The sequence below is a fragment of the Anaerolineales bacterium genome (assembly GCA_015075625.1).
GTDB lineage: Bacteria > Chloroflexota > Anaerolineae > Aggregatilineales > UBA2796 > UBA2796.
This window is the reverse complement of the sequence record JABTTZ010000001.1, coordinates 865,073-1,787,818: the sequence shown is the minus strand read 5'-3', so window position 1 is coordinate 1,787,818 and position 922,746 is coordinate 865,073. Positions and strand designations below refer to the sequence as shown.

Genomic DNA, 922,746 nt, shown 5'->3' with positions numbered 1-922,746 from the left:
TCGTCCGCCGCATTCCGGCGATCTTCACCTCGCGGATTGCCCCGCCGTTCTGGAGGCTGTTCTGTACTGCGCTGCTTTGCGCGGCAGCGTCGACATAGCGCTGCACATCCGCCCCCTGTACGCGCCCTCGGACGCCCGTCCCCCCTCTGTGGGCAATTTCGGCAAGATCGATGTTCTGCTCGCGGGCGAGGCGGCGGGCGGCAGGTGTGGCGCGAACCTTTCCACTGGCAATGCCCCCCTCCACATCGCGGCGGGTGATCCGCCCTTGTCGCCCCGACCCTTGCACGCCGGTCAGATCAACGCCGTGCGCCTCGGCAACTCGCTTCGCTAAGGGCGTTACCGCGCTTTGGGGCATGGGGTTGGGGTAATCGCCCGTCGAAAGCGCCTCGGCAACGGGCTGATCGATCCCTTCAGCGGGCGGCGGAGCAAGGGCTGCCTCTCCGGGACGCGCTAGGTAACAAATCACCGCCGTCACGGGGACAACCGCCCCCTGCGGGTATTGAAAGGCGTAGACCGTCCCCGCTTCGGGCGCTTCTACCTCCATATTCACCTTGTCGGTGGTCACCTCGCAGAGCGGGTCGCCAGCGCGGACGGCATCCCCTTCAACAACCAGCCAGCGGACGATCTCCGCCGTCTCAAGGGTGAACCCAAACTTGGGAAGGATGATCGGAAGGGGCATGATCAATATGCTCCACGCGCCAATTTTCGTGCCTCACGGACGATGCTTTCTACTTGGGGGACGGTGTGGTACTCCAACTCGCGGTTATAGGGGATGGGAATATCCAGCCCGGCAAGGCGCTTGATCGGCGCTTCGAGATAATCGAACGCCTCGCTGCCGGCAATCCGCGCCACAATCTCCCCGCCAAAGCCGCCCATCTCCACCGCCTCATGAACGACGAGCGCCCGCCCCGTTTTCTTCACCGAGGCAATGATCGGCACATCGTCTAAGGGTTTTAGCGTGCGCGGGTCAATCACCTCTAGGTCAATGCCTTCTTTGGCAAGCTGTTCCGCCGCCGCCAACGCCCGCAGCACCATCATGGAGGTGGCGACCACCGTCACCTGGCGACCTTCGCGCACCACCTTCGTTTGGCTCAGCGGAATCGTGTAGGGCGCTTCGGGGACATGCCCTTTCGTTTTGTAAAGCAGCTTGTGTTCGACAAAAATGACCGGGTTATCGTCCTCAACGGCTGCCTTTAGCAAGCCCTTTGCCTCGTAGGGGGTGCTAGGCATGACGACCTTCAACCCGGGCACATGGACAAACCAATTTTCAAGGCTCTCGCTGTGCTGCGCCGCCGCCCCTGTGCCGCTGCCGCCGGGCATCCGCAAGACCATCGGCACGCTTGCCTTGCCGCCAAACATAAAGCGCACCTTCGCCGCTTGGAGGACGAGTTGTTCCATGCTCAGGGTGACGAAATCCATGAATTGAATTTCCCCCACCGGACGCATCCCCGTGAGCGCCGCGCCAACGCACGCGCCGGCAATGCCCGCCTCGCTGATTGGCGTATCAATGACGCGCCCCGCCCCGAATTCTTCCAGCAAGCCCGCTGTGACGCCGAACGCCCCGCCATAGACGCCGACATCCTCGCCAATGACAAAGACGCGGGAATCTGCTGCCATCATCTGCCGCAGCCCCTCGCGGAGCGCCTCGGCATAGGTCAGTTCGCGGAGCGCCGCGCCCTCCGCCCTGTTCTGCCCGTTCACCTCAGGCATAAACGCCCTCCATGATCGAGGCGGGGTCGGGGTCGGGGCTGGCGTCGCTGAAGGCTACCGCCCCGTCAATCGTGCGCTGTGCCTCATCGCGGAACGCCGCCGCCTCTGCCTCGTTCAGAATCCCCGCCATGACGAGGAACGCCGAAAAGTGGGTGATCGGGTCGCGGTTCTCTTGCCAATCGCGGACTTCCTCGCGGGTGCGGTATGCCTGTTTGTCGCTTTTGGAGTGACCCTTGTAACGGTAGGTGCGCGATTCGATCAGCGAGGCGCCCTCCCCGCGACGGGCGCGTTCCGCCGCGATCTGAACCGCCTCGTAGACCGCCAGCACGTCGTTGCCATCGACAGTGACGCCGGGCAGCCCGTAGGCATCGGCACGGCGGCTGATCTCCGGGATGTTGAACGCCTTCGCCACCGGCATCGACATGGCGTATTGGTTGTTCTCGCACAGGTAGATAATCGGCAGTTTCCAGATGGACGCCATGTTCAGCGATTCGTGAAAGGCGCCCTCGTTCGCCGCGCCATCGCCAAAAATGACAAGGCACACTTGGCGTGTCTTGCGCATCGTGATGCTCAGCCCAACGCCAACGGCAATTGGCACGCCGCCCGCCACGATTCCATTCGCGCCGAGGTTGTTCGCCTCCACATCGGCAATGTGCATACTGCCGCCGCGCCCGCGACAATAGCCCGTCTCTTTGCCCATGAATTCGGACATCATGCGCTTTACGTCTGACCCCCAAGCAAGGCAATGCCCATGCCCCCGATGGTGGTTTAAGAGATAATCGCCGTCTTGCATGGCGCTGGATGCGCCAACAGCCGTCGCTTCTTGACCGATGCTGAGATGCATCGTCCCGTGAACCTTTCCAAGCGCGTAAAGGCTCTCGGCGCGTTCTTCAAAGGCGCGGATGGTGTGCATGGTGTGGAGCATCGCCTTAAGCGCCTCTGGTCCGAGGGATTCGATCACCTCATGGTAGCGGCGGATCATGGCGGGGGTGAGCGGTAGAGTCATGATGGGGTGTCTTTCTTTTTGCAGTACCCTCACTGGTTGGGCTGCAACCAGTTTTCTTACAAGAAGGGCGGGCGTCGTTTGTTTACCCCGTGATCACCACCGCTTAACCCATTGGTAAGTCTATCGTGATACGTGGGGCTGTCAACCATTAAGGGGTCAATCTCCTTGAGAAATGCTGAATGGATTACAGCAAACGGTTGATTTGTTCACGGAGTAGAGGATTATAGATTCGCTCGTCATCGTTACGACTCCATCCGTTGTCGCTTGGGCGGTGTTAGGGAGAGTCTACTGAAAAACGCCTCAAAATCGAAATCAATGGCGGTACTGCGGGTGACGATGCGGTGAAGTTCGCGCAGCAGAGGGAGAGCATCCGGCGGCAGTTCGCCGCGCTGCGTCATCGCCTCAATCGCGGGCATCATGGCGAGGACGGCATCAACGCCTTCTACCGTCTCGTTGGGCATTTCCTCCACCGCCTCGCTGTAGGGCAAGCCCAAGCCAAGCAAGCGCCCCATGCGGGCGTTTCGTCCGCCTTGCGTGGTGACATACAGATCGCCCGCGCCGGGGAGACTGAACACGGTTTCCAGCCCGCCGCCCAACGCCTGAACAAGCTGCGCCGTCTCTGCCAAGCCTTGCGCAAAGACCGCCGCCCCGTAATTGTGCATTCCCGCCCCCGCCGCGTCTGGGGTGTACTTTTCCACCCGCTCCAAAACGCCCGCCGCCAAGCCTACGGCTAGGGCGTAAGGGTTCTTCATCGCCACACAGACTTCCACCCCAACGAGATCGGTGGATGTCCAAATGTGATAATAGGGCGTGCTGAAGATCGCCTGTAGGCGGGGCAAAATGGACGCCTCTCGCGAGGCAAAGACGACGGCGGTAGGGCGGCGCCCGGCAAGTTCTCCGGCGATGGACGGACCGCCGATACAGGCATAGTGAACCTGATCGCGGACGGCGGCGGGCAGGCGCTCCCGCAGGACATCGGGCAGCAGTTGCAGCCGTCCATCGGCGGTGCTTTCCATCCCTTTCGTCACCATGAGCAGGATGTGTCCGGGACGGATGTACGGGCTGAGCTGCTCAGCCGCCCAATGGACGCCGCGTGAACTGACGCCAACGACGACGATTTCAGCGCCCGCCATTGCCGTCGGGAGGTCGCCGTTGAAGAAGGGCGTCACCCCCGCCGGAAGCGCCCGGTGCAAACGCGGATGGAGTCTCCCTTTTTGACATGCCTCAATGATTTCGGCGTCGTGGTCTGTGCCAACCAAGCGCACCTCATGCCCGTTATCGCTGGCGGGGAAGCCCAGCGCCGTTCCCATCACGCCCGCGCCCAGAATAGTGATAACCGTCACAGTGTCCTACCTTTTGCCTTGCCTCAGGGGTAATTCCCCCTCAGCCTATAACACACTGCGCCGTGTAGGGATGCGCCGCGCCCGCCCGTCGCCCGCCGCTAAAGCAGCGGGCTAAGCCTGACCACCCCTACGGGGCTTGAAAGGCAAGAAAGTCCCTCAGAATGGTCTGTCTTTCCAAGCCTCGCAGAGGTGGTTATCCCTAGCGCGGGTGTTTTAACCACGCCCTAGGTGTTTCCCCACACCCCGTAGGGGCGTTCGCGCCTCATCGTGCCTTTGCCCCCCCTTCATGCCCATCTCATGCCCTACCCCCTCACTCAGCATTAAAGCCTTGCGCCCGCAGCGCCTGCGCCAGCGCTTGGAGGGCGCGGTACTGCATCGCCTTCACCGCGTCCACCGTTTTGCCCATGATTTTCGCCGTATTCTCAAGGTTAAAGCCCTCCACAAAGCGGAGGACGATCACTTGTTTTTGCCCATCGGTGAGCGTCAACAGCGCCTGTTGAAGATGGGCGCTCTCGTAGGCGGCGGTTAGCGGCGCGTCAAGGTCGGGGTCTGTGCCAATCTCAACCGAATCAATGTCCTCGTCGTCGCGCCCTCGCTTGGTGCGGCGGTAGTAATCAACCACGCGGGCGTGAGCAATCCGGTAAAGCCACACCAACAAGGGAATGGCGCGATCTTCATAGGTGGGCAGCCCTTCGACCATCCGCAAAAAGACTTCGGAGGTCAGGTCTTCGGCGGTTTCGGGGGTGGTGACGCGGTAAAGGATGTAGCGGTAGATTTTATCGACATAGGCGCGGTAAAGTAGGGTGAACGCCCGTTTGTCGCCCGCCTGTGCCGCTTGAATGAGCGCCCGCTCGCGCTTACGATCCACAACTGATCCTTGTTGAGGTGCTGCCGACCCATCCCCCGTGAGGAGTCTCTCTAGTGTACACGGAATTTAGCAGGAAGGAGGGATTTCCCCAACAGAAAGATAGATAGGGATAAGGGATAGGCGCTTGACGGTCCGCTTTGGCTCGATTATAATACACGCCATCCAATTGCATTGGATGGTTTGGGCGTGTGGCTCAGCTGGGAGAGCGCTACAATCGCACTGTAGAGGTCGGGGGTTCGAATCCCCCCACGTCCACTGAAGGAACAAACCAGAAGCGGTCAACAGGATACCCCGTTGACCGCTTTTTTTATTGGGCGGGGTGCGGTGCGAAGACACCCTACAGGCGCGGCACACGCGCCAAAATCGTGCTAACGACCTCATAGACGCTGGTATCCAACGCCTTTGCCACATCCTCCGCGGTGATCTTCTGCTCGCCCTGCCGCCCGATCAAGACGACCTCATCCCCAATCTGGACATCGGCAATATCGGTCACATTGATCATTGTCATGTCCATGCTTACCCGCCCGATGATCGCGGCACGTTTGCCACCGACCAGCACCTCGCCAAAGGTGCGCGGGGCGCGGCGGAAGCCATCGGCATAGCCCACCGGAATCACGGCGATGCGTTCTGTGCCGCGTGTGCGGTAGGTGCTGCCATAGCCGACATACGTCCCCGATGGAATTTGTTTCACTTGGGCAAGCGTCGTTTTCCACGAGAGTGCCGGACGAAAGCCATCGGGCAGCGGTGCATCGGGGGCGGGGTTCAAGCCGTACAGCCCGATTCCCACCCGCACCATATCCAACCGCGTTTCGGGGAGTGTCAGCGCCGCCGCCGTATTTGCCGCATGGAGGTACTTGAAGCGGAAGCCGGACGCCCGCAGCGGGGCGATCAACGCCTCAAACGTGCTCAACTGCCCCCGCGTGTAATTGGGGATGCTCTCCGAGGCGGCAAAATGGGTGAACATCCCTTCCACCTCAAGGTTGGTAAGGGGTTTCAGGGTGCGGAAAAAGGGCATCACTTCTTCTGGCAGCAAGCCGAGCCGCGTCATCCCCGTATCCACCTTGACATGGACGCGCAAGGCGGCGTTCATCTCCCGCGCCACACGGTCATAGGCGCGGGCGAGTTCGGCATCGTAGAGGCACAGCGTCAGGTTATAGCGCAGGGCTTGGCGCACCGCCCAAATGGGGGTATAGCCCAAGACGAGGATCGGCACGTCAAGGGCAGCTTCGCGCAGGTCGATTGCCTCGTTCACACTGGCAACGCCGAGGTATGTTGCCCCGTTGTTCAGGGCGGTGCTGGCGACGGCAACCGCGCCATGCCCGTAGGCGTTCGCCTTGATCACCGCCATGAGTCCCACCTTATCCCCGATGATCTGCCTCACGCGGCGGACATTTCCGGCAATCGCCCCCTTATCGACCTCAATCCATGTTGGGCGGGTGGGACGATCCAACCACACCGTGTTGTAGGCGGGTTCTTGCCGCACCAACTGATCGGCATCCCGCGCCTTGATCAAAAGGTGGTTGGTGACCATCTCCATCCGCGCCGAGGGGCTGCCTTTGATCAAGACGACATCATCGGGGCGAAGGTCGCCCACCGCATTGGCGGCATCTTCAGCGCTGAAGGTGATCCGCACGCGGCGTTTCTCCATGCCATGATCGAGCGCTGCCCGCCCAATGAGCGCCGCCGTCTCGCCTTTGGTGATCAGTTCATCGGCAACCTCTGCCGCCCGCCGCCCAATGGCACGGTGCCCCGGCGTTGTGTAGCCGCCCAAGTCATCGAGATCGCCAAAAATGCAGATGAACCGTCCCGCCCCCTTCGCCTCGCGCATGGCATCCAGCCAATCAAGGGCGGCGAGGCATGTTTCCGGGTTGGCGTTCACCGTGTCATCGACCAGCAGCGCCCCGCCCCGCCCCTCAAGGGGACGCATCCGCCCCGGCAGCGGACTCATCTCCGTCAGCGCCCGCAGCCCCTCATCAAGGGCAATGTCGTAGGCAGTCCCCACCAAAAGCGCGGCAAGGGCGTTGTAGAGGTGGTGCATCCCCAAGAAGGGAATCCACTTTCCTAACAAGCGGTTGCGGTCAAAGCGCAGATCAAAGCCGACCTTATCCCGCGCCATGACGAGGTTGAAGGCGATGAGGTCAGCCCCGAAAGTGCGCCCGTCAAGGTCAAGCCCATAGGTCATCACGCTGCTTTTCGTTCGCCCGCCCATCCGCCGGACGCGATCATCATCGTAGTTGAGGATCGCCAAGCCGCTGGCGCTCAGCGATTCGATCAGGGCGGCGTGTTCGGTGCTGATCACATCCAACGAGGTGAGCCGATCTGTGTAGGCATGCTGAATATTCGTGACCACGCCGACCAACGGCTTAGTCACCTCCACCAGCCGCCCAACCTCCCCATAGTGATCTGCCCCGAACTCCAAGACGGCAATCTTATGATCGGCGCTGAGCTTGCCAAGCGCCAGCGGCAAGCCAAAGGCGCCGTTGTAGCTCCCCGGACTGCGAAAGACGTTGTAGCGCGTGCCGAGAATGGCGGCGATCATCTCTTTCGTGGTCGATTTTCCGGCGCTCCCCGTGACGGCAATAACCGTCGTCCCGTGTTTGCGCAGCATGACCTCTGCCCACCGCAGCAGCGCCGTCTCCACATCGCGCATGACGATCACCGTCAAGCCCGTTGTGTCGAAATCGGGCGGGCGCTGGCACATAATGCCCTGTGCGCCGCCCTCTAGCGCCTCCCGAATGTAGCCGTGACCGTCCCCGCGCTCGGTACGCACGGCAACGAACAACTCACCGGGCTTCACACGGCGGGAATCGTAACAAAAATCGGGAAAGAGGACAGCCGCCACATCGCCAAAAAGCTGCCCATCGCCAGCTTCAAGAATATCGTAAAGGTTGATCACATCCGCTACGCCGCCACCATGATCGTTTATGTCGTTGTTGCTAAGAGACGTTCACCCCCGTCCCCTCTCCCGCAAGGCGGGGAGAGAGTATCCCGCCCGCCGCTAAAGCAGCGGGCTGAAAGCAGCCACCCCTACGGGGCTTGAAAGGCAGCACAGCGCACCCTTCTTTAAGCCCCAACGGGGTGATTAGTCCTAGCGCGGGCGTTTTAACCCCGCGCCATGTGTTTCCCCGCACCCCGTAGGGGCGACCCTATGTGGTCGCCTACCCGTTTTCGCCCCGTCGCCCGCCGCTAAAGCAGCGGGCTGAAAGCAGCCACCCCTACGGGGCTTGAAAGGCAGCACAGCGCACCCTTCTTTAAGCCCCAACGGGGGGGTATTCCTCACCCGCACACGTAGGGACACCCCTTGGGGCGTCCGCCTGACCCCGCCCCGTTTCGCGTTAACGTCGCGGCAAGGATTGATACGGTCCCAGCAAGTAGGCTTGATATTGCCACATGATCCAGCCTTGTTTGCCGCCGCCCACGTCTATGAGCGCCCAATCGCCCCGCGTGTTCAAGGCGCGGACATCAAAGACCTGCCCAATGCCCACCCCGCCCAAGAAAATGCTCTCGGTGGTCGGCTCGCTGTAGAGATCGACTTTTTCAAGGATGATCTTTGCCGTCACCGCCACGCCCGGAATGCGCAGGGTTGTATCCGCCGGAAGGGGCGAAAGGACGGGGCGATTCGTACATTCATAGCTCACCGGTGCTAACTGCCCAGAGCTATACGTGCCGGTGCTGTCAATTTCATAGGCGGTGACGGCAATCGTGCTGCCTTCCCGCGCCTTGAAGTACAAGCGGGCATTCACCAAAAGGGGCTGCCCGTTCCGCTTCACCTGCTTGAATACCTTTGGCTCGCCTGTCTCGCCAAAGACGCCGTTTCCGTCAAGGTCGGCGGCAAAAACGGCATAATAGGGGGCGCTGCCGCCGCCGGCAAAGCCATCATAGGCAAGGTACACAGAGACGACATTGCACGAACGGCGGTGCAGCGTCAGACTGGCAATGTTTGCCTGAGCCGGCGTGGGCGCTCCCAACAGCGGCACAAAAATAGCGAGGGCAAAAGCAAGGATAGTAATTCCTCGTAGGCGCATTGGTGCGTGACTCCTTCGTTTCATAGCATAGCCTGTGGTGTGATTTCAAAACGTCTCATGAGTAGCGATTGTACTACCATCCCAACCTGTGGCACAATTCAGCTATGTCAAAACGGCGCTCTTGGGTACGGACAATCCTCGATCATCTCGGTTGGGCAGCGGCATCGCTGATGGTGGCGCTCATTGTCTGGTATGCTGCCAGCGCAACCCAAAACCCCGTCAGGGAGTCGCGCTTTGGGGAGGCGATCCCCATTGCGCTGACCCCCGATGCCGGATTCATCACCGTCACCCGTTCCCACAGCAGCGCCACTGTCACCCTTCGCGCCTTAACGTCCTTTTGGGGCAATGTCCAGCGCGACGATCTCCGCCTGAGCGCCGATCTCAGAGGGTTGGGGGAGGGCGTCCATACCGTCCCCCTCGTCGGGATAATCAAGGGGCTGAGCGGCGGCACAATCACGCGCATCCAACCCGAACAGATCACCGTAGAGCTTGCCGCACGCGGCGAAAAGATCGCCAATGTTGCCGTCTTTTTCACCTCCGAAGCGCCCGTTGGCTATACGGCAGCGGCGCAGCCCGCCCAAGCTGCCGTGCGCGTCGCAGGGGCTAAGGCGAAGGTCGATCAGGTTCACAGCGTCCAAGCGCGGGTCAGCTTGGTCGATCAGCGCCTCTCGTTCACCAAAAGCGTCCCGCTCATTGCCCTTGATCAGGACAACAAGCCCGTCACCGAGGTGGAACTGATCCCCCCCGAAGTGACGGTTGAAGTCACCGTCCGCCAGCGGGCAGATGTGACCGAACTAACCGTCGATCCGCAGTTTATACCGGGGACGCTTCGCCCAGGCTACCTTCGCCCCAATTATTCATGGCAGCCGCTGCGCATTTTTGTGCGGGGCGATCCCGCCGCCATTGCCGCCCTAAAGGGTGTCGCCCCCACCGAGCCAATTGACCTCAGCGGGCGGCGGGAAACCTTTAGCCAAGTCGTCAAGGTGGTGCTGCCGGAAGGGATCGTCATGCCCGACCCAACAGACATCACGGTGACCGTCGTCATCGAGCCGGTTATGTTGAGCCGTGAATTTGCCGAAATTCCAGTGGTGGCGCAGGGTTTAGACCCCGCCGATTACGCGATCAGTTTTACCCCGGAGCGCGTCAGGGTGATCGTCACCGGTGCGCAGACGGCAGTGAACGGTCTAGCCGCTGACGATATACGGGTTTTTGCCCCCCTTTCGGGTCTGACGGCAGGAACGCATACCGTCACGCTGCAAGCCTCGATCAGTCAGGCAGAGATCAAGCCAGAGGATGTGCGCATTTTGACGGAAACGGTAGAGGTCATCATCACGATGCGTACCCCAACGCCCACCCCCCTCACCCCCTGACCCCCTCCCCCGCCTCTATCCAGGGTGGGGTGGGTTTTGTCGGGTGCTGCTCTTTTAGGTGTTGGAAAACGCGCATCATATAAGCGGCGGACTGCTCTGCGCTGAGGGTTTCGCTAGTGGCGCGGGCGGCGGCGCTCATTGCCGTCCACTGTTGCGGGTGGCTCAGAAACTCGCGCAGGCGCTCACGCAGCGCCATGACATTTTCTGCCGGAAAGATATCCCCGTTTACCCCACGACGAATGACCGCCGCCGCCCCACATTGATCGGAGCATAGGACGGGAACGCCAACGGAGAGCGCTTCATTGACGACCAGCCCCCACCCATCCCACCGCGAGGGCAACACGAACAGCCGCGCGGCGGCTATCCGCCCTTCAATCTGGTCGTAAGGGAGCGCGCCGGTGAAGGTGATTGCTGGCGAATCTGCGGCAAGACGCTCGAGTGCCTCCCGATCTCCCCCGCTGCCGATGAGTGTCAAACGCAGGGCGGGAAATTCAGCAAAGAGCGGGCGTATCGCCTGAATCAGGATATCAACGCCCTTCCGTTCGATCAATTGTCCGGCGAAAACGATCTCAACGCCTGACGACTTTTCCCCATTGGGAAGGGGGCGGGCGCGGCGGTGATAGGCGAGCGGATAGAGGTGATCGACGGGGTAGCCAAAGGTGGGGTAAAGAGCAAGGGCGGGTTCGGCAACGGTGAACATATACGCGCCGGGCAAGCGCCCGATGAGGTGCGCATAGAGTGCCTTCGCCGTCCGCTTCAGCGGGGAGCGCCGCAGGTGTGGGTTAGGCGCTTCGCAATATTGAATGGTGGGCAAGCCAAGCGCCCGCATGAATAACAAGGCGACCATGAACGAACGCTCTCCCCACATGGCATGGACAAAATGCCAGCGCGTTCGCTCATGGCGCAAACGCCATACCTCACGGAGCGCATCGCGTATCGGCGCGTGGGGGGTGAGCGTCCGTTGGGGGAGGGTGTCCATCGGCGGCGGCTGCCACCCAAGCGCCACCCGCTGCGCGATCAACGCACGGGCGTAAATCACCTGAACGTCCGCACCGAGATCGCGCAGGGCGCTAAAGAGATCGTGATGATAGAAGGCAGGCATGTTCAGCCACGCCGTAAGCTCTATTGCAGTACCCTCACTGGTTGGACTACAACCAGCCTTCTTACAAGAAGGACGGGCGTCGTTCGGCTACCCTTCATCACTACCGCCTGCCCATCGGTAAGTATATCGCCATAAGCGGGGCTGTCAACCACTCAGGGGTCAATCTCCTTGAAAAATACTGTAGGGGTGATTCTACCACGTCAGATGAAGGCGGACGCAAGCGAACGCACATGGAGCGGGGTTAAAACGCCCGTACTAAGGCTGATCCCCCCGTTGGGGCTTGAATACAACATGGTGTGAGTTGCCTTCCAAGCCCCGTAGGGGTGGTTATTCTTAGCCCGCTACTTTAGCGGCGGGCGATCATCATCGGCGATGGACGGACGCCGCAGGGGGCGTCCCTACGCTGCGCCCCTCACTTAGACCACCAAACGCGCCCCGCGCACCATGTCGAAGAAATAGCCGTGCATCCGCGTATCGGGGGTCAGTTCGGGGTGAAAGGATGTCGCCAGCAAATGTCCCTGCCGTGCGGCGACAATCCGCCCATCGTCCAAGCGCGATAAGACCTCCACCCCCGCCCCAACGGAATCAATGATTGGGGCGCGGATAAAAACCGCCCGCAGCGGATCGCCGCTGAGTCCTTTCACGGTCAGGTCGGCGGTGAAACTGTCGATCTGCCGCCCAAAGGCATTACGAAGGACGCGCATCGCCATTAGGGCAAGATGGGGCGGTTCGCCGTCAATCTCGGTGGCAAGGAGGATCGCGCCGGCGCACGTTCCCCACGTGGGGTGGGTGGCGCAAAACGCCCGCAGCGGCTCAAAAATGCCGCTTGCCTTTGCCACCTTTGCCATCGTTGTACTTTCGCCGCCGGGCATAATCAAGCCCGCCACCTGCGCCAGATGAGCCGGCGTGCGCACTTCCAGCGGCTCTGCCCCCACCTGACGGAGCATCGCCGCATGTTCGCGGAAATCCCCTTGCAGCGCCAAGACACCTACCTTGATCATGACAGACTATCCTTACAGCATTTTTCAACGAGATTGACCCTCAGTGGTTGACAGCCCCGCTTATGGCGATATACGTGGTGATGGGCAGGCGGTGGCGATCAAGGGAAACGAACGACGCCCGTCCTTCTTGTAAGAAGGCTGGTTGCAGTCCAACCAGTGAGGGTACTGCAATAGTCCTTTAGACGTTACACCGTTGCCCTCATCCCCTGCGACCCGCCTTCGGCGTGTACCCGCTCTCCCAGTGGGAGAAGGGGGAATCTATTTTTTGAGGGGGCTTCCCCCTCAAACGTCCCCTTTCCATAACTATAGGGTAAATAGGTTCAACTGCGTAAGTTCTCTTTCTTGTCAGCACTTTAACGTGGGGCGAAGGGTGACGCCTCTTTGACAATCTCGCCGCCAAGCCGCATCAGCGGGATGTGCTGCTCGTCGTCCCGCGCCTCGTTGATCACAATATAGCCCTGCTGAACGTCGCTGAAAGTGTAAAAGCGTTTGACGCCCTCGGTAAAGGTCGTCTGGAGCGCCTTCATCAGCACCGCTGGATCGGGGCTAAAGGTGAACACGGTGTATTTTGTCTCGGTGCGCTTGCCGACAAAATCTTCCGGCGTGCCGTACTGGATCACCCCTTCGCGGAGGGTTGTCCCAGTGAAGCCCAAGACATCATCGGCAGACAAAAAGCCGTAATTGCTGCGAAAGGCGTTGAACCCGTAAATTTCGAGGCGGAGGTGCGTCCAGCCGTCGCGCATTTGGAGGGCGTTATAGACCTCATCGATCACCTCGTTGGTGGGCAGTCCGGTGATCGCATCTTGGATCGATTCCCGCCCCGCACGGCGAAGTTGGGCAGCCACCCGCAATTTTAGCTCATCTATATCAAAAGGTTTTGTAATGTAATCATCCGCGCCCAATTCCAGACCGGCAACTTTATCGGCGCGGCGGTCACGCTGCGTCAGAAAGGTGATCGGGATATGCTTCGTCAGCAGCGTTCCGCGCAGTTGGCGGCAGACATCAAAGCCATCCATATCGGGCAGCATGACATCCAACAGAATCAGGTTGGGCGATTTTGCCCGCGCAAGGGATACCCCCTCGCTCCCATTTTGGGCGTGGATCATGTCGTAGCCTTGCGCCGAGAAATACGCCAACAGCATTTCCGACACGTCGAAATCATCTTCGATCAACAGGAGTCGTTTCTTCGACATGGACGATCTTTCGCCTCCGGCGCTTAATCTAGAACGGCATTCACACGAAACTGCCCCTCAAGCGCACTCGGGGCGTTTGCCAACGCCTTCTCACGCGGGAGGGAGGGGACGATTTGATCGTCACGAAACACATTTTCCAGCGGCAAGACAGACGCCGTAGGGGGAATATCCGCCGTGTTCAGCGCATCTAAGCGGGCGGAATAGTCCAAAATGGCGGAAAGCTGCCCCGCATATTGATTAAGGTCGTCTTCGCTGAGCGTAAGTTTCGCCAGTTCAGCAATCTGCATCACTTGGTCGCGGCTAAGGCTCACGGGTCTGCTCCTCGTGGGTTGTGTCGATGATCGCCCCTGATCTTAGCGCGGAAGGGGCAAGTTGCGCAATGGATCACTCATCACGGGAGTCTCGCAATCGAACGCGGCTGTGGGCTTACTTAGGGCGTCAACAGCACCTTCAAGACGCCCCGTCCGGCGGCGTGATCAAATGCCCGCAGCGCCTCCCGCAGCGGGTAGCGTGCCTCAATCAAACTGGTCACGTCGATCAGCCCCGCTGCCATCGCCCGCAGCGCGGCGGGAAAGTCCCCACAGCGACTGCCAACAATGCGCAGTTCATCAATGACAATCCGGGTGAGGTCGGCGCTAGGCACGCCCGCATAGGTGCTTTTCAGAAGGATCGTCCCGCGTGGACGGCACAGGTCAAGGGCGAGGGCGAACCCCTCTGCCGATCCGGTGCAGTCGATCACGACCTGCGCCGAATGACGCTCATAAGCAGCCAACCAACCCTGATCATTGCCATCTAGCGCGGGGATTCCCCACTGCCTTAGCAGCGCTAAGGGGCGCGGTTGGCGGGCAAGGACGCTCAGATCGCAGCCTGTCAGCCGGACAACCTGCGCGGTGAGCAAGCCGAGCTTTCCCGCCCCAAGCACAATAACCCGATCTGCGGGACGAATCGGCTGCATGGCAAGCGCTTGAAAGGCGGCGGCAAGCGGCTCAGCAAAAACTGCCACCTCGTCGGGGACAGCGGCGGGGACAGCGTGTAGGTTGCGGATGGGCAAGCGGAGGACTTCGGCAAACGCCCCCGGATAGCGATCTATGCCCATCGTGACGCGGTGGGGGCATTGGCTGCCCATCCCCGCTGCGCAATAGGGACAGCGCTCACAGGCGACATTGATCTCGCCCACAACGCGCTGCCCAGCGGGAAAGTCCCCCGCTGGCGCGGCTAATTCCCCAACAAATTCATGTCCTAGAATCCCCTGAAAGCCCATGTACCCCCGTGTGAGTTCGAGGTCGGTATGGCAAATGCCCGCCAAGCGAAGGCGGATGAGCGCCTCATCGGGGGCGGGTGTGGGCAGTGGTTCATCGCCCACCACGCGGAGGGCATGATCAAAACGGAGGGCGTCCATAGGCGGTATATCTCCCTGTGCGGTGTCCGTAGTGTACCTTGTAAAGGGAGGTTGCGGGTGCGGGGGTGGAGGCACGGAGCTGAAGCCGCCGTGCTAGGAATGATCACCCTGTTGCGGCTGAAAGACGCATAGAGGATGCGGCTTTTTGCCTTTAAGCCCCGAAGGGGTGGCTGCTTTCAGCCCGCTGCTTTAGCGGCGGGCGCTCACCGGCGGCGATGGGTGCAAGCATTGCGCCTCTACGGGAATTACTCTGCCAACAGAGCCTAGACCCCTCGGCACTTTGGCGACTCTCTTAGGCTGACCTCTTTGCGGACACGCCTTTTAGGGGCGGGTGCGGGTCGTCCCTACTGGTACGGGTCCCAGACCTGTTCTCCGGCAAGGATGCGCTTCAACTGCGCCGGGAATTTCTGCGCGCTCAACGGCTTGCCGAGGAAACTATGAAAGCCCGCCGTCCGCGCCGTGTCCACCTCGCTAATGTGGACGGTATAGGCGACAACGGGAACATCGTGCAGGCGTTCATCGGCTTGGATGATCTTCAACGCATCAAAGCCCGTCGTCCGCGGGAATTCCAAATCAAGGAAAATCACGCTTGGGGTCACCGTCGCCATAACTGACTCAAGCTCGTTTGGCTCGGAAAGGGCAACCGGATGAATGCCCTGCTGCTGGAGCAGCAGGACGAGGACATCGGCGTTTAGTGGGTTATCGTCAATAATCAAGGCTTCCATGCGCGGTTACTCTCCATCCCAAACGGTTTCACCCGCCAACAAGCGGGCGATTTGCTGTGGAAAACGAATCAGGTGAATCGGTTTGGTGATGAACCCCACGAACCCTTCTGCCCGTGCGCGGTTCATCTCTAAACCCGGATCGGCAGCGGAAACCACCGCCACCGGAATGGTGCGCAAGTCGGCTTCTTCCCGAATACGGTGAAAGACATCATAGCCTGTCACGTTGTTGGGGAGCATCAGATCGCACAAAATCAGGTCAATGGGTAAGCGCGTCTTGAGCTTAGCAATGACATCCTCGCTGCCCCACCGGTCATAGGCGATTTTCGCCCCTTCACGCTCCAAAATCATCTGGACAATCGAACGGTTACCCGGGTTATCTTCAATGTAGAAGATCGTTTTCCCCCGCAGAATTGTTGTCGGTGGTATTGCCATTAAGAGACCTTTCTACTCCCTGCCTGCCAATAACGAGCTGCCAAAGAGATTAGGCGTTACGCCCTTGCCCTCACCCCTAGCCCCCTCTCCCGCTGCACGGGAGAGGGAGAATGCGTTTTTTTGAGGGAGCTTCCCCCTCAATCTACCCTGTTCGAGGAATACAAGGGAAACACGTTCAACGGCATAAGCCCTAAGAGAGATTACCCAGTTCTTCGGAGGGGGGTGTAGGGGCGCATCGCATACGCCCGCCCCTCCTTCCCATCCAAACGCCGTGATCGGCGTCCTTATTCCCCGATATGCCACACGGCTTGCCCTTCCAAGATGGTGCGCAGCACCTGTGAAAAGGTTGTCAGGTTCAGCGGTTTGGCTATTGCCCCATCAAAGCCGGCTTCGCGCAGCCGTTCGACTTCCTCGTTCATCACGCTGGCGGTGAGGGCGACGACGCACGCCCCCGCATAGGTCGGGTTTTCGCGCACCTTGCGCAGCAGGGCAAAGCCATCAACCGGCTTCAGATGAATGTCCAAGAGGAACACATCGGGCGCTTCGGGGAGCGCCCCTAGACGTTCTTCAAAACAGCCACTATCCTCGAACATGTAAAAGCGATTCGTCTTCAACTGCGTCTTAGCGATCAGGCGCATCACATCGCGGCTGAATGGATCATCCTCTACATAGAGGTAGACATGCTCCCTAAGCATGAGTCGCCTCCGGCAGGGCATCGTTTTCGAGCGTGGGCGTCAGCGGCAGGCTGAAGAAGAATGATGCACCCTCACCGACTTCGCTTTCTAGCCAAAGCCGTCCGCCGTGCGCCTCGGCAAGGCTGCGCGAGATGGGTAAGCCCAACCCTGTGCCGCCACCCGCCTTGACCCCTTCTTCCGATTGCAAAAATGCTTCAAAAATAGCGGACTGATCTTCAGGGCGAACGCCGGGACCGGTATCGATCACGGCAAAGAGGAGATCAGCTGCCCGGCGTTTGACGCTCAGCGTGATGCTGCCCTTCTCGGTGAATTTCACAGCGTTCGAGAGCAGATTCAGCAGAATCTGACGGATGCGGCGGCGATCCACACGCAGGCGGGGCAGCGGCGTGTCAATATCTTGAATGAAGCGGAGCGGTTTGTTTTTCAACAGCGATTCGGCGGCGGCAATGACCGTCTTGATCTCCTCCTCAAGGTTCACGTTGTCCTCAAGGAACATCTTCATCTTCCCCGCTTGAATCTTCGCCACATCAAGGACATCGTTGATCAATGCCAGCAAGTGACGCCCGCTGCTCAGCGCTTTGCCGAGGGCGTCCACTTGTTCATCGGTGACGGGTCCCAAGACGCCCATTGAGACAAATTCCGTGAAGTTTAGAATGGCGTTCAGCGGCGTCCGCAGTTCGTGGCTCATGCTCGCCAAAAATTGGCTTTTCATTTGATCGGCAAGGCGCAGTTGGTCAACGCTGCGCACTTGTTCGGCGTAGAGCCAGATGCGATCCAATGCCGAGGCGCACAACTGCCCCAACGCCCGCATCGCCTCAATCTCATCTGAGGTAAATTCATGGGCGGTGGGAAGGGTCAGGTTCAACCCGCCAATGATTCGCGTCCCCACTTGCAAGCGGGCATACATGAACGCCCCTACCCCGCTTTGGCGCAGAAAGTCAGCCGTTTGGGTCGGGATAGCGTCATGGGGAACGCTCAGGTCGTTCACCACGAACACACTGTCTGTCACCCACGTCCGAAGGTGTTCGGCATCAAAGCGGTTGTGCGGCTCAAATACCTCCGCCGATCCCGATGGGCGCAGCGCCAATACCTCAAAGTGGGCTGCCGTCGCCAAATCAAAGCCCTCAAAGGCGGTCAGGACAACATTGTAAGCGGGGTCGTTCAGGTACGCGGCTACCGCTCGGACAATATCGCTGTAATGTTGGGCGGCGTTCATCTCTTGGCTGGCACTGTAAAGCCGTTCGGTCAGATCGCGGGCGGCACGGGCAGCCAAGTACGCCCGCCGTCCGGCAATGTTATCCGTCAGACGGGGGATGATCGTGGAGATCATCTCCCGAAATTCGGGGCTAAAGGTCTGTGCCGTGTTCCACAACAGGCGGATCGTCGCATGGGAACGCCCCCGCGAACGGAGCGGGAGGAGAATGTTTGCCACCCCACCATAGCGGCTAAGCGCGGCTTTGTCCTCGGCTGACCAGCGTTCGTCTTGGCTAATATCCTCAATGAACACCGTCTCCCCCCGCCCCAAGACGTTCGCCATCATGGGCGATTCGGCAAGGCGGCGGCTGCGAAACGGCAGCTTATCGAGCGGGACACTGTTCCCCTCTCGATCCCGCACAGCGACAATTTCCAAGCGCTGCGGACTCTCCGTGTTGTCGTAGTGAATGTAGGACATGCTGATTGTGTCTGGCTGCTGTTCAGCAACGATCTCGTTAATCGCGGCGAGAATGTCTTGTTCTTCCGTTGCTTGGGAGATGCACAAATTGGTAGTTGCCAGCAGCGCCGCCGTCCGGCGGGAGCGCTCTGTTGCCTCAAAGAGGCGGGCATTGTTCAAGGCAATGGCGATCTGCCCCGCCAAAATGCCAAAGGCTCGTTGATCATCAGCGGTGAAGCGGTTTGTCTGTTCCGACTCCAAATCCAAGACGCCCACCAGCGCCCCACCCACCAGCAGAGGGAGGCTGAGTTCAGAGCGAGTGAGCGGGGCAAGCGGATGCGGGCGGTACAAAGGGACTGTGGTCACATCGTTCACCAAGACCAACTCACGGCGTTCTGCCGCCTCGGTGACAAGGTTCTGATCGCGCCCGATGAGGAGGACTTCATCCAGAAGTTGCAAAGCGGCATCCGTCGTGGCGCGGAGCGTCAGCCGCCGTCCGAAGGGTTCATAAAGGAAGATGCTGACAAGGTATAGCCCAAAGGTGTTCTGAAGGCGTTTCACTGTCTGATTCAGGAGATCGTTCAGGTTCATCAGGGTGGAGATTGAGCGAGAGGTTTCCGACGCCAATTCCAACTCGCGGGTGCGTGCCTCTACGCGCTGCTCAAGCGCCCCCTCCGATTGGCGAAGGGCGTTGTTCGCTGCTTGCAGTTCCAAGCGTCGTTCGTTTTCGATGGCGTTCCGGTGAATCATGTAGATCAGCACCATGCCGCCATTCATCAGGGTGAAGAAGATGCCGTCGGCGTTTTCCAGAGGGATGATGTCCCGTTGGGGCAGAAACAGCCAGGCTGCGCCCTGTGAGAGCAGGCTGATCCCAAAGAGGATGATCGTCATTTGCGCCGAGAGCAAGATCGCGCTGAGCAGCAGCGAGATGAACGTATAGAACAATACGTACAGGTTCAACACATTGAGCAAGGGCAAGGCATGGAAGCTGATATAGCCCGTCCCCACAAAGAGCCACGCCGCAAGGCGGTAGCGCCCGCTCCGGTTCAAGGCATATTGAAGGGCAATTGCGGCACAAAAGGTGAGGATGACGAACGGGGCGCGGGGCGAATACTCTTGGTAATTCACCATATACCACAGGTAGAATAATATCATGGGCAGCAAAACAGCGATGAACCCCGAAAGCAGGCGGCTTTTCCGCTGTGTTTCAAAATCGGTGATAGAAGGATGGGGATCGGTCAGTCGTTTCCACAACAAAGACAGGAACATACAACACCAAACCTTGTTCGTTTCTAGCGGTATCTATAACAGTACGCTAGTTTGTTCAAAAACTGTACTATCTAGACCGAGAGTCTTTCACCTGTATTTTTAGACAGGTGAAACGACAGGGTGGCTGCAAGCCACAAGGAACAATGATAGTCTGATCAACGTCTGCTAAGAGGATTACATCTGTCCGGCATTGTGGTATAGTAAATTCGGTATGGCTTTCACAGGAGGTTCGCAGCATATGAAACGCATTGGTTTAATGCTCGCAGCGGTGGTGATTTTTGCTGCCGTCTTTGCCTTGACGGTTGCCCCGTCCGGTGTGGGCAGCGTTGCTCACGCAAACCCGCCCCTTCAGGCAACCCCCACTAAGGGACCGAATATCGGACCCGAAAACCCCACACCCACACCCCCCAAACCAACGGTGAAACCGCAGCCCGGGGATGGCATTAATGGGACGCCCGTCGCCCCGCCGCCTTTTGACCCACCGGCTTCCCTCGATGATCTGTTGGTCACCTTTCCCGATCTTGCCCCCTATTTGGATCAGGTGAAAGACCTGACGGCGGATCAATTTGACTTTGCCGAACTCTACAGCCGTGTGATCGCCATTTACGAGGCGGAAGGCGCTTCTGGGGTGGCGGCGTTTTTGAAGGACAGCGGCATCCTCGAAAAGCTCAACATCCCCCTTGCCTACCTCGATCTGCTGATCGCCTTTGATGAGGGCGGCTTAGAGGCGGTGGAAAAGCTGGCGGCTGAGCGCGAATATATCAACAAGAACGGTGAGATCGTCGGCTATCTGGGCGTTGACGAGAAGGCAAACTACGATGCGCTGAAGGCAGACTTGGAAACGCGCCTCGGTGTTGCCGTCTACGATTACCTGTTGGATACCGATGAAGTTGAGATCGGGATTGCCCTCGATCTGCTTGCCCAATACCAAACGCCCGGCTCGCTGCTTGGCTACCTTGTTCAAGTTGCCACCGCGCCCCATGTGATCAGCTTCCGGGGGACAGCCCCCGTCAGCTCCTCCCTGGGACCGAAACTGCAAGGCTCGCCCTCGGTTGGGGCGGTGACCATGGGCGCAGATAAATGGCACGCCGCTGGAATCACGGGCAAGGGCATGAAGGTTGGTATTTTGGATATGGGGTTCGGTGGAATCAAAGACCTGTTGGGGACGCAGCTTCCCTCAACGGTGACGGCGAACGTCGATCTCGATGAGTTGAACGTGCAGGATAACAATCATGGGACGGCATGTGCGGCGGTGGTGCATGGCATTGCCCCCGATGCCGAGATCGTGATTGCCTACTTCGATAACGGCAGCGATGTCAGCTTTTTTGCCGCGCTCGATTTTCTTGCCGCGCAAAAGGTTGATATTGTCAATTACTCCGTCGCTCGGCTGATCGGTCCGCGTGATGGCTCGTCGCCCAGTTCGCAGCTTTCCGAAGAATTCATGCGCCAGACGGGGGCGCTGTGGGTGAACAGCGCCGGGAACTACGCCACCTCGCACACCGTGTTCACCTTCAACGAGGGGAAGAACAAGGCGCACTTCTTCGATACGGATGTCAATTTGCTGCCTTTTATGGCGTTTTCCCCAGTGACAGCGGTTGCCATGAACTGGGATGGAAATTGGGCGGGCGGCGAAAAATCGGAATACAACTTCCTCGTTTTGGATAGCGCCGGCAAGGAGATCGTCAGCGCTGCTGAGATTCGGAATGGAAAGCGGACGCACTACCCCTTCCAGATCACCGGTTTTTCCTCGACTCCGGGCGAAATCTACTACCTCTATATCACCCGCACACGCGGCACAGTTGATAACGTCATTGACATTGTGATTCCCAACGCCGATTTTGTCCCCTGGGCGCAAGTGCCGCTGAGCAGCGTGGCAATTCCGGGCGATGCGGGGAGCGTCCTCACCGTTGGCGCGGTGGGCTTATCGAACGATGTCCTTGAATCCTACAGCTCGCAGGGACCCACCGCCGACAGCCGCATCAAGCCCGATGTGACCGCCCCCACAAACGAAGTGGTGGCGGGCTACACCAATGGCTTCAGCGGCACATCTGGCGCAGCGCCCGCCGCAGCGGGGGTAGCCGCACTCGTCAAACAGGCATTCCCCGATCTCTCCAGCGCCGAACTGAAGGCGTACCTCATGGCAAACGTCACCGATCTGGGTGACAGCGGCGAGGATAACCTCTTTGGGACGGGACGGATCGCGCTCCCCCCGCCCGAAAACAACAATACAGAAGCGCCTATCAGCGGAAAGACGCCCGTAACCACCGAGGCAAAAGCAACCTTCACCGACATCACCCCCAAGTTCAACGTGAAGTTCAAGGGGCGTTTAGGCTTCACCATTACGGTGAGCTTTGAGCTTGAGAACTTCGAGGGCAAAGAACTTGTCGTCGGCGTTTTGTTCTACGATGCGGCGACGAATAAACCCCTTCCGGCAGCCGTTGATGATTACAACATCGGCGGTGTGGTGGGGGCGGGCTTGCGCTTCAAGGTGAAGGGACGACAGACCAGCTTTAAGGATGTCGCCTTCTTCATTGATAATGAGGCGTTCGATGCCACTCCGCGCACGGTGAACAGCATCGCCTACAAAGTTGTCGTTCTTGACCCAACAGACCCCAAGAATCCGACTGTTTTGGCGATCAGTGAGCCGAAAACGTTCAAAATCAGTTGGGATTAGGGTGGGTTGGCAGTGTAACGCCCCTAAAGCAGCGGGCTGAAAGCAGCCGCCCTTAGGGGCTTGGAAGCCCTGCCCCCCCCCCACCCCGTCACAGAGAGAGGGAATCTATCCCCCTTTCTCTGCCTGCGGGGAAAGGGGGTAGGGGGATAGGGGTTCTGAACCAAATACATCACCAGAATCTCGTTCCACCAGTGTCCCCTCCCCATCGGCACGTTCTATCGGTGGGGAGGCTTAAATTTTTTGCGTACCCTTTTTGGAGTTCTCGTGATGACCCCAAAAAACCTTACCTTGTCTCAGGTGGAGACAATGACGAATCATGTTGCACGCGGCTGGCTAGAAGATGGGCGGATCGCCGTGTTTCGGATCACCGACAGCACCCGTGTCGATATCGACGCCGCCAAACAGATCATGACGCGCACGATTGAAGAATGGGACGAGACGCGCCCCTACACCGCCATTTACGATCTGACAAACCCCAATTTGATCGTCTCGCCCTATACCCAAAAGATGATGAAAGAAGTGCGCCTTATCCGCCCGACGCTCAGCGGCTATGTGGCGGTGGTTGTCCCCCGAGGGTTGATCACCTCCATCTTGAAACTCTTTATCCGAACGACGCGGGGGACGCGGCAGATCAGCCTCTTTTTCACCCTTGAACAAGCTGTCGATTGGTTGAATTCCAAAGGAGTCTGAGTAGAATGAGTCATTAAATCACCTTACGCAAAGCAGTGTGATTCTCCCTGAGATTAGCTGCATAAACGGGGGGTGAGGGCTTGCCTTAAACGTTACCTACCAGTCATTTCAAAACCCAACCGCAGCAGCGGGCTAAGCGTAACCACCCCTACGGGGCTTGAAAGGCACCCCGTGTTGTATTCAAGCCCCAACGGGGTGATCAGCCTTAGCGCGGGCGTTTTAACCCCGCGCCCTCCCTACGGGGCTTGAAAGGCGAAGGCGCATCCTGTATTCTGTTAAGCCCCAACGGGGTGATTAGTCCTAGCGCGGGCGTTTTAACCCCGCGCCCCCACCGCCCCGTCGCCCGCCGCTAAAGCAGCGGGCTAAGAGTAACCACCCCTACGGGGCTTGGAAGGCAAAGGCGCATCCTGTATTCTGTTAAGCCCCAACGGGGTGATTATTCCTAGCGCGGGCGTTTTAACCCCGCGCCCTCACCGCCCCGTCGCCCGCGCCCACACCCTCTTTATCAACCCCGCATACAGAATCTTCTGAAAGCGTGTTAGAATTCGGGCATATAAGAAACCTTCGCCTCACATACTACACACCGGAGCGAGACTGATGCCTGTCGTCTTCGGGCAGGTCGAGATGGATGACCTTGCCAAAAAATTAGCAAAAATGCGCTTCAACCGCGCCAAAGCGCACATTCGCAGTTTGGACAAAAAGGGACGACTGAACATCTTCCGCGTCTCTGTGGGGGGCAATCGGTGGCACACGAAGTACACCCTTCCCACCCTGAATTTGCAAATTACCCTTGTCGAACGGCGGGAAGAAACCGGCTCTGCAAACAACCTCGGCTTTCGGCGGACGAAATTCCGCTACATCGAGGCGCATGTAGAGGCGATTCCCCCAAAAGTGCGCGAACGGCTCGATGAAGAAAAGGCGCTCCGCGAGGCAGCGGGGGTTTAGCCCTTCTGTCGTTAGCCTGCCTCAGCCGTTGCGCTGTGTTCGCGGCGGCTGGTGATGTAGATCGCCCCTTCCTCGCTAAGCAAACGCAGCACGCGCTGTTTTTGGCGCTGTGCTTCCTCTGCCGAAAGCCAAAAACTCAGCGTCCGTTCTTTGCGCTCCGCCAGTTTGGAGAGCGCCGCCAAGACATGGGCGCAGGCAACCCCTCCATACCGCGCCCATGTGCAGGTGCAGCGGGCGTGAATATCCCCCTTGCGGTTGAAGCGGAGCGTCACCACATGGTTGAACGTGCTGCTGGTGCGGCTCTCTACAATTGCCGTGTAGGGGTCGTTAGGACGGGCGGGATCAAACAACCGAACGCCTAAATCGCGGCTTTTATCTTGCAAGTCTTTGATGTTTACAGGGCGCATTGCTAAGCCTCCCTCACCCATTGTCCTATACGATAAGTATAGCACATAAGTTCTAAGAAGGCAAGGGCAGCGCTCAACGCACCGTTCTTGTGATGAGGGACTGCGCACGTGCCTCATGGGTGTGTTGGCATTGTAACCCCAGTGATCCCGCCGCTAAAGCAGCGGGCTAAGCGTAACCACCCCTTCGGGGCTTGAAAGGCAAAGGCGCATCCTGTATTCCGTTTTAAGCCCCAGCGGGGTGATCAGCCTTAGCGCGGGCGTTTTAACCCCGCGCCCTCCCCCCGTTGCCCGCCGCTAAAGCAGCGGGCTAAGCGTAACCACCCCTTCGGGGCTTGGGAGGCAAAGGCACATCCTGTATTCTGGTTTAAGCCCCAGCGGGGTGATCATTCCTAGCGCGGGCGTTTTAACCCCGCGCCCTCCCCCCGTTGCCCGCCGCTAAAGCAGCGGGCTAAGCGTAACCACCCCTACGGGGCTTGAAAGGCAAAGGCGGCACGGTGTATTCCGTTTCAAGCCCCAACGGGGTGATCAGCCTTAGCGCGGGCGTTTTAACCCCGCGCCCTCCTACGGGGCTTGAAAGGCATCCCGTGCGGCGTCACCAGCACCAAAGTCTCCTATGTGAATTCAAAACGAATTTTGTGTGAAAAATAGTTTATCAGGATTCGTTTTTCGTTATAATAAGGTTTGTTTTAATAACCCGTCTTAGACACAAGGTAAGTGAACACTTTCGTTCGAGTCTGTAGGGATGATTTTTTCGGACAAAGGAAAAGCCGTTCCACACCGTCATATCGCCGCTTACGTCATGCGAAAGGATGCATCATGAAGAAACGCCTCGCCATCTTGTTTGTACTTATTGTCACGATCGGCATTGTGACTACGGTTCATGCACAGGCACCAACGCTAACCACATTGACTTTCAGTGATGATCCAAGCACTCCTCATGTTGGAATATTTGGTGTTAATCCCGTTGTCTATGCCGATAACGCTGGACCTACAATCTACAATTTTACACTTCCACCATGTGGTGGATTTACAAGTGGGTTTAACATTCCTAGTGGTTATCTATGGCTTCAGATAGGAGGGTTCGTTTCTTGCTTTACTGGCGCAGGGGATGGAACAGTTTTCACTATCACCGCCGGCGGAATGTTGGGATCCCCGTCATGTACAATGACAATCGTTGGTCCCTATCGATATTGCAATATTTCCCCAGATAATGACAATGATGGCGTTCCCAACTACCTTGATGCCTGCGTCGATACGCCCGGTCTGCCCACCTACAATGGCTGCCCCCCACCCGATACAGATGGAGATGGGGTAACCGATGATGTTGACCAATGCCCGACAACCCCCGGCGTAGCGCCCGTTGGCTGCCCGGATGCGGATGGGGACGGCGTGTACGATCCCCCCTTCCCCGGTCCTACCGACCAATGTCCGACTACCGTTGGCGTAGCGCCGGTGGGCTGTCCTGATGCCGATGGGGATGGGATATACGACCCGCCCTATCCGGGGCAAACGGATTTGTGTCCGACCACCGCCGGGCTTACTCCCTTCGGCTGCCCGGACACAGACGGGGACGGGGTGTTTGAACCCCCCTTCCCCGGTTATTCGGGCTACCCGATTGATCAATGTGTGGGCGAACTAGGACCCCCTTCTAATCAGGGCTGTCCGATTGATTATGATTTCGATGATGATGGCGTCCTTGATGTGGACGACCGCTGCCCAACCGTCTTTGGCTATTTGGACAGCCTGCTTGGACCCGGCTGCCCGCATGAAATGCCAGCGCCTGAACCCACCCCCACCGCCCTCCCCCCCGTGAAAATCGTGACGGCGCTCTCGCCCGATCCCTTCGCCCCCTGCAACCTTACGGCGCAGCCGGGGAACACGCTGGAGGTGAACGTTCGCAGCCAGCCGACGACGAATTCCGTTGCCCTCGGTCAGTTTTTGCGCAGCGAAGGGCGTTTCGGCGTCACGCGGATCGATGAGGAAAACAACTTTTACGGGATCATGTTCAACGGGGTTGAAGGGTGGGTCAGCATGAGCGTCTCGCGCATTGGCGGGCTAAACTGCAACACCCTGAATGGACGCCCGACGGTGGACAGCCTGGCGCCCAAAGGCTACGACTCGATCATCAACCCCGTTTTGGATGTCCTCCCCCCCGATATTGAGGCGATTACCTACAAAAGCGTTGATGTTCTTTTGGGTGGCTGCCCACAGCTTGCCCCCGAATTCGTCCAATATGCGCTGACGCTTGCCAAAGGGAATGATGGGGTCACCCTCCTCAATGCCCTGATCGACCAGATTGGGGCGGCGGGAAGCGCCTGCGACAACACACTTGCCGTGCTGCGCGGGACAATGCCCCTAACGAACCTGCCCCCCGAAGCGGTTGTCGATGCCACGATTGCCCGCTGCTTGCCAAACAGCACGGTCAGCCACCGCGAACGGATCGGCGTCTATGTGAAGGATTTCGCCCTAAACCTGAACGAAACCGACGCGGATGCCTGTGCGCTGGTGAAGGGTGTCATTGCCCTAGAGGACTTCACCCCGACGGAAGATGCCTTTTACAAGGGCTTACAAGATTCCTGTAAGCTGAAGCCCAACGCCGCCTTTAAAATCACCCACTATGCCCTTCAATTGGGCGTCGATGTGCGCGATGTTGTCACAACAGTGGGCAAAGCGGCAGAGGGATCGGACGACTGTGACGTGAGCGGCATCCTTGAAAACATCACCAAGCGGCGCGGGCGCCCGCCGGCGGCAAACAACCGCTTTGCCGCTTGTCCAGACTGGGAAGCACAGTTTCTCCGCTTGAACCCCGCCGCCGAAGTGCGCGAACGAATCACGAACGCCCTTGACTCATGCAGCGCCGCGTCGGACTTTCTGAACTATCGCAAAACGCCCGAACTGCCGGCGAATGCGTCGTTCTTGCCCGTGCTTGGCTCGCCCGAAGCGCCCGAACTGCCTGTAGAGGTGGCGTTGGGAAGCTCCCCCGACACCCCCGCCGGATTCACAACCGTTGAAGTGACGCCCATCTTGGAGACGCCGCTCACCGTTGTGGAGGAAGTTATCGGCGGCGGTGGCGGCGGCGGCGAAACAACCAAGACGCGGGTCGAGGCGGCGGTCATCCTTACCCCGCGCATTGTCCGCGACGATCTGAGTGAAGGCGTCGGCTTGTTCATCGGCATCTCTGCCGATGGAAAATCGACGGACATTTACTACCTAAAGCACGGAGAAGCTGTTCCCCTGACGCCAAACACAGGTGAGAGCGAGACGAGTCTGGCATATGAACCAATCTCAAAACGCTTTGCCTACCTGCGTACAGGGGCAGACGGGGTGAGTCGCTTGATCATCCACTATGGTCTGTACGAAAAGTTTGCCGGGCAGATTGACGCACCAACAGGCTTGGCATTTGTCCCTGAATCGCGCTTGGCATGGTACGGCGGGCAAGAGATGTGGGCAACACTGCAAGACGAGTCAGGCGGGCGCCACATCGGACGCATCAAAGTTGACCTGTGCAGAGAAAACAATGCCTCCCCGGACTGTATCCGTGTGGTGGTGGCGAACGCGGCGAACCCGGTAGTGATCAATGCCAACCTGTACTATGAACGCCAAGAAGGGGAACGCAGCCTCATCTTCTATCGCAAGGCGACAGCGCTTAACAACGAGACGCTCTATAAAGATCAGCCAGAGGGCGCATCCTGCACCTACCCAAGCACATGGCGAGAGAAGGGGATCATGTTCCTCTGCACTGTCCCCAACCAGCGCGGCACGATGATCTACTTTGGTCTGGGGAACATTGCGCCGATTCTCTTGCCCAATTTCCCTCGGATCACGCGCTTGGAGAGCGTGAAGTACACAACGCTCTACGTGACCTTTGACGACGGCACAAAAACGTACCTTGTCTCTGTGGAGGGGGAAAGCAAGGGGAAGGTGCAAGAATACATCGCCTCACGCGGGAAAGCCTATGGCTTGCAGTGGATGGGGAGGTAGTTTTCCTTGCCGTAGGGGGGGCGCGGGGTTAAAACGCCCGCGCTAGGCATGATCACCCCGCTGGGGCTTAAATACAACACGGGGTGCCTTCCAAGCCCCGTAGGGGCGCGCGGGGTTAAAACGCCCGCGCTAGGACTAATCACCCCGTTGGGGCTTAAAACGGAATACACCGTGCCGCCTTTGCCTTCCAAGCCCCGTAGGGGTGGTTACTCTTAGCCCGCTGCTTTAGCGGCGGGCGACGGGGCGGACGCCAGCCCTATGGCGTCGTTTTAGGGAGATCGACAAAGGCGAAATGGAGGCTGCCCAATTCTGGCGGGGGGGCGACGAACGTATCCCGCTCCCAATAGACGGGGCGGATAAAGGCGGCGGGTTTCTTCCGCGCTTGCATCAACTTCAGGGCGTACTGCCATTCCTCTTGGCAATATTTCGATTGTGCCGAACGCGGTGACCAGAACAACTGGAAAATATCGGCTTTCTCGATGAACTCAACGAGTTTGGCGTTCCAATCCTCGCCTGGGCGGAGCGCATCTTTATCGCGCAGGAAGTCGTAACCAAGCGCTTTGTAGGCATTCCGGCAGGCAAGGACGATCCCTTCATCTTTGTGGCTGTAGGAGGGGAAAATCTGGCTGGCGCTGTAGAGTGAGGCGCTGATTGCCGTTGGCTGAACCTCTTGCGGCGGGGGGGCGGCATCCGCCTCGGTGAACAGAATCCCCAATTTGATCGTCCCCACGATGAGCGCCCCTACAAAGATTGAGACGATGATGTTTCCGGCAAGGTCTGCCATATCCGTCCGCGCTCGAAAGCGGAAATCAGCGCGGTGCATATCCTCTGCCCATTTAAAGGTGACGCGCTCTGGGTTAAAGATCACCCCTTCGCAAGCGGGAACGATGCTGATCTCTGTGCCGCGTGCCAGTTTCGCGGGCGGGCTTGCCTTTGCCTCGCGGGGGTTGCCGCCCATCTCCGCCTTGAAACGATCCGCATCGCGGCGGACTTTATCAAGGGCGGCGTCAATATGGGTGTAGACGAGCAGGCTGTACCACTCATCCACCGCCGCCTGACGGGGGGCAAACCCCGTGAAGCGCACATCCTCGGTGCTGACCCCCCCGCCGCGCAGATCGTCTGTGCCGCCCGGTGCCCCCTCACCAGCCGACACGCCCCCCACAGGGGCGGCAGCGATAGGGGCGGGCGGGGCGGGAGAGGCAGGCGGCGCGGGGGGCTTGGGCTGTTCAGGGGGGGTAATTCCCCGCATCGGAGGCAGCGGCTGCGTTTTCTCGTTATCGCGGTCTGGTTTCCAGGTGCGGCGCGGCGAGTCGCTTTTGCGCTGTTCTTCTTCGTCCTTGCTGGCGGCGGGCAGCGCTTGGGGCGGCGGCGGCGTCTCGGCGGGCGGCTCTTGCGGCGCTTTTTTCGGGGTGGGTGTGGTCAGCGGTTTCGTCACAGGCTTGCCAGCCGGCTTTGAGCCGAGTTTTTCCCTAACGGGTTCGGGTGTTGGCGGGGCGGCAGACTCTTTGGCGACCAACACATCGTCCAGCAGCAAACCGTCCTCAGTGTCCTCCCCCACAGAAGGCAGCGGGACGGGGCGCAGCGCCCGCAAAAAGGCGGGGAGCGTCGTCATCGTCAGCATGACGTGTTTCATATAGCGCGAGCGCAAATTTGGCGCTTCTTCCAACAATAAGGTAAAGATGGGCAGGCTTTGCTTATCGGCTTCATCCCACCACGCCCGGAGAGGCTGAAATTTTTCGGCGTTGCGGGTGATCACGATGATGATAAAGCGTGCCTCTTGCATCTTAAAGAGGATCGAATCGCTCCACGTCTCGCGGGAGCGGGCATAGTGACCGACCATGAAGGGTTTTAGCCCCACAGCGTTTAACTCACGGCGCAAGCCCTCTACGCGGGGGGCATCGTCTGGGGCATAGAAAAGATAGACATCAGACATATAGGGATAATGCCTCTCGTTCGGTATAGTGGGTGTGTCTCAGCTTATTTTTTTGGAATCTGTGAGGTTGGCTCATCGCCCGGACTGCCCTGATCGCTGCTCGGCAGGTTAGGACGCATCACCCTCGGATTCGTCGGCTCATCGTCGCCAAACGGTTTGGGGTTTGTCATGTCACTGACTTTCATCCCCCGTGCCATGCCTTTGGGAAGGTGGATGTTGTCCTCCTTGGCGGTGGGGAGGGGCGGAATATCGGGGACGGGGGCAACAGTCGCCAACGGGGTGACGGGCGTCCGCGCCACCTGACTTGTTTTGTCGTCAGGAACGGGAATCCGAAACTGACCGGTTGGTTCGGCATCGTCATCGGCAATGGGAACTTCCCATTCGGGGTGAAAAAAAACGGGGGGCCAATAGGACGGCGCGGGGGCAGCCGGCGGGCGGCGGCTATTCATGAGCGCCATCGCCCATATGACGATCAGCACCACCGCCCCAAAGATCAAAATGGTTGTTTGAGTAGTGTTCATTGGGTTGCCCCCTGCGTCGTTAAGTTAGCTATGTGTGCGCATGGGGACATTATAGCACGGGGCAGCGGATGGGGGGCTTTAGTTCGCTCCTAAGGTGCGCAGTACGGCGATCACGGTTTCGGTAGGGATATCCCCCCGCACCAGCGGGAATGCCGGCGCATGGAGCAGCACAAAACGCAGATCAGCGCCCTGTCGTTTTTTGTCCGTCTCCATCGCGGCGGCAATGTCGGCGGCAGACATCCCCGAAAGGTGTGTGGGCAAGCCCACCCCCGCCACGAGGGATTCCACGTGGGCGGGCAGTTCCGGCTCGCAGAGGTTCAGCGCCGCCGAAAGCCGCGCGGCGGCGATCAGCCCAATGCCCACCGCCTCGCCATGCCGCCACGCAAAGCCGCTGACGCGCTCCACCGCGTGGGCAAAGGTATGCCCCAGATTCAGGTGAGCGCGCTGCCCGTGTTCGTAGGGGTCGGCTTCGACAACGGCGATCTTGATTCCGACGGACTGCGGCACAAATCCCGCCGCCGCCGCCGCCGGATCGCCGCTGTGCATGTAGCGCTCAAGATACAGCAAATCGGGATCGGCAATCAACCCGTGCTTGATCGTCTCAGCAACCCCGCAGCGCCATTCTTCCGGCGGGAGCGTGCGCAGCGTCGCTAGATCAATGACGACGAGGGCGGGCTGTTTGAACGCCCCCACAAGATTCTTTCCCTGTGGCAGATCGACGCCCACCTTGCCGCCGACGCTGGCATCAACCATCGCTAAAAGGCTGGTGGGTGCTTGGACAAAGGTCACCCCGCGTAGAAAGGTTGCCGCCGCAAAGCCCGCCATATCCCCAATCACACCGCCGCCGAGAGCGATCACCACGCCGCCCCGATCCACCCCCGCCTGAAGGAAAGCATCATAGAGCGTCCGCACGGTGTCCAGTGTTTTGAACGCTTCGCCATCGGGGAGGGCGACCAGCGGGCAGCCCAAACGGGCGGCAAGCGCCTCCCCATAGAGCGGGGCAAGGGTCGTGTTCGTGACGAGGATCGGCGCTCCGCCAATGCCTTGCGCCGTCAGCAGGGCAGGGAAGGCATCAAGCAGCCCGTCGCCAATGTGAATGGGGTATGCCCCCTCCGGCGTTTTGACGGAGAGGGTGAGGGGAGTGCTAGGGTGGATCATGGCTTGTTTTTTGTCCGGTTTCCTCGTTGGCTGCTACACTCGTCGGGCGATGCTCTATGGTCGCCCCGACCTCCACCCCACCCTATGGGGACGCGCTGTAGGGGCGTGCGGTAACACGCCCGCTTTTGCCCTTTCCCCGTGGGAGAGGGGATAGGGGGCTTGGGTTCTTTTTCCTACGGGGCGGTGGTGGGCGTTGGCGCGGCGGGCGCGTCCCCACTCTCCACGATCAGAATGCGCCCCTCAACTGCCGGTGTGACAGGGCTGTTGAATTCGATGTAATTGATCACGACTTCGGAGATGAACCGCCCAAAATCGTAAGAGTCAATTGCCTTCTCCGCGAGAACATTATAGCCATCGCCGCCGCGCCGCAGGAAATCGATGGTGGCAACCGTGTAGATCGTATCGGGGACGATGGGCGTGAACGACTTTCCATCCTCGCTGGCGATCTCCACACTGACGATGCGCTCCCCGACGGGGGCGCTTAGCAGATAGCTGTAGCGCAGCCCGGAGACTTGTAAAAAGCGTCCTGTGCCGCTGTCAGCATCGACGCGAGACACGCTGTTTTCTAGCGCCAAAACGACATCCGAGCCGCGCAGTTTGAAGGTAGAGAGTAGATTCTCGAAGGGCAAAATTTCGAGGATTTCACCGTTCGTAATCGTCCCTGCGGGCAGTCCGGCGCGAATGGCGCCGCCGTTCATAATGGCGATCTGCGCCCCCGATTCAAAGCGCATAGCATCGGTAATCAAGTTGCCAAGGGCACATTCTTCGCCGCGACAATCAAGGGCAGCATTGCGGCGATCAAAGGGAAACTCGCCCGTTGCGTTGGCGGGTTCATTTTTGAGCGTGCGGATGGGCGTCGTCAGCAGTTCGTCCACCTTCACCTGAAAACCGCTGACGACGGCTGACACCGCCGGATCGGGGGCGATGTATTGGGAGAGGAAGATCGTATCGCCCGCCCATGTCTCGGCAACGCCCTCGGCGTTGAAAGTGACATCCAGCCGCCCCATAAAGAGCAAATTCCCGCCGCCCGCTTGGACGATTAAGACGGGTTCGCCGTCTTTGCTCTGGGCGACGGTGGGGTAAACATAGGCGGGGTTATCAACGCGGTAGCGGTTGCTCAGAAGGCTCCAACTGTTCCCGCCGATGATCACATCGACGCCGGAAATTTCCGCCGCCAACGCCTGATCTGCCTGATAGCCAATCTGCGAGAGGAGGATGATTTTGTTGACGCCCTCGTTGCCAAGCAGGATGACTTGCCGTTGAATGGCGTTGGCATAGCCGCCGTTGAAGGCGATTGCCTGACCGGGCGAGGATAGCCGAGGGGTGTCGGCAGGCGTCAAGCCGAGGATACCGATCTTCTCGCCGTTGACTTCGATGATCACCGAGGGGAGGATTTTGTTGCCCAAAATGGAGCGGCTGGCGTCAATGTTTGAGGACACGACGGGGAAATTAAGCCCCTCAATAAAGCGCAGCAGCGTTTGGTCGCCGTCGTCAAATTCGGTATTGCTGAGCGTCATTGCCTGATAACCGAGCAGATTCATGATCTGGACGTTATCGGCGCCCTTATAGATTTTATGAAACAGCGTTCCGGTGAAGCGCCCGCCCGCATCAAGCAGGATCGAATTTTTCGCCTTTGCCCGAATCTGCTTGATCACGGTTGCCTCACGGGCGGCGCCGCCATCACCGCTGCTTTCGGGCAGGTGGCGGGCGCGGGTGTCGTTCGTGTGCATGATCGTCAGCGTATACGTGGTGTCTTGTGCTTTTGTTGGCAGGGCGAAACCACCCCACAAAAGGGCGGTGATCAGACACCCCAAGAGCAGACCCCGCATGGAGATGAGATGGTTGGTAAATGAACGCATGAACGGATTCCCTTTTCGTTTAATGGGCTTTATGCAGTCACCCTCACCCCTAGCCCCCTCTCTCCTCGTGGGGAGAGGGGGAATCCAGTTTTGAGGGGCGTTCCCTTCAAACTCCCCCTTTCCTAAAACACAGGATAAACAAACCCACCTGCCTGAGGTGAGCTTTTAATGGTCTCTGCTGCCCACACCGCGCTGTAGGGGCAGCGCTGTGTGGTCGCCCATGGAAGCAGCGCCGCCGCGCGTCTGCCAAAATTTGGATTGCCCTCAGCCTAATTGGGCAAGGCAATCCGAAAGCCCACATCAATCGAGCGGACGCCGGGTTTGCCGCTGCTGCGGTGCGCCGTTCGCCCCTGATTCGGACCGTCTGACCACGACGCGCCGCGCAAAACACGCGCCTCGCCATTCATCACCCCAAGCGGATCGCTGATCTCATTCCGGTTTTGATACACCTGCGGGTCATACCAATCGGCAACCCACTCGCGGACGTTGCCGGCGAGATCAAAGATGACGTTTGGGGCGCGATCTGTGAGGTACGTTCCGACGGGTGCAGTCTTGAACAAGGGGTTTCCGTTCATCGCTGAGTCGTTGAGGTTGGCGCTGCCCGCTTTGTAATCATCCCCCCAGGGGTAGCGGCGGGTTGTCCCGCCTGTTGCCGCGTATTCCCACTCTGCCTCGGTCAGCAAGCGCCCTCCGCGCCAACGGGCATAGGCTTCCGCCTCGTACCACGAAACCCCCACGCGGGGCTGGTTAGGGGCATCAAAACCGCTGAAGGGCTGCGGAGCGCCAACGCCTTCTGCTTGCAACCATGCCCACCCCTCTAGCGACCAATAGCGGGCATTGTCATAGCCGCCGGCATCAATAAAGGCTTGGTATTGAGCGTTCGACACCTCATACTGGTCAATCCAGAAGCCCCGGCTCAGGCAAACCTTATGCTGCGGCGTTTCGTTAGGATCGGCTTCCCGGCGGAGCGCCGGGTTGCTGCCCATCTGAAAACAGGCGGGCGGCAGCCACACTTGGGCAATACCAAGCGCATCGGTGCGTGTGGCGCCAGCGGCGGGCATGGGCGTGGCGTTGGAGGCAGCCGCCGTCACGGGCAGCGGGGTTATCGTTACCTGCACAACAGCGGAGGTGGCGGCGCGGGTTGCGGTTGGGTTCGTGGCGGGTGTCCCGCGCAAGGCGGCAAAGGCAACGAGGACGATCAGCGCCGCCGAGACAAGCCCCGCCGCCAAGATCCAGCCCGGCACGCTGCGCCGAGGGTGAGGGAAGGCGTCCATCGTCGCCGTATCGTAATTGTAGGATGCCTTCAGCGCCTCAGTGAATTCGCCGGCTGCGTTAAAGCGCACCGCCGGGTCTTTGGCAAGGGCGCGGAGCAAGAGCGATTCGGCGTACTGCGGGATTTTGTCGTTGAATTCGCGGGGGGAGGGCGGAATCTTCGTCAGGTGTTCGTACATCAGGTGGACAGAGGTCTGCGAGCCAAAAGGGACGCGCCCGCTGAGCATTTCATAAGCAATGACGCCCAAGCTGTAAATATCCGCCCGTGCGTCCACCTCTTTTGTAGGATCCCACTGTTCGGGCGCCATGTAAGAAGGCGTCCCCACCGTCTGTCCGGTGGCGGTCAGCGAGGGGTTATGGAGCAGCTTGGCAATGCCAAAGTCGGTCAGGTAGGCGTTTTCCGCCTCGTCCAACAAGACATTCTGCGGTTTCAGGTCACGGTGGACGATGTTGCGGGCGTGGGCGTAATCCAGCGCCGCGCCGATCTGCGCCAACATGCGGAGCGCGTGCGGTGGGGAGACATGCCCCTTGCGCAGCCAATCGTTCAGCGTGCCGCCGTGCAGCAGTTCCATGACGATATAGACCGTATCATCCTGATGCCCGTAATCAAAGACCTTTAAAATATGGGGGTGGCTCAGGTTTGCCAAAAGCTGCGCTTCACGCTTGAACCGCGCTAAAAAGTCGGGGGATTGATGGAGCAGATCACTGTGAATGACCTTGATCGCCACCTCGCGGTTAATGGAGGGCTGCAAGGCGCGGTAGACACTTGCCATACCGCCGCGTCCGATGAGTGCTTTGAGTTCATATTGTCCGAGCGTTTGCCCGCTGAGATTATTCACGCCGCTCGTGTCTCCGTGTTAGGGAATAGATTGGTTGGATGACCCCACACCGAAGGTATTATAGCCTGAATCGGATTTGCAAAACGGACATTTGCAAAAAGCGATCACCAAAGTATGCGCCCGCCGCTAAAGCAGCGGGCTGAGACTAACCACCCCTACGGGGCTTGGAAGGCAAAGGCGCATCCTGTATTCTGGTTTAAGCCCCAACGGGGTGATCATTCCTAGCGCGGGCGTTTTAACCCCGCGTCCACCTGACCCCCGTTTTTTATCTGGTTGTACCCTCTGCACAACGAAATAAGAATATATTTGTGAGCAAAACCTGTTGACGCCGAACCCCTTTTTCGGCTATCCTTTACACAACACTCAGACAAAAATAATCTTAGGTTGGCTTTCTTGCCCCCTTTTTAGCAAAAAAGTGGGTATTGAAAGCCATTTTCGCACACCCGCAAGGTAAAAGGGGACGTTTATGAATCCGTTGATCGGGATACCGAGTTTCTACGACACCTCTGCCCCGGAAAGTATGCCACCGCGCTTTGGGATGAGCCGTCCCTACATTGGCGCGTTGGAGTGTGCGGGGGCGCTCCCGGTCATTCTTCCCCTTGCCTTAGGCTCAGACACGCTGCGCAATTTGTATGAGCGTCTCGATGGTGTCTTTATGGCGGGCGGTGGCGATCTGAACCCCGAACTCTACGAGGCGGAAAAGTACAGCAAAACGGGCGGCATTGATGCGCTTCGCGACGAGACGGAAATGACCCTGATGCGCTGGGCGCTGGCGGATAACAAGCCGATCCTCGGCGTCTGTCGCGGCTCTCAACTGCTGAATGTGGCAGCGGGCGGCACGCTCTATCAGGACGTGACCGATATGCTCCCCGACGCCATGCGCCACCAATATTTCCCCGAAAAACCACGCGAATGGGTTGCCCACAGTGTGGAAACCGTGCGCGGCTCTGCCCTCGCCGGAATTTTGGGCGGCGTGGCGCGGGTGAACAGCTTTCACCATCAGGCGGTGGATCGCGTTGCGCCGTCGCTGCGCGTTGCCGCCTATGCCCCCGATGGTGTTGTGGAGGCAGTCGAACACACCGAACGCGATTTCGTGATCGGCGTCCAATGGCATCCAGAAAGCCTTGCCGCCACCGATCCGGCGATGCAGAACCTCTTTGATACCTTTGTGAACGCGGCGATCAAGATGATGCGCCAGCCCCGCCGCGCCAGCGTGAGTGCGCCCCGTTCGGGAACAGACGCCAACCTGCATTAGCTGCTCAGTTTCTTTGCTCCTTATCCCTTTCACGGATGAGGGGCAAAGGGTGAAAATCATCCCCTGACCCTACAATACAGTCCTCCTTTAGCCAAATTTTGATAATCTCCTAAGAAAACCTCTTCAGGATGAGATAGAATAGAGACCGGCTAACCTATACAAAGCTGAAAAACACCCCCCCCTATAACTTTTTGTGTTGGCCACAGCAGGATTGAAACAAAGCGAACTCGAAGTGCTATCCTTGATCCTGGCTCGATTTCTTATCCCTAATAGGACTTACGCAGTTGAACCTGTTACCTCGTATTCATCGAAAGGGTGGATTGAGGGGGAAGCCCCTCAAAACCTTTTTTCCCCTTCTCCCTAAGGGAGAAGGGGTAGGGGATGAGGGCAAGTGCGTAACTCCATTAATGTCTGCTGAATGAAGGATATAACGATGCGTCTTGTTGATTTATCCGCGCCGATCTCCCAAAGCCCAGATACGACGCCACCCTTTCTCTGCACTGATATAACTTATTCTACTCACGCCGAGGGTGCAGCACAGGCAGAGGCGATTCTCGGTATACCACCGATTGTCTTTCGTGAAAGCGAAGGTTGGGCAGCCGAGACGTTCACCCGCTTTGGCACGCACGACAGCACCCATATTGACGCCCCCTGGCACTATAACAGCAAGTGTCAGGGGCAGCCTGCGCAAACTATCGATCAGCTTCCGCTAGAGTGGTTCTTTCAGGATGGCGTACTGCTTGACATGAGCCATAAACAGGATGCGGATGTGATGACCGTTGAAGATGCACAGTCCGCGCTGAAGCGCATTGGCTACACGCTTAAGCCGCTCGATATCGTGCTAATTCGCTGCGGTGCAGATGCCTTCTATGGACGCCCAGATTATCTATTTCACGGCTGTGGCGTTTCCGCAGAGGCAACACGCTGGCTGTTTGAGCAGGGCGTTCGGGTGATGGGGATTGACGCTTGGGGTTGGGATATGCCGCTGAATGTGCAAGCCCAGAAAGCGATGGCGGGCGGCGTGCCGACGCCCGGCGTGTTCTGGGCGGCTCATCAGGTCGATCTCCCTTATGCCCAGATCGAGCGACTGATGAACCTCTCTGAGCTGCCACCATTTGGCTTTAAGGTTTCCTGCTTCCCGCTGCGGATTACAGGCGGCAGCGCAGGCCCAGCGCGAGTCGTGGCAATCTTACAGGATTGATCTAATTTTAAGATAATTACTCACCTTACGCAGTTGGGTTTGTTCACCCCGTATTCGTCGAAAGGGGCAGTTTGAGGGGGAAGCCCCCTCAAAAAAGTGCATTCCCCCTCTCCCGCGTGGCGGGAGAGGGGTTAGGGGGGTGAGGGTCTGTGCGTAAGGTGAGATAATTAGCCTTATGGCGCAGAAACTCCACCTTGTGACCAATAGGTATCTATGCGTCTGGGGTGGAGAACGTTCAATGCGCCATTTCGTTCAGTTGAATCACTTAGAACTTACGCAGTTGAACGTGTTTACCCTGTATTCATCGAAAGGGGAAGTTTGAGGGGGAAGCCCCTCAAAAAATGGATTCCCTCTTCTCCCACTGGGAGAAGGGGGGTAGGGGGATGAGGGCAACGGCGTAACGTCTATCACTATCACTATTGGATAATATCTATTTCCTAAGCCAAATCGTTAAGAGTTCGTTTCGCCGTTGAAGGGAAACCGTGCTATTATGAGGAACATGATCATACTCCCACCCATTGCAGGATGAATTGCCGATGCGCGTCTTGATTATTTCTGACATTCACGCAAACCTCGCCGCGTTTGAGACCGTCCTCAAAGACGCCAAAGGCGCATGGGATTACGTTTGGTGCTTGGGGGATGTTGTTGGTTACGGTCCCGATCCTAACGAATGCTGTGAACTCTTACGGACACTGCCGCACCTGTGCCTTGCCGGAAATCATGACTGGGCGGCGCTAGGGCGGCTGGATATTCGCACCTTCAACGCCGATGCCCGCAAAGCGGTGACCTGGACGCAAGAGACGATGAAGCCGGAAAACATTGCCTATCTGGATGCGCTCCCCACCACCTTTGTTTTAGGACAGTACACCTTGGCGCACGGCAGCCCCCGCGAACCCGTTTGGGAATACATCCTGGATCCGCTCATCGCCGCCCTAAATTTCCCCCATTTCGAGACGCCCTACTGCCTCGTTGGGCATACGCACACACCGGTGATGTACAAGCTGCTCTCCGATAAAGGCGATACGGACGCCGTTAGCCCAACCTACCGCCAACCCTCGCCGTTGAATGGTCACCGCTTGATCGTGAATCCGGGCAGTGTGGGGCAGCCGCGTGATTCCAACCCTGACTCCGCCTATGGTGTCCTTGAGGTAGAGACGAACGTTTTTGAGTATCGCCGCGTCCCGTACCCGATCAAAGTGACCCAAGACAAAATGCGCAAGGCGGATATGCCAGAGCGCCTGATCGCCCGTTTGGAGCATGGCTGGTAAGGAGGGCGCGGACGCCCCAAGGGGCGTCCCTACGTTGCAACTACGTCCAGCCCCGTTGAGGGTACTGAAACGCGAGATCTTGCAGACGGCAGTAGACACCGTGAACGCGCTGCAACCACATCCAGCCCGTTGAGGGTGCTGAAACTCATTTATCTTGTAGTGGACCCAACGTGATTCACGAAACGACTGCTCACGCCGTCACCGCAACGGTGATTCCCGGACTCCATCAGATTGCCTTGCCCACCCCCTATCGCATTGGGGCGGTCAATGTATTCCTTGCCGAAGGCGACCCGCTCACGCTCATTGACTGTGGGGTGCGCGGAAGGCAAAGTCTTACCGCCTTGGAAGGCGGTTTAGCCGCGCTTGGCTACCGCCTTGCCGACATAAAGCGCTTGATCATCACCCACCACCACGCCGACCATCTAGGGCTTGCCCCGCAGATTGCCGCCGAGGGCGCGGCGGTTTGGGCGCACCCCCTCTGTGTCCCCTGGTTGGAACGCCCCGATGAATCACTTTGGAGGGAGCAGGCGTACATTGAGCGCCTTTTTCGGGCGCATGGCGTCCCCGCTGAGGCGCTGGCGATCATGGGCAGTTTTTGGCAGGCGATTCGCGGGCAAAAGGACGCCGCGCCGCTGGCTGGCACGCTTGACGAGGGCGCTTCTGTCCACATTGCTGGACGCCGCTGGCAGACCTACCACACGCCCGGACATGCGGGCGATTTGCTCTGTTTTTATGACCCCGAAGGGGCTGTGCTGCTGTCCTCCGATCACCTATTGGGGGAGGTCAGTTCTAACCCCGTCCTTGAAGCGCCCGCGACGGCGGATGCTCCCCGTCCGCGCCGCCTTCCCGATTACCTCCGCGAACTGCGGCGCATTGCCGCGCTCCCCCTCCAGATTGCCTATGCCGGACATGGCGAGCCGATCACCGACATTGCCGGATTGGTGGCGAGGCGGCTTGCCTTTCACGACCAGCGGGCAGCCATTCTCTATGGCTTTCTGGCTGAGGCGGACGGACAAACCCTTTATGCCTTGTCGCGGCGGCTCTTTCCCAAGATCACCGATGCGCAGATGTTCCTCACCCTTTCAGAGACGTTGGGACACCTTGACCTGCTGGAAGATGCCGGACGCATCCAAGCGGTGACGGACGACGGCGCAATTACCTATCGGGCTATCCTATGACCCCCCTGAATCAACCCTTATCCCCCGCCCTTCGCCGCCTGCTGACCGCCGTCACGGTGGTGGGCGGGATCATCGGGATCATCCTCAGCCGTGTCTTTCGGTGGGACGATGTGACGACCTTCATTGCCACGCTGTTGATCGCCGCGTTCTTAATTTTGATCACCATGATCATCTATTCGCGCCGCAGCCCGCCCTCGGCGGGAAAGAAGGGCTAAGCCCCTCATGCCCTACCGAATTGTGTTCATGGGAACGCCAGACTTTGCTGTCCCGCCCCTCCATGCGTTGATCGCATCGCCACAGTTTGCTGTTGCGGCTGTTGTCACGCAGCCAGACCGCCCCGCCGGACGGGGCAATAAACTTCAACAATCACCCGTGAAACAAGCGGCGTTGGCGGCGTCTTTGCCTGTCTTGCAGCCGGAAAAACTCCGTGCGCCGGGCGTCTTTGAATCGCTTGCCGCCTTCGCCCCCGATCTGATCGTCGTTGCCGCCTTTGGGCATATCTTGCGGCAGAATATCCTTGATCTTCCGCCCTATGGTTGTGTGAATATTCATGCTTCGCTGCTCCCTCGTTGGCGGGGGGCAGCCCCCATCCAAGCGGCAATCCGCGCTGGCGACGCCGAAACGGGGATCACGATGATGACGATGGATGCCGGTCTGGATACCGGGGCAATACTTCGCTCAGCGGCAATCCCGATCACGGCGACGGAAACAGGCGATACCCTTCACGACAAGATGGCGACGCTTGGCGGGGCGATGCTCATTGAAACGCTTTTGGCGTACCTTGCCGGAGCGATCACCCCAACGCCACAGGCAGAGACGGGCAGCACCTACGCCCCCATGCTGAAAAAAGAGGATGGGCGCATCGATTGGACACAGCCCGCCGAGGCGATTGACCGTCAGGTGCGGGCGTACCACCCCTTCCCCGGCACATTCACCTTTTGGAATGGGGAGTACCTCAAGATTCTGCCCGCGCTGACGCCCTCAACACCATCAGCGCCGCCAACGCTGGCGGGGGATGCCCCGCCCGGACAGGTCATTTTCCGTGATGGGGTGGCTGCCATTGGGACGGGGGCGGGGGTGTACATCCCGCAGCGGGTGCAGGTGGCGGGGCGTCCGGCGCTTTCCGTGAGCGATTTTCTCAACGGGCGGCGGGATTTTTTGGGGGCGCTGTTAGGACGGTGACGTGGGGCGGGGCAGGTTAAACCGCCCGCGCCTTTTCCGTCAGCGCCACAAACACCCCCGCCACAATCAGCGCCCCGCCCACTTGAAGGGTCGTCGTCAGCGCTTGGCGGAGGATGATCATGCTCAGAAGCGCCCCGACCAGTGGTTGGGCAAAGAAGAACAACGATGCCGTCGCCGCTGGCACAAGGGCAAAGGCGCGATTCCACAGCCACGCCGCGCCCGCCATACTAATGATCCCCACATAAAACAAGCCAACTAGAATCTCTAGGGTGAGTGGGGGGGGTGTCCAGCCGCTCAGTTCGGTTAGCCCCAGCGGAATGGCAATGCCCAAGCCGGCGACCATCCCGAACAGGGTCACGCTCAGGGTGGGGTGCTGTGTGGAGAGACGCCGCACAAGGACAGAATATGCCCCCCAAGTGACGGCGGCAAAGACCAGCGCCAGATCGCCCACGAACGCCTCTGAACGGAGTTGAAATGCCTGCGGGTTGAGGACGATCAAGACCCCTACCGACGCCGTGATCAGGGCGATAATCCGCCGTATCGTCAGCGGCTCGGCAAGGAACAGCGCCGCAAAGAGGACGATGAAGGCGGGCGCGGCGCTGGTGATCACCGCCCCGTTGATCGCCGTAGATCGCGCTGTCCCAAGCATCTGCGCCCCCACGCTGATGCCATAACCGAGAAATCCCACCGCAAGCAGCGCCCCCCAATCGGCGCGTCGTTTGGGAAGCGGCGTCCGCGTGAGGATCAGCAGAGCGAGCATGACCATCCCGCTCATGATCAGGCGAATCGTCAGCAAGATGAAGGGGGGAAAGACCTTCAGCAGTTCATCGGCAACGACATACAAGCCGCCCCAGATTGCCGCCGCGCCAATGCCATAGAGTGCCCCACGCACCGTTTGCGGCGTCATGAGGCGATCTCAATATCGTGCCAGAGCGGACTTTCGATCTCGCTGATCAGGGCATGGACGGCAGCCGCCCCCGCATAGCCGCTCTCTGGGGCGGCGTCGTAGAACGTCCAGCGCGTTGGGTCGTCCCCCTCGGCACGGAGAAGGCGCGGCGCACCGCCGGGTGTCACCGTGACCTCAAAGCTGCGCAGCGAAATCTTCATCCCCTCTCCCCGCGCCTTGATGTAAGCCTCTTTCCGCGCCCAACAGGTGAAAAAAGCATCCTGACGGGCATAATCGGGCAGGGCTAAGAGCGCCCGATGTTCGCCCGGGCTAAAGTAATGCCCCGCCATGCCCTTCAGATCGTCCAGCGGGCGAATCTGTTCGATATCAACGCCAATTGCCCGCCTATGGGTGATCCCGATTAAGAGGGAATCATCCGAATGGGCGAGATTAAACTGAAGTCCGCTGGCGGCGGGCTTTCCGGCAAGGGCGGGTTTTCCATCCGCGCCATACTGAAAGGTGAGTCGATCAGGCGGGAGGTCAAGCAGACGCCCTAAGACGATCCGCAGCAGCCCCCGCGCCACAATAAACCGCCGCCGAACAAGGGGCGAAAGGTAGCGTTTTGCCCGTTCACTTTCGTCCCCGCTGAGCAAAAAAGAAACGCGCTCCGGCGCAACGGAGTCCAGCCGTCCGCGCCAAAGATGAAGGGAGGATGAGGAGAGCATAGGCGTCATGTTTCATTCAGTACCCTCACTGGTTGGGTTGCAACCAGCCCTCTTACAAGAAGGACGGGCGTCGTTCGTTTACCCTTGATCACCACCGCCTGCCCATCGGTAAGTCTATCGTGATAAACAGGTCTGTCAACCGCTGAGGGGTCAATCTCGTTGAAAAATGCTGTAGAATCATTTCAGGTTAAGGTGTAAGCTGAGTTCAGCGGCGGATAGTATGCCCAATGAACGGCTCTCACGGCGAAAATTCCTGATCGGTCTGGTGGTGGCGGTGGCGGGCTGCCGTCCGGGGGGGCGGGCTGTGCCAACCCTGTATACAACGCGCTCCCCCAACGAATTGCCGTCCTCCCCGTCCGTTCCCCCGACCCTCACGGCGATTCCGGCGACGCTCCCGCCCGTCCCCGCCCGCGTGCCGCTCACCACCATTGAGCGGCTCTACATCATGTCCTTTCGCGGGCAGCCAACCTTTGATACGGCGGCATGGCGCTTGACCATTGATGGCTTGGTGAAGAGTCCGCTCACCCTGAGCGAAGGGGAGATTCGCGCTCTCCCCTCTCAAAAAGAAGAACGTACCCTGCAATGCATCAGCAACCCGATTGGCGGGGGGCTGATCGGAAACGTTGAATGGGAGGGGACGCCCCTTGCGCCGCTTTTGGCGCGGGCGGGGATTCAAGATGGGGCGACGCACGCCCTGTTTGAAGCGGCAGATGGCTATACCACCGCCGTCCCGCTCAGCCGCCTGACCGATCCCGACACATGGCTTGTTTATGGTGCGGGGGGAGCGCCGCTGACGCCCGCGCACGGCTACCCCCTGCGGCTGCTGATCCCGGCTGTGTATGGGCAGAAGCAGCCCAAATGGATCACGCGCATCACGCTGACCGACCAAGACCGTTTGGGCTATTGGGAGCAAGAGGATCGGGGGTGGTCGAATGTGGCGACGGTGAAAACGAACTCGGCAATCCGCCAGCCGGAAAAAACCGTCCTCCCCTTCACCGCCCCAATCCGCTTGGAAGGCTATGCCTTTGGCGGCGGGCGGGTGATCACCGCCGTAGAAGTGCGGATCAGCGCGAGGGATCAGGGGGAGTCGCTATGGACGCCCACCCGCTTGATTCGCCCGCCGTCGGGGAAAATTTGGACATGGTGGCTTTATGATTGGTCGCCGCCCGCGCCCGGACTGTATGAGGTTGCCATCCGCGCCACCGACGCCACAGGCTACAGCCAAACGCGGCTGGAGAGCGGCTTGTTTGGGAAACCCTTCCCCGAAGGCACGGATGCCATTCATAACGTCTTGATCAAAGTGGGCTGAAGCTAGTCCCTTATCCCCCGCCCCTGTGTACGGCGAAGGGGGCGGGGGATGGGGGGCGCAAAAACGGACGCATACAATGCGTCCCTACTACCCCCTTCACGCCGTCCTGTTCGGAGACGCCTTAAAGCGCCAACGCCCACTGCAAGGCGCGGACAAAGGCGCTGGCTGTTGGGTAACGGTCTTTGGGTTCTTTCGCCAAGACGCGCTCTAAAACCCTCACCGTTGCTGGCGGAAGATTGGGGTTGATAATGAGCGGACTTTCCGGCTTTTGTTGCAAATGGGAGAGAAGGAACGTCCCCCCGTGGATGGCTGCCCCTAAGACAACGCCGACCACCACCCATTTTGTTTGCTGGCGTTCGGTGGGGGTGGAGACGGCGCGGTAGCGGTAGACCTGTGCGGCAATAACTGGCACGGCAAAGATGGATAGGAAAAAAATACTGCGCGTATAGCCGCCGTTGGCAAGGGTTTGAAAAGGCGACAAGGCGGGAAATACGAGCGCTAAGGTTGCCCACGCCGCCGCTGCCATGCTGATGAACATCCCCCACCGAGGGACAAACCGCCCAGAGGGAAACACCCACCCCATTGTGGAGTAAATAACAACCGTTAGATTGAAAATCAGCGTGGGGAGTGGGGTGATCTCTGGATGATTCATCAACAGCAGATTCGCGCTAGGGGCAGAAAAAACATGCAGCAAGGCGGAAAAGGCGGCTAAGGCACGGACACGATCCGTCGGGCGTCGCCAAAAGAAGATCGTCCCTAAGACAGACCCGATCAGGGGGAGTAAAAATTGATAGAGAACCAAGCCATAAGCACAGGCGGGACGGGGGATGATCCCATTGGAGGCAGACAGCGAGCAGCTCGTTGTCGCCCATTCCACAAAGGCGTTAGGCAGCACCAACGCGACATGATGGGTGAACAGCACGGTAACGCTCAGAATCCAAACAAGGCGTAACGCGAATACGATAGAAGGGCGCGGGGTGGGGGCTGTTCCGCTGACAGAGGGCGTCGGTGCTTGTGTGTCGGAAAGAATCCGCGTCACATCAGCGGTATCGGTCATAGAGGCGGACTCCGTTGGCAGCGTAACCGTAAAACCTGCCGAGTATAGCCTGAGATGCGCCGAATAAGCACCCGCCAGATGCCGTTGGGGGGTGTTTCCCCCTCCTCTGGCAGGCTGAGGGGGCTAAGTACAACCACAATGAACAGGCTGCCTGGCGCATGATCCCGCCGCTAAAGCAGCGGGCTGAAAGCCGCCACCCCTTCGGGGCTTGAAAGACATCGTGGCACCGGTTGTTCTATCGTCTTCACCCCAAAGGACGTTTGTGGCGATACATAGGGTGTGTTGACAGTCTAACCCGCCATCCCGCCCGCCCCCTGTAGGGGCGCTTAGCCCACCTTTTCCCCGATGAACACCTTTGCCACGTTGAGCGCCTCGCTAAGTTTTGCCGCGTCTTTGCCGCCCGCTTGCGCCATGGTGGGCTTACCACCGCCGCCGCCGCCGACAATCGGCGCGATCTTCTTGATCACATCGCCCGCCCCAACGCGCTTCGCCAGATCGCCAGTCACGGCGGCGACAAGGGAGGGTTTCCCCTCATTCACCGTCCCTAAAACGACGACGCCCGATTTCAGGGCATCCCGAAACCAATCGGTCATCTCGCGCAGCATCTCCGGTGGGGTGGCTTCCACCTGTGCCACGAGGACATTCACTCCGTTCAGGCGTTCGGTCTTGCTCCGCAGCGCTTCAAATGCCGCCCGTGCCAGCGCCCGCTGTAGTTTCAGATTTTCTGCCCGTGCGCCGGCAATCTCCTGCTGCAAGGCGGTCAGGCGTTCGCCAACCTGATCGGGGGCGGTGTTCAGCGCTGCCGCAATGCCGCGCAGCGTCCCCAACTGGCGGCTGATGTACCCCTGCGCCGCATGTCCGGTGAGCGCCTCAATGCGCCGGACGCCTTGCGCTACGCCACCCTCGGCGGCAATCACAAATGTCCCGATCACCGCCGTTGCCGGAAGGTGTGTCCCACCGCACAATTCGTAGCTGTAGCGCCCGCCGTTTTTCTGGATGGTCACCGTGCGGACGCGCTCGCCATATTTTTCGCCAAAGAGCGCCATCGCCCCTTCGTCTCGTGCGGTGGCAAGGTCTTTTTCGGCAACCACCACCGGAAGGTTCGCCATGATCGCTTCGTTGATCGCCGCCGTGATCGTCGCCATCTGTTCGGGGGTGATTGGCGCATCGTGGCTGAAGTCAAAACGCAGCCGTTCGGGGGCAACCAGCGACCCTTTCTGCTGGACATGCGCCCCCAACACCGCTCGCAGTTGGGCATGGAGCAGATGGGTCGCCGTGTGGTTGCGCATAATGTCCATCCGCCGTGCGGCATCCACCCGCGCCACGCCGGAAACGCCGATGCGCGGCTGCCCTTCGACCACCTCGCCATAGTGGATGATCATCCCCCCAACGGGACGTTTCATATCCTCTACGTCAATCGCCCACCCCTCGCCACGAATCACGCCCGTATCGCTGACCTGCCCGCCCGCTTCGACATAAAAGGGCGTCTTGCCGAGGACAACTTCCACCCGATCCCCCACCGCTGCTGATTCCACTGGCTGCCCCTCACGGAGGATCGCTAGAATGTGAACGTTCCGTTCCAAGTCTCCATAGGGATCGTAGGTGACGCCATCGGCGCCCAACGCGCCAAGTTCCTGCAACCCCCTCAACAGGGTGGAATACACCTGCGTTTCATCAAAGGCGCCCATCGCCTGCCCGCCGCCGCTGGCAAGGCTGTGCTTCGTTTCTTCGGCAAGGAACGCCGCCTCGTCTAGGGCATAGCCCTTCTCTTTGGCAATATCGCGGGTGACTTCAAAGGGCAAGCCAAGCGATCCCTTCAGGAAGAAGGCGTCTGCCCCGGAGAGCGTCCCGCCTGTGGGGAGTTTCTCCAACATCTCATCGAGTTTTGCCAAGCCCGCCTCCAGGGTGCGGGAAAAGCGCACTTCCTCTTGGGTGATCGCCTTACGGATCGCCTCGCGCTTTTCATGAAGTTCTTTATAATGCCCGCCCATGATCTCGATCACCGTCTCGGCAACTTCGGCAAGGAAGGGCGCGGTGAAGCCGATCTTCCGCCCGTAACGCGCCGCCCGCCGAATGACCATCCGGCACACCGAGCCGCGATCTTTCGGTCCGGGCAAGACGCCATCGGCAATCAGGAAAGCTGCCGCCCGAATGTGATCGGCAATGACATGGTAGGGGATCGAATCCGCCTTGCGCTGCCCATCGCTTGCCCCGTTCAGCGCCTGAATCCGCGCCACAATCGGGGCGAACAAATCGGTTTCGTAGTTCGTCCCTGTGTTCTGCATCACATTCGTGATGCGCTCTAAGCCCATCCCTGTATCGACACTCGGTTTAGGGAGCGGCTCGCGTGAGCCGTCCGCTTTTTGGTTGTACTGCATAAAGACGAGGTTCCAAATCTCAATCAGACGCCCGCTGTCCTCAACGTGTTCGCGGGCAATCGTGTCGTGATCGGTGGGCTTGTGCGGCTCCCAGTCCCAGAAGATTTCCGAACACGGACCACACGGACCGGTCTCGCCCATCTGCCAGAAGTTTGATTTATCGCCCAGGCGGTGAACGCGCTCTTGGGGGACGCCGACTTCCTCCGTCCAGATGCGGAATGCCTCGTCATCGCTGGTGTGGATGGTGAAAAACAGGCGCTCTGGCGGCAAGCCGTAGACCTTCGTCAAGAGGTCATAGGCAAAGCGGCAGGCATCGCGCTTAAAGTAATCGCCAAAGCTGAAGTTGCCCAACATCTCGAAAAAGGTGTGGTGGCGGGGTGAGGGTCCGACGTTTTCAAGGTCGTTGTGCTTGCCGGAGACGCGCATACACTTCTGTGCTGTCGCCGCCCGCGAATAAGGGCGTTTATCCACCCCCAAAAAGACATCCTTAAACTGCACCATACCCGAATTGGCAAAGAGCAGCGTCGGGTCGTTCCCCGGCACAAGGGAGGACGAGGCGACGGGCTTATGCCCCATTTCCTCGAAAAACTCCAAGAACGACTGCCTGATCTCTGCGCTGGTCATTTTTTTCATGTGGGGCGTTCCTCGCTGGTGGTTAGGTGTGTTATGTGCTGCTGTGGTCGGAAAAGATTCCAAGAAATAGCCTTCATTATAAAGGGGGAGCGGCAAATACTGTAGGGGGAGTGCGGACGCCCCAGGGGGCGCCCCTACTATAGCAACCCATGTAAACGGAGAAAGGGAATGAATTTTCCCCCTCTCCTCGCTTGCGTGGGAGAGGGGGTAGGGGGTGCGGGGTTCTTCTGGCAAGACGGGCGCCCCTACGGATCATCCCGTTGGGGCTTGAATACACCATGATATGGGACGCCTTTCAAGCCCCGTAGGGGTGGTTACTCTTAGCCCGTCCCCTTTAGGGGCGGGCGATCCGGCGCACGCGGCGACCCTACGAGGGTGAGGGGGGCAGAAGGTAGATGCGATAGCCCGCCCGTTCAAAAAGCGGCTCAGAGAGCGGCAGCCAGGATGGAGGCGATTCGTTGGGCATGAGGACGAGCGCCGCATAGCCTGCCAACTGCCCGGCTTGGGGGGGGTTGCCCACCGTCACCCGGACGCCCTCGGCGTGGTAAGGGAGCAAGCCATCCGTCGTCCAGACCTGTGTTCCGGCGAAATGCGCCCGCAAGTAGAGCGCAGCCGCATAACGCGCCCCAAGCCGAGTCTCATACTTCCGCCCAAGCCCCATGAGCGGATCAGCGATGAGGGCGTCTTTAAAATCAACGGCGTTCCATGCCGCCGGCAAAGCAAGGACGATCATCACCACAGCGGCGAACAGCCCACCTAGCCGTTCTCTCGCGCCGAACAGCGGGGCAATGCCATCCAGAACACGGCGCACCACCCGCCCCGCCATGACCGCCACCAGCGGCGTGAGCGCCAACAAAAAGCGTCCATCGTAAGAGACAAGCCACCACCACGCGGCGAAAAAGGGTAGGTAAAGCGCCAGCAGCAGCGCCCCTGCCGCATCTCGCCGCCGTCGGGCGATGCCTGCAATCGCGCTGATCGCCGTCAGGATAATTCCCGCGCTAAAGATGATCCCAATCACCCCGTAGCGTGGATCGGCAAGGTAGGGGAAAAGCGTCGTCAGCGTCCGCTGTGCCAGCCACGTCCAGCCCGTCGGGGGGATGATGACCCCCGCCATGCTCAAGCTGCGCAGATACCAGGGGGCAGCGGTGGCAGCCACCCCCGCCGCACAGAGCGCCCCATAGATCAGCACCCGCCGAAAGGGGATTCCTCCCCCCCACCACAGAGAAATCAGCCACAGCCCGATTCCGGGCAGAATCAACAGACCGCTGTTTTTCGTCCACGCCGCCAAGCCAGCCATAATCCCCGCGAGGGCAGCGGAGAGGGGATGGGGAGCAGCCCGATCCGCCAAACGATAGAGGTAAACGGCGCTCATCCCATAGAAAAACCCTGTGGGCAGGTCGGCATAGCCCGCCGATGCCCAATGGGTGACCATTGGCGTTAGGGCGCAGAGCAGCGCCGCCAGCCTCCCCGTCCCGCCGCCATAGAGCGCCCTTCCCAAGCAATACGCCGCGCCAATGCTCCCCACGCTGAGCAGCGCCGAGACGAAAAGCGCCAGCCCTTCGTTCACCCACCCCGCCGCGCTATGCGTGAAGGCATAGAGCAGCGGCAGCAGCATCGGGTACGTTTCGTAAAGCATCCCTACGGGGAGGGTTCCGCTCAGGTAAATCTGTTTGCCTTGCCAGCCATAGATAGCAATCGCATCATCAATAGCAAAGACGCCATAAGCGGCGTTGAACAGGATGAGGACGACCATCCCGCCGATAATGCTCCCGCTGAGCCACACGGCGATAGGAAACGCAGATCGTTCTCGATGGGGCATTCGGAGGGAGAGGGGCATCGCCCGCCCTAAAACAAGCCACCCGCACGCCCCGCCACCAATGACCACAGCGGCAGGGATGCGCCAATCGAGGGGAAGCCCAAGCAGCCCACACCAAAGCATCGTCAGGGAGAGTGCGCCCGCCGCCAGCGCCAGCGCCGTACAGCCGACGAGGATCAGATCGCCCTCCGGCACGGCAAGACGCGCACAGGGATAGAGCGAGAGGAGGGTGACAAGCGTGAGCAGCCAGGGGAGGATGTCTATCATGGTTGGGGATTGTAGAAGGTCTTTCCGAAATAGCCTACAGTATTTTTCAAGGAGATTGACCCCTTAATGGTTGACGCCCCACGTATCACGATATAATTACCAATGGGGCAGGCAGTGGTGATCATGGGGTAAACGAACGACGCCCGCCCTTCTTGTAAGAAGGCTGGTTGCAGACCAACCAGTGACGGTACTGCAATAGTCGTCCGATAGGAACATGTCTAAAAGAACCCCGCGCCCCCTAGCCCCCCGTAGGGACGCCCCAGGGGGCGTCCGTCTATGATCCGCCCGCCCCTAAAGGGGACGGGCTGAAAGTAACCACCCCACAGGGCTTGAAAGGCGTCCCATATTCAAGCCCCAACGGGGTGATCAGCCTTAGCGCGTGGGCTTTAGCCCCGCGTCCTCCCCGCCCGGCGGGGCAACCGCCTAACGCCGAGCATGTTCCAAGAAGATTGCTCTCTAGCGGTTGACAAACCGAGTCATCACACTATACTTGTGGATTACGATAGGCTGTGGGAAGCAAGGGGTAGAGACTACCGCTGCCCGTACATCTTGTAAGAGGTCTGGTACAGTCCAACCAGTGAGGGTACTGCAATGTGAGGACACTGCACGGAACACTTGAAATTGATCTCGCCGCCTATCGCCTCACGCGGAACGGCGTGCCAATCCGCCTGACGAAAACGGAGTGGGCGCTGCTTGCCGTCTTTCTGAAACATCACGGACAAGTCCTCAGCCATCGGACGCTTTTGCAGCACGTCTGGGGCGATATGTACGGCGATGAGAGCGAGTACGTTCACACCTATGTGCGCCGCCTGCGCCGTAAGATTGAGGACGACCCGGCAAACCCCGAATACCTCTGCACCGAGATGGGCATTGGCTATCGCCTTGAACTCCCGCTAAGTGCCGCCCCCCCGCCCGAACCATCTACCGAAGCGGCACAGCCCCCGCCGCGCATCCTATGGGTGAACGCCCTCCCCCAAGCGGTGGGCGAGCGCTATGTGGGACGGGCGGAAGCACAGCGCCACCTGCGCACTGTGATCCACGAAGGGGCGCGGTTGATCAGCCTGTATGGGCGGGCGGGGGTGGGCAAGACGGCGCTTGTCTGCAAGGTCTTGGGCGATCTTGAACGGGAGTCGGCAGAAATCGCCGGAGTGGTCGTCCTCACGCCGACGGGGACGGGGATCACCCTCCAGCGCATCATAGACGACTTTCGCCTGATCATCTCCCCAACGGCGCGTGCCGCCCTCGATGCGGCGCTCACCGATTCGCTCTCGGCGGCGCAGCGGGTGACGGTATTCCTCGATTCGCTTGAGGGGAAACCCTACCTGCTCTACCTCGATAACCTTGAATCCTACCAACATTCAGCGACAGGCGAGTTTCACGATCCCGATTTAGCCATTTTTTTTGAGATTGTCCTCGAACAGGGCAGTTCTCTCCAGGTGGTGATCACCAGCCGCTACCCATTGGCGCTGCCGCGCACAGTGAAGGCTTGGGAGCGCGTCATTGCCCTTGAGGAAGGCTTGCCCCCCGCCGAGTCCGTCGAACTGCTGCGCCGTGCCGATCCCGATGGGGCGGCGGGCGTTCGCGATGCCCATCCCGATGTGCTGGAGCGCTTAGCGGGCTTGGCGCAAGGCTATCCCCGCGCCCTCGTCGCCCTTGTTGGGCTGTTGTTGGAAGATTCGCTGCTGACGGTGAGCGATGTGCTATCCGATGACTCCTTCTTGCGCGGGGAGATGGCGTCCCTGTTGGTAGAGGGGGCAATCCGAGCGCTGATTGACCACGCCCCGGAGCTTGGTCAGGTTTTGGCGGCGGCGGCGGTCTTGAATCGCCCCGCCCCGAAAGCCGCCTTTGAGTACCTGCTCGCCCCCTTCCTTGACCCCAAAATCATCCATCAGTCGTTGAATCGACTGGTGCGCAGTTATTTTTTGAATTACCAAGAGCGGCTGTTCAGCCTGCACCCGCTGGATCGTGCCTTCCTCTATGAACAGCTTCCACAGGGGGCAGCCAGCGACGCCCCCGCCGCCTTCACCCGCCGGACGTTGCACGCCCGCGCTGCCGAATATGCCCACATTCACGGCGATGATTCGGAGGAACGGGCGCGGGCTGCCTTTGACCATTACCTTAGCGCCGGCAGCAATGCGGCAGCCGCCGCGCTTTTGGCTGAGATTGACAGCGGTTATTCCTTGCGCGGACGGGATAGCGACCTGCGCGAGATGTATGAGGCGCTCCGCCCTCATGGGGGCGACCTAGACCCAGCGTTGGGGCGCTTTTTGACGCTGCGCTTGGGAAAGGTCTACCGCCGCATGGGGCGAACGCGGGATGCTATTGCCTGTTACGAGGATGCTGGCGAACGCGCCCGCCAACAGGGATCACCCCGCGATGAGGAAAAAGCCCTCAACAGCCTCGGTTGGGCGTATTACGATCTGGGGTTGTTCCGCCAAGCGCGTCACTATTTGGGTGAATCGCTGACGCTTGCCGAGGCGCTCAATGATGCGGTAGCGCAAGGGAAAACGCACAGCGGGTTAGGGTGGGTTGCCTATTTACGCGGGCAGTATGACGAGGCAATCCGCCGCTTTGAAGCCGCCCTCAGCCTCTACCGCGCCATGCCCCCCGATTTTCAGGATGACGGCTTTGAGCCGGTGATCGGCATGGGGATGAACTGGGGCGATCTGGGCGAGGTCTATGCGGCGGTGGGGGATTATCCCCGTGCCATAGACCTTCTGCGCGAATCGCGGGCGATTGCCGAACGCTTAGGGCTGCGCCGCGAGCAAAGTTACAAGGGGGGCTATCTGGCAAAGGCGTTCCTGTGGGCGGGCGCTTTCGATGAGGCGTTAGAGGCGGCGAGCGCGGCGCGGGCGGCGGCGATCTATGGCAACGATCATGTCACCGCCGTACTGTACGGGATCATCGTGGCGCGGTTGGGGCGCGGGGAGGAAGCGTTGGCTGCCTTTCAGGAGGGAGCGCATCAGGCAAAACGCCTCTTGGGATATACCTATGGCTTGTACCACGCCCGCTACACGCTGGCATTGGCAAACGCCGGGATCTACCATCTGACGGGCGAAATGCCCTACGCAGAGGCAGCCCTGCGCGACGCCCAGATTGCGCTCTCCATCTGTGCTGAAGATGGCGTGCGGGCGGTGCAGCAGCGGTTGTGGGAATCCTTGCGAGCAGCGGCGGGCGTGGGCGATATGGCGGCGCTGCAGGCGGATGCGGGGCTGTGAAAGGCGTGTCCGCAGTTAGAAAAAGGAACATCTGCCAAGAAGGGAAACCCTCAAAAGAGACCAACCGAGGCTGTGTTGACCGTTTTGGGTCTTTTGACAGGGATCGACTTTCGAAAATCGGGACAAATTGCTTAACATTTTTGGAATAGGGTGTATGATGATCGCTATCGAGGAACGCCCAAATTTGAACGAAAATGATCCCAAAGGTCATTTTGCACCCCGTGAGGCGTTTGAATGAGGGGCGGTTGCAACCACATCCAGCCCGTTGAGGGTACTGAAACACAAGATCGGCACGTAGGGCATACCATACCACCTTTGGATGCCTACAGCATTTTTCAAAGAGATTGACCCCTTAATTGTTGACGCCCCACGTATCATGATATACTCGCCGATGGGCTAGGCGGTGGTAATCAAGGGGTAAACAAACGATGCCCGCCCTTCTTCTAAGAAGGCTGGTTGCAGCCCAACCAGCGAGGGTACTGCAATATACGCATCTCGAAGCCTTCCTGATGCACTCCCCCTCGCCCTTGACACAACCGAACTTTTGTGCTAAACTAACTCGTGCGCTTGAGGGGTTGATGTGGCGTGCTGCCTCCCTGCACCCACCCACCCCCGCGCCGGGTCTGAGGCGCTCGGCATGACCATCCCTGAACGGGGCGGTGGTTGTGTCGGGCGCTTTTTTGTGGGTGCGGCGGGCGCAACCGGACGCCCCAAGGGGGGGCGCGGGGTTAAAACACCCGCGCTAAGCGTGATCGCCCCGTTGGGGCTTAAAACAGAAGACAGGATGCGCCTTTGCCTTCCAAGCCCCGAAGGGGTGGTTACTCATAGCCCGACGTTTTTACGTCGGGTGCGGACGGACGCCCTAGGGGGCGTCCCTACAGGGGTGCGGGGGTTAGGGGGTGCGGCATGACGGCGGCAGATAAAGGAAGGTGGCGATATGTCCTTTGATGCGTGGCTGGCGCGGCTTGACCCCGCCCAATTGAGCGTTGGCGTGATCCTTGTCTTGGGCGTTGGCGTGTTCGCCTGGCGCAAGCTGTGGCCCTGGTTTGCCGAATACTACATCCCGCAGCGGGCGCGGCTGGAGGCGGAACGGACGGAGATTTTCGCCGTGATGCGCGATACGCTCATTGAGTTGAAAGCGATTGCCGGGCAGCAGGTGGCGCTTCTTCACGAACAGCGGACGATGCTTCAGCACGCCGCCGCCCTCTTAGAAGGGCAGCGCGTGATCCTTGAAACGCTGCGCCGTGAGGAACGCGAGACCCGAGAGGCGCTCAACCATGCCAGCGGCAACTGAGTACGCGCCGGAGCGCTACCGCGAGGCGGGCGAGGCAGAGCGGAGCGCCCGTCGCCATGCGCACGCCGCTGCCTGGGCTGCTTATGAGGGGCGTTTTCGGCGCTCGTTCCCGCCCCGTCCGGGCGAGGCGGACGATAACACGGCGATCAACCTCTTGAAACAGGCGGTAGATCGGCTCTGCGCCTTTGTCGCCCCCGATTTTCCTGCCCTTGACCTTGACCCCCTGCGAGAGAGCGCCGATGAACTCTGGCTGCGGCGGGCGTGGAAGGCGGCGGGCGGGGCGCGGCTCATGACAAAATTCGCCCGCTTCGGGGCGCTTGATGGGCATATTGTCGCCCGTGTGATTCCACCAGCGATGGGCAGCCCCTTCCCGCGCCTGATCGCCCTGAATCCCTCGTTGGTGACGACCTATTGGCGGGCGGACGACGCCGAGCATGTCCTGTGGTACGAGATCAACTACAGCGCGGGCGGCGTCGATTACCGTCAGGATGTCGTCCGGCAGGGCGAGGCGGGGCGCTGGCTGATCCGTGATTTTCGGCGCGAGGCGGCGCGGATTCCGGCGCTCACCCCAGGCGCGTGGACTTTGGCGAACGAGACGGCGTGGGCATACCCGCTGCCGCCCCTAGTCGATTGGGCGCACGATCCCTACCCGGATCGCTACTATGGCGTGGGCGAGGCGGGCAATTTGGCGCTGAACGAACGGGTGAACAGCGTCGCCAGCGACATCAGCCGGATTCTGCGCTTTCACGCCGCCCCGCGCACGATTGGCATCGGTTTCACGGCGGGGGAGGTGACGGGGACGGGTATCGATCACTTCTGGACGATTCCGGCGCGGGATGCGCAGGTATTTAACCTTGAGATGAAAACCGACCTCGCCAGCAGCATGAACTTTCTGAACTTCTGCACGCGCTCGTTCATGGCAGAGCGCCGCGTGATCCAACACGAGGGGTCGCTTTCCGAGATGCGTTACGTGACCAACCTCGGCATTCGGGCGCTCTACCTCGATCAGCTTGCGCGGGCGGAGGAACTGCGCCGTAACTACGAACCCGGCATCGCCGCGCTCAGCCGGACGATGCTCATGCTGTCCGGGCGCTACGACGGGCGGACGCCGCTCGATGTGATCCTCCACTGGCGCGATCCGCTTCCGGTGGGCGACTTGGAGATGCTGGAGGCGCTGGAACGCGAACGGGCGATGGGCATCATCAGCCGCGAGACGGCGGCACGAGAACGCGGGCGCGATTGGCGCATGGAAACCACCCGCATGAGCGGGGAAAGCGGCGTCCCTGTGGGGCAGTTCGGCACGATGGAAACGATGAGCAGAGACGTAGGAGGCTGACCATGCCAGAGGACTCCAGTCCAGTTTTGAACGATGAGCCAAAGGAGGACAGCAGCGCCATCCTTGACGCGCTGCGGCTGCGGGTGGCGCTTCGCCACCACCTGAGCGAGACACTGGCAGACCGTCTGCAAGGGGCAACCGAGGCGGAATTGACAGCGGACGCGCAGCGCTTGCGCAAGGCGATCAGCGAGATCACCCAGAGCGGCGGGGCAAGCGGGGCGAAACGTCCGTCCGCGCCCTCTCCGACGCATCCGGCAAGCGAAACGCCGCTGAGCGCCGACGATCTGCGGGCGCTCTCGCCAGAGGCGATCAATGCGCGGTGGGCAGATGTGCGGCGTCTGCTGCGCGGTGGTTAGGGGTTTTCATGTTCCCCTTGTCGGGACGCCCTTTGCGGCGTCCGCTCCCCGCATGTCGATCAAAAAAACGCCCCGCTCTCTACAAGAACGGGGCGTTTTCGCTTGCTGAGCGGGCGTCTCCCACGCGCCCGCTCAGGCTCAGCCCGACGATGAACGGTTAGTCGGCGTTGACGATGGACAGGGCAGGGGCGTCCTCATCATCGAGCGCCACAGCCACATAGATCGTCTCGCCAGCAAATTCAAACTGGGTCAGACGCACCAAGACGGGTGCGCCCTTGCCGGCAGGGGTAGCAGCGATGTTCTGGATGCCCGCCGGAACGCTCAGCGCACTACTCGCCTTGCCGAATTCCAAGCCTTCCACCACCACCTTGCCGTTCAGCCGAATATCCACCGCGCCAGCGCCCGCCGCCGCATGGATCACATAGACACGCGCCTTGTCTTTGCCCGGATTGCTGGTGTCGAAGGGGAACACGCCAAGCCCAAAGACGGGTTCGCCACCTAAGCGCCCAAACGCCACCAGATCAAGGTTTGCCCCGGGTGGGATAGCGATGGTTGTCTCCAAGAGCGGGTCAACGCCCGCCGTTTCCGCCGCGCCCGCCGCCCAGATGGTGACTTTACGTTCGCCCGTGCCTAAGAGGGCGAGGTCGGTGGACGCCCCAACGGGGACTCCGCCGAAGATCAAGGCATCGTCTACATAAACATCAATATCCGGCGCCCCCTGCGAAGCGTTCGTCAGGCGCACTTGGGCGGGCTGTTCGGTGCTGAGGATCAGCGGTGCGTCCTGCCCCTTCACAAAGACGAGCGTCAGGGTCGTGTTGGCGACCACCTCGCCTTGCGTCAGCCGTTTCAAGACGGGCGACGCCTTGCCAGCGGGCGTCAGGGCAACATTGACAAAGCCCGCCTCAACCTCGATGGGTGTTTCCGTCCACGCCCCAAAGGTGACATCCTTAGCAATCACCTTGCCGTTCACACGGAGGTCAACCGCGCCCGCCTCCGTCGCCGCATGGACAACGTACAGACGCACCTTGCCGCCCGTTGGACCAACATTCGTGGTGTAGGTTTGAACATCAAAAGCGGGGTCGCCGCCCAGTGAGCCAAGCGCCACCACCTCTACCGCGCCATCCGCCGGAACGCTGATCGTCTTGGTAAAGACGGGCAGATTAACCGCCGCCGCCCCTGCCGGACGGATCGCTACGGTGAAGTCCTTCGCCGGAAGGGTGATCCAGTCCGTCGATCCCTTGAAGGCGAGGTCAGTGACCGCTGCCGTTGGCGAGCCATCAAGGTAAATATCAACATTGGGCGCACCCGGCGAAGCATGCGTGATGCGGATTTGCCCCGTCTTGCCCGCCACTGCGTCAGAGATTGCCCCGCTGCTGGCAAGGATGGGCGCATCTTGCCCATCGACGGCGATTGCCGTGTAAATCGTATCTGCCGCGATCTCCGCCTGCACCAAACGGACGATCACCGGACTGCGCTTGCCGGCTGCCGTCGCCGCCACATTGATCAATCCGGCATCGGCGCTGAGCGGCGGGGTGATTTCGCTAAAGGTGACGCCCGTCCCAACCGATTTCCCGTTCACATAGAGATCCACCGCGCCTGCCTTCGCCGCCGCATGGATCACGTAGAGCCGCGCCTTGCCCGCCGTCCCCGTGCGGTCTATATCATAGAACAGCACATCAAAGGCGGGGTCGCCGCCGACGACGCCAAGCGCAACGGCTTCGACAGAGGCGCCGCCCTCAAGAAAGACAAGCGTTTCATAAAGCGGCGCTGTCCGTGCTGGCTCACCCGCCGCCCGAATCTGGACGGTGTATTCGCCCGTCGGCAGTTCGATAAAGTCGGTGGACGCGCCATATGCCAAATCGGGAATGGCGGGAGTGGTTGCCCCGTTCAGATAAACATCAACATTCGGGGCGCCGGTTGCGGCGTGCGTCACGCGCAGGAAGCTGGTTTGCCCAACGGCGGGCGGTTCGCTGCCAAGCGGGATCGCCGCGTTGATCTGCCCCACCAACGCGCCGGGCGTGCCAAGCGCAATCACCGAATAGAGCGTCCCACCAGCGAGCGCCGTATCGTTCAGTTCGATCAGTTTTGCGTCGGGGTTGCCCGGTGCAGCAACGGCAAGGTTATAGCTGCCCGCATCGACATCAAAGGGACCATCAAACTGCCCGTAGGAAAGGGTTGTCAGGACATCTGCGCCAGCAAGGGCATCCACCCGCGAGGCATTCGGCGCGGCGTGGATCACATAGACCCGCGCCTGCCCGTTGAGGTCGCGCATGTTCAGGCGGAAGTAGCCCAAGCGGAGCGCCCGTGCGCCCGTGCCGCCCACCTCGCCCATAATGACCGTCTCGGCAAGCCCCGCCAACGGCACGGCGACATTCAGACGAAGAATGTTGTTCTGCGTCTTATCGCCCGCCGGACGGATCGCAACTGTGTATGTCCCTGAGGGAAAGGCAAAAATTTGTGAGGCGCTGCCGAATTCTAAGTTTGCTACGGCGGGTTGTTCCCCCGCCCCAATGTAAATATCAACCGCCGGACCGCCTGCCACGCCGTGCGTGAAGCGCAGGTAGCCCGTTGAGCCTTGCGCCAAGACCGGCTGCGCGGCGGGGATGGTAAGAACCCCCAACGCGACAGCCACCGTGAGTAAGAAAACAAAGAGAGAACGAATTTTCATGGAAACAGCATCCTTTCACAGGATAGAAACCTAACCTAACACAGCGCACATGAGTTATTTTGATGTACGGTTGTCCACAAGCAAATGTACAAGATACCCTCAATTATACAAACTTCATGGGTGATCGGGTAATCGCGGATGAGAAACACAGGGGGGAATGGCGCGGGGTTAAAACGCCCGCGCTAGGAATAACCACCCCTACGGGGCTTGGAAAGACAGATCGCCCTACGGCGCGGGGTTAAAACGCCCGCGCTAGGAATAACCACCCCTACGGGGCTTGGAAAGACAGCAGCCCTACGGCGCGGGGTTAAAACACCCGCGCTAGGAATAACCACCCCTACGGGGCTTGGAAAGACAGATCGCCCTACGGCGCGGGGTTAAAACACCCGCGCTAGGAATAAACCACCCCTACGGGGCTTGGAAAGACAGCAGCCTTACGGCGCGGGGTTAAACCGCCCGCGCTAGGAATAAACCACCTCCTTGGAAAGACAGCAGCGTTTACGGCGCGGGGTTAAAACACCCGCGCTAGAATAAACCACCCCTACGGGGCTTGGAAAGACAGATCGCCTGCTGTATCCTCTTGCTTTCAAGCCCCAACGGGGCGGTCAGCCTTAGCCCGCTGCTTTAGCGGCGGGCGCAAACGCGCGAAATGGTGCGGGGTTAAAACGCCCGCGCTAGGAATAAACCACCCCTACGGGGCTTGGAAAACAGCAGCCTTACGGCGCGGGGTTAAAACACCCGCGCTAGAATAACCACCACCTACGGGGCTTGGAAAGACAGATCGCCCGCTGTACCCTCTTGCTTTCAAGCCCCAACGGGCGGCGGTCAATAGCCCGCTGCTTTAGCGGCGGGCGCAAACGCGCGAAATGGCGCGGGGTTAAAACACCCGCGCTAGGAATAAACCACCCCTACGGGGCTTGGAAAGACAGCAGCCTTACGGCGCGGGGTTAAAACACCCGCGCTAGGAATAAACCACCCCTACGGGGCTTGGAAAGACAGATCGCCTGCTGTATCCTCTTGCTTTCAAGCCCCAACGGGGCGGTCAGCCTTAGCCCGCTGCTTTAGCGGCGGGCGCAAACGCGCGAAATGGCGCGGGGTTAAACCACCCGCGCTAGGAATAACCATCCCTACGGGGCTTGGAAAGACAGATCGCCTTACGGCGCGGGGTTAAAACACCCGCGCTAGGAATAACCACCCCTACGGGGCTTGGAAAGACAGATCGCCCTACGGCGCGGGGTTAAAACGCCCGCGCTAGGAATAACCACCCCTACGGGGCTTGGAAAGACAGCAGCCCTACGGCGCGGGGTTAAACCGCCCGCGCTAGGAATAACCACCCCTACGGGGCTTGGAAAGACAGATCGCCCGCTGTATCCTCTTGCTTTCAAGCCCCAACGGGGCGGTCAGCCTTAGCCCGCTGCTTTAGCGGCGGGCAGTGGTGGGAGGATGTATGCCTTACTATCGATTGTTTTATCATGCCATATGGACAACAAAAAATCGATTTCCTTGCATTACAATGGAGAATCGAGATGTTCTTTTTGCGACAATGACAGCAAAGATAAATGATGAACAGGGGATGGTACATGCAATAAATGGTATGGAAGATCATGTTCATATTGTAATGACCTTACCCCCTTCGGTAAAACTCTCTGAGATGATCGCCAAAATGAAAGGGTCATCCTCCTTTGTGGCTAGACGTTTACCTAACGCCGATCCAAATTTCGTTTGGCAGGCAGAATATGGCATTCTCTCCGTATCAGAAAGCCAGCTATTAATGGTTGTAGATTATGTTCGCCGCCAACAAGAACATCATGCTAACAAAACGCTCAACAAACTATTGGAAACAGTAACCTAGCAGCCTTACGGTGCGGGGTTAAACCACCCGCGCTAGGAGTAACCATCCTTACGGCGCGGGGTTAAAACGCCCGCGCTAGGAATAACCACCCCTACGGGGCTTGGAAAGACAGATCGCCTGTTGTACCCTCTTGCTTTCAAGCCCCAACGGGGCGGTCAGCCTTAGCCCGCTGCTTTAGCGGCGGGCGCAAACGCGCGAAATGGCGCGGGGTTAAACCGCCCGCGCTAGGAGTAACCACCCCTACGGGGCTTGGAAAGACAGATCGCCCGCTGTACCCTCTTGCTTTCAAGCCCCAACGGGGTGGTCAGCCTTAGCCCGCTGCTTTAGCGGCGGGCGCAAACGCGCGAAATGGCGCGGGGTTAAAACGCCCGCGCTAGGAATAACCACCCCTACGGGGCTTGGAAAGACAGATCGCCCGCTGTACCCTCTTGCTTTCAAGCCCCAACGGGGCGGTCAGCCTTAGCCCGCTGCTTTAGCGGCGGGCGCTCCCTGGGCGTCTGCGCGGCTACCCCCCGCCCACCATCGAAAACCTTGACATCTCAAGCAAAACCCCCACAATGAACAGGGTATAGGAATTTCTTGTTAATCAACCTATGAAATGATGGATCGGGAGGTCTGCAATGACGCCCCGCGAGTCTGTATTATTAGTCGATGACGACGACGACATTCTGAAAAACATTGCCATTATTCTTGAACTGCATGAGTTTGAGGTGCGTACCGCCACTGATGGGGCGAGCGCCCTCGCCCTTCTTCAAGACCTTTCCTGGACGCCCAGCGTCATTCTCAGTGATATTGCCATGCCCGGCTTAAATGGGTTTCAACTGCTAGAAGCAGTCAAAATGATGCCCACCTTGCAGCTTGTGCCGTTCATCTTCCTCTCGGCGCAGGGGACGCGCTTGTCGATCAGCGAGGGGCGCAAGAAGGGGGTGGACGATTATATTGTGAAGCCCTTCGATCCCAAGGAACTTATCGCTGCCATTCGCCACCGCTTGGATCGCGTTCACGCCCTCCAAACCCAAACGGAGACGAACGCCGCTAAAGTGGTGAACAATGTCCGTTCTTTTCTGATCCAGATGCTTTCCCACGAACTGCGCACCCCGCTGACGTACATCACAGGCGGCTTTGAACTGCTGACGGACACGCTGCGGGCAGAGACAGCCAGTGACGACATGGCGATCAGCATTGATTTGATCCGCAGCGGGACGGCGCGGCTAACACGCTTGGCGGAACAGGTCGTCCGCTTTACCGAACTGATGACCGGCGGTTTTGAAGCGCGTATGGGGGAGGCTGCCGCTTGGGTGAGCCTTGTTAGGCTGGTCGATCTGGCAGCCAGTCTGGTGACGACAGAGCTTGCCGAACAACGAACGACCCTTCAGAAGGACTACCACCTTCCCCCTGATGCCGAAGTATGGGGCGTCAGCGAGTACCTTGTGGCGGCGCTTATAGAGATACTCAGAAACGCGATTGTTTACAGTGCGCCCGACGTCACCCTTTGCCTGAGGCTCGAACTGGATAGCTATCCAAGCCCCCCCAACGCCATTCTCCGCGTGATCGATCACGGGCGGGGCATTGCCCCTGAACATCTTGAAAAAGTCTGGGAAGTCATGGTGCAGCCGGATCGCAAGGTCTATGAGCAGCAAGGCTTTGGCTTGGGGCTGCCCATTGTCTACCACACCCTGCGGGCGCATGGCGGAACGGCACAACTGGAAAGCGCCGTGGGCGTGGGGACGACGGTGACGCTCACCCTGCCCCTGCGGACGGCGGAACAAGCGGCGGAACAAGGTGCGGGAGCAGCCCCGTGAGCGTGCCGATTCACATTCGCCCGCTGACCCTGCCCGACATCCCCAATTTGCCCGACATCCGTCCCACCTACCAAACGGAGACCATCCTTCAGCTTGTCCAGCGGGGGACGGGCATTCGCAGTGGGTGGGCGTTAGTGGAGGTGAACACCCCCTACGACAAAGGCGGGCTGTACGATTTTATCCCCGCCGTCCAAGCCGATATTCGGGCGCGGTTTTTGGATGCTGACCAGACCTTCCAGCGCATTGCTGAGGATACGCAGCGGGGGTGTTTGGTTGGGCTGCTCGACGTTCACATCCAAACGTGGAACAACACTGCCTTCATCTGGAATCTGATGATCGACCATGCCTACCGCCGGCAGGGGTTAGGCAGGCGCCTGTGGGGGGAGGCGGTGCGCTTTGCGCGCCAGCGCGGGGTGCGGGCGCTCACCCTTGAAACCCAAAACACGAACCTTGCCGCCTGTCGCTTTTACGAGGCGATGGGCTGTGCGCTGGTCGGTTTCAACACGCTCTACTACACGAACAACCCCACCAAAGGCGAATTCGCCCTCTTTTGGGCGTTTAGCCAGCTTTTCGAGGCTGATCCTGCCCCTTAACCATGTTGGGGGCGCGGGGGCGTATGGCGCGGGGTTAAAACACCCGCGCTAAGGCTGACCGCCCCCTTGGGGCTTAAAGACGGGTGAGGTGTATTCAAGCCCCGCAGGGGTGGTTCGTCATAGCCCGATGATTTATCGTCGGGCGCTCACGGGCGACGATGGGCGCATACAATGCGCCACGCCTCACGATATGCCTTTGTCCATCTGCCGCCCTTGCTGCTGAATCAGTTTGGCGATCAGCCCCGTCCAGCCCGTCTGGTGGGACGCCCCAAGCCCCGCCCCGCTGTCCCCATGAAAATACTCGTGAAACAAGAGTAAATCCCGCCAGTGGGCATCCTCCGCCAGCCATGCCTGATCGCCATTGAAAGGGCGGCGACCCTGGTCATCCCGCGCAAAGATGCGGATCAAGCGCTGCGATAACTCATCGGCAATCTGATTCAAGTTGCGCTGCACCCCTGACCCCGTAGGGCATTCGACCAGAAAATCATCGCTGTAATAGTGGTGGAACTTCTGAAGCGATTCGATCAAGAGGTAGTTGATCGGAAACCACAGCGGACCGCGCCAATTTGAATTCCCGCCAAAAATGCGGCTGTTCGATTCGGCAGGCTCATAGCGAACGCTGTAGGCATTGCCGCCCATGTTCAGCACATAGGGATTTTCGGCATGGTGGCGGCTGAGCGAGCGAATCCCGTAATCGCTGAGGAATTCCGCCGGATCAAGCGCCCGCCGCAAGAGCTTTTTCAGCCGTGTGCCGCGCACCAGCGCCAGCAAACGCCGCTCCCCCGCGCCGGGTTCGTACCAGCGGGAGACCAAACTTGCCAAGCGAGGGCGGTTCGTCAAAAACCATTCCAAGCGCCCCTTAAAATTGGGCAGCCGTTCCAATAGTTCCGGCTCAATCGTCTCCACCGCAAAAAGGGGAATCAGCCCGACGAGGGAGCGCACCTTCAGAGGGAGCGTTTCCCCGTTGGGCAAATGGAGGACATCGTAGAAAAACTGATCGTCCTCATCCCATAGGGTGATGTTCGTCCCCGCCACGTGGTTCATCGCCCACGCAATATAGAGGAAATGCTCGAAAAATTTCGTGGCAATGTTCTCGTAGGCGGGGTTGTCTTTTGCCAGTTCCAGCGCTATCGTCAGCATGTTGAGGCAGAACATGCCCATCCAGCTTGTGCCGTCACACTGCTCAATTTTGCCGCCGGTGGGCAGGGGGGCGCTGCGGTCAAAGACGCCGATGTTATCCAAGCCCAAAAAGCCGCCCTGAAAGACGTTGTTCCCTTCGCTGTCTTTGCGGTTCACCCACCACGTAAAATTCAAGAGCAGTTTATGAAACATCGTCTCTAGGAACAGGCGGTCACTCTTGCCGTATTGCTTTTGGTCAATCTTGTAGATGCGCCACGTCGCCCAGGCGATCACCGGCGGGTTGACATCGCTGAAGTTCCATTCATAGGCGGGGATTTGCCCGTTGGGATGCTGATACCATTCATAAACAAGCAGGCTCAGTTGGCTTTTGGCGTAGGTCGGATCGACCAGCGCCAGCGGCAGGCAGTGAAACGCCGTATCCCACGAGGCATACCAAGGGTATTCCCAGGTGTCGGGCATGGAGATCACGTCCCCGTTGTTCAGGTGAGTCCATTCGCGGTTGCGCCCACGCTTGCGGGCGGGCGGCGGCGGAAGCTGTGTGGGATCGCCCTCTAACCACTGCCCTACATCGTAGTTGTAATACTGTTTCGTCCAGAGCATCCCCGCCAGCGCTTGGCGCTGAATGGCGCGGTGATCGGCGCTCAGGCTGACCGGCTCAATCGCCTCGTAGAAGGCGTCTGCCTCGGCAGCCCGCGCCGCAAAGACCTCCTCGAAATCGGAAAATTCGGGGAGCGCGGGCGTTTCACCGCTCGCCCTCGTCAGCCGCAGGCGAAGGGTGACCGCGCCGCCGCCGGCAATCTCGCCCGCATAGAGCGCGGCAGCCTTCGTCCCGAAATGACCGGGGTTCACGGCGGCTTCCCGCCCGCGAATCAGGTATTCGTGAAAGGCATCCTTCACATAAGGGTTGGTGTTCGGCGTGTTGTAAAGCCGCGCCATGTTCGTCTCGTTCTCGGTGAAAAGCAGTTCCTCGGCGCCCTCGGCGGCGAACACATACTGCCCCATGATCGGGTGGTTGGCACGGATCACCGTCTTGCCAATGCGCGAAAGTCCGGGTCGCCCTGCCTCCCGCCCCCACGCCCATGTATTCCGATACCAAAGGGTGGGGAGCAGCGTCAGGTGGGCGCTTTCGCTGCCCCGATTGTGCGCCGTGATCCGAATCAGAATGTCTTCCGGGGCGGCTTTGGCATACTCTATAAAGACATCAAAATAACGGCTCTCGGCAAAGACCCCCGTATCGATCAGTTCATACTCAGGGGCATCCGCCCCGCGACGGCGGTTTTCCGCAATGAGTTGAGCGTAAGGGAAGGCGGCGTGCGGGTACTTGTAGAGCATCTTCATAGAGCTGTGGCAGGGTGTGTTATCAAGGTAGTAGTAACATTCTTTGACATCCTCACCGTGATTGCCCTCTGGGTTGCTCAAGCCAAAGAACCGCTCTTTGAGGATGGGGTCGCGCCCATTCCAAAGGGCGAGGGCAAAGCACAAGCGCCCGCCATCGTCGCTGATCCCGCCTAAGCCGTCCTCGTTCCAACGGTAGACGCGAGAACGGGCGTGATCGTGGGGAAAATAGTCCCAAGCGTCGCCATCGGCGCTGTAATCCTCGCGGACGGTCCCCCACGCCCGCTCGGCAAGGTAAGACCCCCACTTTCGCCACATCGTGCCGTGATCATCGAGGCGGCGGTGAACGGCGGTGTATTCGGTGATTGTTCGGGCAACAAGGGAATCGAGGCGGCGGTAGGACATAGCAGCACCCCTAAAACCTGAGGGTCATCAATGGTCAAGGCATTGGCATTGATTATACTTAAAGGATGAATTCACGTTTTTGAGAGACAGGGAGACCGCATTTCTATGACCGATCTCACCCCGAAGTTTCATCATGTGGGGACGATCCCGAAACCACCGGAAGATTATATTGCCCACCCTTACACGCTGATTCCTTCGGGAAAGGTGGCGGGACGCGCCAAACAGCTTGACCTGCTGACCGAATGGGCGACGGCAACCGATCATAACGTCCGCATTTTGAACGTCGTCGCCATTGGCGGCATGGGCAAAAGCGCCATGACCTGGAAATGGTTCACCGAGATTGCCCCTAGCGCCCTCCCCAACCGCGCCGGGCGCATGTGGTGGAGCTTTTACGAGAGCGACGCCCACTTTGAAAATTTCATCATCCGCGCCCTTGCCTATGTAACCCAAGCCCCGCTTGGTGAGGTGCGCGAAATTACCGCCCCCGAACGCGAGCGCGAACTGCTCCGCATCCTGGACAAAGAGCCATACCTCATCGTCCTTGACGGCATTGAGCGGATGATGATTGCCTATGCCCGTTTGGACGCCGCCCGCATGGACGACGATGCCCTTGACGCAGAGACGGCAAACGTCGTCGCCGGAGCAATCGGCTTGCCCGCCGATGCCGCCCCCACGATGTTCAGCGCCAACCGCCTGCGCAAAACCGCCGATCCCCGCGCTGGCGCATTCCTACGCAAGCTGGCGGCGGTCAACGCCTCGCGCATCCTCGTCAGCACGCGCCTCTACCCCGCCGATCTCCAAACGAACACGGGCTACCCCACGCCGGGCAGCCATGCCATGTTCCTCATGGGCTTGGACGATCCCGACGCCCTCTCGCTGTGGCGTTCCTTCGGGTGCAGCGGCGACGATGGCGAGCTTTTGGCAATCTTCAAAACCTTTGCCAACTACCCGCTCCTGATTCGGGCGCTGGCGGGGGCGGTCTCCCATTTTCCCGATGCGCCGGGCGACTTTGCCGCGTGGCGGAAGAAAAACCGGGGCTTTAACCCGCTGAAACAGCCCGCCGATCAAGTAAAGTCCCATGTGATGACCTTCGCCCTCGCCGGCTTGGAGGACGCCCAACGGCGGACTCTCGATCTGATCGCCTCCTTTCGGATGCCGGCAACGGTGGAGGCGCTTGGCGATCTGCTGATCAAGCGCCCCGACGCGCCCAAAGAGAGCCAAAAGTTTGCCCGCTTCGATTCTGAGGAGGGGTTAACCGCCGCGCTCACCGCGTTAGAATCACGCGGGCTGATGGGCTGGGATCGTCCCGCCAACCGCTGCGATCTACATCCCATTGTGCGCGGCGTGGCGTGGAATTCGCTGGACAAGGGGACGCAAAAGACGCTCTACACACGCCTGAATGCCCATTTTGGGGCGCTTCCGGCGGTCAGCTTGGAAGATGTCAAAAGCCTTGACGACCTCACCGGCATGATCGAACTCTATAACACGTACATCGGCTTGCACGAGTACGAGGAAGCCTTTGCCCTCTTTACCGAACGCCTGAACATTCCCATGCTGCGCCGTCTGAGCGCCCACCGCGAACGCGCCGAACTGCTCGAAGGACTGTTCATCGAGGGTATCGATAAGCCGCCAGCAATCCGGCGCGAGGCGGCACAAGCGCGGGCGATCAACGCCCTTGCCCTTGCCTACCACGCCGGCGGTGTGCCGGGCGCAGCGGCGGGGCTGTACCTACGAGCGGTGCGCATGGCGGAAACCGAGAACAACCTGAAAAATGTGACGATTGGTTTGAACAACCTCTCCGATGTCCTCCGCCAGATGGGGGCGCTTGGCGGGGCGACAGCGGCAGCAAACCGCGCTGTGCTGATCAGCCGCACGATTGGCGATGCCCCGGGCGAGGCGTTCGGGCTGCACTTCGTCGGCTTGGTGCGGGCGGCGGTGGGCAACCACGACGAGGCGGGGCAGGCGCTCCGGCGGGCGCTGAACATCCTTCGGGCGCAAAAGCACATTCAGTTGGAAGGCGTCTGCTGTGGGCTGCTCTCTGGTGTTCTCTTGGCGACGGGCGAGCGTGAAGCCGCCGCCGATTTTGCCGAGCGGGCTTGGCAGCTTGCCGACCACGCCAAGTTTGAAGGGGATTACGTCCGGGCGGCGTTGGCGCAAGGGCGGGCGGCGTTGGCGGCGGGCGATCACGAACGTGCCGATGAGCGGCTGAACCACGCCCTGACACGGGCGCGGGCGGGGAACATGCCCGATGCCGAACTCCCCGCCTTGATCAGTCTGGCGGCGCTGCGGCGAACGATGGGCGATACAAAAGCGGCGCGGACGCTGCTGAACGATGTGTGGGAGAGCGCCGAACGCGGACCCTATCGCCTTCATCACGCCGACGCCTACACCTTGCTCACCGAGATGGAGATTGACGCCGGGCAACCCGAGGCGGCGATCAAGACGGCGCAAGCCGCCTATTACCTTGCCTGGTGCGATGGCGAACCCTATGCCTACACACCCACCCTGACGGCGGTGCAGGGGTTGTACGAGCGCTTAGGGCAGTATGAGCCAAGCGACCTGAATCCCTTTGATCTTGAGGAGGCGCGTCAGATCATGCCGCTAGAGATCGCCGTTGGGGACGCCTACGACGAGGCGTAAACGGGGGCGTCCCGATGTGGGCGCGGGGAAACACATGGCGCGGGGTTAAAACGCCCGCGCTAGGACTAATCACCCCGCTGGGGCTTAACACGGAATACACCGTGCGGCATTTGCCTTCAAGCCCCGAAGGGGAAGCGCGGGGTTAAAACGCCCGCGCTAGGCATGATCACCCCGCTGGGGCTTAACACGGAATACACCGTGCGGCATTTGCCTTCAAGCCCCGAAGGGGAAGCGCGGGGTTAAAACGCCCGCGCTAGGGATGATCACCCCGTTGGGGCTTAACACGGAATACACCGTGCCGCCTTTGCCTTCAAGCCCCGAAGGGGTGGTCAGTCTCAGCCCGCTGCTTTAGCGGCGGGCGATCATGGGTGGACGCCGCAGGGGGCGTCCCTACTTGATCCATAGCGCATGTCCTACTACAATTAGACATAGTTCACATTCACCGGAGTACTTCGCTATGTGGCTGCTTGTTGAGGACGACCCCGATATCCGTACCGTTGTCTCGTTGATGATGATGATGTGGGGCGAAACGCCGCTGGAATTTCCCGATGGCGGCGCGGCGTGGGATTGGCTGGATAAGGTTGAAACCGGCACGTACTCCGGCGCACTGCCTGATCTTGCTCTGATGGATATTAAAATGCCCGGCTACACCGGGGATCAGGTTGCCGCCCGCATCCGCACCGTCTCCCCGCTGAAGGACATTCCGATCATCCTCATGACGGCATTCACCAAAAACGATGCCGAGATCGAAGGGCTGAAGCAGAAGGCGGGCATTGATCATCTGATGAACAAACCCCTTCCCGACATGGACGTTTTCCGCGATCTCATTTACGGTGTCCGCGACCAAAAACGGGCGAAGAATGCCGCCCAAGCGCAAGCACCTAGCCTCACACCGCCAGCCGCCAGTGTGACAAATGGCAGCACCCCCGCGAGTCCGGCTGCCAGTGCCGCGCCGCCCGCGCCAACGCCGGCGCCTGTGACTCCGCCCGCCCCCCAAACAGAGCCGCCCGCGAGTCCGGCTGCCAGCGCCGCGCCGCCCGCGCCAACGCCGCCGTCCACGCCAGAGCCGCCAAAGTCATAAGCTGATGACGACACCCGCCGCCCCGACGAATGATGCTGAGGACGATCCGATGACGCAAGGGGTCGCACGCTTTGTCGATGAATTTGGGACGGCGGCAGAGCGCTTTTTTAGCCGCCTCTATCGCGGGCTGATGCGCAAACAACCTAGCCGCCGCCCCACCGGAAACACCGAGCAAATGCGCACCTTGCGCCGCGAAAACCGCGATCTCATGGTGCGCATCCAGCGGATGCAAACGGCGGGCGCCCGCTTGAAGGTTGTCTTTGAGCAGATTGGGGAGGGCGTCATTATGCAATCCCCCGAAGGGCGGATCGTCCTCATGAACGACGCAGCGACAAAGCTGGTGGGCAGTATGCGTGCTTTTTGGGAGAGCGATTTAGGGCGAATGTTCCGCCTTGCCGAAAACCTTCCCCCGCCGCCCGGCGAAGAAGTGACGCCCATTGGCGATCCCCTTCGCGTCCAAATCAATGACCGGATACTCGGCGCGAGCATGGCGATGGTCACCGCCCTTGACGGGCTGCCGCTAGGGACGCTGATCATCCTGAAGGATGTCACCCGTGAGGCGCTGGCAGACCGCATCAAGGATCAGTTCGTCACGCAGATCACCCACGAACTGCGGACGCCGCTGACCTCAATCAAAGGGATGAGCGATGTTCTTTTAAACACGCCGCCCGATAAACCGTTGAACCGCAATTTTTTGGAGGCAATCGCCCGCAACGCCGCCGTTTTGGATCGGATGATTGTCGAACTGCTCGATCTGTCGGAGATCAGCGCCGGATCGTTTGATGTGCGCCGGGACGCGGTACGCTTGGACACCCTCTTGTATGACGCCCTCGCCTCGCGGGAAGTCAGTTTTAAGCGCGGGAACCTGGGCTATGGGCTGTACCTTGCGGCTTCGTCAGAGTTAACCATTGAGGGCGACGATCAACGCTTGTTGTGGGCGGTGGGGCATCTGCTGGATAATGCGATCTATTACACGCTTCCCGGCGGCTTTGTTTGGGTACGGGTGGGGCGGGTGAAAAATACCTACATGCTCATCGAGGTCATCGATACGGGAGTGGGGATCAGCGAGTACGATCAGGCGCATATTTTCGAGCGCTTCTACCGAGGGCAGCCGAAAACGCCCGACGGCAAGCAGATTGACCCACGCGGCTTGGGGCAGGGGCTGTACATTGCCAAAGCGGTGATCGAGGCACACGGGGGGCATCTGTGGGTGAGCAGCACGCCCGGCGCGGGGAGCAAGTTTACATTGGCGTTCCCTCGGCGGGGTTTGTAAGCCTTTTTAGGGGGGTATGTCGCAAGTCCCTCCCTGACATACCGTTTTATAGAGCGCTGATCATTGGGTAGACATACCACTGCCTAAAGGGGCTTTCCTTGAATTTACCCATCCCCTGTGGATGGAGCGGGTTTCGCAACTCCCCCCGAAAGCCCGTCGCAACTCGGCGGCTTTTTAAGACAGAGATCGAGTTGCGAAAATCGGGACAAATTGCTTGACATTTTTGGAATAGGGTGTATGATGATCGCTATCGAGGAACGCCCAAATTTGAACGAAAATGATCTCACAGGTCATTTTGCCTCCGGTGAGACGTTTGAATGAGGGGCGTTGCAACCACGTCCAGCCCGTTGAGGGTACTGAAACTGAGGTTTTAATGCAGTAGTCAAGTGTATATCGCTCAGGTTGCAACCACGTCCAGCCCGTTGAGGGTACTGAAAACCGGCGGTCAGATCATCACTGGAAAGAATGAATGCATTGTTGCAACCACGTCCAGCCCGTTGAGGGTACTGAAACATTTCTCACAATGGGGGGGAGGACTTGACGGCGATAGAGTTGCAACCACGTCCAGCCCGTTGAGGGTACTGAAACTAAAATTAAGGGCTGGAAACGCAATTGCTGCCACGTTGCAACCACGTCCAGCCCGTTGAGGGTACTGAAACCTCTTCTCTCTCAGGCAGCCCAACCACCTGCCCATACTGTTGCAACCACGTCCAGCCCGTTGAGGGTACTGAAACCCAGCAGGCGGTAGATTTCAATAGCATCGCTATCGCCCAGTTGCAACCACGTCCAGCCCGTTGAGGGTACTGAAACCCCTTGATCTCGATCTGCAACCGACTGCCGCACGGTGTATTCCGTCTTAAGCCCCATCGGGGTGATTATTCCTAGCGCGGGCGTTTTAACCCCGCGCCATGTGTTTCCCCGCGTCCGTGTGCGGCGTCCACCCATGATCGCCCGCCGCTAAAGCAGCGGGCTGAGGCTGACCACCCCTACGGGGCTTGAAGGCAAATGCCGCACGGTGTATTCCGTGTTAAGCCCCAACGGGGTGATTATTCTTAGCGCGGGCGTTTTAACCCCGCGCCACCCCTACGGGGCTTGAAGGCAAATGCCGCACGGTGTATTCCGCCTTAAGCCCCAGCGGGGTGATTATTCCTAGCGCGGGCGTTTTAACCCCGCGCCTCCCCTACGGGGCTTGAAGGCAAATGCCGCACGGTGTATTCCGTGTTAAGCCCCAACGGGGTGATTATTCTTAGTGCGGGCGTTTTAACCCCGCGCCATGTGTTTCCCCGCGCCTCCCCGCCTCCCCTCCAGACAACCGCCCGCCGCTACCACTCCGCCACTGTGAAATGGACGGCGACATCCGTCCCGCTGAACAGGGAGGCAATCCCCGACCCCACCCGCCACATCAGCGTAAAACTGTGCGATCCGGCGCTTAGCCCCGCGTGCAGGATGGTGAAGGCGATGCTCTGAGCGTTCGTGTCCAGTGTTGTCTTGAGCAGCCCATCCGTGCCACCGATGCGCGTTCCGTCAATGGCGACATCCAGCGAGAGAAGGCGCGAGGCGGCATCAGCATAAAAACTGCCCACACAGGCGATCAGGACGCGCCCGGTGGAAAGGGTCAGGGTGGGGGCAAGGTGCGTCGCATCCACCGCCGCCCACGCCGAGGCGCTGACGGTGTACACCGACCCGTTCGCCCGTGCCAGCGCCGCGAGGGGCTTTCCAGCGTGAAGGTAGGTGAGGTTATCGCGTAGGTAGGTGTTGTAGGCGGCAGCGCTGAATACATCACCAGCGGTGCGCGTGTCGGGGGGTGTCCATGCCATGAGGGGGTGTCCTTTCTGATACAACGTAGAAGATGCCGAGTCGCGGCGCGAACACACGGCGAGTGGCAGCCATGACCGCGTGCGGCGCAAAGGCGGGAAATGGCGTGGGGTTAAAACGCCCGCGCTATGAGTAACCACCCCTGCGGGGCTTGAAACCCCAATGCCTGATAGGACGGACGCCCCCTGGGGCGTCCCTACGAAATATGGGGATTGATTTCCCCCTCTCCCCCTTGTGGGAGGGGGGGCAGGGGGTGAGGGACTCTTCAAGCCCCAACGGGGCGGTCAATTTCAGCCCGCTGCTTTAGCGGCGGGCGACCCTTCACACCGCCGCCCGCAGCGTCTCATCAAACCGTCCATAGAGCGCGTCATCGAACACCCCGTAGGTTTGGTCGTCCAAGCGCCGCACATGGTAGGTGATTCGCGGCGCATCGCGCAGCCCGAAACGGTAGACCACCCCCGCCAAGAGGTATTTTGCCCCACTCACGCCCGTATGCGGCTCGCTGACGGCGATCACCTCCCCGATCTCCGGCGCGTAGAGGCTGACCCCGCCAACGGACTCGACATTCCCGCTGAGTGTCGTCACGCGGTAGTGTGGCAGCGCCCCCCGCGCCAAGCGGTATTCCGCCAACGACGCGGCGAAGGCGGGCGGCGCCGGCAGCGGCAGAAAGAGCCGCTCGGCGTGCAGCCCGTAGGCAGCCGCACTCGCCGGATCATCGGCGGCGAAGGTCAGCGGGGCATAGCGCGTGATCAGCCTCCCCCGTAGTTGCAAGAAGGTCACATAGAGGACGCCCAACGCCGTGTTCCGAATCGTCACCGCCGCCTCGCCCGCCGTCAGCGCCACGCTGAAGGTGAGCGCCTCGAAATAGGTGTAATCGATCCCGCTCCCATCGGGGCGATCATTCGCCGTCCAATCGATCCCCGCCTCCAGCGGCAAAATGACGCCCTCAGCGCCGGCTGTCTCGCCCGTCAGCGGGTCGCGGAAGGGGAGGATCACCGTCCGCGCCGCCCCACCCGGATTCACAATGAGCGGATCGTTAGGGTCATAGCGCCGGTAGCCGCTCCCACCCGGCACCGCGATCACCGAGTCGGCGCGGGCAACGACGCCCGTCCCTTGCGTGGCGCGGGGAGTCGTCGTCACCCGCACAGCGTTCACCACCGCCCCGCGCTCTCCGCGCAGAGTCAGTTCGCCGCCGATGGTCAGGGTGGGCGTAGCCGCCGCTGCCCGCAACAGAAACTCCCCATCGCGCCAGACGAACATCCCTTCGCGCCCTACCCACGCCAACCCCTGCGCCGATTCCGTCACCGCCCGCAGCGCCGCCCGCGCCGAAGTCGCTTCTCGCGTCCAGCCATCGCCCGCCACATCGAACGCCCACCGTCCGGCGTCGATCTGGGCGTCGGCTGGGCGGTCTTCCCCGCCCGCCAGCGTTGCTCCCGAAAGGCTGATCGCCGTCCCGCTCTTGCCCAGCGGAATGGCATTGCCCACCGCGCCGGGGAGCGCCGCCCGCAGGGTCACCCCGCGCCCCTCGCCCGCCGCCCCCACCAGATCACTGATTTCCTCGCCGCTGAGGGGGCGAAGGTGGATCGCCACCTCGTCAATCCCGCCCTGCCAGCCGTTTCCGCCCGCCCCCGACCCAATCCGCAGCGCCGCATTCGCCCCCTCAAAGCCGCCCACCGTCCCCGCGTAGACGATCTCCCCGTTCCGGTAGAGGCGCGTCTGTCCGGCGCTGTGGTCATAGACACAGGCGAGGTGACTCCACACCCCAAAGGGGAGGACGCCCGCCGCGCTGAAGGCATCGTCATCCCAATAGAGGACGCCGAGCGCCCCATCGTCATACAGGCGCAGGGAGAGCGCCTGACGGAACGCCCCCGCGCTGACGGCGCTGAACCAATCTTGCGCGGCGGGCGGCGCGGCGTCGGGCTTGAGCCATGCGCTGATCGTGAACGAACGATGGGCGAGATCGAGCGTCGGAATGGCGATGTGTTCGCCAGAGCCATCGAAATACCCCGCCCCGTCGGGGTCGCCGCCCAACGCCCCGCTGATCACCGTCAGCGCCCCGCCCGTCACCAGCCCATCGCGCCCGTTCACGCCGGAATCCAGCGCAGCGCCAGCGGGGAACACCCCCAAGCGATAATAGCGGATCGCGCCGCTCTCCCGCAGGCGGCGGAAGTACGTCCCCCGCGCCGCCGCCGTGACGATCTCTGGGCGGGGCGTGCCAGCGGTATAGCGCGTCCCGACTCCCTCCGCCCCGTTGATCGCATCGGCAAGGGCATCGGCGCTGTCCTCGGCGTCTGCCCCGATCAGAAGTTCGGCGGGGGTACTCGGCGTGAGCGCCGTTCGGAAGGTATAGGTCACCCCATTCACCGTGATCGTATCGCCATCGGTGGGGGCGGCGCTGAAGCTGACCGTCCCTATCGCGGCGGGGGCATCAAGGGCAAGGTTCAGAATGTGCCGGATAAGCGCCCCGCCCGCCTCGTCCCGCCGCAGCGGGAGGCTGACTCCGGCGCGATCCAGCGTCCCCATCAAATCGCCCGCGATCAGCGTGCAGGTGCGCCGCCCATAGCCGCCCGATTCGGGCAGCCAGCGCTCAGTGACGCCCGTGAATAGGGGGTAAGTGGTTGTCCCCACGCGGGCGCTTAATGCGATGGGGCGGTTCGGATTGAGCCGCCCGTAAAAGGGGCTGCTCAGATTCTCTGGCGAAAAACGCCCATCGGCATTGCCCAAGACAATTCGCGCCCGCCCGCCGCCCATCGGGGAATCGTCGGCGCACAGCCCCGCCTCAATCTCGGCGCTGATCACCTCGGCAGAAAGATCGGTAGGATCGTCGTCGGAGTCAAACTGAATGATCAGGATCAAGGTTGTCATGCATTCTCCTTTCCGCCCGCCGCTAAAGCAGCGGGCTGAGATTGACCGCCCCGTTGGGGCTTGAAGGCAAACTACATCACGGATTCGGGGTCAAGCCCCGCAGGGGTGGTTAGCCCTAGCGCGGGCGGTTTAACCCCGCGCTATTTCGTGTCTTTCCGCCCGCCGCTAAAGCAGCGGGCTGAGATTGACCGCCCCGTTGGGGCTTGAAGGCAACCTACATCGCGGATTCGGGATTAAGCCCCGTAGGGGTGGCTATTTCTAGCGCGGGTGTTTTAACCCCGCGCCGTCATCGCAGATTCGGGATTAAGCCCCGCAGGGGTGGTTAACCCTAGCGCGGATGTTTTAACCCTGCGCCATTTCGTGCCTTTGCGCCCGCCGCTAAAGCAGCGGGCTGAGATTGACCGCCCCGCTGGGGCTTGAAGGCAACCTACATCGCGGATTCGGGATTAAGCCCCGTAGGGGTGGCTATTTCTAGCGCGGGTGTTTTAACCCCGCGCCACACGCGCCCCCGTAACGTCGTTGAAAATCGATTACGGCGAATGGTTCATGCGCATCGTCGTCTACCTTAGAAAGGATTGCCCCATGACTCTCCCACCCTTCAGCGCCCAATCCGCCTACACGCGGGCGACAGCGGCGCTCACCCTTGCCGAGGAAGAATCGCTCAGCACAGCGCTTGATCTGGGCGGCTATACCCCCGTTGGGCTGATCACGCCCGCCGCCCTGACGAACGCGGCGATCACCTTTCAGGTCAGCGCCGATGGCGAGACGTTCTACCCCCTGTGCGATGGGGGAAACGTCCCGCTCAGCCTGGCGGTCAGCACCGCTGCGGCGCGGGCATACCCCTTGAACCCCCGTGATTTTCTCGGCTGGCGCTACCTAAAAATTGAAACGGCGGAGGCGGAGGCGGCGGATCGAGTCTTTCAGATCGTCGTGCGCCCTGTCTAGCCGAGAGGAGTCCGAATCATGGCACACCGCTTGCTCAGCCTTCAACCCGCCGCGCCGAACTTCACCCGCCGCCTGCTGAACGCCTACCCCGCCGCCCTGATCGGCGCATGGGTGCTGGACGAAGGGGCGGGGGCGGCGGTGGCGGTGGATGCCTCTGGGAACGGCTACAACGGGACGTATACGGGCGTGGCGGCGGGGGCAGACCGCGCCCCTGATGGACGCCCCGCCCCGCGTTTTGGGGGCGAGGGGGCGGTGATCGTCCCCGACGATGCGGCGCTGACCCCGGCGGCATTCACACTGGCGTTTTGGCTGCGCCTTGCCGCCCACGCGCCATATGGGGGAATCATCGGGAAAAATGAGGCGTCGTGGTCAGAGGCGGGCTATGCCTTTGCCTTTGCCGGTGGCTACCTCGGTTGGCTGAACAGTTACACCGAAAGCGGGGTTAGCCGCCTTGACCCCGCCCTGAACCGCTGGCAACACTGGGCGCTGAGCTACGATGGCGAGTTCGTGCGGCTGTATCGCGGCGGGGTGTTGGCTGCGGTGCGGGCATACAGCACGCCGATCACGCCCGCCGCCGTACCGCTGACCTTTGGGCGGACACCGGGCGCGGCGGATATGCGCGGGTCGCTCGCCCGTGTTGGCTTGTGGGGGGCGGCGCTGACGGCGGCGCAGATCGCAGCGCTGGCGGCGGATGCCCTGTAGCGCGTCCTCATGAGGGCGCGGGGTTAAACCATCCGCGCTAGGGTTAACCACCTCTGCGAGGTTTGAACCCGAATCCGTGACATGATTTGCCTTCAAGCCCCAACGGGGCGGTCAATCTCAGCCCGCTGCTTTAGCGGCGGGCGCAAACGCGGGCAGCCACACGACGAGAAACAAGAAAGGATACACAAGATGCCCCGATCTGGGATGGCGACGGTGATCGCCCAACTGCGGCTGCTGACGAACACGACGCCGACGGATGTCACTCTGGCGGGCGTCCCCTATTGGACGGACGACCAACTTCAAGCCGAACTGGATCGGATGGCGACGGTTCATAGCCGCCTGGGACTGATCGCCGTGACGCCCCCACCGGTGACGGTATACCGCATCCCGCTGAGCGACCCGCTAGAGGAAGCGGGGACGGATTCCGGCTTTGCTGTGCGGGATCGGCGGGGGGCGGTGGTCAATCCGGCGCTCTACGCGGTGAATTATGCCGCACGGCGGATCACCTTCCTCAGTGAGACGGGCGGGGCGCGGTACGTCCTTGACTGCCGAGTCTACAACCTCCATCGGGCGGCGGCGGCGGTTTGGGCGCAGAAAGCCGCCCTTGCTGCTGCCAAACTTGATTGGGAGGCAGAAGGGCGCGGGGTGCGGGCGGCGCAAGAACACGCCCACTGTTTACGGATGGTCGATCATCATGAACGCTTGGCGGGGATCGTCGTCGGAAGATTCGTCTAGAGAAAGGTGGATCGATGTACCCCTCCTCGGCATTTTTGGAGCTGCGCCGCGCCGCCCTTGCTCAACTCGTCATTTTTTGGGAGGTGGCGGACGAATCACACGCGCTCCACCCCCATTACCTAGAGTTTCGCATCGAACGAAACGCCGATCTCCCCGATGGGACTCCCCACAACGCCCCCTACCGTGATGTCCTGCTGGGGGCGGCGGGCGGCGCAGCGCGGATTGTCCTGCACGCGGAGGAATCCCTTGAGGGGGCGCTTGCCGAGGGGACGCGGGGCGTCCTCATCTACGGGCGCGGCGGCGCTGCGCCGGGGATGCCCAAACGGGGCTTTCCCGCCGTTGTGCAGACCTTCAGCGAACGGCTGAATCAAGGCGCGGCGGCGGTCTTTGAGATCGTCTTTGTTCGGGTGGGGGAATGGATCAGCGAGACGTGGGAATGAGAGGGCGCGTGGTCGCCCCGACGTGGGGTGAGGTTGGGCGGCGGGCGCAACCGTGAGCGCGTGCGGCGCTAGGGTTAACCACCCCTGCGGGGCTTGAACCCGAATACGGGATGTAGTTTGCCTTCAAGCCCCAACGGGGCGGTCAATCTCAGCCCGCTGCTTTAGCGGCGGGCGTCCCTACGTACCGCGCCGGTAGACGACATCGTAGCAATGCCCGACGTCCGCCTTTTCGATGTACAGGTAGCGGGCGATTTCCCTATAGCCACGTGGCGAGAGGAATGCCTCAATATCTTTCAATTGGCAGCCGCCCTTGTAAAGTTCAAAATCGGCTGCCTCCGTTTTGATGTAGCGAAAGCCATCCAAGATAGGCGCTGCCCCTTGCAAAACGAGCAGTTCGGATGCCTGTGTGTCCATGACCAGCGCGTCGTACTTGCTGAGGTCGATCTGTTCGCGCTGCGCCAGCGTGGAGAGCGTCACCGTCTGAAGGGTGAGCGTCTGCCCCATAGCGACCTCGCCATACAGTTCGGTGTGACGGGCGAACTCGAACAGGGAGGACGAGCTCCCCGCATTATCGGCAACATGAAAGGTGATTGGCTGGTCGTCGGCGCTGCTGATGAGGGCGCGGATCGCCCGCTGGCGAGGGAACGGCGCAATGTTTTTTTCCAATTGGGCAAAGACAGCGGGGATCGGCTCAAGCCAGATCACATCCAACCCGCGTGCGGCGTAGAGGTCAGCCTCCTCGCCAGTGTGCGCCCCGACATGAATCACGCCGCGCACATCACGGAGGAAGGCATCAAGGTGGCGCGTCTCCCACCGGAAGCGGGCGACCTCTAAGCCTTTGCGGAACGCTCCCAAACGGCGGCGCAGCGGCGCGGGAAGAAGGGTTTTCAGAGTGGACATGCAGTGTTCCAATAGGGTTTTTGTTGGAAGGTGACATTGTACCGCGAAGAGGCAAAAAAATCGGGGATGGGGTTGCGTGGCGCGGGGTTAAACCGCCCGCGCTAGGGCTAACCACCCCTGCGGGGCTTGACCCCGAATCCGTGATGTACTTTGCCTTCAAGCCCCAACGGGGCGGTCAATCTCAGCCCGCTGCTTTAACGGCGGGCGCAAAGGCACGAAATAGCGCGGGGTTAAAACACCCGCGCTAGGGTTAACCACCCCTGCGGGGCTTAATCCCGAATCCGCGATGTAGGTTGCCTTCAAGCCCCAACGGGGCGGTCAATCTCAGCCCGCTGCTTTAGCGGCGGGCGTCCCTACGGAATGCGCCCGCCTTGCTCTGCCTGAATTAGCCCGCGCCCGCGCCAGCGCCGCGCAAAATCGGGCGGGGCGCGAAGGTCAGCCGCCCCCCACCACCCCCCACAGACAAGAGCTTCGGCGTTCTTCCCCACCACCGCCCCATAGCCTGCCGCCCGCGCCCGCAGCGCGATCCCGATGATCGGGTGGGGGTCGTTTTCTTCTGCCGCCGCCTCCAGCGCCGCACGGATCACCTCCCGCCGTCCGAGGATTGCCCCCCCAAGGGGAACATCCATCCCCGCCCCCCCTTTGGCGGGGATCAGACAGCCCTCACGCTCAGCGGTGAGGGCAAGCCACCCCCCCGCCGCCGCCGCCAGCCCAACGCCATCCCCCCGCAGCGCAGCACTCAGCGCATCCAGCCACGCCGAATCCCGAATCTGCCCATCGGGGGCGATTAGAGCGAGACGCCGCCCGCGTGCCGCCAGTGCCAGCGCCGCCCACCCCTCGGCGGCGGGGCGGGGCGTTTGCCAACGAAGCCAGCGAACGGACCCCGGCAGATCGGGCGATGCGCCATCGACTCCGTTCAACAAGATGAGCGCCTCGCAGTCGTCCCGCGTCAGGGTGAAACGCAGCGAGCGGAGCAGTGTGGCGAAGGCGCCAGCATCATCGGCGGCGGTACGCTGTAAGAGGATTGTCGTGATCGTCCGGCGCATGGTCACACCCCACGCGGCAGCCGCAAAGCGAGCGCCGTCCCCGTCATCCCGCTTTCAAAATCCAGCCAGATCGCCCCGTTCGCTTGGGCAAATCGCGCTGACTCAATGACGAGGTAGCGCGTTGCTCCGGCGGGGATTTCCATGGCGAGATCGCCCATTGGGGCGCGGAAGGCGGGCGGGTTCACCCCCGCCGCAACGGTCACCGTGTAGGCTGCCTCGGCGCTGTTTGTGATCTGGACGGCGATCCGCCCCGTATCGCCACCGGCGGGGAGCGTCGCCCCATCTGTTGGCGAGATCGCCAGCGGCGTTTCCGGTGCGGTCAGCGCGTTCACGGCAAGATCGGTGATCGGGAGCGTATCGCGTGCCATTGGTTGGTTATCCTTTCGGTCAGTTGGTTGAAAAACTCTATGGGGGGCGACCCCGCGTGGTCGCCCGCTCACGCCCGTCGGCGTCCGCCCGCCGCTAAAGCAGCGGGCTGAAATTAACCGCCCCGTTGGGGCTTGAAGGCAAATTACATCGCGGATTCGGGGTCAAGCCCCGCAGGGGTGGTTAGTCCTAGCGCGGGTGGTTTAACCCCGCGCTATAGTTTGGTTGCCCCGCCCCTGTAGGGACGCCCTCTGAGGCGTCCGCCCGCCTTTCACCGCCCTACGCCCGCTGTGCGGAGAGGACGGCGATCCCCATCGGGCGGACGAGCTTTGCCCCATACAGGTGCAGCCCTTTCACCGCGTCGGCAAAGCGTTTTTCCGGGCGGTATGCCTCAAACTGGACGATCTGTTCGGCAAAGGTGATCGCCCCGCCATAGCCGGCGATGATCTTGTAGACCGAGCCAGCCGGATTCGGGGCGTTGTTCGATTCCATCACCGAAAGCCCCGCCGCCATCCCGATCTGCCCATTGCGCAGCGCCTGATCGCCAAGCGCCGTCCCCGAACGGATGAACCGTTCGTCTTTACGCAGCAGGGCGTAATACCAGGGGGGGACAACCACCCACCGTCCGGGGCGGGGGACGTTTGCCTCGGTCAGCATCGTATCGAGATCAACAAGGTATTCATAGGCGCGTCCTGCCGTCCCCAAATCCGTTTTGGGGGTCGTTGTGCTGCCAATCGTGTTCCCCTCCGCCGCATCCGTGTAGAGTCCGGCAATGTAACGATCCGCGCTATCGGCAAGGGCATAGGCGGCTTCCTTCATCGCCTCGTCCATGGCGTCGGGGCTGCTCTGAAGGCGATCCACGTCGTCAATCTGAAAGTGGAAGTACTTCGCTTGGTCAATTTCAAGAACGGTCTGCGCGTCCTCCAGTGTTTCCGGTTCGCCAAGCTGGTCGTCGCGGATGTAATCCTCAATGGTGATCGCCCCAATAGCGTTGATGCGCACACTGTCGCCCTTTTGCCGAATGTCCCCTTCGTAATCGCGGTTCACCACACCCGCCTGCCCAAACACGTGCGCCGTGTGCAGGTTTGCCAGCAGCCGCGCCGTCCACACCGAGGGAATCAAGTTATAAACGCTCATTCGTTCGCTCTCCATGTCACCTGATCAAGACCAGCGGGCATTGAATCACGGCTGAGAATCACAAACGCACCCGGCACGGACTCTCCTGAATCCGTACCGGGCGCGTCATTTCCCGGCTGAGGGTTGGGTCGCACACCACAAGCACCCTCTCAATCGCATGAAAGGCAGTTTAGCACATAAGTTCTTATGTGTCAAGAGTCAGATCGTCCGCCCCCGCACGCCTTGCCCTTCCCGATGAACAAAGGGTATAGTTTGTGACGGCAAGCCGCTGATCATGGAGAAGGCATGACTCATTCGCAAGCTGGACTCAACCGCGTGATTGTCGCCCTGACCCGCGCCAAACTGACAGGGGTCACCGAACACACCCTTGCTGTCGCCTCGGCACGCTTGGCGGAGGATGCCCTTTTTCTTGACGAGATGACCGAAGCGCAGCTTGGCGCGGCGCTGCTGACCCGCGTCCGCTACCCGCTTGACCCTTCGGAGATGAGTCACTTTCTGAGCAGCGCCCCCGCCCTGACGCCGAATCTGCTTGCCGCCGAACAGATTACCGACGAACACGCCCAACACTACGTCCGTTGGCTGCCGGGCTTTCTGTCCGATCCGGCGACAGTGACAAGCCAGAATGCCCGCGTGCTGATGGGCTGGTTGGCAAGCCACCGCGCCGAGGCAATCCGCGCCAAGCCGGACGGTTTGGCGATGCTCCGCCGCGTTGCCGATGATCCGACCACCTCGCCAAAATCGTCGGCGTACATCGCCTTCATGTTGGGCGCGTGCGGGACGATGGACGATTATGATCGGGTCATCCAGCACGCCGAGCGCGTCATAGAGCATGACCGCGAGCGGATCGATCTCGTTGCCGAGGGGTTGTACCGCCTTTACCCGCCCGCCCTGATCAACGCCCTAAACTTTTTTCTGGAGGGGCTGCGCCCGGATTTGAAATCAAAACAGGCGATGACCGGACTCTACCTGTTGGAAAAAGTGGTCGAATTTGAGGATAGCGATTTTTGGAAGCAGTTTTATGATGAAATGGACGCTATCTTAGGGCGCTTGCGCGATCTCAAGACGGAGAACACGTGGCTAGAGCGCCTCGGTGACCAGCTTGAAAAACAACTTGCCTATGCCGGATTTGAAGAGGATGCCTGAAGAAACGCTTTAAAATCGTTACCCGCGCCCACGCGCTGCGGTTAATCGTGTGTTGTGTATTGTCTATTCGCAGTTGAAATCCCTTTTGGAGACGCTCCATGAAAAAATCCTTGCAGCAGATCGCCTCTGTGCTGATCATCGTCTTGGCGCTCACGGTCAGCGCCGTTGGCATCACCCGCGCCGAACCCGCCCCACAAGGCGGAGCGCCGCTTGTGATTGGCGTCATTGGTACCGCCGATAGCTCGCTTGCCCTCGGTGTTTCGTTGGCGGTGGAGACGGCAAACGCCACTGGCAAAGTCCGTTTTGCGGTGGCGGCAGGGGCGGCAACAACGCCTGATGAAGTTCGCCAAGTGGTTGACGCCTTCAAAAACATTGGGGTGGTCGCTATTTTTGGACCGGATAACAGCGCCCTTGCCGCTGCCGCCAGTGATGCGCTGAACAGCGCGGGCGTCCCCGTCTTTACGGGTGCAACAGGCGTTGATTCCCCTCGCGGCGGGCTGATCTTCCATACCCGCGCGGAAGATACGCTCAAACTGCGGGCGCTGGTTGAGGTCTTGGTGCGGGATCGCGCCCAAACGCGGATCGCCGTATATCAGGAAAGCGCCGCCCAAGCGCCCCTCGTCCAGATTGTCACGGACGCGCTGGCGTCCTTCGGCGTTCCGGCGCTGCTGCTGAACGGCGAAGGCGCTGATGGAACGCTGCTTTCGCCAACGGATGCCGCCGCTCAACTCTTGGGCAGTGGGGCGGGGGCGGTGGTTAGCCTTGCCAATTCGCAGACGAGTGCGCTCGTCTTTCGCGCCCTGCGCGATGCCGGCTTTGGCGGGGTGTTTGCTCTTGCCAATGGCGATGACAACGCCTTTTTAGAGGGGATTCCCTTCGGCGGGCGGCGGGGAATCCTCACCGCCATTGATTGGACGCCCATCCTTGATACCCCCACCAGCGCCAGCTTTCTAAAGACGTATGTCACCCTGTTTGGCAAACTTCCCGATGGGCGTGCCGCCGCCGCCTTTGACGGCGCGACACTGCTTGCCAACGCCGTCCTAGAGGGGGCGACCACCGCCGCCGATATTCGCGCCAAGCTGATCACCGTCGGGACGGTGAGTGGCGTGCAGGGGGGACTGATCCCCGCCCGCGAAGGGGGACGGATCAACGAGAATGTCATTGTGGGTGAGGCAAATGTGTACGGCGCACTCCGCCCCGTCGCTATTTTTGATGGGCGGACGCGGGTCGATTTTAGCGGGCAAGCAACGGCAGTCCCCACAACGCCGCCCACCGCCGTACCAACCGTCGCTACCGAAACGCCAACGCCCACCTTCACCCTGACCTTCACCCCCTCCCCGACGTTCACTCCGACGCCGACGCTCCCGCCGACATTTACGCTTGTCCCCTCGCCCACGCTGGATGGCGTCTTTGCCACCGTTCGTTCTAGCACGTTGAATGTGCGGCAGGGTCCGGGGCAAAATTACCCGATCCTCGGTCAGTTGAACCGCAATGAGCAAGTGCAACTCCTCGGCGCGAATGCCGATTTCAGTTGGTTTGCTATTCTGTTCCGCCAACAGCCGGCGTGGATCAGCGGGGCAAGCCAGTTCATCAGCATCGCCGGCGATGTGCGCACGCTGCCGCTCATTGCGCCGCCGCCGACGCCCACCGTGCCGCCAACAGTCACCCCCACGCCCAAAGCGGATATTGTCATGGTGAACGCCTTCCTGACGCCCGCCGTGCCGCTGCCCGGACAGCCCTTCACCCTGACGGTGACGCTCGCCAATCAGGGCGGGATCAACGCCGGACAGTTTGCGGTGGCAGCCTCCATGCGCCCCGGCGAGGTATTCGGCTCGGCAATTGTGCCGGGGCTGGCAGCCGGACAGCAAACACAGGCGATCATCAACTACACCCTCGGCGGGACGGGCGTGGAGACGATTGCTATCGTCCTTGACCTGAACCGCGAGGTGGATGAAGGTGATCTCGGTGAGCAGAACAACAGCCCGTCCTTCACCTATAAGATTGATCGCGGCTTCAATGTGACCCAAGCAACGGCGCAGCTTGCCCCCGGCAGCAGCATCGATCTCTTTGGGGGGACTCAAGACCTGACCTTTGATCCGACCTCCAACCTTGTGCCGATCAACGGCTCGGTGGTTGGGGCGCTCTCCGGCGTACAGGTAGCGCAGGTCCACTATGACTACCTCTCGCCCGCCGTCGTCAACAATGTTGTGGGCATTGCGCAGGGAAATCTGCTGCAAGGCTTGGTTATTGGCGTCTACACGGCGGAAGGTCAGCGTGCCTATATCCGTGTGGCGGGCTACAACGGGGCGAACATTCTCCTCGACATTTGGGTGTACACACCGTAGATATTGCGCACCCCTCGTAGGGGCGCCCCCCTGGGCGTCCGCCGCACGCTCTAGCCCGCCCCTAAAGGGGACGGGCTAAGAATAACCACCCCTACGGGGCTTGGAAGGCAGCCCACACCATGTTGTCTTCAAGCCCCAACGGGGTGATCACGCCTAGCGCGGGTGTTTTAACCCCGCACCCCGTAGGGGCGCAATGCCTTGCGCCCGTTTTGATGGATAACCACCCCTTCCCCCTCATGTGACAACGCCGCCTGTGCTATACTTGTGCAGAATAAACAAAAGACGAAAAGTGGGGTATTTCCTCAAAAAATTACCCCGATTCGTTACCAACAGGAGGGGTTTTAACCAATGTCGGACGATTTTTTGCCAATTAAGCGTATTGATCATGTCGAACTCTATGTCGGGAATGCCAAGCAAGCCGCCCATTTTTACCGGACGGGGTTTGGCTTTGCCCACACCGGCTACAGCGGGCTGGAGACGGGCAACCGTGAGTTTGCTTCCTACCTGATGGAACAAGGACAGATTCGCCTTGTCCTTTCCACCTCGTTTTCCCCTGACCATGCGGCGTCACGCTTCGTTCACCTTCATGGGGATTCCGTCGCTGTGATTGCCATGGAAGTCCCCGACGCCGAGAGCGCCTATCGGGAATCGACCAAGCGCGGGGCGACAGGGGCGATTCCCCCCACCGAACGCGCCGATGAGTACGGCGTCCTTCGTTACAGCGCCATCCGCTGCTATGGCGATGTAATCATCAAGTTTGTGGATCGGCAGGATTATCAGGGTGTGTTTCTGCCGGGCTATCGGGCGGTGAACGCCGCCACGAACGGCACGAATGGGCGCGGCGCACACCACCACAAGGGGATCGGACTCGCTGCTGTCGATCACATGGTGGGCAATGTCGAATTGGGGGCGATGAACCGTTGGGTGCAGTTCTTTGCCGAAACGATGGGCTTCTCGCAGTTGCTCCACTTTGATGATCGGGACATCAGCACCGAGTATTCGGCGCTCATGTCAAAGGTGATGCAAAACGGCACCGGGAAAGTGAAATTCCCCATCAACGAACCCGCCGAGGGCAAGCGCAAATCGCAGATTCAAGAATACCTTGATTACCACTATGGACCCGGCGTCCAGCACCTTGCCCTTTCGACGGGCGACATCATCGGCACCGTCTCCCAACTGCGGGCGAACGGGATCGAATTTCTCACCGTCCCCTCTGCCTATTACGAGCAGTTGACCGAGCGCGTCGGGACGATTGATGAGCCGATTGATCGTCTTGCCGAGCTTGGGATTTTGGTGGATCGCGATGAGGAAGGCTATTTACTGCAAATCTTCACGAACCCCGTTCAAGATCGCCCCACCGTCTTTTTCGAGGTAATCGAGCGGCATGGATCGCGGGGCTTTGGCAAAGGGAACTTCAAAGCACTCTTTGAGGCGATTGAGCGCGAACAGGAAAAACGCGGTAATCTCTAAGGCAGTGTAGTGTGGCGCTGAAAGGCGTGTCCGCAATTAGAAAAAGGAACATCTGCCAAGAAGGGAAACCCTCAAAAGAGACCAACCGAGGCTGTGTTGACCGTTTTGGGTCAGAACCCCTATCCCCCCTGCCCCCTTTCCCCATAAACAGGGAAAGGGGGAGAGAGTCCGTGTCTCTGTTAGGGGTGGGGGCAAGCCCCGAAGGGGTGGTTACTCCTAGCCCGCTGCTTTAGCGGCGGGCGCATCCCCCGCATTTTTGTATGATGCGGTTATTCCGTTTCGCCCCCTTCTTCGGGGGTGGTGACGAGGACGGAATTATCCCCACTAAAGGGGTTAGACACGTACTTGTCGGCGTGCCAATCGTTGTGCCAATCCGATCCGTTGACGAGGTAGCGATACTGGTATTCACGGTTCAAATCAAGATCGAGCGTCAGCGTGAACCGCGTTGTTTTCTTCTTGGCATCCACCTTTTTTTCCATCGGGTGGCTGCGTTCATCCCAGTTGTTAAAGTCGCCAACAAGATAGACGTCCTCTGCGCCTTCAATGCCCGACGGCAATTCAAAGGTGATTTTGGCTTTCGATTTGAGGAACTTCTTCTTGAGCATGATCATTCGTGACCCTTCCATGCAATGTTGATACCCTGTTCATTTTATCACAAGCTAAAAGGGTAGGAAAGCAATGATCATAGGAATCTTAGCTCATTTTTTCAGGCATGTTGCACGAATGGGCAGCAGATTGCGGTAAAATTGATCGAAAGTGGCGGGCGCGGGTGTGGCGCGGGGCTAAAGCCCTCGCGCTAAGGCTAGACACCCCGTTGGGGCTTAACACGGAAGACAGACTGCGCCGCATGAATTCCCCTCTCTCCATCTATGGGGTGGCGGCTTTCCAAGCCCCGAAGGGGTGATTATTCATAGCCCGCCGCTTTAGCGGCGGGGTCACTGGGGTTATAATGGCAACCTATCCTAACGTTACAAAGAACCATTTACATAAGCAACCAGAAAGCGAGTGACCATGCCTCAGATTGGCGAGATTGCCCCCGATTTTGAACTGCTGAATCAGGACGGCAGCCCCGTGAAGCTCTCCGACTTTCGCGGGAAGAACGTCGTCCTTTACTTTTACCCCGAAGACTTCACCTCCGGCTGTGAGTATCAGGCGTGCAAATTCCGCGATGGCTACGAGGCGATCCATGCCGAAAACGCCGTTGTCGTGGGCATCAGCCCCGATACGCCCGAACGTCACACGGAATTTCGTCAGGTGTTAAACCTACCTTTCACGCTGCTGTGCGATCCCGATCTAAGCCTGACAAAGGCGTGGGGTGTTTATGGGAAGAAAACCTATTCCAATGGGGTTGAATACGAGGGGTTGATCCGTTCGCAGTACATCCTTGACGGCGAAGGGCGCATTGTTGCCGCCAACGTTCCGGTGAAAGCGCCGGATAGCTACCCGCTGGCGCTGGAAGCACTAAAGACGATTAAATGAGGGTGGGGGGAAGTGGGCGCATCGTATGCGCCCCTACTCGCCGGGGCGCTCGAAGAACCACAAAAGGGTATTCCCATAGCGGCGCTCTTGAGTCTCCCGTAAGTTGGTCAGGGAGATCGCGCCCTTTTCCGTTGGGTCAATCTGGACAATGATCAGCCCATCGGGAGCGATGTGGGCGGGATTCTGATCGAGGATCGCCAGCGTCTCTGCCCACAGGTTAAGATATTGTGGCGGGGCAATATAGATGATCTCCGCCCCACCAGCGAGATTTTCCGGCGGCGGGCGGCGGAGGTATGCCCGTACATCGTCTTTGACGATGACACCCCCCGCCAACCCTGTGCTGGCAAGGTTTTCCTCAATCGTCCGTTGGGCGATGCGGGCATTTTCAACGAATACAGCGCATGTCGCGCCTCGGCTGAGCGCCTCAATCCCAACGCTCCCTGTCCCTGCATACAGGTCAAGGAAGGATGATTCAGGGATGCGCTGACCCAAGATGCTAAAGAGCGCTTCCTTCACCCGATCCATGATCGGGCGCGTCCCAATGCCGGGGACAACCTTCAACCTGCGCCCCTTCGCCTTGCCGCTGATCACGCGCATCGTCATACGGTTTACTTATCCCTTGACTATTTCTGCCAAATGCTGTGTCACCAGTTTCAAAAGCATCGGAAAGCGAGAGTGTTCGTCCGCCGTCTTACCAATTTCAGCGCGGATCAGGCTTTCTGTCTTGCGAAAGGCTTCGGCAGCTTTTGAAGCCTGTCCCATCCCCTTATAGGTGAGCGCCAAGCCAAAGTTGGCGTCAATGTGATCGCCCCATTCGTCTAAGAGTTTGCGGTAGGCTTCCACCGCCTCGCCGTAATTTTTGCGAATGTGGAGACTCCACGCCTGCCCTACACGCAGGTCAAAATCGGTGAATTCGCGGATGCCGGTCTTTGGTTTGTTGTACATAAGATGCCTCACATGCGCTCAAAAGGATGAAACCGATCTTTCTTTGGCAACGGCGGGTTCAGTATACCTAATCCTGAAAGGATTGGAATGATCAGTCCGCTCAGTCCGGCGCGGCGGGCAAAGACACCCTATCCGCCTACCTGTCTTTCAGGCGTGTCCGCAGTTAGAAAAAAGAACATCAGCCAAGAAGGGGTAAACGCAAACGTGACTAACTTGGCTGTGGTGACGGTCTTGGTTTAGAACCCCTATCCCCGCTTGCAGGGAAAGGGGGAGAGCTGCCCTCTCTCTGGTATGGGGGCAAGCCCCGCAGGGGTGGTTACTCCTAGCCCGCTGCTTTAGCGGCGGGCGCTCATGGGCGGCGATGGGCGGAGGCGCGGGGGGCGTCCCTATGGGAATTACCCTGCCAACAGAGCCTAGACCCCTCGGTGTTTTGGCGTCGCTCTTAGGCTGGACTCTTTACGGACATGCCTTTTAGGGCGGCGGGCAAGCACAGAGGAGTCGCCCTACAAATTTCCCCCCAATCAGGTTAGGATAGGCGCTATGGAGACCCCTCTCATGAAACGTGTGCTGATCGCCGCCCTGCCAGTCACCCTTCTTGTGTGCCTTGCCTTTGGGAACACGCCTCCCGCCGCCGCGTGGGATGTCCCCGATATGAGCCTCTATCCGCTGCTGTTCCAGCGCGAAACACCGCTCAGCGGGGAATCGGCAACAATTCTCGCCTTAGGCGATACGGGGTTCGGGCGCGATCTGACCCGTTTTTCCGACGAATGGGGGATGGACGCCGTTCTTGATCCGACAAAGCCCCTTCTCCAAGCGCCCGATCTGACCGTTGCCAACTACGAAGGGGTGATTGCCCCCGAAGGGGCGGGCGAAAAGCAATCCGGTCCGTTCCGCTTTCGCAGCAAACCAGAAGCGGCAGAGGCGCTCGCTCGCAACGGGTTTGATCTCTTTAGTTTGGCAAACAACCACGCGATGGATTACGGTCCCGCCGGATTGAAGGCGACGATTGATCTCTTTGCGGCGGCGGGCGTAAAGACCTTTGGGGCGGGGATGAAAAAAAAGGACGCCTATCAGCCGCTGATCACCGAGGTGCGCGGGATCACCATTGCCTGGCTTGGCTATACCGCTGTCGTTGACCCGCCACATACGCTCAAAGATTGGGGCGACAAGGGAACACGGGCATGGCTTGACCCCCGTGACACAAGCCCGCTGTTGAAGGCGGTGGCGGCGGCGAAACAGCACGCCGATGTGGTGATCGTCCAACTCCACTGGGGGCATGAATACACCACCTGTCCCGATGCGTGGCAGGTCAAGACGGCACAGGCGGCAATCGACGCCGGAGCGTCCCTCGTCATTGGGCATCACCCCCATGTGATCCAAGATGTGGAGACGTACAAGGGCGGCTTTATCGCCTACAGTTTGGGGAATTTCCTGTTTGACCAAGACGATAAGCCGGGCATGGGGCTGTATATCACCCTCGACAAAGCGGGCATCTACGAAATACGCGGGATCACGATGAGCGCGGGCTATCTTCCGCGTTGGCACGCCGCCCCCACCTCGGCTGCCTACCTTCAGAATTCGTGCCGCCCGCTGCATACCTCCAGCGCGATCATTGGCTATGACCCTGAACAGGACGCCTACGCCGTTTTGCCCGAAACGGCGCCGCCGCGTCCGCTTGCTTGCCCCGCCCCAAGCGCCACACGGGTGATGGGGACGGTTGATTTGCAAGGGGACGGCAGCCCTGAGCGGGTGACGCTCCGCGATGGGCAGTTGACGATCTGGAATGGCGTCCACGCGCTCTACCAAACCGATCCCGATTACCATTTCACCGAGGCGCACATGGGCGACCCCAACCGCGATGGACGCTTTGAGATCATGGCGCTCATGCTTCGCCACGATGCACCCGGCGCACCCGTCACCACCCACCCCTGGGTGATCGGCTATCGCGGTGGGGAATTCCGCACCCTGTGGGGCGGGTCGGCAACCCATTCAGCAGTGAGCGCCCTGACCCTTGCCGATCTCGATGGGGATCACCAAGAGGAATTGATCACGATTGAACGTCCGCGTGGGGCGCTCCCCTGTGATCAGCGTTCGGAAATTGTCATTTTGGCGTGGGGCGGTTGGAATTTCATTCAACAATGGCGGAGTGCGCCCGGCTGCTACCGCGCTGTGACGGTGCAAGCGCGAACGCCGCATCCGGTGATCGTGGCGACGGGGTGCTGAGGGGCGGACGCGGGGGCGCGGGGCTAAAAGGCTTGTCCGGTAAGGGAAAGAAGGGATCGCCTATGGACAATCCAAGACAGCAATGAACGGATTGAACAATGGATAGGGCTACCTTCTCCACTGAATTATAGGTGTAGACGTTACGCCGTTGTCCTCATCCCCCCGCCCCTTTCTCTCTGGGGGAAAAGGGGGCGGGGGGATAGGGGTTCTGAACCAAATACGTCAACACAGCCTAAGTACCACCACAGTGAAAAGGCGGGCTGACGTATGATCCCGCCGCTAAAGCAGCGGGCTGAAAACAGCCACCCCTTCGGGGCTTAAAAGGCATATCCGTATGGGCTTTTCCGTCGTTCCCACCCCAAAGGGCTTTTTTGTTTGTACTTAGTTCTCGGACAAGCCTTAAAGCCCGCGTCCTGAACGCAGCTTTTTCGTCTTTCCCTATTTTCCGCCCCGCCTTTTAGGGCGGGGGTCACACGGACTCTCTGGAGGTCATCCCTCATACGAAATTCTGCCCCTGATGCTACAATACATGAAACCGTCGGGTGAAAGTATCCCACTGATGCACATCTTACGTCTATCTTTGGATGAGGGGCAAAGCGCGGCACTACTGTCCGCTGTACAGGCGAAAATGGGCGATAGGCGGCTGACGATTGTCCATGCCGAAGGGGTTGAAAGGGCGGTGAGGTTTCTGGCGCAGCATCATTACAGCTTGCTGTTGGCTGACCTCCCCTTGTTCCATGCCCTTCATGCCCACTGCCCGCCCGATCTCACCTTCCCCCCAACGATTTTAATCGCCACCCAGACAGAGGAAGCGGAAGCGCTCCGCCTTTGTGAGCGCGGCGACGCCAACGATTACCTTCTGGCGACAGAGCTAACCCACCGCCTTGCCCCCGCGCTGATCCTCAACCTGCTCCATGCCTACGAAGCGGATCGCTATCGCCATAACGTCGGCTTGTTCCGGCGCTTTATCAACGGCACACCGCACCTCGCCTTAGGGGTCATTAACCGGAACATGGAGCGCATTTTTGCCGAGGGCGGGGCGCTGCGGGTGACGGGCTTAACGGCGGATACGATCACCGGTCACTCATGGCACAACGATCCCCGCTGGCAAGCCCATGACGAGGCGTTACAGGCGATGCTGCGGGGCGAGCCGCGCACCTTTGATGTTACCGTGCAGGGGCGCCTGATCAACCTTCAACTCCACCCCATTTGGGATGACGCTGGCGGCGTCATTGGCGGCGGCATCATCGTGCAGGATATTACTGCCCGCCACCACGCCGAAGAAGCGCTCAACCGCCGCCAGATGATCGAACAGACCATTGCCACCCTCTCTACCGATTTGGTCACTGCCGGCGAAGACGATTTTGATGCTGTACTCAACCGCGCCTTGCGCAGTTTGGGCGAGATTAGCCAAGCCGACCACGCCTATTTTTACAAGATGAACAGCGAATGGAATGTTGAACCCTGTGCGCACGAATGGCGGCGCAGTGAGGACATCCCAACCCGATTAGGGCAGGGCATTGGGCTGTCTCTCCACGATTTGCCCTGGACAAAAGCACAGTATATAGCTCGCCGTGCCGTTCCCATCGACAGCCTTGACGATCTCCCCCCCGAGGCGGCACCCGAACACAAGCGTCTCACCTCCATTAATGTCAAATCCGTCCTCTCCATCCCCTTGATTCACGGCGAGGAAATCTTGGGCTTTGTCTCGCTGAATATGTACACCAAAGAGCGCCATTGGGCGATGGAAGATGTTGCCTCTCTGCGGGTGGGGATCGATAGCCTGAGTGCTTTGTTTGTGCGGCGGCGCACCCTTCAGGCGCTTTTGGATAGTGAACGCCGCTTTCAATCCATCGTTGCCAACGCGCCGCTCTTCATTTTTACCCTTGATGAACGGGGCAGCTTGACCTTTGCCGCCGGACGCGGGCTAACCCTCTTAATTCCTCAGTACACAGCGGGCGATCTGGAGTCGGTAGAGCGTTTTTTTCAGGGAATGCCCTGGATGATCGAGAGCTTTGACCGCGCCTTGTGGGGCGATATGTTCTCCACGCTTTTGCGGATGGGCGAGGATAACTATTTCAACACCTGGTTTATCCCCCAATCCAATCAGGGCAACCGCGTTCAACAGGTAATGGGTATTGCCCTTGATGTGACCGAGCGCTTCCAAGCAGAGCGGGCAGAGCGCGAGCAGCGCGTGCTTGCCGAGGCGCTGCGCGAAACCACCGCCGCCATTAGCAGCACCCTCGATAGCGAGATCATCATCGCCCGCATTTTGGATAGTGTCGGGCGTGTTGTCCCCAACGAAGGGGCAACCATCCTCGTGTACGATGGCGACGCTATGCGCATTGCTGGTGTGCGGATGGATAACCCCATCCTGCGCGAGATGTTCGAGCGCGGCGAACGCCTGCCGCAGAACATCTCTACCCAAGAGTACATGCTGAACACGGGCAAAGCCTGCCTCATCTCCGATGTACATGCCCCCGATAATGTCGTTCCCTGGGCGCAGTTACGTGTCAACAATTGGACGGAATCCTACCTCGGCGTCCCCATTTTTGTGGGCGGGGAAGTTATTGGGTCGCTCAATCTGGATAGTTCTATTCCCGGCTTTTTTAAGGAAAGCCACGCCGAGTTGTTGAAGGTGTTTGCCGACCAAGCTGGCAATGCCCTTTACAATGCTGGCTTGTACGAGCGCGTCAAGATGAACGCCGAACCGCTGGCGGCGCTTGTCCGCCTGACGACCATCCTGACGAATTCGCTCAACAGCGCCCAGACCGTTGAAGATGTTGCCGATCAGATTCAAGCGGCACTTCAGACCGAATTTCCGCACGCCCAATGCAAGGTCTACTACGTCCGCTTGGATGACAGCCCATCGCCCGATTCGCTCCCGCAAGGGATTGCCCGTTATGCCCTTGAAAACACCGAGACGATTTATGCCCCAGAGGTGAACTTTGACAGCCGCTATGTACGCACTGACCCCGATGTGCGCACCGAAATAGCCATTCCGCTGATCACGACGACGGCGGTTATCGGTGTCCTTGATGTCACCAGCACGCACCGCGCCGCCTTCAGCGACCACGAGCAGCGCGTTCTCACGGCGTTTTCGGGGCGGGCGGCGGCGGCAATTGAGAGCGTCATGCTCTACGATGCTGTGCAGCGCCATGCCTCTGACCTAGAAACGCGGGTGGCAGAGCGCACCGCTGCCCTTGATCGAGAGCGCACCCAACTGAACGCTATTTTAGAATCGATGGGCGAAGGGGTCTTGAACGCGGTCATTGGCGCGGACACCGAGATCAAGTATGCCAACAGCGCGCTGATCGCGATGCTTGGCTACACCCTCGATGAACTGATCGCCATGCGCCCGAACTTTCCGGCGCTGTTGGAAGAAACGCACAAACAGAGCCAGTTTGCCATGCAGCTTGTCGCTGCCGTTCGGGGCAAGGGCTTTGCCCAAGAAAACATCAAGCTCACGCACCGCGATGGGACGAAGATTGACACCCAACTGACGGTGACGCCCATCCGCTGGCTAGACGATAACCTCTTTGAAGGGGTTATCCTCGTCCGCGATGTGAGCAAGCAGCGGGCGTTGGAATCCCAACGGGAGCGCTTCATTGCCAACGCCTCCCATGAACTGCGCACGCCGATCACCAATTTCAAGATGCGCCTCTATCTGATTCGCAAACAGCCGGAAAAAGCCCTTGAGCATATGAACGTTTTGGAGACGGCGGCGGATCGGATGCAAGAACTTGTGGACGATCTGTTGGATGTCTCCCGCTTTGAGCGGGGGATTGTCGAACTGGACAGCCACCCCTACCCGTTGGATAGGGTGATTCGGGAGGTGGTGGCAACCCAAATGCCCCACGCTGATCAAAAGCAGCAGGTGATTCGGATGGAACTGCCCGACACGCCGATTATCAATCATGTAGATTGGGGGCGGATCAGTCAGGTCATTACCAATCTGCTGGTCAACGCCATCAACTACACCCCTGAAAAAGGTATAATTACTATTGCCCTTCGGCTAGACCAGCACAAGGGAATGACCTACACGGTCATCAGCGTTGCCGATACCGGCATTGGCATACGCGCCGACCAACTGACGCACATCTTTGAACCCTTCTTCCGCTCCAAACTGGGGACAGTGCGCGGGACGGGCTTGGGCTTGACCATCTCACAAGAGATTACCCGCCTGCACGGGGGGGATATTCACGTCCGCAGTGTGGAAGGCGTGGGGACAACCTTCACCGTTTTACTCCCCTTCATCACAGCGTAGGGACGCCCCCTGGGGCGTCCGCTTGCGCCACCTCGCCCCCTCATCGAATTTTGAATTGACCTCTAGGATTGGTATCTTTTTGATCGACATCTCGTTGGCGTGACCAAAGGAATCCTTATGAACCATGACGCCCCTGATTTCATCCCTGATTCCGTTTCAGAGGCGAGCAGCGAATCCCCTGCCGAGGGAGCATCGCCCCTGCCAAACAACACCCCCGCCCCCAAAATACCCCTCCACCGGACGGGCGATAACTCTCGCCGTGTGCGCCTCACCCGCGCTATCATGCGCGTGTTGGGCGATTTGTGCATCATGAAAACAACCTGCAAGGTGACGCTCAGCGGGCTGGAACACGTCCCCCAAAGGGGGGCGACGATCATCCTCTACAACCACATGACCTACCTTGACCCAGTGCTGGCGTGTGCGCCGATTCGCTTTCGGGATAACGTGCCGATTGGCAAGAAGGAACTCAGCACAAATCCCTTTATCGGCTGGATTTCGTGGATGTGGTCAACGATTCCCCTCAAGCGCGGCGAACTCGATATGAGCGCCCTCCGCCGCTGCTTGTACGTCCTCCAAGAGACAAGCGATGTCCTCTCCATTGCCCCTGAAGGACACCGCTACAAAGCGCTTGGTGCGCCAAAGGAAGGATTCATCATGCTGGCGGCGCGAACAAACGCCGTGATGGTGCCAGTGGGCTTGAGCGGGCAGCAGCACTTCCGCCGCAACATGCTGCGGCTGCGGCGGACGCCCGTCACGGTGAGCTATGGGCGTCCGGTACGGCTGCGGGGGAAGGTTGGGCGGGGAGATTACGCCGCCGCCGCCGTTGAGATCATGTACCAGATCGCCGCCCAACTCCCCCCCGAACTGCGCGGCGCGTATGGGAATCTCGATCAGGCGACGATGCGCTTCATTGCCTATGCCGATTAGTCTGCACGCTGCCCCCCCTTGCCCGCCGCGCTATGCCCCACCCGCATAGGTGGATTTGAGGGGGCGACAGCAGCCTTTACGCTCATCCCCATGCGATCCGCTTTCGGTGTGTACCCGCTTCTTCCACAGGCGAGCAAAGGGCGAATCGAGATTCGGAGGGGTAGACCGCCCCCACACCGTAAGCCCCCTTCTCTCCTACGATGTGGGAGAGAAGGGGGCAGGGGGGCTGAGAGGGCTATTGCCATCGCTTATGAGCGAGTGTCGCCCCACCGACATAGGTGAATAGGGCGGTGAATTGCGTAAATCCGGTAGGCACACTATCATTCAGCCTGACCGTGAAAAAGAGCAAGGCTGACAAGCTCATCTCACAAACTGACAAAGGGAGGGGACGCGCTCATGGATTTTCGCTCCGCTGCCGGATTTCTCGGCACAACCGCACGCCTCGGCGCTGATTTAACCGTTGTTGCCTACATTTTACTGATTGTTCCTGGCATGATCATCGGCTTCATCTTCGCCCGCCGGAAGATGTTCGTCCCACACCACAAATTCATCATGACGACCATCGTCATTGTCAATTGGGTGCTGATCGGGCTGATTATGGCGATCTCTTATTCCAACTACGTCCGCCCAAGCATTCCCGAAAAATTGGGACAGCCGTTTTTTCTGACCCCCACCGTTCATCTCTTTTTCGGGGGGCTGGCGCAGATTTTGGGGACGATCCTCGTCATTCGGATGTGGTTTGAGTACCAACTGCCGAAGGCACTTCGTTTTGAGCCGATCAAGCCGGCGATGCGTCTGACATTGGCGTGTTGGCTGATCGCCGCGACGTTGGGCATTCTCACCTACATCACCTGGTACGGTGTGCCGTTTAGCGGCGTCGCCGCGCCAAGCGTCGATGCCACCCCCGCCGCCACCCAAGAGGCTGATCCCGCCGCCACTGGCGAGGCGACCCAACCGCCCCTCTCGGCAACGGGCGAGGCGACGAGCGCCCCGGCGGCAACGGGCGAAGCGACCAGCGCCCCGGCTGCCACCGACGAGGCAACCAGCGCCCCGGCTGCGACTGCCGAAGCCACCCCTGAGCCAGCCGCCACCGCCGAGGCGACGAAAGCACCTTAACCAGCGTAGGGTTTCGTAGGGACGCCCCCTGGGGCGTCCATGTGCGCCCCTGCCACACCAACCACAGAATGACAGGACACCCCTTATGGCATCTTCCCGCCGCCTGACCCGCGCTTTTTTGAACGAACGCCTTGTCCCTGAGCTAGAGGCGGACACTGTTCAGTATTTCGATCACGTCCGCCGCTATCTTTTTGCCCAAACGTGGGTGTGGCAAAAAGAGGTTCTCGATATTGCCTGTGGAACGGGTTACGGATCGGCGCTTTTGTGGCGCGGCGGGGCGCGGAACGTCCTCTCCCTTGATCTTAGTGCGGCGGCGCTGCGCTATGCGGCGGGACGCTGGAAGGGGCTGACCCTCGCTCAGGGGGACGCTGCACATCTCCCCCTTGCGGCGGAATCGCGGGAGGTGGTTGTTTCCTTTGAGACGCTAGAACACCTCCCCACCCCGCACGCCTTCCTTGCTGAGGCACGCCGTGTGCTGGTGGCAGATGGGGTGTTCATCCTCTCCACGCCGAACCGCGCCATCGCCAGCCCTAACAGCGCGACGCCCTTCAGCCCCTACCACACCTTTGAACCGCTGGAAGATGAACTCCGAACGCTGCTGAGCGAAACCGGTTGGCGCATCGACCAGATGTACGGGATGCGCCGTTCGGCGCGTATCCCCCCGCCGCCCGCCCCAACAGAGCGAGGAAGCATCGTAAAGGACACCCGCATTGCGTGGGGGGCATATGCACGGCGCTGGCTGCGGGCGTGGCTGCCGCCAGCCTTCTATACATGGCTAGGGCGTGTGCGCGGTATTCCCGCCCTCGATATGGCGGATACACTGATCACCGAATCGACTGAGGGGGCAGCCTATTTCCTCGTTGTGGCGCGAAAAATGCCCTCCCCCTATAAGGCTATCGGTTAACTCCCCCGCACACAGCGAAACCCGCCGTACACACTGTCCGTGCGGGTAGGATCAATATCGTTTCGGGAACTCCCGCGCAGATCAATCGAACTGCTGAAGTTGTATGATCCGCCCCGCGCCACCCGTTCCTCGCCCGGACGCAGTTCCAGCCCCTCGCGCCCATCGGTGGGATCATAAGGGTAGGGGCGCAAGATCGAATTCACCCACTCCCACACATTCCCGCTCAGGTCATAGGCGCCCACCCACGACATTCCCTTCGGGCGCGATCCCACCGCCGAGGGGCGCGGCGAATTGGCGATTAGGTAGCTCCGCCCATAGTCGTTCCCCCAGGGGAAAAGCAAATTATCGGGACCGCGGGCAGCATATTCCCACTCTGCCTCGGTGGGCAAGCGTCCGCCGCGCTGGAGGCAGAACGTCCGTGCCTCGAACCACGAGATGTTCACACGGGGGAAGAAAGGTTGGTCGGGGTAGCTGGTGCGGTTGACGGCTGCCCCGTTCAAACGGCTGAACTGCTCATTCGTCACTTCGTAGCGGTCAATCCAATAATCCTGATCAAAGCACACTTGGCTCGTCGGTGAGGTCTGCGCATCGTCCGGGTAGCCCATCTGGAAACAGCCCGCCGGAACAAGCACCATCTCCACGCCGTCAAAGAGGCTGCCGCGCGGCAGCCAGTCGTTGTTGCGCATGACGACGGCGGCGGGCGTGGCACTTGGCAGGAGCGTGAGGGTGGGGAGCGGCGTCAGGGTGGGCGGCGCCGTCGCGGTGAAGGTCGCCGTCGCGGTGTCGGTGGGTGTCGGCGTTTTTGTGAAAGAGGCAACGGCGAGGGCGGTCAGCTCTGCGCCGATGGTGGCTGGCACGTCGGGGGTGGGGGTGGCTGTCCAGAGTGTCGCCGTTGCCGTTTGGATGGCGCTAAAGGTCACTTGGGCAATCAGGCGGGCGTCGGGCGTCTCCGACGGGGTGGCGGTGAACGTTTCGGTAGCGGTCGCCGCTGCCGTGAAGGTTGCCGTCGCGGTGAATGTCCCGGTGGCGGTGGCGGTGAAGGTCGCCGTCGCGGTGGGCGTCGTCGGGGGGGGGACGGTGGCGCTGAGGATGGCGGCAAGGCGGGCGACCTCGCTCGCCGTCAGGGTCAGCGCGGCGCTGTCGGTGGTGGGGCTGTCGCCGTTCCCCCGTCCGCTTAAGAGCGCCACGATTGCCACAAACAGCACGATGAGGACGGCGACTCCGGCGATCAGCATACCGCTCCCCCGTCGGGCGGGGGCGGATTGTGAAGGGACAGCCGTTGGGCTTTCCTGCCGCACCGCGCTTGGCATGGCAAGAGCGGGCGCCGTTGAGGTTGGCTTGTCAGCGGCAATCTGCCAGGGCGTTTGCCCGCTCAGCGCTATATCGAATGCGCCCGCGAAGGACTCCCCAGATTGAAAGCGTTCCTTTGGCTCTTTCGCCAGCGCCTTGTTTAGAACAGCCTCCACACTGGGGGGTAAATCAGGGCGTAAGGCGCGAAGGGGCGGCGGCGGTTCGTGGACGTGCTTGAACATCATTTGGTAGGGCGTATCCGTATCAAAGGGGACGCGCCGCGCCAGCATTTCGTAGACCATGACGCCGAGGGAATACAGGTCGGAGCGGGCGTCGATGGGACGCGCCTGCCACTGCTCCGGCGACATGTAAGCGGGCGTGCCTATAATCGCTCCTGTCTGGGTCAGTTGGCTTGCCTCTTTGTTTTCCACCAGACGGGCGATGCCGAAATCGGTGAGGATGGCGTTGCCCGATTCGTCAAGGAGGACATTCTGCGGTTTCAGATCGCGGTGAATGATTCCCCGTCCGTGTGCATAATCCAGGGCGCTGGCAATCTGATTCAGCCAACGGGCGATTTGCGCATCGGGAACGGCTGATTCCTGAAGTGCCTTGCTCAGCGTCCCGCCGCGCACAAGCTGCATAACGAGGTAGAACATGTCCTCGTGCTGCCCAAAATCAAAGAGTTTCACAATATGCGGGTGATCCAATTGGGCAATCGTGTTCGCCTCACGGATGAAGCGTTGGACAAAATCAGTCCCCTGCGCCGAGTCGGTCAGGGCTGGTTTCATCACCTTTAGGGCAACGTTGCGCTCGATGGTGAGTTGGCGTGCCAAAAAGACCGCCGCCATCCCGCCTGCCCCAAGTGAGCTAACGATCTGATAATTGCCGATCTGTTTTCCAATGAGGTCGGTTAAGGTTGTCATAGGTGTTGGTGGTCTCCGCTGTGTGCGGCAAGGTGTACCGTTGATTGTACCGTCTGTGCTATACTTTGACCTACAGCATTTTTCAAGGAGATTGACCCCTTAGTGGTTGACGGCTCCGCTTATCACGATAGACTTACCGATGGGCTAGGCGGTGGTAATCTAAGGGGTAAACGAACGACGCTCGCCCTTCTTGTAAGAAGGCTGGTTGCAACCCAACCAGTGAGGGTACTGCACTATGAACACGTTTCCCCCCCGTACTGTCATTGCCCACGCCGGCTACCGCCGCGAACGCCTCCCCGGTGAGGTCGTCGCTATGCGCCTCTTAGACGCCCGCCGCGAGACGCTCGATACGTGGTTTGCCGATTGCCACAAGGTGATGTCCGCGTGGCGACCCGGACGGCGGCTGCGCTACCTGCACGATATACGCGGGGCGGAACGGGTGACGCCCTATGCAACGGACAAAGTGATCCGCGTTCTGCGGCAGATGCGCTACCTCCCCGTGACCGATGGGCGCGGCGCCATCTTGCTGACGAACGACGCGGTGGCAGCGCTTTTGGCGTCGTTTTTCAAGCGCCGTCCCTATGCCAACTGGCACATCCACTTTTTCACCGCCGAGGAAGACGCCCTGCGCTGGCTGCGGGAGGGTGCGCCCGAGGGTAACCCAGCGGGCTAAGGTTAACCGCCCCGCCCTAAAGGACGGGGCTTGGAAACCCTCACCCCCTAGCCCCCTCTCCCACAAGGAGAGAGGGGGAATCCATGCGTCGCACCCATCTTGCGTCTTAAGCCCCAACGGGTGATTAATCCTAGCGCGGGCGTTTTAACCCCGCGCGTATCTCCCACCCCGCAAAGGAAAAACAGGGCGTTTTCGGGGTATTTCGCAAGTCCTCTCCGACATACCGTTTTATAGAGCGCTGATCGTCGGGTAGACATACTCTTTCTTGAAGGGACTTTCCTTGAATTTACCCATCCCTGTGCATGGAGCGGCTTTCGCAACTCCCGCCGAAAGCCCGTCGCAACTCGGCGGGTTTTGACAGGGATCGACTTTCGAAAATCGGGACAAATTGCTTGACATTTTGGAATAGGGTGTATGATGATCGCTATCGAGGAACGCCCAAATTTGAACGAAAATGATCCCAAAGGTCATTTGCACCCCGTGAGGCGTTTGAATGAGGGGCGGTTGCAACCACATCCAGCCCGTTGAGGGTACTGAAACACGGGGTGACGTTCAAGATGCGTGCGGAGACGGGTTGCAACACATCCAGCCCGTTGAGGGTACTGAAACAAGTGAGGGTTCATGCCCCTCCCCCTCCCTTTACCTTGTTGCAACCACATCCAGCCCGTTGAGGGTACTGAAACCTTGGTCAACGTTCACCTTGTCTTGTGCCTTCAAGTTGCAACCACATCCAGCCCGTTGAGGGTACTGAAACTGTTTGGTATAGGGGCAATCGTCTATGTGGCTATCGGTTGCAACCACATCCAGCCCGTTGAGGGTACTGAAACATTGAAGTTGGGGTTCGGGACGGTGTTCAAGAGGTTGCAACCACATCCAGCCCGTTGAGGGTACTGAAACTTGTCAATGACAACCACCCTTGCCCCCTGCTGCGCTGTTGCAACCACATCCAGCCCGTTGAGGGTACTGAAACTGCGCGTTTGCCAGTTGCGCGTTTTCAGCTAGGCGTTGCAACCACATCCAGCCCGTTGAGGGTACTGAAACAATGGTGGGCGAGGAAGTAGAACACGCGGGCTGACAGTTGCAACCACATCCAGCCCGTTGAGGGTACTGAAACGGCTTAGACAAGCTGCTGATGGATGCCCAACCAGTTGCAACCACATCCAGCCCGTTGAGGGTACTGAAACTGGGAGGGGGGGAGGCGTGCGCCCGCTTGCATCTGCCGCACCCCGACGCCCGCCGCTAAAGCAGCGGGCTAAGGCTGACCACCCGCCCTTTAGGGGGCTGAAAACAGAAAGGCAATTCCCCGCGTCCGTGTTAAGCCCCAACGGGGCGGTTATTCCTAGCGCGGGTGTTTTAACCCCGCGCCTTGTGTTTCCCCCCGCCCCGTCCATCCATGATCGCCCGCCGCTAAAGCAGCGGGCTAAGGCTGACCACCCCGCCCTTTAGGGGCGGGCTGAAAACAGGGGAAAGGCAACCCCCCGCGTCCGTGTTAAGCCCCAACGGGGTGATTAGTCCCAGCGCGCGGTGTTTTAACCCCGCGCCTTGTGTTTCCCCCCGCCCCGTCCACCCATGATCGCCCGCCGCTAAAGCAGCGGGCTAAGGTTGACCACCCCGCCCTTTAGGGCGGGGCTGAAAACAGAGAAAGGCAATTCCCCCCGCGTCCGTGTTAAGCCCCAACGGGGTGATCATGCCTAGCGCGGGTGTTTTAACCCCGCGCCTCCCTACGGGGCTTGAAGGCAAAGGCGCATCCTGTATCTGGTTTAAGCCCCAACGGGGCGGTTAGTCCTAGCGCGGGTGTTTTAACCCCGCGCCTTGTGTTTCCCCCCGCCCCGTCCATCCATGATCGCCCGCCGCTAAAGCAGCGGGCTAAGGTTGACCACCCCGCCCTTTAGGGCGGGGCTGAAAACAGAGAAAGGCAATTCCCCCCGCGTCCGTGTTAAGCCCCAACGGGGTGATTAGTCCTAGCGCGGGTGTTTTAACCCCGCGCCTTGTGTTTCCCCGCCCCGTCCACCCACGATCGCCCGCCGCCAAAGCAGCGGGCTAAGGCTGACCACCGCCCTTTGGGGCGGGGCTGAAAACAGAAAGGCAATTCCCCGCGTCCGTGTTTACCCGCGATCGCCCGCCGCTGAAAGCGGCGGGCCAAAGCAGCGGGCTAAGAGTTGACCACCCGCCCTTTGGGGCGGGCTGAAAACAGAGAAAGGCAATTCCCCGCGTCCGTGTTAAGCCCCAACGGGGTGATCACGCCTAGCGCGGGTGTTTTAACCCCGCGCCTCCCTACGGGGCTTGAAGGCAAAGGCGCATCCTGTATTCTGGTTTAAGCCCCAACGGGGCGGTTAGTCCTAGCGCGGGTGTTTTAACCCCGCGCCTTGTGTTTCCCCCCGCCCCGTCCACCCATGATCGCCCGCCGCTAAAGCAGCGGGCTAAGGCTGACCACCCCGCCCTTTAGGGGCGGGGCTGAAAACAGAGAAAGGCAATTCCCCCCGCGTCCGTGTTAAGCCCCAACGGGGCGGTTAGTCCTAGCGCGGGTGTTTTAACCCCGCGCCCCCCTACGGGGCTTGAAGGCAAAGGCGCATCCTGTATTCTGGTTTAAGCCCCAACGGGGTGATTAGTCCTAGCGCGGGTGTTTTAACCCCGCGCCATGTGTTTCCCCGCTTCTGGTTTGCCCCCTTCCCCTGTGGACGGGGTGGCGGTTCTGCCCCTTCTTTCCCGCTGACAGGATATACTTTCCCCTCGAAGGAGACTATCCGTATGCCGACGATCATCACCCCATATGATAATAAAATTGGGCTGTGGCATCACAAAGGGCAAAACGTCACCGAAAAGACGGTTGACGAACTCGCCCAGACGATCCGCCGCCACTGTCCCGCCGCCTCGCAAGTCTTTGTGAAAACGAGCGACGGGGTGGATTGGCAAGGGCGCTATGATCGCAAAGCAAGCATGGCGATCACGGGCAAGGATGCCATTCTTCGCTGGGTAGAAACCCTCCAAAAATACGGCTTGGAATTTCATGCGTGGTGCGTTCCGCAAGGGCTGAACATTGAAGGCGAGGCGCGGGTGATCATCGACACCTGCACCACGCCGGGCGTCCGTTCGATGGTCTTGGATGTCGAACCGTATCGCGGCTTTTATCAGGGCGGGCGGGCAACCGTTCGCCCGCTCATGACGCGCATCCGCGCCGCCCTGCCCGGCGCCTTTCACCTCGCCATGACCGTTGACCCCCGCCCCCAACATTACACTTCTGTCTTTCCCGAAGAATGGTTTCCTTTCGTCAACAGCGTTCATCTTCAACTCTATTGGAAAATTTTTGGCGCCACCCCAGAAGCAACGCTCCAAGCGGGTTTCAAAACATGGGGCAAGTTCGGACGCCCCCTGTTCGCTCTGTTGGAGGCGGATAATGTCCCCCCCGCCGAGGCGGAACGGGCGCGGGCGTTGGCGGTGAACACCTACCGCTCGCCCGGGGTCAGTTGGTGGGTGTTGGGGATTCTGAGCGCGAGCGAATTGGCGGCGACCAACCGTGCCGCTGCCGGCTACACACCGGAGACGCCCCCCGGAACGGATGGGGCAGCCGTCCGCTATGGGGCGTCGATCCTCGTTCAGCCCGGACGGGCGGGCTACACCGACGGCAAATTTCCCGACGCCGAACCCGGAACGGGGACGTTCCAGAGCTATGTTGGCTACCTGGGCGGGACGGGGAAAACCCACCCCACAAATGACCACGTGGCAAACGTCTGGGCGCGGTATGACCCGCAAATCCGCCGCAGCGGGTGGTATACGATTGAGGCGTTCATCCCCAACCTCGGCGCGACAAGCGGCAAGATGCGCTACAAACTGCACGGCGTTCGCGGCGAACCCTCGGAGATCATCCTGACCGTTCCGCAGGCGCTCTACAACAACGAATGGGCGACCCTCGGCACGTTTTACATTGAGGCGGGTGGGCAGCAGCCGGGCGTGATTTACCTCAACGATTGGACGTTTGAACCTGGCTTGGCGTTTGCCCTCGATGCCATTCGCTGGCGTCCGGTGATCACCGAGACGCGCTTGGAGGTCGTCAGCAACGTTGGCTTCACCACCCGCGAACTCTTTCGCAAGGGGCAGACGCTTGGCAGCCGCGCCGATGTGTTCAGCATCGCTGGCGATAGCATCAGCGCCTCGCCGCTGTTCATCCCCGCTTTGGGGCGCGGGGCGGATTTGGGCGCATACCGGGCAGAGCTTGAGCCAACCCTTCAGCGCTACCTTGCCGGCAATGCACGCGGCGGTCAGAATTCCTTCCTAAACCCGCCCATCGCCGCTGGCAACGGGTGGGGGGCGGATCGCATCTTACAAGCGGGATTCGCTAACCCTACCCTGTGCGGGAACGACTCCCCCCTTGTCTGCGAGTTGAAGAACGTCCGCCCCGCCGTGATGGTCATTATGATCGGGACGAACGATTCCGGCGGGGTTGCCCCCGAAGAATACACCCAAAACCTACGGCGCATCGTTGAGATTACGATGGAGCGAGGGACGATCCCCATCCTCAGCACGATTCCGCCAAAGCTCTTGGGGGCATGGCACACCGAACGGGTGACGCTCTGGAACAACATCATCCGAGGGATGGCATACCAATACGAAATTCCCCTCTGGGATTATTGGTTTGCCCTGCAAAGCCTGCCGAATCAGGGCATTAGCGGGGATGGCGTGCATCCCTCTGCCCCGCCCGATGGGGCGACGGGGCGCTTCACGGCGCAAAACCTCGCCTATGGCTACACGGTGCGCAATCTGGGGCTGCTCCACATGCTGCGGGCGGTGAATGCCGTGATGAATTAGGTTCGGTTGACCGTGTAATTCCTGTAGGGGCGCAAGCATTGCGCCCATCGCCGCCCGTGAGCGCCCGCCGCTAAAGCAGCGGGCTAAGGTTGACCACCCCGCCCTAAAGGGCGGGGCTGAAAACAGGGAAAGGCAATTCCCCCCGCGTCCGTTTTAAGCCCCAACGGGGTGATTAGTCTTAGCGCGGGCGTTTTAACCCCGCGCCCGCGCCCGTAGGGACACCCCAGGGGTGTCCGCGCATGTTCACCCTATACGTCCGGTTGCCGCCTTTTCGCCACTCTGTTACGATTTGCCCCACTGTGACAGGCTGAAAAAGGGACTGCCCATCGTGACTGAGAGCCGTATTGCCCGTCTGGATCAAAAATTGAGCGCCCTCCGCCGCGCCCTTGAAACCCGCCAAGAGCGCATCCTTGAGGAAGCGCTCACCATTCAGGCGATCCCCGCCCCCACCTTTGACGAATCGCGCCGTGCTGCCTATATTCGCCAGCGCTTAGGGGGCATTGCCGGCTTGGATTCGATCCACGTTGATGATCTCCATAACGTCTATGCCCGCCTTGCCGGACGGGATCGGCAGGCGGCGGGCATTTTGGTTTCCGCCCACACCGATACCGTCTTTGATCTTGCGACGCCGCTGACCGCCCGCCGTGAGGGGAGACACATTTACGCGCCGGGACTTGGCGATAACAGCCTCGGCGTCGCCGCGCTGATTGCCACCGCCGACCTCTTGGCGGATCACCTCCTCCCCTGCGATGTGTGGTTTGTCGCCAACAGCCGCGAGGAAGGCTTGGGCGATCTGGGTGGGATTCGGGCTGTCACCGACTACCTGAAAGGGCGCATCGGGACGGCAATCGTCCTCGAAGGGATGGCACTAGGGCGGATTTACCACGCTGGAATCGCCGTCCGTCGCTTGAAAATTCATTGCAAGGGGCAAGGCGGACATAGCTGGCTGCATTTTGGACGGGAGAGCGCCATTCACGGGCTGCTGCGTCTTGGGGCGGGGATCGCCGCGCTGCGCGTCCCCGAACACCCGCGCACCACCTATAACATCGGCGTTATTGAAGGCGGCAGCACGGTGAACACCATTGCTGCCGATGCGTCTCTGCTGCTCGATTTACGTTCGGAAAGCACGGAGGCGCTCGCCCGGTTGGAAAAAGCCGTGCAGATGCTCATCGATCAGAACCGCACCCCAGACCTGACCTATGACGTGACCCTTGTGGGAGACCGCCCGGCGGGGGCGATTCCCCGTGCGCATCCCCTTCCACAGTTGGCGGGTGAGGTCTTGCAGCACCTCGGCATACGTCCCCTTTACGAGACGGGCAGCACCGATGCCAACATGCTCTTGCACAAAGGTATCCCCACTGTGACTTTGGGAATCACGCAGGGCGGAAACGCCCACCGTCTTGATGAATACATCGAGATCGAGGGGATGCTCAGCGGCATGTGGCAGCTTGTCTTGATTATTGCTGGCGCGGCAGAGTACCTCTAACGCCGCTGCGATTTCTTAGGCAGGGGGGACGGACGCGCTGCAGCGCGTCCCTACGGGGTGCGGGGACAATACGGTACAATTTCCCCCCGAAAAGATTTTCGCAGTGAAAGGTAGATTTTTGTGCCTGAGAGAGTCCTCTCCCCCTTTGCGCCGCTCACCCTTGCCGAGGTGGTGGCGATTGCCCGACATGGCGCTGGCTTGCGCCCCATTGCCCCCGCCGAGAACCCTCGCTTGGAGCAAAGCGCGGCGTGGGTTGCCGCCTCCTTAGAGATGAACCCGCCTATCGCCTATTACGCGATCAATACTGGTTTTGGCGATAACGCCGGACGCGCCGTGTTTCGGGACAAAATGGACGCCGAACGGCTCACCCGCAACCTCTTGGTTAGCCATGCCGTCGGCGTGGGCGACCCGCTCCCCTATGAGGTGATTCGGGCGGCGCTGGCGATCCGCATTGTGGGCTTGGCGCAGGGCTATTCGGGCATCCGGCGCGAGGTGATCAACACCCTGATTGAGATGCTGAACCGAGGGGTCTACCCGCTTGTTCCGGGGCAAGGATCGCTTGGGGCAAGCGGCGATCTCGCCCCCCTTGCCCACCTCGTCTTACCGCTGAGCGCCCCCCTTCCCGGCGAGGACGCCGACCAACCCGGCGCGTCGGGGGCGTGCTTTCTGAATGGCGAGATCGTCACAGGGGCAGAGGCGCTGCACGCCGTTGGCATTGCCCAAATTCGCTTGACGGCAAAAGAGGGCGTCGCTCTGATCAACGGGACGGCGATCACGGCAGCAATTGGCGCGTTGGCGCTCCATGATGCCCGCCGCCTGTTGGAGGCGGCACGAGGCGCAGCGGCAATGAGCGCCGAAGCGCTGCGCGGCTTTCGAGATGCCTTCCTCCCCCATCTGAATCGGCGGCGGGGACACACCCAAGCCGAGGAAGCGGCGGCGCTCTACGCCCGTTTTGAGGGCAGCACGCTGATGCGGGGCGACGCTGACCGTGACCTTGACCCCGCCGAAGGTCCGCCCCAAGACCCGTACTGTTTGCGCTGTATTCCATCCGTGTTTGGGGCGGTGCGCACGGCGCTTGATCACGTGCAGACGGTGCTGGAAAACGAACTGAGCGCCGTCACCGATAACCCGTTGATCTTCCCTGACGATGCCGACTCGCCCGACCACCTCCCACGCGGGGCAAAAGTGATCAGCGGCGGGAATTTTCACGGCGAACCGCTGGCGCTGGTCATGGATTACCTCGCCATTGCCACTGCCGAGATCGGGAGCATCGCCGAACGGCGGATGTTCACCCTGACCGACCCCCGTTTGAATCGCGGTCTGCCGCCCTTTTTGATCCATGATTCAGCCGGACGCGAAGGGCTGAACAGTGGGCTGATGATCGCCCAATACACCGCCGCCGCGCTCGTCAGCGAGAACAAAACATTGGCGCATCCCGCCAGTGTGGACAGCATCCCTAGCAGCGCCAACCGCGAAGATCATGTCAGCATGTGTACGATTGCCGCCCGCAAAGCGGCACAGATCGTTGGGAATGTTCAGAAGGTGATCGCGCTGGAATACCTCTGTGCGGCGCAAGCGCTCTCCCTTCGCTTGGCGATGACGCCTACGGCGCGGGCGGGCGCTGCCTCAGAGCGCCTGTTGGCTGCCATTCGCCGGCTAGAGATCGCCCCCGGACGGCGCTTGGCTGTCCTTCAGGAAGATGTCCCGCTCGCCCCCTACATTGCGGCGCTGGTGGCATGGGTGCGGGGCGAAAACTGAGCCTGTGGGACGCTATTCCGGGCTGCCGCTGCTTGTGCTGGCGGCTGTTTTGCAAGGGGCGGTTTTGCCCGAATTTCGGATCGGCGGGGCGGGCTTCGATCTTGTCCTGCTGATCGTCCTCTCGTGGACGATCCTCATGGGGGCGGAAGAAGGGGCGATATGGGCGGTGGTTGGCGGACTGCTCCATGACCTTGCCGGAGGGCGGCTGTTGGGGACAGGGGCGGTGGCGATGGTCGCTGCGTCGGGGGCGGTCAGCCTGATCTTCAACGAGGTCGGGCGCGGCAACCTGATCGTGCCGCCGCTTGCCGCTGCGGTGGGGACGGTGGTCTTTCAGACGGTGCTGATTGTCGTCCTGAATGTGTTTGGCTCGTCTGTCCCCGTTTTCTATGCCCTTGTCAATGTGACACTCATCTCTGTTTTGTACAATGTGCCGTTGATGATCGTCGTGTTCCGCGTGGTGGGCTGGTTAGCCCGTCCATCGGGGCGGGGGCGACGGATGACCTTTTAGCGGGGAGGAATAAAGCACCTACCGCCTCGCATAAATAACGATGAGGACTACCCTTCATGCCTATCACCCGCCGTTTTATGCTCATTGCTGCCGTCCTGTTCATCCTGATCACGTCCCCCACCGCCGCCCAACGATCCCCACGCACGCCCACACTGGTTGCCGCCGTTGGAGATGCCGACCAAACCTCCGCCGTCCTGTGGATTCACTCCCCAAACGTCGGGGCGCTGGCGGTGAGCCTCACGCCCACCGTCACCCTTCCCGCCGCCGCCATCAGCGATCCCCTTCTCCCCGTCAAACTTGACCTCAGCGGCTTGAGCGCAGGGACAGTCTACACCTACCAGATCACCGATGCGGGTGGGCTGACGCTGAACGGATCGTTTAGGACGCCCGCCCCACCGGACGTTCAGCGCGGACTTCGTTTTGGCATTACGGGCGATTGGCAGGCGGCATTCATGCCCTATATCGTCGTGCGGAACGCCCCCGCCCACGCCCTTGATTTCTTCGTCCTCTTGGGCGATACGGTCTACGCCGATGTCACCTCGCCAGATGTTCCCCTTCGGCAGGCGCAAACGCTCGCCCAATTTCGGGCAAAACACGCCGAAAATATGCTGACGGTGAACGACCTGAATCTCTGGCGTGACATTTACCAGACGACCCCCATCTACGCCACGCTGGACGATCACGAAATCACCGACGATTTTGCGGGCGGCGCACCGCCCGCCTCTGATAACCGCTTTGATCGGCGGGGGGCATATATCCACGACACGGCGCTGTTCCAGAACGGTTATCAGGCGTTCCTTGACTACATGCCCATCCGTGCTGAGGTCTGGGGCGCGACGGGCGACCCGCGCACAGCGGGCAAGCCGAATCTCTACCGCTACCGGACGTTTGGGAAGGACGCCGCCTTGTTCGTTTTGGACGCCCGCACCTTCCGCGACGCGAGCTTGGCATCGCCTAGCGCACGGGGCGCTACCGATCCGGCGGCGATACGGACATTCCTAAACAAAGCCTACGACCCAACACGGACGATGCTTGGCGCGGCGCAGTTGGCGCAATTGAAAGCTGATCTGCTGGCGGCACAGGCGGCGGGCATTCTCTGGAAAGTGATCGCCGTCCCGCAGCCGATTCAACAGTTTGGGGTGTTCAACGCCGGAGATCGCTTTGAGGGCTACGCGGCGGAACGCGCCGACCTCTTGGACTTCATGGTGAGGAATGGAATCACGAATGCCGTGTTCGTCGCCGCTGATTTTCACGGGACGTTTGTGAACAACCTAACCTACGCCCTCACCCCGGGCGATCCGCAGATTGAAACGGGCTACTTTGAAATCGTCACCGGCGCGGTTGCCGTCGATCCGCCGTTCGGAACGCTGGCAGTAACTGCTTTCCGCGCCCTCGGTGCGATCAGCCAAACGCAGTACAACCTGTATCAAGCCGCCCCCCGCGCCCTGAAGGATACCTTTGCCGAGGTCGGCTTGAACACCCTGCTCATGGCGTCGGGGTACGATCCGCTGGGGTTGGTGGGGTCGGGCATTGCCTATGAATGGATCACGGGGGGGAATGTCTTGGCACACACCTTCGGCTGGACTGCCTTCGAGATTGACGCCGAGGGTGTTCTGACGGTGACAACCTACGGGATTCCCGCCCCTACGCCAGCGGAGATACGCGCCGATCCGACGGCGTATCTCGCCTATCAGCCAGAGGTGTTGCAGCAGTTTCGGGTGACGCCGCGCTAGGGCGGGGCAAAAACGGGCGCGGGGTTAAAACGCCCGCGCTAAGAATAATCACCCCGTTGGGGCTTAAGACGGACGCGGGGGAACTGCCTTCAAGCCCCGTAGGGGTGGTCAGCCTCAGCCCGCTGCTTTAGCGGCGGGCGATCATGCGTGGACGCCGCACATGGTCGCCCCTACAGTTTATCGGCGTCCACGTATTTCAGGGTCTCGTCGTCGTCTTTCTTGTCGCCGCTCGGTTTGCTGCCTGTGGCGTTAAAGGGTGACCTGCCAAAGGGTTTGTTAAACCCGCCAGAGGGCTTGGGCGGCGGCGCTTCGTCAATGACATCCGCCTCAATCACGTCGGCGTCGATGTAATCCTCGTCCTCAATCAACTCCGCATCAATGACATCATCATCGGCGGGGGATGTTGGCTTGTTAAACGCGCCGCTGGCGGGTTTGGGGGCGGGGCGCACATCGCGGTTGGCAAAGGGTGTGCCAATCTTGGGCGGGTTGGCGGCGGGTGAGGGCGGCTTCAGCGGCGGCGGCGTTGGCGCGGTGGGGAGCGGTTTGCTCAGCGCCCCCGCTGCCCCCCCACTCCCACCAAAGGCGGGTGGCTTTGTCTCGCCGGTTGTTCTTGCCGCCGGAAACGCCCCGCCCGCTGTCCCACCGGATGCCCCCGTAGGGATGGCTTTTGTCTCGCCCGTCGGTTGTTTTGCCGCCGGCGCGAAGGGCGGTCTTAGCGGGCTGGCAGCTTTCGCTGGCTCGTCGGCAGGGGTAGAGGCGATCTTGGGCGGGGGCAAGGGGACGGATGCCGCCGGACGCGGTGGCGGCGGGGCGGCTCTTTCTGGCACGGCGGGCAGCCCCGTCCCTGTGGTGCGGGCGGGCAGGCTGGCAGCGGCGGCGGGCGGGGTGATCGCCGGACGTTCCGCCGGAGCAGGGAGCGTTGGCACGTCGATCTTCGGCGGCGCTTCCGGCGGGGCGACGGGTGGGGCAATGACAATCGGCACATCCTTGCCCGGGATGCTTGGCACGGGCAGGCGCAAATCCTCCACGCTGCGCAAGACGTTTCCAGCGCGGCTCGTCTTTACGGCGGCTTGGGCGGGCGTGTATTCCACCTTTCGATCCGTGATCATCTCGACAAGGCGCTCAAGGACGAACAATCCCGCCGCCACCAGCAGGTTCATCCCCACAATGACGGTCAGAATCGTCGCCAAACCATAGACCAACCGCGTGACGGGTCCATCCAAAATGAGGAAGATCGCGTTGTAAAGCCCCGCCACCATCAGCAAGCCGAGGAACAACACGCCCCCCACCCAGAAAAACCATGTCGCCCGCAGTTCGCTGCTGGTGGGAAGGCAGGTGTTGGCGATCCCAAAGAGGATGTAGGCAAAGAGCAGAAAATTTGGCGTCGTCAGCGTCCGCTGGATTGCTGTGCCAAACGCCGCCCCTTGGGAGGAGGTTGCCGCCGCCATGAGCGCGGGGACGTTCAGCCCGTGCATGGCAACAAGGTAGGTGATGATCAGCCCGCTGATGAAGGGGGCAAGGGCGATCAGCGCCGCAAAGACGGGGTTCAGAACCAGAAAGTGGACAAAGCGAATCTCAACAATGCCATCGCTGCCGACGGTGGGCGTCACTTGGATGAAGGCGGGCTTCAGGCGCAGCAGCCCCGCCACAAAATAACGGCTTCCCTCCCGCAGCAAGACGCCCGGCAGAAGGGCGATCAGGTAGATGATCACGGCGAGGTTGCGTTCGCGGCTGGCAAGCCAACTGACCCCAAAGAGGTGGCGCAGAATCCAATTGCGGATGGTGATCACACAGAAGGTGACCACCGCGAGGGTGATCCATGGGATGAGGAGGTTCAGCACTGCCGCCATAATGATCGCCCTTCGCCTGGGGCTGTCGTCTCGGCTAGAGACCCTTCGCTTGTCGCGCCGCCGCGACAAGGCTGAGGAAATCATCCACCTTTAACGAGGCGCCACCCACCAACGCCCCATCAATATCGGGTTGGGACATAAAGCCGACCATGTTTGCCGGCGTGACGCTTCCCCCGTATTGGATGCGCACTTGGGCGGCGGTCTGTGCGCTGTACAGTTCGGCAAGGACATCGCGCACCGCCCCCTTGATGATCGCGTTGGCTTCCTCTGGGCTAGGGACGCGCCCCGTGCCAATTGCCCAAATCGGCTCATAGGCAATGACCAGAGAGGCAGCCTCCGCCGCAGAAACGCCCGCTAGTGCCGCCCGCACCTGCGCCCCAACGGTGGCAAGGGTGCCGCCCGCCCGATTCACCGCGTCACTTTCGCCAACAGCGATGATCGGTGTCAAGCCGTGCGCGAGGAGCGCCTTTGCCTTCAGGTTGATCTGGGCGTCCGTCTCGCCCTGATAGGCGCGCACCTCGGAATGACCGATGATCACGTAGGCGACAAGCCCCTTCAGCATGGGCGGGGAGACCTGTCCGGTGAACGCCCCGCTGTCTTTCTCGTGGACGTTCTGCGCCCCCACGCGGACGCCGCTGCCGGCGAGGGCGGCGGCAACTCCGGCAAGCGCCACAAAGGGGGGGCAAACCACCGATTCCACCGCCCCATACTCGCGCAGACGGGGGGCGAGGGCTAAGGCGAAATTGACCGCCTCGGCGGGGGTCTTGTTCATCTTCCAATTGCCAGCAATGATCGGTTTCCGCACGAATCACATCCCTTCCAGTTGTCGCAGCACTTCATCACGCACCCAGGTGGGGGCAAGGCGTCCGTTCGCCTCTTCAAAGGCGGCTTTCGCTTTGTCTTTCTGCCCCAACGCCTTCAAGATTATACCGTGTACCAGATGGGTTTCAGCGGCAAGCCGACGTCCGCTGGCGGCATGGGTCATCGCCGCCAGACCGTCCGTTGTGTTGTTCGTTTTCAACAGCGCCATTGCCGAAAGCATCATCAGGTACGGATCACTGTCCGTCTTTTGGGCGAGATCGACCAAGACCTTTGCATAGCCGTTCGCCACCGTTGCCGACTTAGCAAAGGTGAACATGGCGAGAGAGGCGCTGTTACGGACGACTGCTTCGCGCAGGGGGGTATAGGCATAAAGCAGCCCGTTAAGGATGCCAATGGCGGCTTTTGAAAAACTTGTTGGGGTGCGGGCGTTGAACTGCTCGGTAAAGGTGAGCATATCGCGCAAAAGGAACAGTTCCTTCCCCGCCATCTCAACTGCCTTCAGCGCGTTCGCCTCAACCTCTGCTGTCGTCCCCGAAACGCTCTGCCGCAGCGCCAGCGCCATATAGCCATGGACGTTCCCCGGATTCTGAGCGATAAAGGCGGTGATCTCGGCAATGTCCGCCCCGTTGTAAAGCTGCTCCACAGGCGGGGGCTGACCGGGCTGACCGCCCCCCGATGGCGACGGCGGCGGTGAGGGCGGCGGCGCTGAGGGCGGCGGCGGTGTGGCAGCGGCAGGGCGCGGGGTACTCGTTGGGCGCGGCGTGTTCGTCGGGCGGGTGGGGCGTGGCGTCACCGTGTAGGTGGGCGTCCATGTCGGCGGGAGGGCGGCGATGCGCGTCGCCTCTTCGTCGGGCGTGGGGGTATGCCAAAAAAGGAAGGTCGGCGGCACATCAGTGGGCGTTAGCGCCCGCGCCGCTGCGGTCTGGTTCGCCGCGCCGGTAGCGGCTAAATTGGTAACCAATAAGGGGTTAACAGCGGGCGTTGTTGCCGCATTCGCCACGCTTAGGGGGTGCGGGCGGGTGGCAATGACGACAATCAACGCCACAACAACGGCGAAGGCAACCAGCACGCCCCCCCACAAGAGCGCCATCCCTCCGCGCTGGCGGGGAGTGGGTTTCACATAGCCCGTTGGGGCATTCAGCGCTGTCGATTTTCCCTCGGCGGCGGGGACGGCGCTGCTGCGGGCTGCCTTGCTCTCCGCGCCAATCGGGTTGGGGATGGGCGAGGGCGTGCGTTCGGCGGCGCTTTTTGCCACTGAGGGCGCGGTGATCTTGAAATCATTCATGCCAGAAGCACTAGGGCGCGGCGGGCGAACGTCTTTCGTCGCAAAATCTCGAAGCCCGCTTTCTCGCACCGCTGTGGTGAAGGCTTGGGCAAAGGCAACCGCTGTTGGGTAGCGGTCTGCGGGGTCTTTCGCCAAGACTTTCAACAAGACGCGCTCCACCGCCGCCGGAATGGTGGGGTTCATCTGGCGGGGCATGGGCAGCGGGGCGTAAATGTGGTTGTGGATGATGGCGTAGGGTGTATCCGCCGTGAAGGGGACGCGCCCGCAGACCATCTCATAGACGACGACGCCGAGGGAATAAATGTCCGTTGCCGGCGCAAGCGCCCCGCCCGATGCCTGTTCGGGAGAGAGGTACTGCGGCGTCCCCAGAAGCATGTCTTTGCTCAGGGTCGATTCGCCCATGCTGGCGATCCGCGCCAAGCCGAAATCGGCAATGTACGGCTCACCCGTGCGGGTTTCGATCAGGATGTTTGAGGGTTTGATGTCGCGGTGAAGGATGTCGCGCTCGTGGGCATAGGTCAGGGCGGCGCTGACGGCGTTGATCAGGCGCAGCGTTTCCGCTAGGGAAAGCGCCTCGCCGCCTATACGGGCTTTGAGCGTCTCGCCCTCGATAAACTTCATGACGAGGTACGGCTCGCCCTCGTACTGGCTGTAATCATAGACGGGGACGATGTTCGGATGTTCCAGTTTGGCAACGATCTGCGCCTCCCGCCGGAAGCGTTCCTCAAAGGCGGAATCTGCCTTCAGCGCCGCGTGGAGGACTTTGATAGCGACATAGCGATCCAAATTCGCATGGTATGCGCTGTAGACGGTTGCCATGCCGCCAAGCCCTAGCTGCTGTGTGATGCGATACGGACCAACGGTCTCGCCAATGGAGAAGCCCATATGCCCTGCCACTTTCCTTGCTCCCGTTCAGGGGATCGTTCGCTACCCTATGGGAAGATACCTTACAGATGTAAACAGAGTGTGAACGTGAGGCAAAACGGGTCCCCCCCCTAACGCCCTCTCCGTAGACGAGGAAAAGGGCAAGCCGGCAGAGAGTCTTTAGCGATTAGGGGATGATCGTTTTATCTCAACTCAGTATCGCTTTCGTTCAGTATAGCACTCACCCCCTCTGCCACAAGGAGGCAAAGGGGGCAGCGGCGTACCGATGAGCATAACCACTGCGCAGAGGGAGGATGCGGCGGCGCTTTAAACGATCTTGTTCCGCAGAATTCCCAACCGTTCGATCTCCAATTCGATCACGTCGCCCGCCTGTAACCACCCGCCGGCGTTCTCTGCGCCCAACTCCAAAATACAGCCGCCGCCCACCGTCCCCGACCCAATGACATCGCCCGGATAGAGCATGGCATCCTCGCTGGCACGGGCGATCATCTCAGCAAAGCTGAAGGTGATCGTGTTCCAATTTCCGCCTGTGATCTCGATCCCGTTGCGGCGGGCGATCATTGTCAGGTCGTAGCCCTTCCCCGAACGGCGATCCGCCAGGTCATCGGGCGTCACAAGGTATGCGCCAATGGAGGTGGCAAAGTCTTTGCCCTTTGCCGGACCCAAGCCCACCTTGACTTCTTCGCGTTGAATATCCCGCGCCGACCAATCGTTCAGGATGGTGTAGCCAGCAATATAGTGATCTGCTTCGTCTGCGGGGATGTTCATTCCGGGCGTGCCGATGATCGCCGCCACCTCCAATTCAAAATCGAGCGCTTCTGTCCGCGCTGGCGCGTGGATGGGGTCGTCATGGTAGAAAAAGGCGCGGGGGTTGGAGAAATAAAAGACGGGAAACTGATACCATTCGGGGATCATCGGCAGCCCCCGACGGGCGCGGGCGGTTTTGACGTGCGCTTCAAAGGCGTAAAAATCGCGGAAGGTGAACCGCGGAAATTGAGCGTGCCAAAGGGCAAAATCATAGCGCATGAGCCAAAACCTTCTTTAGTGTGTAAGCTTCATAACGAATGGCGCGGGGGCGCTTCGCACAGGTTTGGAGAAGCCCCCCAGTGGCGAGATCAATAGGTTACGCCTGCCTCGCGGGGGGCGTTCGTCAGCGCCGCGCCAATGACGCGCACCTTTAACCCCTCCAGCATCTCGCGGGCGCGGCGGGCATGGTCGCGGCGGGTGACTCCGGCGCGAATGACAAGCAGCACGGCATCGACCTTTGTAGCCAAAAGCGCCGTATCCGTCACGGCGAGGACAGGCGGGGCGTCAAAGACGACCAGATTTGCCCGCCCCTTCAGCGCCGCAATGACCTCATCTATCCGTTTCGAGCCGAACAAATCCGCCGGATTGGGCGGGATTATTCCACTGGTGAGCAGGGCAAGATTCTCCACGCCGACGGGCTTTAGGGGTGGCTCACGAAGCGCCTCGCCGTCTAGGATCATTGTTGTCATGCCCTTCTCGTTGCCCTGTTTCCAAAGTGTATGCTGTGCCGGACGGCGCAAATCGGCATCGGCAAGGATGGTCGACTGCCCGCCTTGCGCCAGGGTGACGGCAAGGTTGGCAATGGCGAGGCTTTTCCCATCTTCTCCTGCACAGGCAGTCACCAGCAGGGTGTGAATGGGCGCATCGACGCCAGCAAATTGAATACTGGTGCGCAAGGCGCGATAGGCTTCGGCAGCCGGCGAACGCGGATCGCGCAGGGTGATTAGGTCAGACAACGGAAATAGCCCTCGTCTCGTCGTTTTTTGCCATTGTACCGTACAGACTATCATTTTGTCTTAACGCCTATGTTTTTTCAAACGCCGATCTATAATCCCTCCTCCAAGTGGGATGAGATGTGGGTATGGACGACAAACAGACTATTGCCTTTATTGGAAACCGCTATCGCCTTCTTGAACCCCTCGGCACGGGGGGTATGGGGGAAGTCTACCGCGCCTATGATCGCCTACGGGGGAAGGATGTTGCCCTCAAACGAATTATTCCCCCCGCTGCCCTCCAGGGGACGACCGAGAGCATCGAGCGGGAAAACCTGCTCGCCCTGACCCACGAGTTTCGCTTGTTGGCGTCGCTGCGCCATCCAAATATTGTCAGCGTCCTTGATTATGGGGTGGACGCTGCCCACCAGCCGTTTTTCACGATGGAACTGCTCGCCGCCCCGCAGGATGTCGTCAGCATCGGGCGGACGCTGCCCATCAGCGGGCGGGTGGGGCTGCTCTTGGACATTCTTGCCGCCTTGCGCTACCTTCACCGTCATGGCATTGTCCACCGTGACCTTAAACCAAGCAATATCGTGATCCCCGTCGGGGGCGGGTTGAAAGTCCTCGATTTCGGTTTGGCATTGAAAGACCATACTCAAAAAATGCCGATTGCCGGATCAATCCTCTATATTGCCCCTGAAATTTTACGTGGAGACGCCCCAAGCGAAGCGACGGATTTGTATGCGGTGGGCGTTATCGCCTATGAATTGTTCATGGGGGAGCGCCCTCTGAACGCGCTCACGCTGGACGCCTTTCTTGATGCCCTGTTTAAGGGAACACGTGACGATAATCCGCTCATCGAGGCAGCGGGCGTTTCGCTGGCGGGGTGGATAAAGCACCTTCTGGCGACAAAGCCAACCACACGCTTTCCTTCAGCGTTGGCGGCGGCGCTTTCCCTTCAGGCGGCGGCGGTGTCCACCCTGCCTGAAACATACACCGTCCGCGAAAGTTTCCTTGCCCATGCGCCCTTCATTGGGCGCGAGAATGAGCTTGCCCAATTGGAGGCGGCGCTCACTGCCGTTGAGGGGGGCAAAGGCACGGCGCGGCTGATTGGCGGGGAAGCCGGCATTGGCAAATCCCGCCTGTTGGAGGAACTACGGATACGGGCGTTGGTGCGGGGTATTCAGGTGCTGCGCGGGCAGGCACAAGAAGGGCGCGGCATTCCTCATGCGCTGCTGCGCGGCATTCTTGCCCCATTGGTGATTCAAAGCGATCTCAGCCCGTTGGAAGCGGGTGTCTTGAAGACAGTGTTACCGGAGATAAACACGCTGCTCGATCAGGACATTCCCGATATCCCCATTTTAGAAGCGCCCCACGATGGTATTCGCCTTTTCCAAGTGATTCGTGGACTTCTGGAGCGGCAGACCTCCCCGCTGCTCATCCTTTTGGAGGATATTCATTGGGCAGAGGATGATACCGATCTGATCCATAACCTCTTTCAGCTTGCCCTCACCAGACCGATAGCGATCATGGCAACCTATCGCAGTGACGATTATCCACACTTTGCCGAGACCTTTCCGCCAGGGACAACCCATCTGAATTTGAAACGCCTCCCTCCGGCGGCAATCGCCTCGCTGACAACGGCAATGGTGGGCGAGAGCGGGCGCAACCCGCAGGTGGTGTCGTTTGTTGCCGATCACAGCGAAGGGAATATCTTCTTTGCCATTGATGTCCTCCATATTTTGGCGGAAACGGCTGGCAGCCTCGATTTCATCGGAGAGAAAACACTCCCCTCGCAGTTGATCTCCAAACACATTTTGAGCGTTGTCCATCATCGTCTTACGCGCCTCCCCGCTGCCTTTCACCCTAGTGTGCGTTTTGCGGCGGTCTTGGGGCGCACCCTTGATCTCGATGTGATCGCCTGTTACGAGCCTGGGCTGAACTTGGAACACTGGCTGAGCGCCTGTGCTGATGCCCATATTGTGGAGGTCGATGGCTATGTATGGCGCTTTAGCCACGACAAGATTCGAGAGGGGCTTTTATATAGTTTGGAGAATACCGAACGCCTTACGCTGAACCGCACCGCTGCCCAGATTATTGAGAGGCTGTACCCTGAATCACCTGCCCATGCCATGCGGCTGCTTTACCATTGGCGGGCGGCGGGCGATGCTGCCAAGACACTTCATTACATCCAACAGGCGACGGAGGGGCACCGCCTTCAGCGAAATTTGCCGGAGGCACTCCGCCTTCTAGAGGAAGGCTTAGCGCTCATTCCGCCGCAAGATATTGCCCGCCGTGTGATCTTTTTGCGCCTGAAGGGGCAGTACCTTACCAAACGGGGCGATTTAAGCGCCGCGCCAGAAGTCTTTCAAGAGGCGCTCAGCCTGTTACCACAGGCAGAAAACTTTGATCCATCCCAAAAAGGGAAACTTCTCCTTGGCTTTGGCAATGCGCTGCTGCGGGCGGGGCGCTTTGCTGAGTCCGAAAAGGTCCTTGAAGAAGGGTTGGCACTCCACACCACCTTAAACGATCCGGTTGGTTTGGCAGCGGGACATTATGCGCTTGCCTATTTCAACCACATTCAGGGGCGTACTCCGCAATCACTTACCAATTATGAACAGGCGTTGGCGGGGTATCAGCACGTGGGTGATATTCAAAATGCCGCCACCTGCGCCTGGGAATGCGCCACCTCGCTCACCTTTTTGGGCGATTATCCCCGTGCCGAAGTTTATTTTGAACAGAGTTATCAGTTGTGCAGCCAGATTGGGGATGATTTTGGCAAGGCATACATTGACATGGGGCGGGGACGGATTGCCTTCTTTCGGCGCGAATACGAGGCTGCCATTGTCTATCTAAGCGCCTCGTTGGAGCGTTTCCGGCAGTATGGCAACCGCTATGAAAGCGCCATGTGCGCCAAAAATCTGGGAATCATCGCCCGCCGGCAGGGGCGCTTTGAGGAAGCCCGCACCTACCTTGAAGAAAGTCTAGCGCTGCGCCGCGCCATGCGTTCCACCCATACGTTGGTCATTGGCTTGGGCAAACTGGCTGCCCTTCATATCGATATAGACAATCTTGCCGAAGCACGCACGCTCTTGTTAGAAGCGATGACGATCATTCCAAGCATTGGCGATGTGATGTGGGTGAAAGTGGAGATCATGACCAGCCTTGCCGCCTACGCCTTTGCCCTGGGACAGCGGGCAAAAGCCGCCATCTTTTTACGGATCGCAGACGCCCACCCCTTTGAGCCGGATCATCAGAATGAGGCGGCGCTGCTGTGGGAACGCTTTCCCAAAGCGCAGCGTGACGCCTTGCGCTCCTTTCCCGCATTGGAAAACGGGCGTTCCTTGGATGAGGTTTTATCCGAGGCGGCGGCGTGGTTAGAACGGCAGGGTGGATAGCGACTACGTATAACCACAATGAACAGGCGGGAGCGCCTATGATCTCGCATCCGTAGGGGCGCGATGCTTGCGCCCGCCGCTGGAGAGGCACTTAGAGAGAGATAAAAAGGTGACCATGTACGTTCTTCTTTTTGCCAATGGCGATCTTCATGAGGGGGAAGCCGTCCACGCCGCGCTCGAAGGGTATCAAACAACCCCTCCTGATCGACGTCTCGCCGTTGTTGCTGATGGCGGGCTGCGCCATGCCCTTCATCTTGGCGTTCAGCCGGATATTGTCGTGGGCGATTTGGATTCGGCTGACCCCCAACGCTTGGCAGAGGTGGCGGCAAAGGGCGCTGAGGTGCGGCGCTTTCCGGCGGCAAAAGACGAAACCGACCTCGAACTAGCGCTGCTCGCCGCGTTGGAGAAGGGAGGTACAACCCTCCGTCTGATTGGGGCGCTTGGCGGGCGTTTGGATCAGACGCTTGGCAACCTTCAACTGCTGACTTTGCCCGCCTTGCAAGGGCGTGATGTGCGCATCGTCAACGGGCGAGAGACAACATGGGTTGCCCACCCCGGCAGCACGTCCCTCAGCGGCGCGGCGGGCGATACGATCTCGCTGATCCCCCTGACCACCAGTGTGGAGGGGATTTACACACAGGGCTTGCACTATCCCCTTCAGGGAGAGGCGCTGCGCGTCGGTCCGTCGCGGGGGGTGTCCAATGTGATGACGGCGGCGGCGGCAGAGGTGCGTTTTGCCTCTGGGTTGCTGCTCATTGTCCACACAACGGGGCGGGCATGAAGCGCCTTCGGCAGCGAATTCTCCCCCCACTTCTTCTGCTGGCGATTCTTCTTGTGGGGTGGGAACTCCTCGTCCGTGCCGATACGAACCGCGTTCACATCCTCCCCGCGCCCTCGGCAGTCCTTGGGGCATTTTTCCGCGATGCCCATCTTCTATTCACCGTCCATATCCCGATCACCCTTTTGGAGGCGGGGCTTGGGCTGCTGATCGCCATTCTCATTGGGGCGGGGTTGGCGGCGCTTTTGGATGTCTCCTCACCCCTAAAACGCGCCATTTACCCGCTCTTGATCCTCTCCCAAACGATTCCGATCATTGCCATTGCGCCGGCGCTGATTCTGATCTTTGGCTTCGGTATTGGGGCGAAGGTGATCACCGTCATTTTGTTCACTTTTTTTCCCATCGCCGTCGCCCTGATCGACGGGCTGGCGGCAACCGATCCCGATTATGTGGCGCTGCTGCGGGCGATGGGGGCGGGGCGGGGAAGGGTGTGGTGGGCGGTGCGCTTGCCCGCCGCGCTGCCGTCCTTCTTCAGCGGGGTGCGTATCGCGGCGACCTATGCGATCAGCGGGGCGATCCTCGGTGAGTTCATCACCGCGCAAAGCGGATTAGGGCGCTACCTACGGGCAAGTTACAACAGCGGCAGCACTGATGCCACCTTTGCAGCGGTGGGGATCAGCGCCTTGATCAGCGTCGCCCTTGTTGTTTTGGTGGGGATCATCGAACGGTGGCTGATGCCCTGGTTTTTCACCGATGCCCGCGCCGCCCAATGGGAGGAACCCGGCATTTACTAGGATTTGGTGACATTCTAACCCCCCGCGCCGCATCCGTAGGGACTCCCCCCTGGGGCGTTCGGCTGCGCCCGCCCCTAAAGGGGACGGGCTAAGATTGACCACCCCGCCCTTTAGGGCGGGGCTGAAAGCGGGGAAAGACGAAAAATCTGCTTTCAGTACGTGGGCTTTAGCCCCGCATCCCCCTGGGCGTTCGGCTGCGCCCGCCCCTAAAGGGGACGGGCTAAGATTGACCACCCCCGCCCTTTAGGGCGGGGCTGAAAGCGGGGAAAGACGAAAAATCTGCTTTCAGTACGTGGGCTTTAGCCCCGCATCCCCCTGGGCGTTCGGCTGCGCCCGCCCTAAGGGGACGGGCTAAGATTGACCACCCCGCCCTTTAGGGCGGGGGCTGAAAATCGGGGAAAGACGAAAATCTGCTTTCAGTACGTGGGCTTTAGCCCCGCATCCCCCTGGGGCGTTCGGCTGCGCCCGCCCCTAAAGGGGACGGGCTAAGATTGACCACCCCGCCCTTTAGGGCGGGGCTGAAAGTGGGGAAAGACGAAAACCTAATCTCAGCACTATGGTTTCGCGGGAGGGCAAGCCTGATACCGCACCGTAGGGGCGACCCCTGGCGCGTCCGCGCCCTACAGCATTTTACAACGAGATTGACCACCTCAGTGGTTGACAGCCCCGCCTAGCACGATAGGCTTACCGATGGGCAGGCGGTGGTGATCAAGGGCAAACGAACGACGCCCGTCCTTCTTGTAAGAAGGCTGGTTGCCGTCCAACCAGTGAGGGTACTGCAATCAATATAGAATCATTTTTCTTGACGTTCGCCCTCTTTAAAGATGCTTTCTGTCACATGGGCGCCTATGCCCCTACAGGATACAATCGCCCTATAGTTTGTGAACAATAAGGGAGATTGCCACATGATGCGAAAAATGAGTGTGCTTGCTCTTGCCCTGATATGCGCCGTTGGGCTGCTCGGCGGAATTCCCCATCTTGCCGCCCACGCCGGTGGACCCCATGTGCGGATTGCTCACCTTGCCGAAGGCGCACCCGCCGTTGATGTCTATGTGGGGGATACGCTGCTTGCCGATGGGGTCGCTTACGAGGACGTGACCGACTACATGAGCGTCGAAGGCTATGAATTCGCGCTGGTTCTTGTTCGGGCGGGCGGGAAGCTGGGCGATGCGCTGACGCCCGAACCCGCTGCCTTCACCTTTGAAGAAGGGGACGGCGGCTTTTACACCTTCGTAATCTACATGGTGGGGGATGCGCTGACGGTTGTCCGCCTGCCGCACGACGGACCGAAAGCGGAAGCCGCCCATTCAGAGGGATCTGGCGAAGGTGAACACAGCGGGGAAATGGTCGTCGCTGAAGGGGGCGCCGGGGTGATCACCATCAGCGGGGCCTATGCCCGCGCCGCCCAAAAGGGGGGCGTCTCCGCCGCCTACATGGTGATCGCCAACAGTGGCGATAAGGCAGACCGCTTGCTGAAGGTTGAGGTGGGCATTCCGGCGATGGTCGAACTGCACGAGACGAAGATTGAAAATGAGGTGGCGAAGATGATGCCCCTCACGGCGGGCATTGAGATTCCGGCGGGGGGGACCGCGGCATTAAAACCCGGCGGGATGCACATTATGCTGATGAGGTTGGGGGAAGACCTTATGGCGGGGACGACGCTCCCCTTCACCCTGACCTTTGAATCCGGCACCGTGGTGAGTCTTGCTGTGCCGGTGAACACCGTCAACTAGGGTGTGTTGAGAGTGAGCGCCCGCCGCTAAAGCAGCCACCCCTTCGGGGCTTGAAGGCAAAGAGGCTCTCCCCGCATCTGGTTTAAGCCCCAACGGGGTGATTATTCCTAGCGCGGGCGGTTTAACCCCGCGCCATGTGTTTCCCCGCATCTGGGCTGCCTCCCTTTCCCCACACGCGGAGAAAGGGGAGAAATCCTGTGGGTGAGGGGGGATGAGGGGGAAGCCCCCTCAAAAAACGTGATTCCCCCTTCTCCCACAGGGAGAAGGGGGGCAGGGGGATGAGGGTCTGTGTGTAAGGTGTGCTAGATAGATACTTAAAAAACACAGACTCCTGTATGTTCTACAGGAGTCTGTGTTTGCATGATGATGAGTTTGCCCCCTCAAGCGCCCCCACCGCCATGCCATCAACAGGAGGGAAACACTGGTTGCACAGTGGTATCAAACAAGTTGAAGCCACAGTATAAAAGACACTACCCGTTTTTTCTTCTGCTAATCTGCCCAAAAATATGCCCTAATTTTTGGGCATTTTGCCCAAAAATTGGGGGCTTTTTCACAAGCGCATCGACCCAAGCAGCCGCCGAATCTTCAATGCCAGATGGACGGCGAGGCGCGTTTCAGGGTTATCAAAATCGATCCCACCAATCTGGGCAATGCGATCCATGCGGTAGAGCAAGGTGTTGCGGTGGACGTGCAAGCGGTTTGCTGTCTGGCTAAGGTTGCCGTGTTCTTCAAAAAAGGTCTCCAGCGTGGCGATAAATTCATCGCTGACGGGGCTGCCATCGGTAAGGTCGCCAAGCGTCTCCCGATAAAAGCTGCGCAGTTCGGGCGTTTCCAAAAGCAGCGAGAGCAAGCGGTAGATGCCCAGATCGGCAAAATAGAGCGGCTGCTCCACCCGCCACTGAATGGCGATGCGCTGCGCGGCGAGCGCTTCTTGGTAGCTGCTGCGCCATTCCGCGAGGGCTGACACCGGACGCCCCACCCCAACCCCGATGCGCTTCCCCGGCGCGTGAATTGCCGCCCGCTGAATAACCGCCTCGGCAAGGTTCTTCACCGCACGGGGAATCATCTTGGTGTGGGCGGCGGCGGCGTCAACAGCGCAGAAGGCGACGATCCCGCCATCCAGCAGTTGGACAAGCGCTTCGTGGCTGCGCGTCGTCAGTTCCTCGTTAAAGGTCGTCTCTAGACGGCGATCCGAGGGGCTGTCCTCGTCTGTCCAGCACATGGCAATGGCGCAGTAGAGCCGCCCGTTGGGCTGATGCCCAAGCCGCACCAACTGCCGCCCCGCCTGATCGGGTGGGATCGTCCCCAAGAGCAGACGCTCCAAAACGCCGCCTTGTACGCGCTTTTGCGCCTCGCGGACGGCTTTTTCCTTCGCCATTTCAAGGGCGCAAACGGCAGCCCCGTGCCGGATGAACTGATGATCCAGCCCGTCAAAACCCGGCGTCCCATCGTCAGGCATCAAGAAAGAGATGAAGCCGCGCCCCATGCGGTTGGCAATGATTGGCAAAATCAAGCGCCGTATGCCGAATTCGGCAACGGACAAATCGACGGGTTCGGGGAGATTCTGGGCAACCTCAAGGCGATTGCGAAAACCTTCCGGCAGCGATTCCTCGCGGCTTAGCTCGCTCTCAATCTCACCCCATGAGGGATGATCGGTCAGGTCGCCCGCCGAGGCAAGCATATCAAAGCGCTTGTCTTGGACGATGATCGTTCGTCCAGAAGAATCGGCAAGGGCGCTGATCAATGCTCGCATCCCGCGATTTTCGGTGCTAAGCTGGATCAACTGTTGGTGAATCTCTGCCCCGCGTAGTTCGACGGGGGGCGGCGGACCGACCAAGACGCGCACAATGTCTTTTTCGATCTGGCGCGTTTGCGTTCCGGCGGGAAGGTTTAGCAGCGGCAGATCGTGATCATCGGCGGCGCTGCGGGCGCGGGCATCCACCGTCCCCACCACGCCGATCCCCGCCACATCCATTTCCGCCAAATCGTGAACGAGATCGGCAAGGGTCAGTTTGTCGCTTAGAAGGTGGAGGGCGTCCATCGAGAGCAGGGCGATCTCGCGCCCTTCGAGGGAGGAAAGGCGGGCGGGCGGGCATGCAAGACGGAAACCCACGTCACCGGACGGTGGACACCGCGCATACCAGCGACGACTCGCGTCCCGATGGGCAGGGCGTGGCGGAGGAGATCAAGGATGGATGCTTGGGCGCGTTGCGGGGTCATGGTCGCTGAACAGCCTCATCCCTTGTGTTGACTCGAATAGGGGCTACTACTAAGGTTGACCTATGGGCTAATACTGATGGAGATAGCGGCGCAGTTCCCACGCGCTGATGTCCAAAATATAGTCGTTCCATTCCATCCGCTTTGCCTCTAGAAAGCCCTCAAAGACGCTCAGACCGAGCGTATCGCTGATCAGCGCGGACGCCTCCATCGCGCTGATCGCCTCGTGAAGCGAGGTGGGCAGGGTGGGCAGTTGGCGGCGGCGGGCGTTGAACAGGTAAAGTTCTTCTTCCGCCGCACTAGGGAGTTCCATGTTGTGCAGAATGCCCTCCAAGCCCGCCCGCACCATGACGGCGAAGGCAAGGTAGGGGTTGCAGGATGGATCGATACAGCGCAGTTCGATCCGCGCCATGTCTGCTTGCCCATCGACCAACCGAGGGACGCGGATGAGCGCCGAACGGTTCAACTGCGCCCAGGTGATGTAGACGGGCGCTTCCAAGCCAGCGACAAGGCGCTTGTAGCTGTTCACCAGCGGGGCAAGGACGGCGCACATCCCCCGCGCATGGGCAAGCTGTCCGGCAAGGAACGCCCGCCCCACTTTGGATAAGCCATATTCGGCGCTTGGTTCGGCAAAGCAGTTTCGCCCGCTTTCATAATGGTAAAGCGTCTGGTGAACGTGCATCCCCGACCCCGCCACCCGCGCCAACGGTTTGGGCATGAAGGTGGCGATTAAGCCATAACGCGCCGCCACTGCTTTGATCGTCTGCCGTGCGGTGACAATCGCATCTGCCATCGCCAGGGCATCCAGTGGGGTAAGGTCAATCTCATGCTGCCCACCACCCACCTCGTGATGGAGCGAATCAATCTGAACGGTCATCGCGCTGAGGGCATCGGCAATCGCCCGCTGCACCTCGCCCGATTCGCCCTCCCCCAGATCAAAATAGCCAGCGTGGTCGTGCGTTTGGAGGTCGGTCAGGGTGATCGGCGTGCGCAGGAGGAAAAATTCCACCTCTGGGGCAACGGTGAAGCGGTAGCCCATCTCTGCCGCCATATGGAGCGCCCGCCGCAAGACGGCACGCGGATCGCCGGCGAAGGGATCGCCAGAGGGCGTATAGACATCGCAGATCAGGCGGGCGCTTTTGCCGCCTGTGTTGGGCAGCACGCTGTAAGTGGCAGCGTCAGGGCGAAGGTACATGTCCGACTCGGCAACGCGAGCGAACCCTTCAAGGGATGAGCCATCAAACCAAATCCCCGTGCGGAAGGCGGTTTCGATTTGGCGGGGGGGAATCTGCACCGCTTTGACAATGCCCATCACATCGGTAAATTGGAGGGTGAGGGAGATGATCCCATCGTCCTGTATGGCACGGATCACCGGTTCGACATCGGGTGGCAGGTTGGGGGAAGCCGTCACAGACGCTCCTGAAAGTTACTTGTTCAACAAGGTGACGAATCCATCCTCTCATTGTTCATCAAGTTTTACTTTTCGTCAACAGGGTTTGGACAAGATGCACAAAACAGGTGTTCGGTGGGGAGATGGGCAGACGCCCCCCATGGGGCGTCCCTACGGGGTGCGGGGGAGTGGGATGCAGGGAGGCACGGGGCTAAAGCCCGCATGCTGAAAGCAGGTTTTTCGTCTTTCCCTATTTTCAGCCCCGCCCTAAAGGGCGTGGACATGGGCGCGGACGCCCACGCTTTGCCCTTCTCACGCCAATGCCGCCGCAAATTCGGCAGCCGTTGGGTAGCGTTCGGAGGGTTCTTTTGCCAAGACGCGCTCAAGCGCCTTCGTTACAGTGGGCGGTAAATCCGCTCGCAGTTGGCGGGGGTCGGACGGTTTCTGTTGCAAATGTGCCAAAACCAGCGCCCCCGGATTATGGGCAATGAAAGGCAGCCGCCCGGTGAGCATCTGAAAGGCCATGATTCCTAGCGCGTATTGATCGGCACGCCCATCGGCATGGGTGGCGGCAAGGATTTGCTCTGGGGCAATGTAATCAAGCGTCCCCAACACGCCCGTTTTCGTTAAGCCGCTGTCGCTTTCGGTCAGCTTGGCAATACCAAAATCGGTCAGGATAGGGCGCAGCGGGGCAAGGGTAAACATATTCACTGCCGTCGTTGGCTGCATAAGGACATTTTGCGGCTTCACATCGCGGTGAACAACGCCGACGCTGTGTGCGTAGTCCAGCGCGTCGGCAAGCTGTTTGATCAAGCTGAGCGCTTCGGCAAAGGGCAGCGCCCCACGTTCACGAATCACCTGGGCTAAATCCTGCCCGTTGATCAACTCCATCGCAATGTAATACATGCCATCAGCCACGCCGAAATCGTACACTTGAACGATGTTGGGGTGGCGCAGTCCGGCGATCACTTTCGCCTCACGCTCAAAGCGGGTGAGCGCATCCCCCCTCTCTTCAGCGGCACTTCCCGCCTGCGCCGCCATGATTTTGATCGCCGCCGGACGGCTGAGCGTAATATGCCGCCCCCGATAGACATCTGCCATGCCGCCCCGCCCAATGGGTTCAAAGACCTCGTAGCTGCCAACCACCTTTCCCATCGGCGCTGCGCTGATGGTCACCCCTTGCCCGGACTGGTTGTTCCGCTGCTGTTGGGTTGCCGTTTTAAGCGCCTCGGCTTTCGCCAGATATTTGGGGTAAAAGCGGCGATCAATGACGGTTTTTAAGCGGTTGAGCGTGGGCGTAAAGGCGAGGGCAATGGAGAACGCGGCGACGACCACCGCCACTTCCGAACGCTGCCCGCCTGTGATGCTGAGGGCGATCCGCTGGATGAGGATCGTCACCCCGAAAAAGACGCCCCCTAAGACCGCCGTGACCATCCCCACGACAAGCGAGCGGGTGATCACCAGATCGGCTTCCCAAAGGCGGTAGCGCAGCGCAGAGACGGCGATCCCCACCGTGCCAAACGAGATACAGATCAGGCGAAGGATGATGCCCAATTGGGTCATTTGCCCCACAAGAGGTGTTCCGGCAAATGCCGTCCGCACGCTCACCTCAAGGATGATCACCGCCAAATAGCTGGCAAAGGCAAAACTGACGGCAAAGACAAGCACTTTCGCCTGCTGCCGTTGGGTGGCGTTATAAGCGTTGCGATAGCGGTAAAGCTGCACCAGAAACGATGGGGCTATACTCAGATAAATAATCAATAAGCCGCGTGTCACCAGACTGGGGGTGTCCAGCGCCGCCACTTGAATGGGGAACGCCCCAGGAATCACCACCCACGACCCAAACCAAAGAATTAGCGCAACGGCAATCAGCCGCGACCAACGGGGGACAAACTGCCCATCAGGGGCGATGAGGAAGATGAGCGAAAGCCAAATGAAGCCAAGGGCGGTGACGGGGAGCGCAAACGGGGCGGTTTCTTGGAAAACGGGGAGGTAGGTGCTGCCCGGTGTGACCGCCAGCCCGCTAAACACAAGCCCAAAGGCGGTGAAGATGGTCATTTTGTCGTGCTTTTTTTGCCAGATGATCAGCGTCCCTAGCAGGCAGAGGAAAATGATGTAAAGCCCCTCGCTTGCCGCCAACGCATAGGCGCAAACTGACTCTGGAAACAGCATTCCGCCGTTAAACGTGGGATTGCATTGGCGGCTTCCCCACCGCAGAATGTCGATGGGAATCATCACCCCAAAAATGTACACACCAAGCCCGATCATGAACAGAATCCAACCGAGGCGAACAAGCGTCAGCCGTCTGCTTCCAGTTGCTGCTGGCGGCAATTGCGCGGCGTTATCAAGCAGAAGGGTGCTGTTTGTTGTGTTGGTCATGATCCGATTCCATGAAAGGGTGTGTTCACCGATGCTTTTGTAGGTTCTGTTGACGTTTTTGGTTCAGAACCCCTCATCCCTAGCCCCCCTCCCACGCAAACGAGGAGAGGGGGAAAATGCATTCCCTCTCTCTGTTGACAGGGTGGGGCTTTCCAAGCCCCGAAGGGGTGGCTGCTTTCAGCCCGCTGCTTTAGCGGCGGGCGCTCACGGGCGACGATGGGCGCAAAGCATTGCGCCCCTACAGGAATTACAAATACACCCTAATCCTACGCCGTTTGCGCTCTTGTGCAAGCTCACCAAATGATTTACACTAGGGTCATTCGCTATACTGTACTTATCAATTCGTCACACTCGGAAATTGCTCACCATGCTCGTTCTGTCCCCGCGCCGCCGCAGCCGCCGTACCACCAGCATAAGGTCTGGATGGCGCCGCTGCATGGACTAAGACGGACGGCGCCGGGGTGAGTTCAAAACCCTCCAGACCACAAACGGTCTGGAGGGTTTTTTGTTTCGAGGGCGAAGATCACGAAAGGGCAAAACCGAAGGAAACCAATGACCGCACAATCACCCAATGCCTCACCAGCCTTACCAACCATCCGCCAGACAATGACCATCCACAACGTTGGCGTGTACGGGGCGACAGGCTACACCGGACAAACCCTGCTCAGCTTGCTTGCCAAACATCCAGCGGCGCGGGTTGCCTTTGCCACCTCCGAAAGTTCTCGCGAGACGGTGGGTGGGCTGAATCTGCTCCCCATTGCCGAAGCGCCGCTGGATCAGGTGGGGACGATTTTCCTCTGTCTGCCGCACGGCGTCTCTGGCGAGATCGCGGCGAAGGCGGCGGCGCGCGGCGTTCGCGTCATCGACCTCAGCGCCGATCTGCGGCTGGACACGCCCGACCTGTATAAGACATGGTACGGGCATGATCACCCCGCGCCCCATCTGCTCCCCGCCGTGTACGGACTCAGCGAGGTCTACGGGGGAGCGATTAAGACGGCGCAGATCGTCGCCAACCCGGGCTGCCATGTGACGGCGGTGCTGTTGGCGCTTTACCCCTTAGCGCGGGCGCGGGCGCTGACGGGCGACCCGATCATTGCCGATACCAAGACGGGCATTTCGGGGGCGGGGAAGGCGCTCAAGCTCGATTCGCTGTTTGTGGAAGTGTATGGCGATGTTCGCCCCTACAAACCCGGACGCAATCACCGCCATGTGCCGGAGATGGAGCAAGAACTTCACAAATGGCAAGCGGATGCTGGATCGATCCTCTTTACCCCCCATGTTGTGCCTGTTGATGTTGGGCTGCTGGCGACAGTCTATGTTCGGCTGAAGGGGGGCTGGTCGCTGCCGCGCATCATGGCTGCGTTCCGCAGCGAATACGAGGGCGAACCGCTGATCGACCTTCTACCAGAGGGGACGCCCGCCCCCATGAAGGCGGCGACCCACACGAACAAAGCCGTGATCGGCGTCGCCGCATTGGAAGGGGATACCCTGATCGTCACCAGCGCCATTGATAACCTGCGGAAAGGGGCGGCAAGTCAGGCGGTGCAGAACTTCAACCTGATGAGCGGTCTGCCAACGGAGACGGGACTGCTATGACACTCGTCTTGAAAATTGGGGGAAATCAATTGGATGACCCCGCCTTCATCGCGGGGATGGCGGCGGCGGTGAAGGCGCTCCCTGCCCCGGCGGTGATTGTTCATGGCGGTGGGCAGAGCATCAAGGCGCTTCAAGAGCGCTTAGGAATTGTCCCCCGCTATGTGGGCGGGCTTCGCGTGACCGACCCCGAAACCCTGACCATTGTCATGATGAGCCTGATCGGGGCGATCAACCCGATGCTTGTCGCCGCGCTGCAAACACAGGGCGTTCAGGCGCAGGGCTTCAATGGGGCAGATCAAGGGCTGCTGCGGGGGGAAAAACTGAGCCACCCTGATGGCGATCTCGGCGCGGTGGGGGTGATCACCACTGTGCGTGCGGAGGTTCTGCGCGGGTTGTTGGCGGCGGGCATTGTGCCGGTGATCGCCCCAATCATGCTAGGGATAGATGGCACATTCTTCAACATCAACGCAGATCGGGCGGCGGGGGCGGTGGGCGCGGCGCTGAATGCAGAGCGCGTCGTTTTTCTGACGAACGTCCGCGGTGTGTTGAAAGAGGGGGCAGTGATTCCCACCCTAAACCGCACGGCGATCCAAACTCAGATCAACGCGGGGGTGATCACAGGGGGGATGGCGGTGAAGGTGAACGCCGCCCTAGACGCCCTGAGCGCCGGAGTCCGCGCTGCTGTAATCACCGACCTTGCGGGCTTGGCGGCGGGGACGGGGACAACGATTAGCCATGACTTGTAAACACTGGTTGAGCGCCGCTGCGAGGGGGGGAATCGTCGTAGATTCTGTTGGAGAATGATAAGAAACATTATCAGAAGTGTTCATGGTGCGGAGGATTGCGGGGCGTCTTTTAAGCCCCGAAGGGGAGGCTGCTTTCAGCCCGCCGCTTTAGCGCCGGGCGCGGCAACCCCACCAAACTCTAGCCCCACCGCCCAAGCGTTGGGGATGTGTATAGGACAGCAGAGAAAAGGAAGAAACGCATGACTAGTCTTGTTTCGCCCGACCAGACCGCCGCCCACATCATGGGGGTGGAGAGCGATCACATCGTCCAAGTTTATGCCCGTCCGCCGTTCGTCCTTTCGCATGGGGCGGGGATGCGTGTGTGGGATACTGCCGGCAACGAATACCTTGATTTTATGGCGGGGATCGCCGTGAACGCCCTCGGTCATGCCGATCCGGGCATTGCCGAGGTGTTGGCGGCGCAAGCGCAAAAGTTGATCCACACCAGCAACCTCTACCACACGATTCCCGCTGTGCAGCTTGCCGAAAAGCTGACGGCGCACAGCTTTGCTGATCGCGTCTTTTTCACAAACTCTGGGACAGAGGCAAACGAGGGGGCGATCAAGTTTGCCCGTAAGTTCGCCCGCGCCAACGGTCACCATCACAAAGCCGGACTGGTCTGTTTTGATCATGCCTTTCACGGGCGGACGATGGGATCGCTTTCCCTGACCCCGAAAGCCGCCTATCAAGACCCCTTCAAGCCCCTTCTGCCCGGCGTCACTGTCGCCCCCTTCAACGAGATCAGCGCCCTAGAGACGGCGATCACCGAGGACACCTGCGCCGTGTTCCTTGAACCCGTGCAAGGCGAAGGCGGGATTCACCCCTTTTCGGCGGACTTTTTGCGGGCGGTGCGGGCGCGGTGCGATTCAGTGGGGGCGCTCCTCATTTTTGATGAGGTGCAGTGCGGCTTGGGGCGCACAGGCGACCTCTGGGCGCACACGGCGGGGGGCGTCATGCCCGATATGATGACGCTGGCAAAGCCGCTGGCGGGCGGGCTGCCCATCGGCGCAATCCTCGTCACCGAACGGGTGGGAGCGGCGCTCAAGCCCGGCGATCACGGCAGTACCTTTGCCGGCGGTCCATTGATCACGGCGGTAGCAAACTACGTTTTTGACCGGATCAACGCAGAATCCTTCCTGACCCATGTTCGGGAGACGGGAACTTACCTGAAAGAACGCTTGGAGGAGATCACCAGCCCACACATCACCGAGGTGCGCGGACGGGGCTTCATGCTGGGCGTGGAGTTCGATATTGCCGTTGCCGATCTTGTCAAAAAGGGGCAAGAAAAGGGGCTGCTCTTGGTGGGATCGGGGCAGAACGTCCTGCGAGTGATCCCGCCGCTGATCGCTGAAAAAGCCGATTGCGATACGTTTGTCGAACGCCTTTCGGACATCTTGGCAGCCCTGTAAGCGCTATAAGAGGCAGACATACCATCACCTTTTGGGCATCATGCTACACTTCCTAAGAGAGGTAGTGGCACGACATTGGTATCGACACTGAGCAAAAGGAACAGCCTCATGCCCGCGAATCTTGAACTTATCGAAGATGGACGTGTTGCCTACATCGTTTTCACCGATCCCTGGCATATGGACAACCTGTACACGAATGCCGAGATGGTGTTCAAGCATTTAAACACCTTGTCCCAAACATCGAAAAAGTGCCATTCACTGATTGATATGAGCAAAATGCGCCATATTCCACAGGGTATTTTGCGCATGCGTGCCTTACCCGGTTGGAAACATCCGAACAATGGGATCGCCATTGTGTTTGGCGCATCGATCATTGTCGATATCCTGTTGCAGGCAATGGCGCGGCTGCTGCCGAACCAACTGATCATCACCAAAACAGAGGCGGAGGCGCGGGCAAAGCTCAGCGCACTCTTGGCGGCGGAGGATGCCCTTCAAGCAAAGGCAGTCTCTGTCGATTTGCCGCCAGAGATAGACACACCGGTAAAATCATCGATGGATGCGTCAAGCGAACCACCCATACAACCACCCACAGAGGGGATTACCTAAACCTACTATGTCGAAACAACCACAACAGTACAAGAAAGTTGTTCTTTCTTACAGCGGCGGGCTGGACACTTCGGTGATCGTCCCCTGGCTGCGGGAGACGTTCAACTGCGAGGTCGTCTGTTTCACCGCCGATCTGGGACAGGGCGACGAACTAGACGGGCTGGAAGAAAAGGCAAAGAAAAGCGGCGCCAGCAAATTGATCATCCGCGATCTGCGCAAGGAATTCCTGACCGAGTTCGTTTTTCCGACGATGCGAGCAGGGGCAATTTACGAGCGCGATTATCTGCTTGGCACGTCCTTTGCCCGTCCGCTGATCGCCCGCCACTTGGTGGAGATTGCCGAAGAAGAAGGCGGCGATGCCGTTGCGCATGGCTGTACAGGCAAGGGCAATGATCAGGTGCGCTTTGAAGTCACTGTCATGGCGCTTAACCCGAAGTTGGGGATCATCGCCCCCTGGCGCGATGACCGCTGGTTCATTCGGAGTCGGGAGGACGCCGTAGAGTATGCCGAAGAACGGGGGATTCCTGTTTCGGCAACGCTGAAATCGATCTACAGTCGGGATCGGAACATGTTCCATATGAGCCACGAAGGGGGACCGCTGGAGAATCCCTGGAACAAACCGGAAGAATCGATGTTCACCCTTTCCAAAAGCCCGCAAGAGGCTCCCGACTTAACCGAAGCGGTGGAGATCAGTTTTAAAGAGGGCTATCCGGTGGCGCTCGATGGCGCTCCGATGGAGGCGCTTGATCTGTTCCTCGCCCTGAACGATCTCGGCGCGAAACACGGTATTGGACGGGTCGATATGGTCGAAAACCGTCTTGTCGGGATGAAATCACGCGGGGTCTACGAAACGCCCGGTGGGACGATCCTCTTTAAGGCGCATCAGGCGTTGGAGAGCATTTGCCTCGACAAAGCGACGCTCCACATGAAGCTGCAGATGGCGATCAAATATGCCGAACTCGTTTACAACGGGCAGTGGTACAGCACCCTGCGCGATGCGCTGGATGCCTTTGTCGATGTGACGCAGCAGCCCATGACGGGCGACGTGCGCCTTGATCTCTATAAGGGAAACGTGATCGTCACCGGACGGCGCAGCCCCAACAGCCTGTACCGTGAGGATTACGCCTCGTTCGGGCGGATGGACATTTACGATCAGAAGGATGCCGAAGGGTTCATCCACCTCTTTGGCTTGCCGAACAAGATCGACGCCCTGATCAACATTGATGGCGGCGGGCGCAGCCGTTACCGCGCCCCCGACTACACAAAGTTCAAGCGCGACTAGGTTCTGTTGACAGTGTGATTCCCATAGGGACGCCAGGCATTGCGCCCATCGCCACCCGTGAGCGCCCGCCGCTAAAGCAGCGGGCTGAAAGCAGCCACCCCTTCGGGGCTTGAAAGCAATTCCCCCGCGTCTGTCTTAAGCCCCAACGGGGTGATCATTCCTAGCGCGGGCGTTTTAACCCCGCGCCATTCGCCGCCTCCCCTCCAGACAACTGCCCGCCGCTAAAGCAGCGGGCTGAAAGCAGCCACCCCTTCGGGGCTTGAAGGCAATTCCCCCGCGTCCGTCTTAAGCCCCAACGGGGTGATTATTCTTAGCGCGGGCGTTTTAACCCCGCGCCATTCGCCGCCTCGTCTATGGTATGCGCCCGCCGCTAAAGCAGCGGGCTGAAAGCAGCCAAAGACCCCCGCGTCTGTCAGCGGGCTGTGTTTTAACCCCGCGCCATTCGCCACCTCGTCTATGGTATGCGCCCGCCGCTAAAGCAGCGGGCTGAGACTGACCACCCCTACGGGGCTTGAAGGCAATTCCCCCGCGTCCGTCTTAAGCCCCAACGGGGTGATTATTCTTAGCGCGGGCGTTTTAACCCCGCGCCATTCGCCGCCTCCCCTCCAGACAACCGCCCGCCGCTAAAGCAGCGGGCTGAAAGCAGCCACCCCTTCGGGGCTTGAAGGCAATTCCCCCGCGTCCGTCTTAAGCCCCAACGGGGTGATTATTCTTAGCGCGGGCGTTTTAACCCCGCGCCATTCGCCGCCTCGTCTATGGTATGCGCCCGCCGCTAAAGCAGCGGGCTGAAAGCAGCCACCCCTTCGGGGCTTGAAGGCAATTCCCCCGCGTCTGTCTTAAGCCCCAACGGGGTGATTATTCTTAGCGCGGGCGTTTTAACCCCGCGCCATTCGCCGCCTCCCCTCCAGACAACTGCCCGCCGCTAAAGCAGCGGGCTGAAAGCAGCCACCCCTTCGGGGCTTGAAAAGTGTACCCTTGCGGGGGAAGGGCGCATTCCCTTCGCTCTACATATAACGGGCTGCTCCCATCCCCACAAGGGCAATCAGACTCAACAGCAGACTGACCATCCCGTTGCGGCGGTAGCGCTCCACGAGGGCGGTCAGTTCGCTGAGGATGGTGGCGGAGATTGAGGGGTTTTCGTCCAAGACCCCGCCATTTAGCGCTTGGGTCAGTTTTGTCGTTAGAGACCGCATGGCGCTTGCCCCATGCCCAAAGGCAAGTAAGCCCGCCAACGTGCCAACCCCCAAAACCATATTCCCCGTCGTGGTAAAGCGGCTTGGCGAACCGGTCGCGTAGAGGATGATTCCAGCGAGGGTGGTCAGGCTGGCTGCGATGGGGAAAATGATTGAAATGCGCGATTTATTCATGAAGGCTTTCATATAGCGCATTCCCTCCTCACCCTTCACCGGCGGGACGATCATCATGGCAAGGGCGAAGGCAACGCCCACCCAGATCACCGCCGAGACAATATGAATCAGGCGGAGTGTGGCAATCAAAAGCATTTCAGTGGTCATTAAAATCCCCTTTGGTTTCTCTGCTGGCAAGTTTGGCACGTCGTTCACCTCAAACGACGATCCGCCGTCGATGATACATCAAAACACTATATCTTTCTTGAGCCGTTCTCCGGTGTGTGTTAGGATCACCCCGTTCCTTAGTGGTAAATTATGAACCTATGGGTTTTCGTCGCGTCCTGATCGTCCTCACCCTTTTGGCGCTGCTCAGCGCGGGCATGATTCGCCCAAGCCTTGCCCAACCACAGGTAGATTGCGGGGTGGTAAACGCCATCGACTACCCGCTGGATGGAATCAGCATTGAGCATGACGATTTTGGCTTTTTTCGGGCGGGCTTTGGCGGCTACCATGCTGGCATCGATATGGCATTCGGGCGCTATGGCGAGCCGGTGCGGGCGACGGCGCGGGGGCGCGTCACCTTCAGCGATACAGCGGGGTGGGCAGACGAAAAAGGGGTGGTCATTCTCGAACACCTTTTCCCCGATGGCAGCACCTATTTCACCCTCTATGGGCATATGGAAGAAGTGAACGCTTACACCTTTCCCAAAGTGGGGCAGTGTGTCTCGTTGGGCGATATCATCGGCGCGGTGGGCAACCCCAAAGCGAGCGCCATTCACCTTCACTATGAGATTCGGCAGATGCGGGCGAGCGCGGGCGGTCCCGGCTACGCCTTTGGCGATCCGCTCTCGGAGGGCTGGTTTCACCCCATTGAGTTCACCGAACAATGGCGGCTGCGCCTGACACCCGCCTTTCGGAATGTGATCACCAGCACCGGAACTCTTTTGGGGATGCCCCTCGTCTTGCCCGATGGGAACGTCGTCTTTGCCGGCACACACCAGATCGAAATGATGGATCCGGGCAATCGTTCGTTGTGGCGGCTGAGTGTGAACGGCTTGTTGGGGGTCGTCTCCCTTCCCGATGGGCGTCTGTTGGGGCGGACGAGGGAGAATCAAGTCCTGCTCTTTCAGGGAGGGCGCTTTGTCGCCTCGTGGCTGCCAGATCGCCCTTTGCGCTCCCCGCCCTTTTTACTTGGGGGGGGCGTCGCCTTCCTCAGCGACGATCACCGCCTTATCAGCTACACCGCCGAGGGCGGCTTGAACTGGATGACGGACCCGCTCAGCGCCTATTTGGAACATGTCGTTGTCAGCGGCGATCTGGTTGCCATTAGCGGGCAGCGGGGAGGTGTGGATCGCCTGTGGGTGATCGACCCGACGGGGCATTTTCGCTATGAGGGCGGCGCTCCCGCCCCGATCATTCCCATCGCCACGCCCTACGGGTTTCTGCTCTTGGTCGGCACACAGGCGAGTCTGCTTGTGCCGGATGGGACGATCATCGGGCTGATGGACATTGGGCAGCCCTTTGGGCGTTCGGCGGCGGCGGCGCTGGATGCGGGAGGGAATCTGTACGTGTACCCTGGACAGGGCGCGTACCTAAACGCCTATGCCGCCGATGGTTCGCTGCGCTGGACGGCACGCTTAGCAGGCTTGCCCCGTGAAGCCCCGCTGCTTGGTATTGGGGCGGGCTGCGTTCTGTACGCTCTTACCGATTCCGGCTCGCTGATGGCGTTCAATGCCGAAGATGGCAGCCTGCGGGGAGTGACGACCCTTTACGCGGGCGGCGCGGCGCAAGTGCCAGCGGCGCGTCTACTGGAGGTGCTGCCCGGCGATATGGTGCGCTTTTCGGCGGGCTACCTCTCGATTGCCACCGTCGATGGTTTTCAACTCGCCGGTGTAGAGTCCTGCGGGTGAGGGAGGGGTAATTGATCTCAGTCCGCTGCTTTCGCGGCGGGATCACTGGGGTTACACGGTCAGCAGAACCTACAGTATTTTTCAAGGAGATTGACCCCTTAATGGTTGCCAGCCCCACGTATCACGATATAATTACCAATGGGTCAGGCAGTGGTGATCATGGGGTAAACGAACGACGCCCGCCCTTCTTGTAAGAAGGCTGGTTGCAGACCAACCAGTGAGGGTACTGCAATAGACAAAATCTCCTCCAAACACTGCACAGCGAGTAACCTGTTTTTTCAATATCAAGAAAGATACGAACAACCCATGACCCAGTTGATTGACAACGCCACGCTGATCACCCCTAGCGGGACGCTCACAAAAGGATGGCTGCTGCTCGATAAGGGGCGTATTGCCGTTATCGGCGAACACCACCCGCCCCCCGCTGATGACTACCTGAACGGGCGGGGCGATGAAGGGTGGGTCGTCTTGCCCGGTTACATCGATATCCACGTCCATGGCAGCATCGGTTGTGATACGATGAACGGCACGCCCGAAGCGTTGGCGGCGCTCTCCACCTTCTTTGCCTCAAAGGGGGTCACGGGATGGCTGGCAACAACGGTGACGAACTCCGACGCGGCAACGCACCGCGCCCTTGAGAATGTCGCCGCACACATGGGCAAACGGATGCCCGGTGCGGCGGTTTTGGGGGCGCACCTTGAGGGACCCTATATCAACATGAAGGCAAAGGGGGCGCAAAATGGGGCGTTTGTCCGCCCCGCCGACCCCGCCGAATATGAGCGCTGGCTGGCGACGGGGGCGATCCGCCTCACGACGGTTGCCCCCGAAATTGAGGCGAATCGGGCGTTCATCCGCGCCTGTCTCGAACGCGGGATCGTTGTCTCTATCGGGCATACCCAAGCGACCTATGAGGAAGCCCTTGCCGCCTTCGATATGGGGATTAGCCACGCCACACACACGTTTAACGCCATGACCCCACTCCACCACCGCAAACCGGGCGTCGTTGGCGCGGTCTTGACCGACCCACGCATCACCTGCGAGATTATCCCCGATCTGTTCCATGTTCACGGCGCAATGGTGAGCCTTGTCGCGGCGGCAAAGGGGAGCGATCAGGTTGCCCTGATCACAGACGCCATTGCCGGCGCGGGGATGTCCGATGGCATTTACGACCTCGGCGGGCAGGCGGTGACGGTGCGCAACGGCGAGGCGACCCTTGCCGATGGCACATTGGCGGGGAGCATCGTCACGATGGATCAGGCGGTGCGCAATGCGCGGGCGGTGACGGGGTTGGATTGGACGACGATCAGCCGCATGGCAAGCGCGACGCCCGCCCGCCAAGCGGGGTACGGGGGGCAAAAGGGCATGATCCGCGTTGACTATGACGCCGATCTGATCCTTCTCGATTCGCACGGGGAGATACAAATCACCATCGTTGGGGGGAACGTCGTCTATCAGCGGAAGTCCTAAGTACAAACACAGTGAAAAGGCGGGATAACGCATGATCGCCCGCCGCTAAAGCAGCGGGCTGAAAACAGCCACCCCTTCGGGGCTTGAAGGCAAATGCGGCACGGTGTATTCCGTTTTAAACCCCAACGGGGTGATTATTCCTAGCGCGGGTGTTTTAACCCCGCGCCCTCCCCGCGTCCCGTCCAGCCATGATCGCCCGCCGCTAAAGCAGCGGGCTGAGGCTGACCACCCCTTCGGGGCTTGAAGGCAAATGCTACACGGTGTATTCCGTTTTAAGCCCCAACGGGGTGATTATGCCTAGCGCGGGTGTTTTAACCCCGCGCCCTTCCCGCGTCCCGTCCAGCCATGATCTTCAGCCTTCGTCGCTCTCTGGTGCGGGCGGGAGCTTCGCCTTCGCCGCCTTATCGAATTCCCGCCGCGTGAGCATGACCCGCCGCCCACAGCCAGCGCACTTGATCCCCACATCCGCCCCCACCCGATAGATCGTCCAGCGATCTGAGCCGCAGGGATGTACCTTCCGCATTTGGATCGTATCCCCAATCTGAATTTGAAGGGGTGTTTTCGTTGGCATATATCCCCATTCCTTGCGGTACTATAGTGGAATCATACCATGTGCCGAACAATCAACACCGTTTAGGAGTTACCAGTTATGCCCACATTTGCAGAGCGCGTCGCTATTGTCACTGGCGGAAGTCGTGGCATTGGACGGGGCATTGCCCTTGAACTGGCAAAAGCAGGGGTGAGCGTCATTGTCAATTACCACAGCAGCGCCAGCGCCGCCGAGGAGGTCGTGGCGGCGATCACGGCGGCGGGGGGGAAGGCGGCTGCCGTCAAAGCCGATGTGAGCAACCTTGCCGAGGCAGACACTCTGATCAAAGCGGCGGTAGATACCTATGGTAAGCTCGACATTTTGATCAACAACGCCGGCGTCACGCGGGATAACCTGATCATGCTCATGAAAGAGGAGGATTGGGATACCGTCTTGACGACGAACCTGAAAAGCGCGTGGAACTGCGCCCGCGCCGCCTCGAAGGTGATGATGCGCAAGCGCTACGGGCGAATTGTGAATATCACCAGCGTTGTCGGGCTGACGGGGCAAGCCGGACAGAGCAACTATGCCGCCAGCAAAGCCGGCTTGATTGGCTTGACGAAATCGTTGGCGCGGGAGCTTGCCGCCCGCAATATCACCGTGAACGCCGTTGCGCCGGGATTCATCACCACCGATATGACCAGCACCCTTGCGGCAGAGATGAAAGCGGAACTAGACAAACGGATTCTTTTGGGACGCTATGGATCGCCGGAAGATATTGCCTATGCGGTGGCGTTCCTTGCCGCAGATGAGGCAAGCTACATCACTGGACAAATTCTCACCGTCGATGGCGGACTGGTCATGGGTTGAGCCGTCTGTGAGCTAGGGTATGTTGATAGTAGGGGCGCAATGCATTGCGCCCATCCCCCTGCGTGAGCGCCCGCCGCTAAAGCAGCGGGCTGAAAGCAGCCACCCCTTCGGGGCTTGAAGGCAAGGCATTGTGTATTCAAGCCCCAACGGGGTGATCATTCCTAGCGCGAGGGCTTTAGCCCCGCGCTGCGCCGCCTCACCTATGGTATGCGCCCGCCGCTAAAGCAGCGGGCTGAAAGCAGCCGTCCCATAAACAACGAGAGGGACTCTCACCCCCTTTCCCCGCTTGCAAGGAAAGGGGTGGGAGGGGATAGGGGTTCTTTCCGTTAGGGGTCATAGGAGTCATGTGGCAAGAGGCGCTCCCTTGCGCCACAATTGACAGACGTTTTATTGGTCTGTTTAGGGGGACACCGCCGTGACTGATTCTGCTGTCTCGCTCGATCAATTGTCGATCAACACCATTCGGACACTCAGCATAGACGCTGTGCAAAAGGCAAATTCTGGGCATCCGGGGCTGCCGCTTGGCGCAGCGCCTATGGCGTATACCCTCTGGCAGCGTTACCTTCGCCATAATCCCCGTAACCCGCATTGGATCAACCGAGATCGGTTTGTCCTCTCCGCCGGACATGGGTCGATGCTCCTCTACAGCTTGCTCCATCTGACGGGCTACGAGGTGACGCTCGATCAGATCAAACAGTTTCGCCAGTGGGGGGGCATCACCCCCGGACACCCCGAAAGCCACCTGACACCGGGCGTAGAGACAACGACGGGTCCGCTTGGGCAAGGCTTTGGGAACGCCGTAGGAATGGCGATTGCCGAGGCATTCCTTGCTGCCACCTTCAACCGCCCCGATTTCCCGCTGATCGATCACTTCACCTATGTGATTGCCAGTGATGGCGATCTGATGGAAGGCATTGCGTCGGAGGCGGCGTCGCTTGCCGGACACCTCAAACTGGGCAAGCTGATCGTCCTCTATGACGACAACCAGATCATGCTCTCCGCGCCCACCGCCGCTGCCTTCAGTGAGGATGTTCTCAAGCGCTTTGACGCTTATGGCTGGCAAACCATCCAAATTGAAGATGGCAACGACATTGAGGCGATTGCCCACGCTATTGAGACGGCGACGACGAATGAATCCCGCCCAACGTTGATCGCCGTGCGGACGATTATCGGCTTTGGCAGCCCCAATAAGGCAGGGACATTCAAAGCACACGGGGAACCATTGGGCGCAGAGGAAGTGAAACTGACAAAGCGCGTTTTGGGCTGGGACCCGGCGGCAGAATTTCTGATTCCCGGTCAGGTCTTGGAGCATATGCGCAGCGCGATTGACCAAGGGGCGCGGCACGAACAAGAATGGAACAGCCTGTTTGCCGCCTATGCACAGCAGTACCCCGAAATGGCGGCACTCTGGGAGGATGCCTTTGCCGGACGCCTGCCAGAGGGGTGGGATAGCAGCCTGCCAACTTACCCCATCGGGACGAAACCGATGGCAACCCGTGACGCCAACGGGGATGCGCTCAACGCGATTGCCAAACGTGTCCCCACCTTCATTGGTGGTGATGCTGATCTCTCCAGTTCGACCAAAACGCAGATCAAGGAATCGCGTCTGTTTTCGGGCGTGGATCGGGCAGCGCGCAACCTGCAATATGGAATTCGGGAACACGCCATGGGATCGATCACCAATGGGTTGATCCTGCATGGTGGAATCATCAAGCCCTACACGGCAACCTTCATGACTTTTTCCGATTACATGCGTCCGGCAATCCGCCTCGCCGCGCTGATGGAAATCGCGCCGATTTTCATCTTCACCCACGACAGCATCGGCGTTGGGGAAGATGGACCGACACATCAGCCGGTGGAACACCTTGCCGCGCTGCGGGCAATCCCCCACCTGACGGTGATCCGTCCGGGCGATGCCAATGAAAGTGTTGGCGCATGGCGGGCGGCAATGACGCTGAAAACGCCGACTGTCCTCGTTTTTAGCCGCCAGAAACTCCCCGTCTATGCGCCGGAAGGCGTCCTAGAGGCGGTGGCGCGTGGCGCATACATCAAGGCGGATGCTCCCAATGGGCTGCCAGAGGTGCTGCTCTTGGCAACAGGGTCAGAGCTTTCCCTCGCTATGGAGGCAGCCGAAACCTTGAGCGCGGCAGGGATTGCGGCGCGGGTGGTCAGTATGCCCAGTTGGGAACTGTTCGATCAGCAAGATCAGGCGTACCGTGATGCCGTTCTCCCGCCAAGCGTCAGCGCCCGCGTCGCGGTGGAGGCGGGTGTTCCTATGGGATGGCACAAATACATTGGCGAGCGAGGGCGGATTGTGGCGCTGAATCGCTTTGGCGCGTCTGCCCCGCAAGAAGTAATCTACAAGGAATTGGGCATTACCAGCGAGGCGGTGGTGCGGGCGGCACGGGAACTCATTGGGCGGTGAGGGGGCGTGTGGCACATCAGCCGCACCGATTGTGCGCGTTGGCAGCCCCGCGCTAAAGCACGGGGCTGAGATCAGGGGGAGACGCTTACCGCGCTTTCCGCACACGTCTTTTCGTCCTGTACTTCCGCTTGCACGCCGTTCCCTAGGGGCGACCCGCTGTGGTCGCCCACTCCCTTTATTCCCATTTGCCCCACCCTCCTAAGAATATGGTGACAAATGATACTTCCCTTCCCTCCCTAGGTGATGTATCCCTAAAGATGGGAGATGGTGAAGGAGTAAAACGATCATGCTACCTATTCTTATTGCTTATGCCAGCAAATATGGGGGGACAGCAGGGATTGCCGAACGGATTGGGACGATGCTCCATGCCGATGGCTTCCCTGTGGAAGTGCGTCGTGCCGAGGAGATCGAGGATGTGGCGCCCTACAGCGCCGTCATTATCGGGAGCGGCGTCTATGCCGGACAGTGGTTAAAGCCAGTGACCCATCTTTTGGAACAACACAGCCTGATTCTTAGCCAAAAACCGGTGTGGTTGTTCTCCAGCGGACCGACGGGCGAGGGCGATGCCTCTACACTGATGAAGGGCTATCGCTACCCAGACACTATGCGGCAAACGATTGAAGCCATTCAGCCCCGCGCCATTGCCTTTTTCCATGGCGTTCTCAATCTGGAGAAACTGAATTTCGCAGAGCGTTTGATCATCCGCACGGTGCGTGCGCCGGTTGGTGATTTTCGGGATTGGGCGTCGATCAATGCTTGGGCGCAAGGGATTGCGGACGCGCTGCGGGAGAAACTGCCCGTCTAGCCAGCGCACCCTCCACACCTATGTAAGGACGCCCCCCAACCGCCCGCCGCTAAAGCAGCGGGCTAAGGCTGACCACCCCTACGGGGCTTGAAGGCAATTCCCCCGCGTCCGTCTTAAGCTCCAACGGGGTGGTTATTCTTAGCGCGGGCGTTTTAACCCCGCGCTATGTGTTTCCCCGCGCCATTCGCCGCATCCCCTCCAGACAACCGCCCGCCGCCATATACCCCCACAAATTGGGCGCTGATTTTCCGCCCCGATTACCCCTAAACAAGGGTACAATGAACAAGGATCAGGGAGAAACTCGCTCATGGCAGCCGAAGAAACCATCTTAAACGGACGTTATCAACTCGTCGCCCAACAGGGATCGGGCGGGATGGCGGTTGTCTATAAGGCAACCGATCTCGCCCTCAGCCGTTCAGTGGCGATCAAAATCCTACGCCCTAGCCTGACCAGCGACCCCCAATTCCTTGTTCGCTTTCGGCAAGAAGCGCGGAATGTTGCCAACCTTGCCCACCCCAACATCGTCACCTTGCACGATGTCGGACAAGACGGCAACACCTATTACATGGTCATGGAATTCATCGATGGGCAAGACCTGAAAAAGATCGTCCGCTCCGCCGCGCCGCTCTCTGTTGAGCGCGTGATGAACCTCACCGTGCAAATTTGCGCCGGTTTGGGCTACGCCCACCGCTCTGAACTTGTTCACGCCGATGTGAAGCCGCAAAACATTCTGATGACCAGCGGCGACATGGTGAAGATCACCGATTTTGGCATTGCCCAAGCGATCTCCCAGACACAGGCAGGGGAGCGCCAACGGACGAATGTCGTTTGGGGGAGTCCCCATTACTTTGCTCCCGAACAGGCACGCGGTGAGCCGCCAACGCCCGCCTCCGATGTCTATGCCATTGGCGTCGTTATGTTCGAGATGCTCACCGGAAAGCTCCCCTACAGCGGCAATTCTGGCGAGGAACTCGCCCTTGCCCATGTGAAGGAACAGATTCCCCATGTGCGCGATGTGAATCCGAGTATCCCGCAGCGCTTGGATTGGCTTGTTCACAAGGTGATGTCCAAAGAGCCAGAACAGCGCTACCGCAACGCCGACCAATTGGGGCGCATCTTGGCGCAGATTGTCACCGAAGGGATGGGATCATCGGCAACGCCCCCCAAACCGCCAACACAGGCAGCCCCCAAACCTGTTGGCACACGCGCTGCGCCAAACGTGATCATGCCCGATAAGAGCAGCCCGCAGCCGCCGCCCGACCCAAGCAGCGGGGCGGCGAAACCTGTCTTTTTGCCGCCTGTCGCGCCCATTCAATCGACGCCGCAGCCCTACGCCCAACCTTACCAGCCCGGCGGGGCGCCGGGCACGCCGCAAGCGCCAACGATCAGTCAGGGGGGGAGCTATACCCCGCCCGACCCCTCGCGTCCGGTGAGCGGTGGCTTTGGCAGTCTGGGCAACCAGACTTTTCAGCCGCCGCCCGCCTATACCCCGCCGCCGCAAGGGGTGATGCCCATTCCCACCTACACACCGAATCCGGGACAAAACCAGCCCGTCAGCGGGACGAGCGGCACGCGCAGCGATCTCTTGCAGAGCTATAGCCAAAGTTACAGCTACCAATACATCCCCCCGCCCGCACGGTTGGAGATGGCGACGCTGCTTCTGGCGGGTCTAGCCGCCATTGCCGTCATTGGCTTGATCGTCCTCTGGTTGTTCGTCTGGAGTGCGTGGTCGTCTTAGGGAAAACAACCCTACCGAGAGCAGGCGAGCGAAAACCGATCCGTTCGCCTGTTCCTGTCGTTTGTGTTGGACTTCTTCAAGGGTTGATTCGCTGCGAATTGGCACGCCATATGCCTTTGTGACGGCGACCATCTGTGACCCATAAATCCCCCGATGCCCGACGGTCAGGTAGCTGATCAGCGTCCCCAGAAAGAGGTAAAGAATCGCCCCGCCGCCGAAAAGCTCCACCCCCATGATCGCCGTGGCAAGCGGGGTATTGCTGGCAGCCGCAAACACCGCCACAAAGCCCACCGCCGCTAAGAGGGTCGGCTCAATGCCGAGTGGCTTCCCAAGCACAGAGCCAAGCGTTGCCCCCATGAAAAAGAGCGGCGTCACCTCCCCACCGACAAAGCCCATCCCCAAGCAGATGCCAGTGAAGATCATCTTCCAAAAGAAGGCGAGGGTCGGGACTCCTGTACCGTTTAAGGCAGCGGCGATGAGTGGCGAGCCTAGCCCCAAGTAATCGTTCGTGCCGAGGATGCCCGTCAGGGCAAGGATCACGACCCCGCCCAGAAAGGGGCGCAGCGGTGGATAGGCGATCCGTTTGGCAAGGTGTTTCACGGCGTGGGTGAATTCGATGAAGGCAAGCGCCATAACCCCAAAGGCGATTGCCGCAAGGCTGATCTTCACACCTAAAATGGGGTCTACGGAGAGGTCAGGCAGATGGGAGATATGCGCGTCATGAATCCCTAGCCTGCGGACGATCCAATCGCCGGCGAAGGCGGCGGCGAAGCACGGCACAAGCCCATCGTAGCGAATCCGCCCGGCGGACTGCACCTCCATCCCAAACAAAAACGCGGCGATGGGCGTCCCAAAGACCGCCCCAAAGCCGCCGCTGATGCCCGCCATGATCATCAAGCGCCGATCTCGATGGCGAAGGCGAAGGACGCGCCGGAGCGTATCCGCCAGACTTGCGCCCATCTGCACCGCCGAACCTTCCCGCCCAATGGACGCCCCAAACAGATGCCCAACGACAGAGCCAACCAAGACCAACGGCGTCATGCGGAGCGGGATGCGGGCGCGGGTGGCGCGGGCTTCCTCAATGACAAGGTTGCTCCCCCGCCCGGCAGCGCCCCCCAAACGATGATAGACCCACCCAACGGCAAAACCAGCCAAGGGCAGCAGCACTAAGAGCGTGGGATTGGCTAGGCGCGTCGCCGTCGCCCACTCCAACCCGACAAGAAAGACTGCCGAAGCAACTCCGGCAAAAAGACCGACCAACACCCCCAACAGTATCCATTTGAGACTGACCAAGACGATGATTCGATATTCGGCGAAGGTGGCAGAAGGCTGCATAGAGAGGCACTCCCCAATAGGAAAACCAGAGTGTAACGCAGAGGCGGGGCGAGGAAGAACCCCTATCCCCCCGCCCCTTTCCCCGTCCACAGGGAAGGGGGGCAAACCAGATGCGCGGCGGTTGGTTTCCAAGCCCCATAGGGGTGGTTAATCCTAGCCCGCTGCTTTAGCGGCGGGCGGTTGTCTGGAGGGGAGACGGGGAATGGCGCGGGGTTAAAACGCCCGCGCTAGGACTAACCGCCCCGTTGGGGCTTAAAAAGGATGCGTCATGCACCGTGTTGCCTCTCAAGCCCCGTGGGAGTGGTCAATCGCAGCCCGATGGGTTAGGGATGGGCGTCACGCACGGTGATGGGCGCAAGGCATTGCGCCCCTACGAGGGTGTGGGGGAGGGCAGAAACGAAAAAGAGCGCCCATCTGAGCGCTCCTCCTGTGCGTAACCGGAAAGATGTTGGGCTAAATTCCGATGGCGCGGAACACCTCTGCCGCTTCCGGCGGTGTCCCATACTTGGTCAGACTCTTGTCCGTCTTGTCCGGGCAAGTCGGAGGGGTGTTCCCCTTGACCGTGTAGAAGGCGATCTGCTGGTTCGTCTTGGCGTCAAAGATGCCGATCTCCAGATTCCGCGCATATTGACGGCACTTGTACTTACCCGTTGCCCCATATTCCAACACGTTATGGAGCGCATCGACCTTCTTCACGCAAGCCACATGCGTCACATCGTCCTTGCTGGTAGCGGCAGAGGCTGTGGACAACTTCGGTTGGTAAGAGCCTTCCACCGTTGCTGAGTTTGCGTCAATGAAAACGAGTTTGGCGTTTTCTGGCAGACGCCCGCTCACCGTTGCCGTCATGTCCCCTTTGCAGAGATTGATCACGGCTTCCCCAAATTTGGCGACAGCCGCATCCTGATCCGCCTTGAGCATCAGCGCACCAACGCCCAAAAGCGCAGCGCCACCCACCACCACCACCACAATAAGGACAATCCGAAGACGCGAGTTCATGTGTTTATCTCCCTTGAATGTGCAGAACCGAAACGATGTCCACATGGTAACGGTAAAGAAAGGGATACGGAATCGTCCCTTCGATCAGGTGTAGCGAGTCGTTCGTACAATGTCCGAACGGACAAGTGACCCCTCTTTCCAATGTATGTACAATGGGGCAACGTAGTGGAGCGCAGATGATCGGCAATGTCTCTCAAACAAAAACGGCTGCCTGAAACAACCTTATTTCATCGGATTATCCTGATCAGTGTCGCTGTTCAGTTTTTCTGGTTTCTCTTGGGCGAACGCCTTCTTTATTGGGAGTCTAAAGGCTGGCAGCCGGATCAGGTGATCCTCTTTGCCGCCCTGTTCGGCGTTCACTTTGGCTTGCATGTCGTCGCCCGCCGGCTGAGTCACAACCCACTGGCAGTCATCGCCTATCTCATTGTTCAAAGCGTCCTCATCTACACGCTCAGCATGGTTGGGCGCTCTGGTCAACTGCGCGAGTGGCTTTACCTCCCCCTTCTGGGGGAAATGCTCCTCTATACAAAGACGCTCTGGTTTGCCGTCCTCGCCGCTGCGATCATGTTTGGCTTCGATATTGTGCAGGGCTATATCAGTTTTGGTGTTGCCTATGCCGATAGGCTGGTCGTCACCATCTCGTGGTGGTCGGTGTGGTGGTTCATCGGGCAAGCGCCTTATGTGAGTGCGCTCTTGCTCCAAGTGCGCGGGCGGCGGCAGATAAGCGCCATGCTCACCGAGTTAGAAAGCGCCCACCGGCGGTTAACGGAGTATGCCGTTCAAATTGAGAAATTGACCCTCACCAGCGAGCGGGCGCGGATGGCGCGGGAACTGCACGATACCCTCTCGCAAGGGCTGACGGGGACGATCCTCCAACTAGAGGCGTTGGAAGCCTATGTAGAAATCGGGGATGTTCCCAAAGCGGTGAGCATTGCCACCCAAGTGAAAAAGCGGGCGCGATCCGCGCTGGCAGACTCGCGCCGTGCCATTGACGATCTCCGCCAACAGACGCCGGAGCGCCTCTCGCTCTTGGAGATGATCGAACACGAGATTAAGCGCTTTGCCGAAGCCACCAGCATTACCTACACGCTTGATTTGCCGCCGAGCTTTTTTGTCCCTTACGAGATAGGCGAGCATGTTCTGCGCTGTATTAGCGAGGGGTTATCGAACATCGCCCGCCACGCCCACGCCACGCATGTATCCCTTACCGTCTCCCAAAACGAGGATATGCTGCACATCCAGTTAAGTGATGATGGGGTGGGCTTTGATGTCGATATGGCTGCCCAGAAGATTGGGCATTATGGGCTTTTGGGGATGCGTGAGCGGGCGCGGCTGCTTGGCGGAATTTTTGAAATTTACAGTAAACTCGGTATTGGGACGATGATTGATCTGAGCCTGAAGGTAGTTTAAACGAATGACTGGTCAACCAACTCACCCAGACAAGGTGCGTCTGATTATTGCCGACGATCATTTCGTTGTGCGGGAGGGGCTGCGCCTGATCTTGGAAGCGACAGGGCGCTTTGAGATTGTTGGTGAGGCGCTCAACGGCAAGGAAGCCGTCATGCTGACCGAACAACATCGCCCTGATTTGATCTTGATGGATTTGCGAATGCCCGGCATGGATGGTTTGGAGGCGATCCAATTGATCAAGGCACAGTGGCACGACATTGCCATTGTGATCCTGACGACCTACAACGAAGATTCGTTGATGGTACAGGGGTTGCAGCTTGGCGCTCAGGGCTATCTGCTGAAAGACACCGGACGCGAGACGCTCCTGAACACGATTGATGCCGCCTTACGGGGCGAAACCCTCTTGAGTCCAGAGACGACAAAACGCCTGATGGACTATATGGCGTCCTCTAGCAAACAAGCGGCGCCCAACCACAGCGAAGAAGAAACCCCCTTTGCCCTCACCAGCCGCGAAATTGAGGTGCTTCAGCAGGTGGCAAAGGGGGTCAGCAGCAAAGCGATTGCCTTTGATTTAGGGATCAGCGAACGCACGGTGAAGGCACATTTGGAGAACATCTTCACCAAGTTTGGGGTCAACACACGGGCAGCGGCGGTGAGCATCGCCTTACAATACAACCTTTTGCAAGATGTCTGAGCCGCCTAGCAAGATGGATGACCGGATCACGACGACACCCATGCGCCCTCTCGCGCCGCACTCTTCCCCCGCCCACTTCATCCTACGAACAGGGTTAATCGCTGTCGCCATTGTTCTTTTCGGGGTGATCTTCGGCATTTCGGCGGGCGTTCTCATTGCCGATCAGCTAGAGCGCCTCCCCGCGATCACCTTTCTGCCAACGGTGGGTCCAACAGAAGAAAGTCTGACGGCAACCGCCTTTTCACGCTCCTTGAAAGCGACTTTTTTTCATCTGGTGACCAAAGACCTCTTAACGCGGACGCCCCTCGCCACACCGCCTAAATGAATTATCCTATACCCTGTGGGAGGGGAGGCGACGAGGCGCGGGGTTAAAACACCCGCGCTAGGAATAACCGCCCCGTTGGGGCTTAAACCAGAATACAGGATGCGCCTTTGCCTTCAAGCCCCGTAGGGGGGCGCGGGGTTAAAACACCCGCGCTAGGAATAACCGCCCCGTTGGGGCTTAACACGGACGCGGGGGGAATTGCCTTTCTCTGTTTTCAGCCCCGCCCTAAAGGGCGGGGTGGTCAGCCTTAGCCCGCTGCTTTAGCGGCGGGCGATCATGGGTGGACGGGGCGGGGGGAAACACAAGGCGCGGGGTTAAAACACCCGCGCTAGGACTAATCACCCCGTTGGGGCTTAACACGGACGCGGGGGGAATTGCCTTTCTCTGTTTTCAGCCCCGCCCTAAAGGGCGGGGTGGTCAGCCTTAGCCCGCTGCTTTAGCGGCGGGCGATCATGGGTGGACGGGGCGGGGGGAAACACAAGGCGCGGGGTTAAAACACCCGCGCTAGGACTAATCACCCCGTTGGGGCTTAACACGGACGCGGGGGGAATTGCCTTTCCCTGTTTTCAGCCCCGCCCCTAAAGGGCGGGGTGGTCAGCCTTAGCCCGCTGCTTTAGCGGCGGGCGTCGGGGTGCGGCAGATGCAAGCGGGCGCACGCCTCCCCCCCTCCCAGTTTCAGTACCCTCAACGGGCTGGATGTGGTTGCAACCTCATCGATATGAGTGTTAAAGACCTCATCGCAGACGTTTCAGTACCCTCAACGGGCTGGATGTGGTTGCAACCGACAGTGTGAGACTTCTGCCAGAAATTCTGAAAGCGTTTCAGTACCCTCAACGGGCTGGATGTGGTTGCAACCGATTAATGTCGGTAACCTCATCCAAGTCATTACGCTGTTTCAGTACCCTCAACGGGCTGGATGTGGTTGCAACTTACATCCGCGTGTACCGTTTGAATGAGCGGGGGTTTCAGTACCCTCAACGGGCTGGATGTGGTTGCAACTCAGGTGCTGCCCGATTAGTGCTTCTTTTAGTTGTTTCAGTACCCTCAACGGGCTGGATGTGGTTGCAACAGTACCAGTGTCCGCGCTCGCGTTTCAGATACGCGGTTTCAGTACCCTCAACGGGCTGGATGTGGTTGCAACATTACGGCTTGCGACAGATTACCGTTGAGAACACTGTTTCAGTACCCTCAACGGGCTGGATGTGGTTGCAACGAAGCGTATCGGACGGGGTGCTAAGCGCGAGCTGCTGTTTCAGTACCCTCAACGGGCTGGATGTGGTTGCAACTCGGAGTTAGCGATTGCCGACAGCCGCCCCGATATCCGTTTCAGTACCCTCAACGGGCTGGATGTGGTTGCAACCGGTAGAGGGTCTCGCCCGCCGCTACGCGCATCAGTTTCAGTACCCTCAACGGGCTGGATGTGGTTGCAACCCTGCGAGGCACAGACCTAAGTGATGCCGACCTTTCGTTTCAGTACCCTCAACGGGCTGGATGTGGTTGCAACAAATGAAAACAGAGTATGAACGGCAGAAGGTAGAGGTTTCAGTACCCTCAACGGGCTGGATGTGGTTGCAACTCGCAGCCCGCGTGGCGCTTGAGGTGGCGCTGGAGGTGTTTCAGTACCCTCAACGGGCTGGATGTGGTTGCAACAGGCAATCCTCACCCATGCCCACAACCTGCGGGATGTTTCAGTACCCTCAACGGGCTGGATGTGGTTGCAACCGCCCCTCATTCAAACGCCTCACGGGGTGCAAAATGACCTTTGGGATCATTTTCGTTCAAATTTGGGCGTTCCTCGATAGCGATCATCATACACCCTATTCCAAAAATGTCAAGCAATTTGTCCCGATTTTCGAAAGTCGATCCCTGTCAAAAAAACCCGCCGAGTTGCGACGGGCTTTCGGCGGGAGTTGCGAAAGCCGCTCCATGCACAGGGGATGGGTAAATTCAAGGAAAGTCCCTTCAAGAAAGAGTATGTCTACCCGACGATCAGCGCTCTATAAAACGGTATGTCGGAGAGGGACTTGCGAAATACCCCCCGAAAACGCCCTGTTTTTTCCTTTGCGGGGGTGGGAGACACATGGCGCGGGGTTAAAACGCCCGCGCTAGGATTAATCACCCCGTTGGGGCTTAAGACGCAAGATGGGTGCGACGCATGGATTCCCCCTCTCTCCTTGTGGGAGAGGGGGCTAGGGGGTGAGGGTTTCCAAGCCCCGTCCTAAAGGGCGGGGCGGTTAACCTTAGCCCGCTGCTTTAGCGGCGGGCGACGGGGTGCGGCGGGTGCAAGCGGACGCCCCAGGGGGCGTCCCTACTGATAAATATAGAAGGCGATTTCAACGGGCGGGTCGATCAAGACGCCGCCTTCTGTTTTCAATTCCCACAACCCCGCCAACAAGCCGCCCGGCGAGGGCGTCCGTCCGCGGAAGATGAAGCGGGCAAGCTCGCCCGGTTTCACGGGGACGGTGTTCGTCATTTCGATTTTGCGGGGGGCGCTGAAGCGTTCGCCCGATCTGTAATAGAGCGCCGTTCCGGGCAGCCAATCGCAGGTGCTGAGGTTTTTGATCACGATCTCGCGCTCGAATTCATTTTGAAGGTCGATCTTGATCGGATCATCGGGATTCGCCGGATTGGGGCGTCTCGGCTTCTCTAGCAAATATTCGCGCTCGCAGAGCCGCGCCGTCGCCGTGTAATTGGGGGTGGGCGTCGTCCCTGCCTGCTGTGTGAGGAAGAACGCCTCCAGCGTCAGTTGGACGACGGTTGCTGTCCGCGCCTGTGCCAGCGCCGTCGCCGCCCCTACCGTCGCCGTCAGATCAAGGGTGGGCGTGGGGGTGTTCGTCGGCGTGTTCGTATTCGTCGGCGTGAAGGTCGGCGTGTTCGTCGGCGTCTCGGTGGGCGTCCGCGATGGCGTATGGGTGGCGGTATAGGTCTGCGTGGGCGAAGGCGTGATCGTATTCGTCGGCGTTCGCGAAGCCGTCAGGGTGATCGTCGGCGTGTCCGTCGGTGTCGGCGTGATCGTCGGCGTGTCGGTGGGGGTGATCGTCGCTGTTGCGGTGGGCGTCGGGGTGATCGTATCCGTTGCCGTCGCCGTGTTCGTTGGGGTGATCGTCGCCGTTGCGGTAGGGGTTGCCGTTGGGGAAGGCAAAAAGACCGGACCAATACCGAAAATACGTCCGGTGGCAAGGCTTGCCCCAATGACGGCGATCACGGCGATACCAGCAAAAATACCGATCCAAAAACCACCGCGCCGCCCCAGTTCCGTCGGCATGACGATGCGTTGAGTTTGGTAATTGCCCTCGTTGGGAAGCACCACCGTATCCCCACCGGAAGTCCCCGCTGGTGGAGCGCCCGCCGCGCCGCCATTCGTGGGGCGCTTGGGGGAGGTATCGCGGGGGGCGATGGCGGGCGTTTCAAGGTTTTTCGTCGCCCCAATGGGGGGCAGCGGCTGTCCATTGATCACCGCATCCAACGCCGCCAGCATCTCGTTGGCGCTTTGGTAACGATCATCGGGGTCTTTCGCCATCGCCCGTAGGATGAGCGTCACCACCGATTCCGGCAGGGCAGGGGCGATCTGCGTAATATCGGGGATCGGCTCGTTAAGGTGTTTGAGAATGGTGGCAACGGGCGTTTCGGCGTCATAGGGGAGCTTGCCCGTCGCCATTTGGTAGAGCATGATCCCGACGCTGTAGAGGTCGGAACGTTCGTCGCCAATATCGCCCAAGCCCTGTTCGGGCGCCATGTAGGCGGGCGTCCCCACCATCCCGCCGCTGGCGGTGAACTGATTGCCGGTGACGATTTTGGCAATGCCGAAATCGGTGAGGACAACGCGCCCATCTTTTTCCAACATCAGGTTGGCGGGCTTCAGGTCACGGTGAATCATCCCCCGCGTGTGGGCATAGGCAAGCGCTTCCACCGCCTTGCGAACGATGCGCAGGGTTTCCTCAATGGGGAGTTTGCTGCCCTCTGCCTTCGCAATGTGATCCTTGAGCGTCCCCCCTTCAAGGAGTTCCATGACCATGAAGAAACTTTCCGTCTCCGGGTCAAAGTCAAAGTCGTAAACTTGGACAATGTTCGGGTGGCGCAGACGGGCGACATTCTGCGCCTCGCGGGTGAAGCGTTCTTTGAATTCGCTGTCGTCGGCAAGGAAGGGGTGGAGGAGCTTGATCGCTACCATACGATCCAGCCGCGCTTGGTAGGATTTGAACACCTCCGCCATACCACCGCGTCCGAGGCGTTCGATCAATTCATACTTGCCGAGGAGTGTGCGTGTTGCCAAAGCCTACCGTGATGCTTTCTCATGGGCGGGAACGTTAGGGAGTATAGCGCAAGGCTAGGGAGATACAAAACGAAGTTTTTAAATCCCCCCCTTTCCTCCTAAGCGATGGAGCGCCGCCCGTGCCGCGTGGCAGCCGCACAGCCCATGCACGCCCCCACCGGGCGGCGTTGATGAGGAACACAGGTAAATCGCCGGATCGGGCGTGGTGTAGGGCGACCAGCGCAGAACTGGGCGGGTGTAAAGCTGCCGCCAATCTTGGACGCCAGCGTTGATATCACCGCCGATGTAATTCGGGTTGTATGCCTCCAACGCAGCGGTGTGGTGCGTCACCCGCGCCGTGATGCAGTGGCGAAAGCCCGGCGCAAAGCGTTCAAATTGCCGCTCGATGGCGGCAGTCATATCGGTGGTTGAGCCATGCGGCACATGGCAATATGCCCACGCGATATGCGCCCCCGCATACTCCGGCGGGATGCGGCTCGCATCAAACAGAGTGGGCTGGACAAGCAGCGTATAGGGGCGTTCGGCGTGCCGCCCCTCCCTCATGGCGCGTTCGCTGTCGCATAGTTCCGCCAATGTTCCGCCGAGGTGGACGGTTGCCGCCCGCCAGATGGCGGGATCGCGCCAGGGGATTGGCTCTGAGAGGGCGTAATCGATCTTGAACACGCCCGCCCCATAGCGAAAAGCATCCAACTGGCGGCGGTAGCGCGGGGGAAAACGATCTCCAACGATGCGCAGCAGGTTACGCGGGGCAACATCAAAAAAATAGGCGCGGGCAGGGGGCAGATCGCGCATCGCGGTGATCGGCAGATCGGTGACGATCTCGCCGCCAAGCGCCCGCAAATGGGCGGCAAGGGCATCGGCAATCGTCTGCGAGCCGCCGCGTGGCAGCGCCCAGCCAACGGCGTGTGCCAGCGTGGTGAGGAGCAGCCCAAATGCCGCCGTCGTTGGATGTGTTAAAGGGATTAGCCCATGTGCCGCCATGCCGCCAAAGAGCGCCCGCGCCCGTTCGCCCTCAAAGGCAGTCCGCGCCAAACGCCGCGCCGAGAGCAGCGCCAACGCCCCAAAATAGCCCGAACGAAACGGATGGCGCGGGAAGTGCAGCGGGGCAAGGAACTGATCGATGAGGGCTTCCGCCCCATCGACCAACGGGGCAAACACCTGACGGTAGCGCCTTGCGTCCAGCGCTGATCCTAAGCCTGCTGCCGTCGCCTCAAGGGAGCGCTCCACCAAGACGGCAGGGGCATCATCCAGGGGATGGGCAAGCTCTGCCGAGGGGTAAAGCCAGGGGATGGGCAGCGTTAAGGCGCGAAAAAACGGCGAGATGAGCGCCAAAGGGTGGACGGCGGAACACATGTCATGGCGAAAGCCGGGGCGTGTCAGTTCCAGCGTGCGCAGCCCGCCGCCAAGCGTCGCTTTCCCTTCGATCAGCAGTACGCGCCAGCCCGCTTGGGCAAGGGTGATCGCCGCTGCCAAGCCGTTTGGTCCTGAGCCGATCACAATCCCATCATAACGAGTCATTGGCACTCACCCCGCCCTACAGCATTTTTCATGGAAAGTGATCCCTTAGTGGTTGACAGCCCTGCTCATCACGTTAGACTTATCGATGGGATATGCTGCGGTGATTAAGGGGTAAATGAACCTACGCCCGTCCTTCTTGTAAGAGGGCTGGTTGCCGTTCAACCAGCGAGGGTACTGCACTATCAGGTACAATGGTAAAAGAAATTGTCGCATCATTCCTATCATGCCATCAGGTGAAGGGGGCGGGCTGTGGACGGGACGACCACACCAAAAGGACGACCAATCAACGTTCGGATTGATGATCGGGTGCGTTTGCTCTCAGCGGTGCTTGCCGCTACAGATTACCCAGAAAAATCCCAAGAGCGGCGCAAACACGGGACACACCCCCACGCACGGGGGACGAAGCGCTTGGTAGCGGAATATTCCCACCATCCGGCTGTCCATGCCATGCAAGTCCTTCTAACGCAAGGGATTCCGCTGGCATCGATCATGAACTATGCCCTTCGCCTGGCGCTGCCGACTTTCCAAATCGATGACGAGCCGCCGCGCTGGGTACCGCCGCGCTGGAACGAACACCTTGCCAAATTTTACGAGGTGGCGGGCTTGGCAAAATGGTGGGTGGATGAAGATGGGGCGTGGGAGCCGCCGCTGCGCCACCTGCGCGAGGCATTCGCCAATATCGACCTCTACGCCTTCTTCAAGCCCTATTTGGGGACGGTGGTTGAACAGTTCGTCTTTATGCCGAACATCACCTACCCATCCGATCAGACACTTAGCCTGCGTTTGGGCGGGCAGTTGGTGGTGATCATGCCGCCGCCGATGGCGTGGGGCGATAGCCCGCCGTGGCCCTATAAGGACGATCCGGCGCTTGCCTACCGCGCCGCCATTGGCGAGTATGGGGGGATGATCCTCGATCATTACCTCCGCCAGCACGAGGCAGAAGTCACCCCGCTGACCGATAAGCCGCTCCCCCTAGAAGAAAAATTCCTGAACGCACACGGCGGCTGGCGCGATCAATTTATCGCCATGTTCCGGGCGGCAACCACCGCCATGTTCCTTGAAGATTCGGTCAGCGCCTTAGAAGCACGCAGCTATGTCCAACAGATGGGCAAGGTCGAAGGGTTCACCTCCCTGCCCGCAGTGGTCACGCTGATGCGCCGCTATCAGGACGAGATCAGAAAATATCCCGAAGGGTTTGTGGAATTTTTGCCCGTCTTTTTGAAGCAACTGAAGGTGGCACGCACGATTGGAACGAAGTGAGTCATGGCAAACTCAGACCTCCCTCTGAAGGCGAAAGGGAGCGCCGCGCAGACCCTCCCCCGCCAAACGCAGACCGTCCAAACGGTGCGGCGCGGGGCGCGGCTGATGCGCACCTGGCTGACGCCGGGAATCGGCGTCAAGCGGTGGGCGCTCTTGCTAATGGCGGGGATTGCCGTGTGCGGCATTGCCATTGCCGAATTCCTGCGCCAAAACGCCGACGGCGGGACGCTTTCGCCCTTGCTGCACCTCGTCACCCTGCGGTTTTTGCTGCCCACCCCGCGCATCCTCGTGGGGCTGATCCTCGGCGTGGGGGTGATCCTCCTTGCCTTTTACAAATTGAACCGTTCAATCCTTGCCCCGTTTGTCAAACGCGATGCCGATTCCTTCGTGAACACGGTGGAAGCCTATTACCGCCGCCAACGCGGGGCGCGGGTCGTCGCCATTGGGGGGGGGACGGGGCTGCCCGCTGTGCTGCGGGCGATGAAACCCTATACCCTGAACCTGACAGCCATTGTCACCGTTGCTGATGATGGCGGCAGTTCGGGCAAGCTGCGGCGGGAGATGGGGGTGCTGCCGCCCGGCGATATTCGCAACAACATTGCCGCCCTTGCCGATGATGAACACCTTGTTACCCAGTTGTTCCAATACCGCTTTGAGAACGGCGGCGGCTTGGCGGGTCACAGCTTTGGCAATCTGCTGCTGACGGCAATGGCGGACATTACCGGCAGCATGGATCAGGCGATCATTGAGGCGGGCAAGGTCTTGAACATCACCGGGCGCGTGCTGCCCGCGACGCTGAGCGATGTGAAGCTCTGTGCCGAGGTGCGCGATGAACGCGGGCTGCGGCGGGTAGAAGGCGAATCGAACATCCCCGAAGCGGGCGGACGGGTAGAGCGTGTTTACCTTGAGCCGGAACACCCCCGCCCCTACCCAGACACCATCCGCGCCATTCTGAACGCCGATCTCGTCGTGATCGGTCCCGGCAGCCTCTACACCAGCATCCTCCCCAACTTGCTTGTTGAGGGGATGCCAGAGGCAATCCGCGCCTCCTCAGCGCTGTGTGTTTACGTGTGCAACATTGCCACCCAACAGGGCGAGACAGGCGGGTACGGCGTTGCCGACCACGTGGCGGCGCTGGAGCATCACATTGGCAAGGGGGTGATCGATATCATTTTGGCGAATAACGCCACCCCACAATTGAACGCGGGCGAACGGACAAAGTACGTTCCCTTGGCGCACCCCCACGATCCGATTCGGGAACGCTACCGCCTGATTGAGGTTGACCTCGCTGATCCCAACCGCCCCTGGCGGCACAGCCCGACGAAACTAGCGCGGGTGCTGATGGGGCTGATTCCCACGATCTAAGACTGCCCCGCCCTCAAAGACGGGGCTGAAAACAGGGAAAGACCGCACCCCGCAACCCGTAGGGGCGACCCCTGGGGCGTCCGTTTCCAACCGCCGCCAACCCATCGGGCTAGGGTTGATCACCATTAGGCAGGGTCGTCATTCTGGTTCGCTGCCTCGCCCTCTAAGACGGTCATAATCAGCCCATAAGCGGCGTTGATCCGTTTCATCCGTTCGGCGGCGGCGGGGTCGGGGTTGAGATCGGGGTGAAATTCCCGCGCCAACGCTCGGTAGGCTTGGCGAATTGTGGCGAGGTCGGCATCAAGGCTGACGCCGAGAACGTCAAACTGCGCCCGTAAGGGGCTGCGATAGACGGCATAGACGCGCTGGCGGGTGGTCTCCCCGCTGGAATCGCGCCCTTTGCGCTGGCGGGCGGCGGGACGATCTTCAAAATCGGCAATATGCCAGCGCCCGTTCAGGACGCCATCCACCGTCTGAATCACCTCCACGCCCAGATGGGCAAAGTTGACCGTCTCGCCATACTCAATCAGGCGGTGAATCCCCGTCGCCTGTGGGTGGAAGTGAACGGGGTAAATCCAAGCCCGCTCCCCTTCTGCCTCAAAGCCATAGATTTTATCGTCGTAGAGCGTCAGCAGCGCCAACATCCAGTCGTAAGGGGGGTAATGCTCGCCGTGTTCGGGGAGCAGCATTGCCCCCCATAAGATGAACAGGGTATAGGTTTCTTTGGCGGCGTTTTCGCGCAGCGTGGCAGCGATGAGGGCGACATCAATATCGCGCTCGATGAAGTGAAAGGCAACGCGCTCCCCGCCGGGCAAGGAGGCATGAACAACATCGTAGCCGTTGTGCAGAATATCGCGGATCGATCCGGCGTCGTTCAGTTCGTTGATCAGGTGGGCATTTGCCGCATAGAGCGTGAACCGCATGTGCTGTGATCCTCATTCGCCCGCACCCCTCGTAGGGGCGCCCCTGGGGCGCCCGCCGCTAAACCATCGGGCGACCACCCTACTCGCACGTCCCGCGCAAGGCGCGGCACAACGTCCCCGATAAGAGGGCGTCTGTTGTGTCTTGGCTCAGTTCCCAAAACATGCCGCCCGCCAACCCCCGATCAAGGATGTACTGTGCCTTCTCTTGGATCGATTCGGGATCGTCATAGGCGATGAAGGTTTTCGTCGCCGCGCTGTAGACATACGGAACACGCGCCTGCGGATGGCGAAACACGGTGTAGCCTTCGGTGTACTGCTCCAGAATCCCCCGATAGCCAATCTCCAACGCGCCCGTCACCGGTTGGAACAAGCCATCGCCCGCCGCGCCCGGCTCAACGCCCGTCCAGCCGCGCCCATAAAACGGCATACCGACGACGATCTTTTCCGGCGGGACGCCCCCTTCAATATAGCGCTGAACAGCGGAATCAACGTTTGCCGTCGCGCCGCTCTCGCCCGCCGGATCGTCGCTTACGGCGTAAAGTCCGTTGTGGAAGTTCGTCGTTTTCGACCACCCGCCATGAAAATCGTAGGTCATGATATTGAAGTAATCCATCACCTTTGCCAGCGCGGGGAGATCAAGCCCCGCCGCCACCGCCGAGGGGTTCGGGCTAAGCGCCGCCGAGAGCGAGTAATAGCGCCCGTCGATCTTACCCTGTTCGTCCAGCGCGGCGCGGAACAACTCCATCACGGCGACGAAATTTGCCTTGTCGTCGGGGCTGAAGTTGTTTGTCATGCCCGCCACGCCGGGAAACTCCCAATCGACATCAATGCCGTCGATCACGCCGGGGACTTTCACTGTCCCCCCTTTGATCCACATCTCAATACACGAGGTGACCATCCGCTCCCGTGATTTTTCCGTCCGCACCCCCCGCGAAAAGTTGGACGATCCCGACCAGCCCCCCAGCGAGATCAACACCTTCAAATGGGGGTATTGTTCCTTCAACGCCTTCAGTTTTTCCAGATTTACGGTGACAAGGTAGGGCGTCTGAAAGAGCGAACATGTCCCCGCCGGACTGATGTTCCCAAAAGCATAGAGGATGTGCGTCAGGTGCGCGGCGGGGATGCGTTCCACCGGATAGCCGTTCACCTTCCATTCGGGGAAGTAGCCCATGATGACCTTTTCTGGCGTTTCGGCGCGGGTGGGCAGGGCGGCGCTTGGCAGAGCCGCGGCGCTCAGGGCGATGATCACGATCATCACGGCGAGGGTGTGTGGTAGGAATTTTCTCATCAGTTTGTTCTCTTTTTGATCTCTTTTGGTGGTAGTTTAAAATGCACCCTGAATTTTAACGCGCATTGGGCGCAATGCATTGCCCCTATGGGGATGCTGTGAATGGGGTTTTCAAGCCCCGAAGGGGTGGCTGCTTTCAGCCCGCTGCTTTAGCGGCGGGCGATCACAGGCGGCGAGGGCGCGGGGTTAAAACGCCCGCGCTAGACATAATCACCCCGTTGGGGCTTAACACGGAATACACCGTGCGGCATTTGCCTTCAAGCCCCGAAGGGGTGGTCAATCTCAGCCCGCTGCTTTAGCGGCGGGCGATCACAGGCGGCGAGGGCGCGGGGGGCGTCCCTACAAAGCAATTGAAGAAAGTTCAGAGGCTATGACAACCTACGACACAACGCGGGACACATTGAAGGAATTCATCCTCAACCGGCTGATCCGCAACCCTAAACTCAAATTGAATGACACCGACTCCCTGATCAAAGGCGGCTATATTGATTCCTTCGCCCTCGTTGAGGTGCAGTTGTTCATTGAAGAACAATTCGGGTTTCGCCCCGCCGACATTGATATGACGGTGGAATCGATGGATACGCTCAAGCAAATGGCAGAGTATGTTGAAGCCAACCGCACCCACTAACCACCTTTTGAGTACCCACCTTCTGACACGGGCGAACCGCGCCGAGGCGAAAACGCTCACCGAGCGGCTTGCCCGCCACGCCGCCGAACGTCCCTCGGCAGCCGCTGTCACCCTGATTCCCTCTGGCGGGGCGGCGGAAACCACCCTGAGCTATGCCGCCTTTTGGGAGGGCGCGGGGCGCTATGCGGCGGCGCTGCGGGCGGTGGGCATTGGGCAGCGCGATCTTGTCATCCTCGTTATCGATCATGGCGAGCCGCTGCTCTACGCCTTTTGGGGGGCGCTGCGCATCGGCGCGATTCCCTCCATGTTCCCCTTCCTCTCCGACAAACTCGATGCGGCGCTCTATTTCGAGCGGGTGAAGGCACTCGTCAGCCATTCGGGGGCGCGGGCGGTGATCGCCTCCCCCGCCTATGCCGAGTCGCTTTCGGCGCTCATGGCGGGGTCAGGCGTCGCCATCCTCAGCGAGCGCGACCTTCACCCAACAGCGGGCGCGGACATCGCGCTCCCCGCCACCGCCCCCGACCAAATCGCCTTTCTGCAACATTCGAGCGGCACAACGGGACTGCAAAAGGGGGTTGCCCTCGCCCATGATGCGGTGCTGAACCACCTTGCCGCCTACAGCGATACGCTGCGCCTTACCCCGGACGATGTGATCGTCTCGTGGCTGCCCCTTTACCACGATATGGGGCTGATCGCCGGATTCATCCTCCCGCTGGTGCAGGGCATCCCGCTGATCCTCATGTCGCCCCATCATTGGGTGCGCGATCCGCGCATCTTGCTTCAGGCGATCACCCGCCATCGGGGGACGCTCTGCTGGCTGCCCAACTTTGCCTATAACTTCATGGCGACGCGCATCCGTGACGACGCCCTCGCTGGCGTTGACCTCCAGACGATGCGTGCTTTCGTGAACTGCTCCGAGCCAATGCGGGCAGAGAGCCACCGCCTCTTTTTGAATCGCTACCGGGCGTATGGGCTGCGTCCAGAGGCGCTGACCACCTGTTACGCAATGGCGGAAAATACTTTCGCTGTGACACAGGGGGGCATCGACTCGCCCGTGCGCCTTGACCGCATCAGCCGCGCCGCCCTGATGGAAAGCAATCGGGCGCTTTCCGCGCAAGGCGACGAACCCCACGCCGAGATGCTCTGCTGTGGGACAGCGATCCCCAACTGCCGCGTGCGCATCCTTGGCAGCACCCCTGAGGGCGAACGGCGCGACCTCCCCGAACGGCAGGTGGGCGAGGTTGCCGTGCAAAGCGACAGCATGTTGAGCGAATACTACCGCCGCCCCGATCTGACTGAGGCTGTCCTCTTTGATGGCTGGTATCTGACGGGCGATTACGGCTATCTTGCCGAGGGCGGACTCTACATCACCGGACGGAAGAAAGACCTGATCATCGTTGGCGGGAAGAACATCTACCCGCAAGACCTTGAAGCGCTTGCCGATACCATCGAAGGGGTGAAGGCGGGGCGCGTCGTCGTCTTTGGCGTCGATGATACGCGGCTTGGCACAGAGGCGATTGTCCTCGTTGCCGAATCGGAGATTGAGGACGAGGACGCCCGTTTCGAGGTTGCCCGCCGCATTCGCCTGCGCGTGGCGGCGGAGACGGAAGTCACCCTGAACGATGTCCGCGTCGTTGATCTGAAGTGGCTGCACAAGACGAGCAGCGGCAAGATTGCGCGGGGGGCGAACCGCGAGAAGTACCTTGCCGAATTTGGGACACGCTGAGCGAGAGGATTAGGATGAACAAAGCAGCCCGCCTTTCCCTCCTTGCCCTGCTTGGGGTGGCGGCGTTCGCCTGGACGATCACCATCGCCGCCCTGATTCTGCGGGAGGGGCAGCCCTCCCCACCCACCCCGACCCTGATCGGGGTTGCCGTTATTGGGACGGCGATCCCCACCGTGACACCAGCGGCGACCTTCACCCCGCCCAATCCAACGGCACTTCCCACCGAAACGCCCTCCCCAACGGCTCTGGCAGCGGCGACAGAGCCGCTGTCTCCTAGCCCAACCCTAACCGCCCCGCCAACGGCGACGCCGCTCCCGATGATCGTCCTCGCCCCGCCGACCTTCCCGCCGACGGCGACAGTCCCCCCCGCCCCCACCGTCCGCTTGGATGTGGTGACGCTTGCCCCAAGCGCTACCGTTGATCCCAACCTGCCCACGCCCGAACCGATCTACGTGATCGTCACCGCTGACCCTTGCCCGCGTCCGGCGGGGTGGGCTGCCTATCAGGTGCAGCCCGGCGATACGCTCTTTGGCTTTCAGCTTGGAACGGAAAACACCGTCACGGTGGCGGAGATCATGCGCGGGAATTGCCTCGAAAACAATTTCCTTCAGGTTGGACAGGTGATCTTCCTCCCCGCCGGCGCCGGGGATAACGCCCCGAAAGTGGACGATTCCGCCGTCTATGGCGATCCCGATTCAACCACCCAAGATGGGAAGTGTCCATGCCGGCTGCGCGTCCGCGAAGGGTGGCGTCTGGAGCAGATCGCCGCCGCCATTGATAGCCTTCCCGCGCCGTTCCGAGGGCGGGATTTCCTCGCGGCGACGGCGGCGGGGGCAAGCGCCCCCGATTACTGGTTCTTGCGCAGCCGTCCGGGGGGCGTCAGTCTAGAAGGGTACATGTACCCCGACACCTACACCATTGAAAACGGCACAACGGCGGCGGCGCTGCGCGATGCCATGTTGGGGCGCTTCAACGAGATGGTCGGCGCGGATTTAGAGGGGGCGTTTGCGGCGCGGGGCTTGTCCTTTTGGCAAGGCGTCACCTTCGCCAGCATCGTCCAGCGGGAGAGCTACGCCGCCGAAGAACAGGTCTTGATCGCGGGCGTTTTTTACAACCGTTTTGCGCGGCAGATGGGCTTGGCGTCGTTTGTCACACTGCAATATGCGCTTGGTGTGCCGGGGAATTGGTGGGTAAAGATCACGAAAAGCAACATCAATACCGACACCCGCTACAATACGAGCAAGTACCGAGGCTTGCCGCCCTCTCCAATCTCGAATCCCGGGGTGAGTGCGCTCCGTTCGTCGGCATATCCGGCGTCGCACGAGTACCTCTATTTCAATTTCAAGTGCGGCGGCGGGGGCAATTTCTACACGCGCACCTACGAGGAATTTGTGCAGGGGTTGAAGTGCAATTAGGGACGATGGGTGGGGAGGGGCGATACACGGTGGATACCCCTTGGGGGCAGCCCGCTGCTTTAAGGCTTGTCCGGGAACGAGTAGACAGTCAGGAAGATTTCTAGAAGAACCCCAATCCCCCGCCCCCTTTCCCCGCACACGGAGAAAGGGGGCAAAACAGATGCGAGACGGGGTGCATTCCAAGCCCCGTAGGGGTGGTTAGCCTTAGCCCGTCCCCTTTAGGGGCGGGCGACGACGTGAGGGGCGACAACGTGAGGTGGGCGGGCGACACATGGCGCGGGGTTAAAACACCCGCGCTAGGCATGATCACCCCGTTGGGGCTTAAAGCGGAATGCAGGGTGCGGCTTTTTGATTTCCAAGCCCCGTAGGGGTGGTTAGCCTTAGCCCGTCCCCTTTAGGGGCGGGCGACGACGTGAGGGCGGATGCCTCAGGGGGCGTCTCTACAGGGTTGGCGTCCGTTTGTGCCAGTCCGTCGCCTGTTCATAGGCGTGGGCGGCATGAAGAATTTTCGCCTCGCCAAAGGCGGGTCCCAGAATCTGCATCCCCACCGGCATATTGTTCCCATCAAAGCCGCAGGGGACGCTCACCCCGCAAATCCCGCCGAGGTTCGCCGTGACGGTGAACACATCCTCAAGGTACATCTGCAAGGGATCATCAACCTTTTCCCCCACCATGAAGGCGGCGCGGGGCGTCGTGGGCGTGGCGATCACGTCCACCTCGGCAAACGCCTTGTCAAAATCTTGGCGGATCAGCGTGCGCCCCTTCTGCGCCTTCAAGTAGTAAGCGTCGTAGTACCCTGCCGATAGCGCATACGTGCCTAACATAATGCGCCGTTTCACTTCTTTGCCAAAACCCTGCCCCCGCGTCTCTCGATAGCTATCCCACATAGCGTCTGCCCCCACGCGCAGCCCATAGCGCACGCCATCGAAGCGGGCGAGGTTCGCGCTTGCCTCCGCCGGCGCAATCAGGTAATAAATCGGGATTCCGTAGGCGGTATGCGGGAGGCTCACCTCCCGAATCTCTGCCCCCAACCCCCGCAGCATCTCAATCGCGGCGCGGACTGCCTTTTCCACCGAGGGTTCAATGCCCTCGATAAAGTATTCCTTTGGGACTCCGACGCGGACGCCCTTCAGATCGCCCTTCAGCGCCGCTGTGTAATCGGGGACGGGCGTGTTCATGCTGGTGGAGTCCATCGGATCATAGCCAGCGATCACGTTCAGAATCGTCGCCGCGTCGCGCACGGTGCGCCCCATTGCCCCCACCTGATCCAGCGAGGAAGCAAAGGCGATCAGCCCATAGCGCGAGACTCGTCCGTAGCTTGGCTTGATCCCGACAATCCCACAGAAGGCGGCGGGCTGCCGCACCGACCCGCCCGTATCCGTCCCCAATGCCCCCGCCACCATCCGCGAGGCGACGGCTGCCGCGCTGCCCCCACTGCTGCCGCCCGGCACGCGGCGCGTATCCCAGGGGTTGCGCGTGATCTGGTAGCTGGAATTCTCGGTAGACGATCCCATCGCAAATTCATCGGTGTTCATCTTGCCAAGCATCGTCGCTCCGGCGTCAAACAGGCGGCGGACACTCGTCGCCGTGTAGGGCGGGACAAACCCCTTCAAAATCTGCGATCCGGCGGTGGTCTGGACGCCCTCCGTACACAGAACATCCTTGATTCCGAGGGGAATCCCTAGCAGTGGCTTGTCCTCGCCTTTTGCCCGCAGGGCGTCGGCGTGTTGGGCGTGTTCCAGCGCCTTTTCCCCCGTGATGGTCAGAAAAGCGTTCAGCCTCGGTTCAAGGGCGGTAATCCGCTCTACATAAGCGCGGGTGAGGTCAACGGCGCTGAAATCACGGTTGCGCAAGTGATCGAGCGCCTCGGAAAGGGTCAGGGTCGTCAGGTCGGTCATTGGGTTATCTCAGGGTGCCATTGAGAGAAATTTCACAGCCAGCGAGGAAGTATAGCACATGAGCAGAGAGGTTGGGCTAGAAGGGTCATAGGGACGCCCCCTGGGGTGTCCCTACGGTGCGGCGTCAGGCTTGCCCCTGTGCTAATGCAGGGGGTTAAGGCAGGGGTTGTCTTTCCCTGCTTTCAGCCCCGTCCTTTAGGGCGAGGTACTTACCCATCGTGGTTTAACGGTGGGCGAAAACGGGCGCACCTCCGTAAGAAATCCATTATACTTTCCCACTTTTAGCACTCCCCCACGAAATGTGCTAAACTTTGCCTTGACATCTTCCCCCAATCTCATTACACTTTCCTCTAGATTTAGCACTCACCACAAGAGAGCGCTAAAAATGTGTTAAATCCTAAAGTGTCATCTTGTTCAGGAGGCATCTAACTCATGGGTATGAATCTACGCCCGTTGGGTGATCGCGTTGTGATCGAACCATCGGAAGGCGAAGAAGTGACGGCTGGCGGGCTTTACTTGCCGGAGACGGCGAAAGAAAAGCCGCAGCAGGGCGTGATTGTTGCGGTGGGCGCTGGTCGCCGTGACGATGACGGCAAGCTGATCCCGATGGATGTGAAAAAGGGCGACAAAGTGCTGTACGCGAAATACGCTGGCACGGAGATCAAGGTCGATGGCAAGAAGGTCTTGATCCTGAAGGAAACCGACATCCTCGCCATTGTTGAGTAATCCCCAAACAGCACCGAATAAGCGAACGCACGAAACATACGAGGTAATGAATCCATGCCCAAGCAATTGATTTTCTCTGAGGACGCCCGCCGCCGGCTAAAGCGCGGGGTCGATCAACTCGCCGAGGCGGTCAGCACGACGCTCGGTCCGAAGGGGCGCAATGTGGCGCTCGATAAGAAGTTCGGCGCACCCACAGTCACCCATGACGGTGTGACGGTGGCGAAGGAAATTGAACTGGAAGACCCCTTTGAAAACATGGGGGCGCAGCTTCTGAAGGAAGCGGCAACCAAGACGAACGATATTGCGGGCGACGGCACGACCACTGCCACCGTCTTGGCACAGACGATTGTCAACGAAGGCTTGAAGAACGTCGCCGCTGGCGCAAACCCCATGCTGCTGAAGCGCGGTATTGAAGCGGCTACCGATGCCGTCTCCAAGGCGCTCCGTGAGATGGCTGTGCCGATTGACACGAAAGAAGAAATCGCCTCGGTTGCCTCTATCTCCGCCCAAGACCCGGAAATCGGCAAGCTGATTGCCGATGTGATGGATCGCGTGGGCAAGGAAGGCGTGATCACCGTCGAAGAGAGCAAGAGCCTCGAATTCGAGACGGAATACGTCGAAGGGATGCAGTTTGATCGCGGCTACATCAGCCCCTACTTCGTCACCGCCACCGATACGATGGAAGCGGTTATCGAAGAACCCTACATCTTGATCTACGAGAAGAAGATCAGCGCCGCCCAAGACATTGTGCCGATCCTCGAAAAGCTTGTCCAGATTGGCAAGCGTGCCGTTGTCATCCTTGCCGAGGATGTGGACGGCGAGGCGTTGGCGACCCTTGTTCTGAACAAGCTGCGCGGGATGCTGAACATCCTCGCCATCAAAGCCCCCGGCTTTGGGGATCGGCGCAAGGCGATGCTCCAAGATATTGCCGTGCTGACGGGCGGGACGGTCATCAGCGAAGAGACCGGGCGCAAGTTGGAAAACGTCACGATCAACGATCTGGGGCGGGCTCGGAAGGTTGTCGCCACGAAGGAAGACACGACGGTTGTTGATGGGGCGGGCGACGAAGCCGCTATCAGGGGGCGTGTTGCTGAAATCCGCACCGAGATTGACCGCACCACCAGCGATTATGACCGCGAGAAACTTCAGGAACGTCTGGCGAAGTTGGCGGGCGGCGTCGCCGTCATCCGCGTTGGCGCGGCGACGGAAGTCGAACTGAAGGAAAAGAAGCACCGCGTTGAGGACGCCCTCAGCGCAACCCGCGCCGCCGTTGAGGAGGGCATTGTCCCCGGTGGTGGTGTGGCGCTCATCGTCGCGGCGAAGGTCTTGGAGGGTCTGAAGCTCCACTATGACGACGAAAGCACCGGCGTTGCCATTATGCGCCGCGCTCTCGAAGCACCCATGCGCAAGATTGCCGCAAACGCCGGACAAGATGGCGCGGTGATCGTCCAGAATGTGCGCCAGATGCACAAGGACAACAGCACCGTCCGCATCGGTTACGATGTCCTCAGCGGCGAATACGTCGATATGATCCAGAGCGGGATCATCGACCCAGTGAAGGTCACTCGTGGGGCGCTGGAGAACGCGGCGAGCATCGCCTCGATGATCCTGACCACCGAAGCCCTGATCACCGATGTGAAAGAGCCGGAGAAGGCTGCGCCGATGCCCCCCGGCGGCGGGATGGACTTCTAAGCCCTTCCCCTCGTCCTTAACCTGAACGTCCCCCTTTGCCGCCTGTGGGCAAAGGGGGATGTTTTGATTCCCCCTCGCCCGCAGCATCACTCCCTGATTTTCAGCCCCGCGCTTTCGCACAGGGATTCACGTCGGGGTGCGAACTTAGACGGCTATCTGAACCTGCCCGTTTTCCACGCGCACTTCGTAGCGGGCGACAGGGCGCGGGGCGATCAGCGAGAGATTTTTTCCGCTGCGAATATCGAACTGTGCGCCGTGTCGCGGACATTCGATGACATACTCGGTCAATTCCCCTTCGGCAAGCGGTCCATCGTCGTGGGTGCAGATGTCCTCAATGGCGTAGTACGTCCCCCCAACGTTGAACACGGCAATGTAGTGATCCTTGACCTCAACAACGATCCGCTCGCCGGATTTCAGATCGGCGGCAGCGGCAATGGTGATGAATTCTGGCATAAAAACCCTCAATTGGTTTACCTGTTCTTCTCCGCTCAGACCTCAATCGGCTCGTCTGAGGAAGCGCCCGCCCCGCCGGACGAACCGGCACGGTATTTCCGTTCAGCCGCTTTCGCTGTGTTCAGGGCAAGCGTGGCGCATTTCGGGCGGCTAACGACGACCTCCCGCCCCAAGGTCTCCACAAAATCATCGGGGCTAAGGGCGGAAAGCTCGGTCAGCGTTTGCCCGATGATCATCTCTGTCAACATGGAGGCAGCCGCCTGACTGATCGTGCAGCCCTCGCCCTCAAAGCTGACCGCCGTGATCCGTTCCTGATCGTCAATTTTGAGGTAGAGGGTGACAATATCGCCACAGCCTGGGTTGCCCCCTTTGATCGACACGGTGGCGTCGTCCATCGCCCCTCGGTTGCGGGGATGCTCATAATGATCAAGGATATTTTCAATGTATGCTTGACGATCCATGGCACGCCTCCTCTGCTGATCGATGCTGCTTTTGTTCGCTTGCTCGGCGCTGTGCTACCGTTCAATCGGTGCGCCAACAAGATTACCCCATTCCGTCCACGAACCGTCATAGTTGCGGACGTTGGGGAAGCCAAGCAAATAATGAAGGACAAACCAGGTGTGGCTGCTGCGCTCCCCAATCCGGCAGTAGGTCACCACATCGTCCTCTTTGGAAAGTCCTTGCGTTTTCTCGTAAATCTCGCGTAGTTCGGCGGCGCTTTTGAATGTGCCGTCCTCGTTGGCGGCGGTTGCCCAGGGGACGTTCTTCGCCCCCGGAATATGCCCGCCGCGCATTGCCCCCTCATTGGGGTATGCCTCCATATGAAGCAGTTCGCCGGAATATTCCTTCGCGCTGCGGACATCAATGAGGGGTTTGTTGGCAGCCGAGTGCGCCGCCACCTGATCCCGAAAGGCGCGGAACTTCCAATCGGTGCGTTCGGGGGCGTTGTAGGTGGCGGGGGGGTAGGTGGGCGTTTCCCGCGTCAGAGGACGCCCTTCTTCAATCCACTTCTTTCGCCCGCCGTCGATGATCGCCGCCTTCGTATGCCCGAACAATTGGAAAACCCATAGGCTGTATGCCGCCCACCAATTGTTTTTATCGCCATAGAACACAACCAATGTATCATTGCTAATGCCATGCTTGCTCATCAGCGCGGCAAAGGCTTTGCGATCCAGATAGTCGCGCCGGATTTTGTCGTTTAGGTCACCCACCCAATCAATCTGCACGGCGCCAGGGATATGCCCTTGATCGTAGAGCAGAATATCCTCGTTCGATTCGATCAGACGGATGGCAGGCTCATTCAAATGATCGGCTGCCCACGTCGTGGAGACCAGCATTTCGGGGCGGGCATAGCCCTTAGCGGCAATGGTTGTATCCTGAGCAGTCATAAAAACACCTCATCTAGGTATAGGTAGGGCAAAGCGTCGTGCTAAAGCATAGACGCCGCGAATGGGGGTATTCTACCTAACGCCTCGTCACATAATACAGAAAATGGACGCGGGGTGGGGGCGCGGGCGACCACACAAGGTCGCCCCTACGGGGTGGGGCAGCCCCCCGCTACTCTCCCATCTCCCGCCGCGCCTCAATGACGATCCAATCCCCTGACAGGCGGCGTTTGTAGGGGGTTAATCCGGCGCTGCTGAGTGCCGCCTCCACCTCGTCCCCCTGTTCCTCGATGATCCCGCCAAAGACGGCGATCCCGCCGGGGTTAACGACGCGCTCCAAGCCCTCCCCACACATGGCAATGATCACTTTGGCAAGGATATTCACCAGCGCCAGATCGAACGTCTCGCCCGTTGCCAAGAGATCGGCAAGGCTGCCCCTTGAACTCTCAATCCGTCCGGGGATGCCATTTTCGGTGGCGTTTTCTTCCGTCACGCGGACTGCCATTGGGTCGGTATCCACCGCCCGCACTCGCCCCGCGCCCATCTTCACCGCCCCTATCGCCAAAATGCCCGATCCACAGCCTAAGTCAAGGACACTGATCCCCGCCCTATCTTCTAAGAGGTCTTCCGCCGCCTCCAGAACAAGCTGTGTGCTAGGGTGCGTCCCCGTCCCGAACGCCATGCCCGGATCAAGGGCGATCACAATATCATCCGGTTCGGCGGGGATATCGGTGACCCACAGAGGGCGAATCAGGATATGCCGCCCCAAGCGGAGCGGGTGGTAATGGACTTTCCACGCATCCGCCCAATCCTGCTCATCGACTATGGTATACTGGGGAATAGGCATGGGGTACATCATGCGTAGATAGCCAAGCGCATCCTCAAGCTGCCGTTTGGCGTCCTCGGCATGTTCATCGGCGGGAATATAAGCGCGGACGATCAGCTTTTTCGGCGTGGGAATATCATCTTCCCAAGTCTCGATGAAAAAGCCGGCTTGTTCAATGGCAACACCCTGATGTCCATAGCGCTGCAAGACCTCGGCAACGGCTTCCGCTGCCTCGCCATCAACCTCAAGAGAGACTTCAATCCACTGCATTAGCGTTCCTTCGTTAATCGTTTCACTTGTTTCCGAACATTCTTCAGAAAAAATTCATAATGATAAGGGTTTTTTGTCTACAGAATGACAAAAGATGGGTATATACTGACAACTGTAACGGGACATCAGCGACATTACCAACACAACACCATCCTAGCCGCATCGAACTACCGTCGTTGACTCATCGCTCTCACATCGCTGCACCATCGTAGACGCGCTGTAGACTCACTGTCGTACCATCGCTGCTTCACTGGACTCCCACCAAGCCGCTGACACACCCGTTCAGGCGTCAGCCGGAAAGCCCCCCGCAAGGGGGCTTTTCGGTTGTCTGAACTTCCCCAAAATTGTAAACGCACCTTACGCACAGCCCCTCGCCCCCAACCCCCTACGCGGGAGAGGGAGAAATGTGTTTTTTTGGGGGGGCTTCCCCCTCAATCTACCCCCTTCGATGAATACAGGGAAAATAAAGCCAACGGCGTCTGCTCTAGAGAGGACACCCCCAACCAAAAACGGGGGATCGTTGTGATCCCCCGTTTTCTGTGCGCGTGTCCGCCTACAGGTTATTTATTCGTTTCGATATAGGCGATCAGGTCTTGCAGATCGTTGAGGGTCAATTGGGTAGCGAACGTCTGCGGCATGATCCCGCTTACCCCACCGGGGACGATGTACTTATTGGGGTAGAGGATGCTCTCGGCAAGATAGCGTTCCACCGTGTACCCGGCGAATTCAGGCAGTTTCAAGCGGACTGCTTCCACGCGGGTAGCCATCCCTGCGGTTGAGGCAGCGGCATAAGCCGCGCCAACAGAAGTACTGTGGCAGGCGGCACAGGCAAGGCGGGTGAAAAGCGTCTCACCCTTCGTCGCATCACCACCAGCCAGATCAAGCGCCTCCACATTGGGTTTTTCCCCGATGACAGCCTTTTTCGTCCCCTCGCCAGCAGCGCCCGCTTCCGCCGGCAGTTTGAACCCCTGACGGAGATCCTTTGGGGTGAGCTTGATCGCCTGTTCACGGTAGTTCACAATGTAATTGACGAGGTTTTCAATCTCGTCTTCGCGAAGCGGGCCGGAGACCATCTGTGACCAAGCGGGCATCGCTTGGGTCCAGCCGTAATAGATGCTCAGCGGGCGTCCGGCGATCAGCGTCGCCCGGAGGTATGCCTTCAGATCGCCGCTGTTCATCTCCTTTAGCCGGACATTCGTTGTGGCATCCCAGCCCTGGGCGATCAAGTCGTCAAGGGCGGTTTGCTTCTCGGCAATCGTCTCCGTCAGGTCTGCGATCTGCTTCTCGGTGGCAGCCCGATCCCCAAACAGACGAATCGCCGCGTTCAGCGAGTCAAGCTCTTTTTGAAGTTCAGCTTTTTTCGCCGGATCGGTTTCGGCGTCAAATTCTTTTTGCTTTTCGGCAAGTTTGGTGGCGTTTTCCTCAAAGTTCTGAAGCGCCGATTCAAGGCTGGCTTTTTCCTCGATCAGGGCATTCGCTTCCGCTTGGGCAACCTTCGCCGGATTCTCGGTGAGGAATAGGTAGGGGTTTTTCAACGCCGGAGCAACCCCCGCCGCGCCAAGCGCATCTTGCCCGTGACAGGTCGAACACAGGTTCAGGTAAAGGTCGGCACCGCGTTCGATGCTGCGCCCTTGCCACTGCTGCGTAAAGACCTCCATGCGCACGGGTTCATTAATGGCGATCCACCCCACAAGGAGCATGATCCCCACAAAAAAACCGATGCCCAACAGAATCTTGTTCTCTATCTTCATGAGGTGACTTTCCGTGTGTTCATGAAGGGGCGGGTTACTCAACCCGCCCCGGCTGTACTTGGTGCGATCCGTTCCTTGTTAGTGTCCGCCACCCTGATATTCGGAGAAGCGGCTGACAAAAATCGTCTTTCCAGATGATTTCACGCCCTTGATGGTGAACGTCTTAGGCAAGCCCTGTTCGTCAAGCTCTTGCTTGCCTTCCTCGTTGAACAGCGATTCGACCATCTTGATCTTGATATTGCCGTTCTCATCACGGAGCGGGACGCTCTTTTCGTCCACCTCGGCAATATTCCAGATCACCTTCAGGTCAATCCGCTTCAAATCGGTTTGGGCGTCGGAGACGGTCAAAATACCGACGACATTGGGCAGATTCCCACCCCACGTCTCTTTTTCGTGCTTGAAGGCTTCCATCACGTGCATCATCCCCTCCGGCACGGCGCGGCAGGTGACTGGCTGCGCGGTGTTGGGGAGGGTTGTTGTCTGCGGGATGCCCCACTCCACCAGCGGGAGAAGGTGATCTTCCTCAAGGTTATCCGTGCAGTACGTGCCGTTTTCCCAGTTTTCATAGGGGACGCTGCGAACAACGCCGACACCTTCCATCGGGGCAATCGATTGCACCATTTCTTGGTCGCCAGAGGTATCAACACCCCACCGCGATGTTCCCATGTAGGAAAGGACGAGCATGAACAGACAGAAATTCAACATCAGGCTCAGCCCAAAACGGCGGTGCGCATAGCGGCGGCTCTTGCCCACCTCAAGGTAGGGCCAGACCATGAACATCACTAACAAAATGGTGGGGAAAACCAACCCAAAGAGGATTTTATCCCCTAGCTTCAGCAGCCCTTGCAGCCACAAGAAGTACCACGGCGCGGTTGTATGCAGCGGGGTGATCTGTGGGTTGGCGTGCGTTTCCAACGGTGCATGGAAGAACCAAATACACATGACGGTCATGATGAAAATCGTGCCGCCAAACCACAGCATTTCCGTCGTTGCCACATCGGGGATGAAGTAGACGCGCTTATCCATCGGGACGCGCTTGGCGGTGTCATTCCCCACTTCTTCAAGGCGCGGCGGCAGGCTGTGACCGTGCAAGACGACCTTGTAATAGTGAACGCCAATGAAGATTGCCGTCAGCATCGGCAGCAAAAAGACATGGGCAAGATAGAAACGCAGCAGCCCACCCGCGCCAATATCCGGCGCCCCGCGCAGAATTAGGTTGACGTTCGTCCCTACAATTTCCGGTGGGGCTGCCTCTGCCATCGATGTGCCGATGGTCACCGCCCAGAACGCCAATTGGTCCCAGGGCAGCAGATAACCCGTAAAACTGAGGAACAGCGTAAAGAGCATCAATAACATGCCCGTAAACCACGTGAATTGACGCGGTTTTTTATACGAGCCAGTGGCGAAGGTGCGTATCGTATGGAGGGCGACGACCAACACCATCCCTTCTGCGCCAAGGCGGTGCATATCGCGCATGAACTGCCCCAGCGGGACGTTCGTCAAGATATTCAGCATGTCCGCATAGGCGACATTGGGCGAGGGCGTGTAGAAGATCATCAGGAACAAGCCGGTGATGACCTCAATGACAAAAAAGAAGGTGGAGAGAAAGCCCAAACGGAAGGTGGGGTAAATGCCCGTCACCGCTTGGTGATAGTAGCTTGGACGCATATGCATCCAGAAGGCATCGGCGTGGGGCGTCAGGCGCGGGTTGGGGCGGCGGGTGGGCGCTTCGCCGCGCAGTGCCTCACGAATATCTTGAATGTTCATCCCGGCGGTAATGCGCTCTACGGTCTCGTCTACGAGTTCCAAAAGCGCCTTACGGAAACCCTTCTCCTTAACATCGTCAAGGAAAGAAGGAAACGGCAATACGGACATAACTCTATCCCTTCTAATCGAACGCGGTGCGCTTCCTTTACCCTAGCCGTTATCCGTGCGCTTTGCCCTTCAGTTTCCGCCCGGTGTTGATCTGGATTTCCGTCGCCCCTGTCGCATTGACCGGCTCGCCATCGGTGAAGCTCTGCGTGCCAGAGGGGGTGACAATATTCAAGGCAAAGCGATCCAAATCACGGGGGGCGGGTCCTTCAATAAAGGTTCCGTCGCTGGTGAATTTTGAGCCGTGACAGGGGCATTCAAAGCGCCCGTTCGTGTCCGACCATTTGAACAAGCAGCCGAGGTGTGTGCAAACGGCGCTGAGGGCGACAACGCCTTGTTCGGTGTTCGCCAGCCAATAGCGCCCGACGGCATTTTCTGCCGGTTTTGCCCCGACGGGCGGAACGGCACCGGGGTCAATACTGAAAACACCCCCAAACTGCCCCGCCTTAAAGCGTGGAAGGGCAAACCAAATGATTGCCCCACCGCTGGTTGCCAAAAGAAGCGCCATACTTGCGCCCCAAATGTAAAAGAGGAACTCGCGGCGGTTGATCGGTTTGATCGTCTGATCGGCAGCGGTGGGGGCAGGGGCTTTGGCAGCCGCAGTCTGGGCGACGGACGCCTTGCCTTTGATGGTGGGTGAGGTCATGGTTAAACAAATCCTTTCAAGTGGCGCAGCGCCTCAAAGTCACGGGCGAGGTGGCGTTCTTTTGGGTTGCCTAAATCGGCATACAAGCGTTATTTATCGGGTTTTTGTCGCTATCTGTTAAATTTATCACAACTTAAAAAGTGTGTCAACGCGCCAGTGAACGGGGATTGTAGCGGGGCAAAGGGATTTCAGCAATAGAGTGATGTCCGAACAAGAGGGATACGAAGTAGGGATGCCCGCCGCTGAAGCAGCGGGCTGAAGATAACCACCCCGACGGGGCTTGGAAGGCAAGTCATTGTGGATTCAAGCCCCGACGGGGTGATCATGCCTAGCGCGGGCGTTTTAACCCCGCGCTGTGCCACACCCCCGCCTATGGTATGCGCCCGCCGCTGAAGCAGCGGGATCACGACGCGAAGAACCCCTTACCCCCCCGTTCCCGGTGGGATAGGAACAACGGGTGTCGCTTGGGGAGGCGCACCGCCTACTGTGTTCGGGTTGGTATCCGAGGCACAGCGAAAACCGAGCGAATTACGCGGCGTCAGCGGGTCTTCATCGCGGCGGTGAACCGAACGGGCAAAAAGCGGCACAGCGTCCCAATCGCCGCCGCGCAGCACCTTCCGCGTCCCGCTTGGCGGACCCTTCGGGTCAATGGTGTTCGCCGCCGTCGTCCGGTAAATGTTGGCGTCGTACCAATCGGCAACCCATTCAGAAATGTTCCCCGCGAGGTTGTAAACCCCCTCTGGCGTTGACCCAGAAGGATAGGCGTCGATGGTGTCCGGTCCGCCTTGATTTGTCGGGCGGGAGGTGCGGGCGCGGTTGGAGTCCCACGCATCGCCCCAGGGGTAAAGCCGCCCCTGCAAACCACGCGCTGCCCGTTCCCATTCCGCCTCGGTGGGCAAGCGCCGCCCGATGGAACGACAAAAAGCGTCTGCCCCGTACCATGTCACATAATACACCGGGCGATTCGTGTAGAAATCCACCGTGACACTGTAGCGCAAGCCGTCATAGCGAATGTAGCTGTTGGGGCGTTCGGCTTGTGTTCCCGCCCCCTGAATAGCGACGCACGGAAAGCCCCCGCAGCCCGTCAGGTGCGCTCCGGGTCCAATCTTGTTGAGGAAGGCAACATACTGCGAGAAGGACACCTCAAAGCGTTCCATCCAGAACGAATTCACCGTGATCTGGTGCGCGGGGACGGAATCTTCTGTGTAGGTGATCTCACAAATGCCCTGATCCCGATCTCGGCAGTCGCCCACCGCACGGGCGGCTTCGGCGGGGGTTGTTCCCATCGTGAATGAGCCGCCTTGCAAAAAGAGCAGTTCCGTCGGGTTAACATCAACCACCGCCCCCGTCCCACCAGAGGCGCCGGGCGTCGTCAAATCCATCACCGTCGGCGTCCCTGATAGGGTAAAACTCCCCCCATCAAGCGTTGCCGTCGCCCCCACAACAGGGATGGTGGGCAGTGTGCCAGCGTTGCCGCCAGAAGCGCCGGGTTGGGTGGGCTGAACGCCAATGAACGCGGTAGCCGTTGGCGCATTAGGCGTCGGCTGTGTGGGCTGTGCAATGGCTGTTTCTGGGGTGGGGCTAGGCGGCGGTGCGGGTGTGGTGGGTTCGGGCGTTGCCGTCACCTGCACCACAACGAAGGTCGGCGTGAGGATGGGCTGCTGCCCAGGTAGGTTAAGCGTGATCAAGTTTGCGGCATAAGCGCCCAAACAGACGACGCTGAAGCAGCCCATGCCGAGGATCACCCCAATCATGAGCCACTGCCAACTGCCGTTGCTGGTCCGCCGCCGAAGATTTGTCGAAGTCGGTTGTGATCGTCCCATAAGTCCCATTTTGCAGTCAGGGTAACGGCGGCGAATGATACCGGACTTTGGGACGAAAACAAAGGTCAGCCGGTGAGCGTTGGGTGAAAAGTGGGACAAACGAGCAGAAATGAGGGCGAGTCCCTGGTGGGGACAGACGTACCTATCCCCACCAAAAATGAGTTGAGGGGCAGCGCCCCCGCACAAAAATAATTCCCCCTCAGCCGCTATGCGGCTGAGGAGGAAAGGCGAACGGCATTTTCGCCTTCAAGCCCCGTGGGGGTGGCTGCTTTCAGCCCGCTGCTTTAGCGGCGGGATCATGCGCCATCCCGCCTTTTCATTGTGGGTGTACTTAGTCGTTTAGATCAACGACGTTCGAGGTTGCCTCTTTCGCCGCATCTGCCGGGTCTTCGTAGCGCTCCACGACAATTTGCACGCGAGAGAGCAGCCCTGCCAGCGCCCCTAGCGCGGCGAGGAACGGCGCAAAAATTGCCACCCCCGCCCCGCCCACAACCCCCAACGTCAGGGGGACTTCCACGATCAACCGCCCATTCGAGTCCTTGATCACCAGACGGCGAATATTCCCCTCAGAGATCAATTCTTGGACACGTCCAATAAGCTGATTTCCGGCGACAGAGAGTTCTTCGGCAAAGGTGCGGACGGTTTCTTCGGTCTTGTGTTTTGTTTCCTCAGACATGGTTTATCTTCCTTATAGAGATCATCGATTCCTAAAGACTTAATACGAAGGCTGTGGAGAAAGGTTGCAAGGGGATGGGCGATCATGGGTGGACGCCGCACACGGACGCGGGGAAACACATGGCGCGGGGTTAAAACGCCCGCGCTAAGAATAATCACCCCGATGGGGCTTAAGACGGAATACACCGTGCCGCATTTGCCTTCAAGCCCCGTAGGGGTGGCGCGGGGTTAAAACGCCCGCGCTAAGAATAATCACCCCGCTGGGGCTTAACACGGAATACACCGTGCGGCATTTGCCTTCAAGCCCCGTAGGGGTGACAGGCGGCGGGCGTACCTTATTTCTTGCTGTGACCGTTCTGAAGCGCCTTCAGGTCATAATCGACCATGCGGTGAATCAACTGTGTAAAGGGCATTTGCGGCTGCCAGCCCAACTGCCGCTTTGCTTTCGAGGGATCGCCAATGAGCAGATCAACCTCTGCGGGGCGCATAAACGCCGGGTCTTGGACGACGAATTCACGCCAATCCAGCCCCACATAGCCGAATGCCGTTTCCACCAGTTTGGTGATCGTGTGCGTCTCGCCCGTCGCCACAACGTAATCGTCGGGGGAGTCCTGCTGAAGCATCAACCACATGGCGTACACGTAATCGCCAGCAAAGCCCCAATCGCGCTGTGAGTCAAGGTTGCCCAAGCGCAGTTCTTCCGCCAAGCCTAGTTTGATGCGGGCGACGCCGTGTGTCACCTTGCGGGTCACAAATTCCAACCCGCGCCGCTCCGATTCGTGGTTAAAGAGAATTCCACTGGTGGCGTGCAGCCCATAGCTTTCACGGTAGTTGATCGTGATCCAATGCCCATAGACCTTTGCCACCCCATACGGGCTGCGGGGGTGGAGCGGCGTTGTCTCCCGTTGAGGGACTTCGTGAACCTTCCCGAACATCTCCGACGAACTTGCCTGATAAAAGCGGATGGCGGGATTCACAAAGCGGATGGCGTCCAACATGCGTGTGACGCCTAGACCGGTGACCTCGGCGGTGAAAATCGGCTCGGTGAAGGATGTCCCCACGAAGCTCTGCCCGGCAAGGTTGTAGACTTCCTCTGGCTCGGAGACTTGCAGCGCGTGTTGAAGTGACGCCTGATCGAGTAAATCGCCGGAAACGAGGGTGATTTTATCGAGGATATGGGCGATGCGAGAGGAATTCACAGTGCTGGCACGGCGCACCAAGCCATAGACCTGATAGCCTTTTTCCAACAACAATTCTGCGAGATAGGACCCGTCTTGTCCGGTGATGCCGGTGATTAAGGCACGTTTTGCCGTAGCTGCCATAGTGATTACTGTGTCTCCTGAGTCGTGTGAAATTTCCGCCATTGGTTCAGAATATCGCTGAGCGATTGCTCTAGGGTGTAAACAGGCTGCCAGCCTGTACAGGCACGGAGGGCGGTTGAGTCTCCGTAGAGCATGGGAATATCCGAAGGGCGCAGCCGTGCCGCGTCTACCGTCACGGTGATCGGTACGCGGCTGAGGCGGATTAAGGTGTTCAAGATGACCTCCATCCGCACTGGCACGCCCTGACAAATGTTGAACACCTCGCCCGCCCGCGCTGTCTCCAACAACAGGGCATAGGCGCGGACGACATCGCGCACATCGGTGAAATCACGGGCGGGGGAGAGATCGCCCACCCGCACGATTGGCTCACGCGCCCCAAGTTCTGCCTCGGCAATTTGGGATGCCCAGTCCGCCGCCGCAAAACGGTTGCTTTGCCCCGGTCCGATATGGTTGAAAGGGCGAACGCGGATCGTGTGCAGCCCCATCGAACGGGCATACTGTGCCGCCAGCATGTCTTGCGCCGCTTTGCTCACCCCATACGGGCTGGTGGGGTTGAGTGGGGCGCTCTCCGGCAGGGGGAGCGCCTCCGAGGGGACAATGCCATAGACATCTGCCGAGCCAACAATCAGGATGCGCGTATTCAGCAGGCGGGCGGCACGCATCCCTTCAAAGAGGTTCAGCGCCCCTCGAAGGTTCGTCTCTATCGTCTCCCATGGCGACTCAAAGGAGCGAGGGATGAATGCCTGACCGGCAAGGTGAACAATGCGGTCCGGCTGTATCTCAGTGAGCAAATGGCGGGTCGCCCCTTCGTCGCGGCTGTCTAAGGCATGAAGGCGCACATCGAGGGCGCTTAGGCGCTCTTGAACCTTTGCCCCTTCCGTCGCGTGCAGCACCGTCCCGTGAAGATCGGCGTCGGGGTAACGCTCGCGTAGGTGTGCCGCCAAATGCCCGCCGACAAACCCGCCAATCCCTGTGATAAGAAAACGCAATGCCACTGTGCTTATTCGTCCATCGCTTTCGTCTCTAGCAGCACCAAACGCGGGGCGCGGCTTGTATCACCGGGAAAAAGAATCAAGTCGTAGCGTTTCCCTTCAAGGATCGTCACATCGAACACATCCGCTACAAGGCTGCCATCGGTGACGCGGTTTGCGGTGAAGGTGTACGTCCCCGCCCGAAATGCCCGAATTCGCGAGATGGAGAGCGACTCCACGCGCTCGTACTGCTGAACGCTGCGGACAACGGGGGTGGGCGTGGGCAGGGAGGGATCAATGTTCACAGCGGATCGGATCGTCAGGGGCGATTGGATGGTGACAGCCTCCACCCCGGGCGCGGCATGGACAAAGCGCAGCAGCGCCCCCGATGTCGTTGAATCGTAGCGCTCGGCGGTTTGCAGCAGGCGCAGATTTTCGCCCGACCCCAGAGCGATGATTGAGAGTTGGGTGTTCGCCCGGGCGACGAGTTCGGCGGTCAGGATGACCGTCTCCCCCCCCGTAGGGATAATCTGGATGGTGCTGACAATGCCTTCAATCGGGGTGAAATCCAGCGCCGTCTCTGGGGGGACAGCGCTAAAGATCGTCCGCCCACCAATGCGCACATCGACATCGCCAACGTTCGTCAGGGCGTTCACAAAGCGCACATTCATCACCAGGGCGGGGGTCGCTGTCGTGATCACATTTTTGACGCCCACTTCCGTTTCAAAAAAGACGGGGAGTCCTTCTTCCTGTCCAGTGATCACATAGAGATAGGCAAAGCCGGGTTTGAAGCGATAGAGATCAAAAAATTCTAAGGTGCGCCGCCCGCTGCCCAATATCCCCGTCACGACCAAGCCGCGCTCTCCGGCGCTAAGTTCAGCGGCGCGGCTTGCCTTGCCGTAATCAATGCCCGTCAGCCCGGGCACAAGGCGCACCGGATCGCTGATCTGGGCGTCTGTTGTGTTGGCAATGGCGTTGTAGACGGTCAGGCGCATCAGCCCCTCTGGAAGGGGGCTGAGGTCTTCCTTCAAAAGGGTCAGACTGGGGATGATCTCTTGGTAGGTATCTTCGCCGCGTGCCTTTGGGCGGGGGTTTTGAATATCGGTGATGATCACCGTCGTTTTCGCATCGGGGGCAAGCGTCACGCGCAGCGCGGCGAGGGTGTCCGCTCCGTTGGCGCTGGTCAGGCGCAGCGTGTAATTGCCGGCAAGGGTCGTCTCATACTGCGTCCCACGCGGAAATTCGGCGCTGGCGAGGAACTTCCGATCATCAAGGTAAATATCGGCAACGCCCGCCGTGCGGCTGGCGTGGAGAATGCGCAGTTGGCTTTCCAATTGGGTGGGCGTGCTGATCAGGGCGGCGGTGGGCTTATCCCCCGCCCCATCATAAACGATAATCGTATTCGTTTGGCGCTCTCGCGGGGAGAGCGCCACCTCGACAAGGGTCGTCCCCCGGCGGGCAAAGCGGAAGCGCCCCCGTCCAGCGGGGACGAGTACGGCATCGGTGGGCAAGCCGCCCACATCGGCTGCCCCTAGCGCAAGTTCGCCAAAGGTAGCCTCGGCGGCGCCCGTCTCGCTCAGCGCGTTGACGACGCTGAGCCGCGCCTGTTTTGCTGGAACGCCCGTCAGGTCTTCAAGGTAGGGCGTCCCTTGCAGGGCATCCGCCGCCCCATGAAAGACGAGGATCGTGCTGGTTTTCGCCCGAAAGCTGAGCGTGCCGCTGTACAGAAGGCGCTCACTGGTTGTCCCTTCGCCAGCGGGGACAACGCGGATGCTGTATTCGCCGGCATTCACCGTCTGGCGGGCAGAGGGGCGCCCCGCCGCAAGGCGGGAGGCGGTCAGGCTTGCCTCAATGTAAATATCGACAGCAGGGGCATCGCCAGCGGCGAGGAAAAAGGTGATCGTCGCTTGGGTGTCGGGGTTCACCCGCTCGGCAATGGGGCGGCGCGTGTCGGGTGTTGCGGAGGGGGTGATCGTCACCGTTGGGGGCGGTGGCGGGGTAGGCGGCGGCGTTGCGGTGGGTGTTTGTCCGCCGCAGGCTGTGATCAGTAAGCTCAGGGCAATAAATAGCCCCCAAAATCGCATTTTCCCCGCCATACTAACCCTCCCCAAAGCGCATTGCCGAAACGCGGTTCATTGTACCACGACCACACCACGCTCTGTCGTTTATCTTCAAGTCATTTCAAAACCCCACCCCTTGCCCCTCCCCGTAAACGGAGAAGGGTTATTCACCCCCTTTCCCTGCTTGCAGGGAAAGGGGGTAGGGGGATAGGGGTTTTTGAAAGATGCCCTTGTTTAAAATGGGTATTCTGGTGCTGCCCGCGCTATCTGCGTTCGCCCGCCGCTAAAGCAGCGGGCTGAAAGCAGTCACCCCTTCGGGGCTTCAAAACTGCACGCTCTTTTATGCCTTTTCGTCTGCTGCCCGCGCCAAAATACGCGCTACTTCGGCGTCAAGGATCGCCCCGCTAAACAGGGCGGCGCTTTGCCGCGCTGCCCCTTCGGAAAGCCGCTGCCGATAGGCTGCCTCGCGCAGTTTCAGAAGGGCGCTGATCACCTCGTCCGGCTCTGCGGCGTGAAGAAGGTGTTCGCCATCGCGAAAGTCATAGCCCGCCAAAGCGCGGGGATGGGTGATCACCGGAAACGCCCGACAGAGTGCCTCGAACACCTTCTGCTGCATCCCCCGCCCAAAACGCCAGAGGGGAAGGGCAATGTCCATTCCGGCGAGGTGCGCCTCCAAATCGGGGACAAAGCCATCGAAGATCACATCCGGCGCGGCAGATGCTTGCAGGGGGGCGGGAATCTTGCCACCGAGGAGGTGAAATTCAAAGACGCCCGGTGCGGCGGCACGGGCGCGAGGGACGATCTCGTTCAGGATGAACAGCAGCGCAGCGCGGTTGTGAGGGATGTTATAACTGGACCCCATAAAAAAGACGCGCAGCGGGCGCGTGGGTTGATCAGCCTCATCATCCACGATCCGGCGCGGCGGGCGTAGGAAAGCGGGCAGCGCACGCAAGGGGAGTGTGGCGATTTCGCTGTGGCGGGGAATGCTTTCATAAAGCGCCCGCTCCGCAGGGCTGATCGCAGCGAGAACGGACGCCCCCCGCGCCGCGTTTTCTTCCCCGCACTTTTTAGCAAACACGCGCAGGCGGTGGGCAAAAGTCAGCCGACTCACCTCGTCCCGATGGTGCAGCGATTCAAAATTGACGGAGCGCACTACCACCGAAATTCCCCGCGCCCGCGCTTGGAGGGCGGGCGACCACATGTATGAGCCGTGACACCACACCACTTCCGGCGCAAAGGCTTGAATCTCCGCCGCCACCGCCGCCTGAAAGGTGGGCGTACCATACTCCCATGCCGCCCCATCAAGGTAGCCCAAGCGGGCGAGGCGCAGCAGAGAACGCTTAGAGCGCTGGTAGGGAAGCACCACTGCGGGTACACCGCGTTCGGCGTAGAAGGCGCGGTGCTGCTCTGGGGCTTGCCCAACACCGCTCATCGTCACCACCTGCACAGTGTGACCGAGGCGCAGCAGACCCTCCAGACCCGAAAGGCGATCTTGCTCGCAGGCGCCGAAGTCGTTCAGCCGGATGAAAAGGGGATGAATGAGAAGAATACGCATAGTTAAGGGAAAGGGGGGACGCCCCATAAGGCATCCCCCTTTGTGTGATTGACGTGTTTTGGAGCGGTGATGAACGCCGCCCTTAGCTGGCTGGTGTTGCCGAGGGGGTGGGGGAGGGCGTTACGGTGGCGTCGTTTTCCTCGCTGACGTTCTTCACGTCGTCAAAGAGGTTCACCCGCTTGCCGTCCTTCGTCACCGTGACGAAGAAGGCGTTCACCCAGCCTTCAACCCCATTGTACTGCACAAGCAGCCACTCGGCGGTGTTGTTCCGACCCAAGACGGGGATTTGCGCCCCAGAGGGAATCAGACCCAACGACTCGCCCTGTGCGCTTGGCGTGCGGCGCAGTTGGAGGTTGGCGCCGGGGTTCACCTTGTCCACCGTCGCCACCAACCCCGCTTGCACAGGCGGCTGGACAATCGGGGCGCTGCCCACGACGCCGCCCGGGGTCGGCTCGGTCACAAGAGGCAGTTCTTTGATGTCAAAGGCGCGTCCCTTGAAGGTGAGGACGAGGAACTGCGAATTCACCCAACCGGTGATGCGCCCGCTCTCCGTCTCAAAAATGGCGTTGATCCACGTCAGCGACTGCGGCTCACCAATCAAGCCGCCCTGCGAGGCAACTTCCGTCCGCCCCACCGCCACCAACTGAGCGCCAGCGGGGAGCAGCGTGAGCGATTCGCTGTCGATGCCGGGCAAGCGGCGCATCTGAAGGTTGACGCCCGGATTCACCGTCACCGTCGCAATGACGCGATCGGCAACGGTGGCAATGGGCGTCGCTGAGCCGCTGCCCACCACCCCAAACTTATCTTCAGGGATCAGCGGGAGGGTGAGAATATCTTCCACTTTGAAGACGTTGATTCCCTTCCCGTTTTTCAGGCGGAGGTACTGCGGCTTCGTCCAGCCCGTGATTGTGCCGTCCGGCTTGCGCCACTCAACGAACACCCACAGGTCATCAATGATCACCCCCTCGGCGGAGAGCGTCGGCGTTGGTTCGGAGGGGGTGGGCAGATTTTCATCGACCTTCGGTCCGCGCAAGCCGTCCACATCCAGCGTATCGCCACTGGGGACGAGGGCAAGGGTGCGGGCATCTTGGCTTGGGTATTCGCGGATTTTCAGGTTCACACCCGGGTCTGTCGCCACTGTCCCCGTCCAGCCCGTCTTGCCGAAGGGCGTCGGTTGGAACGCCAGTGGGTTTGCCGTCGGCTGGACAACGACGAGATCAGGGTTGCTGGTGGGGACGGCAATGGGTGCCTCCGTCGTTGGGACGGGGACTACCGTCGGGGCTGCCGTTGGCAAGAACACCGACCCGCCGCCACTCTCTGCTGTTGGCAAGGGGGCAAGGGTGGGCGTCGCTTGGACAGCCACCGCCGCGCCGCCCGGCATGGGCAGGTTGCCCGGACGTTCGTTCAGGCTGGTCGTGTTGACGATGATCGTCGGTTCGGTTGCCCGCCCGGTAAGGATCACGTTCGTCAGCGTGCCGCCGCTGAGGGAAAGGCTGAGCGCCGTCTCTAGCGAGCCACCCTTTAGGCGTGCCTCGCCTGTGGTGGGGGCAACGTCCACGCCCTCTGCGCCCGCGACACTCTCGCCGCTTGGCAAGGCAAGGGAAAGGCTTTCGCTGTCCAGGACATTGATCACCTTGACCCGCGCCTTCAGCGTATCGATGCTGTTCACGCGGTCTGGGAAGGCTTCAATGTTCAAGCCATCGAGCGCGCCGGAGATGATCACCGTTGCCGCAAAGCCAGCGTTCACCGCCGCCGAAACCGTCCCCACCGGAGCGGAGTCAGCCGCCGCCCCCGCCGCACGGAGGGTTACTTCTTGCGCCCCACCGGGCAGCGCCACATGGGGCGTTGCCGCGCCAAACGCCAAACGCGGCGCGATCAGCGTCCCGTTGACATAGACATCGACTTCGGGGGCATCTGTCGCCGCGTGGACAAAGCTGATCAACGCCGAAGCTGCTGCGTTTTCCGCCTGCGTGGGGGTCGTCAGCAGCAGCGCTTTGGGGGCGGGTTCGCCGCTTGGAGCGCCCACCGCCAGCACGGTGTTATACGTGCCGGCGACAAGGCTGACCTTTTCCGCACGGAGGACGGCGGCATCCACCGTCCCGCCCGCCGGAACGACGACGAGATCACCCGCCGAGGCGGGAATATCGAGCGTCCCGAAGGGCTGCCCGTAGGTCAAGCCCTGAATCAGCGGGGTGATCGTCGTGCCGCTGACGAGAAGGACATCAACAGGGGCGGCGCCTTTAATGGCGTGGATCGCTGTCAGGCGGGTTGCGCCAGAGCGGACGGGGAACAATTCGTCCTCGTACAAGCCCACTTCGACGCCAGAGGGAGACCCCTGCACGATCACGGTATGACCGAGATCAGCGGTTGCCGGAACAGCCCCCGAAAAGATGGGGGCGGTTTGCCCGTTAGGGGTGATTGTCACCGCCCGCTGCCCTGCCTCTACGGTGAAGAAGCGCGTCCCCGTCCCAAACAGAACGTTCTGCGCAGCGAGGATGCTATCAATGTAAATATCGACGCCGCCAGCGCCGGGGACGGCGTGGACGAAGCGCAGCAAAGCCGTGCTTTCTTGCGCCTGCACGCGCCCGCCAAAGGACGGGCTGATGGATACTGCCAGCGCGGTGAGGATCACCAGCGCCAACATGAGTTTACGAGCGATTGATTGTACGAATGATTGTGCGAAGGTGCGGCTGTGGGTCATCTTATGTCCCCTCCTGCCATTGATTTAGATAAGCCGTTTGCTCAGCGGTGAGGTTGTCAATATGCATCCCCATCGCCATTAATTTGATGCGGGCGATTTCGCGGTCTACTTCTTCGGGAAGTGCGTAGACGCGGTTTTCCAAGTTCTTGGCGTTTTTATAGATGTATTCTGCTGCCAGGGCTTGGTTGGCAAAGGACATATCCATGACGCTTGCCGGGTGTCCTTCCGCCGCAGCAAGGTTGATCAGCCGTCCCTCCCCAAGAAGGTTGATCTTGCGCCCGTCTTTGGTGGTGTATTGATCGACAAAGGGGCGTACTTGCTTGGGCTTGCCGGTGGAGAGTTCTTCGAGGGCGGGGATGTTGATCTCGACGTTGAAATGCCCCGAATTGGAGACGAGCGCCCCATTTTTCATCACCTCGAAGTGGTGCTTATCGAGGACGTGGACATCACCCGTCGCGGTGACGAAAATATCCCCGATCTTTGCCGCTTCGCTCATGGGCATAATGCTGTAGCCATCCATAAGCGCTTCGAGCGCCTTGATCGGGTCAATCTCGGTGACGATCACCAAAGCGCCCATCCCCCGCGCACGGCTGGCAATGCCGCGCCCGCACCAGCCATAGCCCGCCACAACAACTGTCCGTCCGGCAAGCAAGATGTTCGTTGCCCGCACAATGCCATCGATGGTCGATTGCCCCGTGCCATAGCGGTTATCAAACATGTGTTTTGTGGCGCTGTCGTTCACGGCAATCACCGGGAACATGAGCGCCTTATCCGCCGCCATGGCTCGCAGGCGAATGACGCCCGTCGTCGTCTCCTCTGTACCGCCCACGACATGTTCAAGCAGTTCGCGGCGCTCCTTGTGCAGAACGCCCACAAGGTCAGCGCCATCATCCATGGTGATGTTCGGTTTGTGATCCAAGCCCGCCTGAATGTGGTTGAAATAGGTTTCCTTATCCTCACCTTTGACGGCATAGACGGGGATTTCGTAATTCACCACGAGGGAGGCTGCCACATCATCTTGGGTGGAAAGCGGGTTTGAGGCGCAAATGACAATATCTGCTCCTCCGGCTTGGAGCGCCGCCAAAAGGTTCGCCGTCTCGGTGGTCACATGGAGACAAGCCGAAAGACGCAAGCCCTTCAGTGGTTTTTCTTTCTCAAAGCGTGCCTTAAGCTGACGCAACACGGGCATTTCTTGTTCTGCCCAATCAATACGCAGTTTGCCGCCGGGGGCAAGGCTGGTATCCGCAACGTGATAACTGGTTGTCATATGCTCCTCAAAGTAGCGATTACAAGGCAGACGGTCTAGGCAAGGGTGAACGAGGGGCGCACGGGGGCGTCTTACTCGGACGTTTCGATAACCGTCTCAATACGTGGATGAAACAACGGGGCTGCATTATAGCAAAGTAGCCCGAAAATCACTAGGGAATCGATGAGAAAGCGGCGGGAAAGCGTTGATTAGAGGGGAGGGGGATCAATGCCGCCCCTTTGCCCCTTCTTCGGCAATCCGTTCCGCGATGCGCTCGGCGGCGTTCGCCCCTGCTAGCGCGCGTGCTGCCTTACTCATCTCCCGCAAGCGCTCTGAATCATCAAGCAAGGCGCGGAGGGTGGGGAGCAGTTCCGCCGCCAAGCGTTCATCATCTAAGCGGATTGCCGCCCCCCGCGCCGCCAACCAATCGGCGTTCACTTGCTGGTAACGCCAGGCAAACGCCAATGGAACGAGGATCGCCGCCAAGCCAAAATGAGGGTATTCCCCTAACGTACTCGCTCCGGCGCGGCTCACGGTGAGGTCAGCCGCCGCCATTGCCAAGCCCGCATCGTCCTTCAGATAGGGGAACACCTGGACATGCGCCCGCACCGCCTCTGGCAGAAATTCCCACCGCGTCCGCACCACTTCCCAATCGCGCTCACCGCTGACGTGAATCACCTGCACGCCCGCCGCGATCAGGTCGGGGAGGATCGCCCCCGTCGTCTCGTTGATGCGCCGCGCCCCCAAACTCCCCCCCCAAATTAAAAGGGTTCTCCGCGCCGGATCAAGGCGAAAATGGGCGATGCCCGCCTCCCGCGTCGCCCTCAAAAGGCTTTGGCGCAGCGGGTAGCCAACGCTTTCCACCCGCACGCGCTTGGGCAGATGGGCGAAATAGGCGGCAGATTCGGGGACGGGCGTCAGAATGAGGCGGGCAAAGCGGCTGATCACGCGGATGACGAGGGCAGGTTCAATATCCGGCATGTAGATCACGATGGGGACGCGCCGCAGCCAGCACGCCACCGCTGGCGCAAAGGACGCCCACCCCCCCGTGAGGAAAAGTGCCGCCGGGCGAAGCCGCCCCACGAGACGCCACCCCTGAAGGATGCCAAAGGCAATGGCAACAAGGCTGAGGAGGCGGCGCGGCAGGCTGACCCCATGCAGCGGACCGCCGCGCAGGGCATGGTAGCCGGCAAACTGCTGGCGGGGGACGATCCGTTCTTCCATGCCGCCCACCGCCCCCACAAAATGAAGGGCGGCGTGTGGTTCGCGGCGTTGGAGCGCCTCGGCGGTGGTGAGCGCAGGATAAATCCCGCCGCCCGTCCCCCCCGCTGCAATTAGATAGGTTGTTGAGGCAGTCGCCGTCATAGGTTCTTCAGCACCCTCGTTCACCACCGATGGATAAGTAGCAGTCTGACCGGTGGTTTTGCCAACCAATCATAGCGCAGCCTTCCTGAAACAGGGGTAGCGACTCACCTTAGGGAGTCGGCGTTGACGTATTTGGTTTAGACCCCCTATCCTCCCCCGCTTGCAGGGACAGGGGAAGATCGCCCCTGTCTCTGGTTATGGGGTGGGGGCGCGGGGCTAAAGCCCACGCGCTAGGCATGACCGCCCCGTTGGGGCTTAAATCAGCATAGGCAAGGCGAGGTTGTCTTTAAGCCCCGAAGGGGTGGTTAGCCTTAGCTCGCTGCTTTAGCGGCGGGCGCTCACAGACGGCGATAGGCGCGGGGCTAAAGCCCACGCGCTAGGCATGATCGCCCCGTTGGGGCTTAAATCAGCATAGGCAAGGCGAGGTTGTCTTTAAGCCCCGAAGGGGTGGTTAGCCTTAGCCCACTGCTTTAGCGGCGGGCGCTCACGGACGGCGATAGGCGCGGGGCATTGCGCCCCCTACAGAGATTACACTGTCAACACGCCCTAGTTAGGGTTATTCATCGAAAGGGGACGTTTGAGGGGGAAGCCCCCTCAACGCCTCTTTTCTCCCTTCTCCCCTAGAGAGGAAGGGGGTAGGGGGATGAGGGCAGATGCCTAACGCCTACACCTATTGCTTCACTGCACCAGCCGTCAACCCTTTGATGAACTGGTTGGACATCAACACGTAGAGGATCAACAGCGGTACTGCCGCCAGTGAGAGCGCACTGAGGGCGCGAGTCCAATCCGTGTAATACTGACCAAACAGCAAGGACACCCCATAGGTGACTGTGCGCGTTTCGGGGCTGCGCGTGAAGATCAGCGGAAACCACAGATCATTCCAGATGGGGAGCATGTTAAAGATGATCACGGTGGCAATGGCGGGGCGAATCAGCGGCAAAATGATCGAACGGTAGATACGCCACTCCGACGCGCCATCAATTTGTGCCGCCTCATTCAATTCTCTGGGCAGCGAACGGATAAAACTGGTTAAGACGAACGTGGCAATGGGCATCCCCATCGCCACATAGATGGGGATCAGCGCCAGCACACTATCGCCTAGTCCAAGCGATTGGATCAGTTGCAGCAGGTTGATTGTTCCCAAGCGAATCGGGATCATCAATCCGGCAATGAAGAAGATGTGGATCAGCCCCGATAGCCTTGTTCGCCAATTTGCCAACCCATAGGCGGCTAACGATCCCAAAAAAACAATCAGAAACAGCGACCCCACCGTGACGAAGATGCTGTTCCGGTAGTAAACGGCAAACCCCGTGTTCAGCAGTTGTAAGTAACACCCCACCGAATTTTGCCCGGCGGGGATTTCGGCAAGGCACTTGTCCAGATTAAAATCGCCCGCCTCCATCCACACGCCCTGATACCCTTCCGCTGTAAATTGGGAGGGAAATCCGAACGGATCGCGAAAGATTTCGCGCTTGGGCTTGACCGAATTGATGAGCATCGTCCAGATGGGGAACAGGACGATCAGACACCACACGATCAAGACCGCATGAGTGCCAATATTGGAGAGATTGATGCGTCTCATGGCTTAGTCCTGAAAGGCATTCTGTTCGGCGCGACGGGAGAGAATCAACCACAGCGAGACCCCGGAGAGCAGAATCAAAAAGGTGATCGTGGCTATCGCTGCGCCAAGCCCCATATCAGGTTTGGCAACGGGATGCTCACCGGCAATGGCGGTGCGGTAAAAGAAGGTTGCCAGCAGATCGGTGGAATAGTCGGGCTGCCCGCGTGCGCCCGCCATCGTGTACACCACGTCAAAGGCATTGAAGTTCCCCACAAAGGTCAGGACAGAGACAATGCCGATCACGGGGATTAAGAGGGGAAGTTTGACGCGGATAAAGACTTCCCACGTCGAGGCGCCATCAATATGGGCGGCTTCGATCAGTTCTTGTGGAATCGTTAATAATCCGGCAAGGAACATCATCGTCGGCAGCCCCACCCATTGCCACGAGGAGACCAGTGAAATAGTCATCAGGGCGGTTTGCGTATCCCCAAGCCAGGGGTGTACCGCCGATTGCATCCCGAAGGCTTCCAATATTTTTTTTGCCGCACCCCACTGCGGGTTGAGGATCAGCGACCATAAAAAGCCCGTGACCAGCACAGACATGGTAGCCGGCGCAAAAATGATGGTGCGATAGATGTTGCGTCCACGAATCTGCGAGTTCAGCAGAAGGGCAAAAAACAGCCCCAATGAGTTCTGCACGATCATATGAATCGAGAAAAAGACAAACGTATTGCGAAGCGCATTGAAGAATCGTTCGCGCAGCACTGTGCCGGTGAAAAGCTGAATGTAGTTATCCAACCCCACAAAGCGCTCTGGGCGCAGCCCTTCGCCCGTGTAAAAACTTAAGCCCATCGAATTGATGAGCGGCATTGCCATGAAGATCACATAGACAACCACCGCAGGAACGATGAACAACATCCACCATAAACGCTGCCTTTTACGCCAAGAGTTGGCTTGTGAAGCAGCGGCTGCTCGTGAGGCAGAGCGATGATCGGATAAGGCAGGGGTAATTGTTTTTGCCATCCTAAATCCTTTTAATACAGCAGCCCAACGTCGCTACGTTCTTACGCGCAAGTCCTCACCCCCTAGCCCCCTCTCCCGCGTAGCGGAAGTGGGGACGATTCTTGTTGGGAGGGGTGCTGCCCCCCCCAACCCCGATTCGTCGGGAAATCTCAGGACGAAACCGATAGGCTGCGTAAGGTTCGTTCGTCAGTTGGGCTGCTAAGGTGTACTTGCTTCGTCGATGGGTCTTACTTGCCGCAGGTCATCGCCGGCTTGTACCACACAGCAAGACCCGCTTGAAGGGCATTTGCCGCTTCTTCAGGCGTTTCCTTGCCGTTAATCACAGCAATGGCGTTATCCTGCATCAGGGTATAGCCATCGACAGCATCCTTCATATCCGAAGGCGTGTCAAGCAGTTTTTCCCATGCCCAACGAATGTCCGTCTTACGCCCTTCGTTCAGCTTGAGGAACGCATCGGCATGTTCGTTGGAGAGAGTGATCTTGGCATCCTTCAGCAGTGGGAAGAAACCGGGCAGCTTATCCCCAAGCATGGTGGCAAATTCTTCGGTCCCCAACCACTCAAGGAACTTCGTGGCGGCTTCTTTGTTCTTGGAATTGGCATTCATGCCAATTGCCGCGTCAAGATGGAAGGTCACAGCGCTTTCCTTCCCCTCTGGGGCGGGAACAGCAAAGACACTCCACGAGAAGTCGGGGGCTTCCGCCTCAAACGCGGGAATGTCCCATGATCCACCAAACCACATTGCCGCCTCGCCCTGAAGGAACAATTGGAGGCTGTCCGAATACTTGAGCGCCTGCTGACCGGCTGGCAAGAACGGCGCTAAACTGCCCACTGCGGCGAAAACGCTCACCGCATCGGCATCGTTGAAGCAGCGCTTGCCTTCGAGGTATTCCATGCGCCCTTCGCGCCCACCGATGAAGGTGGGAGCGATGTTCATCAGCACGATTTCAGCAATTGTCCATGACTCACCCGTTGCGTTGGCAAAGGGAATCTTACCCGCATCTTTGATCGTCTGGGCGGCAGTCATGAGGTCTGCCCATGAGGTGGGAACGGCGATATTGAGTTCGGCGAACAAATCTTGGTTGTAGTAAACACCATGCGAAACAGCCATGATCGGCACGCCATATGGCTCGCCCTCGGCGCTTGACCATGGTACAAGGCTGGCTGGATCAAAGGCGGTTTTCAATACCTCAAGGTCTTTCAACGAGGCAATGTGACCCTCTTTGAACAACTGCTGCGAGGTGGCAAACGAACGGAGGTAGAACAGGTCTGGACCAGTGCCGCCTTCCAGTTGTGTGCGGAGTGTGGCGTTATAGTCTGGCGGATTGGTGGGGTCAAACTTAACAACAATACCCGGATTGGCTTTATTGAAAACATCAAGAATTTCTCTGATCTGGGCTGTATCGTCTATACGCCATGAGCCGAGGGTTAAGGTAACTTCTTGAGCTTGGACGGGAGTATTTTGGAGGGGGACTGCAATTAGCGCGAACACGACTAAAAGCATCACGAACAGACGAGTCTTCATAGCACATACCCTTTATTTAGAAACGTACCAAACCCTCACACAAGCAGGGGTGGGACTGGAATAAGTATGAGAGTGCAGCACAAAAAACGGAACAATTGAGAACTATAACACTTTCTTTTTTCGAGTCAATACTTCATCGAGCCAATTTTGATCACCAAAGCCTAAGAAAGAGGCAGAAAACCTCACAGAGAAAGGGAAATCAGGGATTGAAACTCAAAAACCAGATAGGACTTGTCGCCTTTTATAAGCGTTAAGATTAAGTAGGGTGTAATAGGGAAGAATAGGTAAACGGTTAACGCCGCCGGCGATTAGGTGGGGAACGGGCGCAGACGCTCACGATCATGCCCCTACCGAGGGGAACACAATGATGCATAGCTAAGCGATTAACGTAGCGGGCAACCATATGAGGTATGGGTGAAAGGAAAGGGTGTGCGGAGGCGCGGGGTCATAGGCGCGGACGCCCCAGGGGGCGCGGGGCTAAAGCCCGCGTGCTGAAAGCAGATTTTTTATCTTTCCCTGTTTTCAGCCCCGTCCTTTAGGGCGGGGTGGTCAGTCGTAGCCCGATGGGGTACCGTCGGGTGAAGGCGGGTGTGGGCGGGCGCCCCTACAGGCATGCGTGCGGGGGATTACCGAGAATCAGCGATGAGCAGATGTTACGTCCGTACATGGTAGGCGCCGCGCACGACCCATTTGTAACTGGTCAGTTCGCGAAGCCCCAAGGGTCCCCGCGCATGGAGTTTCTGGGTGCTGATGGCGATCTCCGCCCCCAAGCCCAGCTGCGATCCATCGGTGAAGCGCGTCGAGGCGTTCACATAGACCGCCGCCGAGTCCACTTCCTCTAAGAAGCGGGCGGCATTCTCGGCATCTTCGGTCAGAATACCGTCGCTGTGAAAGGTGCTATGCGCTTGAATGTGCTGAATTGCCTCGTCCAGATCAGTGACAACCTTGATCCCCAACACGAGACTTAGCCACTCCGTATCCCACGAATGGTCACCGGCAGCTTGGCAGCACTCTGCACCCCCGGCATAGGGTAGGGCGTGGGGATCAAGATGAAAGGTGACTCCCGCCGCGCCAAGCTGCTCTACCACACGGGGGATGAACGACGCCGCCACGCGCTCATGGACGAGGAGCGTGTCCAGCGCATTGCACACCGAGGGGCGCTGTGTTTTCGCATTGAAAATGACCGGCAGCGATTCCGCCTGCTTTGCCGATTCATCGACAAAAAGGTGACAAATCCCGATCCCCCCCGTGATCACTGGGATCGTGCTGTTCTCGCGGCAGAATTGATGCAAGCCTGCCCCGCCGCGTGGGATGATCATGTCCACATAGCGATCAAGGCGCAGCAGGTCGCCCACATAACGGCGATCTGGGTCGTTGATCGCCTGAATCGCATCGGCGGGCAAGCCAGCGCCCTGAATCGCCTCCCGAATCACGCGCACCAAGATGGCGTTGCTGTGGATCGTTTCCTTCCCGCCGCGTAAGATCGCCGCGTTGCTCGTCTTGAGTGTGAGGGCGGCAACATCGACGGTGACGTTTGGACGCGCCTCGTAGATCACCCCAACGACGCCGAGGGGTGTCCGCCGCCGTTCTATTGCCAGCCCGTTGGGGAGCGTCTGCGCCTCGATCACCTCGCCCACTGGATCATCCAGTTCGGCAACCCTTCGCACGTCGGCGGCAATGGCGGCAAGGCGTCCGCCCGCAAGCGAGAGCCGATCCAAGAGGGCTGCTGTCATGCCCGCCACCTGCCCCGCTGCCATGTCCTGATCATTCGCCGCCAAAATCTCCCCCTCGCGGGCGATGAGCGCCTCGGCAATGGCGTACAGGGCGGCATTTTTCGCGGCGGTGGGCGTCTTGGCAAGGATGCGCCCGGCTTCCCGCGCCGCCTGCCCGATCTGTGCCAGATCAAGACGGGTATCCGTCTGGAGTGTCATTTGTTCAGCCTCCAATACGCTGCAATTCACGGGGGAAGTTCGTCAACGATTCCGCTCCGTCCTCGGTGATCCACATATCGTCCTCAATGCGCACGCCGCCCACGCCCGGAATGTAAACGCCCGGCTCTATGGTATGGACATGCCCCGCCTCAAGAAGTATCTCATTTCCTTCCCGAATGTACGGTTCTTCGTGAACGTCCATCCCCAAGCCGTGTCCGGTGCGGTGGATGAAGTACTGCCCAAAGCCAGCGTCCTCAATGACCTTGCGGGCGGCGCGGTCTACTTCTTGGGCAGGGACGCCCGGACGGGCTGCCTTGCGCCCTGCCTCGTTTGCCCCCAACACCGCCTCATAGATGCGCACGAGTTCATCGCGGGGCGTCCCCACCACAAAGGTGCGTGTAATGTCGCTGCAATAGCCGTCTACCTTCGTTCCAAAATCAAAGAGCAGAAATTCCCCCTCGCGGACAGGTTCAGCCGCGGTGTTGCCGTGCGGAAGGGCAGATTTCGCCCCGGACAAGACAGTAGTTTCAAAGGCATTCCCCTGCCCGCCATGATCGGCTTGCGCCATCTCCAAACGGCGGGCGATCTGCACTTCCGTCATGCCCGGACGCACCTGGGCGATGATCTCGGCAAGGGCGGCTTCGCTGGCGCGGATTGCCCGCCGCATGGCGTCGATCTCAGCAGCGTCTTTGTGAACGCGCAGTTTCGCCAACCATCCCTCAATATTCCGAATCTCAACGGGGTGAGCGTGCCGCTGGAGAAGCTGCCCCTCGGCATAGCGCATTTTCATTCCCTCCACACCGATCTTGTTCCCGAACAGGCGCAGTTCACGCATGGCGCGTTCCATGCCCACATCAACCCCCTCGGCGTCTGTCCATGTGAAAAATTCCATCGCATATGGGGCGTTATGCTCTAGTTTGGGGAATTCAAGCGCGGGAATGACGACAGCGGGCGTTTTCCCCGGACGGAAAAAGGCAAACAGCGGGCGCGAACTCGGTTCAAAAGGGACACCCGTCAGGTAGGCTAAGTTTGTTGCCCCAATAAGGGCAATCACATCAACAGCGGCGCGGTCAAAACCAAACAGCCCGTACAGTTTTTCCAAACGGGCGGCATAAAGGGCGGACATAAACACGCTCCATAGAGAAAGAGAGAACTCTAGAGAAAAGTGATCCTCATTGTGGGGGAAGAGTGTACCGACAAACAGGGGCGAGGGGGTGAGGGTTTTCAAGCCCCGAAGGGGTGGTCAGTTTCAGCCCGCTGCTTTAGCGGCGGGCGGCTGTCTGGGCGGGATGCGGGGAGGGCGCGGGGTTAAAACGCCCGCGCTAGACATGATCACCCCGTTGGGGCTTAAAACGGAATACACCGTGCGGCATTTGCCTTCAAGCCCCGAAGGGGTGGCTACTTTCAGCCCGCTGCTTTAGCGGCGGGCGGTTGTCTGGGCGGGATGCGGCGAGGGCGCGGGGTTAAAACGCCCGCGCTAGCGCCACCCCGCTGGGGCTTAAAGCGGAATACACCGTGCGGCATTTGCCTTCAAGCCCCAGGTGGTCAATTCAGCCCGCTGCTGGCGGCGGGCGGTTGTCTGGGCAGGATGCGGGGAGGGCGCGGGCAAAACGCCCGCGCTAGACATAATCACCCGTTGGGGCTTAAGCGGAATACACCGTGCGGCATTTGGCCCCGAAGGGGTGGTCAGTTTCAGCCCGCTGCTTTAGCGGCGGGCGGTTGTCTGGGCGGGATGCGGGGAGGGCGCGGGGTTAAAACGCCCGCGCTAGACATAATCACCCCGTTGGGGCTTAAAACGGAATACACCGTGCGGCATTTGCCTTCAAGCCCCGAAGGGGTGGCTACTTTCAGCCCGCTGCTTTAGCGGCGGGCGATCACAGCTGGCGAGGCGCGGGCTTAAAACGGAATACACCGTGCGGCATTTGCCTTCAAGCCCCGAAGGGGTGGCTACTTTCAGCCCGCTGCTTTAGCGGCGGGCGATCACAGGCGGCGAGGGCGCGGGCTTAAAGCGGAATACACCGTGCGGCATTTGCCTTCAAGCCCCGAAGGGGTGGTCAGTTTCAGCCCGCTGCTTTAGCGGCGGGATCACTAGGGTTTACAGCCCCTTCAGGCGTTCCTCCACACTGGCGCGTGCCTGAGTCAGATCGTTCAGTTTCGCCCGTTCTTTGTCCACCACCTCTGGTTTGGCGCGGGCGACGAACTGTTCATTACCCAACATTGCCTTCGCTTTCTCAATCTGTGCGCTGAGCGCCGCCAATTCTTTGGAGAGCCGCTCCCGCTCTGCCGCCAAATCAACCATGCCGGCAAGGGGGAGGTAAAGCGTCGTGTCGCCGGAAACCACCGCCGCCGCCTGCTCTGGCGCAGCGCCGCTGAGGACATCCAGCCGCTCGACATTGCACAAACGGGAGAAAATGACCGTCTGCGCGGCGATCCGCTCCGCCGACTCCCCGCTTAAAAGAGCGCTAATGCGCTTGCCCGGATCGACAGCATAGGTTGCCCGCGTGTTACGGATTTTCACGATCAGGTCTTGAATCTGGCTGAAGGCTGCCTCTGCCCCTTCGTTTCGATAGCCTTCGTCGGCGGTGGGATAGGTGTTGATGATCAACGGTTTTTCGCGCTTGGGAAGGTAGCGCCACACTTCCTCGGTGATGAACGGTAGGTAGGGGTGCAGCAGACGCAGCGCCGTATCAATCACATGGTGCAGCACAGCACGGGTATCGCGCTTTGCTGCTGCCTCGCCACCATACAAGGCGTTTTTGCTGATCTCCACATACCAACTGGCAAAGTCGTCCCACAGAAAATCGCGGATTTGCCGCCCGCCCTCGCCATATTGATAGGAGTCGTAGAGGCGGTTCACCGTTGCCACAACACCATTCAGCCGCGAGAGAATCCACGCCGAGGGCAGATCAAGGCGTTCCGGTGCGGGGAGCGTCAGATCAGCTTCTTCGGCAAGGTTACTCACCACCAGACGCGCCAACTGCCACAGTTTGTTGCCAAAGTTACGGCTGTACTCAATCGCCGTCTCGCTGAGGTTCATGTCGCTGCCGGGCGTTCCGCCCGTGAGCAGCGCAAAACGCAGCGAATCCGTGCCATATTTTGCCGTCACCAGCAGCGGGTCAATGACATTTCCTTTCATCTTGCTCATCTTCTCGCCGTGTTCGTCGCGTACCAAGCCGTGCAGATAGACGGTGTGGAAGGGGATTTTGTCGGTGAACCACAAGCCAGACATGATCATCCGCGCCACCCAGAAAAAGAGGATGTCGTAGCCCGTCTCCAAAATATCTGTCGGGTAATACCGCGCCAAATCGGGCGTTTCGTCCGGGTAGCCAAGCGTGCTGAAGGGCCACAAGCCGCTGCTGAACCACGTATCCAGCACATCCTCATCTTGGCGGAGGTCGTCGCGTTGGGGAAGGTCGCTTTCATCACGCACCACGTAGGTGTTCCCCTCGCTGTCGTACCACGCCGGGATGCGATGCCCCCACCACAATTGGCGGCTGATGCACCAATCCTTGATGTTCTCCAACCAGTTGTAATAGACTTTCTCAAAGCGCTCCGGCACGATCTTGATTCGCCCGTCGCGCACGGCGTCAATCGCCTTGCGTGCCAGCGGCTCCATCGTCACAAACCACTGCTCGCTGATCAGCGGCTCGACAATCTCGCCCCCACGTTGGCTGCGCGGCGTCGTGCGCATATAGGGTTCGGTTTTGATCGTCAGCCCCGCCGCGGTCATATCTGCCCAGAGCGTTTCGCGGGCAGCCTCGCGGCTGAGTCCGGCGTATGGTCCGGCATATTCGTTCAGCGTGGCATCTTTGTTCATGATGTTCAGGATCGGCAAATTGTGGCGCTTGCCAATCTCGTAATCGGTGAAGTCATGTCCGGGCGTCACCTTGAGCGCCCCCGTGCCGAACTCCCGATCCACCTGTTCTTCAGCGATCACGGGGATGCGCCGGTTCAGGATGGGGACAAGGGCATAGCGCCCGATCAGGGCTTTGTAGCGGTCATCATCGGGATGCACCGCCACCGCCACATCACCGAGGATCGTTTCAGGGCGGGTGGTTGCCACCGGAATCCCCTGATCGCTGTCCTCGATGCGGTAAGTGAAGTAATACAAGGTGGCGGCTTCGTCGCTGTATTCCACCTCCAGATCGCTGACGGCAGTTTGCAGACCGGGCGACCAGTTGATCAGGCGCGGACCGCGATAGAGCAGCCCTTGCTCCCAGAGCGTGACGAACGCCTCGCGCACCGCCTTCGAGAGCGACTCATCAAGGGTGAAGCGAAGGCGATCCCAATCGCAGCTTGCGCCCAGTTTGCGCAGTTGGTGAATGATTGTCCCCCCATATTTTTCTTTCCATGTCCAGGCCCGTTTGAGGAATTCTTCCCGCCCAATGTCTTGGCGGTGAATGCCCTCTTTGGCTAACAGCCGTTCCACCTGTAATTGGGTGGCAATGCCTGCGTGATCGGTGCCGGGAATCCACAGCGCCGCCTTGCCGCGCATTCGCTCCACGCGGATCATGTAATCCTCAAGGCTGACAAACATGGCGTGACCCTGATGAAGTTCGCCCGTCACGTTGGGGGGGGAATGGCGATGACGAAGGGTTTCGCATCGGGGGGGGCGCTTTCCGGCTTGAAATAGCCGCCCTGTTCCCATGCCGCATAAAGGCGCGGCTCTGCCTCGGCAAAATCGAAGTTTTTGGGCATTTCCAAGGCACTGTCGGCGCTTGGCGTTTTTGTCTGCGGGTTTGTCGTGTCGGTCATTCCGGTTTCCTCCCCGTGATCACAAGTTCCCATGTCTGTGTTTGTGTTTGAATATCGGCAAAGCCCGCCTCGGCAAGCAGCGCCTCCAGTTCGGCGCGGCGTAAGGCGCGGTAAAGGACGGGGTGACGGGTGACAGACCACTGATCACCCTTGCCGCTGACGATGAAGGTGTTGAAGGTGACGGTGATCGGGTCGGTATCGCGCCAATCCCATAGATCAAAGAGGATCACCTCTCGCGCTGCCTCGTCATGGACATGGCGGGGGATGAAGCGCGGACGATCCTCTAACAAAATATCAAAATCACGCATCCCGATGAGGACGATCCCGCCGGGGCGCAAGAGGCTGTAAAAGCCCCGCAGCGCCGCCAGAATCTCGGCATCGCTGATCAGGTGCGGAAGGGCGTTCCCTTTCGTGATCACCGCATCAAAGCCGCTGACGAGCTTTGTCGGAAGGGAGAGAAAATCGGCAGTGAGGAAGGTGATATCGTCCAACACCCCAAAAGCAGCGGCGTTTTCCCGCGCCTTTGCCAGCATCTTTGGGCTAGGGTCGGCGGCGGTCACCTCAAAATCGAAGCGGGCGAGCGGAATCGCTTGTGTCCCCACCCCGCACGAAGCGTCTAGGACGGTCTTAATGCCGCCCGCCCCGCCTTTTTCGCGGAAGATGCGCCGCAGCGCCCCGCCTTCTCGTTCCAGCGTCGCTTGCCAATCGCGGTAGAAGTAGGTGTAATCGCCGGCAATGGCGTCGTAGAAGGCGTTCGTATCCGCCTGCGTCATGGGCAGCGGGTCGGAGTCGCTGTCGTCTGGGCTGAGCGTCATAGAGTGATTTTGCCTTCCCCCACTTAGGAATTTGAACATGGAGACTCCCAATAAAAAACGCCCTTCGTCTCATTCAAGGACGAAAGGCGTTGAAACTGCCTTCGCGGTACCACCTTGCTTTCCCCACACCCCGCTAGGTGGTATGAGGACGCTCATTCAGCGCGATAACGGGCGAACCCGGACGCACTTCAAGCCGATGGACGGTGTTCGGTGCATCAACATGATCGGGAGCGACGTTCGGCATCGTTCGCGGGACGCCTTTCAGCCAGTGGGCGTGCCTCTCTGGAAACGCGACGTAGTGCCTACTCTTCTCTGTCGAAGTTATTGGCTATAGATTGTTGGAAGAAGTATACCATAAGTGGGGAAGGGGAATCTAGGGGGAAGGCGGATACCGACCGGCGACGGGCGCTAAGAGGTAAGACGCGGACGCCCCCAAGTGGGCGTCCCTACGCGGTGCGCGGACTTCTAGGCTGTGTTGACGTTTTGGTTCAGAACCCCTCTCTTTGTTTACGGGGTGGGGATTAGGGTTTCCAAGCCCCGAAGGGGTGGCTGCTCTTAGCCCGCTGCTAAAGCAGCGGGTGTTCACGGGCGGCGCTGGGCGCAATACCTTGCGCCCCTACAGGAATTACACTATACAACAGAACCTAGAAGTCGTCCGGGGTGGGGCTGGCTGCCTCTGGCGTGGTCTCGGTGGGCGGGAACAGCCCGCTGACCGGACGGACTAAACCGGGCAGCCGCGCCAACGGGAAGCGCAGCACCCGCGCTCCGCCCGCATCCGCCAGATAGATACGCCCTTGCATATCCACTGTGATTCCGCCTAGTGCGCCGAACTCATTGCCGGACTCAAAGGGGGCGACGCCAGAGCGCCCAAAGGACAAAACGGGCGTTCCTAAGGTGTCATAGACGAGGACGCGCCCGGCATCGGGGTCGGTGACGAGGAGATACGTCCCCGTATCGTCCAACGCCAGATACGGACGGTTGCCGCTGTCGGCGGTGGGCGTTGTGGCATACCAGCCCTGCACCTCCCACGAGCGCAGATGCATCCCGCCGAGGGTGAACACATCAATGCGCTTGTTCCAGGTGTTTGCCACAAAGAGTTCTTCGGTGCGGTTGTTCACCGCCACGCCAACGGGTTCATACATTTGCCCCGCCTGCTGCCCCTTCATGCCAATATCATAGAGGAAAGACCCCTCGCCGGTGTAAACGCGAATCCGCATGTTGCCCGTATCGGCAACATAGACGTGATTTTTAGCATCCACCGCAATGGCACGCGGACCGTAGAACGCCTGCGGGTTGGCGACGCTGGCGGGCGCACTGGCATCCGCCTGCCCAAACGTCCCCCAGGTGCGCAGCGGCGTGCCATCGGGGGCAAAGACCTGCACGCGGTGATTCCAGGTGTCTGCGACGAAGATCGTCCCATCGTTTGCTACGGCAATTCCCCACGGCTCGCGGAACGTCCCAATTTCGGGGAGGGCGTTCTGGGCGTTGGTGACTGTCGCCGTGCCAAACTGACGCTGGAGGACGCCAAATTCGTTATAGATGAGGATGCGGGCATTTTGACTATCGGCAATGTAGAGGTTGCCCTGTCTATCGGTTGCCACCCCACGCGGGTTAAGCATCGGGGAGGTAGGGTTGCGCAAGATGATCTCTGCGGTGCAGGTGTCGCAGCGGCGGTTGGCAAACTGATCCGCCGGCAAGCCGCCGACCTCTGCCCCACCCACGCCGAAATCCCAAATCTGCGCGGCAACATCCTTGCGGATGAACAAAACGACGCGATCTGAGACGGGCCACGTATCTTCTTCAAACTTCGTGTTCGTATCGCCCGTCATGCGTTGGTAAGCCTGTGTATAGCGGGTGTAATCGCGGTTGAGCCAGATGTCCCACATGGCTTGGCGCATCTGCCCATCGCCAAGCGCATCGTCCACGCGCTTCAGCGTCAGCCCAAAGTATTCTTGCATGGGCCACCACAAGCGGACATAGCTCCGTTTGTAGTATTTGTTCCCCAACAGCGGCTCAATCTTGCGGGCGTTTGCCTCCCCAACGACGATTGCCACATGCTGTTCAATGTCGCCCACATTATCCGCCTCGCCAATATAACGCCCATTGGGGAAATTGCGGAAGTACCACGAGCCGGGCCACGAAACAAGGTTGTCATATGCCATCGAGAGTTTCAGCCCGTCTGTTGTGCGGCGGCTGATGTATTCCAGATCGTTCAAGATTTCCTTGTTGGACGGGGCGGAATGGGCATAGACCATGAATTCCCGCGCCGAGTCGTAGTTTTGATAGGCTGCCATGAACGCCGCCCGCGCCGTGACGAACCCCAGCAGGGTGATCACGCCGATCATTCCGACGCGGATCATTTGCCCTGTGCCAGCCCCCCGCCACAGGCGGTAAATGGCGTAGACCAACACGCCACTGAGGAGGATTGTGCCAAGCCAGGTGAGCGTGCGCGATTGGTTTGCCAATGCCAACTGATCAAAAGGCGAATTTCCGGTGACGAACGGGCTGAGGATGCTAACAACGCCCACAATCAGGATGGGGACAAGGATCACCAGCGCCCATGTCCCCCGCCAGAAGGTTGTCCAATTCACCTTTTCTAAGAGAAGTCCGGTATACCAGCCGGTGAGCAGGCACATCGGCAGGGTGATGTGGGTGGTGAGCCAGGGCATTTTCTCGCCAGAGAGCGTCAGGGCGAGAAGGATCAGCAGCGCCCAATAGCCAACAAAGGTGAGGAAGTGCGGTTTTGCCATTTCCTCAGCGGGAATGTTCACTACGTGGGCAATCACTTCTGTGCCAAGCAGCCCTTCGCCGCGTTTGGGTTTCTCTTTTTCCTTTTCGCCCCAAAGCCGGTAGGCTTCCCCTACCAGCGGTATGGCAGCGCCGTCCTGCGCCAGTTGTTCAAGATCAACCGCGCTTGATTCGGCGTCGTGTTTCAGGTTCTCGGCGTCCTCGCTGAGGGCTTCTTCCGCTAAGGGCGCGTGTTTCATGAAGGATGTCGTTCGCGTGTGGAGCGCTTCACCACCCTCTGCGGCGGCGTTGAGCGCCTCGCGGGTGCGCCCCGCCCGGAACTTCCAAAACGCCCCTAAGCCCACCACCCCCGCCAGTGCCGAGCCAATGACGGGCAGAAATTCGTAGATGGGCAGTTGGATGATCATGTAGTAGTACTGTGGTTGGCTGCCGCGCCGGACGCCCTGCTGTTCCAGCCAGTAGCCAAGCGAGCCGACGATCCCCGTGAACACCCCTTCTGGGTTGGTGAACACGGTGGTGTAGAAGAAGGCGAAAATGGCGTAAAAGACCCCCACACACAGCACCCATACGCCCGGACGCCACGCCAGCCCCGCCGCCGCCGAGACTGCCACAAAGGGAATCAAACCGAGGATGCAGGCGCTGACTAAGTTGGGATCGGAAAAGCCGCCATCCAGGGGGTAGCCCGCCTGATAAATAGGCAGCGCGGCAGACCAGGGCAAGATCAAGGTTGCCAAGAGGATCAGAATGTCAAACATCGGGTAGCGGCGCATCTCTTGCCAGAACGTCGTGCGGACGCGCAAGAAAGCGATTCCGGCGATTGCCAGAATCGCCACCACCCACGAGCCAAAAATCCACATGTTATCGAAAACAGGCGGGTTGTTTTCCTTGACAATGCGGCTGCGTTCTTCAACGAAAATGAGGACCAAACAGACGGCGGCGGCAATGGCGATGATCGCCATAATGTCCGCCCAGGGGACTTGTGGCAAGCGGTAAAACCGAACCGCCGCCGTCGCCAAAAGGATGAAGGTTAGGCTAAAGACGAGCAAAGCGATCCAAAAGACCAAGCGGGTGATCATGTCGGTGGGGTGCATTTGCGAAGGGGGCGGAATGGCGGGCGCCCCCCCTTCCACTGGCGGCGGGAGCGTTGCCAGATTTGTCTCGTAGGTTGCCCACGCTTCTTGCGATTGGCGGATTGATTCTGGCGTCAGGATGCTGAGGAAATTGGTCATAATCAGGGCGGCAGTTGTCCCCATCAGGACGCCGACAAGGACGATCCGCAGCCACGAATCGCCGCGCCGCCCGATCTCGCGGACAAGCGGGGTGATCGGCTGGTGCAGCAAGCCCGCCCACAAAACGCGGTAGACGAACAAGGCGCCCAAGCTGATGAACAGCGCCATTGGAACGCCGATTAGGATGGTTGCCGACATCAGCAGCGCATCTTGGGACAGTGTTGCCCCTTCCCAAAGCGTGATTCCCTCGACGGGGAGCTTGTTACGCAGATCAATGACGACGAGCAGCACCGTGGAACCAATGCCAGCGAGGGGCAAGACGAGCGTCCCAATCAGCGTCCAACCCGCTGCTTTGCTCAGTTCCCCGCGCAGCCAGCCTTGTCCCATGTTAAAGACGACGATCAAGCCGGCGAACAAGACAAAGATGAGGACGTACATAAACGCCGTCTCTTTGGAAGCAAGGTTGAGCAGCATTGCCGCCGAGAGCAGCAGAAGATGGAAGACCTGACGGGGGCGAATGCCATCGACATAAGCGAACATGGCGTAGACCATCAGGATGGTGAAGAAAATGGCGGGCGTGTCCTCCCGTATGTAGCGATGGTGATAGAGCAGCATCGGACTGATCAGAATAAAGACGGACGCCGCCATCGCCCCATACGGTTTTAGCCACCGCCTGAACAGCAGCGGCGGCATCAGCACCATGATCACCCCCAACACAGCGGGGTAGATGCGGGCGCTGAAATCGCTATCGCCAAAGAGGAAGTAATCGAGCGCCGTCATGTGGAACAACACGGGTCCATGCATAAGCGGCGTATGCAGGTAAATACCCTTCGCGAATAAATCCCAACTGTATTTTGTGTGCAAGCTCTCGTCATGGCTCATGACGCGATCACCGAGGTTGACAAACCGCGTGAAAATCGCCAAGACAAGGATCACCGCGTAAAAGGCGAGTTCCCAGTTGATCGTATAGGTGCGGGAAAGGGCGGCATTCAGCGGCGCGGCGCCATCCTCGCGGATATAGGTTGGGTCGTTAGGGGCGGGAAGAGTCGTCATGATTACCTTAAGGTTGATTTCTGATACAGACCGTGTGGCACGGCTTAACGGTTACGGGCGGCGGGCGGGACGGGTGAGGGTCCCGGCGGCTGGACGGTAGGCGGCGCATAAGCGGCAAGGCTGGGCAGCGGCGCGACGTCTGTCCCTTCAAGGTAGCCAACGGGCGGCTCGGTGACGATGGGCGTCCATGTCGCCTGCACCTCAGCGGGAATGGGCTGAAGTGGCGCGGCAACGGCGCTGACCGACGCACCCAAAATGGCGGAGGTCAGAATTGTGCTGACGATCATCACCGCAAATGCCGCTGTGTAACTTCCCAAACGGGAGATGACGCGGCGGGGCATTCGGGCGGCGCTGAGGACGGCGGGAAGAAGGCGGGATAACTGTCCCCGTTTCGGCGTCGTTTTTTGCCGCAAGAGATGGCGCAGGTCGTCCGTCAGGCGCGATTCATGCTGAAGCGCCTCGCGGCAGGCGGCGCAGCGGGCAAGATGCTGCTGAACACGCTGTCGTTCAGCGGGGGGCAATTCGTGGCGAAGGTAGCGATCTAAGGAACGCCGAATGTGCATGAGTGAGACCTTTTCACCTTAACGACGTTTGGAAGAGCATTTCACGGAATTATTCATGCCTATGCCTAATACGCAAACTGCTCCAACAGGGCGGCGTCAGCTTCGCTCAACCCCGCCCGCAGCGCCTGATGTGCCAAGCGAACACGGCTTTCGGCGGTCTTTTGCGGGCAGCCCAAAATATCCGCCATCTCGCGGTAGGTGAGGTCTTTCCCATAGCGCAGGGCGAGCGCCTCCCGCAGGCGGGGGGAAAGACGGGCAAAAGCACGCGCCAGAGTCTCGCGGGCGTTGCTCCACTCCGCATCGGCATCGGGGGAATCGTCGCCAGCGGGTTCTAAGCCCAAGCTGAGCAAATGGGAGAGCCGCACCGTGGGCAGCCATTTTCGCCGCCGCGCATTCCGGCAGCGGCTGACGGTGATGTGGTAGAGCCACGTCCGAAAGCCCGCCCGCCGATAGTCGTAATCGGGCAGCGCACGGAAGGCGTAAACCATCGACTCTTGCATGACATCCTCGGCATCGTGCTTGTGAAGCAAGATCGAATATGCCAAGCGATAGACGCCCGGGGCGAACTGGTCATAGAGCGCCGCATACGCACTCTGATCGCCGCCTTTCGCCGCCTCGATCAGGGCAATCGTATCGCTATTGGGTGGGTGAGGTTGGTGTGTTCCGTTCATCGGGTGAATCATACACGCCGCAGATGAGAAATCCTTAAAAGTCGTTGGGGAGGTGAAGGGGAAAACTATAGCAGGGCATGGGGCGAATAAGCAAGGGGGACATCCCCCGCACCCTCTTTTCGATACCTATTGTGGCGTGTTTTCCCATGCGTTATCGTTGAAGGGATATCCGCTTTTTGGGGGAAAGAGATCACCTAACGACCATGCCCTGGAATCCTGATCGGTATCACCAATTTCAAAAAGAGCGTTCCGCCCCCTTTGAGGATGCCCTTGCCCTCGTCACCGTGCGGGCGGGGCTGCGCGTTGTTGACCTCGGCTGCGGGACGGGCGAACTGACCCGCCGACTGGCGGACGCCCTCCCTGACTGCGATGCGCTTGGCTTAGATTCATCTGCCGAGATGTTGGCAAAGGCAGCCCCCCACGCCCGTCCGGGTCTGCGCTTTGAACAGGGGTCGATTGAGGACTTCGCCAGCGGAGAGGGAGAGGCAGACTACGATCTGATCTTCTCCCACGCCGCGCTGCAATGGGTGGACGATCACCAGCGGCTGATCCCGCGTTTGTTTCAACGGGTGCGCTCTGGGGGGCAGTTCGTCGCCCAGATGCCGCATAACTTCAGCCACACGGCGCACCGCCTGATCCGTGACACCGCCGCCGAAGCGCCCTTTGCCGCGCACTTAGGGGGGTGGTCTCCCATCCCTATCCGTGCTGTACTGGAGATAGATCGTTACGCAGAGCTATTTTTCGCGGCGGGGGCAGCAGCAATCACCGTTTTCGAGAAGGTCTATCCGCACCTCTTGGCAGACGCCGACGCGGTGGCGGACTGGACATCGGGGACGGCGCTCGTCCCCTATGCCGAGCGCTTGGGGGATGCTTATCCGGCGTTCATGGAGCGCTATCGGGCAAAACTGCGCGAGGCGCTGCCCGAATCGCCGCTCTTTTACGGGTTTCGGCGCATTTTGTGGGGCGTCACGCGCCAATAACCCCGCACCGCGTAGGGACGCCGCCGCGCCCTGTCGCCCGCCCCTAAAGGGGACGGGCTAAGATTAACCACCCCTACGGGGCTTGAAAGGCAGCGACATCACAGGGCGATTTGTCTTTCCAAGCCCCGCCTCTGTTTTGCCTCCCTTTCCCTGTTTACGGGGAAAGGGGCAGGGGATGGGCGTTCTTCCCCGCATCCCTGTAGGGACACCCCCCTGGGGCGTCTGGTTGCGCCCGTCGATTTAGAGAGCATTTCCCGTTTTCTGGCTTTGCCCTTCTTGCCCCTCTTGCAGACTCCGCCCATACAAGCCGAGCGCGGGCAGCAGCAAAAATCCCGCCAAGACAAGCGCCGCCCGCACGCTGAACCGTGCGGCAAACGCCCCCACACCGGGACCTACCGCCATCTCCCCAAAGGCATCCGCCTGCCCGTTCATGCTGAGGACGGTGGCGCGACTGTTCGAGTCAAGGCTCTGGTTGATCCACGCCGTTGTAAGGGGGTCGTGGACGGTGCGCAAGGCGCTGATTGCCAGCGTGATCAGAGCGGCTGCCCACCAATTTCCCACAAAGGCAAAGCCGATCACGGCGGCGCTGAGGAATCCACTGGTGATGAGCAGCGCCCGCGCCACCGCCCGATGGTGAGCGGTGTTCACGCGGCGGCGCGTCCATTCCGCCGCGCCAATCCCGATCAAACTGGCAGCAATGGCGTGAAGCCCAAACCATGCCACAGGCTGCAAGGTGGGCGTTTCGGGAAAGCCCACCGTATCGATGATGTGTTTTTGCCACAGGCGATCAAAGCCCTCGCTGAACGCCCCATGAACTACCGTAATCAGCAGAATCGTGATCAGCACCGGACGGGCGCGGACGGCAAGCACCCCATCGCGCAGCGTCCCGCGCATGTTCGTCAGCGGGGCAAAGAGTCCACGCCCGGTGCGCGGTTTCGGTGTGTAGCCGTTCTCGGTCATGCTCAGCGCTAAAAAGATGCCCAAGAGGATGGAGAGGATCGCCCCGACGAAAATAGGGAGAACCAACTGAAGGCTTCCCAAAATGATCCCGACGACGATTCCAGCAATGCCCGCCGCCGCCCCAAACTGCGAACTGCGCAGGTACAAGCCCGCCGCCCGTTCCTCCCCGATCTCGTCAGCAATCCACGCATCCGTTGCCCCGCTGGTGAAGGTGTAGCCAAAGCCCCAGATAATCTGCCCAATATAGACAGCAGCAGCGGTAGGAATCAACACCATCTGGACATAGCCTAGCCCAATCACAATTTTGCCGATGATGATTGAAAGACGGCGGCTGTAGAGATCAGCGACAATGCCGGTGGGAATCTCGAACAGGAAAATGGCGACTTCAAGCGCCGTCCCCACCAAGACAAGTTGAAAGGGATCGAGCCGAATTACCGTGATGTAGTAAAGCATCGTGCTGGTGAACATCACTGCAAAGGTGAAGGCGGTTGCGGCATTCAAGAGAAGGTAAAGTGCAGCGGGAGGAATACGCCGCAGAGCGGGCATAATGTACCTTTCGAGGTGACTCTAACGGAACTCTAGCGGAAATCCTACCACGATTTGTTACGATCAAAGGCACCTGATTCGCGTCATTTTGCTTTTGAGGAGTAAACCGCTTATGACTGCCGCCCAAACACAACGCTATGAATTCCGCGCCGAGGTGCAGCAGCTTCTGCATATCTTGGCGCACGCCCTGTACACAGATCGGGATATTTTTCTGCGGGAATTGGTGTCCAACGCCTCTGATGCGCTGAACCGCCTGCAATTTGAGCAGCTTACCAATGCTGATCTGCTTGATCCTGAGATGCCCCTAGAAATCCGCATCCGCGCCGATAAAGAAACGCGGACACTGACCATTCAGGACACGGGGATCGGGATGAACCGTGAAGAAATGATCGAAAATCTCGGCACAATTGCCCACTCTGGGGCGCTGTCCTTCCTGAAGGCAATGCGCGAGCGGGGCAACGCCAACAACGAGATCATCGGTCAATTTGGCGTCGGCTTTTATTCCGTCTTTATGGTGGCGGATAACGTCGTCGTCACCTCGCGCTCTTTCCGCAAGGGCGACACTGCCGCCACATGGACGAGCGACGGCAGCGGCTCTTACACGCTTGAGGATGCCGAAAAAGCCGAGCGGGGGACGACGATCACGCTCCACCTGAAAGAGGATGCCGAAGAATTCCTGACCGACTACCGCCTATCGGGAATCATCAAGAAACACTCGAATTACATCGCCTTCCCCATTTATGTGGGGGAGACGGTGGCGAACTCCCAAACGGCGCTGTGGCGACGCCCCGCCCGTGAGGTCTCAGCCGACGACTATACCGAATTCTACAAGCAGATCACCTATGATTTTGGCGCCCCGCTGCTGCACCTGCACCTTGCCGCCGATGCGCCCGTGCAGTTCTACAGCCTGCTTTATGTCCCCTCCAAACTGGATCGCGGCTTGCTGACCCAAGACGCCAGCGGGGGACCGCGCCTCTACGCCCGCAAGGTGCTGATTCAAGAACATGCGAAGGAACTGCTCCCCGAATGGATGCGCTTCATTGAGGGCGTCGTTGATTCCGAGGATTTACCGCTGAACATCTCCCGCGAGACGGTTCAGAGCAACCGCATGATGCAGCGCCTTAAGACGACCATCAGCGGGAAGATCATCGGGGAACTGGAATCGATTGCCGAAAAAGACCCCGAACGCTACACGACCTTTTGGCAGGAATTCGGGCGGATGATCAAAGAGGGCGTCGTCACCGATGCCGCCCACCGCGAACGGTTGGGGAAACTGCTCCGCTTCCGCTCCCTAAAACACCCAGAGGGGTGGCTCTCCCTTCAGGGCTATGTAGACGCCATGCCCGCTGATCAAACGGACATTTACTATCTGTTTGGCGATGATCCGAAGATCATCCAGCGCAGCCCGCACCTTGATGTGTTCCGGGCGCGGAACATTGATGTCCTGCTGCTGACCGAACAACTTGATGGCTTCTTGGTGAATGCCCTTGCCACCTTTGATGAGAAAAAACTGCACAACGGCGCCGATGCCGAGATCAACCTCCCCAACGCCAACGAGGGCGAGGACGCCCCAACCGGCGAGGCGCTCCCCGAAGACCGCTTGGTGTCCCTTGTCGAACGGATTGGCGAGGTCTTGGGCGAGCGTGTGCAGGGGGTGCGCGAATCGAAAGTTCTCACCGAGAGCCCGGCGCGGTTGGTCGCCCCCGATCAGGGTTTTGGGGCGGATATGGAGCGCGTCTATAAGATGCTGAACGAGCAGTTTGAAGTCCCCAAGCGGATTTTGGAGATCAACCCTCGCCATGCGCTGATTCGGGCGCTGGATACGGTGGACGATCCAACCTTAGCGGGGCAGTTGATTGAGCAGATTTTCGAGAGCGCCTTGCTCATCGAAGGGCTGCACCCCAACCCGATGGAGATGGTTGAGCGCATTCAGGCGATCATGGTTGCTGCCGCCTCGCGGAAGTAGGATGGGTGCGCTTTGCCGTTGGGCGATCAGGCAAGGCGGACGCCCAGGGGGTGTCCCTACGGTTTTGGGTCAGAACCCCTCACCCCTCTCCCACGCAAGCGAGGAGAGGGGGATAATTCATCCCCTCTCTCTGTTGACGGGGTGAGGGTTCCCAAGCCCCGAAGGGGTGGTTACTCCTAGCCCGCTGCTTTAGCGGCGGGCGACCACATTGGATCGCCCCTACATAGCCAAAAGGCTTACGCTGCGCCGCCTTCCACCGGAGCAACCGCTTCCGCCCCTTCAACACCGCGCTTGCTGCGCAACACCGCCCACGTGACCACCGCAAAGAGCAGCGCCATGATCACGAACACGGCAATTTGCGTGGTGGAAATTTCGCCGGATTTGACCCCTGCGAAATAGGTGACGATGATGGGCGCGGCGAGCAGCGAGACAAGGTTGACCACCTTGATCATCGGGTTCAGCGCCGGACCCGCCGTATCCTTGAAGGGATCCCCAACGGTATCGCCAACAACGGTTGCCTTATGCGCCTCGCTGCGCTTGCCGCCGTAATGCCCTTCTTCGACAAACTTCTTGGCGTTATCCCACGCGCCACCGGCGTTGGACATAAAGACCGCCATTAACTGCCCGGCAAGGATGATTCCGGCGAGGAAGCCACCGAGCGCCGGCGCACCGAGGATGAACCCGACGATCACCGGAATGGCAATCGCCATAATGCCGAGGGGGACAAGTTCGCGCTGCGCCGCTTGGGTAGAGACGCTGACGCACTCGGCATAGTCGGGCTTGACCGTGCCTTCCATGATCCCGGGCAGTTTCAACTGGCGGCGGACGACGTTGATCATCGTGAAGGCAGCGCGGTTCACGCTGGCGATGAGCAAGCTGCTAAAGAGGAAGATCAACCCACCGCCGATCAGCATCCCGATAAAGACAAGCGGATCGGCAATGTTGATGCCCGTCGCAAAGAGGGTCTTTTCCGGCGTGACGCCCGCCCCCAATTGGGCAATGCGCGTATCGGTGAGGAATGCCCCAAAGAGCGACACGGCGGCGATGACCGCCGAGCCGATGGCGACACCCTTCGTGATCGCCTTCGTGGTGTTGCCCACCGCGTCCAACTGTCCGAGCGTCTTGCCGCCCTCGCCGTCCGCCTCGCCCGCCAATTCCGCTACGCCTTGCGCGTTGTCGGAGATCGGACCGAAAGCGTCCATCGAGACGTTGTTCCCCGTCAGGGTCAACATGCCAATGCCTGTCATGGCAACACCGTAGAGGATTGCCGAAAACGCATCGACGCCGGGCAGCGGCGCAACGGTGAAGACAAGCAGCGAACCAAGGATGCTGCCAGCGATGACAATCACCGACCACACACTCGATTCCATGCCAGAGGAAAGCCCAGAGAGGATGACCGTTGCCGGTCCCGTTTGGGCGTTGCGGGCGATTTCCTTCACCGGCTTGTGTTCAGTATCGGTGAAGTACCCCGTGACGCGCTCAATGACAATTGCCAAGCCAATGCCGATGATCGTCGCCGCCAACGGCTGCCAGATGATGCTGCCGTTCGCCCCCTTCATATAGAGGACGGTGAGGATGATGAACATGACAATGCTGATTGCCGCCGAGATGTAGAAGCCGCGGAAAATCGCGCCGAGGGCGTTCTTTTCCTCGTTGGAACTGCGGACGAAGTACGTCCCGATGATCGACGCCAACACGCCGATACCGCGCACGACGAGCGGGAAAATGATCCAGATCACCGAGCCGGTGGCAAAGGAGAGCGCCAAACCGAGGATCAACGCCGAGACGATGGTCACTTCGTAGCTCTCGAAGATGTCCGCCGCCATACCTGCGCAGTCGCCCACATTGTCGCCCACGAGGTCAGCGATCACCGCTGCATTGCGGGGATCGTCTTCGGGCAAGCCCGCCTCAACCTTCCCTACGAGGTCAGCGCCAACGTCTGCCGCCTTTGTATAAATGCCACCGCCCACGCGCATAAAGAGCGCGAGGAGTGTCCCCCCGAAGCCGAAGCCGAGGAGCGCATCGGGCGATGCCAAGCCAAACAGGAGGAAAATAACCGTCCCCCCAAACAAGCCCAAGCCATCGGTGAGCATTCCCGTGATTGTGCCGGAACGGTAGGCGATGCGCAGCGCATCCTTGTAGCCGCGCTTGGTATCCACCGCCGCCGCCGCCACGCGGACATTGCCCTGTACAGCCATGTTCATGCCGATGAAGCCGACCATAGCCGAAAAGAGCGCCCCCATCAGGAAGCCACCCGCCCGCCCAAAGGCAACGTTGTTCCGCGCCGTCTCGCATTGATCGGCAACTCTGGAGATCGCTGCCTCCAACTGCCCACGCACCGCCGCCGCCCGATTTTGGGTTTCTAGGGTGGCGTCGGGTTTAGCGGCGTCGGCAAGGATTTGCGCCTCAGAGGGGTTTGCTGTAAGGTAGTCTTCTTCCGCCGTCTTTGCCAGATCGGGGCAGAACTGCTGCACCGAATAGGGTGAGGGCTTCACAATATAGACACTGAAGAACAAAACCACCATCAAAACAAGGATCAAAATGGCGATGATCCGCAGTTGGGAACGCAAGTAAGCGTTTGCCCCCAGACGGATATCGTTCCAGACCTCTTGCATCTTCGCTGAGCCTTTCGGCTCCCGCAAAATTTGAAGTGCTAGGAAAATCGCGTACAAAATGCCCGCGATGGCGATCCCCAACACACCGTAAATCAGGGTGCGTTCGAGATCAGAAATTTTCAACAATTGTGGTGCCATTCTCGACTGGATTCCTCCTGCTATATCTGCCTGATGCAGACCCAAAAAAACACCCACAATGTGGGGTGTGTGAGGCGAAGATTGTACTGATAGTGTGAAGGATTTTCAAGGGAAGAAGGCAAACCCACGATCCACTAGGGAGTGCTTGAGGCAAGCCGGCGCACGGGGGGAAATCAGCGCGGGGTCGCAGCGGGGCGTTCCTCCGGCGCTTACAGTATTTTTCAAGTAGATTGACCCCTTAATGGTTGACAGCCTCGCTTATCACGATATACTTACCAATCGGTTAGGCAGTGGTGATCAAGGGGTAAACGAACGACGCCCGCCCTTCTTGTAAGAAGGCTGGTTGCCGCCCAACCAGTGAGGGTACTGCACGTTGGCGTTTCTCAGAGTGTACACTCTGTTCAGTTTGTTTTGTCTACCTCATGAAGGATCACCCGTTGTCTAATCCGCTACGCATTGCTTGGGGACGCTTCCGTAACATTGGCGAGGCGCAGGGCGAATACATTGCCGCCTTTGTCACCTTCCTTATGTACTTCACTGTGATCGTCCCCTTTGCCCTGATCGCCCGTTACGCTATAGACCCCCTAGAAATGCGTAAAAACACAGCCCCCCACTGGCGCAGCCGAAAGCCCGTTGGCGCGGCGCTTGAGGATGCCCGGAGTCAATCCTGATGTATATTCTCGGTCTGTCCTTCTACTACCACGACTCGGCGGCGGCGCTGATCAAGGATGGCGAACTTGTCGCCGCCTCGATGGAAGAACGCTTCAGCCGCGTCAAAAACGACAATACGTTTCCCGAACAGGCAATCGCCTTCTGCCTGCGCAAGGCGCAGATCACCGCCGCCGATCTCGATTACGTTGTCTTTTATGAAAAACCGTTCGTCAAATTCGAGCGGATTCTGATGACTGTCCTCAGCACCTTCCCCCGCTCGCGGGATGTGTGGAAGGAAGCGATGGCGGTGTGGCTGCCGGAAAAGCTGTGGGTCAAGACGAAACTTCAGCAGCATTTGCGCGTTCCGGCGGGGAAAATCCTGTTCAGCGATCATCACATGTCGCACGCCGCCAGCGCCTTTTATTGTTCGCCCTTTGAGGAAGCCGCCGTGATCACCCTAGACGGGGTGGGCGAGTGGACGACCACCACAACCGGGCGGGCAAAGGCGAATTGGGACGGGAAGGGGCAAAACGAGATCATCCTGAACGAGGAACAGCGTTTCCCGCACTCGTTGGGCTTGCTCTATTCAGCGTTTACGGCGTTCCTCGGCTTTAAGGTGAACGAGGGCGAGTACAAGGTGATGGGGATGGCGCCCTATGGCGAACCGCGCTTTGTGGACAAAGTGCGCAAGCTGATCGATTTGGGCAGCGATGGCAGCTTTCACCTGAACATGGATTACTTCAAGTTCCACCGTTCAGCGACGGAAACCTATAACCAGAAATTCACCGATCTGTTTGGCGTCCAGCGCACGCCAAGCGACGATTTCTTCACGATGCTGACGAACCCCGAACGCGCTGGCGAAAAAGAGGCGATGGCGCTCAACCAGTATTACGCCGATGTCGCCGCCAGCGTACAGGCGGTGACCGAAGAAGCGATCTTGAACATCGCCCGCCACCTGCACGCCCAAACAGGGCTGAAGAAACTGGTCATGGCGGGCGGCGTGGCGCTCAACAGCGTCGCCAATTTCAAGGTGCTGCACGAAACGCCCTTTGAGGAAGTTTACATCCAGCCCGCCGCTGGCGATGATGGCGGGGCGCTTGGGGCGGCGCTGTGGGCGTACCATTCCGTCCTGAATATGCCCCGTAAGATGGTCATGAAGGACGCCTACTGGGGCGAGGAATACAGCGACGCCGAGATCGAAACGTTCCTGAAAGAGAACGGCATTGCCTACGAGAAGATTGAGGACGACACCAAGCTGACGACGATGGTTGCTGAGGCGATCACAAAGGGCGAGGTGATCGGTTGGCATCAGGGGCGCTTTGAGTGGGGTCCGCGGGCGTTGGGCAACCGGAGCATCCTTGCCGACCCACGCCGCAGCGAGATGAAAAACGTGGTGAACACGAAGATTAAATACCGCGAGCCGTTCCGTCCCTTTGCGCCTGTCGTTTTGGCAGAGCGGGCGACGGACTTCTTCGAGTTTCCCGATGTGGCAAGCCACTACCCGCCGCGCTTTATGTTGATGGTCTCGCCCGTGAAGCCCGATAAATATGAGGTGATTCCGGCGACGACCCATGCCGGCGGAACAGGGCGCTTACAGACCGTTGACCGCCAGACAAACGCGAAATACTACGACGTGATCAAAACCTTTGGCGAGATCACGGGCGTTCCCGTCCTGTTGAACACCTCGTTCAACCTGCGCGGCGAACCGATTGTGAACACCCCCGCCAATTCGTTCAACACGTTTAGCAAAAGCGGGTTGGATCGCTTGGTGGTGGGTCCGTATATGGTACGAAAGTAAAGGCTGTAGGACTCTGTTATGACAACGAATGAGACGCTAGACAAGATGACCATTCCGGTGGCGAACGCCGCCCCGAAAGCAACCTGGCTTGACGACGCCAAATCCCGTTTGGGGGTGATTGGCGAACTCTTTGGCTTTTTGTGGAAGGTGCGCCTGTGGTGGCTGATCCCGATGATCGTGCTGCTGCTGGTGTTCTTCGTCGTGTTTGTGATTCTGCCCGCTAGCCCGTTGGCGCCGTTCATCTACACGCTGCACTAGACGGGACATAGCATGAATACCCTTCCTAGTTGGTTGGCGGCGCTCCTCATCGGAGGGGCGGTTGCCGTTGTGTTTGGGATTTTTGTTGCCCGCAAAGCGGAACAAAAGAAGCCGATAGCGGGCGGAGGTTTAGCGCGGGTGCTGCACTACCTCGGCACGGTGGCGGTAGTCACCCCACCGCCGACGCTCCTCTTGGGGGCGTTCGTCTTTCGGATTCAGTTTGGCGAGGCGGCGGGCATCTGTGTGGGGAGTTTGGCGCTTGGCTTTGGGCTGTTGGTCATTTTTGCCCTTGTGGGGGGCGAAAATGCGCCGGCATAACCTCCACCCGTAGGGACGCCCCCTGGGGCGTCCGTTTCCGCCCGCCGTATTAAGCCCCAACGGGGCGGTTATTCCTAGCGCGTGGGTTTCAGCCCCGCGCCATCCCCCGCCCCCCAAAGGGTGGGGTGGCTGATATGCGCCCTCATAATCTCGCCTCCGTTGAGGGTACTGAAATCGGGCTGGTCATTCGCCCCCTGGCTTTTTGGGTTTGCCGCCCTTCCGCGCCCCCCAATGGATTGTCCGCCCGCACGCCGCACAGACATAGCCGATCACCTGAATCCCATTGCTGTAAAGTTTTTGCCCCTGTTGAGAAAGTTCTGGGCGTTCCGCCCCGCACGCCGGGCAGCGCACCGGACGCGGGGGCGATGTGTCGTTTGATTCGGTCATTCTGATTCCGCTCCTCACCCTAACAACGTAGATAGTTTGCCGATGCCCTCACCCACCAAAGAACGGATTCCGCTTCCGTTCCAGCCGCAACGAGGCATGGCGCACCGCCGGCAGGTGTTCCGCCGCCCCCAACGCCGCCATGCTGAGCGCCACCGCCGCATCGATCTTGCCGCCCGTCGTCGGTTTGATAAGGCGCACCCCGCGATCACTGGCGGCGATCAAGGCATTTAGGACGTGTTCACGCAGCAGCGGATCGCCATCGTGTGCCAAGCGCCCGCCGAGGATCAGGTGGCGCAGGTGAGTATCCGCTTGCACCCGCGCCGCCGTCTGGGGAAACTCGATCATCGTCACCCCCGCCCGACGGCAAAGTTCCGCCACCGCCGCCATTTGGTAGGGGTCGTACAGCACCGCCGCCACATGGCGCGTTTTTGCTAGGGCGATGATCTCCGGCGTGATTGTCTCCGTAAGCTGGATGGGCGCGTCGGGGCGACCCCGCCAAACCCGCGTGTAGACGACTTCAATCCGCTTCTCCGTCCATAGGCAGCCGACAAGCGCCGTCGTATCCGCTGTGGTGGCGGCATCGGCGGCGAAGATCAGCGGGCGGGGATCACCGGATGGCGGCAGATCGAGCGCCGGATCGTAACAGGCATCCCACTGGGCGGGCGTCAGGAACGAATCCGCCCCGCGCACCCGACGGTTTTCCCACACGCGAAGGTATTCCGAAGGGGCGAGGACGCGCCGCTGTTCGGCAAGGTATTCCGCCGTGTGCCACGCCATGCGCGGGGTGTGATCGTGGTAGAGGAACAGCCGTCCGGCACGCCAGCAGGCGGGCTGCCCGTCGCCGTCCTCAATATCCGCCAGTTCGGGGATCGCCTCCCCCGCCAGCGCCGTGTCGATCATGCTGTGCCAGAAAGCGCTTTGTCCCTCCCATCCGGCGTAGCCGGTGTAGAACACGAGGGGATCGCGGCGGGTGGGCGGTGGGCTGAACTCCGTATGAAGGCGGACGGCGCTCTCGTGAATGACGCCCCAGGGTTCGTCAACGGTGGCAAGGCTGAAGTTCGCGCCCGCCTCGCCGCGATAATCGGACGGAATGGCACGGATGGTTGTCCCGTTGGCAAGGGTGATCGTCGTCCCGCTAAGACGGTGAGCCGCCTTGCCTTGTGTCAGCGCCGCCAGCGCATAGCGCCAGACTCGCGTCCGCGCCCCCTCTAGATCGTTGGCGAGGACATACTGTTCGCCGGGCGTCTCCACATGCCAGCCATACCAAAGCTGCACGCCCGCCGCAAGGGTTGATTTGGCGCTCTTTTTGGGGCAGCTCCAGACGATGCGGCTGTAGGGCAGAGGATCATCGCCAGCGGGGAAACAGTGATCGAGAATGCGCCGCCACGCGGGGGGGAACACCGCCCGCTGTCCGCGTTTGTCATGCAAGAAAAGATGTTCCGTAGCCCATGCGGTGAAGGGCGGACGCATATGCCGATTCCTCCTCTCTTGGGGGCAGCAGTCTAGCACAGACGTTCGCAAGCCAACAGGGAGAAGTTGGGTAGAAAGGGGTTAGGGGATGGTTTGCGCCCGTATAATCCTGCGCCTCGTAGGGACGCCCCCTGGGGTGCCCGCCTATGCCCGACGGTAAACCATCGGGCTAAGAGTAACCGCCCCTACGGGGCTTGAAAGGCATCCGCACTTCGTCTTAAGCCCCAACGGGGCGGTCAGCCTTAGCGCGGGCATTTTAACCCCGCGCTGGTCGCCCGCCCGCCCTCACCCCATCCTCAATTTGCGGTAGAATCCCTTACGCTCTACACTAAGGGCGGTTTCGCATACACCGTGAGGATTTGCATGGCGACCACGCTCACCGCTGCCACCTACGACGACGCCCACGCTTTCTGGGAAGGCGGCAATTACGAACTGAACATCACCTTTGACACGCTGCGTGACCGCCAGTGGCAGCAGGTTGTCCAGACACTTTGGGAACACCCATCGCTCAATGGTCCCCTCAGCGCACGGCACAGCCCCGGACAGCCGCCCGCTGGCAAACAGGCGATTCAAGCCCCGCCCCCCACCGCCGCCCTCATCCAGCATGGGCAGCTTGCCGTAGAATCGTTCATCGTGGGCTGTGATGTGCAGGCGACACGCTCCCTGTTTGAATGTGTCTCAATCCTCATCCCCTTAGGGATGTTCGCTAATATTGAGAGCGATTCCGGTGTGCGGGCGCGTCACCCCGAACTGCACGCCCTCGACCTTGTGTTTTACGATATTGCGCTCGCCGTCTATGATGCAGCGCCCTTTCAGGTTGCCGCCATTGGCTTTGAGCGTTCCTGTCAACTGATCACCGAACTGAAAACGGACTTTCTGGCGCGGCACAACTTCCTCGTCAGCGGCAACTTCCTTGCCCAAGAGCGCATCCTTGCCGAGATTGAACCCGACCTAAGCGGCTATCAAGAGGTGCGTCCGGGGTTGCGCTGGATGCCCGCCAAATATTGATGACTGCCCTACCCTTAGAATTCGCCATTCTGCGGACGCTGCTCTATGCCGATGTATTTGAGTTTCCGCTGACCACACAAGAAATTCACCAGTTTTTGATCGGCGTCACGGCGACGACTGCTGAGGTCGAAACCGCGCTGGCAAGCTCTCCCCTGTTGGCGGAAATACTCATTGAGCAAAACGGCTGTTGGGCGCCCCGCCAGAGGGCGGAAAGCCTTGCCCTACGGCGGGAGCGGGAAGCTATCTCGGAGCGGCTGTGGGGCGCTGCGCTGCGTTATGGGCGCGGCTTGGCGGCGCTCCCCTTTGTGCGGATGGTGGCGATCACTGGCGCCCTTTCGATGCGCAATGCCACCGCCGCCAACGATGATCTCGATTATCTGATTGTCACGACGCCCGGACGGGTGTGGCTGACGCGCCTGTTTGCGGTGATCCTCGTGCGGTGGGCGCGGCTGTGGGGAATCCGCCTTTGCCCGAATTACGTCTTGGCCGAGACGGCGCTTTCCCAAGCGCGGCGCGATCTCTACATTGCCCATGAAATCGCTCAAATGATCCCCCTCTCTGGCATGGCGCTTTACACGGCGATGCGCCACAGCAATGCTTGGACGGTGGACTACTTGCCAAACGCCGAGGCGCCGCTTTACCCCTTGCCCGATCACACACCGCAGGGGGTGGGGCGTTGGCTGCAATGGGTGGGGGAGCGAATTTTTGGCGGCGCGTGGGGGGATCGTCTTGAGCGGTGGGAAATGCGCCGTAAACAGCGCAAATTTCAAGATGTGCTGCCCGCTGCGCCGGCAAGTGCCGCTCAGTTGGACGCTGAACAGGTGAAAGGGCATTTTGAGGATCACGGAGCGCGTATCCTCGCCGCTTACGAGGCACGTTTGGCGGCGCACATGCCGACCCTTGATGTCACGTCGGGCTGAGGTGGGGGTGCGTACTGTGCGCCCGCCTCCCTTGCCCGCCCACCCCGCACCCTATGGATACAAATAGGGACGATCTGGCATTGCCGTTGGCTCAATGGAGTCCGCGATTAGGACGGGGGTTGGCGTATTATCGAAGGGGCGCACGGCAAATTTCCCGCGCACCCGCACCCATGAATCCTGCGGGAAGTCCGGCGCGGCGGGCGATTCGATGAGCACCCCAAATGCCTGGGCATCCGCTGTGCAGCATTGCATCACGAAGCGGGCAACCATGAACTGATCCTCCCGCGTAAAGCGAATGTCGCGGTAGACGAAGCCAATCACCTCAGCGGTTTGCCCGTTAAATTCCTCTGGTGTTTCGGCGGCGGTGAAGGCGCGGACCCAATCAAGGATGTTGCGGCTTTCGGGGGCAATGCTGTACGCTCCGGCGGGCGCGGCGCTGATCGATAGAGTGATTCCACTCCCGCCAATAGCGGCAGAAGTGAGCGGTTTTGCCGGAACAAGCGTCCCTAACGCCAGCGGCGTGGCGATCAGCGCCAAGACGCCCCACGAGATCGGTTTTCTCTCGTTTCCTTTGCCATGCGCGGCGGGCGCGGTGATCAACACCCGCGTCGTCGATTCTGGCGGGGCGGGTGGGGCATCCCGCAGCAGCCCAGAGACGCGCACCCCACCCAAGAGGATCAACATAACCCCGGCAACAACGGGCAGCCAGTAAAATTGGGCGGCAATGTAATAGGCAATCTCTCCCGTCAGGCGCGTTTCCAAAAGGTAAATCCCCAATAACAGAAGGATTGCCGCTTCAAGTCCTTTGCGCATTGTGTCCGTCCCTAATCTGACATACTCCCCAGTCCCCAAAGCAGGGGTTTCACGGCGCTTTTGCTAAGGGGCGTACTATTGTTGTCGCCCCGACAAAAAATTACCCCACCGCCGCCCCATCTGTCTGAGGGGGCAGCCGTGCTAACAAACGCAAGAGCCGCCCTTCCCACCCCTCCTCAGCGCGGGAGAGCCATACTGCCGTCCGGCTGACGCGCACGCCATGTCCTAAATAGCGCTGCAAACCAGCGCGATCCACATGGGCAAGGTAGGGCAGGCGAATTGCCAATTGATCGCCGTCGGCGGTGATCGCCCCTACACCAGCCTCCGTTGCCAGCAGTTTAACGCGAATCCCAAACAACAGCCCTTGCACCTCACTTGGAAGCGCTCCAAAGCGATCTGTCAGTTCTGCCTGAATCTCATCAATGGCGGCAAGGGTCGTTACATCGGCAAGGCGGCGGTAGAACTGCAAGCGCATGGCGCTATCGCTCATGAAGGAAACTGGCACATAGGCGGGCAGAGGGAGATCAATCGTGATCGGGGCGGCGGTGCCGGGGAGCGGCAGAACAGACGGCGCGGACGGGCGGGCATTGGGGGCGGTTTCTGCCCGCAGCCGCGCCACCTCGCGGGAGAGAAGTTGTGTATAGAGGTGAAAGCCCACCGAGGCGATGTAGCCGCTCTGACGGTTGCCGAGGAACTCGCCCGCGCCGCGAATTTCCAGATCGCGCATGGCAATGTTGTAGCCCGCGCCAAGTTCGGTCTGTTCGGCAATCGTATCCAGACGGGCGCGGGCGTCGCTGGTGAGGTGCGCCCCCTTTGGATAGAACAGGTAGGCATAGGCGCGGTTTGCCCCCCGCCCCACCCGTCCGCGCAGTTGATATAGCTGCGCCAACCCAAGCGCATCGGCACGATCCATCATGATCGTGTTCGCGTTGGGAATATCCAACCCGCTCTCGATGATTGTTGTGCAGAGCAGCACATCTGCCTCGCCGCCAGCGAAGGTGGTCATCACCTGTTCAAGCTCATCTTCCGCCATTTGCCCATGCCCAATGAGCAGCCGTGCCTCTGGGACAATCCGCCGCAGATGATCGGCAACACTGTCGATGGTCATGACGCGGTTATGGACAAAATAGACTTGCCCGCCTCGGTCAATCTCGCGCAGGATTGCCCCGCGCACCAATTTTTCGTCATAGGCGCCCACATGGGTAATCACCGGCAGGCGCTCGGCGGGGGGCGTTTGGATCATGCTGATGTCCCGAATTCCGGCAAGGCTCATGTAGAGCGTGCGGGGGATGGGCGTCGCTGTCATGGTCAGCACGTCTACTTCGGTGCGCATCCGCTTCAGCCGCTCTTTGTGGGTGACGCCGAAACGCTGCTCCTCATCAATGACCAGCAAGCCCAGATCGCGGAAGGCAACGTCTTGTTGCAAGAGGCGGTGTGTGCCGATCAGAATGTCGATTTTCCCTCGCGTCAGCAGATCAAGGATCGCCCGCTGCTCTTTGGGGGTGCGAAAACGAGAGAGCATTTCGACCTTCACCGGAAAGGCGGCAAAGCGCTGGCTGAAGGTGTTGAAGTGCTGCTGTGCCAAGATCGTTGTGGGGACGAGGACGGCAACCTGTTTGCCATCCATGATCGCCTTGAACGCCGCACGCAGGGCAACCTCTGTTTTGCCATAGCCCACATCGCCGCAGATCAGGCGATCCATTGGTGTAGGACGCTCCATATCCGCCTTCACCTCGGCAAGGGCGCGAAGTTGATCGTCCGTCTCAAGGTAGGGGAAAGACGCCTCTAACTCCGCCTGCCAATGGCTGTCTGGCGAGAAGGCATGTCCCTTCACGGCGGCGCGGCGGGCATAAAGATCGAGCAGTTCTTTCGCCACTTCCTCGGCAGCGCGGCGGGCGGCTTCCTTTTTCTGCGCCCATTCAGACGATCCCAAGCGGGAGAGCGTTGGGGCGGCATCGTCTGCCCCCACATAGCGGGAGAGCCGATCTGCCTGATGAATGGGGACGTAGAGCATGTCATCGTTGGCGTATTGGAGGGCAAGGTATTCCCGCGTCCCGCCATCCAGTGAGCGGCGCTGTAAGCCGACAAAGCGCCCGATCCCGTACTCCATGTGAACGATGTAATCGCCCGCTGTGAGGTCAGCAAAATAGGACTCAGGGGAGACACTGCGCTGGATGATGCGGCGGCGTGGTTCGGGGCGTTTCCAGCCGAAAATCTCGGCATCGGTGAGCAGGTGCAACGGACTCTGATCGGTGTGGAGAGTCCAGCCCTCGGTTAGCGCCCCTTCGACAAAAACAATGCCCTCCGGTGGGCTGTCAAGGCGGCTCACGGGGTGGTTTGTCCCGCCACGCTCCGCCCAAAGTTCGGCAAGACGCTGCGCTTGGTTGCTGACGATCACAGCCTGATCGATCTCATAGAGGGAGTCCAAGAAGCTGCGAAGCTGCCCGCCAAAGCGCCCGGCGGGGCGGAAGGCAGCCCCTAACACGTCCTCATCGGGAAAGGACTCCCCGTCCCGTTCCATCCCCCCGCCGAGGTGCAGGGGGCGGCGGGCGCGGATTGCCTCGTGGAGGTCTGTCCATGGCAGGTAGGGGAGCGGGTAATCGGGCGGGATCAGACCGGCGCGGCAGTTTTCGTCATACTGCCCAACGGCTTGGCTCTCTAAATCTTCGACAGCCTCTTGGAGGGCGGCGAAATCATCGACAATCAGGAGCGCCTCATCGGGGAGGTAATTCAAGAGGCTGGTCGCTGAGTTGTAGAGGTAGGGAAGGTAGAAATCGAGGGTTGGGAATGCCGTTTCCGAGGCGAGATCGACGCTATCGGCAGCGAAGGTGTCGGAATCATCGGCGGCGGCATGAGAATCAAACCAACCGCGCAGCCGTTCGGCAGCGGGGGCGGCATATTTAGGGAGCGACTCGCGGGCTGGAATCACCGCCACCGACTCAAGAGAGGCGCTGGATCGCTGTGTGCCGGGGTCAAAGGTGCGGATGCGCTCAATCTCGTCGCCAAAGAATTCAAAGCGCACCGGACTCTCGGCATCAATGGGAAAGAGGTCAACGATTCCCCCTCGGCGGCTGAACGTCCCCGGCTCCGTGACAATCGTGGCAGGCAGGTAGCCGATTCCCAACCAGAAACGCATGATCTGATCGGGATCGGCACGCCCACCGACCTTGATCAGCCGCGAGGAGGCGCGGAAATCGCGGGGGGGGAGCGTGCGTGTCATAAGGGCGTGGGCAGAACTGACGATGATCGGCGGCGTTTCACGGCGCACGCCAATGGGTGGAAGAAAGGCTGCTAATGCGGCAAGGCGTCCGCGAATGGTCGTCGTATTCCAGCCAGCATGGTCGTAGAAAATGGCGCTTGGCTCGGCAAAGCGGTGAATGGGATGATCCGGCAGCCAGACAGGGAGTTGTTCGGCAAGGGTGTACGCCCGTTCCGCGCTGCCCGTCAAGATGAGCGCAGGGCGGTTTAAGGCGTTCGCCAGAGCCGCCGCGACAAAAGGGCGGGCAGAACGCATCACGCGCTGATCACCCACCGGCTGCCCCTGAGCAAGACGGGTGAGGATGGGGCGAAAACTTGAGAGCGATTCGAGACGCGAAAGCAGACCGTGAAGCTGCATGACACCTCAGCACCGTAACCAACGCAATGGTCTATTTTCGCGGAAAGGGGCGGCGCTGTACAGATGAAATTTTATTGCAGTACCCTCACTGGTTGGGCTGCAACCAGCCTTCTTACAAGAAGGGCGGGCGTCGTTCGTTTACCCTGTGATCACCACCACCTAACCCATTGGTACGTATATCATGATACGTGGGACTGTCAACCATTAAGGGGTCAATCTCCTTGAAAAATGCTGTAGGGGTGTGGGAGTAGTCCATCCGTAGGGAACTTGTACAGCGCGCCCCTTGACATTGTACGGGGGGGGGTAATATTAGCGGCGGTCTAGTATTACACCCGTGAGATTGCCTTCTTATGCGCCGTCGGCTGAGTCTGGTTATCCTTTTGCTGAGTGGATTCGCCTTGCTCTGTGCGGGCGCCGCGCTGGTGCGTCCGGTCAGGTCGCAGGATGCGCCGACGCTCACCCCCGCCGCGCCAATGGAAATCCACCTCCGCGTCCCCGCCGACGATGCGATGAGTTTGGCGCTGGCGATTCACTACGCAAACAGCGCCGCGCCGCGCTCGGATGCGCTCCCTGTTCATATTTACCTCGATGGCGGGACATACGCCTTCGCCGCTGCCGGTACAGCGCAGACGCCACAGTTTCCCTCCCTCAGCGGGCATGTTATCCTTCATGGGGGGGCGGCGACGCTGGCAGTGGAGGGAACGCCGATCCGCCTCAGCCCGACGGCGAAGGTGACCATGCGTCATGTCCGTATTGAGGGGCGCGGGGAGGCGGGACGCAGCCTGCTGAACGAGGGGACGTTGACCATCGAGGACAGCCAGATCAGCGCTTTGAGTGGGGCGGAGGGAGGCATCGCCAATGCTGGACGGCTGACTCTCGTGCGGGTCACGCTGGGGGCGGTGCGGGGGCGCACTGCCGCGCCGGGCGGGGCGATCTTCAACACAGGTTCAACAGCGGGGACATGCACTGCCTTCCTTGCCAACCACGCCTCGCAAGGGGGAGCGCTCTACAATGCCGAGGGCGGCGCGGTAATGCTCACCAAAGCGACCTTTTCCGGCAACACGGCGAACGGCGGGGGGGCGATCTTCAACGCGGACGCCGCCGCCGTTCTCATTGAGGAGGGCTATTTTGGCGGCGGGATGCCAAGCATTAACGAACTGACCTTTGGCACGGATACGCTCAGCGAACGGGTGGATGTCCAGTTGGCGGCGGCTGACCCGCGCCTTGACCCCGCCTGCGCCTTGACTGCGCCTGAGCCACCGCCCGCCAGCGCCGAAAGCATCTGGGCGACGACCAGTCAGGGGAATGTTCCCGCCAGCGCCAGCATCGTCACCCCGCCGTCGGGGGCGCTGCGCGTCGTCACCTTATTAAATCCCTCCACCGCCCGCATCACCGACGCCGGCGGCGGCATGGCGACTCTGCCCTTGACGAATGCCCTCACCCCGCCGCTCTACCGCCACGATGGGCGCTACTTCCTCTACCTGTCGAATCGCGGCAGTGTCGATATCTACCGCGTGGATGCCCTCAGCGGCGCTGAAATGAACCTAACGAACACGCCTGAGAACGAAGGGCAGCCGGTGTGGTCGCCCGATGGGACGCAGATCGCCTACCCGGTTGGCGGACAAATTGTGATACGCTCCCTGAGTGGGGAGGTGCTGCGCACCCTGAACAGCGGCGGGTATTCCCTTTCGTGGTCGGCGGATGGGACAGAGCTTTTCTACCTTGCTTTGCTGTCTCCCACCAACAGCGCCCGAATCTATGCTCAGCGTGCCGATGGGTCGGACAGCCCCCGCCTGATCACCCCGCAGGGCGGCTATAACGCTGCCTATGACCTGATCGGGCTTCAGCACGCCCCGACAGCGTCCCTTCTCGCCTTCAACCACGTCCTGATCGGCACAGAGTATTACCCCGACTCAGGGCAGGTGCAGTCGATTCAGCCCGATGGGAGCAGCCGCCGCGTGATTTGGACGCTTGGATCGGGAGCGAATTACCCCCTTCAGTGGTCGCCGGACGGGACGCGCTTAGCGACGACGAACGATGCCCGCACGGTGATCCTCGTCCGTGCCGATGGGTCGGGGCGCGATGCCCATCCGGGGATGGCGTTCCTCGGCGTCCCCCCGACGTGGTACGTGCCGGCGCAGGCGCAAGCAACGCCGACGCCTGTGCCGACGGCAACACCTACTTGGCTACCTACCAAAATAGCGACAGCGAAAACGCTGAACATCCTCACCGTATTTTGCCAATACACACCGGACCCTGCCAACCCACTGCCAACACCGCCCGTTCCTTACAGCGTCCCCTACCTTGTCAGCCTTGAACTCGCCAAGAGGGTGTTTCCTAGTGTTGTCGATTTCTGGTCGGCGCAATCGCAAGGGAAAATAACGCTCAACATGGCAACGTTTCATTCCAGTTGGCTGACGATGACCACTACCAGCTATAGAGAGTCTTCAGATACCCCTTACAGCTTTATTGCCACAGATTGTCTCACGCAAGCCGTACACGAGGGAGTCGATCTAAATCCATTTGTGCGATCCAACAACGGCGTTGTGCTCCTCTTTTTTGACTACTTCTTATGGAATGGGGCAGCCGCGTTTGCGCCGTCTCTGGGAATAATGCCCCAAATCTATATCGATGGCTCGCTTTACGCGATAGACCCTATCTTTGTGGGGAATGTTCAGTCGATGATCAATATCCCCTCTCTTCAGGCAACAGTTGCCCACGAGATCGGACATATTCTTGGGTTACTTCACTCGTATTCGCCCTACTATCTTCCAGGGGATGTCTATGGATCGGCATGGGATGTGATGAGCAACGCAGCCGGGACGCATCTTATCTATCCCACACCAAATCCTGTTCCCCCCTTGGCGACACCGACTGCCGCCTTCCTTGTCCCCTGTGGGCAGTGGCAGACGGTTGACCAAGTGTGTATTCCCATCAATGCCATTCCTATTCATCGCTATTATGCAGGGTGGGTTCAGCCCGCAGAGGTGGAAACGATTAGCGCACCCACGACCAAAACCATTCGCCTGAAGGTTCTGGACAGTTCTCCGATTGATACCAACCAGAACGAACGGTACATGATTCGCATCGACCTCCCGACGCGAACGGAGGATGCTGACTTTTATACGGTAGAGGCGCGGATGAATCGTCCCGACCAAGCCAGTTACGACAATGGTCTTCCGATAGATCGTCCGGTGGTACTTATTCATCGTGTTAAAGAGCCAGATTACGAGAGTCCCATTGCCCAAGTTGGACGACCTGTCATCCTTGACATTGATAAACGAACGCTTAATGCCGAAGGCTATAAGGTTGGGTACATCTGCAACCACAGTAAAGATGAACGTGGAAATGCAAATGATTCAGGCTCGGTATTCTTCACAGGTGAGGACTTTATCGATGAAAAACAAGCTATCCGGGTGAAGGTAGTTGAGTTTTACCCAGAGACCGAAATGTTTGAGATTGAGGTATCTGTTGGACAACCTGTGCCTCCACCCCTACCGGGCGTATGCCCATAACCAGCGAAGCGAAAGGCGATTCTGATGAAACAACGCTTTGGGACAGCCTTTTGGCTGACCATGATTCTCCTCACCGTGGCTGGTATAGTCGTCATCTATCTTAATGGACGACGCCTCACTCCCTCTAGCTATCTCGCCCCTGCCCAGGGAACTATTGATCCGACCCGCGCCATTCGACTAATCACCTTGACTGTGTTTTATGGCACTGTAGGCACTCCTATGCCCACAGCCCGTCCCTCAAACACGTTTACGTTAGGTCAGCATCTGACCGCCGAGCATTTTCAAAAAACTCGTTATTGGGATTATGTTCATTCTTGGCTAACGAATGATGCTAAATCTACACAACGGTACTTCAACACCCAAACCGCCCTCGCCCTCACAGCAACCCCAACGCCAAGCCCATCGAAAACCGCAACGGCTACTCCCACACGGACTCCCACGCCGACGGCAACGCCCTTCCCCGCAATTATCCCCTACCCTACTGGCTTTCCTCCCGTCTGCCCCGGCGGTGGTGGCGAATGGATGTGGGTCGATGGGGAGTTGATCTTCGTCTGCGGGGTGAGTTGGGAGTAGGGCGGACGGTGGCGGAGCATCCGCACGGTGATTATCGTCCGTGCCGATGGGTCGGGGCGCGATGTCCATCCGGGGATGGCGTTCCTCGGTGTCCCCCCGACGTGGTACGTGCCGGCGCAGGGGCAGTCCACGCCCACGCCCACACTATCGAACACTCTCATCACCGTGTACACGAACTGCCGCGAGGTCAATTTCAGGGCTGCGCCAAGTACCAGCGCCACCCTTCTAGGGACAATCCAGCCCGGCACGCCCATCCGCCTTGACCCAACCTCGAAAACACCCTCGGCAGATGGTTATATCTGGTATCGTGCCGAAGTGATGTTAGCTGGCACGCTGCACGATGGGTGGATCGTCGCTCAACGCTACAGCGATTACTTTGTCTTCGATTTTGACCGTTCACCCAACTGCACGCCTGCCCCTACAGCGACCTTAACCCCTTCACCTACGTCCGCAAGTACCTGTCAGTTAATCCTTCCCGAAAACGACAAAAAGCAATCTATCCATCTCTTCCGAGCACCCATCCGGGGTAATCCAGCCGAATGGAAGAACGATATCCAAAATGAGTTAAAGATCGATGCCTATGCGATTGATCCCCTCAACCATCGGCTGTGGTTCCGCCGAACGCAAGGCGTAGCACAAGCACCCAATGGCTTCATCTTACGCTGGTTCCAGGTAATTGACCCCATCGGGGGATTCATCCTGCCCCAACAAGAGATTATCGTTCCCAAAAAGGATTTTGACGGGGTGCTTTCGCTGAAAGTAGAGCGAAGTGAAATCGAAAAATGTCTCTCCGAACTGCCAACCGCGAATCTAAGCGCGTCCTATGCCCTTCCTCCCCTCACCCAAGTGCCTTGGGGGTTGACTGCCCCCCTCACCTTCACCCATTATCCGGTGAGCATGTACCAGACCTGTGTTGAAGCTGCATCCCAGCATATCTCTGGATTTGCAAATGAAAAGGGTGGGTACTGGCATCCGGGGTATCATTTTGGGGTGGATTTTTTCGCGCCTCCGGGGAGCGCCGCTTTTGCCAGTGCAGGTGGGTTGGTTGTTGCTTTGCTCCATGAGGATGGAACCACAGGCGCCCAATGGGGGAACTATAAGCCCAATGAGATGCCCAACACCGATAAACTCAGCCCATTTGCAGTAGTTATCCGTCATAGGCATCTATTCGTGGTATATGGGCATTTGTTGACCGTTGATCCCGATATCTGGGTGGGAAAATATGTGGACGCAGGAACCCGCTTGGGGACTCTGGGCACATGGAACACCCCCCATCTCCATATCAGTGTGATAAGCTTTGGGCGCACCCCGCCGGATGCTTTTGTCACGTGGGCACAGGAAATCAACCCTCAGAATCCTCAGTCACCCACAGCAAACCGCTGGGGCATTCCGGATTTTCAACGGGCAGACATAAACGGCGACCCAATCGGCGACCCAATCGGCTATCCCAAACATGTTTACGACTTCACCCAGTTTTTTGAACCAGACCCGGTTTTATTAGCCACATTCCATGCAACGGGTACTCCCAACACACTGGAGCAGTCCATCCACAAGAGTCTTATCTGGGCGGAGGATAACGGGGTTACCCTTCTTAAGGTGGAGGGATTGGGAGGTAAACACAACACGATCATCACGCTAGGGTTCCCTTGCGAACGCCTCTATTCCCAGTCCTTTCAGCGATTCGTTGGCTGGAACTACGTAAATCCCATCATCACCCCCACCATGGAACCCCGCCATCGCAGTTTCATTTACTCCCCTAAAGTGAGGGCAAACTATACACATACACCCGTCCCGGCAGACGATCCACGAGTCGCCATTCCCCCGCCTAACCTGTCACCGCTACCAACATTAACGCCGACGCCCACATTAACACCAACACCCACCGCAACACCATGATTCAGAAACGACTGTCTAGAAAAGGACGGCAAGGATGTCGCGCAGAGTACCCCAGATTAACCGGCTTGCCACAAGCCTTCTCATTGCCTGCTTCGGATGCGCCCTGTTATGGGCGCTACCACAAGTGCAAGGGCAGTCGGGGCGCTTGAAAAAGTTATCGCCGGGGGTTCAGGCAAACTATTTCGAATGGGCAAGAGATAGCCGCGCCTTTGTATATTCGGTGGGCGCACCAGAGGTAGAAGACCCTTTCAATTCAAACAGATTCTGGACGCATTACAACCTTAATACCGAGATCTTCACGGAAAGCACTACCTATCCATTCTTGTCGCAGATCACGCCGGCAGAAGAGGTGATTTACGTGCGCACCGCCGATACCTTCTCCTATCTTTCACCCGATGGGCGCTATCTGGTGTATGTAGGAGAAGAGGTGGTGGCGGAAACCGATAGGTATTGGCGGTTGGTGGTCGCCGACAGAGAAACCCAGACGACATTCACGCCAGAATTTCCCCTCTATGATCCGTTTGGAAAAGTGAATACCTTCGATGTGCGTTGGAGTCAGGACAGCCGCTCGTTTGTGATGCTGGTTTGTGCCGATAGGTTCTTCTGCCAGCCGAATATCTTTTTCTATGTGCGCGGATTGGAAGCGGGACTCTCAGGGTTGGTCTTTGAGTGGGAGCGCATGACCTTTCCTACCGTCGCTGGTGTGGCTTATCGCGCTGTAGGACTCATCGACTTTTCGGACGATGGGAGTTGGGTGCTGCTGCGAGTGAGAGAGGATGATGGGGAAGGCGCCAGTCATTTGCTGATGTACACCCCTTTGAACCCGGAAGGCAGCTTTTTGTTTCCTCAACCGCTGGGGATAGCCGAACAGGGTTTCCGTTTTGTGACCTCGGACGGCTCGACCATCATCTTCATCGATAACCGAGGCATCTACCACTACACTTGGGCGAATCAGACGACCACCCTTCTCACTACGGAAGTCAACAACAGTAGCGTTAGTCGGGGGAGATTTTCACCTGATGGGCGATGGTTTGTGTATATATCCAACTCAGCCGAACTGTACCTGTATGATTTGCAGGGGCTGCCGGAGACGCCCACGCCCACCCCTACGGCTACTCTCGCCCCCTTCCCCAACCCCACCACTCCCCCCGGCGGCGGACAGCCAGCCTGCCCCGGCGGCGGCGGCGAGTGGATGTGGGTCGATGGCGAGTTGGTCTTCGTCTGCGGGGTGATTTGGGAGTAGTCCATCCATAGACGACGAACGACGCCCGCACGGTGATCCTCGTCCGTGCTGATGGGTCGGGGTGCGATGCCCATCCGGGGATGGCGTTCCTCGGCGTCCCCCCGACGTGGTACGTGCCGGCGCAGGCGCAAGCAACGCCGACGCCCACGCCGCTGCCGACAATCGCTCCTGTTGCGCGAAATCTGGACGCTCTTGTTCTCTTTTGTGCCTACCAAGATAGTTCCACTTTTCCCCTCCCGACCATTCTTCCACCCTATGAGGACTTTGCTTGGTATCGCTCTCATCTCCTTTCTTCTGCATTCCCGGGTGTCTCCCACTTTTGGTCGGCTCAATCGCAAGGAAACGTCACCATTCACTCTGTTGCCGTTTACCCATATTGGCTAGACCTCGGTTCAACCTATGCTGCCTTACAACATGATGTCCCGTTTGTACCAGCAAATCTCTGCGCTCTTAGCGCACTCTTTCGAGGTGTCGATCTAACTCCCTATTTACGGGGCGGCACAGGGATGATCGTGATGGTTTTCAACTATCGCCTTACAAGAAACTATAAGTACACAGCCGGTCTAGCCATCATAGACCACCCCTATTTACCAATGACCTTACCCATCGATCCCATTCTCATTGCCTATATCAATGATGTATCGCCGGAGCGTCCAATACAAAGCGCCTTAACTCATGAATTGGGACATCTTTTGGGGTTGTTCCACTCTGTTGACCCTTATTATCGCCAACGAGGGGATCCCTACGGATCAGCTTGGGATGTTATGAGCAGTGACTCTGGAAAACACAAAATCTATACAGGCACTGGAGGTTCATTTACTGAAATCGTATGTGGACAGTGGGGAGATGCCAGTCAATCTTTTTGCATACCCGTTAATGCCATTGCGGCTCAACGCTATCTGTCAGGTTGGTTTACCCCTGCTCATGTAGAAACGATTCATTCTCCGACAACGACAACGGTGGCGCTAAAAATTCTCGATAATCCCCAAATTGCTCCTACCGAACGGTACATGATTAAGATAGATATTCCTCAAACTGCTGAATACTACACCGTTGAAGCCCGAAAAAGTGGACGTGAGTATGATAACGGTTTGCCTATCAAAGACCGTCCCCTCGTTTTGATTCACCGTGTTAATCCTGCCGCCTCAATCGAATCTCGCATTCGTATCCTTGATATTGATAAACGGGACTTCATCTTGGGTATTGATACACGATATAGTTGCAATAATGGAAAAGATTCCCGCACAAATGCAAATGACTCAGGGGCAGTATGGTTTGAGAATCAGAATTTTGTTGATCATAGCGGCGATATTATGGTGGAGATTGGTCAATACGATTCAAGAACAGAAACATTTACCATATCTGTACGGATGGGGCAGAATATAGCCCCTCCTCAAATTGGAATATGCCAGTAGGAGAAACGAAGTGATAAAAATAAAATCAACAGTCGCTACGTGGCTATTCATGGGATGTCTTACTACACTTTTGTTGATCGTTATCTGGTTAAATCAACAAAAGATATCTATTAACTCCTTTTTATCACACGGAGAGGTAACTGATACCATTGAACCGACTAGGTATAATTTACTACTTACTGTAACAGTGTATTATTCAATTGTAGGTACACCTGCCCCAACATTACCTCCTCGAGATACGCCTAGTTTAGCAGATCATTTAACTGCGGATCACTTTCAGAAGACTGCGTATTGGTCTGCTACACGCTCTTGGGCTACCCACGACGCACGTGAGACACAAGATTACTTCAAGACACAAACGGCACTCGCCCTCACAGCAACCCCAACGCCAAGCCCATCGAAAACCTTAACGGCAACTCCCACATGGACTCCCACCCCGACGGCAACGCCCTTCCCCGCAATTATCCCCTACCCTACTGGCTTTCCTCCCGTCTGCCCCGGCGGTGGCGGCGAGTGGATGTGGGTCGATGGCGAGTTGGTCTTTGTTTGCGGGGTGAGTTGGGAGTAGGCGGACGGTGGCGGAGCGTCCAGAATAACCGACGGCGGATCGTGTACACTGCCCGCAGATCGTTAGCGGGGACTGCGGGAGTCTGCCCGTCCCGACGCCGACGCCGACACCAACCATGACGCCCACCCCACCCCAACCCTCCCCCAGCGGTCTGCCACGTCCTGATCCTGCCGAACTTCGGCACGCCCACGCCGACAGGGGTGCTGACCGGCACACCACCGCCTGATCTGCGCCGTGTCTACCACACCCCCGAAGAAGCAGCGACGGAAACAGGCGAAGGGGTGTTCACCGTGCCAGCGGGGTTTGTGCTGGGGCTGTATCAACGGGCTAACCAGTACCCGGCGGTAGCCTTCACCCAAATCGTGTACGCGGGAACGCTCTACAGCGGGTGGTTCAATTACAGCTATGGCGCCAAGATTTTACCTGAGGGCGATGATTGCCAAGCACTTCCCACTGCGACAGCTATCCCTGCTGCCACCCCAACACTTAGCGACCCGCTAGGCTCAATGATCCAAGAATTGGCAACCATCTATGGCGTCTATCTAGAAGACACTGCCACCGACGGCGACTATGATTATTGGCGAGACCCCACTTACCCTCAGCGGGTTGATATACCCAGCCGTATTGAAACGGTTTATGTCGTTGTCAAGCACTACGATCAAACGATTTTAGGAACGCCTATTGCTCCGGGGCAAAACTTCCGAGCGGTCTTCGGGGGGCGAACCGTCTTTCGTTACACCGATCAACGTGACCCCAATAATGCCGCAGCCGAGGTGCTGCCTATCCAACGCAACGAAACCATCATTATTCTCTACAACTTAACGGGTGCTTTCGATAGAACCGACAAGCGCTGTGGAAATAAGGAAACGAGCAATGCCGGGTCTCTCGACATAACGCGATGTACCATCGCTCACGAGTTAGGGCATGTGATCGTGGCGAGGGCGGCGGCTGGGGTCAATTTTGCCACCGATTATCGTTTTGGTGCTGGTGCAAATTGCGAGGGAATAAAACGTTTTGATCCAGGAGAAAATGGGTGGCCTTGGCGTGAACATCCCATTCGAGGTAGTGGTACCTATCAGCAAAATTTGTGCGCGATTGATGGTGTCTATGTTATTCGAGAATTCGAGGCGGATATGATTATGAATTATGTATTGTCCTTCTTCAATGCTCAAGACCCAAATTCAGCAGAGATGACGCGCTTCATATGGATTGAAAAAATGCTCAAGGCTGAGTGGATAGCGCAAGCACGAAACTTTACCTTAGGTGACTAGGAGGAATTGCATGAAAAAGAAGATGGCATCGGTGATCGACTATTGCCTAATTATATTGTCTGGAAGTGTAATAATTTTAACACTGCCAATGACTGCCATTGCGCAAGATGCAACGCCTACCTATGTTTTTCCCCCACCCACTTACGATCCGGTTACAGTGGCTGAGATCGACTCGCAACTAACGGAGCGCGAACTGCGAGATTTGCGTGTGGATCTAACTTGCTTACCTGTTTGTTGGCTAGGGTTTTCCCCTAACCAAACATCCACGCGTAACGCTATATCCAATCTTCGGCAAATCAGTTTAGATATAGTAGACCCCATTACAGGAAAAGCAGGTAACGCAATCTCAACAAATCGTGGAACTGATGCCTTAAATTTTATCCCTTTGATAAATGATACGGCTGGTTTATATAGTGGCGCGATTTTCTCCGATGATACACAGCCAGAGACGAGATTACGGGCGTACTCAATTGGACTAAACGTGACCCACAGCATGACCTACGCCTTGCTCAGCCCTAAACTCATTCCCTTATTGCCTGCCAATATCCTAGCCCGTGCAGGCTTGCCTCGTCAGATTGGGGTAGGTTTCGACTCCTTTGAGCATGATCTGTATTCGCTTGTCTTTGAATATGACCATTGGCTCATTACCTATCGCGCTTATGTGACTCATAATACCCCCAATGGAAGCGCCATTTGTCCCACCCAAACGATCCCTGATTTTGGTATTTGGGTTTATTCGGAGCGAGAAACGGATGGGTTTAGCCTACTCCATGACATCTTACACTATGAGAATATAAAAACAATTCCTTTACCATCGACCATGATGTTGATGGATAATTATAAAGTAGCAAACGACGACACCCTTATCCAACAAATAGTCAATGATCTCACCAATACAGGGTGCATACCTGTCAATCAGTTTGCGGCATTCCCTGTCAAGGCGACACCAATACCTACTCCAACTCCCACCTCAACCCCCACCCGGACTCCCACGCCACCCTTCGGCGGTGGTGGCGACCCCCTTTGCCCCGGCGGAGCGGGCGGCGAATGGATGTGGGTCGATGGCGAGTTGATCTTCGTCTGCGGGGTCACGTGGGAGTAGGGCGGACGGTGGCGGAGCGTCCAGAATAACCGACGGCGGATCGTGTACACTGCCCGCAGATCGTTAGCGGGGACTGCGGGAGTCTGCCCCTCCCGACGGCGACGCCCATACCAACCATGACGCCCACCCCCACCCCAACCCTCCCCCCAGCAGTCTGCCACGTCCTGATCCTGCCGAACTTCGGCACGCCCACGCCGACAGGGACGCTGACCGGCACACCACCGCCTGATCTGCGCCGTGTCTACCACACCCCTGAAGAAGCAGCGACGGAAACAGGCGCAGGGGTGTTCGCCGTGCCAGCGGGGTTTGTGCTGGGGCTGTATCAACGGGCTAACCAGTACCCGGCGGTAGCCTTCACCCAAATCGTCCACGAGGGGACGCTCTACAGTGGATGGTTCAACAATGCCTACGGCACGCAGGTCACCAGCGGGGACTGCGGGAGTTTGCCCGTCACGACGCCGATGCCCATGCCGACGGTGACACCGATACAAGCGGATTTATCCGCCTATGGAATCGCCCTGCAAGGCGCTTGGTCACCAGAGGAAACCGCCGCCATTCACCGCGCCGTGACCGAGACTGCCCAGCTCTTCATAGTCTCTCCCAACACCGCCTGACACAGACAGAGGCGCAGGTCTTCCAAACTGTGATGGGGTCACTCACACTGGTCAAGGGTGGAACCGCGTTGGGGATTTGCTTCACAGACAATAACACCGCCACAATCACCTGTGCCTTGCCCCTCATTGCCCCAGACAATGTAACCTATCTTCCCTTCACCGAGTATGTCATTGTTCATGAGTTTGGGCATGTCTTTGACAGCCGTGCCTCTTTGGGCGGAAGACCTCGCTTTGTCGATAGGATGAGTAGTGGGGTAATTATCAAAGATTGCTCCAAAGAGGAGTACCGAGTTATGGGAGAAATACCTAGTGGTCAAACTATTCAACAATTTTGGTTGCGTGGTGAACGTGGGTGGGGCAGCGGACCGTCACGCATTAATACAGGAACTGTTCGCCAAGTTACTCAATTCCAGCAAAATGCTGTGTTGATTGAGTTTCAAATTGACCCAACAACCGTTGATTACCAATTTTTAGTGCGAGAAGGTATTCAACCCCCAACAAATGATAGCGATACCCCTGGGGCAAAGGTAAAACGAGTCGAAGAAGCACAAGCCGATATGTTTCTGAATTGGGTCTATCGTCGCAATATACAAGGAGATTCCCCAAGTCGTGCAAGTATCTGTGATGTAGGCAGTTCACCAATATGGGGCGGTCCCGGATTTCTCAATACCTCATGGGGAAACGGATCACAAACGCCAACATCTCAACTAACAGAGCGCCCTGGCGATGCTAGGTATCAATGGATGGATGTCCAGATGAAAACATTATTTGTCGAACAGGGGTGGTAAAATGAAAAAGAAACTATTCTCACTATTTCTATTCATAATTATTCATTTTACCTTTAATGGACGTACAGCGCATATAAAAGGGCAACTTCTTGATTATATTACTGTTATAAAAATCAGTAGCACAGGGCAATTTGTTGCTACAGCATTATCAAATAATCAACTTCAAATCCGTAAGGTGTCTACAACAAATATAGTTCGCACTTTAACCGGACATATAGCAAATTTAAGTGTGCTTGCTTGGAATAGTGATGATTCCCGTTTAGCTGTGGGAAGTTCTCGATATAATGAAACAACTACACATGCCGAAAGCATTGTATATATATATGATGTTTCTTCCGGACAGTTATTGCTCACATCCCCTACTCAATTAGGTGCTATATACGATATTGCATGGGATTCTACTGAAACAAAGATTATAAGCGGTACAGAAGAGATAGATGGTGGTGAGTTAAGAGTCATTCCTTTGGATGCTGCTATCCTCTCTGAACGTATTGGTGGTCCAGGTCTCGCTCTTGAGACAAGTCCAAGTGGGTTACAAATTGCAGTAGGAACAGTGGGAGGGAGGGTAATATTAAGAGATACTACCTCATTTGAATATATAAATATCCCGCCAGTCACAAACGAAAATCTTCAACCAATTTTCGCTCTCTCATGGCATCCTTCCCAAACCCTTATTGCTAGTGGGCATCTTGATGGGATGATACGGATTTTGGATATAAATTCAGATAGGATTCTACAGGTATTGTCCAGTGCAAACGTAATAGGTATGGATGCAGACTATAGTCAACTTATTTTGGCATTGGCATTTGATTCAACGGGAACGCGCCTGCGCAGTTTCAACCGCGAGGGGCGCATTCGCGTGTGGGACACGCAGACATGGGCATTGATCGCCGAACAAATTGTGCCGGGTCCGATTTACGCCGCCGATTGGGACAAGACGGGAACGACTTTATATTACGGCACAGATTCAGCGATACCACGAGTTGTTCGCGCCCCCGATTTGCCGTCCCCTCCCCCACCCCCACCGCCCTCCCGCATCCGATCTTCCCTCCCCCCGGCGGCGGACAGCCAGCCTGCCCCGATGGGACGGGCGGCGAGTGGATGTGGGTCGATGGGGAGTTGGTCTTCGTCTGCGGGGTGATTTGGGAGTAGGGCGGACGGTGGCGGAGCGTCCAGAATAACCGACGGCGGATCGTGTACACTGCCCGCAGATCGTTAGCGGGGACTGCGGGAGTCTGCCCCTCCCGACGGCGACGCCGACCCCAACTATGACGCCCACCCCCACCCCAACCCTCCCCCCAGCGGTCTGCCACGTCCTGATCCTGCCGAACTTCGGCACGCCCACGCCCACAGGGACGCTGACCGGCACACCACCGCCTGATCCGCGCCGTGTCTTCCACACCCCTGAAGAAGCAGCGACGGAAACAGGCGAAGGGGTGTTCACCGTGCCAGCGGGGTTTGTGCTGGGGCTGTATCAACGGGCTAACCAGTACCCGGCGGTAGCCTTCACCCAAATCGTCCACGAGGGGACACTCTACAGCGGGTGGTTCAACAATGCCTACGGCACGCAGGTCACCAGCGGGGACTGCGGGAGTCTGCCCCTCCCGACGCCGATGCCCATGCCGACGGTGACACCGATACAAGCGGATTTATCCGCCTATGGAATCGCCCTGCAAGGCGCTTGGTCACCAGAGGAAACCGCCGCCATTCACCGCGCCGTGACCGAGACTGCCCGTGCCCTTCATAGTCTCTCCCAACACCGCCTGACACAGACAGAGGCGCAGGTCTTCCAAACTGTGATGGGGTCACTCACACTGGTCAAGGGTGGAACCGCGTTGGGGATTTGCTTCACAGACAATAACACCGCCACAATCACCTGTGCCTTGCCCCTCATTGCCCCAGACAATGTAACCTATCTTCCCTTCACCGAGTATGTCATTGTTCATGAGTTTGGGCATGTCTTTGACAGTCGTGCCTCTTTGGGAGGACGCCCCCGCTTTGTGGATAGGATGAGCAGTGGAGTGGTTATTAGAGACTGTTCTTCTAGACAGGATCGCATAATGGGTGAAATCATTGATCCAGTGTCTACAAGTATTGGGAATTATTGGAACCGGGGTGAACGTGGGTGGGGTAGTGGACCATCTCGCATCCAGACAAGCACTATCCGACAAGTTACACAATTTCAGCAAAACGCAATTCTAGTTGAATTCCAAATAGACCCCTCTTACAGTAGATCACCGCTTTTTGCTGAGTGGAGGTATTCAGCCTCCAACGAAGAACAATGATACGGTGGGAGCAAAAGTAAAACGAGTCGAAGAAGCACAAGCGGATATGTTCCTCAATTGGGTCTATCGTCGCAATATACAAGGGGATTCGCCAAGTCGTGCAAGTATCTGTAATGTAGGCAGTTCATCAATATGGAGTGGTCCCGGATTTCTCAATGCCTCATGGGGAAACGGATTACAAACGCCAACTTCCCAACCATTAGAACGTCCCGGTGATGCTCGGTACGAATGGATGGACAACCAAATGAAGGGTGTTTTTGTGAACCAAGGGTGGTGAAACTATGAAAATCAGGTATGTTGTGCTGATTTGTGCGTTCTTTATAATTCAATCAACCATACAGGGAATGGCTCAATCAGAAGATCGCATTATAGTCCTTAGATCAAGCCATTCTGGGCAATTTATTGCTACTATTTCTTTAGATAATAAAATTGAAATCCGTCTTTCATCAACTATGGAGGTAGTGCGCGTTTTAACAGGGCATATGGAACAAGCAAGAGCGTTAGCATGGAGTCATGATGATGCTTTTATTGCTGCAGGTAGCTCTTTGTATGATGAGACTCTGTCACGAACAAAAAGTGTGATTTATATTTTTCAAGTAGAATCGGGCAATTTAATATCATTTTCACCTGAACAATTTGGTACAATCTTCGATCTTTCATGGAATAGAGCAAATACAGGTGTTTTAAGTGGTACAGAAGAAATAGATGGGGGAATGTTAAGTATTTTTGACATTATGACTGGTACACAAAGAGCAGTTTCATTCGGGAATTCCGTTAGTTTGGAATATAGTCCATTGTACGCACAACTTGCTATTGGCACAGTTGGAGGAAATATAATTTTAGTGAATGGTCAAACTTATTTGGATGAAGTGGTTCCATCCATCACAGATGAAAATCTTCAACCAGCGTTCTTTCTTGCATGGCATCCTTCCCAACTACTCATAAGCAGTGGTCACATGGACGGTATGATCCGAATCTGGAACGCGACATCGGGCAACACCTTGCACGTTCTGTCCGCCGCTGCTGCGATTGGCATGGACGCCGAGTACAGCCAAATGGTTTTGGCGTTGGCGTTTGATTCAAGGGGAACGCGCCTGCGCAGTTTCAACCGCGAGGGGCGCATTCGCGTGTGGGACACGCAGACATGGGCATTGATCGCCGAACAAATTGTGCCGGGTCCGATTTACGCCGCCGATTGGGACAAGACGGGAACGACTTTATATTACGGCACAGATTCAGCGATACCACGAGTTGTTCGCGCCCCCGATTTGCCTCCACTCCCCACCCCCACCGCCCTCCCGCACCCCATCTTCCCTCCCCCCGGCGGCGGACAGCCAGCCTGCCCCGATGGGACGGGCGGCGAGTGGATGTGGGTCGATGGGGAGTTGATCTTCGTCTGCGGGGTGAATTGGGAGTAGGGCGGACGGTGGCGGAGCGTCCAGAATAACCGACGGCGGATCGTGTACACTGCCCGCAGATCGTTAGCGGGGATTGCGGGAGTCTGCCCCTCCCGACGGCGACGCCCATGCCGACGGTGACACCGATACAAGCGGATTTATCCGCCTATGGAATCACCCTGCAAGGTGCTTGGTCACCAGAGGAAATCGCCGCCATTCACCGCGCCGTGACCGAGACTGCCCGTGCCCTTCATAGTCTCTCTCAACATCGCCTGACACAGACAGAGGCACAGGTCTTCCAAACTGTGATGGGGTCACTGACACTGGTCAAGGGTGGAACGGCGTTGGGGATTTGCTTCACAGACAATAACACCACCTCCATCTCCTGTGCCTTGCCCCTCATTGCCCCAGACAATGTAACCTATCTTCCCTTCACCGAGTATGTCATTGTTCATGAGTTTGGGCATGTCTTTGACAGTCGTGCCTCTTTGGGAGGACGCCCCCGCTTTGTGGATAGGATGAGCAGTGGAGTGGTTATTAGAGACTGTTCTTCTAGACAGGATCGCATAATGGGTGAAATCATTGATCCAGTGTCTACAAGTATTGGGAATTATTGGAACCGGGGTGAACGTGGGTGGGGTAGTGGACCATCTCGCATCCAGACAAGCACTATCCGACAAGTTACACAATTTCAGCAAAACGCAATTCTAGTTGAATTCCAAATAGACCCTCTTACAGTAGATCACCGCTTTTTGCTGAGTGGAGGTATTCAGCCTCCAACGAAGAACAATGATACGGTGGGAGCAAAAGTAAAACGAGTCGAAGAAGCACAAGCGGATATGTTCCTCAATTGGGTCTATCGTCGCAATATACAAGGAGATTCGCCAGGTCGCGCAAGTATCTGTAATGTAGGCAGTTCATCAATATGGAGTGGTCCCGGATTTCTCAATGCCTCATGGGGAAACGGGTCACAAATACCAACATCTCAACTAACAGAGCGCCCTGGCGATGCTAGGTATCAATGGATGGATGTCCAGATGAAAACATTATTTGTCGAACAGGGGTGGTAAAATGAAAAAGAAACTATTCTCACTATTTCTATTCATAATTATTCATTTTACCTTTAATGGACGTACAGCGCATATAAAAGGGCAACTTCTTGATTATATTACTGTTATAAAAATCAGTAGCACAGGGCAATTTGTTGCTACAGCATTATCAAATAATCAACTTCAAATCCGTAAGGTGTCTACAACAAATATAGTTCGCACTTTAACCGGACATATAGCAAATTTAAGTGTGCTTGCTTGGAATAGTGATGATTCCCGTCTAGCTGTGGGAAGTTCTCGATATAATGAAACAACTACACATGCCGAAAGCATTGTATATATATGTAGGACTTTCGCTTGCAAGGCAAATTGCTGATATTGTAGAAGCACGATAAGCAAACGCCAATACATTGAGTACCTGATAAGTACACCTGGCAACTATACATGCAGTAATCTGGCTGAACATCTGGAAGCGATGAGCCATGATGCTGTCAGTGATTATTGGCGAAGAGACAAGCTGACTGCCCGACATTTGTGGGATTTGGTCAGGGGCTTTGTTGAAGGACAGTGAAAGGGCTTAGTTGATCGTCGATGATAGCGTGCAGAATAAGCAGTATTCGCGCAAGATAGAGTTAGTGAAAAGCAATATAGTGGCGCAGAACATGGTCTAGTGCGTGGTATCGGCGTCGTGGATCTCGTGCATAGCGATGGTACCGACTTTACCCGATTGATTACCGCATCTATGCTCCTGAAGCGGATGGCAAGACCAAAGGATCACTTCCGTGAAATGGTCTTAAATGCCCTGATGGACAAGGGTATCCACGCCAAGACCCTACTATTTGATAGCTGGTATGCCTCCGTGGATAATTTGAAGTTGATTCATCGCGCTGGTCGTTACTTTGGTGACCACGCTCAAAGCCAATCGTATGGTGAGTTTGAGTAAAGCGAGCGGCTCTATTCATTTGGAGGCGATTGAATGGACAAGCGACGCCGTAGAGCATGGTCTGTCGGTTAAGCTGAAGGAAGTTCCCTTTTATGTGCAGTTATTCAAGCTAGTTGCCCCAAACGGTGACATTGAATGGGTGATTACAAACCAGCCCCTAGGCACTTTCTCCAAGTCCGTCATTCAAGACGCGAATGCCGTGCGTTGGCAGATTGAGCAACTGCATCGGGAACTCAAACAATTGACCGGGAGTGAAAAGTGCGAGTGCCACAAAGCGCGTTCACAACGCAACCATCTGGCTTGTTGTTATCACGCTCGGCTCTCGCTGAAAGTTAAGGCTCACCAATTAGGCAAGAGCCTTTACGAGGCGCAGCGAGATTTATTCCGCGACTATTTGCGGGCAGAGTTACGCTCACCACGCCTTTCTGCCTTTGGCATCAACTAAAGCGAAAGTCCTAAGGTCTACAGTAGTAGCTTAATCCGGTGCGGCACATCACTACCTTACTTATGAATGTGCTAGTCAAAATGGCATCGCAACTTGGTTCTCCCGGCCCCGACTTCCTGCTATACTATTAAGCTATAACTTGCTAGGGAAGAAGCTCTTACTTCTTCTATGAAATAGAAGTACGGGTATTACTTGTGAAATCCCCAACATTGATCCCCGAACATGGGCAAATCGTCAAAGTAAGACAGCGTACCTACACGGTTACGGGAATCAAACCGACTGCTGTTCCCAACACCCAGGAACGACAGTTCGTTCATCTTGTCAATTTGTCTTCAGTTGAAGATGATGCACTGGGTGAAACCTTACAGGTTATCTGGGAAACCGAGGTAGGAACACAAGTAATTGAAGATTCGGCTCTACCTACGCCAAAGGACTTTGATGCCCCTGAACGCCTTGATGCGTTTCTCGATGCAGTACGGTGGGGAGCTGCATCTCAGGCAGATCGAGCCGTTTTGCAGGCCCCATTTCGTAGCGGCATATAACTTGAGGATTACCAGTTAAATCCGTTGGTTCGTGCCGTGCAAATGCCTCGTGTCAGTTTATTGGTCGCAGACGATGTTGGTCTGGGAAAAACGGTTGAAGCCGGATTAGTGATCCAAGAGTTAATTACACGTAACCGTGCGCGAACTGTATTGATCGTCTGCCCATCGGGTCTGCAACTTCACTGGCGCGACCAAATGCGCGACAAATTTGGTCTTGAATTCCGTATTGTAGATAGCGATTCAATGCGCCAGCTACGGCGAACTCGGGGAATCCATGTAAATCCTTGGTCACATTTTCCACGCTTGATAACCTCAATTGATTTCATAAAGCGTGATCGCCCACGGCGTTTGTTCAGGGACAGCGTTCAGAGTAAACCAAGATATCCTCGTCCATTTGATATTTTGGTACTGGATGAAGCACACAATGTTGCTCCTTCAGGACGAGGACGGTACGCGCTAGATAGTCAAAGAACAAAAACAATCCGCGAGATCGTTCCATACTTTGAACACCACATGTTCCTGTCCGCAACACCGCACAATGGATTTCTTGAAAGTTTTACCGCACTTCTTGAGCTACTCGATAACCAACGTTTCGCGCGCGGCGTGCGGCCAGATCCTAGGCAACTGGAAGCTGTCATGGTCCGTCGGCTCAAACGAGATATCAGGAATAGATTAACGGGCGAGCCAACATTCCCACCGCGACAAATTGTTCCCTTGGAGGTTTCCTATACAGACGAGGAACGTGAAGTACACGCCTGGCTACGCCAGTATAGTCACTTACGCACATCCAATGTCCAAAGCCAAGAAGAGGAACACGCAGCGGAGTTTGTTCTTAAGCTACTAAAAAAGCGCCTGTTATCATCCCCTAAAGCCTTCCAGAAGACGCTGGAAACACACCTCGAAACCATAACGAATGGCAAACAGAAACAGGCTGAAACGACCCGTGCAGTTACGGGCATCTTGGATCAAATCGCTCAAGCCGAAGAAGATTACACCGACGATGACGAATTGGAGGCCGCAAACGACGAAGCCCTCAATGCGGCAGGTTCGACCTTTTCCCCACCGTCACCGGATGAGCTTCGATTACTGGACCAGATGCTCAATTGGGCCAAACGAGCCAGCGAGCAACTTGATAGTAAAACGGGGCGATTGATCGAATGGTTACGCTCTGTTGTCAAACCCGATGGTATTTGGAATGATGAACGGGTGATCTTATTTACCGAGTATCGCGTCACGCAGAGCTGGTTGAAGGAAGTTTTATTCGATGCGGGTTTGGCCGACGTTGATCGCCTTGAACTCATCTATGGCGGTATGGACGATGATAAGCGAGAAAAGATTAAAGCAGCATTCCAGACCGTTCCCAGCGCCGATAATAAACTGCGTATTCTCCTCGCCACTGATGCAGCTTCAGAAGGTATCGACCTGCAAAATTACTGTCATCGGTTGGTGCATATTGAGATTCCCTGGAATCCAAACCGTTTGGAACAGCGCAATGGGCGCATTGATCGCATGGGTCAAAAATTTCCACCTGAAATCTATCATTTTGCACCCCAAGGTTACGCCAGTGCAGCAGATGATCTCTCACGCGGCATTGCAGTAGGTGAGCTTGAGGGCGACCTAGAATTTCTCATGCGGGCGGTTGAGAAGGTGCAGCAAATCAGAGAAGATTTAATGGGCAAGGTCGGCGATGTCATTGCAAAGCAAGTTGAAGAAGCAATGCTCGGCCATCGTCGCCGTTTGGATATTGATAAGGTTGAGGTACAAACGCGCCCTGCAAAAGCCTTGCTCAAACTGGAACGTGAACTGGATGAGAAGATTCAAAAGCAGATCACTGCGTTTTATGCTCAACGCCACGAATTGCGCCTAACGCCACAACATGTACAGAAGGTTGTGGAAATTGCGCTGGAGGTTGCTGGACAACCTGGACTCCTTGCGTGCGGAAGTCTGGTCCGCGCATGGCAAACTAAACCGTGTCACAGCCCGTATCGTACCGGATCATGCGCTGGCTGGACCAGCAGTTATCGCTTATGCCCGCCTCGTTGTTATCGGGGGCGGACGTTATCGATTGCATGAAGAATTAATCGCCTCCGGTGGGTTCCTAACCTTTGGAAATAAAGTGTCGTTCAGACGTATGAAAGTCGGCGAAGTGGATCAGGCATTGCAAGCTGCTGAACCACAACTTCCGGCGCAAAACGTCCTTGATGCATTTGCCACCCATTGGGAATCAATAATTGGTCCACTGCGTAGTGCCTTAGATACACGTATGGACGAGAAACTTGATGCGATCCGCAACCAACTTGAGCAGCGTAAGGATACGGAAATTCAGGATATACAAGCGATCCTGACCGAACTAGAAAAATCCATTCGGAAAGAACTGCACGAAATCGCCCCAGACTTTCAACAACTACGCCTACTTCTTGATTTTTCAGATGAAGAGGGAGAGCAATTCCAGCGCGACGTGAATGCGCTTCGCGCGCGGCTGGAACGCATTCCAGAAGAAATCGATCAGGAGCAGGAAGCCATCCGTGCTCGCTATTCCGACTTAAAAGAACGACTATTTCCAGTAGCAGTGACGTTCCTCGTCCCCGAACGGCTAGGATGAGTTTATGGCAACCTCAATTACACAATATCATGCTGAATGGTTATCGCTCATCGAGGTTTCCGACCCGTTTTTGAGCATAAATACGCTACAGCGTGTTTTTCCGCAAGGGTTGAACGATGTTGAAGCGACTCTTGCCGCCCAACTGCGTGCTAACTACAACCAATGGTTGACCCGGTTCAAGGAACCATCCATCCATCGCGCCTGGGCGATATACATCCTCAAGACCTTGCTTGAGTGGGATGACCGGGTGCTGGCCGAAGGTCAAGCCATCCCCAACACCCTGAAGTATATAGATGAAACTTCTGGGGAGATTGTTCGACCTTCGTTCATGCTCCATGAGCCAAGACATCCCGATAGGCCATGTGCGCTGATCATGACCTATCCGCAAACGCAGGAGATGGAAAAGCTCGTTCCGAAAAGCCAATGGGCGGCCAGCCCTGCCGCTCGGATGCTTGCGCTTCTACGTTACACCGGAGTCACCCTGGGTATTGTCACGAACGGTGATCAGTGGATGCTGGTCAGCGCACCCCAAAATGGTGGCACGGCCAGCTACATCTCATGGTATGCCGAACTCTGGAATGAAGAACGACTGACTCTCCAAGCGTTCATCAGCCTACTCAATGCGCGCCGATTCTTCGGTGTTGCTGAGGAAGACACTCTTGAACAGATGCTTATCCAGAGTGCTGATGACGCGCAAGAGGTTACTGATCAGCTTGGCACGCAGGTTCGCCACGCCGTTGAAATCCTCGTACACGCGCTCGATAGGGCTGACCAAGACAACAAAGGCGCATTGCTCAAGGAAGTGTCGGAAAGCAAACTATATGAAGCGGCACTGACTGTCATGATGCGGTTGGTGTTTCTTTTCAGTGCCGAGGACGCGGGCTGTTTCTGCTGGGCGATGATGTTTATGATCAGAACTACGCCGTGTCCACGCTGCGTGCCCAACTACACGAGGTTGCAGATCGACATGGCGAGGAAATACTTGAACGGCGCACAGACGCATGGTGTCGTTTGCTGGCAACTTTCCGCATGGTCTACAACGGATCGCCGCATGAAGATCTGAAATTGCCTGCCTACGGCGGTAGTTTGTTCGACCCGGATCGCTTTCCCTTCCTTGAAGGCCGTCCTGAAGGTTCAACATGGGACACGATGGCAGCCAATCCACCAACGGCAACATATTGACTGAATCGCGTTTACTAAATGCAGTGCGCTATCACTTGCGAACTGTTAACGAACTTCGTGCGCTACCCCAGGCTGAAGGCGAACCTGACTCACCTTTTGATCCTTTGGCTCTTTATGGTGTTCCTGTGGCGGTCTTTCCGCGCTGGTGGGTTTGTCCAGTCTGCCAAACACTTGCCCCTCTAAAGTCAGGTCTGTTCGAACTTGAGAAGCGGCCCTACCAGCCTGACCGGATTGTTTATCGTCACACCGGCTGCACTGAAGCGAAGAAAAAAGCACCGGAAGTGATTCCTGCGCGTATTCTGGTCGCCTGTGAAGACGGACATCTCGATGATTTTCCGTGGATTGAATTTGTCCATCGTGGAGAACCCTGCAAACTTGCAAAATCACATCTCAGGTTGCAAGAGCGCGGCACGTCAGGCGAAGCGCGTGATCTGATCGTTCGTTGCGCATGTGAAGCGTACCGACCATTATCAGACGCATTCGGCAAGGATAACCGTGAACGAATGCCCCTCTGCACAGGCCGTCGTCCCCATCTTCGAGATTATGACCCAAATGGCTGCCAACACCATGCCCGGCCAATTGTTCTTGGTGCGACAAACCTATGGTTCCCGATCACACTAACAGTCCTCTCAATTCCAAGCGATGTCGATAAGCTGGCACAACTCGTCGAACAGTCTTGGGATGTCCTCTACGCAGTGGAGGCTGTTGGTGACATTACGTACCTACGCCGTCGGCAGCAAATCCAGGGAGAGATCGCTGATTATAGCGACGAGCAGATTCTCGCAGGTATCCAGGCTTATCAAAATCGGCAATCCCAATCCGAACCTGCACCAGATATTAAACTGCCAGAATGGGAAGTTTTCTGTAAAGCTGATCCGGCACTCAATAGTTATGACTTCAGAACCCGTAGAGTCAGACTCTCGCCAGACTGGAAAAACCTGCATATCCAGAATGTCCTTCTAGTAGAGCGTCTGCGAGAAGTGCAAGCGACTTTGGGATTTGCACGGCTCGACGCAGTGGGTGAACTAACCGATCCGGAGCAGCAAGTTTTAGTTCGCGCAGCCCCAATGTCGCGGGTTCCACCTAAGTGGGTTCCAGCCAGTGAGTTACGCGGTGAGGGTCTATTTCTTCGATTCGATGAAAAGGCCATCGCCCAATGGGAAAAACGATCTGATCTGCGTGACCACAGAATATAACATGCGGCGCATTGATGAAGCCCTACTTCAGCTCATCTCAAATGCACAAGAGAACCTGATGTTGATCAGTTTCGCGGTTTACCGGGTAGAAAGATTAACCGAAGCGATAGAAAAGGCACTTCAACGAGGCGTAGTTGTGACGTGTTTCTTTGAGATGGATGATTCCAAAGTAAAACTACCGAGTGTATTTCTGACGAAAGATAAATACTCAACACGGATGAAACTTTATACTTGGGCAGATCTGCATCGTCCTCGTTCGACCCTCAACAAATATGGAGCGCTACATGCAAAGGCAGCAGTAGCCGACAATAATAGTTTGTTAATTTCTAGTGCTAACCTGACGGAACACGCAATGTCTCTAAATATTGAAATGGGGTTGAGCATTAGAGGTGGTGATCTTCCTCAACCTGTTTCCCGAATCTTCATGGATTTCATTGAGCATGGGATCTTTTCTCAAGTCATATAAGCTGTCTATCTGATCAGTCCAAGAGTTGAATACCTTCACCGGCTGTACCGTCAGATTTAGTGACGAAGTGCCTCAACAGCACGGTACTGTCGGATACCATGTACATCAATCACTTGACAGTCGGAGCATTCCAGAATCTTCGAATTGGGATCTTTCAAGGCTCTGTAAAGTTCCATAAATCCATACGGCTTCACAATAAACATATTTGCCCCAGCAGCAAAGGCACTTTCGATCAACGCTGGCTCATCATTTACCGTGAACATGATCAGCGTCATCTTTAGCGAAGTCGAACGCAGAATTTTTATTAGTTCAAGACCATTCATGTCAGGTAGGTTATGGTCAACTAACGCAATGGAAATGACTGGCGCATCGCCAAGAACCGTCAACGCTTGAGAACCGTTAGCGGCAACGTACACCTTAAAATCAACCCGCTCCAATAGCCTTTCCGCGAGATCACGGTTATCGGCCTCATCATCAATACCTAAGGCATGTCGGCCATACAAAGTCATGATCAACTCCAACTCTCAAAACGGCCCTTATTATCAGAATAGCCACTCTCAGCGTGTCGATCCAGCAAATTTCGAGAGGAAGTCAGCCGAAAAACGAACCGGTGTGACCCAAAAATGAGATTGCTGATCGAAAATTTTGGTTGAGGATGTTGCAACTTGCTCAGGAATGCTAGGATTAAGGACCGCGCGTTAATAGAAGTAAAATCCCAAGGAACATCGAAGGGGACAGCAATTCACCATGCACCTAGACACACTCAGAACCTACAGCGAAAATGACATTGCAGAAGCTATCCACGACAAACGGGTGATCATACTATCCCCTCGCCTCCGCAATCAGAATACCCTGATAAGCAGTTTTGTTTTTAAACGTAATACTTATCTGTACAGCCTGCTCACACGGGAAAACGATCTTTTATCTTTTCTCTAAAAATTGGCAAATGATCTTGTGTCCACGAAATATATCACCCAATCACATCTCCTCCAGGCCCTCAACGAACGCAAAACAACGGTTGAAGATTTGACGGATGCATTCATAGCGGATCTAAATCAAAGCAAACCTAAAATTTCCCTGCTGATACTCGATCAGTTTGACAACCTGCCCATAAGTGACGACAGCAATATTTTTTTGAACACTTAACCACCAAGCTACCCTCCGCAATGCAGTTAATTATCAACAGTCGAGTTGTAGGTTACTTCTCGTGGCAAAAGATAGTTGAGCGAGGCTTTGCTATCGTACTCGGAGAAGATCACATTCCCACTGGCGGAATCTTTACAACAAGTTCAGATGGACGACCTCACCTAGAAGTTTTCGCATTTGGATTAGGTACAGTCTATGTGAATGGGATACCCGTGTCGAAATGGGATGGACCACTTGTGAAAAATCTATTCTTGTTTTCAGTGGACCGTCACACGTTTACTCGTGAGGAAATTTTCGAAACCTTCTGGCCGTCCTTGTCCAAGAAAGAAGCCACAAATGTGTGGCATGTTTCTAAACGCAAAATAAGCGAGCAGCTAGGTTACGATCTGCTCACCTATTCTGGCGGATTCTATAATCTCTCTGATGAATTGGTAATCCACTACGATGCACGCCAGTTTGACGAATTATGTGCTGCTGCCGAAAGTGCTGACCGAGACGACAATATAAGTTACTACTGGCAAACCATAAAGCTATATAGGAGTGAATATCTCCATCTGTCCGAAGGGATTTCATGGATTCGAGAACGCCGAGAACAACGACGAAACGGTTATGGCAACGCCCTGATCCAAATTGGACGAATGTACGAATCAAACCAACAGTTTGTTCTCGCAATCGCATATTATCTGCGTGCCTTGCGGGAATTACCGCTCCGTGAGGACATTCATCGCAAACTGATCGAACTCTATACCCAAAGTGATCAGACTGATAAGGCAGTTCAACAATATCAGAGATTGGAAGCATTACTTCGGAGGAGACTAAATATCGCTCCAGCAAAGGAAACAGTGGCTCTCTTCCAATCAATCCATTCGAAGCAAAATAGTGGCTGAATCATTAGGCGGCGGGTAGAACACCCGCCGCCTAGCAAAACCCTAATGGGTCGGAACAGGAAACGACTGATCCGCACCGATCACGATGATCTTGCAGCAGATTCCAACTTTCATTCGCCAGCAGCACGCCATCGAAAGATCGAGTATTCATCGTTAGGTGATGTTTCAATCTGTTGGTTCGCTCCCGCAAACAACATAGATTCCAAGTAAACCGTTGAAAGAAAAGCTCCTTCAATCAAACTATCTTCAGTATCCCTAATATACTGCGATAGTTGGCGTGCTACCCACTGCAACAAACTTGAATGCCTGCCGGTTCTTGCTCCACCCAACGGCAATCCTGATTCAACCATCTATGTGACCTCCACAGGGAAGAGTTCAGCTAACCCCAATACTATCTGATAAGGGGTCAGATAACGGTTGCTCCCCAAATGATGATCATCCTGGCGCTCCACTCGTTGAAAAACAGCTTCCACCATTTCTACAAGTTCGTTCATTGACCAACGGGTTTGCATGACAACCAACCTTCCTGACAGTCAGATTAAACCAACTGCCACCAATTAACGATATATATTATAGAAAGTTGGCCTCAAAAAATTTACTTTGGCAGTATCAGACAGTTTTTAGTGGCAGGCCGCCAATAGTACGGAAATGCTTGCCTTTGATAAATAGCTGTCACAAAGCATATTCTCTCGCCACGATTAACGTTTTTATCTCTCTGCAACGAGCTAACTGTTGCTCAAAACGATGATCGGAGCCGTCTGTAAAGTCGTTCGCCATCAGTCGCAAACGGTTTAAGGCATCCTGAAACTGTTCGTACAATGACATTATTTCCTCCGAAATCAAAAGGTCAGTTCATCATATCAACTTTGAAACCCAGAGTCTTCAAAAACTGTGCCGATCAAACCGAACATTGAGATAGATACCACCAAATAATGATGGTGCAGAACTAAAAAATGAGATATTGCTCTTGCGAGTTTATGAAATAAGCCCGAAAGACCTATCTTCTACTCCGTGCTGGAAAAGTTTCTATAATGATCTTGGCGAGGTATCAATACTGCGAAGGTCAAATGACACGGGAAATGACGCGCACCACAATTAAACGTCGCCTAGACAGGATACAAGAACTGTTAAATCAAGTCGAAACACGGTCAATAGGCTTGACAGTCGCGCTTGCACACGCTTTTGTGTTTTGGCTGGTAACTGGTATAGCTGGAGCTGTTCAAGATCCACTTGCCATTAGATTCGGATTAAATCCGGCGGACCCATTCACAAGAGAATTCCTCAAACTGGTATTCCTCGATGGAAGTATCGTTCTGTTATACCTGCTCACATTACCTGCATGGCGAAAGGCAAAAACGTCAATCAATTGGGGCCTACAGGTAAAAAACTATCGTGGGCTAGGTTTCTTCATAGGAATGACGTTAGGCATTCTGGCCCAGTATCTTTTTGTCCGAATGATGGAGTCTGCCGGATATTGGATAAAAGACGGCAGCTTTGGAGTAATCACAGTTGCTGGATTTATCCCAGTAATTCTTACAGCTTTTTCGGAAGAACTGGCATATCGAGCATATTTATTTCAAACAACTGCAAAGTTGGCAGGAGTCCCTGTGGCACTCTTTATTTCAGCATTTGCATTTGGCATAGCGCACATTCAAGGTCATTCGGTGGAGTTTGGTATCCCACCAGGATTGGCTTTTATTCCAGCGTTCCTTGGAGGTTTGACATTTACCTATGCGTATCGCATAAATAACAATCTTTGGCTGCCGATGGGTTTGCATTTCGCATGGAACTACTTTGGTGGTGTATTTGGTAGCATCATATCGCCGGAGACACCCGCGATGCTGAAATTGCTAGTTCAAATGATGGTGCTTGTGGGTCTGATCGCAATTTTCGTGGAATGGATGTTGTGGTTGCGCCGAGCAGCCCGCCCAACAGTATCCGCCAATCAAGATATCTCACCAAGTATCCGTAATCAAGAGGAAAACCAAAGCGGATTACGTACATGAAACATCGCCTGAAAATGAATAACCTGACGGGTTTTGATGACATTGAGTGCTTCTATAATGATTTCGCTGATTGCCTATCCGAACCAGCAATTCAACAACTTGAATTCGACCTTACAGCCGTGACCTTTATGACACCAGAGACGGTGTTAGCGCTGCTCAGTGCTGCGCGGCTCTGGTATAACAACCGGGGTTGTGCCATTACGTTAGCGTCTATTGATAGGCAAGTCCATCAATATCTGGAGCGAATCGATCTGCTACGCGAATGCAGTGTCTACGTCTCGACCTCCCATGACTCAGTTGAATCTTGGACACGAGCGAATAGCCTAAATTTACTAGAAATAACACCGATCCCCGGCGAACCAGAGGACAATACTCAGGCAGTATACGCGATTTATACCAAAGCGCGGGCTTTATTATTGGGCCGGATTGAAAATCGGCGAATGGAAGCTGTATGTGACCTGCTAAATGTGATCGCGGAGAATATCATTCATAGTAAGGATACCGGTCATGTGTTGATGCAGTGCTATACTGCGGGTATTGGTTATCGAATCCATATTGGCATTGCTGATCTCGGTCTAGGGATTCCTACCACGTTTCACACGCGATATCCCAATCTTGGGAACGGCTCGGACTACCTTTTGAAGTCTTTAGACATGGGCGTTACAAGCCGTACAGGTTCAGGCGGCCTGGGCCTCTACAATGTCAATCGAATTGTTCGCGGCCAGCAGGGGAGTTTGTCCATTCGTTCTGGTAGTTCAATGCTTCAGGTTTATTCCAACCGTACTTATCAGCACGATGGGTTGGTGTACATCCCTGGTACGCAGGTATTCATAACAGTATGGGGCAACCATGATGCGGCTCATTGGAAATACCTCTTGTCGGAACAGTAATCCTGGTATATAATCTTTTCAGCAGAAAGTGCTGATGAGATGGTGAACCAGATTCTACAAGCGACAGAGATAGGGCGTTCGGTAGGTATTCCATTTGTTTCGCTGCTGGCTACTCGTGTAGTTGGCAAGCGATTTTTTGAGTATTTGCAGGAATATTTGCGCCAGCAGCCGTCCAACATAACCGTTAAATTATCCCTGGCAGGGGTTGAGGTGATGGATGCCTCATTTTCTGACGAGGTCTTTGGCACATTCGCGGCTCTTCGCGCCAGACGTGAAATTACGCTATGTCCCGTTATCTTAACCGACCTGAACCAGACCTGTCGGGAAAATCTGCAAATGGCACTGGAGACAAGAATTGACAGGGAACCAGAATCGCTCGAACGGTTGCGTAATTGTGTGCTGCCAATATTGGATGGGATGGCTCTCGACCTCATAGGGAGAAATGAAGACCATATTCAGGAATCGTTTATGCTGCTTGGTAAGCACTGCCGCTTAACCGCAAGAGAACTGGCCGACATCCTCAATCTGAATGTCAACGCCGCGAGTACCCGGTTGAAGACTCTTGCTGATCTAGGGCTTGCCTTTCGTATTGAGACTCGTGATTCCGTCGGTAAACAGTATATCTACAACGCTCTACTGTAGTTTTTTTAGAAACCAGTTCAGCAAATTTTGGAGAGATGTAATGACAGGCTATCTTGACTACTATAAGCAGACAATCGAACACTACGAAACTGGATTGAAACTGGTCGTTGGTGGGACGGGCCTCGGCAAAACCAGCAGTATCAAGGCTGTTGTGCGAGATTTACCGCAGGAACGCAAGGCAATCTATATTGCGAATCGAATCCAATTACTAGAAGAAATGGTCGAGCGCGGTCAGGGCTTTAAGCCAGAGGAAGTTGCCTTTCTCCGACGTGACTTTGAAGTAGTGCTAAACACGATTGCCACAATGAAAGCAGATCTCTATGCTCTGCTGGATGATGATCTATTCCGGGCCTACGCGGGCAGCGTCGATATTACCCGCCTGAAGCAATCCTGCACCTTGCTGGAAGATCTGCGCGAGCAGGTCGGAGGTCCATTTATTCCCAAATTACTGGAAGAGAAGGCAGAGGAGAAGGCGCGACAAGTTCTTGCCGACTTTAAAACCGTGATCCTGACCGCCAAACAGAAGCGCAAAAAAGATTATGGAAAATTGCTAGACCATCCAGTAATCCAAGGATTGTTTCCATTCATCAGGTTTCTGCGCCGTCCCGAAGTCCGGATCTTGCTGGTCACCCTGCATAAAGCGTTCTACGGTTTTTTTGACGGTTCAGAAACACTCAGCCTGTCCCGGCTCTCTGGCTATCTGATCTTCTTGGATGAATTCGACTTCCTAGAAAACGATCTAATCGGTCTGATTTGCCGTTCACCGCAGATAGATGATCCCTTCCAGTTTGTCGAGTTCTTTTATGAGCAAATGCGTAGGCACAAGCTGGGATTGGATATATACCCGGTTTCCGGTGGCGAGAATATCCGTCGGCGCTTAATCGAAATCCAGAGCGAAATTGAACTGCTGCAACGAAGTGGCATCCGCTATCCTGAAATTAACCAGTTCATCTGTAAAGCGCCGCAAATAAACGCTGCTGTGTTCCGCACGACCCATTCGGTCAGCACAGCGCCGCTGTATCTTTGCCAGACTAATCGAGCATTCGAGGTTGTATTTGACCGTAACGCTCCCTGCGATGGCAATGTGTTTCCAGCCAGGCGGTTGCTTTCGGCGGTCTCAGCGGTGTCGGAACGTATCCTGACATTGCTGAAGGAACTTGAAACGGACGATCCAGAAACACACCGCGACCTCATGCGAGATTGCTACCGAAATACGGCGTTCTTGGAACAACTTCCGCAGATTTCACAATTCCCGCGACGGCGATTTCAGCAGCTCACCCGGCTTGGCTCACTGCTTGAGTCTGGGTATAGCCTGTACGACATAAAACACCTAGAAAAGCAGACTGATCCTGAAGAAGTCGAACTACGGCACTATGCGATCTATGTGACTCCTGAAAAACTCGTTGCAACACTTGCAATGAGCAACCTGGTCTTTGGCTTGTCAGCGACGGCGGATATCCCACGCTGCCTAAACCACTTTGACTTGAGCTGGCTGGGAGATCGGGAACAGGTGAACTTGATTCCCATCGATGACTATGATCAGCAGATCGTCGAGACACTGAACGCACAGAAGGCTCAGGCACGGGGAAACCAAATCGTCGTAGCCCGACTGCCAGAACTTGATGACAAAACGACTTTGAAAAAGGCTTTGCGTCACTATATAAATTTCATTGCCTCAGATGAGCGATTTGGTGAAGATACGGGCGGTGGTCATCTTAAACGCCGGATCGAGCGCTTCTTTTCGTCCGTTCTATGGGCCTGCAACCGTCCAGCCGAAGTACGGTCAGCGGATTCGCATCTGATGTTCTTAAATACGTTCCACCAGATCAAGTTTATGTTTGAGCAAGCACCTAAACCACAGGATAACATCTTTTTGGTGCAGAAACGTGACGAAACGCGACCATTTACTGCCTACGACTTTCGTATCAACGATCAGGATTTTATCATCGTCTTTTACGATGCGGAACAAGCCAAGCGACTCAGAAAATCTAGGGAGTTAGAAGACCTCTTCAATGCCCTGTTCTGGCAGGGTGTGCCAGTTGTGGTCGTTACGCAATACCTATCAGCAGGGAACGGCGTAAATCTGCAATATCGCCCGACACCAGATAGTGCGGATGACGAAAAGCAGGATTTCGTCAATTTACATTTGCTCGAAACCCCCTATTTCTACTTCGGAATGCCTGATGAGGGGCAGACAAACGAGGAGCGTGCCGCAATCCTGAAGGAGAATATCTGGTATCAAGCAAAACTTCATGCATCAAAATATATCAGTGAACCGGAATTTAAGGTTCGCTTGGGAAAGCTTCACCATCCAACCGAATGGAATAACCAGTACCAAGGCCATCCTAATACGTCATCTGATTATGCACTGAACAGTATGGCGGCTTTTATTCAGGCGCTTGGTCGCAGTGAGCGTGTCTGGCGACCTATGCCGGATCAAACGGTCATTATGAGTGGCGATGTTCATGTGATCTTTCAGCGTTTCTTGATTTCGCCCGAATTCCAGTTTATTCGTGAGACTCGCACCCGTATCATTTCGAGCAACCTTCAGCAAGTTCTGACACAGATTGAGGCACAGAGCCAACAAATTGAGCTTGAGATCGCACGAAAAGCTGATAGCCGACTGGCCGCAGCCAATACAAAGTGTATTGAGAAACTCAATGGGCTTATTAACCAATTCCCAGCAGTTCGCCAAGCGATAAACGATACAGAAACTCGCCGGAATTGGGCAGCCTTACGCAGAGCAGCGTTGAAGCATGATTTCGCTGATGAGGTGTTACAGCGTTATGCCTGCTTCTTCAAATCGCCTTATGCTCAGAGGGGGATCGTGGTCTTAGGAAAACAGAATGAGGTTATTCCACCCGACCTCAATCATCCGGATACGTATCAATGGCGCTTAAACTTGCTGTACGACGTGATCAATGATAACCGGATCATCCGTGAGCATTTCAATCAGTATGGGTACGAATTGAGCTTCAACCTCGACAAGCAGCACTTTTTTGTACCGTATTTCTACCAAGCCGTCCTCGCTGGGGCCATAGGTGAAGAGGCGATCATGGCGCTACTGGAGGCCGCTGACGTTGGGTTTGAAGATGTGCCCAATTCATTATTCGAGGTTGCGGACCTGAAAATCGCAGGTGTGCCTTGGTACATTGATGCCAAAAACTACTCGGAGACTACGCTTGATCGGTTTGCCCTGTCACCTGACGATGCCCTGTTTCAGCCCAAATTGTACGAACCCTACTTCAAGGAACGGGCCACAGAAAAATGGCATATGATCGCGGCTGAACACGGCCCAGATAGCCGCCTCATCTATATCAATCTTGCAAGCGCCCATGAACGACCATTGGGCTACGTTACCCAGGACTTTACACCAGTATATTCGCTTGCTGACGCACAAATCATCGTTGTGCAGGGTGCGCTGCGATCTGAAAACCCGAATGAATACCATGAAGCCTTTGAACGATTTCTAAGTGATCTTACAATACGGATCAGCCAATAGGAGATACTATGCCCAAGGGAAAGAATCGAACCACCGCAAATGTTCGGACAACGACTATCAGTGTGACAAAGCCTGATGCCTTCACGGTTCTGGACTCCGAATTCAAATTGGTCAGATATGTGATTCCAGATCGGCTTAACAAGCGAGACTGGAAAACTTTCCAGCGCATCCACGCTCAGTTGAAGGAGCAGCTTGATTTTCCATATAAATCGTACCAGTACGACAAATTAGATGGATCTGAGCGCTGGGCCGTCTATGTTTTGTACCCGAAATCAGTGACTCCGATAGTATTAACCGTCGAGAACACTGAGATGGACTCGCGGACTGTCTCCTTTGGAGAGCCGGAGCTGCACCTGCTTCTAAAGCTGCTGCAAGTTCAATACTTTCGCGGTGAAGAACATGGAAAGTTTATCGGGCGGGATGCCTGCTTTATCTATGCCAAACGCGATGGCAAAAGCGCACACATCTGTATGGAAATTAATCTCAAGGGTGATCTTGGGAACCGTGATACTGATGCGACCCAGCTATTCAAGGTGATTGGCTCTGCACACAAGTTTGTGATCCCTAAGAAGCCCCTTGAAGCCGGTAAACAATACCTCAACGCTTATTACGGCATTTCGAACATGAGCGACGGAATTGTGTTCTTCCGACAACTCAAGCCAAGCCAGGTCATTGAATTCAGCAAGACGAGCCAGGTCTATGAGCAACGGACGTTTGAAGGGCGACGGACAACCCTTGACTATTATTCATTAGATGATGTCGAGCGAAGCAGGGGTTATCTCCTGAACGCCTTCATTGCCGGGTTTGCGGCATTTCTCGGCAAATATGGCTTTGTGGTGCAGCCTGTGGAACGTCAGTTCACGAAATTTGACCCAACACCCGAAATCACCGAGTTCGAACTACCGCTAGATATGCTTGAGGTAGTAAATATCTATGATATGCGGCTCAACCAGCATATCCCGATAGAACGTTATCGAACTTTGTTCCAAAGTATGTTTCCACAGGTGAGATTTGAAGTCCTCCAGCAACTGACATCAAACCTCAAGGTGGCAGTCCTATATATTATGGATTATGAGCCGGAAGCATTTGACGAAGAAATGCCTCTGCATGGTCAGAATGATCCATATCAGAGCTTATACGAGCAGTATCCCCAGATTCCCAAGCAAGGGTTGAATGTTAATCCGAATGAACTCAAACGCGCTGAGGATTATGACAAAACTGAACGAGCGTATCTGGACTACGATCGGCTGAATGCCGATGATAAAGGGATCAGGCAGGCCATCACCGTGTCTATGAATCAGCTTTTTCTCAAAGACTTGATCATGGGTAGTCGCGCAATTCAGGATCGATTACCCATCACCGATGTACCATTCGCATTCGTCCGAAAGGTAACCCAACAGCGGGTATCCTATGAGACTGCTCTCAATTTTGAAAACGGAATAGCACAATTCCTTGATCTGCGCGATCCCGAACAACGCGAGGCTTTTAACCAGCGATTGGAGAGTTGGGGAGTAAGCTGGGATAAGAATTACCAAATGCTAGCTCAGAAACGCGGCAAAAAGGAAGGTGACGACCCATTAACACGCTACGATTTGGTTATAGGGCCAGGTCTATTTGCGGAGATCGAGGACCTGAATGAGCGGGTTCTTTACGAATTCGACGAGATTACGCAGCGCCAGGAAAAACGCCGAAACCCATTCCCGATCCACGATTTCAAGCTCGCGGAGCGGTATGATGACGTAAGAACGTCCGCCATGCTGTCCCGAAGCGAACTACTGAAACACGGCTTGATCGATGCTGAGGGCAACGGACTTCGCTCAGGTCAGACTAAAAAGCAAACACAGTCCCTTGAACTCATCACACAACTGCGGGATTATGATGCGCTCCTGGATGAAATACGGCAGCAGTACCCAGAACGTACTGTTCAAGAACTCTGTGAAGACGAGCATTGGATGCCACGCATTGCACAAATCTTTGGAAGACAACCGGATGAGCAGGGAAAATATCAGTCTCGATTCCTCAGGGACCTTTATAAGCGGATTGATATGTTTCCAAGTGATAGGGAAGGCGAACTTACACCAACATACCAAGGAATTTGGTCTGATAATCAACATCGATTCATCGTTGGTGATGTTTATTCGCTAAAGTTGACCGGGCAGGCACGAGCGCATTTGATCAGGCAGTTTGTTATCTATCAGGGTGCGGCGCAGTTCGATTCACATACTATGCTTGATGCAACAAGCGTAAAGTTTGTTCGCCTCAACCAGTTCACGGTCTATCCCTATTTCTTTCACCTGCTCGATGTGTTTATCGAGAACGTACTGCAATATCAAATAGTTTGAGATGAGCAACACTGTAACCTCGCTGATAACGGGGATCTTGTCGTAACTTGCTATCGCCTTACGCCGTTTTCATTTGACAGTCAGAGTACTTGCCGTGCAATAGCACTAGCCGTCGATCTCAGTGGGATCGACGGTTATTGTCTTGGAATTACTGAAAATAAAGTTGCTTATGCTTTGAAGGACTATTTCGGAGGTGTGTAACCAACACAAAGTGCGATAGCAGCCGCAATATCATTAAGTTGGGCTTGAGTTAGAACACCGCGCTTATCGACAAAGCGATCTATAGACACAGATTTGATCTGAAATGCGTCCGCGAACGAATCGTTTGACAATCCATTGGTCTTTGCCGACGGAATAGCGACCATCCAGAAATAGTTCTTGAAATTTGCATTGCCTGTAGTGATGGGAACAACAATGTGTAAAGGTAATCGTCCAGTAGAAGGAACACTTACCACAACTGCCGGACGAATTTTCTGGATCTCTTGACCAACTTGAGGATCAAAATTGACGTTCCAAACTTCACCTCGCTGAATGTTACGTGGCCCACGACTCACAACCATTTAGAATTCTTCCTCTCCAAATGCCTCGAAGATTTCAAAATCCTCATTCGCTGCAAGTTCAAAGGAACGCTGCATCCATCGTTCACGTTCAGCAGCGGGCATAGCAAGTAATTCGCTTGGAGATGGGGATTCACTTGTTTCTGAGATGGGTTCGTCTACATCAAAATCGGGCAATGCTTGGTGTACTCGATCTGCCGTGATCAACCCCTCTGAAACAGCATGAAAAATCATCTGCTTTAACAAGACAGGTTCTTCATCTGCAACATAGTTGAATGGCTCAGATTTTTTCCACCCACGCTGATTGATCTCGCGCCAAAGTAGCGTTGCATAATGTTTGGTAATGATTTCAAGATCCGTTGCACGGTATATCCATCCTTGAATGCTCAACCCATAGCGGCGTTTGAGTGTCCCCAATTCAGCAAAGCTGATTGAACTCCGTTTGCGGCCCAATTCACGGTAAGCCACTTCCGCTGGAACAAGTAATGCTGCCGCGAAACGGTGTGCCAGTTGCTCGGAAAGTTCGTCAGGGGTCCGCATGAGTAAGTGTCCCAATTCATGAGCAAGATTGAAGCGCCGACGATCCACATCGACCAGTGTGTTCACTACTGTTACTGGCACATGCTCGCCACACCAACCCGACAGGCCATCAAACCGTCCTGCATCCCGATCCCATCCTACAACCACAACCCCATTTTGTTCGGCGGTTTGGGTTAGATTCTCAATTGGAGCCTCATCCAGCTTCCACTCGGAACGTAAATTCTGGGCAGCAGTTTCAGCTTCAGTTGAGGTCATGACATTCATAGGTTCAGGAAAATCATTTGACATATCGGGGTAGAGCAAGCTGCAAAGTTCCACTTGTAAAGCAACTACATCTCGTGCGTATCCCTTTACAACTTCCTGACCAGTGCTGGGAAAGTTGCTGTATTTTCGGTATGCCAACCACGCAACATTAGTTTGAGGCTCATGGAGAAAATAACCTGACTCCACTTTGAGAATGCGACACATTTCTAATAGCATGGATGCTTTAGGAGTGCTTTTTCCCATCTCATATTTTGATATCACAGCCTTCGTTGCTGGATGTCCCGCAAGTGTAAGGGCTTCAGCAAGCGCTTCTTGTGTCACTCCTGCAAGCAAACGAGCTTGGCGTATACGTTCGCTCAACATCACAAACCTCCTATGTGGCGTGTTGACAAGTTTATCATAATTTGCAACAAAGTCAACGATATTTAGAACAAATCATCTAACTTCTCACATAGGAAAAATGCAGACTGACCATGTTGAATGTCAGGTGGTCTGAAGTGAGAAACCCAGAAAAGGAGATATGGCGCTCTGCAAGATTTGCAAATGCCCAGTTTTAAGGAAGCGATCACATTCCAATGAATAACTTACCGATAGTTTCATAATATCGGCTACTACTGGATTTGTTTGTTTTAGATGCAGTTTTGTTTCAAAGGACCTTCAACATTACAGGGAGCTTTTTCAAATGACCGGGGGTTCTGCTCATGGTGAATCAACGAACAATACTTGGTTACTATTCTCAGTTGGGATTGACACGAATGACTATTGATATTAGGACCGTACGCGGCTTTGGATGTTGATTAGAAGTTGTCAATTGGACTTCTTTTTTCTGGTATCCTATTGAATGTTAGGGGCCGGGAAGGGATCATATTTGATCTATCGTCGGTGTGCTTTGTATGACACAAATAAAAAAGGGCATAACCCAAAGACTATGCCCCACAATGCTACGGCACATGACTCGACGTATTGAAAGTTAAATGTCTGATTGCTGGGTAATCTTTTCTGGATCGTAATCGTCTTCGTAGTCGTCCTCTGTGTCCGCCGCATCTTCCTGATCAGCGCGCATCTTCTTTATATCCTTGGCGACACTTTCAAGGATTTGCGTTAGGAACGGTGTGAAGTCATAACCGCGATTGCTTGCTTCGCTGGTTAATAGTTCATAGCCTTCTGCGGTTAACGGAATCTGCGGCGTTTTTTTAGGGTATTTTGCTTTGCCGATAGGTTTGGGCAACGCTACGGAAATCTTGGATGTTGCAGTCGCTTTTTCCTTTTGGTTGGGGTATTTTGCCCATTCGTCATAGTCAGATCGATCCCTCTGTTTCACGGAATTGAATGCTAGTAGAGTACTTCAAATTGCAGGTTATGGATGTGTTATTGGATAAAAAAACAAAAGCGATCTGGTCTTGCTAAATCGCCCATTCAATATCCTTAGGACTTTCGCTTGCAAGGCAAATTGCTGATATTGTAGAAGCACGATAAGCAAACGCCAATACATTGAGTACCTGATAAGTACACCTGGCAACTATACATGCAGTAATCTGGCTGAACATCTGGAAGCGATGAGCCATGATGCTGTCAGTGATTATTGGCGAAGAGACAAGCTGACTGCCCGACATTTGTGGGATTTGGTCGGGGCTTTGTTGAAGGACAGTGAAAGGGCTTAGTTGATCGTCGATGATAGCGTGCAGAATAAGCAGTATTCGCGCAAGATAGAGTTAGTGAAAAAGCAATATAGTGGCGCAGAACATGGTCTAGTGCGTGGTATCGGCGTCGTGAATCTCGTGCATAGCGATGGTACCGACTTTTACCCGATTGATTACCGCATCTATGCTCCTGAAGCGGATGGCAAGACCAAAAAGGATCACTTCCGTGAAATGGTCTTAAATGCCCTGATGGACAAGGGTATCCACGCCAAGACCCTACTGTTTGATAGCTGGTATGCCTCCGTGGATAATTTGAAGTTGATTCATCGCGCTGGTCGTTACTTTGTGACCACGCTCAAAGCCAATCGTATGGTGAGTTTGAGTAAAGCGAGCGGCTCTATTCATTTGGAGGCGATTGAATGGACAAGCGACGCCGTAGAGCATGGTCTGTCGGTTAAGCTGAAGGAAGTTCCCTTTTATGTGCAGTTATTCAAGCTAGTTGCCCCAAACGGTGACATTGAATGGGTGATTACAAACCAGCCCCCAGGCACTTTCTCCAAGTCCGACATTCAAGACGCGAATGCCGTGCGTTGGCAGATTGAGCAACTGCATCGGGAACTCAAACAATTGACCGGGAGTGAAAAGTGCGAGTGCCGCAAAGCGCGTTCACAACGCAACCATCTGGCTTGTTGTTATCACGCTTGGCTCTCGCTGAAAGTTAAGGCTCACCAATTAGGCAAGAGCCTTTACGAGGCGCAGCGAGATTTATTCCGCGACTATTTGCGGGCAGAGTTACGCTCACCACGCCTTTCTGCCTTTGGCATCAACTAAAGCGAAAGTCCTAATCATGAAAAATGTGGCTTGGAATAGATGCAGGCTATTTCATCAACTCGCCGCTGGCTTTCAAAGCGACTATTCCCGCGAAGATAATACTTGCCAATCCGATCAGTGCGCCAAGATCATTATCGGGTACGACATTTCCAGTTACAGGTATAGTCATGAAGCTCACGAGCAGCATCAACCCAAAGATAAGAAGAGCGAGAATAACCTGACGCAAACGGTAGTGCTTGACGGGCGGTTGAATGCTCATCCGATTGCGTGGTGATTTAGCGAATTGCATTTTGAATACCCCTATCTATTGCGATATTTTGTGATTCTAAAGCTATATCTGTGCCGATGGTATATTACGGTTGTGCGTGAACTACTTCTAATATGGTATGCCTTTTTTACGGATGTATCCCCTTTGTTATAGGGGTATTTGTTCAACACATTATAGTGAATGAGATCCAGCGCCGGTTGGATTGCGAAAGGATACGTAATGACAGATTCACAGGAAAGTGCCAGTACGCGACACTCAAAATCAATCAAAGCTCCGCCGGAAGCTGTCTATCGAGCGTTTACCGATCCTGAAGCCCTGGCTGTCTGGCTTGCACCCGGAGATATGATCGGCAAGGTTCATAGTTTCGACTACAGAGTTGGCGGCGGTTATCAGACGTCGCTGTATTATCCTTCATCCGAAATAAACATGCGCGGTAAGACATCAGAAAAGGGAGATAGATATACCGCACGGTTTGTGGAACTCACTCCACCTCGAAAAATCGTTGAAGCGATAACCTTTGATTCGGGTGATCCTGCCTTCGCAGGAGAGATGATCATGGAGGTCATATTGGAGGCTGAAGATAACGGAACCAGAGTATCCATCGTATTCAAGGATATTCCATCCGGCATTCGACCCGAAGACAATGAGGTTGGTACGCAGTCAGCACTTGAGAAATTGGCGCGTTATGTCGAGTAGAGACCAGTTGATCCGGTTGCCTCATAACTATGGTGGCGTGCAAACCTTATTAAACCAATTTTGAATTCTGACAGACTTCCGATGCTGAAAGCATATTTGGAAAATAATCCCAGAATTCTGGGATAGATTGATTGCAACAGGAGAGTGCATAATGCTTCTAACGAGAAGAAAGGAAGCTATTATGATTCTCCTGCATATTGAACACAGTGTCACCAATTTTGATAATTGGAAAGCATCGTTCGATAGTTTCGCTGAACTCAGAGAAAAGTCTGGAGTGCAAGCGTATCGTATTTCGCGTACCATTGATAATCCAGATTTGGTGTCCATTGATCTCGAACTGAGCAGTTTAGATGGCGCGAAATCATTGCTCACGGCTGTGCAGCAAATTTGGCAGCGAGTCGGCGGCGTTCTCATTCATGACCCGCAGTGGCGGCTCTCGGAAATCGTCGATTCGGTTTCACTGCAACACCCAGCCACATCACATTAATCATTGCAAGCCGCTTCATACTATTATTTGCTAGCGCAACACCAAACTATGCCAGTAATGAAAGGCAATAACCTAGCATGGCGGTTTGTTGAAGATGGCTACAAAGCAAGATAAATCCGCTGACGCACGTCGATTAGAGATGGTTCGGCTCTGTCATCGTGGGCTAGACTCACGAACGTTGAGAGCCGAACTACTCCAGTATCTACAAACGGTAATTCCTTTCGACTTCGCCTACTTTTCTACCACTGATCCTGCGACACAACTGGGTACAAGTTCCGTTCTCGTCGAAGAACCACCTGCATGGTTCATGTCGCTGTTTGTCGAGAACGAGTACCTCCAGCCAGATTACATCAAATTTCATGATATGCTTCGCCAGAATCAGTTTGTGGCGTTGTTGAGCGAAGCAACCCGTAATGAGCTGCAACTGAGCCAGCGTTATCGTGATATGCTCGCGCCGATCAACATGAAAGATGAGCTGCGGGCTGCGTTCGTCAATGACAAATCATGCTGGGGTATATTGTGCCTGCACGCCGATATAACCTACGGTGAAAGAGAAGCATCTTTCATCGCTAGCCTTGCGCCACACATCGCTGATGGGCTGCGAAAATCCCTGCTCTTGGAAACAGCAAACATTACGGAGACATCGGATGCACCGGGTGTACTGATTCTCACAGATGATTTGTCCGTTGTGGCGATGACAGCAGCCGCTGAATACTGGTTAGCCGAGTTGAGCCAAGCAGAACAACCCACAAACGCGCCGCTTCCGGTGGCAGTACGCAGCGTTGTGGCTGGCTTGCAGGCCATTGAGCGTGGAACAATGCCATTGTATTCCACTCCCAAAGTACGAATCTGTGTACCTTCGGGGCAGTGGCTTGTGCTCTATGCCTCAAGACTCAAGCAGTCAGACATTCAATCTCAAATCAGTGTTGTGTTTGAAGTTGCCCAACCCGCCGAGATTACACCTATCATCATGCAAGCGTACCGACTGACGAAACGCGAAACCGAAATCGCGCACTGTGTTTTGCGCGGTTGGTCAACGGGCGAGATTGTTACGCAACTCCATATCTCATCAAACACAGTTCAAGATCACCTGAAAGCGATTTTCGAGAAGGTTGATGTGAGCAGCCGGGGTGAACTTGCGGCACGTATCTTTACGAAACAATATTTGCCGCACTATAAGGCTAGTTTTTCTGGCGACTCATCTAGCTAGGAGGCTTGGCAATCAATTGGATAGGGAGATATGGAATGGGTGATCACCTATCACATCAACCGGAAATGTGGACAACGGGCGCAGTATACGAACGATAGTCGGGCGCTGGAGCTAGCTTGTTGTGCGGCAATTTTTGTCGTGGCTAAATGTGCCGCCAAACAGCAGTTAGCTTGATGTGGGTACAGCGCTGGCGTGGTCTATCTCACTGAAATTCGTCGTTTGCTCAAACATCTTGCGCTTTCAAATAAATTCCCAAATACCCTCTGATCTGAAAAAAAGAAAGGGATGGAGGAATCTTCCTCTCATCCCAAGATCGGTGAATGTATTACTTGTAGCTAACGGAGCTACGCCGCTTCTCCTTCAATTTTCTACGGCAGGTTTCAATACGTTCATAAGCGGCTTGTCCCGGTCCATTAACCTCCAAAGCCGCTTCTAATGCTTCCGCCCTTACTAAACGTTCCAGGCTAATCTCGATCTCACCTTGAGTCGCATTTTCCTTGTTTGCAACCTGCTCGGCTAACTCTGTCCATTGGCTGATGGCCGTCACGAACCAATCAAGGTTCTTCACAGTATTGAGATAGTGAACTTGATCTTCTGCGATAAGTTTGGCTTCGTTCAAGTCGGCAGCCCTGAGTTTTTCACTGTGGATAACTGGATTGGTCGTTTCAATAGATAGGTGATAATACACCCGACCTTTGCCGTCGAGTAACTGCGTCAGAATTAGTCGTAGGCCCGCACAGGATGCGCGGTTGATCCGACTATCATTAGGATCAGTCGCCCAATTTGATCGTGGTTGACTTTGCTGCATAAGATTCCCCTCCGAGTAATAGGTAGCTGTTGTCGGAAGGATGAGCGCGTTATGCGCGTAGGGCTTCTGACGGTGGGGATTGTCTTCTGCCAGAATGGTTAGTATTTGCGGTTGGTCGTGGAAGGCAACAGGGCAGATACCGAAAAAAAAGAAGGGGAATGAGGTTATGCCCCATTCCCAAGCGGTGAACTTACGCGGTGATCAACAACCGGCAAATTGGCGCGTTCTCAAACCCTGCTTGAACGTATTCCCCCGTTTCTTCGATGACCCCGGCTTTGATCAAAGCTTCCAGTACCCCTTCATTTTCCGAATAGTTTTTGATCGCTACGTGGTTTTCGGGAAGGAGAAAGTCTGGATTAAGTGTTGCTCGCGCATAAGGCATGTGTTCTTCATCGTAGAGCTGAATACCTTTGTTCTTAGGAGCTTTATAGGTACTAATTTCGAGGGTCAGGGTTTCGCCATTCCATTCGATGGTTGCCATCTGTCGTTCTCCTCTAGAGACAGTACGCGCGAAAGTGCGCTCGTCCTGAACAACGCGCCTAGCGTTCACTGAGCTTGCTTACACATGAATCTAGGTCACGCCTGCCTTTATTCGCGGAAGATATGAGAATCGCAGTTCTGTTCAAGAAAAAAGAAAAGCAGCCACCCTGTTTCAGAGTGACTGCCGTTCTTTATTCCGGCTGACCGCGCTCCGGTGTATTGTCGTACAGAGTCTTGATTCTTAGATAGGTCTTATCATCGCGGCGAAATATACCCTCAACGGTTAAGTACCCACTTTTCCTCTGCAACGAAAATACAATTCTATATTTGGCAGCCTTTGCTGGACGCAACCGATACCATATGGAATTCGTTGTGGTGATAGTTTCCACAGTCGATTGCAATCCAATTGGCTTCGTTGTTTCAGTTGCCGCCTCATCAACGGCTGCCAGTGCTTCTGCGATTTCGTCCTGGATTATCCCCTCTCGCTCAACGATATCGAGTAACTTGGCTGAAACACGGACTTTGAATGGCATGATGGCTTCCTATGTGAACGCAAGCCGCACACCAGCGCTGTGCTGCCGTGCGGTCACGAGAAGGCGAAATTGCCTGCAAAGCTAGGCGCGGTTAGCGCCTGTTGGATGAGCTACCAGTCGGAACGTGGGTCTTATGAGGCGTGTCCGTTGAGCCGGGGCGATCCTCTTCCTGAATGGTGCAACCGCTATCGAAGTACAGGACAATACGTTTCGCTGGCATGGTATGCCCCTTTCTGCCCATCTGGGCTGTAATGAAAGATCCACGATGGAGGGCGCGTATAGCGCCTAGCTTGAGGGCATTTATATGAACGGTCTGATGCGCATAATTAGCTGTATAGCTTGGGAGACTTGTGAGGGTGATGGGTTATTGGCAGGAGTGATAGGCTTCGCAGTCAAGTAGAATTTCCGATAACAGTGATATAGTGCGCTGCCTCTATTCACGGTAAATAGGAGGGTTTTCATCGCACCTGCGAAAAAATTAGGGAACTCCTCGCGGAGTCCCCAGATGTTGGAATTCAGTCTGCCATTTCTTGGACTTCGATTTGCGACGACGGACTTGCAATACGTCTGACCAAAATGCCAGCGGCCCACGTACCGTACTGAGCGTTGATTTTCCCGGCTTTGATTTGTGGTCCAATCCGTTCCAACGCATAGGTCAGTAACGAACCCTGGCTAGGCACGATGAATTCCTCTAAACGTTCCGGCTCTCCCTGCTGTTCCATTGCGTGCCGCAGCACATCCGCGATGGCTTTTGGTCTGATTTCCCGTTTCATCAGCTCATAGATGATGCTGACCCCTTGCTTTTCCGAAATGGTATTGACCGCGACAAACGGTTGGACCAGGGATGCAAAGAAGGCTATCAGTTCAGCAGACGAGAATTCCATAATGAAACATCCTTTCAAAAGGTATAAGCCGGTAGACGGAGTTTTGTCAGCACTCCTGCCGAGTAGAGCGCGATTAGCGCTATGCGAAGCTGTGTAAACTGAGGTTGTGAATAGGGACTTCTGTATACTGGCGGAAGAAAAAGAAAAGCCGCTCCTGTGCAGGAGTCGGCTTTGGACAGAACGCATTAACAAACGAAGACGGTTTTTACCTTGTGATGGACTGAATGAAGTTCGAGACTTTGTACTCGTCACTCCATTCCGGTTTCTGCCCGACGTTGCCCATGAAGGTGAAACGCATGAACCCAAACGCATTCTCCGGGTCTGCGGGAACGCACATATCCTTGATGAGAAGGACCGGCAGTTCCAGACCTGCGCCGATAGTGCCGTCCGCAGACGGCGGCTGGCTACCCTGTGCTGGCGGGATTGGATTGGCGTATACGTCAAGGGCCTGCACCTCAACCACATGCCCTTCAAGGGCGGGCAGGTACAGTTCCTTCTTGCTGCCCAGGCGTTCCGTCACGCGCACTTTTGATACGCGCGGTTCGGGATTCGGATCATCTTCGGTAGGCGCAGCCTGGCTCCGAATGATCAGCGTCCCTGATGCCCGGTTCTGGTCGCGGCGTACATTGGTCAGCAGACCAGCAGCGATCACCGAGAAAAACGGATTAGCCTTAGCAGTTAATGCAACATCCGGGGCGGCCTTTGATCAATGGATTGGAGTAACCCGGACAGCCCAGGCTGCTGAATATCAGGGGACAGCCGAAAAAGTCTATATGACGCGCACGGCATTTGCCTACGGAACTGCGACGGCGAAAGTGCCGAAGTGATGAGGGTTCCTTTTGCAATCGGAAGGGGGAGCTTGACTCCCTCTTTTTATTTAGCGTAGTTTAGCGGTTATCAAGTGTCGAGCGGTAGTCTCCGCGATCAAGCCGCTGTGTGCGAAGGCGGGCGAGCGAAGCGAGGTCGCCAGCACGCGCGGCGCAGGCTGCCGATAGAACAATATGATTGGAAAACAATGGCCTTGTCGCTGTAACTGTTCAAGCGTCTGAATAATCGCCTGTAAAGACTGTGTACACCTCTATCCAATCACTCAGCATCCCATAGCTCTGCCAGATTTACGGTGGCGATCCGTCCTCAAAGCCAGCCCGGACTGCTGTATTGCTCGACTCGCTCATCAAAGTGTTCCTCATCGTGTACGACATCGCATGATGTTCCTGGCTATCTTCCACCCAGAAGGTCACGATCTGCAAATCCCCTTTGTTCGTGGCGATCTGCGCGTCCATAGCGACAAAGCAATCTTGATAAACACCATACGTCTTGATGATCAAGACTAGACCTGTAGCATCGGCTCGTTGATACTCCTTGAAAGCTGCTTGTTTTGCTTCTTCCACGCTTTCCAGCCCATCATGGGTAACGAGCGCTGTACCTTCATAAAAAAGCTGGTAGCCGCAGTTGAACTGATCTGAAAAGATGGCAATCTGAAACTGGTCAAGCATGGCATAGGCAACAGTGTTCGATGCCGTGTTTTCGGCAGGAATCCAGGTGATCATATCTGGTGTCCTTTCGCGGTTATGTGACACAAGCAGTGAAACAGGATATGTTGTGAAAGAGGGCTTAGAGGTCGTTTAGGACAAGATTGGCGCTGATGTGGAGTATCTCATCGGGAGTTGCTTGCTCGGCGAGAGCAATGAAATCTTGGATGGTAACATTTCCGAAATTCACGGCCAGCAGGACATCTTGCTGTGTGGTTTCATTGCGACCTGGAACACAGAGCCTATAGTCGGTACTCAGGCAGTAGCTACAGTCTTGAATTTTGACAGGAATGCCGATCAGTAAAGCCTTGAGAACGAGAACTGCATTCATCTATAACCTTCCTGCTATTGGGATCGGCGAAGTCGTGGTGTTTGTTGCTTATATCGCTCAACCAAGTCCTTGTTGTGATATCGGGATATGTATTCTGCAATGCACTGATGTTCAATCAATTCACCCAACGCCACCTTACTGTTCACGATTAACCATCGTGGTTGATTGTTTCGTCTGCGGGTTTCGGCATCAGGCCAGGCCCAGATCGCAATGAACAAATCCTGCTTATCCGGCGACAGCAGGGGTGTATTTTCGGTTACTCGTGTGAGTTGATCATCGTCTTCGACCACCAGCCCGAAGGTAATATCTTCCACTTCGGTGATAAAGTCTGATGGACTGTGATCAATTCCCAGCTCATCAGTCAGCGCTTTGCTGAAATGCTGCAAATTCATGTCGCGGACACTTATATTGTCATCACGCAGAGCCTTTAGTGCGCCCAACGCATCATCTCGTAGTGGCATATTCCGTCCTTTCTCGTGAATTGGTCTTCAACTATGGTCAAGTGTGATCCTCAAAATCCTCAAACCACTGGCCCAATAAAGATCGACGCAGATAATTCTTCGCGTCACATGAATCACACGAAATCGGCACAAGGGTTATCAAGGTCCGAAGGAACAACTTTCCGCATTCAATACAGGCATGAACGTACACGGTGATACCCTTGCCGCCTGCGTCGGTGATGCTGTCACCTGCTTCAAGGTCAGCACCATGCCAACCGCCAAAGTGGATTGAGCCAGCAAAAATGTAATGTTTTCCTCCACAACCGTTGCTGCCAATAAGAACCAAGTTACTTGGTGGCATTGGTGTGAGCGAATCGGCGCTGTCTCTGGTCGTTTGGGACATAATTTGTTCTCCTGAATAGGATGCCGATAAAAAGCCAAACTGAAGGAACTCGGTGCTTTTCTACTGCGCCTTCGCCTAGATGGGCGCGTACCGCGCCCTTGATATTCAAAACTTGGGGTGGTGTTTATGAGCGTTTGTGTGCAGGGAAACAAGCCAAGGTGGGGATCACGGACGTGAGGCGCGAGTGGCTAGGCGGGCGAGCGAAGCGAGGTCGCCGCCGCCGCGCCGGAAAAAAGGATAGAATATTCTCTGACTGAGAACATTCGATCGAACCATCGGGCTTTCCGGGTAGTCGGGGTCATCTGATCTGCGGCTTGTTCGTTGTTCAGTGCCACTGCAATGGCATTCGTAGTTGACGCTCGTTTCGAGGGATAGCTCAGAGTTTGACGTCTTGTGGCGTGATGATGCGGATAAGATGGTTAAACCGTTGAAAATCGACGATGTTCAGTGTGAACAACAGCGGGATTTGATAAGCCATCATGGTAGCGACGATGTTTGCATCGTGAATTTGCTTGCCGCCCAGCGACACAGTTTCCATCAATTTGTAGAGTTCTTGCGACACGGCAGGTGTCTCATCGGCAATTCGATAAGTGGTCTCAAATTGCCGCAATTGTTTCGCAACATCGCCTGGAGGAATAGGTTGAACGTAGGACTGCGGACGGGTTAACACATTCGCATATTCATGCAGGACTTGTCGGTTAAGCCATAACTCGTGTTGGCGGATTACCAGCGCTTTTAACGCCGTTTGGACACTTATGTGATCTGGAGCCATCTGAATGTGTAAACGAATGAGCGCGTTCGTATCCACAAACAGACGGATTCTAGCGTCCGTCGTCGTCATATAACTCTTCACGACTCAGGAAGCGCAAGGCTGGATGGTTTGGGTCGACGACCAGACTTGGAATATCGAAGATTGCCCGTTGATCATTCTGGCTTGGTGAGGCAGGCCGAATCACCACCTCGACATCTGCATCCTTGAATTGGGGTAGGTCCAGTTTGAGTGTGCCGTCCTGCCCAACATGAGTTGTCATTGTTACCATCGTCATTATAAATACCTTTCGTTGTCTTGTCCTTATTTTATCAGCGTTTTATCCAGTACGATTACATTGTTACTGTCTGCTTATGAGCCAATGGGAACATAGTGACTCCCTCGTTTACTCTCCCACAATTTACGGGAGCGATGGCGATCCCGTCTTAAATATTTGCCGATGGTAAGCCCATTGAATCGAGCAGGTGTATCATGTCAATCCGCTCGATGCCAAGCTGATCAGCCATGTAGCCTTGAGAAAATTCACCATTCATGTATCGTTCATGCAGCATACGAACTCTGGCTAGAATGCTCGCGGCGCTTTCTGCCTTTGCGACTTCAGCGATAGGCTCACCCGTTTCATCGGCACGCGCTAGAAGGTATTGACCAAGTGGTTCATTCTCATCAATCTGCATCGTTATTTGGATCATCATTCCCTCGATTGTTCCAGTAAAGGCTCTTTTCTATGCAATTATGAAGGATATTTGAGGTTTTTGCCTCACTAGGAGCGAAGCAATAGCGTCACATAAATGTTGTAGGAACCGAGGCGGTGGCCGACGTGATCAAAGCCGCTGTGTGCGATAGGCGGGCGAGCGTCAGCGAGGTCGCCCGCACGCGCGGCGCAGGCTGCCGAAAAGCCATTCAAAATCGGTTGCCTGCGGAAACGTCGATTTCAGAAATTGATTGACAAGATGTTGTGAAATCGGATTTAGCATCATGTCGACCTAGAGTCAGACATTGTTGTTCCTTAGCGTGACAGCAGGATACTGCTCAATCTCTGTCGCCACGCCAAGAACCTTATCCAGCGCATATTTGCTCGTTTGCGTGTAGATCGCTTCGAGCGTTGGTTGCGTCGCATCAGGCGGCGAACCAAGGCGTTTCAAAACACCAAGCCTGACTTCCGGCGGGGCAAGATGAATTGCAATTTCATCGACATTGCCGACTTTCCAGAAATTGGGAAGGTCAGCTTCTTGAAGTGGTGAAGTTGCTATCGGCGCTAAGTCACCGGGCACATCTTGCGAAACTTCACCCGATGTACGGCGCTGCCGAAGCGCGGCGATCACTTGTTCGCGGCTGCGTCCGCGCGGCGTGAAGATCAGGAAGGGATCAGTGTCGAACTGCTCACCCAGCAGATAGTACACGGCGGCAATGTGCTTGCAAGGGTTGGCGTAATCTGGACACGAGCAGTCCGTGATCAGGTCTTTACCATGCGCTGGAAAGAGGCTGACTTTTGCAGACTTGAACGCCTCCTCGATATCATTAGGCATCTCCCCTGCCAACAACTTGGCGGCAAAGATAGCCTGTGCGCTCATGGCATCTATCACACGCTCCCATTCCGGATCAGAGAGGATTGGCAGCGCAATTTTCACGCGATATGGCTTGGGCATCGATCCTTGCACCTGCGCCGACACAGACCCCGCGCCAATTTTAATGTCTATCACCTGTCCGGCGCGTGCATAGCTGCGACCACGCTGCAAACGGCTGCCGATTCCGTAACCTTCAAGTGTGGCGATCCACCTTTTGGCCCACCATGACTCGGCAAATCCCCCGCGTGTAGATTTGGCCTTGATCCCCTCGGCAGGCTTGCGCGGTGGTCGATATTGTCCGTAGGAGCCATAGCCGTAATCATCGTAGTCGCGTCGTTTACGTCTTTTAGGCATCAAACCACCTCTGCTTCACGCAGCGCTACCAGTTCGCGCAACTCACCTGTGCTGAGTTCGGTCAACCAGCTTTCATCAGCCCCAACAATGCTTTCGGACAACTGCTTTTTGCTTTCAATCATCTCATCGATCCTATCTTCCAGTGTGCCCGCACAGATAAACTTATGTACCTGTACATTGCGGGTCTGTCCGATACGGAAAGCGCGGTCTGTGGCCTGATTCTCCACCGCCGGGTTCCACCAGCGGTCAAAGTGAAAGACATGATTCGCCCGCGTCAGGTTGAGTCCCACACCGCCAGCCTTGATGGACAGCAGAAAGATCGTTGGACCTTTCGTGGCCTGGAAGCGCTGAATCATCTGCTCACGGTCTTTGACTGGCGTTGCACCGTGCAGCCACAGGGGTTCATCGTAGAACGTGTCGCGTAGATAAACCCGCAGTAGCTCGCCCATCTCCGCGAATTGGGTGAAGACCAGTGCCCGATCTCCAACTTCATAGATTTCTTCAAGCATTTCAGTCAGCCTCGCCAGCTTACCGGAGCGATCCGCAATCTGGCTGCCATCTTTGAGAAATTGCGTCGGGTGATTGCAAATTTGCTTGAGTTTCATGAGCATCGACAGCACTAATCCCCGCCGGACCATGCCTTGTCCTTCGGTTTCGGCTTGCTCGATCTGTTCCATTGCATCTTTGACCACTGCCTCATAGAGTGTGCCCTACTCAGTCGTCAGGGTGCAGTAAACCTTCATTTCCAATTTGTCGGGCAGATCGCTGATGATGGCCCTGTCTGTCTTTAGACGGCGTAGAATGAGCGGGCCGGTCAGCGCTTTGAGTTTACGCGCAGTGTCTTTATCGCCAACACGCTCGATGGATCCGGCAAACTGCTTACGGAAGGATGCCTCGCTGCTCAGATAGCCGGGATTGAGGAAGTTCAAGATCGACCACAGTTCACTCAATCGATTCTCGACGGGTGTGCCAGTCAAGGCAATGCGATTGTCGGCGGTCAGGGCGCGGGCGGCCTGGGCTTGTTTGGTGGAGGCATTCTTGATGTTCTGTGCCTCGTCCAGCACCAGTGTTGACCAGTGAACGCTTTCGAGCATTGCCCGATCCCGCGCCAGTAAAGGATAGCTGGTCAGGACAACATCGTGTCTGGCTGCTTTGGCGGCAAAACTATCGCCGGTGCGCCGCTGAATGCCCTGGTGGATCCATCACCCGCAGGTCGGGCGCGAAACGTTGTAACTCACGCCGCCAGTTTCCTATCACTGAGGTTGGGCAGATCAGCAGCGTCGGCTCACTCACCTGCAACACATGGCGCTCGTGCAGCAGCAGCGCAATCGCCATTACGCTCTTGCCGAGGCCCATGTCGTCGGCCAGACATGCGCCAAGTCCGAATTGTCGCAAAAAGGTCAGCCACGAGAAGCCGCGCTGCTGATAGGGCCGCAATGTACCTTGCAGCGCCGCCGGAGTCGGCAAGACTTCGATCTTTTCCGGTGACTTCAGACCGGCTAGCGGGGTTTTGATCCAGCCCTCTGCCCCGACCTGTTCTACAGGAAGGCCAGCGACCTCTGCAACGTCCCCTTCGAGGCCGACTTGTAATGCATCTTGAAGCGTAATCTGATCGTCGGCCCGCTCGAAGAACTTGAGCGCGGCCTCAACCTGCGTGCGATCCAGGGCGACCCATTGCCCCCGTAACATGATCGGCGGCTGTTTGAGGGCGGCCAGCGCCTCGAACTCTTCGTGCGATATGGGTTCACCGCCAACCGCAAGCTGCCACTGGTATTCCAGAAGCGTATCCAGTGTTAGGAGCGATTTGCTGGTCTTCTTGCTACTCTTGATTTTCGCTCTGACCTTCAAAGCTGCTGATTTACCAGTCCACCAACGTGGCAGGAGTACATTAAAGCCGCTGCTCTGCAACAGGGGTGCAACTTCCGACAGGAATGTAAAGGCTTGTGTGCTATCCAGGGCCGCACGGCGCGGCGTTCGCTATCGCAAACTGTGTTCAATTGGTGGAAAGATGCGTGCTGCAAAACCCAATCCGGCTAGCAACCGTTCTTGTGGATTGTCGAAACGCTCACGCAAGTAGCTGACTGCCTCGCCTTTCCATATCTGTTCTGCCTGTACCAGCAGACTGGGATCGTCGGTTGCTTGCAACAGGTAATCCAGTGTCCATTGGCCTTCCGGGTCAGGCGGTGCGCCGACTCGAAATGTGATACGAAAGGCTGCATTGCCCGCAACCAGACTCTGTTCGGCCCATTGTTTCCAGTCATTGTAGAGTTTCTCGGCCTGTGCGCGGGAGAGCGCCAGTTTAGGATTGCCGCTGGTTAGGGCAGTTAGCCAAATCCCGCCTGGTGTGTGACTTTCGCGTAGGCGTAGTGCTGCTGCCGATTCGCGGATCACGCAGTCGGCCAGATTGTCCACAAATTCGGTCAGCAAGTAGCGGGCTGTGGGCGCTGTGTCGGGTTGTTCGACAACGGCCCGGCAAGCAGCAGGCATACAATTCACCAGTGATGCGAATGGTTCAGACTTTTCCGTTTGCCAGCGAGCATACAGGCCGTCCTCATCGGAGCGCAGGGTCGGAACGACCTGTTGGGCAGCAACCAGACTCAGACTGTACAGCGCTGCCTTGCGCCAGAATTGCAGGTCTGGACTGGCGGTGAGCTGACGATGCTCCGGCAGGGTCAGGAAGAAATCGATGGCGTTATCTAGCCCAAGCTCGATCCCCTCGACACGCCACCCTTTCATCAGGATATCGCCAGATGATGCTGGGGCAAACCCGTAGGCTGCCAGTTCGGGTGAAGGAACCGGGAACTTTCCCTGTGTAGGGAGCCATATGGTGTGTACAGTGGACGACGTAGCACGCTTAGGTAGACAGTCAGCCAATATTTTCTGCACTGATGGTGCGGAAAGAACAAATAGGGTGAGATGCTATCTTGGGCTGTCGTCCAGTGCGAGATCGGACTAGCTCATCGCATTCGGCCCAAATGAGAACGTTTCGATTTTCTGGTAGATAGGTTGCATGAAAAATAGCAACCATAATCTAAAAATGTGCCTTGCCTCTTGCGCTTGTACTACGGAATGCGTCGGATGACGCACAATCGTGTTTACACATCGGACATTTTATACTTCAAGTTACACTGCACAACTTTCTACGGCTGCCATAACTTCCTTGATGACAGGCCGATTGGGAAAGTAAAGTACCTCACCAGGTACATCCGCCAGCTTTTCTGCTGCTAGGTTAACGCCTTCGTAAACAAGCAGTACCAGATTCTTTAGGCCAGCTTCCCGTACCTTGGCAACTTTGCGGCGCAGGTAATCCGGATGCCAATAGCCAACTATTTCGATCAGCGCCCGACGACCATCTTTTTTGTGCGCCAGTGAGAAGTCAGGGATCATAACAGTATCTTTCAGAATCACGACCTCATCCTCGCGCTTTAGTAGCCACTGACCACGTTTGTCTCCTAATTTCTCCTCGAACTGCGCAGCGAAGTCTTCTTCTAGTTTGCTGTCGAACAGGCCGCTAGCTTTGAAGTGGGATTGCAGAGGGGTGGTGTTATCAAGCGCGTAGACGATGGGCTGATCAGTGCGTGAACCGCGAATATCTGCCGTCATTCCCCAGCGCTCGCCGAGAAACAAGGCAGGTAGAAATGCGGCGAATTGTCGTCCATAGCGTATCGTTGAGGTTACGAAGGGCGAGATTGGACCATCCAACTGCACATGGTAACCGCCATTTGGCAGCGGTGTGGCTTGGAACATCAATTTGAAGAACTTGAGGTAGCGCCAGAAATCTTTGTAGTTGTCATAAATATCAACACGCACCTCACTGACCCAGTACAACACACCACGAGCCAGTTCCATGTTGTAGCGTTGCAGTAGATCATCCGCAGTCCATTCGCGCCCGACATCGCGCAGAATATATTCGACGGGACGATCTGCGAATAGGGCTAGGTCTAAATCTTGGGCTGTAGCGCCCAGCGCCGCAGCAACTTCGGTCATCACTTCATTACGGGTTCGCCGCGATTAAACAGATCAATTCTTGGGTTGATGGGGCCACAGGCAAAGAGTTTTTCGCGCACCTCAGCAGGTGTGAACATTGTTTCCACCGGGCCGAAGGTGGCTGCGTCTTCCAGTACCTTTGCCAGCCCTCGGATCACAACATAATCTATACGCTCTCCTTCATACTTTTCGAGGGTCTCTTCCCAAGCGGCATAAGGTTTGCCCATGAACGTATTTAGCAGGGCGATCAATTCCCGTGCTGTTTGCTGCCAATGACGCTGGCTTACATCTAGATAATCTACCAAGAGTGAATCGCCTTGTCGCCTTATACGAGGTCTGACGAGATCACCGGTGAGCATATTGTTTCCCTCTCCGCCGTGCTTTTTGCTCTTCGATGGTCTTACGGGCAATGACCTCATACAATACCGCTTTGCGGTTAACTGGCTGCCCACCAGATCATCAATAGGTTTGGAATAAACAATCGGACCAATAAGTTCATCGACTCGCCAGCGCCCATCCCCCTGTTCATATTCTTCTGGATAGGTAGCCGTCAGTCCGAGCCGACATGGAGAAGGCGACATTAACGCTGTTTCTCCCCAATTCGGTGCAGGGAGGTGGTGAACTTCGTCGAAGATGATCAACTTGAAGGCGTTTCCGTGTCGTGCCACCACATCCCCGGCGGAATGATACGTTGTGACTGTAATTGGCAAGGCAATTTTTTCTGCGCCGTAATAAACGCCGATCTCTGTGCCGAAGGCATTGACGAGTCGTGCATACCACTGATGGAGAAGTTCGATTGTTGGAGCCACAATGAGAGCAGAGCGCTTGACCAGGTGGATGGCGTGGATAGCAACAAACGTTTTTCCTGCGCCGGTGGGCAGTACAACGCTTCCCCGGCGGTTGGCTTTGTCCCACGCTTGCAGCGCTTCGTCCTGGTAATCGTGGGGCTGTCGGTTATCCTGAAGCTGGCAAGACAGCCGTTCCCATCGAGGAACATTGTCATCGACAGCAGCATCTTTGATCCAATCCAGCAGAGTCGGGTAGTGGTAGGCTTCACAGCGTCAATGCTCCTTGATCCATTGGAAAACCGCAGGCAGATTTTCTGCCTGGTCTGGACCTCGCAGCACGAGTGTACCGCCATCGTAAGACATACTTACAGATTGTTTGTTTTGATCACCTTTAACCACAAAGTGCCTCAACTAATTGGAAATTTCTAATTTAAATACGATTATTTATGTTGACATCAAGTATAGGATAAGCTCTCAGTAAATCGAAATTTGTGCCAATTTCTGTTGCTTCAAAGATATGCTTTTTGATATACGATCATTGACGGAATTATTGGAGATTCTCACCTATAAGGCGATCCCAGCAACTCTTTAGCAAGATGCCGCGAATTCTGATGTGAATTGTTCGAAATTCTGGTCTTTGGCTCTATGATGCTATAGGAAATTGTGAATAGATGCCCACACATACATTTCGTGAGCTAAACGACATCCCCAAGAACGTTGACGACGTACTGTGGCCGGACCTCGATTCTGTATTTTATCGGCGGTGCAGCGAGGGTTTACAAGCACTGACCAGCGTTTGTGAGGCTTCGAGCCAAAGGCAAATGTCATTTTACGTGGGGGCCGGAATTTCAGTCTACAAGCCAAGCCGACTTCCAGTGGCCTATGCAGTCATCAAATCTCTTTTTGAGGAATGTGTGTCCATATCTATCCCAACTTGAAGCGGTTTTCTGGGCAGTTAGACGATGCCTTAGAAAAAAGCCACTACGTTCTAATGGAAAACATTTTCCAGCATTTGTATGAAACTGTTCACCCCAACCCATTTCACGCAGGTCGTGTTTTTGATATTCCTTCCAATCCCCCAAGATTCAATATCAATCACACGTTTCTGGCACACTGGCTGCGATCAGGACGTGGAACTGTTGTGACACCAAACCTAGATCCGTTGATCGAACATACTTGGCAAAATATTGTAGGATATAGTTCAGACCAGTTGACCATCATTCGACGACCCACCGAGTTTGGGGGGTGGGATCGATTGATCAATCATCCTGATGTGCTTTGGAAGCTACATGGTTCATCCGATGATCCAGAATCATGGGCGATCACGCTATCACGGGTTGGGTTTAGTTTGGATGGGGCACGCGCCGATTTTGTAAGGCATCTTGTCAAGGAACACAATGTGTGTTTCATTGGCTATCGAGCCGCAGATTTAGACCTGTTCCTGCCTATCTTGGAAGCTCATACTCGACGGAAACAGGACAAGGGTAAACTGTTTTGGGTATTTTACTTCCGAGAAGGTTATAAAACCCTTGCCGATTATCTACAAGGTGAGGCAAATATCGCACAGCTTTTTGAGGTTAATGCAGACTGTATTTATCCAATTGTCACCTCAGCGGAACGGCTATCAACATGGCTTCAGCAGCGTTGCCTTGGTGTCACACCAGTTTTACCGCCAACTTCTTCTCCTATACCTGAGTATGACTACCGCCAGTGGTTTACCATTGATCTGCAATCAATTGGTGAATTGGCAACACAAAAACTGATCGGGTATGCGCTTCGAGTTCTAGGCAAATATGAGGAATCAATTGCCGTTCTTAATGATGCAGTAAGCGTGATTCTGCGAGATGAAGAGCACCTAACCCCAGCGGATGAACACCTCGTCAGGCGAACAGCCCAATTGCTGCAAGAAAGTGCGCAAACATCTTGGCAGAAAGAAGATTATCTAAACGCTATAGGGAAGGTAAAGCGGGCGCAAAAGCTACTGAAACGAATCGGAGGTGGCGATCCTGGCAGCGAATTTGGGTTAAACTCGATGATCCTGGATGCAAAAATCCCATTGACGGCAACTGAACGCATCGCTGCCTTTTTAGGGATGATCAAACTGCATTGGCGGTTTATCCAATTGTCCCGCCATCCAGGACCGGGCTTCTCTCCGATTCTTGGACAGGGATTGTGTATATATCACGAAGCAAAGTTCACAGAAGAAGCACTCAAAAGAACACCGCTTCTACGGTTACCTGCTGTGCGTCGAATGTTGATAGCATGGTATGATCGTGCGGAAAAGCTCATCAGGAAAAGCGAGTTTCTCAATTCTATTCCCGGTGTCAAACGCAGATAGGCTTTTTTGTGGATATCTATCGACGCGAATAGAGCAGTTCAAGAAATGGCAGAGGCTATCCGAATATCCAGAACAGTTAGTCAAGCACATCACGAATTGAGCATTGATCGCGCTCGGTCACTGTTGAAACAAATAGATAATCCCGTTGCCTATGCACATCTATCAGAAATCATCAACGATGAAGAGAAAAACCGATAATATGTCACGATCAGATGGGATAACCCACTCAGATCGTGATACGCCCTCAATGTCTCTTCGGTCATATCTCTTCTGCTCAAACAACACGCCTTATTGTCAATTTTAGAAAATTTTGGTTCTTGCACACTTTAGGTGATCGTTGCTAGCGGATGGCAAGACCAAAAAGGATCACTTCCGTGAAATGGTCTTAAATGCCCTGATGGACAAGGGTATCCACGCCAAGACCCTACTGTTTGATAGCTGGTATGCCTCCGTGGATAATTTGAAGTTGATTCATCGCGCTGGTCGTTACTTTGTGACCACGCTCAAAGCCAATCGTATGGTGAGTTTGAGTAAAGCGAGCGGCTCTATTCATTTGGAGGCGATTGAATGGACAAGCGACGCCGTAGAGCATGGTCTGTCGGTTAAGCTGAAGGAAGTTCCCTTTTATGTGCAGTTATTCAAGCTAGTTGCCCCAAACGGTGACATTGAATGGGTGATTACAAACCAGCCCCCAGGCACTTTCTCCAAGTCCGACATTCAAGACGCGAATGCCGTGCGTTGGCAGATTGAGCAACTGCATCGGGAACTCAAACAATTGACCGGGAGTGAAAAGTGCGAGTGCTGCAAAGCGCGTTCACAACGCAACCATCTGGCTTGTTGTTATCACGCTTGGCTCTCGCTGAAAGTTAAGGCTCACCAATTAGGCAAGAGCCTTTACGAGGCGCAGCGAGATTTATTCCGCGACTATTTGCGGGCAGAGTTACGCTCACCACGCCTTTCTGCCTTTGGCATCAACTAAAGCGAAAGTCCTAAGATGATGTTTCTTCCGGAGAGTTATTGTTCACATCCCCTACTCAATTAGGTGCTATATACGATATTGCATGGGATTCTACTGAAACAAAGATTATAAGCGGTACAGAAGAGATAGATGGTGGTGAGTTAAGAGTCATTCCTTTGGATGCTGCTATCCTCTCTGAACGTATTGGTGGTCCAGGTCTCGCTCTTGAGACAAGTCCAAGTGGGTTACAAATTGCAGTAGGAACAGTGGGAGGGAGGGTAATATTAAGAGATACTACCTCATTTGAATATATAAATATCCCGCCAATCACAAACGAAAATCTTCAACCAATTTTCGCTCTTTCATGGCATCCTTCCCAAACCCTTATTGCTAGTGGGCATCTTGATGGGATGATACGGATTTTGGATATAAATTCAGATAGGATTCTACAGGTATTGTCCAGTGCAAACGTAATAGGTATGAATGCAGACTATAGTCAACTTATTTTGGCATTGGCATTTGATTCAACAGGAACACGGTTGCGCAGCTTCAACCGTGAAGGGCGCATTCGCGTGTGGGACACGCAGACATGGGCATTGATCGCCGAACAAATTGTGCCGGGTCCGATTTACGCCGCCGATTGGGACAAGACGGGAACGACTTTATATTACGGCACAGATTCCAGCGATACCACGAGTTGTTCGCGCCCCCGATTTGCCGTCCCCTCCCCCCACCCCCACCGCCCTCCCGCATCCGATCTTCCCTCCCCCCGGCGGCGGCGACCCCGCCTGCCCCGGCGGTGGCGGCGAATGGATGTGGGTCGATGGGGAGTTGATCTTCGTCTGCGGGGTGAGTTGGGAGTAGGGCGGACGGTGGGTATATCCACAATAAGAACGCTACATTTGCCGGCAAAGCCTGCCGACACCAGTTTGTAGAATATCCGGCATGGAAAAGGCGTTGCTCAAGCGCTGTGCCATTTAATGTTTAAATACCCACGAACCATCCTTACAACCATTCAGGATACAACAAAAGGCGGATAGGTCACTCCGCCTCATATGTCATAGCATACTGCCGCTTTTAGGTGTGAGGGTGAGAGCGTATTCAGGCTTTGACCTTTTCGCTCCGAGTGTCAATATCTCCTGCATACATTAATGCTTCACGTCCTCGTTCACCGGTGCGGATACGAATCACATCTTCAACGGGGTATATGAAGATAATACCGTCGCCAATTTGCTCAGTTCGTGCTGCTTCGATAATGGTGTTGATGGTTTTCTCGACGTTGTGTTCGCTCAAGACAATGTTGACCTGTACACGCGGCAGCAGATCCACTTTATAGGTACCCGCACGTCCGTTTAGGACGATACCACCCTGCCGCCCATGACCGCGCACCTCAGTGACATTGAGCCCGATGATGCCAATGCCGCGCAGGGCTTCTTTAACATCATCGAGTTTTTCCTCGCGGATAATCGCTTCGATTTTCTTGAACATGGTTTCTCCCAGTGCCCTGACACTAGTAAACAGATGAAGATCGGTTGTACCTGATGATGTGATTAAGCATAAGCGCGTTCGCCGTGTTCGCTGATGTCCAACCCAACCTCTTCTTCATTTTCAGTCACCCGCAGACCAACCAACCTATCTAGGGTTTTCGCTACCACAAAGGTCACGGTGAATGCGAAAGCAATCGTGGCAACAACCGTCACTGCCTGTGTTACCAATTGACCAGGATTGCCATAGAGCAGACCGTTAAACCCGGCTGGATTCACCGCTGTGGTAGCAAAGATTCCTGTTGCCAACGCGCCCCAGGTTCCGCCGACCCCGTGACACGCCCAAACGTCCAGTGATTCATCTAGCTTGAAGCGCTGACGCAGACGGATGGCGTAATAGCTGATGGGAGCCGCGATGCCACCGATAGCTAAAGCAGCCAAGGGAGTCACAAAGCCTGCGGCTGGTGTGATGGCGACCAGCCCAACGACCATACCGGTCACAATACCTAGTGGGCTAGGTTTATTGTAGCGCCAACTCAGGAACATCCAGACCACACCGGCGGCGGCGGCGGCCGTGTTAGTCGTTACCACTGCATTGATCGCCAACCCGTTTGCCCCCAAGGCACTGCCGCCGTTAAAGCCAAACCACCCCATCCAGAGCAAGCCTGCACCAAGCATGGTAAAAGGAATGTTCGCCGGTTCAAGTGACCCTTTGCCAAACCATTTGCGGCGTCCAATGACCATTGCGAAGGCCAGCGCAGAGAACCCGGCTGTAATATGCACCACTGTGCCACCAGCGAAATCCAGCGCACCCATAGTGCGGAAGATGCCGCCAACAGCCCAGACCCAGTGAGCAACAGGGGCGTAAACCAGTGTTGCCCATAGGACGCTGAAAAGCAGGAAGGTTCTAAACCGCACGCGCTCAACGAAGGCTCCTGTAATCAGGGCAGGTGTGATAATCGCAAACATCATCTGAAAGGCGGCAAAACCCATGTGTGGAATGGTGGCGGAGTATGCTTCATTCGGGCTTAAACCGACATTGTTGAAGCCTAGATAATCGAACCCGCCGATTAGCCCCCCCTTGCTGGTACCAAACGCCAGTGTATACCCTAAGAGTATCCAGTGAATACTCATCACTCCCAACATAATGAAGCTCAGGTTCAGGGTTGAAAGCACATTTTTCTTACGCACCATCCCCCCGTAAAAAAATGCGAGTGCAGGTGTCATGATCAGCACCAGCGCTGTGGAGACCAATATCCAGGCGGTATCCCCTGTGTCTATCATCTATGAGTTCCCTTTTCCTTGATCGAAAACAGCCAATATCCCCCTCACGTGTTTGTTCTACGTAACTCGATGGCATTTCTGAGGGAGATACTTCCAGAAGTGTAATAAAGTAGAGGCAAGGGGATCATGGGCGATTTGACAGAAAATTCTAGCGATCATTTCATATAAATTGAACGAAAACTGGATAAATATCCTTCCGGCTATCCGTTTTTAGTTGAAATATACAAAAGTCGGAAGGCGCTAACGGTTTAATTCCTTTACCAAACGGACAAGGGGTAAGAAGTATTGGTCATGGTGGTTCATGGGCAGCCAATGCCAGCCTACCACTACGCCTAAATGGTTGAGAATCCAACATAACTTCAAACCCACCGACCAACGTTCCCTATCACGACTCTTTTTGCCAAATTGCCGCGCCGAACGCCCTTGCCGAATGGGAAAGAGTAACGCACGGGGAAAACTGTCGATCACCTTTAACAGGCTCGGCTCAGCCAACAGCCTATCGGCATGATGCGCTTGTTCGCCTAGTTGCCGCGGCAAGGCACTGCGCTCTGGCAAAGCGGCAAATAAGGCACCATAGTCCCGTTTGAGCCAGCGATAGAACGGTCCCCCCTTCGAGGCAACTAGGAGTCCTATGGTCACCACTTTGCTCGGATATAGACGTGCGTTCCGTTCTTTGCCTATCTTTCCCAATCCATCATCGACAGCGCAGCAGATCAGGATGATAATCATTTCGGTCCTCATGAGTCACCTTCAATATGGTTTCAGTACCCATATTGTCAGCCTTTCTCATGACGATCTCAATCTGCACCATTGGTTACTAGGCTGTGTTGATGTTTTCGTTCAGAACCCCTATCCCCCCGGTTACTGCCCAGCAGTCGCCTTTCCCCATATAGACAGGGAAAGGGGGGGAATTCTGCGGCGAGGGCTGAGGAGGGTAGGGCGCAGACGCCCAGGGAGCGTCCCTACAGGGGTGCGGGTGGGATGGCGGGTTAGACTGTCAACACACACTAGGATCAGCTATGATTGTGCGGTGCATCATTTCTGGATTTACCTCACCCTCACCCTCCGCTACAATACACCGAAACGTTTTGAGCGGGTTTTAACCCTATAACAGGCACACTACTGGAACGGATAGGTCATTTTGTCACAGCTTGCAAAAGGAAAATGGTTGTTTGCCGCGCTCGGCATTCTGATCAGCCTCTTTTTCCTCTGGGTGAGCTTTCGCAGCCTTGATCCTGAACTCGTCCTCGCCAATATTGGCAAGGCGAACGGAGGACTGCTGCTGCTTGCCGCCGGGGTCTATTTTTCCGCCCTTGCCGCTATTTCTTACCGTTGGTATTTCGTCTTGCGCTCGGTGCGGAATATCCCCGGTCTGCGGCTGATGCCGCTGGTGATCATCTGTTACATGGGGAACAACATTTACCCCTTCCGCACCGGCGAGATTTTGCGCATTTTCCTTCTCCAGCGGGATCACGCTGTCCCCTTTGCCCGCAGCACGGCAACCGTGTTTGTGGAGCGGATTTTCGACGGGCTGACGATGATCGGCTTCGTCCTCATCGGGCTGCTTTTTGTCGATGTGCAGTCCATCCCTGTGCGGACGGTGGCGACAATCGGCGCTCCTTTGTTCCTGATCGCCCTGATCCTCTTTTGGGTATTGGCAAGCCAGCCGATTTTGATGCGTTGGACAGCGGGCTTGTTCACCCGTCCCCTGCCGGGGAAACTGCGTGAGGTGGTGCTGCACCTGACCGAAGATGTAATTCAGGGGATGGGGGCGCTGCGCACGCCGGCGGATGTCCTCGGCGCGGCGATTCTGTCCATCCTCAGTTGGATGATCGAAGCTGGCGTGTATTGGTTGGTTGCCTTTGCCTTTGGCTTTAACCTCAGTTACCCCGTCATGCTGCTGACGGTGGGCGCTGTCAACCTTGCCGGGCTGATTCCCTCCTCGCCCGGACAGATCGGCGTATACGAATTTTTCGTCAGCACGGTGCTGATGGCGGTAGGCATTGCCAATGCTGAGGCAAAGGCTTACGCCCTCGTCGTCCACATGGTGATCTGGCTGCCCGTGACGCTTTTCGGGGCATTTTTGCTCCTGCGGCGCGGACTTTCCCCGACAATGTTGGCGCGGGCAAACAGCTTAGAAAGCGAGATGGCGTCTTAAGAGCGCTTGCGCTTTAGCGCCCCTCCACCATCTGGCGAGGAGAGCGATCCAACGTAACAGGCTATCCGTAAAATCGGCTTTCGCTCCTGATTGGAGTATCCCTGAGAAAGACACGCTGCTTGCCAACGAGGTGTATCCCTATAAAGGTATCCTAAAGGGGAGTGTGAGGGGCGCTGCCCCTCACAAAAAGAATTCCCTTTCTCACATAGCGGGAGAGGGGGTAAGGGGTGAGGGTTTACCCACCATCTCACCCCATCATTTTAGGGATAGATGTTAAGCCAACAAATCATACCAACACACACCAGAAAGTGATTACCCATTGACCGAACAAGGGCATAAACAACACATCGCTATTATTGGCGCGGGACCAGCGGGTCTGGCGGCAGCATGGGATATACGCCGTGCCGGACATGCGGTGACGATTTTTGAGGGAGCGGATCGCCCCGGCGGGTTGGCAGCCGGCTTCAAAGATTCTGGGTGGGCATGGGAACTGGAAAAGTTCTACCACCACTGGTTCGAGAGCGACACCGATTTTCTAACTCTTGCTGAAGAACTCGGCGTGCGTGATCAAGTGTTGTTCATCCGCCCGAAAACGTCGTTGTGGTCAAAGGGAAAACCCTACCTCTTTGATAATCCGCTCTCCATGCTCCTTTTTCCCAACCTCCCGCTGATCCCTAAACTACGCTTTGGCTTGGTCGGCTTGTACTTGCGCAAGGCGAAAAATTGGCGGGCGATGGAAAAGCGCACCGCCGAATCATGGCTGATTGAGAAGATGGGACGCCGCGCCTACGATGATCTCTGGCGTCCGATGCTGATCGGGAAGTTTGGCGAGGTCTATTCGCAGGTGACGATGGCGTGGTTTTGGGCGCGGATTCACACCCGAACGACGAAACTAGGGACGTTTCAAGGTGGCTTTCAACGCTTTTTGGATACCTTTGCCGCAACACTGGTTGAGCGCGGGGTGACCATCCGTTATAACACGCCGATCAACCGTGTAGAGGGGACGGAAAAGGGTATCACGCTGACGACGGGCGAGGGAGAATCGCTGCCCTTTGCCGCCGCGCTCAGCACAGCCTCGCCGCACGCCCTCTTGAAGATTGCCCCGCAGATTGCCGAACGTGGCGCCGCTTACGCGCAGAACCTCCGCGATCTGAAGCATATGGGTGCGGCGGTGGTCATTCTTGCCTTGAAACAGTCCTTGCTCACCGATGGCACATATTGGCTGAATCTACCAGCGAGCAGTCCCGACAAGGCAAAAAGCGAATTCCCCTTTGTTGCCCTTGTCGAGCATACGAACTTTCTCCCGCGTGAGCATTACAACGGCGATCACCTCATCTACTGCGGCGATTATGTAATGCCCGATCACCCCTATCTGACGATGCCGGAGGATGCCCTTGCCGAGACGTTCACGGCGGCGCTTAAGCACTTTAACCCCGCCTTTACACCCGATTGGGTGCGGGCGCGGTGGGTCTTTCGCACCGGCTATGCGCAGCCGATTCCCTTGCTGAACCATTCTGCCCATATTCCCGACCTAGCCACGCCCCTTCGCGGGTTGTACTCGGCAAACATGAGTCAGGTATACCCCTGGGATCGGGGGACGAATTACGCCATACAGCTTGGGCGGGCGGCGGCGGGGCGCATCCTTGAGGGGCTTCGTCCCTAACGTATGGTGTAATGCCCGGAAGCAATGCGCGGGGCTGAAGCCCCCGCGCTAAGAATAATCACCCCGTTGGGGCTTAAAACGGAAGCTAAGAGGCAACGGATGAATTGCCCCTCTCTCCTTGCGAGTGAGGGCGGATGTCCCAGAAGGCGTCTCTACGCGGGAGAGGGGGTCTCTCCAAGCCCCGTAGGGGTGGTCAATATCAGCCCGCTGCTTTAGCGGCGGGCGGTGAGACGCATACAATTCGCTCTTATACCATACGATCACCCCACCCGAACAAAGAGGGGAAGCGTGTCCAGCGGGGCGGGGTAGTCCCGCAGCCACGTCCGCCCTTCATAGCGTTTGCCCGATTCATAGTCGCGCCATGTCCCGTTGGGAAGGTAAATATCCCGCTGCCGCGCTCCCATCGTCACCACAGGGGCAACAAGGTATTTCGCCCCCAAGAGGTATTCATCGGCAATGCCTTGTGCGGTGACATTTGTCGGATCGCCCCACCAGATCGGACGGATCACCGGTGTGCCGCTGCGCGTCGCCTCCACCGCCGCAGCAAGGCGATCCTCCGCCAGCGAGACATGAAGATCGGCGTATTTTTTGCAGATTGCCACCGTCTCGGCGTCAAAATCCCAGGGGGTGATCGAAAACTGGATAGCCAGCATCAGGGCGCTTGCCTGCGTCCAGCGGATGAGCAGTTCTTTATCAGCATCGACGCCGCCGTAAGCGTTCCCGCCGATCATATCGGGGAGGGCAAAGGGATAGCCAGAGAGCGAGAGCGCCAGCGCCGTCGTGATCACCGACGCCAAGCCGTTGTCCAGCCCCCATGTGCTAAATTTATCCCAATGGCGGAACAAAATCGGCTCACGATGGTTGAACCAACCCGAACGCACCTCGCAGTAGGGGAAGTGTGTTGCGGCGAAATGCACCCACCGCTGGCTGTAGTGTGTGCGCTGCATCCGGGCGTGGGTGACGGCATCAGCGGGGAGGTAATTCGCCTCGCCCGCATCGAATTTATACCCCGCTAAGCCGACGGAATTTTTTAACAACCGTAGTTTGCCCGCCCACCATGCCAGCGCATCGGGGTTGCTCACATCCAACAAAAACCCCACCCCTTGCCACCACAAAACGGGGTAGGGGCTGCCCGCTTTGTCTTTCACAAAGTAACCGCGCTCTATGCCTTCAGCGGCATTGGGCGAATCCTCGTGGAAAAAGGGCATTGTCCAGGTCGTCACGTTAAAGCCGAGTGCGTTCAACTCGCGCACCATGCCGGCGGGGTCGGGAAAGCGCGATGGATCAAAGGAACTATCCCCGTAGTGGCGTGTCCACTTGTCATCAATTTCGAGTGTGCCGCCCGGGAAGCCGTGCGCCCGAATATCACGGGCAAACTGAAGGACAGTCGTTTGGCTAATGTCCATCTTGTACTTCGCCCATGTCGTCCAGATGGGCAAGCGCAGAAAGGACTCCGGCGGAATGCGATCTGGTTTGCCCAGAAGGTTGATCAGCTGTTCGTGAGCAGCAACGGCGTTTTCCCCCACCAGCAAGCGGTAGTTCAAGGGTGACCCACTCTGGGTAAAGCTGAGCGCCCCGGACGGGTTCGTTACCTCAGCAACAGGTTTGGGGCGGATGTTGGCGGGGGCGGCGGCTGACCACAAATTCCATTCCGGCGGAGCGCCCTCATCGGGGGAGGTGTTGATCCCCACCTGAAGGGTGTCATCGGGGTTGCTGACGATGAGCGTCACCCCAGAGGCGAAAACCCACGCCGGAGTGAGGATATTCCCCAAGCCCGTGGGTCCGTTGTCCCAGGTGATGAACGGTCTTTGGTGAAGGCTTGCGGCGTTCAGAGGGTGCAGTTGATTCACCAACTCCCCCTGCCCATACAGCGGCGTATCAAGCTGATAGGCGTCTCCCGTCGGGCTGTTCCAGATCAAGCGCCAGCCATCGGGGAGCGCATCCACCGTCAGAACCTTGCTTCCATTGCCGCCGCCGTTCATCGAATAGATCAGAATTGCCCCACGCGGGGAGACAATAATCTTATTCAAAATTGCCCCATCACCCCAGCCGGGCGCAGAACGCAAGGCGGGTACAGCGGTGGGGGTGTGGAGTTCCATACCCGATCCGGCAAAGACCAATGTCGAGTGTGTCGCTGTCAGAGTGACGCTGATCGACGGGCGTCCTTCGGCGTCGTATGCTTGGACATCCCATTGGAGACTCATGGCTGTGCCACCTCTGGAAAGCTAACGGTGTGTTTGCTGTGATTCAAGCGAAGTTCAACTGGATTGCTCGCGGCATCGTGGAGCTTGATCACTTCCATCACCGCCCCGCGTGGAAGGTCGCGCTCTGGAATGGCAAGGGCAGCCAGCCCTGTTGCCTTCCAAACCGATTTGGGGATGATCGAGTCACACCAGCAGCCGATCAGGTAAGCCATCCCTTCGCCCACTTTGTTCGCCGTTGCCGCCACACCGTCTTTGTAATAGCCATCGGCGTACTTCATGATCGGCGTCGCCGTCGTCGGTTTCAAGATTTCTGCCCAAAGGCGGTAGCGTGCTTTCGGCGGCACGCCAAACCCTTCGCCAAAGCCGAATCCCGGGAGCTTCGCCTCGATATCGATCACGTTCGCCCCGCGCTCATCGTTCCAATCGGCGCTTGGATCATCGGGGCGTCGCCAGCCAACGGATTTCACTGGCGGGATGCTCAAAAATTCATCGACATAGGCGCCGAGCAGTTCGCCCAACCCGCCAGCGGGCATCGGTTGATCTGTCCATGTGCTGCCTGGGTTCTTGAAGAAGGCGCGGAAGGTGACGATCAGATTCCCCCCCGCCTCGGTGAATTTTCGCCAGTTGGCGGTGTCCGTTTCATTGATCAGCGTTGGGCAGGGGATGATCGCCGTTTGGTAGCCGGTTAGATCGGCGCTGCGGGGGAGAACATCCACCGGAATATGCGCCTCCCACAACTGGCGGTAAATATCCAGCACAACCTCGTAATAGCTGAAGGCGGCGTTTTGCGGATCGAGTTCGAGAACCCACAAATCTTCGTAATCAAAGACGAGGGCGACGGGCGCTTTGGGGCGTGTGAGGGCGGGCATCTTGGCAATGTCCTCGCTGACTGCCTTCGATTCGTGCCAGCAGCGATCCGGCGTGCCGTCATGTTTCATCATGCCAGCGTGGTACTGTTCTTGTCCCCAGTTCACCGCCCGTTCGCGGAAGTAAAGGACAGCCTCTGCCCCATGCCCAAACGCCTGATGCGTCCAGGTGCGCACCTGTCCGGGCGGGACGGGCGGATTGAAGGGCGTCCAGTTTACCGAACCGGGCTGCATCTCCATCACCCAGAAGGGGCGTCCGCCTTTCATCCCGCGCATGAGGTCAAAGTTGAAGGCTGCTTCGGCGGGACCGGACATCCCGTGCAGATAATTATCATAGCCAACGAAATCGAGATCGCGGGCGAGCCGGAAATAATCGATCTCGTGGAATTTCAACATCATGTTGTGGGTGATGAAGCGCTCCGCCCCGATGTATTGGCGCAAAATTGCCACCTGACGGTGCTGAAAGGCAACCCACGACTCGGACGAAAAGCGCCGGAAATCAAGCAGCAGCCCCGGATTATGTCCGGCAGCGGAGGGGGCGGGGACGGGAATTTCATCCCATGCCGTGTAGGTGGTTGCCCAGAAACCCGTCCCCCACGCGGCGTTGAGCGCCTCTAGGGTGGCATATTTCGCCCGCAGCCAAAGTTGGAACGCCTTCTTGCTGTGAGGAGACAGATCGCGGGTGGTGCTGTGGCAGCCAAACTCGTTGTCAATTTGCCAGCCAATGACGTTGGGGTGCTGCCCCCAGTGCTTGGCAACCGCGGTGACGATGCGATCCGACGCCTCCAGATAGGCGGGGGCGTTGGCGCTGACCGTCCGCCGTGAGCCGGGGCTGTTTACTTGTCCGGTAATGGCATTCGTGTTCAAAATGTCAGGGTATTTCTTGAACATCCACGGCGGGGGCGTGGGTGTCGGCGTGCAGAGGACGACGTTGATTCTGGCATCCCCAAAGATGCTCAAGGCGCGATCCATCCAATCAAAGGTGAACTCGCCTTCACGAGGTTCAAGGCGATCCCAGGCAAATTCCATCATGCGGGCAATGGTCACCCCGCCTTCGCGGAGGAGTTTTGCATCATGCGCCCAACGGCGTTCATCCCAATGTTCGGGGTAATATGCTGTGCCAAGGCGCGGTTGTGAGAGGGGTGGAATGGTCATAAAAGAAAAAACCTCGTTTGGTTGAGTTTATGTTGTGGATAGGGCGTGACAGTACCTGATAGACGCTCTAGGGCGATGACCTGCAATCGTTTTCAAGATAGTACGTACATTCGATGCGCCACGCCGTGCCGCGATACGCACGATTTCCTCACGGTGTGCGCGGATCGCCTCAATAGTTATCGGCGTCGTGATCGGATGCCTCATTATTACCCCTATGCGGCTACTTCGGACATTCCGCAGCGGCGTTGGCGATTGCCGCTTGAATTTTGGCAATGCGGTTTTCGGGGTTGGGGTGTGTGCTAAGGTATTCCGGCTGCCGCGCCCCGCCGAGCGATGCCAAAAGGCGCTGCACTTTAAGCATCCCCTCTGGGTTGTAGCCAGCTTGAATCATCAAGCAGACGCCCAACGCATCCGATTGCAGTTCATCATCACGTCCATATTTCAGGTTGATCAACTGCCCAATCATGGCGGCGGTTTGGGCGGCGCTGGCGTCGCCGGTTGCCACACTAACCGCGCCGAGCAAGCCGTTGGTCAGATCGCTTTTGGCAATGCGCTGCGTCCCATGCCGCGCCAAAACATGCACAATCTCGTGCGCCAAGACGCCCGCCACTTCGTCATTCGTTTCCAAGCGGGAGAGCAGCGCGGTTGTGATGAACACCCGCCCACCGGGGAGGGCGAAGGCGTTGACCGTTTGGTTGTCGTTCAACACGCTAAATTCAAACTGCCAGGGGGTGTTTTGGGCGATGCTGTTGTTCACCAACCGAAAGCCGATCTGATCGATGGCGTCTTGCACCTGTTTATTTTGGTACAGCCCGCCAAATTCAGCGATCATGCGCGGTTCGGATTGCAACCCTAGCGAAATTTCCTGATCGGCGGTCAGGCTGATGTATTGATTTTGCCCGGTGATAGGGTTGAACTGTTTAGAGCCTAAGAACGAGATCACCGCAAAAACTGCCATAGCAATCCCGATCAGCAGTTGCATCGAACTGCTGCCACCTCCCGAACGTGACCGTGACATACCGGGAATCATCGTTACACTGTCCCTTTCACGTCAAAACGATCCATCGATTCATAGACACCGCCGACCACCGCCCCATAAACAATATGGCTGATCAGCAGTACGGGGCTGTTGATGGCAAAAAACCATTGGAAAAACACCGTGAAGGTATACAAGTTGATTCCATAGAGCGCCGCACCGAGGAGCGCCCCGCCGATAACGCCTACCCGCAAGCCCCACCGGTGAATGATGATGGCGATGAGCAAGGCAAAAAGAATGGAGAGGGCGGCATGAACAAGCAGCCCAACGAGAACGACAACCGCGTTTGGATTCATGAGCGCCTTATCGCCCATGACGAGGGCGGCGCTGTAACGAAGGACGATAAACCCATTGACCTGAAGCAGCAGCGGCGTCAGAACCGCTCCCACGGCGAGGAACGCCGCCCCGCCTGCCAGCCCTGCCACTGGAATCGCTCGCCAAAGAAGGTTTTTCCGTAAATTGAGGAAGAAATTCATGCTTGGTTTCCTCTACAGTCTTTGTGGTGGTTAAAGGGATCACACCCATCGGTGTGATCCCTTCCTATCATAGCGTGATTGATCCCAACGGGAATCGCTGTCGCTGCTGCGCTTGCTGTGATGATCCCCTCACCCTAGCGGATGATCCTGACCGAAACCCACTCCCCATTTTGGATTTGCATGAGGTTGATCGTCGCTAGGGTGATGTCGCCGTTGGCGTCAAATTTCCATGTGCCGGTCAACCCCTCGTACTCACCCAAGTTTTGGAGGGTACGCAAGACGCCAATCCGCGTTGGCTCATCGGCAGTTTCAAGGGCGTGCGCCATCACAGAGAGTGCCTCATAGACGGGAAGGACGAAATCAGGTGGTTTTGCGATTGTCGTTGGCTGTTTCGGGGAGCAGCCGGGCGTTTTCCCCCAACGTTCGGTGTAGGTCTTTACCAGCCCCGCCGCCCCTTCGACCTTATCAATGGGCGGGCTGACATTCGTGGCATAAACGCCTTCCAACAAGGCACGTTCAGCAGGGAGCGTCTCCACAATTAAGCCATCCCCGCCCAAAACTGGAATGGTTGGGTTGCGACGGCGCAGCGCATCAATGACGGCAAAGGATTTATCCATACTGGCGGGGTAGAAAATAACCTGCGGGTTTTTGGCAAGAACGCGCTCGGCAAGGGCGTTCAAGTCGTCCTCGCTAAGGGCAGAGGGGGTGATCACCTCTTTCCCCACAATCTCTAGGTTATAGTCTGCGGCGTTCGCTTCTAAAATCCCCGTGAGACCAGCAGAGTAGGCGTTTTCTTGGGCAATGATAAAGACACGCTTGTAGCCCTCTTGGTTCAGCCAACGGGTGGCAACCACCCCTTGCATATCGTCATCAGGGACCACGCGGAAAAATGTTCGTCGCCCAGAGGGGTAATAGATCAGCGGTTCGCCGGGGCGATCATAGCTTGATTTCGTCAGCCCCGGTGAGGTAGCAAAGGAGGACACAAGGGCAATTGGCACTTCATTTAGAACGGGAATCGTGTTGCGTGCCTCGCCGCTGCTGCCGGCGCCCCACACTGCCAAGATCGCCGCGTCCCCTTCGATAACGGGCAGGATCTTTTCGCGTTCCGCTGTTGTGCTATCGCGGTCTGTCTCCTCAGCGGTGTAAATGGTGATGAACTCAAGGGAGCGCCCTTTGGCAGCAAACTTCGGTTGGCGTTCTTCGGAAACAATTTCAACTGTACACGCCACAGCCGAGGTAAACCATTCCATATCCTCCCAGCCGGGAAGAGAGATGAGGATTTTCATCGGAGTTGGCGCAGTTTGGCGCGTTAGGAAGATGAGAGCAGCCCCAAGGAAGAGAATTCCCCCTGCCACTACCACGAGAACGGTTCGTCGTGCCATGTCACGCCTCCCATGTTGTGCTGTCCTGTTTCTCGTGCTGTCGCCCGCAAAATTCAATCTCTCTCCCTCACCGGAGCGAGAAAAAGAAAGCGCAGGGGAATTACTTCCCCGAACCGAGCGTCAGCCCTTGAATAAAGTACCGCTGAAGGAATGTGAATACAAATACTGTGGGGATTGTGGCAATAAGTGAGCCCGCAATCAGGATGGGCCAATCGGTGATGAACTGCCCCTTAAGGGCATTGACTCCCGCTGTTGCCGGATATTTATTGGCGTCTTTGAACAAGACAATCGCCCACAGATAATCGTTGAAAATCCAGGTGAACTCAAGCGTCCCCAACGCTGCCAACGCCGGAAGGCTGAGGGGCATCATGATCTGGTAGTAAAGGCGGAACTCACCTGCGCCGTCCATTCGGGCTGCCTCTAGGATTTCGCCCGGCACAGTGCGCATAAAATTACGCAAGACGAACGTGCAGAACCCCAATTGGAAGGCAACGTGAATGGCGATCACCGCCCCATATTGGTCGTATAAGCCAACCTGTTGGGTAAGGTAAAAGACGGGGATCATCAAAATTTGGTAGGGGAGCATCGTCCCTACCACAAACATAAAGTAGATCAGCAAGTTGCCCCGAAACTTGTAACGGGCAAGGGCAAACGCCGCCAGAGAGGACAACCCTAACATCCCGATGAGGGCGGGAACGGTGATGATGAAGCTGTTCTTCAAGTAGACATTGATCTTGCCTGTTGACCACGCGGTCATGAAATTTTCGGTCAGTTTCAATTCACGCGGGAGGGAGAAAAAACCATTCGCCGTCAGATCGCCTTGAGTTCGCACAGCGGTGTAGAGAGCGCTGAAGATGGGGACAAGCCAGAGCAGCGTGAAGATGGTCAAGCCGATGAGCATCAGGGGGCTGATCTGGCGGCGGCGCATCCTTTGGACGGGGACGGCTGGCAAAGCGGCAGCAGCGGTAAGAGGTGGATTGTTGATCGTCATGGTAAGGTGTCCCCTTCCTTAATATTCCAACTCGGTGCGGGCGGTGCGAATCAGGTAAGGAATGATAAAGACGAGCATAATCCCCAACAGCACCACCGCCGTTGCGCTGGCATAGCCCATGTTGTAGTTATTGAAGGCTTCGATATACATGTAATTGGCAATGACCTGACTGGCGCCGCCGGGTTGTCCATTCGTCGTAATGGCGACGAGTTCAAACGCCCGCAGGGAGTCAATGACGGAGATGACCAACACGACGACGGTCACCGGACCCAAAAGCGGGAAAATGACATTCCAAAACTGCTGCCAGCGGTTCGCCCCGTCTACCGTTGCCGCCTCTAAGAGGGTTGAATCAAGGCTTTTCAACCCCGCCAAGTAGAGGATCATCACATAGCCAACCTGCCGCCAAGCGGCGGCGACGATGATGCACCACAAGACTAAATTGGGGTCTGCCATCCACCCGGGTAAATCTTTGATCGGAATGCCCGTGATTGTATTTAGGACGGAATTGATCAGCCCCGTATCGGGACGGTACATCGCCTCCCAGATTTTTGCCACCACCACCGGGGAAATGACCAGCGGGGCAAAAAACGCCATTTTGAAAACACGATTGCCGGGGAATTTGTTGTTGAAGATCATCGCCATCGCCAAGCCCATCACAGTGGGGACGAGGAGGAAGAACGCCAACCATTTCAGATTATTCAGGAAAGCGTTTTTGAACATGTTATCGCTAAACAAGCGTGCCATGTTGTCGTAGCTGAACAACTGCACTTGGTTGATGGGCGTGATCGAATCCCAATTCGTTGTACCGAGGAGGATCGTCGCCACCATGGGGTAAATGACCCATGTGGAATAGAGCGTGAGCGGCACACCCAAAAACAAAAAGGGCGGCGCTGCCCATGTGGCAAAGATGGTCACGAGATAGAAGATATAAAACAGGGCAACCGTTTGCAGCGGCGTCTCGAAGATGGTCTGAATAAAGCCGTAGGCGGTGTTCATATGGCGAACCAGCCCGCTGCGGCTGCGGATGTATTCGGTGCGTTCCGCCCTAAAAGCAGCATCATACGCCGGATCCCCAACGCGGGTGGCATCTTCTACTGGGGCGGTGGGTGTCATCACAGACAGAAGGGGAGGCATTGCCAACCGTAGCGTGAGCAACCCCGCAAACAAGACGAGCGGGACGAGGAAAAACGCCATGTTCAGCGCCCGCCGGCGCGGATGATTTACTGCAAAAGCGAGCGGCGGGACGAGCAAGCACAGGAAGGTGATCAGATTAAATGCCTGAGGGCGGCTGCCAGCGTCGATGACGCGCAGGATAAGCCCGCCAGCAAACGCCGCCCCCAAGCCGGCAATGAGCAATAAAAAGGGAAACGGCACGGCGCGAATGATGATTAAGAACGTACCAATCACCAGCAAGGAACAAAAACTAACCACCGCCGCTGCAATAGAGACACGATTATTTATGCCCATGCCGAATCCCCTCTGAATAGCATCGAAAGAAATTCATTTGAGGAAGGATGAAAGGCGCAGCGTTCTACACCCTTCACCCCCCTGTGTGTGCCAGCGACGGGGGGCAAGCCCTCGCGCTGAAAGCAGTCCCCCTTTAGGGCGAATCCCGAAGGGGGTGGCTGCTTTCAGCCCGGTATGATCCCATGCCGGGCTATAAGGCGGTTGGTCGATTATTCGCTCTTCATTTCCTCTTCGTGGAGGCGAGCGCGGGTTTCTTCCAACTCTGCCAACAGTTTGTCGATGTTTGCTTCCGACGGATCAGCAAAGAACGAGGCAAAAGCATTCAAGCCCTTCTCTGCCATTTCGGGGGTGGTGTCACGGTCATAGAACTGCGCCACGTAATCCGCCGCCTGGATCAACTCGATACCCTTCTTTTGGGCATCGTTGAACTTTTCGGTGCTGACATCGGTACGGGTGGGGAGACGATCCATCTCGTCAACACCCAACTGGACGATTTCCTTGCTGCCCAAGAATGCCAAGAACGCCTTTGCCCCTTCAAGGTTGGCGGCTTTGGCGGCGATGAAGTATCCATCCGTCGGGGCGTCTTCACCAATGGGCATTGCCGGGTCGATGATCGGGAAGCGGGTGAAGTCGAGGTCGCCCTCGGCGGCTGTCCCTGCGGCTGCGCCATTATACGTATCGGTGATGAACCCACCCATGAGGTACATGGCAGCCTTGCCCTGAACGAACGGCGTCACGGCTTCGTTCCAGTCCAACGCAGCGCTGTTTTCCATAATGCACTTGTTATCAAAGAGTTCCTTCCACTTCATGAAGGTTGCCTTCACGCGGGGGTCGGTGTAGCTCTCTTTAAGCTGCATTAGGTTGACATGGAATTCAGGACCATTCAGGCGCATGTTGATGTAGTCGAACCATGCGGCTGCCGTCCACGGACCCTTCGTCCCAATGGCGATGGGGGTAATGCCCTTCTCGTTGAGGGTCTTGCAGGCAGTCATCAGGTCTTCCCATGTTTGGGGGGCTTCCAACCCGGCATCCTTCAGGATAGAGGAACGGAAGTAGAGCGCCCACCAGTAGTAGTTGCTCGGCAGGAAGTAGGGTTTGTCTTCGTAGCTGGCAAGCGCCTTGAAGCCGGCGGGATAGACATCATCCCACCCTTCGCTCTCCCATACATCGGCAAAGTCGGCAATCAGCCCACGTTGAATGAAGAACGCGGCGCGGTTGCCCGCAAACCACGTCAGCACATCGGGGGCGGGGCTTGCCAACAAGTAGGTGCGGATCGCCTGCTTAAAATCCTCGTGGTTGATCGTGTTCAAGGTTACGGGGCTATCAGGATTTTGTTCGTTCCACAATCCGACAATCTTTTCCATAAAAGCGCGGGGGGTTGGGTCGGAAGCATTGGAATTAAAGGTCACTTCGCCCGCTTGGGCAATCACCGGTGCGGGGCGTGTTGCCGCCGCAAAGCCAACCACTATCAACGCCATGACCACCATAAGGGTCAAGAGTTTTTTAGACATGAGTACAAATCTCCTCCACAGACACAGAACGTAAAAGATACGGAACGGATGTACTTAACCTTGCCGAAAATTCCTCTATCGACCACCACCTCCTTTATGCTGAACGTAAGCTGCCTCATTCGTAGTCTGCGTAGGGTGGTCTTGTCGCCGACCCGCGCACAATGAGTTCAGAAGGAAAAACAATGGGCGAAAACCCCTCGCGGCTTGGGGTCTTTCGGCGCAGCCGCGATGCCTTGTGCGCCATGATTTCAAAGAGCATTCGGGCGGCACGTTCGCCCATCTCATAGGCGGGCTGGCGAACTGTCGTCAGGGCGGGGGTAAAGAACGAGGCATTGGGAATGTCATCGAAGCCAACGACGCTCAAATCTTCCGGCACGCGCAGCCCCGCCGCCCACGCCCGTTGAATAGCGCCCATCGCCATGCGATCATTCAGGCACAAAATCGCCGTTGGGCGAGGGACTGCGGCAAGCAGACGATCTGTCGCTTGGTAACCACTTTCCACCGTAAAGTTGCCGTACTCTAAGGGGGCGCGGTCAAAGACCAAGCCGGCAGCGTTAAATGCTTCACGGTAGCCGGCAATCCGTTGTTCCGTCGCCGTAAGTGCATCAGCGTGAACGCTGATCACCCCAATGTCGCGGTGCCCAAGCTGGATCAGATACTGGGCAATCGCCCGCGCCCCGCTGCGGTCATCGGTGTGAATGGTGTTCAGGTTGTTCTTTGCCGAGTGGTAGCCAATGGCAACCCAGGGATAGCCGTGCTGTTCGGGAAGGCTGCTAACCGGGGTGCCGGGGAGCGTTTCGAGGGTGATTAAGCCTTCGAGGTAGCCGCCCTGTACCAAACGCTGGTACTGTATCGATTCCACAACGGGGGCGCGTGGGGTGCTGAGCAGCATGTTGTAGCCCATCTCCACACAAATCGTCTCAATCCCTTCCAATAGGGAAAGAATGTGCGGATCGCCAAAAAGGTGATCGGTTTTATAGGGAAAGACGACCCCGATCATATAGGTATGCCCTTTGGAGAGCGCCCGTGCCGCAAGGTTTGGCACATAGCCAAGCGCTTCCACAGACTGCAACACTCGCGCTCGCGTCTCAGCGCTGACGTAGGGGGTGTTCGACAGGACTTTGGAGACTGTCGCCGTCGAAACATGGGCATGATGGGCAACTTCTTTTAAGGTCGCCACAGAACATAAATCCTTTATAAAACATATCGATTCAGCGCCAATAGACACTTTTTTTGTCATATTGAGCGGAATTAGCATACAGTTAAGCGCTTAACGATAAGTATAGATAGTTTTAAAGAGGGTTGTCAAGTGTGGAGGATCATTCCTCGATTCGGAGGGCGAAGGATAGAGGGGATTCCGCTCAGCCTTGTGGGGGAAAGGGAAATCACGAGGTTGAGAGGGAAGCCCCCTCAGCCGGCGACTTTCGATGAATACATGATAAATGTATTGAACGGCGTAAGGTCTAGGGTCTGTTGACGGTGTAATTCCCGTAGGGGCGCCATGCCTTGCGCCCTGCGCCGCCCGTGAGCGCCCGCTGCTTTAGCGGCGGGATCACTAGGGTTACACTGTCAACAAGACCCTAGTTGCGGGCAAGCCCTCTATTGGGGGTGTTGCCCGCCGTACTTCAAAGGGCGATCTGAGGAGAGAAGGTGAACAAGGGACTACTAAGGCTGGCTATTTGAACTTGCGCCTGTCGTTATCGTTATTGCAGTACCCTCACTGGTTGGACTGCAACCAGCCTTCTTACAAGAAGGACGGGCGTCGTTCGTTTCCCTTGATCGCCACCGCCTGCCCATCACTAAGTATATCGTGATAAGCGGGGCTGTCAACCACTGAGGGTCAATCTCGTTGAAAAATGCTGTAGGCAAATTGACAACCGAGGGTATCCTTGATCTTTCCCGACAACCATGATAGAGTTTGTAGTGCATTGAGAATTTTTTGGATGTTTCGATGAACACGTTGTATCCGTCCCCCAAAATGTGCTGTTGGCAGCCTTTTGCGCCCTGTGCGGCGTGTATGTGTGACGCGCCATATACCATACCGGGACGGTCTGACGCCCAGTAGCGCTTCACGCGCTGCCGCACGCTAAGACAGAGCCGACCCGCAAGGTCGGCTTTTTTGTTGTTTTACCCCCTTTTCGCTGTGGTAATTGGGCTGTGGCAGGGGGCAGGGTGAGCATACTAGGGAGGGATCATGAGCAAAGGGAATGTTGAGCAGATCAAACTGGAAAGTCATGGGTTGCGCGGTTCGCTAGAGGATGAATTTGCCAATGGGGAGGCGTTCCTCAGCGAAGCGGGCAAGCAGTTGATCAAGTTTCACGGGTCGTACCAGCAAGAAGACCGCGATGCCCGCAAGAACGCTCGGAAAGAGAAACCCACCGAAAGCGAACGCCACGGAAAACAAGTTTCCTTCATGATTCGTTCAAAAATCCCCGGCGGCGGGTTAACAGCGGCGCAGTACCTGATCCATGACGATCTTGCCACGCAGTATGGCAACGGCACGCTGCGCCTGACCACCCGCCAAGCGATCCAATTGCACGGCGTGATCAAAGGGGAACTACGCGAGACGATCCGCGCCCTGAACAGCGCGTTGGTGACCACCTTCGGGGCGTGTGGGGATGTCGTCCGCAATGTGATGGCATGTCCCGCCCCCAGCGGCGATGCCCCCCGCCAGACCGTGCAGGCTTTTGCCACGACGCTCAGCGATGCCCTTTTGCCCAAGACGAGGGCATACCACCAAATTTGGATCGATGGCGAGGCAATCATCGAGGACGAAGATGAACCGCTCTATGGGAAAACCTACCTCCCCCGCAAATTTAAGGCGGCGGTTGCCTTCCCGGGTGATAACTGCGTCGATATTTTCACCCAAGATGTTGGGTTGGTCGCGCTCTTTGATGAGGATGGTGTTCATCTCGGCTTTAACGTCCTTGCTGGTGGCGGCATGGGGATGACGCACAACAACGAGGAAACCTTTCCCCGTCTTGCCGATGTGATCGGCTTTGTTGCCCCTCAAGATGCCCTTGAGGTGGTAAAGGCAATCGTCACCATCCACCGCGATTTTGGCGACCGCGAAAACCGCAAACATGCCCGCCTAAAGTATGTCTTGCACGAGCGCGGGGTGGCATGGTTTCGGGAAGAATTGCAACGGCGTGTTCCCTTCACCATCCATGCCCCGCGCCCCATGCCCGATTTCCGCGTGGATGATCATCTGGGATGGCACGAACAAGGCGATGGCTGCTACTTCTTAGGGATTCCGGTGGCGAGTGGGCGCGTTTACAACGATGGCGCGTACCGCCTCCGCGACGGTCTGCGGACGGTGATCGAGCGCTTTAGCCTCCCCGTTCGGCTTACCGCGCAGCAAAACATCCTTCTCACCGATATTCACCCTGACCTGCGCCCGGAGATCACGGCGATCCTGACCGCACACGGCATTCAGCTTGTGGAGGCGCTCTCCGGCGTTCGCCGGCACGGACTCGCCTGCCCCGCCTTGCCCACTTGCGGGCTGGCAATTGCCGAGGCAGAGCGAGCGCTTCCCGACCTTCTGACAGCAATTGAGGGCGTCCTCAGCGAGGTGGGCATTGCCGACGATCCGATCACCATTCGTATGACAGGCTGCCCAAACGGGTGCGCCCGTCCCTATGTTGCCGAGGTGGGCATTGTCGGGCGTTCGCTGAACAAGTACACGATTTTCTTAGGCGGCGTTGCGGCAAATACGCGCCTGAACACCGTCTTTCGTGATCTTGTCCCCTTTGAGGAGATCGCCCCAACCTTGCGCCCTGTCTTTACTGCCTATCGAGATGGGCGACAAGGGACGGAATCATTCGGTGAATTCGTTGTGCGGGTGGGAGTAGACGCCTTGCGCGATACCATCGCTGAGGCAGTCCCCACCCCCGCTGGTGATTAAGAAGCACGATTCCCCTCTCGCCCCCGCACGCGGCGAGAGGGGGCTATCCTTAAGGGCGATATGACCAAGACGGCATTGATTCTGGCAGGGCATGGATCACACATCAGCGCAGAGACGGCGGGTGTCATCTGGCGGGCGGTGGATGCGATCCGTGTGCGGGGCGCGGCTGACGAGGTGACAGCAGCGTTTTGGAAAGAATCGCCTTCGTTTCACGCTGTATTTGCCTCACTCACCGCCACCGATATCACCGTGATCCCTCTGTTCACCGCACGGGGCTACTTCACAAAAACGGTGATCCCCGCCGAAATGGGGCTGCACGGGGCGCTGACAAAACGCGATGGTCGTCTCATTCGCTATGCCAAACCACTGAGCGCTCACCCCACCTTAGGAACTATCGTCCGCGAACGCGCCCTGAGCGGGATACGGCGGGCGAATGTCCCACCGGATCAGATCGCCATTGCCGTGATCGGTCACAGCACCCGCCGCGATCCGGCGAGCCGCCGAGCGACAGAAGATCAGGCGGCGGCGCTGCGGGCGCTCTCTATCGCAGCGGAGGTCGTCGCTGTCTTTTTGGACGACGCACCGAGCATCCCCGATGTGTACACCCTGACCGCATCGCCAACGCTGATTGCCGTCCCCTTCTTCCTTGCCGAAGGATCCCATGCGGCGCTGGATGTTCCGGCGCGGCTTGGGCTTGAACGAGGTCAGCGGGAGGGGCTGATCAACGGGCGGCGGCTGATCTACACCGATCCTGTTGGAACGGGTGAGTCCCTCGTTGAGATCATCCTCGATCTGGCGGTGGCGGGGGGTGCAGCGCTAAAAACGCCTTCCTCAGCAGGCTTTTGGTGCGGGTTTCCGCAGGCTGGCGGCAATGCCTTGATCAAGGCGGTAGAAGCGGCGGGCGTCCTCCCACTAGGCGATCTGATCCTCTCCAGCACGGAGGGGGTTTTCGCCAAAGATGGGCAAAACAACGCCTTAGCCGAAATAATCACCACCCCCGATGCCTTGCGGACACGCCTTCGTCAACCGCAGTCGCGCTTTCGTCCCCTCCCAACGGCGGCTGATCTACCGCGTGGGTGGCACGTTCCCCTAAGCAGCCTTGCCGATCTTCCCGCCGTTGTAGAGACGATTTACCCAGGCGTCGTCGCGGATTGGGCGGCGGGGCGGGATGGGACGTTTCGGGCGGGGTCGTTTGGGGCAGCCATCGCCCGCCAAACGGGGATGTTTCGAGGGCTGGCGGAAATGTCCCATGCCAGACAAGGGGAGATTGTCGCCTCAGTCTGTGGGCGCTGTGTGCGCCGTCCAACATGGTTCAACGGGGAGCTAGGCGCGATTCCCTGTGCCGAGCCGTGCAATGTCTGGTTAAGCGAAGCAAACGCCGTACTCTCTACCACACAGGAAGCACTATGACTCACGCAGTCCCCGGCACGGTCTACCTCATTGGGGCAGGTCCCGGCGATCCCGGTTTAATCACGGTGAAAGGTCTCGCCCTTCTTCGCTCCGCCGAGGTGATTCTCTATGACCGGCTGATTCCGCACGCCTTGTTGGATGAAGTGCGCCCCGACGCGGAACGGATCGATGTGGGCAAAGTCTCCGAACGCCCCAAACAAGCGATTAGCCAAGAGGGAATCAATGCGCTCATCATCGAAAAAGCACAGGCGGGCAAGAGCGTCGTCCGGCTGAAGGGTGGCGATCCGTTTGTCTTTGGGCGCGGCGGGGAAGAAGCGTTGGCGTGCCGCGAGGCGGGAATCCCTTGCCTGATTGTGCCGGGGGTGAGCAGCGCGGTTGCTGTCCCCGCCTATGCTGGAGTCCCGGTCACACAGCGGGGGATGGTCACCGCGTTCACTGTCTTTGCCGGACATGAAGACCCCGCTAAAGAGGTGAGTGGGATCGATTTTCCGGCGCTGGTTGGGGCGGCGCGGATGGGGACGCTGGTTTTATTGATGGGGCTGCTGAACCTAGAAGCAATCTTGAGTCGTCTGATCGCCGCCGGGTTGGAGGCGGAGACGCCCGCCCTGTGCATCGAACAGGGAACAACGCCCGATCAGCGCGTGGTGGGTGGGACGGTGGCGACGCTGGCGGAAGCGGTGGGGGTGGCTGGGTTTAAACCTCCGGCGATCACGGTGATCGGTGCGGTGGTCGGACTTCGTGAGGCGCTGGCATGGTTTGGGAAGGATGAGCAGTGAGCAACAGGGAAAACCTCTTTGTCATTGGCATCAGCCATCATCGGGCGGACGTGGCGCGGCGCGAACGGGCAGCGCTTTCCCCCGCCACGCAAGAGCAATTTCTGAGCGCCGCTGCAAACGGGGGACTTTCCGGGGTGGCGCAACTCGCCATCCTTGCCACCTGCAACCGGACGGAACTCTATGCCGTTGGTGATCCCACCGTTGGGGAGGACACCCTCCGCAGCCTCATCCTCACCCACACGCGATTAACAGCGGTGGAATGGCAGGAATCGGGGTATACCTATAGAGGGGATGCGGCAGTACGGCACGGTATGGGTGTCGCTGGCGGACTCGATTCGCAGCTTTTGGGGGAAGGGGAAATTTTGCGGCAAATCGTCCTCACCTACGAACGGGCGCGACAGGCAGGCAGTGTTGGGGCAGTCTTGGCAACCTTTCTTCAACGAGCCATCCACGCGGGCAAGCGCATCCGCCACGAGACAACGCTCAGCATAGGGGGGCGTTCGCTCAGTGGGCTTGCCATTCGGCAGGGAGAGGCGCTTTTGGGGCGTCCGGCGGCCGATCTCACGGCATTGGTCATTGGGGCAGGGGCAATGGCACGTTCGGCGCTGGCAGCCCTAAAGGGGCGAGGCGTTCGGCGGGTGATCATTGCCAACCGCACCCCCGCCAACGCCGAATCGCTGGCAGCGGCGTTTGGGGCAAGGCTCATTCCCCTCACGGAACTCTCGGCTGCTTTTGCTGAGGCGAATCTTGTGATCACCGCATCCAGTGGCGAGACGCCCATGTTAGTGCCTCATCATATGACTTCCGCCATTCCGCGCCTGATTGTCGATTTAGGTGTGCCTCGCAACGTTGATCCAGCGGTGGGCGATCTTCGGGGGCAGCACCTCTACAACCTAGATGATTTGCATCGCCTTGCCGAGGCACAAGATGTTGAACGCCGCCGCGCCATCCCCCACGCTGAGGCAATTCTTAGCCAAGAAGTTGAAGCATTTCTCCGCTGGCACATCGAGCGTGCAGCCATCCCCGCCATTCGCAGTGTGCAGTCCCATGCTGCCGTACTCCGTCAAGCAGCGACGCTACATCTCTTGGGGCAGTGGGGGTGGCAGTTTCCTGCCCTGTGGGGGAGGGATTGGCGGGCAATGGAATGGCTGAGCCGCCGCCTGACAAACAAACTGATTCATCGCCTGATTTACGACTTGAAGGCAGGGGTGCGGGCGGGGTGAGCGCTATACCGATCCGCATCGGGACGCGGGGGAGCGCCCTTGCTGTGACGCAAGCGGAGTCCGTCGCCGCTGCCTTCCGCGCCCTTTACCCCGAACGCCCGATAACCACCTTCCAGATCACCACACGCGGGGATCAAGAGAGGGATACCCCTCTCCCTGAAGTGGGTGGAAAAGGATTATTTACGGGTGAGATCGAAGCGGCGCTGCGGGAGGGCGTGATTGACCTTGCCGTCCACAGCCTGAAAGACCTTCCCACCCTCATGCCACCTGAGGTGATCATCGCCGCTGTGCCGCGCCGCGCCTCCCCTTATGACTGTCTTATCAGCCGCACGGGGCAGCCCCTAGCCAACCTCCCCTTGGGGGCGACACTCGGCACAAGCAGCCCACGCCGTGCCGCGCAACTGCTGAGCCTCCGCCCTGATCTGCGCATCATTTCTATTCGGGGGAACGTCCCCACACGGATTGAAAAACTGCGGGCAGAAGGCAGCCCTTACGATGGTATTCTTCTCGCCGTGGCAGGTTTGGAGCGCTTGGGCGAGGGTGTTCAGATCACCGAAATACTGCCCCCACCGCTCATGCTCCCCGCGCCGGGGCAGGGGGCGCTCGCCATCCAGTGTCGGAGCAAAGATCGTCTCATCGAGGGGCTGCTGCGCCCCCTGAACGACGCCGAAACGCGCATGGCAGTCGAGGCGGAACGCGCCTTTTTACAGACCCTAGAGGCGGGGTGCAGCCTTCCCGTCGCGGCTTTGGCAAGGGTCGAAGGCGCAGCATTGCACTTGATCGGGCGCGTTCTTCGGCGCGATGGGACGGAATCAATCACAGTGAGGGGGGATGCCCCACAGACAATCCCCCCGCACCTTTTGGGCGAACGCCTTGCCGAAGATGCCCTAAAGCAAGGGGCGCGGGGCTTGTTAGCGTGATCGCCCGTATCTCAGTGAACATTGACGGCGATTTAGTCCACCGCGATGCTGGTCCACCCCCTGCTTGCCGTGTTTCATGTGATCATCGCGATCTGGGCGTTTCGCCTCTACAGCCGCCGCCCCTCGCTAGGGCTTGCCCTCATTGGGATCATTGCGGCGGCGCTTGTCTATGACAATGCAGTGATTGTTTTAGGAAACACACTGGGCATTGGAGGAGCGCTGCGTATGTTGAGCGTTGGACGTTTCGCCGTCCATGCGTTGCTGACGCCGACGCTCTTGATTGTGGTTACAGCAGCGCGAGGGGTTAGGGGTACTGCGTTCTGACCCACAACGTCGCGCCGTCGGTGCGTAAATCGATCAGTCCGTGCCGATTCGTGGCATAGTAGCGCCCGTCCTTTGGCGGTGACTCTGGACGGGCGCTGATCCGTTCGGCGGCGAGGATCACTTCGCCATCTGGGGTGGTCAGTCGCCCGTCAGGGCTAATCGTCAGGTAGAGCCGCCCATAGCGCAGCACCCATAACGCCCCATCACGGGCTAAGGTGACACCCGACCCAAGATCAAGGTGAGCAGCATCTTCAAGCGCAACACTCTGATCTGCTGTGGCGAGGACGATCTCCCGCAGCCCTGTTTCCTCATCGTCGGTGGGCGCGGTGAGAATCACTACGCCTACACGGTAACGCCTGAGCAGATCGGGCAGGGCGGCGTTTTCCCGCGTTGTCAGCGCGGTGAGGATGAGTCCATCGAGGCGCGTTTTCTGAAAAGGAAGCTGCTCCCCAAGAACGGTCAACAAACGGTTAGGGCTGTCTCCAGCGTCAATCGCTAGATGCGCCCCATCAGGCGTCCCAATAATCACCCCGCCGCCCGGAATCAGCCAGAGATGAAGGAGTCCGTCAGGGCGCGCCCGGATCGTCACCACCAACAGCAGCGACAGCCCCGCCCCGGCAAGAATCACGGTGGGGGCGGCGGCGTGCCGCTCTACCCACCCCCAAAGCCGCTTACGAAGGATGGGCGATTTGCTCAGGACGGCTGTCGCCACAAATAAAAGGAGGTAATAACCGATCACAGCGTCGCGGTTGAAGGGAATCGTGGTGGGTTCGGCAAGGGACGCTCCGGCGCGGATCACTGCCCATGTATATGCCAGCGGAACAGCCGCCAGCCATGCCGGAATCTGCCCCAAGATGGGGAGGGCTGCCCCCAACATCAACGCCATAACACCGAGGATCATGATCCACCCCTGTGCCGGGGCGACCAGAGCATTGATCAGCAGTGAGAGCGGGGTGAACTCCGCCGAGATGAGGAGCGAAACAGGCAAAACAGTGATCTGCACCGCCGCCGTGAGAAGGACGGTATCAGTCAGGACAAGGGCCGCCGCCCGCGCTGTCTCTTTGGCGAAAAGGCGTTTGAAAAACGCCTCGGTAAGGCGCGTCATAAAGGGGACATAGGCAAGAATGGCAAAGGTTGCCAGCCCGCTGAGGATCAAGCCATAATCAAAAATGGCGGTGGGCGTCAGCAGCGTGATCACCCACACAGCAGCAGCGAGAGCGGTTAGCCCATCGGAGGTGCGCCGAAAACGTCCGGCAAGGATCGCCAACGATGCCATAATTGCCGCCCGAACGACAGAGGCGCTTCCTCCCACCGCTGCGGCATAGAGCAGCGCGGCGCCAATAGTCAAGAGCGCCACCTGCCATTTTCGGCGTAGAATCCGGCTGAAAACCGCCCCAAACAGACCGATAATCACGGCGACATTTGAGCCAGAGATCGCTAAAAGGTGAGATGTCCCCGTGCGCCGAAACGCCGCTTGCACATCGGGGGAAATTCCCGTCTCGTCACCCGTCACCAGCCCCGTGAGCAGTCCGGCGTAGGGTTCTGTCAACAGCCGAGCAAAGGTTTCGCGAGCGCTCTCGCGGAGGGCGATCAAGCCGCCACGCAATGGATCGCCCGCGCCGCTGCCGATAACCGTCACCTCCGCCCGAAACATGACGCTGAAAACGCCGCTTTGAGCAAGGTAATCGCGGTAGGAAAATTCGTCAAATTCGGGTGGGGTGCTGAGTTGCCCAAAGGCGCGAAGGCGATCCCCGTAACGGTAGGGTGGGGAGGGGGGCAGCGGTTTTTCCGTGTAGAGCAGCACCTCCCCCTCAGCCGGGCGGGTCGCATCACGCACTGTCCGAACCGATTCAACGCGAAGGCGCAAGCGAACATCGCCCTCGCGCACATCGGGCGCATCGCTGAGGATTCCGCTGATCTCGGCATAGGTCTCATTCAGGGTGGCGATGTGTGCAGCGGTGCGGCTTGGCTGCCCACTTTGGAAGCGAAGCAGCCCTAACCCAAAGGCGATCAAACATAAACCCGTCCGTCGCAGCCAGCGCTCCCCATCTTTCACAGGAACGCTCAGAGTGAGAATGACGCCGCCGATCAAGGTCACGATGGGCAATGCGCCAGCATCCGCCCCGCGCCATGCCGCAAACCCCATCCCTGCCAGCCATGCCCCGACCATGTAGGCGAGTGTCATGCCCCCACCCCCTAGACTCGCAGCCCCCTTACACCGTTTTTAGGGTTTTGGCACACCCAAAAGAAACACCCCGCCCGATCCATCGGCAAGGGCGATCAGCGTTCCATCTGCCGACCAAACACCGACGAGGAAGCCGTTGTTTTGCGGGGCAAGGATGCCACGCGGGTAATCTTGCGCCCCCGCTTGAAAACTTGCCGACTGCCAAAGATATGCCCCAACATTGGGGCGAATGGTTGTGGAGAGGAATAGATCGCCTGTGGGGTTAAAGGCTGCCGAACGCGCTGCGCCGCCGTGACCGGGCAGTTTGCCAATTATCGCCCCTGTTGCAGCATCCAACAGAAAGACATCATCGCCCTGCCCCAATACGGCGATCACTCGTCCATCAGGGGAAAAGGCAATGCCCCGATTGGGAAACAAATCGGGATCGGTCAGGTCAAACACCAGCATCCCATTTTCCGCATCGTAGAGGCGCAGGCGGGGAAAGATATTGGGAAGGGGCGTCCCCGTGCTTTCGGGGAGGAAGCCGACAGCAAAACGAATTCCATCCGGCGAAAATACGATATTTTGGGGGGATAGGTTCGGAAAACTCCGAAGTGCTGCCCCCGCTTTTTCTGGCTTACTTACTCCTTCTGGAAAACTGTAGATAAAGAGGGTATCTGAGCCCGTGCTTTGATAGGTATTGGCAATGCTGATAAGGCGTGTTGCGTTTGGGGCAAGGGCAAGGGCGCGGATATTCCCCGCTGCGGTGGGCATAATGACTGTCCCTTGCCTATGAGTTGCCATATCCCAGAGGGTGATCACCCCCTCGTTCCCACCAACGGCAAGCGTCGTCCGCGTTGGATCAACCGCCGCACGAGTGACTTCCCCCACCCCTGCCGGGAAGGTTTCCAAGATACGCCCATCCCGCGCCGCGACGAAGCTCACCTGATGATCCCCTCTCACCACCGCGATGACCGTCCCATCGGCGCTGAAAAACCCGTAACGGATAACCGTCCCACCGAATCGGTGCCGCTCTCCATAGGTCATCAAGTCCCAAACGATGGCTTTCCCCTCAGCGTCAATCGTCAGCAGCAAACTGCTGTCCGGTGCAATGTCAATCCGATTCACCGTACTGGTGTGGGCTTGCAGACTCGCCAATATTTCGACGCGGGCGGCATTTGCCACGCGGATAACCTCTCCACGCAGACGCAAGGGAACACTGATAATGGTCGGAAGCGCTCCGCGTGTGGGGTTATCGGTGCGGGGGGGGGCGCCACCGCCGCAAGCGGATAGAATCATGGTGAGGCTGAGCCAGCCCCAAGCCACTAACTGAGCAGATAAGCGTTTGTGTCTCATAGCAGACATTGTACCGAATAGCAACTCTACGGGGAAGTGAAGCAAGAAATCATTCAGGTTTGGGAATAGCCACTAAGTACAAACACAATGAGAATGCGGGATTATGCGTGATTCCGTCGTTAAAAGCAGCGGGCTGAGATCAAGCGCCGTCGGGACGGGCACCCCCCGCACACTCGACGCTCCGCCACCGCCCGCCCTACTCCCACGTGACCCCGCAGACGAAGACCAACTCGCCATCGACCCACATCCACTCGCCGCCACCACCGGGGCAGGCTGGCTGTCCGCCGGGAATGCCTGTGGGATGAGGGTAGGCGGTAGGGAGAGGGGGCGTGGGGGAGGGAGGGGTTTCAGGCAGACCTTGTAAGTCGTATAAATAGAGTTCACCCGCCTTCAATACTCCCCCAGATACAAAGACAAACCATCGTCCATCAGGGGAGAATGCCCTGGGATAAGAGGCGATGCTGTTGTTTACCTCGGTGGTAAGTAGGATGATCGTATCGTTTGCCCAATCGTAGCGCTGAATGCCCACATTATCGATAAAGAGAAGCGAGGTGCCGTCAATGGTGGCAAACTGAAGAGTACCTCCACCCTTAAGCAGCCCATTGGAAAGAAAGAAGCTGGTTTCGGGTGTCTGTGTGTTATACATCAGGAGGTACGAGCCGCCACCTTCCCCTAAAGCCAACTTTTCAGCCACACTTACCCTCAGCAATGCCCACTGACCATCCCCAGAAAAATCAATCAGATCAAAGGTTCGGTATTGGACGTTTTCCACCATTGGGAAACTTATCTTTATATCATTAACAACAAAGGATGATAATCCATTATTTAGACCATATACAAAGACGAATGCCGGAGGGGAGCAAAAATAAAGATCTCCACACAGTGTTAAAATAAATGCTGTGCTGTCTCGATTCCATGTAACATTAAAACTTTCCAATTTCCCAAATGGCTGAAAAACAGGTTTACCTGAATTAAACGTTGTTTGAGTTTGTCTATCTCCAATGAGCCATCGCCAGTATTGGTGGTTTAATTCTGTCGTAGGTTCGCCCACATAAACAAGATATCGCCCATTGGGGGAAAGATAAGAGAAGGACATATAGTAAATCTCACCATCGGATCCCTTTGCTGAGGCAGGGACGAAAATAGTATTTTCTTGGGGTGTGAGGTGGGGCAAATATGGATATACAGAATGGTCTGAAAATTGATTGGTGGCAATATTATAATGAGACCACATAAACTCCTCGATCACACTCGGCGAATTACCTTGTATTGCCACAAGGGATTGACTATCAGCTGCCCATTCAAGATAGTCAAAATCCGTTGTTGATAGTTTCCGAAGGCGGTTAGACTGCCCCTGCACCTGAAGAGTACTCCCCCATAGATAAGCAGTAATCAAAAGTGCCACCAGTCCCCTTACAAAGCGTTTGTGAATGGTACTGTAGATGCTCATTTCAAAACCTCTTAGAAAGATAGGCGTGTATATTAAGGTGCCTGTGTTGATCTTGTCGGGGTCAGTGTGGGGATAGGGGGCAGATTTGGCGCAGGTATAGCAACACGGGGATCCGCGGCAGGAGCGGGTGTCCATGAGGCTTTGATGCCCGGATAGTAAATGAAACTGCGGTGACGCGGCAAAATGGTTGGTGTTACCAATGGTTCCACATAACGCCAACCGACGGATTCGGGAAATGATTGCGAATAGGTTATCTGACAGGGAAATCCTAAGGCAATGAGCGATTGGTGCTTTCCACCCAACCCTTCGACACGAAGTAAATTCGATATGTGAACACGGTCTTCTGCCCAAATCACGCCTTTGTGGATAGGTTGTTCTAGCGTGTTGGGAGTCCCAGTGAGTACCGCCTGTAAGGTAGAAAGAAGAATGGGATCTGGCTCAAAAAACTGGGTGAAGTCATACATATGTTGGGGATAATCTATAGATTTTGAGTCATCTGCCGTGCGGCGGAAATCGGGAATGCCCCACCGATTCGATTTTGGTGCTTGGGGGTTTTGAGGATCAATTTCCTGTGCCCATGTTACATAGGCATCAGGTGAGGAACCTCCAAAGCTCATCAATGTCATATGAAGATGAGAATCACTAAAAGTTCCTAAAGTCCCTAACTGGCTACCTTCATTGACTTCTTTACCAACCCAAATATCAGGGGCAATGGCATCAAAATGCCCATAGACAACAAAGAGATGACCATAGCGAATAACAACAGCAAATGGCGTTAAATCTGGATCATGATATTTGGGAGTAGGAGTTACACCATAATTTCCCCATTTCGCTCCAGTAAATTCATTTCGATGTATCAATGCAACAACAAACCCATGATTTGCACCAGCATACACAACACTTCCCGGTGGGGCGAAAAAGTCTACACCAAAATGATATCCGGGCGCATAATATCCATAGAATTTTGTGTCATGAGCAAATCCATATACTTGGTGAAAAGTTTGAGCTACACAGGTTTGATACATGCTCACAGGGTAGTGGGTGAACACGAGTGGCAATTCTCGTTCCCATGGAACATTGTCTAAAGGCGGAAGAGAATATTCGGTGCTTATATTGGGGACATTGAAAAGGCATTGTTCAATGTCAGAGCGTTCCATGCTGAGTGATTCTACCCCATCAAAATCTTGTTTAGGAACGATGATTCCCTGTTCTTGCAAAATGAATCCCATTGTCGGCTCAATGATCTGAAACCAACGCAGCACCGCACCGGCAGGGGCGTTGGCAATGCCTTCTGTTCGACGAAACCACAGCCGATGATTAAGCGGATCTATGGCATAAGCATCAATTGTGACGGCATCTACAACAGCGATCTTTCGTTCCGCCGGATTACCGCGGATAGGCGCTCGGAACAAGTGAATGGTTTGCCTAGCGTTGTCCGAGGGAAGCATTAACTGACAGGTACTTGCGGACGTAGGTGAAGGGGTTAAGGTCGCTGTAGGGGCAGGCGTGCAGTTGGGTGAACGGTCAAAATCGAAGACAAAGTAATCGCTGTAGCGTTGAGCGACGATCCACCCATCATGGAGCGTGCCAGCTAACGTCACTTCGGCACGATACCAGACATAACCATCTGCCGAGGGTGTTTTCGAGGTTGGGTCAAGGCGGATGGGCGTGCCGGGCTGGATTGTCCCTAGAAGGGTGGCGCTGGTACTTGGCGCAGCCCTGAAATTGACCTCGCGGCAGTTCGTGTACACGGTGATGAGAGTGTTCGATAGTGTGGGTGTCAGCGTTGCTTGCGCCTGCGCCGGCACGTACCACGTCGGGGGGACGCCGAGGAACGCCATCCCCGGATGGGCATCGCGCCCCGACCCATCGGCACGGACGATAATCACCGTGCGGACGCTCCGCCACCGTCCGCCCTACTCCCAACTGACCCCGCAGACGAAGACCAACTCCCCATCGACCCACATCCACTCGCCGCCACCGCCGGGAGGAGCGGTGACGGGAGTCATCGTCGGGGTGGGTGTGGTGGTAGGTAAGTGGTTACTCCTAGCCCGCTGCTTTAGCGGCGGGCGCACTGGGGTTACAATGTCAACACACCCTAGAATTCAAGCTGCAAGGGAGAAACTCCCTCATGTTGCCCTTGTGTAGTCTACACCACCCTCAACAGACCTTGATCTCAGGCTCTCTCGCACCAATTTCAGAATATCCCGCAGTTTAGGCATTTGCCCCGAAAGGAGGCTGTTCACGCGGAACAACCGTGCCGCCAAGAGGACAAAGCCCGCCACTGTCAGCGTGAGGATCACAGCGCTGACGATGACTTGTTCGGTTGGCACTTCCCCCAACGCGGCGCGGGCAACCATCGTCACCGGCGCGGTCAGCGGAAAGAGGCTTAAGCCAATGGCGAGCAGCCCCCCCGGCGCAGCGACAAAATGGGAATGAAGTACAAGGGGAAACTGGCTGGCAGCGTCACCACGACGGCAAGCTGCGGACCCTCCCGCATGTTCGTCACCAGCGCCCCCACTGCGGCATAGGCAGAGGAAAAAGCAGGTAGCCGAGGATGAAGAAGATGCCGAGGACGATTAACTGGTTGGTGGAGATCGTAATCGTCACACCGGGGATGACCGTCCCCAATTGGGTGAGGATGATCAGGATGGCTGCGCCCCAAGCGACGGTCTGAACTAGCCCCAACAGGCTGAGCGCGATGAACTTCCCCGCCAAAAGCTCACGCGGGCGCAGCGAGGAAAGCAATATTTCCACCATGCGGTTTTCTTTTTCCTCAACGACGCTCTGCATCAAGTAGGCGCTTGTCCCAAAGGTGCTGAACATGAGGAACAAGACAAAGACATAGACGAGGATCAGCGCCGCACCTTCATGTTGATTTTGGGTGTCCCCCAGAATCGCGGAGGATGTTATTGGTAACGGCGGGACGGCGCTCCCCAAGCGGGTGATCACCTGCGGATCAACATTCTGTCCCGTCTTTGCCACCAGCGCCTCTGCTAACGCTGTCCGCAGTCCCGTTGCACTCAGGGTATTCAGGTTGAATTGGTCGAAAAACAGGTCAAGCTGCCCTGTTTTCAGGTAGTCGGCGTGGATCACGTAATAGCCGCTGATCGTTCCCTGTTCTAAGGCGCTGGTGGCTATTTCCTCCGAGGGATAAGCGATCATGCCAGCGGGTGTTTTCCCGCCGAGCAAATGGGCGAGATCGACCAAACCAAGGGGAGGAACGCCCGCTGAAGGGACTGTCCTCGCGGGGCGCTAGGGGCATCTTCTCCCGTGCCGCCCGTGCTTCTTGAATCCCTCGGATAGTGAAGAATCCTACGATCAGCAGCAGCGGAACAGCGAAGGCAAGGAACTGAAAACTACGCCGTTTGAACGTCCGCAAAATTCGTAGCGGAACACAGCGAACCATTTGCCCGTCATGAACGCACCTCCGAAGGGGTTTCCACCAGACGCGGCGTGCGAGCACCAAAGACCGCCTGCCGCAGGATACGAAAACGCCGCCCTTGCCGTAATTCAACATCCCCATGCGGAACACCCGCGCCGAAAAATAGATAGCAACGATCACCGAGACAACCATCACCCCCATGCTGAAGAGGATGTGAGCGGTGGGGACAGTTGCCAAGGAAAGCCGAATGATCAGGGCAATGGGCGCGGTTAGGGGGATCACGCTCATCAGTTGCGCCGCCCCGCCGTTGGGGTCAAGCAGAAAGACGATCACCAGCGCCAACGGTGCAACCCCACCGAGGACGATCAGGGTGGCATACTGCTGCGCTTCTTTTTCGGCGTTGACGGTTGCCCCAATCCCCGCCAAGATTGAGCCGTAGAACAGATACCCCAAGAGCGTCATGATCAAGGTGACGAAAATGAAGATCGGGGTCAGTTGCAGTGCAGCGAGAATTTTCCCAATATCCCCAAGCTGACCGCTCACGAGCAAGTATGCCAGCCCGAAAAGTCCCCACACACCAAGCTGAGTCAGCCCCAACAAGCCCATCCCTAGCAGCTTGCCGCTCATCATCTCGATGGGGCGGGCGCTGGTCATGAACACTTCCATCATGCGGTTTTCTTTTTCTTCCACCAACCCCGACATGAGGAACTGTGAACTGGTCATCGTCAGCATGAAAATGAGCGTCCCAACGATAGACGGCGGCAAGGAAGATCGCCGTCAGCGCCGCTTCGGGGACGGCATCGTTCACCCCCCGCCGGAAATAGGTCAGGTTTTCGACGGGATTTTCCAGACGGGCGGCAATGTCGGGATTGTTAAAACGGGTGGCAAGTGCGCCCTTGATCGCTTTGAAAAGGGCATCCCGCGCCCCATCGTTGAGCGCCTTCGCTTGGCTGTAATAGGCTTCAACCATGCCCGTTTTCAGGTAATCCGCCGGAATCACGTAATAGGCGTCTGCTTCCCCGCTTTTTTGGGCGGCGTCGGCTGCCGAAAGGGATTCGTAGAGCGCAAAGGGGCGGGGATTTCCCTTCCGGGGAATACGCCGGCTTGGTCAACAACGCCAATCCGTTTAAACCCGTCAATGCTATCAATCGCGCTGGTAGTCACCACCCCGATGATCAGAAAAATAGCGACGAGGAAGATCGGCAAGCCAAACATCGTAAAGAGAAATGACCGCCGCCGAAAATTGGTGAGATATTCGCGGCGGGCGATGCGGATGAGTTTGATCAGATTCATTGCACCGCCCCCCGCACTGCGCCGTTCGTCGCCGGAACACCCCCGCCACACGGATGAAAATATCATTTAGGCGTGGGACGGCACGGGCAAAGCTCGTAACCGAATAATTGGGCTGGTCGGCAACATAACGCATGACCTGATCGGGGTGACTCCGGCATCCAGTTTGAGCGTCACCGCCCGCCCGCCATCATTGGAATGGATGCTGACCACGCCTGGGATCGCTCCCCAATCGCCTTTTCCAGAGATGATCACCGCGTTTTCGGCGTACTGCCCGCGCACCTCGTCAACGCTCCCATAGAGAACGCGCTTCCCTTTGTTGATCATGATCAAGCGGTCTGCCATTTCCTCCACTTGATGCATTTCGTGGATGCTCATGATCACGGTGCGCCCTTCATCGCGCATCCGGTAGATCATCCCCTTGACCATATCCGTGTTCACTGGGTCTAAACCGGAAAACGGTTCGTCAATGATCAACAGGTCAGGGTCGTGGAGGATGGTGGCAATGAACTGCACCTTTTGGGACATCCCCGGCTTAGCTCGCTGATCTTGCTTTTTTTGTTCTCCCCAAACCCACCTCATCGAGCAGCTTATCTGCCTTGCGGATCGCCTCGGCGGGTTTCATCCCTTTCAACGATCCAAGGTAGCCAAGCAGTTCAAGGACGCGCACATTTTTGTATAGCCCGCGTTCTTCGGGAAGATACCCTATCCGCGCCTTCATCGATTCATGAAAGGGCGACCCCAAAAGGGCAATCGTCCCGCTGTCGGGTTTGATGATATCTAACATCATGCGCAGTGTTGTTGTTTTCCCCGCCCCGTTCGGACCCAACATGGAGAAAATCTCGCCCCGCCGCACTTCAAAGCTAATGCCATCCACAGCGGTGAACGTCCCATAGCGTTTCGTGACGCCCCGCACATCAATCGCGTTTTCTGCGCTCATGCTGCGCATTCCTCCCTGTAATTGTTTATCTGAGCTGCTTCTTGTTCCCTGTCTCATCTACGTACTCCGGCTGGTTGAGGTTGCATCCTCAACGCCTTCCCCTGCGTTTCCTTTTCGCCGCGCCAAAAGGAGTGTCCATTCGTAAAGGGCATAAATCAAGAGAGCAACAACCAATACGGAGAGGGAAATTGAGGTGAACTTTCGGCGTGTTGACTGCCAGCCAGCCCGCCAAGCCGGGCATAACTGCCAACCCTAAGCCCGCTGCTGCCACCTGAAAACCAATCGCGTTAGGAGCATGGCTGTTCCCCACGCGATCTCCAGTGTTGGCGATGAGTGCCGGAAAGACGGGGCGGTGAACAACCCAATGAGGACGACGCCCGCCAAGCCCACCTCTGGCGAAGGACTCCACACAAACAGCAGCGCCCCGCCAATGACGCTGATCATCGCCCCGCGCAAAAGTGTTGTGGTAGAGAGAACCTGCGCCACCCCAATGGACAAAACGCGCCCCAGTGTGAACGTCCCCCAATAGGTACTTAGCCAAGCGCCAGCGTTCACCTCACTCACCCCTTGTGCGGTAAACACCGAAAATGCCCATGCCCCCACCGTCCCTTCCACACCGGCATAGATGAAAAAGGACGATCCCCAACCACGTCATGGGGAGGCGGAGCGTTGCGAAAAGCGCGGTACGTGCGACGGGGACGGCAGAAGCATCCGCCTTCGTTTTTGCTGGTTGTCGCTCAAAGCGATCCCACAAGGGGCTGGTGAGCAGAAAAATAACCGCCAGCACAAATGCTGCCCCACCGACAAGTTGATACGCCAGCCGCCAGGATTCCTCCCGCCGTAGAATATCGGTGATGAACAGCGGGCTGAGCGTCGTCCCCACGCCAAAAAAGGCATGGAGCAAATAGAGCAGGCTAGGGTGATAGTGGGCGGCAAGAAAGGTGTTCAGTCCGGCATCGATGATCCCCCAAACCCGATGGCAAAGCCGATGCTGACGATAGCAAGCCATGTTGGGGCTACGCCGTAGCCAACCAGCCCCATGCCCATCAGCGCGGCGGCACATGCCAACGCCCGCCCCGTCCCCAACAGCCCAGTCACCCGCCCGCTGAAAAAACTGGAGAGCAAGTACCCAACCGTTGGCGGAAACAGCAAAACCCCCAAAAAGTCGGGGGTTACTTTGAACTCTGCTTGAATGGGCGTCCATGCCACACCGCGCAAGCCCTCTGGCGAGCCAAGCAAGATGAAAGCAATGTAACCGAGAGCAAGAAAGAGCAGACGTATCCAGAGACGAGAAGACGTGCGTGGTTGAAGGTTCATGGTGCGCCTTGATGGGATAGCCAATACTGGAATAAGGGGATTTTATCGTACAACCCTATTCCCGCCGGATTTTCTCCAACAACACCCCTCCTTGTAGGGGAGAATACGCCTGTTATGAGGACTGTTTGCGCTCCTTTTAATTGCCTCTTGGGATAATCTGTGTCAGACTCTCCCTATGGCACGGAAAATCATACGCTACGACCTCTATAACGATTTCTACGCTCGGCTGAATATCCCCACCGATGCGCCCATTGAGATGATCCATCGCGCCTATCGGCAGCAGGCAAAAGCCGTCCACCCCGACCTAAACCCAGGACGGGAAGTGTGGGCAACTGAGCAGTTCCGCCTTCTGAATGACGCCTATGATGTCCTGACCGATCCGCTCCAACGTGCCGCCTATGACCGTCAGCGGCGGCGGGTGTATCCCAACGAACCTTATCAGGGCGATGATTATTGGACACGCTCTCATGCCCCAACGGGCGGCGAAACCCCACCCCCCACCTTTGACGCCGAGGCTGCTTTTGAATCGTGGCGTCAGCATAACCGCACCACAACCAGTACGGGGGCGGTCTACCGGACGGCATTCCGTAACATCATGACCAGTCCATACCGCTATGTGGTCTATCTTCTTGCCCTTGTGTTGATCGTCAATTTTGTGTTTATTGGGCTTGTGGGGATAACCCGTATTCAAGAGGCGCAAGCCCGCATCCCCACATCCTCCCCACCAATGTTCCGCCCGCCATCATTACCGCCGCCTTTGTCTATCGCGTGGCAACCGTAGAAGCGAACGCCCCAAAACCAACGTGTACCAACCCTCACGCAACAATCACTTTCCCTGTTGAAGGGGCAGCGCTCAATTTTGACGCTTTTGATATTCGAGGGAGCGCCGATCCAGAGAACTTTTTAGCTATCTTCTCGAGGTGGAATACCTTGATAGTGCCTCCATCACACGTCCGCGGTGGGTGCTGCAAACGCCCATCCGCAAGCCCATTACAGAGGGCGTTTTGGCAAAGGGAGCAACGATCAGCAATTTGTTTGAAGGGCGCTATCTCTTACGTTTGACGGTCACCCTAGAGGGCGGGGAAACGCCCCCTTGCGAAGTGACCATCGTGCGCAAACTGTGACCGAATGGTCAACCACACAGGGTAAAGCGGACGCCCTAGAGAGGAGTCCCTACGGTAGGGTATGGATTTCTCTTCCCCTGCTTTCAGCCTCGTGCTTTAGCACGGGACTCACGGCATGGGGCATGGGCGCATTTTCTGATTACAGATTCAACACACCCTAAATACGCCACAGTTTGGCAAACGGATAGGATGAGGGCTGATCCATGACAAGCGATGCTAATTCTGTTTTTCTCTACCTAACAACGACAGGGCGCACCTCTGGCGAACCGCGCCAGATCGAAATTTGGTTTGTCGAACATGAGGGGTGTTATTACATGGTTGCCGAGTCGGGCGATAAAGCGCATTGGGTGCGCAATATTATGGCAAACCCACTGGTCACCTTCAGCATCGGCACGCGGGAAGATAACGCCGCCCATCGTCCCCCTACACGGGGGGGGGCGCATCCTCCCCGGAAGACGATCCGGCGTTGATCTCCGCCATAGCCGCGCTTATGGATGCCAAATACGGTTGGGGTAGCGGACTCACGGTGGAGCTTATCCCCCATGAGGGGGTATGAGGGATCAGAAGGTGGTTCGGAATCCCCTAAAACACAGTTACCCCGCCGCCTCGCGGTGGAATTCCAATAAATTTGCCACCTCTTGGGGGGTCACCTCCCGCCCCCCCGTCACAAGATAATAGACCTCTGCCCAAAAATCATCAGCTCCGGCGCTCAGCGCGGTTTCTTGCTGAAGGGTCGTTCGCGCCTCGTAGGGCGATGTCCCTTCCGGCAAGCGCAGGTGGATCACCGCGTGCGTTGGCTGCCCTTGCACACTCTCAATATCCCAAAACCTCGGCAGCGCCGCCCGTTCTAACCAGGTAGGGAGCATTGCCACCTGATAATCGCTCAGCGTGCCGCTGCGTGGGAGCCAAACAAAGGTGAACGCGGCGTAAGGGACAGTGGGGCGTTCTGGGCTGGACGGCGCAGCGAGAGCGGGCGACTCCGGCGTGCTGGCGAGAGGGGAGGCAATGGTCAGCGCCTCGCGCAGCCCTTCGGGCGGAATCATATCTGTGGGGCGGGAGGGAAGTGTCGTCGCCGCCTCAGAGTCAGCAGTGACTGCCTCAGATTCGACTGCCTCGGCGCTATCAGGGACGCTGATCAACGCCCCGCGCAGGGAACTTGCCTGTTTGCGGATCGTTCCCAACGGCACATCACCGGGGAACAGCATGACAAGGATCATCCCTTCCACCGTCTGCACCGAATACATCAGGTAATCGCTACCGCTTGGCAGTTCCACATAACTCAGTTTTGCCGGAGTTGATTCAGGGGATGGTCCCGCCGCCCCTTTTGACCACGCCTTTGCAACATCCGCCACACAGCCGCGTATGTCCTGTTCCGAAATCCCGCCCGATTGGGCAATCAGGCTGCCATCCTGAATTAAGAGCGCTGCCCGCGCTGCTGAGCCGGTGGTGATCTGTGTGAGGTAAAGCGCCATCCGTGCCAACATAGTGACCGGTTCAGGCGCGTCTGCCGCATCAGCCGGGGGTGGCGGCGGATGAGCTATGTCAGCCTCTGGGGCAGGGGCATCGCTCACGGGTTGTGGGGAAGTCTCCTCCCAATCAGGGTGCGGAAGGTTCGCGCCATGTCATCTTCAAGCACGTCGGAAGGCTCACCCTGAAGGGATGCGGGGAGGGTTGGCGCGCCTCCACAAGGGTTGGCTCATTCAAATCATCGGCGTGCTGCCAAAGCGCTAGGGGTTGAAGGTGGGACGGGCATCCGGCGGAAGGTGTTCCGAACTGCTCTCGAATGCCTCTGGCAGACGTTCCAACGGGATTGTGGCGTCATCGGTGATCTCTAATGCCAGCGCTGCAAGGGACGCCTCCACCAGCGTTTGGGCTTCCTCCGGCGGCATTTCAGGAGGCTGTCTGGTGGGGGCGGGGCGGAATCACTGGTGCGACCCGCCACGTTCACGGTGGGCGTTGTCGCCTCTTCGGGAAGGGCGGTTCGGGAGGCAGCGGCTTGCTGGTGCGCCGGAACACATCGCGGGCAGTGGCGTCGTCGGGAATGGGCGGCTCGCTGATTGCCCCACTAGTTAGCTTCCTCCCTAGATTCGGCGTATCCTCTAGAGAGGGCGGCGCGTCGGGAATAGTTAGGGTAGCAAGCGTGCGAAGCGGCTCGCTAGGGGTTGCTCGGCTGCCCCGCGTCCGCCCGTCGCCGTGCGGCGCACTTCGATCCAGCGCACCGCCGCACTTAGGGCATGAATCAGATTGCGGGCAAGGTAGGGCTTAGCAATCATCCCTTGCACATTGAGGGGACGGACGGCGGGCTTATCTCGATCTGGCGTCGTGCTGATCATGACATACAGCCAGGGTTGGACGCGCCGCATGGCATGGATCAGGGCGGGAAGGGCAATGTCGGCAATATCCGCGTCAAGGATCACCACATCGTGGGCATCGCGTTGAAGCATTTCCAGTGCGGGCTGCCCACTGGCAAAGGTATGAACGCGATAATCACCGCGCTGCTCTAGCGCCCGCTTGATCGGCACGCTGAAGGAAATATCGGGGTCTACAATCAGAATTTTGACGGTCATCGCACGCGCTCATACCTTGCTACCTTGCATTGTAGCGCGAAAATGATCGGCAGTGGGTTGGAAAATGGTTTGTCCTCAGGACAAAGACGCCATGAGAAATCCCCTCAACCAGTTACTCTCGCCTGTTTTTGGTCTACAAAGCGTAAATCGCGGCGATGCCCATCATCAAAATAGAGATCATCAGCCAAAGAATGATCCACGACGCCGTAGGAGTACTGGTCAGTTTTGCCATGGCTGCGGCATCATTCGGAATATCGTCAATCCCAATGGTTTGGTTGTTAAACAGGTAGAGGAAGTCATTGATGACATTAAAGCCGATGATGAAGGCGAAGGTGTTCAAAATCAAGACATTCGCCGTGCGGTTGCCATAGCGGGCAAGGGCAATGAACCCTACCCCTGCCGTCACACCGATCATAATGGCAAAAAGGCGGTGATTGCGGTGATCATATTCCAGCCGCCCGAACCGCCAAAAAGAGCGCAGAGAGGATGAAAAAGCCGCCATTCCATAGGACACCAACGTCACACGTCGGACACGGTTGGCGAGGTAGAGCAGCATCGCCCCAAAAAGCGCCGTTCCCACATACCCCGCCACCAAGATCAGGTGTTGGTTGCCGCCGTCCGTATAAGCAACCCCCGCCCCATTGGGGTAGACATGAAAACTGACGAAGCGCCCCCCCGTAAAAACTGCCGCCAAGCCATGCCCCATCTCGTGAACGTAGGTGACAAGCAGGTAAAACGGGTAGAGGATAATACTTCGCGTCTGCCACAGAAAAAAGACGACGACAAAGGCGATAAAGGCGATGGTGAGGACACGTTTCCGATCCAGTGGGGCTGGTGGATTCATCATCCGTTCGGCATAGCGATCTCGTTCAGTGGTCATGGTGATCCCTATCTGGTAAGTGTATAGCAAGGCGGTGCGATCTATTCTGGTCTTTCCGACCAGTCGAGTACAATAATAGACGTTGCGCAGTTGCCCTCATCCCCTGCGACCCGCCTTCGGTATGTACCTGCTCTCCCACTGGGAGAAGGGGGAATCCATTGTTTGAGTGGGCTTCGTCCTCAAACATCCCCTTTCGATGAATACGGGGGAAACACGTTCAACTGCGTAAGTTCTAAATAAGACTTACGCACGTGGTTTCGTTTACCCTGTGGTTGCAAAGGGGCAGGATGAGAGGGATGAGAACAATGGCACGCAACATCTTATTAATAACTCACCTTAGGCACAGACCCTCACCCCCTAGCCCCCTCTCCCGCCACGCGGGAGAGGGGGAATGCACTTTTTTGAGGGGGCTTCCCCCTCAAACTGCCCCTTTCGACGAATACGGGGTGAACAAACCCAACTGCGTAAGGTGAGTTAATAAGTATCATATATCAGCAGCAAAGGTAATTGGATATATGCCTAAAACAACAGCCGCGCCCCGCACCCCCAAAGCCCACCATCAGCCAACGACGGATGCCATTCGCTTTGGGACGGTGGGCGCTCCAAGCAGCACACCGCACCCAGGGGGAACACCCCTTGCCATTGCCCACGCACGGGCGCTAGGGCTGGATCACCTTGAAATTGCTTGGGTGCAGAGCGTGCGCGTCACCGATGAATCCTGTGCGGCGATCAAGGCGGCGGCTGAACAATACGGCGTCAGCCTGAGTGTTCACGCCCCTTACTACATCAACCTAAACAGCCAAACCGATGACCTGATGCGCAAAAGCGATGAACGCTTGCTTCTTGCCGCCCGCAAGGGCTATCTCGCCGGAGCGCGAGATATTATCTTTCATCCGGGTTCCTACCACAACCAACCCCCCGAAACCGTCTATGATCGCGTCCGTGACAAACTCCGCGAGATCACGACGATTTTGAAAAACGAGGGCGTCCACGTCACGCTTCGCCCAGAGACAATGGGCAAGGGGGCGATGTTCGGGACGCTTGAGGAGACAATTCAACTAGGGCGCGATGTCCCCGGTGTGCTGCCAGCGATTGATTTTGCTCACCTCCACGCCCGCACGGGGAAAGACAACAGCTACAAGGAATTTGCCCGCATGGTGAAGGCGGTGAAGGATGGGCTAGGGCAAAGCGGGTTGGAGTCGCTCCACTGCCACCTATCGGGCATTGAATACGGCGAAAAGGGCGAAAAGCAGCACCTTCCGCTGAACGAATCAGACATGCGCTATCGCGAACTGCTCCAAGCGCTGGTCGATGCCGAAGCGCGGGGGGTGATCGCCGCTGAGGCGCCCGATCCCTTTCATGTTGCCGATGCACTCACCTTTCAGGCAACCTACCGCCGCTTGCACGATCTGAAAGCAGGCATCGGCACAACGCGAGTTACCGACGAGGAGTAAGGTCTGTTGACTTTCTCGCACCCCGTCCCATTGCCGCTCGTGAGCGCCCGCCGCTAAAGCAGCGGGCTGAGAGTAGCCACCCTTTCGGGGCTTGAAGGCAAACACAGGCATAGAGGTTTTCTCTTAAGTAGGGGCGCCCCCTGGGCATCCGCGCCCTAGCCCTACGTCCCTCGCAAGGGGAAAGGGGGGAATCCACGCGGCTCTACCCCATCTAATGCCCCACCTTATCCGAAAGCATCGCCTCAACCTCTAGGGTGGTGCGCTTCCCGCCGCGATCTGTATCTCCTAAAATATCGTGGACATAGACTTCCTTCACCAAGACGATCACGATAATCGCTAGGGGAACGGACAGCAGCAGCCCCAAAAAACCAAAGAAGATGCCAGCGAACAACTGCGAAAGCAAAATGAGCGCCGGAGGCATGTTCAGTTCGTTCCCGATCATCAGTGGGGCTGCGATCTGGCTGACAATCGTTTGAATCCCAAAAAAGACCAATAAGACGAGGATTAGCTGTTGGGGTGTGTTTAGGATTGCCACCGCAAGGGTGGGAATCAGGGCAATCAGCGGTCCAAAGTTGGGGACAAAGCTAAACAAGCCTGTAATAGCGCCGAGCGCCCCAGAGAGCGGCACACCCAAAATTGCCATGCCCAATGCCGTCGCCAGTCCGGTTAGAACCATAATAATGATCTGCGCCTGTAAGAAGCGCCGCAGAGAGAAATCCAACCGCACAAGGATTTCCCGCGCACGGGGGCGATAGCTCACCGGGATGAGGCGGAGCATCCCCCGCCAATGGGTGTTGGGGTCGGCAATAAAATAGAGGCTGAGGAAAATGATAATGAGAAGGCTGACGATGAAGCCAACAATGCCGCCTATGACAGGGAATACCTGACCAGAAAGCGCCCCCAATCCGGCGACGATCTGATTCAAGATTTGGGCGGGAAAATCGGCATTTTGTTCGATAAATCCCTGTAGAAAGGGGTAGCGTTGGATCAACACCTCTGGGCGCAGTTCTTTTTGCAGCAAATCCCACGCATTAGGAATGGCGGTTGTGACCAAAATCTGGAACTGCTGTAATAACCCGGGCAAAATGGCTGCCGAGGCAACGCTGATGCCAATGATAATCAGCAGCATCGTTAAGAGGATGGCAAGTGGGCGGGGAATGCCCCGACGGACGAAAAAGCGGATGGGCGTCGTCAGAAGAATGGAAAAGACAATGGCGGTCAGTGTCAGCATGAGGATGTCTTTCGTCCACCATGCGGCTGCTACCCCAATCAGAATCGCCAAGATGACGAATGTCCAGCGCACAATTTGCCCACCAGAAAAATTGGTCGTCGTCATGGAAAAACCCCACCCCTGAGGTGAAATTTGATACTATCGAGATAATACACCTGAATAGAGAACCCGAAAGGCGTCTAAACGATGCCCCTTAAGCGAACCAATTCCTCTAAGGGGTGTCTGCACATGAGCTGCCACGAGCATTGTGAACCAAGATAGGATGCCTTGTCCCTGTGCTAAAGCACGAAACTGAGATCAGCAGAAAAGGGGGAACACACCGAAGGCGGGCTGCCAGGGGTGAGGTGAACCCGCTACCTATCTCTCACCCATGCGGCGATTGCCTCTGCTACAAGGCGGTTGCCGAGGGGGTTGAGATGGATATCGTCCGGGAAAAAGACGAGTTCCCCCCGCGCCGCCGCCGCCCCTAACACATCGCTCAGATCAAGGTAGGCAATGCCTTCCCGCTGGCAAAAGTCAGCCATCCGCAAGCGCGGCGTTTCCAGTGTCTGAAAGGTTTCTGCACCGAGGATTGGCGCGGTCAGGCTGCGGTAAACTTCTTCTTTGGTGGGCATCAGGATCATCACAAAGCGCCCGCCGTTTCCTTCCACACGCCCTCGCACGGCGCGAACTGCCGCGTAAGTCAGTTCTTCCCCCTCTTGATTACGCGGTTCAGTCAGGTCAAAACTGGCACGGAGGTAGGGGCGTCCAAAGAGCATCGTCTGTCCATGAACGCTCACGCCGTAAGGATCGACAAACAGGGCATAGTCTGCCGCCGATTGAAAAAAATCGATCAGGGCGGCGAGGGCAGAGTTTTCGACCAGCCATGCGGTAAAGGGAGAGCGTTCTCGGATCGTTTCTGGCGGCGGCGCTGTTTTGTTCGTCCCGTTGAGCAGAGCAAGCCCGTAATCATCGTTGAAATCGTTGCCATAGAACTGCCAGATCACAAGGGCGGGCTGCCCAATGGGAAGGTTCGCCACGAAATCCGTGTAAAGCCGCTCGTGGCTGACCGAACCGGTGGCGGTTTGCCCAAAATTAGCGATGGAGACGCCTAACAGAGCGCTTAGACGGGTGACATAGCAATCGGCATCATCGACATAGCAAAAGGTGTGCGAATCACCGAGGGCGAGTGCCTCAACGCGCCCATTTTCGGGTTGAGGGCTGCGAAAGCCAACCCGCCCGATCCACCAGCGGTAGGTATTCACCGTGAATTGCGCATTGATGCTCCCCGCTTGGCGGCTGTCGCGGACATCTGGCATGGCGATCATTTGGTAATGGCGGTCACTTTGCCAAAGCGGAAGGGGGGCGAGGCGCTGATCGCTGAAGGGCGTTAGGCGGACAAACCGTAAGGCAATTTGTATCCCTTGCGGAAGGCGTGGATAGGCAAGGCGAAGAAACCCCTCCACAAGGAGAAGCGAAATCAAAAGGGTGAGGGTAAAGCGAAACAGACGGCGGCGCGTTTTTTTCACGGGATGATTTCTACACGATCTCGGTTGGCAGGATCAGCCTTTGAGCAGATAACGCGATAGCGAGGTGCGGGCGTTAGTTCACGCGCACAACGCCGAAGGTGCTGCCCACCTCGCAGTAGATCAAGCCTTCTGCCTCGCGGTAGCCGAGTGTGGCGTAAAGCCCAGGCTGCACCATCAGAAACCGTGACTCGTCAACCTGAAGGCGGGCAAGGGGGCGGTCTGCGACGCGGATCACGGCTTCAACCTCGTTCGGAACGACGATGGTGATATGCCCAAAGGTGCTGCTTGCCCGAACTCCACCAGCAATGCCATCGCCCAAGATAAGGCGAATATCGCCAAATCCAGTAGCGAAATCTGCTTGATTCACGCGGACGTTGGCGAGATCAATATCAAGTTCACCCAAATGTGTGCTGATCAGCAGTGTCCAGGGAAGGTCTTTTGCCAAGCCGACCTCCCAATCTGCCAGCGAAAATGCCCACGCCGCACCGCGCCGCATGAACAAGCGGGCATGATCGCCCCGTGTTTCCAGTTCGGGGCGGCTGCGGGCGGTATATTGCCCGGCAATCAGACGACCTTCACGCCGCAGCGCACGGATTTTTACATCGAGTTCGCCAGCACTTGCTTCTAAGGATGCCGTCCGCACCGTCCCCCGTGTGATGCCGAAGGTTTGCATCTGCCATGTCAAGCCGACGTCGCCACGCAGTAACAGTTGGAGCCCGGCAACGATGAGCAGAGCAGGCGAAAAGCGCAAAATTGTTCCGGCGTCGATCAGGCGGAAGTTGCCCAAAAGCAGCACGACACCGAGGGCGACCAAGCCAAGCGGGATGAGCAGGGGCGGACGGCTGAAGCGCATGGTGGCGAGACTCCTAAAGCCCTAACTTCTTGAACAGCCGCTCTGGAATGCTGCGGATAATTGCCATAATACCCATCCAGAACCATGGCGTGTAGACGACATCTTCACGGCGCTGGACTGCTTTGTGGATGCGCCCCCCAACGCTTTTGGCGCTGGCGTAGAGGGGGTTTTTCTTCATCCCCGCCGTCATGGGGGTATCGACAAAGCCCGGTTTGACGGTGAGGACGGCGACACCGGCTTTCGCTAGGCGGTTGCGCAGCCCACCGGCAAAGAGCATCACTGCGCCCTTTGCCGAACCATACACATAATTGCTGCCTCGCCCGCGCTCCCCCGCCACCGAGCCAATGATAGCAATTGCGCCAGATTTTTGCGCCTCAAAGCGGTTGGCAAGAAGGGTCAGAAGGGAGATGTAACTGAGGGCGTTCGTTTGGAACTGCTTGAGTGTTTCAGAAACGCTGCTCTGAGAGGCTGCCTGATTGCCCAAGGTCCCCTGTGCCAAAAGCGCCACATCAAGACCGCCGAGGGCAGTAACCGCCTCATTGATCAAGGTTTCATGGGCGTCCAAATCGTCAAGGTCATAGCACAACGTCGCCACCTGTGACGCGCCGGCAACCTTCAGATCGCGTTCACACGCGGCGAGTTTCTCGGCGCTGCGCCCCACAAGGCAGAGCGCAGCGCCCTCGGCGGCAAAGCATTTCGCGGTCTCATGGGCAATGGCGCTTGTTGCGCCCAAAATCAGGACACGGTTGGTCATGGTCAGGGTTGTTCTCGATTCACGTTGTGACTGGGCTAGACCGCCGCCGTCACGCGCCGCCAAAAGGTGCTGGAAAAAGCCGGATCAACATAGGTGGCGAACGTTTGCCACTGGGGGTAAAAGGCTTGGAAATTCGCCGCCGACATGCGGGCGTCCTTTGCCGGATAGACCACCCCCCCTACCTCGCGGACGATGCTATCTAGGTGATCCAAAAGTTTCAGGGTCGATTCGCCGCGCATAGGAAAATCAAGGGCTAAGGTCACTCCGGGTTGAGGGAAGGAGAGCATCCCGGGCGATTTGCGCTCGCCAAAAGTCTTTAAGACGACGAGGAAAGACCCTTCGCCCGATTTCCCAATGGCGTTCAGGATCGTTTTTAAGGCGCGGTAATCGTCGTTATAGGGGACAACGAATTGATGCTGCAAAAAACCCCGTGCGCCGTACATCCGATTCCAATCGCCAATGGCATCCAGCGGATAGAAAAAGCCATCGTAAGGGACGACACGGCGAAGGTGTTTCACCGGTGGCATCCGATAAATGACCTCATTGAATGCCAGCATTGTCAAGGGATTCAAGGCGAACGAGGGCGCATCAATAGGCAGCGCCGGAAGGTTCTTCGCCTTAAGCGCTTTCCCCGCCAGTGGTTGCAGGCGGTCATGGTTGCCTAGCATGGTGAATCCACGCCCCCCCGTCCGTTGGAAGGTGAGACAGTCTAGCCAGGCGGCGGTGTATTCAAAGCGTTCGTCCGAGTCGCGGGCGATCTCGAAGTATTCCTCAATCGTCCGAAATTTGATCCGTTCTTCGGCGATGTAGGGACCCGGAATGCGGCGGAGGCGGAATTCTGCCCAGAGAATCAGCCCGGTTAAGCCCAAGCCGCCGATGGTGGCGCGGAAGTAGTTGGCATTTTCGGTGGGGGAACAAAGCAGCCGTGAACCATCCGAACGGAGGAGTTCAAAGCGCGTGACATGGCAGCCAAACGTCCCCCCGCCGTGATGATTTTTCCCGTGAACATCGTTGGCAATTGCCCCCCCAATGCTGACGAACTTTGTCCCCGGTGTGACGGGCAGAAACCAACCACGCGGGACGAACGTTGCCAAAATATCGGCAAGCATAACGCCCGCCTCACACTGCAACAGCCCGCTTTCCTCATCAAAGGCAATATAGCGGCGCAGTCTGGTCATATCGATCAATGTTCCGCCGTTGTTCAGGCAGGAATCGCCGTAGCTGCGTCCGTAGCCGTGTGGGAGGACGGTCTCGCCCATCTCAAGCCCGCGTAAATCAGGGATGTCTGTTTGCCAATGGGGAGCAATGATTCGTTTGGGCGTAGAGGTAGGGTAACGTCCCCACGAATCATAGCGCCGCGCCCGCATCGTTTCTGTCAGGGCAGGGGTGGGCGATTCTTCGAGCGTTTTATCTGACGTGCGTTGTGCGTTCAAACGAAATTCCCTACGATACGGCTCATAGGCGGCATTGTACCCTAGCGCCCGAAGAAACCCAAAGCCCAAGCTAAAGCGAAGGTGAGGACAAGAATGACAAGAAAGGTGAGCCATGCCCGCGCCCGCGCTGCAAAAAAGGGCGTACCATCAGGAGTGGGGTTGGGGGAGTCGGTCATCTTTGATAGCTCCAATGGGCGACGGCAACGAGTCGCCCGAACGACATAAGCGGCATCAGGCGGAAGGTAGTTTTGCCAGAAATGCTAAGGCATCCCCTTCACGGTCAAAGAAGTGGACGTTTGTCGCCCGCTGCGCCCGCGCCAAGCCGCTGATCATCATCCGCGTCATCATCCCCGCTCCCAGAAAAACAAGCTGATCGGTCTTGGGGTGTCCAATATCCGGGCGGCGGGCAATGCTGACCATATCAAGCGGCATGGATTTCGCCTTGCTGAGATCGAAAAAGAGATGCACCTTGTTCGGTTGGTTGTCTAACATGGTGTGAACGTCCCGCAGAGCGTCCCACATCTCCTTCAGACTCCAAGGATCGGTCACGATGAGGCGCATCACCGGGCTGGTTTCCATCATCAGTTTTTGGATAGGCATGACGGTTTATCCTCATTTTCACTAAATTGTACACCGCGCTTTCGGTTGGTACACTCTCCCCCCATGGAACTTGCCGTCTACCTTCGTCTATTCCGCCGCTGGCTGTGGTTGATTCTGATTGGCGTTGTGCTTGGGGTGGGCATTCGTTGGCTGACAATGCGTGCTGCCACACCACTTTACCAAGCCGCCACGACAATTCGCATTGGCTCATCGGGGGCATTGGCAAATCCAGGATCGTCCTTGATTACCACCGAATTTCAACTGGCGCAGACCTACGCTGTCCTTGCCAAAACCTACCCCGTGTTAGAGGCGACGGTAAACACGCTCAAACTGCCTATTCCCGCTGAAAAACTGCGCGATCTGTTCACAACGGCGGTTATCCCCCAAACGGCGCTCCTCACGCTTACCGTCACCTATACCGATGCCGCCCTCTGCGCCGCCATTGCTGACGAACTGGCGCGGCAGTTGATCCGCAACAGTCCGACAAATCTCACTGAAGATCAACAACGGCAAGTGTCCCTTCTGCAAGACGAGATCAGCAGCGCGAGTGAGCAGTTAAGGAAATCGCGGGCGAACCTTGCCGAGGTGGAAAGCAAACTCAACGTCGATCTCCCTGAGGCGGATCAAACGCGCCTAAACCGCGAACGTGCCGATCTGATCGCGCAAATTAACACCGTGCAGAGCAACCTTGCCCAACTGACGAACACCCTGGCATTGATCCAACAAGAGGGAACAGCAAACGTCCTGACTGTTGTTGAACGCGCTCGCCCGCCCCAAGCACCGGTAGAGACGGGCGGTCTGGGCAGCTTGATTTTCGCTGGCATGATTGGGGGAACGTTGGCAGCGGGAGCGGCGTATCTGCTGGAAACGCTCAATGACACGATCCGCCTTCCTTCGGAGGTGACAGGGTTGGCAGGTGGGATACCGCTGCTAGGGGCGATTCCCTCCTTTGGGCGGCGGGGGACATACCGCGACAAGTTGATCGCCCTAGAGCAGCCGCACAGCGCCGCGGCTGAAAGCTACCGAGCGCTTCGGGTGAATTTAATCTTCACCGAGGGAGAGGCAGCGAATCGTCCGGCTGTTTATGTGATCAGCAGCCCCAACCCCGAAGAAGGCAAGAGCGTTACCGCCGCCAACCTTGCTGTTTCCTTTGCCAATGCCGGACTGCGCGTTCTGCTGATTGATGCCGATTTGCGCCGCCCCACGCAGCACGCCATTTTTGGCATTGCCAATGAGGTCGGCTTGTCCAGCGCCTTAAGCCGCCGCTTTCTGGCACGAGTAGCCGAATCGGCAAAAGCTACCGCCGATCCAGAAGATACGCTCGATCTCACTGCCGTTGATCTCTCCAGCGTCTTGGATGCCGCCTATATTCGGGCATTGGTGGAAAGCCTTGCCAGCCCTACCGCTATTGCGGGTTTGGATGTGATCACGGCGGGGCGCATTCGGGCGACCTCCTCAGAATTGTTAAGTTCCCCTCCGGCGCAAGCGATGGTACGGGCGATTGTTGGTTCAGAACGACACCATGTGGTCATTCTGGATGCGCCCCCCGCCCTCACCATCTCGGATGCGGGCGTGTTGGCAAATGTGACGGAAGGGCGCATTCTTCTTGTGGTAGAAGCGGGGCGAACACGGCGCGGGGCGCTGACGAAAACGGCGGGAAACTTACGCAGTATCGGCGTCCGGTTGGCAGGGGTTGTTGTCAACCGCTTGCACAAACGAGACGCCGAAACGGATTACAGTTACGCGGGCTATGCTCCCTATGGGATGAACGCTCCAACGGAGAGTCGGTGAGGGTTACGCCTCCCCGTCCTCAAGGGCGTCTTCTGGGGCACCCTGCCACAAACGCGCCAACGAAACACCAAAAAGGATGGTCATGGTGATGGCACTCACCACGCACCATTGACACCATTCGTAAAGAACGAACGCCTCGATTGCCGTCAGGTACATGCTGAACAGAAACCCGAAAAAGGTCATCCCGACGAGGATTAGCCCTCCCCAACGCTGCAAAAACGGCACGCGCCGCTCAAGAATCAAGGTGGCAAGGATGGTCAGATAGCCAGCAAAGCCTAGATACCCGACGTAAATCCCCCCTTTGCCGCCCTCGCTTGGCGGGAAACTGGCGTAATAGGAGGCGTTCACCACCTCGCAATTGCTGACGCCCTCCACGCATGCGATCTCCGTTCCGGTGGCATGGGTGTAACTGAGATAGCCCGCCACAAACAAGCCCAGAATGGCGAGGGCAAGGCTAATCTGGCGGAGGCGATCTCTCGGTTGGGTGGTCATGGGACTGCTAGGCGCAGGGAGGGTATTTGTTGTCATGATAAACCTTAATTCATTGCTTCGTATTCTGTGAACCCTGTCCGGCATTATAATTCCGCTGTCCTGAGCAGATCAAGAAAAAATCTCATGAGAGGGGAGGGGTGGTGTACAATTTGTAGCGAGATCCCATAAACTCTAAACGTCAGAAAAGAAGGACAATCACGATGTTGACGACTCGTTTCCTCCGTTGGAGCGCCGCCCTGTTATTCGCCGTTGTCTTTGCCGTAAGCAGCCTCACCGCTGCGGCAAGCCCCAATCCCCAATCCAGCCCCACCCCTACTGCCGCCCCCCCCACCGGTGGGGCAACCATCGCCGCCAGCCCCACCCCTACCGCCGCTGCTCCCACCACCAGCGGGGCAACCATCGCCGCCAGCCCCACCCCTACGGCGACTGCGAGCGCCGTTGAACCACGTTTCCCGCCTTGCCCCGACCCGGATGCCAAACCGATGTCCACTGCCGCTTCAACGGCGGAAAGCACCGCCGAGGCAACCCCAGAAGGAACAAACGCACCCACCATCGCGGCGGATTTTCAACCGGGCTATCTTGGTGTGCGCGGGGAAGATGTTGCCAACTGCGGGACAAAAGTCTTAGAGGTTGTCGCGGATAGTCCAGCGGCGAAGGCGGGCATCGCGGTGGATGATGTGATCGTCGCCGTCGATAACCTCCCCCTCGGTGGGGTCGATGCACTGCGCGGCTATGTGACGACGAAAGCCGCCGAAACATCCCTTGAGATCGTTTTGCAGCGGGGGGGCAAAGAGATGGTTGTGAAGGTGACGCTTGGCAAACGCCCAACAATCACGCCGCCGACGGTTGCCGCCACAGCGACGAAGTAATCCTGTGTCCCTAACGGGTAACCTCCTCCGCACCGTAGGGACGCCCCCTGGGGCGTCCTTGCCTATGATCCATGCCTGGCAGTATGAGATGCAGCCCTAAAAATTTGTGATTGGCAAGCCCAAGAGGGTTTTAAAGACATACCAGCCCGCTGCTGCCACTTCCCGAAGGGTGTTAGAGAGCGCCGTCCGCCAATGAAGTCCCCCACTGGTGACCTGTGCCGGACTGGAGACAACGCTGATCCCTTGCGCCCGAAAGAGCATCTCTGCCCGCCAGAGATGGTAGGAATCACTGACTAAGAGCGCAGTCTGCCAGCCCTGCTGCGCCATAATCGGCTTTGATTCAAGGGCGTTTTCTTCTGTGCTGAGGCTCTTTTCTTCAAGGAAGATTGCCGAGGCGGGAACGCCGAACGCCTCCAACCGTTGTTGACAGGCACGCGCTTCGCTATTCGGGTGGCGGTCTGTATAGCCGCCCGTGCAGAGGATTGCCGGGGCAAGCCCCTGCTTATACAGGGCGAGGGCGTGATCAATACGCCGGATGTGGCTAGGAGAGGGCGCACCGGAAGGACGAGTCCCCGCGCCGAGGACGATGATCACCGCAGCGGGGGCGGCGCGGTCTACCTGCCCATAACTGTAAATGTAGAGCGCGAACCCAAGCGGAAGAAGGATCAGCGCAACCAAGCCAATGATGATCCCGCGCTGCCAAGATCGGCGGCGTTTTGCGCTGTCGTTTGCTATTCGGACTGTTCCCAAAAGGCGTGAACCTCGTTAGAATCTGACCATGCTTCGATGATAGGACAAAGCCACTTTCTTATGGACACAATTGATCTCCGCTCCGACACTGTGAGCCACCCAACCCCTGCCATGCGCGAGGCAATGGCAGCCGCCGTTGTCGGTGATGATGTTTACGACGAAGACCCCACCGTCAATGCCCTTCAAGACTATGCCGCTGATGTGCTTGGCAAAGAGGCGGCGCTGTTCGTCGCCAGCGGCACACAGGGCAACCTTGTCTCTATTTTGGCACACTGCGGGCGCGGCGACGAACTGATCGTCGGCAAGAGCGCCCATATTTTCCAATGGGAAGCGGGCGGATCGTCGGTGCTTGGGGGCGTCAGCATGAGCCAAGTCCCTGTGCAGCCAGATGGCACACTTCGCCTAGAGGATATTCAAGCAAGCCTGCGCGATGCCACGAACGTTCATCAACCACTCACCCGCCTGATTTGCCTCGAAAACACACAAGGGGGTGTGGGCGGCGTACCGATTAGCGCTGAGTACACGCAAAAGGTTGCCGATTTTGCCCATGCACGGGGGTTGAAACTCCATATTGATGGGGCGCGTCTGTTCAACGCAGCGGCGGCACTGAATGTTCACCCCCGCGATCTGGTGAAGGGCGCTGATTCAATTCAGATTTGCCTGAGCAAAGGGCTTGCCGCACCGGTGGGGTCGTTGGTCGTTGGCTCGCGGGAGTTCATCCAACGGGCGTACCGGATGCGTAAATTGGTGGGCGGGGCAATGCGCCAGGTGGGAGTTGTGGCGGCGGCGGGGCTGATCGCCTTGCGGGACATGCGCCAGCGCCTCGATGAAGATCACGTTCATGCGCAGCTTTTGGCAGAGGCGTTAGCCCTTGCGCCGGGAATTACGGTGCATCCCGTCCACCAGCGAACGAACATGGTCTTTTTCTCAATTCCAGAGACGATGGACAGTGCCGCCTTCCGCGCCGCCATGAAAGCACAGGGGATTATCCTCAGCGGGGGACCGCATTTTCGACTGGTCACCCATGTGTGGATCACGAAAGACCGCGCCCTGTTTGCGGCGGCGGCAATCCGTCACTATATGGAGAAACATGCCCCGCTGACAACAAAAGGGACGATGCTTGAGGGACAAACAGCGTATTAAGGGCGCGTGGCGGTGGGACACTCCCCCACGCCCACCCACCGCCCCGCCACCCCTCTGGTGAAATTCACGGCACAGCACGCTATACTTGCTTGGTACACAATCAAGACAATCCTTCCGAAAGGATTCAAGCTATGGCACTCGCTGTTCACAGCCAAGACTACACCATTGACCGGATCGCCGAATCGCTCGGTGATAAAGCCGATTATTATCTGAATCACAGCAGCCAGACGATCAGCAAAGAGACCCTTTACCTCCCCGGCGGCGATTTTATTGATCGCGTCTGGGCGGCATCGAACCGCAGCCCGCAAGTCCTGCGCAGCTTGCAGCAGATGTTCGATCATGGACGTTTGGGCGGGACGGGCTACCTCTCTATCCTCCCCGTTGATCAGGGCATTGAACATTCCGCCGGAGCGTCATTCGCTAAGAATCCCGCCTACTTTGATCCCGAAAACATCGTCAAACTGGCGATTGAGGGCGGCTGTAATGCTGTTGCTTCAACCTTTGGGGTGTTGGCATCGGTGGCGCGGAAGTATGCGCACAAAATTCCCTTCATGGTCAAAATCAACCACAACGAACTGCTCACCTACCCAAACAAAGCCGAGCAAATCCTTTTTGGGACGGTGCGCGACGCATGGAATATGGGCGCTGTCTCCGTTGGGGCAACGGTCTACTTTGGGTCGGCGGACGCCACGCGGGAGATTGTGGAAGTGGCGCAGGCGTTCGCCCTCGCGCACGAGTTGGGTCTGGCAACCGTCCTCTGGTGTTACACCCGTAACAGCGCCTTCAAAGTGGACGGCGTGAATCATGAGACCTCCGCCGACCTCACCGCACAGGCAAACCACCTCGGCGTGACGATCCAAGCCGATATCATCAAGCAAAAACTGCCCACCCAAAATGGCGGCTTCAAGGCGCTCAACAGCGGCAATTCCAGCTATGGCAAACTGGATGAGCGGATGTACACAAAGTTGGCGAGCGACCACCCCATCGACCTCACCCGCTATCAGGTGGCGAACTGCTACATGGGGCGGGCGGGTTTGATCAATTCCGGCGGGGCAAGCGGCGCAAACGACTTCGAGGAAGCAATCCTCACGGCAGTGGTGAACAAACGCGCCGGCGGGATGGGGTTGATCAGCGGGCGGAAGGCATTCCAACGCCCGATGGACGAGGGTGCGTCCCTGCTGCGGGCGATTCAGGATGTCTATTTGTGTTCGGAAGTGACCGTCGCCTAACAAAAATTGGTGATGGTTGGGGTGCGATTTAACGTTGGCATTGTTCAGGAGAGGGATTCCACCATGCGCGTGGTACGGATTGGGTTGGCGCTGGTCGTCGCACTGGCTGTTGGTAGTTCAATTGGGTCGCTCCCGCCGGCACGTTTGGCGGCAGCACAAAGCGGCGACGCCTGCACCGTGTTGGCAGCAAGTCTGATCACACGCATCAACGCAGATTGTCAGAACCTCGGTGCGGGGAGCATCTGTACGGCGGGCGGTGACATTCCGATGATGTTAGCGGATGCCGCAGAATTCGGCGCGGGCGCTCTGGATATAACCAATGGAGAATGGTCGATTCACCGCTTCAATATCCCGCTTACTGAAGATGCCGATGCGCCGAGCATCTACGGGGCGCTCTTTGGCAAGGCAACGCTCACCCGCCTCGATGATCCCGCCCGTCTCACGGTGACGACGCTGCCCGTGCAGACCTATGACGAACTCGCCGTCCTGCTGCGGACGGGGGCAAGCACGAACTTTCCCCAAGTGACGCGCCTGCAATGGAAGGACGAAGGGCAAGCCGACGCCCGCAACGCGAATGGTTCATGGGTGCGCGTCCGCTTTCAGGATATGGTCGGTTGGGGACGGGTGGAGTCGCTGAACATCACCGGAGATGTGATGTCCCTACCCATTTTGCCCGATACCGATCTGCTGCCTCTGCATCTGTTCCCCATGCCCTTCCAAGCGGTGACGCTGAACAGTGCTGAGGAAAGCCCCTGTGTAAATGCTGGATCGGGCTTGCTGCTCCAGACGACGAACGCCGCGCCCGCCGCCATGCTGATCAACGGCGTTGCCGTGACGCTCAGCGGGGGGGCGGAGACCGAAGGCGGGACAGTGGCGCTGTTGAAAGGCATTGCAAAGGGGAGTTTAGAGATTTACACGCTGGCAGGCGAAGTGACCCTCAAAGCATTGGGCAAGGCGGAGACTGTTCCAGCGGGGCAATTTACCCGTGTTCGGTTGGGCGGGGCGGATGGCATGATTGCTATTGCCCCGCCGCGCATCCCCGATAACTACAGTTTCGAGAGCATCGCTGGCGCGCCGATTGATGTGCTGCCCAACCCCGCCCCGTGCTATGTTGGCGTGGTGCGCGGGGATGCCCGTGCCAGTGTCCATGCCCTGCCGGGGGATACACGGGCGCTGGTCTATCTCAATCCGGCGCTCAGTTATCCCATTGTGGGGCAGTGGACCGACGCAGCCGGGGCGCTGTGGTGGCGAATGAACGAGAAAGCCGAGCGCTGGATTGAGGCAGCGACAGTACGGGCGGCGGGGGCGTGTGCGGCAGTGGCAAAGGCTGAGCCAAGCGCGACAACCGCCGCCCGCCCCGCCGGAGGTGATAATTCGGGCGGAAACAGCGGAGCAAGCGGCGGTGTTCCCGGTGGGGGCGGGTTTGCGCCCTCGGCAAAGACGGTCTGGAACGTTGAGGTCAGCAACGATCAAATGGTGGGGACGTGTGGAGGTGGAGCGTTGAATTACTGCGCTCACCTTGCTGCCATCACCCCAAGCGGGTCGAACCTGACATGGAAAGGGCAAGAACTGAAGGTCTATACGCTGCGCCGTGTCCGCGAAAACGTTTATAGTTACGCGGGGCGGAACGGCTTGAACGATGGGAATGTAGAGATGGTCATGGTCTTTAACAGCCCCACGACGTTCACCATGAACCTGACGACGGTCTATGATCGGGAGAGCGCCTGCCAACACATTCATACCTTCACAGGGGCGATTCGTTGAAATAGTCTAAGGTGAAGTAGACACGCCCTTTGGGCGTCCTCCACACGTTCGATTAGCTTGAGATGGGGTTTTATATCGGTATGGTTCGCAAATTCACTTTGTTCATGCTCACGGTGGTCTTGATTCTCACCGTCCTACCGGCGGGGATCGCCGCCGCACAAGAGCCACACGCTTGGACAACCGTCGATACGAATGTCCGCGTTTCGCCCACCACACAGGGTGCCGTGATCACGACGCTCAAAACAGAGACCGCCGTCTTTATTGATGGGCGGAATAACAACAACGGCTGGATTTTGATCCATACAGCGGATGGCGTGCGCGGGTGGGCATTCGCCCGCTTGTTTCGTTACGCGGCGGGCGTGTTTGTCAGCAACTTCCCCGAAAGCAGCGAGACGTTCACGCCGCCGGCGGCTGCCGATCCCGTCGTTGAGCCATCCGGTCCGCTGCCCTCCGGTGTCGGGGCGCTGAACGCCCCCAACGTCCCCAAGATCACCCCCGCCATTCGCACGGCGATGCGGGCGATCATGGCGAAGGGGAAGGATTTGGGAAACAATTTCCGCGTTTTTTCAAAGGTGGGCGATTGCCAAACCGATCACCACAGTTTCCTCAAACCGATTGGGTGGGGGCAGTACAATTTGGGGCAGTATGGCTACCTTCAAGAAGTGATCAACTACTTCATGGTGCAGCCGCGTCCAGACGCCAACAACCCTTTTGATCTTCAGAGTGTCGCCAGTAACAACGGCTTTAACTCAAGTGCCGTCATGCAGCCGGAGTTCGCCGCTCCCTATTGCAACGCCGGAGAACAGCCGCTTGATTGCGAATATCGTCTGAACAAGCCCGGGATCGCTATCATCATGTTTGGCACATCCGATGTGCTGGTCATGCTCCCAGAGCAGTTCGATAAGTTCATGCGCCTTGTGGTCAAGAAAACGCTTGACGCGGGAATCATCCCGATCCTCAGCACCTTCCCCGAAAATCCGGCAGTGGCGGAAAAATCGCGCCAGTTCAACAAGATTGTCTTGGCGATTGGAAAACGCTATAACGTGCCAGTGATGAACCTTGCCGACGCCGTGCGTGGGCTGCCAAACAATGGGTTGGAGCCAGACGGAATCCACCTGACGAACCCGCCGAGCGACAATGCCGGCGTCATTGATGAGGCAAATCTACAATACGGCTTCACCGTCCGCAACCTCTTGGTTTTGCAGACTCTCGATGCCGTGTGGCGGGGAATTTTGAACTAGGCTCTGTTAACATTAGGGTCTGTTGGCGTTTTGGGTTCAGAACCCCTAAACCCCTGCCCCCTTCCTCCGTAAACAGGGGAAGGTGGGTAGGGCGCGGACGCTCCAGGGGGTGTCCCTACGGGGCTGGATAGGCTTAGCCTCACAGGGGTATTCCCTTTCACATACCCATGAATCTTCTCTCTGAATTCTCCTGACCTGTTGACAGCCTTCAAAGAGTCATGTTATCATGACTCTCGTTATCGTTTTGCCGTTTACCCAAACCGTTCGGAGAAAAGGAGACGCACGAATGCAAGTCAAACCTTCTGCCTCTGTTGAGGCGGCGTTGCTGCGTGAATCTCTGGAGACGGTTAGGGGCTGCGGATAGGTCATTTCCCACCCGCCTTTCCCCCGTCAGCCAACACAGTAGGATTCCCGCAGACAAGCGCCGCGCAGACGCCCCTTTATCGGTTTCGCGTTCATTCGGCTTGCTGTTCATTTATCTTGTCTGGAGAACCCTATCGTGTCGCCTATACACACGACTCACGACGATTCCAATCTTTCCGCCAACGATTCACACGAGGATACGACCTTCGATACCTTTGATGAGTATGAGCGTACCTTTGATCCGCTGACCACAGACCGCCGCGCCCGCCGCCAGCGCAAACCCAAAGTGAAGCACACCCCCAAACGCCCCGCTGAGGAGGTGATCCATTCGATTGCTGAGACGGAAGGCTTGGAATCAGGCTTTAACACGACCTATACGCCCGGGTTGTTTGAAGAGGGCTGGCTTTTGGAGGCGCTCCGTCCGTTCTATGAACAAGCGCTGATCAGCGACGTATTGGCGCGGGTGAAGGGCGGCAAAGAGGCGAACGTCTATCGCTGTCAGGGACACCCCTCCACCGGTGTGGATTTGCTGGCGGTAAAAGTCTACCGCCCGCGCATGTTCCGCAACCTGCGGAACGACAAAATGTACCGTGAAGGTCGCGCCCTGCTGAACGACAATGGTCACGCCATCAAAGCAAATGAGCATCGTCTGATGCGTGCCATTGGCAAAAAGACGGCGTTTGGCGAACAAGTTGCCCACACCTCGTGGCTGATGTACGAGTACATCACACTGGAAACGCTCTACAAAGCGGGGGCAGCCGTCCCCAAACCCTATCGGGTTGCCGAGAACGCCATTTTGATGGGCTACTGCGGTGATGCCTTTAGTGCTGCGCCCGCGCTTAGCGAGACGACGCTGGACTACGAGGAAGCCCTCGCCCTTTTTGATGTTGTCTTGGAAAACGTGACGATCATGCTCAAACACGGGCTGATTCACGGCGATCTGTCGGCGTACAACATCCTTTACTGGAGTGGGGCGATCACCTTGATCGACTTTCCACAAGTGACTTATGCGCAGAGCAACCCGAATGCCAAATTCATTTTGGAACGGGATGTGCAGCGCGTTTGCGATTACTTTGCCGCCTGTGGGGTGGAACGTGACGCGGCAGCCATCACCGGACAGTTGTGGCAGAACTACGGCGAAAAGCCATACCGTGACCAACTGGCAGATTTATCGCGCTTGGAAGAGGAGTAACCTTCTCCTAGAGGTTGCGCCGCTTTGCTCCGGTGCTTTTGCGCTCGGCTGAGATCAGCAGAAAGCACACCCTGATCTCAGCCCGGCGCTTTAGCGCCGGGAATACTGGGCAAACCGTGTGCGGGGTCACTCTACCGCGCCAGCGCGATCAGGCGGTTGTAGATCACGACGTGGTTTTGGATGATACTCGAATAGGTAGGTGCATTGCCCGACCCGTTGTAGATGCTGGCGAAGGTCAGGTAGTCCCGCCGCTGAAGTGCCACCAACGCCGGAGACGCCGCGCCCGTCCGCCGGACGAAATCAAAGACGCCGATCAGTTGGGCGTGGACGCTGTTTGAGAAGCGGTCAAACATATCTTGGACTTTTGTGTAGCCGAGGCTGGCGAAGTTGAAGCCCATGATTTGCGGCGCACCCATACTGATGCTGAGCATGGCGGCGGTATCAGCAAGGCGGCGGGCAAAACTAAAGACAAGCCATTCTTTTTCCTGATTCCCGTGAAATTCTTCAAAAGCCGCCGCCGGATTCGCCCGCCATTTATGCCCTCGAAATTGTGTTGCCAGATCGAAGGTGAAATGTTGATCAAAAAGCGCTTGGTTTTGCACGCCCCAATAGCGATAGAAAATATGATTCTCGAAGCGGATAATCATCCGGTTATTCGCGCCGAAGGCAAAGCCGCCGCTCTCGGCGGCGATCACGGCGACGACGGTATTCACCGGAATATTCAACATCTCTGCCATGACGCGCAACAGATTCCCATAGGTGTTCCACGTCCGCTCAATCACGGCGTCGCTGCTGTTTACCCGCTGCGGTGGGATTAATTCACGCGGCGCAAGTGGCAAGGACAGCAGATCAAGGTTGCTGATCAAAAAGCCCGGCTTTGTCGTGATCCCGCCCGGATTAGGCGTCGGCGTGGGGGTGGGGGTGGGGGTGGGGGTCGGGGTCGGGGCTGGATTCAGATTCACAAACTGAGCGGCAACGAATGCCTCCCGCCCATCATCGAGCCGAATCTTGAGCCATGTCCCCTGCTGTGCCACAAGATTCACCCGCGCCCCTTGCGGAAGGGTGAACAGCACAGCGGCATCAAGGCTTGGCGCAACACGGACATTGAGTCCGGTGGTCACTTGCCCTTGCCCGCTCAGCGGTTGGGAGGGGGCAGCGCTTGGTGTGCCGCCACCTGTGTTTCCACCCGTCCCCCCGGTGCCGCCGGGGAGTGAATCAACCAGCCGCAAAAAGACCCGCGAGACAAAGCCCTTCGTCCCGCTCGGAATCAGTTTGACCTCTAACCAGCCGAATCCGGCATCGCGCAGGATTTCCATTGCCGCATCGCGGGATAAGACCTGTACAATCTCGCTGTCTGTGGTGGGGCGGGCGCGGAGATTCAATTGGGTGGCGTTTACGATCCCAAACTGTGGCATGATCGATTCATCCTCTCTAAACATACATTCAGCGCATGTGAGCCTATCAACGAGTGTACAACACTTTCAAAAGGAACAGCCCCCTTGACATATCGAAATCAATCAATATAATTGAAGATATGAACGTTGATCCGATGTTGTTTGCCAAAGCGATTGCCGACGAGAACCGTCAGGCGATGATGAAGCTTCTCTGCTGCGCGACGCTGAACGTCACGGAGATTGTAGAGGGGCTTGGCGGGCGGCTAAGCCAGCCAACGGTGACCCACCACCTCCAAAAATTGGAGGAGGCAGGGCTTGTCGTTGTTCGGCAGGAGGGTCGCCACCGCTTTTACACCCTGAATCAGGAAGTGGTCACCTATTGTTGTGGGGTCTTAATGCGCAGCTTTGCTCCAAACTTTACCTCCACGTTTGCTGGCGGGACAATTTCCGTTGAGGATATTGGCTGAACGTTCAGCCCTTTTTTTACCTTAATATATCGACGTTCATCAATACATCAAGGAGACTCATTATGTCGGATGGAACAACAATCGACCCCAACGCCATTCGGGAATCGGTGAGCGCACGCTATGGCGCACTGGCGGAAAACCGTACCTCGAACGTGGTGGGGGCAGTCTGCTGCGGGGATGGGGCATGTTGTGCGGAGAATGGCTGTGGGTCGCCGCTTTATGGGGCAACCATGCTAGAGGGTGTGCCAAGCGAAGCCGTCCAAATGTCGCTTGGCTGTGGCGACCCGGTGGGCATTGCCTCGCTGCAAGCGGGGGAGACGGTCTTGGACTTGGGCAGCGGGGCGGGCATCGATTGTTTCCTCGCTGCCAAGCGCGTGGGGGAGACGGGCAAGGTGATCGGCGTCGATATGACCCCCGCCATGCTGACAAAGGCAAACGCGAACAAAGCGACGGCGGGTGTGAGCAATGTGGACTTTCGTTTAGGGACGATTGAAGCGCTGCCCGTAGCCGATGCCAGCGTTGATGTGATCCTCTCGAACTGTGTGATCAACCTCTCGCCGGAAAAGCCCGCTGTGTTTCGAGAGGCGTTCCGTGTTCTGAAATCAGGGGGGCGGGTTTCGATCAGCGATATTGTCACCGATGGGGAGTTCACCCCCGAACAGCGCCGCGACATGGATCAGTGGACGGCGTGCCTCACCGGGGCGATTGATGTGCAGGACTATACGCGGCTTATGGCAGAGGCGGGCTTTGTCGCTATTGAGGTGGTGGATAAGACCGACCCCGGAGCGCTCATTGATCGCAAGCCCGGAATGCCGCATATCTTCAGCGCTCGCATCACGGCGCGGAAGCCTTAAGCTCGGCAACGACTGCCAGCAGCCGATCCGCGATCCGCACCCATGAATAATCGGCGGCATCGCGGGCAGCCGCATCGCCTAATTTGGCGCGAAGATTGGGCTGTTCCAAAATCAGCCTGATCTTTGCCGCCAACGCCTCTGGTTCGCGGACGGGGACATGGTAGCCATTTTCCCCATCGCGGATGAGGAACGCCAACCCGCCCACATTGGAGGCGATCACGGGCGTCCCGCACGCCATTGCCTCCAGCGCCACCATCCCGAAACTTTCGTAGTCGGAGGGCATGATCAACGCCTCGGATGCCGCGTAATAGTGATTCAGGGTATCTTGATCCTTTGCCCCCAAAAAGACGACAACATCACGCAGATTCAACGACTGAGACAGCGCCTTAAGGCGATCCATCTCGGCATTTTCCCCGCTGGTGGTCGGGTCGCCGCCGATGATGCTTAGGCAGAGGTTTTCGGTGAGGGCGGGCGTTTCAGCCTTCAAGAGTGCCAGCGCCTCCAAGATCGTATCGACCCCCTTAAGCGGTTCGATGCGCCCGACAAAAAGTAGTAGGCGGGCATTCGGGGGAAGATTCAACGCCGCTTTTGCCCTCTCGTGTGGCATGGGGTGGAACTGTTCGGTGTTCACCCCCGGCGGGACGACAGCGATTTTCCGCCGTGAGGCATGGTAGAGCCAGAGCATTTGCGTCCGTTCGGCAGGGGTGGCGGCAATGACCCGATCTGCCCAACTCATAATGTCTGCCTCGCTGAAGGAGCGTAAGTCGGCGGGGCGATCTGTGCGACGATCCCCCTCTGTGGCGGTGATCCGCTCTTTCATCAAACCTAAGGTGTGGAACATCTGGATGAGGGGGACATGCCACGCCGAACGAAGGGCATGTCCGGCAACCCCACTGAGCCAATAATGGCTGTAGATCACATCGTAATGTGTGCCTTCGGTCTCGGCAAAGCGCAGAACGTTTGCGCTGAACTCAGGCAGATTCGGGTAGACCTGATCGGGGTCGAGCGGGGCATTGGAGCCCGCCGGAATATGGATCACACGGGCATTCTCGCCAAGTGGTTGATTCAGGTGGGGTAGGCAGGGGTCTTGGCGGCGGGTGAACACATCCACCGCGATTCCCCGCCGTCCAAACTCCCGCGAAAGTTCGCGGACATAGACGTTCATCCCGCCCGTCTTTTTCCCCCCAAGCACGGCGAGCGGGCAGGTATGGACGCTGAGCATGGCAACACGCGGTTGGTGGGTCACAGAGTTACCAACTGATTCCCAAATTCTTCGCTACGGTGACCCCCGATTGTAAGCCATCTTCGTGAAAGCCATTCCGACACCACGCCCCGCAAAAATGGACGCGGTTCGTCCCGTTGATCTCTGGGAGGCGTTTCTGGGCGTTGATCGCGGCGAAATCGTAAAGAGGGTGGTGGTAGGTGTACCGTCCGATCACGGCATCGGGCGCGATCTCACGCTGCGGGTTTACGGTGACGAAGTAATCGCGCTTTGCACCGAGCCCTTCAAGGTTTTGCAGCATGTTCATCCAATAGGTCATCGTCACTGGATAATCGTCCTCGCCTTGCTGGTAGAGCAGGTAATTCCACGATTCCCATGCCCGTTTGTTGTGAGGCATAAAGCGCGGGTCGGTGTGCAGCACAACCTCGTTGGGTTGGTACTTAATATTCCCCAACACATCCTGTTCGGCGGGGGAGGCATCCGCCAACATCCGCAACGCCTGATCGGAGTGGGTGGCAAGGACGATCTGATCTGCCTCACATTCGCTCCCATCGCGCAGTTTGACGACAACACCTGTCGCCGTGCGGCGGACTGCCTCCGCTCCATTGTTGAGGCTGATCCGATCTCGGAAGGATGCGGTCAGTTTTTCGGCGTACACCTTGCTCCCACCTATGACGCTTTTCCAACGGATGCGTTCTGAGCCAAGCATCCCGTGATTGCGGAAAAATGTAAACAGGGACTGCGCCGGATAGTCCGCCGTGAACTTGTAAGGAGATGACCAGATCGCGCTGGTGGCGGGGATGATGAATTCCCGAATCAGGAAGGGCGAATAACGTTTTTCACGGACAAACTGTCCGAGCGTGTGATTGGCATAAGCGGGATCGTTGTGGGCGGCGTTTGCCTCACGGTTGAAGCGAAAGTAGTCGATGATGAAGCGCCAAAAGCGCGGGTTGATCAGGTTGCGGCGCTGGGCAAAGGTGTTGTTCAGTGTCTTGCTGCCATACTCAAAGCCATTCGTTTGGTCGGAGACGGAAAAGGACATCCATGTAAGCTGGCTAGGGACGCCCAGTTCATCAAAAAGGCGGACAAGACCGGGATACGCAGGCGGGTTAAAAACGATAAATCCGGTGTCAATGGGGATGTCCCGATCCCCTTCGCGGGCGATCTTCGTCGCCGTGTGTCCGCCAATGTAATCATTCTGCTCAAAGACGAAAATATCATGGTGAGGGTTCAGGAGATACGCCGCCACCATGCCAGCGATCCCCGTGCCGATAACGATCACACGCTGTCGCACCATGCTGCCTACTTTCTGGTGATAAGACCCGATGGGATTTTAGCATACACGCCTACATCCCCCACCATGTAGGCGTGTTAGACCCTATCCGTACAGGAATGATTCCCCCTCTCTCACCTACGCTGAGGAGAGGATAGGGGGAGTGAGGGCGTTTTTGAACTAGGGTCTAGGTTCTGGTGATCGTGTAATTCTCGTAGGGCGCAAGGTCTTGCGCCCATCCCCCTGCGTGAGCGCCCGCCGCTAAAGCAGCGGGCTGAAGGCAGCCACCCCTTCGGGGCTTGGAAAGCCTAATCCCCACCCCGTCAACAGAGAGAGGGAATGAATTCTTCCCCTCTCCTCGCTTGCGTGGGAGAGGGGCTAGGGGTGAGGGGTTCTGACCCAAAAACCTCAACAGACCCTAGTGTGTGTAGGCATCTGGCTATATTGCTTGTGGCGAGAGGGTGGGCGAGGCTGTCTACATGTCTACAGGGCATACCACAAGCCAGGACCAACCACGTGTCCAAGCCCTCGGATATGTTTCTCGCTGGTCTGGTAATAGGCTTTCAGGGCAGCCATATCCTCATCCGTGTAGTGGGCATCATCTTCTGGTCCTGCCCAACGGAGAAAGAGGTGATCGTAGAGGATGCGCCGCGCCTGAAGTTCGGAGAGATCGAGTGCCAAATGATTTAGGACATAAATATCCGTCTTGCCGTTATCGAGGAGGGGCGGCAAGATGCTGCCCACCCGCAGCCAGCCAGCCATGATAAGTATGTCGATCTGTTCGGGTCCTTCGGGGAAACAGGCGCGGCGGAGCGCTTCTTCAGTGGGCATCTTCTGATTGGCGGCGTGGTGCATCAGCGTGCGGGCAATGGCTTCCTCGGCAAACGTGCCAGCGGTAAAGCCAAAGAGTATCATACGCTCACCCTCTGGCGTTGTTTCCCGCAGGGTCTCGGCAAGGGATTCAAGGTCTTCACAGACGGGCGCCGCGTTGGGGGCAAGATCGTAATCCCCATAAAGACGGGCGCGAATGCCAAGACGCTCATACAAGTCGCAAAATGCTCCCGTCAGCAGCAGAGCGCGGCAAGCGCCTACGGCCATCTTCAAATAGCGCTCACTGCGTCGAAAATTCGGCGGGTAGAGGATTGCCGAAAGGATAGTTTTGACGCCGAGGCGGTAAAGGGACTCGTAAACGGCAACATGACTCGCCGCTGAGTACTGCGTATAGGCATCGAAGTCGGTGATTTCCCTTTGATTGGTTTCTAGCAAGTAGTGGCGGCGTGTCCCATCAATAGAGAGCATCACCGCCACCTGGCGCGGAGTAACCATTGCTGCAATCGCCTCCGAGGGCGCGGCAAGCCATTCATCTAGGGTGGGGATGGTGCTGGTCATGTGTCAGTGACCCCACGATTGACCACCGAATCGACACAGGAAATAAGGCTGTGAAGTTCAAACGGCTTTTCCAGAAAACCATGAAAGCCATGCGTCTCAATTTGGGCTGATGTATGCCGATCTACATAAGCAGTGGTTGCCACAATGGGCAGCCCGGGGCGCAGTTCGTGCATCCGTCGCACCGCCTGATACCCGCTCATGCCCGGAAGTCTGAGGTCGAGGATCACCACATCGGGACGATTGTGTTCAAGGTAATGTAAAGCGTCCTCGGCAGACTCGACACAATCGACCTGATGATTGTCATCCGACAGACACGTGTCCACAATCAGATGGTAGCTGCGGTTATCCTCTACATAAAGAATGGTGATCGGCTTGCTCTCGTTCACCTTGATTTTGGCGCAGCGCTGCCGCAGCCAACGTTCCAGTGGGGGAACGTAAAAGAGGGAGCGTCCGATCCATAAGGCGCTGTAATCGGGATCATGACTGTTGAGAAAGTCTACCCCCCGTGCCAATGCCTTTGTAACGCGCATATGCTCTAAGAGTTTCGCCTCTCGAAGCGCCTCTAGCGCCAAAAGCGCATAACAGGTTTCTTCGGAGGTGGCGCTGTAAAACCCCCACCCGCCAGAGGGAAGCTGCTGGTTGAGGAAAATCTCGCCCGCGTTCACCGCCAGTTTTTGGGCGGTGGGGTGATGGAGCGGGGCGAACAAACGCCCAATCTCACCGAGGGTGTAGTAAGGCGAGACGTGCCATTTGCAGCGAGGAAAGCCATTCGTTTCCACCATTTCGCCCGCGATCCAATCGAGGATGGCTGGCGTGTGAGGGTTTTCTGCCCACGCCGCTACTGCATGGACATTCGTTGTTACGGCGGGCGTCCGTTCATGGCGAAAGGTGAGGTAATGATCGCACTCAAACATATCCTCTAAGGCACCCATGATTGCCGCCCGTTCTTCGGTGGGAAGGTTCAGGGCGATCACTGCGCCAGAGGTTGTATCCACATCGCCCGGGAAGGTCGAATTCCCCGCTGTCGAGATCAGCTTGCCATAGGGTTGAAGGGCGCGACGCAGTACGGCGACAGGTTCTATATCAGGGATTGCCTCTCGCGCTGGATCGTTGAATAACAGCAGCCACGCGGTGGCGAAATGCGGGGCTTGGTCTAATGTCCCCATCTGCCCTAAGAAGGGATTCATGTTTTGGACGTAAAGCCGCAGCCGCTCTAATGAGGGGTTTGTGAAGCCTAAAGCATCGCAGGCAAGCAAGAAAAAGACTGATGAACTGGGCGAATTGCTCAGCGAGCCATTTTCCACCTGAAAGTGGCAGAGCAAGCGGGGGAGATCGATCCGTTCGCGCAGGGTGTAGACCCATTCGCCAAAGAAGCCCGCCAGCGAGATGGCTGGATCATAGAATAGATCAAGGGTGATTAGTTTGGTCCACTTTAGGCGGTCATAATCGATATCTTTTTGGACTTCCGGGGGGTGGCTCACGCGCAGCCCTAATTCCGCCTCGGCATAGGCATCCAGCGCCGCAATTTGCCCGCCAAAGTTGATCGTCCAATTGGAGGGGAAGCTGGTCGGAATAGTGGGCAGGCGTTGGAGCGCCTTCTCTGCATGGTGGCGCTCTCCGCCAACATAGAGGGCGAGAGCAGCGGCGTAGGTGCAAAGGTAGAGGTATTGCCACGAGAAGGCATCGCCCCATGTTCCGTCACTGTTTTCATATTTCAGCAGCCAGCGAAGGGCAAGAGTGCGCTGCTGCCCATTATAGAGAGCAGCAGCCGCAATGTCATAAGCGGAGGGTGAGAGGTGGTCTGGGTCGTTTAGCGCACACTCTAAGGAATAGGTCATCAGATGGTGCGGGTGCTGTGGTGTTCAACCGGCAACAGTCCGCATCTCCTTTCTTCTCAGATTATTCGTGTGTTCAGCGCCCCTATTAGAAAAAGGCGATGGTATTCAGCAACGATATTCAACAGTGAGTCCCCAGCCGCTCCCGCTATAAGCGGGTTTCCTCTGGTCTTTACTGGTTAGAGCCAACAATGCCTTGCAGGTACTCAACAAGTTGTTCGGGCTGAATGGGCTTAAGTAGGTAGCCATCAAAGCCCTTTTGGACAAACTGCGGAACGCTATCTAAGGTGTAGTAGGCAGTTGTGGCAACGACAGGGCATTGCACCTGTGGGTTGGCACGAAGCGCCTTCAGTACCTTGTAACCATCTTTGCCGGGCAAGACAATATCAAGGACGATCACATCGGGAGCGGTTTGGGTCAGACAATCCATTGCCTCGCTTTCTGAACCCGCAATCATCAACTGAATGTCATGATAGTCGAGTACCGCCTCGAACAAGTGCCGCGTTGAGAGGTCATCGTCCACCAACAGAACTTTCGTTAGGTTCGCCATCCTATGCTCCTTATATAGGTTGCAACCCAGCCAGAATTTGGCTGATGTTGTCGATAAAGGTGTTCGGGTTGAGCGGTTTTACCAAATAACCGCTAAAGCCGGCAGCCAGCCCTTTTTCGCGGTCTCCTGCCATCGCCAACGCCGTAATCGCAATGATCGGCAAGGTGCGCAGCCCATTCGGTGCGCTGCGAATGGCATCCAGAACCATCCAACCGCTGACCTCAGGCATTTGAATATCAAGCAGAATCAGGTTAAACGCATGAGCGGTGTTCAAAAGACTCAACGCTTCTTTGCCAGAGGTCGCCACGGTCACAATGGCATCATAAAACTCCAAGATGTGACTAATCACCATTCGATTGCTGTCGTCATCGTCAACAACCAAAACATTCCATGTGGTGGGATCATTAGTGTCCATTCTGAAGCCCCTCTGGTGCAGCAGTGGTGGGTGAGGGCGGGTTGTTCGGTAAGGTCACGGTGAACGTTGTCCCCGTGCCAAGTGTCGAGTGAACCTGAATACCCCCATGATGTAATTCAACGTAGCTTTTGGCGATGGCAAGCCCCAGACCTGTCCCCTCGCGGGTACGGGAATCAGAGTTATCCGCCTGATAGAAGGGATCAAAAATATTTTTGACCTGTTCGGGCTTAATGCCAATGCCCGTATCTTGAACTAAAATTTGCCAATCCTCGGCGCTTTTCTTGCGCACATAGACGGTGACTTGTCCCTTTTCGGTAAACTTTATGGCGTTTCCCACTAAATTTTTAACAACCTGTTTCATTTGCATCAGGTCGCACTGAACTTCGGCGGGAAGGTCGTAATCAATTTCCAGATTCAGATCAATGCCTTTGCTAATGGCAAGGCTGCGGAGGGACAGCACTGTTCCGGCGATGAAATTTTCATCTTGGGGGTTTACCGCGCTGAAGTTAGGAAGGATGCGCCCCGAAGACACCTTCGCCAGATCAAGGATGCTGTTGATCAGGGTCAGCAAGTGTTCGGCGTTACTGCGCGAATCTTTGAGCATCCGCTGCTGTGTAGCAGAAAGGGGGAGCGCCTCTTTCTTGTCTTTGATCATCCCCATTTGCAAAATGCCGATAAAGCCGATGATTGCGCCCAACGGGGTGCGCAGTTCATGAGACATGATGGAGAGGAATTGATCTTTTGCTTTGTTCGCTCGTTCGGCGTCGTTGCGGGCAACTTGGGCAACACTCAACGCCTGTTCCGTTTCGCGGCGGGCAGCCTCGGTAAAGAGCAGGCGGTTATCAAACTCGGTGAGCAGCAGGTAAAGCAAAATGGCGATGCCGAACAACACGAGGATGTTGTTCATCACAAATTGAACGGCAATACCGCTGTATTGCGGATGGATAAAGGCGACAAGCGCCACCAACGAGGAAATCAGCACTGTCAGGGGGAAAATCGTTCGCCGGGGGAGGACGAGGGCGACGACGACCAACGTCAACAGGCTGCCCGTGATGGAAACATTTGCCGGGGAGCGCGGAACGGTGAGGATGAACACCGAAAAGACGATGAACATCGCCACAAGAAGATACCCCGCTAGGGTAATTCGCCCTTGCGAGATTGCCAACGCGGAGAGGATCAACATGATCCCTGCCAGCAGCTCCGCTGTTGGGTAGGAGATCAGTTCCCAATGGGCTTCAAAGAGGAAGAGGGAAGTGAACAGCGCCAAACAAAGCACCGGAAACAGCGAGGCAACCAGGGTGCGGATGGTGCGCTCCCGAAAGACGAGATTCAGATCGGTGGTACGTGGTTTGAACCAGCGGGTCAGCGGTTGTATTGCTTTGTTCACAGCACGGTTCTCCGAAGGTTCAGGTGAATTAGATAAATCAGTTTAGAGCGCCGGTGGGCGTGGCGTGCGTTTGATCCGTTCGGCAAACTGCGCCAGTTCTTCCACCTTGACCGGTTTCATCATAATGAAATCGGCATTTTCCATCTCTGTCCCTTGCATATGCGAATTTGCCGTCACCACGATGATGAACATTTCCTGACAACCCGGTAATGACCGTACCACTTGAAGGACGCCGTTCCCATTGAGAATGGGCATATCAAGATCAAGAAACAAGGCATGAAAACGACGACATTTCAGCGCGTCGAGCGCCTTCTTTCCATTGTCCACTGCCTCCACTTCATAGCCAACATGTTCAAGCACCAACCGAATGATCTCTTGAAAGGCTGGACTATCGTCGGCAATGAGAGCCATCGTTCCCATAAGGTGCTTACCTACATTGCGTGTTCAATCAGGAAAACCACACGGGCAAGGTATTCGTCTGAGAAAGGCGTTTTCACTTGCTCCCCGTTGTGTATGGTGAGAGGATGGGGTTAGGTGAAGGTGCTAACGAATAGGTTGATCACATACCATGACACGGTACACAGATAGTTAGCCTATCCTGTCTCTAACTGCCTCTATTGACGCTGGATTGCCTATAGACTTAACACACACCGTAAAAAGACTTACATGAGTCTCTCTACTGACTTTCTCAACTGATTGAATAGTAACATATCGTTCGAGAGAGGTTGTGTTGCAATTTCATAACAAGCGGGAAGGCTGAACAGTAGCCTGTAAAAGAGATAACCCTTCGTTAATGAAAGCGATCCATGCGGCGCTGCGCACGGTTGCCTAAAAACAAGGCAGCAGCAACAATAACCAAAAGTCCGGCAGAAACCGCCCCACACAGCACGGCAAAAAGCTGTCCAGGATAGTTGACGGCAATGAACGGCGGGGTATAGAGACGTTCCCCGGCGGGCATTGCCGAAGGGGTGCTTAACCAGCCTTTGGTGGTGAGGGCAACGCGCCATGTGGCACTTTCTGCCCGTTCCGTTTCAGTCAGCGCCACAACGCGCCACGCTACAACGGCGGTGTCGGCGTTGAAGGTCAGGCTTGTTTCGGGGAGGGTTGCCGTTAAGACCCCATTGATCCACACCTCATACGTTGCTGCTGCACAACCCGCATCCCACTCTAAGGTGAGGGGGTTATCCGCCTCACCGCGATCTGGTGGACGCGGATTCGTGGGGGCGCAAGGGCGGCTTTCGGTAAGGGCAAGGGGAGGCGCATCCCATTGGGCAATGAGGGTGACCTCACCGCGCCCAACATAGACACGCTGCAACCCCCCATTGACCGAGCCAACGAATAAATCATCCCCCCGCAGGGCAAGGTGTTCACCCGATCCACTGATCCCAATTTGCCCAGTGAGTGTTGCGCTGGTTGCGGTCAGATCGATGATCAGGGCATCCGCGCCCTGCCCATTGCCGGCGTAACGCCCAATATACAGACGGCTGCCGATGGCAAGCATGTCACTGACCACCCAGGCACTCGCCCCTTCCGGTTTCGTTGTTGGCTCTAGGGAGAGTCGTGTTTGTAGGCGGGGTGTCCCTGTGGCAAGGTCAAACACATAAAGCGTGCCGCTGCCCGCCACGTAGAGCAGTGTTCCGTCGCGCAAGACCTGATCGGCGTTCGTCACATCGTTCAGGGTGGTTAGGGGTGCCCCCCCCTGAAGGGCATAGGCATGAACGCCCGCCGCCCCTTCTGCTACCCAAACGTGTGCTTGGTTCACATCAAGAGCGGCGCTGAACGCTTTCCCCTGTGGTTTTAGCTCCCCAAGCAAGGTAATCACTCCGGTTGGGCTAATTTGGGCAAGCCGGACACCGCCATCAAGGGCGGCAATGAGAATCTGATCACCAACGATGCGCAGCGTATTCCCCCCACCGGGAAGGTTATCGATGATCACCCTATCGGGGGTAAGGGTGAAAATCCCCCGTTCGGTCAAGGCGACAAGGATCCCTTGTGCGGTCATGCCCACCCCACCAATGATCCCTCGTTCAAGAGGGATTTCATGGGTGACAACGACAGCCGTAGGGGTCACTTCGGCAAGGATCAGCATCGTGCCACGCCCAATGAGCAAGCGCGAACCAGCCGGATCAGCCCAAAGGGCGGTGATAGGACGGCGAAGGGCGGTGGAATCATCGGCATGGGTGGGCTTTATGCCGCTGTTAACGATCACCATGATCAGGACGATCACGAGGCAGGCACGAATCATCAGGAAATCAGGGCGAGTACCCGCGCCGTCCCCACACTGAGGACGATCAAGGCTTGGGCGGGTCCGTAGGTAAGCCAGATGAGATCACCAATTAAAGGAAAACGCCAACCGGCGAAGATTTGCCCGGCGATGATCAGGTCGCTGATCACGAAAAGCGCCGCTCCAATTGCCAACGGAAAAAAGGGGGGTACGGAAAAGGCAAGCGACCATGCCACCCCCGCCATCCCCGTCAAAAGAAGGGCATAGCCCAAGCCCGCGAAGCGCATTACCTGCGGGAGGGCAGTCTTTCCCCGAAACATGATCACATACCAGGCCACAACGCCGATCACCAGCCAGACAGCAAGCGGGGCAAAGACAGCGGGTGTTTCGGGGTTTAGCGTTCGGACAATTTGAAGACCGCCGAGGAAGGCGATGCTATAGAGAATATGCCCAACGCCAAAAGCGCCCATCCCGCCGATGATGTTTTCCACCGCCATGAACAGATCGCCTACAAAACCAGCCGTCATGCCGAGGGCGACTAAGAGGGCGTAGGACTCAATGAGCGTCCCCCGATGGAGAAAATAAAGACTCCATCCCGCCAAAACAAGCGCCAACGACGATCCCAAACGGTTTAAGGTAGGGATACGTTTTGTTTGGTCTGCGTTCGGCTTTCCGAATACAAACCCACCAAAGAGCAGCCCTGCCCAAAAGATTAATGTGCCATAAAAAGGGATAGTCATGATCGTCTCACTCTATCTGTGGTTAATGAATACTACTCTGCCAAAACCTCGCGGATGTTACTTTCGAGGGCGATGGGGGCAATTGGTTTGACCAACACCCGTGACACCATCCCTATCGATTGTTGATCGATCAAGTTTGGGACGGCGGTCAGCATAACAACCTTTGTTTCGTTAAAGCGCGAGTCGGCGCGGATTTTCTGTAAAACATCCAACCCCGTCACCGAAGGCATTGCCACATCCAAAAGAATCAGGCGGGGCGTTTCCGTATTCAAAAGCTCAAGCGCCTGTTTCCCGCTGCTCGCTTTGATGATAGGCATGTTCAGACGTTTCAAGGCGATTCCGAACAATTCAAGTAAATCCGAGTCATCATCAACAATGAGAATAGGGCGTTCTATGTTCAAGGTATCTCCGGGGGTACTGCCGCGCTCTATGCCCTCACAGTATAACAGAGAACGGGCAGAGGGCGTGTCACAGCGGTGTTGCGAATTGTCATTTCTTTTTCAGAAGGACATCACATCCAATGGGGTATCCCAATCCAAAGGCGCAAGGACTTGCGCCCCTACAGGGATTAGAATGCCAACAGAATCTAGTGCTACAATCCGCCGGACAGGTCGTAATCTCAACCGCAAAAGGATATGTACCCTTATGGTGACAATTGGTGTTATTGGCACGGGCAATGTCAGCGCTCAGTATTTCAAAGGTGTGCGTGAGTTCGCCGGAATCACCATTGGCGCATGTGCTGATAGTGATCAGGCTCGCGCCCAACATGCGGCGGCGGAATGGAGTGTTCCCCGCGCCTTGACCGTAGATGAGCTGCTTGCCGATTCGGGAATTGACATTGTGTTGAATCTGACGATCCCCGATGTTCACGCCGAGATCAGCCTACGGGCGATTCAGGCGGGGAAACACGTCTATTCGGAAAAGCCGCTGGCGGTAAGCCTTTCCGACGCCCATGCCGTTCTGAAGGCGGCGGCGGAACGAGGGCTGCGCGTGGGCTGTGCGCCAGATACCTTCCTCTTTGCCGAACACCAAACCGGACGAAAACTCCTCGATGAGGGGGTGATTGGCGATCCAGTGGCGGCGGCGGGCTTCTTCATGGGTCGTGGCCCGGAAGGGTGGCACCCCAATCCGGCGTTTTTCTACCAACCCGGGGCGGGTCCGCTCTTTGATGTGGGCGTCTATTGGGTGACCTGCTTTGTCACGTTGTTGGGAGCGGTGCGAACGGTGACGGCGGCAGCGCGGGCGTCGTTCCCAGAGCGGATCGCTGGCGATGGGCGGCGTATTCCGGTGAATGTCGATACGCACATCAGCGCCTCGTTGGAATGTGAATCAGGAGCAATTGCCACCTTGATCAGCAGCTTTGATGTGCAAGGGCATCGCCTCCCCCGCCTAGAACTCTACGGGGCAAAGGGGACGCTCGCCCTCCCCGATCCAAACGGGTTTGATCCCAGTGTGCGCCTGTATATCCCTAATGGGGCAGAGTGGGTGGAACAGGACCAGCCCTATAATCGCGCATGGCGGCGGGGCGTGGGCTTGGCAGATATGGCGAACGCCATTCACGAGGGACGTCCCCATCGCGCCAGCGGGGAGCTTGCGCTGCACGTTTTAGAGGTGATGCATGGCATCATTGAGGCGGCACACAGCGGAAAGCGGGTGAGCATTGAATCGCGCCCGGAACGCCCACCCTTGCTACCCTTGCCCGTTCCCGCGTGGTGATTCCATCGGGTGGGAGGCGCTCCCCGCCTACCTACCCTTATCGCCCGTCCGTTTGGGGGCAAGGGAGCGCCGCCGAAGGATCGTTGTGGCATCGGCAGTCGGTGCGGGCAGCCAGACGGTGAAAATTGTTCCCTTGCCGAGGGTGCTTTCGACGGCGATTGTCCCCCCGTGCGCTTCGACAATTCCCTTTGTAATTGTCAGACCAAGCCCCACACCCTCGCGCTGCCCACGTTGGCGGCTCTTATCGACCTGATAAAAGCGATCAAAAATGTGGGGAATATCGTCGGGGGGAATACCCTCTCCCGTATCAATGAACTGGATTTGCACGCCGAGGTTGGCGTAGATCGCCCGAATCACTACGGCGCCGCCCTCTGGGGTGTGTTTCAGGGCATTATCAGCAAGATTTGTGAACACCTGTACCAGCCGATCCCCATCGCCGGCAATAGGCGGCAGGGGCGTCGTCTGTAGGGAAAAGCGCACCCGTTTCGCCGCTGCTTTGGGCGTCAGACGGTCTTTGACCACTGTCAAGATCGCCTCTGGCTGAAGGGTATGGCGCGTCATGTTCCAACGCCCCGCCTCGATGCGTGCCAGATCAAGCAGTTCCTCAACCATCCGATTCAGGCGCCCCGCTTCATCATGAATGATCTGGGCGGCGTGTTGGGCGGCGTCGGGGTTGGCGACGACCCCATCGATGATTGCCTGCGAAAACCCCTGAATTGAGGTTAGCGGGGTGCGCAGATCGTGAGTGACATTGGCAAGGAATTCGCGCTGCGCTTGCTCGCCTATAGCGACCTGCTCCGTCATTTGGTTGAATGCCTCGGCAACAACGCGCACCTCGCGGACGCCGCGCACGGGCGCACGGGCGCTCCAATCACCCCCTGCAACACGCCCCACTGCCCGCGCCACCTCTTGCAAGGGATGGGCAACGCTGCGGGCGATCAAGACCGCCATCACGCTGGCGACGAGGAGTCCGATCAGCCCCGCCTGAAAGAGGGGAATCAGCAAATCTTCTCCATAATAGGCAAAAAAATCACGGAGCGATAATTGGCGCGGCGCACGAAGTGCCAAAACATAGACCCACGCGGTGGGGGCGTCAAGTGCCGCTGGTTGGGCAAGATAGCGCCACTCTGTACCATCCGGCTCGGTGTACCCGCCGCGCCTCATGGCACGGGTGTCTATCCCCGTCTCTGCCACATCCGGCGGGGCATACGGTTCACCTTGCAGCCTGAGCGTCGCCCCAAGCGCATCATTGCTAGAGTCAAAGGCAACAACCCCTGTCGTCCCATTCACAATCAGGATGCGCACATTGAAATTGCGCAGGCGTGCTTGGCGGGCAAGCACAGTTAGAAGGCGTTCTTGAAGGCGTGTGGGCCCGCGCTCTGGAAGGGTTGCCAACCCTTGTTCTTCGCGGACGGCGCTCATCATCGCGGCGAGGCGGGCGCTGAGTTCATCGGTGGGGACAGGGCGCGAGCGCAAGACAATCACCAGCGCTACACTGATCACCGCCAGCGTGACGCTAAGAATCAACCCATAGGAGAGCAGCAGCCGAAAGCGGAGGGAGGTCACGGTTTTTGGGTGAGTTTATAGCCCACCCCCCAAACGGTTTCAATGCCCACACCAGCCGGTTCAATTTTACTGCGCACGTGGGCAACGTGAACATCCACTGTGCGCGTCTGCCCATAAAAATCAAAGCCCCAAACGAGATCAAGAAGCTTTTCGCGGCTGAGGACAATCCCCTCGTTTTCGGCAAGGGCAAGGAGCAGGTCAAATTCTTTCGTGCGCAGGTCAATTTCGCGTTCGCCAACGTGAACGGTGCGGCGGGCGGGGTCAATGGTCAGGTCGCCAACGCGCACGGCGGGGGCGGTTTCGGGGCGGCGTGTCACCCCGCGCCGCAGGATCGCCTTGACACGGGCGACCAACTCGCGGGGGTTGAAGGGCTTTGTTAGGTAATCATCGGCGCCCAGTTCTAAGCCGACAATCTTATCGACATCATCATCGCGGGCGGTGAGCATCAAGATGGGAAGATCGCTCTCGGCACGGATGCGGCGGCACACTTGCCACCCGTCAATTTTGGGGAGCATCAAATCAAGGACGACCAGTGCCGGACGATCTTTTTTCACCCGTTCCAGCGCCACCTCGCCATCGCGGGCGCTGATCACCTTGTAGCCCGCTTGGGTGAAGTACAAGGTGGTCAGTTCAATGATGTTCGCTTCGTCATCAACAACCAAAATTGTCTCGTTGGGCATGGACGCACTCTATCCTCGTGCTAGGTGTGCTAGACATGCTAGACAAGAAGGATTATACGGGAAATTGGCTGTGAATCCATAATCGGAGGGGGCATTCCAACGGTGCGGGGAGGCGCGGACGCGCTGTAGCGCGTCCCTACGGGGTGCGGGGGGGGGGCTTACCCCGCGTCAAAGAGGCGTACCGGAAAAACAGCCCCGACGGGGGCATCGGTGACGCCTTCTGGAAGCACCAACAAGCCATCCGCTGCTACGAGGGAGGTGATCACGCCGGAGCTTTGGCTGCCTGTGCTGTAGGCAACCAGCCGCCCCTCGCGCCGTTCAAGGCGAACGCGGGCATAGGTGCGCCGTCCGTCGCTCGTCATGCGCTCTCCAAGTTCTGCTTCGCTCATCCCCGTCTCGGCGGGCAAGCCCATCATCATGAGCAGTGCGGGGCGGACAAAGACATCAAAGGTGACGAGGGCGCTCACCGGGTTGCCCGGCAAGCCGAAGAACGGCACACCGCCGACCAGCCCAAAGGCAAGCGGTTTGCCGGGGCGAATATTCACCTTCCAAAAATTGAGCGTCCCATCTGCCTCTACCGCTGTTTTCACGGCATCGAACGCGCCCACCGAAACACCCGCCGAACTCAGGATGAGATCGGCATAGGCGGCGCGGGCATCCTCCAGACGGGCGCGTACCGCCGCCACCGTATCGCGGGCGATGGGCAGTTGGAGCGCCACCCCGCCGAGGGCGATTACCGCCGCCGCCAGCGCATAGCCGTTCATATCACGAATTTTACCGGGGGTCAGCGGCTGATCGGGGGTGAGCAGTTCATCGCCCGTCGAAAGAATCGCCACACGCGGTTGGCGGACGAGGGGGACGGCGGCAGCGCCCATCCCCGCCAACGCCCCTATATCGGCTGGACGCAAACGCCGCCCTGCCCGCAAGACGATTTGCCCCGCCCGCATGTCCTCCCCGCGCCGCCGGACATACGCGCCGGCGTCTGCTTTGCTGTAAATCTGCACCGTTTCGGGAGGTGGTTCTCCGATAGGGGCATGTTGGGCGGGAGGCGTATCCGTCTCCTCGACGGGGATCACCGCATCAGCGCCCGGAGGGAGCGGCGCTCCGGTCATGATTCGCGCCGCCTCCCCGCGCCCGATGCGGCGTTCGGAATACGTTCCGGCGGGAATATCGGCAGCAACGCGGAGGGTGACGGGGGTTTCTCGTCCGGCGTCGGCGGTGTCCGCCGCGATTAGGGCGTAACCGTCCATGCTGCTGTTATCGAAGGGCGGGAGATCGTCATCACTGCCGATGTCTGCGGCGAGGATGCGCCCAATGTGCGCCCCCGCCAGCGGGAGCGTTTCGGCGGGGAGCGGCGTCAGCGCGGCGAGGATGTGGGCAAGGGCTTGTTCAACACTGTACATGGTTTATTTCCCTCGAAAGATGCCTATTATCCCACAGGTGTGTGCGGCTTCCCACGAGTTGGGCATTTTAGGATATGATAAAACGCGACAGTCAGGAAGAGAAAGGGTGGCGGCAAGACAAAAATGATTACGGTGGAGGTGGTCTGAGATGGATAAACAAACGCTGCAACGGGCAGCACACATCACCACCGACAGCGAGGGGAATCCGGTGGTGCAACTTCCACTGTCCTTATGGGAGGCTGTGTTGGCTTCGGTAGAAGATACCCCTCAGGACGAACGTATCAAAGCGCTTTTGGCAAGTTGGGATGCTGATCCTGATCCGACCCCCAGTGTGTGGTGGGATGAGTTCGCGGCTGATTTACGTGCCTCTCGCTTTCGCCTGCCCAAACGCGATCTAGGGTCGGATCACTCATGACCCGTTATGTTTTGGATACGAATGTGTAATGAGATGGTATTGAGGCTTGGGGTTGTCTCATTCTATGGTTGCCTTCCTGATGGACTACTAGACAGTGGGGTGTTAGTATCCTATTGAAAGCATCTCGACCATAAAGCACCCTAAAATAATGTACACTGGTTGGGACGTTCATTCACCCCACTAAAGGCATTGCTGTTATGTCCATTCCCCCCGACATTGCTACGCTTGTCACCCGCTTTGCCGACTACCGCGAACGCTACAAAAGCGGGCAGTACAAAGAGACCGAACTCCGGCGGGAATTCCTCGATCCCCTTTTCAAGGCGTTGGGGTGGGACGTGGCAAATGAACGGGGCGCATCCCCTGACGAAAAAGATGTGATTCACGAAGACGCGATCAAAGTGGGCGAGGCGCTCAAAGCGCCGGATTATGCGTTTCGGATCGGACGGACGCGCAAATTTTTTGTCGAAGCGAAGAAGCCCGCCATCTACCTAAAAGAAAACACGGAATCTGCCTTCCAATTGCGTAGTTATGGTTGGTCAGCAGGGTTGCCACTGTGCATCCTGACTGATTTTGAAGAATTCGCCATTTACGATTGCCGCCTGAAACCGGGGCGGCGCGATCCGGCGACGAAAGGGCGCTACGCCTACTACACCTTTGACGAATACTCCGAAACGTGGGATGAGATCGCCGCCTTATTCTCCCGCGAGGCAGTGCTGAAGGGGTCGCTGGAGCGTTTTGCCGCCGAACAAGCCCCCCCACGCGGCACGATTCCTGTCGATAAGGCGTTTCTCCGTGAGATTGAACAGTGGCGTTCCCGCTTGGCAGATACCCTCGTGCAGTGGCATCCCGACCTCAGCCAACGGGATGTGAATTACGCCATTCAAATGACCATTGACCGGATCATCTTTCTGCGCATTTGCGAGGCACGCGCCATTGAGGACTACGGACGTTTGTTGGCACTGGTGAACGGCGGAAACATTTATGATCGGTTGCGCGATCTCTTTAAGAATGCGGATCGTCGCTACAATTCTGGGTTGTTCCATTTTGAGGCAGAAAAGGGGCAGAACGAACAACCCGACACGCTGACGCTCGCGCTCCACATGGACGATACCCCGCTCAAAGAAATTATCACCAGCCTCTATGATAGCCCCTACGCTTTTGCTGTCATGCCCATCGAAATTTTGGGGCAAGTCTACGAGCAATTCCTCGGCAAAGTGATCACTATCACGCCGAAAACGAACGGCGGGCGGATCGTCGCCATTGAAGACAAACCAGAGGTGCGTCACGCCGGAGGTGTGTACTACACGCCGACGTACATTGTGGAGGGGGTTGTACGGGAAACGCTCCTGCCGCTCTTGGTGGGGAAAACACCGGAGAGCGCCGCCACCTTGCGGATTGTTGACCCCGCCTGTGGGTCAGGGTCGTTTCTCATTGGGGCATACCAATTTCTCTTGAATTGGTATCGGGACTGGTATCTGACGAACGATCCCGACAACCGCTTGAACAAGATGACCCTCCTCGGCGGGGAGCGCGTCTTGACCATCGATGTACGCAAACAGATCGTCCTCAACTCCCTGTATGGCGTGGACATTGACGAACAAGCGGTAGAGACGACGAAACTCTCACTCCTCCTTCAAGTCCTAGAAGGGGAGACGAACGAGACGATCTCGGATCGCTTGCGCCGCCACCGCGAACGCGCCCTGCCCGATTTGGGGCGGAACATTCAGTGCGGAAACGCCCTTATTGACGATGCCTTTTACGCTGACCCTGCCCACCGAGCGCTTTCTGATGCCGTGCGGCGACGGGTGAATACCTTCAACTGGCAAGGATCATTCCCGACGATCTTCAGCGCGGCGGGCGGCTTTGATGCCGTGATCGGCAACCCACCCTACATTCGTATTCAGGCAATGATCGAATATGCCCCCGATGAAGCGGCGTTTTACAGCACACACTTTCGGGCGGCGGGGCGCGGCAACTTTGATGTTTACGTTGCCTTTGTGGAGCGTGCATTGGGGTTACTGAACGAGCGCGGGCGCTTAGGCTACATCCTCCCCCATAAGTTCTTCAATGCCCAATATGGCGAACCCTTGCGGGCAATCCTGAGCGAGGGAAAGCACCTTGCCAAGATCATCCATTTTGGCGATCAGCAAGTGTTTACCGGGGCAACGACCTATACCTGTTTGCTATTTTTGGAAAAAGGCGGGCAGGAGTCGTTTGAGTTCGCCCGTGTGAATGATCTCACTGAATGGCGAGAGAGCGGCAAGGCAAGGGCTGAAGGGACGATTCCAGCAAGCACAGTGACGGCGAAGGAATGGACGTTCAACGTTGGCGGGTTGGCGGGCTTGCTGGAACGGTTAAAGTCGATGCCTGTGAAATTAGAAACTGTCACGAGTCGTATTTTTCAAGGGATCAAAACGAGCGCTGATTCAATTTACATTGTGGAAGAGCGGGTGCGGGAAACAGACCGTATCAAGATATATTCTCCCCATAACACTGAAATGTATTGGGTTGAACCGGAGTTGTTTCATCCATTGGTAAAAAGTGGCGATAGCAAACGGTATTCACTTACCAAAACAAACCGTCTTATTTTGTTTCCCTATATGGCGAAAGAGGGTGAACGAGCCTCCCTGATTGATGAGGCAACGCTCAAAACGCGCTACCCGTTGACATGGGCATACCTCAAAGCACACCGAAAACCACTCGAAAACCGGGAACGTGGACAATTACAAGATCGCAATTGGTATCGATACAGTCGCAATCAGGCATTAGATGTGATTGGACTTCCTAAAATTTTCACGCCGGATATTGCGGCACGAGCCTCCTATTCGTTGGATGTTACGGGAGACTATTTTTTCACCGGGGGAACAGCGGGTGGTTATGGCATTTTGGTTTTGCCTGACTATTCCCGCAGCTATATTTTGGCATTGCTTAACAGTAAACTCTTGCAATGGTTCATTCATCAAACATCGTCGCCCATGCGCGGCGGCTATTTCAGCTACGAATCACGCTATATCAAGCACCTCCCGATCCACACAATTGACATGAAAAATCGTGCAGAGCGCACTGCCCACGATGAGATTGTCACCCTTGTTGATCAGATGCTTGACCTCCACCGTCAACGCGCCGCCGCCCGCACCCCCCACGACATAGAGCATCTTGAGCGGCAGATCGCTAGTTTTGATGCCCAGATCGATCAGCATGTTTATCGGCTTTACGATGTAAGCGCGGAGGAAATCGCGCTCATAGAGGCGTCTTAGCCCCTCCGAATCCCCGCGACGGCATCTATAATCGTTTTATCCCAATGGGCTGGCGTCTCGCCATTTGGAAGCATTCAAGACGGTGATCCCAACCAGTTCATCATGATCATAGTGATAGATATTGCCATCATCTTCCAAGATGCTGTCGTTGGCTTGCTGTGGTTTGCGAAAACTGATGTAGAGGACATCAGCATCTTCATCGTAATCTGTCCAAACCTGCCGTTTGGATAAGGCAAGAAGTTCTCGTGTTAAGGCGGGAAGGTGGCTTACTTCGTCCACAGACGTACCCCTTTTCGCTCTGTTTTCTCTGGCTTGGAGGTAAAATAGGCGGTGATCACAAATCCATTGGGAACATCCCGATAGATCACCACCGCTGTTTTGCGAGTGATGTTGGTGGATTCCTACTCTCGCAGCGCCAATGATTCGTCCTCAGTGCCTTGAATGATCCGCGATGGTTCAGCAATCGTCTCCACCACTTTATCGAGATTTCCCGCCATGTAATCATGCGCTTCAGTGATGTGCGTCCACTGCCGTTGTGTGATGCGAATTGTATTCCCAAAGTGAGACAACACCGTTCGGAGAATTTCTGGGGAATCAGGCACGTTTGTTTACCCCCTCCGAATCCCCGCGCCGACGGCGACGAGTTTATCCAGCACGTGGTCAAAGGTGCGCTCAAACGCCTCGGCAGTATCGATCACCGTCTCGCCCTCCGCCGCAAACGCCGCCCCCAACATCGCCAAGCCGATGCGGGCGTCGGGGTTATCAATGTAATCCGCGTTCAGGCGCGTCCCGCCAATCACAATGGCGCGGTGCGGGTCGCACAGGACGATTTGCGCTCCCATCGCGTTCAGCTTATCCACAAAGAGCAGGCGGTTGCTGTAGAGTTTTTCGTGGATCAAGACCGTCCCTTGTGCTTGGGTGGCGATCACCGTCGCCATACCGATCAAATCGGAGGGGAAGCCATACCAGGGGGCAGATTCGACAGCGACATCCACATCTTCGTCACGGGCGGAGAGCCGCAACTGATCGTGGGCGGGTACGTTCAGGGCGTCCTCGCTGACGCCAAGCTGCACGCCAAGCCGCTCGTAGACGGGGGTGATCACCTTCATGTCGCGGCGGCGCGTCCCTTCAATGGTCAGCCAGCCGCCGGAAAGAACGGCAAGCGCCGCCACACTTGCCGCCTCAATATGATCGGGCGTGATCGGGAACGGCGCCCCATCAAAGGCGAGATCGTCCTTCCCGCCGCGCCCATAAATGGTGACGAGGTTTGACCCCGCGCCCTCAATCCGTGCGCCCATCTGCCCCAAGAGCAGCAGCGCATCGACAACGTGCGGTTCGCACGCCGCATGGCGAATTGTCGTTTGCTCACCGAGTGCCGCCGCTAAAATCGCCGTCAGCACGGTGGCGGTGACGCTCGCTTGGCTCAGGACGATCTCTTTCTGTTTCCATACCGCTGCTTTCAGGTCGATCACGCCGCCATCCATGGTGATCCCCACGCCGAGATCGCGCAGCGCCCGCAAATGGGGGTGAAGGCGGCTGAGCGGGTAATCAATTGTCATGCGGGCGTGCCGCCGCCGCGCCAAAATGGGAGCGATGAGCAGAAACGTCCCGCTGAGGGCATCGGTATGCTCCCGTGAGAGCGCCCGCCCGATCATCTCTGGGGTGTGCAGCGTCGTCACCGCGCCGTTAGCTTCCGTCGTCAGCCCAAGCGTTCCGGCAACCTCAAGGAGGACACCCACGCCCACCGTGTCCGGTAGCCCAACCAGACTGACGGGCGTCGGGGAAAGCATTGCCGCTGTGATCAGGGCAATGGCGGCGTTTGTGTTGGCGGAAATATGGTATGTGCCGCGTAGGGGGCGGCGTCCTTCAACGCGAATACGCATAAATGAATGATTTCTTGGTGTTCATAATGCTTCAATCAGCCGACGCTCTGTAGGGCGTCCCTACGGGATTATAGCGCAGGCTGAGCCACGCTATACTTAATGCCAGCGAAGAAAGGAGTTTTCTCTATGGTTGCCGCCATTGTTTTGATCACGGTGGAACGCGCCCGCGTGGAGGATGTTGCCCACCATTTACTGAAAGTAAAGGGCATTAGTGAGGTATTTTCGGTTGCCGGTCAGTTTGATCTTGTTGCTATCGTCCGCACCGAAACAAACGAACAGATTGCCGAAGTGATCGCCGGAAATATCCGCGCTGTGCCGCACATCATGCGGACGGAGACGCTGATCGCCTTCAAAACCTACTCCCCAGACGATTTAGGGGCGATGTTCAGCATTGGCAATGAGGAAATAAACGCCTAGCGGTGAGGGCGTCTATCCACGACTCAGCCCCGTCCTTTCGGGCGGGGTCGTAGGCATGGACGCCCCAGGGGGCGCCCCTACGGTGCGGCGGGGGTTACTACCCCGCGATCATCTTTTCGCGCCGCTTCCACTCTTTCTGGCGTTCTTCGTTGTTCAGGATGCGCTTCCGAATCCGCAGGGATTGGGGTGTCACTTCCAAAAGTTCGTCCTCGGCAAGGAATTCGAGACAGTCTTCCAAGCTCAGGTTACGCGGCGGGGTGAGACTCCACGCCTTTTCGCCGCCAGAAGAACGAACATTCGTCAGGTGTTTTGCCTTTGCCACATTTACGGCAAGGTCTTCCGTGCGGATATGCTCACCGACAACCATCCCCTCGTAAACATCGACACCGGGTCCGATGAACAGAGTCCCGCGTGGTTGGGCGTTTTCCAAGCCATAGCTGCTCGATGTACCATCTTCCCATGCCACAAGGCTGCCAAACTGACGTCCGGGCATTGCCCCTAAAAATGACTCATAGCCATGAAAGAGGCTGTGTACCTGTCCCATTCCGCTGGTTGCCCGCATGAAATGGGGGCGGAAACCAAGCAAGCCCCGCGTGGGGACAATGTAGGTGAGGAAGGTTGTGCCGCTCTCGGTGTGCATGTTGATCATCTTCCCGCGCCGCGCACCGAGAAGTTCAATGACCGTGCCAACCATGCTATCGGCAACTTCGACATGGACTTCTTCCATCGGTTCAAGCGTTTCGCCCGTTGCCGCATCGGTGCGGTAAATGACTTCCGGCTTGCTCACGTCAAACTCGAACCCTTCGCGGCGCATCGTCTCAATGAGGATGCTCAGGTGCAGTTCGCCGCGCCCATTGACGACAAAGCGATCTGCTGTCTCGCCGTCTTCCACCCGCAGGGCAAGGTTAGAACGCATTTCATCGTAGAGCCGCTGCCGAATGCGGCGGCTTGTCCCCCACCCACTTTTCCCTTCGCGCCCGGAAAAGGGTGAGGTGTTCACGCCGAAGGTCATGCGCACCGTCGGTTCTTCGACACGGATGGGGGGCAGCGGCGTCGGATCGGCGGGGTCGGCAAGGGTATCGCTGATGGCGACATTCTCAATACCGGCAAAGGCAAGAATATCCCCGGCACGGACTTCCGCAGCTTCTGTTTTCGCTAGGTTGTGGTAGCTGAACAGGTATTCAATGCGCCCGTTCGTCTTTTCCCCACTGGGCGAAATGCGAACGATGCTCATCCCCTTACGAATGACGCCTGAATGTAAACGCCCCACGCCGATCTGCCCCTTGTAGTTGTCATACTCAAGGTTCGTGACCAGCAAACGGGCGGGCGCGTCCATATCGACCATAGGTGCAGGAATTTCGCGGTAGATCGTCTCAAAGAGGGGGGTGAGATCGTCGGCAAGCGTGTTGGCGGTCATGCCCGCCCGCCCCGCCAGACCAATGGCATAGACGACGGGAAAACTCGCCTGTTCGTCGTTCGCGCCGAGTTCGATAAAAAGGTCGAATGTCTCGTTGAGGACTTCCTCAACACGGGCAAAGGCGCGATCCACCTTATTGATCACGACGACTACGCGCAAGCCCATCCCCAACGCCTTACGCAGCACAAAGCGTGTCTGCGGCATGGGACCCTCAACGGCATCAACGAGTAAAAGCGCCCCATCGACCATGTTCAGGATGCGCTCCACCTCGCCGCCGAAGTCGGCGTGTCCGGGCGTATCGACAATGTTGATCTTGATGCCGTTCCATGTCACGGCGGTATTCTTCGCCAAGATCGTAATGCCCCGCTCGCGCTCAAGGGGGTTGCTATCGAGGATACGTTCCCCGGCGGCGGCGGCGCTCTCCGCTGTGCGGAAGACCTTCGCTTGTTTCAACATACCATCTACGAGCGTTGTTTTCCCATGATCAACATGGGCAATGATCGCCACATTACGCACATCATCGCGTTTTTGAATCACATGCACCTCAGTTTGCTGTGTTTACCATTGTAGGGTGGGTTGGACGTGTTTTGATCCATTTTATCAGATGATTCCAAGAGCTTGGCAAGAGGGAAAGATGAACGTTCTTCAGTGGGGGCGGCAAAATAGGGTACAAAAAAGCATTCGTGTCGCGTTATCCGCCGCTTTGTCCGCTCAATGCGGCTAGGCGTTATGCCGTTGCCCTCATCCCCCCTGCCCCCCTTCTCCCACAGGGAGAAGAGGGAATCATATCTTTGAGGGGGCTTCCCCCTCACCCCCTCGCCACAGAATGTCTCGCCTTTCCCTGTGTACAGGGCGGAGTTAGGGTTTTTAAGCCCCGTAGGGGTGGTTGCTTTCAGCCCGCTGTTTTAGCGGCGGGCGACCACATGGGATCGCCCCTACGGAGAGGCGAGGCGTGGCAGATAGAGAATACGTTCTCTATCTGCTTGACGGACTACTCGTTCCCGGACAAGCCTTTTAGCGGCGGGATTATGCGTTATCCCGCGTTTTCATTGTGGTTGTACTTACTTAGCGGTGGGTGAGTTTTATTGTGCCTTAAACGTCCTCCCCTCAAACCTTAACGAAAACTCCGCTGTCGGGCGGGTTTTCACGTGTTACACTTCGCAGCCAAGATCATCATCCCACCCACGCCGTGACGCGCACTGAATTACTCCGGCGCACTCTCTCCAAGCCAACGAAAGGGTTATTTTATGCTTCGTCTCTCCCGCTCTATTTCTAAGGGGATCGCTTGGCGCAGTGTTGTTCGTTTAGCGCTGATTGCTATCCTGATTGTCGCCATCTTCTCAATGGCACTGCTCACCACCCCACCCAGACCCGCTGCGGCAGCGCCGGGTCCGTTTTACCTGAATGAGGTCATGTACAACCCACCCGGGACGGACGGACCGAACGAATACATTGAAGTTCGCGGCGCCCCAAACACAACCATTCCGGCGGGGGTCTATTTCGTCGGGGTAGAGGGGGACAGTGGGGGGAATGCGGGTGATGTCCAGACGATCATCCCCCTCGCTGGCTATACCACTGGCTCAAACGGGTTTCTCGTCTTGCGGCAGAACGGCTCACCCTGGACGGTGGACAGCAGCGCTACGGTGATCACTCCGGCGACGGGAACAGGGTGGGGCGGACTAACGGGCTTCCTCTCCGATGCCGGCACAGACATTGAAAACATCAGCGTGACATTCTTCATCATTCAAACCAGCACCGCCCCAACACTTGCCAATGATATTGATGGCACAGACGGCGGGACGGCGAATGATGGTATTCCGACGGGGACGGTGTGGTCGGGCTGGACGGTCTACGACAGCATCGGAATCATGGATGCCGGGGCGACGGATCGTGTCTATGGCTTGCATAATTACTGTCGGGCGGCGTGCGCTCCGGTGACGGGGACAGCAACCACCGTGACCGTCGATATTGATTATGTGGGGCGGCAAACAACAGACCCCAATGGCAGCACGGCGGCAGATTGGGTGGCAGGGACGCTGACAGGAGCTGTGCCAGCAACAGCGCTTTCCTCAACGGGAACGTCGGTCTACCCCTCCAGCTATGCAGGCGAGGCGATTGACCATGTGGGGGGACCAAACTTCCCGATCAGCGGCGTCTTGTTTGCCTCCAATGGGCGCTCTGGGGTGGCGAACGCAAGTTTGGCAGTTCAACAAACCTTCACCGGAGTTGATGGCGTTCTGATAACGGTGGGCGATCCTGATGGTATTGCCAGCGTCGTGGCGACCAGCGGGAACACGGCGATCATCCCCAATGCCAACCTCAGCACTATCTTTGTGTCGGGGTCGTCCACCTCGGCAACCTATCGGCTTGACCTAATCCCGAACGTTGGACCGGGCGCGGCGGGCGGTGTGGCGACGATCACCGTGACCGTCACCGATACGCTAAACAACACGAGTATCGGGGCGTTCACCTACGCGGCGAACCAAGACGATGTGACGACGCTCACGGATCGTTATGCAACAGGATCGGCGGAGGCGTCGGCGGCTGTTCCCGTCTCCGCCGGGCTGATGTTCGCTGCCGATGACGAAGATCAGGTGATCCGGCTCTATGATCGGGATGTCTCGCGTCTTCCGTACAGCGGGTTTGACCTGACCGCCAGCCTCGCCCTCACCGATCTGAGCGGGGGTATTCCCCGTGAAGTCGATTTTGAGGGGGGGACGATCAACGGAACTACTGTTTACTTCATGGGGTCGCACAGCAACTCCAGCACAGGGGCAAACCGTCCCAACCGCTCGCGCATCGTCACGGCGGCGATGAGTGGGAGCGGCACAGGGACTACCCTTGCCTACACCGCCCGCTATGACCATCTGAAAACAGACCTTTTGGCGTGGGACAGCGGCAGCGGACATGGCTTGGGGGCAAATTTTTTCGGGCTGACGGCAAGCGCGGCGGTGGGAGTCATCCCCGAAGGCGCAAACGGCTTCAACATTGAGGGGCTGTCGCTCACGCCGGGCAGCAGCACCGCCGCTTTCATCGGTTTTCGTGCGCCGCTCGTCCCGGTGGGAACGCGCAATTTGGCGCTGGTTGTTCCGATCACGAACTTTACAACGATGCAAACGGCGGCTGGAGGGACGGCGGGGAGCGCCATCTTTGGCGCACCGATCCAATTGAACCTCGGTGGGCGGGGCATCCGCAGCATCGAGTGTCAGGCAAGCGGCTGCCTGATTGTTGCTGGTGCTGCCGATGGGACGGATAACTTTGCGCTCTACACCTGGACGGGTATCGCCGCTGATGCGCCTGTGCTGATCGCCAGCGACCTCTCGAACAAGAATCCAGAGGGGCTGGTTGAAGCGCCAACAGGGACGATTGCCACCTGGGGCGGGCAGACCGTCCATCTGATCAGCGACAACGGGGATACCGACTTCTACGGGGTGGGGACGCTCTCTGGGGATTACACGACGGTGCAGCTGCGCAAATTCCGTCATGATCGGGTCACACTGGGTATTGGCACGGCGCCGGGGACAAACCGCGTGCGCACCATTCAAGGGACGCGCCACCTCTCGCCGCTGGCGGGGACGGGTGTGCAGAACGTCCCTGGCGTGGTGACGGCGCTGCGCAGCAACGGCTTTTACCTGCAAGACCCTGATCTGAGCGGGGATGATGGGTTGGCAAGTTCCGAGGCGATCTTTGTCTTCACCGGAGGGGGGTCATCCCTGCTGACGGGGCGAACGGTTGGCGAGACCATTCTCGTCAGCGGGACAGTCACCGAGTTCCGCCCGGGTGGGGACGCTAATAACCTGACGCTCACCGAGATTGTGAACAACAATGCCGTGCAGCGGCTTGCCATCACCGCGTGGGATTGCACGGGCGTTTGCACCGTCAGCCCGACAGTGATCGGAACGGGTGGGCGCATCCCTCCAGCGGGGACAATCAGCACCTTCAGCGGCGATGTGGAAACCCGCCCGGCGCTTGTCCTGAGCGAGGGGCTGGATTTCTACGAAAGCCTAGAGGGGATGCTTGTTCAGGTGAACAACGCCATCGTTGTCGGTCCAACGAACACCTTTGGCGAACTGTGGGTTGTCGGGGATAACGCCGCAAACGCAACGGGGATCAACGGGCGGGGTGGGATCACCATCCGTCCGGGCGATTTCAACCCCGAACGCATCCAAATCGATGATGGGATCACCGGCGGACCCTCCACGCCAGCGCTCCATGTGGGGGCAGTCATTCCGCAAATCAGGGGCGTGATCGACTACAGCTTTGGCAATTTTGAACTTCTCGCCCGCGATGCTTATACCTCAACAGCATCGACGCTGACGCCGCAGGTGAACGACCTGACGGGCGGCGGGGATCGCTATGTGATCGCCACCTTCAATGTGGAAAACCTCCCCGGCAACGCCGCTGCGGTGGAGTTTGAGAATCGGGCGCGGGTGATCGTGAACAACTTGCTCTCGCCCGATGTGATCTTGCTCCAAGAAATGCAGGATAACAATGGGGCAGCAGGGGGCGGTGTGACAGCCGGCGATCTGACCTTCACCAACCTCATCGCAGCGATTGCCAATGTGGGCGGACCCGCCGATTACGCCTATGTGCAGATCGACCCGCAAAACGGCACGGACGGCGGACAGCCGAACGGAAACATCCGCGTGGGCTATCTTTACCGCACAAGCCGCGTCACCTTCACGCCCATTGGCGCGGCGACGGCGACAACGGCGAACAGCATCACCTGCACAGCCTCTACCCCATCCTTAACGCTGAACCCGGGACGGATTGACCCAACAAACAGCGCGTTCAACAGCAGCCGAAAACCACTTGCCGCGCAGTTCGAGATTGCCGGCGAGACATTCATCATTGTAAACAACCACCTGAATTCAAAAGGCGGCGATCAACCTCTGATGGGGCGCTTCCAACCACCGACGCTCACCAGCGAGGTACAGCGCCTTCAGCAAGTGGCGGTCATCCGCGACTTTGTAAACGCAATTCTGGCGTGCAACAACCAAACGAATGTGATCCTCGGCGGGGATATGAACGACTTCCAATATTCCCCACCGATGCAAACGCTGATCGGGACGACCCCGCCGCTTCAACTGATGAACCTGTATCGCCCCGAACTAGAGCGCTATGGCTATGTCTTTGAGGGGAACAGCCAAGCTCTGGATCAGTTTGTCGTCAGCCCAAACCTGACGGCGAATTGGGCGGCGGCATATCGGGCGCTCCATGTAAATTCAGAATTCTTCGCGGCGGCGTTGGGAGCAAGCCCCCGCGTCAGCGACCATGATCCTTCGATCCTGCGCATTGAACTGAATGGCGGACCCTCCGAGCCGCCGCCCGGTGGTGGGGGCAGCGGCAGCACCGCCGCCGGAGGGACGGGATCACCGCCGCTCAGCCTTCCGGCAACGGGCTATGAACCCACCCCGACGAATGGGGGAGGGTGGATCGTCTTAGGGCTAGGGCTTGTGTTCGCGCTTGTGGGAGGGGTCATGCTCCGCAGGCGGCGGTAGGCGCGCAGGGGGAATGGAAGAACCTCTATCCCCCACCCCTTTCCCTGTGTACGAGGAAAGGGGCGCATCCAATTGCTCGGTGTCCTCTCAGGGCAATTCACCGTTACAGTTTCGGCGCATTTGTGTTACTCTAGTAGCGACCTGTGGGGCGAGGGGAAGACCACCCCCTCGCCTTTTTTTGTATGAGTTCTGGAGTGTTCATGCGTACCTTGTCTATCCTTCTTGCGTTGATCGTCATGGGGACGATCCTCGCTGGCTGCGGCTCACAGCCGCCCCTAAAATCCGTCGATTACCTTGATGATCTCAGCCTGATCTCCGATGATCCGTGTGCTGCGCCGTGTTTCGCTGAAATCATCCCCGGCAAGACGACCTTTGCCGATGCGGTGGCAAAGGTAGAGGCGAATAAAACCCGTTTCAAAGACCTACAAAAACAAGATAACCCTCCCCAAGCGGCTTGGGCGGATGGCTCAAAAGCAAATGGGCAGGCGTGCTGTCAGGTGACGGCGAATGCCAATACAGGGTTGGTCGATGCGATCTTGATTCGGATTGCCCCGAACGTCACCGTCAAGCAGATTTTGGCGAAATATGGCGATCCTGAGTACGTTTCCGTCGTCCAGCAAGATTATTCCTCTGATGAGGCGGTGATCGGGCTGGTGTACCCCAAGACGGGGAACGTGTTGTGGGTGATGCCCGGCAATGGCAGCAGCGATCTCGATGAAAACGATCCGATTGTCCTCGCCCTTTACTTTGATCCGGCCGCCTTTGGCGATCTGCTGGATACGGCGACGTTATCGAAGTGGGAAGGCTTCAAAACGCTTGCCGCCTACCGCGCTGCAACGCCCATTGTAACGCCCAAGCCAACCCTGACGGCTACGCCGTAGTCCACTTGGCTGCTGCTGCCCGTGCGCTAAAGCGCACGGGCTGAGATGAGAACCAGCCCGCGTAGGGGCGTCCCCACATGGTCGCCCACGCTCTGCGGGCAAGCCCTTTAGGGGGCTGCCCGTTCCAAGAGGGCGCGTTCGCCCGCCACCAAGACAACATCCTCTGTACTGAGCAGACTTTCTACCGTCAGGGGGACTTTCACATCTGGGATAACGCCCGTCCCTTCCACGACGATCTTCCCTTCCTCGTCAATGAAGTTTCCGGTGGGAACTTGGATGAAGGCGTTGTTCGGCAAAAGGTACTGCCCGCCGCTGACCGTTCCCGCTAAGCCGCCGGAAGGGGTTTGCCCAACAATCACTCCGCGCCCGCTGGATTGAAAGGTGTAGGCGAAAATATCCCCGGCGCTGCTGGTCTGCCAATCGACCAACAAAACAACACTCCCTTTATAAATTGGCAGACGCGGCTCAATCTGGCTTTGATAGACGATTCGCCCATCAAAAGATGACTGTTGAGCAATGATGTAGGGTGTCTCGAAAAAGCGGCTTGCCATTGCATCGGACACTTGCGAGAACCCGCCCGGATTGCTGCGTATATCAATGATGATGCCCGGCACATTCTTCTCAATCAGCGCCGTGATGCTCTTGTCAAAGGCTTGGAGTTCGTCCGTCCCACCAAAATTGGGGATGCGCACATACCCCACGCCCGAAGGGAGAAGGTTTCCCTGAATGGGCGGGCGTCCGGCAAGGGCGGCAGGGCGATCCCGCTCGAGTGTCACCGTGACGGGCGATGCCTCCCCGGGATTTTGAAAGGTGATCTGTGCTTTGCTGCCCAATGTCCCCCGTGTAATATCGCGCAGTTTGATACGCACTAGGGCATGGGGCGTGCTGCCATTGTTGGTGAACAGGGGTAGCGCCGCCAATGCCTCGCCCATCGGCACGCCGTCCCAGGCAATGATGATCGTCCCGATTTTCATTCCGGCGCGGGCGGCGGGTCCGTTTTCCCGCAGGGCAGAGACAGCAGCCCGCCCATCATCAAGCGGCGTTAAGACCATCCCGAGCGAGCCAGCAAATTCCCCCTGAAGGGTGGGCAAGCTCCAGCCGACATGCCCATCGGGAATGAAATTTCCAATCTCGCGGATCAGCTGTTCGCAATCACGGGCGGTTGCTGCCGCCGCAGAAAGAGGCACCAACCGCGCCCGCAATGCCGACCAATCCAGCCCATATAGCGCGGTGAAGGGGTAGGTCTGTTCAAGGCGATCCAAAAAGGTGGGAATCAGGTCTGGACAGGTCAGGCGGCTGTAATCAATCGTCTCTGCCAGCGCCGTCGTTGTCAGGTTCAGGGTACTGTCGTGCTTTAGCGGGGTGATGGTGTACGGCGTGGTATCTAAATTGACCATCTGCCAACCAACGCTGAGCGGGACGCGGGGATCATCAACGCTGAACAGCACGCCATCGCCGCCGCGATCTGTAGGAAACTGCTGGTTGGCGTCTTCGGCAAACACGATCAGCGTTCCACCAACGACGCGGAAATCTATGCTAATGGTCAGGCTAGAGGCGATATTGTCCTCGTTTTCGAGCATGTACCCACGTTTGCCGATATCGCTCATCAAGCGCACGTCATAGATGCGGATTCCCGACGGCGCACCCGTTCCCGTCACATCAAAGGGGGTGGCGGGGAGGACATCGGGGACAAGCAGCGTGTAATCGCCCCGGCTGGCGCGTCCGCTGGTTGTGCCAATCGCTTGGTCAGCCTTTGCCGGAAGGTGTAAAGGTGTCTGCCCAAAATAAGGGGCGGCGTCGATCAAACCGACGACGAGGGGAACACGATCATAGCCCTCATAGCCAACGCTGAACCGCCCACTGAGGGCAAGACCAGCCTCTTGCGCTCCGGCGGGGAGGGTGTAAAGGGCGATCAACAGTGTCAAAGCAAGAATCCATAAGCGGCGAACGTTCATAAAAACCTCGAAACCTATAGGGTTAGGCGAAGGGATGTTCGGTACAAGCGTAACAATAAACGGCTTAGGGCGATTTGATGATAAGAAAACTCTGAGAGTCGATTCATTGTGGGGAAGGCGATTATTTGGATCAGAAATGGAATGTATGATACGATTTCGGGACTCCCTTTCTCTACCCTTTTCCTCTTGCGGGTGGGGGTTTCTGGCGGGAGATCACTGGACGGATTTTCACCACGCGGACGACAGATTTTGCCACGAGGCTAGATATAAACCCAATGACACCTCTTTCCGCTGCTCCCAGGCGTATTGCATGGAGCAACCCCAAAGCCGGACGACGGCTTACCGAACAGGCTGGCTGGTCGCTGATTGCCCTTGAACCCTTTGCCACAGGTGAATTGATCCTGACCTGGGGCGGTGTCATTGTGACGACGGCACAGCTTCAGCACATCCCTGAATTTGCCCGCCACCGTTCGATCCAAGTCGAAGAAAACCTTCACCTATGCAGCGGGCTGATCGATGATGTTGCTGATTGTGTGAATCATTCGTGCAGCCCCAATGCCGGATTGCGGGGGCAGATCAGCCTTGTTGCCCTGCGCGATATTGCGCCGGAGGAAGAAATCTGTTTCGATTACGGCACAAGCGACGGCGACCCCAATTTCTATATGCCTTGTTTCTGCGGCTCGGCAAACTGTCGGGGGAAGGTCACTGGCGAGGACTGGCGTTTGCCGGAATTGCAAGCCGCCTATAAGGGGCATTTTATGCCCTATCTTCAACGGCGCATGGAGATGCTGCCTTAACTGATCTAGACGTTATGCGGTTGCCCTCATCCCCCTGCCCACCTTCCCCTAGTGGGAGAAGGGAGAATCCATTTTTTTTGAGGGAGCTTTCCCCTCAAACCTCCCCTTTCGATGAATACGGGGTAAACACGTTCAACTGCGTATAACTCCCACTGATCATCGGCTATAGCGCGGGTACGGGCGTGCTTCTCAAACAGAATGTAGTGCCTTCGCCCGTCTTGTAAGAAAGATGGTTGCAATCCAACCAACAAGGGTACGGCAATAATCGTCAGGGGATCGTACAGCATCCCCCCTAAAGTCGTGTTACAATGCGCGAAATTAGGTGACAGCGACGTATTGGCGGGAAGGACAGCAGCGTGCAGCGACGGTCTTTAGGCGGGTGGCTTGTGCTTACGGCGGTAGTTTCTATCCTCGCCACCTCTGGGGTAATACTCATTTATGACGCCCGCCGCGCTGCACAGCCAACACCCGCACAGCGCGTTTTGCCCGTTGTAATCACCGCCACGCCCGATCCAAATGTCACCCCGAACACTGTCTTTATCGTCGTCACGGCGACGCCCCCCCTCACGCCATCGGGGATTGTCCTCCAACCCACCGCCGATGGCTCAGGCGGCGCAAACCCTCTTCCAACGCTCGATCCCTCCCTTTTGCCCCCCAACATTGGGGTGATCGAAACGCCCACCCCCGTTCCCACCGATGAGAGCGGCTGCCCTGTGTATATCATCAAGCAAGGGGATATTTTGGGGCGGGTGGCGCCCACATTCGGGGTGACCGTAGACGATATTATGCGGGCAAACAAACTGACCGAACGCGATGTGACGCGCCTCCAAGTGGGGCAGAAGATCATTATTCCTGTTGCAGGCTGCGGGCTTCCCGCTCCAACCGAAACACGTCAGCCATCGCCCACGCGCACCCCAACCCCAACACCCATAGCCACCTCAACCACCGCACCCGCCGTAACGGACGGCATGCGCTTGGAGGTCATGCAGATTCTCAACCCCGGCGACATCACCGCTGAGGGTGTTGAACTGCGCAATGTGAGCGGGGGCATGGTTGACCTCAGCGGTTGGACAATCCGCGAGGCAGGGGGGAAAGTATTTACCTTTCCCGATGTCGGCTTGTTTGATGGCGGACGGGTGATTGTCTTCACGCGGGCGGGGGAAAATACACCCCTTGCACTCTTTTGGGGGTTGGGGGAGGCGGTCTGGGACGACGCCGGACAGTCAATCACGATTGTCGATGGCGAAGGGAATGTTCAGTTTAATGCGCCCCTCTCGGCACTACCAACGCCCAGCGGCGCGTTTGTCCCAACACCCACACAGTCGGGGGGCTAACAGAGCAGGGGTTATGGTTAAACAAGCCACACAGAGAACGCCGGTGAGGTAAGTAGCGGAGACATACTATGCGCAAGACCATTTTTGGGGTGATTCTTTTGTTTTCCAGTGCGGCGATCTTTGCCCTGCCCCCCGTTCTGACCACCGCCCAAAGCGGGCTAGGGGCAATGCTCAACCGTGTTCTTGATACACCCACCGCCCGAACGGTGATTTGGTACAGCGCTCCGGGCGATCTCAAACGCTTGTTGCAGGTTTCGGTGACGAGCGCCGCCGATATTGAGTCACTGCCCCCGGCGCAGCGCATCCAGTACCTTCTTGAATATGGTCAGCAGGTCTACTATTCGCCCTATTCAGGCGTCCAAGACCCCGTGACATGGGCGCAGAGCTTTGGGCTGAACCCCTTTACCATTGAGTATGAGGTCACCATTGGGGCGGAAGCCGCCGACCAATATGCCATTATCCAGATGGGGACGACCTTTGATGCGAATGGGATGGGTGGGGCGCTCAGCGGGTTAGGCTATCAGCCAGTGAACATTGCCGGGCAAAATGTCTTTGCCTTTGGGGGGGATGGCGATACGAGTTCGGGCTTTGCCGCGCAGTTGACGGGAGGGCGCTATAACCGCGTTCTGCTCAACGGGCGGGAAGTTTTCGCTGCCTCCACCACCGCCGCGCTGAATGCCGCCCTGAATGGGCGAGGGGCAATCAGCAGCGATCCAAGTTATGCGGCATTGGCGACAGCCCTCATGGGCAGCAGTGCCGCCCCCGATGCGGTGCTGTTAAGCGCCGTCTTGTATGGTGGGAATTGGCTGTCAGACGAGGCGCTCCCCCAAGCGCTTGCCGCCAGCGGGCTTTCGGCAGATCGGTTGGGAATTACCAACAGCCTACCGGCGTATGGGGCAGCGGGGATAGGCTACAGTTGGACAAGCAGCGGGCGCTTGCTGACCGTTGCCGCCGTGTATGACGATGGGAACGCCGCCAGCGCTGCCGCCAGCGCCCTTGTGGAGCGGCTGAACGTGTACCGCAGCCTGAACGAGCCGCTCCGCACGGTCTTTGCCGGGTGGGGCTTCAGCGCGAATGTCATCCAAGCAAATGGGAAAGCAGTGGCGGTGGTAACGGCATTAGTCCCCGAACAAACGGATGTGGCGTGGGTGACTCTGGCGCAAATGCAGGATATTGTATTTTTGCTGCCCTAACGGTGGGGAAGGAAAGCGGGCGACCCCGCGTGGTCGCCCCGACAAAACCGACAGGCAGCCTAATTTCGGATGAGCCTTTCAGCGGTGTATAGACTAGGCGAGTTCCGGCACAGCCAGAAGTTTTGCCTCAATGTGCGCGGAGAGCCGTCCGCGTACTTCCTCAAAGGGGATGCGCTCCATGATGGGATCAAAAAAGCCCATCACCAACAACCGTTCGGCATCACGTTTCGGCAGACCGCGACTTTCCAAATAGAAAACGGGTTCATCTTCCAAACGGCTGATCGTCGCCGCATGGGTGCAGCGCAGATCATCCGCCAGAATCTCCAACCCCGGGATGCTGTCGGCGCGTGCTGACTGACTCAACACCAAGTTGCGGTTTGCCTGAAAGCCGTTCGTCTTTTGCGCCCCGGGCTGCGCCCGAATCATACCTTGCCAAACACAGCGTGCCTCATCCTTCAGCGCCCCTTTGAATAAAAGATCGCTCGTTGTATGGGGCGCGTTGTGATTCTGCTGTGTGTCGTGATCCATGAACTGATTCGTATCGGCAAAGAACAACCCAGACATACGCCCATACGCGCCAGCGCCGTCAAGTTCGATCTCGGCAAACTGTTTCGTGAAATGCGCCCCCATCGTCCCACTGACCCAATCAAGCTGCCCATCACGGGCAACACGGGCGCGTTCGTGGCGAAAATCATAAACATTTCGGGCGTAATCTTGAAGGGCAACATAGCGCAAATTAGCGCCTTCGCCAACAAGCAGTTCGGTCATTCCCACCGATGCCATGTGGGTTGGCACATCCGGCGCGGATAGGTATTCGTGAACGAAGGTCACTGCCGCCCCTTCTTCAACGACGACGAGAACATGCCCTAGAGTCAGCCCCGCGCCAGTATTGTAGAAAATGCTGTGAAGGGGGACTTCGACCATCCGCCCCTTCGGGACGTAGAGGAATACGCCGTGCGTCCAAAGGGCGGCGTGCAGCGCGGCAAACTTGCCATCGCCCGGAGTGACCGCCTTCGTCATCAGGTTATGGCGGATCAGGTCGGGGTGTTCGCGGACGGCAGTATCGAGATCGGTGAAGATCACCCCTTGTTTCGTCAAGGCGCTGTCCAATTCATGCTGGACGATTCGCCCATCAACAGCGGCGATCAACCCACTTTGGGCATCACCAATGAGGGGGCGGAGGTTTTCGGCAGGGATTGCCTCTGCGCCCGCGCCGCTCACCGTGTGAAGAGATTGAATGGCGCTGGCATCGTCCCACCGAATCGTTGTGTAATCGGAGCGACGCCATTCTTCAAGGCTTAAACCCGGCATCGGCAGTAGGCTGTAGAGTTCCCACGCGCCGAGGCGTGCTTCGGTGAGCCATGCCGGTTCGTTCTTCGCCGCGCTCAGTGACTCTACGTGTTCACGGGTGAGCAGCGGCGCGTTTGTTTTGCTGCGGGTACGGACGGTCACAGGTAGTACGTTATCCTTTTTTGCGTGGTTATAGAGTGTTCAGCACAGAAAGAGTTGCCCCAACAAGATCATTCAACGGGCGACGCTGTAGCAGGTCGCCCGTGAAGTCCTATGGGTTTCTTAGCCCACCGAGCCTTCCATCTGCAACTGTACCAAGCGGTAGAGTTCGATGCTGTATTCGGCGGGCAGTTCCTTCGCCACCGGTTCAATGAACCCGCTGACGATCATGGCATTTGCTTTGTCTTCGGGAATCCCCCGCGAGGTCATGTAGAACAGTTGATCCTCGCTGATCTTACTCACCGACGCCTCATGCCCAATGACGACATCTTTTTCGTCAATCTCGATGGAGGGATAGGTATCCGTGCGGCTTTCCGTATCCATGAGCAGGGCATCACAGACGACGTTTGATTTGCTGTTTTCCGCCCCCTCGTAGACCTTCAACAAGCCGCGATAGGTGGAACGTCCGCCGTGCATGGAGATCGATTTGCTGATCACCTGACTGCTGGTGTTCGGCGCAGCGTGGACGATCTTCGCGCCAGCGTCTTGGGTTTGCCCCTTGCCGGCAAAGGCAATGGAGAGGACTTCGCCGTGCGCCCCCTCGCCTAGCAAGTAGATGGCGGGGTACTTCATGGTCAGCTTGGAGTTGTGGACGATGAAGCCTTGCGAGACAAAGTTTCCTGTCCCTTCCACCTCAATATCCCATGTAGGAACGGGTTCGCTGCTTGGTTCGGAAACATTTACAGAGACGATTTCAACCGAGTCACTCAATTCGATTCCAGAGCGCCCAACCGTGCGATTATGGACAGTCTTTCGTGGGGGGACGTTCGCCGCACGCAGACGTAAGTTTTCGCTAAGATGGGGGAAGAACCGTTCATCGATTAGGAATTCTAAGCGATATGCCCCATGTGCCGTAACTTCGTGTCCCATCACCATCACCCGTTTAGGTTCGCTGAATTCGGTATGGAGGTGTGAGGTAATGCCGAGTGTGACAAGCAGCGACGCCATATCTTCTAGCATAGGACGATTGACCGATTTCATGCTGAATCTTCGCTGACGTAGTGTGCCATCAGCATCCAAGTACCCAGCAATAAAGGCAAGGCGCTGCGATTCCGGCAGCGACCAAACCCAAGCAGGCACGCGCTTATCTTTTGCTTTTCCATCGAAACCATTGAGACGGAAAAACTCAGCCAGTTCTTTGCTATTCCACTTGATAGGATAACCATTCACCCGTTCAGTAGGTTCTGCATCAATAACGGCACCCATTGCTGCCATTAGATGTGGACGAGCGCGATCTGTGCGTGGGGTAGAGAATCCGACAGTGGCGAACGGCGTTACACCCTCAGTTTTTCCGCCGGCGAATCGAATATCGCCATCACCCATCCAGTAACCAAACAGCCACATGATCTCATCATTGGTGTACTCTACATCCATGAGGCGAGTCTCACGAACCCGTGTACCCGTCAGATCAGGCGCATATTGGTTGCTCATCTTGAAATGCGTTTCAAGACTTGGCATTTCAAGTTGGTGAGGTACACCATAGTCAACGGAAACACGAGGAATAATCGCCTTTTTCAGGTGATCCGCACGTACATAACCCAAGTTATAACGCCCTAGCTTACGTGGCACGTGGGGATTGTAGGTGAATGAATAGAAAGGATGATTTGCCGTTACGCGCAACTGCCGTTTACCAACCGATACCGTGTGTACTGGTTGATAGCCAGAGAATCGCTTTGCCAAGACCGTGCGGAACACAAACTGACCGGTCTTATCATCATAGGATAAGACCTGATCCCCAGCAGTTAGAGATTCAATGGCGCGAATCCCTTCGGGTGTTGTAACCGTTGAGCCTTCCTCAAGACAGCCAATATTCACGTCCACCCATTCCATCACGGCGTCCTCGTGGGCAGCGGCGCGTTTGGTGACAAGGTTATAGACGTTGGGCGACCAATTTTGAATCGTCGTGTAGCGGGCGCGTCCGCCTTTCTTGACGACGATTTCAACGACGGCGCTGTGGAGGCTGTCGGTAGTATAAGTCGGTGCGGTGCAGTTATGGACAGCAAACCCCTTTGTCACATAGGCATTGGGGGCGGAGGTCAATTCAAAATTGAAGACGGGACCATCATACGGCACCCCTTCGATGCCTTTGATCGGCACAAGGAAGTAATCTCCAGCGCGGCGGACTTCGCTCTGCTGTTTATCCGGCGAATAGTAGAGGATATATTGGTCGCGGCGGGTGATCTCACGTTCCAGAATGGTATCTTTGCCGCCTTTGCGTATACTGATCGTGGCAAAGTGACCCTGACGCGCCAAAAGTTCCTGAAGTTGCCACGCCAACGCCTGTGAGGTTGTTGCGGCTCGGATCATCGTATTCTTGCGCTTCAGATAGATGCTGCCGTCACCCTTGAAGTAACGATCCAGCAAGTGGTTTTGAAGTGGGGCGGGCAATTCCATGATTGCCTTGCTCAGGTGCTTTTCGCCCGCACCCTTACCACATTCACGGATCACCAAATCCATCAATTCGCGGGAATAGACGCGGACATCCGTCCCATGACGATCCTCTTGAGTGATCTCCATGGCGGGCTTCCCCGTGATCTCTTGGATGAGCGCTTTCACTTCGTCAATGTACTCGCGCTCGTCCATGTTGAAGCTAAAGCTGACAACAGCTTGATTGAGGGTCTTATGCACATAGGCTGACCCCTCGGCTAAATACCACCCTAAGAGTTTCATGACCGAGGGCGTGTAAATCGGGTTTTCGCGGGTCAACTTGGCAATGGGGAAAACAAGGAAGTCACCCTCCTCAAGCTGTCCTGCGGGAATGAATTCTGGTCGGCTGTCGATCAGTTTCTTGGAATTAACTTCGATCTTCCAATCACCCCGCGCCTTCCGCTTCACAGCGACAGCGCTCCGCTTGACAACCAACACAGGATGTTCAGGCGTTAATTGGAAGGTGTTTCCGGCAGAAAGCGGGCGAATTTGAACAAGGTTGCCCTTGAAGTTATGGGTGCGGACGCTCTTCACAACGCCCTGCATCCCGTCACTATCCATGACGGCATCGCCGGGGCGTACTGCTTCGATATTCACCCATTTATCGCCCGTGCTGACGAGTTCGCCAATAGGTAAACAGCCCTCCGTATAATGAACTGACGCCCCTTCGTCCACGATGATCAGGGTACGCTCGAACTGCCCCATGTTCGCCGTGTTGATGCGGAAATACGCCTGCAAGGGCATTTCGATATGGACGCCCTTCGGGACGTAAATGAACGACCCACCCGACCACACCGCGCTGTTGAGGGCGGCAAATTTGTTATCCGTTGGGGGGATGACCGTCGCCCAGTGTTCGCGGAACAGATCAGGATATTCCTTCAGCGCCCCATCGGTGTCCAGAAAAATGACGCCCTTTTCCTCAAGGTCTTTGCGGATGGAGTGGTAGACCACCTCCGACTCGAACTGCGCCCCCGCTCCGGCGAGGAATTTTTGTTCCGCTTCGGGAATGCCGAGGCGGTCAAAGGTGTACTTGATCTCTGCCGGTACATCGTCCCACGAGCGCTGCTGCCCGTCGGTTGCCTTCACATAGTAGAAAATGTTGTTGAAGTCAATCTCCGCCAGCAGCCCACCGCCGCCCCATTTGGGCATGGGCTTTTTCTCGAAAATCTCTAAGGATTTCAGGCGAAACTCGCGCATCCAAGCGGGTTCGCCCTTCATCTCTGAAATTTCGGCAACAACGGCGCGGTTCAAGCCCTTTTTTGCCTTGAAGGTGTAGTTGTCTTCCGTCACATGGAAGCCATACTTTTCGTCGTAGTTGTCTTTCATCTCCGCCAGTTGGCGGCTTTGATCGTTCGTTTGGTCGGTCATGATGCCCTTCCCCTCTGCTACTTAACGGCGGCGTATTTCTCGGCGATCCAATCGTAGCCCTGATCTTGGATTTTCTCGGCGAGGTCGAAGCCGCCTTCTTCCACAATTCGCCCCTCAAACATGATATGGACGAATTCAGGTCGGATGTAGTTCAAGAACTGCTCATAGTGGGTGATCACCAAGACGCCGAGGTTGGGCCCGATAAGCGATTTCACACCATCGGCAACGACGCGCAAGGCGTCAATATCCAAGCCGGAGTCCGTCTCATCAAGGATGGCAATTTTGGGATCAAGGGTTGCCATTTGCAGGATTTCGGCGCGTTTCTTTTCCCCGCCCGAAAAGCCGTCATTCAGGTAACGTCCGGCAAAGCTAGGGTCTACCTTGAGGAAAGACATTTTCCCCGTCAAGAGTTTGCGGAACTCTGGAATGCTGATGCCCTTATCTTCCGGGTTGAGTGCCTTCCGGCGGGCATTGATTGCCGAGCGAAGGAAATTCGCCACCGTGACGCCGGGGATGGCTGTTGGGTATTGAAAGGCAAGGAACAATCCGGCGCGGCTGCGCTCATCCGGCTCCATCTCTAGGACATTTTGCCCCTCAAAGTAGATTTCGCCTTCGGTAACTTCGTAGGCGGGGTGTCCTAAGATGGCATAAGCCAGCGTGCTTTTGCCCGATCCGTTGCGTCCCATAAGGGCGTGTACTTCGCCCTGTTTCACCGTCAATGTGACGCCCTTCAGAATGGGTTTGTCGTTGACGCTGACGTGCAAATTCCGAATGTCTAACACCGCAGACATGGTGATCAAATTGCTCCTCTAATGGTTAGGGGGATATGCTTGAAACCTTCTACAGATTGTACTCTCCCGCGCCAAAATCGTCAATTTAGAAGATACTCATTAGAGAAATTATGCCAGCCCTGCTTTAACGAGGGCGCTATAATGGAGATGAGCAAAGGAAGGAACGTCTAAAATGACCGCCGTAAGCCACAGTGAGGCACGTAGTGAGGCGCGGGTCACTTTTCCTGATGGGGCAGTGTACAGCGCCCCTATTGGGACGCCGCTGCTCCATTATGTGAATGCCGCCTATCCGAACGGACACCCCAACCGCCCTATCCTCGGCGGGATCATTGATAACAACCTTGCCGAACTGACTTATTCGGTGAACCGTGACCTGACCCTTCAGCCGATTACGCTGCGCGATAGCGATGGGGGGCGAATCTACCGCCGTTCCCTCGTCTTTTTGCTGATCACCGCCGCCGCTGAATGTTTTCCGGGTGTGAAAATCGCCGTTGAACATTCGATTCCCACTGGGGGGTTTTACTGCGAACCGTTGAATCGTCCGAACTTCACCGCCGCTGAACTGGATCGGATTCGGGCGCAGATGAGCGCTATCGTCGCTGCTGATGAGCCGTTTGAGCGCAAGACGATCCCCCTTGCCGAGGCGGTGGCATGGTTCACCGAACATGGCGATGACGACATGGTGCGACTGCTGCGCACGCGGGATAAGGATTACCTCACTGTATATACGATGCGCGGGCAGGTGGATTACCTCTTTGGCTATATGGTGCCTTCGACAGGCTATCTGACGCTCTTTGATCTATACCCGATGGAGGCAGGCTTCATTTTGGTCTACCCCCGCGCCGAATTTGTCGATGGGCTGCATCCCTATGAGCCTTCTCATAAATTGGAGGTGGCCTTCCAGCAAGACAAAGCCTGGCGTAACGTCATTGGCTTAGCCGATATTGGGACGCTGAACCGTGCCATTGAGGAAGGGAAACTGCGCGAAGAAGTCCTCATTGCCGAGGCGCTTCACTCCCGCTATTTGGGGGCAATTGCCAGCCAAATTGCCGCACGGCACGCACAGGGGCTGCGCCTCGTGCTGATTGCCGGACCCTCCTCGGCGGGCAAGACGACATTTTCTAAGCGTTTGGCGATCCAACTCATGGCGTATGGGATTCACCCCTTTACGCTGGCGATGGACAATTACTTTGTGGATCGGGAGCATACCCCGCGTGATGAGTTCGGCGCTTATGATTTTGAATCACTGGGGGCGCTGGATCGGGCGCAGATGAACATAGATTTGAAGGCACTTTTCGCCGGAAATGAAGTGCAGCTGCCCCATTTTGATTTCAAGCTAGGGCGAGCCGTCCCTGGTGAGGTGGTGCGTTTGCACGATGATCAGATTATTATAGCTGAGGGTATTCACGGCTTGAACCCAGAACTTTTGCCCGATATTCCGGCGGATAAAGTGTTCCGGCTCTACGTTTCGGCGGTGACGGCGTTGAATTTGGATCGCCATAACCGCGTGCCAACCACCGATGTACGCTTGCTGCGCCGCATCGTCCGCGACGCCGCCCATCGGGGATACAGCGCACTGGATACCATCAACCGGTGGGAGAGCGTCCGGCGGGGGGAAAAACGAAATATTTTTCCTTATCAAGAACACGCCGATGTGATGTTCAATTCCAGCCTGCCCTATGAGCTTGCCATGCTGCGCCCCTTAGCCGAGCCGCTGTTGCGGCAGGTTGAGCCAACCACGTGGCACTATGTTGAGGCGAAGCGGTTGTTATCCTTCTTGCGCTGGGTGCGTCCGGCAGATGCCTCGTTTGTGCCGGATGATTCGCTGTTACGAGAGTTCATAGGAGGGTCGATCCTTGAATCCTATACCCCCGGCAAACGCCGAGGGTAAATCGTTTTGCTAGGGCGCACCATACACTCATCATCCACGCCCACGCTGAGAGAATCAGGTTTAGACAATCAAAAAAAACAAGAAGGTGCGTGCCATGAGTTTTGATTTCGGGTTGAATGCGGCGCGTTTGTTGATTGTGGATGATGATTTGCACGCGGCAGGAGTGCTGGCGGGGATGCTGCGGGAGGCGGGTTTTGTGGTAGAAACAGCCTATACCAGCCGTGATGCTCTAGCCGCCTCGCCCGCCCGTTATGGGGCAGTCTTGGTGAACGGCACGATGCGGGATCGCGATGGGCGGGATATTCTGGAATCCTTGCGAGAACGCCCTGAATTTTCGGGCTTGCCGTTTGTGCGTGTGGATACCCTTCCCAAACAAAGCAGCGGCGATAGTTTTGACCGAGCGGGGGTTGTTCGTGCCGTGCGGGGCGTTTTGGCGGATGGACGCAGCCCCAAAGCCCCACTGCGCAGCACAGGGGGCGAACGGAAAGGAGGCATTGAAAGTGAGGACACCCAAACGCGGATGGAAGTGCGCCTTGCCCTTGCCCAAAAGATTGAGGGACAACGCGCGCTCTCCGCGCTAGGACGTTCGATAGCCTCGGTATTAGACCTGAACGCGGTGCTAAGCCAGTGTGTTGAGGCGGCGGTGAAATTGACGCGGGCTGAGGAAGGGCTGCTGCTGCTGCCCGATGATGAAGATCGCGTGTTGTATTTGAGGGCAATGAAAGGGATTGACGATGCCAGCGCTCACAATTTCCGCGTCCGTAACACCGAAGCGCTGATTGGCGGCGTTTACCGCACGGGTGATCCCGTCCTCGTAGCAGATCAAGCATCGCTGCGGGTGAACACCAGCCATTTTGTGAAATCGCTGCTGTATGTCCCCATGAAATTTCAGGGGCGAGTGATCGGCGTTTTGGGTGTCCACCGCCATACGGATAAACGTTTCACGGTGAACGATCAAGAATTGTTAGAAGACCTTGCCGCTTATGCTGCCATCGCTATTGAAAACGCCCATCTCTACGAAGACCGCATCCGCCAAAACCGCCAACTGACCCTTCTGGTGGAGGCAGGGTTGGCACTTAACGCCACGCTCTCCATCCCCGAAGTTCTGGCAACACTTGTTGAGCAGGTGGTGAAAGCCTTTGAAGGCGGCTCATGCGTCCTTGATCACATCCTCCCCGATGGATCGTGGCAGCCCTTAGCCCGACGGTGGCAGTTGGCGTGGCGTCCAGGGGTAGGACGGCAAACCAGCTTTGAGGAGCGCCCCCCCTTGCGTGAGGCGTTGGAGAAAAATAGCTTTTATGTTGCCAGCATCGATAACCGCAATGAACGGTGGGCAAGCGAGGCTCGCCTCCTCCAGCGCTTGGGGGCGTTACACCTCGTTGTTTTGCCCATCCGTGCTGGGGATGGCGCGGCGGTGGGGGTGATTGAACTCTACTATCGGGGCGATGTGCCAGAGATCAACCAAGAATGGCGTACCCGTGTGCGGAACATTGCATTGGAACTACTTGCCACCGCCGAAAGCGGACGTGGGGTGATCTTCAGTGGGGCGGCGCGAATTCTAGAGTTCGCCGGGGCGGATTGGTTGATCCTTTCAGCACGGACGGCAACTGGGATCAGCCGCATGTACCTTTACGGCAGTGCCGTCTTTTTGGAAGCCCCAATACCAGAGATGCGAACCCCTCCCATCGCCTTCCAACGGGCGCTTGGGCAGCGCAAAGCATACAACAAGGATCGGCTTGACGCCGGACTGACCGAAGGTGAGCAAACCTGGTTTCAGATGTTTGGGGCGGAACGCCTAATGACACTCCCGCTGATTTTGAAAGATCAGGTATTTGGGGCATTCAGCATCATTGGGGCAAACGAAGCACGCACCTACCGCAGCGACGAGGTAAATCTTGCCCTCGCCCTGATTGCCCAAGCCGCCGCCGCCATTGATAATGCCCGCCTCTATGACGATCTTGAGCGGAGTCTGAGCGATCTCAAATCGGCACAAGCATCGCTGGTGCAGGCGGCACGCCTTTCCACTATGGGGCAGCTTGCCGCCGTTGTTGCCCACCAGATCAATAACCCGCTGGCTACCGTGATTGGCGACTCCGATCTGCTTTTGGAAGATTTGGCAGAGGATAGCCCATATCGGGAAGGGGTACAGGCAATTAACCGAGCGGGAAAACGAGCGCACGGCGTGGTGAAGCGCCTGCTCAGCACCGCCCGTAAAGAAGCGCAAGATGATTCCATGCAGTGGATCAACGTTCCCCAAACGATCCAAAACACACTTGATCTGATCGGGCTGCACCTTGAGCGACGGAACATCCGCTTGGCACTTGATCTGGATACCTCCCCCGTTGTTGCCCGCGCCACGCCCGGACATTTGGAAGATGTATGGTTGAATTTGCTGCTGAATGGGCGCGATGCGCTGGCGGGGAAAGCGGGGGCGACGCTCACCATGCAGACGCGGCGCAGTGAGGATGATGATATGCTGTTTGTGATCACCATCAGCGATAACGGGATGGGTATTCCGGCGGAGATTCAAGCGCAAATCTTTGAGCCGTTCTACACGACGAAGCCGCCCGGCGAAGGGACCGGCTTAGGCTTGTATGTCTGCAAACAGATCATCGAAGCCTGTGGGGGGACGATTCGTTTGGAGAGCAGGCTTGGCGAAGGGACGACCTTTGAGATCACCCTGCCTGTCGTGGAATCCCCGGCATGAAACCGCCTTTCCCAAAGCCGCCGCCTCGCCCGTTCAACCGCCCCTTGACGCGGCGGGAGGCACTTGGGTGGATTGCCATGCTTGGGGCGTTGGGAACGTCATCCCTGTGTGGGGTGGGGGGGATGATCGCCTTTCTTGCCCAACGCCGCCAGCAAGAAGCGAACGAGCAAATTGCCCAAGCGACGCAAACAGCAATCAGCCTGCCTACCCCAGAGCCGACCATTCCCGCCCCAACGATCATTCCTCGTGCCGCGTGGGGGGCGCGGCAGCCAAACCACAGCGCCGCCGAGGAATTCGGTTTTGCTCCCACCAGCCCTCTTGGGTGGCTGGAATACACGGGCGACCTTGCCCAGATTTACACAACAATCGCCATTCATCACAGCTACCCCGTCCGCGCCGCAACGGGAACCATGGCGGAACTCCAAAACATGCACATGGATTACAACCAGTGGGCAGATATTGGCTACCATTTTGGGGTGGCGGGGGATGGGACAATCTACGAAGGGCGTTCGATTCGGGTGCGGGGGGCGAGCGTCAGCGGGCATAACACGGGGGTGATTGGTGTCGTTGCCATTGGGGATTTTGAAAACGAAGCGCCTGCCCTTCAGCAGTTGATTGCCCTCCAAGACTTTGTGGGCTACCTGAAAACGATCTATCGCCTGACGCACCTGACGGGACATTACGAATTCAACCCGGATACCGCCTGTCCGGGGCGGTATATGCGCCCGCACCTTGACACCATTGCCTATAACACGGGTTTACTACGCGGCACAGGCGGCTATATCCCCCCGACGCCAACGCCCTTTCCTACAAAAACATCGTGGCGCTGTTGCTAGGGTGGGCATTTTCACCAGTATTTCTAAAGAGCGCGGTGTTAAATGAGGTAAAATAGGAATCAGACAGCGCGTCGAGAATGGAAGGTGTCCTATGCGGCGACTGTTACTTTTTGGTGTGGGCTTGGCGGTGGGAGCGGCGGTTGGCGTAGCAGCAGCAACCCTTCTTACTCCGGCTTCCGGCGGCGACCTGAAACAACGGGTTGATGATCACATCGGAGATGCGTTGAAAACAGCGCGTCTTGCCGCAGAGGAACGACGGAAGGCATTGGAGGCGCAGTTAGCAGCCATGACAAACCCCGCGCTGCGTAAGCAGACAACCCGCTAAAGCCTACACCTTACTCCCCCTCTAGGGGAACAACACGGGGATCGGTGACCATCGATCCCCGTGTTCTGTCTCTAGCGCCTCACGCCCGCACCCTAGCACATGCCCCACAATGCCCGCTGCTAAAGCAGCGGGTTAAGTCTAACCGCCCGGTTAGGGCTTGTTGCTACTCAACGGGCTGCATCTCTGCCCAGTTCACCCCTACGTTCGCATCGGCACGCAGCGGCGCATCGAGCCGGCACGCGCCCTCCATCACCTCGCGAATCAGAGCGACGGCGGGCGTCACAGCGTGTTCTGGCACTTCAAAAACCAACTCATCGTGAACCTGTAAAATCATCCGCACCCCGGGGACTTCACCAAGCCGCCCCCAAAGGTGAATCATCGCCACCTTGATGATGTCCGCCGCCGTCCCCTGAATCGGCATGTTGATCGCCTCCCGCTCAAGGCGTCCGACCTCGTTGAAATTGCCGCGCTTGCCATGAAGTTCTTGGAGCATCGAAAAATCCCGCCGACGCCCGAAAAGCGTTTCAAGGTAGCCTTGTTCCCGCGCCAATCTCTTGCTGTGTTCAAGGTAATCTCGCACACCGGGCAAGCGCTCAAAATAGCGATTCACAAAGTCCTGCGCCTCGCCACGACTCATCGTCCCTTCCCGCGCCAGACGGAAGGCAGACATTCCGTAGATCAAGCCAAAATTGACCCGCTTAGCGAAATAGCGCTGATCTTTGGTGACCTGTTCAAGGGGGACGCCATAGACGAGTGCCGCTGTCGCTTTGTGAATGTCAAGATCATCGCGGAAGGCGGCTAAGAGGGTTTTATCTTGACTGAAGTGCGCCAAGATGCGCAGTTCGATCTGGCTGTAATCGACCCCGACGAGGGCGAATCCGGGTGGGGCAATGAATGCCCGCCGAACGCGCCGCCCTTCTTCGGTGCGGATGGGGATGTTCTGCAAATTGGGAGAGTCGCTGCTGATCCGTCCGGTGACGGCGCCGGTCTGATTGTAGGTGGTGTGGACGCGCCCCTCAGGATCAACCTGTTTAGGGAGGGCATCGACATAGGTGTTCTTCAGTTTTTCCAGCCCGCGCCATTCAAGGATGAGGCGGGGGGCGGCGTGTTGTTCGGCAAGGGTTTCCAACGCATCGGCATCCACAGAAACACCATGCGAGGACGTTTTCAACCCCGCTTTAGAAAGCCCCAACTGCTTGAAAAAGACATCGTTCAACTGCTTGGGGCTGGCGATGTTGAATTCGCTGCCGCCAACGCTTTCATAGATTTGGTGCTTGATAACATCCAATCGCCGCTCAAATTCCTTGCTCAGGTCTTTGAGGTACACCGTATCCAAGAGGGCGCCGGTCAGATTCAGCGCGGCGATGATGGGGACGAGGGGCATCTCGATCTGGCGGTAGAGGGGGGTGAGGTGCGCCGTCTCCAGATCGGTGAGGATCGATTCGCGCAGGCGGAGGGTCATCACGGCATCGGCAGCGGCATAAGGGGCAACGGTTTCCACCGCGACATGATCGAGTGTTTTCGCGTTTTTCCCCTTTCCGGCAACCTCCTCATAGTCTGTCATGCGGACGTTGAGGCGGGCAAGGACGAGGCGTTTTAGCCCTTTGCTCTCGCCTTCATCCTGGCGGATAAGCCACGCGGCGATCATCGTGTCATCGCTGAGGGGGACGATCTCTATACCAGCGCGTTTGAGAATCAGAACATCGTAGGCGGCGTTGTGTGCCACTTTGGGAATTGCCGGATTTGCCAACGCCGGTTGGAGGGCATCAATCACCCGCTGAAGGGGGAGTTGGCGGGGGATTGACCCTTCCAAAAGCGTTCCCGCATCGGGGGCAAGGTGCGCAATGGGAACATAGTAGCCCGTCGTTTCCTCAACAGCGAAGGACATGCCCACCAGCGCCACCCGCGCCGATTCCTTCCCCGTTGTCTCCGTATCAAAGGCGATCACCAAGGCGCTGTTGAGCGCCGCCGCCAACTGAACGAGCGACTCCTCGTCATCGACAATGATCGTCCGCATGACCTCTGCCGCCGGACGAGCGCCCTCCGGCGAGGGCGTAACGAGAGAGGCATCAAACCGTTTCAGGGCTGCCAAGCGCTTGCGCAGGGAATTGAACTCCAAGGATTCAAAGAGCGCGTCTACGGTGAGGGGATCAAAATCGTGGGCGGCACATTGGGCAAGATCGAACACAAGGGGGAGATCGCGCAGGATCGTCGCTAATTTGCGGCTTAGGAAGGCGCTCTCCCGTCCACCCTCTAATTTTGCACGGACGGCGGGCTTGATCACGGCGAGGTTGGCATACACCCCTTCCAGTGTTTCATACTGGTTGAGCAAAGGCACAGTCGTCCCCTCGCCAACGCCCTTCACACCGGGGATGTTATCGCTGCTATCGCCCACCAAACCTTTGTAGTCTGGGATTTGATCGGGGCGGACGCCAAGTTTCATGACCACATCGTCGGCAGTCCTAAACAGTTGGACATCCTCGCCTGTTTTTGAGGGGGGTAGTTCCACCGTCACATGGGGACGAACAAGTTGGAGCAAATCCCGATCTCCGGTGATGATGTAGATATCGACATCAAGGTCATCAGCTTGGCTTGCCAGCGTGCCGATCACATCATCCGCCTCGTACCCGGCGCTTTCGATAATGGGGATGTTAAACGCCTTCACCAACTCGCGGATGCGCTCCATTTGAAGGATCAGCGAGTCGTCCATTTTGGCGCGGGTGCTTTTGTAGTCGGGAAACTCGTTCTCGCGCCCGCTCATGCCCTGATCAAAGACGACGGCGAGGTACTCCGTTGGCGGTTCGGCGCTCAGAAGGTCTAGAAGGGTGCGGGCAAAGCCATAGGTTGCCCCAGTGGGTTCGCCGCTGCTGGTCATCATACGGGCGTTTTGGACGCCGAAGAACTGGCGATAGGCAAGGGCATGACCATCGATCAGGGTGAGGCGGGGTCGGGACATGATCGGCTTCCCTCCGATTCAGGCGCAGGGCTATGCGCTGGCGTTCTAGTGTGCAGAATCAACTGGTTCGCCAGCCATTCTTGCAGGCGATCTTGAATGGGCATCGCGGACGGTGCGAAAAGCGTGCAAACGCACCTCATCCGCCCCTTGTACGGCGGCGGGGTCAGGAAAACTCCAGTGGAGGCGCTGTGTCTTACCGGGGAAAAGTGGGCAACTTTCCGCCGCCGCATCGCAAACGGTTATCACATACTTAATCGGTTGGCTGCGGAATTCCTCCCAATGCTTGGATCGGTGTTGGCTTAGATCAATCCCCCGTTCCGCCATGACCTGAATCGCCAACGAGTTGACGATAGAGGGCTTTGATCCGGCGCTGTGGACGACGAAGCGATCTCCCGCCAGCGCCCATAGAAAGCCCTCCGCCATTTGGGAACGGGCGGCATTGCCCGTGCAGAGAATCAAGACCGTTTCCATGCTCATCCCTTCAACAAGGCGGGGAGCAGCGCGTAAAACGCCGTCGCATCGACAACATCATCCAGCTTGACCTGATCCATTGTGGTGTGGGCATGAACTTCATCACCGGGACCAAAGCCGATGCTTGGAATACCCGCTTTGCCCATCCAGTAAATGCCATTCGTGGAAAAATTCCATTTCCCCGATTCGGGTGCCGTCCCCGTCAGCAAGGTGAGGGTTTGCTGTCCGGCTTGGACAAAGGGATGATCCGCCGGAAGCGCCCAACTGGGGAAAATTTTATCCAGGGGGAAAACAAACCCCGTATAACTCGGCTCGTCGTAGAGCAGCAAATCAAGTTTGAGGTCGGGACGATCCCCAACGATCTGCCGAAGCTGCTCCAACGCGCCCTCCGGGGTCTCGCCAAAGGTCATGCGGCGGTCAATGAAGATCGTCGCCTCGTCGGGGACGGCATTGATGGACGGCGTTTTGACGGTCATATCGGTGACGGTGATCTTGGCGTGACCGAGGAAGGGATCGTCGCCCAATTCGGGCTCCATCTGGCTGATCCGCTCGATGATGGGGAGCAGCTTGTAAATGGCATTATCACCGAGGTGGTTGCTGGCAGCGTGGGCGCTGCGCCCCTTCGCCGTGATCTTCATCTCGATGCGCCCCTTTTGCCCACGATAAATCTGCATCCGCGTTGGCTCGCCAATGACGACGAAATCGGGGCGAATCCCTTCGACTTCCACAAAGGCATGGGGGGCGATTCCATCGCACCATTCTTCCATGTTGCCGAAATAGTAGGCGGTGAAGCCCTCCAACAAGCCGAGATCGCGGGCGAGAGCCAAACCATAGATCATCCCCGGTGTGCTGCCTTTTTCGTCGCACGCCCCCCGCGCATAAAACACACCATCTTCAATTTTTCCGGTGAAGGGGTCCCATGCCCACGCCGAGGGATCGCCAATGCCGACGGTATCAAGGTGGCTGTCATAGAGCAGCGTTTTTGCCCCGCTGCCAATGCGCCCCACGATATTTCCCATACGGTCAAAGCGCACCTCATCAAAACCGAGGGAGCGCATCTCTTGGGCGGCGCGTTCGCCCACCGCCCGAATCTGGCTATCTGGGCTAGGAATAGCGCACAGATCGCGGAGGAACTGGATTAAGGTCTCGCGCTGGGCAGCAACCTTTGCCTTAATTGTATTTACAAGCGTCTGGTGGTCAGACATGACGGCGACTCGCTTTCTTAAAAACGGTATCAATTCGGAACAAGTGTACCAAGAAATGGGGTAGAAGGGGGCGGGGGGCTACGGGCAATTTGAGACCGCCCATCCCGCCCCTCAATCCGTGATACAATGGCGATGTGAGGAAATAAACGATGAAGGGAAGGGCGGTTTTATGCGCATGATTCGGGGCTTTGGGGCATTTTTGGGGATGGCGCTGTTTCTTGCCGGTTGTGGGGGAGGCGCCCCCACGCCAACCTATACGCCTTCCCTAGTGCCTACCGAGACGGATAGTGTCCGTCCCACGCTGCCGCCTTCATGGACGCCCGGCGCCCCGCCCACCCTCGGACCGACCCTGACTCCGACGGAACGTCCGCCGAACACCCTTCGCCCGGGCGCGGCAACCCTGCCCCCCACATGGACGCCGTTCGTCCCGCCCACCGTCACCCGCGCCGCCCGCCCGATGACGAACGCCACCCGTCCGCCGCCCACACTGACACCCGTTGCCTCGGCAATCCCCCGCAAAGCGGGCGAAGCGCCACAGACACCGCGCCCAAACGCAACCTACGAAAGTATCTGCGCCTCGTTTTTGAAAGCAGACCCGATCAGTGTGATCGTCTATACCGGGCAAGAGGCAACGATCACCTGGACGGCGGTGGAGGGGGCAGAAGCGTATCATGTGTGGGTCTCTAACCCGGGTTTAAGGTTTATTTTCAATCAGGTCGTCAGCGGGACGACGATCACCCTTCCAACAGATTTGTTCAGGGGACCCGGCTTGCATGGGTGGGAGGTCTACCCGATTCGCAATGAGCAGCGCTTGTGTGGGAGTTTGAATGGCGTCTTTAATGTCCGTTTGTCGCTTTGACCGAAGCGATCTGTTCAGCGTGATTTTCTTGCGCTTTTCCAATGGCGCGGACTCGTCACCATAGGAGCGCTCGTATATAATCAGGCTTACAGGCGCATAGTTGGAGGAACGCAACGTGCCGGACAAAATGGATCGGTTTACTCAGCGCGCCCGTCGGGTTTTGAGCCTGGCGCAAGAGGAAGCCGAACAACTACAACACAGCTATATTGGGACGGAACACCTATTGCTCGGTCTGCTGCGCGAAGATGGCGGCGTGGCGGGGCGTGTCCTGCGCGATTTGGGCGTCGATCCGAACCGTGCCAAAGACTTGGTGGAACGCCTAAGCCGGGGCGGACAACGCCTCACCAATTCACGGTTGGAACTGCACGCCGGAACAAAGCGTGTTTTAGAATTAGCGGTTGATGAAGCCCGCCGGATGGGGCATCACTATATTGGGACAGAGCATTTGCTCTTGGGGTTGGTTCGCCAAGAAGATGGCATTGCCATTGAGGTCTTGAAGCGCCTGAGTGTGAAACCGGACGATGTGCGCCGCCAAACGCGCCGCGCTTTGCAAGAAAATCCGGCACAGCCAAGCCGCCCAAGCCTGCCCACGCCCCAAGCGACAACATCGGGGAATGTTCCCTCCTCAAAATCACGCAATGTTAAGACGCCGCTCGTCGATCAGTTGGCGAATGACCTCACCGCCCTTGCCGAAGAAGGCAAACTCGATCCGGTGATTGGGCGTGAGGTGGAAATTGAGCGCGTCATCCAGATTCTGAGCCGCCGCACGAAAAACAACCCAGCGCTCATTGGTGAACCGGGCGTGGGTAAGACGGCGATTGTCGAAGGGCTGGCGCAGCGCATTGTTGCCCGCGAAACGCCGGCGACACTGTTGGATAAGCGCGTGTTGCAATTGGATGTGGGCAGCCTCGTTGCGGGGACGATGTATCGGGGGCAGTTTGAAGAACGCCTGAAGCGCGTCATTGAAGAGCTGAAATCGTCCGACAGCATCCTGTTCATTGATGAAGTTCACATGTTGGTGGGTGCGGGGTCGGCGGGCAGCAGCGTCGATGCGGCGAACATCTTGAAACCCGCCCTGGCACGCGGTGAATTGCAATGCATCGGGGCGACGACCTTCGACGAATATCGCAAGCACATCGAGAGCGATGCCGCCTTAGCACGGCGGTTCCAGCCGATTTTTGTGGACGAACCAAGTATCGAAGAAACCATTCAAATCCTGCGCGGAATTCGTGAGCCTTACGAGGCGCACCATAACCTCGAAATCACCGAGGAAGCGATTGAGGCGGCGGCGCGGCTCTCCGCACGCTATGTCCCAGATCGGTTTCTGCCCGATAAGGCAATCGACCTGATCGATGAGGGCAGCAGCCGCGTGCGGATGTACAAGAGCGCCGAGGCAATTCGCGTTCGCCGCGCCGAGGCAGAACTCGTCCGTCTGACAGAGCAGATGGAGGACGGCTTTGACGATATGAACGAGGATCAGCGCGAGGAACTTCGCGCCCGTCAAGCCGAGATCGTCGCCCAACTGGAGATGATCAAGAAGAACTGGAATCCCGATACGGGCAAACCCCGCCTGACGGAAGAAGATGTAGCCGAAGTCGTCAGCATGTGGACGGGTATTCCTGTCACTAGTATCAGCGGCGATGAATCAGAGCGCTTGCTTCACATGGAAGATTACCTCCACAGCCGGATTGTGGGACAGCACGAGGCGATTGAGGCGATTGCGAAGGCAGTCCGCCGTGCGCGTGCCGGGTTGAAAGACCCCCGCCGTCCGATTGGGTCGTTCATCTTCCTTGGACCCACTGGCGTAGGAAAAAGCGAACTGACGAAGGCGCTGGCGGAATTCATGTTCGGCAGCGAAGAAGCCCTCGTTCAGCTTGATATGAGCGAGTTTATGGAGCGGCACACGGTTGCCCGCTTGGTTGGGGCGCCGCCCGGCTATGTGGGCTACGAGGACGCCGGACAGCTTACCGAGGCGCTCCGCCGCCGCCCCTATTCGATTGTCGTCTTTGACGAAATTGAAAAGGCGCATCCCGAAGCCTTCAACATGCTCCTCCAGATTATGGAGGAAGGGCGGCTCTCCGATGCACGCGGGCGGAAGGTTGATTTCCGCAACGCGATCATCGTCATGACGAGCAATGTTGGGGCAGACATCATCAAACGTGGGCAGACACTTGGCTTCGCCGTTCCCAAAGACGAAGGGGCTGAACAAGCGCGGGATTATGAGGATATGCGGAAGAAGGTGATGGAGCAGCTGCGCCGTGCCTTCCGTCCCGAATTCCTAAACCGCGTCAGCGCGACGATTGTCTTCCGTTCGCTGAGCAAAGAAGAAATCATGCAGATCGTTGACCTTGAACTGAAAAAGGTCTACGAACGGATTGCCGAACACGCGCTCAGTTTGGATGTGACCACAGAGGCGAAAGTCCACCTCGGTGAAAAGGGCTACGATCCCGAATATGGGGCGCGCCCGCTGCGCAGGGTGATCACGAACCTTGTCGAAGACCGCCTCTCCGATGGAATCTTGTCGGGGACGTTCAAGTTGGGCAGCACGGTGCGCATTGATGTTCATGAGGGGGAGCTTACCTTTGAGCAGCTTGCGCTGAACAACACTGAGACCAGCGAGGATATGCCTTTGAGTCCGACGATCTCGGCAGGGAGCATGGATTTGCCCGCACCGGGCGTCAACTAATTGCCAAGTCTCTAGCCAAATGAACAACGGGCGTATCCTTTTGGATACGCCCGTTGTTATTCGTTTTAGATATATCCTCGCCAGAGAGCTAATTCTCAACGATCTCCACGCTGTTTAGGGCATCGCCGGGCTGCGCCTCGTTGGGATCGCGCTCACGGATTTTCATCAGGATAGCGAGGCTGTCTTGGTCGGCAACGCGCCCAAAGACGGCATGTTTTCCATCAAGGTGAGGGGTTGCTGTGTGGGTGATGAAGAACTGGCTGCCGTTCGTATTCCGTCCGGCGTTTGCCATGCTCAGGACGCCTGCCCCGTCGTGGCGCAATTTCAGAGCGGATTCTTCATCGTTCCATTTGTAGCCCGGACCGCCGCGCCCTGTTCCTGTGGGATCGCCGCCTTGTACCATAAAGTTCTTGATCACGCGGTGAAAGGTTGTCCCATTGTAAAACCCTTCGCGGGCGAGAAAGACAAAATTGTTCACAGTGATTGGCGCTTCGGCGGCAAAAAGCGTGATGCGAATATCGCCCCGCGCTGTGTGGAAAATCGCCGTATAGTGTTTTTGGGGATCAATCGCCATAACGGGCGGGTTGGGGTAACTGGTTGCCATGAGGGAATTCTCCAAAATCGATAGGATTCACAGGGCAATTATACACAGTAACCCTCTTGTGAAATGGGTAGCGATCTGGCTACAATTAGAAATAGATGATTACGCGAAGCGTGAACCTTCAGGGCGGGGTGCAACTCCCCACCGGCGGTAAAAGGCGCGACGGGACTTCAACCACCTCCCCGCCTTGCCTCAAGCCCGCGACCCGTACCCCCACACACGCGGCGGGGCGGTGGATTCGGTGCGACACCGAAGCCGACAGTGATAGTCTGGATGGGAGAAGGGCGCTAAGCGACACGACAACCACATCAGGCAAAGCGAGCAACCCTGTGGGTTGCCCTTTGGAGTCCCCCTAACAAACGCTGTTTAGGGCGGCTGTTTCGTGTTGCTATGCCACCATCCCATAATCCTATTGGCGCACCTACAGCGCAAGGGTGAACACGAGGGCTAGGGATGGATGTTCCAGTGCTAGTCAGCCGAGAATCTCAATCAAATCGCAAACCCCCTACGAGGGAACGCTTAAGACGATCCTTGCCCTACCTTGCTGCGGGCGCAGCCCTTCTCGCTTGGCAGATCAGCGCCGCCGATCCGACCCTCGCTTTTACCCTTGCCTCACCACGCAGTGTTGCCGAGGAATTCCTTCGGCTGGTGGGCAATGGGACGCTGTTCACCCATCTGCTGGTGACGTTGTTGGAAATTGCCCTCGGTTTCACGGGGGGAGTCTTGCTGGCGCTCTTAGGGGGATACGGGATTGCCAACAGCCGCTTGTTAGAGAGTCTGTTGGGTCCTTACGCGGTGGGCTTTCAGGCAGTGCCGATGATCGCCATCGCCCCCATCCTGATCCGCTTTTTTGGACCCGGCATCCCGACGAACGCCACCATCTGCGGCTTGATCGTCTTTTTCCCCATGTTGATCAGTACAATTGTTGGCTTGCGGGGAATCGACTCTGACCAACGGGCGATTTTGCATAGTCTGACGGCAACGCGCTGGCAAATGTTCCGCCTGTTGGAACTTCCCGCCGCCTTTCCCACTATCTTAGGCGGGCTGAAGATTAGCACAACGTTGGCGGTGGTGGGGGCGGTGGTGGGGGAGGCATTCGCTGCCCAAGCCGGTCTTGGCTACCTGATTTATGCCTCCCGCTTTGTGTATAATTCGGCGGGTGTTTTTGTGGCGGTCTTCACCCTGACTGCCCTCGCCATCACCCTTTACCAAACGGTGGCGTGGGTGGAACGCCACACCGTCCAGTGGCGACGCGCCAACGAACTTGAGTAACTGCATCTAGAGGAGTCAATCAATTCTATGATTCGTCATTCGCACACAGCCCGTCTCATCGCGCTGATCCTGCTCATCCTTGCCTTAGGGCTTTCCTCTTGCGCCGTGGGAACGCCGCAGTTGATCACGGGTGAGGGGAAAAAATCGAACAACGCCCATGGGGGCAGCGAAGGCACGGCTGAACCACACGGCGAAGCCACCGCCGAGCCACATGGCAGCGCAACGGCTGAACCACACGGCGAAGCCACCGCCGCCCCAACAGAAGCCCATAGTGAGGCAACCCCTGCTGAGGCAACCGCTGAGCCGACCAGTGAACCAACAACAGCGCCCACCGTCAGCCCGACGCCAGCAGCAATGGCAACCCCCGAACCCACCGCTGAGGGGACAGCAGCGGCGCTTGAACTCTCCCCGGCAACCCTTTTTTTAGGCTATATCCCGAACATACAGTTCGCACCCGTCTACGTCGCCTATGACCTCGGCTATTTTCGGGAGGTTGGGATCGATCTGACGATTGAACATGGCTTTGACGAGACAGACGGGCTAACCCGCATTGCAGCCGGAAAACTGACCTTTGGCATGATCAGCGGGGAACAGGTGATCCTTGCACGGGCAGCCGGAGCGCCCGTGAAGTACGTCTACCGCTGGTACCAAAAATTCCCCGTTGGCTTGGTCATGCTAGAAAAAAACGCGATCAAAGAGCTTGCCGACCTAAAAGGAAAGACACTGGGCGTCCCGGGCTTGTTCGGGGCAAGTTATGTTGGGTTGCAAGCGCTTTTGAAAACGGCGGGAGTCAGCGAAAGCGAGGTAACAATCAAAGCGATTGGCTTTGAACCCGTCCCCGTCATTTGCTCTGGGGGAGTGGATGCCTCAGTGGTGTACATCAGCAACGAACCAGCGCAGGTGGAAAAGACATGCGGAGCAGTGACAGTCATCCCCGTCGCAGAATACGCCAACCTTGTCTCGAATGGGTTGGTCGTTGGGGAAACCCTTCTCAAGGATGATCCGGCATTTGTGCGGCGTGCCGTTGCTGCCTTCAATCGCGGCTTGGCAAAGGTGATCGAAGACCCAGCGCTTGCCTATGAGATCAGCCGTAAGTACGTGGAAACGCTCGGCGCAGATGACGCCGTTCAGCGCAATGTGTTGGCGAAGTCGATTGATTTGTGGAAGGCAGAGCGGCTCGGCGCAAACGATGCGGCAACCTGGACGCGCACCGCAGAGACGCTGCTAGGCATGGGCTTGATCCAAACGATGCCCGATGTAGCAGCTGCATACACGGATGACTTCTTGCCCTAAGAGAACACCTCAGCGAGAGGGGAAATACATCCGTATTCCCCTAGGGGCGCAATGTTTGCGCCCATCGCCGCCCGTGAGCGCCCGCCGCTAAAGCAGCGGGCTAAGAATAACCATCCCTTCGGGGCTTGGAAACGCTACCCCCTGATGGACTACTCCCTACCGCCACTCTCTTAAAATTTGTTTACCGCCTTCCCTCACGGCATAATCATCAGCAGATATTGAGAGCGCTCCCAGAAGTTGGCTTGTTGGCATTTGCCAGAAAATTGCCGGAGGATGTATGCCTAAGTCTATTGTGAGGATTCTTTTGATCGTCCTGATCATGGGACTTGTGATCGCGCCGCTTCCGGCGCGGGGGCAAGATGCCCCCTACCGCGATGCCAGCCTACCCGTTGAGGTGCGCGTTGAAGATTTGCTAGGGCGGATGACCCTTGAGGAAAAAATTGGGCAGATGACCCTCGTTGAAAAAGGGAGCGTCAGCCCAACGGAGGTCAACGCTCGGCTCATTGGCGGTGTCTTGAGCGGTGGCGGCGGATCGCCCCGCCCGAATACAGTAGAGGCATGGGCGGAGATGGTCGATAGCTACCAACTAAGCGCATTGGAAACGCGCCTCGGTATTCCCGTCCTATATGGCGTAGATGCGGTGCATGGGCATGGCAACCTCTATGGGGCGACGATTTTCCCCCATAACATTGGCTTAGGGGCAGCCCGCAACCCAGATTTGGTGAAAACAATTGCCCATCTCACCGCACAGGAGATGATCGCCACTGGCATTTATTGGAACTACGCACCCGTCGTCGCCGTGACACAAGATATTCGGTGGGGGCGTACTTACGAGAGCTACAGCGAAAATACGGCGCTTGTCACCGAATTGGGACGGGCAGCGCTGGAAGGGATGCAAGGAGAATCGCTTGCCGCCCCACTGAGCGTCTTGGCAACGCCGAAACATTATGTGGGCGATGGCGGCACGGCATGGGGAACATCCGAGTTCGGCGCGATGAACCTAGATCGCGGGGCGACAAACATTGACGAAAGTAGACTGCGGGCGATCCATTTGCCCCCTTATCTAGCAGCGATTGAAGGCGGCGCGATGAGTATCATGGCGTCGTTTTCCAGTTGGGGCGGGCTGAAAATGCACGCACAGCGCTACCTGCTGACAACGGTTTTGAAAGAGGAACTCGGCTTTCAGGGGTTCGTTGTCTCTGATTGGGAGGGGATTGATCGCGTTTCGCCTTCCTACGATGAATCCGTGATCGCGGCGATCAACGCGGGTGTCGATATGAACATGGTTCCCCAAAACTACCCGCGCTTCATCCGCAGCCTGACGAAAGCCGTTGAAACGGGCGCTGTACCCCTGACGCGCATCGATGACGCAGTACGGCGCATTTTGCGGGCAAAAATCAGCTTAGGACTCTTTGAGCGTCCTTTCAGCAACCCTGATTTACGCCTCGCTGTTGGGTCGGCGGAACATCGGGCGGTAGCGCGGCGGGCGGTCAGTGAATCACTCGTTTTGCTGAAGAATACGGCGGGGGCGCTCCCGCTGGCGAAAACGACCCCTACGATCTTTGTCGGTGGGGTGGGGGCGGATGATATTGGTCTGCAAAGTGGGGGATGGACAATCGAATGGCAGGGGAAGGCGGGGGCGATCACCCCGGGTACAACGATTCTAGAGGGGATTCGAGCGGCTGTTTCGCCTGAAACACAGGTGACTTACAATGCCGCTGGTTCGTTTGAGGGAATGGCAGAGGTGGGGATCGCCGTTCTGAGCGAGCCGCCCTATGCCGAATGGTTTGGGGACAGCGCCACCCTTGCCTTGCCCGCTGATCAACTGGCGATGGTCGAGCAGATGCGCACGCACAGCAAGACGTTGATCGTGATCCTTTTGTCGGGGCGCCCACTGGTGATTACCGATCAACTTCTGGCGGCGGATGTGTTTATCGCCGCATGGCTGCCGGGGACAGAGGGTGACGGCGTGACCGATGCCCTCTTTGGAAATGCCCCCTTCACTGGAAAATTGCCCTTCACCTGGCTGCGGAATATTGATCAGATACCCTTTGATTTCTCCGCGCTGACAACTGAGGGGTGCAATACTCCGTTGTTTCCCTTTGGGTATGGGTTAACCATCGAGATGACAACCTCTGCTGAGGTGGATCGGGCGGCGACGTGTGCTGGAGTGGACGGTACTGGGATGAACGACACAGGGACATGGGAACTCGTTTGGTCGGATGAATTTGAGGGCGAAGCCGGAACGCCCCCCAATAAAGAGTTCTGGGCGTTTGACATTGGTGGATCGGGGTGGGGCAACAACGAACTCCAATACTACACAGACGACATTGAAAACGCGGCGTTGGATGGGGAAGGGTCGCTGGCGATTGTAGCGCGGGAAGAAAACCCCAATAATTACCGCTGCCCCATCGTTCCCTGTAAGTACACCTCAGCACGGCTGATCACCCAAAAGAAGGTCACTGTCTTGTATGGACGGATCGAAGCCCGAATTAAGATTCCGCGTGGGCAGGGGATTTGGCCCGCCTTTTGGATGCTTGGCGCAGATATTACGAAAACGCCATGGCCCAAGTGTGGCGAGATTGACATTATGGAAAACATTGGCTCAGAGCCGAAGGTTATTCACCAGACGGTTCATGGTCCCGGCTATTCAGGGGCAAATGGGGTGACGAACAGCTATCGCCTTGAGACCGATTTTGCCGATGATTTTCATGTCTATGCCGTTGACTGGCAGCCCGACAGCCTCCGTTGGTACATTGATGGCGTCTTGGTGCGCACGGTGACCCCCGACGACCTACGCGGGAATGCCTGGGTGTTCGATCACGAATTTTTCTTGCTGCTGAATGTGGCGGTGGGGGGAAATTGGCCCGGCAAGCCGGACAAAACAACCATTTTTCCGCAGACGATGCTCATTGATTATGTCCGCGTCTATCGGCAGGCGGAGTGAGCGAAGCGCCCCTTCTCCCTATCGCACAGCGACAAGGGGGAGGGGGCGAGAGTGAGGGAAATCAAAGACAGTTCATCTAGACCGTTTCACGGGGGGCGATCAAGGGTGCGGGGACAACCTCTACTGGCACGTTCTCAAGGGTAAGCCGTGTTCCGCTGGCGCTCCATTCCGGTTTTACAAAGCCCAACCCACGATACGTCCCGTCTTCCATCTGGGCAAGGCTGGTGAGTGTTCCCACCGCCATGCCGTCATGGGCAATGGTGGCTTTCAAAGGGGCGTATTCTGTCAATTGGAGCGCCACCAACGTTTTCGCCAGCTTGTTCCGGCTCTCCATACGGGCGATGATCTCCTGCCCGATGTAACAGCCCTTCCGAAAGCTGACGGACTCCCATAACCCCGCCTCTAGGGGGATGTAGTCCTCGGTGAGTTCATGCCCGGCGGCGGGCATTCCCGCTGCGATGCGCAGCCGTTCATAGGTTTCGCTGTTGCCTAGCGTGATACGGGAATCATTCACAAGGCGAGTACGAAGATCGTCGGCAGTTTCTTGCGGGATGAGAAGCCTATAGCCCGCGCCAGCGAGGAGGTAGGTTGGGGCAGCCAGCAGACCGCCGCTCTCACGGTTGTGGTGGAGGGGGAGCGTTTCCGCGCCGGGGACAATCTCCCCAATAAGCGCCGCCGCCTGCGCGCCATAGAGTTCAACATGCGCCCATGAGGCACTCACATCCCGAACCTTCACCTTGTCTGCCCAGAAGATATGCTTTTGCAGCCATGCGCGTACCGCATCGGGCAGGGCGGTGAGAAGCAGCACCGTCTCCCCGCGATGGTAGACGGTCACCCGATCAATGATGCGGGCAAGTGCCGTTGTAAGGACAGTAGAACAGCCTTCGCCTGACTGGAGGACATTCACATCGTTTGTGGACATGCGGTGAAGCAAGTCGAGGCGGTGTTGATCGGTAAGTTCGAGTACGCCGCTGTGGGGGGTGCGGTCAAAGAAGTAGGTGGTCATAGCCCGGCTTCCTCGCGCCAAGCGCGAATGTCATCAAGGTGTTCTTTCTCGTGCCAAACCGCTGTATCAAGGATCAAATAGGTCAGCGGTTCGCCCTCCATCCAGCGAAAGCGGCGGGGGTCGGTCAGGGTTACTTCGTCCAGCCCCTCGATCATCTTGATCAGGTGCTTGTGGACACCCTCGAAATCCTCCCGCGCCAGCGCCAGCGGGATCGCGGCGTTTGCGGCGTATTGGTCTTGATTCCACTCGTCTATATCCTCAATGCGGACGATATTGGGGGCGTTCTTGGGGTCAAGTTTTGCCAACGCTGTGACCAATTCCGATTCCCATGAGGTGAGATGGGTAAGGACATCCTTCACCGACCATAAGCCGCAGGCGCCGGGGCGCAGCAGGGCATCATCAGAAAGTCCCTCAAGCCCGATGAGAAAAGCGGTGCGGGCAGCCCGTAGTTCGTTGAGTAGGTCTTTTTTTTGCATAGAACGATTCTAGCGCGTGTGAGGCGTGTTTGGCAGAGGAAACCTGTTAGAATTCGTCCCATGACCATTCTCGCCTTGATCTTCGGACGCGGACTGGCACAAGCGGCAGGAATGATCGCTGGCTTGGTGGCGGTACGGCTGCTTGCCCCTTCCGCGTTTGGGGCATATTCCCTTGCCACGACGACGATAGGGCTGATCGGGATTCTCGCGGACATGGGGCGTGATCCGATACTCACCGCCCGCACCGCTGCCAACCCCCAAGCACAGGGCGTCCTTTTGTGGGCTGCTATTCGCTGGCGGTTCATTGCCACCCTTGCCACCGCCCTCGTGATTCTCCTTGCCGCGTTGATTCCCCCCCTCGGGCGCCCCGATTTACTGCTGGTTGGAGTGATCAGTTTGTTTCCGCGTGGGGTTATCCGCGCCATCTGCGCCGCGCTGACAGGGCTTGATAAGGCGCGGCGGGCGGCGTCGATTGAATTGTTCACAGGGCTTGGCATTGCCCTTCTGACAATTATGGGGGCGATCTTTGGGCGTGATGCGCTGTGGCTGATGGGCGCGTTGGCTGTTGGGAATGGGATTGGGATGATTGCTGCTCTTGGGGGGCGCCCTCATCCGACTCCCCAAACGGGCGGGATCGATCTTCATTGGCGCTGGCAGATGGGGTTACCGTTCGTCCTTGTGGGGTTAGCGGGAGCGCTCTTTCAGGGGTTAGATCTTTATCTTGTCGCGGCGCTCTATGCCCGCCCAGAGTATGACGCAGTGGCTTTTTATGCCGCCTCTTTGCGCGTGGTTAGTCTGTTGTTGATCGTTCCCACAGCATGGGGGACAGTCATGCTCCCGCGCTATATTCGCGCCTACCAAACCTCTCCGCTGGCGGCGCGGCGACTCTGGCGGCGTCAGCAGGGGGCGCTGTTGATGGTGGGCATTGCCCTTGCCGCAGTAAGCGGCTGGCTCAGTACACCCTTCATAGGCTGGCTGTTGGGCGAGTCCTATACCATCGCTGCGCCGATCCTCGCCATTTTAGGTTGTATGGTGATTCCGGTGTGTGTGAGCGCTCCGACAATTGCCCTTCTGACCGCGCAAGGGCGGACGGGGGGCATTGCCATGGCGGTTATCATAGCGGGTGGGGCTGCCTTACTGATAATTCTCCTTATCGGAATATATATCCCGTTTTCGCCCCCCCAGGGGGTGATTGCCATTGCGGCAGTCAAGGTGTTTGCTATGGCGCTGTTGGCATGGCTGTATGGGCGGGCGGTGGCGCGGTAAGGGACAGCGGGGGGATCATGAGCAATCCCGCCTTTTCACTGTGGTCGTACTTAGAGCCTACCAGTAAATTTGGGTTTGGCGTGTGAGTGCTATCAACAAAGGGGGTGTGAGGGGCGCTGCCCCTCACAGGGAATCATCCCCCCTCTCCCGCGCAGCGGGAGAGGGGGTGAGGGATTGCCCTAATATCTACCCATAATTTACAGATAGGTACTCAGTTCGGGACGATCTCGTAGACCGTTCCCCCAATGACAATGACAACATGCTCACCAATGGCAAGGTATTCGCCCATGTGTGGGTCCTTTGTCAGCAGGGCGAAATACTCATCGCTAAACGCTTTCACCTTCACCGGTGTCACATCCTTCATGACGAGGAATTCGCTATCCACCCAGATACCCACGCGGAGGACAAACGTCTTTCCGGCGACAGGCTTGATGATCTCGCCCGCAGAAGCGCTGCCCTTATCTTGATCCTTTGGTTCTTCCTGTCCGCTGTAGCCAAAGGCTGCGGCAGTCGCCGTTGGCATTGCCATGATGGAATTTCCCCCGCGTAGTTCATCTTCAGACTTGGAGCGTTCTACTGCCCCCGCGCCTGAAGGAGGTGGTATCGTTGCAAATCCCTGTATTGGCAACGCCAAGGGTGTAGCAAGGCTGAAATCCCTATCCCCCGGAGCGGGCGGCGGGACACCACCTTCTGTGCGGCGGCGAATATCATCTTCGGTGATCAAGAAGGACGTGTAGGGGGTGATGATCCCATAGCGAACACTGAGCGCCACGACGGAATCAACGAGTTCGCGGGTCTCTCCATTCAGGCGGATTTGATTTAGCAGAGCGCCGATCTTGCGCTGCGCCCAAAGCCGCGCCACAAAGGGCTGCCCGCCAGCATTTGCCGAGAAATTCAACCCTTCATACGTGTAGGTCTTTGTCTCGCCATTAAGGTCGCCCGTGAGCGTGATTGTTGTGCCGCCCTGTCCGCGATAGCGTCCGGCAATCACCAACTGCGATCCGGCAAACAAATCGGGCAGCGGCGCAGCGGGGATGGTGTCCTCCAAGATCGCGCCGGCAATGGTCAGTTTGATGTTTGTCAGAACGGGCGAAACGATCTTATCGTAGAGTGCCTGTGCTTTTTCCTTGATATTCTCCGTCGGGCGGACGTAAACGCTCGTTCCGCCGTAGGTGGTCGAAAGCGAATCTAAGAGGAAGGTATCCACATCGTCACCGACCCCGAAGGCGAAAATTCGGGTGTTGGCGTTCGCCCGCGCCCGAACGTTTTCGAGGATCGCCTTTCGATCCGTAATCCCCTCGGTGGGCAGACCATCAGTGAAGAACAAGATAACCGTTTGGCGGCTCTTATCCGCCGCATCAAGGGCAACGGTGAGCGCCGTGTTAATATCTGTGCCGCCAAGTGCATCTTGGGATTTCACCCAACGGATGGCATTCCCCGCTTCACCACTTGGCTGCGGCGCGTTAGCAAAAATACGGTAGCCGGAACTGAAGATGACAACATTCAGCCGATCACCCTCGTTCAGGTTGTTCAGGATGTATTCTGCGGCTTGTCGTGCCTGATCCCACTTTGGACCAACCATCGAACCGGATTGATCGAGGACGATGATCACGTCTTTCGGGATCACACGGGTGATGTTGTTTTTTGTCGGCGGGGTCAGCATGAGCAAGAAGAACCCGTCTAGATCGGCACTCTCACGGTAGGTGAGCAGGTTGGCAGCGATTTCGTCGTTTGCCGCCCCATAATACACGGTGAAATCTTCGGTGGCGCGGTAATTCGAGGTTTCAAAGCCAGCGCGGAAGCTCGTTTCTCCGGTGCGGTTGATGGCAACCTGCGCATTCGGGGAGTAGATCGTCCCGATGGGTGTGTTGGAGGTCACTTCCATCGCCACGCTCACCTCGGCGGCGGCGTTTTTGCTGATGTAATCCGTCCGCAGCGGATAGGTGTAGTGGATCAAACCACTTTCGGCGGGGGCGATATGAGTATAGGTGAGGCTAATTTTGCGCTCGCTGCGCGGGGGAATAGGGAAGATATTCGCCTTCACCGCATTGCGCCCTACATATTGGAGCAGTACAGGGTCTTGTAGCCGCCGGACAATTTCGGTGTAGATTGCCTGTGCCTGTTTCGCGTCAAGGATTTCTCCCTTGATGGGCTGCCCATCAATGAACAAGGTTAAATCGGCAACTGCTGCCCCTTCGGGAAGTGGGAAAAGGTATTCGCCCTCTGCCATGCGATCCGACGGATTGTAAAAGACTTGTTCAATGCTGGTCGTCGCCAATTGATTTTCAATCTTGATGGAGACGCGGTGGGATTTAAGGTAGACCGAAACCCGCTCTGGGGCTTGGCGAGGGTTTCCCTTATCGCGCCCTTGAATACCCGTCGCGCCGACGGTGACTGTCCCCGCAAGAAGGGTGAGGGCGCACAAAAATGCTGTAATCCGAATGAGCCGTGTTGACATGCCATATCTCCCGAAAAGTAGTCTCTTCTCAGGAGACGCTCGCCTCTAGTAAAAAGTTCCCGATAACGAACATGCTTAGTGTCTATCCGTAAATTATAGGTAACGTTTAGGGCAAACCCTCATCCCCTAGCCCCCTCTCCCACATAGCGCTATGTATTACCCACAAATCAGAGGGGGCAAAAATGGGGTAGGCTAGGGCAAAAAGGGCGTAGGGAAATGGGGTCAAAGGGTACCTGCCAAGCGGTTAGCAGAGCGGTTTAGGCGCTTGCGAGGATGGTGCTTCACCGGGATATCGGTAAAGGGGGGAATAGAGGTTCTTTTAGAAATCTTTCTGACGATCTACTAAGTACCGTCACAAAAGCCCTTTGGGGTAAAGAAGGTAGAACAATCGGTGCAGCGATGCCTTTTAAGCCCCGAAGGGGTGGCTGTTTTCAGCCCGCTGCTTTAGCGGCGGGATTATGCGTTATCCCGCCTTTTCACTGTGTTTGTACTTAGAGATATTCCTTTAGCGGTGCATCCGCTCGTAGCGCCCAACCCATTTCCAGTTGGACGTATCGCGGGCGGGGGAGGCGACAATCTGCGCCGCCTGTTGACGGTCTGCGTGAGCAACGAGGGTGGCGATAATCGCCGCGGATTCATGTTCGAGTTTCGCCTCATCCACCTCTGCCGTGTAGTGATGTTCAATAAAGCCCGTATCAAACTTCCCGCTGATGAAGTGGTGGCTATCAACTAGCTTGTGATGGAAGGGGAGGTTTGTTTTCAAGCCCATGATGCGGTATTCGCTGAGGGCGCGGCTGAGACGGCGGATTGCCTGTGGGCGGTTTGCCCCCCAGACAATGAGCTTGCTCAGCATCGAATCGTAGTAGGGGGTGACCTCATAGCCCGCATAAATCCCGCTGTCTAGGCGGACGCCCGGCCCAGTGGGGGCAAGGTGCAAGCTAATCATCCCAATGGAGGGGAGGAAGTTGTTGTAGGGGTCTTCGGCGTTGATGCGGCACTCGATAGCATGACCGTGAAACTGGAGGGTTTCTTGGGTTGGCTCCATCTTGCGCCCGCGTGCAATGCGCAGCTGCTCTTTGACGAGATCAACGCCGGTGACGAGTTCCGTCACCGGATGTTCCACCTGAAGGCGGGTGTTCATCTCCATAAAGTAGAAATTGCGATCTTTATCCACGATGAATTCAATCGTGCCGGCGTTCACGTAATTGACCGAGCGGGCGGCGGCAACGGCAACCGCACCCATCGCCTGACGCATCTCCTCGGTGACGAGAGGGCTTGGCGATTCTTCGACCAGTTTTTGATGGCGGCGCTGGATGCTGCACTCGCGCTCACCAAGCGAGATGCAGTTCCCGTGCATATCGGCAAGGATTTGAATTTCGATGTGTCGCCCGTTTTCGATGTATTTTTCAAGGTAGACGGTGCCATCGCCAAAGGCATTTTGCGCCTCGCGGCGGGCGGATGCCAGCGCATCGGGGAGGTCTTCGGCGTTGTGGACGATGCGCATCCCCTTGCCGCCGCCACCCGCCGATGCCTTCACCAAGACGGGGTAGCCGATGCCCTCGGCGGCGCGGAGAATGTCCTCATCATGCAAGCCCGGTTCTGTCCCAGGGACAATGGGGACACCCGCCGCTTTGACCGTCATGCGGGCGGTTTGTTTGTCGCCCATCGTGCGGATGGCGTTCGGGGGCGGTCCGACGAAGATGATCCCCGCTTCCTCACAGGTTTCGGCAAAGACCTCCCGCTCGGAAAGAAAGCCATATCCCGGATGGATGGCGTCAGCGTTCGACTGCCGCGCCACATCGATCAGCTTGCCCATGTTGAGGTAGCTGTCGCGGGGGGGGGGCGCTCCGATGTAATAGGCTTCGTCAGCATAGCGGACGTGAAGGGCGCGGCGATCCGCATCGCTGTAGACGGCGACGGTGCGGATGCCCAGTTCGCGGCAGGCGCGGATGATGCGCACAGCGATCTCACCACGATTGGCGATCAAGACTTTTCGGAGATTGCGCGATTCAACAACGGTCATGATGATTTTTTTCCAGACTTTTCTAGCCAGGCTTCGTTACTAATGGTAACACCGCACTATCCAGAAGGGTTGCCCTGATGCAACACAGGGAAGCTCGGGCGCCCTTAGGGGGTGATCACCGCCCCGACGGTGTGCGGGGCGGCAGGCGCGTCGGGATTCACCTCGTAAATTTTGTCGCCGTTTTGATCGTAGACAAGGCGCAGCCAGCCAAGCGTCACCATCCGATCAAATTTTGCCAGCCCTTGCGAAAGGTAAACAACCTGCTCCAAGCGCCCAACGATGATATAGCGGACGTTGAAAGTTTGGAGCATCCGCCAAGCAACCTCGGCATCGGGCGTGTTGTAGAGGGCAATCACGTTTGCGCCGCGCTGCTGCACCAACGTGGGGAGCGGGTCAAGCGTCCGCTGCTGCTGCTGGTGAAAGCGCCAGCCCAACAGCGACGGGAGTCCCGTGTTGATGGCGATCCGCCCGTTCAACTTGTATTCAGAGGGGTATTGGTGCGCTTCTAGAATGACCGGTGTTCCGGTGACGTTATCGCGCAGCCATTCAATCATCTTCAGATCGTTGCCGAGGAATACCCCCTCTGATCCTTCATAGTAGGTGGCGTACTCCATAAAGGCGTTGCCATCCAGCGTGTTGGGGGCATCCGTCGCCATACGCATGGCGATTTTTCCTTGTGTCGCCGTGATCGGAAAGAGTGCCGCCGTGCCAAGCAGCAGCCCGGCAAAGAGCAGCCACCCCAGACGCACACCCCCTTCCCAACGGCGTGAGGCACTGATTAGCCATGCCAACGCCGCCCCACCGCCGATGCTGAACATGATCCAGACCTGCATATAGAATTTGAAAAAGGTGTTCTGCCGCGCAATATCGCCATCCAGCACGACGACCTCAACGGCGAAGGAGAGCGCCAGCGCCAAGCCGAACATGCCGTAGACGAACGCCATCTCGCGGGGCTGGTCGGGCAGCAGCAGCAGCACCGCACACCAGATGATCAGCGGGATGAGCAGAACGCCAAGCGGGATGGGCAAGGAAAACAGGAACACCTTGATTGGGAGGATGGCGATTGCAGCAGCGGCGATCAGGCTAAGCCCGATGATCAGCAAACCGCCGCGCACAAGGGCGGCTTTCCCCACCAGATCGCGCAGGTAGAGGTGGCGCAGCAGGCGGGCGGTCTGCCACACGAACAGCGAGATCACGATGAACAGAAACACGCCGTGCATCGTGAAATATGCCCAGAGGGGCGTTTTAAGCCCCTCGAAGGACTTCACTGATGAGTATGCTGTAGCGAAAAAGGCGGTGAAGGGCAGCATGGCGATGCTTTGGGCAAGGTACAGCCCGCCCAACTGCGCCCCCCAACCCACCACATGGCGCAGATTCAGCGCGTGGCGGCGCAGGAAAATAGCGTAGAGCGTGCCGACCATTCCCACAATTAGGTAGGTGATCCAATCCCACGTGTTCGTCGCTTGCAAGATACCAATGCTTAAGCCGCCGAGGATTGTTGCCCCAATGACCACCCACGTGGCACGGCGTGTGCCAGCGATCAGGATTTCGGCAAGCAGCCAGCCAATGACCAACAGCGTGATAGGGAGTGCCATCATATGGGCATGGAGGTCGCCAAAGATGAAGGTGAAGTAGGGAAATTCGTTGATCTCGTTCCCGTAGATGGTGTACTCCCCAACGATGGAACGCGGACCCCAAAACCACCGATCTGGTCCCACCGTAGGGATGTAGCCCGAACTGATCGTCAGGCTCACTCCCCGCGCCATGCACTCAATTGAACCGCGTGTCGATTCCACCCAAAAGGTGAGCCGATCCGAGAGACTTGGGTTTTGTGAGCGTTCGACAAGCCCAACGAGCGCATCACCATCGGGGTCAGCGCCATTGTTTTCGCGTTTGTAGGCATCCACCAGCGAGGAAAACATATCCGTTGGCAGCAAGCCGCAGCCCCCCGCCCGCGCAATCCCAGAGGCAATGACCGTCGGCGTGCCGAGATTTCCCAACACAACGCACAGCAGCAGCGCCAGCGACCCGGCAAGGTAGGGGCTTGCCGCTGGCAAACGCAGCGCAAAGCGCCGCCGTTCTTGGGTGGGTGCGTGGGGCGCATCGGAATCCGGTTCGTGCTTTCTGAACCAACGCGCCGCCGCCAGATTAAAGGCGATGGAGAACGCCCCGATCCCCGTCAGGGCAAAGAAGGTGATCACGGCGAGGTTGAAGGCGATGTTCGGCAGAATCCCCAACAATTTCGTGGGGACGCCAATGAACACATAGCCAAAGTAGTAGTAATTCAGGTAGCCGCCAGCGAACCAGGGATCGTAGGGGGGGAAAACGGTGCTTTTGAGGACGGCGTTGAAGTAGGCGAAGTTCATCGGTTTTTCCCCGCCAAGCGACTGCGCCCACAGGTCGGGGGTGCTGAAGCGCACCAGCAAGAACCCGATGAACAGGGCGAGGAAAATCCCCTCAACGATCAAGAAATGGCGGAAGTTGCGCCGCACATAGGGGAGGAACGTCCCCCAATGGCGGTAGACAGCCCACGCCCCGATGCCAATCAGGGCGAGGGTGATAAAAAGCAATCCCCACGCCGACCAGGTGAGGAAGCGCAGCGCCCCACCCGCCCACGCCACCCACGCAATGATCAAGAGTCCGGCGGTCTTTGCCATTGGGTAGCCGCGATCCGGCAGACCCGGAAGAAGCGCATAGAGCAGCGGGAACGCCGCCCACCCGATGATCAGAATCAATAGATACCAAACGATCACCGTGATCAGTTGGGAACTATTCACGAAGGAGTCTTTCGGAAAGAGCGCCGCCCACGTGCCGCCCTCGCTTTGGATCGCCCTCAACGTATCGTCCATCCGCAAGCCGGAGGGGGCTTTCGTGGCGGGGAGCGCCCCCCACCGAACGATATTCAGGATGTTTGTGTCCTCAATTGCCCCGCTAAACTGGTTGTTATCCGCCAGCGAGACCGCCCCTAAAATTGCTGCCGCCTTTTCCGCCGAATAGCGTTCGGTGTTTTTGCGAAAGACGAGGACGGCGGGGTGATCGTAGACGTGGAACGCCTCCTCTGCCTCGTATTCGTTCAGCCACGCCGGACTGTTGTAAAAGGGCAAGTGCTGATCGGAAATATCGATTCCGGCAATGCCATACGAGGTGTTAAAGACCTTCACCAGATCAAAGCCCAGTTCCCCGCTAAAGAGCGCCTTGTAATAGGCGAGGCTCATCGGGAAGCGGATCGGAATCCGCGACAGCGAGTCGTAGAAGCGGTTGCTGCTGATCGTCAGATAGTCGGCATCGTTGAGGACATTCAGCATAATGTCGCGCTTGCCCGCGTCGTCCTCTAGGGAGAGGTAAAGCTCAATGCCGCGATAGAGCGTCCCATACGGATCGCGCCCACTGCATCGATCAAGGGGGATCATCCCCGGCGTTGCTTCCGACCAATCCATGAGGGGGGGCAAGGCGCACGTTTTTGTGGGGACGGGATCATCCCAGGGACCTTCAACGGCGATCACCGTCCCCGTCAGGCGGGCAATGCCGCTATCGGTGGTTTGCACCGCAACACGCAGGGTTTGCCCCTCACGGACGCTGACGGTGCGATCCAATTGGATGGTTTGCGCCGCGCCAAAGGGTGCGTCCGTGCTGCTGGGCGCTGCCACTGTAAGAATGCCCGTCGCCAATTCAGCAGCACTGGTCCCATCTAGTAGGGAGACTTTCAGGCTGACTGCCCCACCATCGAGCGGATTCAGGACATGGGCGAGGGTGACCTGATCGATGTTGCCTGCCGCCGGAACGTCCACGATCCCGCTGACGCCCTCTTGCCCGACAAAGGCGGACGCCTGACCAGCCTCAAGGTCAATGGCGGGGGGCAGGTTGAGGACAGCAATACTCGGCACATCGGCGCTGGCAAGGATGAACTCGCCCGCCACGCCCGCCGCCCGCGTCACGGCGAGGGGTTCATCTGCCCATGTGACAAGGTAGAACGGTTCACCAACGGTCAGCGTGAGCGGCGGGTCCAGCAGGACGGTATAGGGGCTGCCAAATGTCCCATCCTTGCCGAAATCGGCGGTGATGCGTCCGGTGCTGACAACGTTCAAGCCGTCCTGATCGCGGGCGATCCCCACCCAGAATGTCTTGGCGCGTCCGCTCTTTTCAGGATCGGTAATGCCTTGCACAAGGACGCGATCCAGCCTCTCGTTTCCGGCGGTGACGATGCTCAGTGTGCGACGTTTGCCCGCCTCGTAAGGGGTGTAATTCAGGTCGGGGCGTGAGCCATAGATGGGGACGAACAACTGCCGCGCCTCACCAGAGTCATAGGTGATCGGCAGCGAGACGGCGCTAGGAACTTCCTGAAAAAACCAATTGCTGGCTTGGACGCGAGTCAGTTGGTGGCGGTAGATGTTCGTGAACATCCCCGCCCACAGGTAGGTGAAAGCGACGATACCCACCAACAGGGCGACCCCTAGACGACGGGCAAGGCGCGGACGGAGAAGGCGCTGAACCCCTTCCCGCAGTGCCGTGAGTGCCGCCCGTTCCTTGACAAGTTCAACCATCGCCCACGCCGCCAGCATGATCAAAAAGGGGTAGAGCGGCATGTAGTAGCGCATCGTCATAACCCACAGGCGCCCCATATAGCCGAAATAAAGCAGCACCCACGCCGCCGGAAGGATCAGCAGCGACCAATCCCGCCGCGCCCGCAGCACCCGCCAACATGCCCATCCAAAGCCGATCCAGCCCATCAGACCGAGTGGCAGACCCAACCCCCACACGGTGATGTTTTGGGCGGCAAACAGGTACGGGGTGCGGCTTGCCCACTGATGGTTGGGCGGGGAATCGGCTTGCCCACTGACGAGAAACTGCGATTGAAAGATGTCGTCCACGAAGGGATCATAGAGGAAAATGCGCAGCAGGCGTGCGCCAAAGCCGCCCATGCCGGTGGACTGCTCTAGGAGCGCCTTAGGCGATTCGGGATCGAAGTTGATGAGGTTGAACACGCCCAAAATACCCGACCCGCCGGTAAAGGCGTGCGGATTTGTGAAGCGGAAAGTGAACACCGTGAACAGCCCGGCAACCAGCACGCCCAACACGGCGCGGCTGAACAGGCGGTTGCGCTCCCTCCAGACCAAGCGCCGATCCCAACCGGGGAGGGCATAGATGGCGGCGGCTAGGACGATGATCGCCGCAAAGGGCAGGGTGTTGATGCGGCTGGCAAGGGCGCAGCCCATAAAGACGCCCGCCCAGATAAAATCGCTGTAGCGCCCTCGTTCACGGATGCGGATGGCAAAATACATCGTCAGGACGACAGGGAGCGTTGTAAAGGCGTCCGTCGTCCAGAAATGGGCAAGCTGAATGGGCAGCACCGCCCCAGCATAGAGGGTGATCGTCAGCAAGCCGACCCACCGCCCGAACAGCCGGCAGCCGATCAGGAAAATGACGCCCATCGCCAATAAATCGGTGACTGCTGAGACCGTCCGCCCCACAAGGTGAATCCCGTTGTAGCCCGTCCAATTGGCGGCGATGATGTCGTCGTTGGGATCGGCGGTAGCCAACGCCTGATCGGCATGGACTATTTGGGTGATCTCCGCCGCAATGCGCACGACAAACAGAGGCAGTTCGCCGTAGACATACAGCCCATGCCCCACGTTTTTGGGATACCAATTCGTGCATTTGGAGTCGAAAAAGCCGCCGATGCCGTTCGTCTCTGGGTATTGGGCAAGGCATTCTTGCATCTGCACGCTGGCGGAGGTGTCCGTCATACGCAGCGGACCGTTCATCGCCTCAGCAACTTGCGTCAGAAAGCGTTCGTCGGGGTGAAGGTGGGTGAAATCATCCCAATTCTGCCCGACAAAGCGGAAATAAATGGCGAAGGCATAGACAATGAGCAGGACAACCACCGTGATTCCGTTGCGGCGGAGGGCGGCGCTGCGGGCATTGGACGATTCCGTTGGCAAGGAGTCGGTGTTCGATTGGTACGAAAGCATCAGGTGTCAGTTCCGTGAGTTGTGTTGACCATAGTCCTATCTGTCATATGCCCTTCAGCGCGGGCGAAGGCGTTAGATATACACCTTCAGCGGCGATCTACCTTAGTCGTGGGGTGCGTCTAATTCTCATTTTGGCACGTTCGCGGTGCGAAGCCCAATTGTTCCGCCGCCCACTGGCAGCCGGGCGGCGGGGCGGTAAAGACCATAAAGTTACGCCCTTTGTGAAAGGTCTCTACCTCAACAGCGCTGCCGCCCGGGAAGGTTGTTTGGAGCGCGATTCCAATCCGTAGTGCCTGCGGGTGATAGAGGAACATCAACGGCTTTTGCGGATCAAGCTCGTATGGCGAGGTGGCGTTTTGTGCCATTTTTTGAAACAGCCGAGCGGGAAAATCATCCCAAAGAACGCCGTTCACCCATTCGGGCATACCCGCTTCAATGCCTACCGCACGGTAATCCCACCAGCTATCCCACCCGATCATGTAGGCGTTGCCTGCCGGGGCGAAGTTTTCCACAAAGTTTTTAACGATCAAGCCCGCCTGCCGGTAGGGGTAGGTCGATAGGCGGTATTCGGGCATGGCGCTTTGGAAATAGGCGTGGGCGTTACTTACCCCGCTGAGCAGCAAAGCGACCACCGCCGCCCCATAGATTAGGCGCTGTGCCGACGCCCGCTGCCATTTATCGGCAAAGGCGATCAGTAGAACGCCCATCCCCCACGCGGCAAGCATATAGACAAAGGGGAGCGATCCGCTGGCGCGGGTGGCGCTTGGCACTTCGCGGGCGAAGGCGATTGCCAACGCTGTAGGCAGCAGCATGATGAACACCCCCCCCGCCAAAAAGATGCCCACCGGATCGCGCCGCCCCACCGCAAAAACCACCGCCACGCCAAAGCCAAAGAGGAAAAATGTTCCGGTTAGGGCGTCGAGGGCGGGGGTCATGTTGGGGTCGCCCGTGATCCACGCACGATCTCCGGCAACGTTGTACATCAGCAGCGCCCGCCGAAAAGTATCGGCAAATTCGGGGAAGTTTGCGGCGAACGCCTCTAGGCGGTCTTTCAAATCGGCTTGGCGGTAGCCCGTGATGCGCCCAAACTCGTCCTTCACTTGGATCATGCTATCGCCCAACAAACTGCGTTCCGTGCGCATCCAAAAGAATTCAGGGTAATCGTTCCAATAGCGGGCGGAGGGGATGAACAGGGCAAGGGCAACGAGGACAAGGCAGGCGAAATTGAAGGTGTATTCACGGGCTACGCGCCACGAACGCACCCGCCACAAGAAAGCAAGGATCAGGGCAAAAACAGCGAGGAGAGGGGTGATTCGCAGCGCCTGATACCAATACATTCCAATGCCAATGATGCCCCCCGCCGCCAGCCACGCCGAACGGCGGTTATGGCGTATGGCGCGGCTGAGGAACAAAATCAGCAAGGTGACTGCAACCGTCGTCAGGACGATGCGCAAGCCAAGCCGCGAGAGCATCGTATGCCAATAGCTCATGGCGACCATCGCCGCCATAATCAGCCCAACGATCTCGCCGAGGCGTTTGTCCATCTCGCCAACGACGCCCCGCGCTGCGCCATAGGCGAGCAGGATCATCAGCAGCCCCTCAAGCCCCGTGCCGATCTTGAGCAGTTCAAAGCTGTAGGGAATCCCCGTCAGGCGGTGCAGCGCGGCAAGGTAGTACATTTGGAAGCTCTCGCGCCCGCCGTTGTTCGGCAAGAAAATGGGCGACAAGCCCTGCTCAATTTTGAGCGCATCGAGCAGTTTTTCCACATGATCACTGGTCATGTCGGGGGGGTACTGCCCTAAGGCATTGAAGCGAAAGATGATGCCGAGGGCGATAATCCCCACAAGGGCGGCAAGATGCCAGCTAAGGCGCAGCATAAGCGGCTGCCGGAGCGCCTCCCCCCGTCGGCGCAGCCAGCGTCCGGCGCTGATGAACGGGGCTTGACGGCGGTCATAGAGGACGAACAATGCGCCGAAGGCAACCCCCACCCAACAGATGAACCCGCCCGTTGTCAGGGCATTGTCTTTCGTCAGCGTCCACGCCCCATAGCCAAAGGCAAGGGTGATTCCCGCCACACCCGCCCGAATCCCATAGCGGTAGATAAATTCTTCTTGGGTGGTGATCCTCTGGCGCATGGGGATGGGCGGGGCAAGCCTTCCCAACGGGGCGGGGCGAAGAGTCCGCAAGGCAATCATGGCAAACATGAGCATCCCCAACGCTCCCAGGCGCACTTGCCATTCGGTGGGGACGCTCTCCAACGGAAAGGGGCTGCCCGGTTTGTAAACAATACTGAGCGAGAAAAAGAAGCCCACGACGCTGAGCGCCAACAAAATCAACGGAAAGGCAACGCGGCGGACTTCCGCCCGTACCTGATGGCTGATCTGGCGAAAATCGAGGGTGGGCGCAAGCGTGCGTTCATCGCCCAACAGGACAATGGCGCGATCTTCAGCAAGGGGGGCAAGTGTTGTGCGCAGCGCATCAAAGGTCTGCAAGGGCTGGCGAAAAAGCCGCCCTACCACCTGTCCAAGCGTGAGATCGGCAAAGGTAGAGGGTGGGGTGATCGTCACCGCCTCGGTGTCAATGTCACCCGTGAAATCAGCCTCGAAATCAGCATTGGGATGGGGATCAAACAACATCGTGAAAACTACACGCCTTTGCTTTTAAGGTGGTCGGGTTGCGCTTTGCGGGGCGAATTATAACCCGATTTTTTCAAATGCTGCGTCATAGACCCTTGCCAAGACGCTCCAATCGTAGGCGGCGACGCGCTGACGAAGCGCCGCATCAGGCGGCTGCACGGGGAGTGCGGCGATCTCGTGGCGGAGCGCCCGCGCTAGATCGCCCTCGCTGTAAAGGCAGCGTTCATGTTGGCTGGCGGGGAGCAGATCGGGGTAGTTCAGGCGGCGCGGCAAAAGCGGCAAACAGCCGCAATAGATCGCCTCGGCAGCGCTGATGCCGAAAAAATCTTGCCAGGCACAGCTAACGGCAATGTGCGCCTGCCACAGCCAGTGGGCATAGTCGGCGTCGTTTTGGGCATAGCCCGCGTGCAAGAGGCAATCGGCAAACTCACGCTGGATCGTTTGAAAGAGAGTCTCGCTGTGGCTGGTGTCCTCGCCAAGCAAGATCAGGTCAAAGGGGATGTCCCACTCCCGCAGGCGGCACAGGGCATGGTAGAACGCCGCCGGATTTTTATCGAACTCCCAACGGTGATTCCACAGAATGGCGGGGCGGGTGGGGGGCAGTTTAGCATCTACCGAGCCATACGCATCAAGGCGGCGGAGATCGATCCCAACGGGCAGCACCTGGGATTTTGCGGCGATCTGATCGACGGTTTGAAGTTCGGTGAAATCGGCATAGTGTTTCAACAGGCGCGGTAATTCGTTCAGAAACTCGTCACGGTGAAAGGCGCTGTTGAAAAAGACGGCATCAGCAGCAAGGGCGCTGGCGTAATTGATGAAGCCAAGTTTCAGATCGCGCTTTTGGCGGGGACCGGGCGGGTAGGTCAATTGGTTTTCGTGGAAGTACAGCGCGGTGGGAATGGCTGCCGTCCAACGGCGGGTGAGCGCCAAAAAGGTGGTCAGGTTAAGCATATCCGAGGCGATGATCAGGGCGGGCGGAGCAGAAACAAACGGCGATTCCCCATAGAGCCGCGCCAGAGTCACTGCCCCCCCTTGCATCCGCCACGCCCAATAGTTGCCGGGCATAGTGAGCGCCTGAAGATGATGGGCGCTGTGCTGCTGCCAGCCCGCCAGCCACGCCGCATGAGAGCCGCTGTGGTAGGGTTCAAGGACAAGAAAGGTGAGCGCCATGAGCCGATCATAGCGTACTTTGAGAGAGGAGAAAACGCTGTTAGGTGTGTTGACCGTGTAAGCCCAGTAGGGGCGCATCGTATGCGCCCGTTTTTGCGCCCGACGGTAAACCATCGGGCTAAGGTTAACCACCCCGCCGCTACAGCAGCGGGCTGAAAGCAGCCACCCCTGCGGGGCTTGGAAACCCTGCCCCCATCCCGTAAACACAGAGAGGGAATCTCTCCCTCTTTCCCCGTAAACAGGGCAAGGGGATAGAGATACTGAGCCAAAAACGCCAACACACCCTGGGTTGCGCTACAATGCACGATAGGTATAGTTGATCTGACCATATTGGCAAAGCACGGGGGCGTCTGTGTAAGGAACATCCCTCATTGTGTGATTATTTAGTTAGGAGATCACCTTACGCAGTTGGGTTTGTTCACCCCGTATTCGTCGAAAGGGGCAGTTTGAGGGGGCTTCCCCCTCAAAAAAGTGCATTCCCCCTCTCCCGCGTGGCGGGAGAGGGGGTTAGGGGGTGAGGGTCTGTGCCTAAGGTGAGTTAGGAGGATGAACTATGTCGAACAATCCAGCCATCCAAAATGCCCTCGGTGATAATGCCGCACGGCAGTTGGCGAATGTCACCAAAACCGCGCCGCAAATGTCCAGCATCAGCCCGCGTTGGTTGGTGTATTTATTGCAGTGGCTTCCCGTAGAATCGGGTGTTTTTCGCGTCAATAAAGTTAAAAACCCAACAGCCGTCGCCGTTTCATGCGATAGCGAGGGCGAAAAAGAAATCTCCAAAACCTACGTCGATTATGAAGAAAACCCCCGTGAGTATATTCTCCACCACTGCTCAACTGTTTTGGATGTTCACACCCGCATTTCCGACCTCTACAGCACCCCGCATGACCAGATCAAGGAACAACTGCGCCTGACCATCGAAGCCCTGAAGGAAAACCAAGAAGGCGAACTGATCAATAACGCCGAATATGGGCTGCTCTCCAGCGTGGCGAAAGATCAGCGCCTGACGACTCGCAGCGGAGCGCCAACGCCCGACGATATGGATGCGTTGATCACCAAAGTATGGAAAGAACCCGCCTTCTTCCTAACCCACCCGCTTGGGATTGCCGCCTTTGGACGCGAATGCACACGGCGTGGTGTGCCGCCGCCAACCGTGAGCCTCTTTGGGTCGCAGTTTCTCACCTGGCGCGGGCTGCCGCTGATCCCCTCCGATAAAGTGCCGGTCAAGGACAACAAGACCAAGATTCTGCTGCTGCGCGTCGGGGAGAAACGTCAAGGTGTGATTGGTCTTTACCAGCCCGGCTTGGCGGGCGAGCAGAGTCCGGGACTGTCCGTTCGCTTTATGGGCATTGCCCGCAATGCGATTGCCTCGTACCTCATTTCCCTCTACTGCTCACTGGCAGTGTTGACCGACGATGCCTTAGCCGTCCTTGATGATGTAGAGGTGAATAAGTACCATGACTACCGAGATACCTACAAATAACGATGCCGCCCAGACAGCAGGGCTGATCTCGGCTGTCTTTTCCGATGAAGCGCTGCTGGCGAACTTGACCAACGAGTTTCTCGCCGTCCTGTCGCAGGGTACTCCCACGCATCCGGCAAGCCTACCCGCTGCGCCGGAATCGACGGAACGGATGGTGCTGTCGGGACCGAAACTTTCGCCCGCCGCGGTAACGCCAAGCCGTGTGCCGGATACCGCGCTAAGCAGTCCAGCACTAGGCGGTGAGCAGCCAAGCGGGGCGCTGCTCGGTGTTCCGCACGCCTATGCCGCCGCCCTGCCGCAGATCGACTCGCCGCCGCTTTCCCCGCCAAGCTCGCCCTATTACTTTTTGGGGGAATCAAGCGCATACGCGCCGCCCGCTGGGGCAATTCCAACAGGCGAAAACCCCACAGCCGATGACCGCGTGACGGCGCACACCTTTACCATGCCCGGTGCGGAGAGCCTATACGCCATCCTTCAGCAGATTGCCCTTGACCACCCGCAAGCAACGGGCGTGCGATCAACGTCTTCGCCGGATAGGGATCGGCAGTTCTATTTTGTGGAATCAGCTGGCACACAGCGGGAGGGCGTCCCCCCTCTGTCCCAAGAGGCACATCCGGCGTTTGATGTGAACGCCATCCGGCGCGATTTTCCGATCCTCTCCGAACGGGTTCATGGTCGGCAGCTAGTGTGGTTCGATAACGCCGCCACAACGCAGAAGCCACAGGCGGTCATTGATCGCTTGAAATGGTTCTACGAACACGAAAACTCCAACATTCATCGTGCCGCGCACGACATGGCGGCGCGGGCGACGGATGCTTATGAGGGTGCGCGGAACAAGGTTGCCCGCTTCCTCGGTGCGTCCTCGGCAGAGGAAATCATTTTTGTGCGGGGGGCGACAGAGGCGGTCAACCTCGTGGCGCAAACCTTTGGCAAGCAGTACATCGGGCAGGGCGATGAGATCGTTGTCTCGCTCTTGGAGCATCACGCCAACATTGTCCCCTGGCAGCAGATTGCCGCCGAGAAGGGGGCAAAACTCCGTGTGATTCCAGTGGACGACAGCGGTCAGATACTCCTTGAGGAATACCGTAAACTGCTTAACGACAGGACGAAACTGGTTGCCATTACCCAAGTTTCCAACGCGCTTGGCACGGTCACTCCGGTGCGGGAGATTGTGACGATGGCGCACAGTGTTGGGGCGCGGGCGCTGGTGGATGGCGCTCAGGCGGTCTCGCACATGCGCGTCAACATGCAGGCGCTCGATGCCGATTTTTATGTGTTCTCTGGGCATAAGCTGTTCGCCCCAACGGGGATTGGCGTCGTTTATGGCAAAAAGGCGATCCTCGACAGCCTTCCCCCCTGGCAAGGCGGCGGCAACATGATTGCCGATGTGACCTTTGAACGGACGATATACCAGAAACCCCCCGCCCGCTTTGAGGCAGGGACAGGCAACATTGCCGATGCGGTGGGGCTAGGGGCGGCGCTCGATTACCTAGAGCGGGTTGGGCTGGAAAACGTGGCGCGTTATGAGCATGATTTGCTGGTTTATGCCATGCAAGCAATGCGCACCGTGCCGGGTCTGCGGCTGATTGGCACAGCGAAAGAAAAAACAAGCGTGCTGTCCTTTGTCTTGGCAGGTTACCGCAATGAGGACGTGGGCAAGGCGCTTAACGAGGAAGGGATCGCCGTCCGCGCCGGACATCACTGCGCACAGCCGATCCTCCGCCGCTTTGGTTTGGAATCAACGGTGCGCCCTTCGATTGCTTTCTACAATACCTGTGAGGAAGTCGATCACATGGTGCGCGTCCTTCACCAACTGGTACGGGGACGGGGGTAAATACGGGAAAAACAGGGTTTTCAAGCCCCGTAGGGGTGGTCAGGTTTAGCCCGCTGCTTTAACGGCGGCAACCTTGTAAAACTCGATGATCGATTGCACAGCCGCGCACAGGATGAGGGCGCTTTCCCACAAACCATGTCCATACAAGCCAACGAATCCAGCCAATTAGGGAGTGTGTTGGGGGCGCTTGCCGCCTTGCAGCGTGCCGCCTTCGGGCTGCTGCCCGCGCTCGGCGTCATGAGCGTCCAACGGATGGGGATTCTCGTCCTGCCCCGTGGGGATGTGCCGCCAGATTTCGCCTTCATCACGATCTCACTGGCTGAGATCGTCGCCATGCTGCTGTTGGTGGTCAGTGGGCTGCGGGCAGGAATCGACCCCGCCTATGGGCTGCGCCTGCGCCGCACATGCAGGGCGATTGTGCGCAGAAGGGGCGGACTGTGGCTTTGCCTGCTCGCCGTGTGGCTGTTTCTGACGACACTTTGGGCGCGGGAACGGGGCTTGGCGTTTGCCGGAGCGCTCCAATTTGCAGTGATTCTAGGGATGGCGTTCGTCCTCGCCGATGCCTTCATCCATGAGGGTGAAGGTGTGTGGCGGACGGCACTAATTGGGCTGTTGGGCGGGGCGGCGCTTCAGGCGGTGATCGCCATCTTTCAGGTGATCCATCAAAACCCACTTGGTCTGGGGGCGTTTGGGGAAATTGAACGCTTTTGGTACGAGCCAACAAGCTACTACCGCGCCCCCGGACTTGCCATGCACCCCAACTACCTTGCCGGCTATCTTTTGCTGGCGCTCTTTGGCTGCGCCCTGTGCGGTGTTTTGTGGCGGCGCGGGCGGTGGATAGCCATTGGGGTTGCCGTGTTGTGCCTTGTGGGGATTCTCTGTACGGCATCACGGGGGGCGCTTTTGGGGCTGGTACTCAGCGCTGCACCGGCGCTGTTCGTCGGGATCAGAGCGCTGCCCTCGCGCTGGCGGGTGCGCGTCGTAGGCGGGGTGGTGGCGGTGGCGGCGCTGGCGGCGCTCGGCTTGCTGGTGGTCGTCTTGCGGGGCGATCTTGCTAACGTGACGAATCGCCTGTTCACCCCCCGCGAATTCTTCTGGGACGATACCTTCAGCGTTATCAGAACGCAGCCAAACGCCTTTTGGGTGGGCGTTGGCGAGAATAACCTGATGGTCTACATTGCCGACCTGTATCCCGACGAAGTACGCCCGCTGCTGCCCGTCCACAATGTGTATGTCTATCAGGTGGCGACGGTGGGGATTGTGGGGGCGGGGTTGTTTGCCCTTGCCCTGCTGCGGATGCTGCGCGGGCTTACCGCCGGAGACGGACTCGCCCTCTTTGTCTGGACGGGGGCGATCCTCGCTATGATCGTGACAAGTTTGGTAGACAACTACTTTTGGGCAATCCCACCCTTTCGCTTGGTAGCGTTGTGGGCAATCGGAATGTGGTGGGGACTATCCTTAATTCGCAAGAATGATTTATAATCCTTTCAACCAAGACCTGATCAGCGGGTGGGGCGATGACACAAACGCACATGGCGCAACCTTGGGCGCCACCCTCGGAGAGCAAACTTCTTAGGGCAATCGCCCTTGCCGTTGGCGGAGGGATTGCCGCGCTGCTCGTCTGGTTGGTGGTTGTACTGAACACCACGGATCAGGGAACGCGAGAGACTGTCTTGGAGCAGTATTACCGCCAACAGACGGAACTGCTGACAGCAATTACGCGCCAAATGGAGACAAATCTCCTCACCCTTGCTGGCGATCTGACCTCCACAGCCCATTTCTTCTCCATTTCGCGCTCAGACACCACCGCTTTTAGCGAACTTTCTGCGGTACAAAACAGGCATCTTGTTGATTTGAACGCGGTGGTGCGCTTGAATGCCGATGGAATACCGATTCAGGCATTCCCGCCGCCCTATCAGGGCGTTATTAGCGATGGTATTCCCCTCCCCTGGCGCTTTCCAAACGATGCGCCACAGATGATTCGCAGCATCAACGGGCCGCTGCTCACGCGGGAGGGATCAACATGGCTGATGATCGCCCCTATCTATACAAACCGGCAGACCTTTTCCGGCTATGTCGTAGGGGAACTGCGCTGGGAGATGACCATCCAGCCGATTTTGAACCGCTTGGCAACGCTTGGGCAAGGGAATGTCTGGTTTTTGCCCAATGCCGGACTCAATATCTCGCTTAGCCCCGATGAGGAAGCGATCCGTGCAGTGATTATGAGGGAGGGGGATAGTTGGGGACGGCGGGTGATCCGCGATGAACGCACGGGAGAATACCTTAACTTTGCCCCCGTTTTGGCGGGAAATTCGATCTGGTGGCTTGCCGTCGGCACCTCTGAGGCAGCGCTCTTTGGGCGGGCAAACACTTACCTGAACAATGCGCGGGGCATCGTCGCCCTCAGCGCCGCCGGAATTGCCTTGGGCGGGGTGTTTTTACTCATTGCCCTCCGCCGCCTCCATCGGATTAGCCTTGCGCGGCTGAAAGTGGTGAATCACACCCTTCGCCTGCGGGCAAGCCAACTCGAAAAAAGCACCCACCTCAGCCGCGATCTTTCGGCAACGCTTTCGATGGATGTTCTGTGCGAACGTGCCATTCAAAAGTTGCGCAGCACCTTTGAGTTTTACCATGTGGCCCTCTACGTCCTTATGGAAACAACCCTTGTCCTCCGCAATGAGGATGGCATCCCGCTGCCGCCCGATAGGGACAGTGTGTTTCCGCTGACGTTGGAGCTTCAGGATCAAAACCTTAACAGCAAAGCCGCTCGTGAACGGCGGACGATTCGGGTGAACGATGTACGCACCTCGCCCGATTATGTGGGGACGCCTGCTACGCCGGACATTCGCTCGGAACTGATCTTGCCGCTGATGGTCGAAGATCAGGTGGTGGGGATGCTGGATATTGCCTCCGATATGCCGAACGCCTTTGGCGAAGAAGATGCCATGCTCTTTCAGGGGTTGGCGAACCAATTGGCGATTGCCCTGCGCAACGCTGAGCTTTACGAATCGGCGCAGCAAGCACAGGCAGAGGCGGAAACCTCCAACCTTTTGAAAAGTCGCTTTTTAGCGAATATGAGTCACGAACTGCGCACACCGTTGAACTCAATCATCGGTTACACCGAACTGATGGTGAAGCAAATCTACGGGACAATCACGCCACAGCAGCAAAACCGCCTTGAAAAAGTCCTCCGCAATGGGCAGAGTTTGCTGGCGCTGATCAACGACATTCTTGACCTCTCCAAAATTGAGGCAGGGCGCATTGAACTGCGCGACGAACCGCTTGATCCGGTTGCCATTGCCAAAGATGTGGCAGCAACCGTGCTGCCTCTTGCCGAACAAAATGGGAACACGTTTGATCTTCGCCATGAGGAGGCGATCCCGACGCTTCACGCCGATACAGCGCGGGTGCGGCAAATCCTCTTTAACCTGCTGAGCAACGCCGCCAAATTCACCCAGTCCGGCAAGATTGCTTTAGATATTCGGCGGGAAACAGACGACGACGGCGTGTGGGTGGTCTTTGAGGTGAGCGATACGGGCATTGGGATCAGCCAAGATCATCTTCCGATGCTCTTTAAAGAGTTTCAGCAGATTGATGGCTCGGCAACGCGGAAGTATGGGGGGACGGGCTTGGGGCTGGCGATTAGCCGTCGTTTTTGCCGGATGATGGGCGGGGATGTGATGGTGAGCAGCGAATTGGGAGTGGGGTCGGTGTTCACGGCGCGGCTGCCGGTGCGCCCACCGCAGTCCGTCCTCCCCGTCCGTGATACGCTCACGGGCGAAAAGGCGGGCTGAGGGGCGCAGCGATAGTGCGCGGTTGTGCGGGCGCACGACATTGCACCCCTACGGGGTGACGGGCGTTGGGGCGGCACGGTTGATCTCTGGATCGCCCGCAAGGACGACAAACGTCCCCAAAAGCTGCCCGGCAAGGGGCGGCATCGAATCAGCGCTGAGCCAATCGACACCGGCGCCCGCCCGCTGTAAGACTGCTGTATAAAGCGCCCCATCGCGCCCATTAAAGAGGATCGCCGCCCCACTGCGAGGGTTGCCATCGGCATCGCTCAGGCGGAAGGAGAGCATGAACCCCGCTGTTCCCGCCCGCTCCAGCGGACGCAGGGTCAAGACCTCGGCGCGGGGGAGGGTGTTTGTCAGCCATGTTTTGGCGGCATCCTCACCCAAAAGGATCGTCCCCGCTGTGTAATTTGTGGTGAGCGTCGTCGCTTGGCTATCCATGCTGCCGGTGATCGTGTAGGGGCGTCCAATCCCGCCATCCACCTGCTGCCATGTGGGGGGAAAGCGCAAGATGTAGCCCGAATCTTTGATGGTTACCCACGAAGGCGGCGCCAGCATTGCCTGTTCCCAAACGGTGTAGTTCGGATAAAGCATCGCCTCTAAGCGCTCCAGAAGCGCCGGATTGTTATTGGGAACGACGATGCGCAGCACCATCACCCATGACACCGATCCGATGCGGGCAATTTTGGAAAGCTGCCGCGCCAGGTAGGTTTGTCCCTCGTAGACGAGATCAAAATTGATTGCCAGCGTCGTGTCGTCCTCGCGGCGGCTGGTTTCGCGCCAACTTTCGTAATCTGCCCAACCAGTTGCCAACTCGCGCTCGGAAAAGCGCTTGGTCATGTCGGCGGTGGTGGTGATGGGGTTTGCCGCATCGGTTTCCACAAAGGCGTGGTAGACGCTCCGCGTGCTGCCGTTGCTGAACATGCTGCCCACCCGTCCGGCGTCATAGGTGTCGGCGGCAAAAGAGCGTTCTTCGGGGGTTTTCCCTGTCAGTTCCCATCCAACCAATTTGGGGAGGGTATACAACCCCGAAGGGTGGACATACAAGCCCGCCTTTGTGACTGGTGTTCCCCCCTCGGGGACGGCGGGGAACTCCCCGCCCGCAAGGGGATCGTTTGGATCGAGGGTTGGGACGACGACGGGCGGGGTTAACCCGCCATTGGGCAAGACGGCGGGGAGAACGAGGACAATCACCAAGAAGATGATCCCCGCCAAACGCAGCCACTGCTGCTGATACCAACGTTGTTGTTTACGTTTTGAGGTCATGTGGTCTTATTTGTAATCCGTTTTTGGGGAGTCAGCGTTTGACAAAACGGTAATGGGAGATCATGTAATCGTTACCGCCACGCTTGTTCATGATCTCGGCACAAGCGATGAAAAAGAGCCGCCAGCGGACAAACCAGCGCGTCTCGTCCTTTGCGCCGTAGGTTTCGCGGAGAATGGGACGGATCACATCGCGTTTGCGGTCAAAGGTTTGCAACCAGGTCTCCAACGTGCGGGCGTAATGAGCGCCATTCACCCGCCAGTGATCTTCGATGAGCAGATCGCGCTGGAAGTAGAGCAGCAGATCGTCTGAGGGCATGACGCCCCCCGTGAAAAAATACTGTGCCAGCCAGTTACGTGTCGTATCGACCATATAGGGCTGTCCGATGTGGGAAAAAATGTGGACGAACAGCTTGCCGCCGGGGTTCAGCCACGAGGCGATTTTTTGCAAAAGGCATTCGTAATTGCGCATATGTTCAAACATTTCCACCGACATTACACGATCAAAGCGTTGGTCAGTTTCAAAGTCGTTCATATCGGCGGTGATCACTGTCAGGTTGGTGAAGCCGTGCTTTGCCGCCTGCCCCATAATGTATTCGCGCTGTGTGCGGGAATTTGAGACAGCGGTGATCCGGCTGTTGGGGTACGTTTCGGCAAGGTAAAGGCACAGCGATCCCCACCCACAGCCAAGCTCAAGAATACTCAGCCCATCGTGAAGTTCGGCGCGGGTGCAGCTAAGGGCGAGCATTGCCTCCTCAGCCTGATCGAGTGTTTCGCGCCCGGTGGGGTAGTAGCAACTTGAATATTTCATCCGTGCGCCGAGGATTTCACGGAAGAATGCCGTTGGCAGTTCGTAGTGTTGGGCGTTGGCATCCGCGGTATGGACGGCAATTGGGTTGCGTTTTAGGTCAGCGATCAGCGCTTGCTGGAACGCCATTTGTTTCGTCCGGTCACCGCCCTGTGTCAGTGGGCGATCTGAGGCACGAATGAAGCCCCGGATGGCAAGCCGAATCAGCACATCGGGAACAACGTTACGCTCTACAAGGCGAAGGGTTGTGTTTATTGCAGTACCCTCACTGGTTGGGCTGCAACCAGCCTTCTTACAAGAAGGGCGGGCGTCGTTCGTTTACCCTTTAGATCACCACCGCCTAGCCCATCGGCAAGTATATCGTGATAAGCGGGGCTGTCAACCACGAAGGGGTCAATCTCCTTGAAAAATGCTGTAGGAATAGGATTCATAGCGTTTCTTGATTTATACACTTCGTCCATTTTACCAAAGCCGAGCGCGGTTCGGTACACTGGGAAAGGATGCGGTGGGTTGGCAGTCCGTTCCTGATACAATTCATAGATCATGCCATAGTTAAAGATCGCTGCGCTGAAATGAAGGAGTCTTCATGTTTGGACAAATGCGTAACCGTTGGAATAGCGTGGATGCCACATCCCAATTGGTATTGGTGGCGATCCTCGTTTTTGGCGCTGTCGTCCTCATCCCCCGTATTCCGGCGTTCAGCGGCGGGGTTGATTGCGAAGGGATGGGGCAGGCATCGGTGACGGGGAACAACCAGTCCATTTTGGGGCGGCGGGAAGACCCTGCCAACCTGACACTGGAACTGACGGTAGAAAAAAACGCCATTGTGTCGGGGGAGTCCCTCGTCTTATGGGTGCGCTTCAACAACAGCAGCCTTGCTCCCTACACCATTTTGATGCGCCCCGATGAGGCGGTCTTTCGCTATACCGGGCAAGAGGTGGGCATCAACTTTGCCGTGTTGACGGCGAACGGGCAGCCGCTTGGCGAACCCGCCGGATCGCGTCCGGCAGCCCCCTTGCGGACGGTCTATGCGCCCGCTGATATGCGCTTGCTCAGCCCGCGTTCGCGCTGCAATGTGCGGATTGAAATCAGCGCCGCCCGTTTAGCCTCGGCACGGATTGGGCAGGGGGATTACCGGATCACCGCCATTTATCGCAACACACAGCCCGGACAGATCAGCCCGCCAAGCAATGCCCAAACCCCGACGCCTGTCTTTCCAACACAGGGCGTCTGGAATGGCGAGGTGCGCTCCAACGAAGTGCAGATCAGTGTACGTCCAGCCGTCCCCTTCAGCTGATCACCCTACTTCAGCGGGGCGACGGTATAGATTTGACCGAGTGGCTCGCTGACGATCACGACGGTGCGGTAGGAAGACAAGGGCAGTTCGCGGGGAATCACAAACTGCTGTGCGCCATCCGTCCCCGCCAAAAGACCCGCCTCCCATTCGGAGGTAACGCCAGAAAGATCGGCAAGGGTTTTGACCTCTTCGTTTGAGGAAAGAAAGACCTTCAAGCCGGGGGCGTTCGTGATTTTGAACTCGTCAAAGCGCATGATCACCGAGTCATCGCGCAGGCGGTAGATACGGACGGTGCCCGCCGCGTTGTGAACAGCATCAATTGTCGTGAAGCGCCCGCTGAGGATGATTGCGGCGTCGGCTGGCACAGGGGGCGGGGCAACTTCTGGCGGGACGGGGACAACGGTCAGGATGGAGACATAAGCGGTGGCGGCAAGGTCGCGGTCGGGCTGCTCCAAAAGGACGCGGCGCTGGTCAGGGCTGACCAGTTGAAAGGGGATTTGCTGCCGCCCACCGGTGAATACTGTCCGCCAAAGGGGGTAGGCGAACAACACGGCGACGCCGATAGCGCCTAAGGTTAACAATCCCCAACGTGGACGGTGACGCATGACAACCCCCCTCATAAGATGATTACCGCTGAGAACACACGACAAGCCATTTCAACCCCACCCCTTGCCCCCTTTCCCCGTAGACAGGGAAAGGGGGAGAGATTCCCTCTTGCTGTTTACGGGGTGGGGTTTAGGATTTCCAAGCCCCGAAGGGATGGCTACTCCTAGCCCGCTGTTTTAGCGGCGGGCGTTCATGGGCGGCGATGGGCGTAAGCATTGCGCCCCTACGGGAATTACACTGTCAACAGAACCTAGTTTACCCCTGCCTGAGGACTATATCAGGGGGTAGGGAAAACAGGCAAGGGGAGAGGGGTAATCAATCGCCCCCATCCCCGTGTGGTTGCCGGCGCCGTTGCGCTCATTCCAGATCGATCACGAGAAATCTCTCGGCAAGCGCCCCCCCATCCGGCGCGGTGATCGGGCGCAGTCCGCCCGCCCCATCGGGCAGCCCGATCCGCAGCCGCCAGCCCTTCCCGACGCCCCCCACAGGGAAAAATAAACGGTCTGTGATCGCCTCCCCCACCTCCCATGTGGTGGTGGGACGGTAGCCGCCGAGGGGCTGCCGATCTTGCTGCGCGGCGATCTCGCCAGCGGGGGTGAGCAGATGGACGAACCAGCCGTTATTTTCAGGGATTGGCGTATCGGTTGACCAAGCGAGGGTAAGGTACACGCCCGCTGCGCTGACCCGCACCCCATAGCGATCCAAGCGCTGCGATTGCCCAAAACGCCACCCGCCGCTGGTTTCCGCCTTCAGCGCTGTCCCCAGATCAAACCACAAGAGGCGATGCCCCGCGGCGAAGCGCTCGCTGACAAAAGCGGCGTTCTCCCACAGCCAGCGCTCTTGCCAGTTGGCAGGGTCGGCGGCGCCAAACCACGTGACAAACCAAAAAGGCTGCCCCTCAGCCGCCTGACGAAGGGCATAGCGCCACACCGCTTGGGCGTCGGGGTCGTCGGGCGTGGTGGGGGCGTTCATTGTGATCACCCGTGAGCCGTTGTGAATGTCTAACAGGGCGTCCTCAAAAAGAGTGGTCGCCGCAACGGTGACCCCCGCCGGAGTCAGCGCGGCGGCAGCGGCGTTCGCCTGTTCCATCCCCGCCGGAGCGAGATTGCCAGTGAGGACGGCTGGTTCAAAGGGACGGTAGCCCCCCCACAGAAGGGCGAGATGCCCCCCAATCGGGCTGAGATCAAGCCGCCACACCACCTCTTCGCGCAGCCCACTGGCAAGCGTGCGAATGTCGTTCGCGCCGTAGGTGCGGGCAAGGTACATCTCATAAGGAAAATAGCTGTAGAGCGCCCCAAGCGCTTGGACGCTCACCGAGATGAGGGTGAGGATGATGAGTGCCGCCGCGATGAAGGCTTGTTTTGCCGCCGCCTCCACAAGGGGGGCAAGGCAGAGCGCCATGAGGGGGAGGGCGGGGATCAGGAAGCGCGTCCCCCATGTAATGCCGCCGTGCCAACTCCACCAACTGGCAAACGATGCCGCTTGCCCAATGACGAGGGCGGCAAGCAGAAGGGCGAGGGGGGAAGTGCTGCGCCGCAGCCTCAACCACCCCGGAAGCGCCAAAAGCAGCACCGGGCTGTAAAAAAAGACGCCGCGCCAGGGGCTAACCCACAGGGCAAGAAAGCCAACGGGCAGCGGGTGAATGAACCCTTCGCCCTCTCCAAAATGGTAGCCGCTGCTCAGCGGCGAGCCAAAACGGGCGAGGTTATAGGCGGCGAGTCCCCCTGCAACGATGAGGATAGGGACGGCAAAGGCAAGCCATGCGCGGCGGGGCGGAAAGCGTCCCTTGAAGCAATAGAGGGTGAGAATGGGCAGTAGAATCACGTAGATCGTGTTCACCCCGACGGCAAGAGCAAACGCCCCCGCCGCCACCGTCAACGACGGGCGGTGCTGCTCAACGCGCCAACGGTGGGCGGCATAGACCCCCCCAAGCAGCAGGAACGCCGTCAGCGGTTCGCCATAAAGCGTTTTAACATAGGGCAGCGCCAACGTCCCCACCCCGTAGATCAGGGCGACAATCAGCCCTGTTCGGGGGCGAAAGCCAAGCCGCCGGAGAAAGGCATAGAGGATGAGCGCCGTCAGCGCCGTGACGAACGGATTCAAGAGCATCGCCACCGCCCGAATCGACGCACCGGGCAAAATGACCGCCGCCGCCACAAAGGGCAGCAGCGCCAGCGAGGGCGTGATCCCTTTTTTGGCGTAGAGCGCCCCATCAACGCCCACCGCGCCAAGCCGCGCCAAGCGGGGCAAAAGCGAATCACTTGCCCCGATCACGTTGATATCGAAACGCCCCTGTTGGACGATGGACGAACTGACGGCGAGGATCGCCTTACCATCGGCGGAATCGGGTAAGGGGATGTAAACGAACAGGTAGACACCGAGCAGAACAGCGGCAAGAAAGACCGTGAGACGGCGATCTATCCGCTGCGGGGTGGTTGGATCGCTCTTGATGGATTCTTGATGTCTTTGGGACAAAGGCTGACCCCATTTTAATGCCAACGCCCTGATAATGATCCGCAGTTGGGGCAGAAATGCAACGGGAGTCTCAATCTAGTGGATGCTGACCTTCTTCTTGCCGGTGTGGTCGCTGTGATCCTTCTCATCTACCTTGCCTATTCGATGCTCTATCCCGAACGGTTTTAGGAGGTTTTAAGGGTATGACACCCTCAGAGATCATCCAATTTATCCTCTATTTCGCCGTGATCATTGCCCTCACGCCGCTGTTAGGGGGGTATATGGCACGGGTCTTCAGCGGAAAGCCCGTTGTGCTTTCGCCCCTTGTCCGTCCCCTAGAAAGAATGGTATACCGCTTTGCTGGCGTAAACCCCACTGCCGAAATGACGTGGCGTGGCTATGCCGCTGCGCTGCTGGTCTTTAACATTCTTGGTTTCATCGTCGTGCTGCTTTTGCAGCTTTTCCAAAGCGCCTTGCCGCTGAATCCGGCGGGGGTGGGCAATGTAGAGCCGCTGCTGTCGTTCAACACAGCAACCAGTTTTATGACGAACACAAATTGGCAGGCATACGGCGGTGAGACAACGCTGAGTTACCTCACCCAAATGGCGGGGCTGACCGTCCAAAACGTTCTGAGCGCCGCCACTGGCATTGCCGTCCTCATTGCCTTGACACGGGGCATTGTGGCGAAAACGGGAAAAAGTCTGGGCAATTTTTGGGTCGATATGGTGCGGGCGACGCTTTACGTCTTGCTGCCGCTCTCGCTGCTTTGGGCGGTGCTGCTCGTTGGGCAGGGCATCCCACAAAATTTCAACCCCTATACCGCAGCACGTTCGCTCAGCGGGGAGAGCCAGTACATTCCGCAAGGTCCCGTCGCCTCGCAGATTGCCATCAAACAGTTAGGGACGAACGGCGGGGGCTATTTCAACACGAACAGCACCCATCCCTATGAAAACCCAACGCCCTTTTCAAATTTTTTGGAGATGGTGGCGCTCCTTCTGATACCGGCGGCGCTGACGCATACCTATGGGCTGATGGTAGGGTCGGTTCGGCAGGGGTGGGCGATCTTCGTCGCTATGCTGATCCTGTTTGTGATCGGCTTGGGGGTGATGCTCCTTGCCGAATACAGCCCAAATCCGGTCTACAAAGGGGTGTCGGCAGCACTCATGGAGGGGAAGGAAACGCGCTTTGGGGTGGCGAACAGCATCCTTTGGGGCGCGGCGACAACCGCCGCCTCGAACGGCGCAGTAAACGCCATGCACAGCAGCTTTAGCCCATTAGCGGGGGGAATTGCGCTGCTGAATATGTTGTTTGGAGAGGTGATCTTCGGCGGCGTTGGAGCGGGGCTGTACGGGATGCTGATTTTTGTCATTTTAACGGTGTTCCTCGCTGGATTGATGGTGGGGCGAACGCCCGAATATCTGGGGAAAAAGATCACCACATGGGAGGTGAAGTTGGCGATCACGGCGGTGCTGCTGCCAAGCGTGACGATCCTGTTATTCACTGCCCTCGCCAGCCTCACTACTGCGGGGTTATCCAGCCGCGCCAACAGCGGGGCGCATGGGTTTTCAGAAATGCTCTATGCCTTTGCTTCCTGCGTGGGGAACAATGGGAGCGCCTTTGCCGGACTGAACGCCAACACACCGTTCTACAACCTGCTGATCGGGATTTCTATGTGGGTGGGGCGCTTCGCGATGATTCTCCCCGCGCTGGCGATTGGCGGAAGTTTGGCCGGAAAACGGGTTACGCCGCCCTCGCCGGGGACGTTCCCCACCGATGGGGCGCTCTTTGTTGTGTTGCTCATTGCGGTGATCGTCATCGTTGGCGCGTTGACCTTCTTCCCCGCCTTAGCGCTCGGCCCACTTGTCGAACACTTCCTGATGAACGCCGGGCGGGTGTTCTAAAACGAGAGGTATCAGAAGTATCATGGAAAACACGACAGGGAAAACGCGTTCACTTGCTAATCGGGCAGTGTTGCGAGGGGCGATGGGAGATGCCCTGCGGAAACTCTCCCCCCGTCAATTGGTGAAAAATCCAGTCATGTGTGTGGTGGCGGTGGGTGCGCTGATGACGACGGGGATCGTCATCCGCGACGGGGCTAATGGCTTGCCCATTGGGTTCAACCTACAGATTGCCCTATGGCTGTGGTTCACCGTCCTGTTTGCCAATTTTGCCGAGGCAATGGCGGAAGGGCGCGGCAAAGCCCAAGCCGACGCGCTGCGCAAGACGCGGACGCACCTCAGCGCACGGCGGCTGATCAACGGGCGGGAGGAAAAGGTAGCCGCCGCTGCCTTGAAAAAGGGAGATCGTGTCGTCTGCGAGGCGGGCGATGTGATCCCTGCCGATGGCGAGGTGGTGGAAGGCATTGCCAGTGTCGATGAATCGGCAATCACGGGAGAGTCCGCGCCTGTGATCCGCGAGAGTGGCGGAGATCGGAGCGCCGTCACCGGGGGGACGAAAGTCCTCAGTGATCGGATCGTGATCCGCGTGACGATGGAGCAAGGCAACAGCTTCCTAGACCGGATGATCGCCCTGATTGAAGGGGCAAAACGCCAAAAGACGCCGAACGAGATCGCCCTGACGATTCTCCTTTCGGGCTTGACGATCATCTTCCTGTTGGCGGTGGTCACGCTGCGGGCATTTGCCGCCTACAGCGAGGCAGAGTCGGGAATCACCCAAACGACGGCAACCGTCCCCGTCCTCATCGCCTTGCTGGTGTGCCTGATTCCCACGACGATAGGCGGCTTGCTCAGCGCGATTGGGATTAGCGGGATGGATCGGATGATCCAGCGGAACGTCCTCGCCACTAGTGGGCGGGCAGTGGAGGCGGCAGGCGATGTTGATGTCCTACTGCTGGATAAGACGGGGACGATCACGCTTGGCAACCGTATGGCAGCGGCGTTCCACCCCGCCCCGCGTATTCCCCCAGAGCGCTTAGCAGATGCCGCTCAAATAGCATCCCTTGCCGACGAAACCCCCGAAGGACGTTCGATTGTCGTCCTTGCCAAAACACAATTTCACCTGCGCGGACGGGATTTGGCGGCGGTGAAAGCTGAATTCATCCCCTTTAGCGCCCAAACGCGGATGAGCGGGGTCGATTTTTCGGCGGCGGGCAAGGGCGTCCCCCCCGCCCCCATCCGCAAGGGTGCCGGGGATGCCGTGAAAGCCTACATCGAGTCCATAGGGGGGACGTTTCCGGCGGCAGTGACGACAACGGTGGAGGGAATCGCCCGCAGCGGGGGGACGCCCCTTGTCGTTTCCGAAGGGCGCGAGGTGTTGGGGGTGATCGAACTGAAAGATATTGTGAAGGGCGGGATTCGAGAACGCTTTGCCGAACTGCGCCAAATGGGGATTCGGACGGTGATGATCACCGGCGATAACCCCCTGACGGCGGCGGCAATTGCGGCGGAGGCGGGCGTTGATGACTTCATGGCGCAGGCAACCCCAGAGGACAAGCTCAAACGCATCCGTCAGGAACAGGCGAACGGGCATTTGGTGGCAATGACCGGCGATGGCACAAACGACGCTCCGGCGCTGGCACAGGCAGATGTCGGCGTCGCCATGAGCAGCGGGACACAGGCAGCCCGTGAAGCGGGGAACATGGTCGATTTGGATAGCGACCCCACCAAACTGGTGGAGGTTGTGGCGATTGGCAAGCAGCTGCTTATGACACGCGGGGCGCTGACGACCTTCAGCATCGCCAACGATGTGGCGAAATATTTCGCCATTCTTCCGGCGCTCTTTGGGACGCTCTATGCGGCGGAGGTGGGCGGGCGCGGACCGCTGGCGGTCTTGAACATCATGGCGTTGAGGTCGCCCCAAAGCGCCATTCTGAGCGCGATCATCTTCAACGCCCTGATCATCATCGCTCTTGTCCCGCTGGCGCTGCGCGGGGTGCAGTACAAGGCGATGGGCGCGGCGGCTATCTTGCGGCGAAACCTTCTGATTTACGGTGTGGGTGGTCTGCTGACGCCCTTCATCGCCATTAAACTGATCGATGTGCTTGTCGTCGCCTTGCGGTTGGTATAAGGAAAAAAGCCATGAAACCTTTTCTTCAAGCGGCGCGGATGCTGCTTATTCTAACGGTGCTAACAGGGGTGGCGTATCCCCTGCTGATAACGGCGGTGGGCGGGGCGCTTTTTCCCTATCAGGCAAACGGCAGCCTCGAACGGCAGGGTGATACCGTCATTGGATCGGCGTTGATTGGTCAGGCAAACGAGGACTCACGCTACGTTTGGGGGCGTCCTTCGGCGGTGAACTATATGGCGAGGTCGCAGCCCGCAGCGCTTGGATCATCGGGGGCAAGCAACCTGAGCAGCACCAGTAAAACGCTGGCAGAGGCAGTGGTAGAGAGGGCGGCATCCTTCCGCACGGCGAACGGCTTAGCCCCGGACGCACATGTTCCGGCAGAGATGCTCTTTGCCTCAGGGAGCGGGCTTGATCCACATATCAGCCCGGAGGCGGCGCGGCTGCAAGTGGCGCGGGTGGCACGGGAGCGGGGGCTGCCGCTGGAACGGGTGGCGGCGCTGGTAGAATCGTTCGTGGAAGCGCCACAGTTTGGCATTTTTGGGCAGCCCAGGGTGAATGTGCTGAGGTTGAACATCGCCCTCGATGGGCTGAAGGACTAGGGTATATTGACGTTTTTGGTTCAGAACCCCTATCCCCGCCCCTTTCCCTGTAGACAGGGAAAGGGGGCGAATGCCTTCCCGCTCTCCGTTTACGGGGAGGGCTAGGGGTGGGGCTGTTGGGTCAGTCTATCTCTACTTATTTGTGTGGTGGACTTCTAAGTACCGTCACAAAAGTCCTTTGGGGTAAAGAAGGTAGAACAATCGGTGCAGCGATACCTTTTAAGCCCCGAAGGGGTGGCTGTTTTCAGCCCGCTGCTTTAGCGGCGGGATCATGCGTTATCCCGCCTTTTTCATTGTGTTTGTACTTAGGGGGCAAGGCGGACGCCCTCTGGAGGCGTCCGCGTCCCTATGCGGTGTGGTTTATTTTTTTCGTGAGGTTGGTTTCGTCGCTGGCTTGCGCGGGGCAGGCTTTTTTGCTGCGCCCGTCCCCCCCTTTGCCGTTGAGGGTTTCTTCCCCGTCGCGGCGGGCTTTCGTCTTGCCTCCGTTTTTGTCGCGGCGGGTTTGGCGGCGATCCATGCCAACGCCATGTCCAACGTCACCGCCTCAGGGTTTGTCCCCTTTGGAATGGTGGCGTTCACCTCGCCATATTTGACATACAGCCCGTAGCGCCCATCCATAAGCGACACCTTGCCGCCATCCTTCGGGTGAACGCCCAACTCTCGCACAAGCGCGGGGGCAAAACGCCGCCCCCCTGATTTGGGCTGGCTAAGCAGTTCCAACGCCCGTTTCAGGTCGATGGTCAGCACGTCATCGGTCACGGCAAGGGAGCGGAACTCGCTGCCATGCTTGATGAACGGACCATAACGACCCACTCCAGCGGAAACCTCTGCCCCATCGGCGGGATGGTTTCCTAGCAAACGGGGCAAACTCAGCAGCGCTACCGCTGTCCGCAGCGTGATCTCTTTGGGGATCATCCCTTTCAAAAGCGATGCGCGGCGGGGCTTTTCGCCTTCTTTGCCCTCCCCCAACTGAACATACGGACCGAAGCGCCCTTCCAGAAGGTAGATCGGCTCGCCCGTCTCAGGGTGGCGCCCGACTTGGTTGGGACCTTCTTCCTTCTTTTGAAGCAGCGCCAAGACAGTTTCTTCGTTTAGTTCTGAGGGGGGCATATCTTCTGGGAGCGAGACGCGCAGCACCTCATCGCCGTTTTGTTGTTCAAGGTACGCGCCATAGCGCCCAATACGCACCTGTGCGTTGATTCTATCAAAACGCAAGGCGACCACCTCACGGGGGTCAATCGTGCGTGTTTTCTCGTTCACCTGATCTTCCAAGCCGGGCGTTTTCGGCGTCCCTCGGAAAAAGCCTTTCAGGTAGGGCAGCCACTCGGCATCGCCCTCCGCAATATCATCGAGTGCTTGCTCCATGCGGGCGGTGAAGCCGGTATCTACCAAATCGGGGAAATGAGTCTCCAACAACCCATTCACCGCCAACGCCCGAAAGGTTGGCACAAGCTGATTCGCCTGTTTCACGACATAATCCCGATCTTGGATCGTCCCCATAATCGTGGCGTAGGTGCTAGGGCGTCCGATACCCTCTTTCTCCAGCGTTTGGACAAGGCTTGCCTCGGTGAAGCGGTTGGGCGGCTGTGTCTCATGCCCAAGCGGGACGAGATCGCGCAGGGTGAGCGTATCTCCACTGCTGAGGGCGGGAAGGCGCATTTCTTTATCCTCTAGCGCGGCGTCAGGATCATCCGATCCTTCCACATAGGCGCGGAAGAAACCGGCGAAATCGATCCGCCGCCCTGTCGCTTGGAACAGGGCATCCTCCGCCGTGATTGCGGCGGTGATCTGCGTCAGGCGGGCGTCCGCCATCTGGCAGGCAATCGTCCGCTTCCAGATCAGGTCGTAGAGCCGCCCTTCCGTGCCGCTTAAGCCTAATTCCTCAGCGGTGAGCATTGCCGTCCCCGCCGGACGGATTGCCTCGTGAGCTTCTTGGGCGTTTTTCGCCTTTGTGGTGTAACGGCGCGGCTGCGGACTGAGGTAATCCGCCCCATAGCGGAGGGCGATCACCTTTCGCGCTGCCGTGATCGCCTCGTTGGAAAGGTTTGTCGAGTCCGTCCGCATGTAGGTGATATGCCCATTTTCGTAAAGCCCTTGGGCAATCTGCATCGTTTGGCGGGAAGATAGGCGCAGTTTGCGGTTTGCCTCCTGCTGCAAGGTAGAGGTGGTGAACGGCGGGGCGGGCTTGCGCAGCGTCTCTTTTTCGGTTACTTCGCCAACGCGCCAAACTGCCTTGCGCAAGCGGCTGACCAACGCCCCGGCGCTTTTTTCGTCAAGCAGCAGCACCTTTTTCCCCGCTGCCACCTTGCCAGTGGCGGGGTCAAAATCTTTCCCGCTGGCAATGCGCTGCCCGCCGAGGGCTTGTAAAAACGCCTCAAAGGGGAGTTTGGGATCAGAAGAGGCGGTGATCGTTGCCCGCACATCCCAATAGCTGCCAGAGCGGAAGGCGTGGCGTTCCAATTCGCGCAGACAGAGCAAACGCACGGCGACGGATTGAACGCGCCCCGCCGAAAGCCCCGGGGCGATCTTCTTCCACAATAAGGGCGAGACGGTATACCCGACCAGCCGATCCAGAATACGGCGCGTCTCTTGCGCACGGACGAGCTTTGCATCCACGCTGCGCGGGTGGCGGATTGCCTCTTGAATGGCATCACGGGTGATCTCGTGAAAGACGATCCGCTTCACGGCGATCTTTGGTTTCAGAACTTCCACCAAATGCCAGCCGATGCTCTCCCCTTCGCGGTCTTCGTCGGTGGCAAGAATCAACTCATCGACGTCCTTCAGCGCGTTTTTTAACTCAGCGACAACCTTCCGCTTTTTTGCCGAGACAATGTAAAGCGGTTCGAAATCGCGCTCGATATTGACGCCCAACCGCGCCCATGCTTGGTCTTTGACGGCGGCAGGAATCTCGCTGGCAGATTCGGGGAGATCACGGATATGCCCCATGCACGCCGTGACGATGTATTCTTTGGGGAGGTAGTTGCGGATTGTTTTCGCCTTTGTTGGCGATTCGACGATGACCAGTTTCATGCCATGTCCTGTTTTGTGTGCGCGTGAATTGGGCTAGAGTGTTACAGAGAATGGGGAGGCTTGGCAAGGGGGAATTCGTTTTACTCCGATGTACCCCCCACTGAAAGGGGGTACATCGGTGGGGGAGCAGCGGGAACGAGGTTAGCGAATGGTCAAGACGCCGCCGCCGTCGGCAAGGGTTGTCCCCCCCACAGCCACCGTCACTGTGACGCCGTTTTCCGCTGCCGTGAGCGTGACCGTGTAGCCCACCCCCGCAGTCAGTCCGGTGATCAGGTGGCGGGTTGTTCCGGCAGGGGCGGTATAAGTGACCCCCTCAAAGGGTTGGCTCATCGCCACCGGAAAGAGGACAACGGTATCCTTTAGTGCCGCCCCTTCAAAGGGGCTGCCCGCTGTGCTGCGGATAAGGACGGCGGGGGCTGCCGCTGTGCCAGCATCTGCCCCTTGTAGAACATGCAAAAACCGTGCGGAATCGGTGGCGGGCGCTTCCACCACAATGCGTTCGGTCATCAGTTCGCCAGTGGCAACGGTTTCACCCACATTGTCCTGAGCGGAATCAACAAGATGCATTGTCGCCCCTTCGGGGAGCAAAGCGCTGATGAAAAGATGCTGCCCTTTCGTGGTGGTTAGGTCGGCGCTTGTGCCGCTGAGCGTTGGGGTATTGGGAAGCTGCCACCACACCCGCTTGAAGTACTGTGCGGGCGCATCGGCGCGATCATAGACGACGATCCAATCTGGTTTGAGCCAAACAATGGCACGGCTGGCGTGGCGAACGGCGGTGCTGCTCTCGTAGGTTGAATTGTAGAGATTGGTCGCGTCTCCGGCGGCATAGGTGAACACTTCATTGGCGCTGTGGAGCAAGACGCCCGGATCCCCATCATTGACGAGATTCCACTGCGAGCCGCGCTGCCAAAGGTCAATCCGCCAATCGCTGTCGTCCCGATCTGCGGGGCGTTCGTTTTGGATGGCGAGCGTATTCCGAAACTCTGAACTGGCGATTCCCTCGGCAATATTGGCATACCCAACCCGCGCTTTGGTCAGCCACTCGCCCCCTCGGTAAAACTCAAGGTGGTTTCCCTCGGCGTGCTGGTGATCAATCTCATTCCAACTGAGGTTGTAAATGAGCCATGCAGCATTGGCATCCCATCCGGTGCGGCTAAAAAGGCGCTGCATCCCCGCCGCCACATAATCGGGCGGCATCGCCGGGCGGGGGTCGGTGGGTGGCGAGGCGGCGGGGTCAAAGAGCATGAAATAGAGAATCGTTGAGCGGAAGTAATCTGCCCCCCGTGCGCGATCCACCAGTGCCGCCGCGCCGCCAGCGGGTGTGTGCATTTGTATCCAGCGGAGAGCGTTCAGCCGTGCGGCGTTTCCGGTGATCTGGTCATAGGCGCCCAGCGCCCCGAAGGCATCGATAAAATCGGCAAGGTGATAGCGTTGGGCGTCGCCATACCATGCTGGCTGATAGACTGCCGCATCTAATTCAGGATCATAGACGGTTGCCGGACTTAAAGAATGGAGGTAGGCGGTGATGAAATCATCCCAGAAGGGGTTGGCGTCGAGGTCTATCCATGCACCAGCGGTGGCGGCATCGTAGCCCGCCGTCTTTAATGCCCAGAGGAACTGAATCACATAACTTGCCGTTTGGGGGCTGTATTCAAACCCTTCGGGAAGCACACCCCCGCGCACTTCGGTGCGGGTGTTTGCCTCAAAAAGGTAGAGCCATGCACCAACGGCATTTTCCAGATAGCCCTGCAATTCCGGTGTGGAGTCAACGGGATCAAGCGCCATGGAGAGCAGCCCCAAATTGCGCATATGGGCGGCAAAATAGTTGTTGCCCGACCAGCGTACCTGTGTGCGGTTTGCCGTCAGTTCGGCGCTGCGGACAACGCCCACCGGTTCGGGGTGATGGTAGGCGCGTTCGATGATCTCTCGCCCCCAACGGGTGAACACCTTCGCAATGGTCGCCTTATCCTCGGCGCTGAGGCTAGGGTAAATCCAATCCACCGTGAGGGCAAACGCCTCCCCATACCAACGGGGGCGATCTGAATCCTCGGTAAAAAAATCGGGGTGGCGGAAGGGCGGGTAATAGCGCGAATCGGGATCGCCCGGGCAGGTGAAGTCTTCGACCTCAGCGGGACCAAGGGCGGCAATATCCATCACATGCATGAGCAGCGTTCGTGCGCGGGCGGCATAATCAGCACGGGCGGCGGCGTCGGGGTCAATCAGAGAGAGGAAGGCAAAGAGTTCGGCATAGGCTTCCGTAACATATTCACTGTAGGCACGCTGCCCACAGTCTCCGGCGGGGACGTAACCGGCGTCCATATCCTGTTTGGCGCGTTCGGCAGCGGGCAGGAGTCCCTCGGCATAGAAGGGATTTGTGGAGACCGCCCACTGTTGAAGGCGGGCGACATCGGCTGGACGCAGCCACAGGCGGGGGTGATCGCCCTGAGGGGCGGCAGCGACGGGGACGCCACCCCCCGCCATGTTTAGAATCAGGGCAAGGGTAACTAGGCTAAGGATGAGAAAACGTGGCGAACGCATAAGAGTCCTTTTGGGGCTTGATTGGTGTGATTGAAGCAACCCTGTGAAGTCTACTCTGAATTCTGGAACACATTACGAATGGTCATTTTGTCCCTGTCTTCTGTACAATTTTGACCAAGCAATCCTTCTATCCAGCCATCCGAAAGACCAACCATGACCCCACGCTCCAACACGATGACACCACACCCGCAGCAGGGGAGTGTCACGCCCGCTACGCCCATTATCCGTCTGGTTGATGTGACAAAACAGTATGAGGAGGCGGGCATCCAGCGGACGATTCTTCACGCCGTGACGGGGCAGTTTTGCACGGGCGATTTCGTTGTGCTGTTAGGCAAAAGTGGGAGCGGGAAAAGCACCCTCTTAAACTTGATTGGGGGCATTGACACCCCCACCAGCGGCGACATCTGGATCAAAGACACACGGATCACCCACCTGAGCGAACGCCAGCTGACGCTCTTTCGGCGGGAACACATTGGTTTTGTCTTTCAATTTTTCAATCTGATTCCCACCCTCACCGCATTGGAAAATGTCAGCCTTCCCTTTGAACTGCGCGGGGAACAGCGCGGCAAAAGTGAAACACGCGCCCGCGATCTTCTAGAGCGGGTGGGGTTGGGCAAGCGCGGGGACACCTACCCAGATCGGCTTTCTGGGGGCGAACAGCAGCGGATTGCCATTGCACGGGCGCTTGTTCACGAGCCGCTGGTGATTCTTGCTGACGAGCCAACGGGCAACCTTGACGAAGAAACGGGCGAGATCGTTCTCCGCCTCCTTTTGGCATTAACCCGCGATTTGGGGCGAACACTGATCATGGCGACGCACAACCCGGAGGTCGTCCCCTTTGCCGATGTCGTCTACCACATTCACGAGGGGAAATTAATTGAGGAAACACGGGTAGCGCCCAAAGAGATCGGGGCAAAGGCGGACGGTACAGCGTGAGTGATTCTCACAGCCGGAGGAGAGGAAGGCTGCTTCCCTCGTCCCTTTGGCGGGTGATGGTGCGCTCTTTACGGCGGCGCCCTTTCCAAAGCATCATGTTCGTCCTCGGGGTGGCGCTTGGGGTGGCGATGATCGTCGCTATTGACCTTGCCAATACGAGTGCCGCCCGCGCCTTTGGCATCTTCACCGAGAGTCTGACGGGGCGGACAACCCATCAGATTGTGGGCAGTTCAACGGGCGTCCCCGCTGCCTTGTATAAACGGCTGCGCGTTGGGATGGGGCTGCGCGAGGTTGCTCCCGTCGTCACCGCCTATGCCGCCGCGCTGGAACTTGATGGGCAGCCCCTGCGCGTGTTTGGCATTGACCCCTTTGCTGAAGCGCCATTTCGGGGCTACCTTGACCTCGGCGCGAGCCGCAACGCCAGCACAGCGAGCATCGCCGCCTTCCTAACCACCCCCAACACGGTATTCATGGTGGAGGCGTTGGCGGCACAATATGGGCTGAAGGAAGGGGATACCTTCACCCTTCGCTATGGGACGGATCGCCATACAGTGATCATCGCCGGACTCCTTCAGCCCACCGATGAGGTCTCTGCGCAAGGGCTGCAAGACATGCTGATCACAGACATCAGCACAGCGCAGGAAATTCTGAACATGGGAGACGCCCTGACGACAATTGATCTGATCATTCCCGAAGGGGCGGCGGGCGAGGCGACCCTCAGCGAACTACGCAGTATTCTCCCCAATGGGGTGATCCTCCAGCCCGCCGCCGCACGGGGAAACGCCATTGGGCAAATGACTGGCGCATTCAACCTCAGCCTGACAGCGCTCTCCCTTTTGGCACTGGTGGTGGGGATGTTCCTCATCTACAACACGGTGACCTTCTCCGTCGTCCAGCGCCGCCCAATCTTTGGCATTCTGCGGGCGCTTGGCGTCACCCGACGGCAAATTTTTGCGATGATCCTCATGGAGGCGGCGATCCTCTCGGCATTGGGGGCGCTCATCGGCTTGGCAGCGGGTATCGTCATGGGGCGGTTAGCGGTCAGCCTTGTCACGGCGACAGTGAGCAGCTTGTACTTCACAGTGAACGTGCGCGGCGTGGATGTCTCCGCTCTGACCCTCATCAAGGGCTTGGGGATCGGCATTACGGCAGCGCTTTTGGCAGCGCTTCTCCCCGCGTTAGAGGCGACGACGACACCCCCCGCCGGGACGTTTAAGCGCAGCACGATTGAATCGAAAGTCCGCCGCCTGATTCCCACCCTGACAGCGGCGGGGATCGGCGCGATCCTCGGCAGTTTCATCCTGCTGACAGGGGTGCAGTTGGCGGTGAGCTTTGCCGGATTGTTCGGGATCATCCTCGGTTTTGCCTTGCTCACGCCGCTCATTGCGCTGGTGGCAATGACGGCGATCCGCCCACTGACGGGGCGTTTGGCGGGCGTATTAGGGCGGATTGCCCCGCGCAACATCGTTCGTTCGCTCTCGCGCACCTCGGTAGCAGTGGCAGCGTTGATGGTCGCCGTCTCGGTGATCGTTGGCGTCAGCGCGATGGTAGGGAGCTTTCGGGGCGATGTCGAAGTGTGGCTGACGAACACTATCCGCGCCGATGTGATTGTCGGACCGCCCTCCATTTCGGCAACGCGCCAAGATGTCCCCGTTGATCCAGAGATCGCCCGCATCATTGCCCAGACACCGGGAATCAGCCGTGTGGGGGTCGTCCGCCATATGGATGTGATCCGCCTAGGTGACCCGCTGCCCGCCTATCTGACGGTGATTGACATTGATATTTCGGAGGGGCGGCGGCGCTTTGTCTGGGCAATTGGCGATTACGATCAGGTGTGGGCGGCGATGGGCGAGGGGGCGGCAATCCTCAGCGAAACCTTCGCCCGCCAACGGGGAATCCCCATTGAGGCGGGGCAAAGCGTGACGCTCATGACGGATAAGGGCGCTCATACCTTCCCCGTTGCCGGCGTCATGTATGATTACGGTGGCGATCAGGGGACGATCATGATCCGTATGCCAATCTTTCATCGCTTATATAAGGATCGCATGATCTCCAACGCCGCGGCCTTTGTTGAGCCGGGGGCGGATGTTGCGACGGTGATTGATCGCCTTCGGGCGGCGTTTGCCGGCAGATACGAGGTCAATGTCACTTCCAATCAGGCGCTGCGGGAGAGCGTGTTGGTCATTTTTGATCAGACCTTCGCCATTACGACAGCGCTCAATATGCTGGCAACGGTTGTCGCCTTCATTGGGATTCTCTCGGCGCTCTCCGCGCTTCAATTGGAGCGCACTCGCGAATTTGGGACGATGCGGGCAAACGGGATGACACATGGGCAGTTATTTCGGGTAACTCTTCTGGAAACGGGTTTGATGGGGCTGATTGCTGGCGTTATGGCTGTGCCGGTGGGGAGCGTCCTTGCCTGGGTGCTGGTTTATATCATCAATGTCCGCAGTTTTGGCTGGACACTCACCCTCCAACTGCGCCCTGAGTTTTATCTACAGGCGTTGGTCGTGGCGCTGGTGGCAGCCCTCTTAGCCGGACTGTATCCCGCCTTCCGCATCGGACGGATTCAGCCAGCAGTTGCCGTGCGTTCGGAGTGATCTCAAAAGGTTATGACCAACCAACATACTACCGCCTGGATCGCCCTTCGTTACCCCGCCCTGCGGCGGATGGTGATCGCCCAATTCATCTCTACTGGGGGCAATTTCATGCAGTTTGCGGCGGTGAATTGGCATGTCTACCTTTTGAGCGGGAAAGACCCCTTAGCGCTAGGGTTGGTGGGGCTGGTGCGGGTTGTGCCGATCATCATCTTCTCACTGCTTGGCGGCGTCATTGCCGATGCGCTGGATCGCCGCCGCCTGATGATTCGTACCGAGATCACCATGACTCTCACCGCGGGGGGGTTGGCGCTGTTGACCCTGACAGGGAATGCCACGCTGTTCAGTGTCTACCTGTTTACGGCGCTCCTCGCCGGAATTAACGCCTTTGACCGTCCGGCGTGGTCGGGGATTCTCCCCAACCTTGTCCCCGGCGACCACACCGCGAACGCTATCCGCTTGAACAGCGTCTCCTTCCAGACGAGCGCCGTTGTTGGACCCATCGTTGCTGGGCTGCTCCTTACCGCAATAAATCCCGGCGTCCTTTACCTGTGCAACGCGCTCAGCTTTATTCCCGTCGTGTGGGTGCTGCTCCGTGTGCGGCTGCCCAAGATAAAAGGCGAAAAACAAGAGGTAAGCCTCCGCGCCTTCACCGATGGGCTGCGCTTCATCCGCAGCCAACCGCTGATTTGGTCATCAATGCTGCTGGATTTCTTCGCCGCCTTCTTTTCCTCGGCAATGGCGCTCTTGCCCGTCTATGCCAGCGACATTCTGAAGGCGGGCGAGGCGGGCTATGGTGTCCTCTACGCGGCGGCAAATATTGGGGCGCTGTGTGGGGCGTTGTTGGTGGCGCAATGGGGGAGAAAGCTGCGGCAGCAAGGCAAGGCAATGCTGGCAGCGGTGGCGGTCTACGGCATGGCAACCATCCTCTTTGGCGTTTCCGAAGTCTTTTGGCTGTCGTTCATTGCTTTGTTCATCACTGGCTTAGCTGATTCGATCTCTGTTGTCGTGCGGAACACGCTGCGCCAATTGCTGACACCCGACAACATGCGCGGACGGATGCTTTCAATCAACATGATCTTCTTTTTGGGGGGTCCCCAATTGGGGGAGTTGGAGGCGGGCGTCATGGCGCGGGTGGTCAGCCCCGTCTTTTCGGTGGTCAGCGGGGGGGTGGGAACGCTGATTGCCCTTGGGGTGATTGCCGCCACCGTCCCCACCTTGCGGGCATACCGTGAACCACCCAAAGCCATCTCCCCGACGGCATAGATTTCCAGCCTTCTAAGGCTAAAAATAGCTAAAAATAAAGATAAGGGTGCTTGTGTCGCCCTCTATTTGATGCTATCCTACTTTTAATTAGGGATTCTCATTAATCCTAATGTTGAATCAATGAGGCATCATCATGAAATCATTCATCCGTACCGTTATTTTAATCACCCTTTGCTCACTCATCCTCGTTTTTCCTCTCATCGGGACACGCGCCCAAGACGATGGTTGTAACGATCTGGTGATCAAGGCGTTGGAAACAACCAGCGCAAACTGCCTTGATATTGGACGCGGCGAGGCGTGCTATGGCAATGTGAAACTTTCTGCCGAAGCCCGCGACGATGTTCCTACCGATCAATTTGTCTTTAACCAACCGAAAGATCGGGTAAAGGTTGAGACGATCAAAACACTGAAAATGAACCCCCTTGACCTGACCACAGCGGAATGGGGCGTTAGCTACATGCGGATTCGAGCGAATCTCCCCGACACCGCCGCCGGACAGTTCGTGACTGTCCTCATGTTTGGGGATACCCAAGTGCGCGATGCCTCGGTGGAATTGAACAAAGACACTGGCAGCGAAGCCCCCTACACGCCGATGCAGGCGTTTTACTTCCGCACCGGTATTGGCGACGCCAAAGGTGCCGGGCAGTGTAACCAATTCCCCACCAGCGGCGTGTTGATCCAAACCCCCAAGGGCGGGCAGAAGATCAACCTTCTGGTGAACGAGGTTGAACTCAGCGTTGGCTCCACGATCCTCTTAGAATCCCCTGGCGAGCCGGAAACCCTCGGAGAACTAGCCGACTCCGATGGCAAGGAAAAACCAGATAACGCGCCGTCCGAAATGCGCATCACCACCTTTGAGGGTGAGGCGAAAGTGACCGTGAACGGCGTCACAACGGTGGTTGGTCCCGGTCAGCAGGCGCGGGTGGAGTTGGACGAAAATTCGCGCCCGGTTTCCGAACCAACCACAACCGAATATCAGACAGAATCGGGCTTGAACGCGCTGATCAACCTCGTCATTGAGGCAGCCGACAAAAACCTGATCGAGTTTGAGGGGATTCCGGCGACGGCAACCCCTGCCCCAACGCCTGATCTCGCCGCCAATTCGACGGTGGTTGAGGGTGTCCTCGCGCTCAGCGGCAGCGGGCAAACGGCTGTTATTGGCGAGGGCTATACGCAACCCTTGCGGGTGCGCGTGGTGAACGCGGCGGGCAACCCCGTCAGCGGGGTTTCGGTCACCTTTAGCACGCCAAACAGTGGGGCAAGCGCCACCTTTGCCAGCACCGCCTTCCTGCCCTTAGGCGGGACGGGCGTCTTTACACGGGGCGGCGGGATGGGTCTGGTGGGGGCGGGCAATACGGCAACCGTCCTCAGCGGGGCGGATGGCGTTGCCACCTCGCCACTGCTCATCGCTAATGATACGCCCGGCACATTCACCGCTACGGCACAGGATGCACTTAGCGGCGCTCAGACGAGCTTCACCCTGACGAACATGAGCAGCAATGCCGTCGCGTCCGTCACCCCCACTGGCGGAAGCGGGCAAAGCACGACGGTGAACAGCACGTTTGCCGGCGCGTTGACCGTCCGCGTGGCAAATGCCAGCGGATCGCCCCTTTCGGGGATTGCCGTTGTCTTTTCTGCGCCTACGGGCGGGGCAAGCGGCGTCTTTAACACAACGGGGACAGCCAGCCAGACGGTGGTGACGAACATCAACGGCATTGCCCAAAGTTCACTCTTTACGGCGAATGGGACGGCGGGATCGTACAGTGTGATCGCCTCGGTAGGCACAATCAGCGGGTTCTTCTCGCTGACGAATACGCCAGCCGGCAACCCTGTGCCATCCATCTCCAGCCTTTCGCCAGCAAACACAGACGCAGGGTCAAATGGCTTTGACCTGACCGTTTACGGATCGAATTTCGTCGCCGGTTCGGTGGTGCGTTGGAACGGCTCAGACCGCACAACAACCTTCATCAACAGCGGTCAGCTTAGCGCGACGATTTTGGGCGGCGATGTGGCGTCTGTAGGCACGGCGACAGTGACCGTGTTCAACCCGGCACCGGGCGGCGGCATCTCGAACGGCGTCACCTTCACCATCGATGGTCCGCCGAACCCTGTCCCGACACTTTCCAGCATTACTCCGACGAATGCCACAGCCGGGACGGGCGGCTTCACGCTGACCGTCTACGGAACGGATTTCATCCCCGGCTCGGTAGTGCGTTGGAATGGATCGAATCGGGGGACAACCTACGTCAGTGACACAGAGTTGACGGCTTCAATCTCGGCAGCCGATATAGCGGCGGCGGGGAACGCTACGGTGACGGTCTTTACGTCCGCACCGGGCGGCGGCACATCGAATCCGGCACTGTTCACGATTGATCCCGCCCCGAACCCGGTGCCGAACCTTTCGACCATCTCCCCGAACAGCGCCACCGCCGGAGCAAGCGGCTTCACCCTGACGGTGAGCGGCTCAAACTTCATCCCGGGCTCAGTGGTACGCTGGAATGGCAGCGCACGGGGGACAACCTATAACAGTTCGACGCAGCTTACGGCGTCTATCCCCGCCAGCGATGTGGCGTCCGCTGGCAGCGCGACAGTGACCGTCTTTAACCCCGGACCCGGTGGCGGCATTTCTGGCGGAGCAACCTTCACCATCAACCCGCCGCCGAACCCTGTCCCCGCGCTCTCTGGCATTTCGCCAAGCAGCGCCACAGCGGGCGATCCGGGCTTCACGCTGGTTGTTAATGGCTCAAACTTTGTTCTGGGGGCTGTCGTCAACTGGAACGGCAGCGGACGAGGGACAACCTTCATCAACAGCGGGCAGTTGGAGGCATACATTTCCGCCGCCGACATCGCCAATGCAGGGGCGGCATCGGTGCGGGTGTTCAATCCGGGTCCGGGGGGTGGGCTTTCCAATGCGGTGAACTTCACCATCAACCCCGTGCCGCCGCCGCCGCCAACGCTTTCGGGGCTTTCGCCAAGTGATGCCACTGCTGGCGATGGTGATTTCACCATGACCGTTACCGGGGCAAACTTCATCCCCGGCGCCACCGTGCTGTGGGATGGGGCAGGGCTGCCGACGACGTGGATCAACAGCACCACGCTGCAAGCCAGCGTCTCGGCAGAGCGGATCGCCAATCCGGGGTCGGTGACGATCACGGTGGTGAATCCAAATCTCCCCCCCGGACAGGGCATCTCCAACCCGCAGTCCTTCAGCATCTACGGGGAATAGCGGGGAATCTCATGGTGGGGCGTAAAGGTGGGTACGCCCCTGTCTAACTCGTTTTCGAGGCGCATCCACCTGTGCGCCTCATTTTTTAGCTAATAAGCTGATACCATGCCTTACGATCCACAGATTATTTACACCCCCGCTTACGACATTCATTTTTATGGCATCGAGAAGATGCACCCCTTTGACACGCGAAAATATAGCCGCGCCTATGCGCTGATGCGGGCTGCCTGCGGGGAATCCCTCCTCCGGCGGACGCGCCGCCCCCTTGCTCCGGCGAATCGCGCCGATTTGCTCACCGTCCACAGCGCCGACTACCTTCGCTCACTGCGTTCCTCGCGGCAGATCGCCCGCATTGTCGAAATGCCTATCCTCGCCCGCCTGCCGCAGCCGCTGCTCTATTTGCGCGTACTGCGCCCCATGTTATGGGGGGTGGCGGGGACGATGTTGGCGACAGACCTAGCTTTTCAAGCCGGAATCGCGGTGAACCTCTCTGGCGGCTACCATCACTGTCACCGTGATAATGGCGAAGGCTTCACCATTTTCTCGGATATTGGGATCGCCATTCACCACGCCCGCCACAGCGGACTCTTGCCGCCGGAGAAAAAAGTCTTGATCATCGATCTGGATGCCCATCAGGGAAATGGGCATGAACGGATTTTTGCCAACAATCCATCGATCTACATCTTCGATATGTATAATATGGATATTTACCCGCGTGATAGCAGCGCCCGCGCCCGCATTGATTGGGATATTCCGCTGCTCTCCGGCTGTGAAGGGCGGGACTATCTGCGCACCTTGAAAGCGGCGCTGCCGAAGGCGATTGCGGCGGCGGGGGATGTGGGCTTGGCACTGTACATTGCCGGGACGGATGTTTACGAACGGGACTTACTGGGACGGATGCGGCTTGACGATGATGAGGTCGTCGCCCGTGATCAGTATGTGTTCCAAACGCTGCGGGCAGCGAACATCCCCTGTGTGATGACGCTTGGCGGTGGCTACAGCCGCGAAAGTTATCAACTCATTGCACGGAGTGTCATGACTTTGCTCTGATGATGGTATAATGCCCATCAATTTCCGCACCGTCAAAGGGGATCGTGAATCATGGGCGATTTTTCCGATGTCAGCGCCAAACTGAAGCAAAAACGTGCCGAAAAACTGGGGTTGATTGCGCCGGAAGACCGCAACTATGCGGAACTGCACCTCGTCCGCGCCCGCATCCTCGGCGTGCTGCTGCGTGATGCACGCATAGCAGGGGGGAAAACGGTGGCGGAAATGGCGGAAACGCTGAAGGTTGCCGAAGGGACGGTCAGCGCGTGGGAGTTTGGCGAGTTGTCACCCAGCCTTCCCCAGTTGGAGGTGATTGCCTATGTATTCGATATTCCGGTCAGCCATTTTTGGAATAACGAGATCAGCAGCACCGCCGGACAAAAACCCCCCGTCCCGATGGAGGATTACAGCACCATTCGGGATCGCGTCATTGGGGCGCGGCTGCAATTGGCACGGCAAGAGGCACGGCTGAGCCACGCCGAACTCGCCGTCCTCTCCGGCGTCAGCCCCGACCATATCGCCTATTACGAGACAGGGGCGGCGTCAATTCCCTTTCCCGAACTGACCAGCCTTGCCAACGGCGTTAAACGCTCCGTGAGCGATTTTCTGGAAGGCAGCGGGCGGGTTGGGGCGTGGCTGCGGATGCAAGAGCAGTATGATCGCTTTCAGGACTTACCAGAGGAACTACGGACGTTTGTTTCGCAAAGGAAGAATCAGCCCTATTTGGAGATCGCCCTTCGGCTGAGCAAGCTGGATAACAGCGCCTTGCGGACAATTGCCGAGTCGATTCTCGATATTACGCTCTAAGGGGCAGGCGAAGCGGACGGCGATCTCGTCTCTCTCACTACACGAAATCATCATTTAGAGGAACAACAGTACCCTATGACCAGCGCAGCCGATTTGCAAAAACAAGGCGTAGAGATGTTCATGCAGCGCGATTATGAAGCCGCTGCCGACCTTTTTAAACAGGCGAAAAGCGCTTATGAAGCGGAAGGAAAAGCCGATCTCGCCGCTGAGATGCAGGTGAATCTCGGTCTGATTGACCGCACACTGGGCAATTATGAAAGCGCCGTGAACGCCATGAACGAGGCGCGAAAGGTATTCGTAGAGATTGCCGATCAGAGCCGCGAAGCACAGGTGTTGGGCAATCTCGGCGGCGTTTATTTGGCGCAGGGGAACAGTGAGCAAGCGCTCACCTACTACCGCGAGGCAGCGGATACCTTCCGCGATCTGAAGGACACCGAACGCTATGGGCAAACGCTCCTCGCCATTGCTGAAATCCAGATGAAGGGCGGGAAGCTGATGCAGGCGGCGGCAACCTATGAGGTGGCGCTGGACAACATTGCCGAACTGAACCTTCGCCAAAAAGTGATGCGCAGCCTGATTGGGCTGAAAAACCGCCTGACGGGGACGGGTGTTCCTAAAGAGGATACTTCAACGGACACCTCGCCAACGGAGAAACACTAACCCCACTGGGATAAACCTCATGGGGCTATTTGAGGATATTGGGGAAAAGGACTGATCGCTGTGCCTGTTCGGAAAATTTTAACTCTCAGCAAAGCGGAGAAAATGCTCCGCACACGCTCTGAGCCTGTCAAGAAAAATGATCGCGAATTGAAGGGGTTGATCGCTGATATTAAGGCGACCATTTTGGCGAACCCGGCGGTTGGCTTGGCGGCGGTACAAATTGGCGTTCTGAAGCGCGTTTTCGGCGTCCGGCTCACCTATCATCCCAACCAACCGGATGAAGAAATGATGCCCCCGACGGTTTTCATCAATCCCGAAATTGTCGCTAAAAGCAGTGAAATGGAGAACGACAGCGATGCCTGCCTGAGCATCCCAGGGCTGGTGGGATATACAGATCGTCACCTGCGCCTGACCCTTCGCTATACGGACGAAGAAGGCGCTCAACACGAGCAGCCTTTTGAGGGGTGGGATGCCCGCGCCATTCAGCACGAGATGGATCACCTTGATGGAATCCTGTTTTTGGATCGGCTTAAAACCCTAGATGATTTGTATGTCTATGTGCGCGGCGAAGATGGTGAGGTTCAGCAAGTTCCCTATACAGAGGCGGTCAAGCAAGCCGAGCAGAACATCGACACCAGCAAGCCGAAGATTTAAGGGCTTGTCCGAGAACGAGTCGTTCGTCAGGAAGATAGCGAAAGTATCCCCCCGCATCGCCTCTCCGTAGAGGCGACCCCGTGTGGTCGCCCGCCGCTAAAGCAGCGGGCGGAAAGCAGCCACCCCTATGAGGCTTAGAAGGCAAAGTGTTTTGTATTTAAGCCCCAGCGGGGTGATCATCCCTAGCGCGTGGGCTTTAGCCCCGCGCCCCCGCTTTCTCCCCGTAGACGGAAAGGGGTAGGGGGGGATAGGGTTCAGCGCGTCCGCGCTCCGTCACAATCAACGGTAGGTATAGCACGACCAGTTATAGGCTGCCGTCGATTTTTGCTGATCTTGAATCGCCAGTGCATAGGGGTCTTTGTAGGTCACCTGACAAATCCGGCTGAAATCAAGCTGGCTGAGGGTGAACGCAACTTGCCCAGTCTGGTTGTTTGTGCATACCCAGTCTCGATCCCCATTTGCCAAGCGGACGCCATAGCCCTGATTGTTGCAGTACCACTCCACCTGAAATTCACCGAGGCGCGTTAGGCGGGGGATGGGCGTGGGCGAAGGGAGCAAGAAGGGCGTTGCCGTTGGGAACAGCCCGGCGTTATTCACATAACAGCCCCACCGGTAGCCCCCCAAGACGCGATCAAACGCTTCCCGCGTGGCGAAGGCACGCGGATCGTTGAACTGTGTCCGGCAGAGGGCGGTAAATTCATTCTGACGGATGTAAACGGCGGTGTTCGTTGTACCCGGGAACAGGCACGCCCACTCTTGCCCGTTGACAAAGCCCGTCCAATAACCCTGTGGGGTGCAAAACACATCGGGGCGTGCCTCCCCCACCCGAACAATCCCGGGCACAGGCGGCGGGGCAGGCATATAGCATGACCAGTTGTACGCCTCTGTTGCCTGCTGCTGATCCTTCAGGGCAAACGCCTGCGGGTTGCTGTATGTCCGTTGGCAGATGGCGTTGAAATCGTTCTGCCCCAATACAAAGGTGATTTGCCCATTTTGCGGATTCGTACACGCCCAGTCGCGGTTGTTATTCGTCAGCATGACGCCGTTTCCGCGTTCGTTGCAATACCATTCCACCTGAAACGTCCCTAACCGTGTTGGGATGGGCGTTGGCGTTGGCGTCGGCGGGATGATATTCACATAGCACGACCAGTTATAGGCGGGCTGCGGCTTTCCCTGATCGCGCAGGGCATAGGCACGGGGATCACGGTAGGTTGCCTGACAGATTGCGTCAAAATCGACCTGTGTGAGCAGAAATGCCGTCTGTCCGTTGGGGTGCGTACATGCCCAATCAGCTTGATTGTTCAGGATGGTGACGCCCAACCCGCGTGCATTGCAATACCACTCCACCTGAAATTCACCGAGGCGCTGAGGGATACCCTGTGAGGCAGCACGGGGGACGCCCAGCACAAACACCCCGATCAGGATCACAACCAGCCCAACAAGCAATAAGGCACGGGGAATAAGCGTGTGTGTGGTGCGCATAGTGGGTTCTCTCACAGTCGATAGATTAGCGCTTATAGCTGCGATCTAACGGATTCACGTAACTGGTTTCTTCATCACGTTGGCTTTGGCGCAGCGAATCCATCGCCGTATTGATCTCAAGATTCAAATCGCGGGGGCGGGGAACAATAAACACAAACCCTTGATCACGGGGGGAGAGCAGAAACCGATTCAGGCGGCGGTAAATCGTCTTTTCCGGCAGCGGAAACTCGCTGACGATCATCTCTAAGGCAAGCTCGCCTGACAGGGGTTTGATAAACGTCCGATCCCGCCCTTTGATCTCTTTGGGAGCGAACACCTCGGAAACCTTCACCGGTTTCGTCGTGTTGATGCGTCCATAGGCAACGGCAACACGGGCATTGGCGGCGTTGATCAAAATGTAATCCGGTTGGCACTGCACATAGGCGCGGCGCTTTTCCATGATCGAGGCGGCAAGCAGCGCACAGCCAATGACCACCGCCACAAGCCCCACTGTTGAAACAGTATCCCCGCTGATGAACGCCCCACGCCCAAAGACATCGGGGACAAAGCGCGGCAGTTGTGCCATAATGCCCATCACCAAAAGTAATAGCGCTGCCGGACGGTAGCGGTTAGAAACCATTCGGTAGACCAACAGCGGGTGTTTTTTGCCGTACCCATCTTTGACCGCCATAACAACCCCCTCCCCTAGACCAATAAATCCGCAAAAGATGCTTAACTATAGCGCAAGGATGCTCAACCTGCCCGAAGGCGCGTCTCCCTATTTTCACTATAATCAAGACCATCAATTAGGAACACACGTTATGCCCACCTTTGAAACCGTGATTGATGTATCGGGCGAGCAAATCACCATTCAGGTCAGCCCTGATGGACGGCTGAAAAAGACTGCCCGCTGGAAGCTCCATGAAGGCGTTGTCAAACTGCGTGTGCCGCCGCACCTTGTCAAAAAAGATATTGATTTGATCATCGAACGCATCCAAACAAAGATCACCCGTAAGCGCCGCCGTGTCGATAACTACACCGATGAAACGCTCAGCCGCCGCGCTAACGAGATCAACGCGCTCTACTTTGGTGGGGAATTAGCCTGGCGTTCCATCCGTTGGGTCGATAACATGGCGCACCGCCTCGGTAGCTGTACGAACGGTGGTCCGAGCGATGGCGATATTCGACTCAGCAGCCGGATCAAAAATTACCCTGATTACGTGGTTGATTATGTGATCGCCCATGAACTATGTCACCGCAAATATCCTAACCACAGCGCCGCCTATTGGGACTACCTTGCCCGCTATCCCCACACCGAAAAAGCAAAAGGGTTTATTGAAGGCGTCTTTTTTGCCTCAGGGGGCGACCCAAACGCCGCCCTTGATTAAACACCGTTCCCTTTTAGCCTTCTCACGTCGTCTTGGGGCGTGCCGTGTGCGCCCCTGCTGCCCTTCTCTTTCCACCCCCTCGCCGCTAATTTGTGCTACACTGTTTACGATTTCTGTATAACTTTTTTACAGGTTGCGGACGGCTAACGATGACCCCAGTTACCGATAAAAAACGGGAGACCCATGAGCGCGAGGCAGCGCTTGTCCAAGAGGTCAAGCGCCAAACCGGGCAGCTAGACGCCATTCGCAATGTAATCACGGCGGCGGCGAACTCCCCCGATCTGCGGGAAACCCTCGGTGCGGCGCTGGACGCCGCGCTGACTGTTGTCCCCCTAGAGGCTAGTGCGATCACCCTCATTGATCGGGCGACGGGCGAACTCGTCATGCAAGCGCAGCGCGGGCTAAAGCTCGATTTCACCTCAACGCCGATGCGCCTGAAAGCTGGCGAGGGGATTTCCGGGGAGGTGATTCGGACGGGCGAACCGGTCATTCTTGGCGACCCAACCGCTGATTCCCGTTTAGCGGTGCGGGCGTGGTCGCAAGAGAACGTCCAAGCGATGGCTCTTATCCCCATGCGGGCGCGTGGCGAGGTGATCGGGATTCTAAGCGTGATGAGCCATGAACCGCACCCCTTCACCCCTAGCGAGATTCGCACCCTCCGCGTCATTGCCGATCAGGTTGGGCTTGCCATTGATAACGCCCGCCTTTACGACACGGTGCGCGTCCAGCGCAGCCGCCTAGAGGCTGTTCTCAACGCCACTGCCGATGCCATTATCGCCACCGACGACAACGGCATTATCAACCTTGTCAACAACGCGGCGGAAACATTTTTCAACCTCCCCGCCGAGTCCATGTTGGGAAAACCTCTCCGCGATGCGCCTTTTTTTCCCCCCGCCCGCGAAATGTTAGAGACGGCGCTCCACCGCGAACGCGGCGGGACGGTCATTGAACTTCCCTTTGATGATGGGCGTTACTATATGGGCTTTGCCTCGCCCGTCCTCACACCGCCCCAAGTAGATACAATTACGCCCTTCCCTAGCGATGGCTGGGTGATCGCCTTTCAGGACGTAACTCACCTAAAACGTGCCGAACAGCAGCGGGCAACCTTTGTCCAAACGGCTGCCCACGAAATCCGTAACCCGTTGGCGGTGACGCTCAGCGCCCTCCAAATGGTGCATAAAGCACTTCCCGATGAATACCGCAAAGAGCGCGAGATGATGGCGCTTGGGCTGCGCGGCGTCGGGCGTATCCAAGAACTGATCGATGATATGCTTGATCTGGAAAAAATTGACAGCGGGGTAGGGATAACCCCTACCTGGGTCGATGTGATGTCCATGATCGAGCGCTGTATGATCGACGTTCGTCCGCTCTTGGCGCAAAAGGCACAAACGCTCAACGTCGAAATCTACCCCGATATTCCCACCTATTGGGGTGATGAAAAGTGGCTGACACGAGCCCTGACGAACCTGATTAGCAATGCTCACAAATATACCCAAGAGGGTAGTTTGATCACTGTCCGCGCTGCTCAGATCAGCGTGCCGGGCAAATCCCCAGAGCTTGCCCTAGAAGTTGCCGATAACGGACCAGGCATTCCCCGCGAATCGCTGAATCAGCTGTTTGAGCGGTTTTACCGCGCACGGGGAAGCGAAGGGAAAGCGAAGGGTACAGGGTTGGGTTTATCTATTGTAAAATCAGTCGCCGAGCGTCACGGCGGCTATGTTTACGTTCACAGCGAAACCTCGGAGGCAAAGGGGCAGGGCAGTATGTTTGGTATGGTTTTACCCTACCGCGAAGCAGAAGCGTCCGCCTAAAGTATTATTATGATAGACACCACCGATTCCCCTGTGGCGCCTTCCCCCACCGATTCCAGCCCCCGCCCCCCTTCACGGGCGCGGCGGCGGCATGAGGCACGGAGCGGCGGGCGCACCCTGATGACCTTCCTTCCTAAGCCCTTGCGCCCCTGGTATCAGGCGGCGCGTCCGCGCAGCTTGCCCGCCACCTATGTGCCGCTGTTTCTCGGCGGTGCGGCGGCGTTCCTTGATGGGGTCTTTGTCGGGGACCGCTTTGCCCTTGCCCTGATCGCCGCCCTGCTCTTGCAGATCGCCTCCAACTACATCAACGAGTATGTCGATTACCAGCGGGGGACAGACGCCGAAAAGGTTGATGGCATGGGCATGGCGCTCTCGCGGGGGCTGCTCACAGCCGCACAAGTGCGCTTGGGGGCGATTGTTTCCCTTGTTGGGGCAGTCCTCATCGGTCTGTTTCTGTCCTTTACGGGAGCGCCCCAACTTTTGCTGATTGGGGTTATCGGTGTCGTGATCGTCGTTGCCTACACCGCCGGACCCATCCCCCTTTCCTACCTCGGCTTGGGAGAAATTGCCGTCTTTTTCTGCTTTGGTCCGCTTATGACGCTTGGCACGTACCTCGCCATCACGGGGACGCTCAGTTGGGCAGCCTTCCTCAGTGGCGTGCCTATCGCCTTCACCGTCACGGCGATCCTCCACGCCAACAACATGCGCGATCTCGACGTGGATCGTGCTGCCAACAAGCGCACGCTCGCCGTCCGTTTTGGGCTGCGCGGGGCGCGGATGGAATTCACCGTCCTCATCTTGGGGGGCTATGTGGCATTAGGGGCGCTCACCGTCGCCGGACTGTCGCCACTTCCGGCACTGATCGCCTTTGCCACCCTCCCTGAGGCGCTGTGGCTTGTCCGCCTGACAACCCGCACGAACAAACCGGCGCAACTTCATCAGGCGCAAGGACGCACCGCCCGCCTTCATTTTTGGTTTGGGATGGCGCAAGTGGCAGGCTGGCTGCTCTATGCCCTTATGGGGCGGCGCTAATCACGGTGATCGTCAGCGCGTGGCGGCGGCTGGTGGGCTTTGGCTTTCGCCTGCTCTACAATGAATTTGCCTTCACCTACGACGCGGTAAGCGCCCTCGTCAGCTTTGGTGAGTGGCGCTCATGGGTGAATGCCGCCATTCCCCATCTCAACGCGCCGGCGGGAGCGCCTATCCTCGAACTGGCGCACGGGACGGGACATCTCCAACTGGCGCTGCGGGCGGCGGGATACACGCCCACTGGGCTTGATCTCAGCCGTGCGATGGGGCGTCTCGCCCGCCGTAAGCTGCTTGCCCAAAACCTCCCACTCAGGCTTGTCGAGGGGCGGGCGCAGGTTTTGCCCTTCGCCCAGGGGGCGTTTGCTGCCCTCGTTTGCACCTTTCCCGCCCCCTTCATCCTCGACGCGGAGACGTTGCGAGAGGCGGCGCGTGTCCTCATCCCCGGCGGACGCTTTGTGATCGTCCCCAATGCCTCGCTCACACGTGGGGGCTTGGCACGCGAAGGGTTGGAACTTGCCTACCGCGTCACGGGACAGCGGGCGCCGTTTCCCGCCGGAATTCCCGAACGCTTTGCCGCTGCCGGGTTCACCCTCAGCCGTGCGGATGTTCCCTTCCGCCGCAGCACCGCCCATGTGCTGATTGCCACCCGTCAAGGTGAGCGATCCGACTCACCAGCCGATTCCCACCAAGCGCCCTAACGTTTGCAGGCTGTGCGCAGCCTGTGGGAGCGCAAACCACACCCACCCTAGCGCCACGACATGGAAGGTCAGCAGCACGCCCGCCGCGTAAACCAACCGCCGCCGAAGTGGACGGTCTGCCAAGCGCTGATAAAACCCCCGTGTGCGGTCACTGTAGAGTTTGTGGATGAACAGCGCCACACCATGCCAGACCCCCCACAGGAAGAAATTCACCGTAATTCCATGCCAAAGCCCAATGACAATCATCGTCGTCAGGTGGGCAGTGAGGACGACGACCTCTGGGGCGGGTTTTCGTTTGCGCGTCAGCATAAAGCGCGAGACAGGCATAAAGACATAAAACCGCGCCCATGTGCTGAGTGTGGCGTGCCAACTCTGCCAAAACTGGGTGATGTTGCTCTTTAGGTAGGGTTGGGTGAAATTTTCCGGCAGCGCCACGCCATATAAGCGGGCGATCCCAATGGCAATATCCGAATAGCCGCTGAAATCGAAAAACAAGCGGAACGCATAGGCATAGACGATCAGCCACAGGTGAAGGGGACGCTGCGCCTGCTCTGCTAACGTTGCGTTGAGCGCGATCACGGCGAGGCTGTCGGCGATCACAAACTTTTTCAGCAGCCCAACAACAATCCGCCCTACGCCCTCGATAAAACGCGGCGCATCCAACGGCGGCAGCGCCCGATAGTCCTTTGCGAAGCGTTCGGCGCGGTCTATCGGACCCGCCGTGTACGCCGGAAAAAAGATCAGGTAGGTGAGGTATTCCCGCAAGCTGAGCGCCGGAAGTTTCCCCATTTGGCGGTCTCGCAGCGTGTGGATGAGCCGAAAGGCGACATACGAAAAGCCGATCCAGCCCAAATCGCCCACCCCCGCCAATGTCAGCGGGCGTTCCCCCGCTGCCCGCAGCGATGCCGCCAAAAGCGTCGCTAAGGGATCGCTTTTTAGAACGACAAAGACGGCGACAATCCCTCCGATAAACAGCCAGAGCAAGACATTGCGGTTGACCGCCACCGCCCCCCGCACAAGGCACATGGCAAGCAGCCCCACGCCTCCCAGTCCGAGGATCACCTGAAGGATGGGCGGGGCGGGGGCGGCAAGGCGCAGCCCCTCGCCAACGGCTGCCATGAGGATCACCCACCCACCGAGAATCATACCTGTAAGGGCATCATCCCTGCTTAAGGGTGCGCTTAGGTCTGGACGAGTCAGCAGCCAAGCGAGGAACGCCGCCGCAAGAACGAGCGTAGGGAGAATGAATCCCAACGGGCGCAGTGGGGCGCGTTCTGGCTGCAACCAATAGATCGCCATCAGGCTGCCCATCAGCAGCGCCCACCCTCGCCAACGGACGGGAATCGCCCGCACAACCAACGCGCCGAGGGCAAAGATCAGAATGGTGAGAAGGGTCATCGACGGGTTGAATTCGGTGCGGCATTGGGGCGCTTAGATGTGCGCCCTCTGCCTAGAAATTTTGGTAAATCCATTGGGGGGCGCTCTCCGCTGTGACGATGATCAGCAAAATCAGCACGACGCACAGAAACAGCGCATAGAGGTTCTCACGGGTGATCAGCCGTTTCCAGAGTCCTTTTAGAAGATTCATCAGCGTCCCTCATAGACGGTTTGTTCGTAAAAGACAGTCAGCGCCTGAATTTGGGCAGCGACGGAAAAGCGCTCCTCCGCCCGCTTTTGTGCCACCCGTCCCAAACGCCCCGCCAGCCCTTCGTATTGCATCAGACGGGCGATCTGCGCGGCGAACTCCGCCGCATTCTGCGCCTCCACAAGGATACCGCAGACGTTCGTCTCAATCACCTCATGAACGCTCACGATATTTGGGGCAACAATTGGTTTGCCCGCCAGCGCTGCCCGAATCAACCCTGGGGACACCTCGCCCGCCGAGGCGACATCAACGTATACGGCTGCCTGCTCTAGGATCGCCCACTGCTCCGCTTCGCTGCGTTCGCCGCACCACACCACCGGCAAGCCCGGACGGTAGTTCATCGCCGCCCGCTGCATTGCTGATGTAAAGTTCCCGCTGCCGACCACCGCCAGATGGACATCGGGAACTTTTCGGATCAAATATTTGAGCAGTTCAAGGGCAAGCTCAGCGCGATCCAGCAAAAGCTGACTGGTCGGAAACTCTGGAGGCAGCACCATAACGATGAGCGCTCCCTCCGGCAGCCCAAGCGCCTCCCGATTGGACGATGCCTCGTCTTTGGCGGGCGCCAGCAAGCCCGGACTGATCACCGTGATCGGGTGTGGATGACGGTAGAGCAACAGGAGTGCCCGCCGGACATTTTCAAAGGGGACGGTGATCTGATCGACGCCTTGCAGCAGCACCCGATAGCGCAGGCTGCTCAATAAGTAACTGCGGGGGGTTGTCCCTCCTTCATAGCGGTAGATCGTCCCAATCAGGGGGACGCCTGCCGCCCGCGCACGTCCGGCAATGGGCAGCGCCGCTTGTTCCAAAACGTGAACGAGTTCGATCTTTTCGCGGCGGATCAGCCGTTGGAGACGAAAGATCAGGCGCGGGTCAAAGCGAAAGCGCCCCTTCAAGTGGATATCGCCAACACTGCCGCGTAAACTCGCCACAATAGGCTGAATCCGCGTCCGATCCAAGTGTGCTAAAAGAACATCACAATCGGTGCGGGCAAGCGGCGACGCGCCATTGTCCAATAAGAGTAAAACGCGCACAATACCCCGTTTCGTTCTACAGCATTTTTCAACGAGATTGACCCTCAGTGGTTGACAGCCCCGCTTATCACGATATACTTGGTGATGGGCAGGCGGTGGCGATCAAGGGAAACGAACGACGCCTGTCCTTCTTGTAAGAAGGCTGGTTGCAGTCCAACCAGTGAGGGTACTGCAATAAGCTACTCGCTTTGCTCCCACCCCCGCGAACGTTCTACCGCCCGCTGCCAACCAGCATAGAGCCGATCTCGCGTCTCCGCGCTGATTGCTGGCTCAAAGCGGCGATCCATTCGCCAATTCGTGGCAATCTCCATTGGGGATGCCCAATAGCCCACCGCCAGCCCCGCAAGATACGCCGCACCAAGCGCCGTCGTCTCGGTGACGGCGGGGCGCTCCACCGGAACACCCGTTATATCCGCCTGAAACTGCATCAGCCAATCGTTCCGTGACGCGCCGCCATCCACGCGCAGCGTTTCGAGGGAAAGTCCGGCATCGCGGGTCATCACCTCAATCACATCGCGGGTTTGATAGGCGATTGCCTCTAGGGTTGCCCGCACAATGTTCGCCCGTCCACTGCCCCGCGTCAAGCCGACAATTGTCCCCCGCGCAAAGCCATCCCAATAGGGTGCGCCCAAGCCGACGAACGCCGGAACAACGTACACGCCACCTGTGTCGGGGATGCTCGCCGCAATCTCGGCGCTCTCCGCCGCATGGTTGATCAGTTTCAACTCGTCCCGCAGCCACTGCACGGCGGCTCCGGCAATAAACACGCTCCCCTCAAAGGCATAGATTGTCGGCTGCTCTGCGCCCAAGCGCCAGCCCACCGTCGCCAACAATCCTCCGGGGGAGGGAACAGCTTTCTCCCCGACGTTCATCAGCATAAAACAGCCCGTCCCATAGGTGTTTTTCACCGTGCCGGGGGTGTAACAGGCTTGTCCAAAGGTTGCTGCTTGTTGGTCGCCCGCCACACCACAGATGGGGATCGCCGCGCTGAACAAATGCTCGTCCGTCTCCCCAAACAACCCGCTCGAAGGGCGCACCTCCGGCAAGATGGCGCGGGGGATGCGCAGCGCCGCCAACAATTCGTCGTCCCACGTTCCGCTGTGAATGTTGTAAAGCATTGTCCGGCTGGCGTTGCTAGGGTCGGTGGCGTGAACCTTCCCATTGGTTAGGTTGTAGATCAGCCACGTGTCCACCGTCCCGAAACACAACTCCCCTGCTTCTGCCCGTTTACGGGCATCGGGAACGTGATCCAAAATCCACGCCGCTTTTGTCCCAGAAAAATAAGCGTCCACGACGAGACCCGTCTTGGCACGGATCATGGGGGCGAGTCCAGCCGCTTTCAGCGCCTCACACGTTTCCGCCGTCCGCCGACACTGCCACACAATGGCATTATAAAGGGGCTGCCCCGTGCGGCGATCCCAGACAAGGGTTGTCTCGCGCTGGTTCGTCACCCCAAGCGCGGCAATCGACTCCGCCGTGATCCCTGCCCGTGCCAGCGCCTCGCCCGCCACGCCGATTTGTGTCCCCCAAATGTCCATTGGGTTATGTTCGACCCAACCGGGCTTCGGGTAAATCTGAGGGAATTCTTTCTGCGCCACACCGCGCACCTGCCCCTCGTGGTCAAAGACAATGGCGCGGGAACTGGTTGTCCCTTGATCAAGCGCTAAAACAAATTTTGACATAAAAAAACCTTTCAAAAGATGATGCGCGACCCATTTTACCCCCACATTGCCCAGACACCCCACGCCCTACCTGCACTCTCAGACTGTGCTATACTGCATACAGAGCAACCGAATACAAACAGAAAAGCAACCGACATGAGTCCAACAATCATCGTCGTCGAAGACAACCAAGATTTGTTGTTCCTTTACAGAGCGGCGTTGGAACAAAAAGGCTATACCGTCGTTGAAGCGACCAGTACTGCCAGCGTGATCGCCATGCTGGACAAGGTGATGCCCGCCTTGATCATCCTTGATATTGAAATGCCTGCCGAGACGGGCGTTGGCGTGATCGATCACCTTCGCGCCGATGAGCGCTATGCCGCTATCAGGGTCGTTGTTATTACGGCGAATGACCGCTGGCGAGAGCGCGTGGGGGACCGCGTTGATATGTTCCTCGTCAAGCCGATTGGGATCACCCAACTCCTCGATATCATCAAGGAATTGGTGAGCTAACCCTCTAGAAAAGCGTCCACTTCAATTTCCACCAAATACGTAGGGTTCACCAGTCCGGCGATGCGGATCAGGGTGGACGCCGGACGAATCTCCCCAAACACTTCGCCATGCGCTCGCATCACGCCAGCGGCGTCTTCTTCGCGGAGGATGTACAGCCGCGTCCGAACTATATCGGTGAGCGCTCCCCCTGCCTCTACCAATGCCCGCTCTATTTTTTTGAAGATATAGGCAGCTTGGGCATAGGCATCGCCCACCCCAACCGGTTGGGAATCCTCATCCGCCGCCACTGTCCCCGCCACCCAAATGTGGTTTCCCACACGTACAGCGCGGGAATAACCTACCTCGCGCTCCCACGTTGTGCCGGAGGAGATCAAGTTGTGTGCCATAGGTAATTTCGCGGCGGGGACTGTCGCCTTCAGGCGACAGAGGAAGCCGCTTCTCCTCCTTTGTGTGGCTGATCGTTGTAAAAGTCGAATATCGCGCTATAGTGTACCTATGGTCGAATATCGCCATAGTACGGGCGTAGTTTATGCGCTGAACTATCCAGAACGGCGTTCGCGGCTGCCAAGCATGTGGAGTCGGAGCTACTCCATCGGCACAATCGGTCACGTTTCCGAAAAGGCGGTCAAGGCGTATATTGAGGCTCAGAAAAGGTCGTAGCCGATGAACCTGACCTATGCGTACCGCTTGTACGTGCGCCCTCGCGAGCGCGTCTTGCTCTCCCGCCTGCTGGAAGAACACCGCGAGGTGTACAACGCCGCGTTGAGCCAGATCAAGACGGCTTTCGAGGTCAACGGCGAGCGGCAGACGGCGGTGAGCCAGTGGGCGTACTTCCGCGAGTGGCGCAAACAGGCTAACATTGTCGCCAATGCCTCGAGCGTACAGCAAACGCTGCGACGTTTGGATAAGGCGTTCGCGGCATTTTTCCGTCGTCTCAAAGCGGGCGAGACCCCAGGCTACCCACGCTTCAAGGGTGCCAATCGCTTGGATAGCGTGGAATACACCTATGGCGACGGGGTGAGCCTGTACTACGATGAGCCGTATGACCGCTTCCTGCTGCATGTCCAGAATGTCGGGGAAATCAAGGTCAAACTGCATCGTTTTTTGCCCGATAGAGCGCAAATTAAGCATGTGGTTCTCAAGCGCAAAGCCACCGGTTGGTATGTCTTTCTGATGTTTGCCGTCCCCGACCCCCTGTTGGTAGAACCCAACGGTCTGCCCCAAGTGGGTGCGGATAGGGGACTGCTGCGCTTGCTGACGCTCTCGGATGGCACACAAATCGACAATCCGCGCTGGCTGCGGGCAAACTTGGACAAACTGCGGCGAACGCAGCGCCGTTTGGCACGCGCCCAAAAGGGCGGACAAAACCGCAACGACTGCCGTATGATCCTTGCCAAACGGCACGAACATATCGCCAACATCCGCAGGGATTTCTGGCACAAAATAACCGACTGGCTGGTTCGTCACTACGGTCTAATTGCCCTCGAACACCTTGATTTGGCGTTCATGACGCGCAATACTCACCTTTCCCTGTCGGCTCACGATGCTGGTCTGGGGCTGTTCAATGACTTGCTGCGCTTCAAAGCGGTAGATGCTGGCTGCGCACTCGTTCATGTCAATCCTCGGAATACCTCTCAGCAGTGCAGCGGGTGCGGTGCGTTGGTGCCGAAAGCCTTGTCTGTTCGGGTGCATTCTTGCCCTCATTGTCAGCTTGAACTGGATCGTGATGTCAACGCCGCGATAAATATCCTTGCCTTAGCCTTGCCAAGTCCGCCTGGATCAGGCGGTCAGGTGCTAACGTAGACCATTGGGTCATGCGTAGCCTGAGAAGCCGCTGCTATGGCGCGGGGCTTCGCAAGAAGCCGCCGACTTTAGCTGGCGGAGTAGGTCACTATGTCCGTCCTTGAGTACATTCTATGAGGCGTGTTGAATAGTAAAATGAGGAATGTACCTAATGTCTGACATTGTAGCTATCCCAGAGCCTGTAAAAGATTTGTTCTCCCGCGAGCGGGCGATCACCTGCGCCCTTGCCACAACGATGGCAGACGGCACGCCGCAAGTGACGCCCGTTTGGTTTGATTACGACGGCACACATATCATTGTGAACACGGCGCGGGGGCGGCAAAAAGACCGCAATATGACGCGGCAGGCAAAAGTGACTATCTTGATCATTGATCCGCAAAATGCCTATCATTGGGCGGAGGTACGCGGCGTTGTTGAGGACGTAACCGAGGATGGTGCAGTTGAGGTGATCCGCAACCTTGCCCTAAAATACAGAGGAACGGATCGCTTCGATCTTAAAGAGGGTGAAGTTCGCGTGACTTACAAAATTGCCCCCCTGAAGGTGAACGGCAAATGACAGAGGCAGCGATGAACCCTATTCACGCGCAGATTGACGGGACGACCTACCGTGTTCGCACCCCCCAAAGCGACACGCCCGCGCCGACCTTGATCATGGTGCATGGTTATCAGGGGACGGAAGATGTGACATGGGTCTTTGCGCGGACGCTCGCTGAGTCGTGGTTGGTTGCCGCCCCACGCGCCCCCCTACCTGCCGGCGGCGGCTTTGCGTGGAACACCTTTGATCCAGCGAATGGACGCGCTCACCCCGCTTCCTTTGCCGAAGGGGTGGCGCATCTCACCCACTTTATCGCGGCGTTTGCGCGGGACTACCCTGTTGATCCCCGCCGCTTATTTGTGTTGGGGTTCAGTCAGGGTGCGGCAATGACCTATGCCTATGCCTTTCAAGCGGCGACAGCACGGGAGCGCGGCGAAGTCACCCCCTACCCGCCAACAGGGATCGTCGCTTTAGGCGGGTTCATCTCCAGCGCAATTCCCAAACCCTATCCCCCCCTTGCCAATCTTCCCATCCTGATGGTGCATGGGACGCATGACGAGACGATTCCCGTCACGCTGGCGCACAAGAACCGTGATGAATTGATCGCGGTGGGGGGAGCAGTCACCTATGTGGAAGAAGCGGTGGGGCATCGTGTCGGCGTGAATGGAATGCGGGCGCTGAATGAGTGGTTAAGGCGCTTTGCCTGAGCGCCGCACACGCCATCTGGATTATCTCGTTGTTTGTCATAGGGGCAGCCCATCCATTCCTTGTCATAATCAGCCTATCTTTGGCATAATGGGTGGGCATACGCCATCATGATTACACCTGAACCGACACACCTCCCTCATTTTGCAGCGTTATCCGAACTTCCCCCTCGTTATGTTCGTATTCGCCGCCTTGACTTAGAATCCCGCCACCGCCTGATCTGGCTAAATATTGGCGGGTTTCTACTCATGGTAGGCGGCGGATTCGTCTTGCTGCGCCACGCCCTTTACCTTCCGGCAGGGACGGTAGACCCCTTTGCGGGGTTCAGCAACCTCCCCCTTGTCGGCATCTTTTTGGTGGGCTTTGCCCTTATGTTGGTCGTTCACGAGCTTTTGCATGGGGTGGGCTTTCGGCTCTTTGGGGCGCGGGTACGCTATGGCTTTGCCCCAAGAAAAGGCGTTGCCTTCGCCGCTGCCGATGATCACTACCTGACGCGCAATGCCTATCTTATCGTCGCGCTGCTCCCGCTGGTGGGCATCACCCTGCTGACGTTGACGCTTTTGCCGCTTACCGCTGGCGTAACGCGAGTCCTCGTCGCCCTCATCGGCGCATTTAATATTGGAGGAGCGGTGGGCGATCTGTGGTTTACGTGGGTCTGCCTCCGCTCACCAAGAACGCTCCTCGTCCGTGATTTTGGCGAAGGGGCAGACCTTTACCTACAGGACAGCACGACTCTATGAGGTTATCCCCTACCCCGCGTAATCTGCTTTACATCACGATCTACAGCGGGATCGGCGGCGGCGAAACGCTCCTCCTGAATCTGATGGGGGCGCTGGATCGGGACACCTACCGCCAATTCCTGATCACCCCCCAACGCGGAAAATTTCCCGAAAAGGCGGCAGCGCTTGGCGTTCAGACGGTGGCAATTCCTTTTCGGGGGGCAAGTACCTTCTTTGTGCCAGCCCTTTGGGGGCGCTTTCCGATCACCCAAAAACTCCGCCATTACCTCCGAGAGCAGCACATCGACGCCGTAATCAGCGATTATCACGCCCTGCCCTTCATTGTCCCCGCCGCCGAGTCCCTCGCTATCCCTGTCCTCTGGACGATTATGGGGTGGTGGTTTCCGCTGCGCCGCTGGCAGCGAGCATTCTTTGAACGCCACGTGGCGGGCATGACGGCAATCACCGCCAATGTGAAGTCACGACTCCTCGGCAGCCCACCGAAGATCATTCCAGAGCGCATCGCCGTTCATATTCCCGGCGTCGATGTTGATACATTCGCTCCAAACGCGGCGGGGGTTGATGGCGGGCGCGTTCGGGCGCAGTTGGGAATCAGCCCCGAAACGCCGTTGGTCGCAATGGCAGCACGCTTTCAGGCGGTGAAAGGGCATGAGGTATTTCAGGATGTCGTGCGGCGCGTTGCGGCGGAAGTCCCCGACGCTCATTTTGTCGCTTCTGGGGATAACGTAGGGTCGTTCAAAGTGCCGAAAGATGAGGCGTATAAGGCGGATATTCTTCAACGGGCAAACGACGATCCCATTCTGCGCCAGCGGCTGACCTACCTCGGTTTTTACCCCGATGTGCGAGATGTGATCGCGGCGGCGGATGTCATGGTTTGTAGTTCGCACTTCGAGTCGCTGCTCATGGTGGCGGTGGAGTCTATGGCGATGGGGCGTCCCATCGTCAGCACAGAGGTGGGCGGACCCTCCGAAACCATCCGTGATGGGGAGACGGGCTACCTTGTCCCTCCGGCGGATGGGGTGGCATTGGCAGAGCGCGTGATCACCCTTCTGCGCGATCCGGCGCTGCGGCAGCGGATGGGCGCGGCGGGGCGGGCGCACGCCGTCCAAAACCTGAGTGTCACGCGCTATGCGGCGACGATCAGCGCCATGCTTGAGGAGTTGATGCAGCGGGTGGGGCGGGGCTGAAGCTCACGCGCTAGGAAGATCACCCCGTTGGGATGAAAAGGCAGTCCCTCGAACACGCTCCCCTTTTGTCAAAATCGTAGATTGCAACTTTCGTCAAAGGTCTTTATCATCGTAGGTAGTGGGTATCGTGGGGTGTCTTGTCTATTGTAGTACCCTCACTGGTTGGTCTGCAACCAGCCTTCTTACAAGAAGGGCGGGCGTCGTTCGTTTACCCCGTGATCACCACTGCCTAACCCATTGGTAATTATATCGTGATACGTGGGGCTGTCAACCATTAAGGGGTCAATCTCCTTGAAAAATACTGTAGAGTTTGGGGGTGTGTTATGACGCAGGATTCACAGGGAGTACGCAGCGATTCACCGATGATCATGGACGCTCTCGATCACAGTGAATGCCTTAGTATTTTGGCGGCTGCCCCGCCAGAGGCTGTCATTGCTCATGCAGAGGCGCTCATCCCGCGTCTGGGCGAGCCGGATATTATCAGCAACCGCACCGTGCTGACAACTCTGCCACACATTGGCGAAGTCTTGGTGACGGAAGTCTGTCTGCTGCTTGCTGATGGCACAGAAGGCTACAGCGCCATTCTCGGCACAGATTCCGCCCATGCGGTGGCTGTTGCCATTCTCGATGCAGCGCTCATCGCTCACCCGGACGATGGGATCGGCACAGACATCCTCGCTTTCATCAACACCCAAGCCGACGCCCTCGCCCACGCTGAGCGCGAACTCGAACCAGCCTAATTTACAGCACGCCTCACATCGCCACACCAAAAAAGTAGGCTGGGGGCAAGCCCAATCTGGCAAAAAAATACGCCCCTTCTCCATAACCGGCTGAGGGGGCGCAGTGAGCGACACACTGAACGCGGTTAGTCCCGCTTTCCGCGTGTGATCGCTTGTTTCACCTCGCCAATGGCGCGTGTCACCTCAATCCCGCGTGGGCAAGCGGGCGTACAGTTGTAGATCGTCCGGCAGCGCCACACCCCATCGGGATCGGAAAGCACCTCTAAGCGCTGTTCGGCTGCTTCGTCGCGGCTGTCGAAGATGAAGCGGTGCGCCTGAACAATGGCGGCGGGTCCGACATAATCCCCATTAGCCCAGAAGGATGGGCAGCTTGTTGTACAGGCGGCGCACAAAATGCACTTCGTCGTGTCGTCAAAGCGCTCCCGATCCACAATCGTTTGCAGCCGTTCGCGAGGCTGCCCCTCGGCGTTTACGGGCGGGGTTGTGTTGTTCACGAAAAAAGGCATAACCGCTTTGTAATGGTCGAAGAATGGCTCCATATCAACGACCAAATCCTTCACCACCTTTAGCCCCAGGATCGGCTCAATCTGAATCTTCGGGTTATCGCCAAATTCTTGGATCAACACCTTACAGGCGAGACGATTCTGCCCATTGATGCGCATGGCATCTGAACCGCAAATGCCCTGGGCGCATGAGCGCCGCAGCGCCAGTGTGCCATCTTGTTCCCACTTTACGCGGTGGAGCAGTTCCAAGATGCGGTTTGTCGGCTCGCAGTCCTTCAGGACATACGTCCCCCAATGGGGTTTGTTGTCTTTGTCTGGGTTATAGCGCCGGATGCGCAATGTCACTTCCATAATCGTTGTCTCCTACGTTTAGTACACGCGCTCTTTCGGCTCATATTCGGTGATCACAACGGGCTTGAAGTCCGTTCGCCCATCTGCCCAGACAAAGGTGTGTTTCAACCAGTTCACATCGTCACGCTTGGGATAATCCTCGCGGGCGTGACCGCCTCGGCTCTCTTTACGTTGGAGCGCCGCAATCGCTGTCGCCTCGGAAATATCCAATAGGCAGCCCAACTCCCACGCCTCCAACACATCGGTGTTGAAGGTTGTTCCGGCGTCCTCCACAAAGAGGTTTTTCTTGAACTCTTCCTTCAACTCGCGCAGCTTGTCAACGGCAGTCTGCATCCCTTGCTCGTTGCGAAAGACGCCCACGTAATCTTGCATGGCAGATTGCATCTGCTTGCGGATCACATCGGGGCGTGTTTTACCCTTTGCCGTGAAAAACCGCTTCACATCTGCTTCCGCTTCTTTTCCGGCGTCGGCGGGCAGCGGGGCAAAATCCGTTCCCTTGCAATAAAGCAAGGCGTCTTGTCCGGCACGCCGACCAAACACCACAAGGTCAACGAGGGAGTTCGTCCCCAAGCGGTTTGCCCCGTGAACGCTCACGCAGGCACACTCGCCCGCCGCATACAAACCCGGGATCACCGTATTTTTGGCGTCCATAATCACTTGGGCGTTGTTGTTCGTTGGGATGCCCCCCATCGCATAGTGGGCGGTGGGCTGGATGGGCAGCGGCTCGTGAAGGGGGTCGATTCCGCAGTACGTCCGCGCCTGATCGCAGGTTTCGGCAAGTTTGCTCTCAATATAATGGGCGTCATAGTGATCGGCTTTTTCGCCCGCCTCCGCTTTGTAACGGCGGACGGTTTCGGGCGTCATATCCAAATGGAGGTAGCGCTTCCCTTTGATGCCCCGCCCCTCGCGCAGTTCAAGGTAAATGGCACGGGAGACGACATCGCGCCCGGCAAGGTCTTTGATCTTCGGGGCGTAGCGCTCCATAAAGCGTTCGCCGCGCCCATTTAACAAAATGCCGCCCTCGCCGCGCACGCCTTCTGTGATCAAAAATCCGGTGGGGTAGAGTCCGGTGGGGTGGAATTGGTAAAATTCCATGTCCTCCATCGGGATGCCGCGCCGATAGCAGACTGCCGAACCATCTCCGGTCAGGCTGTGAGCGTTGCTGGTCACTTCCCATGCCTTGCCCCACCCGCCTGTGGCAAACACCACCGCTTTGCCATGGAACAGGTGAATCTCGCTATCGGACATGCGCACGGCGACGACTCCCGCCGCCCGCCCATTGCTCATGATCAGGTCGATCACATGGTATTCATCGAAAAAGGTCACATTGTTCTTGATGCACTGTTGGTAAAGCGTCTGCAAAATCATGTGACCGGTGCGGTCTGCGGCGTGGCAGGCGCGGCGAACCGGTTTGCCCGTATCGTTGTTTGTGTGACCGCCAAAGCGCCGCTGCGAAATTTTCCCGTTTTCGGTGCGGTCAAAAGGCAAGCCCATATGCTCCAATTCGATCACGGCGTCAATGGCTTCCCGCGCTAGGATTTCCGCCGCATCCTGATCGACAAGGTAATCGCCACCTTTCACGGTGTCGAAGGCGTGCCATTTCCAGTGATCTTCTTCCGTATTTCCTAACGCAGCGCCAATCCCGCCGAGCGCCGCGCCGGTGTGAGAGCGCGTTGGATACAGCTTGCTGATCACGGCGACCTTTGCCCCCCGCGAGGCATACAGCGCCGCCATGAGTCCCGCCCCGCCCGCGCCGACAATCAGCACGTCAAATTGATGAGGTTTCATTGGTGTTCCTTAGAACCTAGCATGTTTTCTTTATTTTCCAACGATCTGTGAGGTCTGGTGGAGTAATTTATCCGTGCTGGCGGGGACGGTCTGGATGATTGCCAACGTCCCAAGCAGCAGCATAGCGATCATCGTCCCCAACAGGGCAAGGCTGATCGTCCGCCGCACGACGGGGTTTTTCACGTAGTCTTCATTGACATACCGCGCCCCGTTGAACCCGTGTATGACGACCAACACCAGCAGCAGCACATCATAGATGCGCCAAATGAACACGCCAGCGACCATCGTATCCCACCGCAGGCGGACGAAATTGACCGCTGGAAGGTCGGTTACGAAATTCGCCGTCAGCGCCCCTACCGGCACATGCCCTGTTTTGGTGATGTCAAACACACCCTGAATCACATGCATCATCGCCAAATGCCCAAAGACAAGCGGGATGATGATCACCCCCGAAATACGCATGAACGACCACATAAAGCGGCTTGATCGGCTGCCCTTGTAGACCTTTTTCGGTGTGTGTTTCAGCCCACCCATCCCCGGAATCACCGAGACCGCAGCCGAGACCACCGCCGCCAAGCCCAAAACGAACACTGTCCCGACGGCAAAGGGCTGCACGGCTTTGATCACTTCGGGAATTCCCAGATCAAAGACGCTCACACGGGTGTTGTAGTAATTGACCACATGCCCAAACATGAGCAAGAACACAGGAACTAGGATGATCCCTGTCGCCACAAACACGATTTTTGCCGCCATTGCTTGGTGACGCCACCACTTTGGGCGGTAATCAAAGAGGACGATCCGAAAGCCGTTTAGCGCGTGGTAAACGACGCACGCCACCAACCCGAACTCGCCAATGGTGAACAGGGGCGTTTTGTAAGCGGCAATCGCTTCGGCGTAGAGTTCGGGGTAGAAGGTTGCCCACGAGGTATCAAAGACGTGCATGATGAGGAAGACGAGTGTGCCAATCCCAGAGAGGCGATGCAGCACCCAACTCCATTGTCCAATTTTGCCGCGATAGCGCAGCGTTTCTGTGATGGTGAGGACGAGTGATGTCATTGTGGAGGCTGTCTCCTGAAGTCTAAGTAGAACAGGGGGTTAATTTTAACGATCATCCCAGATTGTACCCAACTCTTGCCAAGTGGGGTGTGGTTGATTTAAGACGATGGGGCAGTTGCGCCCGCCACTAAAGCAGGGGGCTGAAAGCAGCCACCCCTACAGGGCTTGGAAGGCAAAGCATTTTGTATTTAAGCCCCAACGGGGTGATCATCCCTAGCGCGTGGGCTTTAGCCCCGCGCCCCCGCCGGAGCGCCCACAGGGCTGCGCCCACCACTAAAGCAGGGGGCTGAAAGCAGCCACCCCTACGGGGCTTAGAAGGCAAAAGACTTCGTTCGTCTTTCCCCTTTCTCCTTGCGAGAGGAGGAGGTTAGGGGGCGGGGTAGGAGGTCTAAAGCGCAAACGGGATTCCCCATACCCGCTATAATTAGCGCTCATGCGCAATCGTCTTTTCGTTTTTATTCTCCTTATTGGGCTGCTTGCCGCCTGTGAGGGGGACGACCCGCCCCCCCCTACCCGCCTTCCTTTTGAGCCAGCCGTCATTTACAGTGGCGGCTTTCGGGCGGCGGGCGCGGCGCAGGATGAGGGTCAAATCGCCTTGATCATCACCCCTACGCGGGGGATCGCCGTCGTCTGCGGGGTGGGGGATGGCACATGGCGGGCGTTGAGCGGCTGGTTTCGTGGCAGCGTTGCCAGCGGCACACTGACCACCAAACCCGCCAGCGCCACCTTCACCGCTGACTCTGCCGAGGGTATTCTGCTTGGCGCTGACGGGACGCGCTATCTCTTTCAGGCGATCAAACGCGCCGACACTGCCCAAATCGCGGCGGGCGTTCAAGAGGGCGTCTACCGTGCCGACGCGATTACCATCTCCGGCAGGGATGCGCCCGCCAATCTCTACGTCATTGTCACCGACGCCGAACGCGCCACGCTGTGCGGAATTCTCGTTGATGAACAAGGAACTCCGCTTTCTCGTGTCGCTCTGGTGGGGATTTGGCAGAGTGGATTCAGCACGTTCATGTTTCCTGATTTGCCAGATGCGGCGGGAACGCCCCTAGCCGTCTTTGGCATTGGCACATTCGCCCAAATTGACGGCATTTTGATGGAGTAGCGAAGCGCAGCCGCATGATGAATCCAGCGCCCTTCACCCCGAACCTGACAGACCGCCTAAGTGCCGAATGGTTCGCCCATGCCCGCACCCTGCTTGATCGTGACCCGCAGCACGATCCCGCCGCGCTCCACGCCGAAATGCTGCGGATGACCGCCCCGGAACCCCCCCGCGATGGCGATCTCCCACTCTTGCCCGATAAACGCTACCCGCGCCTCAGCCCCGCCCATGTGCGCCTTGCCCAAGAGATGCTCCTCCCACCGCCGCCGCCCGCCGAACTGATCGGGCGTGGCGCAGAGATGGATCGCTTAGCTGCCGCAATCGGCGCGGGGCGTCTAGCACTGGTGGAAGGGGCGGGCAAAACGGCGCTCCTCCGCCAGCTTGCCGATGATTCGCGCATCCGGCGTTCGTTCAAGCGCATCTGGTGGTTGGACGATCTGCGCGATGCGCTGACCCGCTTGGGGGTTGCCCTTGATGCCCCGAATCTTTTGATCGCTGAGGCACATGAGGCAGCCGCCCCCCTTCGGGAACACCTGACGGAGACAAACACTCTCCTGATCGTTGATTCGACCGAGGGGCTGGACAATGGCGCGGAATGGCTGTTCGCTGTCGCCCCTTATGTGGTGGTGGGGCGCTCTGGTGTAGCGGCACTCCCCCACCTTCCCAACCCGATCAGAGTCACCCTCAGCGGACTCCCCGAAGATGAGGCTGTCCGCTGGTTGATGGCGCTCAGTAGGCAGCCAGAGACAATCATCCGCCCGCTGTGCGCCCTTGTCGAACATCACCCCAACGCAATTCGCCTCCTCGCCGCCATGATGACCGAAGATGGGCTGCCCCCCGCCGCGCTAACGGCGATCCTTGCCGAAACACCCACTGCTGATCCAGCCGGGCGCTTGGCGGCGCTCTACGCGGCGTCCTTTGAGGCGCTCCCCGAAAATTATCAAGCACTTTGTGGGGCATTATCCGCCACCCCGCGCCGTTGGATCAGCGTTGAGGCGATCAGCGGACGTTTTCCCTCGCCTCTTGCCGCAGGGCGGGCGCTCACCTTCCTTGAAAAACGCTGTTTTATCGAGCGCATGGGCGATCAACTGCGCGTCATTGGCAATTGGGCGGATCGCCTCATACGCGGCGAGGGCTGGATGGCACTCGCGAACACACCCCACCCTTCCGAACGCTTGCGGGCGGCGTTGGTCTTAGCCGATCAGGGTGAGCCGGAAGGGACAGCGCATTACCGGAAGGGGGTTGCCCTGACCGATGCCGCTACCGACGATGCCGGCGCGGAGGCGGGGCTGCGGGCGGCGCTGGCAGCCCATGAATCGGCGGGCTTGAAGTATGGCGCGGCGCAGGCGATCCTTGCCTTAGGGCGGCTTGCTTACCTACGCGGGGATGATTCAGGGGCAGCATCACACATTGAGTCCTCGGCACGCATCCTCTACGAACTGCGTGACGACGCTGGCTTAGAAATCGCTCGCGTTGCTCTGGCGCGGGTCTACCGCCGTGCCGGACGTTTGGACGCCGCCCTTGCTATCTTGGGGATAGATTCCGACCCCGCCGAACTCACCGCCGTCTATTGGGCAAAGGGTCTGTGGGGCGAAGCGATCAGCCTTTGTGAGCAGTGGCTGGCGGAAGAAGAACGAGGCATCAACCCGGAACGGCAAGCACAGGCGCGGCTTGCGCTCACACAATCGCTGATCGGCGCGGGGCGCCTTACCGAAGCGCTCAATGTCATTCGCCCTGATTCCAGTTTTGGCGGGCGCTGGATGCGTGCCTCGCTTGCCCACCTGATGGGCGATCTCCCCACCGCGCTGAAGGGTTATGCCGTCCTCCAAAGCGAGGCATCTGCCGAGTGGCGAGCGATTGTGGCGCGGGCGCAAGGGCGAGCGCTGGCGGCATCGGGGGCAGTTCACGAAGCTGCATTGAGCGTTGGCGCAGAGGGGGTGTGGTATGAAGCAACCCTCCCCCGCCCCGCCTTTGCCCGTCAACGTGCCAGCCATGCCTTGCACGCCCATCTGACGCTCCTTGATGGTCGCCCCGATGATGCTGAGTCCGCCGCCCGCCGCGTCCGTGAGATCAGCGGCGAACGTCCCGACCCCGCCGCTGATGCCCTGGCGTTCCATGTCTTGGGGCATGTCGCCCGCCTGAAAGAAGCGCACGAAGCGGCAGCCCTCGCTTTTGAAGCAGAAGCGACAGCGCTTGGCGGTGTTCCCAAGCGGGATGATCATCGTATTGGAATCGCCCTTCACGAACTCGCTGAATCGCAGCGCTGTACCGGAAATGCCGAACGCGCCATTGCCAATTTCCGCCGCGCCCTCAGCCACAAGGACGCCACACGGGATCGCACGGGGACAGCGATCACGGCGTTGGCGTTGGGGCGTTTGCTCCGCGTGACCGGGCGCGTCCATGAGGCATTAGAAACCTTCCAGCGGGCGGTGGAGATACTCCAACCGCGCCCGTCCGCCGATCTCTCCCTCCTCGGCTATGCCCTGCTCAACGTGACCGCCTTGGCGCGTGACCTGAACAAGGCGGGCGGCAGCGATGCCTCTTTCAACGCCCTTATCACAGTCTTTGTGGAGCGTTTTGAGGAGGCTGTTCACCATGAATCGTGGGGGATTCCCTGCCTTGCCATTCGGCTGTTCTTGCACAGCGAGGCTCCCCTTGCCGATCCCGTCGCCGCCATTGACCTTGCCGAACACGCCCTAACCCTCGCGGAGACGAACGCACCGCGCAGCGCTGTCGCCTTTGCCGCCCGCCGCGATCTGGGCGAACTCTACCTACGGGTGGGGCGTCCCGCTGATGCCGCCGAAATCCTCCTGCCCCTCGCTGCCGCCTCCCCCGAAGAAAAATCGGCGCACTCGCTGATCTGGCTCGCCGCCCATCTGACATTGGCGCAGGCGGCGTTGGTGCTTGACGAGACGGCAGAAGCGCTCCGCCAGCTTGAGGCGGCGCGTCCCTATGAACCAGACCTTCATGCACAGGGCGAAATCCTCCGTGAGGCAGCGCGGATCAGTGCCGAAGCGGGCGATCCAGCGGCGGCAGCCGCTTATTTATCCGAGGCGCTCACCCATCTCGCCCGTGAGCGTGACCTGAGCGCCTATGCCGATGCCGTCGTCGCCCTTGCCTATACGCGCTTGCGCTTGCGGCAGTTCCCAGAGGCAATTGATACCTTCAGCGAGGCATTGTCGGTGGTTGAACAGGCTCCCAATGCCAACCCCACCCTGATCGCCGCTGTTTATGCCGATAAAGCCGCTGCCCACGAGACGTTGGGACAGTTCCCCGCCGCTGCCGACGCCTACCGCCACGCTTTGAAACGAATCGATCTACGCCACGACCCAGAGCGCTGGCGGACACTTGCCGTCGCCCTCGGACGGAGCAGCGCCGCTGCGGGCGATCACCAAAGCGCCGTGGAATCCTACTTTGATGCGCTCCAGATCGAAGGCATTCCCCCCGACGAACGGCGGGCAATTCTCACCGTACAGGCGGAATCGTTCATCCAGTTGGGGCAATCCCAAGCGGCAATTCACGCCTATGATACGGCAGTGGGCATTGAGGGGGCATCTCCCTTAGAACGGGCGGACATTCATCGCGGGTTGGGCGCGGTCTATACGACGATTGGGGCGCACGACAAGGCACGCAGCCACTTAAAGCTCGTCCTAGAGGCGGTGCAGGATGATCGCACCGGAATCACCCACAAAACGCTTGGCGATGGTTATCGGGCGCAGGGGATGGGCAGCGAGGCGCTCGATGCCTACCACCGCGCCCTAAACTACCTCCGGCGAGAGACACACCCCGTTGAATTAGCCGCAGCGGAACGCGCCTTAGGGGAGTTGTACCTAGAGCGCAGCAGCTTTGCCAACGCCATTGCCCATCTAGAAAAGGCGCTCGACCTTGAAAAAGCCCGCCCCCAACAGCAAGGCGCAGTGATCGTCGGAATTCTGGGCTACCTTGCAGCGGCGCATGAACGGCGTGGCGAATTGGCAAAGGCGGCGGTGCGCCACCACGAGGCGCTTGTTTACCTTGACCCCCGGCATACGGCAGATAAGCACATCGAAACGCTCTGCGCGTTGGGGCGGCTTTACCTTGCCCTCAAAAAAGGGGATGATGCCACCCGCGCCTTTGAGGAAGCCCGCAAAGTTCACAGCCTACAACCAACCCCCGATGCCGAACAGGGAGGGCGTATCGCCCTCGGTTTAGGGCAGGCGCGAATCTTACAGGGGGCATGGGAAGCGGCAGCGATGATCCTTCGAGAGGTTGCCGAACGATCCCGAACGGTGGCTAGCCGTAACGAGGCAACGCTGATTTTGGAGCGTGCGGAGGGCGAGATCAGCCGCCACCTGACGACCCTGAAGGCTGCTGAACAAAGCCTGACACTCATGGCGCGGACGGGAACGCCCGATCTGATTGGGACGGTCTTTGTTCGGGCGTTGCAGGCACAAACCAGCGCTGATCTGGGGCGGGCAGACGATGCGGTGAAATTCCTCACCCTGTTCAACGAGGTCTTAGCGGCGCGGCGGGCTGAACTGGCGCGGCTGGACGATGATCCAACCGTGCGGGCGCTGCGGGCGCTCCTCGCCGCCGCCGATGCGCCGGAGATGAGGGGGGAACATATCGCCGCCGCCGCCGCCGCGCTCGATGGGCAGCCAAAGACAAATCCGGCGCTGCGGTGGGTCGTGGCGCACCTTGCCGAAGGGGGACGATGATGCGCCAAACAATTACGACGATGCACCATAGCAGCCAACAAATGGGAGCGCATGGACGTGAAGAGGTGCGCAAGTGTGTCTATATGTGGCGAAGGAAGATCGATTAAATGGCGAAACAAGAAGGGGAGCGCCACATAAATAGCCCGCCATAAATGGTTTAGCACAAGCGCTCTCGGAACATAAGTGCTACAATTATTGGCTAATGCATCACAATGCCACAGGCAAGTGGTGGGATTTTCCCAACTTAGAGCGCTGGCTTCCTCAAACGAGACCCAAAGGACATAAATTGTGCAAAAGAACGACACGGTAACACATGACTCTTTGCCCCCAATAGTTTTGAATAGTGATCCACTTTTTAGATGTAAATTGCCCATCAATTATACAAAAACATGCACCTGCCAACCGACACACATTAATTGCTTATCCGCAAAAGAATGGCTTAAGAGTCAAATTGGTGTTTGGCAGTTTCGTTACGAAAGCCGAGATATTCGAGATAAAACCATTCACCCTGCCACCTTTCCAGTTTCGTTGGCAGCCAAAATAATCAAGCTCTTTACTCACGAGGGAGAACTCGTTTTAGATCCATTTGTGGGTAGTGGAACAACGTTAATTGCGTCACAAGATCACAACCGTAACGCCCTCGGTTTTGATTTGCAGGAAAACTACTTGAGGGTTTGCGAAGAAAGACTATCAAGCAATCTTAACCTCTTTGGAAATCGGGCTTTGTATCACCAAATGGCAATTCAGGATGATGCGTTATATGTCGCAGAATATATTAAAAATGATACAGTTAGCTTGATATGGACCTCCCCGCCGTATGCAAATCTTTTGAATCGAAAACGAAAGAATAAATCACGTCGTAATCGAAAGAACGAACAATACGATCAAGTCGAACAATACTCTCAGCATGACCGTGATTTGGGTACTATGTCGCTTGAAGAATATACCGAGGCAATGGGTAATATCTTCGAGCGGCTTCTAGTGTTGCTTCGCCCCAAGGGACACTGCGTTATCAATGTGCCTGATATGTGGTGGGAAGATGAGAGAATTACCCTTCATGTGTCTTTGATTGATGAACTGCGGAAGAGAGGATACGAACTTAGGAATATCATCATCTGGGACAGAACAAACATTGTAAATCAGATTGGAATATTTGGATGGCCAAGCAACTACATTACTATGGGAACAACGTTCGAGTATCTGCTTGATTTTTGGCGCCCTCCTCTAAACTAACGTTGAGCAGGACTATTTCCATTTATTAGACGACAGAGTCATTCGATCTTCGTCTATGGGGAAGGTTATAGCCCTAAAGCGCTGTGTTATTCTCTCTAAAAAGAACTATGTGGTTAGGCTTTTGATAAGCCTTTTCCCCTGATTTGTGTGGCTGATTTAACTCATCTTACGCAAGCGCTGTGATTTTCCCTGAGAGTACCTGCCTAAGAGGGTGGGGAGGGGCGCTGCCCCTCCCAAAGCGAATCCCCCCTCTCCCGCGCAGCGGGAGAGGGGGCTAGGGGGTGAGGATCTGTGTGTAAGGTGAGTGATTTAATTTAGATCAGTCGTTACTTTTTATATCAACCACAGTGATAACTTCTTCATAGAGCGTGGGCAGGTGGTTTTGTCTCATTCGGAACTTTGTCCCATGGTTATGCCCAGAACGGGCATCAAAATCAACAAACATGGCTCCCTTTTCAAGTCCTTCAAGTAAACCTTCAAAACGAAACCTCGTTAACATCTGAGTTTTGTTGTACCAATAGTACTCTTCGCCATTTTTCTTCTTTACCTCTGCCTGTACGTAGAAACAATTCAATAGTTTTGTGCCTGCTTTATGTTCTAAATCGTCAAATCCCCAATATGGTTGAGGGTTGAGTTCACCCAAGCCCACCCGCTGCTCAACAAGAGCAAGCCACTCCTTATGCTTTACTGAGACCAAACTCGCATTAAAGGACACTAATACCTGACGAGCATTTCGATCAACCTTAACGATGAAACCCCGATCACTGTGCCTCACCCCATGAATCGTTTGCCGAAAGCTCATTTCATTCGCGCTGTACTTTGTTCCTGCTTGTTGATGACGCCAGCCATATAATGGGAGTAAGATTTGTGGAACAAATCGCACCGCACGAGGGGAGGGTTCGGTATGAAACATTGTGGTCAATGCAGTTGTATTTGCTCTTTGGGTTTTCAGTTCCCATTCTGAAGCATTAGGAATGGGTAGATTATTTTCGACAATACCGAGATAGTCCTCAAGCGTGTTGCCAATTCCGCCATGATTTCCAAATCTGCCATTCTTTACGTAACCCATTTTTCCTAGATCTGTAAGACGACCAATTAGTTCTTCTTTTGTGTATATATCCACATTTCAGCCCTTCTTTCAATAGCGTTGATAGTATCTGTATAGCATTATCTGGGCAAGTTTTTTAGTTAGAATCTGGGAACAATATCAATCCCCCAAACACTTAGGCTTATTGTGGACGAACTTGTATTCTACGGGGCGAATGTATTTATTACCCGTGTTTCTGCAATGTCGCAATATTCTTTCGATATATCTATGCCGATGTACTGCCTATGAAGATTCTTCGCTGCTATAGCTGTCGTTCCCGATCCCATAAAGGGATCGAGGATAACTTTAGCGGTGGTGGAACTAATTATTCTTTCAATTAAGGCAACGGGAAATGGTGCGGGATGAGGGTTATTCATCTCTTGTGTAAATTCCCAAACATCGCCATAAGCATTTGTTTTAGGTGCTAGTCGAAACTTCGATTTAGCAATTAGATAGATGACTTCATACGTTGGTAGAAAGTACCCCGGATTAAAGTTGATTCCCCCTTTTCTCCGCCAAATGATAATTTGCCTTACTGGAAAACCAGAGACAATATCGTGTCGATCTTGCAGCAGTCCGTCTTGAACACGCCATTTATGATTATAAAAAATAGCGCCATCCTCATCAATGACACGCAGCATCTCTGAAAGACACTCTCTTTGCCATTGCACGTATTCTTCATGAGGCATGTTGTCGTTATGATTAGAATAGCCACTTTGTAACGCGGCATTCGCCCATTTGCCCCCTCTTCCATCTTTCATACCATTGCCAGTGGAGTTTTTGAGATTATACGGCGGGGATGTAACGACAAGCCCAATGCATTTGTCGGGTATCTGTCTCATTACATTAACGGCGTCGCCACAAATAATTTTGTCTATGAAGTCAGTTGACCAGTTCATGATTCACGTCTGTCATACCCATATCTTATAGCCCTCATGCCCCTACCCCCTTCTCCTTGCGGGAAGGGGGGAATAACCCTTTGAGGGGGCTTCCCCCCCTCACCCACCCTCCGCCAGCAGCATCTCCCCAATCTTCGGCGCATCGCCCGCGCTGAAGATAATCACTACCGCCCCTACCGTTAGTTCCCGCCGCAGCAGCAGCGCCGTTGCTGCCAAATCCCCGCTGTACCGCACATCGGGGTGATGTGTTCCGCGTACTGCCGCCTCAATAGAGTTCCCATCGGGATCGCCCGTTTGGTAACGTTCCCGTGACGGATAAATAGTGGTGATCAGGGCGTGGTCAGCGGCGGCAAACGCCTCGGCAAAATCCCCCAAAAGCGTCCGCGTCCGGCTGTAGGTATGCGGCTGCCACACCGCCCACACCGCCGCCTCAGGGTAGAGCTGCCGCACCGCCTCCAACGTAGTGCGGATTGCCGTCGGATGGTGTCCGTAATCGCTCAAGATCGGCACGCCGCGATAGACCCCCATCTGCTCCAAGCGCCGCCCTGTCCCTTTGAAGCTCAAAAGGGCGGGCATCATCGCCGTCAGCGATGCGCCATAGGCGACGCACGCTGCCAATGCCGCCAACATATTCTGGCGCATGTGCGCCCCCACCAACGCCGGAGGGAGCGCCTTCTGAAGGGTCACCTCCAGCAGTTCACCGTTTTCCATTCCCTGAATGACCAACCCATCCGCCGTCTCGCTTGCCTGCCAATTTGCTTCTGGGCTGTGAATTCCATAGGTCAGGGTGGGCTGCCCACGTCCTCGGCGGGGTTTGGCGATGCGCATCGCGCCGGAATCATCGGCGCAAGCGATCAACACGCCGTCGTAATCGGGGATGCGTCCCACAAAGCCCTCGAAGGCGCGGAGAGTATCATCAAAGGTGGGGAACATATCGGGATGATCGTGTTCAATGTTCGTGATCACACCAATCGTTGGCATGAGACCGAGGAACATGTGATCATACTCATCTGCCTCAATGACAAAGGCATCGCCCGTTCCGGCGTGGGCATTATTGCCCGTATTTTGCATCACCCCGCCCACAATGTACGAAGGATCGCGCCCCACCTCGCGCAGGAGGTGCGTGATCAATGCCGTTGTCGTCGTCTTGCCATGCGTTCCGGCTACAGCAATCTGGGTTTTGCCCTCAAGCACAAAGGGGAGCGCCTCGCGGCGCTTCAGTACCTCAATGCCAGCGGCGCGGGCGGCGGAGACTTCGGGGTTATCGGGCTGCACCGCTGAAGAAATCAACACCAGTTCAGCGCCTTCCACATGAGTGGCAGCGTGTCCCTCGTAGATCGTCACCCCCTCGGCGGCGAGCGCCGCTGTGATCGGATTTAGGGCGCGGTCTGAGCCAGAGACGCGAAAGCCCCGCCCGTGCAGCACACGGGCAATGGCAGACATCCCCGCCCCGCCAATCCCCACAAGATGAACATGTTTCATGATAGCACGCGCCTAGATCATCGCGATCAGGACAAACATGAACAAGACGATCACCAAAATCGTCAGCAGGTTGTTTTGAACAAGCCACAAAAGCGGCAAACTGGCAACCAATGCCGCGCTTGCCGATTCCGGCGAGGGTGCGTAGATGAAGGGGGGAAAGGGGTATTGAAAAACATCGAGATAGTACCAGATCGAGCCAAAGAATAAATACCCGTTTAGCGCCCCAAAGAACAATCCCAACAACCGCTCTTGCAAGCCCACCCGTCCAGATGCTTGCTGACGGGCAGCAATCCGCGCCGCAACTGCTGGCGTTTGGTAGGCAAAGAACGTGATCCCACTCAAAATCCCCGAATAGACCCAGAACTGCTGCTGCGCTGTTGCCCCACGCAAAAGCGGGCGCAAAACAACCCCATCAAACTGCCACGTGGCAAAGAGGGCAAGGATGATCCCTGCCGCCGAGACGAGTTCCCTTGTATAGCCGCGCAGAAAGCCAATGACCCCCCACAGGACGATCAGCGTCCAAAAAATCGTTGAGAGTTGAACCATGCGTCCGCGTCCTGCCCTTTTGATGTGCGGTTAATCCGCATAACAATAGCGATCATTCCCCGTTTTTGCTAGGGATAAGCATTGCTACCCCCCTCAGCCCACCACCCGCGCCGTTGGTGTCAAACTCAACTCTGGCGTTGGGGTCAGGGTGGGCGTTGCCGTTGGTGGTGTCTCTGGCTTTGCCACCCGCAGCGCCTCTAGGCTTAGCATCCCCGCCACTGGCGGCAGCATAACCCGAAACAGCCCGTCCGCTTCGACAATTTCCGTCTCCGAGCCAATCAATTCCCCCGTGATAAGATCAATCATGCGTACCCGATAGGACCCACTGGGCATTCCGGCGACGATAAATTCGGCGCTCTGGGGCGGGATCACTGCGCTGGTGTTAGCGGCATGTTGCCATGTGTACAGCCGGTTTTGGATGACGGCAAGCAGCGCTCCCTCGCGCTTTTCGGCACGGGCAAACGCCCGCAGCGGGGCGCGGTAAGACTCCACCTGAATCGATTCAATCTGTAAGTAATCGTCGCCGCTGTTATCAAGGACGATCTCATGTTCCCCCGCCGGAATAGGGACGATCAATTCGGTGGGAAACGCCCCGCTCACCAGCGCCAATTCAGCCGCCGGACGCCCATCAATACTCACCGTGAGTTGTGCGCCCGCCCGTCTGGAGACAGCCACCACGCGCACGGTCAGTTTCGTATCCACCGCCGCGCTCAACAAGTAGCGCTGTGGCGCAGCATTGGCGGCGGGGAACGTCTTTCCATACAGGTATGACGAGGCTAGGCGAATCGGCGGAAAGACTCCATCGGCGGTGATCCGAAAGCGCATGTTTGGTGGGGTACGGCTCGTTGCCGCGGCGTCAAAGCCGCTGATGGTGATTGGCTCATAGGCACTTGCTCCGATGAGCATTGTATTGACCCCCTCCATCGCGCCTAGTGGCAGCCGCTCCCATGCGGCAAGCGGGGCAAGGGCATCAGTCAGCCCGTTGGGGAACAGGTAGGTATCCCACCACCAGCTAAGCGGCGAACCAGCAATCCCCGCCATTGCCGCCGCCCAATACGTTTCTCGCAGATGAACGCCCGTTGGGTCTTCTGCTGCCGGCTCAAACCAGGGATTCAATGAAAATTCGCTGATCATCAGCGGACGATCTCCATTTAAGAGGTAAGGCGTCAGCAAGTCCAGCGTTTTCATAAACTGATCGCCAGAGTCAGTTACCGGACGCTGCTGGTAGTAGCGCAGTTGGTAAAAATCGAGGGCGGCATCGGTCAGTTCTCCCATGCGTGCGGGGTCACGGACTCCCGCCGTGATCAACCGATCATAGGGATCAATGTCCCGCAGGTAGCTGACCATCTCCGCCAACCACGTCGTCCCATAGCCCAGTGACGCTGGAGCAACCTGATCCAAGTAATCGATCACCTCCCAAGCGAACAGGCTGCGGCTGCCCCCCCACCGCCCCACAATATAGCGCAGCCGCGCCTTAAAGAGCGCCCGCCCTTGCTCTCCGGCAAAAAACTGCCCCGGCGTGGTAAAGGGTCCCCCCCGAACGACATTATGAGGGTTATCGATCCAATCGGCATCGGTCTTAGGGCGGGTGGGGGTGGTGGGGATGTTCACGGGCGGCAAGACGTAATCTGTCCAGCCCTGATACCAGACAAGGACAAGCTGCACGCGGATTCCCAAACGCTCTGCCGCCGCCATGACCTGATCCAGTTTCCACGAATCGACTTGCAGTGCCGCTGGATCGTCAAGGGGCGCCCGCCAACCCAAGCCAATGAACCAAGGCACATCAACATAAATGCGGGCAAAATTGCCCCCTGCTGCCGCCAGCGCCTCCAACCACGCGATGTACCCTTGCGTGTTTCGCGCCCCGCTCCACGACCAACCGAGGTTGACGCCGCGTGGATAAAAGGGCGTTCCGTCAGGATAGGCAAAGGAACGTTTGCCGCGATCTACGCGGATTGCCGCGCCGTTAACGCCTGTGGCAGGGGCAGCGCGGAAGTTTCCCACCGTCACGTTTTGCGTTCCCGACCCATCGCGCCACTTGACAACATACGACCACGCGCCGGGCGTCGGCGGGCTAAAGCGCACGCGCCACCCCCCTTCCCCTTTGGGCGTGATCTGTTCGACAAGGCAGTTTTGCGTACAGACCACCTCTTGTCCTTGCCACCAAAAGGCGGGAATTCTGTAGATCGCGCCGGTCTCGGCGGTGAATTCGCCCCATGCCTCCACACTGCGCGGGTCACGCAGAAGGGTGAAAGACACTTCATAGGGTTCGTACTGCCGGACAAGGCTGGCATCGGGCGTCAGGGTTGGGGGAATGGTGGCGGTGGGTGTGCTGGTAAAAACTTGCACGGCTGGCGGCGTAGGGGTTTCCCCCTGCGCGGCAATGATGGGCAGCGCTGCGGGCAGCAAACCGATTAGGATGATCAGATATATCGTCAGGGCGAAGGCGGCAAACCCTGAAAAAAAACGCCGGAGGGTCATCGGTGGGATCATCGTATCTCCGCAAAGCGAAGGATCATGCGATCTTGCGCGTCATAGCTAAGGTGGGCAAAAAAGGGAAGATCGCCGCCGCTGGCGATCCGCTCAAGGTAGATCGGAATGTCCTCCACACAGGGCAAGCTAGAGACGCTTTGCGGGCTAACCCACGCCAACGCTCCCTCCGCCGTGTCCTGTACGGCACGGGCAAGCGCCTCCCCGCTGAAGATGAACATGATCACCCCCGCCGCCCCGCCGCCATCAACCTGTACAATGCCGCGCAGCCGAAGGGCGCTAATCTGGCTGGGGGTTAATCCACTTTCCTCGGTAATTTCGCGCAGCGCTCCGGCGTAGGGGTCTTCGTTGCGTTCAATATGCCCCCCAATGCCGTTGTAATGCCCCGGAAAGATGGGGGTCGTGGGCGAACGTCTCATCAAGAGGACATCCCCACCATTATAGAGGAAGATGAGAGTACGTGGGATGGTGATCCACCGCCCAATGTCCATTCCCTGGTGTGCTGCGCTTGTCGTCATGCGTTCTCAAGACCCCCTAATTGCTAGGTTTTTGCCGCCCTGATGGATTGTGCTATGCTACCCTCATATGGTGAAGAAAGAATGAGAGGGGCAGATATATGTCCGACCTGTACAAAAAAATTGTATCCGAGCGGAGCGGCTTAGAAAAAATCATTGCCAAAATCCCCGGCTTTCGCGGCTATAAGGAAATGACCGCACGCCGCGAGGCAGACCGCCTGATCCGCGAGCATGTCGTCCGCCAGTTGAAAGACCAAATGCAGGCGCTGATTGGCGTCGAAAAAAAGATGATCAGTTCGGGTGGGCTTTCGTTGGTCAGCAAGGTCAAAAGTGGAAAACTTGCCTTCCAGACCTTCATTGATCGCGTCAACACAGCAGCCCCCGGCTATTCCGGTTTCTACGACTCAATCAAGGTGGGGTCGGACGAACTAGAGAAAATCTACGCCTTTGATGCGGCGATGGTGCGCTATGCCGACCAAATGCGCGAAATCGTCATGTCGCTTGAGGCGGCGGTGGGCGCGAAAGACAACGACAAAACAGAACTTGTTATCAACGCCCTGGATTCCCTTGCGTCAGAGGCGAACGCCGCCTTTGGAATGCGTGAAGATTTGCTCACTGGGTTAGCCTAACACCGTTAAGTAAACGGTGTTAACTTAACACCGTTCACATTTAGCTGAGTTAACGGCGTTAAGTTAACGCTGTAAAGAGAACAAGGGCATCGCCAAAACCACACGGGTGAGGTTGTGAAAGCGAAGGAGAAGTAGGGTATGTTGATCGATGTTGTCTCCCATCCAAACGTGATGGATGATGAACTAGTATACCGTGAGCCGCAAGGCGGGAACGGTCAATTTCGCATGGGGTCGCAGTGTATTGTCCAAGAATCGCAAACAGCGATCTTCGTCCGGCAGGGGCAGGTGTTGGATTCGCTCCCTCCCGGCGGGCATACACTTTCGACAGGGAATTTGCCGCTGCTCTCTGGTGCGCTGAAAATCCTTATCACCAGCGGGAAAACGCCCTTCACCGCCGATGTCTATTTTGTCAATCTGAAAGACCTCCCCGCCGTGCCATGGGGGACGAACCCGCCCATCTACATGGAAACGCCCGGCAAAGGTCCCGGCTTTATGCTGCTGCGCAATCGCGGGGTTGTGGATATTGGGATCGAAGACCCCATCCGCTTTTTGAAACAATATGGGATGGGCAAGCCGATCATGCGGCTTGGGGATATTCGGGATCGCATTCAGACCGTCCTCTTGGGGACGATCACCAGTTTGCTCTCCAAACAGCAGATCAATAACCTTCAGGCGGCGAACGCCCTCATTGATGACCTTGAGGCGGGGGCGCTGGCGCTTTTGAACGAGGAATTTGTGGCGCTTGGCTTGCGGATTAAATCGTTCCAAGCACAGGGCTTCGATATTGCCGACATCACGCAGCAAGACCTGATCAAGTATGGCGGGAATACCGGCACCTTTGCCGACCTCAAACGCTTGGATATTGCCCAAGATGCGGCGAACAATCCCGGCATTGGCGGGACGGCAGCAGCAGCCGGTGTTGGCTTTGGTGTTGGGCAGCAGATGGGGGGCATCATGAACCCTGACGCCGCCGCCGCACAACAACAACAGCAGCAGCAGATGAACATGATGATGCAGCAGATGATGATGAACATGATGAACAACATGAATCAGGGCAATCAGGCGCAGCCGCCCGCCGGGGCAGCCCCTGCTGGTGGGGCAACACCGACGACGAAGGAAGAAATTCAAGCGATGATCGACAGCCTTGATATGAAACTGGCAAGCGGCGAGATCAGCGAGGCGGTCTATAACAAGCTGGTTGCCAAGTGGGAAGAAAAATTGAAGGGGATGTAAGGAGGCGGCACGGCTGCTCTCCTCCCCCTAGTTCCCCCTTCTCCTTGCGGAAGAAGGGGGGTGCTTTCAGCCCGTAAACGATTGCCTTTGGGGACACCCCATAGCCCTTGACCATCCCACCGATTCAATGGGTTCGTGCTTTAGGCAGCCACACGGCAAAAGAACACAACAGGACGAACGCCTATGCCCACCACCAGAACAAAAGGAAACGCCGCTGAGGATCGCGCTGTTTCCGCCTTGCGCGAACGGGGATACACGATTCACGAGCGAAATTGGCGTCTGGGCGAGGGCGAGATTGATATTGTGGCACACGAAGGGGGCGATTGGGTCTTTGTTGAAGTCCGCGCCAGCTATGACGGTATTGATGCGGCGCTAGAGAGCGTGGGAAAAGGAAAACAAGGGCGGCTGCGCCGGCTTGCCGCTGCCTACCTTGCTGCCCACGATCTGGGGGAAGTCGCCCACCGGATTGATTTGGTGGTCATTGATCTAAAGACAAATGCCCTTGAGATTCTGACCCATGCCGTTGGCTGGTAAGCAGCGAGGCGTTGTTGTCATTACGGGGGCGACAGGGATCGGCAAAACCGCCCTCGCCGTCGCCCTTGTGCAGCACCTTCCCGTAGAAATTGTCAGCGCCGACAGCCGTCAAATTTACCGCCACATGGACATTGCGACGGCAAAGCCCACCCCCGCTGAACGCGCCGCCGTCCCCCATCACCTAATCGACATTGTGAATCCCGACGAGGTGCTGACGCTTGCCGGCTATCAGGCGGCTGCCTATGCCGCCCTTGATGCTATTTATGGGCGGGGGCTGATCCCCCTCTTGGTCGGGGGGACGGGGCAATATCTGGCGGCGGTGATGGAGGGCTGGTCGGCGCCGGATGTTCCGCCCAACGCCGAACTTCGTGCCGAATTTGAGGCGCAAATTGCCGCCGGAGAGGGGGCGGCGCTGGTCGCCCGTCTGCATCAGCTTGACCCACAGGCGGCAGCGTTCATCGACCCGCGCAACCTGCGGCGGGTGATCCGAGCGTTGGAGGTAACACTCCTTACTGGGCAGCCCTTTAGCGCCCAGAGAGGCAAAACGCCCCCTCCTTATTCCTTTCTTAAACTTGCTCTCACGGGGGATCGAGAAAGCCTGTATAATCGCCTTGATTCACGCATTGAGGGAATGATTGCGGCGGGATTGGTGGAGGAAGTGCGCTATCTCCATGAGTGCGGCTATGGGTGGAGCTTGCCCGCCATGAGTGGGTTGGGATATGCCCAACTTGGCGCTCATCTGCGGGGGGAACTAAGCCTTGCTGAGGCAGTTAGCCGCTTCAAATATGACACCCATGATTTTGTCCGCCGTCAGTACACATGGTTTCGCCGTTACGCCGATTTGATCTGGTTGGAATCCCCGCAGGCGGGGGCGGTTGCCCTTCAGGTGCGTGAATGGGCAGCGGGGTTAGCGTAGCTTCGTTTAACAGGTATCGTCACACACAACAGGGTTTTTTACGGATCATGAATGAAATCGTTGTCACCGGCTCCATCGCATATGACTATCTGATGCGCTTTCCGGGCAAGTTCCGCGAACAGCTTCTCTTAGACAAACTGGACATGATCAGCCTCAGTTTCCTCGTTGATGATATGGCGCGGCACTGGGGTGGGTCGGGGGCAAATATTGCCTATAATCTGGGCTTGTTGGGGTACCGTCCCCGTTTGGCGGGGACGGTGGGGCGCGATTTTGCCGATTACCGGACGTGGCTGGAACAAAATGGGGTGGATACCAGCGCGGTGGTGGTGGAAGAACAGGTTTTCACAGCATCCTTCTTCGCCAATACCGATGAGGAAAACAACCAGATTGCCTCATTTTACGGCGGGGCGATGAACTTTGCCCGCAATTACAGCCTCGAACAGACTATCCCCATGATCCCTGATTATGTCATTATCTCCCCCAACGATCCCGTCGCCATGGCAAACCTTGTTGAAGAATGCATCCGGCGGGGAATTCCCTTCATGTATGATCCGAGCCAGCAAATTCCACGCTTGGATGCCGAAACGCTGCGGCGGGGGGTCGAAAACTGCCACGCGCTGACGGTGAACGAGTACGAATGGGAGATGCTCTCGCGCAAGGTGGGCATGAGCGAGGCGGACGTTCTAAAAAAGGCGAAGGTATTCGTCCGCACACTGGGAAAAAAGGGCGCGGAAATCTTCACCGCCGAGAGCCACTACCCGATCCCGATTTACCCAACCGAACAGATTACCGACCCAACAGGTGTCGGGGACGCCTTCCGTGCTGGACTGCTGGTGAGCATGGCGTTCAATATCCCCTGGGATGTGGCGGGACGGGCGGCGTCGCTGGCGGCGGCGTATGCTCTAGAACAAGTTGGGACGCAGGTTCATCGCTATACCCCAGAGGCGTTCATCACCCGCTATCGGGAGGTGTTTGATGATCAGGGGGCGTTGGATGCCCTGAAGCGCGTGCGGAGTTAGGTAACAAGGACAAAGACAAACCAGCAGGTGGCGGCAATTTTCGGGTTTTTCGTTGTTGATAAACCACAGGGCATGACTAGCCACGATGTTGTGGCGGGCGTTCGGCGCGGGCTGAACATCCGCCGCGTTGGTCATGCCGGAACGCTTGATCCCCTTGCCACTGGGATTCTCGTTGTCTGTGTGGGGGGAGCAACGCGCCTCAGCGACTACGTTATGGCGTCTATAAAAACTTATCAGGCGGCGATCCGCCTCGGTGAGACGACAGACACCTACGACGCCGAAGGGACGATCCTCGCCCGCCGCCCAACCGACCACCTGACAACGGAAGCCGTTACCGCCGCCCTCGCCGCCTTTCAAGGCGAGATCGATCAAATTCCGCCCATGTACAGCGCTATCAAACAGGGCGGAAAAAAGCTCTATGAGCTTGCCCGAAAAGGGGAAACCGTTGAGCGGGCAGCGCGGCGGGTCACTCTTGAAACGCGCCTCATCCGCTGCACGCTCCCCCTTCTTGAGCTAGAAATCACCTGCACGGCGGGTACGTATATTCGCAGCCTTGCCCATGATCTTGGTGAGGCGTTGGGCGTTGGCGGGCATCTGGCGGCGCTGCGCCGGACGCGGAGTGGGGAGGCGCGGGACGGTGTAGCGTGGGATGTGTTGAAAGCGGCGTTTGCATCCGGCACATGGGGTGAGTTTCTTACCGATGAGCAAAAGTTGTTAGCCTCGATCCCCGCCCTCCATCTGAGCGCGGAAGCGGCGGCGCACATCTTGCATGGACGAACCTTCCCCGCCGAGGCGGATGAATCAGGCGAGGTCTGCCGCGCTTACGGCACAAAGGGGGAGTTCCTCGCCATTGTGCGGCGGGTGGGGGCGCTGTGGACGCCGGAAAAGGTGTTCGGGGGGGCAGACCCACCCGCTTAGGGCGGGCTGGTTAGTGCCACCGGAATCAAGACGTGGAAGGTGCTGCCCGGGCATCCACGTGGATCGTGACCGGGGCTTTCCGCCCAGACATGCCCCTTATGCCCCTCAACAATTCGCGTGCTGATCGTTAGCCCCATCCCCAAACCCATTCCCTGAAAATCCGTTTTGCTCGTCTTGCCGCGGCTGACATCAATTGCCGTGTAGAAGGGTTGGAACAAAAGGGTTAATTCATTGGCGGCGATCCCTACACCGGTATCGCGGAAGGTGAGGTGAATGTTGCCTGCCTCCCGCGCCGCATTGATGGTTATTCTGCCGCCGTCGGGCGTCGCTTTGATGGCGTTGCTGACGAGATTGCTAAAGACTACACGCAGCAGTGCCAGATCGCCCATGAAGGCAACCTCCCACCCCTCCCCGCTTGTTTCAAAGGACAGGCGGCGGGCTTGAAGGGCATCCTCGTACTCCCGTTTCACATCGGCAAACGGTTCGGAGAGGCGCATCGGGGCAAATTTCAACTCAAACTGATCGGACGCCACCCGCGCCATGATCACAAATTCGTTGATCAACGTTTGAAGGCGTTTCGTGCTATCGGCAAGTTTCTTGCCCATTATCGTGTAGGACTCATCAATGGCGCCGCCGGGGGTCATCATCGCATTGAGCATTTGCACATAACCGGAAAGGACGGTCAGCGGCGTGCGCATTTCATGAGACACCTGGGTGAGGAAGGAATTTTTCGCCCGATCCAGCGTGCGGAGCATGGCGTTATCATCCTGCACTTGGCGGAGGGTGTCCTCTAATTTTTGGGCAAGGTGTGCCTGAACTGTCCCCGTTGCCCGCCGTCGGTCATTGTCACTAATGGCGTCCACACGCCCATGAAGATATTCGCGGATCGTCGCTGAAAAATTTAAGCCGTCAATCGGTTTCGTCAAAAACCCCGTACAGCCCGCGGCAATGGCGCGGTTTTTCGCCTCGCGGCTGCTGTCGCTGGTGAGGGCGATGATGGGGATGTCCTTTTGGGCAGAGGTGCGGATGCGGGCGGCGATCATCTCGCCATGTAAATCGGGGAGGTTCAGATCGGTGATCACAATATCCGGTTGATGGCGGCGGACGAGATTCAACCCCTCCAAGCCGTTTGCCGCCGTATGAATGTCATAGTCTTGCTGAAGCAAGACCTGTACCAGCACCCGCGAGGGGGTATCGTCCTCGATATACACAACGCAAGGTTTCTCGCTCACGGTGGACTCTCCCCTTCGTGGTTGTGATGGTGTGGTTAGACAGCCTTTGCGGATGACACCTGATACCTACAGAGTGTACCGAGTTATCCGCCCACCAACCAGAGGATGTTTCTTAACGAATCCCTCACTTCTCGCCCCACATCCATCTTGTGAATTTTGTCACACAGCAACCGTGACAGAAGGCACTCCCTCCAATTTGCCTACCGTCATAAAGTATGAATAGATAGTGATATATGGATAGATGAATAGGTAGATAGGCGGAAACGGTCAGGGACACCCATGAAAACAACCTTACGCGAAGAAGTTGCCCAACTTCATGCTCAAATTTGCAATGCCCTTGCCGACCCAAACCGGATTTTGCTTCTTTATGCGCTGGCAGAGGGTATCCGCAATGTCAGCGAATTGTCCGATCTGCTCAGCCTTCCACAGCCAACAGTGTCGCGCCACCTGAAAGTCCTAAAGGATCGGGACATAGTCTGCGCCCAACGGGATGGGCAAATGGTCTATTACGTCCTCAAGGATAGCCGCGTGATTGCCGCCCTGGATTTGCTGCGAACGGTCTTGGCAGAACAACTGCAAAACCAAGTGACATTGGCGCGTAGGGTGATTCCCTTAGAGAACGCCAATTAGAGGAAAAATGCCATGAAAACATTGATTATTTTGGGGGGTGGCACAGGCGGCACGATGGTTGCTAACCGGATGTCCCGCCAGCTTAACCATGACGAATGGCGGATCATCGTTATTGACCGTGATGAGACTCACTACTACCAACCGGGGTTTTTGTTTATCCCCTTTGGCATCTACCAGCCCGCTGATGTGGTGAAGCCCAAAAAGAATTTTCTCCCCAAGACGGTGGAGGTCATTTTTTCTGAGGTGGAACGCATTGAGCCAGACGCCAACCGGATTCTCTTGGCAGATGGGGGGCGCACCCTCCACTATGATGAATTGGTCATTGCGACGGGCAGTGGGATTCACCCCGAAGAAACCGAGGGGTTGAAGGGCGAGGGGTGGTACGAGACCATCTTTGATTTTTATACACCAACGGGGGCAGCCGCCCTTCAGTCGTTTCTTTCAACGTGGCAAGGTGGACGGCTGGTGTTAAATGTGGCGGAAATGCCGATCAAATGCCCCGTTGCGCCGCTTGAGTTTCTCTTTCTTGCTGATTGGTATTTCCAAAAGCGGGGCATCCGCCACAAGGTTGATCTCGTTTATGCCACACCGCTTTCCGGCGCGTTTACCAAGCCGCGTGCCGCCGCTGTTTTGGGCGATTTGTTGAGCGAAAAAGGGATTCATGTCGAGGCGGATTTCAACATCAGCGCGGTGGATGCCGGCAAGCAAGCGATCCACGCTTACGATGGACGCGAACTGCCCTACGATGTGCTGGTGAGCGTCCCCACCCATATGGGCGATCCTGTAATCGGGCGCTCTGGTCTAGGCGATGAACTGAACTTTGTCCCAACAAACAAGCACACCCTCCAAGCCAACGATCACGACAACATCTGGGTCATAGGCGATGCTACCAATGTGCCGACCTCCAAAGCGGGGTCTGTCGCTCATTTTCAATTGCACACCGTGACGGAAAACATCCTCCGTCATAGTACCGGAAAAGCCCCCCAACCGAGCTTCGACGGACACGCCAACTGCTTTATCGAATCGGGCTTTGGGAAGGCAATTCTAATTGACTTCAACTATGAGGTTGAACCCATAGAAGGCATGTTCCCGCTGTCGGGGGTGGGTCCAATGCCCCTTCTGAAAGAGGCACGGATCAACCACATGGGCAAGTTAGCTTTCAAGTGGGTCTACTGGCATATGCTGCTGCATGGCAGACCACTTCCCATTCCAACACAGATGAGCCTTGCGGGGAAGCAGCTTACCACGAGTCCTAATTAGATGCGGTCAAACAAATGAAACGATGAGGAGAGACGATCATGACTGCCATACACGATAATGAGACAACCCTTCGCTTTGATCCAGAAGGGTATTTGGCAGACGCCCACAATTGGACGCCAGAAATTGGCGAATTCTTAGCTGCCCGTGAAGGAATTACGCTCACCGAGCGCCATTGGCAGGTCATTCGCTTTGCCCGCAAGGAATACGACACGACGGGCGAATCACCCACGCTGCGGAAGATCACGAAAAACAGCGGGGTGGATACCAAAGAAATTTACCAACTGTTCCCAGGCGGTCCGGCAAAAATAGTCGCCAAGATCGCTGGCTTGAAGAAACCTACCGGCTGCATTTGACCGCACGCCGCTGGCAAGATGTCCATTTTAGATGAGGAGATACGCTCATGATCACCTATCCGGTTGACGACATTGACCAACCCGCCGTCGCAGAGATGCCCCACACGGAAAAGAAACCCGCCCGTAAGCTGTGCATCATCGTCTCGAAGGGGGCGTTGGATATGGCTTACCCGCCCATGATTTTGGCGAATGCTGCCCGTATGAGCGGCATTGAGGTTGACCTATTCTACACCTTTTGGGGTCTGGATTGCATCACCGAGAAGAAGATTGACCACCTGCATCTGGCAACGGTGGGCAACCCCTCGTTCCCCATCCCGACGATCATCGGCGGGCTGCCGGGCATGTCGCAGGTTGCTACGAACATGATGAAACGGGATATTGAAAAACTTGATTTCCCACCCCCCCGCGAGTTTATGCAGACCTTGATTGACTCCGGCGCTCATGTCTATGGCTGCCAAATGTCGATGGACATGATGAAACTGACGAAAGAGGACTTGATTGAGGGCGTGGAGGTTATTGGGGCAATGACCTTTATGGAACTCTCGGAAAACGCCCAACTATTGTTTGTTTAAGCCGCTATCTGGAACAGATGAACAGCGGTTAGGTCAAGCCTAGTAGTCCGTCAAGAAGATAGGTAAAGTATTCCCTATCCGCCACGCCTCGCCTCTCCGTAGGGGCGACCACACGGGGTTGCCCGACGCTAAAGCAGCGGGCACCGCCCCTGCGGGGCTTGAAAACCCTAACCCCACCCCGTACACCGGGAATGGCAAGACATTCTGTGGGCGAAGGGATGAGGGTTTGACGTGACAAATGGGCTGGTTTTCGCCCCCATCCTGTGTGCCCTTCCGCGCCAAACTCCCTCTGGCGTTTCGGTAAACCATCAGCTAAGATTGTAATAAAATCCACGCACAACCTGTCCATAGTAGAGAAAATGCACCTAAAACAGCCGCTATCGGCTGCTGTATAGTGTATAACGTATGGGGGATGTACTGATGACTGTAGCTTATGCGGATACGCCGCTTCTGGTTGCCAGCAGCACCGAACTGGAAACCTACCTAACCTCTGAACTGCCTGTCTTGCTTTATTTGTGGAACGGCGAGACGCTGCGTACCGATGTGAAGACAGAATTGACGAATACGGCAAAGACCCACGCCGGGCGTATTCTCGTTGTTACCGCCGACGCCGCCCGTGCGCCAGAGCTTGCCGAACGCTTTGAGCTAGGCAAGCACCCAATTCTGATCGCCCTCGTGAAGGGGGAATCGCTTGGGCGTCGCAGCCGCCCCTGGGCAACGGATATTCCCGGCATGGTGGATCTGCTTTTGCCTCACGCGCCCGCCAAAGCCACCAAAGGGAACGGGGCGATGAAGGCAGTTGATATGCCTAGCCCTGCCGCCGCAGAAAACACCTCAAAGGCGCTTCAGACAAAACCTGTTACCGTGACTGATGCGACCTTTGAGCAAGAGGTGCTCAAAAGCACGCTGCCGGTGATGGTTGATTTTTGGGCAGAATGGTGCGGTCCGTGCCGTCAGGTTGCCCCTATTTTGGATAAACTGGCAGCCGAATTCGCAGGCAAAATAAAAATTGCGAAGGTCGATGTGGACGCCAATCCTGCCCTCTCCCAATCATTTCGGATCATGAGCATTCCGACGATGATGTTTGTCAAAAATGGAAAGATCGTTGGGCAAGAGGTTGGGGCTTTGCCTGAACACATCTTGCGCGACGTGGTAAACCAACTGATCGCGCTGAAAATCTAACCCGCCCGCGAGGTTAGCCTAAACACTCCCAAAGCATGTTCAAATACTGGCGAAAGATGTTCCAAAAACCACTTCAACACCATCTGATCACGGTAGATTACCACACCCATAATGCCCGCTGCGGTCACGCACAGGGAAGTATCGAAGACTACATTCGCGCCGCGCTGGAAAAAGGGATGACAGAGATCGGAATCTCTGACCACAGCCCGATTTACTGGCTTGATGGCGATGATCCGATGCCGAATACGGCAATGGCAAAAAGTGAGCTAGATGGCTATGTGACAGAGATTCTCGCTCTTAAAGCGAAATACGAGGGGCAGATCGCCGTCCGGCTTGGCTTGGAATGTGATTACGTCGAAGGGATGGAGGATACCTACCACGCTCTCCTTGCCAAATACCCTTTCGACTATGTGATCGGGTCTGTCCATTATGTCTTTGGCAAGAACGTTTATGACCTCAGCCGCTGGCGCGATGTTCGGGATGTGGTAGGGGAATACCGCGAGTATTACCGCTTGGTGGAAAAATCTGCGCAGAGCGGGTTGTTCGATTTTCTCGCCCACACCTCGGCAATCATGGCATATGCCCCCAAACCCTTTCCGGTGGACTTAGACGCCCTTCAAGATCAGGCGTTGGCAGCCATTCGGGAGGCGGGCGCTTGCCTAGAGATCAACACCTCTGGCTACCGCAAAATGACCACCGATCCTTTTCCAACAGTGCGGATGATTGCCCAAGCCCACGCGATGGGCATTCCCTTCACCTTCAGTTCCGATTCGCACAACCCCTCCCAAGTGGGCTACCACCGCGATGTGGTGGAAGGGCTTTTCGAGAAGCACGGGGTGACAAGCCTTGCTACCTTCAAAGAGCGGGAACGGGTCATGCTCCCGCTAAAACCTGTCTTAGAGATCGTCTGAAGTCCGCAGCATCGCCCTCTTGCTAACCCGCCCGCCGCTAAAGCGGCGTGTCCGCAATTAGAAAAAGGAACATCTGCCAAGAAGGGGTAAATACAAAAGTGACCAACTTGGCGGTGTTGACGGTTTTTGGGTCAGAACCCCTCACCCCTAGCCCCTCTCCCACGCAAGCGAGGAGAGGGGGAGAATGCATTCCCTCTCTCTGTTGACGGGGTGAGGGGGGGCTTTCCAAGCCCCGCAGGGGTGGCTGCTTTCAGCCCGCTGTTTTAGCGGCGGGATCATGAGCTTACAGCATTTTTCAAGGAGATTGACCCCCTAATGATTGACAGCCCCACATATCACGACATAATTACCAATGGCTTAGGCAGTGACGATCACGGGGTAAACGAACGACGCCCGCCCTTCTTGTAAGAAGGCTGGTTGCCGTCCAACCAGTGAGGGTACTGCAATAGGCGTTCTTCTAGCGTCGCCAACGCTCTTTCACCCGTACAGGGACAGGCTCTTGGGTCGCCGTGAGGCGCCCATACCGCGCCCGAACATCGGCAATATCGCGGGCAAAGGCAGCATCCCTCGCTACCAATTCAGCCGCACGAGTGCAGCCATGCACCACCGTGCTGTGATCCCGCCCACCGAGCGCCTCGCCAATTTCTGGAAGGGAAATGCCCCCGTCCTCACGGGCAAGGTACATGGCGATCTGCCGCGCTAAGGCAATGTGCTTCGTCCGCGTCCGGCTGGCAAGATCACTTAGGGAGAGATGGAAATGATCGGCAGTGGCGTTCAAAATCGCCGTCAAGGTGGGCGTTTCCCCCCTGTGGGAAAGACCTACCTCGTCGCTTGTACCAACCCCTAGCACCCGTAGAACCCGCTCAGCATCCGCCATCCCCACCGCTTGCTTGGTCAGCGTGCTGAAGGTTGCCAGTTGATCAACAGCGCTGTTCAGGTCGCGGACGCTTCCCGTAAGGCGTTCAGCGAGGATCGCCGCTACTGCCGAGGGGAGATTTACGGTTCGTTCGGCGCTCTTTGCGGCGATAATTGCCTCTCTTAGGGCATAATCGGGCAGTTCTAAGGCGGCAATCGGTCCAGATTGAAAGCGACTGCGGGCATCGCGGCTGAGTTTCGCCATATCACAGGGGAGGCGGTCTGCGGCAAAGATCATCGTCTTGCCTCGGTTGCGCAGCACATCCCAAATGGCGACAAGTTCGCTTTGGGTGCTGTCTTTCGCTTCGACAAATTGCAGATCATCAATCAGCACCATATCTGCCGTGCGAAATTTCTCGCGGAAGGCAGCCCCACCCGACCCGTTTGAGCGAATCGCCCCGATAAGTTCTGAGGTGAACGCCTCGGCTGAGAGGTAAACCACTTGCAATCCCCGCGCCACTGCCCGATGGGTGATCGCTTGCAAAAGGTGAGTCTTGCCAACACCCATTGCCCCTTGCAAAAGAATAGACCCCTGCCCATTGAGCGTCCCCTCGGCGGCGGCTTGTGCCAGAAGATAGGCGTAATGGTTGCTGCTCCCACTGACGAATCGTTCAAAAGTATAGTCGGGATGAATCGCCTCCCCTCGGTTTTCTCCCTGCGGCTCGGCTAGGCGCTGCGCATAGTGGAAAAGGGGGAACGTTTCGTCTGAATCGGTGTTCTCGGCGGCGGGATCGTAGACGATCACCTGAAAATCAATCGGCTGGCGAAGGAGTTTGCCTAGCGTTTGGGCAATGGAAGGCTGAAGATGACGCTCAATCCAATCGCGGGCAAAGCCGCTTGGTACACTGACAACAAAGCGCCCATCCTCATAGGCGAAGAAATCTGCCCGTCGCAGCCACGTATCATAGGTGGCACGGCTCAGTTGGATTTGCAGTTGTCCAAGCGTTGCTAACCAAGCGTCTTTGGCGTTCATAGAATCTATTCCAGTGGGGCGATCATAACCCTAAGGCGTGATGCACCCTCGGTGTTGGTATACCGCACGAATCATCAAAAAACTGTGGTGATTTTCAGAAAACGAGCACCGCGTCCGGGGCAAAGATGATCGGGTCGGCGGTGAATGTAGTGAAAAAGAGTATACCCCTATCAAAAGATTGGGTCAACAGGTTAAAGGCTTGGTTTGAAAATCTCGATAGAACCTTAATGGAAGGAGAGGATGATCCTATAAAAATGGCTCATACATAACGGCACTACCCCCCACCTGTGGGGGTAGTGATCCTCTACTCCCCACAGGTGGGGTTGGCGAACATGTGTCCATTAAGGCGACGTTAAACGAGGGGACGAAAAATTTATGCTATGGCAGTACCCTCACTGGTTGGACGGCAACCAGCCTTCTTACAAAAAGGACAGGCAACGTTCGTTTACCCTGTGATCACCACTGCCTAAGCCATCGGCAAGTATATCCTGATGAGCGGGGCTGTCACCATTAAGGGGTCAATCCCTTTGAAAAATGCTGTAGGGTGTGTCTGGAACATGAATCGCCAAAGAGCGCTCTGAACCAACCCTATCGTGTTGCCCCAGTACTAAAGCACTGGACTGAGATCAGCAGGAATCACCGCGCTGCGTTCAGCCCGGTGCGTTCAAGCCGAGAACGCTTTGCCGACACAGCCTAGAACGCCACTGCCTCAAAACGCCACTGACCGGTTGCACTATTCATCACCAGCGTTTGACCCCACACCGCTACGTAAACCATCTCTCCGGCGGCGAAGCGCTGTACCTGTGCCGTACCGCCCTGTTCCCCGCCAAGCGCCCAACCAAGCGCCGCACGCACACTGCTGTTAACGCCCCAAACCTTGCCAAAGCCACGTATGGGGGCGCTCCGTCCGGGGGGTGCGCCGCCTCCCCCGGGCGCATCGACAGAATCAACGCCTTCGATCCATGTATCGGCAAAACGTTGATACCCTCCTGTGTTGTAAAGGACATAAATTGCCCCGGCGGGAATATCGCCCACCGCCGAGACCCACACCATCCGCCCCCCTTCAAAGTCTTGAACGGCAGTGTTCACCCCAACGGCAGCACCAACGGCACAGCCCATTGTCGTATCCCGTGCGGCAATTGCGGCAAAGCCCCCCTGCCCCCCACCGAGGCACGTCCCCGATCCGCCGATGGGAACGCCAACGCCCCCCGGCACAGGGAAAACCGGCACACCCCCACTGAACACAAGCGTTGTCCCCGGCGGAAGTGGCGATTCCGTGTAGGTTGGGGTGAAGGTTTGAGTCTCCGTGGGGGGAACGGCTGGTTGTGGTGTTTTCGTCGCTGTTGGGAAAAGCGGTGTGCGGGTGATCAGTTCTACCGCCGCAAGGACGGGCGAGGGAACAGGTGAGGGGGTGAGCGTCTCTGGCGGACGTTCGGGGGTTGCTGTAATGTAAATAATTTCAACCGGAGTCGGTGGGGGGGTGGGATCACAGGCGGCAAGGCAAAGCCCCACAAAAATACCGACCACGCGCCAATACCACCGTTCCCTACGCTCTATGGGGTTTCCCATCGTGCCTTCCATGCTTCGCAGCGTTCTAGCAGAACACAATCATAAAATGCGATCATTTCGCGGCTGAATACCGCCTCCCCTACCGCGCCCACATACCCGCCATGGTCTGCCCCCGGCACAACCCAAAGGGCGATGGCTGCCGCGTTTGAGGGGTTTGCCGCCTGTAAGCGTGCCAACTGGCGGCGAGCGCCGACGAGGGTCACTTCCCGTTCGCCATAGACGAGGAACAACCCACGTGGAGGGATTTTATCCAAAGCGCCTATCGGGTTAAGGACGCTGGAATCATCGCCCGTATGGAAACGATAGGCGAACGCCATACCCGCTTCCATGAGCGCCTCTAAGGGGTTGGCGGGCTGCCCATCAAAGCCCATGATCTCATCAAGGTTGTGGTAGCCACCTTCTGCCACTGCCCCACGCACCTCAGGATAGTGTACCATTGCCATTGTGGAGGCTGCCCCCGCCGAAGAAAAACCATGCAAGGCAAGACGGGTGGTATCCATCCCACGCCCCTTCAGATAGGCAATTGCATCCCCAATATCCTCCCCATCACGGTAGCCCAGACTGAGCGGCTTACCCGCACACGCCCGTGATTCGTAGAGGAGGACGGTATAGCCCGCCCGCACCAAAAGCTGCGCCTCTGCCAACATGCCATCACGTCCGGCAGCAAAGGGGGGAGGAATCACAATCGTCGTTTTATTCCGCCCGCTGTCACGCTGAGAGGGATTACCGGGGATGAAAAAGGCGCGGTATTCCCCACCCCCTCGCGTCGGAATACGAACATCCTCAAAGGGGAGGTCATAGAGGGCGGGGGTGCGCCACTCGCCACAGGGAGGGCGCACAAGGGCGCTGACGCCGATGAAGCCAATCCCAAAAGGAATCATAATCAGCGGGGCAACCCCCACCAAGAGGATGATCATCACCAAACGGCGAAGGCGGCGGACAGGTGGTGTGGTCATGAACGCTCTCATCGTCGTCAGATAGACGTTCCGGCGCTTTCGCGCCGGATTGAATCTCGCCTTTTAGTGATGATAGTTTACCCGACCCAAAGGCTATTCCCCACCCCCAGAATCGCCCCCGGAATCGCCACCTGCGCCAAACGAGCCAATCGGCGCTTTATCAGCATTCTGGCGGATTGCCGTCTCCACTTCATAGGCGATTGCCGGATTTTCCTTGAGGAACTGCTTGGCGTTTTCGCGCCCCTGCCCCAAGATTCCATCGCGGTAGCGGAAAAACGCCCCGCGTTTGTCGATCACACCAATCCCCACGCCCAGATCGAGAATATCCCCAACCTTGCTGATCCCCTCATTGTACATAATGTCGAATTCCGCCTGGCGGAAGGGCGGAGCCACCTTGTTTTTCGTGATCTTCACACGGGTGCGGTTGCCAACGACATCCTCCCCCTGCTTGATTGCCTGAATGCGGCGAATGTCAATGCGCACACTGGCATAGAACTTCAGCGCCCGTCCGCCCGTTGTTGTTTCCGGGTTGCCAAACATGACGCCAATCTTCTCGCGCAGTTGGTTGGTGAAAATCATCGCCGTGTCGGTATTCTTGATCGCCCCAACCAGCTTACGCAGCGCTTGGCTCATCAGCCGCGCCTGCAAGCCGACGAAACTATCGCCCATCTCGCCCTCGATCTCGTTCTTGGGAACAAGGGCGGCAACACTATCCAGTACAACAATATCTAATGCCCCTGAACGGACTAGCGCTTCGGTGATCTCTAGCGCTTGCTCGGCGGTATCTGGCTGTGAGATGTAGAGTTGATTCACATCGACGCCAATACGCTCAGCGTAGATCGGGTCTAGGGCATGTTCCATATCAATGAAAGCACACACGCCGCCACGCATTTGCGCCTCAGCGATGATATGGAGGCACAGCGTCGTCTTTCCCGAACTTTCAGGACCATAAATTTCGGTGATCCGCCCGCGTGGGACGCCGCCAATGCCCAATGCCAAATCGACAGCCAGCGATCCCGTCGGAATCACATTCACCTGAAGATGCTGGGCGTCGCCCAATTTCATGATCGTGCCGTCGCCAAAGCGTTTCGTTAGCTCCGCCATTGTCTTATCAATCACCGCATCGCGGGGATTTTCTTTGGGATGGTCGTTGCTAGGGTCTTCTTTTTTCTTTGCCACGTTGCCGCCTTTTATCGGAACTCAGGGTGTTTCAGAACTAAAGTTCTAGAATACTCTGAATCAGGCGATCTGTCAAGCGGAGAATGTTTCGAGAGGCAGTATCTCAGAAGAAGAATCAAGAGGGCGAACCCGACGATTCGCCCCGTTGATCGGGAGGTTAGGACAAGCAGACCGGACGAAACACTTTTCAGAGGAACACTTCGCCACAAGGACTCTAGAAAGGGGTGTATTCCCGTCATTTTTTGGTTAGAGCGTGTTATGAACTATAGAAAAGGCGCAACCGTTTGAACAAACGGCTGTGCCACCAACATGGCAAATGCCAGAAAAGGCAAGCCTTTGAGGGTCGCTGGCAACCGTTCATAGTCCCGTGCCAAGCGACGAAAACGGCTCAACCAGGCGAAACTGCGCTCCACCACCCACCGACGCGGCAACAGCACAAAGCCGCGTTTGGCTTCTTCCAGTTTGACCGCTTCCAGTCGGATGCCGTGTTCTGCCGCCGCTTGTTCAGCCTTGTCGCCCGTGTAGCCTTGATCGACAAATGCCACCTCCACCGTTTCGCCCGTCACCTGCTGCACCTGCTGTGCCAGTTGTCCGACTTGAGCGCGATCCTGTTCATTCGCGGCGGTCACATGCAACGTCAGCAGCAGTCCCAGCGTATCGACTGCCATGTGCATTTTGCTGCCCTTGCGACGTTTCGCACCATCATAGCCTGCGCGTTCACCACTCTCCACGCTGGATTGCAGCGTCCGACTATCAAAGATGGTGGTGGTGGGTTGTTCGTTCCGTCCGGTTGCCAGACGTAACAAGAGCCGCAGGTCATGCACGAGGGATTCAAAGACCCCCGCTTTGAGCCAGCTCTGTGTCTGTTGGTAAATGGCATACCAGGGTGGCAAATCATTTGGCACCATCCGCCACGAAATACCACCCCGCACGACATAGCGCAGTCCATTGAACACTTCGCGTAACGGATGATCGCGTTGGGGCGCGTCTTCCGTCATCAGGGTTAGGTAGGGCGCAACAAATGCCCATTCGTCGTCACTCACGTCGGTAGGATACGCTTTTCTGTTCATCCCACCATTTTACTCAGGTGTTTTTTAAAGTGCATAACACCCGCTAGTTAGTAAATAGCTAAGGGCTTGTTGCTAGGAGAAAAGTAATCTACTGCCTGAACATGTCGCTTGACGGGTTCATTGAGGATGCAAACGGTTCACTCGACTGGAGTAATCCCGATGAGGAGCTTCACCGGTTCTTCAACGATCAGGAACGGGAGTTCGATTTCCAGTTGTATGGGCGATGAATATACGAGACCATGGCAGCACACTAGACAACAGCGCATACCACGCGAATGAGAGCGCAAGATCGCGGATGGTCGCCCCACCTACTTTCCTTTACAATGCTTCTATCGAGGAACATCCAAGCGATGGATGAAGGGAAGGGTGGCAGCCATGATACACTACACAACGGACGCTGAACGATGGGCAGCGATCACCACGCGGGATGCTAATGCAGAGGGTGTGTTTTGGTATGGGGTTGCCACAACGGGCGTTTACTGCCGCCCGACCTGTACTTCCCGCCAGCCGCGCCCGGAAAACGTCTCCTATTTTGACTCGCCTGCCGCCGCAGAAGCAGAGGGCTTTCGCCCCTGCAAGCGCTGTTCACCGCAAACTGCTGCCGCCAACCCGCAGCAGCAGGCGGCGATCTTGACGGCATGTGCCATCCTCAGTGAGGCGGAGAGCCGCCCCACCTTAGAGACACTGGCAACAGCCGTTGGAATGAGTCCCTTTCATCTGCACCGTACCTTTAAACGAATTGTTGGGGTGACGCCCTTTGCCTATCACAAGGCGCAGCGCCTAAAGCGCCTGCACGTTCACCTTCGCCGCGAGGCAACGGTGACAGCGGCTCTGCACAACGCCGGTTACACCTCAACAAGCCGCTTTTACGAACAAGACGCCGATTTATTGGGAATGACCCCTTCGGCATATGGGAGAGGAGGCAAGGGTATGAATATTCACTATGGCACAGCGGAATCAGCACTTGGTTGGGTGGTTGTGGGGGCGACGGAACGCGGTATTTGCGCCGTTGAGTTCACCGCCGATCCCGCTGACGCCGAAACGCTTTTGCAAGCACGGTTTCCAAAGGCAGCACTCCGCCGCGCCGAATCATCTTTTGAGGCAACGGTGCAGCAGGTCGTGGCGCTCATGGCAACCCCTTCAGCCGGGACAATGCTCCCCCTTGATGTTCAAGGGACTGCCTTCCAACACAAAGTATGGACAGCGCTGCGGGCGATTCCGGCGGGGACAACGCTGAGCTATGGCGATCTCGCCGCCCGCATCGGGCTGCCAAAGGCATCGCGGGCGGTGGGACGGGCAGTTGCCACCAATCCCCTCGCCGTGATCATCCCTTGCCATCGCATCGTTGGCAAGGCGGGCAAACTCACCGGCTACCGCTGGGGCGTGGCGCGGAAAAAGCGCCTTCTGGAGGCAGAAAAAGCCTAACGGTAGTCCCCCCTGCTTGGCAACTCTCTGCTTTCACCCCGATCAATAACCAACAAAAAGACCGCCCTTCGGGTGGGCGGTCTTACCTCAGCTTATTCCTAAAGTCGGGGTGCGCGGATTCGAACCGCGGACCTCTTCGACCCGAACGAAGCGCGCTACCAAACTGCGCTACACCCCGATCTGCATCTTTCAGTGTACCATAGAGGGAGGGGAGTAGCAAGGGCAAGCCTTGCCAACCTCTCTTTATTCTTATGTGGTAAAAGACAGTTCATTCAAGGATTTTTTATGCCGCTCATCCTCACCGAACACCCACACCGCCGATTCAACCCGCTCACCCGTGAGTGGGTTTTGGTTTCTCCCCACCGTACCAAACGCCCCTGGCAAGGGCAGATCGAAAAACCGCCCACCGAAAATCGTCCCACCTTTGATCCCAAATGTTACCTGTGTCCGGGCAATGTCCGTGCCAACGGGGAGACAAATCCCGCCTATGCCAGTACCTATGTATTTGATAACGATTTCCCCGCACTCTTGGCAGAGACGCCCTCGGAGGAGTACAGCCCACACCCGCTTTTACGGGCGCAGGGAGAGCGCGGGATCGCCCGTGTTGTGTGTTTTTCTCCCCGCCACGATCTGACCCTTGCCCAGATGAGCGCCGCCGAGATTCGCCCTGTTGTGGATGTTTGGGCAGAGCAGTACCTTGATCTCGGCAATAAGCCGTTCATCGGCTACGTTCAAGAGTTTGAAAATCGCGGCGAGATGATGGGCGCATCGAACCCCCACCCACACGGGCAAATCTGGGCGAGTGAGCGACTCCCCATGCAAGCGCTCTTAGAGGACGCCTCGCAGCGCGATTATTTTGCCGAACACGGGCGTTCGCTGCTTAGCGATTATGCCGCAGCGGAAGAAACACAAGGCAAACGGCTGATCTATGCCAACGATGGCTTTCTTGTCCTTGTCCCATTCTGGGCGGTGTGGCCCTTCGAGGGGATGATCCTCTCGCGGCGGCACGTTGGGGCAGTTTCCGATCTGGACGACGCCGAACGCGATCAGCTTGCCGATGCTATTCGCCAACTCACCGTCCGCTATGACAACATCTTTGAAACGTCGTTTCCCTACTCCATGGGCTTGCACCAGCGCCCCACGCTTGCGGGCAGTTGGGATCACTGGCATTTTCACATGCACTTTTACCCGCCACTGCTCCGTTCTGCCTCGGTGCGGAAATTTCTGGTGGGCTATGAGATGCTTGGCACACCACAGCGCGACATCACTCCCGAACAAGCCGCTACTCGTATTCGGGAACAAGCGTCACAGCACTACACACAGCGCGATGGGTGAGCTTCACAAGCGCACATACAAGATGCGGGCGATCACGATCACGTAGAGCGGCGTTCCGGCGAGGATCAGCAGGGCGAGGAGGGTATCCCTCAGCAGCCGCCGCCGGACGAGGGCGCGGAGGTGATTGGGCGGGATGAGCGGTGCGGCGTTTGCCCCTCCATGCCGTTCGCTGAGCGCAGCAGCCAACCCCACCGCATCGCTCAGGCGGGCGGTGATCACCAGTCGTTGGATCGGCGGCGCATCGCCCTCCCCTCCCCGTTGAAGGTCCGTCAGGGAGGGGCTATCTGCCACTGGCGGAGCAGGGCGCGGTTGGTGGTGTAGGATCGCCACCCCCCCCCGCCGCGTGACGAGAATCCCCCGTAGATTGGCATACGGCACGCGCACCACCCGCCCACTGAGCGAACGCTGAATTAGTGCATACTGATCGTAGAGACGAATGGTTCGCCCACGTCGGATTTCCTGAAGAAGCGCCCAACTCCCCACCCCTGAAAAGGCAAGCCAGAGAAGGCTGGTGAGAGGGCGCAAGGATGGGACAAATACCAACACCGCCACCGCCACCCCATACAGGATGAGCATCGGGCGCGTTTGCGCTGGCGGACGTGTTTCATAGTGAAAAATAAGTGAGTTCGTTGTCATACCCTGAGTCTACCGCAGGCTGAGGGAAAGTTGGGTACACTCCCCGCCATGATCACGAACACTCGTCGGGCTTGGTATGTGTATGGGGTCGCCCTCGCTGCGCTTATTGCCTTTTACACGCCAACCCTCCTGACTATCCCCGCCGGAGGCATGACCGCCTACATGGACGATGTGGGCGAAATTCAAGTGGCGCTCAATGTCTGGGGGACGATTCACCACACGGGTTATCCTTTATTCGCCCTGACCGGAAACCTGTTTGTCAGTATCGCCCGCGCCGTTGGGGTTGATCCCGCCCTTGCTCCCACCTTACACAGCCTGTGGTGGGGCGTCCTTGCCCTCTCTATCTTTTATTGGCTGTCCTTCAGCCTGACGAAACGCCCATTTGCTGCCGTCGCCGGAATGATCCTCCTCGGCTTGACGCGCTCTGTATGGGTGCATCAGGTCATTGCCGAAGTCTACAGCCTGACCTTCTTCTTCGTTATCCTCCTGTTCGCCGCTGCCGTCACGCCGAGAAAATCCCCCCCCGCCCGCCGCGTCCTGCTGCTCGCCCTCATTGGCGGCTTTGGCGTCGCCCATCACCGCTTGGTGATTTTTCTTGCGCCTGGGCTGCTCTTTGCAGCCTTGCCGCCTCTCTTTGGGGCATACCCGCCCAAACGGGTTGTCGCTGTGCTGATGGCGGCGCTCCCCGTTGGGCTGATCGGCTTCTTGCCCTATCTGTACTTGCCCGCCCGCGCTCAGGTAAATGCCTTGTGGGTGTATGGCAACCCCCGCGATTGGCAAGGATTTTGGCATGAGTTCAGCGGGGCAGAGGCGGCGTTTTTGCTCCACCCACCACCCACTACCGAGGCACTACTCAACGACGCCCTCGCCACCTTTCAAACAGTCAGCGCCGAAATGCTGCTGCCTAGCGCTCTCTTAGGATTGCTTGGGTTGATCCTGACAGTGTGGCGCGGGGAGGCATCCCTCCGCCGGGCGGCGTGGGCAGCCCTGTTGGGGATTCCCGGTTATCTCATCTTTCTGTTCGTCTATCACCGCGCCGTCATGCCAGAGGCAGTGACGATGCCGATCACCTTCCTGCTGACCTTTGGCGTTGTGCTGCTCTTGGCACGGTTAAGGGAAGAACGGATCGTTACTGTGGTTGGGATCGGTGGGGCGCTGGCGCTAATCGCCGCGCATGGCGGCTTTGTCTACAGCCTAACTCATGATCGCAGGGGTATCGAGAGCATCACCACCCTTCGCGCCCTGCCGGATCGCCGCGCAACGATCCTGATCCCTTGGAGTCCCACGCACACCGCCGCTGCTTTCTCCATTTATGTGACGGGCGACAATGCCGGAATGACCCTCTTGAGCCATACGGCAGATCTCAGCGTCTATGAGGGGACAATTGACACCCCCCGCGACACGTTTTATCGTTTCCCACGTTCGTGGTGGGTGGCGGGGCGGGGCGCGGCTTACCTCAGTTCTGCCGCGCCGGGGATCGTCGCCGTGCGGCGCACCCCGCAGGTGGAGTACCCACAGAGTGAGAACCCGCAGCCTTTACCGCAGCCGATACCCGTCACAGAGTCGATTCAACTGCGCGGGGCGCGTGTCTGTCGGGCGGGGAATACGGCACAACTCGCCTTAACGTGGTGGGCGGAACAGACGCCGCCAACGGATTACAGCCTATTTGTCCATGTCACTGATGGTGGATCCCCCATCCCGCTGGCGCAAACCGACCTGACCGCTCCCGTTTATGGCTGGTATCCCACCTCCCTCTGGCAAGCAGGCGAATATGTCACCGATCATCTGGAGGTGGCGCTCCCTTCGGCGGGGAGGATAATTAAGGTAGGACTCTATAACCAGCCGACACCAGAGACATTCGTGAATTATGCGGCAGCGTCTTTCCCAGTAGCCGCACTGGAAGGGTGTGCAGATGCGCTTCATTGAGCAGTTAGGGGTGGCACAAATCCAACAGGGATCACGAATCGCGCTAGGGATTGTCCCTCACCCACCGACGATGCCCGCCGCGCTTGCCCGTTACGATGATCCCTTCTTTCCCTATGGCAAGGCGGTCATCGAGGCAACACGCGATCATGTGTGCGCCTATGTGGTTCACCTGAGCGCGTATCTTGCCCATGGAGGGGCGGGAGCGGTGGCGTTGGAGCGGACGCTTGCTTATGTCCCCGCGCCGCTGCTCAGGATTCTCCATGCCCCTTTTGCAACCGGCGAGTACGTCCGTGCCGCCTTTGAGGATTCATTCGGGGCGCACGCCGTGACCATTGCCGCCGGAACGCCCGTCGAGGACATTCGCCCGTATCTTGCCGAGGAACAGCACGGTGTTTTTCTCCACGCGGCAGATCGGGATCACATCAGTGCCTTAGCCGAGGCATTTCCCGGACAGGTCGGCGTTTACCATGGAGTGGGGCGCACCGCCTATGAGTGTGAGTTAGTGGGAACGTTCCCCACCTTGAAGTTTCATTGGACATGGGGTGATCCAGTCTTCACCCCCCGCCCCGCCGGTGAGGACTATGCGGCGGGGTGGCGGAACGCCCTGCGCGATCTGGCGCGGCGGGTGAAATAGGACGCTGCGCTAGGGTAGTATCCCCATCCCGCGCAGTCCGGCATAGAGCGCCTCCGCCATCAGGCGGTGTCCCGTTGCATTAAAATGACGATCCGCCGCAATGTACAGCAGATCGAACACCTGCCCACCCTCCGCCGCTGCGTACCCCTCAAAGGTGGGGCGGGTGGGGAAGATGAGCGCTCCCGTCCCCGCCAGCGCCTCCGCCAGCTTGCGATCTGGTAAATCAATATCCCACTGCCAGCCCTTGACCAAATCGGGATACCACTGCGAGACGTTCAGCACCATCTCCTGCCCGATGAAAATCGGCGCAACGGCGAACTGCCCACCATTCGCCCGCACCGCCCGATCCAAATGCTGAAGCCCCCACGCCGTTCGCCGCCACGCCTCAGCATAACCAGTGATCTCCGGCTCGCTTACGTAGATATACCATTGGGGATGGACGCGCTGAAGGACGCTCTCATCAGGGCGCACCTCCGGCGGCGGGTCAAAGGTGCGTAACAAAAGGCGAGTCAGGTTCAGCCCCTGCAATGGTGCGGGAAGGGCGTTGTAGAGAACTCGCGCATCGTTGGGCGGAAGCGCTTGCAGATTCGTATCGACAATGCGCACGGAGTCGCCTTCAAAAAGGTACTCGTAGTTCGTGTTGTTGATGTTTGGATAGAAATATGCCGGACGGTTATCAGCAACATCGTTGATGTAAAAACTGAGGATCACCAGATCGGCGTTGAATTTATAGCCCTCAACAATGTAGTAGAGGTATTCTTGGAGCGTCCCCCACCCCATCCGCCCTAAGGCAATCACCTCGAAGCGCGTTTTTCCGGCAAGGTTGGGCGTGTGGTCACGCAGCAAGCTATCCAGTACGGCGGAAAACGTTTGCGGGTAATCCACTTGAACGCCCTCTACGAAGGAATCGCCAATGATCAGGATGCGGTAGACTTCGGCGGGTTTTTCGTAAGCGACCTCCGCCCCACGCATCCCCTTCCCATTAAAGGTTACCAACGTGTCGTAGACGAGCGCCCCCGTTGAGTCGTACATGTACGCCCGCGCTTGCGAGTTGATGCGCGGCGCGTAGCCCGTATAGACCCCCCACGCCGCTTCCCCGCCATCGCGGAGGTAATCGACATAGCCCAACCCAGGGATCGGCTGTGGGGCAGTTGGTGTTGATTCTGCCGCCACAGCGGTGGGGGATGGGGTGGCAGGAGAGGCAATTGGAAAGGTGGCAGCCGGCGTCGCTGTATTCGCATTGACAACCGGAGTGTTCGGAGGGGGGGGCGTTGCCCGCGTCCGTCCTTCGATCCGCCCCAAAAGAGCGCCCGCGCCGACCTCGATCAGAATTAGGCTGAGGACAATCCCAAAGGTCAGCCCGCCCAAGCGTCCGGCGCTGTTTTTCCCTGCCCACAGAAGGCTTAGCCCATACAGGACAATCCCCGTGAGGGCATACCACCACGCCATAGCCGGATAGCGTGCGGCGGTGGTCTGCTCAATGACAATCGGGATCATCACAAGCAAGGCAAATGCGCCGACGCGCCATACTGCTCCCCCCATTGAACGCAGGGGAAGGCGTTCCCACCAAGGGGGGGGGACACTGGCTAGCAAGGCGGCGAGGATCGCCCCCGTACTCCACGTCACCCGCCACGAGAGGACGCCATTCGCCCACAGAAAAGGGAGTGCGATAAGAACGGCGATCAGCAGACGGGCGAGATAACGTGTTAGGGTGGTCAAGGATTACTCTCAGTAGTGACAATGGCAGTGATCATCCCATAGAGAGACGCCGACGGCAAGAGGGGCTTTCGCACCCCTCGTAAGGGCGATCCCGATGTTATCCCCCGCCCACCACTTAACTCGTGATCGAGCGCATCGCCCCACCATCGACACGGAGCGCCGCGCCGGTGATATAACTGGCTGCTGGAGAGAGCAAAAACGCCCCCGCCGCGCCGAATTCTTCTATGCTGCCGAGGCGTTTCAGGGGGATGCGCCCGACCGTTTCGGCGCGGACTTGTTCAATCGGTTTGCCTGTCTTTTCGGCGGTGATCGCATCGAGATGGGCGACCCGCTCGGTGTCGATCCGCCCCGGAATCAGGGTGTTGATCCGAATCTTGTGAGGGGCAAGCTCATCAGCAAGCGTTTTGACCAGTGCCGTCACCCCCGCCCGCATCACCGTAGAAAGGGCGAGGCGTTCAATTGGCTCTTTCACTGAGGACGAGGTGACGGTGAGGATTGCCCCGCCCGCCGTCATATGAGGGACGACGGCGCGGATCAGCCGGATGGCGCTCATCAGCAGCAAGTTGAAGGCAGCCTGCCAGTGATCATCGGTCAGTTCGAGGAACAATCCGGCGGGTGGACCCCCTGTATTCACGGCGAGCGCGTCAATGCGCTCTTCTCGCCCGCGTACTGACTCTACCCACGCGGCAATACCGTCAGGTGTCGTCACATCACAGGCAAAGGGCTGCACCGCTGCCCCGCTTTCGGCGGCTAATCTCTCAGCAGCGGCGCGGATCGCCTCGGCATCGCGGCTGCATACGTAAACCCGCGCCCCCTCGTGGGCAGCGGCGCGGGCAATGCCATAGCCAAGCCCCTTGCTTGCCGCCGCCACCATAACCACCTTGCCGGACAGATCAAGATTCATACGGTATCACCCTCCCCGCGCAAAGCGGCGCGATCCCGCCGGGCGGGTACGCGGCACGCCCAACCGCCGATGATGGACAAACCATTCAACCATGAGGACGCCTAGCGCGGCAAGCGCCAGCCACCCCCAAAATTCTTGCTGACCCACCTCGCCCCCTCCAGCGGCGGCAATATCGCCCACGCCCGTTTTTGGCGTGCGGGGGGTGATGCGCGATTCCCCTTCATCAAAGAGGTTCACGGCGAACGCCTCCGCCTGGATCACTTGCCCGCCGCGTAGTGACTCCACCGTATACAAGCCGGTTTGTTCCGTCCCCGCCGCAATGATCGGTGGGTTGTTGGTGCTGTATTCTTGCGTCGTCCCATCGGGGCGCGTCAGGCGCACCGTGTCTGAGGAGGGTAGGGGGGCGATGGAAACCGTCTGACCGGGGCGTAAACTGCCCTCAATTTGGATCGTGCGCGGGGATTCATACCATGCCGTCAGGTTTGCCAAAAGGATTGGGTAGGCGATCTTGAGCGGCAAATCTGAGTCATAGAGATCAAAAGTGATCACCCCTACCCGCTGCCCTTGATATTCGCCAGCAAGGATGAGCGCCCCGCCCGCCACCGTCACCAGCGGCTCTGCCCAGGGCGCTTCCACCGGACGAAAGCGGAGGACATTTACATCGTTCCAGCGAAGGTAGCGCGTGCGCAGATCGTCAGGGCGAACAACAGCATTCCCCGTCGCCGTACTCAATTTACCCACGAGGAACAGCCCATGATTGCCTTCCGGCGGATTCACAAAGAGAATGTTTCCGGCGGGGAGGATGGGCGGAATCCAGTTATCGAACACATAGAGATCGAACGGCTCAGCCGGAACACCCCGCGAGGGATCGCCTTGAAAGACCTGCCATGTCCCCAAACTGGCAAAACCCTGCTCCAAAAACGGGTTTCCTGTCGAGAGAATCACCGCCCGCCCCGCCCGCGCCGGCGTGTACACTGCCCACGCCGTATCATCAAGGGTAAGGTGATCGGGGATGCCCGCCGCCGAGTCGGGGGCAATCATTGCCTGCACACGGGTGAAATTTGCTGAAAGATTCGTGATCAATACATCGGTGCTGTTTCCGGCGGGGACGGTATAGGTGTTCGAGGTATAAAATGCCCCATCAAGGTACAGGCTGAACAAAACGGTGGTATCTGCCGCGCCATAATTGGCAATCTGGGCGTAAAGCTGCGCCCCCTTGATCGGGTCGGCGGCGACAGCAAGGGCAGCAAGGGCGATGTTCGCTGCCGAGTTACCTACCGGAATCAAGCGCACATCGCCATACACGGTGAGGTCAAGGTTGTCCGGCAAGCCACCATCACCAACGATCACAATCGTAAATTTTTCTGCCCCCTGTGCGCCCGCCGCTGCCAGCGCCAGCGCCGCATCCCAATTGGCGCTGCCAATGCCCGGCTGCATCCCGTTGATTGCCTCGCGGAGGCGGTTTGTGTCGTTTGTATAGTTCTCTAGTAGTTCCGGTCCGCCCGCGACGCGCACAACGGCGACGGAATCTTCGGGACGAATGGCGCTGACAAGCTCCAGCGCCCGCGCCCGCGCCGCCGCAAAACGCCCGCCATCAATGTCTGTGGCGTTCATGCTAGCGCTGGCATCGACCAGTAGGGCAATCCGCCCACTGGTCAGGATGGGGACTTCCACAAAGGGGCGCATAAGGGCAACGACCAACGCCGCCAAAAGAAGAAGCTGCAAAAAGAGCAGCAGGTTTCGCCGCAAGCGCTGCCAGGGGGCGTTTGCCTCACGGTCTCGGAGAAGCTGCTGCCAAAGCAGCGTGCTAGAGACGATGATCTCTCGCCGTCGCAAGCGAAGCATGTAGAGGAGGAGGATAGGGATCGCTAAGAGGGCGGCGATCAGCGCGGCGGGTGCTAGAAATTGCATCGGTGTCGCTCCTGCTAACGACTATAGCGAATGTACCCGCTCAATGGCAACGCCTCTCACCGATCACTCTAGGTTCGGTTGACATGAAGAGTCACCATCTGCCGCCCGCTGCTTTGGCGGCGGGCTGAAAGTAGCCACCTCTAGGGGACTTGAAAGGCAAATGCGGGTAGCGTGGTTTCCTCTTTAAGCCCCAACGAGGTGATCATGCCTAGCGCAGCAGCTTCAATCCTACACCCCAAAATTGTTTCGGGCGTCCTTAAGCCGCCTCCCCTTCCCCATAGGCTCGTGCATTCAAGATGGCTGCCCCCGCTTGCCCCGCCAACATCCCCAAAAGCGTTTCTTCCTCTGGGCTAAAGCGTTTGTGTTCGCGGCTCATCACGCTGAGGACGCCAAGTAATTCGCCCTGCGCCCGAATTGGCACACACAGTTCAGAGCGCATCCCACTGCGCAGCGCCTGACTGCTGCGCGTCGTGACGCGCTGATCGGTCAGCAAGTTGCTGCTTTTGACAGGGCTACCCGTCTGGGCGCACAAGCCGCTTAACCCCTCGCCCATCTTGGTATACAACGATGCCCCTAGCACATCGTCCATGCCGTGCCATGCCACCCCACGCAAACAGGGTGTGCCATCCTCGTCTAGTTCGCGGAGCATAACTTTGCTCATGGCGCTGTCCAGTGTTGTCGCTGCGCCAGAGGCAATGACAAACAAGAGCTTGCGGTACTCTAGGGTTGTTGTCACCGTCTCTAAGGTCGTTTGCATATCAGCAATGTTTGCCAAAAGCGCGGCGTGCCGTTCGTCTCGGTCACGGGTATAGAGGTACTGGGCAAGGGCGTTCCCCGTAATGCCGATAAACCCCGTGATCAACGCATCCCGGGCGTGCGCTTGTGGGATAACCACATGAAGGACGCCCATCCCATGTACGCGGCTGCGGGTGGCTACCCCCCCCCGCACGAACAAGGGAAAAGCAAAAGCAATACCATCAGCGAGCGGCATCGGTTCTTTCTCCATGATCGGCGCGGGCTGGTCGCTCCCCCGTCGGGCAAGGGCAGCCGCCCGCCCAATGAGTCCGCTATCAAAGGCGACGCGCTCCGGCGGGGTTAGGGTCGGATCGCCCGCACTCGTCAGCCGCACGGCTTCACGCCCACCCTCATCAAGCGTGTAGAGGGCTGCGCTTAGACACGCCAGATTGCTGACCAAATCGCTGACGACTCCTTCAATCATTGCTTCGGGGGCATGATCTGCCGTTGTCAGACGGTGGACGCCCTCGGTAAGGGCGCGTGCCGCCGTTTGCCGTGTCTCGGTGAGGAGGTCAAGTTGGGCGCGGATCGCCGTGATCGATTCGGCTATGGCGTCCTGCTGCTGATCGTCCCCGCTGGATTCTTCGGAGAGATTGACCAGAACGGTGGTGATTGTGGCAATTAAAATACCTGTCGCTGCCACCCCTAGGACCAAAATCGCCACCGTGAGCGCCCGCCCGATCAATGTTTCGGGGTTGCTGTCAACGTTCGCCGTCAGGACAACCTTGATTCCCCACCAAAGGTTATCATTAAAATTGTTGAATTCCCCCCCATAGCCTTCAATCCCCCGCAGGGCAACAGCCGCTACAATGACCAACGCCAGCCCAACTAAGAGCGCCCGTTGAAGCAGGGCGAACTCTGGCGAGCGGAGGAACCGCACGCCGGCAATGCGATCCTTCCGTTCTCCCAACAGAAGCCGCAACAGCCGCCCCATGCGCAGTAGGGTGAACAGGCGCATGAGAAAGGTGAGATCGGGAAACCCCGCCGTTAGCGCCACAAGCGGCAGCGAAAGAAAAATATCGAGGGCGCGGCGGACGAAATACGACCTCCGTTCGCTGACCAGCGCCAAGCGAAACACGAACTCCCCACTGAGGATGAGCGAGCAGATCAGGTTTATGCGGTCTAGCGTATGAAAGGTCTCGCTAAAGGCGAGCGGGATCAGTGTGGCGGTGACGGCGATCAGGCTCAGGGCAAGGGTGATCACCCGCAGCCAGCGAAGGTAGGCGGTGAGGTCATCAATGCCGAGGCGCTTTCCCAAACGAACAATCCGTTCGTCAAGCCCTTTTTGCTGGAGGATTGTTTCGATCAACCGCGCCTTCGCCGCCAGATGATCCCATGCCCGCCCTAACGCCCGCACATCGCGGCGGAGCGTCTCCACCGTCAGCGGGTCACCCACCGCAATATATTGGTCGAATTCCTTCTCGGCAAGCGCCAGCATCTCGGCAATTTTTGTCTGTTCTTGCTGGACTTCCGTCGCCATGCGCCGGAGTGTGGCGGGATCACACTCCCATAGTGACCACTGCCCCAAGCGTTCGCGCTGCTGTTGGACAGTTCGTTTGCGGTTCAAAAATGTCTTGGCGGTGGTGTGAGTCACAGAGCAGCCTTGCCTTTGGGTAGGTTTCGACGTTTATACTCATTCGTCAGCATGCCAACCAGCCAACCCATATGCGCCAATTTTCAGCGTTTTCAAAGAGAGCAAGGCGCACTTCAGCCGCACGGGACCAAGCGGAATCCCGACCATTTCTAAGACATCCTCTTTGCTGATCTGCTGCACTTCGGCAAGCGTTTTGCCCGGAAGCAGTTCCCCCAACATGGATGCCGCCGCACGGCTAATCGCACAGCCCTCGCCAGACCAGCCCACCGCCGCGATCACCCCATCGGTAACGCGCAGCGTCAGCCGCAGCCGGTCACCACACAGAGGATTTTTTTCCTCGTGGTCAATATCCGCCGGCTCAAGGACGCCCCAATTACGGGGATCATGGTAGTGATCAAGGATCACTTCGTGGTACATATCCATCGTTCAGGTACTCCCTAGCGGACGAAGAACGCCCGCACTTTTTCGACTGCCTCGGCAAGGGCATCCGCCTCAGCCAGCGTGTTGTAGAGGTAAAAACTGGCGCGGATTGTCGCCGCCAGCCCAAATTTCTCATGGAGCGGCATCGCGCAGTGGTGTCCGGCACGCACGGCGATCCCCGCGTTATCCAAGCCCGCCGCCACATCATGCGGGTGGACGCCCGTCAAGGTGAAGGCGACCAAGCCCGCACGCTGATCGGCGGGGGGACCGTACACTTGCACACCGGGAACCGCCTTCAACCGCGCTATGGCGTGTTCGATCAACGTCACTTCATGGGCATGGATCGCTGCCATGTCGAGCGCGGTCAGGTAATCAATGGCTGCCCCTAGCCCCACCGCGCCAGCAATGTTCGGCGTTCCCGCCTCAAATTTTTGCGGCGCTTCGGCAAAGGTTGTCCCGCTAAAACGCACCTCCTTAATCATACTCCCCCCACCGAGGAAGGGGGGTATCGCCGCCAACCGTTCGCGCCGCCCATACAGGACGCCAATCCCTGTTGGGGCGCACATCTTATGCCCCGAAAAGGCGACGAAATCAGCGCCCATGGCTTGGACATCGAGCGCCATATGGGGGGCGCTTTGGGCGGCATCAACAACGGTCAGCGCCTCTACCCGTTTTGCCGCTGCGATCATCTCATTAATGGGCGTGATCGTCCCCAACACATTCGAGACATGCGTCACAGCGACAACGCGCACCCGTCCCTCGTTTAGCACGCGGTGGTAGGCGTTCAGGTCAATCTGCCCCTCCGCCGTGATTGGAATTGGGCGCACCACCGCCCCGCGCATCCCGCCGACAATCTGCCAGGGGACGATGTTCGCGTGGTGTTCCATCTCCGAGACAAGGATCACATCGCCCGCATGGAGATTCGCCAACCCCCACGCATAGGCGACAAGGTTGATCGCCTCCGTTGTGTTACGGACAAAAATAATTTCGCTGGCGTGGGCGGCGTTGATGAAGGTTTTCACCTTGACCCGCGCCGCTTCATAGGCGGTGGTTGCTTGTTCGCTAAAGGTATGGATGCCGCGATGAACGTTCGCGTTGATCTCGCGATAAAAACGCGACTCCGCTTCGATCACGGCGGTTGGTTTTTGAGAGGTTGCCCCACTGTCTAGGTAAATGAGCGGGACGCCGGGGCGTACCTCACGCTGAAGGATGGGAAAATCGGTGCGGGCGGCTGCCATTCGTTCGTTAACCATTGGGGCGGTCTGAAATGTTGTCATGTGGGTTTGTCCTCACTCATTCCGAAATTTCATGGGCGACAAGGGGCATTTCCTTGTTGAATCGTTCAAGCGTTGGTGACCATTTGACCCGAATGGTAAAAATGGTTAGAGCCTATCCAGCAATTTGAACTTGGCGTGTGAGCCACCTTTCATCAGCGTCACTACCAATCATGACCATTTTGACAGCAAGGACAAAATACTCATCAGAGTCACAGCCGCTGTTTTCATATGATAATGATGATTTAAGAATCACATTCTTAAATTTTCGCCAATCAATGTACTCCATAATAGGCATCCAATCCCGCGCTGACCAAAACTCAACACCATCGGGAGCGATGCGTTTAATCCCTTCAAATTCGTCAAAAGGGGCTGTTGAAGGGATCGTTGAATCATGCGCTGCCATCGTCGCACCTCACAGGAAAGGCTGTGAAACTATAGACTGGTCTTTTCCGATTCTAGCGGTAGTCTTTCCCAATGTCGATTCTGTTCTGCCGGAACGAGTTTCATGAATGTCCTTGTTGTGATCGCCTTCTATGCCCCTGCCTATCGCTACGGCGGTCCCGTCCGCAGCCTTGCCGCGCTGTGCGAGGGGTTGACGGCGCTGGACGTGAACGTCCGTGTTCTGACGACGAACGCCGACGGCAATTCCCGCCTAAATGTTCCCCTCGGTGAACCCCTCCGGCGCAATGGGGTGGAGGTGATCTACACGCCCCTTCCTCGGCAGCGGCTCATCCCTGCATCATTTTTCTATGCGCCAGCATTAAATCGCGCCTTTCGGGATCATCGTGCGTGGGCGAATATCGCCTACCTTGATGTATGGTGGACTCACGCAGCGCTGTGCGGGGCGGCGGCGCAGCGGGTGGGCATCCCTTATATTGTTCCCTTGCGCGGGCAGCTTTTGCCCTATGGGTGGCGTGGTAGCGGGCTGAAAAAATGGCTTTACCTCGTTGTGATAGGACGGCGGTTCTTGAATGAGGCGGCGGCGGTACACTGCACCAGTGAAGCCGAGGCAGCCGCCTACCGAACGCTTGGCTTTCGCCCCCCCACACTGGTGATCCCCAATGCCATTGATCTCACTCGTTTTGCTGGAGAGCCGCCCCCACAGGGCTGGCGAGCGCGGCTGAACATCCCCACCACTGCGCCGCTGATCCTTTTTGTGGGGCGGCTGCATCCCAAAAAACGCCCCGATCTTGCCGTCCATATGCTAAGCCTCCCCCACGCCCATGTGATCCTTGTCGGGGCGGACGAGGGGGGCATGATCCCCGCGCTGCGCGATCAGGCACAGCGCCTTGAGGGGGGAGAGCGCTTCCATTGGTTAAACGTCTTAGATGGGGCTGATCTCGCCGCCGCCTATGCCGCTGCCGATCTGCTGATCATGCCCTCTGAGCCGGAATCGGAAAATTTTGGCAATGTGATCCTTGAAGCAGCGGCATGTGGTCTTCCCTTTGTGGCGACGGACGATATTCCCGCTGCGGCGCTCTTGGCGGCACACGATGCAGGGCAGGCGATTCCCTTTGACCGCAATCGCTTTTATGCGGCGGCGAAGGCGCTTTTAACAGACCGCCCTACCTTACGGGCAATGGGCGAACGTGGGCGGATTGCCGTACACGCCTTTGCCCCTCAGCGCGTCGCTATGGAGATGGCAAACGCCTGTGAGCAGCTATGCGCATCCTCGTGATCACCCTTCTTTACGCGCCGGATGGTGGTCCAAGCGCGACCCTCTACCAGACGCTTTGCGAGGGGCTGGCGCGGCGTGGTCATGCTGTGACGATGATCGCCGCTGTCCCCCATTACCCTAGCGGGCGCGTCCCGCCAGACTTTCGGGGGCGGTGGATCACCCGGACGGTGGAAAACAGTGTCACGGTGATTCGCGTTCGCCTCCCCTCCCTGAATAGGGCGCGATTTTCGCGGCGGCTGATCCAATTCTTTGTCTACCAAATTGGGGCGGCGGTGGCGGGCTGGCGCGGGCGCTATGATGCTGCTATTCTCGGCAATCCGGCGCTGGAAATATACCTTCCAGCGCTTGTCCATGTCGGGCTGCGGCGTATTCCGGCGCTCTATTCCATTCATGATGTCTACCCCGATGTGGGCGTGGCGCTTGGCATCTTTCGGAATCGCCTTGTGCGGGGGATGGTTGGGGCGTTGGAAAAACACCTCTACCATCTCTCGAAGGGTATTCGGCTTACCTCCGAATCGTTCGCCCCGCCCCTTCTGCGGGCGGGCATCCCTCAAGTTAAAATGTCTCTGATCTACGATTGGGTCGATACCGAGGCGCTTCAACCCCGCCCCCGCCAGAATGATTTTTCTGCCGAGCATGGTTTGAACGACTCGTTCGTAGCGCTTTATGCCGGAAATATCGGTCTCTCGCAGAGGTTAGAGACGATCCTTGCGGCGGCGGTGCTGCTCCCCGCTGTTCAGTTCGTGTTTGTCGGGGAAGGGACAGGGCGCGATTCGCTTCAGCGGGCGGCGGCGGGGCTTCCGAATGTCCGCATCCTTCCCTTCCAACCCCGCGAACGCCTGCCAGAGGTTTTGGCAACCGCCGATGTTCACCTCATTAGCCTGAAAGCTGGTTTAGAGAGTGGATCGCTGCCGAGCAAAACCTACAGCGCTTTTGCCAGTGGGCGTCCGCTGCTGGCGATTATGGCGGCGGGGGCAGCGTGGGGGGTGATCGAACGGGCAGGGGCAGGGGTCCGCTGTGATCCTGATGACGCGCCATGCCTTGCCGCACAGCTTGAGGCGCTGCGGGCTGATCCCCTGCGGCGAGCCGATATGGGGCGTGCCGGACGTGCCGCAGCGGAAAAATATCACAGCGCAGCAGCGGCGGTGGTGGCATTTGAAGCCGCCTTGCAGCGGATTATCCTATCCCGCCTCAGGCGCGGTGAAGGCGATCTTTGAATCTGCTTTTGAAGATATGCTCAAGATCAGCGAAAATAGGCAGCATACGATCTGAGCGCAACCCATGAAACGATAGGGTGTTCCTAATTATGACGATTTCTGAGGGACGGGACTACACCGCCACCGATGACTCGACGCTGGTCGCTTGGGCGCGGGAGGATAAAGCCGCGTTCGGAGCGCTCTACGAGCGGTACGCGAAAAAGGTTTACAACTACATCTACTATCGAACGGGCAACCACCATGACGCCGAAGACCTTTCGGCGCGGGTTTGGCAACGCGCCCTCGGACATATCGAATCGTATGTTGAGCGAGGGCTGCCCTTTCAAGCGTGGTTGTACCGTATTGCACATAACCTTGTGGCGAACTGGCATCGCGATCAGCAGCGGCGGCGTGTTGTCCCCTTGGATGAATTTATCGCCTCTCGCCTGCGTACCGATGCCCCCGAAGCGGCAGCAGAAGCGCAAGACGAGGAGCGGCGCTTGTTGGAAGCCTTCCGTGAACTGCCCGACGAACGCCAGCAGTTGATCGTGCTGAAGTTTGTCGAAAAACTCTCCAATCAAGAGATCGGCGCAATCATGGAACGTAGTGAAGGGGCGATTAAGTCGCTTTACCACCGGACGCTGCTGACCCTGCGGGAGGCAATGCTCCGCCACGAAGCGCCAGAGACACCGGAGACGGAAGACACGCAGCGGCGTCCCTCAAGGCGGGAGCGCCGCCGGGGAGATGCAGAATGACGACGACTATCACACCGCCCACCGCCGATCCGAATGAGACGCTGCTCACCTTATTAGCAGAACATGCGGACGCATTGGCGGCGGGAAACACCAGCACCCTCTTGGAGGTTGCCACCCTCACCCTGAGCGAACGCGCCCTGTTTGGGATCGCAGAGGCGCTCCATCGGGCGCTGCCCGGTGTTGAACCAAACCCCGAATTTCTGGCAAAACTACGCCGCGATTTGCTAGAGGCGCTAAGGGCAGAAAAAAGGGGACTGCCTGTTTTGGCGTGGCTTTCGCGCTGGCGCAACCTGCCAACGGGTTACCGCATTGCGGCGGGCGTGGGCGGTTTGACCATCGCCGCTGGATTGACCCTCCTCGGCGTTCGGCGGGTGATTGACGCAGCGGGCAAAATTGCCCCTAGCAGCGAAGGTGATCCGGCGCTGGCACTCAATCCAGCCAACGGGTAACGCAGCTACGACACAGCCCACATAACCACTGAGGGAAAGAAGGGCGCAGCGCAGGGTGCGCCCATCCTCGTTCAGGACTGAGCCTCAAAAATGATTCTTCCAAACTGATCGCTATTTTATGGGAATTGAAGGGGAAGCACGACATGCCAGAACGCTACGCAAAAATTACGGGATGGGGGAAATACGTCCCGGAGCGGGTGATTACCAACGCCGATTTGGAAAAGATGGTTGAGACGAGCGACGAATGGATCACCTCGCGCACAGGGATCAAAGAACGCCACATTCGGGCGGACGGCGAACAATCTTCCGATTTATCGGTGAAATCAGCATTGAAGGCATTGGAAGTGGCGGGCTTGAAGCCCACCGACCTCGATCTGATCATCGTTGCCTGTTCCTCGCCAGATTACCTTGTCCCCGGTGTGGCGACGATTGTTCAGGACAAACTTGGCGCAAAGTGCGGCGCGTTCCAGATTAGCTCTGGGTGTTCGGGGTGGGTCTATGCCCTCGTCGTGGGAACACAGTTCATCACCTCTGGGGCGATGAACAACATCCTCGTCGTGGGGACGGATGTCGTCTCTTTTGGAACAGACTACACAGATCGTGGGACGTGTGTCCTCTTTGGCGATGCCTCCGCCTCAGTTATTTTGCAGACAAGTGACCAACCCGCTGGCGTGATGACCTTTGAACTCGGTTCGGATGGGGCAGGGATCGAACATCTCTACGTTCCCGCTGGCGGCTCAGCACTACCCATGCATGGCAACCATGCCAAAATTGAGGCGGAACATCTCAGTTTTCTCAAGATGAACGGCACAGAGGTATTCAAATTTGCTACACGGACTCTTGCCGCCTCGATGAAGCGCGTTATTGACCAAGCCGGGTTGCTCCCCGACGATGTTCAATTGTTCATCCCCCATCAGGCAAACTACCGAATCATCGAATCAGCCGCCCGCATGATGCGCCAGCCGCTTGAGAAATTCATGATCAACATCCATAAATATGGGAACACCTCAGCGGCGTCTGTACCATTAGCGTTTGTGGAGGCAATTGAAGAAGGGCGCTGCAAACCCGGCGATAAAATCAGCATGTGCGCCTTTGGTGCCGGGCTGACATGGGCAAGCGCCGTCGTCCAATTTGGCGTTGGGGAGTTCACCCCCGCCCATACCCTCTTTAGTATCGGGCGAGCGCGCTATCTTGCCAAACGGACGGCAGGGCGGCTGCAAGATACGCTCCAACAATTCCTCTTGAACATGCAGATTCGCCGCATGGACGCCAAGAAAAAACGCTGAAAATAACCTTCGGTAAGGGAGAGGCGCACGGTCTTTGCGCCTCTCTACCATCCCCCCTCGCCACGCTGTAAATGATCTCTGTTTGATTACCCCTTTTTCCCTCATCCCATCATCGATACGCTTGACAATTAGACCAAATGTTTGTATAATTAAAACATCTGTGACGCGATGCGCGGCTCCATTCACAATATAAAGAACGTCTGAGCGCATGTGGGCATAGATTAGGGTCATCTAAGGTGGTTATCCACCCATTACCGATGGAGGAAACGACAATGGCTCATGTAAGTACCTATCTTAATTTCCCCGGAAAAACGGAAGAAGCATTCACCTTCTACCGCAGCGTTTTTGGCACAGAGTTTGAAGCGCCCATTCAATATATGCGCGATATTCCCCCCCATCCAAACAATCCGCCGATTTCCAAAGAGCAAGAGGGTTATGTGATGCATGTGTCCCTACCAATCACAGCCGGACACCGCCTGATGGGAACGGATGTGTTGGGAGCGGAACGAAACCCGCTGATTATGGGAACGAATATCAGTATCAGTATCGAACCAGATACACAGCAAGAAACGGAACGCCTCTTTAACGCCCTTGCCCAAGGCGGCAAGATTGATATGCCCCTCAGCAAGACGTTCTGGAACGCCTATTACGGGGCGCTCACCGATCAATACGGGGTGCAGTGGATGTTTAACTGCCCGCTCAACACGAAGTAATTCCGCTTGCGAAAAAGGATTCTCCCATGACCAAAATCGTCCCCCATCTTTGGTTTGATAAACAGGCGAAAGAAGCCGCCGAATGCTATGCCGCTGTGTTTGATGATTCCCGTGTGCTGAGCGCAGCGACGCTCTCTGATACCCCTTCGGGAAATATTGAGATCGTAAACGTTGTCTTGTGTGGGCAGCCCTTTCAATTCCTCAGCGCCGGACCGTTGTTCCAATTCAACCCGTCCATCTCCTTTCAGGTGGATTGTGCCACCAGCGAGGAATGTCAACGCCTGTGGAGCGCCCTTGTCGAAGGCGGGGCGGTGTTGATGCCGTTGGGGGTCTACCCCTTCAGCGAACAGTACGGTTGGCTGCAAGATCGTTACGGCGTCTCATGGCAGATCGCGCTGATCGCTGGGGCAAAACAAAGGATTACTCCCACCCTCATGTTCACCGGCGCACAGCACGGCAAGGCAAAGGAAGCCATAGATGTGTACACCGGTCTATTCCCCAACGCCACGCTGCTCAGCAGCGTCTATTACGGAAAAGATGCGGATGCCCCGGCTGTGGAAGGGACGGTCAAACACGCCACCTTCACTTTAGATGGGTTGTCCTTTGCCGCCATAGACAGCGCCCACGATCACGGCTTTTCCTTCAACGAGTCGATCTCTTTCATGGTGTACTGTCAAACCCAAGCCGAGATCGATCATTACTGGAATGCCCTTTCCGCCGTACCAGAAGCAGAACAGTGTGGCTGGTTGAAGGATGCCTACGGCGTGTCTTGGCAGATTGTCCCAGAGGCGATGGATGCCATGATGTCCGATCCCGATTCGGCAGCCGTTGCGCGGGTTACGGAAGCCTTCCTCGCCATGAAGAAGTTTGATCTGGCGGCACTCGAAAAGGCATACACGGGGGGGTAAGTAGGGGCGTATTGTATGCGCCCATTTCCATGCGCCCGCCGCTGAAGCAGTAGGCTAAGGTTGACCATCCCTCCGGGGCTTGAAAGCGAATGATGCCCTTCCCACATTCGTTTTAAGCCCCAAGAGCGCCCTGCAACAAATTTCTTATCGTCTGCGTAAACCCTAGACAGAATAAGATCACAAACCCCTTCCCTGCGCGGAGTCCAAGCCGTTAATGCACGGAGAAGTGTTTGTGATCTTCTCTAATCCTGACAGGTTTGCAGCCAGAACGCAACCCTATAGAGGGTGGTAGTTTGATAAGGTAAGCCGCCAAGTGGTGGTTGCCGTCCGCCATTGGAATGACGTAGAATTCAGTGACCTATAGTAGGTTGTTTCCCTATTCCCAAAGGCGTGATCGCCATCAACCATGTCCATCCAGCACCTCAATGAGATCGATATTACCTACGACACCTTCGGGACGGTAAGCGGAACACCTCTGCTGCTCCTGCATGGGGCGTTTCTCAGCCGCCGCCAGTGGGCGCAGCAAGTCTATGCCTTCGCCACCCGTTACAAGGTGATCACCTGCGATCTGCGAGGTCACGGTGAGTCGGGGCGCTCGCCAAACACCTATGCCCTTCCCCTGTTTGCTGATGATGTCAGTAAACTGATCGCCGCACTCGGCTATGAACGGGTGATTCTCTGCGGGCATAGCTTCGGGGGGATGGTTGCCCAAGAGGTGGCGATCACTTTTCCCGCCCAAGTAAGCGCCCTGATCCTTGCTGAAAGCCATTCGGGAATGACAAACACCTTCCCCGGAACCCTCCGAACGATGCTTGGATGGTGGCTGACGGCGTTGATATCCGTAGAGCGGGCGGCGCACAACATGGCAGACCAACACGGCAAATATGCGCCGGAAGTTGCCGAATACCTGCGCCGTGAGATCAATGTTCATGCCCGCGACAAAGTAAACTACCTCAACATTCGCCGCGCCGAGATTGCCTTTAGCACAAAGCACCGGCTAGAGTCCATCGAAGCGCCCACTCTCTTGCTGGCGGGGGAATATCACCCAACGACGCATAAGCTGATCTCCCAGATGAGACGTGAGATCAAACAGGCTGTGGTGAAGATTGTTCCCAATGCCGGCTACCTTGTAAATATGGATAATCCAGAGGGATTCAACCGCGCCGTGTTGGAATTTCTGGAGGGGTTGAGCCGACCACGCATACTCTAAGGCGCTGATCAGTGGCAGAAACACGCCCTGTAAGGTGACTCGCACACTTGTTACCCTTTCTCCCCACCCGTACTAATTTGGGTACAATGTTCCTTAGAAAATCAGGTTTGATCATTGCAGACGAGGATAGACAGACAATGCCGACTCTTACCGTAAGCATGGTGCAGATGAACATTAAAGATGGCGACCCGCGCAAAAACTGGGCAACCATGCAAGAATTATGTCAGGAAGCAGCGCGGCGCGGCGCGGAGTTGGTGGTTTTTCCCGAATTATGGGATAACGGGTACATGCTGGACAAGGCAAAGGAATTCGCCAGCCCCATGGCGGGCGGGTTGTTTGCCCAAGTGGGGGCGTTGGCAAAACAACTCAATATCTTCATCTTGGGGTCGATGCTCGAAAAACGTGGGGTCGGTGTCTACAATACCTGTGCTGTCTTTTCCCCTCGCACGGGGACGATGGGCGCGTACCGCAAAATCCATCTCTTTGAGCCGCTTCAAGAACCGCTCTACCTCAGCCCAGGCGAAGCGCCGCTCAGTGTTGACCTTCCCTGGGGAACAACGGGGATCGCCATTTGCTATGATTTGCGCTTTCCCGAACTCTTGCGACGCTATGCCGTTGAGGGGGCAAAAGTTCTCGTCTTGCCCGCCGAATGGCCACAGGCGCGGATCAACCATTGGCGAACCTTGCTCCAAGCCCGTGCCATTGAAAATCAGTATTTTGTGATCGGCTGCAATCGGGTGGGCGAATACAATGGGACGGTATTCGGCGGACACTCGATGATTGTTGACCCTTGGGGGAATCTTGTTGCCGAGGCAGGCGAGGGCGAGACAATCATCACCGCGAAATTCAACACCGATATGGTGGATGAAGTTCGACAGAAGTTGCCCGTTCTGGGGGATCGCCGTCCGAGTTTGTATTCGTAACGCCCGTGCCAATTTTTGTACGGGATCGATTCACCTGGTTGGGCTACCTTCTGACGGGCTACCTTGCCTACATGCAGGCGGTGATGACTCCGGCTGCCCGCTTCCTTAGCAGCGAAACTGGCTACAGCTATACGGAACGCAGTTTGCACTTGGGGTTAGCCGCCTGTGGGGGTGTCCTGATCGGCTTGGTAGGAGATCGCCTCACGGCGCGGGTGGGGCGTTTCGTCGTTTTGTGGGGTGGGGCGGCGCTCATGCTGGTGGGTATGCTGATCGCCGTGTGGGGGATGACCCTTCCGGTGACGCTTGGTGGGGCGCTGCTCTCTGGGTTGGGGGGCGCCATTCAATTGATCACCATTCAAGCTGCCTACTCCGATCTGCACGGTGTGCGGCGCTCCTTTGCCCTCACCGAGAGCAATATCATCGCCAGTTTCACCGTGCTGTTTGCCCCCGTCCTTGCCGGCGAGTTGCAGCGGGCGGGAATTGGCTGGCGCGGTGCGATCTACCTTCCGGGGATCATCGTTGCCTGTATTGCCATCGCTTTCTGGCGGACTCCTATTCCCCCTATACAGGGCGAGGGTTCGTCCCCTCAGGCGGCACGTCGCCTACTTCCCTTTCGCTTTTGGCTGGCGGTCACCGCCAACGGGGTTGGCACAGCCGCCGAATGGAGTACGATCTTTTGGGCGTCGGAATTCCTCGAAAAAGTGGTCGGGTTCGCCGCCATTGACTCGGTGACGCTGCTCTCCTTGTTTTTTCTGGCGATGCTTGCTGGACGATTCGTTGGCAGCCGCCTTGCCCGACACTATCCGCCCGCCCCTCTTTTTGTTGGGGCATTTCTCCTCGCCCTTGTGGGCTTTCTGCTGTTGTGGCAAGCCAAAATACCCACCCTCAACGTGATCGGTTTGTTCATCACCGGCTTGGGGATAGCCAATCTCTACCCACAAGGCGTTTCACTCTCTTTGGAAAGCGCACCCGGACAGGCAAACACCGCCAGCGCCCGCAACACGCTCTTTGTTGGCATGGCCATTTTCACTGCCCCGCTTATCCTCGGCGGGATTGGCGATCAGGTCGGTATTTTCAATGCCTATGGGTTCGTCGTCCTGTTTTTGGCGGTGGGGGCGGCGTTAGCGTTGGCAGCGTTTGTATTGGTTCGCAGAGAGAATCGTGGAGGGTTTGTCTGATGTCCGCTGGAGACCTTTTAGAACAGGTGGTTGCTCAACCGCTTCTCGCTCGCAACTTGACCATCGCCCTTGCCGAATCCTGCACGGGGGGGCTGATTGCCCATCGTCTGACGAATATTGCCGGAAGTTCTGCCTATGTGTTGGGCGGCGTCGTCAGCTACAGCAACGAGGCAAAGATCGCCCTTTTGGGCGTCAGCGTCGATGATCTGGGGCGGGAAGGGGCAGTCAGCGCAATCGTGGCACGGCAGATGGCATCTGGGGCGCGGCGGACGTTTGGGGCGGCGGTGGGGTTGAGCGTCACCGGCATTGCCGGACCGGGCGGCGGGACGCCCACAAAACCTGTTGGTCTCACCTATCTGGGCATCGAAACGCCTGATGGGGCAAAGGTGATTCGGCGCGTGTGGGAGGCAGACCGCGAGGGAAACAAAGCCGCCTCTGCCCAAGCCGCGCTGGAGTTGTTGGCGGCATACTTGGCGGGGCGGCTGGATCAGGTTGATACAGGCATAGAGAGTGCCTGAGGCGGGACATCAGAGCGCCAATAACGCCTCAGGGGTTATTTCGTCTAGGCGCGTTAGGGTGAGCGCCACCGTCGGACGCGCCAATTGGATTGTCAGCGGACCCGGCACCGCCACCACGCGCAGTCCAGCGGAGAGCGCCGAACGCATCCCCGTTGGCGAATCTTCAATGGCAAGGCAGCTTTCGGCGGGCAGTCCCAAACAGGCGACCACCGCCTCGTACATATCTGGCGCTGGTTTCGGCTTGCTCACATCGTCACGGGTGTAGACACAGGTGAAATACGAACGCAAGCGAACATGAGTCAGCCAATGCTCCACCCAGGGACGATCCGAGTTCGACGCCAACCCAAGCGGAATGCCCCGCGCTGCGACTGCCTCAATAAGTTCGCGCACGCCGGGGAGGATCGGCTGCGCAGCGCACAAGGCAAGATAGCGGACGTGCTGTGCCTCGCGCTCGTGGGCGGTGAGCGGTTTTCCCGTCAGCCGTTCGAGGTGGCGCTGTGGATCAAAGACATCGGAAACGCCATCTATGGTGGCGAACCCAACGCGCTGCTTCCAAAGATCAAGGCTGACATCCAGCCCGTGTCGCTGATAAACCTCGCGCCAAGCCTCGTAATCGGGGGTTTCTGTATCAATGATTGTCCCGTCCAAATCAAAGACGACGGCGCGAAGGGGTGTGTTGCCACGCATGAGAGAGTGTTCCTTTCCGGCGCAAGTCTACGCGGATTGTTCGATTTATACCAGACTCAACCGTATTTCTAAGAACGTTTTCCAGATGAGCCGTACCGCGTCCTTTTTCCGTGCTACAATCATCTTCAATCCGCTCCCTTCCTACAGCATTTTTCAAAGAGAGTGACCCCTTAACCGTTGACAGCCCCACTTATCATCATATACTTACCAATGGGCTAGGCGGTGGTAATCCAGGAGGAAACATAACGACGCTCGCCCGTCTTATAAGAAGGCTGGTTGCAGCCCAACCAGTGAGGGTACTGCAATATGCGCCAGATCGTCCTCTACCCCGATCCCGAATCCAACTTCTGGATTGCTGAATGTCCTAGCCTTCCCGGTTGTGTTACCCAAGGCGAAACCTGCGAGGACGCCATCCGCGCTATTCAAGATGCTATTCAGGGCGTAATTGCCGTTATGGAAGAGGCTGGTGATTGGTGATCCCGTCCCTCTGGAAACCTATACCACCCTTCTTATGGTTGTTCCGGTAGGCTGATTCCTTGCCTCCACTTCCCGTAATTTCAGGGGGACGTTGGGTTAAAGCGTTAGAGAAAATCGGCTTTCTCAGCGTTTGTCAAACAGGCAGCCATATCATTGTGCGTTGTGCTGAGCCTCTCACCACCATTCCTATCCCCGATCATAAAGAACTCGCTCCGGGTACCCTTCGATCCATTATCCGTCAGGCAGGGCTGAGCATCGCTGAATTTATTGCCCTTCTTTGAGAGGCGTCTACTCTCCAAACATTCATCCTGATTTTTGCGCATGGTTTGCTATACTTTCCCTCACCTTAAATTCACTATTCCAACGAAGGACGTTCAGCGAAAACCCTATGACAGCAAAAGGGAGCGCAGCCCCCCAAAAGAAACCCATCAGTGACAAGAAGGCAGCCGCCGAGCGCCGCCGCAAGCAGCAGCAGCAGCAACGCACTATCGTCGCCAGCATCATCGGCTTTGCCGTCCTCGCCGTCGCCGTGATTGTGATCTTGATCCAAAGTCGCCCTATTGACGCCACCATTGATGAGACAGTCGAGGCGGAACTGACCGCCATCACCAGCAAAGAAGGTTTCACGGGCAAAACGGAGCAGGGCTTTTTCTTCATTGGCAAAGCAGATGCACCCGTCTTAATTGAAGAATTTTCGAGCTTTTCCTGTCCGGCGTGCCTCAGCTACCACGAAAACTACTTCAAAAATCTGAAGGATAAAATCGAAGCAGGGGATGTCAAGTTTGTCTATATCCCCCTGTGGACGTTCGGCGGCTTCAATTCTGAGAACATGGCACGAGCGGCAATTTGCGCCGGAGAGCAATCCCCGGCAAAGTTTTGGGAGATGCATGAGGTCATGTTTGATTGGCAAACACGCTATGCCAGCGGATCGAACGACAGCCGTCGGCTTTCCCTTGCGGCAGGGCAGCTTGGCTTGGATACCAGCGCCTTTGATCAATGCTTGGGCAGCAGCAGCACGAATGACCGCCTAAAAGCCTCCGAAGACGCGATGAAGGCACGTGGCGTCAACGCTACCCCCACCGTGTATGTGGACGGTGAAAAACTCTACCCAGAGACGGCGAACGGTCAGAGCGGACCCTCGCTCTCGCAATTGCGCGGGATCATCGAAGCAAAGGTTGCCGCCAAACGACAGTAACCCCTTTCTAAGAACATAGGGCGATCCACCAGATCGCCCTTTTCTTTACCCACTAAAGGCTTTAGTGACATACCTCCTATGCCTAAATGGAGAGGTTTTACGGCGCAGAGAGATAAAAAGTAGAGAGATAAAAAGTAATGTCAAACGACCCACACATTATTCTTGATGCCCATCTTGATATTGCCTGGAATGCCGATCTTTTTGGGCGGGATTTTACCGAGAGTGCCCTCAGCAAACGCACCCGCGAAGTTGGCAGCGAGGTGGAAACCTACCTCGGCGGAGCGACGGTGGGACTCCCCGAAATGCTTTTAGGGCGGGTGGGGATTGCTTTTGGAACGATCTACACGCCACCCGCCAATTCCAAACTTTCACGCGGGCGGGGCTACGAAACCCCCGGTCAGGCGCATACGCTAGGGCTGACCCAAGCCGACATCTACCACAAGCTGGCGGACAGCCACCCCAACATCGCCCTCATCCGCACCCAAAAGGAACTTCAAAACGTCCTCGATTCGTGGGCAGAGGGAGTCCCCCTCACCGATCACAAAGTGGGCATTGTCATCCTCATGGAGGGCGCTGATCCGATCCGCGAACCGAGCGAAGTGGACTTTTGGTATGAGCGCGGGGTGCGCATTATTGGTCCGGCGTGGGGCGCGACGCGCTACAGCGGGGGGACGGCATCCCCCGGCGGCTTGACCCCGCTAGGGCATGACCTGCTCTCGGTGATGAGCCGCTACAAGGCGATCCTTGATTTGAGCCACATGGCGGAGGAGGCTTACCTTCAGGCGGTAGATCGCTATGAGGGGCAGATCATCGCCAGCCACAGCAACCCGCGCCGCTTTTGCGAGAGTGACCGCCACCTTTCCGACGATATGGTCCGCCGCCTTGCCGAACGCGATGGGGTGATGGGCGTCGTCATGTACAATCGCTTTATGTGGCAGTTGAGCGCCACCCCCGACAAAGCCGATGCGCCTATGACGCGCATTGCCGAGATCATCGATCACATCTGCCAAGTGACCGGCTCAGCACGGCACGTGGGCTTGGGGTCGGATTGGGATGGCGGCTTTGGGATGGAGCGTATTCCAGCCGAGATGGATACCATTGGCGATTTGCGCTTGCTGCGCCCGCTTTTGGCGGGGCGTGGCTACAGCGACGCCGATATTGGGGCGATAGAGCGCGGGAACTTTCTCCGTGTGCTGCGGGCGGCGCTTCCCTATTAACGAATAACAGGACAGTCTCTTGGGGAGCGGCAGCACCCTTCTCCCCGCTAGAAAAGGGGAATCACACCTTCCATGGGCAACCCCACGTGGTCGCCCGTCAATCCCCCCCTCCTCAGCCTATGTAAGCGAGGAAAAGAAGGGTTATCTGTGGGAAGGGGGAACGATCTAGACAACAAGCCTTTTCACTCTGGTATATGGTAAGGGGGATAGGATAAAGAACGTGTCACAAAAAGAATTAGCCATTGGCATCAACGGTGGGGGGACACACACCTCCCTCGTCCTGACCGATACCGACCTGACAATCCTCGCCCGTGCGGAGGTCGGCCCAAGCAACCCCAATTACATTGGCGTGGAGACGGCGAAAGAAACGATTCAAGCGGGCATCGAAAGCCTGCTGCACGATTCTGGGCTTGGACTTGATCACGTCGTGGGCATAGGGGCGGGCTTGTCCGGCGTGGATCGTCCCGCCGATAGCACCCTGTTTCTAGAGATTTTCGGATCGCTTTACCCCAAACAGCGGATCGTCGTTGAGAACGATGCGCTGGCGGCGCTGGTGGCAGGCGTGGGACGGGCGTTTGGGATCGTCACCATCAGCGGGACAGGGATGATTGCCCTCGGCGTCAACGGGCGGGGGGAACGCGCCCGCAGCGGTGGGTGGGGGCATTACATGGACGCTGGCAGCGGCTATTGGATCGCCCGTGCGGTGATGAACGCCGTCGCCGCCGCCTATGATGGGTCGGACATCCCAACGGCGCTCAGCGACGCCGTGCTGAACGACCTTGCCCTCAGCGACGCAACAGGGATTATTGATTGGGCATATGCGCCCAAGCGCCGCATTGACGAGATCGCAGCATTGGCACGTCATGCGGTGATCCTTGCCGAAGAAGGGGAGGGTGATCTCGTCGCCCGCCGGATCATTGCCGAAGCCGCCGATCACCTTGCCCAGGAGACAATCACCGCCGGACGGAAACTAGGCTTTGCCGCCACTGGCGAGGTGTTCCCGGTTCTGTTGTCGGGGAGCATCTTCAAATATTCCGCCCTTCTGCGCGATCTATTCGCTCTCCATGTGCAAACCGCCCTCCCCCAGGCGGTCATTTTGGATCGGGAACACGATGCCCCCCTCGGTGCGGCGCTCATGGCGTTTAGTGCAGCGGGTATTCACACGCCGGCAGAAGATATACCCTTTCCGGCGGGAAACACCCTGCGGGCAACAGAGCGCCGCCACCCGCTGACGATGCGCATTGCCGAACAGCCCACGCTCCACCTCCTCCATGCCATGAACAGCGAGGACGCCCGCATCGCCGGAATCCTCGCCCATCAGCTCCCCCAGATTGCCGCCCTTGTCGATGCCATTGCCCCTGCCTTCGAGGAGGGCGGGCGACTCATCTTCATCGGCGCGGGGACGCCCGGACGCTTGGCAGTCCTTGACGCCTCGGAGTGTCCGCCGACGTTCAGCACAGATGGCGTGATCGGGATCATCGCTGGCGGTGAGGGGGCAATCACCCATTCCATAGAAGGCGCGGAGGACAGCGAACCGGACGGCGAAGCCGCGATTGCCCACCACGCGGTGGGCGACAAAGACACCGTGATCGGGATCACCGCTAGCGGTTCAACGCCCTACGTGATTGGCGCATTGCGGGAAGCTGCCAAACGCGGAGCAATCACGGGCTGCATCGTGAACGCCGTGAACGCCCCTCTTGCCGAGATCGTTCGTCATCCGATTACCCTTCCCACAGGGGCGGAAGCACTCACCGGATCAACGCGCTTAAAGGCAGCAACCGCGCAAAAAATTGCCCTAAACATGATCAGCACCGCCGTGATGGTGCGGGCGGGGCGCACCTTTGGCAACCTAATGACCGATATGCAGGCGGGGAACATCAAACTGCGGGTGCGAGCAGCGCGGATCGTCAGCGAGGCGACGGGCTTGGATCAGGCGGCGGCAACCGCTTTGTTGGATCGCTGCGGCGGGGAGATGAAAACGGCAATTGCTGCCCATCGCTTGAGCCTTGATCCTGAACAGGCAAGGGCGCAGTTGGCAGCCGCAGGCGGAAAACTGGGGCATGTTGTTCGTGGGAGCTAAGTACCACCACCAAAGTCCTTTGGGGTGAAGAAGTGTAGAATAGGCGGTGCGACGATGCCTTTCAAGCCCCTACGGGGCTTAGAAAACTCTCCTCCCGCAGCCGCCTTGCTTTCCGCAGCCTGTATACGAGGGAAAGGGGTAGGGGTTCGCAAACAAAATACTCAACACAACCTCGGTATAATAGACTCACCATAGATAACCCATCTGAACGAAACTGATTAGGCGGATGACACTCTCAAAACCCCTCTGGCAGCGGCTTGGCGAGACGCTCAATGTCCCTCGCCTTTATCTTGACGAGTTGACCTCGGCGGCGGCGGAACAACAAGCGCACAGCCGCCTGATCGAAACGCGGCGTGGTGTTGTTGAATATGCTCTCGGCGGTGCCCCTGACGCCAGCGAAGCGGTTTTGATCAGCCATCAAAGCATGGGTGGCTATGATCAATGCCTGGTCATTGGGCGGCGTTTTCCGGGGCGGCGCGTGATTGCCGTTTCGCGGGCGGGCTACCTTCGCACACCAACCCTTGCTGGCTTAACCCCCGACGAGATGGCGGATACCTTTGCCGCCCTCCTTGATGCTTTATCTATAGATCGTGTGGTGATGGCAGGCTATTCTGCGGGCGCCATGGCGGCGATCAGTTTTGCTCTTCGCCACTCAGATCGCTGTCGAAGGCTGATCCTCGGCTGTCCGGTGATGGGCGTTCTGAACCGTTTGGTGATGGATGTCCTTGCCCCCATTGCCCTTGCCAACCGTTCGGACTTCCTGAATTGGGTTCTTTCCCGAACAACGGCAACCGCCCTCCCTTTGTTGGAACGTGACCCCGAAACGCTTGCCATTTTGCGGGCATTCCAGCAAACAAACCCCGCCAGCGCACGGCAAGCTGGCTACGCGCTGGATATTGCCCAAATTCGGACATTTGACCCGCCATTGGAACGAATCCCCATCCCAACCTTGATCATTGCTGGCGCGTTCGATCCACTTATCCCAATTCAACAAACGCGGCGGGCGGCAGCGCGAATTTCTGGGGCGCATCTGCTGGTGATCCCACGCGGCTCGCACGATTGTGCCGTCCGCCACCCGGCGCAGATCATGCCCATCATGAACGATTTTCTAGGGGGATTATGACTGCCCGCTATACCGACGCCGACGCCGATCCCGGCTACCTTGCCGGACGCACGTTAGCAATCTTCGATTACACCGAATTAGGACGCGGCTTCGCCCTGAACCTAATGGACACTGGCTACCGTCCAATCATTGGGGCGACGAACGAAAACCGTGCTGCCCGCGCTCGCGCCGAGGGCTTTGAAGTGACTACCGCTGGTGATGCCGCCGCCCGTGCCGATGTGAAGATCATCACCCTGCCCGATGAGCAAGTCCCCGATCTGTACCTAAGCGCCCTTGCCCCTTCCCTAAAAGAAGGCGATGTCTTGGTCTTTAGCAGTGGCTACAGCATCGCCTTCGGCTACCTTGAGCCGCCCGCCTTTGTCGATACAGTCATGATCGCCCCGCGCACCTATGGGACGCTCATCCGTGCCGCCTATGAAACCGAGGGCGGGTTTCTTAGTTTTCTCAGCGTGGAACAAGACGCCACCGGACGGGCATGGGGAACCCTGCTCGCCCTTGCTTGGGCGGTTGGTGCTCTGGGACGTGGTGCGTTTGAGATCACCTTTCGGCAAGAGGCAGAACTCACCCACTTTATCGATCAGGGGGTGATGCCCGCTCTCCACCATCTGATCGCCACCGCCGCCGAGGTGCTGGTGAAGGAAAACTATCCGGTGGAAGCGGCGTTTTTGGATGCCTACCTTGCCGGAAAACTGAGTGCGGCACTTGCCGCCGCCGGACGCATGGGCGTTATGCCCGCCTTGCGCAATCAGGCATTGGTCAGCCAATATGGGACGCTCTCCCGCCTAGATCGCGTTCATGATCTCCGCTTGCGCCGCAACCTGAGCGATATTCTCAATGAGATTCGGGAGGGTAAGTTTGCCCGCAATTGGGCAGACGAATACCTGAACGGTTATCCTCGTCTAGAGGCGCTCTTGAATCAGCGTGAGCGGCTGCCCCTGTGGGCAATGGAACAAAGCGTTTTAGAGTCCTTACGAGAAATTAACGCGCTCAAACAAGACGGGACGACAGGCGAAGGGGCGGATACAGCAGTCACGGGGAATGGGACAACCGCTGACGATGGAGCGACCTACAACATTTTTCAAGAAGATTGACCCCTTATTGGTTGACAGCCCTGTTCATCCTGATATACTCCTCAAATGGGGGTATGCGGTGGTGATCAAGGGGTAAAATCACTAGGTTCGCCCGTCTTGTAAGAAGGCTGGTTGCAGCCCAACCAGCGAGGGTACTGCAAGCAAAACAAGCTGGACATTGACCCGCCCTACCCCATCGGCTATACTTTCTACTTCAGGTTTTTCCTATCAAACGAAACGTTACCGCCGATCCCTGCGTATTCATGATCACGGGTCGGCGCCCAATGGAGGATTGAGATTGTGGTGAAACGTACTTGGCAGCCAAAAATTCGCCGCCGCCAGCGGGTGCATGGCTTTCGTCGCCGGATGTTGACCGCCGATGGGCGTAATGTCCTGCAAGCACGGCGGGCAAAGGGGCGGCACCGTCTGACGGTGAAGCGCACCCATGTGAAGAAGGTTAACTGGAACAGCTAATTGAGCGGGGTAATGGGGCAAAGGGATGCGGCGTGACTTGCGCCTGCGTCGGGCGGCGGATTTCGCCCATCTGCGCAGCGTGGGAAAAACAATCCGAGGGACATTCTTCACCCTTGCCTATACCCCAAACGGGCTGCCTCACAACCGCTATGGTGTGATCACCGGCAAACGTATTGGAGGGGCAGTCATCCGTAATCGGGTAAAGCGGCGGCTGCGTGAGGCGCTGCGTCTGCTCGATGATCATCTTGTGGTTGGTTATGATGTTGTCTTGATTGCCCGCTCCGAAATGCGTTCAACGTCTTTCTCTGCTCTTGAAATGTCCCTGCTGCTCCTTGTCGGCAAAGCGGGACTTCGCCGGGAATCGTCTAACCAGCCAGTACAGGAGAATACGCCGTGAAATTCGTGGCGATGGGCATGATCCGGCTGTATCAGCGCACGCTTTCGAAGGTATTGCCGTCGGCGTGCCGCTTTTACCCCTCCTGTTCGCAATACACCTACGAAGCGATCAACAAATATGGGTTCTTTCGCGGTGGATGGTTGGGGGTTCGGCGGATCATGCGCTGTCACCCATTCAACCCCGGCGGGATCGACCCTGTGCCGTAAGGGAATGTCATTCGTGAAGTCCTTGTCTACAATTGTGGCTGTCCTCCGCCGACCCCGTGCGTGGATCGGCGTTTTTGTGTTTCTCTTGCTTTTTACTGCCTGCTCGCCACTTGTTCTCCCCGAAAGTTGGGCGGGGGTCACCCCCGATGGAAAGCAGCAAGAGGATGGTCGCTATGACGCCCGTTATCTCTATGCTGCTTATCGGGATACCGTTTTTCGGGTGGATACCCAAAACTATCCCGAAAGCCGTCCCACCGAACGCCTTGTCGATTGGGCGGCACATGGGCAGAAACTATTCACCGCCCCGGCACTAGGCGAAGATGGCACGGTCTATGTCGGATCGTACAACAACACGGTGTACGCCTATTCGCCGTTCAATACCCCCCGCGAGACGGTAATTTCCAGCTTTGTTCCCACCCCAAGCGCGATGGCGATGATTGCCAGCCCGCTCTACGTCAATGGCGTCGTCTTTCAGGGACAAGGCGATAAAGGGATTATTGCCTACGATGCCAAGACCGGGGCGCGGCGTCTTGCCTTTAGCGAAACCGAAAATGGCACATGGGCAGCCCCTGCTTTTGACCCCGAAACAAACACCCTCTACCTCGGATCGATGGATCAAACCCTCTACGCGCTGGCGGCGGACACCCTCGCTTTGCGTTGGAAGGTGGATGTGGGTGGGGCAATTGGCGCGACGCCACTTCTAGACAAGGCAACCAACACCCTTTATGTGGGGACGTTCAACCGTGAACTGATCGCCATTGATGTGAGCGCCAACCAGCCTCAGATCGTCCGCAAACTGTCCACCGAAGGGTGGTTGTGGTCAACGCCCATCCTTCAAGAAGGCATTCTCTACTTTGGCGACCTTAGTGGGGCGGTCTATGCCGTGAATGCGGCGGATTTCTCTGTGGTTTGGAAGGCAAAGGTCGATGGCGCCGCACGCGGGCGCGTAGCCGTCGTTGATGATAAGGTGATCGCGGCAGGGGAGCAGAAATACGTCAAAGCCTTCAACCGCACGAATGGCGCGTTGTTATGGACAAGCAGCCCTCCCACTGATGACCGTATTCTGGGCGATTTGATCGTGATCAAGAATGATGTGATCGTCACCACCCTCAGCGAGAATCAACTGATGGTCGCCTTCAACCTTGAGACAGGCGGGCGCTCATGGTTTGTCCGCAAGCCGAACAATGATGATTTTAATCGTCTCACCCTAACCCCCAGTACACCGAAGTAGCAGGAGAGGAAGTTCGCCAATGGACTTTCTAACGAATCCGTTCATCATCATTCTGTTGTGGCTGTATAACTTTTTGGGTGGGAGCCTGATCTTAGCGATTGTGGTTTTCACCGTGATGACTCGCGTCGTCACCTTCCCCCTCATCGCCCAACAGATGAAATCGACCAAGAAAATGCAGGAACTTGCTCCCGCCCTGAAAGAAATCCGCGAGAAATTCAAAGGGGATCGGGAAAAGCAGGCGCAGGCGCAAATGGAACTTTACAAGACCTATGGGGTAAATCCATTGGCGGGGTGCTTTCCGCTGCTCATCCAGATGCCGATCTTGTTTGGCTTGTATGGCGCGATTTATGCCTCACTAGGGCATACGCCGCTGCAACTGCTTGATCTCAGCCACCGCTTGCAGATGCCCAGTCTCTCTGAGATGATCCCCCTTCATACGCAGTTTCTTTGGATGGACTTAGGGCAGCCCGATGGGTTGTTCGTTTTGCCAATCCTTGTCGTGGCGACCACATGGCTGCAAATGAAGTTGACCATGCCTCCCGTTGCTGACCCCAAGGATCCTTCGGCAGCAATGACCCGCAACATGACGACGATCATGCCGCTCATGATCGGCTTGTTCTCTTTGCAGTTTGCGTCGGGGTTGTCCATCTATTGGGTGGTTGGCAATACGCTAGGGATTATCCAATATGCCCTCATGGGGCGGATTGATTTCCGCAACTTCCGCGGCAAAGTCACCACGCCCGCTAAGACGGTTTCCCTCAAGGATATTGATTTGAAGGCGATTGAGGCAATGCCCAGTAAGCGGAAGATCACTGCCCCCGCCCCTGCCGGGGCAAACAGCGGCGGCGGGCGAAACACCCCTGCCCCACTTGCCGCACCAACGGCAAAGCGCAAATTAAACGAGACGAAGGCGGGGCAAGCCCGCAAAAACAAAAAATAGCCCATACGATAAGGGCGCATCACGCATGCGCCCTTATCGTGTTAGGGTAAACTAGAGTTCTTTTGCGTGATGATCATTACATACACCCCCCTTCAGGTTTATGCAGCGGGGTAAGGAAAAACAGGCATGAGCGATTTGCGATCCGTCGAAACAACCGCCTCCGACATAGAAACCGCCATCAACGAGGGAATCAAGCAGCTTGGTGTCACCCGTGAGGATGTGATCATTGAGGTACTTGAAGAACCAACGCGGCGGATGCTGGGTTTGGGGAATAAACAAGCGCGGGTGCGCATCACGATGATCCGTACTCCCGCCGAACACGCCGCGCCGCCGGCTGTCAGCGTCCCACCGCCGGAAGATGAAATCATCGTCTTTCCAAGCGATGCCCCCCTCGCCGAAAAACCAGCGAAACGCCCCCGTGCCGAGCGTTCCGAAGGAAAAGAAACCAAAGAACAGAAAGACCCACAACGGCAGGCAGAGCGTTCGGGGCGCGGACGAAAACCAACCACCAGCGCCAGCCAAACCCAAGAATTCCCCGCCGAAAACACACCCCGTTTTGACGATGACGAGGATGATTCCAGTGCTGCTCATCTCAGCGATGAGGAGATTGCCGCCGAGGTCAAGGTGGGCATTGAGGTGTTAGGCGAACTACTGAAGCATATGGGCTTGACGCCCCAAATCACACCCAAGCGGGCGGTGACCGATGGCAAAGAACCCCGCCATTGGGTGTTGGATGTCACTGGCAGTGAGGTCAGCACCCTGACGGGTTACAAGGGCGAAGGGCTTGCCTCTCTCCAATACCTAACGCGCATTCTCGTCAGCCGTAAGACCGGACGGCGGGCGCACCTCGTCATTGATCTGGATGGCTACAAAGGACGCCGCGAGGCGCAGCTTCGGCGTTTGGCGCAGCGCATGGCGGAACAGGCGATCCAGCGCGGAAAGGCTGTGGCAATGGAGCCGATGCCCCCCCATGAGCGGCGGATCATCCATCTTGAGCTACAGGATCATCCCGACGTAAAAACAGAGAGCGTCGGGGAAGGGGATCGGCGCAAGGTGACCGTTGTTCCCCGCAAGCCAACGACGGAGTAGAGGGTTGTTTTTTGTCCACATTACCCTCTCTCCCCCCCATTCAACTATTCGTTCCCACCTTTCGCGTTGAGGAAACCCTTGCCGCGATTCGTGAATGTCTGGAGCGCGGCTGGACAGGCTTAGGCTTCAAAACCATTGCGTTCGAGGCGGCATTTCGAGATTACACCGCGCTGCCTCACGCCCATTTCCTCAGTTCGGCAACCGCCGGACTGCATCTTGCCCTTGCCCAGTTGAAAGCGGCGCACGGCTGGCAAGATGGTGATGAGGTGATCACCACCCCGCTGACCTTTGTCAGCACGAATCACGCCATTCTCTATGAACGCCTCACCCCTGTTTTTGCCGATATTGATGTCCATTTATGCCTTGACCCCGCCTCGGTGGAAGCCCAGATCACGCCGCGCACCCGTGCGGTCATGTTTGTGGGGATGGGCGGCAGCAGCGGGCAGTATGAGGCGGTGCGTGATCTATGCCGCGCACGCGGATTGGCGCTGATCCTTGATGCCGCCCACATGACCGGCACGCGCTTACATGGACGCCATATAGGGCATGACGCCGACGCCACCATCTTCAGCTTTCAAGCCGTTAAAAACCTGCCCACTGCTGATGCGGGCATGATCTGCTGGCGAGACCCCGCCTTTGACGCACAGACACGACAGTGGACGTGGCTTGGCATCAACAAAGACACCTACGCCCGCACAAACAGCGGCGGCAGTTACACATGGTACTACGATGTGGAGCAGGTTGGCTTCAAGTATCACGGGAATTCGATTATGGCGGCGATTGGCTTGGTGGCGATCCAGTATGTGGACGAGGACAATACCTACCGCCGTCAGGTTGCCGCGTGGTACGATGCCCTCTTAGCTGACGAGCCACGCATTGAGCGCATCCCCATCCCGCCGGAATGTGAACCCTCGCGCCATTTGTATCAGGTCATGGTAGATCGCCGCGATCAGGTTATGGCGGCGCTCAACGCGGAGCGAATTTACCCAGGTGTCCATTATCGCGATAACGGTCATTATCGGATGTATCACCAGTGGTTAGGGCGCGTTCCACAGGCTGCCCGTGCCAGTGATCGACTGATCTCCCTCCCCATGCACTTGCGCCTCACCCGCGCCGATGTGGAGCGCGTGGCGGCGGCGCTGCTGGCGGCGGTGAGGGGGGTAGGGGCTTAGTATCCACACCCCTACCCTTTTATCGGTGAGTTATTCTTTAGGACACGGCATCCTGAAGGTATTCCCCTAGTTCGGCGGCGGACGGGAAACGATCTTCCGGCTTTTTCGCCAGCGCCCGCCGTAGTAAGTAGACAAACGGATCGGGTATCTCTGGGCGGGTTTTGCGTGGGTCGGGCGGTGGCTGCTGAAGGTGCGCAAACAAGACGTGCGCGGGGCGCCCCTGAAACGGTGGATTCCCCACCAACATTTCATAGAATACGATCCCTAAAGCGTAAATATCGGCATAATGATCGACATCGTGCGCCGATTCGATTTGTTCAGGCGCCATGTACTCAATCGTGCCGACGGCGTTCGAGCCAGTCAAGGTAACGCCTAAGGTATCCCCCCGCGCCACACCAAAATCCATCAAAACAGGTATAGGCGCGGCAGGGACGGCAGTCGTCGTCGGGCGCAGCATGATGTTTGAGGGCTTGAGATCACGGTGAACAACGCCCCGTGCATGGATGTATTCGAGTGCCTCTGTCAGGGTGAGCGCCAACGGAAGAAATTCAGAGAACGGGAGTGCGCCTTTCGTTTTGAGATGATCGCCAAGCGTTTCCCCTTCAAGGTACTCTAAGACCAAGAATGGCACATCGGCGCTGGTATCGGCGCTCAACACCTTCACGATATTGGGGTGCTGGAAATTCTGCAACACAGTCGCTTCCCGTTGAAAACGGGCGAAGAGGTCGGGCTGAATCTGATTGAGGTCGTCCCGCAGAACTTTCACGGCGACGATCTCCCCCTCTTTGTACCCTTTGTAGACCTCGCCCATCCCCCCGCGCCCAATCAGATCGAGAATTTCATAGCCACCAACGATTTTTCCTGTCAGCGTGGAAGGCGTTTTCACTTCCGGTTTGGGGCGGATGCCATGCGCCCGATCCAACTGATCGAGGTCGAAGCGAAATTTATAGAGGCGGCGGTCTACAAAACGGCGCACACGGACGCGCACGGGGTTGAAGGCAATGCCCACCATCGCCCCCGCAATAGCAACCTCAAGCTCGCGCTGGTCTCTGCCCAAAATACGCCCAAAAACCCACTGAAGGGCGAGGAAACCAATGATAAACAACCCACCCAAAATGACCGTGACGGCAACCCCTACCAGTGAGCGGTTAATCGTCAGATCGATCTCCCACAACCGGTAACGCAAGATTGCCGCGCCGATCATCAGCGGAAAGCTGAGCAAGGCGAGATCGCGGACGGTTTTCACGGCTAAATAGAGGAACACATTGCGTTCAGGTGAAACCGTATCGGTGATGCTCATAAGGTAGATGGAGGGGACAACCAAGGTTACGGCAACGACCACACTCCCCAACAGCCATTTCAGTTGTTGGCGTTGGGCGGGTGACGCCAACCGACGATAGCGGTAATTTTGCGTCCCTATCCCCGCCACGATGAAGGCGGCGACAATGCCTACTTCCACCCCGCCTTGTCCGGTACGCAGAACAAAAATATTCAGCCAGATCAGGAATCGAAACAAGAACATAGGGATTGCCAAGCGCCGTGTCCATGCTGGTACGAATCGTCCGTTCGGAAAGCTGAACACAAAGAGGACTTGCGTTGTCTCGGCAAGGGCGTTTAACCCGACGCCTGCTAGCCACAAAGCATGATCACGCGGGGCAGAGACGCTGTAGAGATAGCCTGTGCTAAGTAGCAAAAAACTGACCAGTGCCGCCATTGGGTCAGCCGCCCGCTGCCAAAACAACAGCAATGACATAAGCATAAACCCACTGAGGAAAACCGTCCGCAACAGAAGATCAAAGATGGCGGGAAGTTCGGGGGGCAGCCCTAAGGCAATGATCGCTTGTTGTTCGCCGCCTAGCGTTGCCAAGCCCCGTCCATAGGCATAGGGCAAATTCCCCACGAAAATGACCAAGACCAGAATGACCAGCACGCCATAGATGAGGCGCAGCAGGAAGAGCGGGCGTCCGCTAGTGAGGGTGGTCGTTGTGCCGCCGAGTGATGCTGTCGATGCTGCCATCGGAAGTCCCTCCCGCGCATAGCCAATATCCTCTGCATTGTATCATTGTTCTGGAACACTTCTACAAGTGCCTTATAAGCACCCTACAAACGGGTAAAGGGAATAGACGAGGTGCGGCTGAAGGGTGAGATTCCCCCTCAGCCTGCGGATTGAGCGGCGGGTGACATACAACCTGTGACGGGGTGTTCCTATGAGGTAAGTTTGCCAAACATATGACGCCGTGCCGACCATAGATCGGCAAGTGTCCACCCCGATACCATAAAAAAGCCGACTGCGTAGGTGGCAAAATAGACGATCAGACCGGGGGCATAGCGCCACGCCAACACCGCCCCACACACACTGTAGACACCAAGGAAAAACTCCCCAATGGTCGTCAGATCAGGGCGAATGGTATAGCCCTTCCCTGAAGGAGCATCGCCAAATTTCGGCGTCCGCTGGAACACCCCCACCCCTCCCCGAAAGGCACTTAGAACGGCAACTGTGTTATTCAACGCCATACCACTGCTCAGAATCAAGAGGAGCGGCAGCCGCGCTGCACCACGCAGCCATGCCCACGATGCACCATAAAGTGCTTTCTGTCCGAGGATGTAAAGCAGCGGAACGGCAAGACCAGCCACCCCCAACGGCGCAACGGGCATATCGCGCAGCGCCCCACTGACCATCAGAAGCGGCATGATTAGCAAGAGCGCCAAGCCCAACGGTTGAATAGGGTACGCCAGCACCCCCAAAATCGCCATGATCTTTTGACGGGCGGTGAGCGGCGAACGGAGCAGCGCCCTCCCAAGTTTGAACAGCGTTTGGGTTGTGCCTTTTGCCCATCGCGCTTGCTGCCCTTTGAATCCACTCATCACTGGGGAGACCTCCCCCGCTGTGGCAAGGTCTGGCAGAAAGACGAACTGCCACCCGCGCATCTGCGCCCGCAGGCTCAGATCGGCATCCTCGGTCAAGGTATCGCCTTGCCAGCCGCCAGCATCCTCAATCGCCGCCCGCCGCCAGACGCCGCCCGTGCCATTAAAGCTGAACAACAGCCCGCCTTTGCTGCGGGCGTGCTGCTCAATGGCGAAATGCCCATCAAGCATGAGCGCCTGACAGCGCGTGAGGATGTTTTCTTCCGCGTTCAGATGCGCCCAGCGCCCTTGCACCACCCCACAGCGGGAGTCACTCAGCAGGATAGGAATCGTCCGCCGCAGAAAGTCCGTTGGGGGGATGAAATCAGCGTCAAAAATAGCGACAAATCCGCCTTCTGTATGCGCCAGCGCCTCCCCTAATGCCCCGCCTTTGAATCCCGCCCGATCCGTCCGGTGCAGCAGATCAATGTGAACCCCTGCCGCACGCAGCGCCCGCACACGCCCGGCGGCGATTCCTGTTGTCTCGTCCGTCGAATCATCGAGAACTTGAATATGAAGGCGATCACGAGGGTAATCCAAACGGACGACGGCATCAAGCAAACGCCCAACAACATACCGTTCGTTGTAGAGCGGAAGTTGAACAGTGACCAAAGGCAGGTCATCTTCGGCAAAGTAGTGCGGTACGATTACCCGCCGCGCCGGACGGAAGTAGACAAACACAAGGTAAAAGACCCCCATTGCATAGATCATAAGTGGGGCGATGAGGGCGGCATAGATCAGTTGAAGTAGCAGCATAGTTTCTTTTTTCTAACGAAAAACGGTCTGTTGTGCAAAATTCGTGGTTGCCGGAAAATGAAGAATGGATACACTGTGTAAAGAGGCGCGTTCTTTTTTTTCAGAAAGGAGAATGGCGTTCCCCAAATAACACGAATGGGGGGGTACGCCGAAATTAGCTATGAACCGTATCACCCGTTTTATTCTCATGGCGGTTGTTGTTGTTGCCGCCTTGAGCGTACTTTCTGTTAGCAACCCTGTCAAGGCGCACCCCGGGCAGCGCTGCACAACCTACCATGTGGTGAAGCCCGGAGATAACCTGTTCCGCATCGGTCTTGCCTACAATGTGACATGGACAGTTCTCCAACACATCAACGGTATTTACAACCCGAACCAGATTTACGTTGGACAAATTATTTGCTACCCACCCGGCGCTGTTCCGGCAAACCCACCCATTGTTGTACCGCTGCCGCCCGCCACACCGCTGCCGCCCGCACCCCCTCCGGCGAGTTTCTTCCCGCCCTATGGGATTTACCCGCGCATCCACTTCAACACCTATTTTGCCCGTCCGGGTGACACGATTGTGATCACCGGAACGAACTTCCCCGGTCCTCGTCAGGTGCAGATTTTTATCACCCAATGGGGGACAAACTACGCGGCGACAGCCTCTGCCACAGCGACAACGAATGCTGATGGCACGCTCAGCACAAACTTCACCGTTCCGAACGATGCGGGCGGTGTCCCCTTGGTCGGGGCTTACCCCACCGTGCTGGTGAAAGACCCTGTCTCCGGTTACTTTGGCTATAACACCTTCCGCAATACAGCGTTCTAGAGCGCTCTAGAACTATTGTAAGGGCGACTCTAGAGGGAGTCGCCCACCCCTATCCCCCCATGCCCTTTCTACAACATGTCCCAGAAATGAGATCACCTGCCATTTTAAGGTGCGGTAAGGCGGTATCACCATGAATGAGCTAACGCTGCTGCGCCTAGCCGCCGGACTTCATTGGTTTATTGCCGCCGGACTTGGCATCTTCTGTTTCCCTGCCATTCGGAATCTGCTGAGCGGACGCCCCATTCCTATCGTCATGGGGTTTCCCGCCTATGGACGGGGACCGTTTGAGCGGATTGGGATACAGACAACCGTCCCTCTCTTGGCTGGCTTTCTTTTGGTGTGCGTTCTCGAAGTGGTGGCGGGTCAGTTGTTGTGGGATGCTTACATGTCTGGGGCGGTTCTGGCGCTTGTACTCGTCCCTATCGGTGGCATTTTTTGGTGGGGGTTTGCCTTGCCCATCCCGCCGGTTTTCGCCCTCGTTTGGACGATCTTGATTCTTCTTGGTTGGCAAATTCTTCGATGAGCGCAATCGGAGACAAGAGGAAATGGCAGCTCTGGAAGTAGGGGCGCACCCGTGTGTGCGCCCACCTATGGTTGACCACCCCTGTGGGGTTTGGATGTCCTCACCCTTTGCCCTGCTCTCCCGCACCCTAATACGTGCGATCTACTGCCTGTCGGGCTAAATCGCAGAGCAAATCACGGGCGGGCGTTTCTGGTAGTCCGCTAAGGCTCATTTCTGCGATCAACGCCAACTGACGAGCGTTTTCTTGCCCCTCTTGGATGTAATTCCCGGTCAGTAACTTCCGTTTGAAGGCAGTCACCGCATCGTCCTGAACCGCCTCGGCAACGGCAACCCCCGTCCCACTCGTCCCATTGAGCGACGCCATCGCAAAGCCCCGTCCCTGTGCAAGGTCGATTCCGGCGGTTTTGCCCAATGTTTCGCTGTCGGCGATCAGGTCAAGAATGTCATCGGTGATCTGGAACGCCAAGCCAACGTTGAAACCATACTGCTCCAAAAGATCGACTTGGGCGGGCGTCCCCCCGCCGAGGATCGCCCCCATCTTTGCCGCCCCCGCAAAAAGTGACGCTGTTTTCTTGGCAATGATACGGGCATACGTTTCCCGATCCAGCGTCCCTGTCTTGGCGGCGTGGGCTTGGAGCGTCTCTCCTTCCACAAGGTCGCTCGTCATACGGGCAAAGGTGATGTTCAAATCCCCGTAGGGCGCCATCAACTCATAGACTTTTGTAAAGAGGAAATCACCCGTTAGGAGGGCAAAGGTGCGCCCCCAAATGCTGTTGATTGTTGGGCGTCCGCGCCGTGTCACGCCGTGATCGTTAATATCGTCGTGGACGAGCGTCGCCGTGTGAACGAGTTCTACAGCAGCGGCAATCGGCACAACCTCCATCCGCTCACGCCCCCCAACCGACTCATAAGCGAGCATGGCAAGGCGCGGGCGCATCCGTTTGCCCCCTGCCTGAAGGATGTGACGGCTGGCGTCTTGCAGCACAGGCACATCGCTGCCGACGCTGGCGATCATCTTTGCTTCAACGGCTTGTAGTGCGTGTTCCATGTCCATGACGCCCTCGCCCCTCATGCTCTATTTGTGTCTTTTAGAACTTTCTGAATGTATTGTAACACGAAAACCGAGAAGGTGGCAACACAAGATGGGGAAAGAAATTCCCATTACCGCCCCTTCACAGGCGAAGGCGCGGACGCGCTGTAGCACGTCCCTACGAAGGTGTGGCAACTATGGATTCCCTCTCGCCCTTTGTGGGTTGAGGGGGGTGAGAGCGCATTTCAAGCCTTGAAGGGCTGGTTAATCCGAGCCGATGGTTTACCGTCGGCGGGGGTGGGGGGTTGAAAAAGGGCTTATTGTCCCGCACCGGGGATATCGCCCACCCCGTAAACATCGCTACGCACCCAGAGAATCACCCGTTCGCCGTCGGTGGGTTGGGCGCGGGTCAGGCGGTTATAGAGCCAGGGGAAAATATCCCAATACTGCATCGTCCCCACCTCCCACGTTCGCCATGTGACGAAATCTTGCCCCACGTACTGCCCACCTAAATCAGGCAGGGTGTCCTCCTTGCGGGCGATCACAATAGGGGCGGTGATTGCCGGCGTAATGTCTTGAACATAGCGCAGCTTATGGAAGTGGCGAAGTGTCCACGCCAGCGGACTGTAGGTGTAGTCACGCATTCCGGGCGGCACATAAACGACAACCTCTGCCTCGTGGCGTTTCCCCGTCGCCCGCAAGGAGGCTGTTTCCAGCGCATCCTCCAAAAGATTCAGGTTGAGCGAGGATGGGCGGATATGCCATAATTCACGGGGGTCGTCGGGGCGGACAAGTGCCGCGCCAAAGCCAGCATTGATTCCATAGCCGCCGAGGAACAACAGGAGTCCTAAGCCCGCCCCGCGCCATGCCGTCCGCGCTCCCCAGATGCTTCCCGCTAGGAAGAAGGTGATCACCGATAGCAGCAAGCCAATCGGGATCAGCAGCGCCCGCCGGACGGTATCGGCGGTCAGCGGCGGCGCCCAATCAGCGGGGACGCTTACAATATCCCGCCCGACAAAGGCAAGGTTGACGAGGAGGATCATCAGCAGGGCGACCATTGCCACTGCCTGCACCCATACTGCCCAACGCGGGACGCGCCAGAAGGGGTCTTGGACAGGCGTCAGCGCCCGCTCAATGGCAACGGCGCTCAAACCAGCAAGGGGGAGTGTCAGCCACAAGGCATGACCGGACTCTGTGCCGCCATAGGCAAGCGCCCACGCGACAGAGGCGACAAACCACCCCAACAAGCCGCGCTGAAGCAGTTCCTGTCCGCGTTGGTGGGCTGCCCCCTCCCCAAACAGGACGATATATGCTCCGGCTAAGCCCATCACCCATAAGACGGGTTCATAGGTCAGGCTGATGATCAGAGGAAGTATGGCAGGAACACCGGGTGGGCGTTCGGAAAGCCCACGCAGCCCCGCGTTGATCGATTCGCTGAGGCTCTGCAACCCCATAGGGGCGATCAGAAAGACTGATCCCACAACGATCAGGGCAGTGAGGGCGGCAAACAACGCCGCGCCGCGTGGAAAGCCTTTCAGTACATCCCCCACGACTGCGCCGGGCGTGCGGTCTTCCCCAGAGGCAAGGGCGAACACCAACCCAACACCCAAGCCAGCGGCGGTCAGAAATCCGGCGGGTTCGGCGGCAAAAATGAGCAGCAGCAACCCCACCACCCCTAAGGATGCATATCCGGCGCGGCGCACCTCGGCATACATCCCAAAGCCATAGACCGTCAGCAGCGCCAATACCGCTGACCAGAGCGCCCCTTGCATCCCCCGCGCCGCCAACATAACGACAGGTGAAAAGGCAAGTAAGGCGATCAAAATGACCATTTGGGTCGCCCCCAACCAGCGCCGAAACAGATAGGGCATAGCGGTGAGGACAAGCCCGATGAGCAGCGAGGGCAGCCGCGCTGCGCCATGTTCTGCCCCGCCAATAGTAAGACTCAGGGTGGTGGCGGCAAATAAAAGCGGGTTGCGGCTTGTGGGCGTCTCGCCCGGGAAGGTGGGGCTAAGCACCTTGTAGGCGGCGAACGCCTCTCGCGCTTCGCTGTTATTCAAGGGAATCACATCTACGTTTGGCAAGCGAAGGACAAACGCGGCGGCAAGCAGCACGGCGATGATCAGCACATCAAGACGGATGCTGATTAGCCCGTTGACAGGTGTTTCACCCGTCATGGGCGAGGTGGTTGATTGTGAAAAGGTCATAAGTCGCTAATAGTCCCTTGTCTAGGCACGCTTTGCTTTGCGTTCACGGATCGCCGCCAACATATCGGGGATGCGAGCGTATTTCAAGCGAGGACGCCCCATTGCTGCCCCGTTTGCCACTTCTGCTTGGTCAAGCAGTTGCCAATCCTCAAAGGTGACGTAAGCAACCTGACGCGCCGCCAAAAGCGCCTCCACTGCCTCGCGGTGGGTAGCTCCCGAAGTCGGCGGCGAGAGCGGCGAAAGGCTGGCAAGGTCTTCCAAGAGGCAGTTCACCGTTTCGACTGAATCCGGCTTATTCGTCCCAATCACGCCGGAGGGACCCCGTTTGATCCACCCCACCACATAGTCACCGCGCCGCACCGCACCCGTTGCCGGATCGATGACGCGCCCCGCTTTGTTGGGAATCACAGCGGCTTTGGCGTCAAACGGCACATCGGGCAGAGGGACTCCCTTATAGCCGATGGAACGAAAGACCATCCCAACTTTGAGCGTCTCGGTGATTTCCGTCGCCTTCGGGCGGAGCGATCCATCCGGCGCGGCAGTAAGGACATTCTTCACCAAAACGATCTCCTCAACCTTGCCATTCCCGCGAAGTTCCAGCGGGGAGACCAAAAAGCGCATGTGGATGCGTTTCGGTTTCCCATAAGGCGGGCGAACGCTGAACGTTTTGAGCAGGGCGAGATTTTTCTCGGCAAGGGTATTCGGCGTTCGTTTGAGGTCGTCAGCGCTGAGCGGGTCTAACGCCGCCTCAGAGGGGGCGACGATCACATCGGCTTCGGCAAGCTCGCCAAATTCTTTCAACTCTGGGTGAGTGAACGCCGCCTGTGCGGGTCCGCGCCGCCCAAGCAGGTAAATATCGGTGACGCGGCTGTTGCAGAGCGCCTCTAGCGCATAATCAGCAATATCCGTGCCGCGCAGTTCGCCCTCGCCACTGGCAAGGATACGCGCCACATCCATCGCTACATTCCCATTCCCCACAACGGCGACGGCGGTGGCGCTAAAATCAAACGTGTGATCCCTGAAATCGGGATGGGCGTTATACCAGCCAACGAATTCCGTCGCGGCGTAGCTGCCGGGGAGGTCTTCGCCTGGGATGCCCATCGCGCGGTCTGTCTGTGCGCCAACGGCGTAGATCACGGCGTGGTAGTGAGCGCTCACCTCGGCATGGGTCAGGTCGCGCCCGAATTCAACGTTTCCATAGAAGCGAAAATGGGGGTTGGCGGCAATTTTTTCGTAGACTTTCGTCACCGTCTTGATCTTGTCGTGATCAGGGGCAACCCCACCGCGCACCAAACCATAAGGGGTGGGGAGGCGATCATACATGTCCACCTCAATGATGCGATCTGTCTGTTTGAAAAGATGTTCGGCGGCGTAGAACCCAGAGGGTCCCGACCCGATGATCGCTACCCGCAGGGGGGATTCTGATGTGCCAATAGGGGACATGGATGACCAACCTCAAAAAATGTGTCAGCAGCGCGAACGTGACTAGCCCAAACCGCTTTATTATACGGCGGATTAGCCGGAATTCCTCACACAATCTGCTAATAACCATTCGCCTGCGTCTAACCTCCCCTGCACCCCCGATTGAGGGCGATCAATTCGCTATCCAGATTTTGTTCAAATTCGACAGCGGCATGGGTGTACCGTTTGCCCCGCCGTGCCTTGCGCCACGCCCGGAGTATGGCGTTGAAATTCAGCATACGCGGATACAAATTTGTGTAGGTTTTCATAACAACCCGGTGGGCCCCTCAAAAGCCAAAAAATTTGATCGGGGGCTTCGCCCCCGAACCCCCACAGGAAAACAGAAAATCAGAATTCAGAAAACAGAAGATCAGGAATCAGAACTATCTGTAAGAGCGGGCAAGACGGAACCCCCAACGGTTGAACTGGTTGGCAGGGTCGACCCTGAACCGATTCGCAGCGCGAACGTTGTCCTGACTGTCGCCCCAAGACCCGCCCCGCAGCACGCGCAGAACATCCGTGCGGTCTCCGGTGTCCGCCTCGCGCCCGTCATTGCCGTCGTAAGGGTATGGGGTGTAGAGGCTGCTTATCCACTCCCACACATTCCCGCTCATGTCCAACGCCCCCACCCATGACGCCCCCGCCACCCGTATCCCCTCCCCCACAGGGTGGCTTTTTCTGCCAGAATTCTCACCATAGATCACCACGCTGCTATCGCGCTTGAAGTCATTTCCCCAAGGGTAAACGAGACTCCTTTCTCCCCGCGCTGCCCATTCCCATTCCGCCTCGGTGGGCAAGCGACCTTCCCGCCATTGGCAGTAGGCGTATGCCTCGAACCATGTCACCCCCACGCGGGGCTGCTGGGGAGCGGTGAAGTCGTCGTAGTCCCTCGGTGCGGTCTTGTCCGCCGTTTTCCGCCATGCCCAGCCGCCGGGCGTCCAGTATGTTTCCGTTTTGTAGCCGCCGTCCTTGATGAATTGGGCATAGGAGGCGTTTGTCACCGGCGTCAGGTCAAGCCAGAAGCCCCGTTCAATGGTCACCGAATGGATCGGCCGCTCGTCAGCATCATTGCTGCTCCCCATTTGGAACGTCCCCGGCGGGACGTAGACCATGATTACCCCTTTCTCGTCGGTCATCCGCGTGCCCAGGGCGGGTTCGGGGGGTTTCGGCGGTGGGGGCGGTTTCACCCTCTCCCACAGCGCCAAGACGTTGGCATCGGTCTTGTATTCGGGGTAATCCGCTAAGAACTGCTGAATCTCCTCGCGGGCGTGCGCTTTGGCGCTCTCTGTTCGGGCAAGCTGGACGAAGGTTTCCAAGTCCGAAAAACGTTCTTCTGCTTCTTCCAGCCGTTTCTGCGCAGCGCGTGCCTTCTCTTGTTCGGCAAGAAGTTCTTCCGCCTGCTTCAAGAGGGCGCGTACCTGCCGCTCACGGAAGGGAGGTGCCCACCCCAAAAGCCGTTCGTAGAGGGCAGTTGCCTCGCTGTAGCGCTCGCCCTCTACACAGGCGCTTGCCTCATTGAACAACGCGACGGGGTCTTCATCCCTCCCCGCAAGCGGGGAGGGGGCGGGTTTCTGGGCGGGACGCACCGTGAACAACACCCCGTCGGGGCTGCGCATCGTCAAGACGGGCGTCCCCCATTCCATGATGCTGCCCGCCTCGCTCCGTATTGCCTTACGCCCCTTAGTTGCCGCTTGATCCACAGGATCGCCGTTTGCCAACGCCTCGTAGAAGCGTTTGGCAAAGCATTTGGCGCCCTCATCAAAAATTTCATACTGCATTGCCAACACTGCCGCCAAACCGCTCCCCACAAGAATAGAGGCGGTGCTGGAATACAAATCAGCACTGTCACTTTTTGCCCCTTCGCAAGAATTCAAATAGGCAAAGCGCAAGGGTTGGTGATCCGCAAGTAATGTTGCCAATTGGCTGGCACTGAACGGATGGGTTTTTCCTTGCGTGTTGCAAAGGGCAATCATGCCCTCCTTTGTTCGGGTATTGAGCAACCCATGCCCAATGAAATGAAAGATATGCCATTGCCCCGCATCAAGGGCGTTAGTCAGGGCTCGAACAGTCCCCCCAGAGACCCATGTGAGAGCAACATTCGATACATCAGATAAGGCGTCCTCAATATGGGCGCGTTCCCCGTCTACATCCAATGCCTCTTGATCCGTTGGGGCGGCAATCATCCCTAAAATGCGTAATGGCTCACCGGCTGGAATGGTGAGAGGGGTAACGGGGTAAGGTGTTTCTAAATAGCGGATAAGGGGTGTATCGTTGAAAAGACTCAGGTACCGTCCCGCCCCACGCGGATCGTAAAGAAATTCCCATGGCATGGCGCTCAGTTTGGGGGAATTGATCCGCAGGCGAAGGCGAAGTCCCTTACTCTCGTTCTGGGCAAGGATACGCGATTGATCATAGAGACTTCGTATATCGGCGGGAAACAATGTCTGAAACAACTGATGACCAAAATCTTGCACGGTCTTTTCTTCTGGAGAGTAAAGTCGCCGTCGTGCGCCGCCCCGTTGTGACCCCTTTATCACCGCATTTTCAAGGCGCAGAAGGAGGTTTTCAAGATCGGGAAATTGGAGATCAAATGTGCCAGATGTTTCACCAGCGGGGGAATTGACCACCGCAACCGTATAACCGCCGAGGGGATGATCATCCAAACGAAGGTCAAAATTAAGGTAGTCCAATGCCATGCGGTTCTCCCTATGAGGGTGCGGAGAGCGAACTTAGGGAGAGTGTAGCGTGATTCCTAACGGGGAATCAACTCATCACAAGGATGCAGGGTGCAGATCGTGGCGTCTACTCTCCCGCTAATGTTTCCAAGCCCGCCCGATCAATGATCACGTATTTCCGCCCCTCCCGCCGCATCAGACCGAGATCGTAGAGTTGGCGTAGCGCCCGCCCCAATACCTCGCGGCTTGTTCCCAAAACCGCTGCGATCTCGTCTTGGGAGAGGCTGTCGAGGGGGATATTCGCCTCGCCCTCAAAGCCGCCCCGCTGCAACAGCAGCCGTGCCAAACGACTTGGCACGGTGCGAAAGCTGAGATCATCCGCCCGCGCCATGAGTTCCCGATTCTGAAGCGTCAGCAGGCGGATACACGCCATCATCAAATCGGCATCATTTGCCATGAGCGTGATCAGCGCCTCGCGGGGGAGCCAGCCAATCTGCGTGTCTGTCATGGCGGCGGCGCTGGTAGGGTTGGGGCGTCCATCCAGCGCGGCGATCACATTGCAGGTGGCGTAAGGACGCACGTAGGTATGCACGTGCATCTTCCCATCCTCCAACATCCGGTAAATGCGCACCAAGCCAGAGACGACCATACACAAACCGGTGGGGTGATGCCCTTCAAGGAAAATCGCCCCACCCTTTGGGTAAGCGCGAATCAGGACATGGGCATCAAGCGCCTGCTGGCTTTTGGTGCAGAGCCGGATGAACATTGGCACACGGGCAATCCAAGCATGATTCAACGAGCAGCCCATGATGTCCCTCTGGCTCACTATGGCTTAAATTGGGTCGGTTTATAGGCGGCGAACAGATCGCGCAGCTTCAACCGTTGGTATTTTCCCGTTGTCGTCACGGGAACTTCCGTCCCAAACAGGACGACCTTCGGGGATTTCTCAAACGACATTCGCCCTCGGCAGTGGGCAATCACCGCCTCCGCCGTCAGTGCCGTCCCTTCCTCAAGGACGACATACGCGCCAACTTCTTCCCCATAATAATCATTCTCGAAGGCAACTGCCAACCCAACCTTGACGCCCGGAAGCGTGAGCAGAACTTCTTCAATATCAAAAGGCGAAAACTTCACCCCCCCACGATTGATGAGTTCTTTTAACCGTCCGGTAATGAAGAAAAACTGCCGCCCTTTCTCATCAACCTCATAAAACCCTTCATCGCCAGAGCGAAACCAGCCGAACTTGAACGTTTCGCGGTTGGCATCGGGGCGCTGGTAGTAGCAGCGCATGACGTTATGCCCCCGGATACAGATTTCGCCGCGTTCGCCCGGAGTGAGCATGACGCCCGACCCATCGGGGGCGAAGATCGCCATCTCGTTCACCCCAATCGGAGAGCCAATGCTTGGATAGCCAAACTCGTACAGCCAGTGGGCGTGTTCCTCATCCGTCAAATCCACCGGCAGGTAGCAGGAATAGCAGGTTGTCTCGCTCAGACCGTAGCCATGCAGGACGCGCACCCCAAAGCGATCTTCAAAACGCCGCACCAGCGCCACCGCCAGCGTCCCCGCCCCACAAATCAGGTGGCGGAAATTCGTTAGGTCAGCGCGGCTGACTCCCTCGCCCCAGATGCTTTTCCCCGCCCCTTCTTGGGCGTCGGCATATTCACAGCAAAACTGGAGCAGCGTCGGCACAACACTGACGATATGGACGCCTTCGCGGGCGATTCGTGACCAAAACGCCGACACTGTGAATTGGCGGTTCAGGACGACGCTCCCCCCGACATATAATGGCGTGATCAGCGTAACGATGATCCCGTTCACATGGTGAATAGGCAGCACCGCCATAAGCCGCTGCTCTGCCGTGATCCCTTGCCATGCGCTGATTCCGTGCGCGTCCGCCATCATGTTGTACTGGGTGAGGACAACACCTTTTGGGGCGCCCGTTGTGCCACTGGTGTAGACCAGCAAACTTTCCGACTCGCGGCTGACCTCGGCGGGCGGGGTGAAGGTCGTTAGATGAACGGCGCTCTCTGTGTGAAAATGGCGATACTCCGTCCGCGCCGCGCCGCCCACTTGGACAATCTGGCGGATGTTGCTTGCGCCAAGCCCCTCCGCCGTCCCCCGAATGATGCGTTCAGCCCGTTCAAGATATTCCTCGCGGACGAGGGCAATCACCGCCTCACTGTTGCGCAAGATAAAAGCGATCCGTGCGTCGTCCTCCGTCACATTTTGGGGGGCAACCATCGCCCCAATCAGCCAACAGGCAAAATAGAGGATCACCGTGTCGCTGTGGTTGTAGGCAATTGTCGCCACGCGATCCCCCGGACGGACACCCAAATCGGTGTAGAGGTAGTTTGCCGCTTGGTTCACACGGGCGCTGAACGCGGCATAGGTGAGGGATTCCCTCTCGCCCGCCGCGTTGTAGTGAATCAGCCATGTCTTATCGGGCGCTGCGGCGACACGCTCCGCAAGGAGGCTGCCCAGTGTGAGATAAGAAACGAACGAGTCGGTGGGCGGGCGTCCACGATAGGTGTGCGCCTCGCTGATCTTGGCAAGCGTCTCAACGTCGGCGGAGGGAGTTGTTTGCACAGTCATCGAGCTACCTTTGGCTGAGGAAGAAATGTATTCGTCTATTGTGGTGAAGATCGTAGCGAATTTTTAGAGCAGAGCAATGAGGTGAATGGTGTTAGCTATTTTTTGTTTTCAAGACTCCAATGTCACCCTCCGTCCGCCGATATAGACCGCCTGAATCCCCGCCGGACTCAGCCCAAGCAGCGCCGCAAAGGGATCGCCCTCCCCCGCCGCCGCGATCACCACATCCGCTCGGCAGCCGGGCAGCAGCGACCCCCGATCCGGCAGCCGCAGCAGACGTGCCGCATCCACCGTCACCGCCCGAAAAAGGGCGTTCGCCGTGACTTGTCCCGTCGCCGCCGCCGCCCGCAGTTCATCCAACAAATCGCCATCCGCCGTCAGACGGCTGTCCGACCCCACCGCCAGCAAGCCCGCTGCGGCGAACGCCTCAACCCGTGCTGTCGCCCCCAAAAGGTAGTGATTTGTCGATGGACACCACACCAGCCCAACGCCGCGCTCTATCGACGCCGCCCGATCCACCTCGGATAGTCCCACGCCATGCACAATCACCGTCTTTGCCCCCGCCGCACCGCACACATCCAGCCGCGCCCACTCCCCCGCCGCTTGATCGTCCGTCCCCTCGGCAAGGTGGATCATGAAGGGCGCATCGGCTGGCGTTGCCCGATAGCGGGCGCGAATGTCCTCACTTGGCGTCATATGGAGGGAGTGCGCCCACCCGTAGCGCTGCACAACGACGCGCCCATAGCGCCACCGCAGCGGGCGATGAAGCGGATTATGGTGCGCTATCGTCGTCACGCCAGCGCGGAGATTTTTCAGCACCCCAATGCGACATTGTTCAGCTAAGGGCAGCCGGCGCAAGGTGCGGAAGGGTTCGTCTTTCAGACGGGGCAAAAATTCATCTCCCCACTGGCTGGCGTTGGGGTACATCTCCCGAAATTTCGTGCGCGGATAGTGGTTCAGTTCAAGGTGATCGTGGGCGTTGATCACCCCCGGAAAAACAAAGCATCCCCCAGCATCGATCACAGCGTCCCCACGTTGAGGACGCACATCCCAGGCGAGGATACGCCCGCCAAAACGGAGCGTGGTCAACATCGCCCCGTCAGGCGTGACGAGGCGGGCATTGAGAAGGGTTGTGATCATTCGTGGGGATGCTCCAGAAAACGTCCACCCCCATCGTATTTAGTCGTGTTCAGTCTCTTATTGCGTCGCCGCCGTCTCCAACCCCTCAATCGGGTTGACAGGGATGGTGAACGAGAAGGTGGACCCCACACCGAGGTGACTTTCCACCCACAGCTTGCCACCTTGCCGCTCAATCATCTTTCGTGCTAATGGTAAGCCCAAGCCCGTTCCTTCGTACTGCCGCGCCGCCGTATTTTCCACTTGACGGAACGGCTCGAAAATATCCGCCAACTGATCGTTGGGAATACCAATTCCGGTGTCGGTGATTGAAATCTGTACCATCGGCACACCCTCCGTCTCTATGCGGAAGGCGGCTGCCCGCACATTCCCTTGTTGAGTAAACTTGCAAGCGTTCGAGACGAGGTTTAACAGTGCTTGGCGGGTGCGGAACTCGTCGCCCCACACCAACGGCAAGTCGGCTTCGATCTCTTGGATCAATTGGATCGGTTTATCTTTCACCAAGCCAACGGCGGTGGACATAACCCCCCGCACCAGATCAACCATGCTGAAGTGGGTGTAGTTGAACTCCATCCGATCCGCCTCAATCTTTGCCTGATCAAGGATGTCGTTCACCAGCCCAAGCAAATGCCGCCCGCTCTCGTAGATTGTTTGCAGGTCTTGCGTTTGCATTTCCGTCAGCGGTCCGTCGATCCCTTTCAGAATCACCCGCGAGAAACCGATGATGGAATTCAGCGGCGTCCGCAGTTCATGAGACATATTCGCTAAGAATTGGTTTTTCAGTTTGTCCAATTCCAACAAGCGCACATTTGCCTCTTGAACTTCCCGCAGAAGGCGGGCGCTTTGCAGTGTTGAAGCCGTAGACGAATTCAACGTTTGCATCAGCGGCAGAATATCATCGCTAAAGCCGTACTGCTGCTTCTTGAGGACGACAATCATCCCTAGCAGAATCTCTCCCGAAGTCAGCGGCAAGACCATCATTGAGCCAGCGTCGGGGAGCAGATCGCTAAATTGGTTTGCCAACCGCCCTTGCCCCAAGCGAGATACCGTCCCCACCCGTAGGCGCTCTCGCAGCGTGGGCAGATCGTTGAGAATCAGTGCATCGCGTTCATCCACAAATGCCTGAAACGCCGGGGTGCGGAAGTCGTAATACTCTGGTTCGTTCACTTCAATGCCCGGCTCTGTGGCGACATAGGGTTTTAGGCGGCTGTTCGTCTGATCCAAAATGAGCAGTGCCGCCGCCGAACCGCCTAAGTTATCCATGATCTGCTCTGCCACAGCGCGGTAGGCTTCCTCGTTGGTAGGGTCTGCCGAGGCAACCTGCCGTGTCACATCAAAGAGGAAGCGCATTTCCTCTGCCCGTCGGGTAGAGGTTTCAAACAGTTCGGCGTTGTCGATGGCGATGGCGATCTGGTCTGCCAATGTGGAGAGAACACTCACATCGTCCGCCGAAAACGCGCCGGGTTCGTTGCTCTGCACGTCCAACGCGCCGAGGATGCGATTTCGGGCAATCAGTGGGAGCGCCATTTCTGCCCGCGTGTTGGGAAGGTAAGGGTTCGGGCGGTGGACGGCGCGGGGGTCGGTGGTATCAGAGACGATTTGCGGCTGACCGTGTTCAGTCACCTGCCCAATGACCGAGCGTGACCCAACAGGTAGGTAGTGCCGGATGCGCAGCAATTCGCGCCCGGCATCGCCCGTCGAGGCAACCACCCGTGCCTCGCGCCCATCCTCCGTGATACGGAAGATTTGAACATGGTCGAACTCAAAGCCATCCTTAATTTGGTAGATCGTCTGTTCAAACAGGTCTTTTAGGTCGAGGATGGTCGCCGCCGATTTCGAGATTTGCGCCGAAAGCTGAAGCTGTCGGGCGCGTTGTTCGGTTTGGTCAAGCAGACGGCGGCGTTCAATAGCGTTGGCAAGCAGGTCGGCAATGGCAGCATAAATGCGATTTTCCCGCTCGGTATATTTCCACATTTGATCCGACCCCAAGATCAACACACCAATGGGGGCGCCCGCCACACCCAGCGGCAAGACGATCACCGAGCGTAGGTCAAACAAGCGGTAAAAAGCGTCATCCACAACCACCGATTTGTCGGGGTCGTCCAAATCTTCTGCCCAAACCACCTGCCCGGCGGTGAGTTCTGCCCACGCCGGAAACTGATCAGGGGTGAAGCGCACATTGGCGAGGTCAATCATAATCTCTTTGGCGTGCCACGTGGCAATAACGCGAATACTAGCGTTTGCCGCCTCCCAATCTTCGCTCAGCAGGCGAATCAGGAAAGCGTGCGTGATGATTGGCGTCACCGCGTAATCAATGATTGCGCTCAACTGCTCAGAGGGAGTCAGCGAACTGGAAATGGCGCGGCTGGATTGGTAGAGAAGTGCCGTCTCATCTAGTGATTCTTGGGTCTGCCGCACAAGTTGGAAGTTATCCAAGGTGACCACACCCTGATCGGCAAGGGTGGTGATCACCTGTTGTTCTGTTCGCCCAAACTGATAGGGTTGGTCAAAGCTGATCACCAGCCGCCCGACAATCTGCTGTCCTTTGCTTTGCATCGGGATGGACGCTTGGGCGGCAAATTCCCCCCAGAAGGGGAACTGACTCATCACCTCGACAAGGGCGGGGTCGGCGCGGCGAACATCTTCCACAAAGTAGGGGTCGGCGTTGATGACCGCCCAGTTCAAGAATTTGGGGACGTTTTCGAGGATAACCTCCTCCGTGCTGTCTGGATCGTCCCGCCGCCAGCGGACAACCCAATCGGCAATCCGTTCATCACTGCGCGGATCAACGAGGAGAATATCGACATGGGATGGTTCAAAATAACGCAGTTGATCGCGGATCGCGGCTAAAGCCCCTTCAATCGTCTCTGCGCTGTTCAGGTTCAAACTCGCTTCGTAAAGCAGTGTTGCCGTCGTCAGGGCAAGCGCCGTTTGCTCGGCAAGGCGGACGCTCTCCGCTGCTACAGCAGTTTGGTCGGCAACGCTGGCAAGCGTCCGTCGCTCCTCTGTAGAAAGCATACGCGGTTTGCGGTAGATCAAGATCAGCCAGCCTACCGTCCGGCTGCGTGCCGTTAGGGACTGGCACATAATCCCCCGCACTCCACGCGCCCGAAGGCGCTCATCCTCTGACAATGCGAGGTTATTCAAAACATCCTGTTCCTCGAAAAGCTGATCTTTGATCAGGATTTGACGGGGGACAGGCAGCCCGTCCTCAATGGCAAAGGCATAGCCGCCATCTTCATTCACGCCCAATGTGAACGATTGTGCCGGATTGCCTGCCGAATCGGTCAGGATGGCAAGCAGTTCATCGGGGGCATGGAGCGCATAGGTTTGCGAGGCAACCACACGCAAAATGTTTATCAGATCGTTTTCCGCACCAATGGCGCGGCTGATCAGGTAGAGCGTTGTTGTTTCGCGCAGGTTCTCTTGGAGAACGTTCTCCAATTCCCGTAGTTCGCTGACATCTTGGAACACGGCGACAGCGTTCCGCATCACACCATCGACAAGGATCGGGGCGACGTTCACGAGCAGGTCGTTGCGCCGCCCTTCTACGCTGATTGCCGTCATATCCTCGGCGTAAACGGCTTCACTTGTTTCCAAAACGCGATTGATCGGGAATTCATCCTGTTCATACTCGACATCGGAGTTCCCATAACACAGGCGATAGGCGGTTGGCTCGTCCAAGCCTAAAAGCAAGCGTGCCTGTTGGTTGATTAGCGTCCGCTCTCGCGTTATTGCGTCAACAACCATGACCCCTGTTGGCAAGGAGTCAAGGATCACCTGCAAGGTGTTTCGTTCTGCTTGCGCCACATCAAAGAGACGACGGTTCTCGGCGGTGATGGCGATTTGACTGGCGAGTGCTGCTGCCAATTGAACATCGCGCTCAGTAATATCCGCCCCATTCACATCACGCCCCAGATAGAGCGCCCCCACTGTTTCTTGTCCGCTGCGCACGGGGATTGCCACATGTTTCCCGTAATGTGTTGCCAAGCGCGGCGGCAAGCCCCGCAATGCCTTACTCTCTGTGGGCATATTGACAATCACTGTCTCGCCTTTACGAGCGGCAACGGCTAGGGCGTTTTGGGCAACGTCCAATTCAATTTCGACAAGTGCCAAGAGGGGCGATTCCGCCGGAAAATTGCCTGTGATCCGCCGTAGGGTGACTATTCCACCTGTCCCAACATGAATATCACCATACCACCAGCGATCAAAGTCAGCTGCACCGGCTGCCACTTGAATAACATTCACGACGCGCTGCTCAAAGGCGACACCCAACTGTCCGGCGACCTGTGCGGCTTCGGCAAGGGCGCGGTTGCGCCGCGCTTCGCCCTCGGATTGCTCAAAGAGCCAGCGGTTTTCCACCGCCGCCGCCACTTGGTCGCCAAGCGCTGCATAGTATTGGAGGAACGTCTCATTGAAGGTTGCTAAGCGTGTGCCATGCACAAAAATCGCCCCAAAATCGCGGCTGGCAGTCTTGAGCCGCGTCATTGCCACCCCCTCAATGCCTAGCCCAAGCAGAAGCCCTCTTACCACATCATCAGGGGCATAGTCGGGATTGCTGCCATCAATTGCCCCAGCACTGGTGTCATATTTGGTGTAGGCGGGGGGCAGCATTGTGCGCGGAAGAATGCCACCCACTTGGAAGGCGTTCCTCTGTTCCTCTGTCTTTGCCCAAATATGAGCAAAACGGATATACGGAGCATCTGGGCGAGGCGTTGGATGGGTAAGGTAAACACCGACAATCTCCACACCGGGGAAGATGGCAAGGCGATCCGACGCCATGCGAAAGACCTTTTCCAAATCCTCTGCCGAGGTAATTTGCTTGCTCGTCTCGTAAAGGTCCTCGACACGTTTCAAAGCGTCGCGGGTTTGCTCCACAAGGCGAACGTTCTCAATCGCCAGCGCCACGCGGTCTGCCACCGCCCGGATCATCGCCCGATCATCCGCCGTCAGGGGAAGGTTTTGGTCTTCGGTGACGGTTAGTTCGCCAATCGCCTCACCACGCACCATAATCGGGAGTTCAACAGATCGTTCGTGATCGCCATTCCCGCTGGCGGCTGGCATCCCATGCCCATTCGTCTCATCGCCATAGCCATCCCCACTGAGCGGTTTCACATCACGCAGATCGTATTTGAAGGCGAGGGCATCAGTGGGGCGTTCGTCTTCGTAAGTTTCCCACGTTTCGCGGGTCAGACGGCGGTTTAGTTGGTCAATCTCGCGGAGTTGTTTTGCCTGTGCCTCCAAAAGGCGGGCGTTATCGACTGCCACTGCCAATTGGTCTGCCAAAAGTTGGAAGATTTGCCTATCATCGTCGTTGAAGGCATCTGGCTCAACGCTCTGAATGTCCAGCGCTCCGATGATTTTATCGCCCACCAACAGGGGAAGGGCAATTTCTGAGCGGGTCAGCGGGAGCAATGGGTTGAAGCGGTGCGCCACATCACCGGATTGCGTATCAAGGGCGACGATTGCCCGCCGGCGCTCTGTCACCGTCCCAATGATGGACTTTGAGCCAACGGCGAGCTTATGCTTCATCGCCAAGAGTTTTTGCCCCGCCTCGCCCGTGCTGGTGACAAGAATGGCATCTTTACCGACATCATCAATCAAGAACACTTGGGCATGGTAAAAGCCAAAGCGATCCCGAATGGCTTCCACTGTTTTCTGCAATAGGTCATCAATGTTCCGAATCCGTGAGGCGTCACGGCTAATATCCGCCGCCAATTCGATGTTTCGCGTCCGGTCTTTGACGCGCTGTTCCATCGTGCTGAAGGACTGAAAGAGGCGATCAGCCATGTCGTTCAAGACGCGCCCCAACTGCCCAATTTCATCCTCGCTATCTACGGCGATCTTTGCCTGAAGGTAGCCGCCTGCCAAGCGATTCGCCCCTTGCGTCACCCGCCGCAGCGGGCGCACCACCGCATAGGTGACAAGGGCAAAAAGCGCCGCCGCCGCCAACAAAAGTGTCAGCGTCCGGTTCAGAACGTCCGCCGCGAGAGCGCGATAGCCCGCTTCGGGCTGTCCGGCGTTTGCCAATACGACCAAACGCCACTGGAGGTTGACATAACGCCCTTCGGCAAAGCTGGCGAAAGACCGCGAACGATAATTCACATTGTCAGCTTCTGTTAGAGCTACCTCTGCCTCGCCATAAACTGGCTCTGGGAAAACCGGTGTGGGCAGCCCGCCGTCGCCGTAAATGAGGGTCGTTTCTTCCGCCGTGTGAAAAGCAAGCGGAATACCATTGTTATCGAGGAGGTAGAACCCGAAGGTGATCGTCCGGTCTTCATCACGCCCAAAGATTTCGAGTAACTGACGACGGGGGCGGAAACTTGCCACAATCGCCCCGGCATATTCGTTGTTCACATAGATGGGCGAGGCGATCTGAAATTCGAGGTCGGTTGCCTCGCCGGTTTGCCCGATGGGCAAGGCAAGCGATGGCGCAGAAATATAAAACTGCCCCGAACGAAGGCGGGTAATGTCTGTGTAATAGGGACGATCCCCTTCATTGATGAAGGATTCCTTGCCCATCGCAAAGCCCGGCGTCCCCGGTTGTATCCCGCCCACCCGAACACGGGCAAGCTGGTCGCCTACCGCGTTTAAGAAACGCATATCGGCAAATTGCAAGCGGGGAGCGCTGAAGGTATTCGCCATGCGGTTTTCCATCACCGTTTGCGCCGTTGCCAAGCGAGCCAGATCGCCCTGTTTGGCATAGGTGATCAGTTCGCGTGCTTCAAAACTTCCGGCAAGGCTGGTGATGGTGAGCCGCGAGTCCTCCAAAAGTGCCGCCAGCCGCGCATCCAAACCGCTAAGCTGCGTCTCAAAGGCGGCGGCGGTATTTTCCTCTACCAAGCGATTCAGTGCTGGAAGGATCAAGAGGAAATAGGTGAGCAAGAGCAAGGCGAAGACGCCGAGGATCGGCAGCAACAACTTTGCCCCAATGGATAACCGTCGCCACAGACCAATCATGATCGCGCTCCTCAACCGATACGGGCTGCCATAACGTTGGGTTGCCTACTTTACACCATTAACTTAACGGCGTTTAATGAACAGCATCCCCTCTCCATGACTTAAAGGGGGGAGTTTCCATGCTGTACTTAATCGCTGGCGGTGGGCGTTTCTGGTTCGGCGCTTTCAGAAACGGCTGTCGTCGTCGCCAAGCGGATGGATGCCTGTGGGACGCGCAGCGCCACCCCTAACTCGCGGATTGCTGTTTGTAACACAGCCTCAACATTCGCCTGCTGGACGAGCTTGTTCGTAATATCGCTGACCATGCGCTCACGGGCGGCAAAGCGCTGCGATTGTTCCAAAAGGCGGGCGTTATCGGCGCTCACTGCCAAACGTCCAGCAAGTTCCCACGCCAAAAGCCGCGTGTTTTCATTATAGCTGATCTGTGGCACTGTCCATTCTACCGCCCCAAAAACCTGATCGCGGAGCATGACAGGCACGGCAAAGGTCATGTTATCCCCAATGAGACGCTCTACAAGTGTTTTCGTCTCCACCGCCTGCCGTTGAATATCCGACCACGCTTCTTCTTTCGGGACAATCTGATTGCCGCCGCCCACCGCCCGTTGGCGGGTGTTGGCATAGCCCCGCCATGCCTCGCCAAGCAGACGGCGGTTCAACTGCTCAATTTCTATCAAGCGCGTTTGCGATTCTTGGAACAACTGGGCGTTCGTCAGGGCAATGGTGAGTTGATCAGCGATGCTCTGGAACAGCACAATGTCTTGGTCGGAAAACACGTCTACGCGCTTGCTCTGAAGATCAAGCGCCCCAATCACCCCTTCGGCAGCACGAAGAGGGAGCGCCAACTCTGCCCGTGTTTCGGGGAGCAGTTCGTTCATCCGGTGAACGGCGTCCCGCGAGGTGTCACGGGCAATGGTCGGCTGTGCCTCGGAGGTTGTCCGTCCAATGACGCTGACACTACCAACGGCAAGGCGGTGACCGCGTTCGAGGAGCATCTTTCCCGGTTCGCCCGTTGAGGCACGCAGCACCGCCCATTGGCGGGTGGGGTCAACCAGAAAGACTTGGGCGTGGTAAATGCTTTCAAAGCGCTCTCGAATCAGATCAACCACGCGCCGTAAAATGGTGTCCACATCACGAATGTTGGAGAGGATTGCCCCAATATCACGGGTTGCCTGAATATCACGAGTTCGTTCTTCCACACGCGCTTCAAGGGCGGTAATGTCTTGGCGAGCAAGCGTTGTTAGAGCACCAATCGAGCGCATGACCGATCCCACTTCATCGGTGGGAGCATTTGTGGGAATGGTAATCCGTTCGCCACGCGCTGCCCGAAAGCTCATGGCGAGCAAGCGCTTCATGGGCTGAATAACCAACGTCTCAAAGAAACCGCCAACAAAGATGAGAAGGAGCAAACTGCCAATGACCAACACCCCAAGCGTCAGCAAAAAGCGCCCAGTATCTTCTTCAACGCCGAGGCGGATCAACTGTGCCTCGGCAACAAGCGTTCGGTTGAGCGCTGTGAGCGGGATGATGTAGCCAGTCACCGAACGGTTGATGATGGGGCTGACATATTCACGGGCGCTGCTTGTCTCGCCGGCAAGCAGCGTTCGCGCCCGCTGTGCAGCATCCGACGCCGAGCCGATGATCTCGGCAAAGGGCGATTCTACTGTGCCATCTGAGCGGAGAAGGTAGAAAATGATCGTCCCCGTCTCTAGTATTTGCGGGCGCAAGCTGGAATATAGGCTGGGCAAGAGTGGGTCAGCACTCCCCGATGGATCAATGCGCATGACGAGATAGCCCAGAGAGGTTTCCTGCCCCCGCACGGCAATGGCATAGGTCAGTTCGGGGGCATCTGTTCCCCGCAGCGGACCGACATAAAGGCGACCAGAGGTTGCTGCCGAGGGGCGGAGATAATCATTAATGACAGGAAATTCAATATCGGACTCATCGCTTGTGCTAGGAACAGACACCAACGCCCGCCCAAAGGTATTGAGAAAGCGCATTTGCCGAATGCTAGGATCAGCGTTCAAAATGCGCTGAAACATGCCCTTGATTTGGAATTCAGAAGACTGCTGCGCGACGGCAAAACCATTGATGGAAAAGATGAGGAGCGGATCGTTGGCAAGCGTGCGCAGGGCAAGCTGTGAGCTTGTGGCAATAGTAGTCATCAAATCTGAGCGTTGGTTGGCGAGGGACTGTGTGAGTATCCCAGAGATTGGCTGGACGGCACGGCGGTATTCGTTTGCCGAATAGCTGGCAGGGAGGATCACCGCAATTGAGGCAAGAATCAACCCCAAGAAAATCTTCAGGCGGAGTGGTAGCGAGGCAATAATACGAAGCATGGCACCCTACCCTTTCCCCTCATCAAGCGTATCGAAAACGCCCAAGCGAACGCTGGCACGGGTGGCACCGAGCGCTTGTTGGAAGGTTTCGGTAGCGGCGGTGACGAGCGAATCAACGTCATTTTTCGATTGCAAAATAGTGGCGATTTGGTTGGCGATTTGTTCACGGGTGACGGCGAGTTGGGCGCGTTCAAAGAGACGAAGGTTATCCAGCGAGAGCGCCACCCGTTGGGCAATCGCCTTCGCCAAATCAAGACTCCGTTCATCCCATGCTTCTTTATCTTTGCCACGAAATTCCATAAAGCCAAGCGGCTGCCCCCGCGAAGTAATGGGGACAAGCAGCACGGGATCATTGTCCATGTGGACAAGGCGGGGTGTGGTTAGGTCGGGAAGGCTGAGTGCCACATTGGGCGAGGGGATGATTGAGCCATCCCTAAATTCATAGCCAACCTGCCGCCCGAAACGGTTTTCAAGGTAAATCCCCCACGCCTGCCCACCTGCCTCTTGTGCCAGTTGTTGGTTGTCTTGGCGCATTTTCCGAAGCTGATCGACCAACGCTGAGCGCTCATCAAGGATTTGGCTAAAAGCATCGGTAAGGCGGTTGGTGTGGACGACGCCAGCAACCTGCAAGGCAATTGATTCAAGCGCCTCCACATCACGGGGAGAAAAGGCATCGCTTTGGATGCTCTGAATATCCAAAACGCCAACAACCTGCCCTTTGTAGGCGAGGGGAATCAGGAGTTCGGCGCGGGTGGAGGGTAAGAATTCAGTGCGCTGCATGTCAGGATCGTTCAGGGTGATGAGCCGTGTTTTGCCTTCGGCAATGACGGTATTGATGATCGACGGATCATCGGGGATGATGCGCCGCCGTAAGGAACTGCCTTCGATACGTGCGCCCGTCCCACTAACGAGAATAACGACGCCTGATTTTTCCTCGACAAGGAAAATTTGGACATGGTAAAAGCCAAATTGATCGCGGGTCATCTCAACGGTGTAGGTGAGCAAGTCCTCTTGAGAGATGCCCGCCCCAATCATCTTGACGATTTCAGTCAGCCCGGTCAACTCGTTAGCAAGGGAAATATTGCGTTGGAGTAGGACGCGCTGCCCACCGGAAAAGGCTGCCGCCAAAACGACGAGCAAGAGCATGACCGGAATGCCAAAGATAACCGCATCAAAACTCGTGCCGGTAATCTCCGCCTCAATAGCGAGAACGCCAACCTGGTGAAGAATCACAATGATGGTGAGCAAGCCGCTCATAATCAAGGTTGTCGTGATCACGCCGCGCCGTTCCAAAAGGACACCCGCTGCTACCGGTGCAATGAGAAGCGTGATCAAGCTGACAGAGGCTGGTTCGGTGAGGACATAATTCGCCACTGTGTAAAAAATAGTCGTCGCCAAAAAAAGGATTTTTGCGCTGAGCAGCACGCGGCGGTAGAGGCTAAAAATGGTGAAGCCCATGCCCGCAAAGAAGGCGAGGATAATGACCAGATAGGGAATAATCGTGAGGGCAATAGGGACATTTGTGAAATAGAGAATATCTGTTTTGTCTTGCTCCAAAACAGATGACGAACTGAGCGAGACAAAAATCAGCAGCCCAATGATGATCGCCCGCAGCGCCCGTGCCTGTTGAAGGTCAAGCGGGTTGGTGTAAAAGCGCGTCAGGTTATAGCGAGACCCCAAACGAGTGGGAGGGGTGGTGGTAGTCATGGGTTAAATTTCCCCTTCCGTAGAGGTACTTGGTGGGATAGGCAGTGCCTCGGTGCTGCCATTGGCAATTGCCCCCGGTGCGCCCAAGCGAATGACAGCATGTGCCGCCCCAAGCGCCCGCCCTAGTTCTTGAAGGGTGATTTTCGCCAACTCATCAATATCGCCAATGCCTTGCAAGCGGCTGGAAATGGCGTTCACTTCCAATTCTCGTTGGGCAAGTTCCTGCGCCTGTTCAAAGAGACGTGCGTTATCGACGCTGAGGGCAAGGCGCTGAGAGACTGATTGCAAGACATCGAGCATTTCTGCTTGGCGGATGGTGCCATCCATTTCTACTTCGATAGCGCCAATGGTGCGCCCGCGTAGTTCAATGGGAACGGCGATAAGCTGCCGCTGCTGTCCGCTTTCGGTGGTGAGGGGGGTCAAAACGGGACGGCGTTTCCCCGCCGCTTGTTCCAAGCCGGGTGTCCAGCTGGTATCACGGGTGAGGCGGGTATCGGAAAGGGTGTAGCCGATGATAGCGGCATTGCGCAGTTTGAGATATCCCTCCCATGCCTCACCCGTCAAGCGCTGGTTCAGGCGCTGTGTATCACGCAGGCTTACCTCTGTTTCCAAAAGGAGGCGGCGCGTTTCGTTGAGTTGAAGACGGGCTTCTTCCAACTGCTTCCCGTTATAGACGATGAGGGCAACCTGTGTGGCAAGGACTTTCAGGGTGTTCACTTCGTCATTGCTGAAGGCGTTGGCGCGGGCGCTTTGAATATCCAATGCCCCAATAACCGCCTCGCCTACAATGAGGGGCAAGACCAACTCAGAGCGCATTTCGCGCAGGAGTTCGTTACTGCGTCCGAGACTATCATCCTCATAACTGCCCGTGATGATCGGCTCACCGCTGATCAGCGCCCGCCCCACCATGCTTTGTGAACCCATTGCCAAACGGTAGCCACGCTGCATGAGTTGTTCGCCAAGATCGCCCGTACTGGCAGCAAGGTTGGCATAGCGGCGCTCGTTATCCAGAAGGAACACCTGGACATGGAAAAAGCCAAAGCGATCCCGAATGTAATCTACTGTTCGTTGGAGGAGATCACCGAGGGTCGTTGCCTCGGCGGTGTTTTTCGCAACCTCGGCAATAGCACGCAGTTGGGTGAGCGTTCGCCCGCCAGCGCTAAAACCACGCCGTAGTTCATAGGCGAATAAGGTGCTGAGGATACCCATCACACTGAGTAAGCCGACAGAACTGACCAGCCGTAAGGTGTGTTGATCGGCGTGAACGGTGACGGTAGGTGAGACGATGATGCCACGTACTTGCAAGAGATGGGCAATGATGGTGACACCACCATAGATGACGGTCATCAGCGCCGGCGACCATGCCGTGCCAAGCACGCCCGCATAGAGGATGATCACAGCGGCAGGGAGCAGCGATCCGTAATCAATGCCATATGTACCGAAGAGCGTTAAAGCAAAAACATTCATAAAGGCGAATTGAGCGAGGCAGGCGAGGAATGCTTGCCCACTATGAATGAGGGCAATCAGAACAATATTGAGCAAAACGCCCACCGTAATGAGGGCGATGATCGTCTCAATGGTTTGCACCTGTGCTGCACCAACGGCAACGCCGATGATAGCGATTAACCCCGCACTGGAGAGCAGCACAGTGAAGATGAGCGTGATCCGAGCGCGAAGTTGGGCAATTCCGCCGCTGTAACGGAAACGGGGGACAAATAAAATGGTGAATACATCGGTCAATAAGGATTGCATTGTGTCCCTGTCCCTTGTGCCGCCCTCATCAAATTCTACCTGCTGGCGGACGCCCTAGAGAGCATCCCTAGAAAACCTCTAGAAAGACGAATTTAGGTCTTTTTTACCGGTGCGCCAAGGCGGATTGCCACACGGGGCGCTTGAAAGGCATCGGCAAGGCTTTGGGCGGCGGTTGCCACCACTGCCTCAACATTCGTTGCTGCCTGCATCCGGGCGGTAATTTCATTCACCGTTGCCTCACGCTGGGCAATACGCTGAGCTTCTTCCAACAAACGCATATTTTCCGCTGCTAAGCCGAGCCGCTCCACAACTTGTTTGAGGAGGGTCATTTGTTCGCTGGATACATTGTAATCGGGTGCAAGTTCAAATTCCATCGTGCCGATCACTTGCCCCCGAACGTTGATCGGAAGGGTGATTGTCTTGGCGGATTGACCGGGGCGAATGATCACTTGGTTGCGCCGCCCCGCCTCAATCATGGTGGGGGTACGCTCTGCCGCATCTTCCACCCGCCCCGATTTCGGATCGATGGTAAAGGCGGGGAGGGTGGTAATCCCGCGCAAGTATTCCGTCCATGCGCCACCCATCAATTCCTGATTCAGCCGCTCAATGGTCTGAAGGCTGGTATTCGCCTGTTCGTAAAGGCGTTGGTTTTCGGCTGCCTTTTCATGGGCATCGGCAAACAGGAGCGCGTTATCAATGGCAACGGCGATCTGCGCGGCAAGGGTTTCAAGGAGTTCAACATCCTCGTTGGCAAAGGCGGTGGGGGAGGTGCTTTGCAAATCAAGCGCCCCGATGGTATCACTGCCAACGCGCAAGGGAAGCACCAACCCTGCCCGCGACCCCTCCAACAAGCCGGAACGCCGGTACGCCTGTTCATCAACACTATCGCGGACGAGGACGGATTGCCCGCTGATCGTCACGCGCCCAACGACATTCAAGCTCCCCACGCCCACTTTTTGCCCCAAGCCCGCCCGTCCAAAGGTGCTTGTGGTGGCAACCAGTGTCGCGTTACGCCGATCTTTATCAACTAAAAAAAGCTGCGCTTCGGAAACATCCGCAAAAGATTCCCGAACGAGTTTTACCGTGCGTTCCAGAAGCGCCCCTAAATCCAAGCGAGCGGCAAGAAGCTGCTGCGCCAACGCCCCGCTTGCGGCAGAAAGGCGCACGTGGTGCTGTTCCACCTGTGCTTTTGTTTCTATGCTAATGGTTGCCAGACTGCGGGCGATCACAGCGTTGATCCCGCCATGAAGAGCTAGGATGGGAACAACCACATAAAGGAGCGCGAAGGGTTGGGTCAGGGTTGTAAAGGTAGGTGGCGCACCAGCCGAAAGGATGGTCAGAAAAACTGCGGCAAAAGTATAGACCGCGCTGAAATAGACAGCGCTTTCGCTGATGAGCAGCGCAGCAAAAGAGATGCCGACGAGCATGGCGGCAAAGCCAAGCGTCACACTAAACTGCCCCAACATCATAGACGGTAAAAGGAGGACGAGCCATGCCAAAAGGAGAGTGAGCGCTCCCCATGCTTGCTGCCCGCGTGAGGTGAGGATCACTCCGCTGGTTGCTGCCCCTAAGAGGAGCAGCCCGCGTACTATCGTCCCTGATGCGCTGAGGAGTGTGCCTTCTTGCAAATGCAGCAAGAAAGCAATCGCCGCAGCAAGAATCAGGGTGAGGAACAATATACCAGCGATCAGGTATGTCCCTGTCGCCCGACGCCTCCCAAGCGGGGTGGTGTAGTGCGTTAGGGGGAAGATACGCCGCAGAAACGCCGCCCATGCAGTAACGGCGGATGCAGTTTGTGTTTGTGTGGTAGACGGTGCGCTCATTTAAGTCCCCCATCGCGCAGCGGATCACTCCCTGGTGAGGTTGGTAGTTCCAACCGAACACGCGCCCGCCGCGCATTCAGCGCCTCGGCAATCTCTTGGACGGTGTTCAACAAGATCGTATTCAGGTCGCCCCGATTTTGAAAGCCGCTGCTGAGGCGGTTCATGAGACGTTCGGTCTCCGCCCGTTGGGAGGTTTGGGCGTACATGCGGGCGTTTTCAAGGGCGATAGCAAGCTGGTTTCCCACTTGCTCCAAAACCGCTAGATCAATGGCGATGTAATGTCCGGGTTCGCGGTGGAGGATGCCGAACGCGCCGACGACGCGCCCCCCGGCGATGAGAGGGACGGTTGCCAGCGCCCGCATCCCTGCGCCGGAAAACATGCGGTAATCGGCGTCGTCCGAGCCGCTGATGTCGTCAATGACGAAAGGTTCGGCGGTGCTAAAGACAAAGCGGAGCGCCGCCCGATCATTGGGAAAATCTGCCGTCACGGGTCCGCTATCCAGCAGCAGGTGGACAGTGAGGACGGGGCTATCGGGGTTGCGAAGCGCCACAACAACCATATCGGCATCAGTCAGGCGGAGTGTTTCTTCTTTGGCAATCTGGAAAATGCGTGCTTGGTCAAAGGTGCTGGTCACTTGCCGTCCCAGTTCGGTAATCCGCTCCAACTGGTGCGCCCGCCGCTTCAGTTCTTCGTAAAGGTGGGCGTTATGGGCGGTGATTGCCAATTGCGAGGTGACAGCGGCAGCCGCTTCGATTTCCTCTGGGGTGAATTCGTGATATTCGTAGTAGGAATCCAGCCCCACACTGCCGATCACCTCATTTTGGACAACCATCGGAATCACCGCGATGGATTTGATCCCCAACTGTTGCAAGAGCATCTGCTCTGCGCCCAAATCGGTGGCGGTATCCACATTGGGAATGATCACGGGAGCGCGGGTGGCAACCAAGCGTTCGTGAATGGGGTGGCTGCCCTGAATGCGCGTACCCACAATGGCATTGTCGGGAAATTCGGCAATCACCTGCCCCATCGTCTCCCCATAGTTATAGGCGACAATGCCAACGTGATCAATCTTGAGCGTTTCGACAAGGCTTTTAGCTGCCCGATTCAAAATTTCAGGGCTATCGAGGGCGCTGCTGAAATTACGGGTGATTTCATACAGCGAACGCATCATCTCAATTTGGCGCATGAGTCGTCCAGTACGCGGTCCGGGCATTTTGAGGTGACCGAGAAGGGCGGGTCCAAGCTGAACACCAATGAGGGTAAAGGCACGATCCAGCGTCACGGGATCGGCATCGGGGTTGAGGTACACGACAATGGCGCCGAGTGGATCATTGCCAACAAGGATGGGGTAAATGCGGGCATTAGGCATCGTCCCAATCTGACGGTTTCTGAGAACGGGCATGATCGGGGAAGATTCATCGATCATGCTTTGCTCGCCAGCTTCGGCGGGGACATTCCCCGCAACGGCAACGGAGAGCATGGCGTTGCCAATAACTTGCACAACCTGCACACCGCGTACCGCCAACGTGCGCAAGCGTTCGCACAGCATTGCCAAAAAGGAATTCAACCAGCCTTCCACAGGGGGCTGAGCAAAGGCTTGGCGGTTCAGTTGGAGCGCCAACGTGGTTAAATCGTCTAGCAGATCGCGGGTGTCGCTCATGATTTTAAACGCCCTTTACGAATATAATTTAAAATCTCGCCGGGAAAACGATCCACATCAATGGGTTTAGGAATATACCCATCGCAGCCAGCATCCAACGATTTCTCCCGATCCCCCTTCATGACATTCGCAGTGAGGGCGACGATGGGAATTTCGGTCAGTTCCTCATAGCTGCGAATCTCGGCGGTGGCTGTGTAGCCATCCATCCCAGGCATGTTAATGTCCATAAGAATCAAATCGGGCATTTCGCGGAGGGCAAGGGCGATTCCGTCGGGTGCGTTGGTCGCCTCTAGCATATCAATATCCTCAGCCATCAGGACGCGCTTCACAAGGCTGCGGTTATCGGGGCGGTCTTCGATGTAGAGAACTCGCGGCATGATGATAACCTGTTACCACTTATCAGCGATAAGGCACGATAAAGTGATTATAGCGTGTGACGCCTTGATCTTTCTAGGAAGGGATACTTTTGGAATGGAATGGATTGATTTTGTTCTAGAGAGGCTTCAAAAAGGTGAGGACGGTTTTCAGGAATTCTTGGGGGGATTCGATGTGAATGGCATGACCCACAGTAGGGAAAAAGACAAACTGCGCCCGTTCCCCAGCACGTTCGGCAAAGCGCTGGACATCGGCAGCGGGGTTTAACCTATCGTGTTCCCCCACCATGATCAAGAGGGGACAGGTTATATCCTCGGCATGGCTCAGGCTGAGATCGCCTCCTGCTGCGACAATTGCCGTGAACGCCTCAATCCACGCCGCTTGCCAGCCATCAATGGTCTGTCCTGGGTGGCGGGCGCGGTGGCTAGCTTGGGGGATTAGACGAGGCATAGCATCGCGCACCCATGCTCCCAAATCAGGGGCATAATAGCCGGTTGCCCCCCACGCAACGACAGATCGGCAGCGTTCTGGGCGGGTGATCCCGATCAGCAGAGCAATCTCACCGCCATCGCTAAAGCCCATCACATGCGCTTTCTCGATAGCGAGGGCATCTAGAAACTGACCCATCAGACGGGCATCGCGCTGGTAAAAGTCTGTCGGGTAGGTGCGCTCCGGCGGCGTGCTGCGTCCATACCCCGGGAGATCAGGGACAATCACACGGTAGCCGCCCGCCGCCAGTTCGTTAGCAAGGGCAAGGTGATCACGCCCAACTTCCAACCACCCGTGCATCAGCAAGAGTGGCGGGTTATCGGGCTTGCCGAGGGAGTCATAGTAAATCGTTTGCCCGCTTAGGTCAATTTTGGGCATGGTTAGGCAGGGTTATGGAGAGTAAAGCGGAAGGTGCTGCCCGCCTCAAGGGTGGAGTCCACCTCAAGGGTACTGCCCATCAGCGCTAGCAGACCACAAACCACCGGAATACTCAAGCCATATCCCTTTTGGGAGGTGACTAAGGAGTGATCGGCACGGAAGAATGGCTCTCCCATGCGGGCGCTGTCCTCAGGTTTCATCCCAATGCCGCTGTCGATCACGCTAATCGTGATTCCACCGCTTTCAGTGGGCATAAAGGTGATTTTAATCTGCCCGCCTTTGGGGGTATACATGGCGGCATTGCGAACAAGGTGCAGAATGGCTTTGGAAAGCCACATGGTATCAAGCGCTAATTCGGGCAGGTCTGGTCCGGATTCGACGGTCAGCGTATGCCCAAATTGATCGGCAAGCGCCCCCGCCCCCTTTTTGATATCCATGGACACCATGAGGAAGGGCGTCGGCTTTGGGCTGAGCTTGAGGACACCATTTTTGAGCTTGCCAAAATCACTGATGTTCGTCACCAACCCTTCAAGGGCGATAATGTTACTCTTGATGGTGTCGATGAACCCTTTTTGCATGTCGTTAAGCGCTTCGCCCGCCGTTTTGGAGAGCAAATCGGTATAACCCCGGATGCTCGTCATTGGCTTACGAATTTCATGCACCATAACAGAGTTCAGTTTCGCCGTATCGACCTTAAAGGCATCCAGACCGCCGCGCAAAACGTTGAGCTCATCGCCCACCGCCGCGAGGAGGGCATCCACCTTGGTTAGGCTGTCGCTTAGGTGGTCGGGCGTATTCTCGCTTGTTCCGCGCAGCGACGCGATGATTGCCCGCGCCTTTCCTAATGCATCGTGAGATTGATCGCTCATGCCGTGTCTTACCACCCCTCAAAAAATGGAATTGGGCTGTGATGGGCAAACTTTACGAACTTCGTCTATCATAACGCGGATATGAACACAGACAAAACCCATCTATCGCCACAAAGAGAGTCCCTACCTTGAACATGCTGCGCCAACCGAGACAACGCTTAGGAGATGGTCTACGGGGCTTGCCAGCGGCATTGGGCGTGACGGCATGGTTAACGGGGCTGATCGTTGTCCTTGTGGGTGTGTCTGCCTCGCTGCCCATTGTCTTTCAGGCGGCAAGCAATGCCGCCCTTCCCCCCGCCCAAACCGCCTCATGGATTTGGGCAGTGACCTTCGGAACAGGCGTGACCAGTGTCTTTTTGTCGCTGTGGTTTCGGCAGCCTGTTGTTGCCGCATGGTCAACGCCCGGGGCGGCGCTCTTGGTGACCAGCCTTGCCCATTACACCTATTCAGAGGCAATTGGGGCATATCTTGTGGCGGGCGTCGCCATGACCCTTTTAGGGGTGTCGGGGTTGTTTGGGCGGGTGATGCGTCTTGTGCCACGCCCTGTGGTGATGGGCATGTTGGGAGGGGTGCTGCTCCGTTTTGGGGTCAATTTATTCAATGTCTTGCCCACCGAACCCATCCTTGTCATTGGTATGGCGTTCGTCTTTTTTGCCCTGCGGCGGGTGAAATTTCGCGCTCCGGCAGCGGGGGCGCTCGTCGTGGGGTTGGCGATTGCCGCGCTTGGTGGGAAAATCCACCTAGAGGGGGTATCGTTCCTGTTGACGACGCCCGTCCTCACCGCACCGACCTTCACCCTTGAGGCGCTCTTGGGGTTGGCGCTTCCCCTCTTTGCGCTGGCGGTGACGGCACAAAATGCGCCCGCATTGGCGGTGATGCGTGCCGCCGGATACGACACAAACATTGATGAGGCAACGACGATCACCGGGGCTGCCTCGGTGGTGACTGCCCCCTTTGGTGGACATGGCATCACCCTTGCTGCCATCACAGCAGCAATCGCCGCCGGAGAGGAAGCACACCCCGACCCGACGAAACGCTTTGCCGCAGCATTTGCCTCCGGCGTGTGGTATATGCTTATTGGCTCGTTCGCGGCGACGATTGCCGCTGTCTTTGCCGGATTGCCCTCGGCACTGATCGCCGCCATTGCTGGTTTGGCACTGGTTGGTGTTCTGATCACGGCACTATCGGGAGCAATGGCAGACAGCGCAAATCAGGAGGCAGGGCTGGTGGCGTTCCTCTGCACCGCCGCTAATTTCACATGGATGGGCATTGCCGCGCCGTTTTGGGGCTTGGTAGCAGGGGTATTGGTGTATGCGGTGATGCAGTGGGGAAAGCACGAAAAACAGGGCAGACGCACCTGATAAAATAAGGGGACAGGGCATGGATCGCAGCATTGAACGGGCGAAACTTCGCTACCAGATTCGACGCTGGTTGGCGGAGCGGCGCTATGGACGGCAAACACCAAGTGGGACGTTCAGCACACCGGGAAAAGTGACGGGCTACACCGCCAGCGAACGGGGAATCACGCTTACCTGCCAGCAAGGGGTGCTGCGGCTGAGCGTGATCACGCCGGACATGATCCAAGTTCGCTTTCAGCCGTCGGGAAAGTTTCCCGTCCCCTTTTCCTACGCGGTAGCAAAGGTCATGTGGAGCGATGCCCCCTACACAATTGGCGAGACCGATGAGGCGATCAGCCTCTCGGCGGGGGAAATTATCTGTCAGGTGAGCCGCACCGATGCCCGCCTGACCTTCCTCAACGCTGCCAGATCAGTGATCGCGGCGGATGCCGAACCGCTGGCATGGCGAGAGGGCGAAATGACCCTGACGCGCACACTTCCCGTCGAGGAAGCCTGTCTAGGTTTGGCGTCGCAGCCTGTGGGGATTGATCTACGCGGGACGCGCTACCCCATTTGGAACACCGATCCGGTTGGCACAGCGCGAAAGAAACTCCCTAGCTATTTCACCATTCCGTTCTATTTGGGTGTTCAGGGTTCATTTGCCAGCGGCTTGTTTTGGGATAACCCCAGTCGGGGGTATGTTGATGTGGGGGCAGCACAGCGCGATCAACTTGTCTTTGCCTCAGAGTTAGGGGAGTTCCGCTATTATCAGATTGTCGGGCGGGACGCCGATGCCGTCCTTGCCCGCTACACGGAACTGACCGGACGAATGCCCATGCCGCCGCTTTGGGCGCTCGGCTTTCACCTCAGCCGTTGGAGCTACACCCCCGCTGACAAGGTGCGCGAAATTGCCAATGAACTGCGCCGCCGGAACATCCCCTGTGATGCGCTCTACCTTGATATTGATTACATGGATGGCTACCGCTGCTTTACGTGGAATCCGGTAGATTTCCCCGCTCCGGCAGTGTTGATTGGGGAGCTTGCCGATCAGGGCTTTAAGACAGTGGCGATTCTCGATCCTGGAATCAAGGTAGATCCCACCTACAGCGTTTATCAAAGCGGGCTGTCCGAAAATATCTACCTCAAATATCCGAATGGCAAACCCTTTATCGGACCCGTTTGGGCGGCGGATTCAGTCTTTCCCGATTTCACCAGCGGCAAGGCGCGAATCTGGTGGCGCGCCCACTTTGAAGCGATCCTCAAGCCGGGGATTGCGGGCGTGTGGAACGATATGAACGAACCGGTGATCTTCAACCGAGGGAGCAAAACAGAGATGCCCGATGCCGTGCGTCACGATTTTGAAGGGCAAGGGGCAAGCCACGTTGAAATGCACAATGTCTATGGGATGCTCATGGCACGCGCCAGCCGCGAGGCGCTGGAAAAAGCGCGTCCTGATAAACGTCCGTTCAATATCGTTCGGGCGGCGCACGCCGGAGCGCAGCGCTACGCCTCCAACTGGACGGGCGATAACGTCTCGGATTGGGATCATCTGAAGCTGGCAATCAGTATGACGGTGAATTCGGGGTTGGCGGGGTTGGCGTTCACGGGACCGGACGTGGGCGGCTTTTTTGGCGATTGTGAGCCGGAACTTTTCACCCGCTTTCTGCAACTAGCGGCGCTGATGCCCTTCTTTCGTGTTCACACCTCGGCGGGGACACGCCCCCAAGAACCCTGGGCATTTGGGGCGGAGACAGAACAGATTGCCAAGCGCATCATTGAACTGCGCTATGAACTGCTCCCTTACCTGTATTCTGTCTTTGCCGAATGTACACAGAATGGCAAACCGATGATTCGCCCGCTGCTGCTGGCTGATCCGGCGGATGAGGCGCTGCGGGGCATTGAGGATGCCTATATGGTTGGGGAGTCAATACTGGTTGCCCCAGTGGTTGAAAAAGGGGCAACAAAACGGGATGTGCGCCTTCCCAAAGGGCGTTGGTATGACTTTTTCAGCGGGGAAGGCTATGAGGGTGGACGGACAATCACTATCCCCGCTTCGTTGGAGACACTGCCCATCTTCATTCGGGCGGGGCATGTCATTCCGATGTGGACGGTGCAGCAATATGTGGGGGAAAAGCCGATCACCGAGTTGGCGCTGAACGCCTACCGAGGGGATGGCGAGATCACGCTTTATGAGGATGCCGGGGAGGGGTTGGACTATCAGAAAGGGGTTTACCGCTGGCTCTATTTCACCTGCAAGGCGACGAGCGATGGTGGCTTGATGCTCAGTTGGCGGCAAGCGGGAAAATTTGATCCCGGCTACAAGCGCGTCCGCTGTCGCATCTATGGCGTTGTTAGCGAGCCGACAGAGGTGCTGATTGATGATCGCAAAGCGCCTCTGTGGTATCACGAAAATGGTGTGGTCGAGTTCACCGCCAACCGTCCCTTTGAGACAGCGAAAATCGTTGGGCAGTCTGAACCAACAAGCGATCTAACGCTTACGCGCAACCCTCTGAAGGATGGCTAAGGCGGGGCGAGGTTGCCTTTCGCCCACCACATGGTACTATTTGGGGTATTCTACGAATGGGTAGGAAACGAGTGGCGACCACATGGCAAAGATATTGATCGTTGAAGACTCCCCCGATATGCGTCAGTTGATTAGTGATCTGTTGGATTCACTGGGGCATGAGGTGATCGAGGCGGAAGATGGCTTAGAAGGGGTGAAAACTGCCCTGCGTGCCTTGCCCGATCTGATCATCATGGATTTGATGATGCCCAACGCCTCTGGGGATACCACCTTGCGCTTTATGCGGGGGACGCCCGAACTTCAGAAAATACCGGTATTAGTTGTCTCGGCTCATGCCGATGTGGCAGCCATAGCGAAAAGTGTCGGGGCGGATTCGTGGATGGCAAAACCGATCCGCATTGACGAACTGAGCGAACGTATCCGCACCATGTTGGAGACGCCGAAACCCGCCTGAGCGGTGAACGTTACTCGGCTAAGACCGCCCGCAGCCGCCTCTCCAGTTCGGAGAGCAAAATCGCTGTTGCCCCCCAGACCTGCTGCCCGCAGATGAGGTAGTAGTGCTTCTCAAAGGTGATCTCACCCCGCACAAACGGCTCATGCCCCTTGAGCGAATCATCCAGCAGCACGGAGAGCGGCGCTTCAAGGATGGCGGCGACTTCCGCTGCATGAGGCTTCCACTCAGGGCGCAGGGGGGTGTAGCCAATGACAGGGTGAATCTCAAAATCGCTGGGCGGCACATAGAGCGATTCAAATTGCCCTAAGATATCTGCCCCGTTTGCGCCCACTTCCTCATCTGTTTCGCGGAGCGCCGTTTCGATAGGCGTTTCGCCCGCCTCTTGACGCCCACCGGGAAAGCTGATCTGCCCACTATGCGCCCCATGCCCTTCGGCACGCTGGATGAGAACAAGATGCAAATCGGGCGAGGGCGGGTGGGGGTAAGTGAGCATGAGGACGGCGGATTGTTTCGCCTTCCCCTCGCGCTCCAACCGCTGAAAAGGGCGCACGGAAGGCGCCATCCGCATCCGTGCGGCGATCACGTCGAAGTTGGGGAGCGCCAGGGCTGCCCGCAAAACATCCAATGTGATCGGAGGGATGGTGCTTGTCATAGGGTGATTGGGCTATACCATGCCCGTCGTTTACGAAGGGAAACGCCCGGGTTATCTTCCGCCAAGCGATCCACACGCACACGCCCCCGCGAGTCAATGTCAATCGTCTCGCCCCGCCGCTGCAAGCGGGCAAATTCCTCTGGCGAGAGGTCAGGGGCGGCTTCCCCACTCAGGCGGTTTACTGCATTTTCTTGGGCGCTCCCACCGTTATCGGCGGGGGGTGTCATTGCCGGTTTTGGATCGTCGCTCATGATGCCTCTGGTTTTGATCAGACCGTAGGATTCTGCCCTACTGTACAGCGAAGGTGTTTTGTTGACAAGGGGGGCGTCTTTCAAAGAACCAATCCTGGGATGCCCGCCTCACCCCTCTGCTGTCGTTGTCAGCCATGCGGCGGGGCTGCGGGGGATACCCACCACCTCCCACCGCTCCAGCGCCTCGATCAGCGCTTCTTGAAGGGTATCTTCAGCCGTGGCAATGTCCCCGATGCGGGCTGATCACCGCCGTAAGGATACGCCCGTATTCGTCTTGAACGATGCGCTCAATAACCGCCGCCGTCTCGGTCATGACCCCTCTGATTACTCAAAGACAACCAACGGACGGATTTCAACACAGCCCTCGGCTGCGCCGGGAATCTTTGCCGCCAGTTCGCTTGCCTCGTCAAGGTCTTTGCCATCCACGATATAGAATCCGCCTAGCTGCTCATGAGTCTCGGCAAAAAGACCATCCGTCGTGAGCGTTTTCCTCTCGCGGAAGCGTGCTGTCGTTGCCGTATTCGTATCATGGAGCGCCTCGCCTCCGATCATTAGATTCCGAGACTGTAGCTCTGCCCCAAAAACCTTGTAGTCGCTCATTTCCTTTTGGAAATCCTCAGGAGTCCACGCCTGACGGCTGGCTTCTTTTTCGTAGCGCAAGAAAATGTACTTCATGGTCGGATGTTCCTCACTGCCTTTGATTGGGCTTTATGCTGATGAAAACGGCAAGGTGCTGCCGTTTCTATACATACGTCGCGGGCGACCTTCCCACCATGACATAGGTCTTATCTCACTCATCTTCCTCTCATTTTTTGGGCAAACTCAGTCATCTCTGACTATGATTATAGGCGTTATCGATTTGCGCTCATCCGCTGCTGCCTCGCCTTGTGTCTTTTAAGGCATAGAGCAATGAGGCACATTCGTCTCATAACTAGATTCACCCAGGAGAACAGGATTATGCAGTATCGACGGCTAGGACATGCCGGAATGAAAGTCAGCGCCATTTCCTTTGGGGGATGGATCAATTATGGTGAGGGGAAGGTTGCTGAGGACACTGCCAAAGAGGTGGTTGAAGCCGCCTATGCCAACGGGATCAATTACTTCGATCTTGCCGATGTTTACGGGCGCGGCGAGGCAGAAAAACAGATGGGTGCGGTGCTGAAGAAATACCCCCGACACACTCTTGTCATTGCTACAAAGGTCTTTTGGCCCATGTCCGACGATGTGAATGATCAAGGCTTGTCACGCAAGCACATCTTTGAGAGCATCGATAAAAGCCTGCAACGGCTTGGGACAGACTATGTGGATATTTACTTTTGCCACCGTCCCGACCCGGACACGCCCATGATTGAGACGATCCGTGCGATGGATGATTTGGTGCGGATGGGGAAGGTTTTATACTGGGGAACATCGGTCTGGTCGGGGGCGCAGATTCGGGAAGCGCTGGATATCTGTGCAAAGGGTGGGTATTACCCGCCCCAAACCGATCAACCGCAGTATTCGATGGTCTGGCGCGATGCTGTTGAAAAGGATGTGCTGCCCGTCGCCGAGCCGAATGGTATGGGTTTAGTGGTCTTTTCGCCCCTTGCCCAGGGCTTATTGACAGGGAAGTATGACAGCGGCTTGCCCGAAGATTCGCGTTTTGCCCGCGAGGGGTGGGTGAGAGAACGCTTCCTGACCGAGACGAATGTAAACAAGGTGAAGGCGTTGAAACCGATTGCCGATGACTTGGGGATCACCCGTTCGCAGTTGGCATTGGCGTGGATATTGCGTCAGCCCGGTGTGAGCAGCGCAATCATCGGGGCAACGAAAGTTGCCCAGTTGGAGGATAACGTTGCCGCCGCCAATGTGACCCTGACTCCAGAGGTGATCACCCGCATTGAGGCGGTGCTGGCTTAGCGCCTATCCGAATTAAGCCCAGAGGGTCGTCCCCCGCTGCCCTCATGCCCTACCCTCGTCTTTCGCAAGGAGAAGGGGGAATGATGAATGGCATTTTTGTCTTTCAAGCCCCGTAGGGGTGGTTCTCTTAGCCCGCTGCTTTAGCGGCGGGCGCACGCCTTGCGCCGCTTGGTTCAGAACCCCTATCCCCCCTACCCCCTTTCCCTGTCTACGGGGAAAGGGGGAGAGATTCCTTCTCTCTGTTAGGGGGGCAAGCCCTGAAGGGGTGGTTGCTCCTAGCCCGCTGCTCTAGCGGCGGGTGTTCACGCACGGCAACCACACAGGGTCGCCCCGATAGGATAGATTACGGTTTGATGGTGAACAGCGATCCGCTGCTGCGCCCGTACACCTCTGGGGTATAGAACGCCTCGCCCGTCGTGGGGATCACCTTGAACGTCCCCGCCATGCCCGCCCGCACGGTGTAGGTGTATTTGTACGTCCCTTTGGGAAGGTATGTCGCATACAGAACGGTGCGGTCATCGCGCAGTTCGGTCTCGCTAAACCACCACCAGCCCCACCCATCGCGGAAGGGGTTATCCAAGCGCAGATTGGGCGGCTCGCCCACTGTGCTGGTGGCAAGGTTGGGGTTGATCGCCTCTGTTCCGGCGGGGATTGGGTCGTTGATGACGATGTAGTGTTGATCGCTTGGAAGGATGATCGTCAGCGTGACGCGGATGGTATCGCCCACCTTTGCTTCAGTGACGGGTGTCCCATCGCCGCCGACAATCGTGTACTGCCGCTCCACCGTGATCCCCCGCGATTCAGCTTCGACCAGTTCCACCGGCAGGTTCACCCGCATGTGCGCCGTGTAATAGAGCATCCCCTCGCCAGCGGTACGGTTGAAACGCAGGCGGTTCACCTCGCCCTTCAAGAGGTCGGCAACATCCACCGAGAGTTTCACCGATTGGCGAATGTTCGCGGGGGTTGTCGTCTCTGTGTCCGCCAGCGCCGTGTTGTTCAGCGTGACACCAAAGGTGTAGTTCCCGTTCAGTTCGCCCGTGTACTGCATGTAGTCCACCAGCGCCATGACCGACCACGCCGTCTCTTGGGTGGTTTCCCACATATCGGCTTGGCGGGCGATCATCAACCAACGGACGGCGTTGGGGATCAATGGGTTAGCGGGATCGATCTGGAGCAGCGCCTTCAGCGCCAGCGCTGTGGAGCGCGTATTCGTGTTCCAGTTGATATAGTCGCTGCCATCTTCCGTCCACGAGACTCCCGTCGCCGAGATCGACGCCCGATTGATCAAATCGCTGATCAGGGTATCGGTGTAGGTCTTATTTGCCGGGTCCATCTTGTGGAACGCCATCGCCAGATACGCCCGTGCGTAAAGGTCAAGCGATTCGCGCACCTCGTAGATTGCCAACGAGCGGCTGAAACTGCCCACATCTGCCATCGCCAGCGCGTAGAGCATGAACGCCTGACGGTTCAACTGCCAGCGTGGGGTCAGCCGTCCAACGTTCATCCGGGCGAGGTCGCTTTGCAGCCTGCCCGCAGCGCGGCTGATCACCTTATCTTCTACGGTGAATCCTTGTGAGCGCGCCTCGACCAAGCCGATCAGGGCATAGGCGGTGACCAGCGGGTTGCTCTCATCGCGCTTGAACCAGCCCCACCCGCCATCCGATTTTTGATCGTTGTAGAGCCGTTGGAGCGCGGCGCTGAGCGCCTCTTCCACTTGGCGTTTCAAAACCGGATCGTTCACGCCCAGTTTGGTGAACGCACCATAGGTGGCAAGGTTGGGCAAGAAGCGGCTGATCGTCTGCTCTGTGCAGTAGTAGGGGAAGTAGCGCAGCGCCTCCAGCGCGTCCAGTGTGCTTGCCGCCAACGAACGATCCAGCCGGATGTCCAAGCGCCCTTCCTTCACCTCGTAACGGCGGGGGAGCATGATTCCTTCCACAATCGCGAGGTCATTCGTGCTGAGCGCCCCACCCGTGCCAACTGTTTCCGGCACTTCATAGCGCTTGATGGGGAGCGTCTTTTCCTCGCCCTGCCCAACGGCGCTCTTTGCCGCATCGGTGAACGCGCCATCGGCGCTGCTGGCGAAGAAGGTGACGCCCACCGCCTCGCCCGTACCAACCTCAATGGGGAATTCAAAGCGTCCGCGATCCCCATCGGGAATGCTCAAGACGCGCTCTGTGCCTTCCAGCGCCGCTGCGCCGGTCAAGTCGATATGCACCTTGACCTCTTGCGCCGCGCCGGAATTGTTATTCACCACCGCCACCAACGTCGTCTTATCGCCCTCCACAAAGAAGCGCGGCGTCACCGGACGGATGAGCAGCGGTTTCGTGCTGAGGATATCCACCGTGTTCTGCCCAACAAGGGTGTTTTTCGTCTCGCCAATGGGGAGCGTCACGGCGCGGGCGTCCAAGCGCCATGTCGTCAGTTGGTCAGGCAGCGTCACGGCAACCGTCGCCTCGCCCTGTTCATTGGTGACGACGCTCGGCTGCCACAACGGGGTGTCGATAAACTTCTGGCGCACTTGGAAAATGCCGCCCTCCGGTCCGCCGCCGCCGCCGCCTTTCACTGTGTTCAAGATTTCCTGCGTCTGCTGGTCAACGCTCACCGTGAGCGAGGCGCTCGTGCGGATGCTCAAGCCCTGCTGCCGATAGAAGAAATCCAAGATCGGCGTGCTGGTATCGGGCAGCAGCGAGAGAACAGCAAGATCGGTCAGCCCGACGCCCACTTCGGCTTGGACTGGCTCGCCCTTGTAATCGGTCACTTTCAGGGTGTAGGTGACTGTTTCGCCCGGACCCGTCCGCGTTTTATCGGGGGTCGCTGTGATGTTCAGTTTCAGCCGCTCCACCTCAACGCCTAGTCCGATCAGCCCGACGCGGAAGGCAGGGACGGGGTTTGTCTCGTCCACACCCTTCATAATCACGACGGAGACGAAGGCGTTCGGGGCAAGGTCAGCCGTGATCGGCAGTTGGTAGACGTAGCTGTTGTTTGGGAGGCGGAGGACTTCCCGTTTGATGATGTCGCCACGCTCAACGGTGATCAGCGCTGTCGTCTCCCCTTGGAAGGGGCTGGCGATCAGGATGTTTGCCGTATCGCCAACGGCGTAGTTGTCGCGGTCAATCTTCAGATCGATGCGGTTGCTGTTCTGCTGCCGCCAGGGGACGTAGTTCGGACCCGCCACCCATAGGAAGGTGGAGGTCTTGATCGCGTTCCCGCGCGAGTCGCGGCTGGTGACATAGACTTTGTAGATGCCGCCCGCCTCCGGCGTAAAGGTGAACGTCCCTTTCCCGTCGGCGTCGGTGGTCACCTCCCCATCGGTGACGGGCTTTTCTTCCACGTCGTAGTTCCATACAGTGCGTCCGGTGGCGGGTTCAACAGTCTGCACACTGCGCCAGCGCCGTTCGACAACGGTCACGGCAAGGGGGGTGTTTGGCTGCGGGGCGCTCTCGCTGGTGACGGTGATCAGGTTCACCTGTTGGGGTTTGCCCGCCGTGCCGATGTATTCTTCCGGCGCTGCGCCAATGTAAAACTCGCCCTGATTGACGATCACGGTAGCGCGTCCGGCGATGATTTGGTCGCTCTCGTCGCGCACCCGCGCTTCAATGGCAATCGATTGGCTTTGCGCTGCCTTCCCCAAACTGGCGGGGAGTTCGATGACGAATTTCCCTTGCCCGTCGGTTGTCCCTGAGCCAGTGGCAATTTCTTCCCCATAGGGGCGGTAGGTTTCGCTGTAGCCTTCATCTTCGTTGTAGTCGATGAAGTTGTAGCGCCCCTTGCCTTTGTAGGAGAAGTAGTAATCGTCGCTGAAGGCAGACCATTCAACAGTGGCGTTGCTCAACGCCCCGCCAAAGAAGTAGGTGCTTTCGACAGTGACGCGGATCGTATCGCCCTGAACAAGCTGAACCTGCTCCGGGGTGAGGGTCACTTGGTATTCTGGCACGCGGTACTCAGCGATATTGACCCCCCGCGAGAAGACGGGTCCGCTGTATTTGTCTGCGTCGCCCTTCTGCCCTAGCCGGACAAGGACTTGGTAGTAGCCCAGTGGCGCATCGACGGCAACATCGGCGTGATCGGCAAACGTGCCAAAATCGGTGACAGGCAGTTCCTTTTCATAGATCACCTGCTGCCGTCCATCAACAACCTGCACCCAGACGGTTTTCACCGGACTGATCGTGTAGGTGATGTCTTTGCGGTCACGCAGCACACCTCGGAAGTAAATGGGCTGCCCCGGACGGTAGAGCGAACGATCACTGTAGATGTACATGGAGACATTCGAGGGATAGTAATTCGAGGGCTGCTCAAAATCCCACGAGGCGATTCCACCATCCCAATTCAACGAGCCAATGCCAAAGTGACTCTTCTCCCCCACAGCGGCGACCAGCCCCGTGTAAAGGTTGTCGAGCGGCTTTGGGAAGGCGAAGTAAGCAATGCCATCGGCATCGCTCATTGCCTCCCCAAGCGTGATCACGTTGTAGCGGGTGTCGTTGTTTGCGCCGTCTGTGCGCTCTACGTTGTAGAACGTGACCGACTGATTCGGCACGGGCTGCCCGCTTTGCAAATCGGTCACCCACGCCATGACGCCATAGGGGGTCAGCTTCAGGGTGAGGTTGCTCTTTGCCACGAACATGACATGGCGCAGCCCACTGCCGTAGGGGATTTCCGGCGAATTGAAGGTGAGGTAATACGCACCGGGGGGGAGGGCGGGCTTGGCAGGGCTTGCCTCGTCATACTTTTGGATATACGTGGGGTCTACAACGCCTGACGCGCCGCGTTCCCCGATGAAGTATTTCGTCCCCACGCCTTCTGCCACCCACCCGCGAATCGATTTATCGGGAGTGGCTTGGATGTTCCACCAGACAATCCCACTGCGGCAGACGGGACCATCTTGAATCATGAATTGGGTGTTCACCGGCAGTTGGGTAATTTTTTCGGCGTCCGTTCGGGCATCCTTGCGGACGTTCAGCGGCGTTGGATCATCGGGCAGAACAAAGGCGAACATCCCCGGACGCAAGCGGGAGGGCGGCGCCCCCTCACAGGTGATGGGGGCTGGCGGGTAGCTCTCGCCCTGATCGCTGATCGTCAGCATGTCATAGCGCAGGACATTCGCCGGGTTTTCAACCTTCACCGTCCATGAGCGCAGTTTCGTGGTTTTGCTCAGGTCGGGGGTGTACCAATAGCGCTCCGCCGTCTTAAGCAGTTCTTCTAAGGGCAGTTCGTAAAGGGCGAGGTTGATCTGCTCAATGTTGCGATGGGTGGAGAACAGGCGGGTGGTGGCGGCATAGGCGCTGTACAAGCCAACATCCGTTCCCGTTTTCAGGGATGCCTCGGAGGGGTAGTTCCCCGTTGACCACGTAAAGACGACCTTCCCGTTTTCGATGCGGTAGCGATCCGAGGCGGGGATAGTCACTTGCGTGCCGTAGACATCGACCAAGCCTGCCGGATCAAGGGTGACGGTGTAGGTCGTTGCCGGCTCGTGGCTGAAGGAAAAGTTGTATTCGTAATCGTAGGAGTAGTTCTCAAAACGGAGCTTGGGCTCGGGGGAGACAGTGATCCGTTTGTCAAAATCCTTGAAGTTTATTGGCACAGAGAACTCAAAGGAGGCGCCCGACGCCTGCACATTGTTCATGCCCTCTCTGGGGTAGACGCTGCGTAATTCAGGCAGTTCCAACGTGGTAAATCTGGAGCGGAAATCCGTCGCCATGTTCAGCGGGGCGCCGGTGGCGCTGCGGGCGCTGGTGGCAACCGTGAAAAAATAGGTGGAGGCGTAATCAAGCAGCTCGTCCGGCTCAAACGTCAGCCGTGTGTTGCGGTCATTCCACGTGATCTTGCCCGCAATGAGCGCCCCGCTTTTATCAGAGAGCAGTTGGAAGGCGTTCTCTGTGCTGCTGCGATCCATTGGCTGGCTAAAGGTGAGGCTGATCACCGGTTTGCGCGAAAGCCTGCTATTTTTATCACTTGGATAAACCTGAATGATCGCCGGACGAAGTGTGGTGAACTTGGCAACCACATCGTCGGTCAGTTCACTGCCAGTGACATCTTTTAAGCCCTTTGGCACGCGCACGGTGAAGGCGCTGCCGCCCTTCAAGCCATCGGGCTTAAAGGTGTAGATCGAGGTGCTGATCCATTCGCCCGTTCCGGTCACAGCCGGCTCAACGACGATGGGCGAGGGGAGCGCTCGCATCTCGGCAATGGGCAGCAGTGGCACAACGGGACGGTTGAAAATAACCGTGATCGTTGGCACAGTTTCTACGTCCGTCGTCCCATCAGCGGGAATCAAACGCACGACCTCAAGGTAGCCAACGGTCTGCAAGGCAAGGCGGAACGGCTGTTTCAGCGGCACGCCCGCCGTGCTTTTCGCCCCTTCGCTCAGCGTGAACACGTACTCTGCGGCACGTTCCAACGCGGCGGTGGGGGTGAAGGTGAGCGTCAGATCGTCCGCCCACGAAAAGCGTCCGGGAATCGTCGGACGGGTGGCGAATGCCGCCTCTGTACTCTGGCGATCCATCGGGACGTTGAAATAAAGGGTCAGTGGGTTATCTAGGGTGATTTCCGTCCCTCGGAAGGGGTCGGTTTCCACAACCTCTGGGGCAATGTCATCAGCGGCACTGCGGACGTGGAGGACAGGAGCGATGATCGCTAAAAAGAGGACAAAACTCCCTATCCAAAGGGATAGTAAGGTGTCGCGGCGACGCGCAAAACGTAGACGACTCATAAAGAAACTTCCTCCCATACATACCTAAGCATGAGTATAAGAGAGGTGCGAGTCCGCGCAACCGATTGATCCCCAGTGATCACCCTACGGGTGTTCGCCGCTGATCAATGGGGAAGTGAACGATGATAAGGTGATGTGGGTGCGGGGGGGAGGCAGGGAGGCGGGGAAACACATGGCGCGGGGTTAAAACGCCCGCGCTAGGAATAATCACCCCGTTGGGGCTTAAACCAGAATACAGGATGCGCCTTTGCCTTCAAGCCCCGTAGGGGGGCGCGGGGTTAAAACGCCCGCGCTAGGACTAATCACCCCGTTGGGGCTTAAACCAGAATACAGGATGCGCCTTTGCCTTCAAGCCCCGTAGGGGTGGTCACCCTCAGCCCGCTGCTTTAGCGGCGGGCGATCATGGCTGGACGGGGCGCGGAGGGCGGGAGGCAGGGAGGCGGGGAAACACATGGCGGGGTTAAAACGCCCGCGCTAGGAATAATCACCCCGTTGGGGCTTAAGACGGAATACACCGTGCGGCATTTGCCTTCAAGCCCCGTAGGGGTGGTCACCCTCAGCCCGCTGCTTTAGCGGCGGGCGATCATGGCTGGACGCCGCACGGGAGGCGGGGAAACACCTAGCGCGGGGTTAAAACGCCCGCGCTAGGCATGATCACCCCACTGGGGCTTAAAACGGAATGCACCGTGCCGCATTTGCCTTCAAGCCCCGTAGGGGTGGTCAGCCTCAGCCCGCTGCTTTAGCGGCGGGCGATCATGGCTGGACGCCGCACGGGGCGCGGGGGGCGGGCGCGGGGAAACACATGGCGCGGGGTTAAAACACCCGCGCTAGGCATGATCACCCCGTTGGGGCTTAACACGGAATGCACCGTGCCGCATTTGCCTTCAAGCCCCGTAGGGGTGGTCAGCCTCAGCCCGCTGCTTTAGCGGCGGGCGATCATGGCTGGACGCCGCACGGGGCTACGGTGTGAAGATCGTCGTGCGCACCTCCTCCAAAAGCGTCATCAGTTCAAGGACGGCGTTGTTCACCCCAAAGGTTGCCAATACCCCGGCTGAAAAGTCCGCCCGTGCGCCGGCGCCGGGGTCGGTCAGTTTTCCGAAGGGGTCCAGCAGCGCCGGATTGACCGCCCCAATTCCATACAGGTTGAACAATGGGAGTTGGTTTGCCTCGGCAACGCGGAACACCGCTGTGTTGTAGGTGGCAAGCGCCTGATCATCGGCGCGTCCGGGCGTCGTCACAAGGACGGGGATCATCCCTTGCTGTGCCAACTGCCCCACGAGCGCCGTCAGATCGTTCCGATAGGTATCGACGGGCGTTCCCGTTTGCATTGCCACACTGACGGTATCGATAAAGACGAGCGGCGACCTTCCCTGCGGGCATTGGATCGGCGTGCCGGCATTACACTGCCCATAGCGCCCTTGCAGCGCTTGGACGGCTGCCCCGTAGTTATCGAGGATGCTCTGGGCAAGTCCGGCATATTGATCGAAGTTCGCGCTTTGGCTGTAGAGATCGCTGATTCCTAGCAGCAGTCCGTTTCCGGTCAGGCTGAAATCATTCCCCGTCCCGCCGCTTTGCAGCCAGAGGGCGTGAATCCCGCGCATGATTTGCTGTGTCTGATTGTTCAAGCTCGGCTGTACGGCAACAGCACCCAGATCAACGATGTCTACGCTTGGCTCTGGGGTTGCCGTCGCCTGTTCGGGGGTTGCCGTTGGGAGCGGGCAGTTCGCCTGTGAGACAAGCTGATATTCCGGCACATTCAGGGTGATCACGCCTGGGATGCCCTGCACCGTGAGGACGCGGTTTCCACCCGCCTCCAATTGGAGATCACTGCCTCCCAAGAGCGGGATGCCGCTGCTATCAACCACCGTGTAACTGGTCGGGAAACTCATTGCCCCGCCGTTGTTGATCAGGACGAACGAGGCGACCAGTTCCGCCGTGCAGCTTGGCTGGACGCTGATCGCTGGCATGGGCGTTGCCGGGATGGGCGTCTCGGTGGCTGGTTCGGGCGTCACTGTCGGCGGTTCAGCCGTTGCCGTTGGCACGGGGCAGTCCGCCTGCGCAAAAACCTGATACTGCGGGATGCTCAGCGTCAGCACGCCGGAGACGCCCTGTACCGTGAGGACGCGGCTGCCGCCCGCCTCCATGAGCAGATCGCCGCCCGCCAAGACCACCGCCCCGTTTATGTTCGTTATCGTGAATGCCGTCGGGGCGCTCATTGCCCCGCCGTTATTGATCAGGACGAACGAGGCGACCAGTTCCGCCGTGCAGCTTGGCTGGACGCTGATCGAGGGCATTGCCGTTGCCGGAATGGGCGTCTCGGTGGGCGGGATGGGTGTCTCGGTGGCTGGCACGGGGCAGTCCGCCTGCGCAAAGACCTGATACTGCGGGATGCTCAGCGTCAGCACGCCGGAGACGCCCTGCACCGTGAGGACGCGGCTGCCGCCCGCCTCCATGAGCAGATCGCCGCCCGCCAAGACCACCGCCCCGTTTATGTTCGTTATCGTGAATGCCGTCGGGGCGCTCATCGCCCCGCCGTTGTTGATCAGGACGAACGAGGCGACCAGTTCCGCCGTGCAGCTTGGCTGGACGCTGATCGAGGGCATTGCCGTTGCCGGAATGGGCGTCTCGGTGGGCGGGATGGGTGTCTCGGTGGCTGGTTCGGGCGTCACTGTCGGCGGTTCAGCCGTTGCCGTTGGCACGGGGCAGTCCGCCTGCGCAAAGACCTGATACTGCGGGATGCTCAGCGTCAGCACGCCGGAGACGCCCTGCACCGTGAGGACGCGGCTGCCGCCCGCCTCCATGAGCAGATCGCCGCCCGCCAAGACCACCGCCCCGTTTATGTTCGTTATCGTGAATGCCGTCGGGGCGCTCATCGCCCCGCCGTTGTTGATCAGGACGAACGAGGCGACCAGTTCCGCCGTGCAGCTTGGCTGGACGCTGATCGAGGGCATTGCCGTTGCCGGAATGGGCGTTTCGGTGGGGGGTTCAGGCGTTGTCGTCGGCGCTTCCGGTGTTGCCGTCTCTGGCTCTGGCGTCGTTGTTGGCGCCTCCGGTGTTGCCGTCTCTGGCTCTGGCGTCGTTGTTGGCGCTTCCGGCGTTGCCGTCTCTGGCTCTGGCGTCGTTGTTGGCGCTTCCGGCGTTGCCGTCTCTGGCTCTGGCGTCGCCGTATCCGGCGGCGGAATCAAGGTTTCGGTGGGCGGGACGGGGGTTTCCGTTGGCGGGATGGGCGTTGCCGTCACATCGGGCGTCGCCGTATCCGTCGGGGTGGCGGTGGCGGTGGGATTCGTCACCGTCGCCACAATAACCGTCACTTCGCGGGTTGCCACATTATTTGTCTTGTCGCTCTCTGGGACGCCGTTTGTGCTGTCGGCAATCACTGTGAGCGTCTGGACGCCTTCGGTCTTGAAGGTCACATCAAAATCGAGCGTCGTTTCGGCGCCAAGATCAAGGACAACCGTCGTCCGTTTCGTGATCGCCGTGCCATCAAACAGGCGGAGCGCCACATCAAAGGTGGGGGCAAGCGCTTGCCCATTGTTTTTCACCGTCACCTTGACGGGGAGCGTCGCTTGGCGCGTTGTCGCATCAAGGATCACCGTTGTGCTGGCGAGGTCAATCGCGCTGACGATCACATCGGGCAAAAGCGGCGTCGGCGTCACCGTCGGCGTGTCCGATGGCGTTGCCGTAGGGGCAACTGTCTCACCCGGGAGCGGCGTCACCGTCGGCGTGTTCGTCGGCAGCGGCGAAGGAATCTGCGCCAATTTTGTTTGGGTGGCATAGATGGCGGTAGAGGTCAGGTCGCCAACGGAGACTTGTCCGGGCTGTGGCGGGATGTAGATCGTCGCCGTGAGGGTGGGAAGGACGACGACGGGGATCGTGCTGGTGGCAGTCGGCAGCGGCAGCGTGGGAAAGGGCGTCCACGTGGGCAAGATCACCACTTGAGTCCCGCCGGCGGGAATGGGCGAGGGCGGCGGGGCGATCACGCCGATGCCGCCGCAAAAGCCGAGCGGCGTCACAAATTGGGTGCTCACCCATCCGATGAAGCCGACGGCGTTCACCTGATACCACGCACCGTCAGGGCTGATGCCCGTCACGGGAACAACGGCAGCAAAGGCGAGGGAGGTGATCACCTCGTAATTCAAGCCCGGTCCGCGCCGGACGTTGATCCCGCTGCTGTTGATGCGCACACGGCAGGTGGGGTCAGCCGTTGCCGTGAAGGTTGGCGGCAGCGGCGTCACTCCGGGCGGGGGCGGCGTTTGGGTGGGCAGCGCGGCGTTATCGCGCACCGTCACGGTGATCGTCTTGGGGTTGCCCACAATACCGCCTCGGTAAGCAACCACTTGAATCACGTTTCGTCCCGGTGTGGTGGGCGTCCAAGAGAGAATACTATCGAGGACAAGCGCCCCGTTGGGGTCGGGCGATCCCGCCGAATCAATCGGCTGGTTGTTCACCCGCATCTCAATGCGCGTCACCCCGATGCGGTCCACCGCCCGAACATAGACGCCCACCTCCCCACCGAGGACAACCTCGGCGTTGTCGCTAGGGGCGCGGATTTCAACTTCGGGCAGGTCGCTCATGGCGATAGGGGTTTCGGCGGTGGGCGTTTGCGGCGCCACCGTTGCGGTCTCTTGGGGCTGTTCGGTGATCAGCGCCCGTGAGAGCAGCGCCCCCACCACCACCGCACCAACCATGACCACGACGACAAGCGCCATGATCGGCAGCCAACGACTTACATTTGATCCTCGTCCGGGCATGGGTTGCCGTCCTCTTTCGGAAGGGTTGCTTCCATACAAACTTCCTACACAGTCTAGATCAGACAGAGGAGTCGGTCAACTCTCCGCAGGTGACGCTTGGGCAACGCTTCCCTTTTTGTGACGGGCTTTGATGGGCAATCTGTGTACATTTCTTATGCAATCCTTCTAGACCGCCCCATGTGTTCCCCCCCACCCCGTAGGGACACCGCCTGGGGTGTCCGCGCCCTACCCCTGTCTACGAGGGAAGGGTTTCCAAGCCCCGAAGGGGTGGTCAGTTTCAGCCCGCTGCTTTAGCGGCGGGTGCTGACGGACGACACTGGGCGCAATGCATTGCGCCCCTACGGGGATTGCACTATCAACAGAATCTAGGCTGTCCTGATGGTTGCGGTTTCCAAGCCCCGAAGGGGTGGTCAGTTTCAGCCCGCTGCTTTAGCGGCGGGTGCTGACGGACGACACTGGGCGCAATGCATTGCGCCCCTACGGGGATTGCACTATCAACAGAATCTAGGCTGTCTTGATGGTTGCGGTTTCCAAGCCCCGAAGGGGTGGTCAGTTTCAGCCCGCTGCTTTAGCGGCGGGTGCTGACGGACGACACTGGGCGCAATGCATTGCGCCCCTACGGGATTGCACTATCAACCAGAATTCAGGCTGTCCTGCTGGTTGTGGTTTCCAAGCCCCGAAGGGGTGGTCAATTTCAGCCCGCGCTTTAGCGGCGGGTGCTGACGGACGACACTGGGCGCAATGCATTGCGCCCCTACGGGATTGCACTATCAACAGAATCTAGGCTGTCCTGATGGTTGCGGTTTCCAAGCCCCGAAGGGGTGGTCAGTTTCAGCCCGCTGCTTTAGCGGCGGGTGCTGACGGACGGCACTGGGCGCAATGCATTGCGCCCCTACGGGGATTGCACTATCAAGAGAATCTAGGCTGTCTTGATGGTTGCGGTTTCCAAGCCCCGAAGGGGTGGTCAGTTTCAGCCCGCTGCTTTAGCGGCGGGTGCTGACGGACGACACTGGGCGCAATGCATTGCGCCCCTACTATCAACAGAATCTAGGCTGTCCTGATGGTTGCGGTTTCCAAGCCCCGAAGGGGTGGTCAGTTTCAGCCCGCTGCTTTAGCGGCGGGATCGCTCATAGGATGGGGTGTTCTGTGTGGCAATGCCCCTGTTCTGGTGGGCGGGCTGTTCCTCATTGAATCAGCCGACGGTGGTACAATCGCTTATTGGCTGCGCCGCGCCCAAAAAGATCGCAAGGGGCGCAGCGGATAGGAAGTCCATCCCCATGACGACGAACCGCCCCATCCCGCCAGACGCGCCGATCCGTCTTGCTGAAGGGGCGCGTCACCGCTGCCGCCAATGCGGGAGCAGTTGTCGAAATTTCACCGTCAGCCTCAGCGATGCCGAAGCGCAGCGCCTTGCCCTTGAGGTATGGCGTCCTCTCTTGCACAACGTCCCGCCCGATCTCCCGTTCGTCAGCCGTGAAGGAAACCGCTACATCCTGACGAAACGCCCCGAAGCGCTTGGCGGCGGCTGTGTGTTCCTCGGCGCGGATAACCTCTGCGTGATACACAAAGAGGCGGGCATGGCGGTGAAACCCCTCGCCTGTCAGGTCTTTCCCCTACAAGGCATTGCCGCCCCCGATGGCGTTCATCTTTCGGTGAATTCTGGCTGTCGGCGTCTGTGGGAGGTTGTGGCGGCGGCGGATGACCCACCGCTTGATCCCCTCGAAGCACGTGAACTGCTCAGCGCGGCGGCGGGAATGCTGAGCATGGCGGAAACGGTCAGGCTGACAGCAGCGACGATGATCCTTTACACCGATTTCCTCGCCTGGCAGGGACAGATCGCCGCGATCTTATGCCGTCCGGCGGCGACTCTGGCGGAATTTTGGGGCAATCTACGGCAGACCGCCGCGCTCATCTTGACCATTGCCGATCCCGCCGATGAGTCCCTCCCCGCTGATGCACCTTTGGCGCTTGTTGCTAATCTGATCGCCGCCTTTCATGCTGATCTGGAGGGTGAACGATCTGAATCGCCGCTCTCGCTGCCGCGACAGGCGCTGACAGCGCGGGTGATGCGCTGGCTGCCAGCGGTCAGCTTACCCCTTAAACGAGACCTTCCCGAAGCATTCACCCCCTCGGAGGTCGTCCGGTTTTGCTTGTGGCTGGCGGGGCAGTTCCTTCAAGGGCGGCAGGCGGCATATTGGACGACGGCACGGGGAGCATGGGCGGGGCTGGTGATCGCCCTCGCCGTTGGCTTGAACGCCTTCGCTGGCGCGTTTGATCAACATGATGAGACGTTTGGGCATTCGATCAACGATCTTTTTTCCGATGCCTTGACGATCTTTGGCTTGCCCTCCTCCAATGCCACATGGGGCAAGCAGCAGGCGATGTTGGTTGCCCTCAGCGAGGACGGCTGAGCCATGTTCCGTCGCGCCCGCAGCCGAACGCTTAGCCTCCTCGTCGTCTTTTCCCTGTGTGGGGGATTGGTCATCATGGCGCGGGGGATTGGTCAATCCGGCGCGAGGGAGGATGGGCTGCGCTGTATCTACCTCTACACCGAAAACACGACGGGCAGCGGCGGACGGGGCGCCGTCTATCTCTTGGATACGGTGAGCGGCGGATTTGCCCGCACGCACGATCCGGCGATAGCGCTCCCCTTGCGGGCGCGGTATATCGGCGGGGCGAACCGTCAGGGGACGTGGGTCGCCCGTCTGAGGGCATCGTGGCGGGGCAATACCATCCTGTTGGATACGCTTCAATTTAGCGCCCCTTCTGCCGTCCCCAACACGGCAGAGGCAGCCTGGGTGACAATCCCTCTCCCTATACCAATCAGTGAATCGATGGGGGGAACGGTGTGGTCGCCGGATGGAAGGTTGTTCCTTCTGCTTGCCAGCACCCTAGAGGGGAAAAACGTTCTGATGCTGAGCGTCCCAGAGAGCAAGGCGATTCACCTTGCGCCGCTTGGCGGATCGGATCGCACCATTGACTTTTTGGCGTGGTCGGGCGATAGCAGCCATTTTCTGCTCGGCTTTCGGCAGGGGGGAAACGTCCCCCGGACATGGGTAGAACTGTGGTCGGCTGCCGCCTTCGCCGCCGTTGGCACTCAGCGCCTTCCCGCCACGAATTCATGGACGGTGCGCGAACGTGCGGCGGTGGGGACGGGCATAACGCTTTATTACATCCCCCGCCAAAGCCGTGATGCCGATGTGCTGTTTGTTCACCCCAAAGGCTTTGTACATGGCAGCGCCTATGCCTTTTGGATCACCGAGGTGCGTTCGCGCTGGTCGCCCGATGGGGTGCGCGTTTTGCTGCGGAAGGGCGGGGCGGACGGTATCCAGTTGGACATTGCCCACTTCGAGAAAGATACCCTTGTTGTCGAACGGACGATTCGCCCCCCCACAGGGGTGGTCGGGGAGATCACGCATGGCGATTGGACTCTCGATGGAGCGCATCTTGTCTATGGGGTCCGCAGCGAAGGCATGGATACGCTCTACCGCTATCGCCTTGCCGATGGGGTGATTCAACCTTTGCTGGACAGCCAACGCGAGATCACCGTTTCGGGCAGCACAGCGCGGCAGCCGGATGAACCCCGCGCCGCGACCATTGTCCGGGCGCTGGATCGCCAGTACCTGACGACCTTCTATTGGCTCTCCCCCGATGGCGGAACGCTGACGCCCTTTTTGTCTGGTGTGCGTGTACAGCGGGTTATCGAAACGGACGATGGGCGACGACTGCTTGTGAATTGGCTCGACCCACAGGATCGCCGCTCACGGGCGACATGGGTTGACCTTGAGCAAGGGATCAGCCATCCGGTGAGCTTTCCCACCGAGTATGAGAGCGCCGAGGACATGCAAATCAGCACCCTCACCCACCCTCGCTACCGGTTAATCCGCACTATCGGGGAAGTTCAGAGCGCCGCCGTGCTGGATGTGGAAAACGGCAGCGTCACTCCCCTTTATACCGGATCAGCGATACGCATTGTGACTTTGCCCGGCACCACCGAAATTGAAATCAGCAGCAGCGATCCCACCGCCCCGGATTGGGCGAGCGTGGGCTATACCCCAAAGGGGCAAAGGCTTTACCATCTGAAGATTCCTCAGACGCTGAGCGGGCGGCGCATCAGCCGCCTGAGCATGTCCCCAGACCGCACGCGGGGCATCCTCAGCGTGGCGGGCGATTTGCCCGGTCAAGAGGATCAATGGGTTCTCTTTGATGCAGAGGGAAACCCGCGCTATCAGGAAACGGGGCGGGATGTCAGTATTGTGTGGGCGGCGAACTCGGCACATTTTCTCAGACAGAAAAATGACCCAGACGGGACACTGACCTATCGGTTTTACACCCGTGAGGGCGCACTTCAGAACGAGATCAGCGGGCTTCCGAAGGGGGTCACCCTGACCTGGGCGCACTGTGCGGAGGTTCGTTCGGGGACGTTCTAACCCTTGCCGCCTGCCCGTGAACGGAAAAAGGGAACGACGAACGGCGTCTTTGCCTTTTAAGCCTCGTGGGGTGGTCATTCTTAGCCCGCTGCTAAAGCAGTGTGCGCTCACCGGCGGCGATGGGCGCAATGCCTTGCGTCCCTACGGGAATTACACTGTTAACAGAACCTAAGTACAAACACAGTGAAAAGGCGGGATAACGCATGATCCCGCCGCTAAAGCAGCGGGCTGAAAACAGCCACCCCTTCGGGGCTTAAAAGGCATCGCTGCACCGATTGTTCTACCTTCTTTACCCCAAAGGACTTTTGTGACGGTACTTAGTCGTCCATCAGGAAGATAGCCACAGAAAGAGATAGCCCTCATCCCCCTATTCCCCTTTTTCCTGTGGGAGAAGGGGGAATCCGTTTTTTTGAGGGGACTTCCCCCTCAAATCTGCCCCTTTCGATGAATACGGGGTGAACAAACTCAACTGCGTAAGGTGCGTTATTCATTTGCCTCCCCGCCGCAACGCCACGCTGAGCGACTCCCCCTCATGGGTAATCGTCATCGCCGCCGCCCCTAAGGGTGTCTCGGTATAGCGATTCCCATAATGGGGGAAGGTCGTCCAATCCACCGCCGCCCCATTCACGGTCAGCGGCTCGCTCAGCGCTGCCCCAAAGTCAAGCCGCTCTCCTTCGGGCGTCGTCCAACGAAGAGTCTGATTCCGCTGCTCTGGGGTGGCTGCCCGCACCCCGCGCATGAACGTCTCAAACGATCCATCTTCTGCCTTGCTCCCGATATGGCAAAGCCAGGAGTCAAGCCACGAGTTGCCCATCGCGACGGGTGCGGGGGCAAGGCGCACTTCCTGATAGGCATGGCGTCCCTGCGCCGTCATGTGAAGATCGCCGCTCCCCCATAGTGCGGCGTAACCCTCCCCAACGCGGGCAAACGCCCACCCATCAGCAAGATACCACTCGTCAAAGGCTGCGGTGGGGAAATAGGCGTGGGTATACCCCAACCCCGCATGGGGCATCCCCTGATAATGAGCGAGAACCGTCCGCCCGTGCATCCCCACGCGGGGCAAGGTGAGCGACCCCGCCCAAAAGTTGGGGCGGGCGTGACCGTGTTCTTGGGCGTTGCCCGGATAGGTGGTGAAGATTGCCGCCTCTGGGCTGAGCGTCGCCTGCCAGAGGTGTTCCTGAATCCCGAATTCATAGGGGCGGTGGTTGAGCGCCGCCGAGAGCATCCCATCGGGGGTGCGGCGGGTGAGCGTCGTCACATCCCAGACTCCCCGTTGGCAGTCATATTTGGGGCGGAAGGCGGCGCGGTGGCGGGCGCGGGTTTCCAAGACGGGCGGCAGATGCGCCCCAATCTGCTGAATGACCGTAGGAAGGCGATATGTCCGTGCCAGCGCCAAAAGACCTGTCGCCCGCGTCTCCCCGTTCAGAATGCCCATCCCCCAGGCGATGCGCCCTAAGGGGGAGGTGTTCTCCACCCGCCCCGATTTCAGCCCGCTGACATAGCAGCGCCCGTGCGTGCTGCCCAACGTTCCCCGGAAGGATTGACAGGCGATCATGAAAAAGGTTTTGTCCAGCAGCGCCGCCGCCATCTGACGGATGGTGCGGCTAGGGGCAAACTCCACAAGGGCGAGCATAGCGAACACATCCAGGGTGAGGTAGGCGTTCGAGTCCCACTCTGAATAGCCCCCTTGCAGCCGCCGCCCAATCCAATTGCGGATGCGCGGGGCAGCAAGGCGAACATGATCGGCGCCGCTGCGCCCGCTGTTAGTGAACGTCCAATCCCGCCACAGCGCCCCGGCAAGGTATTCCGTGACGTGAAACAACACTTGGTGATTCTCGGTGAAGTAGCACATGCCATCGACGCCCGGTTCATCCAGCCAGAATTTGAACGCCCGGAAAGTCTGCTCGATATGCGCCCGATCTTTCGGCAAAAGCGCCTCTGGATACCAGTACAGCGCCGCCAACATGCCAATAGCGTAGAAATCGGCGCAGTCCTGACGGTTGTTCATGAAGTGGCAGGCTGTCGCCACCGCCTCCGAGGGGATGTGTGCCATCCGTCCCAGATGCACCGCCGCCATCGCCGTTTGAAGGTCATAGGGCATGGCGGCAAGGTGTTCAAGCGCCTCCCGCCGTCGCCCCTCATACGTCCCGTAAGGGGCGTGACGGTAAGGGTTGGCGCTCCCCCAAACCTCACGGTGAATAGCGAGGGGCGTTCCATCGGCGGGACGGAGGGTGAGCGTGAGGGTGTTTTCGCCCGGTGTCGCCGCCATTGCTGCCTTTACCGCCTCGGTCAGGGGGAGATCAGCCGGAGCGTCCCGATTCACTGTGAGCGCCGCCCGCCCTACTGGAAGGTTCGTCTGATTCGTCATCGCCCAGGGTTGTTTTGGCGTGGGGAGGGCGATCTCTGCTGTTACGGTGATGGGATCGCCCGCCCATTCGGGCGTTGTGCGCAGTACCCCTTCCCCATTGGCAAGGAAGAAACGATCCACGATGAGCGCGTTCATGTATTCCTCTGCCCGCGCCCATGCCGCCGCATCCACCGTCCCTAGCGGGAGTTCGACGCGCACCGCCGACAGCGCCTCGGCGGGGTTGAGGTGCAGCCCCAACGCCAGCCGCGCCTCGCGCCAGCCGAGCATCTCGCCTTGCAGGTAGACCTCGTTCAGCCCTTCCTTCAGGTGGAGCAGGAGCGTGCAGCGCTGCACCGCGACATAGCTAAAGCCGGGGTCGATATGCCGCAAGCGCCCATTCACCCAGAGGCGGGCGGGTCCAATGGTCAGAAGGTGGGCGCGGAGGGTCATCCGCCGTTCGGCGTGAAGCAGGGCAAAGAGCCAGCCTTGCATCCGCGCCGGCGTGAAATTGAACAGGCTGAAATCGATCACCTCGTCTGCCTCGGCTGCGGCGTACCGCCAGGGCAAGCCGCCGATTCCCTCGGCATCAAGGACGGGACGCGCCATCGGCTGCCACTGGAAAGGTGGTAGGTGGCGGTAGATTTGTTTTTTCAGGCGGGCAACGTCCCTGTGCCACGCCCAAAAATTCATCCGCCAGCGCCCCTTTTGTCCATAAGTAGGGGCGTTAGGGGGGAATACCTTCGCCAGCGCCTCGTTGATGGGCGTCGTCAGCGTGCCGCAGGCAAGCCAATGGGTGACCGCCCCCGACGCGGCAAGGGGGTAGGTGGCGTGGTGGAGTGATGGTCTGTCGGTCACGGTTGAATGATCCTTCGCTTGTCCCGCTATCCTACCCGTGATATGCAACTAGGGTCTGTTGACAGTGTAATTCCCGTAGGGGCGCAAGGCATTGCGCCCCGCGCCGCCCGTGAGCGCCCGCCGCTAAAGCAGCGGGATCATGCGCTATGCCGCCTGTTCATTGTGGCGGTACTTAGTTACTGGACAAGCCGAAAAAGGGCGGGCTACGCAGGTAGCTGATCACCGCCCATACCTCATCCTCACTCAGTGGCACGGCAGGCATCGCCCCCACCCCGCCCAAGATCGCCCGCCGCAGCGCGGCATCGCGGCGGCTGCTGAGCGTGCGCGAAAAGGGCGCTTGCTGCTCTGCGGTATGGCACGCCGCACAGTGTACCGCCCACACCGCCGCTCCACGTTGAAGCGACGCGCCATCTGGCACAATGGGGTTGACGACCTCCGGCGGCGGGTAACGAAGCTGATCGATCTGTTCAGTGGAGCGCGTGATCAGAATGACACCCACAACGAGGATGATCCCCGTTACAAGGGCGAGGCTGACTCCGATCAACGCGGCGCCGGGGTGCAGATCAAGCCGCCACACCCGCCGGACGAGTGGAGGAAGGCTCAGCCAGCCAATCACGGCGATCAGCAGCGCTGCTCCGAACAGGTTGTAGAGGCTTGCCGTTCGCACATAAAGGCTGGCGGGGACTGCCGGAATCTCCCAGATAAAGGCGGCGCGAGTGAAGCGCCCGTCTCGTTCCAAATCAATCACGGTCTGCCACATCCCCGCCCGATTCAGTTCCGCGCCAGCAAAAAGGTAGGTACCTTCCCCGCTGCTGTCAAAGCGAATCGGTGCGGTGCGCAGATCAAGGGCGGGGTAGACGAAACGCACCCAAACAGACGCCTTGCCTAGCGCCGTTGAATCGGACGCGGCAGACGAAGCGGGCGACTCCAGCCGCACCTCATAGGCGTTTGCCCCCGCTGCGCCGGGATCAAGGCGGAGGGTAATCAGCACCCCATCGACCATTGTGCTTTGGGTGGGGAGTGTTCCACCCGCCGTTTCTGTGGGGATAGGGGGCGGCGTCGCGGCGAGGACGCCCGCCCCGACCACGACGACGACGGCAAGGATCGCCTCAAGGCGGATCGTCCGTCCGAAGGTTGTCAGCCGTTGCGCAGCACGCCCCGCCCACGCGCCAAAGCGCTGCGTCAGGGCGTCTTCCGCGCTGCCGAGGTGATGGTAAAACGCCAAGAGGAGCGGCGGGGCAATCAGCGCGATCTTTGCCAGAAGGGTTAGCCCGTAAGGTGTTGTCCAGGCGTCCTCTGGACGGCGCAGCCACAGCCCGCTGTTGTAGATGCCTGTCGCCACCAAAAGCGCCACCCCTCCCACCGCAAAGCGGCTGAAGCGGCGAAGCACGGCGCGGATGGCGCTGTGCCGTTCGGCAGGGGGAAGGGGGGCAAGGGCGGGGGGAATCGCCGCCGCAAGAGTCAGCAGCCCGCCAACCCATGCCGCTGTTGCCAAAAGATGCAGCCAATGGGCGATGATAGACGGAAGCAGCCACAAATCGACTCCGGCGGCGTGGCTGCTCAGGCTGAGCGTGCCAAGGGCGAAGGCAGCGGCAAGGCTGATCGTCGTCCACAAGGGGGCGACCAGCAGCGGGACGCGGTTTGCCACATAACCCGCCGCGCCAAGCAAGCCCGCCGCCATAGCGATGAAGATCAGCCGCGCCCGAAGCGTGTCGCCAATCTGCGTCCCGCTCATGACCACGCTGATCAGCCCTTCACGCAGGACTGTGCCGAGATCAACGCCCAAGAGGGCGGACGTTTGCTGGACGATGGCAAGCGCCGTCCCCGCCGCCGCCACGATGACCGCCGCCCATGCGATATACGTCAGGCGGCGCATGAGGCGCGGCGGCAGCCCGCCCGCTTTGTGGCGCGGATTGCCCCACGCGGGCAGCAGCACCAGAGTATAAAGCAGCGATGCGCCAAACAGCACATCGAATGCCGGAAGGCTCACCGCCCGCCAGAGAATCTCCAGGGGGTCGGCGCGGCGGCTTTCACTTTCGAGGCTGAAATCGTTCCCCTTGCCCACCCAAAAGACAATCCGTTCAGTAAAGACATGCCCATCGCTGGCAAACGCCACGCGCATCGTAATCACATAGGTACCATCGGGGAGCGTCTGCGGGATGCGGGCGCTCAGTTGGCTAGGGGCGGCAGGCAGAACGCCGCTTTCGGCTAGGTCAATCGGGTTGCCGCGCTCATCGGCAAGGGCGAGTGAAGAAAAACGCGGCTCTAGCCCCTCGCTAAACCAAGCGTGCAGGCGGGATGGCGGGCGTTCCAGAATAGCGCGGGGTTCGGGGTAAAGACGGATCAGGTAGCCGTGTGCGTCGCTGCGTTCCCCAGTGGGGAGCAGGCAAAGAAGGGCAAAAAGCAGCAGAAAGGCAAACTGTCGCATTTTTTTGGGGATCATGAGCGTCTATTGAGGGTCTTTTGACGATGCGAATGCAAGAAATCCCCACCCGAAAGGGCGGGGCTGAGAGCAGGGAAAGGCAAACAAATGCGATTGTGTTGATTGTGCCGTCCGTCCGCCCGCGCCTGCCGCTAAAGCAGCAGGCTGAAATTGACCACCCCTACGGGGCTTGAAAGGCAAGAGGCTCTCCTCGCATTCGTTTTAAGCCCCAACGGGGTGATCATTCCTAGCGCGTGGGCTTTAGCCCCGCGCCATTCCCCCCCGTAGGGGCGCCCCGCACTTGTTTTAAGCCCCACACATTGGGAATGGATAGCAGAGACCCACCCGCTAATCGAGGCGATAGGTTGTTTCGTCGTCGTTGGGGGGCGCCGTCATCGTCGGATCGTTCGTTGTTTTCGCCTTCCCCTCCCCTTTATTTCCTTTAAGAAGGGCATTCAGGGTGGGGGCAACGAACATCAAGATGAACACTCCCGCCGCCAAAAGCGCGAACACTTCGTCAAAAGCGCCAAGCGCACCATGCGCCAAAGGAAAGATGATCATCCTCATAGTCTAGCAATTTGTGGCGTCTATCACAAGCGCGTAACGATTCTTTCGTTCCGGTGTTTCATGCCCTCTTGTTCTTTGCTATACTTTTCACTAGGTACTCGTTTTCTTCTCCCCTCCCCATTCGAGAGACAAGCAAGCGAGCGTATCTCATTAAGCACCCAAAATGGAACGAACCCAAAGGAGTTTCACACTATGACCGCGCCTGATAAAACGGCTGCTGGAAAAGGCTTACAAAATATCGTCATTGGTCAGAGCCAACTGAGCCTTGTCAACGGCACAGAGGGCAAGCTGATCTATCGCGGCTATAAGATTGAAGATTTAGCCGAACATGCCTCTTTCGAGGAAGTGGTGTACCTGCTGTGGAACGGCGAACTGCCGACCCAAGCACAGCTTGACGATCTGACCAAATCCCTTCAGGCGGCGGCGGAAGTCCCCGCTGAGGTGATCAAGGCGATGCACCTGTACCCCAAAGACGCCCACCCAATGGCGGTCTTGCGCACCTCGGTGTCGATGCTCTCCCTGTTTGACCCAAAGGCGGATGACAACAGCCCAGAGCAGAACAAGCGTAAGGCGCTGGAACTGACTGCCCGAACGCCCATCCTCACCGCCGCGTGGGAGCGTGTCCGTCAGGGGAAAGAACCCATCACCCCCCGCAAGGATTTATCGATTGCCGCCAATTTCCTCTACACAATGCACGGCAAGGAAGCGACAAAAAACGAGACAGATGTCATTGACGCTTACCTTGTCCTGCTCTCTGAGCATGGCATGAACGCCAGCACCTTCAGCGCCCGTGTCACAACCTCCACGCTCTCCGACATGTACAGCGCGATCACCACTGCGCTAGGGACATTGAAGGGCGCGGCGCACGGCGGGGCAAACGAAGAAGCGATGCGCATGTTCTTCGAGATTGGCGACCCCGACAAGGCGGAATCGTGGTTTGACGAGAACGTGAAAACGGGTAAGCGCCGCGTTATGGGCATGGGTCACCGCGTCTACAAGGCGCTTGATCCGCGTGCGGCTGTGCTGAAGAAAAAGGCGCAGATTATGGCGGAGGCAACGAACAACCTGAAGTGGTTCACCCTTGCCAGCCGCTTGGAAACCTATGCCCGCCAAGATGAGGACTTCATCAAGAAGAATCTCTACGCCAACGTGGACTACTACAGCGCCATTGCCCTGTACACCCTCGGCGTGCCGATGGATCAATTTACCCCGCTCTTTGGGATCGCCCGCATCCCAGGCTGGACAGCGCATATCTTTGAGCAGTGGGGAGATAACCGCCTGATCCGTCCCGATGTCGATTACGTCGGTCCCCTGGATAAGACATGGACGCCGATTGAGAAGCGTTCCTAAACCCTGTAGGGACGCCCCCTGAGGCGCCCCCGCCGCTAAAGCAGCGGGCTGAGACTAACCACTCCTACGGGACTTGAAAGACAACCCACACCATGCTGTCTTCAAGCCCCAACGGGGTGAGCAGCCTTAGCGCGGGCGTTTTAACCCCGCGCCCCCTGGGGCGCCCGCCCATCCCCACCCCGCCCCCGCCGCTAAAGCAGCGGGCTGAGACTAACCACCCCTATGGGGCTTGAAAGACAACCCACACCATGCTGTCTTCAAGCCCCAACGGGGTGAGCAGCCTTAGCGCGGGCGTTTTAACTCCGCGCCCACCACGCGCCCTCAGCGCCCCGCCACCAAGACGGTGCAATCCCCATGAAGCCCCCATGTTTGGAGCGCCGCTGGTATGAAAACGGTCTGCCCTTTTCCGATCAGCAGCGGATTGCCCGCCCCTGCGTTGACCGTCGCCTGCCCCTCAAGGCACGTTAGAAGGCGTTCTTTCCTATCGCTTTCTAAGAAAAAGCGTGATCCGCGTACCGTCCAGCGGGTGAGGTTGAAAAACCGACTACGACAGAGTACCGCCACCTCAAAATCTACCTCTGCCCTCGTTTGGTAGGCGCTGTGCGCCGTTGGCTGCGGGGTAAAGTTCGTCACTTGGAGCGCCTTTTCAAGATGGAGCGGGCGGGGCTTGCCATCCAAACCGAGGCGATCCCAATCCCAGAGGCGGTAGGTCGTGTCGCTGGACTGCTGCAATTCGTAAATCAACAGCCCCGCCCCAAGAGCGTGGATCGTCCCCGCCGGCACGAAGATAAAATCCCCCGCTGCCACTGGCACAAACTGAAGCAGGTCTTTCGCCCGCCCCTCGGCAAGCGCCGTCCGAAAGCCCGTCGGGTCGGTTTGCTTGGCAAAGCCATAGGCAATCTGTGCCTCTGGTTCGGCAGCCACCACATACCAACACTCGGTCTTGCCGCGTGGTTCGCCTTCCAGCCGACGCGCCCAGTCATCATCGGGATGCACCTGCACAGAAAGCCACGCTCGCGTGTCAAGGAATTTCACCAACAGCCCATAATCGCCCTGTGGCGAGGCAGCCTCTCCGCACATACCGAGAGGGTCGGCGGCAATCGCCTCGTTCAGCGTTTTGCCCGTGTGGATGCCATTCGTGATCAGGCTTTCCCCATAGAGTTCCCACGATTCGCCGTAGGGATCAGCCGTCGGTAGGGTTTTGCCCAGAAGGGTTGCCAAACGCCGCCCGCCCCACACGCGAGTTTGCAGGATGGGCGCAAGCGTTAGCGGGGAATACAAAGGGAGATCAGAGGATGCGCTCATATTGATTGATCGATTGCAGTACCCTCACTGGTTGGGCGGCAACCAGCCTTCTTATAGGAAGGGCGGGCGTCGTTCGTTTTCCCCTTGATCACCACTGCCTAGCCCATTGGTAAGTCTATCGTGATACGTGGGGCTGTCAACCATTAAGGAGTCAATCTCTTTGAAAAATGCTGTCGGATTTATTTTGCCATTTTCGGTAGAATGGGATTGTATATCGTCTTTATACACACAGATCAGGCATTATCCCTCATGACGCAAGAATTTTTTCTCACCCTTCTGCTCATTGGCATTGGCGGGATGATCGGCACGGCGGTACTCGCCCCACTTGTTTTTCGGGTGAGCGGGATATTTGAATGGGTGGGACTCCTCGTCAACGGGGTGATGAGCTACTTCGGACGCCCTAGTTGGGGACGTTTGGGCTGCCTTGTCCCCCTGGCAATCCTGCTCGTTGTCGTCTTTGCCTGCTGCGGCTGCCTGATGGTGACGGGCTGCCTGCTGAATATTCAAACGCCCGTCTGCGGGATCATGGGGCGCTAGTCCTGCGTTCACACCCTAACCCCCTTCCATTCGCCGCACCAGATCGTCGTGGAGAACGCCGCCGCTCTGTAGAACCCCAGTTTAGCACCCTCTTGGCAGCCGTAGGCGCGGCAGATGAAGCCGTTTTGAAAGCGCTGAGCGACCCTGAAGCAGACCTGACCGTGTTTGCCCACCCACCCTTTACCCCCCCCAGCCTTGTGTATGCCCGCTCCCCTCCGCACCGCCGCCAACCCGTTGGGTGAGCGTCATGGAGCAAATCATAAAAGATGGATAGATTCCCTTGTTAGTTAGGGAGTACTCTCCAACGCCTCAGCCCATTCTGAAACCCTTCCTTACTGTTTATCAGAATTTGCCAACTGCAACAAAGGAGTCATGTGATGAGCGCACGGATCATTCAATGCGATTATGATGCCTTGTCCCAGGTTGCCACCCTTTTTGGGGAGGAAAGCGAGGCAGTTCATCGCTTGTTTGAACAGGTGCAGGGAGTTGCCACCGCCGTTGAACAGGGTGGGTGGGTCGGGGAGGGAGCGAGGCGCTTTCTCAGTGAACTGAAGGAGATCGTTTTCCCCGCTGGAAAGCGCCTTTCTCAGGCATTATGGGAAGGCAAAGAAGCAATAATGTGTATTGCAAATACACTCCAGCAGCATGAAGACGAGGCGGGGCTGCTCTTTCAAGGGGAAATGGCTCTTTACGAATCCCAACGCAACCCATTCCATACCGTCAACGCACGCCCGTTCAAGCCCAATGATGACGATGATCAGAGCAAACCTCATGCTCAAGGAGGCACATCTCCGTATTGGAACATATGGAACACCCTACCTGATTGGCTAAAGCCATGGACGACAAACCCATGGCAAATTGCTGCACGCACTGGGCATTGGGAAAAGCTCTACCATGGTGCTTTCGTCAACGGTAGAGATACAGTAACCTCACTTTTGTTGTTCCACTACCTACAGGCAGCAGGCACTACCCACTTTGTTGATTCGAATGACATTTTGGGCAATTCAGAGTTCATGGATGGTGTGACCATAAATAGAACTTACCATCCCGGTGTTACAGCGAAATTTAATGCTGAATCCATAGTCCTTCTAGCCAATATTCTCGCACAACAAGTGACAGGACAATCTATCTCTGGGTTTCCCTTAACAATCAATGATCCGCTTATATGGTCGATTCAGTCCCGTTTTGGCGGTGATATGACAAGTGCACTCGGCACATCTACTGTAAACTCAGGGGGGAACGCTACTATCCAATTTACCTTGATTCCAGACCCTGCCAATCCAAATCAGGGATCACTGCAAATCACGGTTGACCAGTCAATGGAACTTTATGATCGCTATGATTGGCGTGGCGATCCCATTGCCTACAACAGTGCAACAGACACAGTGGCAGTTGTTTATGACTCCAATACGCCAGTCTTGATTCTCGATAAGAGTGGAAAAATTGTAAGCACGCTACCCGCTGGAACAGACATCCGCGCTATTGCAGGTTATACCTATGTAGAATTTCCGCCAGACTCACCAGATCGGGGCGCTCTCTATAATCTCTATGCACAATCTAGGGGTGTTACGCTGCCACCGGAGGCGTCTACCCAAGTTTTTGGCACCTTTGATCATCCGCATGATATTTATGCTGGGGACTTTCACGCTTTAGAAGCAAATGGAGTAGCAAGCGCTTTTGATGTTTATTCACAATGGACGTTTCACCAGTCCTTTATCGTTCCTTATACGGTTGTAAACGGTGCTGTGATTATCTCCATCTCTGGTGTTTCAGCGTCTAACACTGCCCCATTCTATACGCCTTCAAACCATGCCACCGGAGCAATGCCCTCAGGCTATACACCAGCATATCAACCACCGCCACCAACTCATCCGAACCATTAGGAGGAACAACGATGAAACAAAAAAAATGGCAGGAGCTAATACCCTTTGGCATCCTGATATTGTCGGTATTTCTTGTCGGTTGTCAGATCGCTCCGATGGGTCGCTGTGACTGTGAGTATGGGGTTAGTCCGGTCAGAGGGCGTGTTGTATCATATCAATCATACCCCTTGCCCGCCAAATTATTCTCTGTCTCCAATGCGCAAATCACCATGGTCAGTGTACAAACCAAATTCATTGAGGAGGGGGCAACCAACGCTGAACCGCTCATTTTAAGAACGGATGCGGAGGGTGTTTTTAATGGTTCATTGGGTGCGTATGGGGATGATACATTTGCTATCATGATCACAGCAGAAGGTTGTCGCCCCTATATCACTGGAGGCTTGCGCTCATTTTTTGCAGATGGGGGAGATGTCCTCTTAGACTGCAAAGGACGTGTTCCTCTCTCAGAAACCGCCGAACCAACCCCGGAAAACAATGAATAACAGGGACCTACCTTAACTCTAGAGGATTTCCATTATTATTAAATGATGAGATGAGAAACCAAAAAATGTGGCAGGGGTTAACCCCCATTGGCATCCTGATGCTGACTGTGTTTCTTGTCGGCTGTCAGTTCGCCCCGACTGGACGTTGTGATTGTGAGTACGGATCTAGTCCGGTCAAAAGGCGGGTAGTGTGGCGTCAACGGTATCCTCTACCCGTCAAAGATATCCCTATCCCAGACGCCCAAATCACCATGGTAAGCATACAAACCCAATTCATGTGGGAGGGGGCAACCAACGCCGAACCGCTGATCTTGACAACGGATTCTGAGGGTGTCTTCGATGGCTCTTTGGGCGCTTATGGCGATGATATGTTTAAAATCACAATCACGGCAAAAGGTTGCCAACCCTATAGTACAGAGGGACTTCGTTCCCATTTTGCTAATGGGGAAGACATATTCTTAGAGTGTAACCAACGCCTCCCCCCGCCAGAAACTGGCACGCCAACTGAAGAACGGTGAGGAATCGAAAAACACGATGGGGGTAGGGACGCCCCCTGGGGTGTTCGCCTTCACCCCCCGCCAACCATCGGGCTAAGGTTGATCACCCCACCCTAAAGGGCGGGGCTGAAAGCAGGGAAAGACAAAACCTGATCTCAGCCCCGTGCTTTAGTAGGGGGGCAAGTCTGACGCCGCACCGTAGGGGCGACGCCCGTGTGGTCGCCCGCGTCGTTTGTTTCCCCCGCGCCCTGTAGGGATGCCCCCTGGGGCGTCCGCCCCTCCCCACACCACCGCTAAGCCGTTGGGTGAGCGTCATGGAGCAGACCGTAAAAAATGGATAGACTCCCTTCTCGGTTAGGGAGTACTCTCCAACGCCTCAGCCCATTCTGAAATCCTTCCTTGCTATTTATCAGAATTTACCAACTGCAACAAAGGAGTCATGTGATGAGCGCACGGATCATTCAATGCGATTATGATGCCTTGTCTCAGGTTGCCACCCTTTTTGGGGAGGAAAGCGAGGCAGTCCATCGCTTGTTTGAACAGGTGCAGGGGGTTGCCACCGCTGTTGAACAGGGCGGGTGGGTCGGTGAGGGGGCGATGCGCTTTCTCAGTGAACTGAAGGAGATCGTTTTCCCCGCCGGAAAGCGCCTTTCTCAGGTGTTGGGAGAGGCGGCACGGGCGTCACGGCGCATTGCCGATGCCCTACAGCAGCACGAAGATGAGGCAGGGTGCTTGTTTCGGGGAGAGGGGGTGGCGTTCGGAAAGACCGCCACCTTCGGGGGCGAGATGACTAGGGCAACCGGCAGCTACGACACCGTTGCTAATTCCATCGCCGGGATTCCCGTTCGCGCCAAACAAAATGACGGGGGAAACGTCCGAACACGCACCGATGGTTTGGACACCGTGACCGGGAGTGGTGCGGCGAGTGTGATTGGCGATCTGCGCGGTGATGTGGCGGGGATCGCCCGTTATTTAGACACGATGTTCAACATCGACTACAAGCTGACAGCGGCGGTTTACAGCGCGTTAAATGTTTTAGGGTTTGATGTCTCCGGCTGGCAAAACACATCCGATAATTTTGGTCCTGGGCTGCTTGGCGGCGTGATTGGCTTGATCGCCAAAGCGGGGGGAAGTTTCTTTTCCGGTTTTGCTCTCGGTCAGGCGGCACAAGGGGCATGGTGGGCAGTTGGTTCAACCTTTGAATTCTTTCAAAACCTGTTCACAACAGGCAGCACGGTTGATTACACCGACAACTACGAAAGCCTTGTTGAACGACAGTTGAAAAACGCCATGCGCGATGTGTTCGCTGGCTTTTATGAGCGTTACAAAGACGACATTGATACTGGCAGAGCGCTGGAAAGTGTGGCAAATAGCATGGATGCCTACCTAGCCACTCACCCCGATGCCAGTTTCAGCGGGGAGGTCTACACCCAAGATGACACATCCTACGCCCGCATCACCGCCGCCGATGGGACGGTTGTCTTTGAGGGGACAATCACGCCCCGCGCTGCACGGCAGATTGAAACGAGTTTTGAGACACATGGACCGAACTTCACCACCGAAGGCGCGCTCCGTGAGGGCGTAGTTGCCTATATGGAGCAGCTTTACCCGCCCAGTCAGGGTTATCAGGCAGGCTATGAAACAACCATTAATCAGTTGATGGAAAAGCCCGACATGCAGGCAATTTTAGGGCGGATCGCGGCGGGAGAGGTGATCACTCCGGTAGAACTCCACGCCGTGATCAACGCCAATCCGGTGCCGGTGATCCAAGCTGCGCCAGCGCCAGGATCTCCGTAGGGACGCGCCCCTATGGGGGTGCGGAATAACGCGGGCGACCACACGGGGTCGCCCCTACGGAAAACGCGGGTTGAGTCTTTCCCTGTTTTCAGCCCCGCCCTTTAGGGCGGGAAGTTACCCATTGGGTAATGGGTTACCGTCTGGGCATACGACACGCCCCTGTTACGCGCTGCGCCGCACCGCCCGCCCAACGACGATCAACAGGATGGCGGTGACGGTGGCAACCAGCAAGTTGGCAATCAGCAGCGGTAGCCCACCGTTGGGATAGCTGAATCCCAACAAGCCCGATAAAAACCCACCGATGATCGCCCCGCCAATCCCCAAGAGAAGATCGCTGAACAAATTGCCGCGCCCGCCCACAATGCGCCGTGCCAACGCCCCCGCCAAGATGCCGACAATAACCCATCCGGCACAGACGAACGGCGCTTTCACTAACCCGGCAATGAAATTTCCAATGAACTCTAGCATCGTGTTGGTCTCCTTAAACTCCTTAAGGTGCATTTCGAGGGGCAATCTGGACGGATCGCCCCATAAAACGAACTACTTGCCCAAGGCGCGGTCAATGGCGGCGGTGAAGGCGTTCAAGGGCTGTGCGCCAATGATCACCTCTGAGCCGCCCTCCCAGACGAGGAAGAAGGTGGGCGTCCCTGTGATGCCGTAGAACTGCCCATCCTCCACATCCTTGTTAATGATATTCGCATATTGAGCGCTGTCCAAACAGCGAATGAAGCGTGTCTGATCGCGCACGCCGACTTCTCCGGCAAAAAGGATCAACGAGGCACGCGAGAGCCGCTCCTGATTGACATAGAGCTTGTCGTGATAGTCCCAGAACATGCCTTGTTCGGCGGCACACTCCGAGGCAAGCGCCGCCCGCCGTGCGTTGGGATGGATCGAATCAAGCGGGAAGTGGCGGTACTCAAAGCGGATTTTATCCCCATAGCGGGCAAAGAGCGCCGGATAGACCTCTTGGTGATGCCGCCCGCAGAAGGGGCATTGGAAATCGGAATATTCGATCAGCGTGATCGTCGCGTTCAGCAAGCCCCGCGCCGGACGTTCTGGGTCTGGGCTTGGGACTGTCCGAATGGTGAGCGGCGTTGGCGTGGCGAGGGTGATCGCCGTAGCGGTGACGGCAAGACCGCCCACCGTTGGCGGCGGCGGTGGCTGTGTCCCGCCAGCAATTGCCGTTTGCGTGCCGGACACAGCTGCCTCAATGGTTGCCGGAATATTCGGCGTCGAGACGAGTGCTGTCCGTGTTTGGGCGGCAAAGGTAGCGGCAACCGCCGTCCCAATAAAGATCGCCCGATCCGTCGCGGCGATGATCGCCCCAACGGTGGCTTGGATGGGCGGTGTTGTCGTGGGCGGTATAGCGCGGGCGGTCAGCGTGCGCATGACAAAGGCGGAGACATCCGGCGTGGCGGTGAAGGCGGCGGTATTCGTCGGGCGCGGCGTGGGCGTTGCCAGCAGGGAGGCATATTGCTGCCGGACGTTTGCCACATCGATCTTCACCGTCTCCCGCACACGGGTCAGAACGGTTGCCATCTCCGCCTGAAACTCGGTGGGCGTCAAACCCTGAAGAAAGACGAAAATCTGCGAGTCCAAAAGCGCCACATAAGTATCGATGGTCAGGCTGATTTGCTGCCGCGTTTGGTTGCTCTCGCGGGTGACACGGCGCGGATAGTAAAGCGCCTTGACGCCGGCAAGCTCAGCATTCTGCAACAGGGAGGGATCGTAATTTTCGACAAAGGCGGCAAGCAGCGCCTCGTTGGTCGGGTTCGCCGTCAGCACGGGGTTTTCAAAAAGGGCAATGGGCAGCACCGCAATTTGGAAAAAAGTGTCGGGAGCGCCCGTTTGAAAGAAGATGTACGCCGTTGGCCCAGCGCGTTGAAGGTTTTCCACCTGCCAGCGGACAGGGCGATCCAACTGGACGGCGCCATCAATCGCCCGCCAATCAACAAACGCCAAGCCCGTAAAGGGATTCGTCAGCGTCGGTACGGGGGTGAGCGTGTTTGTCCGGCGCGGCGTATGGGTCAGCGTCCGCGTGGGCAGCGCCGTTGGGGTGAAGGTCAGGGTGCGGGTGGGAAGCACCATTGGCGAGGGAAGGGTTGTTGGTGTGCGCGTGGGGAACATTGTCGATGAGGGGCGCTGCGAGGGAAGCGCTGTTGGCGTATGGGGCGGCGTGTTCGTGGCGGCTTGGGCAAGACTTAGCTCACCCTCGCCATCCGCCGCGGCGATCCCCTTCGGCAAGCGTGGGAGGATCATCCCTGCTAGCGCCACAAGGCACAGCGGGATCAACAGGGTGCTTAGGAAAGATCGTTTTCCCCTCGGTGGTTGATGGTTCATGAACTTGCTCCTAACCGCACAGAATATCGAAGATTATAATAACCTCTGAAAAAAGCGATAGAAATGACCACACAAAGATAGGATGGGCGCATGGCGGAAATTCTTTATGGACGATGGGCGGTTTTGGAAACGCTGCGGGCAAACCGCCGCACCCCAACCCAACTGATGATTGCTGAGGGCGCCGAAGAAAAAGGGGCGCTCACCGATATTCTCAGCCTTGCCAGCGCCCGCAACATTCCGGTAAAAAAACTAGGGCGGCGGATGATTGACGACTTGGCGCAAGGGGCGAATCATCAGGGCGTCGTCGTCCGTGTGGATGCCTATAAATATGCCACGCTGGAAGCGGTGATCGATGGCGCGGCGGACGCCAAAGAGAAACCTTTCATCCTCGTCTTAGATTTGCTCCAAGACCCGCAAAATGTGGGGACGCTGCTGCGGGCGGCGGATTCGGTTGGGATTCACGGAGTGATCATGCAAGATCGGCGCGGGGTGGCGGTCACGCCGGCTGTCGTGAATGCCTCCTCCGGGGCGGTGGAACATCTGCGCCTGGTGCAGGTGACGAACCTTGTCAACGCCATGAAATGGCTCAAAGAGCAAGGCGTTTGGCTGGCGGGCTTGGATATTGGGGCAAGTTTGCTCCCGATGGATCGCGCCGATCTGAATATTCCGCTGGCGCTTGTCTTGGGCAGCGAGGGGGAAGGGATGCGCCGCTTGGTGAAAGAGACGTGCGATCTCGTTCTGACGCTTCCCATGCGCGGGCATGTCCAGAGTTTGAATGTCTCCACAGTGGGCGCGGTGGCGCTTTACGCCGCATGGCAAGCGCGGGGGTGGGCGGGCTGGAGCGGCGGAAAGTAAGGATAGAGGCGCAACCTTCCCCTTCGCGCCGCGTACTACATCTTAGAAGGGATGCACACTATGACCGCGAACGGAACACCGCCATCGGATCGATCTGACGCATCGGCAGCCAGCCCGGGTTGTTTACTTGGGATTCTCACCTTCCTTTGGCAAGGCATTTTACGCTTGCTTGGCTTTGCCGGAAAAACCGCCCGCGCCACGATCATCCCTGCCGATACGCAGTACCAGGCTTATGTCGATGCGTGGGTTTCGGAACGGATTGCCATTTGGCTGCACGAGACACGCGGCGAGATTGAAACGAAAGCAGCAGCGGAATACTTGCTTGGCAAGGGCGCTCACCCAGAGATTATGCCGCTCATTCAACAAACGCTGATCGACGCCAAAATCACCTTTTCGCAGCGCGAGGGCAAGCAGTTCTTAGAGGTAGAGGCGTATATGTCGCCCCGCCAGATGAATGGGAAAGTCCCGCAGCTTTTGCGCTGGCGGGCAGAGCGCGAGATTGCGTGGCAAGATATTCCCGACACCGTGCGCGAACGGCTGATCCGCCTGCGCGAGCCGGTGACGCTTGCCTACAGCCTGCCGGGGGCGGCAATCTAGTAGTTCGCCACAGTAATTTCTAAAAGAACCCCTATCCCCCGCCCCTTTCCCCGCACGCGGAGAAAGGGGAAAAGACGAACGGCGTCTTTTGCCTTTTAAGCCCCGAAGGGGTGGCTGTTTTCAGCCCGCTGCTTTAGCGGCGGGCGCTCACGGGCGGCGCTGGGCGCAGCGCCTTGCGCTCCTACGAAAATGACGCGAGTTATCTTCTTGATGGACTACTAGCCATGTTTCAAGGCTTACTTCCGATCCTCGGCGTGGGGGCGATCTTTCTTGCCGCCTTCCTGTTTTGGGAGGCGATCCAAAATTGGGTTGCCGATCTGATCGTCCGCGCCGCCGAGCAGTTCAAAGGGCTTGGCTACCCGCTGCAATCGGCGTTGGTGATCGTGGATCGCGTTGTTGTCAACGGGCAGCGGATGGTCGCCGCCCTCGCCCGCCTGACCTACCGAAAATCCGAGGATCACCTGATCCACGTTGAAGAATCGCGCCCCGTTCGGACGGAAGACCTTCCCGCCGATGTCCGCGCTAAACTGGAACGCGGCGAATCCTATCACTATACCATCCGAAAGTAGGTCGTCTCCATGCCCGTTGATTGGTTAGCGAACGCCCGTGAGAAAAACAAGACGGATCGTCCGGCAGAAAATTTGGGAGAATCCTTGAGCCTCTTTACGCCCGATACCCCCCGCCGCCGCCTTGCCGATCTCGTCGTTAGCGCGGCAACCGAAGCCCAGTTACGGACGGCGTTGGCGAAGATCAAACACCACGATCAGCTTTACCATGAATGGGGCTTGGCTGCTATTCACCCCGAAGGGCGTGGCATTGCCATTAACTTGTATGGGGCGCCGGGGACGGGCAAAAGTTTTGCCGCTGAGGGCATTGCCGAACACCTCGGACGCCCTATCCTGCGCATTGACTACGCCCAATTAGAATCGCGCTTTGTCGGCGATACGCCGAAGAACATCGTTGCCGCGTTTGAGGCGGCGCGGCTGGCGAACGCCGTCTTGTTCTTTGACGAAGCCGATTCCGTCCTCAGCCGCCGCGTGACGAACATCACCCAAGCGGCGGATTACGGGGTGAATATCTCGCGCAGCACGCTGCTGTTGCAGTTGGATCAATTTGAAGGGGTGGTGCTGTTCGCTACGAACCTTGCCGCCAACTATGATCCCGCCTTCGTCCGGCGCATTTTGGCGCATGTCCATTTTGCCCCGCCGGATGCTGATGCGCTCATTCGCCTGTGGCGCTACCACCTGCCCGCCGCGCTGCCCCTCACCCCGGAGGTGACGCCCGAAGGCTTGGCGGCATTGAGTGAGGGATTGTGCGGCGGGGATATTTTGAATGGGGTGATTTTGGCGGCGGCAGCGGCGGCAGAGCGGCGCGATGTGGCAGTGAGTCTAGCCGATTTTCGGGCGGCGCTCGATCAAGTGCGGCAGGCAAAGCACGAGGTGGGGCAGCCCCTCGCTCTGAGCGGCTTGTTTCCAAACGAGTAGGATGCAGCGGGGTTAACCGGACGCCCCATGGGGCGTCCCTACTCTACTTTTTTGGAATTTGGTATACACTTGAGGGTTATTGCCGTTTCTTCATAAGGAGGCATAACCCACCATGAAAAAATTCCTTGTGTTGATCGTTATCACCATGCTTCTCCTTGCTGGAATCGCCATGCCAAGCGGGGCAGCCACTGCCGCTGCCTATGTCTCCAGCTATGAAATCACCTGTAATTCGTTCTGGGCAAAGGGGACAGCCACCAGTCCCTTCGTCTCCCTCTCTACCTATAGCACCTATACCGATGAGGAACATTTCATCATCCTACCAGTGGTTGACGGGAAATTTGAGGCGGCATTCACCTTTCCTGAATTACCCGCCGGAACGGTTGTCGAATTTTTTGTTTGGGGGACGCTGAATCTCTACACGAACACAGGCGATCCCGGGTTTTGGGATGGACAATCCTTCTTTAGTTCGTATGTCTTTTGCACCCCGGGTGACGGCGGGCGCAGCGTGCCGAAGGGCTTCCAACTGCGGACAATCACCTGTGATGTGGCGGTCTTTAACGAGCCGGGCGGCAGCCCTGTTGCCAACGGCGCGGCGATCCGGGGCGGGCAAACGTGGTTTGTAAACCCCACCCCCAAAACAGCGGCAGATGGATCGTCGTGGACAGAGATTTTCGTCAGTGGGGTGTTGAATGGTTATATCCCCACCGCCTGCGTGGGGTAGGATGCGGCAGGGTTAACCGGACGCCCCAGGGGGCGTCCCTACGAAAAACGGGGTACGGTCTTTCCCTGTTTTCAGCCCTGTCCTTTAGGGCAGGGTCGGGCAGACGCCCCAGGGCGCGTCCCTACACCCCCAAGCACAGGCAAAAAACGATCTCCCCCGGAAAGACAACCTCCGTCACCGCCCACGACGCCCCAACGATGATCTTCCCCAACAAATGGCGGTAACTAGCGCTTAGGTCGCTGCGCCCGCTCATCCCCTGTGCCGGCAGCGAGACAAGCGCCCAAGGCACCCCCGCCCCCGCCAGCGCCTCTAAGAGGGCGCGGCTTGTCCCATGACGGCGCTGCTCAAAACGATGCACTTCCTTGAAGATCAAAGCGACCTCCGCCGTGATAGTCGGCGGCTCGGCAAGAATATCCTGAAGGTGGGCGTGCGCTAGTGGGTAGTGGGTGGCGAAAAACGTCTTGAGAAAGGCGATCCGTGCCGCGTGAATATCATAAGCATGGTAGACCGCCTCGGCGGGCAGCCCCATAAAGGGCAGCAAAAGCGGATTCAACCCACAGGCGAGGTCAAGGATCGTCGTTGGGACGCCCGTCACGGCAAAGATGCGCTCATAAAAGGCGGGGAGCAGCGCCAACCGTTCCCGCGTGGAGGTATGTTGAGCGGCAAGCGTTTTACAGAGCGTGTCGCGCTCCGTGCCGACCACCCCGCGCAGCTGCTCCGCCGCAGCCGGATAATCGGGATCGCCCAAATAATCGGCAACAATATTGTGCAGCCGCGCCCGCGCCATTTTCAGAGCCTCTTTCGGCGTTTTGCTGTGGCGCACGGCAAAGGCAGCAACATCGCGCAGGGTGCTTTCCGCCGTCCCCGCATATTTCGGGGAGCGCTGTAACACGCTCAGCAGCCCCGCAAGGTCTGGAAGGTCTGGCTCGTTCTTGTCGGACTGGCGCTTGTCTGGCACACTACCCCTCATGATGAACACGCTCTACATTGTACCAACGCCTATCGGCAATTTGGAAGATATGACCGTGCGGGCGGTGCGCGTGCTGAAAGGCTGTGTGCTGATCGCCGCTGAAGATACCCGTCACAGCCGAAAGCTGCTCGATCACTACGCGATCACCACCCCCACAACGAGTTTTCACGAATTCAGCCCGGAAGGGAAGATCACCACGCTGCTGGCGGCGTTGGAACGAGGCGATGTCGCCTTGATCAGCGACGCCGGCACACCGGGGATCGCTGATCCGGGCTACGAATTGATCGGCGCAGCTTTACAGCAAGGCGTCCGCGTGGTCGTCTTGCCGGGGGCAAATGCCGCCTTCACCGCCCTGCTAGCCTCTGGCTTTGATCCTTCGGCGTGGCTGTTTTTGGGCTTTCCGCCGCGCCGCGAAGGGAAACTGCGGGCGTTTTTTGCGGCGCTGGCAGAGTACTCCGAAGTGCTGGTTTTCTACGAAAGTCCGAACCGCGTGGTGGAGACGCTGCGAGCAGCACGCGCTGTTTTAGGGGATCGCCCCGTCTGTGTCGCCCTTGAGGTGACCAAATTTTACGAGGAATTCCAACGGGGGACGCTCAGCGCGGTGATCGATCACTACACGGCGACGCCCCCACGCGGCGAGGTGACGGTGATCCTACAGGGGGCGTCCACCCGACTCCCACCACGCCCCGCGCCCTGTCTACAGGAAAAGGGGTTCTGACCCAAAAACATCAACACCGCCAAGTTGGTCTCTTTTGAGGGATACCCTTCTTGGCAGATGTTCCTTTTTCTAATTGCGGACACGCCTTTTAGCGGCGGGATCAGCCCCCCGCGTAGCGCTGGCGGATGTTCGGAATCAAATAGTCCTCAAATGCCCGCTCAAGATTGTAGTCGGGCGACCATCCCCAATCGTTGCGGGCGGCGGAATCGTCCACATCGAGGGGCCACGAATCGACAATCGCTTGGCGTTTCGCATCCGGCTGAAAGGTGATTGCTGCGTTGGGGAAGGCGGCTTGCGTGCGTCCCCAAAACTCGGCAGCAGAGGGGTTGAACGCGCCGATGTTATAGACTTGGCGGGTCAGCCGCTCGTAGGGGGCGCTCTCTAAGGTCATAATCGCGTTGACCGCATCGGGCATGACCATGAAGGGGATGCGCGTATCCTCCCGCACAAAGCAGCTGTAGGGCTTCCCCTGTGCCGCGCTGTGGAGCATCTCTGGCGCGTAGTCGCTCGTTCCACCGGTGGGCAGCGTATAGGCGCTGATAACGCCCGGAAAACGGATGCAGCGAAAATCAACATGCTCAAAGCGTTCGTCGGCGTCCAACTGGCGGTAGTGCTGTGTGTAGTAGCGCCCCAACTGCTCGGTATAGAGCTTGTTCACCCCGTACATCGTGCGCGGCGTGGGAAATTGATCCTCGGTCACTTTGCCCGCTGCCGCTTTGCTTGCCAAATTTGGGACGCCATACACGGCGATGGAACTGGGATAGACAACCTTCACCCGATGCCCCTGAAGGCGCGACTGAATCACGGCAATTTCCAGCATGTTCAGCGTCCCGTTCACATTGACACGGTGGGCAAGCGTCGGCTGCCGCTCGGAACGGGTGGAGAGCAAGGCGGCAAGATGAAAAATCGTGTCGAAATCAAAGCCCGTAGACAGGCTTTCGAGGACGTTCATCTCGGTGATATCACCGATCACCGTCCGGTAGACCTTTCCGTAAAGTGATTCGTCCAACGGGTGAAGGTCAAGGGCGACAATACGGGCGCGGGTGTGTTCGGCAAGATAAGCGATCAGCCCATGACCGATCTCGCCATTCGCGCCAGTGATTAAAATCGTGCGCTGCGACATAAAAGTGACTCCAGAGGGTGCAAAAAGAACGCACAAACGCGATTTTTTGAGGAACTTGGGGCAACACTATACCCGTAAAGGCGTAAAGAGCAAAAGGGGCGAAAAGGGCAAAAGGGGCGAAAGAGACGAAAGCGTGGGTAAGGCGTTGCCTTCACGTTGCATGGGATAGCGTACAATTGATCACGAGAGAGATAACTTGCAGCCTAGCCTTTAGGAACACATGCCGAACATCGTAGATCAGGACGACATTTTGGGGTTTGAGGACGCCCCCCATGGCGACCACTCAACCAAACACACTGCCGATTACGCCGCCGACCAGCCCACCCATGATGGCGATCTCCCGACCATCCCTATGCCTGCTGTTATGCGGGCATCCTCCCTGCCCAAATTGGCGAAATCGTCGTTGACGCAAACGCCCTACATGCTTGCCCAGACGCCACCCCCACCGCACCCCCCACAACGCCCAGTGAGGGGGCAGCGGCGCTCTCCCGTGCGCTTCCGGCGCGATGGCATGACATGGGCAATGCTTGCCCTCATCGCCTTTGCCGTAACGGTCATGGCGGGTGTTTTGGGTGTTATTACCTTGCGCGTCATTGCCAACCGCGAGGGCGTGTCTTCGGCGGCGAACCAACCGCCCACGCCCACGCTGACTATTCCCACCTATGCTGCTGCGCTCCCCTCGGCAAGCCAGCCCTCCGGTGTGTTTGACCCCAACCAGCCGACGCTTGTCCCGCTTGGGGTTGACCTTCAGGCGTGGGATGGACAGGCACGCTTCACCGTTCTTATGTTGGGAATCGACAAGCGCCCCAACGACAAGGGGACAGCCTTCCGCACCGATTCGATGATTTTGGTCAGCATCGATCCCCTCACGCAGAGCGTGGGCATGTTGAGCATCCCCCGCGATCTCTACGTGGAAATCCCCCAAAACACCGTCGTCACCAACGCCTACGGCTTGCAAAAGGTGAACACCGCCTACTTTCTGGGCGAACTCGCCCGCCCAGGGTACGGCGGACTTTTGGCGATGCAGACCGTCCAGTACAACCTCGGTGTGCGCATTCACGATTACGTCGTCTATGATTTTGAGGCGATCACCACCCTGATTGATGCCGTTGGGGGTGTGCCGATCACCGCTGCCGAGTCCATTTACGATCCGCTCTACCCCGATATGTACGGTGGCTATGATCCGCTCTCAATTCAGGCGGGGTGGCAGATCATGGATGGGGCGATGGCGCTCAAATATGCCCGCACGCGGCACGGCTCAACGGATATTCATCGGGCGCGGCGGCAGCAAGAAGTGATCATGGCGCTCCGCCAGCGCATCCTCAGCGAGGGCTTGATCCCAAACCTCATTCTCCAAGCGCCCTCATTATGGGCGTCCCTAGATAAGCACCTCAAAAGTGGGCTGAGTTTGGAGCAGATCGTCCGCCTTTTGCTCTATGTCAAAGACATTCAGACGATCCGGCAGGGGGTGATCGATTTTCGCTATGTGACTGATGTGATGTGGAGCGGGGCGGAAGTCCTCGTCCCTAATCGGGCGGCGCTTGGTAGGCTTCTGGTAGAGGTTTTCGGGGCAAATTACAGCGGCGAGTAGCGGCGCCACCGTGTGGTCGTCCGCGTCATTTGTTCCCCCGCACCCCCGTAGGGACGCCCTCTCTGGCGTCCGGCTGCGCCCGACGGTAAACCATCGGGCTGAGACCAACCCCCCCTACGGGGTTTGAAAAGCAAGCCATTTTGTATTCAAGCCCCGTAGGGGTGACTATTCCTAGCGCGGGCGTCCGCGCCCTACCCCGCCCTATTCGGCGGCGGCGCGTAAGGCGCGGACGCCCGCCACAATGCCTTCCGATGCGCCAAAAATGGCATGTCCGGCGATCAACACATCGGCGCCGGCGCGGACGACCTGCCCCGCTGTAAGCGGATCAATGCCCCCATCAACGGCGATTTCAATGTGCCGCCCTTCCATCTGCATGGGCTGCACCGCCCGCCAAATCTGATTGATCTTGGTCAGCATGGTGGGGATAAAACGCTGTCCCCCAAAGCCTGGATTGACGGTCATCACCAAGATGCGATCCACATCGGGCAGCGCCTCGCGGATCATCTCAAAAGGGGTATGTGGATTCAAGGCGACGCCGACCTGTATCCCCGCCTCTTTGATCTCTTGAATAACACGATGCAAATGGGGGCAGGCTTCCACATGGACGGTGAGCATCGTTGCCCCAGCGCGGACAAACGCCCCAATGTAACGCTCTGGCTCAACAATCATCAGGTGGGTGTCAAGGGGGAGCGTCGTCAAGCGCCGCGCCGCCGCCACGATGGGCATCCCAAAGGTGAGATTTGGGACAAAACGCCCGTCCATCACATCGAGATGGAGCATATCTGCGCCGGAATCAGCCACCGCCTGAATGTCCTCGGCAAGGCGAGTGAAATCGGCGGCAAGCAAAGAAGGGGCAATTTTGACGGGCATAACCATCCTTATCGGTTGTCACCTTGACCATCTTCATGGGCTGTTGGGACGCTTCCAGAGGGCGCCCACTCTTGTGTACGGGGGCAGGGGGGAAGGGGTTCTTCCCCTCTGCCCGCACAATCCCTTTACCGAGCGACGGCAAAGGGCAGCAGGGCAAGCCCTTCTTTCTGTCCCTCCACCAAGACTGTCTCGCGCTGTTCGGCAACATTGACGAGAATCAAGTTGCTGCGAATGTCCTTGTTATCGATCTTGTTTTCTTTGGCGGTGACGATCAACGTCCCATCGGCAGAGACGGCAAAGCCCTGAAACACACCGCGCACAAGCAGCCGCCGCTGTCCGCTGGCGAGGTCAAGGTAGCTGATGGAGTTGGAATCGCCCGTTGTCGCATAGTAAATGCGCGATCCATCGCCCGACCATGCCACGCCGTTGATCCGATCACTGCGGTTGCCGCCGACGATCTTGGCGGGTTCGGCTGCCCCATCAAGGCGCAGGGTGTAGAGCGTCTCCGCGCCGCTGCCCGTGCGGGTGATGAAGGCGAGCGTCTTTCCATCGGGGCTAAAGAGGAAACGGCGCGGCTGCACCGGATGCCGATCCGTGACAACAAACGTGGCGGCGGTGGTGACCACCCCATCGCTCAGGTTGACGCGGACAAGATCAGCGATCTCCAAGTTCAAGCCGTTGGGGACAACCAACAACAAGGCGCTTTCGCCCGGAAGGACGAAAATATCACTGGTTGCCACGGTGGGGAAGTACGCCCCGCCGGCTTTCCCTTGCGCAATATTCGTGCTGTTGCCGCCCGTAAAGGCTGAACGCATCAAGCGCCAGGATGTCCCTTTGCCTTCACACTTCTCGCCAAACAAGGTAAAGACACCATCGCCCGCCCGCACAACGCGCCCACTGGTGAAAACGCAGTTTTCAAGAGGGCGAATGTCCTGCTCAATGAGGCGCTCGCTTGCCCCATCCCACCAGCGCAAATCGGCGGCGTTCGCGTCGCCATCGCTATTGGCAAAGAATTGCAACATGAGCGCCCCATCGTTGTAGAGTTTGTAGGCGGTGACATCGGTGGTGCTGTGTTGGTTGCTGCCATCAACAGGATTCAAAATATCGAGCCGTCCTACCGTGAAGGGCAGTTTGAGCGCGTCGGCGTTGAGCCGCAGGACGCCCAACCATCCCCCAAAGGGGCTGACTTGGATGAAGCCATTCACCGTGCAGGCAGCCCCGTGATTATCCCCCAAGGGGACAACGGCGCCGGTGATCAGGTTGACCACCGTTTGGGGGGCGCTGGCATCTGCGCCGAGGTGGTAAATCAGGTTATCGCCAAAGCGCAAGCAGGGGACTGCCAATGCACGCGGCGAGGCAGCCGTGGTGACGAGGGCAAACGCGCCGTTTTCACCATAGAAGGCAAATTCCGCCGTATTCGGATTCCACGCCAAGACACGCGGGCTAAAACTTGGTACTTGGGCAGCGACGAGATGCGCCGAAACACTGGAAAAAATGAACACCAGTGTCAGAGCCACCATCAAAATTACTCGTTTAGGCATAGCTTCCAGACTCCTTTGAGATGAGTTCGTCCTCAAACTAGAGAAAGATAATCATAGGACTTACGCCGTTAGACACGATTACCCCCTCGTTCATCAAAAGGGGGAAGTTGAGGGGGAAACCCTCTCAACACCTCTTTTCCCTTTCTCCCACAGGGGGAGAGGAGGTGAGGGCAACGGCGTAACCCCTCTATCAATCATAGCGCCTTCAAGAGGTTCAATGTGTGTCTTTCGATGTTAGCTTGTGGCGGCGGGTTGAAAATAAATTTGGATAGGCATTTGCGCCAAGCGTATTTGATCGCCATCGTGCAAGCGAAACGGACGGTGCGGCGTGAGACGTGTCCCGTTCAGAAACGTTCCGTTGCTGCTGCCCATGTCCCACAAGTCAAGGCGGTTGTCCGGCGTATGGCGGATGATCGCATGACGACGGCTAACGCCCATCCGAAAGCCAGCAAAGGGCGTCAGGTCTACATCAGGCATCGTCCCGGTGGCGGGGTCTTTCCGCCCAAAGACAAGCTCGCGGTCAAATTTCAGCAGCAGGGAGGTGGCATTATCGACCACAATCTTCAAAAGCATCCCCACCATAAAGACATCCGACCCCAAGTGAAGGGTCGTCTCTGCCATCATGGAAAGCGCCTTGCTCTCAAAGGTTTTTGTCCCAAGCGGTGCTGCACCAATCAGACTTGTCCCGCAGTTCTCGCAAAACACCACGCCCAGACGATTATCATGTTTACAATTGGGGCATTTCTGCATAGTGTCCCGTCGTCCAATCACATACGATGGCAATCTACATCCCTAGTCTAGCCCAGAACGGTGCGAAAACCAACCAATCATGCTAGGCTCTTGTGGGATTCAGTCTTACAGCGGTAGAGTGGGCGTTCATCTTTCACCTAAGGGTCTATCCGTAAATTACAGGTAACGTTTAGGGCAAACCTTCATCCCCCTATTGTTGATGGCATTCAGGGTGCGGTGCTTGCCAAAGGTATCTTTCTTAGCACTGCCCTGATTACAAACCAAACCTGAATTTGCCGATAGGCACTAAGGTTAGCCCGTTGGGGTTAACGATGGTTCTTGGAATTTCGCCGGCTCAATGCGCTTGTACATGCCAATAATTACCAACACATAGGCTTTCTTCATGACCCTCAGTTTTCCCAAAATTCGCCTCACTGCCAGCACGCGAACCTTCATCTTGATCACCGCTTTTCTCAACCTTGCCGGCATTGGGATCATCAATCCGGTCTACCCCTTCATTGTTCAGAAATACGTCGCCCCGCCCGATCAGGCGACGGTGATCGCCATGTTGTTTTCGTCCTATGCCTTTTTTCAGTTTTTCTTCGTCCCCTTGTTGGGGGCGCTCAGTGATCGCTTTGGGCGACGCCCCGTCTTGCTGATCAGCCTTGTCGGGTCTGCCTTTGGCTACTTTATTTTTGGCATTGGTGGCTCGTTGGCAATCCTCTTTTTGGGGCGGATTATCGACGGCATCACGGGCGGCAACCTCGCCGCCATTTACGCCTTCGCCGCCGATATTACCGAGCCAAAAGACCGCACGCGCTTTTTCGGCGTCATTGGGGCCGTCTCCGGGTTGGGGTTCGTCGTCGGTCCGGCGCTTGGCGGGCTGCTCTATTCGATCACCGGCATCTACGAATCGCCCGTCTATTTTGCGGCAATCGTAACCCTGTTGAATACCGTGTGGGGCGTGTCTGTCATGCCCGAAAGCCTCCCCCAAAGCAAACGCCAGAAGGTTGAAGCCCGCCGCCTAAACCCCTTCACCCAGTTGTTCAGCGCCCTCACCCTGCCCCAAACGCGCCTGCTGCTGACGGCAGTGTTCATTTGGGCGGTTGCTTTTGCTCTCTTGCAAGCCAACTTGGGACAGATGTTGAAAGATGTCTTTCGGTGGGATGTCAGCCAAACCAGCGTGATTTTTTTCATTGTCGGCGTTATGGGGATCATCACCCAGGGGGTTCTCATCCGGCGTTTGCTGCCCCGCTTTGGCGAAGGGCGCTTAGCCATTGCCGGACTGGTGATCCAAGCGGGCGGCTTTGCCCTCACCTCGTTCACCATCCTTTTACGGGTCGAATTTTTGGTCTACTTCTGTCCGATTTTCGTCGCGGTGGGGAACGGCTTGATCATCCCCGCCATCACCGGACTCATGTCCAGCGCGGTCAGCGCCCAAGAACAAGGCAAGGTACAAGGCGGCAATCAATCCGTACAGGCATTGGGGCGCGTTGTCGGTCCGATTGCCGTCCCCTCTAGCTACGCGGTGAGTCCCGCTGGACCGTACATGCTTGGAACGGTGGGGCTGTTGGTGGCGGCGCTCTTTGCGGCGGCATCACTCCCTGTTCTGACCGCCTACAAAAAGAAACACCCTCCCGCCTCATAAATACAGCGCGAGGGTAAGTATTGCCCCGCTTTAGGCGTCAATCCCTCTACCTTAAACAGGCACCTTACGCCGTTGGGGTTGTCCACCCCATAGCCATCAAAAACGGCAAATTGAGGGGGCTTCCCCCTCAAAAAAACGCATTCATGGGTAGTGAGGGTCTGTGCGTAAGGTGCGTTAAAAATAGCGGGTTTTACACACAGGGAGTACGAATCCAGTGACCCTTACCTTTGACTGTCTTAGCGCCCCGCAGGAGCTAAAGGCACTTCGGGGCGAATGGAACGATCTATTAGCGACGAATCACACGAATGAAGTGTTCCTCACCTGGGAATGGCAAACGACATGGTTCAACACCTACCAGCCGGGCGATCTCTACGTGATCATCGCACGGGACGAGAGCGGGCGCCTGGTGGGTATTGCCCCCTGGTTTATTGACGGCGAGGGGCGTGTCCTGCGTCCGATTGGCTGCGTCGATGTGACCGATTATCTTGATCTGATTGTCCGCCCCGACCACCGTCCGGCGGTTTTCAGCGGGTTTGCCGCACATCTTGCCCAAAACCGGACGCTGTTCAGCCGCGTGAATCTGTGTAACCACCCCGATGGATCGCCCGCGCTGACCACCTTTGCCGAGGCGCTCAGGGCGGCGGGCTTTACGGTGACACTCGTCCCGCAAGAGGTCTGTCCGGTGATTCCCCTCCCCGCCACCTTTGAAGACTATCTGAATGGTCTGGACAAAAAGAATCGCCACGAGCTGCGCCGAAAACTGCGTCGTGCCGGAGCCGAGGAAGAAGGCGTGGCGTGGCATATCGTTGGGGCAGGCGATGATCTTCCGGCGGCGATAGAAACCTTCACCGCGCTTATGGCGGCAAGCTCCCCGCAAAAGGCGGATTTCCTTGCCGATGCCAAGAACGGGGCGTTTTTCCGCGCCATTGTGCCGCAGATTGCCGCCTGTGGCTGGTTGCAGCTATCCTTCCTCACCGTTGAGGGGACGCCTGCCGCCGCCTATCTCAACTTTGATTATGACAACCGCATTTTGGTCTACAACTCCGGCTTGATTCCGGTGACTTATGGGCATCTTAGTCCGGGCATCGTCCTCTTGGCACACCTCATTGAGGACGCCATTAGCAAGGGTCGCCGCGCTTTTGACTTTCTGCGCGGGAATGAAGACTACAAATACCGCATGGGCGGCGTCGATAAACCCGTCTACGAGATCAAGGCGGACTAACCCCCCACCCTCTCCCCCTTTCCTTGTCTATAGGGGAAGGGGGAGAGGCGTTCTTAGCCAGCCAATCATGTGGGGGCTGCACACCCTCCCCGTTGATCTTCCGCCCATTCGCCCCTAAAATGGTAGGAAACCACCACCTGAGCAACTCTTTGCATGGATCAAAAAGACTACTACAAAACACTCGGCATTGACCGCGCCGCCAGCGCCGATGACATTCGTAAGGCGTACCGCACCCTCGCCCGCCAGCTTCACCCCGACCACAACCCCGGTGATAAGGACGCCGAATCACGTTTCAAGCAGATCAACGAGGCATACGAAGTCCTCAGCGATGCCGACAAACGCGCCAAGTACGACCAATTGGGCGCAAATGTCAACAGCTACAAGCAGTGGCGCAGCTACGCTCAAGAGACGACCACTGGCGAGGGCGGCTTTGCCGATTTTATCGCCAATGTCTTTGGCGGTGGGCGGGCGCGGGAGAGCTACAAAGCGCCCATTCGCGGGCGCGATCTGGAACAGCAGATCGAAATCACCCTTGAGGAAGCCTATGGCGGCACAGACCGCGTGCTGACACGCGGCGCAAAACGGCGCACGATCCGTATTCCGGCGGGGGCAAAAGACGGCACACGAGTCCGCGTGGCGGGCGAGGGCGAGGCGGGTTTTGCCGGCGGTGGTTATGGTGATTTATTCCTCATCGTCAGCGTGAAGCCGCACCCCGTTTTTGAACGCCGCGAGGACGACCTCACCTGCGATTTGAAGATTGATCTGTTCATCGCCGTCCTCGGCGGGGAAGTGACGCTCCCCACGCTCTCCGGCGATGTGAAAGTCCGCATCCCTCCGGGTACACAGTCTGGGCAGACGATTCGCGTCAGCGGGCGGGGAATGCCCAACATGCGCCAACCCGACCAGCGCGGTCACCTGTTCGCCCGCGTCCTGATTCAAGTCCCCACCAATTTGAACGGGCATGAACTGGCGCTGTTTGAGGAGCTTGCCGCCCTGCGGGAAATCAGAACGAGCGATTCGGGGCAGTGACCGTCCGCCCCCCTGATGAGACAGCGGGGCTTGGTACATCGGCTGAACGGTGATAAAATGGCGCACACTCTGACCTCTCTACGGTTGGTGTGTTGGGGATATAACCCAAGATAGGATCACCTATCCCAACCCGATTCAGACAGCGAAAGAGCGCCTTATCCCCTTCCTTAACCCAAACACACCAACAGGTATGGCAGGGAAACAGACACAACGATAACGTACAGTTGAGGGCAAGACCGAAGCATGATTGATGTGAATGATTTGCGCAAAGGGGTGACGTTCACCTTTGATGGCGCATTGTACCGTGTGTTGGACTATCAGCATCACAAGCCGGGGCGCGGCAATGCCACCATCCGCACCACGCTGCGCGACCTTCGCAAGGGGTCAACGATCACCCGCACCTTCACCAGTGGGGATCGCGTTCAGGATGTCCGCGTCGAAACCTTTGGCGTTCAATACCTTTACCACGACGAAGATTTCGTCCACTTCATGGATACCACCACCTACGAACAACACGAACTGACGGTGAGCATCTTTGGCGATGACCTCCTCTACATGGCGGAAAATATGGAGATGAGCCTCGTCCGCTTCGAGACTGAGATCATCGATTACGAACTCCCCGTAAACGTGGAGATGGAGGTTGTGGAGGCGGAAAACGCCGTCGCCGGAAACACCGCCAATGGCGCATCGAAGAAGATCAAAACCCAAACGGGCTTAGAAGTTCAAACGCCGCTCTTTGTCAATCTTGGGGATCGGATCAAGGTCGATACCCGCGATGGCAGCTACGTGACGCGGATCAACTAGCCTCTGCATAGGCAGCATCGGTTATGAAAACACCCGCCGGGAAAGAATGTCCGCATTACTATGCGGATTTCCACCGCCAACGGTCTAAACAGGAATGTCGCCTTGCCAAGCGCAATCCGGCATCGGCGGCGTGGAAACCCGGCGATTGCGTGCGGTGTGCCGTGCCGGATATTTTGAGGGCGAACGCCAGCCCTCACCTCAATCTGACACTCACCATCCGTCCGGGCATTGTGTTTGGCATTGGGCGGGCGGTGGTTGTCACGGCACACTGCGAAAAGCATCAGGTGGCGGTTGCCGATGCCTTCGTGGGCTGCCCCCAATGCAATGAGGAACGCCCAGGCTTCGACCTGTTCCGCGATGTGATCAACACCCTTGACGATCCACAGACTCCCTAGCGCTGCTGGATCGTCGTTCACCCAACAAACCCTATGATCAAAGCCGTCCTGTTCGATCTGGATGATACACTGCTGCGCCTGAACAGCGGGTTCTTGCGCACCTATATGATGGGCATTGGCGGCTTGCTGGGCGAGCTTGCCCAACGCCACCCCACCAAAGAAGAAGTCCAGGGTGGAATGCGCGGGGCGGTGGCGATGATGATCGCCAACAACGACCCCACCCGCTTCAACCGTGAGGTCTTCGGCACGAAATTAGCCGAATCGTTTGGCGTGGATGCCGCCGCCCTGCAGCGTGCCTTTGACACCTTTCATCACAACGGCTACCAAGCGACGCGCACAGCGATCACGCCCATTCCGGGTGCGGCGGAACTGGTAGATCGCCTCTTGGCGGCGGGGATCAGCCTGACAGTGGCAACAAATCCCTTTTTTCCCCTAGATCAGGTGCGGATGCGTATGGGATGGGGCGGGATCAACCCCGATCTGCCCTTCGCCTGGATCACAAACATGGATGAGTGCCACTTCACGAAGCCGAGTCCCTATTATTACGAGGAAATCCTCGCCCGTGTGGGCGTTGAACCGGACGAGGCGATCATGGTGGGCGACAGCTATGAAAACGACATTCTGCCCGCCACACAGGTGGGAATGTACACCTATTGGATTGACGATCCGGCACAAACCCCCCTCCCCCCTGAACCGGGCAGCGGCGCGGTGGTGCTGCCCAAAATCACCCCGCATGGGCAGGGGACGCTTGCCGAATTCGCCGCCCTATGGGAGGGCGGGTGGTTCAAAGCGCTTGCCCAGACACCGCTGCCCCGCTTGATGCCCACCCAAGTTGCCCCGTGCATGGTGGGGAATACAGGAGCGCTCTTTGGGATCATCGATACGGCGCTCCCTGAACACTGGCAAAAACGCCCGCTGGCAACCGAATGGACGCCCTTAGAGATCATTTGCCACCTGCGCGATAGCGAACGCGACGTACAGCGCCCCCGTTTGGAGCGCATTGCCCGTGAGGACAACCCCTTCATCGAGCCATCGCCCACGCCCCCCGCACCGGGAGAGATGGATGTACGCGGGGCGACAGCGGAAAGCGCAGCAGCGGCATTTTGGGCAGAGCGTCAAAAGACGTTGACGTTCTTGGCGGAATTATCGCCGGAACAGTGGGGACGCCTCGCCCGTCACAGTGTTTTGGGGCGGACGACGCTGCTGGAAATGGCGATCTTCACCACGCGCCATGATCGGCTGCACATCACCCAACTGTGCCAGACGTTGGGGCGCTGCCGCGAAGAGTGACAACGAACCAGACAAACCACAAAAAATAAGAGCCTTCCGTGAAACCTTCCTACCGTCCTTACCTTGCCCTTGTTGTTGGTGTGTTGGCGGCGTCGTCTGCCTCGGTGTTCATCCGCTATGCGCAGGTGGCGGGGGCGTCTTCGCTGGTCATTGCCCTGTGGCGGGTGGCGCTGGCAACGCTGATCCTGACGCCCTTCGTCCTTGCCCGCCATCGCCCCACACTTCTAAACCTGAAAGCGGGGCAGATTGGGTTGGCAGTCCTTGCCGGCGTGTTCCTCGCCCTCCACTTTGCCAGTTGGATCACCTCCCTTGAGTACACCTCCGTCCTCATCAGCGTGACGTTGGTGACAACGAACCCACTGGTGGTTGCCTTTGTCTCCCCCTTCTTACTGCGGGAAAAGCTCACCCGCGTCACCATCGGGGCGATTGTCTTGGCGATCATTGGTGGGGTGATCATCAGCGCCACTGGCGATGTTGGCGCAGCGCCGAAACAAGATTCCGCCCTGATCGGGATCGGCTTGGCGCTCATCGGCTCGCTGACCGTCGCCGCCTATTTCATCATCGGGCGGCGGCTGCGGGCGACGCTCCCCCTCCTCCCCTACATTTGGCTGACCTACGGCGCGACGGCGCTCACCCTCTTGGCAATGGTGATCCTCAACCGGCTGCCGATCACCGGATTAGGCGGTGACGCCTATCTGTGGATGTCGCTCACCGCACTGTTTCCCCAATTGGTGGGACACTCCCTGCTAAATTATGCGCTTGGCTTCCTCTCCGCCTCGTTCGTCAGCCTCAGCGTCTTGGGCGAGCCGATTTTTAGCACGCTTTTTGCCGCCTTCCCGCCCATTAGCGAGACGCCGAAAGTGATCCAGATCGTTGGCAGCGCGGTGATTCTGATTGCCCTCGTCATTGCCAGCCGCGAGGAAACGCGGAAGGAAACCGCCCGCCAGCGGGAACGCACCGCAGACGCCTAGCTCCTAGCTTTAAACGAACCACTCGAAGGTTTTTTGCCGATGAAACTTCTCGTTGTTGTGTCCTCCCTTGATCTGACTCAACCTTACAGCGCAACGCCTGCTTGGTGGCAGTTGTTGAAGGCGCTTTACGAAGAAAACGTAGAGGTCTTGGCAACCACCTATCAGGGCGCGGCGGTGGAAAGCCTTTGGTGGCGGGCGCTTCCTAATCCGGTCAAAGGCTTTGGCGATACCTTCAAGGCGCTGAAAGACGTGGCGGGGCGCTTTAAACGAGGGACAAAGGCGGCTGCCGTAGAGACTGGACAAGGCGGCGAGAGCAGCGCGGATCGCCTTCAACGGACGCTTGCCCAGCGGGTGATCCTCCCCCGCTGGAAAGCCTTCATGACGAAACACCTGACCGCCCACCCCGATGTGGATGCCGTGATCTTCCTGACTATCCCGCTGAATCACGTCGTTGGGTTGGCGGCGTTCATCCGCGAACGGTTCGCCAAGCCCGTCTTTTATTATGATGGCGATGTCCCCGCCAGCTTGCCGGAATTCGCCGGATTTTCTAGCGGATTCAAGATGTATCCGGGCGCTGATCTGGGCGAATACGAGGCATTCCTCTCGAACAGTCTTGGCGGGTGTGAGACGCTGCTCAAAATGGGCGCTCGCGCTGCCTACCCACTTTACTATGGCGCTGATCCCGATCTGTTTAGCCCTGTTGCTGCCGCTCAGGATGTGGATGTGTTTTTTTACGGTCACACTCGCGAATACCGCGAGGCGTGGATTGATGGGATGCTGCGCGACGCCAGCCATGCCCTTCCCGCTGCCCGCTTTGCTGTGCGTGGGCGCGGCTTGGGCGACCTCGGACGGACGACGATGCTCCCTTACCTTTCCTTTAGCAAACTGCGCGAATATGCCTGCCGCAGCCGGATCAACCTCGTCATTACACGACAGGCGCACGCCTCGGTAGTTGCCTCCTCAAGTTCACGCCCCTTTGAACTAGGGGCAATGGGCGCAGCGATGGTTTGCAATCCGTATGCGGGGATTGAGACGTGGTTTGAGCCAGAGAAGGAGCTTGTCGTCGTCCAAACGCCCGCCGAGGCGGTGGAACGCTACCGTTGGCTCTTGAGCCATGAGTCAGCGCGGGCGGCGATGGGTGCAGCGGCGCGGGCGCGTGTTTTGGCGGAGCATACCTTCCGTCACCGCGCCCGCGCCCTGATTGCCATTGTGCGCGGCACAGGTTAGTCGTCTGTCAGAAAGAGTTCTAAAAGAACCCCTATCCCCCCCGGTTACTGCGCAGCAGTCGCCTTTCCCCGCACGCGGAGAAAAGGGGTGAAATTCTGTGGGCGAGGGGGTGAGGGGGAAGCCCCCTCAAAACCAGTTCTTCCCACTTCTCCCGTTGGGAGAAGCGGGTACACGCCAAAGGCGGGTCGCAGGGGGATGCGCGTTGCCGTGTTCTCGGGGAGTCTGCACCATTGGTTAGTACGACAGCCTCGCTAAGCGCGTTTTATCAAAATCGGGCATAATTTTCCTGAAAAATTTCGCGGGGAATGCACCCTCTCTTAGATGAAACGATAGAGAACAAACGAGGTTCATGTGACAACCGAACGCGCACAATTCGCCATCCTCGGCGGGTCGGGGCTTTACGCCATGCCCGAACTCACCGATCTGACCACGATCACGCCCGTCACCCCCTATGGCAAACCAAGCGACGCCATCACCATTGGGACGCTGCATGGTGTCCGCGTGGCGTTCTTGCCTCGTCATGGGCGCGGGCATGTCTTTCAGCCAAGCGAAATCCCCTATCGGGCGAACCTCTATGCCCTGAAAGCGATTGGCGTGACGCATGTCATTGGGGTGAGCGCCTGCGGATCGCTGCGCGAGGATTACGCGCCGGGGCATGTATGCATCCCCGATAATCTCTATGACAATACGAAAGACGAACGCGGACGCAGTTTCTTCGAGCGCGGGATTGTCGCCCATGTCAGCGTTGCCGATCCCTTCTGCCCCGATCTCAGCCGTATTCTTGCCGAGGCAACCAGCGAATCAGGGGGGGTTGCCCACAGCGGCGGGACGTTCGTCACCATCGAGGGACCGCGCTTCAGCACAAAAGCAGAGAGCAATCTTTACCGTCAGATGGGCTTTTCGATTATCGGCATGACCACCTCGCCAGAGGCGTTCCTCGCCCGCGAAGCCGAACTGTGCTATGCGGTTATGGCGCACATCACCGATTACGATGTGTGGCATGAGGAACATGTGAGCGTTGAGATGGTCATGAAGCAGTTTCAAGCGAACATCACCCTTGCCCAACGGGCGGTGTCGCTCGCCGTGAAGAAGCTCCTTGTCGCAGCTAGGGCGTGTACCTGTGAAAACGCGCTGCAAGGGTCATTCGCCACCAGCAAAGATCGCATCACACCCGAACTACGCGAACGGCTGCGCCCAATCATCGGTAAATATTTCGCCTGATTTCTGCGCCCTCACCCCCTAGCCCTCTCTCTCCGGCAAGGGGCGGGGGTGAATGTCCCTCCACCCGCAGGCGCATCAGCACGGCAGCGATCAGCCCACCCCCCACAATATGGACTGCCGTCAAGACCTCCCCCAACAGCACCACCGCCCCCGCCACCCCAAAGAGGGGAATCGCCGTCATCACCAGCGCTGCTTGAGTCGCCGTCACGTAGCGCAGCGCCGATAAATAGAGCAAAAATGCCAAGCCGCTGCCGATGATCCCCGTCAGGGCTGCCCAAAGAAGGCTCTCAAGGGAGAAGCCCGCCCGCACACTCGCCCATGCTGTCCCGCCATTCCCCACCCATTCCAGCGGCAGCAAGAGGATCACAAACGCCAACCCGAAACTTTGTTGCAGAGCGGCAAGCGTCAGCGGGGGGACGCTCTGCGCCGCCCGCCGCGTCACAATGGTGTATAACGCGGCACAGGCGGCGCTCCCCAAAACAAGCGCGTTGCCCATGAGGGTATCCGTCCCCCCCGCGCCGCCCTCACTCCCCGAAATAAAGAGCGTTCCCGCCAATGCCAAGCCAACAAACGTCAACAAACGTCGGGAGGTTCGCTCGCGCAGGAAACACGCCGCCAAAATGACGACGATCACCGGCTCTGTGACACCAATGAGCGAGGCGTTCGTCGCGCTGGTCATGGTCAGCCCGACGGCGCACAGGGCGAAGGCGCTCCCAGGTTCTAAGATGCCCGCCCACCCGCGACGGATAGTTTTCCACCTCAGCCCCTTATGCCCGCCGCTGGCGATCAACATTGCCCACAACAGGCTGCAACTGGCGCTTAGTTCGATCACCATCAGGGTGATCGGGGGGATGTGTTCGAGGGTAAATTTGCTGAGGACAGTTCCCAGTCCCCAGCAGGCTGCCGCCAAAATCATGATGAGCAGCGCGGCGTTGGCGGTGCTTGGTTTGCCGCGTGCAAGAAACGTAACCATAGGAAATCAATCCAATCACATGCTCTTTTGTCTGTACACCTGTTATCTCAAGGAGAAACGAACGATTGTTCTGTCGCCAGATGCCCGATGATTTGGGATTCCCCAATCCACAGGTAAGCAAAACCATCCCCGTGCTGACTCTGGCGCTAGGCGCGATCAGCGGGTGGCGTAGCGACTATTCAGTTGATGGTGAAAAGGGAAGTCAGTGATCATCCGCCCGGCGCGTGTTGAGACTGCGCCGATGGAAGAAAAACGAGGGGGGCAGGTAAATTTGATGTAGACGTTTTACACTACGCATAACCTTCTCAATCGAAACCATCGATACTGCCTATTATAGCACGACTCCGCGAGGGACGATCCAGCCAACCCGCTCACCTATGATACAATCGTGCCGTACACAGCGAGAAACACTACAGACACCTATGACAACACACCTTCAGTTTGGCACAGATGGTATTCGCGGCGTGGCGGGGGAATTTCCCCTTGATCCCACCACCGTATTCGCTATTGGGCGGGCGCTTGGGGTGTGGCTGAAAACCACCGCACAGCCCAATAAGGCAGACCTCGGCACGGTGATCCTCGGACGTGATCCGCGCATCAGCAGCGACTTCCTCGCCCATACGCTGGCGCTAGGGCTGCTGGCGGAGGGAATCACCGTTGTAGATCGCCGCGTGATCAGCACACCGGGGATTGCCTACCTCACCGTTGCCGAACACCACGCGCTAGGAATCATGATCACTGCCAGCCATAACCCCGCCGAACAGAACGGAATCAAAGTCTTTGGCGCGGATGGCTACAAACTGAACGATGAGGCTGAACAGGCGATCATCCGCCTTGTGGATGGGCAGCACACCCCGCTCAGCGCCTTCCCCGGACGGCTCACCTACCACCACATGGATACCGACGCTTACGAGCGCGATCTGCTCAAGGCGTGCGCTGGAATCGGCTTGGAGAACCTGACCATCATTTTGGACATGGCCAATGGAGCGGGCTTCTTCCTTGCGCCGGGGGCGTTCTGGCGGGCGGGGGCTTCTGTATTTACCATCAATGCCGACCCCGATGGCTTCAATATCAACGTCGAGGCGGGCAGCGAATATGTCCGCCGAGATCGGACTGACCTTCTGACGATGATCCACAAACGCCACGCTGATATGGGCTTTGCTTTTGATGGTGATGCGGATCGTCTCGTCTGTGTGACGCCCGATGGGATGCTGGTCGATGGGGATCACCTCTTAGGAATTCTCGCTGTGGACCTCAAAAACGCTGGACTGCTGACCGGTGAAACTGTCGTCGCTACGGAGATGAGCAACAGCGGCTTAGAGGACTTTCTGCGGCGGGAAGGGATCACCCTGCTGCGGACGAAAGTGGGGGATCGCTATGTCATGGAAGCAATGCGCAAGGGGGGGTATACCCTCGGCGGCGAACAAGCCGGACATATCATTCTTCGGGAAAATAACCTGACCGCCGGGGATGGCATTTATACGGCGCTGCGTCTGGCGGCGCTTTGCGCACGGCGCAAACGGACGGACGGCGCATCGTTGGCGAGTTTGGCGGCGGCGATCCCGCGTTACCCGCAAGTGATTGCCTCTGCCCATTTGGATCGTCGCCTCGATCTGACTGCCTTGCCCGGTTTGGAAGGCAAAAAGCGCGAAACCTTAGAGATGTTCGGCGGCGGGCGGGTGAACTTGCGCTTTAGCGGGACAGAACCGAATGTGCTGCGGGCGATGGTTGAAGGGGGAGCGCACACACCGCTTGAGGATGTTGTGCGGCGGGCGCTTTTGCTGTGTCAGATGGTTGCCGAGGCAGCGCATACCGAATCACCCCTGATCGATATTGTCGATTGTGTCACGGGTGCGCCGGTGCGCGTGAAGGGTTAACGTTCAGGCGGAAGGGTTCAGCGAGAAGGGCGAAGGAACGACATGACCGATAACACGGGACTTTTTGGCAAGATGGTGCGCGGCTATGAACTCCGCCGCTTGCTTGGCGCGGGCGGTTTTGGGGAGGTCTATCTCGCCCATCAAGCGGTTGTCGGACGTGATGTCGCCGTCAAAGTGATTTTGCCTGAATTTGCCAACCAAGATCAGTTCATCACGAACTTTGAAGCGGAGGCACATCTTGTCGCCCGCCTTGAACACCCGCACATCATCCCCCTCTACGATTATTGGCGTGATCCAAGCGGCGCGTACATCATCATGCGCTATGTCCCTGGCGGCAACCTGCGTCTGCGTTTGATCCAAAAAATACGCCTTTCTCCCGAAGAACTGACCGACTACCTCGATCAGATTGCTGGTGCGCTTATGGCGGCGCACCGCGCAGGCGTTGTCCACCGCGACATCAAGCCCGATAACATCTTGCTCGATATGGAAGATAACACTTACCTTGCCGATTTTGGTATTGCCAAGCTGCTTCATACGGCGAATGCCTCGTCGGGCGATAGCCCATCCCCGGCACGGGTTGAGGAAGGCGAGATGATCGTTGGCTCACCCGCTTACCTTGCCCCCGAACAAATCATGGGCATTCCCGTTTCCCCCCAAACCGATTTGTATGCGTTGGGCATTGTCCTTTACGAACTGCTGACGGGGAAGCGCCCTTTTATGGGCGATCTCAGTTCGACCCAACTCATTTTTAGCCATTTAAATCAGCCGCTCCCCTCGCTCCGTTCCGAACTCCCCCATCTGCCAATGGTGGGAGCGCTGGACAGCGTTTTACAACAAGCGACGGCAAAATCGCCAACAGACCGTTTTCCCGATGCGCGGGCGATGGCGCGTGCTTTTCGGGAGGCAGTCCAGCCAGCAAAACCGTCATTGGTGAGCGACTCGTCACTGCTCTTGATCGATCCCTTAGAACATGATGTGTTGTTTCACGAAGATGATGTGATGGATCATACGACGGGGGAGCGGGTGATCAGCATTCTGCTGCCCAACGCTGAAAACCCCTACAAAGGCTTACGCGCCTTTAGCGAGGTGGACGCCGCCGACTTCTTCGGGCGCGAGGCACTCATCATGCGCTTGCTTGGGCGGCTGGTCGAAAAACACGCCCTTGTCCGGTTTTTAGCAGTGGTTGGTCCTAGCGGGTCGGGAAAGTCAAGCGTGGTGAAGGCAGGGGTGATTCCCGCGCTGCGACGAAACGGCTTGCCCGGCTCAGGGCGCTGGTTCTACGCCGAGATGATGCCCGGCACACAGCCCCTTCACGAATTGGCGGCGGCGCTGCTGACGGTTGCCAGTATCCCCCAAGAGATCGAAACCCTTGTCAGCCAATTTATGGCGGATGAGCGCGGCTTGCTAAACGCCCTGCGTGATCTTTCGCCGGGGGGTAATCAGGTCGTCTTGGTCATTGATCAATTCGAGGAAGCCTTTACCCAAGCCCGCAGAGATTCCGAGGCGGGGCGCTTTTTAGACAACATCGCCGCCGCCATCAACGAGCCGAACAGCCGCTTTTGGGTGGTCGTCACGCTCCGCGCCGATTTCTATGATCGTCCGCTGCTGCACCCCACCTTTGGAACGCTGATGCGCGAACGGACGGAAGTTGTCCTCCCCCTTTCTGCCGAGGAACTAGGGCAGGCGGTCACTGGTCCCGCCCGCCGCGTTGGGCTAACCCTAGAGCCCGGGCTGGTTGAGACGATTGTGAGCGATGTGGGCGATCAGGCGGGGGCGCTGCCCCTCTTGCAATATGCGCTTACCGAACTTTTTGAGCGGCGGCGGAAAAATACCCTCATCTTAGACTCGTATCGGGAGATGGGAGGGGTGTTAGGGGCGCTTGCCCGCCGCGCCGATGAACTCTATCTGAGCCTTCCCCCCGAACAGCAGATTGCCGTAGAGACGATTTTCTTGCGGTTGGTGACGCTTGGCGAAGGCACAGAAGATACACGCCGCCGCGCCCGTCAGACGGAATTCAGCGCGGCAGTCAATGCCTCCCTGATCCAAGCCGTGATGGATACCTTTGCCAAGTATCGCCTGCTCACCTTTGACCGCGACCCCGAAACGCGCATCCCAACAGTGGAGGTTGCCCACGAAGCGCTTATCCGCACATGGTCTCGCCTGCGGGAGTGGCTGGATACAAACCGCGAGGCAATCCGCACCGGACGGCGGCTCTCTGCGGCAACGGTGGAATGGGTGAACGCCGGACGGGACAGTAGTTTCCTTGCCGAAGGAGCGCGGCTAGGGCAGTACGAAGCGCTCCTCAGCGACTCCACCGCCGCCCTCAGCGCTGATGAAAGCGCCTATATCCGTGCCAGCGCCGAAACAGTGAAGCGCCGCGAACGCGAGGAAAAAGAACGTGTCGCCCGTGAACTGGACTTGGCAAAACAAGCGGCGCAATCGGCACAGGCAGCCGCCGCCGCCCAACAGCGCAATGCACGCCGTTTGCGGGCGTTTTTGCTCTTTTTCGCCCTCGGCACGGTTGTTATGGCAGGGTTAGGCGTTTTGGCCTTACGCGCTCGCAATGATTCCGTTGTGAACGAGGCACGCGCCATTGAGAATGCCGTCACTGCCACAGTGGCACAAGGCGACGCCTTGAACAGCGCCGCCACCGCAAGGGCAAATGCCGACCTCGCCGCGAATAATGCGGCAACGGCAACAGTAGCACAGGGCAACGCCCTGAACAGCGCCGCCACCGCAAGGGCAAATGCCGACCTCGCCGCGAATAATGCGGCAACGGCAACAGTAGCACAGGGCGCAGCGCTGAACAACGAAGGGACGGCTGTTGCCGCCCTGAAAGATGCGGAAATAAGCCTTGCCCACGCCAACGCGCTGCGCTTGGCGTCGGCGGCAAGCAGTATCGCCGCGTCGGGGCGACGCCCTCACTTGGTTGGCGTTTTGGCGATTCAAGCCTTGAATTCGTCGCCCGTTCAACCCGCACTGGATGAGGCGGATAACGCCCTCACTCTACCGCTGCCGCTCCCCCAACGGCGGCTTGACGTTCATAACGCCATGATCGCTGACCTAGGCAGCGATTTAGCCGGGCGCTATATCGTCAGCGGCGACGAGAATGGGATGATTTTCCTTCACGACGCCCGCACTTATGCCCAGATCAAGACGTGGTCAAATCAGGGGATAGGAGTCACCGCGTTGTCACTTTCTCCCGATGGGAAGTACCTTGCCACCGGAGGGGCAGATTACGCCATTCGCCTATGGAGCATCCCTAATGGGACATTAGTGTACAAAACGTTTTTTAATCGAGACCTGATCTCCGCACTGGTATGGCTTTCGGATAGCCAGACCTATTTTGCCACCAGCAGCGATAGCAGCGTTACCCAATGGTCTGTGGCGGAAAATACCCCCCGCCAAATACAGACGATGGAGTGGCAGCCAGAAGGAATTACCCTGACCCCCGACGAACGTATGCTTGTCGTCAGCGGCTATGGCGGAGTCATCACCCTTGTGGATCGCGCCTCCTTTGAGGTACTTCACGAGATTGCGACAGGATCGATACGGGTGGGCATTGCCCGTGTAGTCACCCGCCAGATGGTCGATGAGGCGGGCAACCCAATCAACCGTGATTTTTTGATTGCCGCCCTTGACGAAGGGTTGATCAAGTTTTTTGAACTGGTTGTTGTCGGCGGCAGCGTCGATTCCCTGCTCATGAGCAACACGTTGGATGGGCATGTCGGGTCGATTTACGATATGGCGATTTCGCCCGATGCTCATTATGCACTCACGGCTGGCGAAGATGGCACGGTGCGTCTGTGGGATATTTCCGATCCTACGGTGTCTCTCCCTATTCGTGTTTACCGCGCTCATGCGGCGTCTGTCTACAGCGTTCAGTTTATTGATAGGGGGCAGGCATTCCTAAGCGCTGGCGAAGATACGGTGATCTATACATGGCGTCTTCAAGAGCCGAATAGCTCCCTTTTGTTGGGACACCAAGCGGCGGTTCTTGATGTTGCCTATTCTGTCGGGAACAATCTGGCGCTGACCACCGCCGCTGAGAAGGATGTGATTCGGGCAATTTTGTGGGATGTTGAAACATCCTCGGCACGGGGGGCGTTGCAAACCTATTCCTATCCAGACCTAAGCGCCGATGGAAACGCCGTTGCCGTGACGAGTTCTGGAAAGGGGAATCTGCCACACCTTCAGGTCTATGACACAACCACCTTAGAGGTGATTCATGATTTTTCATTGGCGGACGGCGCCGGGGGCGACATCTTTCCCTTTGAGGTCTATTTTGTCGGGGATGGGAAGTATGTCCTCCTCATTTTTGATGACGGCATCAGCCTGTGGGAAATTGCCACCGGAACGGAACGGCTGGTACTGCCTTTAGAGGGGTTCATTGGCGGTGATGCGCTGGCAATCTCTGCCGATGGCAGTCTCCTGGCGGTTGCCGTCTTTAATACGCTTTCCGTCTACCATCTGCCCGATGGCGACATTCTGGATACCTCGCTCTTTGAGCATGAGCAAAATATCACCAGCCTTGCCTTCAGCGCCGATGGTGAAACGCTCTTTTATGCCTTGACCGATGGGACGCTTTACCTAACCACCCCGCGCCAGCTAGGGCGGGCGCGGCGGATTGAGGTTCGGCAGGGGGGGATAACCCAGATTGCCGCCTCGCCCGACGGGGCATACCTCTATGCCCTTAGTGACCGGACGCGAGTCATTCAAGTTGACCTGAAAAACAATGTAGGGACAATCATCCGTCGCTTTGATGTGGCGGGTGGTTTAGAAATGTTTGCCCTTGCTGCCGATGGATCACGGTTGATTATGGGGGGTAGGGAGCGCCTGACCCGCTTTGCCTATACCGACGGAACGCGCACGACGGGGGCAATTTGTGAGCGCCTGATTGCGCTCGGTTACCAAGACTTACTGCCAAAGGAGCGCGAGGAGTTTAACCTTCAAACCGCCCCGCCAACCTGTACAGGGTTTCGCCCGATGGGCAGCCCACCACCGGGCGGCGGCAGCCCTCCACCGGGCGGCGGCAGCCCTCCACCGGGCGGCGGCAACCCTCCACCGGGCGGCGGCAACCCTCCACCGGGCGGCGGCAGCCCTCCACCGGGCGGCGGCAATCCGCCACCGGGCGTGCCGCCAGCGATCACCCGCACACCGGGCGGGTAACCCCACACCCGATCATGCCCCTTTCCAGCATCCATGCGGAAAGGGGTATCGCCCACCAATGATGGTTGTGATCCATACCCTTTGGGCTTACACTTAGGGAATATTTAAGTATTGTCCAACGTTTTATTTATCTTTGTGTAGTGATGCAAGGGGTGAGAAGCCATCCATCGTGCCAAACGAACATCCGATAAGTCCCATGACGGTGTACAGCCGCCACCTGTTTATCTGTACCGGCACATTCTGCGACCCTGACGGGAAGGCGGCGGAACTCTACGCCAAACTGCCCGGACTGCTTGGCGATCTTGCCCATTACACAAACCCGCTGCGCGTCAAACGGGGCATCACGCCGTGTTTGGGGGTTTGCACGGCGGGTCCGCTGCTGGTTGTCTACCCAGAGGGGATTTGGTATCACCATGTCGATGAGGCGCTGCTGAAGCGCATCATCAACGAACATCTACGTGAGGGAAAGCCGGTTCAAGAGGCAATTTTTTACCGGTTGGCAAGCGTTACCCCCCCGCATCCTTAATGACCATCTCAATCCGCTCCGCAGCACGATCCACCCCACCCAATGAGGCGAATTCGGCGGCGAGGGCGCGGGCGTTCTCTGCCACCTTCCTATCTGTCGTCACCGCACGAATGGCGGGGAGAAGCTGTCCACGCCGGACATCATGGGCAGAGAGGTTCAAGCCGACCTTCGCTTGGGCAATGCGCCGCGCTTGCCCGCGTTGATCCGCCGCATGGGGGACAACCACCTGGGGCAGTCCCTGAATCACGGCGCGGTGCGTCGTCCCCATCCCCCCGTGATGAATGATCACCTGCAAACGGGGGAAAACCTGATCATAGTCCACCCACCTCAAGAGGCGTGTGCCGGGGGGAAGTGCCGCCTTCAGCTTTGCCTTGTCCTCGGCGGTGATCGGCAGCCGTCCGATCACCACGAGGGGAATCATCCCTAGCCTTGCCGCCGCTTGCGCCGACCATGCAAAAAAGCCTAAATCACCAGTAAAGACGCTCCCCAAGGTGATGAGCGCCAACGGCGCGTCAGGCGGGAGAGCGCTCAACCACTCCGGCGCGGGGGAGCGCGGCGCGGTGACGATTCCCCCCACATGCTCGGTTTGGGGTAGGAAGGGGGGGTCACCCTGATACCACGAGGGGCTGAAATAGGTGAGATGGAGGTATGGGCTTTCCATAAAGGGTGCTGCCCCCCCAGAGAAATTGATCCCGCGCAGCCCCAAATGTGCCGTCAGAGCAGCGATCCGTTCGCGGCTGATCGCCCCTAAGTCGCGCTGGACAGCGTACAGACGATCCTCATCAAGCGGCTGACCTGCCCCCCATCCGGCAGCAATAAGGGGGACATTGAGTGCTTCAGCGGCGAGGGCGGCGGCGGTGAGGAAGGGATCGCTGACGAAGGTGGCGGGCGTGCCGCGCTCGTTGGCAAGGGCGAGGATTGCCTCCACTGCCGCAGGAATCAGCGCCTCGTTCAGCCATGTATCCAGCGCCCGACGGTAGCGTAAAAACATTCCTTCGGCGGGAGACATCCCCGCGCTGTCGGGGAGTGGGGGCGGAAAGTGCCACCCCGTCTCGGCAATGGCGGCAAAGGGGATGCCTGACTCGGCGATCAACTCTTCAAGGGCGGGTTGGGAAACCCACAGCACATCGTGACCGCGCCGTTGGAGGCTCTGCGCCGTTTTGAGCATCCCGCCCCAATCGGCATGCCCCGCTAAGGGGGCGCTCAGAAACCAGATAGACGCCATGACCACCTTTCGATACCCCCCTCTTAGGTGGGGGAGAGATGTTACACCGTTGTCCGCATCCGCTGTGGCGATAGCAACCACACGGGGTCGCCCCAACTCAACCCAACAGCAGCAATAGATAAACGCAGATCGGCACGCCAAAGAGGATCGAATCGATCCGATCCAAAACGCCCCCATGCCCTGCCAAGATCAGGCTGAAATGTTTGACGCCCGCCGCCCGTTTGACAACGGACATTGCCAGATCGCCCAACGGGCTGAAGATGCCCCCCGCCATACCGATGAGTGCCGCCATTGGTGGGGAAACTGCCCGTCCCAACAACGTGGCGAGGATTGCCAGCCCAAACGCCGTCAGTGTGGCAAAGACGACGCCCCCCAGGTAGCCCTCCCACGTTTTGCCTGGGCTAAGCAGCGGCGCGAGTTTGTGCCGTCCAATGGCGCTGCCCACAAAGTATGCGCCAGCATCGCCCACCCCAATGGCTAAGACGCCGATCAACGTCCAAAGCTCGCCATTGGGGAATGTTCGCAGCCAGATCAGGTGTCCGCCAAGCCAACCGAGGTAAAACACGCCAACGAGGGTGAAGCCAAAATGGAGGACGGCGGCGGTTTCCCCCCGCCCGTAACCGCCCATCATCCCTAAGGCGGCGGCGACCAAGAGGAGCGTTACCGTCAGGAAGATGGGAAGCTGTCCAATCGTCAGGGGGATCAGCGCAAGGGCGCTGATCCCGCCATACAAAACCGGACGAAATGTGCCATAGCCTGCCTTGCGGAAAACACCATCCAGTTCCCATCCGGCAATCAGGAGCATGATCCCAACGCCAAGGGCATAAGGCACGCCCCCGATCAGGATCAGGCTGACGCTGAGCGGGACAAACCACAAGGCGCTGAGGACGCGCTGGCGCAGCATGATCGGGAGGTTATCCCCTCCCCCTCTCAGGGTTGGAGAACAAGACCGTAGCGGCGCTCCCGTCCATTAAAGTGTATGAGCGCCTGATAGAGTTCCTCTTTGTCAAAATCGGGCCAGAACGTCGGCGTCGCATAGTATTCGGCATAAACACTCTGCCAGACAAGGAAATTGCTGATGCGCATCTCCCCTCCGGTGCGCACAATCAGATCGCAATCGGGCAGCCCGCCGGTGTCCATATAAAAGTTGAGCAGCGTTTCATCAATCTCGTTGGCGGGAATGCCATCGGCAACAATCTGACGAATGGCGCGGACGATTTCATCGCGCCCGCCGTAATTGAACGCGAGATTCAAGATCAAGCGATCATTCAAGCGCGTTTTGGCGATGGCATTTTTCACCTTTGCTTGAAGTCCGGGCGAGAGCGCCCCAATATCACCCAAGTGGCGGAGTTGAACGCCGTTGGCATGAAGGTTATCCAGTTCGCGGTCAATGACCGTCTCCAGAATATCCATCAAACCGCGCACCTCTGGTTCGGGGCGCCCCCAATTCTCTGTCGAAAAGGCATAGACGGTCAGGATGCGAATCCCGAATTCGCCGCAGGCACGCAGGACGCGCCGGAGGTTTTCCACCCCCGCACGGTGCCCTGCTTGGCGGGGCAAGCCGCGTGCCTTTGCCCACCGCCCATTGCCGTCCATGATAACTGCCAAGTGATAGGGAATGTGGGGGGGTAAGCGTTTGTCCGTCACGGAAGGCTACGACCTTTCAGACCGCCATAATCTCTTGCTCTTTGCGTTTGCCAACGGCTTCAACTTCGGCAATGTATTTATCGGTCAATTTTTGGAGGTCTTCTTGCCCCTTGTGGGACTCATCCTCAGAAATCATGCTCTCTTTTTGATAATCGCGAATGTCGTCGTTGGCGCTGCGCCGAACGTTGCGAATGGCAACCCGCGCTTCTTCCAACCGCCCATGCATCATCTTGACCAATTCCTTGCGGCGCTCTTGGGTCAGTGGCGGTAAATTCAGGCGGATGACCGTCCCATCGTTATTGGGATTCAAGCCTAACTCAGAGGTCTGAATTGCCTTCTCAATCGTTTTGAGGGAAGTCTTATCATAGGGCTTGATCAGGATCATCAGCGCTTCGGGAACTTGAATTGAGGCAAGCTGCATAAGCGGCGTCGGCGTCCCGTAATAGTCGATCATGAGTTTATCGACCAACGCCGGGCTTGCCCGTCCAGTCCGTAAGCCACCGAGATGTTCTTCCAATGCCACAAGGGCGCTTTTCATCCGGTGTTCGGCGTCTTTAAGAAGATCAACGACATCACTATTCATAGCACATTTATCCTTCTCGTGGGCTGCATACAGTTGCTTAAGGTTGCCTATGGGGAAAAAGCACGAGATATTCTGTGCAATTGTGGCGCAGCGTGGGACGATTGTCAAACCACTGGGCATATCCCTTGCCCGAACGATCAATGCGAACGACTTTCGCGCTATAATCCCCCCTCAAGACTTTTGTGATCCTATATCTTTTGGGCAGGGGAGACGAAGCGCATGACGAGCATGTTCCGCCGCCAACTTGAGGAGGCATACCGCCTAATTCAACAAGACCAATTGGATGCCGCGCAAGCCATTCTCCGCGAGGTTGTCGCCCGCAACCCCGATAATGCCGACGCTTGGTGGCTGATGGCGAACGCCGTCACCGAACCCCGCGATGCCTACCAAGCCTTGAGCAATGTCTTGCGTACCAACCCCATGCACGACGAAGCGCGGGAGGCGTTCAACCAACTCGTCAGCGAATACCCCGATTTGGATCAGGCGGCAATGCCTATTCCCGGCGGCATTGACGATTTTTCCGCAGACATTACGGTAGATATTGACGATCTCTTGATCAAAACCGGCTCGCTCCGCGCCGACCCACTGACCCGCCCCGCTGAAGGGGGCGATGTCTCCTCTGCCTATTTGGATGACCTGTGGGGGCAAACCGCCGCCGCACCAACGACAGACGCCGCCGATTTGGAGGATCTTTTTGGGAGCGGCGATCTGGCGATTTCCTCTGTGCCTAACGAGGACGATGAACTGGCAAAGGCGTTTGGCATTCAAGCCCCGCCGCCCCCCGCCCAGCCTAAATCGCGCCCAGAGATGAAAACCCCCGCTGCCCAACAAGCCGATTTGGACGCCCTTTTTGGCGGGACGCCCGCCCCAAGCGCCCCCAAGAGCAGCCCGCGCATGGCAGCCCCCCCACCCCCTTCTATGGACATGTTTACGTCCCCACCATCCTCGACAGCGGAAGACGACCTGAACGCCCTCTTTGGCAGTGAGCCGCTTACCACAACCGAGGGATCAGCCGCATTGTTCGAGGCGGATTCCTTTGGGATGGATGAGCCACTGCCCGCCTTTGAGGACGACATGAACGCCTTTTTTGACGGCGGGGCATCCGATCCCAACGCAGAGATGGCGTTGGCGGACGATCCCTATGCGATGGATAGCGCTGCTGCCGCCGCCACCGAAGAAAACCTTGATACGTTCTTCACTGCCAGCCCAAGTGACGAACCCTCGTTTGTTCAGGCTGCCACCGAAGAAAGCCCCAAGAAACGCCGCCGCCGCGAGCCGAAACCGCCCGCGCCGGAGATGGTGACGGTGGGGGATGAGCCTGCCACCACCTACGAACCGACCACCGTCAGCCAAAAGAATCGCACCCGCCAAATTCGTATTGAAGCGGAAGCGCCCGCCCACGATCCCTTTGAATCAGAGCGCAAGGCAAACCGCCGCAATCGGACACCGCTGTTCCTCGCGGTGATTCTGATCGCCGTTCTGATCGGTGCATTCCTCTTTTTGAACCGTCCCCAACCAACGCCGGATGATCTGGTGACGGCGCAGTTGGAAGCGGCGCAAAATGACCTGAAGGCGAACGGCTTTGAGGGAATCAAGGCGGCGCGAACGGGGAGCGTTATCCAACTGACGATTTGCGGCGTGCCCGGGCGGAAACTTCAGGCGCGGGTGTACCAAGCGATGGAGATCATTGCCGTCCCCGTTGCCGCCGCCCGCGATCAGGTGCAAACGGCGCAGATTGAGGTGGTTGCCTGTGGGGACGCCAACGTAAAACTCTATCGTGCTGCCGCGCCTATTGCGGCGCTCACAAAATACATTGATGGTGGGCGGCAAGACGCTAAAACCTACCGCACCGCATGGCAGACAAACTAGGGTCTGTTGACAGTGTAATTCCCATAGGGGCGCAAGGCATTGCGCCCAGTGCCGCCCGTAAGCGCCCGCTGCTAAAGCAGTGAGCTAGGAGCAGCCACCCCTTCGGGGCTTGGAAGGCATTGCCGCACCAGTTGTTCTAGACTTCTTCAGCCCAAAAGACTTTTTTGGTTGTACTTAGCAAAGGGTGGGCTGTTTGTGCTGTCCTTATGCACTCCCCCCGCTGTAGGTGCGCCCTTTGGCTTTGTTCCACCGTTTGGCAAACTTGCTGACGCCATGCACCCACAGCGGGCTAAGCCGCGTGTGGTGCTGCGCCGTCTGAAGGGCGAGGGCGAAATCGCCCGCCCCCTCGAAGGGCATCATCCGCAAGGTGGCACGTCCGATCTCGTAGGCAAAATGGGCGTCCGAGCCAACCGTGCCGGCTTTCCCCTGCGCCGCCGCAAACGCCGCCGTTTTGTGATTATCTTCAGCATAAATGCAGCGGGCATTGAACACCTCAAGGGCGTCCACCTGATCGAGAATGGCGCCGAGGTTTTCCGCCGCCCATGCCCCCCGCCGGAAGCGATCAAAGGGATGGGAAACGCTGATGAACGCCCCCTGATCGCGCAGCCGCCGGATCGTCTCTTGGGGGGAGAGAAAGGGTGGGATTTCTTCCCGCACGAAGAACGCGAGAAGTTCCCCCTGTGTCGTCATGATCTCCTCACCGATGATCACCAGTTCGGGATCGATGCGTGCCATTGCCAACGCGCCTTGAATCGTATTGTGATCGGTCACAGCGACGCGATCAATGCCTCGTTTGCGGCAGACGCGGACGAACGTTTCCAGATCGTTCAGGCTGTCTGCCGAATAGAGCGTGTGGGAGTGCAGTTCAACCTTCCAAAGGGTATCTGTCATAGGGTACTCAGTACGGTAAGGATAGGGGGACTATTCTATCACCGTCTGCCAACGAGGTACTCAATGACCATCGCGTTGATCAGCGTCTCCACTGGCGCACGGTCATCGGTGAAGATGAGATCACCGCGCACCGTCGGGGCAACATTTGCCGCCGCTGTTTCCAGCGCTTGGCGCAGCAGCGGATCGCTTCCCGTTGGCAAGATCGCCCTATTCGCGGCGAGGTTGGCGGGCGTCGTTTCCACCCGTGTCGCTACAAGAATCGTGTTGAAGGAATCCGGCACATCAATCGTATGCACTGTCGGAAAGACAATCAAAAGCGTCGCCGTGATCGCCTCTACCAGCCGCCGATCTGCCCCTGCCCGCCCCACATTGATTACGGCGGCGCCTCGATTGCTCAGCTTGTCGCTTACTTCCTGAAAAAATTCCACTGTTGTCAAATGCCAGGGGACATAGGGGACGCGGTAAGCGTCCATCGCAATAACATCGAACTTCCCCGCTGTGCCGCGCAAACCAACCCGCCCATCCTCGGCAATCACCGTCACATTCGGTTGGGTCATCCCGAAATAACGACGCCCCACCTCGATAATCGTTGGGTCGATCTCGAATCCCGTGATGGTCACATCCTCGCCAAAAACGGCGGTGTACTGGGTGGAGATCGTCCCTGCCGCCGCGCCGATCACGGCTAAGCGATGCATATCATCTGGGGTGTAGGGCGGCGCGTTAAAAAACGGCGCGGCAAGGAACATATCCCACGTCCCGCCATAAAAGCCCCCGCCGGGGGTATAGATGGAGTGGACGCCCTGCCCCTCGTTTAGGTATAGCTCCCGCGTTCCCACCGCCCACAGCGGCGCCCAAACACCGTTGACCAGCCGCCCGATGGGGGCGGTGAGTTCCGTCACCTGAATGTAGTTGTAGGCGGAGTCATGCTCATAGAGCAATCGCCGCGCCTCTGGTGGGGGGCGCAGCCCGGAACTGAGCGTGAGGGCGGTTAGAAGGATCAAGAGGGGCGGCTGCCATGCTAACCAGAGCGCCGCCCGCCGCCCCACCGCACCAGACAAGAGCAGCCCGCCAAGCGCCACAAGGAGGAGGTAGAGCGAAAAATAAAGGAAAGTTCGCGTCGTCCCCGCTTCTGGGATCAGCCATAGGACGGGAAGGAACGTCCCGATCAAACTTCCCAGTGTGGAGATGGCGTAGATGCGCCCGCTGACCTTCCCCGCCTCGGCAAGATCGGTGACGGCAAGGCGAATGGCAAAGGGCGACACACAGCCGAGAAGCGTCACCGGAAGGGCAAACAGCACGAGGACAACGACGAACGAGGGGAGGGCAACACCCACCTGAAAGCCAACCACCGCCGCCCCCGCCGCGCTGAGCAGCGGGCGTGCGACAATGGGGACGATCCCACTGAAAAACGCTCCCCACGCCATGATCTGGTATAGACGAACCGGCGTGGGGGAACGATCTGCCAAGCGCCCGCCGATGAAGTAGCCAGCGGTCAGATAGAGCAGCATCAAGCCAATGACATTTGCCCAGATCAGGTTGCTTGTGCCGAAGATGTTCCCCAACAGGCGCGAGGCGGTCAGTTCAATGGCTAGGGTTGTCATGCCGCTGCTAAAGACGGCAAGGTAAAGGTAGCCGCGCAGCGGCATTAGCTGCCCTGTACCCGAAACGCCACTTCGATAATCACCGAGATGGCTAAGAGAATCAGGGCGACATAACACGTCCACTTCACCCACTTGGCAAAACGCTGCAAGCCATCAGAGCGCTGCAGTTTCCGTAAGGCGGCACGGCGTTGGCGGCGAGGAAAATCCCCCACCAACCAGCGCACCGGAAGTTCGACAATAAACGGCGTGCCAATTGCCCAGATGCCATAACCGATGATAAACACAAGAAAGTTGGGCATGTCTTTATCGGCGAGAAAGAGCAGCATCGTGAACGAGACGAGCATCGTCCACAGGAAGATGAGCAGCGCCTGAAAGTAGCGCAGCACCAAGCGGCGTAAGTTCAAAGCATGGCGGACGAGAGAGACTTCCAACTTGGCGACCTCTTGATAGAGCGGGCGCTCTATAAACCCTGCCAACCCTAGCGCCGCGTTGAAGCGATCAATGTCCTTCACGTTCCGGTGACGCGCCTCTGGGAGGATGGTTGATCCATTGAACCGCTGCGGCACAGTCAGGGGGTCGTTTTCATGGAGGTCATCGAAGGAACGTTCCCCATCAATGTGGACCACTTTTTGCCGGACAAGGAAGGGCAGTTTGCGCGTCCTGGGAACGACATTCCGCTCTGGCAGATCAATCACTTCGTCAAAGTAATGGGCGCTGATCTCATCAAAAGGGACGATGAAGTTCGTTAAATCCGTCCCATACTGAAACATCATCGCCTTTGCCTTAATCACCTCTGATTCGTCAGGGGAAAAGGCAACCCCGGTCAGCGAGAAACAGGGGTTGAAATAGGTTTCTGGAAAGCCCGGCGCCTGTCCGGTGAAGTAAAACCGGACAATATCCCGCAGCAGCTGGACAAGGGCGATCACCGGCACGCCAATCGTCAGGACAAAGGGGAAAAGAAGCGTCGCGTACAAGAGAATCACAACCGCCAACCCTCGGCTGGTGATTTCCGGGGGCATCGTTGCCGGATAATCGAGCAGTTCACGGATGATCGTCAGTATGGCGTCTTTGAAGAAAACGGGCAGCAAAAAGAGCAGTCCAGCGCCGCTTAGAAAGCCAACGGCAACGCGGTGCATCGTGCTGAGGCGTGTTTCTGAACGCTGCAAGTACGCCCGCATCGCATTGCGCTCTTGTTCCTCGCTGCGCGGCGGGGCGGGCGGCGGCTCTGGGGTGGGGATGGGAATCTCGGCGGTGGTACGGGCGGTGGGCGGCGTGTTATTTAGCTGTGTATTGTTTAACATGGTGGCTTAGGTAGCGATTCCAGGATGGCGGTTTTGGCTGAGACAATCCCCCGATTGTAGTACCGAACACGCACCTGTCAATCGCAAGTGCTAAGAAAACGCTGTGAATCCCCTCACAGCCTGAAAACCTATCGGCAAATTCGGGTTTGGCTTGTAAGCGAGGCATCTTTGGTAGTTTGTCAAGAAAATTTCTAAAAGAATCCCTATCCCCCCGTCCCCTTTCCCTGTCTGCGGGGAAAGGGGGAGAGAGTCCCTCTCTTTGTTTACGGGGTGGGGATTAGGGTTTCCAAGCCCCGCAGGGGTGATTAGTCTCAGCCCGCTGCTTTTAGCGGCGGGCGCTCACCGGCGGCGATGGGCGCAAGACATGGCGCCCCTACGGGAATTACACTGTAAACAGAACCTAATCGTCCACCACCGTGATTTCTAAAAGAACCCCTACCCCACCCGCATCCGCATAGGGACGACTCCTGGGCGTCCGCGCCCTACCACTGTCTGCGGAGTGAGGGCAGCGGCGGATATATAGGCTATGCCGCGTTAGCCCCGATGGTTATCGATCTGGTCGCGTGTTCCGCCATAGACCAAAAAGCGCACACCATCAGAATTCAAAAAGTCATAGGGGAAGCCCAGTTCGATCTTGCTGGCGGCATCCAAACGGGCAAGCTGTTCGGGCGAGAGCGTGAATTCCAACGCCTTCAGATTATCTTCCACCTGGGGAAGCGTTTTTGCGCCGAGGATGGGAATGATCACTCCGGCTTGTTGGCGCACCCAGTTCAGCGCCACTTGTGAGGGCTGCCGTCCGAGTTCATCGGCAATCTCAATGACCGTTTGGGCAACCGCCAGTTTCCACGCCGGAATCTCCCCGCCGCCTCGGTTTGCCCGCCCTGTCGCGCCCACCTCGCGGTTGTACTTTCCAGAGAGAATCCCCGCCCCCAAAATGCCCCAAGGCGTCACCGCAAGGTCTGTGACGCGGGCAAGGGGCAGATGTTCGCGTTCAATACCGCGTTGGACAAGGCTGTATTCAAGTTGAAGGGCAACAAAGCGCGACCACCCGCGCAGTTCCGCCATGACATTCGCCGCGCTGATCACCCACGCCGGCGTATCGGAAATCCCAATGTAAAGGATTTTCCCCGCCCGCACGAGATCATCCAAGCCGCGCAGCACTTCATCAATAGGCGTCATAAAGTCCCAAGCGTGCAGCCAATAGAGATCGATGTGATCGGTCTTCAGCCGTTTCAGGCTGGCGTCAACAGAGTGCATCATATTTTTGCGGTGGTTGCCGCTGAAATTGGGATCGCCATCGCGCATTTTTAAGGTGTATTTCGTCGCCACGACGAAATGATCGCGGTCTGCGGCGACGAATTCCCCCACATAGCGCTCTGATGTACCTTCTGTGTAGCGGTTTGCCGTATCGATGAAGTTGCCGCCAGCGTTGGCGTAAGCATCAAAGACGCGCTTGCTCTCCTCTTTGGACGCCCCCCACCCCCATTCTTCGCCAAAGGTCATTGTGCCGAGTGCCAATTCGGAGACGCGCAGCCCGCTCCGCCCAAGTAGTTTGTAGCGCATAGTGTGAATCGGTTCCTTGTTATTATCCAAACCAACTGTAGCACACTGGGCTATAATCTGAGCAATCATCTTATATGCTCACCCTATGCAGTTGGGTTTGTTCACCCCCTATTCATCGAAAGGAGCAGCTTGAGGGGGAAGCCCCCTCAAAAAAGGGCATTCCCCCTCTCCCGCATAGCGGGAGAGGGGGCTGGGGGGTGAGGGTCTGTGCGCAAGGTGAGTTATACGTTTTTTACACGTTTTTTAAGGACGAAAGAAAGGCTCTCTTACCATGCGTACACGCGCCATCATCCTTGCCGGTGGGGAAGGCACGCGCCTCAGTGTGCTAACTGCCAAACGCGCTAAGCCCGCTGTTCCTTTTGGCGGCAAATACCGCATCATCGATTTCACCCTTTCCAATTGCGTCAACAGCGGTATTTTTGATGTCCTCATCTTGACCCAGTACCGCCCGCACAGCCTGATGGATCACATTGGGCGCGGGCAGCCCTGGGATTTAGACCGCAGTTTCACCGGCGGCGTTCACATTTTGCAACCCTTCAAGGGGCGTGATGATACCGATTGGTACTCCGGCACAGCCGATGCCGTCTGGCAGAACCTCAACTTTGTTGGACGGGGACGCCCTAAATATGTGTTGATTCTTTCCGGCGACCACATTTACGAGATGGACTACGCGGCGCTGATCAACCAACATGAATACAAAGGGGCAGATATTACAATCTGCACGATTCGCGTCCCCATTGAGGAAGCCTCGCGCTTTGGGATTCTCGATGTCGATCTGAAAGGGCGCGTCAAGGATTTTGCCGAGAAACCAGCAAATCCGCCGAGTAATCTCGCCAGCATGGGGATTTATGTATTCACCCTCGATACGCTAGAGCGGATGCTCATTGAAGACGCGGCGCGAACCTCATCCAGCCACGATTTTGGCAAGGACATTATCCCCCGTATGGTTGCCGAGGGGCAGAATGTCTACGCCTATCCATTCAATGGTTATTGGGTCGATGTGGGGACGATTGACGCTTTTTGGGAAGCGCACATGGATTTGATTGGGAAACCCCCCTCGATCAACCTGAATGACCGCTCGTGGATCATTCACACCCGCTCGGAAGAACGCCCACCAGTGATCATTGAGAGCGGCGCGATTGTCCACGACAGCATGGTGACCGATGGCTCGGTGATCAGCGCCGGAGCGCTGGTGGAACGCTCTGTCCTCTCGCCCGGTGTCTATGTTGGACCCAATGCGGTGATCCGCGAATCGGTCATTCTCACCGGATCGTCCATTGAGGCGGGGGCGGTGGTGGAACGGGCGATCATTGATAAAGATGTCGTCATTGGGCATGATGTCCACGTGGGGAGGATCACCGACAGCGCCGATTTAGGGATCAGTGTGATTGGGAAAGGGAGTCATGTTCCGGCGGGCTTTATCATTGGGCGGAATGTCGTCATAGGGACGGAATTCATGCCCGATGATTACCACGATGTTCACGAAAAGACCATCCCCGACGGCACAAAGCTGCTCGGTGAGCGCCGCAAGACGGATTATTAGGGTCTGTTGACATTTTGGGTTCAGAACCCCAATCCCCTACCCTCTCTCTGTTTACAGGGTGGGAGTTAGGGTTTCCAAGCCCCGCAGGGGTGGTTAGTCTCAGCCCGCTGCTTTAGCGGCGGGATCACTGCGCCGCCGCCTTTGCTATCGCCGCCACGATGCTGTAATAACCCGTGCAGCGGCATAGGTTGCCAGTGATGCTTTCTTCAATTTGGGCGCGGGTGGGGTGGGGGTGTTCTTCCAAGAGCTTTGCCCCTGCCATGAGGAATCCCGGCGTGCAGTAGCCACACTGCACCGCCCCCTGGTCGATGAACGACGCCTGAAGGGGGTGCAAGGTCTTTCCGCCCTGCCCGTTCTCTACGGACAGCCCCTCCACCGTGACGATCTGGGCATGGTGGGCGCGGGGGGCGGGGACAAGGCACGCCATGACCGCTGCGCCGTCAAGAAAGACCGTACACGCCCCGCACTCGCCCTCGGCGCAGCCCTCTTTTGTACCCGGAAGGTGGGCATCTTCCCGCAGAAGGCGTAAAAGCGTTTTGTGATTCCCGCCTCTCAGCGTGTATGGCTGCCCGTTGATCGTCGTCGTGATCGGCGTGTCGCGTTCATGGAGGGCGGAGTCCGTTGAGGCGGTTTTGCCGCCCCGCGCCCCCCACAGCATGACCGGATCGGCGGGCGGGGTGCTGCCCGCGCCCCCCTCGCGCAGAGTCCGCAAGGCACGGGCAACGCAAACACCGACCATCTCCCGTCGATAGTCGGCGGTTGCCCGTACATCGCTAATCGGGGTGGGTGTGTGGGCGGCTTGCCGTGCCGCCTCATGGATCACCGCCTCGCTGAGCGGCTTTCCGCTCAGAAATGCCCCCACCTCTGGCAAGGCGATAATTGTAGGGGCAACACAGCCTAAGGTCAGCCGTGCCTCGCGCACCACGTCGCCATCCATGCTCAGGACGACAGCACAGTTCACCACAGCAATTGCCTGAGCGCGGCGCAAGCCAAGTTTTAGGAAAAGCCCCCGTTCATCGCCGCGCAGTTTGGGAACGTGAATCGCCCTTAGCAGTTCATCGGGGCGCATGACGGTGCGCCGCACGCCCGTGTAGAAGGTGTTCAGGGGAACGAGACGCCTCCCTCCGGCACGGGAAGTCAATTCAACGGATGCGCCAAGCGCCATGAGGGGGGTGATCGTGTCGTTGGCGGGGCTGGCGGTGATCACGTTTCCGGCAAGCGTCGCCCGATTGCGAATCTGCGGAGCGCCCACCGCCCAAGAAGCCTGTGCCAACGGCGCGGCGTAGTTCCGCACGAAGGGATTGGCGGCGATTTGGTTATGGGTGACATTCGCGCCAATGCGCAGCATGTCGCCATCGTCTGTGATTGAGTCTAAGCCCGCTGCCCGCGAGAGGTCGATCAGGACGTGAATCCCGCGCCGTGTCCCGCGTTCAAGCTCGATGAGAAGGTCTGTCCCGCCGGCGACGATACGGGCGCGTTCGCCATACGTGGCAAGCAGATCAAGCGCCTCGTCAACGCTGGCGACAGTGTGATAATGTGTCCACATAAGGTCTTTGGTTGCCTATTCTTCTGGCACGGCGAATAATCAACGCTATTATAACGAGTCTCGAAATTCCTCTAGGGGTAATTATGGCGGCTGTCTTTCGATCCTTTTGGCGCGGGCTGCGCTTTTTCGAGAAGTTTAACGGCGTGTTTGTGCCAGCGAACATCGTCGCCATGCTGTGCGCCTTGCCGCTGATCACCGCTCCGGCAGCCTATGCGGGCATGTGCCGTGTGGCGAACGCCGCTCAAACAACGCCCACCTGTCACATCGATGATTATTGGTCGGGCTTCCGCGCCTCGTTGGGGCGGGGGGCGATCATCGCCCTGCTGACGGTGGGCGTCTTTTTCCTAATCATCGTCAACATAAACACGTATTGGTTGCAAACGGGCGCGTTGTTCATTGCCTTGCGCCTTGTCTGGCTAACAGGTGCCATCTTCTGGATCAGTGTGCTGCTCTACTTGTTCCCCCTCTTGGAACGGATGGAACAGCCCGATTTGCTTGCCGGGCTGAAAAATGCCGCGCTTATGACGGTGACGAATCCCTTCTATAGCCTTGCTTTTGTTGGCTTGGTGATCCTCGTCGCCGCGCTCAGCACGGTGTTGGTCGTCCCCTGGGGGCTGCTCACCCTCGCGGTGATCGCCAATGCCGCCACCGCAGCAGTGGAGAACCGCTTACGGCAGGCAGGAGTGATCTAACCCCCCTTTCCCGTCCCCGTACACAGGGAAAGGGGGAGAGCTTCCCTCTCGCTGTTTCCAAGCCCCGCAGGGCGGCGCGGGGTTAAAACGCCCGCGCTAAGGCTGATCACCCCGTTGGGGCTTAAAACGGAAGGCACGGTGCGGCATTTGCCTTCAAGCCCCGAAGGGGTGGTCAATTTCAGCCCGCCGCTAAAGCATTGGGCGATCATGGGCGGCGATAGGCGCAAGGCATTACGCCCCTACGGGAATTACACTGCCAACAGACCCTCGTTACGGGGGTGGGGGTTAGGTTTCCAAACCCCTATCTGTTTTGAGGCTATACTGAAGGCATTCAAACGAATGGGAGGGAGACACTATGGCAGCAGTGAGCCGCCGTGATTTTTTGCGGCTGGTAGGCATTGTCGGCGCGGGGAGTGCGGTGGGGGGGGCGCTGGCGTGGGGGACGGCACGTCCGGTTTATGCCGCGCCCGCCAATGGCTACGCCGCGACAAGCGCCGAAGGGCATGTGTTGAATCGCCTGACGTGGGCAGGTCGCCCCGAAGACCTCGCCCGCATCCGCGAAATGGGCATTGAGGGGTACATTGATTGGCAGCTTCACCCCGAACAGATCGATGATCCTCTTATGGACGCTTACCTTGCCAACCACCCCATGAGCCTTTCCCAAAGCGCCCTGAGCGCGGCGGTGGATGAGGATTATGGGGCAGTTGAGGCAGCCATTCTCTATGGACGCCTGCACCGCGCCGCCTATTCAGAGCGGCAGCTTTACGAACTCGTCGTTGAATTCTGGACGGATCATTTCAACATCCCGATTGGCGATCTCATTGTTGAAAAAACGATTGATGATCGAGAGGTGATCCGCAAGCACGCACTAGGGACGTTCCGCGATCTGCTCTTTGCCTCCGCCCAAAGTGAGGCGATGCTCTATTACCTGAGTCAGGCGTACAGCGAGAAAGAACACCCCAACGAAAACTATTCCCGCGAGGTGATGGAACTCCACACGCTCGGCGTCAAGGGCGGCTACACGGAAAAGGATGTCCGCGAGGTTGCCCGCGCTCTGACGGGCTGGACGGTCTACGGCAAAAACGAACACCCCTTTTATTTTGATCTGGACAAACACGACACAGGCGAAAAGACCGTGTTGGGCGTGACGCTCCCCGCCGGACGAGGCATTGAAGATGGCTTGGATGTGCTGGACATTCTTGCCCGCCACCCCGCCACTGCTGCCTTCATCAGCGGCAAACTGTGCCGCCGGTTTGTTGCTGATGCGCCGCCGGAAAGCCTTATCCAAAGCACGACGGCAGTCTTTACGGCAACAGGGGGCGATATTCGGCAGGTCTTGCGCCATATCTTGCTTTCGTCGGAGTTTATGGCGTCCTCTGGGGCAAAGCTCCGTCGTCCAATGGATTACGTCGTCGGCGCGATGCGCCTTTTGCGCCCGACCTTTGCTAAGCTATGGCATGTGCTGTGGCAGTTGAAAGTGATGGGGCAGCTTCCCTACTATTGGCATCCCCCCAACGGCTACCCCGATATGGCGGGGGCGTGGATCAGCACCAGCGGCTTGTTGGCGCGGTGGAACTACGCGCTCATGTTTTCCTCAGCCGCCGCTGGCGAATGGGAAGGGGTGAAAGCGCCCTTCATCGCCCTCGGTGAGCAGATCGGCGCGGGGGTGGCGACAGCGGGCGAACTGGTAGATGCCGCCGCCCGTTTTGCCCTTGCTGGCGGAACACTCTCCGCCGAAGATCGGCGCACCTATAGTGCATTCGTCATTGACGGACTGGAAGAAGGAGACCAACAGGGTGAAGACACACCGATCACCCCTGACGTGCGGGCGGATAGACTGCCCGCCCTGCTCGCTTTGATCATCGCCTCGCCTTACTTCCAATGGAAATGAGAGGACTCCCGCTATGCCGAACATGCCTAAACACGCACCTGCTGTTTTGAAAACCTCGCGGCGGGGATTCCTCGGCTCGCTTGGCGGCGTCGCCGTCAGCGGGGTGAGCCGCGCCCTGTTCCCCTCGTGGATGCCACGCCTTGCCTTTCGGCAGAATGGCGCTCCGGGCGATGTCTTAGTTGCCGTCTTTTTGCGCGGGGGGATGGACGCGCTGAACGCCGTCATTCCCTATGGCGAGGGCGGCGCGTACTATGATCAGCGCCCGACGATTGCCATTCCCGCCCCCGATGGAAGCGACCAGACCGCGCTTGATCTGAACGGCTTTTTCGGGCTGCATCCGGCACTTCGCCCGCTAAAGGATGTCTATGACGCTGGCTCGCTGGCGGTCATTCACGCTGTCGGCTCGCCCGACCCCACACGTTCCCACTTCGACGCGATGGAGTATATGGAACGGGGGACGCCGGGGATGAAAGTCTCGCAAGGCGGCTGGCTCAACCGCCACTTGCAAACAGCAGTGTGGGAAAATGATTCGCCCTTTCGGGCGGTGGGCATGGGGGCGATGCTCCCCACCTCACTGCACGGGGCGGTTTCGGCGCTGGCGCTGCAATCAATCACCGATTTTCACCTCGGCGGGCGGTGGGATCAGGCAGAGGCAGCGCGACGGACGCTGACCAGCCTTTACCGCACAGACGCCCCGCCCGATCTCTTGGCGCAAACCGCCCGCGACACCTTCTCGATGATCGATTTCCTCGCCACACTGAACGCGGCGGACTACACGCCCGCGAACGGAGCCGCCTATGCCGAAGATCAATTTGGTATGTGCTTTTAGAAGATAGCCCAATTGATCAAAGCGGTTGTATGCTTGGAAGTGGCGTGCCTTGATTATGGCGGGTGGGATACACACGAGAGTCAGGGCGGTGTGGAGGGCTGGTTTGCGGGCAATCTGCGTGCCTTTGGGCAGAGCCTCGCCGCTTTTTATGCCGATCTGGGTGACTTGATGGCGAACGTGACGGTAGTGACGATGAGCGAGTTTGGGCGGCGGGTGGAGGAAAACGCCAGCCGAGGGACGGATCACGGGCATGGCGGCTGCATGTTCCTCATGGGCGGCGGGGTAAACGGCGGCGTTCACACCGATTGGAAAGGCTTAGCGTCGGATCAGCTTGATGAGGGCGATGTGCAGATCACGACAGATTACCGTGATGTCCTTGCCGAAATCCTGACGAAGCGCATCTTGAACACCGCCATAGACCAGATTTTCCCAAACTATAGCCCCACACTGCGGGGGATTCTCAAACCGCGCTAGGCGTGTTCTTACAGGGCAAAGTACGGGCGACCACACCTGACAATGGCTTAGGATTCGTCAAAATGGATGGATTTGGGGGACTCAACGAGATGAAACGAACGAGTGAACGCTGCACGATCTTTTTCCTGATCAGCCTAATCGCTCTGATTGCCCTTTCCCCCATCGGAGAGGTGCGGGCAGAAGACGGGGAGAGTGGGCAGGCACAAGCGGCGTTGGCGCTGGTTGTTGCGCATCCGGCATTTTCGGACTTCCTTGCCAACGAAAAAGGGTGGGGGAGCGGCGTCTACCACGTCGGCGGGCGCTTAGATATTTGGCGGGTAGACCTTTGGGGGGCGGATGAGGAAAGCCTCGGTTGGGCGCATGTCAGCCTGAAGATGGAAAAAGTCTATTCCTACGAGGCATACTACCGCCTGAGCGAAACGGCGTGGAAAGCAGGCGAGGCGGCGGTTTCGCAGTTTGTCCTCACCAACCCAGAGATCGCCGTCCTCTTAGGGGGCAACCCTAAGGCAGATAATTTATGGTGGTTCGACTATCAGGCGTATCAAAACCGCTGGATTGCCTATTTCGGCTTTGACGGGGAATCCTATTCAGCCGAAGTCGTTTTTAAGGACGCCTCACGGTTCACCTTTACCACCCCGGCGCTCATGGGGATCGGCTTTCCCGATGTGATCTCCTATACAGAATGGCGCAAGCAGCAGACAAACGCCGCGCTCGCCATTGCCTTTGGCGATGTCGCCCTTGCCGCCCATGTGCGGGCGGTGGCGGGCTGGAAAGGTGAGGGTGAGCCAGACGGCGAGGCGTGGAAGGTCGTTTTTAAAGATGGGGAGCGCGTCTTGGCGACGGTATGGGTAGACCTGACCTTGCGCACGGTGATCCGTCGGGAGTTGCGGTAAGTGGGGCGTCCGCCCGTGGCCCCGCCCTATAAAGGACGGGGCTGAGATCAGGGGGAAAGATGTCCCCACCCCCTCTCCCACACCACGCTATTTCTTCTTTGCCGGAAAGTGGCTGAGGACGGTGGCTGCGTCGGGAATTGCCACTTTGTCCCCAATCTTCAAGCCATCGCCGCTCGCCTTCCCCCCACCGGTAAGAACAAGCAGGGCTGTTCCCTCTACCGCCGCATCCTTTTTAAGGTATGCCTGACCGCACTGGTAACCCTCGGTGTCGATGCTGCATGAGGTGACAATGCCCACTACGCGCCCGCGCTTATCCAGCAGCGCCGTTCCGGGCTGCGGGGTGCGGACTCCCTTGTTATCCATGCGGAAACGGGTGACTACCGCGCTGCGTTCAGCTTCCCGTGCGATGTACGCCGCTTTTCCCACAAAAAAGGGCTTCCACAGTTTCACATAGCCGCCAAAGCCCGCGTCGCCGGGGGTGAATTCGCGCTCTGTGCCAAGCTCATGCCCATAGAGCGGCAGCCCCGCCTCAATGCGCGTGCTGTCGCGGGAGGCTAAGCCGCAAGGGGTTGCCCCCGCCATGACCAATGCCATGAACAACTTCGCTGCCTGATCGGGATGGGGAAAGAGTTCGTAGGCGGTGCGCTCACCGGTATACCCTGTCCGGCTGACGATCATATCCATCCCGCCAAGCGCTGCCCGTGTCACCGTTGACCACCCTAGCGCTTTGATCTTTTTCTTATCCGCCTCTGACCCTTCAAGGCTCAGCAGGATTTCCTGTGCCTTCGGTCCTTGCAGGGCAATATCGACGCGCCGATCCGCACCACTGGCGGGATCGCGCAGGTCGCGCAGGGTGACTGTTTTCGGGTCGCGCAGGATGCGAGCATCGGGGCGGGCGGGGTCGATCATCACCGTCCCCTCGCGGAGGGCGTTTACCCACGCCCAATCTTGATCGTTGTTGCTGGCGTTGACCACGAGCATATAGCGATCCACGTCCAGCATGTAAATGTAGAGGTCGTCCAGGGGGACGCCGTTCACGCCGAGGAAGTAGCTGTAATGCGCCGCGCCGGGCGTCAGCGCCGTGACATCATTGGTCGTCACCGTGTTCAGGAATTCTTCGGCACCCTTTCCGCTGACCTCCCACACGCCCATGTGGGTGACATCGAACAAGCCCGCAGCAGTCCGTACCGCCGCGTGTTCTTGGCTAACGCCCGTATACCAGACGGGCATTTCGTAGCCAGCAAAGGGGACAATCTTGGCGCCGAGGTCTTTGTGGATGTCAAAGAGCGGCGTCCGCTTCAACGCGCCTTCTGGCTCCTTCCATGTGAAGGTGGGCAGCGCCGCACCCTGTGGGGCGTCGTAGTGCGCCCCCCGTGCGCCAACAAAATAGGGTTTCACCACTGCCGTTGGCATCTTCATCGTCATTGTGCCAAGCTCTGCTTCGGGCAGGGCGTGGACGACAACAGGACCGGGAATCTTCCCGTAAATATCGTTGTTGTCGTGGATCACAAAGCCATCAGAGAGCGCCTCCAACCACACCGCAGCGGCAGCGCCTTGCGCGGTATCCATAAAGTAAACGCGGTAATGGTCTGCCTCAAGCCGTTCGATCATGCAGTCGGCAAGGGTAGAGCCATCGGGGTTTAGGATGCGTGCCGACTCCACCTGCCGCGCCGCAAGCGCGGGAATATCACCCGTCGTCGCCGTATTCAGAAAATGTCCGGCTTCCTCGCCGTGAATATCCACCGCCGCCACCGTCGCGTGCTGTGTGCCGAGGAAGTTATGGCTTTGCCCCTTATCGGGCATTCGCAAGCCAACGGCGGGGAGGTGGTAATCCAAGCCCGCCTCGTCACAGAGCGCGGCAACCTCGCGCCGCGCCGTCATAAGCGTCTCGAAACTGATTTTGGCGCGGGCGTCAACCTTGCCATCCGCACCGAGGTAGCCAAACGGTTTGGCGCCGGTCAAGACGTTGTAAATGACGGTGGCAAGACGGTCAATCTCTGGCTCTTTGAAGCCCCGTTGAGTGATCCAAGGCGTGCCAAGCCGAATACCGCTTGGATGGAGCGCCGACGTATCGCCCGGAATGGTATTGCGGTTGCAGGTGATACCGACCAGATCAAGCAGCCGCGCTGCTATATCGCCGCTGAGCGAGATGCCGCCAACGCCCGTGAGCGGTTTCAGATCAATCGTCAGCATGTGGGTGTTCGTCCCGCCATGAACAACGCGCAAGCCTATTTTGGAGAGCCTCACCGCCAAGTGCATCGCGTTGCGGACGGTTTGTTCCTGAAGAAGGCGAAACTGTGGGCGTGTGGCAAGCTTGAGCGCCACCGCCAGCGCCGCCACTGTGTTCATGTGCGGACCGCCCTGTTCGCCCGGGAATACGCCGCGATCCACCTTGCGGGCGAGGTCAGCGCGGTGGGTAATGATCACTGCCCCACGCGGTCCCCCTAAGGTTTTATGGGTGGTGAAGGTGACTATATCGGCAATCCCCACAGGCGAGGGGTAGACGCCGGCAATAACCAAGCCAGCAACATGGGCAATATCTGCCAAGAGGATCGCCCCTACCGCGTCGGCAATCTCGCGGTACTTCACCCAATCCGGCGTCCAGGGGTAACTGGAATAACCGCCGATCAGGATTTTCGGCTTGTGTTCAAGGGCAATTGCCATCATCGCCTCGTAATCAAGGCGTTCTGTTTCGGGGTGGACGCCATAAAAGACGGCTTTGTACTGCTTTCCGCTGCGGGCGGCGGGGCTGCCGTGCGTCAAATGCCCGCCGTGCAGCAAGTTCATCCCCATGATCGTATCGCCCGGTTGGATCAGCGCGGTGTAGACGGCGCTGTTGGCGGGCGCTCCCGAAAGGGGCTGAACGTTCACAAAGAGCGAATCGGCGTTGTATTTTTCCGTGCTGAACAGTTCGGCACAGCGCCGCCGCGCCAACGCTTCGATCAGGTTGGCATATTCCGTCCCTTTGTAATAGCGGGGGTCGCTGTAGCGGCGAAACTCGGCAAGCCGCTGATCGACATCCATGATCGCGCTCTCGTTCATCTTGCGCGTTTCTTCAGCGGGATAGCCTTCGGCGTAGAGGTTATGAAAGGCGGAGGTGAGGGCATCGCGCACCACAAGGGGGACGGACGATTCCGAGGGAATCATAATGAGGCGGCGTGCCTGACGCTCTGCTTCAAGGTTGATCAGATCAGCCACATCAGGGTCAAGGTCGCTAAGCGAGCCGCGAAAGAGAAAATCATCAAGGGTCATGAGGGTTATTTTTAATCTCCGCTGAACAGGATTGAACAGGTCTGCGCAAAAGTGGGACGCATGGCGCAATCGCTTCAGCAATAGTACCGCGAACTGCCTCTGAGAACAATTGATGGCATTGGGGGCATTGAATTACCGGCTGTAGAAGGGATGCGGGGTGGGTGGGGGGGCTAGGACGCAGCGGGCGACCACGTGGGGTCGCCCCTACAGGGTGCGGCGATCAGCGAGTGTGCCTATGCTGCCGCGTCTAATTTCCCGCCGCTGCCCCAGGGGATGGTTTCCCCATTTTTTCCAATGAGCAAGGGCGTCCCTGTGCGTTCAATGGCTGCTTTGGTGACGACAACCTTCTGCACATCGCTGTTGCCCGGCACTTCGTACATGACATCCAAGAGCGTCGATTCGAGGACGCCGCGCAGTCCGCGTGCGCCCGTCTCGCGCTTAAGCGCAATATCCGCCGCCGCCGAGAGCGCCTCTGGCTCAAACTCCAACTCCACATGATCGAGGGCGATCAGCCGTTGGTATTGCTTGACGAGGGCGTTTTTCGGCTCGGTCAAAATGCGCATGAGCGCGTCCTTATCAAGCGGCTCAACATTCACTGTGACAGGCAAGCGTCCCACCAGTTCGGGGATCAAGCCAAACTGCATCAGATCGTCGGGGGTGGCTTGGGGAAGCAGTTCGACAGAGGGAATTTCCCGCTTGCCAGCGCCGCCAAAGCCCATGCTGCCGCCAGAGCCGAGGCGTTTCCCGATGATTTTATCCAGCCCGTTGAACATCCCCCCGCAGATGAACAGAATGTTGTGCGTGTTCAGTTGGATGAATTCCTGATGGGGATGTTTGCGCCCGCCTTGCGGGGGGACGTTCGCCACTGTTCCTTCGATGATCTTCAGCAGCGCCTGTTGAACGCCTTCCCCGCTGACATCGCGGGTGATCGAGGGGTTATCGCCGCTCTTGCGCCCAATCTTGTCAATTTCATCAATGTAAATGATCCCGCGTTCGGCGCTGGCAATATCGAAATCGGCAGCTTGGATCAAGCGCAGAAGGATATTTTCAACGTCCTCACCGACATAGCCCGCTTCGGTGAGGGCAGTAGCATCGGCAATGCAAAACGGCACATCCAAAATACGGGCGAGCGTCTGGGCAAGGAGTGTTTTCCCCGATCCGGTGGGACCGATGAGCAAGATATTGCTCTTTTCAATCTCCACATCGCCAATAATCCCGCCGGCATTGATCCGTTTGTAATGGTTATAGACCGCCACACTGAGGACGCGCTTGGCACGGTCTTGCCCAATAACATACTCGTTCAGGTGGCTGACGATCTCGCGGGGGGAGGGGATGCGCTCCAGCTTGAATTCTGTCTTGGGTGTTTCGTCCGATTGTTCGTCATCCAAAATGCGCTGGCAGAGTTCCACGCACTCATCGCAAATAAAAATCCCATCGGGTCCGGCAATAAGGTGGCTGACCTCAGCGCGGGGGCGGCGGCAAAACGAACAACGTTGTGTTCCTGCGGAAGGCGGTGTTAGCATGGGCGTATACTCTCTTTAACGGGACATTCAAACGAGCCCCCCTGATGATGCTTACCGTATGGTAGCGCGATCAACGGGGAGGGTTGGTCTATCACGCCGGAACAGGCGACAAGACGGCATCCACCAAACCATATTCGGCGGCACGGGCGGCATCGAGGAAGAAATCGCGATCCGCATCTTTTTCAATCGTCTCGCGGCTTTGCCCGGTTGCCTCGGTGAGAATTTTATAGAGTTTTTCCCGTTGGCGAATCATCTCGTTTGCCTGAATCATAATGTCGGAGGCTTGCCCGCCAACGGCGCCGCTGACCAACGGTTGGTGCATGTGGATGGTTGCATTGGGCAGCGCATAGCGCTTGCCTTTTGTCCCCGCCGCCAGCAAAACCGTCCCGAAACTCGCCGTCAAGCCAATGGCTGTGGTTTCGATAGGGGCGGAGATCAGTTGCATGGCGTCGTAAATGGCAAAGCCAGCGTAAACACTCCCACCGGGGGAGTTGATATACATTTTGATGTCCCGTTCGGGGTCTTCGTGGTTCAGGTAAAGCAGCTGCGCCACGATCAAATTCGCCACCTGATCGTTGATCGGTGTGCCAAGAAAAATGATGCGATCTTTCAACAGGAGCGAATAAATGTCGTAAATGCGCTCGCCGCGTCCGGTGGTTTCAACCACCGTTGGAATGATCAAGCTCAACGGGTTGAGGGGGTGAGGTTTCATGGCGGGTTATTGCCCTCCGCAGATTGCCATGATCGATAGTCGTTCCATTAGCTTACCATGATGCGCACAAGACGCCAATTAGAGTTGTGCAAGAATGGGTGTCTAAGTGTCTATCCATAAATTATGGGCAGATATTAGGGAAAACCCTCATCCCCTACCCCCCTCTCCCGCTGTGCGGGAGAGGGGGAATAACGTCTTTTTTAGGAGGGGCGCTGCCCCCCTCCCCCACCTCTCAGCAGAAGACGGTGAGGAAAACGCCCTTTGAGAAGCGCCAGGCGTTTTGCCAAGAGAGTACGCTCACACGTCCTCTCCGAATTTACGAGTAGACTCTTAGGCGTTCTGATCTTCCGCCGCCCCTGCGGAGGATGGTTCGCTTGGGAGGGAGGCTTCCACTGCGGCTTCTGCGGCGGCAGCCACATCGCCCGCCGCCTCATTCACGGCGCTCCCCGCAGTGGCAGGCAGCGTTACTTCAGGCAGATCGTCGCCGCGCCCAATGGCGGCGAGGCGCTCTTGCAACCCCTCTAGGAGCAAATCGGCGGCAACGGCTGTCTTGGTCTCGTTCTGCTCCAAAAAACGGCGGAAGTTCTTCGCCTGTTCCTCATCGCTGGAAAAGCGGCTCGCCATCTCGTCCATGCGGGTGGTGAGCGCCTCTGGGGTGACGGTGATCGCCTCCCGCTCTAGAAGGTGTTTCACCACCACATCGTTGATCAGGCGGCTGACGGCGGTTTCGCGGTACTCTTTGCGCAGCGCCGCCTCATCTTTGCCTTGAATCTGCATCAGGCGGGCAAGGGAAAGATTCTGCCGGCGAAGGTTCTCATCCAGATCGCGCAGGAGGTTCGAGGTGTAATCCTCCACCATCGCCTCTGGGTACTGGACGGTTGCGCCCTTGACGGCTTCCGCCAAGACCTTTGAGGAATAATTGCGGGTGACCTCGCGCTGTGCCGCTGTTTCAAGGTCTTTGCGCACCCCAATGCGCAGATCAAGAAGGGTTTTGTACTTCCCCTCCAAGACCGTTTCAGCAAAGGCATCGTTCAGGGTGGGGAGTGTTCGCGCCTTCACCTCGTGGATCGTCACCTCAAATTTGAAGGCATGTCCCGCCAGTGCCTTATCCTCGTGGTCTTCGGCAAAGCTGATCGTGAACGCCTTCGATTCCCCCGCGCCTAAGCCCACCAACTGGGCAGAAAAACCGGGAACGGGGTCGCGGTCTTCGCCTTGTTCGGGGGTATAGAGAAGGAACTCTTGCTTTTCGCGGTCAATGAAGGGTTCGGTGCGTTCTTCCACCGATTTCGGCGTTTTCGGCTCGGCTTCCCCTTCAGTGTTTGCCTCGGCGGGGGTGTCGCCCTCGGCGGCGTGGTCATGGTTATGGTCATGTTCGTGTTCGGGGTGAATCACTTCGCCGTGAACATCCGCCACAATCATGTCGCCCAGTTGGGCAGAGCGGGTGGCTGGCTCCACCAACGCACGGCTGTCAAGCAGATCGTTCAGCGCAGCATTCACATCTTTATCTTCGATGGAGGGTGGTTCGTAGGGGAGGCGAATGGTGCGGTAACCGCCCAATTCGACGGTGGCTTGCTTGGCAACGGTGAAGATCAGTTGAATCGTTGGATCGGTGGTGACATCTTCCAGCGATCCCATCCCATAGGGATTCACACCGGATTCCTTCAGGGCTTGGGGGTAAAGTTCGTTGCCAAGCTGTTCAACCGCTTCTTCCAAGATCGCCGCCTCGCCCACAAAACGGGCGACAATCTTGTAGGGCGCTTTTCCCCGCCGAAAGCCGGGGATGTTCACCTTCTGCCCAATCTTGCGGGCAGCGCTTTCTTTCGCTTTTAGCAACCGTTCGGCGTCCAGCGTGACGGCGAGACGGGCAATGTGGTTATCGAGGTGTTCAACTTGGATATTCAACGTGTGTTACCCTATGCAGCAGTAGCAGGTGGACATTCTTTTGCAGACCGACTTAACACGGCTGAGGTGGGGACGGAGGGACTTGAACCCTCACGGTAATACCACATGATCCTAAGTCATGCGCGTCTGCCAATTCCGCCACGTCCCCAACGGAATGACGATTATAAGATAGAAAAAGGGGTCTGACAATTGCGAATTCCAACCCACACCGTTACACCATTCCCACCCCTGCGTGGTACGCGGATGGCGCGGGGCTGAATGCCCACGCGCTAGGGGATAACCATCCCGTTGGGGCTTAAAACGAACGCGGGGGAGCGCATTGTTTGCTTTCAAGCCCCGTAGGGGTGGTCACTTTTAGCCCACTGCTTCAGCGGCGGGCGCACACGACACCCCCAACATGGCGCGGGGGGGGAGCGCTTCCCATCTGACCCTAATCGCGCCAGCTTTCCAGCGTCTTTTTGAAGGTGGCGAGGAAGGCATCTGCCCCCGCGCCGTCAGCGACGCGGTGATCAAAGGTGAGTGTCACATACATCATCGGGCGGATTGCCAGCGAATCCCCCTCTGGTGTTTCTAGCACAACGGGGCGCTTCGTCACCGCTCCTACCCCCACAATCGCAGACTGCGGCTGGTTAATGATCGGGGTGGCAAACAAGCTTCCCGACACACCGTGATTCGTCAGGGTGATTGTCCCCCCGCGAATCTCGTCGGGCTTTAACTGTTTGGCACGGGCGCGGGTTGCCAAATCGCCAATCTGTCGGGCAATTCCGGCAAGGCTGAGGTCCTGAGCGTTCCGAATCACAGGGACGATCAAGCCATCGCTGAGCGCCACCGCCATGCCCACATGGACACCGTTTGGCACAAACAGCCCTTCGTCTGTCCATTGGGCGTTCAGCGTTGGCTGTGCCACCGCCGCTTTAACCATAGCGGTGATGAAGTATGCCGTCAGGGTGAGCCGCACGCCTTGCCCTTTGTAGGGGGCTTCGTTTGCCCGCCAATGCGCCATGACGCGGCTCATATCGACTTCAAAGACGGTGGTCACATGGGGGGCGGTGTGCAGCTTGCTTTGCACCATATGGGCGGCAATCGAGCGGCGTATCGCTGTGTGGGGAATCACTGTCCCAACAGACGTGTCCCCTCCGCTTGGCGTGGGGAATGACGGCGCGGGCGCTGCCGCTCTTGGCGTGGGTGCTGCCGGAAGGGATGGCTGTGTCTGCCCGCCTACCGAGCCTTGCGCATTGCGGAAAATTTCCTCCGTCGGCTTGAACAGATCGCCGCCGCCGGGCTGTTCCCAGGGGGGGAGCGCAGCAGGGGCGGGCGCTGCGGCAGCCGATCCGCCCCGTCCGGCAAGGTACGCCTCTACATCTTTTTTGGTGATGCGCCCGTTCATCCCCGTCCCCTGAAGGAGGTTGAGATTCACGCCGTGTTCCGCCGCCATATTCAAAACGACAGGGCTGTAGCGGCGTTGGCTCTCGCTTTTGCCGTTCCCATTCGTCACGGCGATGGGCGCAGGGGCGGCGTGCCCGTGTCCGCCATGCGCGGCGGGGGCGGGGGCATCGCCCACCGATTCCCCCGCCTGTCCGATCACCGCCAACAAAACGCCGCGTTCGACGGTCTTTCCCTCTGGGACGAAGATTTTCAAGACAACACCCGCCGCTGGCGAGGGAATCTCCGTATCTACTTTGTCCGTCTGCACCTCGCACAGCGGCTCAAACTCGGCAACGGCGTCTCCTTCCCGTTTAAGCCACTTCCCTACCGTCCCCTCAACAACACTCTCCCCTAGTTGGGGCATGATCACATTCGTCGGCATGAACTATCCTTTGGTGGTCAAAACCAATCCGGTCAAATCCAATCCTGCTTATCGCTGTCGGCAGTTACTTCGCTGAGCGCCTCTGCCGCATGGTGCATTCCCTTTGGTTCAATGAGCATGAGGTGAACTTCTTCTGGGGCGTAGAGTTGATGTTCGACACCCTTTGGCACAACATAGAGTTCGCCTGGGTTTAAGGTCACGGCATTATCCCGAAAACGGATCGTCAGATAGCCCCTCACGACATAGATCACATCATCGCTATCGGGGTGGGTGTGCCACTCGAATTCCCCTTGCGCTTTCACCAGTTTGATGAACTGCCCGTTTGCCGTCCCAATGATCTTAGGCGACCATTGCTCGTGAAAGAGGGTTAATTTTTGGGTGAGGTTGATTTTGGTCATGGTGGATACCCTCGTTCTCTGCTCATTACTTGCTGGATGGGTGCTTCGTCGGACTAATAGGCTGCCAAATCGCGGATCGCCTTAACGATCTTTTCTGGATTGGGCATGAAGGCTTCCTGAAGGGGGTGGCTAAAAGGGACGGCGGGAATGTCGGGCGCCCCCAAGCGGCGGATGGGGGCATCCATGTACTGAAAGCCCTCCTCACCGAGGATCGCGCTGACCTCTGCCCCATAGCCGAGGGTGAGGTTATCCTCATAGACGATCAGCGCCTTGCCGGTCTTTTTAAAGGATCGCAAGATCGATTCCCTATCGACTGGCAGCAGCGTCCGCAGGTCAACGACATCGCAGGAAATGCCATCTTCCCGCGCCACAATGTCCGCCGCTTTCTCGCAGTAATGCGCCATCATCCCATAGGCAAACACAGAGAGATCGCTCCCCTCGCGGGCAAGACGGGCGGGACCAAGCGGGACGGTGTAATCGCCCGGCGGCACGTCCCCTTTGATGCTGCGGTAGCCCTTCTTCGGCTCGAACATGAGGACGGGGTTGGGGTCGCGCAGGGCGCTTTTCAGCAAGCCTTTGGCGTCGTAAGGGGTAGAGGGAATGACGACCTTCAACCCCGGCACATGGCAAAAGAACGCCTCTACGCTTTGGCTGTGGTACAAGCCGCCGCCAATGCCGCCGCCATAGGGAGCGCGGATGAGCATCGGCACAGACCACTGCCCGCCGCTGCGATAGTACATTTTCGCCGCCTCATTCACGATCTGGTTGAAAGCGGGGTGGATAAAATCGGCAAATTGAATTTCGCAGATCGGGCGCAGCCCGGCAAGCGCCGCCCCGATCCCAACAGCAATGATCGAGAGTTCGGCAAGCGGCGAATCCACGACGCGCCCTTCGCCATATTTATCGAACAAGCCGACGGTGGCACGAAAGACACCGCCCCGCTTGCCGACATCCTCACCGGTGATAAAGACACGCGGATCGCGGGCGAGTTCCTCGTCCATCCCCTCGCGCAGGGCGTCAATTAACGTCATTTCGGGCATGGGGGTTAGTCCGCCTCCGTCGCGTAGACAAAATCATAAATGGTCGCCTCATCGGGGTAGGGCAGTGCCTCTGCCTCGCGTTGGGCGTCGTTGACCACCTGGGTTGCCCGCGCCTCCAGTGCCGCCCGTTTTTCCTCGTTCAGCAGTCCGCGTTCGGTCAGTTCGCCAGCAAACTGCACAAGCGGATCAAACTTTTTCGCTTCCTCCAATTCCTCACGAGAGCGGTAGGTACGATCATCATCGTCGGAGGAATGGGGCGTCAGACGGCTGACCTTCATTTCGATTAGGGACGCACCCTCGCCGTTATAGGCACGCTGGACAGCGCGGTGCATGACATCATACACTTCTAGGGCGTTATGCCCGTCTACACTCTCGCCGCGCACGCCGTAAGCGACGGCACGTTCGACCACCTGCCCAACGCCCATCTGTTTATCCATCGGCACGGAGATGGCGTAATTATTGTTCTGGACAATGCAGATCATGGGGAGGTTGTGAACGCCCGCCCAGTTCATCCCTTCGTGCCACTCGCCCTGACTGGTAGAGCCTTCCCCCAAACAGGTGATGGCGCAGCGCGGGTGGGAAAAATCATCGGGGGCGATCAAGCCCTGTTCGACTTTGTATTTAATGGCGAATGCCAGCCCCGCCGCTTGGGGAACTTGGGTGGCAACCACGCTGGAGGACGACAGCAGACCGAATTGTTTGGCGCTCCAATGGCTGGGCATTTGGCGGGCAGCGCTGCTGAGTTCGCCAACCTTTCCAAAAAGGCTGATCATAAAGTCGCGGGGGGTGACGCCAAGCGCCAAGACAAGCGCCAAATCGCGGTAGTAGGGGTGAACGTAATCGACCCCGCGATGAATGGCAAACGCCGCACCAATCTGCCCCGCCTCGTGACCCATCCCGCTGATGTGGAAGGCGATCTTCCCCTGACGGTGCAGCACCCATGCCCGCTCATCGGTGCGGCGGGCAAGCAGCATCAGCCAGAACATCTCAAGCAGGGTCTCTGGGGAGAGTGACTCCGAGGGGCGGGTGACGACGGTTGGTGAAACAGCCATGCAAAACTCCTTTGATGAGCGAAAAACAACATCTTTTAACCGAACATGAGGCAATTCCCTGTAACAAGAGGAACTTGTTCACATTCACCATTGACCACCAAAATTATACCATCAGTGGTCTTTTCGGATAAGCGCTAGGGGGATTCGGGAGGGGATTAGGGACACGCCGCAGCGTGTCCGCCCCCCTCCCGCCCTTTAGCCAAGCCGTAGCCCGCCAAAGGTGATCAACACGCTGATGGCAATGATGACCAACACAACGGCAACAACGAGAATGGTAGAACTCGCCCCAGCGCTGTGTTCTAAAACGGCGGTGGCGGGATCGTTCGGATCGTAATAGACCGTCACCTTTCCCCCGATGGGGTACGCGGCTACTCGCCGCTCTACCGCCTGATAGTTTCCAATCCCTACGGGCGATCCGGCATCGATGCGCTGTCCTACATAGCGTTTTCCCCCCACGTTGTATTCATAGGCAACGACGGGGTAAAACGCGCCGCCGCCCGTTCGCCCTACCCGTCGGCTGCGCTGAACAGCCGCCGCAAGAACTGTTCCTTGTGTCGTGTTCCACCCTCGGCTAATTCCTGCCAACCGCCACCCCCTCAACGCCCTGATCGCCAACAGAAGGGCAACCACACAAAGTACAGCGGCAATTCCCACCGCGCTGATGGTGCGGAACGATGTGAAAAAACTCCCCATAGATCTGCCTCCTAATCCAAACATACCCTAACACCGGCGATGCATTGTCCGTGATCACAGGACATGCTACACTGAAAGGATGGATTCCATTAACGAGATGCTCGCCAACATGACCCCCTGGGGGTTGACTCTGGGGCAAACCGCCGTCGTGCTGATCTTTGCCGCCGGTTTGATGGTTCTGCTCATGGTGGTGGGGGCGGTCTTTCGCTTGGCGGGGCGGATCATGCGCGTGGGGTGCGCCTTGGTGTTCGTCCTCATTTGCGGCTGCACGACGATGTTTATCTTCAGCAACATTGTCAATCGGCGCTGATCGCCCCCGCACGGCACCCTCATAGGGACGTCCCAGGGGGCGTCCGCTTGCTCTCGCGCCCTACAGTATTTTTCAAGGAGATTGACCCCTTAGTCGTTGACAGCCTCGCTTATCACGATATACTTATCGATGGGCTAGGCGGTGGTGATCAAGGGGTAAACGAACGACGCCCGTCCTTCCTGTAAGAAGGCTGGTTGCAGCCCAACCAGTGAGGGTACTGCAATAATCGAAGATTTCCACGCGCCCGCCCTCGGCAAAATCGGCACGGCGATAGAGAATGGTAAATGGCGTACCCGCCGGCAGTTCCCCATCGAGTCCCCCGTAGCGAATGAAGGTTGCCCCGCCTTCGCCCGCCCGCCAGAGAGCGCTTGGCAGTTGACGATCATTCAAGAGGTCGGCATCGCCAATCTGAATCTCCTCGCCAGAAGGGGCGCGCACCCGCAGCGAAACGCGCCAATCCTCGTCTATATCGCGCCCCGCCCCCCAAAGCAGGATCAGGCAGCCGCGAATCGCCTTCGTCCCCCTCAGGACGATCCCCGTCTCCCCCACAGGGCGCGGATCGCGAACGGGAAGCGGGGCAAAAACATCCTCCAGCGGGGCGTTCGGATCAAGGCGATAGGTTTCCGTGCGCAGCCCGCTGACGGTCAGTTCGTCTGTTTTCTCCCCCACCGCGCCTAAAAAGCAGGGATACGCCCCGCGCACATCGGCGGGGAGTTGAAACCATGTGAGGAATTCGGCGCGGCGTTTGCCCACCAACCCCTCCCGCAAGCCCGTCATGATCCGATCCAGCGTGCTGTGAAGGGGAATTTCGAGGAAGGGCGCCCGAAAGCCCATGTGCTTTCCGTAATAATCAAGCGTCGGCTCCCACCCATAGGGAATGACGAGTGCCGTATCCCCCTCGGCGTGGGCATAGCGTGCGGCAATTGCGCGGAAGTCATCGTGTTGGTAAATCGGTGTGCTGTAGACTGCCCCCGTCATGAGGACGCTTATAACGGCGGCGGTGAGGATCACTGCGCCCCGCCCCGCCCACCCCCGCGCCGCCAGCGCTAGCAGGATCAGCGTCGCGGGCAGACTCAGGATGAAATAACGGGGGTGAAAATCAATCGATGCGACGCGGATGATCGCCCACTGAAAGACGGGCAGGAGCGCCACCTGACTCAGCACGAGCAGCCCGCGCACCGAATAGCCTCGCCGCCCACCACGAATCACCACCAGCAGGGCGAGGACACCAAACATGATAATGGCGGCACTCAACGCACTCTCGTGCGGGTAGAGTCCTTTGATCCCTGTGAAATAGGACGCCCAAATGTCCCCGATCAGGCTTGGGCTAATCGCCGGTGGGGTGTTGAGGGGCGTCCCCGTGCGGTTTTGGGTCAGCAGCCAGGGGAGGTAGGCGATGCCCATCAGGGCTTGGACGGCGATCCACAGCGCCAAGCGCCGCCACGCCCGCCGCCACAGGAAGATGATCGCCGCTGTCAGGTTGAGCCACGCCACCAACGGCACAGCGAGCGTATGGCTGTAGAGCGCGATGAACTCCACAAGGAGCAGCCACGCCCATGTGCGCGGGGGGAGCGCCTTTTGGCGAGGGACGGTGAAGGGGTGAAGCAGCGCCAAGAGGATCACGGCGAACACGGACATGGCGGTATAGGCGCGGATTTCTTGGCTGAACACCCACAGCGTGGGGTTGATCGCCATGAGCGCCCCCGCCATCAGGCTGGCGCTGCGCCCAAACCAGCGGCGGGTGATCCCAATCACGGCGGCAACGGCGGTCAGGCTGAGGAGCAGCGACCAATAGCGCATCCCCCACACCGTATCGCCCGTCGCCACCATCCACAGGTTGACCGTGCTGTAAAAGAGGGGGGGGGCGTTCGGGTCGCTGCCGCGAATTCCCTGTGGGGCGGTGGGCGTGTAGCTGCTAAAGACCGACCACGCCTCGTCGTGCCAAAGGCTTTGAGTCCCCAAGTGCCACAGCCGAAAGGCGAAGGCAATGAGGAGGATCAGAACGCTGAGGGCGATCCAACGGCGACCTGCACGGGGCATGACCTCAGCGCACCAACCCCATCCGGCGCAGTTCGTGGAGGATCAGGGCGTCCCACGCGCTGCTGGTTTCCACTGTGGCGTAATGCGCCCCGCGTTTCGCGCAGAATTTGGCGTTTTCGTCGCGCCATGTCAAAAGACGGCTCATGTAGAGATCGCGCATGGAGGCGTCAATCGTCACATCTTGGTTGATGCCCGTCTCCACATCCACCAACTGAAGATCGCCCGCCAAGGGGGGCGCGACTTCCTCTGGCGAGAGCGTGTGGATGATGGCGATCTCATGTCCGGCGTTTTGGAGCGCGGCGATTCCATCCTGATAGCCCCCCACCGCCAGCAGATCGGAGATGATCACCAACAAGCCAGCGCGGGCATTGCGGCGGGCATAGTCTTTCAGCGCCCTGTTGAAGTCAAGGTGGCTGACGGGCGTCAACTCTCGGATGAAGTCCAACACGGCAAAGGTTCGCCCCCGTCCGCGCAGCGGTCCCCAACTGCGGTTTTGCCCTTCCCCGTAAAGCGCCGTCAGGGTGAGGTAATCGCCCGTCCCTAGGGCAATATAACTTAAGCCCGCCGCCACCCGCTGCGCAAAGCGGAACTTGTGATGATCGGGGTTCGCCCCCTCTGTGCGGGGAAAATCCATGCTGGCGGAGGCGTCAATCAGCACATGGACGGATAAATCTTCTTCTTCCTCAAAAAGCTTGACAAAGGGGCGTTCCAAACGGGCAAAGACATTCCAATCGAGGCGGCGCAGATCGTCGCCCCGCGTGTAGTTGCGGTAGTCGGCAAACTCTAGGCTTGTCCCCCGCTTTGCCGAACGCCGCTCCCCTTTCAACACGCCGCTGCGCACGTTGTGAGCGATCAGCGTCAGCCGATTCAGTTTGTTCAGGGTTGTTTGGTCAAAGAGTGTCTCTTGCACAGCCTATTCCTACCTAAATTGCACGTGTAGCGACGCCCTTCGGGGCGCCCGTTTACACCCGCCGCATCCCCCACCCCCCACGTCCCCCGCATCCCCTACCGCGCCCCAACAGGCATTTTCTCAATCAGTTCGGCAATCACGCTGTCAGTAGTGATTCCCTCCGCTTGCCCCTCAAAGTTGAGCAGCAGTCGGTGACGGAGCGCGGCACGTGCCACCGCTCGCACGTCGTCAAAGGCAACATTGAAGCGCCCCGCCATCAGCGCGTTCAGCTTTGCGCCCAAGATGATCGACTGTCCCCCGCGTGGGCTAGAGCCATAGCGCACATACTGCCGCACAGAATCAATCGCGCCGGCATGATCGGGGTGGGTGGCGACAATCAATTTGGCGACGTACTCCATCACATGGGAGGGGACGGGGATGTTACGCGCCAGTTTGCCCATCTCCAAAATACGCCCCCCATCGGCAACGGCGGACTGCGGATCGCTGCTCCCGCCCGTCGTCCGCGTCAGAATCGAGACAAGTTCTTCCGGCGTGGGGAAGTTCACGTCAATGCGGAACATAAAGCGATCCAACTGTGCCTCTGGAAGGGGATACGTCCCTTCCATCTCCAATGGATTTTGCGTAGCGAGGACGAAAAAGGGCGGTTCAAGTTTGTACGTCCGCGTCCCAACGGTGATCGTTTTTTCCTGCATCGCCTCCAGCAGCGCCGATTGTGTCTTGGGCGTGGCGCGGTTGATCTCATCGGCAAGGACGAGGTTGGCAAAAAGCGGACCCTCTTGAAAGCGGAACTGCCGCCGCCCATCTTCCATATCTTCCATGACGGTTGTCCCCGTCACGTCTGCGGGCATCATATCCGGCGTGAACTGGATGCGGGCGAATTTCAGATTCAGGGCGGTGGCAAGGGCGCGGATGAGGGTGGTTTTTCCCAAGCCCGGCACGCCCTGAAGCAGGGCATGGTTGCCACTGATCACGCAGATGAGGACGAACTTCACCACATCGTCTTGCCCAACAATGATCTTTCCCACCTCGCGAAGGATTGCGGTTGTTGTCTCGTGAAATTGTTCAACGGTAATTGCCGATTGATCGGACATGCCTAACCTCGTATGTATGTATTCCCATATGCTATCCCAATGGGTTAGCCCTTCCCATTGGGATAGTTTGCGCCCGCCGCTTAAAAGATCGAGCTAAGGCTGACCACCCCTGGGGGCTTGAAAGCAAACAACGCCCCCCCGTTTGTTTTAAGCCCCAACGGGGCGGTTATTCCTAGCGCGTCGGCTTCAGCCGCGCGCCATTCCCTCGCACCCTCTACTTCTGCAACCCAGAGAAATAATCGCGGATCACCCCGCGCAGCGCACCGGGGACGCGATCCAAATCCATCGCCTCATCCGCCTGTCGCGCTGCCCGTCCTACGGCATCCCCTAGCTTGACGCCACTTTTGCCATAGGGATTCGTCGTGAAGTCGCCTTCTTCCACAGGGTCGCCCTCTTTAGGTTCGCCCGCGCCATCCAAGCCCACCTCCGCCCCGCCATCGCCGCCGACAAAGGACGGCGCATAGATGTAATCGTTCTTGCGCAGTGTCCCATCACCTCGGTTGGTGTTGGGGTTGATCGGCTGCTCGTTCGGATTTCCGCCGATCACATCGTTGCCCGCCCCACCATCCCCTGTCCCTGTGCCGCTTGTGCCGCCATCCGACCCAGGCACATTGCCAGAACTACCGCCCGCCTTGTCGCCGGGCTGCCCGCCATCTTGCGGAGCGCCGCTCCCATCAAGGTTGCCTTCCTGATCGCCGCTGTTGGGCGACCCCTGCCCGTCCATCATCTCGCCTGTGTCGCCACCGCTTTCGCCGGGCTGCTCGCTGCTTGGTCGTCCCGCTGTGCCATCCTGCGGATTCCCTTCCGCCTGATCGCCCTGACGTGGCTGCGGCTGGCTGCGCGTGCCCGGGTTTCCGCTGCGCGATTCACCGGGCTGGTTCTCGCGGCGTTCGGGCTGCCCCGCTTGGGCAACCTCATCGCTGCCCGATTGCAGTTCCTTCGCGGCATTTTCTGCCGCCTGTGATTGGGGCGTGCTGTCCATCTGATCTTGTTGGTTTTGGAGCGCCCGTGCCGCATCGCGAAGCGCCTCTGCCGCCGCCTTTTGATCACCCTTACGGAGCGCCTCTGCCGCTCGTTTCAGCGCCTCTGCCGCCTGCGGATTCAGGTCTTTCAGCGCCTCTGCCGCCCGTTCTAAGGCATCGGCGGTGCTGCTTGCCTGCTCACTGCTCAGTTGATTTTCATCCAATTTGGCAGAAAGACTGCGCATCTCGGCGGCTGCCCCGGAGAGATCGCCCGTTTTCAGCGGCTCAGCAATGCCCTGCGTCGCCTGACTTTGGCTGAGGGCTTGGGCGGATTCTTGTGCCGCTTGGCGCTGGCGCTCGTTCAACTGCGTCCGTTGGTCGTTCAGCGCGTCCGCCGCTTTGTTCATCTCGGCAACGGCTTCCGGTTGGCTGATCCCGGGCTGCTGTAGTTTGGAGATTGCTTCCTCAATCGGTTTCAACAGAGAGCGCTTGTCATCCTCTGTCAGACGGGGGTCGCTTTCAATATCGCGCTTGACCTCGCGCAGTTTTTCAACCTGATCCTCAATGACCTCGGTAATCGCCTGTGACTGCGCCAGCGCCGCCGCTTGCGGGTTGAAGGTGAGCGCCAACACACCCAAAACGAGGACGAGGGCAACCATGATCCCCAACTCGGCGCGGCGCACGCGGAAGGGGAGAAAGTCCCGCGCCCGCACCTGACGGGCGCTTTCTAGGGCGTCCTCCGCTTGCAGGGTGTCAATGCCCGCCGGGGCGGGAAGGCTGCCAGACGCCACTTCAAGGGCAGTACTCGTCCGTTCTTTCAGCCCAAAGGTGCGGTCAAAATAGCGGGCAGCCTTCAGCGGCGGGCGCGGGGCGAACCACACGGCAAGAAATGCTGCCATGCCACACAGCAGCGCCGCCGCCACGCCTAAGGCAAGGACTTGCTGCGGCATTAGCAGAGGGCGCAGCCGCGCAAAGAGGGCAATCCCCACCCCAATCAGCAGTCCGAAGATTACCCCACGTGGAATCCAGAGGGGAAGAAGGGTCGTCCGCAAGCGCATATCCCACCGCTGCACGTAGCGGAGAAGGTGATCACGGATGGGTGGTTGGTCGTTCATAGCGCCCTCACTTGGCTAAACGTTCGGAAAAGAGAAGCGCCCTGAGAGGAGAGCGCCCCGATACATATTACTCGCCCGTCACCAGGGCAATGGTCATCCCATCGTAGCCCTTGCCGCTGACGGTCTGGATCACGGTGGCGCTGACGCGCCGTTCGGCAGCAAGGCGTTCGTTGAAGCGCCGTATCCCCACGACACTATCCTCGCCGCTGGTGGCATCCAGAACAGCGCCGCCGCGAATGACATTATCCACGACGATCACCCCACCAACGCGGGTGAGCGTGAGCGCCCACTCAAAATAGGCGGCAGTGTTGATTTTATCGGCGTCGATAAAGACAAAATCGAAGGGAGCGCCGCCCTCCGCTGCCAACGCCGCAAGGCTTTCCAGCGCCACCCCCAAGCGAACCTCAACCACATCGGCAAAGCCAGCCTGGGCAAGGTTGGCGCGGGCAACTTCGGCGTGTTTCGGCTGAACTTCAAGGGTGACCAGCCGCCCGCCAGCGGGGAGCGCCCGCGCCAGCCAGATCGTGCTGTAGCCGCCAAGCGTGCCGATCTCCAAAATACGCCGCGCCCCCATCGAGGCAGCCCACAGATGGAGCATCTTCCCCTGATGGGGCGAAACTTGAATGGCGGGCAAGCCGCCCTCGTCAGAGGCGCGTAAGGTTGCCTCCAGCACGGGATCGGGCGGGAGGGCGATGGTGGCGGTGTAGTGATCGACGGCTGTCCAGAGGTCTTTAGACACAAACTGCCCCCTCTTTGTTTTATTCGATCAAGCCGGGATAAACCAGTTCAACGGCATTCGACGGCGTAAAGTCCTAATCTACTCTATACGTATTGTAACCTTGATGCCGGGTGGCATTCTTAAATCATCATCACCTTTAGGACTCTTTCCAGCGGTGGGAAGTTCCCCACACAAGATCGGCTTTCTCCCTTACCCCTCTATCCGGCGGACGCGGCGCACGGAGCGCCAAATCAGCCAGATGGCAAGCACCCCATACAGCGCCGTGAACAAAATCCATGGCGAGATGAGCGGAAGCTGTGCCGTGACTCCCGTCACCGGGTCGGTCAGCGTTTGGGTAAACACCCCCGCGCTGCCCGTCTGTACCAGCCACACTTGGGTGGCATACGCCGTCGCCAGCGGATTGGTGATGATCATCGCCAAAAGAAGGTAGAGCAAGACCGTTTGCGCCGAAAGCGAGAGCGTTTGAATCCGCGCCCCAAAAACGCCCATAAAGACAAACACAACCAGCGGCAGCCCCAAAATCACGCCGAGCGTCCAGCCATAGGCGCTGATGTTCGCGGCGACGGTACGTTCTTTCAGGGCGCTGGCATAAATGCCCACCGCCCCAAGCAGCACTGAGGTCACCAAGAGGATAACCGTCGCTAGGGCAATCTCCGCCTCGTTCACGCCGCTGAACAAAAAGGCGATGCTCTGCAAGGGAATTGCCGCCAAAAGCAGCAGCAGCACATAGGAAAGCGCCGAGAATAGCTTGCCAAAGACGAGTTTTGAGGCGGAAAGCTGCGTCGTCCGCAGCAGATCGTAGGTTTGCCGTTCGCGCTCCCCGCTGATCGCCCCCGCCGTCAGCGCCGGAGCAATGAAGGTGACAAGGAACAATTCAATCCCAACGATCCCCAAAAAGAGCGAACGCCCGATCTGCCCGCCAGAGGTATACCCGTTCAAATCCCGCGAGGACGCCGCCAACACATAGATCAGCAGCATGAACCCGCACATCAGCAGCAGGTAGATCGACAGCAAGGCATACGCCCGCATCCCGCGCATCCGCCCCCGCAGTTCCTTGACGATCACCGGGTTTCGCACGAATAGGCGCAGCATCAGGAGACAATCCCTTTCGTCACCTTCAGAAACACCGATTCTAAATCCTCTGATTCCTCGGCAAAGTTCACCACCGGAATGGCTTGTGCGGCGAGCGTCTGCATCATCGTGGAGAGTATCGTATCATCGCCATCAAAGTGAACGCGCAGCCGCTTTCGCCCCGCCTCCTCCACGATCTCTTGAACATCCAGCACGCCCATAATTTTTCCAAGCGCCACCTTGGCTTCGTCGGCACGGTCTAGGAAGGTGATCACCGCTTGGCGGTTGGGCATCAGGCGACGGCGCACATCGTCCATACGCCCCTGCAAAACCATCTCCCCCGCCTCGATGATCCCAATGTGCGTGCAGATTTCGGCAACATCGGCAAGGATGTGCGTGGAGAAGAAAATCGTCTTGCCCATCCGCGCCAATTCCACCAAAAGTTCACGAATCTCAATGCGGGCGCGGGGGTCAAGCCCAGAGGCGGGTTCGTCTAGAATCAAGACCTGCGGATCATGAACGAGTGTCCGCGCCAAACAGAGCCGCTGCTGCAAACCGCGACTCAGCTTATCCACCATATCATCTTTGCGGTGGGTGAGATCGACCAGATCAAGCAAATCAGCGATCATGGTGGGGCGCTCTGCGTCGGAAATATCGTAACAGGCGGCAAAAAAATCGAGGTATTCCCAGACCTTCATGTCGTCGTACACGCCGAAATAATCGGGCATGAACCCAATTTGCCTGCGGACGGTACGCGGGTCTTTGGTCACCTCTGTGCCAGCGATGAATGCTTGTCCGCTGGTGGGACGCATCAGCGTGGTGAGGATGCGCATTGTGCTGGTTTTCCCCGCCCCGTTGGGACCGGCAAAGCCGTAGATCGCCCCACGTGGGACGCTTAGCGAGAGGTCTTTCACCGCCGTGAGGGTGGCATAGCGCTTGACCAGCGAGCGCGTCTCAATGACGAGATCAGCATCGTCAATTTGGCGGCGCACCGCTTCCAGATCGAGCGAGCGCTTGCCAATATCGGGGGGAGCGTCGGTCATGACTGTAATGACTCCTCAAAAGGCTTGATCGGACGTAACATCAGATATAAACACATATACGAAAGATGTGGCAATCGGTCATCTTTCTAAGAACCCCTATCCCCCCCCCCCGACTGCTGCGTAATCCCTGCTCTCCGTTTACGGAGAGCAGGGGTTGCAGGGGGTGGGGTTATTAGTCTCTATCTTCCTTGTGTTTTCAATGTGGCTGCCCTCAGCGCTGTTCCCGCAGCGTCCCATACAAGGTCAGGTCGATGCGTTCATAATAAAGCCGATTCACATTCGCCGTCACTTCTACTTTCATCTCAATGGCGTTTTCCGGTCCGATGAACCGTCCGGCGTCGATGATCCGCGTCAGGAAGTTCGGCGTCTGGATCACCTCCCACTCCCCACGCTGCCAATTGTAAAGGGAAACGGCATCGGTCACACTGCGCGAGGCAGAATTCCCCGGTTGCAGCGTCAGCCGAATCTCGGTGACGTTCTCCATGCGCATCAGCGGCATAGGGATGTAACGGAAGACGTAGCGTTCGCCGGGTTGGATGCTCATTTCATAGGGGGCAACATCGCGGCGGGTGCTTTGCTCGGTGGGCGTCCATGTTAGGTAGGCGTTGGGTAGTTCCACCGCCCGCGCCGGGTCTTGGGTGGTCACCGTCACGGGCAGGCGGTAGATATAGACGGTGGTATCTTCGGTGACGGAGGCGACGCCGGAAAGCGCCACTTGGACGGGCGATTCCCGCGTGAACGCCGTCACATAAACAGATGTCCCTCGCCCACCACTCGGATCGGAATCGGTGATGATGCTCTCCAAAAAGCGCTGGCGGCGAAGGTCTTCTTGCTGCTCATCGGCGTTTTCAAAACCGCGCCCGCCGAACGGATCACGGTAGCCGAGGTAGCGCATCCCCATGATTTGCCTAACGGTGATGTTCGATGGGGTGTTGTTGTACCGTCCGGCGCGGAAGTAGGCGCTTGCCCATATGTTGCTGCCCAACGATGCTGGCGGGGAAAGATCGGCGTTCATTGGGAAGGAAAACGTGGTCTCATCGCCCGGGTTCAGCGTCCCTAAGGTATACGCCCCACCGTGCGCGATCACTTGGGTGTAGTACAAGACTTGGTTCGTCGTGTTCTTCACCCGCCCGCTGATGGTGACGCCTATCGCACCGGGGGTTGGCGAAACTACCGCTGAACTCCCCGGCGAAAGCATGATTCGCGCCTCGCCTTCAAGAGGCAGCACATCGGTGAAGCCGCTTGAGCCAAAGGCGGCGGTTGTCCCTGCATCGACAAACAGGTTGCGTGCCTCGTAGCCGCCTACCTCATAGATCGTCGTCGCCCGTCCGCTGATCAAGCCAGCCGACTCGGTATCGTTCAGGGGGCGGAGAGTATAGTTATCCCCGATGCTCAGGCTGTACGTCCCTCGGCGGGGGACGGCAACGCCGATGATCGCATCGACTTGCCCTCGCGTGGTGTTTTCCCACACCTGAACAATCGCCATGCGGTTGATGATCGCTTGCGTCCCGCGCAGGCTTGCCCCCGTCAGAATATAAACGGTGGTAAATCCGGTGACGATGAGCGGAATGGTGAACCACGCCAAACTTTGCCGCTTGATCAGGCGCAGAACAACGTAGTTAACAGGTCCAATCAAGGCAATGTACAGCCCTAAAAAGATCGCCAACTGTGCCACATCGGGCAGGCGCAGCCCGCTGATTGTATCTGCGGCGACGCGGCTTTGCGTTGTGTTGGTGACACCCCCCGCCCAGCTTGGCGTGCTGCCAGCGGTGGTGAACAGGGTGAACCAAAACTGCCCGCGATCTCCCCACCGGCTGAACGGCTCAAAGTTGGGATCGAAGGCGAGGACATCGACAAAGCCCGCCCCATAAGCGCGGCGGACGACGAGCGGCACGCCGCCTTGTTCGGCAAGGACAAGCGCCTCGGCGGTGAGCGTCCCCTCTGCCACATCAAAGGGATTCGGGCTGGCGAGGGCGGCGGGGCGTCCGGCAAAGGATGCCACACTGGGCATACTGCGTAAGGTGGTGATCCGTTCGGGGACGAGCGGCAAAATGTCTTTGACGCCCGCTGCTGTCCGCCGCCAATTCGAGCCACCGGTGACGACCAAATGCCCACCGCTCAAGACCCAATCCGTCAGCGCCTGCCGTTGATCAATGCCAAGCGCCCCGCTGTCCACATCGTTCAGGACGATTCCATCGAGCGCCCGCAGCGATTCGGCAAGGCGGGGGAGGTTCTCCACACGCCATGTCGCCTGATAGGCATCGCCCACGCCGCTGCGGATCGCCTTCAGGTCAATCGTCCCCGTTGGGGAATCGGTGACGACGGCAAAGAGCATGTCCGAGGGACGGGCGGGTTTTACATCCCGTTCGCTGCTGGCAACAATGCGTTCGGGCGTCACAAGGTTTACGCGGATGGTTTGGGCGGTGTAATCTGCCGGAAGGTAGAGAAAAAGTTGTTTCTCAGAGCGTGTGGGAAGGTCAATGGGCGCAATGAAGGGATCGGTGGCTTTTCCCAACACGTCTACAGACATGACGTGCAGTTCACCGGAAATATCCGCGCCGCCGTTTGCCACCCGTACAAGCACAGGCAGCCAGCTATCCGCCCGATAGTAGCCTTCGTAACCAACCTCTAATGTGAGCCTAATCGCGGCGTTTTGAGCGGCAACTTCCTGTGGAGGGGACGCTATATAGGCAAAGATGAGCGCCGCAAAAAGGATCAGCGCACCTGTCGTTCGTCGCAACCTGCGCTCCTGTCTGCTACCATGTTTTAGGGATTGTATCACTATCACTATTGCTTGCAGTACCCTCGCTGGTTGGGCTGCAACCAGCCTTCTTACAAGAAGGACGGGCGTAGGTTCGTTTATCCCTTAATCACAGCAACATACCCCATCGACAAGTATATCGTGATGAGCAGGGCTGTCAACCAATAAGGAGGCAATTTCCATGAAAAATGCTGTAAGGCATTGAGAATCTTTGTGCGAAGTTCCTAACATCGGTGAGACGATGCTTAGAAAGGGGGGAGACGAAACACCCAAAGGTGGGCAGTGTGCGGGTTTGAGCAGCGGCTGAGAAAAGGCTGTGTCTTACGACTTACGGGCATGTGCGTAACTATTGCAGTACCCTCACTGGTCGGGCGGCAACCAGCCTTCTTACAAGAAGGGCGGGCGTCGTTCGTTTACCCCTTAGATCACCACCGCCTAGCCCATCGATAAGTATGTCGTGATAAGCAGGGCTGTCAACCACTAAGGGGTCAATCTCCTTGAAAAATGCTGTAGGTCAGCCTAAGAGAGAGCCGCTAAAGCAGCGGGCTGAGACTAACCACCCCTACGGGGCTTGGAAACCCTAACCCCCACCATGTTGTAGTTAAGCCCCAACGGGGTGATCACCCTTAGCGCGGGCGTTTTAACCCCGCGCCCTCGCCGCACCCCTTTTCCTTGCAAAAGAACGGCGTTAGGCGGATGGGGGCAGCGGCATAACATTTATCGGCTTCGCCTGAGGCGTTCTATACTATACTTGATAGGCGGTGAGTGTATGGTATCGCACGTGTAAGCAGGTTGGTTGAAAGTCAGCGTGGAGGGGTCGTATGAACGAGTTAGCCGCGTTTTTAGAACACATTCGGGTTGGAGAGGCGCAAACATACAAGCATGTGACGATCTACGCCCTCCACAGCAAAAATGGGCATGAGCGTGCCTATCAAACCCTTGATGAGAGCTTAGCCAGCAAAAGCCTAAGCGTTGAAGAAATTAGCGAGGGGGGGAACGTCCCTCAACTCAAGGTGGTCAATACGGGCGGACTTCCCGTGCTGCTGATCGTTGGCGAAGAATTGATCGGCGCCAAACAAAACCGCGTCTTGAACACCTCGCTCCTGATTCCCGCCGGATCGGAAATGCCGATTCCCGTAAGCTGTGTCGAACAGGGGCGCTGGTCATACCGTTCACGGCACTTTTCCACAGCCGCTACCGCCTCCCACAGCCAACTTCGGCGGATGCAAGTCGAAAACGTGACGAACAGCCTGCGCGAGAAAAAAGCCCGTCGGGAGGCAGATACTTCGGCGGAAGACCTTCAGCGCACCGAATTAAATTGGTACGACTCGGATCAGCGTGCGGTCTGGGGCGAAGTACAGCGGAAAATGGCGGCGCATGGCTCACATTCACAGACGGCAGCGCTTCACGATGCCTACACCCAGAATGAGGATCAGTTGGTGTCCTATCTGAATGCCTTTACTGCGCCGCAAGCCGAGGGCTTTTTGGTGGCAATCAATGGAACGATTGTTGGCGCTGATGTCTTTGACCATCACGAGACGCTCAAGACCTTGTGGTCAAAACTGCTGCGCAGTTATCTGTTTGATGCCCTGGAACAGCCGGAAAAGGAGACAATACCACTTCCTCCCCATCAGGTGCGGGCATTCCTACACGACCTTGCCACGGTAGAAACCAGCCCCTTTGAATCGGTGGGCATGGGGAAGGATGTTCGGATCATGGGCGATACCGTCAGCGGCAGTGGGCTGCTGTGGGAGGATCGCCTGATTCATGCCAGTGTATTCAACCGCACGGGCGGGTAAAGAGATAAGGGAAATTGACGGGGCGACCTTACATGGTCGCCCACCGCTGCCCTACACCCCCCTTTACGCCCTCACTTTTGTCAGCACATCGGGGTTGACGACGTTCCGATAGTCGCCCCTGAACAGCGCCCCCAAGACATTCTCAACAATCTGGATAGCAACCGCATCTTGCGCTTCTAAGGTGCTTGCCCCCAGATGGGGTGTCAAAATGGCGTTCGGAATCCCCACCAGTGGGCTGCCGTCTTCAAGCGGCTCTTTGTTAAAGACATCCAGCGCCGCCGCCGCCACTTGCCCAGATTTCAACGCCTCTGCCAGCGCCGCCTCATCAATGAGTGACCCGCGTGAGTCGTTGACAATACGGACGCCCTTCTTCATCTTCTGGATTGAGGCGGCGTTGATCATCCCCTTGTTTTCGGGGCTGGAGACGGCGTGCAAGGTGATGAAATCGGCGCGGGCATAGAGTTCGTCAAGGCTGACCATCTCTGCCCCGTGCGCCGCGCCCGATTCCGCCGAGATGAAGGGATCAAAGGCGATGATTGTCATCTCGAACGCCGCCGCCCGCTTTGCCACTGCCCGTCCAACGCGCCCAAAGCCGACGACGCCGAGGGTTTTCCCGCGCAGTTCAACGCCCATGAAGGCTTTTTTCTCCCACTTCCCGCTGTGGGTGGTGGCGTTTGCTTGCGGAATATGGCGTGCCAACGCCAACATCAACCCTAAGGCAAGTTCGGCAGTGGCTATTGTATTCCCATCGGGGGCGTTCATCACGACAATCCCGCGTTCGGTTGCCTCTGGCAGATCGACATTATCGACGCCAACGCCTGCTCGCCCGATCACCTTCAGGCGTGGTGCGGCATCCATCATGGCGGCGTCTACGGTGGTTGCGCTGCGAATGATCATGGCGGCGGCGTTGGGAATGGCGGCAAGCACTTCCTCGCGGCTCATTTTTGCCGCCGCTTGGAGGGTCACTTCCGGGGCAGCCTTCAGAAGGGTCAGTCCAGCATTGTCAAGATTATCCGGCACAAGGATATGGGTCATGGAAATTGTCAACACCTCATCACAGGGTATACGTCTAGGAATGGCGTTAATTGTGCCAAAAGGAGCAGTCTTTTCCAAGTGACCGATTCGCACAAGTGGTAGATCGCCCCCACCTTTCGCCTCTGTACACGGTGCCATTTTTATGGTATTCTAGAGATGTCTTAACCATACGGGGGTGAACTAGATTCGACACGGTAGGTTGAGCGTAAGCTGCAAGCCGGGGCGCATGTCCCCTAGTTAACAAATGTGCAAACCATAACTGGCAACAAGAACACTGTTGCTCCGCGTCTCGCTCTCGCTGCCTAAGCGATAACGAAACCGGACAGCTAACCTAAAGCGTTAGCGCGTCTGCCCCGAACCATGCCCGGTTGGGTCGGACGCAGGCGTGACAAAGACCGGGATGCTGCCTTGCAACGCCGATAAACGAGGCAAAAGATCACTGGCTGGTCCGTGGCGAGACCCTGTTGGGCGGGGTTGCCACCGACGACACACAAATAGCCTGACTACGCTTGTAGACGCGGACGGGAGAGTTATCGTGGACGGCGATGGCAGAGTCGCCCACCTCCACTAACAACAAAGTCCCCCCATTATCGTGATAGTGGGGGGATTTTGTTATCTAAGGTTGACCAACGCTAAGAAAAATCCAAGAATGCAACCCGCCGGATGCTTTTCCCGTCGCCTATGATACACTTCTCCCCAGTAGTGACGAATTCAGGTTTCAGATCAAGGAGATACCCCTATGGTCAAACGTCCTCTCGTTTTTGCCCTGATGCTGACAGCCGCTGCGCTGCTGATCGTCGGGGCGGCACGCCTGACCCATGCGCAGGGCGGCACCCCTCCGGCAGAATTTAACGAGGCGCTGAAAGACCTCGGCACACGCTTAGGGCGGACGCTTGCCCTCGCCGATTTTGACAACCCTACCTCCCGTTGGGAATGGCGCGGGGTCGATTTTGCCGATAGCTCGCTGGAGTGTCCGTTGGCGGGCGAGGTTGCCACCCCTGGGAAGGTCATTGGCTACCAATTTATTTTTGTCCTGCGCGGCAAAGAGTACGATTACCGTGTGGCGTTTGGCAAGCCCGATTCCCTGAAGCTTTGCACAAACCCCACAGGCGCGATCTATGAACTGACCGCTATTCCCACCAACCCACCGCGCACCGACCCACCAGACACCTTCAACCTTGCTCTGCAAGATTTGGGGACTCGTGTGGGGAAAGCGGACATCACCCTTGCCGACTTTGACCAGCCCCGCTATAGCTGGAAGTGGGCATACCGCGAGTTCCGCAACAGCCAGTTGGAATGCCCGAAAGTCGGCGTCACGACGGATGGTATTGTCACCCCCGGATGGGTTTACACCTTTGTCTGGAATCGGGCGCTGTATGAATACCGCGCCGCCGATGTAGACACCTCAAACTGGTTTTTGTGCAAAGCGCCAGCCCAATAGGAGCAGGCTAGAGCAGGCTAGAGTATGTTGTCAGTGTAATTCCCGTAGGGGCGCAAGGCATTGCGCCCAGCGCCGCCCGTGAGCGCCCGCCGCTAAAGCAGCGGCTAGGAGTAACCACCCCTTCGGGGCTTGGAAACCCTAATCCCCTCCCCCTAAACTAAAGAGAGGGAATCTCTCCCCCTTTCCCCGTAGACAGGGAATAGGGGAGAAATTCTGTGGGCGAGGGGATGAGGGCGTCTCTTTCTATGGTTATCTTCTTGATGGTCTACTAGGGACACCCTCCACACGGGTTGAATATGCCCTCACCCTTTTCCTATCCTCCCCTTATGGGAGAGTAGGGCAAGGGCAAGTCTGTCTGCTTGATTCTCTCGCGCCCTTCAGCGAATCCAACAAGGGAAACCCCAAACCATTGCATTTTCTTAGATCACCCTTTAGACTGAATATGAATTTTGTGAATCATAGTATGTTGAGTACCGTTGTATGACCGATCACATTTTGATTGTCGATGATGAGCAGCAAACGCTCGATCTGCTGCGGATCATGCTCCGTCCCTTGAATCGCCCTATCGAAAGCGTCATGAATGGGCATGACACCTTGATCTCTGTGGAATACAATCCCCCCAGAGTGATCCTGCTCGATTTCATGCTCCCCGACATGACCGGTCTGGAGGTCTGTACGCGCTTGAAGGCAGATGCCAGCGCCGCGCACATTCCGGTGATCTTCTACACCGCCAGTCATGACAAGATAATCGAAACCCAAGCGCAAGACGCTGGCGCCGATTATTTCCTGCGCAAACCAGCCACCCGCGCCATGCTCTGTGAGACAATAGAAACCGCCCTTCGCAAAACACTTCCTAGCGACGCCTAACCATGCCCAGCGCGGCTGACTCGCCGCCCCCCGTCCGAACGCCACCAACGGCGCTGACCATTGCCGCCAGCGATTCCAGTGGGGCGGCGGGGGTGGCGGCAGACCTCAAAACATTCGCCGCCCATCAGGTCTATGGGCTGCTGGCGATCACCGCACTCACTGCCCAAGACTCACAGGCAATTTACGCTGTACAGCCCCTTCCGCCGGAGTTTATTGCCCGTCAGATGCGGGCGGTCTTGACGGATATGGGTGCGGATGCGGCAAAAACAGGGCTGCTGTTCAATGCCCCAACCATTCGGGCGGTGGCGGCTGCTTTTGCGGAGTCTGGCTTTGCCGCCCCGCTGGTGGTCGATCCTGTCCTTGTGGCGGGTGATGGGCGGCGGCTGGTGGACGCGGCAGGTCTTGCCGCCTACCGTGAGGCACTTTTTCCCCAAGCGGCGCTCATCACGCCTAATCTAACCGAATGTGGTTTGCTGCTGGAAGGGGCGGTCACCACCGCCGAGGAGATGTCAGCGGCGGCGCTGGCACTCTGTGCGCGGTATAACCTCCCCGCTGTCTTGGTCAAAGGGGGGCATTTGCCAAGCGGCGTGATGATCGATATTTTGGCGGTGGGGGGGACATTGCACCACTACGAGACACCGCGCCTTGCTTTAGACAACCCACGCGGCACAGGCTGCACCTTCAGCGCCGCCATTACCGCTGAACTGGCGAAGGGCACAGCGCTGCCGGATGCCGTCAGACTGGCTCAAGGCTACCTTCAGCGGGCGCTGGCGGCGGCAGTGGGCTGGCGGCTAGGGGCAGGGCGAGCGACGCTCTGGCATGGCGTCGATCCAGAGCGGGGGCGGGACGATGCGGCGCTCACGCCAAGCCCTTAATGAGGTAAACGACAGCTTGCCCCACCTGTCCCTGTTCGGATGTCCCGCCTGTTGCCCCTAAGCGCTCTGCCTCAAGAAGATCGCCCAAGCGGGTGATGACCTCTTCCTCGGCAAGAGTTTGTCCGGCGGCGGCGCGTTCTTGAAGGCGCTTTGCCGTGCCAACAACCCCGCCCAACGCCGTATAATGCATCGCCCGCTGCGTCCCCACATTGCCGATAATTGCCTCGCCAACGGCAACCCCTATCCCTAAGGCAAGGCTTATCTTGTGCTTGGCGTTCATCTCTTGGATGGCGTGCTGAAGGGCAATTGCCGCATCAACAGCGCGGTAGAGGTGGTCGCTTTGTTCTTCCGGGGCATTGAAGATCGCCATGATCGTGCTGCCGAGGTAGTTATCCAGCGTCCCCTCACGGGCAAAGATCACCTCCGCTGCCAAAGTCATATAGGCGTTCAGCAGTTCAACGACGCTTTCCGGCGCCGCCTGTTGGGTGAAATTTGTATAGCCGCGCAGATCGGCAAAGAGGATGCTCACCTCGCGCCGTTGCCCGCCAAGGGTCAGACCGTCCGGCGCACGCAAAATGCGATCCACCACACTAGGGGCAGCATAGCGCTCGAAGGCGCGGCGAATCTGCATCTGTTCGCGCTCTTTGGCTTCTTCCAACGCCTGAAAGTTGCGGGCGTTCTCAATGGCGATAGCGGCGTAATCTCCCAAGGCGGAGACAAGCGCCCCCTCATGTTCGGAAAACGCCTTTGCCACTGTAATGTTTTCAACGCCGACGACTCCAATCGTCCGCCCGCTGAGTTTGATCGGGACGAACATCACGGCATGGGGGGCGTTCGGGTTGCGCGATTTCATCAGCGTCATTTGCTGGGGGGTCAGGGAGACGATCTCCCCGCTTTGAATGGCGCGTTCGGCAATACGGTCTTGGGTGATTTCAGCGGTGGGGCGGGCGTGTGCCTCCCCGCGCCGTTTAACCGCCCGCAGGATGAGATCGCCCTCCTCAGCCAAGATCAGGCTGCCGCCCTCTGCGCCGGTGACGACCACTGCCGCCTCAACCACCCGTGCCAAAAGCTGCGCCGGATCAAGCAAGGCGGTGACACTTTTGCCGATGGTGTAGATTGTGTTTAATTCTTTCACGCGGGCGTGAAGGTCTTTGTTGGCGGCAAGAAGGCGTCCGGTGAGCGCCTCTTTCTCGCGGCGAAGGCGCGTCTCGGTAAGGCTGCCTTCAATGGCGCGGAGCATTTCCTCTGGGGTATAAGGCTTTTTGACATAATCCCGAACGCCCTTGCGGAATACTTCAACGGCAATTTCTTCCGACCCGTGAAAGGTCATCAGGATAACTGGAATGGCGAGATTTTCCCGACGGAGCGCATCCAGCACGCCTAAGCCATCCAAGCGCGGCATTTGCAGGTCAAGCAAGATCAGGTCGGGAGATTCTTTGCGGGCAATCTCCATACATTCCACACCATCACGGGCTTCCAGTGGCTCATACTGATTTGGTTTTAGAATGGCGGAGACAATGAACTCGCGGTTATCGGCGCTATCGTCCACCACCAGCACTCGTTCGCGTGACATGACAATCCCCGTTGAACACCTTGAAAACGCCCTGATCTCGCCACAGAGTGTAGCATGAAAATGAGAAGTCGCTTTAGGGTGAGTCTGAAACTGGGTGAATCGCAAGGGATACCGACACTTGGAAAGAATTGCGCTCTATGCTATTGTTCTATAAGCCCACCCCGGCGGGGTGGGGGTAAGGAATTCAGCGGAGCGTTCATCTATGGAACAACCAACAAAGAAAGCCGTTCTCAACCGGCTCAAAAGCACACTTGGACACCTGAACGGAATTCTTCAGATGGTTGAGGAGGATCGCTACTGCATCGATGTGATCAAGCAGCTTCAAGCGGCGCAAGCGGCGTTGGCAAAGGTGAGCCAAGTGATTCTTGAAGATCATCTCCATACCTGTGTGATCACTGCCGTGCAGGGCAACGATGCCGCCGAGCGCGAGAAAGCGCTCCGTGAAGTGAGCGAAGTTTTTGCGAACACCCTGTAGAAAGAAAGGTCGGATTAGGATGAAAAACGAGACAAAAACCGTTGTCGTGCCGAACATTAGCTGTGGGCATTGTGTTCACACCATTCAAGAGGAACTCAGCGAGGTGGTGGGGGTGGTTACCGTCAAGGCTGACCAAGCGACGAAACACGTTGAAGTGTCGTGGGGAGACCCCGCCACATGGGAGGCAATCCAAGCCAAATTGGTGGAGATTAACTATCCACCCGCGCAGCCAAACGTGACGATCAATTAGTCCGCCCAGCGCATCCCCACACTCGATTTTAAGCCCCGAAGGGGGCTACCTTCAGCCCGCTGCTTTAGCAGCGGGATCACTGAGATTACACGCTCAACACAACCTACAGCATTTTTCATGGAAATTGACCCCTTAGTGGTTGACAGCCCTGCTCATCACGATAGACTTATCGATGGGGTATGCTGCGGTGATTAAGGGGTAAATCAACCTACGCCCGTCCTTCTTGTAAGAAGGCTGGTTGCCGTTCAACCAGCGAGGGTACTGCAATACGAGGGTACTGCAATAGTTGTATCGAAGCCTTAGTGTCGTTTCCGTACCCTCAACGGGCAAGTGGCTGGTGTAACCTAGCGTTTGCTCTCCACCCGCGAGAAAACCCCAAACCCTGTGAACCCCGCCTAGAATCAAATCATCCGGCGTGGCTGCCGGATGATTCACTGGGGAGTTTGGTTGTGGGTCGTAGAAGACTCGAACTTCTGACCTCGTCGATGTCAACGACGCGCTCTAACCAACTGAGCTAACGACCCATTGCCCCAACCTTCATTGGGTAAGTGTGATTATACGGGATTGCTCACGGCTTGGCAAGGGGTGACTCCCTCGCCCCTAAAATCGCTTGTGGGGCATCTTCTCCCCTCCTGTTATAATGTCATAATATTATGACAAATTTCGTTTACCAGAAGGAGGGCAGCCATGCCCGTAGAGTCTCAGGTACTGCGTGCCGCCATGCGCCAATGGGCAACAGGGGTGACCGTCGTCACCACCTACCATCAGGGCGCGTTGGCGGGTATGACCGTCAGTAGTTTTACCTCTGTCGCCCTTGAACCGCCCACCGTCCTCGTCTGCCTGAACAAAGATACCTATGCCCATGCCCTTGTTCGGCAATCGGGCGTGTATGCCATCTCCATGTTGGGGCAGGGGCAAGAGGCGCTCTCCAACCGCTTTGCGGGGATTGATAAGACGATCACCGATCGCTTTGCAGGCATCGCCTACACAACAGCCGAGACCGGATCGCCGCTCCTAGCGGGGGCGATTGCCTGGTTCGACTGCGCCGTCGTCAACAGCATCGAGACGGGGACACACACCATCTTCATCGCTGAGGTCATCGCCGCTCACAGCGAGCCTGACTTAGCCCCCCTGCTTTACCACAACCGCACCTACAAGCGGCTTGTGCCAACCGCCGAAGAAGGCACGGGCTAACAGGAGGCAACACAGCAGCCACCGCTCACTGGCGGCTGTATTCCCGCTGTGCCGGACTGCGGTTGTACCCGGTCAGTTCCACATAGCCATAACCGCTGACCGGCACACCGCCATCGGTGCCAGTGAAGCGCGTCGCCCCCTCCCAATAGGCCGTCGTCGTGTTCAATTCCTGGTTCAGGAGGAGCGGCGTCCCTTCCAAAAGCAGGTCGCCCGTTGGCGTCTGGATGGTGATTCGCCAGCCGGAGGGGTACACCGCGCCCGTGCGCTCGCTTGCCCATGTCCCTAAGGGCGTGATCGTATAGGCGCTCAGGGGGAGTTCGTGGGTTGTCCCGTCCGCTTCAATCAGTGTTCCATGAGAGTTTGGCTCTACCCCGCCATCCTTCTGGCGAATGGTAAAGAACATCACCTCCCGCCCATGGTCCAACTGGATGGAAAACCAATCCCACCCGACGGCGTTTTCGCCTAAAACACTTGTGCTGAACTCGTGATCAAACCATGTCGTGCCGCTGACGACGAAGGTTTCCCCCTTCACGGTGATCGTCCCTTGCGCCTCGTTGCGCGTCAGGGAGTAGTAATAGCTGGCGCTGCCGGCGATGCTGCTTTTCAGGCTCAACCCGCGATCCCCTTGCAGAGCGGGCGGTTTTGTGGGGCGCAGCGTCAGATCAAGGGCAATATCGCCCTCCCCCGCCTTCAGATGGAAGCCGCTGGCTTGGCTGTCTGTACCGCGAATCGCCCAATCTTCAAGCCAAATCCGAACACCCTGGGCGGGGTCAGGCTCAGCGCCAGCAAGCCCCGCCGCGCTGCGACTGAAGCGCTCATAGACGTAAAATTGGTTGGCGCTGACATCGGCAAGGGCGAAGTCGGCAAAATAGACTTGATTCGTCGCCCACTCGGAGTCTCGTTTGGGCATGGTCGGGCTGAGCGCCCGCCGGAAGATGGTGAAGTGAATCCCAAAGCGCCGCCCCTCAGCGGTGCTGAGATTGCCCGTGTTGTACCACCACTCGGTTTGAAATTCACCATGCGCGGCGTGGTCAGCCGGAAAGACAAAAGGACGGACGGTGAGGGCGCGGGCAAAACCTTCTGTGCTGCTCCCCCCTAGCGCAGCAACGACATCGGCGCTGTATTCCGGCGCACGGGCGCCGCGCAAGCCGCGCACGCCTAAAATGCCGAGGGCGATCACCGCCGCCCCCGCAAGGATAAACGGGTAAAGACGATGTTTCACAATGGCAACTCTCTAAATAGACCGAATCGGGCGGGAAATGCCCACAACACGGCGACTGAGATCAAAGATAAGGGAGTCGCCCACGTTTGTGCAAGGTTTGCTTTCCGCACAAGGTTGTAAATCAGGTTACAATGGTGCATTCAATAGCAAAGCGGCGAGGGAAGATTTGGCATGGATCCCTGTATCGGGCAGAAGTTCGGCGAATACAATGTTATCTCCAAACTGGGGAAAGGCGGCATGGCAACCGTCTATCGCGCACGGCAGACATCTGTTGAGCGCGATGTGGCGATCAAAATCATCCGCTCAGACAAGATTGATGATCCCCTCTTTGGGGAGCGGTTCACCCGCGAGGCGCGAACAATTGCCCGCCTGAGCCACCCCCACATTTTAAAGGTCTTTGGCTTTGGGCATGAAAACGACGTTGCCTATTTGGTCATGGAACTGCTCGAAGGCGGCAGTTTGGCGCAACTGCTGCGGGCGAGTGGGGCAATCCCCCTCGAAAAATCGGGGCGGATGCTCGATCAGATTGCCGGCGCGCTGGATTACGCCCATCAACAGGGGATTATCCACCGCGACCTGAAGCCGGATAACGTCCTTTTGGACAAAATGCACAACGCCTTCCTGACCGATTTCGGGATCGCCAAACTGCTTAACGAGACGACGAACATCACCCAAACGGGGATGGTGATGGGGACTCCGGCGTACATGGCGCCGGAACTGTGGAACGGCGCACGGGCGGATAACCGCAGCGATGTCTATGCCCTCGGCGTGATCCTCTTTGAGATGCTCACCGGGCGCGTCCCCTACGCGGGCGATACCCCCTTCCGCATGATGGCGATGCACGTCCACGACCCGCTGCCCTCTATCTCCGCGCTCAACCCTGCTATTCCGTCTATTATCGACCCGATCTTCATCCGTTCTTTGGCGAAAAACCCCGATGAACGCTTTGTCTCCGCCGGACAGCTTGCCGAATCGTTCCGCAGCGTCATATTGACTGGAAACCTTCCGGCGTGGTTTGGCAGTTCGCAAGGGACAATCGGCTTGACAAACCCCCTTCCGGTGACCCCGGGCGGGACGTCCATCCCCCCCCGTTACCCCACGCCGCCTGTCGGGGTGAATGTTTCGGGGGGCTATTCTCCTACCCAAATGCCCGGCGTCAGCGATGGAGCCACCATCGGCGGTGGGTCGATGCCCGCCCCCGAAGCTGCGCCCGCCGCCAATCCCCGGCGCGGCGGCGCGGGCGTGATCGTCTTGGGGGTGATCGCCCTCGCCCTGATTGCCGGCATTGCCGCACTCGTCCTCACCCGCCCAAGCAACGGTGTGCCAAACACAGAGGCGACCAATCAGGTCTTGGAGCTGACGAAAGCCGCCGAGGATGCGGCGCACTTGGAAGAAACGCGCCTTGCCCTTGCCGGAACAGTGGCGGGCAACACGCAGCCCACCGCCACCTTCACCGCCACAAACACAGCGACGGGCAGCCCATCGCCCACAAGCAGCGTCTCGCCTACAAGCACCCCCTCGCCGACGAGTTCGCCCACACCCATCCTCACCGAGACGCCGAACCTCACCGTAGAGGCGCAGCTTACGGCGAATGGCGAGGCAGCGATGATTGCCAGTGCCACCCAAGTGGCACTCAATGGGGAAGCCACCTTAGACGCGATGGCAACGGCGTTTCAGGCGACCTTTGCCGTCACGCTGACCTCACAAGCCGCCGTGATCCAGACGGAAACGGCAGTTGCCGGCATACAGGCAAGCGCCACCGCGGCTATCGCCAACCTTCAGGCGACGAACAGCGCTGCGCTCAATATCACGGGGACGGCAATGAGCAACGCCAATGCGACGATCAGCGCCGCCACTGCCACGCAAAATGCGCTCTTTAGCATGGCGACGGCGACCCAAAACGCGCTCTTTGCCAACGCCACCCTAAACGCACAAGGGACGAGCGTCGCCCTGCTGATGGAACGCAGCACGATTGCCGCTGCAACCATTTCCGCCGTCCAGACGAATGTCGCCGTCCAGAACGCCACGCAAGGCGCCATCTATGCCTTAGGGACGGCGAACGCCCAAATGACAGCCGTTGCTGCCCTTGTCAAAACAGAGAGTGCGCCGCCGCCGAATTCGGGAGTGGCTTATCCAACAACGCGCTGTTCAGGCTTTATGCCCTCCCGCCTGATCGTCGGCGCGGGAGCGCGAATCACCCCCGGTGAGCCGAACATCCTGCGCGATGCGCCCGGCACGGGCAACCGCATCGGGGCGCTTTTGGGCGGGTCGTTGGTCACTGTTATGGAAGGTCCGCAGTGTACAAAAGCAGCCGATGGCGAAGGCTTGGCATGGTGGAAGGTCAACAGCAGCGGTCAGATTGGCTGGACAGCAGAGGGCAAAGGGCTGGAATATTGGGTGGAACCGGCGTATGATACCGGCGTCCCGGGCGGGGGAACAGTGGGCGTGTGCGGCACGTCGCCAGCCACCCGCCTGAAAGTCTTTGGCTACGGGCGCGTCACGCCGAGCGGATCGGCAAACTTGCTGAACAGCCTTGCCGGACGCCCCTCGGTGAACTCCTCCATCACAACGATTGCCCGTGTCGCCCCGTCAGAGCGCTTCCGCGTCCTCGGCGGTCCGATCTGCAATCACGGGATCACGTGGTATGAGGTGGAGTACAAATCCCAATACGGCTGGATGGGCGAGAGCGACTCCAGCGGCTATTGGTCAGAACCCGTCGCCTCACCCGTCACCGCAGTGGCACGCACCGCTACGCCTAAAGCAACAGCGACAACGACCACCTCAGACCAATCGCCGCCCGCCTATAACAACCGGAACTACATCCCAGCAGGGGCGGTGATCATTGGCAATGGAGAGTTCCAAGTAGAGCAATACTGCACGGCGAGAGGCTATAAAACCGCTCTGACAAACAGCAACAAGGATTGGGCGTGTACGAATGCCGATGGCTCAACCGCCTTCACCCTCACGGCAAAGGACTTTGATACGATTTGTCAGGGGTGGTACAGCGAGCCAAGAGCGTTTGCCCTCCAAGTGGGGACATCCTCCACACTGGCATATAACTGGCGCTGCTACCGCTTCCAGTAGCCCTATTACCTAACCCTAGTTCGACATGGAACGCCGGGCGACCCTGTGAGGTCGCCCCTACAGGATGGTTCATGTAGGGGTGATCCCGCGCCGTCGCCCATAGTGATGAATGTAGGATGACAACCACACACAATACACCGCCTTCCAACGACGACCCGCTGATCGAACAGCGGAAAAAAGATCACGTCGAGATCACGCGATTCAAGGACGTTCAATCCGAGCTAACCACCGGTTTAGAACGCTATCACTACATGCACCGCGCCCTTCCTGACCTGAATCTTGACGCGGTAGATACGGCGATCACCGTGTTTGGGAAACGCCTCGCCGCGCCGATTCTTATCTCCTCCATGACGGGCGGGATACTGGAAGGGACGCCAATCAACCGGACGCTGGCGGCGGCGGCACAGCACGCCGGAATCGCCATGGGCTTGGGGTCACAGCGGGCGGCGATCATCCGCCCAGAGCTTGCCGAGACGTTTCGCGTCCGCGATGTCGCCCCCGACATTCTCCTGTTTGCCAATGTCGGCGCGGTGCAGTTGAACTATGGCTTCACGGTGGATGATTACCGCCGCGCCGTCGATATGGCGGAAACGGACGCCCTCATCCTCCACTTCAACGCCCTCCAAGAGGCGGTTCAGCCAGAAGGTGACCGCGATTTCAGCGGGCTGCTGCCCAAGCTAGAAACGCTCTGCCGCACGATTGGCGTCCCGGTCATTGCCAAAGAGGTTGGGTGGGGGTTCAGCAAAGAGGACATACGCCGCTTGGTCAGCGTGGGCGTCAACGCCATTGATGTGGCGGGCGCAGGCGGCACTTCGTGGAGTCAGGTTGAATCGTTCCGCGAAATGACCGAAGTTCAACAGACAATTGCCCGCGCCTTCGTTGGGTGGGGCATTCCCACCGCCGACGCCATTCGCTACGTCCGCGAGGCTGCGCCGGATATGCCCATCTTCGCCAGCGGTGGCTTGAAAGATGGCATTGACGTGGCAAAATGCATCACCTTGGGGGCATCGTTAGGGGGCTTTGCACAGCGCTTTATCAAAGTGGCTGATCAGGGCGTTGATGCCGTGATCCGACTCATTGAAATTGTGCGACAACAACTCCAAATCACCATGTTTATGACGGCTTCAGCGGATATTGCCGCCTTACGGAAGGCGGAGATGAGTTGAGTGTGAGCCATGACGAACGGACAATTCACGCCCCGCTATAAACTGATCATCAGCTACAACATTGTTGGCGAGACGAACGATGTCTATTTTCAGTTTGTCACCCAAGAATTCGTCCCCCGCTTACAAGGGATGGGGATTCACCTGTTCCGTGTCTACAACACGGAATGGGGGGATTATCCGATGCGTCAGGTGGAATTCCTCTCCGAACAGTTGGAGACAATCCGCGAGGCAATGTCTAGCACCACATGGCAGCGCCTTGTGACACGCCTCGAAAATTTCGTCACCGATTTCAGCACAAAGGTGATCGTCTTTCGGCACGGCTTTCAGTTGTGATTGTGAGCGGACGCCCCAGGGAGCGTCCCTACAGGGGGGCGGGGCGGTCTATTCCAGCCCCTCAATCGGTTTTGTGGGGTCGTTGCCCCAATCTTTCCAGGAACCATCGTAGATGGCAGCCGCCGTCTTAATCCCCGCCGCCTTCAGCGCCATCAAGCCAAAACTAGCACTCGTCCCACCGTTGCAATAAAAAATGACCTCTGGGGATGCCTCGCTGACGCCAAGCGCGGCGAATTTCTGGCGAATATCCTCAGCGGGTCGGAGTCGCCCATCGGGTTGGACAAGATCGGCGCGGGGCTGATTCACCGCGCCGGGGATATGCCCTTTCCGCGCAGCCCGTGAGGCGCTTCCTTGAAATTCAGCGATGGTGCGCATATCGACAAGGCGGGCTTCCCCCCCTAGCCGCGCCAGCACCGCCGCCCCATCCCGATACCAGTGGGGGGTGGGCGTGGGGCTGAAGACTGAGGGTGTCATTGCCGGACTATCCGCCGTAACAGGGCGACCCTCCGCCATCCATGCCGTCCAGCCGCCATCAAGGACGCTGACGCGGGGGTGACCGTAATAGTTCAGCGCCCACCATAAACGGGCGGCAAACATCCCCCCAGCGTCGTCATAGGCAACCACATAGGTGTTTTCGCTGATCCCCAAGCAGCCCATCGCTTCGGCAAAGCGTTCGGGCTTGGCAATCTGGGCATGGCGTGGGTCAGCCGGATCGGTGATGGCGTGTACCCAATCGACAAACACCGCGCCGGGAATATGCGTCTTGAGGTAATCGGCATGGTGGTTGAAGTAATGCGGGAACGGCTCGGTGGCAGGAAGAACATGCCCGCGAATATCCACGATGCGCAAGTCGGGATCGGTCAGGTGATCTGCCAGCCACGCCGTACTGACAAGAATCGGAATCTCAGTCGTCATGAGGGTGCGTCTGCTTTCTCTTTCTCTAACGTATTTTGTTGGGTCTCTAAGCCAATTTGGGCGCTCTGGGCAACTTCATCGGCGTCAAAGGGGCGGCTGATGGCGGCGGATAAGACCTTGATTTCAATTCCCTCGGCAATGCTGATGTAAGCAATGCCATGCGCGGCATCCATTTGGGTAAGTGTGCCGATGATCCCCCCAGCGGTGATCACCTCATCGCCCACGACAAGCGTCCGCACATACTTGTTGTGCTGCCGAAAGATGCGCTGGCGGGGGACGATCACAAAGGAGTAGTAGGCTGCCATGAGGACGAGAAGAATGAACGAAAAGGCGATAAATTCACCCATTAGCGATACGTTCCTTGCTATTTTTTTGGTATCTTTGAGGAGATTATAGCGGCGAGGGCGCCCTGTGTTGAGGGTCGATTGGCATGGGGTGACTACGCTCCCCCGCCGTTGCCCTCATCCCCCTGCGACCCGCCTTCGGCGTGTACCCTCTCTCCCGCTGTGCGGGAGAGAGGGAGAGACGAACGGCGTCCTTTTCCTTTTAAGCCCCATAGGGGTGGTTCCTCATAGCCCGCTGCTTTAGCGGCGGGCGCTCACGGACGGCGATGGGCGCAAGGCATTGCGCCCCTACTTAGACGTTACGCCGTTGCCCTCATCCCCCTGCGACCCTTCCCTGTCTATGGAGGGATCAGCGGTGAGGGGAGCCAAACGACAACCGCACATACGGACATGCCTTTTAGCGGCGGGTTCACTGGGATTGCCGCCACAGCAAAATCTATCCCTACGAGTCGTCCTCGTTATCGGCTGTGTCTTTCGGCGGTTTCTGGCGGCGACGGCGCTTTTCTTCTTGCTGAATCGCCCGTTCCTCGCGGAGCGCCGCTTGTTTCGCCGGTGAACCGCGCAGCCCCGCCTCTACACGGCGGAAGGCACGCATCGTGCGGTCACGCCAGAACGCCGCCACATAGCCCACCTCGCGGCGGCTTTGCGCCAGAGCCTGAACCAACCCGCGTTTTTCGGGCTTTTTCACCCCTTGCCACTGCACCACCGCCGATGCCCACGTTAGCCCACCGCCAAACCCAACGAGGACAATGTTATCGTTTGGCTGCACCCGTCCATCGCGCTCTGCTTCAAAAAGGGCAATCGGAATTGAGGCGGCAGAGGTGTTCCCATAATGGGCAACGTTGCTGTAGAACATGGACTCAGGGATGTTCAGACTGCGGGCGGCGGCGTTCAAAATGCGTTGATTCGCTTGGTGGGGGATGATCAGGGCAATATCATCCATGACCAATCCAGCACTATCAACGGCATCGCGGATGCTTTCATGGAGGATATGAACGGCAAACCGGAAAACCTCCCGCCCATCCATATGAATTTTGTGGAGGTGCTGCCCTTCGGGGAGCGCCGTTGCCGCCCGCCCCACCGTTGGAATCCCAAGCAGTCCTGCCCCCGAGCCATCCGATCCCAAAATGCAGCTAAGCAGCCCGCCGGGATCATCGCTGCCCTCAAGGACAACCGCCCCTGCCCCATCGCCAAACAGGACACAGGTAGAGCGATCATTCCAATCCAAGACACGGGAATTCAATTCCGTGCCGATGATCAGCGCTCGCTCAATGCTCCGCGAACGAATCGCCTGAGCGCCCATATTCAAGGCATAGACAAACCCCGAACAGGCGGCGCTCAGGTCAAACGCGCCTGCCCGCGTTGCCCCAAGCATATTCTGAAGGCGGCTTGCCGTGCTTGGGTAGACATCCTCCGGCGTAGAGGTAGCGACGATGATCAGATCAATATCGCGGGGGAGAACATCCGCCCGCTCCATCGCCTGATGTGCCGCTTCAAAGCCAAGCGTCACGACGGATTCTTTCTCGGTGGCAAGGCGGCGTTCCTGAATGCCGGTTCGAGAGCGAATCCACTCGTCGGTTGTCTCAACAAGCGCCTCCAGATCGGCGTTTGTCACCACCTGAGCCGGAACGTGCATCCCCCACCCCGTGATGTGCGCATAGCACACCGTCGTAGAAAGAGCCATCCGTCCAGTTGGGCGAGGAGCGGAGGCATCATTTGTGGCTGCCCCGCCGTAAGTCCCATTCCCGTTCTGCCGTTCGTTCGTTCGCTTACGCGGGGTGTCCATTCGCAGTGTATTTCCCCATCACCAAAACAGCGTTATGACCGCCAAACCCAAATGAACTGCTCATGACGGTGTGCACCGCATGGTCAATTCCCACATTCGGCGTGTAATCGAGATCGCAGACCGGATCGGGCGTATGCAGGTTGATCGTCGGTGGGATGTAGCTGTGATGCATCGTCAGCAGACTGATGATTGCCTCAAGGCTGCCCGCCGCGCCAAGCAAATGCCCCGTCGCCCCTTTGATCGAACTGATCTTCAGATGCGCCGCTTTCTCACCCCAAATGTCTTTCATGGCGCGGGTTTCGGCGGAATCGTTGAGCGGTGTCCCCGTGCCGTGCGCGTTTACGTAATCAATCTGCTCTGGGCGAAGTCCGGCACTGCGGATCGCTTTTTGCATGGCAACCCGCGCCCCCTCGCCATTTTCCAGCGGGGCGGTGACATGATGGGCATCATCGGTATTCCCATACCCCAAGATTTCCCCGTAGATCGTCGCGCCGCGTGCAAGGGCATGTTCCAGCGCCTCTAGAATCAGAATCCCACAGCCTTCCCCCATGACAAAGCCGTCTCGTGTGGCATCAAAAGGGCGCGAGGCGGTGGTTGGATCGTCATTGCGGTGTGAGAGCGCCCCCATATTGGCGAAGGCTGCCAGCGCCAACGGCACAATAGCCGCCTCCGTACTGCCGGCGATCATGACATCTGCCGAACAGCGGCGAATGATCTCCGCCGCCTCGCCAATGGCATTGTTCCCCGTAGCGCAGGCGGTGGAAATCGACATATTCGGACCGCGCAGGTTGAATTCAATCGCCGTCCGCCCGGTGGGGTTATCGGGAATCATCATCGGGATGAGCAGCGGGCTGACGACACGATAGCCGCGTTCCAGCGAGACACGCGATTGCTCAAGCAGCGTCTCAATTCCCCCGATTCCTGTCCCAATCAGACAGCCCACTTCCCAGGGGTCTTCTTGGCTCATGTCCAACTTGGCATGGCGCATCGCCTCTTGGGTGGCGGCAACGGCAAATTGCGTCGCCCGATCCATCCGTCGCGCCTCACGATGCCCAAAGGTCGCTTTGCCATCAAAGCCTTTCACTTCAGCGGCAAAGTTCACTTCAAGTTCCGAAGCGTCAAAGCGCGTGATCGGCGCAACGCCGGAACGCCCTGCCGCAATATTTGTCCATGCTTCTTGTACACTGTTCCCACACGGGCAGACCAACCCCATGCCTGTGACGACGACCCGCCGTCGTTCCATGATGCGTCCCTTTCCTGTAGACAAACCCATCCCGAATTATAGCGGGTGTGGGGTCTAGGAGAGAAAACCCCGCAAAAAAGGTGGGGTTGTGCCAAGCCGTTTTTATGCAAATGCAGGGCTGAAGGATGGGTACGTTGTGCAGAGGTATTTTTGTCAGGTTGCATAAGGCAGCGTAAAACTGAATTCGCTGCCCTGATTGGGACTGCTTTTTACGGTGATCTCGCACTTCATCCGGTCCAAAATGAGCTTTACAATTGCCAACCCAACGCCGGCGCCGTTGTAACTACGTGTCGTCTCGGAATCGACAATGTAGAATTCCTGAAAAATCCAATGTTTTTTTTCGGGGTCAATGCCAATGCCCAGATCGGTCACGCGCACACGCATCTCTGCCTTGCCCATATCCGCGCTGACGGTGACGGGCGAACCCTCTGGGCTAAATTTCAAACCGTTCTCAATCAACTGATAAAGGACTTGCCCAATCGCGTTGCGATCCCCTTGCACAAGGGCGAGGTCTTCAGCGATGGTGCTGACCACGCGGTGAACGTGCTTCCCCGCTGACCATGAACGCCCCAACTGCCGCTGCGCCACCGTGAGCGAATCGATAAGGCGAAACGGTTCTGATTTCAAGGCAAAGGAGAGCGCCAATTGGTTGATGTTTTGAATCACATCGTTCAGGCGGCTGGTGGCTTGCGTGGCGTAATTGATCAGGCGCAGCATCCCTTCGGCATCCTCGCCAGAATCACCAAAGCGCGTGCGAATCTCGGCATCAAGGCTGGAAATAGCGCTTTTAACTTGGAGCATTGGCGTCCGAATCTCGTGCATCACATGGTCTTTGATGCTCCGTTTCAGGATAGCGATTTCGCGGGCTTCTTCTTGGAAATCGGCAATCTGCTGATCGCGCTCTGCCAACGCCGCCTCCAACGCGGCAATCCGTGCATGGAGCGCTGCGCTGGAAGGTGTCTTTGCCGTTTTTTGCCGTGCGTTTGCGCCCATGACCTAAATTCACCGGATGGTATTCATGGCAGATTGTACACCCGTCCGCTTATGTGGGGATGAAATCGTTAGCGTTTTCTAGCTGAATCTGAGCGGAATCTATACCCCATCCTACCCCCTCAGGCTGTCGTAAGGTACAATCAACGGATTAAACGCACGGGGAGAGGTTTTCCCGTGCAAACGAGACCTGCACGCGCACCTCAAGGGAGTTTTTTTCGTGACGAACACGCCCACCACCTCGAAACCAACCACAGGTATAAGACTATCCCAAGCGACGTTGATTTTCATCGTCCTTGTCTCCGCATTGGGGGCATTGCTTATGGCGGCAACCAGCATCAATCCGGCAGCTTTCGTCCGGGCGCAGAACACCCCAACCAACCCTGCTTCGGCTGCCGCAGTCTCCCAACCAGATGCCTTTGCCGATACCGAATACATCACCTTCACCAGCCCGGATCGCGCCATTCAGGTGAATCATCCCAAAAGTTGGCAAGCCATTGCCAGCCAGCAGTTCAGCCCTGTTCAATACAGCATTTCCCCCGTCGGCAGCCAAACAACGGCAATTCTCATCCTCGCTTTACCAATCCGCACCCTTGCCGGTGGGGATAGCGCTATCGCCAATGACGCCGAATTGGTCGATGTGATCCGGCTGTTCATTTCCGATGAAGACACCTCCAACTTCACCGGCACAACGCTTGCCGGCAAAAGTGGCTTGGCAATTCATGAACAGTTTACCGATCCAAATACAAGGATTGTTTTTGAGCGTGAACTGCGTATTGCAAAAATCAATTCGGAGACGATTATCGCCTTGCAAGCGGTCACATTGCCCGCTGATTGGGAAAAGATGCGCCCCTACCTTGAACAGGCGGCAGCATCCTTAACCTTTGACGAGAAGGCAATCATGAATGCGCTGAATCAGGCATTCCCTGCCCCTACGCCCATCCCGACGGCAGCACCCACCGCCATCCCAACCAATGAGGCAACACCGGACGCAACCGCCGAACCAACGGAAAGCGCACCCGCACCCACCGATTCCCCAACGGCAGCACCCACCCAGAGCAACTGAGACGGTAGAATGGGCGGGCGACAGGGCGTGTGCATATGCCGCTGCAAAGGTATAGCGGCAAAGGCATATAAGATTAAGGGCGACCCTACGCGGAGTTGCCCGCTGCCTGAAGGACAAAAACATGACTACCTACGGAGGTTGGCTTGAATATCAGTAAAACCGGACGAAAGATGCTCATCGCAGGGGTTGCTGTGGTGGCAATCCTCTTTGTGCTGCGCATTGCCATCCGCGCGCAGGGGACGGAGTTGTTGAAGAACACGACCTTCGATCAATACTATGGCATCGGCGGTGCGAATGTCGCTCCGGTGGGGTGGTCGCTCACAGCGTCTCTCCCTGTCAGCGCGGCGCGGCAAGAGTGGGTTTTCAACGAGTTTCCCGGTTTTGGCGCATCGTGGGAAGTCTCCACCTCGAAGGCAGTGTTTACCATGACAGCGGCGCAGTTTGTGCCGGGTATCCGCGCCGGGACACCGCTCCGTTTTCAGGCATATTCCAACGTCTTTACCTGCGACAAAGAGACAAGCTGCATCGAAGGCAACGTTGGCTACCGCATTTCGATGACGAACTCGAACGCCCGGACGCGCATCGGTGTTGATCCCACCGGTGGGCAAGACCCCAACGCCAGTACCGTTGTTTGGTCGCCCTACATCTCCCCTTTTGACCGCTTTGAACTTGCCATTGTCGATGTACAAGCGAAAACCGATAACGGCGTGACCTTGTTCCTGAACGGGACGCAAGACGTGGGGATGCTTCTGAACAAGATGTATTGGGATAACGCCAGCCTCCAAGTGTTGGGTCCGGGCGGCGGCGCTCCCCCCGGCGCCACGGAAGTTCCCCGCGTTGTTCCTTTTGTCACACCGGCGGGGCAGCAAGCCGATGGCAGCATCATTCATACCGTCCGATCCGGTGACACCCTCGCCTCTATCGCCGTCGCCTACAAAATCACCATTGATGAGATTCGCCAACTGAACGAGATGGCGCCCGATGAGTACGTGATTCAGATCGGGCAAAAGCTGATCATCCGCCCGCCCTTCTCGGTGAAACCGCCCGTCACCTACATTATTGTCACGGCGACCTATACGCCCGGAGTGGGGACAATCTATCCCACCCCAACGCCTACCTTCACCCCCACCCGAACGCCAACGGCAAACAGCAGCGGGCCGATCATCATCATCATCACCGTTGCGCCCACCGCCACACCGGTCAGTATGCGGCAGGAGAGCGATCCCGCGGCGATGCCTTTCGCCCGCCCCCGCCCGAATCGATCTGGCGGCACAGGGCAGCAGGCGAAGGATGCGGGCATTCTCTGCGCAGTGGTCTTTGAGGATGCCGACGAGAACGGCTACCGCAGCGCCGGGGAAAGCCCCCTACGGGGAACGTTATTGAAGCTGACGCTTGGCACAGGAAACACCATCACCCGCAAAACAGAGGGCGACGATCCGATCTGTTTTGCCGATTTAGCGCCCGGCGTCTACCGTGTTGCCGCCGAACCGCCCCCCCAATACAGCGTGACAACCCCGCGTGAAATGCGCGTGGAAGTTGACTCTGGCGGGCGGGTGGGCGTCATAATCGGCGCGGCAGCAGGCGTGAAGGCGCATCCGGTCATGCCCAATATGCCCGCCGAAACAACCGAGAGCAGCCTCACTGCTGTGTTTCGTCGCTCTGGCGGAGTCATTTTGATCGGAACTGCCGGGTTGATCGTTATTGCCGGAATTGGTGTGGCGGTGTTGACACGGGCGTGAGTGCCTGATAGCACCGTGTATAGCCTAGACGAGAAAGACACTGATGACTGTACAGCCAACGAAACCAACCCTCCCCGCCCTCATAGAAGCGGCACGGGCTTTGATTCCCCCAGAGTCCGCCCGCCTTCCGATCTGGCTGTGGCGGTTGGGCTTGGGAATGTGGATCGGGCAGGTGGCGATGATCATCTCCACAACGGGGCGGCGCAGTGGGCAAGTCCGCCGCGAAGCGCCCCCCTACTTTTTCGTCAACGGGCGGAAATATGTCCTTGCCGAAGCCGATGCGCAGTGGGTTCAGAACACCGAAGCGAATCCCTATGCCACCATCCAAACCGCCTATGGCGTTGAGCATGTCGTTGTCCGCCGTGTCACCGATCAAGAGGAATTGACGGCGGTCTGGGTCACGCTCATGCACAACCGTCCCCAAAGCGCCCAGACCTATGCCCATCAGTATGGGATTCAATCGCTTGCCGAAGACCTCCCCGCCAATGCCGATAAGCTCCCCCTGCTCACCTTTGACCCGGCGGATAAGCCAACGCCGCCTCCCCTTCAGGCAGATTTACGGTGGGTCTTGCCCATTGCCGGAATGCTTATAGGCTTGCTGTGGCGGCGGAAGCCCCAAGCACGGCGCATCGAAAAACGGCAGCGCTCATGAGCGCCCGCCACAGCAGCGAACCGACGGTGATCATCCGCCGCGATAAGGCGGGTATGTTCCAACGGCGCCACCCCTGGGTGTTCAGCGGAGCCGTTCGGGCGGTAAAGGGCAGCCCTCCAGACGGCGGGATTGTCGCCCTCTATGACGACGATGGCTTGTTTCTAGGGCGGGGCTACTACAACAGCAAATCCCAAATTACCGTTCACGTTCTCACCTGGGACGATGAACCGATCAGCGCCGCCTTTTGGCGCTCTCGCTTGGCGCGGGCAGTACGCGGGCGGGACGGGCTGACGACGACGACGAACGCCTACCGCCTCGTGAACGCCGAGAGCGACGACCTCCCCGGCTTGGTCGTGGATCGCTACGGCGACTGGCTCATTTTTCAGGCATTGACGGCGGGTATCGAACGCCACAAGGCAGAAATTGCCGCCTTCCTCTTGGATGAAGTTCCCGGCGTGCGCGGTATTTACGAGCGCAGCGATGTGGACGTGCGCGAAAAAGAGGGCTTGCCGCCGAGCGTGGGTGTCCTTTGGGGGGGCGAGCCGCCGCCCCTCATTGAGATCATCGAAGATCGCCGCCATTACCTTGTTGATGTGCGGGCGGGACATAAGACAGGGTTTTACCTTGACCAGCGCGAAAACCGAGGGACGCTTTGGCAGATGGTCGGCGCGACGGCGGGCGTTGATCATCAGGCAGCCGAGGTCTTGAATGGGTTCGGCTATACAGGGGGATTCGCCGTCGCCGCCAGCATGGGTGGGGCGCGGACGGTCAGCGTTGACTCCTCAGCCGAGGCGCTTGTCCTTGCCAAGCAAAACCTTGCCCTGAATGGCGCTGCCGCAGACGCCCATGAATTCGTTGTGGGCGATATGTTTCAGGTCTTGCGCCACTACCGCGAGGAAAAGCGTCACTTTGATGTGATCGTCCTCGATCCGCCCAAATTTGCCCACAACAAAGGGCAGATCGAGCGGGCGTGTCGCGGCTACAAAGACATCAACCTTTTGGCGTTCGGGCTGCTCCGTCCGGGTGGACTCCTCGTTACCTTTTCCTGTTCGGGGCTGCTTGAACCAGAGTTGTTCCGAAAGGTCATTTTTGGGGCGTTGATCGACTCTGGGCGAGAAGCGCAAATCCTTCGCCGCCTCGCTGCCGCCCCCGATCACCCCGTCTCGCTGACCTTTCCAGAAGGCGCGTATCTGAAAGGCTTTGTTTGCCGCGTGTGGTAATTCAGGCGACAATCCGTTTATGGCAGTCATCCTCGGCATCAACACACTCCATGCGGGCGCATCGGCAGCGCTGCTGATCGATGGATTGCCCGTTGCCGCCCTTGCTGAGGAACGCCTGAATCGTCAAAAGTACTACGCGGGCTTTCCAGCGCGTGCCATCGAAGCGTGTCTTGCCGCAGCGGGCATCACCTGGCGTGAGGTCGATTACCTCGCCGTTGGGCGTGATCCCCGCGCCAACCGCCCCCAAAAGGCGTTTTATGCTCTCCGCCATCCGGCACGGGTGTTGAATCTCCTTCGGTCTGGGGCGGCGCGGCTTGACCTGAACGATCTGCGCCCGACGATTGTCGAATCATGTGGCGTCCCTCACGCTGACCTGCGCTTTCGTCAGGTGAATGTTGAGCATCATCTTGCCCATCTCGCCAGCGCTTTTTTTGCCTCCCCCTATGAACGCGCTGCGGGCTTCAGCCTAGATGGGTCGGGCGATTTCGTCACCTGTATGCTCGCCGCCTGTGAGGGCGATGCGCTTTACCCCCTGCGCCGCCTCTATATGCCCCATTCGTTGGGCTGGCTCTACACGATGATCTGCCAATTCATTGGCTTTCCTAACTATGGCGATGAGGGGAAAGTGATGGGGCTTGCCCCCTATGGAGAAAATTCCTACAAGGCATCCTTTGCCGAGATGCTCCGTCTGACAGGAGATGGGTTTCGGCTCAATGGGCGCTGGTTTCGCTTCCCCGGCAGCGCACGTGGCGAAAGCGTCACAGCGGGCGGCGAGATGGTCGTTGATCCGCTTTATTCTGATCACATGATTCGGATTTTTGGCACACCGCGCCCCCCCACCGATCCCCTCACTGATCGGGATCGCAATTTAGCGCAGGGTGTTCAGGCAACCTTTGAGCGCGTCTACCACCACCTTCTCAACAGCTTGCACCAATTGTATCCGGTGAATCGCGTCGCTATGGCGGGCGGCGGCGTGTTGAACAGCGTCGCCAATGGGCAGATTTTCCAGAAAACCCCTTTTCGCGAAACATTCATCCAGCCCGCCGCCGGAGATGAGGGGCTTTCCCTCGGTGCGGCGCTCTATGTGGCACGCTCAATCTGCCACGAACCCAACCGCTATCAGATGAGTCATGCTTATCTTGGGTTAGGCTACAGCGATAGCCAAATTCGCGCCGCGTTGGATCAATCGCGCCTCCCCTACCGCGAATGTTCCCCCCATGAACTGGTTGAGATCGCTGCCGATCAGCTTGCGGGGGGAGGGATTGTGGGCTGGTTTCAGGGACGGATGGAGTGGGGTCCCCGTGCGTTGGGGGCGCGATCCATCCTTGCCCATCCCGGTCTACCAGAGATGAAAGATGCCCTCAATGCCCGTATCAAACGGCGGGAGTCCTTTCGTCCCTTTGCTCCGGCGGTGTTGGCAGAACGCCAGAACGATGTCTTTGAGTGCGGCGAACCCTCCCCCTTTATGCTCCATGTCTATCCGATCAAAGCGGCATGGCGGGAGCGCTTGGCGGCAGTGACCCATGTTGATAACAGCGGACGCTTGCAGACCGTCACAGAAGCAGCAAACCCGCTTTACTATGCGGTGATCCGCGCCTTTGAGCGCCGCACAGGGATTCCCGTCCTCTTAAACACCAGCTTTAACGAGAACGAACCCATCGTCTGTACCCCAGAGGAGGCAGTTGCCTGTTTTGAGCGAACGCGCATGGATGGCTTGGCAATTGGGTCGTTTTGGTGCGAGAAAGGGTGAGGAAATCCACCCAGACTCACCCCCGTGAAACGAGCAGTCCAGCGCTCATGATGATCGCCCCGCCAACAAGCTGCGCCCCCGTTATGGGCTGTCCGAGGAAGATCGCGCTGAAGATGAACACGGCGATCACCTCTGGCAGCATGAGCAAACTGGCGATCCCCGATGGCAGGCGCCCAATCCCAAAGTAAAATGCCCCGTAGGGGATTGCCGTCCCCAAAAACGCCAAGCCAAAGAATAAAAAAGGGACTGAGGGACTTGCTTTAAAGGTAAACTGAGCGTGCAGCCCCCCCCCCCATTCAACATGAGATCAGCCATCCCCAACCCAAGCAGCCCAAGCAGCGCCGATCCCGCCGACCAAACCACGGCTGGCACTGCCGTAACCCCTGTTGTGGTGCGCCACCAACGCCCCGTGACAACATACAACGCCGTGAGCAGCCCATTCAGGATAGCCAACATGTCGCCCGCGTTTAAATCGCGCAGGTCGCGGATCGTCCACACCTGAATGGTGACGGCGATCCCTGTAAAGCCAATGCCCAATGCCGCAAGTTTCAACCGCGTTAGGGCTTCACCAAGCACAACACGGGCGATGATCGCCGTGAACAGAGGGTAAAGATAAGCGAGCAAGACTACCTTGTTCGAGGTGCTTAGCCCAAGCGCTGTTATGTAGGTGACAAAAGACCCTAACAGCATCAACCCGTTGAATGCCGCAAAACGCGCATCACGCCATGATGGAAGAAGTCCTTTCGCCCCAAAACGTCTGGGAAACAGGGCAAGCAGTATACCGAAAAGCATCACTGTCAGTGTCAGACGAACGCCCACTTGCAGCCAGACCTGCACCCCTTCCCGCTGGAGCAGCGTCGAAAAGACAGGAATTGTCCCGAAGAACAGGGCAGCGACAAAGACCATCAACACCCCTGTATTCAAAGGTGAGCGTTTTCCAGTAATTTGCATGAGGTTGTGATCCTGTTTGTCTGGTGGGTATGATATGATCGCCCCTAGATCATGCTATGGAGATACACCAATGCCCATTACAACGGAATGGTATGAATCAAATCGTATTCTCTTGACGCGCTATACAGGCGCTGTCAGCCTAGCCGATATCCTTCGCTTTATGGAGGATTTCAAGCAGGTTCTAGACGATTCGTCCACCATCATTCATACGATCACCGATTTCCGAGGGGCAGACGAAATGCCGCGTGGGAGTCTGGAACAAGTGAAGGGTGTCCAAGAGATTTTACAACACAAACAACTTGGTTGGTCAACCTCCGTTGCCCCGCCCCCTATGGTCACTTTTATCTACAAGACGCTGATGAAAGTTTTTGGGCTGCGCTTGGCAGTTTTCGACAGCGTTGAAGAAGCCGTCATCTTTCTCCATAAGCTGGATGAGGTAGAGGCGCGGCGCACCGGACAGCACAAATCTATCCCCCCCACCGATGAGGCGCAAACCTCCTAAAGGGAATGCCTCTAGCGACGCAGCGGCGCGGCGGCTTTGCCGCTTTTCTCCTATGGCTTGGCGCCCTCGCCGTGGGGGTTGTTGGGCTGGTTTATGGTGGCGAGATCAGCCGCGTCCCTTCGGCGTGGGCATATCTTGGGCTGTGGGTGGTCTGCGCCTTAGGCTGCCTTGTTTTCGTTATCCTACGTGTTCCCTTCAGCCTCCAACGGATTGGCGCTCTTGATCCGCTTGAAATTCCCGTCTATGTCACCCTGACCAATCTCGGTCTGATTGGCATTGCCGGCATTGCCCCTTACGCCGATCCTGCTCTTTTGATCCTCCCCGACACAACGACCCTTCCCAACAGCTTGCTTCTGATTGGGGTTGGGCTGTGGGCAATGTGGGGCGGCTATGCCTTGCTAAGCCTGACGTGGGAGCGCGGTGGCGCGGTGGCGCTCTCCAACCACCCAACGCGCTTTGCTGTCCCCTCCCAACGGCGAACCCTGTTCCTTTATGGCGGTGTGCTGATCTTACGCTTAGCGCTGTTTGCCTCTGGGACGGGTGAGCGTTTCCGCGTGGGCGGGGGACTCTCCCTCTTTGGCGAATGGGATCAATGGTTCACCTATCTGCGGGCAACAGCGTGGGTCACGCTGGCGGTGATTCTTCTCCAGGGCATGTCCAAACGTGATCGGTATTCCTTCCGCGTGATAAGTCTTATTATCGGAATAGAAGTTGTCATGGGCGTCTTTGCTGGGTGGGCAAGCCATCTGATCAAACTAGCAGCGCTCATCTTGGGCTGCATGGTCTACACCCGCCAACCCACGCGGCGCATCGCCCTTGCCACCTTGATCGGCATTTGTGGGACGGTGGCGCTGACCCCTGTTGCCCGTTTTATGCGCGGGGGCGATCAAGACCTTGATGCGCTCTGGCAAGGGATTCAAATCATTGCCGAAGGCGACGCCGCCGATTCAACCTGGGCGCTGTTCATCCGGCGGCAAAGCACGACGGCGCAAACTCCGGCGCTGATCATGGCGAAAACCCCCTATCCGGTTGCCTTTCGTCCCCTTGAGGAACTGCTTTTGTCCCCGTTCAGTTTCATCCCCCGTGTGATCTGGCGGGGTAAGCCAGAGTATGCCAACATTGGGGGCATACTCACCGAACAGTATTTCGGCGTCTCGGCAAAAAATGGCTCATCGGCGGTCACCTTCGCCGGAAATCTGTACCTTTACGGTGGGGTGGGCGTTGTGATTCTCGGTATGGCGGCGTTTGGCGTTCTTGCCGCCCTGATCTATCGCATGTTTGCTGTGCCGGGCTTGGCACATGGGCAAATCGGCTTGTTGGCGGCTTATGCAGGGGTGGCAATCCACAACCTGCACCTCGGTGAAGGGGATATTTTGGGGACGATTCAGGGGTTGATTCAGGCGTCCGTCTTTTTTTATGTTGTGGCTGTCTGGCTGTGTCCACGCCGCGCATTCTGATCGTTGCCCCCGATCTGGGGCTGAACCCCGATGGCACCTACCGTCCGGGTGGGATTCAATATGCCGGGCGGTTGTTTCGGCGGGCGCTAGAGGGCGCTGCCAATCTAGCCATACGCGTGGTTAGTCAGGTCGATCCGCCGGAAATATCGGGGATCATCGGCTGCGGCGGGTCGCGGCTTAGATTGGCGCACACCGTGATCCGGCTTATGCCTCAGGTAGATCGGGTGATTTACCTCCACCTCCACCAAGCGGCGCTCTCAAACCTCCCCGGACATCCGCCCTTCGTCGTCATTGCCAATGGGGAAGAAGTCTACGATCCGCCGTCACCCCTCCGCGCCCGCGCCCTCCGCCGTGCCGAGAGCGTGATCGCCATCTCACAGTTCACCGCACGGTTTGTCGCACCCTACCGCGAAGGGCGTTCCCCTGTGCGCGTTGTCCATTTAGGAATCGATCCACCCGCTTCTTCTAAGCCGCTTCTGATGCCGGAGCAAGGGGGGGAGGCAGCGCTGCTCTGCGTCGGTTCAATGTACCAGTGGCAGCCCGAACGAACAAAAGGACACCGTGCCTTGATTCAGGCTTGGACGGCAGTCAAGGCGACGAGCAATCTCGCTGAGGCAGCGTTGTGGATTGTTGGCGGCGGCGAGGATGAGCCATCGCTGCGAGCGTTGGCGGCTGCCAACCCCAGAATTACCTTCTTTGGACGCCTTAGCGAGGCACAACTCGCCCCCTTATGGCAAAAAGCACGGGGCTTTGTTTTGCCTAGCCGCCGTGAGGGGTTTGGCTTGGTCTATTTGGAAGCGATGCGACGTGGGCTGCCGTGTATTGCGGGGAATACCGACGCCGGCGCCGAGATTGTGATCGACGGCGAGACAGGTTTTACCGTCTCCTCTGATCCGACAGACATCGCCCAGCGATGTATCCGCTTACTTCAATATGAAGCGTTGGCAGAGAAGATGGGGGCGCAAGGGCGGCAGCGCTTTGCCGATCACTTCACCTTTGATCACTTTCGGGCGCGGCTTGGGCAGGCGTTGGGGCTTTCTCTATGACCTCTGCGGTGTACGATGTTGTCGTCATTGGGGCAGGCGCGGCGGGTCTTATGGCGGGCATTTGGGCGGGGCGCACGTCCGCGAAGGGTCGCCACCTGATCCTTGATGGGGCGCGGACGCTTGGGGCAAAAATCCTTGTGGCGGGCGGTGGGCGCTGCAATGTGACCCACGACACGGTAAGCGCCGATGCCTATGCCGGGGCGTCGCCGAACGCTATTCGGAAAGTCCTGACCCGCTTTGATGTTCCGCAGACTGTCGCCTTTTTCCGCCAACTGGGCGTGCTGCTCAAACGGGAATCAACGGGGAAACTCTTTCCAACAACCAACAGCGCCCGAACGGTGTTAAACGCCCTTCTGAGTGCCGTTCGTGAGGCGGGCGTTACTATCGAACACCCACAGCGCGTTGAGCAGCTTGAAAAAAGGGGCGATCTTTTCACGCTCAGCGGTCAATCGGGCAGCTTCCAAGCGCGGCGGGTGATCTTGGCAACGGGCGGCAAAGCGCTGCCCAAAAGTGGATCCGATGGACAGGGGTACGCGCTCGCCAGCGGCTTAGGGCATACGCTCACCCCCCATATTTTTCCGGCGCTTGTCCCGCTCATCCTCGCCGCCGATCACCCCCTCCGCACCTTGAGCGGGCTGAGCGCTCCCGCCGTCCTTGATTTGTGGTCGGGAACGGGGAAACATCTGATCCGGTTCACCGATGCCTTGCTTTGCACCCACTTTGGCTTATCTGGTCCCGCCGCATTGGATATGAGCCGCTACTACACCGCAGCGCGACGCGAGGATTCCGGCGTCAGGCTGACGGTGAACTGGCTGCCAGAGCGCGATAGCGTAGCCTTCGAGGGCGACATCGTAGCCTTAGGTAAGGTTTCGCTTGGGCGCTACCTCAGCGACCACCTTCCCGAACGGTTGGCGCGGCTGCTCTGCCAGATAGCCGCTGTTGACCCTTCGCAGCGTGCCGAGACGCTGCTGCGCGAACAACGGCGGGCGCTGGTGGCAGCGGTAACGCGCTTGCCCTTGCCCGTGACGGGGGATCGTGGGTTCACCTATGCCGAAGTGACAGCGGGGGGTGTCCCTCTGACGGAAATCCGTCTAGAGACAATGGAATCGCGGCTTTGTTCGGGGGTGTACCTCTGTGGCGAAATCTGCGATGTAGACGGACGGATCGGCGGCTATAACTTTCAGTGGGCGTGGGCAAGCGGTTACACGGCGGGGGTGGCAGCAGGGCGCAGTGTTTCGGGATGAGGACTCATGAGGAATGCGCCGATTTACTATCCCTTTGTACAAACCGTTATAATATCAATAGTATCTCGAATCCTCTGTTAGATTGCCCACAAGGAAAAATGTCATGGGCTTATAGGGTATCATGATGTGGGTATAGATCATCTCAGGTTTAATCCGGATTACCACTCATGACCGCTGCGAATGTGCCGTTCACAGCTACCCGCTCCCCCGTAATCATGGTTGTGGATGATGACGACTCCACGCGCCACCTTCTGAAAGTTCATGTCACCAAAATGAACTATGAGCCAGTCTGCTTTGGCGATGGCTTAAGCGCCTTGGAATGGCTTGGGGCAAACCCGCGCCCCGATCTTGCCCTGCTTGATGTGATGCTCCCCGATATGGATGGGTATACCGTCTGTACGAGGATACGGGAACGCTATTCATCGGGGCTGCTCCCCGTCCTCATGTTGAGCGCCCTCGGTGGCGATGTGGAACAGCGCATACGCGGCTTACAGGTCGGGGCGAACGATATTCTTGGCAAACCGTTTCATAGCAAAGAACTGCGGGCGCGGATTGATGGCTTGCTCAAACTTCACGACGAGGCGCAAGAGGCAGACGATCTAACTGCCTATGTTGCCCCTGCCCGCCGCCGCCGCCAAACGGGACTGCTTGCCGCTGTCCCCCAACAATATGAACGAGGGACAGGTGTCGTCCTCTTTGCCGACTTGCGCGGATTCACTGCCTTTACCGCCGCCTCGAACTTGGACAGCGTGATTGACGTTCTCAATACCTTTTTCGAGGCGATGATGCGCGTTATCGAAGATCACGGTGGGGTGGTGTTCGACCTCATTGGGGATGAACTTTTGGCTGTATTCAACCTTCCTGAATCTGTGCCACAGCCCGCCTTTCTTGCGGTGCAAGCGGCTGTTGCCATGCAGCACGCTTTTACCAACCTTCACCATCGTTGGGAATTGTATGGGATTCACCTCGGCTTGGGGATCGGGATTCACATGGGCGAGGTGGCTCTGGGGGATATTGGGGGGGCGAACTACAAACGGTTCACCGTCATTGGCAGTCCGGTGAACATTGCCAACCGTCTTGTGAGCAATGCCCACAACGGCGAAATCATGATCTCCGAGTCCGTCTCTTTGGGAACGGATCGGCAGCGGCTGCCTCCCCTTACTATGGCGAGCGACGAGATACGCCTGAAAGGGATCAGCGATCCGTTTCGGGTTTGGCGCTTGCGTCCAGTAGTGGCGGGGTGATCTGCACCTCCCATGAGGCTACCTCATCCTCGATGAAGCGCACGAGGCGCTCTGCCTCATCGGTAAGCGCCGCCTGATCGCCTTTTGCCAGCCGGTGAAATGGCTCTATCACCAGCACGGCAGCTTTTTTCACCCGCTCCACCTTCCACCCATTGGGTGAGCGCCGCACGGGGGAAATCGGCTAGGCGCGTCCACAATCCGATGTAAGGCGGGTTTGTCACTTGCGCCTGCAAGCCAGCAACACGGGCAACTGCCTCCAACGGTGAAATCGCTGCTCGTTCGAGGAGGAGTTGGCGGGCAAGCGTTGCTCGATTCAACTGGCGGCGGCTGAGTGTTGTCATTGCGTTGTGTAGCCCTTCTTTACTCGCTTGTCCCACACCCTACTTTTCCCGCCGCAGCGTCAAAATAAAGTCACCCACTGTTTCTCCCGCACGGGTGGCAACAATCAGGTAGTCACCTTGTGCGGGCAAAGTGATCTGTTCGATCCCCGCCGCCCCGTCCGGTGCATCGGGGCGGTTGTCATTGGCGGCGATCAGCGTTGGGGCGGTGTCGGGCGCATAGGCATAGAGATAGAGTAAGGGGTCAAGCCCACCACCTCCGCCCCGCCCCATGCGGATCGTGATCACATCCCCCGCCGCGCCGCGAAAGACATAATAGCGTAACGGTTCGGCGCTGCTCAGCGTCCCTTGCGCGCTCGCGCCATAGGCAATGGAGGTGATTGCTGGAACTGCTGTCTGCGCCGCTGAGGGCGTTTCGCTGGCAAGCTCCCCGTGAGGGGTGAGCGTTGCGGCAACCGCCCGCCGTTCGACGCGCAGGGTGTAGTCGCCGCTGGTCGTTCCGCTTTCCCCGCCGCTGCGCGTGGCGATCACCGTGTAACGCCCCTCTTTGGTAAAGGTATAGGGGATTGTCGCCTGAACCAGCCCAGAGGCACGATCATCGTTCTGTGCCAAGCGTCGCCCATCGGGGGCAAGCAAGATGAGGGCGGGATCAAGGGCTGATCCCGCCGCCGCATCCATATGAATGACGAGGCTCTCCCCAACCCGCCCACTGATCACATAGGTCACCGTCACTGCCTCGGCATGAATTGTTCCGCTGAGCGTCTCCCCAATGGGGAGGGGGATCGGCGGCTTTTCGGGCGGAGCGCTGCCGAGGATCACACTGTACGCACCGCTGCCCGCTCCCGCCATGCCGCCTCGCCGTGCCACAACCAAGATGTATTCCCCATCGGCGGGAAGGATCAGCCGCCCAATGCCGCCAACGCCTACCCCAATCTGGGCAAACGTTGAATCAGTGAGAAGGGCGATCACCTCTAAATCGTCGCTGTGCAGTACATCAATACGGATCGCGGTCTCTTTCGCCCCGATGAAGCGGTAGATGCCTGCAAAATCGAGATCAATCACCCCACCCTGTGTCGTCCCCGGAACAAGCGAGGGTGCGGCGTCTGGCGAAAGGGGGATTCCTTCCCGTTCAGCGGGGAAATCCCCGCGCAGTGCGAACGTTCCTGCCCCCTCGCGTCGGGTCACAATCAGAAAATAAACCCCCTCAGCGGGCAGCGCCACAGTCAGCGGGGTATCGGTGTTACCCGTCCCCAGTTGGGTTCGCAAATCACCGCTATAGAGCGTCAAGGATGCGCTCAAGGCGGGATCGGTGCTGAGTTCCACCCGCAGCGGGTCACCCCGCCGAGCGCGAATGGCATACAGGGCAAAGCCAACCCCTTCGTTCAGCATCCCATGTGTTTCCGGGCGAAGGGGAGCGACGATGGGCGTCTCCATTGCGCTGAGCGGTGCGGCGGGCGGGTTATCGAGGGTGAGCGTCAGCCGAAAGCGCCCTGCCATGCCGCCCGGGGTGTTCGTCACAGTGACGACATAGACCGCTGAGAGCGGGGCAACAAAGGTCAGGCGCGTTTTGTCTCCCTCTCCAGCGTTTCCGGCAGCCATCGTCAAGAGATCGCGCCGTTCGCCGTCGGTCAGGATCAGGTAGGCACGCACATCCGAGTCCAGCGGGGTAAGCGTGAGGGTGAGTCGTTCACCTTGCCCGGCGCTCAGACGGTAAGAGCGTTCGCCGCCTTCTGGAAGGGTGTTTTCAACGCTTTCGCCATAGGCTAAAAACGGCATATCATCTTGGGCATAGGCGGCAGCCACCCTCCCCAAAAGAGCGATTATTAAGAATAGACAAAAGAAGATACGCTTACCTTCGCTATAATGGCATTTAAGCCTTCGCTTCATCAAGGTAGTTCTCGCCATGACCGACAGCAACCCACAACCGATTCTCTCTCAGCCCAGCACGGCATTATACATCAACCGCGAATTGAGTTGGCTGGAGTTCAACCGCCGCTGCCTGCTAGAGGCAGCCCGCCCCGAACTCCCCCTTTTGGAGCGGCTGCGCTTCCTGACCATCTTCAGCAACAACCTTGATGAATTTTTTATGGTGCGCGTCTCTGGGTTGAAGGATCAAGTTGACGCCGGAATCAGCGACCCCACGCCCGACGGCATGACCCCTAGCCAACAGTTGGACGCTATCCGCGAACGCCTCATGCCCATGCTCCACGAACAGCGGGCGATGCTTCATGAGGATTTACTTCCCAAATTGGCGGAACACGGCGTGCGCATCGTCCGCTATACCGATCTCGATGAGGCGGATCGCTATATTTTGCGGCGCTATTACGAAACGGAATTGTTCCCCGTCCTCACCCCCCTTGCCGTCGATCCCGGACGCCCGTTTCCCCATATTTCCAACCTCAGCCTAAATTTGGCAATTGTTCTTCATGATCAGTATGGGCGTGAGCAGTTTGCCCGTGTCAAAGTACCAACCCTTGTCTCGCGGATTGTCTCCCTTCAGCAATGCTACCAAACCTATGGCAAGGGCGAGATCGATCCAAGCGGTGAGCAGCGCTTTCTTTGGTTAGAAGACCTCATTGCCGCTAACCTCGACTTGCTTTTCCCCGGCATGACGGTGATTCATGCCAGCGCCTTCCGCGTGACGCGCAACAATGATCTTGAAATTGCTGAAGAAGAAGCCAGCGACCTCTTAGAGACGATTGAAGATATTGTTCGTCAGCGCCGCTTTGGTCCCGTCGTCCGCCTCGATGTTGCCGAGAATATGCCAGAGCGCGTGCGGACGCTGCTGTTGGAAAACCTTGAAGTCACCCCCGCCGATATGTACGTCCTACGTACTCCATTGGGCATCAAAGACATAGCCGATCTGTGCAACCTAGACCTGCCCGCGCTAAAGTTCTCGCCCTACGCGCCACAGCGTCCTTCGCGTCTGCCCGTCGGGGTTGATATTTTCGCGGCAATCCGGGGCGGCGATATTTTGCTCCATCACCCCTTTGATAGTTTCCTGCCAACGATTGAATTTTTTCAACAGGCGGCGGAAGACCCCAACGTATTGGCGATCAAGACGACGCTTTACCGCGTGGGACGCAACTCCCCATTGGTAGAGGCGCTTCTGGACGCCCAAGAAAACCTGAAACAAGTCGCCGTGCTGGTTGAGCTTAAGGCACGCTTTGACGAAGAAAACAACATCGGTTGGGCGCGGCGCTTGGAGGCGGCGGGCGTTCATATTGTCTATGGCTTGGTTGGCTTGAAAACGCACGCAAAGGTGACTCTTGTTGTCCGCCGCGAGACAGATGGGGTGCGCCGCTATGTTCACCTTTCTACGGGCAATTACAACGCGACAACGGCGCGGCTGTATACCGATTTAGCCCTGTTCACCTGCGATCCGGTCATTGGCGCCGATGCCTCGCAGTTGTTCAACCGCCTGACGGGGTATGCCAGTGACATTCGCTATAACAAACTGTGGGTTGCTCCCGAATTTTTACGTGCCGTCTTTACGGAAAAAATTCAGCGGGAAATTGCCCATGCACGCGCCGGACGTAAAGGGCAGATGATCCTCAAAATGAATTCCCTGGTCGATCCGGGCATGATCGCCCTTCTTTACGAAGCCTCCCAAGCGGGTGTCCAGATTGACCTTCTGGTGCGCGGCATTTGCTGTTTGCGTCCGGGGGTGCCGGGAATCAGCGAGAACATCCGCGTTCGCTGCCTTTTGGGGCGCTATCTTGAACACGGGCGGGTGTACTACTTCCACAACGGGGGTGAGGAAGAAGTCTATTTGGGAAGTGCCGATCTGATGCAGCGTAACTTAAATCGCCGCGTGGAAGTCATTTTTCCGGTGGAGTCCGCCGATTTGAAGCGCCAGATCATGGACGAGATCATCGCCATAGAACTGCGCGATAATGTGAAATCGCGTCGCTTACTTCCCGACGGCACGTACCTTCCCATCCTTCCAGGGGCGGGGGAAGCCCCCCTAGAGGCACAGCGCTGGTTCATGGAGCGGCGGCGGGACACTTAAGCCCCACACCGCCCTTACCCGCTCACTGTCCGGCGTTGCCGCTGGCGGGGCGTTCATCGGGCGGGACGTAGCCTTCCACCCGGAAAACGTTCACCCCGCTCATGATCGTTGACCCATCGCGCAGCGTTGCCCGCGCCTGAAGATCATAGCCCCCCGGCACAAGCGCCCACCATGCCCACCAGGGGGCGGCGTTTGTTGTTTGGAACAGCCGTCCGTTAAGCCAGTATTCCACACGGATGGTTTCCGGCGGCACAACCACCGAAAAGCGCACACGCTGCGTCTCAAAGGGGATCAGCGGGCTGATCTGGAAAATCGTATAGGGATCGGGCGTGAGCAGGCGAAGAGTATCCCCCTGAGTTTGGTAAGCCACGCTCTCTAGGGCGACGGGCGGCGGTTGAATAGCGTTCCGAATCCCCCACGCCCGCGCCTCTTGGGGCAGCACCATAAAGACCTGATCGCGCTTGTAAAAGGGCGGGGTCGTCTCATCGGCAAGCAGTCCGCTGCGGGTATCTATGGTGAAGGTTTGCCAGATCGTGTCATATGCCGTCGGGATTGTCCCCAAAATAAACCATTCAAGGCGCTTGCGCGGACAGGATGCCGTTGGCAGTAGACCGGAGGCGGTGCATACTTCGGCTTGGACGATCCCCGGCGGGCGTTCAAAGGATACCTTCGGCTGATCGTTTAGCACCGCACGGATGAAATCGTTCCAAATCGGACCCGCCCCCGTCACGCCGGAGACGCGGTACATCGGCGTGTTGTCGGGGTTGCCCACCCACACCCCAACGACGATCTGTGGCGTGTAGCCCACCGTCCAATTATCGCGATAATCCGTCGTCGTCCCTGTTTTCACCGCCGCTGGTCGGTCAATTTGCAGCGGACTGTGATCGCCAAAAGAGGGCATCCGCGCTTCGTTATCGCTCAAAATGTCGGTGATCAGCCATGCCACCTTCGGATCAATCACATAGGGCTGCGGGGGGCGCGGCGTCCATTCATAGAGGGTGTTGCCGGCACGATCTTTCACACTGAGCAGCAGCGACCACTCCACCGGACGCCCGCTGTTGGCAAGGGCGGCATAGGCGGCAGTCAGGTCAATCAAGCGGACATCCCCGCCGCCTAGTGTGATCGACAAGCCAATTTTTTCGAGATTGTTTAGCGTTGTAATGCCCAAGCGGTTCAGCAGCCGGATGAACGGCTCAATCCCTACAGCGTCCAGAGCGACCACCGCCGGAATGTTATAGGAAGACGCCAACGCCTCCCGAACGAGGACAGGACCCCGTTCCACCAAGCCATAATTGCTTGGCGTGTAGCTCTCCAATTTATTCGTGACAAAGGGTGTTGAAATATCGAGAACCATCGTGGCGGGCGTCCAAGCGTTGGGCTTGTCGGGATCAAAGGCGAGCGCATAGGTGAACGGTTTTAGCGTTGATCCCGGCTGGCGGGGGGCAACCGCCATGTTCACCGCCCCACTGTTATCCTCGTTGAAATAATCGGGGCTGCCCACCATCGTCAGCACTTGCCCTGTGCGTGGGTCGATAGCGACGATGGCTGCCCCAGTCGCATTGTTGGCGGGTTTGGTTGCCGTTGAGGTGTTCAGAAAGCCCAGATGGCGGCGGGCGGTTTCTTCGGCAAGGCGTTGGTAATCCAGATCAAGGGTGGTGATCACCTCCAGCCCGCCTTCGTAGAGGTATTCGCCAAAGTTTGCCGCCACCACCTTCCACACCTCTTGGACAAAGTGCGGCGCGTTGATCGGGAACTGCCCAGAGCCGTATTGAAGAGGCTGCTTGAATGCCTCGTCTGCGGCGGCTTTTGTCAGATAGCCCGCGTTCACCATGAGGTCAAGGACGACGCGCTGACGATCTTTCCCGCCGGTGGGGTTTGTCAGTGGATCATAAATGGCCGGCGATTGCGGCAAGCCTGCCAACATCGCTGCTTCAGCAAGGGTCAACTCGCGGGCATCTTTGTCAAAGTAGGCACGCGCCGCCGCCTCCACGCCGTAGGCAAGGTTGCCATAGTAGGTCTGGTTCAAATAAAGCGCGAGAATCTCATCATGGCTGTAGCGCCCCGAAAGCTGCACCGCTAGTGCCATCTCACGGAGTTTGCGGCGCAAGGTGCGTTCCGCCCGCTGGTTGGGGTCAAGCAAGAGGTTGCGGACAACCTGTTGGGTGATCGTGCTTCCCCCCGCACGGATTTCCCCACCTTGTATGTTGATCCACAAGGCGCGGATCATGCCCTCAAGGTCAATACCGCGTGTTGCATAAAAATTGCGATCCTCAGTAGCAATCGTTGCCTGAATCAGCGCTTGAGGCATCTCACTGAGAGGGATGGGCGCATGTCGCCCGCCCTGCGGGTCAATGACCTCGTAGAGCAAGCGCCCTTTGCGGTCATAGATGCGTGTGGTGGGAAGTGCCAAACCCGCTTCAAGGCGATCTAAGGAAGGGAGGTCGCTGAAAATCCACAGATAAAGTCCGCCGCCAGCGATCAGAAACAGGGTGAGCAAGACGATTCCGACCTGCTGCCAACGCCGCCGCGCCCGAAACCACCGCCCCGCCCGTCTTAGCCCGTTGCCCATCATTGATCCCCATCCAGCCGCCGATGGATTCATCATACCATCGTTCCCCGCTCACGCTGCCCAACGGCTGATCAACGGGTAGGTGACGCTGCGAGCGAGATATAATCTTTCTTAACGGAAACTTGCACGGCACACTACGCCCAATGACCATACCGCTTGTCACCTTAGCCGATATTCAACGCGCCCAACAAACGCTGCGCGGGGTTGCTTTCCATACCCCGCTGCTTCCCGCCTTTCATGCCACCGCAGACGGCACTCAACTCTGGTTGAAACCGGAAAATTTGCAGCCGATTGGCTCGTTCAAAATTCGCGGGGCATCACACAAAATCCTCAGCCTCGATTCGGACGTGCGGGCGCGGGGGGTGATTGCCTATTCCAGCGGAAACCATGCGCAAGGTGTTGCCTTTGCCGCCAAAGCCTGCGGGATTCCCGCCGTCATTGTCATGCCCAACAACGCTCCGGCGGTGAAGATTGAGGCGACACGCGGCTATGGGGCGCAGGTTGTCCTCTATGACCCCGCCACCGAAAGCCGCGAGGCGGTGGCGGCGGAACTCATGGCGGGGCAGGCATGGACGCTCGTCCCCCCCTTTGATGATCCCCTTGTCATTGCCGGACAGGGGACGATTGGCGCGGAAATTTATGCTGATTTACCAACGGTCAATCTCGTTCTTGTGCCTATTGGCGGCGGCGGCTTGATCAGCGGGGTAGCGGCTACGCTGAAACATCTGAATCCCGCCGTGAAACTCATTGGCGTTGAGCCAGCGCTTGCCAACGATGCGCAGCAATCCTTCCGCGGTGGGGCGCTGCGGGCGATTACCCCCGCCGAAGCATGGCGCACCATTGCTGATGGCGTTCGCACGCTCACTCTGAGCGATCTCACCTTTCGCCATATGCAAGCCTATGTAGACGAGGTGATCACCGTCACCGAAACCGAGATTAGAGCCAGCACGCGGGAACTCATCCTAAACAACCATCTGTGGGTCGAACCATCCGGCGCCTTGACCTATGCGGCGTGGCGCTGCCATCAAGCGGAACTCCCCCCCGCCGCCCAAACGGTGGCGATCATCAGCGGTGGCAGCGCTGATCCGGCGGTGATCGCCTCGATCCTTGTCGGGGGTTGAGGGGAGGGACTTCCTGCTTTACGCTCTGCCCTTGAAGGGAACTTCTAAAAGACTTGTAGCGTGATCTAAAGACATACACTATGGTCTTGTGATCAGACCGTGACTCATAAATGATGAGAATAACGGTAAAGTAGTTCTAATCAATAGTCACCATGTATTCTCTATCCCCTGAGGGATTTTGGAAGGTCTTATGCGACGGCGTATTGCAATCATAGTCATTCTGTGTTTCTTGTTCCCTGTTCTGCCCCCGATCTCGGCGCAAGCCAGCGGATCGTTGAACCCAACGGGGGCAATGACCCGCGCCCGCGCCTGCCACACGGCAACCCTTCTTCAAGATGGTACGGTGTTGGTGGCGGGGGGCATTCCCGGCGATGGGCGCATCAACAGCGATGCCGATATTTACAACCCAACCACGGGGGCGTTTACGCCTGTTGGCGAGTTGAATCGTCCGCGTGCCTGTCACGGGGCGGCGCTTTTGAGAAATGGGCTTGTCCTCATCATTGGTGGGGTGAATCGTCGGGGGCGGATGTCCACTGCCGAAGTCTATGACCCCATCACAAAAGAATTTACCTACATTGGGGACATGACCACCATCCGTTCGGGGTTCACGGCAACTGTTCTCAAGGATGGTCGCGTGTTGATCACGGGTGGCTACGGGACGGGTATTCTGCAAAGCGCGGAAATCTTCGACCCCGCCACCTTCACCTTCACGAACATTGGGATGATGACCATCTCTCGCTATAACCACACGGCGACGCTGCTCCAAGATGGGCGCGTGTTGATTGTCGGTGGGCAGGTGCGGGCGCGGGGCAACAACCAAATCTTCGCCACCGCCGAAATTTACGACCCGGCAACGAACCGCTTCACGGTTACAGGGTCAATGTCCGTTGCGCGGCAAAAGCACGCGGCGGCGCTGCTGCCCGATGGCAATGTCCTGATCACGGGCGGCGCCGATGAACGGGATTGGAATGGCGTTTATGCCAGCGCTGAAATCTATGATGTGAAAACAGGCGTGTTCATTCCGGCGGGAAGCATGTGGTCAACGCGCTTTCGGAATGCTGATGCCGTGGTCATTCTCCCCAATGGGCAGCCGCTCATTTCTTACGGGGCGCGAAATCTGGAACTTTATAACCCGCAAACAGGCGCCTTTGAACTGTTGAACGGATCGTTCGATACAGATCGGTTCTATGGCACGGCAACGGTGTTGGGAAATGGGACGGTGCTGATTGTGGGCGGCTACGATTACAATATTGAGGCAACCACCCAAGCCTGGATTTTCCGTCCGTGACTCGAACATGTGCGGCACATCGTCACGAGTAGACCACCAAGAAGGTATAAGTCATTTCACAACCGCACCCCTTGTCCATCCCTATAAACGGAGAGAGGCTGTTCACCCCCTTTCCCGGCAAGCGGGAAAAGGGGTTCTTTTAGAAATCTTTCTGACGGACTGCTCGGTAGGTTTGGGCGGAGGGTGTCAAGAGACGCCCGCCGCCATTGTTCCTTCCTCGTTTTCGTCTTCCTCGTCGCCGATCAAACTGCCCGCCACCGCATCCAGTGAAAGGGCTGTGAGTGCTGGCGTCCCACAGACCAAACACGATGGATCGCGGGGGATGTTCACCCACTGGGCGCTGTAAGGGGCAAGAGTCACCCCATCCATGATCTCCATAGCAACATTGGCAAGGATCACCGTATTCGCCGGATAAGGGCGGTGCTGCGGCTGTCCGGCTAAGAGGGTGTTCAGCGCCATATCTGCTTGGGCGCTTGCTACACGGACGACGTGAAGATACAGTCCGGGTTCGGCTTCAATCGTCCCTTCGTCACTGATCATCCCGTAATCGAGGTCTTCAGCGGGGGCGTTCGTCGTCTCGCGGGCGGTTGCCTCGGCAATATCCTCACGAAGCTGCCGCGCCCAACACGCATAGCAGGGACCACTGTTCGGCTGAATGATCGTCACATCGCCGCCTTCGCCCCGCTCATAAACGCCGGCATAAAGGGCGGTTTTTCCATATTGGCGGCACAGGGAATTGATCTCATACTTCACCAATTCCCCGTCCACACCGACGATCACCAAGTCCACTTCGGCAAGTTTCGCCGCGTGCTGTTCCAAACGCCCGCTGATCGCCTCCACATGGGCGGCGGGGTTGCGGGCGTGGATCAAATCTGCCACTGCCTCGACCTTCGGACGCCCTACATCGCGCATATCGGCAACATGGCGGACGATGTTCGTCGCCTCTACCGTGTCGTCATCGATGAGAACAAACCCGCCAACGCCGCTCATTGCTAAGGCAAGGGCAACAAACCCGCCCCCCGATCCCAACCCAACCACCGCCACTTTTTTCTGTGCCAATTGGGCAAGGGATTCCTTTCCCAAAAGCCGCTCCACACGATCCCAATCTGCTCGTGCCGTCATGCCATCTTTCCTTCTAGGAGGTTTGCTTCCACTGCTGCTGCTAAATCGGCAAGGGTGCGTTCGGGTGTCCATGCCCATGTTGGATAGGCAGAGGCGGGGACGGGCTTTGATGCCTCCCACAATTTGCGGAATAATTCCGGTTCATTGGCTAACGCTTTTAACAAGGCGACGGGGGTGATCCGCACCAGCGGACGGCGTGCCGGATAATCGGCATCCGTCACCAAAAACAGGATGTACGGACTAGGCGGACGCCACACCCAACTGCAAATTTCAAGGGGCGGGACACCATCCGTATCATACTGCTTGAAATCTGGGGTAAATTTTTGCGCCCGAAGGGTATCCCGCTCAAGGCGCACCCGTTCTGGGTTTGCCAAGTGCCAGCCAATGCTGTTTAAGACAGGCAGCGATTCATTGGGCAGCACAAGCGGATGTACCCGCACAAAGCGGCGGATAGTGCGGCTGATATACCAAAAATCAATGCGCACCCACCGTGTGTCATTGATCGGAATGATCAGCCAATCGCCCGCCTCTGGCTCGCCGTGCGCGTCAAACTCATCATCATAATCGTTGGCAAAGCGCTCCCGAAGCGTGTGAAGGCGAGAGGAGAGGCGATTCAAAAGCGTTGGGGAAGGTTCTTCTTCCTCATTCGTGTCGTCCTCTCCAAGCAGTTCCTCAAGCGGCGGCATTTCGGGCAGTTTTTCCCAAACCGTCGCCAAAAACACCAGCAGCTGCGGCGCTCCCATCTCTGGATCGGCAAGATCATCGAGCGCCGTTGCCAAATCCCCCTCAGAGGGAATTGTGTAGGTGCCGGGGTGTTTATGCCAATTTCCCAGATGGGTTAGGGAGGTGCGCAGCGTCGGCTGGATCGGCTTTCCGGCAGCGTCTAGACCCCGTTGAAGGCACAGCCGCCAGTTGTCCTCATACCAATTGAAGATCGCATTTTGCCATTCGTCGCCCTGTTCAAACATCGCTCCCAAACGGATCGCGCTGTCGTCAGGGGGAATGGTGTCAAGGACGATCATATCTGGCTCGGCGCGCTCGGCGCTAGGGAGGGTGAACCCAAAAAGGACTTCACCCGTCTCTGTGTCATAGATCAACGCATTGGCGACGATCTTATCAATCACCCGCTGAGCAACACTGACGCGAGGAAGGCGATCTGGATTCACGCCGAATAAACTCCGAAACATGGCGCGTCACTTCACCCGTTCTTCAATGCCGGGCCACGTCCCAATTGCCCGCCATGTATAATAGGCGTACAGCCATTGGACGCCCCACGCGGCTACCGTCACTGCTGTAGAGCGCGAGGGATTCCACCCATAGGTTTCGCCATCTTTTGGGTTAAAGAGGCAAAGCTGCCCATCTTCAAACTGGTGCTTCTCGCTGTAAATCTGCGGTTTCACCACATAGGCTTCTGGCGGACGGTCTGGGTAGCTTGCCGGATAGAGAATTTTCAGGGCGTGTTCCCGCTGTGGGATGTTTTTCAGGTTGATCTCCACCGTGCCAAGCCAATACAAGTTTTGCCCGGGCTTGACAACAAGGCGGAAGGTGTCGGCAAAGGCGGCACGCATCGCCTCTACTTCTAGGCGCAGCCGCGCCGATACGTTCTCTCGTGTCCCCCACCAAACGGTCATTGGGTTCATCTCCTGTGCTGTCGTCGGTTGTCTCGTTCTAGATCGTCAGAATTAATGAAGGGCAGAGGCAGTCGTTTCTTCTTCTGCATCATTGGTATTCGTCATCAGCAGTTCGTCAAGGCTCATGCCGCCATTCAACCGTTCGCGCTCAACGGCATGGGTCAGCCAGGGATCAATCTCGCCGTCTTCCTTGATAAATTCCTTGATCTGCCCATCATAGGCGGGACGAACGATGAATTCATGGACGGCGAATACCGTTTCGCCAATGCTCACCCGCACCGACCAACGCCCCCCACTGCGATTCGTGGGCAGCGGCAGCCATGTTTTGGTGGTGACGAAATTTTGTCCCTGTTTCAATTCATAAAGCTGCTTGTAGGTGTAGCGTTCCTCGCCCGCTTCGTCGTGGATGGCGAAGGTGATCGTTCCCCGCCCGCGTTGGTAGGGCAGCGAGATCACCAAAAAGGGGCGAATCTGCTGCGCATCCGTAGGGACTGGGGCAAGGCGCACCAGATCGGGCGTGGTGTCCCCGTGATAGGCAAGCAAGCCAATATCATCAAGGGTCAACTCCCATGTGTCGGGGCGGTTTCCGGCGCGGCGCATGGCACGCTTACCAACCTCGGCGGGGGTCATTTTTTCGCGCTCAAGGTCTGTCGGATCGTACTCTGTGTTCATCTGTCGGCGGGCTTGGGCGGTGAACCGCTGGCGGTCTGCTTCCTCTTCGGCGCGGCGTTGGATGTCACGGGCAAGACGAGCCGATACCGAGTTGCCATTTTGCCTTCCGCCCCCGTTAGCGAATGTACTGGCAAAATGGATCAAACTCATCACGACCAAAATACCAAAGAAAACAACGGTTGCTGAACTGCTGCCAAAGATGCGTCCTTTGGAAGCGACGGTCAAAAAAATAAAGACACCCCAAAACCACCACCACCCGCCATGGTCGTTGTTACGTGATCGTCTGCCACGCGAGTTCGACATGATCCAGTTCCTTCACTCAGCCATTCTCAGCCGTTTCGTCATCCGCCGTGTGTTCCGGCGGGCGTTTCGTCAGCAGATCAGAGCGCAGCACCATATAGACGACCCATGCCACCCAAATCCCGATGAAGATCAACGCAGGGGGGTCTATCTCACCCTGTATCACAGCGATTACGGCAAGCCCCACCATCAAGACGCCCGCCCCCATGAGTCCACCGCGCACCAAGCGCTGAATGGTCACTTGTGACATGGCATTAATTCTCGCTTGCTTGGCTGCGGCGTGCCTGTTCGCGGAGCAAATCCTCAAGGCTGACGGGATCATCCTCATCTACCGCCAACACGTGCCGCCCACGATCTTCATGGGGGGCGCTGCGCGACTCCTCCCGCGAGGGAAGCGCTTCGCCCCGTTCCGCCGCCGAGGTGGACATGCTGAATTCGTGAATCCCAACCAGTTCGCTGTTCACCCGCACACGTAAATCCCAAAGTCCCGCCCGCCCGCGTTCGCTGTTATCGCGCAAGGGCAGTTGGCGCTCACACAAGATCAGGTTTTCCCCATCACGGAGGTATTCTTGCATCCGGTGGGAAAATTGAAGGTTGCCAGAGCGATCATAAAACTCAAATTCAATCAGCGCCGTTTGTCCGGCGATCTCTGGCTCAATGCGCAGTTTGATATAGGGCTGAATTGCCCCATCATCATAGGACGCCGATTCCCCCACGCGCCGATTCCATGTGCTATCCTTGCGGCGGGTGTTCACCAGCAAGCCAATATCGGCAAGAACGTGCGCCGTGTCGCTGGTATAAGGCGAACGCGCCCGCGCCTTTTGAGAGGCACGCCGCGCCGCGCCCGTCATGCGGGCGGTTTGCGCCTGATCGCGCACGCGCTGCCCAACCTGCTGCCCTACAGCGCTAAGATCAATCCCGCGCAGCGTGACGAATGTTCCGGCAAGGTATGCCAAGACGAGCATAAGTGCCACTGTCGGTGGCACACTGGCAACGCCGGCGACGCTTGCCAACGAGACGACCAACACCAAGACGCCAATCAGCGCCAACCAAATTGCTTGCCCACGTCCAACAGTACGCATGAACGATCCTGACGGTGAAAAAAATTGCCTTTGGGTCACAGGATGCTGTACGTAGTTCATTGTACCTGTGTTTCACCCCCGATGGGAGATCAATCCCCAAAAACGCCCACAGATTGGGGGTCTGCACCTTACCCTCTGCCTCACAGTGACGTGCTGTCTCGATGTCCTTTCTCGCCCCTTCCCCACTCTGTAGAGCCACGCTTGGTATTCATCACAATCCTGTAATCAACTGCCATTTTTACATTTTTAGACGGCATTCAATGCTATACTGCCCAATTAGAGAGAGTAGCCAAAAAGATTATTAATAGGAAGGTAGAAGATGTCCACCACTGCTGTCATAGGGCTAAGTCGGCGTCAAAACCCTTATCTGGCTGGTCGGTCAGCGATGAAGCAAGCCCTCACCAAATTGGATGATCAGCGGGCTGATTTTATTCTTCTGTTTACCAGCGAGAACTACGATCAAGCGGCGGTATTACGTGGGGTGCGCTCAATCAGTAAGGGTATCCCCCTAATTGGCTGCTGCGGGGGGGGAAACCTCACCGCCAAAGGCTCCCAAATGAAAAGCGTAGCGCTTATGGCGATCCGAAGCGACAAGATCAGGATTACGACTGCCGTCGGAGAGATGGCGGAACAAACGATTCGTCTCGTCGCTGAACAGGTTGCCGAGTCGCTGGAAAACGACCTGATGGCTGCCCATGCAGCAGACCACAAAGCGCTGATGGTGCTTTCCGACAGCGCGGATAGAAAACTGCTGGATATTGTCGCCGGCATGACCGACACCCTCGGTCCAATTTGCCCACTCATCGGCGGCGGTGCGAACGACCACGCCCCGGCACGCCAATTTTTTAATAACCAGACCTACTCACAGGCGATTGTTGCCGCCTTGCTGTGTTCCAAAAGCCCGATTGGGATTGGCGTGCGGCATGGCTGGAATCCGGTGGGTGGCGCCTTGGTTGTCACCCAATCGGAGGGGCAGTTCATTGTGAAACTCAATGGTCGTCCCGCCTTTGAAGTCTTTCAAGAACTCTTTGCCTCCGATGCGCCGGATCTCAGCCCCGCCACATTCTATGCTTTTACCCGCACACATCCCATTGGGCTGCCGCAAATGAGCGGCGAATACCTGATTCGTGAGGTGGTTCAGGTGCGCCCTGATGGGGCGATTGAATGTGTGGGACACATCCCTGAAAATGCAGTAGTGCGCTTTATGCAGGGCGATCCCGACTCCTTGATGGTTGGCGCAAAACAGGCGGCTGAAGAAGCCATGCTTGCCCTGAACGGGAACCCGGCGGGGGCGATCCTTATCTTCGATTGCGTCTCCCGTTTGCCCATCCTCGGCGATAAAGTGGACGCTGAGATCGCCCTGATTCGGCAGGTTGTCGGCACAAAAACCCCATTACTGGGCATGTATACCTATGGTGAAATTGCCAATCCGGTAGGCGTTAACTTAGCCGCTTACCATAACAAAACGATTGTTATCTGTGCGCTGGCGGCTGAGTAATTCACTTTACTCACCTTACGCCGTTGGGTTTGTTCACCCCGTATTCATCGAAAGGGGCAGCTTGAGGGGGAAGCCCCCTCAAAAAAGTGCATCTTCCCTCTCCCGCGTAGCGGGAGAGGGGGCTAGGGGTGAGGGTCCGTGCGTAAGGTCAGTGAGTCATTCATCGATGGTTAACGTCCCGAGTGCCTGAATATCGGGCGTATTACGCCGTTATGAGGATCGAACTCATGAGCGATCAGGATCGTATTACCGAATTCTCCATTTTGTACGAAATCGCCTCCATGCCCACACGGTTATTGGGCATAGAGCCAATCGGTGAGGCGGTTGTTGATAAAGCTACCCGCCTGCTTAGCACCGATTTGGCTATCTTATTTCTGTATTCCCCTGATCAGGATGCCCTAGAACCAAAGGTCTCTCGTGGGGTTCGCCTCAATCGGGCTGCCCCTATCGTCTTACCAACCCAAAACAATGATCCCTTAGCTGATCTTCGCGCTGGACGTGTCGTCATCTGGTCAAGCCACCTCCATTCCAAAGCGCTTGCTCCGCCTCTCAAGATCAATTACCCGATTCACAACGCCTTGTACATTCCTATCGGTCAAGATGATCGCCTGCTTGGGATGATTTATGTGGCGCGTCTGGCGGAACGCCCCTTTACGCGGGAAGAACTCTCTTTCTTCACCGTCTTGGCAGATAAAACAACGACAGCCCTTGATAATCATTGGCTCTTGGCGGAAACACAGCGCCAGTTAGAGGAATTGAAAAAACAACGGGCGCGGCTGGAAATCAGCAATCAGGTGGGGCAGCAAATCACCTCAATCTTGACCCTAGACGAGTTGCTCACTGAGGTCGTCAGTTCGATTCAGGTTCAATTCGATTATTATTATGTCAGCATTTGGCTACCCTCCGAAGAATCTCAGGTGATGACGGCGTATGCAACGGTGGGACGCCACCAAAAAGCCCAACTGCTTCCAGATTATCAAATCCCCCTCGATGCCCCTAAAAGCATTATTATTCGCGTCTACCGCACAGGGCTGCCCTACCTTGCCCAAGATGTAAACAGCGATCCAGAATATTGGGCGCTTGCCGCTATCCCCGACACAAACTCGGAAATTGCCTTACCCCTGCGCATCGGTCAGAAGATCATCGGGGTGATGGATATTCAAAGTGATCGTCCGAATGCCTTTGATCCAGAGGACGTGGCGCTCCTCCAGACCATTGCCACCCAGATAGGCGTCGCTGTTCGCAACGCCCAACTCTATGAAGATGCCCACCAAGCACGCCAAGAAGCGGAAGAGGCAAACAAAACAAAAACCCTTTTCTTGGCAAACATGTCTCATGAACTGCGCACCCCATTGAACGTCATTTTGAATTTCACCGAATTTATGGCGGATGGCTTAATTGGGGATATTGATGAACAGCAAGAATCTGCCCTCCGCCATATCCTTGCCAGCGGAGAGCATTTGCTCACCCTGATCAACGATGTCCTCGATCTGACGAAGATCGAAGCGGGCATGATGGATTTATTTATCGAACGGGTTGATCTTAATGCGGTGTTGGCGGCGGTGGTTTCGATGGGAAAAGGGCTGATCAAAGACAAACCCATCGTCTTTGAGGTGCAGCTTGAGCGCTTACCTTCCAGCTTTGGCGAGATTCGTCGCTTGCGCCAAGTGTTTTTGAACATGCTCTCTAATGCCATCAAATTCACCAAAACAGGGACAATCACCCTACGCGCCAGTTTTGATGAGGCTACCCAAGAAATTGAGGTGAGCGTGCGTGATACGGGGATTGGCATTGCCCCACAAGATTGGAACAAAGTCTTTGAATCCTTCAAGCAAGCCAAGCACGATCTGACAGGCACAGTAGGAACGGGGTTGGGGATGCCCATCTCCAAATACTTTGTAGAAATGCATGGAGGGCGCATTTGGTTTGAAAGCGTGGAGGGGGCGGGGACAACCTTTTATGTGCGCTTGCCGATCCTTACCCTTAGTCAGGCAGAAAGCTATAGCAAATCCATGAAATCGATTGAGGTGTAACCCATTACACATCTACACGAGTACACGAGGCAGCGAATGATGAATGTGATAGAAGACCCTTGCTTTGTCTATGTGGAGGATGACACCCTAAGCCGAGAAGTCATGCATATGCTGCTGCATAACCGGCTAGGCTACAAAAAGTTCACTATTTTTAGCACCGCCGTTAATCTGATCGAGCAGTTACGTGAACTGCCCTATCACCCTAATGTTTTTTTTCTTGATATTCAGATGGGCCCCCCCACTGGGTATGATGTGCTTGCTCTCCTTCGTAAAGAGCCAAGCTATCAAGAGGCGACCATTATCGCTATGACCGCAAATGTGATGTCCTATGATGTGGTAAAACTACAAGAGGCTGGCTTTGATGGCTTGATTGGCAAACCGATCCGCCAGAAAGTCTTTGGCGATTTGCTGCAGCGTCTGCTAGGGGGGGAAAGCGTTTGGTATGTGCCTTAGGAAAGGCTATCTATGGAAAATTTTGACCTTCGTCGGATAGTTCGCAGATGAATCCGCTGATGAGGCGACTGCCAAAAACAAACTCTTGGGGGGAATCCATCCATGACTGACTTTAAAGGGATCCGCGCTCTGATCATTGATGACGATGAGGCAAGCGTCAATGTCCTTGGCTACTTGCTCCATGCGCTGGAGGTTGAGGTTGATGTCATTACCGATAGCCACTGGATCAGCGAAAAAATTGGAACGATCACCCGCCCTCATGTCGTTTTTTTAGACCTTGAAATGCCCGCCATGAACGGCTATCAAGTCTTATCCTCCCTGCGTGGACTGCCTCTTTTTGAGGGCGTGCCAATCATTGCTTACACCACCCATGTAAGCCATATGAACGAGGCGCGTTCAGCCGGATTCGATGGCTTTCTGGGCAAGCCCCTAGAACGAAAAACCTTTCCCGATCTTCTCGCTATGATGCTCAGAGGCGAAGGCGTCTGGGTGACGCGCTGAAGGACAAAGAGGCGTTCAATCCACCGTGGGAGGGGCTGCTTACACACCCTAAGTACAAACACAGTGAAAAGGCGGGATAACGCATGATCCCGCCGCTAAAGCAGCGGGCGCTCACGGGCGGCGATGGGCGCAAAAGGCATTGCGCCCCTACGGGAATTACACTAATTACCTTCCTGACGAACTATTAGTGGGCGTTTCTTCCATAGTCTCATCACGGATTGCCTGCGCCGAGACCTCTCATAAGAAGCGTCCAGACGCTCTCAAATGCCGCATCGATGTTCAGATCAGCCCACTCTGCGGCATGAACAGGATCATGGAAGCGTGCTGTGGCATAGAACACCCCCTGCCCTGCGGCAAAAGGATCATTTACTGTAAAGTCGCCTTGTTTAACCCCCTCGGCGATGATCTGGGCGATCTGGCTGACAAGGGTATCGACATGCCCTTTGACGACATCTCTTGCGCCGGCGACAAGTTGAATGTAGGTGGCAAACAGTTCGGGATCGTCTAGCGCACGGCTTCGTTTGGAGCGAATCAAGAGATCAAACCAGCGCCGCAGCCGCTCTGGGGCGGGCGTATTCTCCCCCACCACCGCTGCCAATGGTGCGCAAAGACGCGCCAACCAGCGTTCGGTGACGGCATCGCGCAAGGCTGCCTTGCTTGGAAAGTGCCGGTAAACACTCCCGTGACTCACCCCCAACACGCGGGCAACGTCAACGACTGTCGCTTTGGCGGGACCAAACCGACGAAGGACATCTTCTGCCGCTTCCAAAATCTGTTCAGGGGTGAGTGCTGTTTCGGTCATCACATCGCCGTGCTGCTGTTTACATAGGATGGGTGACTTCGCTCATCCATCACCAAATGAAGGATAGTTCAGGCGCTGCCACGCCGTTCGCGCTCGCTGTCGAGGGACGCCATCCCATGCACATTATAACGTTCCCCGGCGGCAGCGCCAAGCGGCACAGCACGCTCAATCTTCGCCAAATCGTCCGCTGTCAGAAAAACATTCCGTGCGCCCAACGCTTCCGTCAGACGATCCCGCCGCCGCGCTCCCACCAGCGGAACTATATCCTCGCCACGCGCTAATACCCACGCAATAGCGATCTGGGCAACAGTTACCGCCTTTGCTTGTGCAATCTCGCGCAGGGCGTCCACAAGCCCAAGATTATGATCCAGATTTTCCCCATCAAAGCGCGGACTTGCCTTGCGGAAATCGTGTGCCGCCATCGTCCGTTCCTTCGACCAATGCCCACTCAGCAGCCCACGCGAGAGGACGCCGTAAGCTGTCACCCCAATGCCAAGCTCACGGCAGGTTGGCAGAATCTCCGCCTCAATCCCGCGTGAGAACAGGGAATATTCAATTTGCAGATCAACGATGGGATGGGTGGCTTGTGCGCGGCGCAGCGTATCAACTCCCGCTTCGGAAAGACCGATGTGCCGCACATACCCCGCCTTCACCATATCCGCGATTGCCCCAACGGTGTCCTCAATCGGTACATTGGGATCGACCCGTGCCGGACGGTATATGTCCACATAGTCTGTACCAAGCCGCCGCAGGGTGTAGGCGAGGAAGTTTTTGACGGCGGCTGGTCGCCCGTCAAGCCCGCCGACACTGCCATTCGGTGCGCGTAACACACCAAACTTAACGCTAACCACAACCTGTTGGCGAGTATGGCTGCGCAGTGCCTCACCAATTAGTCGTTCGTTGTGTCCCATCCCGTAAAAGTCGGCGGTATCCAGCAAGGTGATCCCCGCCTCAAGCGCCGCGTGAAGTGTGGCGCCGCTCTCCGCCTCATCACTTGGACCATACAAATCCGACATGCCCATACAACCAAGACCAATTGCCGAGACAGCAAGTCCGGCAGAACCAAGCGTGCGAGTCATGATGATGCCCTCTGTCAACAGTCGATGGACGCAGTATAATATATAAAATGACAGATGTCAATATTTGTCAGTCAGACCATTTGTTGAATTTTACCAACGGGAATGAGGGAAGCGTACATGACGCTTCCCTACAGACGACCCGCCATGAAGGGTGCGGGGTTGAAAGGCGTGTCCGCCATTAGGTCAGCCTAAACGAGTTGCCCAAGCACCGAGTGGTCTAGGCTCTGTTGAGAGTGTCATTCTCGTAAGGGCGCCATGCCTTGCGCCCATCGCCGCCCGTGAGCGCCCTACGAGGATTGCCCCACCCCCTAACACAGAGAGGGACTTTCTCCCCTTTCCCTGTGTACGGGGAAAGGGGACTGCGGCGCAGTAACCGGGGGGTTAGGGGTTCTGACCCCAAACCCTCACCACAACCAAGTTACCGGCGCGGTGTCCGCGTTGGCTCATAGGTGGGCGTCGGCGGGAAAAAGATCGTTGGCAGCGGTGGGAGTGGAGCAGATGTGTTCGTTGGCAGCGGCGTTGGGGTCAACGTTGGCGAAGGGATCGCCGTGTTCAGCGTCGCCGTGACGGGCGGAATGTCCAACGTCACCGTTGGCAGCGGTGAGGCATCCCGCGTGACAGTAACGGGGAGGCGTGTATTGGGCGGCAGCGCGGCAGTCACCGTTGCAGGCGGGAGGAAGGTTGCTGTCGGGGTGAATGGCGTCCATGTGGGGAGCGGCAGGATGGGCGTTGTCTGAGGGATGAGCGCCGTCGGGACGGGCGTCCATGGTTGGGCAAGAGGTGTCGCCGTTGGGTGGGCAGCGGTCATATCGGTGATGGCGGCAAAGGTTGGGCAGCTTGGGGTGGTGTCGCTGATTCCAAAGGTCACCAGTTCTTCCTTTGTCAGATCGCCAAACAAGCGTGAACAGGCATAGTCCACCATCCCCATCACCGCCGTATCCCACAGGCGAATCGTGCCATCTTGCCCGCCGCTGACGATATGCAATCCCTCAGGGGAGAAACGGGCGCTGTTGACAAAATCGCGGTGTCCAATCAGTTGCCGTATTAGTCGCCCACTCTCCACCTCCCACACATAGATATACCCCCGCGTCGGGTCGTCGGGATCGCGGGTGGTGGCGAGAACATAGCGCCCGTCAGTAGAAAAAGTAACGCGGGTAACGTTGACACGGACGACGCCATCGCCAAAAAAGCGGATCGTGTTCCCCGTTTCCACCTCCCACAAGCGCGGCGCGGGGTTGCCACCCCCACCTCCCCCTGTGACGATGTACCGTCCATCGGGAGAAAAGGCAACTGTGAGGATTTCTACGCCGTCTCCTTCAAAGATGCGCAGTTGCTTCCCGCTTGCCACCTCCCACAGAATCATCCTGCCATCTGCACTAACGGTAACAAGGGACGTTCCATCGGGCGAAAGAGCCACCCCATAAACGTTTTTGGAGTGTCCAGCAAAGGTGCGCAGCAGCGCCCCTGTCATTGTGTCGTAGAGGTAAGCGATGCCGTCCAGATTGCCAACGGCAAGGTACTGCCCATCGGGAGAAAAGGCAATGTCCCACCCTTCACGGGGATATTGACCATAGTCGCGTTGGCGTTTTCCAGTGGCAATATCCCATAAAATGACATTTCTAGCGCCAGCGTTCAGCGTCACCAGATAGCGCCCATCAGGGGAAAAACGAACCTCGTTGAGGTGGACATCATCCGCCTTCCATCGTCGCACGACGGATTCTGTTCGAGTGTCCCAAATAACGACATCCCCCCCATCCATCCCTGCCGCCACATAGCGCCCATCGGGGGAATAATCAACGCTGTAAACGGGCGACTCTGCCGTGAATTGGCGAACAGTCTGCGATTTATCCGTTGCCCATAACCGCACCTGCCCCTGTTGATCCCCACTGAGGGCGTAGCGCCCATCAGGAGAAAAGGCAACCCGATATACCGGCGCTTGATGTTCCGTGAAACGGCGGATTTCCTTGCCGGAAACCGTTTCCCACAAGCGCACCGTCTTATCCAGCCCCCCCGTGAGGACATTCTGCCCATCAGCGCTGATGGCGGCGTACAACACATCATTGCTATGCCCCGCAAAAATTTGGATCACCTCCCCTGTATAGACATCCGTCAAACGGGCTGTACTATCCGCACTGGCAGTGAGAATTCCCTGTCCATCCGGGGTAAAAACTGCCCTGTAAATCGTATTTCTGTGTGGTTTATAGCTGCGCACCAAGCGCCCGCTGGTTAATTCATGCAGCGCCATGCCATCTCCGTTGCTCAAGATAAACAGGACATACCGTCCATCGGGGGAAAGCTGCACCCCACTTAACCCATCAACTGCCTGTGACCACGCCGGAAGCTCTTTTTCGGCGGACACATCCCAAAGGCGAATCGCATTATCCTCGCTATAGGTAAGGAGCGTTTTGCCATCAGCGGTGAGTGCGGCATAGCGGACAACATAGTTATAACTGGCATTTGTTGTATAGTGGGTGGGGTTGGCAAAGGTCTTTACTGCCTCCCCTGTTTGCACACGATAGAAAATGACTTTATCGTTGATCCCCATGACAAGGAACTGCCCATCGGCAGAAAATTGAGGGGGACTTGTACTTGTCGTCAGCGGAAAGCTCCCCATCTTAATGCCCTGTTCCACCGCCCACAATTGCAGGTCACTATCCGCCTGAATGAGCGCAAACTGACCATCGGGCGAAAAAGCGAGAATCCCTATGGGCGAAAAAGGCGACTGAGTACGGGCAAAGACCTTCGCCGTGTAAAGACTCGCCAGCGCCCGCTGAAGGGCTAAATCCCCCTCTGACGTGCTGCCCGTCCTCAGCGAGCGGATCGCCAGCAATGCGGCGGTGGCGGCATTCCCTCCCTGTGCGAAAACGGTATCCGAGAGCGCAGCAAGGCGCAGCACCTCTGTGCGGGTCAGGTTGGCATCGGCGGCGGCGATCTTTTTCTCCACCTCAGCCGCTTTTATCTCGGCATCCCTCACCTTTTGTTCGGCAGTCGCTTGCTTCACCTCAGCGGTGGCGGCAACCCCTGCAATCGCCGTAGAGGTGTCTTGTGCCGCAGCGACGGCTTTCTTTGCCGTATTCTCCTGCTCTCGTGCTAATTGCTGCCCTTGAAAGCCAAGATAGGCGGCAAGGATCGCCGCCATAATGATCACCGCCGCGAACACCGTCGTGATCAACAACCGCTGACGGGTGCGCCTTGCCCCCACTTCCATCCGGCGCAGTTGATCAATGCGCCCCTGCTCATCCGCCGCCCGCGCTTGTTCCGCCGCCTCTGAAGCGGCGATGAATTCCGCCTCCAACCCGCTTGCCGAGCCGCGTTTTGCCCACTCTTGGGCGTCAATCAGCTTGCTCCCGCGATACAGATCGTCGGGGCGTTTTCCTTTCCGCCGCCATTCCGCCGCATCCTGGGCGACGATTTGCTGTGCGCGAATCCCCTCGCGCCCCTCGCTCAGCCAGACTTTCAGCCGCCCCCATTCGCGGATCAGCGCCTCGTGACTCACCTCCACCGTCTCGATCTCTCCAACGCGATCCGCCGTCAGAAGGCGCGCCTCGGTAAAGGCTTGGCGCACCTCTGTAAGACGTGCCGATGCCGCTCCGTCCGTCAACACCAGATCGGCGCTGTTGGCGCGGCGGCGGGTGGTATCTTGCTCCGTTGCACCGGGTTCGATCAGGCGCAAGAGCAAAAAATGGGCAAGAGCGCGGTGGGCGTCGCTTGGGAGGGCAAGGTAGGTTGCCTCAGCATGTTTCGCCAGCGCCCCGCGCACCCCGCCAATGGCGTCATAGGCGGCGCGGGTCAGGCGGCGACCCTCCCGCCGTTGAAAAAGCTGATCGAGGGTGAACTGCAAGAGGGGCATTGCCCCCGTTTGTTCGCGCACCTCAAAAACAAGTTCAGCGACCAGTCCCCGATCGAAGATCAGTTGGACATCGTTCTGTCCGGCGGGGCGCTCAATGGCATCTTTCAGATCGGTCAGGCTGAAGGGGAGGATGGACTCGCTGTGATCCTTCACCAAGCGCCCCAGATCGGCGTAATTCAAGGGGCGATCATAAAAATCGGCGCGGAGCGTGAGAATCACATTCAGGGGCGAATTGCCCTCAGCAAGCGCTGTTGTCAGCAGATCAATGAATCGTTGGCGTTCACTTTCCGTCGCGGTGAGGGTAAACAATTCCTCGAACTGATCGATCAAGAGAACGACACGCCCGCCGGGGGCTTTCAGGGCATTTTGGGCAAGGATGTGCAGCCCACGCCCGCCGCTCATGTCCAGATCGTCTAGAATCGCCTTGACGCTCCGCGCCGGAAAGACGCTGCTGAAGGCAAGTGCCGTTCGTTCCAGCGGGTGTCTGCCGGGGACGAACGGATCAATGAATATCCAATCGGGGTGCGCTCGGCGGAGCGCGGGCATCACCCCTGCCATGACCAAACTCGACTTCCCCGACCCCGATGCGCCCACCACCGCAACGAACCTTTCGCCTTCCAACCGCACCATGAGCGTTTTGATCAGCCCATCGCGCCCGAAGAAATCACGTTCATCCTCGGCGCGGAAGGCGCGCAAGCCTTTGTACGGGTTGCGCGGCTCACCGCCCGTTTCGGCGGCAGCCGGCGGCGCGGCGGGCATCTCTCCAGTGGATTCCCGTCCCCGTAAGGCGGCGGCAATCGCCTCAATCCCCGTGCGGTAGGCGTCCCCCCGCATATCCACATATTGAATCTTCCCCAGACCCATCGGGATGCAGTCGATCCAATGCTCCCCCACCGCCCACACAGGATAAAGCGGACGGCTATACATCTCGGCAATGGCGATCTCATCTTGCACATACGAGGATCGCCGCGAATCAGGGGAGGCGACGAGCAGCACCCCCCACGAACGCTGAATCGCCCCCCGAATTGCCTGTTCCCAATCGGGCGTGCCGGGTTTCAAGCCGCGCTGGTCAATCCAAACCTTGACGCCCCGTTGGTTGAGATCGGTGATGAGGGCATCGACAAACGCCTTGTCTTTGCGGGCATAAGAGAGAAATACCTGATCGCCGGGTTGGGCATCAATGCGGTTCACCGCCCGTTTCAGCGCGGCAATTCGCGCTTGTTTATCCGCCCCCATCTGTTCAGCGGCAGTGAGCAAAAATACCCACAGGGCGTTTCGTTCGTCCGCCTCGGAAACCATCCCATAGGCATAGGCACGGTCAAGGGCGTTGGGGAGAAAATCGCCCACCGCGCCGGAGAAGGTGATCTGTGCCAAAAGGGGGTGGCGGCTGCCTAAGGCGGCAAGGAACAATGCGCGGCGTTCCTCCTCTCCCCCGCATAGCGGCATCAAAAGATCGCTGATCTCGCGGATCGTCTCAGGGTTCATGGTTACCTTACCCCCCATGTGTGCGGCGTCTGCCAAGCGTACACCGGAAAGGGTGAGAGCGTCAATGAGGGGGTCTTTGACGAAGGGAGGGCTTACGCAGTTGAACGTGTTTACCCTAGTATGTATTGAAAGGAGAAGGTTGAGGGGGCTTCCCCCTCAAAAAATGGCTTCCCCCTTCTCCCATTGGGAGAGCGGGTACACGCCGAAGGCGGGTCGCAGGGGGATGAGGGTAAGGGTGTGACTCCTAGAAAGGAGCAAAACACAAATTGCCAAGAGGGGCGGCTTTGAGTATCATTCCCACGTTCGGTGTGCTGAACACTCAGCACCGTTGTGGGAGAGGGTATGCTTCTTCGCGCTTTCCGCGCCGCAGACAAACTGACCAATGCCGGGCTGCGCGTTCTTGCGTGGGGCGGCGCTTGGCTGGCGCGACAGTTGTTCTATCTTCGGTTGTCCTTCACGGCGCTGCTGCTTGCCGTGCTTGCCATCGTCTTTCGCACGGCAAGCGTCGGACGTGGGGCGTACAACGCCACCCTTCGCCGCCAGTCCATGGCGCAGCGGGCAGCCGCCGAAACGCCGCGCACGCTCATCCGCGAAGACCCCTTGAAATCCCAAAACCGCGTCTTGAGCTTGTTCACCGTCGTCCTCTTGATCGCCCTCATTGGCATCGTCCTTTGGACGACGAACAATGCCGGAACTGCCAACCGCCTCCCGCCCACCAGCGATGGGGCTGTCGCACTACCCATCCTCCCCACGATTCCAAGCCCCACGCCCACCCTCACCCCGACGGCTTCCCCCTCGCCCGTCCCTGATCCTTTACGGGTCGGCGGGAGCATCGTCTATTCCCTGCGCGTGGAGGGGCGGGAAAATCTCTTTGTCTTGGGCATTGGCATGGCGCAGCCGCTCCGGCTGACAAATACCCCCGTCGATGATCGGGACCCAGCATGGAGTCCCGATGGGAAACGGATTGCCTTCACCAGCCGCCGCGATGGAAACTGGGAACTCTACACGCTAGACATGGAATCGGGCGCCCTCACACGGCTCACGGTGACCTCCGGCTACGAGGCAAACCCAACATGGAGTCCCGATGGGGCGTTCATTGCTTACGAGGCGTACACCAACGACAATCTCGATATTTACATCATTGCGGCGGGCGGCGGCGGCGAACCACAGCGGCTCACCTACAACCCCGCCCCCGATTACGCTCCGGCATGGGGTCCTGCCCCTAGCCGCCTGCGCAATATTGCCTATGTAAGCCAGCGCGATGGGAACGCCGAGATTTACGTGATCAGCCTTGATCGTCCGGTGGAAGAAGAAGCGCTGCGGCTGACGAACACCCCAACGATTGAGGAAAAATTCCCCGCATGGAGTCCCGATGGGGTAAATATTGCCTACAGCGCCTACAGCGAAGGGGTAGAACTCGTCTTTAGCAAGAGTTTCAACAACCCAACCGGAGTCCCGCTGACCATTGGGCGGGGGCGTGAACCAGCGTGGTCACCGAACAGTCAGAGCCTTGTCTTTGCCTTGGATGTTAACGGGCAAACAACGCTTGTTGGCGGCTTGGCAACGGGGATCGGCGTCGCCTCCCCGTTGGCAATCTCCCTCCCGGGACGTGCCAGCCACCCCCATTGGACGGCGGCGGAACTACCCGATTCGCTCATCACCAGCGGCGGGGCAAAACCCAACGATCCCCCGCTCTATTCGGAAGCGGTTGCCCCAGAGAGCGCCTCCCCGCCCTTTTACCAATTCCGCCGCTTGCCCGCCATACGCGCCCCGCTGCCCGTCCTCTCAGACCGCGTGGACGATAGCTTCGTCGCCCTCCGCGAGGTATCAACACAGCGCATTGGCTACGATTTTCTCGGTGCGCCAGCCGATTTGCTCTGGACGCGGGATCGCCTTCCCGAACCCGGTCAAAGTCGCCAGAGTTGGCACTACGCCGGACGTGCCTTTGCCTTTGACCGCAACCTGATCTTCAACACCCCCGCTCCCATTGAGATCATGCGCGAGGATATTGGGGCAAACACCTATTGGCGGGTGTACATCCGCGTCGATCCCGCCTTTCAGGATGGGCGCTTGGGCGAGCCGCTCAAGGAATACCCCTGGGATTTCGCCAGCCGCATCGAGGGCAACGATCCCGCCGTCTTTGAACAGGGCGGGCGGCGCAAGGGGGCGATCCCCAAAGGGTATTATGTCGATTTCACACAGCTTGCCGCCGATTTTGGGTGGGAGCGCTTGCCTTCTGAGCGCCAATGGCGCAGCAATTTCCCAAGCCTGCTCTATTGGGAATTCGATAAACGCGAGGGGTTAGCCTGGGCAGAGGCAATGTTTGAACTCTATACCCAAGCTGAAATTGACGCCTTCCTGTTCGGTCCCACCGCCATTCCCACGCGGACGCCGCAAGCTACGCCCACCTTTGGTCCTTCCCGCACACCAACCCCACGCCCGCCGGATGGGGGCTAACGGGAAATAACCATGCCTCACCCACGCCGCACCCAACAGGGACTCCTCGTCCTGCTTTTGGCATTAGCGCTTGGCGTTTTTTTCATCGTCCGCAATGCCCCGCCCCCTTCTGGTGGGGACGAGGTGTCCCTCCCCCCCGCAGCGACGATCCTTCCCACCGCTGATCTCACCCCCACCCCGCGTGATGCGGCATGGGTCGGCGTGATCAGCAATCCCTTGCTAAACCCAACGGCAACACCGGGCGTGGTGATCGTCATGCCCCTTGTCGAGCCACCAACTCTAACGCCTATGGCGACGAATTACTGGGACTCCACACCCACCCCAACGCGCTTGATCCCCAACGCCAGCCCCACCCGCCCCGCGCCCACTGCTGCCGCCCCTATCCCCTCAAGAGGTGGGACGGTTCGTGATCCAAACGCCCAACCCGGCGGATTCTCGCCCCCGCCCGAACTCGCCCCGCTCTCGCTTGACCCCCGCGACCATTTCTGGTTTCGCCGCCCCGTCGATTCCAGCGCAAACAGCACCCAATTAACATGGTACGTCTACGGCTCAAATGGCCCCTTGAATGGGCTGCGTGTCCATCATGGGATTGACCTCCCCAACATGGATGGGAAGGAAGTTCGCGCCGCCGGCGATGGCTTGGTCATTTGGGCGTCCGATAACTACAGTTGGACAGAGGACGGCTATACCGAATACGCCTACACCTATGGCAATGTCGTGATCGTCCAGCACGATTTTGGCTTTAACGGACGCCGGCTCTACACCCTCTATGCACACCTTTCTTTGTTTTTGGTCTCAGCGGGTGATCGTGTTCGCATGGGGGATGTCGTTGGCTTGAGCGGGCGCTCTGGGATGGTCAGCGGACCTCATGTTCATTTTGAAGTGCGCGTTGGCAGCAACAAATACAATGCCACGCGCAACCCGATTTTGTGGATGGTCCCCTTTGAAGGGCATGGTGTCATTGCCGGGCGCATCCTTGCCCCCAATGGGCAGCCTATCCAAGATGCCCTTGTCCGTCTTTGGCAGCGGAAGCGCGTCGTAGATACGACAACAACCTATGTGAACCCCTTCTGGACGGACAGCCAAACCTATTGGAATATTGTCCCCGACGACGTGTGGCGGGAAAATTTTGTCTTTGGCGATGTTCCGGCGGGCGATTACACCCTCACGGTGAATGTGGGCAATCTCGATTATGAAATGCAAGTCACCGTCCGCTCAGCAACAACATCCTTTGTCGATTTTAACCTCAGCCAGCATGAGCCAACCCCCTCTGGTTAGCAGGTAGTTCTGAGAGATCGTATGAATCGTCGCGCCATTGCCGCCCAAACAATCACCATCCTAGAGAAAGGGGAATACGAAACCCCAAACGGCGCGAATGTTTCACTTGCCCACTCGTTGGCGGCGTGCCTTTCTGCCACGCGCTGCTACGATCCCGATTCCCTCGCCGCCCTGCGCGATCAAGTCATCGCTACCCCATCTCCCTACCCCGAAACGACCTTTGAGGTCATCAGCGAGACAACACTGGAAGGGTGTGCGCGGTTGGTGGCTGCTGGGCGTTACACCCGTGTGGGGGCGCTTAACTTTGCCTCGGCACGGAATGCTGGCGGAGGTTTTCTGAGCGGCGCACAAGCACAAGAAGAATCGCTTGCTCGCAGTTCGGGGCTGTACCCTAGCCTGCGGCGCTGCCCCGATTATTATGCCTACCATCGCCACCACGCTGCGGCGCTCTATTCAGATCGGATGATCTACAGCCCCGCCTGTCCCGTCTTTCGGCGTGATGATGGCACATTGTTGGAGCAGCCTTACGCCGTTGATTTCATCACCAGCCCCGCCCCAAACGCCGGGGCAATCCGCCACAACGAACCAGAGAGCATCCCGGCTATTCCGGCTGTTTTGCATGAACGGGCGGGAAAAGTCTTGGCGCTGGCAGCGAGCCAGAACATCCCCACCCTTGTCTTGGGGGCGTGGGGCTGCGGGGTATTTCAGAATGATCCGCTTATGGTAGCCACCACCTTTCATCATCACCTGACACAGGGGGGGGCGTTCTGGGGACGCTTCGCTCATATTCGCTTCTCCATTTATGATCGGGGCGGGGCAATGCTCGCCACCTTTCGGGAACAGTTCGCCGCCTACAGCAAAATTCAAGGAGATTGACCTCTTCGTGGTTGACAGCCCCGCCTATCACGATACGCTTGCCGGGGAGCGGCGGTGGTGATCAAGGGCAAACGAACGACGTCCGTCCTTCTTGTAAGAAGGCTGGTTGCAGTCCAGCCAGTAAGGGTACTGCACGGCAAACGAATCCTGATCACCCGCCCGCCCGAACACGCGGAGGAACTCGCTCAGGCGCTCCGCCATGAGGGGGCTGTTCCCATTCATTTTTCCACCATACACATTGCCCCTATTCCTAATAATCCAATGTTGGATCAGGCGCTTCATGACCTCACCCGTTACGAGTGGGTCATCTTCACCAGCGTCAACGCTATCCCTCCCCTTTTGCAGCGCATTTCGGCATCTGCCTTTACCGTCCGGCAGATCGCTGTGATCGGCGCGGCAGCGGCGCGGGCGCTCCATAAACACGGGATCACCCCCACTGTGCAGGCTGAATCATCGAGTGCAAAGGGCTTGATCGCCGCCCTCCAAAATGGCTATGATTGGCGAGGAGTGCGCGTGTTATTCCCCTGTTCAGAGATCGCCCGTCGCGAACTCCCTGATGCACTCAGGGAGTGGGGCGCAGTCGTTGATGCAATTCCCGTCTATCGCACCGAAGGGGGGACGCCCAACCGCGCCGCCTTTGCCGCGCTCCATGCCGGTGTAGAGGCAGTCACATTTTTCAGCCCGTCCGCCGTTACCCAGTTTGTGAGGTTGCTCAATGACGATGGGCAGCCAATCCCTACCGATACGGTCTGTGTTTGTTTGGGCAAGACAACAGCCGATGCCGCTCATACACGGGGATTCAAGAGGGTACTAACCGCCGAAACAGCAACCATTCAGGACGCGCTGCGTGTCCTTAAGGAGCATTTCCAATGATGAGCTTTCCACGCACCCGCTTACGCCGCCTGCGGACGACCCCCGCCATGCGCCGTCTTGTCCGTGAGACGCGGCTTGCCCCCGTCGATTTCGTCTACCCCCTTTTTGCCGTTCATGGGCGCGATGTTCGGGAGGAGATCAGCGCCATGCCCGGCGTCTTTCACCTCTCTGTTGATCAGATTGCGGCGGAGGCACGCGAGGTTGCCCGTTTGGGAATTCCCGCCGTGATTCTGTTCGGCTTGCCCGCCAGCAAAGACCCCATCGGTGTCGAAAATTTCGCCCCCGATGGCATTGTCCAACAGGCAGTTCGCGCCGCAAAAGACGCCGCCCCAGAGATCGTCGTCATGACCGACGTTTGTATGTGCGAATACACCGATCACGGGCATTGCGGAATCCTCCACGATGGGCAGGTGGCGAATGACCAAACGCTGGATGTTTTGGCACGGGTGGCGCTCTCCCACGCCGATGCGGGCGCCGATGTCGTCGCCCCTAGCGCTATGGCGGATGGGATGGTCGCAGCGATCCGCGCTGCATTGGATGGCAGCAGCCACAGCGGGGTGAGCATCCTCTCCTACGCGGTCAAATTTGCCAGTGGGTTCTATGGTCCGTTTCGGGAGGCGGCACAGAGCGCCCCGCAGTTCGGGGATCGCCGCGCCTATCAGATGGACTCAGGAAATGCGCGTGAGGCGCTCCGCGAGGCGCGGCTGGACGTTGACGAAGGGGCAGATATGCTCATGGTGAAGCCCGCGCTGGCATACCTCGATCTCGTCTGGCGCGTGCGTCAGGCGTTTGATCACCCCCTTGCCGCCTATAATGTGAGCGGCGAGTACAGCATGGTTAAGGCGGCGGCGCGGAACGGCTGGATTGATGAACAGCGCGTCGTCTTAGAGGCGCTGACGGGGATTAAACGGGCGGGCGCAGATATGATCCTCACCTACCACGCCAAAGACGCCGCCCAATGGATCATGGCAGGGGACTAGATCAGATCACGGCGTTACGTTAACTTTACGCTGTAATGTTAACGCTGTAAAGTTATTTAAAAGTTAACGGCGTAAAATGAACACCGTTAAGCGTATCCAGTAACAGCACCAACAAAGGGATGCCATGCCTTACCAAACCACCGCATCAAACCGTCTCTATACTGCCGCCCAAGCGGTGATTCCCGGCGGGGTAAATTCGCCTGTGCGTGCCTTTCGGGGCGTTGGGGGGACGCCGCTGTTCATCAATCACGCCGAGGGCGCGTACCTGTGGGATGCCGATGGCAACCGTTACATTGATTACGTGTTGAGTTGGGGTCCGCTGGTCTTGGGTCATGCTGCCCCCGCTGTGGTTGAGGCAATCCGCAGCCAAGCGGGGCGGGGGACAAGCTATGGCGCACCGACTGCCCTTGAAACCGCCCTTGCCGAACAGGTTATTGCCCGCGTCCCCTCGATGGAGCGCCTCCGCTTTGTGAACAGCGGCACAGAGGCGACGATGAGCGCCCTCCGCCTTGCCCGCGCCTACACCGGGCGGGCGAAAATCGTCAAATTTGCCGGACATTATCACGGACATGGCGACATGCTGCTTGTGCAGGCGGGATCGGGCGTGGCAACGCTTGGCTTGCCCGATAGTCCGGGCGTTCCGGCGGGTGTCACGGCAGATACAATCAGCCTTCCTTTCAACGATCTTCCCGCGCTAGAAAGTGTTTTTGCCGATCATCCAAAGGAGATTGCCGCCGTGATCCTTGAACCGGTGGTTGGCAATATGGGGTTTGTCCTTCCGGCTGAGGGGTACTTGTCCGCGCTGCGCGATCTGACGGCACGACATGGCACACTTTTGATTTTCGATGAGGTCATGACTGGCTTTCGCGTGGCGCTTGGCGGCGCACAGGCGCGATACAGAGTTTCCCCCGACCTGACGACTCTCGGAAAAGTCATTGGGGGTGGCTTGCCCGTCGGTGCCTATGGCGGACGGGCGGACATTATGGCGATGGTTGCGCCGGCGGGGAAGATGTACCAAGCGGGGACGCTCTCTGGCAACCCGTTGGCAATGGCGGCGGGGCTGGCAACGTTGGAGGGCTGGACGCCGGAGGTCTTTGCCCAGACAGAGGCGGCGACGACGCGCTTGGTGAACGGCTTACGAGAGACTGCGGCGGAAAAGGGGATTCCCTTTCAGGCGGGGAGCGCTGGCACGATGTTTGGCTTCTTCTTTGCCGAACAGCCCATCACGGATTATGAGTCGGCAAAGCGCTGCGATGCTGGACGGTATGGGCGTGTGTTCCACGCCTTGTTGGAACGGGGGGTGTACCTTGCGCCTTCCGCCTTTGAAGCGGGGTTTCTCTCCGCCGCGCATGGGGAGGAAGTCATCACGGCAACCTTGATGGCATTCCGAGAGGCGCTGGCGGCGGCGGGGTGAGGGGAGAGATGGGAGGGGCGCATCATCGGCATATCAGTCATATAATATCATCATACTCTGGCGGGATTAGACAATCTACGGCAATCTGTCTATCCTTGTAAGTATGCCGGATGAAGAAGATGGGATCATGCCCTCTCAACAACTGTCCTTGTTTTCGCCGGGATCTGTTCGCCCCTTTAACTACCCTTTTCCCTCAACGCGGTATCAGGGGAGCAAACGAACGTTGGTTGATTGGATTTGGGAAAACGTCTGGCATTTGTCATTTGACACTGTGCTGGATGTTTTCGGCGGGACGGGGGCTGTGAGTCATATGTTCAAGAATGCGGGTAAACAGGTAATATATAACGATCTGTTGACCTTCAATTGGCATATTGGGCAAGCGCTCATTGAGAATCGGCAGGTAACGCTCTCGCCGGGGGATATTGATCGGGTCTTGACTGCTCAGGAAGGGGTGGACTATCCAACCTTCATTCAAAAGACTTTTGAGGGGATATATTTCACCTCTGAAGAAAATGCTGGGCTAGATCGGGTCGTCCACAATATTCAGGCGTTGTTCTCTGACCAATACAAACAAGCACTAGCGCTTTTTGCTCTGTTCCAAGCCTGTCTTATCAAGCGCCCGTACAATCTCTTTCATCGTGCCAATCTTTACATGCGAACTGCCCATGTGGAACGCAGTTTTGGCAATGAAACGACTTGGAACACGCCTTTTGAAAGGCACTTTCGGAACTTTGCCGCTGAGGCAAACCGCGCAATCTTTGACAATGGTCAGACAAATCATGCGCTCCACGTTGATGCAGCGGAAACCCCGACAGGCGCTGATCTGGTCTATATCGATCCTCCTTACCTTAACCGAAAAGGAATCGGTGTTGATTACCGCGATTTTTATCATTTTCTTGAAGGGCTTGTCCATTACGATTCCTGGCGCACCCACATAGACTATCGAAGCAAACATCGCCGTCTGCAACCACAAGAATCGCCTTGGAATCAGGCGGGCGAGATTATAAAGGCTTTTGAGCAACTGATTGAACGACACCGTAAGAGTATTTTGGTGATTTCCTATCGGGACGATGGTATCCCCTCGAAGGATGACTTGATACGCTTGTTGAGCCGCTACAAAAAACAGGTAACCGCATCATCCCAACCTAAACAATACGCTTTGGCTCACGCAAAAGCCCATGAATTAGTGCTGATTGGGCTTTAGATAAACGCCCATGAGCTTGCCACATGATTCCTTTGGGGAACGCTTACTTCACTATATGGATGCCTTTCAGGAACGCCTTGTAACCCCCAACGGTGATTGGACGGTCAAAGGGTTTATTGATATCTACAAGCGCATCTATACCATTTCAATAGACACAAAAGTCTTATCGAAAGTCCTTGAACTGCTTCTATGTCCGGTGATCCTACGTTTTGGAGAAGACCAAGGCTATCATATTGTGCTTGCTCAGACACAAAACCAGTATCCAGATATTAGTCTCATCTCGAAATCTGATGAAAGCGTTTGCATTGCGGTGGATATCAAGACAACCTATCGCACACAGCCCAATAAAAACGGGAACATGCGCGTCAGCGGGATGACGTTAGGAACGTTTGGGGGGTATTTCCGCACTCGTGATCGTCCAGTGAGCAGCACATTTGCCTATAATCGCTATGCGAAGCATTATGTCCTTGGTGTGATCTACAATCGCGTAGAAAACATTGACGAACGAACTGTCTATACGCTTGCCGATCTCGATAGGATTCCTTCTGTGGCGAGTGACTTTCAACTCTTTCTTCACGAGAAATATCGCATCTCCTCGGACATGCCCGGCAGCGGAAATACCAAAAATATTGGCTCAACAACGCATCTGGATCGTTTAATGAATGGAACTGGGGTCTTTGCCAACCTAGGGATTGAAGTCTTTGATGATTATTAGATGAATTATCGCACCCGTGCGATGGCACGAGAAGATGGCTTTGAGGGATCACCTTATACCAATCTCAAGAGCTATCAGGCGTACAAAAAACGGGGAGCGGCAATTTTAGGCATTCCAGAAGATGCCCTTGAAAGCGATATGGAGGATGATGGAGGCAGTAAAAACGATTAGTTGGTCCTACATCAGGAAGATACTAATTCACTCCTTCTTCAGACAAAGAAAGGGTACTTGCACGCCAATACGTGGTAGCGACAGATCTGTGTGGTCGCCTACGTAATCCCAACAGGTTAGAATCTATTTCAAAAATTCCTTCACTCCCCCTACGGTTCACTGTTTAATTTACGAATGGATACTTAGGTTCTGTTCACAGTCTATTTCTCGTAGGGGCGCAAGGCATTGCGCCCATCGCCATGTGTGAGCGCCCGCCGCTGAAGCAGCGGGCTGAAAGTAACCACCCCTTCGGGGCTGAAAGACAACCCCGCATTGTCTATGCTGTTTTAAGCCCCAACGGGGTGATCATCCTTAGCGCGTGGGCTTTACCCGCGCCCCCGCCGGAGCGCACGCAGGGTTGCGCCCGCCGCTAAAGCAGCGGGCTATGAGCAGCCACCCGTTGGGGGCTTGAAAACCAACCGCCCCGTACCTGTTTTGCCCCTCTTTCCCCGTTTACGGGGAAAGGGGAGAGGGGTTCTGAACCCAAAATATCAACAGAGCCTAATGATTCTGGCAGGGTGTCCAGGTCAAATTGGCGTAGCTTCGCGCCACGTCAATATCCCATAGCTGGTTGCCTTCGGCGGTGAGGATGCGCAAGCCGATGGGATCGGCTGCCTTTTTGCTATAGGTGTAGGCAAACAATTTTCCATCCGGCGACCACAGCGGATCGCCCAAGCCATACAACCCCCCTGCCACAGGAAGGGCGGGCGATCCGTCGTTATGGGCGAGATACAAGCCTTCATTGCGATATGGACCAAGTTTCAGCGTGGCAAGGCTGAAATCGGCAAGGGGGAATGCCTTGGGATCGCCAGCAATGCTGCTCATGAACATTCCAGACCGATCAAGCACGCCATCAATGGGACGCCAGCCCTCCCCGGAAACCACATAACGCCAAAGGCGTGTTCCCTCATAGGTATAAGCATCCATGCCCATATTTCCTTCTCCATCTCGCCACCAGAAGCTAAGACGGCTTTTGGGTGAGGTATTCAGAAAGAGGGTGATCTCACGCATCTCTTGCGTGAGGGCGCGCTGTTCGTGGGAGATAACATCAAGACGGTGCGCCTCCCATAACGGCGTTGGCTGCCCTTCCCCACCCCAACTGATGAAGGCAAGGGTTGTGCTATCCAGCCAACGCAGTTCGCGGTAATCCCAGAACCCATGATGGTAGGTGGTTTGTTCCGATCCATCGCGGCGGGCGGTGGTCAGGTAAACTAAGCGCTCAGCACCCTTTCCTTTTGCCCAAACGACAGCCACCCGCGAGCCGTCTCCCGACCAATAGGGAGCGCCCGCATCATCTGCCCCCTTCACAAGGGTGGTTTGCGCTGCTCCATCAATGTTCATCAGGACGACGCGCTGTGTCTCATCGGGATCGTGGAATGTAACCGCCCACCGCTGTGGTTGACTAGCGGTTGGCTCAGGGCTAGGGGCGTCACGCAGCCCACGCGCCACCTCAAGGGGTTGGTGCGCTGCCATGTCATAGCCAAGGATGTCCCACGTTGGGGAGGGGGGTAAGCCTAAACGCCCCCTCACCACTGTGTAATAGAAGCGGCTTTCGCCCACCCACACAAACCACTCGCGGGCAACCTCTGCCTCGTTAAACTCAGCAATCCGTTGGCGTTGGCGTCCATCGGCACTGAGCAGATCAAGGTAGCGGTGGGGGTAATTCACGGAGTAATCCAACGCCAACCATTGCTCGTCTGGCGATTCGATAGCTGTCTGGAGCAAAATGGGCGAATCAAGCAGCAAATGACCTTCCTTGCGCCCATCCGGTTTTAAAATAGAGACCCAGGCACGGGGGGGTTGATCCGTGTTCTGGATGATCATGACATCCTCATCGGGTTGAAAGAAGATGTAGGGGGCGCTCCAGGGCTGCGGGTTTGTGTAGGCGAAACTCTGTCGATCCGACGCCCGCCAGACATAGGCGAAATTGCCCTCATCGATGTTGACGGTGTTCACCAATATCGTCCCATCGTCTGACCAGCGCCAATAGCCCGCCTGATTGGGGAGTGAAAAACGGCTTTCGATCAGGCTGCCATCCTCGGCAACATCGACAACATGCCCCCAAACGGAAGAATCCGCCTCTCGGGTTTGGAAATAGAGGCGTGGTGTTGCCCCCGGCGCAACGGCATAGGTGTAGGCAAAGAGAAGGCGATCCGTGATTGGGATCGGGCGCCCGCCCGCCGTTGGCTCAAGGATCAACTGCCAGCGGGTATAATCGTTAGGGGTATATTCCTGTACAGCGATGGCATAGCGCCCGCCAACATACTCGCGGTAGAGTGAGGGCTGGATAGTCTGTTCGCGGCGGTCACGGACAAAAACACCGCTTTCAACATCAACTAAAAAGCGCCCTTGTGCCTCGTCAAAGAAAAAACAGGTATATCCGGCGGGCTGGCGGCGTCTGTTGTAGATGCCATAGTAGAGCAGCCCACTGAGGATGAGAAACACACCAAAACTAATCAGCATTAGGCGCGGCAGGCGAATGAGTTGAGTCTTCATGGGGGGATTGTACATCGGGGTGGCAGGGGACTCAACGACTCACGGCGCACGCTGCATTTCGTTTCGCAGGTCTTGTGGCTATAATTGAATTTGGTAAAGGGATTTCTCTATGGTTGTTTTGGCGGATTTTCGGAAAGGCGCGGCGATGCCGAAACTCTTGATCGTCGATGATGAGCCGATGACGGTGGAAATGCTTGAAACATTCCTCCAGATCAGCGGCTTTCAGACCGTTGGGGCGCTCAGCGGGGAGGATGGGCTTACCCTCCTGCAAGCAGAGCAGCCAGAACTTCTGATCTTGGATTTGATGCTGCCTGATATTGAGGGCTTTGAAATTTGTCGCCGTATCCGCACGCTCCCAGAATATGCCGCTCTGGCTAATTTGCCCGTCCTGATTATCTCTGCCCGTGTCGATTCTGTCTCTAAGCAGCGGGCGCGTGACGCCGGCGCGGATGGCTATCTGACAAAACCCGTTCGCTTGCAAGATCTTTCCAACGAGTTGAGCCGCCTTTTGAACAAGCCCCGCACGCCCCCCGATGGCGACGGCGGAACGCTTCCTTCAACACCGCCAGCCCCAGCAGCGCCCACGGCACCGATCCCACCGATCCCCCCAACTGGGGACTATTCGGCTGCGCCGCTCAATTAAGCCCACACACACGCTTTACTTCCACGTTTCATGTGGCACTTACTCTCTCGTGTATCACTCAGTATGGTGATCATCGCTATTTTAATTGCTGCTGCACGGGGGAGGCGCTACAGCGAAGCAAGCCCCTACGCGCAGATTGCCACCTTTGCGAACGGAATGCCCTGCCCACGCTTGTGTTTGTTTGGGATTTTCCCCGGCGCAACACCATTTGAGGCGGTGGAGGAAGCCCTTGCCGCTCACCCACTGACGGCTGACCTCCAACGTGGCGAGGAGGGAAACGAGACAACCAGCATCTATACAGGGGCAACCCTTCAAGTGTTCATCCTGCGCGATCCCAAAGGGGATGTGGTGCGCGGCATTGTAGCTATGCCCATCTATGGGCAGCAAAGCAGCAGTGGGATTCTAACGAGGCTAACGCTTGGCGATACGATGCGCTGGTTGGGAACGCCCGCCTATGTGCGGGTTTTGTTAGACATTGGGGGGGTGGAGTGGATGTACCCCAGGTCACACCTAATCGTCGCCACCATCTATAATGCGGAGCCAAACGCCCGCCTGACGATGTTTGATGGGATCGGCTCGCTGCAACTCTATACAGACGATTTTTTCACCGATGCGATTAACGTCCCTACGATGCCCGGGCTGATCAAACGTTGGCAAGGCTTCAGCCGCGTGCTGCGCTACCGTGATTTGCCCACCTTTGTGTTGTTCCCTGAGTGATTGGAAAGCCAAACCACCGATGACCGAACTGCTCTTGATCCGCCACGCCGTGAATGATTATGTCAAAACGGGCAAACTTGCCGGTTGGACGCCAGATGTCCATTTGAATGAGCATGGCAAGGCGCAGGCGATTGCCCTCGGTGAACGGCTGAAAGATACCGCCCTTGACGCCCTTTACAGCAGCCCATTGGAACGCTGCCAAGAAACGGCGCAGGCGGTTTTGGATCATCATCCGCATGTGGCGCTGACGCTTTTGGCGGATGTTGGGGAGGTGCGTTTTGGCGCGTGGCAGGGCGGCGAACTGCGCAAACTTGCCGGGCGTAAGCTCTGGCGGGCGGTACAAGTGTACCCATCGCGGGTGCGCTTTCCCGATGGGGAGACAGACGAGACAAAAGGCGAGACGATCCGTTGGGCGCAGTTACGGGCGGTGGATGCGTTGGAAGGGATCATGGCACGCCACCCCCGCCAACGGGTTGCCGTTGTCTCTCACAGTGACTTGATCAAGCTGATCCTCGCCCACTATTTAGGAATGCATCTCGATTTGTTTCAACGGATTGACATCTCGCCCGCCTCGCTGTCGGTGATCCGCCTGACGCCGAACGGACGCCCGATGATCCTCCAAATGAACGAGACGGCATACCTCCCCGAACCACGCCCCGACGCCAACGACGAACGGCAGATCAGCGTGGTGCGCCCCGTTGTTCACTTGGCATTGGAGGCAGTTGGGAAGCCGGGGAATCGTGTGTTTTACCTTCAAGCAGCAGGCGAGACCGAAGAAACAAAAACGCCGCTGACCTTCCTGTTAGAAAAAACACAAGCCGCGCAGCTTGCCGATCAGATCGATGGCTTTGTGGGGGGTGTTGCGGGAGAGTGGGTTTTTTCGCCCCTTGCCCCAATCGAAAAAATCATGTTTCGTATCGGACGGTTTATGCTAGACTATGATTCTGAATCTGCGCTGATCATCTTGAGAGTGGAGGAGATGCTCGGTGAAGGGGGAGGTGTCCCTCGGCAGGTTGCACTCTGGACAACAGCGGAGACGCTGTTCGCCTTAGCGACACAAGCACGGGCGGTTGTCCAACGCGGACGCGCCTGATTCATTGTCGAATCATACAAACAAGGTAGGGTAAAAGCATTATGCCCGGCATTGAACTTGAAATCAATCCGGTATCGTATATCACGGTGGGAACGGTGGGACCGAAGGGGAAACGTCAGTTTTACCTTCAGGCGGGGGATACGCGGCAAATTGTCTCGCTGATTGTGGAAAAAGAACAGGTGCGGCGGCTTGGTGAGGCGCTCACCGAGATGTTGAATGAGCTTCTCAAACGGGAAGAAACGCCGCTCTCCAACGATATGCCCGACATGAGCCGCCTGAATATGGAACTGCGCGACCCGATTGAAGGGAAATTTCGGGTTGCCTCTATGGGCTTGGGCTACGACGAAGAAAATGACTTGATCGTTCTGGTTGCCCAAGAGTTCGTCTTAAGCGAAGACCCCGCCGATCCGACGTTGGCGCAGCCAAGCACCGTGCGGCTGTGGGGGACACGGCAGCAGTTTCGTGCTTTGGCGCTTTATACGGGTGATGTCGTTAAACAAGGGCGCCCCGATCCTGCCCATAACGGACGGGTCATTTACTACTGGACATGAGGTAATGGTCAATGTCCGCCAGCAGCGATAAGCAAAACCCCACACTCTCTCCCCCGGCGGACAATGCTCAAATTCTCCATGTGCTGACGCATGGCGTCATGACCGAGGCACACGGCGGGTTGCTGAAGTGGAGTTCCAACCGCACCTTTTTGGTCTGTCTAGAGTATGAGGCTGTCCGCCTTTTGGCGGTCTATAAGCCGCAGCGGGGGGAACGCCCCCTCTGGGACTTTCCTGATGGGACGCTTTGCCTGCGAGAGACGGCAGCATATACCATCTCGGCGGCGTTGGGGTGGCACGTTGTCCCCCCGACGGTGCTTCGCGGCGGAACGGGGGGGATCGGCTCGGTGCAGTACTACATCCCGCACGATCCAGAGGTGAATTATTTCACCCTTGAGGAATCCTTTGCCGGTCAACTTCAACAGATGGTCGCCCTTGATCTGATGATCAATAACGCAGATCGAAAGGGGGGGCATTGTTTGGTTGATGAACGCGGCAAAATGTGGGGAATCGATCACGGTATTGCCTTCCACACCGCGCCGAAACTGCGAACGGTGATTTGGGACTTCGCCGGACAGCCAATTCCGGACACTCTCCTGAAGGACATGGAGCGTGTTTACTGCCTTGTGGAGGACCCCTCGCAACCGCTCCGCAGCAGCTTGGAAAAGCTCCTTGATCGGACGGAAGTGGGGGCATTTCTTGCCCGAACGCGAAAGCTCCTCCAGCGGCGGGAGTTCCCCCGTCCGGGTCCGGGTCCGAATTACCCATGGCCGCCCGTCTGAGCCGCCGCCTGATTCTTTCCCTTTGTGCGGGGCTGCTGTTTGCCGATCTGCTGCTGACGTGGAAGGCGTTGAATCCCTACGATGCCTCCCTAGAGCGCGTCCTTGCGGCGGGCGTTTTGCGCGTCGGGATCGACCCCACCTACCCTCCCTATGGCGTTTTTGCGGGCGAGACGATCAGCGGTTTGGACGCTGACCTTGCCGAGGAAATTGCCGCACGGCTTGGTGTGCGGGTGCAGTTCGTCCCGCTTGGGATTGATGGTCTCTACGACGCGCTCGCCGCTGATCAGATCGATCTTTTGCTCTCCGCTGTTGCCTTTGATCCCTACCGCCTAAACGAATTCCTTTACCTCCGCTCCTATATGGATGCCGGGCAGGTGTTGGTGAGCGCCAACGCGACGATCACAACGATGGGGGCAATGGAGGGGCGAACGCTGGCGGTGGAGTATGGGAGTTTGGGCGATGAATTGGCGCGGCGGTGGGTCAGACGGCTGCGGGTGCTGAACCTGACCCACCATCTGACGACGGATGCCGCCCTTGATGCGCTTCGTAGGGGGGAGGCGGCAGCCGCCCTTGTCGATCACACCTCGGCACGGCTCTACCTACGGACGCACCCCGACGCGGGGTTGTTCATTGCCCCGCAGAGCGTCCAAAGCGACCCCTACTGCCCAGTGACGCGCCTGCGGGCGCTGAAACTGGCAATGGCGGTCAACGCAGCGCTAGAGGCAATGGCGGACGATGGGACGCTAGAGAAACTCCTTCAGCGGTGGTTGTGAGTGGCTCACGAACAAGGCATTACTCAGAGGGCAAGCCGCGCAGCAGCCACCAGAGCATTGCCATGCCCCATCCGGCGAGAATATCGGGGGGGGCAATGACCGTCCCATAGCCGTAACTCCGACTGCGGATGCGCCCCGCCACGCGGACACAGACTGCCATTGAATCGGGGGTGGCAAGCAAGACCACCGCGCCACCATGCCCTGTTTGAGTCATGGCGCGTTCTGCCAAGCGCTCTGCCATCGTGCGGGGGTCGGGGACATCAGCCGCCGCCGCTCGCCATTCTGAAGCAAGCGCCTCGCTGACAGGCGTGATCTGAGCAGATGCTTCGGGTTGGCTTGCCAACCGCGCCGCCAAGCCGCCACTCGTGCCGATCTCAAGGATGCTGAGATGGGTGTTCGCCGCGCTCAGGGCGCGGGCAAGCGCCGCCTCCAATGGGTCGCGGTCAACGCCGAAGATGTACGCCCCCAGTTTTTCGCGCACTTCTGCTTCAACGGGGGCAATGAGCGCCGCCGCCGTCTCGTCCGTCTCCGCCCGCGCCGTGATGCGGACATCTGTCCAGCCGCCGTGTGCGTTCAAGCCGACGGTAGGATTCGCCAATTTCTCCAAATGCCCAATCTGCTCATCAATGTGGCTTTCCCCGATCCCCGCCGTGCGGAGGACGCGGGTGCGAATAACCCCGCCCGCCCCAACTTTTTCGCGTAGGTAGGGAATCACCCATTGATCGACCATCGCCTTCATCTCGCGGGGGACGCCCGGGAGGGAGAGGATCAGACGCCCCTTATAGGCAACGATAAACCCTGCGGCTGTGCCGGTTGGGTTGGGGATGATCTCGGCGCGTTCGGGGAGCATCGCCTGAATCCGGTTGTTATCGCTCATCCGCGCCCCAAAACGGGCAAACTTGGCGGCAATATCCTCAAGCAGTTCGGAACGTAGGGTGAGCGCCTGCCCGGTAGCGGCGGCAACACCCTGGCGGGTCATGTCGTCAACGGTGGGTCCGAGTCCGCCGGTTGTGATGATCACATCGGCACGGGCGAGGGCGGCATTGATCACGGCGGTGATGCGCCCTTCATCGTCGCCCACCGTTACTTTATAAGTCACCCGAATCCCGATTCTGCCTAAAGCCTTCGTAATAAAGACAGAATTCGTATCTAGGGTATCCGAATCGGCGGAAAGCAATTCCTCACCAATGGAGATGATTTCGGCAGTGATCGTCAGTGGGGTCATCGTGTGGGATACGTCCAATCATGACTGTCTGTTGGGTAAAGGGGGGTGTATTTGATTCCCGTGCGCGGCTCTGCCATCATGTCGGCAACGGCATCGCGCCAGCGAAGGTAGTGTGCCGTCTCGCGGTGGGCAAGCTGGACGGCGGGATCGCGGTACGCCTCGATGAGGACAAAGCGGGTGGGGTCGTCTTCTTGCTGGATGAAATCGAAACGGAAAATGCCTGCTTCTTGGACGCTGTTCCTGACGTTATCGAGCGCCGCCGCGATGAAAGCGTCAACGAATTCCGGTTTCACACGAATGTGGATAAGGGCAACGAACATGGGTAAAAGCTACTCCTCTCCCGGCAAGCCATAGGTATAAGCGCGTTTTTTGGCATCCAAGCTCTGGCTGAGCAGCGTCCCATAGTTTGCCCCCGCCGCCATCTTACGCGGACGCCATGTCGTGTGAATGTCTTTCACGAAGCTCGCCAGCATCTCGAAGGCGACAACCTCGAAATCAGTCTGCTCAATGCTATCGGCAACGCGGGGCCAACCATAGCCCCAGGCAAACCAGAACCCATCGGAATAAATGAGGAAATCGTAGAAGGACTCCGCCGCCTGATCCTCGCCCACAAAGAGGGCAATCCGTCCGCACGGCTCTTTGAAACGTGCGCCGGGGATTTGCGCCTCGTCACGGGGGTTGGGCCACGCCGCGCCGACCAATGGAACGATGATCACGCTCCAATCCTCGATAATCACTTGGAGCGCCTGCCGCCAACCGCCCGCCGGATGTTGGATACGGCGCGGCGTGCCGAGGGCGGGAATGCCCGCCTGTGTAGCGGCGTGAACGGCTGTCTCCATGCCGCTAAAAAGGCGGTTGCAGAATTCCTGCATGAGTTGTTCGATGTTCTGCAACTGTTGTTTGCGCGTCACCAAAATGCGGCGCAGGGCATTTATGGGGTGATCTTCATCGAATTCCGATTTCCGAATGGGCGCTTGATTTGTCATGGATGGTGTCCTCCTCCCTCAATGTTGTTCCGTATTCTACACCCTAATGCCTTACCACAGAGGTTTCTAAAGAACCCCAATCCCCCCCGGTTACTGCGCAGCAGTCGCCTTTCCCCGTACACAGAGAAAGGGTTAGGGGGTGGGGTTGTTGGGTCAGTCTATCGCTCCTTATTTGTGTGGTGGACGACTAGGGTGTGTTGACATTGTAATTCCTGTAGGGGCGCAAGGCATTGCGCCCATCGCCGCCCGTGAGCGCCCGCCGCTAAAGCAGCGGGCTGAAAGCAGCCACCCCTTCGGGGCTTGGAAACCGTCAACACAGCCTACGTAAATCTGTGGTCGTACCTAGCCGTGACGCTGCATAAAGCGGTGAAGGCGCTCTAACGCCTGTTCGATCTTTTCATAGGCTGTGGCATAGCTGGCACGGGCATAGCCAACGCCGCTGCCGCCAAAAGCGCTCCCCGGCACCATGGCGACACGCTCCTCTTGAAGCAGTGTCTCGGCAAAGGTATTTTCATCCATCCCCGTCGCGGTGATGTTGGGGAAGGCATAAAATGCGCCCTTTGGCTCGAAACAGGTCAGCCCCAACTCATTAAAGCCGCCGACAATCAGCCGGCGACGGCGGTCATATTCGCCAACCATCGCCGCCACATCAGGTTCGCCGTGTGCCAGCGCCTCCAACGCTGCCACTTGCGCCGTTGTTGGGGCAGACATGATCGTGTATTGATGTACCTTGCGCATGGCGGCAATCACATCCTTATTGCCAGTGGCGAAGCCGATCCGCCAGCCTGTCATGGCATGGCTTTTGCTAAATCCGCCGAGGACTACCGTCCGTTCGCGCATTCCGGGAAGGGTGGCAAACTGTGTATGCTGGAATCCACTATAAATTAGCCGATCATAAATCTCATCGGAGATCACACATAGATCGTGTTTTTCAGCGAGGGTGGCAATCGCCGCCAGTTTTTCACGGGGCATGACTGCGCCGGTGGGGTTGTTTGGGTAGCCAATCAGAATCGCTTTTGTGCGCGGGGTGATTGCCGCCGCGATTTGTGCGGCGCTTACCTCAAACTGATCGGCAAAAAAGGTGGGGACGGTGATCGGCATGCCGCCAGCGAGGGTCACTTCCGGCGCATAGGCGACGAAACACGGTTCAGGGATGATCACCTCATCCCCAGGGTCAAGGATCGCCGTCATAACGAGGTAGAGCGCCTCGCTAACGCCGACAGTGATGAGGATTTCTTGCTCTGGGTGATAGACGATCCCGTAAAGGCGGGCAATGTAGTCCGAAAGCCCCCTGCGCAGTTCGATTGTCCCCGAATTGCTGGTGTAGTGGGTATCGCCCCGCCGCAGCGATTCGATGCCGGCATTCAGAATGCCCGTTGGCGTGACGAAATCTGGCTCGCCAATGCCGAGGGAGATCACATCGTCCATGGTCGCGGCGATGTCAAAAAAGCGCCGAATGCCTGATGGCGGGACGCCCGCCACACGGTTGGAAATAAAATTTCTCATGCCGAAAAAATTCCTTCTTAGCTTATGCCAGCCACTACGAGAACCCCACTGCCGAACTATCCCCAACGTTCAAGGTGCGGAAGCGCCCTTCGACAACGGCGTTACGCCCGATCAGGCTTTGTTCCAGAAGGGAGTTTTCGCAGCGTGCGCCATCATCAATGATGGTATCGCGCAGGATGCAGGAGTCGATCACGCAGTTTGCGCCAATGGTGACATAGGGTCCGATCACCGAGTTTTTGATCTTAGCCGTTGGGGAGATGTTCACCGGCGGGATGATGATCACCCCCTCTTTATCGATGATCTGCTCGCTGTTGTCGTTCTCGTGTTTAAGTAAGTAACGATTCGTGGCGAGGACGGTATCAGGACGCCCACAGTCCAGCCATTCGCTGACACGGCGGGTTTTGAAGCGCACCCCGCGCTCAATCATCAACTGCATGGCATCAGCAAGGAAATACTCGTTCTTCGTCATCTTTTTTTGCGTCATGAGGTCATCAATGGCGCTGATGAGGGGGTTGCTTTGCTCAAAATAGTACAGCCCCACCACAACAAGTTTATTCTCGACACTCTCTGGCTTTTCGACAAATTGGGTGATGTAGCCTTGATCGTTCAGGGTGACCACCCCGAACGGACGGGGGTCTTCCACCTCTTTGACGAAGATCAGCGAGTCGCCATCGGGTTGGGAAAGCCCGCTGAGATTTGTCTCAAAAAGGGTATCGACAAAAATGATGAAGACGGAATCATTGTTCAGATGCTCCCGCGCCAACCATATGGCGTGCGCCTGCCCAAGCAGTTCGCGCTGTTCGATGAAACGGGCGGGAATTTTATATTTCGTGGTGACGTATTCTTCAACCTGTTCACCGAGGTAGCCAACAATGAAAATGTATTCATCAATGGGCAGTCCGGCAATTTTATCAAGCAAGTGACCGAGGACAGGCTTTCCCGCGACGTTGATCAAGGGTTTGGGTTTGGTGAAGGTGTGCGGACGTAAGCGCGTCCCAAACCCGGCGAGGGGGATAATGACTTTCATAGCAAAACTCCATTTTATCGTTTGTGGGGCGGAGCGAATAGGCGCAGCGCCCCACATGATGATAGAAATCTATTTCCGAGGCTGGCTAACAGGCAAGCACGCCGCTCGCGTTGCAATCGAACCGAGCAGTTAGTCGATCTCCACCGCCATAGCGACAGCTTCCGCCCCACCGAGGCAAAGGGCGGCAATGCCCCGTTTTAAGCCCCGCGCCTTCAGCGCATGGATGAGCGTCACCAGGACACGCGCCCCACTCGCCCCCACCGGATGCCCTAGAGCGATAGCGCCGCCGTTCACGTTCAGTTTTTCCATAGGGAGCGTGTACCCTTCGCGTTCCAAGCCGCGCACATCAGCGAGGACTTGGGCGGCGAAAGCCTCGTTGATCTCAAAAAGATCGACCTCCGCCATAGTCCATCCGGCGCGTTGGAGGGCAATCGGAATCGCTTTCACGGGGGCATAGAACAACCACTGCGGATCGAGCGCCGCCTGCCCATAGCCAACAATGCGGGCAAGGGGGGTAATACCCTTTGTCTCAGCATATGCCCGCGTGCTGACGACCACCGCTGATGCACCATCGTTCAAGCCCGGCGCATTGCCCGCCGTGACACGCCCATTGGCTTCAAAGGCGGGTTTCAATTTCCCCAACGCCTCTACCGTCGTCTCCCCCCGGATGGGTTCGTCGCTGGTGATGCGTGTTTCGCCCTTTTTATCCGCCATTACCAGGGGGGTGATCTCCGCCTGAAATGCGCCGCCTTCGCTGGCGCGTGCCGCCTTTTGATGGCTTTCATAGGCAAAGGCGTCCATTTCCTCACGAGTCACTTCCAATTGGTTGGCAATGAATTCCGCCGCGTTGCCCATCAGCCAGTTTTGCAGCGAACACCACAACCCATCGTGTTGAAGGCTGTCTTTCAGTTCTACATGCCCATAGCGTGCGCCGGTGCGTGTGCTGAAATCAAGGTAAGGGGCGTTGCTCATGCTCTCTGCGCCGCCTGCCACATAAAGCGAGCCATCCTGTGCTTTAAGGGCGTTGGCGGCGAGCATAATCGCTTTCAGACCGCTCCCACAGGCTTTGTTCACTGCCAAGCCGCCAACGCGATCTGGGTAGCCCGCCCCGATCCACATTTGGCGGGCAACTGCCTGCCCCGCGCCGGCGGGGACAACCTGCCCCATGATCACCTCGTCCACCTCGGCGGGGTCAATGTGGCTGCGTTCGACAGCGGCTTGAATAGCGGCTTTGCCCAAATCCACCGCTTTGTAGGGTTTCAACGCCCCTAAAAATTTTCCGTGCGGGGTTCGCGCCCCACCGAGAATGACAATATCTGTTCCGTGTTTTTCGTGCTGTCCGTTCGTCGGCATTCTATCTCCCAAAGTTTCTAGAAAATCGTATTTGTTTGCGTGCTTATTCCCATGCCTCGCGCAGACGCCGCCATGTCTCGTCCAGCAGTTCGGGGATCACCCGCGTGCTGCCGACCACTGACATAAAGTTTGTATCGCCCGCCCAACGAGGGACAATATGAAAATGAAAATGCCCGGCAATACCCGCTCCGGCTGCCTCACCGAGGTTTGCCCCAACGTTGAAGGCATTCGGGTTAAACGCCGTGCGAAGTGCCTTAAGCGCCCGGTTGGTGGTCGCCATGAGATCAGCCAACGCCTCTGGGGGAAGGTCTTCCAGAGAGGCGACATGGGCATAGGGAATGATCATCAAATGACCATTGTTGTAAGGGTAAATATTCAAGGTGACATAGACATGCGTTGAGCGAAAGACAATATGCTCTGCGGCATCGTCTGCCGTTACTTTGGCACAAAAAATACACGCCATAGCGGGTTTGGGCTTACTCGTTTCGGTCTCCCCGCGCAGGTATCTCATGCGCCAAGGTGAGAATAGATGATCCATGATGGTTGTATGTGGTGCGCTTGGCAAAACAGGGTGTCATTGTAGCAAAAAGCAAGGGGCGGGGATAGGCATAGATTTCGCCGGCACGCTCTCTATTGATTTTGTGCCGAAGGGATTTCACTCTCCTCATCCCCTAGCGGTCTATCAGGAGGGCAGCCCTAGAAAGAGACAGCCCTCATCCCCTGCCCCTTCTCCCACAGGGAGAAGGGGAATTAATGCATCCGATAGGAAAGCGTGCCGTGCGCCGCAGCTGGCTTAAAAAGTAAACTGCCCATTCTTGTAGAACAATTCGCCATCAACGACGATTTCTGAGCCGTTGCGCATGTCGCAAATCATGTCCCAATGAATGGACGACTCGTTCACGCTGCCCGTTTCGGGGTAGCCACGCCCAAGCGCCATATGGATGGTCCCGCCGATTTTTTCATCAAACAAGATATTTCCGGTGAAACGTTGAATCCCAAAATTTGTTCCAATCGCCCATTCACCGAGGTATTTTGCGCCGGGGTCGCTTGCCAACTGCGTCAAGAGATATTCTTCGTTCTTTTTCGCTGTGGCATGGACAACCTTCCCTTGTTCAAAGCGCAGTTCGACGCCATCGACAATGCGCCCCTCGCGGATTGCCGGATAGGTGAAGCGCACCCACCCGTTCACCGAATCCTCGACGGGTCCGGTGAAGATTTCCCCGCTAGGCATGTTGTGTGTTCCTTCGGAATTCACGAAGGTGCGCCCCTCGATGCTGAGCGTCATATCAATGTTTGGACCGTGAACGTGGACGTTCTTTTTTCCCTTCAGCCAATCGACATATTTTTGTTGATTCTTGCCCAACTCTTTCCAAAGGCGAATCGGATCGGGCTGATCGGCAAACGTTGCCCCGTAGACAAAATCCTCAAACTCGGTGAGGCTCATGTCGGCTTCTTGGGCATAGGCTTCGGTGGGAAATTGAGTCAGCGTCCAGCGTTGGTCGCCTGACGCGGAACGCGCAAAGCGGATTTTTGCTAGTTCTGCCCGTGCTTTTGCCCGCAGCGCGCCCCGTTGGGGGTTGATGGAAGAACTGCGGCGCGTGTTGTTTGTGGCGCGAATGTTGATCAGCACCTTCGCATCTTTTGCGATCCAATCTTCCAGAGGGGAAATCCATTCCAGTTGGTCGTCCGTCCCCAAGCGGGTGAGGGTGTCTGTCATATCCTCATCCAAAAGATAAGGAATACATCGTCCGCCGGCTTGCACAACATACTTATAGGTTTCTCGAATCAACGGCAGGGCGACGACCTCACCGGTGAGAAAAACGGTTTCCCCCGGCTGAACAGCAACCGAGTATTCGACTAAGGTTCGAGCAAGGTTAACAACACGAGGGTCTGGCATAAGAAACCATCCTTTTCAGAATCATTTTTCATTTAAGGTGAGGAAAGTATGCCACACCTTTGACCGCTTTGGGTGTAGTAGTCCGTCAGGAAGGTAATTAATGTTAAGAGTTACGCACAGACCCTCACCCCCTAGCCCCCTCTCCCGCGCAGCGGGAGAGGGGGAAATCATCCTTTTGAGGGGGAAGCCCCCTCAATCTTCCCCTTCCGATGAATACGGGGTAAACACGTTCAACTGCGTAAGTCCTAAATGTAATTCCCGTGGGGGCGCAAAGCCTTACGCCCATCGCCGTCCGTGAGCGCCCGGCGCTAAAGCAGTGGGCTAAGAAGAACCACCCCTACGGGGCAAGACGCCGTTCGTCTTTCCCCCTTTCTTCGCGTGCGTGGGAGAGGGGCTGGGGTGAGGGGTTCTTTTCCTGACCCCGCCGCTAAAGCAGCGGGCTAAGGCTAACCACCCCTTCGGGGCTTGGAAGGCAAAAAAATACCCTTCGCCTTTCCCCCTCTCCTCGCTTGCGTGGGAGAGGGGCTAGGGGTGAGGGGTTTCGGCTCACCCAATCAGCCCATTATAGGCTTATTCTGAGGCGGGCGGTTGGTAGATGAAGAACCACTTCGTCTCTAGGTAGGTCAAAAACCCATCATATTCCAGCGATGCTAACGCAAGGTTGAATGGCGCTACCAAGTCGCTCCCCTTTGGGAAGATCAGCCCAAGCGGGTCGAGGGAAATCACTTCGTCAATGAGTTTCAACTTCCCCGCGCTGGCGCTGATGAACCCCACACCGGAGACAGCATCCGTCACCACCGCATCGATATCCCCATTGATCAGGGCTTCAACAGCAAGGGCAAACTTGGCATAAGGGACAACCCGCGCCGAGACATCCCCACCAGCATCGTCCACGAAGTATTCCGCGCTAAAGTAGGATGTTGTTCCCGGCTGCGCCCCAAATTTGGCGTCCTTATCCTCAAGGAACGCCTTCAGTGAGTCGTAGCGTGTTTCATCGGCACGGACGAGAAGTTTTTGCTCCACGACGACGAAGGGTTCGCTAAAATCGACCTTCTCTTTGCGTTCATCTTTGATGGTGATCCCAACGTGACCGAGATCATATTCGCCTCGGCTCACCGCTTCAATCATCCCCGCCCATTCCGCCGTTTTGTGATCGAGCTTGCAGTTCAGCCGGCGGCAGAGTTCATCGAGAAGGTCATATTCAAAGCCGGTAATTTTTGAGGATACCGTGTCCAAAAAGGAAAACGGAACGTAATCGTTCGAGGACACCGCCACAATCGTTCGCCCGCCGAGGTCTGGCAAAATGGGCGGGACGTTGTTGGGATTATTATCTTGGGCAGTGACGACCCCAATCACGCCAAAGGTCAGCATAACCGCAACAAGAAAAATCATCACTTTACGCATCAGGGGAACTCCTCTACAGATTGTTTTGGATGAACGAATTCTAGCATGGAGGATTTCATTTTGGCATATACTTACTCCCATGAGCCAAACAATTCCTTTCAATAATCTCATCCCGCTCCACACACGCCTTCAGCAGCCGCTTGAGGCAGCGCTTCAACGTGTCTTAGCCGGAGGATGGTATATCCTCGGACCAGAAGTGGAAGCCTTCGAGAGCGCTTTTGCCGCCTATCATGGATTGAAACATGCCGTTGGTGTTGCCAACGGGACGGATGCCATTGAACTCGCCCTTCGTGCGGCGAGCATTGGGGCGGGCGATGAGGTAATCACCGTTGCTCATACCGCCGCCGCCACAATCACCGCCATTGAACGCGCTGGCGCAATACCCGTGATGGTCGATATTGATCCGCTCACCTACACCATGAACCCTCAGGCAGCAGCAGCGGCAATCACCCCCCACACACGGGCGATCCTCCCTGTCCACATCTATGGACATCCCGCCGATCTCAGCACATTAAAGGCATTGACCGACCAGCACGGATTGCTCTTGATCGAAGATTGCGCCCAAGCACACGCCGCACGCTGGAACGGTCAACTCGTTGGGACATTTGGCGCGTTGGCATCCTTCAGCTTTTACCCCACAAAAAATCTCGGTGCGTTGGGCGATGGCGGGGCGATCTTGACCAACGATGATGCCTATGCCGAGAAGCTCAAGCGCCTGCGCAACTATGGGCAGACCCGTCGCTATTATCATGACGAGCGGGGAATTAACAGCCGTCTTGATGAACTTCAGGCAGCCCTTCTCAGCGCAAAACTCCCTGACCTTGCCGCCTGCACTGTCATGCGTCGGGAGATTGCCGCCACCTATGCCGCCGCTTTAGATGGGGTGGGTGATCTGACCTTGCCCATCGAATTGCCTACCGCCCAACACGTCTATCATCTCTACGTGATTCGCCACCCCCGCCGCACCGATCTCATGACACACCTTGCTGAACGGGGTATTGGGACCTTGATTCACTACCCCGTTCCCAACCATCTTCAAGCCGCCTTCAGCGATCTCGGCTGCCGTGTGGGCAGCTTGCCAGAAACAGAAAAAGCCGCCCGTGAGATCGTCAGCCTCCCCCTGTGGATCGGCTTATCAGCCGCACAAGTTGGCGCGGTGGCGGCAGCCATCAAAGCCTTCGCTTAGCGGTGTGGGGGCTTAAAGGCTCTCGCGTTTATCATCATCACTCCTTTAGACCATCAACAGACATCCCACCCCCTCTTTCTAACCTGTTGATTTCTCCTCCACAGTTCATGCTATAATGCGCTATATCGCATAGTTTTCATAATCAAGAAAGTGAACGACCTTATGACTACCGTTGAACTTCCCCCCCGCGCCACACTCCCCCGCGAACGGACGTGGGACTTGGAGAGTATTTTTCCCAACGACGAGGCATGGAAAAGCGCCCTGAAAGACCTCAGCGAAAACGGGATTCCAAAACTAGCCGCTTTTCAAGGGACACTTGCTGCGGGTGCTGCTCATTTAGCCGATTGGTTTGAGCAATCCGAAGCTGTTTTTACCGATTTGATCAAGGTGTACTTATATGCCGCCCTGATGCAGTCCCAAGATACCAACGATCAACGCTCCCAAGCGATGCTAGGGCAAGCCGGGGCGGTCTATGGGCGTCTGCTGGCGACCACGGCCTTTAGCGAGCCGGAAATTCTTGCCGTTGGCGAATCCGCCGTGAATGGCTGGGTGGAAAGTGAGCCGCGCCTCGCCATCTATAAGCACTACAGCCATGATCTATTTCGCAAACAACAGCACGTCCGCTCAGCAGAGGTGGAGGAAACGCTTGGCATCCTGTCCGATACGTTCCGGGGCATCCAGAACACGGCGGACATGCTCACCAACGCTGACCTGACCTTCCCTCCGGCGCTCACCAGCGGGGGGGAGGCTCTCCCGCTTGGGCAGGGGACAGCCGATACCCTAAAACATCACCCGGATCGCGAGGCACGGCGGACGGGCTGGCAAAACTACTGCGACGCCTATCTTACCCTGAAGAACACCCTCGCCAGCAACCTGATCGCCAATGTCAAGCGCGAGGTCGGCGTCAGCCGCGTGCGACGCTTCAAGACAGCCCTAGAGGGATCGCTGTTCCAGACGAACATTCCCTCGGAAGTGTTTCACAACCTGATTGCCACCTTCCAAAAACACCTTCCACTGTGGCATCGCTATTGGGGCATTAAGCGCCGTGTCTTGGGTGTGGAGCAGATGCATCATTGGGATATTTGGGCGCCCTTAACGCCAAACAAACCCCATATCCCCTATGAACAGGCGGTTCAATGGATTGCCGATGGGATGAGTCCCTTGGGGGGGGATTATGTCGAAGTCTTGCAGGCGGGCTGCTTGGCAGATCGGTGGGTGGATGTGCTGCCCAATAAAGGCAAGGCGCAAGGGGCGTTTTCCTCTGGGGCAAAGGGGACAAAACCCTTTATCCTCGTCAGCTACGATAACTCCATTGGCGCACTCAGCACCCTTGCCCACGAGCTTGGTCATTCCATGCATAGCTACCTCACCTGGCAGCATCAGCCCTTTGTCTATACCGACTATTCGCTCTTTGTGGCAGAGGTTGCCTCAAACTTCAACCAAGCCCTTGTGCGGGCGCACCTCTTTGAGGCGAACAGCGATAAAGACTTCCAACTGGCGGTTATTGACGAGGCAATGGAAAACTTCCATCGCTATTTCTTCATTATGCCGACGCTGGCACGCTTTGAACTGGAGATGCATACCCGCGTAGAAGGCGGCGATTCGCCCACCGCCGACGACATGATCGACCTCATGGCAGATTTGTTCACCGAAGGCTACGGCGGCGAGGTTGCTGTCGATCGCCTGCGTGAGGGAATCACCTGGGCGCAGTTTGGGCATCTCTATCAAAATTTCTACGTCTATGCCTATGCAACAGGGATTTCGGCGGCGAATGCGCTGGCAGCGCGGGTGCGCGGCGGGCAGGCTGATGCGGCGAAGAACTACCTAAAGTTCCTCAGTGCGGGCAGTTCTGTTTACCCCTTAGAGGCGCTGAAAATCGCCGGTGTGGATATGACGACACCCAAACCGATTGAGGAAGCCTTCGCCGTCTTAGGCGGCATTGTAGAGCGCTTGGATCGCCTTACACAGTAGCGAAACGGCTATCGTAGGGGCGATCCCATGTGGTTGCTCGCCCCCTTCTTCCGAGGGAAGAAGGGGGCATAAGGGCGATTAATCTTCCGCCCGCAGCAGCCGCCACAGAACTTCCCCGCCCGTTGTGGCGTGGTAGGCGGTTAGTTCCTCGCCAAGCGCCGCCTCATCCGCCCAAAAGGTGCTAAGTTGGGAATGGTAACAGGCGCTGGCGCGAATCTTTGCCGCCAGTGTTTCCGGGCGAATCGCCACCGTGATGCGCATGAGCGGTTGGGCAAAGGCTTGCAAGGCGGCAAGGATCACGCGGCGCTCTTGGCGGGAATAGGGATATTCCTCGTAGAAATACATTTTTAGATCAGGGTTTGCCAGCGCCAGCGCCAGCCCAAGCGAGCGGGTCAGTTGGTGATCGACATGCCCGCCAACGCCAAGCGGGGCATACAGGGCGGTAAGCGGTTCTGAGATAGCGGCGCTGAACGCTGCCACCAATTCGTTAGGCAAGTCTGCCTCGGCGGGATGCGGGGTGCCAAAGAGCGCCGCCCGATCCTGATAGAATCCCTCGCCCGTTTCCCTATCGGCGCGGTAGAGCGCCTCCGGTGTCTCGCCGTAACGGATCATTGCACCGAGGGCAGCGGCAGCGGCAGCGTCTTCCTGCCGGCGGGCAGAAACAACCTGATCGCCCGCTAAGCCCAGTCCCCACCGTTCATGGTGTTCGCTGATGAACGGGTTGGGGATAAGGTGTGCTGGCGGCGCACCCGCCATGACGGTATAGATCAGGACGCTTTCGCCGCGTCCGGTGCGCTCCGCGATTTGTGCGCCACAGCTAAAGGCGGCGTCGTCTGGGTGAGGGGCAAGATAAACATGCATAGGGAATCTACAAATTAGTCCTGATTCTATGGATAGAAGATGAAAGATGCGCAAGTATGCCCCCTGAGCAAACAATTGAGCAAGACTTGCCTTCAAACGGTGCTGTCAACGCCGCAGCACAGTTCAGCGACACCCTAAGTACTGCCACAGCGATTTTTAGAAGAACCCCTATCCTCCCTACTCCCTTTCCCCGCACGCGAAGAAAGGGGGAAAGACGAACGGTATTTTTTGCCTTCCAAGCCCCGAAGGGGTGGTTAGCCTTAGCCCGCTGCTTTAGCGGCGGGGTCAGGAAAAGAACCCCTCACCCCTAGCCCCTCTCCCACGCAAGCGAGGAGAGGGGGAAAGACGAACGGTATTTTTTGCCTTCCAAGCCCCGAAGGGGTGGTTAGCCTTAGCCCGCTGCTTTAGCGGCGGGCGCTCACTTGCGCAGAAACTCCCCACCGCCTCATCACCCTAGTTCGCCCGCGCCCGCTTGAACACCACCCGATAGGACGCCAACGCTGTGCTACCGTTCGCGGTTGTGCAGTTTCCCGCCTCTAGGCGACGGGTGCGGTCACTCAAGCCCGGCAAGGCAACTTGATAAAGCGTTCCGGGGGTCATTGTAAAATCGGCGTAGCCAGCGTCTTCTTCTGGTTTTAGTCCGGTGTAAAACGTCTCCCGTCCATCACCCCAAAGGACTTCCACCGCCATCCCCGGAAGCCCACGATCATTGGCATCGCGCACGCTGACGAGGATCATATTTTGCAATTCGGCATTGCAGAGCGATTCTTGGAGGGTGATCGTAAATTCACCAACGGGCGTTGGCAGCACCACAGGCGGGAGGGTGAGCGTCGGTGTGGGAACTTCGGTGGGCGTTTTCGTTGCCACTGGGGTGAAGGTTGCCGTTGGGTGAAGGGTTGCCGTCGCCGTTGCGCCGCCGGGGGTGGGTGTCTCGCCGGGCAAGAGCAGCGAGGCACAGCCTGTCGCCCCCTGTGAGGCGGCAAGGGAAACCATCGCTGAGATGGCGGTCAGCCCGGTGTTTGTGCTGGCGTACCCTGAACCGGCGAGATCGCAGGCGGCTGCCGCCAATGCTGTCCAATCGACGCCGATTTCGTTGAGGCGCTCTGCCGCCCGCAGCAAGTCGCGGTCACGGCTGTAGGCAAGGCTGAGGGCAACGAGGTACTTTGCCCGCCCTTCCTCGTTAAGCTGTGCGGGGCGAATGTCCGTTTCCACACGAGGGTCAATGCGCCATGCATAGAGCAGCCCACCAGCAATACCGGCGAAGATACCTATAACCAACGCTCCCAGAGCAATGTTCAATGAGTTACGGCGCATCATTTACGATCCGGGCGTTGGGGAAGGAATTGGTGTTGGCAAACGAAAGCCTTCCATGAGGGGGGAACAATAGCCGAGGGCGCAAGAGAGTTCAACAAGGTTGCGAATATCCGCCTCGCGCCCTTTTCCCGCTTGAGAGATATAGCGCTCGGTGACATCGCGCACATAGGTGAAGACATTCGCCATACCCAATGGGGCAAGGCGATCCACCGCCGCCGCCACATCACGATCCACGATGAAGCCAGCGGCGACCATCACCGTGTAATCGTCCTTATAGCGGGCGGAAAGGGATCGCAAATCGCCCTCTACCGTCGCTGCCGGGAGGACGATCCAACCGAGCGTCAGACCAATTGCCGCGCCGATGAGAAGACCAATGAGCAAAGAGAGGACAAGTCGTCGCATAGAGGACGATTATACCTCGAAACCCCGCGCCTAAAACCGTCGCTGTCTTGGTTCGGGGTTAGTTTCCTTCCCGCCGCCGTGTGTCGTAGAGCAGCCAGCCCATAATGCCGACAAAGGCGATCATCATCAGCATGGGGATTGCCGAGGCGATTAGCCACGCCCCAATGACGCACACTGCCGCTTTAATGCCCCATTCCATCCAATCTTCCCGTGTTTCCGGTAAGGTGAATTCATACCGTTCGTAGGGTTTTGAGACAGCTTTTGCTTTGGGAGGTTTGGCGGTGGCGGCATTTGTCACCTTCGGACGGGCGCTCGGCGTTGGCGTTTCGGCGTTCGGCAGTTTGGGGGCGTCTTCTTGCTGGCGAAGGCGTTCAGCGCGGGCGTGAATATCTTGCTCAACGGTGGACTCAGGGATTTTCTCAGGGTTTATGTCTACCGTCTGCGCCATGTGTCCAGTTTGTGCGGTGTGTTCGGCAGTGGGCAAGGGCGCATCGTCTGGGGTAGGGGAAACTTCGGGAAGATCACTAGCGAGGCGGATCAAGTCCTCATCGCTTAAGGCATCGGTTAACTTTCGCTCTGGCAAGGTCATGGAGTCACCTTATAGACGCACATCGTATACCATATGGTTCTACGCAAAAAGGCGAGGGAGGTTTCAGCACACGCTATAATTCGCCCTACACACACGCCTTGATAGACAAGCAAGAAACGATTGAAAACACCTTATGGACATCCTTGAATCACATTTGAACACAGCCGACGCACACTTTCAAGAGACTGCCGCCCACAACCGCACCCTTGCTGCCGAACTGCGCGAACGGTTGGTATTGGTGCGTGGCGGCGGCGGGGAAAAATATCGCAAACGCCATGCCGAGCAAGGGAAGCTCTTTGTTCGAGATCGGATTGATCGCCTGATCGACCCAGGCAGCCCTTTTTTGGAGGTGATGCCACTAGCGGCATGGGGTATGTACGAGGGGGACGCGCCCGCCGCCGGAATTGTCACCGGAATTGGGCGCGTCAGCGGGCGGGAATGCCTGATCATCGCCAACGATGCGACGGTGAAAGGCGGCACATATTACCCGATCACGGTCAAAAAACACCTTCGGGCGCAAACCATTGCCGAAGAAAATCGCCTTCCCTGTCTGTATTTGGTCGATTCGGGCGGGGCGTTTTTGCCGCTGCAAGACGAGGTATTTCCTAACAGCGATCATTTCGGGCGGATTTTTTACAATCAGGCACGCCTGAGCGCCGCCGGAATCCCACAAGTTGCCGTCGTCATGGGGTCGTGTACGGCGGGGGGGGCATACATTCCGGCAATGAGCGACGAGACGATCATCGTCAAAGGGACGGGGACGATTTTCCTCGGCGGTCCGCCGCTGGTGAAAGCGGCGACGGGCGAGGACGTCAGCGCCGAAGACCTCGGCGGGGCGGATGTGCATACGCGACTTTCTGGCGTTGCCGATCATTTCGCCCTGGATGATGATCACGCCCTAGAGCAGTGCCGCGATATTGTCGCTGCGCTGAACACACGTAAACAGATCGGATTGGATATTGCCCCACCCGAACCGCCTGCCTACGATCCAGATGAACTCTACGGGGTGATCCCGACGACGTTCCGCGAAAGCTACGATGTGCGCGAACTGCTGCTGCGGATCATTGATGGGGGAAAATTCCGTGAGTTCAAAGCGCGTTATGGCGAGACGCTGGTCTGTGGGTTCGCCCGTATTGAGGGGTATCCGGTGGGGATCATTGCCAACAATGGCGTGCTGTTCAGCGAGAGCGCCTTGAAAGGGGCGCACTTCATTGAACTTTGCACGGCGCGGGGGATTCCCCTGCTCTTTTTGCAGAACATCACGGGTTTTATGGTTGGTAAAGAGGTGGAAAACAAGGGAATCGCCCGTGACGGAGCAAAGATGGTTCATGCGGTGGCAAACGCGAACGTCCCTAAAATCACCGTCATTATTGGCGGATCGTTCGGGGCGGGCAATTACGCCATGTGCGGGCGTGCCTATTCGCCGCGCTTTTTGTTCATGTACCCCAATGCCCGCATCAGTGTGATGGGGGGTGAGCAAGCAGCGAACGTGTTGTTGACGGTGAAGATGGAGCAGCAGACACGGGCGGGCGAAACGCCGCTCTCGCCAGAGGCACAGGCAGCCTTTAAACAGCCAATCTTGGCGAAGTATGAGGCGGAGGGCAGCCCCTATTATGCCACCGCCCGCCTGTGGGATGACGGAATCATTGACCCGCCAGAGACACGCCGTGTAGTTGCTCTAGCGCTTTCTGCGTGTCTGAACGCGCCGATTGCCGAGACGCGCTACGGGGTATTTCGGATGTAGAGCGGCAGAGGGGAAAGGGGCGACTGGCGTAGTCGCCACAGAGACGGCTTTAGCTCTTGTTCAGCAGCGCTAAACAGAGTGCGATCAGCCACCCGCCGACCAGCAGCATCCCAAAGCGAGCGTGAAGCTGCGCCGTCTTGCGCAAAATGGGGTTCAGGGCGGCGGGTTCACTCGTCACCGAGACGCGCTGCATCAGCCCCCACGCCATCGGCAAGGTGAGCATCCCTAAAAGCGCCGAAAGGGGGGCGCCGCCAACAAGGACACTGATCGCCAGCGCCACATACGTCCCCCCGACAAGGATGTAATATTCGATAGTCGCCCGCTCCCGCCCCAAGATCGTGGCTAGGGTGCGTTTGCCAATCGCCCGATCCTGCTCAAGATCACGGAGGTTGTTGGCATGGAGAATAGCGGCAACCAAAAAGCCAATGGGTAGCGAGGCGATCAGCGCCTCCCAACTAATCTGCCCCGCCTGCACGACATATGCCCCTACAACAATCACCGGTCCCATAAAGACGAACACGGTAATCTCGCCCAAGCCAATGTACGCCAATGCGGAGGGTCCGGCGGTGTAGAAAAAACCAGCAAGGACGCTGAGCAGTCCCAAGGCGAGGATGAACGCTCCATATTGGCTGACGAAATACAACCCGATGAGCGATCCTAGACCAAAGGCGGCAATGCCTCCCCAAAACACCTGACGGGGAGTTAGTTCGCCGCGTTGAATCGCCCCGCCAACGCCCAGTGATTTCTCGGTATCGGCGCCCTTGCGGTGATCGTAGTAATCGTTGATCAGGTTCGTCCCCGCTTGGAGCGCCACCGACCCAACGACGACAAGCACCGCATGGGCAAGGTTGAAATGCCCCTGATAAGCGGCGATGACCGTCCCCAAAAGGGCGGGGACGGTGGCGGCGGTATAGCTCCAGGGGCGGGCGGCACGCCACCAAATGCGCAGGGCGCGTTGAACAGGCGATTCCTCTAAGGCTGCCTCCACCGGGCGCGGCTGCCAGGGGATCAGGCTCGGCGTGATCAGGTCGATGAGGGCGGTGATCAGCCAGCCAGTGATGGCAATGGCAACAATCCCCGCGCCCAGTTTGTTCACCGCATAAAGGTTGGCGCTGTCCCAGATGAACTTTCCAATCCCTTGCTGTGCGCCAAAGAGTTCAACGCCGATGATCAACGTTAGGGAATAGGATAAGCCTAACTTCACGCTGTTCATGATGCTAGGCAGGCTTGCCGGAAGTGCCACCGTCCAAAACACCGCCCACCGCGAGGCACGGTAGCTTTTTGCCACCTCAAAATAGGTCGGATCAATGCGCCCCACCGCCGCCGCCGTGTCCAAAAGCATGATCGGCATGACGCTGATCGCCATCGAAAGGACGCGCGCCCATTCGGTGAAGCCCAGGGCGAGAACGACGAAGGGAATCAGGGCGATTTTGGGGATCGGATTGATCGCCGTGATCAGCGGGCGGAGGATGGCGCTGGCGGTCTGGCTAATCCCAATCAGCAGCCCCAAGAAAATGCCGAGGAGTGCGCCGATCAGAAAGCCTGAGATAATCCGTAGGGTGCTGATCCCCAATTCATTCCACAACTGCCCGCTTTGGGCAAGGGTGTAGAGCGTCTCGATGATGCGGGAGGGCTGCGGGAAGAAGCGACGGTTCAGCACGCCCAACTGAACAAGAACTTCCCACAGAAGGAGGACGACCACTGGCGAGAGGACAGAAAGCCAACGGCGGCTGAGGCGTAAACGACTCATCAGCGCATCGTTCCTTCCTGTCCGGGAAAGGTGGCGCTGCGGCGGATGGTGTCTTGCTGGCGATAGATTGCCGCTTTCAGGGTATCGGGGCGATGGAGCGTCTTGAAGTTGATCTGATCGGTGCGCCCACCCGCCGCCGAACTGATCCGAATATCGGCAAAGCCCATGATCGCGCCGAGGGGCGGGGTGTCAATTTCGACATTCGTGATATTGGCAATGGTGATCGAAATTTCCTTGCCGCCGAGGATGCCGCCCATTCGTTGTGTGACGCGCCGATCCGTGAGGACGATCTGGTTTTTCTTCCACAGCAGCCAGTAATAGAGCGTTGCCGTGCCGACGACGCGCAGCCAGAAGCCGATGCTCCACATGCTCCGCCGCCATTCGCCGATCAAGGTTTCTTGTTGATAGATAGGTTGAGGGGGTTGCATGAGGTTTGTTCATCCTTCGTGTTCAGCCATTCGCTTTGTTCTGATCAGTGCAATCACGGAAATCATCCTACTTCGTCCCGCAGACGCGCCCAGACGCGCCCAAAGAGCGTGCCATATTGGGGGTCTTGGCGCAGGCTGACCGTCTGGCGCGGGCGGGAAAGGGTGACCTGTTCCTCCCCGATGATTCGCCCCGGACGCGCCGACATGATCACCACCCGATCCGCCAGCGAGAGCGCCTCATCAATGCTGTGCGTCACAAACACAACGGTTGCCCCGCTGCTTTGCCAAAGCATAAGCAATGTCTCTTGGAGGATCAGGCGTGTTTGGGCATCCAGCGCCCCAAACGGCTCATCCATCAGCAATATTTCGGGATCATAGGCAAACGCCCGCGCCAAGCCAACGCGCTGGCGCATCCCGCCGGAGAGTTGGTGGGGGTATGCCTCGGCAAATTTCGTCAAGCCCACCCGCCCGATCCACTCCCGCGCCCGTTCGATGCGTTCGGCATAGGGCAGCCCGCGTGTTCGCAGCCCATAAGCGACATTTTCGGTCACCGTCAGCCAGGGAAACACGGACGCCCCCTGAAAGACCATCGCTGAAGCGGGGCGCTGCGGATCGCTGTGGGCGACGGTGATCCGCCCGCTGAGGACGCCCTGCAGCCCGCCGATGGCACGTAAGAGAGTCGTCTTGCCGCAGCCGCTCGGACCGACAATGACGACGAATTCGCCCACCGCAATCGTCAGATCAACGGCTTCAATGGCGGTCACTTCTCCTATGCCGGCACGTCCAGCATAGCGTATGGTAACGCCCTCCACGCTGATCTTAGCGGCGACGGGACTGGAATCGCTCATTATTCCTCCCACACCTCGGCAAAGATCAGTTCAGAATCCTTGGCAAAGCTCATCAAATCTGCGCCGGCACGCTGCCCCTGTGGGGAGCGCAGCGCTTGATCGAGCATCTCGAAATCGGAAAAGTAAAGTTCAAGCATCCGATGGTAAGGGGATTGCCCACCGGGAGCGCCCAAAACGAGGCACGCCTGCCGGCGCATGATCCCCGGCATCGCTTCCATCAGAGCAAGGTTGCCTATATAACGCGCCTCAAAATCAACGGCGCTGTTTATTGGGGTTTTGTAGAGAATGGTAAGTTTGACCATGCCCATACAATAGCGCAAGACAGCCTTAAAGGGCAACCTTCCGGCTTGACTGGCTTCGACTGCTGTGATATTCTTCAAATTAGATGTAAATCTAATTTTAGGGGTATCATGATTACACGACGTGAGCAGAGCGAGCTGCTCGAATTTCTGAAGGTTTTGGCGGATGAAAACCGCCTGCGGATGGTTGCCTTGCTAAACGGGGCGGAACGGAATGTGGGCGAGTTGGCGGCGCTTTTGACGATCAGCGAGCCGACGACCTCACACCATCTGGGAAAGCTGCGCGGCGTTGGGCTGTTAAACTTGCGTACCGAGGGGAACCAGCGGTTTTACCGCCTGAATCCTGCGATGCTGAAGCGGTTTAAAAAGCTGATCGGAGACATGGAAGCAGTCGATACCAGCACAGTGGTGGAGGCTGATCAGCGATGGGTAGATGCCCTCGACCTGAGCGAGGACGATAAGAAGGTGCTGCGCGATTACGCGGTTGAGGGAAAGCTCACCCAAATTCCGATGAAGCAAAAAAAACTGCTGGCGATTCTGCGCTGGTTGGCAAGCCGCTTTCACGCCGGAGTGTTCTACACAGAAAAAGAGGTGAATGGGCTGATTAGCGAGGTCTACGCGGAAGATTACGTCAGCTTGCGCCGAAACCTGATCGAGTTTGGCTATCTACGGCGGGAGCGGGGTGGGAAGCGCTATTGGCTGACGGGAGAGGATGAAACGCCATAGGAAAGGGCTGCACTAAAGCAGCCAGTCGTTTACGGGCGTTCCACTGCCGGAATACCACCATGCTGCGCTTGGACAACCGCTTGCCCTGCCGGACTTTGTACCCAGGCGAAAAAAGCGCGGTAGGCGTCGTCGCCGGGGGCTTCCAATCCGGCAATAACAATGGGCGAGCGGAGTGGATAGGTTTCCTCGCCAAGCGTCTGCGGCGTAGGGGGGATTCCTTCCAATGCCAGTGGGCGCACCGCCGAAGAAAGATAGCCCACCGAGACAAAGCCCGCCGCGCCGGGTTCTTCCGCCACAAGGTCGATTAGCGCCTTGCCCGTCAGCGCCAAGCGTGCATCAGGGCGAATCCGTCTATCACCGAGGACAATGCGCTGGACAAGCTGCCCCTCTGTGCTGCTCTCCCCCCGCGCCACAACCACAATCGGACGATCTGCTCCGCCCAGTTCCGCCCAATTCACAATGCGCCCACTCAAAATATTGCGCACCTGATCGGGGGACAGATCGCTAACCGTGTTTGTTGGGTGGACGACAAAGGCAACCCCGCCAATACCCACCGGCGCTAACCAATAATCGGGGGCATTGTTGACGGCATCGGGCAACATTCCCCAAAAGGCGTAAGGCGCACGCCCTGCCTGTAGCCAATCCGCCACCGCCGCCCCGTCACTGACCTGAATATCCCAGACGATCAGGGCGCGGGTGGAGGTATAGGCGCTCACTAAATCGTAGAGCAGCGGGGCGCTGGCGTTATCGGTAATCAGGCGCAAGGTATACGCTTCGGGGGTCGGGTTGCTGGCAGGCAGCGGCGTACCACAGCCCGCCAGCGCCAGCGACAACACCACCAGCGAGCGTTTCGCCCCGCTGAGTCGTAAGCGTATCAATGTGTACCTTGTGTCTTGCAGCGAACCAAAAACAAACTTTCCCCCGCGTCCTCTCGGTGTGTGGCAATGCCTAAAGCGGTGTTCACGCGGGGTCACCAAATGCCCCGCGCAAGGATCATCATGGGTTTGGGTTGCGGGGCGTCCCGCGCTGTAATCTGTGGCTGTGTCTGCTTATCCTTAGGGTGTTGGCGTCTCCTTGCTGGTCGGACGGTAGTTCGCCAGAAAGTCCACAGCATATGAGTGAAACGTGCCATCCAGAATGGCTGCACGCATTTCGCGCATTAAGGTGAGCAAGAGATGGAGGTTATGGAGGGTGAGCAGGTGGTGTCCGAGAATTTCGTTTGCCTTGACGAGGTGGCGGATGTATGCCCGCGAGAAGGTGCGGCAGGTATAGCAGGTGCAGCCCGCCTCTAGGGGCTGGGCATCGCTGGCATATTGCAGGTTGCGCAGGTTAAGCCGCCCCCGGCGGGTCATTGCTGAGCCGTTGCGGGCAAGGCGTGTGGGGAGAACGCAATCAAAGATGTCGATTCCCCGTGCGACGCCATTCACCAAGTCTTCTGGACTACCAACACCCATCAAATAGCGAGGGCGATCAGTGGGCAGAAGGGGCATAACCTGATCGAGCGTTGCCAGCATTTGCGCTTTTGTCTCGCCCACCGCCAGCCCGCCGACGGCATAACCGGGAAACTCAAGGGCGCGTAAGGTTTCCGCCGAGTGCGCCCGCAGGTCGGGGAAAACCCCCCCCTGGACAATGCCAAAAAGGGCTTGTTGATCGAGATTTCCAGAGCGCTGATGTTCGTCTAAACAGCGCCGCGCCCAAGCGTGGGTGCGTTCACAGGCAGCACGTACTGTTTCGCGGTCAAGCGGCGGCGGACACTCATCAAAACACATCATGATATCGGCGCCGAGGTTGTGCTGAATTTGGATTGAGCGTTCGGGGGTAAAGCGATGGGTAGAGCCGTCAAGGTGGCTGCGGAAGGTGACGCCCTCATCATCAATGAGGCGCAGTGCCCCTAAACTAAAGACCTGAAATCCCCCGCTATCCGTGAGAATCGCCCGATCCCAACCCATGAAGCGGTGCAGCCCGCCTTGTTCGGCAATCAAGGTGTCGCCCGGGCGCATGTAGAGGTGGTAGGTATTGGAAAGAATCAAGGATGCGCCCAGATCATGGAGATCACGGGGGGAGACCGCCTTCACGGTGGCTTGTGTGCCAACCGGCGCAAAGATCGGGGTTTGAACCGCGCCGTGTGGGGTATGAAAAACCCCGGCGCGTGCCGATCCGCAGGTGGCGTGTAGCTCGTATGCGAACAATGCGATCCCTTGCACGACTGGCAACACGCGCCCATTATAACAATCGCCGAAAACTCCGCTAGGGGGGGATTCTATCTCAAAAGCGTAATTTCCTTTGTTTTTGCCCCTTACACGGTCAGGAAATTATTGATTCTACGGCGGCTTTTCCCATCCTGAGTTAGGATCATTGTTTCTCGTTAAACCATTGGGAAATCGGGACAAGTTGACCTATGAGCGACCAACCTTCACTTGAAATCAAAACGGTCATGGCAATTTATGCACACCCTGACGACCCTGAATTTTTCTCTGGTGGGCTACTGGCAAAATGGGGGATGGCAGGTAAGCGTCTCATTTATGTGCTTGCCACCAGCGGCGACAAAGGGACGGATGATCCAACGATGACCGCCGATCAGTTGACAGCCCTGCGCGAGGCGGAACAACGTGCGGCAGCTGCCTGTGCCGGGGATAGCACAGTGATCTTCTTGCGTTATGGCGATGGGACGTTGGCGCACACCCTTGATCTCCGCCGCGACCTCACCCGCGTGATCCGCCAACACCGCCCCGATGTGGTGATTACGAACGATCCAGCGACCTACTATTTTAAAAATGGTGGAATCAACCATCCCGACCATATGGCGATTGGCGCAGCGGCACTGGCAGCCGTTTACCCCTCGGCGCGTGATCGGCATACCTTTGAGGAGCTTTGGCGCAATGAGGGACTCGAACCGCACAAAGTCCGTCAGGTGTACCTCTCTGGAACATGGCATCCCACCCATAAGATCAACATCACCGATGTCTTTGAGCGGAAGATTGCGGCGATTAATGAACACCATAGCCAAGTGAAAGACCCCGAAGGTTTGCTGAGCCGGATGCGCGGCAGTTTTGAACCCGATTTTGGCGAGACAGAACCAATCTATGTCGAAAACTATCGGGTGATCACCTTGCGGGTCTAGCCCGTTTGTTTTCACTTTGGCAACAGCCCGTTAACGTCCCGCCAATGATTGCATGGTAGGCTTTAGATCATCGCACGTTGGTGTTTTGTTCGATAAGGGAGATGGTTATTATGAAGCGATTGCTCTTTCTTTTGCTCTGCGCCGTGTTGGTAATTCCACTGATGATTCCGATGAGCGCTGCACAAGCGGGGGGGTCCCCGCACGTCGGGCGTTCCACCTCTGCCAGCGCCAACGCTGACCTCGCCGGTCTGTTTGATGCCGGGTCGCTGCTCTACATTGCCCTGCGGACGGACGATGGCTATCTGAAGGAACTTGGCGATCTTGCCTCGGCGATTACCTTAAAAGCCACCGGACGGGCGCTGCCCCCGTTGGAGACGCTGCTTCAATTGGGGCTGGCGAATTCGGGGTTCGATTACCAACAGGACATTCGTTCGTGGGTGGGCGATCAGGCTGCCTTTGGGATTGGCAACCTAAGCCGCTTTGCCACGAAAGAGACGATCACGAAACTAACCCTCTACGAAGCGCCGATCTTGCTTGCCATTGAGGTGAAAGACAAAGCAAAAGCCGAGGCGTTCATCGATAAGCTGCTTGCCAACGCCCGTATTGAGCTTGAAAAATCGCCCGGTGAGGTGATCGCCTGGGATGCTGATGTTGTGCCAGTGGCGGTGCAGCTTTCCTCAGACCTGCTGCTCATTGGGACGACACAAGGGATTTCCCGCACGCTGATGCGCGATAGGAAGTTGAACCAAGACCCCGCCTTCCAATACGCACTCGGCTTGCTTAGTGCGCCCGCCTACAATGCCCTTGTCTATGTGGACACGCCGCAGTTGGGAAACTTGCTGCGGGCGAATATTGAGGGAGTGGGCGGCAATTTTGGACCGAGCGAACTCGTCTTGCTCCATCTTGGGGCGTTGGGGCAGTTGGCGGTAGGAGCGACCATCCTCGATGGGCGTTCGTTCGTCCTTGATGTGGCGCAGGTAATTGACCCAAAGATGGCAGCGGAGATGAGCATTACCCCGGGCACACGCCCAATCAACGAAGCCTTCTTGAAAATCCTTCCCCGGTCAGGGTTGATCGCCCAAAGCGCTGATTTTCCCAAGCAGCTTGATCTGATTATCGGGGCGCTGATCGCACAGACACGGCGAACAAGCGGCTTGGAATTGACCCGCGAGGGGATATTTGCCGAGTTTAGCAAACGCTTTCATGAGGCGACAGGTCTTGACCTGAACGCAGATGTCTTAGCCAACCTAGCCGATGCCGATTACGCCTCGTTCATTCGCTACATTCCGCCCCCACTGGGGCAGCCCACCCTCTTTGATAGGGCAATTGATCCGCAAGCGAAGGTATCTTTGAAAGACTTCGCCACCGGAATCGCTTTCCAGATCAAAGACCCGGCAAAGGGTGAGGCGCTGAAAAAGGCGCTTTACACCTCCCTAGAAAGAGCTAAAACAAACGGCGCACCGCTTGAGTTCGGGACAAAACAGATCGGAACGGTTGAGGTAAAGACGGTCACGATAAGCGCAGCGGGGCTGCCCGAACCGCTGAGCGTTGTCGTTGATTACATTGGAGAGGCTTTCGTCATAGCAACGGCGAATACCTTTGATGATATGGAAATCTTTGGGAGAGCGCCCCTTTATGAGGAAGCACGGGCATACGCGCTCCCCAATGCAACCTCCGTGTTCTATATGGATCAGGAAGGGCTAACCTTTCTAATGGATGCGAATGCCGCCAGCGCAGTGGGGACGAACCGCATTTTCCGGCGCATCATGCGTAACCTGCAAACAACCGCCACGCCGGAATCGCCAGACGCGGAATTGGTGGAGGACAGGCGCATCTTCCAAGAGGCGCTGGCAAATGGACGGAAGATCGCAACGGTGCTTAGCACCAGCACAATCAGCACAGCGGCAAGCCCGAAGGGGGATGCCCTAATCCGGTTTGTGGTTACCGTAGCCCGCTAGGAAAAATCGGCAGACCTACATACAAACACAGTGAAAGGGCGGGGTCGCTTATGATCCCGCCGCTAACGGGCTGAAAGCAGCCACCCCTTCAGGGCTTGGAAACCCGAACCACCTCCTCCTAAACGGCGAGAGGATAGGAGTTCACAGAATTCCTGATAGACTACTCGCGCTGAGCGTCCTCTCATCTTCACATTCCGGCAATCTCTGCTATACTTTCCAACCGTTCTAACCGCAACCAAACACAGGGTTCACCCCATCATGTCGAGACGATCTGTCTACCCCTTCACCGCAATTGTCGGGCAAGAGCGCATGAAACGCGCCCTGATTCTGAATGCAATTAACCCGGGTATCGGCGGCGTGCTGATTCGCGGCGAGCGCGGGACGGCAAAATCCACAGCGGCACGGGCATTGGCGGCGCTCCTGCCTGAAATTGAGGTCGTCGTCAACTGTCGTTTCGGCTGCGATCCCCTTCGTCCAGACCAATATTGCGATGAATGTCGTGACCGCATTGCCAATGGCGAAACACTTGCCACCACCCGCCGCACGATCCAACTGGTTGATCTGCCCGTCAGCGCGACGGAAGATCGCGTGGTGGGAACGCTTGACCTTGAAAAAGCGATCAAGCGCGGCGAACGGCATTTTGATCCGGGCATTTTAGCCGCGGCAAATCGGGGCATTCTTTACGTTGATGAGGTGAACCTGCTTGATGATCACGTTGTCGATCTCCTGCTCGATTCAGCGGCGATGGGCATTAATGTTGTCGAGCGGGAGGGGATCAGCTTTCAACATCCAGCACGCTTTATCCTTGTTGGGACGATGAACCCCGAAGAAGGTGACCTTCGTCCGCAGTTGCTAGATCGTTTTGCCCTCTCGGTCGATGTTCACGGCATTGCCGATCCGCGTGACCGGATTGCTATTCTGGAACGACACATCGGTTACGAGACGAACGCCGATGCCTTCCGCACCCAGTGGCAGCTGCGTGAAGATGGGCTGAGCCGCGAGATTGCCCAAGCGCGGGAACTTGTGGATCGCGTTGGCTATACCCCCCGTGATTTGTATACGATTGCCAGCCTCACCGCCAGCTTGCGCATTGACGGACATCGCGCCGATCTGGTGATCTTGAAAACAGCACGCGCTCACGCCGCCTTTGAGGGGCGCAACGCCATCACCGAACGGGATATTATGTTGGCGGCAGAGTTGGCGCTCCCCCACCGTTTGAAGCGTGGTCCCTTCCATGACGTACAGGGCAGCCTGAGCGACCTCGGTGACAAGGTGGAGCAGTTTTCCAGCGAATACCGCGAGGGCGACGCCGTTCAGAATGCAACGCCCACCAACACGGATTCAGTGAAAAAAAAAGTGAGTCTGTAGAAGGCGAACAGGGGGAGGATGCGCCAACGCAAGAGCAGGCGCTCCCCGCCCCTCAAACGCCCTTTGCCTCGCAAAACGCCCGCTGGTGGGAGGGCGGCAAGAAGATCGAGGCGCAGCAAGAATTTGACACGCGCAAACTGGATACCCCTCTGGATAAGCTGACGCGGCGTATGGCGGGGCGGCGCAGCCAGACAAAAACAGATCGCAAACGCGGACGGTACATTCAGGCACGCCCCGCCGGGGAACGCAAAGACGATATTGCCTTTGATGCCACCCTTCGCGCCGCCGCCCCCTACCAGCGCCGCCGCGCCCCCCAACAACTTGCCTATGCGATTGAGATGAGCGACCTTCAGCGCAAGGTGCGGGTGAAACGCGCCGCCAACCTGATCTTGTTCGTTGTTGATGCCTCGTGGAGCATGGCAGTGACGGAGCGGATGCAAGCGACGAAGGGGGCGATTATGTCGCTTTTGACAGATGCCTATCAACGACGGGATCGGGTTGGGTTGGTCGTTTTTCAAAAAGACCGCGCCAGCCTCGTCTTGCCGCCCACAAACAGCGTCGTCTTGGCAAAAAAGGCACTTGCTGATATTCCCGTCGGCGGGAAAACGCCCCTCGCTGCTGGCTTGTTTTTGGCGCTCTCTGTGTTCAATAAGGAAAAACACCTCCACCCCGATGTGATGCCCCTCATGATTCTGCTCACGGATGGGGCGGGGAATGTCAGCATGACCGATTTGCCCCCGCAAGAAGAAGCGCACCGCATCGCCGATCAGATGCACCACCAGACAATCCGCACCGTGACCATCAACATGGAACATGCCGCCTTTGATACGGGCTTGGCGCAGCGCTTGGCAGATCGCTTGGGCGGTCCTTGCTTTACGCTTGGAAATTTGCGGGCAGAGACGCTCTACGAGGCGGTGAAACTCCAATTGAACGGGTAAGTGGCGGGCAGGTTATCAGGAGACGATCCTTTCCCTAAATATCTCTCCGTAAAGTGACGAGGTGAACGGTAGGGGCAACTCCTCACCCCCTAGCCCCCTCTCCCGCTGTGCGGGGGAATAGTATCTTTTGGGGAGGGGCGCTGCCCCCCCTACCCCTCAGCAGAATTGTACAGCACGCCTGGTGTGGGCAATGGGTGGGACTTCTCGCTGTGGGTGATCTGCCTCATCTTGTCGGTTTGCACAGATTTCCCCCCAAACAGGTATTGATCGGATCATCTGATCAATTGTGGGTTACAATCCGCAGCCGGGTCCACAGATAGCGTATGTGTCGTGCGCTGGACCAAACTTTTTACGCGCATTTAACGAGGAGTCGATCATGTTTCTAAGGGGACGATCACGTCTTGTGATCGCATTTACTGTCCTCGCGCTTATCCTCATGCCGCTCATTACCCTTCTACCTACCCTTACTGTGAACGCCGCTCCACCCACTTCGGTGACATTGGCGGGCGATTTGCAATCCGAATTAGGCTGCCCGGGCGATTGGCAGCCCGACTGCGCGATTACCCACATGGGCTATGACACCGATGATGATGTCTGGCAGTTCAGCGGCAGCCTTCCGGCTGGCGGGTTCAATTACAAAGTTGCCCTGAATGATGGATGGGGACAGAACTACGGACGGTATGCCCAGTTCAACGGTCCCAATATCCCGTTAAACTTGGCAGGGGCGGCAGCGGTCAAATTCTACTATGACGACAAGACTCACTGGATTGCCGATAACCTCACTTATCGAATTGTCACCGCACCGGGCGATTTCCAAAGCGAGTTGGGCTGCCCGGGCGATTGGCAGCCAGACTGCTTGCGCTCGTGGATGGTTGACCCCGACGAAGACGGCACCTTTGAATTCATCACCGCAGAACTTCCCGCTGGCAATTACGAGGTCAAAGCCGCCATCAACGAGAGTTGGGGCGAGAACTACGGTGCGGGATGCAGCGCGGGTGGCGCGAACATCCCCTTCACCGTAGGGACAAACGGCGATCCGGTGCGGTTCAGGTTTGTTTCTGGGACAAACTGCCTTACCGTTGACAGCCCCTTTATCCCCTCCCGCACGGTGACTGCTGTGGGGGATTTCCAAAGCGAAGCGGGCTGTCCGGGCGATTGGCAGCCCGACTGTGCCACGACGCACTTGGGCTATGACACGACGGACTTGATCTACCAAGCGGCGTTCAACCTCCCCGCCGGAGCTTACGAATTCAAGGCGGCGATCAACGATAGTTGGGCGGAAAACTATGGCATAAACGCCAGCTTTAACGGGGGGAATATCCCCTTCAGCCTGGGCGCACTGAGCAATGTCAAGTTTTACTACAGCGATGTGACCCACTGGATCACGAACAATGTAGCAGACCGCATCGTCAGCGCGCCGGGGGATTACCAGAGCGAGATAGGCTGTCCGGGCGATTGGCAGCCCGACTGCTTACGGTCTTGGCTGCAAGACCCCGACGGCGACGATATCTACATCTTTCAAACCCGCCTGATTCCCCCCGGCACCTACCAAACAAAAGCCGCCATCAACGAGGGGTGGGCAGAAAACTATGGCGACGCCTGTGCGTTCAACGGCGGGAACATCACCTTTGATGTGCCAGCGCCGCTGACTACCGTCACCTTTACCTTTGACAGCGCCTCAAACTGCCTGACCATCTCAACGGTGGGTGCGCCCGTTGGCGATATTCGCCGTCAGCGTGCCTATTGGTTGGAAGAAGACCTCATCGCCTGGGGCGGCGCCGGGGCGGGGGATACCGTCCAACTCCACTACGATTACAACGCTGGCTTGGGCTTGGATCCAACAGGCGTCACGGGTGGATCGGCAATCACCCTCACCTATGATCCGGCGGGCGTTCCCGCCAACGTTGCGGCGAAATTCCCGCACCTTGCCGGACTGCGCACATGGCGGATCAGCAGCGCTGATCTACCCCTAGTGCCGACCATCCTCAAGGGGCAGTTCGCCGTCTCTGCGCTGAACGCGAGCAGTGTCCCTGTGGATGCCACCGGTTTGCAAATCCCTGGTGTTTTGGACGATCTGTTCACCTACACAGGCGATCTAGGGCTGACCTTCAACAGCCCGCCAACGATCCGCGTTTGGGCGCCCACCGCACAAGATGTCAACCTGCTGCTTTTTGCCGATGCGAATCCGCTAACACCGCCCACCAGCTATGACATGACCTATGATCCGGCAACGGGTGTGTGGAGTATCGTTGGCTTGGAAGCGTGGAACTGGCAGTACTACCTATTTGAAGTTACCGTCTACGCGCCAACAACACGCCAGATTGAGGTGAATCGGGTCACCGATCCATATTCGATCAACCTGTCGATGAACGCCACGCGCAGCCAAATCGTGAATCTGGACGATCCGGCAACAAAGCCCGCCGGATGGGACTCACTGGCGAAACCGCCGCTTGCCGCCCCTGAAGACACCGTGATCTACGAACTCCATGTTCGTGATTTCAGCATCTTCGATACCACCGTTCCGGCGGCATGGCGAGGGACATTCAAGGCGTTCACTGTGTCGAATTCGGATGGGGTGAATCACTTGCGTGCGCTGGCGAATGCCGGGCTGACCTCGATTCACCTGTTGCCCGCCTTTGATATTGCCTCTGTCAACGAGGACAAAACGACCCATACCGTGCCGAACTACGCAACGTTGGCAAGTTATGCGCCGGATAGTCAACAACAGCAGGCAGACATCGAACCCTTGCGGAATTCGGATGGGTTCAACTGGGGCTATGACCCCGTTCACTACGGCGTTCCTGATGGAAGCTACGCCACCGACCCGAATGGCTTGGCGCGGGTGATCGAATTCCGCGAGATGGTGCAGGCGCTTAACCAAATAGGTCTGCGGGTGATCATGGATGTGGTCTATAACCACACCTCATCAAGCGGGCAGAACACGAATTCGGTCTTGGATCGGATTGTGCCGGGCTATTACCACCGCTTGAATAATCAAGGCGATGTCGAACGTTCCTCGTGCTGCGAGAACACCGCCAGCGAACACAACATGATGGAAAAACTCATGCTGGATACGCTGCGGACGTGGACGGTGCAGTACAAGGTCGATGGCTACCGCTTTGACCTGATGGGACATCACATGAAGCGGAATATGGAGGCACTGCGCACCTTGCTCAACAGCCTGACCCCCGCCAATTCCGGCATTGATGGGCGCTCTGTCTATGTCTATGGCGAGGCGTGGAACTTTGGCGAGGTGGCGAATAACGCCCGCGGCGAAAACGCCATCCAACGCAACATGAATGGAACGGGTATTGGGTCGTTCAACGACCGCCTTCGCGACGGCAATCGAGGCGGTGGACCCTTTGACGATCCGCGTTATCAAGGGTTTGCCACAGGTCTCCATTACGATCCCAATGGTGTCTCGCCAAGCACGCTGGATGAACTTTTGCGGCGGACGGATTGGGTGAAAATCGGCATTGCCGGGACGCTCCGCGACTACACCTTTGTAGATCGCTTCGGGAACACCGTTGCCGCCATCAATGTTGATTATCAGGGGCAAAACGCTGGCTACACTAGCGATCCGCAAGAGGTGATCAACTATGTCGATGCCCACGACAACGACACGCTCTTTGATGGGGTTCAATTCAAAGCGCCCGCCGGCACCAGCATGGCAGATCGCGTGCGGATGAATCATGTCACGTTGAGTGTCGTTATGCTTAGTCAGGGAATTCCCTTCTTCCATGCCGGAACGGACTTGCTGCGCTCCAAATCGATGGATCGCAACAGCTACAACTCTGGGGATTGGTTCAACCGCCTTGACTGGACGTACCAAACAAACAACTGGGGTGTAGGCTTGCCCCCTGCTGGCGATAACAGCGGACAGTGGGGCATTATGCAACCGCTTTTGGCGGATGCCTCGCTGCGCCCCGCGCCTTCCGACATTGATGCAGCGCGGCGCTTCTTCCTTGAAATGCTTCAGGTGCGGCGTAGTTCGGGCTTGTTCCGCTTGCAAACGGCGGCACAGGTGCAAGAGCGGCTTACTTTCTACAACGATGGTCCAACCCAAGTTCCGGGCGTGATCGTCTATACGCTGGCAGATACCGCCAGCCTGAGTGCGGCGAACGAAATCTTGCTCGTGGTGATCAACGCAGCAGATACCGCGCTGACCTACAGCGAGGCGGCGTTTGTAAACCTGCCTCTGGAACTGCATCCGATCTTGGCGGCGTCCTTTGATCCGGCAACCCAAGCCTCCACCTTTGCGCGGACGACGGGAACGGCAAACGTCGCCCCGCGCACGGTAGCGGTCTTTGTGTATGGGTTAGGGAGAGGGGGCGGTGGCAGCACGGCAGCGGGGACGGGCGGCACGCCGCCCTCTGTGCTGCCCTCCACAGGCTACCCGCCCGCGCCGGAATCACCCTTCCAGACCGCCCTTCCCTTTGTGGTGGGAGCGGTCTTGGCGGGGTTGGCGCTCGGTGTGTCGTTGATCACGCGGCGGCAGTAGGGACTTAGCGGTCTCACCGCACAAAGGAATAAGTACGTAGCCACAGGGCGATCTGAGCAGATCGCCCTATTCTATGATCTTTGGGGGTATTCCCTAGACTCCTGAATACCATCTAGCCCATAGCGTTGAATTATGCTATTAGGACTTTCGCTTGCAAGGCAAATTGCTGATATTGTAGAAGCACGATAAGCAAACGCCAATACATTGAGTACCTGATAAGTACACCTGGCAACTATACATGCAGTAATCTGGCTGAACATCTGGAAGCGATGAGCCATGATGCTGTCAGTGATTATTGGCAAAGAGACAAGCTGACTGCCCGACATTTGTGGGATTTGGTCGGGGCTTTGTTGAAGGACAGTGAAAGGGCTTATTGGATCGTCGATGATAGCGTGCAGAATAAGCAGTATTGGCGCAAGATAGAGTGAGTGAAAAAGCAATATAGTGGCGCAGAACATGGTCTAGTGCGTGGTATCGGCGTCGTGAATCTCGTGCATAGCGATGGTACCGACTTTTACCCGATTGATTACCGCATCTATGCTCCTGAAGCGGATGGCAAGACCAAAAAGGATCACTTCCGTGAAATGGTCTTAAATGCCCTGATGGACAAGGGTATCCACGCCAAGACCCTACTGTTTGATAGCTGGTATGCCTCCGTGGATAATTTGAAGTTGATTCATCGCGCTGGTCGTTACTTTGTGACCACGCTCAAAGCCAATCGTATGGTGAGTTTGAGTAAAGCGAGCGGCTCTATTCATTTGGAGGCGATTGAATGGACAAGCGACGCCGTAGAGCATGGTCTGTCGGTTAAGCTGAAGGAAGTTCCCTTTTATGTGCAGTTATTCAAGCTAGTTGCCCCAAACGGTGACATTGAATGGGTGATTACAAACCAGCCCCCAGGCACTTTCTCCAAGTCCGACATTCAAGACGCGAATGCCGTGCGTTGGCAGATTGAGCAACTGCATCGGGAACTCAAACCATTGACCGGGAGTGAAAAGTGCGAGTGCCGCAAAGCGCGTTCACAACGCAACCATCTGGCTTGTTGTTATCACGCTTGGCTCTCGCTGAAAGTTAAGGCTCACCAATTAGGCAAGAGCCTTTACGAGGCGCAGCGAGATTTATTCCGCGACTATTTGCGGGCAGAGTTACGCTCACCACGCCTTTCTGCCTTTGGCATCAACTAAAGCGAAAGCCCTCATGATGAAGAATCAGGTAGGGGACTACTTTGTGACGCAATAGCGCACGCTCACCCATTCCCACCCTGCTACAGGGCTATCCACCACATCGAGAATACGTCCTCCGGCATTAGTGAGGATCGCCTCCACCTCTGTTCTGGGGATGGCATACAGCGGAATAGAGGGTTCGGGGGCGGCGGGAACGTCTGCTGCCGGAGACGGGGTTGGTGTTGAAAGGGCAAGAGACGTTTCCGCGGGGGCGACGGTGATCGTATAGCGCACCGAGCGCGATCCGCGATCTGCAAACCACGCCACAAACTCTTGAACAAGATCGATCTCAACAACATAGGTGCCGGGGGTGCGTGGGGCGGTGAGGTTCAGGAGCAGATCAACTTCTTCATCGGGAAAAAGGTCTTTCGGAAGCAAAGTGCGCTCGCCCATATCCGTGACGAGTGTATCACCGCGTCGATCAAACCAACGCTGCCCCAGATGTATCCACAGCATCGAACCCGACCCCTTGACCGCCCAAACGGATTGGCTCAGATTGCGCACCCGCACCGTAAGGGGAAAGCGTTCGCTGGCTGCCATCTGGCGCGGCGGCGGGTTTTGGATTTCAATCTGCGCCCGAAATGCTTTTCGCGGCAGGCGGCGCGGCGGTAAAAATTCGATACTGCGCTGCTGATCGGCTTTATAGGAGGGGGAAAAATCGGTGGGAAGTTGAAAGACAAACACCCCACCGGACGCCAAAATGCGGAGACACTCGGCAAGATAGCCTTTGGTCAAGGGGGGAGGGATGTGCTGAAAGACAAGGTTGGAATAAATCAGGTCAAAATGGTTGTCGGGAAACAGACGCAGATCATCGGCGGGATTGTGGTGGTAAAAGCACCGTTCTGGGTAGCGATTGATCGTGCTGGCTCTGGCAACCATGGGGGCAGAGACATCAACGCCATGTGCTTCCTGATATACGCCAGCGAGCGCCTGGGTCAAGCGCCCCACGCCGCAGCCAAAATCAAGCGCCCGTCCCATCTGTAAGGGAATAGGGAGCATCCCCAAATAGGCAACAAGCCCTTCAATCTCGGCAACACCACTGGCAAAAAATGTCTCAACATCCCAACGCCCCCCCTTTTTCGCCGGATCGGAGAGGATCGCCCAAAGGGGATCGGTTTCTCCCCAATACTCCCACGTTTGGCGGACGGTTTCGAGGTTATTTTCGCTATCATTTGCAGGGGGAGTCATCCATTCACCTCATTGCCTTGTGGCAGCCTGTGACATTAGGGGAAGGAAAAGGCAGGCATGGGAGGTTAGCCCATGCCCGCCTGCGGTGTTTCTGATCAGGCTTACTTGCCTTTGGGCTGCCAGAAAGAATCCCCTTGGAAGAAGGTTTCTTTCAGGAATTTGCGTTCACCCGTCCCATCGGCGTTGATGATGAACAGCGTGGAAACGCCATCCACCGAACGGGAGAAGGTGAGTTGTTTGCCATCGGGCGACCACGCCGGTACAGAATTTGCCTCGGTGCTGTTGGTGAGCGTTTTCAAGTCGCCACCCTCAATCGTCACAAGATAAATCTGGAACTGCCCACCAAGATTTGAGCGGAAGGCAATCCATTGTCCATCGGGGGAGACAACCCCTTCAAAATTATCGGCGGCGGGGAGGTTCGTCAGTTGGACGAAATCGGATTTGCCATCCAGCCCCAAGCTGAAGAACTGCCGTGCGCCGGTCCGTTCGGACATCGCCAAAATGCGTGACCCATCGGGGAAGAAATCGGGACCAGCAATCGTCGCTTTCTCGTCCGTCAGGCGTGTGCTGACCTTTGTCGTCAAATCGACTGACCACAATTGGAAGCCATTCTCTCGGTTTGAGTCAAAGACAATCGTCTTGCCGTCGGGCGACCAGACCGGACGATTCTTATCCAGTCCATCATCCGTGATTTGCAAGAGGTCGCTCCCCTCAACACTGATCATCCATAGGTCGCGTGCGCCACCGCGATCACTGAGGAAGGTGATGAACTGACCATCTGGCGACCACGAAAACTCGGCGTAGACCTCTTTGTTGAAGGGGGCGTTCTTCGTGAGGTTGGTAACACCCGTGCCATCAGCATTGGCGAGATAGACATCACTGCTGCCATCAACAATGCCAATGAAGGCGATTTTGCCCGTTCCTCCGCCAACTGGGGTAGGGGTGATCGTTGGGCTAGGCGTGCGAGAAGGGGTGGCGGTATTTGTCGGCGTATTTGTCGGCGCCGGAGTGAGCGTCTTCGTTGGCGTGCGCGTTGGAGAGGCGGTGAAGGTGGCGGTGGGTGTCTTGGTGAAAAGCGTCGCCGTCTGCGTCAAGCCAAGATTGATCAGCGCTTGGGCTGTCGTTGTATTGGCAGCCTTGACCCGTGCCGTCTCAGTGAGATTGGCAGTAGGTGTGTTTGTTGGGCTAGGGGTGAATGTCCGTGAAGGGGTCACCGTTGGCGATGCCGTTGCCGTAAACGTCCGCGAAGGGGTAAATGTCACCGTTGGAGTGAAGGTATTCGTTGCCGGTGGCGTTTCGGTAAAGGGTGTTTCGCTGGTGGGTTGGAGGGCAATGAAAACAGCCGTCAACGTCCCTTGTACGTTCACTGTCTCCGCTGTCGCCGATAAATCAGCGGGATTCGGTCCAAAAGCAACCGCCGTTTGCGTTTCAGAAACCCGCGTTAACAAATCTTGGGAGGCGGTGCCGGGGGGAAGCGGTGTGATATTAGCGGCAATTGCCGTTTGGGTAGCAACAATGCTCTCCGCTGCTTTTGTCAGCGTGGCATTTGCCAACACTGCAAGATGAGCAATGCTGGTCGCCGTTTGCTCCGCCACACTTGGTCCGGTGGGGCGGCTAACGAGCAAAATAATGACAATGGCAGCAGCGGCAATCAAGCCGCCCGCCAACAAGAGCGGGAGTAACCCTCCCCGCGTTGGTTTTTTCTTATCATCCTCATCGCGCATCTGGCTAAGGGGGGTGACGCCCAAGCCGCTTGAAGGCGATGGCGCAGACGGCGGCATATAGGACGGTGGCGGCTGCCCCGCCGGAGGCTGAAACGCGGACATTGCTGGCGCGGTCATATCCGGGCTTGGCGGTGGGGCTTGTGGTTGTGGCGCGGGTTGTGGCGGCTGCTGCGCTGGTGGTGTGGCGCTCACTGGGGCGGGCGGCGGGATATAGCCGGGCGTGGCAATATCTTGACGGGGCGGTAGCGGAAAGGTGAAGAACCCCGTCTTGATGCTTTGCTGCCCCGTTGGTTGAATCCCTTTTTCAAACGCCTCGGCAAATTCTTGCACCTTCGGAAAACGCCCTTCAGGGGTTTTGGCAATGGCTTTGGCAATGGCGAAGGAAACGACCTCTGGGAGTTCGGGGCGAACAAGGTGCGGCGGGGTGGGCATTTCGTTGACATGCTTGTTCATCAACGCATACGGCGCATCGGGCGGCACTTCAAAGGCAGTGCGTCCGGTGACCAACGTATAAATGACCAATCCCATCGCATACTGATCGATGGCGGGGGTCAGTTTATCGCCGCGCCATTGTTCCGGCGCCATGTATGCCACCGTCCCCATCGATGTTCCGGGGGAGGTCATTTGCGCCGCCGCGTCCATCGGTTTGGCAATCCCAAAGTCCACAAGGAACGCTGTCCCGTTCGTATCGAACATCAGGTTGTTCGGTTTGATGTCGCGGTGAATCACCCCCCGCGAGTGCGCATAGTCAAGCGCACCCGCAATCTGGTTCAACAGTTCGGCAATCTCGCCAAGCGACATGATCGCCTCACCGCGTGCCGATGTACGCCGCTCACGGATGCGGTCAGCCAGGGTGCCGCCGCGCAGCAGCCGCATCACGACATAATTCAACCCTTGCGAGGTGCTGCCAAAATCAATGATTGGCACAATATGGGGGTGTTCCAGCGCAGCGGCGATTTCTGCCTCGCGCACGAAGCGTTGGATGAATCCTTCTTCTGTACTGAATTGGGGCGGCAAAACCTTCACCGCCACATAGCGTTTTAGGTTTGGCTGATAGGCAAGGTAGACCTCTGCCATGCCGCCCCTACCTAGCAATTCTTTGATTTCGTATTGTCCGAGTGTTTGTCCAACCAAGCTGCGAAACGACATCAATCCCCCCCAATGATCTTGCGGGAAAAGTCCTCATGACATGATTAAGCGGGCAACACCGCAATATAACCTGAACACTATATCCAATTTCTAACGAGACTGCCAATAAAACAGCCGAAAGGGGTATACTATTTGCCGCTATGTCGGCTTATCTTATGTTGATTCTCTTAATTGGAGTGCCCGTCATTCTGATCGAATGGCTGATCGGGCTTGATCTTCTGCTCAGCCGTTGGCGGGTATGGCTTCCGAGCATCGTCCTCACCACAGGGTGGTTGTGCCTTGTCGGGGTTCTTGATGGGGAGGGATGGGCGTTGGTAGGGGAAGGACGTGTCGCTCCCCCGCTGATTTTTGGGCTGCGCCTTGAAGAAGTTACCTTTTACACCCTCCTCAACACAGTTTTGGTGCAAACCTTCATCCTCAGTTTTTACCTTTCCCTTTTACGCCGCAGAATAAGCACCTTGTGGCGAGGGTGGCGGAAGTGATCACGCTACTGCCAAAACCCGCTATAATCTCATCGACTTGTTCCTTTCTACACAAAGACAACCGATCAATCAATCAAATAAGGATAGATCACTCGTGGAACGTACCTTAATTATCGTCAAGCCAGATGCCGTTCAGCGTGGGTTGACGGGCGAAATCATTCGCCGTTTTGAACAGCGTGGATTGAAAATTGTCGGCATGAAGTTTCTCCAAGTGAGCCGCCAACTGGCTGAACAACATTACGATGGACACAAAACAAAACCCTTTTTCAGTGGTTTGGTGGAATACATCATCTCGGCGCCGGTTGTGGTGATCGCTTTCGCCGGCACGAATGCCATCCTCGCCGCACGGAATACGATTGGGGCAACAAAACCGAATGAAGCCGCACCGGGGAGCATCCGGGGGGATTACGGCTTGGAGATTGGGCGCAACCTCGTTCATGGCTCAGATACGGTCGAAAATGGCGAGAAAGAAATTGCCTTGTGGTTCGCCCCCTCTGAACTGGCGAACTGGACGCGTGCTACCGACGCTTGGATTTTTGAGAACGCCTAGAGTAATAGGGCAGCAGCATGAAAACGGCACTGGTCACTGGCGCGAATGGCTTTTTGGGGAGCGTACTCGTCCGCCGCCTGCGGCGGGAAGGAATCAGTGTTCGTGCGCTCTGCCGCGACCCGCATAAGGGCGACCACTTGGCGGCGCTTGGGGCAGAGGTAATCAGGGGAGATATTCAACTTCCCGCCACGCTAGAAACGCCCATGCGCGGGTGTGATGTCGTTTTCCATGCTGCCGCCGTCCACAGCAGTGCGGCGACCTCCTACAACGTGAATGTTATTGGCACACAAAACGTCGTTACGGCGGCACGGACGGCAAAGGTCGGGCGGCTGGTTCATGTCAGTTCGGTGGCTGTCTATGGCTATCACATTGCAGGGGATGTGACCGAAGAAACGCCCATGCGCCCTTCGCCAAACGATTATTACACGCAGAGCAAGGCACTTGGCGAGCAGGTTCTCTGGCATGAGGCAAGGCGGGGCGGACTGCCTACGGTGAGCATCCGCCCCGCCTTCATTTACGGCGAAGGGTCTGCCTTTTGGTCACGGGGACTCTACCGTTTGGTGGCAACGCGCCGCGCCCCCATGGTCAACCAGGGGCGGGGAAATGCGCATCCGATTTTCGTTGAGGATGTCGTTGATCTCCTCATCACAAGCGCCACCCATCCCAACGCGCCGGGAAACGCCTTCAATGCCGCCCCTGACCCCGCTCCCACATGGGCGGACTACCTCGGTCATTATGCGCGGATTGCCGGAAAAGACACGTCAAAGGCATATGTGAATCTTCCTCCGGCGGCGGCACTTCTCGCCGCACTCATTGGAGGAATCACCCGTTTACGCGGTGTCCCTACCGATGCCGCCGGAATGCTCCATTATATTGGAACACGCGCCACCTACCGGATGACCCACGCCGCCGAACGGCTTGGTTGGCGTCCCCGCTATAGCCTTGTTGAAGGGATGGCGGCACAAGAGACATGGCTGCGTGGTTTGTCGTTGGTATAGACGGTATGGACTCAGCACTTAGCAAGGATCGCCTTATGTTCGGTCATACGTTGTCTCGATTCCGCCGCGTTGTGCCGTGCATGGCAGTAGTGATCGCCGTGATGGGGTGCAGCCTCTTTAGCGCACCAGCGACGCCCACCCCCCTCCCTACGATTCCGCCGATCATTGTCATCACGGCAACACCCAACCGCTTGCCAACGATCACCCCAATCAATCCGCAGCCCAATTTCCCAACGCCCACCTCGCCCTCGGCGTGTATTCCGCAAACGTCGTGGCCACTCTATCAAGTACAAACGGGCGATACCCTTGCCAGCATTGCGGCGCGGGTCGGGACGACAGTGGATGTCTTGGTTTCCGCGAACTGCCTTGCCAACGCCAATTTTATTGTCGCCGGACAGTTTTTGCGCGTTCCGACACTTCCCGTCGTGGTGACGAATACACCCCCTGTCGCCAACAACCCCACCATTGGGCAAGTGTTGATCACCCCCGCAACCCCCTCTGGCGGTGGTTACATCATCACCTTTGGCACCGTCACCGTCAGCGTGACTGGGGTTAGCAACGCTTCTGTGGTGACCTTTTACCTCCTCCAAGCAGGGCAGTTCTCTGCTGTGCAAATCGGGCGCGATACCTTCCTTCAGGATGGCGCGTCGATCACCTGGGCAGTGACAGATGCTTCGCTGAATGGGCAGGTGTGGGCGGTGGCAACGGGCTTCCAAAACCAAAACGTGCAGACCGTCCCCGTCGCGGTGACGGTACAAGCACAGGCACAAGCCCCCTCGGTGAGCAGCTTGTTTATGTCGCCTTCGACAACAGACCCCACACGCCCCAACACAATTCTTTTGCCCGCCGGGGGAATCGTCGTCTCAGCGACGGCATTCAATGCCACGCGGGTGGAGTTCTACTATGCGGCAACCGGGGGCTTTACCTCAGCACCCGTTCTCATTGGGCAGGTGAACAACCCGCTTGGGCAGGCAAGCATCACCTGGAACACCACTGGCTTAAGCGGAACAGGGTTGGTGTGGGCAGTGGCACGCAACAACGCTGGACAATCAGGAACAACGGCGAGCATTCCGATTTTGTTTTTGGGGAGGTAGCTGATGTTCTCTCGTATGCGGATGCTTGGTATCGCCAGTGCCGCCGTTTTGGTTGCCCTGCTAGGGCTGACCCTTTCTCTGTCTCCGGCTGTTCAAGCGCAAGGCGGGGCAACGGGAACACCGAACCGCCTTCAAATGACCTTGACCGCGATCAAGGCGATTCCCACCATCGCCGCCACTGCAACACCCGCTGTTCATGCAGCAGATGCCGCAACCTCATGGTTTGAAAACAGCACAGGTTATTTGCTGTTCGTTCGCAGTTTTCGGGATACGAACGGCGACGGTATAGGCGATTTGAAGGGTGTGATCGAAGGGCTGGATTACCTCCAAGGGTTGGGCGTCAACCTGATTTGGTTGATGCCCGTCTGGGCGGGTCCAACCTATCATGGGTATGCGGTGACCGATTACTATGCCGTGAATCCGCAGTATGGGACGAACGATGATCTGATCGCTCTGTTCAAAGAGGCGCACCGTCGGGGGATGTATATCATCCTCGATTTCGTCTTGAATCATTCCTCGAACCAACATCCTTTTTTCAAGGATGCTTACAACAACCCGAACAGCCCCTACAGCAGCTTTTACCGCTGGCGCAATGCGGCACACACGCAGTACGACACCTTTGGGGGCTTTGGTGAACTTCCCCAATTGAACTACACAACGCCCGCCGTCCGCGCCTACACAACGGCACTCGCCCGCTATTGGCTAGACCCCAACGCCGATGGTGACTTTAGCGACGGTGCCGATGGCTACCGCCTTGATGCAGTGAAGTTTGTCCCCAGTAACTACCTGACAGAACTACGCGGCGCAGTGAGTGCGCTCAACCCACAAGCACTTTTGCTTGGCGAGGTCTGGGACGAGCCAAGCCTGATCGCCCGCTTTTTGAATGGGGCAAGTTTGCACGCCGCCTTTGATTTCCCCACCTTTTATGCCCTTGCTGGCAACGAAACGAGTGTGGGGCGCGGGGCGTTAAATGGGGAGAATACCGCCACCCTGTCGTTCATCACTTACCTTATGGAAACGAGTATCGCCCCGCAGACGCGCCTTGTTCGCTTTGTGAACAACCACGATACGAATCGCCTCATGAGCTTCGTGAAAGAGGACATGCCCCGCGCCCGCGCTGCGGCGGTTTGGCTGCTCACCGCGCCGGGCGTACCGTTCCTGTATTATGGCGAGGAAATTGGGATGAGTGGGGTCAAGGGCATTGGTCCCTTCTATGATGAGTACCGCCGTGAACCCCTGGAATGGACAGCAGCGGGCGATGACGACGCCACAACGCGCTGGTTCACCCCTCCTAACCGGAACAATGCCCCCAACGATGGGGTGAGCGTCGGGGAGCAAGACACCACCCCTGATTCCCTCTTGAATCTCTACCGCACGCTTGGAAAACTTCGGCAGAAGTCGGCGGCACTGCGGCGGGGAAACTTCTTTTATGAGGAACGTTCGCCCTACATTCTGCGGCGGTGGGCGGCGGACGATCCGACCCTTTATGTGATTGTGATCAACTTTGGGACAGCCCCCGCATCGATTACCGATGTTCGCCCCTTTGGGCAGTTGGCAGATCGCGCCTTTGCCCCGCGTTGGGAGGTATTGCTCCAAGAAGGGGCAACCTTCAGCGGCGAGAACAGTCTAACCCTCGCGCCGAGTGGCTATACCATCCTGACCTTCACCGAGACAAAGTAAGGTTTGCTCTTACCTCTGCTTCTCCTTCTCCCAGTGGGAGAAGGGGCAATCCATTTTTTGAGGGAGCTTTCCCCTCAAACGTCCCCTTTCGATGAATACAGGGTAAATACGTTCAACTGCGTAAGTCCTAAAAGCAATTGGCGATTTATTGGTAGACCCACCCTAAGTACAACCACAATGAACAGGCGGCATGGCGCATGATCCCGCCGCTTTAGCGGCGGGCTGAAAGCAGCCACCCCTTCGGGGCTTGAAAGGCATCGTCGCACCGGTTGTTCTACCTTCTTCACCCCAAAGGACTTTTGTGGCGATAATTGTCTAATCCTCGTTTGCGCCCACCAAGCCGCCGATCAGGGCGCTGCGCTCTAAGCGGCTTAAGGCAAAGATCGCCAGCGCCGCACCGATGAGGGCAATTAGCAAGAGATCAAGCGCCGGATTCACCCATCCCTGAAAGACATTGGGCAAAAAATAGGGAGGCAAGACAGTGACCGTCGCAAAAACGATCCCTAGGGCAGTGATCCCCTTGTGGGTGCGGAGTGTCTCCGGTTTAAAAACATCCAAGCCCATGGTATTCCAAAAGATGATCAACCCATAAAGCGTCATGAAAAACAACAAGGCGCTGCGGGTGGCATCACGGGTGGCGCGTTGGGCGGCATTTTCTGCACGGGTGATTGCCCCTTCGTCTTGAAGGCTTAGGAGTGGGTCGGCTGCCACCTGACCGCTTTCGTAACGTACCAGCCCTTCCGGGGAGATCGCGCCAAGCGCTGCCCGAAATTCCCCATCATAGCGCGTCAGGTACATCAGCATATACACCCCTGCCATGATCAAGCCGCCCACTAAAACGACAGCCAAAACATAGCGGATTACATTCTTTGTGAAATCACGGCTGTAGGCAGGCTTGATCAAGTCAAAGGTGATCAGCCCACCGGGGACATTGACCAAGCCAAAGGTCAGCCAACTGATCAGGATGGGTGTTGTGGGGAAGGGGAGCGCCATAAACCCGATGAAGATGAACGCCAAAACGGTGTAAAAATTCTTACTGAGGAAGATGCGCGTTGTGCTGAAGATTTTCTGGGTGATTGTCTTTCCGCGCTCAAAGGCAAAGGGGAGAGTCGTCATGGAGTTATCCAATAGCACCAGATCGGCAACATCTTTGGCGATCTGCGCCCCATCATTCATGGCAACTGCCATATTTGCTTCTTTTAAGGCGGGAACATCATTCACCCCATCGCCCACCATCGCCACATAATTCCCGCTTGCTTTCAAGGCGCGAATCAGCCTTCGTTTCGTCTCCGGCTCAACACGGGCAAATACGTTTGCTTCTTTAAGAGCTGTTTCCAGTTCTAAGGCGCTCATCGCCTCAATTTGATCGCCGGTGAAGGCTTTTGCCTCTGGCATTCCGGCATCATGGGCAATGGCACGAACGGTTTCAAGGTTATCGCCGCTGATCACCTTCAAGGCTACCCCTAGATCGGTGAACTGTTGGATCGTCTTGCCAATTTCAGGGCGCACCTTGTCGCTCATGACAATCAAAGCAAGCGCTTGGCGGGCAACGGTCAGTTTTTCGGCGGTGGGCGTTCCCTCTGTGCGGGCAAAGGCGAGGACGCGCTGCCCCTCCGCCGCCAGAGCTGCTGAGGTTTCAAGCGCATCACCCCCGCCACTATCAAGAACGCGCTCCGGCGCACCGAGGATGTACGCCCCGTCGGGAAAGATCACCGCCCCCCATTTTCGCCCTGAGGTAAAGGGGATTTCCGCGATCTTGGGATGGTCTGTTATGTCGGCATCTTCGGCGTGCAGGTAGGTGGTGATTGCTCCAGCGGTCTTGTTTTGGTGCGAAAGATTACCCACATACCAGCGGAGGGCGTCTTGAATCGCCTCTGGAGAAGCCCCGTTAAGCGGAATAATCTCCGTCACAGTCAATTGATTGCGGGTGAGCGTCCCTGTTTTATCGAAACACAGGACATTCACATTTGCCATCGATTCGACGGCATTCACACGTTGAACAAGGGTACGGTTGCGGCTGATTACCAACGCACCGAGGCTCAGGCTAATCGTGGTGACAAGAACAAGCCCTTGCGGCACCATACTGGTGACCAAAACGACGGTATTGCGCACAATATCAATCGTTGCCTGATGGGTCACCAAGCCAGCAAGGGCGGTCATCGGCGCGAACAGTACCATGACCACAACGGCGATCCGTACCAAGCGGTTGATTTGCTGTTGTGTGGGGGTCAAAGGGTGGCGGTACTGTTTCGCCGTCATTGCCAGCTTGGTGAGGGTACTTTCTGTCCCCACCGCCGTCGCCACCATAACCCCCGACCCGCCCACAACGAACGAACCCGAAAAGAGCGCTGCCTCTAATTCTTTATAAACAGCGTCCGATTCACCCGTGAGCAGGGCTTCGTCCATCTCAAGGGCATCCGCATGAATCACCCGCCCGTCAACGGCAATGCGATCTCCGGGTTCAACGGGGATCACATCGTCTTTGACAATGCCCGTCAGGGGGATTTCAATAAGACCTCCATCGCGCCATACACCTACCTGTTGGATGGACATGGCGGCAAGCTGTTCAAGGGCGCGTTTCGCCGCAATCTCTTGAACAAGCCCGACCACAGAGTTCAAGACGACGCTAAAACTGGCAAAAATAACGTTTGCTGTATCCCCGAAAAAGAGCAAAATCAGGCAGAGAATCGCCAAAACGACATTAAATAGGTTGAATATGTTGTCTCGGATAATCTGCCAGTAGGTGCGCCCCACCTGTACTTTGACGTTGTTGACCTCGCCACGCGCTATCCGTTCGGCAACTTGGGCAGTGGTGAGACCGGGGTAGTTTGTGGGGGGGTGCTGGGTCACAGGGAATATCTCCGTTGATGGGTGGTGGTTGTTTTGCTAGATTATATATGGGAAGTAAAAAGCAGCTCGTGGACAGATCACAGGTTAACCCGAAACCACATTGAATCCCCGAACAATCCCCTAACTTGCTTTCCCCCTCAACCCATTGTAGAGTCTCTATTTAGATGTAATGGCATTATTTCCCGTCATTTGATTCGTAGAGGTTCTCATGGCACGCCGCTCTACCCTATTCGTCGCTGGAACTATCCTAGCCAATATTGCTTTGGTACTCTTTGTACTTGCTGGGGGGAACAGCGCACCTGCTCAAGCACAAGGTGGCACCCCCCCCCAAGGACCTAGCCTTTACCCTGGTGGTGATGCGCTTGTTCCCGATGACCAATGGCTCGTCAACCTGATGAATATGCTTGCGCCTGTCCTGGAGCCAGACGCGCCAAATATCAACAACACAAGCACCTATATGATCGGCTCAGTAGCGCTCAATGTATTCTTCGTTGAAAGCACCTATGCGGGTGCCGGCGCGGAGACATGGAGCAGCACCCGCGTTAATACGATTATTGCTGAGATCAATGAGGGGTTGACATGGTGGCGTAACACAGCAACGAATTACGGGCTAAATGCCAGCGAACTCAGTTTTTCGACGGTGAACTACTACACGCCCTTCAACAGTGGCGCGTCTATCGTCACTATCAGCACGGCGAATGAGCCAATCCTCTTGAACGGCGGACAACCCAGCGGGGGGGGGAACGAGGATCAATGGATTGTCCCCATCCTGCAAAACCTGGGCTACGCCACAGCAAATTCCACGAACTATTTGACGATTCTCCGCCAACAATTAAACAACGCCACGCGCACCGCTGCCGGGACAGATTGGGCGTTTTCTGTGTTCGTTATTGACAGTCTAAATGACGCCGATGGGGTATTCGCCAACGGGCGATTTGCCTATGCCTATATCAACGGTCCCGCCATGGTCTTGACCTATGATAACGATGGGTGGGGACCGTCGCGCTTCAATATGGTGTTATCTCACGAGATGGGGCATACCTTTGGGGCATTGGATGAATACCCAACGAGCGGGTGCAGTTCTAATAACACACACGGCTACTACGTGCGGGCGCACACAAACTGCCAAAACGGACCGATTTACGATAACGAATTGTCGATTATGGCAGATTCTACCATTCAGCAAACCGCCTATCCGCTGAATGTCACTTCCACCAGTAGCCGTCATGCCATTGGCTGGCGAGATACTGATTTGGATGGGCAATGGGACGCCACCGATACAGTGACAACGAACCTCACTGCATATACCCCCGACCCGACCGGTGCCCCAGAGATCAGTTACACCGGACAAACGGTGACGACAGCGGCTTGGCGCTATTTAGGCATGAGCAGCTGGAGCGCCACCTATACCAGCTATGTCCCGACGAATATCACGACGATCTCGCTGATCGAATCCCAAACGAACGGTGGGGCGTTCCTTCCCACGACACTCACCACCGCCCCCTATGGGGGGGAAACGGAAACCTATAGCTTCACCACCCCGCTGAATGTGGGGGTGAACACGATTCAAACGAGGGCGACAGATCGTTTCACAAGAACAACCCTTTCCACAGCCGATAGTGTGACGCGCCGTTCGCCGTTCATCGTGGTCAACACGAACAATACAGGGGCGGGAAGTTTGCGGCAAGCAATAACGGACGCCAATACCCTTGCTGCCCCGGATACAATCACCTTTGCCATTCCCTCCAACGATCCCGGCTGTGCTGGCGGCGTTTGCACGATCACCACACCCGCTGCGCTGCCCAACATCACCGAGCAGGTGTTCCTTTTAGGGACAACCCAATCGGGGGCGGCGTGTCCGGCAAACCCCACTGTGGTGATCGCCTCTACCCCCGCAACAGTGACCAGCCCCGGCTTCCGTATTCAGTCCACCGCCAGTGGCAGCCGCATAGAAGGCTTCTCCGTCGTTGGCTATAACAGCCTGAACGGGCGCGGCATCTGGATTGAAGGCGCGACCAACACGCGCACGTCTTGTAACTTGCTAGGCATCCGCCCCAACGGGACGGTTGAAGGGAACACCTACGGCGTTGTCCTCTCCAATAACGGGACGGGGAACGTTGTCGGCTCAAACAACGACGGGGAGAACGATGATTTGGAGGGGAACACGATTGTTGGCTCGATGGGGTCGGGGGTCATCCTCGTCTCGGCAAACACCGTTGGCAACACGATCTCCCGCAACATCATCTATAACAACACGGGCGGCGGGATTGATAACAATGGTGATGGCTACAACGCGAATGATAATTTAGACCCGGATACCGGTCCGAACCGCTTGCAGAACAACCCCGTCCTGACGAACCTGTTTAACGGGGGGGCGCGGATCACAGGAACATTCAACAGCACGGCAAGCCGGAATTTCCGCCTTGAATTTTACGGGAGCGAAAGCTGCACGGGCATCAACACCCGTCAGGCAGAGGCATACCTTGGCAGCACAACGCTCACCACGAACGCCTCTGGCAATGCCACGCTGGACTTCACCAGTTTGGGCATTGTAAACCTGAAACAGTTTATTGTGGCGACGGCAACCGACCTGACAACGGGCGACACCTCGGAGTTCTCAACCTGTGTCACCTTCCCCGGTTTGGTGAACGCCACCGACCCGCTGACCATCTTCACCGACAAAGCCCATGATGTGGCAGAAGGGGCAACTATTGGGGATCGCTTCATGATGACGCTCGGCACGGCGTTGGGTGCGGGCGAGACGATCACCCTCCGGGTGACAACGGACGCCACAAGCAGCCAACTCCGCTTTGTCACGCAGACCTTCCCCGTCTTCACAACGACGCAAGTCCGTGATTACGTCTTTACCAGCGGGGCGAATTCGCTGCTGCCGCGTGCGGTGAACTTCCACGCGCCGGATAACGCTGCTGACCCCGCCGGAGCGCAGACGTACAATGTCTTCATCGAGGTTCTGAGCAGCAACGCCCCCGCCTACCCCGTTGGCGCACGCTTCCAGACCCAAACCGTGCGTGTCTACGATCCGGGCGTCGCCATTGCCCCTAGTGGCTTGCCCACGCTCAGCCTGCCCACGATTGGGGCAACAGGGACATACACGCTTGTCCTCACCGCCCCACCGGGGATGATCCTCTACAACACGCAGCCAAACGCACCGGAAGTCGTCACGGTGAGCGCCAACGCGCCCACTCCGGGCGGCTTGATCACCATCACCGATCCCAATCCAGCAAACCGCACCTTTACGCGGGCGACATGGAATCTCCCCCAAGGGATTACCGTCCAACGCGACAGCGCTGGCACGGCATCCATCTCCCATAGCGTGACCTCCGACATCACGGGCGTTGCCGACTCGCGTTACGGTGGGGGCGGGATCAACGTCACCGTGAGCGATGCGGTGATCAATACCCCTGCCGACCTCGCCCTGACGCATCTCGCTTATCCAGCGGAAGCAACCCTGACGCCCGGGCAGACAGTCCGCTATGCCGTGACCGTGACGAACCTCGGCGCGGGCGACTCGTGGAACGTGCGTGTGACCTATCACCTACCGGCAGGGACGGCGTTCGTCTCAGCCACCTCGTCAATCGGTGCGACGTGCGCCTTTAACACCGGAACAGGGTTGGTCACCTGTGACTATGGGGATCGGCGCTTCCCCGTTGGCGTAATCGACACTGTGACGGTGATTGTGCGGGTGGGGAACACCCCGGGCGCACGGCTCGTCGCCTCTGCCAGTGTTACAGCCTTGCAGGTTGACCCCGACGGAACGAATAACACGGCGGTTGACTCACCCCCGAACACGGTTGCCAGCCCCACCCGCGACCTTTACGCCGTCCGCCCCGATGGGTCGAATCTCATCCGCCTGACGAACGACCCGACAGATGATTACCATCCGGCGTGGTCACCAAACGGACAGCAGATCGCCTTCGTCAGCACCCGCGATGGAAACGCGAACATCTATGTCATGAACGCGAACGGGACGAACGCTCGCCGTCTGACGAACGATCCAGCGGCTGACTTATATCCGGCATGGTCGCCCGATGGACGGCGCATCGCCTTTGCCTCGGCGCGGGGCGGCGGCGGTGTGCGCTTGTTTGTGATTGATGCCAATGGCAAAAACCTGACCGAACTTGGCGGTGGCACAGAAGCACAGCAGCCTGTTTGGTCTGCCAATGGGCGACAAATTGCCTATGTGGCAGCGGTGGGTGAGGGGAGCTTTGACCTCTTTACGATGAACGCCGATGGGACGGGCATTACCCGTCTAACGAACGGCTTGCGCGTTCAGAATCCAGCGTGGTCGCCCGATGGAACACGGATTGCTTTTGCCTCCTTCAAGGAAGGCAGCGGCGATTTGTACCTGTACCAAAATGGGACGATCACACGTCTGACGAGTGGCAGCGCCCGCGACGACGATCCGGCGTGGTCACTTGATGGGCGTTCGTTGGCGTTCGTCTCAGATCGAGACGGGCAGCCAGCCGTGTACCTCTTGCGCTTCGGCTTTGGTGGACAAACCACGATCACCCGCTTGGGTGGTACAGGGGTATCCGATGCGCAGCCCGCATGGGGCATCCTCCAGATCGCCTTTGCACGGGTGCAGTAACGTCAATTTACTTTCTCGCCTTCACTACAAAATAGGGTGAAGGCGGGAAACGAATCCCCACAGCGGCTTTTCAATAATTCATCTCATCTTACGCACAGACCCTCACCCCCTAACCCCCTCTCCCGCGTGGCGGGAGAGGGGGAATGCACTTTTTTGAGGGGGAAGCCCCCTTAAACTGCCCCTTTCGACAAATACGGGGTGAACAAACCCAACTGCGTAAGGTGAGTAATTCATCTCACCCCGTGCGCTTTAGCGTATGGGGTTTATGTTCCATCCCCTCTTGCCTCTTTTTCACCGCCCCAAAAATTCCTCTTTCAACATTCTGAGCGCAGGTTTTTCCGAATAGTCCGTCCGCCACATGCCGTAATGGTGTTCGGCGTTATCAAGGCTAGGGCAGGCAGGGGGGATACAGGTCGCCGTGCGGGGAAAATCAAAAGCAGTCCAAACCAACCAGCCAAGTAAGTTCTGCCCTTCCGCCATACGCAGCGCCGCCCGCAGGGAGTCCACCTGACGCGCCTCTGTTCCACCGGGTGTGGCGTACCCCACTTCCTCCAACAGAATGGGGAGGGCTGTCGCCGCCCGCATTCCGGCAATGCGCTCCGCCATATTCTCCGCCGAGCGCCAATGGTGAAAACTCAGAAAATCAACAACGCCCGCCGTCAAATGGGAACTCTCATTCCACCCCGCCGTGATCAGGTGATTCGGGTCGGCAGCGCGGACTTGGGGAACGAATGCCCTCAGCCAATCCATCACCGCCCGCAACGTGACGTATTTGCGGCTGGCGTCAATATCGCCCTCGTTGCGCACATCCCACGCTAAAATTGCCGGTTCGTCTCGGTAGCGGCGGACGATGAACAGCGCTTGGGCGTTGGGGAGATCGCTTTGCAGGTAGAGTGGGCGAACAACGAGATCAGGGAGGTCATTCAGGGTGACGATCAGGCGCAGTCCGCGTTCTGCCGCCATACGCAAGACAGCATCGAGGCGGGCGAAGCCTTCCGGCTTGGGAACTGCCCCGCTGCCGGGGCATTGAAAGAGGGCATCGTGCCAGAGAAAGACACGGATTGTATTGAATCCCGCCCCTCGAATAAGGTCAAGTTCAGCGCGGATGGAGTCCAAATCACCCTCGGTGAGGAAACGTCGCCAGGGGGCATTCGATGGGTAATAGTTCACCCCGCGCACGGTGAACGGCACGTCATTGATCATGAATCGCCCCTGTTCCAAACGGGGAAACGCGCCCACCGCAGCGGGCGTCCATACCCCAACTACATTTAGCGCAGCGTCGATCTCAGCCTCTGTACAGATTGTCAGAGGGGGCGGCTGCAAGGCGCGGTGACGCTGTAAAGCAAGCGCCGCCTCTTTTCCATCGGGGCGAAGATCAAGCGCCTTTTGGTAGGCAAGGATTGCCTCGGCAAGCTCCCCGCGCCGCTCCAACCACGCGCCATAATTGAAATAAGCGGGGTAAAGCTGCTCACGGGGGATTTTGTCGCCACAGACGCCGCCAATCTGGTCAAGGCGTTCCAGCGCGGCGATCACCGTCAGCCAATCCCGATCCCACGCGGCGTTCAGGTCGGCACAGAGCGCCTCGACAGGGCGAAAATCATAGGTGGGGATGGGGACAATGCCAACCGGTGGGGGGACTTCCGTTGGGGATGGTGGGGTAGCGCCCGCACTGAGAAGGATGATCAGAGCGGCTAAGGCAAGACCCAAACGGGCAAGGCGCTGCCCCAAACGACGGAGAGGAGGCGAGGTGAGGAATTCGTCTGGGTCGGTGTCGGTGAATGGCGTGATGTCGAGCGTATCCGTCATAGGAGGTTGTTCATCTACCACGTGTGAGATTTGGTTTGGGAATGGGGATAATCGGCAAGGCGTTTGCTGTGTGTATCCTTGCTTTTATCACTACGGCAAGGGTGAACTATCCCAAGCCCTTTCCCCTCTCTGCCTGCGTACAGAAAGGGGAAAGGGGAGCGATGTGGCGTTACCCCGCTGCGAATTCGCCTACGATCCGGGCAGTGTGCCGGACGCCTTGCACGAAATGATCGATCACCAAATTTTCGTTCGGGGCATGAACAAGCGCCCCCGGATAGCTACACCCCGCCATGACAATCGGCACATGGAGTGTTTCCTCAAAAACATGGGTCGGTCCGCTGCCGCCAATCATCGGCGCAACAATGACTTCTTTGCCATAGACTTCCGCCGCCGTGCGAACTGCCAACGCCACAAACGGATGATCGGGATCGGTGCGCGAAGGGTGTTCTCCGCCCAAGTAATCTACCTGAATATCGCGGAATCCTTGTTCGTCAAGGTAGGCGCGAAGTTTGCGCAGAATGTCCTCTGGTGCTTGATTGGGGACAAGACGAAAATCGACCTTTGCCGAGGCTTTCGCCGGAAGGACGGTTTTTGAGCCAACCCCTTGATAGCCGGAATTCAGTCCGCAGATGGTGCAGGTTGGTTGGAACACAGCATCGCGGCGAAGGTCAATACCATCTCTCCGCCCGCGCAAAAAGCCTTGAGTCAGCCCATAGCGCGTCAGAAGATCAGATGTTTCGTCGGGCATCGCGGCAAGGAGTTCCAAATCGCGAGCGGTGGGAGCGACCACAGAATCGTAAAAACCCGGGATGAGGATACGTTCGTCGCGGTCTTTGAGCGTGTTCAGCGCCCAAACCAAACGCCATGCGGCGTTCGGAAAGAGCGATCCCGCCAGCCCAGAATGGGCATCATCACTCGCTGTCGTTACACTCAGTTCTACATAGCAAATCCCCCGCAAGCCCAGGTATTGGAGCGGGCGTTCCTCATGATTCACGCTCCCAAATTCCCACACACAGGCGTCAGCGGCAAGCTTTGCGCCGTTTTCGCGGACGAAGGGTTGGAGGGCGGCACTGCTTGTTTCTTCCTCACCCTCGATAACAAACTTGATCCGGCAGGGGTACGATCCGGTGGCGGCTTTCAACGCATCCAAGGCAGCAAGGCGGCACATAATATGCCCCTTGTCGTCAGAGACACCCCGCGCATACAGCTTTCCATCGCGGATGGTTGGCTCAAAGGGGGGCGAGTCCCACAGTTCGAGGGGTTCGGGTGGCTGCACATCATAATGGTTGTAAAACAGAAGGGTTTTCTCGCTCGCCCCCGCCGCCTCTGCGTAAACGATGGGGTGCCCCTCTGTTTTGATGATCTCAACGGTGAATCCCCGCGCCCGCAGCATATCCCCAACGAGGACGGCACATTCGGCAATGCCTACCCCCTGTGCCGAAATACTGGGTTGGGCGCAGAGCCGTTTTAACTCTGCCAACGATTCCTCAAGATGATCCTGAATGTAACGGTCAATGGTTGCGTAATCCACTTTTTTCTTTGAACCTTTCTAGCCCTTCAAATTCGCTTTATTCGGAGCAACATCACCGAGGCGCGGCTTCAAGGCGGGGGGTGCTGTCCACCATTGTTGGAGCATAGGAATCACCTCAGCAACGGTATCCACCAGAGTGATGTAGGTATGCTCGTTCTCGCCAATCGTGCTGACGCGGGCAAAGGTTGCCATCGTCTCCCGCCACATCCCTCCAACAAGGATCAACGGGCGAGGGGGAATATCATGAACTTGCATCAGACTCCACGCCATCCCCAATTCCGCCAGTGTCCCTATCCCGCCGCGCATCACGATATAAGCATCTGGTTCTGTGATCAGATACATCGTCCGCTCAGAGAGGCTCGGCAGATGGACTTCCTCATGGAGGTAGGGGTTGGGGACGAGTCCGCGCTCGCGGAACAGCCCAACGGTGACCCCAATGACGCGCCCACCCGCCGCATGAGCGCCCTCGCTAGCTGCCCCCATAATGCCCGCATACCCCCCCGTGAGGAGCGCAAGACCGTTTTGGGCGAGAAGGCGTCCAACCTCGAAGGCATCTTTGTAATCGGGGTGATCAACAGGAATTGCCGCGCCCCCATAAACGGCGACGACTTTTTGCTTTTTGGGGGAAGGGTCTTGGGTAGACACAGCGTGACTCCATTTGATTCATGTTCAAGCGTTAAGAACGTGATAGCACCGCAAACAGCTTCGATCCTTCAACCAACCTTAAGGAGAAATTACCCTATCTCCGGACGGGGCATCCTGACCGACAAAGCGACGCGCAATCCGCCATAGCCAACCCAAAAACGAACGCCCTACTCGCTCGCTTTCGCCATAAAAAGCGATCAGGATGGTGCGCAAGCGCTCGGCGTCCAAGCGGCGGATCATCCGTCCGCCGTTGGCTACAGAGATTTGCCCCGTTTCCTCCGACACAACAACGCAGATCGCATCGCCAATCTCGCTAATGCCCAACGCGGCGCGGTGGCGCGTCCCTAATTTCCGATCTGTTAGCTGCCTTCCCGAAGAAAGGGGCAAAACGGAGGCTGCTGCCGCCACCTTATCGCCCCGAATGATCACGGCACCATCATGGAGTTCAGTTTTGGGATAAAAGACCGTCAGCAGAAGCTGCGGGCTGATCGCACTGTCCATCCCCACACCGCTGTTGACATACTCTTGTAGGTTGGTTTCCCGCTCAATGACAATAAGCGCCCCATGTCGCCGTTCAGAGAGCCGCCCCACAGCAGCGCAAATAGCATCAATTACCTTGTGCCGTTCGGCTTCCTCAGACGTGTGACGAGACCATGCACTAGCCCGCCCCAAACGCTCTAGCATCCGCCGCAGTTCAGGTTGAAAAATAACGGGAACAGCGATTGCTACAAGGGGCAAAAGGTTGGCAATCAGCCATCGGAAGGCGGTGAGCGGGATGATTGTCGTCAGCGCCCCGGCAAGGATGACAAGAATCACAATTCCGCGCAGGAGAGGGACGGCTTGGGTGCTGCGCAAGAGGAGGCTAATGCCGAAGAAAACCGCCGCCACTATCAAAATATCGAGGACAGCGGTCAGGCTGAACTGCGCCTCAAGAAGCCAGCACAGTTCACCACACATGATCACGCCTCATGCCCCTAAGCGCCCAGTTGGGACAAGAGTTGTTTATACTGCTCAACATCAGTGGGTCCGAGGGCAATGATTTGTTTGATCGTTGTCCGTGCCTCATTGTACATTCCGGCTTCTAGCTGCATTGCCCCAAGTGCATCAAGTTGGGCAATAGCGTCCATCTTCCGATTCACTTGGCGGTAGACGGCGCCCAACCGCGCCCGCAGTGCCATATCCCCTGTGCGGGCGGCAACCATTTCTTCCAGCGTCCGCAGGATCAGATCGCCGCGCTTTTGTTTCGCGTAGACCTGTAACAGCCCATCAAGTTCCTTAATGGCTTCTAGGGGGTTGTTTTGACGGTAATGAATGTCGATCAATTCGCGGCGGGCGCGTTGTTCCTCTGGGGCAAGACTGCGCACTTGCTCGTAGGTACGCAGCGCCTGCCGGAAATCCAAGCGGTTTGTGTGAATATCGGCAAGGTGGTAGAGAATTTCAACGCGCTTTTCGGTAGGGGCATTCACCCGCTGCGCCAAACGGAGCGCCTCATTGTAGGTGTCTCGCGCCTGATCGGTCTCGGCAAGCTGGAAATATGCGCCCGCCAAGCCAATGTATTCATCCAACATACGCTCTTGCTGACCTTCCCGCTCCAAGAGGTCGATCAAACTGAGGCGTAAGCCCGTATCCATTGGGGCAACCTTGATCACCTCATCAAGGATCATTGCCGCGTTGCGGCGGTCATCGCGGGCGAGAAAGCTGTTTGCCACGATGTTGTATTTGGTGATCGCCTCTTGGGTATGCCCTTCTTCCATAAGGATTTGGGCAATCCGTTGGTGAACAGGCAGGGAGGTTGGCTCTTTTTCAATCGCTGTGTAGGCGGTATCCAACGCCAGCGTAAAAAGGCGCTGCTTGATATAGCGGTCAATCCGCGTCACGGCATCTACGATAGAGGTATCGGCAACATAGTATTTTAATTCTTCTGTCGCCCCGCTGCGGATGCGGTCTGATAATGCGCGGCGCGTCTCAGAGATACGCACCTTCCAATCCTTGCCCACCAGCCATTTATTGAACTGGCTGTTCATCGCCGCAATATCTGCATCCAACATGCCGTCCGTCGTCCCCAACAGTTGATCGTAGACGGCGTTCAATTGGTCTGCCTCGTCGGGGTTCATGGCAAGGGCAATATCGACCAATTTCAGCGCACGGAGGAGCGCCACACACGCCTCACGGTGCTTTTGCAGCGCCATATAGAGTTGCCCTAAACCGTGCGCCGCGCCCGCCGCATAGTCACCATCCGTTTGCGCCCGCTCTAAGTAAGGAATAGCCGCTTGGTATTCGCTCAAATGGATATAGCCCGCACCCATACACATCCACAATGCGGGATGGCGGATGCCCATCTTCTCGGCTTGGGTAAAGCTCTCCATAGCGCCTTTGAAATCGCCCACCTTGAAGGACTCAATACCCTGAATAGCCCGTGCCTCAGCAAGCGTTAACCCGCCATCTAACAAAAACTCGGCAAGGTTGCCCATTGCCGTATCCGTCGCCTGTCCCATTGGTCCCCCCGGATGAGCATCTGCGGTTGGTGGGGCAAGCGGTTCGGCGTCGGGGTCTTCGTCAAACATCCCCCCGCTTTGTTTCGGAGCGCTTGGAGCGTCTGTCTGTGGGATAGACATAAATTCGCCCGCCTCAATCGCCCGTTTCGCGTTCAACACTTGGGGATTGCTCGGTTCAAGGCGAAGGGCGCGGTCAATTGCCTGAAGTGCCTTTGCTTTGTCTTTCGCTCGTTGAAAATTAAAGCCGAGGGTCAGGTATTGAAGGATGGCGGCACGGGTGCGCCCAGTGCGCTCATAAAGCTGTGCCAAACGAAAATGAATAGGGAGCAGTCCAGAGGTCAGCAGCGTTGCCCGCTCGAAATTGGAAATGGCTTTCTCAATATCATGTTGGGCAAGGTACACATCGGCGACACTCACGTATTGCTGTGCCGCTTCTTTCAGTTTTCCCAACCGCTCCAGAACATCAGCACTTTTTTCCAGCGGGACGGGATCATCGGGGGCAAGTTGGTGGGCGCGGGTGTAGACCTTTAAGGCATCGGCATAGCGCTTGCTTTCCAACAGCGCCAACCCTAAATACTTGTGGGAGTTGGGGTCTTCGGGGACTTCCTGCAAAGCACGGGCATAGGCTGCAATTGCCTTATCCCATGTTTTGTTCCAAGCAAAATCATGCCCCATATTCATGAAGTGTTCGTAGACTTCTCGGCTCGCCACAGTACACCTCTCACTTTTCCGCACGGTATCCCGACGCGAACGCGGCGGGCGGAGATCAGGGTAACTTAAAACACAGTTGAAACACCCCGTAGGGTGTCATTTTTCGTCTCTGTCTAATTTTAGCGATTCTTCCCCAAAGAGCGCACTAAAATTGCTTTTTGGGCATGAAGGCGGTTTGCTGCCTGTGCAAAGATGAGCGACTGCCGCCCATCCGCCACCGGATCAGTGATTTCCTCCCCTCGGTGGGCAGGAAGGCAATGAAGGACGACGGCATGAGCGGGCGCTTGGCGTAACAATGCCTCGTTAACCTGAAAGGGCGGAAACACTGCCCGCCGCTTTTCGGACTCGGCTTCCTGTCCCATGCTCGTCCAAGTGTCTGTGTAGATTACATCAGCCCCCTGTACAGCATCCTCGGCAGTAGGCGCTTCGGTCAGATCAAGCCCCAACTCCCGAAAATAACCTAAAGCTGCGGCATCGAAACGATAGCCTTCGGGTGACCCGATTCGCAAGCGCACCCCTAAGTGTGCGGCTGCCTCGGCAAGGGAATAGGTCACGTTGTTGCTATCGCCCACGTAGGCAAGGGTTAACCCTCGCAATGCTCCAAAGTGTTCATAGATAGTTAGCATATCCGCCACCGCCTGACAGGGGTGACTCTTGTCGCTGAGACCATTGATCACCGGCACGGTTGACCACGCCGCCAAAGCCTTGAGATGATCATGGGCAAAGACTCGCGCCATAATCCCTTGTGTCATGCCGCTGAGGACACGCGCCACATCAGGAATGCTCTCACGCTGCCCCAACCCAATCTCTGCCGGACTAAGGTACAGCCCATGCCCGCCGAGATGAAGCATCGCCACATCAAAGCTGACGCGGGTACGCAGTGAGGGTTTCTGAAAAACCATCGCCAAGACCTGACCACCGAGGACGGGGCGATTGCCCCCGGATTGCCATTCGATCTTCAATTGGACGGCGAGTTTTAGCAGATGATCCAGTTCCGACGGGTTGAGGTCGGCAATATCAAGGAAGTGATTCATCAAGACTCCGACGTTGGGTGCATGTGAGCGCTGGCAAGAGAATTAGCAGATAGTGTAGTTGACGGTAGGCTTTGGCGCAACCATCTTCTTGTCAGTATTGATGGCAATTGCCTCAACAGAAATTGAAGGAATTTATGAGCGTTTTGCTAGGTCATATTCCCCTTGAATAAGCTACCCATCAGCACAACCGAGGTGAGGGCATAGCGACCTTGCTGCGCCTTTAGGATGTTTCGTGTGTAAAGTTTTCTCGCCCACGCTTAACCGTCGGGATATTGCCACCTTGAAAGGATACACACCGCTATGCCTGACCCAACCTATATCGGGATTATCTCCGATACGCACATGCCGCAGCGCTGGAATCGCCTTCACGAATCGCTCACCGAGATTTTCCGAGGGGTGAATCTCATCCTTCATGCGGGGGATGTTGGCGAATTATGGGTATTGGACGAACTCAGCCGGATTGCGCCCGTCGTCGCGGTACATGGCAACGACGAGACGGCGGCGGCGCAAGCGGCGCTCCCCTTTATGCAAACCCTTGTCATTGCCGGACATCGCCTCATCTTGACACATGGACATCTTCCCGATCTTGCCGAAGAATATGCTCGCCGCAAGGTTGATACTTGGGATTCAAAATTGGCTGATCTCGTTACGATGGCGCATCCGCATGGGGCAGAGATCGTCGTCTATGGGCATTTACACATCCCCATGCACTACTGCTATGATAATGTGTGGCTGGTGAATGGGGGCGGGATAGCCTCTGGAGGTTTTTTCCACCGCCAAAAGGTGCAAAGCGTCGCAGTGATGACTCTTTCACCCGCTGCGCCGCCTGCGGTGACGCACTATGACCTAAACAGTGGGAAGGTTCACGCCCCTCCTACAGCCTATAACGGAAGTTTCAAGGAGATTTGGAATGACTACAACGAACCGCTTTTTGACCCGATGTTGATTCCGGCGATTGAATGGCTGCGGCAGCGCTTAGTGCCTTTAGTTGGCTTGGAATACCTCCGTGAGGCGCTGCTTCCTCTGGGGCAAGCGTGTTGGTGGGGCGGGAAAGAGAGTATGACCGCCCAAGAGATTCTGGATGCCTTCCGCACCCACCCTGATACGCCGCCCATCTTGTGGACGACACTGCGGGAATTACCTGCCTTTGCGCCATATCTGTGAGTGAGTGGGGTCAAAGGGGGACTAGGACGCAGTGGGCGACCTTGTGGGGTCGCCCCTACAGGGTGCGGGGACTAGGACACCGTGTTAACCAAACGCTTAAACGTTTGCCCGAATGTGCATAATGTCCCCGTCTTTGACGATGTATTCCTTCCCCTCAAGGCGCATCTTTCCTTGTTTTTTCACCTCTGCCTCGCTGCCAAGCGCAAGCAGTTCCTGATGCGGGGTTACCTCTGCCCGAATGAATCCCCGCGCAAGATCGGAATGGATCGTTCCCGCCGCCTCTTGTGCTGTTGAGCCAATCGGGATTGTCCACGCCCGCACTTCATCAGGACCAACAGTGAAAAAGGCTTGAATATGCATCAGTTCGTAGGATTCGCGGATCACCTTTCGCGCACCCGGCTCATCAATCCCATATTCTGCCAAGAACATCATCTGATCATCGCCGGAGAGTTGAGCGATCTCTGCTTCAATTTTCCCTTGCAGGCTGGCGAGGCGCGATCCTTCATGGGGGTAGTGGATCGCGCTGAAATCGTACAGGGCGTCTCCGGCATTAAAGACGACCAAAACAGGTTTCAGCGAGAGCAGCCCATACCCCCGAATGATCTTCATTTCTTCCTCGGTAACGGTACTATTGCGCAGGGGTTGCAGGGCATCCAACTGCACTTTAAACCGATTCAGAAGGTCAATTTCGCGCTCAAAGAGGACGACATTGACAATCTTGGAGCGCTTCCGTTCTTCCGCCATTTTCTCCAAGCGCCGCTCCACAATAACGAGATCGGAGAGGAGGAATTCGCTGTCTACCGTCTCCAGATCGCGGAGGGGATTCACCTCCCCTTCGGGGTGCGGTACCGTATCATCGGCAAAGGTGCGGATCACATGGATATAGCCGTCCACTTGTTGAAGGTGATTCCGCAGTTCCCCACTAATGCCGCTGGCACTGATCCCCTTTTCCAAGCCGCCAATATCGGTGTAGGTGATCGTCGCGTAAATTGTCTTTTTGGGGTTGTACATTGCGCTCAGTTTGTCGATCCGCTCGTCGGGAACGGAGACGACGGCGGTGACGACCTCAATTTTTCCAGAGGATGCGCCTGTTGGACGATTCAAGCCGGTGAGCGCGTTGAAGATCGTCGTCTTGCCGCTGTTCGGCAAGCCAATAATGCCAAGTTTCATCGTGTTTTTGTGAATTCCGTGAGATTTAGATGGGTAGTTCGCGGTCAATTATACACGGGGCAAGGAGGGGATAGAACCCATAGAAACAACAGAGGGGGCAAGCCAGATGCCTGCCCCCTTGTTTTAGACTGACTCAGACAAGGGCGAAGTTACTTCTTCTTGGCAGCCGGTTTCTTGGCGCCTTTGGCTTTCGGTGTGTCGCCTTTCCCCGTGACTTCCTTCTTCAGGACAGCGCCCGCGCTGAAGCTGACACGCTTGCCAGCGGGAATCTGAATCTTCTGACGGGTCGCAGGGTTCGTGCCAACACGCGCCTTTGTCTTGCGAACTTCGAAGGTGCCGAAGCCCGTGAGTGTGACCTTATCACCACCCTTGAGGGCAGCGACGATGGCGTCGATGGTTGCATTCACAACCTTCGCCGTCGCATCTTGGGTCATTTCCGTGTCTTTCGCCACTTTGCTGATGAGTTCGGTCTTCTGCATGGTCTGGCTTGCCTTTCTTTTGTCGGGGTGCGCCCGCTTAACAAAACGTCACATACTATCATTGTCCGAATTGCCCTACCTGTCAAGTACCCATCGGGGTGATCCGGTCATGTGATCCCCCTGTTGTGGGCTTAACAATTTCAAATTTCTAACCTTTGGCGGTATTTTTTTTCACAAACGTGTAGTTTGAATACCTAGCAAAATTTTGGAATGGCGCTATGGAAAGAGCAAGAAACACCTCGGTTCACCAAGACAGGGAGACAGTAAACAAGGTTTTCTTCCTCACCATCAGGGCATACCCCGAAAGGGTTCACGGGGCGCTTGCAAACGGGCATCAACGTCATTTGTCAAGATTTTGTTAGAGTTTTTCGGAACGTATGTTTGATTCTCTTCTAAGAATGCTCACGGGGACGAAATGAACGGGGGGTGGGCGAACAAACTTAGAGGCGCATGTTACAATAAGAGGAAATGAGGGGGGCTGTCATGTCTGATTTTCTCGATAAGCTGAATGTCTTGCTCCAAGCCAATCTACGAAATTTCCTCGGCGGGGGGACAGAACGCCTGCCTCCCCTTCCCGAAACATTGACACCTGATAAGTTGGGAAAAGATGTGGATCGGGAGATCGCCGCCCTGCGAAAACAGGTGGAGATTGCCCTGAGCGAAGAAGATCGTCTGAAAGCACGGCTTGAGGCGCTTTATGCCGAAAATGCCGATCTAGATACCAAAGCCGATGCCGCCCTTGAACGCGGTGACGACGCGGGGGCGCGGCAAATCGTCAGCGCTATCCAACGGGGACGAGCAAAAGGACGCCAGTGGGAAGCAGAATTGGAGCGCCACCGGGGGGCTACCTTTGACCTCATTCAACATGTGAACACACTGGAGTCACTCGTCAGCGATGCCCGCCGCGAACAAGCCGAGCGTGCTGCTGAACATGGCGAATCAGCCCACAGCCAACCGCCGGCTTCAACCGCACCGCTTGAGGATGCGACACATAGCCCGCATAGTCATGACACCCCTAGTAATGATAGCCATGACAGCCATAGCAGCCCGCCGCGTCCGGCATTTCCGGCGATTCTTTCCGATGTGTTGAAGAATGTTCGTGAGAAAGTAGAGGAATTCATCACGCCGATACGGGTTGAAACGCAGGCACAGCCCCCCCATGAAGGGGAAAGCCATCCCGCCGACGCGCCGAAGGTGGATACTAGCGGAACGCCAAAGATCGTTCAAAAAATCCCTGTTACTGGCGGGGAAGGATCGCCGGATAAAGCAGCGCCCATCCCTGTGAAAACCACCACCAGCCCTCCCCCATCTGATCCAGCACGTGATCCAGATGTTGATGCCGATCTTGCTCGGCGGCGTTCACGGCTGAGCAAACCGGAATAGGCTTAGAGCCATCGTAGTAGGGACGCGCTACAGCATGTCCGCACCGTTCTGTTCACGCTGAGAACAGGGTTTTTACCCCGCACCAAGATGCAGCAGCAGGGCATCGATCCCTAGGATATAGCTATGCCAACCAAACCCGCTGATCTGCCCTACGCAAACGGGTGCAAGGTACGATATGTGGCGGAATGATTCCCGTGCATGGATGTTGCTGAGGTGAACTTCAACAACAGGAAGTCCCACCGCCGTGATCGCATCACGCAGCGCAATGGACGTGTGGGTATAGGCGCCGGGGTTGAACACGACTCCGGCTGCCCATTCCCTTGCCCCTTGCAGGGCATCAATCAAGACTCCTTCATGGTTCGACTGCTGATCGCGTAGGCTGACGCCTCGCTTCTCGGCATGAGCATGGGCGCGAGCAACGATTTCAAGGTAGCTCACCCCTCCATAGATCGAGGGTTCACGCACGCCCAATAAATTCAGATTCGGTCCGCTTAGGAGCAAGATCGTCGTCATAGAATAGAAAATTCCCTACGCACCCACTCAACCGGGAAAGACGACTTCACGTCCGCTTTGGGCGGCATGGTAGATCGCCTCAATGACCTGTACGCCAACCAACCCTTGTTCGCCAGTAGTGGGCGGAGGAGTGTCCGTTTGAATGGCGGTCACAATCTCTGCGATCAGCCGCTCATGAAACCAGTGTCCATCCCAACGGATGTGCGGCGTGACAGTGACTGGTGCGCCGCCAATCTCTGTATAAAACGTTACGGTGTCTTGCTTGGTATAGTTGGGAACGCTCAGAATGGCTGTCCCCTCGCTCCCCTGAATTTCGAGACGGATGAGGTCTTCGTTAGGCATTTTATGTTCTGCCCATGTCGCCTGAAGCACCATCGTCACGCCTGTTCCTAAACGCAAAAAGCCAATCCCACCGTCATCGACATCAAAGACGCTAGAGGCATCTTTCAGCCAACGTGCCTCCCCCCACACCTTTTGCCCACGCTTGCCAAAGAGCGAGCGGGTTGCCCCGTTCACGCTGACAACCTTTGGATAATCGAGCAGCCAGAGCGCCATGTCAAGGACATGAACACCGAGATCGATCATCGCCCCGCCGCCGGACATTGCCTGCGAGCCAAACCATCCCCACCCCGGAATGCCCGTCTCGCGTCGCCAACTTGCCTCAATCTGATAGATGCGTCCTAAGCGCCCCTCTGCCATCAAGCGGCGAATCCAAAAGACATCAGCACGGTAGCGGTGGTTATAGGACACCATGAGACGGCGACCATAGTGTTCGGCGGTTTTCACCATCTCATGGACTTCGGCGCTGGTCATTGCCAGTGGCTTTTCACACAAGACATCGGCGCCCGCCGCCATTGCGGCAATGCTCACCGGAGCATGGAGGGCGTTGGGAAGGGCGATGCTGACGAGGGTTGGCTTTGCCTCTTTGAACAATGTTTCGTAATCGGTGAAGTACACAGACTCTGGAAGATTATGTTTCTCGCCAATCTCGGCAAGGCGTGCTGGGTTGCTATCACAAATCCCCACAATCTCAACGCCGGGCGCTACCTGATAGCCGCGCAAGTGCGCTCCGCCAACGCCCAAACCAATGACAGCTGCACGAATGGTATTTGTGGACATGAGGTTGAGGCAAATCCTTTGATGGGTGGTTTTCTTGTTTTGCGAACGCCCGGTGGGTCGTAGAAAGGCGATGGAAAACGAACGCAGACGACCCACCAGATCGTATCAGAGAATCATTTTCCCTTGTGATGTGTTATTTGGCGATGAGTTGGTGAATCTTCCCCCCAAAATCAACGACATAGAGTTCGCCCGCCTCATCTTCGCCAAAGCTGCTGATCGGGAAGCCCGGTTGAAGGACTTCGCTCATCTCCCAAGCGCCAGCATCGTTCGCTTTGAGCGCCCAAATCTTCGTAGAGCCAAAATCGCCAAAGAAGTAGTAGCCTTGCAGCGCAGGGAACTGCTCCCCTCGGTAGACGTACCCGCCGGTGATCGAAATTCCCTCGCCATGATCATATTCGGCAATGGGCATCACCAGCCCGCTTTTATCACACGCGGCGGCGCGGAAGCAGTGCAAGCCTTCCATAATGTTCCAACCATAGTTCAAGCCGCCGGGCGACCCCGCCTTTTCCAGATGGACTTCTTCATAAGCGTTTTGCCCGACATCACCAACATATAGGTCGCCCGTCATCCGGTCAAAGGAAAAGCGCCAGGGGTTGCGCCAGCCAAGCGACCAAATCTCTGGTAAGCCATCTTTTCCATCGGCATAGGGGTTGCTTGGGGGAATGGTGTAGGGCATCCCACTGACATCAATCCGCAGAATCTTGCCTAGCCATGTCCCGCTGTCTTGTCCGGCACGGAGCGGATCGCCAGCGCTGCCACCATCGCCAACGCCGATATACAGATAGCCATCTGCGCCAAAGGCGACCATGCCACCATTATGGTTCGGAAAGGGCTGTGTAAAGGTCAGCAGCGTCCGCCCTGAGTTTGGATCGGCGCGGTTGGGATCGGCTGTCGAAACGCGATATTCCGCGACAATGGTATTCCCTTCCTTATTGGTGTAATTGACATAAAACAAGCCATTCGTTCGGTACTCTGGGTGGAAGGCAAGACCAAGCAGCCCTTGTTCATAGCTTGTTGAGCCGACAATGGCGGAAATATCAAGGTAGGGTGTGGCAAGGGGTTTCCCCGCTTGGGCAATCTGAATACGCCCCACTTTTTCAAGGATGAACAGCCGTTCGCTACCATCGCCAGCATGGGTGAGGTAGAGAGGTAAGGTATAGCCGCGCAGCACCTCACGGGTGTCCAGCGTGAAATTTACCTTGAGTGGGGGAGGCTTAATCGCCGGTTCTGATACGTCGGCGAGGGCATTACGCCAGAGCGTGGTAAATGTCAGTGTAAAAACAACAGCGCCAAGGAGCGCGACCGTAGTCAGGCGAAAAAAACGTGTCCAGCGCTTCATAAAGATGATCCTTCATCCTACATCATCATTGGGCATGAACAGAGACAACCTGCCCAAGGTGAGCCTAGCAAGATCACCGCCAATTGGCAATGCCCCTACCCACCACGCCGCCGCCGGTTAACAATGATCCGATTCACGTAGTCGTTGATAAAGCCGCCAGCATCGGTAGCAATAATCACCCCTGAGAGTTTGGTGAAAACGATCTCTCCGAAGTAATCGACCATCCGGTGAATCTGATCACTGAGGGTGGAAATAAAATCTTCCCACCTGATTTTCTTGGGTAAAAGGGGTTCACGCAGGGCGCGGAGGCTGTTCACATAGTCGATGGCGGGCTGGGCAATGGGAAAGACAAATGCCCCCGGTAGATCGTAGCGGGCAACGGCAAAAAAATGCTTTGCCATGATCTGAGCGCCATCTTCCAGAGGGAAGGTTGCCACCGGAGAGGGCATCTCCCCAACTTTCCCGCCAAGCAGCATCAACGTGCGGCGCATCAGTTGATCCAGTTCGGGGAGGTTGAACTGGCTGTTTGTAGACGCCAGTAAAACGCCCGTAGGGCGAATCACGCGCTTGATTTCAGCAAGGGTGCGATCCACATCGGGAACATGGAATAACATGTGGTTTGCCAAGACAACATCGAATGTTTTCCGTCCAAAGGGCAGGCGCATGGCATCCGTGTTGACAAGCCGTGCCTCGTGTGGGTTGTGTTTTGCCGCTTTCTGCATCATCCCTAACGAGAAATCCGCGCCGACCAATTTTCCACGAGGGATTCGCTTGCGTACCGCAGAGAAATACATCCCCTGCCCACTCCCCACATCAAGGACGCTCTCATCCCCCCGCCAAGCGGTTTTGTTCAAAACCCATTCAGCGAAGTTCGTGCGCGGGACGCTGTATAATTCGTGGATCGATTGCCGTAAAGCAAGGGCGTCGTCCGTGGCATACGCCTTCTGCACAGCATCCGCATTATAGGTGGGTGAATCGCTCATGATGATTACTAAGAAAGCCCTTACTCAGTGTTATGCTGCGTATAGATGGATGGGATGACCAATGCGCATCGGATATTGTATACTCTCGAAGGCGAGAATCGCTATAACAACAACATCATTGAACTATCCATCTTGACCTATCGTGATCGATGTAAGGGTGTGTGCATGTCTGAAACTGTCATCCGTGTTGTGCGCTTGGGAAAGCAATTCCGCGTTGCCGGGGCAAAAGAAAACTATAAAACGCTAGGCAAAGCGATCAGTCAGATGGCGAGTAGTCCCTTGCGGGCAATCCAGCGGATTGACAAAGGCGCTGATCCCAAACGAAAGCGTGCCGCCTCCCGTGTTTGGGCGCTGAAAGATATTTCGTTTGAGGTCAAACGCGGGGAAGTCTTGGGCGTGATTGGGCATAATGGGGCAGGGAAAAGCACCCTGTTCAAGATTCTTTCGCGGATCACCGATCCCACCGAGGGGTACGCGGATATTGACGGACGGGTCGGGTCGCTTTTGGAAGTTGGGACAGGCTTTCATGGTGAACTGAGCGGGCGCGAAAACACCTACCTGAGCGGCGCTATCTTAGGGATGAAACGCCACGAGATTGATCGCCGCTTTGATGAGATCGTCGCTTTCAGCGAGGTCAAAGAGTACATCGACACACCCGTAAAACATTATTCGAGCGGGATGTACCTTCGCTTGGCATTCGCTGTCGCCGCCCATCTTGAGCCGGAAATTTTAATTGTTGATGAGGTGTTGGCGGTTGGCGATGCTGCCTTCCAGAAAAAATGCTTGAATAAGATGAGTGATGTTGCCCGTTCAGGGAAAACGGTCTTATTCGTCAGCCATAACATGTCAGCAATAGTCCGCATGTGCCACACGGGAGTTCTCTTGAAAAATGGACGCATGGTCTACTATGGCGATGCCGGTTCTGCTGTCCAGCAGTACATGGCGCACAGCGTACAGCTTGCCGGAGCGGTTACCTTTGACCTAAGCGCCCGCCCATGGGAACGGCTGCGAGCAGTTGCCTTTACCGGAGCGCGGATACGTGATGGCGAAGGGGCGCTCACCCCGACGATTCGCCTTACACATGGCTGCACTGTAGAAATTGATTATCGCGTGCGGAAGCCGATCAAAGGGGCGCAAATTGCCTTTCGCCTGTGGAACAATGAAGGCATTTGCGTACTGACCAGTACCGATTTTGACGCCGAGCTAAACCGCGGAAATATTGATCTCGAAGTGGGGGACTATACCGCCACCTGCCCGATTCCTTCCCAGTACCTTCGTCCGGGGAGCTATTTGGTCGATCTGATTTCGACCATCCCCAGCCGCGAAAACCTTGACGAACAACCCCAATGTCTCGGCTTTGAGGTGCTAGACGATGGGAGTGTTGATTCGCAGTTGGCACAAACGCGCTTGGGCGTGGTTGCTCCTATTCTCGCATGGCGCACCGAACGCGCCGAGAGTCTCACCCTATCGGAACTATCCAGTGGGTGAGTACTGGCTGAATAACTGGCATTGCGCCCATCGCCCCCGTGAGCGCCCGCCGCTAAAGCAGCGGGCTAGGAGTAACCACCCCTTTGGGGCTTGGAATATGAAATACAATGATAGACCTCAGGACAGCAGGGAGGTTCTTCCTATATCTTTGCAAAGGGGAATGAGGGGAACAGGGTAACACCTACTCCTTTGCTTTGCGTGCCTCCCACTCGGAGCGGAGAATCGCCATTTGGATCAGATCGTGATACGCGCCGTCGCGGTAGACGGCTTCCCGTTGAGCGCCCTCGCGGACGAATCCCAATTTCTCATAGGAGCGAATCGCTGGCGCATTGAAGGCAAAAACAACCAACCCAATGCGGTGCAGATTCATTTCTCGAAAGCCATAGCCCAAGACCAAATCTGTTGCCTCTGTGCCATAGCCACGTCCACGATATTCTGGCTCGCCAATGCCCACCGCCAAGAGTGCCGCCTGGTTAGACCACACAATCCCCCAAAGTGTGACAAACCCGATGAATTTATTCTCAGAATTGGTGCGAATGTGGAAGGTGATATATTTGGATTCATCTTCTGGTTTGGGCAGCGTGAAAAAATCAGGAGCTTGGGGGCGAACGGAGCGCATAAAGAGCAGTCGCTGAAATTCAGCGTCGTTACTCCAGCGGGCAAGCGCATCTTTATCGTCGCTAAGAGGGGCTGTAAGGCGGGCGAGTTTTCCTGTATAGAGATCACCTAGCGCATAAGGCATAACCGCACTCCCAGTAGGATACCTAGTGAAATGCTAGGACATTATCCCCCATACAAACCGAAAACGCCACTGCGGAAGGTGGCGTTTTCGCGGGTGAGGTGCATAGCAACCTTGCGGAGGGGTTGCTAAGTTTCATTCAATGAAACAGTATAGTGACCATTTTCAAACCTGTCAAGCCCTCACTGGTATGGGTTAGGTCTGGTTGAAGGCAATATAAGCAGAGTATTTGGGCAAACGTTGTCGGTGACGCTGACAGCGATTTTGACGAGTCATTTCAAACCCCCACCCCTTACCTTTAGCATCGCCTAGCCGCACTGCCCCCCATCTGCTACAATGCACGGCGGGTAAGCACCAAATAAGACCAAGCAAAGAGCATCATGACTGAAGCAAAAGCACCGCGTCCACCGCGCATCCTCTCTGGGATTCAACCCTCTGGCAACCTGACCATTGGGAACTATTTGGGGGCGCTGAAGCAATGGGCGCAACTGCAAGACCAATACGACTCCTTTTACTGCATTGTCGATCTTCATGCGATCACCGTTCAACAAGACCCCGCCGCCCTGCGCGAGGGGACGCGCCGTAATGCGGCGCTCTTTCTGGCATGTGGGTTAGATACGAAATACAGCACCGTCTTTGTCCAATCGCACGTTCCAGCACACAGCGAGCTAAGCTGGATTCTTGGTACGTTCACGCCAATGGGTTGGCTGAACCGCATGACCCAATTCAAAGACAAAGCGGCGAAGTTGCAAGCCGATTCAGTCGGATCGGGATTATTCACCTATCCTGTCCTCATGGCGGCGGATATTCTCATTTACCACGCCAATCTGGTTCCCGTTGGCGATGATCAACGCCAACATATCGAATTGACCCGTGATTTAGCGCAGCGCTTCAACAGCCTGTACGGGGAAACGTTCACCATCCCATCGGGGTTTATTCCCAAAGCCGGGGCGCGGATTATGGGCTTGGATAACCCCCTGATGAAGATGAGTAAGAGTGAGGCGAGCGAGAATCACGCCGTTTACCTCCTTGACCCGCCGGACAAGGCGCGAAAGAAAATCATGCGGGCAGTGACGGACTCTGGTTCGGGGATTTATTTCAGCACGGACGATGAAAAAGCCGGCGTGAACAACCTTTTGGGCATCTATCAAGCGTTCACTGGCGAGAGCAGCGAGGCGATTGAGGCGCACTTTGCCGGAAAAGGGTATGGCGATCTGAAGAAGGCTGTTGCCGAGGTTGTTGTAGAGGGGCTGCGCTCGATTCAGGCAAAGTACGAGGCGCTCACTGGCGAAGGCGGTTACATTGACGAGGTGCTGAAACAAGGCGCAGATCGTGCCAACGAGGTTGCCGGGCAAACCCTGAAACACGTGAAAGAGCGCGTGGGCTTCCTTCCCCCGCTGGCAGCAACATGACCGATTACCCACCCGACCCCGACGATCTTCCCCTTACCCCGCCTCCTTCACGACAGGCGCCGCCCGCCGTGCCGCCCTCGGAGCAGCCCGCGCCGCTCTTAGGGTGCTTGTTCTGTGGCGAAGAAGGGACAATCACCCTCACCGAGGGGCGAAAGGTTTTTGGCTTGGGGTCGGGGTTGCCAACAATCACCTGTCGGGCGTGTGGGGCGGCGGCGCTTTTTGACGCGGCAGGCGAAGGGGGACAGGGTTGGCGCATTCGCTACAAAAAGACGAGCCGCCACCAGCGCTACTATTATGCGTCTATCTACCTCGGCGGGGCGGGTTGGCTGGTGGAAGATGAGGCATTGGCAATCAGCCGCCGCGCCTATGTTCAACGGCGGCGCGTACAGCAGGCAGAGGCGGGCGATCTCAGTTTTCTTCAACCGGAACAGCGCGACCCACCTCCGCCACTGATGAGTCCCGATGAGTTCGTCTATGTCGAATACCCGACGGCAATCATCGGACAGGCATCGAAAACGGGCGAAAGCATCATGGACAGCGGGATCGTCTTTCTGACCGATAAAAAAATTCACCTCTTGGGGCAGCGCCGAGACTGGTCGCACAAACTGAGCGATATTCGGGAGATCACCCTGACAGAACGCTATTGGCGGCTTCAGGTGGGCATTGCCGATCAGTACTATCAGGGTGAAAACCAACCGGATCAGATCGATGCGCAGTTGTTTACAGTAATCGTCAAGGCGCTGCAAGGGATGGGCTAGGGTGGGCGCATTCTAAGGGGAAAAACGCCCTCGGCATTGTAGAACCCTTCCCCTTGCGAGAACTGATTGGCGGAGAAAGGCGGCGGTGCGGTACATACACCGCCGCCAGCGTGAATAGAAAAGGGGAATGAACGCCCTTCTCCATCAGCAGAAAGGGGCGGGGTTACTTCATCAACACCCACCGCATCGGACCCCACACCACCCCAGTGACCATCCCAGTGGTGGGAATCTTCTGGTTAAGCGCCATCCCGCTGATCCATGCCTCGCCTTGATCGGTCACATAGACAAGGTGCTTCCCATCGGGGGCAATGGCAACGCGCTCGCTGATGCGGCTGTACACGGAATACACAGCCCCCACGCCCGTTGCTGCCAACGGGATGTACCCTTTTTGCGTATTCACCCCAAAGGTGCGGGCATCATCGCCGGCAATATACGCGCCAAGCTGGGTATCGGCAGACACCGCGCTGACATAATACGGATCGCCCACGAGTTCGGATTGAACGCCCGTGCGCGGGTCAATCAATACCTCTGTGCCAATAGTAAACAAATGCTCAACGCCATCGACCCAGATGAAGTCGTAATCAAAGGGGAGTTGGGCGGTGTTCAGCACGGTGCTGGACGAAATGACCGACCCTTCCGGCGAATAGACGGTGATGATCCGCCGATCCGTAAAATTCTGCGCCGCTTGGTTGTATTCGATCTGCGTGACGAGGACGGCTATGCCCGTCTCCCCCCAACGGACTTGGGGAAGGATGTACCCTTCATACCCGATGGGCGTATCAACCAAGACGGTGACGGGCGTTCCCTCGCGCTTAGTCATATCATAGACGACCAATTTGACCTGATTCGATGGATCATTCGATCCGAAGCCCCATTCCACCCACGCCAATTGGCTGGCATCCGGCGACCATGCGGGCGCGGAACGGGTGATGATGTTATCGGAAAGTCCGTTGGGGTCGGCAAGCACACCATCGGCGGGTTGGGTGGCTGTCCGCACCTCATCAGGGCTGGTGTTGCTGATCACCCAGATATTCACGGGATCAACCTCGCCCATCCCACGCGGGAAACGCCCCTCACGAATGGCGGATACGCCAAGCGCTGCCACCGAGAGATACGTCACCCACTGCCCATCGGGAGAGAGGATGGGGTTGCGGTTGTAACCCCATGTGGAGCGCTGCCGCAGTGTAGCCGGATCACTCGCCCGCCACTCGTAATGATCGCCCGATTCATAATAGCCACCATTCGCGGGACGCACATTCAGAACTAAGGCGGGATCGTCCGGCTGCGCCGTTGGGGAAAACGACGGTACGATGAACGACAACGCCAAAGCAATGACCATGAAAAAGAGACCAACGCGGCGCATGGATGTATCCTTTTCCGATGGACGATTTACATGCCCATCTCGATGTCGCGGAACTGCATCGTGTACAGTCTAGCATAGAGTCCGTTCAGCGCCATGAGGTCATCGTGTGTGCCAAGTTCGACAATCCGCCCCTGATCCAAAACAACGATTCGGTGGGCAATCTTGATTGTGCTGAGGCGATGGGCGATGATCACCGTCGTCCGGTTCTGCATCAGCCGTTCCAACGCTTCTTGAACAGCCTCCTCCGATTCGCTGTCTAGCGCGCTGGTCGCCTCGTCCAAGAGCAGAATACGGGGGTCTTTCAAGATCGCCCGCGCAATGGCAATCCGCTGGCGCTGCCCGCCGCTCAGTTTCACACCCCGTTCGCCAACCACCGTGTCATAGGTATCGGGGAGCGCCTCAATGAAGTCTGCGGCGTTCGCCGCCCGCGCCGCCGCTATAATCTCATCCTCACTGGCGTCCAGTTTGCCATAGGCAATATTTTCCCGCACAGAGCCGCTGAAAAGCTGCGTCTCTTGGGGGACGATCCCGATTTGCCCACGTAGGCTCAGTTGAGTCACCCCTCGCAGGTCATGCCCATCCACCGTCACGATCCCGCTGGTGGGATCAAAAAAGCGCGGAATCAGGTTGAAGATCGTTGATTTTCCCGCCCCACTGGGTCCAACAAGGGCGACGATCTCCCCCGGCGCAATGTCCAGATTCAGATCATGGAGAACCGTTGTCCGGTTGTCATAGCTAAACTGAACATCGGTGAAGGTGATCCGCCCCGCCACAGAGGGAAGCACCTTCGCAGCAGGGGCATCAAGGATTGTCGGCGTGGTGTCCATGATCTCAAAGACGCGCTGGATTGCCCCCAACGCCGTGCGGAACGACGAATAGAAAAATGCCAAACTGCCCATCCCCGCCGCAATGGACGTGCCATAGACGAGGAAGCCGGCGATCACGGGCAGGGTCAGCCGCCCTTCGATCACTTCTCGCCCGCCAAACCACAGCACCGCCCCAAGCGCCCCAAAGCCCAAAAACGCCATGAGCGCCCCAAACATCCCGCGCCAAATCGCCAGCCGAATGGATGCCTGAAAGCCCTTTTTCATCGCTGTTTCGTAGCGTTGGCTTTCATAGCGCTCGCGGGCGAAGCTCTTGACAATGCGCACAAGTTGCAAGCCTTCATCAGCAATGCCCGTCGCCCCGGCGATTTCGTCTTGAATCTTCGTGCTAAAGCGCTCCAGCGGCGTCCCAAAGACGAAGGCAACCACCAAAATGAGCGGGATCAAAATCAAGATGAACACGGTCAGCGAGGTGTTCAGGAACAAGACGATAACAACCGACCCCACAAGGGAGATCACTTGGGTAATCACCGAGATGATCTCGCTGGTCAGCAGCGAACGAACAAGGGTGACATCGTTCGAGATGCGCGAGATCAGTTCGCCCACCTTGCGGTTCTCGTAAAAGGTCAGCGAGAGGCGCGTCAGGTGGTCATAAAGCGCCGTTCGCATGTTCAGGACGATCTTTTCGCCAATATAGCTGAGGTTGAAGTTTTGGAAGAAGCTGAACACCGCTTGCAAGGCGAACAGCCCGATCAAGCCAAGCGCCAGCATATTCAGCGTCGCCATGCCGTCGCTGGCTTGTGCCGCCGCCTCCAACAGGCGGATGATCACCAACGGAAACACCAACCCAATCCCGTTGGCAATGAACAGCGCCAAAAAGGTGAAGCCCAAGCGTGCCTTGAAGGGACTGAGGTAGGCGAATAACCGCCGCCAGTTGATCGATCCACGCGGGATCGGCGGGGGAAGATTTTCGTTCTTATCCTTGTCGTTCTCGGTTTGCGACGCGTTGCGCCGCCGCCGTCTGGTTCGTTGTGCCATAGAAAAATCAACCCCTCGTGAAAGAAACCCTTCGGATGGTGTCAGAGTAGATACTCGCAGCGAACGTGACTCCAGTACGCAGCGGGGGTAATCCTGTTGCACGGGGGACGAGTCAAGCGCGTCGAATGGGAAATTGAAAGGGGTATGGCGGGCGACCACAGGGGGTCGCCCCTACGAGGTGCGAGGAGGAATGGGGTGTACCTCGCGCCGCTCGATCAAATAACCTAACTTTTATACGGTGAAGGTCAGGATCAGCGTTCCTCTGACTACTTCTTGTACCCCAACACATCAACGACGGCGCGGACAGCGCGGGCAGAAACTTCCAGCATCGCCTTTTCGCTGTCGTCCAAGTCCATGACGATCACCTTTTCCATCCCCTTTGCGCCGAGGACGCACGGCACGCCGATGAACAAATCGTTGTACCCATATTCCCCTTGCAAATAGACGGCGCTGGCGATCACCCGTTTCTTGTCCTTTAGGATGGACTCAATCATGCTGACCGATGCCGAGGCGGGCGCGTAGTAGGCGCTGCGCCCCATCAGGTTGACGAGTTCGCCGCCACCCTTCCGCGCCCGCTCAATGATCGCTTGGAGTCTGTCCTCGGCAATCAGTTCGCGGATTGGGATGCCTGCCACCGAGGTGTGGCGGGGCAGCGGCACCATTTCATCGCCATGCCCACCGAGGACAATCCCATGCACATCTTCCACGCTCACACCCAATTCCATGCCAATGAACGTCTTGTAACGGGCGGTGTCCAACGCGCCAGCTTGCCCGATCACCCGCTCACGGGGGAAGCCGGAAACTTCCTTCACCACGTGGCACATGGCATCCAGCGGGTTGGTAACGACGACAATGATCGAATTTGGGGAATACTTTGCCAGTTTTTCCGTCAGCGGGGCAACGACATCCTGATTGATTTTCACCAGTTCATCGCGGCTGGGGAATTTCCCCGTCACGGGGTCTTTGCGGCGCGGGACGCCCGCCGTGATCAAAATGACATCCGAGTCGGCGGTCAGAGCGTAATCATCGCCACCGGTGATCTTGAGGTCGAAATTTTCAACCGGCGCTGACTCAGACAGATCAAGGGCAACCCCTTCGGCGACGCCTTTGATCACATCGATCAAGACGACATCAGCAAGTTCCTTGCTGGCGATCCAATGGGCGGCGCTTGAACCAACGGCACCCGCCCCAACAATCGTGACTTTATTCCGACGCATTTTTTGCGTATCTCCCTTTTTGGTTTGTCTTTTTGCATTCTGTTTTGAAACACATTTGCACAAAAGGCGGACGGTACTCAGACCGTCCACCAGTGGTGAACACAAGGATAATCTGCGCCCACAATGGGCAGCACACTGCACACCGCGTTTTTAATCCTCAGCGGCGTCTCGTCCGCCTTTCAATTCCCCCTGAAGGCGTTCCAATTCGTCCCACTTTCCTTCGGCGGCAAGTTTTGCCTGCTTGGGGAAGGTGTTGGCATGTCCAACCATCCGCACGCCGGCATCCTTGACAATCTTTTCAATGGCGGCGGGGTCCATTGTAGCAAGGCGGGCAAAGGTCGTCACGCCAGCGGCGTTTAGCGCTCCGGCGATTTTCTTCCCAATTCCTTCGACCTTCGTCAGGTCATCGGGTTTCGCCTCTGCCTCAGCAGGTTTATCAGCAGCTTTCGGGGGAACCGCCTGTGTTGGTTCGGCGGCTTCGGCTGTCTGGGTTGGGACAGTCGGAAGGTTGGGGGCGTAATCAGGTGTTTTGATCGGGCTTGCCTCGCTGAAGGTTGGCGCCGGCGTTTTTGCAGCGGGCGCTTCGGCGGGTTTTGCCGCTTCAACAATGGCGTGACTCACCGCTGCCGAAATCGCCATCGAGGGGACGATCTCTGGCGTCGTCAGGGCGGCGGCTGACCCACCTGAAGCTGCATGAGCCGTGTGGTGGGCATGATCATCATGACCTGCTGCGTGCGATTCGGCATGATCGTCTGTGGGCGCCTCGGCGTGATGATCATGCTCATGCCCAAGATAAAGCGGCTCTGACCAATCATCATGGGTTGTCCATGGGCGGTTGCGGGCTGCCCAAACCACTGTCCCCCCAACCATCAGCAGCGCACCGACGAAGATCATCACCCCGAAGCGTGTCGGATCACCGCTTGCCCCAGCCGCAGCGGAGAGCAAGAACGCCATGATAATCAGCGCCATGCCGCCGCCCACCGCAAACGCTAGTGAGCCTTCAAATTCTGTAAGTTTTTGGCGTACCTGCACGGGTGGAATCCCCCTTATAGAATGAACGAAACGAATAGGCTATGCATAGGATTCATTATAGCGCAGCGGGTGTGGATGGGGTAAGGCTAGGCAACCAATCGCCCTTGCCCAACGACACCCCGCTAGGCTATGTCCCACTCAGCGAGAGGACTTTCCCCACCGTCCGCAGCATGATCAACAGATCAAGGGTGATCGAACGGTGGCGAATATAATAGAGATCGTATTGCAGTTTGATCAGCGCATCTTCCCTTGTATTCCCGTAACGGTAGCGCACCTGCGCCCATCCAGTCAGCCCGGGCTGGACGAGCAAGCGCGTCCGGTAAAAGGGAATATCCTTGCTCAGCGTCTCCACAAAATGCGGGCGCTCGGGGCGCGGTCCAACGATGCTCATCTCCCCACGCAACACATTGACCAATTGCGGAATTTCATCCAGGCGCGTCTTGCGCAAGATCCGCCCCACACGGGTGATGCGCGGATCGTTGGCGCTTGCCCATTGGGGTCCACTGTATTTTTCGGCGTCGGGGATCATCGAACGCAGTTTGATCACCTTGAACAAGCGTCCGCCGCGCCCAACCCGTTCCTGACGGTAAAAAATTGCCCCCCGCGAGTCAATCTGCATGATTACAACAAGCGGGATGAAAATGAGGGCGAATACTGCCAACCCAAACAAAGCGAGGACGATATCGAGCAGGCGCTTCAGGGTTAGATACATGTTGAAGGTTGCCCCCCGACCCTGCAAGGGGAGGACAACCGTCCAATGGACTTGCCCGACATGCTCAATTGGGACTCGTCCGGTGATCTGTTCGTAGAGCAGCGGCATGGGGATGATCGTCACCCCGGCTTCATAACACGCCATAACCCCCTGAAAAATATCGGCTGGAAGGGTTTCTTCGTAGGCGATGATCAGTTCAGAGATATTTTTCAGGCGGACAATGAACGGAATATCCCGCCCCGTGCCAATGATTGACTCACCCACGTCTGGCTTTTCGATGCTCTCCACCATCCCTACGATCTCGTAATCATTGGCGGCTTCTTGCCGCAGCGTTTCGCTGATCAGCGCCGCCCCGCGCCCCGTTCCCACAATCAACGCTCGCCGCCGTGATGCCGTAAAGCCGATGAGGAAGGGACGCCATACCCGCCAAGCGGCAATGAGCAAAAAAGACAGCACGGCGTAATAGAGAATGAACAACCGGGGGAGCGCTGTGCGTGCTGCCAAGAAGAAAATGATCAAATAGGCGATGAACAACTGCGCCTCAATGATCATGAGGCGCGTCAGGCTTCGCCCGCGCTGTGCGGCTAAGCGCAGATCGTAGAAATCGTTGGCACGGGCGAGGAAGAACCACAGCGTTGGCAAGATCACATACCAGTACAGTTTCGGCAGCAGAAACTCGGTATGAAAGCCTTCCTTGCCCACGAATGACCAGATGATCAACGAGATTGTGATGGCGATGAAGATCGCCGCTGTATCACCGCCCATAAGCAGAAGGCGGCGCTCCGAAATGTTCAATTGGTTTCGGAGGCGCGGCTGGAATTGAATCCCAGAGGGGTGCGTTGCCCTCGCCGCCTCTTTTTCCGATTTTTCCGGTGGGCGGTCACTCATGCGGATGCTGCTCCCTCGCCGACTGCCTTGCGCGGGACGCTCACTCGCAGTTTTTTGTAGATTGCATAGGAGAGCGCCGCGAGGAGGAACGTCCGCAGCAAAACGAGCGCCACCCACAACGGGTACGTTTCCGGGCTAAAGCGCCCCGTCACCGAATCCTTGCCAAAGGAGAACAACAGGGGGAATTCTGCCAGCGTGACAAATGCCAGTGTCACACAGAATAAAACACCCGTCCCGTTGGGGAAACAGAGTAAGATCAACGGGGTCAGCGTCACCAACCACTGCGGACTCCACCCCTGCGACCAGAGGAAGAAGATGATCACCGTCACCGCGACGAAGGCGACAAAGCCGTATTCATCGCGGCGGCGCGTCCGCATGAAAATAGCCAAGCCAATCCCACCCAACAAGATGCCCCGCCCCCACCACGGAATCACAGCGGGGTTTCCTTGCAAACGGTAGGCGCTGGCTGGATCACGGCGATCAGGATCGAGCAATCCGGTCTTTTGGTTATCGTCAATGAGCGCCCACACCGTTTGGTAAGAGGCTTTGTTGAACTGCACGGCAAGCGACGCCAATCCATACTCGCGATTCAGGGCGACCACGCCTCCGAAGACAAGGGCTGTCAGGATCGCGGCGATTGCCGTCACCCGCAGCGCTTCCCCCCTCTCGCGGAAGCGCCACACCGCACCCAACAAGACAAGCGGAAAGACCTTCGTCGCTGCGCCTAAGACGATGCCAAGCGCCCCGCGGACATCCCGCCCACTGACGAAAAAATTGAGCGAGAGCAAGATCGTGAAGGCGACAATTGGTTCAAAATTCCAAAACCCATAAATCATCGAGATCGGCAGCATGGCATACAGCCACCCCAAGAGGATGCCCGTCCCCTTGCCATGAAGTTTTTCCCCTAAGCGGCGGATCAGGAGCAGGCTGCCGGTATCAAAGGCGAGGATCGCCAGGGCGACCCCGTTCGCATAGGGGTTGTAATTGCTATACGTTCCATCTTTGGTGACGAGGGCATAGCTGATCAGCGAAATGGTCGTGAAGACAGGCGGAAATTCGTACCAGTAATCGCGGTAAGGCAGGTAGCCGAGGTCGCTCAGGCGGGTCAGTTGAAAATAATACCAATAATCGCCCATCGCCGTGATCCCTGATTCAGTGGCGGTGATGCCATCCGGCTCAACCACCGTGTAGGTGGGCGGGTTTGTGGAGCGCAAGTTCGGCTGGTGGGCAAAGAGGACGATCAGCCGAAAGCTAATGAACAGAAAGACGACGAACCAACGGCTGGCAAGGAGAGGGGGGATCGTCAGCGTCACGGCAGCACCTCGTCAGAAATCGATCACGCGCCCTTCCAGTGTACCGCAGACTTCCCTTTTCGATAGGTAACTGCGCGGCTTCCATCGTCAAACTAGATCGTGATCGCAACGCTGCCATACTCTTCTGAACTTCGCCTCAACGGACTGCGAAGCTATTGTATTTATGCGATTTTATGTGCTGGAACAGATCACATGTAATATTCACAGGCGTTTGATCATCAATGCACTGCCCAAAGGAGGTTTTTATGTCCTTGCCCCCCCGTGTTCCCCGTCACGCTGTTCGCGGATCGTTTCGGCGGAGGGGTTCAGCACGATTCATCACCTTGTGTATCTGCTTAGCAACTGTTTTGGGCTGGTATTCTGCGCCTTTGTACGCGCTTTCTGCTAGATCGGATGAGGTCATATTGAAGGCGACATCACCACTTCGCGAGGAAGAGACCCCCACGCTGCAAAACCTGATTCCAAAACCTGTCTCGGTCGAGGCTGGCGAGGGTACTTTCCCGCTGACCGTTGAGACGACCATCCGCCTGAACGATCCGAGTCTTCAGTCGGAGGGCGAATTTCTGGCTTCACACTTGCGGCCTGCCAGCGGCTTTCCCCTCACAGTGGAGATCACTACCGATACGCCCGTTTCGGGGAGCATCTATCTACTGCTCGAAGAGGATGACCTCGGACTGGGCGATGAGGGCTACGAGTTGACTATTCAGCCGCAGAAGGTTGAACTACGGGCCAACCATGCAGCCGGTATCTTTCGCGGTATTCAGACACTCCGCCAGCTTTTGCCGGCTGCCATCGAGCGGTCAACGATCCAAACAGGCAGTTGGACTTTGCCAGCGGCCGTCATTCGTGATCACCCACGTTTTGCCTGGCGCGGCGCGATGTTGGATGTTGCACGGCACTCTTCCCCGTCGATGTGGTGAAGCATTATCTGGATTGGATGGCCTACTACAAACTGGAATCGTCTTCATCTGCACCTAGCTGACGATCAGGGTTGGCGTATCATGATCGACAGTTGGCCTAATTTGACTGCTCATGGCGGCAGTACGGCAGTTGGCAGCGTGCCCGGTGGTTTCTACACCAAAGCTGATTATGCGGAGATCGTGGCCTATGCCGAGCGCATGCACATTATTGTCGTGCCAGAGATCGATATGCCGGGGCATACCAATGCAGCGCTGGCATCCTATCCCGAATTGAACTGCGATGGCAAAGCTCCTGCACTCTACACGGGGATGGAAGTGGGCTTCAGTTCACTGTGCATCTCCAAGGAAATCACCTATACCTTTATCGAAGATGTGATCCGCGAGCTTGTCGCGCTGACACCCGGACCCTACCTACACATTGGCGGCGATGAAGCCGCCGCGACCCCCGATGCAGAATACGTCCTCTTTGTCGAGCGGGTACAGGCTATTGTGGCCAAATATGGTAAACAGATCGTTGGGTGGGAAGAAATCGCCCAAACGCAGCTTATGCCGGGGACGCTGGTTCAGCACTGGAACAGCACTCTTGCGCTCAAGGGGGTGCAGCAGGGGGCGAAGGTGATCATGTCGCCAGCCAGCCGCGCCTACCTAGACATGAAATATACGGCGACAACCTCGCCCGGACTAGACTGGGCTGGCCTGATCGAAGTGCAGACGGGTTACACGTGGGACCCGACGATGCAGCTTCGCGGACTGGCTGAAGCCGACATCATCGGCATTGAGGCGCCCCTCTGGACAGAGACGATCACAAACCTAGACGAGATCACCGTCATGGCCTTCCCACGGCTGGTTGGTCATGCCGAGATCGGCTGGTCGCCGGTAGAAGGTCGTGCATGGGAGGAGTACAAAGTCCGACTTCAAACCCACTACGCACGATTCGAGGCACTGGGGATCACCTTCTACCGTTCTCCACAAGTTCCATAGGTGAGCCGTCCCTGTCCATTGCCGCTCTTTGCAAAGCAGGGCAGGGACGACTGCGCTAGGGATGATCGTGATGAGATCGATCACAGGGTAAGTCTCTGAGAGGTATACCCTAGGGGCTATTGCTTGCAGGCGAGAGATCATCTAGAAACGGACGCCCTATTGGGGGAGGGCGTCCCTAAACACGCTGTATTTAGTGCAAGAAATCTCGCAGGCGGCGCGAGCGGCGCGGGTGGCGCAAGCGGCGCAGCGCCTTCCCCTCAATCTGCCGGATGCGTTCGCGGGTTAAGCCAAATTTTTGCCCCACTTCCTCCAGCGTATACTGCTTGCCATTCACCAAGCCAAAGCGCAGCCGCAAAATCCGCGCCTCGCGGGGGGTCAGCGTGGCAAGGACTTCCTCCATCCGTTCGCGGAGCAAGTTCTCGTGGGCGCTTTGGGGAGGCGTCGGTGTGCTGTCGTCCTCAATGAAGCTCCCCAATTCGCTGTCCTCGTCCTCCCCAACGGGGTGCTCCAAACTGAGCGGACGCCAACTGACCTTGAGCATCCATTGCACTTTGCGCGGCTCAAGGTTCATAATCGTGGCGATTTCTTCGGGGGTCGGTTTCCGCCCGTATTCTTGTTCCAATTGGCGGGCGGTTTTGTAGACGCTCCGAATCCGATCCGACATATGGACGGGGACGCGGATTGTCCGTCCCTGATCGGCAATGGCGCGGGTGATCGTCTGGCGTATCCACCAGGTGGCGTAGGTGCTAAAGCGGAAGCCGCGCTGATGCTCAAATTTTTCGACAGCCTTCATCAATCCGAGGTTGCCCTCTTGGATCAAATCGAGGAACTGCACGCCGCGCCCCATATAGCGCTTGGCGATGCTCACGACAAGGCGCGTATTTGCCCGAATCAGATGGTCGCGTGCCTCTTTCCCATCGGCTATGGTGAGTGCCAGCCGTTGGGCATCCTCCCCCTCGGCGCTGCTCAGCGGCTCGGCAGCGGCAATGCCCGCCTCCATCCGCTTTGCCAATGCCACTTCTTCTTCTAGCGAGAGCAGCGGCACACGCGCCATTTCCTTCAAATACAACCCTATCGTGTCGTCGGAAGCAATCGTCGCCAGATCGACAATTTCCTCATCCTCGTCAATATCATCAGCAAGGGCGAAATGATCGCCTATCAGATCAACTTCATCGTAAAAATCGAAATCGTCGCTAATCTCTGCCTCAAATGCCTCGTCAAAGGAGTCTTCTTCGGTGTCCTGAAGTGCCTCGTCGCCGCCAAATTCGGCAAGGGGGGCATCCCCTTCGTCAGCGGGGTAATCATGTGATGAACGGGTTTTCACGGGTACAACGTTCCTTTCCCACAGCGCCGAACCAATCATGAAGGTGATCCAAACGGGATAGACATTCCCTATGCCGAAGCCCAATTGAAACTGAGACTATAAGCGTTCTTGCGCACTCCCTAATTCTGATCCGGTGTTTTGGCGTTGGGGTTAGTCCCCGACCTGATCGCGCAGCGCCTTCAACGCGGCAAGGCGCGGATCAACCGCCTTGTCTGCACAATCGCATATCCCCTCATTCCAATTCTGCCCACATTCTGGGCAAAGCCCTTTACAATCCGCTTGGCACAGGATGTTAATGGGCATGGTTAAGAAAATTTCCTGCCGCAGAAGGGGCGCAAGATCAAGCACGCCCGTTTCAGGAACGATGAACTCCTCACCGGTGCGAGGGGGGTGAACAAACAATTCTTCCAGATTAACGCTGAGGATGACCGCTGTTTCTTGTAGACAGCGGTTGCATTCGCCGGGGATTGCCACCGTCAGCGTCCCTTGGACAAGGATGCCCTCTCCCGTGCGGCTCAGGCGAATCGTTCCCCGCAGATAATCGACAACCATATCCTCGGAGATTTGAACGCGGGGAAAATCAAGATTGTTATCGCTGTGCTGCCCTTTGCTTTCAGCCAGCAGAAACCCAACCTGAAACTTGAGTGTGCGGCTAGGGACGTACCCATTCGTGGACGCAAGCATTGTCATTGGTACTGTCCTTATCGTCTATGTTCTGAGCGTCATTATAGGGAAAAATCGCCCCCGCTGTCAATCGGGCAATCTTGACGGAGCGGACGGATCATGTTACGATCCTGTGAACGTTTTGCAAAAACTCATCACGAGCGGGGGAGAGAACGGCTCTACGAACCCGCAGCAACCGCCGAAGCGTTGGCAAGGTGCTAAATCCGGCAGCAACTCTGCAACGATGGGTAGGGGAAAGACGCATCTTCCGCGCCTCGCCATATCCTGTCGGGGCGCTTTTTCGTTTTTGGCTTAGCCGAGAGGGTGTGGGGCGTGGCAGATCAACTGGACAAAGGGCGGTTGCTCAAATCCCTTCAGGCACAGCACCTCTTTTTGGAGGTCGCCTTAGAGCAGCTTGCTCCACCAGCCATGCTTATTCCCGTTTCCCCAAGCCTCTGGACGGTGAAGGACATCATCGCCCATGTGAATGTTTGGGATCGGCGGGGTACCGGCTGGCTGGCGGATGCTGCTGCGGGAAAAACCCCCGCCATTCCGCTGCCGGGCAAAACATGGAACGACCTTGACGCCTTGAACGCGGCGACCTATGAAGAACACAAGGATCGCTCCCTTACCGAGGTGTTGGCAGAGTTCGAGGCGCTTTTCCCGCCGCTGGTCAGGCTCGTTGAATCCATCTCTGAGGAACGCTTAGCACAGACGATCACCTACCACACGGGCGAACGCGAGGAAACAATTCCGGTGGCTCGGCTTGTGCGCTGGCGCTACCGCCATTACCTGACGCACGGCGAACAAATTCGGACGTGGCTCAAAAACGCACTCTCCTGATAACCGCACGCTCATCAATTGAATGAATGATAAGGACGCATCATGCCTACCAACCTCCGCTATCTAGACGCTATCAAGGATCACGTTCTCATCTATGATGGGGCGATGGGGACAAACATCCAGCGTTACAACCTCACTGCCGAGGACTTTGGCGGCGAGGCGCTCAACGGCTGCAACGATTACCTTGTAATCACCCGCCCCGATGTGATCGGTGAGATTCACAGCAGCTTTATGGCCGTGGGCAGTGAGGTGGTGGAAACCTGTACCTTCCGCTCCAACCGTCTGACCCTTGCCGAATATGGCTTGCAAGATCGCGTCCTAGAGATCAACCGCGCCGCCGCACGCCTTGCGCGAGGCATTGCCGATAGATTCGAGGCAGAGACGGGCAAACCTCGCTTTGTCGCCGGCAGCATCGGACCCACCGGCAAACTCCCCTCCTCGGATGATCCAGACCTCAGCAATGTCACCTTTGATCAGCTTGCCGCTGTCTTTTACGAGCAAGCGCAAGGCTTGGTCGAAGGCGGCGCCGATGTCCTGCTCATCGAGACCAGTCAGGATATTCTCGAAGTCCGCGCCGCTGTCTACGGGATCAATCAGTATTTCAAAGAGAGCGGCAACCGTGTCGCCCTTCAGGTGCAGGTGACGCTGGATACCTCCGGGCGGATGCTCCTCGGCACAGACATTGCCGCCGCCCTGACCATCCTCGAATCCCTCGCATTGGACGTGATCGGTTTGAACTGTTCCACCGGACCCGAACACATGCGCGAACCGATCCGCTACCTGACAGAGTATTCCACGAAACCGATCAGCGTCCTCCCCAACGCCGGACTCCCAATCAATGTCGATGGCGAGGCAGTCTACCCACTTGAACCCGAACCCTTTGCCCACATGATGGCGGAATTCGTGGAGTGGGGCGTGAGTGTCGTTGGCGGCTGCTGTGGCACACGCCCCGAACACCTTGCCAAAGTGATTGAAAAAGTCGGGGCGAATCACCCCCCCAAACACTCTGCCAGCGAGGGCGAACCACGCGCTGCCTCCGGGATGCGCTCGCTGCCGATGGTGCAAAACCCCGCCCCGACGATGATTGGCGAACGGGTGAACAGTCAGGGCAGCCGCAAGGTGAAACGCCTGCTGCTTGCCGATGATTACGAGGGCATTTTGCAAATTGCCCAAGAACAGGTCGATAGCGGGGCGCACATCCTCGATATTTGCGTGGCGCTCACCGAACGCGGCGACGAGGCGGCGCAGATGCGAACACTCGTCAAAAAACTGGCGATGAGCATCGAAGCGCCCCTGATGATCGACATCACCGATCCAGAGGTGGCGGAAGCGGCGCTTGCCGTCTATCCGGGACGCGGCATCATTAATGGGAACAACCTTGAAAACGGACGGGAACGTATCGACAAGGTGCTGCCCATCGCCAAAAAGCACGGCGCGGCGGTGCTTTCCATGACGATTGACGAAATTGGCATGGCAAAGACGGCTGCTCGTAAGCTAGAGGTGGCGCGGGCAATCTACGACATTGCCGTTGGCGAATATGGGATGAAGGCGGGCGATCTGATCTTTGATGATCTGACCTTCACCCTTGCCACAGGCGACGCCGAATTTGTAGACAGCGCGAAGGAAACTCTCGAAGGCATCCGCCTGATCAAGCAGGAACTCCCCGGCGTGTTGACCTCTCTGGGCGTTTCCAACCTCAGCTTTGGCTTGGGTGAAGGGGCGCGGGGCGTTCTGAACAGCGTGTTCCTCTATCACGCCGTTCAATACGGCTTGGATATGGCAATTGTCAATCCCGCCCACATCAAACCCTACGCTGAAATCCCTGAAGAACAGCGCGAACTCGCCAACGATTTGATCTTCAATCGCCACCCCGACGCGCTCCCCCGTTTCATTGCTTATTTCGATGTAAACGTTGTGACGAACGACAGCACGGAACAGGAAGACCCCACCGAGGGGATGACGCCAGAACAAAAACTCCATTGGCAAATCGTCCACCGCAAGAAAGAGGGCGTTGAGGCGCTCGTGGACGCTTGTTTGCAGAACCAGAACGCTGTTGCCGTCCTTAACAACGTCTTGCTCCCCGCCATGAAGGAAGTCGGGGATAAATTCGGCGCGGGCGAATTGATTCTCCCCTTCGTCTTGCAAAGCGCCGAGACGATGAAAAAGACCGTCGCCTACCTTGAAAATTTCCTCGAAAAGAAGGAAGGCACAACAAAAGGGACGGTTGTCCTAGCCACCGTCTACGGCGACGTTCACGACATTGGCAAGAATCTAGTTAAGACCATCCTCAGCAACAACGGCTACACCGTCCACGATCTGGGCAAGCAAGTCCCCGCCAATGTTATTATTGAGGCGGCACAAACGCATAACGCCGATGCCATTGGTCTAAGTGCTTTGCTCGTCAGCACCTCTAAGCAAATGCCCCTGATCGTCAACGAGCTTGCCCGTCGCGGCTTGACCTACCCCGTCCTGATCGGCGGAGCGGCAATCAACCGCCGTTTTGGGCGGCGCATCCTGTTCCTTGATGAAGGCGGCGCCCCTTACGCGCCGGGCGTGTTCTATTGCAAAGACGCCTTCGAGGGCTTGGACACGATGGAACAACTCGTCAACCCCGACTCGCGCACGACCTTGCTTGAACGGATCGTCACCGAGGCAAACACCGAGATGGACAAGGTGCAGCCGCAGCGCCCCGCTTCAAGCGGTAGAAAAGCACTCTTAGCGCCCGCCCCCCATGTGCCAACACCGCCCTTCTGGGGGGCAAAGTCGATCCTGAAAATGCCCACCGAGATAGTGCTTCAGTACCTTCACAAGCCCGAATTGTTCCGCCTAAATTGGGGGGCGAAGAACACGCACGGCGCAGAATGGGAGAAGATTAGCGCCGACTTTGAGGCACGCTTGGCAAAAATGAGCCGTCAGGCAATGTTTGAACACCTGCTTGAACCGCGTGCCGTCTATGGGTACTTTCCGGCAAACAGCTTGGGCGACGATCTGCTCATCTACGATCCGCAACGCTACACAGCGGATGGCTCAAAAGTGGAGATCGCCCGCTTTGCCTTCCCCCGCCAAGACGCTGGCGAGTTCCTGTGCATCAGCGATTACTATCGCAGCGTTGAATCCGGTGTGACCGATGTCGTCGCTTTGCAGATCGTCACCGTAGGGGAGGTGGCAACCCGCCACTTCGACACACTCCAAAATGCCAATGAGTACACGGAAGCCTACTTCTTCCATGGCTTGGCGGTACAGGCGGCAGAGGCGACAGCGCAGTATGTGAACCTTCACATCCGGCGCGAGTTAGGCTTAGACCCCAAACAAGGGAAGCGCTACTCGTGGGGCTACCCTGCCTGTCCCAATCTCGCTGATCATGCGGTGGTGCTGAAACTTCTCCCAGAGGCAGAGACGACGCTTGGCATGACGCTGACCTCTGCTTACCAGTGGATACCCGAACAATCGACAGCGGCGATCTTCGCCCACCACCCAGAGGCAAAATACTACGCCGTCAGCGGCGGACGGCTAGAACAACTGACCGAAGCCTAAGGGCATTTTCCGTCGGGGAGCGCCCCTGTGCGCTCCCCGCAGAATTACCCCTCCCGCAGCCATGCCAAGATCGGCGCATAATCCCCCGAACGATCTGCCGAGGCAGATGCTGCCGCCGTGTGGGGCGTCAGAAGAACGTTCGTTGTCGTATCACGCGCCAGCGCTATGAGAGGGTTTTCCGCCGTCAGCGGCTCGTACTCGTAGGTATCGAAGGCTGCTCCCGCCAGCCGCCCCTCGCGCAGCGCCTTTGCCACAGCCCTCTCGTCCACAACACTTCCACTTCCGATAACGACCATTATCGATTCCTGTTTCATCCTCCCAATCTGCGCCGCCCCAATCCCGCCCCCATTCCGATAATCTGTCTCTGCGCTGTAAGGTAGTAGGCTGACCAAAATATCCGCCTCGCTGACACATGGTTCTAGCGGGGCAAAGGTGATTCCCAAATCCTGATCGACAGCGGCGGGGTAGGGCGTCCGTTTTGTATAGAGTATCTGACGCGGTGCGAAGCCCTTCAGCCGTCGGGCAAGCTCAACACCGATCTCGCCCATCCCCACAATGCCCACGACCTTCCCTCGAATCCCCGTCAGATCGCTGTAATTCAGCCAATTGAAAGCGAAGGTGTCCTCATCCGTCCGGCGCGGCGCAATGCCATGATCCGCCACCACTGCCGCCACCAGAGAGCGTCCTAATCGGCGGCACAGCGCCAAGATCAGCAACAGCGCATGTTCAGCACAGAAGATCACCCCCTGAATAGGCAAGGCGGCGACGCGCACGCCAGCACGTTCGGCGGCGGCGGTGTCAATATCATAGAGCAGCGAACCGAGGCGCACGATTCCCCGCAAATTCGGCGCAGCGGCGATCATCTCCGCCGTGACGGGCTGATTTCGCTCGCTGATCAGGAACGATGCCTTCTCCAACGCTGGAAACAACACCTCTGGCGGGGGCGTCCGCAGCATGATCACATCCAATTCCGGCGGAGCATAGCGAAGGGCGTGCTGTTGGTGGCGTTCGCCGCGATCCGTCAAAAAGACGATAGTGGGGTTGGGCATGGCTGCTCCCTATCTAAGACGTTCCGACGCCTGCTGTGAAATTGATTTTGTCGGGGCGCACCCCTGTGGGGACGCCCCCTGGGGTGTCCGCCATCCTCCCCTACCAAAAACGCCACCCGCAGCGTGTCGCCGTCGGATCGTGCGGCTGGCACCCTTCGGCAGCGGGAAAGGCATCGAACGATCCCCGCACTCCGGCGCTCAGAAGCATCCCGCACACGGCACAAACAGGCAGCCCCATCACATTCGGCGCACAGCCTTCCAGCCGCACTACCGGGCGAAACGTGGCATCCTGTACGGCATATCCCCCCGCCTTGTCAAATGGTTCTCCCCGCAGCACATACGCGGCGATCTCTGCATCGCTGTAATCGCGCAGATAAACGTTTGTCCGAATGATCTGTGTCTGGATGATGTTCGTTAGGGGGTTACGGAGGGCGACCCCGCTGTAGACTTCATGCGCTTGCCCTCGTAAGGAGCGGAGCATCGCCTCGGCTTCGGGGGCATCCGCCGGCTTGCCGATGATTGCCTCGCCCAAGACCACTGTCGTATCCGCCGTGAGGACTGCCGCCGTTGCCTCTATGGAGGGATCCGCGCAGATCGCTTCCGCCTTTTCGCGGCACATGCGCTCCACATAGCGAAGAGGAGATTCGCCCGCCCTCGGCGTTTCATCAATGTCGGGGCGGGCAATCTGAAAGGTGAACCCTAGCGCCGAGAGAAGTTCCCGACGCCGAGGCGAACTTGAACCGAGGATGAGCGGCGTTGCCGACATACCTTACTGCTTGCGATAGAGGGGAAGGTCGTCGTCGTCGTCGTCCTCATCCTCATCGTCATAATCCTCGTCGTCGTCAAAGTCCTCATCATCGAAATCATCAAACTCATCATCAAAATCCAGCCCATGCGGGTGACCGTGTTCGAGTTCTTCTTCTGTCGCCTCGCGCACGCCAATGATTTCAACCGTGAAATGAAGAGTCTGTCCGGCAAGGGGGTGGTTGAAATCGAAGGTGATCTCGTTGGGACCAATCGCCTTCACCACCGCCGTATCCATATTCCCATCGTCATCCTGAAACCCGACCTCCATCCCCAATTCCAACGGGGCGCCTTTCGGCAGGTCTTTGATCGGGACGACCTCAATCGCTTCCTCGTCGTATTCGCCGTAGCCATCTTTGGCGGCGATCACAATGTCTTTTGTATCCCCAACCTTCAAGCCAACCAGTGCCTTTTCCAAACCGGGGATAATGTTCCCCGCGCCGTGTAGATAAGCTAAGGGATCATCCCCTTCTGCTTCGTCCATCACACGCCCATCATCTAGGGTGAGCGTGTAAGCAATCTCAACGACCTTGTTATCCCCAATCATGTCTGTCATTGTTTTTTCCTTCAAGACGAGTGAACGACACATTTTACCATTAGCTAACCGCCCTGAAAATGGCGTTTCCTCCCCGTTGCTGATCAGTTTTATGATCTCATCTTGCGCCGTTGGGCTTGTTTACCTTGTGTTTTAGGAACTTACCTTACGCACAGACCCTCACCCCCTGACCCCCTCTTCCGCTGTGCGGGAGAGGGGGAATTCTCTTTGGGAGGGGCGCTGCCCCTCCCAGCCCTTTTATGCAGCTAATCTCAGAGAGAATCGCACTGCTTGCCTAAGGTAAATTAGGAAAAGGGCAGTTTGAGGAGATTTCGCCCTCAAAAATTGAATCCCTCCTCTCCTCTTTGTGTTGAGGAGAGAGGGCTAGGGGTAAGGGACGCTACCTAAGGTCAGTAGTGATCTCTCTGTGATCGGCTCATGATCTCTGTAACGGCTCTGTGATACCCCCATTGCCTGTATTGGGAATTTTGTCCTGATGTTGCGTAGGCGGAGTCGTGTTATAGTTACTCTATCACACGAGGCGCAGCTATGGTTAATCCGCGCACAAACACCCCTCACGCGGTTATCTCCGTGATCGTCGTTGACGATCATCCGATCTTGCGTGGCGGGCTGATCAAACTGCTGGAACTTGAGGACGATATCATGATCGCCGCCGAAGCCGGTACGGGAACAGCCGCCCTCACCTACTTGCGCCTGCGTCCCCCTCATGACCAGCCCGATGTTATGCTTTTGGATATTAATTTGCCAGACCTAAATGGGTTTGAGGTTGCCACCACCATGCGCACAGAGGGCAGTCGTACCGCTGTTGTCTTGCTCACCGCCTATGATGACCCTGAGCAAAAACTGCAAGCGCTGCGCATGGGCGCAGCCGCCTATTGCCCGAAAGCCATTGAGCCGGATCGCCTTGTCGCCGTCATTCGCTCCGTCGCACGGGGGAAAAAGGTCATTGATGATCAGGTTTTTGACGATGCCGGCGTCAATGCGTGGATTGTCGCCAAAACTTCCTCCCTACCTAACGATGAACTTACTCGCCAACCGCTCAGCCCCCGCGAGATGGAAATCCTCCGTCTCGTCACACGGGGATTGAGCAATAAGGTCATTGCCCAAGAATTAAAAATTAGCCACCAAACGGTGCGCAATCATATCACATCGATTCTCTATAAACTGAATGCCGAAGGGCGCACGCAAGCCGCGCTCTACGCCATTCAACGCGGGTGGGTACGCGCCCAAGATTATCGCCCGCCCGCCGAGGATTAATTCATCATCATTTCTGCCGAGTTTGCGAAGGGGTATTGGCTGCATGAACATAAGTGCCTTGAACAACCCGAAAGATGCCCTGATCGCTGAGGTTCAGGGGGAATACGACCAAATTCAAAAGCGCCTTAAAGAGTTAACAGCGCTCATCGAACAAAGTCAGGTCGAAGTGCGCAAACTTCAACAGCGGGCAGTTGATGTCACCGCTCAAATGACGCGCCTTGAGGCAAATTTCGAGACTGTCCCCCGCAATGATATTAAAGTGGTCTATAACACCGCGCTGGATGCCCGCGCCCGCTTGCTCAGCGTTCAAAGCCAGTTGGAAAAGTTTCAGCAAGACCGCTCCCAACTGGAACATTTCAGCCAGTTGATGGGAACGCTCTTGAAAATGTTAGGTGCTGTCCGTGAGAGTGATGTTCGCTCGCTCCACACAGAAACGGCTGACGCCCCACAAGGCTTGGACGACGAGACGATTGTCCGCATTGTCCAAAGCCAAGAATCAGAGCGCCAGCGCCTTGCCCGTACCATGCATGATGGACCCGCCCAATCGCTCACCAATTTCATCCTTCAAGCCGAAATCTGTCGCCGCCTCTTTGACCGCAACCCGGATCGCGCCGTTGAGGAACTTGATAACCTCAAATCGGCTGCCAGCTTGACTTTCCAACGGGTGCGCGATTTTATTTTTGAACTGCGCCCGATGATGCTTGACGATCTTGGTTTGATCCCCACCATGCGCCGCTATGTCGATGTCTTTACCGAAAAAAGCAAGATCGAGACACGCATCAACATCGTTGGTGAAGAACGTCAGCGCATCGAAGGGCATAACGAAGTCCTCATCTTCCGCGGCTTGCAAGAGATGATGAACTATGCCCGCGATCTTTCTGGGGCAACCCGCGTTGAGATTATGCTGGACATCACCGCCAATCCAGTGCGGGCGGTGATCACCTTCAATGGCAAACCCCTTAGCGAAACCGAGGCAACCATTGAGGACGGCAAAAACAAGGCATTCGGCTTAAAAAACCTTGTGGATCGCATTGAATTGGTCGGCGGCAAGGTCGAATCCGATTACGATGGGGAGACGAACCGTGTCGAATTCGCCCTGCCTACCGAGCGGGCGACGGGGTATTAACCCCGCCTTGCCCGCTTCGCCATGCCTTGTGTTGGTTGGCGTTTGCTCAAATGCCTAGAGCCGACTACACTTATGGCAATATGGCGCAATGCCAGCGGGCATCTGTGTTGAACATGACAACGCCCGTTTGTGGCGTACTACTTTGATCCGCGTCGCAGATAAAGGGACGGAGGACTGCTCTCATGGGGAATCGACGCACAATGTTGCTGATTCTATTGGTTGTTGTGGTTGGTGGTGTGGCGGCTCTATTGCTCATCATGAACCAAGGTAGCGCACCGGTGGTTGATAATGGTGGTGGCGGCGGCGGGCAAGAGCCTACCGTTGTGTTTAATACCCCCGTGCCGATTCGTGTTGCCTCGTTGGTGATCGCCGTGCAAAACATCCCACGCGGCTCCGTCATCCCCGAAAACGGCGTCCAAATTCGGGAATGGCCCCAAGAATCAGTGCCGCTTAATTCCACTGACGACGCTCGCTTGGTCATTGGCAGCATTGCCCGTACCGACATCCCCGTTGAGTCACCCATCCTGCTCACGCAGATCACCGATAACCTTGATGAAATTGCCGCACGCGGGAGTGACGCTGCCTTGATTATTCCCCCCGGCAAGGTTGCGATCAGTATTCCCATTGATCGCCTCACGAACGTTGCCAACGCCCCCATGACAGGCGACTATGTAGATGTCATTTTGTCCTTCCTCTTTGTCGATGTTGACGAGGAATTCCAAACCCGTCTGCCCAACAAACTGACGCTCACCACCATCCGCCAAGACGGAACAATTGAGTTCCAGACGGGGTTGGAAGGGCGTGTTGAGCCAAGCGGCGATTTCACCTTCCCTGTGGTTGTCGGTCCCAGCGAAGTACAGCGTCCGCGCTTGGTCACTCAACGGACGGTGCAAGCCGCCTTTGTCCTTTATGTGGGAACGTTCCCCGACGATGGCGACTTCTTAGGGAGGCGTCCTACGCCTACGCCCCTTCCCACACCATCCGATGGCGAGGCAACCCCCACGCCTGCTGCCGCTGTCCCAACGGCAACCACACCACCCAAAGACATGATCACCCTTGCCGTTGATCCACAGGATGCGGTGGTTTTGGTCTGGGCGATTGAGTCACGCTTGCCGATCACCTTCGCCTTGCGTTCGGCTACCGATTTGGCTATTGGCGAGACGCAAGCCGTCACGTTGGAATACATGATCAACACCTATAACGTGCCGCAGCCGCCGCGCCTTCCCTATGCCCTAGAGCCTGCCATTCGGTCTATCCGCCGTTTGGTCTTGGGCAACGAAATTACCTTTGTCGATGTGAGTAACTAACGAGCCTCAATAGGGGCGGGTGTCTATGAGCGACGCAAAAAAGAAGATCAAAATCCTAATCGTGGACGACATCCCGGAAGCGCGGGAGAATCTCAAAAAACTGCTCCAGTTCGAGCCGGATTTTGATGTCGTTGGCACGGCAAGCACCGGACGTGAGGGCATTGACTTCGCCAGAGACCTCATGCCCCACATCATCCTCATGGACATTAACATGCCCGATATGGACGGTATCACTGCGGCGGGCGAACTCCGCCGCACGCAGCCGTCCCTTGCCGTCATTATGATGTCCGTTCAAGGCGAGGCGGAATACATCCGCCGCGCCATGGCTGCCGGAGCGCGGGACTTTCTGACGAAACCCACCCCCGCCGAGGAACTCTATGCCACCATCCGCCGTGTCTATGAAATCCAAGAGCAAACCTTTTCTGGCTTTACCCTCACCGCCACTGGTGATGGACGTGGCGGACGGGCAAGCACCGATGATACCGGGCGGGAAACGCACATCATCACTGTCTACAGCCCACAGGGTGGCTCCGGCAAAACAACCATCGCCACCAACATGGCTGCCGCACTCATGCGCGAGGGGACAAAAGTCCTTTTGGTTGATGCCGCCCTCCAGTTTGGCGATGTCACCGCCTTCCTCAACCTAAAGCCTCAGGCGACCATTGTCGAACTCATCAAGGATGTGGACGATCTTGACATGGACTTGGTAGAGAACGTCCTCGTCACCCATGACAGCGGGCTGCGCGTTCTCTGCGCCCCGCTCCGTCCAGCCGATGCCGACCTCGTGGCGCGGGATCGCGTTTCCAATTTGATTGAGAAACTGCGCGGGCGGTTCGATTTTATCGTCGTTGATATGGCATCCCCTATTGACGATCTCGCTCTGTCTCTGTTTGATATTTCTACCCGTATTCTGATGGTTGTTAACCCAACCTTGCCCGCCGTCAAAAACACCCTAGCTGTGATGGAATTGTTAGACAGCTTTGAGTATCCTCAGGAAAAGACGATCTTCGTCGTCAATCGGGTTACCCCCGATCTCGAAAAAGCGAAGATCACCGTTCCCGTCCAAACCATTGAGAATAAGATGCGTCGCCCCCCGCTGGGTATCGTTCCGATGGACGAGAAGAAAGTTCTTTATGCCGTCAACCGAGGCATCTCGGTTATCGCACGGGATCGTAACCAATCCCCCGCGAAGGAACTTGTTGCCCTCGCTGATTCCCTACGGGAAAACCTACAACCCGTTAGCGAAGATAGCGGCAGAGTTCAGCCCACAGCGGCGCAAGCGCCTAAATCGCGTTTTGGGCGGCTCTTTGGTGGGTGATCCAACGGCATGAGATGCTCTGAGTCAGTAAAAGGTGTGTGGAGGATGGTACTGTGTCCCTTCTAAAGCGGATCGAAAAAGGACAACAACAACAAGGCGGCGGGCAGCAGCAAGGCGGCAATGCCCCCCAACAACAACAGCCTAACAATGCGCCGCCACCCGCTGGTGGGGGCGAGGGTGGCTCACGCTTGGCGGCGCTCCAGCGCCGCAATGTCGCCATGCCCCAAGCCGGTCACGGTGGGCAGGGCTACGCCGACCTCCGCTCACGGGTGCAGCAAAAACTCCTCGCTGAGCTTGACCCCTCTATGGATACCCGCTCTCCCGAAGTGCGGGCGCAAATTGAGGAAACCTTCAACCAAATTCTGAACGAAGAAAACGTCATGCTTGCCCGTACCGAGCGGCAAAAACTCTTTGAGCAGATCGTGGCTGAAATCTTGGGCTTGGGTCCTCTGGAAATGCTCCTTGCCGAAGAGACCGTTTCCGAAATTATGGTCAACGGTCCCAAGAATATCTACATCGAGCAGCGCGGACGCCTCAGCCGCTCAACGGTCGTCTTTGAGAACGAAGATCATGTTCTGCGCGTCCTAGATCGTATCGTCTCCCCTCTGGGGCGGCGCATTGACGAAAGCTCGCCGCTGGTAGATGCTCGTCTTCCCGATGGATCGCGGGTGAATGCCATCATCCGCCCGCTGGCGCTGTGCGGTCCCACGATCACCATTCGGAAGTTTTCCAAGAAACCGCTCACGGTGGAAGACCTCATCCGCTTTGGCTCGTTCACCAAAGAGATTGCCGAATTCATGGCTGCCTGCGTTGTCGCCCGCCTGAACGCTGTCGTCTCTGGTGGTACGGGGTCGGGGAAAACCACCTTGCTGAATGTCATGTCCAGCTTTATCCCCAACGATGAGCGCATCGTCACCATCGAAAACGCCGCCGAACTTCAGCTTCGGCAGGAACACGTCGTCACCCTCGAATCCCGCCCCCCAAACATTGAGGGCAAAGGGGAAGTCACCATCCGCGATCTGGTTATCAACTCCCTCCGTATGCGCCCTGACCGCATCGTGGTCGGAGAGTGCCGCGGTGGCGAGGCGCTGGACATGCTCCAGGCAATGAACACTGGTCACGATGGATCGCTAACGACAGCACATGCCAATACCCCCCGTGACTGTCTCGCCCGTTTGGAGACAATGTGCCTCATGGCTGGTATGGATTTGCCCGTTCGCGCTATCCGCGAGCAGATCGCCGCAGCGGTGGATGTCATTGTCCAGCAGGAACGTCTCCGGGATGGGACTCGTAAGGTCGTCAAGATCACCGAAGTACAGGGTATGGAAGGTGAAATCATCACCATGTCCGACATCTTCGAGTTCGAGCAAACCGGCTTGGAGGCAGGGCGCGTCATTGGGCGTATCCGTCCGACGGGGCTGCGTCCGAAATTCATTGATCGCATCGAAGCGGCGGGTATTCACCTTCCGCCTTCCGTCTTTGGCATTGGTGCAGCGCGTTACTAAACCGCGCCCAAACAGCATCCTAACCGAAAACACCCGTCCGGTGGCGGGTGTTTTCGGTTACAATAAAGGTAGTTGTACAAATCTGAGGGTACGTTATGTCACCGATTTTGCTGATTGTGATTGGAGCGGTGATCCTCGGTGTCGTCTTCTTCACCGTGATGAGCATTCGCGGGCAGCGCACAGATACCATCGAGGAGCGTCTGGGGCGTTATACCGATCTCTCCGATAAACTCCAACTCTCCGATGAGTTTGAGGAGGAGGAGGAGAAGAAGAAGAAGAAAGAAAGCGCCCTCACCAAAAGCATTAATGAGGCGCTCACCAAACGAAAATTTGGCGAGAATTGGCGTGTTCAACTCAACCGCGCCGATCTCAAACTGACTGTTGCCGAATACTTAGCCCTCCACGTCGTCAGTATGGTTGGCTTGGGGTTGCTCTCTTTTTTCATCCTATTTCCCCTTCAAATTGGCAACCTTATCTTGTCAATAGGCATTGGCTTTTTCCTCCCGCGCTTTTATGTGAACAACAAAGTTTCCAAGCGCCTTAAGGAATTTGACCGCCAACTTCCCGATACGCTCAGCTTGTGGGTCAACTCTCTTCGCGCTGGTTACAGTGCGATGCAAGCGCTAGAGGCAATCTCCCGCGAAGCGCCAGAACCAACAAAAGGCGAAATTCGCCGCGTTGTGCAGGAAGTTCAATTGGGCATCAGCCTTGAAAACTCCCTTGAACACATGCTCATGCGCGTCCCTAGCGAAGACTTTGACCTTGTGATCACCGCTGTCAACATCCAGCGCGAGGTTGGTGGTAACCTTGCCGAAATCCTTGAGGTGATTGGGCATACCATCCGCGAACGGATTAAAATCAAAGGTGAGATTCAGGTGTTGACGGCGCAAGGGCGCATCACCGGTTGGTTGATCTCCGGGCTGCCTATCGCTCTTGGCTTGTTCCTGTGGCTGATCAACCCCACCTATATGGGGCGGCTCATCGAAAATCGTGGCTGTGGCTGGCCCCTTCTCGCCATTGGCTTGGGCATGATCGGTATCGGTATGACGGTGGTTCAACGTATCGTTGATATTGACGTATAGCAGCGTGAGGTAAGCGGATTATGGATGTTCAAACGATAGGCATCATCGCTATTATCCTCGGCGGCGTCGGTTTGTTTGGGGGCTTGATCTGGGTCGGAATGCGCGATAACAAAGATCAAGACCCCCTGCAAGCACGCCTTGCCGAATTCGGGGATCGAGAACTGCCCCAATCCCTTGAAGATTTGGAAATGTCGCTCTCCTTCCGTGATCGCGTGCTGCTCCCCACCTTCAAGGCAATGGCGGGCTTGATGACACGCTTCACCCCAGAAAGCCAAATTGAACAAACCCGTCATTTAATCGAGCTCTCCGGGCAATCCCAAAAGACCGATGCGCGTACCTTCTTCGGCACACGGATCATGATGACCATCCTCTTGGGTGTGGGCGGGTTCATCATGTTTTTCATCATTGCCAAACAAGCTCCCCTAAACGCCATTGGTCTCACCGCACTCATGGCATTTATGGGCTATTACCTTCCCACCAGCCAGCTAAAAAGCAAGATTCGCAAACGCCAAGATAATATCGTCAAGGCGCTTCCCGATGCCCTTGACCTGCTGACCATCTGTGTGGAGGCGGGGCTTGGCTTTGACCAAGCGATGGGCAAAGTCTATGAAAAGTGGGATAACGAACTCTCTGTCGCCTTTGGGCGTGTCATTCAAGAGATCGCCCTCGGCAAAATGCGCCGCGAGGCACTCCGCGATATGGCAAAGAGCATGGAAGTCCCCGATGTGACGAGCTTCACCGCCGCCATCATTCAGGCAGACCAACTCGGCGTCAGTATGGCGAAAATCCTCCGTATTCAATCCGATCAAATGCGTATCAAGCGCCGTCAGCGTGCGCAAGAAAAAGCGCATCAAGCGCCAGTCAAGATGATGATCCCGATGGTGTTTCTCATCTTCCCGTCGATTTGGATCGTCCTGTTGGGTCCGTCGTTGATTATCCTTATGACGACGAACATCGCCTTGTAGTCTATAGGGTTTACCGTTTGCGCCGAACATTGCCCAGAAAGGGCAGCGCATGGTGAATTGGCTGACCGCCCGTCCCCCTTCTGAGGTAGGGCGGGCTAACGTCCTCGTACAAAACCTCATAACCACCGGGATCGATTTCTTCTTCCCCCCCCGGTGTGTTGTGTGCCGCTGTGCGGGGAGTTTTTTTTGCCGCGATTGCCAAGGCGAAATTCCCTTTCCTCCTATCCAACCGCGAAACGCCCCTGCCCTCGATGGCATCTACACAACAGCGATCTTTGAGGGTGCTATTCGTGAGGTAATTCATGGGCTGAAATACGAGGGGACATCTCGCCTTGCCCAACCATTGGGGCAGCGCCTCGCCATGACCTACGCCGACCTCCGTCAGCAAAACGGTGCATCGCCAACCCTCATCACCGCTGTCCCCATTCACGATAGCCGCCTTCGTAAACGCGGCTATAACCAAGCCGCCCTGCTTGCCGAGGCACTGGGTCGCCTGATTGGGCATAGTGGGGCTGTCCGGCTGGATGTGATCCAACGTCTGCGCGACACCGCCCCACAGGTGGGCTTGAACGCAACCGAACGAACGCTGAATGTTGCCGACGCATTCCACGCCGATGAATCGGCTGTGAAAGGAGAGACAATCCTACTCATTGACGACGTATTTACCACCGGGGCAACACTCAGTGCTTGTGCCGAGGCGCTGCGCCATGCCGGAGCAGCGGCGGTGTATGGTCTCACTGTCGCCGCCGCCTCTGGGTAGGCTTACCCCTACCTTAGCGCCGGAAGAATCAACGAGAATCCGAATCATCTGTGTTCTAAGGGCATCACCTAAAGGAGTAAAGAACATGCAGATTCAAATCCATGCTAAAAATGTTGAAGTTAGTGGGCGGCTGCGTGATTATGCCGAGAAAAAGCTGACCCATCTCGAAAAATATTTACCCAATATCGCCCGCATTGACCTTGAGCTTGCCCAAGAGCGGCAAAAACAAGGGGGTGAACGCGCTGTCGCACAAGTGACCCTTCGCCACAGTCGGGGGATGATCCTTCGGGCGGAAGATAAATCCCAAGCGGATATGTTCGCCGCCATTGATCTCGTCATGGAAAAGCTGAATCGGCAGATTGGGCGCTACAAGGGAAAACGCCGTCGTCGCGCCGCAGACCGCTCCGAGATGATCGATGTTGAGTTGATCGATGCTGAGGCGCTTCCCGAAGAAGCGGAAGTGGTTGAGATACTTCCCACCATTGCCCGCCGCAAACAGATCGAGGTCAGCCCCATGAGCGAACAAGAGGCGATGGATCAGATGGAGCTTTTAGGTCACAGTTTTTTTGTCTTTTTCAATGCTGAGACGCAAGAATTCAATGTGCTTTACCGCCGTGACGAGGGCGATATGGGCGTGATTATCCCCATCTACGGGCGCTGACGAACTAAGAGCCTATCCGAATTAAGTACCCTCATCCGTCTTGCCCCCTTTGCCTGCCTGCGGGGAAAGGGGGAGAGAGTCCCTCTCTCTGTGTTAGGGGGTGGGGGTAAGCCCCGAAGGGGTGGTTACTCCTAGCCCGCTGCTTTAGCGGCGGGCGCTCACGGGCGGCGATGGGTGCAATGCCTTACGCCCTTACGAGAATTACACTACCAACAGAGCCTAGACCCCTCGGTGCTTTAGCAACGCTCTTAGGCTGACCTAGTTGCGGACATGCCTTTTACCGTCGGGCGACCCCGTGTGGTCGCCCCAACGGAGAGGGGGGATAGGGGTTCTTTTAGAAATGCGCACAAACCTTTTCCTATCAAGATGCCATTCAACGAGGTTGACATGACCCCTCTCGGCGCGGTAATCATGGTCGGCGGCGGCGGCGAGACCCCTCAAGAACGCCTCATACTTGCCGCACAGCGTGCCAGCACTATTGACCTGATCGCCCTCCTGCGCGGGCAAGGCATTGCCCAAATCATTGTCGCTGCCCCCACCACAGACTGGATCGACCCCTCTCTAGAGGTCATTTGCGCCGATGATCCACCGGAACCCTTCCATTTTGGGCAGCGCCTTGCCGCACTAATCAACGATCATGCGCTTGACTCTCTGCTCTATTTTGGGGGGGCAAGCGCCCCATTGCTCACCCCCGCCCTCGTCGCGATGATCACCGGACTCTTAGATAAAGCTGGCGTGAGTGTCCCCTCCCACATTGTTTTGACGAATAACCTTCACAGCAGCGATTGGGCGGCGATCAGCCACCTCCGCGAAGCAATTCCCTACTTGGCGATGATGGGGCGCGATAATAGCCTTGCCTGGGAGCTTCGCGAGAGCGGCATCTATGAAGTTCGCGTTCTATCTTCCATCCGCCCCGCCTCCAGCATGGACATCGACACCCCTTCCGATCTGGCTATCCTCGCCCATCACCCCGATGTTGGTAAGGCGCTGCGCACTGTCTTGGACGATCCGCGTTTGCACGCTGTTCCGGTGGGTGGTGTCTTAGAGGTGATGCGAACAGAGGGGAAGACTCTTGCCCTCATTGGGCGGGTCTCCCCCGGCGCATGGACGGCGCTGAACAAGGCGGCGCGGGTCTGGACGCGGGTGATTGCCGAAGAACGTGGGATGGTTGCCAGCGAGCGTGTGACGCGGGGCGAAGTCCGTTCCATGTTGCGCCATTGGATCGAAGGGCGAGGGTTTGACGGCTTTTTCAGTGATCTCTGCGATCTTGCCGATGCCGCCTTGTTCGATACGCGGGTCGTTTTTGCCGCCTTTGGCAAAGACCCCGACGGAGCGGATCGCTTCGCCTCCGATCTGCTTGACCCAGAGGCAATCCGCGATGATTGGGTGCGCGAATTCACTGCCGCCGCCCGCCGCGCCTCCATTCCCATCGTCCTCGGTGGGCATAGTGTTGTTTCTGGAGGGCTGCACGCCCTCATCGAGATCATCGAGCTAGGATGGCGCTAGCATACGAAGCCCTTGAGCATACTTCACCCAAGAGGGCGAGCCGCACTATCTCGCCCCCATCCCCCACTTGACGACAGCCCCGCATCCGTGCGATACTTAACCCCATGAATGATACGAATGATCGTCGAATGTTCATGTGCTTAAGGCTGTGGTTGGGGGAGACACCCCAACGATGGCAGTTTGCGTGCGTATAACGCCCGACAACTGTTCCTGTAACACGGCATGAAACCGCTGGCGCTTTCCGGCGGTTTTTTGTTTCCTAGAACCGTGCAGCCCAATGAAGGAGTCTTCTGAACATGCCCGATAATACCTCTGAGTTTATTCATGTCTCGGTGGCGTGGCCCTACGCCAATGGCGATCTCCATGTGGGGCATTTGGCAGGGGCATACCTCCCCGCCGATATTTTCGCCCGCTACCACCGTCTGCGCGGAAACCGCGTCCTCATGGTCAGCGGCTCCGATGCGCACGGCACACCCATTGTTGTAGAGGCGGACAAGCGCGGCATCTCCCCGCGTAACCTGTTCACCCACTACCACCAACGCTTTTTGGAAACCCAACGGGCGCTTGGCATTAGCTACGATCTGTTCACCCACACAGACACGGCGAACCATCACCGCGTGGCGCAGGATGTCTTCCGCCGCCTTTTAGCGGGCGGCTACCTCTATCGAGAGACGCAAAAGCAGCTTTACAGCGAGAGCGAGGGGCGCTTTCTGCCGGATCGCTTTGTGGAGGGGGAGTGTCCAATCTGCCATTACCCCAACGCACGCGGCGATCAGTGCGATAACTGTCAAAACTTGCTGGACGCCCTCGACCTGATCAACCCCCGCAGCAAGACGGATGGCAGCACCCCTATCATCCGCGAGACAGAGCATTACTTCCTCAACCTAAAGGCGTTTATCCCCCAACTGAAGGCATACCTCACCACCAACAAAGATCACTGGCGTTCCCACGTGATCAGCGTCTCGCGCAACAAAGTGGATGACCTTCTTGGACGCCCAATTACCCGCGACATTGACTGGGGTATTGCCGTGCCAGTGGAAGGCTTTGAGAAAAAACGGATGTACGTCTGGTTCGAGGCGGTCATGGGCTACCTCACCGCCAGCATCGAATGGGCGGCGAATCAGGGTGAGCCAAAGGCATGGAAAGACTGGTGGTATAACCCCGCCGCCCGCATTTACAACTTCCTCGGCAAAGACAACATCGAGTTCCACACGATTATCTGGCAAGCGGAACTCTTAGGCGTCTCCGGCTTATATGCCGAGGGTGAGGCGATCAACCTTCCTTACGATGTTCCGGCGAACGAATTCATGAACATCGAAGGGCAAAAATTCAGCAAGAGCCGCAATTGGGCGGTCTGGTTGCCCGATATTCTGGAACGCTACGATCCCGATGCGATCCGCTATGCGGTGGCGCAGGCGATGCCCGAAGCCAAGGATTCCGATTGGAGTTGGGCAGATTTTGTGGCACGAAACAACAATGAATTGGTTGCCGCGTGGGGCAACCTCGTCAATCGGATGCTTGGCTTTGCCCGCAAAAACTTTGACGGCGTGATCCCCACGCCGGGGGCGCTGACAGACGACGATCAGGCGATCCTCGCCCGTGCCGAAGGCGCCTTTTCTATCGTGGGCGATCTGATCGGCGCGGTCAAGCTCCGTGCCGCCTTGAATGAGGCGATGGCGGTGGTGCGCGAGGCAAATGCTTACCTTGACAAACGCGCCCCTTGGAAGCGAGTCAAAGAGGACAAGGCAGATGCGGGAACGGCGGTCTATGTCGTGCTGCGGGTGATTGATAACCTCAAGATTCTCCTCGCCCCGTTTTTGCCGTTCACGGCGGAGCGTCTCCATACCTATTTGGGCTATACAGAGCCGCTCTTTGGGGTAGGGAAAATCGTCACCTATACTGAGGACGGCGCCGATGACCATGACGCTTTGATCTACGACCCAACAGGGGCAACGGGATATTGGGCGGTCAGTAACCTCCAGCCGGGGGTGGCGCTCCCCGAAGCGGCGGCGTTGTTCAAGAAACTAGGGACAACGGATGCAGAAGCAACCGCCATCATTGAGGCAGAGCGGGCGCGGATGGGACAGCCCTACGGCGGGTGAGGGTTCGCGGCGCTTTAAGACATCGCGCTAAGTACAAACCCATAGGTAATTTCGCGGCTTCCTCTGTCGCCTGAAAACGACAGAGGAAGCCGCTTCTCCTTCTCTGTGTGGCTGATAGTTGTAAAATGTCGAATATCGCCGTAGTACAGGCGTAGTTTATGCGCTGAATATCTAGAACTGCGTTCGCGGTTGCCAAGCATATGGAGTCGGAGCTACTACATCGGCACAATGGGGCACGTTTCCGAAAAGGCGGTCAAGGCGTATAAGGGCGGACAAAACCGCAACGACTGCCGTATGATCCTTGCCAAACGGCACGAACATATCGCCAACATCCGCAGGGATTTCTGGCACAAAATAACCGACTGGTTGGTTCATCACTACGGACTAATTGCCCTCGAACACCTTGCTTTGGCGTTCATGACGCGCAACGCTCACCTTTCCCTGTCGGCTCACGATGCTGGTCTGGGGCTGTTCAATGACTTGCTGTGCTTCAAAGCGGTAGAGGCTGGCTGCGCACTTGTCCAGGTCAATCCTCGGAATACCTCTCAGCGGTGCAGCGGTGCAGCGGGTGCGGTGCGTTGCTGCCAAAAGCCTTGTCTGTTCGGGTGCATTCTCGCCCTCATTGTCAGCTTGAACTGGATCGTGATGTCAACGCCGCGATAAATATCCTTGCCTTAGCCTTGCCAAGTCCGCCTAGATCAGGTGGTCAGGTGCTAACGTAGACCGTTGGGTCATGCGCAGCCTGAGAAGCCGCTGCTTATGGCGCGGGGCTTTGCAAGAAGCCGCCGGCTTTAGCTGGCGGAGTAGGTCACGTCCACATCTTGAAAGCCGTTCGCACCCACATTGAGAAGAACGGACTCTAAAACGCTCGCCCCTTTACCATGGCAGCTTAAATCGCTTTCGCAGCCATTTCAACAGCGGGGATTTTTCTTGTGTTTCGTGAATCGCCGCAATGACCTTCTCGGCAAATTCTGGTGGCGCTTTCAGAATGTCCGCCTTGCGGAACAATTCCTCAACCAAGCGAATCGATCCGGCAAGCAGCCCTTCATCAGGATGTTTTTCCTGCGTCTCATGCGTTTCTGTCTCTCCCTGAGGCACGGGGTTGGCATCCTCTGGTTGGGAGGCGGTGGCTCGCTGTGTGTCGTCATTGGTGGTCATGGTGTCTCCCTCTCTTGCTTGCTCATTCGCTCTTAGTCTCCGTCCTGCCAGTTGCCCACCAAACGCGCTGCGTCGGGTAGTGTCTCGATCTTTTGCGCCAACGCCTGCCGCGCCCGAAAAAGCCGACTCTTCACCGCACTTTCCGTCGTTTTCAGCATTTCGGCAATCTCTTGATACGAGTAGTCGTACCAATAATGAAGGACAACGGCGGCGCGATACTCTGGCGAGAGATCGCTGAGCAGTTTTTGAATCAATGCATTCCGTTCATTTGTTATTACGGCATCTTCGGGTTCTTCGTCGCTACTTTGGAGTGCCGGATTTGGCGGAAGAGGTTCATCAAGGGAGAGATATGTCAGGCGGCGACGGCGTAAACGGTCAATACAATAGTTTGAAGTAATCGAGAGCAGCCACGTCCGAAAGGGGCGATCCATATCATAGCGATCTAAGTTGGCATAGGCACGAAGGAATGTCTCTTGTCCAGCATCTTCCGCCTCCGTCCGATTGCCTAACATGCGGTAGGCAAGGTTATAGACGGCGTTTTGATGCAGACCAACAAGTTCGCCAAAAGCCGCCTCATCTCCCAAGCGAGCAGCGGCAAGCCAGCGGCGTTCGTTTTCGTCCGTCACGGTGTTACCCCTTCCGGCAGTTCTGAATAAACCCCTCGAAAAGCGGCAGTGTTTCCGCCAACATGCGCTCTGGGTGAAACTGAACGCCAAGCAAGCGCCCATCCTCCGATTCCAACCCTTCAATAATGCCATCTGGGGAAAAGCCCACCGCGTGCAGCCCCGTACCAAGATCGCGCACTGCTTGAATATGGTGGCTGTTCACTGCCAATTCACGCCGCCCCAAAAGCACGGCAAGGCGCGATCCCTCGGCAAAAGTTACCGTATGTCCTGGGCTGCCCCGATCTGCGCTGTGGAGGAGGGTGTTGGGGCGTTGGGCGAGGACATCGGCGTAGATTGTCCCGCCGGCTTGGGCATTGATGAACTGCATTCCATAACAAATGCCTAACACAGGACGATCCGAAAGTGCGGCGAAGATCAGTTCATCAGCGTGGATGCGTATAGGGTCTGTCTCCCCAAGATCGGGCGGGAGTGCGCCGATCAAGCCCTTCGTAATGGCGGGTCCGCCAATCATGATTAACCCATCAAGAAGGGTGGCGAATTCTTGGGCAGTGGATGCGTCCTCGACCATGGGAACAATCAGCGGAATACCGCCGCCCACCTCAACCGCCCGGATGTAATGATGATCAACCTGCTGAACGCCGTTTTTGTAGCCGGTTGTGACGCCGATTCGTGGTTTCATGATCCTTCTCCAAATAACTCCCGATGGTGAGGGATGGTCGTTAGCCAACCGCGTTCCCAACCCCGTCCGCGCAGCCAACTGCGCAAGGGGATAAAGGCATTTCGACAGGCTGTTTTCAGGAGGGACGCCCGTTCTGTATCGCCCACTTTGAGCAAGGTGGTCAATGCCCGTTGATAGGCGAGGGTGGGACGACATAACCCGCTGATTTGCCGCCGTCCTAGCCGCAAGATGAGCGGGGAAAGGCGTGCGTGTGCCGTCGCATAATGCCCCCGCGCCATATCCACCGCTCCCAAGCCCGATTCAATCTCCACACGGGTAAGGGGATGACGCACACGGGGAGTTATCTCAAGGATTCCCACAGCGGTTTCAAAGGCATTTGCTGCCTCGTCCAGATTCCCTTTTGCCAGCAAAATATTTCCCTGAAAAAAGAGGGTGAGCGTCCCCTCTACCGTTGCATTCAATTCTCGTTGTGCCAAAAGGGCACGGTTGATGTATGCCAAGCCTTCTTCCAACGCCCCGCGTGATTCGGCAATCAAGCCTAAATTCATCAGGTTTGCCGCCTTGCCCGCACGCTCGCCAATCTGGTGAAGGATTTGATAAGCATCTTGCAACATCTGGTTGGCGGCAGTCATTTGCCCTAATTCAAGCAAGAGGTAGCCAAGACGGTTCATGGTCAGCCCTTCGCGGCGGCGATCCCCAATCTGATGTAACTGTTCGCGCTGGCGTTCGGCTGCCTCATAGGTGGCGGCAAGGTCGCTTTGCCGAACGTAGAGATCGACCAAGACGGCATAGCAATCCGCCACCAAAAGGGGATTGCCTTCCTGTTCAGCTCGCATCAGGGCGATATGCGCTCCTTGAATTGCCTGTTCGGGGTCTTCGGCATACATATCATCAAACTGGGTGAGCAATAAGCCTATCGTATGGCGCGGATCGCGCAAGCGATCTGCCAAGCGCTGCATTTTTAGATCGAGGTTGGAGCGAACGACACGATCCCGTTGGTTTAAACTGAGCAGCGCCGTGCGCATTAGCATATACCCTTCCCATGCCAAGCTGTCATCGTTGAGCGACTCGGCAAGGGTGATCGTCTGCTGTGCCTCACGAAAAGCGTCGGGGAAGGCGCTGGTCTGGGCGTAATACTGACCACGCAGCAGGTGCGCAGCGGCAATCCAGCTAGGTTCGCCCGCTTCGTCAGCCAGAAACCCAAGTGTGGTCAGCCGTTCAAAGGCATCGGTCATATCGCCAACACGCAAATAGATCACAATGAGGCGTTGAAGAATTTCAAACCGTTCTTCGTCATCTTTGGAGATATCCAGTGCTTGCCCATAATATTTTAGGGCAGAGCCGTTGGCATAATCGCGGAAGGCTTTCTCCCCGGCTAAAACAAGATAGACCCATGCCTCATCGCTGTTGCGCCCGTGTGAAAAGTGGTGGGCAAGCAGTTCATGTGCCTCCGGTTGGTAGATGCGCATTGCTACGGCAACGGCTTGGTGAAGCATTGCCCGCTGTTCCCCTAGCAAGCCTTCATAGGCAACCTCTTGGGTAATGGCATGGCGAAAGCGGTAAACAGGGTCGGGGTCGGCGCTAATGAGGTAGGCGAATTCCTGTGTTTCTAGCGTATTCAGACGCTGCATGAGTTCCGTTTCGGGGATTGGCACAGGGACGCTCTCATGAAGGATACGCATGGAGAAATCGCGCCCGATCACCGCCGCCACTTTGAGGATCAAGCGATCCAAGTCGCTGAGGCGGTCAATCCGCGCTTGGACAAGCTCCCGAATCGAGAGCGGTAAGCGTGCTTGGCTGAGATCACGGATGATTACCACAGCATCGCCCTGTTGTTTGATATAGCCCGATTCGATCAGGGCATCCATAAGTTCACGGGCAAACAAGGGATTTCCCTGCGTCCGTTCATAGAGGAAGGTAGACAAATCAGGCGGGGTAAGGGAGTCTAGATGCGCTTCGACAAAGGCATGAAGGTCGCCTAAGTCAAATTCGTGAAGGGTGAGCGCTGTGTAGAAATGGGTTTCTGTCAGTGCCTGCAAAAGGTGTTGAGAAACGTCCTCATTGCTTGCCAGTGGGCGAAAGGTAAGGCATAGCAAAATGGGCGCGGCGTCTACACTTAGGCGGCGGACAAGATCAACCGCCAAAAGTGCCGAGACTTCATCAATCCACTGCATATCTTCTATCACAAGGAATAAAGGAGCAACTTTTGCCAGGGCGATAACCATCTCGGTGATGAGGGCGAAAACCGCTTCACGCCGCGTCAAGCCATCTAGTTGCGCAGTGGTTTCGGTTTCCTCAAAGGGAAGTTGTAAGACATCGCCCAAAAAGGGCAAGCGCCCCACGCCATCAGGGTACACCCGTTTAACTTGTTCAGTAATGGCGGCGGCGGCGCGTTCGGGGGGGAGATCGCTCCCCAAATCAAACAGGGCATAGAGGATAGTCCCCCACGCCATATAGGGGGTGTCTTGTCCAGTACTAAGGCATTCGCCCATCACCAAGCGAAACCCCGAAAGCATTTGGGCAGTTTCCCGAATCAAGCGACTTTTCCCTATTCCTTCTATCCCTTCTATACTGAAGGCGCGGGCATAACCGCTCATGACGGCGCTTGCCGCCCGACGCAGAGCAGCGATTTGCCCTTCCCGTCCAACAAATGCGCCGAGGATTTCGTGTGTGGGGGCGGCACGGCTGGCAATTGGCTCATAGATAGGAATCGGCTCGCCACGCCCTTTGACGCTGATTGAGGGGAGTTCGCGGAAAACGATACGCCCACCCGCCGTTTTGCGCACCGCCGAGGTCACGAGGATTTGCCCCTCTTGGGCAGCGGTCATTAGGCGGGCAGCGATATTTGTCTCATCGCCAATGGTGCTGTATTCGTGACGCATCTCCCCACCGACAATGCCAGCAAACAGTAGCCCTCGGCTGACACCGATATTTTGGGCTGCAATGTTCGGCAAACCCGCCGTCATCTCGCGGAGGGTCATCGCAAAGCGGAGCGCACGTTCGGCGTCGTCACCATAGGTGATGGGCGCACCAAAGACGACGAACAGGACACTTCCTTTATCGCTGACCTCAACGGACATCAGCCGTCCGCCAAAGACGGCAATTTTTTCTTGAACCCCGCACACATAATGATTTAGCGCGGCTTGCGGATTTAGCGCATTGGACGAGACCTCCACTTGGATAAACATAGGAATGGCGTGGCGCAGTTCGTCGCTAAAGTTCCCAATGCCGCTCTCGATTCGCTCGCGGAGGGCGGCATCAACAAAAGGGGCAATTCGCTCTAGGGCGCCGCTCAAATCATCCCCTGCATCATAGGGCATCCAGCGGTAGGCGCGGGCGCTGTCTTGAATCGCCCGAGGAACAGCGGTGATGAGGGCGTTCCCGGTATCGGTAATTTCTAGCCCAATGTGGGCAGCACGAAGGGTGGGGAGCGCATCGCGGTGAACCATAACTTGCTCTGGCTGCGCCTCTCCGCTCAGGCTGATCATGCGGGAGACCGCTTCGCCAGAGAGGACATCATTTAAGCCATAACTGGGCATCCCAACAACCCAACGATCCGCCTCCCCAACGCCGACACAGATTTTGTGGCGAAGTTCTTTGTAGATATGCATGACCTCCTGTATGCCCATTCCGGCAACCACCGCCCGCAAAACGCCGGGGAGAGGGCGTGGGCTGGTTTCAGCGGTGGGACGATGGGTATCATCAAACCATGCGGTAAAGCCATCACCAAGAAAGCGAATCACGCTGCCGCCATGATGAAAAATTTGTCCGGCGATCAATTCAAACATGGGGTTCAGACGCCGCCCGAGGCGTTCACCTGCGCTTTCACCATACTTGACGACGAGATCAACCGCCATTTGGGTGAACCCCGACATATCGACCATAAGCGCAGCGCCGTGCGTTTGCGCCGGCAGATCGACACCGCTCAAGAGCGCCCGAAAGCGATCTGTCGGAAGGTAGGGAGCAAAGAGGTGAAGACGATCTCGTTCGTTCATCATAAAAACATTAACAAATTTGGGATGCTTTAGGCAGGAAAACTATGTTACCTTAGATAGAGACAACGCGGTGAACGCATCCTAACGCCAAAGGACATCTTGTCAGCGGCGCAAGTTGATGATATACTCGTTTTCCATAGTCGGGCGCATAGCTCAGTTGGTTAGAGCGCACGGTTCACATCCGTGAGGTCCTAGGTTCGAGTCCTTGTGCGCCCACTCGAAAACGATCACGCCGCAGGTCTACACGCTGCGGCGTTTTTGTTTCCGCTGCTTAGTTTTTTGGGGTTATTTGTGGCACAACGTATTCTGGGGCAGATCACAGGGCAGATTGTGCAGGGCGCGGGACAGGCTGTTTTGACTGTGACCGACGCTGCCAACGGAGAAGCCGCCCGCGAATTACTAACTGCGGCGATTTTCGCAGCGGGTGGGGGACTGTGTATTGGGGTCGGGTTTACCCACTTTGGTCTTCCGATAGTCCTCATTGGCTTTGGGTTTTTCATCGTCAGCGCCGTTTTAGGCATACGCGGCTACCGCACCGTTCAGCGCCACAATGCACGGACACTCGCTATCGAAGCCGCCCAGCGGGATCGATCAGCCGCCATTGCTGAGATGGCGGCTGCCATTGGCGCGACGCTTGATTACCAAACAATCCTCGAAGCGGCGGTGAACGCGGGGGTTATGGCGCTGCGAGAAGGCATTGAACACAGCCGCCTTGTGGGGATGGTTTTGCGCAAGGAAACAGATGCCAAACTGCACGTTGCCTTTTCGCGGCGGTTAACCGTCCATGACCAGCGGTTCGTCGTGGCAGGAAAAGCCGGTGTCCTTTACGAGGCAATGCAGCGTGCCGAGCCAATCATTGTGAACAATGGCATTGATGACCCTGAACTCGGCTACTATGTCGCCTTTCAAGAATGCAACTCAATCCTTGTTATTCCCCTGCGGGTGAACTACCAACCCTATGGTTTATTGGTTTATGGATCGCCGGAATACAACGCCTTCTCCCGCGATCATGTGGCGTTGATTAGCGCCATTGGGACGCAGGCAAGCATCGCCCTCCAAAATGCCGAGCTTTTCCAAAACCTTCGTGAGGAAAAAGAGAAAATTATCACTGCCGATGAAGAAGCGCGGAAAAAACTTGCCCGCGATCTGCATGACGGACCGACACAGACAGTCTCCGCCATTGCCATGCGGGTGAGCTATGCCCGCCAGATGTTTGACCGCGACCCAAGCGTTGTTCGCACCGAACTCGATAAGATTGAGGAAATCGCCCGACGGATGACCGATGAAATCCGCCATATGTTGTTCACCCTTCGCCCGCTGATTCTGGAAACACAGGGGCTTGCTGCTGCACTAGAGCAACTGCGAGGCAAACTGCGGGAGACGCACGGGCTTGATCTTGCTGTTGCGGTGCAGCCGAACCTTGTTGAACTTGTCCCCGGTCATATTCAGGGGACGCTTTTCTATATTGTGGAGGAAGCGCTCAATAACGCCCGCAAACACGCCCAAGCACGTCATCACGTTGTGCGGCTGTATCGGAAAGACAATTATCTTGTCACCGAAATAGAGGACGACGGGGCGGGCTTTGATGTAGGGGCAGTCATGGGCGGCTATAGTGAGCGCAACAAAATGAGTTTGGGGATGCTGAATATGCACGAGCGTGCTGAATTGATCGATTCGACGCTCAAGATTGAGAGCGCCCTCGGGCGCGGCACACGGATCACCATTGTGACGCCCCTTCCCGAACAACGTCCCCCTAATCGCCCCAACAATAGCGGGCGTAATGCAACGGCACGGGTATCTTAGAGCGCACAACTAGGGGAGGATGAAACGAAAAAGAAACGAAAAGGAGGGAAAGAAAAAATTGCCCCTTGCGCGTGTGGAGAGGTGTGCTAGAATGTGGGACATAAGGCGCTGAGGGACTGAGAAGAAGCTGAGCGGCTTAAAACAACCAAAGGAGAGGGCGCAGGGTAAGAAGACGGCAGACAAGATGTGCAAACAATCTTGGATGGGTAGTCCCCTGTGACCGGCGCGAGCCGGTTTTTTGTCCCCTGTTTTGAACAAACAGCGTTGGTGAGCACCTTAACAATTGAAACGTGAGAAGAAAGCAACAGCATACCAAGCAAGGTAGCTTGACCAACGGTTAGTCACTGTTGGCAAGCACAGTAAAGTCAAAAACCCGTCAGAGGAAGGGAACTTTCTCTGCTGTCCGAAAGGACACCAACTTGACGGAGAGTTTGATCCTGGCTCAGGATGAACGCTGGCGGCGTGCTTAATACATGCAAGTCGAACGGACGTAGCAATACGTTAGTGGCGACCGGGTGCGTAACACGTAGTTGACCTACCCCTCAGCGGGGGACAACAACCCGAAAGGGTTGCTAATACCGCATGACCTCGAAGGCATTAGAAAACTTTGAGAAAACTTACGGGGCTGAGGGAGGGGACTGCGACCCATCAGGTAGTTGGTGAGGTAACGGCTCACCAAGCCAACGACGGGTAGGGGACCTGAGAGGGTGACCCCCCACACTGGAACTGACACACGGTCCAGACTCCTACGGGAGGCAGCAGTAAGGAATATTGGGCAATGGGCGAAAGCCTGACCCAGCAACGCCGCGTGGAGGATGACGGATTTCGGTTCGTAAACTCCTTTTGAGGGGGACGAGGAAGGACTGTACCCCTAGAAAAAGTCACGGCTAACTACGTGCCAGCAGCCGCGGTAAAACGTAGGTGGCAAGCGTTATCCGGATTTACTGGGCGTAAAGCGTGTGCAGGCGGTCTTCCAAGTGGTGTATGAAAGCGCCCGGCTTAACCGGGCGAGGTTATGCCAGACTGGGAGGCTGGAGACAGAGAGAGGGACGTGGAATTCCGGGTGTAGTGGTGAAATGCGTAGAGATCCGGAGGAACACCAGAGGCGAAAGCGGCGTCCTAGCTCTGTTCTGACGCTCAGACACGAAAGCATGGGGAGCGAACGGGATTAGAAACCCCGGTAGTCCATGCCGTAAACGATGCAGACTAGGCGTTGGGGGTCTCAACCCCCTCAGTGCCGAAGCCAACGCGCTAAGTCTGCCGCCTGGGGACTACGACCGCAAGGTTAAAACTCAAAGGAATTGACGGGGGCCCGCACAAGCAGCGGAGCGTGTGGTTTAATTCGAGGCTACACGAAGAACCTTACCTGGGCTTGACATAGACGTGGTAGGAAAGCGAAAGCTGACCGACCCTTCGGGGAGCGTTTACAGGTGCTGCATGGCTGTCGTCAGCTCGTGCCGTGAGGTGTTAGGTTAAGTCCTGTAACGAGCGCAACCCTCGGGAATAGTTACACGGTGTCTATTCCGACTGCCCGCGTTGAGCAGGGAGGAAGGTGGGGATGACGTCAAGTCAGCATGGCCTTTATGTCCAGGGCTACACACACGCTACAATGGTCGGTACAATGGGTCGCCAAGTGGTAACACGGAGCCAATCCATCGAAAGCCGATCTCAGTTCGGATTGTGGGCTGCAACCCGCCCACATGAAGTCGGAGTTGCTAGTAACCGCCGGTCAGCCATACGGCGGTGAATACGTTCCCGGGCCTTGTACACACCGCCCGTCACGTCATGGGAGCTGGTCACGCCTGAAGCCGGTGGGCTAACTGCAAAGAGGCAGCCGTTTAGGGCAGGGTCGGTGACTGGGACGAAGTCGTAACAAGGTAGCTGTAGCGGAAGCTGCGGCTGGATCACCTCCTTTCTAAGAGTCTGTGCGCGATGAGGGTGAAAGGTAACACGAGTACCCCTTCTGTAATATCATCGTCGCCAACTCGGTTGAGCTTGTTCTGGGATGCCCTTTCTCCTCACGTTTCAATGGTTAATGTGCCTTCGCACCGCCTGACCGCTCCTCATCGGGTGAGTAGCTCAGCTGGTTAGAGCATCCGGCTGATAACCGGAAGGTCAGAGGTTCGAGTCCTCTCTCACCCATACTAAATGCAAATAAAAAAATGACCCTGAAATCTTTAAGACTTCAGGGTTTTTTGTTATTGGGTTGTGTTGATTCACGTTTTATCAGGGCTTGCGGGAGGGCAATCTCCCACAAGCCCCATTGCTTACAGGGGGGTAGAGCGGGTTACTTGCCAACGCAGGGCGGGTAAATTGGATCGCCGCCGGGCTGACCGTATGTCTCCCCCACATCAATCGTGTTATTCAGATCGATCCAGCCACCTTGCACGAAAGCGTGTCCGTACCGCCCATCGGTACTGGTTTGGGTGATGAACACCGTCTTGCAGGCTTTAATTGTCAGCCCTGTTTGGCTGCCACCCGCCTCAGTGAGAACGCCGGTCTCTGCCAACACCAAAACAAGGTTGCTGCCAGCAGGCAAGCCCGGTCCGCCGAAGGCTGGTTCGACGCTGCCGCCGCTCACCATCGCCGTTGTATAATTTGTGCCGCCCGCACTGCAACTGATGCTAATCACGGCTTGGTACTTGGCTACACCAGCAGCATACCCTACCAACTGCACAGTGAACGACCATGGGGATGGTGTAGCAACGCTGTTAAAGGTGAACGAACGGTTGTTAATCAACCCTGTGCCTTGTGGGTATTGATTGCTAGAAGAACCAGATAACCCAGCCACGCCGCCAATAACCGTTGCCGTGACATCCAGCGGGGCATCCGGCCATGTGTAACTCAGTTGGATGCCAAAGGTCTCTGTAGGACCACCCATACTGCACCCGCCACCATTATTTCCTGTATCAATAGTGAAGAAATGGGTTTGGGCTTGAGCGGGCGAAACCGCAAGCAGCGACATGACCACGACAGCAATCAGAAGTAGACTGATTTTTGTCCGCATTGTAATCCTCCAATGGAATGCTATACTTCAATCCTCATATAGTATACGCCAAATTCCAAATGATGTTGGCAAATAAATGAATCAGCCATATCGATGAGCATCGACACGGGTATCCCTACATGTAAAGGTGAGGATGCCGAATAGCACTATTCATTTAGTCTCACTCATACCTTGCCCCTTTTTATGGAAACTCTCTCCAGCCTCATCTGCGCTGAAAATTTGACAAAAACGTTTGGCTGGCAGCGGGCGCTTCGTGAGGTCACCTTCACTGTTGGGCGTGGGGCGTGCCTTGCTCTCCTCGGCGCTAACGGGTCGGGAAAAACGACACTCATGCGCATCCTTGCTGGACTCTCCCGCCCTACCTCGGGAAAAGCGACGGTGGGCGGGTGGGCAATCCCGCAGGAAGCGGCGCATGTTCGCCCCAATATTGGGTTTATCGGGCATCAAACCCTTCTCTATGACGATCTCACTGCCCTTGAAAACCTTCTGTTTTATGCCACGCTATACGGTGTTCCTCGCTCGGATGCCGAACGCCGTGCGGCTGACCTCTTGGGGCGGGTGGGGTTGGGGCGACGGGCGACGGATCGTGCCGGAACATTCAGCCGAGGAATGGGGCAGCGTCTTGCCCTTGCCCGTGCGCTGATGCACGATCCCGCCGTGCTGCTCTTTGACGAACCGTATACCGGACTCGATCCCAGTGGGGCGGCATTCCTCGACACCTTGATTGCGGAATGGCGAGGGGCGGGCAAGACGATTCTTCTCACCCTGCATGATCTGACGCGGGCGGCAGCCCTTTGTGAAGGGGCGTTGATCCTAAAAAGTGGGCGTCTTGTGGCAGAAGTAGCCGCCGGGGGCATGATGACCCTTCCCGCACGCTTTGCCGAGGTAACAGGATGATTCGCGCCGCTTGGCAGATTGCCGCGAAAGACCTTCGGGCAGAGTTCCGCACTCGCAGCCTGATCACAGCCATGTCGCTGTTTGGTGTCTTGACAACGATGGTATTTTATTACACCTTTGAGGCACGCCCCGACGCCCGCCGTGCAGCAATCCCCGCCGTGTTATGGGTGACGGTGGTCTTTGCCAGCACGGTGGGGATTGGGCGCAGTTTAGCCCAAGAAGCCGATAAAGGGACGTTGGATGGGTTGCTGCTCTCGCCCATTCCCCGTCCGGCACTTTATTTTGGGAAGTTGATCACCGCCTGGCTGTTCACCGGCGTCGTCGCCGCTGTCGTTTCCTTGGCGCTCTTGTTCCTGTTCAATGCGAATCTCTTTCACCTCGGCTGGTGGGTGATGATCCTCATTGGCACACTCGGTTTTGCCGCGGTGGGGACACTGCTTGGCAGTATGGCGATTTATGCTCGCACCCGTGAGACGACACTGCCGATCATCGTCCTGCCCATCGCCCTGCCAGTAATCATCGCCGCGGTAAACGCTTCCAGCGCCATAGTTGAGGGGCTTCCCTTCAGTAGTTGGGCGTCGTGGGCGATCATGTTGGCGTCCCTTGATGGGCTTTTTTTACTGGCGGCTTATGGGCTGTTTGCTTATATTGTTGAAGAATGAGCGGCGCTTCCTTTCTCAATCCCTTCTCAGAGGGTGACTCTGCGGGTATTTTCGGCTAGAATTCCTCTACGGCAAACGCACGAAGGGGCTACGGATGAAGGTCTTCATCAGCTATGCGCGGGAGGATTTACAGTTCGTCCGCATTCTGGAGAAATATTTCGCCAGATATGAGGTCACTCTGTGGATTGATGTGAATAACATCACCACGAACAAAGGGTGGGACGATCAGGTAAAGGATGGGATGGATGCCAGCGATACGATGCTCCTCGTCCTCTCGCCGGCGGCGGTGGCATCAGAAAATGTCGCGAATGAATGGCACTATTTTGTTGAGAAAAAAAAGGACATTATCCCCCTCATTATTGCGGATTGTGACGTTCCCTTTCGTATTTCGCGCCGCCAGCGGGTGGATTTTCGTGGCGAGTTCAAATCGGCGTTCATCGAACTTGTGCGGCTGATGAAAATTACCGAAGAGATTGACTACAACATCACCGACATCATCCTTCCACCCCAGAATTACCGCCAGACGAAGCCAGTCAGCACAGCAGGGGAGGAGCTTCCCCTCCCCCGTACCGCCCCACTGCGACGCTCTCCCGCCGCGGTTGCCCCAGAAATTGCTGTTCGCTTGCTCCCTGTGATTTGGGGCGAGCATTACCACTGGTTCAATGGGATGCGTGGGTCAGGGGTTGCCGGCGAACTACTGATCAACAGCCGTGAGATCGCTCTGATTCCCCGCGCCGATCCGATGATTCTTATTCCGCTGGCAAATCTCGTCGATGTGAAAGAGTTGAAAGGGGTGGATAACCCGGTGAAAATCACCTATGTCGGTTTAGGTGGAGGCCTTGCTTCGCAGATTGTGATGAGCGCCCCACCAGAACGACGTAAAGAGATCAATGAAGAAATCGCCAGTAGCTTAAAGTATTTGAAAACACGCTGAGGACTCTCTGAATGATCATCGATCAAAAACCATTTAATGAACTCATTTTTGATGCCTTCACAAAAAAGATTACATGGCTAGAGGCATCCAGTCGTTACCCTCTGACAGATGTGATTGACACCTTTCGGAGCATCCGCGCTGCCTTTCGCCGCCTGCTGAATGGGCTGACCGATGCCCAAGTGGCATACATTGCACCCAACACGCCCACATGGTCTATCAGTGAGGCGGTGACTCATATTATTTATTCCCAGAATGGCTATTACAATCAACTGTTGGATAGCAGCGCCTCAGAACTCCCCCATATTGCAGAGGCGGCACAGGGGTTTGGCGAAGGGGCAAAGGTGGGTATCCCTGCGGAAGAACTCCGCCTAAGCCTGACCGCCGCCACAACGCGGATTGAATTTGCCTTTAGCCAGACATTGGGAAAGGCTGACCTGACCAAGACGACAACGAACACCTTGTTTGGGGAGGTCAACTATGCGGCATGGCTGCTCTTGATGTCTGCTCATGAGGTCGATCATTATCGTCAGGCGGCGGTGATGCGGCGCTTGGCGCGTGCGGCGTATCCTGCTTAGCGTGCGCAGTATCCCCTTTTCTGAGGGGATACGGGATACGATCAGGAAAATCAAATAGACGTTACGCAGTTGCCCTCCTTCCCCTACCCCCCTTCTCCCAGTGGGAGAAGGGGGAATCCATTTTTTTGAAGGGGCTTCCTCCTCAAACTTTCCCTTTCGATGAATACAGGGTAAACACGTTCAACTGCGTAAATCCTATCAAATCAAAAGGGGCGCTCTTGATAAAAAGAGCGCCCCTTTTGTTGGGGTGACTGGTGGGTTTCGAACCCACGTTCTTCTGGGCCACAACCAGACGTGATACCACTTCACCACAGCCACCATATACCGGGAAAGTATAGCACACCTTTCGGAAAAAAGGCTAGAGCGAATTTGCGAGGGGTGTGTCTAACATGGTGGGTTTGAGGGGCGTCGCCTCCCAAAAACTATCCCCCTTTTCCCAGACGTTGTGGAGGTTGGGGGAGTGTCGCCCCCTCACCCTTGTGGAGGAGAAGGAGGGAGAGGGTATATCCTCTCCACTGAACACATCCTTTGCGACCTCGCAGGGTGAAAAAAATTCGCGGGCAGTGTGTGCAATACTTGCACACTTTTCTTTTATCATAGAGGTATCCTTGATTTAGCGAGACATACATCTATGAGTCGAAGTTACACAAAAGCGCAGCGACTAAACGATATTCAACATATTCTTGTTAAACATCATCATGAAGGTACTACCAAAGAGGCAATCGCTGAACACTTTGGCGTAGATCGATCCACAATCCAACGGGACATTAGCGAATTGCAGGATAATGGCGTTCCTGTTTATGAAGTCAGGCATGGATACTTCGCGCTCGATCCGGCTTACTTACGCTACAACCTTGATTTTTCCAGCGCAGAGTCGTTGATTCTCTACCTTGCCGCTCGGCGTATGGCGCGGCAGGCATCCAATGCCATTGCCCCGATCCTCAATGCGCTGGATAAATTGGCAGACGGGCTGCGTAAACCGATGATGGAGGCGCTCCGCGAGGCGCTTGGCGAAACGGGCAAACGCCCCGCCGATCTCCAAAAAGAGACCCATTTTGAGGCGCTGACGAAAGGCTGGCTCAACAACCACTATGTGAAGATCGTCTATCGCGGGCTGCACAGCCTAAACGCGCACAGTTACCACCTTGCCCCCTATCTTTTTGAGCCATCTCCCTGGGGAGAAGGGACGTACATCGTGGGCTATGTCCGTGAGCGAGATGCCCTAATGACGCTCAAATTAGAGCGTGTGGAAAAAGCCACCACCACAAACGACCCCTTCACCATCCCAGACAGCTTCGATCAAAACACGCTCCTAAACCATGCCTGGGGGGTATGGATGGGCGAAGGTGATCCCGTCCGTGTGATCCTCCATTTCAGCCCACAAGTCATACGGCGCGTCCGCGAAAACCGCTGGCATCCAAGCGAGACGATCCGCGATCTCCCTAGCGGTGGATTGCAATGGAGCGCCGAGGTCAGCGAACCGAAAGAAATGCTCCCATGGATTCGAGGGTGGGGGGCGGATGTGGAAATCATTGAACCCCCATCCCTCCGTGAGGAACTGATGATTGATCTTAGACGGTTGAATTACATCTATGAAATTGAGTCGGATGTCGATGAATATGGGCTGCCGAGGTGAGAATCATGATGGATTTTGATCTTCTTCCTTTTCAGATTGCTGTTGGAAAAGCGATTTTGAGTGGCAAGAATGTTATTCTTCAAGCCCCTCCGGGCGCGGGAAAAACCTATGCCGCGCTCAAGCCGTTTTTCAATGCGCTGGAAAACAGCCGCCTCTTTCCGAAAAAATGCTTGTACGCCGTGCCGATGCGCGTGTTGGCAAACCAATTTGTGAGCGCATATGGTGATTTTTTAAAGAGTCCCACCATTCGCCTGACGAACCAACGAAGCAGCCGCGATCCCCTCGTGGATATTCAAACGGGCGAACAGCGGCGCGATCCGCGCTTGGAGGCGGCGCTCACCTTTGTGACGATTGATCAACTCCTCAGCAGTTTTCTCGGTGCGCCGTTCAGTTTGCCGCGCCGTTTGGCAAACCTGAACGCCGGGGCGGTGCTGTCCTCCTACCTTGTCTTGGACGAATTCCATCTTTATGACCCAGAATCGACCCTTCCAACGGCGTTGGAAATGCTGCGTATCGTGAACGGGGTTTGCCCGTTCATCCTCATGACGGCAACCTTCAGCACCCCGCTCTTGAACGATTTGGCGAAGGAATTGAACGCCACGGTGATCGGCGGGACGCCAGAAGACCATGCCGCATTCGCCGCTTTGCCCTCCCAACAAAAGACACGCCGTTATCATCCTCTCGATGAACCGCTCAGCGCAGAGCGTGTTTTAGCCACACACAAACGGCGAAGCATCGTCCTGTGTAATCAGGTGGAACGGGCGCAGGCGATGGCACACCTGATCAACCAGTCTGCCCCCGATGAGGTGCGCGTGATCCTCTTGCACAGCCGCTTTTTAGCAGAGGATCGCCGCCGGATAGAAGGCGATATTCGCCGCCATTTTGGGAAGCCCGCCGATGCCGAAACGGATTCATCGGGGAGCGTCATTTTGGTTGCCACACAGGTCATTGAGGTGGGATTGGATATCACCAGCGAGACGCTGCACACGGAACTCGCTCCGGCGAACGCGATCATCCAGCGGGCGGGGCGCTGCGCCCGCTATCAGGGCGAAGTGGGCGATGTCTATATCTACCGGTGGGCGCTTGATCCCGACGAGGGGGAAATCGATCTGAGCGAGAAGGTCAACCCGTATGCCGAACATAAAGAGGTTATTCGGCAAACGTGGGAGGCATTCGCGGCGCGAAATGGCGTCCTTGATTATGCCGGTGAGTTGGCGGTGATTAACCACGCTCACGGGAAGCAAGATGCGCAGATAAGCGGGCAGTTGAAGGCAAAGGGGTTGCCTCACCGTGAGCGGATGTTCGATGTGATGGTTGGTGGCGATTATGAAAAAGCACCGACGTTGATTCGGGAGATGTTCCAACAGAGAGTCGTTATTCATGATGATCCGAAGGCGCTTTTGGAACGTCTGCGGGCAAAGCGTCTTTCCCCTTACAGTTTGGATGGATTTGGGCTGCACATCGGCATAGCAGCGGGATATGTGAAAACGTGGCTGGCACAGAATTTGGCGGATGAGCCAGAATACCGCGTAGCAATGCTGGTGAGCCAGCCCGATCCCGACCAAGCGAACCGCACCGAATATACGGTGACGATGGTGAGCGGATCGCAGGAATTCGCTGGCGCAGCCATTTTGTTCGTTCACCCTGATCTCGCTGGCTATGACCCAGAAAGAGGATTTTTGCCCAACGAGGGACGCCCCTTTGAGCGCCCCGCTGAGCCGCCGCTTGGCGAGAACACCAATAAGCCCGATGACCCCTATGGCTACCGTCTGGAAACCTATGAGGCGCATATCGAGCGCGTTTACAGGGAATTTGAATCCCCTGTGTGGATAGAGGCAGCCTATGCCGCCGCTCAGATTGAAGCGAAATACCATCTTCCCAAAGGGCAAATCCAAACGATGGCAAAACTCGCCGTGATCCTTCACGACACAGGGAAATTAAACGTGAAATGGCAGGCGTGGGTGAAAGCGTGGCAGACCTTCATCGGGCTTACCGACGAGTACGAGCAAGGGGCGGCGTATGCCCATACGGATAATTACACCGCCGAACACCGCCGCCTTGATCGGGAATTTCGGACGGCGAAGCACGCAAGCCGCCCGCCCCATGCCGTTGAGGGGGCGGCTGCCGCGCTGTATATCCTCACGGAGGCGGTGGGGGATGACGAGACCTTGCTGGAGGTGCTTTTCACCGTGATTGCCCGCCACCACAGCCCCGATGCGGAGTCGCTTAGAGAGCCGTTCGATTTAGAGCAAGGGGCGACAAGGCGCACGGCGGGGCTGCTAGAAACCTATCTGCCCGATCTGCCGAATTTACGTAAGGCGGTGCGTTTTCCCACAAAGAAGGAACAAAAGGGCATTGAGAAGGACTTTATCACGCAGGAATGGAGGGAACTTCCCTACATGCTGACGATGCTGCTGTCGCGGGTACTGCGCCGCGCCGACCAGCGCGGGACACAAGTGGGGATAGTGAAGGAAGGGTAGGAAAAGGCAGGCTGCCGGGCAAGGAAAGCACCCTGCGAAGTAGCAGATTAATGTTCCAGTACCCTCGCATTCAGCCTGCACCGTGAGTATATCAAGAGTTGAATGAAAAGCGAAGGAGTTTGAGGGTTTCAGACTCCAGAGTTTTCCAATTGGATCTGTTGGATGGGTTGAGAAATTGACCCCCCTTGACAGATCTCAATAATTTCCCCATAATCCTCATCTCATAACTATGTGTCGAAGTAGCAGTTAATGGGTTGTAAAATTTTATGGGGAGAGAAATCACTGACTTGTTATACCGAATTCACAGACTCCGTCCTACTTTTAATGTTTCTTGGAATCTCGACCAAGTTCGCCTTGATGAATGGGAAGATTTCCTCAATGAGCAGTTGTCTCAAGGCTTCGGTGAAATCCGATCTTTTGCAGTTTGTCAGCGTACTCCATTGGAAGCAGTCATTTCATTAGAGGATGCCCAGAGAGAGTTCAAATATCTTCAAAATCATATCACTCATATGCCCGATTATGGACAGGAGGATGTAGAGCAATGAATTTTTACGTTGACAAGCAGAGCGGCGGATTCGCCAGCACCTTAGCTGCCTATGGATGGGCGGAGATTGTCGCCCGCATTGCCGCCAGACACTTCGGGGAGGAAGGGTATACGTTGCGCCTCCAAGACTGCGGCACATACCTGCTGATTGCCCTTTCGCCATCGCTGACGAAAGCCGATTTCGTCAATTTTCCCGACCCAATCCAGCCCGCACCCATACTGCGGACGAAGAAAAACCAAAGCACCTTGCCAGACCCAAGCGCCTATTGGCAGTTTGATTATGAAAAGGGCAAAACGGCAAATGAAGTCTATTTCGCCTTCCGAAAAGCGAATAAAGACGCCACCCCCGACCAAATGCCGCCGCCGCCCGATCCGTATTGGGATATCTATCGGGCGATCAATCCGGGGGGGCTGCCCGGCTACAACAACCTTCTGAAGGCGTGGCACACCGCAGCGCAAGCCGATCAGGGTGCGCTGTTAGGATTGCTTTTTGACCTGTTCAGCAGCTTTCCAAACGATCTCGATGGGGTATGGATGGTATGGAAGGCGCTCGATAAAGAACATGGTTGGAAAATCTCAGCAGGGGCAACGGCGCTCCAACTCTATAACCCCGATCAGGGGATGGGCGTGAACCGCGTCAAGATCGCCACAATCGCCCGGGGCAATGTCGATAATTTCTGGCTTTTGGAAGTCTTGAAGGCGACGGGCTTCTTTGGAGGGGCGATCACGCGGCTGGTGAAGGGTGGGAAAGACCGCAAAACCTACATCCTTGCCCCCCAGGATATTGATTACGCTGATCATCGGGCGATCATGGGGCGCTTTCGGGAGGCAATGCAGGTGAGCCGCCTCTCGATCACCTCCGATATTCTCGCCGCTGTTCTCTACAGCGAGGCGCTGATCAGCTATGCCGAACAACGGGTGAGCTTTAAGGACATGCTATTGAAAAAACGCCGCCCTCGCAATCTGGTGAGCGGCTTTCACACGGCGTTCTACAAAAGTTTGGGGAACTCCCCGGCGACGATGAACCTTGCCTTCATCGGGCTGCCAAGCTGGATCAGCGCAGCCGATAACGCATCCCTGCAAGCGGCAAAGGAGGCTTTGGATGAACTGAAACGATTGACCTATGGACTTGAGGAGAACACCGGCGATGGCTACAACCTGCTCTCCGCCCTGCGTGATTTTGTCTCCGGTGGCGAATTGAACCGCTTCTTTGACTTCACCACCGCTTACGCCAGCTATTGGATGGGGCGGCGCGAGCGCGGCAAATATGCCCACCAACTTTCCATCCAGTTTATAGAAACCGCTATTCTCGGATCACAGGAGGAATGATGACCACCCCGACATCGAATCAGGAAAAAGGGCTGCACTCGATTTTGAAGAATGAGGGCTTTAAGAACATTGCCGCCGCCATTCGGCAAAGCACCGTTAGCCCGCAATTTGCCAAAGCAAAAGAGTCGCGCCCACGCTATGACATTCGCTATGGGTTGAACCAAGGCTTGGCGCGGAAGGGGCGCTATCCCGATGAATTTGTGACCGCACTCAGTGAGTTCATCCATAAGTACAACGCCGAAAACGCCCAAGTTCTTGAGCGTTCGACAAAGGTTGGCAACCCCGAAGATAGGCGCTTTTTCCGGCGCGATGTAACGACGAGCGATCTGGAGGCGATCATCGCCTTGATTGATGAGTATGGCGCTCCGCTGATTGCCAATCTCTTGATCGCCTATGGCTATGCCCGCGTTGGTCCGGCTGGTGACGCCGATGCGCCGCCCGCCGAGAGCGACGATGTATCCGACCAAAACGACTAACCGAACCAGAAAGGAATCTTGAACCATGTCCGATAAAATATCAGTCTACAATCTGACCATCAGCGCCCGCGCCACGCTTGACCTGCACAGCCTGAACAACGAGGGCAGCGAAGGCAATCAGATTCAGACGCGGATGGTCAACATTGTTGCCCAAGATGGACGCCTCCATAACGTGAACGCCATCAGCGGGGATATGTGGAAACACATTCAGGCGGAACACCTTCACCGGCTGATCAGCGAACGGGGCGGCGTGCCGCTGTGCAAGGGCTGCCAAACCTTCAATGCCAACCGCATCAACGCCGACCCTGATTTCATTGAGTATGTAAAACGGGATAAAGTGTCTGATGTGGAAAAACTAAACCGCCTGCTCCAGATGTGTGGGATGGATGACATTGAGGGGATTCTCGTCACTGAGGGGAAAAACAGCCTCCCCCGCAAAAGCCTTGTAGAGTTTGGATGGGTGGTGGGCGTCCCCGAAGTGACGACGACGGACAGCTACTTCCATGTGAAATATGCCCGCGAGCGCGGACAGGGCAAACGCCAAGAGGACGCCGCCGCAACCGACAAGGAAGGCTCAAACCTCGGTCAGGCAATCTTCCACCGTCCGGCATCCTCAGGCGTTTATGCGGTGATTGTCGCGGTGGAGGCAGCGCGGATTGGCTTCAACGACATCAACCAGACCTATGCCATTGAGGAGGGGCAGCGCCAAACGCGCTACGAACGCCTGATGGAAAGCCTGCTCTACACCTTCCTTGAACCACGCGGGGCAATGCGCAGCACGCAAAGCCCCCATCTCCTCAATTTTGAAGGGGTGATCGCCATCAGCAGCGGGGCAACGCCCGCTCCGACAGTCAGCCCGCTGAAGGATGGCTATAAGACAGAGATTGAGGCGATTCGCCGTAACCTTGACCCCATTCGTCCCGATGTGGTTAAAACGGCGGAATTTAACTCGCTGGCGGAATTCACCGAGCAAATGTCGGGCTTGATTGGGAGTTCGTCGCCCTATACGCTGCGTTACAGCCACGCCTAAGGATACAAACATTAGGACATGCCGAGATGCCGATCATCTCGCCTCTCGGCGTGTTTATGGAGACAGAAAGGATCAACTCATGTGGATCGCTGCTGATTTTGAAGCGACGGCGCTCTTTTCCTTGAAACCCGCCACCAGCACATCGTCCGGCGGGAAAACGCTGCTGATCCCGACACCCTTTGCGGTGAAGATGGCGCTTTTGGACGTGATCTGCCGGACGGAGGGAGTTGCTGAAGGGGAACACCTGTGGCTGACCCTTGCCGGGGCAAACGTGGCAATCCGTCCGCCAGCGCGGATTGTCGTCAACAACACCTTTGCAAAGGTGTGGAAACTCCGCCGCACCGACACGTCCAAAAAAGAGAAGAAGGATGAAGAACCGATCACCGAGAGCATCGAAGACCCCTCCGAAGGGGATGAACAGGAAACGGTAGGGGGGGGGCGCAATGCGGGACCGTTGGGGGCGAGCATCGCCTACCGCGAATATGCCTATCTGGATGGGCTGTTTGGGATCGCCCTTGATCTGCCGTTTTCAGCCGCGCTGAGCGAAGAACGGGCTGCCCGCTGGCTTATTGGGATTCAATCCTTAGGCAAGCGTGGATCATTCGTCCAAGCCCAACATTATCCCACCTTTCAAGATACCCTTCCCGATGGTTACATTGTGCTGAATGGTGATTTTGGCGAGATGCTGCCGTTGAATCGGATCATTCAGCAGGTGGACGATACAAGCACGGAAACCACCTTTCAACGGGTGAACATCTATGCTGAAAACAAGGGGAAGGGAAAACTGGAATTGGGAACGCATCGTCTGCTGCGCCCCGTCTTACTGCCTTACAAGGTACGGCGGGCAAGCCGTTCCTTCACCTTTTACGAGCGCGTAGCGGACTAAGGAGGACTCATGGAGGGATTGACCATCTATCATCTCCGCTTCACAGTGGAGGCACGCGATCCGATCACCTTTGGCGAACAGCCCGGAGCGCAGTTACGCGGAGCGCTTTACGAGGCACTCTGTGCGCAAACAGGTCATGATCACAACCAGCACACACCAGAAAATGCCGATCACTGTCCGGTCTGTTGGCTCATGCTGCGCGAAGATGCCAATGCCCAACGCGGGAAGGATGTCCCTCGTGCCTTCACCCTCCGCCCGCCGCAGCAGGGCGATTTACGTCAGTACCCTTCTGGGATGCGCTTTCAGTTTGGTGTCACCTTTTTGGGGCAAGCCTTCACCTTGTTTCCCTATGTTGCCCTCGCTTTGCCAGAGATGGGAAGGAAGGGAATCGGCGCCACACGGGGGCGGTTTGATGTTCATGCCGTAGAAGGGGTAAACCTTCTCACCGATGCTTATGAAGTTCTGATGCAGCCCGGATACAACGCCGTGCGCCGCCCCCAATTGTGTGTCACAGCAGAACATATTGCCAACCATGTTGAATTCCTTGCCCCCAAACAGGTCACACTGCGCTTTCTGACGCCCACCCGCCTGATCGATGGGGGGGAGCCCGTGCGCACGCCAGCCTTTCGGGTGGTCATGGGGCGCTTGTTAGAACGGTTTGATCTCATTCAAGCGGCGTATGGCGGCAATACCATCCCCTCACCCTACGAATCGCTGCTGAGCGCTGCCGCAGAGGTGCGGCTGGTGAAGGACGATACCAAATGGCACACGATCTACAGCCATTCCACGCGAACGCACAGCAGCAGCCCGATCAGTGGGTTTACGGGCGCGTTAACCTATGAGGGGCATCTTGTCCCCTTCCTCCCCTACCTTTTTTGGGGGCAGTGCCTTCAGATTGGGAAGGATACGGTCAAAGGGAACGGGGTGATGCAGGTGGTGGTTTAAGAACATGGTGAGGCTAGGGGGTGAGGTGCAGCATGGCAATTGTGGAACATCTCGTGGTGGAAACGTATGGGGCGTTTATCAGCAAGCACAGCGAACGCCTGCGGGTGACGAAAGCCGATGAAAAGCTCTGCGAGGCGCCGCTCATGCACTTGCAATCGGTGTTGGTTGCCAGCAAGGGTGTGGGTATTTCATCGGATGTGATTGCTGAATGTGCCGAACGGGGAATCCCCATCTTTTTCTGCAACCCGTCGGGGCATACCTATGGGACGGTCTATGCGGCGGGTTTGGGCGGGACAATCCTCACCCGCCGGGAACAGCTTTACGCTTATGGTGATCAACGCGGGCGGGATGCGGCGTTGGCATTTGCCGCGGGGAAAATCGAAAACCAAGCGATCACCTTGCGCTATATGGCAAAGACGCGCAAAGAGAGCGCCCCCGATGCCTATGAGCAGCTTTGTCAGGCGGATATGGCGATTTTGGATCACCTTGCCAGTTTAGAACGCCTTGATGGAGAGACGGTGGAGGCTGTTCGGGAACGGCTTATGGCGGTGGAGGGGAGTGCCGCAAAAGCCTATTGGGGGGCGATTCGGGCGGTGATCCCCGCTGAATACAACTGGACAAGCCGCCAAACGCGAGGGGCTACCGATCCGGTAAACAGCCTTCTTAATTACGGCTATGGGATTCTCTACGGGAAGGTGGAGCAGGCGTTGGTTGTGGCAGGGCTTGATCCCTATGCCGGATTCATGCACGCAGACCGCCCTGGCAAACCTAGCCTTGTCCTCGATCTGATTGAAGAATTCCGCCAGACAGCAGTGGATCGCGTCGTTTTCGGTCTGGCGAACCGCCATTTCAAGGTAGATCAAGATGAGGGGGGGAATCTCAAACCAGAGATTTGCCGCAGCCTTGCTGAGAAGGTCTTGGCGCACTTGGATGCCGGGGTTCGCCATGAGGGAAAAAGTTACCCCCTGCGGATGGTAATTCAACAGCAAGCCCGAAAGCTGGCTGCCTTTCTGCGGCGCGAACGACCCCTTTATGAGCCATTCAAGGCGACATGGTGACACCCATGATGAACATTTTGTTGGTTTATGACATTACTGATGACAAGGCGCGGGCAAAGATTGCCGATACCTGCCTCGATTACGGGCTGGATCGGACGCAGTTCAGCGCCTTCATTGGGCGCTTGACACACACCCTTCAAGAGGAACTGTTCATGCGCTTGGAACGTGTTTTGCGCAAGAGCGGGGGCGGCGGAAAAATCCAATTGATTCCGATTTGTGCTAAGGATTGGGCGGCGCGAATGGAAATTGCTCAGGAAGGGGAACCCCGCCCAGAGGAAGCGTCTGATGGCTGAGACCGACCAAGAAGCACGGTTGTTCCGGGTAACGGATCTAAAGCAGTATCTCTATTGCCCACGTACCCATTATTACCATACCTGTCTGCCGGAGGTGCGCCCCACCACCGCAAAAATGGCGATGGGGAAAGAAGCGCACGAGGACGAGCCAAAGCGGGCAGTACGGCGTGAGTTGGAGGCAATGGACAGTGAGGGCGGGGTGCGCCACTTCAATGTCACTCTGATTGCCCCTAAGTTGGGTTTGAGTGGGAAGATTGACGAAGTGATTGAGGTAGCGACGCCAACGCGCACGCTGATCCCTGTAGATTACAAGCTGAGCCGGACGGCGGGGACGCACTTCAAGGCACAAGTGGCAGCTTATGGGATGATGTTAGAGGAAATCTTTGGTCTACCGGTGACGAAAGGATATCTCTACCTGATCACAGTGCGTCAAGCCGAATCGGTGGCAATTACAGGGGGGCTTCGCAACTCGGTGAAAAAAGCCCTCGAAACAATGCGTTGGATTGCCGATGGTGAACACATGCCCCCGCCAACGGATCAGGTGAATAAGTGCATCTCGTGCGAGTTCCGGCGGTTTTGTAATGATGTCGTTTAAGCGTTCGCAACTCCCCCCTCTTTTTGTACACGTGTTCACCCGTCCATGCCCGTTGAGGGTATGGAAAGATTGACGAAAACGGCAAAACGCATATACTCAATAACGTTTTCACCCTTTCACCTTCTAGGATTACTGAAATCACCGCAACCCAAAGGTGAAAACGAATCGACGCCTCTGGTTTCATCCGTTGATGCCCGCCGAGGGTAGTGAATGATGTTCATTGAAGAGTATTTATTGCAGTACCCTCACTGGTTGGGCTGCAACCAGCCTTCTTACAAGAAGGGCGGGCGTTGTTCGTTTACCCTTTAGATCACCACCGCCTAGCCCATCGGCAAGTATATCGTGATAAGCGGGGCTATCAACCACGAAGGGGTCAATCTCCTTGAAAAATGCTGTAAGCAAAGGGCAATCATGACGGACGCCACAAACCCCACAACCTTCAAATGTGTCAACTGCGGGGCGCCCTTCCTCATGGGCGAACTCGTGTGTGGAAACTGCGGCGCCCCCCTTGTCACCGGCGGGCGCACCCACAAAATGGAAGAAGTTGCCCCCCCAAAATCAGACCGTCTGGCGGGGGATGCCGGGGCGGGACAAAAGCCTATTTACCTTGAGATTAGTGGCGAGGTGATTCAACTTCCCCCAGGTGAGGAAGTCGTCATTGGGCGGCGGCATGGAACAGATACCCTTCAACCCACTGTTGATCTGTCCTCGTTTCGGGCTGAAGAATATGGCGTTTCGCGCCTCCATGTGCGCATCAAACGGAAGGGCGATCTGATCTACGTCATTGATTTGAACAGCACCAATGGAACATTCCTCAACGGGCGGAAATTGATCCCCAATGGGGAGCGTGTCCTGCGCGACAAAGATGACCTTAGCCTCGGAAAATTGCGAACGCGAGTGCGCTTTTAGAGCGCAGCGGTCTGTCGGTCATTCTTTGGCGGCGACGATGAGCCGCATCCCAATGGTTTGCGCTCGCGTACCGGGGTCATACCGCGCCCGATAGCCCGTGCGGGCGCTATCCGCTGAGTCGTAATAGGATCCGCCACGCGCTGCCCGTACCAATGTTCCACTCAAAATCATGCCCGCTGGATCACTGGGCGTATTTAAACACCACTCCCACACATTCCCCGCCATATCCAACGCCCCACAGGGGCTTTCGCCCATTGTCTTGTAGGTTTCAACCGCCGTCGGCTGCTTTCGCCCGCTCTCTGCTGTGTTGCATTTGGCGCGGTCAAACCCATTGCCATAGGGATAGATGAGTCCCTTCCCTCCCCCCGCCGCTAGCTGCCATTCCGCCTCGGTGGGAAGGCGAACCTCCCTCCCGCCCTCGTTCAGGTGGTGGGTCAGCCAGCGCGTATAGGCGACGGCTTCATACCACGAGAGGTTTGTGCGCGGAAGTTTTTCGCCTGCGAAGGCTGTCGGTTTTGCTTCCGGGTTGCGCTCTCGCCACAGTTTTGCCCCTGGGGAAAAATCCCACCACAGCGGATAACGGTAGCCATCGGCGGCGTTCTCAAAGCGCTGAAAATCGGCGTTCGTCACCAACAGGCGGGCAATGGCAAAGGCTTCGACGTTCAGCGTGTCGAGGGGGGTGATGCTGTAGACGGCGGATGCGCTGCTGCGCCCTTGTTCAATGGTCACTGTTCCGGTGTCAACAGACAGCCATACCGCACCGGGCAATTTTTCTGGGAAGTTCCCTATGGCGGGAATGATGGTGGGGTCGATGATGGGGAGGGCTGGCGGCGGCGCGGTGGGCGTCTGGCGGACAAGGGCAATGGCTGCCTCGGTAATTCCGGGTTGAAGTTTAGGGGCAAGCACCAAGAGCGCTTCCGTATCTGTTTTCCCAAACCAATTCTTAAACCCAAGCGCGGTCTTGACCAATTTCCAACAAGCGTACTCCCCATCAGGAAAGTCGTAACTGGCAACCTCGGTGAAGGTATTCACCACCCAATTGGCGGCATTGCCATCATAGGTAATCTGCGTCACTAAGGTATGGGCTGCGCCAAAGGCACTGGCAACAAGCATTCGGCGCGTGTCTTCGTCAGTCAATTTAGGGGCAAGGATCGTGCGCAGGGTGGTGAGGGTGGCGGGGTCAAGATCGCTCATCGGCGGAAATCCTCGATTCATGCCAGTGACGCATCGCAGTGGGGGAAAGTGTAGCACGAGTCCCAACGGATTGGGGAAGGCGGAACAGACACACCCCTAGATGAATTAGCGAAAGCCCGCCGCTGCAACGCGCACAGCCTCATCTACCTGATCCGATTCTTCAACGACGATAGCGATCACCCATGTGCGCCCATCGGGGCTTTCGCCAAACCCCAAAAACCACACTTGAGACGATGCACCGGTATAGGCAATGGCGGTGTGGGCATGATCGACGCCCGCTTGGGGTGGCATTGCCGCCCGCACCCCCCCCGCCGCCGCCGCGGTAATTACTGCCGTCTCAAGCGGGAGCGGCGTCAGGCTGTAGGGTGACGGTGCTTCGCCATAACGGGTAATATCTGCTGTCGCATCGCGTTCGGGGGGATAGACGGCTGTCACCAGATAGGGGGTTAGCGCCGCCCCATCTTGGGCAAGAATGGCAGTGGCAAGCGCCATTTGAAGCGGCGTCACCGTGAGCGCCCCTTGCCCAACAACCTCGCGCTGAAGGCGCAGAGGGTCACCGAGTTCACCCCACACGGCGGGAATACGCCCACTGGCAGTTGGCAGCCGAGAGAGGCTTGGCGTTTGGGTCAGCCCCATGTTGGTGAGCGTCGCCCAAACCTCATCGGCACGCTCCCAATCGGCGGCAAAGGCGGCGGCAAACGGGGTGGGACACCCATAGCGAAGCGCCTGATCAAGCGTTTCTAAAGGGGTGGGGGGAACACTCAGACACGCCAGACGAAGCGCCCCAATCGTCAGTGTGGCGGAGGGATCGCCCGCCTCAGTTGGAATGGGTGGCGGCGCTGGATCAGCGTTTAGAAGGGCGGCGAGGATCAACGGCTGAAGCGCCCCCCCGGGTTGGTAATCGCCTTGCAGCGCCCGATTCAGAAGGGGCGCGGCGGGGTCTTTTGCCAATGTCTCAAAGGTGTTTTCCAACACAGACGGGTCAACGCCCGGCACAGTAACCAGCGCACGTACCGCCCCACTGGGAAGTTCAATGACAACAGCAGCGCCATGCCTGCTGCCAAAGGCGGCATAAAGACGACGCTGAAGGTCAGCATCGAGCGTGAGCTGGAGGGACGCGCCGTGCGGTGGTTGGTGGAAAAATTCCCCCCAAAAGCGATCCGATTCCGCCCGCCCTAGCGTTCCGCGCAGTTCGGGGTCAAAAGCAGCTTCGATTCCCCCCACCCCATAGCGCAGACTGGCGTAGCCAATCACCGCAAAGGGCTGCGGGGTGGGGCTGTAGCTGCGGACAAAAACGGGCAGCCCAGAAGGGGAAACGCCCACTTCATCTGACCAAGCAAGGCGCTCTCCGGCGCGATCATAGATTGCCCCCCGCCCAATTGCCCGTTCTGCCTCTACCCGACGGGGGTTATCCTCACGGTTGAGCAGATCGGGGGCAAAAACACCCCAATAGGTCAAACTAAAGGCGATGATCCCAAAAGCGATGAGCAGCGCGGCAGCAATTCCCATCAGGCGATGGTTCATAGGCGGCACGGTCAGACCTCCGCGCTCAGGACGAGCAGCAGCCCAATCATCACAAAACTAATCAGAAGGGAACTTCCCCCGTAGCTTAAAAAGGGGAGAGTGACGCCCGTGAGCGGGATCACCTTCAAAATACCCCCTAAAATTAAGATGCTTTGGATACCGATCATCAGGCTGATGCCAGCGGCAAGATAGGCGCGGAAGGGTCGTCCACTGTGCAGCATGGCAAGGCGCAGCCCACGCAAGACGAGGAAGGCGATCAACATAACCACTGCCAATCCGCCGATCAACCCCCATTCTTCCGCCACCGCTGCAAAGATAAAATCGGAGTGGACAACGGGGACATAGGTGGGCGAGCCATGCCCCGCCCCCTGACCAAACAAGCCGCCAGATGCCACCGCCATAAGGCTTTGGACAATCTGAAAGGCGTCCCCTCGTGGGTCGCGCCAGGGGTTAAGCCAGATATCAATCCGCAACCGGACGAGATCAACGGCAAGGTAGGCAATCATCCCGACAATGGCAAACAACCCCAACCCACCGACGAGAAGGGTCGCCCGCCCCTGAGCCAAGTAGAGCATAGCGAGGAACACAAGGAAGAAAAGCGCCGCCGTGCCAAGATCGCGCTGCCAAATAAGAATGACGACGCTGATTCCCCACATCAGGGCGAGGGGGGCAAAAAAGCGGGCAAGCCACACCAATGAACGGGGTTCTCCGGCCGCCGCCCGCCCGCTCCCAAGCGTATAGAGGCGGTGTTCAGCAAAGTAGCTGGCAATGAACACGACAAGGATAATCTTCAACAGTTCAGAGGGTTGGAAAAATACGCCCTCCACGCCCAGCCACAAGCGCGGGCCGTGGTCGGTGGGGTTACGTCCGGCGATGATCGTCACGGCAAGGAGCGCCAACCCACCGCCCAACCAGAGGTAGCGATAGCCGCTTAACCAGCGGAGGTCGGCAGAGAGTGCAGTCACAAGGAGGAGCATCCCCACAGCAACGATCAGCCAGAGGGTCTGCCGCCCCGAAAAGACAGGGGCAACGCGCTCCAAAAGGGCAAGACTCCACCCACTAAGGAGCATGACAACAGGAAAAAGGTAGGGGTCGCGGTGGGGAAGGCGGCGGTTGAGGAAGCGCGTCCCCAACAGGGCGGCAGCCAGCCACACGGCGAATGTCCAAAGTTCGCCCGGCGGCAGACGGCGGGCGAGGGTTGTTCCCACATGGGCAACCCCTACAAAGAAGGCGGCGAGAATCAACAGCAACCGTTCCCGCCGCGTGACTAAATCGGCGTGATCGATGCTGTCGGGAAGGGGCAGCGCAAATGTCCGGGTGTGCATCAGTCGCCCTTCTTTGTGTTCGGTGCCGTTTAGCGGGAGGGGGCGATTACCCACTCACGAAGGGTTCGGAAACGATCCCCTGGCTGGCTGAGAAAGCCAAGCTGTACGCCGGAAAGAAGGGTATCTACCCCGTAATAGGTCACCGGAAAATAGATCACCAACGCCGAGGCGCGGTCACAAAAGGTTTGTTGGAAACGACGGTAGACATCGACACGCACGGCGCCCGTTGCCATGCGCCCTTCCTCCACCAGTTCAGCAATCAGCCGATCACTCAAGCCGCCAAAGTTCAACCCCCCTTCGCTAGGCATTTGCCGCCACAAGCTGTAAGGGTCGGGATCGGCGCTAGGGGCAAGGTTCAGTTCAACAAGAGCCGCATCGAAACTGCCCGCGATCAACCGTTCCCGAAAGGTGGTCGCGTCCACCACGACAAGATCAACGCGAATACTCAAGCGTTCGCGCCAGCCATCGCTCATTGCCTGTGCCAGGGCTGCCAACCCCGCATCATTCGGGACAAGCAGTTCAAAGCGGTATTCAGAGGGTGTTACGCCGGTATTTGGATCGGGCGGCGGCGTAATCTGGACAAGAGACAGGGAATCGCGGGCGGCGCTTGGGCTATCCGGGTTATAGGTAGGGCAGTTCGCCCCCGGCGCATATGCCCATGAGTTGGGCAAAATAGGGCTATCGGCAACAATTGCCCGATCTTTCAGATAATTCGTCACCAGCGTTTGGCGATCTGTTGCCAATGCCAACGCCCGACGCATCCGTTGATCGCGGAAAAACGCTACCGAATCACGAGTGTAGTTGTAAATTACCGCCCCTAGCGCGGGACGGTAGGCGGCAAGCGGCAACAGCGGCAAACTGCTGATCTGGTTGACCACGCTTGAGGGAATGTCACTGATGGTCAGAACGTCCCCGCGACTGTAGGCAGCAATGGCATCCTCCCACGTGGGGTAACAACGCAGCGTGATCGTCGTCACGCTGTAGCCTGATGCGCCTTCGGGACGCGCCGTGTGGGTCGTCGCCCGCCGCAAGCGCAATCCGGTAAGCCGTGTGCCATCGCCAATCAATCCATCGAATTGATAGGCGCCCGTCCCAATCGGGGCAAGGTTAAAGGGGTGCGTGCGCAGCGCCTCGCCGCTTGTCCCGCGCAAGGCGTGTTCGGGCAAGATTCCAATCCGCAAATAATCTAAAAATATCCCTAGCGGTTGTGCCAACGTAAAACGTACCGTGTAGGGATCGAGGACATCAAGTTCCACCGTCCGCCAAAAGGTATAGAGTTCGGCGGCGCCGGGGAAGGCAGGGTCTTGCATCAGGGCAATGGTATAAGCGACATCATCGGCACTGAACGGCTCGCCATCCTGCCAGCGGACATCTTGGCGAAGGCGGATCACATAGGTAAGCCCATCGCCGGAGATACGCGGCGTCTCCGCTGCGAGGAGGGGAATGGGCGCTCCATAGGGATCAAGGGTCATTAGCCCTTCAAAAATGAGCGCGGCGGCGTCTCTATCGGCAGCATTATAGCCAGCCAAGAGCGGATTCACCTTGAGAAAACAGGTGGGGGTGATCACTGCTTCATTGAGCGTCGTCGTGTCCACCGGACGGGGAGGGAGCGTGGGCGCCGGGGTGAAGGTTGGGGCGGCGGTGGGGGTGGGTGGAATGGCGGCGATGATCGTCACCGCACTGGTGACCCGCCGTGTAGGGGTAAGCGTCACCGATGGGGTCTCGGCGGGGCGTGTGAGAACAACCACGCCGAGAAGGATGAGCGAAAACAGCAGTGCCGCAAGGGGCAGGCGGTTGCCTTGTCGCATGTAGAGTGTGGTTAGTTCTGAAGCATCAGGCGAATAATCGCCACAATGAGGAACACCCCGGCAAGAAAAATCGTGATCTGAAAGAGCGTTTTCTCCAAACCACGCCGTGTTTTGGCAATGCCCAAACCGGTGTCCCCGCCGCCGAGCAAATTACCGATCCCGCTCCCTTTTGCCTGAAGGATGATCACCACCACCAACCCTATCGAGACAAGGACTTGAATCATGTTTAGGGCGGTAATTAAGGTCGCATTTTGAGTCATTGGTTAGGTCTCGAATGTTCGTGTTTACCAACCGAGCCATAATAGCCCAAGAGCGGAGGGGAATCAAGAGTCAGCGAGTCGGCTTTCTACAGATACTCATCCTCACAGGCATCCTACAGCATTTTTCAACGAGATTGACCCCTCAGTGATTGACTGTCCCGCTTATCACGATAGACTTACCGATGGGCAGGCGGTGGTGATCAAGGGCAAACGAACGACGCCCGTCCTTCTTGTAAGAAGGCTGGTTGCCGTCCAGCCAGTGAGGGTACGGCATGTAATAACAGATGTTGACACCTTTTGGACAATCGCCTTCCCCCTCCCCCGTGCTACAATTGGGGTTATGCCAGAATTACCTGAAGTCGAAACTGTTGTACGGGTGCTGCGCCCAATGCTGGTGGGGCGAACGATCCAAACCGCCTCTTTTCCCCGCCCTACCCGCAGCATGACGAACCTCCCCCACGAGGCAATGGCAAGCCGCATTGTCGGGCAAAGCGTTCAAGCCGTGGAACGGCGGGCAAAATATCTCCTCTTTCGGTTGGATCGGGATACGCTGATTGTCCATCTGAAGATGACTGGGCATTTGTATGTTGTGCCAGTGGGGGAGATGAATCCCTTTGATCGCTGGCTGCGCGTGCATTTCCCCTTGGATGATGGGCGGGAACTGCGCTTTTCGGACTCGCGGCGTTTTGGGCGGGTCTATCTGTGCGGCGATCCTGCCGAAGTCTTGCCCGATTTGGGTCCCGAACCGTTAGAAGATTCCTTTACGGCGGCGGCGTTCCAAGCACGGCTAAACGGGCGCAGCGGCGTTCTAAAAGCGCTCTTGCTTGATCAATCGTTCATCGCTGGAGTCGGCAACATCTATGCCGACGAAGCCTTGCACCAAGCGCGGCTGCACCCTCTGCGTAAAGCAGACAGCCTTAGTACCAAAGAAAGCACCGCACTGCACAGCGCGATCCGCGCTGTGTTGAACGCCGGCATTGCCCACAACGGGGCAACCATCGGGTGGTATCGTGACCCGCAAGGCGCGGCGGGGGAAATGCAGAATCATTTTAAGGTGTATCGGGCGCGGGGGAACGAACACCTTCCCTGCCCTGATTGTGGGACGCCAATCACCACGATCCGCGTTGGTGGGCGAGGAACGCACTTCTGCCCAACCTGCCAACCCGCGCCGAAGGACACCCACCCCAAGAAAGCGGTAAAAGCAGCAAAGGTAAAGGGAGGAGAAAACGTACCGTGAGCGGCTCAGGCGATTTCGATTTTTTGCAGCAAATTCCGCTGCCCATTTTGATTGCTCCGGTAGTCTTTGGAGTGCTTTATATTTTTGCCATGACGCTTGTCTTTCGTCGTGCCGCCGAACGCCGCCGCCGCGCCCGTGCCGAGCGAATGGGCTTGCCCTATAGCCCACCAAGCAAACCGAGCGGGCTGCGTCCGCCGCATGTCGCCCCCTCGCCCATTCCGGCGCAACCCCGCGAAACAAAGCGCGGTGGGGGCATGTTGAACGCATTACGGGCAGCACTCCCATCCCCCGGCGAGATGCTCGCGCCCCTTCCCGAACCCGATCTTGATCTCTTGTTGGGGGTGGGGACGCCAATCCCCCCCCTTCACACAGATTCAGAAGGGCATCGAGAAGAAACGTTTATCGAAGCGGAAATTCTCGCCACGCCGCCCCCACCCGCCTCTGTACCAGCCATTTCACAGGAAAGGACAATTCCTATGCCCGCTGAGCCGACGATGAGTGACCTCGGTGATTCCGTAGAGGTGATGCGCCTATGGCGCGACCTCAACGACGGAAGTTTGATCATTCAAATGGGCGGGACACACTACCGTGCCGCTGGCGAGATTCGCAACCCTGACTTGCAACGGCGGTTCAACACGATTCTGCGCGAACTTCTCGCCATGAGCGAGGGATTCCCCCCCTCGCCCTCCATTGGTGGGGGGGGACGCCCCGCCCTAGAAATGCCTGATGCAAGCAGCGGGCTGCCCGGAAGCATGAAAACGCGCACCGCAACCTATGAGGCGGCGGAGAGCAAACCCAAACGAAGTGTGTTTGGACGGCGGGGAACAACCGCCGAGCCGGAAAGTCCGGCTGGTATTGCCGAGGCGGTTGAAGAATTCCTTCAGTTTAAGCTCTTGGCGCACCCTGAGTTTGCCGTGCGCAGCATCCACATTCGCCCCTCGCACGATCAAGGCGTGATCATTGAGGTTGACGGGCATTACTACGAAAGTATTGGCGATATTGTTGACCCCGATGTACGGGAATTCCTCGCCGCGATGATGCGCGAATGGGAAGCACGGCACTAAGCGACAATGACCGATCTAACGGATCAACACATTGGCACGCCGCCGCCCCTTTTCGCCGCCAGCCTGCTCTACCTGATCGCCTTTGTGGGGACGGCAAGCCTCGTGATCGGGTTGGGACAGGGCATTGAAAGCGGATTGGTGCGGTTTGTCGCCGCCCTCATCTTTGCCGGAGGGGGGACGGTTTTGGCACTGGCATTGAGCCAAACAGCCCTCGCGACGATTCTAGGGCGCGGGCTGCACCTTTGGCAGTTTGTTTGGTGTATTGGGATCGGGGTGCTGTTATGGCTGCCGGCGACATGGATTCTCTATGTTGCCACCTATGGGTTAACGGTGGGTGTTGGCGCGTTAGCCACTCCGCAGCCGCTCACCGATGCGGCGCGTCCTGCCATTGTCGCCCTTCAATTAGGGGTGATTGTCCCACTGTGTCAGGGCATATTCATGTGGGGCTTTTTTCAGTCAGCAGCGGGGCGTTTAGGGCGTGGACGTGGGGCTATCCTAGCCGCCTTCCTCTTTGGTCTGTTTGGTCTGGTGGCAACAGAATTCGGCATGGCAGCCATCCCCGCGTGGTGGCTGGTGGGCGGGTTCGCCGCCTATACCAGCTATGCCACTCGCTCAGCGTGGGGGGGAATTGCCCTCGCTGGAGGGTGGGGAGCAGTACGCCCCTTGATCGAACGGACGCAAGCTGAATTTGATCTGTTCTACTGGTTGGGGGGAGAACGCCAAAACGATCCTGGGCAGCTTTTTGAGGGGCGCTGGCTGCTGGCAGCGGCTTTTTTGGGGTTTCTCGCCTTCGCCGCCCTTCAGGTGATTCGCGTGCTAAACAGTCCCGATATTGGCTCACAGACGACCTCGGCAAAAAATCCCCCCCAAAAATCAGTATGGTGGCTTCCCCTAGCGGCGGCGTTCGTCTTCACCATCTTCCTCGGCTATGGTGAGATCAGCCTGCGGGCGCTGAACAACTTACGACCCCAACCGATTCCAGATGGCACCACAACAATCCCACCCCTTGCCCCAACGGAGGCACCCCCTCCATAGTCTCTGACTCTAACTGCCCTCTGACTCTCCCCTTTTGCAACGGCTTTGAGATGCGTTCGAGCTTACATAAGCTATAATGAAAGGGAGTGTTCCCCAAAACATTAGGCTTAGGCAAGGATATGTAGAACGCCATGCCCCAATTAAACCCGCGAATCATCGTTGTTGACGCCAGACAGAACCTGCATCAGATCGTGCGTGCCGCGATGGAACTTATGGGGAGGCGTCCGCGTCTGATCGAAACCTATACAGGCGATGATGCCCTCTCTGAGCTCAAAATCAGTTCACCAGATATTTTGATCACCGCACAAGGCATTGCGGGGACGATGAACGGCGCGATGGTGGCAATCACCGCCAAACGAGAACTCGCCGCCTTGCCGATCATCGTGGTTGCCGATGAAGATGATCCTGAACTGGATGAGGAAGATCGCGCCGGGGCGATGTTTGCCTATTTACGGCGCCCCTTTGCCCCGGAATTATTCATCCGCGAACTACGGGTTGCCCTTGACGGACCCGAAGCGGTGACCAAAGAAACAAAGCCCGAAGAAATTATCCCCGTCCCTGGCTTGAACGATGAACCGATCAAGCCTGTGATGCTCCGCCTCATGCGCGATGTTGGGGCGATGGCTATTGTCCTTGCAGATCGCAACGGGAAGGTGCTTACCTATGCGGGGGCAGCCGGCTATTTTGATCGTGATCTACTTGCCGAAGCGCTTGCGCCGGGCTTTGGTAGCACAATGAAAATGCTCCCCATCGTTGGCGAACAGCCCCGTGTGTTGAAATTCTATGAGGGCGAGCGATCTGTGTTGTTTGGATTGGCGGTGGGGTTGCACCATTACCTCGCCCTCGTCTTTGAGGGGAATGCCCCTGCCAGCGCCTTAGGGAATGTCAAACGCTATGGGTTTACTGCGGTGAACGACATGCTAAAGGTGATTGGGCAGGTTGCCTTTGACCCGCGTCCGTCGATTCCCACCCCGCAGGCAGCCCCCGCCGAAATGCCGAAGCGCCGCCGAACCATGACTCAAGAAGTTCCCGCCGTGCGTGCTGAACCCCCTCCACCAAGCCGCGCCAGCGATTCGCGGGAGGTGCGCAAACATGTTGAGCCAGAGCGCCCCCCCCGGCGTGGGCGTGCCGCCGAGCCGCCCGCGCCCGAAATTAACATGGATATGTCCCTCTTTGACCAACTCGATCAGATCGATCTTGATCAGGCGGATGCCCTTTTTGACCCGGATCGTATTGGGGCAGAGGGGTTAGGAAACTCAGATACGATCTCTTTTGATGATGCCATGTTGCAGGGAATCATCGGTGATATTGAAGATTAGGAAGAGGCACGATGAGTCAGCTTGATTTCCTTGTCCAACAAGCAGTGGCGGCGCTGAAGGCGAGTAAACGCCAAGAAGCACGGCGTATCTTGGAACATGTGGTAGAGCAAGATGAACGCCATGAACAGGCGTGGTTGTGGTTGAGCGGCTGTGTGGAAACAATTGATGAGCAGATCATCTGCCTTCAGAACG

The 922,746-nt window shown here is 57.5% G+C and carries 725 protein-coding genes, 7 tRNA genes, 1 rRNA gene, 1 other RNA gene, 14 pseudogenes, 3 CRISPR repeat arrays and 2 riboswitches (2 of these 753 only partly in view); of the genes and pseudogenes, 377 read left to right on the top strand and 371 right to left on the bottom strand.

Annotation, left to right across the window (positions count from 1 at the left end; genetic code table 11):
* From HS103_07380 to HS103_07360, 5 genes are all read right to left on the bottom strand, one after another.
* On the bottom strand, window positions 1-679 hold the 5' portion of the coding sequence (locus tag HS103_07380; GenBank protein MBE7512620.1) for a 2-oxo acid dehydrogenase subunit E2. The gene continues 638 nt to the left of window position 1, outside the view; the window shows 679 of its 1,317 coding nt (coding positions 1-679); the start codon lies at window positions 677-679; its stop codon lies off the left edge, out of view.
* A gap of 2 nt (window positions 680-681) precedes the next feature.
* The gene (locus tag HS103_07375; GenBank protein ID MBE7512619.1) at window positions 682-1,710 is read right to left on the bottom strand and encodes an alpha-ketoacid dehydrogenase subunit beta; all 1,029 of its coding nucleotides are present in this window, start codon (window positions 1,708-1,710) and stop codon (window positions 682-684) included.
* Window positions 1,703-2,716, bottom strand: coding sequence for a thiamine pyrophosphate-dependent dehydrogenase E1 component subunit alpha (locus HS103_07370; GenBank protein MBE7512618.1), 1,014 nt, complete (start codon window positions 2,714-2,716; stop codon window positions 1,703-1,705). Before HS103_07370 ends, HS103_07375 begins: the two co-directional genes overlap by 8 nt.
* A gap of 242 nt (window positions 2,717-2,958) precedes the next feature.
* Window positions 2,959-4,059, bottom strand: coding sequence for a glycerol-3-phosphate dehydrogenase (locus HS103_07365; GenBank protein ID MBE7512617.1), 1,101 nt, complete (start codon window positions 4,057-4,059; stop codon window positions 2,959-2,961).
* Between the two features lie 310 nt (window positions 4,060-4,369).
* Window positions 4,370-4,927 carry a sigma-70 family RNA polymerase sigma factor gene (locus tag HS103_07360; protein ID MBE7512616.1) on the bottom strand — a complete coding sequence of 186 codons (558 nt, stop codon included), beginning with the start codon at window positions 4,925-4,927 and terminating at the stop codon, window positions 4,370-4,372.
* 182 nt (window positions 4,928-5,109) lie between these two features.
* Here HS103_07360 and HS103_07355 point away from each other — a divergent pair.
* Window positions 5,110-5,182: transfer RNA gene (locus HS103_07355), tRNA-Ala, on the top strand.
* A gap of 82 nt (window positions 5,183-5,264) precedes the next feature.
* Here HS103_07355 and alr read toward each other — a convergent pair.
* The gene (gene alr, locus HS103_07350) at window positions 5,265-7,823 is read right to left on the bottom strand and encodes an alanine racemase (GenBank protein ID MBE7512615.1); all 2,559 of its coding nucleotides are present in this window, start codon (window positions 7,821-7,823) and stop codon (window positions 5,265-5,267) included.
* Between the two features lie 439 nt (window positions 7,824-8,262).
* Window positions 8,263-8,952: a hypothetical protein gene (locus HS103_07345; GenBank protein ID MBE7512614.1), complete on the bottom strand. Its 690-nt coding sequence runs from the start codon at window positions 8,950-8,952 to the stop codon at window positions 8,263-8,265.
* 104 nt (window positions 8,953-9,056) lie between these two features.
* Between HS103_07345 and HS103_07340 the strand changes: the two genes are divergently transcribed.
* Entirely contained in the window at window positions 9,057-10,322 is a 1,266-nt protein-coding gene (locus tag HS103_07340; protein ID MBE7512613.1) for a hypothetical protein, read from the top strand.
* On the opposite strand, the gene HS103_07335 is transcribed toward HS103_07340, so the two are convergent.
* The 9 genes from HS103_07335 to HS103_07295 form a co-directional block, all read right to left on the bottom strand.
* Entirely contained in the window at window positions 10,312-11,424 is a 1,113-nt protein-coding gene (locus HS103_07335; protein MBE7512612.1) for a glycosyltransferase family 4 protein, read from the bottom strand. The two genes, HS103_07340 and HS103_07335, sit on opposite strands and share 11 nt — an antisense overlap.
* Window positions 11,425-11,840: 416 nt before the next feature.
* Window positions 11,841-12,422, bottom strand: coding sequence for a pyridoxal 5'-phosphate synthase glutaminase subunit PdxT (gene pdxT / locus HS103_07330; protein ID MBE7512611.1), 582 nt, complete (start codon window positions 12,420-12,422; stop codon window positions 11,841-11,843).
* 356 nt (window positions 12,423-12,778) lie between these two features.
* Window positions 12,779-13,618, bottom strand: a complete 840-nt coding sequence (locus HS103_07325) for a response regulator transcription factor (protein MBE7512610.1) — start codon at window positions 13,616-13,618, stop codon at window positions 12,779-12,781.
* A 23-nt stretch (window positions 13,619-13,641) separates the two neighbouring features.
* Entirely contained in the window at window positions 13,642-13,929 is a 288-nt protein-coding gene (gene gatC / locus HS103_07320; GenBank protein MBE7512609.1) for an Asp-tRNA(Asn)/Glu-tRNA(Gln) amidotransferase subunit GatC, read from the bottom strand.
* 119 nt (window positions 13,930-14,048) lie between these two features.
* Window positions 14,049-15,017 (bottom strand): alcohol dehydrogenase catalytic domain-containing protein, encoded by a 969-nt coding sequence (locus tag HS103_07315; GenBank protein MBE7512608.1) that lies wholly within the window; start codon window positions 15,015-15,017, stop codon window positions 14,049-14,051.
* 344 nt (window positions 15,018-15,361) lie between these two features.
* Entirely contained in the window at window positions 15,362-15,742 is a 381-nt protein-coding gene (locus tag HS103_07310) for a response regulator (GenBank protein MBE7512607.1), read from the bottom strand.
* A gap of 6 nt (window positions 15,743-15,748) precedes the next feature.
* On the bottom strand, window positions 15,749-16,174 hold the full coding sequence (locus HS103_07305; protein ID MBE7512606.1) for a response regulator: 426 nt from the start codon (window positions 16,172-16,174) through the stop codon (window positions 15,749-15,751).
* A gap of 284 nt (window positions 16,175-16,458) precedes the next feature.
* Window positions 16,459-16,869, bottom strand: coding sequence for a response regulator (locus HS103_07300; protein ID MBE7512605.1), 411 nt, complete (start codon window positions 16,867-16,869; stop codon window positions 16,459-16,461).
* Window positions 16,862-19,789 carry a GAF domain-containing protein gene (locus HS103_07295; protein ID MBE7512604.1) on the bottom strand — a complete coding sequence of 976 codons (2,928 nt, stop codon included), beginning with the start codon at window positions 19,787-19,789 and terminating at the stop codon, window positions 16,862-16,864. The genes HS103_07300 and HS103_07295 overlap by 8 nt, the downstream gene beginning before the upstream one ends.
* 238 nt (window positions 19,790-20,027) lie before the next feature.
* Here HS103_07295 and HS103_07290 point away from each other — a divergent pair, with 238 nt between their 5' ends.
* From HS103_07290 to HS103_07280, 3 genes are all read left to right on the top strand, one after another.
* Complete coding sequence (locus HS103_07290) at window positions 20,028-22,463, top strand: S8 family serine peptidase (protein ID MBE7512603.1); 2,436 nt, start codon at window positions 20,028-20,030, stop codon at window positions 22,461-22,463.
* 267 nt (window positions 22,464-22,730) lie between these two features.
* Window positions 22,731-23,153 (top strand): hypothetical protein, encoded by a 423-nt coding sequence (locus HS103_07285; protein ID MBE7512602.1) that lies wholly within the window; start codon window positions 22,731-22,733, stop codon window positions 23,151-23,153.
* Between the two features lie 597 nt (window positions 23,154-23,750).
* Window positions 23,751-24,098 (top strand): hypothetical protein, encoded by a 348-nt coding sequence (locus tag HS103_07280; GenBank protein MBE7512601.1) that lies wholly within the window; start codon window positions 23,751-23,753, stop codon window positions 24,096-24,098.
* Between the two features lie 11 nt (window positions 24,099-24,109).
* On the opposite strand, the gene HS103_07275 is transcribed toward HS103_07280, so the two are convergent.
* Entirely contained in the window at window positions 24,110-24,505 is a 396-nt protein-coding gene (locus tag HS103_07275) for an SWIM zinc finger family protein (protein MBE7512600.1), read from the bottom strand.
* Between the two features lie 1,164 nt (window positions 24,506-25,669).
* Here HS103_07275 and HS103_07270 point away from each other — a divergent pair.
* On the top strand, window positions 25,670-28,486 hold the full coding sequence (locus HS103_07270; protein ID MBE7512599.1) for an SH3 domain-containing protein: 2,817 nt from the start codon (window positions 25,670-25,672) through the stop codon (window positions 28,484-28,486).
* Between the two features lie 256 nt (window positions 28,487-28,742).
* On the opposite strand, the gene HS103_07265 is transcribed toward HS103_07270, so the two are convergent.
* From HS103_07265 to HS103_07245, 5 genes are all read right to left on the bottom strand, one after another.
* Complete coding sequence (locus HS103_07265) at window positions 28,743-30,419, bottom strand: toll/interleukin-1 receptor domain-containing protein (GenBank protein MBE7512598.1); 1,677 nt, start codon at window positions 30,417-30,419, stop codon at window positions 28,743-28,745.
* Window positions 30,420-30,463: 44 nt separating this feature from the next.
* Window positions 30,464-30,940, bottom strand: a complete 477-nt coding sequence (locus tag HS103_07260) for a hypothetical protein (protein MBE7512597.1) — start codon at window positions 30,938-30,940, stop codon at window positions 30,464-30,466.
* Between the two features lie 78 nt (window positions 30,941-31,018).
* Window positions 31,019-32,098 carry a 3-dehydroquinate synthase gene (aroB, locus tag HS103_07255; GenBank protein ID MBE7512596.1) on the bottom strand — a complete coding sequence of 360 codons (1,080 nt, stop codon included), beginning with the start codon at window positions 32,096-32,098 and terminating at the stop codon, window positions 31,019-31,021.
* Window positions 32,099-32,271: 173 nt separating this feature from the next.
* Window positions 32,272-33,957, bottom strand: a complete 1,686-nt coding sequence (locus HS103_07250) for a 5'-nucleotidase C-terminal domain-containing protein (GenBank protein MBE7512595.1) — start codon at window positions 33,955-33,957, stop codon at window positions 32,272-32,274.
* Between the two features lie 269 nt (window positions 33,958-34,226).
* The gene (locus tag HS103_07245) at window positions 34,227-36,068 is read right to left on the bottom strand and encodes an SUMF1/EgtB/PvdO family nonheme iron enzyme (protein MBE7512594.1); all 1,842 of its coding nucleotides are present in this window, start codon (window positions 36,066-36,068) and stop codon (window positions 34,227-34,229) included.
* 466 nt (window positions 36,069-36,534) lie between these two features.
* Between HS103_07245 and HS103_07240 the strand changes: the two genes are divergently transcribed.
* The 6 genes from HS103_07240 (at window position 36,535) to HS103_07215 (ending at window position 42,152) form a co-directional block, all read left to right on the top strand.
* Window positions 36,535-37,323, top strand: coding sequence for a gamma-glutamyl-gamma-aminobutyrate hydrolase family protein (locus HS103_07240; GenBank protein ID MBE7512593.1), 789 nt, complete (start codon window positions 36,535-36,537; stop codon window positions 37,321-37,323).
* A 433-nt stretch (window positions 37,324-37,756) separates the two neighbouring features.
* Window positions 37,757-38,524, top strand: coding sequence for a cyclase family protein (locus HS103_07235; GenBank protein MBE7512592.1), 768 nt, complete (start codon window positions 37,757-37,759; stop codon window positions 38,522-38,524).
* A 536-nt stretch (window positions 38,525-39,060) separates the two neighbouring features.
* On the top strand, window positions 39,061-39,792 hold the full coding sequence (locus HS103_07230; GenBank protein ID MBE7512591.1) for a metallophosphoesterase family protein: 732 nt from the start codon (window positions 39,061-39,063) through the stop codon (window positions 39,790-39,792).
* A gap of 170 nt (window positions 39,793-39,962) precedes the next feature.
* On the top strand, window positions 39,963-40,970 hold the full coding sequence (locus tag HS103_07225) for an MBL fold metallo-hydrolase (GenBank protein MBE7512590.1): 1,008 nt from the start codon (window positions 39,963-39,965) through the stop codon (window positions 40,968-40,970).
* Complete coding sequence (locus tag HS103_07220; protein ID MBE7512589.1) at window positions 40,967-41,185, top strand: hypothetical protein; 219 nt, start codon at window positions 40,967-40,969, stop codon at window positions 41,183-41,185. The genes HS103_07225 and HS103_07220 overlap by 4 nt, the downstream gene beginning before the upstream one ends.
* Before the next feature lie 7 nt (window positions 41,186-41,192).
* Window positions 41,193-42,152, top strand: coding sequence for a methionyl-tRNA formyltransferase (locus HS103_07215; protein MBE7512588.1), 960 nt, complete (start codon window positions 41,193-41,195; stop codon window positions 42,150-42,152).
* Window positions 42,153-42,168: 16 nt separating this feature from the next.
* On the opposite strand, the gene HS103_07210 is transcribed toward HS103_07215, so the two are convergent.
* Together HS103_07210 and HS103_07205 are read right to left on the bottom strand one after the other, a co-directional pair.
* On the bottom strand, window positions 42,169-43,059 hold the full coding sequence (locus HS103_07210; GenBank protein MBE7512587.1) for a DMT family transporter: 891 nt from the start codon (window positions 43,057-43,059) through the stop codon (window positions 42,169-42,171).
* Window positions 43,056-43,772 (bottom strand): 4'-phosphopantetheinyl transferase superfamily protein, encoded by a 717-nt coding sequence (locus tag HS103_07205; GenBank protein MBE7512586.1) that lies wholly within the window; start codon window positions 43,770-43,772, stop codon window positions 43,056-43,058. Before HS103_07205 ends, HS103_07210 begins: the two co-directional genes overlap by 4 nt.
* A 211-nt stretch (window positions 43,773-43,983) precedes the next feature.
* On the opposite strand from HS103_07205, the gene HS103_07200 reads away from it, so the two are divergent.
* Window positions 43,984-45,072 (top strand): molybdopterin-dependent oxidoreductase, encoded by a 1,089-nt coding sequence (locus HS103_07200; GenBank protein ID MBE7512585.1) that lies wholly within the window; start codon window positions 43,984-43,986, stop codon window positions 45,070-45,072.
* A gap of 121 nt (window positions 45,073-45,193) precedes the next feature.
* On the opposite strand, the gene HS103_07195 is transcribed toward HS103_07200, so the two are convergent.
* The 3 genes from HS103_07195 to HS103_07185 all read right to left on the bottom strand — a co-directional run bounded on the left by HS103_07195 (window position 45,194) and on the right by HS103_07185 (window position 51,223).
* Complete coding sequence (locus HS103_07195) at window positions 45,194-46,129, bottom strand: hypothetical protein (GenBank protein MBE7512584.1); 936 nt, start codon at window positions 46,127-46,129, stop codon at window positions 45,194-45,196.
* Between the two features lie 326 nt (window positions 46,130-46,455).
* Window positions 46,456-49,140 carry an alanine--tRNA ligase gene (gene alaS / locus HS103_07190; protein ID MBE7512583.1) on the bottom strand — a complete coding sequence of 895 codons (2,685 nt, stop codon included), beginning with the start codon at window positions 49,138-49,140 and terminating at the stop codon, window positions 46,456-46,458.
* A gap of 367 nt (window positions 49,141-49,507) precedes the next feature.
* Window positions 49,508-51,223: a glycosyltransferase family 39 protein gene (locus HS103_07185; protein MBE7512582.1), complete on the bottom strand. Its 1,716-nt coding sequence runs from the start codon at window positions 51,221-51,223 to the stop codon at window positions 49,508-49,510.
* A gap of 593 nt (window positions 51,224-51,816) precedes the next feature.
* Here HS103_07185 and HS103_07180 point away from each other — a divergent pair.
* The 6 genes from HS103_07180 (at window position 51,817) to HS103_07155 (ending at window position 57,427) form a co-directional block, all read left to right on the top strand.
* On the top strand, window positions 51,817-54,441 hold the full coding sequence (locus HS103_07180; protein MBE7512581.1) for a winged helix-turn-helix domain-containing protein: 2,625 nt from the start codon (window positions 51,817-51,819) through the stop codon (window positions 54,439-54,441).
* A 428-nt stretch (window positions 54,442-54,869) separates the two neighbouring features.
* Window positions 54,870-55,082, top strand: coding sequence for a hypothetical protein (locus tag HS103_07175; protein MBE7512580.1), 213 nt, complete (start codon window positions 54,870-54,872; stop codon window positions 55,080-55,082).
* On the top strand, window positions 55,079-55,351 hold the full coding sequence (locus tag HS103_07170; protein MBE7512579.1) for a hypothetical protein: 273 nt from the start codon (window positions 55,079-55,081) through the stop codon (window positions 55,349-55,351). Before HS103_07175 ends, HS103_07170 begins: the two co-directional genes overlap by 4 nt.
* 27 nt (window positions 55,352-55,378) lie before the next feature.
* Entirely contained in the window at window positions 55,379-55,735 is a 357-nt protein-coding gene (locus tag HS103_07165) for a hypothetical protein (GenBank protein MBE7512578.1), read from the top strand.
* Window positions 55,719-57,071, top strand: coding sequence for a hypothetical protein (locus HS103_07160; protein ID MBE7512577.1), 1,353 nt, complete (start codon window positions 55,719-55,721; stop codon window positions 57,069-57,071). Before HS103_07165 ends, HS103_07160 begins: the two co-directional genes overlap by 17 nt.
* A gap of 2 nt (window positions 57,072-57,073) precedes the next feature.
* A complete protein-coding gene (locus HS103_07155; GenBank protein MBE7512576.1) occupies window positions 57,074-57,427 on the top strand; it encodes a hypothetical protein in 354 nt (117 codons plus the stop codon).
* Window positions 57,428-57,584: 157 nt separating this feature from the next.
* On the opposite strand, the gene HS103_07150 is transcribed toward HS103_07155, so the two are convergent.
* On the bottom strand, window positions 57,585-60,095 hold the full coding sequence (locus HS103_07150; protein ID MBE7512575.1) for a DUF4397 domain-containing protein: 2,511 nt from the start codon (window positions 60,093-60,095) through the stop codon (window positions 57,585-57,587).
* Window positions 60,096-61,542: 1,447 nt separating this feature from the next.
* Here HS103_07150 and tnpA point away from each other — a divergent pair.
* The 3 genes from tnpA (at window position 61,543) to HS103_07135 (ending at window position 64,342) form a co-directional block, all read left to right on the top strand.
* Window positions 61,543-61,947 (top strand): IS200/IS605 family transposase, encoded by a 405-nt coding sequence (gene tnpA / locus HS103_07145; GenBank protein MBE7512574.1) that lies wholly within the window; start codon window positions 61,543-61,545, stop codon window positions 61,945-61,947.
* Between the two features lie 620 nt (window positions 61,948-62,567).
* Complete coding sequence (locus HS103_07140; GenBank protein ID MBE7512573.1) at window positions 62,568-63,749, top strand: hybrid sensor histidine kinase/response regulator; 1,182 nt, start codon at window positions 62,568-62,570, stop codon at window positions 63,747-63,749.
* Complete coding sequence (locus HS103_07135) at window positions 63,746-64,342, top strand: GNAT family N-acetyltransferase (GenBank protein ID MBE7512572.1); 597 nt, start codon at window positions 63,746-63,748, stop codon at window positions 64,340-64,342. Before HS103_07140 ends, HS103_07135 begins: the two co-directional genes overlap by 4 nt.
* 183 nt (window positions 64,343-64,525) lie before the next feature.
* On the opposite strand, the gene HS103_07130 is transcribed toward HS103_07135, so the two are convergent.
* Window positions 64,526-67,135 (bottom strand): glucosidase, encoded by a 2,610-nt coding sequence (locus tag HS103_07130; GenBank protein ID MBE7512571.1) that lies wholly within the window; start codon window positions 67,133-67,135, stop codon window positions 64,526-64,528.
* Between the two features lie 192 nt (window positions 67,136-67,327).
* On the opposite strand from HS103_07130, the gene HS103_07125 reads away from it, so the two are divergent.
* From HS103_07125 to HS103_07115, 3 genes are all read left to right on the top strand, one after another.
* On the top strand, window positions 67,328-69,862 hold the full coding sequence (locus HS103_07125) for a hypothetical protein (GenBank protein MBE7512570.1): 2,535 nt from the start codon (window positions 67,328-67,330) through the stop codon (window positions 69,860-69,862).
* Between the two features lie 457 nt (window positions 69,863-70,319).
* Window positions 70,320-70,943, top strand: coding sequence for a response regulator (locus tag HS103_07120; GenBank protein ID MBE7512569.1), 624 nt, complete (start codon window positions 70,320-70,322; stop codon window positions 70,941-70,943).
* A gap of 4 nt (window positions 70,944-70,947) precedes the next feature.
* Entirely contained in the window at window positions 70,948-72,216 is a 1,269-nt protein-coding gene (locus HS103_07115; protein MBE7512568.1) for a hypothetical protein, read from the top strand.
* A gap of 326 nt (window positions 72,217-72,542) precedes the next feature.
* Window positions 72,543-73,026: direct repeats of the CRISPR family, unit length 37 nt; unit sequence GTTGCAACCACGTCCAGCCCGTTGAGGGTACTGAAAC.
* A gap of 512 nt (window positions 73,027-73,538) precedes the next feature.
* Here HS103_07115 and HS103_07110 read toward each other — a convergent pair.
* Complete coding sequence (locus HS103_07110) at window positions 73,539-74,033, bottom strand: hypothetical protein (protein ID MBE7512567.1); 495 nt, start codon at window positions 74,031-74,033, stop codon at window positions 73,539-73,541.
* 319 nt (window positions 74,034-74,352) lie between these two features.
* Window positions 74,353-76,896, bottom strand: a complete 2,544-nt coding sequence (locus tag HS103_07105; protein ID MBE7512566.1) for a hypothetical protein — start codon at window positions 76,894-76,896, stop codon at window positions 74,353-74,355.
* 582 nt (window positions 76,897-77,478) lie between these two features.
* Here HS103_07105 and HS103_07100 point away from each other — a divergent pair.
* From HS103_07100 to HS103_07085, 4 genes are all read left to right on the top strand, one after another.
* Complete coding sequence (locus tag HS103_07100) at window positions 77,479-77,841, top strand: hypothetical protein (protein MBE7512565.1); 363 nt, start codon at window positions 77,479-77,481, stop codon at window positions 77,839-77,841.
* 18 nt (window positions 77,842-77,859) lie between these two features.
* Window positions 77,860-78,543, top strand: a complete 684-nt coding sequence (locus HS103_07095; GenBank protein MBE7512564.1) for a LamG domain-containing protein — start codon at window positions 77,860-77,862, stop codon at window positions 78,541-78,543.
* A gap of 189 nt (window positions 78,544-78,732) precedes the next feature.
* Complete coding sequence (locus HS103_07090) at window positions 78,733-79,278, top strand: hypothetical protein (GenBank protein ID MBE7512563.1); 546 nt, start codon at window positions 78,733-78,735, stop codon at window positions 79,276-79,278.
* Window positions 79,279-79,292: 14 nt separating this feature from the next.
* Entirely contained in the window at window positions 79,293-79,718 is a 426-nt protein-coding gene (locus HS103_07085) for a hypothetical protein (protein MBE7512562.1), read from the top strand.
* A 177-nt stretch (window positions 79,719-79,895) separates the two neighbouring features.
* Here HS103_07085 and HS103_07080 read toward each other — a convergent pair whose 3' ends face one another.
* From HS103_07080 to HS103_07065, 4 genes are all read right to left on the bottom strand, one after another.
* Complete coding sequence (locus HS103_07080) at window positions 79,896-80,618, bottom strand: FkbM family methyltransferase (GenBank protein MBE7512561.1); 723 nt, start codon at window positions 80,616-80,618, stop codon at window positions 79,896-79,898.
* 353 nt (window positions 80,619-80,971) lie between these two features.
* A complete protein-coding gene (locus HS103_07075) occupies window positions 80,972-81,664 on the bottom strand; it encodes a hypothetical protein (protein MBE7512560.1) in 693 nt (230 codons plus the stop codon).
* 2 nt (window positions 81,665-81,666) lie between these two features.
* A complete protein-coding gene (locus HS103_07070) occupies window positions 81,667-82,032 on the bottom strand; it encodes a hypothetical protein (protein MBE7512559.1) in 366 nt (121 codons plus the stop codon).
* A gap of 277 nt (window positions 82,033-82,309) precedes the next feature.
* Entirely contained in the window at window positions 82,310-83,167 is an 858-nt protein-coding gene (locus HS103_07065; GenBank protein MBE7512558.1) for a P22 coat protein - protein 5 domain protein, read from the bottom strand.
* Window positions 83,168-83,452: 285 nt separating this feature from the next.
* On the opposite strand from HS103_07065, the gene HS103_07060 reads away from it, so the two are divergent.
* The 3 genes from HS103_07060 (at window position 83,453) to hppD (ending at window position 88,125) form a co-directional block, all read left to right on the top strand.
* A complete protein-coding gene (locus HS103_07060; protein ID MBE7512557.1) occupies window positions 83,453-84,310 on the top strand; it encodes a hypothetical protein in 858 nt (285 codons plus the stop codon).
* 98 nt (window positions 84,311-84,408) lie between these two features.
* The gene (locus HS103_07055; GenBank protein MBE7512556.1) at window positions 84,409-86,655 is read left to right on the top strand and encodes an ABC transporter substrate-binding protein; all 2,247 of its coding nucleotides are present in this window, start codon (window positions 84,409-84,411) and stop codon (window positions 86,653-86,655) included.
* A 348-nt stretch (window positions 86,656-87,003) separates the two neighbouring features.
* Entirely contained in the window at window positions 87,004-88,125 is a 1,122-nt protein-coding gene (gene hppD, locus HS103_07050) for a 4-hydroxyphenylpyruvate dioxygenase (protein ID MBE7512555.1), read from the top strand.
* Window positions 88,126-88,394: 269 nt separating this feature from the next.
* On the opposite strand, the gene HS103_07045 is transcribed toward hppD, so the two are convergent.
* Entirely contained in the window at window positions 88,395-88,733 is a 339-nt protein-coding gene (locus HS103_07045; protein ID MBE7512554.1) for an isoamylase early set domain-containing protein, read from the bottom strand.
* A gap of 403 nt (window positions 88,734-89,136) precedes the next feature.
* Here HS103_07045 and HS103_07040 point away from each other — a divergent pair, with 403 nt between their 5' ends.
* Window positions 89,137-89,604: a peroxiredoxin gene (locus HS103_07040; protein MBE7512553.1), complete on the top strand. Its 468-nt coding sequence runs from the start codon at window positions 89,137-89,139 to the stop codon at window positions 89,602-89,604.
* A gap of 33 nt (window positions 89,605-89,637) precedes the next feature.
* Here the strand turns inward: HS103_07040 and rsmD are convergent, their stop codons facing one another.
* Both rsmD and HS103_07030 read right to left on the bottom strand, forming a co-directional pair.
* Window positions 89,638-90,207, bottom strand: a complete 570-nt coding sequence (gene rsmD / locus HS103_07035; GenBank protein ID MBE7512552.1) for a 16S rRNA (guanine(966)-N(2))-methyltransferase RsmD — start codon at window positions 90,205-90,207, stop codon at window positions 89,638-89,640.
* A 9-nt stretch (window positions 90,208-90,216) separates the two neighbouring features.
* Entirely contained in the window at window positions 90,217-90,549 is a 333-nt protein-coding gene (locus tag HS103_07030; protein ID MBE7512551.1) for a tetratricopeptide repeat protein, read from the bottom strand.
* A gap of 555 nt (window positions 90,550-91,104) precedes the next feature.
* On the opposite strand from HS103_07030, the gene HS103_07025 reads away from it, so the two are divergent.
* From HS103_07025 to HS103_07005, 5 genes are all read left to right on the top strand, one after another.
* Window positions 91,105-92,772, top strand: coding sequence for a CapA family protein (locus tag HS103_07025; GenBank protein ID MBE7512550.1), 1,668 nt, complete (start codon window positions 91,105-91,107; stop codon window positions 92,770-92,772).
* Window positions 92,773-93,331: 559 nt separating this feature from the next.
* The gene (locus HS103_07020; protein ID MBE7512549.1) at window positions 93,332-97,039 is read left to right on the top strand and encodes a GAF domain-containing protein; all 3,708 of its coding nucleotides are present in this window, start codon (window positions 93,332-93,334) and stop codon (window positions 97,037-97,039) included.
* Window positions 97,040-97,156: 117 nt separating this feature from the next.
* Complete coding sequence (locus HS103_07015) at window positions 97,157-97,966, top strand: 1-acyl-sn-glycerol-3-phosphate acyltransferase (GenBank protein ID MBE7512548.1); 810 nt, start codon at window positions 97,157-97,159, stop codon at window positions 97,964-97,966.
* 396 nt (window positions 97,967-98,362) lie between these two features.
* Entirely contained in the window at window positions 98,363-99,082 is a 720-nt protein-coding gene (locus HS103_07010; protein ID MBE7512547.1) for a hypothetical protein, read from the top strand.
* Between the two features lie 85 nt (window positions 99,083-99,167).
* On the top strand, window positions 99,168-99,986 hold the full coding sequence (locus HS103_07005) for a class I SAM-dependent methyltransferase (protein ID MBE7512546.1): 819 nt from the start codon (window positions 99,168-99,170) through the stop codon (window positions 99,984-99,986).
* On the opposite strand, the gene HS103_07000 is transcribed toward HS103_07005, so the two are convergent.
* Entirely contained in the window at window positions 99,983-102,199 is a 2,217-nt protein-coding gene (locus HS103_07000) for an SUMF1/EgtB/PvdO family nonheme iron enzyme (GenBank protein MBE7512545.1), read from the bottom strand. The genes HS103_07005 and HS103_07000 overlap by 4 nt on opposite strands.
* Window positions 102,200-102,434: 235 nt before the next feature.
* Here HS103_07000 and HS103_06995 point away from each other — a divergent pair, with 235 nt between their 5' ends.
* The 6 genes from HS103_06995 (at window position 102,435) to HS103_06970 (ending at window position 113,160) form a co-directional block, all read left to right on the top strand.
* Window positions 102,435-102,872 carry a hypothetical protein gene (locus tag HS103_06995; GenBank protein ID MBE7512544.1) on the top strand — a complete coding sequence of 146 codons (438 nt, stop codon included), beginning with the start codon at window positions 102,435-102,437 and terminating at the stop codon, window positions 102,870-102,872.
* Between the two features lie 503 nt (window positions 102,873-103,375).
* A CRISPR array of direct repeats spans window positions 103,376-104,056; the repeat unit is 37 nt; unit sequence GTTGCAACCACATCCAGCCCGTTGAGGGTACTGAAAC.
* Between the two features lie 1,564 nt (window positions 104,057-105,620).
* Entirely contained in the window at window positions 105,621-107,675 is a 2,055-nt protein-coding gene (locus HS103_06990; protein MBE7512543.1) for a hypothetical protein, read from the top strand.
* 328 nt (window positions 107,676-108,003) lie between these two features.
* Entirely contained in the window at window positions 108,004-109,161 is a 1,158-nt protein-coding gene (locus HS103_06985; protein ID MBE7512542.1) for a M20/M25/M40 family metallo-hydrolase, read from the top strand.
* A gap of 120 nt (window positions 109,162-109,281) precedes the next feature.
* Window positions 109,282-110,919 carry a histidine ammonia-lyase gene (locus tag HS103_06980; protein ID MBE7512541.1) on the top strand — a complete coding sequence of 546 codons (1,638 nt, stop codon included), beginning with the start codon at window positions 109,282-109,284 and terminating at the stop codon, window positions 110,917-110,919.
* A 4-nt stretch (window positions 110,920-110,923) separates the two neighbouring features.
* Window positions 110,924-111,427, top strand: coding sequence for a rod shape-determining protein MreD (gene mreD, locus HS103_06975; protein ID MBE7512540.1), 504 nt, complete (start codon window positions 110,924-110,926; stop codon window positions 111,425-111,427).
* Between the two features lie 56 nt (window positions 111,428-111,483).
* Entirely contained in the window at window positions 111,484-113,160 is a 1,677-nt protein-coding gene (locus tag HS103_06970) for an alkaline phosphatase D family protein (GenBank protein ID MBE7512539.1), read from the top strand.
* 170 nt (window positions 113,161-113,330) lie between these two features.
* Here the strand turns inward: HS103_06970 and HS103_06965 are convergent, their stop codons facing one another.
* From HS103_06965 to HS103_06945, 5 genes are all read right to left on the bottom strand, one after another.
* On the bottom strand, window positions 113,331-115,010 hold the full coding sequence (locus HS103_06965) for a hypothetical protein (protein MBE7512538.1): 1,680 nt from the start codon (window positions 115,008-115,010) through the stop codon (window positions 113,331-113,333).
* Window positions 115,011-115,044: 34 nt separating this feature from the next.
* Window positions 115,045-115,815: a triose-phosphate isomerase gene (locus HS103_06960; protein MBE7512537.1), complete on the bottom strand. Its 771-nt coding sequence runs from the start codon at window positions 115,813-115,815 to the stop codon at window positions 115,045-115,047.
* A 3-nt stretch (window positions 115,816-115,818) separates the two neighbouring features.
* Window positions 115,819-118,002, bottom strand: coding sequence for a serine/threonine protein kinase (locus tag HS103_06955; GenBank protein ID MBE7512536.1), 2,184 nt, complete (start codon window positions 118,000-118,002; stop codon window positions 115,819-115,821).
* Between the two features lie 306 nt (window positions 118,003-118,308).
* Window positions 118,309-119,028: a fumarylacetoacetate hydrolase family protein gene (locus HS103_06950; protein ID MBE7512535.1), complete on the bottom strand. Its 720-nt coding sequence runs from the start codon at window positions 119,026-119,028 to the stop codon at window positions 118,309-118,311.
* An 89-nt stretch (window positions 119,029-119,117) separates the two neighbouring features.
* The gene (locus HS103_06945; GenBank protein MBE7512534.1) at window positions 119,118-119,819 is read right to left on the bottom strand and encodes a CpsD/CapB family tyrosine-protein kinase; all 702 of its coding nucleotides are present in this window, start codon (window positions 119,817-119,819) and stop codon (window positions 119,118-119,120) included.
* Window positions 119,820-119,890: 71 nt separating this feature from the next.
* Here HS103_06945 and HS103_06940 point away from each other — a divergent pair, with 71 nt between their 5' ends.
* The 4 genes from HS103_06940 to HS103_06925 all read left to right on the top strand — a co-directional run bounded on the left by HS103_06940 (window position 119,891) and on the right by HS103_06925 (window position 126,447).
* Window positions 119,891-123,142: a tetratricopeptide repeat protein gene (locus tag HS103_06940; protein ID MBE7512533.1), complete on the top strand. Its 3,252-nt coding sequence runs from the start codon at window positions 119,891-119,893 to the stop codon at window positions 123,140-123,142.
* 115 nt (window positions 123,143-123,257) lie between these two features.
* The gene (locus tag HS103_06935) at window positions 123,258-123,923 is read left to right on the top strand and encodes a thiamine diphosphokinase (protein MBE7512532.1); all 666 of its coding nucleotides are present in this window, start codon (window positions 123,258-123,260) and stop codon (window positions 123,921-123,923) included.
* A complete protein-coding gene (locus tag HS103_06930; GenBank protein ID MBE7512531.1) occupies window positions 123,920-124,714 on the top strand; it encodes an ABC transporter permease in 795 nt (264 codons plus the stop codon). Before HS103_06935 ends, HS103_06930 begins: the two co-directional genes overlap by 4 nt.
* A 905-nt stretch (window positions 124,715-125,619) precedes the next feature.
* Window positions 125,620-126,447, top strand: a complete 828-nt coding sequence (locus HS103_06925) for a copper chaperone PCu(A)C (GenBank protein ID MBE7512530.1) — start codon at window positions 125,620-125,622, stop codon at window positions 126,445-126,447.
* A gap of 550 nt (window positions 126,448-126,997) precedes the next feature.
* Here the strand turns inward: HS103_06925 and HS103_06920 are convergent.
* From HS103_06920 to HS103_06910, 3 genes are all read right to left on the bottom strand, one after another.
* Window positions 126,998-128,560, bottom strand: a complete 1,563-nt coding sequence (locus HS103_06920; protein ID MBE7512529.1) for a helix-turn-helix domain-containing protein — start codon at window positions 128,558-128,560, stop codon at window positions 126,998-127,000.
* A 174-nt stretch (window positions 128,561-128,734) separates the two neighbouring features.
* Entirely contained in the window at window positions 128,735-129,976 is a 1,242-nt protein-coding gene (locus HS103_06915; protein ID MBE7512528.1) for a glutamine synthetase, read from the bottom strand.
* Window positions 129,977-130,366: 390 nt separating this feature from the next.
* The gene (locus tag HS103_06910) at window positions 130,367-132,433 is read right to left on the bottom strand and encodes a serine/threonine protein kinase (GenBank protein ID MBE7512527.1); all 2,067 of its coding nucleotides are present in this window, start codon (window positions 132,431-132,433) and stop codon (window positions 130,367-130,369) included.
* Between the two features lie 552 nt (window positions 132,434-132,985).
* Here HS103_06910 and HS103_06905 point away from each other — a divergent pair.
* From HS103_06905 to HS103_06885, 5 genes are all read left to right on the top strand, one after another.
* Entirely contained in the window at window positions 132,986-134,029 is a 1,044-nt protein-coding gene (locus tag HS103_06905; protein ID MBE7512526.1) for an N-acetyl-gamma-glutamyl-phosphate reductase, read from the top strand.
* Complete coding sequence (gene argB, locus HS103_06900) at window positions 134,026-134,775, top strand: acetylglutamate kinase (GenBank protein ID MBE7512525.1); 750 nt, start codon at window positions 134,026-134,028, stop codon at window positions 134,773-134,775. Before HS103_06905 ends, argB begins: the two co-directional genes overlap by 4 nt.
* A gap of 239 nt (window positions 134,776-135,014) precedes the next feature.
* A complete protein-coding gene (locus HS103_06895) occupies window positions 135,015-136,223 on the top strand; it encodes an aspartate aminotransferase family protein (protein ID MBE7512524.1) in 1,209 nt (402 codons plus the stop codon).
* A 108-nt stretch (window positions 136,224-136,331) separates the two neighbouring features.
* Entirely contained in the window at window positions 136,332-136,829 is a 498-nt protein-coding gene (locus HS103_06890) for a hypothetical protein (protein ID MBE7512523.1), read from the top strand.
* A gap of 7 nt (window positions 136,830-136,836) precedes the next feature.
* Entirely contained in the window at window positions 136,837-138,111 is a 1,275-nt protein-coding gene (locus HS103_06885; protein MBE7512522.1) for an argininosuccinate synthase, read from the top strand.
* A gap of 221 nt (window positions 138,112-138,332) precedes the next feature.
* Here HS103_06885 and HS103_06880 read toward each other — a convergent pair whose 3' ends face one another.
* Entirely contained in the window at window positions 138,333-138,560 is a 228-nt protein-coding gene (locus HS103_06880; protein ID MBE7512521.1) for a hypothetical protein, read from the bottom strand.
* Between the two features lie 555 nt (window positions 138,561-139,115).
* Window positions 139,116-139,625: a hypothetical protein gene (locus HS103_06875; protein ID MBE7512520.1), complete on the bottom strand. Its 510-nt coding sequence runs from the start codon at window positions 139,623-139,625 to the stop codon at window positions 139,116-139,118.
* 158 nt (window positions 139,626-139,783) lie between these two features.
* Between HS103_06875 and HS103_06870 the strand changes: the two genes are divergently transcribed.
* A complete protein-coding gene (locus HS103_06870) occupies window positions 139,784-141,370 on the top strand; it encodes a peptidoglycan DD-metalloendopeptidase family protein (protein ID MBE7512519.1) in 1,587 nt (528 codons plus the stop codon).
* A 306-nt stretch (window positions 141,371-141,676) separates the two neighbouring features.
* A complete protein-coding gene (nagA, locus tag HS103_06865; protein MBE7512518.1) occupies window positions 141,677-142,837 on the top strand; it encodes an N-acetylglucosamine-6-phosphate deacetylase in 1,161 nt (386 codons plus the stop codon).
* A gap of 352 nt (window positions 142,838-143,189) precedes the next feature.
* Here nagA and HS103_06860 read toward each other — a convergent pair whose 3' ends face one another.
* Window positions 143,190-143,408, bottom strand: a complete 219-nt coding sequence (locus HS103_06860; protein MBE7512517.1) for a DUF951 domain-containing protein — start codon at window positions 143,406-143,408, stop codon at window positions 143,190-143,192.
* 78 nt (window positions 143,409-143,486) lie between these two features.
* Between HS103_06860 and fabG the strand changes: the two genes are divergently transcribed.
* The 4 genes from fabG (at window position 143,487) to HS103_06840 (ending at window position 149,204) form a co-directional block, all read left to right on the top strand.
* On the top strand, window positions 143,487-144,236 hold the full coding sequence (fabG, locus tag HS103_06855; protein MBE7512516.1) for a 3-oxoacyl-[acyl-carrier-protein] reductase: 750 nt from the start codon (window positions 143,487-143,489) through the stop codon (window positions 144,234-144,236).
* Window positions 144,237-144,651: 415 nt separating this feature from the next.
* Window positions 144,652-146,661 carry a transketolase gene (tkt, locus tag HS103_06850; protein MBE7512515.1) on the top strand — a complete coding sequence of 670 codons (2,010 nt, stop codon included), beginning with the start codon at window positions 144,652-144,654 and terminating at the stop codon, window positions 146,659-146,661.
* 286 nt (window positions 146,662-146,947) lie between these two features.
* Window positions 146,948-147,466 carry a flavodoxin gene (locus tag HS103_06845; GenBank protein MBE7512514.1) on the top strand — a complete coding sequence of 173 codons (519 nt, stop codon included), beginning with the start codon at window positions 146,948-146,950 and terminating at the stop codon, window positions 147,464-147,466.
* A gap of 307 nt (window positions 147,467-147,773) precedes the next feature.
* Window positions 147,774-149,204: a protein kinase gene (locus tag HS103_06840; protein MBE7512513.1), complete on the top strand. Its 1,431-nt coding sequence runs from the start codon at window positions 147,774-147,776 to the stop codon at window positions 149,202-149,204.
* Here HS103_06840 and HS103_06835 read toward each other — a convergent pair.
* Together HS103_06835 and HS103_06830 are read right to left on the bottom strand one after the other, a co-directional pair.
* Window positions 149,136-150,539, bottom strand: a complete 1,404-nt coding sequence (locus HS103_06835; protein ID MBE7512512.1) for a chloride channel protein — start codon at window positions 150,537-150,539, stop codon at window positions 149,136-149,138. The two genes, HS103_06840 and HS103_06835, sit on opposite strands and share 69 nt — an antisense overlap.
* A 453-nt stretch (window positions 150,540-150,992) precedes the next feature.
* The gene (locus HS103_06830) at window positions 150,993-151,535 is read right to left on the bottom strand and encodes a hypothetical protein (protein ID MBE7512511.1); all 543 of its coding nucleotides are present in this window, start codon (window positions 151,533-151,535) and stop codon (window positions 150,993-150,995) included.
* A 186-nt stretch (window positions 151,536-151,721) separates the two neighbouring features.
* On the opposite strand from HS103_06830, the gene HS103_06825 reads away from it, so the two are divergent.
* Genes HS103_06825 through HS103_06815 form a run of 3 tightly spaced genes read left to right on the top strand, consistent with a single transcriptional unit; the run spans window position 151,722 to window position 153,964 of the window.
* Window positions 151,722-152,945 carry a sensor histidine kinase gene (locus HS103_06825; GenBank protein ID MBE7512510.1) on the top strand — a complete coding sequence of 408 codons (1,224 nt, stop codon included), beginning with the start codon at window positions 151,722-151,724 and terminating at the stop codon, window positions 152,943-152,945.
* Between the two features lie 4 nt (window positions 152,946-152,949).
* Complete coding sequence (locus tag HS103_06820) at window positions 152,950-153,639, top strand: response regulator transcription factor (GenBank protein MBE7512509.1); 690 nt, start codon at window positions 152,950-152,952, stop codon at window positions 153,637-153,639.
* A gap of 13 nt (window positions 153,640-153,652) precedes the next feature.
* Window positions 153,653-153,964: a hypothetical protein gene (locus HS103_06815; GenBank protein ID MBE7512508.1), complete on the top strand. Its 312-nt coding sequence runs from the start codon at window positions 153,653-153,655 to the stop codon at window positions 153,962-153,964.
* Window positions 153,965-154,636: 672 nt separating this feature from the next.
* Window positions 154,637-155,686: a CRISPR direct-repeat array (repeat unit 37 nt; unit sequence GTTTCAGTACCCTCAACGGGCTGGATGTGGTTGCAAC).
* A gap of 586 nt (window positions 155,687-156,272) precedes the next feature.
* Here HS103_06815 and HS103_06810 read toward each other — a convergent pair.
* Window positions 156,273-158,237, bottom strand: a complete 1,965-nt coding sequence (locus HS103_06810) for a protein kinase (GenBank protein MBE7512507.1) — start codon at window positions 158,235-158,237, stop codon at window positions 156,273-156,275.
* Between the two features lie 78 nt (window positions 158,238-158,315).
* A complete protein-coding gene (locus HS103_06805) occupies window positions 158,316-159,755 on the bottom strand; it encodes an NAD(P)/FAD-dependent oxidoreductase (GenBank protein MBE7512506.1) in 1,440 nt (479 codons plus the stop codon).
* Between the two features lie 249 nt (window positions 159,756-160,004).
* Between HS103_06805 and HS103_06800 the strand changes: the two genes are divergently transcribed.
* Window positions 160,005-161,015 carry a hypothetical protein gene (locus HS103_06800; protein MBE7512505.1) on the top strand — a complete coding sequence of 337 codons (1,011 nt, stop codon included), beginning with the start codon at window positions 160,005-160,007 and terminating at the stop codon, window positions 161,013-161,015.
* Window positions 161,016-161,018: 3 nt separating this feature from the next.
* Window positions 161,019-162,380, top strand: coding sequence for a YvcK family protein (locus HS103_06795; GenBank protein MBE7512504.1), 1,362 nt, complete (start codon window positions 161,019-161,021; stop codon window positions 162,378-162,380).
* Between the two features lie 125 nt (window positions 162,381-162,505).
* On the opposite strand, the gene HS103_06790 is transcribed toward HS103_06795, so the two are convergent.
* Together HS103_06790 and HS103_06785 are read right to left on the bottom strand one after the other, a co-directional pair.
* Window positions 162,506-163,303: a DnaJ domain-containing protein gene (locus tag HS103_06790; GenBank protein MBE7512503.1), complete on the bottom strand. Its 798-nt coding sequence runs from the start codon at window positions 163,301-163,303 to the stop codon at window positions 162,506-162,508.
* A gap of 79 nt (window positions 163,304-163,382) precedes the next feature.
* Window positions 163,383-164,591 carry a glycoside hydrolase family 18 protein gene (locus HS103_06785; protein MBE7512502.1) on the bottom strand — a complete coding sequence of 403 codons (1,209 nt, stop codon included), beginning with the start codon at window positions 164,589-164,591 and terminating at the stop codon, window positions 163,383-163,385.
* A 98-nt stretch (window positions 164,592-164,689) separates the two neighbouring features.
* On the opposite strand from HS103_06785, the gene HS103_06780 reads away from it, so the two are divergent.
* From HS103_06780 to mltG, 4 genes are all read left to right on the top strand, one after another.
* Complete coding sequence (locus HS103_06780) at window positions 164,690-164,890, top strand: hypothetical protein (GenBank protein MBE7512501.1); 201 nt, start codon at window positions 164,690-164,692, stop codon at window positions 164,888-164,890.
* A 71-nt stretch (window positions 164,891-164,961) separates the two neighbouring features.
* Window positions 164,962-165,219 carry an acyl carrier protein gene (locus HS103_06775; protein MBE7512500.1) on the top strand — a complete coding sequence of 86 codons (258 nt, stop codon included), beginning with the start codon at window positions 164,962-164,964 and terminating at the stop codon, window positions 165,217-165,219.
* A complete protein-coding gene (locus HS103_06770) occupies window positions 165,194-166,945 on the top strand; it encodes an AMP-binding protein (protein MBE7512499.1) in 1,752 nt (583 codons plus the stop codon). Before HS103_06775 ends, HS103_06770 begins: the two co-directional genes overlap by 26 nt.
* 14 nt (window positions 166,946-166,959) lie before the next feature.
* Complete coding sequence (mltG, locus tag HS103_06765) at window positions 166,960-168,360, top strand: endolytic transglycosylase MltG (GenBank protein ID MBE7512498.1); 1,401 nt, start codon at window positions 166,960-166,962, stop codon at window positions 168,358-168,360.
* Window positions 168,361-168,800: 440 nt separating this feature from the next.
* Here mltG and gatA read toward each other — a convergent pair whose 3' ends face one another.
* Window positions 168,801-170,258 (bottom strand): Asp-tRNA(Asn)/Glu-tRNA(Gln) amidotransferase subunit GatA, encoded by a 1,458-nt coding sequence (gene gatA, locus HS103_06760; protein MBE7512497.1) that lies wholly within the window; start codon window positions 170,256-170,258, stop codon window positions 168,801-168,803.
* A 438-nt stretch (window positions 170,259-170,696) separates the two neighbouring features.
* On the opposite strand from gatA, the gene groES reads away from it, so the two are divergent.
* Entirely contained in the window at window positions 170,697-170,984 is a 288-nt protein-coding gene (groES, locus tag HS103_06755; GenBank protein ID MBE7512496.1) for a co-chaperone GroES, read from the top strand.
* A 54-nt stretch (window positions 170,985-171,038) separates the two neighbouring features.
* Window positions 171,039-172,676 carry a chaperonin GroEL gene (groL, locus tag HS103_06750; GenBank protein MBE7512495.1) on the top strand — a complete coding sequence of 546 codons (1,638 nt, stop codon included), beginning with the start codon at window positions 171,039-171,041 and terminating at the stop codon, window positions 172,674-172,676.
* A gap of 144 nt (window positions 172,677-172,820) precedes the next feature.
* Here the strand turns inward: groL and HS103_06745 are convergent, their stop codons facing one another.
* The 10 genes from HS103_06745 to HS103_06700 form a co-directional block, all read right to left on the bottom strand.
* Window positions 172,821-173,129: a non-heme iron oxygenase ferredoxin subunit gene (locus tag HS103_06745; GenBank protein ID MBE7512494.1), complete on the bottom strand. Its 309-nt coding sequence runs from the start codon at window positions 173,127-173,129 to the stop codon at window positions 172,821-172,823.
* A 35-nt stretch (window positions 173,130-173,164) separates the two neighbouring features.
* Window positions 173,165-173,590: an SUF system NifU family Fe-S cluster assembly protein gene (locus HS103_06740; GenBank protein ID MBE7512493.1), complete on the bottom strand. Its 426-nt coding sequence runs from the start codon at window positions 173,588-173,590 to the stop codon at window positions 173,165-173,167.
* A 54-nt stretch (window positions 173,591-173,644) separates the two neighbouring features.
* Entirely contained in the window at window positions 173,645-174,517 is an 873-nt protein-coding gene (locus HS103_06735; protein MBE7512492.1) for a sulfurtransferase, read from the bottom strand.
* 169 nt (window positions 174,518-174,686) lie between these two features.
* Window positions 174,687-175,610, bottom strand: coding sequence for a 50S ribosomal protein L11 methyltransferase (gene prmA / locus HS103_06730; protein ID MBE7512491.1), 924 nt, complete (start codon window positions 175,608-175,610; stop codon window positions 174,687-174,689).
* Between the two features lie 560 nt (window positions 175,611-176,170).
* Window positions 176,171-177,361 (bottom strand): c-type cytochrome, encoded by a 1,191-nt coding sequence (locus HS103_06725; GenBank protein MBE7512490.1) that lies wholly within the window; start codon window positions 177,359-177,361, stop codon window positions 176,171-176,173.
* 78 nt (window positions 177,362-177,439) lie between these two features.
* Window positions 177,440-179,236, bottom strand: coding sequence for a cytochrome bc complex cytochrome b subunit (locus tag HS103_06720; GenBank protein MBE7512489.1), 1,797 nt, complete (start codon window positions 179,234-179,236; stop codon window positions 177,440-177,442).
* Between the two features lie 49 nt (window positions 179,237-179,285).
* Window positions 179,286-179,879 carry a Rieske 2Fe-2S domain-containing protein gene (locus HS103_06715; GenBank protein ID MBE7512488.1) on the bottom strand — a complete coding sequence of 198 codons (594 nt, stop codon included), beginning with the start codon at window positions 179,877-179,879 and terminating at the stop codon, window positions 179,286-179,288.
* Window positions 179,880-180,067: 188 nt separating this feature from the next.
* Complete coding sequence (locus HS103_06710) at window positions 180,068-180,286, bottom strand: hypothetical protein (protein MBE7512487.1); 219 nt, start codon at window positions 180,284-180,286, stop codon at window positions 180,068-180,070.
* 15 nt (window positions 180,287-180,301) lie between these two features.
* The gene (locus tag HS103_06705) at window positions 180,302-181,702 is read right to left on the bottom strand and encodes an SUMF1/EgtB/PvdO family nonheme iron enzyme (GenBank protein ID MBE7512486.1); all 1,401 of its coding nucleotides are present in this window, start codon (window positions 181,700-181,702) and stop codon (window positions 180,302-180,304) included.
* Window positions 181,703-182,033: 331 nt separating this feature from the next.
* Entirely contained in the window at window positions 182,034-182,378 is a 345-nt protein-coding gene (locus HS103_06700) for a DUF4342 domain-containing protein (GenBank protein MBE7512485.1), read from the bottom strand.
* Window positions 182,379-182,462: 84 nt separating this feature from the next.
* Between HS103_06700 and HS103_06695 the strand changes: the two genes are divergently transcribed.
* Window positions 182,463-182,609, top strand: a complete 147-nt coding sequence (locus HS103_06695) for a hypothetical protein (protein MBE7512484.1) — start codon at window positions 182,463-182,465, stop codon at window positions 182,607-182,609.
* Between the two features lie 103 nt (window positions 182,610-182,712).
* Here HS103_06695 and gmd read toward each other — a convergent pair whose 3' ends face one another.
* From gmd to HS103_06635, 12 genes are all read right to left on the bottom strand, one after another.
* Window positions 182,713-183,699 carry a GDP-mannose 4,6-dehydratase gene (gene gmd, locus HS103_06690; GenBank protein ID MBE7512483.1) on the bottom strand — a complete coding sequence of 329 codons (987 nt, stop codon included), beginning with the start codon at window positions 183,697-183,699 and terminating at the stop codon, window positions 182,713-182,715.
* A gap of 5 nt (window positions 183,700-183,704) precedes the next feature.
* Window positions 183,705-184,694, bottom strand: coding sequence for a GDP-mannose 4,6-dehydratase (locus HS103_06685; protein ID MBE7512482.1), 990 nt, complete (start codon window positions 184,692-184,694; stop codon window positions 183,705-183,707).
* A 5-nt stretch (window positions 184,695-184,699) separates the two neighbouring features.
* Window positions 184,700-186,766, bottom strand: coding sequence for a DUF4397 domain-containing protein (locus tag HS103_06680; GenBank protein MBE7512481.1), 2,067 nt, complete (start codon window positions 186,764-186,766; stop codon window positions 184,700-184,702).
* 304 nt (window positions 186,767-187,070) lie between these two features.
* Window positions 187,071-188,312, bottom strand: a complete 1,242-nt coding sequence (locus HS103_06675; protein MBE7512480.1) for a glycosyltransferase — start codon at window positions 188,310-188,312, stop codon at window positions 187,071-187,073.
* A 55-nt stretch (window positions 188,313-188,367) separates the two neighbouring features.
* Window positions 188,368-190,986 (bottom strand): DUF4397 domain-containing protein, encoded by a 2,619-nt coding sequence (locus HS103_06670; GenBank protein ID MBE7512479.1) that lies wholly within the window; start codon window positions 190,984-190,986, stop codon window positions 188,368-188,370.
* A 1-nt stretch (window position 190,987) separates the two neighbouring features.
* A complete protein-coding gene (locus HS103_06665; protein ID MBE7512478.1) occupies window positions 190,988-192,253 on the bottom strand; it encodes an adenosylhomocysteinase in 1,266 nt (421 codons plus the stop codon).
* A gap of 204 nt (window positions 192,254-192,457) precedes the next feature.
* The gene (locus HS103_06660) at window positions 192,458-193,666 is read right to left on the bottom strand and encodes a UDP-N-acetylglucosamine--N-acetylmuramyl-(pentapeptide) pyrophosphoryl-undecaprenol N-acetylglucosamine transferase (GenBank protein ID MBE7512477.1); all 1,209 of its coding nucleotides are present in this window, start codon (window positions 193,664-193,666) and stop codon (window positions 192,458-192,460) included.
* 601 nt (window positions 193,667-194,267) lie between these two features.
* Window positions 194,268-195,179, bottom strand: coding sequence for a carbohydrate ABC transporter permease (locus tag HS103_06655; protein ID MBE7512476.1), 912 nt, complete (start codon window positions 195,177-195,179; stop codon window positions 194,268-194,270).
* A 3-nt stretch (window positions 195,180-195,182) separates the two neighbouring features.
* Window positions 195,183-196,181 carry a sugar ABC transporter permease gene (locus HS103_06650; protein MBE7512475.1) on the bottom strand — a complete coding sequence of 333 codons (999 nt, stop codon included), beginning with the start codon at window positions 196,179-196,181 and terminating at the stop codon, window positions 195,183-195,185.
* A 227-nt stretch (window positions 196,182-196,408) separates the two neighbouring features.
* The gene (locus HS103_06645; GenBank protein MBE7512474.1) at window positions 196,409-197,704 is read right to left on the bottom strand and encodes an extracellular solute-binding protein; all 1,296 of its coding nucleotides are present in this window, start codon (window positions 197,702-197,704) and stop codon (window positions 196,409-196,411) included.
* Between the two features lie 653 nt (window positions 197,705-198,357).
* The gene (locus HS103_06640) at window positions 198,358-199,635 is read right to left on the bottom strand and encodes a glutamate-5-semialdehyde dehydrogenase (GenBank protein ID MBE7512473.1); all 1,278 of its coding nucleotides are present in this window, start codon (window positions 199,633-199,635) and stop codon (window positions 198,358-198,360) included.
* A 4-nt stretch (window positions 199,636-199,639) separates the two neighbouring features.
* A complete protein-coding gene (locus HS103_06635) occupies window positions 199,640-200,761 on the bottom strand; it encodes an aminopeptidase P family protein (GenBank protein ID MBE7512472.1) in 1,122 nt (373 codons plus the stop codon).
* A gap of 88 nt (window positions 200,762-200,849) precedes the next feature.
* Between HS103_06635 and HS103_06630 the strand changes: the two genes are divergently transcribed.
* Window positions 200,850-201,056, top strand: coding sequence for a hypothetical protein (locus HS103_06630; protein ID MBE7512471.1), 207 nt, complete (start codon window positions 200,850-200,852; stop codon window positions 201,054-201,056).
* 674 nt (window positions 201,057-201,730) lie between these two features.
* On the opposite strand, the pseudogene HS103_06625 reads toward HS103_06630, so the two are convergent.
* From HS103_06625 to HS103_06605, 5 genes and pseudogenes are all read right to left on the bottom strand, one after another.
* Window positions 201,731-204,390, bottom strand: a pseudogene (locus tag HS103_06625) (valine--tRNA ligase).
* Window positions 204,387-205,205: a class I SAM-dependent methyltransferase gene (locus HS103_06620; protein MBE7512470.1), complete on the bottom strand. Its 819-nt coding sequence runs from the start codon at window positions 205,203-205,205 to the stop codon at window positions 204,387-204,389. The pseudogene HS103_06625 and the gene HS103_06620 overlap by 4 nt, the downstream one beginning before the upstream one ends.
* Window positions 205,206-205,849: 644 nt before the next feature.
* Window positions 205,850-210,235 carry a TIGR03663 family protein gene (locus HS103_06615; GenBank protein ID MBE7512469.1) on the bottom strand — a complete coding sequence of 1,462 codons (4,386 nt, stop codon included), beginning with the start codon at window positions 210,233-210,235 and terminating at the stop codon, window positions 205,850-205,852.
* 44 nt (window positions 210,236-210,279) lie between these two features.
* Window positions 210,280-210,798 (bottom strand): zf-HC2 domain-containing protein, encoded by a 519-nt coding sequence (locus HS103_06610; protein ID MBE7512468.1) that lies wholly within the window; start codon window positions 210,796-210,798, stop codon window positions 210,280-210,282.
* A gap of 65 nt (window positions 210,799-210,863) precedes the next feature.
* Window positions 210,864-211,469 carry an RNA polymerase sigma factor gene (locus tag HS103_06605; protein ID MBE7512467.1) on the bottom strand — a complete coding sequence of 202 codons (606 nt, stop codon included), beginning with the start codon at window positions 211,467-211,469 and terminating at the stop codon, window positions 210,864-210,866.
* Window positions 211,470-211,672: 203 nt separating this feature from the next.
* Here HS103_06605 and HS103_06600 point away from each other — a divergent pair, with 203 nt between their 5' ends.
* A complete protein-coding gene (locus HS103_06600) occupies window positions 211,673-212,449 on the top strand; it encodes a methyltransferase domain-containing protein (protein ID MBE7512466.1) in 777 nt (258 codons plus the stop codon).
* Window positions 212,450-212,689: 240 nt separating this feature from the next.
* Here the strand turns inward: HS103_06600 and HS103_06595 are convergent, their stop codons facing one another.
* A complete protein-coding gene (locus HS103_06595) occupies window positions 212,690-213,955 on the bottom strand; it encodes an MFS transporter (protein MBE7512465.1) in 1,266 nt (421 codons plus the stop codon).
* Between the two features lie 112 nt (window positions 213,956-214,067).
* On the opposite strand from HS103_06595, the gene htpG reads away from it, so the two are divergent.
* The gene (htpG, locus tag HS103_06590; protein ID MBE7512464.1) at window positions 214,068-215,921 is read left to right on the top strand and encodes a molecular chaperone HtpG; all 1,854 of its coding nucleotides are present in this window, start codon (window positions 214,068-214,070) and stop codon (window positions 215,919-215,921) included.
* Between the two features lie 236 nt (window positions 215,922-216,157).
* On the opposite strand, the gene HS103_06585 is transcribed toward htpG, so the two are convergent.
* Window positions 216,158-218,674: a sodium-translocating pyrophosphatase gene (locus HS103_06585; protein ID MBE7512463.1), complete on the bottom strand. Its 2,517-nt coding sequence runs from the start codon at window positions 218,672-218,674 to the stop codon at window positions 216,158-216,160.
* 437 nt (window positions 218,675-219,111) lie between these two features.
* Here HS103_06585 and HS103_06580 point away from each other — a divergent pair, with 437 nt between their 5' ends.
* The 4 genes from HS103_06580 to HS103_06565 are packed head-to-tail and all read left to right on the top strand — an operon-like array spanning window position 219,112 to window position 221,699.
* Entirely contained in the window at window positions 219,112-219,345 is a 234-nt protein-coding gene (locus HS103_06580) for a hypothetical protein (GenBank protein MBE7512462.1), read from the top strand.
* Entirely contained in the window at window positions 219,345-221,123 is a 1,779-nt protein-coding gene (locus HS103_06575) for a carbamoyltransferase (protein MBE7512461.1), read from the top strand. Before HS103_06580 ends, HS103_06575 begins: the two co-directional genes overlap by 1 nt.
* Before the next feature lie 18 nt (window positions 221,124-221,141).
* Window positions 221,142-221,381 (top strand): hypothetical protein, encoded by a 240-nt coding sequence (locus tag HS103_06570; protein ID MBE7512460.1) that lies wholly within the window; start codon window positions 221,142-221,144, stop codon window positions 221,379-221,381.
* Between the two features lie 12 nt (window positions 221,382-221,393).
* Window positions 221,394-221,699: a hypothetical protein gene (locus tag HS103_06565; GenBank protein ID MBE7512459.1), complete on the top strand. Its 306-nt coding sequence runs from the start codon at window positions 221,394-221,396 to the stop codon at window positions 221,697-221,699.
* A 183-nt stretch (window positions 221,700-221,882) separates the two neighbouring features.
* On the opposite strand, the gene HS103_06560 is transcribed toward HS103_06565, so the two are convergent.
* Complete coding sequence (locus HS103_06560; protein ID MBE7512458.1) at window positions 221,883-222,086, bottom strand: hypothetical protein; 204 nt, start codon at window positions 222,084-222,086, stop codon at window positions 221,883-221,885.
* A gap of 48 nt (window positions 222,087-222,134) precedes the next feature.
* The gene (locus HS103_06555) at window positions 222,135-223,556 is read right to left on the bottom strand and encodes a hypothetical protein (protein MBE7512457.1); all 1,422 of its coding nucleotides are present in this window, start codon (window positions 223,554-223,556) and stop codon (window positions 222,135-222,137) included.
* Window positions 223,557-223,919: 363 nt separating this feature from the next.
* Between HS103_06555 and HS103_06550 the strand changes: the two genes are divergently transcribed.
* Both HS103_06550 and HS103_06545 read left to right on the top strand, forming a co-directional pair.
* Window positions 223,920-224,564 carry a hypothetical protein gene (locus HS103_06550; protein MBE7512456.1) on the top strand — a complete coding sequence of 215 codons (645 nt, stop codon included), beginning with the start codon at window positions 223,920-223,922 and terminating at the stop codon, window positions 224,562-224,564.
* A complete protein-coding gene (locus HS103_06545; protein MBE7512455.1) occupies window positions 224,564-225,484 on the top strand; it encodes a hypothetical protein in 921 nt (306 codons plus the stop codon). The genes HS103_06550 and HS103_06545 overlap by 1 nt, the downstream gene beginning before the upstream one ends.
* Window positions 225,485-225,535: 51 nt before the next feature.
* On the opposite strand, the gene HS103_06540 is transcribed toward HS103_06545, so the two are convergent.
* Together HS103_06540 and mfd are read right to left on the bottom strand one after the other, a co-directional pair.
* Window positions 225,536-226,297, bottom strand: a complete 762-nt coding sequence (locus HS103_06540; protein MBE7512454.1) for a TIGR03943 family protein — start codon at window positions 226,295-226,297, stop codon at window positions 225,536-225,538.
* A 100-nt stretch (window positions 226,298-226,397) separates the two neighbouring features.
* Window positions 226,398-229,913, bottom strand: a complete 3,516-nt coding sequence (mfd, locus tag HS103_06535) for a transcription-repair coupling factor (GenBank protein ID MBE7512453.1) — start codon at window positions 229,911-229,913, stop codon at window positions 226,398-226,400.
* Window positions 229,914-230,263: 350 nt separating this feature from the next.
* Here mfd and HS103_06530 point away from each other — a divergent pair, with 350 nt between their 5' ends.
* From HS103_06530 to HS103_06435, 20 genes and pseudogenes are all read left to right on the top strand, one after another.
* The gene (locus tag HS103_06530) at window positions 230,264-233,428 is read left to right on the top strand and encodes a PD40 domain-containing protein (GenBank protein MBE7512452.1); all 3,165 of its coding nucleotides are present in this window, start codon (window positions 230,264-230,266) and stop codon (window positions 233,426-233,428) included.
* 24 nt (window positions 233,429-233,452) lie between these two features.
* Complete coding sequence (locus HS103_06525; GenBank protein ID MBE7512451.1) at window positions 233,453-234,001, top strand: hypothetical protein; 549 nt, start codon at window positions 233,453-233,455, stop codon at window positions 233,999-234,001.
* A 27-nt stretch (window positions 234,002-234,028) separates the two neighbouring features.
* Entirely contained in the window at window positions 234,029-235,897 is a 1,869-nt protein-coding gene (locus HS103_06520) for a M23 family metallopeptidase (GenBank protein MBE7512450.1), read from the top strand.
* Window positions 235,898-235,931: 34 nt separating this feature from the next.
* Entirely contained in the window at window positions 235,932-237,140 is a 1,209-nt protein-coding gene (locus HS103_06515; GenBank protein ID MBE7512449.1) for a PD40 domain-containing protein, read from the top strand.
* Between the two features lie 32 nt (window positions 237,141-237,172).
* Complete coding sequence (locus HS103_06510; GenBank protein ID MBE7512448.1) at window positions 237,173-238,555, top strand: hypothetical protein; 1,383 nt, start codon at window positions 237,173-237,175, stop codon at window positions 238,553-238,555.
* Window positions 238,556-239,208: 653 nt separating this feature from the next.
* Window positions 239,209-239,295: pseudogene (locus HS103_06505) on the top strand (energy transducer TonB).
* Window positions 239,296-239,323: 28 nt separating this feature from the next.
* The gene (locus HS103_06500) at window positions 239,324-240,394 is read left to right on the top strand and encodes a hypothetical protein (protein MBE7512447.1); all 1,071 of its coding nucleotides are present in this window, start codon (window positions 239,324-239,326) and stop codon (window positions 240,392-240,394) included.
* A gap of 10 nt (window positions 240,395-240,404) precedes the next feature.
* A complete protein-coding gene (locus tag HS103_06495; GenBank protein ID MBE7512446.1) occupies window positions 240,405-241,496 on the top strand; it encodes a hypothetical protein in 1,092 nt (363 codons plus the stop codon).
* Window positions 241,497-241,612: 116 nt separating this feature from the next.
* Window positions 241,613-242,110, top strand: a complete 498-nt coding sequence (locus HS103_06490) for a hypothetical protein (GenBank protein ID MBE7512445.1) — start codon at window positions 241,613-241,615, stop codon at window positions 242,108-242,110.
* A gap of 29 nt (window positions 242,111-242,139) precedes the next feature.
* Window positions 242,140-242,898, top strand: a complete 759-nt coding sequence (locus tag HS103_06485; GenBank protein ID MBE7512444.1) for a hypothetical protein — start codon at window positions 242,140-242,142, stop codon at window positions 242,896-242,898.
* Between the two features lies 1 nt (window position 242,899).
* A complete protein-coding gene (locus HS103_06480; GenBank protein MBE7512443.1) occupies window positions 242,900-244,039 on the top strand; it encodes a hypothetical protein in 1,140 nt (379 codons plus the stop codon).
* Window positions 244,040-244,166: 127 nt separating this feature from the next.
* Entirely contained in the window at window positions 244,167-245,183 is a 1,017-nt protein-coding gene (locus tag HS103_06475; GenBank protein MBE7512442.1) for a hypothetical protein, read from the top strand.
* A gap of 281 nt (window positions 245,184-245,464) precedes the next feature.
* Entirely contained in the window at window positions 245,465-246,601 is a 1,137-nt protein-coding gene (locus HS103_06470) for a hypothetical protein (protein MBE7512441.1), read from the top strand.
* Between the two features lie 107 nt (window positions 246,602-246,708).
* Window positions 246,709-247,650, top strand: a complete 942-nt coding sequence (locus tag HS103_06465) for a hypothetical protein (protein ID MBE7512440.1) — start codon at window positions 246,709-246,711, stop codon at window positions 247,648-247,650.
* A gap of 1 nt (window position 247,651) precedes the next feature.
* On the top strand, window positions 247,652-248,005 hold the full coding sequence (locus HS103_06460; GenBank protein MBE7512439.1) for a hypothetical protein: 354 nt from the start codon (window positions 247,652-247,654) through the stop codon (window positions 248,003-248,005).
* Window positions 248,006-248,020: 15 nt separating this feature from the next.
* Window positions 248,021-249,017: pseudogene (locus HS103_06455) on the top strand (transposase).
* A 230-nt stretch (window positions 249,018-249,247) separates the two neighbouring features.
* Window positions 249,248-252,161, top strand: a pseudogene (locus HS103_06450) (DEAD/DEAH box helicase family protein).
* 4 nt (window positions 252,162-252,165) lie between these two features.
* Window positions 252,166-253,224 (top strand): hypothetical protein, encoded by a 1,059-nt coding sequence (locus HS103_06445; GenBank protein MBE7512438.1) that lies wholly within the window; start codon window positions 252,166-252,168, stop codon window positions 253,222-253,224.
* 76 nt (window positions 253,225-253,300) lie between these two features.
* Complete coding sequence (locus tag HS103_06440) at window positions 253,301-254,539, top strand: hypothetical protein (GenBank protein MBE7512437.1); 1,239 nt, start codon at window positions 253,301-253,303, stop codon at window positions 254,537-254,539.
* A 1-nt stretch (window position 254,540) separates the two neighbouring features.
* A complete protein-coding gene (locus tag HS103_06435) occupies window positions 254,541-255,005 on the top strand; it encodes a hypothetical protein (GenBank protein ID MBE7512436.1) in 465 nt (154 codons plus the stop codon).
* Between the two features lie 56 nt (window positions 255,006-255,061).
* Here HS103_06435 and HS103_06430 read toward each other — a convergent pair whose 3' ends face one another.
* Entirely contained in the window at window positions 255,062-255,514 is a 453-nt protein-coding gene (locus HS103_06430; protein MBE7512435.1) for a response regulator, read from the bottom strand.
* Window positions 255,515-256,171: 657 nt separating this feature from the next.
* Between HS103_06430 and HS103_06425 the strand changes: the two genes are divergently transcribed.
* Window positions 256,172-257,038 carry a hypothetical protein gene (locus HS103_06425; GenBank protein ID MBE7512434.1) on the top strand — a complete coding sequence of 289 codons (867 nt, stop codon included), beginning with the start codon at window positions 256,172-256,174 and terminating at the stop codon, window positions 257,036-257,038.
* Between the two features lie 110 nt (window positions 257,039-257,148).
* Here the strand turns inward: HS103_06425 and HS103_06420 are convergent, their stop codons facing one another.
* Both HS103_06420 and HS103_06415 read right to left on the bottom strand, forming a co-directional pair.
* Window positions 257,149-257,388 (bottom strand): hypothetical protein, encoded by a 240-nt coding sequence (locus HS103_06420; GenBank protein MBE7512433.1) that lies wholly within the window; start codon window positions 257,386-257,388, stop codon window positions 257,149-257,151.
* Window positions 257,389-257,550 carry a hypothetical protein gene (locus HS103_06415; protein ID MBE7512432.1) on the bottom strand — a complete coding sequence of 54 codons (162 nt, stop codon included), beginning with the start codon at window positions 257,548-257,550 and terminating at the stop codon, window positions 257,389-257,391. It abuts the gene before it with no gap.
* A gap of 567 nt (window positions 257,551-258,117) precedes the next feature.
* Here HS103_06415 and HS103_06410 point away from each other — a divergent pair.
* The 5 genes from HS103_06410 (at window position 258,118) to HS103_06390 (ending at window position 266,420) form a co-directional block, all read left to right on the top strand.
* Window positions 258,118-259,044: a CPBP family intramembrane metalloprotease gene (locus HS103_06410; GenBank protein ID MBE7512431.1), complete on the top strand. Its 927-nt coding sequence runs from the start codon at window positions 258,118-258,120 to the stop codon at window positions 259,042-259,044.
* Entirely contained in the window at window positions 259,041-259,934 is an 894-nt protein-coding gene (locus HS103_06405; GenBank protein MBE7512430.1) for a hypothetical protein, read from the top strand. The genes HS103_06410 and HS103_06405 overlap by 4 nt, the downstream gene beginning before the upstream one ends.
* Before the next feature lie 39 nt (window positions 259,935-259,973).
* A complete protein-coding gene (locus tag HS103_06400) occupies window positions 259,974-260,576 on the top strand; it encodes a winged helix-turn-helix transcriptional regulator (protein ID MBE7512429.1) in 603 nt (200 codons plus the stop codon).
* Window positions 260,577-260,616: 40 nt separating this feature from the next.
* Complete coding sequence (locus tag HS103_06395) at window positions 260,617-264,078, top strand: hypothetical protein (GenBank protein ID MBE7512428.1); 3,462 nt, start codon at window positions 260,617-260,619, stop codon at window positions 264,076-264,078.
* Window positions 264,079-264,140: 62 nt separating this feature from the next.
* The gene (locus tag HS103_06390; GenBank protein ID MBE7512427.1) at window positions 264,141-266,420 is read left to right on the top strand and encodes a hypothetical protein; all 2,280 of its coding nucleotides are present in this window, start codon (window positions 264,141-264,143) and stop codon (window positions 266,418-266,420) included.
* A gap of 182 nt (window positions 266,421-266,602) precedes the next feature.
* Here HS103_06390 and HS103_06385 read toward each other — a convergent pair whose 3' ends face one another.
* The 3 genes from HS103_06385 to HS103_06375 form a co-directional block, all read right to left on the bottom strand.
* Window positions 266,603-266,980, bottom strand: coding sequence for a type II toxin-antitoxin system PemK/MazF family toxin (locus HS103_06385; protein ID MBE7512426.1), 378 nt, complete (start codon window positions 266,978-266,980; stop codon window positions 266,603-266,605).
* Entirely contained in the window at window positions 266,981-268,144 is a 1,164-nt protein-coding gene (locus tag HS103_06380) for an ImmA/IrrE family metallo-endopeptidase (GenBank protein MBE7512425.1), read from the bottom strand.
* 607 nt (window positions 268,145-268,751) lie between these two features.
* A complete protein-coding gene (locus tag HS103_06375) occupies window positions 268,752-269,102 on the bottom strand; it encodes a hypothetical protein (protein MBE7512424.1) in 351 nt (116 codons plus the stop codon).
* 151 nt (window positions 269,103-269,253) lie between these two features.
* Here HS103_06375 and HS103_06370 point away from each other — a divergent pair.
* Window positions 269,254-270,252 (top strand): annotated as a pseudogene (locus tag HS103_06370) (transposase).
* A 46-nt stretch (window positions 270,253-270,298) separates the two neighbouring features.
* Here the strand turns inward: HS103_06370 and HS103_06365 are convergent.
* Window positions 270,299-270,541 (bottom strand): hypothetical protein, encoded by a 243-nt coding sequence (locus HS103_06365; protein MBE7512423.1) that lies wholly within the window; start codon window positions 270,539-270,541, stop codon window positions 270,299-270,301.
* Between the two features lie 198 nt (window positions 270,542-270,739).
* Between HS103_06365 and HS103_06360 the strand changes: the two genes are divergently transcribed.
* From HS103_06360 to HS103_06350, 3 genes are all read left to right on the top strand, one after another.
* Window positions 270,740-271,216 carry an SRPBCC family protein gene (locus tag HS103_06360; protein ID MBE7512422.1) on the top strand — a complete coding sequence of 159 codons (477 nt, stop codon included), beginning with the start codon at window positions 270,740-270,742 and terminating at the stop codon, window positions 271,214-271,216.
* A gap of 181 nt (window positions 271,217-271,397) precedes the next feature.
* Window positions 271,398-271,703, top strand: a complete 306-nt coding sequence (locus tag HS103_06355) for a hypothetical protein (GenBank protein ID MBE7512421.1) — start codon at window positions 271,398-271,400, stop codon at window positions 271,701-271,703.
* A 307-nt stretch (window positions 271,704-272,010) separates the two neighbouring features.
* Window positions 272,011-272,913, top strand: a complete 903-nt coding sequence (locus HS103_06350; GenBank protein MBE7512420.1) for a LuxR family transcriptional regulator — start codon at window positions 272,011-272,013, stop codon at window positions 272,911-272,913.
* A 325-nt stretch (window positions 272,914-273,238) separates the two neighbouring features.
* Here HS103_06350 and HS103_06345 read toward each other — a convergent pair whose 3' ends face one another.
* The 16 genes and pseudogenes from HS103_06345 to HS103_06270 form a co-directional block, all read right to left on the bottom strand.
* Window positions 273,239-273,721, bottom strand: a complete 483-nt coding sequence (locus HS103_06345) for a hypothetical protein (protein MBE7512419.1) — start codon at window positions 273,719-273,721, stop codon at window positions 273,239-273,241.
* 190 nt (window positions 273,722-273,911) lie between these two features.
* Window positions 273,912-274,202 carry a hypothetical protein gene (locus HS103_06340; GenBank protein ID MBE7512418.1) on the bottom strand — a complete coding sequence of 97 codons (291 nt, stop codon included), beginning with the start codon at window positions 274,200-274,202 and terminating at the stop codon, window positions 273,912-273,914.
* Between the two features lie 190 nt (window positions 274,203-274,392).
* Complete coding sequence (locus HS103_06335; protein MBE7512417.1) at window positions 274,393-274,734, bottom strand: hypothetical protein; 342 nt, start codon at window positions 274,732-274,734, stop codon at window positions 274,393-274,395.
* 515 nt (window positions 274,735-275,249) lie between these two features.
* A complete protein-coding gene (locus HS103_06330) occupies window positions 275,250-275,618 on the bottom strand; it encodes a hypothetical protein (protein ID MBE7512416.1) in 369 nt (122 codons plus the stop codon).
* A 205-nt stretch (window positions 275,619-275,823) separates the two neighbouring features.
* Complete coding sequence (locus HS103_06325) at window positions 275,824-276,270, bottom strand: hypothetical protein (GenBank protein MBE7512415.1); 447 nt, start codon at window positions 276,268-276,270, stop codon at window positions 275,824-275,826.
* A gap of 463 nt (window positions 276,271-276,733) precedes the next feature.
* On the bottom strand, window positions 276,734-277,168 hold the full coding sequence (locus HS103_06320; GenBank protein MBE7512414.1) for a hypothetical protein: 435 nt from the start codon (window positions 277,166-277,168) through the stop codon (window positions 276,734-276,736).
* A gap of 64 nt (window positions 277,169-277,232) precedes the next feature.
* Window positions 277,233-277,481, bottom strand: a complete 249-nt coding sequence (locus HS103_06315; protein ID MBE7512413.1) for a hypothetical protein — start codon at window positions 277,479-277,481, stop codon at window positions 277,233-277,235.
* Between the two features lie 14 nt (window positions 277,482-277,495).
* Window positions 277,496-277,942, bottom strand: a complete 447-nt coding sequence (locus tag HS103_06310; protein MBE7512412.1) for a hypothetical protein — start codon at window positions 277,940-277,942, stop codon at window positions 277,496-277,498.
* 37 nt (window positions 277,943-277,979) lie between these two features.
* Window positions 277,980-278,324 carry a hypothetical protein gene (locus HS103_06305; GenBank protein ID MBE7512411.1) on the bottom strand — a complete coding sequence of 115 codons (345 nt, stop codon included), beginning with the start codon at window positions 278,322-278,324 and terminating at the stop codon, window positions 277,980-277,982.
* Between the two features lie 376 nt (window positions 278,325-278,700).
* A complete protein-coding gene (locus tag HS103_06300) occupies window positions 278,701-279,165 on the bottom strand; it encodes a PIN domain-containing protein (protein ID MBE7512410.1) in 465 nt (154 codons plus the stop codon).
* Complete coding sequence (locus HS103_06295; protein ID MBE7512409.1) at window positions 279,146-279,370, bottom strand: hypothetical protein; 225 nt, start codon at window positions 279,368-279,370, stop codon at window positions 279,146-279,148. Before HS103_06295 ends, HS103_06300 begins: the two co-directional genes overlap by 20 nt.
* 148 nt (window positions 279,371-279,518) lie before the next feature.
* Window positions 279,519-279,767 (bottom strand): hypothetical protein, encoded by a 249-nt coding sequence (locus tag HS103_06290; protein MBE7512408.1) that lies wholly within the window; start codon window positions 279,765-279,767, stop codon window positions 279,519-279,521.
* A 315-nt stretch (window positions 279,768-280,082) separates the two neighbouring features.
* Complete coding sequence (locus tag HS103_06285; protein MBE7512407.1) at window positions 280,083-281,012, bottom strand: SWIM zinc finger family protein; 930 nt, start codon at window positions 281,010-281,012, stop codon at window positions 280,083-280,085.
* A pseudogene (locus HS103_06280) lies at window positions 281,012-283,748 on the bottom strand (DEAD/DEAH box helicase). Before HS103_06280 ends, HS103_06285 begins: the two are co-directional and overlap by 1 nt.
* A 387-nt stretch (window positions 283,749-284,135) precedes the next feature.
* Window positions 284,136-284,999 carry a DUF790 family protein gene (locus tag HS103_06275; protein ID MBE7512406.1) on the bottom strand — a complete coding sequence of 288 codons (864 nt, stop codon included), beginning with the start codon at window positions 284,997-284,999 and terminating at the stop codon, window positions 284,136-284,138.
* Window positions 284,999-285,808, bottom strand: a complete 810-nt coding sequence (locus HS103_06270) for a DUF790 family protein (GenBank protein ID MBE7512405.1) — start codon at window positions 285,806-285,808, stop codon at window positions 284,999-285,001. The genes HS103_06275 and HS103_06270 overlap by 1 nt, the downstream gene beginning before the upstream one ends.
* A 33-nt stretch (window positions 285,809-285,841) precedes the next feature.
* Here HS103_06270 and HS103_06265 point away from each other — a divergent pair, with 33 nt between their 5' ends.
* The 4 genes from HS103_06265 (at window position 285,842) to HS103_06250 (ending at window position 290,018) form a co-directional block, all read left to right on the top strand.
* Entirely contained in the window at window positions 285,842-286,216 is a 375-nt protein-coding gene (locus tag HS103_06265) for a hypothetical protein (protein ID MBE7512404.1), read from the top strand.
* Between the two features lie 562 nt (window positions 286,217-286,778).
* Entirely contained in the window at window positions 286,779-288,125 is a 1,347-nt protein-coding gene (locus tag HS103_06260) for an SIR2 family protein (GenBank protein ID MBE7512403.1), read from the top strand.
* 379 nt (window positions 288,126-288,504) lie between these two features.
* Window positions 288,505-289,104 carry a transposase gene (locus HS103_06255; protein ID MBE7512402.1) on the top strand — a complete coding sequence of 200 codons (600 nt, stop codon included), beginning with the start codon at window positions 288,505-288,507 and terminating at the stop codon, window positions 289,102-289,104.
* A gap of 38 nt (window positions 289,105-289,142) precedes the next feature.
* Window positions 289,143-290,018: a hypothetical protein gene (locus HS103_06250; GenBank protein ID MBE7512401.1), complete on the top strand. Its 876-nt coding sequence runs from the start codon at window positions 289,143-289,145 to the stop codon at window positions 290,016-290,018.
* A 166-nt stretch (window positions 290,019-290,184) separates the two neighbouring features.
* Here HS103_06250 and HS103_06245 read toward each other — a convergent pair whose 3' ends face one another.
* The 3 genes from HS103_06245 to HS103_06235 form a co-directional block, all read right to left on the bottom strand.
* On the bottom strand, window positions 290,185-290,571 hold the full coding sequence (locus tag HS103_06245) for a P-II family nitrogen regulator (GenBank protein ID MBE7512400.1): 387 nt from the start codon (window positions 290,569-290,571) through the stop codon (window positions 290,185-290,187).
* 62 nt (window positions 290,572-290,633) lie between these two features.
* Window positions 290,634-291,851, bottom strand: a complete 1,218-nt coding sequence (locus HS103_06240) for an ammonium transporter (protein ID MBE7512399.1) — start codon at window positions 291,849-291,851, stop codon at window positions 290,634-290,636.
* A gap of 240 nt (window positions 291,852-292,091) precedes the next feature.
* Window positions 292,092-292,592 carry a transposase gene (locus HS103_06235; protein MBE7512398.1) on the bottom strand — a complete coding sequence of 167 codons (501 nt, stop codon included), beginning with the start codon at window positions 292,590-292,592 and terminating at the stop codon, window positions 292,092-292,094.
* A gap of 400 nt (window positions 292,593-292,992) precedes the next feature.
* Here HS103_06235 and HS103_06230 point away from each other — a divergent pair, with 400 nt between their 5' ends.
* Complete coding sequence (locus HS103_06230; GenBank protein MBE7512397.1) at window positions 292,993-294,009, top strand: flippase-like domain-containing protein; 1,017 nt, start codon at window positions 292,993-292,995, stop codon at window positions 294,007-294,009.
* A gap of 319 nt (window positions 294,010-294,328) precedes the next feature.
* Entirely contained in the window at window positions 294,329-295,672 is a 1,344-nt protein-coding gene (locus tag HS103_06225) for an NAD(P)/FAD-dependent oxidoreductase (protein ID MBE7512396.1), read from the top strand.
* A 260-nt stretch (window positions 295,673-295,932) separates the two neighbouring features.
* On the opposite strand, the gene HS103_06220 is transcribed toward HS103_06225, so the two are convergent.
* The 9 genes from HS103_06220 to HS103_06180 form a co-directional block, all read right to left on the bottom strand.
* Complete coding sequence (locus tag HS103_06220; protein ID MBE7512395.1) at window positions 295,933-297,876, bottom strand: glycoside hydrolase; 1,944 nt, start codon at window positions 297,874-297,876, stop codon at window positions 295,933-295,935.
* Window positions 297,873-299,897: a beta-galactosidase gene (locus HS103_06215; GenBank protein MBE7512394.1), complete on the bottom strand. Its 2,025-nt coding sequence runs from the start codon at window positions 299,895-299,897 to the stop codon at window positions 297,873-297,875. The genes HS103_06220 and HS103_06215 overlap by 4 nt, the downstream gene beginning before the upstream one ends.
* A gap of 220 nt (window positions 299,898-300,117) precedes the next feature.
* The gene (locus HS103_06210) at window positions 300,118-300,915 is read right to left on the bottom strand and encodes a M48 family metalloprotease (protein MBE7512393.1); all 798 of its coding nucleotides are present in this window, start codon (window positions 300,913-300,915) and stop codon (window positions 300,118-300,120) included.
* A 14-nt stretch (window positions 300,916-300,929) separates the two neighbouring features.
* Window positions 300,930-301,409 (bottom strand): hypothetical protein, encoded by a 480-nt coding sequence (locus tag HS103_06205; GenBank protein MBE7512392.1) that lies wholly within the window; start codon window positions 301,407-301,409, stop codon window positions 300,930-300,932.
* A 134-nt stretch (window positions 301,410-301,543) separates the two neighbouring features.
* Window positions 301,544-302,791: a branched-chain amino acid ABC transporter substrate-binding protein gene (locus HS103_06200; protein ID MBE7512391.1), complete on the bottom strand. Its 1,248-nt coding sequence runs from the start codon at window positions 302,789-302,791 to the stop codon at window positions 301,544-301,546.
* 100 nt (window positions 302,792-302,891) lie between these two features.
* Window positions 302,892-303,719 (bottom strand): carbohydrate ABC transporter permease, encoded by an 828-nt coding sequence (locus HS103_06195; protein ID MBE7512390.1) that lies wholly within the window; start codon window positions 303,717-303,719, stop codon window positions 302,892-302,894.
* A gap of 81 nt (window positions 303,720-303,800) precedes the next feature.
* A complete protein-coding gene (locus HS103_06190; protein ID MBE7512389.1) occupies window positions 303,801-304,526 on the bottom strand; it encodes a sugar ABC transporter permease in 726 nt (241 codons plus the stop codon).
* A 932-nt stretch (window positions 304,527-305,458) separates the two neighbouring features.
* Entirely contained in the window at window positions 305,459-306,760 is a 1,302-nt protein-coding gene (locus tag HS103_06185) for a carbohydrate ABC transporter substrate-binding protein (protein ID MBE7512388.1), read from the bottom strand.
* Between the two features lie 115 nt (window positions 306,761-306,875).
* Window positions 306,876-307,940, bottom strand: coding sequence for a LacI family DNA-binding transcriptional regulator (locus tag HS103_06180; protein MBE7512387.1), 1,065 nt, complete (start codon window positions 307,938-307,940; stop codon window positions 306,876-306,878).
* 1,014 nt (window positions 307,941-308,954) lie between these two features.
* On the opposite strand from HS103_06180, the gene HS103_06175 reads away from it, so the two are divergent.
* The 6 genes from HS103_06175 to HS103_06150 are packed head-to-tail and all read left to right on the top strand — an operon-like array spanning window position 308,955 to window position 315,317.
* Window positions 308,955-310,664, top strand: coding sequence for an NADPH-dependent assimilatory sulfite reductase hemoprotein subunit (locus HS103_06175; GenBank protein MBE7512386.1), 1,710 nt, complete (start codon window positions 308,955-308,957; stop codon window positions 310,662-310,664).
* Window positions 310,665-310,724: 60 nt separating this feature from the next.
* Complete coding sequence (locus tag HS103_06170) at window positions 310,725-312,074, top strand: hypothetical protein (GenBank protein MBE7512385.1); 1,350 nt, start codon at window positions 310,725-310,727, stop codon at window positions 312,072-312,074.
* Window positions 312,071-312,850 (top strand): uroporphyrinogen-III C-methyltransferase, encoded by a 780-nt coding sequence (cobA, locus tag HS103_06165; GenBank protein ID MBE7512384.1) that lies wholly within the window; start codon window positions 312,071-312,073, stop codon window positions 312,848-312,850. Before HS103_06170 ends, cobA begins: the two co-directional genes overlap by 4 nt.
* A complete protein-coding gene (gene hemA, locus HS103_06160) occupies window positions 312,847-314,073 on the top strand; it encodes a glutamyl-tRNA reductase (protein ID MBE7512383.1) in 1,227 nt (408 codons plus the stop codon). The genes cobA and hemA overlap by 4 nt, the downstream gene beginning before the upstream one ends.
* On the top strand, window positions 313,995-314,993 hold the full coding sequence (hemC, locus tag HS103_06155) for a hydroxymethylbilane synthase (GenBank protein ID MBE7512382.1): 999 nt from the start codon (window positions 313,995-313,997) through the stop codon (window positions 314,991-314,993). Before hemA ends, hemC begins: the two co-directional genes overlap by 79 nt.
* A 45-nt stretch (window positions 314,994-315,038) precedes the next feature.
* Window positions 315,039-315,317: a hypothetical protein gene (locus HS103_06150; GenBank protein MBE7512381.1), complete on the top strand. Its 279-nt coding sequence runs from the start codon at window positions 315,039-315,041 to the stop codon at window positions 315,315-315,317.
* Here HS103_06150 and HS103_06145 read toward each other — a convergent pair.
* From HS103_06145 to HS103_06130, 4 genes are all read right to left on the bottom strand, one after another.
* A complete protein-coding gene (locus HS103_06145; protein ID MBE7512380.1) occupies window positions 315,298-317,502 on the bottom strand; it encodes a ComEC family competence protein in 2,205 nt (734 codons plus the stop codon). The genes HS103_06150 and HS103_06145 overlap by 20 nt on opposite strands.
* Before the next feature lie 39 nt (window positions 317,503-317,541).
* Complete coding sequence (locus HS103_06140; protein ID MBE7512379.1) at window positions 317,542-318,837, bottom strand: PD40 domain-containing protein; 1,296 nt, start codon at window positions 318,835-318,837, stop codon at window positions 317,542-317,544.
* Between the two features lie 196 nt (window positions 318,838-319,033).
* Window positions 319,034-320,242, bottom strand: coding sequence for a PD40 domain-containing protein (locus tag HS103_06135; GenBank protein MBE7512378.1), 1,209 nt, complete (start codon window positions 320,240-320,242; stop codon window positions 319,034-319,036).
* 77 nt (window positions 320,243-320,319) lie between these two features.
* A complete protein-coding gene (locus HS103_06130; GenBank protein ID MBE7512377.1) occupies window positions 320,320-321,699 on the bottom strand; it encodes a M23 family metallopeptidase in 1,380 nt (459 codons plus the stop codon).
* A gap of 256 nt (window positions 321,700-321,955) precedes the next feature.
* Between HS103_06130 and HS103_06125 the strand changes: the two genes are divergently transcribed.
* Window positions 321,956-322,435: a hypothetical protein gene (locus tag HS103_06125; protein MBE7512376.1), complete on the top strand. Its 480-nt coding sequence runs from the start codon at window positions 321,956-321,958 to the stop codon at window positions 322,433-322,435.
* Here the strand turns inward: HS103_06125 and HS103_06120 are convergent.
* The 9 genes from HS103_06120 to HS103_06080 all read right to left on the bottom strand — a co-directional run bounded on the left by HS103_06120 (window position 322,417) and on the right by HS103_06080 (window position 327,219).
* The gene (locus tag HS103_06120) at window positions 322,417-322,653 is read right to left on the bottom strand and encodes a hypothetical protein (GenBank protein MBE7512375.1); all 237 of its coding nucleotides are present in this window, start codon (window positions 322,651-322,653) and stop codon (window positions 322,417-322,419) included. The genes HS103_06125 and HS103_06120 overlap by 19 nt on opposite strands.
* A 139-nt stretch (window positions 322,654-322,792) precedes the next feature.
* Entirely contained in the window at window positions 322,793-323,452 is a 660-nt protein-coding gene (locus tag HS103_06115) for an ABC transporter permease (protein MBE7512374.1), read from the bottom strand.
* Entirely contained in the window at window positions 323,346-324,437 is a 1,092-nt protein-coding gene (locus tag HS103_06110; protein ID MBE7512373.1) for an ABC transporter permease, read from the bottom strand. The genes HS103_06115 and HS103_06110 overlap by 107 nt, the downstream gene beginning before the upstream one ends.
* A 231-nt stretch (window positions 324,438-324,668) precedes the next feature.
* Window positions 324,669-324,965: a hypothetical protein gene (locus tag HS103_06105; protein MBE7512372.1), complete on the bottom strand. Its 297-nt coding sequence runs from the start codon at window positions 324,963-324,965 to the stop codon at window positions 324,669-324,671.
* Window positions 324,966-325,031: 66 nt separating this feature from the next.
* Window positions 325,032-325,478: a hypothetical protein gene (locus HS103_06100; protein ID MBE7512371.1), complete on the bottom strand. Its 447-nt coding sequence runs from the start codon at window positions 325,476-325,478 to the stop codon at window positions 325,032-325,034.
* Window positions 325,479-325,497: 19 nt separating this feature from the next.
* Window positions 325,498-325,902, bottom strand: a complete 405-nt coding sequence (locus HS103_06095; protein MBE7512370.1) for an ATP-binding cassette domain-containing protein — start codon at window positions 325,900-325,902, stop codon at window positions 325,498-325,500.
* Between the two features lie 252 nt (window positions 325,903-326,154).
* Window positions 326,155-326,457 carry a hypothetical protein gene (locus HS103_06090; GenBank protein ID MBE7512369.1) on the bottom strand — a complete coding sequence of 101 codons (303 nt, stop codon included), beginning with the start codon at window positions 326,455-326,457 and terminating at the stop codon, window positions 326,155-326,157.
* Between the two features lies 1 nt (window position 326,458).
* A complete protein-coding gene (locus tag HS103_06085) occupies window positions 326,459-326,911 on the bottom strand; it encodes a hypothetical protein (GenBank protein ID MBE7512368.1) in 453 nt (150 codons plus the stop codon).
* Window positions 326,848-327,219 carry a hypothetical protein gene (locus tag HS103_06080; GenBank protein MBE7512367.1) on the bottom strand — a complete coding sequence of 124 codons (372 nt, stop codon included), beginning with the start codon at window positions 327,217-327,219 and terminating at the stop codon, window positions 326,848-326,850. The genes HS103_06085 and HS103_06080 overlap by 64 nt, the downstream gene beginning before the upstream one ends.
* A 175-nt stretch (window positions 327,220-327,394) precedes the next feature.
* On the opposite strand from HS103_06080, the gene HS103_06075 reads away from it, so the two are divergent.
* From HS103_06075 to HS103_06065, 3 genes are all read left to right on the top strand, one after another.
* Window positions 327,395-328,000: a J domain-containing protein gene (locus HS103_06075; protein MBE7512366.1), complete on the top strand. Its 606-nt coding sequence runs from the start codon at window positions 327,395-327,397 to the stop codon at window positions 327,998-328,000.
* A gap of 139 nt (window positions 328,001-328,139) precedes the next feature.
* Window positions 328,140-328,343: a hypothetical protein gene (locus tag HS103_06070; protein MBE7512365.1), complete on the top strand. Its 204-nt coding sequence runs from the start codon at window positions 328,140-328,142 to the stop codon at window positions 328,341-328,343.
* A gap of 203 nt (window positions 328,344-328,546) precedes the next feature.
* Window positions 328,547-328,813 carry a nitroreductase family deazaflavin-dependent oxidoreductase gene (locus tag HS103_06065; protein MBE7512364.1) on the top strand — a complete coding sequence of 89 codons (267 nt, stop codon included), beginning with the start codon at window positions 328,547-328,549 and terminating at the stop codon, window positions 328,811-328,813.
* Window positions 328,814-328,936: 123 nt separating this feature from the next.
* Here the strand turns inward: HS103_06065 and HS103_06060 are convergent, their stop codons facing one another.
* The 4 genes from HS103_06060 to HS103_06045 all read right to left on the bottom strand — a co-directional run bounded on the left by HS103_06060 (window position 328,937) and on the right by HS103_06045 (window position 331,790).
* Window positions 328,937-329,914, bottom strand: a complete 978-nt coding sequence (locus tag HS103_06060; GenBank protein ID MBE7512363.1) for a hypothetical protein — start codon at window positions 329,912-329,914, stop codon at window positions 328,937-328,939.
* 156 nt (window positions 329,915-330,070) lie between these two features.
* Window positions 330,071-330,232 carry a hypothetical protein gene (locus HS103_06055; GenBank protein MBE7512362.1) on the bottom strand — a complete coding sequence of 54 codons (162 nt, stop codon included), beginning with the start codon at window positions 330,230-330,232 and terminating at the stop codon, window positions 330,071-330,073.
* 237 nt (window positions 330,233-330,469) lie between these two features.
* Window positions 330,470-330,910 carry a response regulator gene (locus HS103_06050; protein MBE7512361.1) on the bottom strand — a complete coding sequence of 147 codons (441 nt, stop codon included), beginning with the start codon at window positions 330,908-330,910 and terminating at the stop codon, window positions 330,470-330,472.
* A 133-nt stretch (window positions 330,911-331,043) separates the two neighbouring features.
* The gene (locus tag HS103_06045; GenBank protein ID MBE7512360.1) at window positions 331,044-331,790 is read right to left on the bottom strand and encodes a M50 family metallopeptidase; all 747 of its coding nucleotides are present in this window, start codon (window positions 331,788-331,790) and stop codon (window positions 331,044-331,046) included.
* 515 nt (window positions 331,791-332,305) lie between these two features.
* Here HS103_06045 and HS103_06040 point away from each other — a divergent pair.
* The gene (locus HS103_06040) at window positions 332,306-333,244 is read left to right on the top strand and encodes a TIM barrel protein (protein MBE7512359.1); all 939 of its coding nucleotides are present in this window, start codon (window positions 332,306-332,308) and stop codon (window positions 333,242-333,244) included.
* 211 nt (window positions 333,245-333,455) lie between these two features.
* Here HS103_06040 and HS103_06035 read toward each other — a convergent pair whose 3' ends face one another.
* The 6 genes from HS103_06035 to HS103_06010 form a co-directional block, all read right to left on the bottom strand.
* A complete protein-coding gene (locus HS103_06035) occupies window positions 333,456-334,580 on the bottom strand; it encodes an AI-2E family transporter (protein MBE7512358.1) in 1,125 nt (374 codons plus the stop codon).
* Window positions 334,581-334,828: 248 nt separating this feature from the next.
* Entirely contained in the window at window positions 334,829-335,983 is a 1,155-nt protein-coding gene (locus tag HS103_06030) for a hypothetical protein (GenBank protein ID MBE7512357.1), read from the bottom strand.
* A gap of 73 nt (window positions 335,984-336,056) precedes the next feature.
* A complete protein-coding gene (locus HS103_06025; GenBank protein ID MBE7512356.1) occupies window positions 336,057-336,836 on the bottom strand; it encodes a hypothetical protein in 780 nt (259 codons plus the stop codon).
* A gap of 13 nt (window positions 336,837-336,849) precedes the next feature.
* Entirely contained in the window at window positions 336,850-337,590 is a 741-nt protein-coding gene (locus tag HS103_06020; protein MBE7512355.1) for an SDR family oxidoreductase, read from the bottom strand.
* Between the two features lie 35 nt (window positions 337,591-337,625).
* Window positions 337,626-338,957 (bottom strand): FAD-binding oxidoreductase, encoded by a 1,332-nt coding sequence (locus HS103_06015; protein ID MBE7512354.1) that lies wholly within the window; start codon window positions 338,955-338,957, stop codon window positions 337,626-337,628.
* A 297-nt stretch (window positions 338,958-339,254) separates the two neighbouring features.
* The gene (locus tag HS103_06010) at window positions 339,255-339,623 is read right to left on the bottom strand and encodes a hypothetical protein (protein ID MBE7512353.1); all 369 of its coding nucleotides are present in this window, start codon (window positions 339,621-339,623) and stop codon (window positions 339,255-339,257) included.
* A gap of 63 nt (window positions 339,624-339,686) precedes the next feature.
* Here HS103_06010 and HS103_06005 point away from each other — a divergent pair, with 63 nt between their 5' ends.
* Window positions 339,687-341,414: a hypothetical protein gene (locus HS103_06005; protein ID MBE7512352.1), complete on the top strand. Its 1,728-nt coding sequence runs from the start codon at window positions 339,687-339,689 to the stop codon at window positions 341,412-341,414.
* Between the two features lie 3 nt (window positions 341,415-341,417).
* Here HS103_06005 and HS103_06000 read toward each other — a convergent pair whose 3' ends face one another.
* The gene (locus HS103_06000) at window positions 341,418-341,942 is read right to left on the bottom strand and encodes a vitamin K epoxide reductase family protein (protein MBE7512351.1); all 525 of its coding nucleotides are present in this window, start codon (window positions 341,940-341,942) and stop codon (window positions 341,418-341,420) included.
* Window positions 341,943-342,106: 164 nt separating this feature from the next.
* Between HS103_06000 and HS103_05995 the strand changes: the two genes are divergently transcribed.
* Entirely contained in the window at window positions 342,107-342,775 is a 669-nt protein-coding gene (locus HS103_05995; GenBank protein MBE7512350.1) for a PDZ domain-containing protein, read from the top strand.
* Window positions 342,776-342,871: 96 nt separating this feature from the next.
* Here the strand turns inward: HS103_05995 and HS103_05990 are convergent, their stop codons facing one another.
* A complete protein-coding gene (locus tag HS103_05990; protein ID MBE7512349.1) occupies window positions 342,872-343,525 on the bottom strand; it encodes a YdcF family protein in 654 nt (217 codons plus the stop codon).
* 60 nt (window positions 343,526-343,585) lie between these two features.
* On the opposite strand from HS103_05990, the gene ltaE reads away from it, so the two are divergent.
* From ltaE to HS103_05965, 5 genes are all read left to right on the top strand, one after another.
* On the top strand, window positions 343,586-344,668 hold the full coding sequence (gene ltaE, locus HS103_05985) for a low-specificity L-threonine aldolase (GenBank protein ID MBE7512348.1): 1,083 nt from the start codon (window positions 343,586-343,588) through the stop codon (window positions 344,666-344,668).
* A 131-nt stretch (window positions 344,669-344,799) separates the two neighbouring features.
* A complete protein-coding gene (locus HS103_05980; GenBank protein ID MBE7512347.1) occupies window positions 344,800-345,897 on the top strand; it encodes a class I fructose-bisphosphate aldolase in 1,098 nt (365 codons plus the stop codon).
* Between the two features lie 63 nt (window positions 345,898-345,960).
* Entirely contained in the window at window positions 345,961-347,661 is a 1,701-nt protein-coding gene (locus tag HS103_05975) for a hypothetical protein (GenBank protein MBE7512346.1), read from the top strand.
* Window positions 347,662-347,741: 80 nt separating this feature from the next.
* Window positions 347,742-348,902, top strand: a complete 1,161-nt coding sequence (locus tag HS103_05970; protein ID MBE7512345.1) for an SH3 domain-containing protein — start codon at window positions 347,742-347,744, stop codon at window positions 348,900-348,902.
* A 499-nt stretch (window positions 348,903-349,401) separates the two neighbouring features.
* On the top strand, window positions 349,402-350,457 hold the full coding sequence (locus HS103_05965) for a hypothetical protein (protein ID MBE7512344.1): 1,056 nt from the start codon (window positions 349,402-349,404) through the stop codon (window positions 350,455-350,457).
* Window positions 350,458-350,588: 131 nt separating this feature from the next.
* Here the strand turns inward: HS103_05965 and HS103_05960 are convergent, their stop codons facing one another.
* Complete coding sequence (locus HS103_05960) at window positions 350,589-351,872, bottom strand: DUF3380 domain-containing protein (protein MBE7512343.1); 1,284 nt, start codon at window positions 351,870-351,872, stop codon at window positions 350,589-350,591.
* A 119-nt stretch (window positions 351,873-351,991) separates the two neighbouring features.
* Here HS103_05960 and HS103_05955 point away from each other — a divergent pair, with 119 nt between their 5' ends.
* Together HS103_05955 and arsM are read left to right on the top strand one after the other, a co-directional pair.
* Entirely contained in the window at window positions 351,992-352,318 is a 327-nt protein-coding gene (locus tag HS103_05955) for a winged helix-turn-helix transcriptional regulator (GenBank protein ID MBE7512342.1), read from the top strand.
* A gap of 62 nt (window positions 352,319-352,380) precedes the next feature.
* Window positions 352,381-353,172: an arsenite methyltransferase gene (gene arsM, locus HS103_05950; protein ID MBE7512341.1), complete on the top strand. Its 792-nt coding sequence runs from the start codon at window positions 352,381-352,383 to the stop codon at window positions 353,170-353,172.
* Here the strand turns inward: arsM and HS103_05945 are convergent.
* The 11 genes from HS103_05945 to HS103_05895 form a co-directional block, all read right to left on the bottom strand.
* Complete coding sequence (locus HS103_05945; GenBank protein ID MBE7512340.1) at window positions 353,153-354,364, bottom strand: glycosyltransferase; 1,212 nt, start codon at window positions 354,362-354,364, stop codon at window positions 353,153-353,155. The genes arsM and HS103_05945 overlap by 20 nt on opposite strands.
* 58 nt (window positions 354,365-354,422) lie before the next feature.
* Window positions 354,423-355,691 carry an FAD-dependent oxidoreductase gene (locus tag HS103_05940; GenBank protein MBE7512339.1) on the bottom strand — a complete coding sequence of 423 codons (1,269 nt, stop codon included), beginning with the start codon at window positions 355,689-355,691 and terminating at the stop codon, window positions 354,423-354,425.
* 459 nt (window positions 355,692-356,150) lie between these two features.
* The gene (locus HS103_05935; protein MBE7512338.1) at window positions 356,151-357,056 is read right to left on the bottom strand and encodes a hypothetical protein; all 906 of its coding nucleotides are present in this window, start codon (window positions 357,054-357,056) and stop codon (window positions 356,151-356,153) included.
* A complete protein-coding gene (locus tag HS103_05930; GenBank protein ID MBE7512337.1) occupies window positions 357,053-358,894 on the bottom strand; it encodes a response regulator in 1,842 nt (613 codons plus the stop codon). The genes HS103_05935 and HS103_05930 overlap by 4 nt, the downstream gene beginning before the upstream one ends.
* Window positions 358,895-359,063: 169 nt before the next feature.
* A complete protein-coding gene (locus HS103_05925) occupies window positions 359,064-359,441 on the bottom strand; it encodes a response regulator (GenBank protein ID MBE7512336.1) in 378 nt (125 codons plus the stop codon).
* A gap of 10 nt (window positions 359,442-359,451) precedes the next feature.
* Entirely contained in the window at window positions 359,452-359,856 is a 405-nt protein-coding gene (locus tag HS103_05920) for a response regulator (protein MBE7512335.1), read from the bottom strand.
* Window positions 359,846-361,243: a HAMP domain-containing histidine kinase gene (locus HS103_05915; GenBank protein MBE7512334.1), complete on the bottom strand. Its 1,398-nt coding sequence runs from the start codon at window positions 361,241-361,243 to the stop codon at window positions 359,846-359,848. Before HS103_05915 ends, HS103_05920 begins: the two co-directional genes overlap by 11 nt.
* Window positions 361,244-361,285: 42 nt before the next feature.
* Window positions 361,286-361,663 carry a response regulator gene (locus HS103_05910; protein ID MBE7512333.1) on the bottom strand — a complete coding sequence of 126 codons (378 nt, stop codon included), beginning with the start codon at window positions 361,661-361,663 and terminating at the stop codon, window positions 361,286-361,288.
* A 370-nt stretch (window positions 361,664-362,033) separates the two neighbouring features.
* Window positions 362,034-363,488: a hypothetical protein gene (locus tag HS103_05905; GenBank protein MBE7512332.1), complete on the bottom strand. Its 1,455-nt coding sequence runs from the start codon at window positions 363,486-363,488 to the stop codon at window positions 362,034-362,036.
* The gene (locus HS103_05900) at window positions 363,488-364,207 is read right to left on the bottom strand and encodes a lysoplasmalogenase (protein MBE7512331.1); all 720 of its coding nucleotides are present in this window, start codon (window positions 364,205-364,207) and stop codon (window positions 363,488-363,490) included. The genes HS103_05905 and HS103_05900 overlap by 1 nt, the downstream gene beginning before the upstream one ends.
* A 32-nt stretch (window positions 364,208-364,239) precedes the next feature.
* Complete coding sequence (locus HS103_05895; protein MBE7512330.1) at window positions 364,240-364,608, bottom strand: response regulator; 369 nt, start codon at window positions 364,606-364,608, stop codon at window positions 364,240-364,242.
* Window positions 364,609-364,852: 244 nt separating this feature from the next.
* Between HS103_05895 and HS103_05890 the strand changes: the two genes are divergently transcribed.
* The gene (locus tag HS103_05890; GenBank protein MBE7512329.1) at window positions 364,853-365,923 is read left to right on the top strand and encodes a Gfo/Idh/MocA family oxidoreductase; all 1,071 of its coding nucleotides are present in this window, start codon (window positions 364,853-364,855) and stop codon (window positions 365,921-365,923) included.
* A gap of 27 nt (window positions 365,924-365,950) precedes the next feature.
* Here the strand turns inward: HS103_05890 and HS103_05885 are convergent, their stop codons facing one another.
* The 3 genes from HS103_05885 to HS103_05875 all read right to left on the bottom strand — a co-directional run bounded on the left by HS103_05885 (window position 365,951) and on the right by HS103_05875 (window position 369,572).
* Entirely contained in the window at window positions 365,951-367,489 is a 1,539-nt protein-coding gene (locus HS103_05885; protein ID MBE7512328.1) for a HAMP domain-containing protein, read from the bottom strand.
* A complete protein-coding gene (locus HS103_05880) occupies window positions 367,486-368,169 on the bottom strand; it encodes a response regulator transcription factor (protein ID MBE7512327.1) in 684 nt (227 codons plus the stop codon). Before HS103_05880 ends, HS103_05885 begins: the two co-directional genes overlap by 4 nt.
* Before the next feature lie 158 nt (window positions 368,170-368,327).
* Window positions 368,328-369,572 carry a molybdopterin molybdotransferase MoeA gene (locus tag HS103_05875; GenBank protein ID MBE7512326.1) on the bottom strand — a complete coding sequence of 415 codons (1,245 nt, stop codon included), beginning with the start codon at window positions 369,570-369,572 and terminating at the stop codon, window positions 368,328-368,330.
* Window positions 369,573-369,720: 148 nt separating this feature from the next.
* On the opposite strand from HS103_05875, the gene HS103_05870 reads away from it, so the two are divergent.
* Window positions 369,721-369,987, top strand: a complete 267-nt coding sequence (locus HS103_05870; GenBank protein ID MBE7512325.1) for a hypothetical protein — start codon at window positions 369,721-369,723, stop codon at window positions 369,985-369,987.
* A gap of 197 nt (window positions 369,988-370,184) precedes the next feature.
* Window positions 370,185-373,244 carry an Eco57I restriction-modification methylase domain-containing protein gene (locus HS103_05865; protein MBE7512324.1) on the top strand — a complete coding sequence of 1,020 codons (3,060 nt, stop codon included), beginning with the start codon at window positions 370,185-370,187 and terminating at the stop codon, window positions 373,242-373,244.
* Between the two features lie 36 nt (window positions 373,245-373,280).
* On the opposite strand, the gene HS103_05860 is transcribed toward HS103_05865, so the two are convergent.
* The 3 genes from HS103_05860 to HS103_05850 form a co-directional block, all read right to left on the bottom strand.
* Window positions 373,281-373,523: a DUF2283 domain-containing protein gene (locus tag HS103_05860; protein MBE7512323.1), complete on the bottom strand. Its 243-nt coding sequence runs from the start codon at window positions 373,521-373,523 to the stop codon at window positions 373,281-373,283.
* A 122-nt stretch (window positions 373,524-373,645) separates the two neighbouring features.
* Window positions 373,646-373,846 (bottom strand): hypothetical protein, encoded by a 201-nt coding sequence (locus HS103_05855; GenBank protein MBE7512322.1) that lies wholly within the window; start codon window positions 373,844-373,846, stop codon window positions 373,646-373,648.
* A gap of 6 nt (window positions 373,847-373,852) precedes the next feature.
* Entirely contained in the window at window positions 373,853-375,127 is a 1,275-nt protein-coding gene (locus tag HS103_05850) for a hypothetical protein (GenBank protein ID MBE7512321.1), read from the bottom strand.
* A 126-nt stretch (window positions 375,128-375,253) separates the two neighbouring features.
* Between HS103_05850 and HS103_05845 the strand changes: the two genes are divergently transcribed.
* Window positions 375,254-375,544 (top strand): Lrp/AsnC ligand binding domain-containing protein, encoded by a 291-nt coding sequence (locus HS103_05845; GenBank protein MBE7512320.1) that lies wholly within the window; start codon window positions 375,254-375,256, stop codon window positions 375,542-375,544.
* Between the two features lie 97 nt (window positions 375,545-375,641).
* Here the strand turns inward: HS103_05845 and typA are convergent, their stop codons facing one another.
* The gene (gene typA, locus HS103_05840; protein ID MBE7512319.1) at window positions 375,642-377,495 is read right to left on the bottom strand and encodes a translational GTPase TypA; all 1,854 of its coding nucleotides are present in this window, start codon (window positions 377,493-377,495) and stop codon (window positions 375,642-375,644) included.
* 713 nt (window positions 377,496-378,208) lie between these two features.
* Here typA and HS103_05835 point away from each other — a divergent pair.
* Window positions 378,209-382,462: a DUF3616 domain-containing protein gene (locus HS103_05835; protein MBE7512318.1), complete on the top strand. Its 4,254-nt coding sequence runs from the start codon at window positions 378,209-378,211 to the stop codon at window positions 382,460-382,462.
* A 200-nt stretch (window positions 382,463-382,662) separates the two neighbouring features.
* On the top strand, window positions 382,663-383,343 hold the full coding sequence (locus tag HS103_05830) for a hypothetical protein (GenBank protein ID MBE7512317.1): 681 nt from the start codon (window positions 382,663-382,665) through the stop codon (window positions 383,341-383,343).
* 107 nt (window positions 383,344-383,450) lie between these two features.
* Here the strand turns inward: HS103_05830 and HS103_05825 are convergent, their stop codons facing one another.
* Window positions 383,451-385,298, bottom strand: coding sequence for a hypothetical protein (locus HS103_05825; protein MBE7512316.1), 1,848 nt, complete (start codon window positions 385,296-385,298; stop codon window positions 383,451-383,453).
* A gap of 275 nt (window positions 385,299-385,573) precedes the next feature.
* On the opposite strand from HS103_05825, the gene HS103_05820 reads away from it, so the two are divergent.
* The 3 genes from HS103_05820 to HS103_05810 all read left to right on the top strand — a co-directional run bounded on the left by HS103_05820 (window position 385,574) and on the right by HS103_05810 (window position 388,622).
* Window positions 385,574-386,095: an SET domain-containing protein-lysine N-methyltransferase gene (locus HS103_05820; GenBank protein ID MBE7512315.1), complete on the top strand. Its 522-nt coding sequence runs from the start codon at window positions 385,574-385,576 to the stop codon at window positions 386,093-386,095.
* Between the two features lie 356 nt (window positions 386,096-386,451).
* The gene (locus tag HS103_05815; GenBank protein MBE7512314.1) at window positions 386,452-387,429 is read left to right on the top strand and encodes a lamin tail domain-containing protein; all 978 of its coding nucleotides are present in this window, start codon (window positions 386,452-386,454) and stop codon (window positions 387,427-387,429) included.
* A 68-nt stretch (window positions 387,430-387,497) separates the two neighbouring features.
* Complete coding sequence (locus HS103_05810) at window positions 387,498-388,622, top strand: hypothetical protein (protein ID MBE7512313.1); 1,125 nt, start codon at window positions 387,498-387,500, stop codon at window positions 388,620-388,622.
* A 93-nt stretch (window positions 388,623-388,715) separates the two neighbouring features.
* Here HS103_05810 and sufD read toward each other — a convergent pair whose 3' ends face one another.
* The 6 genes and pseudogenes from sufD to sufC form a co-directional block, all read right to left on the bottom strand.
* Window positions 388,716-390,074 carry a Fe-S cluster assembly protein SufD gene (gene sufD / locus HS103_05805; protein MBE7512312.1) on the bottom strand — a complete coding sequence of 453 codons (1,359 nt, stop codon included), beginning with the start codon at window positions 390,072-390,074 and terminating at the stop codon, window positions 388,716-388,718.
* A gap of 933 nt (window positions 390,075-391,007) precedes the next feature.
* Window positions 391,008-391,961, bottom strand: a pseudogene (locus HS103_05800) (hypothetical protein).
* Window positions 391,935-392,120, bottom strand: a pseudogene (locus HS103_05795) (SufD family Fe-S cluster assembly protein). The pseudogenes HS103_05800 and HS103_05795 overlap by 27 nt, the downstream one beginning before the upstream one ends.
* A 162-nt stretch (window positions 392,121-392,282) precedes the next feature.
* Window positions 392,283-393,119, bottom strand: a pseudogene (locus tag HS103_05790) (hypothetical protein).
* A 75-nt stretch (window positions 393,120-393,194) separates the two neighbouring features.
* Window positions 393,195-393,884, bottom strand: a pseudogene (locus HS103_05785) (Fe-S cluster assembly protein SufB).
* Between the two features lie 59 nt (window positions 393,885-393,943).
* Window positions 393,944-394,717, bottom strand: a complete 774-nt coding sequence (gene sufC, locus HS103_05780) for a Fe-S cluster assembly ATPase SufC (protein MBE7512311.1) — start codon at window positions 394,715-394,717, stop codon at window positions 393,944-393,946.
* A gap of 172 nt (window positions 394,718-394,889) precedes the next feature.
* On the opposite strand from sufC, the gene HS103_05775 reads away from it, so the two are divergent.
* The 4 genes from HS103_05775 to HS103_05760 all read left to right on the top strand — a co-directional run bounded on the left by HS103_05775 (window position 394,890) and on the right by HS103_05760 (window position 400,476).
* On the top strand, window positions 394,890-396,608 hold the full coding sequence (locus HS103_05775) for a nucleoside kinase (protein MBE7512310.1): 1,719 nt from the start codon (window positions 394,890-394,892) through the stop codon (window positions 396,606-396,608).
* Window positions 396,609-396,702: 94 nt separating this feature from the next.
* Window positions 396,703-399,315 carry a GAF domain-containing protein gene (locus HS103_05770; GenBank protein MBE7512309.1) on the top strand — a complete coding sequence of 871 codons (2,613 nt, stop codon included), beginning with the start codon at window positions 396,703-396,705 and terminating at the stop codon, window positions 399,313-399,315.
* Window positions 399,312-400,151, top strand: a complete 840-nt coding sequence (locus HS103_05765) for an N-acetylmuramoyl-L-alanine amidase (GenBank protein MBE7512308.1) — start codon at window positions 399,312-399,314, stop codon at window positions 400,149-400,151. The genes HS103_05770 and HS103_05765 overlap by 4 nt, the downstream gene beginning before the upstream one ends.
* A 91-nt stretch (window positions 400,152-400,242) precedes the next feature.
* Window positions 400,243-400,476, top strand: a complete 234-nt coding sequence (locus HS103_05760) for a YtxH domain-containing protein (GenBank protein ID MBE7512307.1) — start codon at window positions 400,243-400,245, stop codon at window positions 400,474-400,476.
* A gap of 163 nt (window positions 400,477-400,639) precedes the next feature.
* On the opposite strand, the gene polA is transcribed toward HS103_05760, so the two are convergent.
* From polA to HS103_05745, 3 genes are read right to left on the bottom strand one after another with little or no spacing between them, the layout of a single operon-like run.
* Window positions 400,640-403,432 (bottom strand): DNA polymerase I, encoded by a 2,793-nt coding sequence (gene polA / locus HS103_05755; GenBank protein MBE7512306.1) that lies wholly within the window; start codon window positions 403,430-403,432, stop codon window positions 400,640-400,642.
* 45 nt (window positions 403,433-403,477) lie between these two features.
* Window positions 403,478-403,903, bottom strand: a complete 426-nt coding sequence (locus HS103_05750) for an arsenate reductase ArsC (GenBank protein MBE7512305.1) — start codon at window positions 403,901-403,903, stop codon at window positions 403,478-403,480.
* A 2-nt stretch (window positions 403,904-403,905) separates the two neighbouring features.
* On the bottom strand, window positions 403,906-405,108 hold the full coding sequence (locus tag HS103_05745) for a YgeY family selenium metabolism-linked hydrolase (GenBank protein MBE7512304.1): 1,203 nt from the start codon (window positions 405,106-405,108) through the stop codon (window positions 403,906-403,908).
* 169 nt (window positions 405,109-405,277) lie between these two features.
* Here HS103_05745 and HS103_05740 point away from each other — a divergent pair, with 169 nt between their 5' ends.
* Entirely contained in the window at window positions 405,278-405,967 is a 690-nt protein-coding gene (locus tag HS103_05740) for a hypothetical protein (GenBank protein MBE7512303.1), read from the top strand.
* Between the two features lie 127 nt (window positions 405,968-406,094).
* Window positions 406,095-408,653: an ATP-dependent Clp protease ATP-binding subunit gene (locus HS103_05735; protein ID MBE7512302.1), complete on the top strand. Its 2,559-nt coding sequence runs from the start codon at window positions 406,095-406,097 to the stop codon at window positions 408,651-408,653.
* Window positions 408,654-408,741: 88 nt separating this feature from the next.
* Here the strand turns inward: HS103_05735 and HS103_05730 are convergent, their stop codons facing one another.
* Entirely contained in the window at window positions 408,742-409,257 is a 516-nt protein-coding gene (locus tag HS103_05730; GenBank protein ID MBE7512301.1) for a peptidylprolyl isomerase, read from the bottom strand.
* Window positions 409,258-409,367: 110 nt separating this feature from the next.
* Window positions 409,368-409,543: riboswitch (FMN riboswitch) on the top strand.
* Between the two features lie 242 nt (window positions 409,544-409,785).
* Here HS103_05730 and HS103_05725 point away from each other — a divergent pair.
* The 4 genes and pseudogenes from HS103_05725 (at window position 409,786) to HS103_05710 (ending at window position 414,766) form a co-directional block, all read left to right on the top strand.
* Window positions 409,786-410,526: an ABC transporter permease gene (locus HS103_05725; protein MBE7512300.1), complete on the top strand. Its 741-nt coding sequence runs from the start codon at window positions 409,786-409,788 to the stop codon at window positions 410,524-410,526.
* A gap of 27 nt (window positions 410,527-410,553) precedes the next feature.
* Entirely contained in the window at window positions 410,554-411,819 is a 1,266-nt protein-coding gene (locus HS103_05720) for an ABC transporter substrate-binding protein (protein ID MBE7512299.1), read from the top strand.
* A gap of 277 nt (window positions 411,820-412,096) precedes the next feature.
* Window positions 412,097-413,935: pseudogene (locus HS103_05715) on the top strand (glycoside hydrolase family 3 C-terminal domain-containing protein).
* A gap of 9 nt (window positions 413,936-413,944) precedes the next feature.
* The gene (locus tag HS103_05710; protein ID MBE7512298.1) at window positions 413,945-414,766 is read left to right on the top strand and encodes a glycoside hydrolase family 16 protein; all 822 of its coding nucleotides are present in this window, start codon (window positions 413,945-413,947) and stop codon (window positions 414,764-414,766) included.
* A 76-nt stretch (window positions 414,767-414,842) separates the two neighbouring features.
* Here the strand turns inward: HS103_05710 and HS103_05705 are convergent, their stop codons facing one another.
* Both HS103_05705 and HS103_05700 read right to left on the bottom strand, forming a co-directional pair.
* Window positions 414,843-415,772, bottom strand: coding sequence for a glycine cleavage system protein T (locus HS103_05705; GenBank protein MBE7512297.1), 930 nt, complete (start codon window positions 415,770-415,772; stop codon window positions 414,843-414,845).
* Window positions 415,769-416,248: a ClbS/DfsB family four-helix bundle protein gene (locus HS103_05700; protein ID MBE7512296.1), complete on the bottom strand. Its 480-nt coding sequence runs from the start codon at window positions 416,246-416,248 to the stop codon at window positions 415,769-415,771. Before HS103_05700 ends, HS103_05705 begins: the two co-directional genes overlap by 4 nt.
* Before the next feature lie 60 nt (window positions 416,249-416,308).
* Between HS103_05700 and HS103_05695 the strand changes: the two genes are divergently transcribed.
* Window positions 416,309-417,514 carry an oligosaccharide flippase family protein gene (locus HS103_05695; protein ID MBE7512295.1) on the top strand — a complete coding sequence of 402 codons (1,206 nt, stop codon included), beginning with the start codon at window positions 416,309-416,311 and terminating at the stop codon, window positions 417,512-417,514.
* Window positions 417,515-417,725: 211 nt separating this feature from the next.
* Here the strand turns inward: HS103_05695 and HS103_05690 are convergent, their stop codons facing one another.
* The 5 genes from HS103_05690 to HS103_05670 form a co-directional block, all read right to left on the bottom strand.
* Window positions 417,726-419,972 carry a VWA domain-containing protein gene (locus HS103_05690; GenBank protein ID MBE7512294.1) on the bottom strand — a complete coding sequence of 749 codons (2,247 nt, stop codon included), beginning with the start codon at window positions 419,970-419,972 and terminating at the stop codon, window positions 417,726-417,728.
* 505 nt (window positions 419,973-420,477) lie between these two features.
* Complete coding sequence (gene accC, locus HS103_05685) at window positions 420,478-421,995, bottom strand: acetyl-CoA carboxylase biotin carboxylase subunit (GenBank protein ID MBE7512293.1); 1,518 nt, start codon at window positions 421,993-421,995, stop codon at window positions 420,478-420,480.
* Window positions 421,996-422,099: 104 nt separating this feature from the next.
* On the bottom strand, window positions 422,100-427,964 hold the full coding sequence (locus HS103_05680; GenBank protein MBE7512292.1) for a glycosyltransferase family 39 protein: 5,865 nt from the start codon (window positions 427,962-427,964) through the stop codon (window positions 422,100-422,102).
* 119 nt (window positions 427,965-428,083) lie between these two features.
* On the bottom strand, window positions 428,084-430,600 hold the full coding sequence (locus HS103_05675) for a hypothetical protein (GenBank protein ID MBE7512291.1): 2,517 nt from the start codon (window positions 430,598-430,600) through the stop codon (window positions 428,084-428,086).
* A 57-nt stretch (window positions 430,601-430,657) separates the two neighbouring features.
* A complete protein-coding gene (locus HS103_05670) occupies window positions 430,658-431,770 on the bottom strand; it encodes a DUF3524 domain-containing protein (protein ID MBE7512290.1) in 1,113 nt (370 codons plus the stop codon).
* 553 nt (window positions 431,771-432,323) lie between these two features.
* On the opposite strand from HS103_05670, the gene HS103_05665 reads away from it, so the two are divergent.
* The 4 genes from HS103_05665 to HS103_05650 all read left to right on the top strand — a co-directional run bounded on the left by HS103_05665 (window position 432,324) and on the right by HS103_05650 (window position 438,881).
* Window positions 432,324-433,253 carry a hypothetical protein gene (locus tag HS103_05665; GenBank protein MBE7512289.1) on the top strand — a complete coding sequence of 310 codons (930 nt, stop codon included), beginning with the start codon at window positions 432,324-432,326 and terminating at the stop codon, window positions 433,251-433,253.
* Window positions 433,228-435,087 (top strand): cysteine desulfurase, encoded by a 1,860-nt coding sequence (locus HS103_05660; protein MBE7512288.1) that lies wholly within the window; start codon window positions 433,228-433,230, stop codon window positions 435,085-435,087. Before HS103_05665 ends, HS103_05660 begins: the two co-directional genes overlap by 26 nt.
* Before the next feature lie 135 nt (window positions 435,088-435,222).
* On the top strand, window positions 435,223-436,569 hold the full coding sequence (locus HS103_05655) for an O-antigen ligase family protein (GenBank protein MBE7512287.1): 1,347 nt from the start codon (window positions 435,223-435,225) through the stop codon (window positions 436,567-436,569).
* A 50-nt stretch (window positions 436,570-436,619) separates the two neighbouring features.
* Entirely contained in the window at window positions 436,620-438,881 is a 2,262-nt protein-coding gene (locus HS103_05650) for a GAF domain-containing protein (GenBank protein ID MBE7512286.1), read from the top strand.
* A gap of 48 nt (window positions 438,882-438,929) precedes the next feature.
* Here the strand turns inward: HS103_05650 and HS103_05645 are convergent, their stop codons facing one another.
* From HS103_05645 to HS103_05635, 3 genes are read right to left on the bottom strand one after another with little or no spacing between them, the layout of a single operon-like run.
* Window positions 438,930-440,144 carry a hypothetical protein gene (locus HS103_05645; GenBank protein MBE7512285.1) on the bottom strand — a complete coding sequence of 405 codons (1,215 nt, stop codon included), beginning with the start codon at window positions 440,142-440,144 and terminating at the stop codon, window positions 438,930-438,932.
* Window positions 440,145-440,175: 31 nt separating this feature from the next.
* Window positions 440,176-441,204, bottom strand: a complete 1,029-nt coding sequence (locus tag HS103_05640) for a class I SAM-dependent methyltransferase (protein ID MBE7512284.1) — start codon at window positions 441,202-441,204, stop codon at window positions 440,176-440,178.
* Window positions 441,201-441,380: a hypothetical protein gene (locus tag HS103_05635; protein MBE7512283.1), complete on the bottom strand. Its 180-nt coding sequence runs from the start codon at window positions 441,378-441,380 to the stop codon at window positions 441,201-441,203. The genes HS103_05640 and HS103_05635 overlap by 4 nt, the downstream gene beginning before the upstream one ends.
* A gap of 155 nt (window positions 441,381-441,535) precedes the next feature.
* Here HS103_05635 and HS103_05630 point away from each other — a divergent pair, with 155 nt between their 5' ends.
* A complete protein-coding gene (locus HS103_05630; GenBank protein ID MBE7512282.1) occupies window positions 441,536-442,246 on the top strand; it encodes a hypothetical protein in 711 nt (236 codons plus the stop codon).
* A gap of 5 nt (window positions 442,247-442,251) precedes the next feature.
* Here HS103_05630 and HS103_05625 read toward each other — a convergent pair whose 3' ends face one another.
* Window positions 442,252-442,851 (bottom strand): DM13 domain-containing protein, encoded by a 600-nt coding sequence (locus HS103_05625; protein MBE7512281.1) that lies wholly within the window; start codon window positions 442,849-442,851, stop codon window positions 442,252-442,254.
* A gap of 358 nt (window positions 442,852-443,209) precedes the next feature.
* The gene (locus HS103_05620; GenBank protein ID MBE7512280.1) at window positions 443,210-445,327 is read right to left on the bottom strand and encodes a hypothetical protein; all 2,118 of its coding nucleotides are present in this window, start codon (window positions 445,325-445,327) and stop codon (window positions 443,210-443,212) included.
* A 78-nt stretch (window positions 445,328-445,405) separates the two neighbouring features.
* On the opposite strand from HS103_05620, the gene kdpF reads away from it, so the two are divergent.
* The 4 genes from kdpF to kdpC are packed head-to-tail and all read left to right on the top strand — an operon-like array spanning window position 445,406 to window position 449,931.
* Window positions 445,406-445,495, top strand: a complete 90-nt coding sequence (kdpF, locus tag HS103_05615) for a K(+)-transporting ATPase subunit F (GenBank protein MBE7512279.1) — start codon at window positions 445,406-445,408, stop codon at window positions 445,493-445,495.
* A 14-nt stretch (window positions 445,496-445,509) separates the two neighbouring features.
* On the top strand, window positions 445,510-447,207 hold the full coding sequence (gene kdpA / locus HS103_05610) for a potassium-transporting ATPase subunit KdpA (protein MBE7512278.1): 1,698 nt from the start codon (window positions 445,510-445,512) through the stop codon (window positions 447,205-447,207).
* Between the two features lie 22 nt (window positions 447,208-447,229).
* Window positions 447,230-449,332 (top strand): potassium-transporting ATPase subunit KdpB, encoded by a 2,103-nt coding sequence (gene kdpB, locus HS103_05605; protein ID MBE7512277.1) that lies wholly within the window; start codon window positions 447,230-447,232, stop codon window positions 449,330-449,332.
* Window positions 449,333-449,343: 11 nt separating this feature from the next.
* Entirely contained in the window at window positions 449,344-449,931 is a 588-nt protein-coding gene (gene kdpC, locus HS103_05600; GenBank protein ID MBE7512276.1) for a K(+)-transporting ATPase subunit C, read from the top strand.
* Window positions 449,932-450,291: 360 nt separating this feature from the next.
* Here kdpC and topA read toward each other — a convergent pair whose 3' ends face one another.
* A complete protein-coding gene (gene topA / locus HS103_05595; protein MBE7512275.1) occupies window positions 450,292-452,961 on the bottom strand; it encodes a type I DNA topoisomerase in 2,670 nt (889 codons plus the stop codon).
* Between the two features lie 141 nt (window positions 452,962-453,102).
* Entirely contained in the window at window positions 453,103-455,499 is a 2,397-nt protein-coding gene (locus HS103_05590; protein ID MBE7512274.1) for a hypothetical protein, read from the bottom strand.
* A 174-nt stretch (window positions 455,500-455,673) separates the two neighbouring features.
* Between HS103_05590 and HS103_05585 the strand changes: the two genes are divergently transcribed.
* From HS103_05585 to def, 8 genes are all read left to right on the top strand, one after another.
* Complete coding sequence (locus HS103_05585; protein ID MBE7512273.1) at window positions 455,674-456,435, top strand: ABC transporter ATP-binding protein; 762 nt, start codon at window positions 455,674-455,676, stop codon at window positions 456,433-456,435.
* Entirely contained in the window at window positions 456,432-459,035 is a 2,604-nt protein-coding gene (locus HS103_05580; GenBank protein ID MBE7512272.1) for an FtsX-like permease family protein, read from the top strand. The genes HS103_05585 and HS103_05580 overlap by 4 nt, the downstream gene beginning before the upstream one ends.
* Window positions 459,036-459,047: 12 nt before the next feature.
* A complete protein-coding gene (locus HS103_05575) occupies window positions 459,048-460,298 on the top strand; it encodes an MFS transporter (protein ID MBE7512271.1) in 1,251 nt (416 codons plus the stop codon).
* A gap of 133 nt (window positions 460,299-460,431) precedes the next feature.
* Window positions 460,432-463,524 (top strand): hypothetical protein, encoded by a 3,093-nt coding sequence (locus tag HS103_05570; GenBank protein ID MBE7512270.1) that lies wholly within the window; start codon window positions 460,432-460,434, stop codon window positions 463,522-463,524.
* 105 nt (window positions 463,525-463,629) lie between these two features.
* Window positions 463,630-464,574 carry a histone deacetylase gene (locus HS103_05565; GenBank protein ID MBE7512269.1) on the top strand — a complete coding sequence of 315 codons (945 nt, stop codon included), beginning with the start codon at window positions 463,630-463,632 and terminating at the stop codon, window positions 464,572-464,574.
* Window positions 464,575-464,625: 51 nt separating this feature from the next.
* Window positions 464,626-465,378, top strand: a complete 753-nt coding sequence (locus tag HS103_05560) for an XRE family transcriptional regulator (GenBank protein ID MBE7512268.1) — start codon at window positions 464,626-464,628, stop codon at window positions 465,376-465,378.
* Between the two features lie 75 nt (window positions 465,379-465,453).
* Window positions 465,454-466,038 carry a tetratricopeptide repeat protein gene (locus HS103_05555; GenBank protein ID MBE7512267.1) on the top strand — a complete coding sequence of 195 codons (585 nt, stop codon included), beginning with the start codon at window positions 465,454-465,456 and terminating at the stop codon, window positions 466,036-466,038.
* A gap of 60 nt (window positions 466,039-466,098) precedes the next feature.
* Entirely contained in the window at window positions 466,099-466,692 is a 594-nt protein-coding gene (gene def / locus HS103_05550) for a peptide deformylase (GenBank protein MBE7512266.1), read from the top strand.
* Between the two features lie 279 nt (window positions 466,693-466,971).
* Here the strand turns inward: def and HS103_05545 are convergent, their stop codons facing one another.
* The gene (locus HS103_05545; protein MBE7512265.1) at window positions 466,972-468,174 is read right to left on the bottom strand and encodes a hypothetical protein; all 1,203 of its coding nucleotides are present in this window, start codon (window positions 468,172-468,174) and stop codon (window positions 466,972-466,974) included.
* Window positions 468,175-468,199: 25 nt separating this feature from the next.
* Window positions 468,200-468,844, bottom strand: a complete 645-nt coding sequence (locus tag HS103_05540; GenBank protein ID MBE7512264.1) for a hypothetical protein — start codon at window positions 468,842-468,844, stop codon at window positions 468,200-468,202.
* A 130-nt stretch (window positions 468,845-468,974) separates the two neighbouring features.
* On the opposite strand from HS103_05540, the gene HS103_05535 reads away from it, so the two are divergent.
* The 4 genes from HS103_05535 to HS103_05520 all read left to right on the top strand — a co-directional run bounded on the left by HS103_05535 (window position 468,975) and on the right by HS103_05520 (window position 473,079).
* Complete coding sequence (locus HS103_05535; GenBank protein ID MBE7512263.1) at window positions 468,975-469,541, top strand: M48 family metallopeptidase; 567 nt, start codon at window positions 468,975-468,977, stop codon at window positions 469,539-469,541.
* Between the two features lie 149 nt (window positions 469,542-469,690).
* The gene (locus tag HS103_05530; protein MBE7512262.1) at window positions 469,691-471,352 is read left to right on the top strand and encodes a GAF domain-containing protein; all 1,662 of its coding nucleotides are present in this window, start codon (window positions 469,691-469,693) and stop codon (window positions 471,350-471,352) included.
* Between the two features lie 9 nt (window positions 471,353-471,361).
* Window positions 471,362-472,384, top strand: coding sequence for a 1,4-dihydroxy-2-naphthoate octaprenyltransferase (menA, locus tag HS103_05525; GenBank protein MBE7512261.1), 1,023 nt, complete (start codon window positions 471,362-471,364; stop codon window positions 472,382-472,384).
* Between the two features lie 5 nt (window positions 472,385-472,389).
* On the top strand, window positions 472,390-473,079 hold the full coding sequence (locus HS103_05520; GenBank protein ID MBE7512260.1) for a class I SAM-dependent methyltransferase: 690 nt from the start codon (window positions 472,390-472,392) through the stop codon (window positions 473,077-473,079).
* Here the strand turns inward: HS103_05520 and HS103_05515 are convergent.
* From HS103_05515 to glpK, 4 genes are all read right to left on the bottom strand, one after another.
* Window positions 473,050-474,477, bottom strand: coding sequence for a hypothetical protein (locus HS103_05515; protein MBE7512259.1), 1,428 nt, complete (start codon window positions 474,475-474,477; stop codon window positions 473,050-473,052). The genes HS103_05520 and HS103_05515 overlap by 30 nt on opposite strands.
* Window positions 474,478-474,529: 52 nt before the next feature.
* Complete coding sequence (locus tag HS103_05510; GenBank protein MBE7512258.1) at window positions 474,530-474,667, bottom strand: hypothetical protein; 138 nt, start codon at window positions 474,665-474,667, stop codon at window positions 474,530-474,532.
* Window positions 474,667-475,758 carry a glycosyltransferase family 4 protein gene (locus tag HS103_05505; GenBank protein ID MBE7512257.1) on the bottom strand — a complete coding sequence of 364 codons (1,092 nt, stop codon included), beginning with the start codon at window positions 475,756-475,758 and terminating at the stop codon, window positions 474,667-474,669. The genes HS103_05510 and HS103_05505 overlap by 1 nt, the downstream gene beginning before the upstream one ends.
* Window positions 475,759-475,937: 179 nt before the next feature.
* A complete protein-coding gene (gene glpK, locus HS103_05500; GenBank protein ID MBE7512256.1) occupies window positions 475,938-477,440 on the bottom strand; it encodes a glycerol kinase GlpK in 1,503 nt (500 codons plus the stop codon).
* A 135-nt stretch (window positions 477,441-477,575) separates the two neighbouring features.
* Here glpK and HS103_05495 point away from each other — a divergent pair, with 135 nt between their 5' ends.
* Entirely contained in the window at window positions 477,576-477,932 is a 357-nt protein-coding gene (locus HS103_05495; protein MBE7512255.1) for a response regulator, read from the top strand.
* Here the strand turns inward: HS103_05495 and HS103_05490 are convergent.
* Complete coding sequence (locus HS103_05490; GenBank protein ID MBE7512254.1) at window positions 477,929-478,318, bottom strand: RidA family protein; 390 nt, start codon at window positions 478,316-478,318, stop codon at window positions 477,929-477,931. The two genes, HS103_05495 and HS103_05490, sit on opposite strands and share 4 nt — an antisense overlap.
* Before the next feature lie 109 nt (window positions 478,319-478,427).
* Here HS103_05490 and HS103_05485 point away from each other — a divergent pair, with 109 nt between their 5' ends.
* The 7 genes from HS103_05485 (at window position 478,428) to HS103_05455 (ending at window position 483,642) form a co-directional block, all read left to right on the top strand.
* Complete coding sequence (locus tag HS103_05485; GenBank protein ID MBE7512253.1) at window positions 478,428-478,592, top strand: transposase; 165 nt, start codon at window positions 478,428-478,430, stop codon at window positions 478,590-478,592.
* Window positions 478,593-478,595: 3 nt separating this feature from the next.
* A complete protein-coding gene (locus HS103_05480) occupies window positions 478,596-479,735 on the top strand; it encodes a transposase (protein ID MBE7512252.1) in 1,140 nt (379 codons plus the stop codon).
* A gap of 160 nt (window positions 479,736-479,895) precedes the next feature.
* Window positions 479,896-480,291, top strand: a complete 396-nt coding sequence (locus tag HS103_05475; GenBank protein MBE7512251.1) for a PPOX class F420-dependent oxidoreductase — start codon at window positions 479,896-479,898, stop codon at window positions 480,289-480,291.
* Window positions 480,288-480,977: a dienelactone hydrolase family protein gene (locus HS103_05470; protein MBE7512250.1), complete on the top strand. Its 690-nt coding sequence runs from the start codon at window positions 480,288-480,290 to the stop codon at window positions 480,975-480,977. The genes HS103_05475 and HS103_05470 overlap by 4 nt, the downstream gene beginning before the upstream one ends.
* Window positions 480,978-481,085: 108 nt before the next feature.
* A complete protein-coding gene (locus tag HS103_05465) occupies window positions 481,086-481,715 on the top strand; it encodes a DUF3267 domain-containing protein (GenBank protein MBE7512249.1) in 630 nt (209 codons plus the stop codon).
* The gene (locus HS103_05460; protein MBE7512248.1) at window positions 481,712-482,902 is read left to right on the top strand and encodes a glycosyltransferase family 4 protein; all 1,191 of its coding nucleotides are present in this window, start codon (window positions 481,712-481,714) and stop codon (window positions 482,900-482,902) included. Before HS103_05465 ends, HS103_05460 begins: the two co-directional genes overlap by 4 nt.
* A gap of 362 nt (window positions 482,903-483,264) precedes the next feature.
* Window positions 483,265-483,642: a phosphonate C-P lyase system protein PhnG gene (locus HS103_05455; protein MBE7512247.1), complete on the top strand. Its 378-nt coding sequence runs from the start codon at window positions 483,265-483,267 to the stop codon at window positions 483,640-483,642.
* Window positions 483,643-483,767: 125 nt separating this feature from the next.
* On the opposite strand, the gene HS103_05450 is transcribed toward HS103_05455, so the two are convergent.
* Genes HS103_05450 through sdhC form a run of 3 tightly spaced genes read right to left on the bottom strand, consistent with a single transcriptional unit; the run spans window position 483,768 to window position 487,340 of the window.
* On the bottom strand, window positions 483,768-484,496 hold the full coding sequence (locus HS103_05450; protein ID MBE7512246.1) for a succinate dehydrogenase iron-sulfur subunit: 729 nt from the start codon (window positions 484,494-484,496) through the stop codon (window positions 483,768-483,770).
* 18 nt (window positions 484,497-484,514) lie between these two features.
* The gene (locus HS103_05445; protein MBE7512245.1) at window positions 484,515-486,284 is read right to left on the bottom strand and encodes a succinate dehydrogenase flavoprotein subunit; all 1,770 of its coding nucleotides are present in this window, start codon (window positions 486,282-486,284) and stop codon (window positions 484,515-484,517) included.
* A 30-nt stretch (window positions 486,285-486,314) separates the two neighbouring features.
* Window positions 486,315-487,340: a succinate dehydrogenase, cytochrome b556 subunit gene (sdhC, locus tag HS103_05440; GenBank protein ID MBE7512244.1), complete on the bottom strand. Its 1,026-nt coding sequence runs from the start codon at window positions 487,338-487,340 to the stop codon at window positions 486,315-486,317.
* 433 nt (window positions 487,341-487,773) lie between these two features.
* Between sdhC and HS103_05435 the strand changes: the two genes are divergently transcribed.
* The 3 genes from HS103_05435 (at window position 487,774) to HS103_05425 (ending at window position 494,375) form a co-directional block, all read left to right on the top strand.
* Window positions 487,774-488,448 carry a hypothetical protein gene (locus HS103_05435; protein MBE7512243.1) on the top strand — a complete coding sequence of 225 codons (675 nt, stop codon included), beginning with the start codon at window positions 487,774-487,776 and terminating at the stop codon, window positions 488,446-488,448.
* A 14-nt stretch (window positions 488,449-488,462) separates the two neighbouring features.
* Window positions 488,463-493,142: a tetratricopeptide repeat protein gene (locus HS103_05430; GenBank protein MBE7512242.1), complete on the top strand. Its 4,680-nt coding sequence runs from the start codon at window positions 488,463-488,465 to the stop codon at window positions 493,140-493,142.
* A 330-nt stretch (window positions 493,143-493,472) separates the two neighbouring features.
* Window positions 493,473-494,375, top strand: a complete 903-nt coding sequence (locus HS103_05425) for a site-specific DNA-methyltransferase (protein MBE7512241.1) — start codon at window positions 493,473-493,475, stop codon at window positions 494,373-494,375.
* Window positions 494,376-494,694: 319 nt separating this feature from the next.
* On the opposite strand, the gene HS103_05420 is transcribed toward HS103_05425, so the two are convergent.
* The 6 genes from HS103_05420 to HS103_05395 form a co-directional block, all read right to left on the bottom strand.
* On the bottom strand, window positions 494,695-495,498 hold the full coding sequence (locus HS103_05420; GenBank protein MBE7512240.1) for an MvaI/BcnI restriction endonuclease family protein: 804 nt from the start codon (window positions 495,496-495,498) through the stop codon (window positions 494,695-494,697).
* A 128-nt stretch (window positions 495,499-495,626) separates the two neighbouring features.
* Entirely contained in the window at window positions 495,627-496,361 is a 735-nt protein-coding gene (locus HS103_05415; GenBank protein ID MBE7512239.1) for a site-specific DNA-methyltransferase, read from the bottom strand.
* Window positions 496,362-496,460: 99 nt separating this feature from the next.
* A complete protein-coding gene (gene murC, locus HS103_05410) occupies window positions 496,461-497,843 on the bottom strand; it encodes a UDP-N-acetylmuramate--L-alanine ligase (GenBank protein MBE7512238.1) in 1,383 nt (460 codons plus the stop codon).
* A gap of 12 nt (window positions 497,844-497,855) precedes the next feature.
* Entirely contained in the window at window positions 497,856-498,389 is a 534-nt protein-coding gene (locus tag HS103_05405) for a CvpA family protein (protein MBE7512237.1), read from the bottom strand.
* 93 nt (window positions 498,390-498,482) lie between these two features.
* Window positions 498,483-500,882, bottom strand: a complete 2,400-nt coding sequence (locus HS103_05400; GenBank protein ID MBE7512236.1) for a DUF5060 domain-containing protein — start codon at window positions 500,880-500,882, stop codon at window positions 498,483-498,485.
* On the bottom strand, window positions 500,879-501,397 hold the full coding sequence (locus HS103_05395; protein MBE7512235.1) for an NUDIX domain-containing protein: 519 nt from the start codon (window positions 501,395-501,397) through the stop codon (window positions 500,879-500,881). Before HS103_05395 ends, HS103_05400 begins: the two co-directional genes overlap by 4 nt.
* A gap of 98 nt (window positions 501,398-501,495) precedes the next feature.
* On the opposite strand from HS103_05395, the gene HS103_05390 reads away from it, so the two are divergent.
* The 6 genes from HS103_05390 (at window position 501,496) to truB (ending at window position 506,643) form a co-directional block, all read left to right on the top strand.
* Entirely contained in the window at window positions 501,496-502,023 is a 528-nt protein-coding gene (locus tag HS103_05390) for a hypothetical protein (GenBank protein ID MBE7512234.1), read from the top strand.
* 138 nt (window positions 502,024-502,161) lie between these two features.
* A complete protein-coding gene (locus HS103_05385; protein MBE7512233.1) occupies window positions 502,162-503,256 on the top strand; it encodes an SPFH domain-containing protein in 1,095 nt (364 codons plus the stop codon).
* Between the two features lie 183 nt (window positions 503,257-503,439).
* Complete coding sequence (locus HS103_05380) at window positions 503,440-503,790, top strand: YraN family protein (GenBank protein MBE7512232.1); 351 nt, start codon at window positions 503,440-503,442, stop codon at window positions 503,788-503,790.
* Complete coding sequence (miaA, locus tag HS103_05375; protein ID MBE7512231.1) at window positions 503,774-504,706, top strand: tRNA (adenosine(37)-N6)-dimethylallyltransferase MiaA; 933 nt, start codon at window positions 503,774-503,776, stop codon at window positions 504,704-504,706. The genes HS103_05380 and miaA overlap by 17 nt, the downstream gene beginning before the upstream one ends.
* Before the next feature lie 47 nt (window positions 504,707-504,753).
* Window positions 504,754-505,725 (top strand): carbohydrate kinase family protein, encoded by a 972-nt coding sequence (locus tag HS103_05370; protein MBE7512230.1) that lies wholly within the window; start codon window positions 504,754-504,756, stop codon window positions 505,723-505,725.
* A gap of 27 nt (window positions 505,726-505,752) precedes the next feature.
* Entirely contained in the window at window positions 505,753-506,643 is an 891-nt protein-coding gene (gene truB / locus HS103_05365) for a tRNA pseudouridine(55) synthase TruB (GenBank protein MBE7512229.1), read from the top strand.
* Here the strand turns inward: truB and HS103_05360 are convergent.
* A complete protein-coding gene (locus HS103_05360; GenBank protein MBE7512228.1) occupies window positions 506,640-507,875 on the bottom strand; it encodes a hybrid sensor histidine kinase/response regulator in 1,236 nt (411 codons plus the stop codon). The two genes, truB and HS103_05360, sit on opposite strands and share 4 nt — an antisense overlap.
* Window positions 507,876-508,154: 279 nt before the next feature.
* Here HS103_05360 and HS103_05355 point away from each other — a divergent pair, with 279 nt between their 5' ends.
* The 6 genes from HS103_05355 to HS103_05330 all read left to right on the top strand — a co-directional run bounded on the left by HS103_05355 (window position 508,155) and on the right by HS103_05330 (window position 512,783).
* A complete protein-coding gene (locus tag HS103_05355; GenBank protein MBE7512227.1) occupies window positions 508,155-508,505 on the top strand; it encodes a winged helix-turn-helix transcriptional regulator in 351 nt (116 codons plus the stop codon).
* Window positions 508,506-508,517: 12 nt separating this feature from the next.
* Window positions 508,518-509,765, top strand: a complete 1,248-nt coding sequence (locus tag HS103_05350; GenBank protein MBE7512226.1) for an NAD(P)/FAD-dependent oxidoreductase — start codon at window positions 508,518-508,520, stop codon at window positions 509,763-509,765.
* Window positions 509,766-509,803: 38 nt separating this feature from the next.
* Window positions 509,804-510,118 (top strand): TusE/DsrC/DsvC family sulfur relay protein, encoded by a 315-nt coding sequence (locus tag HS103_05345; protein MBE7512225.1) that lies wholly within the window; start codon window positions 509,804-509,806, stop codon window positions 510,116-510,118.
* Between the two features lie 95 nt (window positions 510,119-510,213).
* The gene (locus HS103_05340) at window positions 510,214-510,690 is read left to right on the top strand and encodes a DsrE/DsrF/DrsH-like family protein (protein MBE7512224.1); all 477 of its coding nucleotides are present in this window, start codon (window positions 510,214-510,216) and stop codon (window positions 510,688-510,690) included.
* An 804-nt stretch (window positions 510,691-511,494) separates the two neighbouring features.
* Window positions 511,495-511,872 (top strand): thioredoxin, encoded by a 378-nt coding sequence (trxA, locus tag HS103_05335; GenBank protein MBE7512223.1) that lies wholly within the window; start codon window positions 511,495-511,497, stop codon window positions 511,870-511,872.
* A gap of 56 nt (window positions 511,873-511,928) precedes the next feature.
* Window positions 511,929-512,783 carry a histidinol-phosphatase gene (locus HS103_05330; protein ID MBE7512222.1) on the top strand — a complete coding sequence of 285 codons (855 nt, stop codon included), beginning with the start codon at window positions 511,929-511,931 and terminating at the stop codon, window positions 512,781-512,783.
* A gap of 457 nt (window positions 512,784-513,240) precedes the next feature.
* Here the strand turns inward: HS103_05330 and dnaA are convergent, their stop codons facing one another.
* From dnaA to HS103_05305, 5 genes are all read right to left on the bottom strand, one after another.
* The gene (dnaA, locus tag HS103_05325) at window positions 513,241-514,671 is read right to left on the bottom strand and encodes a chromosomal replication initiator protein DnaA (protein MBE7512221.1); all 1,431 of its coding nucleotides are present in this window, start codon (window positions 514,669-514,671) and stop codon (window positions 513,241-513,243) included.
* A 693-nt stretch (window positions 514,672-515,364) separates the two neighbouring features.
* Entirely contained in the window at window positions 515,365-516,240 is an 876-nt protein-coding gene (locus tag HS103_05320) for a hypothetical protein (protein MBE7512220.1), read from the bottom strand.
* Window positions 516,225-517,196 (bottom strand): hypothetical protein, encoded by a 972-nt coding sequence (locus HS103_05315; GenBank protein MBE7512219.1) that lies wholly within the window; start codon window positions 517,194-517,196, stop codon window positions 516,225-516,227. The genes HS103_05320 and HS103_05315 overlap by 16 nt, the downstream gene beginning before the upstream one ends.
* A 93-nt stretch (window positions 517,197-517,289) precedes the next feature.
* Window positions 517,290-518,300, bottom strand: a complete 1,011-nt coding sequence (recA, locus tag HS103_05310; GenBank protein ID MBE7512218.1) for a recombinase RecA — start codon at window positions 518,298-518,300, stop codon at window positions 517,290-517,292.
* A 338-nt stretch (window positions 518,301-518,638) separates the two neighbouring features.
* Window positions 518,639-519,445, bottom strand: a complete 807-nt coding sequence (locus HS103_05305) for an IS5 family transposase (GenBank protein MBE7512217.1) — start codon at window positions 519,443-519,445, stop codon at window positions 518,639-518,641.
* 375 nt (window positions 519,446-519,820) lie between these two features.
* On the opposite strand from HS103_05305, the gene ada reads away from it, so the two are divergent.
* A complete protein-coding gene (gene ada, locus HS103_05300) occupies window positions 519,821-520,870 on the top strand; it encodes a bifunctional DNA-binding transcriptional regulator/O6-methylguanine-DNA methyltransferase Ada (GenBank protein ID MBE7512216.1) in 1,050 nt (349 codons plus the stop codon).
* A gap of 104 nt (window positions 520,871-520,974) precedes the next feature.
* Here ada and HS103_05295 read toward each other — a convergent pair.
* A tRNA-Pro gene (locus HS103_05295) sits at window positions 520,975-521,048 on the bottom strand.
* A 107-nt stretch (window positions 521,049-521,155) separates the two neighbouring features.
* On the opposite strand from HS103_05295, the gene HS103_05290 reads away from it, so the two are divergent.
* Entirely contained in the window at window positions 521,156-522,205 is a 1,050-nt protein-coding gene (locus tag HS103_05290; protein MBE7512215.1) for a UDP-glucose--hexose-1-phosphate uridylyltransferase, read from the top strand.
* A 3-nt stretch (window positions 522,206-522,208) separates the two neighbouring features.
* Here the strand turns inward: HS103_05290 and HS103_05285 are convergent, their stop codons facing one another.
* Window positions 522,209-522,841: a hypothetical protein gene (locus HS103_05285; GenBank protein ID MBE7512214.1), complete on the bottom strand. Its 633-nt coding sequence runs from the start codon at window positions 522,839-522,841 to the stop codon at window positions 522,209-522,211.
* A gap of 48 nt (window positions 522,842-522,889) precedes the next feature.
* Here HS103_05285 and HS103_05280 point away from each other — a divergent pair, with 48 nt between their 5' ends.
* Entirely contained in the window at window positions 522,890-524,767 is a 1,878-nt protein-coding gene (locus tag HS103_05280; GenBank protein MBE7512213.1) for a DUF2723 domain-containing protein, read from the top strand.
* Complete coding sequence (locus HS103_05275; GenBank protein MBE7512212.1) at window positions 524,754-525,401, top strand: hypothetical protein; 648 nt, start codon at window positions 524,754-524,756, stop codon at window positions 525,399-525,401. The genes HS103_05280 and HS103_05275 overlap by 14 nt, the downstream gene beginning before the upstream one ends.
* 9 nt (window positions 525,402-525,410) lie before the next feature.
* Here the strand turns inward: HS103_05275 and HS103_05270 are convergent, their stop codons facing one another.
* The 7 genes from HS103_05270 to HS103_05240 all read right to left on the bottom strand — a co-directional run bounded on the left by HS103_05270 (window position 525,411) and on the right by HS103_05240 (window position 534,424).
* Window positions 525,411-527,120, bottom strand: a complete 1,710-nt coding sequence (locus tag HS103_05270) for an SGNH/GDSL hydrolase family protein (protein ID MBE7512211.1) — start codon at window positions 527,118-527,120, stop codon at window positions 525,411-525,413.
* Window positions 527,121-527,235: 115 nt separating this feature from the next.
* A complete protein-coding gene (locus HS103_05265) occupies window positions 527,236-528,024 on the bottom strand; it encodes an SDR family oxidoreductase (protein ID MBE7512210.1) in 789 nt (262 codons plus the stop codon).
* A gap of 6 nt (window positions 528,025-528,030) precedes the next feature.
* Window positions 528,031-529,935, bottom strand: a complete 1,905-nt coding sequence (locus HS103_05260; GenBank protein ID MBE7512209.1) for a VWA domain-containing protein — start codon at window positions 529,933-529,935, stop codon at window positions 528,031-528,033.
* Between the two features lie 256 nt (window positions 529,936-530,191).
* Complete coding sequence (locus HS103_05255; GenBank protein MBE7512208.1) at window positions 530,192-532,324, bottom strand: GAF domain-containing protein; 2,133 nt, start codon at window positions 532,322-532,324, stop codon at window positions 530,192-530,194.
* Window positions 532,325-532,363: 39 nt separating this feature from the next.
* Window positions 532,364-532,747, bottom strand: a complete 384-nt coding sequence (locus HS103_05250) for an iron-sulfur cluster assembly scaffold protein (GenBank protein MBE7512207.1) — start codon at window positions 532,745-532,747, stop codon at window positions 532,364-532,366.
* Window positions 532,748-532,761: 14 nt separating this feature from the next.
* Window positions 532,762-534,021, bottom strand: coding sequence for a cysteine desulfurase (locus HS103_05245; GenBank protein MBE7512206.1), 1,260 nt, complete (start codon window positions 534,019-534,021; stop codon window positions 532,762-532,764).
* Between the two features lie 112 nt (window positions 534,022-534,133).
* On the bottom strand, window positions 534,134-534,424 hold the full coding sequence (locus tag HS103_05240; protein MBE7512205.1) for a hypothetical protein: 291 nt from the start codon (window positions 534,422-534,424) through the stop codon (window positions 534,134-534,136).
* A gap of 102 nt (window positions 534,425-534,526) precedes the next feature.
* Here HS103_05240 and HS103_05235 point away from each other — a divergent pair, with 102 nt between their 5' ends.
* From HS103_05235 to HS103_05185, 11 genes are all read left to right on the top strand, one after another.
* Complete coding sequence (locus HS103_05235; GenBank protein ID MBE7512204.1) at window positions 534,527-535,699, top strand: glycosyltransferase; 1,173 nt, start codon at window positions 534,527-534,529, stop codon at window positions 535,697-535,699.
* The gene (locus HS103_05230; protein MBE7512203.1) at window positions 535,684-536,916 is read left to right on the top strand and encodes a glycosyltransferase family 4 protein; all 1,233 of its coding nucleotides are present in this window, start codon (window positions 535,684-535,686) and stop codon (window positions 536,914-536,916) included. The genes HS103_05235 and HS103_05230 overlap by 16 nt, the downstream gene beginning before the upstream one ends.
* 89 nt (window positions 536,917-537,005) lie before the next feature.
* Window positions 537,006-537,650 carry a sigma-70 family RNA polymerase sigma factor gene (locus HS103_05225; protein ID MBE7512202.1) on the top strand — a complete coding sequence of 215 codons (645 nt, stop codon included), beginning with the start codon at window positions 537,006-537,008 and terminating at the stop codon, window positions 537,648-537,650.
* On the top strand, window positions 537,647-538,099 hold the full coding sequence (locus HS103_05220) for a hypothetical protein (GenBank protein ID MBE7512201.1): 453 nt from the start codon (window positions 537,647-537,649) through the stop codon (window positions 538,097-538,099). Before HS103_05225 ends, HS103_05220 begins: the two co-directional genes overlap by 4 nt.
* A 143-nt stretch (window positions 538,100-538,242) precedes the next feature.
* Window positions 538,243-539,385 (top strand): ketoacyl-ACP synthase III, encoded by a 1,143-nt coding sequence (locus HS103_05215; protein MBE7512200.1) that lies wholly within the window; start codon window positions 538,243-538,245, stop codon window positions 539,383-539,385.
* Between the two features lie 272 nt (window positions 539,386-539,657).
* The gene (locus HS103_05210) at window positions 539,658-540,098 is read left to right on the top strand and encodes a VOC family protein (GenBank protein MBE7512199.1); all 441 of its coding nucleotides are present in this window, start codon (window positions 539,658-539,660) and stop codon (window positions 540,096-540,098) included.
* A gap of 26 nt (window positions 540,099-540,124) precedes the next feature.
* Window positions 540,125-541,006, top strand: a complete 882-nt coding sequence (locus HS103_05205) for a VOC family protein (GenBank protein MBE7512198.1) — start codon at window positions 540,125-540,127, stop codon at window positions 541,004-541,006.
* 406 nt (window positions 541,007-541,412) lie between these two features.
* Window positions 541,413-542,216, top strand: coding sequence for an alpha/beta hydrolase (locus HS103_05200; GenBank protein ID MBE7512197.1), 804 nt, complete (start codon window positions 541,413-541,415; stop codon window positions 542,214-542,216).
* A gap of 158 nt (window positions 542,217-542,374) precedes the next feature.
* Complete coding sequence (locus HS103_05195; protein MBE7512196.1) at window positions 542,375-543,139, top strand: carbon-nitrogen family hydrolase; 765 nt, start codon at window positions 542,375-542,377, stop codon at window positions 543,137-543,139.
* A gap of 5 nt (window positions 543,140-543,144) precedes the next feature.
* Window positions 543,145-544,317 carry an MFS transporter gene (locus tag HS103_05190; protein ID MBE7512195.1) on the top strand — a complete coding sequence of 391 codons (1,173 nt, stop codon included), beginning with the start codon at window positions 543,145-543,147 and terminating at the stop codon, window positions 544,315-544,317.
* Window positions 544,317-544,835, top strand: coding sequence for a nicotinamide-nucleotide amidohydrolase family protein (locus HS103_05185; GenBank protein ID MBE7512194.1), 519 nt, complete (start codon window positions 544,317-544,319; stop codon window positions 544,833-544,835). Before HS103_05190 ends, HS103_05185 begins: the two co-directional genes overlap by 1 nt.
* A gap of 9 nt (window positions 544,836-544,844) precedes the next feature.
* On the opposite strand, the gene HS103_05180 is transcribed toward HS103_05185, so the two are convergent.
* Complete coding sequence (locus HS103_05180; GenBank protein MBE7512193.1) at window positions 544,845-545,522, bottom strand: HAD family phosphatase; 678 nt, start codon at window positions 545,520-545,522, stop codon at window positions 544,845-544,847.
* Window positions 545,523-545,828: 306 nt separating this feature from the next.
* On the opposite strand from HS103_05180, the gene HS103_05175 reads away from it, so the two are divergent.
* The 14 genes from HS103_05175 to HS103_05110 all read left to right on the top strand — a co-directional run bounded on the left by HS103_05175 (window position 545,829) and on the right by HS103_05110 (window position 558,193).
* On the top strand, window positions 545,829-545,999 hold the full coding sequence (locus HS103_05175; GenBank protein ID MBE7512192.1) for a type II toxin-antitoxin system HicB family antitoxin: 171 nt from the start codon (window positions 545,829-545,831) through the stop codon (window positions 545,997-545,999).
* Between the two features lie 59 nt (window positions 546,000-546,058).
* Window positions 546,059-546,280: a type II toxin-antitoxin system HicA family toxin gene (locus HS103_05170; protein MBE7512191.1), complete on the top strand. Its 222-nt coding sequence runs from the start codon at window positions 546,059-546,061 to the stop codon at window positions 546,278-546,280.
* Window positions 546,281-546,387: 107 nt separating this feature from the next.
* Window positions 546,388-547,194 (top strand): DsbA family protein, encoded by an 807-nt coding sequence (locus tag HS103_05165; protein MBE7512190.1) that lies wholly within the window; start codon window positions 546,388-546,390, stop codon window positions 547,192-547,194.
* A 137-nt stretch (window positions 547,195-547,331) separates the two neighbouring features.
* A complete protein-coding gene (locus HS103_05160) occupies window positions 547,332-548,411 on the top strand; it encodes a membrane dipeptidase (protein ID MBE7512189.1) in 1,080 nt (359 codons plus the stop codon).
* 220 nt (window positions 548,412-548,631) lie between these two features.
* Window positions 548,632-550,491, top strand: a complete 1,860-nt coding sequence (gene murQ, locus HS103_05155; protein MBE7512188.1) for an N-acetylmuramic acid 6-phosphate etherase — start codon at window positions 548,632-548,634, stop codon at window positions 550,489-550,491.
* 226 nt (window positions 550,492-550,717) lie between these two features.
* Complete coding sequence (locus tag HS103_05150) at window positions 550,718-551,614, top strand: alpha/beta hydrolase (protein MBE7512187.1); 897 nt, start codon at window positions 550,718-550,720, stop codon at window positions 551,612-551,614.
* The gene (locus HS103_05145) at window positions 551,611-552,705 is read left to right on the top strand and encodes a hypothetical protein (protein MBE7512186.1); all 1,095 of its coding nucleotides are present in this window, start codon (window positions 551,611-551,613) and stop codon (window positions 552,703-552,705) included. Before HS103_05150 ends, HS103_05145 begins: the two co-directional genes overlap by 4 nt.
* Window positions 552,706-552,987: 282 nt before the next feature.
* A complete protein-coding gene (rpmH, locus tag HS103_05140; protein MBE7512185.1) occupies window positions 552,988-553,158 on the top strand; it encodes a 50S ribosomal protein L34 in 171 nt (56 codons plus the stop codon).
* 25 nt (window positions 553,159-553,183) lie between these two features.
* Window positions 553,184-553,555 carry a ribonuclease P protein component gene (rnpA, locus tag HS103_05135; protein MBE7512184.1) on the top strand — a complete coding sequence of 124 codons (372 nt, stop codon included), beginning with the start codon at window positions 553,184-553,186 and terminating at the stop codon, window positions 553,553-553,555.
* Window positions 553,552-553,761: a membrane protein insertion efficiency factor YidD gene (gene yidD, locus HS103_05130; protein ID MBE7512183.1), complete on the top strand. Its 210-nt coding sequence runs from the start codon at window positions 553,552-553,554 to the stop codon at window positions 553,759-553,761. The genes rnpA and yidD overlap by 4 nt, the downstream gene beginning before the upstream one ends.
* Before the next feature lie 13 nt (window positions 553,762-553,774).
* Window positions 553,775-554,992: a PQQ-binding-like beta-propeller repeat protein gene (locus tag HS103_05125; GenBank protein MBE7512182.1), complete on the top strand. Its 1,218-nt coding sequence runs from the start codon at window positions 553,775-553,777 to the stop codon at window positions 554,990-554,992.
* Between the two features lie 19 nt (window positions 554,993-555,011).
* Window positions 555,012-555,932 (top strand): membrane protein insertase YidC, encoded by a 921-nt coding sequence (locus HS103_05120; protein MBE7512181.1) that lies wholly within the window; start codon window positions 555,012-555,014, stop codon window positions 555,930-555,932.
* A 126-nt stretch (window positions 555,933-556,058) separates the two neighbouring features.
* Complete coding sequence (locus HS103_05115) at window positions 556,059-557,021, top strand: Jag N-terminal domain-containing protein (protein ID MBE7512180.1); 963 nt, start codon at window positions 556,059-556,061, stop codon at window positions 557,019-557,021.
* Window positions 557,022-557,032: 11 nt separating this feature from the next.
* Complete coding sequence (locus HS103_05110; GenBank protein ID MBE7512179.1) at window positions 557,033-558,193, top strand: DegT/DnrJ/EryC1/StrS family aminotransferase; 1,161 nt, start codon at window positions 557,033-557,035, stop codon at window positions 558,191-558,193.
* Between the two features lie 37 nt (window positions 558,194-558,230).
* On the opposite strand, the gene HS103_05105 is transcribed toward HS103_05110, so the two are convergent.
* Together HS103_05105 and HS103_05100 are read right to left on the bottom strand one after the other, a co-directional pair.
* Complete coding sequence (locus HS103_05105; GenBank protein ID MBE7512178.1) at window positions 558,231-560,210, bottom strand: serine/threonine protein kinase; 1,980 nt, start codon at window positions 560,208-560,210, stop codon at window positions 558,231-558,233.
* A gap of 188 nt (window positions 560,211-560,398) precedes the next feature.
* Window positions 560,399-561,853, bottom strand: coding sequence for a glycosyltransferase (locus tag HS103_05100; protein MBE7512177.1), 1,455 nt, complete (start codon window positions 561,851-561,853; stop codon window positions 560,399-560,401).
* A gap of 160 nt (window positions 561,854-562,013) precedes the next feature.
* Between HS103_05100 and HS103_05095 the strand changes: the two genes are divergently transcribed.
* Window positions 562,014-562,664: a LysM peptidoglycan-binding domain-containing protein gene (locus HS103_05095; protein ID MBE7512176.1), complete on the top strand. Its 651-nt coding sequence runs from the start codon at window positions 562,014-562,016 to the stop codon at window positions 562,662-562,664.
* Between the two features lie 130 nt (window positions 562,665-562,794).
* Window positions 562,795-563,187, top strand: a complete 393-nt coding sequence (locus tag HS103_05090; protein ID MBE7512175.1) for a hypothetical protein — start codon at window positions 562,795-562,797, stop codon at window positions 563,185-563,187.
* A gap of 127 nt (window positions 563,188-563,314) precedes the next feature.
* Here HS103_05090 and HS103_05085 read toward each other — a convergent pair whose 3' ends face one another.
* The 17 genes from HS103_05085 to HS103_05005 all read right to left on the bottom strand — a co-directional run bounded on the left by HS103_05085 (window position 563,315) and on the right by HS103_05005 (window position 592,639).
* Window positions 563,315-564,241 (bottom strand): polyprenyl synthetase family protein, encoded by a 927-nt coding sequence (locus HS103_05085; GenBank protein MBE7512174.1) that lies wholly within the window; start codon window positions 564,239-564,241, stop codon window positions 563,315-563,317.
* Window positions 564,242-564,534: 293 nt separating this feature from the next.
* Window positions 564,535-566,424, bottom strand: coding sequence for a hypothetical protein (locus HS103_05080; protein MBE7512173.1), 1,890 nt, complete (start codon window positions 566,422-566,424; stop codon window positions 564,535-564,537).
* A gap of 21 nt (window positions 566,425-566,445) precedes the next feature.
* A complete protein-coding gene (locus tag HS103_05075; GenBank protein MBE7512172.1) occupies window positions 566,446-567,867 on the bottom strand; it encodes an FAD-dependent oxidoreductase in 1,422 nt (473 codons plus the stop codon).
* Window positions 567,868-567,986: 119 nt separating this feature from the next.
* Window positions 567,987-568,154, bottom strand: a complete 168-nt coding sequence (locus HS103_05070; protein MBE7512171.1) for a hypothetical protein — start codon at window positions 568,152-568,154, stop codon at window positions 567,987-567,989.
* A 114-nt stretch (window positions 568,155-568,268) separates the two neighbouring features.
* The gene (locus HS103_05065) at window positions 568,269-570,581 is read right to left on the bottom strand and encodes an SUMF1/EgtB/PvdO family nonheme iron enzyme (protein ID MBE7512170.1); all 2,313 of its coding nucleotides are present in this window, start codon (window positions 570,579-570,581) and stop codon (window positions 568,269-568,271) included.
* Window positions 570,582-570,687: 106 nt separating this feature from the next.
* Window positions 570,688-571,368 carry a Crp/Fnr family transcriptional regulator gene (locus tag HS103_05060; GenBank protein MBE7512169.1) on the bottom strand — a complete coding sequence of 227 codons (681 nt, stop codon included), beginning with the start codon at window positions 571,366-571,368 and terminating at the stop codon, window positions 570,688-570,690.
* Window positions 571,369-571,385: 17 nt separating this feature from the next.
* The gene (locus HS103_05055) at window positions 571,386-573,155 is read right to left on the bottom strand and encodes an acyl--CoA ligase (GenBank protein MBE7512168.1); all 1,770 of its coding nucleotides are present in this window, start codon (window positions 573,153-573,155) and stop codon (window positions 571,386-571,388) included.
* Between the two features lie 108 nt (window positions 573,156-573,263).
* Entirely contained in the window at window positions 573,264-574,292 is a 1,029-nt protein-coding gene (locus HS103_05050; protein ID MBE7512167.1) for an amidohydrolase family protein, read from the bottom strand.
* 57 nt (window positions 574,293-574,349) lie between these two features.
* Window positions 574,350-581,249 carry a GAF domain-containing protein gene (locus tag HS103_05045; GenBank protein MBE7512166.1) on the bottom strand — a complete coding sequence of 2,300 codons (6,900 nt, stop codon included), beginning with the start codon at window positions 581,247-581,249 and terminating at the stop codon, window positions 574,350-574,352.
* Between the two features lie 128 nt (window positions 581,250-581,377).
* Window positions 581,378-583,585 (bottom strand): GAF domain-containing protein, encoded by a 2,208-nt coding sequence (locus tag HS103_05040; protein MBE7512165.1) that lies wholly within the window; start codon window positions 583,583-583,585, stop codon window positions 581,378-581,380.
* A 6-nt stretch (window positions 583,586-583,591) separates the two neighbouring features.
* Complete coding sequence (locus tag HS103_05035) at window positions 583,592-585,292, bottom strand: GAF domain-containing protein (GenBank protein MBE7512164.1); 1,701 nt, start codon at window positions 585,290-585,292, stop codon at window positions 583,592-583,594.
* A 3-nt stretch (window positions 585,293-585,295) separates the two neighbouring features.
* Window positions 585,296-587,044: a GAF domain-containing protein gene (locus HS103_05030; GenBank protein MBE7512163.1), complete on the bottom strand. Its 1,749-nt coding sequence runs from the start codon at window positions 587,042-587,044 to the stop codon at window positions 585,296-585,298.
* Between the two features lie 92 nt (window positions 587,045-587,136).
* Entirely contained in the window at window positions 587,137-588,867 is a 1,731-nt protein-coding gene (locus tag HS103_05025; GenBank protein ID MBE7512162.1) for a GAF domain-containing protein, read from the bottom strand.
* The gene (locus HS103_05020; protein ID MBE7512161.1) at window positions 588,864-590,528 is read right to left on the bottom strand and encodes a GAF domain-containing protein; all 1,665 of its coding nucleotides are present in this window, start codon (window positions 590,526-590,528) and stop codon (window positions 588,864-588,866) included. Before HS103_05020 ends, HS103_05025 begins: the two co-directional genes overlap by 4 nt.
* On the bottom strand, window positions 590,525-590,905 hold the full coding sequence (locus HS103_05015; protein MBE7512160.1) for a response regulator: 381 nt from the start codon (window positions 590,903-590,905) through the stop codon (window positions 590,525-590,527). Before HS103_05015 ends, HS103_05020 begins: the two co-directional genes overlap by 4 nt.
* 115 nt (window positions 590,906-591,020) lie before the next feature.
* The gene (locus HS103_05010) at window positions 591,021-591,770 is read right to left on the bottom strand and encodes an alpha/beta hydrolase (GenBank protein MBE7512159.1); all 750 of its coding nucleotides are present in this window, start codon (window positions 591,768-591,770) and stop codon (window positions 591,021-591,023) included.
* Between the two features lie 2 nt (window positions 591,771-591,772).
* Complete coding sequence (locus HS103_05005; GenBank protein ID MBE7512158.1) at window positions 591,773-592,639, bottom strand: HAMP domain-containing histidine kinase; 867 nt, start codon at window positions 592,637-592,639, stop codon at window positions 591,773-591,775.
* A 134-nt stretch (window positions 592,640-592,773) separates the two neighbouring features.
* Between HS103_05005 and benE the strand changes: the two genes are divergently transcribed.
* The 3 genes from benE (at window position 592,774) to HS103_04990 (ending at window position 596,954) form a co-directional block, all read left to right on the top strand.
* A complete protein-coding gene (gene benE, locus HS103_05000; protein MBE7512157.1) occupies window positions 592,774-594,000 on the top strand; it encodes a benzoate/H(+) symporter BenE family transporter in 1,227 nt (408 codons plus the stop codon).
* Window positions 594,001-594,019: 19 nt separating this feature from the next.
* Window positions 594,020-596,500: a glycoside hydrolase family 31 protein gene (locus HS103_04995; GenBank protein MBE7512156.1), complete on the top strand. Its 2,481-nt coding sequence runs from the start codon at window positions 594,020-594,022 to the stop codon at window positions 596,498-596,500.
* A gap of 82 nt (window positions 596,501-596,582) precedes the next feature.
* A complete protein-coding gene (locus tag HS103_04990) occupies window positions 596,583-596,954 on the top strand; it encodes a response regulator (protein MBE7512155.1) in 372 nt (123 codons plus the stop codon).
* Between the two features lie 10 nt (window positions 596,955-596,964).
* Here the strand turns inward: HS103_04990 and HS103_04985 are convergent, their stop codons facing one another.
* The 4 genes from HS103_04985 to HS103_04970 form a co-directional block, all read right to left on the bottom strand.
* Window positions 596,965-597,606: a CoA pyrophosphatase gene (locus HS103_04985; protein ID MBE7512154.1), complete on the bottom strand. Its 642-nt coding sequence runs from the start codon at window positions 597,604-597,606 to the stop codon at window positions 596,965-596,967.
* Window positions 597,603-597,857, bottom strand: coding sequence for a hypothetical protein (locus tag HS103_04980; protein ID MBE7512153.1), 255 nt, complete (start codon window positions 597,855-597,857; stop codon window positions 597,603-597,605). The genes HS103_04985 and HS103_04980 overlap by 4 nt, the downstream gene beginning before the upstream one ends.
* A 108-nt stretch (window positions 597,858-597,965) precedes the next feature.
* The gene (locus HS103_04975; GenBank protein ID MBE7512152.1) at window positions 597,966-598,091 is read right to left on the bottom strand and encodes a hypothetical protein; all 126 of its coding nucleotides are present in this window, start codon (window positions 598,089-598,091) and stop codon (window positions 597,966-597,968) included.
* A gap of 90 nt (window positions 598,092-598,181) precedes the next feature.
* Window positions 598,182-598,532, bottom strand: coding sequence for a YciI family protein (locus HS103_04970; GenBank protein ID MBE7512151.1), 351 nt, complete (start codon window positions 598,530-598,532; stop codon window positions 598,182-598,184).
* 282 nt (window positions 598,533-598,814) lie between these two features.
* Between HS103_04970 and HS103_04965 the strand changes: the two genes are divergently transcribed.
* Entirely contained in the window at window positions 598,815-599,756 is a 942-nt protein-coding gene (locus tag HS103_04965; GenBank protein MBE7512150.1) for an aldo/keto reductase family protein, read from the top strand.
* A 343-nt stretch (window positions 599,757-600,099) separates the two neighbouring features.
* Here HS103_04965 and HS103_04960 read toward each other — a convergent pair whose 3' ends face one another.
* On the bottom strand, window positions 600,100-606,462 hold the full coding sequence (locus tag HS103_04960) for an Ig-like domain-containing protein (GenBank protein MBE7512149.1): 6,363 nt from the start codon (window positions 606,460-606,462) through the stop codon (window positions 600,100-600,102).
* A 402-nt stretch (window positions 606,463-606,864) separates the two neighbouring features.
* Between HS103_04960 and HS103_04955 the strand changes: the two genes are divergently transcribed.
* Complete coding sequence (locus HS103_04955) at window positions 606,865-607,035, top strand: hypothetical protein (GenBank protein ID MBE7512148.1); 171 nt, start codon at window positions 606,865-606,867, stop codon at window positions 607,033-607,035.
* Window positions 607,036-607,217: 182 nt separating this feature from the next.
* Window positions 607,218-607,388, top strand: coding sequence for a hypothetical protein (locus HS103_04950; protein ID MBE7512147.1), 171 nt, complete (start codon window positions 607,218-607,220; stop codon window positions 607,386-607,388).
* A gap of 33 nt (window positions 607,389-607,421) precedes the next feature.
* Here HS103_04950 and HS103_04945 read toward each other — a convergent pair whose 3' ends face one another.
* Window positions 607,422-611,213, bottom strand: a complete 3,792-nt coding sequence (locus tag HS103_04945; GenBank protein MBE7512146.1) for an SH3 domain-containing protein — start codon at window positions 611,211-611,213, stop codon at window positions 607,422-607,424.
* Window positions 611,214-612,273: 1,060 nt separating this feature from the next.
* Between HS103_04945 and HS103_04940 the strand changes: the two genes are divergently transcribed.
* Genes HS103_04940 through HS103_04930 form a run of 3 tightly spaced genes read left to right on the top strand, consistent with a single transcriptional unit; the run spans window position 612,274 to window position 615,643 of the window.
* The gene (locus HS103_04940) at window positions 612,274-612,477 is read left to right on the top strand and encodes a hypothetical protein (protein ID MBE7512145.1); all 204 of its coding nucleotides are present in this window, start codon (window positions 612,274-612,276) and stop codon (window positions 612,475-612,477) included.
* 13 nt (window positions 612,478-612,490) lie between these two features.
* Window positions 612,491-613,624, top strand: a complete 1,134-nt coding sequence (locus HS103_04935) for a YkgJ family cysteine cluster protein (protein ID MBE7512144.1) — start codon at window positions 612,491-612,493, stop codon at window positions 613,622-613,624.
* A 3-nt stretch (window positions 613,625-613,627) separates the two neighbouring features.
* Window positions 613,628-615,643 carry a hypothetical protein gene (locus HS103_04930; GenBank protein ID MBE7512143.1) on the top strand — a complete coding sequence of 672 codons (2,016 nt, stop codon included), beginning with the start codon at window positions 613,628-613,630 and terminating at the stop codon, window positions 615,641-615,643.
* A gap of 487 nt (window positions 615,644-616,130) precedes the next feature.
* Here HS103_04930 and HS103_04925 read toward each other — a convergent pair whose 3' ends face one another.
* The 3 genes from HS103_04925 to HS103_04915 all read right to left on the bottom strand — a co-directional run bounded on the left by HS103_04925 (window position 616,131) and on the right by HS103_04915 (window position 621,828).
* Window positions 616,131-618,845, bottom strand: a complete 2,715-nt coding sequence (locus tag HS103_04925) for a hypothetical protein (protein MBE7512142.1) — start codon at window positions 618,843-618,845, stop codon at window positions 616,131-616,133.
* Between the two features lie 172 nt (window positions 618,846-619,017).
* The gene (locus HS103_04920; GenBank protein ID MBE7512141.1) at window positions 619,018-621,288 is read right to left on the bottom strand and encodes a CopD family protein; all 2,271 of its coding nucleotides are present in this window, start codon (window positions 621,286-621,288) and stop codon (window positions 619,018-619,020) included.
* Between the two features lie 327 nt (window positions 621,289-621,615).
* The gene (locus tag HS103_04915) at window positions 621,616-621,828 is read right to left on the bottom strand and encodes a hypothetical protein (GenBank protein ID MBE7512140.1); all 213 of its coding nucleotides are present in this window, start codon (window positions 621,826-621,828) and stop codon (window positions 621,616-621,618) included.
* A gap of 198 nt (window positions 621,829-622,026) precedes the next feature.
* Here HS103_04915 and HS103_04910 point away from each other — a divergent pair, with 198 nt between their 5' ends.
* Window positions 622,027-623,184, top strand: coding sequence for a citrate/2-methylcitrate synthase (locus tag HS103_04910; GenBank protein MBE7512139.1), 1,158 nt, complete (start codon window positions 622,027-622,029; stop codon window positions 623,182-623,184).
* A gap of 321 nt (window positions 623,185-623,505) precedes the next feature.
* On the opposite strand, the gene HS103_04905 is transcribed toward HS103_04910, so the two are convergent.
* A complete protein-coding gene (locus HS103_04905; protein MBE7512138.1) occupies window positions 623,506-624,489 on the bottom strand; it encodes a class I mannose-6-phosphate isomerase in 984 nt (327 codons plus the stop codon).
* Between the two features lie 249 nt (window positions 624,490-624,738).
* On the opposite strand from HS103_04905, the gene HS103_04900 reads away from it, so the two are divergent.
* The 6 genes from HS103_04900 to HS103_04875 all read left to right on the top strand — a co-directional run bounded on the left by HS103_04900 (window position 624,739) and on the right by HS103_04875 (window position 629,685).
* The gene (locus HS103_04900; GenBank protein ID MBE7512137.1) at window positions 624,739-625,026 is read left to right on the top strand and encodes a hypothetical protein; all 288 of its coding nucleotides are present in this window, start codon (window positions 624,739-624,741) and stop codon (window positions 625,024-625,026) included.
* A 92-nt stretch (window positions 625,027-625,118) separates the two neighbouring features.
* Entirely contained in the window at window positions 625,119-625,268 is a 150-nt protein-coding gene (locus HS103_04895) for a hypothetical protein (protein ID MBE7512136.1), read from the top strand.
* Between the two features lie 135 nt (window positions 625,269-625,403).
* Window positions 625,404-626,909 (top strand): WXG100 family type VII secretion target, encoded by a 1,506-nt coding sequence (locus HS103_04890; protein ID MBE7512135.1) that lies wholly within the window; start codon window positions 625,404-625,406, stop codon window positions 626,907-626,909.
* 11 nt (window positions 626,910-626,920) lie between these two features.
* The gene (locus tag HS103_04885) at window positions 626,921-627,391 is read left to right on the top strand and encodes a hypothetical protein (protein ID MBE7512134.1); all 471 of its coding nucleotides are present in this window, start codon (window positions 626,921-626,923) and stop codon (window positions 627,389-627,391) included.
* A 251-nt stretch (window positions 627,392-627,642) separates the two neighbouring features.
* Window positions 627,643-627,909 (top strand): hypothetical protein, encoded by a 267-nt coding sequence (locus HS103_04880; protein ID MBE7512133.1) that lies wholly within the window; start codon window positions 627,643-627,645, stop codon window positions 627,907-627,909.
* 423 nt (window positions 627,910-628,332) lie between these two features.
* Window positions 628,333-629,685, top strand: coding sequence for a WXG100 family type VII secretion target (locus HS103_04875; GenBank protein MBE7512132.1), 1,353 nt, complete (start codon window positions 628,333-628,335; stop codon window positions 629,683-629,685).
* 162 nt (window positions 629,686-629,847) lie between these two features.
* Here HS103_04875 and HS103_04870 read toward each other — a convergent pair whose 3' ends face one another.
* Window positions 629,848-630,153: a GlsB/YeaQ/YmgE family stress response membrane protein gene (locus HS103_04870; GenBank protein ID MBE7512131.1), complete on the bottom strand. Its 306-nt coding sequence runs from the start codon at window positions 630,151-630,153 to the stop codon at window positions 629,848-629,850.
* 72 nt (window positions 630,154-630,225) lie between these two features.
* Window positions 630,226-632,025, bottom strand: coding sequence for a thioredoxin domain-containing protein (locus HS103_04865; GenBank protein ID MBE7512130.1), 1,800 nt, complete (start codon window positions 632,023-632,025; stop codon window positions 630,226-630,228).
* Between the two features lie 90 nt (window positions 632,026-632,115).
* On the opposite strand from HS103_04865, the gene rlmB reads away from it, so the two are divergent.
* The 5 genes from rlmB to HS103_04840 all read left to right on the top strand — a co-directional run bounded on the left by rlmB (window position 632,116) and on the right by HS103_04840 (window position 635,682).
* Entirely contained in the window at window positions 632,116-632,880 is a 765-nt protein-coding gene (gene rlmB, locus HS103_04860; GenBank protein ID MBE7512129.1) for a 23S rRNA (guanosine(2251)-2'-O)-methyltransferase RlmB, read from the top strand.
* A 60-nt stretch (window positions 632,881-632,940) separates the two neighbouring features.
* Complete coding sequence (locus tag HS103_04855) at window positions 632,941-633,477, top strand: hypothetical protein (GenBank protein ID MBE7512128.1); 537 nt, start codon at window positions 632,941-632,943, stop codon at window positions 633,475-633,477.
* A 224-nt stretch (window positions 633,478-633,701) separates the two neighbouring features.
* Window positions 633,702-634,046 (top strand): hypothetical protein, encoded by a 345-nt coding sequence (locus tag HS103_04850; protein MBE7512127.1) that lies wholly within the window; start codon window positions 633,702-633,704, stop codon window positions 634,044-634,046.
* 9 nt (window positions 634,047-634,055) lie between these two features.
* Window positions 634,056-634,961 (top strand): ATP-binding protein, encoded by a 906-nt coding sequence (locus HS103_04845; protein ID MBE7512126.1) that lies wholly within the window; start codon window positions 634,056-634,058, stop codon window positions 634,959-634,961.
* Between the two features lie 112 nt (window positions 634,962-635,073).
* Window positions 635,074-635,682 (top strand): hypothetical protein, encoded by a 609-nt coding sequence (locus HS103_04840; GenBank protein MBE7512125.1) that lies wholly within the window; start codon window positions 635,074-635,076, stop codon window positions 635,680-635,682.
* A 121-nt stretch (window positions 635,683-635,803) separates the two neighbouring features.
* Here HS103_04840 and HS103_04835 read toward each other — a convergent pair whose 3' ends face one another.
* Window positions 635,804-636,640, bottom strand: coding sequence for a hypothetical protein (locus tag HS103_04835; GenBank protein ID MBE7512124.1), 837 nt, complete (start codon window positions 636,638-636,640; stop codon window positions 635,804-635,806).
* Between HS103_04835 and rsmI the strand changes: the two genes are divergently transcribed.
* On the top strand, window positions 636,615-637,370 hold the full coding sequence (rsmI, locus tag HS103_04830) for a 16S rRNA (cytidine(1402)-2'-O)-methyltransferase (GenBank protein MBE7512123.1): 756 nt from the start codon (window positions 636,615-636,617) through the stop codon (window positions 637,368-637,370). The genes HS103_04835 and rsmI overlap by 26 nt on opposite strands.
* A gap of 100 nt (window positions 637,371-637,470) precedes the next feature.
* Here the strand turns inward: rsmI and HS103_04825 are convergent, their stop codons facing one another.
* Window positions 637,471-638,493 (bottom strand): NAD-dependent epimerase/dehydratase family protein, encoded by a 1,023-nt coding sequence (locus tag HS103_04825; protein MBE7512122.1) that lies wholly within the window; start codon window positions 638,491-638,493, stop codon window positions 637,471-637,473.
* Window positions 638,494-638,713: 220 nt separating this feature from the next.
* On the opposite strand from HS103_04825, the gene HS103_04820 reads away from it, so the two are divergent.
* Window positions 638,714-640,084, top strand: a complete 1,371-nt coding sequence (locus HS103_04820; GenBank protein ID MBE7512121.1) for an LCP family protein — start codon at window positions 638,714-638,716, stop codon at window positions 640,082-640,084.
* Window positions 640,085-640,285: 201 nt separating this feature from the next.
* Here the strand turns inward: HS103_04820 and HS103_04815 are convergent, their stop codons facing one another.
* The 3 genes from HS103_04815 to HS103_04805 form a co-directional block, all read right to left on the bottom strand.
* Window positions 640,286-640,960, bottom strand: coding sequence for a ribulose-phosphate 3-epimerase (locus HS103_04815; GenBank protein MBE7512120.1), 675 nt, complete (start codon window positions 640,958-640,960; stop codon window positions 640,286-640,288).
* Window positions 640,961-641,079: 119 nt separating this feature from the next.
* Window positions 641,080-642,495 carry a PD40 domain-containing protein gene (locus HS103_04810; GenBank protein ID MBE7512119.1) on the bottom strand — a complete coding sequence of 472 codons (1,416 nt, stop codon included), beginning with the start codon at window positions 642,493-642,495 and terminating at the stop codon, window positions 641,080-641,082.
* 234 nt (window positions 642,496-642,729) lie between these two features.
* Entirely contained in the window at window positions 642,730-643,245 is a 516-nt protein-coding gene (locus HS103_04805; GenBank protein MBE7512118.1) for an FHA domain-containing protein, read from the bottom strand.
* A 382-nt stretch (window positions 643,246-643,627) separates the two neighbouring features.
* Between HS103_04805 and HS103_04800 the strand changes: the two genes are divergently transcribed.
* The 9 genes from HS103_04800 to mtnP all read left to right on the top strand — a co-directional run bounded on the left by HS103_04800 (window position 643,628) and on the right by mtnP (window position 653,031).
* Window positions 643,628-644,872, top strand: coding sequence for an MFS transporter (locus HS103_04800; GenBank protein MBE7512117.1), 1,245 nt, complete (start codon window positions 643,628-643,630; stop codon window positions 644,870-644,872).
* Between the two features lie 214 nt (window positions 644,873-645,086).
* A complete protein-coding gene (locus HS103_04795) occupies window positions 645,087-646,094 on the top strand; it encodes a GNAT family N-acetyltransferase (protein ID MBE7512116.1) in 1,008 nt (335 codons plus the stop codon).
* A 153-nt stretch (window positions 646,095-646,247) separates the two neighbouring features.
* Window positions 646,248-647,123 carry a J domain-containing protein gene (locus HS103_04790; GenBank protein MBE7512115.1) on the top strand — a complete coding sequence of 292 codons (876 nt, stop codon included), beginning with the start codon at window positions 646,248-646,250 and terminating at the stop codon, window positions 647,121-647,123.
* A gap of 243 nt (window positions 647,124-647,366) precedes the next feature.
* On the top strand, window positions 647,367-647,927 hold the full coding sequence (efp, locus tag HS103_04785; protein MBE7512114.1) for an elongation factor P: 561 nt from the start codon (window positions 647,367-647,369) through the stop codon (window positions 647,925-647,927).
* 23 nt (window positions 647,928-647,950) lie between these two features.
* On the top strand, window positions 647,951-648,322 hold the full coding sequence (locus tag HS103_04780; protein ID MBE7512113.1) for a hypothetical protein: 372 nt from the start codon (window positions 647,951-647,953) through the stop codon (window positions 648,320-648,322).
* A gap of 33 nt (window positions 648,323-648,355) precedes the next feature.
* Complete coding sequence (locus tag HS103_04775; protein MBE7512112.1) at window positions 648,356-649,612, top strand: HAD-IA family hydrolase; 1,257 nt, start codon at window positions 648,356-648,358, stop codon at window positions 649,610-649,612.
* 38 nt (window positions 649,613-649,650) lie between these two features.
* A complete protein-coding gene (locus tag HS103_04770) occupies window positions 649,651-650,583 on the top strand; it encodes a DMT family transporter (GenBank protein MBE7512111.1) in 933 nt (310 codons plus the stop codon).
* A 39-nt stretch (window positions 650,584-650,622) separates the two neighbouring features.
* Entirely contained in the window at window positions 650,623-651,810 is a 1,188-nt protein-coding gene (locus tag HS103_04765; GenBank protein MBE7512110.1) for a glycosyltransferase, read from the top strand.
* Between the two features lie 405 nt (window positions 651,811-652,215).
* Window positions 652,216-653,031 carry an S-methyl-5'-thioadenosine phosphorylase gene (gene mtnP, locus HS103_04760; GenBank protein ID MBE7512109.1) on the top strand — a complete coding sequence of 272 codons (816 nt, stop codon included), beginning with the start codon at window positions 652,216-652,218 and terminating at the stop codon, window positions 653,029-653,031.
* Here the strand turns inward: mtnP and HS103_04755 are convergent.
* Complete coding sequence (locus HS103_04755) at window positions 653,009-654,004, bottom strand: DMT family transporter (protein ID MBE7512108.1); 996 nt, start codon at window positions 654,002-654,004, stop codon at window positions 653,009-653,011. The two genes, mtnP and HS103_04755, sit on opposite strands and share 23 nt — an antisense overlap.
* A 422-nt stretch (window positions 654,005-654,426) precedes the next feature.
* Between HS103_04755 and HS103_04750 the strand changes: the two genes are divergently transcribed.
* The 3 genes from HS103_04750 to HS103_04740 all read left to right on the top strand — a co-directional run bounded on the left by HS103_04750 (window position 654,427) and on the right by HS103_04740 (window position 661,576).
* Complete coding sequence (locus HS103_04750) at window positions 654,427-655,881, top strand: phosphoglucosamine mutase (GenBank protein ID MBE7512107.1); 1,455 nt, start codon at window positions 654,427-654,429, stop codon at window positions 655,879-655,881.
* Between the two features lie 42 nt (window positions 655,882-655,923).
* The gene (locus HS103_04745) at window positions 655,924-661,050 is read left to right on the top strand and encodes a protein kinase (protein ID MBE7512106.1); all 5,127 of its coding nucleotides are present in this window, start codon (window positions 655,924-655,926) and stop codon (window positions 661,048-661,050) included.
* A 196-nt stretch (window positions 661,051-661,246) separates the two neighbouring features.
* On the top strand, window positions 661,247-661,576 hold the full coding sequence (locus tag HS103_04740) for a (2Fe-2S) ferredoxin domain-containing protein (protein ID MBE7512105.1): 330 nt from the start codon (window positions 661,247-661,249) through the stop codon (window positions 661,574-661,576).
* Here the strand turns inward: HS103_04740 and HS103_04735 are convergent.
* The 4 genes from HS103_04735 to frr form a co-directional block, all read right to left on the bottom strand.
* On the bottom strand, window positions 661,557-662,801 hold the full coding sequence (locus HS103_04735) for a glycosyltransferase family 1 protein (protein MBE7512104.1): 1,245 nt from the start codon (window positions 662,799-662,801) through the stop codon (window positions 661,557-661,559). The genes HS103_04740 and HS103_04735 overlap by 20 nt on opposite strands.
* A gap of 97 nt (window positions 662,802-662,898) precedes the next feature.
* Window positions 662,899-663,705 carry a phosphatidate cytidylyltransferase gene (locus tag HS103_04730; GenBank protein MBE7512103.1) on the bottom strand — a complete coding sequence of 269 codons (807 nt, stop codon included), beginning with the start codon at window positions 663,703-663,705 and terminating at the stop codon, window positions 662,899-662,901.
* A 26-nt stretch (window positions 663,706-663,731) separates the two neighbouring features.
* Window positions 663,732-664,421, bottom strand: a complete 690-nt coding sequence (gene uppS / locus HS103_04725) for a di-trans,poly-cis-decaprenylcistransferase (protein MBE7512102.1) — start codon at window positions 664,419-664,421, stop codon at window positions 663,732-663,734.
* 43 nt (window positions 664,422-664,464) lie between these two features.
* Complete coding sequence (frr, locus tag HS103_04720) at window positions 664,465-665,031, bottom strand: ribosome recycling factor (GenBank protein MBE7512101.1); 567 nt, start codon at window positions 665,029-665,031, stop codon at window positions 664,465-664,467.
* Window positions 665,032-665,250: 219 nt separating this feature from the next.
* Between frr and HS103_04715 the strand changes: the two genes are divergently transcribed.
* The gene (locus HS103_04715) at window positions 665,251-666,900 is read left to right on the top strand and encodes a tetratricopeptide repeat protein (protein MBE7512100.1); all 1,650 of its coding nucleotides are present in this window, start codon (window positions 665,251-665,253) and stop codon (window positions 666,898-666,900) included.
* A gap of 204 nt (window positions 666,901-667,104) precedes the next feature.
* Here HS103_04715 and HS103_04710 read toward each other — a convergent pair whose 3' ends face one another.
* The 4 genes from HS103_04710 to HS103_04695 form a co-directional block, all read right to left on the bottom strand.
* Complete coding sequence (locus HS103_04710) at window positions 667,105-667,791, bottom strand: PHP domain-containing protein (protein ID MBE7512099.1); 687 nt, start codon at window positions 667,789-667,791, stop codon at window positions 667,105-667,107.
* A 38-nt stretch (window positions 667,792-667,829) separates the two neighbouring features.
* Window positions 667,830-669,437 (bottom strand): fused MFS/spermidine synthase, encoded by a 1,608-nt coding sequence (locus tag HS103_04705; protein ID MBE7512098.1) that lies wholly within the window; start codon window positions 669,435-669,437, stop codon window positions 667,830-667,832.
* Window positions 669,437-670,693, bottom strand: coding sequence for a hypothetical protein (locus HS103_04700; GenBank protein ID MBE7512097.1), 1,257 nt, complete (start codon window positions 670,691-670,693; stop codon window positions 669,437-669,439). The genes HS103_04705 and HS103_04700 overlap by 1 nt, the downstream gene beginning before the upstream one ends.
* A 534-nt stretch (window positions 670,694-671,227) precedes the next feature.
* Window positions 671,228-672,256 (bottom strand): aldo/keto reductase, encoded by a 1,029-nt coding sequence (locus tag HS103_04695; protein MBE7512096.1) that lies wholly within the window; start codon window positions 672,254-672,256, stop codon window positions 671,228-671,230.
* A gap of 271 nt (window positions 672,257-672,527) precedes the next feature.
* Here HS103_04695 and HS103_04690 point away from each other — a divergent pair, with 271 nt between their 5' ends.
* Window positions 672,528-673,799 carry a glucose-1-phosphate adenylyltransferase gene (locus tag HS103_04690; GenBank protein MBE7512095.1) on the top strand — a complete coding sequence of 424 codons (1,272 nt, stop codon included), beginning with the start codon at window positions 672,528-672,530 and terminating at the stop codon, window positions 673,797-673,799.
* Between the two features lie 124 nt (window positions 673,800-673,923).
* Here HS103_04690 and HS103_04685 read toward each other — a convergent pair whose 3' ends face one another.
* A complete protein-coding gene (locus tag HS103_04685; protein ID MBE7512094.1) occupies window positions 673,924-675,345 on the bottom strand; it encodes an FAD binding domain-containing protein in 1,422 nt (473 codons plus the stop codon).
* 83 nt (window positions 675,346-675,428) lie between these two features.
* On the opposite strand from HS103_04685, the gene HS103_04680 reads away from it, so the two are divergent.
* The 6 genes from HS103_04680 to HS103_04655 all read left to right on the top strand — a co-directional run bounded on the left by HS103_04680 (window position 675,429) and on the right by HS103_04655 (window position 680,124).
* Window positions 675,429-676,037: a hypothetical protein gene (locus HS103_04680; protein ID MBE7512093.1), complete on the top strand. Its 609-nt coding sequence runs from the start codon at window positions 675,429-675,431 to the stop codon at window positions 676,035-676,037.
* A 114-nt stretch (window positions 676,038-676,151) separates the two neighbouring features.
* Window positions 676,152-676,415: a hypothetical protein gene (locus HS103_04675; protein MBE7512092.1), complete on the top strand. Its 264-nt coding sequence runs from the start codon at window positions 676,152-676,154 to the stop codon at window positions 676,413-676,415.
* Window positions 676,393-677,928: a DUF1800 domain-containing protein gene (locus HS103_04670; GenBank protein ID MBE7512091.1), complete on the top strand. Its 1,536-nt coding sequence runs from the start codon at window positions 676,393-676,395 to the stop codon at window positions 677,926-677,928. The genes HS103_04675 and HS103_04670 overlap by 23 nt, the downstream gene beginning before the upstream one ends.
* A gap of 13 nt (window positions 677,929-677,941) precedes the next feature.
* Window positions 677,942-678,757, top strand: coding sequence for a hypothetical protein (locus HS103_04665; GenBank protein MBE7512090.1), 816 nt, complete (start codon window positions 677,942-677,944; stop codon window positions 678,755-678,757).
* Between the two features lie 12 nt (window positions 678,758-678,769).
* Complete coding sequence (locus HS103_04660; GenBank protein ID MBE7512089.1) at window positions 678,770-679,231, top strand: DUF1501 domain-containing protein; 462 nt, start codon at window positions 678,770-678,772, stop codon at window positions 679,229-679,231.
* 62 nt (window positions 679,232-679,293) lie between these two features.
* Window positions 679,294-680,124 carry a hypothetical protein gene (locus HS103_04655; protein ID MBE7512088.1) on the top strand — a complete coding sequence of 277 codons (831 nt, stop codon included), beginning with the start codon at window positions 679,294-679,296 and terminating at the stop codon, window positions 680,122-680,124.
* A gap of 87 nt (window positions 680,125-680,211) precedes the next feature.
* On the opposite strand, the gene gcvT is transcribed toward HS103_04655, so the two are convergent.
* From gcvT to HS103_04605, 10 genes are all read right to left on the bottom strand, one after another.
* Complete coding sequence (gcvT, locus tag HS103_04650; protein ID MBE7512087.1) at window positions 680,212-683,376, bottom strand: glycine cleavage system aminomethyltransferase GcvT; 3,165 nt, start codon at window positions 683,374-683,376, stop codon at window positions 680,212-680,214.
* Window positions 683,377-683,609: 233 nt separating this feature from the next.
* Window positions 683,610-684,899, bottom strand: a complete 1,290-nt coding sequence (clpX, locus tag HS103_04645) for an ATP-dependent Clp protease ATP-binding subunit ClpX (protein MBE7512086.1) — start codon at window positions 684,897-684,899, stop codon at window positions 683,610-683,612.
* Between the two features lie 91 nt (window positions 684,900-684,990).
* Window positions 684,991-685,611, bottom strand: a complete 621-nt coding sequence (locus tag HS103_04640) for an ATP-dependent Clp protease proteolytic subunit (protein ID MBE7512085.1) — start codon at window positions 685,609-685,611, stop codon at window positions 684,991-684,993.
* Window positions 685,612-685,941: 330 nt separating this feature from the next.
* Window positions 685,942-687,513, bottom strand: coding sequence for a trigger factor (locus tag HS103_04635; GenBank protein MBE7512084.1), 1,572 nt, complete (start codon window positions 687,511-687,513; stop codon window positions 685,942-685,944).
* A gap of 67 nt (window positions 687,514-687,580) precedes the next feature.
* Window positions 687,581-687,661: transfer RNA gene (locus HS103_04630), tRNA-Leu, on the bottom strand.
* Window positions 687,662-687,943: 282 nt separating this feature from the next.
* Entirely contained in the window at window positions 687,944-689,320 is a 1,377-nt protein-coding gene (locus HS103_04625; GenBank protein ID MBE7512083.1) for a 2-oxo acid dehydrogenase subunit E2, read from the bottom strand.
* A 32-nt stretch (window positions 689,321-689,352) separates the two neighbouring features.
* Complete coding sequence (locus HS103_04620; GenBank protein MBE7512082.1) at window positions 689,353-689,718, bottom strand: cupin domain-containing protein; 366 nt, start codon at window positions 689,716-689,718, stop codon at window positions 689,353-689,355.
* Window positions 689,719-689,771: 53 nt separating this feature from the next.
* Complete coding sequence (locus tag HS103_04615) at window positions 689,772-690,758, bottom strand: alpha-ketoacid dehydrogenase subunit beta (protein ID MBE7512081.1); 987 nt, start codon at window positions 690,756-690,758, stop codon at window positions 689,772-689,774.
* Window positions 690,759-690,763: 5 nt separating this feature from the next.
* On the bottom strand, window positions 690,764-691,810 hold the full coding sequence (locus tag HS103_04610) for a thiamine pyrophosphate-dependent dehydrogenase E1 component subunit alpha (GenBank protein MBE7512080.1): 1,047 nt from the start codon (window positions 691,808-691,810) through the stop codon (window positions 690,764-690,766).
* A 195-nt stretch (window positions 691,811-692,005) separates the two neighbouring features.
* Complete coding sequence (locus HS103_04605) at window positions 692,006-692,503, bottom strand: DUF3592 domain-containing protein (GenBank protein MBE7512079.1); 498 nt, start codon at window positions 692,501-692,503, stop codon at window positions 692,006-692,008.
* A 79-nt stretch (window positions 692,504-692,582) separates the two neighbouring features.
* On the opposite strand from HS103_04605, the gene HS103_04600 reads away from it, so the two are divergent.
* Window positions 692,583-692,813, top strand: coding sequence for a hypothetical protein (locus tag HS103_04600; GenBank protein MBE7512078.1), 231 nt, complete (start codon window positions 692,583-692,585; stop codon window positions 692,811-692,813).
* Window positions 692,814-692,936: 123 nt separating this feature from the next.
* Here HS103_04600 and HS103_04595 read toward each other — a convergent pair whose 3' ends face one another.
* The 8 genes from HS103_04595 to HS103_04560 all read right to left on the bottom strand — a co-directional run bounded on the left by HS103_04595 (window position 692,937) and on the right by HS103_04560 (window position 704,524).
* Window positions 692,937-694,853, bottom strand: coding sequence for a hypothetical protein (locus HS103_04595; GenBank protein ID MBE7512077.1), 1,917 nt, complete (start codon window positions 694,851-694,853; stop codon window positions 692,937-692,939).
* A gap of 4 nt (window positions 694,854-694,857) precedes the next feature.
* The gene (locus HS103_04590) at window positions 694,858-695,763 is read right to left on the bottom strand and encodes a DUF58 domain-containing protein (protein MBE7512076.1); all 906 of its coding nucleotides are present in this window, start codon (window positions 695,761-695,763) and stop codon (window positions 694,858-694,860) included.
* 95 nt (window positions 695,764-695,858) lie between these two features.
* Window positions 695,859-696,854, bottom strand: a complete 996-nt coding sequence (locus HS103_04585) for a MoxR family ATPase (GenBank protein MBE7512075.1) — start codon at window positions 696,852-696,854, stop codon at window positions 695,859-695,861.
* Window positions 696,855-697,068: 214 nt separating this feature from the next.
* A complete protein-coding gene (locus HS103_04580) occupies window positions 697,069-698,931 on the bottom strand; it encodes a hypothetical protein (GenBank protein ID MBE7512074.1) in 1,863 nt (620 codons plus the stop codon).
* 67 nt (window positions 698,932-698,998) lie between these two features.
* On the bottom strand, window positions 698,999-699,670 hold the full coding sequence (locus tag HS103_04575) for an O-methyltransferase (protein ID MBE7512073.1): 672 nt from the start codon (window positions 699,668-699,670) through the stop codon (window positions 698,999-699,001).
* 189 nt (window positions 699,671-699,859) lie between these two features.
* Window positions 699,860-700,762, bottom strand: coding sequence for a hypothetical protein (locus HS103_04570; protein MBE7512072.1), 903 nt, complete (start codon window positions 700,760-700,762; stop codon window positions 699,860-699,862).
* Complete coding sequence (locus HS103_04565) at window positions 700,762-701,784, bottom strand: ABC transporter ATP-binding protein (protein MBE7512071.1); 1,023 nt, start codon at window positions 701,782-701,784, stop codon at window positions 700,762-700,764. Before HS103_04565 ends, HS103_04570 begins: the two co-directional genes overlap by 1 nt.
* Before the next feature lie 211 nt (window positions 701,785-701,995).
* Window positions 701,996-704,524, bottom strand: a complete 2,529-nt coding sequence (locus HS103_04560) for a hypothetical protein (GenBank protein MBE7512070.1) — start codon at window positions 704,522-704,524, stop codon at window positions 701,996-701,998.
* A gap of 842 nt (window positions 704,525-705,366) precedes the next feature.
* Here HS103_04560 and HS103_04555 point away from each other — a divergent pair.
* Window positions 705,367-706,344 (top strand): hypothetical protein, encoded by a 978-nt coding sequence (locus HS103_04555; protein ID MBE7512069.1) that lies wholly within the window; start codon window positions 705,367-705,369, stop codon window positions 706,342-706,344.
* Between the two features lie 63 nt (window positions 706,345-706,407).
* Here HS103_04555 and HS103_04550 read toward each other — a convergent pair whose 3' ends face one another.
* On the bottom strand, window positions 706,408-707,379 hold the full coding sequence (locus HS103_04550; GenBank protein ID MBE7512068.1) for a phosphoglycerate dehydrogenase: 972 nt from the start codon (window positions 707,377-707,379) through the stop codon (window positions 706,408-706,410).
* Window positions 707,380-707,550: 171 nt separating this feature from the next.
* On the opposite strand from HS103_04550, the gene ssrA reads away from it, so the two are divergent.
* From ssrA to thiD, 4 genes are all read left to right on the top strand, one after another.
* Window positions 707,551-707,949, top strand: a transfer-messenger RNA (tmRNA) gene (gene ssrA / locus HS103_04545).
* Window positions 707,950-708,118: 169 nt separating this feature from the next.
* Complete coding sequence (locus tag HS103_04540; GenBank protein ID MBE7512067.1) at window positions 708,119-708,820, top strand: hypothetical protein; 702 nt, start codon at window positions 708,119-708,121, stop codon at window positions 708,818-708,820.
* Window positions 708,821-709,300: 480 nt separating this feature from the next.
* Complete coding sequence (locus HS103_04535; GenBank protein ID MBE7512066.1) at window positions 709,301-709,687, top strand: response regulator; 387 nt, start codon at window positions 709,301-709,303, stop codon at window positions 709,685-709,687.
* 2 nt (window positions 709,688-709,689) lie between these two features.
* Window positions 709,690-710,562, top strand: coding sequence for a bifunctional hydroxymethylpyrimidine kinase/phosphomethylpyrimidine kinase (gene thiD / locus HS103_04530; GenBank protein MBE7512065.1), 873 nt, complete (start codon window positions 709,690-709,692; stop codon window positions 710,560-710,562).
* Here the strand turns inward: thiD and HS103_04525 are convergent.
* On the bottom strand, window positions 710,546-712,135 hold the full coding sequence (locus HS103_04525) for a response regulator (protein MBE7512064.1): 1,590 nt from the start codon (window positions 712,133-712,135) through the stop codon (window positions 710,546-710,548). The genes thiD and HS103_04525 overlap by 17 nt on opposite strands.
* 202 nt (window positions 712,136-712,337) lie before the next feature.
* On the opposite strand from HS103_04525, the gene HS103_04520 reads away from it, so the two are divergent.
* Window positions 712,338-712,610, top strand: coding sequence for a metal-sensing transcriptional repressor (locus tag HS103_04520; GenBank protein ID MBE7512063.1), 273 nt, complete (start codon window positions 712,338-712,340; stop codon window positions 712,608-712,610).
* 19 nt (window positions 712,611-712,629) lie between these two features.
* Entirely contained in the window at window positions 712,630-712,860 is a 231-nt protein-coding gene (locus HS103_04515) for a heavy-metal-associated domain-containing protein (GenBank protein MBE7512062.1), read from the top strand.
* A 450-nt stretch (window positions 712,861-713,310) separates the two neighbouring features.
* Here the strand turns inward: HS103_04515 and HS103_04510 are convergent.
* A tRNA-Val gene (locus tag HS103_04510) sits at window positions 713,311-713,384 on the bottom strand.
* Window positions 713,385-713,547: 163 nt separating this feature from the next.
* Between HS103_04510 and HS103_04505 the strand changes: the two genes are divergently transcribed.
* A complete protein-coding gene (locus tag HS103_04505) occupies window positions 713,548-714,054 on the top strand; it encodes a flavin reductase family protein (GenBank protein ID MBE7512061.1) in 507 nt (168 codons plus the stop codon).
* Window positions 714,055-714,079: 25 nt separating this feature from the next.
* Here HS103_04505 and HS103_04500 read toward each other — a convergent pair whose 3' ends face one another.
* Window positions 714,080-715,276, bottom strand: a complete 1,197-nt coding sequence (locus HS103_04500) for a carotenoid 1,2-hydratase (protein MBE7512060.1) — start codon at window positions 715,274-715,276, stop codon at window positions 714,080-714,082.
* Between the two features lie 171 nt (window positions 715,277-715,447).
* On the opposite strand from HS103_04500, the gene HS103_04495 reads away from it, so the two are divergent.
* The 3 genes from HS103_04495 (at window position 715,448) to HS103_04485 (ending at window position 719,859) form a co-directional block, all read left to right on the top strand.
* The gene (locus HS103_04495) at window positions 715,448-718,360 is read left to right on the top strand and encodes a protein kinase (GenBank protein ID MBE7512059.1); all 2,913 of its coding nucleotides are present in this window, start codon (window positions 715,448-715,450) and stop codon (window positions 718,358-718,360) included.
* Window positions 718,361-718,476: 116 nt separating this feature from the next.
* The gene (locus HS103_04490; protein ID MBE7512058.1) at window positions 718,477-719,526 is read left to right on the top strand and encodes a type 2 isopentenyl-diphosphate Delta-isomerase; all 1,050 of its coding nucleotides are present in this window, start codon (window positions 718,477-718,479) and stop codon (window positions 719,524-719,526) included.
* A 9-nt stretch (window positions 719,527-719,535) separates the two neighbouring features.
* The gene (locus HS103_04485; protein ID MBE7512057.1) at window positions 719,536-719,859 is read left to right on the top strand and encodes a hypothetical protein; all 324 of its coding nucleotides are present in this window, start codon (window positions 719,536-719,538) and stop codon (window positions 719,857-719,859) included.
* 48 nt (window positions 719,860-719,907) lie between these two features.
* On the opposite strand, the gene HS103_04480 is transcribed toward HS103_04485, so the two are convergent.
* From HS103_04480 to HS103_04460, 5 genes are all read right to left on the bottom strand, one after another.
* A complete protein-coding gene (locus HS103_04480) occupies window positions 719,908-720,774 on the bottom strand; it encodes a sulfurtransferase (GenBank protein ID MBE7512056.1) in 867 nt (288 codons plus the stop codon).
* A complete protein-coding gene (yajC, locus tag HS103_04475) occupies window positions 720,771-721,121 on the bottom strand; it encodes a preprotein translocase subunit YajC (protein MBE7512055.1) in 351 nt (116 codons plus the stop codon). The genes HS103_04480 and yajC overlap by 4 nt, the downstream gene beginning before the upstream one ends.
* A 439-nt stretch (window positions 721,122-721,560) precedes the next feature.
* On the bottom strand, window positions 721,561-722,802 hold the full coding sequence (locus tag HS103_04470; GenBank protein MBE7512054.1) for a ketoacyl-ACP synthase III: 1,242 nt from the start codon (window positions 722,800-722,802) through the stop codon (window positions 721,561-721,563).
* Between the two features lie 85 nt (window positions 722,803-722,887).
* Window positions 722,888-724,147 (bottom strand): beta-ketoacyl-ACP synthase II, encoded by a 1,260-nt coding sequence (fabF, locus tag HS103_04465; GenBank protein MBE7512053.1) that lies wholly within the window; start codon window positions 724,145-724,147, stop codon window positions 722,888-722,890.
* 153 nt (window positions 724,148-724,300) lie between these two features.
* Complete coding sequence (locus tag HS103_04460) at window positions 724,301-725,140, bottom strand: sensor histidine kinase (GenBank protein MBE7512052.1); 840 nt, start codon at window positions 725,138-725,140, stop codon at window positions 724,301-724,303.
* A gap of 217 nt (window positions 725,141-725,357) precedes the next feature.
* Between HS103_04460 and HS103_04455 the strand changes: the two genes are divergently transcribed.
* The 5 genes from HS103_04455 (at window position 725,358) to HS103_04435 (ending at window position 731,564) form a co-directional block, all read left to right on the top strand.
* Window positions 725,358-726,203, top strand: coding sequence for a hypothetical protein (locus tag HS103_04455; GenBank protein MBE7512051.1), 846 nt, complete (start codon window positions 725,358-725,360; stop codon window positions 726,201-726,203).
* 143 nt (window positions 726,204-726,346) lie between these two features.
* Complete coding sequence (locus tag HS103_04450) at window positions 726,347-727,942, top strand: LysM peptidoglycan-binding domain-containing protein (protein ID MBE7512050.1); 1,596 nt, start codon at window positions 726,347-726,349, stop codon at window positions 727,940-727,942.
* Window positions 727,943-727,985: 43 nt separating this feature from the next.
* Window positions 727,986-728,594 carry a nitroreductase family deazaflavin-dependent oxidoreductase gene (locus HS103_04445; protein ID MBE7512049.1) on the top strand — a complete coding sequence of 203 codons (609 nt, stop codon included), beginning with the start codon at window positions 727,986-727,988 and terminating at the stop codon, window positions 728,592-728,594.
* A complete protein-coding gene (locus HS103_04440) occupies window positions 728,591-729,814 on the top strand; it encodes a class I SAM-dependent rRNA methyltransferase (GenBank protein MBE7512048.1) in 1,224 nt (407 codons plus the stop codon). Before HS103_04445 ends, HS103_04440 begins: the two co-directional genes overlap by 4 nt.
* 19 nt (window positions 729,815-729,833) lie before the next feature.
* Window positions 729,834-731,564, top strand: a complete 1,731-nt coding sequence (locus HS103_04435) for a carbamoyltransferase (GenBank protein ID MBE7512047.1) — start codon at window positions 729,834-729,836, stop codon at window positions 731,562-731,564.
* Window positions 731,565-731,580: 16 nt separating this feature from the next.
* On the opposite strand, the gene HS103_04430 is transcribed toward HS103_04435, so the two are convergent.
* Window positions 731,581-731,781: an EamA family transporter gene (locus HS103_04430; protein ID MBE7512046.1), complete on the bottom strand. Its 201-nt coding sequence runs from the start codon at window positions 731,779-731,781 to the stop codon at window positions 731,581-731,583.
* Window positions 731,691-732,515: an EamA family transporter gene (locus tag HS103_04425; GenBank protein ID MBE7512045.1), complete on the bottom strand. Its 825-nt coding sequence runs from the start codon at window positions 732,513-732,515 to the stop codon at window positions 731,691-731,693. Before HS103_04425 ends, HS103_04430 begins: the two co-directional genes overlap by 91 nt.
* Before the next feature lie 70 nt (window positions 732,516-732,585).
* Between HS103_04425 and HS103_04420 the strand changes: the two genes are divergently transcribed.
* The 5 genes from HS103_04420 (at window position 732,586) to HS103_04400 (ending at window position 738,008) form a co-directional block, all read left to right on the top strand.
* Window positions 732,586-733,017 carry a hypothetical protein gene (locus HS103_04420; GenBank protein MBE7512044.1) on the top strand — a complete coding sequence of 144 codons (432 nt, stop codon included), beginning with the start codon at window positions 732,586-732,588 and terminating at the stop codon, window positions 733,015-733,017.
* Between the two features lie 5 nt (window positions 733,018-733,022).
* Window positions 733,023-734,474, top strand: coding sequence for a hypothetical protein (locus tag HS103_04415; protein ID MBE7512043.1), 1,452 nt, complete (start codon window positions 733,023-733,025; stop codon window positions 734,472-734,474).
* On the top strand, window positions 734,453-735,520 hold the full coding sequence (locus HS103_04410) for a glycosyltransferase family 4 protein (protein ID MBE7512042.1): 1,068 nt from the start codon (window positions 734,453-734,455) through the stop codon (window positions 735,518-735,520). Before HS103_04415 ends, HS103_04410 begins: the two co-directional genes overlap by 22 nt.
* Complete coding sequence (locus HS103_04405) at window positions 735,517-736,764, top strand: aminoacetone oxidase family FAD-binding enzyme (GenBank protein MBE7512041.1); 1,248 nt, start codon at window positions 735,517-735,519, stop codon at window positions 736,762-736,764. Before HS103_04410 ends, HS103_04405 begins: the two co-directional genes overlap by 4 nt.
* 167 nt (window positions 736,765-736,931) lie before the next feature.
* Complete coding sequence (locus HS103_04400; GenBank protein MBE7512040.1) at window positions 736,932-738,008, top strand: response regulator; 1,077 nt, start codon at window positions 736,932-736,934, stop codon at window positions 738,006-738,008.
* A gap of 56 nt (window positions 738,009-738,064) precedes the next feature.
* On the opposite strand, the gene HS103_04395 is transcribed toward HS103_04400, so the two are convergent.
* The gene (locus HS103_04395; GenBank protein MBE7512039.1) at window positions 738,065-738,349 is read right to left on the bottom strand and encodes a hypothetical protein; all 285 of its coding nucleotides are present in this window, start codon (window positions 738,347-738,349) and stop codon (window positions 738,065-738,067) included.
* 39 nt (window positions 738,350-738,388) lie between these two features.
* On the bottom strand, window positions 738,389-740,149 hold the full coding sequence (locus HS103_04390) for a hypothetical protein (GenBank protein ID MBE7512038.1): 1,761 nt from the start codon (window positions 740,147-740,149) through the stop codon (window positions 738,389-738,391).
* Between the two features lie 100 nt (window positions 740,150-740,249).
* On the opposite strand from HS103_04390, the gene ppk1 reads away from it, so the two are divergent.
* Window positions 740,250-742,358 (top strand): polyphosphate kinase 1, encoded by a 2,109-nt coding sequence (ppk1, locus tag HS103_04385; GenBank protein ID MBE7512037.1) that lies wholly within the window; start codon window positions 740,250-740,252, stop codon window positions 742,356-742,358.
* A 22-nt stretch (window positions 742,359-742,380) separates the two neighbouring features.
* On the opposite strand, the gene pbpC is transcribed toward ppk1, so the two are convergent.
* Window positions 742,381-744,963 (bottom strand): penicillin-binding protein 1C, encoded by a 2,583-nt coding sequence (gene pbpC, locus HS103_04380; GenBank protein MBE7512036.1) that lies wholly within the window; start codon window positions 744,961-744,963, stop codon window positions 742,381-742,383.
* Window positions 744,964-745,070: 107 nt separating this feature from the next.
* On the opposite strand from pbpC, the gene HS103_04375 reads away from it, so the two are divergent.
* Window positions 745,071-746,048: a threonine/serine dehydratase gene (locus HS103_04375; protein MBE7512035.1), complete on the top strand. Its 978-nt coding sequence runs from the start codon at window positions 745,071-745,073 to the stop codon at window positions 746,046-746,048.
* Between the two features lie 190 nt (window positions 746,049-746,238).
* Window positions 746,239-747,336: a hypothetical protein gene (locus HS103_04370; GenBank protein MBE7512034.1), complete on the top strand. Its 1,098-nt coding sequence runs from the start codon at window positions 746,239-746,241 to the stop codon at window positions 747,334-747,336.
* 186 nt (window positions 747,337-747,522) lie between these two features.
* Here HS103_04370 and HS103_04365 read toward each other — a convergent pair whose 3' ends face one another.
* Genes HS103_04365 through HS103_04340 form a run of 6 tightly spaced genes read right to left on the bottom strand, consistent with a single transcriptional unit; the run spans window position 747,523 to window position 752,143 of the window.
* On the bottom strand, window positions 747,523-748,458 hold the full coding sequence (locus HS103_04365; protein ID MBE7512033.1) for a ThiF family adenylyltransferase: 936 nt from the start codon (window positions 748,456-748,458) through the stop codon (window positions 747,523-747,525).
* The gene (locus HS103_04360) at window positions 748,455-749,645 is read right to left on the bottom strand and encodes a hypothetical protein (GenBank protein ID MBE7512032.1); all 1,191 of its coding nucleotides are present in this window, start codon (window positions 749,643-749,645) and stop codon (window positions 748,455-748,457) included. The genes HS103_04365 and HS103_04360 overlap by 4 nt, the downstream gene beginning before the upstream one ends.
* Before the next feature lie 6 nt (window positions 749,646-749,651).
* Window positions 749,652-750,089 carry a hypothetical protein gene (locus HS103_04355; protein ID MBE7512031.1) on the bottom strand — a complete coding sequence of 146 codons (438 nt, stop codon included), beginning with the start codon at window positions 750,087-750,089 and terminating at the stop codon, window positions 749,652-749,654.
* Window positions 750,090-750,140: 51 nt separating this feature from the next.
* Window positions 750,141-751,064 (bottom strand): hypothetical protein, encoded by a 924-nt coding sequence (locus HS103_04350; GenBank protein MBE7512030.1) that lies wholly within the window; start codon window positions 751,062-751,064, stop codon window positions 750,141-750,143.
* A gap of 16 nt (window positions 751,065-751,080) precedes the next feature.
* A complete protein-coding gene (locus HS103_04345) occupies window positions 751,081-751,311 on the bottom strand; it encodes a hypothetical protein (GenBank protein ID MBE7512029.1) in 231 nt (76 codons plus the stop codon).
* A gap of 4 nt (window positions 751,312-751,315) precedes the next feature.
* Window positions 751,316-752,143, bottom strand: coding sequence for a hypothetical protein (locus tag HS103_04340; GenBank protein MBE7512028.1), 828 nt, complete (start codon window positions 752,141-752,143; stop codon window positions 751,316-751,318).
* Between the two features lie 319 nt (window positions 752,144-752,462).
* On the opposite strand from HS103_04340, the gene HS103_04335 reads away from it, so the two are divergent.
* The 4 genes from HS103_04335 to HS103_04320 all read left to right on the top strand — a co-directional run bounded on the left by HS103_04335 (window position 752,463) and on the right by HS103_04320 (window position 756,628).
* Window positions 752,463-753,641, top strand: a complete 1,179-nt coding sequence (locus HS103_04335; protein MBE7512027.1) for an FIST C-terminal domain-containing protein — start codon at window positions 752,463-752,465, stop codon at window positions 753,639-753,641.
* A 227-nt stretch (window positions 753,642-753,868) separates the two neighbouring features.
* Window positions 753,869-755,674 (top strand): GAF domain-containing protein, encoded by a 1,806-nt coding sequence (locus tag HS103_04330; protein MBE7512026.1) that lies wholly within the window; start codon window positions 753,869-753,871, stop codon window positions 755,672-755,674.
* 36 nt (window positions 755,675-755,710) lie between these two features.
* A complete protein-coding gene (locus tag HS103_04325) occupies window positions 755,711-756,127 on the top strand; it encodes a response regulator (protein MBE7512025.1) in 417 nt (138 codons plus the stop codon).
* A gap of 102 nt (window positions 756,128-756,229) precedes the next feature.
* Complete coding sequence (locus HS103_04320) at window positions 756,230-756,628, top strand: response regulator (protein ID MBE7512024.1); 399 nt, start codon at window positions 756,230-756,232, stop codon at window positions 756,626-756,628.
* A gap of 211 nt (window positions 756,629-756,839) precedes the next feature.
* Here the strand turns inward: HS103_04320 and HS103_04315 are convergent, their stop codons facing one another.
* From HS103_04315 to HS103_04305, 3 genes are all read right to left on the bottom strand, one after another.
* On the bottom strand, window positions 756,840-757,430 hold the full coding sequence (locus HS103_04315) for a TetR family transcriptional regulator (GenBank protein ID MBE7512023.1): 591 nt from the start codon (window positions 757,428-757,430) through the stop codon (window positions 756,840-756,842).
* Between the two features lie 68 nt (window positions 757,431-757,498).
* Entirely contained in the window at window positions 757,499-758,512 is a 1,014-nt protein-coding gene (locus tag HS103_04310; GenBank protein MBE7512022.1) for an aldo/keto reductase, read from the bottom strand.
* A gap of 415 nt (window positions 758,513-758,927) precedes the next feature.
* Window positions 758,928-763,844: a TIR domain-containing protein gene (locus tag HS103_04305; GenBank protein ID MBE7512021.1), complete on the bottom strand. Its 4,917-nt coding sequence runs from the start codon at window positions 763,842-763,844 to the stop codon at window positions 758,928-758,930.
* Window positions 763,845-764,186: 342 nt separating this feature from the next.
* On the opposite strand from HS103_04305, the gene HS103_04300 reads away from it, so the two are divergent.
* The 8 genes and pseudogenes from HS103_04300 (at window position 764,187) to HS103_04265 (ending at window position 773,812) form a co-directional block, all read left to right on the top strand.
* Complete coding sequence (locus HS103_04300; GenBank protein ID MBE7512020.1) at window positions 764,187-766,301, top strand: PD40 domain-containing protein; 2,115 nt, start codon at window positions 764,187-764,189, stop codon at window positions 766,299-766,301.
* A gap of 12 nt (window positions 766,302-766,313) precedes the next feature.
* Window positions 766,314-767,579 carry a peptidoglycan DD-metalloendopeptidase family protein gene (locus HS103_04295; GenBank protein ID MBE7512019.1) on the top strand — a complete coding sequence of 422 codons (1,266 nt, stop codon included), beginning with the start codon at window positions 766,314-766,316 and terminating at the stop codon, window positions 767,577-767,579.
* A 21-nt stretch (window positions 767,580-767,600) separates the two neighbouring features.
* Window positions 767,601-768,455, top strand: coding sequence for a TIGR02452 family protein (locus HS103_04290; protein MBE7512018.1), 855 nt, complete (start codon window positions 767,601-767,603; stop codon window positions 768,453-768,455).
* A gap of 57 nt (window positions 768,456-768,512) precedes the next feature.
* Window positions 768,513-769,328, top strand: a complete 816-nt coding sequence (locus HS103_04285; GenBank protein ID MBE7512017.1) for a uroporphyrinogen-III synthase — start codon at window positions 768,513-768,515, stop codon at window positions 769,326-769,328.
* The gene (gene hemB / locus HS103_04280; protein MBE7512016.1) at window positions 769,328-770,308 is read left to right on the top strand and encodes a porphobilinogen synthase; all 981 of its coding nucleotides are present in this window, start codon (window positions 769,328-769,330) and stop codon (window positions 770,306-770,308) included. The genes HS103_04285 and hemB overlap by 1 nt, the downstream gene beginning before the upstream one ends.
* 124 nt (window positions 770,309-770,432) lie before the next feature.
* A complete protein-coding gene (gene hemL / locus HS103_04275) occupies window positions 770,433-771,722 on the top strand; it encodes a glutamate-1-semialdehyde 2,1-aminomutase (protein ID MBE7512015.1) in 1,290 nt (429 codons plus the stop codon).
* A gap of 127 nt (window positions 771,723-771,849) precedes the next feature.
* A complete protein-coding gene (locus HS103_04270; GenBank protein ID MBE7512014.1) occupies window positions 771,850-772,926 on the top strand; it encodes a DNA adenine methylase in 1,077 nt (358 codons plus the stop codon).
* Window positions 772,927-772,981: 55 nt separating this feature from the next.
* A pseudogene (locus tag HS103_04265) lies at window positions 772,982-773,812 on the top strand (restriction endonuclease).
* Window positions 773,813-774,352: 540 nt separating this feature from the next.
* On the opposite strand, the gene HS103_04260 reads toward HS103_04265, so the two are convergent.
* Window positions 774,353-776,347: a PD40 domain-containing protein gene (locus HS103_04260; protein MBE7512013.1), complete on the bottom strand. Its 1,995-nt coding sequence runs from the start codon at window positions 776,345-776,347 to the stop codon at window positions 774,353-774,355.
* A gap of 109 nt (window positions 776,348-776,456) precedes the next feature.
* Between HS103_04260 and HS103_04255 the strand changes: the two genes are divergently transcribed.
* The 6 genes from HS103_04255 (at window position 776,457) to HS103_04230 (ending at window position 780,903) form a co-directional block, all read left to right on the top strand.
* Window positions 776,457-776,990: a response regulator gene (locus tag HS103_04255; protein MBE7512012.1), complete on the top strand. Its 534-nt coding sequence runs from the start codon at window positions 776,457-776,459 to the stop codon at window positions 776,988-776,990.
* 63 nt (window positions 776,991-777,053) lie between these two features.
* A complete protein-coding gene (locus HS103_04250) occupies window positions 777,054-777,707 on the top strand; it encodes a hypothetical protein (protein ID MBE7512011.1) in 654 nt (217 codons plus the stop codon).
* 19 nt (window positions 777,708-777,726) lie between these two features.
* Entirely contained in the window at window positions 777,727-778,800 is a 1,074-nt protein-coding gene (locus HS103_04245) for a DUF3090 family protein (protein ID MBE7512010.1), read from the top strand.
* A gap of 41 nt (window positions 778,801-778,841) precedes the next feature.
* Window positions 778,842-779,351: a DUF3090 family protein gene (locus HS103_04240; protein ID MBE7512009.1), complete on the top strand. Its 510-nt coding sequence runs from the start codon at window positions 778,842-778,844 to the stop codon at window positions 779,349-779,351.
* An 11-nt stretch (window positions 779,352-779,362) separates the two neighbouring features.
* On the top strand, window positions 779,363-780,130 hold the full coding sequence (locus HS103_04235) for an SCO1664 family protein (protein MBE7512008.1): 768 nt from the start codon (window positions 779,363-779,365) through the stop codon (window positions 780,128-780,130).
* The gene (locus tag HS103_04230; protein MBE7512007.1) at window positions 780,115-780,903 is read left to right on the top strand and encodes an amino acid ABC transporter substrate-binding protein; all 789 of its coding nucleotides are present in this window, start codon (window positions 780,115-780,117) and stop codon (window positions 780,901-780,903) included. The genes HS103_04235 and HS103_04230 overlap by 16 nt, the downstream gene beginning before the upstream one ends.
* 19 nt (window positions 780,904-780,922) lie before the next feature.
* On the opposite strand, the gene HS103_04225 is transcribed toward HS103_04230, so the two are convergent.
* From HS103_04225 to HS103_04185, 9 genes are all read right to left on the bottom strand, one after another.
* A complete protein-coding gene (locus tag HS103_04225; protein ID MBE7512006.1) occupies window positions 780,923-782,128 on the bottom strand; it encodes a CinA family nicotinamide mononucleotide deamidase-related protein in 1,206 nt (401 codons plus the stop codon).
* Window positions 782,125-782,448: an antibiotic biosynthesis monooxygenase gene (locus HS103_04220; GenBank protein ID MBE7512005.1), complete on the bottom strand. Its 324-nt coding sequence runs from the start codon at window positions 782,446-782,448 to the stop codon at window positions 782,125-782,127. Before HS103_04220 ends, HS103_04225 begins: the two co-directional genes overlap by 4 nt.
* 9 nt (window positions 782,449-782,457) lie before the next feature.
* A complete protein-coding gene (locus tag HS103_04215; GenBank protein ID MBE7512004.1) occupies window positions 782,458-783,114 on the bottom strand; it encodes a hypothetical protein in 657 nt (218 codons plus the stop codon).
* Between the two features lie 342 nt (window positions 783,115-783,456).
* Window positions 783,457-784,620 (bottom strand): aminotransferase class I/II-fold pyridoxal phosphate-dependent enzyme, encoded by a 1,164-nt coding sequence (locus HS103_04210; protein MBE7512003.1) that lies wholly within the window; start codon window positions 784,618-784,620, stop codon window positions 783,457-783,459.
* A gap of 34 nt (window positions 784,621-784,654) precedes the next feature.
* Window positions 784,655-785,647, bottom strand: a complete 993-nt coding sequence (locus tag HS103_04205; protein ID MBE7512002.1) for an NTP transferase domain-containing protein — start codon at window positions 785,645-785,647, stop codon at window positions 784,655-784,657.
* A 129-nt stretch (window positions 785,648-785,776) separates the two neighbouring features.
* Window positions 785,777-787,000, bottom strand: a complete 1,224-nt coding sequence (locus HS103_04200) for an acetyl-CoA C-acyltransferase (GenBank protein MBE7512001.1) — start codon at window positions 786,998-787,000, stop codon at window positions 785,777-785,779.
* Window positions 787,001-787,043: 43 nt separating this feature from the next.
* Window positions 787,044-787,538 carry an HIT domain-containing protein gene (locus tag HS103_04195; GenBank protein ID MBE7512000.1) on the bottom strand — a complete coding sequence of 165 codons (495 nt, stop codon included), beginning with the start codon at window positions 787,536-787,538 and terminating at the stop codon, window positions 787,044-787,046.
* A gap of 255 nt (window positions 787,539-787,793) precedes the next feature.
* Window positions 787,794-788,897, bottom strand: coding sequence for an aminopeptidase (locus HS103_04190; GenBank protein ID MBE7511999.1), 1,104 nt, complete (start codon window positions 788,895-788,897; stop codon window positions 787,794-787,796).
* Between the two features lie 570 nt (window positions 788,898-789,467).
* The gene (locus HS103_04185) at window positions 789,468-790,301 is read right to left on the bottom strand and encodes an amino acid ABC transporter substrate-binding protein (GenBank protein MBE7511998.1); all 834 of its coding nucleotides are present in this window, start codon (window positions 790,299-790,301) and stop codon (window positions 789,468-789,470) included.
* Between the two features lie 79 nt (window positions 790,302-790,380).
* Here HS103_04185 and HS103_04180 point away from each other — a divergent pair, with 79 nt between their 5' ends.
* Window positions 790,381-791,487, top strand: a complete 1,107-nt coding sequence (locus HS103_04180) for a DegT/DnrJ/EryC1/StrS family aminotransferase (GenBank protein ID MBE7511997.1) — start codon at window positions 790,381-790,383, stop codon at window positions 791,485-791,487.
* Between the two features lie 162 nt (window positions 791,488-791,649).
* Window positions 791,650-793,458, top strand: coding sequence for an oligoendopeptidase F (gene pepF / locus HS103_04175; protein ID MBE7511996.1), 1,809 nt, complete (start codon window positions 791,650-791,652; stop codon window positions 793,456-793,458).
* A gap of 78 nt (window positions 793,459-793,536) precedes the next feature.
* On the opposite strand, the gene HS103_04170 is transcribed toward pepF, so the two are convergent.
* From HS103_04170 to HS103_04155, 4 genes are all read right to left on the bottom strand, one after another.
* Window positions 793,537-794,319, bottom strand: coding sequence for a PIG-L family deacetylase (locus HS103_04170; GenBank protein ID MBE7511995.1), 783 nt, complete (start codon window positions 794,317-794,319; stop codon window positions 793,537-793,539).
* 453 nt (window positions 794,320-794,772) lie between these two features.
* The gene (locus HS103_04165) at window positions 794,773-795,636 is read right to left on the bottom strand and encodes a hypothetical protein (GenBank protein ID MBE7511994.1); all 864 of its coding nucleotides are present in this window, start codon (window positions 795,634-795,636) and stop codon (window positions 794,773-794,775) included.
* Window positions 795,637-796,035, bottom strand: a complete 399-nt coding sequence (locus HS103_04160; protein MBE7511993.1) for a hypothetical protein — start codon at window positions 796,033-796,035, stop codon at window positions 795,637-795,639.
* A gap of 58 nt (window positions 796,036-796,093) precedes the next feature.
* On the bottom strand, window positions 796,094-796,624 hold the full coding sequence (locus HS103_04155) for a hypothetical protein (protein ID MBE7511992.1): 531 nt from the start codon (window positions 796,622-796,624) through the stop codon (window positions 796,094-796,096).
* A gap of 133 nt (window positions 796,625-796,757) precedes the next feature.
* On the opposite strand from HS103_04155, the gene HS103_04150 reads away from it, so the two are divergent.
* Window positions 796,758-798,368: a methylcrotonoyl-CoA carboxylase gene (locus HS103_04150; GenBank protein ID MBE7511991.1), complete on the top strand. Its 1,611-nt coding sequence runs from the start codon at window positions 796,758-796,760 to the stop codon at window positions 798,366-798,368.
* A gap of 49 nt (window positions 798,369-798,417) precedes the next feature.
* Here the strand turns inward: HS103_04150 and menA (HS103_04145) are convergent, their stop codons facing one another.
* From menA (HS103_04145) to HS103_04130, 4 genes are all read right to left on the bottom strand, one after another.
* A complete protein-coding gene (menA, locus tag HS103_04145) occupies window positions 798,418-800,118 on the bottom strand; it encodes a 1,4-dihydroxy-2-naphthoate octaprenyltransferase (GenBank protein ID MBE7511990.1) in 1,701 nt (566 codons plus the stop codon).
* On the bottom strand, window positions 800,118-800,546 hold the full coding sequence (locus HS103_04140) for a PH domain-containing protein (GenBank protein MBE7511989.1): 429 nt from the start codon (window positions 800,544-800,546) through the stop codon (window positions 800,118-800,120). Before HS103_04140 ends, menA (HS103_04145) begins: the two co-directional genes overlap by 1 nt.
* Before the next feature lie 62 nt (window positions 800,547-800,608).
* The gene (locus HS103_04135; GenBank protein MBE7511988.1) at window positions 800,609-801,394 is read right to left on the bottom strand and encodes an ABC transporter ATP-binding protein; all 786 of its coding nucleotides are present in this window, start codon (window positions 801,392-801,394) and stop codon (window positions 800,609-800,611) included.
* Window positions 801,394-801,774 carry an EthD family reductase gene (locus HS103_04130; protein MBE7511987.1) on the bottom strand — a complete coding sequence of 127 codons (381 nt, stop codon included), beginning with the start codon at window positions 801,772-801,774 and terminating at the stop codon, window positions 801,394-801,396. Before HS103_04130 ends, HS103_04135 begins: the two co-directional genes overlap by 1 nt.
* A gap of 30 nt (window positions 801,775-801,804) precedes the next feature.
* On the opposite strand from HS103_04130, the gene HS103_04125 reads away from it, so the two are divergent.
* Window positions 801,805-802,419, top strand: coding sequence for a metalloregulator ArsR/SmtB family transcription factor (locus HS103_04125; GenBank protein MBE7511986.1), 615 nt, complete (start codon window positions 801,805-801,807; stop codon window positions 802,417-802,419).
* 29 nt (window positions 802,420-802,448) lie between these two features.
* On the opposite strand, the gene HS103_04120 is transcribed toward HS103_04125, so the two are convergent.
* Both HS103_04120 and tgt read right to left on the bottom strand, forming a co-directional pair.
* Window positions 802,449-803,297, bottom strand: coding sequence for a substrate-binding domain-containing protein (locus HS103_04120; GenBank protein ID MBE7511985.1), 849 nt, complete (start codon window positions 803,295-803,297; stop codon window positions 802,449-802,451).
* 177 nt (window positions 803,298-803,474) lie between these two features.
* Window positions 803,475-804,608 (bottom strand): tRNA guanosine(34) transglycosylase Tgt, encoded by a 1,134-nt coding sequence (gene tgt / locus HS103_04115; GenBank protein ID MBE7511984.1) that lies wholly within the window; start codon window positions 804,606-804,608, stop codon window positions 803,475-803,477.
* A gap of 209 nt (window positions 804,609-804,817) precedes the next feature.
* On the opposite strand from tgt, the gene HS103_04110 reads away from it, so the two are divergent.
* The 6 genes and pseudogenes from HS103_04110 (at window position 804,818) to HS103_04085 (ending at window position 815,489) form a co-directional block, all read left to right on the top strand.
* Window positions 804,818-805,540 (top strand): PIG-L family deacetylase, encoded by a 723-nt coding sequence (locus HS103_04110; GenBank protein ID MBE7511983.1) that lies wholly within the window; start codon window positions 804,818-804,820, stop codon window positions 805,538-805,540.
* A 110-nt stretch (window positions 805,541-805,650) separates the two neighbouring features.
* Entirely contained in the window at window positions 805,651-807,498 is a 1,848-nt protein-coding gene (locus tag HS103_04105) for a DUF3352 domain-containing protein (protein MBE7511982.1), read from the top strand.
* Window positions 807,499-807,756: 258 nt separating this feature from the next.
* Complete coding sequence (locus HS103_04100; protein MBE7511981.1) at window positions 807,757-808,866, top strand: ATP-binding protein; 1,110 nt, start codon at window positions 807,757-807,759, stop codon at window positions 808,864-808,866.
* 104 nt (window positions 808,867-808,970) lie between these two features.
* Entirely contained in the window at window positions 808,971-809,804 is an 834-nt protein-coding gene (locus HS103_04095) for a VWA domain-containing protein (protein ID MBE7511980.1), read from the top strand.
* Window positions 809,805-810,207: 403 nt separating this feature from the next.
* The gene (gene pulA / locus HS103_04090; protein MBE7511979.1) at window positions 810,208-814,305 is read left to right on the top strand and encodes a pullulanase-type alpha-1,6-glucosidase; all 4,098 of its coding nucleotides are present in this window, start codon (window positions 810,208-810,210) and stop codon (window positions 814,303-814,305) included.
* Window positions 814,306-814,490: 185 nt separating this feature from the next.
* Window positions 814,491-815,489 (top strand): annotated as a pseudogene (locus tag HS103_04085) (transposase).
* Between the two features lie 36 nt (window positions 815,490-815,525).
* On the opposite strand, the gene HS103_04080 reads toward HS103_04085, so the two are convergent.
* On the bottom strand, window positions 815,526-816,716 hold the full coding sequence (locus HS103_04080; protein ID MBE7511978.1) for a methyltransferase domain-containing protein: 1,191 nt from the start codon (window positions 816,714-816,716) through the stop codon (window positions 815,526-815,528).
* Between the two features lie 101 nt (window positions 816,717-816,817).
* Window positions 816,818-819,589 (bottom strand): PD40 domain-containing protein, encoded by a 2,772-nt coding sequence (locus tag HS103_04075; protein ID MBE7511977.1) that lies wholly within the window; start codon window positions 819,587-819,589, stop codon window positions 816,818-816,820.
* 140 nt (window positions 819,590-819,729) lie between these two features.
* Between HS103_04075 and HS103_04070 the strand changes: the two genes are divergently transcribed.
* From HS103_04070 to HS103_04050, 5 genes are all read left to right on the top strand, one after another.
* Entirely contained in the window at window positions 819,730-820,071 is a 342-nt protein-coding gene (locus HS103_04070; GenBank protein ID MBE7511976.1) for a hypothetical protein, read from the top strand.
* A 94-nt stretch (window positions 820,072-820,165) separates the two neighbouring features.
* Window positions 820,166-820,621, top strand: coding sequence for a nucleoside-diphosphate kinase (gene ndk / locus HS103_04065; GenBank protein ID MBE7511975.1), 456 nt, complete (start codon window positions 820,166-820,168; stop codon window positions 820,619-820,621).
* 17 nt (window positions 820,622-820,638) lie between these two features.
* On the top strand, window positions 820,639-821,619 hold the full coding sequence (locus HS103_04060) for an NAD-dependent epimerase/dehydratase family protein (protein MBE7511974.1): 981 nt from the start codon (window positions 820,639-820,641) through the stop codon (window positions 821,617-821,619).
* A complete protein-coding gene (locus HS103_04055; GenBank protein ID MBE7511973.1) occupies window positions 821,592-822,713 on the top strand; it encodes a LysM peptidoglycan-binding domain-containing protein in 1,122 nt (373 codons plus the stop codon). Before HS103_04060 ends, HS103_04055 begins: the two co-directional genes overlap by 28 nt.
* Before the next feature lie 3 nt (window positions 822,714-822,716).
* Window positions 822,717-824,393, top strand: coding sequence for a hypothetical protein (locus tag HS103_04050; protein MBE7511972.1), 1,677 nt, complete (start codon window positions 822,717-822,719; stop codon window positions 824,391-824,393).
* A gap of 315 nt (window positions 824,394-824,708) precedes the next feature.
* Here the strand turns inward: HS103_04050 and HS103_04045 are convergent, their stop codons facing one another.
* Window positions 824,709-827,243: an HAD-IC family P-type ATPase gene (locus HS103_04045; GenBank protein MBE7511971.1), complete on the bottom strand. Its 2,535-nt coding sequence runs from the start codon at window positions 827,241-827,243 to the stop codon at window positions 824,709-824,711.
* A 208-nt stretch (window positions 827,244-827,451) separates the two neighbouring features.
* On the opposite strand from HS103_04045, the gene HS103_04040 reads away from it, so the two are divergent.
* A complete protein-coding gene (locus HS103_04040; protein ID MBE7511970.1) occupies window positions 827,452-831,852 on the top strand; it encodes a PD40 domain-containing protein in 4,401 nt (1,466 codons plus the stop codon).
* 291 nt (window positions 831,853-832,143) lie between these two features.
* Here HS103_04040 and HS103_04035 read toward each other — a convergent pair whose 3' ends face one another.
* The 6 genes from HS103_04035 to argF all read right to left on the bottom strand — a co-directional run bounded on the left by HS103_04035 (window position 832,144) and on the right by argF (window position 840,074).
* The gene (locus HS103_04035; GenBank protein MBE7511969.1) at window positions 832,144-833,658 is read right to left on the bottom strand and encodes a cellulase family glycosylhydrolase; all 1,515 of its coding nucleotides are present in this window, start codon (window positions 833,656-833,658) and stop codon (window positions 832,144-832,146) included.
* A gap of 169 nt (window positions 833,659-833,827) precedes the next feature.
* Complete coding sequence (locus HS103_04030) at window positions 833,828-835,189, bottom strand: M20/M25/M40 family metallo-hydrolase (GenBank protein MBE7511968.1); 1,362 nt, start codon at window positions 835,187-835,189, stop codon at window positions 833,828-833,830.
* Between the two features lie 18 nt (window positions 835,190-835,207).
* A complete protein-coding gene (locus HS103_04025) occupies window positions 835,208-835,834 on the bottom strand; it encodes an LOG family protein (protein ID MBE7511967.1) in 627 nt (208 codons plus the stop codon).
* A 78-nt stretch (window positions 835,835-835,912) separates the two neighbouring features.
* Window positions 835,913-836,791 carry a TIGR00159 family protein gene (locus tag HS103_04020; protein ID MBE7511966.1) on the bottom strand — a complete coding sequence of 293 codons (879 nt, stop codon included), beginning with the start codon at window positions 836,789-836,791 and terminating at the stop codon, window positions 835,913-835,915.
* Window positions 836,792-836,808: 17 nt separating this feature from the next.
* Window positions 836,809-839,040 (bottom strand): tetratricopeptide repeat protein, encoded by a 2,232-nt coding sequence (locus HS103_04015; GenBank protein MBE7511965.1) that lies wholly within the window; start codon window positions 839,038-839,040, stop codon window positions 836,809-836,811.
* Window positions 839,041-839,159: 119 nt separating this feature from the next.
* Complete coding sequence (gene argF, locus HS103_04010; protein ID MBE7511964.1) at window positions 839,160-840,074, bottom strand: ornithine carbamoyltransferase; 915 nt, start codon at window positions 840,072-840,074, stop codon at window positions 839,160-839,162.
* Between the two features lie 300 nt (window positions 840,075-840,374).
* Here argF and HS103_04005 point away from each other — a divergent pair, with 300 nt between their 5' ends.
* Window positions 840,375-841,238: a metallophosphoesterase family protein gene (locus tag HS103_04005; protein ID MBE7511963.1), complete on the top strand. Its 864-nt coding sequence runs from the start codon at window positions 840,375-840,377 to the stop codon at window positions 841,236-841,238.
* Window positions 841,239-841,334: 96 nt separating this feature from the next.
* Here the strand turns inward: HS103_04005 and ychF are convergent, their stop codons facing one another.
* Window positions 841,335-842,408: a redox-regulated ATPase YchF gene (ychF, locus tag HS103_04000; GenBank protein ID MBE7511962.1), complete on the bottom strand. Its 1,074-nt coding sequence runs from the start codon at window positions 842,406-842,408 to the stop codon at window positions 841,335-841,337.
* Window positions 842,409-842,557: 149 nt separating this feature from the next.
* Window positions 842,558-842,887 (bottom strand): HU family DNA-binding protein, encoded by a 330-nt coding sequence (locus HS103_03995; GenBank protein MBE7511961.1) that lies wholly within the window; start codon window positions 842,885-842,887, stop codon window positions 842,558-842,560.
* A gap of 483 nt (window positions 842,888-843,370) precedes the next feature.
* Between HS103_03995 and HS103_03990 the strand changes: the two genes are divergently transcribed.
* Window positions 843,371-844,270, top strand: a complete 900-nt coding sequence (locus HS103_03990) for a hypothetical protein (protein ID MBE7511960.1) — start codon at window positions 843,371-843,373, stop codon at window positions 844,268-844,270.
* 72 nt (window positions 844,271-844,342) lie between these two features.
* Here HS103_03990 and aroQ read toward each other — a convergent pair whose 3' ends face one another.
* The 4 genes from aroQ to HS103_03970 all read right to left on the bottom strand — a co-directional run bounded on the left by aroQ (window position 844,343) and on the right by HS103_03970 (window position 848,224).
* Window positions 844,343-844,783 carry a type II 3-dehydroquinate dehydratase gene (aroQ, locus tag HS103_03985; protein ID MBE7511959.1) on the bottom strand — a complete coding sequence of 147 codons (441 nt, stop codon included), beginning with the start codon at window positions 844,781-844,783 and terminating at the stop codon, window positions 844,343-844,345.
* Window positions 844,784-844,810: 27 nt separating this feature from the next.
* A complete protein-coding gene (locus tag HS103_03980) occupies window positions 844,811-845,902 on the bottom strand; it encodes a Gfo/Idh/MocA family oxidoreductase (protein MBE7511958.1) in 1,092 nt (363 codons plus the stop codon).
* Between the two features lie 133 nt (window positions 845,903-846,035).
* Complete coding sequence (locus HS103_03975) at window positions 846,036-847,241, bottom strand: PQQ-dependent sugar dehydrogenase (GenBank protein MBE7511957.1); 1,206 nt, start codon at window positions 847,239-847,241, stop codon at window positions 846,036-846,038.
* Window positions 847,242-847,336: 95 nt separating this feature from the next.
* Entirely contained in the window at window positions 847,337-848,224 is an 888-nt protein-coding gene (locus HS103_03970; protein ID MBE7511956.1) for a class I SAM-dependent methyltransferase, read from the bottom strand.
* A gap of 165 nt (window positions 848,225-848,389) precedes the next feature.
* On the opposite strand from HS103_03970, the gene HS103_03965 reads away from it, so the two are divergent.
* Complete coding sequence (locus HS103_03965; GenBank protein MBE7511955.1) at window positions 848,390-849,712, top strand: ABC transporter ATP-binding protein; 1,323 nt, start codon at window positions 848,390-848,392, stop codon at window positions 849,710-849,712.
* A 181-nt stretch (window positions 849,713-849,893) separates the two neighbouring features.
* Here HS103_03965 and HS103_03960 read toward each other — a convergent pair whose 3' ends face one another.
* The gene (locus HS103_03960) at window positions 849,894-850,454 is read right to left on the bottom strand and encodes a GNAT family N-acetyltransferase (GenBank protein MBE7511954.1); all 561 of its coding nucleotides are present in this window, start codon (window positions 850,452-850,454) and stop codon (window positions 849,894-849,896) included.
* Between the two features lie 377 nt (window positions 850,455-850,831).
* Between HS103_03960 and trpS the strand changes: the two genes are divergently transcribed.
* Both trpS and HS103_03950 read left to right on the top strand, forming a co-directional pair.
* Window positions 850,832-851,863 carry a tryptophan--tRNA ligase gene (gene trpS, locus HS103_03955; GenBank protein MBE7511953.1) on the top strand — a complete coding sequence of 344 codons (1,032 nt, stop codon included), beginning with the start codon at window positions 850,832-850,834 and terminating at the stop codon, window positions 851,861-851,863.
* A complete protein-coding gene (locus HS103_03950; protein ID MBE7511952.1) occupies window positions 851,860-852,621 on the top strand; it encodes a hypothetical protein in 762 nt (253 codons plus the stop codon). Before trpS ends, HS103_03950 begins: the two co-directional genes overlap by 4 nt.
* A gap of 163 nt (window positions 852,622-852,784) precedes the next feature.
* Here HS103_03950 and HS103_03945 read toward each other — a convergent pair whose 3' ends face one another.
* The 6 genes from HS103_03945 to HS103_03920 form a co-directional block, all read right to left on the bottom strand.
* Window positions 852,785-853,984, bottom strand: a complete 1,200-nt coding sequence (locus HS103_03945) for a PD40 domain-containing protein (GenBank protein ID MBE7511951.1) — start codon at window positions 853,982-853,984, stop codon at window positions 852,785-852,787.
* Between the two features lie 26 nt (window positions 853,985-854,010).
* Window positions 854,011-855,846, bottom strand: coding sequence for an ABC transporter ATP-binding protein (locus HS103_03940; protein ID MBE7511950.1), 1,836 nt, complete (start codon window positions 855,844-855,846; stop codon window positions 854,011-854,013).
* A gap of 266 nt (window positions 855,847-856,112) precedes the next feature.
* Entirely contained in the window at window positions 856,113-857,063 is a 951-nt protein-coding gene (mdh, locus tag HS103_03935) for a malate dehydrogenase (protein ID MBE7511949.1), read from the bottom strand.
* Between the two features lie 150 nt (window positions 857,064-857,213).
* Window positions 857,214-857,702: a hypothetical protein gene (locus tag HS103_03930; GenBank protein MBE7511948.1), complete on the bottom strand. Its 489-nt coding sequence runs from the start codon at window positions 857,700-857,702 to the stop codon at window positions 857,214-857,216.
* Window positions 857,703-858,222: 520 nt separating this feature from the next.
* On the bottom strand, window positions 858,223-859,695 hold the full coding sequence (locus tag HS103_03925) for a sugar transferase (protein MBE7511947.1): 1,473 nt from the start codon (window positions 859,693-859,695) through the stop codon (window positions 858,223-858,225).
* Window positions 859,692-861,008 (bottom strand): DUF2029 domain-containing protein, encoded by a 1,317-nt coding sequence (locus tag HS103_03920; protein MBE7511946.1) that lies wholly within the window; start codon window positions 861,006-861,008, stop codon window positions 859,692-859,694. Before HS103_03920 ends, HS103_03925 begins: the two co-directional genes overlap by 4 nt.
* A gap of 323 nt (window positions 861,009-861,331) precedes the next feature.
* On the opposite strand from HS103_03920, the pseudogene HS103_03915 reads away from it, so the two are divergent.
* Window positions 861,332-862,909: pseudogene (locus HS103_03915) on the top strand (beta-N-acetylhexosaminidase).
* Window positions 862,910-863,099: 190 nt separating this feature from the next.
* On the opposite strand, the gene HS103_03910 reads toward HS103_03915, so the two are convergent.
* Both HS103_03910 and HS103_03905 read right to left on the bottom strand, forming a co-directional pair.
* Window positions 863,100-864,272: a sigma-70 family RNA polymerase sigma factor gene (locus tag HS103_03910; protein MBE7511945.1), complete on the bottom strand. Its 1,173-nt coding sequence runs from the start codon at window positions 864,270-864,272 to the stop codon at window positions 863,100-863,102.
* A gap of 111 nt (window positions 864,273-864,383) precedes the next feature.
* Window positions 864,384-864,923, bottom strand: coding sequence for a DUF177 domain-containing protein (locus tag HS103_03905; protein ID MBE7511944.1), 540 nt, complete (start codon window positions 864,921-864,923; stop codon window positions 864,384-864,386).
* Between the two features lie 122 nt (window positions 864,924-865,045).
* Window positions 865,046-865,147: riboswitch (SAM riboswitch) on the top strand.
* Between the two features lie 82 nt (window positions 865,148-865,229).
* Here HS103_03905 and HS103_03900 point away from each other — a divergent pair.
* Together HS103_03900 and metH are read left to right on the top strand one after the other, a co-directional pair.
* Window positions 865,230-865,739: a ClbS/DfsB family four-helix bundle protein gene (locus tag HS103_03900; GenBank protein ID MBE7511943.1), complete on the top strand. Its 510-nt coding sequence runs from the start codon at window positions 865,230-865,232 to the stop codon at window positions 865,737-865,739.
* 42 nt (window positions 865,740-865,781) lie between these two features.
* Window positions 865,782-869,273 carry a methionine synthase gene (gene metH / locus HS103_03895; protein MBE7511942.1) on the top strand — a complete coding sequence of 1,164 codons (3,492 nt, stop codon included), beginning with the start codon at window positions 865,782-865,784 and terminating at the stop codon, window positions 869,271-869,273.
* 44 nt (window positions 869,274-869,317) lie between these two features.
* Here the strand turns inward: metH and HS103_03890 are convergent, their stop codons facing one another.
* From HS103_03890 to HS103_03880, 3 genes are all read right to left on the bottom strand, one after another.
* Entirely contained in the window at window positions 869,318-870,322 is a 1,005-nt protein-coding gene (locus tag HS103_03890) for a hypothetical protein (GenBank protein MBE7511941.1), read from the bottom strand.
* Window positions 870,323-870,422: 100 nt separating this feature from the next.
* The gene (gene maf, locus HS103_03885; GenBank protein ID MBE7511940.1) at window positions 870,423-871,088 is read right to left on the bottom strand and encodes a septum formation protein Maf; all 666 of its coding nucleotides are present in this window, start codon (window positions 871,086-871,088) and stop codon (window positions 870,423-870,425) included.
* A gap of 3 nt (window positions 871,089-871,091) precedes the next feature.
* Complete coding sequence (locus tag HS103_03880; protein ID MBE7511939.1) at window positions 871,092-871,682, bottom strand: peptidylprolyl isomerase; 591 nt, start codon at window positions 871,680-871,682, stop codon at window positions 871,092-871,094.
* Window positions 871,683-872,210: 528 nt separating this feature from the next.
* Here HS103_03880 and HS103_03875 point away from each other — a divergent pair.
* From HS103_03875 to HS103_03820, 12 genes are all read left to right on the top strand, one after another.
* On the top strand, window positions 872,211-872,939 hold the full coding sequence (locus HS103_03875; GenBank protein ID MBE7511938.1) for a response regulator transcription factor: 729 nt from the start codon (window positions 872,211-872,213) through the stop codon (window positions 872,937-872,939).
* Between the two features lie 43 nt (window positions 872,940-872,982).
* The gene (locus tag HS103_03870) at window positions 872,983-874,065 is read left to right on the top strand and encodes a sensor histidine kinase (protein MBE7511937.1); all 1,083 of its coding nucleotides are present in this window, start codon (window positions 872,983-872,985) and stop codon (window positions 874,063-874,065) included.
* A gap of 182 nt (window positions 874,066-874,247) precedes the next feature.
* Complete coding sequence (gene cpaB, locus HS103_03865) at window positions 874,248-875,372, top strand: Flp pilus assembly protein CpaB (protein MBE7511936.1); 1,125 nt, start codon at window positions 874,248-874,250, stop codon at window positions 875,370-875,372.
* Between the two features lie 25 nt (window positions 875,373-875,397).
* Complete coding sequence (locus HS103_03860; GenBank protein MBE7511935.1) at window positions 875,398-876,690, top strand: response regulator; 1,293 nt, start codon at window positions 875,398-875,400, stop codon at window positions 876,688-876,690.
* Window positions 876,691-876,908: 218 nt separating this feature from the next.
* The gene (locus tag HS103_03855) at window positions 876,909-878,195 is read left to right on the top strand and encodes a CpaF family protein (GenBank protein MBE7511934.1); all 1,287 of its coding nucleotides are present in this window, start codon (window positions 876,909-876,911) and stop codon (window positions 878,193-878,195) included.
* A gap of 95 nt (window positions 878,196-878,290) precedes the next feature.
* The gene (locus HS103_03850) at window positions 878,291-879,277 is read left to right on the top strand and encodes a type II secretion system F family protein (protein MBE7511933.1); all 987 of its coding nucleotides are present in this window, start codon (window positions 878,291-878,293) and stop codon (window positions 879,275-879,277) included.
* 20 nt (window positions 879,278-879,297) lie between these two features.
* On the top strand, window positions 879,298-880,242 hold the full coding sequence (locus HS103_03845) for a type II secretion system F family protein (GenBank protein ID MBE7511932.1): 945 nt from the start codon (window positions 879,298-879,300) through the stop codon (window positions 880,240-880,242).
* 49 nt (window positions 880,243-880,291) lie between these two features.
* The gene (locus tag HS103_03840) at window positions 880,292-881,002 is read left to right on the top strand and encodes a ComF family protein (protein MBE7511931.1); all 711 of its coding nucleotides are present in this window, start codon (window positions 880,292-880,294) and stop codon (window positions 881,000-881,002) included.
* Window positions 881,003-881,087: 85 nt separating this feature from the next.
* A complete protein-coding gene (gene raiA / locus HS103_03835; protein ID MBE7511930.1) occupies window positions 881,088-881,663 on the top strand; it encodes a ribosome-associated translation inhibitor RaiA in 576 nt (191 codons plus the stop codon).
* A 387-nt stretch (window positions 881,664-882,050) separates the two neighbouring features.
* The gene (locus HS103_03830) at window positions 882,051-883,169 is read left to right on the top strand and encodes a hypothetical protein (protein ID MBE7511929.1); all 1,119 of its coding nucleotides are present in this window, start codon (window positions 882,051-882,053) and stop codon (window positions 883,167-883,169) included.
* Window positions 883,170-883,465: 296 nt separating this feature from the next.
* Entirely contained in the window at window positions 883,466-885,271 is a 1,806-nt protein-coding gene (locus HS103_03825; protein MBE7511928.1) for a methionine--tRNA ligase, read from the top strand.
* Between the two features lie 578 nt (window positions 885,272-885,849).
* Window positions 885,850-885,993: a transposase gene (locus HS103_03820; protein MBE7511927.1), complete on the top strand. Its 144-nt coding sequence runs from the start codon at window positions 885,850-885,852 to the stop codon at window positions 885,991-885,993.
* A 154-nt stretch (window positions 885,994-886,147) separates the two neighbouring features.
* Here HS103_03820 and HS103_03815 read toward each other — a convergent pair whose 3' ends face one another.
* The 4 genes from HS103_03815 to HS103_03800 are packed head-to-tail and all read right to left on the bottom strand — an operon-like array spanning window position 886,148 to window position 891,732.
* Complete coding sequence (locus tag HS103_03815) at window positions 886,148-886,429, bottom strand: hypothetical protein (protein ID MBE7511926.1); 282 nt, start codon at window positions 886,427-886,429, stop codon at window positions 886,148-886,150.
* Window positions 886,430-886,461: 32 nt separating this feature from the next.
* Entirely contained in the window at window positions 886,462-887,157 is a 696-nt protein-coding gene (locus tag HS103_03810) for a sigma-70 family RNA polymerase sigma factor (protein ID MBE7511925.1), read from the bottom strand.
* Window positions 887,060-887,734, bottom strand: a complete 675-nt coding sequence (locus HS103_03805; protein ID MBE7511924.1) for a gamma-glutamyl-gamma-aminobutyrate hydrolase family protein — start codon at window positions 887,732-887,734, stop codon at window positions 887,060-887,062. The genes HS103_03810 and HS103_03805 overlap by 98 nt, the downstream gene beginning before the upstream one ends.
* Window positions 887,731-891,732 (bottom strand): AAA family ATPase, encoded by a 4,002-nt coding sequence (locus tag HS103_03800; GenBank protein MBE7511923.1) that lies wholly within the window; start codon window positions 891,730-891,732, stop codon window positions 887,731-887,733. The genes HS103_03805 and HS103_03800 overlap by 4 nt, the downstream gene beginning before the upstream one ends.
* Before the next feature lie 139 nt (window positions 891,733-891,871).
* Between HS103_03800 and HS103_03795 the strand changes: the two genes are divergently transcribed.
* The 4 genes from HS103_03795 (at window position 891,872) to HS103_03780 (ending at window position 895,674) form a co-directional block, all read left to right on the top strand.
* Window positions 891,872-891,945: transfer RNA gene (locus HS103_03795), tRNA-Val, on the top strand.
* A complete protein-coding gene (locus HS103_03790) occupies window positions 891,937-893,532 on the top strand; it encodes a GAF domain-containing sensor histidine kinase (protein MBE7511922.1) in 1,596 nt (531 codons plus the stop codon). The genes HS103_03795 and HS103_03790 overlap by 9 nt, the downstream gene beginning before the upstream one ends.
* Before the next feature lie 419 nt (window positions 893,533-893,951).
* Window positions 893,952-895,450, top strand: a 16S ribosomal RNA gene (locus HS103_03785).
* A 150-nt stretch (window positions 895,451-895,600) separates the two neighbouring features.
* A tRNA-Ile gene (locus HS103_03780) sits at window positions 895,601-895,674 on the top strand.
* Between the two features lie 145 nt (window positions 895,675-895,819).
* On the opposite strand, the gene HS103_03775 is transcribed toward HS103_03780, so the two are convergent.
* Complete coding sequence (locus tag HS103_03775; protein MBE7511921.1) at window positions 895,820-896,539, bottom strand: hypothetical protein; 720 nt, start codon at window positions 896,537-896,539, stop codon at window positions 895,820-895,822.
* 219 nt (window positions 896,540-896,758) lie between these two features.
* On the opposite strand from HS103_03775, the gene HS103_03770 reads away from it, so the two are divergent.
* From HS103_03770 to HS103_03755, 4 genes are all read left to right on the top strand, one after another.
* Entirely contained in the window at window positions 896,759-897,436 is a 678-nt protein-coding gene (locus HS103_03770) for an ABC transporter ATP-binding protein (GenBank protein MBE7511920.1), read from the top strand.
* Entirely contained in the window at window positions 897,433-898,098 is a 666-nt protein-coding gene (locus HS103_03765; protein ID MBE7511919.1) for a heme exporter protein CcmB, read from the top strand. The genes HS103_03770 and HS103_03765 overlap by 4 nt, the downstream gene beginning before the upstream one ends.
* Window positions 898,099-898,192: 94 nt before the next feature.
* On the top strand, window positions 898,193-899,032 hold the full coding sequence (locus HS103_03760) for a toll/interleukin-1 receptor domain-containing protein (GenBank protein ID MBE7511918.1): 840 nt from the start codon (window positions 898,193-898,195) through the stop codon (window positions 899,030-899,032).
* Window positions 899,033-899,043: 11 nt separating this feature from the next.
* Complete coding sequence (locus HS103_03755) at window positions 899,044-899,607, top strand: DinB family protein (GenBank protein MBE7511917.1); 564 nt, start codon at window positions 899,044-899,046, stop codon at window positions 899,605-899,607.
* A gap of 243 nt (window positions 899,608-899,850) precedes the next feature.
* On the opposite strand, the gene HS103_03750 is transcribed toward HS103_03755, so the two are convergent.
* Window positions 899,851-899,925, bottom strand: a tRNA-His gene (locus HS103_03750).
* 313 nt (window positions 899,926-900,238) lie between these two features.
* Here HS103_03750 and HS103_03745 point away from each other — a divergent pair.
* From HS103_03745 to HS103_03695, 11 genes are all read left to right on the top strand, one after another.
* Window positions 900,239-901,243, top strand: coding sequence for a transcriptional regulator (locus tag HS103_03745; protein ID MBE7511916.1), 1,005 nt, complete (start codon window positions 900,239-900,241; stop codon window positions 901,241-901,243).
* A 5-nt stretch (window positions 901,244-901,248) separates the two neighbouring features.
* Entirely contained in the window at window positions 901,249-903,723 is a 2,475-nt protein-coding gene (gene cas3 / locus HS103_03740; GenBank protein ID MBE7511915.1) for a CRISPR-associated helicase Cas3', read from the top strand.
* A 541-nt stretch (window positions 903,724-904,264) separates the two neighbouring features.
* Window positions 904,265-905,596 carry a hypothetical protein gene (locus HS103_03735; protein MBE7511914.1) on the top strand — a complete coding sequence of 444 codons (1,332 nt, stop codon included), beginning with the start codon at window positions 904,265-904,267 and terminating at the stop codon, window positions 905,594-905,596.
* A complete protein-coding gene (locus tag HS103_03730) occupies window positions 905,596-906,072 on the top strand; it encodes a hypothetical protein (GenBank protein MBE7511913.1) in 477 nt (158 codons plus the stop codon). Before HS103_03735 ends, HS103_03730 begins: the two co-directional genes overlap by 1 nt.
* A 25-nt stretch (window positions 906,073-906,097) precedes the next feature.
* Window positions 906,098-907,102 carry a DevR family CRISPR-associated autoregulator gene (locus tag HS103_03725; protein MBE7511912.1) on the top strand — a complete coding sequence of 335 codons (1,005 nt, stop codon included), beginning with the start codon at window positions 906,098-906,100 and terminating at the stop codon, window positions 907,100-907,102.
* Between the two features lie 79 nt (window positions 907,103-907,181).
* A complete protein-coding gene (locus HS103_03720; GenBank protein MBE7511911.1) occupies window positions 907,182-907,988 on the top strand; it encodes a hypothetical protein in 807 nt (268 codons plus the stop codon).
* An 18-nt stretch (window positions 907,989-908,006) separates the two neighbouring features.
* Window positions 908,007-908,933, top strand: a complete 927-nt coding sequence (gene cas6, locus HS103_03715) for a CRISPR system precrRNA processing endoribonuclease RAMP protein Cas6 (GenBank protein MBE7511910.1) — start codon at window positions 908,007-908,009, stop codon at window positions 908,931-908,933.
* Between the two features lie 32 nt (window positions 908,934-908,965).
* The gene (cas1, locus tag HS103_03710) at window positions 908,966-909,991 is read left to right on the top strand and encodes a CRISPR-associated endonuclease Cas1 (protein MBE7511909.1); all 1,026 of its coding nucleotides are present in this window, start codon (window positions 908,966-908,968) and stop codon (window positions 909,989-909,991) included.
* 8 nt (window positions 909,992-909,999) lie between these two features.
* Complete coding sequence (gene cas2, locus HS103_03705; GenBank protein ID MBE7511908.1) at window positions 910,000-910,284, top strand: CRISPR-associated endonuclease Cas2; 285 nt, start codon at window positions 910,000-910,002, stop codon at window positions 910,282-910,284.
* Complete coding sequence (gene cas4, locus HS103_03700; GenBank protein MBE7511907.1) at window positions 910,277-910,879, top strand: CRISPR-associated protein Cas4; 603 nt, start codon at window positions 910,277-910,279, stop codon at window positions 910,877-910,879. Before cas2 ends, cas4 begins: the two co-directional genes overlap by 8 nt.
* Window positions 910,880-911,290: 411 nt before the next feature.
* Window positions 911,291-911,788 carry an FHA domain-containing protein gene (locus HS103_03695; GenBank protein ID MBE7511906.1) on the top strand — a complete coding sequence of 166 codons (498 nt, stop codon included), beginning with the start codon at window positions 911,291-911,293 and terminating at the stop codon, window positions 911,786-911,788.
* Between the two features lie 18 nt (window positions 911,789-911,806).
* Here HS103_03695 and HS103_03690 read toward each other — a convergent pair whose 3' ends face one another.
* The 5 genes from HS103_03690 to secG all read right to left on the bottom strand — a co-directional run bounded on the left by HS103_03690 (window position 911,807) and on the right by secG (window position 917,899).
* A complete protein-coding gene (locus HS103_03690) occupies window positions 911,807-912,982 on the bottom strand; it encodes an SUMF1/EgtB/PvdO family nonheme iron enzyme (protein ID MBE7511905.1) in 1,176 nt (391 codons plus the stop codon).
* A 105-nt stretch (window positions 912,983-913,087) separates the two neighbouring features.
* Entirely contained in the window at window positions 913,088-914,515 is a 1,428-nt protein-coding gene (locus HS103_03685; protein ID MBE7511904.1) for a hypothetical protein, read from the bottom strand.
* Between the two features lie 2 nt (window positions 914,516-914,517).
* Window positions 914,518-915,831, bottom strand: coding sequence for an FtsW/RodA/SpoVE family cell cycle protein (locus HS103_03680; protein ID MBE7511903.1), 1,314 nt, complete (start codon window positions 915,829-915,831; stop codon window positions 914,518-914,520).
* A 29-nt stretch (window positions 915,832-915,860) separates the two neighbouring features.
* Complete coding sequence (locus HS103_03675) at window positions 915,861-917,639, bottom strand: hypothetical protein (protein ID MBE7511902.1); 1,779 nt, start codon at window positions 917,637-917,639, stop codon at window positions 915,861-915,863.
* Window positions 917,640-917,650: 11 nt separating this feature from the next.
* Entirely contained in the window at window positions 917,651-917,899 is a 249-nt protein-coding gene (gene secG / locus HS103_03670) for a preprotein translocase subunit SecG (GenBank protein MBE7511901.1), read from the bottom strand.
* A gap of 340 nt (window positions 917,900-918,239) precedes the next feature.
* Here secG and mutM point away from each other — a divergent pair, with 340 nt between their 5' ends.
* The 5 genes from mutM to HS103_03645 all read left to right on the top strand — a co-directional run.
* Window positions 918,240-919,136, top strand: a complete 897-nt coding sequence (gene mutM / locus HS103_03665) for a bifunctional DNA-formamidopyrimidine glycosylase/DNA-(apurinic or apyrimidinic site) lyase (GenBank protein ID MBE7511900.1) — start codon at window positions 918,240-918,242, stop codon at window positions 919,134-919,136.
* Window positions 919,133-920,200, top strand: coding sequence for a hypothetical protein (locus tag HS103_03660; GenBank protein ID MBE7511899.1), 1,068 nt, complete (start codon window positions 919,133-919,135; stop codon window positions 920,198-920,200). The genes mutM and HS103_03660 overlap by 4 nt, the downstream gene beginning before the upstream one ends.
* 6 nt (window positions 920,201-920,206) lie before the next feature.
* On the top strand, window positions 920,207-921,235 hold the full coding sequence (locus tag HS103_03655; GenBank protein MBE7511898.1) for a hypothetical protein: 1,029 nt from the start codon (window positions 920,207-920,209) through the stop codon (window positions 921,233-921,235).
* Window positions 921,236-921,366: 131 nt separating this feature from the next.
* Window positions 921,367-922,554 (top strand): hypothetical protein, encoded by a 1,188-nt coding sequence (locus HS103_03650; protein MBE7511897.1) that lies wholly within the window; start codon window positions 921,367-921,369, stop codon window positions 922,552-922,554.
* 11 nt (window positions 922,555-922,565) lie between these two features.
* Window positions 922,566-922,746: the 5' portion of a hypothetical protein gene (locus HS103_03645; protein MBE7511896.1), read on the top strand. 1,103 nt of this gene lie beyond the right edge of the window; 181 of the gene's 1,284 nt are visible here — the first part of the coding sequence; its start codon is at window positions 922,566-922,568; its stop codon lies beyond the right edge, outside the window.

What these genes read in the sequence shown, in the direction of transcription:
- HS103_07375 (MBE7512619.1), bottom strand. Translation starts at nt 1,710, where the DNA reads ATGCCTGAGGTGAACGGGCAGAACAGGGCGGAGGGCGCGGCGCTCCGC.
- HS103_07370 (MBE7512618.1), bottom strand. Translation starts at nt 2,716, where the DNA reads ATGACTCTACCGCTCACCCCCGCCATGATCCGCCGCTACCATGAGGTG.
- HS103_07345 (MBE7512614.1), bottom strand. Translation starts at nt 8,952, where the DNA reads ATGCGCCTACGAGGAATTACTATCCTTGCTTTTGCCCTCGCTATTTTT.
- HS103_07340 (MBE7512613.1), top strand. Translation starts at nt 9,057, where the DNA reads ATGTCAAAACGGCGCTCTTGGGTACGGACAATCCTCGATCATCTCGGT.
- HS103_07335 (MBE7512612.1), bottom strand. Translation starts at nt 11,424, where the DNA reads ATGCCTGCCTTCTATCATCACGATCTCTTTAGCGCCCTGCGCGATCTC.
- HS103_07325 (MBE7512610.1), bottom strand. Translation starts at nt 13,618, where the DNA reads ATGTCGAAGAAACGACTCCTGTTGATCGAAGATGATTTCGACGTGTCG.
- HS103_07315 (MBE7512608.1), bottom strand. Translation starts at nt 15,017, where the DNA reads ATGGACGCCCTCCGTTTTGATCATGCCCTCCGCGTGGTGGGCGATGAA.
- HS103_07310 (MBE7512607.1), bottom strand. Translation starts at nt 15,742, where the DNA reads ATGGAAGCCTTGATTATTGACGATAACCCACTAAACGCCGATGTCCTC.
- HS103_07305 (MBE7512606.1), bottom strand. Translation starts at nt 16,174, where the DNA reads ATGGCAATACCACCGACAACAATTCTGCGGGGGAAAACGATCTTCTAC.
- HS103_07300 (MBE7512605.1), bottom strand. Translation starts at nt 16,869, where the DNA reads ATGCTTAGGGAGCATGTCTACCTCTATGTAGAGGATGATCCATTCAGC.
- HS103_07295 (MBE7512604.1), bottom strand. Translation starts at nt 19,789, where the DNA reads ATGTTCCTGTCTTTGTTGTGGAAACGACTGACCGATCCCCATCCTTCT.
- HS103_07290 (MBE7512603.1), top strand. Translation starts at nt 20,028, where the DNA reads ATGAAACGCATTGGTTTAATGCTCGCAGCGGTGGTGATTTTTGCTGCC.
- HS103_07285 (MBE7512602.1), top strand. Translation starts at nt 22,731, where the DNA reads ATGACCCCAAAAAACCTTACCTTGTCTCAGGTGGAGACAATGACGAAT.
- HS103_07280 (MBE7512601.1), top strand. Translation starts at nt 23,751, where the DNA reads ATGCCTGTCGTCTTCGGGCAGGTCGAGATGGATGACCTTGCCAAAAAA.
- HS103_07275 (MBE7512600.1), bottom strand. Translation starts at nt 24,505, where the DNA reads ATGCGCCCTGTAAACATCAAAGACTTGCAAGATAAAAGCCGCGATTTA.
- HS103_07270 (MBE7512599.1), top strand. Translation starts at nt 25,670, where the DNA reads ATGACAATCGTTGGTCCCTATCGATATTGCAATATTTCCCCAGATAAT.
- HS103_07265 (MBE7512598.1), bottom strand. Translation starts at nt 30,419, where the DNA reads ATGTCTGATGTCTATCTTTTCTATGCCCCAGACGATGCCCCCCGCGTA.
- HS103_07260 (MBE7512597.1), bottom strand. Translation starts at nt 30,940, where the DNA reads ATGAACACTACTCAAACAACCATTTTGATCTTTGGGGCGGTGGTGCTG.
- aroB (MBE7512596.1), bottom strand. Translation starts at nt 32,098, where the DNA reads ATGATCCACCCTAGCACTCCCCTCACCCTCTCCGTCAAAACGCCGGAG.
- HS103_07250 (MBE7512595.1), bottom strand. Translation starts at nt 33,957, where the DNA reads ATGCGTTCATTTACCAACCATCTCATCTCCATGCGGGGTCTGCTCTTG.
- HS103_07240 (MBE7512593.1), top strand. Translation starts at nt 36,535, where the DNA reads ATGAATCCGTTGATCGGGATACCGAGTTTCTACGACACCTCTGCCCCG.
- HS103_07235 (MBE7512592.1), top strand. Translation starts at nt 37,757, where the DNA reads ATGCGTCTTGTTGATTTATCCGCGCCGATCTCCCAAAGCCCAGATACG.
- HS103_07230 (MBE7512591.1), top strand. Translation starts at nt 39,061, where the DNA reads ATGCGCGTCTTGATTATTTCTGACATTCACGCAAACCTCGCCGCGTTT.
- HS103_07220 (MBE7512589.1), top strand. Translation starts at nt 40,967, where the DNA reads ATGACCCCCCTGAATCAACCCTTATCCCCCGCCCTTCGCCGCCTGCTG.
- HS103_07215 (MBE7512588.1), top strand. Translation starts at nt 41,193, where the DNA reads ATGCCCTACCGAATTGTGTTCATGGGAACGCCAGACTTTGCTGTCCCG.
- HS103_07210 (MBE7512587.1), bottom strand. Translation starts at nt 43,059, where the DNA reads ATGACGCCGCAAACGGTGCGTGGGGCACTCTATGGCATTGGCGCGGCG.
- HS103_07205 (MBE7512586.1), bottom strand. Translation starts at nt 43,772, where the DNA reads ATGACGCCTATGCTCTCCTCATCCTCCCTTCATCTTTGGCGCGGACGG.
- HS103_07200 (MBE7512585.1), top strand. Translation starts at nt 43,984, where the DNA reads ATGCCCAATGAACGGCTCTCACGGCGAAAATTCCTGATCGGTCTGGTG.
- HS103_07195 (MBE7512584.1), bottom strand. Translation starts at nt 46,129, where the DNA reads ATGACCGATACCGCTGATGTGACGCGGATTCTTTCCGACACACAAGCA.
- alaS (MBE7512583.1), bottom strand. Translation starts at nt 49,140, where the DNA reads ATGAAAAAAATGACCAGCGCAGAGATCAGGCAGTCGTTCTTGGAGTTT.
- HS103_07185 (MBE7512582.1), bottom strand. Translation starts at nt 51,223, where the DNA reads ATGATAGACATCCTCCCCTGGCTGCTCACGCTTGTCACCCTCCTCTCG.
- HS103_07175 (MBE7512580.1), top strand. Translation starts at nt 54,870, where the DNA reads ATGCCCGCCCTTCTTCTAAGAAGGCTGGTTGCAGCCCAACCAGCGAGG.
- HS103_07170 (MBE7512579.1), top strand. Translation starts at nt 55,079, where the DNA reads ATGACCATCCCTGAACGGGGCGGTGGTTGTGTCGGGCGCTTTTTTGTG.
- HS103_07165 (MBE7512578.1), top strand. Translation starts at nt 55,379, where the DNA reads ATGTCCTTTGATGCGTGGCTGGCGCGGCTTGACCCCGCCCAATTGAGC.
- HS103_07160 (MBE7512577.1), top strand. Translation starts at nt 55,719, where the DNA reads ATGCCAGCGGCAACTGAGTACGCGCCGGAGCGCTACCGCGAGGCGGGC.
- HS103_07155 (MBE7512576.1), top strand. Translation starts at nt 57,074, where the DNA reads ATGCCAGAGGACTCCAGTCCAGTTTTGAACGATGAGCCAAAGGAGGAC.
- HS103_07150 (MBE7512575.1), bottom strand. Translation starts at nt 60,095, where the DNA reads ATGAAAATTCGTTCTCTCTTTGTTTTCTTACTCACGGTGGCTGTCGCG.
- tnpA (MBE7512574.1), top strand. Translation starts at nt 61,543, where the DNA reads ATGCCTTACTATCGATTGTTTTATCATGCCATATGGACAACAAAAAAT.
- HS103_07140 (MBE7512573.1), top strand. Translation starts at nt 62,568, where the DNA reads ATGACGCCCCGCGAGTCTGTATTATTAGTCGATGACGACGACGACATT.
- HS103_07130 (MBE7512571.1), bottom strand. Translation starts at nt 67,135, where the DNA reads ATGTGGCGAAAGTGGGGGTCTTACCTTGCCGAGCGGGCGTGGGGGACC.
- HS103_07125 (MBE7512570.1), top strand. Translation starts at nt 67,328, where the DNA reads ATGACCGATCTCACCCCGAAGTTTCATCATGTGGGGACGATCCCGAAA.
- HS103_07120 (MBE7512569.1), top strand. Translation starts at nt 70,320, where the DNA reads ATGTGGCTGCTTGTTGAGGACGACCCCGATATCCGTACCGTTGTCTCG.
- HS103_07115 (MBE7512568.1), top strand. Translation starts at nt 70,948, where the DNA reads ATGACGACACCCGCCGCCCCGACGAATGATGCTGAGGACGATCCGATG.
- HS103_07110 (MBE7512567.1), bottom strand. Translation starts at nt 74,033, where the DNA reads ATGGCATGGACACCCCCCGACACGCGCACCGCTGGTGATGTATTCAGC.
- HS103_07105 (MBE7512566.1), bottom strand. Translation starts at nt 76,896, where the DNA reads ATGACAACCTTGATCCTGATCATTCAGTTTGACTCCGACGACGATCCT.
- HS103_07100 (MBE7512565.1), top strand. Translation starts at nt 77,479, where the DNA reads ATGACTCTCCCACCCTTCAGCGCCCAATCCGCCTACACGCGGGCGACA.
- HS103_07095 (MBE7512564.1), top strand. Translation starts at nt 77,860, where the DNA reads ATGGCACACCGCTTGCTCAGCCTTCAACCCGCCGCGCCGAACTTCACC.
- HS103_07090 (MBE7512563.1), top strand. Translation starts at nt 78,733, where the DNA reads ATGCCCCGATCTGGGATGGCGACGGTGATCGCCCAACTGCGGCTGCTG.
- HS103_07085 (MBE7512562.1), top strand. Translation starts at nt 79,293, where the DNA reads ATGTACCCCTCCTCGGCATTTTTGGAGCTGCGCCGCGCCGCCCTTGCT.
- HS103_07080 (MBE7512561.1), bottom strand. Translation starts at nt 80,618, where the DNA reads ATGTCCACTCTGAAAACCCTTCTTCCCGCGCCGCTGCGCCGCCGTTTG.
- HS103_07075 (MBE7512560.1), bottom strand. Translation starts at nt 81,664, where the DNA reads ATGCGCCGGACGATCACGACAATCCTCTTACAGCGTACCGCCGCCGAT.
- HS103_07070 (MBE7512559.1), bottom strand. Translation starts at nt 82,032, where the DNA reads ATGGCACGCGATACGCTCCCGATCACCGATCTTGCCGTGAACGCGCTG.
- HS103_07065 (MBE7512558.1), bottom strand. Translation starts at nt 83,167, where the DNA reads ATGAGCGTTTATAACTTGATTCCCTCGGTGTGGACGGCGCGGCTGCTG.
- HS103_07060 (MBE7512557.1), top strand. Translation starts at nt 83,453, where the DNA reads ATGACTCATTCGCAAGCTGGACTCAACCGCGTGATTGTCGCCCTGACC.
- HS103_07055 (MBE7512556.1), top strand. Translation starts at nt 84,409, where the DNA reads ATGAAAAAATCCTTGCAGCAGATCGCCTCTGTGCTGATCATCGTCTTG.
- hppD (MBE7512555.1), top strand. Translation starts at nt 87,004, where the DNA reads ATGTCGGACGATTTTTTGCCAATTAAGCGTATTGATCATGTCGAACTC.
- HS103_07040 (MBE7512553.1), top strand. Translation starts at nt 89,137, where the DNA reads ATGCCTCAGATTGGCGAGATTGCCCCCGATTTTGAACTGCTGAATCAG.
- rsmD (MBE7512552.1), bottom strand. Translation starts at nt 90,207, where the DNA reads ATGACGATGCGCGTGATCAGCGGCAAGGCGAAGGGGCGCAGGTTGAAG.
- HS103_07030 (MBE7512551.1), bottom strand. Translation starts at nt 90,549, where the DNA reads ATGTACAACAAACCAAAGACCGGCATCCGCGAATTCACCGATTTTGAC.
- HS103_07025 (MBE7512550.1), top strand. Translation starts at nt 91,105, where the DNA reads ATGAAACGTGTGCTGATCGCCGCCCTGCCAGTCACCCTTCTTGTGTGC.
- HS103_07020 (MBE7512549.1), top strand. Translation starts at nt 93,332, where the DNA reads ATGCACATCTTACGTCTATCTTTGGATGAGGGGCAAAGCGCGGCACTA.
- HS103_07015 (MBE7512548.1), top strand. Translation starts at nt 97,157, where the DNA reads ATGAACCATGACGCCCCTGATTTCATCCCTGATTCCGTTTCAGAGGCG.
- HS103_07010 (MBE7512547.1), top strand. Translation starts at nt 98,363, where the DNA reads ATGGATTTTCGCTCCGCTGCCGGATTTCTCGGCACAACCGCACGCCTC.
- HS103_07005 (MBE7512546.1), top strand. Translation starts at nt 99,168, where the DNA reads ATGGCATCTTCCCGCCGCCTGACCCGCGCTTTTTTGAACGAACGCCTT.
- HS103_07000 (MBE7512545.1), bottom strand. Translation starts at nt 102,199, where the DNA reads ATGACAACCTTAACCGACCTCATTGGAAAACAGATCGGCAATTATCAG.
- HS103_06995 (MBE7512544.1), top strand. Translation starts at nt 102,435, where the DNA reads ATGAACACGTTTCCCCCCCGTACTGTCATTGCCCACGCCGGCTACCGC.
- HS103_06990 (MBE7512543.1), top strand. Translation starts at nt 105,621, where the DNA reads ATGCCGACGATCATCACCCCATATGATAATAAAATTGGGCTGTGGCAT.
- HS103_06970 (MBE7512539.1), top strand. Translation starts at nt 111,484, where the DNA reads ATGCCTATCACCCGCCGTTTTATGCTCATTGCTGCCGTCCTGTTCATC.
- HS103_06965 (MBE7512538.1), bottom strand. Translation starts at nt 115,010, where the DNA reads ATGGCGGCAGTGCTGAACCTCCTCATCCCATGGATCACCCTCGCGGTG.
- HS103_06955 (MBE7512536.1), bottom strand. Translation starts at nt 118,002, where the DNA reads ATGGGCTTCTCCATTGGCGAGACCGTTGGTCCGTATCGCATCACACAG.
- HS103_06950 (MBE7512535.1), bottom strand. Translation starts at nt 119,028, where the DNA reads ATGCGCTATGATTTTGCCCTTTGGCACGCTCAATTTCCGCGGTTCACC.
- HS103_06945 (MBE7512534.1), bottom strand. Translation starts at nt 119,819, where the DNA reads ATGATAGTCTGTACGGTACAATGGCAAAAAACGACGAGACGAGGGCTA.
- HS103_06940 (MBE7512533.1), top strand. Translation starts at nt 119,891, where the DNA reads ATGGACGACAAACAGACTATTGCCTTTATTGGAAACCGCTATCGCCTT.
- HS103_06935 (MBE7512532.1), top strand. Translation starts at nt 123,258, where the DNA reads ATGTACGTTCTTCTTTTTGCCAATGGCGATCTTCATGAGGGGGAAGCC.
- HS103_06930 (MBE7512531.1), top strand. Translation starts at nt 123,920, where the DNA reads ATGAAGCGCCTTCGGCAGCGAATTCTCCCCCCACTTCTTCTGCTGGCG.
- HS103_06925 (MBE7512530.1), top strand. Translation starts at nt 125,620, where the DNA reads ATGATGCGAAAAATGAGTGTGCTTGCTCTTGCCCTGATATGCGCCGTT.
- HS103_06915 (MBE7512528.1), bottom strand. Translation starts at nt 129,976, where the DNA reads ATGGGCATTGTCAAAGCGGTGCAGATTCCCCCCCGCCAAATCGAAACC.
- HS103_06910 (MBE7512527.1), bottom strand. Translation starts at nt 132,433, where the DNA reads ATGACCAACACAACAAACAGCACCCTTCTGCTTGATAACGCCGCGCAA.
- HS103_06905 (MBE7512526.1), top strand. Translation starts at nt 132,986, where the DNA reads ATGACCGCACAATCACCCAATGCCTCACCAGCCTTACCAACCATCCGC.
- argB (MBE7512525.1), top strand. Translation starts at nt 134,026, where the DNA reads ATGACACTCGTCTTGAAAATTGGGGGAAATCAATTGGATGACCCCGCC.
- HS103_06895 (MBE7512524.1), top strand. Translation starts at nt 135,015, where the DNA reads ATGACTAGTCTTGTTTCGCCCGACCAGACCGCCGCCCACATCATGGGG.
- HS103_06890 (MBE7512523.1), top strand. Translation starts at nt 136,332, where the DNA reads ATGCCCGCGAATCTTGAACTTATCGAAGATGGACGTGTTGCCTACATC.
- HS103_06885 (MBE7512522.1), top strand. Translation starts at nt 136,837, where the DNA reads ATGTCGAAACAACCACAACAGTACAAGAAAGTTGTTCTTTCTTACAGC.
- HS103_06875 (MBE7512520.1), bottom strand. Translation starts at nt 139,625, where the DNA reads ATGACCACTGAAATGCTTTTGATTGCCACACTCCGCCTGATTCATATT.
- HS103_06870 (MBE7512519.1), top strand. Translation starts at nt 139,784, where the DNA reads ATGGGTTTTCGTCGCGTCCTGATCGTCCTCACCCTTTTGGCGCTGCTC.
- nagA (MBE7512518.1), top strand. Translation starts at nt 141,677, where the DNA reads ATGACCCAGTTGATTGACAACGCCACGCTGATCACCCCTAGCGGGACG.
- HS103_06860 (MBE7512517.1), bottom strand. Translation starts at nt 143,408, where the DNA reads ATGCCAACGAAAACACCCCTTCAAATTCAGATTGGGGATACGATCCAA.
- fabG (MBE7512516.1), top strand. Translation starts at nt 143,487, where the DNA reads ATGCCCACATTTGCAGAGCGCGTCGCTATTGTCACTGGCGGAAGTCGT.
- HS103_06845 (MBE7512514.1), top strand. Translation starts at nt 146,948, where the DNA reads ATGCTACCTATTCTTATTGCTTATGCCAGCAAATATGGGGGGACAGCA.
- HS103_06840 (MBE7512513.1), top strand. Translation starts at nt 147,774, where the DNA reads ATGGCAGCCGAAGAAACCATCTTAAACGGACGTTATCAACTCGTCGCC.
- HS103_06835 (MBE7512512.1), bottom strand. Translation starts at nt 150,539, where the DNA reads ATGCAGCCTTCTGCCACCTTCGCCGAATATCGAATCATCGTCTTGGTC.
- HS103_06830 (MBE7512511.1), bottom strand. Translation starts at nt 151,535, where the DNA reads ATGAACTCGCGTCTTCGGATTGTCCTTATTGTGGTGGTGGTGGTGGGT.
- HS103_06825 (MBE7512510.1), top strand. Translation starts at nt 151,722, where the DNA reads ATGTCTCTCAAACAAAAACGGCTGCCTGAAACAACCTTATTTCATCGG.
- HS103_06820 (MBE7512509.1), top strand. Translation starts at nt 152,950, where the DNA reads ATGACTGGTCAACCAACTCACCCAGACAAGGTGCGTCTGATTATTGCC.
- HS103_06815 (MBE7512508.1), top strand. Translation starts at nt 153,653, where the DNA reads ATGGATGACCGGATCACGACGACACCCATGCGCCCTCTCGCGCCGCAC.
- HS103_06805 (MBE7512506.1), bottom strand. Translation starts at nt 159,755, where the DNA reads ATGACTCGTTATGATGGGATTGTGATCGGCTCAGGACCAAACGGCTTG.
- HS103_06795 (MBE7512504.1), top strand. Translation starts at nt 161,019, where the DNA reads ATGGCAAACTCAGACCTCCCTCTGAAGGCGAAAGGGAGCGCCGCGCAG.
- HS103_06790 (MBE7512503.1), bottom strand. Translation starts at nt 163,303, where the DNA reads ATGCGGTTCACGCTCTATGCGGCAAATGCCCACCTGATCAACGAACTG.
- HS103_06785 (MBE7512502.1), bottom strand. Translation starts at nt 164,591, where the DNA reads ATGAGAAAATTCCTACCACACACCCTCGCCGTGATGATCGTGATCATC.
- HS103_06775 (MBE7512500.1), top strand. Translation starts at nt 164,962, where the DNA reads ATGACAACCTACGACACAACGCGGGACACATTGAAGGAATTCATCCTC.
- HS103_06770 (MBE7512499.1), top strand. Translation starts at nt 165,194, where the DNA reads ATGTTGAAGCCAACCGCACCCACTAACCACCTTTTGAGTACCCACCTT.
- mltG (MBE7512498.1), top strand. Translation starts at nt 166,960, where the DNA reads ATGAACAAAGCAGCCCGCCTTTCCCTCCTTGCCCTGCTTGGGGTGGCG.
- gatA (MBE7512497.1), bottom strand. Translation starts at nt 170,258, where the DNA reads ATGACCGACCTGACGACCCTGACCCTTTCCGAGGCGCTCGATCACTTG.
- groES (MBE7512496.1), top strand. Translation starts at nt 170,697, where the DNA reads ATGAATCTACGCCCGTTGGGTGATCGCGTTGTGATCGAACCATCGGAA.
- groL (MBE7512495.1), top strand. Translation starts at nt 171,039, where the DNA reads ATGCCCAAGCAATTGATTTTCTCTGAGGACGCCCGCCGCCGGCTAAAG.
- HS103_06745 (MBE7512494.1), bottom strand. Translation starts at nt 173,129, where the DNA reads ATGCCAGAATTCATCACCATTGCCGCTGCCGCCGATCTGAAATCCGGC.
- HS103_06740 (MBE7512493.1), bottom strand. Translation starts at nt 173,590, where the DNA reads ATGGATCGTCAAGCATACATTGAAAATATCCTTGATCATTATGAGCAT.
- HS103_06735 (MBE7512492.1), bottom strand. Translation starts at nt 174,517, where the DNA reads ATGACTGCTCAGGATACAACCATTGCCGCTAAGGGCTATGCCCGCCCC.
- prmA (MBE7512491.1), bottom strand. Translation starts at nt 175,610, where the DNA reads ATGCAGTGGATTGAAGTCTCTCTTGAGGTTGATGGCGAGGCAGCGGAA.
- HS103_06725 (MBE7512490.1), bottom strand. Translation starts at nt 177,361, where the DNA reads ATGAAGATAGAGAACAAGATTCTGTTGGGCATCGGTTTTTTTGTGGGG.
- HS103_06720 (MBE7512489.1), bottom strand. Translation starts at nt 179,236, where the DNA reads ATGTCCGTATTGCCGTTTCCTTCTTTCCTTGACGATGTTAAGGAGAAG.
- HS103_06715 (MBE7512488.1), bottom strand. Translation starts at nt 179,879, where the DNA reads ATGACCTCACCCACCATCAAAGGCAAGGCGTCCGTCGCCCAGACTGCG.
- HS103_06705 (MBE7512486.1), bottom strand. Translation starts at nt 181,702, where the DNA reads ATGGGACGATCACAACCGACTTCGACAAATCTTCGGCGGCGGACCAGC.
- HS103_06700 (MBE7512485.1), bottom strand. Translation starts at nt 182,378, where the DNA reads ATGTCTGAGGAAACAAAACACAAGACCGAAGAAACCGTCCGCACCTTT.
- HS103_06695 (MBE7512484.1), top strand. Translation starts at nt 182,463, where the DNA reads ATGGGTGGACGCCGCACACGGACGCGGGGAAACACATGGCGCGGGGTT.
- gmd (MBE7512483.1), bottom strand. Translation starts at nt 183,699, where the DNA reads ATGGCAGCTACGGCAAAACGTGCCTTAATCACCGGCATCACCGGACAA.
- HS103_06680 (MBE7512481.1), bottom strand. Translation starts at nt 186,766, where the DNA reads ATGGCGGGGAAAATGCGATTTTGGGGGCTATTTATTGCCCTGAGCTTA.
- HS103_06675 (MBE7512480.1), bottom strand. Translation starts at nt 188,312, where the DNA reads ATGGGGCGTCCCCCCTTTCCCTTAACTATGCGTATTCTTCTCATTCAT.
- HS103_06670 (MBE7512479.1), bottom strand. Translation starts at nt 190,986, where the DNA reads ATGACCCACAGCCGCACCTTCGCACAATCATTCGTACAATCAATCGCT.
- HS103_06665 (MBE7512478.1), bottom strand. Translation starts at nt 192,253, where the DNA reads ATGACAACCAGTTATCACGTTGCGGATACCAGCCTTGCCCCCGGCGGC.
- HS103_06655 (MBE7512476.1), bottom strand. Translation starts at nt 195,179, where the DNA reads ATGAGACGCATCAATCTCTCCAATATTGGCACTCATGCGGTCTTGATC.
- HS103_06650 (MBE7512475.1), bottom strand. Translation starts at nt 196,181, where the DNA reads ATGGCAAAAACAATTACCCCTGCCTTATCCGATCATCGCTCTGCCTCA.
- HS103_06645 (MBE7512474.1), bottom strand. Translation starts at nt 197,704, where the DNA reads ATGAAGACTCGTCTGTTCGTGATGCTTTTAGTCGTGTTCGCGCTAATT.
- HS103_06640 (MBE7512473.1), bottom strand. Translation starts at nt 199,635, where the DNA reads ATGACACTCCAGACGGATACCCGTCTTGATCTGGCACAGATCGGGCAG.
- HS103_06635 (MBE7512472.1), bottom strand. Translation starts at nt 200,761, where the DNA reads ATGTCCGCCCTTTATGCCGCCCGTTTGGAAAAACTGTACGGGCTGTTT.
- HS103_06620 (MBE7512470.1), bottom strand. Translation starts at nt 205,205, where the DNA reads ATGACGCTCAGCCCAGACGACAGCGACTCCGACCCGCTGCCCATGACG.
- HS103_06615 (MBE7512469.1), bottom strand. Translation starts at nt 210,235, where the DNA reads ATGACGACTCTTCCCGCCCCTAACGACCCAACCTATATCCGCGAGGAT.
- HS103_06610 (MBE7512468.1), bottom strand. Translation starts at nt 210,798, where the DNA reads ATGCACATTCGGCGTTCCTTAGATCGCTACCTTCGCCACGAATTGCCC.
- HS103_06605 (MBE7512467.1), bottom strand. Translation starts at nt 211,469, where the DNA reads ATGAACGGAACACACCAACCTCACCCACCCAATAGCGATACGATTGCC.
- HS103_06600 (MBE7512466.1), top strand. Translation starts at nt 211,673, where the DNA reads ATGCCCTGGAATCCTGATCGGTATCACCAATTTCAAAAAGAGCGTTCC.
- HS103_06595 (MBE7512465.1), bottom strand. Translation starts at nt 213,955, where the DNA reads ATGCCCGCTCTGCGGCGTATTCCTCCCGCTGCACTTTACCTTCTCTTG.
- htpG (MBE7512464.1), top strand. Translation starts at nt 214,068, where the DNA reads ATGACTGCCGCCCAAACACAACGCTATGAATTCCGCGCCGAGGTGCAG.
- HS103_06585 (MBE7512463.1), bottom strand. Translation starts at nt 218,674, where the DNA reads ATGGCACCACAATTGTTGAAAATTTCTGATCTCGAACGCACCCTGATT.
- HS103_06575 (MBE7512461.1), top strand. Translation starts at nt 219,345, where the DNA reads ATGTATATTCTCGGTCTGTCCTTCTACTACCACGACTCGGCGGCGGCG.
- HS103_06570 (MBE7512460.1), top strand. Translation starts at nt 221,142, where the DNA reads ATGACAACGAATGAGACGCTAGACAAGATGACCATTCCGGTGGCGAAC.
- HS103_06565 (MBE7512459.1), top strand. Translation starts at nt 221,394, where the DNA reads ATGAATACCCTTCCTAGTTGGTTGGCGGCGCTCCTCATCGGAGGGGCG.
- HS103_06560 (MBE7512458.1), bottom strand. Translation starts at nt 222,086, where the DNA reads ATGACCGAATCAAACGACACATCGCCCCCGCGTCCGGTGCGCTGCCCG.
- HS103_06555 (MBE7512457.1), bottom strand. Translation starts at nt 223,556, where the DNA reads ATGCGTCCGCCCTTCACCGCATGGGCTACGGAACATCTTTTCTTGCAT.
- HS103_06550 (MBE7512456.1), top strand. Translation starts at nt 223,920, where the DNA reads ATGGCGACCACGCTCACCGCTGCCACCTACGACGACGCCCACGCTTTC.
- HS103_06545 (MBE7512455.1), top strand. Translation starts at nt 224,564, where the DNA reads ATGACTGCCCTACCCTTAGAATTCGCCATTCTGCGGACGCTGCTCTAT.
- HS103_06540 (MBE7512454.1), bottom strand. Translation starts at nt 226,297, where the DNA reads ATGCGCAAAGGACTTGAAGCGGCAATCCTTCTGTTATTGGGGATTTAC.
- mfd (MBE7512453.1), bottom strand. Translation starts at nt 229,913, where the DNA reads ATGCAGCTTCACGGTCTGCTTTCGCGTCTCGAATCGCTCTCAAGTTTT.
- HS103_06530 (MBE7512452.1), top strand. Translation starts at nt 230,264, where the DNA reads ATGCGCCGTCGGCTGAGTCTGGTTATCCTTTTGCTGAGTGGATTCGCC.
- HS103_06525 (MBE7512451.1), top strand. Translation starts at nt 233,453, where the DNA reads ATGAAACAACGCTTTGGGACAGCCTTTTGGCTGACCATGATTCTCCTC.
- HS103_06515 (MBE7512449.1), top strand. Translation starts at nt 235,932, where the DNA reads ATGTCGCGCAGAGTACCCCAGATTAACCGGCTTGCCACAAGCCTTCTC.
- HS103_06495 (MBE7512446.1), top strand. Translation starts at nt 240,405, where the DNA reads ATGAAAAAGAAGATGGCATCGGTGATCGACTATTGCCTAATTATATTG.
- HS103_06490 (MBE7512445.1), top strand. Translation starts at nt 241,613, where the DNA reads ATGACGCCCACCCCCACCCCAACCCTCCCCCCAGCAGTCTGCCACGTC.
- HS103_06480 (MBE7512443.1), top strand. Translation starts at nt 242,900, where the DNA reads ATGAAAAAGAAACTATTCTCACTATTTCTATTCATAATTATTCATTTT.
- HS103_06475 (MBE7512442.1), top strand. Translation starts at nt 244,167, where the DNA reads ATGACGCCCACCCCCACCCCAACCCTCCCCCCAGCGGTCTGCCACGTC.
- HS103_06470 (MBE7512441.1), top strand. Translation starts at nt 245,465, where the DNA reads ATGAAAATCAGGTATGTTGTGCTGATTTGTGCGTTCTTTATAATTCAA.
- HS103_06465 (MBE7512440.1), top strand. Translation starts at nt 246,709, where the DNA reads ATGCCGACGGTGACACCGATACAAGCGGATTTATCCGCCTATGGAATC.
- HS103_06460 (MBE7512439.1), top strand. Translation starts at nt 247,652, where the DNA reads ATGAAAAAGAAACTATTCTCACTATTTCTATTCATAATTATTCATTTT.
- HS103_06445 (MBE7512438.1), top strand. Translation starts at nt 252,166, where the DNA reads ATGGCAACCTCAATTACACAATATCATGCTGAATGGTTATCGCTCATC.
- HS103_06440 (MBE7512437.1), top strand. Translation starts at nt 253,301, where the DNA reads ATGGGACACGATGGCAGCCAATCCACCAACGGCAACATATTGACTGAA.
- HS103_06435 (MBE7512436.1), top strand. Translation starts at nt 254,541, where the DNA reads ATGCGGCGCATTGATGAAGCCCTACTTCAGCTCATCTCAAATGCACAA.
- HS103_06430 (MBE7512435.1), bottom strand. Translation starts at nt 255,514, where the DNA reads ATGACTTTGTATGGCCGACATGCCTTAGGTATTGATGATGAGGCCGAT.
- HS103_06425 (MBE7512434.1), top strand. Translation starts at nt 256,172, where the DNA reads ATGCAGTTAATTATCAACAGTCGAGTTGTAGGTTACTTCTCGTGGCAA.
- HS103_06420 (MBE7512433.1), bottom strand. Translation starts at nt 257,388, where the DNA reads ATGGTTGAATCAGGATTGCCGTTGGGTGGAGCAAGAACCGGCAGGCAT.
- HS103_06415 (MBE7512432.1), bottom strand. Translation starts at nt 257,550, where the DNA reads ATGCAAACCCGTTGGTCAATGAACGAACTTGTAGAAATGGTGGAAGCT.
- HS103_06410 (MBE7512431.1), top strand. Translation starts at nt 258,118, where the DNA reads ATGACGCGCACCACAATTAAACGTCGCCTAGACAGGATACAAGAACTG.
- HS103_06405 (MBE7512430.1), top strand. Translation starts at nt 259,041, where the DNA reads ATGAAACATCGCCTGAAAATGAATAACCTGACGGGTTTTGATGACATT.
- HS103_06400 (MBE7512429.1), top strand. Translation starts at nt 259,974, where the DNA reads ATGGTGAACCAGATTCTACAAGCGACAGAGATAGGGCGTTCGGTAGGT.
- HS103_06395 (MBE7512428.1), top strand. Translation starts at nt 260,617, where the DNA reads ATGACAGGCTATCTTGACTACTATAAGCAGACAATCGAACACTACGAA.
- HS103_06385 (MBE7512426.1), bottom strand. Translation starts at nt 266,980, where the DNA reads ATGGTTGTGAGTCGTGGGCCACGTAACATTCAGCGAGGTGAAGTTTGG.
- HS103_06380 (MBE7512425.1), bottom strand. Translation starts at nt 268,144, where the DNA reads ATGTTGAGCGAACGTATACGCCAAGCTCGTTTGCTTGCAGGAGTGACA.
- HS103_06365 (MBE7512423.1), bottom strand. Translation starts at nt 270,541, where the DNA reads ATGCAATTCGCTAAATCACCACGCAATCGGATGAGCATTCAACCGCCC.
- HS103_06360 (MBE7512422.1), top strand. Translation starts at nt 270,740, where the DNA reads ATGACAGATTCACAGGAAAGTGCCAGTACGCGACACTCAAAATCAATC.
- HS103_06355 (MBE7512421.1), top strand. Translation starts at nt 271,398, where the DNA reads ATGATTCTCCTGCATATTGAACACAGTGTCACCAATTTTGATAATTGG.
- HS103_06350 (MBE7512420.1), top strand. Translation starts at nt 272,011, where the DNA reads ATGTCGCTGTTTGTCGAGAACGAGTACCTCCAGCCAGATTACATCAAA.
- HS103_06345 (MBE7512419.1), bottom strand. Translation starts at nt 273,721, where the DNA reads ATGCAGCAAAGTCAACCACGATCAAATTGGGCGACTGATCCTAATGAT.
- HS103_06340 (MBE7512418.1), bottom strand. Translation starts at nt 274,202, where the DNA reads ATGGCAACCATCGAATGGAATGGCGAAACCCTGACCCTCGAAATTAGT.
- HS103_06335 (MBE7512417.1), bottom strand. Translation starts at nt 274,734, where the DNA reads ATGCCATTCAAAGTCCGTGTTTCAGCCAAGTTACTCGATATCGTTGAG.
- HS103_06330 (MBE7512416.1), bottom strand. Translation starts at nt 275,618, where the DNA reads ATGGAATTCTCGTCTGCTGAACTGATAGCCTTCTTTGCATCCCTGGTC.
- HS103_06320 (MBE7512414.1), bottom strand. Translation starts at nt 277,168, where the DNA reads ATGATCACCTGGATTCCTGCCGAAAACACGGCATCGAACACTGTTGCC.
- HS103_06315 (MBE7512413.1), bottom strand. Translation starts at nt 277,481, where the DNA reads ATGAATGCAGTTCTCGTTCTCAAGGCTTTACTGATCGGCATTCCTGTC.
- HS103_06310 (MBE7512412.1), bottom strand. Translation starts at nt 277,942, where the DNA reads ATGCCACTACGAGATGATGCGTTGGGCGCACTAAAGGCTCTGCGTGAT.
- HS103_06305 (MBE7512411.1), bottom strand. Translation starts at nt 278,324, where the DNA reads ATGTCCCAAACGACCAGAGACAGCGCCGATTCGCTCACACCAATGCCA.
- HS103_06300 (MBE7512410.1), bottom strand. Translation starts at nt 279,165, where the DNA reads ATGACGACGACGGACGCTAGAATCCGTCTGTTTGTGGATACGAACGCG.
- HS103_06295 (MBE7512409.1), bottom strand. Translation starts at nt 279,370, where the DNA reads ATGACGATGGTAACAATGACAACTCATGTTGGGCAGGACGGCACACTC.
- HS103_06290 (MBE7512408.1), bottom strand. Translation starts at nt 279,767, where the DNA reads ATGCAGATTGATGAGAATGAACCACTTGGTCAATACCTTCTAGCGCGT.
- HS103_06285 (MBE7512407.1), bottom strand. Translation starts at nt 281,012, where the DNA reads ATGCCTAAAAGACGTAAACGACGCGACTACGATGATTACGGCTATGGC.
- HS103_06275 (MBE7512406.1), bottom strand. Translation starts at nt 284,999, where the DNA reads ATGACCGAAGTTGCTGCGGCGCTGGGCGCTACAGCCCAAGATTTAGAC.
- HS103_06260 (MBE7512403.1), top strand. Translation starts at nt 286,779, where the DNA reads ATGGAAAACATTTTCCAGCATTTGTATGAAACTGTTCACCCCAACCCA.
- HS103_06255 (MBE7512402.1), top strand. Translation starts at nt 288,505, where the DNA reads ATGGTCTTAAATGCCCTGATGGACAAGGGTATCCACGCCAAGACCCTA.
- HS103_06245 (MBE7512400.1), bottom strand. Translation starts at nt 290,571, where the DNA reads ATGTTCAAGAAAATCGAAGCGATTATCCGCGAGGAAAAACTCGATGAT.
- HS103_06240 (MBE7512399.1), bottom strand. Translation starts at nt 291,851, where the DNA reads ATGATAGACACAGGGGATACCGCCTGGATATTGGTCTCCACAGCGCTG.
- HS103_06235 (MBE7512398.1), bottom strand. Translation starts at nt 292,592, where the DNA reads ATGAGGACCGAAATGATTATCATCCTGATCTGCTGCGCTGTCGATGAT.
- HS103_06220 (MBE7512395.1), bottom strand. Translation starts at nt 297,876, where the DNA reads ATGAGTCTCCAATGGGATGTCCAAGCATACGACGCCGAAGGACGCCCG.
- HS103_06215 (MBE7512394.1), bottom strand. Translation starts at nt 299,897, where the DNA reads ATGACCATTCCACCCCTCTCACAACCGCGCCTTGGCACAGCATATTAC.
- HS103_06210 (MBE7512393.1), bottom strand. Translation starts at nt 300,915, where the DNA reads ATGTCACGGTCACGTTCGGGAGGTGGCAGCAGTTCGATGCAACTGCTG.
- HS103_06205 (MBE7512392.1), bottom strand. Translation starts at nt 301,409, where the DNA reads ATGAATTTCTTCCTCAATTTACGGAAAAACCTTCTTTGGCGAGCGATT.
- HS103_06200 (MBE7512391.1), bottom strand. Translation starts at nt 302,791, where the DNA reads ATGGCACGACGAACCGTTCTCGTGGTAGTGGCAGGGGGAATTCTCTTC.
- HS103_06195 (MBE7512390.1), bottom strand. Translation starts at nt 303,719, where the DNA reads ATGCGCCGCCGCCAGATCAGCCCCCTGATGCTCATCGGCTTGACCATC.
- HS103_06190 (MBE7512389.1), bottom strand. Translation starts at nt 304,526, where the DNA reads ATGGCACGCTTGTTTAGCGATAACATGTTCAAAAACGCTTTCCTGAAT.
- HS103_06185 (MBE7512388.1), bottom strand. Translation starts at nt 306,760, where the DNA reads ATGTCTAAAAAACTCTTGACCCTTATGGTGGTCATGGCGTTGATAGTG.
- HS103_06175 (MBE7512386.1), top strand. Translation starts at nt 308,955, where the DNA reads ATGAGCAAAGGGAATGTTGAGCAGATCAAACTGGAAAGTCATGGGTTG.
- HS103_06170 (MBE7512385.1), top strand. Translation starts at nt 310,725, where the DNA reads ATGACCAAGACGGCATTGATTCTGGCAGGGCATGGATCACACATCAGC.
- cobA (MBE7512384.1), top strand. Translation starts at nt 312,071, where the DNA reads ATGACTCACGCAGTCCCCGGCACGGTCTACCTCATTGGGGCAGGTCCC.
- hemC (MBE7512382.1), top strand. Translation starts at nt 313,995, where the DNA reads ATGGCTGAGCCGCCGCCTGACAAACAAACTGATTCATCGCCTGATTTA.
- HS103_06150 (MBE7512381.1), top strand. Translation starts at nt 315,039, where the DNA reads ATGCTGGTCCACCCCCTGCTTGCCGTGTTTCATGTGATCATCGCGATC.
- HS103_06145 (MBE7512380.1), bottom strand. Translation starts at nt 317,502, where the DNA reads ATGACACTCGCCTACATGGTCGGGGCATGGCTGGCAGGGATGGGGTTT.
- HS103_06140 (MBE7512379.1), bottom strand. Translation starts at nt 318,837, where the DNA reads ATGAGACACAAACGCTTATCTGCTCAGTTAGTGGCTTGGGGCTGGCTC.
- HS103_06115 (MBE7512374.1), bottom strand. Translation starts at nt 323,452, where the DNA reads ATGATCGCTTATCCCTCGGAGGAAATAGCCACCAGCGCCTTAGAACAG.
- HS103_06105 (MBE7512372.1), bottom strand. Translation starts at nt 324,965, where the DNA reads ATGAATCTGATCAAACTCATCCGCATCGCCCGCCGCGAATATCTCACC.
- HS103_06095 (MBE7512370.1), bottom strand. Translation starts at nt 325,902, where the DNA reads ATGAGCGCAGAAAACGCGATTGATGTGCGGGGCGTCACGAAACGCTAT.
- HS103_06085 (MBE7512368.1), bottom strand. Translation starts at nt 326,911, where the DNA reads ATGGCTTGCTATCGTCAGCATCGGCTTTGCCATCGGGTTTGGGGGATC.
- HS103_06080 (MBE7512367.1), bottom strand. Translation starts at nt 327,219, where the DNA reads ATGAACCTTCAACCACGCACGTCTTCTCGTCTCTGGATACGTCTGCTC.
- HS103_06075 (MBE7512366.1), top strand. Translation starts at nt 327,395, where the DNA reads ATGGCACGGAAAATCATACGCTACGACCTCTATAACGATTTCTACGCT.
- HS103_06065 (MBE7512364.1), top strand. Translation starts at nt 328,547, where the DNA reads ATGACAAGCGATGCTAATTCTGTTTTTCTCTACCTAACAACGACAGGG.
- HS103_06055 (MBE7512362.1), bottom strand. Translation starts at nt 330,232, where the DNA reads ATGCCGCCGGAGGAAGCCCAAACGCTGGTGGAGGCGTCCCTTGCAGCG.
- HS103_06050 (MBE7512361.1), bottom strand. Translation starts at nt 330,910, where the DNA reads ATGACCGTCAAAATTCTGATTGTAGACCCCGATATTTCCTTCAGCGTG.
- HS103_06045 (MBE7512360.1), bottom strand. Translation starts at nt 331,790, where the DNA reads ATGACCACTGAACGAGATCGCTATGCCGAACGGATGATGAATCCACCA.
- HS103_06040 (MBE7512359.1), top strand. Translation starts at nt 332,306, where the DNA reads ATGCCTAAAACAACAGCCGCGCCCCGCACCCCCAAAGCCCACCATCAG.
- HS103_06035 (MBE7512358.1), bottom strand. Translation starts at nt 334,580, where the DNA reads ATGACGACGACCAATTTTTCTGGTGGGCAAATTGTGCGCTGGACATTC.
- HS103_06025 (MBE7512356.1), bottom strand. Translation starts at nt 336,836, where the DNA reads ATGCGCTTCAGCCGTCCGCCCCTGCTCATCCCGCTTGGCTTGGTCGCC.
- HS103_06020 (MBE7512355.1), bottom strand. Translation starts at nt 337,590, where the DNA reads ATGACCAACCGTGTCCTGATTTTGGGCGCAACAAGCGCCATTGCCCAT.
- HS103_06015 (MBE7512354.1), bottom strand. Translation starts at nt 338,957, where the DNA reads ATGCGGGCGCGGCGCTATGATTCGTGGGGACGTTACCCTACCTCTACG.
- HS103_06010 (MBE7512353.1), bottom strand. Translation starts at nt 339,623, where the DNA reads ATGCCTATCCAAAAACTGATGATGGAAACCAGCCCGGTGATGCGCCTC.
- HS103_06005 (MBE7512352.1), top strand. Translation starts at nt 339,687, where the DNA reads ATGGAACTTGCCGTCTACCTTCGTCTATTCCGCCGCTGGCTGTGGTTG.
- HS103_06000 (MBE7512351.1), bottom strand. Translation starts at nt 341,942, where the DNA reads ATGACAACAAATACCCTCCCTGCGCCTAGCAGTCCCATGACCACCCAA.
- HS103_05995 (MBE7512350.1), top strand. Translation starts at nt 342,107, where the DNA reads ATGTTGACGACTCGTTTCCTCCGTTGGAGCGCCGCCCTGTTATTCGCC.
- ltaE (MBE7512348.1), top strand. Translation starts at nt 343,586, where the DNA reads ATGGACACAATTGATCTCCGCTCCGACACTGTGAGCCACCCAACCCCT.
- HS103_05980 (MBE7512347.1), top strand. Translation starts at nt 344,800, where the DNA reads ATGGCACTCGCTGTTCACAGCCAAGACTACACCATTGACCGGATCGCC.
- HS103_05975 (MBE7512346.1), top strand. Translation starts at nt 345,961, where the DNA reads ATGCGCGTGGTACGGATTGGGTTGGCGCTGGTCGTCGCACTGGCTGTT.
- HS103_05970 (MBE7512345.1), top strand. Translation starts at nt 347,742, where the DNA reads ATGGTTCGCAAATTCACTTTGTTCATGCTCACGGTGGTCTTGATTCTC.
- HS103_05960 (MBE7512343.1), bottom strand. Translation starts at nt 351,872, where the DNA reads ATGCCACAGTTTGGGATCGTAAACGCCACCCAATTGAATCTCCGCGCC.
- HS103_05955 (MBE7512342.1), top strand. Translation starts at nt 351,992, where the DNA reads ATGAACGTTGATCCGATGTTGTTTGCCAAAGCGATTGCCGACGAGAAC.
- arsM (MBE7512341.1), top strand. Translation starts at nt 352,381, where the DNA reads ATGTCGGATGGAACAACAATCGACCCCAACGCCATTCGGGAATCGGTG.
- HS103_05940 (MBE7512339.1), bottom strand. Translation starts at nt 355,691, where the DNA reads ATGGTGCGACAGCGTGTGATCGTTATCGGCACGGGGATCGCTGGCATG.
- HS103_05935 (MBE7512338.1), bottom strand. Translation starts at nt 357,056, where the DNA reads ATGACCAGCACCATCCCCACCCTAGATGAATGGCTTGCCGCGCCCTCG.
- HS103_05930 (MBE7512337.1), bottom strand. Translation starts at nt 358,894, where the DNA reads ATGACCTATTCCTTAGAGTGTGCGCTAAACGACCCAGACCACCTCTCA.
- HS103_05925 (MBE7512336.1), bottom strand. Translation starts at nt 359,441, where the DNA reads ATGGCGAACCTAACGAAAGTTCTGTTGGTGGACGATGACCTCTCAACG.
- HS103_05920 (MBE7512335.1), bottom strand. Translation starts at nt 359,856, where the DNA reads ATGGACACTAATGATCCCACCACATGGAATGTTTTGGTTGTTGACGAT.
- HS103_05910 (MBE7512333.1), bottom strand. Translation starts at nt 361,663, where the DNA reads ATGGGAACGATGGCTCTCATTGCCGACGATAGTCCAGCCTTTCAAGAG.
- HS103_05905 (MBE7512332.1), bottom strand. Translation starts at nt 363,488, where the DNA reads ATGATTCGTGCCTGCCTCGTGATCGTCCTGATCATGGTGATCGTTAAC.
- HS103_05900 (MBE7512331.1), bottom strand. Translation starts at nt 364,207, where the DNA reads ATGACTATCCCTTTTTATGGCACATTAATCTTTTGGGCAGGGCTGCTC.
- HS103_05890 (MBE7512329.1), top strand. Translation starts at nt 364,853, where the DNA reads ATGGTGACAATTGGTGTTATTGGCACGGGCAATGTCAGCGCTCAGTAT.
- HS103_05880 (MBE7512327.1), bottom strand. Translation starts at nt 368,169, where the DNA reads ATGCCCAACGAGACAATTTTGGTTGTTGATGACGAAGCGAACATCATT.
- HS103_05875 (MBE7512326.1), bottom strand. Translation starts at nt 369,572, where the DNA reads ATGTACAGTGTTGAACAAGCCCTTGCCCACATCCTCGCCGCGCTGACG.
- HS103_05870 (MBE7512325.1), top strand. Translation starts at nt 369,721, where the DNA reads ATGGATAAACAAACGCTGCAACGGGCAGCACACATCACCACCGACAGC.
- HS103_05865 (MBE7512324.1), top strand. Translation starts at nt 370,185, where the DNA reads ATGTCCATTCCCCCCGACATTGCTACGCTTGTCACCCGCTTTGCCGAC.
- HS103_05850 (MBE7512321.1), bottom strand. Translation starts at nt 375,127, where the DNA reads ATGCGTATTCGCGTTGAAGGACGCCGCCCCCTACGCGGCACATACCAT.
- HS103_05845 (MBE7512320.1), top strand. Translation starts at nt 375,254, where the DNA reads ATGGTTGCCGCCATTGTTTTGATCACGGTGGAACGCGCCCGCGTGGAG.
- HS103_05835 (MBE7512318.1), top strand. Translation starts at nt 378,209, where the DNA reads ATGCTTCGTCTCTCCCGCTCTATTTCTAAGGGGATCGCTTGGCGCAGT.
- HS103_05830 (MBE7512317.1), top strand. Translation starts at nt 382,663, where the DNA reads ATGCGTACCTTGTCTATCCTTCTTGCGTTGATCGTCATGGGGACGATC.
- HS103_05825 (MBE7512316.1), bottom strand. Translation starts at nt 385,298, where the DNA reads ATGAACGTTCGCCGCTTATGGATTCTTGCTTTGACACTGTTGATCGCC.
- HS103_05820 (MBE7512315.1), top strand. Translation starts at nt 385,574, where the DNA reads ATGACACCTCTTTCCGCTGCTCCCAGGCGTATTGCATGGAGCAACCCC.
- HS103_05810 (MBE7512313.1), top strand. Translation starts at nt 387,498, where the DNA reads ATGCGCAAGACCATTTTTGGGGTGATTCTTTTGTTTTCCAGTGCGGCG.
- sufC (MBE7512311.1), bottom strand. Translation starts at nt 394,717, where the DNA reads ATGTCTGCGGTGTTAGACATTCGGAATTTGCACGTCAGCGTCAACGAC.
- HS103_05775 (MBE7512310.1), top strand. Translation starts at nt 394,890, where the DNA reads ATGACCGCCGTAAGCCACAGTGAGGCACGTAGTGAGGCGCGGGTCACT.
- HS103_05770 (MBE7512309.1), top strand. Translation starts at nt 396,703, where the DNA reads ATGAGTTTTGATTTCGGGTTGAATGCGGCGCGTTTGTTGATTGTGGAT.
- HS103_05765 (MBE7512308.1), top strand. Translation starts at nt 399,312, where the DNA reads ATGAAACCGCCTTTCCCAAAGCCGCCGCCTCGCCCGTTCAACCGCCCC.
- HS103_05760 (MBE7512307.1), top strand. Translation starts at nt 400,243, where the DNA reads ATGCGGCGACTGTTACTTTTTGGTGTGGGCTTGGCGGTGGGAGCGGCG.
- polA (MBE7512306.1), bottom strand. Translation starts at nt 403,432, where the DNA reads ATGTCCCGACCCCGCCTCACCCTGATCGATGGTCATGCCCTTGCCTAT.
- HS103_05750 (MBE7512305.1), bottom strand. Translation starts at nt 403,903, where the DNA reads ATGGAAACGGTCTTGATTCTCTGCACGGGCAATGCCGCCCGTTCCCAA.
- HS103_05745 (MBE7512304.1), bottom strand. Translation starts at nt 405,108, where the DNA reads ATGTCTGACCACCAGACGCTTGTAAATACAATTAAGGCAAAGGTTGCT.
- HS103_05740 (MBE7512303.1), top strand. Translation starts at nt 405,278, where the DNA reads ATGCGCATGATTCGGGGCTTTGGGGCATTTTTGGGGATGGCGCTGTTT.
- HS103_05735 (MBE7512302.1), top strand. Translation starts at nt 406,095, where the DNA reads ATGGATCGGTTTACTCAGCGCGCCCGTCGGGTTTTGAGCCTGGCGCAA.
- HS103_05730 (MBE7512301.1), bottom strand. Translation starts at nt 409,257, where the DNA reads ATGGCAACCAGTTACCCCAACCCGCCCGTTATGGCGATTGATCCCCAA.
- HS103_05720 (MBE7512299.1), top strand. Translation starts at nt 410,554, where the DNA reads ATGATTCGTCATTCGCACACAGCCCGTCTCATCGCGCTGATCCTGCTC.
- HS103_05710 (MBE7512298.1), top strand. Translation starts at nt 413,945, where the DNA reads ATGACAACCTCTGCTGAGGTGGATCGGGCGGCGACGTGTGCTGGAGTG.
- HS103_05705 (MBE7512297.1), bottom strand. Translation starts at nt 415,772, where the DNA reads ATGACCACCTACTTCTTTGACCGCACCCCCCACAGCGGCGTACTCGAA.
- HS103_05700 (MBE7512296.1), bottom strand. Translation starts at nt 416,248, where the DNA reads ATGCAAAAAAAAGACCTACTCAACGAACTACGGGCTGCCCGCACCGCT.
- HS103_05695 (MBE7512295.1), top strand. Translation starts at nt 416,309, where the DNA reads ATGACCATTCTCGCCTTGATCTTCGGACGCGGACTGGCACAAGCGGCA.
- HS103_05690 (MBE7512294.1), bottom strand. Translation starts at nt 419,972, where the DNA reads ATGTCAACACGGCTCATTCGGATTACAGCATTTTTGTGCGCCCTCACC.
- accC (MBE7512293.1), bottom strand. Translation starts at nt 421,995, where the DNA reads ATGACCGTTGTTGAATCGCGCAATCTCCGAAAAGTCTTGATCGCCAAT.
- HS103_05680 (MBE7512292.1), bottom strand. Translation starts at nt 427,964, where the DNA reads ATGCTTTCGTACCAATCGAACACCGACTCCTTGCCAACGGAATCGTCC.
- HS103_05675 (MBE7512291.1), bottom strand. Translation starts at nt 430,600, where the DNA reads ATGTTGTTTGATCCCCATCCCAATGCTGATTTCGAGGCTGATTTCACG.
- HS103_05670 (MBE7512290.1), bottom strand. Translation starts at nt 431,770, where the DNA reads ATGGCGCTCACCTTTCTTGTCCTTGAACCCTACCACAGCGGCTCTCAT.
- HS103_05665 (MBE7512289.1), top strand. Translation starts at nt 432,324, where the DNA reads ATGTCGAACAATCCAGCCATCCAAAATGCCCTCGGTGATAATGCCGCA.
- HS103_05660 (MBE7512288.1), top strand. Translation starts at nt 433,228, where the DNA reads ATGACTACCGAGATACCTACAAATAACGATGCCGCCCAGACAGCAGGG.
- HS103_05655 (MBE7512287.1), top strand. Translation starts at nt 435,223, where the DNA reads ATGTCCATACAAGCCAACGAATCCAGCCAATTAGGGAGTGTGTTGGGG.
- HS103_05650 (MBE7512286.1), top strand. Translation starts at nt 436,620, where the DNA reads ATGGCGCAACCTTGGGCGCCACCCTCGGAGAGCAAACTTCTTAGGGCA.
- HS103_05645 (MBE7512285.1), bottom strand. Translation starts at nt 440,144, where the DNA reads ATGACCTCAAAACGTAAACAACAACGTTGGTATCAGCAGCAGTGGCTG.
- HS103_05635 (MBE7512283.1), bottom strand. Translation starts at nt 441,380, where the DNA reads ATGAATCCTATTCCTACAGCATTTTTCAAGGAGATTGACCCCTTCGTG.
- HS103_05630 (MBE7512282.1), top strand. Translation starts at nt 441,536, where the DNA reads ATGTTTGGACAAATGCGTAACCGTTGGAATAGCGTGGATGCCACATCC.
- HS103_05625 (MBE7512281.1), bottom strand. Translation starts at nt 442,851, where the DNA reads ATGCGTCACCGTCCACGTTGGGGATTGTTAACCTTAGGCGCTATCGGC.
- kdpA (MBE7512278.1), top strand. Translation starts at nt 445,510, where the DNA reads ATGACACCCTCAGAGATCATCCAATTTATCCTCTATTTCGCCGTGATC.
- kdpB (MBE7512277.1), top strand. Translation starts at nt 447,230, where the DNA reads ATGGAAAACACGACAGGGAAAACGCGTTCACTTGCTAATCGGGCAGTG.
- kdpC (MBE7512276.1), top strand. Translation starts at nt 449,344, where the DNA reads ATGAAACCTTTTCTTCAAGCGGCGCGGATGCTGCTTATTCTAACGGTG.
- topA (MBE7512275.1), bottom strand. Translation starts at nt 452,961, where the DNA reads ATGAAACTGGTCATCGTCGAATCGCCAACAAAGGCGAAAACAATCCGC.
- HS103_05590 (MBE7512274.1), bottom strand. Translation starts at nt 455,499, where the DNA reads ATGCGTTCGCCACGTTTTCTCATCCTTAGCCTAGTTACCCTTGCCCTG.
- HS103_05585 (MBE7512273.1), top strand. Translation starts at nt 455,674, where the DNA reads ATGACACCACACCCGCAGCAGGGGAGTGTCACGCCCGCTACGCCCATT.
- HS103_05575 (MBE7512271.1), top strand. Translation starts at nt 459,048, where the DNA reads ATGACCAACCAACATACTACCGCCTGGATCGCCCTTCGTTACCCCGCC.
- HS103_05570 (MBE7512270.1), top strand. Translation starts at nt 460,432, where the DNA reads ATGAAATCATTCATCCGTACCGTTATTTTAATCACCCTTTGCTCACTC.
- HS103_05565 (MBE7512269.1), top strand. Translation starts at nt 463,630, where the DNA reads ATGCCTTACGATCCACAGATTATTTACACCCCCGCTTACGACATTCAT.
- HS103_05560 (MBE7512268.1), top strand. Translation starts at nt 464,626, where the DNA reads ATGGGCGATTTTTCCGATGTCAGCGCCAAACTGAAGCAAAAACGTGCC.
- HS103_05555 (MBE7512267.1), top strand. Translation starts at nt 465,454, where the DNA reads ATGACCAGCGCAGCCGATTTGCAAAAACAAGGCGTAGAGATGTTCATG.
- HS103_05545 (MBE7512265.1), bottom strand. Translation starts at nt 468,174, where the DNA reads ATGCGCACCACACACACGCTTATTCCCCGTGCCTTATTGCTTGTTGGG.
- HS103_05540 (MBE7512264.1), bottom strand. Translation starts at nt 468,844, where the DNA reads ATGGCGGTCAAAGATGGGTACGGCAAAAAACACCCGCTGTTGGTCTAC.
- HS103_05535 (MBE7512263.1), top strand. Translation starts at nt 468,975, where the DNA reads ATGCCCACCTTTGAAACCGTGATTGATGTATCGGGCGAGCAAATCACC.
- HS103_05530 (MBE7512262.1), top strand. Translation starts at nt 469,691, where the DNA reads ATGACCCCAGTTACCGATAAAAAACGGGAGACCCATGAGCGCGAGGCA.
- menA (MBE7512261.1), top strand. Translation starts at nt 471,362, where the DNA reads ATGATAGACACCACCGATTCCCCTGTGGCGCCTTCCCCCACCGATTCC.
- HS103_05515 (MBE7512259.1), bottom strand. Translation starts at nt 474,477, where the DNA reads ATGACCCTTCTCACCATTCTGATCTTTGCCCTCGGCGCGTTGGTTGTG.
- HS103_05510 (MBE7512258.1), bottom strand. Translation starts at nt 474,667, where the DNA reads ATGAATCTTCTAAAAGGACTCTGGAAACGGCTGATCACCCGTGAGAAC.
- glpK (MBE7512256.1), bottom strand. Translation starts at nt 477,440, where the DNA reads ATGTCAAAATTTGTTTTAGCGCTTGATCAAGGGACAACCAGTTCCCGC.
- HS103_05495 (MBE7512255.1), top strand. Translation starts at nt 477,576, where the DNA reads ATGAGTCCAACAATCATCGTCGTCGAAGACAACCAAGATTTGTTGTTC.
- HS103_05490 (MBE7512254.1), bottom strand. Translation starts at nt 478,318, where the DNA reads ATGGCACACAACTTGATCTCCTCCGGCACAACGTGGGAGCGCGAGGTA.
- HS103_05485 (MBE7512253.1), top strand. Translation starts at nt 478,428, where the DNA reads ATGGTCGAATATCGCCATAGTACGGGCGTAGTTTATGCGCTGAACTAT.
- HS103_05480 (MBE7512252.1), top strand. Translation starts at nt 478,596, where the DNA reads ATGAACCTGACCTATGCGTACCGCTTGTACGTGCGCCCTCGCGAGCGC.
- HS103_05470 (MBE7512250.1), top strand. Translation starts at nt 480,288, where the DNA reads ATGACAGAGGCAGCGATGAACCCTATTCACGCGCAGATTGACGGGACG.
- HS103_05465 (MBE7512249.1), top strand. Translation starts at nt 481,086, where the DNA reads ATGATTACACCTGAACCGACACACCTCCCTCATTTTGCAGCGTTATCC.
- HS103_05460 (MBE7512248.1), top strand. Translation starts at nt 481,712, where the DNA reads ATGAGGTTATCCCCTACCCCGCGTAATCTGCTTTACATCACGATCTAC.
- HS103_05455 (MBE7512247.1), top strand. Translation starts at nt 483,265, where the DNA reads ATGATCATGGACGCTCTCGATCACAGTGAATGCCTTAGTATTTTGGCG.
- HS103_05450 (MBE7512246.1), bottom strand. Translation starts at nt 484,496, where the DNA reads ATGGAAGTGACATTGCGCATCCGGCGCTATAACCCAGACAAAGACAAC.
- HS103_05445 (MBE7512245.1), bottom strand. Translation starts at nt 486,284, where the DNA reads ATGAAACCTCATCAATTTGACGTGCTGATTGTCGGCGCGGGCGGGGCG.
- sdhC (MBE7512244.1), bottom strand. Translation starts at nt 487,340, where the DNA reads ATGACATCACTCGTCCTCACCATCACAGAAACGCTGCGCTATCGCGGC.
- HS103_05435 (MBE7512243.1), top strand. Translation starts at nt 487,774, where the DNA reads ATGCGCAATCGTCTTTTCGTTTTTATTCTCCTTATTGGGCTGCTTGCC.
- HS103_05430 (MBE7512242.1), top strand. Translation starts at nt 488,463, where the DNA reads ATGATGAATCCAGCGCCCTTCACCCCGAACCTGACAGACCGCCTAAGT.
- HS103_05415 (MBE7512239.1), bottom strand. Translation starts at nt 496,361, where the DNA reads ATGAACTGGTCAACTGACTTCATAGACAAAATTATTTGTGGCGACGCC.
- murC (MBE7512238.1), bottom strand. Translation starts at nt 497,843, where the DNA reads ATGAAACATGTTCATCTTGTGGGGATTGGCGGGGCGGGGATGTCTGCC.
- HS103_05405 (MBE7512237.1), bottom strand. Translation starts at nt 498,389, where the DNA reads ATGGTTCAACTCTCAACGATTTTTTGGACGCTGATCGTCCTGTGGGGG.
- HS103_05400 (MBE7512236.1), bottom strand. Translation starts at nt 500,882, where the DNA reads ATGATCCCACCGATGACCCTCCGGCGTTTTTTTTCAGGGTTTGCCGCC.
- HS103_05395 (MBE7512235.1), bottom strand. Translation starts at nt 501,397, where the DNA reads ATGACGACAAGCGCAGCACACCAGGGAATGGACATTGGGCGGTGGATC.
- HS103_05390 (MBE7512234.1), top strand. Translation starts at nt 501,496, where the DNA reads ATGTCCGACCTGTACAAAAAAATTGTATCCGAGCGGAGCGGCTTAGAA.
- HS103_05385 (MBE7512233.1), top strand. Translation starts at nt 502,162, where the DNA reads ATGTTGATCGATGTTGTCTCCCATCCAAACGTGATGGATGATGAACTA.
- HS103_05380 (MBE7512232.1), top strand. Translation starts at nt 503,440, where the DNA reads ATGCCCACCACCAGAACAAAAGGAAACGCCGCTGAGGATCGCGCTGTT.
- miaA (MBE7512231.1), top strand. Translation starts at nt 503,774, where the DNA reads ATGCCGTTGGCTGGTAAGCAGCGAGGCGTTGTTGTCATTACGGGGGCG.
- HS103_05370 (MBE7512230.1), top strand. Translation starts at nt 504,754, where the DNA reads ATGAATGAAATCGTTGTCACCGGCTCCATCGCATATGACTATCTGATG.
- HS103_05355 (MBE7512227.1), top strand. Translation starts at nt 508,155, where the DNA reads ATGAAAACAACCTTACGCGAAGAAGTTGCCCAACTTCATGCTCAAATT.
- HS103_05350 (MBE7512226.1), top strand. Translation starts at nt 508,518, where the DNA reads ATGAAAACATTGATTATTTTGGGGGGTGGCACAGGCGGCACGATGGTT.
- HS103_05345 (MBE7512225.1), top strand. Translation starts at nt 509,804, where the DNA reads ATGACTGCCATACACGATAATGAGACAACCCTTCGCTTTGATCCAGAA.
- HS103_05340 (MBE7512224.1), top strand. Translation starts at nt 510,214, where the DNA reads ATGCCCCACACGGAAAAGAAACCCGCCCGTAAGCTGTGCATCATCGTC.
- trxA (MBE7512223.1), top strand. Translation starts at nt 511,495, where the DNA reads ATGCCTAGCCCTGCCGCCGCAGAAAACACCTCAAAGGCGCTTCAGACA.
- HS103_05330 (MBE7512222.1), top strand. Translation starts at nt 511,929, where the DNA reads ATGTTCCAAAAACCACTTCAACACCATCTGATCACGGTAGATTACCAC.
- dnaA (MBE7512221.1), bottom strand. Translation starts at nt 514,671, where the DNA reads ATGAACGCCAAAGACGCTTGGTTAGCAACGCTTGGACAACTGCAAATC.
- HS103_05320 (MBE7512220.1), bottom strand. Translation starts at nt 516,240, where the DNA reads ATGGGAAACCCCATAGAGCGTAGGGAACGGTGGTATTGGCGCGTGGTC.
- HS103_05315 (MBE7512219.1), bottom strand. Translation starts at nt 517,196, where the DNA reads ATGACCACACCACCTGTCCGCCGCCTTCGCCGTTTGGTGATGATCATC.
- recA (MBE7512218.1), bottom strand. Translation starts at nt 518,300, where the DNA reads ATGGCGGAGCTAACGAAACGCTTTGGCGACGGCACGATCATGAAATTG.
- HS103_05305 (MBE7512217.1), bottom strand. Translation starts at nt 519,445, where the DNA reads ATGAACAGAAAAGCGTATCCTACCGACGTGAGTGACGACGAATGGGCA.
- ada (MBE7512216.1), top strand. Translation starts at nt 519,821, where the DNA reads ATGATACACTACACAACGGACGCTGAACGATGGGCAGCGATCACCACG.
- HS103_05290 (MBE7512215.1), top strand. Translation starts at nt 521,156, where the DNA reads ATGCCGCTCATCCTCACCGAACACCCACACCGCCGATTCAACCCGCTC.
- HS103_05285 (MBE7512214.1), bottom strand. Translation starts at nt 522,841, where the DNA reads ATGACAACGAACTCACTTATTTTTCACTATGAAACACGTCCGCCAGCG.
- HS103_05280 (MBE7512213.1), top strand. Translation starts at nt 522,890, where the DNA reads ATGATCACGAACACTCGTCGGGCTTGGTATGTGTATGGGGTCGCCCTC.
- HS103_05275 (MBE7512212.1), top strand. Translation starts at nt 524,754, where the DNA reads ATGCGCTTCATTGAGCAGTTAGGGGTGGCACAAATCCAACAGGGATCA.
- HS103_05265 (MBE7512210.1), bottom strand. Translation starts at nt 528,024, where the DNA reads ATGAATCTTGATCTGTCCGGCAAGGTGGTTATGGTGGCGGCGGCAAGC.
- HS103_05260 (MBE7512209.1), bottom strand. Translation starts at nt 529,935, where the DNA reads ATGCAATTTCTAGCACCCGCCGCGCTGATCGCCGCCCTCTTAGCGATC.
- HS103_05250 (MBE7512207.1), bottom strand. Translation starts at nt 532,747, where the DNA reads ATGGATATGTACCACGAAGTGATCCTTGATCACTACCATGATCCCCGT.
- HS103_05245 (MBE7512206.1), bottom strand. Translation starts at nt 534,021, where the DNA reads ATGACAACATTTCAGACCGCCCCAATGGTTAACGAACGAATGGCAGCC.
- HS103_05240 (MBE7512205.1), bottom strand. Translation starts at nt 534,424, where the DNA reads ATGGCAGCGCATGATTCAACGATCCCTTCAACAGCCCCTTTTGACGAA.
- HS103_05235 (MBE7512204.1), top strand. Translation starts at nt 534,527, where the DNA reads ATGAATGTCCTTGTTGTGATCGCCTTCTATGCCCCTGCCTATCGCTAC.
- HS103_05230 (MBE7512203.1), top strand. Translation starts at nt 535,684, where the DNA reads ATGCGCATCCTCGTGATCACCCTTCTTTACGCGCCGGATGGTGGTCCA.
- HS103_05225 (MBE7512202.1), top strand. Translation starts at nt 537,006, where the DNA reads ATGACGATTTCTGAGGGACGGGACTACACCGCCACCGATGACTCGACG.
- HS103_05220 (MBE7512201.1), top strand. Translation starts at nt 537,647, where the DNA reads ATGACGACGACTATCACACCGCCCACCGCCGATCCGAATGAGACGCTG.
- HS103_05215 (MBE7512200.1), top strand. Translation starts at nt 538,243, where the DNA reads ATGCCAGAACGCTACGCAAAAATTACGGGATGGGGGAAATACGTCCCG.
- HS103_05210 (MBE7512199.1), top strand. Translation starts at nt 539,658, where the DNA reads ATGGCTCATGTAAGTACCTATCTTAATTTCCCCGGAAAAACGGAAGAA.
- HS103_05205 (MBE7512198.1), top strand. Translation starts at nt 540,125, where the DNA reads ATGACCAAAATCGTCCCCCATCTTTGGTTTGATAAACAGGCGAAAGAA.
- HS103_05200 (MBE7512197.1), top strand. Translation starts at nt 541,413, where the DNA reads ATGTCCATCCAGCACCTCAATGAGATCGATATTACCTACGACACCTTC.
- HS103_05195 (MBE7512196.1), top strand. Translation starts at nt 542,375, where the DNA reads ATGGTGCAGATGAACATTAAAGATGGCGACCCGCGCAAAAACTGGGCA.
- HS103_05185 (MBE7512194.1), top strand. Translation starts at nt 544,317, where the DNA reads ATGTCCGCTGGAGACCTTTTAGAACAGGTGGTTGCTCAACCGCTTCTC.
- HS103_05180 (MBE7512193.1), bottom strand. Translation starts at nt 545,522, where the DNA reads ATGCGTGGCAACACACCCCTTCGCGCCGTCGTCTTTGATTTGGACGGG.
- HS103_05175 (MBE7512192.1), top strand. Translation starts at nt 545,829, where the DNA reads ATGCGCCAGATCGTCCTCTACCCCGATCCCGAATCCAACTTCTGGATT.
- HS103_05165 (MBE7512190.1), top strand. Translation starts at nt 546,388, where the DNA reads ATGACAGCAAAAGGGAGCGCAGCCCCCCAAAAGAAACCCATCAGTGAC.
- HS103_05160 (MBE7512189.1), top strand. Translation starts at nt 547,332, where the DNA reads ATGTCAAACGACCCACACATTATTCTTGATGCCCATCTTGATATTGCC.
- HS103_05150 (MBE7512187.1), top strand. Translation starts at nt 550,718, where the DNA reads ATGACACTCTCAAAACCCCTCTGGCAGCGGCTTGGCGAGACGCTCAAT.
- HS103_05145 (MBE7512186.1), top strand. Translation starts at nt 551,611, where the DNA reads ATGACTGCCCGCTATACCGACGCCGACGCCGATCCCGGCTACCTTGCC.
- rnpA (MBE7512184.1), top strand. Translation starts at nt 553,184, where the DNA reads ATGCGGCGTGACTTGCGCCTGCGTCGGGCGGCGGATTTCGCCCATCTG.
- HS103_05120 (MBE7512181.1), top strand. Translation starts at nt 555,012, where the DNA reads ATGGACTTTCTAACGAATCCGTTCATCATCATTCTGTTGTGGCTGTAT.
- HS103_05115 (MBE7512180.1), top strand. Translation starts at nt 556,059, where the DNA reads ATGAGCGATTTGCGATCCGTCGAAACAACCGCCTCCGACATAGAAACC.
- HS103_05105 (MBE7512178.1), bottom strand. Translation starts at nt 560,210, where the DNA reads ATGGCAGCATCGACAGCATCACTCGGCGGCACAACGACCACCCTCACT.
- HS103_05100 (MBE7512177.1), bottom strand. Translation starts at nt 561,853, where the DNA reads ATGCTGCTACTTCAACTGATCTATGCCGCCCTCATCGCCCCACTTATG.
- HS103_05095 (MBE7512176.1), top strand. Translation starts at nt 562,014, where the DNA reads ATGAACCGTATCACCCGTTTTATTCTCATGGCGGTTGTTGTTGTTGCC.
- HS103_05090 (MBE7512175.1), top strand. Translation starts at nt 562,795, where the DNA reads ATGAATGAGCTAACGCTGCTGCGCCTAGCCGCCGGACTTCATTGGTTT.
- HS103_05085 (MBE7512174.1), bottom strand. Translation starts at nt 564,241, where the DNA reads ATGGACATGGAACACGCACTACAAGCCGTTGAAGCAAAGATGATCGCC.
- HS103_05080 (MBE7512173.1), bottom strand. Translation starts at nt 566,424, where the DNA reads ATGACCTTTTCACAATCAACCACCTCGCCCATGACGGGTGAAACACCT.
- HS103_05075 (MBE7512172.1), bottom strand. Translation starts at nt 567,867, where the DNA reads ATGTCCCCTATTGGCACATCAGAATCCCCCCTGCGGGTAGCGATCATC.
- HS103_05070 (MBE7512171.1), bottom strand. Translation starts at nt 568,154, where the DNA reads ATGAAAACCTACACAAATTTGTATCCGCGTATGCTGAATTTCAACGCC.
- HS103_05065 (MBE7512170.1), bottom strand. Translation starts at nt 570,581, where the DNA reads ATGGCATTGGACTACCTTAATTTTGACCTTCGTTTGGATGATCATCCC.
- HS103_05060 (MBE7512169.1), bottom strand. Translation starts at nt 571,368, where the DNA reads ATGGGCTGCTCGTTGAATCATGCTTGGATTGCCCGTGTGCCAATGTTC.
- HS103_05055 (MBE7512168.1), bottom strand. Translation starts at nt 573,155, where the DNA reads ATGACTGTGCAAACAACTCCCTCCGCCGACGTTGAGACGCTTGCCAAG.
- HS103_05050 (MBE7512167.1), bottom strand. Translation starts at nt 574,292, where the DNA reads ATGATCACAACCCTTCTCAATGCCCGCCTCGTCACGCCTGACGGGGCG.
- HS103_05045 (MBE7512166.1), bottom strand. Translation starts at nt 581,249, where the DNA reads ATGATTGGTCTGTGGCGACGGTTATCCATTGGGGCAAAGTTGTTGCTG.
- HS103_05040 (MBE7512165.1), bottom strand. Translation starts at nt 583,585, where the DNA reads ATGCTTCGTATTATTGCCTCGCTACCACTCCGCCTGAAGATTTTCTTG.
- HS103_05035 (MBE7512164.1), bottom strand. Translation starts at nt 585,292, where the DNA reads ATGACTACCACCACCCCTCCCACTCGTTTGGGGTCTCGCTATAACCTG.
- HS103_05030 (MBE7512163.1), bottom strand. Translation starts at nt 587,044, where the DNA reads ATGCAATCCTTATTGACCGATGTATTCACCATTTTATTTGTCCCCCGT.
- HS103_05025 (MBE7512162.1), bottom strand. Translation starts at nt 588,867, where the DNA reads ATGAGCGCACCGTCTACCACACAAACACAAACTGCATCCGCCGTTACT.
- HS103_05020 (MBE7512161.1), bottom strand. Translation starts at nt 590,528, where the DNA reads ATGAGCGACACCCGCGATCTGCTAGACGATTTAACCACGTTGGCGCTC.
- HS103_05015 (MBE7512160.1), bottom strand. Translation starts at nt 590,905, where the DNA reads ATGCCGCGAGTTCTCTACATCGAAGACCGCCCCGATAACCGCAGCCTT.
- HS103_05010 (MBE7512159.1), bottom strand. Translation starts at nt 591,770, where the DNA reads ATGCCCAAAATTGACCTAAGCGGGCAAACGATTTACTATGACTCCCTC.
- HS103_05005 (MBE7512158.1), bottom strand. Translation starts at nt 592,639, where the DNA reads ATGAGCGATCAATCTCACGATGCATTAGGAAAGGCGCGGGCAATCATC.
- benE (MBE7512157.1), top strand. Translation starts at nt 592,774, where the DNA reads ATGCTGCGCCAACCGAGACAACGCTTAGGAGATGGTCTACGGGGCTTG.
- HS103_04995 (MBE7512156.1), top strand. Translation starts at nt 594,020, where the DNA reads ATGGATCGCAGCATTGAACGGGCGAAACTTCGCTACCAGATTCGACGC.
- HS103_04990 (MBE7512155.1), top strand. Translation starts at nt 596,583, where the DNA reads ATGGCAAAGATATTGATCGTTGAAGACTCCCCCGATATGCGTCAGTTG.
- HS103_04985 (MBE7512154.1), bottom strand. Translation starts at nt 597,606, where the DNA reads ATGACAAGCACCATCCCTCCGATCACATTGGATGTTTTGCGGGCAGCC.
- HS103_04980 (MBE7512153.1), bottom strand. Translation starts at nt 597,857, where the DNA reads ATGAGCGACGATCCAAAACCGGCAATGACACCCCCCGCCGATAACGGT.
- HS103_04970 (MBE7512151.1), bottom strand. Translation starts at nt 598,532, where the DNA reads ATGAAGTACATTTTCTTGCGCTACGAAAAAGAAGCCAGCCGTCAGGCG.
- HS103_04965 (MBE7512150.1), top strand. Translation starts at nt 598,815, where the DNA reads ATGCAGTATCGACGGCTAGGACATGCCGGAATGAAAGTCAGCGCCATT.
- HS103_04960 (MBE7512149.1), bottom strand. Translation starts at nt 606,462, where the DNA reads ATGAGTCGTCTACGTTTTGCGCGTCGCCGCGACACCTTACTATCCCTT.
- HS103_04955 (MBE7512148.1), top strand. Translation starts at nt 606,865, where the DNA reads ATGGCTGGACGGGGCGCGGAGGGCGGGAGGCAGGGAGGCGGGGAAACA.
- HS103_04950 (MBE7512147.1), top strand. Translation starts at nt 607,218, where the DNA reads ATGGCTGGACGCCGCACGGGGCGCGGGGGGCGGGCGCGGGGAAACACA.
- HS103_04945 (MBE7512146.1), bottom strand. Translation starts at nt 611,213, where the DNA reads ATGCCCGGACGAGGATCAAATGTAAGTCGTTGGCTGCCGATCATGGCG.
- HS103_04940 (MBE7512145.1), top strand. Translation starts at nt 612,274, where the DNA reads ATGGTTGCGGTTTCCAAGCCCCGAAGGGGTGGTCAGTTTCAGCCCGCT.
- HS103_04935 (MBE7512144.1), top strand. Translation starts at nt 612,491, where the DNA reads ATGACGACGAACCGCCCCATCCCGCCAGACGCGCCGATCCGTCTTGCT.
- HS103_04930 (MBE7512143.1), top strand. Translation starts at nt 613,628, where the DNA reads ATGTTCCGTCGCGCCCGCAGCCGAACGCTTAGCCTCCTCGTCGTCTTT.
- HS103_04920 (MBE7512141.1), bottom strand. Translation starts at nt 621,288, where the DNA reads ATGATCCCCAAAAAAATGCGACAGTTTGCCTTTCTGCTGCTTTTTGCC.
- HS103_04915 (MBE7512140.1), bottom strand. Translation starts at nt 621,828, where the DNA reads ATGATCATCTTTCCTTTGGCGCATGGTGCGCTTGGCGCTTTTGACGAA.
- HS103_04910 (MBE7512139.1), top strand. Translation starts at nt 622,027, where the DNA reads ATGACCGCGCCTGATAAAACGGCTGCTGGAAAAGGCTTACAAAATATC.
- HS103_04905 (MBE7512138.1), bottom strand. Translation starts at nt 624,489, where the DNA reads ATGAGCGCATCCTCTGATCTCCCTTTGTATTCCCCGCTAACGCTTGCG.
- HS103_04900 (MBE7512137.1), top strand. Translation starts at nt 624,739, where the DNA reads ATGACGCAAGAATTTTTTCTCACCCTTCTGCTCATTGGCATTGGCGGG.
- HS103_04890 (MBE7512135.1), top strand. Translation starts at nt 625,404, where the DNA reads ATGAGCGCACGGATCATTCAATGCGATTATGATGCCTTGTCCCAGGTT.
- HS103_04885 (MBE7512134.1), top strand. Translation starts at nt 626,921, where the DNA reads ATGAAACAAAAAAAATGGCAGGAGCTAATACCCTTTGGCATCCTGATA.
- HS103_04880 (MBE7512133.1), top strand. Translation starts at nt 627,643, where the DNA reads ATGGTAAGCATACAAACCCAATTCATGTGGGAGGGGGCAACCAACGCC.
- HS103_04875 (MBE7512132.1), top strand. Translation starts at nt 628,333, where the DNA reads ATGAGCGCACGGATCATTCAATGCGATTATGATGCCTTGTCTCAGGTT.
- HS103_04870 (MBE7512131.1), bottom strand. Translation starts at nt 630,153, where the DNA reads ATGCTAGAGTTCATTGGAAATTTCATTGCCGGGTTAGTGAAAGCGCCG.
- HS103_04865 (MBE7512130.1), bottom strand. Translation starts at nt 632,025, where the DNA reads ATGAACCATCAACCACCGAGGGGAAAACGATCTTTCCTAAGCACCCTG.
- rlmB (MBE7512129.1), top strand. Translation starts at nt 632,116, where the DNA reads ATGGCGGAAATTCTTTATGGACGATGGGCGGTTTTGGAAACGCTGCGG.
- HS103_04855 (MBE7512128.1), top strand. Translation starts at nt 632,941, where the DNA reads ATGACCGCGAACGGAACACCGCCATCGGATCGATCTGACGCATCGGCA.
- HS103_04850 (MBE7512127.1), top strand. Translation starts at nt 633,702, where the DNA reads ATGTTTCAAGGCTTACTTCCGATCCTCGGCGTGGGGGCGATCTTTCTT.
- HS103_04845 (MBE7512126.1), top strand. Translation starts at nt 634,056, where the DNA reads ATGCCCGTTGATTGGTTAGCGAACGCCCGTGAGAAAAACAAGACGGAT.
- HS103_04840 (MBE7512125.1), top strand. Translation starts at nt 635,074, where the DNA reads ATGAAAAAATTCCTTGTGTTGATCGTTATCACCATGCTTCTCCTTGCT.
- HS103_04825 (MBE7512122.1), bottom strand. Translation starts at nt 638,493, where the DNA reads ATGTCGCAGCGCACGATTTTAATCACTGGCGCGAATGGCGAGATCGGT.
- HS103_04820 (MBE7512121.1), top strand. Translation starts at nt 638,714, where the DNA reads ATGCCGAACATCGTAGATCAGGACGACATTTTGGGGTTTGAGGACGCC.
- HS103_04815 (MBE7512120.1), bottom strand. Translation starts at nt 640,960, where the DNA reads ATGGTTATGCCCGTCAAAATTGCCCCTTCTTTGCTTGCCGCCGATTTC.
- HS103_04810 (MBE7512119.1), bottom strand. Translation starts at nt 642,495, where the DNA reads ATGCCTAAACGAGTAATTTTGATGGTGGCTCTGACACTGGTGTTCATT.
- HS103_04805 (MBE7512118.1), bottom strand. Translation starts at nt 643,245, where the DNA reads ATGCAGAAATGCCCCAATTGTAAACATGATAATCGTCTGGGCGTGGTG.
- HS103_04800 (MBE7512117.1), top strand. Translation starts at nt 643,628, where the DNA reads ATGACCCTCAGTTTTCCCAAAATTCGCCTCACTGCCAGCACGCGAACC.
- HS103_04790 (MBE7512115.1), top strand. Translation starts at nt 646,248, where the DNA reads ATGGATCAAAAAGACTACTACAAAACACTCGGCATTGACCGCGCCGCC.
- efp (MBE7512114.1), top strand. Translation starts at nt 647,367, where the DNA reads ATGATTGATGTGAATGATTTGCGCAAAGGGGTGACGTTCACCTTTGAT.
- HS103_04780 (MBE7512113.1), top strand. Translation starts at nt 647,951, where the DNA reads ATGAAAACACCCGCCGGGAAAGAATGTCCGCATTACTATGCGGATTTC.
- HS103_04775 (MBE7512112.1), top strand. Translation starts at nt 648,356, where the DNA reads ATGATCAAAGCCGTCCTGTTCGATCTGGATGATACACTGCTGCGCCTG.
- HS103_04765 (MBE7512110.1), top strand. Translation starts at nt 650,623, where the DNA reads ATGAAACTTCTCGTTGTTGTGTCCTCCCTTGATCTGACTCAACCTTAC.
- mtnP (MBE7512109.1), top strand. Translation starts at nt 652,216, where the DNA reads ATGCCCGAACTCACCGATCTGACCACGATCACGCCCGTCACCCCCTAT.
- HS103_04755 (MBE7512108.1), bottom strand. Translation starts at nt 654,004, where the DNA reads ATGGTTACGTTTCTTGCACGCGGCAAACCAAGCACCGCCAACGCCGCG.
- HS103_04750 (MBE7512107.1), top strand. Translation starts at nt 654,427, where the DNA reads ATGACAACACACCTTCAGTTTGGCACAGATGGTATTCGCGGCGTGGCG.
- HS103_04745 (MBE7512106.1), top strand. Translation starts at nt 655,924, where the DNA reads ATGACCGATAACACGGGACTTTTTGGCAAGATGGTGCGCGGCTATGAA.
- HS103_04740 (MBE7512105.1), top strand. Translation starts at nt 661,247, where the DNA reads ATGACGGTGTACAGCCGCCACCTGTTTATCTGTACCGGCACATTCTGC.
- HS103_04735 (MBE7512104.1), bottom strand. Translation starts at nt 662,801, where the DNA reads ATGGCGTCTATCTGGTTTCTGAGCGCCCCCTTAGCGGGGCATGCCGAT.
- HS103_04730 (MBE7512103.1), bottom strand. Translation starts at nt 663,705, where the DNA reads ATGCTGCGCCAGCGCGTCCTCAGCGCCTTGTGGTTTGTCCCGCTCAGC.
- frr (MBE7512101.1), bottom strand. Translation starts at nt 665,031, where the DNA reads ATGAATAGTGATGTCGTTGATCTTCTTAAAGACGCCGAACACCGGATG.
- HS103_04715 (MBE7512100.1), top strand. Translation starts at nt 665,251, where the DNA reads ATGACGAGCATGTTCCGCCGCCAACTTGAGGAGGCATACCGCCTAATT.
- HS103_04710 (MBE7512099.1), bottom strand. Translation starts at nt 667,791, where the DNA reads ATGACAGATACCCTTTGGAAGGTTGAACTGCACTCCCACACGCTCTAT.
- HS103_04705 (MBE7512098.1), bottom strand. Translation starts at nt 669,437, where the DNA reads ATGCCGCTGCGCGGCTACCTTTACCTTGCCGTCTTTAGCAGCGGCATG.
- HS103_04700 (MBE7512097.1), bottom strand. Translation starts at nt 670,693, where the DNA reads ATGTTAAACAATACACAGCTAAATAACACGCCGCCCACCGCCCGTACC.
- HS103_04695 (MBE7512096.1), bottom strand. Translation starts at nt 672,256, where the DNA reads ATGCGCTACAAACTACTTGGGCGGAGCGGGCTGCGCGTCTCCGAATTG.
- HS103_04690 (MBE7512095.1), top strand. Translation starts at nt 672,528, where the DNA reads ATGCGTACACGCGCCATCATCCTTGCCGGTGGGGAAGGCACGCGCCTC.
- HS103_04685 (MBE7512094.1), bottom strand. Translation starts at nt 675,345, where the DNA reads ATGTGGACACATTATCACACTGTCGCCAGCGTTGACGAGGCGCTTGAT.
- HS103_04680 (MBE7512093.1), top strand. Translation starts at nt 675,429, where the DNA reads ATGGCGGCTGTCTTTCGATCCTTTTGGCGCGGGCTGCGCTTTTTCGAG.
- HS103_04670 (MBE7512091.1), top strand. Translation starts at nt 676,393, where the DNA reads ATGGCAGCAGTGAGCCGCCGTGATTTTTTGCGGCTGGTAGGCATTGTC.
- HS103_04665 (MBE7512090.1), top strand. Translation starts at nt 677,942, where the DNA reads ATGCCGAACATGCCTAAACACGCACCTGCTGTTTTGAAAACCTCGCGG.
- HS103_04655 (MBE7512088.1), top strand. Translation starts at nt 679,294, where the DNA reads ATGGATGGATTTGGGGGACTCAACGAGATGAAACGAACGAGTGAACGC.
- gcvT (MBE7512087.1), bottom strand. Translation starts at nt 683,376, where the DNA reads ATGACCCTTGATGATTTTCTCTTTCGCGGCTCGCTTAGCGACCTTGAC.
- clpX (MBE7512086.1), bottom strand. Translation starts at nt 684,899, where the DNA reads ATGCTAACACCGCCTTCCGCAGGAACACAACGTTGTTCGTTTTGCCGC.
- HS103_04640 (MBE7512085.1), bottom strand. Translation starts at nt 685,611, where the DNA reads ATGAAACCTCACCCCCTCAACCCGTTGAGCTTGATCATTCCAACGGTG.
- HS103_04625 (MBE7512083.1), bottom strand. Translation starts at nt 689,320, where the DNA reads ATGCCGACGAATGTGATCATGCCCCAACTAGGGGAGAGTGTTGTTGAG.
- HS103_04620 (MBE7512082.1), bottom strand. Translation starts at nt 689,718, where the DNA reads ATGACCAAAATCAACCTCACCCAAAAATTAACCCTCTTTCACGAGCAA.
- HS103_04615 (MBE7512081.1), bottom strand. Translation starts at nt 690,758, where the DNA reads ATGCCCGAAATGACGTTAATTGACGCCCTGCGCGAGGGGATGGACGAG.
- HS103_04610 (MBE7512080.1), bottom strand. Translation starts at nt 691,810, where the DNA reads ATGGCTGTTTCACCAACCGTCGTCACCCGCCCCTCGGAGTCACTCTCC.
- HS103_04605 (MBE7512079.1), bottom strand. Translation starts at nt 692,503, where the DNA reads ATGGGGAGTTTTTTCACATCGTTCCGCACCATCAGCGCGGTGGGAATT.
- HS103_04600 (MBE7512078.1), top strand. Translation starts at nt 692,583, where the DNA reads ATGGATTCCATTAACGAGATGCTCGCCAACATGACCCCCTGGGGGTTG.
- HS103_04595 (MBE7512077.1), bottom strand. Translation starts at nt 694,853, where the DNA reads ATGCCCCGTGCAGGTCGCCGTTGGATCGCCCTCAGCGTTCTGATCCTC.
- HS103_04585 (MBE7512075.1), bottom strand. Translation starts at nt 696,854, where the DNA reads ATGTCCGATCAATCGGCAATTACCGTTGAACAATTTCACGAGACAACA.
- HS103_04580 (MBE7512074.1), bottom strand. Translation starts at nt 698,931, where the DNA reads ATGAACGACCAACCACCCATCCGTGATCACCTTCTCCGCTACGTGCAG.
- HS103_04570 (MBE7512072.1), bottom strand. Translation starts at nt 700,762, where the DNA reads ATGCTGCGCCTATTCGTGCGAAACCCGGTGATCGTCAAGGAACTGCGG.
- HS103_04565 (MBE7512071.1), bottom strand. Translation starts at nt 701,784, where the DNA reads ATGACCGACGCTCCCCCCGATATTGGCAAGCGCTCGCTCGATCTGGAA.
- HS103_04555 (MBE7512069.1), top strand. Translation starts at nt 705,367, where the DNA reads ATGAACGAGTTAGCCGCGTTTTTAGAACACATTCGGGTTGGAGAGGCG.
- HS103_04550 (MBE7512068.1), bottom strand. Translation starts at nt 707,379, where the DNA reads ATGACCCATATCCTTGTGCCGGATAATCTTGACAATGCTGGACTGACC.
- HS103_04540 (MBE7512067.1), top strand. Translation starts at nt 708,119, where the DNA reads ATGGTCAAACGTCCTCTCGTTTTTGCCCTGATGCTGACAGCCGCTGCG.
- HS103_04535 (MBE7512066.1), top strand. Translation starts at nt 709,301, where the DNA reads ATGACCGATCACATTTTGATTGTCGATGATGAGCAGCAAACGCTCGAT.
- thiD (MBE7512065.1), top strand. Translation starts at nt 709,690, where the DNA reads ATGCCCAGCGCGGCTGACTCGCCGCCCCCCGTCCGAACGCCACCAACG.
- HS103_04525 (MBE7512064.1), bottom strand. Translation starts at nt 712,135, where the DNA reads ATGTCACGCGAACGAGTGCTGGTGGTGGACGATAGCGCCGATAACCGC.
- HS103_04520 (MBE7512063.1), top strand. Translation starts at nt 712,338, where the DNA reads ATGGAACAACCAACAAAGAAAGCCGTTCTCAACCGGCTCAAAAGCACA.
- HS103_04515 (MBE7512062.1), top strand. Translation starts at nt 712,630, where the DNA reads ATGAAAAACGAGACAAAAACCGTTGTCGTGCCGAACATTAGCTGTGGG.
- HS103_04505 (MBE7512061.1), top strand. Translation starts at nt 713,548, where the DNA reads ATGCCCGTAGAGTCTCAGGTACTGCGTGCCGCCATGCGCCAATGGGCA.
- HS103_04495 (MBE7512059.1), top strand. Translation starts at nt 715,448, where the DNA reads ATGGATCCCTGTATCGGGCAGAAGTTCGGCGAATACAATGTTATCTCC.
- HS103_04490 (MBE7512058.1), top strand. Translation starts at nt 718,477, where the DNA reads ATGACAACCACACACAATACACCGCCTTCCAACGACGACCCGCTGATC.
- HS103_04485 (MBE7512057.1), top strand. Translation starts at nt 719,536, where the DNA reads ATGACGAACGGACAATTCACGCCCCGCTATAAACTGATCATCAGCTAC.
- HS103_04480 (MBE7512056.1), bottom strand. Translation starts at nt 720,774, where the DNA reads ATGACGACTGAGATTCCGATTCTTGTCAGTACGGCGTGGCTGGCAGAT.
- yajC (MBE7512055.1), bottom strand. Translation starts at nt 721,121, where the DNA reads ATGGGTGAATTTATCGCCTTTTCGTTCATTCTTCTCGTCCTCATGGCA.
- HS103_04470 (MBE7512054.1), bottom strand. Translation starts at nt 722,802, where the DNA reads ATGGCTCTTTCTACGACGGTGTGCTATGCGCACATCACGGGGTGGGGG.
- fabF (MBE7512053.1), bottom strand. Translation starts at nt 724,147, where the DNA reads ATGGAACGACGGCGGGTCGTCGTCACAGGCATGGGGTTGGTCTGCCCG.
- HS103_04460 (MBE7512052.1), bottom strand. Translation starts at nt 725,140, where the DNA reads ATGGGCGCAAACGCACGGCAAAAAACGGCAAAGACACCTTCCAGCGCA.
- HS103_04445 (MBE7512049.1), top strand. Translation starts at nt 727,986, where the DNA reads ATGACTGTACAGCCAACGAAACCAACCCTCCCCGCCCTCATAGAAGCG.
- HS103_04440 (MBE7512048.1), top strand. Translation starts at nt 728,591, where the DNA reads ATGAGCGCCCGCCACAGCAGCGAACCGACGGTGATCATCCGCCGCGAT.
- HS103_04435 (MBE7512047.1), top strand. Translation starts at nt 729,834, where the DNA reads ATGGCAGTCATCCTCGGCATCAACACACTCCATGCGGGCGCATCGGCA.
- HS103_04425 (MBE7512045.1), bottom strand. Translation starts at nt 732,515, where the DNA reads ATGCAAATTACTGGAAAACGCTCACCTTTGAATACAGGGGTGTTGATG.
- HS103_04420 (MBE7512044.1), top strand. Translation starts at nt 732,586, where the DNA reads ATGCCCATTACAACGGAATGGTATGAATCAAATCGTATTCTCTTGACG.
- HS103_04415 (MBE7512043.1), top strand. Translation starts at nt 733,023, where the DNA reads ATGCCTCTAGCGACGCAGCGGCGCGGCGGCTTTGCCGCTTTTCTCCTA.
- HS103_04405 (MBE7512041.1), top strand. Translation starts at nt 735,517, where the DNA reads ATGACCTCTGCGGTGTACGATGTTGTCGTCATTGGGGCAGGCGCGGCG.
- HS103_04400 (MBE7512040.1), top strand. Translation starts at nt 736,932, where the DNA reads ATGACCGCTGCGAATGTGCCGTTCACAGCTACCCGCTCCCCCGTAATC.
- HS103_04395 (MBE7512039.1), bottom strand. Translation starts at nt 738,349, where the DNA reads ATGACAACACTCAGCCGCCGCCAGTTGAATCGAGCAACGCTTGCCCGC.
- ppk1 (MBE7512037.1), top strand. Translation starts at nt 740,250, where the DNA reads ATGACCGACAGCAACCCACAACCGATTCTCTCTCAGCCCAGCACGGCA.
- pbpC (MBE7512036.1), bottom strand. Translation starts at nt 744,963, where the DNA reads ATGATGAATCCATCGGCGGCTGGATGGGGATCAATGATGGGCAACGGG.
- HS103_04375 (MBE7512035.1), top strand. Translation starts at nt 745,071, where the DNA reads ATGACCATACCGCTTGTCACCTTAGCCGATATTCAACGCGCCCAACAA.
- HS103_04370 (MBE7512034.1), top strand. Translation starts at nt 746,239, where the DNA reads ATGCGACGGCGTATTGCAATCATAGTCATTCTGTGTTTCTTGTTCCCT.
- HS103_04365 (MBE7512033.1), bottom strand. Translation starts at nt 748,458, where the DNA reads ATGACGGCACGAGCAGATTGGGATCGTGTGGAGCGGCTTTTGGGAAAG.
- HS103_04360 (MBE7512032.1), bottom strand. Translation starts at nt 749,645, where the DNA reads ATGTTTCGGAGTTTATTCGGCGTGAATCCAGATCGCCTTCCTCGCGTC.
- HS103_04355 (MBE7512031.1), bottom strand. Translation starts at nt 750,089, where the DNA reads ATGACCGTTTGGTGGGGGACACGAGAGAACGTATCGGCGCGGCTGCGC.
- HS103_04350 (MBE7512030.1), bottom strand. Translation starts at nt 751,064, where the DNA reads ATGTCGAACTCGCGTGGCAGACGATCACGTAACAACGACCATGGCGGG.
- HS103_04345 (MBE7512029.1), bottom strand. Translation starts at nt 751,311, where the DNA reads ATGTCACAAGTGACCATTCAGCGCTTGGTGCGCGGTGGACTCATGGGG.
- HS103_04340 (MBE7512028.1), bottom strand. Translation starts at nt 752,143, where the DNA reads ATGCGTACTGTTGGACGTGGGCAAGCAATTTGGTTGGCGCTGATTGGC.
- HS103_04335 (MBE7512027.1), top strand. Translation starts at nt 752,463, where the DNA reads ATGTCCACCACTGCTGTCATAGGGCTAAGTCGGCGTCAAAACCCTTAT.
- HS103_04330 (MBE7512026.1), top strand. Translation starts at nt 753,869, where the DNA reads ATGAGCGATCAGGATCGTATTACCGAATTCTCCATTTTGTACGAAATC.
- HS103_04325 (MBE7512025.1), top strand. Translation starts at nt 755,711, where the DNA reads ATGATGAATGTGATAGAAGACCCTTGCTTTGTCTATGTGGAGGATGAC.
- HS103_04320 (MBE7512024.1), top strand. Translation starts at nt 756,230, where the DNA reads ATGACTGACTTTAAAGGGATCCGCGCTCTGATCATTGATGACGATGAG.
- HS103_04315 (MBE7512023.1), bottom strand. Translation starts at nt 757,430, where the DNA reads ATGACCGAAACAGCACTCACCCCTGAACAGATTTTGGAAGCGGCAGAA.
- HS103_04305 (MBE7512021.1), bottom strand. Translation starts at nt 763,844, where the DNA reads ATGAACCCTGAGACGATCCGCGAGATCAGCGATCTTTTGATGCCGCTA.
- HS103_04300 (MBE7512020.1), top strand. Translation starts at nt 764,187, where the DNA reads ATGCTTCTTCGCGCTTTCCGCGCCGCAGACAAACTGACCAATGCCGGG.
- HS103_04295 (MBE7512019.1), top strand. Translation starts at nt 766,314, where the DNA reads ATGCCTCACCCACGCCGCACCCAACAGGGACTCCTCGTCCTGCTTTTG.
- HS103_04290 (MBE7512018.1), top strand. Translation starts at nt 767,601, where the DNA reads ATGAATCGTCGCGCCATTGCCGCCCAAACAATCACCATCCTAGAGAAA.
- hemB (MBE7512016.1), top strand. Translation starts at nt 769,328, where the DNA reads ATGAGCTTTCCACGCACCCGCTTACGCCGCCTGCGGACGACCCCCGCC.
- hemL (MBE7512015.1), top strand. Translation starts at nt 770,433, where the DNA reads ATGCCTTACCAAACCACCGCATCAAACCGTCTCTATACTGCCGCCCAA.
- HS103_04270 (MBE7512014.1), top strand. Translation starts at nt 771,850, where the DNA reads ATGCCCTCTCAACAACTGTCCTTGTTTTCGCCGGGATCTGTTCGCCCC.
- HS103_04260 (MBE7512013.1), bottom strand. Translation starts at nt 776,347, where the DNA reads ATGAAGACTCAACTCATTCGCCTGCCGCGCCTAATGCTGATTAGTTTT.
- HS103_04255 (MBE7512012.1), top strand. Translation starts at nt 776,457, where the DNA reads ATGGTTGTTTTGGCGGATTTTCGGAAAGGCGCGGCGATGCCGAAACTC.
- HS103_04250 (MBE7512011.1), top strand. Translation starts at nt 777,054, where the DNA reads ATGGTGATCATCGCTATTTTAATTGCTGCTGCACGGGGGAGGCGCTAC.
- HS103_04245 (MBE7512010.1), top strand. Translation starts at nt 777,727, where the DNA reads ATGACCGAACTGCTCTTGATCCGCCACGCCGTGAATGATTATGTCAAA.
- HS103_04240 (MBE7512009.1), top strand. Translation starts at nt 778,842, where the DNA reads ATGCCCGGCATTGAACTTGAAATCAATCCGGTATCGTATATCACGGTG.
- HS103_04235 (MBE7512008.1), top strand. Translation starts at nt 779,363, where the DNA reads ATGTCCGCCAGCAGCGATAAGCAAAACCCCACACTCTCTCCCCCGGCG.
- HS103_04230 (MBE7512007.1), top strand. Translation starts at nt 780,115, where the DNA reads ATGGCCGCCCGTCTGAGCCGCCGCCTGATTCTTTCCCTTTGTGCGGGG.
- HS103_04225 (MBE7512006.1), bottom strand. Translation starts at nt 782,128, where the DNA reads ATGACCCCACTGACGATCACTGCCGAAATCATCTCCATTGGTGAGGAA.
- HS103_04220 (MBE7512005.1), bottom strand. Translation starts at nt 782,448, where the DNA reads ATGTTCGTTGCCCTTATCCACATTCGTGTGAAACCGGAATTCGTTGAC.
- HS103_04215 (MBE7512004.1), bottom strand. Translation starts at nt 783,114, where the DNA reads ATGACAAATCAAGCGCCCATTCGGAAATCGGAATTCGATGAAGATCAC.
- HS103_04210 (MBE7512003.1), bottom strand. Translation starts at nt 784,620, where the DNA reads ATGAGAAATTTTATTTCCAACCGTGTGGCGGGCGTCCCGCCATCAGGC.
- HS103_04205 (MBE7512002.1), bottom strand. Translation starts at nt 785,647, where the DNA reads ATGAAAGTCATTATCCCCCTCGCCGGGTTTGGGACGCGCTTACGTCCG.
- HS103_04200 (MBE7512001.1), bottom strand. Translation starts at nt 787,000, where the DNA reads ATGCCGACGAACGGACAGCACGAAAAACACGGAACAGATATTGTCATT.
- HS103_04195 (MBE7512000.1), bottom strand. Translation starts at nt 787,538, where the DNA reads ATGGATCATCTATTCTCACCTTGGCGCATGAGATACCTGCGCGGGGAG.
- HS103_04190 (MBE7511999.1), bottom strand. Translation starts at nt 788,897, where the DNA reads ATGCCAGACCCTCGTGTTGTTAACCTTGCTCGAACCTTAGTCGAATAC.
- HS103_04185 (MBE7511998.1), bottom strand. Translation starts at nt 790,301, where the DNA reads ATGCGTAAAGTGATGATTTTTCTTGTTGCGGTTATGCTGACCTTTGGC.
- HS103_04180 (MBE7511997.1), top strand. Translation starts at nt 790,381, where the DNA reads ATGAGCCAAACAATTCCTTTCAATAATCTCATCCCGCTCCACACACGC.
- pepF (MBE7511996.1), top strand. Translation starts at nt 791,650, where the DNA reads ATGACTACCGTTGAACTTCCCCCCCGCGCCACACTCCCCCGCGAACGG.
- HS103_04170 (MBE7511995.1), bottom strand. Translation starts at nt 794,319, where the DNA reads ATGCATGTTTATCTTGCCCCTCACCCAGACGACGCCGCCTTTAGCTGT.
- HS103_04165 (MBE7511994.1), bottom strand. Translation starts at nt 795,636, where the DNA reads ATGATGCGCCGTAACTCATTGAACATTGCTCTGGGAGCGTTGGTTATA.
- HS103_04160 (MBE7511993.1), bottom strand. Translation starts at nt 796,035, where the DNA reads ATGCGACGACTTGTCCTCTCTTTGCTCATTGGTCTTCTCATCGGCGCG.
- HS103_04155 (MBE7511992.1), bottom strand. Translation starts at nt 796,624, where the DNA reads ATGACCTTGCCAGAGCGAAAGTTAACCGATGCCTTAAGCGATGAGGAC.
- HS103_04150 (MBE7511991.1), top strand. Translation starts at nt 796,758, where the DNA reads ATGGACATCCTTGAATCACATTTGAACACAGCCGACGCACACTTTCAA.
- menA (MBE7511990.1), bottom strand. Translation starts at nt 800,118, where the DNA reads ATGAGTCGTTTACGCCTCAGCCGCCGTTGGCTTTCTGTCCTCTCGCCA.
- HS103_04140 (MBE7511989.1), bottom strand. Translation starts at nt 800,546, where the DNA reads ATGCAACCCCCTCAACCTATCTATCAACAAGAAACCTTGATCGGCGAA.
- HS103_04135 (MBE7511988.1), bottom strand. Translation starts at nt 801,394, where the DNA reads ATGAGCGATTCCAGTCCCGTCGCCGCTAAGATCAGCGTGGAGGGCGTT.
- HS103_04125 (MBE7511986.1), top strand. Translation starts at nt 801,805, where the DNA reads ATGATTACACGACGTGAGCAGAGCGAGCTGCTCGAATTTCTGAAGGTT.
- HS103_04110 (MBE7511983.1), top strand. Translation starts at nt 804,818, where the DNA reads ATGAGCGACCAACCTTCACTTGAAATCAAAACGGTCATGGCAATTTAT.
- HS103_04105 (MBE7511982.1), top strand. Translation starts at nt 805,651, where the DNA reads ATGAAGCGATTGCTCTTTCTTTTGCTCTGCGCCGTGTTGGTAATTCCA.
- HS103_04100 (MBE7511981.1), top strand. Translation starts at nt 807,757, where the DNA reads ATGTCGAGACGATCTGTCTACCCCTTCACCGCAATTGTCGGGCAAGAG.
- HS103_04080 (MBE7511978.1), bottom strand. Translation starts at nt 816,716, where the DNA reads ATGACTCCCCCTGCAAATGATAGCGAAAATAACCTCGAAACCGTCCGC.
- HS103_04075 (MBE7511977.1), bottom strand. Translation starts at nt 819,589, where the DNA reads ATGTCGTTTCGCAGCTTGGTTGGACAAACACTCGGACAATACGAAATC.
- HS103_04070 (MBE7511976.1), top strand. Translation starts at nt 819,730, where the DNA reads ATGTCGGCTTATCTTATGTTGATTCTCTTAATTGGAGTGCCCGTCATT.
- HS103_04060 (MBE7511974.1), top strand. Translation starts at nt 820,639, where the DNA reads ATGAAAACGGCACTGGTCACTGGCGCGAATGGCTTTTTGGGGAGCGTA.
- HS103_04055 (MBE7511973.1), top strand. Translation starts at nt 821,592, where the DNA reads ATGGCTGCGTGGTTTGTCGTTGGTATAGACGGTATGGACTCAGCACTT.
- HS103_04050 (MBE7511972.1), top strand. Translation starts at nt 822,717, where the DNA reads ATGTTCTCTCGTATGCGGATGCTTGGTATCGCCAGTGCCGCCGTTTTG.
- HS103_04040 (MBE7511970.1), top strand. Translation starts at nt 827,452, where the DNA reads ATGGCACGCCGCTCTACCCTATTCGTCGCTGGAACTATCCTAGCCAAT.
- HS103_04035 (MBE7511969.1), bottom strand. Translation starts at nt 833,658, where the DNA reads ATGACGGATACGCTCGACATCACGCCATTCACCGACACCGACCCAGAC.
- HS103_04020 (MBE7511966.1), bottom strand. Translation starts at nt 836,791, where the DNA reads ATGTGTGGTGAACTGTGCTGGCTTCTTGAGGCGCAGTTCAGCCTGACC.
- argF (MBE7511964.1), bottom strand. Translation starts at nt 840,074, where the DNA reads ATGAATCACTTCCTTGATATTGCCGACCTCAACCCGTCGGAACTGGAT.
- HS103_04005 (MBE7511963.1), top strand. Translation starts at nt 840,375, where the DNA reads ATGCCTGACCCAACCTATATCGGGATTATCTCCGATACGCACATGCCG.
- ychF (MBE7511962.1), bottom strand. Translation starts at nt 842,408, where the DNA reads ATGAAACTTGGCATTATTGGCTTGCCGAACAGCGGCAAGACGACGATC.
- HS103_03995 (MBE7511961.1), bottom strand. Translation starts at nt 842,887, where the DNA reads ATGCAGAAGACCGAACTCATCAGCAAAGTGGCGAAAGACACGGAAATG.
- HS103_03990 (MBE7511960.1), top strand. Translation starts at nt 843,371, where the DNA reads ATGTCTGATTTTCTCGATAAGCTGAATGTCTTGCTCCAAGCCAATCTA.
- aroQ (MBE7511959.1), bottom strand. Translation starts at nt 844,783, where the DNA reads ATGACGACGATCTTGCTCCTAAGCGGACCGAATCTGAATTTATTGGGC.
- HS103_03980 (MBE7511958.1), bottom strand. Translation starts at nt 845,902, where the DNA reads ATGTCCACAAATACCATTCGTGCAGCTGTCATTGGTTTGGGCGTTGGC.
- HS103_03975 (MBE7511957.1), bottom strand. Translation starts at nt 847,241, where the DNA reads ATGAAGCGCTGGACACGTTTTTTTCGCCTGACTACGGTCGCGCTCCTT.
- HS103_03970 (MBE7511956.1), bottom strand. Translation starts at nt 848,224, where the DNA reads ATGAGCGATTCACCCACCTATAATGCGGATGCTGTGCAGAAGGCGTAT.
- HS103_03965 (MBE7511955.1), top strand. Translation starts at nt 848,390, where the DNA reads ATGTCTGAAACTGTCATCCGTGTTGTGCGCTTGGGAAAGCAATTCCGC.
- HS103_03960 (MBE7511954.1), bottom strand. Translation starts at nt 850,454, where the DNA reads ATGCCTTATGCGCTAGGTGATCTCTATACAGGAAAACTCGCCCGCCTT.
- trpS (MBE7511953.1), top strand. Translation starts at nt 850,832, where the DNA reads ATGACTGAAGCAAAAGCACCGCGTCCACCGCGCATCCTCTCTGGGATT.
- HS103_03950 (MBE7511952.1), top strand. Translation starts at nt 851,860, where the DNA reads ATGACCGATTACCCACCCGACCCCGACGATCTTCCCCTTACCCCGCCT.
- HS103_03945 (MBE7511951.1), bottom strand. Translation starts at nt 853,984, where the DNA reads ATGCGCCGCGTTGGTCTCTTTTTCATGGTCATTGCTTTGGCGTTGTCG.
- HS103_03940 (MBE7511950.1), bottom strand. Translation starts at nt 855,846, where the DNA reads ATGGCACAACGAACCAGACGGCGGCGGCGCAACGCGTCGCAAACCGAG.
- mdh (MBE7511949.1), bottom strand. Translation starts at nt 857,063, where the DNA reads ATGCGTCGGAATAAAGTCACGATTGTTGGGGCGGGTGCCGTTGGTTCA.
- HS103_03930 (MBE7511948.1), bottom strand. Translation starts at nt 857,702, where the DNA reads ATGGCGATTTCGGCAGCGGTGAGTCACGCCATTGTTGAAGCGGCAAAA.
- HS103_03925 (MBE7511947.1), bottom strand. Translation starts at nt 859,695, where the DNA reads ATGAGTGACCGCCCACCGGAAAAATCGGAAAAAGAGGCGGCGAGGGCA.
- HS103_03910 (MBE7511945.1), bottom strand. Translation starts at nt 864,272, where the DNA reads ATGATTGGTTCGGCGCTGTGGGAAAGGAACGTTGTACCCGTGAAAACC.
- HS103_03905 (MBE7511944.1), bottom strand. Translation starts at nt 864,923, where the DNA reads ATGACAATGCTTGCGTCCACGAATGGGTACGTCCCTAGCCGCACACTC.
- metH (MBE7511942.1), top strand. Translation starts at nt 865,782, where the DNA reads ATGCCTACCAACCTCCGCTATCTAGACGCTATCAAGGATCACGTTCTC.
- HS103_03890 (MBE7511941.1), bottom strand. Translation starts at nt 870,322, where the DNA reads ATGCCCAACCCCACTATCGTCTTTTTGACGGATCGCGGCGAACGCCAC.
- maf (MBE7511940.1), bottom strand. Translation starts at nt 871,088, where the DNA reads ATGTCGGCAACGCCGCTCATCCTCGGTTCAAGTTCGCCTCGGCGTCGG.
- HS103_03880 (MBE7511939.1), bottom strand. Translation starts at nt 871,682, where the DNA reads ATGACAGACATGATTGGGGATAACAAGGTCGTTGAGATTGCTTACACG.
- HS103_03875 (MBE7511938.1), top strand. Translation starts at nt 872,211, where the DNA reads ATGGTTAATCCGCGCACAAACACCCCTCACGCGGTTATCTCCGTGATC.
- HS103_03870 (MBE7511937.1), top strand. Translation starts at nt 872,983, where the DNA reads ATGAACATAAGTGCCTTGAACAACCCGAAAGATGCCCTGATCGCTGAG.
- cpaB (MBE7511936.1), top strand. Translation starts at nt 874,248, where the DNA reads ATGGGGAATCGACGCACAATGTTGCTGATTCTATTGGTTGTTGTGGTT.
- HS103_03860 (MBE7511935.1), top strand. Translation starts at nt 875,398, where the DNA reads ATGAGCGACGCAAAAAAGAAGATCAAAATCCTAATCGTGGACGACATC.
- HS103_03855 (MBE7511934.1), top strand. Translation starts at nt 876,909, where the DNA reads ATGCCCCAAGCCGGTCACGGTGGGCAGGGCTACGCCGACCTCCGCTCA.
- HS103_03850 (MBE7511933.1), top strand. Translation starts at nt 878,291, where the DNA reads ATGTCACCGATTTTGCTGATTGTGATTGGAGCGGTGATCCTCGGTGTC.
- HS103_03845 (MBE7511932.1), top strand. Translation starts at nt 879,298, where the DNA reads ATGGATGTTCAAACGATAGGCATCATCGCTATTATCCTCGGCGGCGTC.
- HS103_03840 (MBE7511931.1), top strand. Translation starts at nt 880,292, where the DNA reads ATGGTGAATTGGCTGACCGCCCGTCCCCCTTCTGAGGTAGGGCGGGCT.
- raiA (MBE7511930.1), top strand. Translation starts at nt 881,088, where the DNA reads ATGCAGATTCAAATCCATGCTAAAAATGTTGAAGTTAGTGGGCGGCTG.
- HS103_03830 (MBE7511929.1), top strand. Translation starts at nt 882,051, where the DNA reads ATGACCCCTCTCGGCGCGGTAATCATGGTCGGCGGCGGCGGCGAGACC.
- HS103_03825 (MBE7511928.1), top strand. Translation starts at nt 883,466, where the DNA reads ATGCCCGATAATACCTCTGAGTTTATTCATGTCTCGGTGGCGTGGCCC.
- HS103_03815 (MBE7511926.1), bottom strand. Translation starts at nt 886,429, where the DNA reads ATGACCACCAATGACGACACACAGCGAGCCACCGCCTCCCAACCAGAG.
- HS103_03810 (MBE7511925.1), bottom strand. Translation starts at nt 887,157, where the DNA reads ATGGGCGCTTGCTTGGCGTTCAGTTTCACCCAGAGCGCATGTTGGCGG.
- HS103_03805 (MBE7511924.1), bottom strand. Translation starts at nt 887,734, where the DNA reads ATGAAACCACGAATCGGCGTCACAACCGGCTACAAAAACGGCGTTCAG.
- HS103_03800 (MBE7511923.1), bottom strand. Translation starts at nt 891,732, where the DNA reads ATGATGAACGAACGAGATCGTCTTCACCTCTTTGCTCCCTACCTTCCG.
- HS103_03775 (MBE7511921.1), bottom strand. Translation starts at nt 896,539, where the DNA reads ATGCGGACAAAAATCAGTCTACTTCTGATTGCTGTCGTGGTCATGTCG.
- HS103_03765 (MBE7511919.1), top strand. Translation starts at nt 897,433, where the DNA reads ATGATTCGCGCCGCTTGGCAGATTGCCGCGAAAGACCTTCGGGCAGAG.
- HS103_03760 (MBE7511918.1), top strand. Translation starts at nt 898,193, where the DNA reads ATGAAGGTCTTCATCAGCTATGCGCGGGAGGATTTACAGTTCGTCCGC.
- HS103_03755 (MBE7511917.1), top strand. Translation starts at nt 899,044, where the DNA reads ATGATCATCGATCAAAAACCATTTAATGAACTCATTTTTGATGCCTTC.
- HS103_03745 (MBE7511916.1), top strand. Translation starts at nt 900,239, where the DNA reads ATGAGTCGAAGTTACACAAAAGCGCAGCGACTAAACGATATTCAACAT.
- cas3 (MBE7511915.1), top strand. Translation starts at nt 901,249, where the DNA reads ATGATGGATTTTGATCTTCTTCCTTTTCAGATTGCTGTTGGAAAAGCG.
- HS103_03735 (MBE7511914.1), top strand. Translation starts at nt 904,265, where the DNA reads ATGAATTTTTACGTTGACAAGCAGAGCGGCGGATTCGCCAGCACCTTA.
- HS103_03730 (MBE7511913.1), top strand. Translation starts at nt 905,596, where the DNA reads ATGACCACCCCGACATCGAATCAGGAAAAAGGGCTGCACTCGATTTTG.
- HS103_03725 (MBE7511912.1), top strand. Translation starts at nt 906,098, where the DNA reads ATGTCCGATAAAATATCAGTCTACAATCTGACCATCAGCGCCCGCGCC.
- HS103_03720 (MBE7511911.1), top strand. Translation starts at nt 907,182, where the DNA reads ATGTGGATCGCTGCTGATTTTGAAGCGACGGCGCTCTTTTCCTTGAAA.
- cas1 (MBE7511909.1), top strand. Translation starts at nt 908,966, where the DNA reads ATGGCAATTGTGGAACATCTCGTGGTGGAAACGTATGGGGCGTTTATC.
- cas2 (MBE7511908.1), top strand. Translation starts at nt 910,000, where the DNA reads ATGAACATTTTGTTGGTTTATGACATTACTGATGACAAGGCGCGGGCA.
- cas4 (MBE7511907.1), top strand. Translation starts at nt 910,277, where the DNA reads ATGGCTGAGACCGACCAAGAAGCACGGTTGTTCCGGGTAACGGATCTA.
- HS103_03695 (MBE7511906.1), top strand. Translation starts at nt 911,291, where the DNA reads ATGACGGACGCCACAAACCCCACAACCTTCAAATGTGTCAACTGCGGG.
- HS103_03690 (MBE7511905.1), bottom strand. Translation starts at nt 912,982, where the DNA reads ATGAGCGATCTTGACCCCGCCACCCTCACCACCCTGCGCACGATCCTT.
- HS103_03680 (MBE7511903.1), bottom strand. Translation starts at nt 915,831, where the DNA reads ATGCACACCCGGACATTTGCGCTGCCCCTTCCCGACAGCATCGATCAC.
- HS103_03675 (MBE7511902.1), bottom strand. Translation starts at nt 917,639, where the DNA reads ATGCGACAAGGCAACCGCCTGCCCCTTGCGGCACTGCTGTTTTCGCTC.
- secG (MBE7511901.1), bottom strand. Translation starts at nt 917,899, where the DNA reads ATGACTCAAAATGCGACCTTAATTACCGCCCTAAACATGATTCAAGTC.
- mutM (MBE7511900.1), top strand. Translation starts at nt 918,240, where the DNA reads ATGCCAGAATTACCTGAAGTCGAAACTGTTGTACGGGTGCTGCGCCCA.
- HS103_03655 (MBE7511898.1), top strand. Translation starts at nt 920,207, where the DNA reads ATGACCGATCTAACGGATCAACACATTGGCACGCCGCCGCCCCTTTTC.
- HS103_03650 (MBE7511897.1), top strand. Translation starts at nt 921,367, where the DNA reads ATGCCCCAATTAAACCCGCGAATCATCGTTGTTGACGCCAGACAGAAC.